The sequence below is a fragment of the Hylemonella sp. W303a genome (assembly GCF_046452315.1).
In the GTDB taxonomy this organism is placed as follows: Bacteria; Pseudomonadota; Gammaproteobacteria; order Burkholderiales; family Burkholderiaceae_C; genus Hylemonella.
Genome location: NZ_JBKFDG010000001.1, coordinates 1 through 788,364, shown reverse-complemented (window position 1 = coordinate 788,364; position 788,364 = coordinate 1). Strand labels below are relative to the sequence as shown.

The window sequence follows — 788,364 nt, the reverse complement described above, 5'->3', positions numbered from 1 at the left end:
TCAAATTTTCATCCCGATCAAGCTCGCCATCAGAAATTCTTCTTGCGAGCTTCACCAACATGTCATGCAAGCACATATCGGCGCCGCATCCACCCACTGATTGTTGCCGCTGACTCAGCAGCATCAACGGCTCCGCTGATAATGCGGTTTTGCTTTTTCTCTCCTTAGAACAACACCATGGCCCAATACGTTTTCTCCATGAACCGCCTCGGCAAAATCGTGCCGCCGAAGCGCCAGATCCTCAAGGACATTTCTCTGTCCTTCTTCCCTGGGGCCAAGATCGGGGTGCTGGGCCTGAACGGCTCGGGCAAATCCACGCTGCTCAAGATCATGGCCGGGGTCGACAAGGAATTCGAGGGCGAAGCGATCCCCATGGCGGGCTTGAAGATCGGCTACCTGCCGCAGGAGCCCCAGCTGAACCCTGAAGAGACGGTCCGTCAAGCGGTTGAAAGTGGCATGGGCGAGACGAAGGCCGCACAGGCGCGCCTTGAGGAAGTCTATGCCGCCTATGCTGACGAGAACGCCGACTTCGATGCGCTCGCCGCCGAACAGGCCAAACTGGAAGCCATCATCGCAACCGCCGGTGACGCGGGCGACCACCAACTCGAGATTGCCGCGGATGCCTTGCGCCTCCCCCCCTGGGATGCCGTCATCGGCAAGCTTTCCGGCGGAGAAAAGCGCCGCGTGGCTTTGTGCCGCTTGCTGCTGTCCAAGCCCGACATGCTGCTGCTGGACGAACCGACCAACCACTTGGACGCCGAGTCGGTGGACTGGCTGGAGCAATTCCTCTCGCGCTTCTCCGGCACCGTGGTGGCCATTACCCACGACCGCTACTTCCTCGACAACGCCGCTGAATGGATTCTGGAACTGGACCGCGGCCGTGGCATTCCCTACAAGGGCAACTACAGCACGTGGCTGGAGCAAAAGGAAGCGCGCCTGGAGCAGGAACAGCGCACCGAAGATGCTCGCACCAAGGCCATGAAAAAGGAACTGGAATGGGCGCGCCAGAACCCCAAGGGGCGCCAAGCCAAGAGCAAGGCTCGCCTGGCCCGCTTCGAGGAGCTGAGCGACCATGAATACCAGCAGCGCAACGAAACGCAGGAAATTTTCATTCCGGTAGCCGAGCGCTTGGGCACCGAGGTCATCGAGTTCGAAGGCGTGTCCAAGTCCTTCGGCGACCGCGTGCTGATCGACAACCTGAGCTTCAAGATCCCGGCAGGTGCCATCGTAGGCATCATCGGCCCCAACGGGGCCGGTAAGTCGACTTTGTTCAAGATGATCGCGGGACGCGAACAACCCGATAACGGGTCCGTCAAGATCGGCAAAACCGTCAAGCTGTCTTTCGTGGACCAGAACCGCGACGACTTGGCGAACGAAAAGACGGTTTGGGAAGATATCTCGGGCGGCCTGGACATCATCACCGTGGGCAAATTCCAGATGCCCAGCCGCGCTTACTGCGGCCGCTTCAACTTCAATGGCGGAGACCAGCAAAAGCGGGTCGGCACCTTGTCGGGCGGTGAGCGCGGCCGCCTGCACCTGGCCAAGACCCTGATGCAAGGCGCCAACGTGCTGCTGCTGGACGAACCGTCCAACGACCTCGACGTGGAGACACTGCGTGCATTGGAAGACGCGCTGCTCGAGTTCGCCGGCTCGGTCATGGTCATCAGCCATGACCGCTGGTTCCTCGACCGCATCTGCACCCACATCCTGGCCGCCGAGGGCGACAGCCAGTGGGTCTTCTTCGATGGCAACTACCAGGAATACGAAGCCGACAAGAAAAAGCGTCTGGGCGACGAGGGTGCAGCGCCGAAACGCGTGCGCTTCAAGGCGCTGAAGTAAGCACCTTCGGACCGCTTGCACTCCATCCATAACTGTATAAAAATACAGTTATGGATGAATTTCAAATTCCTCTTCGCGCCATCAAAGGCCGGGGCGTCGCGAACCGCAACGCCCATCGCTTCGAGAAGGTTTCGCGCACGGCGTTTGACGATGGGTGGTCTGGCATGTCGGATTCGGACGACGGGCCCGTAATCCGACGGGCGAGCTCGCCCAATCTGCCCGCTGCCGAACCCGCGTCGGCACCCGAACCACCACCGCCTCCGACAGAAGTCCGCTGGGAAGATGCACGCAGTGCTCTGACGCGCAACGACTCCCCCGACTTGCCTTTCGCCCAATCCATCAATCCCTACCGAGGTTGCGAGCACGGCTGCAGCTATTGCTACGCCCGCCCCACGCACAGTTACCTGAACCTCTCGCCCGGACTTGACTTCGAGCGCATCATCATCGCCAAGCGCGGCTTGGCGGAGCGCCTGCGCGAGGAAATCTCATCCCCTTCCTACAAGCCCAGCCTGATCGTCATCGGCGCTGCGACAGATTGCTACCAACCGATCGAGCGCGAACTCAAGCTCACCCGCGCGCTGATCGAAGTCTTGGGTGAAGCGCGACACCCATTCGCGCTGATCACCAAATCCAGCAATGTCGAGCGTGACCTTGATCTGCTGGCACCTCTGGCGCAAGCCGGTTTGGCGGCCGTGCACATCACCATCACCACGCTGGATGCGGCGCTGACCCGCAAACTGGAACCGCGTGCGGCCAGCCCGCAGCGGCGACTGCGCACCATCCGGACCCTGGCGGCTGCGGGCGTGCCAGTGGGTGTGAGTGTGGCGCCCCAAATTCCCTTCATCAACGAAGACATGGAGCAAGTGCTCGCGGCCGCGGCCCAAGCCGGCGCGCGCAGCGCTTTCTACAGCGTGCTGCGTCTGCCCTGGGAGTTGAACGATATCTTTCAACAATGGTTGCAGACGCATTACCCTGATCGTGCCGAGCGCGTCATGGGTCGACTGCGCGAGATGCGCGCGGGCCGACATTACGACTCCGAATTTGGCAAGCGCATGACCGGCAGCGGCACATGGGCAGAACTGATCGCCCAGCGCTTTCAAAAGGCCTGCGCGCGCTATGGTCTGATCGCCGGGTCACGTTCTGCGCGCACGGCGCGCTCCTCGAACCTCCCAGCCAAACCCAGCCCATCTCACATGCAAATCCCTGAGGAAACGCCCCTCTTTCTGACGCCGACCGTGTGCGAGGCGAGTCCGGCGGCTGACTCGCAACGCCCCCCATCACCGAGGTACGCCCCAGACTTCAGCCAGTTCCGTCCGGGCCTGGCGGCTGGGCAAGCCAGCCTGTTCTGAACGTCGCGTCAAGCGTCAATCGCGCACGATCAACACGGGCAAGGGCGAATGGGTCAACACGCGCTGGGCCACGCTGCCCAGCACAAGTTTCTCCAAGCCGCGCCGCCCATGCGAGCCCATGACGATCAAATCCGCCCCCTGAGCCTGAGCCACCTCGATGATGCCCCTCCAGATGGCGTGGGAGCGCGCCACTTGGGTCTGCACCCCCTGCACGCCCGCCGCATCCAGCGCCGACTGGGCGGCGGCAATGGCCTCCTTGGCCTCGGCCTCCGCTGCGCTCAGGTATTCGGCTTGGCCATAGGCAAAATCGCTGCCCAGTCCGGTGAAGGGGTAAGGGTCAATCACGTAGACCACTGAGGCCCGGCTGCCAAAAGCCTGGGCCAACCCTGCCGCCTTTTCCACGGCCTTTTGCGCGGTAGAAGAACCATCAACCGGAATCAGAATGTGCTTGAACATGAAAAACTCCTGGAGGGCGACAAGATGAGGACAATGAAGGGACCGCGCAGTCATTGTGCACACCTCGCTGCCAGCGCCCGTGGGCGCCTCGCGCGAGCTTGAGCCACATCAAAAAATCCGGCAATCCAATCCCCGAACGATTGCCTCTACACTTCGAGCGATGAGTACCACGGACAACGTCAACCGACCCGCTGACGCTTCTGCTGAAGAACAGGCCCCCAAATTCAAACTCTTCCTCAACGGCAAGGAGGAGGTGTTCGAACCCGAAAATACCCCCGAGCCCGACACCCCGCTGTTGTGGGTGCTGCGCGAGCAGCTTGGACTCACGGGCACGAAGTACGGATGCGGCATCGCTCAATGCGGCGCCTGCACCGTGCACGTCGACGATGCGCCGGTGCGCAGCTGCGTCATCCCCATTGCTTCCATCGCGCCGGAACAGAAAATCACCACCATTGAAGGTTTGTCCCGCAATGGCACCCACCATGTTCAGCGCGCTTGGCAGATGCTGGATGTCCCCCAATGCGGCTTCTGCCAAAGCGGCATGATCATGGCCGCTGCGGCCTTGCTGCGGCGCAATCCCAATCCGAGTGATGCCGACATCGACGCGGCCATCACCAACATCTGCCGTTGCGGCAGTTACAACCGCGTGCGCTTGGCCATTCGTGTCGCTTCCCAGGTCCGTACGCGTCGTGCGCCGCTGCCCCAGGACAACGCAGCGTCGAAAGGAAACGCCCAATGAGCCGGGAGTCCAGCAAAGGCCTCGCCGTGGCAGACAAGGGATTGTCACGCCGAGATTTCATGATCGGCGTCGGAACGGCCGGCGGAGGGCTCGCGATCAGTGTCGCGGTTGGCACGGGCTTGGGCCTGCACACCACGGACGCCCAGGCGGTCGCGGAGCAGGGAGAAATCAGCGCATGGGTTTACATCCGCCCCGATGACACGGTGCTGATCCGCATCGTGCGCGCCGAATCTGGCCAGGGCACGCTGACCGGCCTGGCCCAACTGGTGGCGGAAGAACTCGAGTGCGACTGGGTCCGGGTCAACGTCGAATACCCCACGCCCAGCGAAAGCCTGGCGCGCAACCGTCCCTGGGGAAGCTTCACCACGGTGGGCAGCCGCAGTATTCGGGATTCCCAAGACTACCTGCGTCGCGGTGGCGCCGTGGCGCGCACCCTACTCGTTCAGGCGGCGGCCCGAGCCTGGGGGGTTCCGATCGAGGAATGCACGGTGCACCGTGGTGTCATCACGCACACACCCAGCAACCGCAAAACCGTGTACGGCCGCGTGGCCTACGCAGCCAGCCTGCTAACCCCGCCGAAACCGGAAAGCATTCAACTCAAGGAACCCAAGAATTGGAAGCTCCTGGGCCAACGCATGTTGCGCCTGGACACCTTCCTCAAAACGAACGGGGGCCAAGACTACGCCACCGACCTCAACTTCAAGGACATTTACCACGCCGCGATCAAAGTCTGCCCCGTGGCGGGTGGCCGAGTGAAGCGCTTCGAGCCCAAGGAGGCACAGGAGCGTCCTGGCGTGCAACGCGTGCTGCGCATCGGCAACAACGCCGTTGCGGTCGTGGCCAACAGCTGGTGGCGCGCGCAAAGCGCCTTGGATCAGATGTCCATCGAGTGGGACGTCGGCCCCAACGCGAATGTCCAGCAGAGCGATATAGAGGCTCGATTGCGCGCAGCCTTGGCCGACATGCCAACCAGCACAGTCCACCATCACGGTGGTGCTCCGGCGGCGGTGGTCAAAGACATCCACGAGACTGAGCGCCGGGTGGACGCGGTCTACAGCTACCCGGCACAACACCACGCCACGATGGAGCCCATGAGCGCGACCGCGCGCTGGACCCGCACAGGCTGCATCGTTTGGGCCCCGACCCAGGACGCGGAGGCCGCGCTGGCCGCGGTGGCCGCGGTGGCGGAGTTGCCCATCGACAAATGCGAATTCCACCGGCTGGTGCCGGGCGGCAGTTTTGGGCGCCGGGCGTACCACGATGTGATCGTCCAAGCCGTGCAGATCGCGCGCAACCTGCCGGGCTCGGTCATCAAGCTCGCCTGGTCGCGCGAGGAAGACATGCTGCATGGCCCGATCCATCCGCCCAGCATGGCGCGTCTCAGCGCGAGTCTGTCGCGCACCGGAGCGCCTCGCGGATTGCACCTGCGGATCGCAGGGTCGCCCATCACGCTGCCTCGCAATCCTTATGACCCACCGAACGCTTTTGCCCAACAGCGTGCTTTCTATATGGGTCTCTTGCCGGAGCCGACCGCCCTGCCCGACCCGAGCGCCTTCGATGTGAAAGACAGCGCGAAAGATGGCAAGACCCCCGTCGCTCCCGACGCCGCGCCTGTGGCGCCAACACCCAGCGCGACACCCATTCCTGTTCCTCCCCCTCAGTCCGCCGCACCGACGACGGCACAGGAACCACCGGCTGAGCCGCCTAAGAAAGGCGGCTTCTTCAGCTTCCTGTTTGGTGGCAAGAAGGAAAGCCCAGCAGAAACGCCTGCGCCACCCCAGGCGCCGGTGAGCGCTGCGACAGCCAGCGCGGAAACGCCCGCGGCGCCCGCGCAGACGCCGGTCCCGGCTGCGCCAGCGCAGGCGTCCAACATCGACGCGTCGCAGGTCGCGGCCCCGCTGCCACGCACGACTGGCCCTGTGACTGCTGCACAGGCCAGCGCTTTGCTGACGCGCAATGACAGCGCGTGCGGCTACCGCTTTGACCAGTTGCTGATCGACCACGTGCAACGTGATCTGCATGTCCCGACAGGATGGTGGCGCGGCGCGCATCTCAATCCCAACACCTTCTACCTGGAAAGCTTCATTGACGAGATTGCGGCCGCGACCTCGCAAGACCCCTTGGGCCTGCGCCGCACGCTATTGGCGGGCAATCCACGCCGCCTGGCCGTGTTGGAGGCCGTGGCAAGACAAGTAGGCTGGGGCAAGCCCGCGCCAGCCGGCGTGCACCGTGGACTGGCGCAAGTCATGGGCATGGGCAGCTACCTGGCGGCCTGCGCCGAAGTGTCCGTGAGCCAGGAAGCCAGCACCAAGGGGCGGCTGAAGATCCACCGCTTCGTGGTCGCCATCGACTGCGGCCACGCCGTGAACCCGCAGCAGATCGAAGCACAGATTGAAAGCTCCCTGGCCTTCGGGTTATCAGCGGCCTTGTACGGCAAGATCAGCTTCCAGAATGGCGCCGTGCAACAGCAGAACCTGGACCGTTACCACGTGCTGCGCCTGGCCGACATGCCCCCCGTGCAGACCCTCGTGATGCCGTCCGGCGGTTTCTGGGGTGGCGTCAGCGAGCCGGCCACGGCCCTTGCCGCGCCCGCCCTGTGCAATGCGATCTTCGCTGCCACGGGCAAGCGCATCCGCGAACTGCCACTGAACAACCAGTTGAGCACCTGAGCAAGGACCGCACTGGCCTGCGAGAGCGCGTATCGGCCACACTCTTCGAGTGCTGGCCGAAGGGCCCCAAGCCCGAGGGCTTATTTCTGCGCCGTGAGCTCGGCGAGCTGCTTGCGCAAGGCCTTTTCTTCCGTGAAGCGTGCCGTGGCCTCGCGCGCCACGGCCAGTGAGCCGATCATGGAGCCGGCTGCATCGCTCACCATCGAGAAGCTCATCTCCACGTAAATGGATTCCTTGGTTTTGTGCAGGGAACGCGTCATCATGGCCGCGCGCCCCGGCTTGACCCCACCACGCGCAATCGCTTGGTCAAAACCATCCCAGTGTGCCTTGCGCATGCGTTCAGGAATGATGAGGTCCAAGCTCTGACCCACGGCCTCCTGTGCGCTCCATCCAAATACCTGCTCGGCGCCCGCGTTCCAAAAACGTATGGTTCCCGCCAGATCGCAAAACACGAGGGCCTCTGGAATTCCGCGTAGCAATGAGGGCGCCAGCGCCTCCAAGCGCCAGTCGGTCGGAACGTTGTGTGTTGTCATGTCGAGTCTCCTTCAGATGGCGAGTCATCACGCGCTGCGCACATGGCGACCGAGGCCACAAGGGTAGCGCAAACTCAGGGGGAGGCCTGACCGTCGGACGAAAGCGACCTTGCCACGGCTTGAACTTGTGTGGCAACGTCCTGCATCGCTCGCGCAGCTTCCTCCATGAGGCGATTGCCCTGCTGGACCTGCCCCGCCGAGGCTGCGATCAACAGCTTGATCTCTTTGGCTGCCGCAGCGCTGCGCCCCGCCAGCGAGCGCACTTCCGCGGCCACCACGGCGAAGCCGCGACCCTGTTCTCCCGCCCGAGCGGCTTCAACAGCGGCATTGAGGGCCAGGATATTGGTCTGGAAGGCAATGCTGTCGATCACATTCACGATGTCGCCGATCTGCCGACTGCCGTTGTTGATGCCGTGCATCGCGTCCACCACCTGCGTGAAGATGGCGTTGCTGCGAACGGAGGCTTCTTGCATGCGATCGGCGAGCGCCTTGGCCTGCTGCACGGCCTCGGTTGAATGTTGCGTTGAGCCGATCGGCGACGCTGCTTTCAGGGGACGCCCAACACTCTCTCGCGCCAGCCGCGTCTTGAGCTCGTGCTCAACCTCGCGGCGCAATTCCAGCCTCAACGCCTGTCGCAGTTGCTGCTCTCGCTCCACGTCACTAGGGGCTGACATGACCCGCCCAGAAGGCACAGGCTCATGAGTAGCTGCCCGAGCTGAGGACACACCGGGCAAAACGCACGCAGGACTCAGAGCCGTCACAGGCGCGGACTGTCTCACGCTTTGGGTTCGCCCACGCTCGTCAGACTCGATGCGTGGCGCCCCACTGCCAGATGCAAGACGCCAGCGCCAGAGCAGCACTCCGCTCCACAGCATCGTAAAAGCGCACAGCGCCAACCCCAGGTACAAGAGGCGATCCCCAATCGCATCGGCGCCATCGCGTTCGACATTGCGGCGTTGCTGCGCCCCAAGCTCTTGGATGGAAGTCTGCAGCACCTTGAGCGCGGGCAAGGTTTCTCCAATGAAAAGCAAGGCGGCTTCGGGATGCAAGCGCTCTTGCACCAAGCGCTCAATCCGGGCAACCGACTGAGCATGTGCCGCTCGCTGATCCTTCAAGGCAGACAACAGATGGCTCTCAGCCTCCAGCCCCGCCAACTGGCGTGCGCTACCCATGCCACCACTCTGCATGAGGCCACGCAGAGCATCGTCGATGCGGCGATTGGCTTGCACCTGCCGGTCGTCCGGCACGGTTGGGGCCAATGTGCTGGAGGTTGACAGGAGGTCGGTGGGCTGGTCGGGTGTGTCCTTGGCCACTGGAATGGGGGCGGTGATGCGCTCCATGGTGAGCCGCGCCAGAGTCTCGATGCCAGCGTCAATCTGACGGGTGGCGTCCGCACGCACTCGCGCCTGATCCGTCATCCTTGCCTCGGTCTCGGCCAACTGCTGAACCTGCGCCGTCACCCACCCCACATAAGCCACCCACAGCAAGACGGGCAGGCCAAGGGCCAGCCCCAGGCGCATGGCAGGAAAACTGGTGGACCTGGACCGTTGGGGTGACATGGCGCGGCTTCTTCCTACAGTGGGACGAGAGCGTCATCTCGGTCCATTCTGTCAGCAAAGCACGCAGTGATTGCAACTTTTTGTCACCTATCCCGACCGTGCAGCACAGGCCTAGAGACTATCCCTAGTCGTCACGCACATCGGCCACCACATCTTGGCCGAAGTCGGGTCGAGCCAGCCAGGCGAGCACTTTGCGTGCCGCCACGGCGGGGCTATCGAGCAAGCCCGTGCTCTGCAGCAAATTGAAGCGCTCGCGGTCGGGGAACACCGCGGCATCCGCGCCACGCATCTGGGCCTGCATATCGGTGTCGACGACACCCGGGGCCAGAGCACAGACCTTGGCCCCATGAGGCTTGCGCGCCTCCTCCAGGGCCAGGCAGCGGGTGTAGTGATCCATCCCCGCCTTGGCCGCGCAGTAAACCGCTTGAGACGCCATGGGCCTGCGACCCAAGCCCGAAGAGATGTTGAGAATCTTGCGGCGCGTGCCATGCTCCTCGGCCCAGCGGTCGGTGGCACCGAGGAAGGCTGCGCTGAGTGACATCGGCGCTTCCAAGTTCACACGCAAGGCTTGGGAGATTTCCTCGGGAGTGAGCGTCGCCAGGGGGGCGATGCCCGGAATCACGCCGGCGTTGTTGATCAACGTGGCGCTGACATAGTTCTCGCCATCCTGCTCTCGCAGCCAGCGCCCCAGCGCATTGCCTGCCTCCACGCTGCGACTCAAATCCAGCGGCCATTGCATGAGGGTAAACCCCGTTTTGCGCACCTGCTGGGCCTGATCAGCCAGGCTGTCATTCACTCCACGCGAAATGCACAGCAAATGCAGGTGCCGCTGGCCTGCCTGGCCCGGGTCGTATTGAGAGATGAGTTGCCCAGCCATGGCGAGGCCCAAGCCACGCGTGGCACCGGTCAAGACAATCAGATCCATTGTGTGCATGGCAGACTCCGGACGAGGATTCACTTTCAGATTGAACCAAGAATATCGGCCGGATTAAACCGGAGCATGCGTCCACATCACATGCAAATGCGGAATGTTCAAACGTTCCCCCATCGCATGCCTCAGAACGGAACGCAACTGCGCCAGATGGTAAGCGCAGCCGTGCGCGGGTGGAACAGGGACAGCTCGCAGGCATGCAGCAGAAGTCGTGGGCTGCGTGCCTGAATGGCCTCGTCGGCGTACAAGGCGTCACCCAGAATGGGATGCCCAATCGCGTGCAGGTGCACGCGCAATTGGTGGGAGCGCCCGGTGACGGGAAACAGCGCAAGCCGCGTCGTGTGGTTCGCGGCACCGCTGCCCTGCTGGCCCATGCTTTCGCGGGCCAGCACCTTCCAGCGGGTCAGGCTGGGCTTACCTTGTGCGTCGACCTTCTGCCGCGGCCGACGCGGCCAATCGGCCATCAGCGGCAACGCGATCTCACCGTCATCCTGGTGGTCTGGCGCACCCGTCACCCACCCATCGACCACGGCCTCGTAACGCTTGTGCACCTCGCGCGCCGCAAAGCACATGCTGAGCGCGCGTTGCATGTCCGGACCGCGCGCCAGAAGCATCAGACCCGACGTGGCTTGATCCAGCCGGTGCACAAGCAAAGCGTCTGGCCAGCAATCGCGCGCGCGCGCGACCAGACAATCTTGCTTTTCCGCGCCGCGTCCGGGTGCCGACAGCAAGCCCGCGGGCTTGTCCAGCACGATGAGCGCCTCGTCCACGTGCAGGACATTCAGGCCTTCGAAAACCTCAGTGCCGCGGTCCACCGGAAGCTGCCCCCTGCCCCTGAACGCCTTGGATGAGTCGCTGCACGGTATCGCAAAGCTCGGACACGTCATTGGGCTTGAGGATCAAGGCCCGAGCGCCCGCGGCCATGGCTTGCACTTCGATCTCGGGCGTCACGTAACCGGACGTCAGCGCCATGGGCAGCTTGGGCCGGATGCGACGCGCCTCCTGCAACAGGCTCACCCCGCTGTAGCCCGGCATGTTGTAGTCGGTGATCAACAAGTCATAGGCCTGCGGCTGCTCACGCAAGGCAGCCAAAGCAGTGAGAGGATCCGTGAAGACGCTGATCTTGAACCCACGCCGGCTGAGCACCCGGTCCACGAGGAAAGCCAGCGCCTGGTCATCGTCCACGTACATCACATGCTGGCCGAAACCCATCACGGTTTGCATGCGCGTGGGCTCGGCGGTGGTCACCGTCGCCTGGCTGCTGGCAGCAGGGAAGTACAAGGTGAACTCACTGCCTTCGCCCAAGCGGCTCTTCACATCCACCGCGCCCAAGTGGGAACGCATCACGCCGTGCACCACGGCCAGGCCCAGCCCCGTGCCCTGCCCCACTGGTTTGGTGGTGAAAAAAGGTTCGAAGATGCGTTGCACTGTTTCGGCGTCCATGCCGCTGCCCGTGTCGCGCACGGCCAGGATCACGTAGCGCCCCGCGGACAAGCCCAGGCGCTGGCACTCGCGTTTGTCGGGCGTCACCGAGGTGAGCGTGATGTTGACCACGCCCGGCGCGCCCCCCAGGGCGTGGACGGCGTTGGTGCACAGATTGATCAGTGCCTGCTCGACCTGGGTCGCGTCGGCCAGCACCGGGGGGGTTTCCAGCAGATTGAGCTGCAAGTCCACGGCGGGCGGCAAGGTGACCTTCATCAGTCGCATGGATTCCTGCACCACCTCGGCCAGTTGCAGAGGACGCCTGCGGGGCGGCTCGTTGCGGCTGAAGGTCAGGATCTGCCGCACGAGGTCACGCCCGCGTCGGCCCGCCTTCTCAATCTCGGCGAGGCTGACCTGCGCCGATGCGTCGGCAGGCAAGTCCTGGCGCGCCAGCATCACATTGCCGAGGATGGCGGACAGGATGTTGTTGAAGTCATGCGCGATGCCACCGGCCATGGTGCCGATGGCCTGCATCTTGTGGGCCTCACGCAGCTGCACTTCCAGCACGTTGCGCTGTGCCTCCACCTGGCGACGCGCGGTGAGATCGCGCGCGAAGATGGTCGTGATGTCGCCCTGGCCGTCCGACTGGCGCTCGCGCGAGACACTGACTTCAAGCGTCAGGGGCAGACCGGCCGCGGTGCGACCGTTGACCTCGCCCAGAATGGCTTGGGTGGACACCAGCGTGGACGCGATGGCCTCGATGGCATCCGGCAGGAAATGGGCAAGCGATGCCCCAAGGGCTTGTTCGGGCGGGCATTGAAACAGCGCGGAGGCGGCAGGATTGAAAACCGTGATGCACTGCGCGTCGTCCACGCAGACAATGGCGTCCAGCGAAGAATTGATCACGGCCGCCAGGCGGTTTTCTGACAGCAACAACTCTTCGTTGCGCTTGCGCAGGGCTTGCGCGCTCTCTTGCAACGCACGGCGTCCTTCCAGCAGTGCACGGCGCTCGTTCAACAAGGGCCCCTGGTCGATGACGGCGCAGACGAAGTGCGACATGTCGGTATCGCTGCTGTAACGGATGCGCGCGATGTGCAAATCACCCGTGAATCGGGACTGCAAGCCGCTGAGAAAGACCACTTCGGTCGCCCCGCTCTGGCCGTGCAGGCGAGCGGCGTCCAGGGCCTGCTGCACCCGCTTGACGTGATTGGAGGTGACCAGCGGCTGCAAGTACGTCAACGGCGGATCGGCCTCCAAGGGACGAAAGAGCTTGAGCGCCATGGTGTTGCTCTGCTCGACCATGCCGTCCTCATCGACAACCATGAGTGCCAGCGGCACATTGGAAAAGAGCGACTCGAAACGCTCGGACGCGCCTTCAGCGGCGAGGCGGCTGTACTCCAGAGCGGTGTTGCGTGCCTCCAGATCAGCCTGGTAGGCGCGCAGGTCTTCGATGAGTTTGGGCAGGGTCCGCCTTGACGACATAAAAAGGCAATCGCAGAGGGGTGCGTGGTCCGGGAATTATCACCGGGGAACAGGTCCTCCCGACAAGGCAAAGGCCTAGGGTGAACGCCGCCCTTCACGCACCCGCGCCAGGCTGAGCTGCAAAAGACGCGCATCTGCGCTGGCACGATGCCGCTGCCCACCTCGCTCGCGCGCCACCTGCTGCTTCACGTCATGCCAGCGCTCGGCTTCGTCCTCGCGCAGCAAGGCGCGCAGGTTGTCCAGCTTGAAATGCGGTCGCAAGCCCGCCGCGTCAAAAAGCAGGGCCAGCCAGGGATAGTCATGCGCCCAGCCGTCCGAATAGACCGTGCGCCCTTGCAAGGCGCTATTGAGCAGTTGCCCCACTTCCCATGGGCTGCGTCCGTGTTGCGTCAGCAGTCGGCGCGGGATGCGGTGCAAGCGCTCGGCCATCGGGTCCCAGTGGGTCCAATCGGGCTCGGGGCGGATGAGGGAACAGAACAGCCGACCGTCTCCCATGGCAAACCCGACCTCGATGGGATACCCATTGCGCCCAAACCCCGAGGCTTCCAGATCCAGCACGACGGGCAGCGCCACCGCTGCGGGTGATGCGTCTAATGGATTACCCCTCATGCCTTGTGGCGCCATGGCCTGTTCACTCCCGATGTACGGCGCGCCTTGCATGCATAAGCCATGCCTGAAACGCGACCAGGCGTGGATGGCCCGGATCGATCGGCCCGGCGCGAGCAAGGTGTATGCGCTCTGTGTTAACTTGCGCCCCCAAGCACGATGCATGACCCCGCATAAGAACCAACAACACAACCACCGCAGTCGTCCCCCGTGTCCTCCACCACCTATCCCCCAGAACTGCATGCCGGGCGCCTCGTGGGTCTGAGCCCTGAACGCCTGCGCGGTATGCGCCGTGGCATTGAAAAAGAGAGCCTGCGCGCCCTGCCTGGTGGCTCGCTTGCGCTCACGCCGCATCCCGCGATGCTGGGCTCGGCGCTCACGCATCCGCGCATCACCACCGACTATTCAGAGTCGCAACTGGAACTCATTACCGGCGTGCACGCGGACGTGGACGCGTGCCTGGCGGAGCTGGCCGAAATCCACCAGTACACCTACCGCACCCTGCGATCCGCGTGCGGCGACGAAATGCTGTGGGTCAGCAGCATGCCCTGCATGCTGCCCACCGACGAGACGATTCCGCTCGGTCGCTATGGCTCGTCCAACATCGGCCGCGCCAAGAGCGTCTATCGCATGGGCTTGGGCCATCGTTATGGTCGGCGCATGCAGACCATCAGCGGCATCCACTACAACTGGTCACTGCCTGGTGCAGGCAATGAAGACTATTTCGGCCTGATCCGCAACTTCCGTCGTCACGCTTTCCTGCTGCTTTACCTCTTTGGCGCCTCGCCGGCTTTGCACAGCAACTTCGTGCAGGGGCGGTCGCACGAACTTCAGCCCCTGCGAGCGAACTCTGCGTCGCATACCGGTGACGGCACCCACCGATCGCATGTGGAGGGTACTCTGCACATGCCCCACGGCACCTCCTTGCGCATGGGCAAACTCGGCTACCAGAGCGAAGCTCAGGCGTCCCTGGCCGTCAGCTACAACAGTCTGGAAAGCTACGCAGCTTCGTTGCACGATGCGCTCACCCGGCCCTGGCCGGCTTATGAGGCCCTGGGCGTGCTCAATCCCGGTGGTGACTACATCCAACTGGCCACCAGCCTGCTGCAGATCGAGAACGAGTTCTACGGGACCATCCGTCCCAAGCGCACCATCTTCCAAGGCGAGCGCCCCTTGCACGCGCTGCGCGAGCGTGGCGTCGAATACGTGGAAGTGCGCCTGCTCGATCTCGACCCCTTCGAGCCGATCGGCATCAACGCGAGCACGCTGCGCTTCCTGGACGTGTTCCTGCTGCACTGCCTCAGTAGCGCGAGCCCGCCGGACACGCCCCAGGAAATCGCCGAAATCGGCCGCAACCAGCATCTGACGGCGGCACGCGGCCGTGAACCAGGCCTGCAACTTTGGCGCAACGGCCAACAAGCCACTTCCTTGCACGATTGGGCGGTGGAACTGCTCGACGCGTGCGCGCCCCTGGCCGCGCAGCTCGACGCGGCCCATGCCTGCATCGAGTACAGCGCTGCGCTCCATGAGGCCCGTCGAGCAGTGCATGATCCGGCCTTGCTGCCTTCGGCCCGCGTGCTGCGCGCCATCCAAGAGGAGCACGACGGATCCTTCCTGGAATTCGTGCGTGCGCGCTCGCAGGCCACGCGCGCCAACCTGCTGGATCGCCCCTGGGATGTGGCGCAGCAAAACCGCTACGAAGCCATGGCGAGGGCTTCCGTGAGCGAGCAGGCGAGGATCGAAGCCGCCGACACACTGCCTTTCGAAGAATTTCGCAAAATGTACGTCTCGGCGTCGCGGCTCGGTCAACCCGCCCCCGCCAGGCCGGTCGCGGTCTGACCCCGCGCCTTCGCCGCGCGCCTAGGTTGGCGCTGTTGGAACCCGTTCGCGCTTGAGAAATGCGTGTGAACAGGCCCGAGTTGATCTAGCCCCGATCGCTGCTGCATTCAGGGCGAGCCGCGAGACCACTAAGAGGCTGCAACTCAGCGTCAGCGGGCCTGAGCCCCGGCCTGGAACCAACGCGCCAACAAGGCGCGCTCCTCTTCGGTCATGCCGGTCGCGTTGTTCATCGGCATCTGCCGCGTCACCACGGCCTGCTGGTGGATCAAGGCCGCGTGCTGGCGCACGTCGTCGGGGCGGTCGAAACGCAAACCCTTGGATTGCAAGGCATCGCCGTGGCACATCACGCAGCGCTGGGCCAGCACGGCTTGAACCTCGGTCAGTGTCGGCACGGTGAGGGGCACTGACGACGCGGGCGTCGATGCCACGGGTGCGGGGCGTAGCCAGACAATGAGCGCCAGCAACACCAGCACACCCCCCAGCGCATAAGGCCAAGGGTGCGCGTTGCGACCCAGCTTGTAACCATGGCGTAGCACGAAGAACTGCCGAATGGCCGCACCCGCCGCCATGATGGCGATCAGGAAGAGCCAGTTCCACGCATGCGTGTACGTGAAGCTGTAGTGGTTGCTCAGCATCGCGAACAACACCGGCAGCGTGAAATAGGTGTTGTGCACGCTGCGCTGCTTGCCGCGCTGTCCATGAATCGGGTCGACCGGCAAACCAGCCTTCAGCGCGGCCACCACCTTGCGCTGGCCGGGAATGATCCAGTGCGCCACGTTGGCGCTCATGGTGGTCGCGATCATCGCCCCGATGAGCAGAAACGCCGCGCGCCCAGCGAAAAGCTGGCAGGCCAGCCAGGCCGCGAAGGCCACCAACACCGCCACCAAGGCACCCACAATGGCATCGCCCTTGCCACCGATGCCGTGGGTGCGCGCCACGACACGACAGATGCCGTCGTACAGCAGCCAAAACACCACCAGAAAGGACAGCGCCGCCGCGACGGCCGCCCATTGCGAGGAGTGGGCCTGCCAATCGAACACCCGTGGATCCATCAAATAAACGCTGGGACTCCAAAGGTAGGACACCAGGAACAGCGCGAAACCGCTGAGCCAGGTGGCATAGCTCTCCCAATAGAACCAATGCAGGTGCGGTGGCAGCACCGGTGGAGACACAGCGTACTTGACCGGGTGGTAGAAGCCGCCGCCATGCACGGCCCACAGCTCGCCGGTCGCGCCCTCTTGGCGCAGCTTTTCATCGACGGGCGGCGTGAGACTGCTGTCCAGGAAGACGAAATAAAACGAAGAGCCGATCCATGCAATCGCGACGATGACGTGCAGCCAGCGCAGCAAAAGGTTGGCCCAATCGAGCAGGTAAGCGTCCATGGCGTTTCGTTTTCTTCTGCGTTTTCTTATCCGTTTGGCTTCGGCGGCCTTCGGATTCAGCTGCCCCGGTAGGTCGAGTAGCTCCAAGGGCTGACGAGCAAGGGCACGTGGTAATGCTGACTGGGTTCGGCGACACCAAAATCGATGTGCACCACATCGAGGAAGGCAGGCTCTGGCAACACAACACCACGCGCGATGAAATAAGCCCGAACATCGAAGCTCAGCCGATAACGCCCGGCGCGCAATTCATCGTGGCCATAGAGCAGACCATCCGGATTGCGGCCATTGGGGTCCAGCGTGAAGCGCTTGACGAGTTCGGCCTGCTCGCCCCCGCCTGGGTCCGTCCGGACCCTAAAAAGTGCCACTGCCATGCCCCCTGCGGGGGTGCCGTGCATGGTGTCGAGCACATGGGTACTGAGGCCCATACCTGTCCTTTCCAATTTCTTGCACAGTTCTTGCTCCAGGAACCAGAGCAAGAACCGAGCCGGTTCATCAAAGTGTATACAATTTGCCTCGCTGTCTCGACCCTAGCGCCATGGAAACCTCCAGCAGCACCCATCACATTGTCGAATCATTGACCCGCGCCATCGTCGAGCACCGCCTGCACCCGGGGGCCAAACTGGCCGAGCAGAAACTGGCGGACCATTTCGGCGTCTCGCGCACCCTGATCCGACAAGCCCTGTTCCAGCTCTCCCAACACCGCCTCATCCGCCTTGAGCCGGCGCGCGGCGCCTTCGTGGCCAGCCCCTCGGTGGAAGAAGCCCAGCAGGTCTTCGCCGTGCGTCGCATGCTGGAACTCGAAATGGTGCGCACCCTGGTTCGTGACATCACGCCAGCCAAGCTCAAGGTGCTGCGCGCCCACGTGGCCGAGGAGAAGAAAGCCGTCTCCGCCAACGACGTGCCCAGTCGCAACGAACTGCTGGGCGACTTCCACGTGCGCATGGCCGAACTCACGGGCAACCAGGTTCTGGCCGACATGCTGGGTGAGCTGATTTCCCGCTGCGCGCTCATCACCCTGGTCTACCAAACCCGTAGCGCGGCCGAGCACTCGAACGACGAGCACCTGGAAATCGTCAAAGCCCTGGCCGCCAAGGACGAAGACCTCGCCGTTCAACTGATGGACGAGCACCTCAGCCACGTGATGGCCAACCTCACCTTCACCCGTCGCCCGCCCAGCCACGACATCGCCCAGGCCCTCGCTTGAACCTGTTCCCCGGCAACGCTCACTCACACCCCCACCATGATCTACGACAGCACCGCCGCGTACCCCCGAGACCTCGCTGGCTACGGCCGCAACCCGCCCCACGCCCGCTGGCCCGGCGGGGCACGCATCGCCGTGCAGTTCGTGCTGAACTACGAGGAAGGTGGCGAGAACCATGTGCTGCACGGCGACCCAGCCTCGGAAACTTTTCTGTCCGAGATGTTCAACCCCGCCGCCTTCCCGGCGCGGCACATGAGCATGGACGGCATCTATGAGTACGGCTCGCGCCAAGGCGTGTGGCGCATCCTGCGCGAATTCGAACGGCGCCAGTTGCCGCTGACGGTGTTCGGCGTCGCGACCGCACTGCAGCGCTCGCCCGACGTCTGCGCGGCCTTTGTGGAACTGGGCCATGAGATCGCCTGCCACGGCCTCAAATGGATCCATTATCAGAACCTCGATGCGGAAGTCGAACGCGCGCACATGGCCGAGGCGATGGACATCATGCGCCGACTCATCGGAACTCGGCCCCTGGGCTGGTACACCGGCCGCGACAGCCCCAACACGCACCGCCTCGTCGCTGACCATGGTGGGTTCGAGTACGACAGTGACTACTACGGCGACGACCTGCCCTTCTGGATGAAGGTGCGCAAAAGCGACGGCACGGACACCCACCAACTCATCGTGCCCTACACCCTCGACGTGAACGACATGCGTTTTTCTCTGCCCCAGGGATATTCACACGCTGACCCGTTCTTCCAATACATGAAGGACAGCTTCGACGCGCTCTACGCCGAAGGCGATCCGCAAGGCCTGGACCGACCCAAGATGATGAGCATCGGCATGCACTGCCGCTTGCTGGGACGGCCCGGGCGCATCACCGCGCTGCAGCGCTTTCTGGACTACATCCAGGGCAAGGAGAAGGTCTGGATCACGCGGCGCATCGACATTGCGCGGCACTGGCGCCAGACTTACCCCTGCCCGGTCTGAATCGGCCGAAACCAAGGCACGCCATGTCCCTCACCCTCGAACAGCTCAACACCTTGCCGCTGCCCCAGGCCTGCGCCCTGCTGGACGGCCTGTACGAACACTCGCCTTGGATCGTCGAGCGTGCCTTGGCCCAGCGACCGTTCGCCACGCTGGCCGCGCTGCAGCAGGCCTGCGTCCGCGTGCTTGAGGCCGAAGGCCAGGCCACCAACGGCGAAGCCGAGGTGGCGCTGATCCGCGCCCACCCCGAGCTGGCCAGCAAGGCCGCCATTGCCCGGACGCTGACGGCCGAGTCCAACCACGAGCAAAGCACGGCGGGCCTGACCCACTGCAAGCCGGAAGAGTTCGCCACGCTGCAAAAGCTCAACGCCGACTACAAAGCCCGTTTCGGTTGGCCCTTCATCCTGGCCGTGCGCGGCCCGCGTGGCACGGGCCTGACGCGCCAACAGATCATCACCACGTTCGAGCGCCGCCTGCACGGCCACCCCGACGCGGAGCGGGCCGAGTGCATCCGGCAGATCCACCGCATCGCCGAGTTGCGCCTGCAAGACAAATTCGGCCCGACGTCCTCCTTCCATCCGGAACGCGGCCAACAGGTCTGGGACTGGCAGGAAGCCCTGGCCGCGCACAGCGAACCGGACTACCAGGCGCGTGGCGAACTCACCGTCACCTACCTCAGCGACGCGCACCGCGCCTGCGCCGCCCAGATTGCGCACACCATGCGCGAGGCCGGTTGCGATAGCGTGACCATCGACGCCGTGGGCAATGTGGTGGGCCGTTATGAAGGCGAAGGATGGAAAGCCGGCAATCCAGTTTCTGGGCCAGATGCCAAGACGCTGCTCACTGGGAGCCACTACGACACCGTGCACAACGGCGGCAAGTACGACGGACGCCTGGGCATCTACGTGCCCTTGGCCTGTGTACAACAGCTCCACGCCCAGAAGAAGCGCCTGCCCCATGCCCTGGAAATCGTGGCTTTCGCCGAGGAAGAAGGCCAGCGTTACAAGGCCACCTTTCTGGCGTCCAGCGCGCTGACCGGTAGCTTTGACCCGTCCTGGCTAGACCAGCAGGACGCCAATGGCGTCCCCATGCGCGCGGCCATGCAGGCTGCGGGCCTGCCCGGCACCCTGGACGCCATCAGCGCCCTGCGGCGCGATCCAGCGCAGTACCTGGGTTTCGTGGAGGTGCACATCGAGCAAGGGCCGGTGCTGAACCAGCAACAAACCCCCCTGGGCGTGGTGACCTCCATAAACGGCAGTGTGCGCCTGCTGGGTGAAGTGATCGGCCTGGCCAGCCACGCCGGCACCACGCCCATGCCCATGCGGGCCGATGCGGCTGCGGCCGTGGCCGAACTCATCCTGCATGTGGAGCAGGCCGCGGCGCAGCGCCACCCAAACACCGTGGGCACCGTCGGCAAACTCGAAGTCCCTGGCGGTTCCATCAACGTGGTACCCGGCCGCTGCCGCTTCAGCCTGGACCTGCGCGCGCCCACCAACGCCCAGCGTGATGCGCTGCTGGCCGATGTGCAAGAAGGCCTTCGGGCCATCTGCGAACGGCGCGGCCTGCGCTACACGCTGGAAGAAACCATGCGCGCCAGCGCCGCGCCCAGCAGCCCCGAATGGCAGGCCCGCTGGGAAGCCGCCGTGGCCGCCCTGGGTCTGCCCGTGCTGCGCCTGCCCAGCGGGGCCGGCCACGACGCCATGAAGCTGCACGACATCCTGCCGCAGGCCATGCTGTTCGTGCGTGGCGAAAACAATGGCATCAGCCACAACCCGCTGGAATCCAGCACCGCGGAGGACATGGACCTCGCGGTGCGCGCCTTCCAGCACCTTCTGACGCATCTCGCATGAGCGCCGCGCCGATGCGTCCTCACTCAGAACGTGCCCACAACGTGCACGTCAGCCAGGCCACCCCATGAGCACCATCTACCAAGCCCTCGACCGCTGGGTCGAGCAGCACTTTGACGAAGAAACCGCCTTCCTGCAACAACTCGTGCGCGTGCCCACCGACACGCCGCCCGGCAACAACGCGCCGCACGCGGAACGCACGGCCGAGCTGCTGCGCGCCTGGGGCTGGGAGGTCGAGTCCTTCCCCGTGCCGCAAGCCGAGGTACAGGCCGCGGGCCTGCAAAGCATCACCAACCTGATCGTCCGGCGACGCTACGGCAGCGACGGCCCCGGGAACTCGGAAAGCCCGTCTGGGACTTCCCATCCGGTCGTGGCCCTGAACGCCCATGGCGACGTGGTGCCTCCCGGCGAGGGCTGGACGCATGACCCGTATGGTGGCGAGATCGAAAACGGCAAGCTCTATGGCCGCGCCGCCGCCGTCAGCAAGAGCGACTTCGCCAGCTTCACCCACGCAGTGCGCGCACTTGAAGCCGTGGCCAAACCGACCCGCGGCGCCGTGGAACTGCACTTCACCTACGACGAGGAATTCGGCGGTGAACTCGGCCCCGGCTGGCTGCTGGCACACGGCCACACAAAACCCGACCTGATGATGGCCGCCGGCTTCAGCTACCAGGTCGTCACCGCGCACAACGGCTGCCTGCAACTCGAAGTGACCGTGCAGGGCGAGATGTCCCACGCGGCCATCCCCGACAGCGGCGTGGACGCGCTGCAAGGTGCCACGCACATCCTGGGCGCGCTCTACCAGCTCAATGCCGACTACCTCAAGATCAAGTCAAATGTCGAAGGCATCAGCCACCCCTACCTGAACATCGGCCTGATCGAAGGCGGCACCAACACCAACGTCGTGCCCGGCAAGGTCGTCTTCAAGCTCGACCGCCGCATGATCCCCGAGGAAGATCCGGCGCAGGTGGAAGCCGATCTGCGCGCCACCATCGCCCAGGCCACGCACAGCTACGCCCCGCCGCGCGGCGGCAAGGGCATCCGCGTCGACGTCAAGCGCATGCTGCTGGCCCGCGCCATGCAGCCCCTGCCCGGCAACAAACCCTTGGTGGAGGCACTGCAGAAACATGGGCAGGAAGTCTTTGGTGAACCCATTCCGGCCCTGGGCACGCCGCTCTACACCGACGTACGCCTCTACGTGGAGCGCGGCATTCCCGGCGTGATCTACGGCGCTGGCCCGCGGACCGTGCGCGAGAGCAATGCCAAGCGCGCCGACGAACACATCGTGCTGGCCGACCTGAAACGATCCACCCAGGTCATTGCCCGCACGCTGCACGATCTGCTGACCTGAGGTCCGCCGCCGCGCCCAGGAATCAATCCATGCGGCGCGGCGCTTGCGCGCGCGATCCCAGCGTCGGTTTTGCTAGAATTCGCTCCGCTCGTGGGGGGGTAGCTCAGCTGGGAGAGCGCCGCGTTCGCAATGCGGAGGTCGTGAGTTCGATCCTCATCCTCTCCACCAACGAATATTGGGCCTGCTGCATAAGCATGTCGCTGGAAGCATAAATGTTCCGCTTCGGAACGCTTATGCTTCTTTTTGGGCCGGAACGGTTTTGCTTCCGGTGATTTTGGCTCCTCGCCAGAATCCATTGACCGGCATCGCATGCGCTGCGTCAGACAGAAAATTCCTGTAATTCAATCGCTTAGACGCCAATGCTCTTCCTGAGCAGACTTTTTGCTGCTCCCCGCCGGGGCGTCAAATTGGCTCATTTTCGGCACGGTTATGGTTCCAAGCGGAACGGAATTGCTTCCACACAGGAATTAACAGAACGTGCAGCATGATCGTAGGTAATCCGCCAAGAGTAAGCCCATAAGGGTCGGACCTCCGAGATGTTGCCAGTGCCCCCCTTTTGGGGTATGTCGCCTAAGCCTCGTTCCTCATAGACTTCGGTCTATCGACAGCGAGCTAGGTTTTTATGCGGCCTAGTGGGGAGATGCTGGTTTTCTATTGAAGTCGGAAACAGTCCCCTAGCGTTGGTGAGGTATATCGAGCGTTGTTGACGCGGGTCAATCAACAGTTCGGGGACAAGATTTCAGGTGAGTTAACTGTTTCCGGCTGAGTTGAACCACTCTTGGCTAGTGGTGAAACTGACGTCTACCATCAGCACCAGACAATGGAGCGCTGGTTCGCCTTCCCGCACTGAACCAGGCGAGCTGGGAGAAGAAGCAGGTGAACGATACAGGGCGAGGGTTGCTACTGATATGAGCAAACAGTACAAGGGTAAGACTTGCATTTATTGCGCAAAACCAGGGGCGTCATTTACAGGTGACCACATCGTGGCAAGGTCGTTCTTCTCGGTAAATGAACGCGAGAATCTACCGCAAGTGCCGACATGCGCCTCATGCAACAGCACTAAATCAACCCTTGAAACCTATCTGACTGCATTGCTTCCGCAAGCGGCTCGGCATCAAGGAGACGTCTCGGATTACTGGGCCAATTCCCGGCGGCGCATCGAAAAAAACCAGAAGCTCCACCGAGAGTTGCGGGCAGGAGTGTCTACTTCAAGCCGAGTGGATGCGATGGGCAGGCCCATCACCGAAACAGTGATGCCCTTTGATAGCTCCAAGCTTCTAGAACTTTCAAAGTACATTGCCAAAGGCCTCTTGTTCCATCATTGGCAAGTAGTCGTACCGAAAGATCAGATCGTTCATTCTCAGTTTATGAACGATGCTGGTGAATCTAACTTTTCCAACACGATCGACCGTCTCCAGATGATTGCGGCGGATTTCCCATCGATCGATGTTATTCGAACCACTGGACTTATCCAACTTGGCGGGCAAGCCGTTACCTACGAAGGGTTCTTTTCGCCTCTTGACGAACCTCTTTCGATGTGGCGCCTGAATTTCTACCAAGCGATATTTGGAATTCCCGGTGTCAATGAAACGACGTCGAACCTCATGATGCACATACCAAGTAAGGGAAGAGGTGCCATGGCCACACAAGTTGAGGAAGATTGCCCAATTTGCCGGCAGGCTGCCGTTTTTGAACGGATTGGATCAGCGAGGAAACATTTTCAATGCGAGCATTGCGGTGAGTTCGTAGTCGCCTCGCTTGCCGAAAGATGGCTCCGCTCCAGTTTGAACGATGGACGCATGGATGCCTTGCGCGAGAAGATCAGTGAGGTTGCGGAAGACCAATTACTTGTAATCGAAAGAGACCCAATAGGAGGGTCAACTTCATCTACGACCTATTCCGCATCCATCATGGCGCGCAGTGAGGCTCTCCGGGGTTAATCGACCATCACCACGATGAATCATTTAGGCGTCTCAGAGCCAAACAGTCAGTAGCCTATTACTTCAAAAATGACATTCAATTGTCTCTACTGCGCGCAGAAAAAGCCGATTTCAGAATCCACTCTTGAACATGCGGTGCCCAAGTTTCTCGGAGGCGCACAAGCTCCGCCGCACTACAAACTTCACAATGTTTGTCGCAGCTGCAACAACGGGCTAGGCTTGCATGTGGACGGCTCCTATGCCAAATCCTGGTTTGTGACCAATGCATTAGCGTCCGCCGCTCGAAAGTATTACAGCGGACCAGGGCAAAGCGATTTTCTACCTCTGACGTGCATGGGACCGGTAAACATCCCCGGACTTCAGCTCCCGGAGGATACCGTTGCAGAGCTTTGGCTTGGTCCATCTGGCGAGTCAATCATCTGGATGCGGACTGACGACGACGACCTATATTGGTACACCGGTGGGAACCCAACCCACCGCAAAAATCCTTCCACTGTGTACTTTATGCCCGTAAGCGGCGACCCAGTGCGCTTGCGGATGGGCACAGAGGCGGTGATTGGTGGCTTTAAGAAAACGAAAGCGCGCTACATCTTCGGCGCAACAGTCGGTGGTCTGCCACCAGGGACGGCATATCCTGGGTTTGATCTGCCTACCGTCACAGATGAATCAAACATCCAGGCGATTCGCACCGTGATCCAGGCCGGCTCCATTCGCGCGCAACTGCAGATGAACACCAAGTTTGATCAGCGCTTCATATGCAAGATGGCTTTGGCGGTCGGCTTCGCCCTGTTCGGGCAAACCTACCTTGCAACTGTAGAGGCTGCAGAGGCTCGTAAAGGTCTGTGGCCGAACCCAGAGCACCCACCAAGGGTGCGAGGCTCCCAAACCATTTTTAACAACCCCCAGTTTGCTCACGTTGCTGGTTACGAAGGTGCCGTTGTTATTCTTGTCATGCAGTCTGGCGGCTCATATGCGATGTCCATGACAGTGGATCGTAGTCTGCCATTCGTTGTCGAGCTATGCCCCGCCACACTTCGCAGTGAATTCCTGGAATCGGCAAATGGCTACTCGCTAGTGATCTTTCCACTGCTACAGCAGTGCGTGGAGATCTGCCAATCGAAATTGCTTGCGCATACGCTAGGGCATAACTTAAATGCAGAACTCGCCGCGATCGACCAAATACGCCAGACAGCCTCATATTTTTGGGAGTCCCTGCCCTCTTTAGCAGTCCAGGCTAACAAAACGTAAGTCCAATCTCCTCGCCTTGAAAGGAAAAATTTGTCTCGCCTTGCCCCATGCGATATATGTCATCGCTCTATTGCCACCTCGGCCCAGGAATGTCCTCACTGTGGAAACCCAGATCCGTTTCAGCGGAACTTTAAGAGAAGACGACTCGAAAAGCTCGCAGTGCTTCTCTTACTTTGTGGTTTTGGCGCGTACGTCTGGTTCGAAATACTCCCCAGATTTCAACAGGGTGGCCTTTTCAATCAATTTCTCAAGTAATTCAAGCTCCTTTGCTATCTTGCGCTGATAGAAAAGGAACTCCACCGGAGCAAAAAGGGACAGCGCTCTCTCATCATAGAAAGGCGAGTGCAACAAGAACACAAGCTCAAAATTCTCATTGAACAAGCCTTTTACTCTCCAGTACTGACCAATGCTTGAGGTGCTCTCGATTTGCCACTCCCGAAGGGATCTTTCGATGGCTCCCGACACCGCCGGAGTCGCCTTGAAATAGACATACGGTGGCTTGCTATAGGCAACATGCCCCTGACAGGAGGCAATTGTTGTGATGGAGCCGGTCGCGTTCATAGCATCAACCAAGGGTTTGATGCCTGCATCTATCTCGTCATAGGCCTTCGGGCTAGCCCGGCCGGCTGACAAGAAGCGAAGAAACTGAGGGCATTTCATGCAGTCAGCCCTCCAGCCCCAAGATCCGCTGTTGGGGACCTGCCCACTCGTCTCCGCGGAACAGATATGCCTCCTCGCGCGGCATAGTTATGGTTCCAGCGACATAAGCTGTCGCTGGAACCATAACTGTTCCGCTTCGGAACGCTTATGCTTCTTTTTGGGCCGGAACGGTTTTGCTTCCAGCGATTTTGGCCCCTCGCCAGAATCCACTGCCCGGCATCACATACGCTGCGTCAGGCAGAAATCCTCTGTAATTCAACAGCTTAGACGCTGATGTTCTTCCCGAGCAGACCAGAGACCGCTCCGCGCTAGGGCTTCAAATTCGCTCATTTTCGGCACGGTAATGGTTCCAAGCGGAACGGAATTGCTTCCGAGTGGATATCCGATTGATTGCCCCCCCCGGACAGGCCGCATTCAGTCGAAGTCAGGTCCAAAGCGATCGAACAGATTAATGGTCAGTTAAGGCTGTGAGCTGCCAGTTTGGAGCACTCAAGGTAGGACATGCCTGTCCGCCATCGGCGCATCCAAGCAACATGGCTCGGCAATTTTTGCTTCGCGCGACGGATCTGCTACTGCACAATTCAACGGGCAAGTGGTACGCGTTTCTAAGTTCGACGCGCCACACAAAAGCATCATTCTTGCAAGATGGCGCCAGTCAATCCAAGAGCTGGAGGCCGATGACAGGGAGGAGCCATGGTCGATGACAAATCGAGCGTTAAGCCGCTGCATATTCATTCCATTGAGTCGCTACTCACCGAACTGATTGGCGGCGGAGCCGTTGGCGTCGGCCCCATAGGAGAAACATTCTCGCTACCGGACGCGGCGAGTCGTGCTGTATTGGGTTGGTACGCTAAGAATCGACCGAAGTGGGCGAGCAATGTCATGCTGTCTGACATTGAAGCTATCGTAGCCAGCCCTAGCCAGGCGCTGCCGAAGATGGCGTCCGCCGCCGCCCCGTCAACAGGTCCAAATACCGTGTTCTCGTTGACGCGCATCCAGGCCCACCGCTTCGCCGGAATCCATGTATTCGGCACGGCCAAGCAAGCACCAGAAGATTTCGACTTCCACGTCTCCACTGGTGTCACGCTCTTGGAAGGCTTCAACGGTGCCGGCAAGACATCGCTACTAAACGCCATCGTCTGGTGCCTCACAGGAATGCTGCTTCGCCCCCAGCGCGCTCCAGAAAAAGGAGACTATGAGTTCAACTTCGACCTAGTTCACGACGGAGAGAACGAGGCCTCAAACTACAAACTGTCCCCGGTGACGCCGCTTCCGCCGGCCTCCATGGTCAAGCTACACAACGCTGCTATCCCGGCTGATACGTGGGTCGAGCTCACACTTCTTGACGCGAACACCGGGCAATTGCATCAGGTTCGGCGCACTCAGAACCGAACGATCCGTGGAAAACTTGAAGAAACTCCCCCAAACCTCACCGCACTAGGGTTAGACAGCCAGGCACTGCGTATTGGCACAGTAATCCCAGCACTGCTTCCGTTCTCCCAACTTGGTTCGCAGTCTGAACTTGGCAAGGCAGTCGCCCAACTAACAGGGTTAGCACCATTCACCGACTTAGCCAAGCATGTAAAGAAGGTACGCGAGCGTCTGACCGGCGAAGAAACAAAGGCCCGTAAGAAAGAAATCGACCAGGCAGACGAAAAGTTCACACGAGGGCTAGAGGACTTGGCCACCATAGCTACCGAACATCCTGAGCTAGGCATCACGATTGAGATTCCGCATCCAATAGACGGGAAAGCTACTGAGACTGCACTGAAGGCTCTCAGAGAAAAACTCAATGGCGAGAAAACTTCCTCACTCGAAGCGGCGCGAAACATTCTCGGAACTGATTTCAAGCCGGAAGAGCAAGGGCAAGCCTTGGAGCGTGACGTCGGCGATGCCAAGGCAGCGATTGAAAATCTAAAAAGCACGGACTCTGCGCGCCGATTGTCTGCGCTGCGCAAACTCACTCCCGAAGAAAAGGCCGATGCGCGGAAGCTGATCGACGATGCACTATCTCAAGCACAGGTCCTCTTAGATCTGTTGAAGTCACCAGAAAAGGCGGCGCGGCAGCGAATCTATGCTGCCGTTGCTCAATGGTACGTCGACAATGATGTGAAACAACCAGACCTATCGTCGTGTGCCGTGTGCGGCGGGAGCCTTGTAGGTGCCCTCGATCCAGTGACTGGACATAGCGTCCAAAATCATCTGAGCGAAGCGTTGAAAGAGGACCCGACGCTGCTTTCCCAGACTGTCGACAGATGGTCCAGTTCGGCAGCCGCCAACTTCGCATCGGCGCTGGGCGAAACACTGAGCGGAGAACTCAAGCGTGACTTGAGCGAAAAACCGTTCGATCTCATGCGCACAGCACTAGTGAACGAAACGCTGACTGCTAGCGCCTTCCAAGGCCCGTTGCTCCCTTTGGTAAGACTCGCAGCAAAGGCATGTGACGACAAGCGTGACAACGCTCCTAGCCTGACACCGAGTACCCTGCTCGAGCTTCCCCAGCGACTTCCAAACATGGCAATTCTGCAACGTGCCATTGTTCGACTGGATACGGCGCTAAGAACGTCGGATTGGGGAGCCGCCAATGGTGCATGGCTTCACGAGTTCACCCAGGATGTTGTCGGAATGGCAACACAAGAAGTTCCGATGGCTTCTACATCGCTTCGTGGGCGCCTTGCTGACCTAGAAAAGCTCATCGAAAACGTTGAGCCATTGAACGTCGCCCTTCGTGCCTGTGATCGCTTGGACGCGGACGTAAATGAGCGCCGAACTGTGGAAACAAGACTAAAAGCCTATGATGTTGCAGATGTTGCACTTGCAGAGTGCTTCAAACTTGGATCGTTTGCAGAGCAGCAGGTCGAAGGGCTTCAAGCGGCACTGCATACGGTCACCGAGGACTGGCGAAAGGTCATCTATCAGGCTGGTTATCCAAACGCCAACCACGACCTGAAAGCCACTAGCATGAAGCCCGACGGCCAAGTGGAGTTCCGGATCGGGAGCGATGGAGCATCCGCGCCGGCGCAACATGTAGCCAATGCCTCTGCGCTTCGCGCAACCCTCATCGCGTTCTACCTTGCCTACTGGCAGTACATGCGCAAAGAACGGGGAGGGCTGGATCTCATCGTGCTGGACGACCCCCAAGAGCTACTCGATGGCGACAACAAGGAAAGACTCGCCAAGGGCCTTATTCAGTTGGTAGGTCAAGGTGCTCAGCCAATCCTCACTACACATGACAGCAAGTTCGCAGGTCATGTAGTACGGGCGTGCCAGGGCGCTTCGGCAGCAATCGAGCACCGGGATGTGCATCCGCCAACCAGGCAGCGTCCAACGCTCACCACGGCGCCCAGTGTCTTAGGGGTAATACAAGCAAAGAAAGCGGCGGTGGACTCTCAGTGGGCAGTGCCATCTGTTGCGCAGGAGTACGCCGCCAAGTGCCGAGAATTCATTGAAGCGCGTCTGGGAGATTTCTTTGATGATGTGGGGACGCCGGCGTCAACGTCGCACAACCTGAAGCCAACGCTTGGTGACTTTGCGAACGACCTGCGAAGTGCGGTGAGACGTGGATCGACTGAACTTTTTAAGGCGAAGCACATTGTCGCGCTGGCAAAGGAACCAGGATTGGAGCCAAAATCCAGCACGTATGCACTTCTCAATAACGCACATCATCACAACAAAACATCCATCACTCCCACGCAGGTTTCGCTAGAGTTGCAAAACTTAGAGAGGCTCTGCGAATTGGTTGAGCTGGCTCACCAGGATTTCCGAACTTTCTGCAGACGGGAATTCCTAAAGACGTCGGAAGTGACACTCGAGCCGCTGTCCCACGAGCCACTTCCAAAGTTCAACCTCCCGATTCAGCCAAACCTAGCGGCTTTCGTTCTGGGGAGCGCCTACGGCGATTCTCAAGAGACAGAACTGGAGACTCTTTCGTCGGAATGGTTTGACGACAAAGTAGCATTTTTCTTGCGGACGACAAACTTCGGATTTGCCTCGACCGTGCAAAGTGTAGCTATCGTGAAAGCGGCCGCAGGCGATGCCCCCGACCGCAGTCTTGTGATCGCGCGACGAGAGAGAACCAATTTTGCCAGACGCCTTCATCGCTCAAAGCACAGTAGCTTCATTGGCTTGGCGACGGAGACACCTGATCCCCGGTCAGGACGCAACACAGTCACGTTCAGCGCCTCAGAGGTGGCCCTTCACCAAGTAGTGGGCATTCTTTTCCACGTGGACACCAAACCTCCACAGCAAAGCCACGGTGAAGCTGATCAAGTCGACTTGGCTTCGCTTCTGAAAAGAATCAAGAGCGCATATCGTGTCAAGGAAGAAAGCGCTGTACCACTTGCGCTCGAAGGCCAGATAGCACTCGGTGGAGAAATCCTAGACCTCTCAACACTTGACCGATGGATTGATCACTATGTTGCGCTTCGATTGTCAGATGGAACAATGCTGTTCAAGCGCGTCGGCAAAGCGCTTCCAGGTGATCTGCAGCATCTTCGACAATTTGAGACGATTGGTGGTCTCGGCGTATCGGATGTACTAGCCATCGGTAAACCGCATCCAGGTATGGTGCAAGTGGAATCAGCGGTCTTAATCCTTGGGGTTCTTTACGGCACGAGTTCTTAGCCACGCCGCATCGCTGCAAAACAGCGCAGCGACAACAAACCTCAAATGGAAATTTTCTGGCTACCGCCTGAATGTGTATGTTGCAAGTTAGCGACCCGCCACACTTGAAACTCTCGTGAATGGACGTCTGGAGTGGTCAACTTTTCTCTCAGTAACCAATCACGGCAAGCGGATTGTCCAGTGTTGAAGTCTCTCTGGAAATATTTGGAGACTCCATGACAGGTTACCGAAAAGTACTAGACATAAGCTACGCTAGGGATCAAAGGCTGGCCGAGTGGCTAAAGAAAAGTAAGCACCACCAAGTGATTTTGCCGGAGTACTTTGCGGTTGAGGCCCTCAACGTACGAGATGATCTTGGCGTTGCGGCAAATTTTGAGATCTTGGGCGCGTATCCCGATCAAGTTCTGCTTGCAAAGCCAATGAGTTTCTTGTGTCAACTTGCGCCCAAACAAATGCGCAAATCCAAGAATCTAATCGACGCCCTTTCCACCAAGAATTTCACCCGACTCAGCCGGAGAATTATCAGCGCGAAATCAGATCCAGATTCCCGATTGCGCATCCAAGAAGCAATGTATGAGGCCGGCTTGTATATCGAAAGTCTGTCTCCTGCTGGTGATGCGATGAAGGAAATCCTGAGCGGATGGCTAAAAACTTTCAGAGAAAGCGATATCAGGGCCCTTCGAAAGGAGAACGAATGGACGCCAGAATTCAGACACAACCTTCTCATGAACCTCATCAAGATGTCAGACATCATGTTGAGTTGCGCTCGTCCTGAAGCCTGTCCTAGAACTCTGCCAGAACTGCTTTTCTCGATAAATTTCGTGTTCCCACTATGCCTTTCCGTAAGAGCTGTTCACCGCAGAATGAAGGGAGACCCTAAAGACATTGGAGAAAAATCTCACAGGAGCGATCTGATCGATTCGACATATTGCACCCTTGCGCTTTACTTCGATGGGCTTCTCACCCACGATATGGGTGCCCAAAGAACGTTCAATCAAGCTCGAAATATTCTTGGACAGCTTAAAGAGGATGCCCCCAGGTTTTCATCGATCACGTACGAAAAAGATTGGTGAGAGTGGGCAAGAGATATTTCGAAGAACAACCGCAAGCTTGAACTATCGTCGCGATTCATCACGCCGTCTGAACATGAAAGCAGAACGAAGGCCTGTTGGATACCGCTGCGATTTTTCACAATTCCCTGGATGTCTGCAGCTTGCAGATTTGAGAATTTTTCGGCCTCTTTACCACTCTGGAAATTTTTGACGCCCTACCTGATTCAGCCATCTTGTCATTGTGGACCGATCCGGGCGCGGGAGCTCCGATAGATGTGGATTCACCTGAGCCTCCCATTCATCTCTCCGATTCCTGATCGCCCTTTCGAAAAATTTCACTTTTTCATTGGAGCCAGGTTCAATTATCAAAAGCTCAGCCAAGCGAAAGCACATGCCTCTCAGGATCAACAGCGCAGACTGTTGCTTGGGAAACTGAAATCCTGGATCTTTGACCAATTTTTTCAGCATGGAATTCACTCCAAGAATAGCGTTGACAAATGCACGTATGTCTTGAGCTAGATATCCAGAGCGCGCTTCGATCAAACAAACGGCGACGCCGTCAAGTCCATCGATCAGACCCCAAGCCACTTGAAGACTTTCGTCGCTTTGCTCGATTTTCCAGAATGGAAGCTCAGTCGCATCCAGTACTTTACGTGGACCTTTCTCCTCATCAAGCAGAACAGTAATCCAATCTCCAAAATCCTCGACGAAGTCCATCCAGACAAACTCGTTCATGGACAGATAGATCTCTCTTAGACGTTTGGGCCACAGCAAGCGATCAAAGTCCATCAGTTCCCAGAGTGGGTGATAGAAGATTTCCGCCGTTCCTGGGTAGACCCGATCGAGACGCACGATCAAGCTGGATTTGGCACGCTCCTGTGAACCCTGCGGCATCACGTCCCCACGCAAGTAGCGGGGCCAGAGCCCACTGGACAGACGAAGTCTCGGATGGGCTTTTGAAATCAGTCTCTCAAACTGATCGGCCTGCACGGCACCGCTGGCCACCATTACATGATGACTCCATGCAATGACGCGTAGTCGCTGCAACAGCGGGGTTGCAGGTCGGCCACGCTTGGATGCGATTTTCCGTTCCAAGATTCAGGAAATAAATTCCTATTTTACTTCCTTTCCGTCTATCGACCGTTGACGAAAAAAAGAGCTGTCGTAGTTTGGTTCTTGCCACGGCGATTGCTGTGGTGTCCGCGCTTTTCGGCCGGGCTTCACCAACCGCCACGCAGGAGCAAGAGCACACACAAGGACAGCCAGAAATAAAAAAGCCCAGGTCCGGCAAGACCCAGGCTTTTTCCCTCAGCCGTCATAGCTTCGGTAGTAGGAACGATCCAAGTATATGACTCCTGTCGCACGCGTCAAGTCGTGCGCAGAGGGATTCTTTTGCCTGTCGATTTGTAGAGTTCTCAGCGACCGCGTGGCATTTCAGGAGTCTGAAATGTCATCTCAAGAGCAATTGGCGGACCTGTTCCGCCGGCGTCGACTAAGCGCCGACACCATCGCCATGATCCAGCACATCCGGCAGAGTCCGCCCTCGCGGATTCTGCGCAGCGGCACGCACAACGTCGTGACGCACTACACCAGCCGCAAGATGGGCTGTGTGATCAAGGCGGAAGCAAGGCGCACAGAGTTGGCGGCAATCTTCCAGTGGGACCATGACGATGTCACCCACGAGTTCTACGACCAGCCGCCGGCGATCAAGAAGATCCGCGATCTGGGCAATGGGCGCACCAAAAGTCACTTGTACACACCCGACTTCTTCCGCATCGCGGAAAACTTCGTGGGCTGGGTTGAATGCAAGCCAGAAAACTGGCTGCAGGAACAAGCCACATCACCCTCACCCCAGTACATCCGAGACATGACTGGTACCTGGCGATGCCCGGCAGCCGAGCGCTTTGCGCATGAATACGGGCTGGACTTCGCGGTCCGCTCGTCGGTCGAATCGGATCCCATCGTCATTCAGAACATTTCCGATCTCTCCGATTACTACCGCGAGGACTGTCCCGAACCGACGATTGTCCAACTGAAGCATATTCAAGTGGCCATGCGTGATGGCTGGTGCTGGCTGCGTGATCTCCTGACATGCGGCGAGGGACCGATGGCCGACGCAATCTACAAGCTGATCGCCGACGAACAACTGCACGTGGATCTGCGCGTGGCATCTCTCATGCGTGAGCCGCACAGGGTACGGGTGTTCAGGACTCGTGCCCTGCTCGAGTCCGCTGATATCTGGTTTGAACCGCTGCTCGCTACGTCGAGCACCGCAATCCGTTGTGTCACGCCGACGCCTGGTTCGGCCGTCCTCTGGGACGGGTCGGCTTGGGAAATCGTCAACGCCGGAGACACCGAAATCTTTCTGCGCAGAAAGAATGCGGATGGAAAGGAATGCGTCCAACGCCTGCCCGTGGCCGACTTCGAGCAGTTAGTTGGAACCGGATCGATCGCTGGAACGACCGCGATTGCGAATCCACAACTCGCCGCCGCTGGCGCTCGGTTGTGTCGGGCCACGGCCGAGGATATCCGCTCGGCCATGCACCGCTACTACTGCATCCATCCTCAGCTATGCCCGCCCACGGAAAGTCATCTCGCCTGTTCGAGGGCCATCCGAAAGTGGAAGCGACTCGCCCAACAAGGCCTGGTTGACTATGGGAATGAGTTTGTCGGGCTACTGCCTCAGATCCATGACCGGGGCAACCGCGCGCGTCGACTTCCTCCACGCGTGCTTGAAATCATTCATGAGGTCATTGACAAAGAAGTTCAATCCAGCACTGCTCCGGGAAATTTCAACGCATGGTCACTGGTTGTCAACTCCTGCCGCAAAGAGGGCTTGATGTTGCCAAGCCGCAAGACCTTTGCTGCTGAGATTCAGCGAGTGACAACGCCAGAGGCACTGAAGAAGGCTCGAGAAGGTGAAAAGGCAGGATACAACTTGGAAATTCCCTTCCTCAGCCTGGAGCGAGATACACCCAAACACGGTACTCGCCCTTTCGACATTGCCCACATCGACCATAGCCAGCTCGATTTGCAGTTGGTCAATGAGGCTACAGGCACGCCCATGGGAAAGCCGTGGCTGACAGTCATGATTGATGCCTACACACGGGTGATCCTGGCTTGGGTGCTGCTCTTTGTTGAGCCCAGCTACCGATCTTGCATGCTGGTTCTGCGTGACTGTGTGCGGCGACATCACCGGCTGCCACGGACTCTTGTCTCTGACCAAGGACGGGAATTCCTGGGAACGTACTACGAGCAATTTTTGGCCATCTTCGGGGTCAACAAGCGATCTCGTCCAGCCAGCCAACCCCGCTTCGGCAACATCATTGAACGTGTCTTCGGAATCCAGAACTCGCAGTTCACGCATGCGTTGATCGGCAACAACAAAGCTCTTCAGTCGCCGCGGAGCATGTCTCCAACTCACGATCCGCGCACCTTAGCAGTCTGGAATCTGCGTGCCTTCAGAGAATCCTTCGATGGCTATCTTGGAGAGGTCTATCACCAGTTGGAGCACCCAGCGCTAGGTATCAGTCCATCGATCGCCATGGAAACAGGCATGGTGCAGTCGGGCGAACGCAGTCACACCCTGATTCCCTACGACCGGAATTTCCTGATCCTGTCCATGCCCACGAATACCAAGGGCACGGCTCGCGTTCAGCGCGACGGGAGCATCAAAGTCAACCGGATCGACTACTTTTCCAACGCTCTGCTGGACTACGTCGGCCAAGACATTCCTGTGCGGTACGACCCGTTCGATGTTTCCCATTCCTATGCCTTGGGGAAACTCGGATGGATTGAGGCCACGAGCATGTATCGCAACGAACTGGCAGGCCGCTCCGAAAAAGAGATCGAAGCCATCTCCCAAGAGATCAATGAGGTCAAAAGGCGCGATGGCATTCGGGAAAAAGACCGTGCTGCCCTTCTGGGCGCCTATCTCGAGAAGGTTCGCGGCCGCGAGGCGAACCTGAAGCTGGCACTCCAGCGCGTGCGTGATCAGGAGTTGCGCTCCTCCGATCAGGGCGTCGGCCTGGTTACGGGATCGCCAGACATCAGCGACACCCTGTTGCCATCGCCGCAGCCCCAACTCTATCTGCCTTCTGACGATCAGGCTACCGACGTCGATTTCGACTCTATTTCGCAAGAACAATTCAAGGACTTCTGACTATGAAAATCATCACCCCGGCATTTGACTCCAAACTCCTGAGCGCGTCCGCCGAAGAAAAAATCGACTACTTCAAGAACAAGATCGTCCGTCACCCCCGCCTTGAGCAGTCCTACAACCTGGCGCGCGAATGCATCGATTTCAGCGACAAGGGCGAAATCGTCTGGATCGTCGGCCCCGTCGGTGTTGGAACTTCCCAGATCGGGCGAAAGCTCTGGAGCGACAGTCGCCACACCGTTTCGGAGCTCGATGAAGGTGATATTTCCGCCTCAAGATCTCCATGCATTGCCGTCACTGCGCCAGACCACGCCGATCGCATCGACACGAAGTACTGGACCCGTTTGCTGGGGGATATCTTGCATGCACACGGAGACATCCTGATCGACCGCAAGATGTATGTACTACCGAATCAGTTCACTCTGACGCATCCCATTCCCTACGTGGATCCGCGAAACCGGGACTTCGACGCGTTGAAGTACGCAGTCATCAGCATGATGCAGCACCGCCAGACCAAGCTGCTTCTGATCAATCAGGCGGACCGCTTGCTGCCCGAGTCTCATCCAGGTGGGTGCTTGCGCAGCCTACAGATCCTCAGGGATCTGGCCGCACAGACGGATGCTCGGATTGTCCTCATCGGCAGCTATCAATTGGCTCACGCCGCCTGCACACGAAACAACTGGCTGCACCGCCAGCAGACCGTTCACCTGAGGCGCTACGACCACAAGAATCCGCAGGAGTTCAAATCCTACGCTCAGGCCTTGATCAATCTTCTGGCTGAAATGCCAATCGAGAATCGGCTGGAAGCTCTCAGCGTAGAAGCCGCAAAGGACCTTTGCATCAGCACTGTGGGCTGCGTTGGAACGCTGAAGAGAGCCTTGACGCAGGCATTCCAGCATGCGCTGCGCACCGGCGAGAAGATGACCGAGGACTTCATCCTTCAGTTCGCTCCCTACAACAAAGTGGCCTTGGAAATTGCAGAGGACGCAAGACGTGGCGAACGCCTCTTCCTCGATGTTTCCCTGGACGAAGTCCGGAATGTTCTGAATGCCACGACTGCCGAACCGACACGTGGGATCAGGAATGGTCCCGGCAAACCTATTCCGAAAAAAGCCACGGGATCTCCTGGTGGGATCAGCCAACGCCGCATCGGGGAACGCAACTCGAGCCGAGACCCGTCTGGAGGTGCCCATGACTCACAGCACCCTTGACCCCTTCGAGGCTGAAACCAGTATCGTCATCCCACCGACCCTTTATGCACTCAGGAGTGAAGGTTCTTCGCAGGCTCCTGAAGGCCTGCTTTCCTGGGTTGTCGGGTTGGCCCAGGCGCATTGCCTGGGCCCGCGGACGCTCGTGAAATACCTGCTGGAGCAGTCCGAACGCCATTCGGACTTCTGGAGCGATACGGCCTTCTTTGAGCGGCATTGCGCCACGGTCAATGGCTTGGGCAGGTACGCCCTCACGATGCTGGATGCCCTGGGCAGGCCGCCACCGTCCAAGGCGCAGTCCATGACCCTCCTGGGGTTGGGCCATCTGCTGCCTTTCAATGGAGAAGGCCTGCTGGCCAGAATTCCCCGCTGGTGCCCGGCTTGCTTGTGTGACCAAGCCCGAAAGGGGCAACGACCGCATCACCCCTTGGTGTGGTCGTTCGAACACTACCGGGTCTGCCATGTGCATCAAGGGTTCATGAGCGAGCGATGCCCAGCGTGTGGCGCAGAGCAAGCGTTTCTGCCGATCTACCCCAGTCTTTTGCACTGCAACGCCTGCGGAGAATCCATGATCGTGCGCCCGCCGGGTCCCGCCGATCTGGAAGTTGCCTCCACGCAAGAGGAAATCTCGGCCTTTGATCGGTGGTCGGCCAGCGCCCTCGTCGACCTGGTTTCTCGGATCCCTGAGCTTCAGCGCGCCGGCAGCCTGGCACAGATGCAGCAGAACCTGATGGACCTTGCCGCTTCATTGACCCTGGGCAACCGCAAGGGGCTCTGTGAAGCACTTGGGCTGCAGCCCAGGGCAATCAATGGCTGGCTCAACAAGGATGAGCGCCCCTCCTTGGGCTTGCTACTTCGGTTCTGCCATGGCGTCAACCTGCTTCCAGGGGATCTGTTCTTGGCCAATGACGCTATTCGGCACGCGGAGCTTCCAAAGCCGGCCCAGACGCCATCGAGGAATCGTCAGGAGCGGCCGATGCTGGGCTATCGGCAACGCGAGATGCTGGAGAGGCAGTTGGACCTGATTCTGGAGAACCCCTCAGACTACCGTGGCCTGGCTGCGGTCGCCCACCAGTTGGGCCTCAGCAGGCACGCCCTGAAGTACTGGTTCCCTGCCCAGTCGAAAGAGATCGTGCTGAAGCGCCGCTTGGCCGAGTCCCGAACTCTGGAACGGCGCTACCGGACTGATCACGAGTACCTCCAGCAGGTCATCGCCGAACTTGCCGCGTCCCGGGTCTATCCGAGCCGGCGCAAGGTGGAGCGCAGGCTCAACCAGCGCCAGCTCTCCTTGATGCGGCCAGACCTGTACATGGCGTACAGGCGTCGTTTGCTAAGCCTCTGACGGGCACGGCCCTCCCCGGAAAAGACACTCATCCCCACACAGCAGTTGCCCAGCAACAGAGGGGTCAGATGGTGATCAGCAAGTCGGGATTCCAGCCCGCGTTTTCGAAAACGGCCTGCCCCATGTCCTGTGGCTTCTGTATCTCCGGACCATTCTGGATGTATCCCGTCGGATTGGACACGACTCTGCAGCTGCCGACCTGGTAGTCGAAGTTGTCATGGCAATGCCCATGCAGCCACAAGTCGGCCTGGAACAAGAGCGGCGTGAGGTCGCTCACAAAGCACCCGTTGAGCGCGTCCCCGACAAAACGCCTGTGCACACTCAGCGGATGCGGTGCATGGTGCGTGATCACGACCGTCTTGCCTTCAAACGGCTTGGCCAGCTCCACCTCCAGCCAGCTCCTGCTGGATAGATGCGCATCCAGCGTCTGTTGAGGGGTGAGCAGGCCCGTGTCGGTCTCGATGCGGTAGTAGTCGGTCATGTGCTGGCCGCCCTCCCGCATACTCTGCTCTTGCGTGAGTCCGCGCTGCCGAAAGTCCGTCCACAGCGTCGAACCCAGAAACCGCACTCCACCCAGCACCAGCTCATCGTCGTCCAGGAAATGGATGCCGGCCTCTTTGCAGGCCTGGCGCAGCTTCAGCCGCGTCTCCTCCCACTTCTGGGCGTAGAACTCATGGTTGCCCGCCACATAGATGACGGGGACGGGCCAATCGCGGAAAACGTTGACCGCCTGAATGCCGCGGTGGATGTCCCCTGCCAGAACCAAGACGTCGGCATTGGGCACAGGCTGGATGATGGTCTGTAGGTGGAGCAGGCTGTCATTCCCACCGGAAACCTTGACCAATATTTCCAGATGCAGATCAGAGGCGAGCTGAATCTTCATGCTAGCCACTGACGCAGTGCGTCTTGAACGCGGGTTTCAGACAGTCCCCGTCGCCCATCGCACAGGATCAGCTCAGTGGGCGGAGGATTTGGAAACTCACGGGCCTGATCATCCAGGATTCTGAAGGACTTGATCCAAGGGCGGCCTTTTGTCCAGTCCTGGATTGACGGCCATCGATTCAGCGTCGGTTTGGTGACACCCAGACAGACGTCTTTGCCCAGACCCAACCGCGCGAGAAGGAACTCGGGTGAGGAAGTGCACCGATGCGACGTGTGAAGCACGATCCTGAGATCGGGGTGACCTCCGATGAGATCTTTCAGGATGGGTAACCAGACGAACTCACGCATGCTGGTGGCCGGGCCCGAAGTGGCATGCAGAACGCCATCAAAGTCCAGGAACAGGATCTTTGCTTCTGTCATCGTTGTTTGGAAGTCATCGAAAGGTGAGACCGACTGACACGCCTTCAAACGCCTTGGGAGCACGCATACGCAGCAGGCGAAGGAAGGGATCCGTGATCTCCACAGCCTGGCCTCGAATTCCGTCCAACCAGACGCCAAAGACGTAGGAGGCATCGACATCATGCCAGCTGGGTCCATGGACCCGGTAGATCCGCCCCGAAGACGACGTAAATGTCAAAGCCTCCAAGGCCACGCTCTTGATGGATGAGCAGACTCGACCTTCATCGGTACGGATATTGCGCCCGATCAAGTGTCGCGTCCTTCTTCCGTCAGGCCAGCGAACACGGTAGAGCTTCCAGTTCACAAGGTCTGTTCTCGGCTCCTGACTGACAGGGGCAATGCCATGCACGCCTCCGCGGGTCAGATAAAGCACCAAGGGGTCGAACACCTCATCTTTGTCTGGGTGTAGCTCTTCCTTTTCGCTCACATCACACCTCCTGTGTCCAGGGTAGCCCTCTTCACTGGCCGTAGAACGATGGATCAGATTCTGAAAGCGGCAAACGCTTCAGGCAACGAATCCCATGCGTTCTACTCGGAACATTTATGCTTCCCAACAAATAGCTTCATACTGGGAGGGAGGTATTTCAAGAGCCGATTCGACGCCAGGACCAGCTGCGAGCTATGGCGCATGAATCCTCTCTTCGAATTGCCAGGGCGCGGCGCGCTGAAGCTTCGACTCTCAGTGGGGCATTAAAACGATGATCAGCGTAGATCCTGATGTGATGGGCGGACTGCCCTGTTTCTCCGGAACACGGGTTCCCATCGACAACGTTCTTGGCTCCTTGGAGCAAGGCGTGGACGTCAATCGCCTGTATGCGGCCTATCCATTTATGACGGCTGAACACATCTTGGCAGCGCAGCTCTATGCGGCATCGCACCCGCGGAACTGGCCGTCAAAGAGACTCAGCGACACCTACCCTGGCGCATATCCGGTGAGCATGCTCACGCTTCAACGCATCCATCGATCATGAAAGAACTATCTGGCGAGCGGCATGACTGGGATGTAGACCAGCTGTTTGCCTTTGCCAAGGAAGTTTTCGGGACCAAAGAGAAATCCCAGGAGTGGATGCGCAGCGAAGTGGTAGCCTTGAGAAGCGGTAGGCCCATCGACATGATGAGTACTCCTGAAGGTCGCAAGTGGGTCAGAGACGTCCTGGAAAAGATCCAGGAAGGATTTCCTTGATGAAGACGCCGCGCCAGCCGTCCCTCGTCGTTTTCACCGGCGCAGGCATCTCTGCCGAAAGTGGCCTCGCCACCTTCCGGGATGCGAACGGCCTTTGGAACAACCACAGACCCGAAGACCTCGCCAGCATCCAGGCGTGGAGACGCGATCCGGCGCTGGTGCTCGAGTTCTACAACCAGCGCTGGGCACAGCTTCAGACGGTCCAGCCCAACTCTGCCCACTACGCCATCGCGGGGCTGGATCAGGCCTACGATGTGACCGTCATCACCCAGAACGTGGATGATTTGCATGAGCGCGCCGGCTCCACAAAGATCGTTCACCTACACGGCGAATTGATGAAGGTCTGCGAACAGCACGACAAGGGCGCAACCTACCCCTACGCAAAACCTCTGAAAGTCGGTGACCTGGGACCTACCGGACGCCAACTTCGACCGTTCATCGTGTGGTTCGGAGAAGAGGTCCCGCTGATGCCGTTGGCACAAGAGATCGTTTCCAGGGCAGTCGTCTTTATCGTCATCGGCACGTCGTTGAATGTGTACCCGGCAGCAAGCCTGGTCCACGACGCCAGGCGGGCCTCGCCTAAGTTCCTCGTCAACAAGGAACATTCATTGGGCAACCTGGGTTTGGATCGCGATGGATTCGAGGATTGGACGGTACTGATCGGACCGGCCACAGTGGGAATGGCCGATGTGAAGCGCTCGCTTCTGACCAAGCTAGGCACGCCAGACTTGCTGGATCGAAGTCAAGCAGTCCAAGAAGTGCTGCGGCACATGCAAGATAGAACGCCCTCATTGCCCGTATCCGATGCCGAACTCAAGGGCTTGATCGAGAAAGGGCGAGACTGAGTTGGGCACCAGCGTGACCAGGCACTCTCGAAAAACTCCAAGACATGAGCAAGGGCATCATTGCACTTGACGCCGACGGCGTGCTTCTTGACTACGGTCTGGCCTATGCCAGTGCCTGGAAAAAAGCATTTGGCGTGTATCCCCTGGAACGGGACCCATTGGCCTACTGGCCAATAGATCGGTGGCAGGTGGAGCGCCTGGAAGGTGATCGGCTGACCCAGTTTCGCAGCGCCTTCGACTCGAACTTCTGGGCGTCTATCCCACCGGTGCCAGGAGCCGTCGAAGCGTGTCAGTCGCTCGCAAGCGCAGGATTCGAGTTGGTCTGCGTGACGGCCCTGCTGGACGATTTCCGCACAGCACGCGAGCGCAACCTGCAGGCCCATGGGTTTCCAATCGACATGGTGCACGCGACGGACAACCTGGCAACGCCCATGAGTCCGAAGGCCGATACCCTGAACGCACTCAGGCCGGTCGCGTTCGTCGACGACTATTTGCCTTACTTCGTCGGCGTGGATGCTGGCATCCATCGGGCACTCATCACGCGCGAAGTAAAAGGTTCTCCGAATACTGGTGGGCTGCTGGTCCACATCGACTCTCAGCACAAAGACCTCTTGGCGTTTTCCCGTTCATGGATAGCCGAACGGAAATGAACAGTCGTGTTTTAAGGGGATTCCAGCCGACACTACTATCAAGGGAAAGCGACACAGACCTTTATGCCTTGCAAACCTCCCAGGCTCTGTGCTTTGATTTTGAGACAGGTTCTAGGCAATGCCCGTCGACCTTGACGTAGAACTTCGCCACTGTTCAATTCGAAAGCTGCCACCAGTTGCCACCCGTTTGGTGTTCTGTAACATTGCTCGCAATCCAACCGTTGGGATTGACATGACAAACATTACAAGCCTCCTGAAATCAGAAATCTCTCGCCTCGCTCGAAAAGAAGTCCGCTCCGAAATTGACAGCCTCAAAAAGGCCGCCGCTCATTACCGCACTGATATCGCCGCGCTCAAGCGAGCCTTGGCCGCGCAGGAGAGGCTAATCAATCGTCTTCGCAAGAGTGAAAATTCAACCACCAATGCGGCGTCAGACGAGAACCTAAAGCTGCGTTTTCGTGCGGCCGGCTTTGCCAGCCTGCGTAAGAAGCTAGGCTTATCAGCGGCCGAGATGGGAAAGCTACTGGACGTATCACTTCAAACCATCTACCACTGGGAAAAGGGACAAGCCAAGCCCAGGGCCAGCCAACTGCAAGGTATCGCCGAAGTTCGGAAACTCGGAAAGCGCGGCGCGGCGGCAAGGCTGGCTGAAACCTAATTCCTTGACTTCTAGCCGAGTTTGAAGAGCAACGAGTCCGGCAAGCGGCTTAGATCTGACTCCCGGCGGTCTAGCTGCAGGGGCTCACTCCAAATTTTCATCCAAAGTTGACCCACGTAGATCCACCTCTCCGACCATTAAACGCGGGGGAAGCTAGCCATGCACGTAACCATCCGCGCCATCGGCAACAGCAAGGGCGTCGTCCTGCCCAAGCCCATCCTGGCGCAAGCCGGCCTGGAAGAGGCGACTAATGCCGAGATGACCGTCGAGAACGGTGCCATCATCCTGCGCAAGCCCGCCCAGCCGGCCCGCGACGGCTGGGCCGAGGCAGCCAAGAAGCTCGCGGCCGATGGCGGCGGCGAACTGGTGATGGGCGAGTTCGGAAACAAAGGCGACGCGGAGCAGGTGTGGTGAAGAGCGAAGACTTCTGGATCGTGAACTTGGACCCGACCATCGATAGCGAGGTCAAGAATTCACGGCCTTGTGTCGTGGTGTCGCCGGCCGATCTGCACGACCACCTGAAGATCGTGATCGTGGACCCAATGACCGCCAGGGACTTCGCGGCGCCGTTCCGCGCTCCGATGACGCAGCGGGCATTAAGATAGCGAGGGGGAAACGCCTCGATGCTCACGTACCATGCGGACATCACGTTCCCGGACCTTGGGTGAAAACTGGTTCGACTTCTTGCTCACGGCTCAATCCTTGCAGAGAAAAGAGCCTCCTCAAAAACCGGGGCGGTTCATCATGAGTTCCGCGCGGAGGCAATGGCAGCTACGGAACCATTTCTACGCGAACAAAGTCTGGCCGTTGAACTCCGACTCTCCTCGCCATGGAGGTCTCGTTCTCGCGTAGCTTTCTGCCTTCAGCAAGCGCTGCTTGCTCCCGTTCCCTAGACCACGCGATAGCTTCAGCTAAGAGGCTTGGGGTCTCAACTTCCATCAGAAGTCATCATCATCGGGAGATGCTACTAACCCAAGATTGACCAAGCGATATTCCATCGCCTTCTTACTCACGCCAAATGATCGAGCCATTAACTCAATCAATGCTGATCGCTGACTACATGACTTGGATAGTTGGTCCAAATGAGAAACAACTTCATCCCTGGGCATTAGTAATGAGGCAGCAAATTGATTGGCTTCAATTTCTTGCTCGTCAATTGCAAGCGACGATGTGGCACTCCGTCTATTGACTACCTGCTTGTCAACGAAGATTTCTCCTTCATGGGCAAGTATGAGGTGTCCACATTCGTGTGCAATTGTGAAACGCCTACGTACCAAACTATCTTTCTGATTGATAGCGATAGTTTTTAAACTCCCTCGACGTATCAAGATTCCGGATAGATCGTCAGCAAAGTTATCCTCAACGATCTCAGCCCCATGAGCCAGTGCAATGGCGATTGGATCCACCGGAATACTGTGTTGTCCGGCCGTTTCCCTCGCATTTGCTGCCTCTCTCTCGATTACGGCACGTGATTTCATTCAGAAATACTCCGATGTTCAAGAATTCGAGCAATCTTCTTCAAATCATCACTCTCTAGTATGTGAGCCAAGCTATTAAGTGCGGGCGCAGCCACATCGCCAACCAATTCACCCAAACTTACCCCCAAGGCGCTGCTTAATGCGACAGCTTGATGAAGCGCCACCGCCTGACGCCCAGCCTCAATAGCTGCTACGGTTGGTCGCCCCATTTGCGTCAGCTCACCGAGTCGCTCTTGGCTAAACCCAAGAATGCGTCGACGCTGGCGAACATTTCGCCCAAAGCACTGATAAAGCTCTTCCACCTGGGTAGCCTACTATTTCACCAACAAAATGTCAATAATGCTGACATTTTTTAGTTATCCACAGCCTATTAAAAAGCAGATGCGACCATGGATGGAAAATTGGCAGTCTCTGTGGTACAGTGCCAACCATTGCAAGGGCCGCTAAATGCAACAAGGGCCGGAACCCGAAGGCCCCGGCCCTTGCTCCGTCAAAGTAAGCACTTGGCGGCATGTCAATCAGCTCAAGGCGGATCTTCACGGCAGTCTGGCAGGACAGCCTTGGATCTTACTACGAACTGAAAGACATGAATCTTTGCTTGGAAATGCGAGGAATCATGCTGCACCGTACCTAGCACACCCATCGAGTTCATCACTCACGTGCTGCGCGGCCACCAAAAACTGGCCGTGATTACATCTCTCGGCAACGCTGGGAGTGGTATTCGCTCTTCAAACGAAGAGGTTTTCAGTTCTATATATAGGATCCACCATGAGTAAACCAACTCAACATGTCGTTCCCCATTCAGATGGATGGGCTGTTCGCAAAAGCGGCTCTGACCGCGCCACTGAGGTCTTCGACACTCAGCAGCAGGCGATTGATCGCGCACGCGATATCAGCAAAAACCAAGAAACTGAGATGTTCATCCATGGCCGTGATGGCCGTATCCGTGAACGCGACAGTTTCGGCGGCGACCCGTTCCCTCCCAAGGGCTAATCAGCGGTAAAGAAGCCTCGGCGTCGCGCGATCAGGGACGCCGGGGTTTTCTGTACCGAAAACCTTGGAGGCGAATCGTGACGGACACCAATCAATCGCGATTTCAGATACTGGCGCTGTCCGGCGGTGGGTTTCGCGGACTCTACACAGCCAAAATTTTGGCTGACCTAGAGCAAGAAATCGGAGAACCCATTGCCCAGCGGTTCGATCTGATCGCAGGCACATCAATCGGCGGAATCCTGGCATTAGCTGTTGCCATGGAAATCCCTGCCGAAAAGATGGTCAAACTCTTTGAAAACAACGGCGAGAAGATTTTCAAGCGTCGATTCTCCCTACGCGGCATCGTGCGCGCCCCGTACTCTCAAGAGCCTCTAAAACAACTTTTGAGTGCGCCAGAATTCTTTGGCGAGCACTTCTTGGGCTCATGCAAACATCCAGTTATCGTGCCTGCGATCAACTATTCGACAGGACAACCACAGCTGTTCAAGACGCCACACCACGCGTCATTCAAACGCGACCATAAGTTTCGACTAGTAGACGTTGCCTTAGCGACAAGCGCTGCTCCTGGGTACTTTCCAAGGCACACGTTCAACAACAACCAGTATGTGGATGGGGGTCTTTACGCCAACGCTCCAGGACTCTTAGCTTTGCACGAAGCCCAAAAGTTTCTCGGCCGACCTCTAGAGGTCATTCACATGCTCTCGATAGGCACCATGTCGTCGAAGTTCACGGCAGATCCTCGCCGCAATCGTGGTGGAGGAACATACGACTGGGGTGGGATCAATCCAGCCAGCATGCCTAAGCGCCTTTTCGGATTATCAATCTCGGTCCAGGAATCGCTCAGCGACTTCATGCTTTTGCATCGCCTAGAAACTCGCTATGTGCAGCTTGACGATGTCCTCACCGATGAGCGCGCCAAGGCTGTTGCACTGGACAAGGCCGATGCGCCCGCACGTGAAGTACTTCTCGGCGCAGCATCCGAAAAATCAAAGGTATGCCTCGGTCGCGAGGACTGTCAAAAATTCTTGCACCATCAACCTGCTCATCCCAGGTTTCACTATGGCCCCAATGCCAAAGGATAACCCAATGCTGAAATTTCCTAAGCTTTTCTTCCAAAGTGGTGAAGATACTCACTCATTCGAAAACCGCATTCGTCCCAGCGCCGAGAAACGCCGCCATCTACGAGCGTGTGTAGCCAAGATCAAGGATCATCTGAAGCCTCGTATCAGCCAAGCGACAAAAACAGTTCTCGGCATGGATCGAGCCGTGGTGCCGCGTTTTCGTACGCAAGGCTCATGGGCCTACGATACTTGCGTCGAGCCAGCTGCTACACCGCCACAAGAGATGGACTGGGACTATGGAATCTATTTACCGGTCACCGTCTGGGAAGAGAATGGTCCACCTCATGCAATGGCTAAAGCCTACTTCTATCTTGTCGAAAGCCTGTTGCAAGACCTTTGTGGCCAAGAAGGCTGGGAAATTCGGCCGGGCAAGGAAACTTGCATTCGTGTTCAAGTCGCACAGTGGGCACACATTGATATTCCGCTGTACGCAGCACCAGAGAAAGAGTTCGAGAAAATCACGGAGTCAGTGGCCTTGGCCAAAGCACACGTGTACGACTCTCATACCTACAGCGCAGAGAGCATTTCCTTCAGAGAAGCTATTGACGCACAGCAGCAATGGGTGGATCTGGATTGCATAGTCATGGCAACACGGACAGGAGAGTGGAAATCATCTGATCCACAAACCGTTGCCAATTGGTTTCGTGATCGCGTTGAGGAACACGGGGTTCAACTGCGCCGAATTTGTCGTTATTTGAAAGCGTGGCGCGATCATCATTGGCAACATGGGGGGCCCACCTCTGTGTCAATCATGATTGCCACAGCTCAAGCCTTTCAACCACGGCTGGGCCGGGATGACCGAGTTCTTGAAGACATTGCTCGACGTCTGAGTCAAATATTCCTTCATGACATCCGTGAACCTGGCATTGATAACGGAACTGAAGATTTCAATCGACTCCAGAACTTAGAGCGCGAAAAAGTTGCCCAGCAGTTCGGGCAATTGGCTTCGCAAATTTCTCAAGCTCGTCAAGCTGGTGCACATGAAAAAGAAGAAGTCATTCTTAAATTGCGACAACAGTTCGGTGGACGCCTGCCAATGGACAGCACCCTCGTGGAGTTCGACAACGAACCAGATACCATCCGTAGTACCCCCGCAACGCGCGTAGCTCCGCCAGTAATCTCATCCACAAAAGCGGGCTAAGGAGATTAAATCCTATGGCCGCTCTGGGGGAATCGCTACGACTTCTGAGCAGCCGCGGATTTCGGCCCGCGGCTGCTCGACTGCCTTGCCGGGCTTTTGTAGGCTCACTACCCTGCATTAAAGGAGAAGTTCCCGTCAAGCTAACTATAGAAGACTGGGACTTCTTGGAATACCCTCGTATTTCTCTAACAGGTCGACCATCTTTTCTTCCCGAACTCTTGCCTCATGTTGATGTCCTGGGATGCTTGTGCTACTTCGCACCAGGTGCGGTAACTCTAGATCGTTATGACCCTGCCACCGCATTGGCCCAATGTCTGGATCAAGCCACTACCATTCTGAATAACATTGCCTCTGATCCAAACTACCGCATTAATGACATTCAAAGTGAGTTTCCTGCTCATTGGGAATACGGCCAGCTATCTTCACCATGGACAGTTTTCCTTGGCGACGTTAATTCAGAGACAACCTCCGCTGGGTACTTCATTCTGCAGCGAGGCGAACAAAAGAATGCGCTGATCACCAGTGACCCTGATGAAGCGGTACGGTTATCCGAAGCCCTAGGGGCGCGTCTAAAGACATCACGGTACCAGTGCTGGCTTTTGCAAAGCGATGTCCTTCCCCACGTACCGACCGAGATGCCTCGGACCGTAAAGGAATTGTTTACCTGGCTAAATGACTGGGATCGCTATCTTTCCTCTAGCGTACAAAAAATACTTGGCGAGAAAAGCTACCTGAAACAATCCTATATTGCTTTCGCAGTAAGAACCCCAGTGGGATGGATTGGCTTTGGTTTTGATTTGGACCAAGTCAAGCGAATTGGATATGCAAAGAATCCTAAGCACTATAGGAACTATTTGCACAACGCTGGTGGCGACCAACTTCTATTCCGTATAGCAATTCGCGAAGTAAGCGGGAGTTTCGTACACAGCAGAAATCTTAGCTACAGAGATCTCTATAACAAGCGAGTTACCGTGGTTGGCTGCGGTGCAATTGGCTCATTTGTTGCGGCTGCTCTGGTAAGACTAGGAGCAGGTACAGGCAAGCTCGGACGACTAAAACTCATTGATCCTGAAAACCTAGGGCCAGAGAATTTGGGGCGCCACGTGCTTGGTTATCCTGCATTAATGCAATCGAAATCAGAAGCCCTAAAAAACGAACTACTTCGACAGTTTCCCCACAGCTTCATTGAAGCGCATACCCATAGCGTGATTGATCACGCACACGTATTTGCAGCAGAGTTGATCATAGATGCAACGGGCGAAGAAACCGTGAGCGAATACCTCAACGGAATACGACTTCAGAGAAAGGCAAAAACACCTATCCTGCATGTATGGATTCGTGGCAATGGAGAAGCGGTGCAGGCCCTTTGGGCAGATGCAGAAGGAGGCGCCTGCTACCGGTGCCTACTCGTTCCAGATGCCAAAACTCATCGCAAAGAACGGTTTCCTTTACTGAAAACAGAACCTCTCCGACGCACCGACGGATGTCGTGCTTACACACCTTACGCAGTCTCCGCTCCAATGCATGCAGCAGCTCTGGCCACCGACATGGTTTGTGCTTGGCTACAAGGGAATCCATCGCCACGATTCCGCACGCGGAGTCAAGAGAATGCAGATGTCCTCAGAGTAAAAAATCAGAATCCACCTCGAATGATGGGATGCGCAGCATGCGGTCAGCATTAGTCTGGAAACATCAGAGGGGAAAAGGGGTTGTTCTTATTGAAGCTGAAGCTCTCGTATTAATGGATAATTTTCGGCAGAATACTGCTGAGAAACCAGAATCTGGCGGAATCCTTCTGGGATACAGACGTGGCCCTCATTTACATGTGACGGCGGCTACAGCGCCACAAGCCGCTGATCGTAGTTCGCGCTACCTTTTTCAACGTTCTTCGTCTCACCACCAAGAGATTGCAATCCAACAATGGAACGCTTCTGGAGGAACGATGGATTACTTGGGGGAATGGCACACGCATCCACAGCAGAAACCATCCCCATCTACGATCGACCTCAACGAATGGATCAAGCTCTCTGGGAAGAAAAATTTCCCCTTGGTATTCGTCATCATGGGATGGACAGGTGATATTTGGGTCGGATTTTCTGATGATCGAAAAATTCATCCCTGCAATCTGATCTACTCTTAATAAATTTTCCTGAGAATTACATGCGGATAGATTTAGCTTATTGCACTCAGCTTGATCGAGTTGTTGATATTCAAGATGCGTGCATGGAGTTTTCCCTGCAGAATGATTTGAAGAACTTTAATTTCTTTTGTTCTGATCCTCGATGCAGAGAGAGCAAGAAAGGAGGGGTTCGGGTGACGGCCGTCAATCACTCAAAACTACCTGAAGAGCATGCCATTCATCGATCAGCTCATTTTCGAAAGCTAGATGATCATGCACCGAACTGCGAATGGGTTGAGCTTGAATATGCGCAGCAACAAGAAGAGCTTGCCGAATCAGAGAAAAATGAAGGTGCCGCAGATGAAGTGCGAAAACGCCGTTCGCATCGGAAAATCACGCGCCAAATTACCCGCTTTGTGATCCCTGATCATGAAGATAAAGAATACAGCTCACGTGAAGCTGCAGAGCAACTGGAGAAAATCCGTGCGATCACGGATACAGAAGTTCGGCGAAAAATGCTCCTTCAATATGCAAGTGGCGAAGGAGCAACTGCAACCAGTCTAGAGGCACTGGTAAGTTGCTATGAAGAATTAAAAGAGGTCGGGGAACTTGATTCGGAATTCACCGTCCGTGGCCACGGAAGATTCAAATTCCAGGAAGTTTTCCGCCATTTCTTGCGTGATGGCTCTGATAATTTCTTCATCTACCATGGTGGAGCACATTTTTATAAATCTTATGGAAAGGGGTTTTCTTTAAATTTCATTGACAAAATGCAGACCATCATCGATGGCCAACCTAGAAGAATGCCGGTCAGTTTCTATGTGTCGTCCGAAATGCTAAAAAAATATCGACCAGGCATGCGATTCAACCGAATGATTGATGAAATTGCCAAGAATTCGGAAAAGAAACCGTACTTGCGGGTTTATTGGATCGGAGGTCTAGAAAAAGGAGAAAAAAGCTACCAAGCGACCTTCTCTGGGCTATCTCATGTTGTCATGCGACTTGTGTATCCACGGCAGCAATCCACATCGATGTAGCCACTGAAGGTACTTTTTTAGTCATTGTGAGAAATGATTGAATTAGTCCAAATGCATCTACTATCCCAGGCAATGCGATGTCTAGCTGCTCCCCTGTTGGACTCGAAAGATGCATAGTTTTTCCAGTCAGACAAATCGTGACTGCGACATAGGAGTCACTTTCTTGGCCAAAGATGTCCATGGCCAGAAACGAGCCACTGCCGTATTTATAGGCATATACACGTGTTCTCGGATTCAATCCAACTTTGTCGGTGACAAACGATAAAAATTTCTTCATCCATGCGACACATCTCAAATCGCGGTTGAAACTTCCATCCTCAATATCTTCTCGTCGAATCTCGATCCAATCAGGCGTGGCTTGGGCTTCTTGGGGAGATAGTGGCTTCTTTTCCTGTTTCATAAAGATGTCTCACTTGCGATACATAAATCTTTGAGTAACTTGCTTGGCGGAACAGTTATGCTTCCCATCGCGGAATATTTATGGTTCCAGCGACAAAGCATGTCCCTGGAACCATAAATGTTCCGCTTCGGAACGGTTATGCTTCTTTTTAGCCCGGAACGGTTTTGCTTCCGGCGATTTTGGCCCTTCGCAAGAATCCACTGACCGGCATCGCATGCCCTGCGTCAGACGAAAAATGCCTGTAATTCAATCGCTTAGGCACCGATGCTCTTCCTGAGCGGACTTTGCGCAGCTTCGCGCCAGGGCTTCAAACAGGCTCAGTTTCGGCACGGTTATGGTTCCAAGCGGAACGGAATTGCTTCCGCATGGCAGCCCTGACCTGCAACCTGCAATTCGTACCAAGGCAATAGAGAAGAATCCGCGTAACCGAGAGGAAGCGCGATGCGCAAAAGCAGATTCACAGACGAGCAAGTCATCGGGTTTATCAAGCAGGCCGATGCTGGCATGAGCGTGGCGGAGCTATGCCGCCGAGAGTGGTTCAGTTCGGCGACTTTCTACAAGTGGCGGGCCAAGTTTGGTGGCATGGAGGCCAGCGACGCCAAGCGGCTGCGAGAGCTGGAAGCTGAGAACAACCGGCTCAAGAAGTTACTGGCCGAGGCCGTGCTGGACAACGAGGCGCTGAAAGTGGCCTTCGGCGTAAAGCGCTGAGCCCACCGGCGAAGCGACGCGCGGTGGGCACGATGTTGGAAGCGACCTCGATCAGTGAACGGCGCGCCTGCGCCCTGGTGGGCCTGTCGCGCGACAGCTGGCGGCATCCGCCCCAGCGTGCGCAGCATGACCAGGCCACGAGCCAGCACATCGTCGAGCTGGCGCACGAGCGGCGGCGCTTCGGCTACCGGCGTATAGGCGACCTGCTGCGCGCCGCAGGCACCAAGATCAACGACAAGCGCGTGTACCGGCTCTACAAGCTGGCCGACCTGTCGGTGCGCAAGCGCCGCGGCAAGCAGCGTGTAAAGCTCGAACGCGTACCGTTGCATGAGCCCCGATCCCTCAACGAAGTCTGGAGCATGGACTTCGTCTCCGATAGCCTGTCCAGCGGGCGACGCATCAAGTGCCTGACCGTCACCGATGACTTCAGCCACGAGTGCGTGGATATCGTGGTCGACCACGGCATCGGCGGCGAGTACGTCGTGCGCATGCTGGACCAGGTAGCCAGGTTCAGGGGCTATCCGCAGGCGGTGAGAACCGACCAGGGGCCAGAGTTCACCAGTCGGGCCTTCATGGCCTGGGCGCAAGCCAAGGGTGTACGCCACATCCTCAACCAGCCGGGCAAGCCCACGCAGAACGCCTACATCGAAAGTTTCAACGGTAAGTTCCGCGCCGAGTGTCTGAACGAGCATTGGTTCCAAAGCCAGAAACAGGCTCGCGACGAGATTGCACGCTGGCGGACCGACTACAACGAAGTGCGGCCGCACAGCAGCTGCGGGCGAATGCCGCCGACGAGGTTCGCGGCGCAGCATCGTCAAACCAACAGCGGCGCCGTCCCGGCGCCGCTGCAGACCCAGGAGTAATATCCTTCAACCCAGCGGATTCCTCAAATCGATTGGTACGGGTTCTGGGGGCAGGTCACTGCGGTAGTACACCGTGCGTCGGGGCAGCTCGAACCACTGGCACAGCTTGACCAGACTGATCTTGAAGCCCTCTTCGGCCAATCCCTGCTGAAGGCTGAGGATCATTTCTCGTCCTCGTTGCCCAGCAGGGAAGCCAGCTTTTTTCTTGCACGCAGCTCCAACATGGCTTCGCCATAGGCCTGCTGCAATTCATGCAGCTGTTTCTCGTACTGCTCTTTGACTTCCAGGGGCTTGGTGCGCAAGGCGTTCTCCATGCCGCGCTTGCCCTCATCAACCCACTGCTCCACCTCGGAAGGGGGCAGATCGAAGGCCCGACTGGCCTCCGAGATCGTGGTTTTGCCTTGGATGATGTCCAGGACCAGGGCCGTTTTACGCTTGGCCGTCCAGCGTTTGATGTCGTCTTCCATCAGGGTGCTCATCGTCGTTTCCTTCAACGTTAACACCTGTGCAGGAATTCACTGGGTCAATACATGTGCGCCTGGAGATCTCGCGGATGGATATCTGTTCTCGCAGTGCCCAACGCCTGATGACATTCAATGTCGCCACGTCTATCACTCCAAATTTCCCCCCGCGTTTAAAGCTCGGAGGGTAGGGCCTACGTGGGTCAACTTTGGATGGAAATTACTGTTCCAAGTGGGTCAGATTTCGGCGGAATTCAACAGCCTTGGCTGTGAACTCGGTGCCGTTGTCTGCTGTGATTGCCTTAGGCCATCCGCGTTGCCCGGCGACCCGATCCTATGCTTGCCCAACACTGCGGCCCGAGAACGTGCAGTTGGCCTCCAGGCAAACACTCCGGCGAAATTCAAAACAGTGGGCATCCCTGCACCCCTTTTGGGGGATAGGATTACCCCCTCCCAGTACTCAGAATAACAAAACCATACAGGAGGAAGCCATGAGAGGAATTGCATTTGCATGTACGTTTTCTACATGCTTACTTGTGGCGGGTTGCGCGACAGTGTCAAAGGAAACAATTAGTTCGACAGTGCCGTCTAACGTCGTTAACTTTTATAGCGTTACCGAAATATATTTCGATGACGGAATGGTCTGGGTACGTGGCGATCCCGTTGATGAACGAGTTCTTGGGGATGTCTACTCGACGGTGTACATAGATTCACCCCCGACAAGTACTTCACTGTTTAGATTCCAGAGAGAAGGTAGATTGTTTCCGAATGGAATACCTGCCGCGAATATCATCAAACCGACCGATACAAGCGTCATCATTAAACCAACTCGATCTAAGCTTGACAAGCTCTCTTCGAATTCCGTAGTGAACTTCTCCATTGCCGTGGCTCTTGGCGGCAACGGCAGTTCAGCCGTTACGATTCAGAGAAAATATCAACTAGATGGCATCTATTTTCTAAAGCCGCAAGGATTGCAGCCCAATTCAGGCTACTGTTCCGCCGCTGAAAAATATATGTACGTTCGTGCAATTCATGTCGGATCGCTTGGTTATACGGTGACGACGGAAACAAAATTCAAAGCTTCAGCGTTAGGAATTCCTGGGAATGACATTAGTGCATCCGTGGCAACAGATAATCAGGATACCAAGGCAGGGGGCTTGGTGATTGAATTGGCTAGCTTGAAAGATATTTGCGATACAAGCAAATCATCCAAAATAGATACCAGAACTAACAATGAAATCGCAAATGATCTGATCAAAATACGCAATCAGCGTATTGAGACATTCTTGCACCAAAATTCTCTATCCAAGGAAAATTTGTTACCGCAATAGCGGAAGTGGATATTGACTGCAATATAAAAACCGACTTTCAAATTGGGGACATTGTTGCATTTCAAAAGGAGTCCAAATGCATCGTGCGATCTCAGTTTTGATAGGAATCTTCTTGCATAGCGGAGCATTACTGGCACCGCCAGTGTCATTTGCGCAACAAAGGACTCAATCTGAAAACTGGTGTACTGAAGCAGAAAAAAATTTGACCACCAAGGACGGAAAGCCAATTTCATGCAACGAAGTGGCACGGCGATGCATTCAAATGAATAACTACTGGTGTCAGAAACATGGTTCAAGTCCGTGGCGGGGTACTACGGACAAGAATGGCAGGGATGGAAATCGCGATATTGATGGCCATGCAGTGTTCGAGTCAGTCGATTGGTCAGCGAGGGCAATAGCAATTGATCTTCGCGCAAAGTATCGTCGCGGCCTCGTTTCTGCGGTTCAAATCGGAGCCGCCTATTCACCTTGGTGTGACACACTTGGATCCAAAGCTATCGTCAATGGCAGTGGCAGAAATTGCAAAGATGGCCGCGCAACTCCGCCGCCGAGTTTCAGCGGGCCCTTCTGCAAGCAGCCCAAATCAATGCCACTAAGCAAAGCAAACTGTCTGCCTGGTTGTAACTGCCCGCCGAATATCGCAGAAGTTCTGGTTCGTGGACTTCAAACTGACATCAATGAAGACTTGAAGCTCTTTGACCTCAAAGGCAGCCCTTTACCAAATCTCGCGGTAGTCATTCGTAACTTAGCGATTCAGGAACAAGGTGTTTATATCAAACAAGAGACCATTGCAGCAGGCATTGCCCTGCTTCAGCAGTGACGCATGTTCGTAGCCCGTCGTTCCAACCGATCTGCCTGCGGAGACACCTGGGTAGGCAACGTTGAGCGCCGGGCTCCCCCGCCTGTTGAATTCCGCCGAAATCTGACCCACTCGGAGCAGTAATTTCCATCCAAATTTGACCCACGTAGACCATACCCTCCGAGCTTTAAACGCGGGGGGAAATTTGGAGTGATAAACGTGGCGACATTGAATGTCATCAGGCGTTGGGCACTGCGAGAACAGATGTCCATTCGCGAGATCTCCAGGCGTACAGGCCTGGCTCGCAACACGGTGAAGAAGTACCTGCGGTCGGATGAGACCGAACCCACCTTCACAAGGCGGGTCAGCCCAAGCAAGCTCGATCCGTATGCCGAGAAGCTGGCCACCTGGCTAGGAATCGAGGCAACAAAATCGCGGAAACAGCGGTGCAATCTGAAGCAGATCTACACAAATGGTCAGATATCTCGATGGAAAAAGGTCATCTCGGCGCTGACGGTGGCTCTTTCTAATTCAAGAGGACGTAGCAAACGCGACTTCAGTTCTAGGTGTAGTGCCTGCTCGTAAATAAACCCATATTGCTAGTAAACCGCCGTCCCCCGGGACAAGCCCGGGGGGTGGTCACTGACAAGCCATCTCCCCCATCATCAGCGCTCGGGTAGAGCGCTCATGGTGGAGGAGTGCGGGTTCGCAGCTAGACTGTACATCACTCGCTTGAAAGAAATGTTGTGACTTCGTTTGTATCTTGGCTCGGAGCTGACTCTCGTGACCAAACGTCAATCTACTTTGCCAGCGATAGTCGAATTTCCTGGGGCAGCGATCCTCTTGTTTGGGATACGGGCCGTAAGCTTTTTGAACCGCCCCGGGAATCGTGGAGGCTGGTTGGTTTAAGTCAGGCCACCACCATGGAGGTCTGACTGGCGAGTTGCCGGTAGTAGTTTGCCTCAGCTTCTGCAGGCGGTATGTAACCGATGGGTCCAAGCAGTCGGTGATGGTTGAACCAGGACACGCATTCGAGCGTCGCCAGTTCCACCGATTCTCGGGTGGGCCAGGATCGGCGATGGATCACCTCGGCCTTGTACAGACCGTTGATCGTCTCGGCCAGGGCGTTGTCATAGCTGTCGCCCTTGCTGCCCACCGAGGGCTCAATGCCTGCTTCTGCGAGCCGTTCGCTGTAGCGGATGCTGACGTATTGCGCCCCCCTGTCGGAATGATGGATCAAGGCGCCATCACGCTCGGGTTGCCGGGCATACAGCGCCTGCTCCAGGGCATCCAGAACGAAGTCTGTGTGCATGGAACTGCTAACGCGCCAGCCCACGATGCGCCGGGCGTACACATCGATCACGAAGGCCACGTACAACCAGCCTTGCCAGGTTGAAACGTAGGTGAAGTCCGACCCCAAAAGCTGGTTGGGACGCTCGGCCTTGAATTGCCGGTTGACCCGGTCCAGCGGGCACGGGGCCTTCATGTTGCTGAGAGTGGTGCGCACCACCTTGCCACGGCAAACGCCGTGCAAACCCAGGCGTTTCATCAGGCGTTCGACCGTGCAGCGGGCAATCAACAGCCCTTCGCGGTTCATCTGTTTCCATACCTTGTCGGCGCCATAGACCCGCATGTTGGCCTGCCAGACGCGCTCGATGTGCGGCACCAGGGTGTCATCACGTTGGGCGCGCGCGCAGCGCAGCTGGGGATTGCGTTGACGCGCGGCATGGCGCCAATAGCCTGACGGGGCGATCTGCAATACCTTGCAGATCGACTCGACCCCGTAGGCCTGTCGATGCTGGTCCACGAAGTGGTTCAGGGCTTCAGACGGCGGTCGAGTTCCGCCTGGGCGAAAAACGCGCTGGCCAGCTTCAGGATCTCATTGGCTTTGCGCAGCTCCTTGACCTCACGCTCCAGCGCCTTCATCTGTTCGCGCTCGGACGTGGTGATGCCATCGCGCACGCCGCTATCGATCTCGTCTCGCTTGACCCATTCGTTGAGGGTCTGGGGCACGCAGCCAATCTTGGGGGCGATGGATTCGATGGCCGCCCACAGCGAGGGGTACTCGCCTCGGTGCTCGCGCACCATGCGAACAGCTCGTTCGCGGACCTCGGGTGAAAACTTGTTCGACTTCTTGTTCATGGCTCAATCCTCTCAGAGAAAAGAGCCTCCTCAAAACCCAGGGCGGTTCATTTATGCTTCCCGGCAAATAGCTTCATACTGGGAGGGAGGTATTTCAAGAACCGATTCGACGCCAGGACCAGTTGCGAGCTGAGGCGCATGAATCCTCTCTTCGAATTGCCAAGGCGCAGCGCGTTGAAGTTTCGACTCTCAGTGGGCATTAAAACGATGATAAGCGTAGATCCTGATGTGATGGGCGGCCTACCCTGTTTCGCCGGAACGCGGGTTCCCATCGACAACGTTCTTGGTTCCTTGGAGCAAGGCGTGGACGTGAAGCATCTGTATGCAGCCTATCCATTCCTGACAGCTGAGCACATCTTGGCCGGGCGGCTTTATGCGGCATCGCACCCACGCAATTGGCCATCAAAGCAACTCAGCGACACCTACCCTGGCGCACAGCTCGTGAGCAAGATCACGCTTCAACGCATACATCGATCATGAAAGAACTCTCCGGCGATCGACATGACTGGGATGTAGACCAGCTGTTTGCCTTTGCCGAGGAAGTTTTTGGGACCAAGGAAAAATCCCAGGAGTGGATGTGCAGCGAAGTGGTCGCATTGAGAAGCGGTAGGCCCATCGACATGATGAGTACTCCTGAAGGTCGCAAGTGGGTCAGAGACGTGCTGGAAAAGATCCAGGAAGGATTTCCGTGATGGAGGCGCCACGCAAGCCGTCGCTCGTTGTTTTCACGGGAGCGGGTATCTCTGCCGAAAGTGGCCTCGCCACCTTCCGGGATGCGAACGGCCTTTGGAACAACCACCGACCCGAAGACCTCGCCAGCATCCAGGCTTGGAGACGCGATCCGGCGTTGGTGCTCGAGTTCTACAACCAGCGCTGGGCACAACTCCAGACGGTCCGGCCCAACACCGCTCACTACGCCATTGCGGAGCTGGAGCAGGCCTACGATGTGACAGTCATCACCCAGAACGTGGATGATTTGCATGAGCGTGCCGGATCCACAAAGATCGTTCACCTGCACGGCGAACTGATGAAAGTCTGCGAGCAGCACGACAAGGACACAACCTACCCCTACGCAAAACCTCTGAAGGTCGGAGACCTGGGGCCAACCGGACACCAACTGCGTCCGTTCATCGTGTGGTTCGGAGAAGATGTCCCGCTGATGCCGGTGGCACAAGAGATCGTTTCCAAGGCAGACATCTTTATCGTCGTGGGCACGTCGTTGAACGTGTATCCGGCAGCAAGCCTGGTTCACGACGCCAGGCAAGCCTCGCCCAAGTTCCTCGTGAACAAGGAACATTCGTTGGGCAACCTGGGCTTGGAAGGAGGTGGCTTCGAGGACTGGACGGTACTGATCGGCCCGGCCACAACGGGAATGGCCGATGTGAAACGCTCGCTTCTGACCAGGCTAGGCACGCCAGACTTGCTGGATAGAAGTCAAGCAGTCCAAAAAGTGCGACAGTTCATGCAAGATCGAACGCCTTCATTGCCCATATCAGATGCCGAACTCAAGGGCTTGATCGAGAAGGGGCGAGACTGAGTTGAGCACCAGTTTGAACAGACACTCTCCAAAAACTCCAAGACATGAGCAAGGGCATCATTGCACTTGACGCCGACGGCGTGCTTCTTGACTACGGTCTGGCATATGCCAGTGCCTGGCAGAAAGCCTTTGGCGTGTATCCCCAGGAACGGGATCCTTTGGCCTACTGGCCAATGGATCGGTGGCAGGTGGAACGCCTGGAAGATGATCGGTTCGCCCAGTTCCGCAGCGCCTTCGACACGGACTTCTGGGCATCTATCCCACCTGTGCCGGGAGCCGTCGAAGCGTGTCAGTCGCTCGCAAGCGCAGGATTCGAGTTGGTCTGCGTGACGGAGCTGCCTGACGAGTTCCGCACGGCACGCGAGCGCAACCTGCAGGCCCATGGGTTTCCAATCGACATGGTGCATGCGACGGACAACGTGGCAACGCCCATGAGTCCGAAGGCCGATACCCTGAACACCCTCAGACCGGTAGTGTTTGTCGACGACTATTTGCCTTACTTCGTCGGCGTGGATGCTGGCATCCATCGTGCGCTCATCACGCGCGAGGTGAATGGATCTCCGAATACTGGTGAGCTGCTGGTCCGCATCGACTCGCAGCACAAAGACCTCTTGGCGTTTTCCCGTTCGTGGATCGCGCAAGGACGAGGGTGCTGTGCTACTTGTGGCTAACAGCCGAGCCATGGGGCGCTCCCACGATTTTTCTGCGGTCGAACACGGCAACCAGAAAATCCAGGATCGATCTCGATTGCGTGCGCACTATATCCGCACTATTGGAACTGAATTGCAGTCCTCGCCCTGTCAAGCGGCATTGTTGTCCTGCAATGAACGGATGCCAGACTATGTATGCATTGATCCGTAACGACCCCGTAGTTCAAAGCGGCACGATCGCCAGACCGTGACCCGGTAGCCACCATTCGGAAAAAACCTCGTCAAGCGCATCGCATTCACGTTGATCAGTAGTCCAAGCCTTGGCCAACTTGAACGCTGTCTTCATTCTCGCCAGTTGCTCATCAAGGGTAGCCACTCCCCTAGCCTGCAAACTTAGGACTACTCCCGCGACTTGGTCAAAAGCCTCTTGAGGAAGTTCATTGGGGGCAACACTAAAGCCAGTCGCTCCATTGGGTGTCATGACCGGAGGAATCGCCCGAAAGATGACCCGATGAAGCGCCTTATCACCGGTAGCCAGCGCGGAATAGTTGCCGATCGAATATCCCAGTTGGCGCAGCACGGGCAGCACGTACCACATGTTCAGGTCGCCAGCGCGATTGCGGAGGTAAGGGACGTTCATGTGGTCGCTCTCGTCTTTTTCCGCAGGGTGGAAATCCAAGAAAGATGAGAGGTACGAGTAGGCAGGTTTCGTATCACTTTCCCACTTGAACGACTGCTGCTTTTTCAGTACAACCCCCAGTGCTGTCAGTGCGATCGCACCCGTGAAACGCGGAATGTCGGATTGCCCCATTTCTATCAAGCGCGCCAGCGACTCATCGACTGGCATCTTCTGCGACAGCAAGCACCTCATAATGGCAACGAATGGAACTACCGAGCTGAACTGCCTGCGAAGCGCCTTTTCGTTCTTCGTCAACCACTGAACTTGATCGCTTGCGTAGCCCGCGCGAAAATTGACGCCGTACTGCGCAAGGTTTTTGATCCAGCCATCGATACGGTTCTTCGGGTCTTTGCGAAAGCAGGGATTCGAAAACCACTGCTCTTGGATTGCCATCCAGGGATTTACAACGCTGTCGCGAAGTAAGTCTTGAGGCAGTTCGGACAGCCACTGAGGCCTGGTGAGCGCGTTGTTATCTAGGAAGAGCTCACGCTCTCCTCGCTGACGTTCAACGTTGAGGAACGGCCAAATTACGGCAGTTCCAGATTCGGTACGGTGGCAGCGCTGAAAATAAGGGATGGCTTCGTTCACGTGAGTAAGTAGTGGTTGAGTTGAAGCAAGAAGATACCCTTCCCAATACCAGTCGCTCACGAATGGCTGAACTTGGCCTCTACCTGATTGCCCGATTTTCGGAGCGACCGGCAACAACCGCTGCGAAGTGGCAATTGAAGACAGCTCTTTGGGGCCTCTTCAAAACCAGGGGCGATTCAGATGGTCATGCTCCGCTCTGATGGCTCAATGTATCCCACAGATTTTTGTGTCTAGAATTCCCAGAGCACAAGGGAGATTCAGATTGATCGAGCTGTTCGAAAGAGCACGCAGGAAACTAAGATTCCTCGACCTGAGATGGCCAGGCAGTGCGCAAGTGACCATCCGCGTCGTTGAATGTCCAGGCCGATGGATGCCACAGGCTGACATCGATGATCTGCTGAACGACATGCGCTCGGTGGTCTCTCGCAGTCTTGATCAAAGTCTCGACTATGGTGTCCTGTCGGGCGATCCTGAACGGCTTCGCCAGGCCATTGTCACGATCCTCTATGACAAAAAGAACGGTCACCCGGTTGCCTTCAACGCTCTATCGCTGATGCCGCTCGAACTGCGAGGACAGCCCGTGGAAGCCGTTCACCTCGGCTTGGTCATGGTGGACCCGCAGTACCGGACCCAGGGACTGTCCTGGGTTCTGTATGGCCTCACTTGTGTTCTTCTGTTTGTCCGAAGGGGCATGCGCCCATTGTGGTTGAGCAACGTCACCCAGGTTCCGTCCATTGTTGGCAAGGTCGCGGAAGCCTTTCCGAGTGCCTACCCCAATCCCTTTGCTGAATCGCGCCGCAGTTATGACCATCTGAGCATCGCGCGACAGATCATGCAGCGACAGCGCCATGTGTTTGGCGTGGGACCCGAAGCCGAATTTGACGAGCAGCGGTTCGTGATCACCAATGCCTACACAGGCGGTTCAGACAACCTGATGAAGACGTGGGACCAAGCTCCTAAGCACCGTGACGAGCGCGCAAATGCGCTTTGCCGGACCGAACTGGACTACAACAGAGGCGACGACTTTCTGCAGATTGCACGCCTGGACCTGAACAGTGCACGCCGCTTTCTCCTTGAGCAGGTTCCGCGCAAATCTCTGCCAGCACTCGTGTATCGCCTGCTCTTCCTGTCGCTCGGGTATGGGGTTCTTCCTCTCCTGCACTGGTTGACACCGTCACAGGCAATGGGAGAACTCCGGCCACGGTCACCGCAGCATGGAAAAACAAAATGAACGCAAGCTTCAGTTACGCAGACTTCACTCAACGCAACATCGGTTTCGTGACAGAACGACAGCAACAGGAGCTCAAAGCCTCTCGGGTCTTCGTGTGCGGTGCGGGCGGAATGGGCGGTGCATGCCTGCAGTCCCTGGTACGGGCCGGTATCGGTGCCGTGGCTGTGGCTGACTTCGACACGTTCGAGGTTTCCAACATGAACCGGCAGGTTTTCGCGAACTTGCGCACGGTCGGAAGAGGAAAACTCGAGGCCACCGTCGCGAGCCTGAAAGAAATCAATCCCGAATTGACCGTTGAACCCCTGGGTGAGGAATGGGTACATCAGCTGGATGTTCTGCTGACCCGCTACAAGATCGTCGTCAATGGCATGGACGACGTGGCAGCCGGCATCGTTCTCTATCGCAAAGCCCGCGAGCACGGCGCGACTGTCATCGACGCTTACACCTCACCTCTGCCGTCCGTGGTCGTCGTCAGGCCGCAGGATCCCAGACCCGAGGAACGACTGCGCTTTCCGAGCGCGAACCGGCAGGACACCCGACTCACGGATGCCGAACGTGCGCAATGCGTGGGCCGGGAGATTGAATACGTGATGGTCCACTCCAGTTCCGCACGGCATATCGAGATGGACATTGCACGGGATCTGCTGACAGGGAAACGCAAGCGTATGTCCTTTGCGCCCATGGTCATCACCACTGGGAACTTGATGAGTTTCGAAGCAATCAAGCTGATCCTGGGGCGCAAACCCCTCGCGGATTGTCGCGGCTACTTCTTCAACCCGTGGACGATGCGGATAGAACGCCCGCGCAGCAAACCCATGGCTTGGGCACTTGGTTGGCTGGTACGGCGCTTCCTCGCGCGGATGCAACGTGGTTGATCCGATCTACAGCGATGTCGCGGTCACCTGGATCGGTGCCGCAGGTTGCGCCGTCTACGCGCACTTCCTCTGGCAGATCCGGCGAAGCAGCTCGTTCGCCCGAGCAGCACTGTTCCTGTTCGTGCTGCTTGCGTTGCTGTTACTGATCCGCGGGTTCTTCTGGACGATGCCGGACTCGATGGCTCTGGGTCGCACGGTGCTCGGGGTGGCAACGCTGTTGCCGGTAGCGATGACGATTTTCTCGGAACACTTATTGCGTCGGCATCATCCACTCAGTCTGAAACTGGGTGCGCTCGCCGTGAGCGCTGTATTTTTCGTCATCAACCTCATCTTCGTTCTACCGGTTAATCTGCCTCTGCTGATCGCGTTTCTCTGCTGTTTTGTAGTCGTGCTTGCCTGGAACGGTTGGCAGTTGGTCCGACACCAGCACAGCGAGCTGACCCGGCACGAAGTCGACATTGCCCGAGCCACGGCCCTGGTCGTCTTGCTGTCCCTGCCGCTGGTCATGACGGATTTCCGGGAGGAAGTGGATGTCGGACCGATGCGCCTCGGGGCCCTCGCCCCCTTGCTCCTCGTTCATGTGCTGCTGCACCTCACACATACCGGAAACGCAGCCATCCAAGCATTACTGAGACTGGCGACCTTGACCATTGCGGCCGCCACCCTCTCTTTCGTCTTCGGCTTAGTGGCCGTAGGCTTTGGTCCTCCGCTCCCAGCCACATGGTTGGGCAGTCTGCCGGTCGCCATGGCCTGGGTTTTGCTGGCTTCCAGCATCGTGCAAGCCCGGCGGCTGCAGTCCGAAGTGCAAAGCCAGAATTTCCTGAACTGGTTGTTGCATGCCCGTATGGACAACATTGATGGCTTCCTCGCCTCGCTGCGACAGCTGCCGCTGACCGGAGAAAGCATTGTCCTGCGTGCATCCGATCTGGCGGCCTATGACACGGGACGGATGCTGGCCATGACAGCCGAACGGGATCACCCAATGAGCGCTGGTGAGGCGCGCACCTTGGTCAGAACAACGGGCGATCGGCTTGATGCCGCGGAACAGTGGCTAGACCTGTTCGAACGCCACCACATGACGCACGCGCTGATCGTTGCGCGAGATCCCGCTCTGATCATCCTTCTCAACCTGCCACAAAGCGGCAGCCTGATCGCCAACGAAGTTCGCGCGGGCGTCATCCAGCGCGTTGCGCGGCGGATTGCAGAGGAGAAACCTCATGCCCATTGAATTACGCGAAGGCGATTTCGACGCCTTTTTCGAAGCCCCATTTTCCTGCTATGGCCCGCAAGGAATCGCCGTCTCTCCCATGCGCGGGGACTTGCGCCGCTCGCTGGACACCCAGAAGAACCCGTTGTTTCGCGATCATGCGCGCAGAACGTGGTTCACCGCGCATGCCGATGGGCGTGTCGTAGGCAGGGTTCTGGCACACATCCATGATGCGTCGAACCAACTACACGGACTGCAGCGGGGTTACTTCGGCTGCCTGGACTGCATCGACGATTTGGAAGTCGCACGAAGTCTGCTCGACGCCGCCTGCCAGTGGCTGCGCCTGCGCGGGTGCAAGGAGATTGCAGGAAGCTTCAATCTCACCATCACCCAGATGATTGGCGTGGTCACCGAAGGATTCGAGCATGCCCCCTACACCTACCAGGACTATTCACCACCGCATGTCGCAAGGTTGCTCGAAGCGCTCGGCTATCAGCGATTCTTTCCCATGACGACCTTCGAAGTGGATTTGGATGAATTCGATCCAGATAGCCTGCTTGGCGACAAACAGCGTGCATTGCTTGAAGATGGTCGCTGGACCTGGGAACGCATTCGCAGGCGTGGCTTGAACGATGTCCTGCGCGAGGCGTGCGGGGTACTCAATGATGGTTTCCGTGACAACCCGATGTTCGTCCCCCTCACGGAAGAAGAATTCCTCTTCCCCTGCGACGGAATGATGTGGGTGATTGACGAGCATATTTCCATGGTGGCGAGGGAGAATGGGCAAGCGGTTGGTGTTCTTCTCTGCATCCCCGACCTCAACCCTTTCCTGCGTGCAACACGTTCACGCATGGGCATGTCGACGCTTTGGCATTTGCTGAAACTCAAGTTGTTTCGCCGCCGCGCCTCCGTCATCTTCTTCTCCGTCTGCCGTAGTCACCACGGGCTCGGGATCAACGGCGTCCTGCTGCACAAAGTGACCTCCGCCCTCAAGGCCCGCGGCTACACACATCTTGGGCTGAGCTGGGTGTCAGATTCCAATAGGGCGAGCCACAGGCAAATGCAAAAACTCGGAGCGACAGTCTTGCATCGCCTGCATCTGTATCGAAAGGCGCTGACATGAACGGACTGCTGGACCCAAGTCGAATCACGCGTCTTGTCGAAGCAGCCGCACTTGCGCCATCCCCGCACAATATCCAACCCGCCCGCTGGAGGTTTACCGCTGACGGACGCGTCGAGCTGTACGAAGACACGACGCGCTGGCTCAGCATTGGAGACCCGACGGGCAGGGACAACGCGCTGGCTCTGGGTGCAGCCTGGGAAGGCATGGCGCTGGCGTTGTCGACACAAGGTCATGGGCTGGCCGAAGAACGCCTGGAAGACCTGGCATGGCCATCCCGCAGCCAGGCCAAATTTCGGCGGGTTGCCAGTGCCCGCATCGTTTCTGGTGTCCAGCAAGATGACTTGGCCGAAGCCGTGACGCGGCGGCAATCCTTTCGTGGGATTTTTCCCCTCGCCGGTGATGCCGAGAAATCCGCCTTGCGCGAGCTGGGCAACGGTCATTCCGCGTTGATCATCGAAGAAGCCGCTCACGTCGCGAAGATTGCCATGTGGCATGACGATGCTGCGGCATACGGGATGCGCAATCCGCGATTCGCTGAAGAATTGTTTCGCTGGATGCGATTCTCGGCCGCCGATCAGAACTGGGCTCGCGACGGCCTCAGCACCGACTGCATGGCACTTTCCCGAATTGAAGCGGCGGTCGCGCGATTTGCTCTACAACCGAAAATCGTCCGCCTGCTGTGCGCGCTGTCTTTGGAAGGCTTGCTCGTTTCAGAAGCGGTGAAGGTGCGTAGCGCAGCTGGCATCGTGCTGCTTCATGGGGCCGAGGATAGCTCCTGGTTCGATGCAGGCCGCGCCTTCTACAGATTCTGGCTGGACCTCACCCGCGCCGGCTTGTGCGCCGTTCCGATGTCAGCACTGGCCGATTCCGAACATCATGCCGCGCTGCTGCGCCAGGCCTTCCCCTTGCCAAGGGGTCAGCGACTGGTTGCGATTCTGCGTGTGGGCAAGATGCCCGCCGCACGCATACCACGTAGCGCCCGACTCAAAGCGGCAGAACTCATGCTGCCACCTCAGGCCTAAAGCAGTTTCAAATACTCCAGCAGCGCATCCTTCTGCGCTTCCGACATGTCTTCGAATTCCCGCTCGTGCCCCTGGTTGCTACGCCCCGGCCCTGCCGTGTCATAGGGCACTGGGGTCGACCATGGTTGGTACCCCATGGGATAGGCGATGCCAACCCGCTGGAAATCCAGTGCGTGCCCGCCCACTTCAAAGCGGCCTGGCCGCTCGGACGGATGCATGAAGTGCCAGAGGGTCGGTACCGAACCGTTGTGCATATAAGGAGCGGACGCCCAAATGCCGTTGAGGATGGGCGCAACATAGCCGCGCGCATTGGCGGCATTAAGCTTTCTGGCCACGGGGGTCCGATTGAGCGCTCGCACGGTTTCGTCGGTGATGGCTTGCCAGCGTGCGGGATCGGAACCGATGCGATGCTGTGGAACGAGGCGGTTAGGAAATGACTGCAACCTCGGCTTGTCGATACCTGCCGAATAGCTACCATGGCACGACGCACACTTGGCCGCATAAATGCTGCTGCCCCGCTCAGCCCTCGCTGCATCCACGGGGCCGGGGAACGGCTGTGGCCGGTACGCCTGAACGAAATCGAGAATCTCCCGGACCGGTCTGGCCTGCTTCTCAGAGGCATCCGGCTTGATGCCCATGGTGGGAACGAGGAAGAAGGCAACGATGCTGGCGAGTCGGTCGGCATCCCGCGCATCGGTTTGGCCTGCTGCTCGCTCGACAAAACGAGCATCCGCCTGGAGCGCATACAAACCGTCGTACAGCAGCGAAGTTCTCAACGCGCGGTCGGAGATATCGGGGATGGAGGTATAGCCGTGTTCACCTTGCACGGCGACCAGGTCAGGGCGGGCCTTCAACCGCATCTTCAGCGCCGCGACACCATTGGTCGACCCCACGCCTCCGTGATCGAAGGCAACGAGGATCTCATTGGGGTCGTTCATCCGCTTGGTGATCTGCGGCACCACGTATTTCCGGATGGTCTCGATCTCAACGGCGTCAACGCCGGGAAAGATCTTTGGAATCGTGGCCATGAGTTCAGCAGGACGGTTCTTCACGTAGTTCAGGCTGGCCAGAATTGAGCCCAAATAGCCGTCAAGATCGCGTGAAGTATTGGGGGCACCCAGCCAGACCCGCCCTGTAGGTTTGCCGCGTGAGTCGTAACTCATGCCTGCATGGCATGCCGCGCAACCCATATTCGCCACCTCCAACCGGATGCGGGGAATTCGCTTGTCGATGTAGCCCGAAACCAGCCCCACTGGCTTGTCGAACACCGGTTGCGCCTCTGTAGACCAGTTGTCGATGCCCGTCGCGTTGATCCAACCATTGCGCTGGAACAGTCCCGGCAAGGCTTTTGCATCGAGAGGCGTCCCCTCGCGCGCAGCGCTTTCCATCAACATGGCCGTCGCGACGACCTTCCAAGGCATGGCATTGGTCTCAAGGGTGTCGGTATTCAGCCCTCCCAGATCGTCGAAGAGAAACCGGGACATGGCCAAAGTCATGCGATCTGGCCAAGCCTGCTCAATCTCGACCATGCGGTCGGAGCGAGCCTCGGCGTAGGTTCCCAGTTTGCAACCCACCAGCAGGGCGGCACCTATCAACGGAAGAAGCAACCTATTGATTCGTGAAGTCAATTGCTTTCCTCTTACTAAATCGCTTCCGGATGGAGATCAACGAACCCATGCCATGAGCATAGCCTGGGTAGTAATCGATCAAAGGGACACCAAATATGACGTCCTGCGGAGGATCGCTGTCCTTTTCCAGTCACATGGTCGAAAGGGTTACTGCGCAAAGTCGCCACCATCGGGCCTTGTCGGGTGGAACAGTTATGCTTCCAGCGGCGGAACATTTATGGTTCCGGAGACAAGCAGGCCCTAACTTTTTGCGCTTACCGCCATCCCCAAAGTGAAGAACCGCCGAACTTAGGGCGGTGGACGGATGCATTCGGAGTACTTGTGCCATGCCCATAGACCCGAATACGCTGGCAGAAGCTCGACGACTTGTCCATGCGTTCGGTATGGGCAACTTCGTCCCCAAGTCCGCTGCGCCTGCCGGATCAGGCGAGCTACTTCTTCCCATCGAGCTGATAGACCCTCCTGTTCGTGGAAAGGGTGTTCCCAACTTCAACAAGCCCGACCCCGACCGACCCGGCGTCGTTCGCAGCTCGAGCATTCTTGCCGCGATTCGTGACGACGTGGCGCTGCCGCCATTGCTTGTCTACCGTCGGGAGGGACACCAACGCTATGAACTCAGGGACGGCTTTCACCGCCTACACATGGCCGCTGCTCTCGGTTTCACCCATGTACACGCCGATCTCGCTTCGTGGGTCCCCGGTTCATTTGTACCCACTTTGTGACAGAAGACGCTTTTTAAAGTGGGTGTATCGGGGTTTGACGGTTCAGAGCGGCAGCGCTTCTTATTGCTTGAGCGAAAGCAGCGGTCTGCAAAGTTCACATCGCTGCACTATGCCCCTTTAGGGTATGTCGAAAAAACTCTCATTCCCTCTAGACTTGTGTCTGTCCGTGACGAGGTTTTGCAGCTTTTCCGAGAGCGTTCAGTTCACGTAGGATGAACCGCGACTGCTTCTGTTTCTACTGGTGGAGCAACAGAATTCGTCTTTCCGTTAGCCACGAGATGCGCGACGTCAGTCGATGCGGTGGCTTGAACCGAATAGAGGGGGGGCGACAGCAATGTCTGCACTGTTCCAATATCAGTTGTTAGGCTCATCGCCAGCGTTTCGGAAAGTCCGACTCCAAATTGAACGAATTGCCGGCATCGACGCGACAGTCCTTATCGAGGGAGAGACGGGGACCGGCAAGGAAATGGCGGCCCGCGCCATCCACTACTTGGGGCAACGCAAAGACTGCCCTTTTGTACCGATCAACTGTGGAGCGCTCACCGAACACCTGATCGAAAGTGAGTTGTTCGGACATGAACGCGGCGCCTTCACGGATGCCAAGACCATGTCCGGCGGGTTGATCCAAGCAGCCCACGGCGGCACCCTCTTCCTGGACGAAATTGACTCATTGGGGCACAAGGCACAAGCGGCCTTGCTGCGCTTCCTGCAGGATGGCATGTACCGCCGCGTTGGCAGCGGCAAGATCCAGCAAGCGAACGTGCGAGTTCTGGTTGCCAGCAATGCCAATTTGCTGCAACTCGCCGAAGATAAAAAATTTCGCAAAGACCTTTACTTTCGCATCAGCGTGTTGAGCTTGCGCATGCCCAGCCTCCGAGAACGCACGGGCGATGCCGTGGAACTGGCCGAGATATTCGTGTCGCGTTTTGCCCGTCACTACGGCCGGGACAAGGCCAAACTTGCACCGGAATCCGTGGCTTACATCAACAGCCACGAGTGGCCCGGCAATGTCCGAGAGTTGGAGAACGCGGTCCACCGTGCTTTCCTGCTCAGCGACAGCCCGCGCATCGTCCTGCCCGACGTTGCTGAAACGGCCGAAGCAGACTCGCCCCGAGCGGTCCAAGGCTTCCGCGCCGCCAAGGTCGAGGCCGTGCGCCAATTTGAACGCAGCTACGTACTACAAATCATGAACGAGACGGGAGGCAACATCACCAAGGCCGCCCGGCTGGCCAATCAAGATCCCAGCGCCTTCGGCAAGCTGGTGCGCAAGTACCGATCAGACTTGCAAGCCTGAGCCCCGCTTAAGCTGCCAATCGGCACGGTCCACGAAGACAGCTCATTCGAGCGTCCGTTTGGCGCCCCACACCATGGCGCCATCTTGTTGTCGGGACACCTCCACCTCACCCAGTCTCTGCAACCTCTCCAGGGCCCGTATCGTGACCGAGATGAGCGGTCGCGGCTCCTCCCACGGAACCCAAAACTCGTGCACGCCCTTGGCAGTGTCCTTGACCAAGGGAGAACGCGTCAGGGTCTCTCGTATCGCAGTCATCGCAAAAAGTATGTCTGCTTCACGCATGTGTTGGGATCAGCAGTTCGTTAAGAAGTCTTCTTGGCCGTGGAACTCGGCGCCGATGTGCTCTTGGCGGCTTGCTTGCGTGCCCGCAAGGCCAACTTTGCTGTCACTTTGTCACCCAAGAGCCCTCCGATACGAGGGGTCACGCTGAGCTTGAACTTCCCGGGCTTTGCTTTGCTGGCGCCACCTGATTTCGCACCGGTGGCCGAATGCTTCCCGCCGTCATTGCCTACTTTTTTCATGGCGCGTTGCGCCAGTTTTGCAGTAACGATTTCGCCAAAGACACCACCAATCTTGGCCGGACCAATACTGGGCCTGAACTTGCCACGGGCAGCTCCATGCTCCGCTGCATTGCCCGCTTTCGAAGTTGTTGTCGTGTGATCGGCATGAGAACGGCCTTCGAATCCGAGGTGGTCGATGCCATAGTGCCTGGCAACCTCGGGCGACACGTTTCCAATGACTGAAAACTTGAACGGCCCCATGTGCACCGGTGTCTTGAACTCGTGTTCTCTGCCCGTAAAACCCAGAAAATCCTTGTGCTCAGTGGCATGGCTGGCGGACGCCGATTGGCCAGGCTCCGCGACCTGTGTCTGCGCGTCTCCAGTCTTTGACCCCCCCGGCGCTGGCGCCTCACCAACCCGCTTCATGGCCCGCTTGGCCAGCCTGGCCATGACGATCTCGCCAAAAACACCGCCCACGATGGGTGTGCCAAACCCCAGTTTCGTCTTGCCTTGTGAAGCCGGTGACACCACGGCTTCATGCTTAGAAGCATCATGCGCAGCGCGGCCAGGCACGTGATCTCCGGCCTCGGCTTGGTCCAATCCATGTTGACGAGCCACTTCAGGGGCGATGCTGCCGACGACAGAGAATGTGAATGGCCCCGCCCTTACGGGTGTCTTGAATTCGTGATCGCGCCCTGTGTAACCAAAAAAATCGGGGTTCTGCATGCGTTCATGGTGCGCGATTGCATCTTCCCTCGACCGCCCTTGATGGGCATCCGCCCCCGTCGTCTCAAGGCCATAGAGACGCGCGATGTCGGGAGAAATTTGGCCCACGACGGAAAACTTGAATGGCCCGGCCCTCACCGGCGTCTTGAACTGGTGCTCGTGGCCGGTATACCCCAGGAAATCCGGATGCTCCACCGACAGGCCAGAATCCACAGGCTCCTGCTTGGCGGGAACGGTTGCAAGGGGGAAGTCAGGCAGGTTAGATCGCTGCTGGGTTGACAGTTGCGTGAACGAATGCGCGCGCTGCCGCCCTCCGGGGGAGGATGCTGAGGCGATTGTGCTCACAGGCCCCACGGTCATGGCCCTTTTGCGGGTTGCAATTGGCTGCACAGCAGAAGTTCCATCCGTCATGCTGGTACCAGCCGACTGAATCGATGGGAGATCAGGGTTGCTCATGACAAAACTCCAGGAAACATATCTGGCTTCCCCCGACTCAAGGAAACGCCACGAAACGGGTGTTTAAGATGAAGCTGCGCCTTTGGTGGCGGCTTCGACCCCCAACACTTCAAAGATGTTGAGGTTCCCGCCAAAACGCACAAACATCTCGTGGTACAGCTCCGCCGTGTTCATGTTCCCCCACTCGCCGGCGCGCTGAAGCAGGTAAGGCACGGGGCTGTGGGGTTCCAGTGCGGCGAGGTAGTCGGCGATCAAGGCCAACCTGCGGTAGGCGTCCGCGCGATTGCGTATCGGGCCATCGCCGCCTTGGCCGTCGCTGGCGTCATCGGGTCCACTGCCACCCGACCCAGCGCCATCACCTGCGGATGGCGCCGCCGCTACCTGTGCTGCCACTGCGTTCAATCTGACCCCGCGTTTGTAGAGTTCACCCGCCAGCAGCGCCTGGATCTGCTCCAACAAGCCCGCTAAGGAATTCAAGCTGGGCGCGGCGTCACCCCAAAGCGTCTCCAGCGTCTGGGTGGCCGCGTCCACGCCCGCCAACGCATCGGCGAGCACGCGATAACGTTCCAGGTGGTGTTCCGTGGGCGTGGAGGAAAGCGCGGTTTGCAGCTCCTGCAAGGTCACGCCATCGGCAGCTGCGGCCTGGGCCGCGGGTCTGGACTGCTTGGCCCGCGCCTGCTCGGTGCGACGCGCCTGCTCGTAGTCGGCCCAGCAATAGCTGCGACCGGAACGGGCATCGGTGATCGGAAGCAAGCGCAGGGGCGGCAGCAACTTTTCATTGATCCAGCGCAGGACATTGACGCGGTACTCCTCGTCGCCCTCGTCGATACGCGGGTACAGCTCATTCCAGTACCGATCGCACAAGGCGGCGATGAACAGCATGCAGGGTGCAATCGCCTCGAAACCATGTTGCGCGATCTGTGCCTCCATCAACCACGCGGCCAGCTGCAAGTCCTTGGTCTTGCTCAGCAGCGCATGCGCAGCAATGTCCGTGACCTTGTCCCACTCCGCCTGCTTCAGTTCGTAAGCCCAAGCGCCTTGCGGCAAGCTGGCATCGTCCTCGCGTCGCGCCTCACGGATGGCGTTGTAAACACCGTTGCCACGCACGGATTTGCCCGCAGGGCTGTCGGGCGTGATGGGCTGCAGCAACTCATCCAGGTCCACGCCGACGCTCTGCTGAAAATATCGCTGAGCGCGCGACAGCAACTCTGCTTGATCCGGGGTGGGAGTCATCTTTGCTTGCATGAGGATTCTCTCCGTCAATGTCACTGCCGAGGCGCGAACAAGGGCCAGCTGACCGGCCATGCAAGGCTCTGCGCCGTCTGTCCTTTCGCGTCGATCGCGTTGAAGCCCAATTCCAAGTACAACCGCGCTTCGCCCATGCGCCCCTTGTCGTCGCGCACCGGCACGCCAAACTCCAGCACAGGCGCGCGCTTGCCCCCCCGGGGATCGCTGGACGAGCTGATTTGGTGCTGCTCAAGCCAGCGCAGCAAGGCCCAATCGCCTACTTCGTGGAACTTGGCCGTCGCGCCAATGACGCTCATGGACGCCACATCGGCGGGCCTGCGGACTGGTCGCCAGACCGACTGGGTCGCCCATGTCAGGGACGATTCCACAGGCTCCCCCCAACTGAAGTCCAACACCTGGTTCGGGTCGCGGTCGTTGAGCTTTCGGTCGGCCGCGCGCAAACCCCACTCAATGATTTCTTCGGCCCCCAGTTCCTGTTTTCTGCGCGCGCGGAAGTTGACCTTCATGCGCAGAGGGCGGGGCTCTTCGGACACCACCCCCGTGCTCTCCAGCAAAAGTGTGACGGCATCCAACTGATCCAAGAACGCACTGATGGGGCGCCACCGGCTGTCTTTCAGACCATTGATCTTCTGCCTCAAGACCTCGCGCCTCTTGGCATAGTCTTGAAAGAACTCCCTGACCACGGACAAGGAAACATCTGGGGATCGAAGGTCCGCGAAGGGGTAACGACCCGACAATTCGTTGTTGAATCTCCGGGCAATCTCAAGATACGCCAGCAAAGCATCCGCCTCGCTTTGATTCTTGCAACGCAACAGGGATGTGTCGTGAATCTCACGGCGCCACTGGCCGAAGAAATCTGTTCCTGCGGAGTCCGTGCTGGCCTTGTCCAAGGCTCTGCTGCAATCGCCATAGCTCAGGGTGGCCAAGGTGCTCTGGAAAAAATTCTCAAGGCTGCCCAGGCTCCCTGTCAGATCCTTTCCGCTTTGGTATCGGTAAAGCTCGGCCTCGGTACCGCGCCAACGACGCAGACTCGGACTCGAGGAGGCTCCCGTGCCCCCAGGTCGGCTCGAAGAACCCGCCGATTCGAAGTTTTCCTCCAAGAATTTCATGAAGGGCGCCGCGTAACCCACCAGCACGCCCACACGGTCACGCTGGTGCATCAAGTAGCTGGTCAATTGGTGAGCATCACCGAGCTGAAAGACGGTGTCTGTCGCCACCATGTCGCGCACATCCCTGGGTTTCGGTTCGTACAGTTTTCCAGATTCAGTGAGTTGGTCAATGCGTCTCAACATGTCGTTCGCGTAGTTCTTCACACATTCGGAGAACGCGCTGGAGAAAGCCGCAGAACCCAACTCTGGAATGACCGCGAGCACGCGCTTCAATGCTTCTCGCTGCTTGTCGAAACTCGTGCTCTGGTCGGAAAAGCGAGCGTCCAAACTGGCATCCAGTTGCGGCGGGAGTGACGTCCTCTGGGCTTCGTTCAATCGTTCCGACACCACGGCGCGCAACTGGGCGCGGATCAGAAGGTCGGTCAAAGGTGTCTTGACAGGGTCGAGCTGGATGATCGATCTGATCTTTGCGTAGTCAGCAAGGTGCTGATCGACTTCCTTGAGCTGAGGGTCCAGCCAACCGTTCAAAGCGGGTTGACATGAAAAAACACCCCGAGGTTTGAGTTTCATGTAGGGCAGATGCTCGATCCCCGTGAGACCTCGCTCGTCACGCGCCAGGGCGGCGTTGATCTGATAGCCGCCCTCGACCTGACTTACCAAGGAACCATAGGGGGCGACAGGGCTGGCCGCCAACTGTGCAAGCGCAAGCGTCCGGCACTGCTGCGGGTCAAACTCGCGCCGCAGCTGAGCAAAGTCTCCCGCATAACCGTGTTCAGCCTGCAATGCGTCGAGGGTGCCCAAAACTGTTTCTCGAACACGGCCGCAAGGGTTTTTATCGCTGTTGTCCGAAACCCAGGTCGAATCCACCCAACGGACCCAATCCTTCAAAAGCGCCAAATCGCCGGGTATGTCCATGTCCGGTTCATCCGACAACAGCCTGGGAATCAGCTTGCGCCCCAAAGCCAGGCGTTCATGCATTTCTTGGTAGAGAAACTCCCCGGCTTGTTGCAGCTTTTGTCCGATCTTGTCGCGGTAGTCCTGATCAATCGACGGCCCTCTGGAGTAGCTGATGGCGGACAGCGATTTGACGTACGAGACTCTCTCGGCAGGCGTGCGCTTCTCTGGCTTCACTTGATAGAGCTCCGAAAGCAAGTGATCCAACAAGCTCGCTCTCTCCAGTGCCGTCGTGCCGGACCCGCCTTTCGCCACCTTCGAAAAGGCCGCGATGTTCGCTTCAAGACGCCCCACACGCCGTCCATAGTCGTCATATTGCTGAACCATCCTGTCCACGGTCTGAGTGGTGTTAAGACTGTCATCGAGGGTGAAAATTTCGGCGCTGGCCAGCGCCGACGCCTCCTTCTCCAAGCGGCACTGCAAGCTGGGCATCACGTACTGCTCAAACATCTTCTGCGCCAGCCAATCTCCGACTTCGGTGTTCAAGCGATGATCGAACCACGAAATCGGAATGGAGAGATAGCTACCGTCCGAGTTCAGCTCTCCCATTTGGAGCAGAACTTTTGAGATGGCCGAATAACTCAGGCAGTTGTCAGCCTGCTTCAGGTTTCCGGTCTTGGCATGGATCTGCGCAACGGAATGCTTGATGTCATCCACTTGCCGCAGCAGAGAATTCACGTCGTAGAACAAGGCAGCGCACAACACCAAAGCCGCACCGACGAGTCCATACTGCAGCTTGCGCAAGAGGCGATTGCGTGACCAGACGCTTCTTTGCAGCGGCCGTGCCAGACCGGGTTCCGCGAACACTTTGTCTTGCAGCAACGGCTGCGCGAAATCAACCGCCTTGCACACGCCTTTAAGGTTCTGTCCGTCGCAGGCTTCGCTGCCACAGAAGTAGACCCCCCGGAAGTAGAAGTTCGCGTGGTGCACGCTGGGCTTGAGCAAGGTCTCCAGAAAGGCGGTCAGCCCGGGCTGCAGCTTGGCAAAAAACTGCGGAAAGAGAAAGAATCTGTCGGGAGACTCAATTTCGGCACCGCTGGCCGCCAGCGCGATCTGCAACTCACGCAGGCCGCCCACCACCTCGCCGCACACCGCGCGGGCCACTTCCGCGGCAGGTTCATGATCGATCAGCGAGGGATTGGACCAGCCCCACAGACCGTCACGCATGCGGGGCGGAAGATTGCGCCAGAACTCGGCATAGCCCTCGATGGCGTCGGCTTGGGTCACCACCACGTAAACGGGCAACACAAACTCGAAGGACTTTTGCACCTGCCAAAGTTGCCGATGGCACAGCTGTGCGACGTCTCTCAGCTGATCGCCATGGCTTTTCAACAAGGTGCGCGCAGATACGGCGAGGACGATCCCGTCCAATCCGCGCTCAGGACGTCGCGCATCGATGGCCGTCAACAGCTGCTGCCAACGCTGGTCCTCGCTCGAGCCCGAATCGGAGCAAGACAAAGCACCGTCGGGATCGATCAAAACGCCCCCGGAGCAGAAGTGCCATTCCGCTCCATCGGCGCTCAGCTGCTGCTCCCGCAAGATCAGCGCCTCGCGACGGCCATCGGTGATGGAGGCCGCGATGCTCGACTTACCCGCCCTGCGCTCGCCCAATAGCATGATCCAAGGACTGGCATACCGCCATTCACGCCGAGTGCTGAGGTAGCGCAGGGCTTGCATCAAGAGGTCCACGCCGTCGCGCAGTTTGCCGGCCCAAGGCCATCGGGGAGTGCGGCCTGCTCCTTTCTTGTCCTTGCCCAAGCGAGGCCGCCGCCAACGCAACAGGAGCCACAGCGCCAACAAGGCAAGCACCGACAGCGCCGCGATCCAGATCGCGGTCGCATGCTTGAGGACGAAGGCTTCCAGCGTCGTCATTTCAGAGGAACGCGGACTTCAAACCGCTCACGAAGGGGACCAAGTAGCCCAGCCAAAGCACGCTGGTGAGCAAGAGGTAGATGAGCAAGCTGATGGCGGTGTATCGGTACCAGGGCTTGATGGGCGCCAGCCTCTCGTCGTGGCGCTCGGACAGCGTGTAGCTGCCCGCCTGGGAGAAAGGTTCCAGATCAGCAACATCGGCGCCACCACGACGCCGGTCACTCAGCAATTGAATGAGCTGCTCACGGTATCGCTCCAATGCCGCGGCTCCGCTTTTCCCTCGGCATTCGCCCTTGAATCCCAGTTGCAAAGCCAACAGGTGCACGGCCGCCAGATCGCGCAAGGTGGATGGACCGCAGCCAAGCCGAGGAAGGCTCTCGATTTGACGAAAGAAAAGGCGGCCCGCCAAGCGACTCCCAAACAGTGCGTCTTCGAGTGTCAGGGTCAACCAGTGTTGAGCACCGGGCCAGTCCAGTTCCAGCAAGAAGACTTCATCGCTCAGGGACGCCATGACGTATTGCGCCCGGCGATAGATGCGCGCGTCCAACTTGGCGCCGCCGCGTTCCAAGGACAGCTGTTGCCGCTTCAGGTAGTTGAGCAAACGCCGACGAACTGCGTTCGTGATCTCTTCCATCGTTGGGTTCTCGGACAGCTCGCCCTGAAGCAATTGCTGCAGCTTGCCTTCGCGGATGGCAAGCTTGTACTCCGACAGCTCGCTGTAGTAGTCAGCGAAGCTGGACACCAGTCTGCTGTCTGACCAAGCTGCTTCACTCATTGCCGTTCTTCCCTTGGAACTGATTCACGGCCTGGTGCCACACGATTTCACTGGGACCTTGTGCCTGAGCGGCGTGCTCGATGACCCACCGCCCTCCCGCAGATAGCCCTGTCCCGGTTTGACCTTCGACATCCAGTGAATTGATGCGGATGCGAAAGAGCTGCGCATCGTCCGGCACGTTCAAGCCTGGCAGTTCTCGGGCACTGACAGGCACGCAGGTCGCGCCCGGCAAGCGCCGACGCTGCAACTCCATCAACATGTCTTCACGGCCAATGGTGCATTGACCCAGCCAGCGTGCGAGCGCCTGCGCATCTTGACCGGGCCGTGGACGCAGCTCGACGATGAACTGTTCGACCGTGGTCCCCTGGGCCATGAGACGGGAAAAGCGAAACTCCGATTCACGCTCAAAGAACATCGCTTCGTACATCGGACTGATCAGGGCCAGTCGGCCTTCCAAAAAATCCAGCATTTGCTCAATTCCTGGGCGAACGTCCTCGTGCTGATAAGGCTTCAGTACCGGAGGCGTCGGGTTGGTCGCCAAGACCGCCATCTGCCCCACCATGCGACTCAACTCCAGGTAAAGCGCATGCGGGTGCGTGGCGGGATTGGCGACCATCAACTCCATGCTGGGCAACATCACTGCAAGCCCGCGCGCCACCATCAGGGTGCGCTGGGCGTCCTCCGTCAAGCGACTGGCGTTGTCCTCGGGACGCCGACTGCCCGCGAGATCGCGCAGCTTGACGCGCACCGTGTCGATCAGCCTGCGCACCCGCCGCATGGGGTCCTTGTCGTCAAGAAACTCCCCCGCGTCCAAGCGCAAGGCAGGCGGAACGTACACCCCGAGCCGTAGGCTACCGACTGGATCGCGAAACACGTCCAAGAGCGGGACAGCGGCATACCGCGGCGGAACGGGCCCTGCCAACAACTCCAGTCGGGGCCTCAGACGACTCACCTCCACCTTGCTGTCCGGCAGGGTTTCATCCGACTCCAGAGTTCCTGGCACCGGATCGAAGCGCTGGATCGCGCTGCCGGGGGTGGCGGCGCCACGCTCGCGCCGGGGGACCGCCAGCGACACGCGCTGCAGGCTCTCCTGGGTCCAATCCAGTTTCGCCAGATTCAGCTCAAGTGACGATTCATGGTGGCCAGGAAACTGCACCACCAAGCCATCAGGAGTCACCGCATGCAGACGGATGACCCTCAGGACATGCTGGGCCAAGGCAGCCGGATCGAACTCCAACGACACCAGGCCCCAACCATGGGGTTGTTGCAAAGCCAGAAGGTGCTGCAACTGGGATTGCCAGTAAATGTCCTGTTGCTGGAAATGTTGGGGGGACAAGAGCATGCCCTCGGTCCACTGGACCGCCTCTGGCAGCGAGTCAATCAGTTGCATGGTCATGGCTCCGTGATCTTGGCAACAAGTGTGTTCTGTACATGCAAGGTGACGCGGCAAGGACTCGAGATATCGATCGCCTTGTGTTCCCCTGGCCCACGCAGATCCACATAGGCGCGCACACTCCACGCCCTCGCGACGTCGCGAGGCAAGTGGACGTCCTTGAGCAGCCTGCCGGTCGGGATCTCGAAAGACCGAACCGCGATGGCGTCGGCCAAGCTGCCCTTGAGCGCCTGTCTTTGTTCGAACCACGCACCTGATGACTCTGGCAGCGCCAGCGCAGCGGGCCTGTCGTGAACGGCCACGATGTCGATGCGCACCGCGCTGCTGTCATTCGCATCGTGGTCCGTCACCAAAGTCAAATGCCGCAAGGCGGCCCTGGGAGGTTCCAGACCGATCCAGGTTTTGACGGTATCGACCGTGGTGCGCACCGTCGAGCAGCCCGTCAAGCCGAGTAGGCAGGCCAGCAAAAGAAAAGGCGCCGAACAACGCATGTGCAGGACCATGGTCAGCCCAATAAGAGGACGCGGATTTGCGCGGGAGTCAGCGATATCCCGGGTGCGTTGTCCAAGTTCTGGATGTTCAAGGTGGTCATCCGGGTGGCGGGGCAGACGCCGAAAATGGTCTTGAAACTCCCGAGCAAGGGATGGTCTGGCCCGGCCATCATGCCGCTGGCGACGCCAGCCCCAACGTCACCCAGACTCAAGGTACCTTGCGTCAGCAGGTTCTCCGCCAGGCCGCAATCGAGTAGCACGTTGAAGACGGAAGGAATGTGCGTCAACGACATCGCGATGTTTGGAAACGGCACGGGTATGGCCAGTGGCGGCGTCAGGCAGACGTCCGGGAACCCCATGTTCAGCACGCCGAGATTGGTATTGGCAAACATGCTGATCACCCCATGCTGATGCGTTCAGCGTCGGCGCGCAGATCGTGCTGCGCGCTCAGCAACATCTGTTGGGCGTGCAGACGGGCCAGGCCCTTGGCTTCCAGCAACAGGTTGTCGTACTGGCCCAGACACTGAGCGGCCGACTGAATCAGGTGGTCCAGCGCGGTCATGTTGATGGTCGACGCAAAGGCCGATAGCTGCCCTGCGCTGGCGCAGAGTTCCAGGTTCTGCAGGGAGATCAGCCGGATCAAACTCTCCGCCTGCAGGCACAGACGCGGCGCGTCCAAGGTCAGCTCGTCGGCACCCGGCACGCTCAGGCGTGCCTGTGATCCCGCCGGGCGCACCAGGATCGACACGATGTAGCACGCGCCATCGTCATCTTCCCAGACCAAAACTTGGTCCTGCTTTTGCGGTTGCAGCAGGCAGGACGCGCTGCGGCACGCCTGACGGCCGTCGTAGAGACGGTAGCTGTCTGGCCCACCCACCTCGGCCACGGTTGCCCTGGCGAGACCGAGAGAGGACTGCGAAACAGAAGCGAGGGGTTCAACGGAAATCGTCATGCGGATTGCTCCAAAACAAGGCTGCGTTGTTCGGCCTCAAGTAACTCGCGATCGGTACCTTTCGCATGTTTGAGCTTCGCCCCACGGAAGGTGCTGCGCTCGAACAAGGCACCGTGCAACTTGGCGTTGCGAAACTCGCAGCCGGAAAAATCAAGGTGATCGCCGCGTGCGTGCTGCCACTGGGAGGTGTTCAGATCGGCGTTCTCGTATGTGCTGCGCAGGACCACGGCGTGATCCCACACCGAATACGCCAAAACGGCTTGTTCGAACTTGCACCCCGTGACCTTGGCACGCACGAACAAGGCACAGTCCAGGTGCGCGCGCTCAAAGTTGCAGCTTTCGAGGTCCGCCTTCATCCACAGGGTGTGACTGGCCTTGACGCGCTGCAGCGACGCGCCGTGCATCTTGCTTTGATGGAAGTTGCTGCCACTCAGGTCGGCTTCATCGAACAGGGCTTCGGAAAAATCCACCCCATCGAAGTTGCAGCGCCGCAAGCTCAAGCCCGAGAGGTCTTGCGCAAGGAAGACCGAACCCTGAAACACGCAGGTGTCGGCCTCGAACCCCGTCAACACGGAGCGACTGAGGTTCAGTCCCGTCAGCGCACTGTGCCCGACCTTCGCGCCCTGCAGATGGATGCCATCGGCTTGGCAGGACAGCATGGCTCCGCGTTGGAGCGCCACGCCGCGCCAGTCCGCACCTGATAAGTCGGCCTTCGTCCAGGTGATGCGCTGCATGCGCGCCGAATGCCAAGCGCTGTTGACCAGCGAACTTTGCACCCAGTGTGCGTCACTGCAGCTGACGCCCGAGAAATTCGCGCCATCGAGTTTGCAGCGGCTGAACAGCGCGCCATCCAAGCGACAGCCCGTGAAATCGGTTTGCCGCAGATCGCAGTTCACCCAGCGGCTGTGGCTCAGGTCGGCGCCCGCCAGTACCGATTGCGGCAAGGAGGACTCCATGAACGTCAGACCGCTGAGGTCGCGTCCTAACGCGTTCCAGCGCGGGCGGTTCTCTCCGGTCAGGGGATGGCCCAAGCGGCGCGCACGCGCCAAAGCCTGTTCCATGGACTGCTCTGGTGTGGTCTGCGTCACAGCGTCACCTTGTCGTTCTCGCGCTGGATCTTGCGACGCGCTGTCTTTTCCAGCCGCGCCCCGCGCAAGTCCGCGTCCTCGAAACGGGCCAGGCCCAGAGCGGCCTGGCGAAAGTTGCTGCCCTGCAAATCGCTGCCGCCAAAATCCGCGCGTCGGCACAGGGCACGCATGAAATCCGCGTCGCGGCCCCGCACCTCGTGCAACTTCGCGCCTTGCAACACGCATTTGGCGAAGACGGCCTCTTGCAAGTTCGCTCCGCTGAAATCGACGTTGCCGAAATCGCTGCTCAGGCATTGCGCGCCGCTCATGTCGGCGCCCGTCCAGACGCTGCCACGCCAGCCGCTGCCCAGGCTGCGCAGACCGCACGCACGCGCCTGCTCGAAGGAAGCGCCGATGGCCAGGCATTTTTCCAGCGTGGCCTCCGACAAGTCAGCGTGCGCCAGCCGTGCATCCAAGAGCACGCAGCGCTTCAACCGGGCCCCTCTCCACGACGTGCCGTTCAACTGAGCTTTCAAAAGATTGCCGGTCGAGAGCTGAGCACCATCCCAGCGACTGCCTTCGCCCTGCAACTCCAGCAGCAGGGCGCGATCCGCGCTCACGCGACGCAGGCTCGCGCCGTGCAGCACGAGCTTTTGCGCCAACAACTCATCCAGCACCGCATCGTCCAGCACGCACTCACGGAGGTCAGCCGCCATGGCCCAGGCCTTGCGCAGATCGGCGCCTGCAAAGCGGGCGCCCTGGGCGTCGCAAGCGCTCAAGTTCGCGCCTTCCATGCGCGCTTGAGAAAAATCGGCCTGCGCGATCCGAGCCCCCACCAAACTCGCGCTCCGCAAATCCGCGGCGCTGAACTTGGCGCCCCGCAGATCGCAAGCCTCGAAAATGGTTTCGCGCAAATCGGCGCCCGAGAAGTCCACCCCCCGCAGATCGGCTCCGGCCAGATCACGTCCCGTCAAGGCCAGGCCGCTGCCGCGCCAATGACGCACCAAGTTCCCGAGCCAGGCACTGAGCTCTGTCGGCAGGGCAGGCGATGAAGGCTTGAGCACGGCGCGGCGGGCCTGGCGCTGCAGCACCTGCACCCGACTGAATTCGGCGCGCGCCTTGCTCAGGTCCTGCGGATCAACGCCCTGGATGAACTGCTGGTCGTCCGTGGACGTGAGCGCCTGCGCATCCAGCAAATCCCAGGCAGGTTTGCTCGCGGTCTCGTACAGGCGTTGCTTCTCCTTGGCCAGATCCACCGGCTGGGCATGCGCAACCGCCACGGACAAGACCTCGCGGGCCGACTGCTGAGCTTGCTCCCGCATGTCACCCGTCTTGGCCTTGAGGTTGGCCAGCCAAGCGGCCATATCGATGTCACCGCTGCGCACGGCCTCAAGGTCCAAAGGCCCGCCCAGGGCATCCGCCATGGGCGACGTCGGCGCAACCGCTGTTGCACCTGCTGGCGCCGCTTCCGCTTTGGCTGCCTGCGTCTTCTGCGTCGTGTGAGCAGAGCCACCCAGCTCCTGCGTGTGCGCTTCGCGCCGCTGGCGTTGGGCTTCTTCGGCGGCGGCGCGCTTCGCTTGTCGGGTCTTTTGGCGCAGGGCACGGGCCTGCGCAGACTCCACGGGGATCAGCGGCGCATCGCTCATGGCGTGCAACACGGCTGTCTCTGGGTCCGTGCGGTCAGCCAGAGCTTGCAGGTAGTGGGACAGCGACCGTGTCGCCGAAGGATGCTCGTAGGCCGCCAGCACCGCATCCACATCCAGGGCGTCGGGATCACTGACCGCGACCTTGCCGTGGTAGACCACCACGCCCAGCAAGTGGTCGGGGAAGAACCAGACCGTGTCCATCGCCATGTCCACTGCCCGCACGGCTCCGGTGTCCTTGGTACGCGCCAGCACGCGCGCCCGCGCGTCGGGAAGTAGCCCTTCGATCACAGGTCTTTGGGGGTGCAGATGCTCCAATCGGTAGCGCTCACCGCCCTGCCAGGGACCGCTGGCCCACTGGTCCTCGGGCGCGGTCTGGAAGAAGCGTGGGTCCATGTTCAACCCCATGCCCTGCAGCTTGCGTTCTTGCCAGCGCCGACCAAAGTTGCCCGCATGGCGGCGGCGCGGGGGTTTGCTCGGGTCCAGCGGCCCCAAGCCCACAGGCTCGCCCTTGCGCACATGGCCCCGCACGGGCCGCTCCGGGCGTTCGATGTTGGGCAACGCGCCCTCGTTGCGGCCGATCCAGCCCGCGAGCGGATTGCCGGTGTAGCCACAGCCTTCGGGGTTGGCGGGATGGCGCGGCCCGCCATAGGCCCGCTCCAGAGTCAGGGGCATACTGAGGAACTGCAGCGCCTCGGTTTGGCGATACCAAGGCCCGTAGTACCAGCGGCGGTCTCCCCGCACACGCAGGGTCTTGCTCACGTCACCAACGCGGATGCTCACGTCCAGACTCTGCACCGGCTTGCCCTCGGGCGCGTAGGCGCTGCCTGCAAGCAGCCACTCGCCGCGCGTCTTGGGAAACACTTCATCCAGCGGCTTGTTCTTGGGCAGTGCTTTCAGGGCTTTCGGCCATTGCTCCGCTTCGTCCAGGAACAAGAGCGAGGGACGCCCCAAGGGAAAGAAGCCAATGACGGCGACCGCCAGCCAACTCTGTTCGTCCTGGTTGAAAGGCCGCGTCAAAACACACAGCTGCGAAGGTTTGATGACTTTCATGGAAGGCTCACATCACCAACTTCAACGTGACGGGCAACTCGATGCTCAGCAGAACAGCCTCTGTCTTGAGTACCGCGCCTGAGAGGGATAGCGTGATACCTGCACCCAATAGAGCGATGTCATTGGTCTCAAGTGTCGCGCGCAGAGAATTGCTGTTGCCCAACACTTGCATGGAGGAGTCCGAACCTGAAAGGTTGAGGGAGTTGCTGCTCCCAGTCATATTCATTGAATTAACGACTCCCGCTTTCATGTGGTTGGTCTGGGTTCCAATGGTGGTGTTATGCGAAGTGCTGTCACCATTGACGGTGGTCGTGTTTGAGGTACTGCCGTTGTAGGTGACCGACGTCGAATCCGTTCCGTTGACGGTGGTGGTGTTTTCGTTATTGCCATTGGTGACGGAAACATTGCTCACATTGCCGTTGTGCGTGCTGTTATTGGTCTCATCGCCATCGACGGTCGACGTGCTGGAGTTCGTTCCGTTGATGGTGGACGTGTTGCTCACGTTCCCCCTATGCGTGCTGACCGACGTCTCGTTTCCCTCCACGTGTGTGGTGGAGGTGTTATTGGCTTTCATGATCGTGGTGTTAGTGACATCGCCCTTGTACAGCGACACCGAAACACTGGTGTGCTTCACCGTGTTGTCGGCATAACTCCAACCCACCGTGGAAATATTGGACTGGACCTCCCCGCTGCTGCGACTGAAGGACGAACCAAACGATTCGCTCACGCTCAGCAGGTCGTTGGCCTGCGCGTACAAGCCGCTCTGATTCAACGTAGCCTTCAGATCTTGCCGCGATTCGGTGGCCGAGGTTTCGGAGGTGGAATAGTTGTAGCTCGCGCCCTGGGTATAGCTCGCGTCCTTGAAGTAGGGGGCGGGGCTCACCGAAGTGCAGTTGTACGCCCTGTTGACGATCCTGGTCGCTTCCTTCAGATTGGGAATCGACTTACTACCAAAGCTTAGGCTGTTGCCATCCCCATAGTGGGTGCTGTAGGCATTGCCGATGGCGGTGTTGGACGTCCAACCATCGGGTGTCACCGTCTCATTGCCCACCGCGTGCACCACCTGCTGAAGCTCCGGCAATTCAGTTTCATCGTTGGCACGCCCCACCAACACCAGCGATCCGATGGATGGTACGGATTGCATGTATGCGCCCAGTTTGACAAATATCTGCGGTCCGTCCGGCCAGGCGTTGGCCAATACGACGTACACGCCGCTCAATGCCTGATTTGAAGCGGCATCGGGCGCTTCGCAGTTTTCCGTGGTCGGCGCGAAGTCGGAGGCTTGCTGGTAGTCATAGCCACTGGCATGGCTGTTGGCCTTGCCATCGACCACCACGGCCAGCACCGAGCCCTGCTGGGTTTCCTCCAAGCTGAAACCGCAGACCAAGCCCTCCACCATGCTGGCCTCGAAGTTGTTGCTGTACTCCCCGTCCTGATGGGCTTGGTGTTCCACCTTGGTCAGCACGAACTGCCGATCATCGAGATCCGGGCGGACCATGGTCTGGATCCCCCCCGCCCAAGTCTGTGCGCCAATCTGGAAGGTGTACCCCGCGCGGAACATCGAGCAATACGCCGTCCCCGACAGGCGCCTGCTGGCTGCATTGCTCGCACTCAGCGTTTTCTGGGTGAACTCATCCGCCGTTTCCTGCAGGTAGGCATATTGGTACACCTTGTACAGATCAACCGCCGCCACGCCGCCCGTGCCATCGGTCGCCGAGCCTGAGTAGGTGTTGATCGGCTGGTTGTACATGACCGCGTCCCCCTGCCAAGCCTCGTTCTGGGTGACGAAACTCCCCTTGACCGTGGTCGCAGCCAGGTCCTGCTCGTAGTTCAAATTGCTGATGGTGTTCCACGCTTGCTGACCCAGCGGGGTCTCGTCCACATGCACGTACTGCAGGGGGCCGATGTAGGGCACGGCATCGGGGTAGCTCGGCGTGTTCAGAAACACCAGCTGATGGCTGGTAGGCGTATGGCGGAAGTAATACAGCAGGTGGGCCTTGCCCATCAGGCGTTTGACGAATTGATAGTCCGACTCGCCCGCTTGCAGCCAGTCCTGCGTCTGGCCCGTGGCCGTGTTGTCCAGTGCGGAATAGTCGGCCTCGATGCTGTTGTAGTTTGAAAGGGCCGAGGCGATCGCACCCTGGATGGAGCATTGGGGGTGCAAGGCATAGCGGTTCGACAGCGTCAACAACCACAGCGACGGACGCACCGTGACGTGGTAGATGCCAGGCCCCCCCATGGCCATGCCCGCCACGATGCCGTTGAAGAAGGACATGTTGTAGCCGCTGGCCGGAGCCGGTTGCGAGCCCGAGGCAATCGCTTGCGCGAACACCTGGCTGGATGTCTGGACATCCGTGGGAGGTTCACCCGCCGTGGAAGCTGCAGCCGCCGTGCTGGATGATGCCGTGTTAGACGCCGTCGTGGTGGTGGGCACGGCATGCGGCGTGCTGATGGCGAAGGTGATCGAGCGCCCCAGCACGGCGTCGAAGGTCCATCCCCCTTGAGTCGAAAAGTTGTTGGCGGTGTAAATGGCGTCGCTTTGTTCCCATTGGTCGTTGGCGTGCAGCTCCAGCTTGAATTCAAAGGGCTCAGACACCGACTCTTGCCCCTGCACCGACACCACCCTGAAAAGGCTGTCACTGAGCACCGTGTTGTTCTTGTCCGCGAGAAAGATGGCCACGTGCAGGAACAGCGCCGGGCCCTCCCCGCTGGAGTCCAGCACCGGGACGATGGGCGCGGTGCCGATGGGCAGGGGGGCGTTCATGCTCGACTCTCCCTCAGGGCTCGCACCCAAAAGCTCGTTTGTCTTGGGCCACGCGGGGGACCGTTCAGCCAGGCGGTCTGCCCCAAACGCAGGCCCGCGCGCTTGCGGGCGCTGGGTTCAGACGACGTGGGGTTGGACAAGGGTTCCACAACCTCCTCGCCTTCGGCCAAGAGCAATACCACGTGGGCGTCGTGGCGCCAGTTCAACAAGGTTCGGACCATCCAGCACAGCGTGTTGTGCCAAGGCTTGGTCTCTTGCGCCTGCCCCGGAAGAAAACCGCAGTAAGCGTCGTAAGGCAGAGGGCCCAAGGTCAGTTGCACTGCCGCGCTGGGCCGCCAGGCGGATTTGCCCGCACGGGCCGTCGCGCCCAGCACCTGCGAACTGCCCTGCACTCCCAGGCGGGTCCACGCTGCGGGCGTGACGCCGCGCCAGGAGCCTGTCAGCGGTTGCACCTGCACGGGTGCCGCGATCCATCGGCGCAGAACACGGGCGATCACCGTCGCGCTGCGGCGCGGGTTCACCAACAATCCGGCCAAGCCCACCCAGGCGCGCGGCGGCACGGGCAGTTGCGCCACCGCGGCAGGCTCGGCCAGCCCCGTGAGGGACAGGTACATGCGCGCCGTGTCCGTTTGATCGGGCGGCAGCAGGTCCAGGGCCGTGCGCGCCTTCGCCTTGAGCGCATAGCGCAAGGCGTTGAGCCGGTGGTTGAAAATGTCGAGGAAGGCCATCCACACCTCATCGCCATCGCGGGCCCGCGCCATCAGTTGGTCCACCAGCGCCTCGGGCAAGGGCCCCAGCAGGCCTGCCAGCGTGTAATTGCGCATTTCGACGGCGGTGGGAAGCTGCTCGCCCAGCGAACCGCGCGGATCCCGCAACACCTTGGCTTCGTGCGCGGGGAAGGCCTGGCCCAGGTGGGCCCGGAAACGCACGCCTTGGTCCAGCTGGCGCACGTTCAAGCCACGCTCCGCCAAGAGCAAGCGGACCATTTGATAGAAATCGAACCGCCCCGTCTCTGCCCGCAGGCTGAGACTCAGAGGACGATCTGAGCGCCAGCCATGGGAGGCCATGTTTTCACCTTTCCTTTGGTGTCGGAGGTTTCCAGCGCCAGTTCAACCAAGGTGTTGATGCTGGCGTAGTGGACGAAAAACTGCCGCAACACTTCGGCAAACAACAGTGGGCTGCCCCCGGTGAAGAGGCTGGCGTCGATGCGCAGCACGAGGCTCAAGCATTCCACGAGGCTGTGACGGCCTGACACGACCCAGGGGGACAAGGTGGTGCCAACCTCCAGGGCCATGATGGAATCGATCTGCTTGCCTCCCACGCGATGGCCCTGACCCAGATGGGTGCGCAACAGTTGCTTGAGTGCGGCCACCGCCTGCGGACCGGTCGACAAGGACAAATGGTTCAAAGACAGCTGCGACACCAATGACCACGGCTGACCCGCCAGCAACACGGGGGTCTGGTGGGCCGTGGGCTTGGACACGACGGTGAGGTGCCGCACGGGCCCAGGGCCGTCGAGCCGCAGTCGATTGCCCACATGCAATTGCTCCACCAGCCGCCGGTTGGTGCACCAGGCGCGGCCGCCGATCACGTCGTTGGCGGGGCTCTGGGGCCGCAGATCCATGTCGACGAAGGAGACATGAACATCGGTGCCAGGCACGCCACGAAACTGGCTGTGCACCCGCCGCGTGGTGTAGAAGTAGCTGGGGCTGTCTTGCTCAAAATCCTCGAAACCAAAGTACGGCGCCAGGGGCCGCGTCGCCTGCCCCGGCGCGGCGGCCTCCAGATGGTCGATGGCGTAGATCTCGGTGTAGTCGTGCTGGCTGTAATCGCCGCTGAGCCGATATTCATGCCGCGTCTGGTCCAGCGCCACCGGGTCCAGGCGCTGGGGAAAGAGGTTGATCAGCGGCGCGCAATTCAAGCGCAGCGTGCTGGGCGTGAGCACCATGGACTTGTCCACGCCACTGCGCAGGAGCAGCAGCAAGTCCATCTCGGCCTCGCACTCGCTCCAGTCCAGGCCCGAGACCTCGAAAAAGAGGAACTTCTCGGGAAAGGCGAAGTACTCTTGAACCAAGCTCAGCCCAGGGTGGGTGGCCAAGGAGGTCTTGAGCGCGGCCTCCTGCTCGGCAAACCCCAGCCAGCGGATCTCGCCCCCGCGCCGCAGCGTGCCCTTGCCCGCGTCCACCGCGAGCCCGGCGACCTGGGTCCTCAGCAAGTCGTACAGCTTCCAGACCTGCAGGTGCTCAATGTCCAGATAGCACAGCAGCTTTTCCACCGGCTTGTTGTAGAGCGGCTCCGTTCCCAGGTTGTCGAGGCGCAGCTTGAGCACGGAGTGCACGCCAGACACTGCGGCCAGCCCATCGTAGGCCGTCACCGCCACATGCTCCAGGTTCTGCACCACCAAGGGCGCGAGCGGCACGTCAAAGCAAGTCGCCATGCGGCAACGGACTTTGTGGCCCTGGGGGTTCTGCGCGATGGCATAAAACTCCCGCCCTTGCGCCAGCACGCCCGTGCTTTCGCCCGTCACCGCAAGCTGACCGATCAGCAGGCTGGGAATGGGCGCCGTCAGATGCGGGCACAGGTGGTCCAACATGGCATTGGGCAGCAAGGCCCGGTCCTGCTCCACCTGATGGCTCAAGCGACCTGTGAGGTAAGCAAAGGACTGCAGCAACAACTCCACATGCGGATCACCCGAACGGCCATGGCCCATGCCCAGGGCGTGCGCGGCGGCGGGCTGCTCGCGCGCAAACAATGCGGCGTCCTCGCGCAGCTTGTCCAGCTCCGTCTGGTAATGGTCAAAAAACGTGGTGGCGTCTTGCATGGGCGATTCACCGTTCACTGGCAGAGGCCATCAGGAACCTGTGGCGCGCACTTCTCGCACGTCCCGCGGGCCGGGCTCGTACTCGAAACGCACGTTCTGATCGGCATCGTTCGCGGCCAATTGCCCCGAAACCACCACGGTGAAGGGCGTGAGCGACTGGCCCGTGGCTTGCAGCTCCACCTGCACCTGGGTCAGCCGGGGCTCGTGCCGCTGGATCAGCTGCTTAAGTCGCTCCACATAGCGTTTCAGCTGTGAGCCGCCCTTGCCCAAGGTGGGCAAAGCGGGCAAGGCAATGTCCAGCAAGCCGCGCATTTCTTGTTCGGCGCGCCAGTCGCGTGAGCCGACAAGCCATTGGATCTGGCTGCGAACGGCCTCGCGCAACTGCTCCCCCGACTCTGTCGGGCGCGCGCGCCCGTGCCCCTGCGCGTTGAGGCGCTCGAACAAGTACTGCATGAGGCCCCCGCAATCAGGTGAACTGACCGATGGGCGCGTTGCGCGCCAGACTCCACCCCGAGGACATGACCCCACCCGCCGTGGTGTCGGCGTTCTGCACGGTGTAAGTCCAAAGAATCTCCGTGAAGTTGATCTTGAACTGCTCGGTCGGCATGTCGTTGGGATTGGTCTGGAACTGGATCTCACTGATCATGGCGTCACGCAGGGCCATGGTGATGATGTTGGCCGTGGTGGTGCCGGAGTTGCGCAACACATACAGCATGGTGGGCGCCGCTGCACCCGCCCCCAAGGGCAGCGCGCGCAGGCAGCGGTCAAACAGCAAGACCGAACTCTTGTCCACGTACTTCACGCAAGTGAATTCCGTGATGACAGGCCGTCCAGATGTGCGCGCCGAGTTAGAGACATCGGTGGTCATCTGCTGTTTCATGCCCTGATGCACGGACACCAGCTCAATGTAGCCACCGGGGCGTAGCGCAACGCCAATGTTGGCGCCTCCAGCAAACACAGGATCTGGCGGACCTGGCCAGACATTTCCTGGTTTGACACTGTTGCTCGGATCCAGCAGGCTGCCGCCCGTGGTCCAGCTGTTGGTCGACAACATCTTATCGTCGCCCGGCTGCAAGATGATCAAATCCATGTTGAATAACCTTTAAGAAATTTGCTTCGTTGGATGGAACGCGAAACGGCCGATCAACCCGGTAGTTCCGCCACCAGACGGATGGACGTGGTCAACTCTTCCAGCTGAAAGTGGGGGCGCAGGAACATCGTGGCCTTGTAGGTGCCGGGCTTGCCCGGCACATCGATGACGTTGACCTTGGCCGCGCTGAGCGGGTAGGCCGCCTTCACGTCCTGGGTAGCCCCTTCGTCCAAGAGCACGTACTGCGACACCCAGGCGTTGAGGTAACTTTCCACGCTGGCCCGCGTCATGAACGAGCCCACTTTTTCGCGCATGATCACCTTCACGTAATGGGCAAAGCGCGATGCCGCGAGCACATAGGGCAGCATGGCGGAGATCTGCGCGTTGGCGTTGGCAGGGTCCGACATGAACTTCCTGGGCAAGTTCGTGGTCTGTCCGCCGAAGAAGGCCGCCTTGTTGGTGCCCTTGCAATGGCAGATGGCCATGAAGCCCAAGTCATTGAGTTCTTTTTCGCGGCGGTCCGTGATGGCGACCTGGGTCGGGCAGATCATGGCTACGTCACCGTCGTCACTCTTGTAGGTGTAGACCGGCAAACCCGTCACCAAACCGCCGCCTTCAACGCCACGAATCGCCGCCGTCCAGCCATACACGGCAAATGCATGGGTGATGCGCTCCGCCAAGATGAACGCGGCATTGCCCCAGAGGAATTTGCTCGCGTCGTTCAGACCCACGTCTTCTTGATAGTTCACACCTTCACAGGGCACTTTCTCCGGGTCATAGGGAAGACGCAGCAGCACGCGCGGCAGGGCCAGCGTAACGTAGCGCGAATCCTCGCTTTCTCGGAAGCCCTTCCATGAGGCCAGCTCGACGCTTTCGAAAATCTTCTGCAAGTCGCGCGGGCGGGTCAGCTCTTCAAACGTGCTCAAGTCAAACAGCTTGGCGTAGGCTGCGGAGACAAAGGGCGCATGGCCCGCAGCGGCCACTTCCGAGATCCTGTTCAGCAAGGTAATGTCATCATTGCTGCGCCCAAACTCGTAGTCCCCCACCAGCATGCTGAAGGGCGTGCCGCCGTAGGTGCCGTACTCCGCCTCGTAGATCATCTTGAACAGGCCGCTCTGGTCAAACTCGACCGCCTTGGTCAAGTCGTCCAGCAAGTCCTTCTTGCTGGCGTTGAGCACGCGCAACTTCAGCAAGGGCCCGGTCTCGGTGCGCATGACCAGATAGTTGAAACCACGCCAGGTGGCTTCCAGGCGCTGGAAGCCGGGTGAATGCATCACCACGTCCAGCTGCAAACCGAGCGCGTGGTCGATCACCGCCACGCGGCTGTCGATCAAGGCGCCAAAGCCGTTCTGATGCGCCTCTTTCAGCTCCGCGGCCACGTCCACGGCGAACTGCCCGAGCAAGCCCATGAAGGTCTTCAAGGCACCGCCTTCAAGGGCCATGCCCTTCTCGCCCGTCAGATCGGCGACCTTGCCAGCGGGGGCCACGTCTTCCCAGGTCTTGGGCTCCGCTTTGGCGTCGAACAGGCCCACCAGCTCCGTGCGAGCGGCGGTACCGTCTTCCGACATGGCGCACACGAGATCGAGGTAACGCGCCAGAGGCTCCGAAATCTCCGCCTTGGACTGCAAGAAGCGCAGCCGCGCGCGGCCGTCGTACATCGAACTCATGACGCCGACTTGGCGGATCACGCGCACGGGCGTGAAGTCGTCCATGTGCTTGAAGGTCAGGGTGCCGGTGAGGTTGCCCTCCCCGCCCGGCATCACGTTGGCGCACCCCGCCAGCTTGAGCTGCGGGCTGATGCTCTCCAACACCTTGTTGAAATTGTCCCGGTCAATCTCGACCAGCTTGCGGTCCTTGAGCGGTGGCAAGGGCTCGGGCAGAAAGTCGCCCGACAGCTCGGCCAAGATGCCGACAATGAAAGCCAGCTCCTTTTTTTCGAGGGCGCCGCCCGTTTCCACGTCGTACGTGATCTTCACTCGCGGGGGTCGCACCCGCGTCAGTTTGTCTTGAATGCTACCCAGCATGTATGCGCTCCTGAGCAAGTAACTCATGCGCCGATGCCAGGCAGTGCCAAGACAAAGGCGCGTCGTCGCTCAAGGGTGGATTGGCAACAAGCCACCTTTGAGGTTGGCTTGATTACTCAAGACGCGTGCCAGCTCTGGATATTCACTTATGTCATTGATTTTTCTCAAAAAATTTCCGACGCCTTTTCACACAAGGAGTATTTTTTCCTACCGTTTCATATGTACTGTTATCCGAAAAATTCACTACCAAGAATGATGCTTTTTTGCTTTGAAGAACAGGAGTTTTTTTTCTTGGATGGATTTATTTTTCCGGGGGTTCTTCATGTGAAAAAAAAACGTCTTTCGACTTAGCATTTATCCATATTCATGGAACAGCATTTCCATGGGCCCAAGCCGGAAGCAACGTCGAATGGACAATAACCATGACCATCGACGTCTGCGGAATGACATTGAGATTGGCCGGGAACCCGGCGTGCAAGGAGGCAATGCGCCATGAGTCAGGTACGACGCGGCAAGCCCGCAGCCGCAGCCGCAGCGGCAACGGCAACGGCAGCGGCAGCAGAGTCGGTCCCGAAGGACGTTCGGGCTGAGGTGGACGATCTGTTCGCCTCACTCAACCAAAAACATAGGCCGGCCACCAGCTACACCGTGAAGGTGGCCGATCGAGGACGCTTCGGCCCCTTGCTGGCGCCGCCTAGTCAACACAAGCCTGGCCCCCTCACGAGCGGGGACTACGAGTCCGGTTACCTCTCCGACGAGGGCGAGAAACTGCGTAGCGCCATCCGGAAAGTCGCCAAGGACACCCAGCCACCCAACCCTAAAAAAGGCAAGGCTCCGCGTGGGGGCACCGATGAGCCACCGCCCGCCAAGCGGCAAGCAACAAAGCGCAGTCGTAGCGGCAAGGAAATTGTGACAGGAGCGGAACAGGAGACCAGCTATTACGGCACTCCTGTGAACTTCCGGGTGGACTTCACCCAGTCGGGCAGTGGTGAGTACGTGCCCCATGCCCGCATTCTGGTCGGCAGCAGTGACATCAGTACTAAGGATGCCGCCCAGGTCGCCACGGATATAGCGCGGGAAAATACCTCCGGGGCGAAGGATTTCGTCCTAGGATTCAACCCGGTTTTTTCCTTTGGCAGCGTCTCGACTCCCGCACGCAGGGGACGTAAACCCCACCGGACGGAAACGCCACCTGAGCGCACGCGGAGCGCCTCTCATAGCGCAGGCCTGCAGATGCGCGCCCTCGTGCGCGGCAGCAACGTCTTCAGCCCCAACGATGCGCCAGTGCTGGATGGTTACCAGATGTCCCAGGTGCGCACGCCCCAGGATGTGTCCTTGCTGTTCCACGACCCTGCCTTCAACACCGGGCGCATGGGCAGCCAAAATTCATCGCAAGCGGCCACGGCCGAATTCAACGCCTTCGAGGAGTTCGTCGCAACCCGCAAGACCAGCGCCAGCCACAAAACCCGCGCCGGCACGGATCTGGACCAGGTGCCCGCCATCCGCAAGGCAAGCGCCATCAACGCGTCTTTCCCAAAAGAAACGCCATTATTCGACATCGAAAAATTGCGGCCAAAAAAGAATTAACCCCCTTCGATTAAACCCAACCCATGATGCAAAACCGTGCCTATGAATTCGCCGATGTGCCGGTCGACTTCATGCAGCAGCACACCAAGGCGGCGGATTTTTCCAAGGAGCTGCGCGATCACTTCGCCCTCCCCTGCCCGCAAGACACGCCCCATTTCCTCGAGTTGATGTAGGACACGGACATGCACAGGCACCCTGATTCCCGCTGTGACCGCCTACCAGGCCAAGTACGTGCAAAAAACCCGGTAAATACAGCAAGCTGCACTGTGCAAGCCGCTTCAGCGCTGCATGCCGCTCCGCCACTGGGCCACTTGCCATCGCCGGAGGCGCGTAGCGCCTACCTTTCGGTGCTGAACGCGGCTTTGGCACAACGTGGGGAAATGCGCTCCTCTGCTGAAATTTTGGAAGCTTTGTTCCACGACAGCCTGACAGTGCGCCATTGGCCCCTGGCACGCCGCGTCGGTGCAGCCCTGGCGATGCGGCGGCACTTGAGCATGGATCAGCGCCTGGGTCTGGCCCAGGCCTATCTGCAAGGAGGTGATCCGTCCGGAGCGTCGGCGCTGTTGGTGGCGGGCATGTTGGCCGTGCCAGCGGACGCGGCTCTGGCTACGGCCCACGCTCACTTGGCGAACCTGGTTCGCTGGCGAGCCGAGGCCGGTGCCGTGCTGGGGGCGCATTGGGGTGAGGACGAATTAAACCTGGAACCCCTGGCCCACCACCACGCCGAGGATTTCGCTTGGCAGTACCACGACCCGCAAATCGCCGAACGCTGCTGCCTGCCACACTTCCAGTCGGCAGACCAATGGCATGCTTGGCTGCGCGATTGCTACGCCTGGGGTGACCAGTGGCTAGGCGCGGTGGTGCACCGGGATTGGGGCTTCATCGGCAGCGTGAGCCTGATCCGTCACTGCGACCTAGGATTCTTCTACTACTGGCTGGGGCCGTATTTCCAGGGCCGGGGCTACGGCGTGCGCGCAGTGGCGTTGCTGCTGCGCTGGGCCGCTGCGCGTCATGGCCTGTCCGCCTGCTACGCCAAGGTTTATGCCGACAACATCGCCTCCCGGCGCGCTCTGGGAAAACTTGGCTTCGATGACATCCAGGTGGCCGTGGCGGGTTCGGCGCGAGAGGAAATGTTCTATCGATGCGGTGCGCCAGTGGCGCGGGCGACTCTGGCCGAGGAACTGCACGGCCTGCTCGACGCCATGGCTTCAGAGGCCCGCCCCGCACTGCTGTTGCAGCCACGCCATGGTTTGCTTTGGTCATAAGGAGGTCGCCATGAACAATTCCCGCCCCACGACGCCCGGTGAATTTCGTGCCCTGGAATGGCAGGCCGAAGCCCAGCGCCTGAAGTCGGCAGCTTTGCCGGGCAGCCTAGACACGGCCAATGATGCCCCCGGAAATTGGGGGGGGGGGCAGAAGAGAGCGCGGCTGCTACTCGCGAGAAGATCCACCAGCGAGCCCGTGAGAAGAGCCCTGCAGGCCGGCGATAGCGAGCCAAATGACATCTTCAAATGGGGGCATTACAACGAGGCTATTGGCCTCGACGAGATGCACACCAGCGGCGTTTTCCAGCTCAGCGCCGGGCAGACACCCACAGACGTTTCTGCCATGTACCACCGCCCTTTCAATTCTCACGAGCACGTCCGTTACTCCCAACAGGAACGCGACAGGTTCAGCCGTAAGGCCGATGGCATCACCACCCGCCAAGGCAGCGGCCAGACTTCCTATCTGGAGATCAAAAGCGGCAGGAATGTGCCAGATCGGGACGTGGATGAAATTCACGATTACGCCCATTCCAATCCGAATAAGGGGCGCCACCTTACCCTGATGTCCATGTCCACCTACAGAGAGACCGAGCCGAAGTTGTTCGAGCTGGGCCGGAAAGTACAGGGCGATTTTTCCCGGCAGCGCGAACAGGCCATCGACCAGCGCCTGGGGCGTAACCAGAACATCAACCAAGCGGTGCGGGGCTTGCAGACACGCCAAGTGTTCGCCCGTAGCGACGATATGCCGCAGGGTCACGTGGCGCCGATAAAGCTGATGCCCTACGCCCTCGCGCGCAATCCAGAGCCTCTCAACGAGATGATCAAGGGTCACCTTATTCAGAGTCAGCAGATGGAGCGGGACGAGATGATCAAGGGTCAACTTATTCAGAGCCAGCAGATGGAGCGGGGCCAGGCCAACACCGAGTATTTCAAGAAGTGGATCGGATTCAAACGACTCCAGCCTATGCCTCTAGCCCAGAACGCAGCATTTCAGTTGGCGCGCAAAAACAGCAAGCTTTAATTATTTATTCTTATGGACTGAATCGGAATTCTCTCGATCAACGGAGACAAATTCAGTAGATAAATTCAAGTCGGTATCTCAAAAATAGTTTTTCGGGCAGGCGCTTCTCTCGGATCGAGACTTACACCGAAAAGTCTCTCAACTACCGATGAATCCAATGTCTTTGTCACAAATGAACGTCTGAACAAGTGCACAAATCTTGCGTGCTGATCTCAATCGATCTAAGGAGCAAGAGCGACGAGTGAGATCAGTTTTGCGGACGCGGAGCAAGCGGGCAAGAGAAATATGACGCGGCGCGAGGTGTTTCTGGACGAGATGGAGCTGGTGGTGCCGTGGAAGGACTTGCTCAAAGTGATCGAGCCGCACTACCCGGTGGCGGGCCGTGGACGTTGCCCTTACGCACTGGAATCGATGCTACGGGTGCACCTGATGCAGAACCGGTTCACGCTGAGCGATCCGGGGATGGAAGAAGCCCTGTACGAGATTGCCTCGGTGCGTGTCTTCGCGGGCCTGGACCTTCAGGCGATCCCGGACGAGACGACGATTCTGAACTTTCGCCACCTGCTCCAAGAGAATGACCTGGCCAAGGACATCTTCAAGCAGATCAACGCGCACTTGGCGCGCAAGGGTCTGCTGCTCAAGAAAGGCTCCATCGTGGACGCCACGATCATCGCGGCGCCGAGTTCGACGAAGAATGCCGAGAGGGAGCGCGACCCGCAGATGCCCCAGACGAAGAAGGGCAATCAGTGGCAATTCGGGATGAAGGCGCACATTGGGGTGGATGCGGACTCTGGGCTGGTGCGCACGGTGTCGACGACGGTAGCTAACGAAGCGGGCGCTAATCTACTTAATACTACTTTTTACACGTGAAGGTAACTGCATGATGAACGAAGATGAATTCACTCAAAAAGCACGAGAGATCTATTCGAACAACAGAAGTTATACCGCCGCACGCAATGCCGGAAATGAAGAAGGTATGCGCCATTTTGGGCAACTTCTAGGTATTAATGAAGACCGCCATATGTCGCGTTCTCCTGATTCTTCCAGTACCAGCAATTCCGAATTGAGAGCCGCATTAGCGCCTCTTATTCCGCAACGAGAAATGAACCAAGGAACTCCTGTAAGTAGTCCGAGAAGCAGCATCACGCGTATGCCGCCCGTAGATATTGCGAACAGTCACAAGCGAGATCAAAAACCGGCGTGGAATTACTCGACGCGAGTTGAGCAGCCATTGTCGGCGACAGCGACCGGACTCAACACCCGGGAAAACAGCACGAAATTGACCGGGAAAATCGGATCAAAACACTGGAATTAGGGAAGGTCTGAACAAGTGCACGAATCTTGCGTGTTGATATGAATCGATCCAAGGAGCAAGAGCGATGAGTCAGATCAGTTTTGCCGACGCAAAGCAAACAGGCAAGAGGAAGAAGACACGGCGCGAGGTGTTTCTGGCCGAGATGGAGCTGGTGGCGCCGTGGAGGACCTGCTCAAGGTGATCGAGCCAAACTACCCGGTGGCGGGCCGTGGACGTCGCCTCTACGCGCTGGAATCGATGCTAAGGGCACACCTGATGCAGAACTGTTTCACCCTGAGCGATCCTGCGATGGAAGAGGCCCTGTACGAGATTGCCTCCATGAGTGCGTTCGCCGGGCTGGAACTCGAGGCCATCCCTGACGAGACAACGATCCTGAACTTTCGCCACCTGCTCGAAGAGAATGCCCTGGCGGAGGACATCTTCAAGCAGGTCAACGCACACCTAGCGCGCAAGGGCTTACTGCTGAAGAAGGGCTTGATCTTGGACGCCACTATGATCGCGGCGACGAGTTCGTCGAAGAATGCCCCGGGGGGAGCGAGACCCGGAAATGCACCAGACGAAGAAGGGCAATCAGTGGCACTTCGGGAAGATGGCGCACATCGGGGTGGATGCGGACTCTGGGCTGGTGCACACGGTGACGACGACGGCGGCCAACGAAGCGGACGTGGAACAAGTAGTTGATCTGCTCCATGGCAAGGAGGAGCAGGTTTGGGCGGATTCGGGCTACCGGGGTGCGCCAGCGAGAGTGCCGCATGTGCAGTGGCACATTGCAGCGCGGCCCAGTGACATGGCCAAGCTGCCCGATGGCAGGCGCAAGGCCAAAGCCAAGAAGCAAGAGCATCGCAAGGCCAGTGTGCGGGCCGAGGTGGAGCACCCGTGTCGGGTGATCAAATGCCAGTTCGGATTGGGCAAGGTGAGATTCAAGGGCTTTGCCAAGAACACGGCGCACGTGATCACGCTGTTTGCGCTGTCCAATCTGTGGATGGCGCGCAAGCAGCTGATAGCGATGATGGGAGTGGTCCGTGTGCAGGGGGCGTAGGCCCTCGCAGCGGGTGCCTGATGGCACCACGGCGACCTTCGACTCGCTGCCCATGCTGGATCGCTTGGCTTGCTGATCGCCCAGCAGTTGATTTTACGACTTGTTCAGACGTTCCTTAGCATCGGCAATTCTTATTTTTTGAATATTATTTTTTTATGCCTCATTCGTCGTCAGGTTTACTTACTGATTCGCCATCAGCTTATACAGGTATCCCATTTGATGACGTTGCAAAAAAATATGGGTATACGCCTTCCAAGAAGGAGGAAGTGGTTAAGCCTCCTCAGCAGTTTCTTACTCATCCTCTGTTTGGGGTTCACCACCATTCATTCCATTGGAACATGCTGTCAAAAGTTTTTGCCGGCTTTCAGAATATGGATGTACCTCCACCTGTTTGGGTTGCGAAACAATATTTAAATTTGCCTGGTCCACCAACAAGCATTAAAGAAGTAGGTTGGACCGCTGCAGCTTACGCTACTGTCTATGCCCATAACTTAATTCACGAGGGCAAATCATCCTCAAAAAAGCCCACCTCATAAATTGTCTGACCTGCAGCCTGCCATCCGTACCAAGGCAATAGAGAAGAAGCCGCGTAACCGAGAGGAAGCGCGATGCACAAATGCAGATTCACAGACGAGCAAGTCATCGTGTCTATCAAGCAGGCCGATGCTGGCATGAGCTTCGCGGATCTTTGCCGCCGAGATGCGGTCCAGTTTTGCGACTTTCTACAAATGGCGGGCCAAGTTCGGTGGCATGGAAGCTAGCGACGTCAAGCGGCTGCGAGAGCTGGAAGCTGAGAACTGCGGCTCAAGAAGTTGCTGGCCGAGGCCGTGCTGGACAGCGAGGCGCTGAAAGTGGCCTTCGGCGTAAAGCGCTGAGCCCACTGGCGAAGCGACACGCGGTGGGCACGATGTTGGAAGGTCCTTCGATGATTGGTAGGGAATCTGGCGGCAGGTCAACCCGCCTCACACCCCACGCCCACGCGCATGCCCCCCATGATGCATCGGCGGCTGCCCACTGACCACCGCCTCCCGATCCGGGCCCAGGTGCAGGCGCGCCTTGACGCCCTGGGCAAGGTCGCGCCGCCCCTGCGGTGTGGCTTCCAACCCGCCGCGCAGCAGGTCGTTGATGAAGGGCGCGAGCAGCGGTTGCAGGGCCGCTTGATGCCTTGGCGGCAGGGGGGCGAACACGGTGCCGCTCATCTCGCGTCGGGGTGAGCATTGGTTCATGGCCCACTGTTCCAGGATGCGTTCACGCGGGTTGCCGTGGCCTGAATACGGCACGCCGATGGCTGTGCGCACGCGGCCCTGGGCGTCGCCTTGGCGGATCAGGCTGACCATGTGGCGCTCGTCGCGCATGGCCATGTGGAACGGCAGTGAACTGAACTGAGGCCTCATGACCCATCTCCGGGGATAAGCACAAACGCGAACCGCGACAAGCGATTCCTTGACCACCCACGTCACCATGCAGTCCAAGGTGGCGAGCGTATACAGGGCATCTGGGCTCTGCCGCATGGTAACGGCTTTTCGGTCACGATTTTTGCCGATGCGCCGCCGCAAGTTCGGGCCATCAAGGCGCTGGCGTAGCCCGCATGAAGCGAACCTGATGAGCACGCTTTTCAGGCGCGCTCAGACGCGTTTCATGCGCGTTTCATGCGTGTTTCAGTCGCGTTGAAGCTGCCGTTCAAACCCGCTCCAAAGCCCAACGATCGCGCGAGGCCCGCACCAGAAAATCGATCACGGCCTTGACCCGGGCCGCATTGCGCCGACCAGGTGAAGCAACCGCGTAGAGGGTGTGCACCGTGCCCGAGGCGAAGGACTCCAGCACCTCCACCAGGCGGCCACGCGCCACGTCGGCCGAGGCCAAGGGCCTGGACAACATGCCGATGCCCGCGCCGTTGACCAGGGCGTGGTGTACGAGCGCCGAGCTGCTGGCGGCCAGCCGGGCTTGGACGGTCAACTCCAGGCGCTTGCCTTGCTTGCGAAAGACCCAGGTGGCCGCCGGACCTTGGGAGGTGTGCGTCACGGTCTGGTGCTGTTGCAATTCGCTGGGGTCGGCGGGCGTGCCGTGCTCCTGCAAATAGGCGGGTGAAGCGTAGAGGCGCCGCTGGAACTGGCCCAACTCCCGGGCCACGACCAATTCGCTGTTGCCCACCGTGGTGCGCAAGGCCACGTCGATGCCTTCGGTCACCAAGTCGGCCACGCGGTCATCGGCCAGCAATTCGATGCGCAAGGCGGGATGGCGCGCTTGCAGGTCCGCCAGATGCGGCAGCACCAGTTCTTCGCAAATCTCCTGGCTGGAAGCCAGCCGCAGGGTGCCGGCCACGCGGCTGCGCTGATCGGTCAGCGATGCGGAGACGTCTTCCAACCGTGCGAGCACGGCGCGTGCCTCTTGCGCGAGTTCGGCGCCTTCGGGGGTGGCGGACAAGCCATGGGTGGAACGGCGCAGCAGCTTGACGCCGTAACCCGCTTCCAGGCGGTCGATGCCGCGCGTCACCACGGACACCACGACGTTCTGTTCGCGCGCGGCGGCTGAGAACGAACGCAAGTCCAGCGAGCGCACCAGCCAGCGCAAATCCGAGGGGTCGGGCAGGAAGTGTTTCGTCATCAGGAAGATCAGGCAATCAGAGCATCCACGGGCCTTTGCGCCGCGCGCAAAAGCGATTATCGCCACGGGTGATTTCCGGCTGGTGATCCCGTTCCTACAGTGAAGGCCTCTTCAACACCCAGGAGCCTTTTCATGCCCATCCTCAACGTACAAGTGTCGGCCCAGCGCAGCGACGCGCTCTCGCAAGGCATCACCGAAACCCTGCTGGATCTGACCTCACGGATACTGGGCAAGCGGCGCGAACTGACGGCGGTGGTGATCCACTACGTGGACCCGCGCGACTGGTTCGTCGCGGGTCAGTCGCTGGCGCAATTGAAGAAGGCCAGCGTCTACTTCGACGTCAAAGTGACTGACGAGACCAACACCAAGGACGAGAAGGCGCGCTACATCGCCGAGGCGTTTGCAGCGTTCCAGAGGCTGCTGGGAGACCTGCACCCCGAGAGCTATGTCTATGTGCAAGATGTACGCGCCACCGCCTATGGCTACGGCGGGCTGACGCAGGAACACCGCTACCAACACCCGAATCCGTGAATGGTGTCAAGCGAGCGGGATGCGCCGCCACCCTGCTCGCTCGATGCAGCAACTCAACACGGCAATTCAACATGGGAGTGCAAAGCGGCGATTCCACTCAGCAGTTCAACGGGGCAGTTCAATGCAGGCGCTCTATGATGGCGGCGGTACCGAGGCTTCGCACCCATCCGTCCAACCCCTCCCTCGTCAGGCTCCCCTTGAACACGCCCCTGCCCCTCACGGAAGACTCGGAAGCGAACGAGTACACGACCGCGGAACGTGCCGCGGCAGCGGCGCGCAGCACCTGGGTCAGCGTGATCGTTAACGTCGTGCTGACGTCGACCCAGATCGTCGCGGGCGTGCTGACCAAATCCCAGGCCTTGGTGGCCGATGGCTTGCATTCGCTGTCCGACCTGATCGCCGATTTCGTGGTGCTGCTGGCCAACCGCCACAGCCAGAAGGACGCGGACGCGGACCACCCCTACGGCCACCACCGTTATGAGACCGCCGCGTCCCTGGTGCTGGGCTTGCTGTTGCTGGGCGTGGGTGTGGGCATGCTGTGGTCGGCCATCGTCAAGCTGGAGCAGCCGGAGGCCATCCCGCAAGTCCATGGGGTCGCGCTGTGGGTGGCGCTGGGTGCGCTCGTGGCCAAGGAATCGCTGTTCCGCTATATGCTGGCCGTGGCCAAGCGGGTCAAGTCCAGCATGCTGGTGGCCAACGCCTGGCATGCGCGTTCCGACGCCGCGTCTTCGCTGGTGGTGGGCCTGGGCATTTTGGGCAACCTGGCGGGCTACCCCATCCTCGATCCGATTGCCGCCGCCATCGTCGGCTTCATGGTGGCCAAGATGGGCTGGACGTTTGGCTGGGACGCGCTGCACGACCTGATGGACCGGGCAGTGAACGACGAGGAACTGGCCGCCATTCGCCAGACCCTGACGGAAACGCCCGGCATCCAGGGCGTGCACGACATCCGCACCCGCAAGATGGGCGACATGATCGTGGCGGACGCCCACATCGAAGTCGACGCGACGCTGACGGTCGAAGCGGGGCACGAGATCGCCGTCGAGGCCCGGCGCCGCGTGATGCAACGGCACCGTGTGCTGAACCTCATGACCCATGTGGACCCCTGGCATCGCCCGGACCGGGACCACGACAAGGTCTGAGCTTCCTGCGCCACTCACCCACGCGGTGCTGGCGTCGCCTCGATCGGGACAGACCAGACAGACCAATATGCTTTCAGGCACCTGGCCTGCGCAGGGTCGCTCTGGCGCACGCGAGTGGCATGCCCGAAGGCCCCACCGCCCCCGCGTCATCCTGGCACGCTCACCGCCCCACCATCTGCTCCGGCACCACCCACTGGTCGAACTGCTCAGGCGTGACATGGCCGCTGGCCAAGGCCGCGTCACGCAGCGTCAGCCCTTCCTTGTGTGCCTTCTTGGCAATCTGTGCCGCCTTGTCGTAGCCGATGTGCGGGTTGAGCGCGGTCACCAGCATCAGGGACCGCGCCACCAGTTCGGCGATGCGTTCGCGGTTGGGCGTGATGCCGACGGCGCAGTGGTCGTTGAAGCTCCTCATGCCGTCGGCCAGCAGGCGCACGCTTTGCAGAAAGTTGTGCGCCACCATCGGGCGGAACACGTTCAGTTCAAAATTGCCCGAAGCGCCACCCAGATTGATCGCAACGTCATTGCCGAAAACCTGGCAGCACAGCATGGTCAGTGCCTCGCTCTGCGTGGGGTTGACCTTGCCCGGCATGATGGATGAGCCGGGTTCGTTCTCGGGAATGCTGATCTCGCCGATGCCGCTGCGCGGCCCGCTGGCGAGCCAGCGCACGTCGTTGGCGATCTTCATCAGACTGGCCGCCAGCGTTTTGAGCGCGCCGTGGGCGTGCACCAGCGCGTCAACGGAGGCCAGCGCCTCGAACTTGTTGGGTGCGGTCACGAAGGGCAAGCTCGTCAGACGGGCCAGTTCCACCGCAACCGCCTCGGCGTAGCCTGCGGGCGCGTTCAGCCCCGTGCCCACGGCCGTGCCGCCCAGCGCAAGCTCACACAAATGCGGCAGGGCGGCCCGCACATGGCGGTCGCCATGCGCGAGTTGCGCCACCCACCCTGAGAATTCCTGCCCCAACGTGAGCGGCGTGGCGTCTTGCAAATGGGTGCGCCCAATCTTGACGATGTCGTCGAATTCGCGCGCCTTGGCATCCAGCGTGGCACGCAGCGTTTGCAAGGCGGGCAGCAAGCGCTGCGTGATGCCCTCGACCGCCGCCACATGCATGGCTGTGGGGAACACGTCATTGCTGGATTGACTGCGGTTGACCTCGTCGTTGGGGTGCACCCGGCGCGCCTCGCCGCGCGCACCGCCCAGCAACTCGCTGGCCCGGTTGGCCAGCACCTCGTTGACGTTCATGTTCGTCTGCGTGCCCGAACCGGTTTGCCAGACCACAAGCGGGAACTCGTCGGCATGCTGGCCGCCCAGCACCTCGTCGGCCGCCGCCACGATGGCGTGAGACTTGGCTGCGTCCAGCAAACCCAGGGCCTGGTTCACCGTGGCCGAGGCGCGCTTGACCAGGACCAAGGCACGGATGAGCTCGCTTGGCTGGCGCTCGCCCGAGATGTCGAAGTTGAGCAAGGAGCGCTGGGTCTGCGCACCCCAAAGACGTTCGGCGGGAACGTCGATGGGGCCGAAGGTGTCGCGCTCGATGCGGGTGTTTTCTTTGCGGGTGTTCATGAGTGGGTCCACCTAGAATGAGGATGGGCATCCGGCTGGCTGCACCTTACACCCTTTGGAGGACAGCCGATTCCAAGGAGATCCTGGGGTCACCATGAATCAGCGCCTCATTCCCCCCGGACACCTGCCCACCCCAGACCCGGGCAAGGCGGGCCTGACATCGACGCAAGTCGACGAGCAGCGCCGCGTTTTTGGCTGGAATGACATCGTTCCCCAAACTCAGAGCAGCTGGCGCACGATCGCGCGCGACACAGCACGCGACCCCATGCTGTGGTTCCTGGCACTGACTGCGGGTCTGTTTGCGCTGCTGGGACGCATCAGCGAATCACTGACCTTGCTGCTCGCCATGGTCCCCCTGCTGGGGATGGACGCCTACCTCCATCGTCGAACCTCCGCGTCGTCCGCCAGTCTGGCAAGCCGCCTGGCGACGTCCGCAAGGGTGTTGAGGGACGGCCGCTGGCAAGACCTCGCATCCCAGCAGCTGGTGCCCGGGGATTTGGTGGAGGTCAAACCCGGAGACTACTTCCCCGCCGATGGGATATTGGTGTCGGGCGACGGTCTACAGGCGGACGAGTCGACATTGACAGGCGAGTCCTTGCCGGTGATCAAACGGGTCATCAGCGAAACCGGGGCATGGCCTTCGTCTGTGGCCGACGCCCACTGGGGCGTCGCGGGAACGCGCCTGTTGACGGGAACGGCCTGGCTGCGGATTGTTTGCACAGGCGCTGACACGCGCTACGGCGAGATTGTGCGCACAGCCACCGAAGGACAGCACGGCGCGACGCCCTTGCAGAAAGCCATCGGTGAACTCGTGGGCATGCTGTTGGCCACTGCGCTCATCGTGTGCGCCGTGCTCGCGGCCGTGCGCTTGTGGCAAGGCCATGGATGGATCGATGCCATGCTGAGCGCGGTGACTCTGGCTGTGGCGGCAGTGCCCGAGGAGTTTCCGGTGGTGTACACCTTCTTCCTCGGCGTGGGCGCATTCCGACTGGCGCGCAAGAACGCCCTGGTCCGCCGCGCGGTGGCCGTGGAAAACATCGGGCGCGTGACCTGCATCCTGTCGGACAAAACGGGCACCATCACCGCAGGCACGCTGGTGCTCTCGCACACGACACCGGCGCTCCCCCTCGACGCGGCGGCACTGCTGCGCATGGCGGCTTACGCGGCGCGGCAAGACAGCGGTGATCCCATGGACCAGGCCCTGCACGAGGCCGCGGGACCGCTGCCCGCCGCGCACAGACAAGCGAGTTTCCCGTTCACGGAGGCGCGTCGCCGTGAAACAGCCCTCTGGTCAGGCGACGGCCGCGTTATCGCCTACACCAAGGGCGCCCCCGAGACCGTCTTCGCGGCCTGCGATCTCGCAGCGCCTGAACGCTCGCGCTGGCTGGCACTCGTGGAGGAGCAAGGCAAGTCAGGCCACAAGGTCATCGGCTGCGCCTGGAAGGACATGACAGAGGCCCGGTCGATGGAGCAGGAACCCATCCAGGGGTTCCAGTTCGCGGGTCTGCTGGCTTTCGTCGACCCCGTCCGGGACGGCGTGCGAGAGGCCATCGCCGACTGCATGGCCGCGGGCATGCGCGTCATCATGGTCACCGGAGACCACCCCGCCACGGCCACGGCGATCGCGCGCCAGATCGGCTTGGGCTCTGGGCATCCGAAGGCAGTCGTGCTGGGGCCCGAGGACGACCTCAGCCACATCGTGCGCGTCGCCGGTGGACTGGACGTGGTGGCCCGCGCGACACCCACCCAGAAGCTCGCTCTGGTGCAGGCCCTCCAATCCGAAGGCGAGATCGTCGCGGTCACCGGTGACGGGGTCAATGACGTGCCAGCGCTGCGCCAGGCCGACATCGGTGTGGCCATGGGAGCCCGGGGCACCCGCAGCGCAAGGGAGGTCGCGCCCGTGGTGCTGCTGGACGACAACTTCAGGACCATTGTGGATGCCGTGGCGGAAGGCCGCCAGCTTTTTCTGAACCTGCGCCTTGCTTTTGTCTATCTGCTGCTTGTGCACGTGCCCATCGTGATCGGCGCCGCGGCCATCCCCCTGATGGGCCTGCCCCTGCTGTTTCTGCCCCTCCACATCGTGTGGCTGGAACTCATCATCCATCCCACGGCGATGATGGCTTTCCAGAGCGTGCCTTCGACAGCGCCCCTCGCCAAGGTGCAACGCCAGCGCGCCCCGCGCTTTTTCACGACACGGGGATGGCTTGGCATTGGTCTCATCGGTGGGTTACTCAGTGTGGCCACCATTGGCGGCTACCTGCACGCGCTGGGATCGGACCGTGACGCCGAGCACGCGCGCGCCATGGCACTGGCCGTTCTGCTGGTGGCCAGCGCGGGCATCACGGCGGGACTGACCCGGCTGCGCCATGCGGCGCCACGCTGGCTGGCCTTGGGCACGCTGGCCTCGCTGGTTCTGGTCATGCAGATCCCCGGTCTGGGCCAGATCCTGAACCTGCGGCCACTGCACGCCCAGGACTGGCTCTGGATCGCCCTGACCTTCTGCGCCACCGTCGTGTCAACCTGGGTGCTAGGCGCTCGGGTTTGGCGGCAGCGGGCTTGAGGGCCCGGCTGCGGGCGGCAAGCTCTGCAAACAGATCAAACCAACTCGGACTTGCGCTGGATGATGCGCGACACCAGGCCATAGTCCACCGCCTCCTCGGCGGACAACCAACGGTCGTGCTCGATGTCGGCCAACACCGTTTCGAACGACTTGCCAGTCTCGCGCGCAATGGTGGCGGCGATGCGTTCGCGGGCTTTGACGATTTCGCGGGCCTGGATGGCGATGTGGGTCGCTGGGCCTCCCGCCCCGCCACTGGGCTGGTGAATCAAGAAGCGCGTGTTGGGCAGACAGTACCGCCGTTCGCGTGGCACCGCCAGGTAGAGATGGGTTGCGGCGCTGCCGACCCAGCCGGTGCCGACCATGTTCACCGGCGCGCTGATGAAGCGCACGATGTCGTGGATGGCGTCGCCAGATTCCAGATGGCCGCCGGGTGAGCTCACCAGCAGCTGGATGGGATCGGCGCTTTCCGCGTCCAGCGCGATCAGCCGACGCGTCACGTCGGCGGCCATGGCGTCGGTCACGGTGCCGAAGACGAGCAAGGTGCGGGTCTTGAACGCCTTTTCTTCCAGATAAGAAGCGGTACGGGGTTCCGGGGCGATGGTCGGTGCGGGGCTGTCGGGTGTGTTCATCGTGGTTTCCTTGGGGTTGAACTGCCATGACGAACAAGGCCGCTTCGGCGTGACACCCAGGCGTCTGGCCCAGCCCGTGGCAAGATGGACACATGCCCGACGAACGACTTTCGGACCTGCCAGCCCCGCCCGACTTCCTCCACGCCAACCGCCGGCACCTGGTGCGCGCGGCCACCCGCCTGCTGGGGCCTGCGGAAGCCGAGGATGCGGTGCACGACGCCTATGTGCGCGCGCTGGAAGCCCGGGAACTGAAGCTCAACGTCGCCCAGGCATGGCTGCTCACCGTGATGCGCCACATCGCCATTGATCGCCTGCGGCGGCGACAGTGGATGCAGCAGTGGCTGACGGAAACCACGGACGCGAGCCCCCCACGCACCGAAACTTCGGCCGAGGCGGACGTGGCGCTGTGGCAGGAGAGCACGCGCGCACTGCGCTTGCTCGCCACCCAGTTGGCCGCCGTGGACGGCGCAATGGTCCTGCTGCACGAAGTGTTCGAGGCAGACCATGCGGAGATGGCCCAGGCCCTCGGCAAGACGGAAGCGAGCAGCCGACAGCAGTTGCGGCGCGCGCTCCTGCGGCTACGGCGAGCCGGTGACGCGCCGCCCCAAGCAACCGAGCGGGAAGCGAGGCCTGGCACGGCGCAGGAACAAGCCACGAAGCAAGAGACGCTGTTCCGCGTTTACCTGCAGGCGCTGCGCCTGCGTGATCCGCAGACGCTGTGGGCCCTGCTGCGCCAGCCGCCGGTCAGCGCCTCGGCGACCACGGGCGCCATGGCCCCCCAGGCTGGCACCCGCACACACCCTGCGACGCTGGGAGCCACGTCCACACCGCGCACGCACATCAGCAGCCTGATGCAGGTCGGCGGGCAACTGGGCCTGCTGCTCACGCTGGACGGTGTGACGCTGTGCGTGCTGCCCCTGGGCGCACGGGCGGAACAGGCATCACAGGACTTCGCGTTTTAGTCAGGGCCGATCCAGGCCGTCTGGCCCGCCCCCGTTCAGCGCCGTCCTGCCGGGGCTCCAGGGGAACAATCCGCGCAGACGCCACGCACCGAAAGATTCACGCTGAGCCCGTGGTGACCCACGGACTCAAGCGCCTTCAAGGCAGATCGGGCGGCCTGTTCCAACTGGGTCGCGCCACTGGTCAACTCGAAATTGCGATGGCAGGCCTGGCATTCGAAGCGGGGGTGGGACTCCACCGCGTCGGATACAGCGCGGTAGTGCCGCACCCGTTCCGCGTCCACATGGCAGACCAACAGCCCCACCTGCGTGAGCCGGTCCAGCAGCCGGTAGAGGGTGACGCGGTCGAGCTCGATCCCCCCTGAATCCCGCAGCGCCTCCAGCAACTCGCCGTGGGCCCAGTCCCGGTTCTGGTGCCGGCGCAACCAGCGCAGCACCTCGCGCGCGGCGTGGGTCTTCCTCAAGCCGTGCTCGGCCAGCAGGAGATCGATCGCATCGTCGGATTCGGGCATGGTCGTTGACGGCTGCATTAGTGCAACCGAATTGCGTTAATATATTGCAACCAAGTTGCATTTAATGCAACCCATCCCCTGTTCCGGGGACTGGCATCGATTGTCGGCCATTTGTCGCCACCCCGTGGCGGACCGCCCTTCGTGCGCTTGTCCCGCGGAGCATGGCGTGCTCACCCCCAGACGTTTTCAGGAGCCTTCATGTCCTCAACCCCCAGCCCTTCCTCGCGACTCCCGGTCACCGTGCTGTCCGGTTTCCTGGGCGCCGGCAAGACCACCCTGCTCAACCATGTGCTGGCCAACCGCCAGGGACTGCGCGTGGCCGTGATCGTCAACGACATGAGCGAGGTCAACATCGACGCCTCCCTGGTCGACAAATCCGCCGCCAATGCCGGCGCGGCCTTGTCGCGCACCGATGAAAAACTGGTGGAGATGAGCAACGGCTGCATCTGCTGCACGCTGCGCGAGGACCTGCTGTTGGAAGTGCGTCGGCTCGCCGCCGAGGGACGCTTCGATTGCCTGCTGATCGAATCCACGGGCATCGGCGAACCCATGCCAGTCGCCGCGACCTTCGACTTCCGCGACGAGACCGGCGACAGCCTCAACGATGTGGCGCGCATCGACACCATGGTCACCGTGGTCGACGCGCAGAACCTGCTGCGCGATTACAGCAGCCAGGACCTGCTGGCCCAGCGCGGCGAAGTGGCTGGCGAGGGCGACGAGCGCACCTTGGCCGCGCTGCTGGCGGAGCAGATCGAGTTCGCCGACGTGGTGGTCATCAACAAGGCCGACCTGGTCGACGCCGCGACGCTCGACGAAGTGAGCTGCGCGGTCCGGGCGCTGAACCCCGTGGCGGAGATCGTGCACGCGGACCATGGCCATGTCGCCCTGGACAAGATCCTGAACACCGGCCGCTTCGACCTGGAGCGCGCCAGCGGCATGGCCGGCTGGGCCCGCGCCCTGGAAGGTGATCACACGCCGGAAACCGAGGCCTATGGCATCGACAGCTTCGTGCTGCGCAGCCGCGAACCCCTGCACCCCGAGCGCTTCCACGCCTTCATGGAAAGCCCGCAAGCCGGCTTGCTGCGCGCCAAGGGTTATGTCTGGATGGCCAGCCGCCCGGAATGGGTGATCGCCTACTCGCGCGCGGGCAACACCGCGACCCACGAACCGGTGGGGCAGTGGTGGGCCGCCGTGCCGCGTGAACGCTGGCCCGAGGGCCAGGACGCGCAACGCCGCGCCATCGAGGCGATCTGGCAGGAGCCCTACGGTGACCGCATCAACGAAATCGTGTTCATCGGCCAGGACCTGGACCGCGAGGCGCTCACCGCCGCCTGGCAAGCCTGCCACCTCGACGACCACGAGTTGCGCGGCGGACCGAATGCCTGGCGCCGCCTGCCTGACCCTTTCCCGCGCTGGGTGCGCAACTGAGCCCGCGCTGTTTCCCTGTCCTCTGCTTTCGCCTTCCATGAACCACAAGATGCACACCCGCGCCCGCGCCCGTCCTCCCTTTCGCCCGCGCCTGCTCTGCGGCCTGATCCTGGGCCTGCCCTGGGCAGCGCTGGCCCAGAACGCCAGTCCCGCCACGCTGGCTCAGGTGGTGGTGACCGCCACCACCCAGCCCGTCGACGTGGCAGATGCACCGGCCGCCGTCACCGTGATCGGCCGCGACGAGATCGAGACGCGCAACATCTCGCGCCCCGCCGACGCACTCAAGACCGTGCCCAGCCTCTACACGGGTCCGCAGGCGGACGGCCAGATCAACCGCAGCAGCGGTGGCACGGGCGCGGTCACGCTGCGCGGCATTCCGGGCGCGCGCACCCTGGTGCTGCTCGACGGCCAATCCCTGCTGGGCGCGAACTCGGGTTCGATCAACTGGCGCGCCATCAACGTCGACGAGCTGGAGCGCATCGAGGTCGTGCCCGGACCGTTCTCCTCGCTGTACGGCAGCGGAGCCATCGGCGGCGTGATCAACATGATCAGCAAGCAGCCGGACCGGCAGGAGTTCATCGCCCGCTGGAAACGTGGCTACGCAGACGCGGCCGGTGACGACCTGGGCCTCTTCTATCGGGACAAGATGAGCAATGGCCTGGGTCTGCAAATCAGCGCCAGCCAGATGAAGCGCGACGACTACGTCAATGAAGCGGTGCTGGCGGCGCCCTCGGCGGGTGCCGCAGGCACGCCGGTCAGCGGCGCCCAAGCCACCCAGACCCCAACCGGCGGCAACACCTACCAGGTCGGCACCAAGGGACGCTCACCCTGGCGCCAGGACAACGTGGGCGCGCGCCTGAGCTACGACCTGGACGCCCGCAGCCGCCTGCACGCCAGCGTTGCGCAGTCGGAATTCAGCGAGTCACGCCAACCGTACAAGAGCTGGCTGCGCGATGGCAACGGCAACACGGTCAGCAGCGGCACCCTGAACATCAACGGCCAGCGCGTGGTCCTGCAGGAAAGCGCGTTCGTGAATTCCCGATCGGCGCAGACCAGCCAGCGCTATGAGGTGGGTTATGACGGCATGCTCGGCAGCGAACGCAAGCTGAAGCTGCAGTTGGCGCGCATCAGCGACGATCCGAGTTCCCAGGTCATCACCAGCGGCCAGCCCGTGGCCACCGGCGCGGGTCGACTGACCCTGACGCCCAGCGAGACCACGGACCTGCTGGCCCAGTTCAGCGAAGGACTGGGTGACACGGCCTTCCTGGTCTATGGCCTGGCGGTCCGCGAGGCCGAGGTGGAGCAGCGCCACTGGGGTTTGTCCAACTGGAACGACAAGGGCACGCGCACCACGCTGAACGAAGGGTATGACGGCCGCTCCACCACGACTTCCCTCTACGCGCAGATCGAATGGCAGTTGATGGATCCGTTCACGATTTACCTGGGCGGTCGCTACGACCAGTGGCGCACCAGCGGCAGCTACTTCAAGAACACCGCGCCCACCGTCGACGCGGACTACGCGGAACGCGAAGAGTCCGCCTTCAGCCCCAAGCTCTCTGGCGTCTACAAGCTCGACCCATCACTGTCCCTGCGCGCCTCGATCGGCCAGTCCTTTCTGGCGCCGGGCAATTTGGACCTGTATTCCCGCTCCTTCCACGGCCCCAACACCTTCCTGAATGACCCCGACCTCCAACCGGAGCGCGGCACGACCTGGGAGGTGGGCAGCCTCTGGCAGGCCACGCCCGAACTGGAGACCGGGCTGAGCTATTACGAATCGCGCCTGAGCGACATGATCATCCTCAAGCAGCTCAGCACCTTCGTGCGCCAGTACGTGAACATCGGCGAAGCCAAGGTCCGGGGCATGGAGTGGACGGGCAAGGCCCAGCTCATGCCCGGTCTGCGATTGGACGCGAACTACAGCTGGATCGACGCCACCACGGTGGACAACGACGCGGAACCGGCCAGCGAGGGCAAGCGCCTGCCCTCCGTGCCCAAGAACATGGCCTACGCCGGCTTGAGCGCCGAACGCGGCGGCTGGAGCGGCACGCTGGACTTGCGCTACACCGGCAAGGTCTACGGCAATACCAACAACAGCGACACGGTGGAAGGCGTGCCCGGTGCCTACGACGCCTACTATTGGGCCAACGCCATGGTGGGTTACCAGTTCAGCAAGCGCGTGCGCCTGAACCTGGGCGTGACCAACCTGGGCGACCGCAAGGTCTACCAGTCGATCCAGATGCCCGGCCGCAGCTGGAGCACGGAACTGGTCTATGCCTTGTGAGCGGGGGCCTCATGTCGCCGCCGCTTGACCTCGGTGCCTGGCGCCGCCGCGCCATCCTGGTCCTGAGCCTGCCGCTGATGCTGCTGGCCGGGGCCGCCCAGGCGGGCGAACGCATCGCCCTGCTGTCCACCCGCATCGTGCTGGAACATCGCTACAAACTGATGGAGGCGGACGCGCGGCAGGCTGGTTTGGAGCTGGCCTGGACCCAGGTGGACGTCGAAGGCGAAGCCGGCGTGCGCCGCGTGCTGGAAGACGCCCGCCTGGTACTCATCGACAGCCACCGCGCCGAAGACCGTGCCGTGATCGAGCGCCTCGCCGGCGAATTCCTGCGCCAGCGCGCGCTGCCCAGCGTGAGCGTCAACAACACCCCGCTGTCGCCCACGGGCCAGCGGGGCATCGGCCTGCCCGAGGACCAGGCGCGCCGCATCCATGCCTACTACGTCAGCGGCACGGCCCCCAACCGGGCAGCGCTGTTCCAGTACCTGGCGGCCTTCGCGCGGGGCGGGGACTTGGCCGCCGTGCCCGCGCCACGGCCCCTGCCCGCTTCGGCCATCTACCACCCGCGTCACCCGGACCGCCTGATCACCGATCTGCCCGCCTACCTGGCCTGGTGGCAGCAGACGAACGGACGGAGCTGGCGAGACCGCCCGGTGATCGCCATGGAGATGGCCTCCACCTACGTGGCCGAGAGCCAGAACCGCATGCTCGACGAGACCGTGCAGGCCCTCGAAGCGGCGGGCGCCTTGCCCTTGCTGTTCTACCGCGCGACCCGGCTGAGCCGCGAACGGCCGCCCAGTGGCGCGCCCGTGCAGGTCCCCGAACCCTTGATCACCCACGAGGGGCGCACCCTGCCCCATGTGCTGCTGGTCAACACCTTCCTGGGCATCGCGCCCGACCAGCGGCGGGCCTGGCACCAGAGCCTGGGCATCCCGGCCATCAACGTGCTCGCTTACCGCGAAGGCACGCGCGCCGATTACCTGCGCGACCCGGCGGGCGTGAGCAGCTTTTCCCTGCCCTTCACGCTCACGAACGCCGAGTACATCGGACTGCAGGACCCGGTGGTGCTGACCAGCAACGAAGGTGGCGAACTGGTGCCCATGCCGGAACAGATGCAGTTGCTGGTGGGCAAGGCCACGCGGCTGGCGCAACTGCAGATGAAAGCCAACGCGGACAAGCGAGTGGCCCTGTTCTTCTGGAACCATCCCCCGGGCGAGCGCAACCAGGGCGCGTCCAACCTCAACGTGCCACGCTCGATCGCGCAGGTGGTCACGCATCTGCGCGCCGAGGGTTACGACTTCGCCTCCGTCAACGAGCAGACCGTGATCAACACGGTGGCCCGCATGCTGCGCCCCAGCTACCGCGCCGGGACCTTGCCCGAGCTGATGAACACCGTGCACTGGGACTTCCTGCCCCTGGCCGAGTACCAGCGCTGGTACGCGCAATTGCCCGAGCCGGTGCGCCAACCCATCGAGGCCTACTGGGGAGCCCCCGAAAAAAGCGCCTGGATCGCGCGCCGCCAGGGCGTGACGGGTTTCGTGATCCCCCGCCTGGAACTGAAGCACCTGGTCGTGCTGCCTCAACCTTCGCGCAGCGAGAGCGCGGCCAGCGGCAAGGACGAAAGCCAGCTCTTCCACGACACCAAGGTCCCGGTGCACCACGCCTACCTCGCGACCTACCTCTGGGTGCGCGAGCATTTCCAGGCGGACGCCATCGTGCACTTCGGCACCCATGGCACGCAGGAATGGACGCCTGGCAAGGAACGCGGACTCTGGGCCCATGACGAACCCAATCTGCTGGTCGGCAACACCCCCGTGGTCTACCCCTACATCGTCGACAACATCGGCGAAGCCTTGCACGCCAAGCGCCGCGGCCGCGGCGTGATCGTCAGCCACCAGACGCCGCCCTTCGCGCCCGCCGGCCTGACCGCCGACTTCGTGCGCATCAACGACCTGATCCGCGAATACCAGTCGCTGGACGACGGCCTGGTCAAGGACAACAACCGCCGCCTCATCATCGAGCAGGCGGTGCGGATGAACATCCACCAGGACATGCGCTGGAAGGTGGCGGACCTGGAACGCGAGTTCCCGCGCTTCCTGCGCGAGATCGAGGACTACCTGGAAGAACTCGGCACCGGCATGCAACCCCTGGGCCTGCACACCCTGGGCCAGACGGCCGAGGCCCCGCACCGCGTCAGCACTGTGATGCAGATGCTGGGCCAACCGCTGCTCGATGCCCTGAGGGTGAAGGAAGGCAGCTTCAAGACCGACTACCGCCAGCTCCAGCTCAGCCGTCCTTACCGTTTCGTGCAGGACCATGTGCTGGATGCCCGCGCCGTGGACAGCTGGTCCGACCCGCGACTCAGTGCGCTGGCGGAGCGTGGCCGGGAACACCTGCAAAACCTGGAAGCCGGCGTCGAGCTGCAGGCCCTGAGCCAGGCACTCTCGGCCCGCTGGGTCGACCCCTCCTACGGCGGTGACCCCATCCGCAACCCCGATGCCCTGCCCACCGGGCGCAATCTTTATGGCTTCGACCCCTCGCGCATCCCCACGCGCGCGGCCTACGAGGCGGGCCAGCAGGCCTTGCAACAACTCGTGGCCGACTACCGACGCCAGCACGGCCAGTCGCCGCGCAAACTGGCCTTCACGCTCTGGAGCACGGAGACCCTGCGCCACCTGGGCATGCTGGAGTCGCAGATTCTGTACGCACTGGGCGTGCGGCCACGCTGGGACGAAGGCGGGCGGGTGATCGGTCTGGAAGTGATCCCGGCCCAGGCACTGGGGCGCCCGCGCATCGACACGGTGATCTCGCTGACAGGCCTGTACCGCGACCAGTTCCCGAACGTGATGGAACGGCTCAACGAAGCCGTGACAATGGTCGCCGCGCTGGACGAAGACGCGCAGCAGAACCCCGTCCGCGCCCAGACCGAACGGGTGCGTCAGCACCTGCTGGCCCAGGGCATCGCCGAGACGGACGCGCGGGACTACGCCCTGACACGCCTTTACGGCAACGAAAGCGGCGACTACGGCACGGGCCTGACCGAGGCCACGATGGCCACGGAACGCTGGAACGAGGACGACGGCAAGCTGGCCGGGCTCTACCTCGCGCGCATGTCCTGGGCCTATGGCCCCGATCCCGCGCGCTGGAGCCGCAAGCTCAGCGACGCGCAAGGCCGCGAGGTCAACGTCTACGCCGAGCAGCTGCGCGGCACCAGCGCGGCCGTGTTGTCGCGCTCCTCCCAACTGCGCGGCCTGCTCGACACCGACCACCCCTTCGAATACCTGGGCGGTCTGGCGCTGGCGGTGCGTCAGCTCGACGGTGCCAGCCCCGCGCTCTACGTGGCCAATCTGCGCGATGCCAACCGCGCCCGGCTGGAGCGGGCCGAAACCTTCATCGCCAAGGAACTGCGCAGCATCTACCACCACCCGCGCTGGATCGCCGAAATGCGGCAGGAAGGTTATGCCGGCACGCTGCAACTGCTCAACACGGTCAACAACTTCTGGGGCTGGCAGGTCATGGACCGCCAGACCGTGCGGGCCGATCAATGGCAGGAATTCCACGAGGTCTACGTGCGGGACCGTCACCGCCTGGGCCTGCGCCCCTGGTTCGAGCGCCACAACCCGGACGCCCTGGCCCAGGTCGTCGAACGCATGCTCGAAGCCGTGCGCAAGGACTATTGGCAAGCCGATGCGCGGACGGTGCGCGAGCTGGTCGAGGTCTATCAGCAGTTGCGCCAAGGGCATGACATCCGTTCCTCCAACGCCACCTTCCAGGCCTATGTGGCCGAGTTGGCGGCCGGCTACGGCCTGGGACGCACGACCACGGCCCGGCGCGCCACCGCAGCCTCCCCCCCATCCGCTGCCGCGCCCACGCCCGAACCCACGGTCCGGGGTCAGGAACTGCGCGAAGTTCCCCAGGCGGCCCAGCAGGCCCTGGAAGAACTGGTCTGGATCTACGCCCTGCTGATCGGCCTGGTCGTGCTCGGCGGCGTCGGCTACCAGGCCTGGCGCACCCGGCGCATCTCTTTTTGAACTGTCCCCCCTCCATGAACGCACTCGAAACCCTGCTCTACGAGATCACGCGCCTCTTTCTCAATCCGGTGCTGGTCCTGCTCTGCCTGATGTTCCTCTACGCCCTCTTCACCCTGGGCATGCTGTTGCACGACCTGCTGCGCCGGGCGGTCGGCCGCCCCGCTGGCCAGGCCCTGGTGGCGCATCTGCGCCACCAGCCGGACCTGAGCCAGGACAAGCTGGAATTGCTGGTGCTGCGCAAGCTCGAACTGCAGCGCCTGGTCAGCCGCATCGCGCCCATGCTGGGCCTGGTGGCGACCATGATCCCCATGGGGCCGGCCTTGCTGGCGGTCTCGGCCGGCAACGCCGAAGGCATGGCGCAACACCTGGTCGTGGCCTTCGCCGCGGTGATCGTGGCCCTGCTCGCAGCCGCCATCACCTACGGCGTGCAGACCGTGCGCCGCCGCTGGTTGCTGGAAGAGCTGGCCCAGATCCTGGAGGACCGCGATGCGTCCGCCCCGGCCTGAGCGACTCGCCACGCGCCCCAGCCGCCCGGGAACGCGTCGCCTGCGGCTCAACATCCTGGACGATGACGATGCCGACGATCCCATCCTCAGCGTGGTCAACATCGTCGACGTGTTCCTGGTCATCATCGCCGTGCTGCTGATCGCCATGATCGAGAACCCGCTCAACCTGCTGGCGGCCGATCACGCCATCGTGATCAAGAACCCGGGACAGGCGAACATGAGCATGGTCATCAAGGAAGGCCAGGAGCTGAAGCAATACCAGTCATCCGGCGAAATCGGCGAAGGCCAGGGCCGCAAGGCCGGCACGGCCTACCAGTTGCAGAACGGCACCATGGTGTACGTGCCTGAAGCGGCCGGCAAAAGCAATCCACCCGCCAACGCCAATCCATTGCGCTGAGCATGGGCAGAAAGGTCGGGACCAGACCGAACCCGTCGTTGCTCGCCGCGCCAATAGCGGAAGCGATGGCGCGCGCCAGCCCGATTACGGTCAGCGCCAGCCTCAAGCAGGCCGGCGCATCGTGACGTGGGGGATGCCGTCCTCGTCGTAGACCGGCGACGCCACGGAAAAACCGTGCGCGGCATAGAAGTCGGCCAGATGGGCCTGCGCACCCAATTGGACTTCGCTGCCCGGCCAGCGCAGGAAGAGTTGGTTCAGCGCTTCACGCATCAGCCCATGGCCCAGGCCGGTGCCGCGGTGGGTGGCGGCGACCACCACGCGCCCGATGCTCGGGCCGTCGTAACCCAGTCCGGGCGGCAAGATGCGCGCACTGGCGGCCAGCGTGTCGCCGTCGTAACCGAGCAAGTGCAAGGCTTGGGGGTGGAGATCCTTGCCATCGGGGTCCAGGTAGGCGCAGCGCTGCTCGACCACGAAGATCTCCGAACGCAAACGCAGCAAGGCATAGAGCTGGTGAACGGTCAAGGCATCGAAGCCCAGGGCCCGCCAGTCCACTGCCAAAGAAAGAGAAGTCTGCATGCGCCAAATCATAAGGCGCGCACAACTTGCGCGGCAGCAGGCTGCGCCAGAACTCAGCGCCTAAGCACGAACCTCACGGGCCAGCAACGCAACCAACGCGGCCGCCAGGTCAGCGTGAAAGTCACGGCCAGGGCCGCAGCGGCCAGCGCCATCACCCACACCAACACGGCCATGGAAACATGGTCCACCACCAGGCACAGACCCAACCCCAGCATGAGGCTCAGCACGCCAAGCATGCGCAGGCGGCGCACCTGCTTGGGCGTAAGCGGCTCTTCTTCGCCCTGCACCTGCCCCCAGTGCACATCCATGGCCAATGCCAACCCGGCCAGGCCAACCCCATTGGCCACAAGCGCGGCGAACAGCAAAGCTGCATCAAGCATGCGCGGCCTCCACCGTGGGGGTCTGGCGAGTCGTCTGGCCAGCCGCCTTGCGGCCGAGCTTGCGCGCGGCCCACACGGCCACGCCTGCGCTCACGAGCAGCGACAGATCCAGACCCGCCACGGGCCAGTAGGCCTGCGCTAGGGTTTTGAGCAGATGGTCACCCGTGGTGATCCAGTTCAGCACCACGGCGACCACGGCCAACACCGCGATGGCCCAGCATTGTTCGCGCCAGGCCGGTGCCATGCGTCCTTCCGCCACAGGGCCGGTGCGGAAAAATGCATGCGCCATCGCAAGCACCCAGGTGCCCCAGAAGCAATATTCCTCCAGGTCACCCCGGCCAGGCCAGCCCGTGGGCAAGGTCTGTGGCAACAGGCGGTTGGCGATCAAGATGCCCAGAGCGGCGATGACCATGCCGGTGACCGTGGTGATGGCCAGTGCATCCACCACGCGCGCGCCCTGCGACCCCTGCTTGGCGTGCTGTTTCTTGCGCTTCTCCACGAAGAAGAGAAAACCCGTGGCGATGCACACGCAGCCCAGCAGTCCGCCCAACACATACAACCAGCGCAGCAGCCAATGGCGGAAATGCTGCAGATGCAGGCCCGTCAGGAATTCATTGAGGTTGCTGACAGCGGTGCGTGGTGGCTCCTCATGCAACACCTCTCCGGTTGACGCCTTGAAATGGATGCCCTCGCCGGTGAGCGCGATGCGATCGGTGCCGGCACGGTAGATGCTGACATAGCCGTTAGCATCGCCCACATGCAGGATGTTGAGGAAACCCACCTCCCCCGCCATGCCCCGTTTGGCCCAACGGCGCTGGGCTTCGACCACCATGGCATCCACCGAAGCCATGGGCGCCGCGACACCGGCCCGGTCATGGGGCAGCCCGGTTGCATCCCCTTCCAGTTTCTCATGCAGTTCATGCAACTCGTGCAACTGCGTGTGCGTGACGGGGAAATAGATGCTGGCAAAGATCACCAGGCCCGTGAAGGCAAAGAAGAAATGGAAGGGTAGTCCCACCACGCCGCTGAGGTTGTGCAAGTCCAGCGCGCTGCGCTGGGTACTTTTCTTGGGCCGAAAAGTGAAGAACTCGCGAAAAATCTTGCGATGCATCACCACCCCGCTCACCAACGCGACCAGCATCACCAAGGCGGCCAGCCCCACGATCCAGTAGCCCAAGTTCATCCAGTGCAAGTGCAGGCTGTAATGCAGCGGATAGAAGAACTCGCTGCCGACCTTGAGCCGGTCGTCGGACAAGGCGACGCCGCTGCGCGGATCAATGGTGCGGTTTCCCCAGACGGCCTCGTCCGGGTCCTTGGCATTGGGTACTTCATAACTGGAGAAGACCGACAACACCGGGTCACGGTGGGTCGTGTAGGCCCCCCAGCTGCGCACCATGTCAAAACGTTCGGGCAAGGTCCCGTGGACTCGGTCCCGCATGAAATCCAGGCTTTCCTTGCTGGGCTGCATGCTCTCGAACACCGGACGCAGCACGCGGTCGAAAGATGGCATGGGCTGGGGTTCGAAGCGCGTCTGGGGCAAGGCCCAACGGTCAATCTCCCGATCGAAGACCGAGAGCGCGCCAAAGAAAAAGGCCACCATGAGCACAAAGCCCAGGACGAGGCCAAGCCAGGTGTGCAGCCAAGTCATGGCCTGTCGGAAATTCTGGAACACGAGGTATCTCCGAACTTATGCGGTCGAGGAAATCAGCAGCTGCTGCACCGCAGAAGCCAGCCCTGCCATCAGCCCACCACCCCCCAGCAGCAGTACCCAGGCCCGCAGCAACCTGGGTGTGGCGAAGGCCCACAGAAAAAGGATGAGGTAGAGCAGGAAAGCCAGGATGCTGGCCAACTGCTCGGCATCGTGAAACGGCATGCCCAGAGCGAACAGGCCGGCCACGCCCAGGGCGATGAAGCCCCAGCAAAAGGCGTAGCCGCCCAGAACGGCGGCAGCGATGCGCGCCACCACGATGCGTGGCGTGAGCGTATGGGAAGGCGGCATGAAAATCCTAAGATCGACTTTGACGCGCTACCGATCAGAACTTGTAGTTCATCGTCAGTGTGGTGCTACGACCCTCTCCCCAGGTGTAGGTGCTGTACGAGCTGAAGATGGTGTAGTACTTCTTGTCGAGCAAATTGGTGACATTCAGATTGACCGAGAGGTTCTTGTCGATCTGGTAGCTGGACATCGCGTCGAACAGCCAGTAATCGTCCACGGTGTGCTTGACGGTGTCTCCGTTTTGATCGGCAACATCGTCCCAGGTTTTGTCCTGCCAGCGGGCGCCGCCACCGATGCTCAGGCCGGGGACGAAGTGCGGTTTGTAGGTGCTGCTCAGCGTGAACTGGTTTTCCGGGTTCAGCGTGGCCACCTTGTTGCCCTGCTGGCGGGAAATATTGTGGTTGATCCCCGCATGGATCTGCCAGCGCGGTGTCATCTGCCCGGACATTTCCACCTCGAAGCCCTTGGTGCGAACACCGTTGATCGCCTCGTAAGCGGTACCACCGCTCGGCGTCAGACTGCCCGTCTCCTGGGCGTAGTTGTCCTGTTTGAGGATGAAGTAGGCGGCGCTCGCGTTCAAACGACTTTCGAAGAAGCTGCCCTTGATGCCGGCTTCGTAGTTGAGGCCTTCGAGCGGATCGAGCGTTTTGCCCTGGTCGTCTTGCGCACTCTGCGGCTGGTAGATGCTGGTGTAGCTGCCATAAACGGAGTACAGCTTATTCAGGTCGTAGACCGCGCCCAGATAAGGCGCGACGACGCCGGATTCCTTGACCGTCTCGTTTTCGTAATTGAGTACGCGGCTACCGGTGATCAGCTTCAGGTCGTCGCGCAGGTTGAAGCGGGCGGCGGCATAGATGCCGCTTTCGCGCGTGGTTTCGCGGTCGTTGGTTTTCCAGGCGGCGTTGCTCCAGACCGGTTGCGGGAGATTGCCATTCCAGTTGTAGTAGTCAATGACGCTGGTGCCCGCATCCGAGTAGCCCCGGTTGGTCCACACGCGCTTGGCGTGGCTGGCGCCAAGCACCAGTTCGTGCTTGCGGCCAAGAAGTTCAAATGGGCCGCTGGTGTAGAGATCGACGGCGTCGGCCACCGTCTTGCCGACGTACTTGCCTTGCCAGGTGCTCACGCCCGTGCCGGTCGCCGGGTCGGGGTTGCCGGAGCCTGCCGAGCCGAGCGGCGCGTCGTAGCCGTTGATCTGGTGGTTGAACTGGGCCTTGACCAGCCAGTCGTTGTCGAAGGTGTGTTCCAAGGTCACGAAGCCAGTACGCGTGTACTGCCTCCAACTGCTCCAGTCAGCGCCGTTGTTGAAGGAGCGCGGCATCTTGTTGAAGTCGCCGTTGGCGTCGAAGATCGGAATGCCACCCCAGGTCGAACGCTTCGGGTCGCTGTCCTGATAATCAGCCCCGAGCGTCAGCAGTGTCGATGGCGATAGATCCGCTTCCAGTATTCCGTAGAACACATCGGTCGTCCGCTGGTAGCCTTCCAATTGCGATTTTTTGTCCTGATGCGCGCCAATCACGCGAGCACGAACACTGCCTTCGGCATTGAGCGCACTGCTCAAGTCCAGCATGCCGCGATAGTTATCCCAAGTGCCCGCACTCAGTGAGACCTGGCCCTGAAAGTCCTTGGTGGGTTTCTTGCGGATCAGGTTGATGGTTGCGCCCGGGTCGCCGCTGCCGGTGAGCAGGCCGGTGGCGCCCTTGAGCACTTCGACGCGGTCGTAGATGGCCATGTCGCTGAGCGTGTTGCCAGCCGAGTAGGACGCGTTCCGGGTCATCGGAATGCCGTCGTACTGGAAGTTGTTGATCGGGAATCCACGTGCGTAATAGGCGGTTCGTTCGCTGTCCATGGTGACGATGCTGACGCCGGGTGTGTGGGCCATCACCGCATCGATGGAGGTCAGATTGAAGTCGTTCATTTCCTCGCGGGTGACGACGCTGACGGATTGCGGTGTCTCGCGCGGCGTCAGCACCAATCGGGTGGCGGTGGCGATGCTGCCGGGAGTGTAGGACCCGCTGCCTTCGGTGATCTCGCCAAGCTGGTTGGCGGTGACAGTCATCGCTTTCAAGGTCGTTTCGGTCGTCGGCACGACCCGACCGAGGGTGTAGCCGCTGCCCCCCAGCAGGAGTTCCAGTCCCGTCTCCCTTAGCAAGACCTCAAAGCCCTGCTGCACGGTATAGCGCCCCTTCAAGCCCGGGCTCTGCCGACCTGCCGTCAGCGCCGGGTCAAAGGACAGCACCACGCTGGCCCGGAGGGCAAACTGGTTGAGCACCTGGGTCAAGGAGCCCGCCGGGATGTCATATGCCGATACAGCCGCACTCGACTCCGTGGCCGGGCCCGCAGCCTGGGCGCCAATGCTCGCACCGTACAAAGCGAGGGCCAAGGCCGTGATCAACGGCTGGCGAACCGGGAAAAATTGTCTGCGCATGGAAATACCCTTTGCCTAAGTTGTTCGTTCCTGTCGGCTATGACGATCAGGAAAGGGCAAGGGACAGCGCCGACCCGAAAAAAAATTCAATTGGGGCGTTTCGGACGCCGCCGCCGCGCTTGATCAGTGCGGCTCGACCACGACAAACCAGGTGGCATGGCGACGTATCCGCACCGGCTGGGTCGCGGCGATCACCTCCAGTGCCTGATCCGTATGGCGCAAGGGCAGCACTCCCGAAATGCGCATGCCAGCCAACGCCTGAGGATCGAAGTGGAGAAGGCCTACGCGGTAGCGACTCAGTTCCTCCAGCACCTCATTCAAAGGCCGGTCGTCGATCACCAGGACACCGTGCGCCCAGCCTTCGGCGGCAAATGGCTCGACCGGTGACAGACGCTCCACCTGATGCGCATGAATCCGGGCGCGCTCGCCGGCCCGCAAATCCTGGCATGAATCCAGGGTGTCCGCGCAGACCCGCACGACGGACTCCAGCACCGTCACCTCGGTGCTTCTGGGATGACGGCGCACCAGATAGCGCGTCCCCCGGGCTTGCGCGATGCCCTGCGGCGTCACGACCACGAAGGGCCGCTGCGCGTCCCGAGCCACCTCCACCAGCACCTCCCCCGCCCGCAGCGTGACTCGACGCTCTTTCGGCCCATAGGCCACATCCGCCGCGGAGCTGGAATTCAGCACCAGACGACTGCCGTCGTCCAAGGTCGCATGGCTCTGCTCTCCCACCCCCGTGCGGTAATCGGCGAACAGATGGGTCGGCCACGGCATGCCCTGCGTCAGGTGCATGAAGACCCAACCACTGCCCAAGAACAGACCCAGCGTCGCGGCCACCAACGTTTTGCGTCGGCTCTTGCGCGGCTTCGGTCGCAGTCCCGCCTCCAAGGCGGCCTGCGCGGGCGGGGACTGCAAGTGATCGAAGCGCTGCCACAGTGCCGCGATGCGGTCATAGGCCAGGGCGTGGCGGGGGTCGGCCTCGCGCCAACGGCTCCAGGCCTCGCGCTCGGCGAGCCCGGCCTCGGCGTCACTCAAGCGCTGGTGCCAAGCCACGGCCTGTTCGACCATGGCGCGGGTGGGTTCGGCAGCCGCCATGGGCTCGCACACGATCCGACTCATGCCTCGGGAAGACCGTGAACCACGCTGTAGCACTGCAACATGGCACGGGCGATGTACTGCTTGACCATGCTGACCGACACACCGAGTCGCGCCGCGATCTCAGCCTGCGGCACCTCCTCCAAACGGCTCCACAGAAACGCCTGCCTGACCTTGACCGGCAAATCCTCGAGCAAGGCCACGATGCCCAACAAGGTGTCGATGGCTTCCTGATGTTCCTCGGGCGAACTGGCATGGGCATCCGCCTGAAGCACCGCCCAAGTTTCCAGATAAGCACGCTCGATACGGGCGCGTCGGGCGTGGTCGATCAGCAGGCGGGTGGCGGTTGTGACCAGGAAGGCACGCGGTTCGCGCAAATCGGGCACCGTCGGCATGGCGAGCAGGCGGCAGAACGTGTCGTGGGCAAAGTCGGCCGCGCTGTGCGCGCAACCCAACTTCTTGCGCAGCCAGCCGCGCAGCCAGGCATGGTGATCGTGGTACAGGTCGCCCATCGGATCGGCCGGTCCCGCCATGTTCACGCTGCTCACCTACGATCTCCAATGAGACGGCAATTCGACGCCGCGAAGCTGACCCGCAACCGCAAAAACGGGGGCTAGCCAGTCAAGTTAATGAATGAGAATATTTCTCATTCTATACCGTGCTTGCCAGCTGGATGCCTGGAGGCCGTAACCCAGTGCGGGCGGCAAGAGGCGCTTGCCATCGGGGTCCAGGTAGGTGCAGCGCCGCTCGATCACGAAGATCTCCGAGCGCAAACTCAGCAGGGCGTACAGCTGTTGGACCGTCTAGGCCTCGAAGCCCAGGCCAGTCCAACGCAGACCCGAAGAAACAGGTAATTGCTCGTCCTGATCGTAAAGATGCACCATGCGCCATGACCATCACGGCAACACGGCACGAAGGCCGAAGCATCAGCCCCGGCTCAGCCTGTCAACACCTGTGGGTGGCGGGAGAACAGTTCCGCCGCCCATTCCACGAAGGCCCGCACCTTGGCGCTGAGGTGGCGGTTGGGCGGGTAGACCACGTAGAGCGGAATGACGGGACAAGTCCAATCCTCCAGCACCCGCACCAGCTGACCACGCTGGAGCAAGGGCTCGGCCGTGAACGTGGGGATGTCGGACACCCCCAAGCCCGCCAGCACCGCCGCCGTCAAGGCATTGCTCTCATTCACCGAGAGTTGGTAGCGCCCCGTGACTTCCAGCGTCTTGCCGTCGCGGGTGTATTCGTGCGCGTAAGGGCGACCAGTGCGCGCGGAAAAGAAATTCACCGTGGTGTGCTCACGCTCCAGCTCGGACGGATGCCGAGGCATGCCCCGCGCCTTGACGTAGGCGGGCGAGGCCACGGCCACCAGGGGCACATTGCCCAGGCGACGCGCGACCAAGGATTGTTCCTGCAAGTCACCGCCACGGATCACGCAGTCCACGTTGTCGGTGATCAGGTCCACCGGGCGGTCGGTCACGCCCAGATCGAGCTGAATGTCAGGGAAACGGCGGTAGAAGTCAGCCAACGCCGGAATGAGGATCTGGCCCGCCACCGAGGTGCCCACGTCCACGCGCAGGCGACCGCTGGGCTTGGCCTGCGCATTGGTCATGCTGGCTTCGATGTCGTCCAGGTCCTTGAGCACGCGGGTGGTGCGCTCGTAATAGGCGGCGCCGTCCGGCGTCACGGTCACTCGCCGCGTGGTGCGGTTGAGCAGCTTGACCTTCAGGCGCGCCTCCAACTGCTGGACCAGCTTGGTCACCGTGCCCTTGGGCAGATCCAGCGATTCGGCCGCTTTGGTGAAGGTGCCGGCCTCCACCACCCGGGCAAAGACGCGTATCGATTGAATCTGGTCCATACCTGGGTGTGTGCTGGCTGTGCGTTGAACAGCCCGGATTGTTCATGAACTGGAAACAGACAACTGGTTGCAGCCTGCTTTATCCCCGGAACTCGCATGTCTATAGTCGCGCCCATGGTCAACTCCACCTCCCCTTTTCCGCCCACGCCCACGCGGACGTTGTTCCTGCCCGGCGATCGGCCGCTGGAGCTGCGCGTGCGTGGCGACAAGGTACGCGGCGAGGCCAAGCCACTGGTGCTGCATTTCCACGGAGGCGCTTTTGTTTCCGGCGATCTGGACAGTGGGGCCTGCATGGCCGAGTTGCTGGCGGCCTCCGGCGCCGTGGTGGCGTCACTGGCCTACCCGCTGGCGCCCACGCACAAATTCCCCGAGGCGGTGGAAGCAGGCTACACAGCGATTGAATGGCTGCACAAGCAGCGCGCGCGCCTGGCGGGTACCGGCGCCCCTCTGTTCGTCGCGGGCGAGGAAGCGGGCGGCAATCTCGCCGCCGCCGTGGCGCTGATGGTGCGCGACCGCGCCCACCCCGCGCTGGCCGGTCAGATCCTCGTGTCGCCCATGCTGGACCCGTGCAACGGCACGGCCTCACTGCGCGAAACCCTGGGGCAAACCACTTGCTGCAAATGGATCGATGGCTGGCGCGAGTACCTGCGCGGCCCCATGGACGCCGAGCACCCCTATGCGGTGCCCGCTCACGCGCAACGGCTCGCGGGCCTGCCGCCCACGCTCATCCTCGCGGGCGGCGACGACCCCATGCGCGACGAGGCGCTGGCTTATGCCGACCGCCTGCACGAAGCCGGCATTGCGGTCACCCGCATCCTGCTGCCCGCCAAGACCGGCTGGCCCGACTCCCTGGCCGAGCCCTTGGCCGGAGAAGTGCCGCCCTGCGCGGCCCAGGCGCGTGAGCACCTGCGCAGTTTCTTCCAGGCCGCAGCTCCGCCTGCGGACTGACGGTCACACCGTTCTGACCTAACTCCCCCTGATCCGTTCAACCCGGCTAACAGCCGGGATGGGACGTGCTCGCCCTTTTTTCCCTTTTTGATTTCCCATTTCCTCTTTCTCTTCTTTCTCCTCTCCGTCCTCCCCACTTTCGTCTTCTCCTCATTTCAACTTTTGCTGTTCTTCAAAGGAAACCCCATGTCCCGCTTCCCTCTGCGTTCCCAACGCCGCCTCTGGTGGCCCACCGCAGCCGCGCTGACCGCCGTCACCGTGGCCGTCCTCGTTTTGCTGCACCAGCCCAGCACCGCGCAAGCCAGCGCCGCCAACAACGCGCCGCCGCCCACGCCCGTCTCCGTGGCCACGGTCGCGGAAAGCGATGTGTCTGCTTGGGAGGAGTTCTCGGGCCGGATCGAAGCCATCGACCGCGTGGACATCCGCCCTCGGGTCGCGGGTGTGATCCAGGCCATGCATTTCCGTGAAGGGGCGCTGGTCGCCAAGGGCGACTTGCTGATCTCCATCGACCCGGCCCCCTACGAAGCCGAGGTGGCACGCGCCGCCGCGCAAGCCGCCGCGGCCCAAGCCCGCGTGAGCTTCGCCACCAACGAATATGCCCGCGCGCGCCTGCTCTGGGCCGAAAAGGCGATTGCCCAGCGTGAGCACGACGACCGCCAGAACGCCCTGCGCGAGGCGGAAGCCAACCTCAAGGCCGCCCAGGCACAGTTGCAAGTCGCTCAGCTCAACCTGGACTACACCCAGGTGCGCGCGCCCGTGGCCGGACGCATCGGCAAGCTGGAAACGACCGTGGGCAACCTGGTCGCCGCCGGTCCGGGCGCGCCCGTGCTGACGACCCTGGTCTCGGTGCACCCCATCTACGCGAGCTTTGACGCAGACGAGCGGGTGGTCGCCAGGGCCCTCAAGGGCTTGAGTGGCGCGGGCGGCAACGCACGCCAGAACGTGGAACGCATCCCGGTGCAAATGGGCACGTCCGACACGGAGGACATGCCCTACACCGGCAAACTGCAACTCATCGACAACCAAGTCGACCCCCGCAGCGGCACGGTGCGCGTGCGCGCCGTCTTCGACAACAAGGACGGCCAACTGATGGCCGGGCAGTTCGCCCGCATCCGCATGGGCCAGTCGCAGAGCGCGCGCACCCTGCTGATCAGTGAACGGGCCATCGGGACCGACCAAAACAAGAAGTACGTGCTGGTCGTGGGCGCGGGCAACAAGACCGAGTACCGCGAAATCACGCTGGGCGCGCCGGTCGACGGGCTGCGCACGGTGCGCAGCGGCCTGCGCGCGGGTGAACGCATCGTCGTCAACGGCCTGCAACGCGTGCGCCCCGGTGACGTGGTGCAACCGCAGGACGTGCCCATGAACGCCGCACAACGCGGCAAGGCCAGTGACGCCGCCACGCAAGCCGTGGCCTCGGCCCAGCCCTGAACCGCGAGAACGAAACCAACATCATGAATCTCTCGAAATTCTTCATTGATCGGCCGATCTTCGCGGGCGTGCTCTCGCTGCTGATGCTGATCGCCGGTCTGGTCGCCTTGCGCGGCCTGCCCATCTCCGAATACCCTGAGGTCGCGCCGCCTTCCATCGTGGTGCGCGCGCAGTACCCGGGCGCCAACCCCAAGGTCATCGCCGAGACCGTGGCCACGCCGCTGGAGGAATCCATCAACGGCGTGGAAGGCATGCTCTACATGGGCAGCCAAGCCACCACCGACGGCGTGATGACGCTGACCGTGACCTTCAAGCTCGGCACCGACGTCGACAAAGCGCAGCAAATGGTGCAAAACCGCGTCTCGCAAGCCGAGCCGCGCCTGCCCGAGGAAGTGCGCCGACTGGGCGTGACCACGGTCAAGAGCTCGCCGGACATCACGATGGTGGTGCACCTGGTCTCGCCCAATGACCGCTACGACATCAACTACCTCCGCAACTACGCGGTGCTCAACGTCAAGGACCGGCTCGCGCGCATCGAAGGCGTGGGCCAGGTGCAGATCTTCGGCGGCGGCGACTATTCCATGCGCGTCTGGCTGGACCCGCAGAAGGTCGCGCAACGCGGCCTGTCCGCCAGCGACGTGGTGAACGCCATCCGCGGCCAGAACGTGCAGGCCGCGGCGGGCGTGGTCGGCGCCTCGCCCGGTCTGCCCGGGGTGGACATGCAACTGTCCATCAACGCGCAAGGCCGACTGCAAAGTGAAGAGGAGTTTGGCGACATCATCGTCAAGACCGGCGCCAACGGCGCGGTGACCCGGCTGCGCGACATCGCCCGCCTGGAGATGGGCGCGGCGGACTACTCGCTGCGTTCCTTGCTCAACAACAAGCCCGCCGTGGGCATGGGCGTCTTCCAGGCGCCGGGCTCGAACGCGCTGGAGATCTCGGCCGCCGTGCGCCAGACCATGGACGAGCTGCAAAAGCTCATGCCCGAGGGTGTGGAATACCGCATCGCCTACGACCCCACGCAGTTCGTGCGCGCCTCCATCAAGTCGGTCATTCAGACGCTGCTTGAAGCCATCGCCCTGGTGGTGCTGGTGGTGATCCTGTTCCTGCAAACCTGGCGCGCTTCCATCATTCCGCTGCTGGCCGTTCCGGTGTCGGTGGTGGGCACGTTCGCCGTGCTGCACCTGCTGGGCTTCTCGATCAACGCGCTGTCACTATTCGGGCTGGTGCTGGCCATCGGCATCGTGGTGGACGACGCCATCGTGGTGGTGGAGAACGTGGAACGCAACATCGAGGCCGGGCTCTCGCCGCGCGAGGCCACCTACCGCGCCATGCGCGAGGTCAGCGGGCCCATCATCGCCATCGCCCTGGTGCTGGTCGCCGTGTTCGTGCCGCTGGCCTTCATCAGCGGTCTGACGGGTCAGTTCTACAAGCAGTTCGCCGTGACCATCGCCATCTCGACGGTGATCTCGGCCATCAACTCGCTCACGCTCTCGCCCGCCCTCGCCGCCTTGCTGCTCAAGGGCCACGACGCGCCCAAGGACGCGCTGACGCGCGGCATGGACCGCGTCTTTGGTCGATTCTTTGGCGCCTTCAACCGTTTCTTCCAACGCGGCTCCGAAGCCTACAGCGGCGGAGTCGGACGCGTCATCGCGCGCAAGGGACGGATGATGGGCCTGTACCTCGCGCTCGCGGCGCTGACCGTGCTGCTGTTCAAGGTGGTGCCTGGCGGTTTCGTTCCGGCGCAAGACAAGCAGTACCTGATCGGCTTCGCGCAGCTGCCTGACGGCGCCACGCTGGACCGCACCGAGGACGTGATCCAGCGCATGGGCGAGATCACGCGGCAGAACCCGAACGTGGAAGACGCCATCGCCTTCCCCGGCCTGTCGATCAACGGCTTCACCAACAGCTCCAACTCAGGCATCGTGTTCGCGACGCTCAAGCCCTTCGCCGAGCGCCAGCGCGCCGACCAGAGCGGCGGCGCGGTGGCCGGCCAACTGAACCAGGCTTACGGCCAGATCCAGGACGCCTTCATCGTGATGTTCCCGCCCCCGCCGGTCGCGGGCCTGGGCACCACGGGTGGCTTCAAGCTGCAGCTGGAAGACCGCGGCGGCGTGGGCTACGACGAGATGGACAAGGCCGTGAAAGCCTTCATGGGCAAAGCTTGGCAAACGCCCGAGCTGGCCGGCATGTTTACCAGCTGGCAGGTCAACGTGCCGCAGCTCTACGCCGACATCGACCGCACCAAGGCGCGCCAGTTGGGCGTGCCAGTGACGGACATCTTCGACACCATGCAGATCTACCTCGGCAGCCTGTACGTCAACGACTTCAACCGCTTTGGCCGCACTTACAGCGTGCGCGCCCAGGCCGACGCGCCCTACCGCGCGCGCGCCGAGGACGTGGGCCTGCTCAAGGTGCGCTCCAGCAGTGGTGAGATGGTGCCGCTGTCGGCGCTGATGAAGGTGAACTCCAGCTTCGGCCCCGACCGCGCCATGCGCTACAACGGCTACCTCTCGGCCGACATCAACGGCGGCCCCGCGCCGGGCTATTCCTCGGGCCAGGCGCGCGCCGCGATTGAACGCATCGCCGCCGAAACGCTGCCCAAGGGCGTGGGCTTCGAGTGGACCGAACTCACCTATCAGGAAATCCTGGCGGGCAACTCGGCGCTGTGGGTCTTCCCGCTCGCGATCTTGCTGGTCTTCCTGGTGCTGGCCGCCCAGTACGAAAGTCTGGTGCTGCCCCTGTCCATCATCCTGATCGTGCCCATGGGCTTGCTCGCGGCCATGACGGGCGTGTGGCTCTCGGGCGGTGACAACAATGTGTTCACGCAGATTGGTTTGATCGTGCTGGTGGGGCTGTCAGCGAAGAACGCCATCCTGATCGTCGAGTTCGCACGCGAGCTGGAGTTCGCGGGTCGCACACCGATCCAGGCCGCCATCGAGGCCAGCCGCCTTCGCCTGCGCCCCATCCTGATGACCTCGCTGGCCTTCGTGATGGGCGTGCTGCCCCTGGTGCTGGCCACGGGCGCGGGCGCCGAGATGCGCTCGGCCATGGGCGTGGCCGTCTTCGCCGGGATGATCGGCGTGACCGCCTTCGGCCTCTTCCTCACACCCGTGTTCTACGTGCTGCTGCGCGGCCTGACGGGCAACCGCCCGCTCAAGCAGCACGGCGAGACACCCCATTTCGAGGGCTTCGCCGCCGGTGGACTGCCGTCACCCACGCTGCCCACGGTGGCCCTGCCCCGCTGAAAGACCCTGCCATGAAACGACTGCACTATTCCCTGCTGCCCCTGGCCGCGGCCCTGCTGTTGGCGGGCTGCGCCACCGACGTACCCTCCTCGCCCGCGACGGTGGACACGCCACCGCTGTTCAAGGAAATCCAGGAACACTGGACCACCGCCGAACCAGCGGAAGCGCGCGACCGAGGCACGTGGTGGAAAGCCTTCCAAGACCCCGTGCTCGACGAATTGATCGAAAGTGCGGCGACCCGCAACACCGACATCCAGCTGGCTGCGGCCCGCCTCACCCAAGCGCGCGCCTTGGTGCAAGGCGCTCAGGCCGATCGCATGCCGCAAGTCGGCGCGGGCCTGGGCACCAATCGCGGCGCGGGCACTTACACGACCGGCACGACCGCGCCTGCCACGGTGGTGCAAGCCAATGTCAACGTGTCCTACGAAGTGGACCTGTTCGGCCGCCTGGCACGGGCACGCGACGCTGCGGGCCTGGACGCCCAGGCGCGCGCCGCGCTGCTGCAAAGCACGCAGTTGCTCGTTCAGGCCGAGGTGGCCGAGACCTACCTGGCCTTGCGCGCCGCCGACACCGAGCATGCGCTGGTGCGCGACACGGCCGCCGCCTACGCCGACACGCTGCGTCTGACCCAGCGCCGCTACGAAGCGGGTGACGTGGCCGAGCTGGACGTGATCCGCATCCAGACCGAACTCGCTGCCACCGAGGCCGAGGTGCACGCGGTGCGCCGCAGCCGCGCTGAACTCGAACACGCCTTGGCCGTGCTGGTGGGTGAGGCCGCGTCGAGCTTCACGCTGGCGCCCGCCACCGGCACCACAGCCCTGCCCCTCATCCCCGCCGGTGTGCCGGCCACGGTGCTCGCGCGCCGCCCCGACGTCGCGGCCGCGCAAGCCTCTCTGCTCGCCGCGCAAGCCCGCGTGGGCGTGGCCAAGGCGGCCTGGTTCCCCAGCATCGCTCTGACCGCAGATGCAGGCAACGCCTCGCCCGACCTGGGCGATCTGTTCCGCTGGTCGACCCGCGCCTGGGCCGTCGGCGCCCTGGCCTCGGTGCCGCTGTTGGATGGGGGCCGCCGCGAGGCGGGCGTGCGCAACGCCGAGGGGCAGTTGGACGCCGCCGCGGCGAGCTACCGCCAGCAGGTGCTCAACGCCTTGCGCGAGGTGGAAGACCAACTGTCCTCGCTGCGTTTGCTGCAGGAACAGTCCGCCGCGCAGGGGCGTGCCGTCAGCGCCGCGCAGCGCGCCAGCACCATCTCGGAGACACGCTACCGCAGTGGCTTGGTCGGACAACTGGAACTCCTGGACGCGCGCCGCAACGAACTGATCAACCGCCGACAAGCCCAGCGTGTGGAAGCCAGCCAGCGCCAAGCCACGGTGCGCTTGATCCGCGCGCTCGGCGGCGGCTGGGACGCGGCGCCGCTCAGACCGCTGGAGCCGGTGCAGGTGTCGGCGCGCGGCGAGGTGTCTTAAGCGGTCTCTAAGAGGAGTAGCACCGGGGGGTTGGCGCGGACCGTCAGGTTATTGCGTGGCCTGCCCTGCCGGTGGCCTGATGTTCTGCGCAGAACTCAGGCTTTCCTGTGTCAGCAGGATCGGCAGTTCATCGGCGTGCTCCCATCGTCGCGTTCGACTGAAGCTGCACATGCCTGTCTTGAAATAGAAGGGGACGCCACGCTCACAAGGCGAGGTAGGTAGCGTAGACGAAACCCACAGCGCCAATGATCGAAAAGACGGCGCCAACCACGTTTGCGGCGTAAACGACCTTGGCAGCCCAAGAGCCTCCTGACGAAAGTCCTCTATGGCCGGTGATGGCCGCCAACGGCAGGGACACGCAGAACGCGTATGAAGAGACGATCAGCGACACTGCAATCAACCACTTGATGGTGACCGAGGCGGGTGTGGATGAAAGAAGAGCCCCCACTGCAAGCATGACCAGCGCACCCACCGGGAGGCTGGCATGTGCGACTCGCCAAGCATGGACGATGTGATCGGCCGCTTTTCGATTGATCGCCTTGCCGTAGGGCGCGCCCATCAGAAGACCGAATAACAACACGATTGCGCCGTGGAAGACGAGGTGACGTGCAGCGGTTTCCATGTTTTATCTGAAGCGGCTCGGTTTGGTTAGTGGCTTTCGAACCATTGCGGCCTTACGTCAGCAAGTGGAGAGCGGACACTCGACGTTTCTACTGCAGCGCCGCGTGGATTAGTTGACCCGTGCGTATGACCGTCGAGTTGACAGCAGAGTACGCCGGAGACAGAAGCTTTTCCACTTCTGTAAGGGCGTGATGCCTGTCGCGATACTCAAAAGGAGCAAAGTGCATCGCATACGGTTCTGCTCGGCCCTCCGGGTCCACTTCGAGCACAGGATCCGGGAGGCCGCGATGTTTCCCGTAGTTGACCAGCGCATCCAGAATGGCAAATGCAGGATCTTGTCGCAACTGGTCCAAGCTGTCATGTACCGATGCAAACCCTCTGCCAACTAACAGGCTGGACTTAAGAAGGCTCTTCAGCCCAATGACGTGCTCCCCAAGTTTATGTACCGGGATGTTTAAGCCAGCTGCAAAGTAGGCAACGTGAGCAAGAGCATCTGGCACTGAATGAATTGCCTGCGCGCACGCGATCATGTGCGCCTCAACCTTCACCAGCCCCTCCTGAAGGTCTGACCATCCCTTTGTGCCGGGGAAAGTTAGTTCGTATATGTTGACCGAGGGTAGTTTGGCGTCAATGTTCTCGGTAAGTAGCCTCCTGACCTCGGCAAAGTGATATCCAGCATGAGCGAACCGAACGGTTATCGCGCGCAGTGGGTCAGCAACGCAAGCAAGCTGCGCGGGACCGTAGCGCGCTTTGAGCAGATCACGCGTCGCTTTCAGATCCCATTGCGGCATATTTGGTCTAACGTTTGAAATGTGAGGCTTAGCCCGACTTGCCCGTGTACGTCCTCCCAATGGAAGGGTTCGAACTCACGGTAGCGCGGCCTCCGCCCTTGCTGCGAATGTTTCGTATGCCGTCAAGAATCTGTTGAAGTGCCTATCGTTCACGGTTGAGCCTGTTGGGTACTCGCGCAGATAGCGCCCCACACTTAAGCCTTGACGTTCCGCTGAAGCAATGCCATCAGATTCGAGGAGCTTCACGAAGCGCTCTTGCGCAGTTCCACCGGAATGAGCAATACGGTTCCGAACGGTGTGCGCTGACATTAATGCCTTGTACGTGGGCTCGCCAACCTCATGCATCAGATCTCCAAAAAAGGAATCTGGACCGAAGAGATTACTTCCACGCTCCCTCAGCAACTTTGGGCTTCCCCAGCCAAGCTTGTTGTTCAATCCGCCATCCAGATCGCCCATCACAAAACAGCTTCTTTTCGCGGTTACGCGGAGCTTCGAGCGAACTTCCATTTGGAACATCGTCTTCGCAAAATCTTCAAACTGAGCTGCCACCTCGAAGAAGATGAACTGGGCAACATCCCTGGAATCTGGTACCACTAGCTTTTCGACTTGATGATTCCCAACAGCGGTGTAGCCATGAATCACCAGCTTCTTGTATAGGTCCCCAGCGCGCTCAAGATCTGTTCGAAAGCTGTTGACTGTTGCCTCGACCGCGCTCTTGGAGACTGTCGGTGGTCTTACCATACGTGAGGTCTAACGAATAAAGTTACTTTGGTAGGAAGTCTAGTCGGTTCGACCTAGTTCGCCTACCCCAAAGAATGGGAGATCAATGTCCGCTGTCGGGGAATCGCTCGGGCGTCTGCTCCTGGCCAACAACAGCCGAACAACATCCCCTTCGAACCTTGCAAACCCAAATCAACGCAAGCCCGCAGCGGCCAGTCGCTCTTTGAGCAGCCTGTACTTTTCCGCGGACGTGTCCGCAAGTGCCGCCGCTCGCGTCGAGGGTGTGTCGTCGTACGGTATGGGCTCGGCGAATTGGCTGGCGGTCAGGTCCCACTTCACGCCGTGGATCACGTTGTAGAAGTGCGTGCCGCCCGCAGTCTTGGTGCTGAGTAGGTCGCCGCCAAAACAATCCTGAACGATGAGCGCTGTGATGCTGCAATGGTTCTGCGCCGGATTGGCGGGTGACCATGCACCGGTCGGGCTTGATGTGTCCGCAGACCAGAGGCGCGCGATGGCGCGGTACAGCTCCAGGGGTGTCGTGAAAGAATGCGCCAAGGTTGACATCTGAGGTGCCCGCTGTGTGTGAAGGATGGCTGTGGCCGATGGCGGGCATCCTATCAAGGGGTGGGCGCGTTTTTGCCACGCCTTGCCCCCTTCACAGTTTGCGCGGGCTGCGCTCAGCGAAATAGAACCATTCGTTGCCGACCAGCGCTGCGGGGTTGGGGAAGACGACAAAACCATCTGTGGGCGCGCGCACCGCCGAGCCATCGGCACGCAGGCCGATCACCTCGCCCGCGCCCACCGGGTCGAAGCTGGCCCAGGGTCGGGCCAGTTGGTCGGCCTGGCTGTCACGGTCAATCACATCCACCAGGTGCAGCACTTCGAAGCGCTCGTTCGGGGGCGCCAGGGGCAGAGAGGCCAGCCCCAACAGGGCCACGGTCTGCCGGATCGCCTGGTAAGCGACTTCGGGCGCCTGCGGGTCTTCGTGCTGTCCGCACTCCAGGGTGACGCCGTAGCCGCCTTGCGTGCGCATGTATTCCGAGGTGCCCACGCCGTAACGCGCGTCCAGCAGGCCCTGGGCGCCGCCTCGGCCCGCGGCACGACGGCGCTCCACGCCACGGGCGTAGGTCTCCATCCAGCCCTCGACGACCCGGGTCGGCCCCAGGTGCCGCACCAGTTGAAGTTCTTCGCGCGCATGGGCGAAGGGCTCCAGGGGGCCGGTGTTGTCTTCCGGCCCGATCATCACAAAAGGCTGCCCCGGGGTATGGAAGGAATGCAGGTCGAGCAGGACGTCATGGGCCTGCAGCCAAGGGCACAGCACATTGGCCACGCGGTCCTCGAAGTCCACGGGATTGGGCGTCACGCCCAGATTGCGATTGAGGTTGCGGTCGCCTTGCCGTTGTCCGAGCTGATAGGCCAGGGGATTGGTGACCGGCACCAGGGTCAGCGTGCCGCGCTCGACGGACCAGGCGCCCTGCGCGAGTTCATCCAGCACGCGCAGGATGGCCTGGGTGCCGCAGGTTTCGTTGCCGTGCACGGCCCCGAGCACGATCAGCCGGGGGCCGGGCGCGAGGCCGGCAAATTGGTGGGCGCGCAAGGCAGTGGGGCGTTTCATGGGCATGGGTGTGAGACGTCAGCTTCGTCCGATGGGACTGGGCGTGGCCCGCAATCGTACAGGCCGCTTCCTGACCCAGGCACACCGGCAAGAACGCCAAGGTGGTCCGGCCATACGCCAATCAGGAGGGCGGGTGCCGGGGCATGCGGCGCCCTTCCCGTCCAAGGAGTCCAGAGCGGCGCGCCGCTCTGGGGAACCTCTGCCATCACCCCCGAACAAATACCCCACTAAAACAGTGTGAATTCCAAAATAAATAGAATGAACGTTCATTCAGTCGCCAAGGCCGCTGACTCAGACCCTCTCCCCGCCCATCCTCCTTCAAGGTTCTTCTATGCAAACCCGATTCCAAGCCCGCCCAAGCTACCTGCTCAGCGCCGTCACCGTGGCAACGGCGCTTCTCATTTCTGGATGCTCTCCGAGCCAAGGAGGCCAGCAAGCAGGGCCTGGTGGCGCGCAGGCCCCCGTGGTGGAAGTCCTGACGGTCAAGACCCAAGATGTGGTGCTGACGAGTGAACTCGCCGGGCGCACCGCGCCCTATCTGATCGCCGAGGTGCGCCCGCAGGTATCGGGCGTCATCCAGGCACGCAACTTCAAGGAAGGTGGCGAGGTCGAGGCAGGACAAACCCTCTACCAGATCGAGGCCGCCCGTTATGAATCGGCCCTGGACAGCGCCAAGGCCAGCCTGGCCAAGGCCGAGGCCAACCTGACGTCGACACGACTGCGCGCCATGCGCTACGAGGAACTGGCCGACATCGAAGCCGTGAGCAAGCAGGCCCGGGACGATGCGCAGGCCTCCCTCAAGCAGGCTCAGGCCGATGTCTTGTCCGCCAGCGCCCAGGTGCGCTCCGCCCAGATCGACCTGAACTACACCCGCGTCAACGCACCCATCTCGGGCCGCATCGGCCGCTCCAGCGTGACGCCGGGCGCCTTGGTCACCGCCAACCAAAGCAATACCTTGGTGACCGTGCAACAACTCGACCCCATCTACGTGGACGTGACCCAGTCCAGCACCGAGCTGATGCGTCTGCAAAAAGACCTGGCCGAAGGTCGCGTCAAGGCCCAGGGCCAGGGCAACGTCAAGCTCTTGCTTGAGGACGGCAGCACCTACGCATACGCCGGCAAGTTGCAGTTCTCCGAAGTCTCGGTGGACCCGTCCACCGGCACGGTGACCTTGCGCGCGGTCTTCCCCAACCCCAAACGCGAACTGCTGCCGGGCATGTACGTGCGGGCCGTGATTGAAAAGGGCGTGAGCCAGCAGTCCATCGTGGTCCCTCAAAAGGCCGTGAGCCGTGATGCCAAAGGCAACGCCAGCGTCATGACGGTGACTCAGGACGGCAAAGTGCTGCCCAAGCCGATCGCGATCGGCCAGTCGCTCGGCGACAACTGGCTCGTCACATCGGGCCTCCAGGGCGGGGACAACGTGATCGTCGAGGGCTTGCAAGTGGCTCGCCCCGGCGCGACCGTGCAGGCCACCGCCTGGCAAGACAGCTCTGTGCAAAAAACCGCGCAGGCCTCGCGCTGAGCCCACGAAAGGAACCGGACCATGTCACGACTTTTCATTGACAGACCCATCTTCGCGTGGGTGCTGGCCATCGTCATCATGCTGGCGGGGGGCCTGGCCATCCGCAGCCTGCCTGTCTCGCAATACCCGCAGATCGCGCCGCCGCAGGTCTCCATGAATGCCACCTATCCGGGGGCTTCCGCCAAGACGCTCGAAGACACGGTGACCCAGGTCATCGAGCAAAAGATGAAGGGCATCGATGGCCTGACCTACATCACGTCCACCAGTGATTCCACCGGCAACGCCTCCATCGCGCTGACCTTCGCCGCCGGGACCGACCCCGACATCGCCCAGGTGCAGGTGCAGAACAAGCTGCAGGTGGCCATGCCCCTGCTTCCGCAAGAAGTGCAGCGCCAAGGCGTTCAGGTCACCAAATCGACGATCAACTTCCTGATGGTGCTGGGTTTCGTCTCCGAAGACGGCAGCATGGACCAGACGGATCTCTCCGACTACGTGTCGTCGAACATCGTGGACGCGCTGAGCCGGGTGGAAGGCGTGGGTGAAGTTCAGCTCTTCGGTGCCCAGTACGCCATGCGCATCTGGCTGGACCCGAACAAGCTCAACCAATACAACCTGACGCCGGCCGAGATCGTGGCCGCCATCCAGGCGCAGAACGCCCAGGTGTCGGCGGGCCAGATCGGTGCGGCCCCAGCGGGGATGGGCCAGCAGATCAACGCCACCATCACCGCGCAGACCCGCTTGCAAACGCCCGCCCAGTTCGAGGCCATCCTCGTCAAGAGCCAAAGCGATGGCGCGCATGTGCGCTTGCGCGACGTGGCCCGCGTCGAGATGGGCGCCGAGAGCTATGCCACCGTCTCGCGCTACAACGGCAAGCCCGCCGCGGGCGTGGCCATCAAGCTGGCCGCGGGGGCCAATGCCTTGTCCACCGCCAAGGCCGTGGAAGCGGCGCTGCAGGACCTGCAGAAATTCATGCCCGCGGGCATGAAGGCCGTGATCCCCTACGACACGACGCCCTTCGTCGAAGTCTCGATCCACGAAGTAGTCAAGACCCTGGCGGAAGCCATCCTGCTGGTCTTCCTGGTGATGTACCTCTTCCTGCAGAACTTCCGCGCCACACTGATCCCGACCATCGCCGTGCCCGTCGTGCTGCTCGGCACCTTCGGGGTCATGGCGGTGGCGGGCTTCTCGATCAACACCCTGACGATGTTCGGCCTGGTGCTGGCCATCGGTCTGCTGGTGGACGACGCCATCGTCGTGGTCGAGAACGTCGAACGGGTGATGGCGGAAGAAGGCCTGTCGCCCAAGGAGGCCACGCGCAAGTCCATGGGCCAGATCTCCGGGGCGCTGGTGGGCATCGCCCTGGTGCTGTCCGCCGTGTTCATCCCCATGGCGTTTTTCGGTGGCTCCACGGGCGTGATCTATCGCCAGTTTTCCATCACCATCGTCTCGGCCATGGTGCTGTCGGTGCTCGTGGCCATGGTGTTGACGCCCGCCTTGTGCGCGACCATGCTCAAGCCGGTCGACGCAGCGCACCACGCGCCCCGGACCGGCTTCTTCGGGTGGTTCAACCGCAGCTTCGACAACGCCACGGGCCGTTACCAAGGTTTCGTGGAACGACTGGTGGGCCAGCGCGGACGCTCCATGCTGGTGTACGGCGTGTTGATCGTTGGCATGTGCGTGCTCTTTCTGCGCCTGCCCACCTCCTTCCTGCCCGAGGAAGACCAGGGCATCCTGTTCTCCATGGTGCAGCTGCCGGCCAACGCCACGCAGGAACGCACGCTGAAGGTGGTGGAGCGCGTGGAGCAACACTTCCTCGAAAACGAAAAGGACAACGTCGAATCCGTGTTCTCGGTGGCCGGTTTCAGCTTCGCCGGTCGGGGCGAAAACATGGCCATCGCCTTCGTGCGCCTCAAGGACTGGAGCGAACGCCCCAGCCCCCTGCAAAAAGTGCAGGCGATCGCCGGCCGCGCCATGGGCAGCTTCATGCAGTTCCGCGACGCCAGGGTCTTCGCCTTCGCGCCCCCTGCCGTGATCGAATTGGGCAATGCCACCGGCTTCAGCGTCTTCCTGCAAGATCGCGCGGGCCTCGGTCATGAAGCGCTCACGAACGCGCGCAACCAATTCCTGGGCATGGCGGCACAACACCCCGACCTCGTGGGCGTGCGCCCCAACGGGCTGGAGGACTCGCCGCAGCTGCGTCTGGACATCGACCACGCCAAAGCCTCCGCGCTGGGCGTCTCGGTCGCCGACATCAACGCCATGCTCTCCACGGCTTGGGGCAGCGCCTATGTCAACGACTTCGTGGACCGTGGCCGCGTCAAGCGCGTGTACATCCAAGCCGACGCCAAGTTCCGCATGCAGCCGGAAGACCTGAACACCTGGCGCGTGAAGAACAGCGCCGGTCAGATGGTGCCCTTCTCGGCGTTCGGCAGCGCCCGCTGGGAAACCGGGTCGCCGCGCCTGGAGCGCTACAACGGTCTGCCCGCGATTGAAATCGCCGGTCAGGCCGCGCCGGGCAAAAGCTCGGGCGCTGCCATGCAGGCCGTCGAGGAGATCGCCGCCAAGCTGCCCCCGGGCGTGGGCCTGGCCTGGACAGGTTTGTCCTACCAGGAACGACTCTCCGGCTCGCAGGCCCCCGCGCTGTACGCCTTGTCGCTGCTGGTGGTCTTCCTCTGCCTGGCCGCGCTGTATGAAAGCTGGTCCGTTCCGGTCGCGGTGATGCTGGTCGTGCCGTTGGGCGTGATTGGTGCCTTGCTGGCGGCCAGCCTGCGCGGACTGTCCAACGACGTCTACTTCCAGGTCGGGCTGCTGACCACGATCGGACTCGGGGCGAAGAACGCGATCCTGATCGTCGAGTTCGCCAAAGAGCAAATGGAGCATGGCAAGACCCTGATCAACGCCACCTTGGAAGCCGTGCGCATGCGCCTGCGCCCGATCCTGATGACCTCGCTGGCCTTTGCGCTGGGCGTGCTGCCCCTGGCGCTCGCCAGCGGCGCGGGCGCCGGCAGCCAGAACGCCATTGGCACGGGCGTGCTCGGCGGTGTGATCGCCGCCACCGTGCTGGGCATCTTCTTCGTGCCGGTGTTCTTCGTGGTCGTCAAGACCTTGTTCCCGGGCAAGAAAGCCCTGGAACACAGCCTCCACATCCCCATGCAAAAGTGAAAGAAGCCTGTATGCGCCCCTCTCTCTATCCTTTGCGCCTGCTCACCGCGGTCGCCGCCGCCTCGCTGCTGGCCGCCTGCACCAGCCTCGCGCCCGACTACCAACGACCGACCTCCGCAGTGCCTGACAGCTGGGCCACCCACGTCGAAACCAAGACCAACGGCAACACTGCGACGCCCGCGGCCGATGCACTGGGCTGGAAAGAATTCATCGCCGACGACAAACTGCGCAGCGTGATTGCCCTGGCGCTGAAGAACAACCGCGACCTGCGCGTCTCGACCCTGAACGTGGAGCGCCTGCAGGCCCTCTACCAGGTGCAGCGCGCCGAGCTGATGCCTTCGATCAACGCCAGCGTCGGGCAAAGCGCGCAGCGCACGCCCGGAGACATCAATGGGACCGGGCAATCCATGATCTCGCGCCAGTACAGCGGCACGGTGGGCATCAGCGCTTACGAGCTCGACCTGTTTGGACGCGTGCGCAGCCTCAAGGACGCGGCCCTGTCCCAATACATGGCGACGGAGCAAGCGCAGCGCAGCGCGCAGATCTCTCTGGTCTCGCAAGTGTCGGTGTCCTACATGACACTGGCGGCCGACCGTGAGCGCCTTTCGCTGGCGGAGCAGACGCTGCAAAGCCGCCAGGAAACCCTGCGCCTGACCCAACGCATGCAGGCCCTGGGCGTCTCCTCCGCGCTGGATCTGCGCCAGGTGCAGAGCACCGTGGACTCCGCGCGTGCCGACGTCGCGAGCTACAAAAGCTTGGTGGCTCAAGACATCAATGCCCTGACCCTGCTTGTGGGCGCGCCCGTCGCGGCCGAGTTGCTGCCCAGTGAAATCTCCAGCGCCGCGCTCACGCTCACGCAAGAACTCGACGCGGGTCTTCCTTCGGACGTTCTGTTGCAGCGCCCGGATGTGCAGCAAGCGGAGAAAGCGCTGGAAGCCGCCAACGCCAACATCGGCGCAGCCCGGGCCGCGTTCTTTCCGAGCATCTCGCTCACCGCCAGCACGGGCACGGCCAGCACCGACCTGGGCAACTTGTTCAAGAACGGGCAGGAATCCTGGAGTTTCGTGCCACAACTGAACCTGCCGATCTTCAGCGGTGGCCGCAACCGCGCCAACCTGCGCGTGTCCGAAGTCGATCGCGACATTGCCGTGGCGCAGTACGAAAAAGCGATCCAGTCCGCTTTCAGAGAAGTCTCCGATGCCCTGGCGCAACGCGCCACGGTGGACGAGCAAACTGCGGCACAGGAAGCCCTCGCGGCGTCCACGCTCGACGCGTTCCGTCTGGCGCGCGCAAGGTACGAGAAAGGGATCGACGACTACCTGAGCACGCTCGATGCACAACGCTCCAGCTACTCGGCGCAACAGGCCCTGATCTCCGCGCGCCTGGCCCAGCAGGTCAACCGCGTCACCGTCTACAAGGTGCTGGGCGGGGGAGCAAGCGAAGAGAACGCCGCGTCGCCTGGAACGCCCGGAACGCCGGCTGCGCTCGCAACGCCCGCGACGCCAAAGGGATAATCAAGGGGCGAACCATGAACTCGACCCCAGCAACCCCCAACAAAGACCGCGCGCACGACCGCCGCGAGCAGATCCTCGAAGCCGCGGCGGAGTGCGTGCGACGCAGCGGCTTTCATGGCGCCAGCATGGCCACCATCGCCAAGACGGCGGGCATGAGCCCGGGACACATCTACAACCTGTTCGAGAACAAGGACGAGATCATCGCCGCGCTCGTGGAACGCGATCGCGACGAGATCGTCCGTGACATCGCAGAAAGCGGGCGGTCCGAAGACCTGGCCATCGACGTGATCGGATGGCTGGAACGACGCGTCGAGGAAATCACCCAGATCGGTGACGTTGCCCTGAGCATCGAAGTGCTGGCCGAAGCCTGCCGCAACCCCAAACTGGCCGCGGTGGTACAGGCCAGCGAACGCGTCATCCAGGAACACGCTGCGGTATATGTGCGCAAGGCGTTGAGTGAGAGGTCGATCACCCTGAGCGACGAAGAGATCATGGCCCGCGCCACCGTCATCGGCGCGATGTTCAATGGGCTGATGAACCAAAGCATCTCCATGCCTGGCTTGAACAAGGCGGCCGTGACGAAAGTCATCCGGCAAGTGTTGCGCCAGTTATTGACCACGTGACGCGCGATCGCCGGCCCTACGCCGAGCGCGCCAGGTGGGTCACGGCGTGAACTTCAAGCCGATGGCGATGGAGCGCCGTTCCTGGGTGTAGTTCGACAGGGTCTGCAGCGGCCCCTCGTGGTATCGGGTGTAAATCGTACAGCGGTTCTGGGCGGAGAACAGATAGTCCAAGTCCCAGGAGTCGGTGTCCAAGCCCATGGCTCCGACGGTCCAGGTGATGCTGGCCTCGCCAGCTTCGGGCCCGATCTTGCGCACCCAAGTCAAGCGCAGCAGGTTGTAGTCTGAAATCGTGACGTCTTTCTTCGCCCAGGGCCCCCAGGTGACGTCCGTGTCCTTGTGGAAATAGAACCGGGCCTTGGCATACAGGGAGCCGAAAACATCCTCCGTGGCGCCCAGACGCACCTCCGTGGAAACGAAGTTCATGCCGCGGCTGACCGAGTCGAAGAACTTGTGATCGTCTTCATCGTAGGCTTGCTGTGCGCGAGCCGCCTCCGACGGACTGAGCACCTCGGTCGTCTGTCCATCCGACAGATGCTCCACGCCGAGGTCAAACCAGCGCAAGGCGGTGAACCCGTCCAAGGGTTGCCGCCAGCGGTAGTGCATGCCGGGGTTGCTGATGCGGTTGATGACCGGCCCCGAATCCCGGGTGCCAGCGTAGAAGTCGAACTCTCCGGTGTACTTGAGGTACCAGCCCGCCTCGAACCTGGGCGGGTGAATGCAGGGCTTGCCAGGCTCCGTCTCCACCGCGTCAGCGTCTGGCACGGGCGACAGCAGATAGCGAAAGGAATAGTGGGCACGCAACGCGGGCTCGTCTCCCTCGGCTTTCTGGTACACGGCGTAGCTGGGCTCATGCGGTTGCAGGCGCGAGACGTCGCAAAGCTTGAGCATCGACGCATTCAGAGCGGGCTCCGTGCGCTGAACGGTATCGGCCGGGGGCGCTGGTTCCGTTTGGGCATGCAGCGGCCCCAGCATGGCGCTGGGCAGCGCCGCGCACGCCGCCCACTTACGCCCTTTCTCAAGGTTCAGCATGGCCTGGCTCCTTTCGGTGTTGAGGTGCCATGCATGCTAGGCCAAGGCGCGCCGAGCGCCATCCCATGAACAAGGGAGGTACCGAGCCAGTCCGGAACTCACGCGCAATCGGATGGCCGCGCCGGACTGGGGGCGCTCGCGAGCGCGGCTACTTCAGGAACGAATCTTTGGTCTTCAACGGAACATCAGCGATTGATGCGCGGCCGCGCCCGCCTGGGCGCCATCGCCCACGGCGAAGGCCACGTTGCCAGCCGCACGCGCGGCGTCGCCGCAGGCAAAGACCCCAGGCACAGTGGTTTCCTTGAGCAAATCGGTGCGGATGTAAGTGCCCATCGGACCGGTGTCAAAGTCGCAGCCCAGTTGCTCGGCAAGGGGACTCGCCACCCGGGTTTGGCTCGCGACGAACAGACCGGCCATCACAATGCGAGTGCCGTCGGCCAGCTCCACGGTCGCTTCGTCCGTGATGCGAGCGACGGGTCGTGGCTCCACGCTCACGCCCCGCGCGGCCAGGCGGGCACGTTGCGACTCGTCCAGCGCGCAGGCCCCGTGGTTGGTGAAGAAAGTCACCTGACCCCAGTCGGGCAACATCAATGCCTGGTGCAGCGACATGTCGCCAACGCCCAGCACACCGATGCGCCCCTGCCCCAGCTCGTACCCGTGACAGTACGGGCAGTGAAAGACACTGCGCCCCCAGCGGGAGGCCAGGCCCTCGATGTCGGGCAATTGATCCACCACACCCAGCGCCAGCACGAGCCGCCGCGCCCGCACAAGCAGGCCCTGGCTGGTGCGCACCAGGAAATCCTCCGCTGTCTTTTCCGCCTGGATCACCGTGTCTTCTTGCCATGTCACCGTTGGATACGCCAGCAACTGAGCCTTTCCATCGGCGGCAATGTCACCGGGCGCGCGCCCATCCTGCCCAAGAAAACCGTGGGATGCCGACGCAAAGCGGTTGCGACGCTGACCCGCGTCGATCACCAAGAGGCGCCGCCGGGCTCGGGCCAGCTGCATGGCAGCCGACAAGCCGGCGTAACTGCCGCCAATCACGGCGACATCAAAAACCTGAGGTTGCAAGTCGGTGTTCATGTCCTCGATCCTCTGGGGTTGCCACCCGCCGTTGGGTGGTTTGTGACGAAAATCCTCCCTGAGTCAGTCGGGATGAACCCAAGCTGAACCAGGTGATGCGAGAGGCCGGTTTGCATTTCTATACACACCGCACACAAATGATAATGAATAATTGATAACAACAGCGGATGATGGGCCATCGCGCGATCGGGTGGCAGCCGCCGGATTGGTTGCTCTTCGTCGCCCATCCTTCGCTGTGTTGCAGGCTGGCGTCTCAGCCGTCCTTTCGTCACCCCGATCCTTGTTGCACCAGGAGAATTTCATGTCCGATATCACGCTTCGCCGCGCCTTGAAAGCGCTCCCCGTCCTTGCTGCGCTCTCGGCCTTGCCCGCGCTGGCCCAGCAACATGCCCACACCCACGGCCGCATGACCCTGGATGTCGCTGTGGATGAGAAGACCCTGACTCTGGAAATCGAATCGCCGCTGGACGGATTCCTGGGTTTCGAACGCGCACCGCGCACCGACGCCGAACGCAAGCGCGTCTCGGACATGGTGGCCCGCCTGAACGCGGCACAGCAATTGTTCGTTCCCGACCCGGCCGCTGAATGCACCCTGGCGACCGTCACGATGGAATCGGCCGCGCTCGGTCTGGGCGAACCGAAGAAGGATGGCGAACATGCGAAGGCGCACGACCATGACGACAAGAAGCGACCCGATGGCAAGAAGGGCCACGCCGAGGACGAACACGCCGACATCGACGTGGACATCGTCTTCAACTGCGCCAAGGCGACCCAGGCTCGGTTCATCGACGTGAAGCTGTTCGATGCGTTCAAGCGCATCCGCGCCATCGACGCGCAAATCGCCACGCCCCAAGGCCAATTCAAACGCAGCCTGCGGCCTGACGCCGCCCGTCTCAACCTGGTCCGTTGAACCTTCGCCATGACCACCCCCGTCCTTGAGCTGAAAGACCTTCGGTTCGCCTGGCCGCGCGACCCACGCGACTGCTTGAACATCGCAGAATTCGCTGTCACACCTGGCGAAACTGTGTTCCTGCACGGCCCCAGCGGCTGCGGCAAAAGTACTTTGCTGTCGCTGATGGCCGGTGTGCTGCTGCCTCAGTCCGGGCGCGCTGCGTTGCTCGGCACCGACTGGGGGGCACTGCGTCCCATGGCGCGTGACCGGCACCGCGTGGACCATGTGGGCTACATCTTCCAGCAGTTCAACCTGCTGCCCTACCTGACGGCGCTGGACAACGTGCTGCTGCCTTGCCGTTTCTCCGCGCGGCGTCGCGCGGCGGCCGAGCAGGCGCATGAATCCTTGCTGGCGGCGGCAGAGCATTGGCTCAGCGGGATGGGGCTGAACGCATCGGTCTGGCGTCGAGCGGCGCACACCTTGTCGGTGGGTCAGCAGCAACGCGTGGCCGCAGCGCGCGCGCTGATCGGCCAGCCTGACGTGGTGATCGCCGACGAGCCCACCTCAGCCTTGGACGAGGACCGTCGCGACGCCTTCCTCGACCTGCTGCTGTCGGCCTGCGCCCGCGCGGGCAGCGCCTTGGTGCTGGTCAGCCATGACCGGCGCATCGCGACACGCTTTGGCAGGCAGGTGCTGCTACCCGCGATCAACCGGGCCGCGCGCCCCGAGGAGGCGCTGGCATGACACGCGGTTTTCTGCTGGGCCTGGCCTGGCGCAGCGCCTGGAACCGGCGCTTCACCCTGGCGCTGACGGTCTGCTCCATCGCCCTGTCCACCTTCATGCTCTTGGGCGTGGAGCGCGTGCGCACGGACCTGCGCGGCAGCTTCTCCTCAGCCGTGTCCGGCACCGACCTGATCGTCGGACCGCGCACGGGCTCCGTTCAACTCTTGCTTTATGCGGTCTTCCGCGTGGGTGCGGCGACCAACAACATCCGCTGGAGCAGCGTGGAGGCGCTGCAGCAGTTGCGCGGCGTCGCATGGGTCGTGCCCTTGTCCTTGGGCGACTCGCACCGGGGCTTTCCGGTGCTGGGCACCACCACGGCGTACTTCGATCATTTCCGTCACGGGGAACAGCAAGCCTTGCGCTTGCGGGACGGCACGCGCTTCCAGGACTTGTACGACGCGGTGATCGGCGCGGAGGTCGCGGAGCAATTGGGCTACCACGTCGGCCAGCGCATCACCCTGGCCCATGGCACGGGCGAGATCAACCTGTCCGATCACGCAGACAAGCCCTTCACCGTGGTGGGCGTGCTCGCGCGCACGGGCACCCCTGTGGACCGCACCGTGCACATCAGCCTGGAGGCGATGGAAGCCCTGCACGTGGACTGGATGGCGGGCATGCCGCTGCCGGGCATGCACGTCAGCGCCGACGAGGCACGGCGCATGAACCTACAGCCTCGCAATGTCACCGCCGCACTGGTGGGATTGCAAAACCGCGCCGCGGTGTTCTCGGTGCAGCGCCAGGTGAACAACTTCGGCGGCGAGCCCTTGATGTCCATCTTGCCGGGCGTGGCGCTGGACGAATTGTGGGACGTGGTGGGCGCGGGCGAACGCGCGCTGATGCTGATGTCCGGCCTGGTGGCCCTGGTCAGCATGGCGGGCCTGATGTCGGTCGTGCTGGCGGGCCTGAACGAGCGGCGGCGCGAGCTGGCGGTGCTGCGCGCCGTCGGCGCGAGCCTGCGCCATGTGCTGCTCTTGCTCACGCTCGAAGGCCTGCTGATGACGCTGGTTGGAACGGGCTTGGGCGTCGCGGCCCTGACAGCCTGCGTGTTGGCGCTCGGCCCCTGGTTGCAATCGGATTTCGGACTGACGCTACAGTTGGCGCAGCCCACGCTCACGCAAGCTTGGCTGCTGGCCAGTCTGCTGATCGCGGGTTGGGTGGCCAGCTTGCTGCCAGGATGGCGCGCGTACCGTTTGTCGCTGGCCGACGGCCTATCACCGAGAATCTGACCTCATGTTGCGAGCCACCACCTCCCCATTCATCCAAGGCACGCTGCGCGGCCTGGCCATGGCCTTGCTCGTGCTCGGTGCATGGGGTGCACTGACGCCCAGCGCACGCGCCGCCGACTATGCAGAGTTGAAATGGGAAGAGCTGGTACCGCAAGACTGGAACCCGGCGGACTCCTTCCGCGACCTTCAGCATCTGGCCGGTCTGCCCGATTCCGACGACCGTGTGCAAGAGCTGTACGACCGCATGCGCAAGGTCTGGGATGAGGCGCCGACGGTGCCCACGTTGAAAGGCAAGGCCGTGAAGGTCCCCGGATTCATCGTGCCCTTGGAGCGCAATGCGGATGGACTGCGCGAGTTCCTGCTGGTGCCCTACTTCGGCGCCTGCATCCACACGCCGCCGCCGCCCGCGAACCAGATCATCCACGTGCGCTCGAAGACACCGCTCAAAGGATTCGAGAGCATGAGCGCCGTCTGGGTCAGTGGCACGCTGGGGCTGGAGCGCAAGGGCTCGGACATGGGCGTCAGTGGTTACAGTCTGCAAGCCGCACGTGTCGTCAAATACACCGGCAAATGATCAAGTCCTTGCTCGCACCTGCAGTGCCCTGAAACCCAAGTCTGCACATTGCTGGCAGGTTGGACTCATTCCTCATCCCCGATTGCCACGTACGAACACGCCATGGAACGTTCTACCCGTCAACGCCAAGCGATCCGCACGGCCCTGGAGGCTGCGGGTCGTCCCTTGCTGCCCGTGGAAATTCAGCTCGCCGCTCAGCACGAGGTGCCTGCGCTGGGGTTGGCCACGGTCTACCGCAACCTCAAGCAGCTGGTGGAGTCCGATGAGATTCAGCAGGTGGAACTGCCCGGCGAACCGCCACGCTACGAGCTGAGTGGCCACAAGCACCACCACCATTTCCGCTGCCGCGATTGCCAACGGGTGTTCGACGTGCACGCCTGCCCAGGCAATATGCAGAAACTGGCGCCCCGAGGCTTCGTGGTGGATGACCACGAACTCACTTTGTACGGTTCCTGCAGCGACTGCCGTCAGCAAGCGCGCGCGGCGACACGCGGCGCGGCCCACGCCTGAACCTGTCAGGGCGCTGAGTCACAGCGCCGACTTAGAAGGACTCCCACTCCTCGCTGGCACCGCCTGCGGTGGCGCGCGCGGGGACAGACTCAGCCGCCAAGGAAGGCGGCGGTGCCTGTTTGAGCGCGGCCACGGGCTTGGGGGCCTTGGGCTTGGCAGCAGTCACTGCCGGTGCGGCCTTCATGGATGCGGGCGCATGGGTGCTGGGGGCTGCATGTGCCGCTCGCCCGGCCATCGACGAAGGCGCCGGCGCGCGCAGTTCAACGCCGTGCGCGAGCTTGAACACGGCTACCGCGTCCACCAGCTCTCTGGCCTGGGTCTTGAGGCTATTCGCCGCGGCCGACATCTCCTCCACCAAGGCCGCGTTCTGCTGGGTCACCTGGTCCATCTGCTGCACCGCCTCGCCGATCTGTGCAACGCCTTGGCTTTGCTCGGTGCTCGCCGCGCTGATATCGCCCATCAAGTCCGTCACGCGGCGAATGCTGTGCACCACCTCCTGCATGGTGCTGCCCGCCTGGTCCACTAGCGCGGTGCCGGCATCGACACGGTTGACGCTGTCAGAAATGAGCGCCTTGATCTCCTTCGCCGCCTCAGCGCTGCGTCCGGCAAGACTGCGCACCTCGCTCGCCACCACCGCGAAGCCGCGGCCTTGCTCGCCTGCGCGGGCGGCCTCCACCGCGGCGTTGAGCGCGAGGATGTTGGTCTGGAAGGCGATGCCGTCGATCACGCTGATGATGTCGGAGATCTTTTTGCTCGCCTCGCTGATGCCCTTCATGGTTTCCACCACCTGGGTGACCACCTCTCCGCCCTGCACGGCGACGGACGATGCCTTCTGCGCGAGCTGGTTCGCCTGGCGGGAGTTGTCGGCGTTCTGAGTCACGGTGGACCCGAGCTCTTCCATGGACGCGGCGGTCTCTTCCAGGGAACTGGCTTGGCTCTCGGTGCGCGCGCTCAAATCCTGGTTGCCCTGAGCAATCTGCGCGCTGGCCGTGGCGACCGACTCCGAGCCCTGGCGCACGATGCCCACCACCTTGGCCAGGCTTTGCTGCATGGCACCGAGCGCTTGCAGCAACTGCCCCGTCTCGTCACGCCGCGTGGACTTCACTTCATGGCTCAAGTCGCCGGCGGCGACCGCTTGCGCCAAGTTCACGGCTTCCTCGATGGGACGGGTGATGGAACGGACGATCCACAGCCCCAGGCTGAAGGCGACCACCAGGGCCACCACGATGGCGACTGTCACGGAGACGCGCAAGGTCTCCACCTCGGAAACAGCGGAAACACCAGCATCATGCGAAAGGCTTTTTTGAAATTCGATCTCCTGATCCAAGGTCTTGAGATAGGCCAACTGAACCGGTCTCACATCCGAAAGCAGATAGGCGATGGCGGGGTCGCGCTGACCGCCTTGCAACAGCGCCACGTACCGATCCACGCTGTCGCGGAACTTGGCGCGCTCGTCCGCCGCTTGCTTCAGCAATTCGCGGCCCTTGGGCGACTGAATTCTGGCGTCCAAGCGCGCGACCAGTTCAGTGACCTTGCGGCGCGACTCCGCCAGCTCCGCTATCTCCGCCTTGATTTGATCTGGGTTGGTGAAAAGGGCCATGTTGCGGATGCTGCGCGCCTGTTGATTGACCTCCAGGCGCAAATCGTTCACCTCTTCGATGATGACCATGCGCCGCTCAACGATGTCTTCCAGCCCCTTTTGTATGTCCGCCGAGCGCAAGATGCTCTGCAGACCGACGCCGATCAAAAGCAAGGTCAAGATCGTCAAAGTCAATGCCAGCCGGGTCCCGATCTTCAGGTGATTGAAATAATCCATGGGTTCTCCTCCTGTCTTCTTGCGATTTGCCAGACCCGCAAAGCAAGCGCCTCGCGCATTCATGCCCATAACGGGAACAGTGTCCCGGCACGAGCCGATCGAGACTAGCCAGGTGACCGCGCAAGCGTAAGTCGGTTCAAACTTTGGCAGTCAGGCCGGCGCCAGTCACCCGTGGTCTGGGCTGCCGCTGGATGCTAGGAAGCTTCGAAAGCAAGGGCATTGACTCAGGTCAAGCGCAGCCGCGCCGCGACCAACAGTCCGCGGGTGAGCGTGCGGCGCTCTTGCCGTTCCAATCCTCATTGAAACGGGGAAGGAAGACCAAGCCTGCACGGTGATCTGGCCACGGCAGGCCGTTGAGGGCAGACGACGGGCCCGCCATGCGGGCGGGCCGGTGAGTGGACGCGGCAGCGTTAGAAAGTTTCCCAGCTGCCGTCCTCGGCAGACGCTGCGGTGCCGCCCTTCCCCGCATCCTTGCTCGCCCCGGTCTTGGCCGAAAGCGGCAGAGAGGGCGCAGGGCGGACCGAGGTCCCGGCCGACGCTGATGCGACTGGCGCGGTGCCAGAGCCAGAGACCGGCTTCGCGGCACCCAGGCGAGCCGGTTTGGCACGCGACGTCGTCGTGACCGTGGCGGCCACGGTGGCGGTGACGCGAGGCGCCGAGGTCAGGTTGGCCGACGCGCGCGGCGCCATGGCCTCGGCGCCCACGTTGAACACCGCGACCACATCCGCCAGGCGTTGCGCCTGATCGCGCATGCTCGTGGCCGCGGCGGTGGACTGCTCCACCAAGGCCGCGTTCTGCTGCGTCATTTGGTCCAGGTTGCCGATCGCCTGATTGACCTGGTTGATGCCATCGCGCTGCTCGGCGGAGGCGGCGCTGATTTCACCGATCAAATCGCTGACGCGGCGCACGCCGGAGACGATTTCGTCCATGCGCTCGCCCGCCTCGGCCACCTGCTGAGAACCTGCGTCCACCGTGTGCACGGAGTTGGCGATCAGGCCCTTGATTTCCTTGGCCGCATCGGCGCTGCGCTGCGCCAGGGCACGCACTTCGCCCGCGACCACGGCAAAGCCGCGGCCTTGCTCGCCCGCGCGGGCAGCCTCGACGGCCGCGTTCAAGGCCAGGATGTTGGTCTGGAAAGCGATGCCATCGATCACGCCGATGATGTCGCCAATCTTGCGTGACGATTCAGTGATCTGGGCCATGCTGGCCACGACCTGCTGCACCACCTCGCCGCCACGCTGAGCGGCCTGGGCGGCGCTGCTGGCCAGCTGATTGGCCTGGATGGCCGTGTCGGCGGACTGCGTCACCGTGCTGGTGAGTTCTTCCATGCTGGCAGCCGTCTCTTCGAGACTGGCCGCGGTTTGCTCGGTGCGGGCCGACAGATCTTGATTACCGGAGGCGATTTCGCCCGAGGCCGAGGAGACGGACTCCACGCCGCTGCGCACTTCGGACACGACCTTGCGCAGACGCTCGCTCATGGCGCCCAGGGCACGCAGCAGCTGCCCCGTTTCATCTCGCGCGCTCGACTCCAGTCGCTGGCTCAGGTCGCCCGCGGCCACGGCATCAGCCAAACGCGCGGCTTCGGCAATCGGCTTGGTGATGCTGCGGGTGATCGTCAGTCCCAGGGCGACGCCCGCACTCAAGGCAATCGCGCTGCAGAGCAGCAGTAGCACGCGGCTGCGCTCCCAGGTGGCGCGAGCCGTCGCGGTCGCATCTTCTGCCTCGGCTTGCGAGAAGTCGCTGAGCTTTTGCACCTCAGCGGAATACGCGCGCAAGCCGGGGCTGAGCCGCTGCTCATTGAGGGTGTGCATGAGGTACAAGTCCTCGGTGCTGTTGCGCTGCTTCAAAGCGGTCAGCTCGTTGCGCGCTTCGCGATAGGCCTGAGCGACCACGTTGATGCGATCCAGGATCTCCCGCCCCTGCGGCGAGGCGATCTCTTGCAGGGCTTTCTGCAACTCCACCGCGCGTTTGGTGTGATTCGCCATCAGCCCTTCCAGGCGCTGGTTCTCCACCGGGTTGTAGGTACGCACATAGGCCGTGATCACCTCCTGATGGACCTCGATCGTGCGAACCCAATCGGTTGCCATGGCCACGCGTTTTTGGGCCAGATACCCCGCGTAGGACGCCTCGTTCATCTTCATGAGGCTGACAAAGCCCACCAGGGCCATGGCCACCATCAGAAGGAGTTGGATACCGATGGTGACACTCAAACGCGTGCCTATCTTCAAATCGGAGAATTTCATCTTGTCTTCCTGGCCGATGCCTCTTTGTTTGTGATCTGCGCCCCAACGCGAAAAACGCCTGCGTGTGAGCAAGAGTCACTGGATCACAGCAGCCCCTGCACCCGCATCCGGGTATGTCCTCGGGCCTCCCAGCCCGCCCGAAAATCCGGGTAGACATTCTCTCAAATCAGCGGCAACCTCAATGGCTTGCGGTTTCAAGCGCTTGAAGTTCCGCCTCGGAAAAACCCGCGGCACGGCGAGCATCCAGGTTGAAGGGCCGCTTCAGGCGCGGCGCTTGGTACCGCATCGTCAGTTCAGCGTAGGTGCCCACGGGGTCCAGGCCGCGCTGCGCGCAGGCCCAGGCATACCAGCGGTTGCCCGTGGCGACGTGGCCGATTTCCTCGCGCAGGATGAGGTCCAGGATTTCGCCGCCGCGCGTGTCACCAATGGACACAAGTTTGGCCTTCACGGCGGGCGAAGCGTCCAGGCCGCGGGCCTCCAGGGTGCGAGGCACCAAGGCCACGCGTGCCAGCAGATCATCGCGAGTGCGCTCGGCCATCTCCCACAGGCCGTTGTGGGCCGGGAAGTCGCCGTAGTCGAATCCCAGCGTCCGCAGATGCGCGCGCAGCAGGGTGAAGTGGTTGGCCTCTTCCCGCGCGACCTGCAGCCAGTCGCGGTAGAAGGCCTCGGGCAGCCCCGGAAAACGCCAGCAAATGTCGAGCGCCAAGTCGATGGCGTTGCGTTCGATGTGAACGATGGAATGCACCAGGGCTGCGTGACCACGCGGTGTGTTGAGGGCGCCGGGCTTGATCTGGGTGTGGGACAGCAAGACCGGCTTTTCACCGCGGCCAGGCTGGATCTCATGGCCTGGGCTGCTGAGCACGGCGTCAAGGTCGAGGCGGCCAGCGCGAACGTCGAGCGTCAGTACCTCGGCGGCTTTGGCGACGGGGTTCGCCAGGGTGAGCAGGCGCAGGCAGCTGGCGCGGAGTTCGGGGACGCTGTTCATGGCTGCAAATGGTAGCGATGCGCAAGCAAGGGGACGATGCGGGTCAGGCTAGCAAGCAGACAGGCTGCGGTCCGTCCGCCTCATGGAGCGCTGCGCGCTCCGAAATCGGCGGCGCGGTCCGCAGCCTGTCTGCTTGCTCGGGAGTCGAAGCACATGGAAAGCACGCGCTCGGCCAAATTTTCATCCTCGCGGGTGGTGCTGGGCATGCAAGGTCTTGAGCCGTTCGCGCGCCACGTGGGTGTAGATCGTGGTGGTGGAGATGTCCGCGTGTCCCAACAGCATCTGCACAGCGCGCAGATCGGCGCCGTGGTTCAGCAGGTGCGTGGCGAAGGCGTGGCGCAAGGTGTGGGGCGACAGGGGCGAGGTGACGCCTGCGATCACGGCGTATTTCTTCACCAGTGACCAGAACATCACGCGGGTCATGGCCTCCCCCGCTCGGCTGCCGCGCAAGGTCACGAACAGGTCGTCGGTCTGCTTGGCCGCGCGCGGCGTCGGCCCGACTTGCCCTAGCAACTCCGGTCGTGCCTCGTGCAGGTATCGGCGCAACCAGTCCGCGGCGATCTCGCCAAAGGGCACCAGGCGCTCCTTGCTGCCCTTGCCGGTCACCCGCAGCACGTGCTCGTTCAGGCCCACGTTGAAGGTTTTGAGACCCACCAACTCGCTCACCCGCAGACCGCTGGCATACATCAACTCCAGCATGGCGCGGTCGCGCAAGCCCAGGGGCGTGCTCAGGTCCGGCGCGGCGAGCAAGGCCTCGACCTGCGCCTCGCTCAAGGTCTTGGGCACGCGCAGCGGCTGCTTGGCACTGAGCAGACGCAAGGTCGGGTCGGCTTGAATGCGGCGCTCGCGCACGGCCCAGCGAAAGTAACGCTTGAAGACGGTCAGGCGCCGGTTGGCCGTGGTCGCGCGGGTCTCGGCGTGCCGGGCGGCGAAGTAAGCGTTCAGATCGGGCTCGCCGCTGGCATCCAAGGTTTGGGACGCCCGCCCTTCACCAGGCTCCGCCAACCAGCGGGCGTACAAAGCGAGATCGCGTTGGTAGGCGTCGAGGGTGTTGCGCGACAGCCCTTCCTCAAGCCAGAGCGCGTCGATGAAGGCCTGCACGGCGTCGAGGGAAGCAGCAAGCGGCTCGGGGTTCATGGGCACGATCATAAAAAAACGCCGCGCTGCAAGCGGCAGCGCGGCGTTTGCGTGGACGCAAAGGTGATCAGTCCAGCGTGAGCTTCTGGGTCTCCACGACCTTCTTGTAAACCGCCAGCTCGGCCTTGATCTGGTCCGCGAACTGCGCGGGCGAATTGCCGATGACGAAGGAGCCGGTTTCCTCGATGCGCTTGCGCACGGCCGGGTCTTGCAAGGCCTTGAGGGTGGCGGCGTTGATCTTGTTGACGATGGCGGCAGGCGTGCCCTTGGGGGCCAGCAGGCCATAGTAGGCCGGGCGATTGACACCTTCGAAACCGACTTCCTTGAAGGTCGGCACGTTGGGGAGGCTGGCCACGCGCTGGGGCGAGGCCACGGCGATGGCAACCAGGCGGCCGCTCAGGATGTGTGGCAAGGCCGAAGGCAGGTTGTCGAACATGATCGGCACGTGGCCAGCCAGGATGTCATTGAGCGCCGGGCCCGCGCCGGTGTAGGGGATGTGCACCAAATCCAGGCCAGTCAGGCTCTTGAACAGCTCGGTCTGCAAATGTCCGATGCCGCCCGTGCCCGAGGACGCGTAGGAATACTTGCCCGGGTTCTTCTTCACCTCGTCCATGAAGCCCTTGAAGTCCTTGGCCGGGAAACTCGGGTGCACCATGATCACGTTGGGCGTGGCCGCGATGTTCACGATGGGCACGAAGTCCGTCAAGGGGTTGTACTGGATCTTGGTGTTGATGGCCGGGTTGGCCGCCGTGGTGGACACGGTGGCCATGCCGATCAGGTAGCCATCTGGCGCGGCGCGCGACAGCTCGGTGGCGCCAACGACGCCGCCGCCGCCCGCCTTGTTCAAGACCACCACGCTCTGGCCCAGCTCTTTGCCCAGAGGTTCGGCGATGACGCGCGCGATGATGTCGGTCGTGCCACCGGGCGCGAAAGGCACCTGCAAGGTCACGGGCTTGGCCGGCCAAGCCTGGGCATGGGCTGCCGGACCATAGGCCAGGGCAGCCAAGGCGGCGGCGCACGAAAGGGCGGTGACGAAGGAACGTCGCAGCAGCATGATCAGGTCTCCTGAAAACTAGGATGGAAGAGGAGCGGGCATTCTAGGTGGGGGGTTGACATCACGCACTCCGCAAAAACGCGCGCTTCAAAGGGAATTGCTGGAGTTGTCGCAGTGCCCCGCGCATGCTTGACACCGTGCGCTTTTGAACTTTGACGATTAAGTCTGACGGCTGCCTGACAAGCTGCGCATCGGTCCGGTGCAGGCCTCGCTCAAGCGATACGTGGCAAGAGGCAAGAGGCAAGAGGCAAGAGGGTCGAGGATGGCGACTGCTATCCTCGCGCGCGTGAATTACGCTGTCTTGCTCTTCCCCGACTTCTCCATGATCCTGTGCGGCTGGCTGCTGTGCCGCTACACCGCCTTGGACCGACGGGTCTGGGAGCCGGTCGAAAGCCTGGTCTACTACTTTTTGTTTCCGGTGCTGCTGTTCCACAGCATCGTCAAGAGCCCGATCCATCTCGATGCCGACGCCAGCCTGGTGCTTGGCGGTTTGCTGATGACGCTCGCGGGCGTGCTGCTGACCCACGCCTTGCCCTGGCTCATGCGCTCTTGGCCCGGCGCGCGCGAGGGTTTCAACGCGCGCGACCACGCGGCCAGCGCGCAGGTGGCTTTCCGCTTCAACTCCTTCATCGCATTGGGCTTGGCGGAGCGGCTGGCCACTCACGCGCAGGACGGCCGCGGCCCGCTGCTGATGGCCCTGCTGATCGGCGTCTGCGTGCCACTCGTGAACGTGGCCGCGGTCTGGCCGATGGCGCGGCATGCGGGGCGCGGCGTGTTGCGGGAACTGGTACGCAACCCACTGATCATCGCCACCGTCTCGGGTCTGGCCTGCAACCTGCTGGGCCTGCGCGTGCCCGACTGGATCACCCCCAGCCTCTCACGCATCGGTGCGGCCTCGCTGGCGCTGGGCTTGATGGCGGCGGGCGCGGGCATGCAGTTCGGCACGTTGGCCCGCAGCAAGGCCTTGGCTGCGGGCGTGTTGACGGTGCGTCACCTGCTGCTGCCCCTAGTGGCGCTGGGCCTGTGCATCGTGCTGCGACTGGACACAGCGCAGGCCGCGACCTTGTTGTTGTTCTCGGCCCTGCCCACGGCCTCCAGCGCTTATGTGCTGGCGGCGCGCATGGGCTACAACGGAGCGCTGGTGGCGAGCATGGTCACCCTGTCAACCGCACTGGGCGTGCTGAGCCTGCCTTACGCGCTCAGCCTGCAGCGCCAATTTCTATAAGGCGCAGGAGCGAAAGCCACAGAAGAGGTGATCTGCCTCGGGCGCGGCGTGGTGGCGGAACTTCGGGTGCTCCAAGCGCAGGCGCGTGGCCAGCGACGCGCCGCGCAGCACCTTGTGCCGCCCGAAAAAGGGCTCGGAATACGCGCGCCAAGGGCCCGAGGCAAATCCCGGGTAGCCCTCGAAGGTGGTGGCCGTCCACTCCCAGACATCGCCCCAGCGGAAACCACGGCCAGCGCCTTGATGCGCGGCCAGTTCCCACTCGACCTCGGTCGGCAGGCGACGCCCCGCCCAGCGGCACCAGGCATCGGCTTCCCACCAGGACAGGTGCATGACGGGCGACCACAGGGCCATGCGCAGGGTCTGGCCGAACCAGGACTGGAAGACGCCGCCATTGAGCGCATCCCCTCGCACGGCACCGATTTGCTGCACGTGACGCGGCGCGCGCCGGCCTTCATCCTGCTTCTGCTGCACCTGCAGCCATTCCCAGCCTTCGGGCAGCCAGAACTCGGGATGGTCGTAACCACCATCCATGACGAACTCGACGTACTGACTCCACCCCACGGGCTGGGCGTCGATCTCGAACTCGGGCACGGACACCTCGTGGGCCGGCATCTCGTTGTCGAAGGCGAAGAAGCCGCTTGCAGTCTTGCGGCTATCGTCCCAACCCAACTTCCAGCGGGTCGCGGGCAGCGTGATCGGATCAAGCACGAGACCCGGCTTGGGCAAGGGCACGCGCAGCGGCCAGCCCAAGGTTTGCGCCATGTTGACCAAGACCTCACCGCGCATGTCTTCGTGGAACAGGGCGAGGCGATAGAAATACAGCGCGTCGGCTTCGTCCGGCGTCATGGCCAACAAATCCAGCGTGCTCTCCAACGTGGACAGCAGATAGGCCTTGATGTCGTCCATGGGCGGCAAGGTGGCTTCCCAGCGGCGCGCGGGCGGCAGGCCGGGCTCGCCCCAGAGCGCATCACCACGCGGAAACACCGAAGCAAGGGGCGGCGCCTGCGGGTCCGCGCGCGGCCCCTGGTGACGCTGCAGATTGCGGCCTATCCAGCGCTCCTGAAACCAGCCAATGCGGCCCAGTTCCCACAGAGGCGGGTTGAGCACAGGGGCGAGACCCGGCGCATGCAAGCCCGGCACGTTCGGCAACTCCAGCTCTTCCCCGCCCTCCTCCATGGCCTTCTGAAACTCGCCCATCAGGAAGAGCGTGTGATTGCGCGCGTCCATCAGCGCAAGACTGAGCACATCCCGTCCGGCTCGACGCAGATCGGCCCGGCTCAAGTTTGAGCTGGAAGACGGCAGGGGAAGTTCTTGCGCCATGCGAATCATTATGGGCCGATTCATGTCCGCCGCGCCAGGCTGCCTATCCAGGCTGTTCTTGGTAAATAAAGTCGAAAACAAGCCCCTAACATTGGCGTGACTTCGCACGCAGTTGATTTCAGGGTCCGTCATTGCAAAGTCGAAAACAATTCTTACAGGGCACCTCGCTTGATCTAAATGAACCAGTTCTGCATCAGGTGTATCCGTAACATCGATTCCAGAGCGTAGGGCTGCCGCCCGCGGCCGGCCACCGGATAGTGCGGCTCGATCACATTGAGCTAGGCCTTCCACGGAATCACCAGTTCCATCTTGGACAGAAACACCTCGCGCCGCGTCGTCGTCCTCTTGCCCGCCTGCTCGGCGTGAGCAAAACTGATCCGGTTCATCGCTCTTGCTCCATTGAGCGGTTCAGACCACCGCGCAAAAATCGTGCCCTTGTTCAGATTTTCCTTAGTTCTAATGAACCGGGTGGTCCAGCTGCAGGGGTTCACTCCAAATTTCCATCCAAAGTTGACCCACGTAGACCCTACCCTCCGAGCTTTAAACGCGGGGGGAAATTTGGAGTGATAGACGTGGCGACATTGAATGTCATCAGGCGGTGGGCACTGCGAGAACAGATGTCCATTCGCGAGATCTCCAGGCGCACAGGCCTGGCTCGCAACACAGTGAAGAAGTACCTGCGGTCCGATGAGACCGAGCCCACCTACGCAAGGCGGGTCAGCCCAAGCAAGCTCGATCCCTATGCCGAGAAGCTGGCCACCTGGCTAGGAATCGAGGCAACAAAATCGCGGAAACAGCGGCGCAATCTGAAGCAGATCTACACACGAAAACAGCTCGCCAGCGGTGGCGTGGCTTGGCGCCCCATAGATTTTGGGGGCGGTGCTGAAAAGTCGAAAACAACTTTGACATCAGAGCGGCCCTCACGATCCGAGTTATTTTCTGGGAGCGATCATCCACATTGCCCCACATCACCGCAGGTGGTGCAGAAATCACAGCCATCCTTACGGATGACAGTGGCGTTTCCACATTCTGGGCAGGCGCGTCCGGCGAGCGGAGCAGGTTCGTCGCGATGGGCGGGCGCCTCGAGTACCCCCATTTCGCGCAGTGGGTGGCCTGCTTCGTCGAGGATGCCTAGCATGGCGTAGCGATGGATGATGAGACGCGCTATGTAGGCCACGGTGGAAGGCCAGACCTGTTGGCGCCGTTCGCCGTGCGGCAAGCCCGGCACGAAGGCCATGAAGTGCCCCAGAGGTTCGGCGTAGTTGAGCAGTTTGCGCAATTTCATTCCAATCCAGGCGGGGTCCAAGACGCGCATGTCCAGCGAGAGCAGGCGCGCCAAGCCGTCGAGCGCACGTGGGTAGTTGCCCGACAGGCCCAAGGCGCAGGGACGGTGCACCGGCGTGCCATCGGGGCCGGGCAGACTCACCTCCTTGAGCGTCAACGTGAACGCTTCACCGGTGGCCGGGTTGTCGATGTCCACGGCCCAGGCCAGGGTGCCTGAGGGGCCGGTCAACGGTTCCTCGCGTGCGAACATGGCATCAAGTACGGGCGTGGCCAACGCAGGTGCGCGCCACAGGCCGAGTTGTTCGCAGCGCCAACGTATCACGGTCGCCACGGCGGCCACCACGCCGGGGAAGAGGCGTTTCTCACCATGAGGGGGGAAAGGCATGTCGAAAGACCGTTCCTCGGCAACCGTGGCGAGCGCATCGAGCTTGAGTCGCAGCCACGCCGGGTCATTGGCGCGCAGGTCCATCGAGAGCGTCTTGGCCAGGGCGCCCAGGCCGCGTGGCTGTTCTGTGCCGTTCACCCAGACTTCGAATGCCTGGGCCGCGTTGCCTTCCTCGCCGGGAAGCTCACCCACGAAAAGCGCGAATTCGCCGTGGGGATGACGCACCATGAAACACCAGGCCAGGTTACCGCCAGGCAGCTCGGGACGGCCGGGCCAGCGCAGCGATGAAAGCACGGGCGCGGGGAGGCGATCCAGCGCGAGACGCCGATTGGCGTCAACAATCTGCAGCGGTGAGGTCGCGGGTGGGGCGCTGAGTACCGAGCCCAGCACTGCGTTGGGCCGGTAGGTGGCCAGGCCCTTCAGGCCGGATTTCCAAGCCTGCAGGTACAAATCCTGGAAGTCAGCGTAGGGGTAGTTGGCCGGTACATTGACCGTCTTGGAGATGGCGGTGTCGATCATCGGGGCCACGGCGGCCACCATGGCGACATGGTCTTGCGCGCTCATCTCCAGCGCGGTGACGAAGGACGGTGTCAGCGCCGCGTCTTCACCCTTGAGGTGACGGTACAGGCGCCAGGCATGGTCTTCCACCAGGTATTCCTTGAGCGTTCCGTCAGGCATGCGCTTCTTGCGCGTGTAGTGCCAGCTGAAAGCCGGTTCGATGCCATTGCTGGCGTTGTCAGCGAAGGCCAGGCTGATGGTGCCCGTGGGGGCAACGGACAGCAGATGGGAGTTGCGCAGGCCGTGTTGACGGATCTTCTCCTTGAGCGCTTGTGGCAGGCGTGAGGCAAAGCGCGGACTGCTCAGATACAGGTCCGGGTTGAAGAGCGGGAACGCCCCGCGTTCACGGGCGAGTTCGCACGAAGCGTCGTAGGCCGTGTCGCGCAGGGTCTCGGCGATGCTTCGCGCCATGTCGCGCGCGGGCTGGGTGTCGTAGCGCAGCCCGAGCATGACCAACGCGTCGCCCAAGCCGGTGAACCCGAGGCCCACGCGACGCTTGCTGCGTGCCTCTTCCTGTTGTGGTGGTAAAGGCCACATGGTCACGTCCAGCACGTTGTCCAGCATGCGCACCGCAGTGCGGGCCAAATCGGTCATGCCCTCGAAATCGAAGCAAGCCTGCGGTTCGAAGGGATGCCGCACGAAGCGGGTCAGGTCGATCGAACCGAGGCAGCAGCACCCGTAGGGTGGCAGCGGCTGCTCGGCACAGGGGTTGGTGCTCGCGATGGTTTCGCAGTAGGACAGGTTGTTGTCACGATTGATCGTGTCGATGAAGAGCACGCCGGGCTCGGCATGGTCATAAGTGGAGCGCATGATTTGCTCCCACAGATCACGTGCGCGCAGCTTGCGGTACACCCATACGCCGCGTGCGGCGTCATGGTAGGCGCCTTCGTTCTTCCGCACGGGGCCAGGTTCGGCACGGTGCACGAGTTCAAAGTCGGTGTCCTGGATGACGGCTTGCATGAAGGCGTCGCTCACTCCGACTGAAATGTTGAAGTTCTTAAGATCGCCTTCATCCTTGGCGTGGATGAAGGCCTCCACGTCCGGATGATCGCAACGCAGGACGCCCATCTGCGCGCCACGCCGGCTGCCCGCTGATTCCACGGTTTCGCATGAACGGTCGAAAACGCGCATGTAGCTCACTGGGCCCGAAGCACTGCTTTGCGTGCTTCCGACCCAAGCGCCGAGAGGACGAATCCGCGAGAAGTCGTAGCCCACGCCGCCGCCGCGACGCATGGTTTCGGCTGCCTCCAGCAACGCAAGGTAGATACCGGGATGACCTTCTTCCACATGCGCGATCGCGTCGCCAATGGGCTGCACAAAGCAATTGATCAGCGTGGCGGTGAGTTCCGTGCCCGCAGCGGATTGGATGCGGCCAGCGGGCAAGAAGCCCTGCTGCAGGGCATGGAAAAAACGACTCTCCCATTGCGCGCGATGCGCGGGTGCTTCGGCTGCGGCCAAGGCACGCGCCACGCGCAGGTTCACGTCTGTGCAGGTGCATTCGTCGTTCTTGGCGTACTTTTCCAGCAACACATCGGCACAGATGGCCTGCAATCCAGGCGCTGGCGACGGTGTCACGGCTGGGGCTGCGGGCTGGGATTGGACTCTATCGGCCATGTTGACTCCTGTCTGCGCAAAGGCAAAGTGCATGGTGGCCGCACCCTGCCCGTGGGGTTTTGATCTGGCGCAAACTTGCGTCGCGGGTCAACCAGTGTGTTTCACAGCATGTGGTCGGGTGTTTCCGACCCTGGGCGGATGCCGGAGTGTTCAGCGCTGGACGCGGGGACGAACCGACCGCTGGGGATGTCGAGGATATGGACCTCCCCGTCTTCGATGACGTAGTGCCAGCCGTGCAACGTCAAATGACCCGCTTCAACCCGCGACCGCACCATGGGGTAAGACATGAGGCGTTCGAGCTGGAGCATCACCGCGCGTTGTTCGGTGCGGCGCAGGACTTCCTGACGCAGTCCATCGCTGGGTGAGTGGCGAGCCGCGCCTGCGTTTTTGCCATCGAGAGTGGCAAGGTGTGGTGACGCCTCGGGGGCGAAGAGACGCACAGGCAAAACCGCTTCGCGCCCCAGGTCCAGCCAGGCCTTGAGATTGATGGCCTCCACGGGAACACCCTCGTACAGCGCGCGGATACCGCCGCAGTGGCTGTGACCACAGACAACGATGCGCGTGACCTGCAGGTTCAGGACTGCAAACTCTATCGCGGCGGCCGTACCGTGGTAGCCTGTCCAGCGGCGCGCCGTGCCCAGGTAAGACCCTTCTTGGGGAGGGTCGTTGCAGGTGTCGGACAGCATGCCATCGTGCGGCGGAACGAACGCGGCCACGTTGCGCACGATGAACAGTTCGCCTGGCCCGGTGCCGGTGAGCAAATAAGGAACGAGTCGCGAATCTGAACAACCAATGAACAGGATTGTGGGATGCTGGCCATGCTCCACCAGCGCCTGGAAGCGTTCCTGGATGCCGGGGAATGTCTGGTCATGGAAACGCCGTAGACGTTCCAGCAGTTCGTCAGGCATGTGAACCTTGGTTTATTGAACGAGTGGCGTATCCGCAGTGTCGAGTTCCACGCCCTCCAGTTCCGCCTGTCCAGCCAGCACAGTCAGGTACTGGCGCAGCGCTGTCACATAGCTCTGCTGGCGCAGGGTTGCGGCAATGGCGCCGTGTACAGACTCGAATGGCTGATCGGTGCCGACCTCGCGCTGGAGTACTTCCACCACATGCAGGCCGAATCGACTGTGCACCAGTCGCGGTAGAACGCCGACGTCGTTCTGTCCGAATATCTCGCGGGCGAACTCGGGGGCGCAGTCGGCGGCCGTGAGCCAGCCCAGCATGCCACCTTCCTGTCCACTGGGGCAGTTGGACATCGTGCTTGCTGCCTGCACAAAAGGATCCTCGGTGCCGTCATGGCTGCGCACTTCCAGCAAAGCGCCCTCGGCGCGTTTGCGCAAGGCCACCACATCCACACCCGGTGTCACGGCGAAAAGGATGTGACGTACCCGCGCGCGTTCACCCAGGCGGTAGTGGGCCGCATGGGCCGCATGGTGGCGTCGACAGGCTTGCTCGGAAGGCTCGGGTGTTTGCAAGCTCTGCTCCAGCAACTGTTCGATGGCATCGGCCGCGGCTTCGCTGGGAACGCCGTCCACCGGTACATCGTCCTGCGCCAACATGCCAGCGCGCAGCGCGGCCTGGCGCAGCAGTTCGGTACAGGCACGTTGTCGCAACTGTTCATTACTCAGCGTTTCGACGGGGTCGTGCAGCGCCACGCCGTTGACGCGTGCGATGGTGTTCTCCGAGCCGGCACAGCCGCAGGTGGGGGAGCAGGGGGTGTTCATGGGCGAGCTCCAGACTGGGAGTGACCAGATGGTAGGTTGAGCCGGCGGCTGCGAACGAGCTGATAGGGGCGAATCAGATAGGCCATGGCGGCGAAGCCACTCCAGACATGCACCAGACGCGTGAAGGGAAAAATCAGAAAAATGCTCATGCCCAAGACCATGTGTGCCTTGAAGACCCAGCCGGCTTCGAGCAACAGTTCGGCAGCGCCGCCACGGAAAGTGACGATGCGTTGTGCCCACTCGGCCAATACCAACATCATGCTGCCGTCCAGATGCTGGGCCGAGAGAGGGATCGTGGCCAGGCCCAGCCCGAACTGCAACCAAAGCAGAAGCAACAGCACGATGTCGCTGGTCTTGCTGGTGGCGCGGATGCGCGGTTCGAAGAGGCGGCGGTGCAGCAACAGGGTGACGCCGATGAAGCCCAGGACGCCGAAGAGGCCGCCCGAAACCATGGCCAGCAACTGCTTGGTGCCGGCCGTCATGAAGGGCTCGTAGACGAAGTGCGGCGTGAGCATGCCCACGCTATGGCCGAAGAAGAGAAAGAGGATGCCGATGTGGAACAGGTTGCTGCCCCAGCGCAGCTGACCTGCTTTCAGCAGCTGCGAGGAATCGCTTTTCCAGGTGTATTGGTCACGGTCGAAACGGATCAGGCTGCCCAGAAAGAAGACCGTGAGGCAGATGTATGGGTAGATGCCGAACACGAACTGGTTGAAGTAGCTCATTTCACGCTCCTTGCGCCGCGCCTGCGGCGGTCTTCCTGACAATGCGCACGGGCTGGGACTGACCGGGCTTGGCCTGGCCTTCGGTGGAGCAGCCACCGAAGACGGCGGGCTCCTCCCAACTTTCATCGAGCGGTGGCTCCTCGGCCACCTTGACGGCCTGTGCCTTCTCGCCCGCGATCTCTAGAAGCGCGCCCAGCACGCTGGCGTAGGCACTGTCCTGCTTGACCAAGGCGCTGAAGATGGCGTTCAGGATGTGCGGCATCTCACCGAGGAAGGCGCCTGCCTCTTTCGCCGGCTGAGTGGAGACGAACTCCAGCACCACAGGCAGGTAGTCGGGCAATTCGCCCTCGGCCAAGTAGAGCCCGGCCTTTTCGTAGGTCTGGGCCAGGTCGATCATGGCCGGTCCGCGGTCGCGGCTGTCGCCGTGCACATGCTCGAAGAGGTGCAAGGAGGTGCTGCGGCCGCGGTCGAAGAGCTGCACATAGTCGGCTTCGACCAGCAGCGGGTCGCGCGTGGCAAGACTACGGATCAGGGCATCGAGTTCGGCCCGCCGAGCCTTGCCCAAGGCTTGTTCCTTTGCCAGGGCCGCCTGCATTTCGCCCAGATGGTCGCGCAGCTCGGCGTCGGGATAGCTCAGCAGGCGCGCGAGCACGCGCAGGGTCAGGGTGGCGTGGTTGCTCATGGTCAGACTCCTGCCTTGATGGGGATGGTTCGGCGTTTGCCGCTGCCGAAGAGGCTGGTCTCCGTGCTGCCTTCCGAGCAGCCGTTGCCAAAGGAGAAGCCACAGCCGCCGCGCATATCGAAGGTGTTCTCGGCGTACTCTCGGTGGGTGCTGGGAATGACGAAACGATCTTCGTAGTTCGCGATGGCCATGATCTGGTACATCTCCTCGACCTCGGCCTGACTCATCTGAACCTGTTGCAGAACACGGGTATCGATGCGGCCTTCCACATGCTTTTCACGCTGGTAGGCGCGCATGGCCAGCATGCGTTCCAGGGCGCGCTCCACGGGCAAGGTATCGCCAGCGGTCAACAGGTTGGCCAGGTACTTGACCGGGATGCGCAATTGCTTGACGTCGGGAATCTGGCCGTTGACACCCACATGGCCCGCGTTGGCTGCTGCCGTGATGGGTGAGAGCGGCGGCACGTACCAGACCATCGGAAGGGTGCGGTATTCCGGGTGTAGGGGCAGGGCCACCTTCCACTCCACCGCCATCTTGTAGACCGGGCTCTTGCGCGCGGCTTCCATCCAGGCATCGGGAATGCCGTCCTTGCGCGCCTGTTCAATCACCTGCGGGTCGTTGGGGTCCAGAAAAATTTCGAATTGCGCCTGGTAGAGATCACGGTCATGCTCCACGCTGGCCGCTTCCTCGATGCGGTCTGCGTCATACAGCAGAACGCCCAGGTAGCGGATGCGACCCACGCAGGTCTCGGAGCAGACCGTGGGCTGGCCAGCCTCGATGCGCGGGTAGCAGAAGATGCACTTCTCCGCCTTTCCCGATTCCCAGTTGTAGTAGATTTTCTTGTAGGGGCATCCGCTGACGCACATGCGCCAGCCGCGACACTTGTCCTGGTCAATCAGCACGATGCCGTCTTCTTCGCGCTTGTAGATCGATCCGCTGGGACACGAGGCGACGCAGGCGGGATTCAGGCAGTGCTCGCACAAGCGCGGCAGGTACATCATGAAGGTGTTCTCGAACTGCCCGTAGATGTCCTTTTGCACATCCTCGAAGTTCTGGTCCTTGCTGCGCTTGCTGAATTCACCACCGAGAATTTCTTCCCAGTTCGGACCCCACTCGATCTTCTCCATGCGTTGACCGGTGATCAGGCTGCGCGGGCGTGCGGTAGGCGCCGCCTTCATCTCGGGGGCCGACTGCAAGTGGTCGTAGTCGAAGGTGAAGGGTTCGTAGTAGTCGTCGATCTGCGGCAGATTGGGATTGGCGAAGATCTTCATCAGCAGCTTCCACTTGGCCCCCTGACGCGGTTCGATGCTGCCGTTGGCCTTGCGGACCCACCCACCGTTCCACTTCTCCTGGTTCTCCCACTCCTTGGGGTAACCGATGCCAGGTTTGGTCTCGACATTGTTGAACCAGGCGTATTCGACGCCCTTGCGGTTGGTCCAAACATTCTTGCAGGTGACCGAACAGGTGTGACAGCCGATGCACTTGTCCAGGTTCAGAACCATGCCAATTTGCGCGCGAATTTTCATGATCTTCTCCTTCAGACGGTGCTGCGGGCCGTGATGGCGGGCTCGTCATCGAGCCAATCCACCTTGTTCATCTTGCGCACCACGACAAATTCGTCACGGTTGGTGCCGATGGTTCCGTAGTAGTTGAAGCCGTAGCTGAACTGCGCGTAGCCACCGATCATGTGGGTAGGCTTCAACACAATGCGCGTGACGGAGTTGTGGATGCCGCCACGCGTTCCCGTGATTTCCGACCCAGGCGTGTTGATGATTTTTTCCTGGGCGTGGTACATCATGACCATGCCTGGTTTCACGCGCTGGCTCACCACCGCGCGCGCGGCGATGGCGCCGTTGATATTGAAAAGCTCTACCCAGTCGTTGTCCACGACACCGGCTTTCCTGGCATCGTCCTCGCTGAGCCAGATCACCGGTCCCCCACGATTGAGCGTGAGCATCAGCAAGTTGTCGCTGTAGGTGCTGTGGATGCCCCACTTCTGGTGTGGCGTGATGAAATTCAGCAGGATCTCCGTGTTGCCATTCGATCTCACGCCGTGGATGCCCACGGTGGTCTTCAGATCCACCGGTGGCTTGTAGCTGGACAGGTTCTCGCCAAAAGCCGATATCCAGGGGTGGTCCAGGTAGAACTGCTGGCGGCCAGTCAGGGTGCGCCACGGAATCAGCTCGTGGACGTTGGTGTAGCCCGCGTTGTAGGACACGGTTTCGCTTTCGATGCCGCTCCAGGTTGGGCTCGAGATGATCTTGCGTGGTTGGGCCTGGATGTCGCGGAAGCGGATTTTTTCGTCCTCGCGGTGCAGGGCCAGATGCACATGGCTACGCCCCGTCTGCTTGCTCAATGCCTCCCAGGCTTTCACGGCGACGTGGCCATTGGTCTCGGGGGCCAGCTGCAGAACAACCTCGCAGGCATCGATGTCGCTTTCGATCCTGGGCATGCCACGGGTGGTGCCTTCGGCCGTGACGGTGCCGTTGAGCTCGCCGAGCTGCTTGACCTCGTCCTGCGTGTTCCATGCGATGCCCTTGCCACCATTGCCCACCTTGTTCATCAACGGGCCCAGGGCCGTGAATCGCTTGTAGAGGTTGGGGTAGTCGCGTTCCACGACGGCGATGTTGGGGGCCGTCTTGCCAGGGATGAGATCGCACTCGCCTTTTTTCCACTCCTTCACGCCGAAGGGTTGAGCCAGTTCCGCTGGACTGTCGTGCATGAGAGGAGAGAGGACCATTTCGCGCTCCACGCCCAGCTGACCCACGCAGAGCTCGCTGAATTTCTTCGCGAATCCCTTGTAGATGTCCCAGTCACTTCTTGATTGCCATGCCGGGTCCACCGCCGTTGACAGCGGGTGGATGAAGGGGTGCATGTCGCTGGTGTTGAGGTCGTTCTTCTCGTACCAGGTGGCCGTTGGCAGCACGATGTCCGAGTACAGGCAGGTGGTGCTCATGCGAAAGTCCAGCGTGACTAGAAGGTCCAACTTGCCCTCGGGCGCCTTGGCATGCCAGACCACTTCCTCGGGCTTGGCTTCATCTTGTCCAAGGTCCTTGCCTTGCACGCCATGGGCCGTCCCCAGCAAGTGCTTGAGGAAGTACTCATGGCCCTTGCCGCTCGACCCCAGTAGATTGGAGCGCCAGACGAACATATTGCGCGGCCAGTTGGCTGGGTGGTCCGGATCTTCGCAGCTCATCTTCAGGCTGCCGTCCTTGAGGCTCTTGACCGTGTAGTCCTTGGGGTCCAGACCTGCAGCGGCCGCGTCTTTGACTACCTGCAAAGGATTGGTCTGCAATTGCGGGGCGCTGGGTAGCCAGCCCATGCGCTCGGCGCGCACGTTGTAGTCGATCATGCTGCCGCCAAATGCCGATCTGTCGGCCAGTGGAGAAAGCACTTCTTCCATGGTCAGTCGCTCGTAGCGCCACTGGTCGGTGTGAGCGTAGAAGAAGCTGGTGCTGTTCTGTTGGCGCGGCGGGCGGATCCAGTCCAACGCGAAGGCCAGGGCCGTCCAGCCGGTCTGCGGACGCAGCTTCTCCTGCCCCACGTAGTGCGCCCAGCCGCCGCCGCTCTTGCCGATGCAGCCGCAGAGCATCAGCATGTTGATGATGCCTCGGTAGTTCATATCACTGTGGTACCAGTGGTTCATGGCCGCGCCGATGATGACCATGGACTTGCCCTGGGTCTTGTCGGCGTTCTCGGCGAACTGGCGTGCCACCGTGAGCAATTGCTGGCGCGGCACGCCGGTGATCTTTTCCTGCCAGGCCGGGGTGTAGGGCGTGTTCTCGTCGTAGTTCTGTGCGGCGTTCTCGCCGGGCAGACCGCGGGCCACGCCCAGGTTGGCGGCTTGCAGATCGAACACCGTGGCGACCAGGGCCTTACGTTCCTCACCTTCCTTGCCCAGGCTGATGCGCGTCACGGGCACGGTGCGCAGCATCACGCCGCTGCCGCCAGCGCCGCCGGTGTTGTTGGGGAAGTGTTCGTGCTCGATGCCGCCGAAGTAGGGAAAGGCCACTTGCACCGTCTGTGGCGTGGAGGAGTCCTCCATGGCAGAAAGGCGCAGTTTCACCGTGCCGCCATGGCGGGCTTCCTTGTCTTCCAGGTTCCACTTGCCGGCATCGTCCCGTCCCTCGGAGCCCCAGCGAAATCCGATCGAGCCCTGGGGTAGCACGACCTTGCCGTCCTCCCTGAAGGCCACGGTCTTCCACTCGGGGTTATTGGCCTGGCCCAGCTTGCCGTTGAAATCGCTGGCGCGCACATACCGATCGGGCACGAGAACGGTCTTGCCATCCGGTGTCTGCTGTTCTTTCAGCATGACCAGCATGGGTAGGTCGGTGTAGCGGCGCGCGTAGTCGTCGAAGTAGGCGCTGCGCCTGTCGAAGTAGAACTCTTTGAGGATCACATGGCACATCGCCACGGCCATTGCCGCATCCGTGCCTTGCTTGGGGTGCATCCAGATGTCGGCCAGCTTGGAGATCTCAGCGTAGTCTGGTGTGATGGCCACAGTCTTGGCGCCCTTGTAACGCACCTCGGTGAAGAAGTGGGCGTCGGGCGTGCGCGTCTGCGGCACGTTGCTGCCCCAGGCAATGATGTAGGTGGAGTTGTACCAGTCGGCTGATTCGGGAACGTCGGTCTGCTCGCCCCAGATCTGTGGACTGGCCGGCGGCAGGTCGCAGTACCAGTCGTAGAAGCTCATGCACACACCACCGAGCAACGACAGGTAGCGCGATCCGGCGGCGTAGCTCACCATGGACATGGCGGGAATCGGCGAGAAGCCGATCACCCGGTCCGGGCCATGTTTCTTGATGGTGTGGATGTTCGCGGCGGCCACCATCTCGTTGACTTCATCCCAGCTGGAGCGCACGAAACCGCCCAAGCCACGCACGCTCTGGTACTCCTTGCGCTTGGCGTTGTCCGAGGCGATCGAGGCCCAGGCCTCCACTGGGCCGTGCGTGAGGCGCGCCTCGCGCCAGAGCTTGAGCAAACGACCGCGCACCATGGGGTACTTCACGCGATTGGCGGAATACAAGTACCAGCTGTAGCTGGCACCGCGCGCGCAGCCCCGCGGCTCGTGGTTCGGCATGTCCCAGCGCGTGCGGGGGTAGTCGGTCTGTTGGGTTTCCCAGGTGACGATGCCGCCCTTGACGTAGATCTTCCACGAGCAGGAGCCTGTGCAGTTGACGCCGTGGGTGGAACGCACGATCTTGTCGTGGGCCCATCGGTCGCGATAGGCATCCTCCCAGGTTCGGTCTTCACCGTTGGTTTGGCCGTGGTTCTTGGAGAAGTTTTCGCGCGGCAGCGAGAAATAGCTCAGGCGGTCGAGAAAATGGCTCATGTTGGGCCTCCTAGAATTTTGTTGTGGCGTTCAAGGGTTCTTCACGTAGGCGTTCTTGCGCAGGTAGAACCACCAGTTCAGCATCAGGCAAAGGGCGTAGAAGACAGAGAAGCCATAGAAGGCGAACTGAGGCGATCCGGTCTTGATCTGGTCTCCGATCACCACGGGCGCGACGAAGGCACCGTAAGCCGCCACGGCAGAGGACCAACCCAGCACTGGACCGGCTTGCTGTCGGTCGAAGATGACGGCGATGGTTCGAAAGGTCGAGCCGTTGCCGATGCCCGAGGCGGTGAACAACAGCACGAAGAGCAGCATGAAGGTCAGGAAGTGCTGCTCTGGCGTGGCCGATTGATAGGCCTGGAGCATGACGTACCCCACTGCCGCCGAGGCGAAGACCATCACCGCCGAGATCAGCTGCGTGACGATGGAGCCGCCCACTTTGTCAGAGATCCAGCCACCAATGGGGCGCACGGCCGCGCCGACGAAGGGGCCGATCCAGGCATAGGTCAGAGCACTGGGCGCGTTGGGGTTCTTGGCGTGCAACCAGGTGTTGGTGGCGACGTCGAAAGTGTGCGTGCTGCCGAAGATCACTGTGATGGACAGGGGCAGCGCCATTGAGAAACCGATGAAACTGCCGAAGGTCACGATGTAGAGCGCCGTCATGGACCAGGTGTGCTTGTCCTTGAAGATGGCAAACTGCTTGGCGATGTTGTCCTTCATCGGGCCGAAAGCCGCTAATTTCATGGTGAACAGCGTGGCCACGATGATCAGCGGCATGGCCACCCACATATTGAGCAAGCCCAACCCCGTGGGCGCGGGCAGGTAGAGGTAGAGCCCGATGCCGGCCGGCAGGAAGGACAGGGTGTAGAGCCAGATGATCTTGAGGAAAGCGCTGATCGTGCTGCCCAAACTGCTGTTCACATCTGGCGTCACCGTCTTGAGGTTGTTCATGCCGAACCAGCACAGCACGGACAGCGGCACCAGCGAGAGCAGCCAAGCAAAACCGGCGTTCTGGACCCAGGTGGGGGTCCCTGCGGCGATCTTGCCGAAGATCCAGCCGCTGTCCTTGACCAGCGTCATCGGCGCACCGGCGTAGGCGCCGAAGAGGCTGACCGTCATCACCAGTGGGATCACGATCTGCATGGTGGTCACGCCGAAGTTGCCCAGGCCAGCATTCAGGCCCAGGGCTGTGCCCTGCAGGCGCTTGGGAAAGAAGGTGCCGATGTTGGACATGGAACTGGCGAAATTGCCGCCACCCACGCCCGACCACAGTGCCATGAGCTGGAAGACCCACAACGGCCACTCTGGGTGCTGCAGCGCGATGCCTGTGCCGATGGCCGGCGCCAGCAACATGGAGGTGGTGAGGAAGATGGTGTTGCGTCCACCCGCCAAGCGAATCAGGAAGCTGGCCGGTATTCGCATGGTGGCGCCAGCTAGGCCGGCGATGGCCGTCAGCGTGAAGAGTTCTGCCTGGCTGAAGGGAAAGCCCAGGTTGAGCATCTGCACGGTGATGATGCCCCACATGCCCCAGACCGCGAAGCCGCAGAGCAGCGCGGGCACCGAGATCCAGAGGTTGCGGTAGGCTGTTCTCTTGCCCGTGCTTTCCCAGAACTGCTCGTCTTCGGGGCGCCAGTCGGTGAGTGTGGCTCCCGACGCCTTGCCGGTGTTCATGGTGTTTCCTTTGAAATGGTCGGTGATCTGCGCTCAGCCCTTGAGGCTGAAAGCGGTGGCCTGCGGGCCCATGACCTCGGTGCGGCGCACCTCGGTCCAGTACATCCAGATCAACGAGACCCAGACGACGCCGTACATCAGCATGAAGGCGCTGGAGCGGATGCCTGTGTAGTCCAGCAGTGCACCGAACAGGATGGGCAGCACGAAACCTCCCAGGCCACCGGCCAAACCCACGATGCCGCTGATGGTGCCGATGTTGCCGCTGTAGTCGTCGCTGATGTACTTGAAGACGCTGGCCTTACCGAAGGCAAAGGCGATGCCGAGGACGAACATTAATGCCGTGAAGGCATGGACATTCAGGCCAATGTGGAAGGTCCGAAGGCCATTGAGGGTGGTGACAGTGAAGTCGAACTGTGGGTAGCTCAGCAGGAAGAGGCAGATCCAGCTCACCCACATGACCCACCAAGTCACGGAGTGGGCACCGTATTTGTCAGATAGCCAGCCACCAATGGCGCGCAGCACGCCGCCGGGCAGAGAAAAGCAGGCCGCCAGCAAGGCCGCGGCGCGGATGTCCAAGCCGTACTCGCCCACGTAGTACTGCACCATCCAAAGCGAGAGCGCAACGTAGCCGCCGAAGACGATGCTGTAGTACTGGCAGTACTTGAGCACCTTGGGGTCCTTGAGCGCCTTGAGCTGGTCCGTGAACTTCACGTTGCTTGGCACCCGGTGAGTCGGGTCGCTGTGGCTAAAGAGCCAGAAGATGATGACCGTGCCCAGCATGATGGCCGCGTAGACCTGCGGCACCATGGTCCAGCCGAAGGCCACCACCAGCGCTGGCGCGATGAACTTGTTCACCGCCGCGCCCGAGTTCCCGGCGCCGTAGACCCCCATGGCGAAACCCTGGCGGTTCTTGGGGTACCAGCGCGCCACATAAGGCGTACCCACCGAGAAAGAGCCACCAGCCAGTCCGACGAAGAGACCGATGACCAGGAAGTGCCAATACTCGCTGGCATAGGCCATGAGGAAGATGGCCGGCACGGTACTGGCCATGAGGATGGCCATGACGATGCGCCCGCCGTACCGATCCGTCCAGATGCCCAGTGGCACTCGCACCAGCGAACCCGTGAGCACCGGCATGGCCGTGAGCAGGCCGAATTCCGTGGCATTCAGGCCCAACTGCTTTTTGATCGGGATGCCGATCACGCCGAACATCATCCATATCATGAAGCACATGGTGAAGGCCAGCGTGCTGACGATCAGCACCGAGAGCGCTTGTCTGTTTTTGTCCATCTCACAACTCCTGAGGGTTTGGATGGACTTTAGGAACTGCGATGCCAGGAGGCCATCCTCCGAAGGGATGGGTGTTGGACCTGGGCGTACTACGAAAGAACTAGTCGGCGGTTCTAAGTGGCTGGTGGTTGAGGTGGATCAAATGCGGCGGTGTTGGAACTCGACGAAGGGCGTCCCTCAGTTAACCCCCGCGTTCGCCGCCATCACCGCCGCCTGCACGCGCGTATTCACGGCCAGTTTGCGAAGCACGTGTTGCACATGGATCTTGACCGTGGTTTCGGCGATGCCAAGTTCGGCACCAATCTCTTTGTTGCTGGCACCGCGTGCGATGCCGCGCAAGATGTCACGTTCTCGCCGAGAGAGCTGCTCCAGCAATGCAACGGCCGGATTGGGTGGGGTGGTGGGTGCGTCGCCGCGCAGGGCGGAGACGAGCTTGCCTGTCATATCGGTGGCGATGACGTGCTCGCCTTGCATGACGCGTTGGACGGCAGCAGCCAGCGCATCACCTTCGATGGTCTTGAGCAGGTAGCCGGCGGCGCCGGACTTGAGCGCGGCCGCGAGGTCTTGTTCGTCCTCGCTGACGGTGAGCATCAGCACGCGGGCATGGGGAGCGGCTTCGCGCAGGGCGGGTAGTGCGTCCACGCCTCGCACGCCGGGCAAGTGGTTGTCGAGCAGGATGAGATCAGGCTGCAGCTCCTTCGCGCGGCGTTGGGCTTGGCCGGCATCGGCAGCATCACCCACTACTTCGAAGGAGTCCTCTCGCGCGAGCAGGGCAGAAAGACCGCGTCGAAAGAGTGTGTGGTCGTCCACGACCAGGATGCGGATGCGTTCAAGCAGCATTGTGTTCAGGCACGAAGCGTGGCGCGGGAGTCGATATCTGCTGGGGCAAGGTGAGTACCATGGAGGAGCCATCGCCCAGGGTGGAAATGAACTCAATACGCGCACCGATGCGGGCCGCGCGCTCTTGCATGATGCGCAGGCCCACATGGCTTTCGTCCGCGCCGACACTGGGGTCGAATCCGCAGCCGTCATCGCGTACTTCGAAGCGCCATTCAGGCTGCTGCCGGACCTGGAGCCGAACTTGCCTGGCCCGGGCATGCTTGCGCACGTTGGAGAGCGCCTCCTGGATGATGTGCAATATCTGAATCTGAAGGTCTGGCGCGAGGGGTAGGCTCTGACCGTGCATTTCCAGTACTGTCTGGAGACCGCTCTGCAACTCGAATTTGTGCAGGGTCGTGGTCAAGGCCGTTTCAATGTTTTCGTGGTTGGTTCGTGTGCGGAAATGAACGAGCAATTCGCGCACGTCGCTGTAACTTTCGCGCACACCGACTTCGATCTCGTCGAGTGCTCTCGCCATGGCAATTCGATCGTTGCTTGCCACGGCGTCATGCATGAGCTGAACCTGGATCTTGAGGAAGGCAAGCGACTGAGCGATGGAGTCGTGCAGCTCACCGGCAAGTAGCTGGCGTTCCTGCGATACCGCCGCCTCCTTCTCGAGTGAATTCAGACGCAGGTTCTCCATCGCTCCAGCGAGATGGCTGGCCAGCGCCTCTAGCAGCGAGCTCATGGCCGGCGAGACATGTGTCTGCGCGTGGTAAAAAAGGTTGACCTCACCCATGATTCGGTCGTGCAGGCGTATGGGCAATTTGACCAGGGATGCATAGCCCGCTTGATTGCACAGGTGTTCTGGTGCATCGGCTGTGCTCTGTATGGAGATGACCCGAGCGCCGGCAGGTGCGTTCGCGCTGGATCCGCAATGACAGTTTCCATGGAGGATGCAATGCTCAGCCTCCACGATTTCGGAAGGCAGGTCCTGCGTCGCCAGCAGCAGATACCGTTGATTGGCTTCGTCTGACCAGCGAAAGGCCACTCCATCGGCACGCGCGACGCGTTGGATGCTGCGCACAAATCCTCGAGCCAATTCATCCAGCGTCTTGGCGCGCGCCACAAGAGCCGTGACTTCGTACAGACTTTCGAGTCGTTCGCGCTTTTCCTCGAGTTCCGCCGTTTTTTCCGCTACCTTGAACTCGAGACCGCGATACATCGATTGCAGGTGGTCTGCCATGTCGTTGAATCCCCTGGCCAGGGTTCCAAACTCGTCGGTGCTGCGCCGTTCGACACGCGCGCTCAGGTCACCACCCTGAAGCTTCTCTATCGCACGCTTGAGCTGAGTCACCGGCCCCACCACCATGGAATAACCGGTTGCGAGCAACACCACGGTACCCAGTATCACGATGCCAAGGAGCGCGGTTTGGAGCAGGTGTAGGATGGCCGTCCAATGGGAGATGTGCGTCTCGATGCTTTGCACATAGGCGTCGAGATGCTTGACGAAGGTACCGGCTTGTTCACGCAACTGTGGCGGTGGTAACAGGGAATCGAATCCTTCTCGAAAGACCAACCAACTCCGTTCGATCTCGATGAACCGGGTTCGTATGTTGTCGTCCCAGGGAACGAGCAGCGGGCGTTCAGGGTCGCCGTGGCGCAAAAGTTCCAAGCTGGTTTCGAACTCTTGCGCGTGTTGCACGAGTGTCTGGCGCTCGCCCGTGCTCAGCGCCAGTGCGATGCGGTAGGTTTGCATGCGCATGCGCCCGGCCTCATTGACTGCCGCAGCGCCTCCATCCAACTGCCAAGACACCCATAGGGTGGCGACCGTGACCATCAGGGCCAGCAACAGAAATGGCGTGCCTGCGAGTGCCAGCTTGGTGCTCAGGCTGTATTGGGGTTGCGCATTCATGGGTCAGTGGTTTGATCCCAAGCGTCGAAGGTGGCGGGCATGCTACGCGCAAAATGGGCCTGGGTCAAAAGCCTGTGGGCGCTGTTTTGGTCGCCTGTCCATTTCATTGGTTCACCAGCGAAGATGGAACATGGCCTTGGCCAGCAGCACGATGACAAGAACATGATAGAACACGCTCAGATGCAAGCGTCTTGAGCGACGACCGCTCAACACGCCATGCCATCGCCACACCATCGCCGTTACGAAATGACCGAAAACACTCAACGCTAAGGCGATCTTGAGCGAGAGCAGCAGACCGAAGCTGCTGTTCATTGCCTGCGACAGTGCGGCGCGGTGCTGCCAAGCCAAGCCCACGCCAGTGGCATACAGGGTTAGCAGAACCCAAGGCATCACAGCGGTGGCGCGATTACCGATGGCATGCTCCAGAGCACGCATCGTTTCGTGGGTTAGCTTCTTTCGCACCCCTTCGAGCATGACGACTTCAAAGAACACGGTACCGGCAAACGCCATGGCGGCCAGCAAGTGCAACGCAAGCAAGACGCCGTAATTCATGACGTTTTCTCACGCTTCACTGTCATGCGACGGATCACCAAAGCCGATCTGTTCGTTCGAGGGCGAATATCTGCCAAGGAAAATTCGTCCAGATGGGCCATGAAGCTCTGCAGGGCCCCATCCATCACCTTGGCGAGTTGGCATTTGTTTGTCAGGGCGCACTGGGACTCCGTGGAAAAGCACTCGACCAGTGCGAAGTCTGACTCGATGCCGCGCACCACGGCCCCTAGGTTGATGTCACTCGGTGGCCGAGCCAGACGCATACCGCCGCCTTTTCCGCGCACCGTTTCTATCCAGCCCAGCAGGCCGAGCTGGTGAGTTACCTTCATCACATGGGCCTCGGATATGTCATGGACTCGGGCCACCTCCGATATCGTGCACAGGCGTTCGGGCTGCTGCGCCACATACATGAGCAAGCGCAGCGCGTAGTCGGTCATTGTGGTCAGGCGCATGGAGAGTTTTCTTCAACGAGGCGAGCGTGGTCGCACGGGAATCTTGTCGGTATTGAGGATAGGCGTTCCCGCCGAATTCATGCGGGGGCGGATCAGCATGGGGACGAAGCGCCACAGGTAGAGTGCAAAAGCCGGAATCCATGCACTGGCCGAAGCGTGCAGCGCGACCAGTGTCAGACTGGTGGGTAGCAGCGCCACGAGGCGCAGTGCCGCGGCGATCATCACCAGCAGATAGCACGCGACCATGAGACGATCCGCACGCAGCGGCCGCCCCAGATGGCCCAAGGCCGTGCGCGTCACCATGCCGATGATCAGCACCGAGAAGCCAGCCACGCCGATCACATGCGCTGGCCAGGCCGCGCGTGGAACCAGTTCAGCCGCGTGGCCAGCAGCCACTAGCAAGCCCAATCCCAGCGAGGCGTAGCCGACATAAAGAATCCAGAGCAGAGGCACGCGACGCACAGACCATGGTTTCCAACTCACAAGCTGCACCAGAGCGATCGTGCCAGCGACGGAGAGGAACAGGGCCATCGCCTGAGTCCAGCCCAGAAGTCCGCAGCCGATCGCGAGGCACCCAGCAGTCAGCTGAACGTGGCCGCTGCGTGTGTGCATCGGCAATTTGAGTCCTGTCACAGCACGCATCGCGAAGAATGGAATCACCCGGCGAGCCACGAGCAGCGTGACGATCGCCATGCACAGCAGACCGGTGTTGAAGCGTTCCATGAGCAGGAGGTAGTCGCCTCCCCGCGCGGCCAACAGGAACAAGCCTTCGGCGACGCCCAGCGCCGCCATCAAGAGAGGCACGCCATAGTTACGTTGATTCCGCGTGCTGTAGATGGCGCGGCCCAGCGCCACGGCCGCCCAGGCAAAGAACAGCAGCGTGCTTCCAGAAGCCAGAACGAAGGCGGTTGTGCCAGGCACGAGAAAGCCCAGTCGGGCCAGGACCCAGAGCAGAACCAAGACGCCCAAGGCCTTGCCCTTGAGTGGATTGACACCTGTCCAATTGTTGCCAGCCGTGAGCAGGAAGCCAACCGCGATGGTTGCGATGAATCCCCAAAGAATTTCGTGCGCATGCCAGATCACGCCGGTGAGCTGCCCGTGCAGCCAGTTGGGTGCGAACACCCACAGTGCCACTGACACGGCTGCCCAGAGGCAACCCGCCATATACAAAGGCCGGAATCCCAGTTCAAGGAATGCACCCCACTGAGGTACTTCCGACGGAGTCCTTCCGGGCTCCTCAATCTGAAGCAGATTAGCCATGTGCAAGCACCGTGGGCACGGTGTCCGGGTCTCGGCTGATCTGGTAACCCATCCACAGGCTCTGCGCAATGCGCTCAGCCATGGCGCAGGCCTGCTCACCCAAGGGCCGGTTGGCCTGGTCTGCGGCGTTCTCCCGGAACAGTCGCAGCCAGCGCTGGAACAGCGCCGCGGTCAGACCTGGTAGCGCGGCATGCTTGGGCATGGGTGCGCCCGAGAACCGGCCTGTGCGCAGAAGAATGGACGACCAGAAATCCACTAGTTTGACCAAGTGTTGATTCCAATCGTCGATATGCGATTCGCAGATCGGCCCCAATACCTCGTCCTTGCGCACGCGTGCATAGAAGGTATGCACGAGGCTTTCCACCTCGGCCTCCGTGCAGAGTTCGTTCCTCGATAGAAGGCTTTTGATCATCGGTGTCTGTGCCGCATCCATAAGATTCACATTAAATATATCTTATGATGACTGCACAATGGCGGTGCCTCTGCATTTGTCTGATCTATGTCAAACTGAAGCGCCATGGCTCTGAAACATGCCCAACCTTTGGAGGTCATTGATCTCCATTTGACCGACGCGATAGCCGAGCAGGCTTTCAGCAGCAGCCTGCTGAAGACACCCCGCCTGCAATTGATGCGGGTGATCTTGGCTGAGGGTCAGTCACTGCCTGAACACCGTGTGCCCGGCGAAATCACGGTACAGTGCCTCTCGGGAGAAGTTGATGTCGGAGCGCCCTCACGAACCTGCAGATTGGTTGCTGGTTCCTTGGTGATGCTGCCCGCTGCTGAGCCTCACTGGGTCCGGGCGATCGTGAGTAGCGTGTTATTAGTCACCGTTCTTCATCCTTGATTCGACCCTTGAGCTGGGAAGGTTCTATGGTCATCGACGTCGGGCATGCGATGCATGTCTTCACGCGGGTTCGTGTCGAAGGATCGCGACATGGACCGTCGAACGAACTTCGAACCCCAGACCCTCGTACAGGGCAATCGCGGCCTTGTTCGTCGTCCAGGCATGCAGGAATGGCAGAGCTCCGCGGCGCTGAACGTCCGCCGCCACTGCGGCTGAAAGCCGCCGCGCCAAACCGCGGCCGCGGAAATCGGGGTGAGTACAGACTCCACTCACCTCGACATGCCCTGAAAAGCGCATGCGCTCGCCCGCCATCGCGGCCAGTCGGCCATCGATGCGCAAGCCGATGAAGCGGCCCATGGTGTGCGTGCGCGCGAGGAAGGGTCCGGGCTCGGTCAGCTTGGCGAGTGCGAGCATTTCGGCCGCATCGGCATCGCCCAACACTTGAACGCCGTCGTCATCCGCATCCAGCCGGCGCGTCGCAACCATCTGCACGCCCGCGGCTGCCTTCACCACTTCCAAGCCGGGCGGCACCACGATCGGCGGTACCTGCAGTACATAGACGCTGTCGTCGCCCGGTGGCACCAGGGCAGCCAGTGCCGCCAGGTTGCCGAGGGTTTCGTCGGGTGTCGCCGCGAAGCGGTTGATGTCGGGCAGAAACCGCCGCGCGCGCTCGTCACCCAGGCCCCAATGCGGCTGGTCTCGCAAGCTGGCCCAAACAGGTCGGTCGAGGTCGGACATGCTCATGCCTCCCGCGCCCGTTGCAGCAATGGCCTCTCTGCCAGCGCCTTTTCAAGCGCGGTGAGCTGGGCGAGCAGATCACCCTTCAGGCCCGAGCAGGCTTGGGCTACCGATGCCTCGATGGCCGGCCATGCCGCGCTCTTGGCGCGCTGCACAAGGACACGTCCCTTGCGGCTGAGGCCCACCCGCCGCACTCGCCGGTCATCCTCGCTCGTCTCCGACTGCACGACGCCATCGCCCTCCAGTCCGCCCAATGAGCGCGTGACGACGGGTTGGCTAACACCCACCGCTTGACTTAGATCGCCCACGCTCAATGGGCCCAGCCGGTCCAGCGCAGCAAGCAGCGGGAAGTGGGCTGCTGGCTGGTCGAAGCCATGCGCTGCGAGCACCGCTTGCGTCTGAGCCTGCAGCGTCTCGCCAATACGCTTCAAGCGCGTTCCGAGGCTCAAATGCCCGAGTTCCTTGACGACATCTTCGATCACGACGATTTCTTTCAGCAATATGCATAGCATGATATGTATATTAAAAGACTACGTCAATTACTGCTTGCTCGATGGAATTGGGCGCCGGGCAGCAAATCGGCAGAAGGTAATGGTCGAGATGGACGGTTCTCAGTTGAGTCTGAGAACGTTGTCCTCACATCCCCGCGATTTCAGACGCTCCGCGCGTTCCGCGCCACCCGGTCCGCCAGTGAGCCATCCGTTGCTGCCTTCAACAGACGCCTGAACGATGGGCATTCCATATGGCTAGGAGCCGGGCAATTGGCGGCATGCCGCAGTCCCCGACTCATCGCTCGCAGCTTGATGACCAACGCGTCTATCTGATTGGCCTTGGATTCCAGCATTGTCCGTTTGATGTCGGGTCGCCGGTCCGGCGTGAACATCCGGGCGATCTCGTCCAGTGAAAAACCCGCCACCTGTCCAAGCGAAATCAGCGCCAGCTGCTCCAGCACGCGTGGCTCGAACGTGCGCCGCAGTCCGTTGCGTCCCACGGAGGCGATCAGGCCTTTCTCCTCGTAGTAACGCAGGGTCGAAGCCGGAAGGCCCGACCGCTTGGCAACTTCCGCAATGTCCATGATCACAAAATGCCTTGACTTCAAGTTGACTTGAATTTCTATAGTGCCTGGACCGCTTCATCAAGTCAACCTGAAAGGCGCTCCATGACATTCCTCGAATTCCCCCTTCTGCGCGCAGTGACCATGGGCATCTGCGCCACTGTGCTGATGGACATGTGGTTATGGCTGCTCAAGGCGTGTGGCGTTCCGGCCCTCAATTTCAGACTGCTCGGTCGCTGGGTCGGGCATATGCCGCGAGGGCGTTGGGTGCACGACAGCATCGCCAAGGCAATCCCTGTGCGCGGTGAATTGACACTGGGCTGGCTCGCCCACTATCTCACCGGCATCTCCTTTGCGCTGCTGTTCACCGGGTTGTGTGGTCCGGCGTGGCTGAGCGCGCCGACGTTCTTGCCCGCCCTGACCTTTGGGATCGGCACCGTGGTGTTGCCGCTGTTTGTCATGCAGCCGGCCATGGGCGCCGGCTTCGCCTCGGCACGCACACCTACACCAGTTCTCAATCGCCTCAAGAGCCTGGCCAACCACACCGTTTTCGGGCTCGGCCTGTATGCGGCAGCGTTTGCTGCAGCTGTCCTGGACCAGGCCTGACACATCACTCCCAATTCCTTCATTTCATCCCAAGGAGCCATCATGAAAAAGATCGCCGTCATCTTCCACAGCGGGCAAGGCAATACAGAGCAATTTGCCAAGCACGTCGTCGCGGGTGCCCAGAGCGTGGCCGGTACCGAAGTCGGCCTGCTCAAAGCGGAAGATCTGACCCGAGATCCCGACAGCTTGACCGCGTTCGACGGTTGCATCTTCGGTTCGCCCACTTACCTGGGCGGTGTCAGTGGTCCGTTCAAGTCCTTCATGGACGCCACCGGCGGTTTGTGGCGCACGCAGCAACTCAAGGGCAAGCTCGCGTCGGGCTTCACCGTCTCGGCCTTACCCTCCGGTGACAAGCAGACCACGCTACTTTCTATGTTCACTTTCGCCATGCAGCACGGCATGATCTGGGTGGGCAATCCCTTCCTGCCGGAACAGAATAGCGGTGTGCCCTACGAACAGGCGATCAATCGCTTGGGCTCATGGACAGGCTTGATGGCGCAGGCCGGCCATTCGACCCCAGGGCAGTCCTATGCACCGGGCGACCTGCGCAGCGCCGAGGCCTTTGGCCGGAACTTTGCCAGCGTGCTGGTCCGCATGGTAATGCCCAGCGAGGAGGCAATCTGATGCTGCCCGCCCGCTACGCCCCCATCCTCTTCGGCCTTATCCTTTCAGGGCTGATGTCATTGCTGGTTTCGGCCATCTCGACCTTGCGCGCGGTTGGACCGAAGGCCGACTTCCTGGATTTTTGGGTCGGTGCCTGGCTAACGGCTTGGCTGATTGCCTTTCCAGTCGTGCTGCTGGTGGCTCCGCTCACGCGACGGGTGGCTCAGCACCTCGTGGGCAAGTCGGGGCTTGACTGAATCAACTCTAGTGGGGAACCCATGCGCTGTTGCCACTCAATTCCGGGGGGACGTCGCGTCGTTGCAAAGTCGAAAACAATCCTTGCAGAGCGCCCGACTCGATCTGAGAGGCTGCACCGCAGCGATTGCTGCCGGTCGTCTCGGAACCCTGGAGGTCTGGTTTCGACCAGTAAGCCGCCGCTAGGCTTCATACGTGGCGAGCCTCATATCCATAGACGAAAACCACTTCTCTCTCTCTTCGGTGAGCTTCTTGGCACGATCAAGCAGCTCTACTGAAATCCCGTTCACGACCTCTTTTAGCTTCTTCCCGGGATAGGAAATGTGTGGGATCACCCAGTCGCGAAAGGCTTTGACATCCTCCCCGTAGAAGAGCTCCCAGGCCCCGCAATGAAACCCGGTGCTTGCACCTTCGGAGGAAACTCTTACACGGGTGTAACCGTCCTGCCATAGGCAGGCGGCAAGTAGCTGGAGGATTTCATTGCTTGGGCGACCTTCATCGAGCTCGGGTAGGAGGAGATGTTCGTACGCCAGACAATCTGCGATAAAAACGTTGGCAATCAGCGGAATGCGGATGCCCTTTTGAAATGTTGTGGTGGTCACGAGATGAATCTCGCGAAATGGTGATGCGATCAGCCTCTTACGCGGAAACAAGGGCTGAAAAATCTTGTAGAACCGTTCGCCGGATTCGTGATGAAACAGGTGCGACTGATCTGTGATGATGAGATCAGCTTCATTGCAGCTCTGCTGGTACTCTGGAAATTTGCTCTCCTTCTCAGCGATTCGCTGAAGTAGCAGATTCATAGTTTCTGCAGGAGAGCGAAATTTCTGAACGATGCCGGTTACCTTGTCTACGATCGAGCCATCTGCATTAAGAATCGTTAGTTCATCGACTCGAAGGGTTCTCATATCCGCTTGGTGAACTGGTCTAGACCTGCTCAAAAGGGAATCGGAATAGCCGGGCAAGCGCTTTAACTTTGCGTCAGACTCACTGGAGTAGAGGTTAGTCACTTCTATGCCGAGCAAAGAGTTGTCCGGCGTCTTGAGCAGAAAGTCTGGACGTTCAAAGTCTTGAGCGGAAGTGGCGTCCGAGCCGAACACCCGCTGAAGCTGGAGGCGCTCCTCTGCTTTTTGCATTCTGGAATCTATGAAGCCTAGCGTTCGACATAAGGGACCTGTCGAAGGCAGGTCCCCTTGACGGAGGGGCTAAGCGCACGAGTGGATGAACTAGGCATTCGGTAGCCCCAAGGCGGTGAGCTCTTGCTCGCTCAGCTTCAATTGAACTGCTACCCACCGAAGCTGGTTCCAAAACTGGGAGTCTCGAAAGGAAGTGGGAGCGCATTGTTGGCCTAGGCCAGCCAAGTATTCAAGTGCGAGTCCAGTCTCACCAACGTATCGCAGCTGCAAGTAGTTTGCCAATTCGGCGAGTAGTTGCTTCGCCACGTTGGGACTCTCTTCGCCTCTCATCACCAACGCATCGGTGAGAAGACTGCAAGCAAAGTCCAGTCCATCTTCGACCGATGAGGTTGCTATCTGCGGTTGTTCTGTGGGATTCGACATGTGAAAGACTGGGGTGCCTAACGTTTGACATGAGTGGCTCACTCGTTGGCCTTGAAGTACTTCTCAAAGAGACGTGCACTCCATTGAACTGATGGATCGCGGTTTAAGCTTATTTCGAAGAAGTCTTTAAGGTCATCTTTGAGGCGATCGATCGAATTCTCGAAGAAGAAATTCTTTGCCCGCGCATCGGCGATCTCTCGATCGCTATTCTGAACTCCCGTATCAGCCATGAGTGCTGGTGTTGCCTTGTTGTGCACCACGACGTTTCGAATGGATCTGCATTGCAGCGCAGAGTTCCTGAAGCGATCTGGTATTTCAACTTCCAACAAAGGCAAGATAACATCCAGTTTTGTATCAAAGCTCGTTCCCTTCAGGGCATCCGTGATCTTGCTGCTCGAGAAGTCGCGGACTCTCATCAGTAGCCTGATCAACGAGTTGACCTCAGCCTCAAAGAGCGTAAACAGCAGGACAACAGCTGAGCTGAACCTTTCTTGTGAAATGCAGTGCGCAACAAGAGGGATCTCTTCTTCAATCTGGGTGAGATAAATCTCGAAAGCGTCGTCGCGCGTGTTTCCGAGTGAAGTCAGAGCCTTTGCGAGTTCGGCGCGAGTGACCGTCTCTGGATCAAACTCTCCCAAGTAGACCATCCGAGCGATTGGCAACCCAATGCTCGCGAAAAGCATCTGATTCCGTTCCTCAAGTGAAACCAGGTCTTCGGGGTCTTCGAATTCTTCCGAAGTCATTTGTGATGCCTAACGTAGAAATGCCCGGTGGAAAGTAGGCGGGCGAACGCCCGCCGATAAGACGTCCATGTCGATGGAAGGGTTAGGCGCCGCTTTCATTGCTATGGAACATAGATCATTTGGATCTTGAAGGCGAAAGCGGAACCATCTTCTGTGACCTGCGCGGCAAGTACCAGATCGCTTTGACCTTCCTCTCTTGTCCATAGATCAATCAGAACATCCCAATGGCCACCGGACCAGATGCAAACAGAAGTGTGCCAAGTGTCTTCCGGAAGTTCTGCCAGTGTGGCTCCGTAGTCTCGGATGTTATTCTGGATATGTTGTGCTGTCTCTACTGAAACTGGTGACACGGCTGGGATGCCGCAATTGATCTGATAGTCGTGCACGGCGAATGCTTGGACGACATCTCGAAGGGCAGCTCTCCATTCCGTTGGGATCGGTCTTTGGTGCTTCCCATCTTTGAGAGCGAGAACGGGACCGCTGAAACTATTGTCTTCCATGCTTCGCGATTGGTTTCTGCGGCGCCTTGCCGGTATGTGTCCGCGTTGAACGACCTGTTAGCCCGCACGGCGCCCTGCCGCTAGTTCTTCCGGAGTCATGCTCTTCGTCTGTCGGTAGCCATCCAAGTAGTGTGCCAACATCGCCGTAGCTTCGCGAAAGCACTCCAGAACTTCAATCCAGCTGAACTCGGGAAACCTGAGATCAGTCTCAGAGATCTCGATCTCCATGGTTCGGTTGTCGCCAAAGCGGGCGACGGCGCTCGTGATATGCGAGCCGGAGAAGTGGATGTAGCCCGAGAGGTTCGCATACACGTCTGGCAGCCACGGGTAGTCCGGCGCCCTCGTCGCAACCAAGTACGCGTCGGTCAGACGTTCTCCGCTCCGACTCTTCATGCGGTCAATGCGCTCTCCTTTAAGAATGTTCGTCGCGAAGTCGTGAGGCTTTTCGACGAGCCACGCTGAAGAGAATCGGAGCGATGTGTCGATGTGAGTTCGAAGAAGCGTTCTGGCGCAAACCATGTTCCAGGCCTTGACCATCATGACCATTGCGGATGCTGTACTGATACTTCGCTTCAGAGCACCAAAAGCCATGAGATCGAGAGGAAAGAAGGCCCCTTCGCCGAGTCCAAGCTTCAGCAGAGACTGCCTATCATCGGTCACCGCCGTTAGCAGTGCCTGGACACGCGGGCCTTGTTCGGGAAGCTGATCCTGCATTTCGCGAGGGCTAATGTTGGAATTCAGCGGCCAGCACGGCTTTTCGCGCAGGTCCGGTGGAATGATGGGTTGAGCCTCCGATGTTCATCGCCTTGCGTTCCCCCTTGCACGCACGCCCTTTTGGGGTGCCGCGATACCGGACAGCCTCTGAAAATCTTTTGCCTTCAGTTTCGGAAAGCCGAGTTCCCTCTTCTTTTCACGGATGTTTGCGACACTGCTATCGATGAGTTCGTGAATCTTGCGAATGTGATCGTTGACTAAATCCCAAAGTTCGGGGGGGACTTGTCGATGTTGGTGATATGAGGTCGCACACCAGAATGCGACCAAAGAACGCTTTTCTTCAAACTCAGCATCGTTCGTACATTTCTTGCGGAGGTACTCCTCGAACGGTTGGTCTCGCCTTTCGTGGCAATTGCAGCGCGTGCACGATGGGATTCGATTTGCAATGCAGTTGATTCCGTTCTTAGAGCGTGGAACAACATGATCGAGAGTGAAGTCTTCTTTCAGAGAAATAAATTCCTTCCCGCAATAGAAGCACTCGTATCCGAAATAGCCAAGCATTTCGTCGATTTCGTTCCATGTGGGTTCGAAGTCAACAAGCGACAAGAGCATGCGCTTCACAGAATTCTTGCTTATGGAAGGGCTAGTAGCCATGAGAGGCCCAACTTGATATAGACGTCAAACCTGTCTGTATAACAAGTCCGACTGACAAATAACAAAGTCCGAAAATTCAAGAGAATTTTATTGCAACTCAATGAGTTACGAAGATTTCGAGTCAATTCAATAGTAATAACAAACCGGGCAACTCCGTCAGCCCTGGGTGTCGGCTTTAGGCCAGATCGGCCCTTCGGAAGACTGAAGTTAACCGACCGCAACCAGCCTAAACCGGACCTCGCCTGGTGGGCGGCGGCTGTGCAGCGATATTGGACCGCAGAACATGCGAAAGCAAAGACTGCAATCTATAGCCAGCGGACACTCGGAGTGGTCTAATTTGTCGTAAGAAGCGGATCAGGCTAGGGTTGAGCTGAGGGAGGGTCAAGCTCAAGGCACATGTAGCTCGGTTCGCGTCTCAATCCTTCTGCTGGAGACGTGTGCACCAGTCGCCGGTTCTCTGGGTCAAAGGTCATGCCGTCCACCAAGCACGCCGCAGCGACGCGTGGGTTGTACCCGTGCAGCCAAACATAGTTTTTCCTCGTCCAGGCTAGCACGGCCCTTTGGAGGGCCCGACTGTCCTTGTCGTAGTCGCCCCGATTGACCGTGAGTCCCATGACGTTCAGACAGAAGCCCAGAATCTTTGCTCCCCTGAAGTTAGGAGTACGCTTCATTTTGACAATCTCGTCGTACAGGAGCCTCCGCACCTTGAATTTCACCACCTTACCGGCCGGGTCATCCAGGCGATTAGAGTTGAACAGTTCGCTCCACACACAGTTGTGCTGGATCCACCAGCATTCCCGCTTCGGCGATCGGACCGCTGATGCGTGGAAGATCACTTCGAAAATCATGCTGGCTATTTGATCGTAGAAAGACTCGCGCGGGTGTCCGTATCTCTCCCTCACACGAATTCGGACATAGTCAGGTACTCCCTTCTCGCCAAGAATCGTGATCGAATTCTTGATGAACTCGACGACGACGCGAAGACGACGGGTCGAGTCGTTGTCCCAAGTGCTGGTGAGTCCGTCCAACTTGTAGAGATCTGAGGCGGCGTTCTCGATGTGATCTTTGGCGCGAAGCAGCACAGAAGAATGGTTTCCGAAATCCCCGGTGACGAAGCTGCGGAGGGTCATCAAGACCACCCTACAGTAAGCCTCCCATTGCTCGGCATCCAATTTCCTCTCGCCAACAACGTCAGGATCAAGGAGGGTCCCGATCGCTTCGACCATTGGATAGTTGGCGAACATGGCCTGACTAAGAGGCTTGTGATAGCCGATCAGACCCGACTCATAGCCCTCGGCCTCGTGGTAGAGAAAAGAGTCCTTATTTGCTAGTGCCTCGTTTACTATGTTTTTGGAGAAGGTCTCTACCTGGATGCCGTGCTTCCTCATGTTGGCCATCGCGTGGAACACTGCCAGTGCGGTGCCCGGCGACGACTCAACGATTGCCCGGCACAGCCGCTTGTCGGCGATGAGCAGAAGTAGATCGTTGGCGTATCCCTCAACTTTCGGAGGTGGCTTCTTGTTCTTGCCTTCCCGCTCTAGCCGATACTTCCTCAGTCTGCCTCTGTCCGTGGCGTAGCGAACTAGCGGACGAGCCGAGTAGGCTAGTTCGTCAGCTATGACGGCAAGCTCGGCCGGCGAGCCTTTAATGATGAATCGATACAGGGTCTGCGCGAAGCGCTCAGCGTTGTGCCGGCCGTATGTGGGTGGCCGGATGAAAGCGAACCATGTCCAGGTGAGGAACGTCAGCAGGAATAGTCCGCCCAGAACCGCTTGCCACGACGCAGGCGTCAGGAGGTCGCCCTTTGGCACGAGCCACTGCTCGGCGCGCCAGAGGTCCGTCAGTAACGTGAGCATACCAACGATGGCGACGACCGAGAACGTGATACCCAGCAGAGGTAGAGGCGCAGTTCGGACCCGGAACCGATAGCGAACGTCGGCGATCGTCCAGGCCAACACCATGAGCGCAAGGCCTGCGAGGAACTCCGAGTAGCCGAAGAATTTCTGCCCGCTGCTATCGAGAGGGATGAAGCAAACGCTGAGGAAGCACTGCTCAACGGCCACCAGAAAATCCTCCTTAATCCGCTTTCTCGAAATGTAATACCTGCAGTGTAATTATTCCTACCCCGACGCCCCTGGCAGCTCATACTTCTCTCGCGAAGTCAAGAAGGGCATCGTATTCGCCGCGTCATTCATCAAGAGAGAAGAACTTCTTCGCGAACTCTTCAACGCTTAGCATGGGTATAGTCCGATGGATTGCGCGATGGCAACTAGGACACAGAACAGCCAGGTCCCTCACGTGGGTCTTGGTCGGTGACTCCAGTTCTGAAAGGGGGACTCTGTGATGAACCTCCCAGACGGCGGGGCCAAGGCCAGGATATTTGAGCGCTGAGTATGAACCGCACGCCTCGCACTTCAGCCCGTTCGTTGTCATCGCCAATCGACGCTTTTCGTCAGCAAGTAACGGATTACGTTCGCGCCGTAGATGGGAGATGAGATTCTTCTGTCCTTCAATCGCCCCTGCATCGACGTCCGTTCCAAGCGTCGGCCCTAGCCCCGCAACAAAGTTTGCAAGCTCAAACGGCATGACTTCTTGCCGCAGCCTCTCCCATGCAGCTCGATTTCCTAATCCTTGAAGCGCATCCAGGCCTCGCTCGATTGCGTCATAGTCATCACTCGAGAACTTCCAACCCCGTGACTGCTGAATGATTGCATCACGGACCGTTGATGTAATTCCGGGACCCGACCACGCTTTAGGGTTGACTTCCCCAGAACTCGCCAGCACAGCGGTGAGAGCAAGCAGAGGTTTGCGTGAGTAGGCTGCTGCGGCATCTAGCAAGTCGCACATCTGGGCCACAGCGCGAGCATCCTCCCTAGGGCGCCCGATTTGCTCTGCCATGCTCGCATATGTCAGTGGTTTATCCCCAGTCCTATCAGTCCTCAGAACCGCCAGTATCTTCCGGGCCCCCTCATGTTGCACCGATGCACTCATTGCTATTCTCCCGAAGACTAGGCGTAAAACAACGCCCAATCGATGTGAATTGAATGATAGGCGGGGTTCGCGTGCTGGCCTATGGGTCACTCAATGACTGTTGCCGCAGGAAGTTACCCATGGTGCTTGGAAACCAAGGTACTGCAATCAGCTCGAACCAGATACGCCTATTGGATAGCGGTTGTGCAGCGATTGTGGCCGGTCGATCCCGAGCCGACACGTTCCGTGTGTAGTGCACACAGCGGTCATCCGCGTGCCCACGCCCTTGGTCGACACGACGGCTGGTATCAGGTGAAGATCCGACATGAGCGGCACGCCAAATCTCCATTGCGACTTGTAGGCCCGCTGTCGGGGAGTGCGAATAGGTGCTTCCGACCCGTTGCGGACGATCGCTAGTCAAGGAAGCGGACATTCAACGTAGAGCTAAGGGGGCGGAGACGGCAAGCGAAGCTTGCTGGCGTAGCGTCCCACTTCAGCGCCATGTTATGCCTCTCGCGCCGAAAGCGACCAACGACTACTTGGGGCCAACACAATACTGTGTATATTTGCCCCACTGCGTACTTGCCATGCCACCACATGCCTGATCCTTCGGCCCCCAGAGAATATGGCCTTCAAGAATATTCCCGTGGCCTACGCAACCGCAAACTGTGAGACTCGAAGCTGAAACGCATTGATCTTTGTAGGTGCCCCAATCTGGGATGCCACCACAAGCACTGCCTTTAGGTCCCCAAAGACGTACCCCCTTCGGGCCTCCATGCCCAGTACATGAGCAGACTTCTGTGGGTGCAGGCACTGAAGAATCTGCTAGGTACTTGCCCCAGGGCGCGATACCGTTGCAGTCTGCACCTTCTGGGCCCCAAAAATGTACCCCGTTAAGTCCCCCTCGACCGATACACGAACCCAGTTTGACCGGCCTGACTGTAGTGGGTACTGACATTGGCGTCGCTGCAATTTTCAGTGTTTGGCTAGATCCGCCTTCCGGCGTGAACGTCATTAGAAGATCTCGCGATGGATCACGAGAGAAGTGCCAATCACGAGTGGTGTTTGGGTCGATCGATTGTGGACTTAATGTTTTTCCATCTGCGTGGACATTAACTTGCCGCTTTTTGGCTGCTCCTTCTGGACGCCATGAGCAACTAACAGCAATATTTTTTTCGGTGAATTCAGCAACGTCGCAGACGAAACCTTGTTGACTCTTTATGCATTGTCGTTTGCATGCGCCCCAATCAGTAGTGCGAACGGTACTGAACAGGAGGCTTTCAGACTGTTCTGCATTTAGTGAGAAGTTGGTGCTTGAAATGTAGCTGCGCCTCTTTTCACTGAAATCGCTATAGTTCGCGGTACCACTCACAAAATCAATGATGTCAGCTCCAGCAGAACCATCTCTCTTGATCTTCTCGTATTGCTTCTCGTCAATTTGCTGGATAAATGCCAGTTTTACTTGGCTGCTCGAAGAATATTTCACCAGTTCCGGCGCCAGGCCCGCATTGCATCCACATGGATCGTTCAGTGCCGCCTGAGCAGATAGCACCCAGAAAAGGAGCAATAGGGCGGAAACACTCCTCGCCAATGGAATAAAGATTGTGTTCATCTGATCGACTCCTTTTGAGAGGAACATTGGGGCATAACGCAGAGTTAACCGGCTCGCGGAGGCAAGGCGCACTGGCCGCGAAGCGCATGATGAGCCTGGGCGCCTCGCGGCCAGTGTGCCTTGCCGTAGCGACGACGTCCCCCCCCAGAGTTGAGCAGCGGTTGAGCTTGGAGTCCAATCCCAAACGAAACGCGATCACGCGCGCGTGACTACGTCGCGTTCGGCAAGGCCCACACGGCGCCGACCGAAGCGCCAGGCATCACGATGCAGGCGTTCCCGCGCGGACCGTCGGTGCCGAGCGATAGGATGAGTTCGCTCGAGTCGAACGTGGTGCCGACGATGTACATGAGCGGCACGTAGACGAAGTCGACGATCGTCGTCGCGACGCCGGCCGCCGTGACGTACGCGACGCTAGCGTCGCTGAGCACTTGAACAGCGGTCGCATCGGTGTTGTTGGTTAAGCGCGCGGGGCCGAACGCTCTGAGCGGGACCGGATTGAAATAGGTCGAGCCTGTGGCCGTGTACCCAGCCACGGTACCCGAGACGTTCGCCAGCGTGCCCTTAGCCGGATCGAAGCCGCGTGAAAACGTCAGCTGCAACGCGACGCCTGGGGCGAAGTTCGGAGCCGAAAGCACGCCTGTTTCCGGGTCGAAACTCATCGACGTATCGAACCACGCGCTCGTCGAGGTGACGCCGTCCAATGAGTACGCGATCCCCACCGAATAGGTGAGCGCGCCGTTCATGCACAGATACTGTCCCCCGAGCGATACGAAGGCGCCGCTCGCGATGGAGGGGAGCGCGTAGTAGCCGCTGAACTCCGCCAGAGCCTGCGCGTTCGGTGCGGTGATGGGCGTGGGCGTAGGGGCCGGACCACCGCCGGGGATCGAGAAGAGATTGCGCGACAACGAGGCGGCTGCCGGATCGACGTCGTTGCACGCGAAGCCCTGGCCCGTTGCCGTTCCCATGATCAGCTTCGGCGGCACGGCCGCTGGGCCGGAGGGACCGATCAGGTTGAAGTAGTACATATTGCAGTTGTACGTGAAGCCTGAGACTGCGCTCAATACGCCTTTGCCATTGCCCCAGTCGTACAGAATCGATACCTGTCCGGTCGCGTCCGCGCTGATCGTGGCGACCTTGATGGGGTCGCCTCCACCGGATGCAGGCAGAAAGTAGTCGCCAGCGAACAAGGCCATCGGAATCGGATTGTTGTAGGTCGATCCGGCGTACTCGATCTTGACCTTGCGGCGCTGCGTCAAGTGGTAAACCAAGGCGATCGACACGGTTGCCGTGATGCCGAAACCCTTCGAGGGCCGCGCGAACACCATGTCGATCTCGAAGTGGTGGCCCACCTGTTGGACAAGCCGTGTGCCGTCGAAGCTGCCATCGAACGGCAGGGTGAATGAGTTCTTGCCGTCCAGGCAGAAGATCAGATTCACGGCGAGCGCCGCGGAGTAAGGGCTGGCGACAACGGTGATATTGCCATCGACCGCGAAGAAGGCACCTCGCGCGCCTTCGAGAGCGTAGTAGCCGTTGAAAGCGAGCAGTCGTTCCGCATCAGGCGTAGCGGCAAGGCCTGCGTTCGCGCGGGCGTCGGTGCTTGTATCTGGCATGTCCGTCCCCTTCTCCATTCGATCCGACCGGTAAATGATAGGAACTGTGACCCCGGCGCATGCCGTAGCTTTCTGCCCATCTCCTCGTCAAATAGTAGGCAGCGCTGTCGCAGATAGATATCCCCCAGAATGGGGATAGAGAAAAAGAACTTAGAACTCAATCTTGAACTGCCTCGGATTTCGGAGAGGCCATGTGGTTTGAGTCACGCCTTCGCAACCGGAATCTCGGAGATCTTTGTCGTGTACCTGGGCGTTCTCCTCTCTTGCTTCATCGCCCAGTTCCGAGGCATGTCGCCAGTTCCAGCGCTTCCGATGATTACTGTCCCCCGGCCGAAGCGGCGATTGAGTCCATCCATCGCCGTCATCAGCCGTCCCCGGTTCTCGCAAAGTTCCGGCTCTAGATCCAACTCACCTTGCAGCACGCTTGCGTCTGACAGATCAATCAGCATGACGCCGGCCTTGGCAAACTTGAAGCCTGGCCGATAGATCGCTCTCAGACCGATCAACGCAGTCTCGACCAAGGCCGCTGTGTCAGCCGTCGGGCGGCGGAGCGGAACGATGATCGAGCGCGAGTACTGCTTGTCTGGCCGAAACGGGCTGGTCCGAACAAACGTAAGAACTTGGCCCGCATGACTGCCCTGCGCGCGGAGTTTCTCAGCGCCACGACTCGCAAAGGTTGATACCGCTTCTTCCAGCTCATCGAGATCCATCACTGCACGGCCAAACGAACGGGTGCACGCGATTTCTTTCTTGGCCGCTGGGGCGTCATCCATGTCGATGCAAGAGGTGCCCTGCAACTCGCGCACTGTGCGTTCCAGTACGACTGACCATCGTCGGCGAACGGTAGCGGGATCAAGCCGGGTGAGTTCTAGTACGGTCTTGATGCCCTCGTCTTCGAGTTGTTGCCCGATGCGCGGACCGACCCCCCAAACCTCTCGCACTCCGGTCGTTGAGAGCACCTGTTCTAACGCTTCGCGGTTCATTGCCGCAAGGTCGCATACCGAGCTGAGCTCAGCCGGGTAGCTACCCGGCTTGCGCTCTGCCGTCTTGGCAATGTGGTTCGCCAACTTGGCCAAGGTCTTGGTCTGCCCAATCCCCACGCAGGTCGGCAAGCCTGTCCATTCCAGGATACGTTGCCGCAGGCGCCGACTACGTTCGGCCAAGTTGCCTCGGATTCCGGAGAGGTCAACGAACGACTCGTCAATCGAGTAGACCTCCTGCCGGTGACCAAGACCACCGACCAGGCTCATCATCCGGTCAGACATGTCGCCGTACAGACCGAAGTTAGCCGAGAGCGCGACGAGTCCTGCGTCCTCCTCCATGTGCCTGATCTCAAACCAGGGCGCCCCCATCTTGATGCCAAGTGCTTTCGCTTCGTTGCTACGCGCAATGGCGCAGCCGTCGTTGTTGGACAGGACGATGACTGGCCGCCCGTTCAGATCGGGACGGAACACTCGCTCGCACGAGACGTAGAAATTGTTGCCGTCAACCAGCGCGTACACAGAAGTTCCCCTCGCGTGCTCACTTGCGGTACTGATTGATGCCGGCAGTCACCACACCCCAGATCTCCAGCGTCTGTCCGTCTTTCGGGGTGATGTCAGGGAAGGTAGGGTTCGCGGCTTTGAGCTTGGGCCTCCCTCCACGCTTGTAGAGGTGTTTGATGGTGAACTCCCCGTCGACGATAGCGACGACGATGTCCATGTGCTGGGGTTTGAGCGCGCGATCCACGACAAGGATTGCGTTGTCGTGGATGCCTGCGTCAATCATGGAGTTGCCGCGGGCTCGGATCAGAAAGGTCGCTTGGGGATGGGTGACGAGAACCTGGCCGAGATCGATCGCTCGTTCCTGCAAGTCCTCGGCTGGTGAGGGAAAGCCGGCCCTGGCGCTGCCCATTTCGGGCAGCACCACAGGGGTGGAGCTCAACAAGACTGGCGTGCCTTGTAGCGGTATACTGTACATAGATACAGTATAATAATGCACCTTCTTAGAATCAAGGCATGTGCAGCAATTACCTGGCGCCGCCACTTGCCGCGATCTACAGGGAGAAATTTCGGGCCGAGCCACCATCGGGACCGGGAGCCCTCCATGTCTGGCCAGGGTACGAGGCAGGGTTTGTCAGAAAAGAAGCTGATGGCCGGCGAGTCGCCCGATTGGGCCGATTTGGGATGGTGGCTCCTTGGGTCAAGGAACTGAAACAGGTTCGCAGCACCTACAACGCCAGGTCGGAGACTGTTTCGGAGAAGCCAAGCTTTCGCAACGCATGGAACAAGGGACAGCACTGCATCATCCCGGCCATGTCGTTTTTTGAGCCCGACTGGCGCACTGGCAAATCTGTCCCGACCCGGATCGAGCGCAGGGATGGAACGCCCATGGGGATTGCCGGTCTGTGGGACCGTTGGACATCACCTGACGACGAATTGATCTACAGCTTCACGATGCTGACCATCAATGCGACAGACCACGCCGTCATGAACCAGTTCCATCGGCCAGAGGACGAGAAGCGGATGGTCGTGATACTGCCGGAAGACCAGTACGAAACCTGGCTCGATGCCAAGCCGCAGGAGAGCATGGATTTCATGCAGGCATATCCCGCTGAAGCGATGTCTGCCATCGCGACCGCTGAGAACCTCCAGTTGTTTTGACGCAAGGCAGCGTGCGTGAATACTGATGTCAGTTTGACGGTCATGCAAACGCCTGTTTCACACAAGATCGATGCAGCCATGCTGGAGGGGTTGCCACGCACCTCGGGCGTCTACTTTTTCTGGGGCAGCAGCAGCACGCTGCCTTTGTACATAGGCAAGAGCGTGGATATCCGCAGCCGAGTCCTTTCCCACATCAGGGCAGAAGACGAGGCGGAGATGATTGCCCAGACCAAGCGCATTGACTTCATTGAAACGGCCGGTGAGATTGGCGCGCTGTTGCTGGAAGCGCATCTCATCAAGAAGCACGTCCCGCTCTACAACATCCGACTGCGGCGTCAAAAAACGCTGTGCTCGATCCGCTTGGACGAATCTGGCTCTGCCCTCAATCCGGAGATCGTTTCGGGCAACGATAGGGACATTGCTGGGGCGGACGATCTCTACGGTCTGTTTGGTTCCGTTCGTGCGGCGAAGGAAAAGCTGCGGGAGCTGGCCGAGCAACATCGCCTGTGCATGGGCTTGCTGGGACTGGAGAAGATCAGTCGACGCGGTTGCTTTGGGCTTCAGCTCAAGACCTGTCTGGGCGCTTGCGTGGGCAAGGAGGATCGCCTTGCGCATGACCAGCGTTTGCTCTCAGCGCTGCTGGATCTCAAGGTGCAAGCCTGGCCTTATGCAGGTGCGGTCGATTTGGTAGAAGAGTCTGAAGGATGGACTCAGCGGCATCGGATCCAGGACTGGCGGTTTCTGGGTACCTGGTGCTCGAAGACGGCTACCTTCGCTGAGCATGAACGCCATGGCTTTGACCTGGACACCTACAAGATCCTGGTGCGTCCCATCATGCTGGGGACCGTCAAGATCGAGCCGGTATGAAGCATCAGCTGGCGCTTTTTCCAGCTCCAACTTGGCCAAAGGGCTGATCGTCAAACCGGCCCCGGCTTGGTTTTCAGGGCCATTCAAAAGTCAAAGACGCCGGTGCAACTGAGATCCGGACCAAATCTATAAACGACGCATTGGGAAAGAATTCATATGAAAAACCGCACTCCCTCATTGATCGACTATCACGCAACCTTGGTGCTCGACACAGGTGAGCTGGTAAATATCAAGTGTCCGGACACGGCGCAGGACGAGCTTTTGGATTCCTTGGAGAGCGCACTGAAGCTCGGCGCATGGTGGGTCGCCAGCCGTATTGAGGGGTGCTCGGTCGACTACCTCGGAACCGCTATGGAGCGAGTCAACATGCGTCGTGTGGTGGGAATGGCTTGACAACCAGTGCACGCTCGCCTGGTGGCGACGCTGCGCGAGCATCCGAATCAGCTTGGTGCGACGCAGTTCTTTCCGTTCCCGATTCTCACCCGGGAGTCAATCCGGTGACTGTCCATCTCCGGGCTCATCGGTTGAAGATCGTTGTGCGATCACTCGGGATCATGAGTGTCATTGCACACCTCTATTGGCGTGTAGCCAAGCAAGCAACTCGCGCTGAACACGTTCATCCGAAACTCCCTTGCGGCCATCGCAGAGGATCAGCTCGGCTGGAGCAGGGTTGGGGAACTCGAAGGCTTGGTCATCCAGGATGCGGAACGATTCGACCCACGATCGATTGCGCCTGAGCCAGTCCTGGATCGAGACCCATCGGTCCAATGTGGGCAGTGTGACTCCCAAGAAGACGTCCTTGCCGAGACCAAGGCGCTCACGAAGATACTCAGGTTTATGGGTTCGCCGATAGGAAGAATGGATAACGATCTTGCAGTCATCCCGATTTGAGATCAGGTCTTTGAGGATGGGGAGCCAGACGAACTCCCGCATGGATGCACCTTTCCCTATCGTGGCATGCAGCACGCCGTCAAAGTCCAGGAATATCACTTTGACCTTTACCATTCCCTTTTCCTCCGTTGTTTTAAATCGACCAGAGTTTGCTGTAGTGCGCTGTGGTCCTGACTATGAGGTAGTTCAACAGGACACAGGGGTGGCTCTCGTCCTCTCTTTGAGATCAGGTGGTCTCGATTTCCTATTCGAGAATCAAAGTTCGCCGCAAGGTTTCGAGACAGTTCCCGTCTATAAATCGACTCCTCCAATGCCCCGCAGTGTGGAGATGACATAAGCCTGCGGCCTCCTCGGCTTCGGCCTGTGTGAGACCAAGGCAAGATGCCGTAAGAGATTTTTTGTGCATTTCATGAAACGGGTAGCAAGTTCTTTTCGAATCCAGTCTCTGCATGTTGGTGCGGTCGAACCCGAAGCCAAGAAAGCAAACGGCTTCTGCTTCCAGCAGTAGGCGCTGTGCCTTCAGCAAAGACGGCTCATCTTCTCTGGCCTCAGGGATCACTTTCAGCCGCGCGGCACCGTCACGTACTCGTCTGTAAGTCACGGTCTTTCCATAAATTTGATAGCCAGGTGACTGAGGAAGTGGAGAACCAATGTCTCCATAAACATGGACGACTTGCAACTGCTCAAGCTTCTCTGCCGCCTGCTCTATTGATTTGTCATACGTACCCATCATCGCCAGCAAAAGAAAATGCTCGAATGATCGGTCGTAGTTGAAAGTCACGACTGCAAGGTTGTCGAACGAAAGATCATCCCAGTTGCGGCCCGACGCGAGACGATTCCAAAGGTAGTCGTACCAATCCTGCTCGTTGGCGCTGAGTTTCGAAAGGGTATCCCGCTCGAAAGACAACAGAATGCCTGCGATGGTCATCTTTCCGATTTCCACCATCTCTGGCCGGGCGGCCAGAAACGCGTCTATGGAGTACAGACGTGAGTTCCTGAAGGCTTGCTTGAAGTTCTCAAAGTCCACCTCGGAAATCTGACCTTCAGCATGCAATATGTCTGAGCTGGCGTCCAGGATCCTTAGGCGAAGTTCAGAGCCCAAAGGGAACCCATACGGAGCGCTAGATCCAGCACCCAGTACCAGAGTCGTCTTTTTCTTGATCATGGATGGACTAGATTTCGATCAGTAGCTTGGGGTTCCACGCCGGATTCTCAAACACAGCGATGCTCATGTCACCAGGCTTCTGAATATCAGGGCCGTTCTGGATGTACCCGGTCGGGTTGGATACCACCCTGCATCGGCCAACTCGATAGTCAAAGCTGTCATGGCAATGCCCGTGCAGCCAAAAGTCCGTTTGAAACAGGAGTGGCGTGAGGTCACTCACAAAGCATGCGTTGAGTAGATCGCCGACAAAGCGTCTATGCACACTGAGCGGGTGCGGAGCGTGATGCGTGATCACGACCGTCTTGCCTTGAAATGGCTTGGCCAGCTCCGTTTCCAGCCACTTGCGGCTAGTCAGATGGGCTTCCAGCGTCTGTTGCGGCGTGAGCTGACCCGTCTTGGTCTCAATCCGATAGAAATCGGCGAGGCGCAGGCTGCCCGCGAGCATGCTCTGTTCACGGGTAAGTCCGCGCAGTTGAAAGTCAGTCCAGAGTGTGGATCCCAGAAAGCGTACCCCGTCGAGCACGAGTTCGTTGTCATCGAGGAAATGAATGCCGACTTCTTCACAGGTGTGACGGAGCTCCAGACGGGTTTGCTCCCACTTCCGAGAATAGAACTCGTGGTTGCCGGCGACGTAGATCACGGGTACAGGCCAATCACCGAACAGCTTCACAGCCTGCGTGCCGCGATGGATGTCCCCAGCCAGTACCAATATGTCAGCACCAGGTTCAGGATGAACGATCGTCTCAAGACCGAGCGCGCTTTTATCTCCCCCAGACTGCTTGACCAGGACCTCTAGATGCAGATCGGACGCCAGTTGAATCTTCATGTCGTGTGACGGTGTCGGTAGGTGAACAGATTTCCTGGAAATCGCTTGAAAACGCAGGTATCTTCCTCAGGGAACTCTCACGGGAGTCCGAACCTCCGTAAACCGGGGCGATTCACAATTGTCTTTGCGCGAGCCAGGTTCGGGAGAATGCCAAGAGGTCCTTGTGCCTCGAGTCGATGTGAGCAAGCAACTCACCAGTATTCGGTGAGCCATTCACCTCGCGCGTGATAAGCGCACGATGAATGCCAACATCCACGCCCACGAAGTAGGGCAAATAGTCGTCGACGAACGCTACCGGCCTGAGCGCGTTCAGAGTGCCAGCCTTTGGACTCATTGGCGTTTCGACGTTGTCCGTCGCGTGGACCATTTCGATTGGAAACCCATGGGCATGCAGGTTGCGCTCGCGTGCCGTTCGGAACTCGTCCGGCAGCGCCGTCACGCAGACCAACTCGAATCCTGCGCTTGCGAGCGACTGACACGCTTCGACGGCTCCTGGCACCGGTGGGATAGACGCCCAGAAGTTCGAGTCGAAGGCGCTGCGGAACTGGGCCAGCCGATCACCTTCCAGGCGCTCCACCTGCCAGCGATCTATTGGCCAGTAGGCCAATGGATCCCGTTCCAGGGGATACACGCCAAAGGCTTTCTGCCAGGCACTGGCATATGCCAGACCGTAGTCAAGAAGCACGCCATCGGCGTCGAGTGCGATGATGCCCCTGCTCATGTCTTGGAGTTTTTCAGAGGTGTCTGTTCAGACTGGTGCCCAACTCAGTCCCGTCCCTTCTCAATCAAGCCCCTGAGTTCGGCATCTGATACGGGCAATGAGGGCGTGCGATCTCGCATGTACCGCCGAACTCTTTGGACTGCTTGAGTTGGTTCCAGCAAGTCCGCCTTGTCTTGCGCGGTCAGAAGCAAGCGCTTCACATCGGCCATTCCCACTGTGGCTGGGCCGATCAGTAGCGTCCAGTCCTCGAAGCCACCTCCATCCAAGCCCAGGTTACCCAATGAATGTTCCTTGTTCACGAGGAACTTGGGCGAGGCACGCCTAGCGTCGTGGACCAGGCCTGCTGCCGGGTACACATTCAACGACGTGCCGACGACGATAAAGACGTCGGCCTTGGTAACGATCTCTTGTGCTATCGGCATCAGTGGGACCTCTTCCCCGAACCACACGATGAATGGCCGCAGTTGGCCTCCGGTAGGTCCCAGGTCACCGATCTTCAGAGGTTTTGCGTAGGGGTAGGTCGCGCCCTTGTCGTGCTGCTCGCAGACTTTCATCAGTTCGCCGTGCAGGTGAACGATCTTTGAGGAGCCGGCGCGCTCATGCAAATCATCCACGTTCTGGGTGATGACGGTCACATCGTAGGCCTGCTCCAGCTCCGCAATGGCGTAGTGGGCGGTGTTGGGCTGGACCGTCTGGAGTTGTGCCCAGCGCTGGTTGTAGAACTCGAGCACCAGCGCTGGATCGCGTCTCCACGCCTGGATGCTGGCGAGGTCTTCGGGCCGGTGGTTGTTCCAAAGGCCGTTCGCATCCCGGAAAGTGGCCAGACCACTTTCGGCAGAGATGCCTGCTCCGGTGAAAACAACGAGCGACGGCTTGCGTGGGGTCTCCATCACGGAAATCCTTCCTGGATCTTATCCAGAACGTCTCTGACCCACTTGCGACCTTCAGGAGTACTCATCAGGTCGATGGGCCTGGTGTTTCCCAAGGCAACTACCACGGTACGCATCCACTCCTGGGATTTCTCTTTGGTCCCGAAAACTTCCTCGGCAAAGGCAAACAGCTGGTCTACATCCCAGCCATCGCAGGTGCCGGAGAAATCTTTCATGATCGAGAGATGAGTTGAAGCGTGATCTTGCTCACGAGCTGTGCGCCAGGGTAGGTTTCGCTGAGGCGCTTTGATGGCCAATTGCGTGAGTGCGATGCCGCATAAAGCTGCGCGGCCAAGATGTGCTCAGCTGTCAGGAATGGATAGGCTGCATACAGACGCTTCACGTCCACGCCTTGCTCCAAAGAACCAAGAACGTTGTCGATGGGTACTCGCGTTCCGGCGAAACAGGGTAGTCCGCCCATCACATCAGGATCAATACAGATCATTGCTGTGATGCTCCATTTGAAGTCGATGCCAGAGACATCAGAACTTGATCCTTCGAATTCTCCACGTCATGTGCGATAGCCATCAAAGTTCACCGCCTCCAAAAACTAGTGCAATTTGGTGCCGTAAATGCCATCAAGAACTTGCGGTGCACGCATGCGCAGCAGACGTAGGAAAGGTTCTGTGATCTCCACGGCTTTGCCTTGGATTCCCTCCAGCCAGACGCCAAAGACATAAGCGGCGTCACCATCATGCCTGTTGGGACCGTAGACATGGTAGACCCTGCCCGAGCTCGTCGTAAACGTGAAAGCGCTGAAGTCAACGCACTTGATCGCTGAGCAAACCCTGCCTTCATCGGTACGAGTATTGCGCCCGATCATGTGCCGAGTGCGTCTGCCATCAGGCCAGGCAACTCGGAAAAGTCGCCAGTTCATAAGGACCGTCGCTGGTTCCTGGCTGACCGGTGGGATCCCATGCACGCCGCCGCGAGTCAAATAGAGAACTAAGGCATGAAGTTCATCATCACGGCTGCGCTGTGAATCCTTCTCGTTGCTCATGCGAAACCTCCATATTCAAGGTGGATGGAGCGTGACGATTGCGCCTTGGGGACCTGACTGAGGGGTGAGGCCAGATGTACACCATGAGTCAGCAAGTAGAGCGCGACCGCCCTGACGTATGCCTCGTCCTTGGTGGATTGCTGACCATTCTTCTCGTCCATACGAACCTCCGATTTCAAGGTCGGCTTCTGGATTGGGCAGGTTATGTGCATCTCCTGCCGATCACGCTAACGCGTCACCTCCAAGGTAGAGCATTTTTGAGTCGGTGAGACCAGAGATTTCGTCGTGAACTCAAAAATCGTGCTGTACCGCTAATAGTTGCCCTTGCTTCATCGCTTGTGATTGGATGAAATCAAGCGCGACGCCGAAGACGTCGAATGGGTTCTGCTTTGCCGCGCCGAATGTGATTGCGTGAAGGCGGCCGTCATTGACACGGAAGGCGCATTTATTCGGGCGATTCCGTCTTCAGTCAGCACGGTCAAATCAATCCAACAACTTGCTTCGCCTGGAGCCAGCGTCTGAGCGGCATTGAAGAGTGTCGTTAGAGCCGCTTCAACAGACCAAGCCACATTTCGCGATGGAGAGAAAGGAACCAGCATGAAACCGTAGCCGCAAAAAGAAACGACGTGAGGTCTTGCAGGACCGCACGTCGCTTCGCTGGGGGGAACCCAGACTTTTTGGTTGACGCCTGTAAGTCTACGGACCTGAATCGGGTCCGTCAATCCCCCTTTTCGTCAATTTTTTGATCGATCGCGTCGACCGCGGGCGAGGGAATCGCGCGCGCTGACGCAGGGGGAAAACGATGCGTACGGAGAAGAGATTCACTCCCAAGCTCTTGGAGCGCTACGAGCGAGAGGGTCGGGGAACGGGGACTTTTGAGGACTATGTGCCGTGGCACCGAGTTGGCCGGGGGGATCCATCCAGCCTGGGGCGCTCTCACCTCACGATTTGGCGTAACCGCCAACGCGAGTTCTTGTCCGACATCGAGCGAGACGGGGCGCACTTCTCCATGATGCTGCCCAACATCCTGGACCTGCGGGAGCAATTCAAGCTTTCCCTCCACGCCGGTCCCAATGAGCTGGCCGATTACGACTTGAGATTTGCCGGGCAGCATCTGCCGGGCACGCTTGAGATCGCAGCCCAGCTGAAGTTCAAGCATCCGCAGGTGCATGGGGATGGAAGGACATCCTCTTGGGTAATGACCACGGACCAGCTGCTGCTGCTCCAGGCGCCGGATGCTCGACACGAACTGTTGGCCCTGTCGTTCAAGCCAAGTCAGCTGAAGCTGACTGACCGCAATCTGGAGTTGCTCGCCATTGAGCGTGAGTATTGGGCAGTGCGCTCGGTCAACTGGCTGTTGATCACCACGGATCTCTACGAAAAGTCAGTAGCCCTGACACTGCGTAGGACCGCACCTTGGGCGCTCGGGAAAGCGGTTGAAACGTCGGCGATTTCAGTCGCAGTCGATATTGTCGAGAGCACCCTGGGGCACAGCTATACCTACACGCTCAATGCGTTGGCTGATCAACTAGGCGACGTTGAAACTGCCCAACGTAATTTCTGGCAGGCCGTCTGGGCTGGAGCTATCCCTCTCGACTTGCGTCGCGGTTGGAGGCCGCATCTCCCCATTGGACTACTCAGCCAAGAGCAATTCACTGCACTCAATCCTGTTGCCTCGAGGAGGTCAGCATGGAACTGATTCACAACCAAGTTTTCCGGCTCTTGGACGACAGCCGAAAGGGCGGGTACCGGGCTGGACTTTACCGCGTCATTTTCGATGAGCCAGCGCTGCAGAAAGTCGTGTGCGTCTGCATCCAGCCTGCTGACTCAGACCAAATCAATCGAGGTGGACGAACAAAGCTGGAGACACCAAAGAATCTCCGCAAGAAGCCGCTGGCCAAGCTCATCGGAGAACTTCTCTGGATGGACCGGGATGATCTGTTTCGTTGGAAGAAAGAAGGCTCGCTGAAGCTGATTGATATTGATCGGGAGGCGCTTTACTACTCAGCTATCAAGTCTGCCAAGGACCAAGAAATCTACGAGCACAGGCGCTCGGTGATGGCAAGCATTCTCGACTTTCATAAGCTTCACGAAGGAATACTGGTCCATGGAAGTATGGGAGGGCTTGTTCGCGAAGCAGTCGAAAAAACGGGGGTCAGCCGCTCCTTTGTCTACAAGCAATGGTCAACACTTTGCCGTCTAGGCATCAATGAAATCAGCCTGTATCCCCGTCACGACCGCTGCGGCGCTCCCGGGGTGTCTCGACCATGCGAACCCAATGGCCGCAAGAAGGCAGGAAGAAAAACGCTGCTTCAGAGGATGGAGAGTCTTTACGGGCCGATGCCAGATCCAGAACAGCCCGGCATGAGTTCTGAATGGCAAGCGGCGATCATTGCAGCGGACAAGCGCATCAAGACGCCCGTTAAGCCCAACATGCGGCAACGCTACGACTTGATCCTGAAAAGTGACTTCGTGCGGCGGTACAGGCAGAACGGGGACCAACTTGAGCCTGTGCTGCCTAGCAGAGGTCAGTACCCGAATTTTCGGCAAGTCCGACGTGTCCTGGAGCGCGAAATCCCCAAGCTCCAGCGTATTCTTGAGAAGACCACGATGGGTCATTTCAAGCGGACACTGCGAGGTCTAACTGCGAGGAATTGGCAGGATGTTGAGGGACCCGGCCACACCTGGGCCATCGATTCGACCATAGCTGATGTCTACCTGCGCTCATCTATCAACCGCTCGTGGATCGTCGGCCGCCCCATTGTCTACATCGTCGTGGATGTCTGGTCCACCGCGATCGTCGGGTTCTATGTTTGCTTGGCAGGGCCTAGTTGGAACACGGCCAAGATAAGCATCTTCAACAGTGCATCTGACCCGGCACTAATTGGGGATCTGTGGGGATACCAGCCGGTCTTGAGTTTGAATCCGTATCCAACACTGTGCTATCTGCTGTTGTGTGACCGCGGTGAGTACCTGTCGAGGGGCGCAAGCCAAACAGCAATCAAGCTTTTACTCGACATGGACTACACACCTCCCTATCGTCCCGATTTGAAGGGGTTGGTCGAAGTTCTTCACCGCATCTCAAAGGACGAGCAGTTTCAATTTCTCCCAGGAGCCATCAATGCGCGGCGGGCCGAGTTCGACCTCCGCAAATCGCACCCTGAGCAAAGTGCGTTGACAGTGCGTGGATACGTTCAGTACCTGCACGAGATTTTCGCGAGCTACAACCTCACCGCCGACAGGTCAAACCGGCTTGACGCTCATATGGTTGCCGCGGGCGTTTTCCCCAGTCCTGCAGGCCTCTGGCGCTGGGGTCATGAAATGGGGATTGGGTTCCGTCGAGTGATGTCGCAGGCTGATCTGATTGCTACTCTGCTTGTTTCAGACAGCGCCCGGGTTGGTCGTAGTTCAGTGATCTATGGAGGAAACGACTACAGCTGTGACATTGCTGGCGCTGATCTCTGGACAACCGTTGCACGCAGCCACGGTGGTTGGAACATTCCAGTTTTCAGGTATCCGGGCTCGGTAAGTCGAATCTGGACACCACGTACAGGAGATGACGGCCTATTGGAGTTACGTATCTCCGACCAGGCCAATACCTCCCCAGAGACAACCTATGAGGAGTTGCTCGATGTCATCTCGATGAAAACTCTCCAACGTCCTGAGATCGAACACGCTCGGACTGAGTTGCGACTGAAGAGCTTGCTCAAAGTCGACGAACTCATCAACCGAGAAAAGCGCCTGACTGCCGAGGCCGACGCCGCCACGTCGGGAACTGCCCCGACCATATCAGAGGCTCGGCTCATGGAAGTCGCCTCGTCGAATCCTAGAGGGGCATCTGAAAGTAAAACGAAGGAGGTTCTTCGTGACGACGCGATGGAGGAGTACGAGCGCATGATGAATGACATCCTCCGATCGGCGGACGACGGGGATGCCACACATGGCTAGATCCGCGCCACTGGACCCCTACGATGGAAACATCCTGATCCAAGGCCTGGGGCCAATCCGTTCACGCGAGCAGGTGGCGACATGCTTGACTGAGCTCCCAAGGGTTCCTCCGGACATGAACGGTGTTCCACCCCATGTTGCTCTCCATCTGCTGATGGATCTGCGCGATTTCCACATTCCGAGCTTGGAGGAGTGCCGACTTCATCAGACCATTGATCTGATGATACGGCCTCACTACCGATACCTCAATCCGGTCGAGGCCGGTACATGGGCCTTCGTCGGTGGGGAATCTCCGCCCCGGAAAAGATCTGGCGCTCCCTCCTTTGGCGCAGCAGTGGTCGGACACTCAGGTACAGGGAAAACCGAGGCCATCACGCGGTGCTTAAGCTCCTACCCTCAGATCGTTCGTCACCAGGCGTTCCCACGCCTGGTCGGAGAACATATCCAAGTGATTTGGTTGTCCGCGGAAGTTCCGGCCAGTGGTCGAACCACTGACCTTGCTGCGGCGCTGATGCGGTCCTTTGACTCGGCGACCGGTTTCGGCAGATTTACAAGGTCACTGGAAAAAGAACGCCGCGATGGGATGAAGATGCTCGACGAATGGACCCAGGTGGCCAGCTCGCATTTCCTTGGAATCCTGCACCTCGATGAGGTTCAGAATTTCTTCAAGCTGTCCACGCTAGAGAAACGTCGTAAGCGCAAAGGTGTAAATGATCTAAAGGAGCTGAGCATCGTGGAGGATCAGTGCCTGAAGGGGATCCTGAACATGATGAACATGGGACGGTTTTCCGTGCTGCTATCCGGCACGCCAGATGGCATCTCAGCGCTCATGCGCAGGCTCAGCAACACAGAACGCATCGCAATGTCCGGCTATCACTTGTTGCGTCCATTTGAGAGTGCTAAGGACCCAGACTTCCGGGGTATTTTCTTGCGGCAGCTGGGTCGCTACCAGTACGTCAAGAACAAGCTCCCGATCGATGACGCCTTGGCAGAGCTTATCATTGAGCGCACCGGGGGGATTCAGCGCCTGATCATCGCGTTGTGGATCGCTGCGCATCGTGTGGCGCTGGAGCGGAATTCTGGCGATTTGCGGCTGACCGACTTCTCGAAGGCGGCAGACACCTTTCTGGCACCTGTTGCGCCGGCTATCTTGGCGCTCCGAAGTGGAGATCCAAAGCGTATCGCTAGGTATGAAGATTTGCTGCCTGGCTACGGTGCATTTTGGTCACAGTTCTGGGGAGCGGTTTCGCAGTCGTTGTGAGAGTGCTTGTCCACTCATGCATCGCCGTTTCGGTGTCTTCGTACAGCGCACTTCCCAGCAATAAAAAGGGCCAAACTGCTGGGCATTGGTCCGAATTTTCTAACACGTTTAACCAACTGAATATCGGATCTCGGCCATGTCTAGAGAAGTCGCAGCTGATGTGTTCAAGCCAAATCGATGGGAATGTCGATTGAACGATGGCGCAAGTAACTTGGGTTCCTCTTTTTCGGTATACGCGGCACTCGGCGTTGCCTTGTATTGGCAGAAGATTGGCCCGACGTAAAAGAATAGCTGCGATTGATCTGGATGGGAGAGAAGAAGTTCTGTCCATTAGCTCATCTGCCATACTCAAATATCTAAGGATGGCGGCGTGACCGAGTGAGGCATTAACCACCTGATCGGAGATTTTTTCCGCTCGCTCTATCCAACGAGAAGGAGAATCAACGAGAGCTGATGACGGCGCTCGCATCAATGCTGCACCATGTTTTTCGCAAAACACCCGACCTGGGACTTGCAACGATCGTCGCCAGTAGCCCATTCCGTGAAAAGCAATGTCAGCCACCGCGCATTCAGCACAAAAGTACGCATGAGGCCCGATCAGCCGCATAGCTGAGTTATAGAGAACCGCCCGGCGTCGCAGACTGACATGTGAATCGTTCGAACAAAAAATCATCATCGCGCGTCTGAGCGGCATCGTGGTGTGCCTCTGCACGAAATGCTCAGTGCTCATCCTCGCCATCAGACTCAGGGCTTCGGCCGTAGAACGACGATATCTTCCATTCTGTGCCAGGCCGAATTCTCTGTAGAGATGGTCTTGCATGTCGCGTTCAATCTTTACCCCGTTCAGCCGCATGACACGCCCCAGGTATCCACGATCAAGCTCGTCTGGCAGCGGAGCGGGGCAGACAAGCATGCTCGGTCCTAGTTCTGGGTGGAGCCGGGCCGCCCTGGACGACTGCCCAGAGCGGCGAGCGACCTGATCACGGCGGCCAATGCCTTGGAATGTGCAGCTGACCCATCCCAAGTCAGTGCAAGCGCATCAATCAGCTCGTCGTTCTTGCGAACGGCTTCGGCGCTTACCCCGCCGCTGATGCATTCCACGTAGAGACAGACCTCCTCCGCCAACCGGCTGTTGCGGGAAATCTCGCCAGCAAGGATGCGGCTGATCTGCGACTGACTGGCGCCGAGATCCTCAGCGATCTTGGCCTGGGTGATACCCGTCTCCTTGCAGATGGTGCGAGCGCGTTCCAGGCGTGCGATGGTGTCCGGCATGAACATGTATAAAGCATAAAATAATGCATATACGCATGTCAATGCCTGGCGCAGGCTGTGCGATCAGGAGGGAAACAGTTCGCCGTTCGTCCCTTCATCCTTGGGTTTGCGCTGCAAGGCCAGGTCGATCGCCCGGCGCATCAAGGGCAGGCGGTCCAATGCGTAGAGCTTGGGCCTGAGATCGGGCACGGCCTGGCAGATTTGCCACAACTTCGGCTTCTTGGGGCCCAGCGTCGCAGTGAGTTCCAGGACGGCCTTCTCAACTGCCTCACAAAATTCGCGGTCTCGCTCATCCCATCTCACCTTGCTAGCCACAATTAGCGGCTTCACGCGTTCAGGTTTATGGGCTTGCAGCCAATCCCGGTCATGTGCGTAGAGCCAGCTATATGCGGAAGGGTATAGATTGCGCAGATATTTGGTGGCCAGCGTGGGATGGGTCGTTCTGGCGTCCAACCAGACTTGCCGCATCCTGGCTTGAGCCGCGGCATGACGTATGGCCCACCACTGTTCATGCAGGCCTAGCTCGCTGTACAGCAGCGCCTCGATCGATTGGCGCGAAACGCCAGCGCGCGTCGCGACGTCGGTTTTGTCCGCACCGCCTTTCAGTTCGTCAATGGCTCGCAGCCGAAGCGGCTCAATAAAGGTCTTCGGCTTTCGGTTGATTTTGATGCCGGCCGCTTTTGCCCAATAGATCGCGGTGGAGACATCAAGGCCGACTGGCATCGCTGCCTTGTTGACTGACAGATCATGCGTACGCAGTATCGAGAGTAACTGCTCCTTCTTCGCAGGATTGTTGGGTCTGTCTTTGCCGGGTTCGACCCTCTCGCTGGCAGAGGGGCCTCACCCCAGTCCGCTCTGATTCATCACCAGCCGTTGCGCAAGCGGCGTAGCGCTACCGTACAGCCAGTCACAGACGACGATGTGTCTGAGCGGGTGCATTCTGTTGAGGCGTGGTCGCAGGACGTTGCTCAGCTGGGATTCTGCTTCCTGCCAATCCTTGGGAAGCGCTTGCAGTCCAGGAATGGCCCGCAGTGGCCGGATGTGCTCCAGAAAACTCGCCGCCAGTTTCGGCATTCGCAGATTGCCAGTAGCCGTAACCCAGTCTCGCTGGACCACTTCAACCATGTAGTGTTCATGCAACCGGGATACCAGGTCCTTATGCGCCGAACATTGGGCGTGCAAGTCCCGAGCGGTCTGTGTCAAGGACCGGGCGGCGTCGAAGACTTCTTGAGAGTGGCTGGTCTGAGGGGACATCTCGTCCCAGTTCATTTCCGACGGAAGGCACCATAGGTACGGGTGGACGCCGTTGACCTTCATGTCCGCCGCCTGCAGCAGTTGTGCATGTTTCAGGCACACGCAGGCGCCTGGGTACTGATGCTCCAGATGCCAGTACGACCACCCAAACGCCTCACGGTCCTCTTCCATGCACAGGCGGCAAGCCTTCAGGGGATGATGGGCACGAAACCCGTTCTGCTGTAAACCAAGGCCCGACTTGAGGAGAGCCACGCTGCGCCCCGACATCTGGTGCGCCAAACGCCGGGCTTCGGTATTGCTTATGAATGCGCCGTAAAAGGCCATCAGAGTGTGTTCAAGGGCGATTTGCTGGGCATCCCCATACAGCCCATCTGTGCGGGAAGCGAACTCACCAAGGTAAGTCGGAAAGTCGTGTTGGGCTCCGCCTAATGGGTGTCCGAAGAACTGCTCAGAGGTGAACTTCGGTGCAGGGTTTCCACGGAAATAATCATGCCGACTTACCAGGCTGAATAGGGTCTCGCCTGGGAGCCAGGGCAGCAAGGGTGGCCGCGGGAAAAGGTCGTCCATTTCGAGCCGAAAGGGTAGACCTTGTCGGGGGGGATTTCCAGTGCATGAGACAGACGGCTATCTATCCGTTGAGGCCTACTATCCACTGAGGAATGAGATATTGCTGCTGAGGTTGCGTTTCGTCAGCTGACGGTCAAAGTGGGGCGGATATCGGCCAGGAGCAGTCTATCGCTCCGAGGTCCGGATAGCGGACGCTGATCTCCGATTCTGGCGATCGACGAGCTATGCCGAGTCGGCTAGACTCACAGCCACTGTTATTTCATTCGTTATGGCTTACGAGGAGAGGACTTGAGCGACTTCTTTCAACTCGCTGTCGGCCAGAGTATCAAGTCCGAAAGTGGCGTTTGGTACAAGAACGTCCAAGTGCTCGGTCACGGTGGTAACGCCTCCACATTCTTGGCACTTGCCACGTCCGGAACGCACAAAGGTGTGCTCTTTGCGATCAAAGTCTTCAGGAAGCTGTCAAGCAAGACTAGAAGAGATGCTTTCCTTCAGGAGATCGACTATCTGCAGGCAGCCAATCATCCGAGCATCATGAAGGTCTACGACGCGGGGATCTTTACACGCTACTCTGCTCATGGCGATCTTGAATATCCATTTGTTGCGGCCGAGTACCTGCCCAAGACGCTCGCCGATGTTCTGAAGGCCGGCAGTTCAACGATGCCGGAGCGAATCTCATATGCGCTACAGCTGCTTTCGGCTTTGTCCTATCTCGCAGGAAGAAACCCTGCCGTTGTTCACCGCGACATCAAGCCACAGAACATTTTCGTCAAGGGTGGCTCATGCGTCCTCGGGGACTTTGGCCTGATGAAACTAACGGATGCGGCCGATGATGAGGACCGCGAGATACTCAAAGAGAGTGAACTCCCCGGTATGCCGTTCTACTATCGAACGCCAGACCTGATTGCGTATGCGCGAAAGGAGCATGGAATCACGCCCAAGAGCGACGTGTTCCAGCTTGGTCTTGTACTCGCCGAGTTGTTTACTGGACGTAACCCGGCGAAGCGTCCCGCTGACATTCTTGACGACCTTGAGCTGGAGCCACTGGCGCATGTACCCGGCGCTTTGGGGAATGGGGTGGCAGTTCTGCTCAAACGTATGTTGGTGCTTGACCCAGATGTTCGAGAGACTGCGGCGCAACTTACCGACGGATGGCACGGAGTCATGAGCGACGCCATCGACAGGTCGCATGCCCTCGAAGGGCGAGTCTTCTTATAGTCGTAGCACACTGCATCGCTTGCGCGGCGAGGTCTAACAGTTGGGGCAAGCGTGGATTGCCAATGGCATCCGTTAATTTCAAATGTTGGACGTCCGCTATCTCGGTAAGCGAACTTCTGCAACGGGTCGAAAGTGTCTACACAACCCGGTCCGATTAATTTCAATACTAGGGTGGCCGATTTGAGTTCATTCACCCATGTATATGTATATTTTCTGAACACCAGCCAACAGGATCGACATGGCAGATATTACAAGCCTTCTGAAATCAGAAATAACACGTCTTGCTCGAAAAGAGATTCGTTCAGAAGTCGAAAGCCTGAAGAAGGCTGTGGCCCATTACCGTAGTGACATAGCTAAACTAAAGCGAGAACTGGCTGCACAAGAAAAGAAGATTGTCCGCCTTGGCAAGAGCAAGCCATCTCCCGTCCTTGATTCATCGGATGAAAGCCCGAAGTTGCGATTTCGTGCAGCTGGATTCGCGACCCTGCGCAAAAAGCTAGGTCTGTCAGCTGTGGATATGGGAAAAATTCTCGACGTTTCACTTCAAACCGTCTACCACTGGGAGAAGGGGATATCTAAGCCAAGGGCAAGCCAACTACAGCGCATCGCCGAGGTCAGAAAAATGGGGAAACGAGGCGCAGCGGCGAAATTGGCTGAGGTCGAATAGGCCACCCTTGGCGAGTAAAAACCCGGACTTGCCCTTCTGTGTAGGAGGGCGGCTTAGCAGCGAGAGCAGACAATCGCGCCGGTCAATCGCCCTCCCGAAAACTGTCATAGGGGAGCATGCTCGGCCTGTGGCTTCGTCGCGGAAAGATGCCGCAACCAACTGCGTGACAGGCCGGCAGCTTGTTCAAATTCGGCTCCACGGCCAAGTACGTCATGGTTGGCCACTCCAACGCTGCCGCTGCCGAGAAGCTCATCAAGGCCGCGTTCCTTTGCGGTGGCAACTTCGACCTCGACCTGGACCGCCTCCAGCTCATCGTCCCGGACTACCTGGAAGCCTGAGCCGGACCAAGGGCGCGTCTACCAGGGGGCGCTTCGGTGGGTCATTTCACCTTAGCTAACAAGGCAGTACCCGTTCTGAAACGAGAATATCAGTTCGCCATCGCTGCGGGTGGTCAGCACGCGCCGAAGACCCTGGTCGCGGCGGAAACCCGTGATGCCCTGTGCCTTACTGCCGTAGTAGTTGGTCGTCTCCTGCGTCGCGTGCTGCTTATAGTCGTCCGAAATGACCACCAGCTTAGGGCGCCACCCCCAGGTGTCGAACATCTCTTCGCAGATGCCGTTCTCCCTGCCGTGATGCGATGCGACCAGCACGTTCACCTCGCATACGATGGCTCTGAACCGCGCGTTGGTTTTGAGCAGGTTGCGGAAGCCACGCTTCTCCATATCGCCCGGAAACATGAACTTGAAGCCGTAGACGTCAAGGACGACGACTAGGCTCAGGTTGTTCTCATCGTCGAAGAAGGGGTAGGGGTTCCAAAACCACTCTATGCTGACACCGTTGGGCAGAGGGAATTGGTTGCCAGCAACATCCAGCTGCGGGAAGTGCGTCAGGACTCGTACGAGCGCGTCAATGCCTCGGCCCATGCCGTCCTCACTCTTTAGGTGCGCGATAGTCGCGGGAGTCACCGCAGGATTCCGCATAATTCTGTGGACATTGATGCCCTGCTCAATCAAGTTCCTGAAGCCGGAAACGTGGTCTTCGTCGTAGTTGGTGACGACCAGCAACTGCAACTCCGTGACGCCAAGCTGTCTCAGATGAGGCCCGGGATACCACTGCGTCGATGCGTTGTGGCCGCAGTCGATGAGGATGCGGTGGCAGTTGCCCGCCGGTGGCATCGTCAAAAGCGCGCACGCGCCATGCTCTACGTTGAAGATTTGAAGCGCGCCATCATGAAGTGCTAGCACCATTAGGTCTCCTTGCTGTGAGCAAAGGACGTGAACACCTCCACCGCGTAGTGCCTGTAGTACTTCAGGTAGCGGAACGTCATGCCGACGCCGACGGCGGTGGCGGCCAACGACCAATACAACCGCTCGTCAGGTCCGTTGCCCCAGCGGTACGACCAATAGAGTAGCCCAGCGTCCACGAAGGCGACCAGAGCAGTATTTCGGCAAAAACCGTAGAGGTTTAGAAAGTTGTCGAGGCGGCTCATAACGGCAGGCGTTGCACGAGCATTGGCAAACGCTGCCCAGAACAAGCCCTCACCGGGGCTCGTAATGCCGGTTGTCTTGCCCTTATCGAGCGCTGCTTTCCGTGTCTGGTCAGGGAGAGCCGAGAAGTAACCGGGCATTAGCGCCCGCACCCACGTCCATGCTCTCGGTTGGCCGAACAGCACGTTCCGCGGGTAGCCGAGCAGCTTGCCTACAAGGAGGCGCTCAAACACCAAGGAAGACAGGCTTGCGACGAGCTGGCCCACTGCATACGCGGCCGACACGGCTACCGCACCTTGCACGACCGTCCAACTGTCGCGAGCGAGCAGTCCTGTGCCGGCCACTAGGTCAGCGATGAACAGGAATAGGAATCCTGCCGAGAGGTACGCCCAAAAGTCGTAGCTGGTGAATGGAATCCTGTTTTCCATAGCTCCCTCCGTTGTTTATTCATTTTCGCCGATGCATTGGCAAGGGCGTGCGCAGCTCCAAAGCAGCGGCTTCAACCGCCGCGGCCACAGGACCTGCGCCGCATTCGGTTGCAACAAAGCCGTCGTTGACCAGCGTCCGACTTCAGCCTCAAGCCGACTGCACAGTAGGGAACACAACGGGAATGAAGCGGTTGCTGCCCGTCAGTCAACGCTGCGGGGGGACTGCTCACGGAGAAGCGGACATCGGGTCTTGTGATTTAGACGAGATATAGCCTGGTTCCAGAGTCGCAGATAGAATCGGCGCCACCCAAGAATCCGCCGGTTCAGCTTGAGAGGTTGTCGGTTCTCCGACATGTTCGACCTCTCCGCTGCCCTGCAAGGCTTTTTGCTTGCACTTGGCCTTTTCATTTGTCCCGGACCCAAGGATGTCTTCGTTTTTCGCGAAGCTCTTTTGGGACGCTCTCGGACGATGCTCGTCACCATCAGCAGCGGCAGCGACCTTGTCCTGATTGCGGTTGGCGTTCTCGGCGTCTCAGCTGCAATTGATGCGTACCCCGCTCTTCATGTGCTATTGCAGACCGCCGGGGTCGCGTTGCTTCTCGGTCACGCCGTGCACGCGGCGCGCGCTGCAGCCGGAAGGCCTGTCGGCGCACTTACTTCTGCGACCAAGGTCTGCAACAAGAGTTGGGTGCACCGTCTCTTGGTGATGTCTCTTGGCAATCCTGCGTCATGGCTCGACACGGTGGTAATTCTTGGATCAATGGGGGCAGCGCTGCCCGCTGCGGCCAGTGTGGCGTTCTCCGTCGGTGCCGTTCTCGCTTCCATCGTGTGGTTCACCGCATGGGTCTCACTCGCCAGAGGTGCCAGTGCCTTATTGACTTCATCAAGGAGCTGGCGGATGGTGGATGCGATAACGGCGCTAGCTATGCTCGGCATGGCGCTCTGGCTGGCCTCAGACCTCCTTGCTCAGCACTAAGCCTGTGGCACGCCGCAACCGCTTCGTCCTTAAACTCATCGCAGCGCCTGTGGTGAGCAAGCTAAAGACATCTTCTGGATTCGCTATTGCTGGCTATCCGTACGAATCGAGCTTGCCAAGCCGAATAGATGTGACGCCCGTCTGAAAAAGACCCGATTCCAGTTGCCTGAGCATCCCGACCCTTGGGCAGCTACCATGACTGAAGGTCCGCTCGCAGCCTGGAGCTGCCATCGCTTTGGCGAAGAGTCTGGTGGTAGCGATCGCGGCCAGACTTGGTCACCCAGTTTTCCCCGGTTACTGCCCGAAACGGGCAATTCACCCGAAAACCTCCCATTGAGCCGTCGACCAGCAGGCGTCATAAACGCCCGCTAAGCCGCGCCAATGCTAGTGGGCTGTTTTCGACTTATGCAAAAACCCCGCACCTCCCTGCCAGGCCGCATAAAACCTAGGCCCTTGTTTTCGACTTTATTAACCTGTTTTCGACTTTAATTGTCAGGAACACAGGCTCTGACACGCCACCAAGGGCCATTCCCAGCCACGTAACCACCCCGTAAAAACCCGAACAATGTGTCTCGTAGAATCCGACGTTTGCCCGCAGCTCGTTTGACTTTTCACAAAAAAGCGAAGCACGGCCTGCGGTTTTCAGTGACCCCTCACAGTGGGATAACCCATGCAGAAACTCCTGAAGTTCTCCAGGCTCATGGACAGCCTGAGCAGCAAGTTGGGCGGCGTGATCATCTGGTTGATCCTGGCCTCCACGCTGATCAGCGCGGTCAATGCGATCGTCCGTAAAACTTTCGACACCAGCTCCAACGCCTTCCTCGAAATTCAGTGGTACCTGTTCTCGGCCTCCTTTCTTTTGGCCGCTGGCTACACCTTGCTGAACAACGAGCATGTGCGCATCGACGTGGTGTCCAGCCGCTTATCCAGCCGAGCGCGCGCATGGATTGACGTCTTCGGTTTCGCCGTGTTTCTCACCCCCGTGTGCTTGGCCGTTCTGTATTTCAGCCTGCCCTTCTTCATGCAAGCCTTCCGATCCGGTGAGGTATCGGGCAATGCAGGTGGCCTGATCCGCTGGCCCGTTTATCTGATGCTGCCCTTGGGCTTCACTCTGTTGCTGCTGCAAGGCTGGTCGGAGCTGATCAAGCGCGTCGCTTTCCTGCGAGGCCTGATCGACGATCCGATGGTCAAGAAGGGCGAGAAGTCCGCCGAAGAAGCGCTGGCCGAAGCCATCCGCGAGCGCGAGGCCGCCGCCGCCGCCGCGCTCAAGAACTAAAGCGACGGAGCCACATTCATCATGGAATTCTTTGCAAACAACCTGGCCCCCATCATGTTCGCGGGGCTGGTCGCCTTCCTGCTGGTCGGCTTTCCGCTGGCCTTCAGCCTGGGCGCCTGCGGCCTGTTCTTTGGCTTCATCGGTATCGAACTGGGCGTGCTGCCCGAGGCTTTGCTGCAAGCCCTGCCGCTGCGCATCTTCGGCATCATGCAGAACGACACGCTGCTGGCCATTCCGTTCTTCACGCTGATGGGCCTGATCCTGGAACGCTCGGGCATGGCGGAAGACCTGCTGGACACCATTGGACAGGTCTTCGGCCCGGTGCGTGGCGGCTTGGCTTTCGCAGTGATCTTCGTCGGCGCCTTGCTGGCGGCCACCACCGGTGTGGTGGCGGCTTCCGTCATCTCGATGGGCCTGATCTCCCTGCCCATCATGCTGCGCTACGGTTATGACCGCCGCATCGCCTCGGGCACCATCGTGGCCTCGGGCACGCTGGCGCAGATCATCCCGCCGTCGCTGGTGCTCATCGTGCTGGCCGACCAGCTGGGCCGCAGCGTGGGCGACATGTACAAAGGTGCCTTCATTCCCGGCTTCATGCTGATGGGTTTCTACGTGTTGCTGGTGGTCCTACTGGCGCTTTTCAAGCCCAAGATGGTGCCTGCCCTGCCCCCTGAGGCGCGCGTGTTCCGTCAGCCCAACGGCAAGAGCGGCTATACCTCGCTGGCGGTGCTCGCCCTGCTGTGCACCACCGTGGCCCTCGTGTTCGCCGAGAACTACGCCGCCGTCCACAGCTGGTGGAAGGGTGAAGTGGTCGAGCGCGTGGCGCTGGACGAAACCATCGTCGTCTCGCTCTGCGCCGGAGTGGCTCTGGCTTTCGTGCTGGCCTTGATCAACAAAACGACCAAGCTGGGCCTGCTGTCCTTGCTGGCCGAGCGCGTCACCTTCGTGCTGGTGCCACCGCTGCTGCTGATCTTCCTGGTGCTGGGCACCATCTTTCTGGGCGTGGCCACGCCGACGGAAGGTGGCGCGATGGGTGCTGTGGGCGCCCTCATTCTGGCGCTGGTGCGCCGTCGCCTGTCGCTCACCCTGCTGAAACAGGCGCTGAACTCCACGACCAAGCTGTCCTGCTTCGTGCTCTTCATCCTGGTTGGCGCCACGATGTTCAGCCTGACCTTCCAGGGCGTGGACGGCCATCGCTGGGTGGAACACCTGCTGTCCGATCTGCCAGGCGGCCCCGTGGGCTTCCTGATCGTGGTCAACATCATGGTCTTCCTGCTGGCCTTCTTCCTCGACTACTTCGAGCTGGCCTTTATCGTGGTGCCGCTGCTGGCGCCCGTGGCCGATAAGCTGGGCATTGACCTCGTGTGGTTCGGCGTGCTGCTGGCAGTGAACATGCAGACCAGCTTCATGCACCCGCCCTTCGGCTTTGCGCTGTTCTACCTGCGCAGCGTCGCGCCCGACAAGGAATACACCGACAAGGTCACGAAGAAGCGGATCGCGCCGGTCACGACAGGCCAGATCATCATGGGGGCCCTGCCCTTCGTGTTCATCCAACTACTGATGGTGGGCCTGATCATCGCCTTCCCGGGCATCGTCGCGCGCGACAAGCCGCCGGTGCTGGACCTGGAGCACGTGGAGATCAACATCCCGAGCGCCGACTTTGGCAGCACGGGCGGCAGCGACCCGCTGAATCCGGATGCGAGCGCTGGTTCTGACCCTCAGTTCGAAACCCCGAACTTCAACGACGACGCGCCGCTGGAAATCCCCAAGGAATGATCCGGGTTCGGAACGCCCGCCCACTCACGTGGGCGTGGCGATAGCCTCTCCAAAAAGGACGCCGCAGGGCGTCCTTTTTTGTGTCCGACTCCCTCCCGAGTCTGCACCTGTTGAACAACTGTTTTGGGATGTGATGGGGCAGGAAGGTTCGGCTCACACCCATGCAACCGCCGTCCTCGCCATCGGATAGCAAAGTCACTGAAATAAAAAAGCGCCCCGCCGGGATGCCGGCGAGGCGCTTTGACTGACCGAGATCATGGGCCCCGGAAGGCCCAGACCATCAGAAGCCCTTGATGCTCTGCATGAAGCCGTCGAAACGCGCTTCGTTCACACGGAACCAGAACAGCTGATCACGCTGGAACTTGCGGTAGTCGTCGTAAATCTTCTTCCACTGCGGATTCTTGGTGTCCAACTCTGCGTAGACCTCCATCGCCGCCTTGTACGAGGCTTGCAGGACCGTCGTCGGGAACGGCAGCACCTTCACGCCCGACGCGGCGATCTGCTTGAGCGCCGTCGGGTTGAAGGCGTCGTACTTGGCTTGCATGTCCACATGGGCGTAGGTCGAAGCGGCGTCGATCATCGCCTTGAACTCGGCCGGCAGCGCCTCATAGGCCTTGTTGTTGACGAAGAAGTCCACTTCCGGACCACCTTCCCACCAGCCGGGGTAGTGGTAGAAGGGCGCCACCTTACCCAAGCCGAGCTTTTGGTCATCGTAAGGACCCACCCACTCGGCGGCGTCGATCGTGCCCTTTTCCAAGGCTTGGTAGATTTCACCGCCCGGGATGTTCTGCGGCACGCCACCCATGCGCTCGATCACGCGGCCAGCGAAGCCACCCACGCGGAACTTCAGGCCCTTGATGTCGGCCGGGCTCTTGATTTCCTTGCGGTACCAACCGCCCATCTGAGCACCCGTGTTGCCACCCGCAAAGCTGATCAGGTTGTAGCCGGCATAGAACTCGTTCATGAGCTTGCGGCCATTGCCGTGGTACATCCAGGCCGTCATCTGGCGGCTGTTCATGCCGAAGGGAATGGCGGCGCCGATGGCGAAAGCTTCGTTCTTGCCGAAGAAGTAATAAGGCACGGTGTGGCACATCTCCACGGTGCCATTGCCCACGCCGTCCACGACCCCAAAGGCAGGCATCAGTTCACCCGCTGCGTGCACCGAGATCTCGAAGCGCCCACCGGACAATTCCTTGACCTTGCGGGCGAACACTTCAGCGCCGCCGTAGATGGTGTCCAGTGCCTTCGGGAAGCTGGAAGCCAAACGCCAGCGGATGGCGGGCGTCTGCGCCTGCACGGCCGGGGCCACGCCCGCTGCCAGCACGCCAGCGATACCGGCGTTTTTAATGAGGGAACGACGATCCATGCATGTCTCCTTGGAAGCAAAACCAAAAAAAGGATAACCCGGGAAGGTTGCGGGATTCTATCGGCGCAGGGTGCGCACAACACCCGCCTTGTGCTAACTCAGCATTGGGGCTTACCCGTGCCGCTTCTCTCTGCTCGCACCAAAACAGGACTTGCGGATCTCTGACCCAGGGTCAGCCAACAAAAACGCCCCGCTGGGCTGGGCCTGCGAGGCGTTTTTGAGTTGAACGACGCATCACGCCGCTCTGGGTGGCTTCGTTAGAAGCCCTTGATGCTCTGCATGAAGCCGTCGAAACGCGCTTCGTTCACACGGAACCAGAACAACTGATCACGCTGGAACTTGCGGTAGTCGTCGTAAATCTTCTTCCACTGCGGGTTCTTCTTGTCCAGCTCCGCGTAGACCTCCATCGCCGCCTTGTACGAGGCTTGCAGCACCGTCGTCGGGAATGGCAATACCTTCACGCCCGACGCAGCGATCTGCTTGAGCGCCGTCGGGTTGAAGGCGTCGTACTTGGCTTGCATATCCACGTGGGCGTAGCCCGAGGCGGCGTCGATCATCGCCTTGTACTCGGCCGGCAGCGCCTCATAGGCCTTGTTGTTGACGTAGAAGCTCACCTCCAGGCCACCTTCCCACCAGCCGGGGTAGTGGTAGAAGGGCGCCACCTTGCCCAAGCCGAGCTTTTGGTCGTCGTAGGGACCAATCCACTCGGCGGCATCGATCGTGCCCTTTTCCAAGGCTTGGTAGATTTCACCGCCCGGGATGTTCTGCGGCACGCCGCCCATGCGCTCAATCACGCGACCAGCGAAGCCACCCACGCGGAACTTCAGGCCCTTGATGTCGGCTGGACTCTTGATTTCCTTGCGGTACCAGCCGCCCATCTGAGCCCCCGTGTTGCCGCCTTGGAAGCTGACGATGTTGTAGGCAGCGTAGAACTCGTTGACGAGCTTACGACCATTGCCATGGTTCATCCAGGCCGTCATCTGGCGGCTGTTCATGCCGAAGGGAATGGCGCCGCCGATGGCGAAGGCTTCGTTCTTTCCAAAAAAGTAATACGGGGCGGTGTGCGCGATTTCCGTGGTTCCGCTCTGCACGCCGTCCACGACGCCCAGCGCAGGCATCAATTCACCCGCAGCGTGCACCGAGATTTCGAATCGGCCACCGGACATCTCCTTGATCTTTCGGGCGAACACTTCGGCGCCACCGTAGATGGTGTCCAGTGCCTTCGGAAAGCTGGAAGCCAAACGCCACCGGATGGCAGGCGTCTGCGCCTGCACCGCCGGAGCCACGCCCGCCGCCAGCACGCCGGCCAGGCCAGTATTTTTAATAAGAGAACGACGATCCATTCAAACAATCTCCAACGAGATGACACAAAGGGCGCGGATTTTATAAGTGCCCCGCGGTGTCGCGCGCGCCCGATGGGTCGTACCACCTGGGCGCCAAGGGACATGCACGCACGCTTTGACCAGAGTCCGCGCTAAGAGCGCCGACGTCGGTCCCCATGCGCGCCATCAGCGCGCGACCACCTTCAAAGCCGGCTTGTGCGCCGTGGCCGCAGTCAGTTCAGGGTAACGCGCCACGATGGCGCCTTCGATGCCCGCCGCATCCAGCCCTTGCAGCGCGAGCAACTTGGCCGGGTCCCCGTGCTCGATGAAGCGATCAGGCAAGCCCAGCTGCAGCAAGGGCATGGACAAGCCTGCGGCCTGCAGCGCCTCGCTCACGGCGCTGCCCGCGCCGCCCATGACCACGCCCTCTTCCACCGTCACGAGCGCTTCATGTTGCGCCGCCACCTGCAGCAGCAATTCAATGTCCAGCGGCTTGGCCCAGCGCATATTGACCACGGTGGCATCGAGTTTTTCAGCGGCCTCCAGCGCCGGATACAGCAAGGTGCCAAAGGCCAAGATGGCGAGGCCCTTCTTCGTTGCCTCCGACTCACCGCCCGCGCGCCAGCGACGGACTTCGCCCTTGCCGTAAGACAGGGGTTCAAGATCAGACAGCGGCGACACCCCCGCGCCCGCGCCCCGTGGGTAGCGCACCGCCACGGGATGGTTCTGGGCGTAGGCGGTGCTCAACAACTGACGGCACTCGCGCTCATCCGCCGGACAGGCGACGGCCATGTTCGGAACGCAGCGCAAGAAAGGAATGTCAAACGCGCCAGCATGCGTGGCACCATCCGCACCCACCAGGCCCGCGCGGTCCAGCGCGAACACCACAGGCAGGTTCTGCAACGCCACGTCGTGGATGAGCTGGTCATACCCCCGCTGCAGGAAAGTGCTGTAGATCGCCACGACGGGCTTGAGCCCCTCGCAGGCCATCCCAGCAGCGAGCGTGACGGCGTGCTGCTCGGCGATGCCCACGTCGTAGTAGCGACCCGGGAAGCGTTGGTGGAACTCCACCATGCCCGAGCCCTCGCGCATGGCGGGCGTGATGCCCACCAAGCGCATGTCCTGCTCGGCCATGTCGCAAAGCCATTGGCCGAAGACTTGCGTGAAGGTCTGCTTCGGCGGCGTGGCGGGCTTGACCAATCCAACCGCCGGATCAAATTTGCCGGGGCCGTGGTAGGCCACGGGATCGGCCTCGGCCAGCTTGTAGCCTTGGCCTTTTTTCGTCACCACGTGCAGGAACTGCGGCCCACTGAGCTGCTTGATGTTTTCGAGCGTGGGGATCAGGGAATCCAGGTCATGCCCGTCGATAGGACCGATGTAGTTGAAGCCGAACTTCTCAAACAGCGTCGCGGGCACGACCATGCCCTTGGCCTGCTCCTCCAGACGCTTGGCCAACTCGAACAGCGGCGGAGCGGCCTTGAGCACGCTCTTGCCAACCTGCTTCGCGGCCGAATAGAAACGACCGCTCATCAACTGCGCCAGGTAGCGGTTGAGCGCGCCCACGGGCGGGCTGATGCTCATGTCGTTGTCGTTGAGGATGACGAGCAGGCGGCAATCCTCCACGCCACCGTGGTTCAGCGCCTCGAACGCCATGCCGGCCGTCATCGCGCCGTCGCCGATCACGGCGATGGCATGGCGGTCCTCACCTTTCTGACGCGCGGCCAGCGCCATGCCCAGCGCGGCGGAAATCGAGGTGCTGCTGTGCGCAGTGCCAAACACGTCGTACACGCTTTCGCTGCGCAGCGGAAAGCCGCTGATGCCGCCCAGCTGGCGCAGGCTGCCCATGCGCTCGCGCCGCCCCGTCAGGATCTTGTGCGGATAGGTCTGATGCCCCACATCCCACACCAGTCGATCGTTCGGCGTGTTGAAGACGTAGTGCAAGGCCACGGTGAGTTCCACCGTGCCCAGGTTGGAGCTCAGGTGCCCCCCCGTCTTGGAAACGCTTTCGAGCACGAAGGCGCGCAACTCGTCGGCCAGGGGCTTGAGCTGCGAACGTGGCAATTGGCGCAGGTCCGCAGGATCGTTGATGGTGTTCAACAGCGAATGGCTCATGTCCGATACCTCAACTCTCAATGCGCGCGTTCCACCACCAGGTCGGCCAGGGCATGCAAGGCACGGGTCTCATCGACCTCGCTGGACTGGGCGGGGTTCAAGTCACGGAACCGCGCCAACGCGGCCAAGGCCTGCGCGTGCAATTCACGTGCATGGGCCTGGGCGCGCGCCAGGCCCATCAAGGACACATAGGTGGGCTTGTCCTGCACTGCGTCCTTGCCCGCCGTCTTGCCCAGGGTTGCACTGTCGGCCGTGACATCCAGGATGTCATCCACCACCTGGAAGGCCAGGCCGATGGACGCTCCGTAGTCGCTCAGCGAGGCCTGCTGCGCCTGAGTCGGTTGGCCGCAGGCGGCGCCCATCATCACGCTGGCCTGGAGCAATGCACCGGTTTTAAGGCGGTGCATCTGCCGCAGGCGCTCTTCGTCCAGCTTGACGCCCACGCTGGCCAGGTCGATGGCCTGTCCGCCGGCCATGCCCGCACTGCCCGCCGCGCGAGCCAGCAATCGACACAAGCGGGCCTGCATCGTGACGGGCACCGCGGCTTCGTCGTCGGGCGTGAGCAACTCAAACGCCAAGGCCTGCAAGGCATCCCCGGCAAGCAAGGCCTGGGCTTCGCCGAATTTGACGTGCACCGTGGGCTTGCCACGACGCAACACGTCGTTGTCCATGCAGGGCATGTCGTCATGCACGAGGGAGTAAGCGTGGATCAATTCCGTCGCGCAGGCGGCGCGCAAGGACGCAGCCGCGTCGCCGCGCACCGCCTCGCATGCCGCCAGCACCAGCAGGGGGCGCAGGCGCTTCCCGCCGTCAAGCACCGCGTAGCGCATGGCCACGCCCAGCCCCACATCGGCGTGCCCTGGCGTATCGACGCCCACCCACTCCTCCAGAGCGCGTTCGACGCGTGCCAGGCGCTCGTCCATCCAAGCGCGCAAGTTCCAATCCAGCACGGGCTTCACTCGGGTGTCCATGTCTTGAGCATGCCCTCGTCGAGCACCTTGATCTGCGACTCCACCGCGTCAAGCCGGCCTCGACAGAACTGCAAGATCTCAGCGCCCCGCTGGTAGGCGGCCAACAATTGCTCCAAAGGCAACTCTCCAGACTCCAGCCGGACCACCAGTTGCTCGAGCTCACGCATCGCTTCTTCATAGGTGTCCGGCATCGCGGGGGTGCCGGACTCCGTAGCGGCGGGAGATGGGGAAGGTGCCTTCGGCATGGAAACGACTTTTTGTCCAAGAAAAGTGGATTTTAGGCGCTGGGAAGGTGAAGCACTCAATGCCCTGTCGCGTGCCATGCAGGGCATGGGCCACATGCGATCACAGCTCGCAGCTGTGACGAAATGCATCATCCAGTTCGAGCGGCAGTATCAGGGTCCGAATGCTCAAGGCCCGCGATGAAGCGCACATGGCTTGACGGGCCGCGGCGTCGTACCGGTAGCTGTCTGCGTATTCGGCGTTGAACACCGGCTTGCGTTTACTGATGAAGATCTGATAGCCAGCGCACTCATCGTACTCGTGACATTGCTCGTTGACAGCGAAGTCCACGTCGTCCACGAGTTCATTCAACTGGTTCATGTTGTTTTTCAGACCGAAGGCCAAGCCTCGGGCATGGGCTTCGCCCGCGAGAAAGCGGATGTACTCCAGCTGCGAGTCCGCCGTCAATGGAAAGCCGGGGTCATTCTCGTAGGCATCCACGTTGTCAGGCTCGACACCATCACAGCCCTTCGCTTTTGCAAGGTCCAAGCGCTTGAGCATGATTCGCCGAACATTGGCGGAGCGGGTGTCCAGCCACTTTTCACCGACCCAGACACTGTCCAGTGGATTGCCCATGTCGGCGGCGTTGAACTCCGAGAAGTCGGAGCGCCAATTCTCGGAACTGCCGGCGGAGAAATAGCAAACGACCTTCTTCCCCGCCGCGTGCAAGGTAGCGATCGTCACAACTGGGACATCCAACAAGTCGATGTCGTAGATGGCGACGTCATACCCCGTGTTGATGTCGTCCTTGAGCTGCCACTGCCAAGTGTCGGTGACCGCAGGCTGCCACCGAGCAGCGTCACCGTTTGAACCACCAGAACCGCCCGAGCCATCACCACACCCGCCCAGACTCGCGGCGAAGAGCAATACCAGTAGCTTTAGTTTCATTGATCGGCTGAATCTTTTGTGGTCTGGCGCATTATCCAATCCCTTGGCCGCGGGATGGTTCGCAACTATCGTGCGTCTGGCGCAAACAAGCAGCCACGAAGCACTTGCAGCGCACGATGTGCAAAGCCCTTGTACCCTGCTGCGAGATAAAGCTTGCCCCAGACAACCCTGGGGGTACAATCGCGCCTCTTTTTCGCCCCGGTTCGTGGTGCCCTTGGGCTTTTGCTCACTCACGGAGCCCCGAGGATCAAACCGCCGCGGACTTTTCCCTCACTCTCACGCTCCCAAGCGTGCCAACCTCCAGTACCTTCCAACCAGAAGGGGGGAGCTTTAGGTCAGGACACCATGTCTGATTTAAGCCTTCGACTGCAGCAGGCGCACAGCCAACTACCCGTCACCAGCTATTTCGACGAGGCGCTGTTTCAGCGTGAGATGACAGAGCTCTTTGGCCGTGGCCCGCGCTACGTGGGTCACGCTGCCAGCGTTCCCGAGGTCGGGGACTACCACGTGCTGGCCCACGAAGGCAACGGCCGCGTGCTGGTGCGCCAGCGCGATGGCTCCATCACGCTGCAATCCAATGTCTGCCGCCATCGCCAGGCCGTGATGCTACAAGGCCGGGGCAATCTCCAGCACGAAGGCAAGGGCCATGCGGGCGGCAACATCGTCTGCCCACTGCACCGTTGGACCTACTCGGGCGGCGGCCAACTCATCGGGGCCCCGCATTTCGCACAAGACCCTTGTCTACACCTGAGTCAATACCGGCTGCAGGAGTGGAACGGCCTGCTGTTCGAGGATGGGCTGATCGACGGTCCGCATGGTGGCCGGGACATCGCGGCAGATCTGGCGGACATGGGCCCACGCGCAGAACTGGACTTCAGCGGCTACACGCTGGACCGGGTGGAAATGCACCAGTGCAACTACAACTGGAAGACCTTCATCGAGGTCTATCTGGAGGACTACCATGTCGGCCCCTTCCACCCAGGACTGGGCCGCTTCGTGACGTGCGACGACCTGCAATGGGAGTTCAAGGAGCATTACTCCGTGCAGACCGTGGGCGTGTCCGAAGCCTTCGAACGACCCGGATCTCCGACCTACCAGCGCTGGCACGAGGCTCTGCTGAAGTACCGCAACGGACAGAGGCCCGAGCGCGGTGCGATCTGGCTGACCTACTACCCGCACATCATGGTGGAATGGTACCCGCACGTGCTGACCGTCTCGACCCTGCACCCCATCAGCGTGGACAAGACGCTGAACAAGGTGGAGTTCTATTACCCCGAAGAAATCACCGCCTTTGAACGTGAGTTCGTCGAGGCCCAGCAGGCTGCCTACATGGAGACCTGCATCGAAGATGACGAGATCGCCGAGCGCATGGACGCAGGCCGCAAAGCTTTGATGCTGCGCGGACAGAATGAAGTCGGTCCTTACCAAAGCCCGATGGAAGACGGCATGCAGCACTTCCACGAGTGGTACCGCAGGCAATTGGGTCTCTGAGGCTCCGAGGCAAAAGTCGGTACGGCATGCCCGTGCCGACGAAAACCGCAGCCCCAGTTTTGCGGGCGCTTGTCGTTCGGGCACGGGGTGGCATAGTGCGAACCCATTTCCGGGTGTAATACAGGCTTAGCAACTTTGTGGCGCTCTATCGCGGCCCGCTCTCCTATGCAAGCCCTCTGGATGGTTCTGGGTGCTTTCTTCTTCGCCACCATGGGCGTGGCGGTCAAGTACGCGTCCACCTCGTTCAACACCTTTGAACTGGTCTTCTATCGCAGCATCATCAGCATGGTCTTCCTGGGCCTGGTGCTGCGCAGACAGGGGGTGAAGTTGCCCACCCCCGTGCCGGGCATGCACGTCTGGCGCAGCCTGGTCGGCGGGTTCTCGATGATTGCCTGGTTCTACGCCATCGCCCACCTGCCGCTGGCCACGGCCATGACGCTGAACTACATGAGCAGCATCTGGGTAGCCGCCTTCATCATCGGCGGCGCGCTACTGACCACGGTCAGCGTCGCTCAGGCGCAGCGGCAAGGACCCATGCTCTTCATCGTGCTGCTGGGTTTCGGGGGCGTGATCCTCGTGCTGCGCCCCACGATCGACCACGACCAACTTTTGGCTGGCCTGATCGGCCTGCTTTCCGGCATCGGAGGCGCGCTGGCCTACATGCAGGTCACGGCCCTGGGCAAGGTGGGCGAGCCGGAGGGGCGCACGGTGTTCTACTTCGCCGTCGGCACTGTCATCATGGGGTTGATCGGTTGCGCGATCGTTGGATTCACGCCTTGGTCGCAGGTCAGTTGGCAAGCAGCCGCCTGGCTGGTACCCATCGGCATCCTGGCCTCGCTGGGCCAGTGGTGCATGACCCGCGCCTACAGCCGCGGCCATACGCTCACTGTGGCCAGCCTGCAGTATTCCGGCATCGTGTTTGCCTCCATCTACAGCCTGATGCTGTTCGGCGACGAACTGCCACTTTCGGGTTGGATGGGTATCGCGCTCATTCTGGCCACCGGTGTGGCCGCGATCCTGCTGCGCGAGCGCACTGTGCCCAACACCCCCGCTGAAGAACATTGAGACCAAGCCTCCGCCCTAGCTGACCATGCGCTACACGACCCTGATCTCAGCCACAGAACTTCAAGGCCTGCTGCGCGAGCACAAGCCCGTGATGATCTTTGACTGCAGCTTCGACCTGGCCCAGCCCGCGCAAGGCGATGCGCAGTTCGAGCAACTGCGCATCGCTGGCGCCGTGCGTGCCGACTTGGATCGACACCTCAGCGCCAAGGAGGCGGCTCTGACCCATGGCGTCGGCAAAGCCGCGCCCATGGCGGCGTCGGGCGGCCGTCACCCGCTGCCCCAGCGCGAGGTCTTCGCGCAATGGCTGGGCCGCATCGGTTTCCAGAATGACATGCAGGCGGTGGTGTATGACCGACAAGGTTCGAGCTTCTGCGTGCGGCTGTGGTGGATGCTCAAGTGGGCCGGGCACGAAGCCGTGGCCGTGCTAGACGGTGGTTTGCCTGCCTGGCAGGCCATCCAAGGGCCGGTGGCCAGCGGCCCGGCGGCCATGCCAACTTCGGCCAGCCAGCGCCCATTTCAGCCCGGCAAGCCACTGGCGCGCCTGGTCACTGTGGAAGAGGTGCGCGCCAATCTCAACCAATCCAGCTTGCAAACCGTGGTGGATGCGCGCGCTCCCGCCCGATTTCGGGGAGAGGTCGAACCCCTGGACCCGGTCGCGGGCCACATCCCGGGCGCACTCAACCGCCCCTTCGGCGACAACTTCGGTCCAGACGGTCGATTCAAGTCACCCGCGCAATTGCGCGCGGAGTTCGACGCTCTGCTGGGCGGTCGCCCTCCAGCGTCGGTGGTACACCAATGCGGCAGCGGCGTGACCGCCACGCCCAACCTGCTGGCCATGGAACTCGCTGGCTTGGGCCGTGCCGCTTTGTACGCGGGAAGTTGGAGCGAATGGTGCAGTGACCCGACGCGCCCTGTCGCCAAGGGCTGAGGCCCGATGGTGACGGGCTGCCTCGCATCAGCCTGAGGCCTCAAGCGCGATGGCAGCTGGAAGGCTTGGTGGGGCCCTGACTCAGCGCCCCAAGCGATCCGTGGTGGCACTGTCCACTTCGCGTGAATTCACGTCAATGACCTCGGCGCCCGCCGGAGCACCTGAAGGGGCCGATTGAGCATTCGCTCGCCGGAAGAACTGTGCCTGAGCCTGGCGCAGGATGGTGAAAGCCAAGGGCTGCACGGGACGCCCCAGCAAGCGGGCGATCAAAGCGTACAGCCCCCAAGCCACGAGCATGAACAAGCTCAGCGCGAGCACGAAAACCATCACCATCAAACCGACCACCAGCAGGCCCAGGCGAAGGAAAAAACCGAAAACGGAAAAAAACAGGCGTTCGAAACTCATGATGAAAAGCACATGTCCTCAGTGTGCATGGGCCAAGGTACTGGTCAACATGACCAGGCCAATGCCCACGAGCAGCCAGGCGATCTGAGCCAGCGTCGCGGCCAGACTCAGGCGCTTCTGCAGTTGCGGAATCAGATCGGCCAGCGCCACATAGATGAAGCTGCTGGAGGCAATCACAAGGAAATAGGGAAGATAGTCATGCAGCCAATCCACCAACCACCAGCCCAATACGCCGCCCAGGGCAGTGATGGCGCCAGCCAATGACACCTTGAGCAAGGCCGCGCGACGGGTTCCACTGGCGGCACGCAACACCACCAGATCCCCCATGTGATGGGGCACCTCGTGCGCAAGCACGGCCACGGCGGCGATCACACCCAGCCGCAAATCCGCCATGAACGCCGATGCGATCAAGATGCCGTCACCGAAGCAGTGCACGCTGTCACCCGCCAGCACGGTCCAGCCCCCCGAAAGGCTCAGCGGCCGCCCATGGGAGGAGCCATCGGTATCGTGGTGATGATGATGAGAATGACCGTGGTGGGCATGCGCATGCTGATCAGTGCCGGCCGGGGAGTCCACGTGATGTTCATGCCCATGGTGCCAGAGCTCGGCCTTGTCCAACAAAAAGAAGAACACCACACCACCCAACAAGATGATGAACAGCGTGTGAGGCCGGATGCCGTGGTCCAGATCGTTCGCGGTGGGCACGAGCATGCTCACGTGCGCGGCGCTCTCGAAGGCTTCGGGCAACAAGTGCAGGAAAGCGGCGCCCAGCAAAGCCCCCGCCGCCAAGCTGAGCATGTGCTGGGTGTACCGCGCCAAGCTGGAACTGAGCGCCGCAGCCAACCATACGCTGCCAATGCCGGCAGCCAATGTGCCGAGAAGAATCGCGAAAAAGGTCGTCATGCCTGGGATTGTCCCAGACCTGTCAAGCCCCGACGGCGAGGCCCGGCATGCCCCCTGCAGGTCTGAATCAAACCACGCCGTTGAGCTTGAACCAGGCCAAGGCGCGCTTCCAGCCGTCCTCGGCAGCTTCCCTGCGGTAACTGGGTCGGTAGTCCGCATGGAAAGCGTGGGGCGCATCCTTGTAGACCACGAACTGCGAGGCCTTGGCGTTGGCGTTGCCGCCCGCCAGCACCTGCTTCATCTGGGCAATACTTTCCTGAGGAATGCCGGTGTCAGCCTCGCCATAGAGGCCGAGCACGGGGCCGTTCAACTGTGCGGCCACATCCACAGGTTGTTTGGGTGTCAGCTCGCTAGAGGCACCGACGAGCCTGCCGTACCAAGCCACGCCCGCCTTGATGGCGGGATTGTGCGCGGAATAGAGCCAGACCTGCCGGCCGCCCCAGCAGAAGCCAGTGACGCCGACACGCTTGAGGTCGCCTCCATTTGCACCAGCCCAAGCCAGCGTGGCATCAAGGTCCGACATCACCTGGGCGTCAGGCACCTTGCTGATGACCTCGCTCATGAGTTTGCCGATCTCGGTGTAGCCTTTCGCGTCGCCCTGGCGAATGAATAGCTCGGGCGCAATCGCCAGATACCCCGCGTGCGCGAATCGCCGGGTCACATCCGCGATGTGTTCGTGCACGCCAAAAATCTCGGACAGCACCAGCACCACCGGCAAACCTGTCTTGCCCGCAGGCTGCGCCCGGTAGGCAGGGAGCTTGTAGCCTCCCTGCGCCGTGATGGTGATCTCTCCCGCCGTCAGTCCGGCGGCGCTTGTCGTGATCGCGGTCTGCGCCATGATGGGCAGCACCGAGGCGGCATACCCCACCCCCAGTGCGGTCTCGATGACCGTGCGGCGGTTGGCGCCAGCGAGGAAAGACGGATCGGTGGGAACCGACAAAAGGGATTTGAATTCGCTGTCGAGATCGGTATTGAGCATGGAAATCTCCTGCGAGTGAGTGGCATGGGGCGGTCAGTGTAGGGTTCATGCAAACCCATGGACGCCAGAGGGCCAGCGGCACGGCGCACGCGTTCTGCCACGCGAGTACGGCTACCAGTCACGAAAAAGCCCACCACCGTTGCCGGATGGCGGGCTTTCCCTGAGAAGCGTGTTCAGGATATTTTCATATCCTGCGGCCATTCACTTGGCCGGGGCAGCGTCGGTCTTCTTCTCCGTCTTCTTTTCCTTTTTCTCTGCCTTCTTTTCGGCGGGCTTGGCGGCTGGCTTGGCAGCGGGCTTGGCTTCAGCCTTGGCCGGGGCAGCTGCGGGAGCGGCAGCGGGGGCAGCAGTCTGGGCAAACACGGAAGCAGCGAAGAGGCCAGCGATCAGCGTGGCAAGCAGCTTGGACATTTTGGACATTTCAAGGTTCTCCTGGCAGTTGAAATTACTAATTAAAGAGATAAAGAGACGCACATCTCCGATCTCCCTTGATTTCGGGATGCGGAACGAAAATTAACGAGCTTTTGTGAAGCAACGGTAAAGGCAGCGCAGCGGCCTGGTAAAACCTTACAACATATCCGAGTTTTTTCACCCGCCATGTGAAAGCTGCCTGAAGAGGTTGTATACGGCCCGCGATGGGGGATATACGGAGGAAACCCTAGTAGCGGTAGAAAGGTTCGACCGTGCCCTTGAGCTTGAGCAGCAAAGGCTGACCCTTGCGGTCCAAAGTCTTGCCGGCGGGGACTTTGATCCAGCCCTCGCTGATGCAATACTCCTCGACATCGTGCCGCTCCTTGCCATTGAAGCGTATGCCCACATCGCGCTCAAAAACGGCAGCCACGTGGTGAGGGCTGCGCGGATCGATGGAGAGTCGATCGGGCAATGCGGGATGAGTGGCCTGAGACCCGGCCTGGGTTTCGTTGGGGGCGTTCATGCCCATCATTGTGCTTCACTGGAGAGCACGATTTCTTCCTGAGGCAAGGCGCGCATCGCCGCCGCCGCGAGCTCCAAGGAGCGCAGGCGCAGCTCCGGCTCGTACACATCCGACACCAGAATGAATTCATCGGCCTGCGTCAGTCGGGCCAATTGAGCAAGGCCTGAGCTCAGGGTTTGAGGTCCACCGATGACCGCCACGCCCAAGAAATCCGCGATGGCTGCTCGCTCCTGGGGAGCCAAACTGTCCATGTAATGCGAGACGGGACGAGGCAGGAGGCCGCGTCGCCCCGTCACGATGCCGAGCACGCGCTGGAAGGTGCTACTCGCCAAGTAGTCGGCCTCGTCATCGCTGGGTGCGGCCACCACCGGCACGCCAATCGCAGCATAAGGATGATTCAGGACCGCGGAAGGACGGAACAAGCTGCGGTACAGCTCCAAAGCCTGCAACAGATACCGCGGCGCGAAGTGAGATGCAAAGGCATAAGGCAGGCCCAACTCGGCCGCCAGGCGCGCGGAAAACAGGCTGGAGCCCAACAGCCAAATCGGCACGCGAGTGCCTGCGCCCGGAGTAGCGGTCAAGCGCTGCCCTGGCTGCGCAGGCGCCAACAGGCGCTGCAGCTCGGCCACGTCTTGAGGGAAGTCGTCTTCGCGCTCCACGCGGTCGCGCCGCAATGCGCGCATCGTCATGGGGTCGGTGCCTGGTGCTCGGCCCAACCCAAGATCAATGCGGCCAGGGTAAAGCTCCGCCAACGTGCCAAATGCCTCCGCCACTGTCAGCGGGGCATGGTTAGGCAGCATGATGCCGCCTGAACCGACACGAATGCGCCGCGTGGCACCAGCGACATGGCCTATCAGCACGGCAGTGGCAGAACTTGCGATGCCGGGCATGTTGTGATGCTCGGCCAACCAGTAGCGGGTGAAGCCCAGGGACTCGACGTGCTGTGCCGTACGCACAGCCAGATCAAGCGCCTGGCGCACAGTGCCGCCTTCGCGCACGGCAACCAAGTCCAACATGGAATAGGCGGGAATGCGCGATGTGCCACCCAGTGCGATGCCCTGGGGGAAATGATGTTGCATGTGTTCCATGGCCGAAGATTGTCGACCAAGCACTTATTTTTCGCAGCGGCCAGGTCAACAACCCTGCCTGTCGCGTTTCATCCCTGCCAGTCCAGTTGCGCTGCTCTGCGATAGCGGTACAAGAGCACCCGAACCCGCTGGACGTATGCACGCGTCTCGTCATAGGGCGGCACCCCGGCATAGGCCTGGACCGCCTGCGGTCCTGCGTTGTAGGCGGCAGTAGCCAAACTCACATCATTGCGAAAACGCGCAAGCATTTCGGCCAAATAGCGCGCGCCTCCATCGATGTTTTCTCGAGGGTCGTGGGGCCGACGCACACCCAGCGCCCGTGCCGTCGCGGGCATCAATTGCATCAACCCGCGAGCACCTTTAGGCGAACGCGCACCTGCGTTGAAGCTCGATTCGGCATGGATCACAGCGCGAACCAGGGCGGGGTCCAACTGATAACGGCGCGCTGCCGCGTTGATTTCTTTGGCGTACTCACGCTGGAACAGAGGTGTGGTGCGCCAATCGGCACGCTCCAGGCGAGGTACCAAGTCACAGGCATCACAGGCGTAGCGCTGCATCACATGAGGATTGCGAGTGATAACGCGCGCTGGAAACACGGCAACGCCACCTCCGGTGTAGGCATGGACCTTGATCAACGCCTGCGGCGCTGGGCGGACATCCGATTTGGTCAGCTGCGCCTGGGCAGGAGACACCAAGGGAGCCGACACCACAAGCGATGTGCACAGCACCCGCACCGGCCATTGCTGAATACAAGCCACCAAACCGCGAAGCGAGGTAAAGAACAGATGCACGGTGATCTGAACAGACATCGGATAGGCCTGAATCAAAAGAAAAGGGCTTGCCACTGTTGAGCGGCAAGCCCTTGTATCTTGGCGGAGTGGACGGGACTCGAACCCGCGACCCCCGGCGTGACAGGCCGGTATTCTAACCAACTGAACTACCACTCCGCGTTGGTGTGACGTTCGCCCATGGTGCTTGATTGCTCTCGCACAACAGGCCAAGTGCCACAAAACTTGGCGACCCTACGGGGATTCGAACCCCGGTACTCACCGTGAAAGGGTGATGTCCTAGGCCTCTAGACGATAGGGTCAAAACCTTGGACTTCGAAATCCTCACCAGCATCTCGCGACACCTGCAAGAACTTCTTAACCATCTCGCGACGCCTCATATGGTGGAGGTAAGCGGGATCGAACCGCTGACCTCTTGCATGCCATGCAAGCGCTCTCCCAGCTGAGCTATACCCCCGCTTGTTGCTTTTGCCGCATGCCTAACCAGTGATCAGGCATTTGTCATTTTCAGCAACCGCCGAAGCGTCGTGAGCCTCGCATTATAGGGGATAAATCACGCGCTGCGCAAACGAGCCAAAACTTTTTCACGGGGCAGGAGCGACAGCACGGCATCAAGCGACGGAGTCTGCGGCGTGCCCAGCACCAGCACGCGCACCGGCATAGCCAGTTGAGGCATCTTCAGGCCTTGGTCCTTGTGCAGGGCCAGCACATCCTTGATGACTGCGGCGATGGCCGCCTTGTCCCAGGTAGCACCGAGTCCCTCCAATTTTTCCGCCAGTTGCGAGAGTGCCGGGCGAATCGCGTCGGTAAGGTGCTGCGCACGATCTTCGGGGCGTATCTCGACGGTGTCGCCATAGAACTTCTCGGCCCAGTCCGCCAGCGCCACGGTGGTTTCGCACCGGTCCTTGAACAACCCGCAGATGCCGGCTAGGCGCTCGTCCACCACAATGCCGCGCTTGCGGAGTTGCTCCGTAACCAACATAGCCAGCGCATCGTCGGCCATGGCTTTCAAGTGTTGGGCATTGACCCAGCGCAGTTTGGCTTCGTCGAATTGCGCGGCGCTGCGGCCCAGGTGGTCCAGGTTGAACCACTCCAGGAACTGTGCTCGGCTGAAGATCTCGTCATCGCCATGGCTCCAGCCCAAGCGAGCGAGGTAGTTCACCATCGCATCCGGCAGGTAGCCTTCATCCCTGTACTGCGTGACGGGCTTGGCGCCGTTGCGCTTGCTCATCTTCTCGCCCTGCTCGTTGAGCACGGTGGGCAAATGGGCGTAGACCGGGGGCTCCTTGCCCAGCGCGCGGAAGATGTTGATCTGGCGTGGCGTGTTGTTGACGTGATCGTCGCCCCGGATGACGTGGGTGATGGCCATGTCGATGTCGTCGACCACCACGCAGAAGTTGTAGGTCGGCGTGCCATCGGGACGCGCGATCACCAGATCGTCCAGTTCCTCGTTGCTGATCTCGATACGGCCTTTGACCTTGTCGTCCCAGACCACTGAACCGCCCAGGGGGTTCTTGAAGCGCAGCACCGGCTGCACACCCGCTGGCACCGGCGGCAAGGCTTTGCCCGGATCGGGGCGCCAGGTGCCGTCGTACCGCGGCTTCTGCTTGGCCGCCATCTGGCGTTCGCGCAGGGCATCGAGTTCTTCCACGCTCATGTAGCAGGGATAGACATGGCCTGCCGCTTGCAATTCAGCCAGCACCTGCTTGTAGCGGTCCATGCGCTGCATCTGATAGAACGGACCTTCGTCGTGGTCCAGGCCCAACCACTTCATGCCTTCGATGATCACGTCGACGGCGGCCTGAGTGGAACGCTCCAGGTCGGTGTCCTCGATGCGCAGGATGAAGGTGCCTTCGTTGGCGCGCGCGAAGGCCCAGGGGTAGAGCGCGGAACGGATGTTGCCGAGGTGGATGAAGCCCGTCGGTGACGGGGCGAAACGGGTTCTAACTTTTGTCGTCATATCAGGCCAAAGTATTCAGGCCACGGGCGAGGTCGTCCTGCACGTCTTGCGGATGCTCCAGGCCCACGGCCACGCGGATCAAGCCCTGTCCGATGCCCGCGGCCTGGCGCTGGGCTTCTGACAGCTTTCCGTGCGAGGTACTCGCCGGATGGGTCAGCAAAGTCTTGGTGTCACCCAAATTGGTACAGAGCGACAGCAACTGCAGGGAATCCAGCAAGTGGAAAGCACGCACACGTGCTTGTTCGGGGCCATCGGCCTTCACTTCGAAGGACAGCACGGCGCCCCCGAGGCTCATCTGCCGCATCGCCAGCGCATGCTGAGGGTGGCTGGCCAGGCCGGGGTAATAGACGCGCGCCACGGCGGGGTGCTGCTCCAGCCACTGCGCGAGTTCCAGCGTCAGCGCGCTTTGCGCCTTCATTCGGATGTCCAGCGTCTCCATGCCCTTGAGCACGACCCAGGCATTGAATGGCGAGAGCACCATACCGCTGTTCTTCTGCACCGGCAGGAACTTCTCGATCACCATTTTTTCTGGTGCGCAGAGCGCGCCGGCCATCACCCGGCCCTGCCCGTCCAGGTACTTGGTCCCGGAGTGCATGACGATGTCCGCCCCCAAATCGATGGGACGCTGCAAGGCGGGGGTGGCGAAGCAGTTGTCGACGGCGAGCCAGGCACCTGCGTTGTGCGCTAGATCGGCCAGGGCGGCGATGTCGCAGACTTCGGTCAGCGGGTTGGTCGGAGTCTCGGCGAACAGGAGCTTGGTGTTAGAACGGATGGCCGCTTTCCAGGCGGCCAGATCGGTCTGCGGCACCGTGGTGGACTCCACGCCGAAGCGGGCAAACTCGGAACCAATCAGCTTGAGGGTCGAGCCAAACATGGACTGCGAAAGCACGACATGATCGCCCGCTTTGAGCAAGGCAAAGCACATCAGCATGATGGCGGACATGCCGGAGGAAGTGGCCATGGTCGCCTCGCTGCCTTCCAGCGCGGAGAGTCGCTGCTCGAAACTGGTCACTGTGGGATTGCCCGAGCGCCCGTAGGTGTAGCCCTCCTCCGCGCCCGCGAAACGCCGCGCCGACACCTCGGCGCTGGGCTGCACGTATCCGCTGGTGAGGTAAAGCGCCTCGGAGTTCTCGCCATACTGGCTGCGCTCGACGGCGGCGCGCACCGCCAACGTCTGCAGGCGCAGCCCCTCGTGTCGTTTGCCGCTCATCTAGTCGCCCCGATGATTGGGCAAGGCCAGCCGCGAAGTATCCACATCGTCCTCTTCAGCCTTGACTCGGTTGGAATTCATGCGCTCAATGTCCTCGGCCTGAATGTCGCCGGTGACGTAGACGCCATCGAAGCAGGACGCCTCGAAACTCGCCAGGTTGGTGCCGAGCTTGCCGATGGCCTGCTTCATGCCATCCACATCCTGATAGATCAAGGCGTCGGCACCAATGATCTGGCGCACGTCTTCGACCGTGCGGCCATGGGCCACCAGTTCTTCCACCGTCGGCATGTCGATGCCGTAGACGTTGGGGTAGCGCACGGGCGGCGCCGCGCTGGCCATGTAGACCTTGTTCGCCCCAGCTTCTCGAGCCATCTGCACGATCTCGCGGCTGGTGGTGCCACGCACGATGCTGTCGTCCACCAGCAGCACGTTGCGGCCCTTGAACTCACTGGTGATGACGTTGAGTTTCTGACGCACGCTTTTCTTGCGCACGCCTTGGCCGGGCATGATGAAGGTGCGGCCGACGTAGCGGTTCTTCACGAAGCCCTCGCGGTAAGGCAGGCCGAGCAATTGCGCCAGCTGCATGGCGCTGGGGCGGCTCGACTCGGGGATTGGGATCACCACGTCAATTTCGCTGGGCGGGACGGTCGAGATCACGCGCTTGGCCAGCGATTCACCCAGGTTCAGGCGCGCCTGATAGACCGAGATGCCATCCATCACCGAGTCGGGGCGGGCGAGATAAACGAACTCAAAGATACAGGGGTTGAGACGTGGCAGATCCCCACACTGCTGTGCGCTGATCTGGCCGTCCAGATTGACGAAGATCGCTTCGCCGGGCGCGACGTCGCGCTCCAGAGTATGACCCGTGCCGTCCAAGGCCACGGATTCGCTGGCGATCATCACCCCTCCCTCCGTGTTGCGTCCAAAGCACAGAGGACGAATGCCATAGGGATCGCGAAAAGCCAAGACACCGTGGCCCGCGATGAGGGCGATGACGGCATAGGAACCACGGATGCGTTTGTGCACTTGCCGCACGGCGGCGAACACATCACCCACGCGCAGCGGCTTGCCACGGGTGGCTTTCTCCAGCTCATCGGCCAGCACGTTGAGCAGCACTTCGGTGTCGCTCTCGGTATTGATGTGGCGATGGTCAGTGCTGAACAGTTCAGCCTTGAGCGCCTGCGCGTTCGTCAGATTGCCGTTGTGCACCAGCACGATGCCGAAGGGCGCGTTGACATAGAAGGGCTGGGCCTCTTCCTCGCTGTATGCATTGCCGGCGGTGGGATAGCGGACCTGGCCCAAGCCACAGTTGCCCGGCAGCGCGCGCATGTTGCGTGTTCGGAACACGTCACGTACCATGCCTTTGGCTTTGTGCATGAAGAACTTGCGGTCCTGCTGGGTGACAATGCCCGCAGCATCCTGACCACGATGCTGCAGCAGAAGCAAGGAGTCGTAGATGAGTTGATTGACAGGCGCGTTGCTGACAACGCTGACGATTCCACACATAGTGCATCCCCCTTCAGGGCAACTTTCCCAGCGAAAACACGGAGCCGCGAACGATCACGGCAGATATTGGGCCACACCCACGGGCAACAAGGGTTTGAGTTGTTGGAGTGCCCAAACCGACGCGTGCGCCGTGTAGGACTCCTGCCACCAGGCACTCTGGCGAAAGGACGTCATCAACACCCCTACAGTCAAGGCCAGTATCAAGATCGCGGCGCGCAACACGCCGAAAGCCGCGCCCAGCATGCGGTCCACTGGACGCAAGCCAGCCTGCTCAACCAGCTTCGGGATGGCCCAAACCACCAGCCCCCCAACGAATACCGAAACCACGAAGACGAGCGCATAGCCAACGACGCGCACCAGCGCTTCCGGCTGCCCCTCCAAGGGAAGCCAGCGTCCGACCTCTTCGCCCAACCACTGGGCCAAGAGCAAAGCCAGCAACCAGTTCAGCACGGCCAGCACTTCGTAGATGAATCCGCGCCACAAGCCCAGGCAGACAGACACCAGCAAACCAATCAGGAACAATGTATCGAGCAGGGCCATGGTGAAAGACACTTCCGCGTCGCGGAGTTCACAGGCTCAGAACGTCTGCGGCCATGTCCAGTTGCCGAATCTTGGCGGCGGCACGATCGGCCTCGGCTTTGCTGTCGAACGGACCAGCACGCACACGAATGCGTTGACCCTCCTTGGTTTCGACAACTTGGGTGTAGTGCCTCAGACCTGCACGTTCCAGCTTGCCACGCGCCGCGCGCGCGCGCGCGACGTCGCTGAAAGATCCAACCTGCACCACGTAACGCACGGAACTCTCGGCCGCAGCGGGCGGGGCGACGGAACCAGACGACGAAGATTTCGCACCTTGCGTGGTCACCGGCGCGGGCACGGTGGCGGAAAAAGAATCTTCGGGCGATCGTGGGGCAGACCGCGCATCCGACGCACGCGTCGCGTCAGAGTCCGTGGTTCTGGCGCCCTGGGTGCCCGAACCAGCGGGAACGGCCAGCGGGGGCAATGCATCACGGGCGGGAATCAGGATCGGCAAATCCTGCGCCACGGGCCGCGGCTCCTTGTCGACCAGCAAGGGGAACCCCACAATCCCCGCCACAACCAGAATCACCGAGCCGATGAGACGATTTTTTGCGCGACGGCGCAACGCCTCCACGCTTTCGGGCTGAGCTGCCGGGGCGGGTTGCTCATCGCCGCCCTTGCGGAACTTGAAAAAGGCCATGCGTTCGGGCTAAAGGGCTGGACAGGCTTGCGTGCGGATGGGAGGGAGGTCTGGACTCAGGAAGCGGCATTCAGGTGCTTGGCTTGCAAGCGCGGCACGCCCTCCTTCAGAACGCCGCCCACCGTGTAGAACGATCCGAAGACCACGATTCTATCAGCGGGGTCCGCGGCGGCCATCGCCGCAGTCAACGCCGCCACGGGATCGGCATGCAAGGTCGCACTGGCCTGAGCAGCCAAGCCCAAGCCAACAGAGCGCCCGGTCTTGACGGCTTGCCAGGCGGACTGCAGCTGCGCGGCCGAGGCGGCACGCGGAGTGGGCAGATCGGTGAAGTACCAGTGATCGACCAGAGGCATGACACGGGCGAACATAGGCTGCAGGTCCTTGTCCGCCATCGCGCCAAAGACAGCGTGGGTGCGCGGGTAAAAACCCATGGCGTCGAGATTGGCGGTCAGCGCAGCAACTGCGTGTGGATTGTGCGCCACGTCCAGCACCAAAGTAGGTTGGCCAGGAACGATCTGAAACCGCCCAGGCAAGGCAGCCATGGCCAAGCCGTTGCGCACCGCCTGAGCCGTGACTGGCAACCGGTCACGCAGCGCCGTCAGGGCGGCCAGTACGCCTGCGGCATTGATCAACTGATTGGCGCCACGCAAAGCGGGATAGGCGAGGCCACTGTAGCGGCGATCACGTCCGGCCCAGTTCCATTGCTGCTTGTCCCCCGAATAGTTGAAATCGCGCCCAAAACGCCAGAGCTCAGCGCCCAGATGACGCGCGTGCTCGATCACGCTGTCGGGTGGCACGGGATCGCTCACCACCACCGGACGTCCAGAACGCATGATGCCGGCTTTCTCACGGCCAATGCTCTCGCGATCCGGCCCCAGCAGCTCCATGTGGTCAAGGTCAATGCTGGTGATGACGGCGCAATCTGCGTCGAGGATATTGACTGCGTCCAGCCGACCGCCCAACCCCACCTCCAGAATCGCCACGTCGAGTCGCCCCTCAGCCTGGGCATGCGCCATGCAGTCGAGGATCGCCAACGTGGTGAACTCAAAGTAACTCAGCGCGACCTCGGCGGCACCGCCGATACGGGCCGCTTCGACGCGCGCGAAGGAAGGCAGCAGCATCTCCGCCTGCACGATCTCGCCACCAAGACGCAGTCGCTCCTCGAAATGAACCAGGTGAGGGGAGGTATAGACCCCAGTGCGGTAGCCCGCTTGACCGAGGATGGATTCAAGCATCGCGCAGGTCGACCCCTTGCCATTCGTTCCAGCCACCGTGATCACGGGACAGTCCAGCTTCAGACCCATGCGCTGGGCCACGGTGCGCGGCCGCTCCAGGCCCAAAGTGATGCCATCGACGCCCTTGGGATGCAGGCGCTCGCAATGCGCCAGCCAGTCTTGCAATGTGTTCAATTCAGACATAAGCCAGAATTGTCCCCCATGAAGAAAAGCATCACTCTTTACGGCATTACGAACTGCGACACCGTCAAGAAAGCCCGCGCGTGGCTGGAGGGGCAGGCCGTGGAATTCACCTTCCACGACTTCAAGAAACAAGGCGTCCCAGAACAGCGGCTGGATGCTTGGATGGCCGCCGTGGGCTGGGAGAAGATCGTGAATCGCCAAGGCACTACTTGGCGCAAGCTGAGCCAGGCCGATCAAGCAGCCGTGACCAACGCGCAAAGCGCGCGAGCCCTGATGCTGGCCCAACCCAGTGTGATCAAGCGCCCCGTGGTGGAGTGGGGTGGCAAAGACGTGACTGTGGGCTTTGACACCTCAGATTGGCGCCAACGTCTCTGACGCCCCTCGGGGCCAGCGATCCGATGCAGCTCAGAACGTCATGGACGAGCTGATGTTAAGCATGACGCTGCGCGGGTAGGTGTCTCCATCGTACTTGATGGTGTCCAACCCGTAGGCCAGATCCAGGTTGACGCCAAACCAGGTCAAACCGGCGGTCGCGTAGCTGAGTTGCGTGCCGACCAGGTTTTCACGGTAGCCGACGCGGAAACCAGGAATCCAGAACGTGTTCGTGACGTGGGCCGCGTTCACTGCAAGCCATTGGAACTCACGATCAAGCGGGTCACGAACTGAATTGGCATCGTAGTTCAAGCCCAGAACCCATTGCTGGTTTTCAGTATGAACGGCGGTCTCCACCTGAACCTGCGGTTTCATTGTGTAAGTCGCACCAGCCTGAAGGTCTTTCTTGATCGTGGCGTCGGTGTAACTCGTCAAGTCCAGCTTATTGAACTTGAACTGAGGGCTGTTGAGATTGTTGCCCCAAACGCCCGCGCGGTAGTAGCGGCTTGACCACTGCGCCCCCAGGTCCACGCCCACGCCCGTGCTGTCTTTGGACTCTGCATCCTTGAGGGTGTCTTCGGCATCATCGTTGTCCTTGAGCCGGACCGCCGCACGCACCAGTTTCACCTGGTAGTACTTGACCCGACCGCCCACCGTCAACCAGCCCGAACCCCAAGACTCAACAGGCAAGGCGGACTTCCAGACATTGTGGCTATAGCCCAGGCCGTATTGCTGAACCAACGCGGCCTTGACCAACACCGAGCTTTCGTTGGCAGTTGCATCGTCGTAGTTGAAATCCGCAGTGGCCTCGTACACGTCATCAGAGGTCCCAATGGCCGCATCCGGGCCAGGGCCGACGAAAGTGGCGTGGACGGTGATCGCGTTGGCATCCAATGCAGGCAAGGTCTTTGTCACCACGCTGGTATCGGCCAATGCCTGGAAACTGGCGTCAAGCAGCAAACTTCCTCCCCAAGCCTCCACAGCCACCACCAAGGGAGTCAACGGGACCTGCGCCTCACCCATCACTGTCACTCGCCCTTCACGGCGCAAGGAACTCAGCACTGGGTTGACCACATCGATGACTTCATCGTTGACCCGATTAGCGACATAGTTCTTAAGCGCCGCCTCGGCGGCTGCTTGACTTGAGTTGCCGCTCAGTTGAGACGTTAACTCGGACTCGGTGATCGTGAAGCGCTCGAGACGATCACTTGCATCGTCGATCTGATCGTCAATATTGTTCAGGGCGCCAATTTCATAGCCGACACCGAACGACACCAACCCCAAACGGAACTGACCGCCTCGGCCTTGCTTCAGCACTGCAGCGGGTGCCGCGGGATTGCGAGACGAAGCTTGTCCGAAAGGACTGACCAGCGGCCCCGAAACCGGCGAAGGTCGCTCACCGCCATCGACTGTTTTCACTGCTGCCTCGGGCATGGGTGACGGCTTGGCGGCTACGCCCGGTACAGCAGATTCTTGCGCCTTCGGTGCTGCAAGCTGAGCCAAGAGGATGCCAGGTGGCCCGCTTTTTTCTACAGGGTGGGGAGAACGCCCTTGATCGGCCTGCGGATCCGAGAAAGCAGAAACATCGGCATCGGACTGGCCACAAGCCAACCAGCCCTTGCAAGCGGAAGTTTGCGCAGCAGTCTTCACGGTTTTGGGCTCTGGAGCCGCACTCGTTGAGGTGGCGGGACCACAGGCCAGCCAGCCCTTGCAGGCGTTGCCCGACGCATCCACAGCGCCGACTTGGGAGGCGACGGGCTCAGCGGCCAAAGCGTGGCCACCAGCCAACAATGTGGCTGCGGCGAAGGCATGTTTTAGTTTGATCATGGGGTTCATACGTCCTTTATCGGCATCCGGCCAAGTTTGCTTGACCCCTGCAGCGGTCTGTCAACAGTCATGTTTTACCAGTCAATCGAGGTCTTTAGAATCGGGTTCTCGTCTTTTTTTCCTCCCCTGCTTCCGTCGCTCCTGCTTCATCCATGACCACTGCAACCCTCAACAGCGTTTCCGTTACCACCCAAGCCAACGTCTATTTCGACGGCAAATGCGTCAGTCACAGCATCACCCTGGCCGATGGCACAAAAAAATCGGTGGGTGTGATCCTGCCCGCTACCCTGACCTTCAACACCGGCGCGCCTGAAATCATGGAAGGCGTCAAGGGCGCTTGCGAATACAAGCTCAAAGGCAGCGACGCCTGGGTCAAATCCGGCACTGGGGAAAAATTCAGTGTTCCGGGCAACACCTCCTTCGAGATCCGAGTGAGCGGCGAGCCCTATCACTACATCTGCCATTTCGGCTGAGCCCTTGTCCCTCGCCAGCCGCTGACGCATCACGAACAACTCCCCCATGGCCACCATCCTGCAATCCCTCCCCACCGGCCAGAAGGTCGGCATCGCCTTCTCTGGCGGACTGGACACCAGCGCTGCCCTGCTCTGGATGAAGAAAAAGGGCGCCGAGCCCTACGCCTACACGGCCAACCTGGGTCAGCCCGACGAAAGCGACTACGAGGCTATTCCCAAGAAGGCCCATGCCTATGGCGCTAAATTGGCCCGCCTGATCGATTGCCGCCGCCAATTGGCGCACGAAGGCATTGCGGCGCTCCAGGCGAATGCCTTCCACATCAGCACCGGTGGCGTGACTTATTTCAACACCACACCACTGGGCCGCGCCGTCACGGGCACCATGCTGGTGGCCGCGATGAAGGAGGACAACGTCAACATCTGGGGCGACGGTTCGACCTTCAAGGGCAACGACATTGAACGGTTCTACCGCTACGGGCTGCTGACCAACCCCTCGCTCAAAATCTACAAGCCCTGGCTCGACCAGAGCTTCATCGACGAGCTTGGTGGACGCAAGGAGATGAGCGAATTCTTGATAGCCAATGGCTTTGACTACAAGATGAGCGTGGAAAAGGCCTACAGCACCGACAGCAACATGCTGGGCGCGACGCATGAGGCCAAGGACCTGGAGCACCTCAACAGTGGCATCCGCATCGTCAACCCCATCATGGGCGTGGCGTTCTGGAAGGACGACGTGGTCGTCAAAGCCGAGGAGGTGACCGTGCGCTTCGAGGAAGGCCAACCGGTGGCGCTCAACGGCCAAAGCTTCAACGACCCGGTGGCCCTGATCCTCAAGGCCAACGAGATCGGTGGCCGCCACGGTCTGGGCATGAGCGACCAAATCGAGAACCGCATCATCGAAGCCAAGAGCCGCGGCATCTACGAAGCGCCCGGCTTAGCCCTGCTGCACATCGCCTACGAGCGCCTGGTGACCGGCATCCACAACGAGGACACCATCGAACAGTACCGCATCAACGGCATGAAGCTGGGCCGCCTGCTGTACCAAGGTCGCTGGTTCGATCCGCAGGCCATCATGCTGCGCGAGGCCGCGCAGCGCTGGGTCGCGCGTGCGGTCACCGGCGAAGTCACGCTGGAACTGCGCCGCGGCAATGACTACAGCATCCTCAACACCGAGAGCCCCAACCTGACTTACGCCCCTGAGCGCCTGAGCATGGAAAAGGTTGAAGACGCGCCCTTCAGCCCCGCCGACCGGATCGGCCAGCTGACCATGCGCAACCTGGACATCACCGACACGCGCGCCAAGCTGGGCATCTACACCCAGACCGGGCTGCTGTCGGCCGGCGAAGGTGCCGAGCTGTTGTCCTTCAAGGGCCCGAAGGCATGAGCGCGAACGCGAGTCAAGGCGCCAGCATCCGACGCCTGGGCGTCGGACCGCGCCTGAGCGAGGCCGCCATCCACAACGGCGTGGTCTACCTCGCTGGCCAAGTGCCCGACGACGCCACCAAGGACATCCGGGGTCAAACCGCCGAGGTGTTGGCCATGGTGGACAAGCTGCTGGCCGAAGCCGGCAGCGACAAGACGCGTTTGCTACGAGTACAGATTTACTTGGCCGACATGGCGGATTTCGCGGGCATGAACGCGGTGTGGGACACCTGGGTCAGCCCTGGCCACACGCCGCCGCGTGCCACCGTGCAGGCGCGGCTGGGCAATCCGGACTGGCGCATCGAAGTCGTCGCGACGGCCGCGGCGGGAGCCTGAACCGCCTGGCGCTTAGGGCCAGCCGCGCCCGACCACGGCAGCGGCCCTCTCCCAAATCATCCACCCCAACATCCACCCCAAGCCCCAGACTGCGCCACAAACACCAAGGCCCGCGACCTTGCGGTTGCGGGCCTTGGTGCTGAGCGAGGTGGCGAGGAGGCTAACGCTTAGCCTCAGACCATGCGCGGGTCAGGTTCGGACCATGCGCAGCTTGCGCGAGAACTCTTGCAAGGCGGCGATGCCGCTTTCCTCGGCGCGGTGACACCAGGCTTGCAGATTGGCCAGCAGTTGCTCACGGCTCAACGAGGTATTGAGCCAGAGCTGACGCAGTTCTTCGCGCATGGTGACCATCTTGTCCAGCACAGGCGAAGCGGCGCGGGCTTGGGCGAGTTGGGGCGCGGCGGAGGCGGGGGCCTTTTCCGCGTCACGGTGCAGCCAGCGGGCAGCGGCCTTCAGCGCGGCGCTGTCGGTCAAACGGGTCTTGAGCGCGGACAGTTCGCCACGGAAGGCACGGCGCATTCCGTTGGCATATTCCGCCATGATCTCGTAGCGATGCGCGATCAGCGCTTCCAGCGTCTTGTCATCGGCCACGGGCTTGATGTCACCCAGTTCAAGCTTGGGCGGCGTCTTCTTGACCTTGGCCAGGCCTACGGCGCTCAACAGGCGAATGTAGAGCCAGCCGATGTCAAACTCATAGGGCTTGACCGACAGCTTGGCCGAGGTCGGGTAGGTGTGGTGATTGTTGTGCAGTTCCTCACCCCCGATGATGATGCCCCAGGGCGACAGATTGGTGCTGGCATCGGCCGCCTCGAAGTTGCGGTAACCCCAGTAGTGGCCCAGGCCGTTAATGATTCCGGCGGCCGTGATCGGGATCCAGGCCATCTGCAAGGCCCAGACCGCTGCACCCGCCGCGCCGAACAGGGCGAGGTTGATGATCAGCATCAGGCCCACGCCTTGCCAGGAGTAACGGGTGTAGAGGTTGCGCTCGATCCAGTCATCGGGCGTGCCGTGGCCGTAGCGAGCCATGGTTTCCTTGTTCTTGGATTCGGCGCGGTACAGCTCGGCCCCCTCGGTCAGGACCTTGCGGATGCCGTAAATCTGCGGGCTGTGCGGGTCTTCAGCCTGTTCGCACTTGGCGTGGTGCTTGCGGTGGATGGCCGCCCATTCCTTGGTCACCATGCCCGTGGACAGCCACAGCCAGAAGCGGAAGAAGTGGGAGATGATCGGGTGCAGGTCCAGCGCGCGGTGCGCCTGGTGGCGATGCAGGAAGATCGTCACGCTGGCGATCGTGATGTGCGTCGTCGCCAGGGCGTACAGGATGATCTGCCACCAGCTCAGATTCAGCAGGCCGTTCGCCAGCCAATCGACGATGGCGTTGAACACAACCGAGTCAGTTACGAACATAGAATTCTTTCAATATATGGAAATTGGATACGGGGGCAACTTCCCAACCCCCCGTTAGAGTCTCCGACCCTCTTTTGGTTTCATTCTGGATCTATTTGGCGAGCCATTTTAGAAGACCCCACGGGCTCTTTCTGAATTCTCGCCGTTTTAGGGTGGAAAACCTTAACTTAGATCAAATACTTACTTTTTGCGCCAAACAGCGGCGAAAAAGCCGTCTGTATTGTGTTGGTGGGGCCACAAACGGAGGTATTTCCTGCCATTTTCACCCCCTGAACACAGCGTGACCAGGGCATTCTGGGGCAGTGGCGCGAGCAGCCGTTCCAGCAATTCGGCCACCGGCACGGGCTCGAAATTCGGGTGTTCCGCCGAAAACGCCTCGGCCACGGCCTCGTTTTCCTCCCTCAGCAGGCTGCAAGTGGCATAGACCAGGCGCCCATCCGGCTTGAGCAGCCGCGCCGCGCTGGACAGGATCGCTGACTGCTTGGCGACCATTTCCTGCACGGCTTGGGGGCTTTGCCGCCATTTCAGGTCCGGATTGCGGCGCAAGGTGCCCAAACCGGAACAGGGTGCGTCCACCAGCACCCGGTCAATCTTGCCGGCAAGGCGTTTCACCCGCTCATCCCGCTCGTGCGCGATGGCCGCCGGGTGCACATTGGACAGACCGCTGCGCGCCAACCGGGGTTTCAGCGCGTCCAGCCGGTGGGCCGAGGTGTCGAAGGCGTACAGCCGCCCCGTGTTGCGCATGGACGCCCCGAGGGCCAGGGTCTTGCCACCCGCTCCCGCGCAGAAATCCACCACCATCTCGCCGCGCTTGGCCTCCAGCAGCAAGGCCAGCAGTTGCGAGCCCTCGTCCTGCACCTCGATCGCGCCCCGTGTGAAAACATCCAGTTTGTTGAGCGCGGGCTTGTCGGCGATGCGCAAGCCCCACGGGGAATACGGCGTCGGCTGCGCGGCGATGCCCGCCGTCTTCAGTTCGCGTTGCACGTCCTCGCGCTTGTCGTGCAAGGTGTTGACGCGCACATCCAGCCCCGCGTTCTGGTTCAGGCTCTCGGCCAGGGCCCAAAAATCCTTGTCACCCAGTTGCGTTTTCAGCGGCTGAGCCAGCCAGTCAGGCAGGTTGTGGCGGTGCGGGTCCAGCAGTTCATCGGGCTTGACCCCGTCGCAGGCGTCCAGCCACTGTTTTTCCTGCTCGGACAGCACGCTCTTGATGAAATCGCGCGAGCCCGAGAAACCCAGGATGGCGAGGCGCCGCTCCTTCGGCCCGCTGCCCGACAGCGCCAAGCGTTCGAACAGCAACTTCTTGCGCAGCACGGCATAGGCCGTTTCCGCCAGGGTCGCGCGCTCGCGCGGGCCCAGGCCACGGTGATCACGGAAGAAATGTGACACCACGGCATCGGCCGGGTGTTCCAATTTGAGTGTCAGCCGGACCAGCTCAGCGCAGAGGTCCAGCAAGGTTTGAGGGTGCATAGGGGCTGATTGTCCCATGCGCCCCTTGACGGTTCGAGGAGAGCAACAGGGAGGCCACGACTCACTCAGCCTTGTGGTAGACGCGCGGACTCGTCATCAGCGCGAAGCCAGATCGCCTCTCAATCCACCACCGTCAACTTCGCCACCGACAGCGCCAACCACTTGGCCCCATGCCGCGGGAAGTTGATCTGCGCGCGCGCATCGTCGCCCGAGCCTTCGAGCGTCAGCACTTTGCCCTCTCCAAACTTGTTGTGGAAGACGTTCATGCCGATGCGCAGGCCGGTGGCGGCTTCCTGGGCTTGCTCAACGACCTTGCTGGTCGACAAGCCGGTGTCACGACCAAAGCCGCCGCCTGAGCGAGTCGCGCTGGACCAGCCGCTGTTCCAGGCCCCACCACCCCCAGCACCGTTGCCGCGCCCTGGCCCGTAGCTGTTTTGCGGCGTGAAGCCACTGCCGAACCCCTGGTTGCGGGGCGTGACCCACTTCAGCGTTTCCTCGGGCAGTTCGTCCAGGAAGCGGCTTCGGATGTGGTACCGCGTCTGACCATGCAGCATGCGCGTCTGGGCCAGGCTGAGGTACAGGCGCTTGCGCGCGCGCGTGATGGCCACGTACATCAGGCGGCGCTCTTCTTCCAGGCCATCGAAATCGCTCAGGCTGTTCTCGTGCGGGAACAGGCCTTCTTCCAGGCCGGTGATGAACACCACATCGAACTCCAGGCCCTTGCTGGCGTGCACGGTCATGAGTTGCACGGCGTCTTGGCCGTCCTGGGCCTGGTTGTCGCCGGCTTCCAGAGCGGCGTGCGTGAGGAAGGCCGCCAGCGGTGACAGCACCTCGCCGTCCGCGTCGGGGGCCGCGTTCTCCGCCGCTGCCGTGGCCTCCGCGTCGCGACCGAAGCCCTCGATGCTGACGAAGCTCTCGGCCGCAGTCACCAGTTCCTCCAAGTTTTCGATGCGGTCCGCGCCTTCGCGCTCATTGCGGTAATGCTCCACCAGGCCGCTGTGCTCCAGCACGAGTTCGATGATCTCGCGCAGGGTCAGGCCCTGGGTCTGCTCGCGCAGCACGTCGATCTTGGCGACGAAGGCCGAGAGGTTGGCGCCCGCCTTGCCACTCATGGCGTTGACCGCCGCATGCAGCGACGACCCAGCGCCCTGGTTCGCGGCGCGCGCCGCGTCCTGCAATTGCTCGATGCTGCGCGCGCCGATGCCGCGCGGCGGAAAGTTCACCACGCGCAAGAAGCTGGTGTCGTCGTTCGGGTTCTCCAGCAGGCGCAGGTAAGCCAGCGCGTGCTTGATTTCGGCGCGCTCGAAGAAGCGCAGGCCGCCGTAAACCTTGTAGGGAATACCGCTGTTGAAGAGCGCGGTTTCGATGACGCGGCTCTGGGCGTTGCTGCGGTACAGCACCGCCATCTCCTTGCGCGGCACATCGTCGCGGATGAGCTGCTTCATCTCGTCGATCAGCCACTGCGCCTCGGCGAAGTCGCTGCTGGACTCGACCACGCGCACGGGCTCGCCAGCGCCCTGCTCGGTGCGCAGGTTCTTGCCTAGGCGGTGCTTGTTGTGGCTGATCAGCGTGTTGGCGCTGTCCAGAATGTTGCTGTAGCTGCGGTAGTTCTGCTCCAGCTTGATCTGGTGTTGAACGTGGAACTCACGCACGAAGTCCGCCATATTGCCCACGCGCGCGCCGCGGAAGGCGTAGATGCTCTGGTCATCGTCGCCCACGGCGAAGACGGCGTTCTCATGGCTCGTCCCCTGCCCCGCAAGCAATTTGATCCAGGCGTATTGCAGCTTGTTGGTGTCCTGGAACTCGTCGATCAGGATGTGGCGGAAACGCCGCTGGTAATGGTCACGCACGGGGGCGTGGTCGCGCAGCAATTCATAGGAACGCAACAACAGCTCACCAAAATCGACGACGCCCTCGCGCTGGCATTGCTCTTCGTAGAGTTGGTACAGCTCCACCTTCTTGCGCGTGTCGGGGTCATGGGCCTGCACGTCGCCGGGCCGCAGTCCGTCTTCCTTGCAGCCACCGATGAACCATTGCAGCTGTTTGGGCGGGAAGCGCTCCTCGTCCACGTTGAACTGTTTGCAAAGGCGTTTGATCGCGCTTTGTTGGTCCTGGGTATCAAGAATCTGGAAGGTCTGAGGTAAACCCGCCGTCTTGTGGTGCGCGCGCAGCAGCCGGTTGCACAGGCCGTGGAAAGTGCCGATCCACATGCCGCGCACATTCACCGGCAGCATGGACTGCAGGCGCGTCATCATCTCGCGCGCAGCCTTGTTGGTGAAGGTCACGGCCAGCAGACCGCCGGGTGAAATCTGCCCGGTCTGCAGCAGCCAAGCAATGCGCGTGGTGAGTACCCGCGTCTTGCCCGAGCCCGCGCCCGCAAGGATCAGCGCGGGTTCGGCCGGCAAGGTGACGGCAGCGCGCTGCTCGGTGTTGAGGCCCACCAGCAGGGGCATGTCGGAATTGGATGGAAGGGGCGGACGCGGACCGGTTCCGGGCAAATCAAGGGGCATGCCCTGGATTGTAGAAAGCCGCCATGTACCCAACCGTGGCGCCAGTGACACGGCCACACCCCATAGACACGCACTCCTCCCCCTTCACGAGCCATCCGCGACGTAACAGTTGTAGAAATTCCATGCAAATCCATCACAATCATTCACAAGGCAGCGCACGCATGCTGGCAACCGCCGCGCGGCGTCCCCGGGGAAGTGGAACGCCGACGCGGCCTAAATTGAGGGGAAACTGATGAACATCGCCCTGCTGGGCACTGGCCTGATGGGCTACCCGATGGCAGAGCGCCTTTGCGGCCTCTGCAAGGCCGGACACGCGGTCAGCGTCTGGAACCGTACGCGCGCCAAGGCAGACAGCCTCGCCGCGCTGGGTGCGCAAGTGCACGACAGCGCCGCGGCCGCCGCGCGCGACGCCGAATTCGTCATCACCATGCTGACGGATGGCGAAGCGGTGGAGGATGTGCTGTTCTCCCAAGGCGTCGCCCGGGCCATGCACCCGGGTTCAGTCCTGCTGGACATGTCCTCCATCCAGCCCGCGCAGGCACGGGCCCATGCAGAACGTCTGGGCACCATGGGCATCGTGCACATGGACGCCCCCGTCTCAGGCGGAACGCTGGGCGCTGCGGCCGGCACGCTGGTCATCATGGTCGGGGGCAAGGCCACGACCTTTGAACGCGCGCGCCCCGTCTTCGGGCCGCTGGGCCGCGCCACCCTGGTCGGCGGCAGTGGCGCGGGGCAACTCACGAAATTGGCCAACCAGATGATCGTGGGCATCACCATCGGGGCCGTGGCTGAGGCGCTGCTGTTGTGTGAAAAAGGCGGGGCCAACCCGGCCAAGGTGCGGGAGGCCATCACCGGCGGCTTCGCGGACAGTCGCGTCCTGCAAGTGCACGGGCAACGCATGGTGGACCACAGCTACCCGCCTGGCGCCCGCATGAGCGTGCAGCTCAAGGACTTGCGCAACGCGCTGTCGACCGCCCAAGCACTGGAAATGGAGACCCCTATCACCAGCCTGCTGGAACAGCTGTACGCCAGTGGCGTCAGGGCGGGCCTGAGCGATCTGGACCATTCGGCCTTGCACCTGGCGCTCGCACAGCGCAACCGGATGGCCTGACATTCGCGGGCCATCGCGGCCGGCGCACATGCCGCTCAAACGTTTGCGGAAGGTGGTCTGCGGGAGTGCCAAGGCACCCACGCCAGCACGCCGACGAGCAGCAGCATGGCCAATACACCCCACTGCCAGCGCGCCGGTGCCGGCCCCTCGGAGCGAGCAGCATCGTAGGCTGCCTTGAAATCTTCATAGGCGTGGTGCACCGGTCCACAATGCAGTTCCCAAATGCGGAAGCGCGGCGCTGTACCTAGCCCCTGCAAAAACTGCCCTCGCACATAGCCCATGCAGCCGGGCAACTTCCGCAAGGCCGCGTCATCCAGCACGGTGCTGCGCCGCCCTGGCCAGGTCAACGGAACCGGAAACTCCATGCTTTGCTGAGTGTCGTCGGCCAATCGCACGTTCAGAGCGGGCTGGGCGTTCGCCAACCAGGCGATCTTGGCGTCAGGGCCCTCCAGCACATGCAGCACCTCGATCGGCACGATGGGCCAGCGCGCGACGTCCGCCGCGGATTCAGGAACTGGATTGAGCCCTTGCGCTCGCAGCGTGTAGCCGACGTGCAGGCCACACAGCGCAAGCAGCAGCAGGCTTGTGATGCGCAGCAGCCACCGGAGAGGGGAGGCGGCGAGATGGTTGCTCCAGGAGCGGAACAGGTCAGATAACATCGGGCGGCATCATAACGACGCAGGCAAGGGCGGCAGATGGGTGATGGGTCAGCCACGCACCGCAGACAGGCACCGACCGCAAGACGCGCACCACTTCAGGGCGCGAACAATCCATGGGCCTCGACCGTTCGCATCCGGGAATCCCCGCCATGCCGGACACCCCGATGCGCTTGACTTTGTATACATCGGTGTTTTCAATGAGGTTTTCGATCCGGCTTTGAACTGGCATCGTTTTTGCTGATTCACCTTGCTGAAACCTGTTGCCGTTCGACCCGGCGCCATCACTCCCGCGCAGTCCACCGCGCCATTCCTCAACCAGGAGCTCCCTCATCATGCGCAAGCGTTCCTTCCTGCAAGCCTCCGCCGTCCTGGCCGCCACACTGACTTTCGGGTTGGCCCAGGCCCAGACCCCGGTCAAATTCCAGCTCGACTGGCGTTTTGAAGGTCCCTCGGCCCTGTTCCTGCAGCCGGTGGCCAAAGGCCACTTCAAGGCCGCCGGCCTGGACGTCACGGTGGACGCTGGTAACGGTTCGGGCGGCACGGTCACCCGCGTGGCCTCGGGCGCCTACGACATGGGCTTCGCCGACATGGCTTCGCTGATGGAGTTCCATGCCAACAATCCGGACGCGCCCAACAAGCCGGTGGCCGTGATGATGGTCTACAACAGCACGCCCGCCTCCGTGCTGGCCCTCAAGAAGTCGGGCATCAGCAAGCCGGCCGACCTGTCTGGCAAGAAGCTGGGTGCGCCTGTGTTCGACGCCGGCCGCAAAGCCTTCCCGATTTTCGAAGCCGCGAACAAAATCACGGGCGTGACGTGGACGGCCATGGACCCGCCGCTGCGCGAGACCATGCTGGCGCGTGGCGACGTGGATGCCATCACGGGCTTTTCCTTCACCTCGCTGCTCAACCTCGAGGCACGTGGCGTGAAGGCCGAGGACGTGGTCATCCTGCCCTACCCGGAATACGGCGTGAAGCTCTACGCCAACGCCATCATCGTTTCGCCCAAGTTCCTGCAAGAGAAGCCCGAAGCCGTGAAGGCTTTCCTCAAGGCTTTTGCCAAAGGTGCCAAGGAAGTCATCGCCGACCCCGCTGCGTCCGTGGCCTACATCAAGGAGCGCGACGGCATCATTGACGTGGCCCTGGAGACCCGCCGCCTGAAGATGGCGATCGACTCCACCATCGCCACGCCCGACACCTACAAGGAAGGCTTTGGTCAAGTCGATGCCAAGCGCCTCGCGATGATGGCCACCCAGGTGTCCGACGCCTTCAAGACCAAGACGCCGGTCGATGCCAAGGTGGTCTGGAACGGTGCCTTCCTGCCCGCCAAGGCCGATCTGGACATCCTGCCCAAGAAGTAAAGAACACTGGTTTTCTCTTCTGATCTTGCGGCCAGCCAGTTCCCCAGACTGCTGGCCGTTTTTTCAAGCAGCGCACCCGTCATGCCCAACGAAGTTTCCCCCAACGCAGCGCCTTTCGTCGAGTTCAGCGATGTCTGGCTCGCCTACAACGACGAGTTGCTGGCGCAGAACCAGTTCGCCGTGGAAGCGATCAATCTGAAGGTCCGCCAAGGTGAGTTCATCGCCATCGTCGGCCCCTCGGGCTGCGGCAAGTCCACCTTCATGAAGCTGACCACCGGCTTGAAGATGCCCAGCATGGGCCGCATCCGCGTCGATGGACAGCCCGTGACGGGGCCGCTCAAGATTTCGGGCATGGCCTTCCAGGCACCCTCGCTGCTGCCCTGGCGCACCACGCTGGACAATGTGCTGCTGCCACTGGAAATCGTGGAGCCGCATCGGTCTCTGCTCAAGAAGAACCGCAAGCAGTATGAAGAGCGTGCCCGCGGCTTGCTGGCCACCGTGGGGCTGGCCGGCTATGAAAAGAAGTTCCCGTGGGAGCTGTCCGGGGGCATGCAGCAGCGCGCCAGCATCTGCCGGGCGCTGATCCACGAACCCAAGATGCTGTTGCTGGACGAGCCCTTCGGCGCGCTCGACGCGTTCACCCGCGAGGAGCTCTGGTGCACATTGCGCGACCTGCACGCGGCCCAGAAGTTCAATGTGATCCTGGTGACGCACGATCTGCGTGAAAGCGTGTTCCTGGCCGACACGGTGTACGTGATGAGCAAGGGTCCGGGCCGCTTTGTCGTTCAGCGCGACATCGATCTTCCTCGTCCACGTGAACTGGAAGTGACCTACACACCCGAGTTCACCAACATCGTTCACGAGCTGCGCGGGCACATCGGCGCCATGCGCAAGACCGGCACGGTGATCAATCAATAAGCGGGAACCGGAACCATGAACCACCGCAAAGCCGTCGAACGCTGGGCCCCGCTGCTGCTGCTGGCCTTCATCGTCATCCTTTGGCAGATCATCTGCTCGGGTCTGAACGTTTCCGAATTCATCTTCCCCAGCCCCTTGCGCATCTGGGAACAAACACTGGAGCACAAGGCCACCATCGCGGCCCACGCCTGGCGCACCTTCTGGGTCACCATGGCTGGCTTTGGCATCGCCATCGCTGTGGGGGTGCTGCTGGGCTTTTTGATCGGCAGCTCGCGCCTGGCCTATGCCGCCGTTTACCCGCTGATGACGGCCTTCAACGCCCTGCCCAAAGCCGCCTTCGTGCCGGTGTTGGTGGTGTGGTTCGGCATCGGCATCGGCCCGGCCATCCTCACAGCCTTCCTGATCAGCTTCTTCCCCATCATGGTCAACATCGCCACCGGCTTGGCCACGCTGGAACCGGAGCTGGAAGATGTGCTGCGCGTGCTGGGCGCGCGCCGCTGGGACGTGCTGATCAAAGTCGGCCTGCCGCGCAGCCTGCCCTACTTCTTTGGCTCGCTCAAGGTCGCCATCACCCTGGCCTTCGTCGGCACGACGGTGTCAGAAATGACCGCGGCCAACGAGGGCATCGGATACCTGCTGATCTCCGCCGGCTCGGCCATGAAGATGGGCCTGGCTTTTTCGGGCCTGCTGGTCGTGGGCGTGATGGCCATGCTGATGTACGAGCTGTTCAGCTTCATCGAGAAGCACACGACGGCCTGGGCGCATCGCGGCTCCCAGAACCAGTGAAAGAAGACGCGTGAGCCCCGAACAAGTGATCCGCCACCTCAAGCGCGCCAACGACGTGGCACGGCGCGCGCGCGACGAGTTGGGCCGACATCCGTTTGGCGCCATCCTCGTGGCACCCGATGGCGAGACGGTTTTGGCCGAACAGGGCAATGTGGACACGGTGAACCACGCGGAGTCCGTGCTGGCCCGCACGGCTGCGTTGAACTACAAACCCGAATACTTGGGCCAATGCACGCTGGTCACCACGGTGGAACCTTGCGCCATGTGCGCGGGCACGCAGTACTGGGCTGGCATAGGCCAACTCGTTTATGGCTTGAGTGAACGCCGATTGCTCGCGCTCACCGGCAGCCACGACGAAAACCCGACCATGGATCTGCCCTGCCGTACCGTCTTCGCCGCAGGTCAAAAACGCATCCAGGTCATTGGCCCCGTGTCCGACATGGAAGACGAAATCGCCGCCCTCCACCGCGATTTCTGGCAACCCCAGCCCAAGGACCACTGACCCCCAGCCCCACTGCCCCACTGAACCCCCGCCCTTGCGCCATCCACGCAACGGCATGAATTCCGCCCCCCAAATACACACCCCCTTAGCCCACACACAGGAGTCCCGTGATGAACCGACGCCCCTTCCTCCATGCCATCCTTGGCGCAGCAGCGACCACCCTGGCCTTGCTGTGCACCCCGGCCCAAGCGCAAGACGCGCTGAGCCAGGTCATGCAAACCAAGAAGATCAAGATTGCCGTGCCCACCGACTACCCGCCATATGGATTCGTGGGCCTGGACCTGCAACCCCAGGGTCTGGACATTGAAGTCGCCAAGCTGATCGCCAACAAGTTGGGCGTGGCGGTGGAACTCGTGCCCGTGACCAGCGCCAACCGCATCCCTTACCTGCAAACCGGTCAAGTGCAGCTGGTGATCTCCACCCTGGGCAAGAACCCCGATCGCATGAAGGTGATCGACTTCACGCACGCTTACTCGCCCTTCTTCCAGGCGGTCTACGCGCCCAAGGGTCTGGCCATCAAGAACTTCGCGGACCTGGGCGGCAAGACCATCGCCGTCGCCAAGGGTGCGATGGAGGAGCAAGAGTTGGTGAAGGCCGGTCCGGCCAGCATGGTGTTCAAGCGCTATGAAGACCAAGCCGCCAGCACGGCTGCCTTCGTCGCGGGTCAGACGCAGGTCATCGCCACCAGCGTTTCCAACGCCACCTTGATGATGCAGAAGAACCCGCAGCTCGGCGCCGAATTCAAGTTGCTGATCAAGGACAGCCCCAACTTCATCGGCGTCGCCAAGGGGCAAGACGCCCTGCGCGCCAAGGTGAACGAGATCCTGCTGGCAGCACGCAAGGACGGCACCATCGACAAGCTGGCTCAGCAGTGGTTGGGCCGCCCGGCGGGCGATTTGCCGCTGTCCGAGTAAGGCCTACGAAATCTTTTCCCCCAGGCACACCCCCCTCACCGCACCATGGTCACCACCCTCGATTTCAGCTTGCTGCTCGCGCAGTGGCCCTTCCTGTTGCGGGGCGTGGCCTGGACGCTGGGGCTGACGGCGATAGCCATGGCCTTGGGCCTGGTGGTCGGCGTCGCCTGCGCCTGGGCCCGAACAACGAGCTCTCGCAGCCTGCTGTGGCTGCGCGCGGTCACAGGCACCTACGTGGAGCTGATCCGCAACACGCCCTTCATCGTCCAGCTCTTCTTCATCTTCTTTGGCCTGCCCTCGGTGGGGCTGCGGCTTTCACCGGAAGTGGCTTCCATCCTCGCGATGGTGCTCAACCTCGGTGCTTACTCCGCCGAGATCATCCGCGCCGGCGTGCAGGCCACGCCGCGCGGACAGATCGAGGCCGCGCTGAGCTTGGCGCTCAACCGCTGGCAGGTCTACACGCGCGTGGTGCTGCCGCCCGCGCTCCAACGGGTGTGGCCCGCGTTGGTGAGTCAGATCATCATCGTGATGCTGGGCTCCGCCGTGTGCGGACAGATCTCCACCGAAGAACTGAGCTATGCCGCGAACGTCATCTCGGCGGCGAGCTTTCGGACCTTTGAGTCCTACATCGTGGTCACGGCGGTCTACCTGCTGCTGGCCATCGCCCTGCGCCGCCTCCTCCACTGGGTGGGGCCGCGCTTCATTTTTGGACGCTGATCTCAAGGAAACACCATGCCTGAATTCAGCCTCTGGGACATCCTGCGCAATCTTCTGTTGGCGGCGCGCTGGACGGTGGTGCTTTCGTTGATCGCTTTCATCGGCGGCGGTCTGGTGGGAGGGCTGTTGCTGGTGCTGCGCCTGACACGTTTGCGCGGCATGGATCGCGCCGTCGCTCTCTACGTGCAAATCTTTCAGGGCACGCCGCTGCTGATGCAGCTCTTCCTGACCTATTTTGGTTTCGCGCTGCTGGGCTTGCAAACCTCGCCCTGGACGGCGGCTGGCCTGGCCCTCACGCTATACACCAGCGCCTACCTGACAGAGATCTGGCGCGGCTGCGTGGCCGCCATTCCCCGTGGCCAATGGGAAGCCGCGCAGAGCCTCGCGCTGAATTTCGGCGAGCAGCTGCGCCACGTCATCCTCCCTCAAGCGCTGCGCATCGCGGTTCCGCCCACGGTGGGATTCCTCGTGCAGGTGGTCAAGGGCACGGCGCTGGCGTCCGTCATCGGCTTCGTTGAACTCACGCGCGCGGGCAACATGATTTCCAACGTCACCTACCAGCCCTTCACTGTGTTCGCCTGCGTGGCCCTGCTGTACTTTGCACTCTGCTGGCCCATCAGCCTCTACGCCCAAACCCTCGAAAGAAAGCTCCATGCAAACCGCCGCTGAGCCCCCCGCCGTTCACGCGGATCCCATCGTCAGGATCACCGCGCTGCGCAAAAGCTACGGAACCAACGAGGTCCTCAAAGGCATCGACCTTGACGTGGGCCGCGGCGAGGTCATCGCCATCATCGGCAAGAGTGGCTCGGGCAAAAGCACGCTGCTGCGTTGCGTCAACGGCCTGGAAGAGTTTCAGGAGGGCTCGCTGATCGTCGACGGCAAGCAACTGCTGCACGACAGCGCCATGGCCATGCGCGCGCTGCGTCAACGCGTCGGCATGATCTTCCAGAGCTTCAATCTGTTTCCGCACCTCACAGTGGGCCGCAACATCATGCTCGCGCCCACGCTGGTCAAGCAGCGCAACAAGACCGAAGCCGCGGATCAGGCGCGCGCCCTGCTCGCGCGCGTGGGCCTGGCCGAGAAATTCGACGCCATGCCGGACCAGCTCTCCGGCGGCCAACAACAGCGCGTGGCCATCGCCCGAGCCCTGGCCATGGAACCGGCCGTGCTGCTCTGCGACGAAATCACTTCGGCGCTGGACCCCGAACTCGTGGGCGAGGTGCTGCGCGTGGTCGAGTCCTTGGCCCAAGAGGGCATGACGCTGCTCATGGTCACGCACGAGATGAACTTTGCCCGCAAGGTCAGCGACCGGGTGATCTTCATGCACCAAGGCCGCGTGCACGAGTCCGGCCCGCCCGCGCGGATCTTCGGCGATCCGCAGACGCCTGAACTCAAGCAGTTCTTGTCCTCGTTGCACGGCTGAGCACAGGCTGTCTGGCCACGCTCGCGGCTGCGGCGCCAGGAAACATGCGACAATACGCCCCGTCGCGCTCTTCAGTTGGCCGCGACACCAGCAATCCGCTGGGGGCTGTCACCAATCTGGCTGACCCGCCCGCTCTTGTGAACCCATGTCTGCCTTTGACTGATCGGTGTCCGGACTATTCCTCCGGCCGCTGTACAGGCCGATATCCCTGCGCCCCGGACCGGGCGCGATCATCCCAATGAACTTTGAAGAACTGAAACTGGCCCCGGCCATCCTGAAGGCTGTCCGTGAGCAAGGTTATGAAACGCCCACCGCGATCCAGGAACAGGCCATCCCGCTGATCCTGCAGGGCAACGATCTGCTGGGCGGCGCCCAGACGGGCACCGGCAAAACCGCGGCTTTCACCCTGCCCCTGCTGCACAACCTGAGCATGCGCCGCAGCGCGCAGAACAAATGGGGCGGCAATGGTATTCGCGCCCTGGTGCTCACGCCCACGCGGGAACTGGCCGCGCAGGTCGAAGAGTCCGTGCGCAACTACGGCAAGTACCTGCAGCTGTCGTCCACCGTGATCTTCGGCGGCGTGGGCATGAACCCGCAGATCGACCGTGTCAAGAAGGGCGTGGACATCCTGGTCGCGACCCCCGGCCGTCTGTTGGACCTGCAACAACAAGGCTTCATGGACCTGTCTCAGGTGCAGATGCTGGTGCTCGACGAAGCCGACCGCATGCTGGACATGGGCTTCATCCATGACGTGAAGAAGGTGCTGGCCCTTTTACCGAAGGAAAAGCAAAGCCTGCTGTTTTCCGCCACCTTCAGTGACGAGATCCGCGCCCTGGCCGAGGGCCTGCTCAAGAACCCGCAGAGCGTGCAAGTCACGCCGCGCAACACCACGGTCCAGCGCATCACGCAAAGCGTGCACACCGTGGGCCGCAGCAAGAAAAAGGCCCTGCTCGCGCACATCATCAACACGCATGAGTGGAGCCAGGTGCTGGTGTTCACGCGCACCAAGTTCGGCGCCAACCATGTGGCCGAGTACCTGAACAAGAATGGCGTCACCGCCATGGCCCTGCACGGCAACAAGAGCCAGGGTGCCCGCACCCAGGCGCTGGCGGGCTTCAAGAGCGGCGAGATCCGCGCCTTGGTGGCGACCGACATCGCCGCGCGCGGCATCGACATCGACGAGCTGCCGCACGTCGTGAACTACGAAATCCCCAACATCCCCGAAGACTACGTGCACCGCATCGGCCGCACGGGCCGCGCGGGCCGCGAAGGCCAAGCGGTCAACCTGGTCTGCCTGGATGAACAGGGCTTCATGGCCGAGATCGAACGCTTCACCAAGCAGCAGATCGCGGTGGTTGAAACGCCCGTCGAATTCGCACCTGACGCCGACGAGCGCGCCGAACCCATCGCGATGGGCCGCCAGACGCTGTGGGGCGGCCTGGGCAAACCGCCGAGCCGCGAAGTGATGGCCGCCGCCGCCAAGGCCGCGCGTCAGGAAATGGTGCAACGCATCCGCGAGAACAAGGCCGGCCAAGGCGAACGCGGGGCGAGCGGCAATGGAGGTGGCGGTGGCCACCGTGGCAACGGCCAAGGTCGTCAGAGCCAGAACCGTCAAGACCGTCCTGAAGGTCAAGGCCAACGCCAGGGCAGACCCCAAGGTGGTGGCCAGGGCGGCAACCGCAATAACGAACAACGCCGGGCCGGCGGCGGTGGCCGCGGACAAGGCGGCGGCAATGGTGGTGGGTATGGTGGTAGCGGCGGTCAGCCTGATCCGCTGCGCACCCGCACCGACTCCCTGAGCCAAGGCAATCGCCGCCGTGGCGGCGGCGGCGGCAACCGCGGGGGTCAAGGCGGCAAGGGCCAGGGCGGCGGCGGTGTTGACCCGCTGCGCACGAACTTCGGGCGCATCAGCCACTGACGATCAGCCAACGACAGGCTGAACGCACCCCTTCAAAAAACGGCCCGGAATTCCGGGCCGTTTTTTCATGGCCCGCCATGTTGAGGCACAACCGGTATTCCCGGACTCGCCCGCTTGTCCGAAGTCCTTTTCTTTTGCATCCCCTGCGATGTCGCCTTGGCACCACAAACCACAAGGCCATCGATGCCGCGCAAGCTCCGTTTACCGGCTTCTTTTGTCCAAACCCAAATCCCACACTAAAATGAGATCAATTCTCATTTGATTCTGACTGGGCCAAGGTTGGGCCCTCCGCAGGAGAGCAGCGTGTCATTGGCCCCACCTCTGCAGCAAGAAGTCCATGCGCTTTACAGCGAACACCATCCTTGGCTGCAGGGCTGGTTGCGGCGCAAGCTGGGTGGCGACACTTTTGACGCGGCTGATCTGGCGCAAGACGTCTTCATGCGGCTGCTGCTGCGGCGTGAACCTGCTCAGGCCCGCGAGCCTCGCGCTTTTCTCGCCACCATCGCACATGGCCTCGTTGTCGAACACTGGCGGCGGCGCGAACTGGAACTGGCCTGGCTGGAGACCCTGGCTGCCCTGCCCGAGCCACAGGCGCCGTCACCCGAAACCCGGCTCGTCTTGCTCGAGGCGCTGATCGAGATTGACCGGGTACTCGATACCCTCAAGCCCCCGGTGCGCTCGGCCTTCCTGCTGGCGCAGCTGGATGGCCTGACTTGCCCCCAGATCGCCACCCGGCTCGGCGTTTCGCTTGCCACGGTGGAGCGCTACATCGCCAAGGCGCTGCGGGCTTGCTACGCCCTGCACTTCGAAGCATGAGCACGCCGGGCCGCTCTCAAGCGCGAATCGCGGAACGCTCGGCGCGGAGGGTCGTTCAGTGAACGAAGGCGCCGTCTCCAGCTCCGCCTTGCACGGTACCGAAGGCGGCGGGCCGATCCAAGGCCAGGTCCCGGACCAGGGCATTGACCTTCCCAAGTCCGTCATTGACGCCGCCATCATCTGGGCGGTGAAGTTCGACTACAGCGCTCCTACCCCTGAAGTCCGCAGCGCCTTCGAGCATTGGCTTGCGCAAAGCAACCTCCATGCCCTCGCGTGGCAACGGGTGCGTTCACTCAGGACGCCGTTCACCACCATGCCCGCGCATCTGCTGCGCTCCACGCTCGATGCCGCCCAGGCCAGGCACGAGCAAGGGCGACAGAACCGGCGCCGGGGCTTGAAGCTGCTCTCGGTTGCCGGCCTGGCGCTGGCCTCCAGTTGGCTGATGCGCGAGCACACTCCCTGGCAGCGCCTGCTGGCCGACGCCAGCACGGCCGTCGGCGAACAGAAGACGCTGCGCCTGGCCGACGGCAGCGTCGTCGTGCTCAACACCGACAGCGCCGTCAGCACCGACCTGGCTGGCGACCGCCGCCTGATCGTGCTGCGCCGCGGCGAAGCGCTGGTCACCACCGGCGCCGACGCCGACGCGGCCACGCGCCTCGGCGAGAAGCGCCCGTTCTGGGTCTGCACCCCCTTCGGCCGCCTGCAGGCACTCGGCACGCGCTTCACGGTACGACTGGAAGACAGGCGCGCCCGCATCACCGTGCAGGAGGGCGCGGTCGAGGCGCACCCCGTCAACGACGCGGCCAGCCGCGTCATCCACCCCGGCGAAAGCGCCTGGCTGACCGACGACGGGGTGACCACCGCCGACCTGCTCGGCCTCGTGCCCGGCGCCTGGGCCGACGGGGTTTTGGAAGGCCGCAACATCCGCCTGGCCGACCTGCTGGCCGAACTCAACCGCTACCGCAACGGCCGCATCCACTGCGACGAGCGCGTAGCCGACTTGCGGGTCTCGGGCCTCTTCCACGTGCGCAACACCGACCAGGCCCTGCAGTTCCTGCTGCAGACCCAGCCCGTCAGCATCACCTACCGCACGCGGTTCTGGGTGTCGGTGGGGCCGGAACCAGGGGGTTGAAGCGGGGCGGCGACCGCGTCTGCGGCCCGCCCCAGAATTTTTTTCGCGAAAAGTGAGGGGATTTCGATTCTCAAGCGGCTTTCCAGAAGAAAGCACTTCATCAACCCCTTTTCGAGAATCCGATATGCCCCTCACCCGCCAGAAAACAGCGCGACCGCTGCGCCGCAGCGCTGATGCTTCATCCTCCACCGTCTTTGCCCGGCCCACCGTGCTGGCGCTGGCGCTGCACGGCGCTCTGGCCATTGGCGCCGTGGCACTGCCACTGCCCGCGCTCGCCCAGTCTGCGCCCGCCAACGCGCCGCCAGCGGGTGACGCCGTCAAGAACTTCGACGTGCCGGCCGGCCCGATGGTTGCGGCGCTCAACCGCTTTGCGCGCACCGCGGGCGTGAACCTCGCCTACGACCCGGCGCTGCTGGAGGGACTGAGCACGAAGGGGCTGTCGGGTAGCCATTCGGTGGCGACGGGGCTGTCGCTGCTGCTGGACGGCACGGGACTGGAGGCAGTAGCGCAGACCGGCGGCGGGTATCAGGTGCGACGGGCGACTGTGGCGGTTACCCTGGCTAAGGTCAGCGTGATCGGCCAGGCCGATGGCATTGGCGGCCTGAAGGGGACCTATTCGGGTGGCCAACTGGCGCGTGGCGGCAACTTGGGCGTGCTGGGCATCCAGGATCTGATGGACGTTCCGTTCAGCACCACCAACTACACTTCGGAGCTGATCGCGAACCAGCAAGGTCTGACCGTGTCGGACGTCGTGATGAATGACGCGTCCGTGCGCACCCTGCAGGCACGCGGCGGCTATGGCGAGGACTACCAGGTCCGCGGTTTCCCGATCAACGCCCGCGACGTCGGTGTCAACGGCTTGTACGGCCTGTCGCCCAACACCCGTATGCCGCTGGAAATGGTCGAGCGCGTCGAAGTGCTCAAAGGTCCGGGGTCGTTCCTCAGCGGCGTGGGCCCCAGCGGCAGCATCGGCGGAGGCATCAACGTGGTGACCAAGCGCGGAACCGACGTCCCCCTGACGCGCCTGACCGCTACCTACATGGGCAAGGCCCAGTTCGGCACCCACATGGACGTGGGCCGTCGCTTCGGCGAGGACAACGAATGGGGCGTGCGTGTCAACGGCCTGCTGCGCGACGGCGAAGGCAACGTGGATGGCGGCAACCAGCGCGTGGGCCTGGGTTCGCTGGGCGTGGACTACGCCGGTGCCCGCCTGCGCTGGTCGGCCGACCTGCTCTACGTGAACAACGAGACCCAGGAATTCCGTCCCCAGACGGCCTTCCTGGCCGGCATCACGCAGGTGCCGAAAGTGCCGGACGCCCGCAAGAGCTACTACCCTGGCGCCGACATGGAAGACCAGAGCAAGATGGCGATCACCCGTCTGGAATTCGACATCACCCCGGACACCACTGTGTACGGCGGCATCGGTTACACCGACAACACCAGCGAACAGAACTTCCCGACCGCATCGAGTCGCGTGAACAGCGCCGGTGACTTCACGGTGCGCAACGGCTACTACGACGAGTACAACAAGACCCTGTCCGCCGACACCGGCGTGCGCACGCGCTTCAAGACCGGCAGCATCGGCCACACGGCGGTGCTCGCGGCAAGCAAGCTGCAGCGCGAAACCGGCTACTTCTACCAGCTCACGGACGCACCAGGCGTGGCCTCCAACCTCTACGATCCCGCGCCGCTGCCGACCATCAATTTCGCGCGGGGCACGCCGACCAAGAGCGCCGAGTCGGAGCTGTCCAGCCTGGCGCTGGTCGATACGCTGTCATTCGTGGATGACAGCCTTCTGGTGTCGCTGGGCGCGCGCAACCAAAGGATCAATCAGAAGAGCGTCAACGGCTCCACGCCCTATGACGAAAGCGCCGTCACGCCGCTGGTCGGCGTGGTGGTCAAGCCGAACAAGAACACCTCGGTGTACGGCAACTACACCGCCGGCCTGCAGGCGGGAGGCATCGCTGCGCCGGCCAGGGCCAACGCAGGTGAGGTCTTCGCTCCGCAGAAATCCAACCAGATCGAACTGGGCGCAAAGTACGACTGGGGCCGCCTGATGACGCAGGCCTCCATCTACCAGATCGAGCGTCCCAACAGCATGACCGATCCGGTGACCAACATCTACAGCTTCGACGGCGAACAGCGCAACCGCGGCCTGGAGCTGACGGCCTACGGCGAAGTCACGCGCGGCCTGCGCCTGATGGCCAGCGCCGCCTTCAATGACGCCAAGATGACCAAGACGGCTGGTGGCGTCAACCAGGGCAAGGACGCAACGGGCGTGCCGGACCGCACGTTCAACGCCGGTCTCGACTGGGATACGCCGTGGGTGCAGGGCCTGAGCCTAAACGGCCGAGTCATCCACACCTCATCCATGTGGTACGACGCCGCCAACACGCTGCGCATGCCGTCCTGGACGCGCCTGGACCTCGGCGCCCGCTACAAAACCACCGTGGCTGACAAGCCGGTGGTGCTGCGCGCCAATCTCGAGAACGTGACCGACGAGGCTTACTGGGTGACCGCTTCGGGCTACGTTACCGTCGGCGCGCCGCGCACCCTGATGCTGTCCGCCCAGGTGGATTTCTAAGCGAAGCGGTTGATCCCGCCTGCATCGGAGTATTGATATGCAAGTAAACCGCAACGCACTGGCCGCTTTCGCCTTTGCCGCATCGGCGGCGGCCCAGGCTCACCAGATCTGGATCGAGCAGCCTGCTGGCGGCAATGCCGTGATCCGCTTCGGCGAATACAGTGAGAACCTGCGCGAAGCCTCGCCGGGCCTGCTCGACAAGTTCGGTAAGCTGCGGGCCACGCTGGTTTCTTCGCGCGGTGAGAGGCAGGCCGATGCAGCGAAGACCGCCACCGGCTTTAACCTGCCTTTCCAGGCTGTTTCAGGAGAAACGATCGTCGCGGAAGACGCCAGCTACCCGCTCTACACATGGAAACAGGGCGAGCGCCAGATCACCAACTGGTACCGCCCCGCCGCACGCTACATTACCGACTTCAAGGCGCAGCAAGCGCGCCTGACGCTCGACCTGGTGCCCACCGGCAACCCGGGCGAATTCAAGGTGTTGTTCAAGGGGCAGCCCCTGCCCAAGGCCAAGATCAGCCTCGTGGTCCAGTCCGGCTGGGCCAAGGAAGGCCACGCTGACGCCCAGGGCCTGGTGCAGTTCGACATGCCGTGGCAAGGCACCTACGTGGCCGAAGTCAGCCACGATGACCGAGTTGCCGGTGAACGCGTTGGTGCCCATGAGGCCGAGAAGTTCGACGGCATCAGCTACGTGACCAGCCTGACGTTCGTAAAGGCCGACGGGCTGCCTGCCGTGCCAGCCGGCCCGGCGGCGGCGCCGTCCAAGTGAAGACACTGCTGCTGCGGGTCTGGCGGGCGGGTCCGCTGCTCTCGCGCATCGGGGCCGCCATCTTCGGTGGCTACGCGCTGGCGGCGCTCGCCAGCGTGGCGACGCTCGCCCTGCCCATGGACAAGGTGCAGGCCGTGCTCACGGGCCTGCTGGCCAGTTTTCTGGTTTACGCCCTCGCCGTGATCTGGGTATTTGCCGCGCGCAGCGCCTGGCGCGCCTGGGGCGGCTTGCTCGTGATCGCTACCCCCTTGCTGATCGCAGCCTGGACCGTCTGGCCGGCGGGAGCCGCACGATGACTGATTCCATCGAACCCAAGGCCCTCGGCCTGCGCCAGACCATGGCGGACCTACACACCTGGGCCGGTCTGCTGGTTGGATGGTTCCTGTATGCGATGTTCCTCACCGGCACGGTGAGCTACTTCAAGGAAGAGATCTCGCAGTGGATGCGGCCGGAACTGGTTCACCAGACGCAGGTTCCGGATCCAGCGCTGGCCGCCCAGCGTGTCACCGAGGAAGTGCTGCGCCAGGCGCCCGGCACGTCGCAGATCGGCTTGCGTCTGCCCGACGTGCGCAACGCGGTGGTTGATGCGTTCTGGCGCAAGCCCAACGCCGAGGGACGGCGCGGCTTCGACCAGGGCAAGTTCGACCCAAGCAACGGCCAGTCGGTCAGCGCCCGCGACACCACCGGTGGCGACTTCTTCTATCGCTTCCACTTCCAGTTCCACTACATGCCCGCGCTGTGGGGTCGCTGGCTGGCGGGCTTTTGCGCGATGTTCATGCTCGTGGCGATCATCAGCGGCGTGATCACGCACAAGAAGATCTTCACCGACTTCTTCACCTTCCGCTGGGGCAAGGGACAACGTTCCTGGCTCGATGCGCACAACGCGCTGTCGGTGTTCGGGCTGCCGTTCCACGCGATGATCACCTACACCGGTCTGGTGACCCTGATGGCGCTGTACATGCCGTGGGGCGAGCAGGCTGCGTTCAAGACGCCGGCCGAGCGCCAGCAGATGTCGGCGCAGCTCAACGCCTTCATCCAGCCGGACAAGCCCACGGGCCAGAAGGTGCCACTGGCGCCGGTGGACGCCATGGTGCGTCAGGGGCAGGAGCGTTGGGGCCAGTACAACGTCAGTCGCGTGACCATCACGAATCCGGGTGACAGCGCCGCGCGCGTGACGGTGCTGCGCGGCGAGGAAGCTCGCCCGAACATGAGTCCGCAGTACCTGCTGTTCGACGGCGCCAGCGGCAAGCTGCTGGAGGTGAAGGATAGTGTCGGCCCTGCGGCCGAGACGCGCGGCGTGCTGTATGCGCTGCACCTGGGCCGCTTCGGCGACTGGCCCACGCGCTGGCTGTATTTCATCGTCAGCCTGGCGGGCACAGCCATGGTGGGCACGGGCCTCGTGATGTGGACCGTCAAGCGGCGCCAGAAGCTGGTTGACCCGGCTCGGCCGCATTTTGGCTTTGTGCTGGTCGAGCGCCTGAACATCGCCAGCATCGCAGGCCTGTCCATCGCCATGACGGTGTTCCTGTGGGCCAACCGGCTGTTGCCGCAGGGCCTGGCGCAGCGTGCCAACTGGGAGGTCGATGTGTTCTTCGCGGCGTGGGCATTGGCCGTATTGCATGCCGTTGTCCGGCCCGCCAAGCGGGCCTGGATCGAGCAATTCTGGCTTGCCGCGGTGCTATTGGCGCTGCTACCGGTGCTGAGCGCGTTGACCACCGAGCGCCCGCTATGGCACAGCCTGACGCAGGGGGATGCGGCCTACATCGGCTTCGAACTGACACTGTGGTTGCTGGCCACATTGCATGCATGGCTGGCGATCCGCACGGCGCGCCACGTGCCGGCGCAGCGCAAGGCACGCGGTGCAGCCCGCCAGATCGAGGCGGCGGCATGATCCACGCCGTGGCTCTCGTCCTGTGCCTGCTGGCCTTTGCGGCGCTGGCCCTGACCACCGAACGGCAGCAGGCCGACCTGTTCGGCGGCCCGCTCAGCCGCCGCTCGACCTTGCTCTTGCGCCTGGCCGGCTGGATTGCCATGTTCATCGCCCTGGCAAGCCTGGTGACGGCGCAGGGCTGGGGACTGGGGCTGGTCAGCTACAGCGGCCACACCAGTCTGGCGGCCGGCCTGGTGTGGAGCGCGCTGATCGTATACGGCCGGCGCCGCGACCGCCGCTGACACCGCATCAAGGCGCCTGGGGCAACCCGCCCGCCACCTAGAGCAACACGACGACGGCGCTGACCCCGCTTTCGTCGCCGCGCGCCTGCTCTGGCCGTCCTGAGCCTCTCTTCTCCCTGAGCTGGTCCCAGGGCCACCAGCGGCTTGCCCTGGCGGACCGGCTGTGGTGTCTGCACCAAACTTCTTCACGAATCTTGTCCGGGCGGAAACACAAAGCTAAAATGAGAGCAATTCTCATTTAATTCCGACTGGGCAACGATTTGCCCCTCGACAGGAGCGCAGCGTGCCCTTGGCCCCATCTTTGCCGCGAGACGTGTAAGCAGCCGCACTGCGCGCGCCATCATGAGCTCGAACCCCCACACCACCGTCACCGCGCCGCTCGCGCTGACCACGCTCTACGAAGCGCACCACGGCTGGCTGCTCGGCTGGCTGCGTCGGCGCCTGGGCTGCCGCAACAGCGCCGAGGACCTGGCGCACGACGCCTGGCTGCGCATCCTGGCCGGGCGCGACTTCGCCGCCATCGTGGAACCGCGCGCCTACCTCAGCAACGTGGCCCACGGCCTCATGGTCAACTGGCTGCGCCGCCAGGCGCTGGAGCGCGCGTATCTGGACGCCCTGGCCGCACTGCCCGAGGCACTGGCGCCCTCGCCGGAGCACCGCCTGTCCGTGCTGCAGACACTGCACGAGGTGGACGCGATGCTGGACGGCCTGCCCCCGCAGGCGCGCCAGGCCTTTCTGCTGTCGCAACTCGACGGCCTGGGGTATGACGAGATCGCCGCGCGGCTCGGCGTCTCGCTCGCCACCGTCAAGCGCCACATGAAGCGTGCCTTCGTCGGCTGCCTGGCCTTGATGGACGACGAAACGGTGTCCACAACATGAACGCCGCCGCCCTCGACCCACTCATCCTGGACGAAGCCGCCGACTGGCTGATGCGCCAGCAGTCCGGTGACCCGACCGCGGTGGACGCCGAGGCCTTTGCACAGTGGCTCGCGCGCAGTCCGGAACATGCGCGGGCCTGGGCACGCGCCGAGCGGCTGCGCGCGCGGCTCGACGAGTTGCCGCCGCAACTGGCCCAACCAGTTCTGCAGCGCCCGCAGCGCCTGCGCCGACGCAGCGTCCTGTCCGGCCTGGGCCTGCTGCTGGCCGCGCCATCCGCCGCCTGGCTGGCCTGGCGCACCGCCGACGGGCAAGGCTGGACGGCCGACCTGCGCAGTGCCCGTGGCGAGCAGCGCCCCGTCCAGCTGGTCGACGGCAGCCACGTCACGCTCAACACTGTCAGCGCCATCGACGTGCGCTTCGACGCCACGCAGCGCCTCATCGTGCTTCGCGCCGGTGAGGTGCTGGTGGACAGCGCGCCCGATCCGCTGACGCCCGCCCGTCCGCTGCGCGTGCAGACCGCGCAAGCCACACTGCAGGCGCTGGGCACGCGCTTCGTCGTGCGGCATGACGAAACACGGACCCGGCTCACCGTGCTGGAAGGCAGGGTGCGCGTGGCGCCCTCATCGCGCACCGACACGCAGGACGTGCCGGCCGGCTGGCAGATGGACATTGCGGCCGACAGCTTCGGTGAGGTGCAGCGCATCGACCCGGCGCGCGCCGCCTGGACCCACGGCCTGCTGATGGCCGACAACCAGCGGCTGGACGAATTCCTGGACGAACTGTCGCGCTACCGGCACGGCCTGATCGTGTGCGAGCCCGAGGTAGCGGCGTTGCGCGTCTCCGGCGCCTTCCCGGTAGCCGACACCGACCGTGTGCTCCAGATGCTGGTGGACACCTATCCGGTCCAGGCCACGCCGCGGGCGAGGGGCCTGTGGCTCACGGTGCATGCGCCCCAGCCTAAGACCAAGGCGGCAGCGGCGGGCAAATCCGGGAGCTGACACTTTTTTCGCACTCGCTTGGCAAGGGATATGAGGACCGCCATCGCCGGTCCACCCATCACCGAAGGACCTTGCCATGCCCCGTCACTCACGCCCGGCCGAACGCCGGCTCACCCTCGCCATCCGCAGCGCGCTGCTGGCCGTCTCCCTGGTCGCTGCCGTAGCGCCCGCCACGGCCCAGACCCGCGCGCTGGACACCGTGCCCGTCCAGAGCTATGACATCCCCGCCGGCCCGCTGGGCCGCAATCTTTCCGCCTTCGCGGTGCGCGCCGGCATCGCGCTGTCCTTCGAGCCGACCCTGACCGAAGGCCGCAGCAGCCCGGCCCTGAGCGGCAACTACCCCGCGCGCGAAGCGCTCCAGTTGCTGCTGACCGGCAGCGGGCTGGAAATCGTGGCGCGAGAGAACGGGACGTATACCTTGCGCGTGACACCGCAGTCCGGCGCGACCCTGCCGGAGGTGCGGGTGACGGTGGCTGCCGCCAAGGATGGCCCCACCGAAAGGACGGGCAGCTTTACCACCGGCAACACCACGGCAGCCACGGGCCTGAACCTGTCGCTGCGCGAGACGCCGCAGTCGGTCACCGTGATCACCCGTGCGCGCATGGACGAGGCGGGCATCAGCACACTGGGCGACGCCATCGCGCAGGCACCGGGCATCGAGTACCGCCCCATGGGGTCGTCCGTGGGCGGTTATGCCCCCATCTATGCACGCGGCTACACCGTGCAGAGCCTCATATTGGACGGCCTGCCCATTCCGCCATCGGCAGTGACCGGTTGGACGATCCAGGGTCTGGGCTCGCTGAACACGGACGTGTACGACTCGGTGACCATCGTGCGCGGGGCCACGGGCCTGCTGACCGGCGCGGGCGACCCCTCTGCCGCCATTGCCCTCACGCGCAAACGGCCCACGCCCGAATTCCAGGCATCGGTATCGCAGTCGCTCGGATCCTGGCAGCAACGGCGTACCGTGGGCGACGCGGGCGGGGCGCTGAACGAGGCGGGCACCTTGCGTGGCCGCGTAGTGCTTGCCTATGAAAGCGGCGCCGGCTGGCAAGAGGGATATCGCTACGACAACTATGTGGGCTATGGCGTGCTGGAAGCCGATCTTTCAGACCGCACCCTGGCAACGCTGGCGGTGGAACTCAGCGGCGACAACGGTTGGGGCGGCGCCGGGCCGACGACCGGCCACGCCCTGGCGGATTCAGACGGCAACCGCCTGCCCTTTGACCGCCATGACAACGCCTTGGCCAAGTGGAGTGGTTTCGAAGACCGCCGCACCGGCCTGACGGCGGCGGTGGAACACAGCTTCACCGACGACTTGCGGATCAAGGCGGCCTACAACCGCAATCAGATCAAGACAGAGCAACGTTTTGGCGTCACCGAACAGCCCGACGCGAACGGCGACGCTCCTCTGCACCTGCGCGGCTACCGCTTGAACAACGTGGTGGACTCGCTGGGCGTCAAACTGGATGGCACCTACGACCTGTTCGGTCGCAAGCATGAACTGGTTGCAGGCTTCAATGGCACCTGGTCGGAAGAGAAGAACCCGGACTGGTACATGGACTGGGGCAACGCCACCGCGAACGTCTACACCTGGAACCGGGATATCCCCGAGCCGGACTGGGACGCTCTGTATGAGTTCGGCGGACACACCAAAACGGATCAGTACGGCTTCTACGCCGCCACCCGGCTGCGCGCCACCGATCAGTTGTCGGTGCTGCCAGGCGTGCGCGTGAGCAACTGGCGTTCGCGCGACCTCGACGAAGATGGCGACGTGACCTCCGACCGCAAGGAAAAGGGGGTGCTGACGCCGTATCTGGGCCTGGTGTATGACCTTACGTCGAATCTTTCGGTCTACGCCAGCTACACCACCATGTTCAATCCGCAATCCAATCGTGACGTGAACGGCGATGTGCTCGACCCAGAAGAAGGTACCAACCTCGAGACGGGCGTAAAGGGTGAGTGGTTCGGCGGGCGCCTGAACGCCAGCGTCGCAGTTTTCCAGGTGAAGAAAGACAACCTGGCTGTGCAGGACGGCACCAACCAGACGCCCACCGGAGACGACGCCTATCGCGCCGAGGATTTAACCAAGGGCCGCGGCTGGGAAATGGAAGTGGCGGGCGAGCCCATCGCGGGCTGGCGCATTCAAGGTGGCTACACACGCGTGCGCACGGAGAACCGTGATGGCGAGCGTTTGAACGTCGACCAGCCCGAACGCCAGGCCAAGCTGTTCACCACCGTGACGCCTGCGAGCCTGAACCAGCTCACCGTCGGTGGCGGCCTGTTCTACCAAAGCGCCATCACGACCGATGGGGTAGACGCATCCTTGCGGGACCTCTACACCCAGGAGAGCTACGTCGTGATCAACGTGATGGCGCGCTACGTCTTCACCAAGCAGTTGATGCTGACGGCGAACCTGAACAACGTGTTCGACAAGACTTACCGTACCGCACCGGACCAGCACGAGTACGGCGCCCCGCGCAACATGTATGCGACGTTGAACTACAAGTTCTGAAAACAGCCTGCTTCGGGAAGCGGTCATGCAGCGTCGGCATGGTGACGACGCGGCTCTTTCTGGAGAACCTCAATGCCTGCAAGACTGCCTCTCCCCCTGTCGATGCTGTCGCGCTTCGCCGCCGCCCTGCTGGGCGGCTACGCCTTTTGCTGGGGCGTGATCGCCCTGTGCGCGGCGGCGGCGTTTCCGCTGGGCGCAGAATTCCATGACGGGGAAATGCTGGGCTTGATCCTGGCGTTGCTACTCTATCCGGTGGCGTTCCTGTGGGCCTTCGCGGCCCGCAGCCTGTGGCGGGTGGGCGCGGTGCTGGTGGGCGGCGGCGCGCTGATGGCCGTTGCCGCCTCGGTGATCCAGTCCACGCTGACCTGAGAGGGAGAGACATGTTCCAGAGCTTCCGCCATGCCGCAACCTGGGTGCACACCTGGTTCGGACTTGTGCTGGGTTTCGTGCTCATGGCGTGCTTCTTCTTCGGGGCGCTGTCGGTTTTCGACCGCGAGATCGACCGCTGGGCGATTCCCGCCTCGCGCTTCGCGCCCCAACCCATGCCCTCGTTCGACAAGGTGCTGCGCCCTGCTTTCGAGAGCATGCAGCCCAACCAGGAGAGCCTCGATCAAGCCCGCACGCTGGTCGACGGACCCTTGCCCACGCATTGGGACAGTCCCAAATCCTGGGAGGCGTACACCACCCATCGCGACCCGGTGCTCAATCTGTCTGCCCGGTGGAAAACGCCCAATGCCCGGGTGCCAGACGACGTGGTCGGCTACCGCACGATCGACCCGCGCAACGGCAAGGTGTTGGCCGACGACCAGTTGAAGATCGGCAGCCAGTTCTTCTTTCCGCTTCACTACAACCTGACCCTCAACCAGAGCATCACCGCCAATGGGAGGGACCTGGGCGTCTGGATCGTCGGCTTCGCCGGGCTGGTGATGTTGGTGGCGCTGATCTCGGGCGTGGTCATGCATCGCAAGTTCTTCCGAGAATTCTTCACCTTCCGGCCCCGGAAGAACACCCAGCGCAGCGTGCTCGACCTGCACAACATGACCGGCGCGCTGGCGCTTCCCTTCCACTTCTTCTTTGCCTTGACGGGCTTGCTGATCTCCGCGGACACCTATTTCCCCGTCACCGAAACCCAGCTCGAACCGCTGCACGAACTGCACGAGAAGATTGAGGAGCAGGAAACCGGATTGCCGCATGGCCGCGCAGGCGTGGCCGCGCCGCTGGCCTCGGTGGACGCGATGGTGACCGAAGCGCAGCGGCGCTGGACGGCAAAGGGCATGGCCGGCGAGGTCGGCTCGCTGCGCCTCATGCATGTCGGCGATGCCAATGGTTATGTGAGTATCTTACGCGCTGGCACCGACCGCATCGCAAGCGTGAGCGAAGGCATCCACTTCAAGGCCAGCACGGGCGAAGTGCTGCGCGAAGATCCGCCGCAGACCGCCGTGGGCGGGGTCGCCGACTTCCTCGTCGGACTGCATTTGCAGCACTTCCGCCACTGGCTGCTGCGCTGGTTCTATGTGCTGGGTGGCCTGATGGGCGCGGCCTGCATCGCCACCGGCTTCATCTTCTTTGTCGAGAAGCGCAAGAAGCAGCACGCCAAGGTGGGCGGCCAAGGCAGCCGCGCGGTCGATGCGCTGGCCGTCACCACCGTCACCGGCATGCTGCTCGCCACGCTGTCCATCCTGATCGCCAACCGCCTCTTGCCCGAAGCGCTGCCCGCAGGCTGGCCGCCGCGCGACAGTCTGCAGATCTATGTGTTCTGGACCGGCTGGGCGCTGGCCATGCTGCACGCCTTCGTGCGCAGCGCGCCGGTCGCGCTCGGCAAGATCAACCCGGCATGGCGTGGACAGTGCTGGGCCGTGGCGGCCCTGGCGGTCGCGGCCGTGCTGCTCAACTGGATCACGACCGGCGATCATCTCCTGCGCACCCTCGCTACCGGCTACTGGCCGGTCGCCGGAGTGGATCTGTCGCTGCTCGTCACCGCCGGGCTGGCCCTCCTCGCGGCACGCAAGCTGCGGCAGCGAGAGGCGGGCCAGAAGGCGATGGGCACGGATCAGCCTCCACCACGCGCGCTCGTTCAGGAGGCGGTGAATGTCTGACGAACTCCTGCTCGCCGGTGCGTTGCTGCTCAGCACCACCGGCTTCGCATGGCTGGCGCTGGCGATGGACGCGCACTGGCAGCAGGTACACGGCGACGGCAGGCCGACGACGCGCGCACGCACCCTGCTGCGCGTGACGGGAGGCACTGCCTTGCTGCTCTCGCTCGTCCTGTGCAATCTGTCCGACCATGCAACGATCGCGTCGCTGGTCTGGGTCATGGCGCTCACCGCCGGGGCCTTGCTGGTTGCGTTCACGCTGACCTGGCGCCCGCGGATGCTGCGGATGCTGTGGCCCTGGGGTGACTGACTTCGGCACGAAGAGCAGCACAGCTCATCCACACGCAGCGTCGGACACATTCACGGCACTGTCATCGCTCCTGCATATGCTGCACGATTTTGATGTTCCACGGAGTCGTGCCATGTCCTTGCGTTGCGGTGCTCTGCAATTCCCGATCCAACCCCTGCTGCTCGGCCTGATGCTGCTGGGCGGCGTTCATGTCGCCCAGGCCCAGTCGGCTCCACAAGCCGTGACGGCCACACTGGCTGGTCATGCCGCGCTGCCGACGGACACCACCACCCCGGCGCCGCGTGACGCGGGCGCTTTCTTCGCGACCGCGGGCAAGTTCGCCAACGGCGCTCGGACACGCAATGAAAAGCTGGGCAGTGAACCCTCCTACACCACGGCAGGCGGTTCCAAGCCGCGCGCCACCGGTGGCGCTCTGCCCGTCAAGGGCCAAGCGGTTCAAGGCTTTTCTGGCATCGTCGCGCTGGACCGTGACCACTACCTGGTGCTGACCGACAACGGCTTTGGCAGCAAGATCAACTCGCAAGACGCCCTGCTGATGGTGCACACCGTCCAGGTGGATTGGAAGAGCGGCAAGGTCAACTTGCGCAAAACCATCTTCCTGCACGACCCGGATCGCAAGGTGCCCTTCGCCATCCAGAACGAGGCCAGCGACAAGCGCTACCTCACCGGCGCGGATTTCGACGTGGAATCGATCCAGAAGATCGGCAACACGCTGTGGATCGGCGACGAGTTCGGCCCTTACCTCCTGCAGACCGATCTGAACGGCAAGGTGCTGGGCATGACCGAGACCGTGGTGGACGGCAAGAACTTCCGTTCGCCCGATCACTACCTGAACAGCCGCCTGCCGAACCTGCCGAGCGACGCCATGCCGCAATGGGAAGTGCGCCGCTCGGGTGGCTTCGAACCCATGGCCCAGTCCCCGGACGGCAAGACGCTGTACCCCGCCTTCGAATGGCCGCTGTACGACGCTCAGACCAGGACCTTCGAGAAGAGCAACGACCGCATCTACACCCACATCCTCGAATTCGACGTGGCCAGCCGTCGCTACACCGGCAAGCAGTGGAAATACGCCTTCGAGGAAAGCGGCAACGTGATGGCCGACTTCCAGATGCTGAACGCCACCACCGGCCTGGTGATCGAGCGTGACGATGCGTCCGAGGGCATGGCGCCCGCTTGCTCGGGCGAAGAACGTCCGGATTGCTTCGCGCGGCCCGCGAAGTTCAAGCGCGTCTACAAAATCGACCTGAGCAGTACCGACGCCAACGGCTTCGTGCGCAAGGTGGCCTACATCGACCTGCTCAAGATCGCCAACCCCCAGCGCCTCGCCAAGCGCGGCCCGAACGAGGAAGTGTTCAGCCTGCCGCACCTGGGCCCGGAAGGCCTGGCCATTGTCGACGCGCGGCACATCGTCGTCGTCAACGACAACAACTACCCCGGTTCCTCCGGTCGTCAACTGGGCAAACCGGACGATGACGAGCTGACCCTGCTGGACATCCAGGCCCTGATCGACGCAAAGTGATGCGGTGACGTCGGCCCTGGCAACCACCTCGGTCAGTCCAGGGCCGCGTACACCATGTTGCGCAGCAGATTGCGGTAATACACCCGTTGCCCCGGCGCCTGCGCGAGCAGGATGGCAAACAGCTCTTCTTGCGGGTCGACAAAGAAGGTCGTGCCGCCAATGCCGCTCCAGTGGTACATGCCCACGGATCCGGGCGTCGGCGCCAGGCCCGGGGTCGTGCGCACCGCCACGCCGAGTCCGAAGCCATGGCCTGGCGCGAGCAAGTCACCTTCGATCGCGATGCGACCCAGATGGTCGGACGTCATCCACTCGATGGTCTTGCGCGACGCCAGCCGCACGCCTTCCAACTCACCACGGTTGAGCATCAGCTGTAAAAAGCGCGCGTAGTCGGTGGCGGTGGAAACCAAGCCGCCCCCGCCGGATTCGCCAGCAGGCGGATCGCACACATCGATCAGGTTCACCGCCGCACCGCTGTCGGGGTCGGTGGCGAAGGGTTCGGCGATGCGATGCCACTGCGGGTGCGGCACGTGAAAGCCCGTGTCACGCATGCCCAGTGGCTCGAAAATGCGCTGGCGCAGCAGTTCACCCAACGTCATGCCGCTGACGACTTCCAGCACCGCGCCCAGCACGTCCGTGGATCGGCTGTACAGCCAGGCCGATCCTGGCTGCCGGGCCAAGGGCAGTGAGGCCAGCACACGGCACATGTCGCGGTTGCTGCGCGCGCGAGACGCCACGTCCGCCGCGCGGTACTGGCGTTGAACCGCGTCATTGCCGAGGAACTCATAGGTCAGCCCCGAGGTGTGACGCAGCACATCGTGCACCGTCATGCCGCGCTGGGCGGGCTCCAGGCGCAGCGTGTCGCCGTCCTGCGTCGCCACCTGCTGCACGCCAAACTCAGGCAGGTACTGGGCGACCGGATCGCCCAACATCAGCCGCCCCTCCTCCACCAGCATCAGCGCAGCGAGCGACACGATGGGCTTGGTCATGGAGTAGATGCGGAAGATCGAATCCCGCCGCATGGGCAGGCCAGCTTCCACATCTTGCCAGCCCAGGGCGTCGAAGCAGCGGGTTTCACCACGCTGCGCGATGTACAGCACCGCACCGGGCAGACGGCGCGCGGCAATGGCGGCCTCGAAGGCCACACTCAGGCGTTGCAGGGCGATGGCGTTCATCGGGGACCTCCTATGTCAAAGCGTTGGAACATGACAGGCATGCTGACCTTTTTTGGAACGACGGTTTGCCGGACGGCTCGACGCGAACCTGGCCGTGGCGCCTCTCAGCGTCAGGGCCTGTTCATCGCCACCGGCACAAAGAGACTCTGTTTCAAGGTGTCGATGACGACATGCGTGGTCATGCGAACCACCTGCGGGATCTCGGCCATCAACCGCGCCGCCAAGGCGTCGTAGGCCTGCACATCGCGCGCCACGACCACCATCATGAGGTCAAAACTGCCGGTGACGTAGAAGACCTGCTGGACCGCTGGCTCGGCCAAGGCCCACTGTCGAATGCGTGGCAGGGCCTCGTAGTTGTCCTTGATCTCCAGCCCCGACAGAAAACACATGGCATCGCCCACCGCCTGCGGGTTGACCACCGCAACCTCGGCGCGGATGGTCTTGTCCTGGCGCATGCGCCGCAGTCGGCGCTGAACGGCAGAGGCGGACAGCCCCACCGCATCGGCAATCAGCTCTGCACTGAGCTGGCAATCCTTCTGAACCAAGTCCAGGATCTTGCTGTCAAACACATCCAGTTCGCTGTCCATGCGCGGATTCTAGGCAGCGGCTCAGCGCGCAGGCCGCGCGCGACTCCCCACCGATACGCCGTGCGGCCGCGTTCGGTGGCACGTTTTTGCCGCCACGCCGCGTTGCGCGCGACGATACTTGGCCATCCCCTGAGACCACCATGAACACGCCCACCCACCCCTTGCAGCAAGCCTTGGACGAGCAAGGCCTCTTCGTGCTCGACGGCGCGCTGGCCACCGAGCTGGAGCGGCGCGGCGCCGACCTCAAAGACCCACTGTGGTCGGCCAAGCTGCTGATCGAGCAGCCCGAGCTGATCCGGCAAGTGCACCTGGACTACTTTCTCGCGGGTGCCGACGTGTCCACCACGGCCAGCTACCAGGCCACCTTTGAAGCCTTCGCGCAGCGTGGCCTCGGCCATGAGGAGGCGGCGAAGCTAATGCGACGTTCGGTCCAGCTCGCCTGCGAAGCCCGCGATGCCTTCTGGTCTGACCCGAAGCACCGCAGCGGCCGACGCAAACCCCTGGTGGCCGCCTCGGTGGGGCCTTACGGAGCGATGCTGGCCGACGGCTCGGAATACCGTGGCTACCAGGGGGTGTCCCGCGCCGCCCTCGCGGCGTTCCACCGCCCGCGGTTGCAAGTCCTGGCCCACGCAGGCGCCGACCTGCTGGCCTGTGAAACACTGCCGTGCCTCGCGGAAGCACTGGCCATCACAGACCTATTGCCCGAGTTCCCAGGGGTGCAGGCCTGGATCAGCTTTTCCTGCCGCGACGGCGAACACAACAGCCAGGGTGAAGCGCTGGCGGATTGCGTGGCCGCGCTGGACCCCGTGCCCCAGGTGGCGGCGGTGGGGGTGAACTGCACGGCGCCAGAGTTCGTGCCCTCGCTGATCGAACGTGTACGCGCGCGCACGAGCAAACCCATCGTGGTCTACCCCAACTCCGGCGAACACTACGACGCGGTGGGCAAGGTATGGCGAGGCGACGGCCAGGCCCACGATTTCGCCGCCCAGGCCATGCGCTGGCACCAAGGCGGCGCCCGCCTCATCGGCGGGTGCTGCCGCACCGGGCCGGACGACATCCGCGCCCTGCGGCTAGCGGCGCTGGCCTGCGGTGCGTTGGGCCAGCGCTGACCTCATCGACTGCTGACCTGGCTCAGTCCCCCTGCTCCGGCGGCTGGCCCGCGAAGGTGACCACCAGCACATCGCGCCAGGCGGGCTGAGACGGGTCCAAGGGCGTGACAGGCGTGACGCCGTGGAGCACCCGGGCGTCGTCGACGATGGCCGCGTCCAAGGGCTCGGCGAGCGTGAAGCGTGCCAGGGTCTCGCCCGCCTGATCGCGGATGCGCGTCTCGCCCCCTTCGATATTGCGGCGCTGGACCAGCATCATCCAAACGAAATCCACGCCATCACGGTGCACCCCCTCGGGCGTGGGCGTGGCGCCGCTGCGGGCCGCGTCGATGCGGAACTGGTGCACCTCGATGTGCCAGGCCCGCGCGGGGGCGAGCGCGCCGAACAGATCACGGCAGCAGGACAGCACCGCGCCCAGCACTGTGCCTTGCGCGATGTCGGCTTCCACCGGCGCGAAGTGGCGGGCGATGCCACCGTTGAGCGGGTTGTAGGCGCGGCTTTGGTAATGCGGGCGGTGGGGCTCCTGCCGCACCGGCCCCGACGCCGTCGCGCTGAAGGTCGCATGCCGTCGCTCGCGGTAGCGCCCGCCATCGGCCATGTAGCGGTCACGCTCCAAGCGGTTCCAGCTGTCCTGGAACGCCGTCCAATCACGGTCGCTGAAACCCGTGCGCCCCGCCAGCCGCTCGGCGGTTTGCTCGGCAGGCCAGAACACAACGCCCTCGCGCACGAGGGATGCACGCGCCTGGGCCAGGCGGCGCGCTTCAGCGCCCACGTCGGTGTGCGAGGGCGTCCATGAGGACGCCGGTGACGGTGCCGACGAAGGCGCCGACTCGTCGGGCTCCGGGTCCAGGCTCATCCCCGCACGAACAGGGTGTACAGCGGCTGGTCGCCCACTTGGCGGCTCCAATGCCCATGCACCTTGTCGTCAAACGTCGCGCCCGCGGGCAGCACGTCCGCCGAATAGAAATGCTCACCCGGCTTGAAGATGCGCGAGCTGCCGTCTTGCAGGCCAATTTCCATCTGCCCACCGAGGATGAAACACCATTGCGGCGCACCCGTGCAATGGAACGTGCTGCGAAAACCCACCGGGCTCATGCGCAGCTGGTACCCGCCACTGGCGTAAACCTCGGACAGCATGGATTGCGGCGTGCCCTGCGTGAGCGGCACGGATTCTTCGCGGAAACGCGCGCGGCCGTCGGTGTCGGTGAAGAGGATGGTCTTGGTGAAGGTGGACATGCGCTGCTGTGGCCTCTGGCTGAACGGGAAAGAAACTAAAAGGAATGGCTCGGATTATCGCCAGCGCCTGAACAGGCCGCCGCAAGGTGCGACGCCACCCCGCTTCGGAACGCGTGTTTGCGGCATGGAGGTGTCCACGCCATGCACGCCATGGCATTCAGGCCAGCGACTCCAGATCCATGGCGAACTGCCCCACGGGCGCGCGGGCCGTGGCCTGCAGGTGGTACAGAAAAGTCGGGCGCGGTTCGGGCTCCAGCGCCTTGTGGATGGCGCCGAGCTGCTGAAAGGATTCCAGCCGAGCCGACAACATGCGGGGCGTGACCGGGTCCAGCGCCTTGCCGATCTGCTGAAAGCGTTCATGCCCGTAGTGCAGAGCCAGCAGCAGCGGCATGTTCCAGGCCTGGGCCGAGAGGCGCCCCAGGCCCAGGCGTTGCTCCGTGAGTTGCATGGCACGAGCGGCCTCGCGCAGTTGCTCGCCTTGCTCGGTGAGCAGGTACTCGGGCAAGGCCGGGTGGCGGCGCTCCTCGGGCGAAAGGCGGACCAGCAGACCATTGGCCTCCAAGCGCCAAAGGTTGTCGCTCAGGCGCGCGGGCGTGATGCCCAACGCTTTCTGCATGGGCGAGAAACGGCCACGCGCTGGCCCCATGGCCAGCAGCAAGGGCACGGTCCACTGGCCAGACAGGGCCTGCGCCAGTTGTAGTACGGTCTTCTGGGTCTTCAAGGCTGGGTCAGGTCTTCCGACAGCATCAGGTTGTGCCCGTCGGGGTCGGTGAATGTGGCGAGCTTCACCATGTCGGGCACGGTCTCGATCTCACCCTGAAAGCGCACGCCACGGTCTTCCAGGGTCCGGCGCGCCGCCACGACGTCCGATACCTCGAAGACCGTGGACGAGGTCGAGGGCACGACCTCCTGCGCCTCGGAAAAGCCGATCCGCACGCCCGGCGTGTTGGTGTCGACCATGGCCATGCTGGACTCCGGGTCGTGGAAGGTGACGGAGAAACCGAGTTTCTGGGTGTAGAAGTCCAGGGTCTGCTGCAGGTTCTTGACGCTGTACCAGACGGTGATGCCGGGCTTGAACATGGTGGGTGCTCCGAGTTTTGGTAGCGACAATATAGCAGGTATATTTTCGATATCAAAATGCTGACTGCGCGCGCGCCACCCTACTCCACCACGATCAACTTCACTTCACCCTCACCACCACTTTGCCCTTGGCGCGGCCTGTTTCGACATAAGCCAGGGCCTCATTGGTCGATTCGAACGGAAAAACCCGGTCGACCACCGGACGAATGGCCCCGGCCTCGATGAGCTGGGTGAGTTCACCGAGTTGCTGGCCATTCGCCTTCATGAACAGGAATTCGTAAGCCACGCCCAGGCGCTTCGCCCTGCGCCGGACACCGGCGCTCAAAAAACGCACGGCCAGCCGCACGAGCCAGGATGCCCCTGTGTCTCGGCCGAACGCGGGGTCGGGCGGCCCGGACAGGGAGACGAGCTTGCCACCACGTTTGAGCACACGCAGCGATTTGTCGAGTGCCTTGGCATCCTGGCTGTGCAGCACCACGTCCTGGTCGCGCAACACGTCGTCGACCTGCTGCGTCTTGTAGTCGATGAGCAGGTCCGCCCCCAAACGCTGCACGAGTGCGGCGCTGGCCACGCTGGCCGTGGTGGCGACGCTCGCGCCCAAATGCCGGGCCAATTGGATGGCCAAGGTGCCCACGCCACCCGAACCTGCCTGGATGAACACCTTCTGCCCTCGCTGCAGTTGCGCCCTTTCAACCAGCGCCTGCCAGGCGGTGAGCCCGGCCAGGGGAACCGCCGCGGCCTCTTCCATCGAGAGGCCGCGCGGCTTGAGCGCCAGCGAGGACTCCTTGACCGGAATGAACTCCGCCAGGCTGCCGATGCGGAAATCATCGGCGCGCGCATAAACCTCATCGCCCGGCTTGAACCGGCGCACCCGTGGCCCCGTCTTGACCACCACTCCCGCCACGTCATGCCCCAGCACCAGCGGCACGCGATAAGGCAAGATGAGCTTGAACGCCCCACTCCTGATCTTCACGTCCAAGGGGTTCAGGCCAGCCGCGTGGACTTCGACCAGCACCTCGTCGTCGCGCAAGTCGGGTTCGGGCAGATCCGTCGCTCGCAGCAGGCGCCCCGGTCCATAGGCGTCGAGCACCAATGCTTTCATGTTCGCTTCACTCCGCTGTTTCAAACAAGCGCCAAGCGCTCAGGCCGATGATGCCCGAACCATCTGAAGAACTGCGACGCACGGCTCATGCCAGCCACAGGGTCTTGCGCACACAGTTCCCGCGCGGAAGCGCACTACCTGAAAGCCTGCGCCACGCACCAGCCGCCGAATGCCAGCATGGGCAGAAAAGTCAGGATCATGCCCAAGGCTCGAGGCAGGCCCCAACCCTTCAGCACAAGAATGGCCGCGTGCATGATCCGCCCCACCAGCAGGCTGATGCCACCGGCCCACAGCAGCCAGTGGGGTGCGTGCCCCAGCTCAGCCGCAGCCATGGCCAGGAGCACGATGGGCACGTTCTCCGTGTAATTGGCGTGGGCGCGCATTCGGCGCAGCAGCGTCTGATCACCTCCGTCCAGGAACTGGATGTTGGTCTGCACCCTTCGGTAACCAACCATGACGGTGAGCGGTACCTGGATGAGTGCGAACACACCGATGAAAAAAATCGTTGTGGGGATCGTCATGGAACCTCCGAACCAAAGTTGCGTGCGCGCCCTAGGTTTCGACGACGTTCTGACCTATGACCAGACCGTGCCGCGTCAGGTCGCCTCCCACAATTGGAGCCGTTTCGTGCAGTCGATGTCAAACTGCGGAGGCAATTGGTGGGTGGCGCTCCGACGGGCAAACCGGCTTGGCGGTACGGCGGCTTGAGGATGGAAAGAGTCATACGAGCTGCGCCATGCCCAATGACCGCTCTACTCTCTTGCCCGATCCGGACCGGGTCTCCTGACCACACCGCGAAATCAGTTGATCAAAACTTCTTCGAGAACACTCACTCGAGCCCGGCGACCAAGTCGATGTAACGCTGCATCGCCTCCTCTTGAGACAGTCCTTTGCATTCCGTCCAGGCTGTCCACTTCGTGCGCGCCATCATGTCGCCGAACCCGGGTTTTGGAGTGGTGTTATCTCCTGCGGTGCCCTGCTTGTACAGACCGTACAACTTGAGCAGCATGGGGCTGTCGGGCCGGCTCTTCAGCGCTTTTGAACGCTCGATGGCGACGGTGAATTCTTCGATCACGGTAGGCACAGGTCGTCTCCTGGTTCAGGCGAATTGGTTGAACAGTTCTTCTTCGTTTTCCATGGCCGCTATGAAGGCAGGCCGCTCCAGCAGGCGGCCCCAGTAGGCGAGCAAATCGCCCTTCGGCTCCCACAGCCCGCCGCGCAGGGTGAGCATCAGCGCCCAGCCGAAGTAGGCGTCGGCGACCGAGAAGGCATTGCCGGCCAGATAAGGGGTGTGGGAAAGACGCTTGGAAACGAAGGCGAGCTTCGTTCCCAAATTGACCTTCGCCCACGCCTGTACTTCTGCCGGCACGCCTTTCGTGAAGATCGGGTAAAGGCAGTGCTTGTGTAATTCCGAAGCCACGAAGTTCAGCCATTCAAGAGTGGCCTGTCCGTTCTGGCTTGATCGCGCCGGAAGGTGACCGAATTCAGGAGCCATCTCGGCGAGCACCTGCAACACAACGCTGTTTTCGGTGAGGATGCGACCATCGTCGAAACGCAGCACCGGGACCTGGCTCTTGGTCGAGATGGTCTCAAACGCAAGGCCATCGCTTGTCTGCTTTCGCAACAGCGATACAGGCTGCATCGTGATGGGTAACGAGGCCTCGAGAATGATCAAATGCCCCGCGAAAGAGCACGCCATAGGCGAGAAGAAGTAGTCCATGGAGTTCCCGCAGAGTGATTGCCCGGCTCAGGCCGGCGGGGTCAGGCTGCGAATGCGCTCGGCGCCTTCGGCTTCGAATTGCTTCACGATGGACTTGGCAAAGTCCGATGCACTGTCGGGCGTTCCGTTGCCAAAGGGAGGGTCGGGGTAATACTCGATTCCGAGTTGCAGCGTCTTGGCCAACTCCTCGCCGGCCAGCAGACCGGCCAGAAACAGTCCTGCGTCGATGCTGGCGGAGACGCCGGCACCGGTGATGAGCTGGCCATCGCGGATGAACCGGTTTGTGCTGACATTCGCACCATAGTCGGCAACCCTGTCGCGGACCGCCCAGTTCGTGGTGACCTGCTTGCCATACAAGAGCCCAGCCGCGCCGAGCAGCTCAACGCCGTTGCAGATCCCCACCGTCCATTTGGCACTGACGGCCAGTCGCCGGATGGTGTCGAGTACGTCCTGGTCGCTCAAAGCAGGAATGACACCCGGGCCACCAGGTACGTACAGGATGTCGGTGCTGTCGATGTCGGCGAAGCTTCTGTACGCTGTCAACGCTAGGCGTCTTGTATCGGCCCAAACGGGGCCGCATTGCAAAGCTGCAAATTCTGTTTCTACCCCAGGTATGTTGGCCAAGACTTCGTAGCCGCCAACAATGTCCAGCGCGGTGAATCCATCAAAAAGAACAATCGTCAATCGCATAACAAGGCCTTTGCTCAGTGGTTGAGTGAGGCTTTATCTTGTTCGTTCCCAGCGTGATCAGCCAGTGTCGTTTCAGACTATATTTTGTGCATTTAAGACATTCGGACGAATAAATGATCAAGGAGATCGCCATCCTCATCTACCCGGGCTGCATGGGCATGGAAGTGTTTGCCTTGACGGACCTGGTGCTCATGGCCAATCACCTGGCCAAGAACATGCACCCGGGAAAATTCTCTGCGCTGCGGGTCAGGCTCGTCACACTCCGGCCAAACCCTGTGGCCATCGCAGGCGGGTTCAAGGTGGCGGCGCAGCGCCTGCGGGGCAAGCCGGATCTGATCGTGGTTCCCGGCTTGGAGGTCTCCCGGTTCGGTGAGTGGGACGAGCGCTTTGCTCGGCTAAGCCAGGAACTGAAGGCAATTCGCCGCTTCCATGGGCAAGGCACAAAGCTGGCCTCGGTCTGCATCGGCAGCTTCGTCCTGGCGGAGGCGGGCGTACTCCAGGGTCGGCGCGCCGCCACCGCCTGGCCTTTTGTGAGTGAGTTCCAAGACAGGTATCCCGACGTACAGATTGAGAAGGATGCTGTGATCCTGTCAGACGGTGGTGTCACCACCACCGGAGCTGTGAGCAGCGTGATGGATCTGGGCCTGCACCTGATCCGTGAGAGCATGGGCTCCGCTGTGGCCCGCGCGGTGAGCAAGCTGGCGCTGATCGATGGGGGGCGCGTCAGTCAGCGGGCCTACGTTGACACGGCGTTGATTCCACAGAACCGCGCGCCGTTTTCAACGCAGGTCAATCGGTGGCTGGCACAACGCCTCAGTGAAACGTACAACCTCTGCGCTCTGGCCGACGCCTTCAACGTCACTTCACGTACGGTACTTCGGCGTTACCGCCAGGAAACCTGCATGACACCTCTTCAGTGGCTGCAGAAGGCCCGTATCGAAAAGGCCAAGCACTTGCTGGAACTCAGCTCCATGTCCGTCGCTGAAGTCGTGGTTGCCGTTGGCTACCAAGACCTGGCGACATTCTCCAGGTTGTTTGCGCGCGAGACGGGTCAAACGCCGGGGCACTACAAACGGTGGTTCCAGGGAAAACGGGTTGCGACGTTTCCCCGTGGGTGAGGCATCGACGCATCGGCATTTGAGCAGGTTGACGTGTCTTAACACGAAGTTGACAAACCGAACAGCCGCTTCGTGGGAACAGGGTGAGCCTACCTGACCTCGCCCTACGGCAGCAACCGCTGCATAGCAGTCCCTTGCAGCCACGCCTCCATAGCCAACAGGCTAACCCCCAGCTCCTACCCTCCTATCCCCTCCGCGCTATGCTCCGCCCCTGGCTTTTTGGCATCAACTCCAGGGAATTCTTCTCATGCGCGTCCTTCACACCATGCTGCGCGTCGGCGACTTGCAGCGCTCCATCGATTTCTATACCAAGGTGCTGGGCATGAACCTGCTGCGCACCTCCGAGAACCCTGAGTACAAGTACTCCTTGGCGTTCATTGGCTACGGCAAGGGCAACCCGGACCAGGCCGAAATCGAACTCACCTACAACTGGGGGGTGGACAAGTACGAGATGGGCGGGGCTTACGGGCACATCGCCATCGGCGTGCCGGACGCCTACGCGGCCTGCGAGAAGATCAAGGCGGCGGGCGGCAACGTGACGCGCGAGCCGGGCCCGGTGAAGGGCGGCACGACGGTGATCGCCTTCGTGACGGACCCGGATGGCTACAAGGTGGAGCTGATTCAGCGCGCCGAGTACGCCGAGGGCGCGGGCCTGCGCTGAACACCGGCCCGCGGAGCTTGGCCTGCGGCTTGCGCGCGCAGACTACCCGCCAGGCCTGACTCCCGCTAGGATGAGGTCTGGCCTGCGAATCGCGCGGGCCAGCCCCTTGCGAGGTTCCGCCCCTTGAAAGCGACCACCCTGTTTGAGCACGCCTTGGCCCCGACCGTGTCCGAGCCGGAGGTGCTGCACGACTGGCGTGCGCGCATCCTCTCCACCATCCTGGCCTTTGTCGCGGTGTTGGGCGTGCTCACGGCGGTGCCCGGCATCTGGCTGGCCTCGCAACAAGGGCTGTGGGGCATCGCCTGGGTGGATTTGGCCGCGCTCATTTGGGTGCTGGTGCTGTGGAAACACCCGCGCCTCACCTACAAGACACGCACCTGGAACCTGCTGGCCCTGATCTACCTCATCGGGGTCTGGTTCCTGTTCTACGTCGGTCCCGTCAGCCAGATCTACCTGATCGCCTTTCCGGTCATGGCGGCGCTGCTGCTGGGCTTGCGCCCGGCCTCGTTCGCGCTGGCCGTCAACGCGGTCACGCTGATGACGCTCGGCTACCTGGGCAACACTGACCTGCATGTCGCGGGCTTTGATGACCGCCCCTTCATCGAGTGGGTCGTCATCACCATCAATTTCCTGTTCGTCAACGCCGTCATCACCCTCTCCTGCGCGGTGCTGCTGCAGCAGCTGGAACGCTCGCTGGAGCGGCAGCGCCACATCGCCACGTCGCTGGAGGAAGGCCAGGACGATTTGCGGCGCGTGAACACCGAGCTGCAGCACACGGCCCAGGCCCTGAACCGGCTGGCCTACTACGACGAACTCACCGGCTTGCCCAATCGCCGACTGCTGATTGACCGGCTCAACCAGGCCCAGGCCAGCGCGCGGCGCGGCACCCAGGGCGGCACCCTGCTCTATCTGGACTTGGACCGCTTCAAGAACATCAATGACGCGCGCGGTCACGCCGCCGGGGACGCCTTGTTGGTCGCGGTGGCGCGGCGCCTGAGCGGCCTGCTGCGCGAGGAAGACACGGTGGCGCGCCTGGGCGGCGATGAGTTCGTCATCCTCTCGCCGCACAGCCCGATGGACGCGCAAGGCGAAGCGCGCGCTGCTCGCGTGGTGGCGGACAAGGTGAGGGAGTCCTTTGCGCAGCCCTTCATGCTGGACGGTCAACCCTACAGCACCCAGGCCAGCATCGGCGTGGTGGTGCTGGGCGGCGTGGCTCAGGGCGCCGAGGAACTGCTGCGCGACGCGGACACGGCGATGTACCGCGCCAAGGCGGCCGGCCGCAACCACGTCGCCTACTTTGAGGCGGCGATGCAGCAGGAGGTGGAGAACAAGCTCAAGCTGGAGAACGACCTGATCCATGCGGTCGAGCAAGACCAACTGGCCCTGCACCTGCAATCCCAGGTGGACGCGGCGGGCGCGATCGTGGGGGTGGAGTTGTTGCTGCGCTGGACGCACCCGACGCTGGGCCCCATTCCGCCCTCGCGCTTCATCCCCATCGCCGAGGAAAGCAACTTGATCCTGAGCCTGGGGGATTGGGTGCTGGAACAAGGTTGCCGCATCCAGCGCCAGTTGCGCGAGGCGGGCCACGCGGTGCCGGTGTCCATCAACGTCAGCCCGCAGCAGTTCCACCAGCCTGATTTCGTGAAGCACGCCTTGGGTCTGCTGGACCGGTCGCAGGCCGACCCGACGCAGCTGATCTTTGAAGTCACCGAAGGCCTGCTGCTGGATGATCTGGAACACACCATCGAGTGCATGGAGGCGCTGGCCGAACGTGGCATCCGTTTCTCCATCGACGACTTTGGCACCGGGTATTCGAGCTTGGCTTACCTGAAGCGTCTGCCCCTGCATGAGCTGAAGATCGACCGCAGCTTCATCACCGACACGCCGCACGACCCGGGAGACACGGCCATCGTGGAGATGATCTTGTCCATGGCGCGCCACCTCGAACTCAAGGTGGTCGCCGAGGGCGTGGAAACGCCTGCACAGTCGGAGTTTCTCTCCGCTCACGGTTGCACGGCGCAACAAGGCTACCTGCACGCCAAACCGCAAGCACTGGACCGGTGGTTGGCCAACGGCGGCCGACTGGGCCCGAACTGAAGTGGGACCGACCTGAACTCGCCCCCATCTGACCCAGAGTGCGCGCGCATGACTGCCACCCGGCCCCGCCCGCTGCGTGACCCGGCCCCCTTGCTGGCGCGAGCGCTGCGCGAATGGCAGGAACATCACCCCGCGCAAGGGCACCACCACGGGGACTTCTGGTTGTTCGGTTACGGTTCGCTGATCTGGCGCCCAGACTTCGACTACACCGAGCGCCGCATGGCGCGGGTGCGCGGCTGGCACCGCGCGCTCAAGATGTGGAGTCGCATCAACCGTGGCACGGTGGAGGTGCCAGGCTTGGTCTTCGCGCTGCTCTCCGGCGGCAGTTGCCAGGGCGTGGTCTACCGCATCGCGCGCGCGCAAGCGCCCGCCACACTGACCCAGCTCTGGCAGCGCGAGATGCCCACCGGCGTCTACGACCCCCGGTGGTTGCGCTGCGACACGCCGCAAGGCCCGGTGCAGGCGCTGGCCTTCACCTTGTCACGCCGCAGCCCCAACTACACCGGCAACCTGAGCGCCGGGCAATACGAACACATCTTTCGCAACGCGCGCGGCATCTACGGCAGCACCAGCGACTACGCGCGGCAAACGCTGGAGAGCCTGCGCGCGCACGGCATACGGGACCGGGCGCTGGAGGCGCTGCTCAAGCACGCGCCCTGACTGGCGAGCAAGTTGGGGTTCAGGCCCTTCAGGCCCGCGACCGCAGCAGGCGCTGCGCACGCAGCAGATCCTCCACCGTGTCGATGTCGGTGACGCAGCCCGCGTCATCCACTTCGATCGTTTGCGGCGGGCCGTGGCGGCGTACCACCGATACCGCACCCGCATCCCCTTGGAGCGCCAGCAGGTCGTGCGTGCAATCGTTGGTGAAGCGCACCGGGTGCCCTGCCTCGCCTTGGTAAACGGGCCGCACGACCTGCCACTCGGCAGGTGCCTCGGCCACGCGACGCAAGGTGTCAGGATGGATCAGCGGCAGATCAGCAGGCAGGATGAGCCACCCCCGCGCGTGAGGATGGGTGACGCAGGCCGCGCGCACGGCGGCGGCGATGCTGTCGCCCATGCCGGGATGGTTGTCGTGTTCGAGATGCCAGGGCAATCCGCTGGCGCGCACGGCATCGAGGGTGCGCTGCAGCACCGTCTGGCCTTCCAGCGATGCTTGCAGTTTGTGCGGGGCCAGCGCGGCGCCGCCCGAGGCCAAGAAACGTTCACCCCGACCCGAGGCGAGCACCAGGACGACAAAGCTCATCGCAAGCGCACGCTCAGCGCTCGACCGCGCAAGTGGATGCGGCAAGGCCCGACAGGGAACTCGCCCTGTCGGTCACCGTGTTGTCCGAAGCAGCCTCGGAGGCGACCGAGGCGATGGCGGCCTCGCGCCGTGCGCGCAGGTAGGCCGCGTTGCGCACTTGCACGATCTCGGCCAGGATGGACACGGCGATCTCCGCTGGGGTGCGCGCCCCCAAGTCCAGCCCCACCGGGCCGTGCAAGCGGGCCAGTTCCTCGGCGCTGAGGTCAAAGTGCTCGGCCAGGCGTTGCTTGCGCGCGCCCTGATTGCGCCGCGAACCGAGCGCGCCGACGTAGAAGGCGGCGGACTTGAGCGCTTCCAGCAAGGCCATGTCGTCGAGCTTGGGGTCGTGCGTGAGCGCGACGATGGCGGTGTGCGCGTCAGGCATCAGTTCGCGCACCACATCGTCCGGCATGCCCCGCAGACGTTGCACGGTCGCGCCATCGAAGTGGCCGGCGTATTCCTCGCGCGGGTCGCAGACCAGCACCTCGAAATCCAGCAAAGCCGCCATCTGCGCCACGGCTTGGGAGAGCTGCCCCGCGCCAATCAGCAGCAGGCGCCAACGCGGGCCGAAGAGCGTGGTGAGTTGCCGCCCGTCGAAAACCAGCTCCTGCCCGCGCAGGGCCGGGGCCAAAGTGACCTCGCCTGTTGTCAAGTCCAGGGTACGGGCCACCAGTTGGTGCGCTGCCGTGCGGGCCAGCACGTCTTCGATCCAGTCCACCGACTGCAGCGGCTCATGCACCAAGCGCAGCGTGCCGCCGCAGGGCAGGCCGAAGCGCGCCGCTTCGTCCTGGTTCACGCCGTAGACGATGAGTTCGGGGCGCGCTGTTCCCACCACCGCGGCTCCAGTCGCCAAAGCGGCCTTCGCGCGGGTGATCAAGTCATCCTCGACGCAGCCGCCCGACACCGAGCCACTGACCTGCCCATCTCCGCGCACGGCCAGCAGCGCGCCCGGGGGGCGCGGCGCGCTGCCCCAGGTCTGCACCACCGTGACCAGAGACACGGCATGACCGGCCCGCTTCCACGCCAGCGCATCGGCCAGCACGCGCAAGTCCAGACTGTCCATGAGCTACTCCTCGTCCTTGAGTTGCCGTGCGTCGGTGTCGTTCGCGCGTCCTGAAGCTCAGGCCGCGTCCAGCTGGAAGGGCAACTGGCGCGGCGTCTTGCCCGTCAGCCGTGCGATGGCGTTGGCGAAGGCGGGTGCGAGCGGCGGCAAGCCAGGCTCGCCCATGCCCGTGGGCGCGTCGGCGCTGGGCACGATGTGCACGGCGATCCGCGGCATGTCGGTGATGCGGGCCACGGTGTAATCGTGGAAGTTGCTTTGCTCGACCACGCCGTCCTTGAGCGTGATGGCCGCGCCAGGCAAGCACATGCCCAGGCCCATCAGTGCGGCGCCCTGGACCTGCGCTTCCACGCTCTTGGGGTTGACGGCGAGGTTGCAATGCACGCCCACGGTCACGGTGTGCAGCTTGGGCATGCCGTCCTTCACCGAGGCCTCGACCACGTAAGCCACCACGGTGTTGAAGGATTCGTGCACGGCCACGCCCCAGGCACGCCCGGCAGCGAGTTTTTTCTTGCCGTAGCCGGACTTATCGACCGCCAGCTGCAGCGCCGCCTGGTGGCGCGGATGCTTGCCTTCCATCAGCTTGAGGCGGTAGGCCACCGGGTCCTGTTTAGTCGCCCGGGCGATCTCGTCGACCAAGGTCTCCATCACGTAGGCCGTGTGGGTGGAGCCCACGCTGCGCCACCAGAGCACCGGCACGTTCTGCTGCGGGTGATGGACCGTGAGCTTCATGGGCACGTCATAGGGCTCCTTCATGCCTTCGACCATGGTGGCGTCGACGCCGTTCTGGACCATGAAGGCCTCGAACGGCGAACCCTTGAGGATGGACTGGCCGACGATCACGTGGTTCCAACCCAGCACCTTGCCCTGCGCGTCGAAACCGATCTCGGCACGGTGCAGGTGCATGGGACGGTAGTACCCGCCTTTGATGTCATCCTCTCGGCTCCAGAGCGTGCGCACCGGGGCCTCCAGGCCCGCCGTGCGTGCGGCCTTGGCCACCGCGCAGGCATGGACAACGAACTCGCTGCTCGGCACGGCGCGGCGACCGAACCCGCCCCCCGCCATCTGCACATTCATCTTGACGTTCTGCGGCGTGACGCCCAACGCGGCCGCGGCGGCCAAGGTGTCGAGGCCCGGCATCTGCGTGCCGGTCCACAGCTCGGCCTGGGCGTTCGCGCCCTGCCCCTTGATCTGCACCGTGCAGTTCAGAGGCTCCATCGGTGCGTGGGCCAAGTACGGAAACACGAACTCGGCGCTGATCTTGCGGGGTGCGCCCGCCAGCTTGGAGAGGTCAGCGTCGTACTTCAAGGCGCCGGGCTTCGTCGCCAGTTCGCGGTAGGCGGCGAGCTGGCGGGCGCTGTCCACCTTGTCGACCGCGTTGGTGTTCCATTGCACCTTGAGCGCGTCGCGCCCCTGCTTGGCAGCCCAGTAGCCCTCTGCGACCACCGCGACACCCTCGGCGCCCCGGTCCAGCGGCACGCGCAGCACGGCGCGCACACCTGGCACGGACTTGGCCGCCGCGTCATCCACCGATTGCAGCTTGGCGCCAAAGACGGGCGGGTAGGCCACCACGGCGGTCAGCAGGCCCGGCAGCTTCAAATCGATGCCGAAGTTCTGCTGGCCGCTGGACTTGGCGCGGGCGTCCAGTCGACCCGTGGGTTGGCCAATCAGGCGGAATTGTTTCGGGTCCTTGAGGCTGACCTGTTCCGGAACGGGCAGCTGCATCGCGGCCTCGGCCAGTTCGCCATAGCCCAGCTTGCGGCCGCCGGGGCCGATCACCTGGCCACCTTGAGTGCGCAGCGAGGACGGCGCGACCTTCCACTGCTCGGCGGCCGCAGCCACCAGCATGGCGCGGGTGCGCGCGCCCAGTTCGCGGTACTGGGTAAAAGAGTTCTTGAGGGCGTTGGAGCCGCCCGTGAGGTGAATGCCGAAAGCCGGATCGACGTAGGCCGGATTGGCGTCGCCGTGCACGGCGCGGACCCGGGCCCAATCGGCGTCCAGCTCCTCGGCAAGCACCATGGCCAAACCGGTGTGGGAGCCCTGGCCGAACTCCAGGCGGTTGACCGTCACGGTGACGACACCGTCACGCGTGATGCGCACGAAAGCCGCGGGCAGCTGCGTGGGCTTGAGGCCGCTGGCCGCCGCACCGGACGCGCCCTGCGCCGATGCGACCAGGGGGAAAGCGCCCAGGGCGAAGCCCGAGCCCGCCGCCAGCTTGAGGAAGGAGCGTCGGGGCAGGCCGTCGCTCGATTCGTGGGCTGCATCGCTCTGACGCTGGGCCAAGGCCTGGAGGCCCTTGGGCAGAGCGCCGATCAGTTGGGCGTCGATCAGGCGGGAGTGAAAGGGGGTGTGGGTGGTCATGGTGTTGCTCCCTTCTTCAGGCCAGTGCGCGGGCCGCGTCGTGGATGGCGGCGCGGATGCGCGCGTAGGTGCCGCAGCGGCACACGTTGCCGGCCATGGCGGCGTCGATGTCCGCGTCACTCGGCTTCTTGTTGCTGGCCAGCAGCGCGGTGGCGCTCATGATCTGGCCGCTTTGGCAGTAGCCGCACTGGGCGACGTCATGCTTGACCCAGGCGTCCTCGACCGCGCGACCGACCTTGTCGTTGACCAGCGCTTCGATGGTGGTGATGCGCTGGCCCTCGGCCGAGGCCACCGGGGTGACGCAGGAGCGGATGGCCGCGCCGTTGAGGTGCACGGTGCAGGCGCCACACATCGCCATGCCGCAGCCGAACTTGGTGCCGGTCATGCCCAGGGTGTCGCGCAGCGTCCAGAGGATGGGGGTGCCCGGGTCCACGTTGACCGAGGCAGGCTTGCCGTTGAGGGTGAATGAGACTGCCATGGAGGCTCCTTGTGCTGAGGGGGTCTGCGATGAAAGTGGGCCAGGCGCGACGTCCGAGTGAGGAACTGGCCACGAACGCGAGAAACGGCGGCAGTGTGCCGCAGCGCGTCGCAAAGAGAAATACCAAGTGTCTATCTAGGTTATCAACTTCCACTTAACAATCGCCCCCCATGCAATCCGACGTCCTGGCCGCGCTGGCGGCCTTTGAGCAAGTGGCCGCCCACCGCAGCCTCACCCAAGCCGCCCATGCGCTGGGCGTGACCCCGGCGGCCTTGTCCCAAACCATCAAGAAGCTGGAAACCCGCCTGGGCGTGCGCTTGTTCGAGCGCACCACCCGCAGCGTCAACCTCAGCGAGGCCGGCCACGCCTACCTGGCCCGCGTCGCGCCCGCGCTGGCCAGTTTGAAGGCGGCCACGGAAGACCTGCAGTCCAGCGCGGGCGTCGAGGGGGGCACCCTGCGCCTGACGCTGGGCTACATGACCGGCAACTTTCTGATCGAGCCCCTGTTGCCCGAGTTCTTCGCCCGGCACCCGCACATCGGCTTGGAGCTGGTGTACGACGACGGTTTCGTGGACATCGTGCGCGACGGCCTGGACCTGGGCATGCGCATCGGCGAATCGCTGGAACGCGACATGGTCGCCGTGCCGCTGACGCGCGAGTTCCGCATGCGCTGCGTGGCCTCGCCTGCTTACCTGCAGGCCCATGGCACGCCACAACACCCGCAGGACTTGGCGGCGCACCGCTGCATCAACTACCGCATGCGCAGCAGCGGCGCCATCTACAAATGGGAGTTTCTTGTCGACGGCGCCATCACCGAGTACGCGGTGCGCGGCCCGCTGGTCATCAGCCATTGGCAAACCGGCATGAACGCGGCCATCGCGGGCTTGGGAATCACGATGGGGTGGGACCTGACCCTGGCCGAGCCGCTGCGCTCCGGCGCGCTGGTCGAGGTGTTGGCCGACTACAGCGCGGGATTTCCCGGCTTCTACGCCTACCACCCCCAGCAGGCGCATCTGCCGCTCAAAACCCGCGTGTTCCTGGACTTCCTGCGTGAGCGTCTACCTACAATCTCGCCATGAGCTCCACCCAACCTGCCACGCCCGTGAACGCCACCGAATTGGCTGCACTGCGCAAAAGCTACGAACGCGCTGAACTCAGCGAAGACGCCTCGCAGGCGGACCCCCTGCGCCAGTTCGCCCTGTGGCTGAACGAGGCGGTGCAGGCTCAATTGCCCGAACCCAACGCGATGACGCTGGCCACGGTCGGCAGTGACCTGCGGCCTTCGTCGCGCGTCGTGCTGATCAAAGGCTATGACGAGCGTGGCATCGTCTGGTACAGCAACTACGAGAGCCGCAAGGGCCGCGAACTCGCGGGCAACCCCTACGCGGCGCTGCAGTTCCATTGGGTCGAGTTGGAACGCGTGGTGCGCATCGAAGGCCGTGTGGGCCGCGTCAGCGCCGAAGAGAGCGACGCTTACTACCAGAGCCGGCCACTGGACTCACGCATTGGCGCCTGGGCCAGCCCGCAAAGCCAAGTGATCGGCGGGCGCGGCGTGCTGGTCGCCAATGCGGCCCGCTACGGCGCGCAATACCTGCTGAACCCGCCCCGCCCCCCGCATTGGGGCGGCTTCCGCTTGGTCCCTGATCGCTGGGAGTTCTGGCAGGGGCGCCCCAGCCGCTTGCATGACCGGCTGCGCTACCGGCTGGAGCGAGACGCGACAGGCGAGACCTGGGTTCGGGAGCGGCTAGCGCCTTGAGCATCCGATTCTTACCAACTCTCTCAAGTCAGCGGCGCGCGCATCTAAGCTGCAGCCTCCTCGACAATCGATCACGCAAAGGCGACGACTACGAAGGCTGGTTTTGACGTCGACTGGCAGGCGGATGTGCGCCTGCTTGACTCAGAATGCGAACAATCTGACCCTCCGTAAGATTGTGTTGCATCGCCAGTTCACGCGCGGTTTTAGTCCTGTAGTCGTTCACGATGCGCGCATTTCGCACAGCCAGCAAAGCACGCTCCGCTTTGGGAAACTGGAAATGGGGCATGCTTCCGTAGCAGTCAGCCAGCTTGCTCAAATTTCCCGGCCCGATCAATTGCGAAATCGCATGCTTTTCAGTGCATCGTTCTGGGGATGGAATATAGATTCTCCGGCCCCCATAGTTCTGCACAAGGAGCATGGTTGCGGGGATCCCTATCAAACGGACAAAGTCTTGAAGGAGCGGGGGAAGCAGCTTAACTTCGACTTCAGTGATTGCGATCATGCGCCCCCCCACAGCTCACGCGCGATGGACTTTTTAAAGAGCGCAAAGCAGGTGCCTGTATGCAAGGCACGCCCAAGCGTCCTGCCTCTCTTGAGAGCAAGCGACTCCCGATTCGTCTTAACGTGCACTTGCGCGCGTTTACCGAGTTGACTGCGTTTCATTGCAAAATGAACAAGAAAGGTTCGTGTTTGAATGACGCAGATTATTTCTCAATCTTGAGAATTTCTCAACCCTGAGAATTTAACCCCGGAATTTACTCAACCATGCCAAAGAACCTGCTCTCCACGGAAGACCAAGTGCTGCGCGAAAGGCTGGGAGCCGCAATTCGAGCAATCTCAGGAGAGCTTGGATGCAAACCGGCCGAACTCGCAGCCCTTGCTGGCATTGGCCTGGCAAGTCAGTACCGAATCGAAGCAGGAGAAACGACTCCTGATGTGCTTTACCTCGTCAAGATCACCAACCGCTTGGGTATCTCGATCGACGAGCTCTTGAAGCGGGCATGGGAAAAAGATGAACGATCCATTGCTGATGAAACGCGGCAGAAGAGGTCGTCAGAGGCGAGCCAGATTACCCAAATCAATAAGGGTAGAGGCGCTCGCCAAATCGTTGGGAATGTTGTGATCGCCAAGAGAAAAGGAGGCTAATTCGATGGCGAGCCAAGTATTCCAGGTCAATAGCGGTGACTACGCCTTGCAAATCACTGGCGACGTTACGCTCCATGTGACGTCCGAGGCTGCCGCTACATTTGCGTTTGCGCTGGCCATTAGCGGCTCTTTTAAAAAACCTTCTTGGATTGAGCTTGGGCATACGTAGTCCCGTCGAGCAGCGTAAGGCACTCCGCCGAGATGGAAACGAGCAAAAGATGCCCATTGCTGGAATGCGTAACTAAGCACTCATGCGCGGTGGCCGAAGCTTTCATGTAGCTTTCAATCCTCATCGCAATCTCGGCGCCTCATGTCTGCCCTGGGTTGCACCTTCCCAACATGAAAAGCCAAGGCCAGCGTTTGCTGGCCTTATCTGTTTCGCCTGCAGCGACCAACATTGCGGGCATGCAGGACGACCTCCAGCTCTCTCAGCATTTCCGTCTCAGTGAATTTACCGTGTCGCAAGCCGCGACACGGGCTGGTCTACGCAACTCCCCCAGCAACAGCCAACTGGGCAATCTCCGACGTTTGGCCGAAGTCCTTGAACAAGTAAGGCAACTGTTAGGCAAGCCAGTTTTCATCAGCAGCGGCTACCGCAGCCCTGTGGTGAACGCCATCGTGGGTGGATCGGCGACATCGGCGCACATGCAGGGATTGGCAGCCGACTTCACCTGCCCGGGGTTTGGCTCGCCACTGACTATTTGCCGTTTCTTGGCAAATAGCGCCCTGGCGTTCAACCAATTGATCTATGAGGGCACATGGGTTCACCTGGGAATTGGCCATGAGACGCAGGACTCTTGGCGAAGAGAAATCCTCACTGCGGTGTTTGAAACGGGCGCAAAAACTCGCTACATGAAAGGAATCATTGGATGACGTTCGGACCCATCTCCATCTCCCTTGTCACCGATTGGCGTCAAGCGCCCAAATTTCACAGTTTGTGGGCAGCGGGTGCACTGTTGATCTTCTCGATGATGCAATACATGTTTGCGCCATTTTCTCAGGGGCAAGCAGCCCTCGGGGCGGGAGCATTGGTCCTGCTCTTCATTGGGCTTCGGTACTACAAGGCTAGCAATCAACGGGTTCTATGGCGCGCCTCCTCCGTGATCGCCTCTGCGCTGCTAGCAGTTCTCTCGATGTTGCAAAGTGAGATCCTTCCACTTGCCCAACCACTGGTTCCTGCTGAGTACTGGCCTCACGTCCTACTGGCGTTTGGGATCGCTATCCCAGTACTTCGGATGGTGAAGCAGGCGACTTTGCATGCATACACCGACGAATCAAGGGAGCCTAACCCGTGACAGAGATTCTCTTTCGCCTAGCTGCGCTCTCCTTGGCACTGATTCTGGTTGCAGGAAGCTCTTGGTGGGCAGGCGTAAAGCAAGCAGATGGCCAGTGGCTTAGGCGACAGGCAAAAGCAGCTCAAGACGCAGCAGCAGCGATCCAACAAGAACGGGAACGCGGAGAAAAATCAGCTCATGAGCTCAACACGCAACTTGCAGAACAACGAAATCAGTTCAAGCTGCTCGAAGGAAGATACCTTGCCTACACTCGCTCCAACCCGATTGTTCTCGCTCAGAACGTTGGCTCTGCTCCAGATCCTGCTATCACTGCAGGTGCTGCATGGCTGTGGAACGAAATCCTCGAGCAACACGACGAACTCGATATTAGTGCCTGCGGAACTTCTGCAGGAACCGACACCACCTGTCAAACTGAATCGGAATTCACGCTCAGTGATGCCTGGAACAATCATTTCGAAAACGCCCGCATCTGCACTGAAAACAGAATCAGACATCAGAAACTGATTGATTACATCAAGCAGGTACAAAACCCTTAGCGCAACACCGATTGACGCCATTCATTCGTCAGCGTTCCCACTCATCAAGAGTCTAGAGCAAGGCGCAACATTTTTTGGTGGGTCATGCATCCAGCCTCCATGTAAGTTGACTGCATGGAATATCTTTTTCCTCTCGAACGCAGAGCTCGAGTGGGATGCGAATTGTCTGACCAGAACATGGTTTCAGACAGACGATTCAAAAGGAAAATTTGACAACTGCAGTCAATCAACGGCTGTACTTGCTCAAAGTTTATTTAGCCAAAACTCAGCAAAAAGATCGGTGATTGCCCAGATGCAGTTCGATTGACATGACAAGAGTTCTGATTGGCAAATGGCTTGACCGATCCACGCAACTACATATCGGTCTGCCGCCACTTGAAGGGGCCAACCGCCTTTCTCGAAGGAGGTCCTTCTTAAACATGTCCTATCTTTAACACGAATTGCTTATTAGCAACATTTAATTCGTGCGGCAACTCAATCGTCCCGAGGGCGCAGTTGCTTGATCGGCCTCCATTTATCTAGTCCATCTTATGCAGGCCTTACTCTTTTTTCGGAGAACCTGCAAAGTTCGCTCATCGCTTAGAAAACTTTTCATGGAATCAGAAAAGAGATCAGAAAAATCGAATTTTTATCTTATTCAGGATGACATGACGTTCTTCAGAAACAAATCAACGCGAATCTGAATCGACGATTTTTTCCGCGACTCATCAGCAGGATTGAAATTTTCTGGTCTTTACCAATTGGAAAACTCACGACATGAGCACTCTTTCCGAACAACGAGCAGCGATCCTGGCCGCAATGGAGGCGGTCCCAGGCATTGGTCAGGTACATAGCCGTGAGCGCTATTCAACCGACGAGAACCTGCTGCGCCAGTTCTATATGTACTCGCCGCCCACCGGAAGCGCTACTGATGCGATGACCGATCCACATGTACGTGGTTGGTGGTTGCGCCGGTCCGGAACTCAAGAGTGGCAGGCGAATACAGCACGCACTGTCAATTTAACGACTTGGCAAATCCAAGGATTTCTGGCCTTGGATGACGCTGCAAGCAGTGAACTCATCTTAGATGACCTGATTGAGCGCCTGCGTTCAGCCATGCGTACCGATTTGACGTTTGGTGGCATTTTTTCACCTGGTCCTGTGGTCGTTACTGGCGAAGAAGACAACCGAAACACAGGGGTTCAGGTCATCGAAAACAGTCCGAAGCTGTTTGCCGGCGTGCTGTGTCACAGCACCCAACTTCAATTAACCACCTGGAGCCACCTATGAGCATTTTTCTGAAACAAACCGTCATCCTCGCGAAGCTGGAAACCACCAAAGGTACAGACAGCGCACCCACGGGTGCAGCCAACGCGATGCTGGTGAGCAACGTCAGCTTCACCCCCTTGGAAGGTGATGAAGTTGAGCGCGAGGTGATCCGGCCCTACTTCGGTGACAGCGGCAGTGCGATGGTGACCCAGTACTGCAAGCTGAGCTTCGATGTGGAATTTGCTGGAGTCGCGGTCCCCGGCAGCGAGCCGGGATACGCCGATTTGCTCCGTGCCTGTGCATGCGATGTGACAGTCACAGCGGGAACGGATGTCACGTTTGCGCCTATCAGCCAAGATTTGGACAGCGTGACTCTGTACATCAACATCGGCGGCAATCGGCAAAAAATCATGGCAGGCATGGCCAACTGCAAGATTGACGCACCAGCCAAATCATTGCCCAAGCTTCAGTTCGAATTCTGGGGTACTTACCAAGCGGCTGTCTCCGAGCCACTGCCGTCTGTGGATTACACCGCTTTCGAACAACCCTTGGGAGTGAATGCGTCCAACACCAGCCTGACCCTCCATGGCACCACGGTGGCCGCAAGCGCCTTCAGCTTCGACATGGGGCTGACGGTCGTCAAGCGGGATCTCATCAATGTGAACACAGTGGAAATCACAGGGCGCAAAAGCAGCGGTAGCGTGACTTTCGACAACACACTGGTCAGCGAGAAGAACTGGACCGAGCTGGCTCGCACCGCCACGAGTGGCGCACTCACGCTGCGCCACGGCACAGGCGGCTCCAACATCGTTGAACTGAACGCGAACAAAGTTCAACTCGGCAAGCCCGCTTTTGCTGACAGCGACGGCATCCAGCAAATCACTGTGCCGCTGCGCTTCATTCCCACGTCGGGTAACGACGAATGGGAGATCGTCGTTCGCTGACCAGTAACAGAAGGAGTTGGAACATGGCAGTCAAAATCGCAAACGCCCCGGCCCATATCAAGTGCCCGGCTACCTATCACATGCACGGTACGGATGGTCAGATGGTGGCTGTCAAGTTCCACTGCACCTTCCGGCGACTGGGCAAGACCGAACGCACAGAACTCATGAACGCCCTGGGCAAGGGCGAGATCGACGTCTCGGTCCTTCTAGACAAAGTCATGACGGGCTGGGATGGCATGAATGACGAGCATGGTCGGCCTGTGCCCTACAACCGAGACGCTCGCCTGGCAACCGAAGAGGCTTACCCGGAAATCGAGCAAGCGATGGCCGTGAGCTTCTTTGACCATGCCGCCGTGATGCAGCGTGAGGCCGCTGCAAAAAACTCCGTGCCGCCGTCCGCCATCAGTTCAGCGCAGACGGCGGCCTGAACGACCAAGCCAGCGAAGCATCCCTCGAATCAGACTGCGACCTCCTCGGCATTGACTTTTCAAAGCTGCTTCGAAGTCAGCCTGCGAGCAGAGCACCGCAGGACGTTGAGTTGTGGACCGAGCATGCGAGTGCATGGAACGTCTTTCTGTCGTGCAACACGCAATGGCGTGTCATTGCAGGGGCTTCCTCAATGCACTGGATTGGTCTGGACTACATCGCCCTGGACATGGTTCGCCGCGTTTGTGGTGTCGAGGAAGTCGACTGGCCCGACGTGTTCGAACAAGTCCAGATCATGGAAAACGAGGCGTTGACACTTTTCAACAGGTAAGACATGGCGACCAATCAGCAAACCGTGCGCATCAATCCGACCATCGACAGCAGTGCTTTGGCGGTCCTAGAAAAAAGTGCCCGTGAAACGGCACGCGAGTACGCCAGGATCCTGGGGGACGGCGCAAACCAGGCTGCCCAGATTTTCCAGACCACCACCCGGGGCATGGAAGATGCCATCGTGCAGTGGGGCGAGACCAGCAAATCGATCGCCCAGGATTTCGCGGACTCGATGGTCCGCGACACCAAGGCCGCCTGGGCAGACTACTCCAGCACCGTCACCAACAGCGTGAACGAAGCCGCGGCGCAGTTCGAAACCTCTACCCGTGGCATGGAGCAAACGATCCTGGATTGGGGTCAGAAAAGCAAATCTACCGTCAAGGACTTCGCAGATTCGGTCAAAGGCGACACCAAGACTGCTTGGAAGGACTTTGCCGACAAGGCGGGAAGCAACGCAGGGGACGCGCTGAAAGACGCTGCCAAGGAGTGGTGGAAGACCGGGAATTTCAGCACCAAGGGTGTGATGGATTCCCTCATCAGTGATGGAAAGTCAGCTTGGTCTGACTACGTCAACACGGTTGGCGGAAGGGCGCGCGAAGCCGCTGATCAGTTTCAGTCGTCGACCCTCGGCATGGGAGACTCCCTCATGCAGTGGGCACTGAACGGTGAAGGAACCGTCACGGGGTTGGCGGAATCCATCACGCGCCAAACCCAGACAGCCTGGGCTGACTACGTCAACACCGTGGACGGCAACGCGACTTACGCCTCCGATCTTTTCCAGAGCACCACGGTCGGTATGGAAGACGCGCTTATTCAGTGGGCGCAGACCGGAAAACTGAATGCCAAGGGTCTTGCGGACTCCATGATCAAGGAGATGCAGCGCGTTGCCACCCAGAAATTGGTCACGGGGCTGGTCAACACATTTCTGGGCATGTTTAACGGCGGTTCAAGCCCGGATGCTGCAGGTGCGGGAAGAGCTACAGCACACACAGGTGGGGTGATAGGCAGCGATTTTCTTTCATCCAAAGTGGTTGACCCGGCCGTCTTTAACGGTGCACAGCGTCGTCACAGCGGCGGCCTGGTCTCGGGGGAGGTACCCATCATTGCCCAGGCAGGCGAAGGCGTTTTCACACCGGGCCAGATGAAAGCCTTGGGCATGAAGGCCAATGAAGGCGCTGGCGCCGCACCCATGAACCTCAAGGTCGAAGTCATCAACAACAACGGCTCACAGGTCAACACCAGTGTGCAGCGCGGTGCCGGTGGCAATGGCGAGGACGTGCTGCAAATCGTGATTGAACAAGCCGTCGCCAAAGCGGCCGACCAGGTCGCCGGTGGTTATGGGCCCATGCACTCGGCACTGCGCAGCCGCGGTTATGAACCTGCGCGGGGGTGATTGAAACATGGCTGCATTTCCCTCCGATCTCCAATACGGCTGGCAAGACCTTTCCGACGAACCTGGCGTGGTCGTCGTGGCCAGCGAAACCGAAGGCGGTATCCCGCGCTATCGACGCACGCGCAGCGATGCGCTCGACATCCTGCAGGTCACTGTCTACTTCAACACGCAAGCCGAGGAAAACAACTTCCGTCTCAGTTGGTTCCGCGACACGATCAACGGTGGAGCGGATTGGTTTGACTTCATTGATCCGCGTGACGGTCAACTTGTTCAAGCGCACCTCCAGGGTGGCAAGCTCGGTTCCATCAGCTACCAGAGCCCAAACTTGGCCTATGCCACACGTGTGCTCAAGCTGGAAGTCGTCAAGCCTATGTGGGTTGGGAGCGTATGACGAACCCGACCTCTCAACTCACGTCTGCGCAGCTTCGACAGGCACAGTCCAGCGTAGATGGTGATGGGTATCTCTTGCTCTTGCTGATCGATGTGATCGGTGGCAACGATCCGGTTCGCTTGGTGAACGACACGCGCAACTGGACGATTGGCGGCCAGACCTACATCGGCTTGCCTCTGCGCTACACACCGCCGCAGGATGTGAACGGTGAAGCCGCGCGCGCCAGCATTGAAATAGACAACGTGGCGCGCGATGTCTTGCCTCTGCTGGAAGCCTTGCCTCCCAACGCCGCCATGGAATGCACGCAGCGTTTCGTGAGCCGTAACGACCCAGAGACTGTGATCTGGGAATACGTCTGTGGCATCTCCGGCGCCAATGCGGACTCGTTCGTTCTGAGTTTTTCCTTGGGCGATGACGGGTTCTTGCGGACCTCCGCAATTCGACTGCGCTACGACAACGACAGTGCGCAGGACATCTTCGAAGGTTGAAACGTGACCGCAGCCATTCAACACGTGCGTTTACGCGACGTGGAGCACTACACCAACCGACGGTACATCGTCGACAGCTTTGACTGCGTCGATCTCGCCGTTGATGTTCAAAGGGAAGTCTTCGGCCGCGAAGTCCGAATTCCCGTCCATCCTCGCGGCAAAAAAAGTCAGGCCGTAGCCATATCGCGCTACGCGAACGCCTGCACTCGCTTGCTGAGCGAGCCAGAAACGGGTTGCATCGCCCTCATGCGCGGCCAGGAGGGTCGTTGGCATATTGGCACGGTCGTGATGAATTCGGCGGGTACGCCTTGGCTGCTGCACGCACACAGCACCGAGTTGGGTGTGTTGTTGCAGCCGCTGGCCGAGGTGGGCGAACTGGGCTTGCGTGTTGTTGAATTTCGGGAGTGGTTGTGATGGAGTCCTATAGCCTCGTTCTGGCGCCTCAGCCCATGCAGCCGCCATTGCTGCCACGCGTGGTTGAAGTGCTGCCTGACGAAACACTCGCCAGCTTTCTGCAACGCGAAGCCAACATCACGGATCAGCACGGAGATGCTTGGTCGGTCAGCATCAGTGGCTTGGAAGTTCCGTGCAACATGTGGTCGCGCATGCGGGTCAAACCAGGGCAAACCATTGAGGTACAGGCTTTGGTACGCGGCGATGACGCGCGCAGCGTGGTTGCGATTGTCGCGATTGCGGTGCTGACTTATTACACAGCAGGCGCAGGTGCAACCTGGGCTGCGGGCGCAGGCGCTGCTGCTCCTGCTGTGTACGGTCTGGCTTACGCAGGCGGCATGATGCTGATTCAGCGCCATCTCATGCCCACGCTACGTGAGCCTGCGCGGGGTGTTGACCAAGGGCCGCCGACCTATTCCCTGCAAGGCGGACGCAACCGTCCACGGCCTTACGAATCCATGTGCCTTGTGCTGGGAGAAACCAAATGCGTCCCGGACTACGCCGCACAGCCCTATACCTGGTTCGAAGGGTCAGACCAGTACATGGCGGCCACTTTCCACGCTGGCATCAACTGCGCTTCCGTGTCGGATATCAAGCTCGGTCAGACTGATCTGTCGAACTACGCCGATGTACAGGTTCTGAAGAATGGCTTTCCCAGTGGCAACACGGACGCACCATTGTTCAAGCCGACGAATGTGGACACTTCCGAGGGGTTGCTGCTGGACGCGCCTTCGAGTCCGGGTGAATGGACGGTTCGCACCACCAGCCCAAACACCGTGCGGATTGCCCTGGACATCGAAGCCAGCCTCTACGGCATGAGCAGCACCGGCAAGTTGACAGAGCGCGTACTGCACCTGGAAGCCGAATATCGTGCGGCTGGCAGTTCGGGTCTGTGGACCACGCTGTACAAGACAGAGCCCTACAAAGTCACGGTCGATGGACATCTCGAATACTCCCCCATCGACGGTAGTGAGGTCTGGGTCGAACCTTACACCGACACCTACACACCCGTCGACATTGAGCTGAAGTCCTCTTCCACCAAACCCGTCCGACTGACCGCTGTGGTCGACCTGCCGCAGGAGAACGCGCCAGAACATGGCCAATATGAAGTGCGCGTGCGGAAAGTCACGGCCAACTACACGGGCCAAAGAGGGAGCAACACGGTTTATTGGCAAGCCCTCAAAAGCTATCAAAAGCAGACCTCCACCTATGAGCAGTTGCCCCGTGTGCAGGTGGTCGTCCGGGCCAGTGGTCAGCTCAATGGTTCTCTCGACGAACTGAGCTGGGTCGCGCGCAGCGAACCGCTGGAGCTGTGGGATGGATCTTCGTGGATCACGGTTTCCGAGCCAGGTTCGAATGGAACCAGCAACCCCGGCGCGCAGATTCTCAAGGTGCTGCGCGGATGGACGCGTGAAAGCGATGGCAAGCTGCTTGCAGGCGGAGGATTGCCTGAAGATCGCATTGATCTCGAGACGCTCAAGGCATTCATGGTCGATTGCACGCTGAACGATTGGCGATGTGATCTGTTCTTGCAAGAAAGAAGCCCAGACATCGGTCGCCTGCTCGGAATCATTGCGACATGCGGCTTTGGCCGTGTCAGCCGAGGGCGCACGGGTCGCTGGGGCGTGACGTGGATGTCGCCCAATCAACCCCATCAGGGCACGATCAACATGGCTGTGATGAAGGCGCGCAGCTTCAGTGTTCACTACGACCTGGCGCGCACGGCCGATGAAGTTCAACTGGAGTATTTCGACGCGGCACGCAACTACACCTGGCAAAGCGTGCGCGTGCAGCCCCCGGGCATCGAAGTCCCGCAGGCCACCTACCGCGAATCGATTGCAGGCATTTATCACGAAGCTCAAGCCGCAGAACATGCCAGGTTCAAGCTCGCGCAGAGCATGTTTGGACGACGCAGTATCAGTTTTGAGCTGGATCTTCTGTACCGCATCTATTCGGCCAACCAGATCATCCAACTCAGCCACGACCTGACGCAATGGGGTTACGGTGGTGCGGTTCGCGGCATCACGCTCCACGGCTCCCTTGGCGAGGGGGAGGAAGGCTTCACCGTCCTGCTGGACAAGCCGGTTCCCGCAGCCGATCTTGAACCCCTGCGCATGCTGGGCCTGGCGCTACCAGGCGAACGATCAATGCGCGTATTCGAAGTGTCAAGCGTGGCCGTTGACGGCAGCAGCATCAGAGTTTCCACGGCGTGGCCTAGTGGCGTGTCCGTGCCCGGGATGGAGGCCAGCACCCACGTGCGGGACACCCTGTGGATGTATGACTTCAAGGAGACGCCCGGCATGCGCGTCCGGATCACGGAAGTGCGTCCCAATGCGGCACTGACCGGAGCAGTGATTACTGCAGTCCCCGAACCGAAAGAGTTCTGGGACTACATCCTGAACAACACGTATACGCCTCCGCCCTCCGCGACCCTTTTGCCCCGTGCTCCCTCAATCACACGCGTACTGGTTTCCGAGGACCGGCAGCAAACCGGGGAAGCCTGGTACAACGAGGCGACCGCGATTTGCTCGATCAGTGGCCAGTGTGATTACATGGAGCTGTGGGGCGCGCTCGAGGACCTCAATTCCACCAGCGTGGCCCCGCCAATGCGCCTGTTGAGCAGCGTGCGACGCAGCGCACAAATCAGCTGGCGTGCCTCCGTTGGAGAAACTTGGTTGCTGGAGCTGCGCCCCTACAACGGCGCGTTACGCGGCCAACCCTACACGCTGTCCTACACCGCCAAAGGATTGCTGGCCCCGCCGCTCCCCGTGCAAAACCTGACTGGAACGGCCGAGGGTGCGAACGGCGCAGCACCGGGCTGGCGTCTGCGATGGACAGCCAGTCCGGAAAGCGATGTCGTCGGCTACGAGGTTCGCACCTCGGATTTCGGCTGGGGTGATCCTGGAGAAGATTCGAAAATTCTCTATTCAGGACGAGATCTCAACTGTCTGGTGCAGCCTGCCACGATCGGCGCAGCAGAAACTTGGTACGTACGCCCTTACGACAGCAGCGGTGTCTACAGCGAGCAAAGCACGAGCATCTCCCTGACCTCCACCGCACCAGACGACCTGGTGGGTGATATTCGCCACGTGTTCGCGGACACCTCACTCACGGCCGCGACTGTCACGCTGGACTGGAGCTGGAGCACAGCGACGGAGCCGATTTTTGGCCTGCGCTGCTATCGCATCAGCTACACGCCCGAAGGTCCTGAAGAGCCCGAAGTGAAAGAAGTGGACGCCAACACCATCACGCTCGCTGCGAACTGGCTGGGGGATCGCATCTTCACGCTACAGCGCGTCGACAAGCTGGGCCACGTGTCCGCTGGCCGTGTGATCAGTCTTCACAAGGCTCGGCCGGCTCAGGTGCAGAACTTCCGTGCGCAGACCATCGGCAACCGTGCCATCTTCTACTGGGACATGCCTGCGTCCACCACCTTGCCGGTGCTGGATGTGGTGATCCGCGTGGGCGATTCCTGGGACGAGTCTGATCTGGTGGGCTACAAGAATGGCAGCTTCACCGTGACGGACGTGTTGGAGGCTGGCAACTACACCTACTGGATGGCCGTGCGCGACACCGACGGTTATCTGAGTGACCCGGTGAGCCTCACTGTCCGGCTGACGGGCCCCGCAGGTTTCGTCTTCTTCGGAGACTTTGACGACACCCTCACCGGCGGAACGCTGGTGAATGCAGTGCGCGAGGAAGTGGTCGGCACGCCTCAGGGACGTCGCATCCTGCTGCCTCTGAAAACCACCGAGACATTCGCAGAACATTTCAACAGCAACGAGTGGACCACACCTCAAGATCAAGTGGCCGCAGGGCTTCCGATCTTTGCGCAGCCGGGTATGGGCAGCGGCAGCTACGAGGTGGTGTTCGACTTCGGTTCGACTCTGCCCGCATGCCAAGTCAGCCTGTCTGTGGCCGGCGACGCAATTGCCGGTGACCCTGCCGTGACGGTGCGGTTGTACACGAGCAACGACGCCGTCAGCTGGCTTTTTGCCGGCGCGGGTTCAGGTGGCAGTGTCGGAGCGTTCGCGACGGCTTTTGAATACATCAAGGCGCGCGTCGAGGTGGCCGCCAACAGCGGCGATGACCTCTACAGCATCAATGGTCTGCGAGTCAGCCTAGACGCACAGAAGAAAACCGCCAACGGCATCGTCGGTGCCGTTGCCGCTGACTTGGTTGGCACGATCGTTAATTTCCCTGAAGAGTTTTACGACGTGACGGCCATCACGATGAGTATCGCGGGCGCAGTTCCGCTGCAGCCCACGTACGCCTTCAACCACGCGCACATTGACGGCAGCTACATCGTTGCCAGCAACGTGGCAACCGTGAATTGTCCGGCGCATGACTTGGTGGCTGGTCAAACCGTGCGCTTGAACACGGGCAGCGGAACCATGCCCAGCGGCATCTATGAGGTGTCCGGCGTGATCGATGCGAACAACTACACCGTCGCCGTGACCACGGCAGACTCGTCCGGCAGCCTGCTGGCCTATGCACAGAGCTTCCGCGTTTACGCGTTCAACTCAGCAGGTTCCAGGGCGGACGCCGTGTTGAGTTATTCCATTGGTGGTTATTGATTTTGAAGGAGAGTGAAATGACGTTTTTTCAATCAAGCAAGTGGTTCGTCCTGCTGACCTGCATGAGCGCGAGCCTGGTATTGACTTCAGTCCAGGCGGCCGACTGGAGCAAGCCAACCTTGACGGACACCTACACCGTGTGGCCCGAGATGGTCAAGGGGCGTGACGAAGACGCGGCGCGCCTGTTCGACCCCGCAACCACCAACCCCACCAACCTGCCCATCGGCACGATCCGCTGGAGCAGTGCGAACAAGCGATTCGAGAAGTTCAGCGGCAGTTCCTGGTCCGAACTAGAACCCCAGTGGGCTATGGGAATCAGCGGCAATGCAGCGACGGCCAGCAAATGGGCAACACCGCGTACCTTCACGATTGGCGGTGTCTCCATGCCGGTGGATGGCAGCACGAGCGTGACATGGAGCCGGAATGACATGGGCGGCGTTCCTGTGGGTGCGGTCATGTCTTTTGCGGGTAGCACCTGCCCCAGCGGGTGGCTGAGTGCTGCCGGCAGCGAAGTGAATCGAGCGACATATCCGGATCTTTTTAGCTACATCGGAACGACCTATGGCGCAGGCAATGGGAGCACAACATTCAGATTGCCCGAGTTGCGAGGCGAGTTTGTGCGAGGGCTGGATAATGGTCGAGGCGTGGACAGCGGGCGAGCCTTGGGGACTTCACAGCTGGATGCGTTGCAAAACATCACCGGAAGTGTGGCTCCCTTGACAGTTACAGGATCGTGGGTTAGCAGTTCAGGGGCTTTTAGTGCCTCAATCAGCAGTACTGCGAGACTTGACTACGACAATGGAGCCTATAGCGCTTCTACTGTGGACTTTGACGCAAGCCGGATTGCGCGAACTGCCGCCGAAACCCGCCCGCGCAACATCGCGCTCCTGTACTGCATCAAGGCGAACTGATGTCGCACGCCATCATCAACGCCGGCGGACAAATCATGCAGGTCGCGCTGCGTCTGCAGCCAACGCACAAGGTGCCCCCGGGAGGACGCATCGTTCGCCATGCGCCGCCACCGCACGACCCTGAGACGCAAACCTGCACAGCCGTGGAGCCGGTGCCATCGGGGCAAGCGGCAGTACAGTTCCTCATCCAGGACAAGCCGGACGCGCTGGAAACACTGCGCGCGCGCAAGTTGCGTGAAATCGACGGCGCTTTCAGTGCAGCAGCCGAGGCGCTGCTGCAAGGTTATCCGCAGGCCGAGCGACTGACCTGGCCAATTCAGCAAACCGAAGCATTGGGTTGGGCTGCCAACAATGACAACCCAACCCCGTACCTTGATGGCCTGGCGGCTGCGCGCGGCATCGCAGCCGAAGACATGCGCGCTCGCACCCTGGACGCCGTGCAGGCCTGGATGGGAGCCAGCCAAGTGCTGATAGGAAAACGTCAGGCTCTTCGCGACGCCGCACACCTTGCACAAACCAAGGAGGGTTTGGCCGCTTTGGTGTGGCCAGTTACCAATTAACCCCTTCAGCGACCTGCGGACCGGTGGGCACAGGAGTGTGACCATAACCGAAACAGGAGGACGGACGAATCATCCAACGCGCAAGGCTACAGCGTGTTGGATGGACTTGGGCAGGCTCATCCCAAGCGCGTCGCCAACGCCATCACCAGCGGCACGGTCAACAGCGCGCCGACGGTGGACGCGGTGATGCCAGCCGTCACCAGATCCTCAGCCACCTGGTAGCGCTGCGCGAACAAAAAGGAATTGGCGCCAGCAGGCAGGGACGCTGCGACCACCATCACCACCAGAGGCAGGCCCGAGATGCCGTAGAGCAGGCCAAACACCGCCACCAGGGCGGGCAGCACAAGGTTCTTCACCACCGTCAAGGCCAAGGCGCCGCGCAGGTGTTCGCGCGCGCGCGCCCCCGCCAAGGTCACCCCCACCAGCAACAAGGCCAGCGGGCCCATGGCGTTGCCCAGCCATTGCAAGGGCTTGTCGATCACGCCAGGGATGGCCCAGCCAGTCTGGCCAAAGAGCAGGCCGGCCACGATGGGAATGGGCACAGGATGCAGCAAGGATTTTTTCACCGCCTGCGCCACCGTGCGGCCCAGCGACGAGGCGCGAGACCGCTGCGCTTGCGCAGCGTCCGCTGACTGTGACGCGCTTTGCGCCTCGTGCGCCACGGCCAGTTCCAACACCACCGAGCCGGTGGTCAGCAGGACCAGCGCGTTGACGGACACGATGGACAGCAGCACCACCAACCCTGCTTCGCCATAGACCAGGCTCATGAAGGCGATGCCGATCATGACCAGATTGCTGAAGGTGGCGGCGACGCCGAGCACCGCCCCTTTGACCAACGACAAACCGTGCATGCCGTGGTAGGCCAGCGTCAACGCGAACAGCAGCAAGGCGGCGCTGAAGTAGCCCAGCAGCGGCAGCGGGTCCAGGTGCGCAATGTCCACCTTGCTCATGGTGCGGAACATCAAGGCTGGCATGAGCACGAGGAACACGAGGTTGGAGAGGTCCTTGGCCGATTCGGCGCGCAGCCAACGCAAACGACCTGCGACATACCCCAGCGCAACGAGCAAGACGACGGGAATCAGGGCAGCGATGACGTTGGGGTTCATGAACAACGAGAAAAAAAGAATCTTCGGGTGCTTTTCAGGCCACGGGGGTCTGTTGCAACTGCAGGCGCACTTGGGCAATGTGCCCGCGCAGGTCGTAGAAGAGATCCCCAAAGGCCGAGGGCACGCGGGTGTTGAACACCAGCGCGTCAATGCGGTCCAGACGTTGCAGCAACTCCGCGCGCCGCTGCGCATCCGCGTTGGGCCACTCCTTCTCCAGCTTCTGCAACTCACCGTAGTAGCGGTAAATACGGCGGGTCATGCTCCAGCGGTACAACACGGGCAGCACGCGCATGCCTGGGATCAGCACGATGAGGACGGGCACCAGGATCGCCGCCACCCGCGCGATCAGGCTCGCCACCCAGAAGGGAAAGGTGCGGTAGAGGACGTTGCGGCCCGAGCTGTAATAGCGCTGCGCGTCCTCGCTGATGCGAAACTCACGCTCGACGGGCGATGGAAACTCCCCCGGCTTGGCGTACATGCCGGGGCGGGCATGCACGGCGCGCGCCGTTTCCAGCAACAGGTCCGACAAGGCGGGGTGCAAGCCCTCACGCGCCACCAATTGCACGGTGGGGCCGACGAGTCGCACGTCGGCGGCGGGAATGTCCTCGCCTAGGTTGATCGCGCCACGCGGCAGCGTCAGTTTGTTGAGGTAGGAGAAGCGCCGCGTGTAAGCCTCCGCCTGCGCGAAATCGAACAGATGCACCTTGCCACTGCGCAGCAGTTCACGGATCAGGGCCGTGGGCGTGGATTCGTTCATGGCGAAGAAGGCATGCACTTGCCCACTCACCAGCGCCTTGGCGATGTCCTGGTCCGGGGTGTTGACCAACACCGTCTTGTCGCCCTCGCTACCCGGCTTGATGCCGTTGGCCGCCAGCAGCGCCAAGGCCAGCGTGCGGGAACCGGTGCCCTCCTCGCCGATGTCCAGCCGCAAGCCTTTGAACTCCGACAGCAGTTTCTTGGGCTGCCCGTGGTAGAAGAGCATCAAGGGCTGGTAGGACACACTGCCCAAGGACACCAGCTTTTCGACTTCGGCTTCACCCGCCTGGCCGCCCAGCACGAAAGCCACGTCCACCTTCTGCTGCGGGTCCATCAGCCGACGCAAGTTGTCGCGTGAGCCGCCTGTGGTGAGGATGTTGAGCTTGACGCCCTGCTGTTCCAAGATCTTCTGGTACCGAGCAGCGGTGCGCGCGAAGTTGCTGCCCTCTGGCCCGGCGGCGATGGTGAGGGTATCGCCCGGCGCAGGGCTGAAGCCAAAACCAATCACGGCGACCACCAGCACCAGCGCCGCGAGCAACGTCATGCCGATCAAGGGGACGGCACCGCCCATGGTCAGCAATCGCTTGAGCAATTTCATAGTGTCGAATCAGTATAGCCTTGGGTACATCCAACTAGCGCGGCGGCGCCCCCACAAGATCGCCATCGCTGAGCACGAGGTACACCTCGAACCACGACTGCCAAGTGCGCCAAGCCTTGTCGCCGTCAGATCGCTCCACCAACCATCGGTGGGCTTGTGCGAGCCGTGCTGGTAAATCGAACGGCAGGGCAGACCGTGAGTTTCCGGGCGCGGGGGTCGCCTGTCCTGCCTGCCCCGCTCGCCATTGCGCCGCGAACCAAAGCGTGTTGAGCTGACCGACGTCGGGCGCCACGCCCGCGCGCCGCGCCAAGGCATCGGCGCGGCGCAGGGCCTGCCCCAACCAGCTGGCCACCTTCGGAGCATCGCCGCGGTCCACGGCGTTTTCGGCCAGCTGCAGTTCCGTCAGCATCAGCGCGCGCAGGTCTTCGTCGCGGTCGGTTTCTCGGAACTGCGCGACGAACAGGTCGCGCCGTTCTTCCAAGGCAAGGGCGGCCTCGTCACGTTGGCCCATGCGGGCATGGGCCTGGGCCCGCAAGCCGGCGGCGACGATGCGCTGCCCGCGCAAGGCCTGCACCGGCGTGGCACGCGACCCGGGCGCAGGCAAGACGGACGGCGCCAGCGGATGCGCCAGGTCGCGCTCCAACTGCATCAGATCCTCCAGCGCGCGGGCGGGCTGCTGCGCGCCCAGCGCTGCGGCGCTGCGGGCCAGGCGCTGCACCAGCGCATTGCGGGTGGGCATGGACTGCGCAGCAGGATCGGCACGGAGGGTCGGGGATGCGAGGATGCGGTCGTACAGCGCGAGCGAGCGGTCAAAGCGCCCCGCCGACAGGTTGTAGAGCGCGGCGCGGTCTTGCACCAGCGCGCCGTAGCGCTCGGCCAGACGGGATGCGGGCGTCTGGGACGTGGCGTCCACCATCGCCAGGGCGTCGTCGGCCGCCTGCGCCGCATCGTCGTCGCGACCGGTGTGCAACAAGGCGCGCGCGCGCGCCAGGGAAACAGCCAAACCCGCCGCGTCGTCGGTGTAGGGCAGCTGGTCACGCTGGTCCAGATAGCCCAGGGCAATGGCGTAGTTGCCCGCTTGGGTGTGCAGCAGACCCAGGGCGCCCAGCAGCATGGCCCGGTGCCGCAGGTTGTCGCCGTCCAGGTCCAACGCGACCCGATAGCTGCGGTTGGCGCGCTCGGCCGACGCCGCTTCGCGGTTGCGCAAGAAGTCTTCGTGCCGGATGGCGCCCTGCAACGCGTGCACCTCGGGTCGGTCTTTCAACACGGGCCAGGCGGCGCGCAACTCAGCCAAGGCCGCAGCCGCTGCTTTTTCGTGTTCTTGCCCATCCCTGATTCGGCCGAGCTGGCGCGTGAGCACGTAAGCCTTGACGAAGTGCCGCAGAGCTTCGGCCATGCCGGGCACGTGGGTCGTGACTTCCTTTTCAATGGCTTCGGGCGTCGCGTTGGCGCGCAAGCGCAGACTGATGGATTCGACGGCGGCCTCCAAGGAAGCGGTGCGCTGCGTCACACTGTCGAAATCGGCGCGGGCTTCATCGTGCCGCTGGCTAGCGAGACGCCGGTAGGCACGACCCAGAAGCGCCCGGCTGTAAAGGCGCTCGGCACGGCGATGTTCCTGCGTCGCAACCGGCGTGTCATCCAGATAGACCGGCGCCAGCAACTCGATCACGCTGTCCGCGCCCAGCTCCGCGGCACGCTCCACGGCGTCTTGCACCAGGGCCCGGCGGCGCAGTGGAATCCACGCGGGATGGGACAGACTGCCCTGCTGTCGATAAAAGGTCAGCAGGGCTTCGCGCTGCACGCGGGGCACGCGCTCCTCGCGCAGCGCATGGATATGGCGACCCAGTTCCAAGGCGAAACGCCAAGCCGAATCCGATGGTGAATCCGAGAGCTCATCTGGGGACAGGGGCTTGTGCTCCGCTGATGCTTGTGCGCTCGAGTTCGCCTGGGCCAAGGCAGCGGCCAGGGCCGCGTCGGCCTCGCCTTGGGGACGCCCACGGTAGAGGGCGCGCACGGCGGCGCGAGCGTAGTCCAAGCGGTCTTCGTCGCTGAGGGCGGGGTGTCGCGACAGCCAATGGCCCGCCTCCACCAACGCATCGCGCTCACCGAGCAAGCGGTACAACGCGTCGCTGCGTTCGTGCCAAATCTCCAGCAGGGCGCGCGGCGTGGTGTCCGAGACCGAGCTTCTCAGCATCGTGGTGCCCATCTCCAATTCGCGGCGGGCCTGGGTGTAGTCTCCCGCGGCCTGCGCCAACTCACTGCGCACGATGTGGCGCAAGGCCGCCGACGCGGGACTGGCCGCTGCCGCGACGTCGAGCGCGACGCGCTGCTCGGCCTGCGTCATGCGCGACGCCGCGGCCAGCGTGCGCCCTTGCTCGGCCAGCTTGAGGCCTTGGCGATGTTCGATCAAGGCGAGGAGCGGTGCCTCCAGGCCGACGGTGGCAGGATCGTCCAGCGCGCGCATGCGACGCGCGTAGAACGCCGCAGCGTCGAAGTCCTCCAAGCCCATGTGCAAGCGGGCCAGGCGCATCAGCAACAGGCGTCTCGCACCGGGCTGGTTCTCCCGCTGGGTGCGTTGGCGGTAGAGCAGGATCTCGTCTTCCTTGCGGTCCACCATGCTCAGTTCCGCGCGCAAGCGCGGCAAGTCCCACGCGGCGGGCACCTGGCCGTCCAACGGCAGTTGGTAGACATCCAGCGTCCCCCTGCGCTCGCAGGTCGCCATCAACACCTCGGTCGCTGGGGCCGGGTACTGACAGTTCCACGCTTGACTGGTGAGTTGATCGGGACGGGTCGCGACGGCCCGCTCCACAGCGTCGTCACGTTCGCTGTCAAAGGGCAGGCGAAACAGCACGCCACGGTCATCGGCGTCGATCACGCCGTCGGCGTTGGAATCGGTGAAGAACTGCGTGACATAAAGCCAGCGTCCATCCCGCGAGAAGGCCGGTTGGCCGCTTTGCCCCGGTAAGTCCAGCGCCAGCGGCACCGGTGTGGCGCCGGGCTGGTCCAGGCGCAGTGCTTCGAGTTGCGCACTGGCGCGCGCCGCGAAGCCCGGACCCACGGGTTGGGCGGACCGCCGCAGCGGCACGTACACCAGCCAGCGCCCGTCCGGCGAAACGGCCGGGCTGCTGAGGTTGCGACTCGACAGGGGGTGCACCTGGAAAGCGCCGCCCTCCCCGCCCTCCTTGGGCGGAACCATCTCCAGCAGGGACAACTGCAGGTCGTCCTGGATGGTCGTGCGATGCAGCAGCACGATTTGCCTGTCGTTTTTCCACTCGGCTTGCAAGGCCAGAACGTCGGCGCCCAGGCATCGGCGATTGCCGACTTCCTGGGTCGGGCCCTCGCCGCGAGGCCACTCCCGCACACACAGCTGACCGCCCGCCTCGCGGCGGAAGGAGATGTAGAGCAGATGCCGTCCGTCCGGGCTGAGGCGAGGCCAGGTCACGTCGGCGCCTTCGTCGAACAAGCGGCGCTCACGGCCCTGCTCCAGGTCTTGCGCGTAAAGCTCCGTCACGATGTTGCGATTCGAGACGAAGAGCAAGGTGTTGCCGTCTGGCGCCAGTTGGCCGAGGAACTGGTCACCCAGTCCCACGGTCAGCCGAGTCGGAACGCGCAAACCGTCATCACCCGCACCCGCACCTGCGCGCTCGACATCTTGCGCCTGCGCCAAGCCGATGCAGGCCACGAAGGCGCACAGCGCGAGCGATGCGCCACGGCCCGCGATCCGACTCAGCATGTTTTCTCGCCCCAACTGCCGTCCGCCGCCTGCACCCTGGCGCCGCACACCACACCCTGAGCATGCACGCGCTGCCAGCGCAAGCGCAGCTCGTCCGCGTTGACCTGCGGTGTTCCACCCGCCTTCTGCTGGCGCATCCATGCCCACAATTGCTGGCGCGCGCTGTTGACGCGCTGCACCAGCGCGGTGTCGTCCGCCGTCATACGCCCGGCTTTGCAATCGCGACGCGTGTCGGCCAGCAAGCCGTCGTTGCCTTCACCGATGCAGTGGCGACGCAGCAGCTCGTCCACGCGATCAGCGGGCGTCTTGTTCAAGCGGTCCACCAAAGGCGGCGCCTGCATGCCCAAGTCTTCGAGCTGGTTGGGCGTCAAGGGCACGGGCGTGGGGTTCATGCCCGCGCGCGCGAGGCGCAGTTCCAACTCCTCGAACGAGCCCGCGGCCTGCTCTTCCAACGCCGTCGCGCGGTCCACCAGCACCACATCCGGGGCGCTGATGCAACCGCCGAGCGTCAAGGCCACCGCGCAAATCAACGGGAACACGGTGAAAAATCGAATGGAATGCGTCATGGCTCAGTCGGTCGAAAGTTGCATGGCGTGGAGGGCCCGGTCCACGAGCGGTCCCATGGGAATGCCGCGGACCTCGTCAATGCGGATCAGTTCGGCTCCGCCGCCCAGCTTGACCAGCAAACGCCCGAAGCCTTGGTCAAAGCGCAGCCGGACGTGATCGGGGTACCCCAAGCCCAAGGCCAAGCGGACCTGGTTGATGGCGGGGTCGGTGGCGCGCGGGTCAGCCAGGTCCAGCAAATCCAGCAGGTGGCGATTGCCGATGCGCAAGATCTCCGCGCGTCCATTGACGCTGCGGTCCCGTGCGGCGATCACCACGGCGGCATTGCCGTCGAAAGATTCACCACGCGAAGATCGCAGCCCGGTGGCGCGCACCCGCAATTCGAGCAAGGAATCCCGCCCCCGCCAGTCCAGACGGCTTTGGCCGGTCACACGGCCACCTCGAACGCCCAGTTCAAGCTGGGTCATGGCGAAGACGTTTTGTCGCACCGTGAGATTGCCCGCGAGTGGCGCGATGCGAACCAAGGGCGTGGTGATGCTCACCGCCGACACATAACCACCGCGCGACAGCAGGGGGTATTGGTCGCTGTGGCGCAACATGGCGTAGGGGTTGAACGCGAGGTTGTCCAGCAGCCGCACGCGGCCTTGCGCCACGTAAAGGTCCTCGTACACGGGAATGTCGCCATCCAGTCCCTCGACCACGATGCCCTGCGCGGGCAAGGTGAGGTTCACGCCGTCCAATCGCAAGCTGGCCTGGGTGCGGAAGGTGCTCAGGTCGGGCGAAGCCAATTCGAAATCCACGCTGGCCTGTCCGCGCCCTTCGACCACGCCGGGCAGGTTCAACCCGGCCACGTCTTGCGTCACGGCACCTTGCAACGCGAAACGCCGCCGCCCGGGTGCGAGGTCCAGCCGCCCCTGGGCCGCGAGACGGGTACGGGTGGCCGCGTGCGTCAGCTTGAACTCGGGGAGGTGGATCGCGCCGTCCGGATCGCGCAGGGCACGCACCTGCCAGACCAAGCCGCGCACGGGATAGGGCAATGCGGGCTGCTGCTCCAGAGTGTCGATCTTGAGCTGCAAGGTGAACTCGGGTTCGTCTCCCAGCTGCGCGCCAAAGCGGGCCCCCGTGGTGGCGGAGAGACCGGCCAAGCTCAGACTGCGCTCGGCCAAGATGACGCGCGCGCGCTCCATCGTCAAGGTGCCGGCAAGGGTGCGGCGCGCCTGGGCTTGCGCGAGGTCGACTCGCGCGGGATGCGACACCAGGTGCCAGCGCAGCGCGGGCACCTCCACGATCAGACCGTCTTGCTGCCAGCCGATGCCGCGCGCTTCGACCCACGCCTGTCCGTCGAGCATCGCGGTGGTCAAGGGCTTGGGGGCCCACTGCGGCAGACCGTCCTGGCCGATGCCGGTGATCACGCCGGTCAGCACGCCTTGGGCGTCCAGGTCCAGCGCCAAACGCTCGGCATCGAGCGGCGTGGGCCACCATGCCAGCAAGGGCGCGGGCCAAGACTGGGCGGGCAGACGAGCCTTCACGCTGCCGCGCAGGGCACGCACCTGAGGATCGAAGGCCAGCGCGGCCTCGAACGACAGCTGAACCCCGGCCTGGCTCGACAGCCGGGCCCGCGCTTCGAATTTCGGAGCCGAGGGCTTGGACGACTGGCGGTCCAGGTCGAGGGCCAGCGTGTAGCGCTGCGCGCCCGCGTCCTGCCCCTGGACACGCAGACCCTCGGCCTGCAATTGCAATTCGCCCCGGTGCTGCCAGGCGTCGCCCTGCGAGTCGAGCACGGCCACCAGCTCACGGGCCGACACGGCGCGGTCCCACGCGGGTCGATGCACCCGCAGCTCCGTGCGTTGCACGATGCGCGGCGCGGGGGACGCCAGCGCCTCCACCCGACCTTGGGACAACAAGTCCACGCCCATGTCCTGCCAAGACAAGCGGGCCACAACGGCAGGTGACAAGAAAGGACGGACCAAGAGAAGATCGGGGGCCTGCAGGGAAGCCTTCCAAGTCACCGCGTCCGCGGTCTTGTCCGCCTCCAACTGGGCCTGGGCACTGTCTGCCTGCACGTTCAAGCGCACGCGCCCCGGTGACCGCAGCAAGGAGGGCAGCGGTTCGCTGGGCACCAGCGACAGACCGGCAACCTCCAGGTGCAGATGGCCCCGCTCGAGCGTGAGGGGACGCAGATCGGCGGGTAGCAGCCGCAGCAGTCGGGCCAGATCGGCGTCGACCAGGGCCTGAGACAGGACCAGCGAGGCGTTCGCATCGTCGGGGAGGAACAGCTGGGCCTGCGCTTCGGCGCTGTCGGCCAATCGGGTGGGATGCAAATCAATCGCCAGTCCCGCGCGGCTTGCGTCGACCTTCGCGGTCAACGCGCCGCGCAACAAGGCTGTATCGGGGATGCGGGCGTCGAAGTCCTGGCGTGTCACGGCCACCTCGATTTGGGTGTGAACCCCGGCCACATTGGCTTGCACGCCCCACGATAAGGCCAGCTCGGCCACCGCAGGCTGGCGCACCGCAAGGGCCACGCGCTTCTGGCTCGCACCCGGTGCGGGCACGGTGCGCGCGAGCGTGAGCGCGAGGGGGGTATCGGGCCGCCCCATTTCGGCTTGCAAGGTCCAGCTTTCACCCGACCCCGTCGTTGGCCCATCCGAGCGGGCGGGTAGCACGGTGCGCGCCGCCAAGCTCAGACCGCGCAAGGACCAACGGTCCACGACCTCGACATCGCGCGTGCGCACGTGCTCGAGCACCACCCCGCTCACCTCCACCTGAGCGACCGGCGCAAGGGCAGAGAAAAATTCGGTGAGCTGGCGCGACGTTCCGCTCGAAGCGTCTTCGCCCTTGGCATTCGGCTCGGACGGTTCGGAATTCAGCGCCGACAGTGAATGGGCCCCTGACTCATCGGCAACCCACGTGAACGACACATCATGAACGGCCACGCGCGCGACCCGTGCAGGGCCGAACACGAGCGAACGCAGCGACCAGTCCGCTTCCAAGCGACCCACGCGCAACAGTTCGGGCGCGACGCTGTTGAAAGGCGCGGGCGTGTAAACGACCACGTGTTCGAGTCGCAATCCGGAAGTGAGCGAGGCGCTGGCGCGCTGATAGTCCACGCGCAGGCCCGAGGCGGCTTCGACCGCCGCGACGACACGCGGCTTAACCCAAGGATGGTCCAGCTGACGCAACACCAGGGCCACCATGGCCAGCGACGCAAGCACCACCATCACCAAGGCCAGCAGCGCGCCAGCCACGACCTGGGTCCATCGGGGCATGGACATTCAACCCTCCGTTTGCCACTGCACGAGCGGGGGACCTGGAAATTCAAACCCCGTTTTTTGAGTATAGCCAGCGACATGGAGAGTCAAAAAAAGAGCGCGGGCGGCACCGTCGCCGCACCGCGCCCTGTTTCGCCTCCTGCGCCGTCGTGCCGCAGCCACACGGTCACGCGCCACCCCACGCCGTCTGACCGAGGGGCAGCGGCGCTCAGGCTTGAACTCAGAAGCTCAGCTGCATGCCCACCTTGAGGCTGCGCCCCGGCAGCGGCGACTTGCCCGGCGCAGTCTGCGTCAGGATGGACGAGGCCGAGTAAGCCTCCACGTCGCCGATGTTGTCCACGCGGGCGTACCACAGCGCAGGCATGCCGCCGAGCTTGTCGCTGTAGTTGAGCGAGGCATTCCAGAGCGTGTAGCCGTCGGTGGTTTCTTGGCCATCGGGCACGCGGTCCTGCTCGGCGTAGCGGTCCACACCCACTCCCGCGTTCCAGGCAGCGCGGCTCCAGCGCAAGGTGGCGCCGACGCGCATGGGCGCGATGCGCGGCAGCGGTTCGCCCGTGCTGCTGTTCTCGGCCTTCACGCGGTCGGCGCTCAAGCCCAGGTCCAGCTTGTGCGCATCGTCAAGCAGGCGCACATTGCCGCTCACCTCCAGGCCCGTGAAACGCGCGCGCACGCCGGTGTAGGTGTACTGCGGTGGATCACTGGCCGGGTCCGTGCTCTCCAGCGAGATGTAGTTGCTGAAACGGTGCTGGAACAGTTGCAGTTGCGCGCGGTTCGCGCCGCGCCGCCACTGCGTTCCCACATCCACGTTCACCGAGCGCTCGAGATCCAGGTCCGGGTCACCGATTTCCTCCGCGTTGGTAGCGACATGCTCGCCGTTGGCGTACAGCTCGTAGTGCCGTGGCGCGCGTTCGTTCAGCGAGACGTTGGAGGTGAGCTTCCATTCCGTGGCCACGTTCCACAGAGCGCCCAGGGCATAGCTGGTTGGCGTGAAACTGCGCGACCCCGTCGTGAAGGCCGGGTTGCCGTCCGCGCCCAGGGACTCGACCTTGACCGACTCCACCCGCGCGCCCGCGCTGAGCTTGCCCCAGCCCAGGGCCAACTCTTCGTAGGCGAAGACGGCGCTTTGGCGCGTGCGGCTGCTGGGTGCGTAGGCCTCGTCACCGTCCGCCGAGAAATCAGTGCGGTCGAACTGCAAGCCGACGACGCCGTCCAACGCGCCGCCCAGGGCACCGACAGGCACGTGCCGCGCTTCCAGGCGCAGGTCCTGGCCATCGGTCTTGAAGCGCGTGCCGACTTCATCGCCCTCGTACTCGGTGTGCTGGTAGTCGGTCTGGCTGAACTGGGCCTTGACGCTGCGCAGCAGCGGGCCCAGGTCGCGCAGCTCGCCTTCGAGCGCGATGCGGTCGGAACGCATCTGGATGGTGACCTCGTCCTCGGCCACGGCGCCGTAGTCCTTGTCGTAGGTGGAGACGGAAGCGCCCAGGTAACCTCGGTCGAAGAACACAGTGCCCCCGACAGCGCCACCGCTGGACTCGCTGGCCGAGTTGCAGATGCGCTTGGCGGTGTGCGTCACGCCATCCGGCGTGCACTCACGCGACACCGGGATGTCGATGTCGTCGGACTTGCGCGCCATCGCGTCCACGTGCAAGGCATAGCGGTTGTTGCCCCCGTCCAAGGACAGCACGCCGCCGCGTTCATCGCCGCCCGTGGCGTAGTAAGCGCCCAGTCGCCCTGCGATGCCGCCCTCCTCGCCGAACTCGGGCGATCGCGGAATGCGGTTGTCGATCACGTTGACGACACCACCCACGGCGCTACCGCCGTACTGCAACACGCCCGGGCCGCGCAGCACCTCGACGCGCTCGGTGAGCAACGGGTCCAGCGTGACCGCGTGGTCATAACTCAACGCGGACAGGTCGAGGCTGGCGCCCCCGTTGTTGAGTATGGCGATGCGGTCGCCATCCTGCCCACGGATCACGGGGCGGCTGGCATTCGGGCCAAACCAGGTGCTGCTGACACCAGGCAAGCCTTTGAGCGTTTCGCCCAACGTGGACTGCCCACGCTCCAGCAACTCGGTGCCGGACAGCTGCTCGGCGGGTGCGATCTGCTCGGCCGTGCCCAGCGGATTGCCCGTGACCACGACGGGCGGAAGCGTGGCTGCGTCCTGCGCCCAAGCATGGCAACTGAACAAGACCAGCGCGGCGACGGGCGCCAGCGCGAAAACCCCGTGCCGCGCGGGCCGGGAAGAAGACATTCGATTCATGGAAGCGTCTCGATCATTCTCAAGTCAAAAACCGGCCGCCACGCGGTCCGATGCGGACTGCATGGTCTGGCCAAGAAGAAGAGGGAATCAGCGAGAGGTGGGCGGGGCACGCGCCGCGAAAGCGACGCAAGGCCGCGGCTGCAAAGCCTGCAGCACGACCCAGGCGGGTGTCAGGGGAGAGGCTTGCGTCAGCGCGGCGATGAGTGGCACTGCGACCGGGCCGCCGTGACCGAGTTGGTCATAAAGACGGCAGTCATCTGCCGCACCCTCGGGCGCGGCCAAATGCTCCAACAGGCTTTGAGGTCTGTGATGCTCGGCGGCTGCGTGCGCTGGCTCCACATGCCAGTGCGTTGGCGTGTGAGCACCGCCTGCATGAGCAGCGTGTGCGCCGTGCACAGGGTGGGCCATGGGTCCATGGGCATGGCGAACCCCGTGCGCCAGCCCCAACATCTGGGCCCAAACCAAGGCCAGGGCCAGCACCAACGCCATCCACGGGTGCGTCACGCGCGCACGCGCGCAACGCGGCGCGAGCGCCGTGACGCGGGGTGCGGGCATGGACCTGTTTGGCATGGGTCTGCTGGGTTCAGCGCTGGTAGGGCGCCAGTGCCGTGGCGCGCAGCTGATAGCCGCTCACGCCCATGTCAGTGCCACGGCGGGAGGTCTTGAGCGTGCCCACGACCCAGACCGCGTCCATGGAGCGCACGCCCTGCACGGGCTTGTCCAACACAACATGAACGATTTGGTTGGCGGGTGGTGGCGGAGTGTGGATGCAGGCGCCGAAGTAGGGCACGAGCAGAAACTCCTTCAGGCCCTGCCGACCTTCCTCCAGAGGAACGACGTAACCAGGCAGGCGCGTGCGCGCGCCGTCGAGTGTGCGAACTGTCGGCGCGTGGTCCCAGACTTCGCGCAGCTTGGCATTCAATTCCATGGCCTCGGGCGAGGCATCGTTGAAAGGGAGGGCCGCGGAAGCTTGCGGATTCAAGGCGCCCAAGGTGGCGTAGGGGTCCCAATCCTGGGGCACCAGCTCGCCCCAGCGAGTCACCGCGTAGTCGCCTTGGAAAGGAGGCACCACAGGCGGGGGGTTGCCCTGGTAGGCGTGGACAACGGAGCCACCGAGGGCGAAAGCGATAGGCATCAGCACGAAGGCCGCCCTGGCACGAAGCAGCAAGCGCCGCACCAGGGAGCCCCGCGGCACGGCATCAGGAGAAGATGGCATGGTCATGTCCTCGTGCAAAGGGGGACTCAGGGTGTGTAGGGCTCGACGCGAGCGGCCACCATCGCATAGCCGCTGTGACCGAGTTCGGAGTTGTTGCGCTCGACGCGCAGCACGCCACTCACCCGCACGGGATCCATGGTGCGGAGGTCGCGCACGGCAGGACGCGCGACGATGCGGACAATCTGATTGGCGGGCGGTGGCGGCGTGTGGATGCAGGCGCCGAAATACGGCACCAGCAAGAACTCAGTGATGCCCACCTCGTTTTTTTCCAGCGGCACGACGTAGCCCGACAAACGCACCGACACTTCGTCCATGCGCGCATTCGTTGGCGCGTTGGCCCACAGCATGTTCATCAACTGCATGCGCTCACGCGTGCGGGGGTCGTTGTCGTCCAAAGAAGGCGTGCCTTGCCTCACCTGCTTGAGCACGGTGTCCGGATTCCAGTTTTCTGGGGCAAGTTCTCGCCAAGCCACCTCACGAAACACCGGGTCCGACGCGGCAGCGTTGTCCGCCTTGTTGTCGTCGCTGAAATTGCGCACCCCCATCAGCTTGCGCGTCCCGATGGGCAGCAGCACCAGCACGGCCAGTGCCAGGATCGCGGGAATAAATTTGAAACCACCGGATTTCATGGGCATGCCCTGACGAGGAAGTTGCGAGGCCACCGTGAGGCGACGGAGTGAGGCGGGCCCCGTCGCGGCGTTGAGTCGCAGGAATCGGCTGAACCGCGGAACGTGCGTCCGCCAACGCGGACTCACTCGCCCCAAATGATGAACGGAATTCAGCGCCGAATCGGCGGGCCCCGATTGTGCGATCGAACCAGAGGGCGATGTTCACCCCACCATTTTAGGCGGCGTGTCAAGCCCCGGGCTTGAGCAGCTTGACGAAGTGCTTGCGGAATTTCTCCACCTTGGGGCCGACCACGAAGGCACAGTAACTCTGTTCGGGATGGTGCTCGAAGTAGTCCTGGTGGTACTCCTCGGCAGGCCAATAATTGGCCAGCGGCTGCACCTCGGTCACGATGGGGGATGTGAAGATGCGGCCTTGTTCAAGGTCAGCGATCATTTCCTTGGCCACGCGTTCCTGTTCGGCCATGGTCGTGTAGATGCCGCTGCGGTACTGGGGCCCCACGTCGTTGCCCTGGCGATTGAGCGTGGTCGGGTCATGAATGGAAAAGAAAATCCCAAGCAGCTGCTGCACGCTGATTTCAACCGGGTCGTAGACGACGCGCACCACTTCAACATGGCCGGTATCGCCGGTGCACACATCCTCGTAACTGGGTTGCTTCACATGGCCATTGCAGTAGCCGTTCTCGACATCGACCACGCCACGCACGCGGGTGAAGATCGCCTCGGTGCACCAAAAGCAGCCGCCGCCAAGCACCAGGGTCTCGGTCGCGGGTGCTGGGGATTCCGAAGTCGGGGAAAGTTCCATCTCAGTGGGGTTCGCCATGAGTTTCGTCGTTCATGCATGCGCTTGACAAGCTTGTGGCTCGCAACGCAAAGCCGGTTAGTCTGCCATGATGCGAGGCTGCCCGTTGGCCCACGCCGCAAAAGGCTTATCCGATGAAACCCTGGCTTATGCTCTCCATCGCCATCCTGTCCGAGGTCGTAGCCACGTCCGCGCTCAACGCCAGCGCTGGCTTTCGCCGGTTCTGGCCGGCTTTGATCACTGTCGTCGGCTACGGCTTTTCGTTCTACTTCTTGGCCCAAGTGCTGCGTCATATCCCCGTGGGCATCACCTACGCCGTCTGGTGCGGGGCCGGCATCGTGCTGATCTCCCTGATCGGCTGGGTGGTCTTCAAGCAGAGGCTGGACACACCCGCGCTGATCGGCATCGGGCTGATTCTGGCCGGGGTCTTGGTCCTGAACGTGTTCTCCAAGTCCACGGTCCGTTGAGACACCTGGAACCCGGCTCCGGACCGCCCCCCCGGGACGGATACGCCATGCGGGTCGCGGCGTTTGATTAATGACCAATTAGTCATTAAAATTATCCAATGATCCGAAAAGCATGCCCTGTCGCGGCCACACTCGTTTCGGCGTTGACCCTGTGCGGAAAGAACGGCGAGGATGCCATGGCACCCGCCAAGCGGGCGCGTCGCAAGGAAGCCCGGCCTGGAGAGTTGCTCGCCGCAGCGCTGACCCTGTTCGTGGAAAAAGGCTATGCCGCCACCCGTGTCGAGGAGGTGGCCCAACTGGCCGGCGTGTCCAAGGGCACGCTGTTTTTGTACTTCGCCAACAAGGAAGAACTCTTCAAGGCCGTGGTGCGCGAGAACCTGGCGGGCCGTTTTCCAGAATGGAATGCCGAGTTCGATGCCTGGTCCGGCAACACTTCCGAACTCCTGCAATACGCGCTGAAAGAGTGGTGGGAGCGGGTGGGCAGCACCCCGGTCGCTGGCATCACGAAGCTGATGATGAGCGAGGCCGCCAATTTTCCCGAACTCGCGGCCTTCTACGAAAGCGAGGTCATGGCGCCTGGGCGCTCGCTGGTGCAACGCATCCTGCAGCGCGGCGTGGATCGCGGGGAGTTTCGGCCCATTGCCGCGGCCGACATGCAGCACGCCGTCTACGCCGTGCTGGCACCCATGCTCTTCCTGATGTCCTGGAAGCACTCCTTCGGTGCCTGTGCCGCGCCCACGGAACTCATCGATCCAGTGCGCTACCTGGAACAGCAGGCGCGTATCCTGCTCCACGGTCTGTGCGCGCCCACGATAAGAACGTCCGCCGCCAGGCAAGCACCCACACCGGCTTGAACAAGCGCCAACGCCATGTTCCCACTACAACGACGCCCCGCCGCCGCCTCGCGTGCCCGACGCACAAGGCTGCTGATCGGGTCGCTCCTGCTGCTGGTCGCGACCGCACTCGCTTTCTTGCTGCTGCGCCCCAAGGCGCAGACGCCCCAAGTCGTGCAGGCCCAAGCCAGCGGTAACGCGGGCCCAGTGATCGAACTCCAAGCGCAAGACCACACGGTGCTGCGGCAGCGCACCCTGCAACGGAGCTTGCCCGTGTCGGGCACGCTGAGGGCGGTCCGATCAGCGCTGGTCAAGGCCCGAGTGTCCGGAGAACTGCAGGAACTCACGCTGCGCGAGGGCGATACGGTTCAGCTCGGACAGGTTATCGCCCGCATTGACCCCGCCGAGTACGCCGCGCGACTGCGGCAGTCGAAGCTGCAAGCCGACGCAGCCAAGGCCCAGCTCGACATCAACCAGCGCCAGTACCAAAACAACGAAGCGCTCGTTCAACAAGGATTCATCTCATCGACCGCGCTGGATGCTTCGCTGGCCCAGCTCAACGCAGCACGCGCCAACTACCAAGCTGCGCTCGCGGCGGCCGATGTGGCCCAGAAAAGCGCGGATGACACGGTGCTGCGCGCCCCCATGAGCGGACAGATCTCGCAGCGGTTGACGCAGCCCGGCGAGCGGGTGGCCATTGACGCGCGCATTGTCGAGATCGTCGACCTGTCGCAAATGGAAATTGAAGCCGCAATCAGCGCGGCGGATTCGGTGAGCGTGCGCGTAGGGCAACAGGCGCGACTGCAAGTGGAAGGCGTGCCCGAGACGCTGACCGCGCGCGTGGCACGCATCAACCCGAGCGCGCAGACGGGCAGCCGCAGCGTGCTCGTGTATCTCAAACTGGATCCCCAGGACATCGCCCGGACGGGTCTGCGCCAGGGGCTGTTCGCCCAGGGCGCTCTGGCCACCGAAACCGTGCGCGCGGTGGCGGCACCGGCGTCCGCCGTTCGCTACGACAAGCCGCAACCGTATTTGCAGGTGCTGGACCAAGGTCAAGTTCGACACGTGAGCGTGACGCTGGGTCTGCGCGGTCTCGATGCGAATCAGTCCGACCACGGCGACGAGGGAGAACTGATCGCCGTGCGGGCCTCGAATGGCATCCCGCTGGAAGGACGCACGGTGCTGCAAGGCGTGGTCGGGGCGCTGCGTGACGGCACGCCAGTGCGTGAAGCGAGCGCCGCGCCGCTGAAAGCAGAGGCCGGCACCGCCACGCCGGGACACTGAAACTTGGCGCCACTGCAAGCCGACTTACACCGACACAACGACTCGCCATGTGGTTCACCCGTGTCAGCCTGAAGAACCCCGTCTTTGCCACCATGATGATGATGGCGCTGGTGGTGCTGGGCCTGTTCTCCTACCAGCACCTGCAGGTTGACCAGTTTCCGAACATCGAATTCCCGGTGGTGGTGGTCAGCACCGCCTACCCGGGAGCCTCGCCCGAGATCGTCGAAAGCGAGGTCAGCAAGAAGATCGAGGAAGGCGTCAACTCGATCGCTGGCATCAACACCCTGACCTCACGCAGCTACGAGAACCAGTCCGTCGTCATCATCGAGTTCCAACTCACCGTCGATGGACGCAAGGCGGCCGAAGATGTTCGCGAAAAGGTCGCGGCGCTGCGTCCGTCCCTGCGTGACGAAGTAGAAGAGCCGCGCGTGCTGCGCTTCGACCCGTCCAGCCGCGCCATCTGGTCGCTGGCCGTTCTGGGTGAGGCACCCGCTCACGACCCGAACCCCGGACCAGCCCAAGGCACGAGCGTTCCCGCCGCGGGCAGCGCGGCAGCCTCAGCGGCGAGCGCCGGGACTCACGGTTGGTCACCGGTGGAACTCACGAATTGGGCCGACCAGGTGCTGAAGAAGCGACTGGAGAACGTGCGCGGCGTGGGCGCGGTCAACCTGGTCGGTGGAACCAAGCGCGAAATCAACATCTACCTGCGCCCCGAGGCGCTGGAGGCTTACGGACTCACGCCCACGCAGATCGTCGACGCTGTGCGCGGCGAAAACCAGGAGCTACCCCTGGGCGCGGTGCGCTCCAGCACGCGCGAAATCGCGGTGCAGATCGACGCCCGCATGCAGCGCCCGGAAGACTTCGCGCGCATCATCGTGACGCGCAAGGGCGGAACGAGTGGCACGGGAACGCCCGTGCGCCTTGGCCAAGTGGCCACCATCCGCGACGGCGCTCAGGAGCTGGAGAGCCTGGCGCTGTACAACGGCCAGCGCACCCTGCTGTTGACCGTCCAGAAGTCGCAGGACGAAAACACCATCGCCGTGATCGACGGCCTGACCAAGGCCGTGGCTGAGCTGAAGACCCAGGGCCTGCTGCCAGCGGGGGTGCGACTGGAGCCCATCCAGGACGGCTCGCGCCCAATCCGCGTGGCAGTCAATAACGTGCGCCAGACCCTCTTGGAGGGCGCGGTGCTCACGGTGTTGATTGTGTTTTTGTTCCTGAACTCCTGGCGCTCCACCGTGATCACCGGGCTCACGCTGCCCATCGCGCTGATCGGCACCTTTCTGTTCATGCAGGCGTTCGGTTTCACCATCAACATGATCACGCTCATGGCCCTGTCGCTCTGCGTGGGACTGCTGATCGACGACGCCATCGTGGTGCGAGAGAACATCGTGCGCCACGTGCAGATGGGCAAAGGGCATTACGAGGCCGCGCTCGAAGGCACGGAAGAAATCGGCCTCGCGGTGCTGGCCACCACCCTGTCCATCGTGGCCGTCTTCCTGCCCATCGGATTCATGGGCGGCATCATCGGGAAGTTCTTCCACCAGTTCGGGATCACCATCGTGGCAGCGGTGCTGATTTCCATGTTCGTGAGCTTCACGCTGGACCCCATGCTGTCTTCGGTCTGGCCTGATCCGAGCATCCACAAGCACGGCACGAACCCGCTTGCGCCCCGCAACCTCTACGACCGGACGATTGGGCGTGTCACCGGTTGGTTCGACCGCGCCACGGACCACCTGGCCGAGTTCTACCAGGTCCTGCTGCGTTGGTCGCTGGCGCACAAGCTCACCACATTGATCGCCGCCTTCGCCATCTTCGTGGCCAGCATCCTGCTCGTGCCCTTGCTCGGCTCGGAGTTCGTTCCCACCGCGGATTTCTCCGAGACCACGGTCAATTTCCGCACGCCCGAGGGCACGTCCATCGAGGCGACCGAAGCCAGGGCGCGGCAGGTGCAAGACCTGCTGCAACGTGAGTTTGCGGAGGTGCGCTATTCCCTCGCCACCCTCAACACGGGCAACGCGCAAGGCAAGAACTACGTCAGCATCTATGTGCGCCTCGTTGACCGGGTCCAACGCCAGCGCAATGTGAACCAGATCTCCGCCCTGTTGCGCGAACGGCTGCGCGCCGTGCCCGGCATCACCGTCACCCATGTGGGCCTGATGGACGCCGTGGGGGGGCAGAAGCAGTTGGAGTTCTCACTTCAGGGTCAAGATTTGCGTGAACTGGAGCGTCTGACTCAAACGGTGCTGGAAAAGATCGCGCCGATTCCCGGCTTGGTGGACCTGGACAGCAGCGCCAAGCCGGGCCGACCGACCATCTCGGTGCAAGTGAACCGCGAAGCCGCTGCCGACCTCGGTCTGAACGTCAACCAGATCGCCGCGGCCTTGCGCGCCTTGGTCGCCGGCAACACGGTGGGCAACTGGCGCGCCAGCGATGACCAGACCTATGACGTGAACGTGCGACTGGCCCCCGAGGCGCGGGAGGACATGAGCAACCTGGAGCGCCTGCCCTTCGCCGTGGGCCAGGCCTCGGATGGCAGCGCGCGCGTGATCCGCTTGAACCAGGCCGCGACCTTGGTCCCAGGAACGGGGTCGAGTCAGATCAACCGGCGCGACCTGATGCGCGAAGTCACCATCACGGCAAACGTGCATGGCCGGTCCCTGGGCGAGGTGTCGGCCGACATCCGCCTGGCCTTGGCGAACACCGGCTTCCCACCGGGCTACCGCTACCGTTTTGGCGGCGCCACCAAGAACATGGAAGAAAGTTTTGGCTATGCAATCTCCGCCTTGGCCATGGCCATCATCTTCATCTACATGATCCTGGCCAGCCAATTCAAGAGCTTCTTTCAGCCGCTGGCGCTGATGACCTCGCTGCCACTGACCCTGATCGGCGTGGTGCTCACCCTGATGCTGTTTGGCTCGTCGCTGTCCATGTTCTCGATCATTGGCGTCGTGATGCTCATGGGCTTGGTGACCAAGAACGCCATCTTGCTGCTGGACTTCGCCATCCGCGCCCGCGAGGGCGGGTTGGACGCAAGGGGCCGCCCTGTGCCGGGCATGGCGCGCGAGCAGGCCCTGCTGACCGCCGCCCAGGTGCGATTGCGCCCCATCCTGATGACCACGCTGGCCATGATTTTCGGCATGGTGCCGCTGGCCTTCGCCTTGTCCGAAGGCTCTGAGCAGCGCGCGCCCATGGGTCAAGCCGTGATCGGCGGCATCATCACCTCCTCGCTGCTCACCCTGGTGGTGGTGCCCGTGGCCTACTGCTACCTCGACGACTTTGCCCAATGGCTGCGGCGGCTTTGGCATGGCAGGCAAGCCACCCCAGGGCAAGCCCCTTGAAAGCGCACAAACAGGATTTATCGCATCGATATCGCAACGATTCGGGAACTCACTAAAATTTTCGACCACCTCCCAACGACTTACCTTCCATCCCTCACGGAACCCTCGCCATGAACACCTTCATGAACACCGAAAAAGCCCGCTTCAACATGATCGAGCAGCAGATCCGCCCCTGGAACGTGCTGGACGCGGACGTGCTGGCCCTGCTGTCCGAAATCAAGCGTGAGGACTTCGTGCCCGCTGGCCTGCGCACCCTGGCCTTCACGGACACCGAACTGCCCTTGAAGCGTGGTGAGGACGCGCCCGTGATGCTCGCCCCCCGCGTGCAGGCGCGCATCGTGCAGGATGTCGCCGCACAACCCCAGGACAAGGTGCTGCTCGTCGGCGCGGGTTCTGGTTACCTGGCTGCGCTGCTGGCCAAACGCGCGAAGCAAGTGATCGCGCTGGAAATTGACGCGGAACTCGCCGCGCTGGCACGCAGCAACCTGCAAAAAGCAGGCATCACCAACGTCCAGGTGCAACAGGCCGACGGTAGCCAAGGCGCGCCCGCTGAAACCCCCTTCAACGTGATCGTGCTGGCGGGTTCGGTGGCGGAGGTACCTGCTGCTTTGCTGGCCCAGCTCGCCACGGGCGGGCGCCTGTTCGCGATCGTGGGTGAACCGAACGCACCCACGATGCGCGCTACCCTCATCACGCGCGCCGAAGACCAGACCTACCAAAGCAACCAGGGTTGGGACACGGTGGCGCCGCGGCTGCGTAACTTCCCCGAGTCGGCTCGTTTCAGTTTCTGACCCATTCATCACACCCTCTCGCAGGCGGCGCCCCCCGGCCGCTTGCCTTGGACCTCTCTCGCGTTTGAAGGCATCGGCATGATCGAGCACATCCACCCTGGCGATTTCGATACTTGGCTGCGACAAGCCCAGGCGGCCATGCAGGCCCAGGGGCCCGACGCGCCAGCCCCCCTGGTGCTGGATGTTCGCGAGGCACACGAATTGCAGATCGCTGCGCTGCGCCCCGCAGCCGATGCGGGCTACGAATTGCTGCACATCCCCATGAACACGGTGCCCAGCGCGCTGGACCGGCTCGATCTGGATCGTCCATCTCAACGCCAGATCGCCTGCCTGTGTCACCACGGAGGCCGCAGCCTGCGCGTGGCCGAGTACCTCAGACATCAAGGTTTCGAACGCGTCGTGAACATCAGCGGCGGCATCGAAGCCTGGGCCGCGCAGCGAGATCCGAGCATTCCGCGTTACTGATCGCCGATTTCCGCGCCGCGAAGCGCTTGTTGACTTTTGCCCTCTTGCACGATGCACCTTCGCCCTCAAATTGCAAGCAAGACATATAATAAGCATTGCTTACTATATGTTCCGCCCGCCTCTCTGGGGATGCATCTGACAGAGAAAACGCCCACCTTCTGCACCTTCGTCCTATGAAACTGCAACGCATGTTCTCGCGCCCCGCCCTGGCCCTGGCGGTCGCCACTCTGTTCGCCCCGGTCGCGCAGGCTCAGAGCCTGCTGGACCTGTACCAAGCGGCGCGTGGGCACGACGCCACCTACCAAGCTGCGCGCGCGCAGTACGAGGCCGGCCAACAACGCGCCGACCAGGCCAAGTCGGCCCTGCTGCCGACCGTCACCCTCAGCGCGGGCGTCAACCGCACTGACCAAGAATCCGAACTGTCCAGCGGCGGCAGCAGCAACTTGGACTACCAGACCCGCAGCACCAGCATCAATTTGAGTCAGCCTTTGTTCCGCCCAGCCAACTTCGCGACCTTCCGCCAAGGCGCGCAGCAGGAGGAACTGACGGAGGCCCAATGGCTGGCTTCGGAGCAGGACCTGATCCTTCGGGTCAGCCAGGCCTACTTCGATGTGCTCAGCGCGCAAGACAGCCTCACCTTCGTGCAAGCGCAAAAGACCGCCGTGCGAGAGCAATTGGCCGCTGCGCAACGCAACTTTGAAGTCGGCGCGGCCACCATCACCGACACCCGCGAAGCCCAGGCCCGATTCGACCTCGTGGTCGCCCAGGAGATCGCGGCCGACAATGACCTGCGCATCAAGAAGCTAGCGCTAGACCAACTGGTAGGCATGCAGGATGTGCGCCCTTTGCCGCTAGCGCCCGCTGTCGCGCTGCCGGCCATCGCACCGCAAGACATCAACTACTGGGTGGATCTCGCGAAGTCCCAGCACCCCTCGGTGAGACAGGCCCGGGTGGCACTGCGCAACGCCGAACTCGAAAGCACCAAGGCCGTCGCGGGCCACCTGCCCACGGTGGACTTGACGGCCAGCCGCAGCATGAACAAGTACAGCAATGGTGGCTCCACTGGCCAATTGGATTCGGCCAATGTCACCACCGTTGGCGTGCAGTTGACCCTCCCTTTGTTCGCGGGTTTCGCGACGCAGAACCGCTTGCGCGAAACCCTGGCCTTGGAGGACCAGGCCCAGGCCCAGCTGCAAGGCGCTGAACGTTCGGTCTCACAAGGCGCCCGCACCGCTTACCTGGGCGTGTTGTCGGGTCTGAGTCAGGTGAAGGCGCTGGAAGCAGCCGAGGCCTCGAGCCAAAGCGCGCTGGACGCCAACCAGCTCGGCTACCGCGTGGGTGTGCGCATCAACATCGATGTGCTGAACTCGCAGAGTCAGCTGTACCAGACCAAGCGGGATCTTTCTCAAGCCCGCTACAACGTGCTGCTGGCCAACCTGCGCCTGCGCCAGGCCAGTGGTGACTTGAGCAGCAACGATCTGCAAAACATCAACGCGTTTCTCGCGAATGGCGCGACTGCTCCAGTGAGCAAGCCCGCGCCATCCAAGTAAGTCCTGTCGAGACCAGCCCGCCCGGGGTTGCCGCTCAGTGCGCGGCGGCGCCCAGGGCTGCGTCCGGCTTGACGCTCTTGAGCAGGGTGAGCATCTCGCCCTCGATGCGCTGAAGCGCCTGCGGCGTGTGCCCCTCGAAGCGCAGCACCAGCACCGGGGTGGTGTTGGAAGCTCGGACCAGGCCGAAACCATCGGGCCAATCGACGCGCACGCCATCGATGGTGCTGACTTCCGCGGGCTTGGGGAAGGTGCCGCTGGCAAGGGCTTTCTTCTGCAACTCGGCCACGACCCGGTGCGGCTCGCCTTCGGCGCAAGCAACGTTCAACTCCGGGGTTGAATGGCTCGTCGGCAAGGCGTTCAGTACCGCGCTCGCGTCGGCGGAGCGGCTCAGGATCTCCAGCAGGCGCGCGGCGGCGTAGGTGCCGTCGTCGAAGCCATACCAGCGTTCCTTGAAAAAGACGTGGCCGCTCATCTCGCCGCCCAGGGGCGCATCGATCTCCTTCATGCGCGCCTTGATCAGGGAGTGCCCCGTCTTGTACATGAGCGGCTTGCCACCGGCTTCCTTGATGGCAGGCGCCAAGCGCTGCGTGCACTTCACATCGAACAGGATGAAGCTGCTGGGCACGCGCTTGAGCACGTCCCGCGCGAAGAGCATCAACTGCCGGTCCGGAAAAATGGTTTGCCCGTCTTTCGTCACAACGCCCAGACGGTCGCCATCGCCATCGAAAGCCAAACCGATCTCGGCATCTGTCTCACGCAGTGCCTTGACCAAATCGCGCAGATTCTCGGGTTTGCTGGGATCGGGATGGTGGTTGGGGAAGGTGCCATCCACGTCGCTGTACAGCTCGCGGACGTCACAACCCAATGCGCGCAAGATGCCCGGCGCGGAAGCACCCGCGACGCCATTGCCGGAATCGACAACGATCTTCATGCGCCGGTGCAAATGCACGTCACCGACGATGCGATCACGGTAAGACGCCAGGATGTCGAGCTTGGTCAACTTGCCAGCCTTGGAGGGCAAGGCACCGGCCTCACCAAGCAAGGGCGCCTGGTCCGCCTCCATGGCCTTGCGCAAGGCCTGAATTTCATCGCCATAAATCGCACGCCCGGCGAGCACCATCTTGAAACCGTTGTAGTCGGCGGGATTGTGGCTACCCGTCACTTGAATGCCGCTCTTGCACACCGTGCTGGCCGCGTAATACAGCATGGGCGTGGTGACCATGCCCAGATCAATCACATCCATGCCCACGGTGCGCAGGCCACGGATCAGGGCCGCGCTCAGCGCGGGGCCACTGAGTCGGCCGTCACGGCCCACGGCGACCCAGCCCTCGCCTTCCGCGCGCGCGGCCAGGCCAAAGGCGCGCCCTAGGCTTTCAGCGACGGATTCATCCAGAGTTGACGGCACCACGCCGCGAATGTCATAGGCCTTGAAGATCGAAGCAGTAACTTTCATGGGCAAGAATTACACCATGAACTCTGCGCGACTCGCCAAGCGCCGCCACGCGCTTAGGCAGGCACTGAAGCAAATGCCATGAGAAAAGGGGCTGCGCGAGCAGCCCCTTGTCAATCCGGCAGGCTGATGCGTCAGGCCGTCACGGCTTCATGCACCGGCGTGCGGATCAGATGGTCAAAGGCGCTCAAGGCGGCTTTCGCGCCTTCCCCCGCCGCGATCACGATCTGCTTGTAGGGCACGGTCGTGCAATCTCCCGCGGCAAACACGCCGGGAAGGCTGGTGTGCCCCTTGGCATCAACCACGATCTCGCCGAACTTCGACAGCTCCAGCGTGCCCTTGAGCCATTCGGTGTTGGGGACCAAGCCGATCTGCACGAACACGCCTTCGACGTCCACATGCTTCTTCTCGCCCGTGGCGCGGTCCAGGTAATCCAGCCCGGCGAGCTTGCCGCCCGCGCCTGAGAACTCGGTGGTCTGCGCCTGCGTGATGATCTGAACATTCGGCAGGCTCTTGAGCTTGCTCACCAACACGGCATCGGCCTTGAGTTGATCACCAAACTCCAAGAGGGTCACGTGCTCGACGATGCCCGCCAGGTCGATGGCGGCTTCGACACCCGAGTTGCCACCACCAATCACGGCGACCTTCTTGCCCTTGAACAAGGGGCCATCGCAGTGCGGGCAATAGGCCACGCCCTTGTTCTTGAACTCTTGCTCGCCCGGCACGTTGACGTTGCGCCAGCGCGCGCCGGTGGACAAGATGACGCTGCGCGCCTTGAGCACACCGCCGTTGGCCATGTGCACCTCGGTCAGCCCACCCGCCTGCGCGGCAGGCACCAGCTTGTCGGCACGCTGCAAGTTCATGATGTCCACTTCGTAGTGGCGCACCTGGGCTTCCAACGCGGCCGCGAACTTCGGCCCTTCGGTCTCCAGCACGGAGATGTAGTTCTCGATGGCCAGCGTGTCATTCACCTGGCCACCGAAACGCTCGGCGGCGACGCCGACTCGTATGCCCTTGCGCGCGGCGTAGACCGCGGCGGCGGCACCCGCGGGGCCACCACCAACGATCAGCACGTCATACGGGTCCTTGGCGGACAGCTTGGCTGCTTCGCGCTGCTCGCTCTTGACGTCCAGCTTGGCGACAATTTCTTCCACCGTCATGCGACCGGAGGCGAACATCTTGCCGTTGAGCCAGGTGGCAGGCACGGCCATGATCTGGCGCTCGTCCACTTCGGATTGGTACAGACCACCGTCCACGATGGTGGCCTGGACGCGCGGGTTGACGATGCTCATCAAGCTCACGGCTTGAACCACGTCGGGGCAGTTGTGGCAGGTCAAGGACATGTAGACCTCGAACTTGAATTCACCGTCGAGGTTGCGAATCTGCTCGATCACCTCGGGCTCGACCTTGGGCGGATGACCGCCCGTCCACAGCAAGGCCAGCACCAGGGAGGTGAATTCATGGCCCAGGGGAATGGCCGCGAAACGCACGCCCGTGGTTTCCCCATCACGTGCGATCACGAAGGAGGGCTTGCGCGCATCGCTGCCGCTCTCGTCATAGCGGACCTGGTCGGACAAGCCAGCGATCTCCTGCAGCAGCTCGCGCAGCTCGGCCGACCTCTCGCCGCCATCCAGGGAGGCGATCAGGCGGATGGGGCGTTGCAGCTTGGTCAGGTAGGCCTGCAACTGGGACTTCATGGCGTCGTCGAGCATGGGATTCTCCTGGGAAGCGTGAGGTCTGGAAGGTGGGGGCGTATCCGTGAAAAACGAGACAGCCATTGGCACGGCCTATGGGATGACCGCCGTGAGATGGGCCGCACAGGCTCGCACACGACAAGCCCGCGCAGCCCATCCGGCTGCGGTGCTGCTGACGCAGCGGCCGCGTGGCACGCGGCCCGATGGAATCGGCTTAGATCTTGCCGACCAGGTCCAGAGAGGGCGTCAGCGTCTTGGCGCCTTCGTTCCACTTGGCGGGGCAGACTTGGCCCGGATGCGCAGCCACATACTGGGCAGCCTTGAGCTTGCGCAGGGTTTCCTTGACGTCGCGGGCGATCGCGTTGTCATGCACTTCCACGGTCTTGATCTGACCTTCGGGGTTGATGATGAAGGTGCCGCGCAGGGCCAGGCCTTCTTCCTCAATGTGCACACCCAGGGCGCGCGTCAGCGTGTGGGTCGGATCGCCAACCAGGGGGAACTTGGCCTTGCCCACGGCGGGGGACGTCTCGTGCCACACCTTGTGCGAGAAATGCGTGTCGGTCGTGACGATGTACACCTCGGCACCCAGCTTCTGGAACTCGGCGTAGTTGTCGGCGGCATCTTCCACTTCGGTCGGGCAGTTGAAGGTGAAGGCGGCCGGCATGAAAATCAGCACGGACCACTTGCCCTTCAGCGTGGCATCGCTCACGGTGATGAACTTGCCGTTGTGGAAGGCCTCGGTCTTGAACGCCGGGACCTGGGTGTTGATAAGGGACATGGAAATCTCCTGTAGTGAAAGGTGGAAAGGAAGCTAGCTTGCTTTGCAACCGGTTCAGGGGAAACACCCCTGGGAAAACCGATAGGGCAAAGTTTAGCTTTCCAGGATTGACTTACGCGCTTGGCGTATCTATGGCGGGGATAGGCGGGCTTTATGAGCCCGCTATGCGCCGTTGACGGACCCGCGAGCACCTGGCTCGGTCCGATACCCCGCAGTTAGCCAGGAGTTGGCCTGTTCACACTCATTTCTCAATGCGAACCAGGACGAGGATGAGCGTGGCGTCAGGCCGGGCTGGTCTCGGGCGTCATCGCAGGCGCAGGCCGGGCCAGCACCTTGTCGATGCGCCGGCCATCGAGATCGACCACTTCGAAGTCCCAGCCTGCGCAATGGACGCGCTCACCGGTCTTGAGCAAGCGTCCGCTGACCGCCAGCAGCAATCCCGCCACCGTGTTGTAGCGACCCCGGTCTTCGTCCGGCAACTCGCGGATGTCGAAACGGGCCTTCAGCTCGTCCACCGGCATCACGCCATCCAGCAGCCAGGAGCCATCGTCGCGCTGCGTGGCCCAAGCATCCACAGGAGCCGACTGCAGCTCGCCCGTGATGGCTTCGAGCAGGTCAGCGGGCGTGAGCAAACCTTGGATCGCCCCGTACTCGTCGACGACGAACATCATGCGCAGGGAGCGGGCGCGGAACTGCTCGACCAGCTCCCGGCCTGACAGGGTTTCGGGCACGAAAACGGCCGATTGCGCATGGCGTTCGACCGGCTCCTGGGCACGCGCCGGATCACGCGCCAGGGCCAAAAGGCCCCCCACGCTGATCTGCCCCACCACATCGTCCAGGGAACCACGACACACGGGGTACCAGGAATGCACGCTGCCACTTTCCTGCTCGCCCTGCTGCGCGTCCTGCTCGGTCTGGCTGCTCAGCGCGAGTTTTTCGAGGCATTGAACCGCGTTCAGCCCGGCGTCCAGCCAGGCGATGTCGGCGCGCGGCACCATCATGGAAATCAGCGGACGGTCGTCCAAGCGAAAGACGTTGCGCACCATCTGGTGTTCGTGCTCTTCGATCAAACCCGCGTCCACGCCCTCCTCCAGGCTATGGCGAATTTCTTCTTCCGTCACGCCCCGCGCCACGTCGGGCACGCGCAGCAACTTCAGAACCGCCTGCGTGCTCGCCGACAGCAGTTTGACGAAAGGCTTGGCGCCCATGGCCAGACCGCCCATCGGGCGCGACACCCAACGCGCCACCAGCTCAGGGTACAGCTGCCCCACGCGCTTGGGCACCAACTCCCCGAAGATGATGGTGAGGAACGTGATGAGGGTCACCACCAGCGCCGTGGCGGTGACACCCGAGGCCCCCCCGCTCACGCCCAGCGTTTGCAGCAGCGCCGCCAGGTCATCACTGAAGGCGGCCTCGCCCACGATGCCGTTGAGCACACCGATCGAGGTGATGCCGATCTGGATGGTGGACAGGAACTGATTGGGGTTGTCCATCAATTCCAGCGCCTTCTTGGCGCCACCATCGCCTGCCTCGGCGACGGCCATCAGACGAGCGCGGCGACTGGAGGCCAGGGCCATTTCCGACATGGCGAAGGCGCCATTGAGCACGATCAGCAAAGCAATCAACAAAAAGTCCATGCCCAGGACTGTACCGCGTGGGCTTTTCACCTTGCGCGGTGCACCGGGACGTTCGGGCGGATCGGATAATCCATCGTCAATCACGTTCGCAACTCCGCAACAAAACGCCGCATGGCCCATTACCTGATCGGCGACGTGCAAGGCTGTGATGCCGCGCTCGGCCGCCTGCTCGACACCATCGACTTCTCAGCCAGCCGAGACACCCTCTGGCTGCTGGGCGACCTCGTCAACCGTGGCCCTTCGTCGGCTGCCGTGCTGCGCCGCCTCAGGGGCTACGCGGGCGCGGCGCGCTGCCTGCTCGGCAACCACGACCTGCACTTGCTCGCCGTCTCGCTGGGCGTGCGCCGCGCCCATCGCGGCGACACGGTGGACGACGTTCTTGAAGCACCCGACCGTGAGGCGCTGCTGGACTGGGTGCGCCGCCAGCCCCTGGCCTTGGGCCCGAATTTGGAGGGCCATGATTTTCTGATGGTGCACGCGGGCGTGTTGCCGCAATGGAGCACGGCGCAGACCCTCGCGCTGGCCGCCGAGGTGCAGGAGGTGCTGGCGGGTCCCGACTGGCGTGACTTCATCCAGCAGATGTATGGCAATGAACCGGCGGCTTGGCGAGACGATTTGCGCGGAGACGACCGCTTGCGGGTGATCGTCAACGCCTTGACGCGCCTGCGCTTTTGCACTCCCGAGGGCGCCATGGAATTCAACGCCAAGGAAGGACTCGACACCGCACCGCCGGGTTATCTGCCGTGGTTCGAGGTGCCAGGACGGCGCACGGCCGGCGAGGACGTGACCATCGCGTTCGGCCACTGGTCCACCCTGGGCCTGGCCGAGCCGCAGAACGTGTTGCGCCGCGCTCGCCTGTGGGCGCTGGACTCGGGCTGCATCTGGGGCGGCCAATTGAGCGCGCTGCGTGTCATGCCGGAGGCGGCGGCGCATGTCCTGGTGCAGGAAGACTGCGAGGCGGCACGCAAGCCCTTCTAGCCCTTCTGAGAGAAACGGAAACGCCCCGCGCCTGACCCACGGCTCGAGCAACCAACCTCGAGCACCTGAACTCGGCCATCAGACCTCGATCTCGCCCCGTAGAAACTGCACCGCCGCCCCGGACACATGCACCCGCTCACCCTCGACGCGGCAATGCAGTGTGCCGGTGCGTGACGACACCTGCACCGCCACGAGCGTGTTCTTGCCGAGCCGATCCGCCCAGTACGGCGCGAGTCCCGCGTGGATGGAACCCGTGACCGGATCTTCCTCGCCGCCGTTGGCCGGCCAGAAGTAACGCGACACGAAATCGCAGCTCACGCCGGGCGCGGTGACCGTCACGTCCAGTGGCCCAAGTTCGGCCAGCCGCTTGAAGTCCGGGCGCAAGTCGCGCACCTGCGCTTCGTTTTCGAAGACCGCGAACCAGGCCTGGGCGTTGCGCAGCACCACGACGGGCGCCACGGGCAGGCCCTCACGCAATGCCTTGGGGACCTCGTCCACCGGCAAGGGACGGCGGTTCGGAAAACTCATTTCCATGCGACCGTCGGGCAGCTTCACGACGGGCAGCTCACCGACCGCTGGCGCGCGGAAGGTGATGGGAGACGGCGCGCCCGACTGGAACAGCACATGGGCACTGGCCAGCGTGGCGTGGCCGCAGAAGTCGATTTCCTTGAACGGCGAGAACCATCGGATGTCGTAACGACCGTCCGCCGATTGAACGAGGAAGGCCGTCTCGGAGAGGTTGTTTTCCATCGCGATGGCCTGCATCAGCGGCGGCGGCAGCCAATCCGTGAGGGACACCACGGCGGCGGAGTTCCCCTTGAAGCGCTCGGAAGTGAAGGCATCAACGACGTATTGGAGGAGTTTCATGGTGGCGGGTCTTTCTTGGGAAGTTCACCATGCCGTTCGGTGCAACCCGGAGATGAGAGAGCTTGAGAGATGAGTGTGTAAAGAACCTAGACCAGGGACAAGCCAATCGACAGCACCAGCAGCGCGGCCATGGTCCAGTTGAAGGCTCGGATCATGCGCGGGCGGTGCAGCCAGCGCCGCAGGGCACTGCCAAAGGCGGCCCAGACGATGATGCAAGGCATACCCACCGCCATGGCGATGAGCGCGGCCAACCCCAGATGCCCCCAGAAGGCCTCGCCCGACGGCACATAGGCCGACACCATGCCCGTGGTCATGACCCAGGCCTTGGGATTGACCCATTGAAACAAGGCCGCTTGCCAGAAGGTCAAAGGCCGACTTTGCGCGGCACCTTCGACAGGCTGCTGCGGCGGCGCGGCGTTCGCGATCTTCCAGGCGAGGAACAAGAGGTAGGCCGCGCTAACGTACTTCAGCAGCGGATGCAGCCAAGGGTAGCGCGTGAACACCGCGCCCATGCCCAGGCCGATCAACACCAGCATGGCAATGAATCCCATGTTCACACCCCACACATGGGGCCAGGTGCGGCGCAGCCCGAAGTTCAGACCGGAGGCCGCCAGCATGGTGTTGTTGGGCCCCGGCGTGATGGAGCTGATAAAGGTGAACAGGACCAGTGGCCCGAGCAGGGCCGGTTGCATCCAGGAAAAAAGGGGCATGGGAAGGTTCTCCATCGTTGGCGCTGCGTCATCGAGACTTGGATTGCATCGCAGTCGGGGCACCCCCGCCGCGCAAGGCCTGCCGCCCACCGGCGATGACCGCGATCACTGCCAGCGCAAACACCCAGGTCTCGCCGCCGACAGATTCACCGAACAGCAGCGCACAGGCCAGCACGGTCAGGAAGGGCTGCAGCAGTTGCACCTGGCCCACCCGGGCGATGCCCCCGACGGCCAGACCACGATACCAGGCAAAGAAGCCCAGGAACATGGAACCGAAGGACAGCCAAGCGAAGGCCAGCAAAGCGCGGTTGGACGTGACGTGGCCGCTGACCCGCGCGGCATCGGCCGCGTCACCCACCATCCACGCCACGGGCACGGCGATCAAGGGCGCGCTGATCACCAAGGCCCAGCAGATCGTGCGCCCGCCCCCCAGGGTGCGCGCGGCCCTTGCGCCCTCGGCGTAACCGAAGCCACCCGCGACCACCGCCAGCAGCAGCCACAGATCACCCGGCTGCAAGGCACCTCGTCCTTGCAGCAAACCAAACCCCGTGACCAGCGCCGCGCCCAAGGCTGCCCAAACCCAGAACATCCGCGTCGGCCGCTCGCCGCTGCGCCAGGTCGCGAACAAGGCGGTGGACAAGGGCAGTAAGCCATTGAAGACCGCGCCGTGCGAAGCAGCCACACTCTTGAGGGCCAAGGTGGACAGCAGGGGCCAGCCGATCACGATGCCCAGCGCCGCGCCGAGAACGCCAGGCCATTCCTGGCGGCTGGGCAGTCGACTGCAATTCACCGCCAGCAGCACAGCAGCGGGCAGGGCCGCCACCAAGGCCCGCCCCAGACCCACCAGCAGCGGTGGCCATTCGGCCACGACCACCCGCGTCATCGGCAGGGTGAGGCTGAAGATCAGCACGCCCAGCAAACCCAAGCCATACCCTTCCCAAGGCGTGGTCGCGGCCGTATGAGGCTGGGCGGAGAGCGAGACGGATGGCGGGGAGGCGTGCTCAGACCCGCGCGGCGGCGCGACACGGGGCAGGCGAATCGACGGGGAGCGGGTCAGCATGGAGGGCCTTGACAGTCATCGGTAGTGCTGTCACTCTAGGGCCAGTTACCAATACAGTACCGGTACAGTTCAACGGTTTCCTTCAGACACTGGCCCGGTCCGAACACCATGACAGTTGCTCAGCCCTCCAACGCGTCCAGCCCCGGCCTACCCGCCTCGGCCCCGTCTTTCCCACCCGGCCCACAGCTTGTGCAGGCGGCCGACGCGACCCTGGTCGCTCAGCTCAGCCATGACCTGGCGCGCCGCATCGAAGACCAGGGCCTGCGACCCGGCACCCGCCTGCCCTCGATCCGCCAGATGGCCGAACAGGTCGGCGTCAGTCGATTCACCGTGGTCGAGGCGTATGAGCGACTGGTCGCGCAAGGCCTGGTGCAGTCACGGCGCGGCGCGGGTTTTTTCGTGCAGGCCCGCCGCGCGCCTTTGATCGACGTGAATGCCAAGGCGGCCAAGCCGATCGCACCCGCGCAACTCGACACGCGTTGGATGCTGCGCAATTTGTTTGGCTCCAACCCCATCGATGGCGCCATGCCGGCCAGCGCAGGATGCTTGCCACCCGACTGGCTGGATGCGGATTTGGTCGCCGGCGCGTTGCGCAGCGTGGGGCGCACGGCGCAAGCCCGTCTGCTGGGCTACGGACATCCGCAAGGTTACGCGCCCTTGCGCCAGCAACTCGCCGCCTTGCTGCAAACCCAAAACGTACCGGCGCATCCCGACCTGCACTTGCTCACCACGAGCGGCGTCACCCATGGCCTCGACCTGGTGGCGCGGCTGCTGGTGCAACCCGGCGACACGGTGCTGGTGGAAGACCCGGCTTGGTACGTCGTCTTCGGCCGACTCGCCGCCTTCGGTGCCCGCGTGATCGGCGTGCCGCGTGGGCCGAATGGACCCGACATGGCCTGGCTCGAACAAGCCGCTGCCCAGCACCAGCCCAAGCTCTTCATTACCAACAGCACGGTGCACAACCCAACCGGCTTTGGCCTGTCCGCCGGGGCGGCCTACGACATGCTGCGCGTCGCCGAGAAGCACGACTTCATGATCGTGGAAGACCTCACCTACGCCGAGTTCCACCCCAACAGCGCCAGCAGCTTGACGCGGCTGGCCGAGCTGGACCGCCTCAACCGCGTCATCCTGGCCGGAGGTTTCGCCAAGACCCTGGCGGCCAGCCTGCGCGTGGGATGGCTGGCCGCGAAGGAAGATCTTGTGGATCGCCTGAGCGACATCAAGATGCTGGGTGGGCTTACCTCAAGTGAACTCAGCGAACGGGTGGTTCACCGGGTGCTGGCCGACGGGGCCTACCGCCGCCATGTCGAGCGAGTCAGGCTGAGGGTGGACGAAGCGCGTGCAAGGTGTTTGAAGCGTTTGCTCAAGCTCGGCTACACGGTGCCGAACGAGCCCCAGGCCGGCATGTTCATCTGGGCCGACTGCGGTCGAGACAGCGAGCAGCTGGCGCGTGAGGCGGCCGAACGCGGATTGTTGATCCCGCCCGGTTCGCTGTTCTCACCCACGCAAGCGCCATCGCGCATGGCACGCATCTCGGTTGCCATCGTGGACGAGGAAAAGGTGTGGAAGGAACTGACAGCGCTGCGGCCCTGAGCTGAAGGGTCCCGGCCCTCATCGCGAGCCCGACGCGCACACCTTGAGGGCTTGAGCCTAGGCGGATGGTCGCCTGATCAGGACTGCTTGAACAACGCCGCCAACTTGCGCTTGGGACGGATGTTGGTGGACAGATTGCCGCGGTTGGTGGCCGGCTTGGCCGCGGCCTCCCAAGGCGCGGGCTCAGCGACCTCGGTCGCGGGAGCTTCGTAGGGGCGGTCGAAGAAGGGATCAGCCGGCGCGGCCCGGGGCGCTGGGCGGGTTTCGCGGCGACGTTCCAGGCCTGGGGCGCCCCGATCAACTCGCTCGCGGCTACGCTCACCGTCCTCGCGGCCACGCTCTTGGTCGTAAAGGCGATGCCCTTCGTTGAAGCGGCCCTGACGCCGGATATCCGGGCGGTCTTCCTCGAACTCGATGGGTTCGATCTCGATCTTGGTCTTGATCAACTTCTCGATCTCGGCCACCGACTTGACGTCGCGCGGCGACACGAAGCTCACCGCGACACCCTGCGCCCCGGCACGGCCCGTGCGGCCAATGCGGTGCACGTAGTCCTCGGCGTTGAAAGGAATGTCGATGTTGAACACCGCCGGCACGTCCTTGATGTCCAGGCCACGCGCGGCCACGTCGGTGCAGACCAGCAGATCGACCTCGCCCTTCTTGAAGGCATCCAGCGCCTTGAGGCGCTCGTCCTGGCTCTTGTCACCGTGCAGGGCCGCGGTCTTGAGACCATCGCGTTCCAGCGCGCGGGCCAGCCGGGCGCAGCCCAACTTGCTGTTGACGAAGACGAAGGCCTGCTTGAGGTTCTTGTCGCGCAAGACCTGGCGCAGGGCGTGGCGCTTGTCGTCCTCGCCCACGCTGTAGAAATGCTGCTCCACCGTCGTGGCCGTGGCGTTGGATCGCGCGACTTCGATGGTGATGGGGTTCTGCAAGTAGCTGGAGGCCAGGCGCTTGATCTCGGGCGAGAAGGTCGCGCTGAACAGCAGCGTCGTGCGCTGCTTGGGCAGGTGGCTGAGGATGCGCTGAAGATCGGGCAAGAAGCCGATGTCCAGCATGCGGTCCGCCTCGTCCAGCACCACGTACTCCACCTGGTTGAGCACCGCGTTCTTGGCCTCGATGTGATCGAGCAAGCGGCCGGGAGTGGCGACCAACACCTCCACCCCCTTCTTCAATTCCAGGGTCTGGGGCTTCATGTCCATGCCACCAAACACCACCGCGCTGCGCAGGTGGGTGTACTTCGCGTACATCTTGACCTGTTGCGCGACCTGGTCCGCCAACTCGCGCGTGGGCAGCAACACCAAGGCGCGCACGGGATGGCGCGCGGGGGACGTCGAGGCGTTTTCGTGCTTGAGCAGGCGCTGCAACAAGGGCAGCGAGAAAGCCGCCGTCTTGCCCGTGCCGGTCTGGGCCGCCCCCATCACGTCCTGCCCCGCCAACACGACCGGGATGGCCTGCGCCTGGATGGGCGTCATGGTTTCGTAGCCCATCTCGGCCACGGCGCGCTTGAGCGGCTCGGCCAGGGTCAGATCGGCGTAGCGTTTGGGGGCCGGAGATGCGAGCTCTGGGGATTCAGCACGAATTTCGTCATTCATTGCGCTCAATTATCCCCTATTGGGCGGATCTGCCCTTCAATACACGGGCGGCGCCACGGATCGACAGGAGTGGGCCCCGCCGCTACAGTGGCGGCGCAGCCAGGGAGCCCACACTCTTGAATCTGGATCTTTACACGCAGTATTTCTTCTTCGGCGTCATTGATCTGATGCAAGGCATCAGTCTCTACCTGCTCTGGCGCCGGGAAAAACAGCCCCACCTCCTGCTGTGGGCCTTGGGTTTTGGCGTCAGTGCCTGCGGCTTCCTGCTCGTGAACCTGCGCCACACCCCACTGGCGCCGCTGTCCGTGATCATCGCCAGCGGCACCTTGGTCACCTTGGGACTGGCCTTGCTGCACGCGGGGCAATGCGCGTTGCTGCGCCAGCGGGATCTGCACGGCCGCATGCGCGATGCCTTGCGCTGGAGTTGGCCGTTCACTCTGACCGCCATCGAACCGCTGGCGCTGTGGCTGGCCCGTTCGGACGCCGACAGGGTGGTTCAGGCCCATTCCGCGCTGCTTGGTCTGGTCGCGGCCTTCGGGTTGGCGGCGCTCGCGCGCAGACGTGATCAAGCCCAGGAACTCGACAAATTCGGCCGCAGCCGGCGTGACCCGATCATCTTTTGGGCGCTGCTGATCGTGTTGATGGTCACGCGCGTGGTGCTGGCGCAAAACTTCACGGAACTCTTTCTGGTGTTCGAGCAACTGATCTACGGCGTCCTGGCCTTGCAGGTGCTGGGCATGGTGGCGGCGCACGTCGGATTGTTCGCGGCCTTCATGAACATGCACACCGCGGCACTGAACGCGGAACTCCGCAGCCGATCCACCGCGCTGGAAAAGAGCTTGGACCAGTTGCGCTGGATCAGCGAAACCGACGCGCTGACGGACCTGGCGAACCGGCGCAAGTTCAATGAAACCTTGGCCGCCGAGTGGGCACGCGCCATGCGGCGCGGGCAGCCTCTGGCCTTGTTGATGATCGACATCGACCACTTCAAGCTCTACAACGATCACTACGGCCACCCCCAGGGCGACCGCTGCCTGGAGCGCGTGGCACGGGTCCTGAGCGCGGCCGCGCAGCGTCCGGGTGACCTGGCGGCACGTTATGGTGGCGAAGAGTTCGCCCTGATCCTTCCAGACACCGCCAGCGCCGGTGCTGAAAGTTTGGCCCAGAAAATCCTGGATGCCGTGCGGGCGCAACGCATACCGCATGCGGCCACGCCATTGTCGGAGGGCATCGTCACCTTGAGCATCGGGGTGACCAGTCACCTGCCCCAAAAGACCGGGCGCCCCCGCGAGCCCGACACGTCCTTCAAGCAGGGGGGCGTTGGGCACTCGGCGGGAATGCCCCACCTGGAACGATTCATCCAACGCGCGGACGCCGCGCTCTACGAAGCCAAGCACCAGGGGCGCAACCGCGTGACCGTGGCCGTCGAGGACAAGACGGCCACCACGGCCTGACCGCGGGCCCCGCCAGCGCAGCTTGCATACCGCCCCAAGACGGGCACGTGCTGGCAGGCGCCGCGACCGCTCAGGCTTTGGGCAAGGTCACGCCACTTTGCCCCTGGTATTTGCCGCCCCGATCCTTGTAGCTGGTCTCGCAGACCTCGTCACTTTCAAAGAACAGCACCTGGGCGCAACCTTCACCCGCGTAGATCTTGGCGGGCAGGGGCGTGGTGTTTGAAAACTCAAGCGTCACGAACCCCTCCCACTCGGGTTCGAAGGGCGTGACGTTGACGATGATCCCGCAGCGCGCATAAGTGCTCTTGCCCAGGCAGATGGTGAGCACGTTGCGCGGAATGCGGAAGTACTCCACCGTGCGCGCCAGCGCGAAGCTGTTGGGCGGGATGATGCACACGTCGCTCTCAATGTCCACGAAGCTCTTCTCGTCGAAGTTCTTCGGGTCGACCACGGTGCTGTGGATGTTGGTGAACACCTTGAACTCGCGCGCGCAGCGGATGTCGTAGCCGTAGCTGCTGGTGCCGTAGCTCACGATCTTGTGCCCATCCGCCGCGTAGCGCACCTGCCCGGGCTCGAAAGGCTCAATCATGCCGTGCTGCTCGGCCATGCGGCGGATCCATTTATCGCTTTTGATGCTCATGGGGTGTTCCTGAAATTGGGGTGGGATTGTAGGTGGGCGGCTCCAGCCCCAGGGGGGTTGGGCGGAGCGGGGCCACCGCGGCACGCGGGACCTCAGCGCACGGAGAACAGCCCCACCATCAATTCACGCAGCCAGCGGTTGGCCGGGTCCGCCTCGAAGCGGCGGCTCCAGTGCAGCGAGACCGTGAAATCGCGCAGCGGGAACGGCGGCTCAATCAGCGCATAACCATTCGCCGTGAAACCCCGGGCGATGTTGCGCGGCATGACGAGTGCCAGGTCCGTCACGCCCACGATGGCGGGCAGGGCCATGAAATGCTCGGCCGTCAAGCGTATGCGGTCTTCAAGCTGCAAGCCTTGCAAGATGCGCAGCGTGTCGGAGTGGGTCCGTCCGGCGACGAACTCCAAGCTGCGCAGAGCGTCCAGCAGGGCCGCTCCTTGCTTGCGCCGGGCCACGGCGAGAAAAGGATGCCCCGCCCGAAGCATCACGATGTAGCGGTCCTGCAGCAGTTGCACACGCTGGGTGTCCTTCACCATGGGCAGGAAACCAAAAGCGAAGTCGATGCGCCCCTCGTCCAACGCGGCCCCGATCTGATCGCGTGGCATGGGCAGGGTCTGCACCCGAACCCCGGGCGCTCGCTCGCGCAGGGTCGGAATCAGCTCGGGCAGAAAGCGGCTCTCGCCCATGTCGCTCATGTGCAAGCGAAAGGTGCGCGTGGATTGCCGTGGGTCGAAAGCCGCGCTTTCGTTGAGTGCGGCTTCCAGCGTGCCGAGGGCCTGCCGAACTGCCCCGGCCAAGCGATCCGCCCGCGCCGTGGGCTTGACGCCACCGGCCCGGCGTTCGAACAGCGCATCGCCCAGCAACAGGCGCAGGCGGCCGAGGCCGTGGCTGGCCGCAGGCTGGGTCAGGCCCACGGCCTCGGCCGCGCGGCTGACGCTGCCCAAGCGGTAGGTGGCGTCGAACAGTCGCAGCAGGTTGAGGTCCAGCTCGTTGATATGCATACCACTCATATTACATATCTCGCAGATGCTATTGAAGAATGTCGCATCCAGCGAGACACTGCGGCAGCTCCCAGGCCCTCGTGCCCGAGGAACGATCACAGAACAAGGAACGCAAGAGGAGACGCGCGTGGAAGTTTCATTCAGCCAGGAGATCAAGTCCCTGGCGCTGGGCCAAGGCCAGACCTTCCATGGCGAGGGCATCCTCGCCATCACCAAGGCCCTGCTGCAGTCCGGCGTGTCCTACGTCGGCGGTTACCAGGGCGCGCCGGTCTCACACCTGCTGGACGTGATGGTGCAAGCCAAGGGCTACATGGACGAGCTCGGCGTGCACGTCGAGGCCTGCTCCAACGAGGCCTCGGCCGCCGCCATGCTGGGCGCCTCCATCCACTACCCGCTGCGTGGGGCCGTGACCTGGAAGTCCATCGTCGGCACCAATGTGGCGGCAGACGCCTTGTCCAACCTGGCCTCGCCGGGGGTCACCGGCGGCGTGCTCATCGTCGTGGGCGAGGACTACGGCGAGGGCGCCAGCGTGATCCAAGAACGCACCCATGCCTACGCGCTCAAGTCCGGCATGGTGCTGCTGGACCCGCGCCCCGACCTGCAATGCATGGTGGACACGGTGGAGCACGGCTTCGCCCTGTCCGAGGCCTCGAACATGCCCGCCATCCTGGAACTGCGCATCCGTGCCTGCCATGTGCGCGGTAGCTTCGCGGCACGCGACAACCGCGCGCCCCGCATCTCCACCCGCGCGCTGATGGAAGAACCCGCGGCCTTCAATTACGAACGGCTGGCCCACCCGCCGGTGACCTTCCGCCACGAAAAGCTCAAGGTGGACCAGCGCCTGCCGGCCGCACGGGCCTATGTGCGCGAGCACCAGCTCAATGAGCTGTTCCCCGGCAAGCACGGTGATCTGGGCATCGTGGTGCAGGGTGGGCTCTACAACACCCTGATCCGCACCCTGCAGCAGTTCGGCCTGGCCGATGCATTCGGTCAGACCGACATCCCGCTGCTGGTGCTCAACGTCACCTACCCGCTGGTGCCCGAGGAACTGACAGCGTTCTGCGTCGGCAAGCGCGCGGTGCTGATGGTCGAGGAAGGCCAGCCCGAGTACATCGAGCAGGAACTGGCCACGATGCTGCGCCGCGCCGACATCCAGACACCGCTGCACGGCAAGGACATGCTCTCCATGGCGGGTGAGTACTCGGCCGAGGTCATGGCCGGCGGCCTGGAGAAGTTCCTGCGGCAGTACCGCAATGAACTGCTGCCCGCCGCCGTGCCCGAATGGCTGAACGGCAACCGCGAGCGGCGCGCCACCATTGCCCAGGACATCGCGAAGAACGGGGGCCAGGCCCTGCCCGCCCGTCCACCGGGCATGTGCATCGGCTGCCCCGAGCGGCCCGTGTTCTCGGCGCTGAAGATCGCGCAGCAGCAGGTGGGCGACGTGCATGTGGCGGGCGACATTGGCTGCCACGCGCTCGCCACCTTCGAGCCCTTTTCCTTCGGCCACTCCATCCTGGGTTACGGCATGTCGCTTGCCAGCCGCGCGGGCGTCTCACCGGTGATGAACCGTCGCGTGCTCTCGGTCATGGGCGACGGCGGCTTCTGGCACAACGGCCTGCTGACCGGCGTGCAAAGCGCGCTCTTCAACGGCGACGATGCCGTGCTGCTGATCTTCAAGAACGGTTACACCTCGGCCACCGGCACGCAGGACATCATCTCCACGCCAGGCGACGCGGCCAAGGCCCTGGCCGCCGACAAGCGCCAGAGCCTGGTGCACACCAACCAGACCATCGAGAGCACGCTCAAGGGCCTGGGCGTGCAGTGGCTGCGCACCGTGCACACCTACGAGGTGGACAAGGTGCGCAAGACTTTGGTGGACGCCTTCACCTCGGATTTCAATGGCCTCAAGGTCATCGTCGCCGAGGGCGAGTGCCAGCTTGAGCGTCAGCGCCGCATCAAGCCCTGGATCGCGAGCCTGCTGAAAAAAGGACAACGGGTCGAACGTGTGAAGTACGGCGTGGACGAAGACGTCTGCAATGGGGACCACGCCTGCATCCGACTCAGCGGCTGCCCCACGCTCACGCTCAAGGACAACCCGGACCCGCTCAAGGTCGACCCCGTGGCCACCGTGATCGACGGCTGCGTGGGCTGCGGGCTGTGCGGCGCCAACGCCCACGCGGCCACGCTCTGCCCGTCCTTCTACCGCGCCGAAGTCGTGCAGAACCCGCGCTGGCATGAACGCCTGTTCAGCGCCCTGCGACGCCCCCTGATCAAAGCTTTGCAACCCGCCTGAGCATGACCCAACAACCGATTTCTCTTTTGCTCTGCGCCCTCGGTGGCGAAGGGGGCGGCGTGCTGACCGAATGGTTGGTCGAGACCGCGCGCCACGCGGGCTACCCGGTGCAGGCCACCTCCATTCCGGGCGTCGCCCAGCGCACCGGCGCAACGACCTATTACCTGGAAGTTTTTCCAACGCCCCAGTCCGAACTGCAGGGCCGACGCCCCGTGCTCGGCCTCTACCCCATGCCCGGCCGACTGGACGCCCTGGTGTCCAGCGAGCTGCTGGAAACCGCGCGCCAACTCAGCCTGGGCCATGCCAGCCGTGACCGAACCTTGGTGATCAGTTCCACCGCGCGCACGCTGACCACGATGGAAAAAATGCAGCTGGGTGACGGCCGACGCGACAGCGCCCAGCTGGCGCAACTCGTCGCTGCACATAGCCGCGCCCACCACCTGATCGACATGGCCGAGCTGACGCGCCAGGCCGGTACCGTGGTCAGTGCCGTTTTGTTGGGTTGCATCGCGGCCAGTGGCCTACTGCCCATGAAGCGCGTGGATTACGAACTCATCATCGGTGGCGAAGGCAGCATGGCGCAAGCCAGCCTGCGCGGTTTCGCACTGGGCTTCGAGGCCGTGAGCGCGCAACGTCAGCAGGCCCGCTACATCGACGCGGTGCTGAACACGCGCCCAGCCTCCTCGGCGCCCACGACCGATGCGCTCCAGACTGCGCCCGCCCTGCCAACCGAGGTGGCGTCGCGTTTCCCCGCCACGCTGCACGACCTCATTGCCTTGGCCCGCGCCCGCCTGACCGAATACCAAAACGCCGCCTACGCGCGGCGCTACGTGGAGCGCCTGCACACCGTGCTGGACGCGGAACGCGTCAGCGACCCCGAGGGCCGACGCGGCTGGGCCATCACCCGCGAGATGGCGCGCTGGCTGGCGCTGTGGATGGCCTTCGACGACATCGTGCGCGTGGCCGACCTCAAGAGCCGCGCCAACCGCTGGCAGCGGGTGGTCGGCGAGGTCAAGGCCAAGGACGAGGACCTGCTCAAGCTCTACGACCACTTCAAACCCGGGGTTCCCGAGTTCGCGGCGTTGCTGCCCAGCGCGCTCGCCAACCGCCTGCTGACCTGGGACAAGAAACGCACGCTCGCGGGCAAGACGCCTTGGGCCTTGCCACTGAAGATCGGCACGCACACCGTCACGGGACTTCTGGCCCTGCGCCTCTTGGCTGGACTCAAGTGGCTGCGGCCGCACGGCAGCCGTTTCGTGAGCGAGCAAGCCTTGATCGACGAATGGCTGGCGGCCGTCACGCAGCAGACGGCGCGCCACTGGGACAGCGGTTTCGAGATCGCCCAGTGCGGTCGGCTCATCAAGGGCTATGGCAGCACCAATGAACGCGGCAAGGACAATCTGCTGCACGTCGTGCGTCACCTGGCCACCGCCTCGCATTTCGCCGACGACGCGGCGCGCGCGGCCGCCATCGCCGCCGCCCGCCAAGCCGCCCTGGCCGACGACGCGGGCCAGGCCCTGGACAAAACGCTGAAGCAACACGGCGCTCCCGCGCGCCCGCTGAAGGCCCAGCCCATCCGCTGGGTGCGCAAGCCCGCGCTGAGAAAAGCCCCCTGATCATTTCGCCCGTGCCAGACCCCAGGCCCCAGATTTTTTCAACGAGGAGACAACACACCATGACATCCCACTCCACCTCAGCCCTGCGCCGCGCGCTGCTGTCCGCGGGCGCCGCCATCGGCGGTCTGGCCCTGGGCCTGCTGCCCCTGCCTGCGGCCGCCCAGGCCTACCCGAACAAGCCAGTCAAGGTCATCGTGACCTTCCCGCCGGGCGGCGTGGCCGACACCCTGGGCCGTCTGGTCACGGCGCCGCTGCAAGACGTGCTGGGCCAACCGGTGGTGGTGGAGAACCGCGCTGGCTCGGGCGGCAACATTGGCGGCGACGCGGTGGCCAAGTCGCCGGCCGACGGCTACACCCTGCTCATGAGCTCGGGCGGCCTGGTGTCGGTCAACCCACACATCTACGACAAGATGCCCTTCAACCCGTCCAAGGACATCGTGCCCGTGGCCTCAGTCGCGCGCGTGGCCGTCTTCCTGGTGGTGCGCAAGGACCTGCCGGTCAACAACGCGCAGGAGTTCATCGCCTACCTCAAGGCCAATCCGGGCAAGCTCTCCTACGGTTCTCCGGGCAATGGCAGCTCGCCCCACCTGGCGGGTGAAATGTTCAAGAGCATGACGGGCACCGACGCCCTGCACGTGCCTTACAAGGGCGCGGCCCCGGCGTTGAACGACCTGCTGGCCGGCCAGATCGATTTTTCCTTTGACCCGGGCATCGCCTTGCCGCACGTGCAGTCGGGCAAGCTCAAGCTGCTGGCCGTGGGCAGCCCGCACCGCGCGGCCATCGTGCCCGACACGCCCACCGTGGACGAAGCCACCGGCCTCAAGGGCTTTGACGCCGACAGCTACTTTGGCTTCTACGCCCCCGCGGGCACACCCGCCGCCGTGGTCACGCGACTGAACACCGAGATCAACAAGGTCCTGGGCACCCCCGCCGTGAAGGAACGCATCAATGCCGTGGGCGGCGCCGCCGCGCCCATGACGCCCAAGCAATTCGCCGCCAAGGCGGACGAAGACTCCAAGCGCTTCGGCAAGCTGATCCGCGAGCGTGGCATCAAAGGGGATTGATGGGCCCCCTCGGCACGCGTGAACGGGCCCCACCCGTTCGCGCGGGGCCGTTTCAAGTCCATCACGCGGCTCACGACGAATGGCTGCTCGACCAAGCCCTGCTGAACTGCGCCGCGAGGCGCAATGCGCGCCATTTCAGTTTGAGCCATCCGAAGCCACGAACACCACGGGACCCACCATGAGCAGCGAAGCCGCCACACCCCGGACCATCACTTACCTGCAACGCGTCGAGTTCGGCGATTGCGATCCGGCGGGCATCGTGTGGTTTCCCAATTTCTTCCGTTGGATCGACGCCGCGTCACGCCATTTCTTCATCGAATGTGGCGTGCCGCCTTGGCACGAGACGGAAAAAACCACGGGCGTCATCGGCACGCCGCTGGTCGACACCCATGCACGCTTCGTCAAGACCGCCAGCTACGGCGATGTGCTGCACATCCGCGTGCACGTGGCCGAATGGCGCGACAAGAGTTTTGTGCAGCGCTACCGCATCGAACGCCTGAATCACGACCGCTCCGGTGAGGAGATGGCACTGATCATGGAATGCGAGGAAGTCCGCATCTTCGCCGCCAGGCGCGAGGACGGCGCGGGCATCCGCGCCATCCCCATTCCGGCCGATATCCGGGTGCTGTGCAACTGAAGCACACGCAACCCTGCGGGGCGGCGCGAGGCGCGGGCATGGGGCCATCGTGCTATCTTGCATGGCCGCATCACCGCCTCGCCATCTCAGCCCCATGAACGCCGAACCCTCGCCGGGCCACCTCTTGCTGCTGGCCCGCCTGCACGAACTCGCCAGCCAAGACAGTGCCCTGCCCTGCCTGTGCGTGCGCGCGGTGCAGGCCCACCATATCAAGGCCGTGGACATAACCGGCCCCGCTCTGGTGATTCCGCTGCGCGGGACCAAACGCTGCCGCGAAGGTGGCGACTGGCTGCGCATCGAGCCAGGCCAGATGCTGCTGGTGCCTGGCGCGCGCAGTCTGGACGTGGAGAACATTCCCGATGACGTTGTCGGCGACTACACCGCCATCGCCATCGGGATTGAGCCCGCGACCCTGGAGGCGGCTCGCCAACTGCTGCCCGACCGCGCCTTCGGCCAACCCGGGCCCGTGGCAAGGATTGCCCTGGATGACGTGGCGCTGGCCTTGCTGAACTGGGTGGACGCGCTGCTGGCCGGCGAAACCGTCTTCGCCTGCCATGCGATGGCTGGCGTGGTGCTGCGCCTGCATGCACTGGGCCACGGCGGCCTACTGGCGCCGGTGACGCCGAGCCTCGGCGAGCAGATCCGCGCCATGGTCGTGGCCGAACCCGCGCGCGACTGGAGTTCGTCCGACATCGAACAAGCCTTGGGGCTCAGCGGGGCCACCCTGCGGCGCCAACTCGCGGCGGGCGGGACCTCGCTGCGTGAACTGATCATCGGCGCGCGCCTCGCCCAAGCACTGATCCTGTTGCAAAGCACGCGACTGCCGGTGAAATCGGTGGCCATGCGGGTGGGTTACGCCTCGACCGCCAGCTTCAGCAAGCGCTTCGCCGAACGCTATGGGGTGGAACCGTCGCGCGTGGGCGGCGTCTGAACGGTTCGCGTGCGATTCTGAGCGATTCGCGTCAAGGCGGCTGCCTACACTGGTCTCAGACAGCGATGGCTGTCGCTCCTTCCTCCACAGAGACCAGACATGCACACACCAACACGATTCATGCGCCGCGGCCTGATGGCCCTCGGCCTCGCCTTGAGCACGCTGAGCCTGCACGCCGCGCCGCCCGCGCAGAAAACCCAGGTCCCGGGCTACTACCGACTCGCCAACGGCAACTTCGAAGTCACCGCGCTGTACGACGGCTTTGTCGATCTCGGCACGCCCTTGCTCAAGGGCCTGCGCACGGACCAGATCCAGAGCCTGCTGGCGCGCATGTTCATCGACAGCAGCAAGGGCGTGCAAACCGCCGTCAACGCCTACCTCGTGCACACCGGCGAGCACCTGGTGCTGGTCGATGCCGGGGCGGCGAGCTGCTTTGGCCCGAGCCTGGGCCAGGTGCAGGACAACATCCGCGCGGCGGGTTACCAACCCGAGCAGGTCGATGCGGTGCTGCTGACCCATTTGCACCCGGACCACCTCTGCGGTGTGCTCGACAAGAACGGCCAGCCCGCTTTCCCCAAGGCCACCCTCTGGGCCGCGCAACAAGACATCGATTTCTGGTTGGACGAGAAAACGGCCAACGCGGCGCCCAAGGACAACCAACCGTTCTTTCGCATGGCCATGGACGCCGTCCGGCCCTACAAGGTCGCAGGCCGCCTGCGCAGCTTCCAAGCCGGTGACACCCTGTTGCCCGGGGTGAGCGTGGTGGGCACGCCGGGTCACACGCCTGGCCACAGCTCTTACCTGTTCAGCTCCGGCGTGCACAAGCTGCTGGTCTGGGGTGACATCGTGCACAGCCATGCCGTGCAATTCCAGCACCCCGAGGTGTCTTTGGAGTTCGACGTGAACCAGCAGCAGGCCATCACCACGCGCAGGGCCTTGTTCCAGCGTGCCAGCGAGTCGGGTTGGACCATCGCGGGGGCTCACTTGCCCTTCCCGGGCCTGGGCCATGTGCGCAAGGACCCTCAAGGCTACGCCTGGGTCCCCGTGGAGTTCGGACCGATCCGCGGCGACCGCTGAAACGACGACGCGGCGCGCCACGGCGCGAATGGTCGCGCCGTGCCCATCCCGGCCGACATACGGGCGCTGCGCACGTAAGGCTCACACCCATCGACGCAGGCGCGAGGGGCGGCAAGCCGCTCGCGCCTGCGTCATCGCGTGCCACTCACAACACCAGCAAGGCGCGAAAGTCGTTGACGTTGGTGTGGGTCGGTCCGGTCACGAGCAGATCACCGAGTGCCTGGAAATAACCGTAGCTGTCGTTGCGGTCCAGGTGGGCCGTGGCGGACAGCCCCAGCGCCGCCGCACGGGCCAGCGTGTCGGGCGTCACGAAAGCGCCCGCGTTGTCTTCGATGCCGTCGATGCCGTCAGTGTCCGCGGCCAGCCCCCAGACACCGGCTTGCCCCTGCAAGGCCACGGCCAGGCCCAAGCAAAACTCACCGGCACGCCCGCCCCGCCCGGGGCGGGCTTCCAGGTTTTCGCCCCGGCCGGGGCCGGCCTCCTGGTTTTCGCCCCGCCCGGGGCGGGCCTCCAGGTTCTCGCCACGCCCGCGCGGTGCTTCGGATGGCTGAGGCCGCACGGTCACCGTGGTCTCGCCGCCACTGAGGATCACGCAAGGTCTTGCGAAGGGTTGGCCTTCGCGCGCGGCGAAGCGCGCGAGCGCAGCGTGCACCTTGCCGACCTCGCGCGACTCGCCTTCCAGTTCATCGCTCAGCACATAAGCGTTCAGGCCGATCGCTCGTCCCCACTCGCGCGCGACCTCGGCGGCGGCCTGCAGCGATTCCTTGGGCGTGGCGATCAGGCGCACGGTGTGCCCCGCGAACACGGGGTCGGCAGGCTTGGGCGTTTCGTAAGCCCCCTGCTCCAGCGCGGTCTGCGCGGCGGTTGGCAGGGCAATGCGGTAGCGCTTCAAAATCGATAGCGCGTCAGCGCAGCTGCTGGCGTCGGGCACCGTGGGGCCACTGGCGATGACGGACGGATCGTCCCCCGGCACGTCGCTGATGGTCAGCGTCACCACCCGCGCAGGCGCGCAGGCGGCGGCCAAGCGACCGCCCTTGATGCGCGAGAGGTGCTTGCGCACGCAGTTCATCTCGCCAATGTTGGCGCCGCTGGCCAACAGCTCGCGGTTGATGCGCTGCTTGTCGGCCAGTGTCAAACCCTCGGCGGGCAAGGTCAGCAGGGCGGACCCACCGCCGGAAATGAGGCACAGCACCAGATCATCCGCCGTCAGGCCCTGCACGGTCTGCAAGATGCGTTGCGCCGCGGCCATGCCCGCGGCATCGGGCACGGGGTGCGCCGCTTCGACCACCTCGATACGCTGCGCCAAGCCCGCAGGGCGCGGCGGCGTGTGACCGTAGCGTGTAACGACCAGGCCCGACAGCGGCGCATCGGCCCCTGCATGTGCGGGCCACAAGGCCTCCACGGCCTGGGCCATGGCGCCCGCGGCCTTGCCCGCGCCGATGACGATGGTGCGGCCACCGCTGGCACGAGACGGCGGTGGCGGCAGGTGCGCCCCCATCGTATGCAGCGGGAGGGCGCGGCGCACGGCGGTCTGGTAGAGGTGGCGCAAGAAATCGCGCGGTTGCGTGCGTGGGTCCGGGGGCGAGCCATCGGGAACGGCGAGGGCAGTGTGGGACGAGGGCGTGTTCTTGAGGGGCATGGTGTCTCTTGTCTTGTCTCCGGCGCGCATTGTGCGGCAGGGCATGGGTCGGGGCATGTCGCGCGGATCGCACGCACTCCAGGCGTGCATCAGGGCCACATCAGGCTTTCGGCAGATCGTCCCACCAGCGGTCGCCCAAGCGTGACTGCAGGTAGGCGATGAAGGCCATCACCTTGCCCGGCACCAGCTTCGGACTGGGGAACACGGCGTGGATCTCCTGCTCGGGCAGCACGTGGCCTTGCAGCACTTCGACCACGTGTCCGCTCTTGAGCGACTCACTGGCCACATAACGCGGCATGGCCGCGATGCCGTAACCATTGCGCGCCGCGGCGAGCACGGCGGACAGATTGTTCGAGCGCAGCCGCCCAGCCACGGGCACGGTGACGGCCTCACCTTTGGGACTGGTCATCCGCCAAACATCGTCGCCCAAAACGCTGCTGTAAATCAATGCGGGATGCTCGCTCAATTCGCTGGCCTTCTTGGGCATGCCCTGCTTGCGCAGGTACTTGGGCGCAGCCACCAGCACCCAGGGGTTGGTGGTGAGGAAGCGCGCGCCCAGCGTTGAATCCGCGAGCTTGCCCATGCGAACCGCCACGTCGATGCCTTGCGCCACGAGGTCGGTGTAGCGGTCCTCGAAACTCAGGTCCAGCTGCACCTGCGGGTGCTTGGCCATGAAGTCCAGCGCCAGCGGCGTGATCACGCGCCGACCAAACGCCACCGAGGTGCCGATGCGCAGCAGGCCTTGCGCCTGCGTTTGTTGCAGGCGCACGCTGTTGTCGGCCTCCTCCGCGTCGCGCACGATGTTCTTGCATTTCTCGTAATAGAGCGCACCCGACTCGGTCACGCTGATGCCGCGCGTGTTGCGGTTGAGCAGGCGCACGCGCAGGCTCTCCTCGAGCGCCGCGACCAGCTTGGTCACCGTGGGCTGCGTGGTGGCGAATTCACGCGCGGTCTTGGAGAAACTGCCGGTTTCCACCACCCGCACGAACACCTGCATGGCATGCAATCGGTCCATCTTGGCTTGATTCCTAAGGCTGCTTGACTGTAGAACGGTTCGCGTCCGACACGACCATCCGGCTCATTCCGCCTGGGAATAGATGTTATGGGCGCCCTCGGTATTCCGCAAGCGACCGTCTCTTCCTACAGTGCGCTCATCTGTTCACTAGGAGATTCTCATGGCCAAAATGAAAGCCATCGAAGCCGCGGTCTGGGTGTTGGAAAAAGAAGGTGTCACCCAGGCCTTCGGCGTGCCCGGCGCGGCCATCAACCCGCTCTACGCCGCGCTGCGCAAACAAGGCAGCATCGGCCACATCCTGGCGCGCCACGTCGAGGGCGCCTCGCACATGGCCGAGGGCTACACGCGCGCCAACCCCGGCAACATCGGCGTGTGCATCGGCACCAGCGGCCCGGCAGGCACCGACATGATCACCGGCCTGTACTCGGCGCAGGCCGACTCCATTCCCATCCTCTGCATCACCGGGCAGGCCCCGCGCGCACGCCTCTACAAAGAGGATTTCCAGGCCGTGGACATCGAATCGATTTCCAAGCCCGTGACCAAGTGGTCCGTCACCGTGCGTGAACCGGCCCAGGTGCCGCGCACCTTCCAACAGGCCTTTCACCTGATGCGCTCGGGCCGCCCAGGCCCGGTGCTGATCGACCTGCCTTTCGACGTGCAGATGGCCGAGATTGAATTCGACCCCGAGACCTACGCGCCGCTGCCGGTCTACAAGCCGGCTGCCACGCGCGCTCAGATCGAGAAGGCGCTGGCCATGCTCAATGAGGCCGAGCGTCCGCTGATCGTCGCGGGCGGCGGCATCATCAACGCCAATGCCTCCGATTTGCTGGTGGAGTTCGCCGAGCTGACCGGCATCCCCGTGATCCCGACCCTGATGGGCTGGGGCACCATCCCCGACGACCACCCCCTGATGGCGGGGATGTGCGGTCTGCAGACCAGCCACCGCTACGGCAACGCCACCATGCTGGCCAGCGATTTCGTGCTGGGCATCGGCAATCGCTGGGCCAACCGGCACACCGGCTCGGTCGAGACCTACACCAAGGGCCGCAAGTTCGTGCACGTGGACATCGAACCCACGCAGATCGGCCGCGTCTTCTCGCCGGATTTCGGCATCGCCAGCGACGCCAAGGCCGCGCTGCGCCTCTTCGTGGAAGTGGCGGGTGAGTGGAAGGCTGCCGGCAAGCTGCCCAAGCGCACGGCCTGGGCCACCGAATGCCTGGAACGCAAGAAGACCCTGCGCCGCAAGACCAACTTCAACCAGGTGCCCATGAAACCCCAGCGCGTTTACCAGGACATGGTGGAGTCCTTTGGACGTGACGTCTGCTACGTCAGCACCATCGGCCTGTCGCAGATCGCGGGCGCGCAGTTCCTGCATGTCTACAAACCGCGTCACTGGATCAACTGTGGCCAGGCTGGCCCCTTGGGCTGGACCGTGCCCGCCGCGCTGGGCGTGCGCGCGGCCGACCCCGGCCGCAAGATCGTGGCGCTGTCCGGCGACTACGACTTCCAGTTCATGATCGAAGAGCTGGCCGTGGGCGCGCAGTTCAAACTGCCCTACATCCACATCGTGGTCAACAACAGCTACCTCGGCCTGATCCGACAGGCGCAGCGCAACTTCGAGATGGACTACTGCGTGCAGCTGGCCTTCGAGAACATCAACACCCAGGGCGACCCAGTGGCCCAGGGCTATGGCGTGGACCACGTCAAGGTCGTCGAGGGCCTGGGCTGCAAGGCCATTCGCGTGCACAGCCCGGACGACCTTAAGCCCGCCATCCAGAAAGCCGAGATGCTGATGGCCGAGCACCAAGTGCCGGTGGTGATCGAGGTGATCCTGGAGCGCGTGACCAACATCGCCATGGGCACGGAAATCGACAATATCATCGAGTTCGAAGACCTGGCCGAGAAGCGCGCCGACGCCCCCGCGGCCGTGGCCTGACCCCTTGCGCACTCACAACGACGGAGACGATCGATGCCCCAATTCGCGGCCAACCTGACCATGCTGTTCAACGAGGTGCCCTTTCTGGAGCGCTTCGCGGCGGCCAAGGCGGCGGGCTTCACGGCGGTGGAATACCTCTTTCCTTACGCCTACGACAAGCATGAGCTGGCCAGCCTCCTCAAGACCCATGGCCTGAAGCAGGTGCTGCACAACCTGCCCGCAGGTAACTGGGAGGCGGGCGAACGCGGCATTGCCTGCCACCCGAACCGCGTGGAGGAATTCCGCGCGGGCGTGGACCAAGCGATTGCCTACGCGACCGCCCTGGGCTGCCCGCAAGTCAATTGCCTGGCGGGCAAGGTGCCCGAAGGCGTGGGCGCCACCCAGGCCCATGCCACCTTCGTCAGCAACCTCAAGTACGCGGCGGGCAAGTTGCAAGGTGCGAACATCAAGCTGCTGATCGAGCCCATCAACAGCTACGACATCCCGGGCTTCTTCCTCAATACAACGGCACAGGCCTTGGCGGTCCTCGACGGCGTGAGCAGCCCCAACCTCTACGTCCAATACGACATCTACCACGCGCAACGCATGGAGGGCGAATTGGCTGCGACAATGCAGAAGCACCTGGCGCGCATCGCCCACATCCAGCTCGCCGACAACCCGGGACGCAATGAACCGGGCACGGGCGAGATCAACTATGCGTTCCTTTTCCGCCACCTCGACGCCATCGGCTACAAGGGCTGGATCGGGTGCGAGTACAAGCCGCGCGCCAGCACCACCGAAGGGCTGGGCTGGATCAAGGCGCTGACCCCCTGACTTCTTGCATGCGCGGGCGGCGAGCCGCACGGCCCGTCGGGCGCCTGACGCTTCCCTCCCCAACACACGAGACACGCAGATGACCAAATCCGGACTCAAACTCGGCTTCGTCGGCCTGGGCATCATGGGCACGCCCATGGCGCTCAACCTCATCAAGGGCGGCCACGTTCTGTTCGTCAACACCCGCAGCAAGGTGCCACAAGAACTGGCCGACGCGGGCGCGACCGTCTGCACCACGCCCGCGGGCGTGGCCGAGCGCGCCGACATCGTCTTCACCATGGTGCCGGACACACCGGACGTGGAAAAGGTGCTGTTCGGCGAGAACGGCATCGCCCAGGGCCTGGGTAAAAACGGCAAGGGCAAGGTGGTGGTGGACATGAGTTCCATCGACCCCATCGCCACCAAAACTTTCGCCAAGAAGATCAACGAAACTGGCGCGGCCTACCTCGACGCGCCGGTCTCGGGCGGCGAAGTGGGTGCCAAGGCCGCCTCGCTGACCATCATGGTGGGCGGCGAGGAAGCCGTGTTCGAACGGGTCAAGCCGCTGTTCGAACTGATGGGCAAGAACATCACGCTGATCGGCGGCAACGGGGCGGGCCAGACCTGCAAGGTCGCCAACCAGATCATCGTCGCGCTAAACATCGCCGCCGTCAGCGAGGCGCTGGTGTTCGCGTCCAAGGCCGGCGCGGACCCGGCCAAGGTGCGCCAGGCGCTGATGGGTGGCTTCGCCTCCAGCCGCATCCTCGAAGTGCACGGCGAGCGCATGGTCAAACGCACCTTCAACCCGGGCTTTCGCATCGCTTTGCACCAGAAGGACCTGAACCTGGCCCTGCAAGGCGCCAAGGCGCTCAAGATGGCCTTGCCCCAAACAGCGGGCGCTGCCCAGCTGATGCAGGCCTGCGCCGCCCTGGGCCATGACCAGGCCGACCATTCGGCCCTGGTCAAAGCCCTTGAAGCCCTGGCGCAGCACCCCGTGGCGCCGGACGCCTGAGTCCGTGGCGCCGGGCTCCTGAGTCCGTGACGTACTGGAGCGAGGCTTCTCACGCCGTTCCCCACAGCGTGCGCCTGAGCTAAAGCATGGGCGCAGGCCAGAATGCCCCGGTTTTCCGGCCATCGGATGCCGGGCGCTGTGGCACAGTGCTCGGCCATGCGCCCCCCCGTCCATTGCCCTCGTCGCATCGCCCGCCCTGGCCCGGCCAGAGGGGCGCTGCCCTGGCTGTGTGGGGTCGCCCTGCTCTTGACGGCCTGTGCCTCGCCGCGCCCAGCACCAGGCAACGCGGGCCTCACATCCCCAACACGCAGCACGACGCCCGCACCTGGTGCGAATGCCACCATCGCGCCCGGCTACCGCCTGGACGCGGCCAAGCACCTGTATGGCCAAAACCGCGAGCGCATCTATGCGGGCGTGATGCCCCACTACTTGCGCGCCGTGGGCGTGCTCGAAATGGGCGTGGACGCGCGAGGCCAGGTCCAGAACCTGCGCTGGCTGCGCGCGCCCTCGCATGCCCCCGAGGTGATGGCCGAGATCGAGCGCCTCGTGCGCCAGGCCGCGCCTTTCCCGCCCCCGTCGCCATCGGCCTTGCAAGGCGGTTCGGCCCGTGTCGTGGAAACCTGGTTGTGGGACCAGAGCGGCCGCTTCCAGCTGCGCACCCTCAGCGAGGGCCAGGGTGAAAGCACACCCACCCCACTCACCCCACCCACCCCTACCCCAAGCTCGACGCAACTTGCTGTCCAGGGCGGTCAGGGCGGGGCTGCGCCCGCCCCGGCACCCAGCACCTTGTCCGCCGCACCTCTCGGATGGCAACCCGTGCGCGTGCATGTGGTGGCGGCCGACGGCCGCTGACCGTCGCGGGCTGGGCTCCTTCGACCGATCCCCCAATAGGGGGATAGCCCCACCCCCATCCCCACCGCCGTCCTCTGCCCCGCGTTACAAATTGGCAGCGGCCGATACCACGGTGGGTTCAGGCCTCGACGAGCCCTGATTCGGGCTGACCAGCACGACAGCGCCGGATTCTGGCCTTAAACTTGCAGCCTCCCGAACGAGACACCTCCCGGCCTCCGGCCGTATCAGCGCGCGCCCAAAAAGATCAGCAGACAGGACACAACGGCAATGGCATTAGAAGACGAAGATCTTTCCGGCATCCAGGCACTGATCATCGACGGCAACCACAGTTCGCGCGCGATCCTGGTGAATCAGTTGCGAGATTTTGGCGTCGGCAACGTCGAGCAGGTCTCGCGCACCTCGGAGGCGCGCCGCATGCTGGAGCGCCGCCATTTCGACATCATCCTGTGCGAGCAGCACTTTCAGGCCGACGAGCCCTCGGGCCAGGACTTCCTGGACGACCTGCGGCGCAACCAGATCCTGTCGTTCTCGACCATCTTCATCATGGTCACCAGCGAAGCCAGCTACGCCAAGGTCGCCGAGGCCGCTGAATCCGCGCTGGATGGCTACCTCATCAAGCCGCACACCGCTGCCCGCTTGGCCGAACGCCTGGAGCAGGCCCGCCAGCGCAAGGCCGTCCTGGCGCCCATCTTCGAGGCCATCGAATCCGACCAGCATGAAAAAGCCGCCAACCTGTGCATGGAGCGCTTTGAGTCCAAGGGACCTTACTGGCTCTACACCGCGCGCATCGGCGCCGAATTGCTGATTCGTCTGCAGCGCTACGAAGAAGCCCAGCGCTTGTACGAGGCCATCATCAACGCCAAGACGGTGCCCTGGGCCAAGCTGGGCGTGGCCCGCTCCCAGCTGGGCCGGGGCGAGGCGCAACGCGCCGTCGGCACGCTGGAAACACTGATCAGCGAGGACCCTCATTACGCCGACGCCTACGACGTCATGGGCCGCGCGCATTTCGAGCTCGGCAACCACGAGCAAACCCTGGTGGCTTACAAGATGGCCTGCGCGGCCACGCCTTACTCCGTGACTCGCATGCAGAGCCTGGGGCATTTGCATTACTACAAGGGCGAGTACGGCGAGGCCGAGCATGTGCTCAACCAGTGCGTCAACCAAGGCCTGGGCACGCGCTCCTTCGACCCGCAGACCCTGATGTTGCTGGGTTTCATCTACATGCAGATGGACGACCGGCAGGGCCTGCACCGGGTGCGGGGCGAATTGGCCAAGCTCGGCGCGCGCGAAACCGAGTACAGCCAGCGCCAGCGCACGATGGAAGCCACGCTGAACGCCCTGCTGGACGTCCTGCGCAAGGAGTACGGCCAGGCGCTGAAGGTCGCGCGCGAGCACGCCAAGCGCATCCGCGAACCCGACTTCGACGCCGAATCCGCCTCCAACCTGATCTTCCTGCTGTCGCAGATCGCCTCGCGCACGGTCTCCCTGGACCTGGACCTGAACGACTTCCCCCCCATCCTCGACACCTTGGGCGCGCGCTTCATCAGCGGACGCTCCATGAGCGAACTGATGGCCGGCGCGGCGCGTGCCCATGCCCCCTACGCGGACCTGCTGCGCGCAGCGGGCGAGCGACCGATCAAGCTGATGGAAAGCGCCGTCAAGCTCAGCATGGGGGGTGACCCCGCGGGCGCCGTGCGCGACCTGCTCAAGCACGCGCAGGACACCTTGAACGCACGCCTCATGACCACGGCGCAATTGGTGCTGCAACGTTACGCGGCCCAAATTCCGGACGCCGCCACCCACCAAACCACCATCCAGGACTGGCGGCGACGTTACGGCGGTCCCGCCCTGCGCACCACGCTCACGCTCGGCGGCCCCTCCGACAACCGCGAGGCGGGCGGCATTCCACTGCCCGTGGCGAAAAAGGCCCGCGCGCTCTGAGGCGCTTCGCCTCGTGAACGCGCGGTCACCGACGAGTCCAGGCCTTCTGGCCTTCTTGCACTCTGGCCTTCTTTCGCTCTCGCCTTCAGACCTTCATGGCCTTGCGTTCATCAAGGCCCGGCGCTCGCCCAGCAGGTAAGGCCGGTCAATCTGTTCGGCCAGACGGCCCAGATCGCCGGCGCTGACGCCACAGGCCGCGAAATGCGCCTGCCAGCCGTCCACCACCTCGGCCACCTCCCGAGCCAGGGCCTGCGCCTGGGGTCGGCGCAAACCAAAAGCAGTGGGCTCTGACACCAGGTTCTCCGCGCTGGCGTCCAGACCCAGGGCCCCAACGCGGAACTGCTGGTAGCCGAGCGCTTGGCCGGAAGGCAGCACGTCGAAAGCCGGAGCCAGCGCATAGCTGCGCCCCTGGACCAGCAGGGCGTGGTTCTTCTCGTGGTCGTCGGTGTTGTCGATCAGCACATTGAAGACCATGCGGCGAAACACCTGGGCGCCGTTGGCAGCGATCTGCGCCGGGTCTCCCCGGCGGCGCAGCAGCAGGGCGAGCTCGGGGTAGCCCGCTTCGCTGGCCGCGGCGCGCAAGGCCACATGGGCCGAGAGCGCATGCAAGCGCTGGCCGTCGGCACGGTCGAAACGGCGCACCGCCACGGCGTGGCCATCCAGCAAAGTCAGGGGGCGCGTCTCGCAGACCGAGATGCCCGCTCGTGCCGCCAGGGTCATGGTGGCGTGTTCGATCAAGGGGCTGTCGTTCGGGTCTCCCGCATCGGCGAACTTCAGCACCCAGGGATGGCCATCGATTTCGATTTGTGCCTTGGGCCGCGCGCCGCCCAGCGTGGTGCCCGGCGCCACCAGGCGCTGCAAGGACTCGTCCACCGGCTCGCCCGCCTCGATGCGGCGCACCAGCTCGTAGAGGGCGGGCACGTCGCCCACCACCGGCAGCACGGGTTGACGCTGCGGCTCGTAGCGCTGCGCCGAGCTGGAGACGCCCAAAGCGCCAAAGCGCTCATCGCCCGCGAAATAGAGGTACTCGAGCGTAGACAGACGCGGGGGTTTGTAGAGGTGGCGGATCACGCGCTCGCCCCAGCGGTCCGGGCGGGCGTCGTCCACCGCGCCCGCCGCCGCGTCGTTCTCGACGGGCAGGAACTCGCCGGGGCGCAAGGGCAGGTCCTCGCTCAGGGCCAAGCCTTCGGCCAACCAGGCCGGGTCGTACTCCAGCGAGACGCCACCGGGGTGCCCCGCCGTGCGCCGCACCAGGCGCAAACGGCCCACGAGGCGGGGCTGGGCGGGGTCGGCCAGCCACCAGAGAAACAGTTCATCGCGCGGGGTGTAGGGCACCGGGTTCATGCGGCCTCCTGTCCGTTGGCGCCCGAGCGCCTGCGTGAGCGGCCCTCGGCTTCGCGGATGCTGATCAGCAGCGCACCTTGGTCCAGCGCCGGGTCGGCCAGTTCGGGCAAGGCCTGCACCCGTCCGACCAACCACAAGGCCGCCGCGTACACGCCCATGCCGACGCCCGGGTCGCCTTTTTCCAGGCGGGTGACAGTGCTGACGGACACGCCCAGCCGCGCGGCCCAGGCCCGCAGCGATTCACGGCGGCGCTTGCGCGCCAGCGCGAGGTGCTCGCCCAGGCGTTCCAGCGCCACACGGGCCTCGGGCGGCAAGAAATCATGGTGCTCGGATGATTTGGACATGTCATTTAACAGCACAAAACGGCTTCAATGTACTCATTAATGAACAATATTGCAAGCAAGCCGCATGCGGGCGAGCCGTGAGGCTCGGGCCCAAGAGCGGCGCAGGGGCGGATCTGTGGGCGCGCGGCGAGGGGCGTGCATACATTTACTTACCAAGCTTGCCGTGACGCTACCGGATTCCAGCGTCACAAACGCCGCATCGCCAGCCAGGCACAAGCCCCACCGCTATCATGCAAGACCAGCCCGGTGGCCGCCTGCACGGCCGCCGCCGGGCACAAGGAAAGCGGCCCATGGCATTAGAAGACGAAGACCTCTCCGACCTGCTCGCGCTGGTCATCGACAGCAACCCAGGTTCGCGCGCCATCCTGGTGAACCAGCTGCGGGAGTTCGGGGTCGGCACGGTCGAGCAGACCATGCGCACGGCCGAGGCGCGGCGCATGCTGGAGAACCGCAAGTTCGACATCGTGCTGTGCGAGCAGCACTTCCAGCCCGGCACGCCCTCGGGCCAGGATTTCCTGGACGAGTTGCGGCGCCACCAGATCCTGCCGTTCTCGACCATCTTCATCATGGTCACCAGCGAGGCGAGTTACAGCAAGGTGGCCGAAGCCGCTGAATCCGCGCTCGACGGCTACCTCATCAAACCCCACACCGCCGCCCGCCTGGCCGAACGCCTGCACCAGGCGCGCCAGCGCAAGGCCGCGCTCAATGACATCTTCTCGGCCATCTCCACCGAGAACTACGACAAAGCCGCCGAACTCTGCCTCGCGCGCTTCCAGGCCAAGGAGTCCTACTGGCTCTACGCCGCGCGCATCGGCGCTGAACTGCTGATCCGTCTGCAACGCTACGACGAAGCCCAGCGCATGTACGAGGCGGTGATCGAGGCCAAGACCCTGCCCTGGGCCAAGCTGGGCGTGGCCCGCGCGCAGATCGGCAAGAACGAAACCCAACGCGCCGTCGGCACGCTGGAAGCCTTGATCAGCGAAGAATCGCAGTACGCCGACGCCTACGACGTGCTGGGGCGCGCCCAGTTCGAACTGGGCAACCACGACCAGGCCCTGGCCGCCTACAAGATGGCGTGCACCGTCACGCCCTACTCCATCACGCGGCTGCAAAGCCTGGGGCATCTCTATTACTACAAGGGCGAGTACGAGGAAGCAGAAAAGATCCTGAGCCAAAGCGCGCGCCAGGGCCTGGGCTCCAAGATGTTCGACCCGCAGACCCTGATGCTGCTGGGCTTCATCGCCATGCAGTCGGACGACCGCCGCGCCCTGCAGCGCTGCCGCGAGGACCTGGCCAAGTTGACGCTGCGCGAGGACGAATACGGCGCCCGCGTGCGCAGCATGGAAGGCATTCTGGGCGCGCTGCGCGACATCCTGGACAAGGAGTACGGCCGCGCCGCCAACTTCACGCGCGACCTCGCCAAGCAGGTGCGTGAACCTGACTTCGACATCGAAATCGCCGCCGACCTCATCGTGCTGATGTCTTACCTGGCCTCGCGCACCCTCTCGCTCGGGCTGGACTTGGACGACTTCCTGCCCGTGCTCGACACCCTGGCCGAACGCTTCGTGAGCGGGCGCTCCATGAACGATCTGCTGGCTGGCGCCGCGCGCCAGCACCTGCCCTACGCCGAGCGTCTGCGTTTCGCGGGCGAGCGCCCCATCAAGCTGATGGAAAGCGCCGTCAAGCTCGGCATGAACGGCGACCCCAATGGCGCCCTGCGCCAGCTGGTGGAGAGCGGGCGCGCCACGCTGAACGCCCGCCTCATGAGCACCGCGCTGCTGGTGCTGCACAAGTACGACCAGCAAATTCCGGACGCGACGGCGCAACTCGAAGCCATCAACGCATGGCGCGTCCAGTACGGTGGCCCCGGCCAGCGCCCCGCCTTGGGCGCCGCCGAGAACGCCCGCCCGCCCGGCGGCATCACCATCAACGCCGCACCCGAAAAAAAGAACGCGTCCGAAGCGCGTGATGGCGGCAAGAAGGCAGACGCCGCGTAGAATCTCGGCTCTTCATTCGCGCCCGCGCACCGCGCGCGGGCCGCACCGAACAGGAAGCGTGGCCGAGCGGTTTAAGGCACCGGTCTTGAAAACCGGCGATGGTGTGAGCCATCCGTGAGTTCGAATCTCACCGCTTCCGCCAGAGGGCGAGAAAACAAGAGGTTTTCTGTTCGGTTAAGCATAAAGTGGCCATCGGGACTGGTGACGCTGTATTCGCTATGCGACCCCATTCCTCTTTCTCAATCGACCAAGGACCTGGGTGCTTGGTGAATGGTGCCAGCGAACATCGCTGCCCATTCAAAGCATAGAGCTGGACAGCAGGACAGATGACAAGGCTCGCTGTGCAGCGATTGCTGGCGGTCGCTCCCGCGCTGTCAGGTTCCGGTGTAGTTCAAACAGCGCTTGTCCGCGCGCTCACGCCCTTGGTCGATCCAACGGGCGTGATCCATAGGAACTCCGACACTGGCAGCGCAGTGAATCTCCGTCTCGAATTCAAAGTCCGCTGTTGGCGAGTGCGAATAGGTGGTGTAGACCCGTTGCGGACAACTGGTGGTTGATAAAGCAGTACCTCACGATGAAGTTTTGAGGAGCATGCGCCTATCGCATTCACCCAGGTATTGCGATCCGCATCAATTGAAGAGCCGTGAGTCGTATTTACGCCAAGTAAGGTACGAAAAGTACGCTGAATAGGCAGCAATGACCGCAAAGAAAACAGAGATCCAATAGTCAATCTCGTTGCCAGTGCGCGTTGCCTCCTGAGATTCGACGAGCGTACGAGTGGGGCCGTTGGGTGCCACGATTTCCCAGACAGTGTGAAATTCAGTCTCTGAAGACCAGGGGTTGGGGCGATAGGCTTGGGGATCGAAGAGTATCGAGACTTGACCATGTTCTGCAGCAGATAGCGCTTCTCTGACAGTGCTACGCACCTTGCCCTTTGCTGGATAACGAAAAGTTTCCGGATAGCCTGCCAACTTGAAACTGATCACTCTGTTTGATTCGGCCACCCATGTGACTTTGCCGCTCGCATTTTCCAGTTGCGCTCGCTGCAGGATTTTGGTTTCGGACGTTAAGAAGCCTAGGATTGCCAATCCAGCGAAACCTGCGGCAATGAGCGCGAGATTTCTTGCGCTCACTCGTGGACGAACTACAAGCATGTTTAACGCTCCGGTCCTTGGATTGTTTTGGGTTGTGAGGTCCATCTCGACCCAAAGCAGAAACTCAGGGGCAGGAAATGCGGACGTTCAACGTTCGAGGTGAGTGGATGAACAGAGGCACTCTTTGCCCTAGGGCTTAAGTATCCGGCTGAGAAGAGCCGCCGGTAGCGAAGTACTTATGGACGGATTGCACGCCAAAAAAGCCAAAAAAATAAGCGCGGCGGTGAACAAGCTATTGAGCCAAAGACCTGAATATGAGAGCTGACTTGAGAGCCAAGTTGAAGGCCAAACGCTTAACGCTGCAATTGGGGCGATAGGGACAAACACCAGAGCTCAACGAGCGCGCGGGTTGCGACCGGCGATGCCCCATGAACCAATGCTCGCAAGCGAGAGTGCCAGAGGGAGAGCTAAGCCGGTCCCGGATGCCCAGAGCTCACCAAAAGACACTTTTCTTCCGCCGACCGTCCAATCGAACAAGGGGACAACGAGGAAAAGGAGAAGAATTGGGGACGCAACCATGGCGCCCCGGCACAAGACCTTTAACAGTCGAGGAAGGTCTTGTGTGTTGCTCCAGCGTTGAAGCAGGACGTTCATGATGGGGATTGATACCTAATGTTTGAAGTGAATCGCTCTAGGTTGGCCAGACGCTTTCGACCCATACCGGGCGGGCGCCAGCTTAGATAGCTGATGCTCAACGTGCGATCTCTGCGGACGGCAAAGCCGTCCGCAGAGAAAAAGTTGAAGCGCATGTCAGCGCAGGCGTGTGCCATCTGGGTTGATCTCAACTTCACCCTGCCTTCTTGGAAGAACCGATTATTTTGAGTCATCTCGTAGAAAAGAACCCCGTGGATCCGATCCATTTCAACCTTGGAACTCTACGCTACTAAACTGCGGCGAGCGCATGGTCTAACCACGCCTGTCCTGCGTTTGCTACCACTTCGTCAATGAACACCACATCTTGACCGGCCAGAAAGATCATTGCGAACTCCTTATCGGTCTTAACACAGATGTCGTAAGCCGCGTTGACCGCGCCGTCGATGACTTAGATGTTCTTCATGCACTTCAATGTAGAGCTAACCAGCGTGCACAACTCAATCTCGTAGCGTCCAGCGACCAAAGGGGGTGACGGTAAGCGCCATGCTATACGTCGATGGTTTTCGCTAACCGTTCAACATAGTTGTAGCCATGTTGATCTGCAATGCTTCTAAGCTCCGCAACAACCTCCTTTGACAACTCTTTCTTACGTTTTTCCCAAGTCCTCTTCGCTGACCAAGACTTGCCGCCTTCATCGCCGACGTAATAACCTACTCGCTGGAGGCCATAGGCCGCCGTTTGAAACAGCGCTGGTGGAAAGCGGCTGATCGGGAAAGAGGTCAGAATATCCAGAATAAGCTTCAAGTTCTGGTTGTACCCCTCGAAGGCACCATTCGGCGCAGAACGCGTCCAAGTCTCATCAATGCATTTATTTAAAAAAGAGACAAATCCTGAAATAAGGTGAATGTTGAATTTTGAAAGAACAGTCAGTATCTCCTCCCGAAACTTTTCGTCATCAATGAACTTTTCAATCATGACGCCGTCAGGCTCATCTAGCTTTTTTGCCAGTTCTTCCAGATCCTTCCGCTCCTTATCCTTTTCTTTCAAATCCACTTCGCGAACATCAATAAACTCTTCAAAAAATTCAGAAATTTCTTCTGTTTCTAAAATTATGATTCCATTCTTATCTCTATACGGTTTTTCCTTCGGATTATCTTTTCGGAGAACTTGTATGACATCGTTTGGGTAGGTCGCTCCACCGCCTTTAAATACATTTTTCGACCAATCGATTGCAGTAAGTACGTTTACATCACCTAGGCCATAGCCTACGAGCAAAGTTGTCGATTCCCGAATAGTTAACGCCAGCTTGATTTGTCTATATTCACTCGGCCGAAAAAGAGAAACATAGTCTTCTTGAGAAATAATGATTTCTTCTGGGTTCGTCCTTAGACCATGAAGATGGAATACCGGGATTACGCCAGTTGGTGACGAGAGAGAATCATTTGGACCTAGAGGGATCGATCTTCCGGTCAATAGACTCTCTATTACCATGTCGTAATTTGTCGTGATGATCCACGATGGAGATAGGATCTCAAGATACTTTGAGAACTCCTCCCTTTTTTCTTTGTCGGGATACCAACTGGTCAGCGCTGCAATTTCTCTTTTCAGTATGCTCAAAGAATGCGTGTAGTCGCACCTATTATGTTCCGCATGTAGCTTGCAAATAGAAGTGGCAATTTCCGGATAGCCAACCCCCGTCTTCGATATAGCACCATAGTCAACGCCGAGCTTGCCTGATGCTTTCTCTAGGAGCTCCCCCCAGGACAAGGCTATTTCATTGATTTCGTCGTTTAGGACTGCCTTTGAGAAGCCTGCGCCGATGAAGGCTCCGAGGTTGCCATAACTAGCGGAGTCGGAAATAAACCTTAGGGCTTCTTGGCGAGTAGGACTCTCAGTTAGACGGAGCACAGTAGTAATTCCCTAAATTGAATAACGTTTGAATTCAGCAGCGGCCGAGGGTTCTCCGCTGGAATGAGGGGTTGGTCGGTGTCATCTATTACACGGCTCTTTCGAAGAGTCAATGGGCATAAAAAACGGAGAAAACCGTTTATCCAACATCCGCTTTGCGCATCCAAAGCCATCTTCCGCTTCTGGCCGGGAAAAGCCGGTCCGTTGCTGAAGGACTGTGTCCATCCACGGCCTGAAGCCGTGAATTCGCACGTTTGCAGAGACTGCGTTGGCTCAGATTGCGCAAGCGTGAACAGGCAACGCACCGCCAGCAAGCCATTGACCCCAACTCATAGATTCATCGCCCCTAGGTGCGCGGGACTGGCCAGACGCAGCAGGCCAAGGAATGTTGTCGTCGACTCACAGCCTCCGCCAGCCACCCCCACGCGTTTCAATCACCCTCATACCCCACTCAACTCCACCACCTCCCGCACCCGCTGCAAGGCAGCGCGCAGCATCGACAGGTCCACGGAACCGAGGGCGAGGCGGATGGCGTGGGGCACTGGCGCGGCGGTGCAGAAAGGCTCGGCCGTGGTGACCGAAATACCTTGCGCCAATAGCGCGCTGGCCACCCGGTCGGCGCGCGCGCCTTCGGGCAGGGGCAGCCACGCGAAGTAAGAGGCGGGATGGGCCTCATGCGGCAAGCCGTGCAGGGCTTGGGCGACGAGGGCTTGACGTTGTCGGGCGTCCTTGCGCTTGGCGACTTCCAGCGCGTGCACCGTGCCGTCGTCCAACCAGCCGCAGACCAGGGCCGTCATCACGCTGGGGGTGTTCCAGGTGCTGGCCCGGATGGCGCGCTCGATGCGGGGCACCCAGGCCTGTGGGGCGGCCACGTAACCCACGCGCAGGCCCGTGGCGATGTTCTTGGAAAACCCCGAGACATGCACCGTTGAATCGGGCGCCAAGGCGGCCAGGGGTGGCGGCGCGTTCTCCGCCAAGAAGGCATAGGCGGCGTCTTCGATCAGCAGCAGGCCGTGCTGTTGGGCCAGGGACGCCAGCTGTTGCCGGTGGCCGAGGCCCATCACCCAGCCCAGCGGGTTGTGCACCGTGGGCTGGACGTAGACGGCGCTGACCCGTCGTTGCCGGCACAGGCGCTCCAGGGCATGCAGGTCCAGCGCGTCGCCCTCCGCGGGCACGGCGAGCAATTCGAGCCGCAAGAGCTCGGCCAGCACTTTCATGCCCGGATAAGTCAGCGCATCGGTCGCCACGACGTCGCCAGGTTTGAGCAGCGCCATCGCGACCACGGTGAGGCCGTGCTGAGCGCCGCTGGTGATCATCACCTGGCCCGCGTCGACCTTGAGGCCCTGGCCTGCCAGATGGCGGGCCACGATCGCGCGTTCATGCGGGCGCCCGCCGTGCGGCTGGTAGCGCAGCAGCGCATCCAGGTCACCCGACACAGCGAGTTGCTTCAGAGCGGCGCGCAGCATCTCGGCCTGCCCGGGCAAGGCCGGGTAGTTGAAGCTGAGGTCCACCATGTCGCTGGCCACGGTCTGCTGGTCGATGCCCAAGCCCTCGGGCAGGGCCACGTCGCGGACAAAGGTGCCGCGCCCCGTTTCACCGATGACCAAGCCCATGGCTTCCAACTCCGCGTAGACGCGGCTGGCGGTCACCAGCGCCAAGCCGTGTTTGGCCGCCAGGGTGCGGTGGGTGGGCAGGCGCGTGCCGGGCGTGAGCTTGCCGCTTCGGATATCGGCGGCCAAGGCATCCACCAGCGTCTTGTATCGGGCTTGTCCCATGGCGCAATGTATCCATGACAATTATTTGATTGTATTGAGTTGAGCTTATACGATGCCCACCTCCATCACTGCGCGCAGCGTCAGGCTTCACCATGCACATCGCCATCCTCACCTTCGACGGATTCAACGAACTCGATTCACTGATCGCTCTGGGCATCCTCAACCGCGTCAAAAAGCCGGACTGGCGCGTGTCGCTCGCCTGCCCCACGACCTATGTGAAATCGATGAACGGCGTGGTGCTGGAGTCGCAGATCACCCTGCGCGAGGCCTCCGCGGCCGACGCGGTGATCGTGGGCAGCGGCATCAAAACGCGCGAGGTGGTCGCTGACCCGGATTTGATGGGGCAGATGAAGTTCGACACCCAGCGCCAGCTTCTGGGTGCGCAATGCTCGGGCACCTTGGTGCTGGCCAAGCTGGGCTTGCTCGACGCCGTCCCCGCCTGCACTGACCTGACCACCAAGCCCTGGGTGGAGGAAGCGGGCGTGGATGTCTTGAACCAGCCCTTCTTCGCCCGCGAAAACGTCGCAACCGCCGGGGGCTGCCTGTCGTCCCAATACCTGGCGACCTGGCTGATCGCGCGCCTGGAAGGGGTGGAAGCGGCGAAGAGTGCCATGCACTACGTGGCCCCTGTCGGGGAAAAAGAAGCTTACGTCGAGCGGGCGATGCAGAACATCCAGCCCTATCTGTAAGCGGATTCTGTAAGCGCTACCTTTAAGCGCTATCCATAAGCGCTATCCATAAGCCCTATCCGTAAGCCCTATCCGTAAGCCCTATCCGTAAGCCCTATCCGTAAGCCCTATCCGTAAGCCCTATTGGCCAGCCCGGTGCAGGCCAAAGAGCGGCCCACCGTCCATCGCGCCAGGGCGCGGAGGTTCAGAGCCTCCAGCGCGGCTTGCCCGCGCCCTGTTGCCCTAAGCCAACAATCGAAGCCTTTGAGAAGCGCCCAAACGGCGCCCTCGGCCCGATCGCCTCACTTTGTGTCGACATAAGTTAAAAAAACTTTGACACATCTTAATAAAAATAATTATCATTTGTTCGTCGATTGTGTCCTGCCTCAGGAATCCTGCTTCCTACCAGTCGCCCGTCCTCACCCGCATGCCGCGTTCCGGGACGGCCCCAGGAAGCCAGCTGCAATTGACGCAATCTGAAATCCAACTGATCCCAGCGACGGAGCATCTTTTTCATGGCGTACATCAAGAGCCGCAAGCACGGCCAGTCTTCTTCCCCCGCGCCCCTGCGCACCAACCTGATCGGCGCCGCCGTGCTGGCGACGCTGGCCCTGCCTGGGGGCGCTCAAACCGCGCAAAGCGCCGGCACGCTGCCCTCGGTGACCGTGAAGGACACCGGCACCGCCGAATACAAAGTCGAGACATCGGCCAACCCGAAGTACACGCAACCCCTGCTGGACACCCCCAAGACCATCCAAGTCATCACCAAGCAGACGCTGGAAGAACAAGGCGCCGTGACCTTGACGGAAGCCCTGCGCAACACCCCAGGCATCACGATGCAGTTGGGCGAAGGCGGGAACACCTCCGCTGGCGACACCTTCCAATTGCGCGGCTTCTCCCTTCAGCAAAACACCTTCGTGGATGGCATCCGCGACTTGGGCGCCGTGACGCGTGACACTTTCAATCTGGAGCAGGTGGAAGTGGTCAAGGGCGCGGCCGGCGCCGAAACCGGGCGCGGCGCCGCTTCCGGTTACCTGAACCTGATCTCCAAGCAAGCCCATTTGGGTGACGACAGCAGCGGCACCCTGACCCTGGGCACCGCCGAGAAAAAGCGCGCGACGGTGGATCTGAACCGTCAGGTCGGCGATACCTCGGCCATCCGCATCAACGCCATGGCGCAAAACAGCGGTGTGGATGGACGAGACGAAGTCGAGAACAAGGGTACGGGCCTGGGGCTTTCGCTCGCCACCGGCCTGGGCACACCCACGCGCCTTTATCTTTACAGCCAGCACATCCGCCAAGACAACGTGCCGGATGGCGGCATTCCAACCATCGGCATGCCGGATTACTACCGTGCGACGGCCACGGGCACCAACGCGGTCACGCAGGCGCAGGCCAACGCGATGAACGCGGGACGCCGTGTCGACACCGAAAACTTCTACGGCAGCAAGGACGACTACGAAAAGGTGACGGCCGACATGGTGACCTTCAAGGTCGAGCATGACCTCGGCCAAGGCACCACGGTGCGCAACATCACCCGCTGGGGTCAGAACGAGATGGACCGTGAAATGACGGGCGTGGGCGCAGTCACGGCCCCCACCGCGACGGTGAACGACTCTTCGACTTGGACGGTGGCACGTTCGCACCAGAAAACTGACCAAGTTAACACCATCCTCGCGAACCAGACCAGCTTGAACACCGCTTTCAATGCACTCGGACTGGAGCACAGCCTGGCCGTCGGTGTTGAGCTGATGAAGGAAGAACAGGAAAGCTACAGCTTCACCGCCGTGGGCACCACGGCCGCGGCCAATCTGTACAACCCCAATAAGAACGACACCTTCTCCGACTTCACGAAGAACGTGAAGACCACCGGCGAAATGAGCACCGTGAGCGTCTATGCGTTTGACAACGCGAAGATCAACGAGCAGTTTGCGATCAATGCCGGTTTGCGCGTGGACCGCTACGACCTCGTCACACGCACCGACGCTGCCGATGGCACGAAAACCAAGCTGGACGATGAAGATACCCTGCGGAGCTGGAGCGTCGGTGGTGTGTACAAGCCGCTCCCAGATGGCAGCGTGTACGTTTCCTACGCTGACTCCCAGACCCCGCCCGGCGGCAGTAACCTCGTGCTGAGCTCCACGGCGACCAACCAGGCCAACCCGAACATGGACCCGCAGACGACGCGCACGGTCGAGTTGGGAACCAAGTGGGACCTGCTGGACAAGCGTTTGAATTTGGCAACCGCTGTTTTCCGTTCCGTGAACGACAAGCAGACCACCATCGACCCGATCACCAACGCCACGGTGCAGGAGGGCAAGACCCAAGTGGAGGGTGTTGAATTGGCTGCGGTGGGTCAAATCACCAATTTCTGGCAAGTCACGGCGGGCATCGCCAAGACCGAGACCAAGGCGATTGACCAACGCTCTGGGACCAATGGCGCGACGGTCAACGAAACCGTGCGCTGGTCACCCGACGTGACGGCAACGCTGTGGACGTCCTACCAAATCAGCAAGGCAACACTGGGGCTGGGCACGCGCTACGTCTCCGAGCAAAAACGCGTGATCACCAAAGGCACGGATTTGTCCACGCAAAACATGCCTGTCATTCCCTCCTACTGGGTGTCGGATCTGATGGCGGCCTATCAAGTCAGCAGCAAGCTGAACGTGCGACTGAACATCTACAACCTGTTCGACGAGGAATACATCAGCACCTTGAACAACAATGGCTCACGCATGACTTTGGGAGCGCCGCGCTCCGCGACCGTCACGGCTTCGTACAGCTTCTGACGATCTGAAAATCACCGCGAGTTTTCACTCATGACCTTGAGGCCCATCAAATCGATGGGCCTCTTTTTGCTTGAGAATCCCGCCATGTTGTTGCACATCCCCAATGTTCTGACCCAAGAGCAAGTACGCAGCCTGCGCGCCGCCCTCGACCAAGCACTGGATGCTGGACAGTGGGTTGACGGTCGCGCCTCCGTGGGCGATCAGGGGGCCAAGGTCAAACAGAATCGGCAGCTGCCCGAGCACTCGCCGCTCGCGCAGCAGCTCGGTGCGGTGATCCTGGACGCCCTCAAGAAAAATCCGCTGTTCTTCAGCGCCGCGCTGCCTTTGCGCTTTCTGCCGCCGATGTTCAACCGCTACGAAGGCGGCGAGCACTACGGCATGCATGTCGATGGCTCGGTGCGCTATGCCCCGAACGCCGCGTTCCCTGGCGGTCTGGCGCTGCGCACTGATCTGTCTTGCACGCTCTTCCTTTGTGAGCCCGAGGACTATGAAGGCGGCGAACTGGTGGTGGCCGACACCTACGGCGAGCACGAGGTCAAGCTGCCCGCGGGCGACCTGATCCTCTACCCCTCCAGCAGCCTGCACCGCGTGGAGCCCGTCACGCGGGGCGCGCGGGTGTGCTCCTTCTTCTGGCTGCAAAGCATGATCCGTGACGACAGCAAGCGCGCCCTGCTGTTCGAGCTGGATCAGAACATCCAGAAACTGCGCGCCCGCCTGGGCGACTGCGAAGAGACGGTGAGCCTCACTGGCAACTACCACAACCTCGTACGCCTCTGGGCCGAGGTTTGAGAGCGGGCGCGCGACACACAGACAGCCAGACTCACTCTGTCAAGCCGGATGCACACCGACAGGCGTTGATGGGCTGCAAGCCTGAGTCAAACCGTCCAAAAACAAATCAAGGGACGTTGCCGCGCTGTCCATCCACGGTGTGTGCTCAGGGGACGTGTCTTGCACGCGCCCGATGCTGAGCAGGGTGGCCAGGCCATGCACCATGGCCCAACAAGCGTGGGCTGCGGCATGTGCATCTCCCGCGCGGAATGGCCCGAGGCGCTGCCCTTCCTCCACCAAATCGCGCAAGACCACGAACAAGGCAGCGCCAGCCGCCGTCAAGGCTGGGCTGGCCTCGGCCTGAGCCACGGCGTGGAACATGTGGATCAGCAGCTTGGGCTGTGCTAAACCAAAGCGCACATAGGCAAGACCACAGGCGCGCAAACGCTCGCGGGGCAAGTTGCCGGGGGCGATCGCTTGCAAGCAAGCCTGACGCAAAGTCTCGAACCCGTGCAAGGCCACCGCGTCCAGCAAGGACCGCTTGTCGGAGAAATGCCGATACGCGGCCGTGTGCGACACCCCCATGGCCTTGGCCATCTCCCGCATCGACAGGGACTCCAAGCCATCACGCTCGAGCTGCTCTAGCGCGTAGGACAGCACCGCTGTTTTCAAATCGCCATGGTGGTAGCTGGCATTCATGCCTGGACTGGACTTCATTCCAATTCAACCCAATATTGACAGTGGAAACATTTTAACCCTAGAATGTTTCCGCCGTAAACATTGGACATCTCATCATGATTTTTTTCATATTGATCTCACTGGCTTCCCTGCTGGCAGGGCTGATTTCTCGCTTGACACACCGTCGTTTGGACTTGCGTGGCAGCATGCGTTGGGGCATGGCGCTCGGCTTCTTCTTCACCGGCGTGGACCACTTCGTCAGTGGCGCCACGCGGTATGCCCCGATGCTCCCAGCGGCCCTGACCGAGCACGCGCTCTTCTGGGTGTACCTCACAGGTGCGGCAGAGTTGCTGGGCGCCGTGGGTCTGCTGGTACCCGCGCGTGTCTTTGAACGCTTGGGTTTGCCCAATCTTCAACGCCAAGCCGGCATCTGGCTGGCGGTGATGTTGCTGTGCGTGGTGATCGCCAACATCAACGTCGCGCTGCAGGGACAAACCGTGCAGGGTTTGGAGTTTGGCGCGTGGTACTTCTGGATTCGCCCACTGCTCCAGCCGGTGTTCGTGCTCTGGGCGCTGTACTGTGTGGGCGTCTGGCCCTGCCCTGCCAAGCTCAAGACGTCTTGACTGCCAACCAATGGTTGTCCCAGTGCCAATCGGCCAGCCCCGCTTGCGCGGCAACGAGGTTCTGGATTTGAGGATGGGGCGTGCCCGCTCGCACGCGCAAGATGTCGGGTTCCCCGCCTAGCAAAATCTGTTGGTCTAAGGCCGCGAGCGCATAGGCGCCGGGAAAGCGCAGTGTTTCTCGCCAACGGCCCTTGGCATCGAACAGGGCCAGGGCGTCGGCCCGCACGCAGCTGACGGCGAAACCGCCGGGTTCCCCCGGCTCGGCACTCGGCCAGGCGACGATGTCGCCGCCGTAGCCTTGCAGCGCGGGCTGCCCCTGCGGCAGCGGTTCGGCGGGACGCACCTCGCGGCCGTCCCAGACCGCCAGCACGGGCGCGGCCTGGCGGACGAGCGGGTCCGGATGTTCGGCCTGCAGCGCGATGCCCAAGCGGCCGGAGTGCGTGTCGAAGGCCAGATGGCGAATGCTGAGGTAGGGGTCGGCCAGGCGCCATTGCCCGAGCAACTCGCCCGTGCCTGGATGCAGCGCCACCAGCGAGGCGTCCATGCGCTGCTGCTTGAGGCGTTGGTCCAACAGCTTGGCGCGGCCCGTCTCGGGCAGCGTGGGTATGCCCCCGTTGGCCACCATCAGCGTGCCCGCGGGGAAACGACCCACGGCGCGTGGGAGGGCCAGCAATTGGTGCGGGTCCCGGCCATGCGTGGGCCATTCGTCGCGTTTTTCCAGGGTCTTGGCGTCGCGCACACCCAAAAGCCCCTGGCCATCTTCCAGCTCGGTCTCGGTGGTCCACAGCGTGTCGGGTGTTAGGACGCTGGGGTCCGACGTCATCACGTGGCCGTTGAAGCGGCGGTCGTCCTCGATCCACCGCCATTGCGTCGTGCCCTGGCCAGTCGCGTCACGCCCAGGACGCCAACGCAGCAGCCAATCGCCAGGCCGACGCGCGACGGCCAGACATGCGCCATCCGACTCGAACCACAGTCCATGGGCGCGCGTGGGCAAGGCCAGGTGTTGGCGCATTTGCCAGGACGCGTCGTTCAGGCCCACCCAGCCGATGAATTCCTGGGCACCATGCCGCCACGCGGCGAGCAAGGTCGCTGCGTGCACGGCGGACGAGGTGGGGGGCCTATCATCGCCGAGACTAGCCCCCATGCCCCATGTCGGGCTCAACACCGAGCTCAACGCGGTGCCGAGCAAGACTTGCCCACTTGAGCGCAGTAGCAGACGCCGCCGCATGTGAGTGCGGCCTTCAGTCGCCGTCGGCGTCCGAAAAGCCCAGAGGCACGTCCAACGCGGTGGCGACCTGCTGCTGGTAGAGCACGGTCAACTCCTTGAGCTTGCGTGTCGCCGCCTCCAACTCTTTGGGGTTGTAGGTCGCACTCAGTCCAGACATCGCGGCGTCGGCAACGGTGATGGCCTGTCGCCAGCGCGCGGCCAACTGAACCTGACCCTTGCCATAGAGCAAGGCTTCGATGGGCACGAAGTCCTGGCCCGGCACGGGCGGGGCGGTCTGCGGATCGCCCAGCAGCGCCTGGGCGCGCAAGCTCTCCCACTGCGCGCGCCAGTCGGCCAGGTTGTCAGCCCAGTCCTGGCGCGGGAACGCGGGCGGCTTGCCCGCCGTCTGCGCCTTCACCAAGGGCTGCTCCATTTGGAGCCAGCGCAGGCGCTCCAGCCCCCCCAGCCACTGGTTCACCCATTCGGCGAACGCCGCGCCGGTCTGCGCGACCCGCGCTGGAGCGTCAGCGGACTCTTCGTCCACCTGCCAGTTGCGCTGGACCAGAGCAGCAAATTCGGCACGCAAGGCGCCGGCTTCGGCGGCGATGCCTTGGGCCACGAGCACGGCATAGGCGCAGCGGCCACGGTGGGCCTCGCCTTGCAGGCCAGCGGCCGGGGACTCGGCCAACAGGTATTCGAAGCCCGCGAAGCCCTTGGCCGGCGTGCCCACGCGCGCCATGTCGGCGAGCTCACGCGGCGTGCCCTTGAGGGCCTTGTCGATCAGATTGGGGCGCACGGGCCAAAAGTCGATCTGGCGTTGGCTGCGCCGCTGCAGCAGCGGACCGACGGCGGGCGTGGCCAAGGCCTGCCAGCGCAACAAGGTCTGCTGCCATTGAGTGTGCAAGGCGTCCTTGCCGATGCGGGCCTGGCAATGCGCTTGCGTGGCCTGCACCAGGGCCTGCGCGGAAACGTCGAAGGCCTGCGCGCGCGGCGGCAGTTGGCGGGCATACAAGCCCGTCAGTGCCTGCTCGGCCGTGTAGTATGGAAAGGCCAGGCGCGACGCGGTCTGGGCGCTCGCGATTGCGACCAAACCCAGCCCCGCCGCGCAGGCGAGCGACACCCGACGCAGCCCACGCAGAGAACGCCAGCCCGTGGGCACCTGCATCACAAAGACTCCAGGAAGGCCACGAGCGCGGCGCGCTCTTGGGCGCTCATCTTGAGCACCTCTTGCTTGCTGGCCTCGGCCTCGCCGCCATGCCACAGCACGGCTTCGAGCACGCCGTTGGCGCGGCCATCGTGCAGCAAGCGCTGGTGGCCGTTCACGTCGCGGATCAGACCGATGCCCCACAGCGGCGGCGTGCGCCACTGACGGCCGTTGGCCTGAAAGTCCGGCCGCCCGTCGGCCAAGGCTTCGCCCATGTCGTGCAAGAGCAGGTCGGTATAAGGCCAGATGCGCTGGCCTTTGAGGGACGGACTGGCCAAGCGCGGGAAGCCGCCCGCACCGCTGCTGTCTTGCGTGGACGTCACGTAACTGGGCCGATGGCACACCGCGCACTGAGCTTGGTGGAACAGGGCCTGGCCTTGCTGCACTTGCAAGTCATTGACGCGGCGGCGCGCGGGCGGCGCCAGGGTCGCGGTGTAGAAGATGACCTGGTTCAGGGTTTGATCGTCGATCTCGGGCTGCTCGGGGCTGGCCTGCGCCGCGGTCAGCAAGACGGTGGTCTTGCGGCCGCTTTGCCGGTCCGTGCCCTTGCCGCCGCCATGCGCTGCCTGCAGGCAATCGGCCTGCGCGGCCGTGCAGGCTTCGCGCCAGTTCACGCGCGAAGTGATGCCGATGTCGCCCAGGAAGGCGCCCGCGGTTTGGTGCGCGACGCTGCCCACATTGGCCTTCCAACCAAAGCGGCCCAGCACTTCTCCACCCGCGCCTTGGTTCGCGAACGCGTCCCACACCCGGTTGGGCTGGCCCTTGATGGCGGCGGTGAGCGGCCCGTTCAAGGCGGCTTGCGCGCGCGCGTTGGCCAGGATGTCCGCCTCTGGGATCGCTTCCAGCAAGCCCATGCCAATCACCTGCGGCGCGACGCGCGGGCTCACGAGCAGGTTCGGCGCCATCGGCCCGTAGCCCAGGCGCGTGATGCGGTAGATCGGCTGCTGCAGGGTGTGCGTGCTGCCGTCCGCGAAGCGAACTTCGATCGGCTGGCTGCGAATCTCGATGTGGCCTTCGGGCTTGACGCCTTGCACGGCGGCCGTGCCGAGCTGGTCGCCATACACCGGGTCGGGTACCACGCCATGCTGCGCATCGGGTTGGCCCGGGATGGACAAGCGCAGCAGCAGGCCGACGCTGGTTTCGGCGTCCGCGCCGGGCAGCAGGGTGCGTGCCCAGTCGGGCGGCGCGCTGCGACCGTCCAGCGCGTGACAGCCCGCGCAGGACCGCGCGATGAAATGCGGGCCCAGGCCGTCACGCGCCTTCGTCGAGGCCGGTGCTTCGACCCAATTGCGCTTGAAGAAGGAGTTGCCGATGACGAAGCGCGTGCGCTCCGCGTCACTCAGGTTGGCCAGAGGAAAAGAAAACGCGTTCTGGCCCGTGGCCCAGACCGTGCCCTTGCCGGCGGTTCTTTCGCTGGCGGCGCGCTCGGCGGCGTCGGTCGGCGGGTTGGGCTCCGGAGCGCGCGTCTGCGCCAGCAGCGCGGAGACCGCCAAGGCGCCAGGCACCGCCACGACCAAACCGGCGGCCACGGCGCGCAGCCGCGCAGACCGACGCGCCGTCTTGTGTTCGAACTGGGTCATGACGGGATCAGGGCTCCACCAAGGTCAGCTGCGTGATTCCGATGGCCGAGGCGGACTCAACCAGCAGCTTGGACTGCTCCACCAGGCTGGCGATGGTTGTCTTGACGACGGCCTGGCCCGGCGCGCCGTCCAGAATGGCGCGGTCGAAGGGCGCGGGAATGCGCCCGGCGTCGGCCACCGACTGCGCGATCTGGGCCGTGGTCTTGTCAGCCAGTGCCTTGTCCTTGGCCGCGACCAGGGCGCGCACGGAGGGGCCTTGCAGAACTTGACCATTGCGGCGCTTGTAGCTGCCCAGCCAGACGTTCTGGATGCCGGTGGCGTTGGCCACGATGTCGCGGTGCGTGTTGTCGGAGAAGCAGGAATGCTCGTCTTCCTGGTCCTGCGTGTTCAACGCCACTTCCATGCGCTCACCGGAAAGCTCGCCACGCGACAGCGAGCCCAGGCCCACGATGATCTTGCGCAACGATTCTTGACCGCCTTGCTCAAACCCGGCGCGGTAGTTCTTCTTGGCGCCCGCCTTTGCCGGAGCCCAGGCTTGCACCAGGAAACGCAAGTCGTCGATCAGCAGGTCGGTCACCACGTTGAGATAGAGGCGGCGGCGGTCCGCGTTCGGGGCCTTGCCATTGACGAAATCGGTGTAGGCGCGCTGACCCGGGCCGTTGTCGTCGAGGTCTTGACCCCAGAGCATGAACTCGATGGCATGCCAGCCGGTGGCGATGTTTTCCTCACCGTCTTTCTCATTGGCTTCCGAGAGGTTGGCCTTGGTGATCTTGAATTTGGGATCGTTAATGAAACCGCTGCCCGGTTTGCCCTCCACGCTGTCGACATAGGACTCGTCCATGGGCCAGGCGTTGATGCGGCCCTCGGGGCCTTCCTCGTCATCGATCGGGCCACCATAGAAACGGAAGGCTTCGGTCTGGCCGTAAAACTCACGCGCGTCCAGCCACGCCTTGCGGGCAGCGTCCAACTTGGCCTGACTGGGCGCGGCGGTGAAGGCGCGGACGGCTTTCTGCAGTTCCAACGCGGCCAGCAGGGTGTCCTCGTAATTGGAGTACACCAGCGTGGCGTAATGGGCCACCACGGTCTTGGCCGTGACGGCAGCCGCCGGGACGGTTTTCGCGACCGGAGCGGCCGAGGCAGGTGCCGGGCTCTGCGCGGCGGCGTTCAGACTGCTCAGGCCCACGGCCAGAACCAGGGCAGCGCCAGACGCGCTCGATTTCCAGAGTGGCTTGCTTGCTTGAGACTTCATGCTGCTTCCTTGGTCGTCGATTTCAGAAATAAAAATAGTTCTCAATTCTAAAGCAGGGGCCATGCGCACTGTGCAGTGGGCGCAGCGCTTGTGTGGCTGGCGGCCGATCAATACACGTCGCGGCGGTAGCGGCCTTCGTCGGCGAGCTGGCGCAGATCGGTTTCCCCCAAGATGTCGCGCAAGGCGGCATCCACCTCGCCCGCCATGCCCTGCAAGCTGCCGCAGACGTAGATCGCGGCGCCGGGCTGGCCGCACACGCCGCTGACCCAATCGCGCAACTCGGGCGCGGCGTCGCGCAAGGCGTGCTGCACGTAACGGCGCTGGCCCACCAGGCCCGCCTGGCCCACCATGGAGGCTGCCGCTGGAGCCGCCGGCTCGCGAGAAAACACCCACTCCACCCGCAACACGCCTTGTTCAACCCAGGTCTGCAGCTCATCGCGGTAATAGGCGTCGGTGGCGGCGTGACGTTCGCCAAAAAACAGCCAGAGCCTTGGCCCCGCGCCGTCCGCAGGCTGAGGAGCTTGGACAAGCCGCGCACGGATGTGAGCGCGCAGGCCCGCCAAGCCGGTGCCGTTGCCGATCAGGATCAGAGGTCGCGAGGCATTGGCGCCGATGCGAAAGGCGCTGTGCGAGCGCACACGCAGCATGGCGCGGCCTCCCACGGGCAGGCCCTGCTCGGTGGCCGCCGTCAGCCAGCCGGAGGCCAGACCCGGGCTACTGCTGCCGTCGGCCTGTGTGCGCCGGGTCTGCCGCACCAGCAGGTGCAAGGCGCCATCGGCAGGGATGGAAGCGATGGAGTAGTCGCGCGGCACGCCGGCGGCGCCGGGCACCTCGATCTGCGCGAGGTCTCCGGCTTCCCAGCTCGGCAAGGCGCCCTGCTCGGGCACGAACTCCAGGTGATGCACGGGCCCGCCTGCGCTGCCTGGGTTCAGGTGGCGGCGCGCGCGCAGGGTCCAGCCTTGCAAGGGCGGGGTCTCCCAATCGGGCAGATCCACACCGCCCGACACGCCTGCCATCCCGTGCGCGCCGATCAAAGCGCCCAGTTGTTCGCGCCAACGCAGCAAAGCCGACGGGGCCATGCGATCGGCTTCGATGCGGTCAAACAGCGGCTGCGCTCCGCAGTCCTGCAGCCAGGCATCGAGCGCGCGGCCAAAGCCACAGTACTGGGCGTAGCTGACGTCGCCCAGGGCCAGCACGCCAAACTTCAGCGCCTCCAGGCGCGGCGCCTCCGCGCGCTGCGCATCGGTCTGACCCGGAGCCTCCATGAGGTCTCGCACGAAGGCCGCCGCGCTGTCCGGCGCATCGCCCTCGCCATAGGTGCTGACGATGCACAGCAGGCGTTCGACGCCTTGCAGCGCCTCGCGGCGCAACTGCCCGAGCGGCAGCAGGCGCACCGCGAGCCCGGCGCTGTGCAGGGCCTGGGCGGTTTGCTCCGCCAAGGCCTCGGCCTGGCCGGTCTGGCTGGCGTGCACCACCCACCACGGCGTGCCTCCCGCGCTGGAACCGGGCACGGCGCTGTGCAGCAGAGCCTGTGCCCGCTGGGCCGCAGCCCGCACACGCTGGCGGTGCCGCCAGAAGATCAGCGTGCAAAAGGCCGCGTAGACCAGCAGCACGAGCAAGGCTTGAACAAACTTCATCGGAACCATTTCATGCGGCGCGAATTCAGGACGCCACGTCATCATCAGATGCGCTGGCCAACGCCTGCAAGGCGGGTGTGAGCACTTCGCGCAACGCCTCCCCAGCGCCGCCCTCGGCGGGCTCGCGCTGCACGAAAAGCGCCGCGATGCCGTGCTCGCGCGCCAAGGCCAGGCCGGACTCCAGGCCCAGCACCGTCAAGGCCGTGCTCCAGGCATCGGCCCACAAACATTCCTCGTGCAGCACGCTGACGGAAGCCAAGCCATGCGCGATGGGCCGCCCCGTGCGCGGGTCGATGGTGTGGGGCATGCGCTGACCGTCTCGGGTGTAGCAACGCCGGTAGTCGCCCGAGGTCGCGACGGACAGGCCATGCAAAGCCACACGGGTACGCGGCAACATGGCGAGTGACGCGGGGCCCGGAGACTCCAACTCCACCCACCAGGGTTGTCCGCCCAGACCATAGCCAACGCCACGCAGTTCCCCACCCACCTCGACCAGCAAATGCGCCAGCCCCGTGGACCGCAAGCGCGAGACGATGCGGTCCACCGCATACCCTTTGGCGATGGCCGAAAAGTCGAGCTGCACGCCGCCCGGCTGGACGATGCGGTCTCGCCCGTCGAAGCGCAAGGCGCGCCAGTCGCAGCGCACCAGCGCGGCGCCCACCTCCGTCTGCGTGGGCATGTGAAACCCCACTTCGTCATAGCGCTTGTGCACGCCGGGCGGATACAGCACATCGGAGGACGGACCGAAGCCCCAGAGATTGACCAAGGCGCCCGCAGCCGGATTGAATGCGCCACCCGACAACTCCGCCAGCGACAGCCCCGCGCTCAGCACTTCAGCAAAGGCCTGCGGCAAGCTGACGACTGTGCCCGGCGCCGCGCGGTTGAACCGCCCCAGGTCGGAGTCGGGCCGCCAATGGCTCATCTGGGCGATCACCAAATCCAGCTCGGCCTGCACGGCAGCGCGTACCGCCGCTTCCTGCGCTTGCCGCGGACCGGCCTCGCTCTGTCCATCGGCCACCCAGAGCACCCGCCAGCTCGTGCCCATGCTGGCGCCTTCGACACCATGGACGCGCGCGCCCAGGACGGGCGTCAGGGTCTCGTCCAGATGCAGTGGCAGCAGCACCCGGACGGCATCGGCAGCCGGGACGCAATCAGGGGTGCTCATCCCATGGGCCTATCAGCACATCCCGCGGGAGCCAGCCCGGCGGCGGCACAGCGCGCGCACCACCCGGCCCGGCCGCCCGCGCGGGGCGACGCGCTTACTGCGGCAGGACTTCCAGCGTCAGGCTGTAGCCCACGCGACGGGCGGGTTTGTCCAGCGTTCCACCCTGGCCCGGACCACCAGGACCGCCCTGCATGCCAGGGCCGCCCGCCTGCGGACCACCTTGGGGAGCGGCCGGACGCGCAGGCTCGACCTCCACCCAGTACATGCCGGCCTGCGGCCACTTGACCTTGATCTCGCCGTTCTTGTCGGTGTCCAGGTTCAGCTCGGTCAACTTGTCCTGGTGACGCTTACCCGCCAGGATCACGGTCACGCCATAGCCCGCAGCGGGCTTGCCGTCGTCCAGAAAGCGGAAGGTCGCGGTTTCACCGGCGAACAGGTCATTGGGGTGCGTCACCGCCACCAGCTCAATGCCACGGCCCGTGGGCTTGAGGGCCTCGGCGCTGGGCTTGCCGCGGGTCACGATGGTTTCGACGCGGGTCTGCGAGCGGGTCACGCGCACGTCTTGGGCGTCCTTGGGAATTTCCTTGCGCAGGCTGTCGGCCGTGCCGCGCACGCGCTTGGTTTCGTTGCCGACCTTGTAGCTGGCGAACATGCTGTCGTTGACGAGCGCGATGCGGTAGGTGCCCGCTTGCTCCAGCTTCACATCGAACACGCTGCGGTAGCGGGTCTTGGCTTGGTTTTGCGCCTCAACGGGCTTGCCGTCGGGCCCGGTGATGACCAGGTTGTCGAGGTTGCCCGCGTTGTGCTCGAAATAGAAGATGTCGTTGGACACGGCCGCATCCACGGTCACCCAGGGCTCCTGCCCGGCGAACACCGTGCCCGAAGGCAGCAGCCAGGAGCGGTGGGCCTGGACGGCCGTGGGCAGCAGCAAGGCGGTGGCGGAGACCGCCAGCGCGGCCACCGATGTGAAGAAGGAAAAACGTTGTTTCATGGTCATGGTCCTTGGATGTTCAGTGAGTCGGCTCGCGGCTCTCAAGGTTGGACGGTCACGCTGACCGCGCCCAGCTCGGTCTGGCCTCGGGCCTCGCTGCTGACCGCCTTGGCCCCGGCCTTGGCGGGCCAGGCGAAGGGCACGCGCACCAACTCGCGCCCACCGACTTCACGCGCGGCCTCGATCACCAGCTGGTACTCACCCGCGGGCAAGGACTTGAGCACGCTGTTGTCGCCAAAGCTCACCGTGTGCACGCCGGGCGCGCGGGTGGCGCCGCTGATGCCGTCCACGGGCATGTCGAGTTCACGCCCGCTCTTGCGCCACCAGGACCGCATGTCCTTGAGCCACTTGGTGCCTTCCTTGTTGCGCATCTTGAGGTCGTACCAGACGGCCAGATTGCCTGCGAAGCTCTGGTCGGGTTTCTCAATCCAGATCGCCACGTAGGGCCGGTGGTACTCGGCCACGTCCAGGCGCGGCACCTCGACGGTGAGCGACAGATCGGCGGCGAACACCGCCGCGGGACCGAAGGCAGCGACCAGCGGCGCGGCCCAAGGCAGGGCACGGGCCATGCCGGTGGCGGGCCGAGCGCTGGTGTACGAGATCTTCATGGCAGGCAACATGGGCAGGAAACTCCTCGCTTCAGGAATGAACAAACAAAATCAGCAACAGCAGCGGCGCGATCAGCCCCAGACCGACGAGGGGCCAGGTGCTGGGGCGGTTGGCCGCGTGGAACTTGAGAATCAGCAAGCCCGTGATGGAGAACAACAGGCACGCGACGGAAAACACATCAATGAACCACTTCCAGGCCCAGCCGGTGTGACGACCCTTGTGCAAGTCGTTGAGCCAGGAGATCCAGCCCCGGTCCGTCAGCTCGTACTCGACCTCGCCCGCGTCACGCGCGATGCGCAACCAGGCATCGCCACCCGGGCGGGGCAAGGACAGGTAAACCTCTTCGGGCGACCACTCGGCGGGTGCCTCCTTGGGCAAATCCAGCGACAGCGCGCCGTTCAGCCAAGTCCGCACCGCGGCCGGCAGCGGCGCATCGTCTCCAGCGGGTGTCTGGGCGGCGGCCTCGCCGCGCAGCAGGGCCAGCAACTCCGGCGGCAGTTGGACCTCGCGCCGCGTCACCTCGGGCTTGGCGGCGATGTCGGCCGCATGGTTGAGCGTGATGCCGGTGAAAGCGAACAGCAGCATGCCGATCAGGCACAGGGCCGAACTGATCCAATGCCATTGGTGCAAGGTCTTGAGCCACCAGGCACGCTGGGACGCAGCGGTGCGGGGGGCGGCTTCGGCGGACAAAGAGGGGGCTCCGGGAGTTTTCACGCTGGCGAGTATATCTATTTAAAAATCATTCTCATTCGCTTCGAGGTAAATACCGGGTAAATGGCCCTCGCCTCGGTATGTGGACTGCCTGCGAGAACTGCCGCACCCCGGCGCAGCCTGAGCGAGAGAAGAAGAGAGAAGAGGAGAGGAAATGAGAGATGCGAAAGATGCCCGGCCTGGCCTGGCCGGGAGTCGCTTCTCCTCTGCCCGCGAAAGGCGTCAGACCTCGGGCGCTGCAGCCCAGTCACCGCCCAGGGCCTTGTACAGATCCAGCACGGCCTGCAAGCGGGCCAGGCGCTGAACGCTCAAATTGTCTTGGGCGTTGAACAAGCTGCGCTGTGCGTCCAGCAGGGACATCAGGTCGCCGCTGCCTTCGCGGTAGCGCAATTCAGCCAAGCGCAAGGAAGCCTGGGCTTGCGCCACCAGTTCGCGCTGCAAATCCTCCTGCTGCTGGCTGTAGCCGGCCTGACCCAGGGCGTCGCCCACTTCCTTGACCGCCGTGCGCACGGCCTGGCCGTAGTTCTCGATCAACACCACCCGCTGGGATTCGCTCAACTGCACTTGCGCGCGCTGACGTCCCCCATCGAAGATGCTTTGCGCCAGGGACAGGCCCAGCGAGAGGCCACGCGTGGGATCGGCCAGGCTGAACAGACTGGCCGATGTCAGGGTGGTCGACGCGGACAAGGAGGCGGTGGGCCACAAGGCCGCGCGCGCCGCGTCCACATTGGCGTCGGCCGCGGCCAACTGGGCCTCGGCGGCGGCGAGGTCGGGCCGGCGCGTCAGCAGGGTCATGGGCAGGCCAGGGGCCAGCTCGGGAACCCGCAAGGCCGCGAAATCGGTGGCAGCGTCGCGCGAGACCGACAGGTACTCTTCGGGGGTGAACCCGATGGGCTGGCGCCCCAACAGCAGCGCCAACGCAGCGGCGCTCTGAGTGCGTTGCTGTTGCAGCGCGAGCAAGCTGACTCGCTGGCTCAGCAAGGTGCTGCGCTGCTGCGAGACCTCCAGCGGCGTGGCCACGCCATTGCGCAGCCGGGACTCCACGATCACCAGCAGACGCTCGGTACGTTCCAAGTTGGCCTGCGCCAGCGCGACGCGCTCGCTCAAGCCCAACCACTGGAAGTACTGGCCCGCCACGCCCGCCAACAGGCTCAGGCGCGCGGCTTGCCAATCGTGCTGGCTGGCGCGCAGGCTGGCCTGGCCCGCGCGCACGCTGTCGGCGACGCGGCCCCAAAGGTCCACCTCATAGCTGGCCGACAGACCCACGTTGGTCGACTCGCGCGTGGTCTCCACCCCCGCCGTGCTGCTGCGGCTGCGCGAAGCACCGGCACTGGCGTTCACCGAGGGCCAGCGCGAGGCGCCGCTTTGGCGCAGAGAAATCTCAGCCTGGCGGATGCGCTCGTAGGCGATGCGCAACTCGGCGCTGTCGCCCAACGCCTCTTTGACGAGGCGCTCCAGGGCCGGCGACTGGAAAGCCGTCCACCAGCCTGTGTCGATCAGGGGCGATTCGGCGGCGGGCGCATCAGCGCGCCAGCCCGTAGGCATCTGCACTTTGGCGCGCGCCGCCGCCCCGGCCGGATCGGCGGGTGGAGCCGTCCCGGCGCAGGCCTGCAGCAACAGCGCCACCGGCAAGACCAAGGCCCATCGGCTCACCACGCGTTTCTGGGTGGATGTGGAGTTCATGTCACGACGTTTCTTATTTGTTGCCACTGGCCGCCCTCCTCACTCGGAAGCCAAGGCCACCACCGGGTCCAGCCGCGCCGCCTTGCGCGCGGGCAGGTAACCAAACACCAGGCCGGTCGCGAAGGCGCAGCCAAAAGCCAGCAGCACGGGGGTGAGGGAGTACTGCACCGGCGTGCCAGCGGCGGCGATCACCGCGGCGACGCCCAGGCCAATGAACACACCGATCAGGCCGCCCAGCGCAGACACGAGCAAAGCCTCGATCAGGAACTGCTGCAGGATGTGCCGTTCGTGCGCGCCCGTGGCCATGCGAATGCCGATCTCGCGGGTGCGCTCGGTCACGCTCACCAGCATGATGTTCATCACGCCGATGCCGCCCACGAGCAGAGAAATCGCGGCGATGGAACCGAGCAGCACGGTCATCGTGTCCTGGGTCTCGCTGGCCGTCTCGATGATGGACGCCATGTTGCGCAACTGGAAGTCGACCACGCCATGGCGCTGGGCCAGCAACGCCTCCACGGCGGCTTGGGTTTCATCGATGCGGGTCACGTCCTGCACCGCCACGGTGACGTTGCGCAGGAAGCGCTGGCCCGAGAGACGCAATTGGCTGGTCTCGTAAGGCACCAACACCACGTCGTCCTGGTCTTGGCCAAAGGGCGAGGCCCCGCGCGCGCTCATCACGCCGACCACCTGGAACACCAGGTTATTGACCAGGATGAACTCACCGACCGGGTCCTGCCCGCCGGGGAACAGGGCACGCGCCACGGTCTGCCCCAGCACGGCCACGGTGGCGTAGTTCTGCTGATCTTCCTCGGTGAAAAAGGAACCACTGGCGGGCAGCCACTGCCGCACTTGCGGGTATTGCCAAGAGGTGCCCAGCACGCTGCTGCTGTAGTCGGCATCGCGGTAACGCAGGGTGGCGTTGCTGTTCTGCTCCGGCACCGCGGCCAGCACGTTGGGCACTTCGCGGTTGATGGCCTGCACGTCGGCCATCACCAGCGTGGCGACGTTGGAAAAGCCGCGCGAATTGGGCGCGCCTGGGCGCACCAGCAGCAAATTGCTGCCCATGGCGCTGATGCGGTCGATCACCGCCTGCTTGGCGCCGTCACCGATGGCCAGCATGGCGATGACCGACGCCACGCCGATCACGATGCCCAGCAGCGTGAGCACCGCGCGAAACACGTTGGAGCGCAAGGCCCTCACCGCCGTGCGAGCGGCTTCGATCAATTCGTCGGCATAGGACACCCGGCCGGAGTGCTGAGCCCAATAAGCGGTCTTGGGCTGGGCCTGCTGCTGGAGTTGAGGCGCGGGCCCCGGGTCCGCGACGATGTAACCATCCTTGATTTCGATGACCCGCTGCGCGTTGGCGGCCACTTCGGCCGAGTGCGTGATGATGATGACGGTGTGCCCTTGCGCCGCCAGGCTCTTGAGCAAGGCCATGACTTCCTCACCCGTCTTGCTGTCCAGCGCGCCCGTGGGCTCGTCGGCGAGGATGACGGGCCCACCATTCATCAACGCGCGGGCGATGGACACGCGTTGCTGTTGACCGCCGGACAGCTGGTTCGGCTTGTGGTGACTGCGCTCTCCCAGGCCCAGCGTCTCCAGCAACTCCCGGGCTCGCTCACGCCGGTCTTGCGGCGGCGCGCCCGCATAGACCGCCGGCACCTCCACGTTGTCGGCCGCGGTGCCGGTGGCAATCAGGTTGTAGCTCTGAAAAACGAAGCCAAAGGCGTCACGCCGCAGCGCGGCCAGTTCATCACGCGAGAGCGCCGCCACGTCCCGCCCCATGAAGCGGTAACTGCCCGTGGTGGGCTGGTCCAGGCAGCCCAGGATGTTCATCAATGTGGACTTGCCCGAACCCGAGGCCCCGACGATGGCGACCAGTTCGCCCGGATAGATGGACAGGTCGATGCCATGCAGCACGCGCGTGGCGAGTTCACCGTTGCGATAAGTCTTGGTGATGCCGCGCAACTCGATCAATGGGACGCGCGTGCTGGCCTGCGTCGGCTCACGCAGGCCCTGGTTCCGCTCCGCTGTCATGGACTCGCTCATGATCGTGGTCGCCCGATCACCGCATGCCACCCGGAGGCGGCATGCCCGACGGCGCTGCGCCCGAACGCGCGTTGCCACCGCCTGCGGCGGCCGCGGACGGCGCGCCAGCTTGGCGCTGCCCCGTCACGACGCGCTCTCCCTCCTGAAGGCCTGAGAGGATTTCAGCCAGCACGCGACTGCTCACGCCCACTTGCACCTCGCGCTCTTGCACGCCATCGGCCGTGAGCACCTTGGCGACCGCGCGGCGCGCGGGCATGGCGCCACCCGAGCCCGCAGCGGCGCCACCGCCACCCCAGGCCCCGGACGGCGGCCCGCCTGCGTTGCCGTTGGCGCGCCGTTCCGCGCGCAGGCGCTCACGCTCCTCGGGCGACAGGTTCTGCCAATCCGGGCGCGATCCTTGACCGCCTTGACCGCCTTGACCGCCTGCCGAACCGGCTCCACCTGACGCACTTGACGCACCTTGGGAAGAGGCCGCTGAGCCCGACGCGGGTGCGGCACCGCCGCCATTGGCCGAGCCTGAAGCCGCGCGCGGCCCCTGCGCGCCGCGCTGGATCGTCAAGCCAGCCACCGGCACGGTCAGCACACCCTTGGCCTGCGCGACGACGAAAAAGACCTGCGCGGTCATCTGGGACATGAGCCTGCGCTGCGGGTTGGGGACGTCGAACAAGGCGTTGTAGAGCACCACGTTGTTGGTCACCGTCGGCGTGGGCTCCACCTTCTTCAAAGTGCTCTGCCACCGCTGGCCGCCGTTGCCCAGGGTCGTGAAGTACACGGGCATGCCCACGCGCAGCCGGCTGACGTCGGCTTCCGACACCTGGGCCTGCACGGTCATGACGGAAAGGTCCGCGATGCGCAAGATGGTCGGCGCGGACTGGTTGGCGTTGAGCGTCTGTCCCTGGCGCGCGCTGATGCTCACCACCGTACCCGCCATGGGGGCGTAGATCTTGGCGTACTTGAGATTGGCCTCCTCCACCTGCATGCTGGCGTCGGCTTGTTCGATTTGCGCCTCCAGCGATTGGATCTGGGCGCGCGTGGACAGCACCGTGGTCTCGGCGTTCTGGACGGCTTCGGCGGTGGTCGCCTCGTCAGCCAACAGATTCTTCTGACGCCGCAGATCGCGCTCGGCCTTGGCCAGCTCCACCTGCCGCTGCGCCAGGGTCGCGCGCTGCGCGCGCAAGGAGGCGCGATTGGCCTTCACCCGAGCGGCCGACTGCTCGGCTCCAATCTCGGCCAGCAATTGCCCCGCCTGCACCTCGCTTCCGACTTCGACCAGGATCTTGGTGAGCTGCCCGGACACCTGAGCACCCACGTCCACGTAGTCGCGCGGCTGCAACAAGCCTGTGGCGGTGACCACGTCCTCGATGTCGCCCCGCTGCACCGCGGCCGTGAGATAACTGGCTTGCGCATTGTTTTTGCGCTCCCACCATTGCCAACCGCCCCAACCCGCGCCAATCAGCACGAGGGGCGTCATCCAAAGGGCAATGCGGCGCGAACGGTGACGGCGTGAGGTGGCGGGCGGAGATGACATGGGTGAGGCGTCGGAAATGAGAGCGAGGCATCATGCCCGCGCAGCGGAGCGGTATTGCGTCTCGTTTGTAAAGAACTATGTTCCATCCCGTCTTGCGGACTTCCGCGGATCGGGCGCCGCGTCTGGCGGCGCGCGATTGTCGCAAAGATGGAGAAGGCGCCCCGCCCAGGCACCGTCCGGCCAACGCGGGCCAGAGCTGACGTGAAGAAGCCCGCGTCAGCTCCAGAGATCCAGCGGCGGGTCGTTCACCAAGGCCCGCAGCAAGTCGCTGCGGGAAATGAAACCCACAAGCTCGCCGTCCTCGCCCCCGCTGCCCGCGGCGCCCCGCGCACCGCCTTCCCCCGCGCCTTCGAGGTTTTCAAGCACCGGCAGCCCTGGCAAGTCGGCGTCGAGCAGCACGCGAGCGACGCGGCGCAGATCCGCGTCAGGACTGACGGCGGGCACCGGGCTGAACATCACATCGGAGACCGGCCGCATCATCAGTTCGCGCCAGGCATCGGTGGGCGCATCTGGCCGCGGCAAACGACGCAAGTCCAGCAGCTCGGCCCGGCTGATCAGCCCGGCGAGGCGCCCCGGCGTGGCGCTGCGCGCACCGGCCAGCACCGGGGCCTGACCCACGCCACGCTCGCCCAGGAGGCGCCAAGCGTCGAACACGCTGGCGTCCGCGCTCACGGTGACGGGTTTGCGCGTCATCACGTCCACCACGCGCCGCAAAGGTTGACGCTCGCGCACCTGCCCGCTGGCGCGGGCATAGGCGGACAAGGCGGCACCCGCCGCCAGGCTGCGACGCGGGGCTTCGTCGACCCGCTGAACCACGCCGTCGTCGGTCTGGGTGGGCGGCACGCTGCCCTCGTACGCCCAATGGGCGGGTGTTCTGCGTATCACCGACGGAACCGGGCTGCGCGGGTCGAGCGATTGCCCAGCGAGCCGTCGCGTGCGCATGACGCCGCGCAGGGCCTCCACGCGCCAGAGGTCCTCCATCGCGCCGCGAAAAATGCGGCCGTTTTCACCGTAGATCGAGAACATGCCTACTCCTCAGGTCTTATCGCCCTGCTTCCTATTTCGGCAGACTGGGCAGTGAAATGAAGCGCCGAGTGCGGTTTGTGCGCGAGCGCCCGGCCTGCGGCGCGATTCAAGCCCCCCCCAAAGGGGGCATCAAGGCAGAAACAGCGCCTGCAAATCGCTCAGAAAATCGAAGCCCTGCTCCGTGGGCCGGGCCCGACTCAGGTCGCGGGTGAGCCAGCCCTTGCGCTCGGCCTCTTCCAACGGTTTCTGGATCGCCGTCAGCGCCAGGCCCGTTCGGTCCGCGAAATCTTGCAGCGCGAAGCCCTCGCGCAAGCGCAGGGCGTTGAGCATGAATTCGAAGGGCAGATCCGCCCGGCTGACTTCCTCGTCCTGCACCACAGCGCTGCCCGGGTTCGCCGACAGGGCGCGCTCCATGTAAAGGCGCGGCTCGCGCGCACGGACTTGGCGCACAACGCGGTGGGCAAAGCTGAGCTTGCCGTGAGCGCCCGCGCCGATGCCGAGGTAGTCACCAAACTGCCAGTAGTTGAGGTTGTGGCGGCAACCATGGCCGGGCTTCGCATAAGCCGAGACTTCGTAGCGCCGCAAGCCAGACGCGCCCGTGCGCTCGGTGATGCGGTCCAGCATGGCGTAGGCCGTGTCTTCGTCCGGCGTCTGGGGCGGGAACTTGGCGAAGTAGGTGTTGGGCTCGATGGTCAGGTGGTAGACCGAGAGGTGCGGTGGCGCGAACGACAAGGCCGCGTCCAGGTCGGCGTCCAGTTGATCCAGGCTCTGCCCCGGCAAGGCATACATCAGGTCCAGGTTCCAGGTCTCGAAGCTGCGCGCGGCTTCTTCCAGCGCGGCCAGCGCTTGCGCTCGGTCATGCACCCGGCCCAAGGCTTTCAGATGGTCATCGTTGAAGCTCTGCACGCCCACGGACAGGCGGGTGACACCGGCCGCGCGGAAGGCCGCGAAACGGTCTTTCTCGAAGGTGCCGGGGTTGGCTTCGAGTGTGATCTCGCAATCGGCCGAGAGCTTGAGCCGCGCACGGATGTCGCTGAGTAGCCGGTTGATACCAGCGGGGCTGAACAGACTGGGGGTGCCGCCGCCGATGAAGATGCTCTGCACCGAACGCCCCCAGATGAGGGGCAGCGAGACTTCAAGGTCAGCGATGAGCGCGTCAAGGTAGCGTTGCTCAGGGACGTCTTTCGGAGACAACTCGGCGCCGGGCCACCCCAAGCCGAGCGCGCCCCCTTGGGGGGCCGACGCCGCAGGCGTCTTGGGGGCCAATTCGTGTGAGTTGAAGTCGCAATACGGGCACTTCTTCAGGCACCAAGGCAGGTGCACGTAGAGCGAGAGCGGCGGCAGGCTGGGCAGTTGCAGCGTGCCGGGGCGCATGTAGTGTTGGATGTCGTGCATGGTGAGGCGCGTATTTTCAGGCAATACCCGGAGGCGCCCGCCCACGCGTTGAAGCGTGTCAAGTGCGCAAGGCCTGCCCAAGACCAGCGCGCTCATGCGATGGCGGTTTGCTGCGCAAACTCCGCATCGGCGGAACCATGAACGCCTGTCCGACTTAACTCCCGCCGCGCTCGCTGCGCGACCGCTCTGGTCAGACAGGAAAGTCGGAAATCAGTTCACGATGCACGCTGCACTTGCAGCGTGCGCGGCGTTCATGGCCCCGCCGATGCCGCCACCGAAGTCGCGCGCTGCCCTGGGGCAGGCCTTGCGCACGATCGGACAGGGTTAGGGACTAACAGTTAGCGTCTGGCTGAGTTGATCACTGTTTGCCCACGCGCGAGCCGGGCGCTGCGCATAGTGCGCGATTTCGGTGGTGGCATCGGTCATGCCTTGAACGCCGTCGCGCCGCAAGTGCGGCGCTTCGTCCTCTGATTTCCGGCATCGTGTTTGAGCGGCGCGATGGCGAAGCCATCGCACAGCGAGTTATGCCGGACCGGCGTTCAAGGCTTGACCGATGCGAAGTTGGCCGAAGGCCAACCACCACCGCATGAGCGCGCTATGCGCAGCGCCCGGCTCGCGCGTTCGCCCACCATTCAAGCGTGGCGAAAGCAAAGCGCCAACTCAGAACCAACGTTCCCGCATCAAGGTCACCATCTGCCGGGCCGACTGCCCACGATGGCTGTTTGCGTTCTTCACCTCGGTCGGCAGTTGCGCGAAGGTCTTGCCAAAGGCGGGAATGAACATCACCGGATCGAAGCCAAACCCGTTGTCGCCCACGGGCGCTTGCGTGATTTCACCCACGGCGCGACCCACGGCGATCAGGGGTTCGGGGTCGTCGGCGGAGCGCAAGGCCACCAGGGTGCTGACAAGCGCGGCGCGGCGCTTGCCCGGCCCTTGCACGTCCTTCATCTGTTCGAGCAAGGCGCGCACATTGTTGGCGTCGCCCTTCTCATAGCCGAACTGCGTGGCGTAGTAGGCCGTGTCCACGCCCGGCAAGCCACCAAAGGCGTCCACGCACAGTCCCGCGTCGTCGGCAACGGCGGGCAGTCCACTCAGCCGCGCGGCGTGCCGCGCCTTGGCCAGGGCGTTCTCGACGAAGGTGCGGTGCGGCTCGGGCGCCTCGGGAATGTTCAGGTCCGCCTGCCGGATCAACGCCACGCCCAGTGGCGCGAACAGCTCCTGCAGTTCCGCGAGTTTGCCCTTGTTGTTGGAAGCAAGAACCAGTTTCATGACACTTGACTCAATCCAGCCATCAAGCGAGAAGCGCCTGACGCTGCAAGGCCACGAGTTCGGTGATGCCTTTTTCCGCCAGGGCCAACAAGGCATCCATTTCCATGCGGCTGAACGCCGCGCCTTCGGCAGTGCCCTGCACCTCGATGTAATGGCCCTCACCCGCGGCGTTGACGGTCATCACCACGTTCATGTCGGTGTCGCAGGCCGAATCCTCGGTGTATTCCAGGTCCAACAAGGGCTGGCCATCGACGATGCCCACCGACACCGCCGCCACCGGCGCGGTGATGGGGGAGGCCTGAAGCTTGCCCTGCGCGATCAAGGTATTCACTGCGTCCTGCGCGGCGACCCAGGCACCGGTGATGGCGGCAGTGCGGGTGCCACCATCGGCTTGCAGCACGTCGCAGTCCAAAGTGATCGTGCGCTCGCCCAGGGCTTTCAGATCAAACACAGCCCGCAGGCTACGGCCGATCAGGCGTTGAATTTCCTGGGTACGCCCATTCTGCTTGCCACGCGCGGCCTCGCGGTCGCTGCGTGTGTGGGTGGAGCGCGGCAGCATGCCGTACTCCGCCGTAACCCAGCCCTCGCCGCTGCCCTTTTTATGCGGCGGCACACGTTCCTCGACCGAGGCGGTGCACAACACACGGGTTCGCCCAAATTCCATCAACACCGAACCCTCGGCATGCACGGTGTAGTGGCGGGTGATGCGCACGGTGCGCATCTGGTCGGCGGCGCGGTTCTCGGACCGCGTGATGGCGGCCGCAGCGCCCTTGGAACTGGAGTTCATGGTTTGATGAGAATTGATTCAGCGGGTCTTGACCGCGGGAAGGCCAGCCAGCCCGCGCCATGCCTTGCGCAACTGAGACACCCAGGTGTCGAAGCGCATGCGCATTTTTTCGCGGGGCGTCAGGCGCGTGTAGCGCAACTCGCTCTCGCGGCTCAGCTCTTTTTGCAAGGCAAAGACCGATTGCGGGCGCGACAGCGGGTCCAAGGCCATGCACCAGGCCACCACGTCAATCAGGTTGTCGGAGTAAACGCCGCGCAAGCGCGCCAAGCTGGTGGTCAGGCGATCCTTGTCCAAGCGCTGCGGTGCCTCATGCGGGGGATATCCGAGCATGCAAGCGTAGATGCAGGCGCCAATGGCGTAGATGTCGGTCCAGGGCCCCAGCGCTGCATCGCGTCGGTACATCTCGGGCGCGGCGAAGCCCGGCGTGTACATCGGCCGCACGAAATTGCTTTCCTTGGCCAGCACTTCGCGCGCCGCGCCGAAATCGATGAGGACCGCGCGGTTGTCGTCGGTGACGAAAACGTTGGCGGGTTTGATGTCCAGATGCAGCATCTTGTGCTGGTGGACGATGCGCAGGCCGCGCAGCACTTCGTCGAAGAGCGAACGGATGGTCGATTCGCGGAACACCTTCTGCTGCTTTTGTTCGCGCGCGGTGATGATGAACTCCTGCAGGGAGGCGCCTTCCAGGTAATTCATCACCAGGTAGACCGTGTCGTTGTCGCGAAAGAAGTTGAGCACGCTCACCACGGAGGGGTGAGAAATCTGCGCCAGCGCGCGCCCTTCCTCAAAGAAGCTTTTGAGCCCCAAGCGGTAGAGCGACAGGCGTTCAGGCGACACGTGGGGCAGTAGCTCACCCGCGCTACGCGTCACGAGCGAAGCGGGCAGATACTCTTTGATGGCCACGGGCTGGCCCGCGGCGTCGGTGGCTTGGTAAACCACGCCGAAGCCCCCAGCCGCGAGCTTGCGCACGATGCGATAGCCACCGCCAACGACAGTCTCAGGCGACAGGGGAGCGGGCTTGACCTTGGCCATCGTGAACGTGACGTGGAGGAGATGGAAGGAAGGCGATGCGGTTATGCTCGCCGCTTTTCCGGTGCTGGTCGCGACGCTGCCGCAATGCTTCGCAGGGATGGCCGCACCCGTATCCATCGCACCGCCTGACGGCGGCGCCACGCATGACCAGAGAGGAGAGCCATGTCAGTTTACAGCATGACCGGCTACGCCAGCGCTCAGCACGAAGCGCGCAAGGAGCCCGCTGCGGGCACGCCACAACCTAACTCCGCGGACCATTCGGCTTTCTCTTCCGGGCCCGCGACCAGCGCGGCCTCTTCCAACTTCGGCGCGCGTCTGGGCATCGAAATCCGCTCGGTCAACGGACGCTTCCTTGACTTGACACTGCGCTTGCCCGAAGAACTGCGCGCCACCGAACCCGCCTTGCGCGAGCTGGTGCAGGGCAAGCTCAAACGCGGCAAGGTGGAACTGCGCGCCTTCATCGAGACCGGCGACGGCGAGGGGCTGGGCGATCCGAGCCCGCGACTGTTGCAGCGCCTCGGTTCGCTTCAAGAGAGCGTTCGGACTTGGTTGCCGACCGCGCGCGAACTCAGTGTGGCCGACGTGCTGCGTCTGGCGGCGCAGCAGCATGAGAGCGAGCGCCGCGCCCTGCCGCAAGATTGGGGCACGCTGGCCCAGCAGCTCACCACCCAAGCCCTGGAGTCCTTGCTGCAAGCCCGCGAGCGCGAGGGCGCGCGACTGGCCACCATGCTGTTGGGGCACATCGCTCAGCTGCGCCAGCTCACGTCCCAGGCTGGCCCTCTGGTTCCCCAGTTGGTGGAGCAACAGCGTCAACGCTTCCTGGAGCGCTGGAAGGAGGCGATGAACCTGTCCGAAGGCAGTGCCACCCCCGAAGCCGCGCAGGATCGGGCGCTGACCGAGGCCACGGCCTACGCCATCCGCATTGACGTGGCTGAAGAGCTGACGCGCCTGGGCGCTCATTTGGACGAGATCGAGAGGATGCTGAAAAAGGGGGGCGATGTGGGCAAGCGGCTGGACTTTCTGATCCAGGAACTGCACCGTGAAGCCAACACCTTGGGCTCCAAGTCGGCAACGCTGGAACTCACGCGCATCTCGGTGGACATGAAGGTGCTGATCGAGCAGATGCGGGAACAAGTTCAGAACCTCGAATGACACCAGGCATCGGGCCAGCACCAGACCTCTAGAATCCCGCCATGGAATACCCCGGCAACCTCTTTGTCATCGCCGCCCCTAGCGGAGCGGGCAAGTCCAGCCTGGTCAACGCGCTGCTCGCGCAGGACGCGCGCCTGCAGCTCTCGATCTCCCACACCACGCGGGCGCCGCGCGGGCAGGAGCAGCACGGGCGCGAGTACTACTTCATTTCCCCGGCGGCTTTCGACGCCATGGTGGCCGCCGACGCCTTCGTCGAGTGGGCGAACGTGCACAACCACCGTTATGGCACCTCTCGCCAGTCCATCGCGGACCGCATCCTGGCCGGCACGGACATCGTGCTGGAAATCGACTACCAGGGTGCGATGCAGATCAAGAAACTGTTTCCCGCCGCGGCCACCCTGTTCATTCTTCCACCCAGCTGGGAGGAACTGCAGGCCCGGCTGATCAAGCGCGGCGAAGACAGCGAGGAGGTGATCGCCCTGCGCCTGAAGAACGCCGCGACCGAGATGGCCCAGGCCCCGCACTTTGATTTCGTTATAATCAATGACCAGTTTGAGCGCGCCTTGGCTGACTTGCGACTCGTCGTGCAAGCCCAGCGGCTCCGGTATCCGGCCCAGCGCCGGGCCCGGCCCGAGACCTTCGAGGCACTGCGTCTACCCTGACCGTTTCCCTGTATCACCTGCCGGATCCCAGCAAACGCCTTTGCTGCCCGGCCCCTGGAGCAGAACCATGGCCCGCATCACCGTCGAAGACTGCCTGCAGCAGATCCCCAACCGCTTCCAGCTGGTGCTGGCCGCGACCTATCGCGCCCGCATGCTGAGCCAGGGCCATGCGCCCAAGATCGAGAGCAAGAACAAGCCGGGCGTGACCGCCCTGCGCGAAATCGCCGAAGGCAAGGTCGGCCTGGAAATGCTCAAGAAAGTCCCGACCTGAGTCGCTCAGGCCCGGTCTTCAGAAAAACGTCAAAAAACCGACAAATAAAGCACCGCCCACGCGGTGCTTTTTTATTGCCCGCTACCATTCGGCCGTGAGTCACTTCATGCCCCCCACCACCGTCGCGCCCTCGGCCCCGGCTAACGCCGCGGGCCTGGGCGGTTTGCCGACGGGCGTGCCGGCCACGGCCGCGGAAGCGGCGGCGGCTCATAAGGTCAACGCGGTGGCAGCGGCCAACGCGGCGGCGGCGAGTTTCGCCAACCTCACCATAAAGCTGGATTACCTTTCTCCCGCCGACCTGGAACAAGTGCGGCAGGCGTACCGCTTCGCGGACGAAGCCCACCTGGGTCAGCTGCGCAACAGCGGCGAACCTTACATCACCCACCCGATCGCCGTCGCCGCGCTCTGCGCGGAATGGAAACTGGACGCGCAAGCCCTGATGGCTGCGTTGCTGCACGACGCCATCGAGGACTGCGGCGTGACCAAGCCCGAGCTGATCGAACGCTTTGGCGCGCCCGTGGCCGAGCTGGTGGATGGCTTGACCAAGCTGGACAAGCTCCAGTTCAGTACCCGAGAAGAAAACCAGGCTGAGAGTTTTCGCAAGATGCTGCTGGCCATGGCGCGGGACGTGCGCGTCATCCTGATCAAACTGGCCGACCGCAGCCACAACATGCGCACACTGTCCGATGTGCCACGCAGCAAATGGGCTCGCATTTCCTCGGAGACTTTGGAGATCTACGCGCCCATCGCTTACCGGCTCGGTCTCAACCAGACTTACCGCGAGTTGCAAGAACTCTCCTTCAGCCATTTGCGTCCCTGGCGCCATGCGGTTTTGTCCAAGGCGCTGGAGCGCGCGCGCAGCCGCCGCCGGGACTTGATTGGCAAGGTACAGAAGGAAGTCGAGGCGGCTTTTGAAGCCGCCCATATCCCGGTGCGCTTGGCTGGCCGGGAGAAGACCCTCTACTCCATCTACAAGAAGATGGATGAGAAGCACCTGAGCTTCGCGCAGATTTCGGACATGTATGGGTTTCGGGTCATCGTGCCCAACTTGGCCGATTGCTACACCGCCCTGGGGGTGCTGCACCAGCTCTACAAACCGGTGCCCGGAAAGTTCAAAGACCTGATCGCCATCCCCAAGGCCAACGGCTACCAATCCCTGCACACCATGCTGGTGGGCCCTTCGGCCGTGAACGTCGAGTTCCAGATCCGCACCCAAGCGATGCATGTGGTGGCCGAGTCAGGGGTGGCTGCCCACTGGCTCTACAAAGCCAATGAACCCGACAGCCCCATCGCCGCGCGCCTGGGCGCGCAGTGGCTGCAGTCCTTGCTGGACATTCAGAACGAAACGCGCGACGCCGCAGAGTTCCTGGACCACGTCAAGGTGGACCTCTTTCCTGAATCGGTTTACGTCTTCACCCCAAAGAGCAAGATCATCTCGCTGCCGCGCGGCGCCACGGTGGTCGATTTCGCCTATGCCATCCACAGCGACGTGGGTGACCGCGCCGTGGCAGCGCGCATCAATGGCGAACAAGTGCCGCTGCGCACCGAATTGCAAAGCGGAGACGCGGTGGAGATCGTCACGTCCACGGTCCCCGCGCCCAATCCGGCCTGGCTGAGCTTCGTGCGCACGGGCCGGGCGCGCAGCAAGATCCGTCACCACCTCAAAACCCTGGCACAAGCCGACAGCGAAAAGCTGGGCGAGAAACTCCTGCTGCAAGCCCTGCGCGGCGAGGGTGTGGAGCGCTTCCCCACGGACGACGAAGTCGGCAGCACCGCGCTGTGGAGCAAGTTGCTGCACTTCACGGGCAACCGCAGCCGCGCTGAACTGTTGGAGGACATTGGTCTGGGCAAACGCGTGGCAGACATCGTGGCCAAGCGCCTGGCCGCGTTGATCGCCGAGGAAACGGAAAGGGCATTGAGCGGCAAGGCACGCCCGGATGCCATTCGCGTGAGCCAAGAGCAGCTACTGCGCCGCCAAGAACGTCAGGCGCCGATCACCGTGGACGGCAGCGAAAGCGCGTCGGTGCGCTATGCCCCCTGCTGCCGCCCGATTCCTGGCGACGCCATCGTGGGTTACCTGGGCCGAGGCGAAGGCCTGGTGGTGCACACGGCCGACTGCGCCACGGCCCGCAAGCTGCTGAACAAGGACAGTGACCGCTTCATCGGCGTGGAATGGTCGGACGAGCCAACGCGCGCCTTCCAGACCGCCATCATCGTCACGCTCAACAACGGCAAGGGCGTGCTGGCGCGCGTGGCCTCGGCCCTGGCTGGCGCGGAAGCCGACATCGTGCACATCGACATGGGCCAGGAAGGCCCACAGGAAGTAACCGACCTGCGCTTCGTCATCGCTGTGCGGGACCGCGTGCATCTCGCCGCGGCGCTGCGCGCGCTCAAGCGCACCCCGGCCGTGCTGCGCGCGCGCCGGGCGGTTTCCAGCTGATCGGGTTTCAATACCGACCGATCCACATGACCCGCAGGCCCTTGGGCTTGGGGAACCCGACGATTTGGATTTGCGCAGCAAATCGTATGAGGAGCGGTCCCCACGCCCAATGGCCTGCGAGCGAGCCACCTGTCGATCAAGCCACTGGCTTGGGGTAGCTCACCTCCAGCACCTCGATCTCCTCAACGCCCGCTGGCGTCACCAGCTTCAGCACATCGCCGACCCGCGACTTGAGCAGGGTTCGCGCCACGGGTGAAATCCAGCTCACCTGGCCCCTCAGATTGTCCGCTTCGTCGATGCCCAGGATGGTGATGGTGCGCTCCACTCCCGCGCCGTCGGCGTAGGTGACCGTCGCGCCAAAGAACACCTGCTCGCTGCCATGGTGCACGCTCGGGTCCGCCACTTCGGCGATTTCCAGTCGCTTGGTCAGGAAGCGGATGCGGCGGTCGATCTCGCGCAGGCGTTTCTTGCCGTAGAGGTAGTCCCCGTTCTCGGAACGGTCCCCATTGCTAGCGGCCCAATGCACCACCTCCACCACCTTGGGCCGCTCCTCATCGATCAGTTGCATCAGCTCGGCGCGCAGCCTTGCGTAACCGGCGGGCGTGATGTAGTTCTTGCCGCCGGCGGGCAGCGCGGGCAGACCGATGTCCTCGTCGTCATCGGCGTCGGTTTCGCGGGTGAAGGCTTTGCTCATGGCGAACAAGAATCGGGCGAAGGGGCAAAAGGAAAAAGCCCGCAACCTTGCGGTTGCGGGCTTTTCTTTTTTGGTGCGGCTGGCAGGATTCGAACCCACGACCCCTTGGTTCGTAGCCAAGTACTCTATCCAACTGAGCTACAGCCGCGAAGCTGCGCATTGTAGCAGAACTTTTTTGGCTTTCGCGCTCAGTCTTCCAACAGAAGGCTACTGGCAATGGCGGCGGCGGCCGTGCGGGTCTCCACGCCGAGTTTCTCGAAGATGTGCTCCAGGTGCTTGTTGACCGTGCGCGGGCTCATGCCCAGGATGTCGCCAATGTCGCGATTCGTCTTGCCTTTGGCCAGCCAGGACAGCACCTCGGTTTCGCGTGGGGTGAGCGCCGCGCCACTGAGGCGCCGCTGGGACGGATCGCGCGCCGCCGCATCCGTAACGGAGGCCGAGGCGGAGGACTGAAGCTGCCGCAGCAGCACCATGCGTTCGCCCGGCCCGCCCGGGCCCAGGTGGCGCGCCTGCAAGGGACTGCCGTCGAACAAGGTCACCAAGGCCTCGCCCTGGTCCAGCAGTTGCAGCAGCCATCGGCGCAAGGCGCCCTCCCCTTCGGCCAGCGCCGGGATCTGCTGCAGCCAACGCGTGGCTTGCGGCGAGCGCCAGGCGATGCGCCCCTGACTGTCGAGCAGCAACACGCCCAGGCCCGCCACGTCCACGGCCTCCCTCGCGAGCCGGCTCACGTGGGCGTTGCGCAGGTGCGTGGCCAGGCGCGCAAGCACCTCGGGAATGCGCAGCGGCTTGACCACGTAGTCCACGCCACCGCTGGCGAACCCTTGAAGGATCTGCTCGGTCTCGGCCAGGCCGGTCATGAAGATCACGGGCACATGGGCCCACGAAGGTTCGCCCTTGAGTCGACGGCACAGCGAGAAACCATCCTCGCCCGGCATCAACGCGTCCAATAGCACCGCGTCGGGCACGCCCATCTCGAAGCGCTCCAGCGCCTCGGTCGCGTCACGCGCGACCAGCACGGTGTAGCCCTCGAGCGCCAGGGCGTCGCACAGCATGCGCAGGGTTTCGGGCGCGTCGTCCACCACCAGCACCACGTGGGAAACCGGCGAGGCAGCGGCGGCGGATTCAGGCGGGGGAAGCATCTTCGGTTTCTCTCAGACGAGCGATCAGGGCAGGAAAGTCAAACCGGTCCACGTAGGCCACCAGAACCTGCAGCGTCTCGGCCAAGGCCGGCACTTGCTCGGCACGCCCGCGCAGCAAGCTGCGCAGGCCACTGGCGTTGCCTTGGCGAGCCAGAGCGATCAGGCGCTCGCGCAAGTCTTGCGGCAAGGGCAAGGCACTGGCCATCGCCGGACTGGCGCTCGCCTGTGCCTCAACACGCGGTGCCTCATGCACCCACTCGAGTTGCAGCACACGCGCCAGCAGGTCCAGCAACTCCGACTCGATCACCGGCTTGTTCACGAAACCGCGCGCTCCCACCGCGGCCAGCAGTTCGGGCCGGTTCTCAAAGGGATCGGCCGAGACCAAGACGATGGGCAAGCCGGGCGCGACGCCGACCATCAGCTGCGCGGTCTGCCAACCGTTGAGATCGTCCATGTTGATGTCGAGCAGAACCGCGTCGGGCAAGCGCTGCTGCACGATCTCCAGTGCCTCCCTTCCGCTGGCGGCCTCTCGCACCACGAAGCCCAGGGGCAGCAGCAGGCTGGCCAACAACTGGCGCTGCACGGGTTGGTCGTCCACCACCAGCAAGGTGCGGCGTGGGTCCAGGTACCCAGCGATGGGCCGCAAGGCATGGGCGACCGGGCGGGCGGGCGGCTCGATCTCGCGCAGGTAGAGGCGCACGCTGAAGGTACTGCCGCGACCGACCTCGCTCTGCAGGATCAACTCGCCGCCCATCAGCTCGGTCAGCAGATGGGTGATGGCCAAGCCCAGGCCCGTGCCGGCCTCGCTGGAACGTCGCCCCGCGCTGCCGCGCTCGAAGGGCATGAAGATGCGCTCCTGGTCCTGCGGCGCGATGCCGATGCCTGTGTCCTCGATGTCGAAGCGCAGCACCTCATGCCGGCAGTCGACGCGGAACACGATGCGCCCTCGGTCCGTGAAGCGCACGGCGTTGGCCAGCAGATTGATGAGGATCTGACGCAGCCGCTTGGCGTCGGCGCGCACCCACGCTGGCACGCGGCCCAGCGTTTCGAGCTGGAAGGCCAAGCCCTTGCCTTCGGCCTGGGGCTGAACCATGCGCGCCAACTCGGAGAGGAATTCCTGGAACGGCAAGGGCGCCGGGTCCAACCGCAGGCGGCCTGCCTCGATGCGCGCCAAATCCAACAGCCCGTCGATCAGCGCATGCATGTGTTGGCCGCTTTGCTGGATGGTGGTGACGGCCTCGCGCGCGCCGCCCTTGAGCGCGTTGCCGCGCAGCAGGATCTGCGCGTAACCCAAGATGCTGTTGAGCGGCGTGCGCAGCTCGTGCGTCATGCCAGCGACGTAGCGGGTCTTGGCCTGGCTGGCGGATTCGGCGGCTTCCTTGGCGCTCTGCAGCGCCTCGTCGGTGCGCTGGTGGGCGTCGATTTCCTTCTGCAGCAACTGGGTCTGCCGCTCGGACTCATCGTGCGCCATGCGGCGGCTCTCGGTGGCCAGCACCACCCACCAGGCGCATACAGCGGCCAGCACCGCCATCAGCGAGAAGGCCTTGATGAAGGGCAGGCGCAGGGCCTCGGCATGCGCCGCGCCCTGCAGGCTTTCCTGCACATAGACCACCCCCAGCAAGAAGGCCATCAGCGCCGACAGCCCCAGGAACACGGCGAAGTACTGCGCAACACGGAAATTGAAGCGGTTGTTCAAACCCGCTGGCAACACCCAGGCCAGCGCGCGGCGCACCTGGTCGGCGGCACGTGCCTCGGTCTTGCAACGGTCATGACAACGCGATTCCAGTGAGCAGCACAAGGAGCAGATGGGTGAACCGTAGGCCGGACAATGCGCCATGTCAGCGCTCTCAAAGTGGTTGTCGCAAACGCTGCATCTCACCGGCTCGCCCTGCTTCCACGGCGAGGGATCGGTGCGCGCGAGGTAATAGCGTCCCCGAGTGGCCCAGGCCAGCAGCGGCGCGGTGAGCATCGCGGTGAAGAGCGCGATGAAGGGCGCGAAAGCCTCCGCCCAGACGCCCAGCAGTCCCGCGTAGGCCACGCAAGCCACGGCAGCCGCCAGCAGCATGGCGCCCAGGCCCACGGGGTTGAGGTCGTAGAGGTAGGCGCGGCGAAACTCCACGCCGGGCGGGCTGAGACCCAGCGGCTTGTTGATCACGAGATCGGCCACCAGGGCGCCGACCCAGGCAATCGCCACATTGGCATAGAGGCCCAGCACATGCTCCAGCGCGCCGAACACGCCCAGTGTCATCAGCAGCATCGCGATGATGACGTTGAACACCAGCCAGACCACGCGCCCCGGATGACTGCGCGTGATGCGCGCGAAGAAGTTGCTCCAGGCCAGAGAGCCCGCGTAGGCATTCGTGACGTTGATCTTGACCTGGGAGATGATGACGAAGACCACCATCAGCCACAGCGCCAGCGTCGGGCTGTCCACCGCCCGCATGTAACCCACCAGGAACATCTGCGTGGGCTCGGCGGCCTGGCTGGGCGAAGCCCCATATTGCAGGGCGACAAAAGCCAAAAAGGCCCCCGCCAGCATTTTGAGCATGCCGATGACGATCCAGCCCGGTCCGGCCAGCAGCACGCAGCCCCACCAGCGCCAGCGATTGGACTGCGTGCGCTCAGGCATGAAGCGCAGGTAATCCACCTGCTCGCCCACCTGCACGATCAAGGAGAACGCGACGGTGGCTGCGGCGCCGAACATCAGCGGCTCGAACTCGCTGCTGCCCGACGTGAGGCCCGACAAACCGGAGAAATCACGGTAGAGCTGAGGCTGCTCCAATGCGAACCAGGCAAAAGGCCAAAGCAGCAGCACGACCCACACCGGCTGCGTCCAGGTCTGCAAGCGCGAGATGAAAGTGATGCCGTAGAGCACCAAGGGAATGATCACGAGCGAGGACAACACGTAGCACCACACGAGTGGCCAGCCGAAGGCCATCTCCAGCGCCAGGGCCATGATGGCCGCCTCCAGCGCGAAGAAGATGAAGGTGAAGCTGGCGTAGATCAGCGAGGTGACGGTGGAGCCCAGGTAACCGAAGCCCGCGCCGCGCGTGAGCAAGTCCATGTCCAGGCCGTGCCGCGCCGCGTACACCGAGATGGGCAGACCGGTCAGGAAGGTGATCAGACCCATCACCAGGATGGCCCATAGCGCATTGCCGAAGCCGTAGCTCAGCGCGATGGCGCCGCCGATGGCTTCCAGCGCCAGAAAGGACATGCCGCCAAAGGCGGTGTTGGCGACACGCCATTCGCTCCATTTGCGTGCGCCGCGCGGCGTGTAGCGCAGCGCGTAGTCCTCCAGGGTCTCGTTGGCGACCCAGGAGTTGTAGTCGCGGCGGATCGGGAAGATGCGCTGCCGGGCGGTATTCATGAATGCGCCTCTTTCTGGGGACACGGGCATGCCCACGCGGGTGCACAAGCAAGAAGTGTTCTCGCGACGGCTGACCTCGGCGATACGTTGATTGACGTATGGGACGGCGACGAGGCTCTCCCTAATCTTCGGACAGCGGTGACGTCGTGTCGCGCGGCACCTGGCTGAAGGTGAAGGCCGGTGCTCTTGGTTCCCACCATTCTCAGCAGGAGTGCCCCATGAAGAAATCGTCCGTCCCCACCCCGCCGCAGGCCGCCGGCTTGCAACGCCGTCAATTGCTCCAGGGTCTGGGGGCCCTGTCCATCGCCGGCCTGCCCGCGCTCGGCCATGCCGCGGCGCCGCCCACCGCGACGGTCAACACGACCAAGCTGGCCGTGACCGACACCGAAGTCGTCGTGGGCCAATTGCACTCCTCCTCCGGCACCATGGCCATCTCCGAGACAGGCTCGATCCAGGCCGAGCAGCTGGCCATCGACCAAATCAATGCCATGGGTGGCATCCTGGGTCGCAAGATCAAGGTGATCAAGGAAGACGGCGCATCCGACTGGCCGACCTTCGCCGAGAAGTCCAAGAAGCTGCTGGTCAACGACCACGTGGCCGCCGTCTTCGGTTGCTGGACCAGCGCCTCGCGCAAAGCCGTGCTGCCCGTGTTCGAGAAGGAAAACGGCTTGCTCTACTACCCCACCTTCTACGAAGGCCTGGAACAGAGCAAGAACGTGATCTACACCGGCCAGGAAGCCACGCAGCAGATCATCTACGGTCTGGACTGGGGTGCCAAGGAGAAGAAGGCCAAGACATTCTTCCTGGTCGGCTCGGACTACATCTGGCCGCGCACCTCGATGAAGATCGCGCGCAAGCACATCGAATCCGTGGGCAAGCTGGGCAAGGTGGTGGGCGAGGAGTACTACCCGCTAGGCAACACCAACTTCAACTCCCTGATCAACAAGATCAAGGTCGCCAAGCCCGACTGCATCTTTGCCGCCGTCGTGGGTGGCTCCAACGTGGCCTTCTACAAGCAGCTCAAGGCCGCGGGCATCACGGGCTCGAAGCAGTTCCTGCTGACCCTCTCGGTGACCGAGGACGAGATGACCGGCGTGGGCGGCGAAAACTTCGAGGGCTTCTACAGCTCGATGAAGTACTTCCAGTCGCTGGACAACGAAAACAACAAGAAATTCGTTGCCGCCTTCAAGGCCAAGTACGGCAAGGACGCCGTGATCGGCGACGTCACCCAAGCCGGTTACCTGGGTCCCTGGCTGTGGAAGGCCGCGGTTGAAAAGGCCGGCAGCTTCGACGTGGACAAGGTCGTGGCCGCCTCGCCCGGCATCGAACTCAAGACCGCGCCTGAAGGCTACGTCAAGGTGCACGAAAACCATCACCTGTGGAGCAAGTCGCGCATCGCCATTGGCAACAAGGACGGCACCTTCAAGGTGGTGGCCGAGTCGCCCAAGCTGATCGAGCCCGATCCCTTCCCCAAGGGTTACCAGTAAGCAGGTCCCGTACTCCGCGAGGGGTCGGGGTGGCGGCCCGGGTTGGAACGGGGAATGGCCGCCACCCCGTTTTTCTGCCTTGCGTCCGGGTGACCCACTCGGGCGCAGGCCCACGCTCAAACAGGCAGGTGACACATGGAATTCTCGGAAGTACTCAACATCGCCCTCATGCAGGGTTTCGCAGGGCTGAGCCTGTTCTCGGTGCTGCTGCTGATGGGCCTGGGCCTGGCCATCATCTTCGGCCAGATGGGCGTGATCAACATGGCGCACGGCGAGTTCATGACCATCGGCGCCTACACCGTCTTCCTGTTCTCCACGCTGACGGAGAAGTTCGCGCCAGACTTCCTGCCCTTTTACTTCCCCCTGTCCATCATCGTGGCCTTCCTGCTGGCCTTCGTCGCGGGCTGGCTGGTGGAGTGGGGACTGATCCGCTTTCTCTACAAACGCCCGCTGGACACCTTGCTGGCCACCTGGGGCCTGAGCCTGGCCGTCCAGCAAATCTTCCGCTCGGCCATCGGGCCCAAGGAAGTGAGCCCCACGCTGCCTGAGTGGCTGATGGGGTCCTGGGCGCCGCATGAGGGCTTGGACATCCCGATCAACGGCCTTTTTGTGCTCGCGCTCACCACACTGGTGACGGGTGGCGTGCTGATTGCGCTGTACAAGAGCCGCTGGGGCCTGCGCGTGCGCGCCACGGTGAGCAACCGCACCATGGCCAACGCCATCGGCATCAACACCAAGAAGACCGACCGCCTGACCTTCGCCATCGGCTGCGGCATCGCTGGCGTGGCGGGCGCGGCCTTCACCACGATCGGCTCCACGGGCCCGACCAGCGGCTCGCTCTACATCGTCGACTCCTTCCTCGTCGTGACCTTCGGCGGCGCGGCCAGCCTGCTGGGCACCGTGGCCTCGGCCTTTGGCATCGCGCAGACGCAGTCCATCGGCGAGTTCTTCATCACCGGCTCCATGGCCAAGGTGCTCACGCTCTCGCTCATCGTCGTGATCCTGATGATCCGCCCGCAAGGCCTGTTCGCCAGCAAGGTGCGCCGCTGATCCCGCCTTTCACTTCCGGAGTCCCCTCATGAACCAAATCACCGCGTGGATCACCCGCAAGGGTCTGGGCAAGGTGCTCATCCTGGCCCTGGTGCTACTGCTCGTCTTTCCGCTGACCTTCGATATCTTCCGCCTCAACCTCGTGGGCAAGTACCTGAGCTACGGCTTCGTGGCGCTCGGCCTGGTCATGCTCTGGGGCTACGGCGGCGTGCTCAGCCTGGGCCAGGGTGTGTTCTTCGGCCTGGGCGGTTACGCCATGGCCATGTTCCTCAAGCTGGAAGCCAGCGACCCCATCAGCACGAAGATTCAGTCCACTCCTGGCATTCCCGACTTCATGGACTGGAACCAACTCACGGCCTTGCCGCTGTGGTGGGAGCCCTTCCAGCACCTGCCCTTCGCGCTGCTCGCGGTGGTGCTGGTGCCCACGATCCTGGCCTTTGTCATCGGCTACGCCATGTTCAAGCGCCGCGTCGGCGGCGTGTACTTCGCCATCATCACGCAGGCGGTGGCGCTGATCCTGACCGTACTCATCGTGGGTCAGCAGGGTTACACGGGCGGCATCAACGGCATGACCGACCTCAAGACCTTGCTGGGCTGGGACATCCGCACCGACAGCGCCAAGTACCTGCTGTATTACCTCTGCGCCTTCTTGCTGCTGGGCACCATCCTGCTTTGCCTCTGGATACAGAAAAGCAAGCTCGGCACCCTGCTGCTGGCCATGCGCGACAAGGAAGACCGGGTGCGCTTTTCAGGCTACGACGTGGCCATGTTCAAGGTCTTCGTCTTCTGCCTGGCGGCCATGCTGTCGGGCATCGGCGGCGCCCTGTTCACGCTGCAAGTTGGGTTCATGTCGCCTTCCTTCGTGGGCATCGTGCCCTCGATCGAGATGGTGATCTACGCGGCGGTGGGGGGTCGCATGAGCCTGGTCGGCGCGGTCTACGGCACGCTGCTGGTGAACTTCGGCAAGACCTATTTCTCCGAGACCTTCCCCGACCTCTGGCTGTTCCTGATGGCCGCGCTCTTCATCGGCGTGACCATGGCGTTCCCGGAAGGTCTGGCGGGTCTGTGGGCTCAGAAGGTGGTGCCCTGGTGGCAGCGCAAGCAGGCCGAGCGCAAGGCCATCCGCGCCGCGGTCCGCCGCGACGCCAGTACCCCCGCTTCCACCGAGACCCTGCCCACGCCGCCTGCGAGCCGGGGCGGTTCTCCCGGCGCCACGACCACCTTGAGCGGTCAGCGCGCCTGACGCCGAACCCCAGGAGCCCCCCCATGAGCAACACCGACTTCGCCCTGGCCGTGGAAGACCTCACGGTTTCCTTCGACGGCTTCAAGGCCATCGACAACCTCACCCTGTACATCGACAAGAACGAGCTGCGCGTGATCATCGGACCCAACGGCGCGGGCAAGACCACGCTGCTGGACCTGATCTGCGGCAAGACCAAGGCCAGCGGCGGCAGCATCAAGTTCAAGAACGAGGAACTCACCGCCCTGGATGAACACATCCGCGTGCGCCGAGGCATCGGTCGCAAGTTCCAGACGCCCTCGATCTATGAAAACCTCAGCGTGTTCCAGAACTTGGAAGTGTCCTTCCCGTCGGGACGTTCCGTGTTCGGCGCGCTGGGCTTCAAGTGCACCGACGAGGTGAAGGCCCGGGTGCAGGTGGTCGCCGAGGACATCGGCTTGGCTGAGCTGCTGGACAAGGAAGCCGGGCTGCTTTCTCACGGCCAGAAGCAGTGGCTGGAGATCGGCATGCTGCTGATGCAGGAGCCCGAGTTGCTGATGTTGGACGAGCCCATCGCGGGCATGAGCGCGCGGGAGCGCGAGCTCACGGCCGAGCTGCTCAAGCGCATCTGCAAGAACCGCTCGGTGATCGTGATCGAGCACGACATGGAGTTCGTCAAGCAGATCGCGCACAAGGTCACGGTCATGCACCAAGGAAAGATCCTCGCCGAGGGCTCCATGGAAACGGTGCAGGCCGACCCCAAGGTCATCGACGTTTATCTGGGCCATTGAGGAGTAAGACATGCTCAAAGTCACCGACATGTACACGGCCTATGGCCAGAGCGAAGCCCTGCACGGCATTTCCTTCGAGGGCCACAAGAACGAGACGGTCGCCATCATGGGCCGCAACGGCATGGGCAAGACCACGCTGTTCAAAAGCCTGATGGGCGTGCTGCCGCTCAAGTCCGGCCAGATCGAAGTCAACGGACAAGATGTCTCGAAGGACGAAAGCTACCGCCGCGTCGCCAAGGGCATCGCCTACGTGCCCCAGGGCCGCATGATCTTCCCCACGTTGACGGTGGAGGAGAACATCCAGACCGGTCTGGAAAACGCCAAGGTCAAGCGCATTCCCGAGGAAATTTACGCGCTCTTCCCCGTGCTCTGGGACATGCGACGCCGCAAGGGAGGCAACCTCTCGGGCGGTCAGCAGCAGCAGTTGGCCATCGCCCGCGCGCTCGTGACCGACCCCAAGGTGCTGCTGCTCGACGAACCGACCGAGGGCATCCAGCCTTCGATCATCAAGGACATCGCCAAGGCGCTCAACGAGATCCGCAAGCTGCGCGAAATCACCATCGTCGTGTCCGAGCAGGTGCTGTCCTTCGCGATGGACGTGGCCGACCGCCTCTTCGTGATCGAAGGCGGCCGCCTGGTGCACGAAACGCCGCGCGCTCAGACCGACGTGCAACGCATCAAGTCCTACCTCTCCGTCTGACACGCATCACTGACGACCGTCTGATCCCTCCACCCAACCCACTTCCGATTCAACCGCCACAAGGAGCACCACCATGGCTGACACCCTGATCAAAGTCGACCTCAGCAAACCCGCCCCCAGCAACGAGATGGTGCACAACCGTTGGCACCCGGACATCCCGATCGCGGTCTGGGTCAACCCGGGCGAGGACTTCGTGCTGGAAACCTACGACTGGACCGGCGGCTACATCAAGAACAACGACAGCGCCGACGATGTGCGCGACATCGACCTGTCCACCGTGCACTACCTCTCAGGCCCGGTTGGTGTCAAAGGCGCGCAGCCGGGCGACCTGCTGGTGGTCGACCTGCTGGACATCGGTGCCAAGCAAGACAGCCTTTGGGGCTTCAACGGTTTCTTCAGCAAGAAGAACGGCGGCGGCTTCCTGACCGACCACTTCCCGCTGGCGCAGAAGTCCATCTGGGACATCAACGGCCTCTTCACCAAGAGCCGCCACGTGCCCGGGGTGGAGTACGCCGGCCTGATCCACCCCGGCCTCATTGGCTGCCTGCCCGACAAGAAGATGCTGGACGAGTGGAACAAGCGCGAGGGCGAACTCATCGCCACCGACCCCTCGCGGGTCCCCGGTCTGGCGAATCCTCCCTTCGCCGGCACCGCGCACTGCGGCAAGGCGCAGGGCGACGTGAAAGGCAAGATCGCCTCCGAAGGCGCGCGCACCGTGCCGCCGCGCGAGCACGGCGGCAACTGCGACATCAAGGACCTGTCGCGCGGCTCGCGCATCTTCTTCCCAGTCTACGTGGATGGCGCTGGCCTTTCGGTGGGCGACCTGCACTTCAGCCAGGGCGACGGTGAAATCACCTTCTGCGGCGCCATCGAAATGGCGGGCTGGGTGCACATGCGCGTCAACCTCATCAAGGGCGGCGTGGCCAAGTACGGCATCAAGAACCCGATCTTCAAGCCCAGCCCCATCACGCCCAACTACAAGGACTACCTGATCTTCGAAGGCATCTCGGTCGACGAGCAAGGCAAGCAGCACTACTTGGACGTGACCATCGCCTACCGCCAGGCCTGCCTCAACGCCATCGAATACCTCAAGAAGTTCGGCTACAGCGGCGCGCAGGCTTATTCCATCCTGGGCACGGCGCCGGTGCAGGGCCATGTGAGCGGCGTGGTGGACGTGCCCAACGCCTGCGCCACGCTCTGGCTACCGACGGAGATCTTTGACTTCGACATCAACCCCACGGCGGCCGGCCCGGTGAAGTTCATCGACGGCAGCATCCAGATGCCGATCTCGCCCGACGTCAAGTAAGCCGCAGTCAGCACGAGGAGCCTCGCATGCCCACCTACGACTACGCCTGCCCGGACTGCGGCGGCTTCGAAGCGCTGCGCAGCCTGTCGCAGCGCGACGAACCTTGCGCGTGCCCGGACTGCGGCGCAAGCGCGCACCGCGTCTTCGTGGCCGCGCCACGCCTGGCCTGCCTGAGTAGTGAAACGCGCGCGGCACACGAAACCAACGAACGGGCGGCGCACGCGCCGCGTTCGTCTCGCGATGGGGACTACGGACGGCTGCGGCACCCGGCGGGCTGCGGCTGCTGCTCCGGGTCGTCGTCCAAGCGCAGTTCGACGGTGCGCGCCCCCGATGGCTCCAAGACCTTCGCGGGCAAGCGCCCCTGGATGATCAGCCATTAGCGCTCCCCCCCAGGCTGGCATTGAGATGAATGAATAGGAGCTTGCAACCATGATCCACGGCGATATTTCCAGCAGCCACGACACCGTTGGCGTGGCGGTGGTCAACTACAAGATGCCACGCCTGCACACCAAGGCCGAGGTGCTGGCCAATGCCCGCAAGATTGCCGACATGGTGGTAGGCATGAAGCAGGGCCTGCCCGGCATGGACTTGGTGATCTTTCCGGAGTACAGCACCCACGGCATCATGTACGACGCCAAGGAGATGTACGAGACCGCCGCCGCCGTGCCCGGCGACGAAACGGCCATCTTTGCCGAGGCCTGCCGCAAGGCCAAGGTGTGGGGGGTGTTCTCGCTCACCGGCGAGCGGCATGAAGAGCACCCGAACAAGGCGCCCTACAACACGCTCATTCTGATGAATGACCAGGGCGAGATCGTGCAGAAGTACCGCAAGATCATGCCCTGGGTGCCCATCGAAGGCTGGTACCCAGGCAACTGCACCTATGTCTCGGACGGCCCCAAAGGGCTGAAGGTCAGCCTCATCATCTGCGACGACGGCAACTACCCCGAGATCTGGCGCGACTGCGCGATGAAGGGTGCGGAGCTCATCGTGCGCTGCCAGGGCTATATGTACCCGGCCAAGGACCAGCAGGTGCTGATGGCCAAGGCCATGGCCTGGGCCAACAACAGCTACGTGGCGGTGGCCAACGCCACGGGTTGGGACGGCGTGTACAGCTACTTCGGCCACAGCGCCCTGATCGGCTTCGATGGCCGCACCCTGGGCGAATGCGGCGAGGAGGAAATGGGTGTGCAGTACGCGGCCCTGTCCAAGAGCCTGATCCGCGACTTCCGCAAGAACGGTCAGAGTGAGAACCACCTCTTCAAGCTGCTGCACCGCGGCTACACGGGCAAGATCAACTCGGGCGAGGGCGACAGCGGCGTGGCGGCCTGCCCCTACACCTTCTACGGCCAGTGGATCAGCGACCCCGAAGGCACGCGCAAGCAGGTGGAGTCGTTCACGCGCAGCACCGTGGGCACGCCCGAATGCCCGATCGAGGGCATTCCTAATACGCCGGCCACCCCGGTTGATTGATGGGCATCGGTGGCGATGCGCGTTGGTGTTCAGCCATTCTTATTGATGTCAAGCAGGCAGCAAGTAGAAGATCGCCGCATCCTGTGGCCATTGGCGCATATCTCGTTTCGTCAAAATGGAGTTCGCATCGACGTTTATTCTGCCGCTGCTTCGCTCGATTGATGCCTTGTAGAACGTAGACCACCTTGACGACGGATTTCATCTCTAAAGTCCTGGCATTGGAATGCTCTTGCCTGGCGATGCGCCGCTTTAACGGCGCTCATCGGACCACATCAAGTCGCCTGAGGTTCCTCACGTAAAGGCTCTGGTAGATAAGCCCAACCACTGCAGGACCAGCAATCGTACGTAGTATCTCCGGTGTATGTGCCGAAAGATGGATGAGGCTACCGCAGATCACGCTTATAAACACAGGTGCGGCGATGGACACGGGCGTTTGCCATCGTCGCCCGCGCAAGCCAGCATAGGTGAACTCCGTGATCGTCATCACCACCAGCGAGAACAAGAGACTGAAGGCCCCCTGCGTCAAAGCAGCTATCAGTCGACGATCGGTATGGTCCTTGTTCGCCCAGTAGGCCCACAGGCCAAAGACAACAAATGCCAGTAACGCGGAATAGAAAACACGGCCGACTCTTTTCGGAACCATGGCTTCACTCAGGGATAAGGCTCAGGCGAGTGCCTTCGCATGGAGTCATCGCCACCATCTTCCCGGGCTGCTCCTGACGGAACCGATGCCACACGCCCGCAGGCACGATCACACCGCATCCTGCCGACAACCTCGTTCTCCGAGGGCCATTGGCTTCTAACAGCTCCAGGTCCACGACACCGCTCATCAGGAAGATGACTTCGTCACCCGTTGGATGGATCTCCCAGAACTCTTCATGCAGGTCCTGCGGTGTCTCGAATGAATAGGCGCCCAGCAGCAAGCCTCCCAGTTGTGCGCGTTGGTGCGCCCCAGCGTCTGAGTCCCGAATAACGCAAGCGCCCGCAGCAGCAGACCAATGGACTCGAGCGTCGTCTAGCCCTAGGACAAGTGGTTCCGTTAACGACATAGATGTTGGAGATGATGTAGTCATGATCGGTATCATAGGAATTCATTCGCTCACACACAGTCGGCTGGCCGACACAAGGCTTCGCTCAAGACGTCATACAAGCCATCACCCACATGCTGAGTACAAGCCAACGCAACATCCTGCTCATGGGCCGTTGGTTCGGAGCTTTGCCGGTGTCCATGCAAAGCGCCCTGGCGGCAGGCGCTAGGACCGTCAACCTGCCGCGCGGAGGGCTGGTCTTTAGACGTCATGACTCCAACGACGGTCTCTATGGTGTTTTGGAGGGCGCGATTCGGTTCTCTGTGATCAGCGACGAAGGAAAGGAAACCGTCGTTGGCTTGGCCGGGCCGCCGAATTGGTTCGGCGAAGTGGCACTGCTGGATGGCGGTCGTAGAACGCACGATGCGTGGGCGGACACAGACTGCGTACTGGTCCACGTTTCTTTGCGGCTCATCACGAGCTGGCTGGTAGACCATCCAGCGCACTGGAAACACATCGGCCAACTGGCCACGCACAAGCTTAGGGTGATGTTCACGCGACTCGAGGACGATCGTTTGCAGCCGGTTCGCACGCGCCTGATTCGTTGCGTAGTGACCTTGCTGGACGGCTATGGCCAGCGCGAACCCGGAGCCCAGCGTCTGCGCGTTTCACAAGAGCGGTTAGCCACCTTACTGTCGCTGAGTCGCCAGACTGTCAATGAGCTCCTGCGTGAGCTGGAACGCGAGAGGCTCGTGTCCTGCAACAGGGGCGGTCTGGAGGTACTGGACTTGATCCGCCTTCGTGAACTGGGGCAGCCAAGTGCCTGAGCTCAACCTGCATCGGCTCGTCGCCTTTGTGACTGCTGTTGACTTTGTGCCTCCGATCGCCACAGAGGCCAGGATGCAACCCCCGAGTGCCAACTCGTCCACCGCGAGCGCTAGCGCTGAGACAACACCCATGCTGCAGCGCTGTCATTGACCCGCCTGGGCCCGCCCGAACCTACGGCCTGATCGTCTATCCTGGCGCGGCCACATGCGCCTGACGCACATTTGCGGTGCATCTCCATCGAATTCTTGCGTACACCACCCAGTTGCATCGCCATCCGATGGCTGCAACTGCATGTTTCTAGGGCAATCAAATTTTTGATTGCCTTAATTTGGTGCACATCGTCCATCGTGCACCGCGGCACTACGGGACCACTGATGGCATATCTATTGCATACACTGCTTCTTAGAAGAGAAGGCACACGACCATGGAACTCACTCCTCGTGAAAAAGACAAGCTGCTGATCTTCACCGCCGCTTTGCTGGCCGAGCGGCGCAAGGCACGCGGCCTCAAGCTCAACTACCCGGAGGCCGTGGCCTACCTCAGCGCGGCCGTGATGGAGGGCGCGCGCGACGGGAAAACCGTGGCGCAGCTGATGAGCGAGGGCCGCACCCTGCTCACACGCGACGAAGTCATGGAGGGCGTGGCCGAAATGATTCCCGATATCCAAGTCGAAGCCACCTTCCCCGACGGCACCAAGCTCGTGACGGTGCACCAGCCCATCCCCTGACTCTCCAGCGCGGTCCGCTGCAAGCCTTTGCCGGGCCCCCAACGCATACGCCTGAACGCACAAGACACCAAGGAAGTCCCGCATGAAACTGCACCGCCTATCTCCTCTCCTGCTTCTCGGCGCCAGCTTGGCCGCGTCCGCCCACGTGGGTGGAGACGGCGGCGGGCACCATGGTTTCGTGTCGGGCCTCAGCCACCCCTTTTTCGGCCTGGACCACTTGGCCGCCATGCTCGCGGTCGGCATCTGGAGCGCGCTCTCGGTGCGCCGCATCTGGGCCGCTCCGCTGGCCTTCGCGTTCACGCTTTTGGCCGGGGCCTTGTTGGCGCAGGCAGGCCTGAACTTTCCGGCGATTGAACCGATGATCGCGGCCTCGCTGCTGGCCGTCGGACTGCTGCTTGCGCTGCGTGCCCGCTTGGGTGCGGCGGCGGCATCCGCCCTGGTCGCAGTCTTCGCGCTCTTTCACGGCGCAGCGCACGGCAACGAATTGACGGGCGCACCGGCTCTGGTCGGCATGGTGCTGGGCACGGCCCTGCTGCATGGCGTGGGCCTGCTGCTGGGCCGCTGGCTGCAGCAGCGCCACGTGATGCTGGCGCGCGCCATCGGCATCACCGTCGCGGCCTTCGGACTGTTCACGGGCGCCCTGCTCGTCGCGGGGTAAGGCCATGATCCCCGGCGAACTGCTGATCGACGACGGCGCGCACCCGCTCAACCCCGAGCGGCGCACGCTGACCGTGGTGGTGAGGAACACCGCAGAGCGGCCGATCCAGGTCGGCTCCCATTACCACTTCGCCGAGACCAACGGCGCGCTGGACTTCGACCGCGCCGCCGCACGCGGCATGCGGCTCAACATCGCCAGCGGCACGGCCGTGCGCTTCGAGCCAGGCCAGCAACGCACGGTGGAGCTGGTGGACTACAGCGGCGATCGCCGGGTCCACGGCTTCCGTGGCCTCGTGCAAGGAAAACTCTGAAGCCCCACGCCAGCCTCACGCTCAACGGAATCACCCCATGTCCTTCATCACCAAACGCGCCTATGCCGAGATGTACGGCCCCACCCAGGGTGACCGTGTGCGCCTGGCCGACACCGAGCTGATTGTCGAAGTCGAGCAGGACTACACCCTGCGCGCGGGCGGCTACGGCGAGGAAGTCAAGTTCGGCGGCGGCAAGACCATCCGCGACGGCATGGCGCAAAGCCAGCGCACGCGCGACGGCCAGGGCAGCGGGCCCGAAGCGGGCGGCGCGGTGGACACGGTGCTGACCAATGCGCTGATCATCGACCACTGGGGCATCGTCAAGGCCGACATCGGCCTCAAGGACGGGCGCATCGTGGCCATCGGCAAGGCGGGCAACCCGGACACCCAGCCCGGCGTGGACATCGTCATCGGCCCGGGCACCGAGATCATCAGCTGCGAGGGCAACATCGTCACGGCCGGAGGCATCGACAGCCACATCCACTTCATCAGCCCGCAGCAGATCGAGGAAGCGCTCTGCTCGGGCGTGACCACCATGCTGGGCGGTGGCACGGGCCCGGCCACGGGCACCTTTGCCACCACCTGCACGCCCGGTCCCTGGAACATCGAGCGAATGCTGCAGGCGGCCGACGCCTTCCCGCTGAACCTGGGCTTCCTGGGCAAGGGCAACGCCAGCCTGCCCGCCGCGCTGCACGAGCAAATCAACGCGGGCGTGATCGGTCTCAAGCTGCACGAGGACTGGGGCACCACGCCATCGGCCATCAGCAACTGCCTGGACGTGGCCGATGCCACCGACACCCAGGTGGCCATCCATTCCGACACGCTGAACGAATCGGGCTTCGTCGAGAACACCATCGCGGCCGTGAAAGGCCGCGGCATCTGCGCCTTCCACACCGAGGGAGCGGGCGGTGGCCACGCGCCCGACATCCTGAAGGTGGTGGGCGAGGCCAATTTCCTGCCCAGCTCGACCAACCCCACCATGCCCTACACGGTGAACACGCTGGACGAGCACGTGGACATGCTCATGGTCTGCCACCACCTGGACCCGGCCATCGCGGAGGATCTGGCCTTCGCCGAGAGCCGCATCCGCAAGGAAACCATCGCGGCCGAGGACATCCTGCACGACCTGGGCGCCATCAGCATGATGAGCAGCGACAGCCAGGCCATGGGCCGCGTGGGCGAAGTCATCATGCGTACCTGGCAGACCGCGCACAAGATGAAGGTGCAGCGGGGCGCCCTGGAAGGCGACGGCGCGCGCAACGACAACACCCGCGTCAAGCGCTACATCGCCAAGTACACCATCAACCCGGCTATCGCCCATGGCATCAGCCACGAAGTGGGCAGCATCGCCCCCGGCAAGTGGGCCGATCTGGTGATCTGGAAACCGGCGTTCTTTGGCGTCAAGCCCGCGCTCATCCTCAAGGGCGGCTTCATCGCCTTCGCGGCCATGGGTGACCCCAACGCCAGCATCCCCACACCCCAGCCCGTGCACTACCGGCCCATGTTCGGTGCCTTCGGCGGAGCCATTGCCCGCACCTCGCTGACCTTCGTCTCGCAAGCCGGCCTGGCTGCGGACATCGGCACGCGCTTTGGCTTGGCGAAACGGCTGTCGGCCGTCAAGAACATCCGTGGCGTGACCAAGCGCCACATGGTGCACAACAGCTACGTGCCCAAGATGGAAATCGACGCCCAAACCTACCAGGTGCGCGCCGATGGCGTGCTGTTGACCTGCGAGCCGGCCAGGAGCCTGCCCATGGCGCAGCGGTATTTCTTGTTCTGAGGCGGAAGACCCCACCGCGCCATTCCGTTCTCCACGCCCTTGTCCAGACAGGCGGCGAGCGCCGTCGGGCCGAGGACTACACTCCGTCGCATGCTCACCGTCTCCAAACTGCTGTCTCAAGGCCAGGGCCTGGCCAAGGTCCTGGTGCAACGCGCACCCACCATCGAACTCGACTGGGACGTGCGACAGAAAAGCCGCTTCGCTGCCACCGACTCTTCCGGTCGCGAGCTGGGCGTCTTCCTGCCGCGTGGCACCTTGGTGCGCGGCGGGGACGTGCTGGTGGCGGAAGACGGTTCCTTGATCCGTGTCGTGGCCGCGCCCCAGCCCGTGCTGCGCATCACCGCCTGCGCTGAACACGGCTCGCCCTTCGACCTGACGCGCGCGGCCTACCACCTGGGCAACCGCCACGTGCCCATCGAACTGCGGCCCGACCACCTGAAGATCGAACCCGACCACGTGCTGGCCGACATGCTGCGCGCCATGCACCTGATCGTGAGCGAACAGCACGATGCCTTCGAGCCCGAAGGCGGTGCCTACGCGCAAGGGCACGGTGGTCACGGTCACGCGCATGAACACGGTGTGCATGACCCTGCGCATGGACACAGTGCGCATGACCATGCACACGGCCACAGCCACGACCATGACGCCCCCCACGGACACGGTGACCACGCACACGACCATGGTCACTCGCAAGGGCACGCACACGCGCATAGCCACGGCCACGACGATCATGAACACCATGATCATGACCACGACCATGGACACGCCCATGGACATGCGCACCACCCTTACAAGCACTGAGACGGCGGCACCCGCGCTGGCGCCCGCCAGCCTGTTGCACCTACTCTGGCTGGCTTCGCCCGCCTTGCCCGTGGGCGGTTTTTCCTACTCGGAAGGACTGGAAGCCGCCATCGACGCCGGGCGGGTCGGCAACGAAACCCAGGCCGCCCATTGGCTGGTGGAGCAGTTGCACCTCACCCTCGCGCGCTCGGACTTGGCCGTGATCGCCCAGGCCTTGCGCGCCTGGCGACGCGGCGACACGGCACGCATCCGCACCCTCAACACCTGGCTGTTGCAGACCCGCGAGAGCGCCGAGCTGCGCCTGCAGACCGAACAGATGGGCCGTTCGCTGCGCGAATGGCTGCGCCACCTGCCCGGCGCCGACGCGGCTGTCCTCGACTTTGCCGCCACCCTGGAGCCCAGCTATCCGGTCATGTACGCGCTCTGCGCCGCAGGGCCATGCGGCGCGCACACCGCGCCTGCGGGAGAACGGGACGTGCTGCTGGCCTACGCCTTCGGCTGGGCCGAGAACATGATGCAGGCCGCGCTCAAGGCCGTGCCCTTGGGCCAGACCTCGGGCCAGCGCATCCTGGCGCGTCTCGCAGCGGAAATTCCCGCCGCCGTCGAACACGCATTGCGCCTGCCCGATGAAGAACGCCAGGCCTACAGCCCCATGCTGGCCATCCTGAGCAGTCGGCACGAAACCCAGTACTCAAGATTGTTCCGCTCCTGAATCACCCCGGTTTGCACAACACACCACACCACGCACGTTTGCGCGGAGCCTGCCGAAGCGGCGAAGCGCATGCAAGGACCTCGATATGAACACTCCCGCCGAACTTCAGAAACTTCACCACATCCCCGGTCGTACCAAAACCCTGCCGCCCCTGCGCGTCGGCATCGGCGGTCCGGTCGGCTCCGGCAAGACCACCCTGCTTGAAATGCTCTGCAAGGCCATGCGCGAGCACTACGACCTCGTGGCCATCACCAACGACATTTACACCAAGGAAGACCAGCGCCTGCTCACCATCAGCGGTGCGCTGCCGCCCGAGCGCATCATGGGCGTGGAAACCGGCGGCTGCCCGCACACGGCCATCCGCGAGGACTGCTCCATCAACCTCGAAGCCATCGACCGCATGTTGAAGGAGTACCCCAACGCCGACATCGTGTTCGTGGAGTCCGGCGGCGACAACCTGGCCGCCACCTTCAGCCCCGAGCTGAGCGACCTGACCATCTACGTCATCGACGTCGCGGCCGGCGAGAAGATCCCACGCAAGGGCGGCCCCGGCATCACCAAGAGCGACCTCTTCGTCATCAACAAGACCGACCTCGCGCCGCACGTGGGCGCGAACTTGGACATCATGAAATCCGACACCGAGCGCATGCGCGGTGCGAAGCCGTTTGTGATGACCAACCTCAAATCACTGACGGGGTTGGATCAGGTGGTGGGGTTTATTGAGAAACGGGGACTGCTGAAAAGTTAAGCAAAGGCTTCACATTTTTCAACGCAGTCTCTCGTTACGCCGAATCTCATCAACTAGCGCACGAGCTGCATCTTCAACGGCTCGTCGCCCCGCCAAGCCAAAATCATGCTTGAACTCCCCCCATTCAGCCGTTCCATTTCCACTCACGCGCAATTTGGCAATCGGCAAAGTGCCGGCATCTAGGACATCAACCGAGAGATAGAACCCAAAATTAGTCGGAGGCCAGGTGAGGGCAGATGGCGAGGAAGAAGATGTCGTAATTTCCGGAATAAATATATATGCCGCATTGGCGTCACGCAACGCAGCTTTGTCAGAAGAAGAGGCAACGGCAGTCACATCAGCATAGACAGAGAACAATGCGGCTCGCAGTCCGCGCTCAAAGTCTCGATAGGGATAGTAAGTAACTCTGTCACCTCCACCCCCTTCGGAGATGTACTGCTTTTGCCTATCAGCGGAACTCATAACATATGCCACTTTTTTTGGTGACAAATCAGTACCGCGCTCCGGTACATTTTTTGGCTCAATCGATATAGGGTGAGCACACGCCGCCAGCAACACAGTCGCAATACCAACGAACAACACATGCCCTGTTCGCCGAGCAAAGGCGAAACCATTTGAGATTGTCATCATCGTATATCTCTTAGTAATTTTTGAATACGATCATGGTCCGCTTAGAGCACGAATGAAATTTGGATCCCGATAAATATTGGCTAACAAAGCGCGAACCAAATTTGGGTATTCCGCCTGCCCGATGGGAATAGCGGTAGCACCAGAGAAAGCAGATGCAAACTTTGTTTGCGCAGCATAATTTTTCTGAAACACTACCCGCTCAAGATCAGTAATGGTGAGTCGGACCTCGATAACACCTTTCCCTTCACTAATTCCCGATACATCGATATCGTTCTTCAATAAGAGAAGGTCGATCTTGCGCGACGATGCCAAATCGAGCAGCCCGACCTGCTTGAGATCAGAAGCCATGGCTTGGGCGACGTAACCTGCGAAAGTAGTGCCTTCTGCACGCAGCGCCGCTCCGCGCAATGTGATCTTATTTACTGCTTCCTCAGGGCCATCCGGCTGCCCTCTCCCAACATTGACTTTACCTGCCGAACTACGCTTTAGCGCGTCAAGTGCTGGGTAGTCAGCAGAGTAGGGCGGCGCTGTAAAACTCGCACAGCCACCTGCCAGGAGAGAAAAACATACCGCCGCAGCTACCAGCAATACTCGCATCAAAAACTCCATTTTTTAAAATTTGACTTTTGATCTTAAGAGCACATCTCCTTTTGCCCCATCCCCCAAACGAGGGATAAATCTACTCGGATCAAAAAATCCACGGTACATCACCCATCCACCGGCTGCTCCGGCGTCTCCAACATCAACTGGTACAAGGCCAGATCCAGCCAGCGCCCAAACTTGAATCCCGCCTGCTGCACGACACCACAGGGCTTGAAGCCCAGTTGTTCATGTAGCGCGATGCTGCCGCTATTGGTGGCGTCGATGGCGCCGACCATCACGTGCACCTGCTGGGCACGCGCGCGTTCAATGACGGCCTGCAGCAGCTTGCGGCCCAACCCCTTGCCGCGATGGGCGTGGTGCACATAAACAGAATGCTCGACCGTGTACTTGAAAGCCGGGAAGTTGCGGAAAGTGCCGTAGCTGGCGAAGCCCAGCAACTCGCCCGTCCCGTCTTCGCCATCGACAAAACCGATGACAGGAAAACCGCCCGCGCGTTTGGCCTGGAACCAGGTGCTCATGCTGTCCATGCTGCGCGGCTTGTAATCGTACAAGGCGGTGGTACGGACGATGGCGTCGTTGAGGATGGCGAGGATGGCCTCGCCGTGAGCTTCGAGGGTGCAATCGATGAGTTGCATGCGAGTCGGCAATTTCTGTCGTCGGGCGGGTCGTGTCAGCGCGGTGGTGAGGAAGCCCGGGCGCAACGCCCGGCGAGCCTTTGATGAACGCGCGCTGCCCCTGCTTCAGTGTTGATGGCCGTGAGCGCCATGGACGTGTCCATGGGCAATTTCCTCGGCCGTGGCAGCGCGCACGTCGAGCACGGTGCAGTCCAGCTTCAGCGCCAGGCCTGCCAAGAGGTGATTGCCATCGAGGTGAACCTGCGGCCCCTTGATCTTGACCACGCGGAAATGCATGGGTTGGCCATCGTCGCTGCGGCCTTCCAGATGACCGCCCACCTTCACCCCCGGCGGAAACTCGGACTTGGGGATGACACGCACCAGGCTTTCATCGCGCTCGCCGAAGGCGTCTTCCACCGGCAAGGTGATCTTCAGCTGGAAGCCCTTTTCCTGCCCCTCCAGCGCCGCCTCGACCTTGGGAAAGATGTTGCCGTAGCCGCCGTGCAGGTAGGCGCTGGGTTCGCTGCCGTCCTCAAGCAACTGGCCGCTGCTCGCTTCGGTGAGGCGGTAACGCAGGGTAACCGCAGTGTCCTTGGTGATTTTCATGGTGGGTGCAGACGCAAAAAGGAAGTGAAATAATCGCGGAATCTTCCGGAGGAAACCGATTATGAGCGACACCCAACAACGCATCGACCAGCTCGTCAGGGGCAACGACATCCTGCTGTTCATGAAGGGCAGCGCCAGCTTCCCGATGTGTGGCTTTTCCGGCCGCGCGATTCAGATTCTCAAAGCCAGCGGCGTGGACCCGAAGACCGTGAAGACGGTCAATGTGCTGGAGGACGACGAAATCCGCCAGGGCATCAAGGAATACAGCAACTGGCCGACCATCCCGCAGCTCTACGTCAAGGGCGAATTCATTGGCGGCTCGGACATCATGATGGAGATGTACGAAAGCGGTGAACTGCAGAAGGTTCTCGCCACCACGGCCTGAGTGGCCACGGTGAGGGATGAGGCGCCACTGCGCGCCACCCTGCCTTCACCGATCGTTTCAAAAAAGCTGCAAGCCGGGCCTGGTTCCCGGCTTTGCCATCTTGAGCACCGGCACGGCTTGTGCTTGAATATTTCCAGGCCGATCACCCATCGCCTTCGCCGATCGGCTGTTGCCTGGAGAGACCCACGATGGCTTCACCGCATTCCCTGGTTCCGCAAGGTCCCGCCTTGCGTCTGCCGATCGCACGCATGCGCAGCGTGTTTGAGCCCGGCGAGGTGGAGCGCAAGCTCGCCAAGCTCCCCGAACGCGAACACGAAAGCTTGCGCAGCACCTACGCCCGCATGCTGGAGCGCGGCCCGGAGCGCTTCCAGGTCAAGCCCGCGGGTGTGCCCGACATGAGCGCGCTCTACGACGACCTGCCCAATTTCACCGAGGTGCTGGACGACGTGAAGCGCCATGTCGCGTTGAGCCAGGACAGCGGCGACGGACTGGAGATCACGCCCATGCTGCTGCTGGGTCCGCCCGGCGTGGGCAAGACCCATTTCGCGCGCCAACTCGCCGCCCTGCTGGGCACAGGCATGAGCCTGGTGCCCATGAGCGCAATGACAGCGGGCTGGCTGCTTTCGGGCGCCTCCTCGCAATGGAAGGGGTCGCGACCGGGCAAGGTCTTCGAGGCCTTGGTGGACGGCCAGTACGCCAACCCCGTCATCGTGGTGGACGAAATCGACAAGGCCGCCGGGGAGGCCCAGTACGACCCGCTTGGCGCGCTCTACGGCCTGCTGGAGCACGACACGGCGCACGCCTTCGTCGACGAGTTCGCCGAGGTGGCCATCGACGCGAGCCAAGTCATCTGGATCAGCACGGCCAACGACGAACGCGCGATTCCCGACCCCATCCTGAACCGCATGAATGTGTTCGAGGTGCCCGCGCCCACGCGCGAGCAGGCGCGCGCCATCGCGCAACGGCTGTACCGCGCGATCCGCCAGGAGCATGGTTGGGGACGGCGCTTCGAACCCGAGGCGGCGGAGGAAGTGCTGGATGCCCTGGCCGAGCTTGCGCCGCGCGAAATGCGACGCGCACTGATGACAGGTTTCGGCAATGCGCGCCTGGCCGAACGCGACGCACTCACGGCGGACGACCTGCCGCGCCCCGGCAACGGCAAGACCCGCGCGGGGTTTCTGCAGTAGATCTTGCGCGATAGGCTCTGGGTTCAGTGCCTCAGTGCTGCAGTGCCCCGTAGCCCTGAGGCTCAGCGCTTGAGCTTGCCCAGCACGAAGGCTGCTGCCTCGCCCACGGCCAGCGGCGTGGCTTCGGTGTCGCGACGGTGCTGGTACTCGACCTTGCCTTCCTTCAGCGTGCGGTCCCCGATGGTCACACGGTGCGGCACGCCGATCAGTTCCCAGTCGGCGAACATGACACCGGGGCGCTCGCCGCGGTCGTCCAAGATCACGTCCACGCCCGCCGCGAGCAATTCGGCGTAGAGCTTGTCGGCGGCGGCCTTGACCTCCGGGCTGCGGTCGGGGTTGATGGGGCAGACCACCACCGTGAACGGCGCGATGGCGTCGGGCCAGATGATGCCCTTGGCATCGTGGTTCTGCTCGATGGCGGCGGCCGGCAGGCGCGTGATGCCAATGCCGTAGCAGCCCATCTCGAAGAACTGGGGCTTGCCGTTCTCGTCCAGGAAGGTCGCGTTCATGGCCTTGCTGTACTTGGTGCCCAGGTAGAAGATGTGGCCAATCTCGATGCCGCGCTCAATGGCCAGCAGGCCTTTGCCGTCGGGTGACAGATCCCCTTCGACCACATTGCGGATGTCGGCCACCAATTCCGGCTCGGGCAGGTCGCGCGCCCAGTTCACGCCGGTGAGGTGGAAGTCCGCTTCGTTCGCGCCGCAGATCCAATCGGCCATCACGGCCACTTCGCGATCCGCGACGACGCGCACCGGTCGCTTCAGGCTCAGAGGCCCCAGGTAGCCGGGCTTGCAACCGAAGTGGTCGACGATTTCCGTCTCGGTCGCGAAGCGGAAACCTTGCTCGAACCCTGGCAGCTTGCCGACCTTCACTTCGTTCATGTCGTGGTCGCCGCGCAGCAGCAGCAGCCAAACCTGGCTCTTGATGACTTCGCCCTTCTCGTTCAGTTCGTCCGTGGCCAGCACCAAGGACTTGACCGTGGTCTGCAGCGGCACGTTCAGCAGCGCGGCGACGTCCGCGCAGGTGCTCTTGCCGGGGGTGGGTGTTTTGGTCAGCGGTTTGCCGGGTGTCGGACGTGGGCCTTTCGGCGCCAGGGCCTCCGCCTTCTCGATATTGGCCGCGTAGTCGCTGCTTGGGCAATAGATGATCGCGTCCTCGCCCGTGGCGGCAATCACCTGGAACTCCTCGGACAGATCACCGCCAATGGCGCCACTGTCAGCAGCCACGGCGCGATAACGCAGGCCAAAGCGGTCAAAGGCCGCGCGGTAGGCCTGGGCCATGGCCTGGTAGCTGATTTGAGCGCTGGCCGGGTCACGGTCGAAGCTGTAGGCGTCCTTCATGATGAATTCGCGCCCGCGCATCAGACCGAAGCGCGGGCGGCGCTCGTCGCGGAACTTGGTCTGGATCTGGTACAGGTTCCTGGGCAGTTGCTTGTAACTCTTGAACTCCTGCCGCGCGATGTCCGTCACGACCTCCTCGCTGGTAGGCTGCACGACGAAGTCACGCTCGTGGCGGTCCTGGATGCGCAGCAACTCGGGGCCCATCTTCTCGAAGCGTCCCGTCTCTTGCCACAGCTCGGCCGGCTGAATGACGGGCATGGTCAGCTCGATGGCGCCCGCGCGGTTCATTTCCTCGCGCACGATGGCCGCCACCTTGTTGATAACCCTCAGCCCCATGGGCATGTAGGTGTAGATGCCGGCGCCGAGCTTCTTGATCATGCCGGCGCGCGTCATGAGTTGATGGCTCACGACTTCGGCGTCCGCCGGGGCTTCCTTGAGCGTGGAAATGAGGAACTGGGAGGCTTTCATGGGGGAACGGCAGAACTGGGGGCCCGAAGCAGGCCTGATCACACGAGGAGTCCACTTTGATCCGGCGCAAGGGCCGTGCATAATGGACTCAGTTTAAAAATTTGGGGTTTGATTATGCTTGACCGGGACGGCTTTCGGCCCAACGTCGGCATCATCCTGCTCAACCAGAAGAACCAGGTTTTCTGGGGCAAGCGCATCCGCACCCATTCCTGGCAGTTCCCGCAAGGCGGCATTGACCGGGGTGAAACCCCGGAGCAAGCGATGTTCCGGGAACTGGGCGAGGAAGTCGGGCTCAAGCCGGAACATGTGCGCATCGTCGCCCGAACCCGTGACTGGTTGCGCTACGAGGTGCCGGACCGCTACATCCGACGCGAAGCACGGGGCCACTACAAGGGTCAGAAGCAGATTTGGTATCTGCTGCAGCTGCTGGGCCATGACTGGAACCTGAATCTGCGCGCGACTGACCATCCGGAGTTCGACGCCTGGCGCTGGAACGATTACTGGGTGCCGCTGGAGGCCGTGATCGAATTCAAGCGGGGCGTTTATGAGATGGCGCTGACAGAACTCGCGCGTTTTTTACCCCGCGCTGAACAGCGTAACCGCTACCTGCGCCAGGGGCACCGCGCGAACCGCGAGTCGCGTGATGGGGCAGAGATCGGGCCACGTGGCAGTCACCTGCCAAATCTCCATGGTCAGGAATTGGAGTTGCCTCCGGGGGCAAGTTTTGATCCTGATCCTCAAGCCGCGTATGTCCTGCCTCCGGAAACACCTCACAGTGTTGATGAGGCCTGCGACCAGCGCAAAGACACTTGACCAAAGCAGCGGGGGAATCCCCCGTGAGCGGGGCCGGCCGTGAGAAAGAGGTCCGGGACATACGCAATTGAGGCCGGACAGAAATTGGATCGGGCCGCTTTCAGACCGTTCTCATGAGCACCAGATTGTCCCGGTGCACCATCTCAGGCTCGCCAACGTAGCCGAGCAGCGCTTCAATCTCAGACGAGGACTTGCGGCAGAGCAAGCGGGCCTCGGCGCTGGCGTAGTTGGCCAGGCCTCGGGCGATTTCGGAACCCTGTTCATCGCGCACGGCGATCACCTCGCCCCGCGAGAACTCCCCCTCAACGGCTGTCATTCCTATCGGCAGGAGGCTCTTGCCGTCCTCGCGCAGCTTGCGTGCCGCGCCCGCATCGACAAGCACCGAGCCACGCAGTTGAAGATGGTCAGCCATCCATTGCTTGCGGGCCTGCGTCTTGCCAGTCTGTGCCACCAACAGCGTGCCTAGGGGATGCGTGTCATCCCCCGCTCTGCTCATCTCGCCTTTCATCAAACGCAGCAGCACGTTCGGCTCCCGCCCCCAGGCGATCACGGTGCTGGCGCCGCTACCGGCGGCGCGCTTGGCGGCGAGGATTTTGGTGATCATGCCGCCCTTGCCGATGCTGCTGCCCGCGCCACCGGCCATCTGTTCCAGGGCCGGATCGCCCGCCCGCGCCTCGTGCACGAACTGCGCGGCCGGGTCCTTGCGCGGATCGGCGGTGTAAAGTCCTTTTTGATCGGTCAGGATCACCAGCACGTCGGCTTCCACCAAGTTGGCCACCAGAGCACCCAAGGTGTCGTTGTCGCCGAACTTGATCTCGTCCGTGACCACTGTGTCGTTTTCATTGATGACCGAGACCACGCCCAAATCCAGCAAGGTCAGCAAGGTCGAACGCGCGTTCAAGTAACGCTCTCGGTCGGCCAGGTCAGCATGCGTCAGCAGCACCTGGGCGCTGGGCAAGCCGTGGGCGCGCAAGCGGGTTTCGTACATCTGCGCCAGACCCATCTGCCCGACCGCGGCGGCGGCCTGCAGTTCATGGATTTCCTTCGGGCGGCTAGTCCAGCCCAATCGCTTCATGCCCTCGGCGATCGCGCCGCTGGACACCATGATGACTTCACGACCGTCCTTGACCAGAGCGGCCAGCTGGCGGCTCCACTCCTCGATCGCCGCTTCATCCAGCCCCCGCCCCTCGTTGGTCACGAGGCTGGAGCCGACCTTGACCACGATGCGGCGCGCCTCGCGCAGCAGGGTGTGCGTTGCTTGCTGGTTCATGCTTGGTCAGGCAAATCCTTGAAACGCGGATCGATCTCTTCCGGAGCCGGTCCTTGCTCGGCTTTCTGCTGAATCCGCACCTGCTCATACACAGACTTGACGAGCAGCTCGCAGCCCTCGCGCGTCAGCGCGGAGATCTGGAACACCGGGCCCTTGTACTTGTAGCGCTTGACGAAGTCCTTGACCCGCGCTTCGCGCTCCTCGACCGGAATCATGTCCAGCTTGTTGAGCACCAACCAGCGCGGTTTGTCGTGCAGGGACTGGTCATACTTCTTCAGCTCCGCCACAATGGCCTTGGCCTGCGCCACCGGGTCACTGTCGTCAAAGGGCGCCAAATCGACCACGTGCAGCAGCAGGCGCGTGCGCTGCAGATGGCGCAGGAACTGATGCCCGAGGCCCGCGCCCTCAGACGCTCCCTCAATCAGGCCCGGAATGTCGGCCACCACGAAGCTCTGCTCGGGCCCAACGCGCACCACCCCCAGATTGGGGTGCAGGGTGGTGAAGGGGTAGTCGGCAATCTTGGGCCGCGCGTTCGAAATGGCAGTGATCAGGGTGGACTTGCCCGCATTGGGCAAACCCAGCAGGCCGACATCAGCCAGCACCTTGAGTTCGAGTCGCAGGCTCTTCTTCTCACCCGGCCAGCCGGGCGTCTTCTGACGCGGGGCGCGGTTGATCGCGCTTTTGAAACGCAGGTTGCCAAAGCCGCCGTCACCGCCCTTGGCGATGGTGATGACTTCACCCGGCGTGAGCAGCTCGTAAAGCACCTCGCCGGTCTCTGCGTCGCAGATCAAGGTGCCCACCGGCATCTTGAGCGTGATGTCGGAGCCCGCCGCGCCAAACATGTCCGAACCCATGCCATGCTCACCGCGCTGAGCCTCGAAACGGCGCGTGTAGCGGAAGTCCACCAAGGTGTTGAGGTTGGGGTCGGCCACGGCGTAAACATGCCCGCCGCGTCCACCGTCCCCACCGTTGGGGCCCCCGAACTCTTTGTACTTTTCGTGCCGGAAGGAAACGCAGCCGTTCCCCCCGTCGCCGGCGGCGACGTCGATCAAGGCTTCGTCTACAAACTTCATGGCGCAAGGAAGGTGCGTTGATTTTCAGCGATTAGAAATGACAAACCCTGCGCCCCACTGGCAGCGTGGGCGCAGGGTTTTGTGCGAGAGTGCCAAAGAGGCGGCACTCAGGCCGCCGGCATCACGCCGCGGTCACGTTGACCGTGTGCTTGCTCAGCGCGCCCTTGGTCGCGAAGGACACCACGCCGTCCGCCAGGGCGAAGAGGGTGTGGTCCTTGCCCACGCCGACGTTCACGCCGGGGTGGAACTTGGTGCCACGCTGGCGCACGATGATCGCGCCGGCGCTGATCTGCTGGCCGCCGAACACCTTCACGCCCAGCATCTTGGGCTTGGAATCACGCCCGTTTCGCGTCGAGCCGCCGCCTTTTTTCTGTGCCATGTCTGCTGCTCCTTATGCGGAGATGGCGCCGATCTGCAGCTCGGTGAACTGCTGGCGGTGCCCCTGGTGTTTCTGATAGTGCTTGCGACGGCGCAGCTTGAAGATGCGCACCTTGTCGTGCTTGCCATGCGCCACCACGGTGGCCTTGACAGTCGCGCCGGACAGCAGGGGCGTCCCGACTTTCAGCTCAGCGCCGTTTCCGACGGCCAGCACCTGGTCGATGACGATCTCCTGGCCCACGTCCGCAGCAATCTGTTCTACTTTGATCTTTTCGCCAGCGGCAACGCGATACTGCTTGCCACCGGTTTTTATGACCGCGTACATATTGACCTCTTGAGAAATCGGTTTCCGATTCCTTGCACCCGCTCCAATCTGAATTGGCCAGCGCAAGAACCCCCCGCAGACGGATTTCCACGGAGCCCAAGATTCTATCACGACCGACTGCTTTCGGCCAACGGCGTCACCAGGCCCGCCACATGGGGCTGATGCCATGGCATTGATCAGAAAACCAGGGCGGTGCCCGGCAAGCCTAGACACCACTTCCTATAATCGCGCACTTCTTTCGCTCGCCCCCCTCGCCGTCGTGTCTTCATCCCCCCCGCCCGCACCACTCAGCCTGATCACCGACGACATGCGGGAAGTGGACCGGGTCATTGGCGAGCGACTCGATTCGGGTGTGCCCCTGGTCGGCCAAGTTGCGCGCTACATCATCGGCGCGGGCGGCAAGCGCTTACGCCCGGCCCTGCTGCTATTGGTCAGCGGCGCTTTGAATTACACGGGCCCGCACCGTTATTCGCTCGCCGCCGTGGTGGAATTCATTCACACGGCCACCTTGCTCCATGACGATGTGGTGGACGACTCCAAGCTGCGTCGGGGCAACCCCACAGCCAACGAAACTTTCGGCAATGCGGCGAGCGTGCTGGTCGGTGATTTTCTGTATTCGCGCGCCTTCCAAATGATGGTGGAAGCCCAGAGCATGCGCATCATGGAAGTGCTGGCCGAAGCCACCAACGTGATCGCCGAGGGCGAAGTGCAACAGTTGATGAACATGCACAACGCTGATCTGGATGAAGCAGGTTACGTGCAGGTGATTCGCTCCAAGACAGCGAAACTGTTTGAGGCCAGCGCCCGCTGTGGCGCCATCCTGGCTGGAGCGGGTGCTGCGCTCGAAACAGCCTGCGCCGACTACGGTCAGGCACTGGGCACGGCCTTTCAGGTCATCGACGACGTCTTGGACTATGCGGGCGACGCCACCGTCATGGGCAAGAGCTTGGGCGACGACCTGCGCGAAGGCAAGGCCACACTGCCCCTGATCGCCGCCATGCAGCGAGGCACGGAGTCCGAGCGCCAACTCATCCGCGGCGCCATTGAAAGCGGCCTGGACGACGACGAGGCGCAAAACGCGCAGGTGCTACAAGACGTGATCGACATCGTGCGCCGCACGGGCGCATTGGAGGTGGCCCGGGCCGCTGCCAGCCGGGAGGCGGAACGCGCAATCTCCGTCATTCAAGGTCTGCCTGCGAATCCGCACAGCGCCAGTTTGGTACAATTGGCGACTCAGCTGCTTGCCCGTCAATCCTGATTTGGCGAGTAGCGGCAAGGCGTGGTTTCTTCATTGACTCCGCGCATTGAATCAGTCGGAATGTAGCGCAGTCTGGTAGCGCACTTCGTTCGGGACGAAGGGGTCGGAGGTTCGAATCCTCTCATTCCGACCAACCAATTCAAGGGTTAGCAGCCTAGGGGCCGCTAACCCTTTTCATTTGGGATCACGGTGAACTGTTTCGTAGCAGCGGCGGATACGCGAAAAGCACCACGATCAAGATGAAGCCTTCTTTTTGCGCCGTTGCACTGTGCACTGTGAAAACCGAGGCCCCATTCCAGGCGTGCAATCGAGCAGCGATGATGAACGTCATGCCGCACAACGCCTTTTCCGCCGAATCGAACGCGCTGCCTGCCGTCAATTACGCTTGGGAGGGCGAAGACGGCGAGGGCCGTAGGGTTCGAGGGGAATTACGCTGCGCCAATCCGCAAGAGGTCAGACTGGCCTTGCGCCGTCAGGGCATCTTGCCCACGAGAATTGAGCGCCGGTGGTGGACCGCACCGCGGCGCAGGATCACCTCCAAGGACATTGCCGTCTTCACTCGGCAGTTCGCGGCGATGACGAAAGCGGGCGTCCCGCTGCTGCGCGGCTTCGACATCGTGGCGCGCGGACAAGCCAATGCCAGCTTGACTACCCTGCTGCTAGGCATCCGCGCCGACGTGGAGGCGGGAACCTCGTTGAGCACGGCCTTTGGCAGGCACCCACGCCATTTCGACCGCCTTTACTGCAGCCTTGTCGAAGCCGGCGAAACGGCGGGCGTGCTGGACACAATGCTTGAACGGCTGGCCCTTCACCTTGAAAAAGGGCTGGCGCTGCGATCCCGAATCCGCGCGGCTCTGATGTACCCTGCGGTGGTGGTTGCAACGGCCCTGCTCGTGGTGTCGGTCATCATGGTGCTTGTGATCCCCGCCTTCCATGAGGTATTTCGCTCTTTCGGCGCGGACCTGCCAGCGCCAACGCTGCTGTTGATGGGCATGAGCGAGTTCATGGCCCGGTGGTGGCCCGTGCTGCTGACGCTGCTGGTCACATGTGTTTGCGCCGCTGCGCACGGGCTGCGACGCCAACCCGCGCTGCAGGCCTGGCGGGATCGCGCCATGCTTGCAGCGCCTATCCTCGGTCCTCTGATCGAAAAAGCCTGTCTCGCGCGCTGGACGCGCACGCTCGCCACATTGCATGGTGCCGGGGTGCCCTTGGGGCAAGCCCTGGCGGCCGTGCGGGGCGCGGCGGGCAACCGTGTCTACGACGCGGCGACCGACTTCGTTCAGAGGGAAATTGCCCTGGGTACCAGCCTGGCACTCGCGATGGAACGCAGCGGGGCGTTCCCCGCCTTGGCGCTGCAAATGTGCTCGATCGGCGAGGAGTCCGGCGCAATCGACGCGATGCTGAACAAAGTCGCTGACTTCTACGAGGCCGAGGTGGGTGATTTGCTGACGGGGCTGTCCAGTTTGCTTGAGCCCCTGATCATCCTGGTCCTGGGCTTGGTGATAGGCGGTATCGTGATCGCGCTCTATCTGCCGATTTTCCAGCTGGGTCAGATTGTCTGAGGAAGTTGGCACATGAACTTGCACATCGACATTCAAGACGCCGACTTTGTCGGCGCTTTCGCGCTGTTGGGTTTGTTGATCGGCAGCTTCCTCAACGTGGTTGTGCATCGACTACCCAAGATGATGGAGCGGCAATGGCATGCCGAACTCAACTCGGCAGCCACCGCAACGGCCGCGAACCCCGACTCACCCCTCCCCACTCCGCAACCTGAGCCCGAGTTTTCGCTGCTCAGACCGCGCTCCCACTGCCCACGCTGCTGTCATGTCTTGCGCTGGCATGAGAACATCCCACTGCTCAGTTACGCGGTGTTGCGTGGTCGTTGCTCGGCCTGCCATGGCTCCATCGGCCTGCGCTATCCCTTGCTGGAACTCGGAACGGCCCTGCTGTTTGCCGGGTGCGCGGCGCTCTCAGGCCCCACGCAGCTGGTCAACGTGTTGGCCTGGTGCGGCTTCTGCGCCGTCCTGCTGGCACTGGCCCTGATTGACCTGGATACCTACCTGCTGCCCGACCCACTGACCCAGCCATTGCTTTGGACTGGTCTGGGCGGGGCCGCACTGGGCTGGACCGGGACAGCCCTGATCGATGCCTTTTGGGGCGCGGCGGCCGGCTACTTGAGCCTGTGGTTGCTGGCGACGGCCTTCCGCTGGACCACGGGCCGCGAGGGCATGGGTCACGGGGACTTCAAGTTGTTGGCCGCGCTCGGAGGCTGGCTGGGCTGGGCGGCCCTGCCGCCCCTGTTGTTGCTCGCATCCAGCTTGGGCGCGCTGGTCGGGTTGACCTTGCTTTGGCGGCAAAGGCGCGCGACGCCCCAGATCATGCAGAACGATTCCGCCACGCGGGCACCGCTCTACATTCCCTTCGGGCCGTTTCTCGCTGCCGCAGGGCTGGTGATCATGGCGTCGGGCCATGAACCGTTTTATTCCACCCTGGGGCTGCGCCTGACGGATTTTGGGCTCGTGCTGAAATAGCGCCCATGCCCTCGGCCATCCTCCCCACAACTCCGCCGCTCGCCAGTCCACCCGTCACTCTGCGCCTGGGGCTGACCGGTGGCATCGGCAGCGGCAAAAGCACGGTGGCATCCATGCTTGCCGCACGGGGCGCCGTGGTGATCGACGCGGATGCCATCTCACGCGCGTCCACAGCGCCAAAAGGCGCGGCGATCGAGGCTTTGCGCGCTGCGTTCGGCCCGGAGATGATCGCCGCGGATGGCTCGCTCGATCGTGCGCGCATGCGGCAGCGCGTGTTTGCCGACCCGTCTGCGCGTCTGCGGCTCGAAGGCATCGTGCATCCCCTGGTGCACGCGCAAACCGAAGCGATGACCACCTTGGCGGTCGCTGAAGGAGCGCGCTGCATCGTCTACGATGTGCCGCTGCTGGTGGAATCCAGCTGGACCCGACGCCATGATGGACGTCGCACTTGGCGTGAGGCGCTCGATCGGATTCTGGTCGTGGACTGCAGCCCGGCCACCCAGATCACCCGGGTGGGAACCCGCAGCGGCCTGACTCGCAGCGAAGTAGAGGCCATCATGTCCCAGCAGGCCCGCCGAGATCAGCGCCTGGAAGCTGCAGACCACGTGATTTGTAACGACGGTATCAGCCTGGCCGAGCTGGAAGCGCAGATCACGGCTTTGGTGACATTGCTGAGCTTTTGACACGGTATTTGCCCGAAGAGTCCAACCCTCGGACCATTTGCCCGGCTATGATTGCCGCAGAGTCCGCGCCCATTGATGTGATCACTTACGAATACCCCTTCAACGAACGCATACGGACCTACCTCCGACTGGAGAGTCTGTTTCGCCGCCTGCTCGAACTGGTCGCGCGCGAGGAAGCGCTGGACCACCATTACGCACTCGCCAGCCTGTTCGAGGTGATGGAGGTCGGCATGCGCTCCGACCTGCGCGCCGAGGTACTGCGCGATCTCGAGAAGCAAAAGCAGATGCTCAACGGCTACCGAGACAAACCCGGAATCGCCCAAGCTGTGCTGGATGAAGTCTTGCAACAGCTCGACGAAAGCTACGGGCAACTGACCAGCCTGACGGGCAAGACCGGCGCCATGTTGATGGAAAACGAGTGGCTCATGGGCATCCGCAGCCGCATCAACATTCCTGGCGGTGCCTGCGCCTTCGACCTGCCCGCCTACTTCGCCTGGCAGAACGAAAGCGCCGAGCGCCGCCGCGCCGACCTGCACCGCTGGATCAGCCCGCTGACGCCCCTCGCCGCGGCCATCACACTGCTGCTCACGCTGCAACGCGATTCGGGCGTGCCGCAAAAGGTGCTGGCCAATGGCGGCCAATACCAGCAGGGCCTGCCGCAGGGCCGCGCTTTCCAATTGCTGCGCCTGGTGATCGACCCGGCGCTGGGGCTCATCCCCGAGATCAGCGGCAACCGGCTGATGCTGTCCATTCGCCTGATGCGCAAGGACGACAACGACCGCCTGCACGCTTGCACCGAAGACACCAGCTTTGAACTGACCCTCTGCTCCTGAGGGTGTCGAGGTTGCCGTGATGAATCGCCCACCGAGCGAAACCAAGCCCCAGCAGCAGCACCAGGCCCGCGTGGTACCCTGCCCCCGCTGTGGTGGCGACAGCGTCTACGCCCCCAGCAACCCTTACCGCCCTTTCTGCAGCGACCGTTGCAAGAAGGTAGACCTGGGCGCATGGGCCAGCGAGAGTTTTCGCGTGCCCACGGAAGCACCCCCAGAAGACGAGCAGTACGGCGATCCGCGCCTACAGTGACGCCGCCAGGGGGTCGGCGCCACATCGAGCTTGACCTCACTTCCTCGTGCAGCGCAGGGCGCGCTCTGCGGCCGCGCGCACGCGGTCCTTGAGGGCGGTCGGCGCCAGCACCTCGAAATCCACCTCCAAGGCCATCAACCAATACACGAGCGGATCAAGCCCTTGAGCGCCCCATTCCAGCAGGCAACGCTGGGCGTCCAGCGGCTGCACCACGCCGGCCCAGGACGGAATACGGCGCGCCATGACCTCGTGCGGCGCCTGCAGCATCACGCGTGCCTGCTCGGGATAAGGCGCCACCGCCAGAGAGCGTGACACGTAGGCGCGCAGGTCACCGCCCTCGGGCCCAGGGCGCGGCGCGAAATGCGCACCCACGACAGGTTCGCCGACGATGCGGTCAAGACGGAAGGTGCGCCAGTCGGCGCGCGTCAGGTCCCAGGCCACGAGGTACCAGCGCTGCCCCGTGTGCACCACGCCCTGAGGCTCCAACGCCCGCTGGGCACTGCGCCCCCGGATGTCGGTGTAGCTCAGATCCAGCCGCAGTTGGTCGCGGCAGGCCGCCGCCAACGTAGCCAGCAGCGTGGCATCCACGATGGGGCCGGTGCGGTCCAGGGGCAGGATGGCCGAACGCAAGGCGTCCACGCGGCGGCGCAGGCGCGCGGGCATGGCCTGCTCCAACTTGACCAGGGCGCGCAAGGCGGGTTCCTCGATGCCGCCCACCGCGCCCGCCGTGGCCGTGCGCAAGGCGATCGACACCGCCAAGGCCTCCTCGTCGTCGAGCATCAGGGGCGGCAGGGCCTGGCCCGCCCGGAAGGCGTAACCGCCCGCGACACCACTGCTCGCGTGCACCGGGTAACCCAGCTGGCGCAGCCGGTCGATGTCGCGCCGCAGGGTGCGCGGGTGCACGGCCAGACGCTCGGCCAGTTCGGTCCCGCCCCAATGGCTGCGGGTCTGCAGCAGGGACAGCAGGCGCAGCAGGCGGGAGGAAGAACTCAGCATGGCCGCACTCTACCCTTGATTGAGGGCTAAAACTGTCCGCAATGGCATCTACAGTGCGCACACCTTTTAACCACCTCCCAGGAGCTTTCCATGTCCATCGTCCTCTACTGGCACCCCATGTCCAGCGCCACCCCCATCGCCTGCTCCCTGGTCGAACTGGGCGTGCCGCACGAACGTGTGAAGGTCGACATTCGCGCGGGCGAGCAACGCCGCCCGGACTACCTGGCGCTCAACCCCAATGGGAAGGTGCCGACCCTGACCGTGAACGGCGCGCCCATGTTCGAGGCCTTGGCCATCCACCTGTGGCTGGGCCACAGCTTCGGTGTCGAGCGCGGGTTGTGGCCCAAAGGCGGCACGCCAGAGCACCTGCAGGCCATGTCCTGGTGCACCTGGGCCTACGTGACCTACGGCGCGGTGCTGGTGCGTCTGCAGGTCGCCACGCAAGGCGAGGAAGCGCTGCGTGACCCGGTCCACGCCGAAGCCGCCCGCCAAGGACTGAACCAGTTGCTGGCCTTGCTGGATGCGCGCCTGGCCGCACAGCCCTGGATGCTGGGCACGGAATACTCGCTGGTGGACCTGGTGGTGGGTTCCGTCATCGGCTACAGCGTCTACGTCGGGGCGCCGGTGAACGCGCACCCTCACGTGCAAGCCTGGCTGACGCGGGTGCAGGCGCGGCCAGCGATGCAGATCAACGCGTGAGCGAGGCGCCGCGGGATTCCGCTTCCAGCCAATCGAGTACCGGGTAGGCGCCCGGCAGCACGGGCGAGACCGTGAGCGGGAAGGTCTGCCAAGCCATTTGCTGACCTTCGCGCATCTCGAACTCGCCCGACCAGGCGCGCACCTTGCACCAGTGCAGGCGCACCAGGGCGTGCGGGTAGTCGTGCTCGGTGACCTTCCAGACCTCGGCGTCGGCAATGGTCACGCCCAGTTCCTCGATCAGCTCACGCCTCAGGGCCTGGGCCACGGTTTCACCCGCCTCCAGCTTGCCGCCCGGGAACTCCCAATAACCGGCATAGGGCTTGCCCTCGGGCCGGCTGGACAGCAGCAGCGCGCCGTCCTCCCGGATCAGGATGCCGACGGCGACTTCGGTGTGCTGGCGGGGTTCGCTCATGCGGGCCTCCGCTGGACCAAGCACAAGAGCGCCCGCCCCCCTCGGGCGACGGCGTATGCACGGCGTGACGCGCGTGAGGACTTCATGCGCCGTGCCGCCCCGCGTAGTCGCGCGCGAACTGGTAGGCCACGCGTCCGCTGCGAGAGCCGCGCTCCAGAGCCCACACCAGGGCCTCGGGCTGCGCCTTGGTGATGTCGGCCTCGCCAACACCGAAGGAGCGCAACCACTGCACGGCGATGCTCAGGTACTCGTCTTGGCTGAAGGGGTAGAAGCTCACCCACAGGCCGAAGCGCTCAGAGAGGGAAATCTTTTCCTCCACCACCTCACCCGGATGGATCTCGCCGTCCTCGCTGGTGGTGTATGTCAGGTTGTCCTTCATGTGCTCGGGCAGCAGGTGACGGCGGTTGCTCGTCACGTAGATCACCATGTTCGGCGTGGCCGCAGCCACCGAGCCGTCCAGGATGGACTTGAGTGCCTTGTAGCCGCCCTCGCCGTCCTCGAAGCTGAGGTCATCGCAGAAGATGATGAACTTCTCCGGCCGCTGCGCGATCACCTCCACGATGTCGGGCAGGTCCACCAGATCGCTCTTGTCGACCTCGATCAAGCGCAGGCCCTGGTCGGCATAGGCGTGCAGGCAGGCGCGGATCAAAGACGATTTACCGGTGCCGCGCGCGCCCGTCAGCAGCACATTGTTCGCGGGCAGACCGCGCACGAACTGCTCGGTGTTGCGCAGGATCTTGTCCTTCTGCGGTTCGATTTCCTTCAGGTCGTCCAATTGCATGCGCCCGACATGGCGCACCGGCTCGATCAGCCCCTGACCCGAACTGCGCTTGCGGTAGCGAAACGCAATGGACGCGGCCCAGTCCGGCTGCGCGAAGGTGCCTGCGGGCGGCTGCAGGATGGCTTCCACGCGGGCCAGCACCTGCTCCGCGCGTTCCAACAGACGTAGAAATTGCTCGTTCATGGCGCGTTAGGCAGCCGAGTCGGCTTCAGCTTCTGTAGTCGGCGTTGATGGACACGTAGTCGTGGCTGAAGTCGCAGGTCCAGACCGTGTCCGAGGCCTGTCCGCGCCCCAGCACCACACGCACGGTGATTTCGCTTTGCTTCATCACGCGTTGGCCGTCTTCTTCGCGGTAGTCCGGATGGCGCCCGCCTTTTACGGCCACGTGCACGTCGTCGAGGTAAAGATCGATGCCGCCCTGATCCAGATCGGAGATGCCGGCATACCCCACAGCAGCCAGGATGCGGCCCAAGTTGGGGTCACTCGCATAAAACGCGGTCTTGACCAAGGGCGAATGCGCGATCGCGTAGGCGGCCAGGCGGCATTCCTCTGCAGTGCGTCCACCTTCCACCCGCACGGTGATGAATTTGGTGGCCCCTTCTCCATCGCGCACCAGGGCCTGAGCCAACTGACGCGCCACGCCCAGCAGCGCGGCCTTGAGCGCGTGACCCTCAGCGCTGTCCAACGAGGTGATCTCTGCGTGCGCGGCCTGGTTGGTGGCAATCAGAATGAAGGAGTCGTTGGTCGAGGTGTCGCCATCCACCGTCACGCGGTTGAAGGAACCCTCGGCGATTTCGAAGGCCAGTTGGCGGGCCACGGCGGGACTGACCTTCGCGTCGGTGGCGAGGTAACCCAACATGGTCGCCATGTTGGGGCGGATCATGCCCGCGCCCTTGCTGATGCCCGTGATGCTGACGGTGACGCCGCCGATGTCTGCCCTGGCGCTGACCGCCTTGGGCAGCGTGTCCGTGGTCATGATGCCTTCGGCGGCACGCAGCCATTGCGCGCCAGAAGCACCGTTCTTGGCATCGGCCAAGGCCGCAGGCAGGCCCGCGATGATTCGGTCGTGCGGCAGCGGTTCCATGATGACGCCGGTCGAGAAAGGCAACACCTGCTCGCGCGCGACGTTCAGATGCTGGGCCAGCGCATCGCAGGTTTCGCGCGCGCGCCGCAGGCCATCGGCGCCGGTCCCTGCATTCGCGTTGCCGGTGTTGATCACCAAGGCACGTACACGGTTCCCAGCTTGAGCCAGATGCTCGCGACCAATCTGCACCGGCGCGGCGCAGAAGCGGTTTTGCGTGAACACGCCCGCCACCGTCGCGCCCTCATCGAGCAGAAACACCGTCAAGTCCTTGCGATTCGCCTTGCGCACGCCGGCTTCGGCGACGCCAATGCGTACGCCCGCAATGGGCAAGAGTTCAGCGGGGTTCGGGGCGGAGAGGTTGACGGGCATAAGAAAACTCTTTCAACAAAGAGGCTCCCTCTGCGCGGGCACTCGCGGAGCTGGCTTTGCCAGATCGCTGAGTGCGCCCCCTGAGCGGGGGGACGCGAGTCAGACGCAGTGGGCGAGAGTCAGGGGTTAGCTCAATTTCCCGTGACAGTGCTTGTACTTCTTGCCGCTGCCGCAAGGACAGGGGTCGTTGCGGCCGACCTTGGGCACGGCTGCCACGGCGGTGGCGGCATCCAGTCGGGTCTCGGCCTCGCCGGTCTCGGTGGGCGCGGTGTAACGCACATTGCTCAGGTGTTCGCCCTGTTGCTCCAGTGCCTCGGCGGCCTGGCCGATCTGTTCGCTGGACTGCACGCGCACCGTCATCAACAGGCGAGTCACGTCGTTCTTGATGGCGTCGAGCAAGAGACCGAACAGCTCGAAGGCCTCGCGCTTGTACTCCTGCTTGGGCTGTTTCTGCGCGTAGCCGCGCAAGTGGATGCCCTGGCGCAGGTAGTCCAGCGCGCTCAGGTGCTCGCGCCAGTGCGTGTCGATGCTCTGCAGCAGCACCATGCGTTCGAACTGCGTGAACTGCTCGATGCCGACCAAGTCCACCTTGGCCTTGTAGGACGCATGCGCGGCGGCCAGCACTTGCTCGAGGATGTCCTCGTCACTGATGGCGTCGGCCTGCTCCACGGTCTGACGCAGGGGCAAATTCAGCTGCCATTCGTCGTGCAAGGCCTTTTCGAGGCCGGGCAAGTCCCACTGCTCTTCCACCGACCCCTCGGGAACGTACTGGTGAACGAGGTCGGAGAAGCACCCCTCACGCAAGCCGGCGATCTGGGTCGACAGGTCTGGCGCGTCGATGATGGCGTTGCGCTGCTGGTAGATCACCTTGCGCTGGTCGTTCGCCACGTCGTCGTATTCGAGCAGTTGCTTGCGGATGTCGAAGTTGCGCGCCTCGACCTTGCGCTGCGCGCTTTCGATGCTGCGCGTGACGATGCCCGCCTCGATCGCCTCACCCTCGGGCATCTTGAGGCGTTCCATGATGGCGCGCACGCGGTCGCCCGCGAAGATGCGCATCAACGCGTCATCCAGGCTCAGGTAGAACCGGGACGAGCCAGGGTCGCCTTGGCGGCCCGAACGGCCACGCAGCTGGTTGTCGATGCGGCGGCTTTCGTGCCGCTCGGTGGCGATGATGCGCAGGCCGCCCAGGGCGACGACCTTGTCGTGTTCCTCGGTCCACTGAGCACGCAAAGCGTCGATCTTCTGCTGCTTGGCCGCTGCGTCGAGCGCGGGATCGGCCTCCACGGCCTCCACCGTTTTTTCAACGTTGCCTCCCAGCACGATGTCCGTGCCACGGCCCGCCATGTTGGTGGCGATGGTGATGGCCTTCAGGCGACCGGCCTGGGCAATGATGTCCGCTTCGCGCGCGTGCTGCTTGGCGTTGAGCACCTGGTGCGGCAACTTCTCTTTTTCAAGCAGCCTATCGATGATTTCGGAGTTCTCGATGGAGGTCGTGCCCACCAACACGGGCTGGCCGCGCTCATAGCATTCGCGGATGTCGGCGATGGCGGCTTGGTACTTCTCTTGCGTGCTCTTGTAGACGCGGTCGAGCTGATCCTGGCGGCGGCTGGGCCGATGCGGCGGAATCACCACCGTTTCAAGGCCGTAGATTTCCTGGAACTCGTAAGCCTCGGTGTCGGCCGTGCCGGTCATGCCACCGAGCTTGCCGTAGAGACGGAAATAGTTCTGGAAGGTGATGCTGGCCAGGGTCTGGTTCTCGGCCTGGATCTTCACGCCTTCCTTGGCCTCGACGGCCTGGTGCAGGCCATCGCTCCAGCGCCGCCCCGTCATCAGGCGACCGGTGAACTCGTCGACGATGACCACCTGCCCCTCCTGCACCACGTAATGCTGGTCGCGGTGGTAGAGGTGGCGCGCGCGCAGGCCCGCGTTGAGATGGTGCATCAGCGAGATATGCGCCGGGTCATACAGGCTGGCCCCCTCGGGCAGCAGTCCGGCCTGGGCCAACAGGGCCTCGGCCTTTTCGTGGCCCGACTCGGTTAGGAAGACTTGGTGGCTCTTTTCGTCCACCGTGAAGTCGCCCGGCTTGATGACGCCCTCGCCGGTGCGCGGATCGGCCTCGCCCTCCTGACGGGTGAGCTGCGGCGCGAGCTTGTTGATGGCGAGGTAGAGGGCCGTGTGGTCCTCGGCCTGCCCGCTGATGATGAGCGGCGTGCGCGCCTCGTCGATCAGGATGGAGTCCACCTCGTCGACGATGGCGTAATGCAGTCCGCGTTGCACGCGGTCCGCCGCCTCGTAGACCATGTTGTCACGCAGGTAGTCGAAGCCGTACTCGTTGTTGGTGCCGTAGGTGATGTCGGCGGCGTAAGCGGCTTGCTTCTGCTCGCGCGGCATTTGCGGAAGGTTGATGCCGACACTCAACCCCAGGAAGTTGTAGAGCTTCTCCATCCAGCGCGCGTCGCGGCTGGCGAGGTAATCGTTCACCGTCACCACGTGCACGCCCTGACCGGCCAGGGCGTTGAGGTAGACCGCCAGCGTGGCGGTCAAGGTCTTACCCTCGCCCGTGCGCATTTCGGCGACCTTGCCCTGGTGTAGCGCCATGCCGCCGATCAGCTGCACGTCGAAGTGGCGCATTTTCATCACGCGGCGCGAAGCCTCTCGCACGACGGCGAACGCTTCGGGCAGCAATTTGTCCAGGCTTTCGCCCTGGGCAACACGCTGACGGAATTCAGCCGTCTTTGCCTGCAGGGCGGCATCGTCCAGTTGGGTCAGGCCAGGTTCCAGCGCGTTGATGCGCGCGACCACAGCGCGGTATTGCTTGAGCAGGCGCTCGTTGCGGCTGCCGAAGATTTTGGTGAGGATGTTGATGCCCATGAACGCGACGCGTCCCGGCCAGCCTCCGCGCCGGATGGGCGGGACGGGTCCGGGACTCTTATCCGGTGACCGATAGGTTGAATATGGAAGCCCGCCGCCCGCGTGCCAGGCTGTCGGGCGCGGCTGAACGGCGCATTCTACCCGTCGGGTAGAACACCTCTTTGGGCCGTGGGGTCAGCGCGGAGCCACCGGCAGGACCGCAGGCTTGCCGGCAACCGAGGCTTGGGCGGCGGCCGCCGCCGCAGCAGAATGAGCCGCGTCGAGATTGGCAGATTCCACGGGCGCCGCATCGGCTCCCGTTTCAACGACGCGCGTGGGCTTGGGCGGCAAGCCGCTAGGCTGGATGGTCGCGGCGAACCGCAATTGCTGGTCCAAGCGACTACGGCTGGCATTCATGAACTTGTTGGGGTCCTGCGGCACGCCGCGCACCAGTACCTCGAAGTGCATGTGCGGGCCCGTCGAGCGGCCGGTGTTGCCCGACAAGGCCACATGCTGGCCACGCTTGACGAGGTCACCCTTCTTCACCAGCAACTTGGAGTTGTGGGCGTACCGAGTGATCATGTCCTTGCCATGGTCGATCTCAACCAGATTGCCGTAGTCAGGTCGCAGTTCGGAAGTCACGACGACGCCGCCGGCCGCCGCGAGCACCGGCGTGCCCAGTGGGGTCTGGTAATCGATGCCCGTGTGCAGGGCCGCCCGGCCCGTGAAAGGATCGATGCGCCAACCGAAGCCCGAACCGAAACCGAACTCCACGGGATGCGAAGTCGGGATCATCATGGTGCGAACCTTCTGCTCGAACAGACGGGACTCGGCCACCGCCATGATGTCCGTGCGACGACGCGTGGCACGCTCCAGATCGGACATGATCTTTTGAAGTTCCTGCATGGACAGGGGGCGGCTGTCCAGCCCCTCGACCAAGGCACCGCCCTGACCCGGCTTGGCGCGCACTTGGGCGGGGTCAATGCCAGCCATGCCGGCCACACGCTCACTGATCGATTCAAGCTGCAGCAGCTTGGCCTGCATCTCGCCAATCCGACGCGCCATGGCGTCGAGGTTGTCACGCATGAAACGCTCGCGCAGGGCCATCTCGTCCTGCACCATCCAGCGGACCAGAGAGCCGATCACCGGCCAGTTCTCGCGCGCACCCTTCAGAAACACCCAGTGGTACAGGCCCGCTGCGGCCATGAGCAGCACCAGCATCGCGGTCACACCCGCGAGCAGCAACTGCGTGCCGCTCAAATGGATTGAGCGCCGCTTGGACACCCAAGAGGGGTCCGTGATAATCACATGCATCGTCTTCCCTTTCCGTTGCAGGCCTGTTCGAAGCGCCGAGCCTCAAGGCCTGGCGGCGAAATGCCGGCATCACGCCCTTGGTATATCGGCAACCCGCCGCATTGCATGAACGCCCATCCGTCGCGCCATCATCCGCCCCTGAGCCTGCAAGAGGCAGCCCAAGCATCGCCGGTATTGGCTCGCCTGAGCGAACTGAGCCGGGAATCACAAGCCCGGCTACTTGCCATTCGACCGATATTACCAGCCGTGTTACAACTTGCGGTGCAAGCGGGCCCCATTGAGGGGCGCAATTGGTGTCTGATTGTTAAAAATAACGCGGCGGCCGCGAAAATTCGACAGTTGATACCCGCATTCGAGGCCCAGCTGCGCAGTCGGGGGCTTGCCGTGGACAGCATCCGGATCAAGGTGCAGTCATCAGGCCTTTGAGCACGTTTGAATCCGCAAAGCAAAAAACCCGTCACGCTGACAAACAGCGTGCGGGTTTCAGCAGATGACTGGCAGCAGTTTGCGCAAGTCTGAATGGTGCCGCCTGTCGGATTCGAACTGACGACCTACCGCTTACAAGGCGGTTGCTCTACCAACTGAGCTAAGGCGGCACGAGCCGCATTCTAACCGGGCATCCGCGCTTCAAAACGGAAAGAAAAATCCCCGCTACGTTGCCGCAGCGGGGATCTATCACTCAGTTCAACAGTCGACTTGCGTCAACTGATGAGCAGCGATCAGTAGTTGACGCGCAGGCCAGCCAGCGTGGTGGTCACGCCGTCGCCGTTGTTCCAGTCGTCACCCTCGGTGGAGATGTAGCGGGCGTAGATCGAGGTGTTCTTGCTCAGGGCATAGTTCACACCCACGGCGATCTGGTTCACATCACCGGTGGTCTTGACATCGGCGTCATCCGTCAGCATCTGGTAATTCACGCCCAAGGTCAGCTGCTCGGACAGCGGCACGATCGCTTGGAAGTTAGAGCCAGAGTTGAAGTCTTCGCCATCCTTGGTGTAGACGTGGTAGCCAACGCCCAGCGTGGCAAAGCCCAGGTTGTACTGGAAGCCCAGGTGCGTCAGTTGCTCTTCAACAGCACCCGTGGACTTGTTTTCGCTCAGCGAGTAAACGGCCACGCCCGCATTGATCGGGCCAGCCTTATAGAAAGCGCCGATATCGGTCTTCGAAGCGGTTTCCGTACCAGCATCGTCTTCCGAGGCAGGCACATACATCAGCTGGGCGCTGAAGCCGCTGAAGTTGGGCGTTTCGTACACGATGGAGCCCGGTTGGCGGGTCAAGTTCGTGCCGAACATCGCCAAGGAGGGGGTGCCCGTGCCCGTGCCGGAACCGGAGGCGTAAACACCGCCGGCGTTCTGACGGCCACCGTCCTTGGTGCCGAACGGCGCGCCACGCAGGCCGCTCTGGATCGTCAGGGACGGTTGGTTCGGGGCGCCCAACTTGATGGAGCCGAAACCGCCTTGCAGACCGACATAACGCTCGCCCGTGCCGTCGGCCGACGAAGAACCTTGGTCGGCGCCGGTACCGCCGGTGAAGTTGAAGTCGTGCTCATACAGACCAATCGCCTTCAGGCCATCACCCAGATCTTCGCTCACGCGGAGGTACAGGCCCGTCGTGCCGGAACCGTCACGCCCCACACCGGTCTTCTTAGCCGTGCCGTTGTCAGACATACGCAGTGTCGAGTCGATCGTGCCAAACACGGTCACGTCGGCCATCGCGCCAGCAGCAGCGAACAGGGCAGCCGCAGCAATCAGGGTCTTTTTCATGTGGAAAGTTCTCCAAAGGTTAAACAAGAGGTCCCAAGACTGGGTTCTTCAAGAGGCCGAGGCAGCGGCAGGCCGTGAAGCCATGCGATGCTGGGGTGGACCCCTGGTTCACCTCCTCAAGCAAGGAAGTTGGGCGCTATTGCACCAGAAGGCCTAGGCCCAAGACAACGTGAAAACCCTGAAGTCACCGCTTTGTCACACGCGATGTGGTGCTGAGGCAACAAACGCTGAGGGCCAAATTTCCTTGGGCCATAACCATATCGCCAAGTTCGAGTCTGAGCGACGTTTTCTTGTTACACATAGCTCGCCGTACCTGCCTCTCTTGCCTGTTGCTAGTGACTGGATGGTCAGCTCAATAGACACCCGCCAGTCACCGATTTAAGCGTTGCCAGCGTCTTGTTTCGCTTCCTCTTGCCAACGCACCAACGCTCACTGCATGAATATCTGCTGGCATCAGCAAACCGCGACCGGGACGCTTCGTGCCGCATGCCATCCTTCATCCCTTTGACTTGGATCATCTTGTGGGACGCCCCGGGCTGGAGCGCCGAGGCACAATCCTCCCATGCGTTCAAGTCCGATGCCCGAGTCTTTTTCTGACGCCCTGCTCACCGCCGCCGACACGGCGCTGCGCACCCTGTTCGCACCGCCTCGCGCGGCCCGAGCCACGCCTCGCGCGGTGCACTCTGAGCCCGTCGCGGCGCAGGCGCTGAGCGCGGAGGACAAGCGTTTGTCGGCCTCGCTGATGCGAGTGAACCACGTCGGCGAAGTCTGTGCCCAAGCCCTGTACACGGCGCAGGCCCTGGCCACGCCCGACCCGTCGTTGCGTCGACACTTCATGCGCGCCTGCAATGAGGAGACCGACCACCTGGCCTGGACGAAACAGCGTCTGGATGAACTGGGCTCACGCCCCTCCCTGCTCAACCCGCTGTGGTACGCCGGAGCCTTCGGTATTGGGCTGGTGGCGGGCCGCATGGGCAATGCCATCAGCCTGGGTTTCGTGGTGGAAACGGAGCGCCAGGTGGAAGCGCACCTGGACAGTCACCTGGAACGCCTGCCCTTAGGCGACGCGGCCTCGCGAGCGATCGTGGCGCAGATGAGCAAGGACGAAGCGGGTCACGCCTCAGAAGCGTTGAACGCAGGCGCAGCGGAGTTGCCCGGCCCAGTCAAGGGCCTGATGCGAGCTGCCGCCAAGGTGATGACGACCACCGCGCATCACATCTGACTCAGCCAGTGGCGCTGAAGAGGGAACAGAGGGCGCCGACAGCCGCAGTCGAGCCCTGCCCGCCGCGAGCTCAGGCGATCCGTGAAACGATCAGGACCGCGAAGAACAGCAGCGCGGCGATGATGGTCCACTTCAGCGTGAGCAGACCCCAACGACGATAACGGGACTGACCGGTCCCCGCGTAAAAAGCAAAGCAGACGGCTGCGCCCATCAGCAGCAAGAGCATGGCCCAGCGAAACAGCAGCATCGGAAAAAGACTCGCTAAGTTTTGAGGGAGAAACGGCTCACGCGACGGTGAGGATTTACCAGGCGCGCGCCAGTTGCGCGTAACCCTTCGGCGCGAGCTTTTCGTTCTCGAACGTCACGACCTCCCAGGCGTCCTCGTGCGCCAGCAATTCCCGCAGCAATTTGTTGTTCATGGCGTGGCCCGAACGGAAGGCGGAATAGCTGGCCAGCAAGGGCTTGCCCAGGATGTAGAGGTCACCCATGGCGTCGAGGATCTTGTGCTTCACGAACTCATCGTCGTAGCGCAGCCCCCCCGCGTTGAGCACCTTGTAGTCATCCATCACGATGGCGTTGTCCATGCCGCCGCCCAGGGCCAAGCCATTGGCACGCATCATCTCCACGTCCTTGGTGAAGCCAAAGGTGCGCGCACGCGCAATGTCGCGCGAGTAGTTGTGCACGCTCAAATCAAACTCGACGCGCTGGCCCGTGGAGTCCACCGCGGGGTGATGAAAGTCAATTTCGAAACTCAGCTTGTAGCCATGGAAGGGGTCCAGGCGCGCCCATTTGACGTTCTGCCCCTCGCCTTCACGCACTTCCACCGGCTTCTTGATGCGCACGAAACGCTTGGGCGCGTTCTGCAGCTCGATGCCCGCGCTTTGCAGCAAGAAGACAAAGCTGGCGGAGGAACCATCCAGAATGGGCACTTCCTCGGCCGTGATGTCGATGTAGAGGTTGTCGATGCCCAGGCCCGCGCAAGCCGACATCAGGTGCTCGACCGTGTTCACCCGTGCCCCTCCGTGGCTCAGGGTGGAGGCCATGCGGGTGTCGCTGACGGCCATCGTTCCCACGGGAATGTCCACCGGCTCAGGCAGATCCACACGGCGAAACACGATGCCCGTGTCCGGCTGCGCCGGACGCAGCGTGATTTCCACGCGCTGCCCGCCATGCAGGCCCACGCCCACCGCGCGGGTCAGAGATTTGAGGGTGCGTTGTTGCAACATGGCGACTATTTTAAGTTAGCAAGCCCTCACAGGGCCTGTTTTGCCTCAGAAACCTTGACTATCGCTGCAATAGTTTGCTTGTGACAACCGCTCCTCAGCTCCGCAACGGCTAAAGATTGATGGCCCGGCAAGCGTAGCGAGCGAGCCGAGGTGCGCCCGAGCAGCGCAGCCGTACTTCTGTACGGCGAGCAGCATAGGGCGCAGATCGGCCCGCGCAGTAGCTTGACGGGTCATCAATCAGCTTGCTTGCGCAGGAAGGCGGGAATCTCCAAGTCTTCCATCCCCCCCGCCGACAGCGCGTCAACCTTGGCCGCGGCCTGAGTGCGGTCACGAGTGCGCCAAACGGCGGGCGAAGCCATCTGGTTGTAGTCGGCTTGCGGTGCTGCAGGCGGAGTCATGCCCGGCAGGTTGCCCTGCGCGGCGGCAGCGCGCTCGGCCACCCGAGCCTGGGCCGCGGCGCGTGCAGCGCTGGAAGACGACGCACTCAGCGAAGCGCCCGGCTGACCCAGTGGTGAAGTGAAGGGCTGTGCCGAGGGCTGAGACATGGGCTGGCTCAGCGGCTGGGTCAAGGTGGGAGGCGCGGAAACCGGCGCCGCGTTGATCGGGTTGTTCAGCGTCGGCACCTGCATGGGCGCGCCGATGGCATCGTGCGTGCCGGTGCGCAGCACTTGCAGCGGAGGCGCCGTGCGGCGCCCACCCTGGCGAATGGACAAGCCCGTGGCCACCACGGTGACGCGCAGGTCTTCACCCAGGGTGTCGTCATACGCCGTGCCAAAGATCACCATGGCCTCGGGGGCCGCGTAGGCGCGGATGGTGTTCATCGCCAGCTTGGTCTCGGCCAGCTTGAAGTTCTCTTTGGACGCCGTGATCAGCACCAGCACGCCCCGCGCGCCGGACAGATCAATGCCTTCCAGCAACGGGCTGGCCACGGCCTGTTCCGCGGCGATGCGCGCGCGGTCGGGGCCGCTGGCGCGGGCCGTGCCCATCATGGCCTTGCCGGGCTCGCCCATGACGGAGCGCACGTCGTTGAAGTCCACGTTCAATTCGCCGGGCGTGGTGATGATCTCGGCGATGCCGCCCACGGCGTTCTTGAGCACGTCGTTGGCGTAGGCGAAAGCCTGGGCCTGGGTGATTTCATCGCCCAGCACTTCCAGCAGTTTCTCGTTGAGCACCACGATCAGAGAATCGACATTGGCTTCCAGCTCGGCCAGGCCCGCGTCGGCATTGATCATGCGGCGGCCACCTTCCCATTCGAAGGGCTTGGTCACGACAGCCACCGTCAGAATGCCCATCTCGCGCGCGATACGCGCAATCACCGGTGCCGCGCCCGTGCCCGTGCCGCCCCCCATGCCGGCCGTGATGAACAGCATGTGCGCGCCCGTGATGGCCTCGCGGATCTGGTCCTCCGCCGCTTCGGCCGCCTCACGGCCCTTCTCGGGTTTGCTGCCCGCGCCCAGGCCGCTGCGGCCCAGCTGAATCTTGCGCGCGGCACTGCTGCGACCCAGGGCCTGGGCGTCGGTGTTGGCGCAGATGAACTCCACGCCCTGGACGTCGCGCTCGATCATGTGCTCGACCGCGTTGCCGCCGCCGCCGCCCACGCCGATGACCTTGATCTGCGTGCCGCGGTCGAATTCGGATTCGTCGATGATTTCGATGTTCATGCTGCTCATAGCTTGCTCCTTGCTATCCGTGTCAGTTGCCTTGATTGATTGAAATTCTGTCTTGCCGTTCGGCTTGTTTTTCACGCGTGTCGACCTTCACCCGCTGGCGCGCGCCCGTCGCCATCGGTGCCGCGGACTTCGGCCCGGGCTGCCTCGGGCCCATCGGTGAAGGTAGAGCGTGGTCATGTTCGGGCTCTGCCTCAGAAATTGCTGATGAACCAGTCCCGCAAGCGCGTGACCTTGCTCTTGACCGAATGCAGGGGATTGCCCGTGCCCACGCGGTAGCCGCGCAAACGGGCCAATCGAGCCTCCTCCAACATCCCCATCACGGTGGCCGCACGCGGCTGGCCGACCAGTTCAGCCCCCTTGCCATTGAACTTCGGCACGCCGCGCCGCACGGGCTTGAGGAAAATGTCTTCACCCAACTCGATGATGCCGGGCATGAGGGCGCTGCCGCCCGTCAACACGATGCCCGAGGACAACACCTCCTCGCAGCCGGACTCACGCAACACCTGCTGCACCAGGGTGAAGATTTCCTCCACGCGCGGCTCGATCACGCCCGCCAAGGCCTGCTTGCCCAGCATGCGGGGACCACGGTCACCCAAACCGGGCACTTCGAGTTGTCCGTCTGGATCGGCGAGCAGTTGCTTGGCGCAACCGTTCTCGACCTTGATGTCCTCGGCGTCCTTGGTCGGCGTGCGCAGCGCCATGGCGATGTCGCTGGTGATGAGATCGCCCGCGATCGGGATCACCGAGGTGTGTCGGATCGCGCCGCCGGTGAACACGGCCACGTCGGTCGCGCCCGCGCCGATGTCGACCAGGGCCACGCCCAGCTCCTTCTCGTCCTCGGTCAGCACCGAGAGGCTGGAGGCCAGCGGATTCAGCATGAGCTGCTCCACCTCCAGCCCGCAGCGGCGCACGCACTTGACGATGTTTTCCGCCGCACTGGCCGCGCCGGTCACGATGTGCACCTTGGCTTCGAGCCGGATGCCGCTCATGCCCACCGGTTCGCGAACATCCTGGCCATCGATGATGAATTCCTGCGGCTCCACCAGCAGCAGGCGCTGGTCATTCGGGATGTTGATGGCCTTGGCCGTCTCCACCACGCGCGCCACGTCGGCCTGCGTGACTTCACGGTCCTTCACCGCGACCATGCCGCTGGAATTGATGCCGCGGATGTGGCTGCCCGTGATGCCGGTGTAAACACTGCTGATCCGGCAATCAGCCATCAACTCGGCCTCGCGCAGCGCCTGCTGGATGCTGTGCACCGTGGCGTCGATGTTCACCACCACGCCGCGCTTGAGCCCCGTCGACGGCGCGATGCCCAAGCCCACCAGCCGCAGCTCGCCCGCGTGCGGTCCCTCGTGCATGACCTCGGCCACCACCGCCATCACCTTGGAGGTGCCGATGTCGAGGCCGACGACCAGATCTTTGTATTCCTTTGCCATAGAGGTGCGCGTCCTTCGCTTGTGCCTTACTTTGTCCGCGCCTTGTCCAGGGCCGCGACCGTGCTCACGCCCCGCAGGCGCAGCGCATAACCCTGGGCGTAACGCAGATCGGCGCCTTCCAGCGCGGTGAGATCGCGCCGGTGGTGCGCCGCCACCTGAGCCGCCGTGTCCAGAAACCGTTGCAGGCGCGCCTTGACCTCGGGGGCTTCGCCGCCGCCAAGCTCGATCAAGGCCACGCTGCCCACTCCCTGCTGCCTTCCCCGGGGCGCGGCGGCCACTTGCCGGACGCCGAGCTGCCAGTTGCCGCGTGGGGTCAGCACCAGGCTGGCCGTGCGCAAGCCCTGCGGAACCAAGAGCGGCTCCATCTCGCGCTGCATCGCCAACACCTCGGTGGCACGTGCCACCGGACCGTCCAAGCGGGGCAGGTTCTCGGCCTCGACCTCGTCCAGATTGGCCTCGAACACCTCGCCCTGACGGTTGAGCAGAGCCTGCGCTCCCGCCCCCTGATCGGTGCCCTGTTCCTGGCCCCAGTAGGCGGCGGGTTGGTGTTCCTCGAGGATCACGCGCAGGCGATTCGGAAATTCACGCTGAACCACCGCGCGCCGCACCCAGGGTTGCGCCTCGAACACGCGCTGTACGGCGGACAAATCCACGGTCAGGAAGGTGCCCTGAATGTGCGGCATCACGCGGGCGCGCAAGGTCCTTGCATTGCTGTGCCGCACGTCACCCAGCACGGTCAAGCCGCTGATGGAGAACACCGGATGCTGCATCACCCAGCGTGCGAAATAGGTCAACGCCAACAGCACGAAAACCACCAGCAGAGCGCGCGCCAGGCCATTCATCAGGCGCACGTCGAAGGTGGCGCTCGCAGGCACGGCCGGACCCGCCGCCGCGGAAGCGGTGGACGCGGAGCTGGCCGTCGTCTTTTTCTTCATGCGCCCTCACTCCGTGCCGAAGGCTCGGCCCCGCCAGCCGCGGCCTTGTCCTGCCGCGCGTGATCGAGCGTCGCCGTCGCCAGCAGGCGCAGGCAGAGGTCCTCGTAACTGATGCCCGCCGCCTTGGCCGACATGGGCACCAGCGAGTGCCCCGTCATGCCGGGCGAGGCGTTGATCTCCAACAAGTACGGCTTGCGCGACTTGGCATCGATCATCACATCGGCGCGTGCCCAGCCACGGCAGCCCAGCGCGTGAAAGGACTGAAGCACCAGTTGCTGAATGCGCGCCTCTTCGCCCTCGGGCAAGCCACTGGGGATGAGGTACTGCGTGTCGTCGCTGAAGTACTTGTGCTCGTAGTCATAGTTGCCGCCTGGCGCGACGATGCGGATGGCGGGCAGCGCCCGCGCCTCGGCACCACTGCCGAGCACCGGCACAGTCACTTCGTCGCCCGCGATGAACTGCTCGCAGAGCACCAGCGGGTCATGCTGGGCCGCCAGCCGGTAGGCCTGCGCGCACTGCGCGACATCCATCACCTTGGTCAAACCGATGGTCGAGCCTTCACGCGCGGGCTTGACGATCATCGGCGCGCCCAGCTCCGCCAAGGCGGCGCGGGTCTCGTCCGCGCTCGTCACATTTTTCCAGCGCGGCGTGGGCAGTCCCTCGGCCAGCCAGATGCGTTTGGTCATCACCTTGTCCATGGCAACGCTGGAAGCCAGCACGCCGCTGCCGGTGTACGGGATACCCAGCAATTCCAATGCGCCCTGAACCGTGCCGTCTTCTCCAAAACGGCCGTGCAAGGCGATGAAGCAGCGCGCGTAACCGTCTCGCTTGAGCTCGCCCAGCTCGCGCTGCGCGGGGTCGAAGGCGTGCGCGTCCACGCCGCGCGACTGCAGCGCCTTGAGCACGCCCGCGCCCGACATCAACGAGACCTCGCGCTCGGCCGACGCGCCGCCCATCAGCACCGCGACTTTGCCAAGTTGACTTCCCAGAACGCTCACTTCACTTTCTCCACAAGCCCGGGGGCAGACGCGCCCCCCAGTTCCACCACTTTCGCGGGCACGCCGCCGATCGAGCCCGCGCCCATGCACATCACCACGTCGCCCGAGCGCGCCAAGTCCAGAATGGTCTGGGGCATGGCGGCGATGTCGTCCACGAACACCGGCTCCACCTTGGCCGCCACGCGCAAGGCGCGGGCCAGGCTGCGCCCGTCGGCTGCGACGATGGGGCTCTCGCCCGCCGCGTAAACCTCGGCCAACAACACCGCGTCGGCGCTCTCGCCGATGACCTTGACGAAATCCTCGAAGCAATCTCGCGTGCGCGTGTAGCGGTGCGGCTGGAAGGCCAGCACCAAGCGCTGCCCGGGGAAGGCGCCGCGCGCTGCGGACAAGGTCGCGGCCATCTCCACCGGGTGGTGGCCATAGTCGTCGATCAGCGTGAAAGTGCCGCCCCCCTTGGCGGGAATCTCGCCATAACGCTGGAAGCGCCGACCCACGCCCTTGAATTCGGCCAAAGCCTTGAGCAGCGCCGCGTCCGGAATTTCCAGCTCGGCCGCGACGGCAATGGCCGACAAGGCGTTGAGCACGTTGTGCCGACCCGCGAGATTGAGCACCACCTCCAAGTCGGGCAACACCACGCCGTTGCGCCGCTGGGCGGTGAAATGCATTTGCCCGCCCACCGCGCGCACATTGACCGCGCGCACCTGCGCGTTGTCGCCAAAACCGTAGCTGGTGATCGGGCAGTTCACCGTGTCCGCGACCTCGCGCACGGCCGGGTCGTCCGTGCAGAGGATGGCCGTGCCGTAGAAGGGCATGCGGTGCAGGAAATCAACGAAGGCCTGCTTGAGGCGGCCGAAGTCGTGCCCGTAGGTCTCCATGTGGTCGGCGTCGATGTTGGTCACCACCGAGAGCACGGGCAGCAGGTTCAGGAAGGAGGCATCGCTCTCGTCCGCCTCCACCACGATGAACTCGCCCTGTCCCAGGCGCGCGTTCGCGCCCGCGCTGTTGAGTCGGCCACCGATCACGAAGGTCGGGTCCAGCCCGGCCTCGGCCAGCACGCTGGCGACCAGGCTGGTCGTGGTCGTCTTGCCGTGCGTGCCCGCGATGGCGATGCCGCGCTTGAGGCGCATCAGTTCGGCCAGCATGACGGCGCGCGGAACGATGGGAATGTGCTTGTCGCGGGCGGCCAGCACCTCGGGGTTGTCGGCCTTCACCGCGGTGGACGTCACCACCGCATCCGCGTCCGCGACGTGCTGGGCCGCATGCCCCACGAAGGTCCGGATGCCCAGGCCCGCCAGACGCCGCAGCGTGGCGCTGTCGGACAGGTCCGAGCCCGAGATCGTGTAGCCCAGGTTGTGCAGCACCTCGGCGATGCCGGACATGCCCGCGCCGCCCACGCCGACGAAATGAATGTGCTTGATCGCGTGCTTCATCCAAACTCCTTCATTTCGTTGGCATACCGAATGCACGACGAAATGAGACTGTGCTTGATCGCGTGGTTCATGCCACGCCTCCCGTCAATTCTTCGCAGGCCGACACGACCCGCTGGGTCGCGTCGGTCTTGCGCAGGGCGTAAGCTGCTTCGGCTCGCCGAAGCAGCTCCTCGCGCGACGCGTTTTTCAACAACAGCGACAAGCCCGCCGTCGTCAAGTCCTTCTGCTGGATCAGCCAACCACCGCCCGCGTCGACCAAGAAGCGCGCGTTCGCGGTCTGGTGATCGTCCACCGCGGCCGGAAAGGGCACGAAGATGGCCGCGGCGCCAATGGCAGCGATCTCCGTCACCGTGCTCGCGCCCGCCCGAGCGACGATCAGGTCGGCCTGCGCGTAGGCGCTGGCCGTGTCCTCGATGAAGGGCGTCAACTCCGCCTCCACGCCCGCGGTCGCGTAATTGGCGCGCAGCGTGTCGATCTGCTTGCTGCCGCTCTGATGGATGACCCGCGGCCGTTGAGCATGCGGCACATGGGCCAGGGCCTTGGGCACGATGTCGTTGAGGGCTTGAGCACCCAGGCTGCCCCCCACCACCAGGACCCGCAAGGGCCCTTGACGGCCAGCGAATCGCTCGGTGGGCGTGGGATGCCGAAGGAACTCCGCGCGCAAGGGGTTGCCAACCCACTGGGCCTTGCGCAGCCCGCCCGGTTGATCGGACGGAAACGCCGAGTAAACCCGATCGGCCACCCCGGACAACACCTTGTTCACCAGACCGGCGACGGAGTTCTGTTCGTGCAGCACCAAGGGCTTGCCCAGCAGCACCCCCATCATCCCGCCTGGGAAGGCGATGTAGCCGCCCAGGCCCACGATCACATCGGGCCGCACGCGGCGGATCACGACGATGCTTTGCCAAAACGCGCGCAGCAGGTGGAAAGGCAGCAGGAACAGCCGACGCAATCCCTTGCCGCGCACACCGCCAAAGTCCACGTGCTCCAAGGTGAAACCGCGCGGAGGCACCAGCGTGCCCTCCATGTGCTCGCGGTGACCCAGCCAATGCACACGCCAACCCTTATCGCGCAAGGCCTCGGCGACCGCCAGCCCGGGGAAGATGTGCCCCCCCGTGCCGCCCGCCATGATCAGGGCGCATTTTTGTTTTTGCGGCGTCATGCCCGGCCTCCTGCATGCGCACGGGCGCGCCGCACAGCGCTGACGCGCTGTTGCCCGTTTTGACGAAACAGACAACTCATGCCCGGCCTCCGTGCTTGCGCACGGCTGCGCCGTGCAGCGCTGACGCGCTGTTGCCCGTTTTGATGAAACAGACAACTCATGCCCGGCCTCCGTGCATGCGCACGGCTGCGCCGTGCAGCGCTGACGCGCTGTTGCCCGTTTTGATGAAACAGACAACTCATGCCCGGCCTCCGTGCATGAGTTGTCTGTTTTCAAAATCCACGCGCAGTACCAGCGCGATGGCGATCAGGTTCATCAGAATCGCCGATCCTCCGTAGCTCATGAAAGGCAAAGTCAATCCCTTGGTGGGCAGAGCGCCCAGGTTCACGCCCATGTTGATGAAGGCCTGGAAACCGATCCAGATGCCAACGCCCTGCGCCACCAGGCCCGCGAACACGCGGTCGAGCGCGATGGCCTGGCGGCCGATGTGCATGATGCGGCGGGTCAGCCAGAAGAACAGCCCGGCCAGGGTCAGCACGCCGACCAGACCGAACTCCTCGCCAATCACGGCCAACAAGAAGTCGGTGTGGGCTTCGGGCAGCCAATGGAGTTTTTCCACGCTCCCACCGAGACCCACGCCGAAGATCTGACCGCGGCCGAAGGCAATCAGCGCGTGCGAGAGTTGATAGCCCTTGCCCAAGGCGTGCTGCTCGCTCCAGGGATCGAGGTAAGCAAAGATGCGCTCGCGGCGCCATTCGCTGGCGGCGATCATCAGCACGAAGGCCACCAGCAGGATGCTCGCGATCAGGAAGGACATGCGGGCGTTGACGCCGCCCAAGAAGAGGATGCCCATGGCGATGACGGCGATCACCATGAAGGCACCCATGTCGGGCTCGGCCAGCAACAGCACCCCGATCAGCGCCACCGCCAAACCCATGGGTGCAACGGCGCGGAAGAAATGCTCCTTCACTTCCATCTTGCGCACCATGTAGCCTGCGGCGTACAGCAGCACCGCGAGCTTGGCGGCTTCGGAGGGCTGGAAGTTCATGAACCCCAGCGAGAACCAGCGCCGCGCGCCGTTCACCTCACGCCCCACGCCCGGCACCAGCACCAGGGCAAGCAGCAGCAGGGAGCCCAGCAACAGCCACGGTGCGAGCTGTTCCCAGCGGTCCATCGGAATGCGGAAAGCAACCACGGCCAGCACGACACCCGCGCACAGCGCCACGGCGTGGCGCAGCAGAAAGTAACCCTGTCCGTATTGCGCAAACCGGGGGTTGTCCGGCAGGGCGATGGTGGCGGAATACACCATGATCAACCCCCAGGCCAGCAAAGCCACCAGCACACCGAGCAGGGCTTGATCGAAGGCCATCAACCGCGCAGGCAATCCCGCATCGCCTTGTCCATAAAGGTAGCTGCGCCGCGTGGAACCCAGGTCGACCGTGGCGCCGCCACCGAAGGCGCCAGCACCAAAGGTGCTGTTGCCAAAGTTGCTGGTGCCAAAACCCGTGCCAGCGCCATACAGACCCACCTTGACGGGCAGTTCCATGGGCGGCTCGTTGTCCTCTTGAGAGGCTGGCACACCCCGTCGGCCTTGCCACCGCAGGCGCAGCCCTTGCCAGGCCAGCCGCGCACCGCCGGACACCAGACGCCACACATGGCCTGAGGCCGTGCTGATCAAGCTGCCCAGGGACGCAGCCATCGCGCCCAGATGCGCCATCGCCTTGGCCCCCAGGCGAGCCGGCATGCCTTCACCTTCGGTGCGGAGATTCACAGTTCACCTCCCGCGTCCTGGGCCAGGGCCCGCACCGCCTCGACAAAGACACGGGCGCGGTGCTCGTAGTTGTCGAACATGTCGAAACTCGCGCAGGCGGGCGAGAGCAGCACGGCATCTCCCGCGCGCGCCTGCTGGCTCGCCAGTCGCACGGCGTCGGCCATGTCCTTACCATCCAGCAGCGGGACGCCGCAGTCCTGCACGGCGGCGCGGATCTGGGGCGCGTCGCGCCCAATCAAGATGACCGCGCGCGCGTAGCGACCCACCGGATCGGCGAGTGGAGAGAAGTCCTGTCCCTTGCCTTCGCCCCCCAGGATCACGACGATGCGTGGCCCCGAGGCCTGGCCCACCAGGTCATCGGGTTCACCACCGACCGGTTGCGTGTTCATCGCTTCACCCAGGCCGACCAAGGCGGCCACGGTGGCGCCGACGTTCGTGCCCTTGCTGTCGTCGACGTACTCCACTTCGCGCACGATGGCCACGGGGGCCACGCGGTGGGGTTCACCCCGGTACTCGCGCAACCCAAACAGCAAAGGCCCGAGTGGGCAGCCCGCGGCCTGGGCCAGCGCCAGCGCGGCCAGGGCATTGGTCGCGTTGTGGCGGCCTCGGATGCGCAGCGCATCGGCAGGCAGCAGGCGCTGAATGAACAACTCCTCTTCCGGCGCTTCGCTCGCGGACCTGCGGCGCTTCTGTGTTTCGTCCCCATCCTGCGCGCGCACCAGCCAGGTCATGCCATTGACCTGCTCCAAACCATAGTCACCGGGACGGCGTGGCATGTCCACGCCAAAGCTGACCGTGGCGCGCGTGCGCGCCTTGGCGGCGCGGGTCTTCTCGCCCACCGGCGCGGAGACCATGGCGACCACGGACGGATCGTCCCGGTTCACCACGGCCAGCGCCTGTCGGCCGTACACGCGCGCCTTGGCTGCGGCATAGGCGGCCATGTCGGGGTGCCAATCGAGATGGTCCTGCGTGAGGTTGAGCACCACGGCAGCGGTCGGCTCGAAGCCTTGCACCTCGTCGAGTTGGAAGCTGGACAGCTCCAGCACCCAGACCTCGGGCAAAGCCTCGCCTTGCGCCGCCTGTGCGTCGAGCTTCTCGCTCAGCACATCGAGCAGGTTGGGACCAATGTTGCCCGCGATGGCCACGGTCTTGCCAGCCTGCTCCACCAGCAAGGCGGTCAGCGCCGTGGTCGTCGTCTTGCCGTTGGTGCCGGTGATGGCCAGCACCTTGGGGCGATAGCCCGCTGCGGAGGCCGCGCCAACCCGCTGGCCTTGAAGGTCGCGCAGCGCATGCGCGAACAAATCGAGCTCTCCACCGGTCCACAAGCCCCTCGCCCGCGCGGCTTGCCACACCGGCGCCACCTGCGCGGGCGACAGCCCCGGGCTTTTGAAGACCGCGCGCACGTCGCCTTGGTCCACGCCTTCGACCAGGGCCGCGCTGAATTCCCCCGCGATGAAGTTCGCGTGAGGCAGCTCGGCACGCAGGATGGCCAGCTGCGGCGGCGCGGCACGGGTATCGGCCACGCTCACGCGAGCGCCTTGGCGCGCGCACCAGCGCGCCATCGCCAAGCCCGAGGCGCCGAGTCCCAACACCAGCACATGCAAACCCTGGAGCGCCGAGACGGGTGGGGCATCGGCCTTCTCGGCGCCATCGGCAGGATCGCCCAGGTCGTCCTCGGCGGATGAGCCAAAAAGCTCGCCCGTGCCCGGCGTGGTTTCGGCAGGCTCGGATGGGGCGACCGATGCGGGCGCGCTGGGCGCGCCGTCGGCGGCAGCCGCATCGGCGAACAGCGCGGCCACGAAGGCAGCCGCCTCGCGACCCGCGGTCAGCGTGTCCATGCCCGGCACGGTGTGCGTGCGTCCCCCGGGCGGTGCCGATGGCACGCCCGCCAGCGGCACTTGCGTGGGCGCTGGCATCGGGGTGGACGGGGACAAGGACTCTTCGGGGTTCATCAGAATCGTTTCAACGCAGTTTCAAAGTGGCGAGGCCCGCCAAGCACAGCAGCATGGTGATGATCCAGAAGCGCACGACGACCTGCGTTTCCTTCCAACCGCTCTTCTCGAAATGGTGGTGCAGCGGGGCCATCTTCAAGAGGCGACGGCCTTCGCCGTATTTCCGCTTCGTGTATTTGAAGTAGGACACCTGCAACATCACCGACACCGCCTCGGCCACGAAGATGCCGCCCATGATGGCCAGCACGATCTCTTGCCGCACGATGACGGCGATGGTGCCGAGGGCGCCACCGAGGGCCAGCGCGCCCACGTCACCCATGAAGACCTGGGCCGGGTGCGCGTTGAACCAGAGGAAGGCCAAGCCTGCCCCCGCCATGGCGGCGCAGAAGATCAGCAGCTCGCCGGACCCGGGGATGTAGGGAAAGAGCAGGTACTTGGAATAAAAGACGCTGCCGCTGACGTAGGCGAAGACACCCAGTGCCGAACCGACCATCACCACGGGCATGATGGCCAGGCCATCCAGGCCATCCGTCAGGTTCACGGCATTGCTGGCGCCCACGATCACCAGGTAACTCAGCACAACGAAGCCAATCACGCCCAGCGGATAGCTGACCTGTTTGAAGAACGGCAACAGCAGTCCCGCCTTCGGTGGCAAGGTCACCTCGCCCGCCTTGACCCAGGTCATCAGCAGTTCCCACACGCTCTGGGTGCTGTCGGCTGAAATCGCGAACACCAGGTAGAAGGCCGCGACGATGCCGATGAGCGACTGCCAGAAATATTTCTCGCGCGAGCGCATGCCTTCCGGGTCCTTGCGCACCACCTTGCGCCAATCGTCCACCCAGCCGATGGCGCCGAAACCGAAGGTCACGAACAGCACGGCCCAGACAAAACGGTTGCCCAAGTCAAACCACAGCAAGGTCGAAACCGCGATGGCCAGCAGGATGAGCACGCCACCCATGGTGGGGGTGCCACTTTTGACCAAGTGCGTCTGCATGGCGTATTCGCGCACGGGCTGCCCGATCTTGAGCGCCGTCAGTCGGCGGATCACATAGGGGCCGGCGATCAAGCCGATGAAGAGCGCGGTCACCGCAGCGAGCACGGCGCGCAGCGTGAGGTACTGGAAGACGCGCAGGAAACCCAGTTCAGGGTACAGCGTCTGGAGCCATTGGGTCAGGCTCAGCAGCATGACGGGCTCCCTTGGAGTTCAGGACGAAGCAGCATGTTGTATTTCCTTTTCGACGGTGGCGTAGGCCTGGATGGCCTGCACCACGCGTTCCATCTTCATGAAACGAGAACCCTTGACGAGCACGCTGTGCACCTGCGGCAAGCTGGCCAGCACGACAAGATTCAGTGCTTCGATGTCCTGACCATGGTGCATGCCGCCCGTGAAGGCTTGCGTCGCGGCTTCGCTCATCTCTCCCAAGGTGTGCAGCAACTCGATGCCGCGCGCGCGCGCATAGGTGCCGACCTCGGCATGGAAGCGCGGGCCCTCTTGGCCCACCTCGCCCATGTCACCGAGCACCAGTAGGCGAGGACCGGGCAGGCTGGCCAGCACATCGATGGCGGCGCGCACGGAGTCCGGATTCGCGTTGTAGGTGTCATCGATCAGGGTCAACTCCCGGCCCGCGATCGACAAACGCAGGGCGCGTGACCGGCCCGAGACGGGTTCGAAAGACTCCAAGCCTCGCGCGATGGCGTTCAGCGGCACCCCAGCCGCCAAAGCGCAGGCAGAGGCAGCCAAGGCGTTCTTCACGTTGTGCAGTCCCGCCACACGCAGCGCGAAACGCAAGGCTCCCGCAGGCGTGTGCGCCTGCACCTCCCAGCGCCCTCCTTGCTCATCGACACGCCATTGAGGTGGCGCCAGCGCCGGATCGGCGCAATGCAGATCGGCTGCCGCGTCGTCGACGGAAAACGTCAGTCGGCTGCGCGCGCCCGCCAACTCATGCCAGATGCGCGTGTAGGCGTCGTCGGACGGGAACACGGCGACGCCATCGGCACCCAGCGCCGAGATCACGGCGCCGTTCTCGCGCGCCACCGCCTCGATGCTGTGCATGAATTCCTGGTGCTCACGCTGCGCGTTGTTGACCAGCGCCACGGTGGGCCGGGTGATGGCCGCGAGTTCGGCGATCTCGCCCGGATGGTTCATGCCCAGTTCGATCACGGCCAGCTCATGCCGGGGTCGCAGACGCAACAAGGTGAGCGGAACGCCGATGTCGTTGTTGAAATTGCCCTCGGTGGCCAGCATCGTCTGCGGCTTGTGCGCGCGCAGGATGGCCGCCGTCATCTGCGTCACCGTGGTTTTGCCGTTGCTGCCCGTCACGGCGATCAGCGGCAAGCGATGTCCACGCGCGATGTGCTGCCGCCAGCCCAGGGCCAATTGGCCCAGCGCGCGCCGGGTGTCGTTCACCACGATGCCCGGCAGTTGAGCCTGTCGCAGGGCTGCGGCGTCGCTGCACATAGCCGCGACCGCGCCCGCGGCGCGGGCTTGAGACAGAAAGGCGTTGCCATCGAAACGGTCGCCACGCAGCGCCACGAACAAATCGCCCTCGCGCAGGCTGCGCGTATCGGTGTGAACACGCCGCACGCGCAAATCGTCCTGGGTGTTTCCCCCTGGCTCGCCCGCCACCAGTTGGGCGTTGCCAAGCCATGGCAGCACGTCACGCAGGCTGAACATGGGTTCCGGGTTGTCGCTCATGCACGTGCTCCTTCGGGTGTTGTCAGGCGCGCCGCCCACGCATTGAGGGCCGCGCCGACCTCCTGCCGGTCCGAGAATGGCCGACGCAGGCCCGCCGCTTCTTGGTAGTCCTCATGACCCTTGCCCGCCACCAGCACCACGTCGGCTGCTTGCGCAGCGGCAACGGCGCGGGCGATGGCCAAGGCGCGGTCAGGCTCAACCCAGGCGTCGCTCTCCAGTGGCAATCCGCGTTGGATCTGCTGAATGATGGCCTGCGGCGGCTCGCTGCGCGGGTTGTCGCTGGTCAGGACCACGCGGTCCGCGTGCCGCGCGGCGGCTGCCCCCATCAGGGGCCGCTTGACCGGATCACGGTCCCCACCGCAACCGAAAACACACCAGAGGCGGCCACCGCGCTGCGCCGCCAGCGGGCGCAGGGCTTGAAGGATTTGCACCAACGCGTCCGGAGTGTGGGCGTAGTCGACCACGGCCAGTGGCATGCCTTCCCCGCCCTGGAACTCCATGCGCCCTGGCACAGGATGCAACTCGCCACACGCGGCCGCGGCCTGGGCCAATGGGAAACCCAGGCAGCGCAAGGTGGCGACCACCCCGAGAAGATTGCTGACGTTGTAAGCGCCCAGCGTACGCACCTGCAGGCTGGCAGTCAGCGCGCCTTCACGCAGTTCGAAGCGCAGGCCTTGGGCGGTCATGCGGATGTCGCTGGCGCGCAAGCGGGCCGTGTTGTCGGCGCGCAAGGAACAGGTCCACAGATCCAACCCGGCGCGCGAGGCCAGTGTCTTGGCGAGTTCAGCGCCTTGAGCGTCGTCCACATTGACCACGGCAGCGGGCAGTTGCGGCCAATCGAACAAGGCGGCCTTGGCCTGCCAGTAGGCGGCCATGCTGCCGTGGTAATCGAGGTGGTCTTGCGTGAAATTGGTGAACAGGGCCACGCGGATGCGCGTGCCGTCCAGCCGGCGCTCCACGATGCCGATGGAAGAAGCCTCCAAGGCGCAGGCGGAAAAGCCCTGGTCCACGAAACGCCGCAAACTCTGCTGCAAGAGCACAGGATCAGGCGTGGTCAGGCCGGTGCTGACGATGTCCTCGGCCATGCCCGTGACGCGACCCACGCCCAAGGTGCCGATCATGGCGCAGGGGGCCGTGGGACGCAGCGCCGACAGCGCTTGCGCCAGCCACCAAGCGGTGGAGGTCTTGCCATTGGTGCCGGTGATGGCCAGCAGCTCAAGGGCTTGCGAGGGCTGCCCGTAGTAGCCCGCCGCGATCGGGCCACTGGCGGCCTTCAAGCCTTCGGGGCCCGCATAGGCCGCGATGCGTTCGGCACGCGCTGGGGCGTCCAAGCCATAGGCGTCGGTGAAAGCTGCCAAGCCAGGGGCGTCGACCAGACAGGCCGCAGCGCCCTGTGCCAGCGCGGCAGGCACGAAGGCCCGGCCATCGCGAGCCGCGCCAGGCCAGGCGATGAAACCGTCGCCCGTGCCGACGCGGCGGCTGTCGGTGGACAGCTGACCACCTGCGGCGCCGACGCGTGCACGCAGCCACTGCGTCGCCTGCTCGGGTGTGTGCAATGCATGCAGCGCGGCAGTCACAACGCGCCTCCTTGCGTCGCCTTGCCCGGACCATCCGCAACGATCTGCGGCTTGACATCCAGATCGGGCTGCACGCCCATGAGATGCAAGGTCTGCTGCACGGTGTCGCTGAACACGGGCGCAGCCACGTCGCCGCCATAGATGCGACCCGCACCGGGCTCGTCGATCATCACGGCGACGATGATGCGCGGCTGATCCACAGGTGCCAGCCCCACGAACACGCTGCGGTACTTCTGCTTGGAGTAGGTGCCGTTGTCGTCCAGCTTGCGGGCCGTGCCGGTCTTGCCGCCGACCGAATACCCCTGGGCCTGGGCCCGGGTGGCCGTGCCGCCCGCGCTAGTCACCATGCGCAACATCTGACGCACCGCGCGCGCGTGCTCGGATTGAAGCAGGCGCACGCCGCGAGCTGACTGCGCGCCCTCGGCTTCCTCTCCCTGGGTTTTTTGCAGGGTGATGGGAATGATCTCGCCATCGTGCGCGAACACGGTGTAGGCCTGGGCCAACTGGACCAAACTGACCGAAAGACCGTAGCCATAGCTCATGGTCACATGCTCGATCGGCTTCCACCCCTTCCAGGGACGCAGTCGACCGCTGACCACGCCGGGGAAGGGCAACTGCGGACGCTGGCCGAAGCCGATCTGGCTGTAAAGCTCCCACAGGTCGCTGGCAGGCATCTGCAGCGCGAGCTTGGCGATGCCGATGTTGCTGGACTTCTGCACGATCTCCGAAACGGTCAGCACCGGGTACGCGTGGGTGTCACTGATGACGGCCCCGGCAAAGCGCATCTGGCCGCTGGTGCTGATGGCCATGCTGGTCGACGGCGTGACGATGCCCCGTTCCAAGGCCAGCGCGGCGACAAAGGGCTTGACGGTGGAGCCAGGCTCAAAAGCATCCGTCAGAGCGCTGTTGCGCAGGGCCGCGCTGCCGCGCCGCGTCAGGCGGTCGGGCGTGTAGCTGGGGTAGTTGGCCATGGCCAGCATCTCGCCGCTTTGCGCGTCGAGCACGACCACGCTACCCGACTGCGCGCGCTGCTCCTGCACGGCCTGGCGCAGCCGCTCGTAGGCGAAGAACTGGATCTTGCTGTCGATGGACAGGCGCACATCCCGCCCCTCGACCGGCGGAACTTCGGTGCCGACGGCCTCGACCACGCGGCCCAGTCGGTCCTTGATGACCCGCCGCGAACCAGGCTTGCCCGCCAAGGTGTCATTGAAAGCGAGTTCCACGCCTTCGAGGCCGTGGTCCTCGATGCTCGTGAAACCGACCAAGTGCGCGGCAGCCTCGCCCTCGGGGTACTGGCGCTTGTACTCCTTGGTCTGGTAGATGCCCTTGATGCCCAAGGCCGCGACTTGACGGGCCGTGGGCTCGTCGACCTGACGTTTGAGCCAGACAAAGGTTTTGTCCTCGGCCTGCAACTTGCGCTTGACCTCGGCCAGCGGCATGTCGAGCAGGCGCGCCAGCTTCTGCCATTGCTGAGGCTGCTCCTCCACATCCTCCGGGATGGCCCAGATGCTGGGCGCCAGCACACTGGTGGCCAGCATCTGGCCATTGCGATCCAGGATGCGGCCCCGCGTGGCGGGCAACTCCAGGGTGCGGGAGTAACGCACCTCGCCCTGCTTTTGGAAAAAGTTGTTCGAAAAAACCTGGATGTAGGCGGCGCGCATGGCGAGCACGATGAAGGCTGCCCCGACCATGGCCACCACCAGCTTGCTGCGCCAGACCGGGGTGCGGCTGGTCAGCAAGGGGCTGGCGCTGTAGCGGATGTTGCGCGGTCCGGCCATCAGCGCCGCTCCTTCGCCACGCCGGCGTCGCCATTGACGAGGCCGCGCGGCAAGTTGACGCCACCCAATCGCCCTTGCACCTCGCGGCCTTGGGCCTCGCGCGTGGTCCCCGCCTCCACTGCCGCGACCGCGCCGTTGCGCCCCAAGGTGACGTAGTCGGTGATCGCGGGTGTGGCCGTGCGCATCTGCAGGCGGTCCTGCGCCAGTTGCTCCACGCGTTGGGCCGTGGCCTGGCGCCGCTTCTCCAGCTCCAGTTGCTCACGTTCGGTTTCGATGCGGTGCGCGTCCAGCGTCGCCCGGTCCAGGGCGGCGAAGAGACGGCGCGACTCGTACTGCACATGCACCAGGTACAAGGCGCTGGCCAGGACCGCCAGAAAGAGCATGAAGTTGACGCGGGTCATGACAGAGCCCCCACGCTCCCCGCTGCGCGAGATTCGCTGCCCCCACGCGCAGGCTGGCCCTGCGCTTCGCTGGGGGTGGGGCCTCGCAACCCTTGGGACGGCCCGGCGGCGCTCATCATGGCCCCCACGCTCGTCACTGCGTGTACTTCGCTGCCCCCCAAGGGGGCCTTCGCGCCTTGGGACGGCCCGGCGGTGCTCATCATGGCGCTCATGCGCCCCCCCTTCCCGCATCCGTGCGGACGGCCACGCGCATGATGGCGCTGCGCGCGCGCGGATTGGCCGCCACCTCCGCCTCGGAGGGGCGCAGCCGCTCGACCGCGCGCAAGCGCGTGGGCGTGGGCGCGGCGAAAGGTGCGCGGCGGTCGTAGACCTCGCGCGAATGCTGCGCGATGAACTGCTTGACGATGCGGTCTTCCAGCGAATGGAAACTGATCACGACCAAGCGTCCTCCGGTTTGCAAGACATCGAGACTCGCCTCTAACGCGGCTTGCAGTTCTTCAAGCTCGGCGTTGATGAAAATCCGAAAAGCCTGAAATGTGCGCGTCGCAGGGTTCTGGCCCGGTTCGCGGGTTTTGACCGCGCCAGCCACGAGCTGGGCCAGTTCTGCGGTGGTGGCAAGGGGGCGGCCCGCCTGCCGGCGTTCGACAATCGCCTTTGCAATTGGGCCAGCAAACCGTTCTTCGCCATAGTCACGAATCACCTCCGCGATCTCTCGCACCTCGGCCGACATCAACCACTCGGCGACGCTGCGGCCGCGCGTGGGGTCCATGCGCATGTCCAGCGGCCCTTCGGCGCGAAAGGAAAAACCCCGCGCCGGATCGTCGATCTGCGGCGAGCTGATGCCCAGGTCCATCAAGACGCCTTGACAGCTCTGCGTCGGCAGTTCGTTCAGATGGACAAAGCCTTGGTGCCGGATCGAGAAGCGCGCATCGGACTGAACGATCTTGTTGGCCTCGGCCACCGCCTGTGGGTCCTTGTCGAAGGCCGTCAGCCGCGCCTGAAAGGAAAGCCTGGACAGCAGCAGACGCGAGTGCCCTCCGCGCCCAAACGTGGCGTCGACGTAATGCCCGTCCTCGGTCTTGAGCGAGTCCGGCAATTCCACGGGTCTGTTGAGCAAGGCATCGACCGCTTCGTTCAACAAGACCGTGGTGTGCGTCCATGTCTGTTCCACCGCCGACCTTCAGAAGGAAAAATCCTTGAACGCGTCCGGCATGCTGGCCTGCATGGCCTGGGCCTCCTCGGCCTCGTAACGCGCCTTGTCCCACAACTCAAAGTGGCGCCCCATGCCCAGCAACATCACATCCTTGCTGATGCCGGCTGCTGCACGCAACTCGGGCGAAATCAGCACGCGTCCGGTGGCGTCGATGTCCACGTCCATGGCATTGCCCAGGAAGATGCGCTTCCACCATTGCGCGTCCATGGGCAGGGCGGCGATGCGCTCGCGGAATTTTTCCCACTCAGGACGCGGGAACACCATGAGGCAGCCGTGCGGGTGCTTGGTGATGGTGAGCTGCCCAGCGCCCAGGCCTGCCGCGTCGGAGACGAGCACGTCCCGATGCCGGGTCGGCACGGACAGCCGCCCCTTGGCATCCAGACTCAGCGACGAAGCCCCTTGAAACACGCGCAGCACCTCTTGTTTGCACCAGCACAGGAGGGTGGAAAGCGCACACGCACTTTCCACCACTTAATTGCACTTTTTTGCACTGTATCAGCAAATTTGGCGGGCGCAAGCTCAGCGGTGGATTTTTTTCAATGAAATCAATGACTTAAACGCTGAATTGAAGGCAAATTTCAATGAAAAATCGATCTAAATGAAGGACTTAGATCGCAAAGTGCATGTTTCTCTTGAAGGAAGTGGGCGCCCACAAAAACAAACAAGGGCGTCCTTGGGGACGCCCTTGATGGGGTGTCGGACCTGCCGGTCCAGCGGGCGTGCCATGCGATCACCCCGGCGGGCCGCCCGACCTGTCTCAAAGAATGAAGTGGGACAAGTCTTCGTCCTTGCTGAGCGCTGCCAAGCGCTGGTCCACATAGGCGGCATCGACGCGCACCGTCTGACCGCTGAGCTTGGTCGCGTCAAAGCTGACGTCGTCCAACAGCCGCTCCATCACGGTGGCCAAGCGGCGCGCGCCGATGTTTTCGGTGCGCTCGTTCACGTCATAGGCGATGTGGGCGAGGCGCGTGATGCCATCCGACGCGAATTCCAGGGTCACGCCTTCGGTGGAGAGCAAGGCCTGGTACTGCCGGGTGAGCGAGGCATGGGTCTGCGTGAGGATGGCTTCGAAATCCTGCACGGACAGGGACGCCAACTCCACGCGGATCGGAAAACGCCCCTGCAACTCAGGAATCAGGTCGCTGGGCTTGCTGAGGTGAAAGGCGCCCGAGGCGATGAAGAGGATGTGGTCGGTCTTGATGACACCGTACTTGGTGCTGACCGATGTGCCCTCCACCAGGGGCAGCAAGTCCCGTTGAACGCCCTGGCGTGAAACCTCCGCCGTGCCTTGGCCTTCGCTGCGCGAGGTCACCTTGTCGATCTCGTCGATGAAGACGATGCCGTTCTGCTCGGCATTGCTCAACGCCTGCGCGCGGATTTCGTCCTCGTTCACCAGCTTGGCGGCTTCCTCTTCCAGCAACAGCTTCATGGCCTCGGCGATCTTCATCTTGCGCAGCTTGCGCTTGCCCGCGCCCATCTGTCCGAACAACCCGCGCAGCTGCTCCGTCATTTCCTCCATGCCTGCCGGCCCCATGATTTCGAGCTGGGGCTTGGGTTCGTTGAGTTCGATCTCGATCTCGCGCTCGTCAAGCTGGCCTTCGCGCAACTTCTTGCGGAAGACCTGGCGCGTGCTGTTGTCGCCCACGGGGTCTGGGCGTTCGGAACGTCCGCGTTCGAGTTCCTCGCCAAAACCATCGCGCGAGAAGTCACGCGGCGGGGGGAGCAAGGCGTCCAGAATGCGTTCCTCCGCTGCGTCCTCGGCCCGGGTGCGTACCTTCTTCATCTCGGCTTCGCGGGTCTGCTTCACGGCCACGTCCATCAGGTCGCGGATGATGCTGTCCACGTCCTTGCCCACGTAGCCCACCTCGGTGAACTTCGTGGCCTCGACCTTGATGAAGGGCGCATCCGCCAGGCGGGCCAGGCGGCGCGCGATCTCAGTCTTGCCCACACCGGTGGGGCCGATCATGAGGATGTTCTTGGGCGTGATCTCGGGCCGCAGCGCCGCCTCGACCTGCTGACGACGCCAACGGTTGCGCAGGGCGATGGCCACGGCGCGCTTGGCGTCCTTCTGGCCCACGATGTGGCGGTCCAATTCGGAGACGATCTCCTGCGGGGTCATGCTGCTCATGTGGGCTCCGCTGCTTCCAGCACTTCGATGGTGTGGTTCATGTTGGTGTAGATGCAAATTTCGCCCGCGATTTCGAGCGACTGCTTGACGATCTCCCGCGCTTCCAATAGGGAATGCTTGAGCAGAGCGATCGCGGCGGACTGCGCGTAGGCGCCGCCCGAACCGATGGCGACCACGCCGTGTTCGGGCTCCAGCACATCGCCGTTGCCGCTGATAATGAGAGAACTCTCCAAGTCGGCGACGGCGAGCATGGCCTCCAGGCGGCGCAACACGCGGTCGGTGCGCCAATCGCGCGTGAGCTCGATGGCCGCGCGCTGCAAATGGCCCTGGTGCTTGTCGAGCTTGGCCTCGAAACGCTCGAAGAGCGTGAAGGCATCGGCGGTCGCCCCGGCGAAGCCCGCGAGCACCTTGCCGTGGTGCAGCTTGCGCACCTTGCGCGCCGTGCCCTTGACGACGATGTGCCCCAGAGTGACTTGCCCGTCACCGCCGATGGCGACCTGCATGCCACGAGGGGTCTGCCGGCGCACGCTGACGATGGTGGTTCCGTGAAATTGTTCCATGACGATATTGTCCCGCATCGGCCTCGAAGGCAGCATGGACGCACGCGGGCATGAGGACTTGGTGACCGCTCCTCATGGAACGCTGCGCGTTCCGAAATCGTCGGGCTCCCCAAGCCCTCACACCCGCATGCTTACTCGCATGCGCAGGACGGCAGAACGTCACCTTCAGGGCATTGGGGTTGGGGGAACCCGACGATTTGGATTTGCGCAGCACATCGTATGAGGAGGGGTCCGCCAACCCTGATGCCCGTGACACCAATCTCTCAGTCCGAACGCGGAACCACGCGCGCGTGCTCGGAGATGCCAATCACGTTGAAGAAAGCCGCCACCAGCCGATGCACGTCGCGCAGCTGCACCTGCCGCCCATGCGCCTGCTGGTCGGCCACCCAGTTGAGCAGCCCGCCCGCCGCCGGAAAGTCCACCCGGATGAGGTCGGTGCAGGAGACGACCATGTGCGTGCGCCCCGCGATGGCCTTGTCCAGCTTGGCCAGAACTTCGGTCGCGTCTCCGCTGATGTCACCGTAGAGGTCCACCCGCACAGGGTGTGCCGCGCTGCCTTCGTCCAGCGCCGGAGCCGCTTGCACATCCCCGCCAATCCAAACATCCAGCGTGCCCAAGGCCTCGCGGGCCAGCGCGACAGGCGCACCCTGATCTTTCCAAGTCGGATCTTCCAGGGCATCCCAGTTGGCGCGGATGTCTTCGGCTTCGGCCTCGGCGGGGTCACTGGGCCCCTGCAAAAGGCACATCGCTTTGGGCTCTTGCCAAGCCGGCGCCTGCGTTTCATTGGTGACACCGTAGTCCAGCGCGGCCAACTCGAAGGCGTCTCGCAAACGCATCAAGCGCAAGGCGTCCATGCGCAGGCGCCAGTGCAAGGCACTGGCACTCGCGCCGCCGCGGGTGAGTGCCAGCAGGGCTCGCTCCAAGCTTGCGGGCGCTCGGAACACGAGACCCAAGGTCGCGCTCGCTGGCGCCTGGCACCACTGAGCCATCAATTCCGCCATCACCGGCACAGCCTCCAACGTGATGACCCTCAGGGCGTGCCAGTCCAGCACCATGGCCGCGGTGCTCTCGTCCAGCACCGCGGGGGCATGCGGGGGCGCGCACATCGCGACCGCCTGTGCCTTGAAGGTCAAGGCGGCGGCCACGTCCAGACGAGCGGGGCTGCGCCAATCCGGCGGACGCACGGCGGGCGGTGCGGGGCGGTGCAGCCGCACCGCGCCCTTGCCAGGTCCGACACGATCAGGAATCGAGAACCAGCGCGGCAACGGACCGGCCGCGAGATGGGGATACACCGGCGCATAGCGCCGGGTCCAGTCCGCGACGAGCCGCTCGTACTGGGCCTGCTGTCCCGTGGCTCGTGCCAAGTCCACACAGGCCAGCAACCAAGTCTCGACCAGCTGAGGCGAAGGCACCTTGCCCGCGTGGGTCGCGCGCACCAGCGCTTGCAACACCGACGAAGAGGCCACCTGCTGCGCATGCGCCGCAGCCTCCAGCGCTGACTCCAAAGCCGCATGCAGGCTGCGCGCCGCACCCTCGTGATCACCGTTGGCATAACGGATGGCTGCGTCCTCCAAATCCTGATCGGCAAGATGATCGGGCGCAGGTGGCGGCAGCGGCCGAGCGAAGACCGTGCGCGCCGAGGAAACACCCCTCTGGGGCGAGCCGCCCGCGCGCCATCCTTCGCCCGAAGCAGCTGCCCCCCCCAGACCGGTCGGACCGGAGACGCGGGATGGTGGCCACGCAGCATGCGCGGGATCGGCTGGCATGGGCACCGTCAACCACGCCTGGTCACCTTGCCCCACCCCGTCGGGCACAGGCGCTTCCTCAGGCAGCGGGGACAATCCTGGCGGACCACTGGGCCTCGCATCGTTCCAAACGTGGCCGTCGTCACCCGACGGGTGCGCGGAGCGGACAGACGCCCTGGCCGCCTCAACGCTTTTGGGAGCCCTGGCGGTGCCTGGCTGAGGTTGACCGGTGGGGGGGGCGACGTCGCTGTCCGCGCCAAAAAAAGTCGACAAGGGCTCTGCCGCAGGGTGGCTGGAGTCTGATCCGATGTCACCCACGCGGCGCGGGGGAGATGCCGGGGAAGCTGCCGCTGGCGGCTCGCCGCTCGCTGGCAAGTGACCTGCGGCTTCGTCCTTCTCGCCACGCCACCATTGGCGCGACATCTGCGCTTCAATCTCGTTGATCTTGCGGATGGTGGCGGCACGATTGCGCGCATTCGCTGGGGTCAACGTGCTTTGGAAGGTGATGAACCGGTCCGTCTCGACGCTCACGACGGGCTCGCGGCGACGCAGTCGCCGCAGGTACTCGAATTCGCGCTTGCGCACGAAATCATTCTGGCGCTTGCGCTCGATCAGCTCCTTGAGGGCTTCCTTGCTGTAACCCGAGCCAGGCGCGGTTTCCTCCAACTCAAGCCACGCAGGCACGCTGCGCCAGTGCAAGTGGCGGACCATCCACCGCAGCCAGCCTGCGAGGCGACTGGGTGTCGAGCGCCCGGTCCCTTCTGGTGCTGGATTCATGGCACGGCAAGTGGTGCGCGAGCAGCGGAGTCAGGGGTGGGGCCGGGGACACATCCGACGTGGGAGGCGTCAGTCCCCAAACATTTTCTGCTTCAGCTCGCGCCTTTGCTGCGCCTCGAGCGACAGCGTGGCCGTGGGGCGCGCCAGCAGCCGACCCACGCCAATGGGTTCGCCGGTTTCGTCGCAGTAGCCATAGTCACCGGCGTCGATGCGTGCAATCGACTGCTCGATCTTCTTGAGCAGCTTGCGTTCGCGGTCGCGCGTGCGCAGCTCGAGCGCATGCTCTTCCTCGATGGTGGCGCGATCGGCCGGATCGGGCACCACCACGGTGTCCTCGCGCAGGTGCTCGGTGGTCTCACCGGCGTTGTTCAGGATGTCCTGCTTGAGTTGTTGCAGCCGCAGACGGAAGGCCGCGAGCTGCTTGTCGTTCATGTACTCGCTGTCGGGCATGGCGATGAGTTCCTCATCGCTCAGTTCCTCGGCGGACTTGGTTTTCCAGTTGTTGGCGAGCTTGGGATCTTTCTTCACGGGCGCAATCAGTGGGGAGTCAAAAACAGGTTGGGTCAGGGTCGAAACATAGCTCGCCCTGGTCGCATGGGCCGTGGCTTGGTCAATCGACGGCACGGTGATCTGCGCCAGCCGGGCGTTCGCCTTGCTCACGCGGGGCGAACCTTCTCCTGCAGGAGCAAGGGAGGGGACGGGCGCGGAGGATACAGGAGTTGGCGGCTTGACGGGGGCCGGCGGTGGGAGTTTTTGTGTTTTAGCAGCAGCCTTCGTCGCAACCACAGCCGGTTGCGCCAACTTGACCGGGACTTTTTTCGCCGGCACAGCCTTGGGGGCGGCGGTCTTGGTCTTCGTTGAGGCCTTGGCACGCGGCGCGGGTTTCGGGGGGGTTTTGGAAGCGGTCTTGGCCACCGCCTTCGCCTTGCCCGTCACCGTCTTGACCACCGCTGTCGCCTTCTTGGAAACTGACTTGACCGGGGCTTTGGAAACCGCAGTGGCGCTGGACTTGGCCTGGGATTTCACGGGCTTGGCGGGCGCCGAGGCCTTCTTGGCGACCGGTTTCGCCGCTGTTTTGGCCGCAGCCTTGGAGGGCACGGCCTGCTTGCTGGCCGTCTTTTTCGCACCCGTCGCACCCCGGGCCTGGGACGCGGTGGCCCCTACTTTGCCCCGTGGGGGGCTGCCAGGCGACTTGGCCTTCGAAGGGGACGATGTGCTCATCGACTTGGCTGGTTTGGCTTTCACTTGATGGACTCCTCCGGGCAAGCTCGGGCTTGCTTCTTCTGGTGCACGACAGCGACGCCCCGCGTTGACAGATGCAACACGGACAAGACCAGGATCGGCCTTAAGGGGCGCGAGTGTAATGCATGCCCGTTTCAGGCCCTCCACCCGGGGCCCCGGAGGAATCCCGCAAGGCCCGATTCAGCCTTGCAAGAATCAAACCAGGCTTTGTTGCAGGCCCTGCACCAGGATGTCCTTGGGCAAGTCGATGCCGATGAACACCATCTTGGACTGACGTTGCTCTTGCGGACCCCATTCCGGCCCCAGATCGCTGCCCATCAGCTGATGGACCCCCTGGAAAATCACCTTGCGGTCGGTGCCCTTCATGTTCAGCACGCCCTTGTAGCGCAGCATGCGCGGGCCGTAGATGTTGACGATGGCACCCAGGAAGTCTTCCAGCTTGGCTGGGTCAAAAGCCCGCTCGGACTTGAAGACGAAGCTCTTCACATCGTCGTCGTGATGGTGGTGGTGCGGGTGGTCGCAGTGCTCACCGTGCTCATGATCGTGATGGTGGTGATCACGTCCGTGGTCATGATCATGGTCGTGCTCGTCGGCGTTCAGGAAATCCGGGTCGATTTCTAGCTTGGCGTTGAGGTTGAAGCCTCGAAGGTCAAACACCTCGGAAATCGGCACCGCGCCGAAATGCACGGCCTTCTGCGGCGCGCGCGGGTTCATGTGCTTGAGGCGGTGGATCAGGGCTTCCACCTCGTCTTTCGCGACCAGATCGGTCTTGCTCAGGAAGATCTGATCGGCGAAGCCCACTTGCCGACGGGCCTCTTGGCGCTCGTCCAACTGCTGGTTCGCGTGCTTGGCGTCCACCAAGGTGATGATGGAATCCAGCAGATAGCTCTCGGCGATCTCATCGTCCATGAAGAAGGTCTGCGTCACCGGGCCTGGGTCGGCCAGCCCCGTGGTCTCGATCACGACGCGCTCGAAATCCAGCAGCCCCTGGCGCTTCTTGGCCGCCAACAGCTGCAGCGTGGTGCGCAGATCCTCGCGTATCGTGCAGCAGACGCAGCCGTTGTTGAGCTGGATGATTTGCTCCTCGGTGTCATTGACGAGGATTTCGTTGTCGATGCTTTCCTCGCCGAACTCGTTCTCAACCACGGCGATCTTCTGCCCATGTGCTTCTTTCAGCACACGCTGGAGCAGGGTGGTCTTGCCGGAACCGAGAAAGCCAGTGAGGATGGTGGCGGGAATCAGGGCCATGGTGGGTTTCTCGCAAGCTGGAAGCAATAAAGGCCGCTGCAGGGAAGCGGCCTGTCTGGGAAATCTGAGGGAGTTTATCGATTAGTTCAAGGCCCTGCGCGCCAGGGGTGCGGGCAGACGGCAGATCACTTCTTCATCACCACCAGCCCCTTGAGGTACTCGCCTTCCGGGAACGCCAGCGTCATCGGGTGGTCGGGCGCCCCCCCCAAACGTTCCTGGATGTAGCCGTCCACGCCTGCGTCCGCGCCCGCAGATGCGACGATCTTGTGGAACAGCTCCACGCCGATGCCACCCGAACAGGAGAAGGTGAACAGCACGCCGCCTGGCTCCAGCAGCTTGAAGGCAAGGCGGTTGATGTCCTTGTAGGCACGGGCCGCGCGCTCGGCATGGGTCACTGTGGGGGCGAATTTGGGCGGGTCGAGGATGATGGCATCAAAGTTGCGCCCTTCCTCCGCAAAGCGGCGCAGGCTGGCGTTCACATCGGCATCCAGGAACTCGCAGCGTTCCGCGTCCAAACCGTTGAGCGCCACGTTCGCGCGCGCCTGCGTCAGCGCGGGGCCCGATGAGTCGATGGAGGTGACATGGGCCGCTCCGCCGGCCAAGGCCGCCACGGTGAAGCCCCCTGTGTAGCAATAACAATTCAGAACTTTCTGGAATTGCAGGCGCCGTGTGAAATCGCAGAAGCGCTTGCGGCTGTCTCTCTGGTCGAGGTAAAAGCCAGTCTTGTGACCCTGAGCAATGTCCAACCCCAACTTCCAGTCGTGTTCCCGCAGGACCAGCGCAGTCCCTCCCTGTCCTCGGAGCCATCCGGTGACCTCGGGCAAGCCCTCCAGCCCGCGGGCGCTGGCATCCGAGCGTTCGTAAAGACGACTCAAACCTGTTTCGCTCAGCAATGCATCGGCCAACACCTCTTTCCAGCGCTCCACGCCTGCGCTGGTGAACTGCGCGACCAGGGTGTCGCCATAGCGATCGACAATCAATCCAGGCAAACCATCGGCTTCGCCATGCACCAGACGCAGTCCGTCGCTGGCAATCGCGAACCGCGCACGTGCTCGAACAGCGGCGGCCACACGCTGGCGAAAGAAGTCCGGGTCGATGCGCTGGCGCTCATCGAAGCTCCAGACCCGGGCCCGAATCTTGGACTGCGGACTGTAGGCCGCCCAGGCCAGGAAATCCCCCGCCGAGGATTCCACGCGGACGGTTTCGCCCATGTCCGCGCCGCCCTTGGCGATGGCCGACTCGAACAACCACGGGTGTTGGCGCTGCAAGGCGCGATCCTTGCCCTCTTTGATGCGTATGACTTTCATGGAGCCCGATTGTCGCGGCTATTGCAAAGAGGAATGCGTCGCACCCCACAGGGAAACAGGACGGCCGCGGAAGTCCGGGGCTTTCCCGGACTATGCATCGGGCCCGCTTGGGCATAGAGTGCCCGGTATACAACACGGAGACGCGCACCATGCGCATCAAAGATTTGCAGATAGGCGCCCAACTCATGGGCGGCTTCATACTCGTGCTGGTGCTGGCCGCCGCACAGGCGTTGTATGCCATTTACGGAGCCCGGTCACTCAACGACAACGCGCGTCAGATGACCGAGCGATGGTTGCCCGCCACCCAACACGCAGGCGAGTTGCACGCGCAAGTCAACTTGCTGAGAGCGGCACAGTTCCAGCATGTGCTGACCTTTTCCGAAGACGAGCGGCGTGCGCTTGAAAAACAAATGGAGGCCATGCGCAAAGACATCGACCAAGAGATGCAAAGCCTGGCTCCGTTTTTCACCGAAGGCACGCAACAGCAAACCCTCGCGGCGCTGCAGGAAGCCTGGAAACAGTACAAGACCCAGCAGGAGGAAATCGTTAGCTTGGCGCGGCAGCGGCGGGACGAGGAAGCCCTGGACATCCTCAAAGGGCCGGCGCTGAAGACTTTCGGTAGCCTGACGACTGAAGTGGGCAAACTCGGCGAGCAGGCGAAATTGGGCGCTGACGAGGCCCATGCGCAAAACGGAGCCGTGCGTGACCGCGTGCTTTATGGCAACTTGGGCTCGCTGCTGCTGACCTCCGTGCTCGGCCTGCTCATTGGACACGCGTTGAGCCGACGCATCTCTGGAGGTGCGCGTCACGCCGCTCAACTGGCGTTGCGCGTGGCCCAAGGGGACTTGAGCGCGCCGATCCAACCCAATACCCGCGATGAATTCGGACAGTTGCTCCAAGCTTTGTTGGAGATGCAGACCGCGCTGACGAACCTAGTTGCCAGGGTTCGGGCGGGCAGCGAGGCCGTTTCCATGGCCAGCGCCGAAATCGCTGAAGGCAATCAAGACCTCAGCGCACGCACCGAAGCGCAGGCCAGCTCATTGGAGCAAACCGCCGCGTCCATGGAACAACTGGGCAGCACCGTCAAACAGAACGCGGCCAACGCGGTGCAAGCCAATCAATACGCGCAGGAAGCTTCGGCCGTCGCTGCCCAGGGCGGTGAAGTGGTGTCGCAGGTCGTCGAGACCATGAAGGGCATCAGCGAAGCCAGCAAGAAGATCGCCGACATCATCAGCGTGATCGATGGCATTGCCTTCCAGACCAACATCCTCGCGCTGAACGCGGCGGTGGAAGCCGCGCGCGCGGGTGAACAGGGCCGGGGCTTCGCCGTCGTGGCCGGCGAGGTGCGTGCCTTGGCGGGCCGCAGCGCAGATGCCGCCAAGGAAATCAAGAACCTCATCACGGCCAGTGTCGTGAAGGTGGAACAGGGCGCAAGCCTGGTGGATCAGGCCGGCAGCACCATGGGCAAGGTGGTGGACAGCATACGACGTGTCACCGAGATCATGGGCGAGATCAGCGCCGCCAGCGCCGAGCAAAGCGATGGAGTAGCCCAGGTCGAGGAAGCCATCACCAACATGGACAAGACCACCCAGCAGAACGCCGCGCTGGTGGAAGAGATGGCCGCCGCGACGAACAGCATGAAGACCCAGGCCCAGGCCTTGGTACGCACGGTCGGCGTGTTCAGGCTCAAAGACGGCACGCCGGTTCCGATGGCTTTGGCGGGACCAGACGGATCGCCAGACTCAGTCGAAACGGACGCAACGCGGCTACCGCTGACGGACATGCCCCAGCTGCCCATGTCCGGCACCCCATGAGATTCCAACTCAACCTTTGACTCAGCGGTTCAAGCTCATTTCTTGTCGCTGCGCTTGAGGTTGGGCTTCTGGCCCAATTTGGCGCGCGGATGCGCATCGTCATAGGCCCGAGCGAGATGTTGAAAATCCAGGCGCGTGTAGACCTGCGTGGTGCCGATGTTGGCGTGCCCCAACAATTCCTGGACCGCCCGCAAATCACCACTCGATTGCAAAACATGGCTGGCGAAGGAATGGCGCAGCATGTGCGGATGCACCGGTGTGGCCAACCCTGCTAGGAGGCTGCGCCGCTTCAAACGCTGCCAGATCGATTGGGGCGTGAGGCGCGTGCCGTTGCGGCCGATGAAAAGCGCGACTTGCCCGTCTTGATCGGCTGCTGACACTCCTTGCACTCGCACCTCCAGCCATTGCAGCAAAGCCTTGCGGGCGGCAGTCCCCACGGGCACGGCGCGGCGTTTGCCACCCTTACCCTGAACTTCCACCTCTCCGGCCTCCAAGTCCAACCAACCTCTGCCCGCCCTGCGGGCCGCCTCACTGGGGGCAACGTTCAGGCCTGTGAGTTCGCTCACGCGCAAGCCACTGCTGTACAGCAGTTCCGTCATCGCCGCGTCACGGGCCGTGAACCAGCGATCTTCCGAAGCCTCACCCTGAAGCGGGTCCGCCTCAGGACCGCCGCCACGAAAACTGGCCAGCCGAACCGCATCGTCCACGCTCAAGGCCTTCGGCAAGGGCTTGGCCGCCTTGGGCGCCCGCACGTCCTGCACAGGATTGCTGGTGATGTGCCCCTGGCGCCCGAGCCAGGCGTAGAAGCCACGCCAGCCAGACAGAATGAGGGCAATGCCGCGTCCGCTACGGCCGCTGGCGTGCATCTGGGCGATCCACCGCCGCACATGCGCCCCATGAACTTGCAGCAGAGGCACCCCAGCCTGGCGCGCGAACTCACCCAGCTTGGCCAGGTCCAGCGTGTACAGCTCGACCGTGCGCTGCGCGAGGCGCTTTTCGACGCGGACATGCGTCAGATACTGCTCAACGAGTTGCGTATCCGACGGCGCCATGCCTTACCTCAAGCGCGACAGCGCCGCACTCGCCACCTCGGCGATGCGAGACAGGAAATCCGTCCCCATGGTGCTGGTGTAACGCTGCGCATCCGGTGACGCGAGCACGATCAGACCGATGGTGGAAGGCGAGTCCGAAGCCTGCTCAGTGCGCGTGAATTCCGGTTCCACGGCGCGCAGTGGCAGCAGCGCCAGGGAGACGGCCTGCTCGGGATGAGGCAACCATGCGGCGACTTCAAAGCCCGTGTTCACACCGCAAAAGGGTTCGCGCAAGGCATTGGCGAATTCCCGCACCTCGTGGGTAGCGCCTTGGGCCCAAGGCGCATCCGCATGCGTTTGAGCCACGCCCCAAACGCGCAAGGCCACCTGGGGAACAGCGAACTGCTGCTGAATAGAGTCGGCGATGAGAGCCGGCACGCGAGTCGAGTCATGCTCCAGAAACAGATCACGCGACCACCGCAAGAGGCGGTCTGCCAACATGGTGTTGTCAGCGCCATGGCGCAGCAACTCCATCAAACGCATCTCGAAGGCACGGATCTTCTCTCGCAGCAACTCAGCCTGACGCTCTTGCAGGCTGACTGTGCGTCGACTGTGGGGGCTGACAAGCACGATCTCAGCCAGCGCATCCGCGTTGCGGTCAAAGAACGCTGGATTGCCACGCAAGTAGCGAACGATTTCTTCTTCGGTCATGGAGAACAGCTACAGCCTCAGGAACGCACAAGGTCAGACGCAATATCGGACAGGTCCGGGACGTCGATTTCGCCGTGAAAGACCGTGGTGGCCGGGCCGGTCATCAGGACCGGGCGTCCCTCGCCCCACTCGATGGTCAACACGCCGCCATGGGTGTGCACGTCAACGCACCCATCCAGCAGGCCCAGGCGGATGCCAGCCACGACCGCGGCGCAGGCCCCGGTACCGCACGCCAGGGTCTCGCCCGCACCTCGTTCCCAGACGCGCAGCTTCACGCGATCACGTGCCACCACCTGCATGAACCCTGCATTGACCCGACGCGGAAAACGCGCATGGTGTTCGATGCTTGGCCCCTGCTCACGCACGGCGGCGGCATCGACGTCCGCGACGATTTGCACGGCATGTGGGTTCCCCATGGACAGCACCGCCAGATTCACCGATACACCGTCTACGGGCACCAGCCAGGTCTGCCAGGCGCCATGCGCGTTGCGGTGCTCGACGGGCTTGAGGCCATCCGCATCAAAAGGCACTCTCGCCAAGTCGAAGATGGGCGCGCCCATGTCCACCGTGACGCGGCCATCTGACGTGATTCGAGGTTCGATCACGCCACCCAGCGTCTGCACGCGGATTGACGGTTTCTCACTCAAACCCCGGTCGTGCACGAAGCGGGCAAAGCAGCGGGCGCCGTTACCACATTGTTCGACCTCCGCACCGTCGGCGTTGTGGATGACGTACTCGAAATCGATGCCAGGCCCGGGTGATGGACGCACGCTCAAAATCTGGTCCGCGCCCACGCCGAAATGTCGGTCCGCCAGCCAGCGGTACTGGGCCGTGTTCAAGCCCAGCGAATCCTGGGTTTCATCGAGCACGACAAAGTCGTTGCCCGCGCCCTGCATTTTGGTGAAGCGTATGCGCATGGCGCAAATTATCGGGCAGACCGAAGGGCCTCCCCGATCGAGGCCCGGCGCGCTTGACGCGGCACGCTTTGGTGCAAACGCCCTTCGGGATTGCGCAGGGTTTTCAATCTGGGCCTGAACAAACCCAAACCAGGCCATCACGACCCGGAAGGCCGGACCGCAGCAAGCCCTGAGCGGCCCGTTCGCCGGATTTACATAACTTTAAAAGCGAAAATTGTTAGCACACACTTTCGCTCATAGCCAATGGTTGCTGAAGATTTCAAAGCTCTCTAAAAAATGATGCCGAATCACCTTGAAGTCGCGGGGAACTTCCCCATGTTGGAATGACTCAGTCCACCACCGACTGGGTTGGGCGCGTCCGAATAGCTCGCTCGGTCGGGTTCGTTGTTACTGGCTAAGAGAAAAGGAGTTCCCCATGCGTCTGAGCGCCAAAAGCCGCTTCGCCGTCGCCGCCATGATCGACCTCGCATTGCGCGAGGCCGCAGGCCCCGTGCCGCTGAACTCCATCGGCCAACGCCTGCAAATTTCCCTGTCATACCTGGAACAGCTGTTTTCCAAGCTGCGCCGCGCCAACTTGGTGGAGAGCACCCGAGGTCCTGGTGGCGGCTACACATTGGGCCGCAGTGCGCAACGCATCAGCGTGGCCGACATCATCCGCGCCGTCGAGGGCACTCAGGAGCTGATGGGCGAGGAAGTCGCGGATGCCGGTGAAGCCGGGCTGCAACTCACGCGCGACCTTTGGTCAGGCCTGAGCAGCCGCATGATGGACCACATGGAAGGCATCAAGCTGCATCAGCTCTGTGAAGAACAGCGCTCCAAGGGTGTGGACCTGGGCGCGGATGCGACTTCGCAACCCGCCGCAGCGCGCGGCGTGACCCAGACGCGCCGCGGCATCTTCGCGCCTCGCCCGGTGGAACGCCCCCGAACCACGGCACCCAATTCGGTGTTCGCGCTGGGCGCGGCGTTGGCTGCAGCATCGAAGTCCTGACAGCGCTCCCATCGCATCTTGCCCTCAGGGTGCGATGGTGTCGCAGGCGTCGTGAAAAGGCTGGCACGGTCCAGCCTTTTTCTTTGGAATCGCCCCAAGCAGCGCGCAGAGCAGCCAAAAGTGTGAAGTCGGCCTGTAAGCCGGATTCTGTGCATCACGGTTGCCCGTGACGTGACCGCCATTCATCTGGGCCGCTGGTCACCCATGCGGCTCGGTGCCACCTACCCGCACACTCGGGGGGCCCCGTCATCGTGTGCCTATTTGGTGTTGCTGCGCGTAGAGATTGCCCGTTTCACCCGAACTCAATCGGCTCGTCTCTGTTGCTCTGATCCTCACCTCGCGGTGGAGAGGTGTTACCTCCTACGCTGCCCTGCGCAGTCCGGACGTTCCTCCAGCACCAGGTTTCCCTGATCGTGCCAGCGGCGGTCCAGCCGACTTCACGGACGGCATTATCCCCCGCCTTATCATTCCGACTTTGCTGCACCTCTTTCTGCTTGATCACCACAAGCCCGAGGCATCCATGATCCGTCTGTCCGAACTCAAGCTCCCGCTGGAGCACGCCCCCGACGCCCTGCCCGCGCTCATCGCGCGGACGCTGGGCATCACACCCGATGAACTCAGGGCCCATCACGTTCACAAACGCAGCTTCGACGCGCGCAAGGCCGAGTTGCTGCAGGTCTACATCGTTGACGTCGAAGTGGCGCCTGACCTGGAAGCGCGTCTACTGGCGCAGTGGGACCGTCATCCCCACATCGGCCCCAGCCCCGACCTGAGTTACCGCGCACCTGTGCAGGCGCCGCATGATTTTGCCAACCGCCTCCAGAACCATCCTGAGCATCGCCCCGTGGTCATCGGCTTTGGTCCCTGCGGCATTTTTGCGGCCTTGCTGCTGGCCCAGATGGGTTTTCGGCCGATCGTGTTGGAGCGCGGCAAAGCCGTGCGCGAACGCACCCAGGACACCTGGGGCCTGTGGCGCAAGAAAGTGCTGCACCCTGAGTCGAATGTTCAGTTCGGCGAAGGGGGTGCGGGCACTTTCAGCGATGGCAAGCTCTACAGCCAAATCAAGGACCCGCGCCATCTGGGCCGCAAGGTGCTGAACGAGTTCGTGGCCGCAGGGGCACCGGAAGACATCCTGACGGAGGCACACCCTCACATCGGCACTTTCAAGCTGGTGAAGATGGTCGAGTCGATTCGCGCGCAGATTGAATCCTTGGGCGGGGAAATCCGTTTCCAACAGCGCGTGACGGATCTGCTGCTGGACACCGATGCATCCGTTCAGGGGCAACACGGCCTGCGCGGACTGAAGGTGCTCGACCTGGCCACCGGAACCTCCTACGAACTGCCAACGCACCATGCGGTGCTGGCGCTGGGCCACAGCGCGCGCGACACCTTCGCGCGGCTGTGGGACCAGGGCGTGGCCATGGAGGCCAAGCCCTTCTCGATTGGCTTCCGGATCGAGCATCCGCAAAGCCTGATCGACCGTGCCCGCTGGGGGCGCCATGCAGGTCACCCCCTGCTGGGCGCGGCCGATTACAAGTTGGTTCACCACGCCAGCAATGGGCGCGCCGTCTACAGCTTCTGCATGTGCCCAGGTGGCACCGTGGTCGCCGCCACTTCGGAGCCGGGCCGGGTGGTCACCAACGGCATGAGCCAGTACTCCCGGGCAGAACGCAACGCCAACGCCGGCATGGTCGTGGGCATTGAACCGGGCGACTACCCCAATGGTGTTCAAGATCAGGCGGACTGGATCGCGGCCTTTGGCGAGGACGATGGCCGCCGGTATGCCGCGCAGGCGGCAGCGCTGACCCAACAGCACCCCCGGCGATACCACCCACTGGCTGGCGTCGTGCTGCAACGCAAGCTTGAAGCGCGCGCCTACGAATTGGGCGGCGCAAGCTACGAAGCGCCGGGCCAGTTGGTGGGCGACTTCCTGGCGCAACGGCCGTCGCAAAAGTTTGGGGCCGTCCTGCCCTCCTACAAACCGGGCGTGAAGCTGGGCGATCTGAGCCTCGCCTTGCCGGGTTACGCGATCGAAGCCATGCGTGAAGCGCTTCCCGCCTTTGGCAAGAAGATCAAGGGTTATGACCTGGCGGACGCGGTGCTGACCGGTGTGGAAACGCGCACCTCTTCGCCCCTGCGCATGCCGCGCGGCGCGAACTACCAGAGCCAGAACGTGCGAGGGCTCTATCCGGCCGGGGAAGGCGCAGGTTACGCGGGCGGCATCCTCTCGGCGGGTGTGGATGGCATCAAGGTCGCGGAAGCGTTGGCCCTGTCGCTGAGGCAAGGGCTTGAAGCGACCGAGGCAACAACCTGAGCAGGACGACACACCGTGTTGGACTGGGTTCTGGGCTCACGCCTGCGGGCTTCAGGGCCTCGGAGGCCGCCCTGGAATCAGGCCTGACGGATCGCCTCCATGTCGTAGGGCGTGGCCTCGAAGCGCTTGACCAATTCAGCGAACTCAGCGGCTGGCAGTGGGCGCGCGAGGTAATACCCCTGGGCCTCGTCGCAGCCGAAGCGGCGCAACGCGGCGAGTACCTCGGCGTCTTCCACGCCCTCGGCGATGGTGCGCAGGCCCAAGCCCGCCGCCATCTGAATGATCGCGCGCACGATGGCCGCGTTGTCGGAATCACGCGCCAGATCGTGAACAAAGCTCTGGTCAATCTTGAGCTTGTCCACCGCGAAGCGCTTCAGATAGGCCAAGCTGGAGTAACCGGTGCCAAAGTCATCGATGGAGAGCTTCACCCCGAGCTGCTTGATCTGGTCCACGCCAGCCAGAACGCGCTCCGTGTTCTGCAATAGGATGGATTCGGTCAACTCCAGCTCCAGCTGTTCCGGAGCCAAGCCCGTGTCACGCAGGGCCTGGGCCACGATGGTCTGCACGTCGCCCCGCCGGAACTGAACGGCCGAGAGGTTCACGGCCATCAGCAAGGGGGGCAGTCCGGCCTGGCGCCAGGCCATGGCCTGGGCGCAGGCCTGACGGATCACCCATTCGCCGATCGGCACGATCAAGCCGCTGTCTTCCGCCACGGGCACGAAGCGCGCGGGCGAGATCAAGCCCTCATCGGGATGACGCCAGCGCAACAGCGCCTCCACCCCCACCACGGCGCCATTGCGCAAATCGAACTGGGGCTGGTAATGCAACTCAAGCTCCCCTCGGCTGAGGGCGCGGTGCAATCCGTTTTTAAGGCGCAGATGGTCTACCGCTTCCGTGTTCATCTGTTCGTCGAAGAAGCGCGCTTGGTTACGTCCCGCGTCCTTGGCCCGGTACAAGGCCGTGTCGGCTTTCTTCAGCAGGGTCTCAAAGTCCTGCCCATCATCCGGATACAAGGCGACGCCGATGGACGAGGAAATGCTCAGTTCGTGGCCATCGAACAGCAGAGGTTGCTGCAAACGCTCACGGATCTTGAGCAGCACCGGTGTAATCATGTCGGTGCCTTCCAAGTCGGAAAGCACGACCAGGAACTCATCGCCTCCTTGCCGGCTGATGGTGTCGCTCTCGCGCATGCAGTCGCTCAAGCGTCGCGCGACTTCCTTGAGCAGGGCATCGCCCGTGGCATGCCCCAGCGAGTCGTTGATGGTCTTGAAGTGATCCAAGTCCAGGAACAGCAAGGCCACCTTGCGGTGGTGGCGCTCGGCCCGCGCAATGGCCTGGGCAAACCGGTCTTGCAACAGCGAGCGGTTCGGTAGACCCGTGAGCACATCGCGGTAGGCCAAAAACTCAACTTGACGCTCGGCCCGCTTGCGCGCCGTCACGTCCCCGGCGATCGTCAGAAAACCGGTGATGTTCCCGTCGTCATCGCGCAACGGGGACAAAGAAGCGCTCAAATCGAACATCTCTCCGGTGACTTTCTGCCGTTGCACCTCGATGTCTGGAATGCTCTCGCCCGCGATCACCCGCAAGCGCAAGGCCTTGTCTTCATCCTGGTACTCCGTGGCCAAGGGGACGCTGGGCAAAAACCGTCCGAGTACCTCGGCCTCGGTCCAGCCAAAAAGCTTTTCCGCCGCGGGGTTCCAAGCCGTGACGCGACCTTCGGTGTCGCGCGTGTAGATCGCCAAGGGTGCCGAGCGCACGATGGTTTGGTTCAGCCCCTTTTCAAAGCGCAAGGCACGCAGCGCGGTGGCCTGGCTGCGCCACGCGCGATGGATCAGCACGGAAACGATCAAGCTGCCCACCTGAAACAAGAGCACCAAGGCAGCGGCCTGGTTCCTTTCGTGGCGCCAGTCATGCAGGTAGTCCCAGGCCGAGAGCACCAGCAGCAGGCGATAGTCGGTGCCCTCGATGCGGCGAAACAGCAGCAAGGACTCGTCTGCGCCGATGTGCATGCCAAGCGACCAGCGGTGACTTTCAGGCGAGCGCCGGAAAAAATGTCCTTCAGGCGCACCGGACGTGAACTTGGCGCGCAACTCAAGGGTGTCGAGGGACTCTGCTGCCTTGTCCAGGTTTATCGACGTGCTCGGCTGACGCACGATCTGGCGCCCTTGCGGGTCCACCACCACAGCGTGACCCTTGGTGCCCAAGAATTCCTGAATCTCAGAAAGGTGCTGCAAGTGGCGCGTCAGCACGGGCTGAGGCTCCAGCGATCGCTCCTGATTCAGGGCATAGGCCATGTTCTGGGCCAGGGCCCCCAGCAAGGTCTGAGCGGCGACGGTGGCGCTGTGTTCGAAACGCACGCGGCCCGCATGCAAGGCGAACACCGTCAGTGCGACCAAGAGCAGATTGAAGGTGACCATGGCCCCCCACAAGCGGACCACGAAACCGCGGCCTGGGCGGGTCGAGCGGGGTTGGCCCCCTGGGGTTAGCGCAGTGCGACGCGACACGGTTGCTGAATGGTGCTGCCTTCGATGCAGGGCGTGCCATCATCACGTGGCTGACTGGTGTGGTCAAGCCACTCGCTCGAATCGCCAAATTCAAAAAAAAACGCGCCGGTTCACACCGACGCGAGACAAAGGAATGGCCATTTTCTGGATGCTGGCGCGAGCATCCCGCGCCAGTCCAGCCAGGAAATTTCAGCGCATGGCTTGGAGGGCAGCGATGCGTTCCTCGATAGGGGGATGGGTGCTGAACAGTTGACCGATGCCACCCGCGATGCCCATGGCCGCGACGCTCTTGGGCAACTCGCCGGGCGTCAACCCGCCCAGCCGAGACAAGGCATTGATCATGGGCTGCTTGCGGCCCATCAACTGCGCCGCGCCGGCGTCCGCGCGGAACTCACGCTGACGCGAGAACCAGGCCACGATGATGGCGGCGAGGAAACCCAGCACGATGTCCAACACGATGGTGGTGACGTAATAGCCAATGCCAGGGCCACTGTTTTCCTGGTCACCCTTGCGCAGGAAACTGTCCACGGCATAGCCGATCACGCGGGACAGGAACACGACGAAGGTGTTCATCACGCCCTGAATCAGAGTCATGGTGACCATGTCGCCATTGGCGATGTGCGCGACTTCGTGACCAATGACCGCCTCGACTTCCTCGCGCGTCATGTTTTGCAGCAAGCCCGTGGAAACGGCCACCAAGGCCGAGTTCTTGAAGGCGCCCGTGGCGAAAGCATTGGGCTCACCTTCAAAGATGCCGACCTCGGGCATGCCGATGCCCGCTTGATCGGCGAACTTGCGCACCGTGTTGACGATCCAGGCCTCGTCCGCGTTGCGCGGCTGTTCGATGATCTGAACCCCCGCGCTCCACTTCGCCACGGGCTTGCTGATCAAGAGGGAAATGAAGGCGCCACCGAAACCCATGATCAGCGCGAAGCCCAGCAGCGCGCCCAAGTTCAGGCCATTGGCCGTCAGGTAGCGGTTGACGCCCAGCAGGTTCGCCACGATGCCCAGCACGAGCACGATGGCCAGGTTGGTCAGAACGAAAAGAACGATGCGTTTCATGATTTCCTTGCAACAAGCCGCACGCGGGATGGCGGCCACGGCGCGAATGGTAAGGGCGCGCCGCCCGGTTTCAAGAAAAACCGTGCAATCCCACAGGTGGAAATGGCAATTTCCGCAGTCCTGTGGGTTCTGGGGTGCCGGTGCGTCCTAGCTTGGCTCACGCCCGGGACCATCCAGCCCGGCCCGCCTACGAATGCGCGAGCGCAAAAAATACTGCTATCGCGCCGGAACTGGGCCTGGGCAGTTTCGGGCCGGAAACACCGCGCAAGCGCAGGTCGGGCATGCAACTCGCGGGGCCGATCAGGCGACCTGTGCCAGGCCCCGTGCGGGCCGGAACACCTGTGCGTCGTCGTAAAAGTCGGGCGCTTGGCTGTCGGCACACCACCCCGGAACGCCCAATACCGGCAAGGGCGTGAAGGGCTTGAGGGCCAAGCGCTCGGGCTGCAGTTGATCGGCCAGCCATGCATCCAGGCGCGCCATGGTGGTCATCTCGGCCTGGGCTCGCCAAACATGCGCGGTCAGGCCTCTGCGCGGGCGCTGCAACTGTTCCAGCAGAGCATGGCCACAGACCACCACGCGTGCCTCGGTCCAGCGCGGGCGCAGCTCGAGAAATAGCCGCTTCCAGTCGCGCGCCAGCAAGGCCTCCCATAGAACGTCTGGCGCCATCAGCACGGCGCCGTTTTCATCGAAGACGGTGAGCGCGTCGCGCACCGGCCCACGGACACCGCCCACGCCCTGCGACCTGATCTCGGCCGCCTGCAGTTGGTTCATGCGTCGCTTGGCCTGGGGCAAGCTCAACCAGACCAATCCGTTGAAAAAGTCGTGCGCGTTGTCGCGCGTCGGGACGACACCTTGATCGAAGATGTAACGTTCGTAGGGTTCGCCGACCGGCAGGATCTGTTGGGGCCCAAAACGCACGATCCGCGCGACCGACGGTGGCCGGGCCGCGTTCAGGGCGTCGTGCGCCGCGCGGCCGGCTTGGCGAAGATCGGCGGCACACGCGCCAGCTTCACGCCAGGGCAGGAACCAAGGTGCCGTCCAATCGATGGGCGCAGTCGCCCAGCCTGCCGCCTGGCGCTCGCCGTTCGAGACCTTCGCGCCGTCCTCCATCCACTGTCAAACCCGACGCCAGGCCAGCGCTTCGCCCGCGCGCAGCGGCTTGAGTTCGGCTTCGCCAAAGGCAAAACGTTCAGGAGGCGTCCAGCTCTCGCGGCGCAGCGTGATGCGCTGCGGGTTGCGCGGCACACCATAAAAATCCGCGCCATGGTGGCTGGCGAAGCCCTCCAGCTTGTCCATGGCATTCATGGCATCGAACACCTCGGCATACAGCTCGATGGCCGCGTGCGCGGTGTAGCAGCCGGCGGCGCAGACCGAGTTCTCCTTCAAGGTCGCGGCGTGCGGCGCGCTGTCGGTGCCCAGGAAAAAGCGCGGGTTGCCGCTGGTCGCCGCCTGCACCAGGGCAAGGCGATGCACCTCGCGCTTGAGCACGGGCAGGCAGTAGAAATGCGGCCGCAGACCGCCGGTGAAGATGGCGTTGCGGTTGTAGAGCAGGTGCTGGGCCGTGATGGTCGCGCCGGTGTAGTGGTCGGCGGTGGCCACGTACTGCGCGGCCTCCTGGGTGGTCAAGTGCTCGAAGACGATCTTCAGCTCGGGGAAGTCGCGGCGCAGGGGACGCAGCACGCGGTCGATGAAGACAGCTTCGCGGTCGAAGACGTCCACGTCGGGGTCGGTCACTTCACCGTGCACCAGCAGCAGCAGCCCGTGGCGCTGCATGGCTTCCAAGGTCTTGTAGGTTTTTCGGATGTCCGTCACACCCGCGTCGCTGTTGGTCGTCGCCCCCGCGGGATAGAGCTTGAGCGCGACCACGCCAGCCTCTTTCGCCAAGGCGATCTCCTCGGGCGGCGTGTTGTCGGTCAGGTACAGGGACATCAAAGGCTGAAACCCCGCGCTGCCAGGCAACTCATGGGGCACGGCCGCCAGGATGCGCTGCCGGTAGGCCACGGCATGCGCGGCGGTGGTCACCGGCGGACGGAGGTTGGGCATGATGAGCGCGCGGCCGAACTGCGCGGCCGCGTGCGCCACGGTCGTGGTCAGCACCGCACCGTCGCGCAGGTGCAGGTGCCAGTCATCGGGACGGGTCAGGGTGATTTCTTGCGTCATGGCCCGATTGTCCCGGATTGATAATCCGGTCCCATGCCGTCCGCCCTTGCCGACCCACTCTTCAATCAATCACTCGAAAAAGGACTGGCCGTGCTGCGCGCCTTCGACGCGGCGCACCGCACGCTGACCTTGGGCGAGCTGGCGGAACTGACTGGCATGAGCAAGGGCTCGGCGCAGCGCACGGTGCATACCCTGCAAGTGCTGGGTTACGTGGGCAAGCACCCGCAAACGCGGCGCTTCCAGTTGAAGCCCAAGGTCATCGACATCGGCTTCAACTACCTGGCCGCACACCCCTTGATCCGCGCGGCCCACCCTTATCTCTCGCAACTGGCCCAGTCCAGCGGCGAGACCGCCAGCCTGACCGAGGCGGTGGACACGGACATGGTCTACATCGCCCAATTCCTGACCACGCAGCACATCCCCGTGCTCACGCCGGTGGGCATGCGCATCCCGATGTACTGCACCAGCTCGGGGCGCGCCTGGCTGAGTACCCTGCCCGACACGCAGGTACGTAGCCTGCTGAGCAGCGCACCCCGGCCTGCGCGCACGCCCAACACCCTGACCAGCGTGAGCGCCATCCTGGAGCGCGTGGCCCTGTGCCGCAAATCCGGTTATGCCACCAACAGCGAAGAACTGTTCCTCGGCGACATGGGCATCGCCGCGCCGGTGCTTGACAACCAAGGCCAGGCGGTGGCCGCCGTGCACCTCTCGCCGCCGACGAGCCGCTGGACGATGGACGACGCGCAGGCCAAGCTCGCGCCGCTGGTCATCGAATGCGCGCGCGCGATTTCACAGGCGCTGGCCTATTGATCCGTTCAGTCCACCGCTCACTGTGCGATTGCGCAACGACCCAGGCCTGAACAGGCCCTAACTCGCGCGAGCCAGCATGGCCAGCAGCAGCACATCGGCGCCAGCGGCCAGGTGCTCGGGTTTCGCGTCCTCGATTTCGTTGTGGCTGATGCCGTCCTTGCAGGGTACGAAGATCATGCCCGAGGGCGCGACGCCGTTCAGATAGACCGCGTCGTGCCCAGCGCCGCTGACCACGTCCATGTGCGGTAGCTTCAGCGCGCGGGCCGCGTCCCGCACGCTGTCCACGCAGTCCGGATGGAAGGCGCAGGGCTTGAACTTGGTGACCTGGACGATGCCGACCTCGCACTGGCATTGGGCTGCCGCCAGGGCGAAGGCTTCGCGCATGCTGGCATCCATGCGGTCGAGCCCGGCTTGCGTCAGGTTGCGGAAATCGACCGAGAACTTCACCTGCCCCGGAATGACGTTGCGCGAATTGGGCAGGGCCTGGATGAAGCCCACGGTGCCCCGACCGTGCGGCGCTTCCGCCAGCGCGATGCGGTTGACCGCCTCGATCATGCGCGCCGCGGCCAGCATGGCATCGTGCCGCAAGGCCATGGGCGTGGGGCCGGCATGCGCGTCCTGCCCCGTCACGACCACGTCGTACCACTGCTGGCCCAGGGCGCCAGTCACGATGCCGATGGGCAGATCGGCGTCCTCGAGCACGGGGCCTTGCTCAATGTGAGTCTCGAAATAGGCGGCATACATGCCACCCGGCACCTGCCCGCAGGGATGCGGGCCCCGATAGCCGATGCGCGTCAGTTCGTCACCGACGGTCTGACCTTCGATGTCCGCGCGCTCGCGAATGAAGTCCGGCGCGAACACGCCGGCGAAGGCGCCCGAACCCATCATCACTGGCGTGAAGCGCGAGCCCTCCTCATTGGTCCAAAAAACCACTTCCAGCGGCGCACGCGTGCGTATGCCGTGGTCGTTGAGCGTGCGCACCACTTCCAGACCGGCCAGCACGCCGTAGTTGCCGTCGAACTTGCCGCCAGAAGGCTGTGTGTCGATGTGACTGCCCGTCGCGACGGCTGGCGCGTTGGCATCCGTGCCCGCGCGGCGACCGAATACATTGCCCACCTCGTCCACGCGCACCTCCAGCCCCGCTTCGCGGAACCACCGCACCACTTGGTCCCGGCCATGACGGTCTTCGTCCGTCAGGGCCAGCCGACGCACACCACCTCGGGGCGTGGCGCCAATGCGCGCGAGGTCCATCAAAGAAGACCAGAGACGTTCGGCGTTGATGCGGAGTTCGGTGGTGGCGACGGAATTCATGGTTTGGATGGGGCTTGAAATGCGCGAGGCAGGCATGCGTCAGTCGTAACAGTCCTCGATCGCTCCAAAGCGAATAGCATGCCAAATATCGATTAATTGATCAAACATATCGATAATCGATTTATTCATAGCGCTTTTGGCATGCGGTTTGCATCGGCGGCGGTACCCCTCAACCCGCTGACTTCTGGAGGTCGCATGAGTCTCTTTCCTTCCGCCACGCGCTTGGCCACACTGGGCCTGGCCTTGAGCGCTGCCCTGTCTTTGTTGCACAGCCCCGCCCAGGCACAAGAAAAAGTCTTGCGCATCGCCATGACGGCGGCCGACATCCCCCGAACACTCGGTCAGCCCGACCAGGGCTTCGAGGGCAACCGTTTCACGGGCATCCCCATCTATGACGCGCTGACGCAATGGGACCTGTCCAAGTCCGACGCGCCCAGCGTGCTGATTCCCGGCCTGGCGACCTCCTGGGCGGTGGATGCCAAGGACAAAACCAAGTGGACTTTCAAGCTGCGCAGCGGCGTGAAGTTCCATGATGGCTCCCCGTTCAATGCCGACGCCGTGGTCTGGAACGTGCAGAAGGTGCTCGACAAGGACGCCGTCCATTTCGACGCCAGCCAGGTCGGCGTGACCGCCTCGCGCATGCCCACGCTCCGGACCGCCCGCAAGGTCAACGACACGACCGTGGAACTGACCACCAGCGAGCCCGATGCCTTCCTGCCGCTCAACCTGACCAATCTGTTCATGGCCTCACCCGCGCACTGGCAGAAGAAGTTCGATGCCGCGCAAGGTGCCACCCCAGCCGACAAGGCCAAGGCAGCCTGGACCGCCTTCGCCGCAGACCCCGCGGGCTCTGGCCCCTTCAAGGTCACCCGCTTTGTCGCGCGTGAACGCCTGGAGCTGGCGGCGAACAAGACCTACTGGGACAGCAAGCGCACGCCCAAAATCGACAAGGTTGTGTTGCTGCCCATGCCCGAAGCCAACGCCCGCACGGCGGCGCTCCTGGGCGGTCAAGTGGATTGGATCGAGGCCCCCGCGCCGGACGCGATGGCGCAGATCACCCAGCGTGGCTTCAAGATCTACAGCAATGCCCAGCCCCATGTCTGGCCCTGGCAGCTGTCCTTTGCCGAAGGCTCGCCCTGGCTGGACAAGCGCGTGCGCCAAGCCGCCAACCTGTGCGTGGACCGTGGCGGCCTCAAGCAGCTGCTGGGCGGCATGATGGCCGAACCCAAAGGCGTGGTGCCGCCGGGCCACCCCTGGTGGGGCAACCCGAAGTTCGACATCAAGTACGACGTGAAGGCCGCGCAGGCCCTCATGACGGCCGCCGGGCACAGCGCCGCCAAGCCACTGAAGGTCAAGGTGCAGATTTCCGCCTCGGGCTCGGGTCAGATGCAGCCGCTGCCCATGAACGAATTCGTGCAGCAGTCCCTCAAGCAGTGCTATTTCGACGTCGAGTTCGACGTGATCGAATGGAACACGCTGTTCACGAACTGGCGCAAGGGCGCCAAAGACCCCTCGGCCAATGGCGCCAACGCGGTCAACATCAGCTTCGCCGCCATGGACCCGTTCTTCGCCATGGTGCGTTTCGTCTCGACCAAAGCCTTCCCGCCGGTCTCCAACAACTGGGGCTACTACGGCAGCCCCGAAGTGGACAAGCTGGTGGCGGACGCTCGCACGAGTTTCGACGACAAGGCGCGTGATGCGGCTCTGGCCAAGTTGCACGCCCACATGGTCGAGGACCCGCCCTTCGTCTACATCGCCCACGACGTCGGTCCGCGCGCGATGTCGGCCAAGGTGAAGAACGTGGTGCAGCCACGCAGCTGGTTCATTGACATCGCCACGATGAGCATGGACTGATCACACGCGCCTTTCATGCTCGCCTACCTGCTCCGGCGCGTCCTCTACACCCTGCCCATCATGCTGGGCGTGGCCCTGGTCTGCTTCACCCTGGTGCATTTGGCGCCAGGAGACCCCCTGGTCTCCATCCTGCCGCCCGACGCCTCCGCTGAGTTGCAGGCGCAGTTGCGCGAGCTCTATGGCTTCAACCGCTCCCTGCCCGAGCAGTTCGGGCTGTGGGTCTGGCGTGCCCTGCACGGCGATCTGGGCACCTCCATCGCGACCAGCCGCCCAGTGATCGACGAAGTGTTGCGCGCGGTGGTCAACACCCTGCGGCTGGCCGTGGTGGCCACGCTGATCGGCTTCCTGCTGGGCAGCCTGTTCGGTTTCGTTGCCGGCTATTTCCGCAACTCCCTGCTGGATCGCGCGGCCTCGCTGCTGTCGGTGCTGGGCGTGAGCGTGCCGCATTATTGGCTGGGCATGGTGATGGTGATCGTTTTTTCCAGCCTGTTGATGTGGTTGCCAGCGACGGGCGCGGGGCCGGGTGGCTCGGACCAGTGGGCCTGGGATTGGGAGCACTTCCAGTTCATGATTCTGCCCGCGCTGACCATGTCGGTCATTCCCATGGGCATCATCGCGCGCACGGTGCGCGCGCTGGTGGCCGAGCTGCTGGAGCAGGAATTCATCGTCGGCCTGCGGGCCAAGGGCCTGACCCAGTTCGGCATCTTCCGTCACGTGGTCAAGAACGCTGCGCCGACCGCGCTGGCCGTGATGGGCCTGCAACTGGGTTATCTGCTGGGCGGCTCGATCCTGATCGAGACCGTCTTCTCCTGGCCGGGCACGGGCTTCCTGTTGAACTCGGCCATCTTCCAACGCGACCTGCCGCTGCTTCAGGGCACCATTCTCGTGCTGGCGCTCTTCTTCGTCATCCTCAACCTGTTGGTGGACGTGCTGCAGACGCTGCTCGATCCCCGCATCGCGCGCTGACGAGCGCAACGAGTGACACCGTGACCACCTCCACGTCCATCCTCCTGCCCGTCTCCGCGCCCCGCTCGCGCGGCTACTGGACCTCGGTCGTGCTGCGTTTTCGGCACGACCCCGTCGCCGTCGGCGCGGCCTGCGTCGTGCTGCTGCTGATTCTGCTCGCGGTCTTTGGGCACTGGGTCGCGCCAGCCGACCCCTATGCCGCTTCCATGCTCAAGCGCCTCAAGCCCGTGGGTACCGAGGGCTTTTTGCTCGGCACCGACGAACTGGGTCGGGATCTGCTGTCGCGCTTGATCGTGGGCACTCGGCTGTCACTCTTCATGGGCATCACGCCGGTGATCTGCGCCTTCATCATCGGGGCCACCCTCGGCATCATCGCGGGCTACGCGGGCGGCGTGACCAATGCAGCCATCATGCGCACAGTGGACGTGTTCTACGCTTTCCCCTCGGTGCTGCTGGCCATCGCGCTCTCGGGCGCCCTGGGCGCTGGCATCCTGAACTCCCTGATTTCGCTGACCATCGTTTTCATCCCTCAAATCGCGCGCGTGGCCGAGGCCGTGACCACCCAGGTGCGGGGCCGCGACTACGTGGAGGCCGCCCGAGCCTCTGGCGCGAGCGCCTTCACCATCGTGCGCGTCCACGTGCTGGGCAATGTGCTGGGCCCCATCTTCGTCTACGCGACCAGCCTGGTGGCGGTCTCGATGATCCTGGCTTCCGGCTTGTCCTTCCTGGGCCTGGGCGTCAAGCCGCCCGAACCCGAGTGGGGCCTGATGCTCAACACACTGCGCACGGCCATCTACAGCCAGCCCCTGGTGGCGGCCCTTCCTGGCGTGATGATCTTCATCACCTCCATCTCCTTCAATCTACTGTCCGACGGATTGCGCTCGGCCATGGACAACAAGGGGTAAGCCCATGAGCGCGCTGTTGTCTCCCTTGTCCGACGTCGGTGGCCCCGCGCAACCGCTGCTCACCATCCGCGGACTGCAGAAGCACTTCCCGCTCAAAAAAGGGTTCCTGGGCGGTGGTGGTGGCGTGGTTCGCGCAGTCGATGGCGTCGACTTCGAAGTCCTCAAGGGCGAGACCTTGGGCGTGGTCGGCGAATCCGGCTGCGGCAAATCCACCACTGCGCGGCTGCTGATGCAGCTGATCACCCCCACCCGCGGCGAGGTGGTGTTCGACGGTCGGACGGTCGGCTCGCGCGACCTGCCGTTGCGGGAGTTCCGCCGCCAGGTGCAGATGGTGTTTCAAGACAGCTACGCCTCGCTCAACCCACGCTTGACCATCGAGGACTCCATCGCCTTCGGCCCCCAGGTGCATGGGGTCGGCACCGCCCAGGCCGTCGCGCGCGCGCGCGATCTGCTGGCACGGGTCGGACTGGAGCCTGGGCGTTTCGCCGAACGCTATCCGCATGAACTTTCGGGAGGCCAACGTCAACGCGTCAACATCGCCCGCGCTCTGGCCCTGCAACCGCGCATGGTCATCCTTGACGAAGCGGTGTCGGCGCTGGACAAATCCGTGGAGGCTCAGGTCATCAACCTGCTGCTCGACCTCAAAGCCGAGTTCGGCCTGACCTACGTCTTCATCAGCCATGACCTGCATGTGGTGCGCTACATCAGCGACCGCGTGATGGTGATGTACCTGGGCCAGGTGGCCGAGATCGGCGCCGCCGACCTGCTCTACGAGCGGCCTGCGCACCCGTACACCCGGGCGTTGCTCTCGTCCATGCCGTCCATGGACCCAGACCATCGCACCGAATCGGCGCCGCTGGCCGGCGACCCCCCCAACCCCATCAACCCGCCCGCGGGCTGCCGTTTCCATCCGCGCTGCCCTCAGGCGGCGTCCGTGTGCGCGGAACGCGCGCCGGTGCTGGGTACGCTCACGCCGCTGCAACGCGCCCGCTGCCTGATCCACGAAGCGGGCAGCGGCCATCCGCTGGCGCAAGCCACCTGACGCCACCGCCATGACCACAACGCCCACCTCCGACGAACCCTTGGTCCGGCTGCGCGACCTTGGCGTCACCTTCACCGGGGGTCGCAAGCCGGTGCACGCCGTCAGCGGCGTCACCCTGAACATCCAGCGTGGCGAAGTGCTGGCGCTGATCGGCGAATCCGGTTCGGGCAAAAGCGTGACCCTGCGCACCCTGCTGCGCCTGCACCCCGAACGCCGCACCACCCTGCGAGGCGAAGTGCGGGTGGCAGGTCGCGATGTCTTGGCCATGTCCGCACGCGAACTGGCCAACTACCGCGGCAAGGTGGTCGCCATGATCTTCCAGGAGCCCTTGTTAGCCCTGGACCCGGTCTACCCGGTCGGCGCGCAGATCATCGAGTCGATCCGTCGCCATGAAGCCGTGGACGCCAACACCGCACGCCGCCGCGCGCTGGAGCTGTTCGAGCGCGTGCGAATTCCCAGCCCCGAACGACGGTTGACGGCCTACCCGCACGAGATGTCCGGGGGCATGCGCCAACGCGCGATGATCGCCCTCGCACTGGCCTGTAAGCCGCAGGTGCTGCTGGCCGACGAGCCCACCACGGCGCTGGACGCCACGGTACAGATCCAGATCCTGCTGCTGCTGCGCGAGCTGCAACGTGAGCTGGGTCTGTCCATCGTCTTCGTCACGCACGACATCGGCGCGGCCGTCGAGGTGGCCGACCGCATGGCCGTGATGTACGCAGGCCGTATCGTCGAGGAAGGCACGGCGCGGGAACTGATCCGCACGCCGCGCCATCCCTACACCCAGGCCTTGCTACAGGGCCGCGCGCATGGCGCCATGCAACGCGGCGTGGCCTTGCCCACCATTGCCGGCTCGCCGCCGGATCTGAGCGCGCTGCCGCCCGGTTGCGCCTTCGCTGAACGCTGCCCCCACGTCCACGACAACTGCCGCGTCCAGATGCCCGTGACCGAGGAAGCCAGTCCCGGCCACTGGGTGCGCTGCCTGCGCTTGCACGACATCGCCTGAGTTCTTCCTCCTCCCATCGGCCATGCCCCTGAACGACCCCGCCCACGCCTTTGTTCCCTATCCCGACGTTGCCGTCGCGCACGCCGGCACTGGTCCGCTGTCCGGCCTGTCTTTCGGCGTCAAGGACCTGTTCGACGTGGCCGGTTATCCGACCGGCGGCGGCAACCCCATCGTGCTGGCGCTCTCGGGCATCAAAACCCGAACCGCGCCCACGGTGCAGACACTGCTGGACGCGGGCGCGCGCTTCGTGGGCAAGACCGTCACCGATGAGCTGGCGTTCTCGATGAACGGCAACAACGCGCATTTCGGTGCTCCTCTGAACGGCGCGGCGCCGGATCGCATCACCGGCGGATCGTCCTCGGGTTCGGCCTCGGCCGTGTCGTCCCGCTTGTGCGACTTCGCGCTCGGCACGGACACGGGCGGTTCGGTGCGCGCACCGGCCAATCACTGCGGGCTGTATGGCATCCGTCCCACGCACGGTCGAGTCAGCTTGATGGGAGCGCTGGACTTAGCGCCCAGCCAGGACACCTGCGGCTGGTTCGCGCGTGATGTGCAGACCTTCGCGCGCGTGGCCGACGTGCTGCTGGACACCGACCCGCACCCGCTTCCGACCAAGGTCCGCCTGCTGCGCCCCGATGACGTCTGGGCCCTGTTGTCACCCGAGGTCACCGCCGCGCTGAGCGGCGCCGTGCAAGGTCTGGAAAAACTGCTGGGCGCAAGCCAAGCCACCAGCGCGGTGTTGGACAGCTTCGAGAGCCTGTACTGGAGTTTCCGCCACATCCAGGGCCGTGAAGCCTGGATGACCGACGGCCCGCTGATCGAACGCTACGCACCGCCGTTGGGACCGGGTGTGTCGGATCGCTTTGCCTGGTCACGCCAGGTGACCGACGCGCAGGTGCAGACCGCCACGGCGTTCCGCCTGCGATTCCGTCAACACATGACGCGCCTGCTGGGCGCGGATGGCGTGCTGCTGATGCCCACCATGCCCGATGTCGCGCCGCTGCGCAGCACTTCCGAGTCCGCGTTGGAGGATTACCGCAATCGGGCCATCCGGATGCTGTGCATCGCAGGCCTCTCGGGGTTTCCACAGCTCTCGATGCCGCTGGCGCAGCGTGAAGGCGCGCCACTGGGTCTGTCGCTGCTCGGCCCCGCGGGCAGCGACCGTTCGCTGATCGCACTGGCCGAGCGCATCGCGAGCATGACGGGTGCCGACTCCACTTGAGCTGTCCTGGGTGCAGCAAAGTGATCGCGGTGGACTCTGCGTCACGCGGTCATGATGGCTAGGTCAGCAACAACGTCAGTGGCTGTGCAAGGTTCACTTCATCGCAGTCCACGGCGCGCGCGGCCCGTTCGATGACCACGAAATCACCCGCGTCCACCGCCAGCAAGGCATGGTGCCAGACCCCAGGTAAGAGTGTGATGCCTTGCTCGCCGTTCGTGATGAAGGCGTGCACATCGGCCGCGCTTGGCGCTGCGCCCGCCGGGGCGACCACGATCACGAAACGTCGCTGTCCCAGGGGAATGAAACTCTGACTGCCCAGCGCATGCCGTTCCAGCATCGTGAGGGACTGAGGAAACACGCGGGCCCGCGCACGAAACAACGCCAGCGCGGCCGTGCCGCCCGCCGTCTGCAGTTGTAGATCCGCTGTCAGGTCAACCCGCTGTGCGCTGCCTGAGTTGATGGTGCGCCCCGTCCCGCCGGGGTACTGGATCACCAGACCAAACGGCGCGAACGCCTCCGGTGTCAGTGGCAAGGGGCGTAACGTCGTCACGCACGGGTCTCAGTGATCAATGCGCGAGGATCTTGTTGAGGAAGTCCTTGGTGCGCGGCTGACGGGCCTCCAGGTTGCCGAAGAAGTCATCCTTGGAGCAGTCTTCCAGGATGCGCCCCCCCACGTCGATGAAGACCACGCGGCTGGCGACCTTGCGAGCAAAACCCATTTCATGCGTGACCACCATCATGGTCATGCCTTCCTTGGCCAAGTTGACCATCACGTCCAGCACTTCGCCCACCATCTCCGGGTCCAGCGCCGAGGTGGGCTCGTCGAACAGCATGACGATCGGGTCCATGGAAAGCGCTCGCGCGATCGCGACACGCTGCTGTTGACCACCGGAGAGCTGGCCGGGGAACTTGTCCTTGTGCGCCATCAGGCCGACACGGTCCAGCATCTTCAGGCCACGGGCCTTGGCTTCGTCCAGGCTGCGCCCCAGCACCTTCACCTGGGCGATGGTCAGGTTCTCCGTCACGGACAGATGGGGGAACAGCTCAAAGTGCTGGAACACCATGCCAACGCGGCTGCGCAGCTTGGGCAAGTTGGTCTTGGGGTCGTGCAGCGGCACACCGTCCACGAAGATCTCGCCCTGCTGGAAGGGCTCGAGCGCGTTCACGGTCTTGATCAAGGTGGACTTGCCCGAACCCGAAGGACCGCAGACCACGACCACGTCACCCTTGTTGATGCTGACCGAGCAGTGGTTGAGCACCTGCACCGGGCCATACCACTTGGACACTTCCTTGATTTCGATCATGGGCTGGGACATGGATGAAAAACTCCGACGAAACAGTATTTGGCTTTAGCGAATGATGGCGATCTTCTGCTGCAGGCGTTTGACGCCGTTGGACAGGGTGTAGCAGATCACGAAATAGAGCACGGCGGCCAGGATGTAGGCCTCGCGCGGGTGGCTCAGGTTGTTACCCGCCACGGTGAAACCGTGCAGCAGGTCATGGGCAGTGATGATGTAGACCAAGGACGTGTCCTGGAACAGGATGATGGTCTGGGTCATCAGCACCGGCAGCATGTTGCGGAACGCCTGAGGCAGGATCACGAGCTTCATGTTCTGCGCGTAGCTCATGCCCATGGCATAGCCAGCGAACACCTGGCCACGCGGAATGGACTGGATGCCCGCGCGCATGATCTCGCTGAAGTAGGCGGCCTCGAAGGCGATGAAGGTGATCACCGCGGAGCCCTCGGCGCCGATGGGGCGTCCGATCACCAGGGGCACCAGCAGGAAGAACCACAGCAACACCATCAGCAAGGGAATGGAGCGCATGCCGTTGACGTAAACGGCGGCGATCATTTCCAATGGCTTGATGCCGGATAAGCGCATCAACGCCAGCAACGTGCCAAAGAAGATGCCACCGAGCGTCGCGATGACGGTCAAGCCCAGGCTGAACCACAGACCGCCCAGGACGTAGGAACGGAAGACGTCCCAGGTGAAGAAGGAAAAATCCAAGGCCGTCATGTCAGTGTCCTCCGCCGGTGGAGGCAACAAAACCGGGCACGCGCACGCGCTTCTCGATCGCGGCCATGATGCGATTGATGGCGAAAGCCGAAATCACGTACAGCAAGGTGACCGCCAGGTACACCTCGATGCCGCGCGAAGTTTCCTCGGCCACTTGCTGGGCGAAGAAGGTCAGCTCGGTGATGGACACGGCGAAGGCCACGGAAGAATTCTTGAAGATGTTCATGCTCTCGCTGGTCAGCGGCGGCACGATGATGCGAAAGGCCATGGGCAGCAGCACATAACGATAGGTCTGCCCGGTCGAAAAACCCAGGGCCATGCCCGCGTAACGCTGTCCACGAGGCAGCGCCTGTATGCCCGTGCGCACCTGCTCGGCGATGCGTGCGGAGGTGAAGAAACCCAAGCCCATCACAACCAGCAACAGCTTGGGCGTGTCGGCGAACACCGGAAACACCACGGGCACCACGTGGTACCAGAGGATGACCTGCACCAACAACGGGATGTTGCGGAAGAACTCCACCCAAACGTTCGCCAAACGGGCCAAGCGGGACGGCTGCCCGTGCACGTTATTGGGCAAGGTGCGCAGCACGCCGACAGCGGTCCCGATGACCAAGGCGACGCACAGAGAGAGCACAGCGACCAAGACGGTCTGCCCCCAGGCTTCAAGCAACCACCCCAGGTAGGTCTGGTTGGGGCCAAAGCCCAGGCAGGTGGCCTGAACCTGCCGCTCGATGGTGTCAGCACAGAAGATCGACCAGTCCAGTGCCATGTACGTAACTCTCGCTAAGGTTTCAATCTGCTCTTGTGAAAACGCCCGCCGGGCGAATCGCCGGGACTCGCATCTCGGCCATTCCTGCGGCGGGCGTTAAGAGGTGCTGATTACTTGTTGAATTCCTCGGCCGGAGCGTCGGACGGGTTCTTCAGCAGACCAGCGAGCACGGAGCCCATGGCCAGGTTCACGCTGGTGTTCTTCGGGGGGATCGGGCTCAGGAACCACTTGGTGTAGAGCTTATTCAACTCACCCGACTTGATGGCGGCGCGGATGTAGTCGTCCACGGCCTTCTTGAAAGCCGGATCGTCCTTGCGCACCATGATGGCGATGGGCTCGATGTTGAGCGTTTCGCCAACGATGACGAAGTCCTTCGGGTTCTTGGAACCGGCGATCAGGCCCGCCAGGATGTTGTCATCCATCACGAAAGCGTCGGCGCGGCCCGACTCGAGCAGCAGGAAGCTGTCCGCGTGGTCCTTGCCGTAGACCTCGGTGAACTTGATGTCGGCGCCGCGCTTGTGCTTGCGCAGCAGGGCCACGGACGTGGTGCCGGTGGTGGTGGCGACGGTCTTGCCTTCCAGGTCAGCGATGGACTTGATCTTGGAGGTGGATTTGACGGCGGTGCGCACTTCCGTCACATAGGTCGTCAGCGCGAAGCTCACGTCCTTCTGGCGGGTAGCGTTGTTGGTGGTGGAACCGCATTCGATGTCCACGGTGCCGTTTTGCACGAGCGGGATGCGGTTGGCGGAGGTCACGGGCGTGTACTCGACGGTCGCGCCGGGAGCGATGGACTTGAGGATGTTCTGGCACAGCTCGACGTGGTAGCCGGTGTACTTGCCATCACCCAGGGTGTAGGACAGGGGGGCGGACGATTCGCGCACACCCATCACGACCTTGCCGGAGGACTTGATCTTGGCCAGGGTGTCATTGGCCTGGGCTTGCACGCCTGCCGCCAGGGTCGCCAGCGCCACGGCAAAGGCGGAAACCAGCAAATGCTTCTTCATGTGTAGAGCTCCTTGAGTGAGTTCGGGTGAATCCGGGATGGGAAAATTCGGACGGCGAAGTATCTAGCAAAAAGGCGAGCAAAAACCGTACCCGGGTCTCCTTTACGGGAAAACCGGGAGCGGATTATGGCCCCAGCGGCAGCGCGCACTCACGCGGCGTCCGAAACGCTTTGTTGCAGGGCCCACATGCGCGCATAAGCACCGTTTTTCTCGAGCAAGACCGCATGCGGTCCACGCTCCACGATGCGCCCTTGTTCGAGCACGAGGATTTCGTGCGCATCCACCACGGTCGAGAGCCGGTGCGCGATGACCAAGGTGGTCTTGCCCCGCGCCACGCTCTGAAGTTCGGCCTGAATGGCGCGCTCGTTCGCGCTGTCCAGGGCCGACGTGGCTTCATCAAAGATCAGGATGGGCGGGTTCTTGAGCAAGGTGCGTGCGATCGCCACGCGTTGCTTCTCGCCCCCTGACAGCTTGAGGCCTCGCTCGCCCACCATGGTGTCGTACCCCAAGGGTTGAGCGCTGACGAAGTCATGGATGTGGGCGGCCCGGGCGGCGGCCTCGATCTCCTCGCGGCTGGCGCCGGCTTCGCCGGGGCGGGCCGGATCGGTCGTGCGGCCGTAGCCGATGTTGTAGGCAATGGTGTCGTTGAAGAGCACTGTGTCCTGCGGCACGATGCCAATGGCCCGGCGCAAGCTGCCCTGGGTCACCTGTCGGATGTCCTGGCCCGCGATGCGGATGCTGCCGCCCGTGATGTCATAAAAGCGGTAGAGCAAGCGCGCGAGCGTCGACTTGCCCGCGCCCGACGGCCCGACCACGGCCACGGTCTTGCCAGCGGGGATCTCGAAACTCAGCCCGTGCAGAATCGGGCGGGACGGATCGTAGGCAAAGCTGACGTCGTCGAACCGGATGGCGGGCGGTCCCTCCTGTGGCAAGACCAATTCAGCGGCATCCGGTGCATCGGCCACTTCGCGTTCACGCTCCAACAAGGTGAACATCTTGTCGATGTCCGCCAGGCTCTGCTTGATTTCGCGGTACAGCACCCCCAGGAAGTTCAGCGGGATGTAGAGCTGGATCATCAGCGCGTTGACCATCACCAGGTCGCCCAGCGTCATGCGCCCATCGGCCACGCCCGACGCGGCACGCCAGAGCATGGCGACCAATCCCGTGGCGATGATGAGCTGCTGCCCGGTGTTGAGCAGGCTCAGAGTCATCTGGCTCTTGACGGCGGCGCGCCGGTACTGCTCCAGGTGCTCGTCGTAACGGCGCGCCTCGAAGGCCTCGTTGTTGAAGTACTTGACCGTTTCGTAATTGAGCAGGGAATCGATGGCACGACCATGCGCGTTGCTGTCCATCTCGTTCATGCGGCGGCGGTACTGCGTGCGCCATTCGGTCACCGAGACCGTGAACACGATGTACGCGACCAGCGCCGCCAAGGTGATCCAGACGAACATCGGATCGAACTTGAGCGCGAGCAAGCCCAGCACCAGCGCGAACTCGATCAGCGTCGGCAAGATGCTGTAGAGCGAGTACGAAATGAGCGTGTGCACGGCGCGCGTGCCGCGCTCGATGTCGCGTGTCATGCCCCCCGTCTGCCTCTCCAGATGGAAGCGCAAAGACAGTGCATGCAGGTGCCCGAAGACCTGCAAGGACAGCTTGCGCGCGGCGCCCTCGGTCGCCTTGGCGAAAATGAGTTCACGCAGCTCGGTGAACAGCGAGGTCATGAAGCGCAGCGCGCCATAAGCCAGCAGCAGCGCCGCTGGCACGATCACGGCCACGGCCACCGTGGTGCTCATGCCCGTGGCGCCGCCCATGCGGTCCACCAACTCTTTGAGCAGCACCGGCACGCCCACGTTGGCGAGCTTGGCGCAGACCATGAACCCCAGGGCCGCCAGCACGCGCCATTTGTAGTGCCAGAGGTAGGGAAACAACTTGGCCAGGGTGGACCAGTCTGAGCGCCGCCCACCTTCAGGCGAGGCAGGTGATGTGGCGGAGGCATTCATGAGTGCGCCCGCACGGCGCGCGGGTTGGTCAGCGTGAGCGCGCATGGGAAAAATCAGGGAGGGAATGAGACAATTCGGGGTCCGCCATGTGCGGATTGGTTTTCAGGAATTGTCTCCCATGTCGCTTGCCCCCGCCGCCCGCCCCGCCAATCTCGGCCCTGCCACTCCGCCCTCCGACGAGGAACTGGTGCTGAAGGTCATTCCCATGCCTGCGGATTGCAACGCCAATGGCGACATTTTCGGCGGCTGGGTCATGGCCCAGGTGGACCTGGCCGGTTCCGTCATCCCGGCCCGTTACGCTGGCGGACGCATGGCCACCGTGGCCGTCAATGAATTCCTGTTCAAGCAGCCCGTGCGCGTGGGCGATCTGCTGAGCTTCTATTCCAAGCTCGTCCGCATTGGTCGGACATCACTGACCGTCAAGGTGGAAGTGTTTGCCGAGCGGATCCCCGCCCAAGGCCAGTTCGTGAAGGTCACCGAAGCCACATTGACTTACGTCTGCATCGACGAGCAGGGCAAGCCGCGCGAAGTGCCGCATCGGCCTGCGACGAGCGCCTGAAAACCCGGCTGACTCAGAGCCAGCCCCTCAGTCGATAGACCATCAGTCCCACCAACTCGTGCAGGGCCGTTTGCCATTTGGCAGCCCCCTGTGACAGTGAGTACTGGTGCCAGGGCGTGGCGTCCCCAGCACGGTAATCGGTCGGCCAAGGCGTCACATTCCAGCCGGCCTTGCGAAAGGTCAGCAGGGAACGCGGCATGTGCCAAGCCGAGGTGATCAACAACCAAGGGCGCGTTCGGTCCACGCCGGGCAAGGCGGCGCTGAACACCGCGTTGTCGTGCGTGTTGCGCGAGGCGGACTCCAACAACAGCCGCGCTGGTGGTACCCCCTGCTCAGCGTAGAAGCGGCGCGCACGCTCCGCCTCGCTGGGGCCCGAGGCCAACAACTCGCCCTCGCCGCCCGTGTAGAGCAGCACCAGCCTTGGGTCGCGCAGCAGAAGCGGCAAGGCTGCGGTCAAGCGCTCGGCGGCACCGTTGAGCGCAGGCTGGTCGTGGCCTTCCCAAACGTAGCTGGATTCCGTGCTGCCGCCCAGCACGATGATCCCCGCGTACCGCGACAGATCGAGGTGCACGGGCGCGGGATGTTGCGCTTCAAGCTTGCGCAACAAGGCATCGGGCAATGGCTCCCAGCCCTGCAGGAGCAGCACGAACAACGCGGCCCAGACCACGCCCAGGCCCGCGCGACGCCAACGCCGCTGCAACAGGAGCCCGAGGACGAGCAAGACCGCGACCCAGGCCAGAGGCTGGGTGAGCACGTTCAGGAGCTTGGAAATGACGAACATGGAGACATTGTGAAGCCCCCGCAGGCAGCGAATTTCAGACCTTGCTGAAATCCGGTTTGCGCTTTTGCCTGCGGCGAAAACGTCAACGCCCTCGCGGGCCTGCCCCAGAGGGCAGCCTACTTCAGACTTTGCTGAAGTCGGGTTTCCGTTTCTCCATGAAGGCGCCGAAGGCTTCGCGGGCGGCGGGTTCGCGCAGCATGCGGCCGAAACTGGCGCCCTCCTCGCCCATGCGCGCGTTGACTTCCGCGTCCAGGCCACGCTTCATCAGGCGTTTGGTCTCGACCAGGGCGCTCAGGGGCTTGGCCGCGAGCTTGCGGGCCTGGGCCTGGGCGTAAGCGTGGGTCTCGGCGGGCGCGAGCACGCGGTTGACGAGGCCGACTTCCAAGGCGGCCTCGGCCATGAAGGGCTCGCCCAGCAGCAAGGCCTCGGCCGCGCGGTGGTATCCGAACATGCGCGGCACCAACAAGCTGGACGCAAATTCAGGGCACAAGCCGAGGTTCACGAAGGGCATGGAGAAGGCCGCGTTGTCACCCGCGAACACGAGGTCGCAATGGAACAGCAAGGTGGTGCCGATGCCCACGGCCGGACCGTTGACGGCGGCGATGGCAGGCTTGGGGAAGCCGGCCAAGGCGCGCATGAAACGCCACACCGGGGCGTTCTGATCGGCCGGGGGCGCATTCAAAAAATCGCCGATGTCGTTGCCGGCGGAGAACACCGTTTCACTGCCCTGGAACACCAGCACGCGTACGCTGGAATCGGCTGCGGCGGCTTCCACCGCGTCGGCGAGCTGCGCGTACATGGCGGCGGTGATGGAGTTCTTGCGCTCAGGGCGGTTGAAGCTCAAGGTCGTGATGCCAGCTTCGGTGTGGACGAGGACGTCGCTCATGGGGGTCTCCTGGGTGATGCCGTGTTGTGGACTACGCTTTGTAGTAGACGATCTGATGGCTGGTGGCGAGCAACACGCCCGCCTCATTCCAAAGTTGCGCGGACTGATCGAAGAAGCCGTTGCGGAATTCCTGCGCGCTGGCCTGGCCCAGCAGCCAGCCCTGGCCCGTGGCCTGCAGCTCCTGCGCGCTGGCATGGAAATAGGTCGTGATCGACACCGTGCCAGCGGGCGTGTAGGTGGCGCGCCGCAGCCAGACGCGCGGAAAGAAAACGTCCGAACAAGCCAGCAGCGAGCAGAAGTCCAAAGGACGCGGCGGCTGATCGCGAATCCAGAGCCGCGTGGTGCTGTCGGCGCCCAGACGATCGTCCCAGGCCTCGGGGATGGAGCCGCTGACCGGACGCATCTCGTACTGTCCCAGCCAGGCCATGGCGCGCTCGACGCCACGCACTGGCAGTTCGGCGGGCGCGGGCACCAGAGGCATGGGCCGATCGCTCAAGCTCCAGGTCTCGCGTCGCACCGCCGTCACGGCCGTGGCGGTGGTGACCACCTGGGCTTGGCCCTCTTCATCGTTCTGCACAATGGCCGCCGTCCAGTGCTGGGTCGAACGGTTGGTGCGCGCGGGCAACACCTGCACTTCGAAAGGCCCTTGGGTCAGCGCGGCGGCGTAGTTGACCGTGATGGACAGGGGCGCGCCCAACAGATCGGGATGGCGCAGGATGGCGGCGAGCACCACGGCCGCCGTGTTGCCACCAAAAGGCCCGACCATGTTCCAGTAGTCGGCGCTGGTGTGCCCGGCGAAGCGCGCGGGCAGACGATCCGTTCCGATCTGTTCCAACCGCAGCGCGGCGTCGAAAGCATGCATGGTGGTCACCCATCAAAAACGGGAATCGCGGGCGTAATGCTCATCCGCGAAGGATTGCAGCACCCGCGCGCTGCGCGGCCAGAGCGCCTTGCGCATGCTGTCGCGGAAGAAACCGAAATGACCAATACGTGGCAGTTCGACTTCCTCGGGTCGGATGACTTCCAGCGCCTGGGGCGCCGAGGCGTAGAGAGCCAAGAGGCTGCGCGTGCCCTCCAGGGTCATCATCTCGTCGTCGCTGAAGGACCAGGCACGGATGGCAAAAGGCGCGCTGGCATAAAGCTGCTCGACCTCGTGCCCCTCGGCCACCATGTAGCGCGGGTGCAGACACCAGCGCCGCCACTGACGGATCACCCCCGCCGGCAGGTCCCCCACCATGCCAAGTCGCCGTCCAGGGAAGTACCCGCACAGCAGCGTCGCCAAGGGCACCGCGACATACCAGAAGAACAAGACACGTCGACGCAGTTGCGGGGCGTTCTCACGCCAGTAGCCGCTGCCCGCCGCCAGAGTGAACAAGCCATCGACACGTTCGGGGCGCTCGAACAAGCCCGGCAACTGCGCGCCCAGGCTGTGGCCCAGCAAGTAGAGTGCAAGCTGTGGCCGTTCTTGCCGAGCGTGCTTCACGATGGATTCGTAGTCGCGGGCCCAGTCCAAGAGGTCGGCCTTGAAGCCTCGCAGCTTTCCCCCTGGCACGAAGGCCAGGGAATCGCCATGCCCACGGTAATCGAAAGTCCAGACCCGGTAGCCCTCCTGAGCCAGCCACGTCGCATAGGCGGCGTAATAGCTTTGCGGCACACCCATGGCGCCACCGACCACCACGGTGGCCCGGGGCTCGCCCGCGGGCTCGAAAACCCGCGCGGCCAGGGTCACGCCGTCGACGGTCAGGGTTCGGTTTTGCATGGCGAAGCTCCTGCGTTGGGCCTGGGGCCGGATGGCCCGGCCCGCCGCCTGTCAAACGCGCTCGAAAATGCCCGCAGCGCCCTGGCCCATGCCCACGCACATCGTGACCATGCCGTACTTCAGGTTCTTGCGACGCAAGGCATGCACCACGGTGGCCGAGCGGATCGCACCGGTCGCGCCCAGCGGGTGGCCCAGCGCGATCGCGCCGCCCATGGGGTTGACCTTGGCGGGATTCAGACCCAAGGTGCGGATCACGGCCAGCGACTGAGCGGCGAAGGCCTCGTTCAGCTCGATCCAGTCCATGTCCTCGTGCTTGAGCCCGGCGTAGCGCAGCGCGGCGGGAATGGCCTCGATCGGGCCGATGCCCATGATGTGCGAGGGCACCCCCTTGGAGGCGAAACTCACGAAACGCGCGAGCGGTTGCAAATTGAAGCGCTTGACAGCGGACTCGCTGGCCAGGATCAGCGCGCCCGCGCCGTCGCTGGTCTGCGAGCTGTTGCCCGCCGTCACCGAGCCGCGCGCGGCGAACACGGGCTTGAGCTTGGCCAAGGCCTCGACGGTGGTGTCGGGGCGCGCGCCTTCGTCCAGGTTCACGCTGCGCTTCTTGATGGAGACTTCGGCGGATGCCAGGTCGACCGAGCGGTCGGCCACTTCGATGGGCGTGATTTCGTTGGCGAAGTCGCCCGCCTTCATCGCGGCGACGGCCTTCATGTGGGACTTGTAAGCGAATTCATCCTGGTCGTCGCGGCTGACCTTCCACTGCGTGGCCACTTTCTCCGCCGTCAGGCCCATGCCGTAGGCGATGCCGTAGTCGTCCACGTTGTCGGTGTTGCCGAAGAAGTTGGGCGAGAAGGACGGCACGTTGCCACCCATGGGCACCATGCTCATGCTCTCCACGCCGGCGGCGATCATCACCTCGGCTTCGCCAACGCGGATGCGGTCGGCCGCCATCTGCACGGCCGACAGGCCCGAGGCGCAGAAACGGTTGACCGTGATGCCGCCCACGCCCACGGGCAGGCCGGCCATGACCGCGGCGATGCGCGCCACGTTCAAGCCCTGGGCCCCTTCGGGAATGGCGCAGCCCGCCACCACGTCTTCGATGGTCTTGGGGTCCAGGTTCGGAACCTGGGCCAGCGCAGCCTTGAGCGTGGTCGCCAGCAGGTCATCGGGCCGCATGTTGCGGAAGAAACCGCGGTGCGAACGGCCAATAGGCGTGCGCGTGGCGGCAACGATGTAAGCGTCTTGCACTTGTTTCATGATGCGTCTTTCTTCATCACGTTAAAAGGGTTTTGTTCGTGATTGAGGAAGCGTGGCGAGCGACCCTCAGGCAAGGCGGACGGAGCACAGGAACCGGAACGTACTTCCCGTACGTGAGGATTCCGAGCACCGCCCAACGCGGCATGAGGGACGCGCAGTAGCTTCATCAATTACGAACGGGCTTGCCGGTGTTCAGCATGCCCAAAATGCGCTCTTGCGTCTTGGGGTGCACGATCAGCGAACAGAAGGCCTTGCGCTCCAGCGCCATCAGGTACTCCTCGCTGACCAGGGTGTTCGCGTCCACGTCGCCGCCGCACACCACTTCGGCGATCAGGCTGGCGATGTGGAAATCGTGCTGGCTGATGAAACCGCCGTCGCGCATGTTCACGAGCTGGCCCTTGATGGTCGCGATGCCGCTGCGGCCCGCCACCGGGAACAGGCGCTTGAGCGGCGCGCGCCAGCCGCCCTGGTACATGGCCTTGGCTTCGTTGAGCGCGACGTAAAGCAGCTCGTCCTTGTTCGGGACGATCACGTCGCTGTCCAGCAGGTAGCCCAGCTTGCGCGATTCCAGCGCGCTGGTGCCCACCTTGGCCATGGCGGCGGCGGTGAAGCCATCGGTCAGGAAAGGCAGCAGTTCCTTGTTGGTGGAGAAGGCCGCGTTCTCGGCCGCGCGGCGCGCGATGTAGGTCAGGCCGCCGGCACCAGGGACAAGGCCCACGCCGACTTCCACCAGACCGATATAGCTTTCCATGGCCGCCACACGACGCTGCGAATAGACCGCCAGCTCGCAACCACCGCCCAAGGCCATGCCGCGAATGGCCGAAACCACCGGCACGCTGGCGTAGCGCAGGCGCAGCATCATCTGCTGCATTTCGTGCTCGGCGCCTTCGATCGCGCCCACGCCAGCCACCATGAAGGCGGGCAGCGTGGCCTGCAGGTCAGCGCCCACGCTGAAGGGCTCATCACCGGACCAGATCACCAGGCCTTGATAGTCCTGCTCGGCGATCTCCACCGCGCGCACCAGGCCTTCGACCACGCCCGGGCCGATCGCGTGCATCTTGCTCTTGATGCTGGCGATCAACACGCTGCCGGTCACGCTGGCACGGTTGCCGTCCAGTGTCCAGAGGCGAATGGCCTCGTCCTCGTGCAGGGTGATGCCCGCGCTCTTGTACTTCGGCGAGCCGTCGCCCAGCAGGCTTTCACGGAAATACTGCAGTTGGTAGACGGGCAACTGTCGACGGGGCTGGAACTTGCCGGTCGTGGGGTTGTAGGAGCCTTGCGGCGTGTGCACACCGCCGGCTTTGACCACGGCATCGCTGAACACCCACTTGGGCAGTGGCTCTTTGCTCAGGGCCTTGCCCGCGTCGATGTCGGCCTGCACCATCTTCGCCACTTCCAGCCAACCGGCCTCCTGCCACAGCTCGAAGGGACCTTGTTTCATGCCGAAGCCCCAGCGCATGGCCAGGTCCACATCGGCAGCGGTCTCGGCGATGGTGGCCAGGTGCACGGCCGCGTAGTGGAAGCTGTTGCGCAGGATGGCCCAGAGGAATTGGCCCTGCTTGCCTTCGGCATTGCGCAGCAGCTTGAGGCGCTCGCCTGCGGGCTTCTTGAGCATGCGCTCGTAGACCGCGTCGGCCTTTTCGCCGCCCGGCACGTAGTCCTTGCCTTCGAGGTCGAAGCGCAGGATGTCGCGCCCCACCTTCTTGTAGAAGCCGGCCTTGCTCTTCTGGCCCAGGTTGCCCATCTCGATCAGGGTCTTGAGCACGGCGGGCGTGCCAAAGCTGCCGTAGAAGGAGTCGCTCTTCTCGTCCAGGTTGTCCTGCAGCGTCTTGATCACGTGGGCCATGGTGTCCAGGCCCACCACGTCGGCGGTTCGGAAGGTGCCGCTGGAGGCGCGGCCCAGCTTCTTGCCCGTGAGGTCGTCCACCACGTCGTAGCTCAGGCCGTAGTTCTCGACCTCCTTCATCGTCGCCAGCATGCCGGCGATGCCCACGCGGTTGGCGATGAAGTTGGGCGTGTCCTTGGCGCGCACCACGCCTTTGCCCAGGCTGCTGGTGACGAAGGTTTCGAGCTGGTCGAGGATGGCCGGCTGCGTTGTCGGCGTCGCGATCAGTTCCACCAGGTACATGTAGCGCGGCGGGTTGAAGAAGTGGATGCCACAGAAGCGCGGCTTGATCTCGGCCGGCAGCGCCTCGGACAGCTTGGTGATCGACAGGCCCGAGGTGTTGGACGCGACGATGGCGTGCTTGGCCACGTGCGGTGCGATCTTCTTGTAGAGATCGAGCTTCCAGTCCATGCGCTCGGCGATGGCCTCGATGACGAGGTCGCATTCACCCAGCAGGCCCAGGTTCTCTTCGTAGTTGGCGGCCTGGATCAGCGCCGCGTCGTCGGCCACGCCCAGGGGCGAGGGTTTGAGTTTTTTGAGGTTGTCGACGGCCTTCTGGACGATGCCGTTCTTGGGGCCTTCCTTGGCGGGAAGGTCGAACAGCACGACCGGCACCTTGACGTTGACCAGATGGGCCGCGATCTGCGCGCCCATCACGCCCGCGCCGAGCACGGCGACCTTGCGGACTTGAAATCGGGACATGGTGATGTTCCTTGTTGTGTTGGTTTACTGAACCCGGTCCCAGACCTGGGTTCGGTAGAAGGGACCGAGGTAGCCACGCACCTGCAGCTTGGCCCCGCCCTCGATGGGCGTCAGCTTGAGCTTGTAAGTCTTGCCTTTTTCCGGGTCGAGAATCTCGCCGCCTTCCCAGACGGTCTCGCCCTTGGCCTGCTTGGCGCCGCGGATGATCTCCAGGCCCACCATGGGCTGGCCCTTGCGGTCGTCCTCGCATTTCACGCAAGTCGCTTTCGGGTCCGCACCCTTGCGCAGCACTTGCTCGATGCGGCCCGCAAGCACGCCACCGGTCTCGGTGATGGCGATCAGGCTCTTGACCTCGCCCGTCTCGTCATCGATGGTGTGCCACTTGCCCACGGGGGTGTTCTGGGCCGAGGCCGCCACGGCGGCCAGCCCCAGGCTCAGAGTCAGCAAAAGCTTGCAATAGCTGCGCATCTCGGTCTCCTTCTTCTTGGGCGTCGTGATCAGGCCAGGGCCAGATGGGTGTCCATCAGGGACTTGGAGCCCGCGCGGGCCGTGCGCATCAGCGTCGCCGTCTCGGGGAAGAGCTTGGCGAAGTAGAAGCGCGCAGTCTGCAGCTTGGCCTGGTAGAAGGGGTCGGTGTCACCGGCGGCGATCTTCTTGAGCGCGACGGAGGCCATGCGGGCAAAGAAGTAGCCGAACACCAGGTGACCTGCCACGCGCAGGTAGTCCACGGCAGCGGCGCCCACCTCGTCCGGGTTCTGCATGCCCTTGAAGCCGATTTCCATGGTGAACTTGGTCATCTGCTCGGCCAGCACGGCCAGGGGGCTGATGAACTCGCTCATCTTTTCGTTGACGCCCTCTTCCTCGATCAGCGCGCCGACGATCTTGCCGAACTTCTTGAGTGTCGCGCCGTTGTTGCCCAGGACCTTGCGGCCCAGCAAGTCCAGCGACTGCACGGTGTTCGTGCCTTCGTAGATCATGTTGATGCGGGCGTCGCGCACGAATTGCTCCATGCCCCATTCCTTGATGTAGCCATGGCCGCCGAAGACCTGCTGGCACATCACGGTGGCCTGGAAGCCGTTGTCCGTGAGGAACGCCTTGATGATGGGGGTGAGCAGGGCCAGCAGTTCATCGCTGTCCTGACGCACCTTCTCGTCAGGGTGGTAGAGGTGCTGATCCAGCAGCAAGGCGCAGTAGCAGGCCAAGGCGCGGCCGCCTTCGGCGTAGGCCTTGGCGGTCAGCAGCATCTTGCGCACGTCCGGGTGCACGATGATGGGATCGGCTTCCTTGTCCTTGGCCTTGGTGCCGGACAAGCTGCGCATCTGCAGGCGGTCCTTGGCGTAGGCCAAGGCGTTTTGATAAGCGACCTCGGTCAGACCCAGGGATTGGTTGCCCACGCCCAGGCGGGCGGCGTTCATCATCACGAACATGGCCTGCAGGCCCTTGTGCGGCTGACCGACCAGGGTACCCATCGCGTTGTCCAGGATCATCTGGCAGGTGGCGTTGCCGTGGATGCCCATCTTGTGCTCCAGACCGCCGCAGTAGATGCCGTTGTGCTCGCCCAGGGAACCGTCGGCCTTGAGCTTGTACTTGCTCACCGCGAACAGGCTGATCCCCTTGCTGCCCTTGGGCGCATCGGGCAAACGGGCCAGCACCAGGTGAATGATGTTGTCGGTGAAGTCGTTGTCGCCCGAGCTGATGAAGATCTTGGTGCCGTTGATCTTGTAGGTTCCGTCGGCCTGCGGTTCGGCCTTGGTGCGCAGCAGGCCGAGGTCGGTGCCGCAATGCGGTTCGGTCAGGCACATGGTGCCCAGCCATTCGCCGCTGACCAGCTTGGGCAGCAGCTGCTTCTTCTGCTCGTCGGTGCCATGGGCCTGCAGGCACTCGTAGGCGCCGTGCGACAGGCCGGGGTACATGGTCCAGGCCTGGTTGGCCGAATTCAGCATTTCATAGAAGCACTGGTTCAGCACGAAAGGCAGGCCCTGACCGCCGAACTCCGGGTCGCAGGACAGCGCGGCCCAGCCGCCCTCGATGTACTGCGCATAGGCTTCCTTGAAGCCCTTGGGCGTCGTCACCTCACGCGTCTGCGGGTTCAGGGTGCAACCTTCCTGGTCGCCGCTGATGTTGAGCGGGAACAGCACCTCAGCGGCGAACTTGCCCCCTTCTTCCAACACAGCGTTGATGGTGTCGGCGTCCGTGTCGGCGTGACGCGGGATCTGCTTGAGCGCATCGCTCACGTTCAGCACCTCGTGCATCACGAACTGCATGTCGCGCAGGGGTGGGTTGTAGCTGGGCATGGTGTACTCCTTGTGTGTTCGAAGGTTGGATTAAAGAACCGGTATGTGTAAGCCTGATGGAAGCACCGCTGTATCTCGCGATATGCGGCAGGCTCAAGGACCGCCGGACGAATATCGCGCCAGGATCTGCTCGAACGCCCTTTGCGCGCGCTCGATGGAACCCGGGGTCTGAAGAAAACGCGCCTCGTAGTGCACGGACAAAATCAAACCGTGAATCTCGAAGCAAATCTGTCGCACGTCCGCGTCGGCGACCAGTTGCCCTTCTTGCTTGGCGAGGGTCGCGGCGCGCTCCACCGCCGCCAACCAGACCCGCACCGACGTGGCCAATGCATCTCGCACGGGGCCAGGGCGGTCGTCAAAGTCGATCGCGCCACTGATGAAGATGCAGCCGGACTGGATTTCCTCCGTCACCCGTTTCATCCAGTTCTCGAACAGCGCACGCAAGCGCGGCAAACCCCGCGGCTCCTTGATCGCCGGATAGAACACCTCCTGCTCGAAGCGTTGGAAGTATTCATGAATGACGGAAATCTGCAACTCCTCGCGCGAACCGAAATGCGCGAACACGCCAGATTTGCTCATGCCGGTGGATTCGGCCAAGGCGCCGATGGACAAACCTTCCAGCCCGGCCTCGGCCGCCAGGGCCAAGGCGGCATCCAGAATCACCAGACGGGTTTGCTGCCCCTTGTGCAAGACGCGGCTGGGCGCTGCATTCTTGGCAGCGGCGCTGCGGCGAGCGGGTTTGCGGCTTGAAACAGCGAGCTGGGACATGGGGCGAAATAAAACGAACGGTCGTTCTATTTTGCCTCAAAAATTGTCCTCGTCAATCGTGGGTGGACCGCCCGGGCCCCCTTTGCCGCTCCCGACTTATTCCTGCGAGGTCGGTCCGAAAGGCCGGGGCGGAAAAAACACGGTCCGTGCTGCGGGACGATCATAGGCGTGGCGCAGGTAGACCAGGAAGCGGTTGGCCTCGTAGTCCGGTGAACGTTCCAGCTCGAGCAAGCCTCCCAGAAAGGTGTGCCCACTCAACTGGTATTCGGACGACCAGGCCAGGGAACGTCCCGTGCCACGGCTCGGGCCACCGTCGTAATCAGCGTTGATGCCCGCAGCGACAGCCGCATCTTGCAGGCTCGCATCGGTCGGGAAGTAAGGAGCACGCTCCGTCATCGACCAAGAGGCAGACACCGACGCACGAGCCACCCAGGACCACCGCTCAGAACGCTCGCCATAGCTCAGGGGCAGGGCCAGGGAACGGTAACGCTGCGGGCTGTAGTAACCGCCATGGCCATAGGTGTACTCGCCGCTGTTCTCGGAGAAGTGCCAGACCATGCCCGTGAGCCCGATTTGCAGCACGCGGTCTTCCTCGTTGATCACGCGCATTTGAGCGCCTGCCATCAGCTGCACGCGGTCGTTGTCCAGCACGTTGCGGCCGCTGAGCCGATGCACCCCCAGGGAGGACCAGGCGCCGTAACGCCCCCCGTCGTCCAGGCTCAGCCCCAGACGCACGCCCGTGGCCTGCACGCCGCCCCAGGTGCGGCCGGTCCTCGGGTCACGCGCGCCCGCGTAGGACAAAACGCTGCCGGTGACGGGGCGACGCGAGAGGTCCACGGAATATCCGAACGGGCCCCAATCACCCCGGTGCAGCAGGCCTCCCACCCAACTCTGAACCGGAAAGCCGATCGGCGTGGTGCCCAGGTCATAACGGGTGTCACCGCGCTCCAGGGCCACGTTCAGGGCCAGGCCTTCGGCTTGTTGCTCAGAGGCTTGATCGCAATCGGCCTGCGAGGTGCACAGGGCCGAACTGCCCAGCAATCGCCGCTCGTAGGCGCTGGCGCGCGACCAATCGAAGACGCCTGCGTCCAGCCGCACCATATCGGCGCGCACGGCCCAACGCCCCTCGTCCCGTTGCGGCCACAGCCACTCCAAAGGCAACTCGGTGGCCTCGTAGCGGGACACCCCCGACGTGCCCGGGCTCGCTCGATGATCGATCCCCGCGGACAGCCAGGTCGTGTCACGGTCCAGCAGCGCGTTCAGGGCGCGCTCGTCTGCGGCGCTGGGCGCTGGGTCGGCAGCGAGTGCGCGCCGCTGGTAGTCGATGGCCACGGCAACGCGTCCCTCTTCGCGCGCCAGTCGCGCCGCGTACGCCAGGGTGCGGGCATGCGGAGGCTCGGCCGGGCGCGCCTGGATGACGCGCCACGCGCGTTCCCGATCGCCCATGGACAGCAGGACGGCGATGAGGTCGGCCGCTTGGTCGGGCGTGGCCTGCTGGATCCGGTCGATTTGGCGATCGATCAGCGCACTGGCCTGCGCAGGGCGCCCGGTAGCCACCAGCAACTCCATCAAGCCCAGCGCGGCGTCGGCCCGATCCGGGTTGTCGCGCAACAACGCACGGTAGTCGGCCTCGGCGCGCTCGGGGTTCAACGGCGCCTCGCGCGCAATGCGGCGCACCTGGAGGCGCCGCTGCAATTCCAGGATGCTGGCATCGCGACGGGCCGCAGCGATGCCCTCCAGCGTGGCCAGGGCCGCGGCGTCTTGCTCCAGGCTGGACTGGTAGAGCGCGTAAGCATGCAAGACACCGGCGCGCTCGGCCTCGCCGAGGGTGCGAGCGGGCGGTGCGCGGCGCGACAGCAAGGCCTTGAACAAATCCTCGCCCTTTTGCGGAGCACCCCGGGCGGCATACAAGCGCGCCAGCCGCAGTCGCAGCCAGGGATCGTCGGCGTCCTCGCGCGCCGCGCGTTCCAGCAGCCGGATGGCCTCGTCCTCGCGGCCCTGGGCCTGCGCGCTGGCGGCCTGCTCTTGATAGAGGCTGGCGCGGGCGGCTGCGACGGCGGCCAGCAGATCACTCGGTGGACGGTCCATGCGACTCAGCAGCACCCGCGCGTCACGCTCGCGGCCCTGGCGCAAGTAGAGCGTGACCAGTGCCTCGGTCGCGCCAACGTGGTCGGGCGTCAACACCAGCGCCTGCTTCCAGTGTCGCTCGGCGTCCCCATCGCGGCCTTGGGCCGCGCGCAAGCGGCCCAGCAACACCCAGGCCGCAGGCTCCGCCGCGTTGACGGCGAGGGCTTCGTTGAGGCGGGCCTCGGCCCGTGCGTCGTCACGCGCGTCGACGGCCTCCGCCGCATCACGCATCGCGCCCCAATACCGAGAGACGGCGAGCAACTCGCTCCAGCGCCCGTTGGCGGGGTCGCGTTCACGGGCCCGGCGGAATTGCGCTTGCGCCTCGGCATGACGCCCTTGGCGCATGCGGAGTACCCCCAACCCGCCCAGCACCTCGGCGTCGTTGGGCCGGGCGGCCAGGGAACGCAGCAGCAAAGCCGCGGCGACGTCGCGCTGGACTGGGTCATCACGCTCCACCAGGGCCAGCCCCCGGCGGCCCGCGCGGTAGGCCGGGTCCGCCATCAAGATGCGTTCACGCTCGACGGCGGCGCGCAAGCTGTCCACGTGTTCCTGGACCGCGCTGTCTTCCCCCTGCTCCTGCGCCAAGTAGGCTTGCACCAGCCCCACATTCGCTGGCGTGGGTGGAAGTCGCAGCATGGCGCGCCGCCAGGCTGCGCGTGCGGGCCGCTCCAACGGGGGGTAGAGCGTCAACTCCCGCAGGGCCTGCAACGCGGCGGCATCGTCGGGACGGCGCGTGGTGACATGCTCGGCCCAGGCCAGACGGTAACGCGGGGTGTCGGGAAACTGCGCGGTCAAGCGGGTCAGACCCGCCAGCGCGGGTTCCCAGCCGGACTCGGTGTCGGCCACGATCCGCCAGTATTCCAGCGCCAGATCCCCCGTGGGCGGCCCCACGGGGTAGAGCTCGCGCAACACCACCAGGGCCTGTGCAGGCTGCCCTTCGCGTGCCAGGGCACGCGCCCGAGCCAGCCTGGGCTGGTCCACCCCGTCCAGGCGAAACAAGGTGTCGAGCCGCGCGATGTCGGGATGCTCGGGACTCAAGGCACGCAAGCGCTCCAAACCTCGTCGCGCCGCGTCCGGCTGGCCCGCTCGCCGTTGGATGTAGGCGAGCTGGGCGATGCCATCCGGATCGTCGGGAAACACGCGCAGCAGCTTGGCCAGCACCTCGCGTGCTCGATCGTCACGCTCACGCTCTTGCCAGAGCTTGGCCTGTGCCAGCAGGGCGGCCTGGGTGTCTTCATCCGGCGCGGCGCGTGCGGCTTGCCCTGTCAGGCCGCACAGCAGGGCCAGCAACAGGGCGCGGACCGCTGGATGACGCCAGCAGGCGGAACTCAGGGCGCGGCGCATGACCAACGGGGGAGCAAGGCGCCGTCGGGCGCGAAACGGTAGCGGCCTTCGAGCCAGCCCACTCCGAACAGAGCGAGCACCTGGTCGTAGTAGTTGTCGCGGCCCGCGAACACCGGCCCCACGGGCGGCCGCGACAGACGCTCGCGCTGGGCCTCGGCGGCTTGCGCCTGTCCCGCCGCTTGCAGCAAGGGCATCACAGCGGCCGAGAACCCTGCGGGGCCCGCCCCTTGCGCATTCCCAGCTGCGGTGTCCACCCGCAAGGGCGGATGACCGCTGTCGGTCACCTGCCGCACCATGGGCGCGAACGCGTCGATCAAGAGGGCACGCACCGGGTCGGACGGGTGCAACATGCCCGCCCACAGGTAGACGCGGATGGCGTCGTAGCTGCCCACACCCTGGGTACGCGGATCGGCAACGAACGCTCCCGCGCGGTGCAACACCCAGTCCGGCGCGTAGCCGCGCGGGGCGGACCCGCGCAGCACGGCCAGGGAGCTGTCCGCGACCCGAGGCCAGAGCGTGTCGGGATTGAGGACCGCGAGGCGACGCAGCAGCTGGGGCGGGACGTAACTCGGGTTCAGACGGTAGCTGCCCGCCTCGGTGCCCGAACCGGGCGCGAAACCCCAGGGTCCTGGCAGCAGCGTGGGGCCCAACGGAGAGATGTCCACCACTTCTTCGCGCAGCACGCGCGCGGCCAGGGCTTGGGCCAGCGCGGCGTAAGACGGCGCGTTCCATAGCCGAGCCGCTTCACCCAGGGCGTAGACGATCCAAAGGTCGGCGTCCGACGCGGCGTTGGCGTCGATCACGCCCCAGCTCTCGCGCCCCGTCGCGTCCAGGCGTCGTCCCCACTGCCAGGCAGGCAGGCGCGCGGTCAGATCGCCCGCCGCCAAGTTGTCTTGCGTCCAGCGCAGCAGGCGATCAAAGGCCGCGCGGTCGTTCGCCACCAGGGCGAAAAAAAGCGCGTAAGACTGGCCCTCGGACGTGGTTTGGTGCAGGGGCGTGGACGCATCGATCACACGGCCATCGGCGCTGATGAAGCCCTCGCGGAATCTCACCCAATCGGGCCACACCGCACCGGCGCCGGTGCCGGTGCCGACGGCCGCGGATGGAAGAACCCCATCCGACGCGGCGGGCCCGGCCTGCGGGGATGAGGACGGCGACGACCACGACACCACATCGCAGCCGGTGGCGACCGTGGTCGCGGCACCGCCCTGTGGGGCCAATATCAACAGCAGCGCATGGACCAGCGCCAGCGACCCACGCTGGCTCATGCGCGACCACGCCCGCGGCGATGGCGCACGGCCAGCCACAACTTCCAGACCAGCACCAGCCCCAAGACGGCCAGGCCGAACCAGAGCAGCCCCAGCAGCGTGGGGTGTTGGCGCAAGCCATGCGCGATGACGGTCCAAAACGGCAACACGCCCGTGGTGTAGGTCGGCCCCACCGCGATGCTGTCCACCTTCAGGGTGTCACGCCCGCTGAGCGGGTCCTTGAGGCTGCGCACGAAAACCACGCTGCCATGCATGACCCCAGCCTGGGTGTCCAGGGCGTCCAGCACCTTGGGCAGATCGCGCGGTTCCCCCGCCGTCACCGCCACGACGCTGCGGCCCGAAGCCAAGGGTGATTCAAATCCCAGCAGCGCGACCAGCGGACCTGTGGCCTCGATGCGCTCCTGTGTCACGGCAGCAGCTTCGCGTGGCAAGCCAAAGCCACCGAATAAGGCCGTGCTGGCACGCGCGGGCTGACTGACGCCGCGCTGCGTGCCGTCGACCACGGCGGGCAGGTGGTCCTTCCACGTCTGCAACAAGGTTTGGCCAGGGGCGGTACCGATCAGCAGCAGGTCGCGGTCGCGCACCGTGTCCACTTGCCGCGGCCCCACCACGGCGACTTGCGTGGCCGGATAGCCCGTGGATTCGCCCATGCGGCCCAGCAGCGTGAGCAGGGTCTCGATCTCGTCACGGCCCGGCTGCTCAGGCAAGACCACCGCCGTCTGCGACAGGTCCGCGTATCGGGTGAAGGGAAAGCCCAGGGACGCGAAATGGCTGAGCTGCGGCAGCTCGGCGTAATGCGGATAGCCCGAGAAATCGATGGTGGAGTCGGGGTCAACCGCGCCGCGCGCGTTGTCCACGGCAGGGTTCTCGCAATCGGCGCCACGGTGCGTGGCGAAGGAATAGGCGTACTGCAGCTGGCTGCGCGGCGCGAGCTGGAAGGGCGACAGCACCACGCGCTCGCGCTCGACGGCCAGCCCCTTGTCCATCAGAGGCAAGGTCCAGGACTGCTCCTCGCCGCGGCCTGGCTCGGACGCGCGCAGATTGAACGCCTGCACCAAGGACTGGTTGAGGCTCATGGTCATGCGCGATTCGCCCGCGCGCACGGGCGGCGTGTAGCGGAACTTCAGATCCACAGGAACGCCTCGGCTCTTCCACGCGTAGAGGTCGGGCGGAATGCGCAGGTCCACGCGGATGCTGTCGGTCTGGCGGCCGGCCGCCTGCAACTGCTCGGGCGTCTGAACCAATTCACCGAAGGTCGTGGGGCGATCCATGCGCACCCACCTGGGCGCGTCATAGGGCGCGCGCGCCGGGGCTGCGGGGCCGGCCTGCACCGCCACGTGCGAGCCCGAGAGCGCGACCGCGCCGCGCACCAAGGCGTCGGCGGCGACGCGCAAGTCCGCACCGTCACGGCCGCTGACCAGCAGCAGGCGCGAAGCGCCGTCGCCGGGGTTGCTCAGCATGCTTAGGCTGGGGCCGGTGAAGGGCGGCGTCTGCGCCATCCAGTCAGGGCGCTCGCTGTTGGTCGCGAAGACCAGGGCGTGCCCGGGAGGCAGGGTGCCGTCCACGCCATCCAGGTGGGCCGTGAAACGCGCGCCGCGCCAGGCCGCCAACTGGCCAAACCAGGAAGCGGTGATGCCCGCGGCGCGCAGGGTGTCGGGCGAAGGCTGCGCGGCGAACACGAAGGGCAAGTTCAAGCGCCCCAGGTCACGCGGGTCGAAAAAGGGCTCCGGCAGGCGGGCCAGGTCGTTGCGCAGCTCGATCGGGCGCACGGTGAGTTCCAGCTCGCTGGCGCCGCTGACATCGGCCCACAGACTGCTGTGCCCGGAGAGTTCGCAGTTCTGCGCGTAGTGGCCGATGAACTGCAGCGTCAGGCGATTGAAGTCGACGATGAAGCGCGGGTCGATCGTCACATCTTGCGTCACGGGCTGCCCCGCGTTGTTCGCCGTGAGGGGCAAGGTGGCCATCAACTCATCATTGAGCAGCACCTTGATGTGCGACTGTCCGGGGATCAAGGCGGGCGAATAGGCATAACGCAGGCGCAGCACGGCCTGGGTGACCAGTTCGTCGGCGCGCAAGCCGAAGTTGATGTCGGTCCGCCCCTCGGTCGTGCGCAATTGGAATGCAGTCTGATTGCCGAGCTGCCCCAGGTTCAGGCGGCGCACCCGCGTCGGCAGCGGTGACGCGGTCGGGTTGGACGCAGCAGGCGCGTTGGCGGTGTTGGCGGAAGCGGTGGACGTCGAGGGCTGGACCTTTTTCGGCCACGCCGGGCCCGAGATCAGCGAGGACAGGGCGGCGATCAGGGTCAGCGCGGCAGCGCGGCCCCGGGTCGGCGAGTAATTGAAAGGCTGTCGGTTCATGCGAATTCAGTGGACTGGCGGGGACCGGCCTGGGGCGTGGGATACGGGGACTGGGCAGGCGGCGCGGGGTGGAGCCTGCCGGAGACGGGCGTGCGCGGCAACAGGCTGGCGATCCTCTCGCCCAAGCGGCGGCCGGCCCGAGTGAATGGCGCCGCGAAGGGCAAGGCATGTTCAGCGATGCGGAGGTACCCGTCCATGCCGGTGCGCAGCACCTGGCGCAGCCCCGCCAGGGGCCGGTCGCGCCGCCGACCTTGCGACCAGGTGAGCCAAGCGTCGGCGCGCCCAAAGGTGCACTGCACCAGCGCCATGCGCTGCTCCACGCTCTCCAAGGCCCAACGCAGGCGCAAGCGCGTCGCCGAACTGCCAACCACCTGGGCGGGGAACACGAATTCCTCGGCGCCACGCCACAGCGACACCTGCACGGGCGCGTTGGCCGGCAAGCCTTGCTCGGCGGGCACCCTGAGCGAGAGGCCCCCTTCGGAAAAGTCCTCGGTCTCGCAGCGCAGCAGCTGGCCATCGGGCCGGCGCAGCGCGGCGGGCAAGGTCATGTCGACGCGGTGGGTGCGACGCACCTGCCGGGTCTCGGACGCCACCGACACGGCGGCGCCCAGCAACAGCACGTTGTAGCCCACCCAGAACAGATTGAGCAGCGTGGTCGGGATCTCGTCCGCCGGTCCCCAGAACACGCGCCAGATACCAAAGCCCAGGCCGAGCAGATTGAGACCGATGATGACGAGGTATGGCAGCGAGATGCGCCAGTCGAAGTAATTGCGCTCGACCAGGCCGCCCTTGCCGGTGACGTTGAATTGCCCCTGGCGCGGATCGATCAGCGCGGCCAGGGTGGGGCGCCAGATGTACCAGGCCAGCACCGTTTCGTAGACCTCGGCCCAGAAGGAATGGCGGTGCGCGCCCTGGATGCGCGAGTTGGTGATGTTGGCGTGCACCATGTGCGGCAACACATAGAGCAGCACGGCGATGGCCGGGGTGTAGATCACGTAGGCGTGAAACAGCAGAAACGCCAACGGCGCGGTCAAAAAGATCAGGCGCGGACCGCCATTGAGGAAGTGCAGCATCGCGTTGCCGTAGCAGATGCGCTGCATCCAGTTCAGGCCCTTGCCCAGGAAGGGGTTGTCGATGCGGAAGATCTGCGCCATGCCGCGCGCCCAGCGGATGCGCTGGCCGATGTGGGCCGACAAGCTTTCGGTGGCCAGCCCCGCCGCCTGCGGCAGGTTGATGTAGGCCGAGTTGTAGCCCAGGCGCTGCAGCTTGAGCGCGGTGTGGGCGTCTTCCGTCACCGTTTCGACCGCGATGCCGCCCACCTCCAGCAGGGGCGCGCGCTTGAGCACCGCGCAAGAGCCGCAAAAGAAGGCTGCGTTCCACAGGTCGTTGCCGTCCTGGATCACGCCATAGAACAGCTCGCCCTCGTTGGGCATGGTGCGGAACAGACCCAGGTTGCGCTCGAAGGGGTCGGGCGAGAAGAAGTGGTGCGGCGTCTGCACCAAGGCCAGCTTGGGGTCACGCAGGAACCAGCCCATGGTGGTCTGCAAGAACGAACGCACCGGGATGTGGTCGCAGTCGAAAACCGCGACGTACTCGCCTTCGGTGCGCGTCAGCGCGTGGTTCAGGTTGCCCGCCTTGGCGTGCTGGTTGTTGGGACGCACGATGTAGCCTATGCCCGCCTCCTCGGCGAACTGGCGGAAGACCTCGCGTCGGCCATCGTCCAGCAACCAGAGCTTGATCTTGTCGCGCGGCCAGTCCAGGCCCAAAGCCGCGTGAACCGTGGGCATGACCACGTTCAACGGCTCGTTGTAGGTTGGGATGAACACATCCACCGTGGGCCAGTCGCGCGTGTCCGCGGGGAGGGGCGCGGGCTTGCGCTTCAAAGGCCAGGCCGACTGCGCGTAGCCCAGCAGCAGGATGATCCAGGTGTAGATTTCCGCCGCCAGCAGCAGCAGGCCCCAGATCAGGTCCAGGCTTTCCTGCCAGTTCAGTGTCTCGGTGACGCGCCACCAGAGGTACCGCGTGGACGCGGTGAGCGACAGCACGATCAACAGCAGCGTCGCCACCGAGCCCGGCACCCGCCGCACCAGCATGGCGATCGCCCACAGCAAGGTGATGAACACCAGTTGCGCCAGGGTGTTGAAGGGGGTGGTCACGCACAGAAAAGCCAGCAAGGCGGCCATGCCATAGGCGGCGTACCGCACCAAGGGCTGGTCCCACAGCCCGTGGCGGGCCAGCGCCTCGGACCGGGTTTGCAGACGGTTCAGATCGATCGGGCGCGGTCGGACACGACGGTGCACGGCCTCTCCCCATGCGCGCATGCGCTTTGGCACCCAAGCACGCGCGGTGCTCGCGAGCCATGCCGGCACTGCGCGCCAAGCCCGCCTCCACGGCACCGTAGGGTGGTGTGCTTCGGCCAGCGGCACGGCGCGCACCAAGGCCAGCCAGAGCAATTGCAAGGGCACGCGCAGCAGGTCTCCCCAGCGCGGCTGGCGCAGGTTCACATGCGGAAAGGCCGTCGCGCACATAGCGCGCCAACCCGACCCAGTGGTCCACGGCGGCGCGCGAAAGACGAGCGACAGCATGCGGTCGTGCCAGGGCAAGTCCGGCGCGATTCCCGCGGCACGCCACAAACGCCGCCAGAAACTCTCAACGTTCGCGCGGAGCGCGCTCACGCGGGACGCTCCAGGTCCGGCCCGTGGGTGCGCGCCTCGCCGGCGAGCCGACCGGCCACGCGGGCCTCGATCTGGCCGAGCCGGGCGAGTGTCCAGGTCGCCAGGGCAGCGCAATCGTGCGCGGCCTGGCTGGTCGGAGCGAAATCGAACACGGTCTGCTTGCAGGCCAAGGCCTCGCGCAGTGATTCGTCGCGGTGCACGAGGGTCGGGGCGAAGACCGACTTGTACCCCGTTCGCAACAAGAGGGCGATGTCACGGTCCAGTCGGCGCGCGGGGTCATGGCCGTTGAGCACGATCGCCGTTTCGGACGATGGCCCGGTGCTTGGCGCGTCCGACATGCCCTTGGCTCCTGCCCACCCGCGCTCGATCCTGCCCGTGGCTTGGGCGTAGGACAGCGTGTCGGGAGCGCAGACCATCAGCGCCAGGTCGGCGGCTGTCAGGGCTTGGTCGCGCAGCGCAGCCGGTGCAATGGGACAGTCACAGACCACGACGGTGCCCGGGGCGAATTGGATCTCGTCCAAGCGGTCGCGCAGCCAGCGGGGGTGAGCCCGCAAGGTCTGAGCCAGTCGCTCCGCCGCGGCATCGTCAGGCAACGCGCCAAAGGGCATGAAAGCGCGGCCCCTGCTGTCACGCCAGGCCGCATCCTGCCAAGCCTCACCCGCCAGCATTTGGCGGGCCCAGCCCTGTTCCTGTGACCAGTCCATGCCATAGAACAGGCGCAGGGCATTGGTTGGGGATAAATCGATCGCCAGCACCGGGCGCTTCTGCGAAGCCAGCGCGCAGGCCAAGTGGGCCGCCACCGTGGTGGCGCCCGCGCCGCCCGTGGCGCCCATGACCGCGACCACGCGCACCTGTGGGCCCAATCCCTGCCTCAAGGCGCGCGAGTCCGGATGGACTGGCCAACGATTTCCGCCAGCAAAGGCCAGCGGCTTGCCGCAGCCTGGGCAGCCTCGTCACGCACCAGCTCTTGGTAATCCATGGAGCGGGATGCCGCGCCCACATGGGCAAACAAGGCCGTGACATCGCCACCTGGCAGACCGGACGCAGCGCGGGGTTCGGAATTTCGAGTCGGAACGGCCATGGGAAAGGGGCGATCTACCTAGGGAAAACCAGATTATGTTACAAATGAGTCGATGGCTGTAACAATTAGTCCTCATTCCGCCTACGGATTGAGCATTTTGAATCTGGCTCCGGCACTCCACATGGAGAGGGGCAAGGTGTATGCCATCGTGGGCGAGGACGATGCGCCATCCGCCGCCTTGCTGTGGCGTACCCTCCTGGACGCCTCTGAAAAAGAGCGGAACGCCGCCCTGGTTTCGGCGCCGGGCGTGGCCGAAAACCTGGCGCAATCTGGCCTCCAAGCAGAAGCACACGAGGCCATACGCCGCAAGCGTATTGCTGTTTTTGAAACCGTGCCGCCTGCGCGGACGGCTCCGCCTCCCAAGCCTGCCGCGAACCTCGCCCACGCGCAGGGCCTGGCACAGGACTTGACGCATCTGGAACGCCAGACCGGCCGACGCGCACAGCTGCTGGTGATCAACGGCATGGAAACCCTGTTCCCCGCGCTCGACGAAGCCACGCTGCGCTTCTGGCGCACGCACGCCGAGCAGGAGGACCGCGCCGTGGTCTTGCTGTTCCGTGAACACGCTCGGTCCTTGTCCGCCCTCCGACCCATGGTGCATGTCGTCGCGGGCCTGGTCGAACTGAAAAGCCGCTACGGCGCGACGACCCTGGGCATTTTTCACTGGTTCCACCGGGAAGGTCTGCTCGCGGGCCGCAGCGTGGCGGTGCGCCAAGGCAGCCAAGGCGCGCTGGAAGTCTGCGAACCCCAGCGAGGCGCTCAAGCCGCGAACCCGCTGTCGTCCGCTCCCCCGGCGACGGACGAAGCTCAGTTCATCGCCATGGGCTCGGTGTTCGCGCCGCAAGAGAAAGCGCCCTCGGGCTGGCGCATCACCGATGACGACCTGGCCCTGGTGCAGGCGCTCGGCGAGGACGCAGTGGCCGCCACCTTCGTGCTGGCGTTCACGCACGAAACCGACTTCGATCTCTTGGCGCGCAGCATCTTCGGACTGCGCCAGCGCGGCGGCCCGCGGGTGAAGATCCTGGTCCGCGAAGTTGGCACCCGCCTGCGCTACAACCAAGAGACTCTGGCCGTTCGGCTGGGCGCGAATCTGGTGGTCCCGGCCGAACTGAGCACCGCGCGCTTTCTGAGCCTGAGCACCATGGTGCAGGGTCAGGTCTTTCCGCACAGCCTGCCGTCCAGTTACGAGCAAGCGCTCAAGACCAGCATGCCCGAACAGGAACGCGGTTACCTCCCCCCCGCCGAGTTCACGCGAGCGGTGCGGGCCGCGCTGGCCCAAAGTCAGGTGCTGGGCGTGCAGGTGGCCTTGGTGCGCCTGCCCCTGGCCTACGGCCTGTTGCCCTTGGACGCGCTGCGCTACTGCTCGATCAAACGCGCGGGTGACCTGTGTGGCGCGGACTCAAGCAGCGTCTACCTCTTTCTTTATGCCTGCCGCGAGAACGACGTGGACGCCACGCTCAAGCGCCTGTTTACCCTGCCCGTCGGAGAGCTGTTCACCAGCGATGACCGCCTGCACTCGCCACGCGCCATTGAAGATGCGCTGCGCGACTACGACAGCCGCGGCGCGAGTGGGCGGTTCCCCGAGCTCACGGGTGAACTGGCGCAGCTTGCCTCGGCTGCGGGGCAGGCAGCAACTGGCCCCTCGGCGGTGCGCTCGGCACCGCTGGAATCGACCGGTCAGGGGGGGCAGGCGACCCGGCGCTTGCAAGACACGGCCGCATTCCTCTCCTCGGCCTACGCGCCGCCACCGCCCGCGGTGCCGGCGCCGCTGACGCTGCGTGAGCCGCGCACGTCCATGGCATCAGTCACCTCGGCAGATGAAATCGCCGAAGGCCTCGCAGCGTCCGATCTCAGCCTCACGCTTTCGCCCCATTCATGAGTTTCACCGTTGCCCTCCTGCTCCTCGCCCTGGGTGTTCTGATCGGCTACCAACTGCCGGGGCGGGTTGCTGCCTTGAAGGCGCTGGTTCGACGCCTGCGCTACCGCCCCCAGCGCTTGCGCGCCTGGACACCCGCCCCCATGCCCACCCAACCCCGGACCCGCGCCACCCGCGCCCCGGCCCCTCGCCGCCATGGCTGAGTCGACTTCTTCGTCTCGGCCCAAAACGTCGAACGATTTGCCCGCCGTGGCGCCCGGCCTGGCGATCCCGGCGATCCCATCCATCCGTTTGGGCGGCTGGAGCTTTTATTTCATCGCCAAGTTCGTGCTTTACGCGCGCGAGCTGATCGGCTGGCACGCGCTGGAGAACCTGGCGTTCGCAGCCGCCCTGCTGGTGCCTTTGCAACCCGCCTGGCGGCGCGCGCGCAACGTCGTCGCGCTGCCCGTGGCGGCTGCCCTGCTCTACCACGACTCCTGGCTGCCGCCTTTCTCACGCCTGTGGTCCCAAGCCACGCTGCTGACCGACTTCAGTGCCGACTACCTGCTGGAGCTGGCCGGACGGTTCGTGAACCTGGAAGTGATCGCGCTGCTCGTGCTCGCCTGGGCCACGCACCGCGTCGTGGCGCCCTACCTGCGCACGGGCGTGCTGGTGATGGCGGGCGTGGCCGGGCTGGCGCTCGCGCCCCTCTTTCAGGCATGGATGCCTAGCGGCCCGCCAGCCGTGGCCGCGCAAAGCGCGGTGCAAGCGCCGAACCCGCTCAAACCGGACGACTTGCTGCGCGAGTTCTACGCGGCCGAGGCACAACGCGCGGTGCGCCTGCCCGACGCGGCCTCGACCTCAGGCCAGGCCCCGTTCGACATCGTGTTCTTGCACGTCTGCTCGCTGTCGTGGGACGACCTGCGCCTCGTGGGGCTCGACCAGCACCCTTTGTGGTCACGTTTCGACGCGCTGTTCACGCAGTTCAATTCCGCGGCTTCTTACAGCGGCCCCTCGGCCATCCGCATTCAGCGCGCCCTGTGCGGGCAAACCTCGCATCACGGCTTGTACGACGCGGCGGCTGACCATTGTTATCTGTTCCCCAACCTCAAGCGCGCCGGCTATACGCCCGAGTTGGCGATGAACCACGATGGTCACTTTGACGACTTCCTGCCCGTGTTGCGCCGCCAGGGCCTGAACGCGCCACCGCTGCCGCTGGCCGGGGTGCCCATCCCGCAACGCGGTTTCGACAACTCCCCCATCCACGACGACTTGGCCGTTCTGACACGCTGGCTGGACGCACGCCGACAGACAGACCCGGCCCAGACCGCCGAGGGCCGCTCGGCGCTTTACTACAACACCATCAGCCTGCACGATGGCAACAAACTGGTTTCCGGCGACAAGCTCGATGCCGTGGCCAGCTACCGGCTGCGCGCGGGCAAGCTGTTCGATGACATCAACGGCTTCCTGAGCCTGCTTGAACAAAGCGGCCGCCTCGCCGTGGTCGTGCTCGTGCCCGAGCACGGCGCGGCGCTGCGCGGCGACAAGTTCCAGATTGCCGGGCTGCGCGAGATGCCCACGCCCAGCATCACCACGGTTCCGGTGGGCGTGAAAATCATCGGCGCCCAGCGAGAAGGCGACGGCGTGCGCATCGACGCGCCCAGCAGCTACCTCGCTCTTTCTCAGCTGCTGGCGAATGTGATGGCACGCCCGCCCTTTGAGATGGCGGCGATATCCGACAGTCCGGCCCGCTTGCGCATGGCCGACTACACCGCGCAGCTGCCCGTCACCCGCTACGTCGCCGACCATGAGGGCACGGTCGTCATGGCCTTGCCAGGCGGCGGTGGCGGGAGCACCGAGGGGACGGAAGCACCCGGCCGTGCCGCGCACTACCTCCTCCAGCGCGTGGGCCAAGCCTGGCAAGACTATGAGCCCTGAGCAGCGCCTCAAGTGCTGGCTGGCGATGCTGCTCACCACCCTGGCACTGGCGGGCCAAGCGGGTCAGGCAACCCCAACGCCCGCCGAGCTGCCAGCCCAGCCACAGGCATTGACGCAGACCCGAGTGGTCCGCTGGACTCAGCCCGCCGCTTCCGCGCAAGCAGGCTCCGCTGACTCCGCGCTCCGGCTACGGCCAGGCGGCGCCGCGCAGACCCTGGACTTCAGCCTAAGAGCAGACGAAGCCGTGACACACGCCACGGCCCGGCTGCGTTACGCCTTCGCACCTGGCTTGTCCCCCACGCTGACGCACCTGCGCGTGCTGCTCAACGGCGAAGTTGTGGCCACCGTGCCCATGCCGCGCGAGGGAACGGGCCCCAACAACAAGTTCAAGGACGGCGTTCCGATCACCGCACTGCGCACCCACGACATTGAGCTTGATCCGGCCGCGCTGCGGCGTTACAACCAGCTGGGCTTGGAGTTGGTGGCCGACGCAGGCGCGACGACGTCATGCCCAGCGCCGAGCGGCACCCCATCCGACCAGGGATCAGCCTCCTCCCCCGCGCCGGACACAGCGTGGGTGGACATCGCAGCCGATAGCGCCGTGCGTCTGAGCGTGCACCGGCGCCACCTGCCCAACGATCTGGGCCTGCTGCCCGAGCCCTTTGTGGACCGCGCCGATCCGACGCCCTTGACCCTGTCTTTCGTCTTCGCAGCCGCGCCTTCCGACACGGTCTTGCGGGCAGCGGGCATCGCCGCCTCTTGGTTTGGCACGCTGACCCAATGGCGCCGACCGCGTTTTGACGTCCACATGAATGAACTGCCCGCCGGGCATGCGGTGGTCTTCGCCACCAACCGTGAACGCCCTGTCGCGCTTGCCGAGTTGCCGCCCTTCAGTGGCCCGGAACTGCAGGTGCTGGACCACCCAAGCGACCCGCTGGCCAAGCTGCTGCTGATCGGCGGACGGGACGATGCCGATTTGACGCGGGCCGCCCAGGCCCTGGCCTTGGGATTGGGAGGGCTGTCCGGCGCGCAGGCCCGGGTGCACACCCCGCAAGAAGCACCCCTGCGGCAACCTTACGATGCCCCGAACTGGGTGCGCCTGGACCGGCCCATGCGCTTCGGCGAGTTGGTGGACAGCCCAGCACAGCTCCAGGTGCAAGGCCCCTCGCCACCGCCAGTGACGATGCGTCTGCGCCTGCCCCCCGACCTCTTCACTTGGCGCAGCCGCGGCGTGCCGGTGGACCTGAAGTTGCGCTACACACCCTCAGGCCCCAACGGCGCTGTGTCGGCCCGCGAAGCGCGAGTGACCCTGCGCGTCAACGGCGAAGCCGTGCAAACCATGCGATTGAGCGCCAGTGGTCGGGGTGGCACCCAAGCGCGCGTCGTGCTGCCCTTGTTGGACACGGGGCTGATGGGCGACAGCCGGGAATTGCTGATTCCCGCCTTCAAGCTTGGCAGCCGCAATCAAATTGACTACGTCTTTGACTTTGGGGGCGCCGGCGATCTCGACTGTGGCGAGAGCGGGCCAGACAGCCTGCGTGCCCTGATCGATGCCGACTCGCGCATCGATTTCTCTGGCCACCCGCATTACGCCGAGATGCCGCACCTCGGCTACTTCGCCACGTCCGGCTTTCCATTCACGATCCACGCGGACCTGGGGCAGACCGTGGCGGTGCTGCCCGAGGCGCCTGACCCAAGAGAAATCGAGGTGCTGCTGGCCTTGCTGGCGCGCGTGGGCGAAACCACGGGCTATCCCGCGACGCGGCTGCAAGTGACGCGCGGGCAGCCTCAAAAAGACGCCAACTTGCTAGAGGACCGCGATCTGTTGATGGTCGGCACACTCGCTCGGTTGCCGCTGCTGCAGCGCTGGCGCGAGGCCTGGGAACCCATGTTGGCGGAACAGCGTGGGTTCCAGGCGGCCCTGCTCGGTTTTGAATCGCCACTGACGCCGCGTCGTAGCGTGGTGGCCGTGACCGCGACCACGCCCGAGGCGCTGCCCCAAGTGCTTGACTTGCTGGACCAAGATGGGGCCGTCTACACCATGCACGGAGGCGCTGTGCTGCTGCCGGGCCAGGGGGGCGCGGCGGCGGCTCGGAGCATCGCAGCCCGGCATGGCTATACAACGGGTGAACTGCCTTTCTGGACGGCGGTCTGGTATCCCCTGTCGCGACACCCCGTGCTGCTGGCTTTGATGGCAGTGTTGGCCGTGCTCGTGCTGGCCTTCGCGCTCTGGCGCAGTCTGAACGCCGCGGCACAACGACGGCTGAGGGTGGGAGACCCCGACGCCTGACTGAACCCGCTCGCTGCGCGAGCGGGCGAGGCCGTGTCGGACTCAGCGCTTGAAAGCGATGACGCGCTGGGTCTGAGTGCCCAGGCCGTCGATGCCCAGCGTCATCACGTCGCCCGGCCGCAGGAAGCGCAGGGGTTTCATGCCCATGCCCACGCCAGGGGGCGTGCCGGTGATGATCACGTCGCCGGGCGTGAGCGTCATGTATTCGCTCAGGTGGCTAACGATCTTGGCCACGCTGAAAATCATGGTGCGCGTGTTGCCGGTCTGCATGCGTTGGCCATTGAGGTCCAGCCACATTCCCAGCTTCTGCGGGTTCGGGATCTCGTCTTTCGTCACCAGCCACGGCCCCAGCGGGCCAAAGGTGTCGCAGCCCTTGCCCTTGTCCCACTGGCCACCGCGCTCCAACTGGAAGGCGCGCTCGCTCACGTCGTTGGCGAGCACGTAGCCCGCCACGTGGTCCAGCGCCGCCTTCTGCGTGACGTGGCGCGCGGTCTTGCCGATGACCACGCCCAGTTCCACCTCCCAGTCGCCCTTCTGGCTGCCCTTGGGCAGCATCACCTCGTCGTCAGGCCCTTGGATGCAGCTGATGGCCTTGGTGAAGACGATGGGTTCGGCCGGGATGGCCATCTCCGCTTCCTTGGCATGGTCGCTGTAGTTCAGACCGATGGCGATGAACTTGGGCGTGCCTGCCACGGGCGGGCCGTAGCGGACCTGGCCGCGCACCAGGGGCAGCTTGTCGGTCTTGAGCTTGAGCAGCTTGGCCAGCACGGCCTCCGACAATTGCGCGGGGCCGATGTCGGGCAACACCCCGGCCAGCGAGCGCAGCTTTCCCTCGGCATCGATCAGGCCGGGCTTTTCCTGGCCGGGCTTGCCGTAACGAACGAGTTTCATGGTGGGTCTCCTCTTTTTGTTCTTGGCCTGAGCTGGAGCTCGCGACCATGCCACAAGCTGCGCACCAAGGCAGTGCCCCGCCGCATGGCGGAACAGATCGCCGCGTCAGCGCAGCATCTGCGCCAGGCTGTCGTCCAGGAATTCCGTGGGCGGACGGCGGAAGCCCGAGCGGGCAAAACGCTGCAGGCGGCCCACCACGAAGGCCGTCAGCACCGAGGCCTGAACCTGCGCATCGGCCGAGGGGGTGGACGCATCGGTCGCCGCGCCGAAGCGCAAACCCTGCTTGAGCAGGGTCTCGATCTTGTCGAAGAACTGGTTCATGCGCTGCTGCAGGCGCTCGTTCTCGTAGACCAGGGCATCGCCGACCATCACCCGCACCATGCCGGGGTTCTTCTCGGCGAACTGCAGCAACATGGTCACGACCGCGGCGGCCTGACGCAGGCCCGCACTCGGGTCGGTCGCCTGCGATTCACGCTCGGCAATCTGGTTGGCCAGGGTGAACACGGTCTGTTCGATGAACTCAATCAGCCCCTCGAACATCTGCGCCTTGCTGGCGAAATGGCGGTAGAGCGCCGCCTCGCTCACCTCCAGCCGGGCGGCCAGGGCTGCGGTGGTGATGCGCTCGGCGCCGGGCTGTTCCAGCATGGCGGCCAACGCCTGCAGGATCTGAATGCGCCGCTCGCCCGGCTTGGGGCGCTTGCGGGCCGGAGCAGCCTCTGTCCCGGCCTCGACTTCGGGGGCATCCGTGGCAGGAGGTTCGGCGGCGGAGGGAAGTTCGGCGTCGGACATTCGGTACGGGAAATCAGTGTTGAGCGTTGACAGGCCATTGTCCAACATTCGGCTGAGGGAATTCGGGATGGAAAGGAATCGCCATCCCCCAGTCCCTCAATGCGAACGGATCATGGTGCCGTAGGCATCCCCGGTCAGGATTTCCAATAGCATCGCATGCGGCACCCGCCCGTCGATGATGTGGACGGCGTTCACGCCGCTGCGGGCCGCGTCCACCGCGCCCGCGATCTTGGGAATCATGCCCCCCGAAATGGTGCCGTCGGCGGTCAGCTCGTCGATGCGCGTCATGGTCAGTTCGGTCAGAAGTTGGCCTTGTTTGTCCAGTACCCCGGGAATGTTGGACAACATGAGCAATTTCTCGGCCTGCAGCACCATGGCGAGCTTGGCGGCGACCACATCCGCATTGATGTTGTAGCTCTCGTTGGCCTCGCCAAAGCCGATGGGACTGACCACCGGGATGAATTGGTCATCCTGCAAGGCCTTGACCACCGAGGGATCAATCGACGTGATGTCGCCGACCTGTCCCAATTCGGGATTCAAGGTTTTCGCGCGGATCATGCCGCCGTCACGACCGGTCAGGCCCACGGCTTTGCCGCCCGCCTGGTTGATCAAACCCACGATGTCCTGCTGAACCTCGCCAGCCAGCACCCATTCGACCACTTCCATGGTCTCGGCGTCGGTCACGCGCATACCCTGGACAAACTCCCCCTTCTTGCCCAGTCGCTTCAGGGCCGTCTCGATCTGCGGCCCACCGCCATGCACCACCACGGGGTTGATGCCCACCAGCTTGAGCAGCACCACGTCTTCCGCGAAAGCCCGCTGCAACGCCGGCTCCGTCATCGCGTTGCCGCCGTACTTGATCACCATGGTCTTGCCATGGAACTGGCGGATGTAGGGCAGGGCCTGGGCCAGGATGGCGGCTTTGGCGTGGGAGGCGGCGGAGGAATTCTGGGCGTCGGTCACGGCGGCAAGGGAAGCGGATTGAAGAAGCGCTTAAATTGTGCCGCAAGTCACGAGCGCTTCGTCCATCAAATCACCTTCGATTTCAATTGCTCCGCATTCAGTGGCCACCCATCCGACGCGGTCAGAGCTCTTGATCACCTTGGTCGGAAGCTCTTTCATCGGTCTTCTTCTTGCGCAAGACCAACTGACGAGGCACCTTGAACAACACAATGCGCCGGTACAGCCACACATAGCTCACGGCGAAAAGCAGCACGAACCCAAACAAGATGGGTGTCGAGCGCCAGAACAGCATTGCTGGGAAGATCGCCATCGACGAGAGCACCCACAGATAGGGCGAAGTCAATGCGTTTCGATTGTTGCGATCTACAGCCTCCGCACTGCCGACCGCCCAACGAACCAATCGTTTGTAAACCAGCATGTGCAAGTGGACGCCGTCCGGCTCCCCCGGTGACATGCCTCGGAGGAATTTCTTGCGATAGATCGAAAACAGGGTTTCGAATACCGGATAAATCATCAAGAGCATCGGAAACCAAGGGGAAACCTCTGGATGCCTCATCACCAGCAACACCGACAGCTCCCCCGCCATGAAGCCCAGGAAATAGGCGCCACCATCCCCTAGAAAAATCAGCCCCCGAGGGTAGTTCCAGACCAAGAAGCCCAACAAGGCGCCAATCAAGGCTGCGCAGGTCGTCCACAGGAGCGTATCCCCGAGCAGAAAGGCGACATACCCCAAGGCACCGAAAATCATCACGCAGAACACGCCAGCAAGGCCGTGAAAGCCGTCGATGATGTTCACAGCGTTAGCCACGCCCCCGATGGCAACCATGGTCAGAAGCAAGGAGACCGGCCACCAGCTCAATGCGAGGTCTACCCATTGATCAACAAACGGCACGTCCAAACGGTTCAGCTCCGCACCAAGAAGCAAGTACCCGAGGACGGCGGACACCATGGTCAACCCCAGGCGCCAGAGCACGGAGACCCTCTTTGTCAAATCCTCCACCAACCCGCCTGCAAAAGCGGGTACAGCCGCCAGCAGGAGCACCAACATGCTCCAACCTACATCCAGCTTGCGCCAGACAAGATACAGCGCAACGGCCACGACACCGCAATACAGCGCCACCCCACCGACACGCGGAGTGGGATGTGCGTGGAACTTCTGGACACCAGCCAGGCAGTCAGAAGTTAAATCGGTGTGTAAATGATTGAATCGGATGATCAAAAGGGTGATCACCCAAGAGACCAAGCCGGCAATAACGACGCTGTTCACAGTATTGATTCCATCCCTTTTTTAATCTCATAAGCGCCTACTAAAGTTGTGCACAGTACCGCTGCCACCGCCAGGCACTGGCACACATTTCATCCAGACCTAGCTTGGCTTGCCACCCAAGCATGTGCCGCGCTTTGTCAGAGCTTGCATAACTCGAAGCCACGTCGCCAGCTCGGCGCGCGACTATTTCATAGGGCACCTTCATGCCACTGGCACGCTCAAACGCTTGGATCACTTCCAAGACGCTGTGACCTTTGCCCGTGCCCAAATTGAAGGCGTGCCACCCCACTCCGCTGGCACTTGCCAGAAAATTAAGCGCAGCAAGATGCCCGTGCGCCAAGTCCGTCACATGAATGTAGTCGCGGACACCCGTGCCATCCGGCGTTTCGTAGTCGCCACCGAACACACTGACCCTGTCGCGACGCCCGGTGGCGACTTGCGCGATATATGGCATGAGATTGTTCGGTATGCCATTCGGGTCTTCGCCGATCAAACCGGACTCGTGTGCGCCCACCGGATTGAAGTAGCGCAAGCATGCGATACGCCAGCTCGCATCCGACAATGCAAGATCGCTCAGCATCTCTTCGATATGCAGCTTGCTGCGACCGTATGGATTGACCGCACTGGTCGGATGCCTCTCATCCAGTGGAAGATAACGGGGTTCGCCATAGACGGTAGCACTGGAACTGAACACCAGTGTGCGCACACCGCAGCGGTGCATGGCGCGCAATAGACACTGAGTCCCCGTGACGTTGTTGTCGTAGTAAGTCAAGGGTTGCGCCACCGATTCACCGACTGCCTTGAGGCCAGCAAAATGAACCACAGCATCGATCGAGTGTTCACGCAATGCTTGCCCCAGCAAATCTGGGGCGCGCACATCGCCCTCGATCAAAACCAAAGGATACCCAAGAATTCGACCTACACGCGAAACAACATCTAACTGGCTATTGCTCAAGTTGTCATACAAAACAACCTTATGGCCCGCTTGCGCCAGAGCCACGGCAGCATGGCTGCCGATGTAACCACTACCACCCGTCAGCAATATGTTCATGGGCGGCGATTGTGCCGCAGAGTAGCCGCCCGAGCGGACTCGTGATGTTCAGCACCTTTCCAAAAAAGACCGCTGATGAAATAGGCCGCCAATATCAGGCCATCCCTCCAGCGGCGACGGAATTTGAGCACTTGCGTTGCCAGGATAAGGCGGTCTACGCACTGCCCTCGCGTCAAGCGCAGCGCCAGGGCGGCGAGTGCCCTACTGCTAAGAGATTGAGAACGTGCCAAGGCCACCATGCCAAGCACCTGCTGGCGATACCAACCGGAAACAATCTTGGCGTGACGCCCCCGCGCCGCACGCACTCCACGATTGACACCAACCTCATTTCGCTGATGCTGGCGATAGTTCATGGACGGTTTCGGGTCTATAACCCACTTGTGACCACGCGCGCGGCATAGGACATAGCAAAGCCAGTCATGATGCCCAGGAAGTGAAGTTGCGTCGCCTAACGCGAATTGCGCAACCGTCTCCCGAACCGTTTGGGCGAACGCGCTGGTCAAGACATACGTGCAGCCAGGCCCCGCAGCTTCGAACAAATAGTCATACAACTTCTGAGGTTGGGCTTTGTCGACCAATTCGTGCCTGCCATCGGGCCAAAACGCATTCACGTTGCTCGATGCAGCTGCGGCACCACACTGCCTCATTAACTCCACTGCCCTGATCAGCTTGTCCGGATACCAAACATCGTCCTGATCGGCAAATGCAATGTAGTCCGTATCCATGAAATCTGCTTCACGAAGCAAGCGATAAAAATTCAACGCCGCTGAACCGAAAGGCCCAGCATCGGGCAGCAAGGTGACGCGGTCATCCCGGGCAGCCAATTGCTGAAGCCAAAACAAGGTTCCATCGCTGGAACAATCATCCGAAATGACCAAGCGCACATGAACGCCCTGTTGTGCAAGGATGCTCTCCACCTGCTCTGGCAACCAAACCACGCCATCGTTTGAAGCAAGAAGCACCGTGATGATCATCATATTCCGCTCATAGCCTGGAATGCGCCACGCCACCTGCGAATGAACAGCCAACAAAGCAACTGCAAGCGCCACATGAAGCGCTGCCTAACGGGGGCGATGGATCTCTCACCAGACGAACTCAAATTGCCCCCGTGCCGACGATAAAGCAGCAAAACCTGGTCCAGAAAAAAAACCCTCCCTGTGCATTGCGCAACCAAACCGAGCCACCAGTCGTGCATCGCTACATTTGGCGGAAAAGGTAGTGCATGTTGCAACAATTTGCGACGCATCGCCATGCAGCAGCCTATGTAGCTATTGCGCGCCAGGTTACGCAGTAGCCCAGGCCCACTACGGCGCAAAGAAAAGAACGAGGGATGCAAGGTACGCATCTGACTGTCGACAATTGCACAATCGCTGACAACCAAATCAGCTCCAGCCAAGGCCTTCATCATGTTGTCGACCTTCCCGGGCAACCACACATCATCCTGATCAGCCAGGAAAATGACTTCCCCCCTCGCCTGCCCGAGCAGGAATTCAAAATTCCGCACAACCCCTTGACCGGGCCCCTGAAGCAGACGCACCCGCGGATCGTCGAATGATCGAATAATGGCCTGCGTGTCGTCATTTGAACCGTCATCTGACACGAGCACTTCAGCCACTCGCGGCGAAGCCAGGATGGACTGCAACTGGGCCTGGACGTAAGGCGCCCCGTTGTAAGTCGCCATGCAGACGGAAATCTCCACAATTTTCCTCAGACTTCAGGTCGGAAAAAGTCCCCAGCATCAATCCGCGACGACACAGATCAGGTCACGGAGTGTTCGGATACTTAAGATACTTTCGGCAAAGCGTCACGGGACCAGGCAGAAAGCTCATCGTCCAGTCCACGCTCGCAAACGCCTCATCCCGCCACGCCCATAAGCTGCAACACGCGCACGCCATGAAGCCCAGGGGCTGCCCTGCCCGCTGCGAATCGTCTTATACGGCGGGACGAAAGCTCGATCCAACTGGCGCGCTTGGGCCGCTGTCTGCGACCGACCAAACGCCTCGGCACGCAGCGACGGGCGCACATGCCCCTTGGCAATTTCGCGGTCCAGCTCGGCTTCCGTGATAACACCAGATGCAACAGCGCGCCGAAGGCAGGCCAACCACAAAGGTGCAAGCGGGTTGTCACGTGAAATCCAAGGCTGAATGTTCATGTCGGTGTAGTGCAGCAGCCTGGTTGCGTCGGGCTTTTCTTCAGGCACATACTTCTCAAGGCTATTCCATGAAGGATCCAGAGTACGCCCTACATTGTGGGCCACGCACATCTCATACATCAGCTGCTCGTAGGTGTAGCGCCCATCATCCAACCCCTGGACGATGGACTCGATGCGCCACTGCAGACGCTCACAGTCCAACAACACCACGCTGTACTGCCCTTTTCGTCCTTGGGTACCTTCACTCACCGTCAGCAAATCACAGCTCCCCATTGGCGCATTCCACAGCGCACCAATATCGGTGAATAGCTGCATGTCAGCATCAAGATAAATCGCGCGCCCTTGGTAAGCGCACAGTTCCGGAATCAGGAAGCGCTGAAACGAAAAAGGAGTGCGCGGACGATTGCGTACTTCGCGTGGTAGCGGCATAACACGATCGAAAGACGACATGTCGGACACCTGTACCGAGAATGCCGTGTGCTCACGGATCGAAAACTCCAGCACCTTCATGGGCAGCCATTCGCTGGCGGTGCATGCAACAAAGACACGAATAGGATTAATCAAATCGCCTCCTAAGTAAGTTAGGCAATCAGCATTACAGACCAGCCTGCATCAGCAGTTAGTACGGAACCCAGTCGACTCTCAGTGAAGTCACCACATACATGACGACCTCATCTGCCGGACGAAGCCAATTACCAAAGGAACGGCACCCGAAACTCTTCTCGAAATCGCTGCACTCTTCCTGCAAGTTTAGATCGCCTTGGCGCAGAAGGAGTCCGAAGAATCGTGTTTAAACTAGATTGCGCGCCTAAATAGTCCAACAGCTACAGAATCAGTACGGTCTGAAATGGTGGAGAGAAAGTGCGTAGGCGATTGAGCATCTCTTGCGGCAACAGCATGGCACGATCGAAAGACGACATGACAACCAGCTGAACTTAGGCGATGCCATGCACTCCCAGATCAAACTACTTTTGCTCCTAGCATCACGATCTTGATCATTCACTCCTCGATGCATAACGAATTACTTTCTTACTGGATGCCTTTCTTCTAGCATCCTTTGCACCAAGAAGTTAGAGCCATTGGCTGTCAAGTGTCCATAGTCCCAGGCCATCAAATCCGCAGGGCCATCGCCCAGACGAGTAAGACAAGCCCCCTCTTGGCACAACACGGCCATTGGCGAAAAGTATTCCGCGCCCACGGCACGGGCAATTGCCGCAAGACGCGTGTCAGTCTCTAAAATCATGTCGTTGAGCGATGTCTGCATGCGCTCCGGCAATCTATGCATGGGGTCTTTCATGTAAGCTTTCAGCAGCATCTCAGGCAAAGAAGGACGCCAGTTCGGAACCGGACCAACAACAATAATCCTGGGCACACCGCTGACCCGTAACGAACGAATGGTGTCTGCCAATCTCCCAAAATCGGGGGCCTTGTCATATTTGGGCCAATGGGCGCTCATGACCACGATCTTTGGACGCAGTGTTTGTATCTGCTGCAAGACATACTGATTGATGTCTTCGCAATTGCCCCGATTCGGAACTAGAAAACCAATGATGGGAGGGCAGCCCGCAGAGTTGAATTGCGCGATCGCAAAGTCTTCGGTCCTCGATGCGGCACGTAAACCAGGGAGTAAATGAGCCGCATGTGAGTCACCCCACAGCAAAAAATTAGTCCCAGATGCTGTGAAACCAGGATCCACGCATCCAATGACGAAATCCTTAGCTACTTGATCGGGTTTGAGAAAGCAGGCTGCTACCCGATATTCCACTTCATAGTTTGGATATTGGTAGCTGGCCAATTGCCGCACAAGCTGTGGAAATCGACTCGGGAAGCCTTCACGGAGATGCGTCAATAACCCCGCGCCCAGAACGATCAGCGCCGCCATGATCAGTCCCGTTAGCTGCCAAGGTGCGCGTTTGCGCCTGAAGGGCAACTCGATAAACCGGTAGGTCAGAATAGCGAGCAAAAAGGCTACTACGATGGCAATCGCCAGTTGGGTATTGGTGATCTCGCCGTCACTCATGCTACGCGTAAAGGCGAGAACCGGCCAGTGCCATAGATAGAGCGGGTAGCTGATCAAGCCGATGTAAACCAAAGGCCGTGCAGCGAGAACCGTCCGATTGAACCAAGCATCCTTGCCCGCGGCGATGATCAGAACAGTGCCAAGTGTAGGGAGCAGTGCCCAGCCACCGGGGAAAAGTCGCTTGTCATCTATCAGTGCGAATGCCGCAAGCAACAGTCCGACACCCGCAATTGAGGTCCTATCCCCGGCGAGTTGCCCCGCATGCCCCGTGAGGGTGAGTTGCGCCAGCAACGCACCAAGAAAAAGCTCCCAAAGGCGCGTGTGGGGTAAGAAAAATACCTCGGTTGAATGATGCTCAACGCGAGCAACATTGAGTGCGAAAGACACCAGGAGTCCTACGGCGAGCACGCCAACTATGCCCCCCTTGTACCGGCGCGCCAGCAACAATGCTGCAGGCCAGATTAGATAGAACTGCTCTTCCACCCCCAGAGACCAGAGGTGCAACAAGGGTCGCGTTTCAGCCGCCACGCCAAAGTAGTCTGTCTTCCACCAGAACAGAAAGTTAGCAAAAAAACCAATGCCACTCGCGATTTCCTGGCCTAAGGCTTGAAAAGCATCGGCCGCAAATAGATGCCAGCCTCCCGCCCAGCAAGCGATCAAGACAAGAATTAGTGCTGGAAACAACCGTCGGACGCGCCGGGCATAGAACCCCTTGAACGTAAACGTGCCCGAACCCGTCTCACCCAAGATGATTCCGGAGATCAGAAAACCGGAGATCACAAAAAAAATATCAACCCCGATGAATCCACTGGGGACCATCCGTGGCCAAGCATGAAAGGCCAAGACTGCAAGCACGGCCACGCACCGCAGTCCGTCTATATCAGGCCGGTAAGAGGAGGCTTTGGCGCTCATCATCCCGGGCAATGCAACTGCTGAATCGGCACGAAACATCTGCCGTCAATACCGTAAAGTGTCATCTGCTGATCGGAGTCGGATGCCCACCGAACGGCGCTCGAAGATCTTCTCGAAATCGCTCCGCTCCTGTAGCAACTCATCGACCGCTTTGCGACAGCCGGAATACGAGGAATAGTCGTCGAACACCAGCACACCACCCGGCGACAGACGCGGAATGATGCGCGCCATGCAGGTACGTACCGGCTCGTACCAGTCGCAATCTATATGCGCAAAAGCCACGGGGCCAGGTGGATGCAGTGTGTCGTCGAACAGGCCACGGACAAAACTCACCTGATCGCGCACTGGGTCGACGCCGAAACGCACAAGGTTGTCACGCACCTGATCCATCAGATTGTCACGATAGCCATAGTAGACATCGTCCCCCAGCCCCGCCGATGCGCCCGAGCGGATTACTTCATAGCGCTGGTGCGCATCCTCACCGTCCGCCGGACCTGGCGGCGGAATCATGGCAAACACATCGTACAAACGCAGCGGCACGTCCGCGGGCTTGCATTTCGCCAGCAGGATGGCCGATCCACCCAGGGCAACACCACATTCCAGAAAATCGCCCGGAACCCCTTCCGCACGCACACGCAGTGCAGCGTCACGTAGGTTCTGCAGTTTTGGGATGCCGCAGTACGTGATATTGGCCTCACGGACCAGATGGAGCAGCTTCTCGAGTTCATCACGCAACTCCGCCGGCACTGCGCTGCGCCGCTGCCCACCCCAAAGACGCTTCAACAATGACTTCATGATCCCAGGCTCTGCGTGAATTTCTGCATGACCGTGTACATCCGCTGTGCATTGCGTCGCACAGGCTCGAAATCCATGTCCCAATGACGCGAAAGATCCTGCGCGGCAGGCAAGGGAAATCCCAGTGACTCGGCCATCCCAACTGAACGGCCGTCCACAGGCACCAGCCAGCTACGTTTGTTCCGCGACAGGAACAGCAGATGTGCGTGCAGCCGGGTGCCTACATGGACATCCACCTGCTCATAGAAGCGTGCGCAGGCATCGGCATCCGCAGGCGTCACAATCTGAAACCCCTTGGTCCGTGCATACGCGCGCAGGCCTTCGACCCGGTTCGGCATGGATTCAGGCCTGGACCGGCGCAAGGTATGACGCAAAGCCTCGAAGCGCGTAGGCGGAGAGAAATTCTGATGCACGACGAAGAACTTGCGCGCACCAGCAAAACGCCGCGCGGCCGCATCAATGATGGCCGTCTCACGGTCCCAAAAGTCATGGCGCTCGGTGGCTGTCACGGCAACGCTGCTATCCTGCTCTGAAAACTGCTGGCCTTCCAGCAACGGCCTTCCGTACACGACGGCACATCCCGTCATGAGAAAGCGATCACCAAGATCCGGCAAGTTTGCACGCAGGTAATCCACGGTGATCGGGCACCGCCAAGACGAAAAGGAGATGCGCTCATGCATCACCTCCAACACTCGCTTTGTTTCCTGCGACATGCCTTCGTTGAACCCGGGCTCCCCATGCACTCCAACTCCGAAGGGAACAAACCTCCAGTTGCTGCGAAGCATTTCGTCGGCTGTCAGCCCTGGCCAAACCGTATAGCGGTCGTTCAACTGATTGGCGCCGGCCAATATGACCATACGGGCTTCCGCCATTGCTGCGCATGCCATGGAATTAGGCGCGACCCGCGGCGAAAACACACGCTCTGGCGAGAAGCTCTGGCCCAACTCCCGCTCCACCGCGCGTAAGATGAAACCGTCCCCCAGATTGGCAACCTTTTTCCCGACAAGTGCGGGAGGGATCAGATAGGGACTGAGGGCGGCAAGATGATTCGTCATGCGGCTCCTATTTTCCGATGGCGATGCATCTCTCAAGCGAGTAATTCCCAGGGCACTTGGCCACCCGACTCGGGCTGTGCGCGACGCAACATAACGCCATCAACCGCCTCGATTAAAAGTGCCAAGGCGAATCCCTCTTTGGCTGACAGACGACTTGCGCGAACGGCTCTCCAGTCAACAAACTCTTCCAACAATTGCCGAGCACCACGCAACTCCGCGCTAGACACACAGCGCTCCAACTCATTGGGGAAACTTGAAGAGAGCCAACTCTCCCACAGGTTCACTGTGCCTTGCTCGCCAAATTTCGGGCGCTGCCTAATGGCGTTGGGTAGGCGGTCTGCAAAGGCCTCAGCCAGCGCCACTTTTTCTTGACGTCCAGGCATTCCTCGCGGGGCGAGCATTCGGTCCGACGGCAAACTGGCGCTCGCCTGCAGCACAGGACGGTAGAGAAACGGAACTCGCGCCTCGACACCGTGCGCCATGTACATGCGATCGACTCGCAATAATTGCGAAAATTGCAGCTGAGTCTCTTGATCGTAGGCTAAAAATGAATTCAGCGACCCCGGAATAAATACTTTTTCAAATGCAGCACGCTGCATCTCCAAGCGCTCATTGCGCGCGCCATCGGGGCGGCACGGGCGCAAAAAAGCAACGCTGCCCTTCTGTGCACGCCGCTGCCAATATGCATCGAACACGGCTGCGCTATTCAAAGCAGGGTCCTGCGCTAGGCGATACCAGGGGTAGCCGCCGAACAATTCATCGGCCCCCTCTCCTACAAGAACGACTTTGAACCGATGGTCATTGAGCAAGGCACTCAGGCCATAGCTTAGAAGCGCGTTGGCATTCGCGACCGGCTCCTCCAAATGCCAAGCCACATGCCGCAGCCAACCTTCTATTTTGTGCGGCAAAACGCGCGCCACGGTGTGCCGCAGCCCGAGGTGGCGACAGAGCAATGCCGCATGCTCGACTTCTGGATCACGCCCTTCGGTCAATGTGAACGTAAACGCCTGTAAATCTGGCTTAACCTCGGCGGCAGCGGCAGCGACAATGCTGGAATCCAGTCCGCCACTTAAAGCTACGGCAACGGGAACATCTGCAATCATGTGATCGGCGACGGAAGAAACCATCACGTCATGCAGGGCTCTAGATCCCAGCTCTGGCCCTGGCGCCCGATACGCTTCGCGTAGCGTCCAGATATCTTGCTCTTGTACCCGCCAACCACCGCTACGCTCAATTGTCAGCAGTTTCCCAGGCTTAAGGTAGCGCACCCCAGCGTAGAGTGAGGCGCTCTCCATTTGGAACCCCCAGCTCAGGCAATCGGCAAGTACGCCTCCGTCAATCGATAACGAGCGCAAGGCCGCAATCGCTTTGACTTCTGAACCAAAAACGATCTCACCGTTACGCTCCAGAATACAGAGCGGTTTGATGCCGAATTCATCGCGAGCAAGGTGAAGGCAGTCCCCCTTCCGGTCGTACAAGGCAATCGCATACATACCCCGTAGACGCTTAAAGATCTCGCAGCCCCAACGCGCATAACCTAAAGCAATGACTTCCGAGTCTCCCATGGTACGGAACTTCTGGCCCATGGCCTGTAGTTCCGCGCGCAGTTGGCGATAGTTATAAATCTCTCCATTGAACAGAAGCACGCTTTCAGCTGTCTCGAAAGGCTGATCGCTACGTGCTTCGGGATCAATGATGCTCAGCCGGGCATGACCCAGCACCAAGCCGCGCTCGGGGTTGTAGTAAAGACCTTGGGCATCAGGGCCGCGATGAGACAAGGTACCCAGTGCATGAGTTGCATTGCGTTGCGATGGCACTCTCGTAGCCGGGCCGAAGAATCCGAAGATGCCGCACATCAGAGCGCCCGTTCACCTAGCAACACGTCACGATTGAATACGAAATAAATTCCAAAAAACTTCATACTTCAAGCTTCCGATGGATCAACTTCCTCGAATCCGCTGGGATCTAGCACGCCATTGAATTCTCCGCCGACACAACTCCATTCACGCGATTGGAAATACAGGCAATTGCTAGTCCTCCCTGTATCACGGACCACCAAGCGAACATTGTCAATAACGTCCAGCATGTCGTGCTGCGCACCACGCGATACGCTGACTTTGATCCGATACGTTCCGGGGCGCAGACCTACTGTCGGGAAAGACAGACTCAATTCCGCTTTGCCTTGCCCCAACGTGAGCCGCCCTTGATCCCGGCCTGACATCATGAACTGAACGGTTTCTCCAGGCTGATGGGTCAAATCGAAGAACATCAGATTCACACTCAGGTCATCGAGAGCCTGTCTACAATCCAGCTCCAAACGCAAACCACCCTGCAAGCCACTGACCCAATAGCCTTGATCGATGCCCTCACTGGCTCCGATCTTGACAGACAAGATATTGAGTTCACGCGCCGGGTCCGCATCACGCTGGTTGAAATTGGCAATCGCCTCAAGGTTGCGTGTGACAGCGGCGGCAACGCTGGCATCCTCGTATGCGCGCAGCACCTCAGTTGGCGCACCAAACGCCGAGACCTTGCCTTTACTCAGAAAAAGACATTCGTCCGATAAGGTTTCGATCAAGATGGTGCTGTGCGAAACCAGCAGCATTGAAGTTCCATTACGGCGCAGTTCGTTGATGCGATTGCGACACTTCATGCGGAATTTGGTGTCTCCCACCGAGAGAACCTCATCCACCACAAGAATCTGCGGATCGGTATGCACCGCGCAGGCGAACCCCAGGCGGGCGAGCATGCCGGAGCTATAGGTTCCGATTGGTGCTTCAATTGCTTCGTGCAATTCCGCGAAATCAACGATGGAATCGAAGCGTTGGCGTATATCGCGTTCTGCAACGCCCAGCAGCGCGAGATTCAGGAAGATATTCTCTCGTCCTGACAAGACTGGCTTGAAGCCTGCCCCTAGGGCTAACATGGGTGCAATGCGGCCGTTCACCTCGATATGACCTAGTGTTGGCTTCAGGATGCCGCTGATCATACGTAGCAAGGTTGTCTTGCCGCTGCCGTTCAGGCCCACGATGCCAATCGAGCGGCCACGGCGCAACTCCAACGAGACATTGCGCACCGCCCAGAATTCGCTCTCCAACAGCCGGTTTTCGCCGCCACGCCCTGTCAGCAGCCGGCCGATATCTCGCGCACCATAAATAAACGAGCGCTTCAGTGAGCGCGCAAATTTCTTGGAGACATCATGGACTGCGACGCAAATATCGGTGTCGTCTGTCACGCTTACCTCCCACCCAGCAGCATACGTTCGATCACGATCGGTGCGGTCGCCCGGATGAGAACAACACCGATCAACGTCGTCAGGGCCGAAATCGCGAGAACGACACCCAGGGCCTGGGGATGCGTGAACGCCAGTCCCGCCGCAGCTTCCCGCGCAGACGTCATGAGCGGTGAAATCGGGTTCCACCGGATCAACGTATCGAACAGGCTGCCGCTCTGAGGTTGATACATCGCTGGCGTCAGGAACAGGCCATAGCTCAGCACCAGTTTGATGGTGTTTTGCAGATCGCTGAACAGCAAAGTGAACGGCATCAGGAAAGCCCCAAGCCCAAGGCCCAGCAGCACGACGCCGACGAAACAGACGGCTACCCAGGCAACCGCCAAGAGATTGGGGCCGTAAAGCGTCGTCACCACCGCAACAACAACCAGAAGCCGCACCCCTGCAGTCACAAGAACCTCGTAGAGCTGGGCAAGGATGATGGCCTCACGACGGAAATTCACGCGCGTGAGATAAGAACGTGCTCCTTCAAAAGCTTGGTGCGGCACCTCGAAAGACTCCACAAACACTTGCCACATCAAAGTCCCAAACAGCACGAAAAGGGGATAGGGAAGGGTCGTGGCGCCCGGGTTGATGATGCCCGCTCGGTTGGCCAGCGTCACGCCCGCCGTGATCAGCAAAGCCGGTGCCACCATCCAGAAATAGCCGAGAAAGGATTTCCGATATTTCGCGCCCACTGTCAGCGCGAATAAGCGCCACGAGAGCGACAGCACCGAGCGAACCTGTAGAAGAAAGCGCATCAGATTCACTTCTTCCCGCCCCGAACCTGACGCACTTCAACTTTCTGCTGCTGTTTGAGCCATGCGCGCTCACGCCAGGCCCGATACAGGACCCATGGGATCCAGGAATGCCGCGGGCGCAGCCAGGCTCGCCAGAACGGGCCCATCAGGCGCTTGCGCTCCCCTTTGAAATGCAATACCCGTTTGCCCGGCAAGCCATCCGCAATCTCTTCATACCGGTTGTCTGGAGAGAAGTTGTAGATATCGCAAGGTAGCAGCAACACGCGGCACCCATCCACCTCAATCACATCCTGCCGGGAAAACTCCTTCAATTTCAAGCCCAGACAGTCGCGCAGAGCGAGTTGATCGCCGAACCAGGCAGCTTGACCCTCGGCATATTGCTCCTGGTAGATGCTCATGAATTTTTCAAAGAATCTACGGACCATTTCCGGACGCTGATTGTTAAGAATCATCAAGCCACCATTGACAGGCTGTTCATCGTTCTCACGCCAAGTCAATGCCACATCGAAGGAGCGCTGAAATACTGGGGCCAGCGACTCATTGATCAGGATGTCCGAGTCCAGCATGACGATCGGCTGCTCAAAGGCACTGGCTTGAACATAAAGCCACTGTGCCCGGGTTCGCTCCAGCATCAACCTGCTGCCATCGACATCTCCCCTTATCAGCCGGTCTAAGCGCGAGTGAATGCGGTCGAAACTCGTGCTGCGATCGCTCAGCATGACGCGCACGGCCTTTGGATGAAACAGGCGCACAGACGCGAACATCATGTCGATCATCGACAGATAGTTTTCATGCTCAAGCGTTTGATTCGGATGAACTGCTTGATCAATACCCAAGCCGACGTGGAAAGCAACAAACTCCAAAGTAAGACTCTCAGTGTTTTGAACAGGAATACGGAAAATCCGTAAATTTTAGTCTTTTGGCCTTGGAGTAACCCGCTTTATTTCGCCAGCAGAACGAAGAAATCCTTGTGATTTGGTGAGCTTGTCACCGTACAAGTTCGATAACCAAGTTCACGATATCGAGCCTGCAAAACCGTTTGCATCGTTTCAGGCGTGTAAAAGTGAACATGAATAGAGCGCCCTCTAGCCAGAACCTCGGCCGGATCGGTCTTGGGTGCGCGCACATTGCACCACCTGCGGTAATGGTCTAAGGTCGGAGTCATCAATCCCCTGCGATACTCGGCATCAAGTTCTTCCAGTGTGGATGGCTGGAATACATAGTCCTTGCATCCACGCATATCGGGAATCACTGCGGCGACCACTCCGCCTTTTTTCAGCAATTTGCTCCAGTACGCCAAATGGCCTAAAGGGTTCGCCAAATGTTCAATCACATGACTGGAAAAGATGAAGTCCAATGAATTCTGTTCAGCCGGGATCTGATCAGCATTCCCGACTACGTACAACTTCCACAGCCCAGGATCAACGGGTGTCTTGGTGTCCTTGCCATACAACTGCTGCCATTGATCAGGCGTGGCCTGTTCCACATACTGCACTTGAATATGGGCGCCCGGTAATATCTGGGGCCTGGGGCCGGGTCCAATCTCAACGCCACGCCCCTTGCAGTGCTTATACAAATCGTTGCGATCGAGCAAGCGATGCACGCCTAGAAAAAGTTTTGCAGGCCACTGTCGAGGTGGGACAGTAATCACAAGATCCATGTCTATCGTGGGAGCCGGCTGCACCGCCACCTTTTCAAGCTTCCCTCCGGACCATTCCGTGACATTCGTCTGCGGCTGCTCCTCACCCGCTCGCCAGGCTAAAGACGCTCTGACAGACGCAAAATTCGTTTTGCATAGCTGAAAGCTGCCGTGCCCCCCTGCATAGTCCGGCCAGTACCGGCTGGCCCGTCTAACAAGTACGCGCATGCCGGGACGAAGCACCAAGCCCCACACTGTACTCATGCCGATTTTGGGCAACAGTGCGCGACGCATTAGCGTCAACCGCCGAATTGCTGAAATACACGATTTCGCATTGGGATGCGGCTGCCAACTATCCTTCGCATCATTCCATACTTGCAACTGCACGTTAGGATCGTTTTTTGCAATGAGCTCGAGGATATTCATTCCATCCCACTTTGCTGTTTCCCGCCTTGAGATTGCGCCAAGAAACGGCCCAAACGGCGCGAAAAATCGGCGGCGCCGATGCCGCTGAGATGCCGCATGTCACTGAAGAACTGCATGGCATCCGGTCGATCCTGAATGCCCAGATCAACGTAAGTCACGTCGTGCTTCGCTGCCCATTCCGCGAGTACCCGCGAGTTCGCCAGATAGTCCGCGCGACGCTGAAAAGTGTCAATGACGACTGGATTGGTCGGCAAGGCAAACAAGGCCAAACGCCTCCCCGAAGCTCCCACCACCCTCTGAAGCTCGTCAAAAAAGCCGCCCTGATCAGCAAGCGACCGCCAGGCATTTTTGGGCATCGGCCTAAAATCCCTCTCAGGCACATACTGTGCTCTCCAACGCTCCAATTCTTTCGCATAGTCCGACTTGTCATACTCAATCGGATGGTGAGGTTGAAACCCGCGGTAAGGAGGCCCCATGCTGCGAGAGTTGAATGCTAGGCCCACCGGGGGAGTGAAGGCTTTAGGCAAGACAGCGCTTCGAACCGCTGGCGCATAGCGCACGATCCATAGCCAATTGAACAGGTCTCGCCCCAACTGTGCATCCCAGGAACGCGAATTGCAGAGCCCATCAAGCCCCAGATCGACTGCAAACGGAGAGGTCAGAACGGGCTTTTGCAAAGCGCCACAGTTCTGCACCGTATCCGACATGACCCGATGGATGTCTATGAGCTGTATCCCGACCACCACCGTCTTTACTTCGGCCAATGAGGGATCCGCCAGCACCTGCGGGAGCAGTTTTAACCACCACGTCGCTCCAAATCCATCAAACGCATGGTTAAACGAACGCGCTGTCAGGCCACCCTCAAGCAACCCTTGGTCCATCGCAGCTGGGTCAATGCCCCAGCGAACCTCGCTATCACCAACGAAAAGATGCGTCCATCCTGCTTCCTGTTTACGCGACCGCAGTTGCGCGTCGATACTGGCGCTATTTGAATAAGAGACATGGTCAAAAAGATAGGCTCGCAGACAAATTTCGATAGCCGCCAATGCAGCCACACACAGGATCAAGCTCAGGAGGAGTCGCCGCAACATTGCTCAAAATTGAAAGTAGATAAAAGGCACGGCCGCAGGCGCTCCCAACACCACAGCGCCCACGCCCCCCCAGAACGCCACACCGAGCGCCACGCTCGAACCTAGACGCTCTGCGCGCAATTTTTCCAGCAGGCACTCAATTGGCCACTGCAAGACAAACAAGCAACCTGAGAAGGCCAAGATCGGCACGACCTCTGTGCTGAGAACACCGATTTTTCCGTGAAACATCGATTGCACGATGGATGCGGCTTGCGGAATGTCTTGCGCACGGAAAAAGACCCAAGACACCATCACGATGACAAAAACATAAGCCCATCCGAGGAGACGCTCAAGACGACCTTCTTCCCCGACAGGGGATTTTCGCAAGAGGTGTTCGATGACCAGCACCAAGCCGTGCAACCCGCCCCAAGCAATGAACGTGTAATTGGCACCATGCCAGAGCCCCCCCAGTAGCATGGTGGCCATCAAGGCAAACACTGTTCTGAAATGACCATTCCTGGAACCGCCCAAGGGCTTGTAAAGGTAGTCACGCAGCCATTGCGACAGCGTGATGTGCCAGCGCCGCCAAAATTCCCGCAGAGAAGTTGAAAAGTATGGAAGCAGAAAATTTACCGGGATGGAAACACCGAACATGCGGGCCAGCCCCAAGGCCATTGTTGAATACGCCCAAAAATCTGCATAGATCTGCGCACCAAATCCCAATGCGGCTGTCCACGCTTCTATCGCGGTCCATGACATTCTTTCCGCAGCGAAGAGCTTGTCCACCATGGGGGCTAAGCCATCAGCGAAGAACTCCTTCAGCAAAAGACCCACGGCAAAAATCGCCAGCCCAGAGAAAAATCTATCCGCAGAAAAAACAAAGCGCCCCTTGAGTTGCGGAATCAACTCATGCGCGCGGCAGATGGGGCCTGCAATCAATTGGGGGAAAAACGCCTTGAAGAGCAACATCACCGAGAAACGTCGCTCCGCCGAGAAATCGCGTCGGTAGACGTCTACCACGTAGCCCAGCGCTTGAAAAACTATGAAACTGATGCCTATTGGCAATGCCAGCTGGGCCACGCGTCTCGAATCCGATTCCGCCGCACCTAGATCAACCGCCAACTCAGCAAAAAAACCAGCGTATTTGAAGTACCCAAGTATTCCCAGCAGAGTGACTGACGCAAACCAGACTGGAAGAGTCGAAGTCGTGCGCTCAGCCCACAAACCCGCCAACCAAGCGATACCGACCAAACCGACAAGCAGCGCCAAGTATGGCCAGTACCAGTAGCCATAGAAAAAGAGACTGCTTGCCAACAATACTCCACGTCGCAGCCCATCTTGCTTTGCAGACCAGAAAGCAAGGAGTGTCAGCGGCAGGAATATTCCAATGAAAACAAAAGAGTTGAAAAGCATGGAGATTCGGGAGAATCAGGCTTTCTTGCAAACCAGGATTGGCCGGTAAGAAGCGCCCTCCCAACCAAATACATGCGGGGTAACGACCTTCAGAATCAACTTGAAACCGGCCGAGCGCAAGGCGTCGATCAATGACTCCTCTTTGGCCCAGAAGGAAAATGTGTTGTCCAACGACGCGCGAACTTGCTGTTCACGCTGCTTGGCAGTTGCATCGTCTTTGTGCTCACGAAATAAGTACCCCTCGCGACCAGCGGCAGTCTTTACTGGACCTTGAAGCCGATGGTTTTTGATGGAATCCGCAGTGCTGATATGCGTGTAAACAAGCAAGATATCCTGCGTAACGCGCGCAAGCTCTTGCACCATTCCATCAAAATCATCTTGCCCCAGATGATGAAGAATCCCTGAAAACACCGTGATGTCGAAAGTGCCGATTTCGGTTGGCAGTCTACGAACATCGCCCTGAATGATGCGAATGTCGGACTGCCCCATTGCTTCAGCTGCAAAACGCGCCCTATCTACATATAAGGCTCGTCCCTCTACGCCTGTCACCTTGGCACCCTTCTTGGCAAATTGCACTGAATGCCCACCCTCTCCACACGCAAGATCAAGCACCCGCTTTCCCGCCAAGGAGTGCCCATGAACCTGCATTTCAGCAACGCTCAAGAGCAATTCCCCTACCAAGCTTAGTCCAGTTGCCTTTTTGTAAAACTGCTCGTTATCTGGTGTGACACTGAATACACCGGGCGCAAACTCCATCAAATGGGCCCAAGGTGTTTCAGGCGACAACTTCTGCAGTTGGGCTTTAATCGTTGCAACATCCATGTCTCATCTCCTTGTGAATCAAATTTAAATCTCGTAACGAACTCTATAGGCTCAAGAAATCATAGTTTCCACCAGCGTCCGGCATGAACAACTTAGGTGCGGCCAACCCGCGCCACAACTTCAAGCACTTGATCTTGCAAGCATTGCGCTGAAAAGAAATTGTCACAATGCACACGTGCAGCACGCAGCAGATTGCTGCGTCGCCCCGGATCATCCAGCAACGCCTCCAGCAAGCCCCGCCAATCACCCGCACCCGCCAAAACTCCGGCCTCATTCGCAATTGCCCGACGATAAACAATCACATCCGACGCAATAACCGGAATACCACAGCAGGTGTATTCGATGAACTTGGTCGGCGCCTTGCATTGATTGAAGGGCTCATCCACCAGGGGTGCCAGGCCTATGGCCCAACCCAAGCCCGCCATAGTCTTCAGGAATTCGTAGTATTTTTTTTGTACAGTGTGATGTCTCACACGGTCGCCAAAGCGGCGTAACTCGATCGGCATTTCGATCGTGCCGAAAGTTTCAAACCGCAGCTGCGGGCGCTCTTCCATCAGCGTCACCAAAGCAGGCACGACGAGAGCCAGGTCTTCCTTGTGCCCCTTGGAGCCCATGTAGCCAATTGTCAAGGGCGCATCTGGCGATCTTGGAGGAATCGCGACGTCGAATGCCGCGGCGTAGATTCCCTGGAACAGGGGTTTGTCAGGAAAGCGCGCCTTCAGTACGTCCGCCAACACAGCGGTCGATGCGTAGATCAGGTCGCATTGCTGCATCATCAAGGTGCGCGCCTGGACAGCGGCACCCTGACGCTGGAGAATCTCCACGCCCAACGACGGCGGCAAATCCAGCAGATTGTCATCAATGTGATAGACGACAGGAATTCGCCGCGCATGGCAATCACGGATGATGTCAACGCCGTCGCTACGTCCATATCGAGTAAGGAAAACCACCTCGGGTTTGAATGCATCGATCCAGGCTCGCCAGCAACCCGGGCCACCATCGGCAACTGCCTGCTGATCATAGGCTCGAAAACTCACCTCCCCTTTTTCATGTAAGGCTCGTAGCGGAGCATCAAAGCTGATGTAGTAGGTCGCATTGAAATACTCGGTCAGGACCAACAAACGACGCCCGTGCAGCGGCATATCGGCAGTCATTCCAGTCTTCGTTGGATCCCCTCCGCGATTCCAATATGCCAACCAACGCCGCAGAAAAGAGTTCAACTCCCGACTCCCTGTGTCGTCGACCCCAACTTCAATTTCTGAGCTGCCTCGTAATCCGCAATGGCTTTTTGTCGCGCACGCTTGGCTTCGTAAACATCCTTGTGTGGGACATAACCTGCCAACCTGTCGGCCGCTGCATTACGTCGATCCCATAGGCCACGAAATAACTTGGGAACACGATGTGCCCATTGAATGTCCCTCATGAGGGAAGGACGAAAGTAACCCAGGTCAATTTCCTTTTGCAGCGTGGCCGCATCCAGTACACCTTCGTTCATCATGCGCCGCACTTCATCGAACCAGAGATACCCCAGGGGATTTCCCACCGCTGTCCAGGGTTGGGTGTATACGTCCGTGTAATGCAACAACCGCGTGGTCGGATCCCAGTGTTCCAAGCTATTCCACTCAAACGGCACACCATATTTGATTTCATCCTCGCGCAGAACGCACATGTCGTACATCAACTGCTCGTAGTCATACGCACCGCGGTCCATACCAGCCACGATGCCATCGATGTCCCAATCCAGTCGCTCGCAATCCAGCAGCATCACCGCGCATTGCTTCTTGCGTTTTTTTGGTGCCCCGACCTTTGCAGTTGTCTGTTCCTCAAACTTCACTTCCTGCTGGATGATGACCTTGGCACCATCGAAGGGAATGTTCCAGAGCTCCCGGATGTCGCTGAACACCAGCATGTCGGCATCCAAGTAGATTGCCCGACCCTTATATCCAGCGAGCTTAGGAATACAGAAACGGCTAAATGAGAAACCCGTTCGCTGTCCGTTGCGCGGGTCTTGCGGCACTGGAACTGGCAAATCCAGCATGGGAATCACCTCCACATGGGCAGTCGTATGCCGCTTGATGGAGTATTCCAGCACCGGGACAGCCAATTGCTGCGAGCGATCGGCACCGACAAAAACACGGATGGGGTCGTTGTGCTTCATGAGACAACCTCTTTGCATCATTCAAGGATTTTTGAATTGCACCTGCGCCCAGCGAGCTAAGCGCGCGATGCCCTCTTCGACACTGACACGAGGTTTCCAGTCGAGCAACTCGCCTGCGGCCGTGATATCGGCGCAGGCGTGCCGAATGTCTCCCACACGGAAGGCGCCTGTGATGCGGTACGCGTCTTCGGAGCGACCCAAAGCCTTCATCAACAGCTTGGCAACCCCGAGGATGGAAACAGCCTTCCCCATGCCGATGTCCAGCACCGTGCCATGCGGAAGTTGTTTGTCACCCGCGCGCACCAGCGCATCAACAACATCATCGACATAAACAAAATCACGCGCAATGTCACCATCCTCAAAAATGGCGAGCTCTTTGCCTTGGATCAACTGCTGCGCAAAAATGGATAAAACGCCCGTATACGGATTGCGCAAGGACTGCCCATCCCCATAAACATTTTGGAATCGCAACATGGTTGCTCTCCAGGTCGCGCCCTCTCCAGCCTGCGTCAGCAAGTACTCCTGCATTAGTTTCGTTGACGCATACACAGATGCTGGTGCGAGCGCCATGCCCGCGCGACTGGGCGCAGGAGAACCAGGACCTAGGAACCCAGCTGGTAATGGCACGTCGAAGCGTCCATCCGCCATGTCAGCCGCCTCGCGGGGCAAGCCAACGCAGATATTGCCTCGTTGATCTCTGTAGGCTCCCTCACCGTAAACGGCCCGCGAAGCAGACAACACAACTCGTTGTACGGTTCCGGATTGACGCACGGCCTCGACCAAATGCGCAGTTCCCATGACATTGACACTGCTGTAACGCGCAGGTTCATCATAGGATTGCCCAGTGCCCGTCTCGGCTGCAAGGTGGTAAACCACAGCCGGTTGCGCCGCACGCATAGCCCTATGAATATCTTCAGGATTCGACACGTCTCCGCGTAAAAAAGTCACGTGCTCGCCCAGACGAGGCGCCTGCGCGTCCGGCCCGTGGACCTGGGGATGCAAATTGTCGAGAACCCAGATGCGAATGCCGGGGTTCTTCTGGGTCAAAGCCTTGGCTAACCGAGTACCTATAAATCCGGCGCCGCCAGTGATGAAGATATTGTTGTCAGGCATGGATAAATTTACTTTTGCACTGCCGCGGCAAGATCCGCGACGATATGTTCCGCGCCATCACCCTCAACCAGGACACGTCGCGTGAAGGAGGAGGAGGCTTCGATCAGTGGGATGCGCAACGCATCATCAAACACTGCCCGGATAAAAGCCGCTGCATCATCTGCAGTCTCCAGAGAGGGAAGAGGCGCGTAATTCGAGAGATTAAGGTTTCCAGCAAAGACAGCAACAGGCAACCTTTGTCGAGCTGCGTCCAGCGCAACAGTGGAAGGACTGGTGATGACAGCTCTCAAATTACCAAGAAGACTTTGTGCGGTGTACTGCTCCCAAGCTGTCAAATCTGGATCGGCTATCACTATATTGACAGACGTCGGCAGTTGTCCTGTATGACGCCGCGTAAGCCACAACCCAGCATGGTGAGGCTTCACCAGGAAAGTGACATCGGGAAAGGTTTGCGCAGCTAAATTGACGGCATCCAGGAAAGCATGCCGGTAGGCATCATCGTATCGATGCCAGTGTAAGTTCTCGAAAACGCCAACAATTGGACGATCTTGTGGCAAAAGCTGCCGCAGATCAGCCGGCTCCACAAAGGCGGGTTTCACACACCCTACCGAGATGCAGCGCGCTCGCACGTCTTCGCTTACTCGAGGGTGCAACGTATCTCGATCACCCCAGATGTAGATGCGCTGCGCTTTTATGGAAACGCGCTGTATGGGGTGAACCGCGTCGTCATAGGTCAAACCAACGTTCTCAAAGCCGTGCTGCATCGTCGCCACGACCAGACCACGCTCCAATGCTGCAATCGTCAATCGGCGAGAGAACCGATGTGGGGAAAGATCGGTCTCTGTGATGGTCAGTAGCGCCTTGGCGCTAGAAGGAAAATCAACGTATGTCGCGTCAATATTGTCCGGTATCAAACGAAACGGGATGCCACGCTTGCGCAGAGCGCTCAACACCCGAGGCGAAATGCAAGGCAGAGAAATACTGCACCACACCTGAACCGGGACGCCTTTCCGCTGCCAAACATCGAGCACGGGCAACGCCAAATCCATATCCTGCACTAGATTCAGCACCACAATATAGACGGGCATCGTCTCGACCATGCGGGACAAAGAGGAAACCTGAGATATCACTGACTTCCACGCGCCCGCAAGTGCCACCTGACCAAAACACTTTTGAGCCAACGCAAAGGCCGCCTGGGCATCCCGCCTACCTGCGTCTCTATCGCTCAAATACCGGCGCAAGCCTTGCTCAGCGCTTCCAGTATGGATATAGGGAGCCAACTGTTCCAATGCTGGCGTGGGCGTCGCGACTACAGGCACCCCCATAGACACGGCCAACACAGTGCGATTGGCTGACTTACACAGACTGAAAGAATCAAGGGTGTTCGGTACCACAACCACATCTGCCCGACCCAACCACTCCTGAACCAAGCTTGGCGACCACTCAATGTAGTGAGATGGAATCCGGATCGGCCTGATGGACTCTTCATACTTCTTGCGATGATTACTGATCACCACAAGCTGAACATCGTACGTTTGGGCAACCGCCTCTAGTGCCTCCCGTATCTCCAGCAAGTCCAGCATCCCAAATCGCGCGTACGGCGCCCCATGATTGCCGAACCACAAAATCACCTTGCTGGTTTGAGGAGCGGGCGTGGCAGGGTGTGCTCGCCCGATGCGTCGACGCAAAACAAACGCAGATGTCGCGTCCAGCGATTGCCGCAACATACGCCATCCGTAATACGCCGTTAACACAACGTATGGGGCGAACGCTCGAAACCCGCGCTCGCGAACGCGCTCAATAAGTTTGCGTGCGCGGTTGCGCAGCCATCCTCGCAACAAGTCCATGCGATGCATTTTCTCGATTGCTTTAGCCTTTTCCAGCAGATCGTGCATGCCCCTGGACAAGACCGGAAGATCAATGCCATCAGGTATAACGACCACCGGAACACCAGGCGCACGTTCACGGACAAGCGCAGCCAGTGGCTCCGTGGTGACTACGATGGCATCTGCTTGGGCAGCAATAACATTGAAAACCCGCGCGGGCGCAGCTTTGCCAAAGCCACCGTAGCCAGCGTCAATGAAAATGTTGTCGCATAAATCGAAAACAACGCGAATGCCTTTGCGCACCGCCTGTTGTGCCAAATGCAGATCATCTAGAGTCAAACTCTTGACGATCACCAGCACATCCAGGCCGTCCAAGTGCCGCTCCCAAGCCGATCGGAAGATCTTTGACCGAATCCCTTGAGACTCCAGCGCCAACATCGGCAGTAGTGCGCGATACCTGACGCTAGCTATCCCCATGGACAACAAGGAGACCTTCCAGCCAATACGCACTGGCTTGCTGCCCAGGCTCATTCGTATACCTCTGCGAAAGCCAGCAAAGCTCCGTTGCGATCCTTCTCAGACAGTAATGGCTGAACAACATCTGTGGGCCATCTGAGGCCGATCTGAGGATCGTTCCAGATCACACAGCGCTCTTGCTCAGGCGCGTAGTAATCTGTAGTTTTATATAAAAAGTCTGCTGAATCACTGGTCACCAGAAAGCCGTGACCGAAACCAGGTGGAACCCAGAGCTGGCGCTGATTTGTTTCACTCAACTCCACGCCAACCCATTTCCCAAAATTTGGTGAGCTTTTTCGCAAATCCACCGCAACGTCATATACGCAGCCACGAACCACGCGCACCAATTTCCCTTGGGGCTGCTTGAGTTGATAATGCAAACCGCGTAGAACTCCTTTTGCGCTGCGACTGTGATTGTCTTGTACGAAGTTGTATTTAGTACCTGTCAGTTCCTCGAAATTGCGCTGATTAAAGCTTTCAAAGAAAAAACCACGCGCATCACCGAATACCCTTGGCTCAAGAATCAATACTTCTGGTAGATCTGTGGGTATGACTTTCATTGCTTTCCTTCTCTAAGCAATCGCAGTAGATATTGGCCATATCCATTCTTCGCCAGCGGCCGGGCTAGTACTTCCAGTTGCCGAGCATCAATCCAACCATGCCTCCAAGCAATCTCTTCAGGGCAAGCCACCTTCAAGCCCTGACGGTGCTCCAAAGTGGCAATAAACTGGCTGGCCTCTAAAAGACTGTCGTGGGTCCCTGTGTCCAACCATGCATAGCCACGCCCCATCAGCTCGACGCTCAACTGTCCTTGCTCCAAGTACAGGCGATTTAAGTCTGTGATTTCCAGCTCACCGCGTGCCGATGGCTTGAGCTTTTTCGCCAAACTGACAACTTGATCGTCATAAAAATAAAGCCCTGTGACCGCGAAATTGCTTTTCGGCTCTCTAGGCTTTTCCTCAAGCGAAAGCACTTTCCCCTTCGCATCAAACTCTGCGACGCCATACCGCTCTGGGTCATGCACATGGTATGCAAAGACAGTTGCACCGCTAGCCCGCTCCGTAGCCTTGCTCAACAATGACTGAAAATCATGCCCATGGAAAATGTTGTCACCAAGTACAAGGGCACTCGGTTGATTAGCAATAAACCCTTCACCGATCAGAAAAGCCTGCGCCAGCCCATCCGGACTCGGCTGTACAGCGTATTGCAGATTCAAGCCCCACTGGCTTCCATCACCCAGTAACTGTGTGAAACGTGGTGTGTCCTGCGGAGTGCTGATCAGCAGAATGTCACGGATACCCGCGAGCATCAGAGTGGTCAACGGGTAATAAACCATGGGTTTGTCATAAACCGGCAGCAACTGCTTGCTGATAGCGAGCGTCGCCGGGTGCAAACGTGTTCCAGAACCACCAGCAAGAACGATGCCTTTACGCTGAGCATTCATCTCGATTTCTCTTCCACAAGTATTTCTTCAAGCATGCGTCTCACACCGGTCTGCCAAGACGGCAGCTTCAAATTAAATGCTTCTTGGAGACGCGTGCAATCCAAGCGCGAATTCAAGGGGCGCTGCGCGGCCGTGGAGTAGGCAGCGCTTGGAATGGGCTGCACTTGATGAGGCCCAACCTTCTGCACGAGCCCATGTGCCTGCGCATGCGACAGCACGAAGCGCGCGTATTCGAACCAACTGGTCGCACCGGCAGCGGTTAGATGATGAACGCCCAAGGTATTCACAGAAGCTTCAAGATGCATCACCTGGTAAGCGGCATGCGCCGTAACGTCTGCAATCAGATCAGCTCCAGTTGGTGCACCGATCTGATCGCTAATGACCTTAAGTTCCTCGCGCTCCGCAGCCAAGCGCAACATGGTCTTAGCGAAGTTGCCACCACGTGCGGCGTATACCCAACTGGTACGGAAGATAAGATGGCGACAACCGCTGGCCTGTATGGCTTGCTCACCCTCCAACTTGGTCCGTCCATAGACGCTGAGCGGCGAGGCGGTATCGTCCTCACGCCAGGGTCGCTCGCCGCTGCCGTCGAACACGTAATCCGTGCTGTAGTGCACCAGCAGCGCGCCCCGTTGCGCGGCTATGCGAGCCAGTACCCCCGGCGCCTCCGCATTGACGCGGCGCGCGGCGGCTGCGTCAGTTTCGGCTCGGTCCACGGCGGTGTAGGCGGCGGCATTGACAATCACCTGCGGTTGTATTGCGCGCGCGGTGCGATCCAGCCCCTCAAGATCACTCAGATCACCAGTCAGACCATCCGCCCCAGCGCGATCCAGCGCCACCACATCGCCCAGCGGGGCGAGGCTGCGCATCAGCTCCCAACCCACCTGCCCGTTCTTGCCAAAGAGAAGAATCTTCATGCGCCTGGCATCCCTTGCGCTCAGGCGTACTGCTTTTGCACCCAGTCCCGATAGGCACCAGATTGCACATGGGCCACCCATTCGGGGTTCTGCAGATACCACTGGACAGTCTTCAAGATCCCTGTCTCAAACGTCTCGGCAGGCTTCCAACCCAGTTCCCGCTCCAGCTTACGAGCGTCAATTGCGTAACGCCGGTCATGGCCCGGCCGATCTTTGACGTAGGTAATTTGCTCCACATAGCTCTTGCCGTCACCGCGCGGGCGCAACCCATCCAAAAGACTGCAGAGGGTTTTCACAATGTCGATATTGGCCTTTTCGTTCCAACCACCGACGTTGTAAGTCTCACCAACCCGGCCACGGGCCAGCACCTCGCGGATTGCGCTGCAATGATCCTTCACATACAGCCAGTCGCGCACCTGCATGCCATCGCCGTAGACCGGCAGCGGCTTACCGGCCAGGGCATTGACGATCATCAGCGGGATCAACTTCTCGGGAAAGTGGTAAGGGCCGTAGTTGTTGGAGCAGTTGGTCGTGAGCGCCGGCAGGCCATAGGTGTGGTGGTAGGCACGCACCAGGTGGTCGCTCGAGGCCTTGCTGGCGGAATAAGGGCTGTTGGGTTCGTACCGGTGAGCCTCGGTGAAGGCCGGGTCTTGCGCCGCCAAGGAACCATAGACCTCGTCGGTGGAGACATGGAGGAAGCGAAAGGTCGATCGGGCGGGACCGTCCAGGCCATTCCAATAAGCCCGAACCGCCTCCAACAGGCGAAAGGTGCCAACGATGTTGGTCTGGATGAAATCCTCGGGACCGTGGATGGAGCGGTCCACATGGGACTCGGCGGCGAAGTTGATGATGGCTCGCGGTCGGCGCTCGGCCAACAGGCGGGCCAGCAAGACGCTATCGCCGATGTCGCCCTGCACAAACACATGCCGCTCATCGCCCTGTAGGGAAGCAAGATTTTCCAGGTTGCCCGCGTAGGTGAGCTTGTCCAAGTTGAGCACCGGCTCGTCGCGATACCCGTGGTCAGTTCCCAACCAGTCCAGCACGAAATTGGAGCCTATGAAGCCCGCCCCACCTGTTACCAAAATCATTCCAGCCATCCCTCGGTTTTTTTACCGGCCGGATTATCGCAGCCCCTATGGCGTGTCCCTCTCCGAAACCTTACAGTGCATACCCGCGGAGGAGACATCATGAAAATACACCCTGATTTCGACGAAGCTGCCCGCCAGATTTGGCAAGGCGGTCTGGACGCTCTGACTCGAGCCCAAGCTCAAGGGAGCCAAGTGCTGGACGCGCTGGTGCAGGAGGGACTGGCCATGCAGCGCCGCACCCAGGCCATGGCGGGCTCGGTGGCGGAAAAAGCCCAGGCGGCCTTCAACCAGAAGCTTGGAGACAACGTCACCGAGAAATTGAGCGACAACCTGGGCCAGCAATGGAGCAAGTTGGAAGGCCTTTTCGAGGAACGCGTGGCACGCACCCTGCAGCGCTTGGGCCTGCCCACGGCGCAGGAATTGCAGGCGCTGAAAGACCGCATTGCGCGCCTGGAAGCCGAACTTACCTCCAAGGGCAAACGCCATCCCGCGCGTGAGGCCCAGGCAACCAAGACCGCCCTGGGCAAGAAAACCAAGGCCGCAGCCAAAACTCCTGCACGCAAAACGCCCGCCCGCAAGATTGCCGTGAAGAAGGCCCGCTGAACGCGGACCACCACCGCGATGACCCGCAAAGCTCCGCGCCGCACGGCCGAGCGCATCCTGGAGACGGCGCTGGCGCTGTTCAACCGCTATGGCGAACCGCAGGTGTCCACCGGGCAAATCGCGGCCGAGATGGGCATCAGCGCGGGCAATCTGCACTACCACCAGCCCAGCAAGGATGGCTTGGTCAATGCCCTGTTCGACCGCCATCTGGACGCCTTGACACCCCTGCTCACCGCAGCCTCGCAAGCGCGCGACGCAGAGGACGCTTGGTTCTTCACCCACAGTCTCGCGGAACGGATCTGGGACTACCGCTTTCTCTACCGAGACCTCAGCCTGTTGTTGCAGCGCAACCGGCATGTGGAGCAAGGGATGCGTAGGCTGCTGCTCGCACAGGCTGCCGCCTTGCGCCAGTTGCTCGATAGCCTGCATGCACATGGCGCCTTGGAGCCGGGCATGCAGGCCGACGGGCCCGACGCGGCACGGGACTTCGCGGCCCAACTTGACCAGCTGGCCACCACCCAGGGTGTGCTGCTGAGCCTTGGGCTGAGCCATGACTATGCCCTCGACCCCCGCCGAGCACTGGAACCCGAACAACTGCAGAACGCCGTGTTGCGCGCGGCCGCCCAGTCCCTGGCTTTGCTGTTACCCTATCTGGTTGCAGCGCAACAGACCTTGCTCAAGCATCTGCTCCGCTCTTACCAGCCTGAAGCCACTGTGCGTCGGGAACACCCACCCCTGAACATGGAACCCCGCCATGAGCGATCTGAAAAAGCAATTTGAAGCCGCCGTCGCACGATCCAAGGAACTGGACGAGCGCCCCGACAACGCCACCCTTCTGAAGATCTACTCGCTCTACAAACAAGCCATCGAGGGCGATGCGACCGGTTCGCGCCCCAGCTTCACCGACATGGTGGCACGCGCCAAATGGGATGCCTGGAACGCACACAAGGGCAAGAGCGCCGATGTGGCCATGCAGGAATACATCGACCTGATTGACTCCCTGAGCTGAACTCAGCAACTGCACACCCGCTGCGGGTCGTGCCAATTTACAGGCCCTGCACCATGCTCTACAAATTCCAGTCCCGTGCGGCTTCCGACCTGTTGATGCTGGAACCGCAAGGTCGCCGCATTCTGGAAATCATCGGCAAGTACGGTGAAGACCGCCGGGGCATCCTGCAGACGGCCGATATGGGGGGCGCCATCGCAGCCCTGGAAGCCGCGATCGCGCAGGAAGAGCGGGAAGCGGCAGAGGTAGCAGCGCAGGCGCAAGCTGACAACGCCCGTGGCGGCGAAAACGAGGAGGCGGTGAGCCTACGCCAGAGGGCCACGCCCTTCATCGACATGCTGCGCCGCAGCCAGGCCGCGGGCAAGGACGTGGTCTGGGGCGTCTGAGCCCTAGATGGTCCCGCTCTAGGCGGTTTGCGCGGCATCGATGATGCCCCCACCCAAGCAGACGTCTCCCTTGTACAGCACCGCGCTTTGCCCTGGGGTCACTGCCCACTGAGCCTCAGGGAAACGCAGGCTGAAGCCGGATTCATCAACTCGGTCGAGCGTGCACGCCGCATCCGCCTGACGGTAGCGTGCCTTGGCATGCAGGCCACCCGGCGCGGGCGGCTCACCCGCGATCCAGCTGGTGTCCAAGGCGTGCAGGCCGTGGCTTTGCAGCAGCGGGTGATCATGTCCCTGCACCACCCAGAGCTGATTCTTGTCCATGTCCTTGCGCGCGACGAACCAGGGCGCATGTTCGCCGCCGCCCTTTTGCGCGCCCTTGTCCTTGACGCCACCGATGCCCAGGCCCTGACGCTGACCCAAGGTGTAGAAGCTCAGACCCACGTGCTTGCCAATCACGCGCCCATGGGCGCGTTCGTAATCGGGGCTGCCCGGCAGGGGCGTACCGTCCTTGATCGGCCCGGGCTCCTTCTGAATGTAGCGATTGAGAAATTCACGAAACGGGCGCTCACCAATGAAACAGATGCCCGTGGAATCCTTTTTCTTCGCATTCGGCAGGCCGATTGCTTCGGCGATGCGCCGCACCTCGGTCTTGTGCAACTCGCCCACCGGGAACATGGTCTTGCTCAGTTGCGCCTGGTTCAGGCGGTGTAGGAAATAGCTCTGGTCCTTGGACGGGTCCAGGCCCTTGAGCAGTTCGTGCTTGCCTGTTTTCTCGTTGAGTCGCACACGCGCGTAATGGCCGGTGGCTATCTTCTCGGCGCCCAAGCGCATGGCGTGGTCCAGGAAGGCCTTGAATTTAATTTCTGCGTTGCACAGCACGTCCGGGTTGGGCGTGCGGCCGGCTTGGTATTCGCGCAAGAACTCGGCAAAGACGCGGTCCTTGTACTCGGCGGCGAAGTTGACGTGCTCGATCTCAATACCGATCACGTCGGCCACGGCCGCAGCGTCGACAAAGTCGACGTTGGAAGAACAGTACTCGTTGTCATCGTCATCTTCCCAGTTCTTCATGAAGATGCCCACCACGTCGTAACCCTGTTTCTTCAGCAGGTACGCGCTGACCGCGGAATCCACGCCCCCGCTCAAACCCACCACCACGCGCTGACCGCGAATCGACTTGTCCATGATGACCGGGATTATCCCTAGGCTTACCAGAACCTGCCGCGCTGGGGATTTGGCGTTGCCCCACAGGAGAGCGTCTGGAGCTCATGAAGATGCCAACGATTTGTACCTATGCTCTACTCAGCAGCTAAGCGCTGATCCGCAGTCCACACTACCGTTCACCCCTTGCGGTCGCTACTGGCATGCACGTCGACTCCCCGGCTTTGATTTTTTCATGTGCCTTCCGCCCGGCGAGGACGTGCAGAGCGCGTGGCCACCAGCAAGTCATAGAGCTGCTGCGCGGCGGGCGATAGGCTTTTGCCACGGCGCTTGATCAGCCCCATCTGTCGGGTGACGATGGGCTCCACCAAAGGAATGCTCACCAGCGTGAGGTGGTCCTTGCCAGGCATGGCCAGACTCGGCACCGCCGCCACGCCCAAGCCCGCCTCCACCAGTCCCAGCTGGGTGGTGACATGCTTGGCCTCGTACAGGCACTGAGGACGGTCGGGCACATTGGCCAGCGCGAGGTCCATCAACAGACGATTACCTGAGGTCTTGCCGACGGACATGAAATCGTGTTGGCCCAGCTCGGCCCAAGTCACTTTCTTGCGCCGCGCCAGCACATGGTCGCGTCGGCAAGCGGCGACGAAGCGTTCGGCCAGCACCGGTTTGAATTCAATTTCCGCCTCCTGGCTACCGATGAAGTTCAGGCCAAAGTCGGCGTCACCTTGCGCCACGGCCACGAGCACGTCGTTGGCGCTCGCGTCATGCACCTTCACGCGAATCTTCGGAAAACGCTCGTGGTAGCGCTTGACCACCTGAGGCAGGAAGTAATAGACGGCTGAGGGAACACAAGCGATCGTCACTTCGCCCATGCGCCTGGCTGCCACGTCACCCAAGCCCATGAGCATGCCGTCCAACTCATCCAACCAAGCCCGGGTCTTGCGAGCGAAGTCACGGCCCACGGCCGTCAAGGTAACGCGACGCGTGGTGCGATCCAGCAACTTCACGCCCAGGGCGTCCTCCAGCTTTTCAATGCGGCGACTGAATGCAGGCTGTGACAAATGAATAGCCTCCGCAGCGGCGCGGAAGCTCTGCAATTCGGCAACTGCGGCGAAAGCCTGCACATCTGCGAGATCGAATTTCTTGTTCATTGAAAGAACCTAGATTCAAGCCAAGGCGGGGGCTGGCAATGAGTGCTTTGATTTATTGTGCATTACGCATCAATGATTGCCAACAATGCAATTCACAGAAATGACGAGGTAACGCAGCATCACCACTCATGAGCTTCATACTTCCTTGCGTATTGATGCGTGGCGGCACCTCGCGGGGCCCCTTCTTTTTGGCGGACTGGCTACCCAGAGACATAGCCGCGCGTGACAAGACCTTGATCGCGGCCTTGGGCTCGCCGCACGAACTACAAGTCGACGGACTGGGCGGTGGAAACTCACTGACCAGCAAGGTGGCCATCGTCTCGCGCTCAGCGCATGCAGACTGCGATGTCGACTACCTGTTTGCCCAGGTCAGCGTGGACGAAGCCCGCGTGGACACCAAACCCAACTGCGGCAACATGCTCGCGGGGGTTGGCCCTTTCGCGATTGAGCAGGGACTCGTAGGCGCTTCCGAAGGGCCCACCACCAAGGTCAGAGTCTTCAACGTCAACACGGGCGCCCGCATTGATCTACAGGTCTGCACGGCCGGCGGTCATGTGCGCTACGAGGGCGATGTACAGATCGACGGCGTGCAAGGCACAGCAGCCCCCGTGCTGATGAACTTCCTCGACGCCTGGGGCGCTGTCACAGGTCAGATGTTTCCCACCGGTCAGCGCGTCGACATCATTCAGAGCCTGGAAGTGACCTGCATCGATGCCGCGCAGGTCATGGTGCTCGTGCGCGCCGCGGACCTGGGTTTGCATGGCTCGGAAACGCCCGCTCAACTGGACGCCAACGCCGACTTGCTGCTTCGGCTTGAAGCAGTACGGCGCGAGGCGGGGCAGCGCATGGGCATGGGCGATGTGTCTCAGAGCGTTTTGCCCAAGCCCGTGATCGTGGCGCCCGGCGCGCAACCGGGCAGCATCGTGTCACGCTACTTCACCCCGCTGCGCTGCCATCGCTCCCATGCCGTCACGGGCGCGATTGGCGTGGCAGCGGCCATGGTGCTGCCGGGTACGGTGGCGTCTGATTCCAACACCCGTGCAGCTGCCGGAGTAAGACGGGTGGAAGTGCAGCATCCGGCCGGTCGCATCCATGTCGACGTGGAACTGGCCATGGAAGCAGGACAGTGCACGCTGGTGCAGGCAGCCCTGATCCGCACGGCTCGAAAGATTCTTCAAGGCACCTTGTTCGTGCCCGACAGCGCCTTACTCACCCAGTGATGTCCGAAGCCGCGTGCCCAGGCGTGCTTTTCGCTTTTCAATGCTTACAGCCCATGCCGCCTTTCGTGGGCGCGCGTATTGCCAACCAGGAGACAACCATGCAAGAACATTCTCAACATAATTCAGCAAATATCGCCAACGCCTCGACGCTCCGCCCCTCCAACGAACCTAGCGCCGTCGGACGTCGCCAGGTCGCGCGCACGCTGTTGGCAGCGGCAACCAGTTTGATGTTGGCTTGGTGCTGTCCAGTGTTCGCGGCGTTTCCAGACCGGCCGCTGACATTGGTCGTGCCCACTGCGGCGGGCGGAGGCAACGATGCCATCGCCCGCGTGGTGGCGCAAAAGATGAGCAGCTTGCTAGGTCAACAGGTCATTGTGGACAACAAGGCCGGCGCCAACGGCTCCATCGCGTCGGAGTTCGTCGCCCGAGCTGCGCCCGATGGGTACACCATCCTGTTCGGTTACATCGCCACCCACGGGATGAACCCATCCCTTCAAAAGCTTCGGTACGACCCCATCAAGAGTTTCGAGCCCATCGGCATGGTGTGCACTTCTCCCACGCTGATGGTCATGAATCCTCAGGTGCCAGCTCATTCAGTGACCGAGCTGATCAAGATGTCCCAGGCCACACCCGAGAAGTACAACTATGCCTCTGCCGGCAATGGGACGGCGCCACATTTTTCCGCGGAGATTTTCAAGCTGGAGAGTGGCGCCAAATTGACCCATGTGCCCTATCGCGGTTCCGCGCCGGCCTTGACAGACACGATGGCTGGCCAGACACAGGTGATGTTTCCCAGCCTGTTTTCTGCCTACCCCTACGTCAAGACGGGCAAGCTGCGAGCATTGGCCGTGGCGGGTACTCAGCGCTCGCCTCTCTTGCCTGAGGTACCGACGCTGGAAGAATTGGGTATCAAAGGGGTGGATGTCAGTCAGTGGTACGCGCTTTTCGCGCCCGCTGGCACTCCACGCCCATTGGTCGAGCGACTCAACAAGGCACTACTGACCTCCCTGGCTGACCATGAAGTCAAGAAGCGCATTGAAGACCATGGCGCTCAAGTGGAGGGCAGCAGCCCCGAGGCGTTGGCGCAAACCGTCAGCAAGGAGTTGATCAAGTGGCGGGGTGTTGTGCAGAAAGCACAGCTCACCGCTGACTGATAGAACGCGCCCCAAAGTGCCGCGCAAGCAAGGACTCCTGCCTGGGCTATAACTGCATAATCGTTGCGCTGGGGCAGCGAGCAATGCCATGGTGCTGTTGCCAATCAATCAGTGTTGTGCATAGCACTTTCCAGCCAACCTGGGAAGATCTCCATCAAGAGCCAAGGACTGCCCATGAATAATCTTTCCATCGGCAAGCGACTGGCATTGGTGCTGGGTGCCATCCTCGCGCTGCTGGTCATCACCAGCGCGCTGGCCATTGTCATGTTGCAACGGCTGGGTCAGGAAGTGGAGGTCATGCTGGAGCGCAACACCCGCGCCGAGCGTTTGGCCGTGGACTGGAGCATGAACCTCAACGCCGCAGTGCAACGGCGCGCGGCCATCTCCAAGAGCCAGGACCCGAGCCTCAAGGCGTACTTTGCGGAAGCCAACGCGCAAAGCGTCAAGGTGACAGCAGAACTGCAGAAGCAGATCGACGAGCAGCTCACATCCTCGACCGACCGCGCTGCGCTGGAGGAAGTTGGCACCCGACGCAAGGCCTACCAAACTGTGCGCGACGAAGTATCCCGACTCAAGGATGCCGGCGACGAAGCCGCGGCGGCACGCCTTTTTGATGAAAAGTTCGACCTTGCTGCTCGTGCCTATCAGGAGGCGGTGCAGAAGGTCGTGAGCCTACAGCGGCAGCAATTGGACGCGCGCGGCGCCGAGGTTTTGGCCTTGCGTTCACGCATTTTGTGGTTGCTTTGGCTCAGCACGGGAGTGGGGTTGGTATTGGGGATCGTCTTGGCATGGCTGCTATCGCGCAGCATCGTGGAGCCTGTGCGCAAGTCACATGCCATCGCGGTGGAACTCGGGGCGCTGGACTTGCGGGGCAAGCCGCAGTCCAGCTACAGCCGCGACGAAACAGGCGCGTTGTTGAGCGCCCTGGACCGCATGCGCGCGGCATGGCGCAACACATTGATGGAAGTTCGCGGCGTGGTGGATGGCGTGCACACCGCCAGCAAGGAAATTGCCGCAGGCAATATCGATTTGAGCGCTCGCACCGAAAGTACCGCTGGCAGGCTGGAAGAGACTGCGAGTGCCATGGAAGAGTTGACCAGCACCGTGAAGCAAAGCGCCGACGCGGCATCGCAAGCTAGCCAGCTCTCCTCCAAGGCGGTGGAGGTGGCCCAACGCGGAGGTCAGCTGATGGGCACCGTGGTGCACACCATGGACCGCATTCATGCCTCCTCGGGACGGATTGCCGACATCATCGGTGTCATCGACGGTATTGCCTTCCAAACCAATATCCTCGCCCTGAATGCCGCCGTTGAGGCCGCACGCGCGGGCGATCAGGGTAAGGGATTCGCCGTGGTCGCCAGCGAAGTGCGAGCGCTGGCGCAACGATCGGCATCCGCGGCCAAGGAGATCAAGGCACTGATCGATGACAGCGTGAGCGAAGTCAGCACGGGATCCTCCCAGGTAGAGGAAGCCGGGGCAACGGTTGGTCAAATCGTCGAAAGCATCAAGAGAGTGCGCGACATCGTCAGCGAGATCAGCGTTGCCTCGCTTGAGCAGAGCCGCGGCATCGCCCAAATCCATGTTGCCATCAGCCAGCTCGACGAGATGACTCAGCAGAACTCCGCACTGGTTGAGCAATCCGCCGCAGCGGCGGGCAGCCTGAATGAACAGGCACAGCGGCTGGCGCGGGCATTGGCGACTTTCCAGTTTGAGGAGGGCCCAAAAGGCGGGGGCACCAGGCTGGAACGCGCCCTGCCAGCGCTGGGCATGTGACGACTTTTACTGAATCGCCCGTCAGCGTCGAGACGAATGCACGGATGCGTCTGTATAGACCAAGTCGAGCGGGTGGCGCAGGCCGCGCAGATGATCTTCCATGCAACGCAACACCAGTGGACTGCGATGGCGCTCCTGACTGGCCCGGATATCGTCGGGTGTGAGCCAGACCGTGCGCAGGATGCCGGCGTCCAGCACACGGCCTGCCACCCTTTCCCCCAGTTCGCCAGTGAAGGCAAAACGCAGGTAGGTGATGTCCTGGGAAGGCTCCCCCGGACGCTGGCGCTGGAACCGCGAAAGATAGACCCCCAGCAGGTGGGTGGGGGTAAAGCGGTGGGCGGTTTCTTCCAGTGCCTCGCGCACACAACCTTGCAGCGGCGACTCGCCTGGCTCGAGGTGCCCTGCCGGGTTGTTCAGCCGCAGCCCCTCCGGCGTCTCCTCCTCGACCAGCAGAAAACGGCCGGCGCGCTCGATGATGGCGGCCACGGTAACGCTGGGACTCCAACGATTGCTCATGGGACAGGATTCTATGAACGCCTGGGAACGCCATAGCGTTTATTCCAGGATGGCATAAGTTTCTCGGGTAAGCTTGCCGCCCGAAAGGCGGCTCCGCGACCCGGAAATCGCGGCCGCGCAACAGGTTTCAAAACTACCCAGGAGATTTTCATGCAAGCTGGTTCGACAGCCTCGGCGGCTCCGGCGGCGCAGCGCATTGGCGTGCCGCGGGAGACCTTCCCTGGCGAAAAGCGTGTCGCCACCGCGCCCGAGGTGGTGGAAAAGCTCATCAAGCTTGGCTTCAAGGTCGCGGTCGAGTCTGGTGCTGGCGAAGCCGCCAACTTCAGCGACGACAGCTACCGTGCCGCAGGGGCCGAAATCATCGCGGGCGCCACAGCGCTGTGGGCGGCTGCCGACATCGTGTTCAAGGTACGTCCGCCGACCGCGGCCGAAGTCGCGCTGCTGCGCGAGGGCGCGACGCTGATCGGCTTTATCTGGCCAGCGCAAAACCCGGAACTGATGCAGCAACTGGCAGCGCGCAAGGCCACGGTCCTCGCCATCGATGCCCTGCCGCGCACGCTTTCACGCGCCCAGAAGATGGACGCGCTGACCTCCATGGCCGGCGTCAGTGGCTACCGTGCCGTGATCGAGGCGGCCAATGCCTTCGGTCGTTTCTTCAACGGCCAGATCACGGCCGCGGGCAAGGTGCCGCCGGCCAAGGTGTTCATCGCTGGCGCCGGCGTGGCCGGTTTGTCGGCCATCGGCACCGCCGCTAATTTGGGCGCCATCGTGCGCGCCAACGACACGCGTGCCGAAGTGGCCGACCAAGTGGTCTCTCTGGGTGGCGAGTTCGTCAAGGTGGACTATGAGGAAGAAGGCTCGGGTGGCGGCGGCTACGCCAAGGTCATGAGCGAGGGCTTCCAGGCCGCGCAGCGCGCCATGTACGCACAGCAGGCCAAGGAAGTCGACATCATCATCACCACCGCGCTGATCCCCGGCAAACCAGCTCCCAAGCTCATCACGGCCGACATGGTCAAGTCCATGAAACCGGGCAGCGTGATCGTGGACATGGCCGCCGAACAGGGCGGCAATTGCGAGCTGACCGAACCGGGCCAGTCCGTCGTCAAGCACGGCGTGACCATCGTGGGCTACACCGACCTGGCTTCACGCCTGGCCAAACAGTCGTCCACGCTGTACGCCACCAACCTGCTGCGCCTCACGGAAGAACTCTGCAAGGCCAAGAACGGTGTCGCCCACATCAACATGGAAGACGACGCCATCCGCGGCCTGACGGTCATCAAGGACGGCGCCGTCACCTGGCCCGCGCCACCGCTCAAGCCCGCCGCCGCCCCGGCGCCCAAGCCCGCCGCCGCGCCCGTGGCCGAAAAGAAGGGTGGCCACGGCCACGGCAGCACAGGCCCGCTACCCGCAAAAACCCTGGCCATCCTCTTCGCCGTGGCTGCGCTGGCCTTCTGGTTCATCGGCGCCTACGCGCCGGCCGCCTTCCTGGGCCACTTCACGGTCTTCGTGCTGGCCTGCTTCATCGGCTACATGGTGGTCTGGAACGTGACGCCCGCGCTGCACACACCTCTGATGAGCGTGACCAACGCGATCTCCAGCATCATCGCCATCGGGGCGCTGGTGCAGATCGCGCCCCCCGAGGCCGGAACGGCTGGCCGCCCCGACGAGCTGATCCGTTGGCTGGCCTTTGCAGGCATCGTGCTGACGGCCATCAACATGTTCGGTGGCTTCGCCGTCACGCGCCGCATGCTAGCCATGTTCCGCAAGTAAAACAACAAGAAGAAGGTAGACACGATCATGTCCCAAAGTCTCGCCACGGTGGCCTATCTCGGCGCCGCCATTCTTTTCATCCTGAGCCTGGGTGGCCTGTCCAACCCAGAAACCTCCCGTCGCGGCAACCTGTTCGGCATCATCGGCATGGCCCTGGCCGTGCTGGCGACCGTCTTTGGTCCGCGCGTGAGCAGCAGCGGCATCGCCTGGATCATCATCGCGCTGCTGATCGGCGGTGGCATCGGTCTCTACGCGGCCAAGGTCGTGAAGATGACCCAGATGCCCGAGCTGGTCGCGCTCATGCACAGCCTGGTCGGCTTGGCCGCCTGCCTGGTGGGTTTCGCCAGCTATGTCGACACGTCGATTCAGTACCAAGGCGCGGAAAAGATCATCCACGAAGTGGAAATCTACGTCGGCATCCTGATCGGCGCCGTCACGTTCTCGGGCTCGATGATTGCCTTCGGCAAGCTCAACGGCAAGATCGGCGGCAAGCCGCTGCTGCTGCCCGCGCGCCACTGGCTCAACCTCGTCGCCCTGCTGGTGGTGATCTGGTTCGGTCGTGAGTTCATCCACGCGCCCACCGTGGCCGAAGGCATGACACCGCTGATCGTGATGACGGTCATCGCCCTGCTGTTCGGCGTGCACATGGTGATGGCCATCGGTGGCGCCGACATGCCGGTGGTGGTGTCGATGCTGAACAGCTACTCGGGCTGGGCCGCCGCGGCCACTGGCTTCATGCTCAGCAATGACCTGCTGATCGTGACCGGCGCGCTCGTGGGCTCCTCGGGCGCCATCCTGTCTTACATCATGTGCAACGCGATGAACCGCAACTTCATCAGCGTCATCGCCGGTGGCTTCGGTTCGAGCGGCGGCGCCCCCGCCAAGTCGGGCGAGGCGGCCGCGCCGCAAGGGGAGGTCGTGCCGGTGACGGCGACGGAAACGGCCGAGCTGCTGCGCGAGGCCAAGAGCGTGATCATCGTGCCGGGCTACGGCATGGCGGTCGCCCAGGCTCAGCACACGGTCAACGAGATCACCAAGACCCTGCGCGACAAGGGCGTCACCGTGCGCTTCGGCATCCACCCGGTGGCGGGCCGCATGCCGGGCCACATGAACGTGCTGTTGGCCGAGGCCAAAGTGCCTTATGACATCGTGATGGAGATGGACGAGATCAACGAAGACTTCCCGGACACCGACGTGGCCATGGTCATCGGCGCCAACGACATCGTGAACCCCGCCGCGCAGGACGATCCGGCCAGCCCCATCGCTGGGATGCCGGTGCTCGAAGTATGGAAGGCTCGCACCTCCATCGTCATGAAGCGTTCCATGGCCTCGGGGTATGCCGGCGTGGATAACCCCCTGTTCTACAAGGAAAACAACCGCATGCTTTTCGGGGATGCGAAGAAGATGTTGGACGAAGTGCTGGTCGCCCTGAAAATTTGACGGGCATAATTCCTCGGCGGAAAAAAGCACGACCGTGCTGGAAATTCCAGCACGGTCTTTTTTGTTCCGCTATCGTCAGAACCGACATCACAGGAGACAAGACATGAGCGAACGCATCTGGCTCAAAAGCTACCCCGAAGGCGTGCCGCACGACCTGCCGCCCCTGCCCTACGACTCCCTGGTGGGTCTGCTGGACGAGAGCTTTCGCAAGTACGCGGACCGCCCTGCGTACAGCTTCTTGGGCAAGGAGCTGAGCTACGCGGACACCGATCGACTGAGCCGCGCCTTCGCGGCTTATCTGCAAGGCCTGGGACTGGTGCAAGGCGACCGTGTCGCCATCATGATGCCCAACGTGCCGCAATACCCGGTGACGGTCGCGGCCATCCTGCGCGCCGGCTACGTGGTGGTCAACGTCAACCCGCTGTACACGGCACGCGAGCTGGAGCATCAGCTCAAGGACAGCGGCGCCAAGGCCATCGTCATCATCGAGAACTTCGCCGCGACCTTGCAGAAATGCATCGCCAACACCCCCGTCAAGCATGTGGTGCTGGCGGCGATGGGTGACCTGATTGGCCTCAAGGGCCACATCGTCAACCTGGTCGTGCGCAAGGTCAAGAAGCTCGTGCCACCGTTCGAGTTGCCCACCGCGGTGCGCTTCAACGATGCCCTCGCCCAAGGTGCGCGCAAGACCTTGACCCCCCCCAAGTTGAAGCCCGACGACGTCGCCGTGCTTCAGTACACGGGCGGCACCACGGGCGTGAGCAAGGGCGCGGTGCTGCTGCACCGCAACGTCATCGCCAACGCACTGCAGTCGGAGTTGTGGAACGCCCCAGTGATGAGCAAGGTGCCGGCGGGTGAGCAGCCCACAGGCGTCTGCGCATTGCCGCTCTATCACATCTTCGCTTTCACCGTGGGCATGATGCTCAGCCTGCGCAATGGCAGCAAGCTCATCCTCATTCCTAACCCGCGCGACCTGCCCGCGGTGCTCAAGGAGCTGAGCAAGCACACCTTCCACAGCTTCCCCGCGGTCAACACGCTCTTCAACGGCTTGGTCAACCACCCGGACTTCCACACAGTGGATTGGAGCAATCTCAAGGTGTCCCTGGGCGGCGGCATGTCGGTGCAAAGCGCGGTGGCCGACAAGTGGCTCAAGCAGACCCATTGCCCCATCGTCGAGGGCTACGGTCTGTCCGAGACCAGCCCCTCGGCCAGCTGCAACCCGGTGACCAACAAGGAGTTCACCGGCACCATCGGCGTGCCCATTCCGTCGACCTACATGAAGATCATCGACGACAACGGCAACGACGTGCCTCAGGGCCAAGCGGGCGAGATTGCCATCAAGGGCCCTCAGGTGATGGCCGGTTACTGGCAGCGCCCAGACGAAACAGCCAAGGTCATGACCGCCGACGGTTGGTTCAAGAGCGGCGACATCGGGGTGATGGATGAAAAGGGCTACTTCAAGATCGTGGACCGCAAGAAGGACATGATCCTGGTCAGCGGCTTCAATGTCTACCCGAACGAAGTCGAGGACGTGGTGGCACGCATGCCCGGCGTGCTCGAAGTCGCGGCCGTGGGCGTGCCCAACGAGGAGAGCGGCGAAGCCGTCAAGCTGGTCATCGTCAAGCGCGATCCTGCCCTGACCCAGGAGCAGGTGCAGGCCTATTGCCGCGAGAACCTCACCGGCTACAAGCGCCCCAAGGTCATCGAGTTCCGCACTGAGCTGCCGAAGACCCCAGTCGGCAAGATCCTGAGGCGTGAGCTGCGGGACAAAGCATGATTCAATGCGTCATGCTTTGGGGCGTAGGCCAACTTGACCTTGGCATCACCAAGTAAAGCGCTGCGAGCCGAAGCCACAAGCGCAGGATAAAAACCATGCCCCTGGCCATCGTCTCCGCCATGCGCGAAGAGCTCGCTGCGGTGCTTGAAGACATTGAGCACGGAGTGGCGGAACAGGTGGCCGGGCGTGAGTTCTGGCGAGGTCGCTTGCGCGGCCACGACGTGATCGCCGTGCAGGCCCGCATCGGCAAGGTCGCGGCGGCGGCCACGGCGACCGTGCTGGCCGAGCGCTACCGGGTCGATGCCATTCTCTTCACTGGCGTGGCCGGAGGCTTGGCCACAGGTGTGCAGAGAGGCGATGTGGTGGTGGCGGAGGAGTTCTTGCAACACGACATGGATGCCTCGCCGCTGTTTCCGCGCTTCGAAGCACCGCTGTATGGGCGGGCCCGCTTTCCCACCGATCTTGATTGGAGTGAGCGGCTCGCAAGCGCAGTGAAACGGGCGCTTCCGCACGCCGTCTTGCACCAGGGACTCGTGGTCAGTGGTGACCGCTTCGTCTCCAGCGCGGTGGAGAGCCGCGTGCTGCGGGATACCCTACCCGATGCGCTGGCGGTTGAAATGGAGGGCGCGGCCATCGCCCAGGTCTGTCTCGACTATGGCCTGCCCTACGCGGCCGTGCGGACGGTGTCGGATCGCGCCGACGACGAGGCGCACGGTGATTTTCAGAAGTTCATCGAAGAAACAGCGAGCCGCCACTCCGCGGCCATCATCCGGGCTCTGCTGAGCTGATGCACAGGCCCCCCACGGCGCCCACCCTGGCCAAGGGGGCCCGGGCGATCACGTCAGCGGATTTCCAGCGGCATGGTCACCCCGAAGAACCAGCGCCCGCCCTCGTCGGTGCCATTCAACCCTTGCTCGCGGCTGACGTCGAAGTTGCCATTGCGGCCCACGCCGATGCGAAATCCAAGGCGCAAGTAATCGGCTTCAAAGCGACGATAACGCTCGCCGACAAACGACCATTGCCCCATGTTCGTCATCGCTTCAGGCAAACGCCCGGCCTGAGGAGTCCACTCCAACGCCACGCCCCAGCGGGAATAGTCCTCGCTGCCGCCGTCGTTTCCGCCCTTGTCGACGATGTCCGTGCCCACGTTGAGGTGCACGGCGTACTCACGCCAGGAGGCAGGCTTCCAGGTGAAAAGACCATTGAAGGAGCTCAGCGCATACTCCGGCGGAAACGGGCGTGCATCGATCCCCAGTTCATACGACAAGCCCAGAGCCACTTCTTCGTCCAGGGACTGCGCCCATTTCATTTGAAGTTCCAGCCCGGTTTGCGAGGGAAAGTCCGAGTCAGGGTTGAGTGACCGTTCATGCTCAGCCGACATGCCAAGCTCGACGGGTCCCAACCCGCAGGAAGCGCCCAGGTGCAACAGCGTCGTGCTGCTGTCCCCGATCCAGGCGTCAGCGAGGCAGGAGCGGGAATCCAGTGTCGCCGCGTCATCGACCGCATGGTGCCCACCCGCGGCATGAGCCGCCATGGGCACAACTCCAGCGCACAGCAGCAGCGCTGTGCATTGCAGGCCGTGCTTGAGATCTCGTTTGTTCATCGTCTCAGCCACCCTTTCTTGTGGAAATAGACCATGGGCAAGACTGCGCTCAGCACCATCAACCCCAGGGCGAAGGGATAGCCCCAGGGCTGGCTCAGCTCAGGCATGTGCTCGAAGTTCATGCCGTAGAGACTGGCGATCATGGTAGGCGGCAGAAATGCCACGCTGGCCACGGAAAAAATCTTGATGATCTTGTTCTGATTGATGTTGATGAAGCCGACGGTGGCGTCCATCAGGAAGTTGATTTTGTCGAACAGGAAAGCGGTGTGGCCATCCAGCGAGTCGATGTCCCGCATGATCTGCCTGGCCTCCTCGAACTGCTCAGCACCCAGCATGCGACTGCGCATCATGAAACTGACCGCGCGTCGAGTGTCCATCGCGTTGCGACGGATGCGCCCATTCAAGTCTTCCTGCCGTGCAATGGCCGCGAGCACCTCGCCGGCCAGTTCGTCGGTCACCTCGCCCGATAGCACCAGCTTGCTCGCTTTCTCCAGTTCGTCGTAGACACCTTCGAGACGGTCGGCGCAGTACTCCACGTCAGCGTCGAAGAGCTTGAGCAATACCTCGCGCGCATCGGCGATGAGACCCGGCGCACGGCGCGCACGCATGCGCAGCAAACGGAAGACCGGCAAATCTTCATCGTGGATGGAAAACAGCACGCCCTTGCTCTTGAGCTGATCGTTGGCCAGGTTCAGAATGAAGGCTGCGCGCACGGATCGAGGCTGATCCTCGTCGGTGATCAGGAAGTCGCTGCGAATGTGCAGGTCCCCGTTGTCTTCTTCGTAAAAACGCGCCGATTCCTCGATGTCTTCGTCCATCGCATCCTCGGGGATCGACAGACCGTAATACTGCTTGACCCAACGTTTTTCTTCAAGCGTTGGCGCCTCCAAATCCACCCAGATCGGCTGGAATCGCGACAGTTCCTCCAGCGATTCAATCTCTTCCTGAAACAAGCGGCCATTAACGAGCGTGAATATGTTGAGCATGGCGCTTATAGAGGAAAGCGTTGAACGAAATGCGCTCGATTATCGCACCGCACCATGCCAGGGCAGAGTGCTTTTGCGGCATGTGACGACCCTCTCGGCATTCTGCAATGCAACAAATTTCACACGGCGTCGCGAATAAAAAAACAGGACAGACTGGCAGGAAAAGGCATTGCATTTCCGTGACACCGGGCGCATAGTGAATTCGTCCGCAGCTGTGCAGCCCCGATCGTTCAGCCGTGTTGTGAGAATGGATCGAGGGGTTGTCAGGTACGGCGTTTTCTCCCCCAAAGACTATGGAGGCGTCCATGAATTTGACGATCAGCGGCCATCATCTCGATGTCACCCCGGCCCTGCGCAACTATGTCACGAGCAAGCTCGACCGCATCACGCGTCACTTCGATCAGCTTGTCGACATCAAGGTGCTCCTGAGTGTGGAAAAGCAAAAGGAGAAGGAACGGCGACAACGCGCCGAATGCAACATCCACGTCAAGGGCAATGACTTGTTCGCCGAGAGCACGCATGCAGACCTTTACGCAGCCGTTGATGAGTTGATGGACAAGCTGGACCGCCAAGTGGTCCGCCACAAGGACCGGCTCCAAAGTCATCACGGCGCATCCGCCAAGCATCTCCTTCAGTGACCTTGTTAACCAGGGTGCCCTCCGGCCGCCCTGCGAATCAAGCGCCTGTATGCAGATACAGGCGCTTTTTCTTGCCCCTCTGGTGTGACGCCCACTTATGCATAATCAGCGCTCCCATGAATCGCCTCGCCGCCATCCTGCCCGCCGCGCAAGTGCTCACGCACGTTGAAGCCACCAGCAAGAAGCGGGTGTTCGAGGAAGTCGGCCTGCTGTTCGAGAACCTGCAGGGCCTGAACCGTGCTCTGGTCGCCGACAGCCTGTTCGCGCGAGAGCGCTTGGGGTCTACGGGACTGGGTCACGGCGTGGCCATCCCCCACGGGCGCATCAAGGGTCTGAAGACACCGCTGGCAGCCGTGCTGCAACTGTCACGCCCCATCGTCTTCGATGCGCCCGATGCCCTGCCCGTCGGCCTGTTCATCGTACTGCTGGTGCCGGAAGCCGCGACGCAGAAGCACCTGGAAATACTCTCCGAAATCGCCGAGATGCTGAGCGACAACCTGCTGCGAGATCGGCTCTCCAGCGACAGCGACGCAACGTCGCTGCATGGCTTGATCGCGGGCTGGCGCTCGTCGCAAGGCTCGGTTTCCCCCCTGTCTGCATAGCACCTCGCTCAGCGCGCTGGTCGTCAGACACCCACCCCACACAGAGAAGGAGCGCCATGAGGCCCACCGTCGTCAGCGCCGAGGTGCTGTTTGAAGAGTTTCGCGGACGACTCAAATGGGAATGGGTAGCAGGTCTCGGCGCGTCCGAACGCCGCTTTGACGAAGTCGCCGTGCGCGCGGCGCGTTCGGGCGCGGACTTGGTGGGTTATCTGAACTACATCCATCCTTATCGCGTGCAGGTGATGGGGGAGCGTGAAATTGCTTACCTGACGCGCGGCACCCATGAAGACTGTGCCCGCCGGGTGGCCCGCATCACGACGTTGGAACCCCCCGTGCTCGTCCTGGCGGATGGTCAACCCGCACCCAAGGCGCTGATTGACTTCTGCGAGAACGCGAACATCCCGATGTTTGCCTCGCCAGAATCCTCGGCCTACGTCATCGATGTCCTGCGCAGCTACCTGTCGCGGCACTTCGCGGACCGAGCCTCCATGCACGGGGTGTTCATGGACATCCTCGGCCTGGGGGTGCTGATCACCGGAGAGTCTGGCCTGGGTAAAAGTGAGTTGGGACTGGAACTGATTTCGCGGGGACACGGCCTGGTGGCGGATGACGCGGTGGATCTTTACCGCGTGAATCAGGACACCATCGAAGGCCGATGCCCCGAACTCCTGCGCAACCTGCTGGAGGTGCGCGGGATTGGGTTGCTGGACATCAAAGCCATCTTTGGTGAAACCGCGGTGCGCCGACGGATGCGGCTCAAGCTGATCGTCCACCTTGTGCGCAAGGAAACGATGGAGCGCGACTACGAGCGCATTCCTTCAGAACCTCTGCGTCAGGATGTGCTGGGCATTCCGGTGCGCAAGGCGATCATTCAAGTGGTGGCCGGCCGCAACTTGGCGGTGCTGGTGGAGGCGGCGGTGCGCAACACCATCTTGCAACTGCGGGGCATCGACACCTACAAGGAATTCACCGAGCGACATCGCAAAGCCATGGGCGGCTGAGAGACGCCAAGCCCGCCTAGGCTCCGCCCCAAAGCCGATGGGCTTTCTTCAGCGCTGCGGCATGCCGCCCTTGACGCAATCGGCGCACAGGCCATAGAGCGACATGGTGTGCTCCTGCAACAGCCACCCCTTGTCCTTCGCAATGGCTTTTTGCCGACTCTCGATCTGCTCGTCGTAGAACTCCTCGACCTTTCCGCACTTGGTGCAGATGAAATGGTCGTGGTGGTGGCCCTCATTCAGCTCATAGATGGCCTTGCCTCCCTCGAAATTGCTTCGAATCAGGATGCCGGCCTGCTCGAACTGGGTCAACACGCGGTAGACAGTGGCCAGGCCCACGTCGGAGTGTTCGTCCAACAGCACGCGAAAGACGTCTTCCGCGCTCATGTGCCTTTGCTTGCCCTTCTGGAAAATCTCCAACACCTTCAGGCGGGGCAGGGTCGCTTTCAGACCGGTGCTCTTGAGTTCGTCGATGGTGCTCATGGGCAGGCTCCTGGACTCAGGGGATTCGTGGGCAGGATGAGAGAAAATACAATGAACGATGATAGCGCGTTCGCTGTTGCCGTCAGCCCGGTTCCGGGTTTACACCCGACTCCATCGCGCTTGTTCCTTCCGGCCGCCCGCCCTTTTCCCATGCCCAACATCTTGCGCCGCCTCCACCGGGCGTTTTTACTCGCCACACTGGCATTCGCCGCCAGCACCGTGACGCTGCTCACGGCTTGCGCGCCCTACCGACCCACCATCGTGCAGGGCAATGTGATCACCCGCGAACAGCTAGGCGCGCTGCGACCCGGCATGAGCCGCATCCAGGTGCGTGACATTCTGGGCACGCCCCTGGTCAGCGACCTCTTCCACGCCAGTCGCTGGGACTATGTATTCACCATTGACCAGCAGGGCGTGGCACCGCAGGCCCGCAGGCTGACGGTGCTGTTCCAGGAGGATCGCTTGGAGCGCTTTGAGACGAATGCCGAATTCCCCAGCGAAGTGGAGTTCGCCGCCAGTTTGAGCAAACCGGTGACCAAGCGCGTGCCCTTGCTGCAGGCTGCCGAAAAAGACCTCGCAGATTTCCCCGCACCCGCACCGGCCGCTCCACTGCCGCCTGTGCCCCCCCTGCCCAGCAGCTACCCGCCCCTGGAAAGCGCACCCCAATCATGAGCCTCGCTCCGACCACTGCCTCGCCCGCCACCATGCGCCGATACCGCGTCGCCGTGGCAGGTGCCTCTGGCCGCATGGGCCGCATGCTGATCGAGGCGGTGCAGGCGTCAGCCAGTCATCAATTGGCAGGCGCGCTGGACCAACCGCACAGCCCCGCGCTCGGCCAGGAAGCCACGGCTTTTCTGGGGCAAGCCAGCGGCGTGGCCATCACCTCCGATCTGCGGGCCGGTTTGAAAGACGCAGGCACGCTGATCGACTTCACGCGACCTGAAGGCACGATGGCCCATCTCGCGGTTTGTCGTGAACTTGGCGTGGCCCTGGTCATCGGAACCACCGGTTTCTCCGACGCTCAAAAAACGGAGATCAGCGCGGCGGCCCGCGAAATCCCCATCGTGCTCGCGCCCAATATGAGCGTAGGCGTGAACGTGACGCTGAAGCTGCTGGCCATGGCGGCGCAGGCGCTGTCCACGGGCTATGACATCGAGATCATCGAAGCCCATCACCGCCACAAAGTGGATGCGCCCAGCGGCACCGCGCTCAAGATGGGCGAGGTGATCGCGGAAGCTTTGGGCCGGGACCTGAAGGATTGCGCGGTTTACGAGCGTTACGGCCACACGGGGGAGCGCGATCCGTCGACCATCGGCTTCTCGACCATCCGCGGTGGTGACATCGTGGGCGACCACACTGTGCTCTTCGCGGGCACGGGCGAGCGCATCGAGATCACGCACAAATCCGCGAGCCGTGCGACCTACGCCCAGGGCAGCTTGCGCGCCGTGGGTTTCCTCGCCGACAAGCCCCATGGCCTGTACGACATGTTCGACGTGCTCGGCCTGAAATAAGCCTTTCCACCCGCACCATGCAAGAAAAATACTCGCCTCTCGAAGTCGAACACGACGCGCGCACCGATTGGATCGCGCAGGACGCCTACCGCGTGACGGAGAACGCCCTGGATGCGCAGGGCCAGCCCAAGCCGAAGTTCTACGCTTGCTCCATGTTGCCCTACCCCAGCGGCAAGTTGCACATGGGCCACGTGCGCAACTACACCATCAATGACATGCTGGCGCGCAGCCTGCGCATGAAGGGCCACAACGTGCTCATGCCCATGGGTTGGGATGCCTTCGGCCTGCCGGCCGAGAACGCCGCGCTCAAGAACGGCGTGCCGCCCGCGAAGTGGACCTACGAGAACATCGCCTACATGAAAGGGCAGATGCAGGCCATGGGCCTGGCCATCGACTGGAGCCGTGAAGTCGCCACCTGCGACCCCACGTACTACAAGTGGAACCAATGGCTCTTCCTCAAGATGCTTGAAAAAGGCATCGCCTACCGCAAGACCCAAGTGGTCAATTGGGACCCGGTGGATCAGACAGTGCTGGCCAATGAGCAGGTCATTGACGGACGGGGCTGGCGCACCGGCGCGCTGGTGGAGAAGCGCGAGATCCCGGGCTACTACCTGAAGATCACCGACTACGCGGAAGAGTTGCTGGACCATGTACAGCTAGGCAACCCCAAGGCCACGCTGACCGGCTGGCCCGACAAAGTGCGGCTGATGCAAGAAAACTGGATCGGCAAGAGCGAAGGCCTGCGCTTCGCCTTCCCGCATGACATCAAAGGCGCCGACGGCCAACTCATCCAAGACGGCAAGCTCTACGTCTTCACCACGCGCGCTGACACCGTCATGGGCGTGACCTTCTGCGCCGTCGCGCCCGAGCACCCCTTGGCCCTGCACGCCGCTCAAAGCAATGCCAAGCTCGCCGCCTTCATCGAGGACTGCAAGAAGGGTGGCACCACCGAAGCCGAGCTGGCGCTCAAAGAAAAAGAAGGGCTGCCCACGGGGCTCTTCGTCACGCACCCGCTCACCGGCGAGAAGGTGGAAGTCTGGGTCGGCAACTATGTGCTGATGAGCTACGGCGATGGGGCCGTCATGGGCGTGCCCGCGCACGATGAGCGTGACTTTGCGTTCGCCAAGAAGTACGGCATCCCGATCAAACAGGTGGTCACGGTCGCAGGCGAAAACTTCTCCGCCGCGGCCTGGGCCGAATGGTATGGCGACAAGCAAAAGGGCGTCTGTGTCCACAGCGGCGTTCTGGACGGCCTGGGTCACAAGGCTGCCGTCGACAAAGTGGCCGAACTGCTCGGAGCCAAGGGCCTGGGCGAGAAAAAAACCACCTGGCGCCTGCGGGACTGGGGCATCAGCCGCCAGCGCTACTGGGGCACGCCCATCCCCATCATCCATTGCGCCGAGCACGGCGCCGTGCCCGTGCCCGAGCGCGACCTTCCCGTAGTCTTGCCGCAAGACTGTGTGCCCGATGGCTCCGGCAATCCGCTGCACAAGCACGAAGGCTTCCACGCTGGCGTGGTGTGCCCGGTCTGCGGCAAGCCCGCCCGTCGCGAGACGGACACCATGGACACCTTCGTGGACAGCTCCTGGTACTTCATGCGCTACTGTGATCCAGCGAATGCAGACCAGATGGTCGCAGGTGGCGCGGACTACTGGATGCCGATGAACCAGTACATCGGTGGCATCGAACACGCCATCCTGCACTTGCTGTACGCGCGCTTCTGGACCAAGGTGATGCGTGACCTCGGATTGGTCAAAATCGACGAACCCTTCACCCACCTGCTCACGCAAGGCATGGTGCTCAACCACATCTACTCGCGCCGCACCGAGAAGGGCGGCAAGGAGTATTTCTGGCCCCATGACGTGGAGCATGTGCTGGACGCGACTGGCAAGGTCATCGGCGCCAAGCTCAAGAACGCGGTCGGCACGCTGCCCGCAGGCACGCCCATCGACTACGAGGGCGTGGGTACCATGTCCAAGTCCAAGAACAACGGCGTGGACCCGCAGGACTTGATTGAGAAGTACGGCGCCGACACGGCCCGCCTCTACACCATGTTCGCCGCGCCGCCCGAGGCCACGCTGGAGTGGAACGACACAGCCGTCGAAGGCAGTCACCGCTTCCTCAAGCGTGTCTGGGCCTTTGGCACCAAGCTCGCTGCCATGGACAAGAGCGCGGCCGAGGCCAGCGTGGCTGGCAAGCGATCCCTCGGCGACGTCGAATTCAGCGCGCAAGCCAAGGCCTTGCGCTTCGAGGTGCACAGTGCGCTCAAGCAGGTGGATTACGACTACCAACGCATGCAGTACAACACCGTGGTCTCGGGCGTGATGAAGATGCTCAATGCCCTGGAAAGCTTCAAGGGCCACGGGAGCGCGGGGGCAGAAGTGGCGATGATCGAAAGTTTTGGCATCCTGCTGCGCTGCCTCTACCCCGCCACACCCCACATCACTCACGTGCTGTGGGAAGAGCTGGGGTATGCCAGCCAGTTCGGTGGTTTACTGGACACGGCCTGGCCCAAGGTGGATGACAACGCACTGCGCCAGGACGAGGTCGAACTGATGCTGCAGGTCAACGGCAAGCTGCGCGGCGCGCTGCGCGTGGCCGCGGACGCCAGCAAGGACGCCATCGAAGCGGCAGCACTGGCGTCGCCCGACTTCACCAAGTTCGCGGAAGGCAAACCGGCGAAAAAAGTCATCGTCGTGCCGGGCCGCCTGGTCAACATCGTGGTCTGATGATGTACTCACGCTCACGCCACTCTCGGCTGCGCAGACTTGGGGGGGTTGCTGGGGGGCTCGCGCTGACCCTGCTCCTCAGCGCCTGCGGCTTCGGCCTGCGCGCACCCGTCGACTACCCTTTCCATACGCTCTACAGCAGCACGCCGCGCTACTCGCCCATGGGCGCGGAACTGCAGCGTCAACTGCCTGCCAGCGGAAAGCTGGTGTATCTGACACAACCCGCTCAACCCACGGATGCGCAGGTGGTGTTGGACGTGTATGGCGAGCAGCGCAAGAAAACCGTCATCGGCGTCAACGCCACGGGCCAAGCGCGTGAATTCCAATTGGCCCTGACCATCAAGTTTCGCCTGCGCGTGCCCCAAGGTCGGGTTGTCATCCCCGAAACGACGCTGACCCAGCAGCGCACCATGAGCTACGACGAAACCCTGGCACTGGCCAAGGAGGCTGAGGAGGCAGCGCTGTATCGGAGCATGCAGGTTGACTTGGTGCAGCAGATCGTTCGCCGTCTCGCAGCCCTGGATGCCAAAGCTCTGGAAAAACCATCCGACGAATGACACTGTCACCAGACAACGGAGTCCGAAATTGACCAGAACGTCGCACCGCTGGCTTGCCTCCCTGGCGATAGTCTCCTGCCTGCTCGGCCCCGTCGTGGTCAAGGCTCAGACAGACAACCCCATGTTCGGTGACAAGCTCAATCAGTTCGCGCTGTACACCGCAGGCTCCACGGGAACCGGGGCCGTGTCTCGGATGGGTAGCACCCTCAAAGTTGAGGAAGACATGGGTCTTGTCGAGGTGCAATACGCGCAGCCCTCGACTTTTTTCCGCTTGCCCGCGAGGTCTTCGGTGCACCTCTCGCAGATCATGGGCTTGGGCAAGGACCAATTGGTCTTTGGCTTGGCGCAGGAGTTTCTCTTCATCCCGAACTTCGAGCATTTTTACGCTGGGTTGGGATTGGGCATCTACATCAAGGAGCGCAGCACCGACGGGCGCGTGGATTCCGCCTTCACCTTTGGGGAAAAGCTGTTCCTGGGTTACCGTTTCGACAATGATGTCGCGCTGGAACTTTATTGGCGACACTTCTCCAACGGCGACATCACGCCCGTCAACGCCGCCTACAACTTCGTGGGCCTGGGTTTGATCAAGAACTTCTGACGATGCAAATCGCCGCGGGTCAACTTACGGCCCATCTGCGCAAGGGTCTCAAAAGCCTCTACACGGTGCACGGAGATGAAGCCCTCCTGCAGCAAGAGGCGGCAGACAGCATTCGGGCCGCCGCAAGGGCCGAGGGCTTCAGCGAGCGCAGCGTGCACACGGTGGCGGGCGCGCACTTCGACTGGAGCGAGGTGTTGGCAGCAGGGGGAAGCCTCAGCCTGTTCGCGCAGCGGCAGATCGTGGAAATCCGGGTGCCCAGCGGCAAACCAGGCAAGGAAGGCAGCGCGGCCCTGCAGCAGATCGCCGAAGCGGCGCAAGGCAATGACAGCATCCTCACGCTGGTGCTATTGCCTCGCCTGGACATGCAGACCAAAAAAGGGGCCTGGTTTGGCGCCTTGGAGAGCTTTGGCGTCACCGTCCAAGTAGACCCCGTCGAGCGTCGCGCCCTGCCCGCCTGGATCGCCCAGCGACTGGCGGCACAAGGACAGCGGGTTGAAGAGGGCGAAGCGGGCCAACGCAGCCTGCAGTTCTTCGCTGACCGGGTTGAAGGCAACCTGCTGGCGGCGCACCAGGAAATCAGCAAGCTGGCGCTGCTTTACCCGGCCGGCACGCTGAGCTTCGAACAGATCGAATCCGCCGTGCTCAACGTCGCGCGTTACGACGTGTTCAAGCTGGCCGAAGCGGTGTTAGCAGGACAAAGCGCCCGTGCCCAGAAAATGCTGGATGGGCTACAGGCCGAGGGCGAAGCCGAGGTACTGGCTCATTACGCACTCGCCGAAGACATCCGCGGCCTCAAGCGCGTCAAGGATGCACTCGGCCAGGGGCGTCCCCTGCCCATGGCATTGCGCGAGCAGCGCGTCTGGGGTGCCAAGGAAAAGCTCTATGAACGGGCCCTGCCAAGGCTATCGGAGACACAACTCAATGATTTGCTTCACGCAGCGCATCAGGTGGATGGCATCGTCAAAGGCCTCAAAGTCCCGGGATGGCCCACGAACGGCTGGCAAGCGCTGCACCGGCTCGCCATGGAAGTGTGCCAAGCAGTGCAATAGCCCTCCGGCGTAAAATGCAGGCATGAATGCGCCAGAGAAAGCCCCTTTGCTCGCCCCCTCGGCGTCCGGGGCTGAAGCCGCCTCGCCGAACCTGACCGAGTTGATGCAGACCTTGGGTATTCAAGCCCGGTCGGCCTCGGCGCTGATGGCCAAGGCCCACTCGGCCAGCAAGAATGCCGCGCTGCGCGCCTTGGCGCGTCGACTGCGCGAACACACCATTGATCTGCAAACCAGCAACGCACTGGATCTGGAACGCGCTCAGGCGTCAGGTTTGAGCGAACCCATGGTGGACCGGCTCAAGCTCACGCCCAAGATCATCGAAACGGTCGCGCTGGGTTGTGAACAGCTCGCTGCCATGCCCGACATCATCGGTGAGATTTCCGGTCTCACGCAGCAGCCTTCGGGCATCCGCGTGGGCCAGATGCGGGTGCCGCTGGGTGTGTTCGGCATGATTTACGAGAGTCGCCCGAACGTGACGATCGAGGCAGCGAGCCTCTCCATCAAGAGCGGCAATGCCTGCATCTTGCGCGGCGGCTCAGAAGCCATCGAGTCGAACAAGGCGCTGGCACGCCTGGTGCACGCAGCCCTGACCGAGGCCGGCCTCCCGGCGCACGCGGTGCAGCTCGTGCCCACCACCGACCGAGAAGCCGTGGGCCGGCTCATCGCCATGCCGGACTACGTCGATGTCATCATCCCGCGCGGCGGACGCAGCCTGATCGAACGCGTGAGCCGCGAGGCCAAGGTGCCGGTGATCAAGCACCTGGACGGCAATTGCCACACCTACGTGGACGCACCGTGTGACATCGACATGGCCGTTGCGGTGGCCGATAACGCGAAGACCCAGAAATACAGTCCCTGCAACGCCAGCGAAGGCCTCTTGGTAGCTCGCGACATCGCGCGGGAGTTTCTGCCCAGGATCGGCGCCGTCTATGCCGCCAAGGGCGTTGAAATGCGCTGTGATGCTGAGGCCCAGTCCATCCTGGCCTCAGTGCCCAACGCCAGGTTGGCCGCCGCCACCGAGCAAGACTGGTACACCGAATACTTGGCGCCCATCATCAGCGTCAAGGTGGTGGGCGGCCTGGACGAAGCCATCGCGCACATCAATCACTACGGCAGCCATCACACGGATGCCATCTTGACCACCGACCATGTCCATGCCCAGCGCTTCTTGCGGGAGGTCGACTCGGCCAGCGTGATGGTCAACGCCAGCACACGCTTCGCCGATGGCTTCGAGTACGGGCTGGGCGCGGAGATCGGCATCAGCACGGACAAGTTCCATGCCCGCGGTCCGGTGGGCATCGCTGGGCTGACTTCGCTCAAATGGGTGGTGCTGGGGCAAGGGGAAGTCAGGACGTAAGGCCCTGGCGGACCGCGCATCTGCAAGATGTGCTCGTCCTGCGCTCCTCAACACGAAAAGGGTTTGCATGGTTCCGCATCTCATCACCGCCCTCACGGGGCCGATCAACGAACTCGAACAACGCGTGCTGGACTCGATGCCAGCCATCGAACGGTGGTTCCGTCTGGAGTGGATGGAGCACACGCCGCCCTTCTACTGTTCCGTCGACATCCGCAACGCGGGCTTCAAGCTCGCCCCGGTGGACACCAACTTGTTCCCCGGCGGTTGGGACCATTTGACACCCGAGATGTTGCCGCTGGCTGTGCAAGCCGCCATGGCCGCAGTTGAGAAGATATGTCCGGAGGCGCGCAACCTGTTGCTGATTCCGGAAAACATCGATCCCGCCAACGCCGGTCGCAACACTTTTTATCTGAGCAACATCGCTCAGTTACAGCGGATCTTCCACATGACGGGGCTGAACGTGCGCATCGGCTCCATCAACCCCTCGATCAAGAAAAACACCACCATCGCGCTGCCTGGCGGTGAGTCCATCACGCTGGAGCCCGTGGTGCGTAGCAAGACCCGCCTGGGGCTGAAGGACTTCGACCCCTGCACGATTTTGCTCAACAACGACTTGACCGCCGGCATTCCGGGCATCCTCGAAGACATCCACGAGCAATACTTGTTGCCACCCTTGCACGCGGGCTGGAGCCTGCGGCGCAAGAGCCGTCACTTCAAAAGCTACGAAGAAGTCGCCAAGCGCCTGGGCAAGATGTTGGGCATCGACCCCTGGCTCATTACCCCCATGCACGAGCAATGCGAAGGCGTGGCGTTCTCGGACTCCAACACGGACTCCGGGCTGGAATGCCTGAGCAGCAACGTCGATACCTTGCTCACGCGCATCCGCCGCAAGTACAAGGAATACGGCATCAAGGAAAAGCCTTTTGTCGTCGTGAAGGCCGACAACGGCACGGACGGCAAGGGCATCATGACCGTGCGCGACACCAAGGACCTGCAGGTCTTGAACGAGCGCGCCCGCGCCAAACTTCGCGCGCAGAAGGACATCCCGAGCGTGATCATCCAAGAGGGCGTGCTCACGCACGAGCGCATGCACGACGCCGTGGCAGAACCCGTCGTCTACATGATGGATCGCTACGTGGTTGGAGGCTTCTATCGCATCCATGCCGAGCGCGGTGAGGATGAAAACCTGAACGCCCCCGGCGCCAGCTATGTGCCCCTTGCATTCGACCAGAGCACGCAATTGCCTCAGCCCGGCGCGAAGCCGGGCGCGTCGGTGCCTAACCGCTTCTACATGTACGGCGTGGTCGCCCGCTTGGGACTGCTGGCGTCGAGCTACGAGCTGGAAGCCACCGACCCCGAGGCCGAGGTGTACGCCTGACCGGGCCCGCAGCCCGCCCCTCCACGCAACGGCCCAGCGCCATCCCCCATGAGCGCCACCAAATCCTCTCTCGCCGCCCTGACTCTCGGGGCCATCGGCATCGTCTATGGCGACATCGGCACCAGCGTGCTGTATGCCGTCAAGGAAGTGTTCGGCTCCGGCCACGTGGTGTTCACGCCAGAGAACGTGTACGGCATCCTGTCCATTTTCTTCTGGACATTGACGCTCATCGTTTCCCTGAAATACGTGGTGCTCGTACTGCGCGCCGACAACAAAGGCGAGGGCGGCCTCGTCGCCATGCTCGCGCTGGCCTCCCAGTCCGTGAAGGACAAGCCGGCGCTGCGCCGCGTGTTGCTGATGGTGGGTGTCTTCGGCGCTTGCCTGTTCTACGGTGACGGCGTTATCACGCCAGCCATCTCGGTGCTGTCGGCCATCGAGGGCTTGGAAGTGGCCTCGCCGGCTTTCAAGCGCTTGGTGATTCCGCTGACCTTGATCATTCTCTTCTGCCTGTTTTTCGTGCAGAAGTACGGAACCGGGGGCATCGGCCGCTTTTTCGGCCCCATCACCTTGCTGTGGTTCGTCACCATCGCGGCGCTGGGAATCGTGCACATTGCCGACAACCCGGCCATCCTGGCCGCGCTCAGCCCGCACCACGCACTGCGCTTCATCGGTGACAACCCAGGCACATCATTCATCATCCTGGGGGCGGTGGTGCTCTGCGTGACTGGCGCCGAAGCGCTGTACGCGGACATGGGTCACTTTGGCAAGCGCCCCATCCGCCTGGCCTGGTTCGCCATCGTGATGCCGGCGCTCACGCTCAACTACTTTGGTCAAGGCGCACTGCTGCTGCAACGCCCGGAAGCAGTCAAGAATCCTTTCTACCTGATGGCACCCGATTGGGCACTGCTGCCCCTCGTGGCCTTGGCCACCATGGCCACGGTGATTGCATCACAAGCCTTGATCTCTGGCGCATTCAGTGTCACGAAACAAGTCATCCAGCTAGGCTACTTGCCTCGCCTCCAGATCCGTCACACCAGCGTGAAAGAGACGGGGCAGATCTACATGCCCTTCATCAACTGGGGCCTGTTCATCGCCATCGCGCTGGCGGTGATGCTGTTCAAGTCGTCCAGCAATCTGGCGTCAGCCTATGGCATTGCCGTCACGCTCGACATGCTGATCACCACGATCCTGACTTTCTTCGTCATTCGCTACGGTTGGCGCTACCCCCTGTGGTTGTGCATCTCCGCCACGGGTTGCTTCTTCTTGATTGACCTGGCCTTCTTCAGCTCCAACATGCTCAAGCTGGCGGATGGTGGCTGGTTCCCTCTGCTCATTGGTGGCGCCATCTTCACCTTGATGCTCACTTGGAAGGAGGGACGCAACCTGCTCGCGGACAAGCAACGCGCCGATGCCATCGACCTGCGCAGTTTCCTGGATGCGGTGTTCATCAGCCCGCCCGCGCGGGTCGAGGGCACGGCGGTCTTCCTGACCTCCGAGGCAGGCACGGTGCCCAACGCGCTGCTGCACAACCTCAAACACAACAAGGTGCTGCACGAAAACAATTTGTTTGTCACCGTGCGCAACCATGAAACGCCATGGATCGGCTTGGACAAGCGCATCGAGATCACTCCACTGGGCCACGACTGTTGGCAGGTGATCGTCAACTATGGCTTCAAGAATGACCCAGACCTGCCCGCCGCGCTGGAACCTGTGCGCAACCGTGGGTGCCTGATGGATTCGATGAACACCAGTTACTTCCTCTCGCGCGACGTGGTGGTACCCACCTTTGGGGGTGGCATGGCCGACTGGCGTGAAAAGCTCTTCGCGCAGATGCACCACAACGCCAGCGCAGCCGCCGACTTCCTCAACCTGCCCAACAACGCCGTGGTGGAGCTGGGCAGCAAGGTGGAAATCTGAGCGCTTTGGAGCGCTATCTTTGGTGGGCCTGCGAGCCAAAGGGCACCTGTGCAATGCACGGGATGTAACAGCATCAACACCCAGCATCTGACTGGCGCTACCTCGTGCAACTCCCTGTTGCTCAGGCGCAACTGATGCAGATCAAAGGCATGCTTCTTGCGTACCAAATCACTCAGACGGCCGTGACTAGGCTGTCATAATTCCCAACGGTCTTTCGAAGACTTTACTCAACCCATCAAGGACTTTTCACATGAAAAAAGCTCTGATTTCCGCCGCAGCCGCAGCCGCCCTCTTGGGCGCTGCCGGTGTGGCCCAAGCCCAAGTGACCGCCTACGGTCTGTTCGACATCAGTGCAGGCAAGAGCGTTCTGGGTGACGCCACCGACAACGACGTTGCACTGCACTCGGGCGCTGACGGTGGCGCCAGCGAAGGCAACTCCACCTCCCGCTTCGGCATCAAGGGCAGCGTCGACGTCGGCAGTGGCTATAAGGCCAACTTCAACTACCAAGCTGGTATCGACGGCTCTGGCACGACCAACGGCAAGACCAATTCCAGCGACAACCTGCAACTCTTCGCGCGCCAGGCTTGGGGCGGCCTGTCGGGTGGTTTTGGTGAAGTTCGCTTCGGCCGCCAAGACTCCGTGCCTTTCCAGACCTTCATTGGTCTGGACTACAACGGCGCATCCAACGGTGTGTCCGCTGCTTACTTCGCTGGCTCTGAGTGGCTGCAACTGTCTCGCCAAAGCAACTCGCTGCAGTACATCTCCCCGGCCATGGGCGGTCTGACCTTCCAAGCTGGCTACACGATGAACAGCGCTGAGACCGACTACGATGCATCTACGGATACCGGCAAAGACAAGTCGGACGTCCTGTCGGCTGGCGCGACCTATGTGACGGGCCCCCTGACCTTGGTCGCTGCCTTCCAAGGCCAAGAAGCCAAGGACGACGACAAGTCGACCGGCGACTTCGACGAAACCGCCCCCTACATGGGCTTTGGTGCTCAGTACGACTTTGGCTCTTTCAAGCTGAAGGCCGACTATCACAAGGTTGACACCCGGTCCAGCATCAACACCGGCGTCGTGACCACGGTTGCTGGCTGGAGCGTGGGTGCCCAGTACTCCATCGGTACTGACGGTTCGAGCGGCGATGACGTCAAGACCACGGCCTACGAACTGTTCGTGAACAAGGAAGTCCTGAAGAACGTCTACGGCTACGCCGAAATCGGCGGCGCTAAGACCGACGACGACACCCTGTGGTTCGGCGGCGACAGCGATTCCGCCACCGGCTTCGCCGTGGGCATGATCCTGGTGTTCTGATCGTTGCCAGCTGATCGGTGCGCTGGCGAGGGCCTGGCACCGATTTGATGCAATCTCAAAAAAACCCCCGTGCAGCGTGAGCTGTACGGGGGTTTTTTCATGCCGTCCTGGCAGCGTTGCGCAGCCTGGAGCCTGCGGACAATGCGCTGGTTATTTCTTTGCCCCCTGCACCTCCGACTTGTTGCTCAAGCACTGACTCATGAAGGCTTTGCGTTCATCGCCCTTCAAGGTCTTGGCCTTGGCCTCGGCGTTGCAGCTCTTCATACGCTCCTGCTGGGTTTGCTTTTTCCCGGATTCTTGGCCAGCTTGGGTCTGCACGACGGGCGCTGGCTTGGCGGGTTTCACAGTGGCGCTGGCGGGACTGCCGCTAGTCTGGGGCGGCACCGCCGCCCACACGTAACTCAGACCCATCGCAAGCCCAAAAGCCAAGCTGAGCCGCAGCGTCAAATATGCGAATTTCAAAGAGGATGATTTCATGATGAGACCTTTTGCATGAAGTTGCTGGGACATTCATTCCAGCAGGTCTCACTAGCCTCATCCAGCCGCTGAACGGAGCCAAAGCCAACACCTTGGAAATCCAGAGTCGTAGATCATGACTTTGAATCAAAGGCAATGGCCCACGCAGATCTCGGGCTCGGTCGCATTCAGCCCATGCCCACAGGCCAGACCACGCCCTTGTCGTTGAGGATGGCGTCCAAAGGCATATCATGGGGTTCGGGTTCAAGATCGTCCACGAAACCCGTGGCATAACCCAGGCCCACGGTATACGGCTTGGGATGCAAAGTAGCGAGCGTGCGGTCATAGAACCCACCGCCATAGCCCAGGCGATACCCCCCGGGGCCGTAGCCCACGCAGGGCACGAACAAGAGTGTCGGAACGATGACTTCCGTGTCCTTGGGCTTGGGGATGCCGTAGGCATCTTCCTCCATGGGGCAGCCGGGGTACCAAGCGTGGAAAGTCAGCGTTTTGTGCACCTTGTCGATGACCGGCAAACCGATGCGGCGACGCTGGGGTTGGTCCAGCAGCTCGCCATCCTCCTTCCACCGGTGCAGGGCCGGCAGGGGGTCGAATTCACCCTTGATCGGCCAATAAGCCCCAATCACCAAATCAGTGCGCCCAATCAGCCAGATGCGCATGACCTGCTGCAAGGCCGCCGCCCGAGCCATGCGGTCGGGCAAGTTCAGGCGCTCGGCGATCAAGCGCTTGCGCAGTTCCTGCTTTTCTGACCCTATTCCTGTGGTTTTTTCTGACATATCGCGGGGCCCGGTCGTGGTCATAATTTGGGCATGAAGTTTCGAGCTATTCTGACATCGACCGTCGGCCTGATGCTGGGCGGCAGCCTGCTGGCCTCAAGCCATGCCGCGCCAGCTCTGGGCGAGGCCGCGCCAGACGTTCCCGCAGCGTTCTTGGTGCCGCCTTCTTCCGCCGCGAGCACGGGCACCTCAGCAATCGCTCCCATCGGCGTTTCTGGAACACCGTCGCCCACGGCCTCAGCGCCAGCGGCGCCCAGCCCAAGCACTTTGGCGCCTGTCACGGCCGCCCCGCTCACGCAGACGGCGGCACCCGCCGCCGCCTCGAAGGCAGGGACGGAAGCGCCATCAGTGGCCATGGCCTCCCCCGCCAGCACGGCTGCGGTGGCGGGGAACAAATCGCGTCAAGACGTGCTGATGGGCGACATGTCCATGGCCTACAAGAAGCTAGATCGCCGCCGCATGGCCGAACTGTTGCCGCAGGTGCGAGGCCATGCCCTGGAGATCTGGGCGGCCTACTGGGAATTGAGCGCCCGGCTCGAAGATGCGAAGACTGCGGACATCGACGCCTTCCTGACCCGTTACGCGGGCAGCTATCAAGAAGACCGGCTGCGCAACGATTGGCTGCTGGTCCTTGGCAAGCGACGCGACTGGACCCGCTTCGAGGCCGAATACGCCAAGTTCCGCATGCATGACGACCCCGAGGTGCGCTGCCATGCCCTGCACGCCACCTATGCGCGTGAAGGTGCCAGCACGCCCGCCGAGGTGGCTGACCCCATCGCGCGTCAAGTGACGGAGCTATGGCTGGGCCAGTTGTTCACCCCTGGCGAAGGCTGCGCTGCCGCAGCCCAAGGCTTGCTGCATGACGGACGGCTGGACCCGATGGTGGTTTGGCGGCGCGCGCGCCTGGGCTTTGAGTTCGACCAGCCCCAAATTGCCCAGCAAGCGGTGAGCCTGCTCAATCCGGCCTGGGCGGTGGGCTTGAACCAGCTGTATGCCGGCCCCAAGCGCTACTTGGACGAGAACCTGACGGCCTTCCGCCCCAAGACCCGGGAGTGGGTCACGCTCGCCATCGTGCGCATGGCCTCCAACGACCCGCACGCCGCAGCCGAGGAATTGAACAAGCTGCGCTGGCGCGCCCAGTTGACCGACGAAGAACGCAGTTGGATTTGGGGCGTGATTGGCAAGCGCGCGGCACGCATGCTCTCCGACAAGGCGCTGGAGTACTACGCCCAAGGCGATCCCGCCAGCATGCACAGCGACCACCTGCTCTGGCGCGTGCGCGCCGCCTTGCGGGCGAATGACTGGCAGCAGGTGAACGACGCCATCAACACCCTGACCCCCGCGCAGTTGCGCGATCCAACCTGGGTCTACTGGCGCGCTCGCGCATTGCTTGCGCTGCAGGTGCCGGATGCCGAGCAGCGCGCCCGTGTCCTGCTGCAATCCATTGCCTCGCCCAGCCATTTCTACGGCCAACTCGCGTTGGAGGAATTGGGCCAAACCATCGCGACGCCGACCGAGCAAACAGAACCCAAGGCCGAAGAACTGCAAGCCGCGCGCGACAACCCTGGTCTACAGCGCGCGCTGCAGGCGATCCGCATCGGCTTGCGCGACGAAGGCGTGCGGGAATGGAACTACACCATCAGCCTGCACACGCCTGGCGGCATGACCGACCGCGAGTTGCTGGCGGCAGCAACGCTGGCCTGCGAGGCCCAAGTTTGGGACCGTTGCATCAACACCAGCGACCGCACGCGCGCGTTCATGAATTACGCGCAGCGTTTCCCGACGCCCTACCGCGAGCAGGTGCAGGAGCGTGCCGTGCAAACCGGGTTGGAGCCGGCTTTCATCTATGGACTGATCCGACAAGAAAGCCGCTTCATCGCCGAAGCGCAATCCAGCGTGGGCGCCGCAGGTTTGATGCAGGTGATGCCCGCCACTGCACACTGGACGGCGCGCCGCATCGGGCTGCGCAATTACAAGCCCAAGCAGATCACCGACCGTGACACCAATATTGCCCTGGGCTCCAGCTACCTCAAGCTCGTGCTGGAAGCCTTCGATGGGTCTATGCCCATGGCCGCGGCGGCTTACAACGCTGGCCCCAGCCGCGCCCGGATTTGGCGTGGCGAGGTGAGTGACCCTGTGCTCGAGGCTGCGATCTGGATCGAAAACATCCCCTTTGGGGAGACCCGCGACTACGTCAAGAAAGTGTTGCCGAATACCGTCAACTACGCCGCGGTGCTCAGCGGTCAGCCTCAGTCGCTCAAGGCACGCCTGGGGTATGTCGGACCGCAGGGCGTGGCCAAGCCGGAGCCCGTCGAGGAACTGCCATGAAGCGAGTGCTTGTACTGGGCGGTACCGGCTTCGTGGGTCGCCATGTGTGCGAACACTTGGTCCGGCGTGGCTGCGGCGTCACGGTGCTCACGCGCCGGGCCACACATGCCCGCGCGGTGCAACACCTGCCCGGCCTGACCGTGATGGAAGGGGACGTGCACGACGAGACCACCTTGCGCCGTCTGCTGCCCGGCCACGACGCCGTGGTACATCTGGTGGCCATCCTGCACGGCAGCAATGCTGCGTTCGAACGCGCGCACGTGGCGTTGCCCCGTGCACTGGCGCGGGCCTGCTTGGCCAGCGAAGTTCGGCGCGTGATCCACGTCAGCGCGCTGGGCGCCGACCCCGCGACGGCCACCTCAGCGCCTTCGCGTTATCTGCGCAGCAAGAGCCAAGGGGAAGCCGTGCTGAGGGATGCGGCTCAGACGACGGGCGGCACCGGCCTGCAACTCACCGTGCTGCGCCCCAGCGTGATCTTCGGATCCGACGATCGTTTCCTCAACTTGTTCGCCACGCTTCAGCGCGTCTTTCCCGTGGTTCCGCTTGCAGGTGCAGAGGCACGCTTCCAGCCGGTGTGGGTGGAGGACGTGGCCGAGGCGGTGACGCGCTGCCTCTTCGATGCGGGCACGGTCGATCAGACCTACGAACTCTGCGGCCCCACGGTGCTCAGCTTGCGTGAACTGGTCCGGCTCGCTGGGCGCTCGGCGGGTGTGCAGCGCCCTGTCATCGGGCTGCCAGCCTTGTTGGGCCGACTGCAGGCCATGGTGATGGAGTGCGCACCCGGCGAGCCGCTGATGAGTCGCGACAACCTGGATTCGATGCAAGTCCCCAACGTGTCCACCGGTCGGTTCCCAACCCTGAACGCGCTGGGCATCACCCCGGCTTCGCCGCTGGCGATTGTTCCCGGCTATCTGGGGCCATCGGACCGGCTTCAGGTGCTGCGCGCGCGCGGACCGGGGGCAAAGCACCGCTGAGAACCGCGAGGCCCGATCGAACGCGGGCCTTGTTCGCTCCATCCTCAATGACGAGCTTGCGACAAGCGCCGCCAGCCGGTGTACTCCAGCTCGGTCAGCACCACGACCGCCAAAGCCTGTCCCACCAGGACCAGTTTGCCTAGCCAGGTGAGCGGCAGCACGAACCAAAGATAGGCGCTGCCGACGACCCAGGCTGCATTGCCCAGGATCACGAGCCAGACCAGTGTCGCCGGGGGCTGGTCACTGCGGGCAGCCAACAACATCAAGGCCGCGAAAGGAAGTAGGGCCAGGCCGCTGGCCAGCAGAAGCTGGGCCGGCATGCCCAGCCAGGCAGCCAACGGATCGGCCCAGACCACCAGAGGCACACCCATGGCCAGGCCGCTGATGGCGTCAGCGCGCAGGGTGTAGTGAAGGAGGCGGGATGAAGCAAACACTTGAGTCAAAGCAGACATGGTGAACTCCTGGGTGTGAATGACGGCGCGAGTCTCCGCCTTGGGCTGCGGCGCGTCGATTACCTGCCAGGTCATGGAAGCGCCGCGCAAAATGCCGCATGCTGTTCGTCTCGAGCCCCCCAACATCGTCCAGCCCATGAACACTCCGCACGCAATACCCGCCGCCACATCCCGCCCCACCGCCGGGGGTGGCATCGGAGACTTGATCCGCGAATGGCGCCAGCAGCGGCGGCTGAGCCAGATGGATCTGGCTCTGGACGTGGGTATCTCCCCTCGGCACCTGAGCTTCGTGGAAACGGGGCGCGCCCGCCCCGGGGCTGAAGTGCTGCTGGCGATCGCCGAGCGACTGGCCCTGCCACTGCGCACGCGCAACGTGTGGCTGATGGCCGCAGGCTACGCGCCGCGTTACACCGAGCAACCGCTCGCGTGCGGACAGATGTCGCAAATCCATGCCGCGCTGGACAAGCTGCTGCGCGCTCACGACCCCTACCCCGGCGTGGTGTTGGACGGGGGGTGGAATGTGGTGCGGGCCAACAGCGCGGCGCTGCGTCTGATGGCCCTGCTGCCACCCGCGCTGCGCGAACCCGGCGTCAACATGTTTCGCGCCAGCCTGCACGCCGAAGGCTACGCCGCACTGACCCGCAACTTCCACGAATGGGGTGCCTACCTGCTGCGCACCTTGCGCCGGCAGGTGCAGGAATCGCGCGACGCACAGCTGGCAGCACTGGAGCAAGAGGTGCTGGCCTACCCCCATGTGGCCGCGCTGTTGGACGCGCCCGGTCCGGCCACCGGCGCCCCCGAACTGCTCGTTCCTTGCGAGATGAACATTGGCGGCCACGCGCTCTCCCTCTTCACCACCATGACGGCCTTCGGCACGCCGCGCGACATCACCCTCGCCGAGCTGAGCATCGAACTTTTCTACCCGTCCGACCCCGCGACGGACACCCTGCTGCACCAGTTCGCCGCGACCGCCTGAGCCCGGCCGCGCGAGCCTGCCCCGTGTTGGCCCTGCGCGCATCACGGCGGTCAGGTTCACCAAGCCACCAGAGAACACAAGCGGCTAGACTGTCCGCATGCAGATCTACATGGTGGGCGGCGCGGTGCGCGATGCCCTGCTCGGCCTGCCGGTGAAGGACCGGGATTGGGTGGTGGTGGGCACCACGCCCGAGGCCATGGCCGCCCAGGGCTTCACGCCCGTGGGCAAGGACTTCCCGGTCTTTCTCCACCCCGAAACCCACGAAGAACACGCGCTGGCGCGCACCGAGCGCAAGACCGCGCGCGGCTACAAGGGCTTCGCCGTGCACGCCGCGCCGGATGTGACGCTGGAGCAAGACCTGGCCCGACGCGATTTGACCCTCAATGCCCTGGCCGTGCCCCGCGAGCATTGCCGGCCCGACGGGGGCTTCGACCCCGTGCGGGTCGTCGACCCGTACCAGGGGCGGCGCGATCTGGAACAGCGCATCCTGCGTCACGTCACACCGGCTTTCCGCGAGGACCCGGTGCGGATCCTGCGCGTGGCGCGCTTCTCGGCCCGCTTCACGGAGTTCCGCGTCGCGCCCGAGACCCTGGCGCTGATGCGCGAGATGGTCGATGACGGCGAGGTGGATCACCTGGTGCCCGAGCGCGTCTGGCAGGAACTCAGCCGCGGCCTGATGGAAGCCCGGCCCTCGCGCATGTTCGAGGTGCTGCGCGCCTGCGGCGCCCTAGGACGCCTGCTGCCCGAAGTGGACCGGCTCTGGGGTGTGCCCCAGCCGCCTGAGCACCACCCCGAAGTGGACACTGGCGTGCACCTCATGCTGGTGCTGGACCTGGCCGCCGAATTGAAAGCCCCCCTGCCCGTGCGCTACGCCTGCCTGGGCCACGATTTGGGCAAGGGCACCACGCCGACGGACCTGCTGCCGAGACACCTGGGCCATGAGGGGCGCAGCGCGCGGCTGCTGCAAGGCCTCTCCGAGCGGCTGCGCGTGCCCTTGGACTGCCGCGATCTGGGCGAGGTGGTGGCGCGCGAGCACGGCAACATCCACGCCAGCGGCAAGCTCAACGCCGAAGCCGTGTTGCGCCTGCTGGAACGTTGCGATGCCCTGCGCAAGCCCGAACGCTTCAGCCAGGCGCTGCTGGCCTGTGCCTGTGACGCGCGCGGTCGCGGGGTGGCCGGCGATGGGCTGCGCGAACGCCCTTACCCTCAGGCGGCGCGCCTGCAAGCCGCGCTCGACGCCGCGCTCGCCCTACCTACTCACGACATCGCCACGGCGGCGATGAACCAAGGACTCAAAGGGCCGGAAGTGGGTCGACGCATTCAGGCCGCGCGCGTGCAGGCGATTGAACACGCCTTGTCGACGATGAAAACGGCGTGAACCGTGCGAGGGTACAAGCGGTACAAGCCGAACAAGGGCCATAGAACGTGGGGCGCGCTACGCGCCAGGATCGGCGACCTGGGTAAGGTTGGGCCAAGGCGGACAGCCTTGGCGTCGTCGCGCGCCTGGATTGGCGCTGTTTGCGCCCCCCCGTTCGCACTCAGGAAATGGGTGTGAACAGGCCCTAGATCAAACGGGCAATCAGCGCCGCCGCGACGCTCAGCAAAATGGTGCTCATGAAGGGCAGGTTGAAGCGCCGACCAAACAAAGTGAAGTTGAAGTCGCCAGGTAAACGACCGAAACCGATGCGCTGAAACCAGGGCGTCAGGGCGTTGACGATCAACACGATGATGAAAACAGCCAGCAACCAACGCCACATGTTCGGTCCTTGTCCTTGCTGCGGTTTCCGTCAGAGTGCGTGGGTGCGATCGCCGTGCGCGAAACCCAGCGCGGCGGCATCCCCCCAGGAGGACCGCCCCACCGCATCGAGCGTGGCGAAACCGATGACCTTGAACAACTCGCCCATCTCATGCTCCATCACCAGCTTGCTCGCCTGCGCGCGGCGGGCCAGCGCCTCCGGGGTGTCGGCGGCAGCTTCATCAGGTGCCATCAAGCGTGCCAAACCGCAGTTGAACAAAAATCGGCCCTGGGAGGTGTAGCCCAGAACTTCCAGCCCCGCCTCCTGCCCGGCCAAGGCGATGCCCGTGAAGTTCACATGAGCGGTGATGTCCTTCAAGCCCACGTCGCTCAGCGGGTCGGCGTCGGACTGGTGCGCTCGGTGGCACATCACCGTGCCCATGTGACGCTGAGGGTGGTAGTACTCGGCCTCGGGAAAACCGTAGTCGATGAAAAAGGCCGCGCCAGGGCGGCCCTCCCGAGCGCCCTGCAACAGCTTGCCCGCCACCGTGCGCAGGAAGGCTTCGGCCTGCGCGTGCGTTTCGGTCAGGTAATCGTGCTCACCCGCAATCGCCACCGGTGGACGCAAGGCCGTGGTGCGATCGGCCCAGACGAAACGCCCCTGGTCTTCGGCCACGCCGCGCTCCTGCCAGACACCGTGTTTGCGCGCCAGCAACTTGACCGGCATCGCGTCCAGCACTTCGTTGCCAACCACGACGCCATGCATGGCTTCGGGCAGGGTCGTGGCCCAGTCGATGCGCACATCGGCTTGATCGGCGAACTCTTGCAAGGTCTCCTGCTGGCGCGCGCGCAGGGCACCCGACACATCCACGATGGTGTAGCGGCGCACCTTGCCGCGCAGGGCGCGCAACAGTTGCAAGGCCAGCGCCCCTGACCCCGCGCCGAATTCCCAGATTTGGTCCGTCCCCGTGCGCTCCAGCGCTTCACCGATCTGGGCCGCGAGTGCCTGCCCAAACAAAGGCGAGAGTTCGGGGGCTGTCACGAAATCACTGCCCCCCCCACTGGCCCCGGGCATCAAACCCAACTTGCGCAGATCGTTCGCGTAGTAGCCCAGGCCAGGCGTGTACAGCGCCCGCGACATGAAGTCGTCAAAGCCTAGCCAGCCACCGGCTTCCGCCAAGGCCTGCGTCAGATGCGCGGACAGATGGGTCGTTAAACTCTGCGTCGTATTGCTCACGCGCGGATTGTCACCGAAGCGATGTCATGAACAGAAAATGAAGGCGGCTTTAAACCGCCAACGGTCTGACGCTACGCGACAAGGACGGCCACTCTCCATGAACATGTCTGAACCCAAAACAGTCCTCGTCACGGGCGGCGCCAAGCGCCTTGGCAGGGAAATCGCCCTCACGCTGGCCCAGGTTGGTTGGCGTGTCGCCATCCACTTTCGAGGCTCAGAAACCGAAGCCCGCCATACGGTAGAAGACTGTCGACGAACTGGAAGCGACGCAGAAGCCTTTGACGCCGACCTCATCGACGAAACCGCAGTACGGGGATTGCTGCCTCGCGTGATCGCGACGTTCGGCAGCATCGATGCGGTCGTCAACAGCGCTGCGTTGTTCGAACATGACACCGCGACCGACTTTAGCTATGCCGCCATGGAGCGGCACATGCGCGTGAACACAGGTGCTCCCATCTTGCTGGCCCAGGCGCTGCACGCCCATGCACAGCAACGGCAGGTTCGCGGAGTGATTGTCAACATGCTGGACCAGAAGCTCTGGAACCCCAATCCAGACTTCCTCAGCTACACGCTGGCCAAAGCCGCTCTCGAAAGCGCGAACACCTTGCTCGCCCTGGCACTTGCCCCTCGAATCAGGGTGGTGGGCGTGGCGCCCGGCTTGACGCTGAGCAGCGAATACCTGAGTGCGGAAAAGTTCTCTGCGCTGCATCAACTTTCTCCCCTGGGCCGCTCCTCCACCCCGGCAGATGTGAGCGCCACCGTGAAGTTCGCGCTGGAAAACGGCTCGATCACTGGCACGACGCTGCTGGTCGATGGTGGTCAGCACCTGCAGCGCTTCGATCGTGATTTTTCAATGATGTGAGGTGCTCATGCTGAACAAAGGCACGCAAAAACTCTCGCTGACCGGTCTGCGCTTTCAGGCCAACCTGGGTATCCTGGACCATGAAATCAGTGCCTCCCAGCCCATCGCCGTCGATGTGGAGCTGAACCAAGGCTCTCAGCCTCTGCAACCTGTCGATGACCACATTCACAGCGTTCTGGACTATAGGAAGGTGCATGACATCGTGATCGCTGAATGCACAGAACGGCATGTGAATCTGCTGGAAAGCTTGACGGGGAAACTCGCCAATCGCCTGCTGCAGCTACCCGGCGTAATCGGCGTGCGCGTCAAAATCGTGAAGTTGGAAATCTTCGACGATTGCGAAGTCGCCATTGAACAGCTCGTGGGTCAGTGGTAAGCCATGCGCGACAGCCTGACTCAACCCAACAACTTGGATGCCCAACAGATCATTTTCTTGCCACTTTGGGCAAGGATCGCGTTGTTGGTTCTGTTGGCACTGCTTGGCCTCTGCGCGATCGGCGCGGGCCTCCATTTTCTTTTTTCAGCGCCCGAGGCGAGTGAACGCGTGGTTCCATTGATGGCGATTGCTCAAACCGCCATCGGTGCTTTCGCCATCATGGTCTTCGTGCTGTTCGCGGAGAGACAGCTCAGCACGTCGCGGCTCTACGAGAAGACCAACCTGTTCCTTGACCGACACCTGATCGAGAGCCTGTCACGGATCGAAATACCTCAGCTCCAGGCTGAGCAGACCGTCACCGTCAAGCCCGTTACACGGGCATCGACCGTGCATGGACGCCGCAAAGACATCTTTGGCTGCAACTACCACCTCACCTTGGCCGACTTCCAAATGAAGTTCTGGATCGGACTTAACGTCAAGCGTTTGAGCGTCATCTACTTCGTGAAAGTCAACGGCCCGGAGGACGTCGAGAAGCTCAAGGAGGTTTTCAGGTTCACCTTTTCTGGCGCCGAAAAAGTCGGCTATCACACCAACTTCGAGCATGCCCAACTGGGTGACGAACATATTGTCTCGATGTGGTCAACGGTGTTCGCTGAGCATGCCATTCTGGGAAATCCAGCGGAACAATTGTTCTGGACGCAAGACATCGCGATGATGACGCAGTCACTCGCGCGAACTGCGGTTCGATCCAACATTGACTTGAACCCCAGCGTTGAACCTGGTCCCCTGTGAGGGGCTTCATGGTCAGACCCAACCCCAGCGTGGACTGACTTCCTACCTACCACCGAGACGTGCCATTTCCGTCCTGAGCGCACGTGTTGTGGAAGCCGGATAATTCAGCCCTTTGATGCTCCCGCTGCCCCCAGACCATGACCGCCACCTGGACCGAACCCGAAACCGCCGCCTCCGCGATCAGCCATGAGAAGGCGATCAAGATTGAGCGCGAGACGCACAAGCTTGAGAAGCGCCTGTGCCGCGAGGTGGGGCGCGCCATCGTGGACTACAACATGATCGAGGAAGGCGACCGGGTCATGGTCTGCATGTCCGGCGGGAAGGACAGCTACGGCATGCTGGACATCCTGATGAAGCTGCAGAGCCGCGCACCGGTGAAGTTCACCCTCGTGGCCGTCAACCTGGACCAGAAGCAGCCCGGTTTCCCCGATCACATCCTGCCCGAGTACCTGAAGCAGCTCGGCATCGAGTTCCACATCGAGACCCAGGACACCTATTCCATCGTCAAGAAGAACATCCCCGAGGGCAAGACGATGTGCAGCCTGTGCAGCCGGCTGCGCCGCGGCATCCTCTACCGGGTGGCGCGCGAGCTGAAGTGCAACAAGCTCGCGCTGGGCCACCACCGCGATGACATGCTGCAGACCTTCTTCCTCAACATGTTCTTCGGCGGCAAGTTGAAAGGCATGCCGCCCAAGCTGGTCAGCGACAACGGCGAGTTCATTGTGATCCGCCCGCTGGCCTACGTGGCCGAGAAAGACCTGATCCGCTGGGCCGCGCATCGCCAATACCCCATCATCCCCTGCACGCTGTGCGGTAGCCAGGAGCATCTGCAGCGCAAGCAAGTCGGGGAGATGCTGCGCGAGTGGGACAAGAAATACCCTGGTCGGCTGGTCACCATGTTCAGCGCGCTCCAAAACGTCGTGCCCACGCACCTGATGGACGCCACGCTGCACGACTTCAAGAACATCCAGACCACGGGCGTGCCCGATGCGGACGGCGACACGGCCTTCGACGAGGAAGAATTCCCGGAATCGACCTCCGCCACGGGCGGTCTGCCAGGCATCCAAGTCGTCACCCTCTGATCACCGCGCCATGCCGTGCCGGTTCGCTGTCATCGCCTGCGCCGCGTTGTTCGGGCTGTTGGCCGCGGGCTGCTCGGGGCTGCGAACCATCGAGGTCGACGTGCGCGCCATCGCGCCCACGGAGGATGCGGCCCATGCAATTGGCGGCCCGAACCCAGCGGTGACCGGGGCGGGGGCCCCGGCAACAGCCCTCGGCCCCGGCGCACGCTACCGCTACGAACGCCTGCCCTCCCAAGCCGAGGATCCGACCCGCGCCGCAACCATCGAGGCGATGGCTGACCGCGCGCTCCAGGCCGCAGGCTTGTTGCGTGATGAACAGCAGCCCCGCTACAGCGTGCAGGTGCACACCGGTGTCGAGGCCTACTACGTGGACGACTGGGGACGCCGGTATCCCGGCGTTCCCCCCTACAGCCCCGGCTTCTTTGGTGAGTTCGGCGTGTTCGTGGGTCCGGGCCGCATCGGCCCAGGCACCCGCATCGGCATGGGGTGGAGCACCTGGCCGCCCACGGTCCGTTATGGCTACGCGGTGTCATTGCTGTTGCGGGATTTGGTCAGCCAGCGCATCGTCTACGAAACCCGCGCCACCCACGACGGCCCCTGGGGTGACCAAGACCAAGTGCTACCGGCCCTGATGAAGGCCGCGCTGCAAGACTTTCCCTTGCCGCGCAGCGGCCCCGTGAAGATGAATATCGCCCGGTGAATCTGGCTCCCGCAGGCGCTCGCTGCGTCCAGGGCCTCTGTCAGCCGGCCACAACCCACCCTCACACGCCGTATCCCTAAAATCCAGCCCATGCAGCAGCCGACCCGCATCATCGCCGTGCGCCACGGTGAAACGGCCTGGAACGTGGACACGCGCATCCAAGGTCACCTCGACATTCCGCTCAACGACACGGGCCGCTGGCAGGCCCAGCGGCTGGGGCGCGCCCTGGCCGAGCGCCACGGGGGCGACGCGGAAGCGGACCCCATCGCCGCGATTTACAGCAGCGACCTGCAACGCGCGCGGCAAACCGCCGAGGCCATCCGGCTGGCCACGGGCGCACCGTTGAATTTGCACGTGGGATTGCGCGAACGAGGTTTTGGGGCCTTCGAGGGGCTGACCTACGCGGAGATCGAGCAGCGCTGGCCGCAGGAGGCACTGCACTGGCGCAAGCGTGTTCCCGATTGGGCGCCACCTCCAGCGGCCCCCGAGCGCACCGGCGTCGCGCCCGGTGAATCGCTGTTGCAGGTGCGCGATCGCGTGGCGCGCACATTGGCCGATCTCGCAGCGCCGCACGCAGGCCAGCTCATCGTGCTGGTGGCGCACGGTGGGGTCATGGACCAGCTGTACCGCCTGGCGACCGCTCAGGATCTTCAGGCGCCGCGCACTTGGCAGTTGGGCAACGCCGCCCTCAACCACCTCCTGTGGACGCCCGAGGGCATGAGCCTGGTCGGTTGGGCCGACACCTCGCACCTGGAAGACGCGGGCCTGGACGAAACCAGCGCCTGAGCCGGCAACACACCGCTCGGAGACGGGGCCTTCTCGGGCGCGCATGCCGCACACGCGCCTGCTAGACGCCAAACGCCCAAGGCCGACCAGAAAAATTACAGTATTATTAAAGGCATTGCCCGGGACTGCGAGAACGAGGCAAGCTCACACAAGACCCAGAGACAAGGGCAGCACGGACCATGCGCCAGGCGCGCGGCATCGCCGCGCGACCGTTTCATGCCTGCATGCCGCATCCGACAAAACCACCCATGAACGCAGACGCGACACCCGGCAGGCTGGACATCGTCATTTTTGGCGGCACAGGAGACTTGGCCTGGCGCAAGCTGCTGCCCGCGCTGTACATGGCCCACGTGCATGGGCGACTCCCACAGAACACCCGCATCATCGGCATCGGTCGCGAGGACTGGGATCGTGATGGTTACCTGGCGTTCATTCAGGCGCGCTCCACCGGTTTGATCGCGCCTGCGGCCTGGTCACAAGCCCATTGGGACCGCTTCCTGGCCTGCCTGGACTACGTGGCGCTGGACCTTGCCCAGGGCGAGGGTTGCGCCACGCTGAGCCAACTCCTGAACCCGGACGCCTTGCGCGTCTTCTACCTGGCCACGGCGCCCGCGCTGTTCGCGCAGATCTGCGCACGCCTGCACGCCGATGGTTTGATCGACCTTCAGGCCCGCGTGGTGGTTGAAAAGCCTTTGGGCAATGACTTGGCCTCGGCCCAAGCCATCAACGCAGAAATTGCACGTCATTTCCGCGAAGACCAGATCTACCGCATTGACCATTACTTGGGCAAGGAAACGGTGCAGAACCTGATGGTGCTGCGCTTTGGCAACGCCATCTTTGAGCCGCTATGGCGCGCGCCCTTCATCCGCAGCGTGCAAATCACCGTCGCAGAGTCGGTGGGTGTGGGCAGCCGCGCCGGTTTCTATGACCAAACAGGCGCGCTGCGCGACATGGTGCAGAACCACTTGCTGCAGCTGCTGTGCATCGTGGCCATGGAACCGCCGATTTCGATGGACCCCGATGACGTGCGCGACGAGAAGCTCAAGGTGCTGCGATCGCTGCGCAAGATGAGCCCAGCCGACGTCAAGCGCGACACCGTGCGCGGGCAATACACCGCGGGCGTGAGCGAGGGCGCCGCCGTGCCCGGGTACCTGCAGGAAGCCGAAGTGCCCGCGCAAAGCCGGACTGAAACCTTCGTCGCACTGCGCGCGCACATCGACAACGCGCGCTGGGCGCAGGTGCCATTTTTCCTGCGCACCGGCAAGCGCATGGAAAAACGCCACTCCGAGATCATCATCGAGTTCGCAGAACAGCCCTTTTCGCCTTTTGGCCAGAGCCCTGGCCAGCAAGCCAACCGCCTCATCATCAGCCTGCAGCCCGAGGAATCCATCGAATTGGCCATGATGGTCAAGGAGCCTGGCTCGGGCATGAACTTGCATCCTGTGCGCCTGAGCCTGGACCTGCAAGAAACCTCGCGTCAGCGCCGCGCGGAGGCTTACGAACGTCTGTTGCTGGACGTGATCAAGGGCCGCCTGACGCACTTCATGCGCCGCGACGAACTCGAAGCGGCTTGGCGCTGGATCGACCCCATACTCGCGGGCTGGCGGGCATTGGATGACGTGCCGCGCGCTTACCCAGCGGGCAGCTGGGGTCCGGCGGCGTCCTCGGCGCTGATGGCCCGCGAACTTGGCGCCTGGTTCGAGGCCTCCTGAGCCTGCATCGCCACCTGACGACAGCACCGAGCCGCCGACCGAACGAGACACCGAGACACCCTCTTCTGCTCCATCCACCATGTTTGAATCGATCTCCACCAGCGCCACGCTCCACGCTGCCTACCCCCGCTGGCTGGGTGACATCGGCGGCACCAATGCACGCTTTGGCTGGCAGGAAAACGCCACCAGCCCGATCAGCCATGTGCAGGTGCTTCCCTGCGCGGAACACCCCTCCTTGGTGGACGCGGGCCTCGCTTATCTGCAGGCCCAGGGTCTCTCCGCGGCGGCCTGCGCGGCCTTCGGCATCGCCAACCCGGTCACGGGGGATCAGATCGCGATGACCAACCACCACTGGAAGTTTTCCATCGAGGCGACGCGCGTCGCCCTGGGTCTGCCGCGTTTGCTGCTGCTCAACGACTTCACGGCCCTGGCCTTGGCCCTGCCCGATTTGCCGCGCGAGCACTTGCGCCAAGTCGGTCCGGGTGTGGCGGCGCCACAAGCCGCGGTGGGCCTGATTGGCGCCGGGACGGGCTTGGGGGTGTCGGGTCTGCTGCCCTTGGGGCACCAAGGCAAGTGGCTGCCGATCGCGGGCGAAGGCGGGCACGTCACGCTGAGCGCCAGCAACGCGCAGGAATACGCGGTGATCGAGCACCTGCGGGTGCGCTACGGCCATGTCTCGGCCGAGCGCATTCTGTCGGGGCCCGGCCTGGTCGACCTCTACCATGCCCTGTGCGAGCTGCAAGACGGGCAGGGCCGAGAGATCACCACGCCCGCCGAGGTGATGGAACGCGCCGAGGCCTTGCCCCAGTCGAAGGCGGCGCAGGCCCTTGAAATGTTCTGCGCCCTCTTGGGCAGCGTGGCGGGTGACCTGGCCTTGACGCTGGGGGCGCGCGGTGGCATCTACATCGGCGGCGGCATCGTGCCAAGACTGGGGGAGCGTTTCGACCGCTCGCCGTTCCGGGCGCGCTTCGAGAGCAAGGGACGTTTCCGTGCTTACCTTGCCGCGATCCCGACTTGGGTGATCCAAAGTCCGGTCTCACCGGCCCTGCAAGGCGCATCGAAAGCCCTGAACCTCACTCAGTGGTGAGCGCCCGCTCACGGGGATGAACTGGGATGGAGGGCCGCGCTTCACGGCACAATCCCCGGCATGGCACTCATCCTCTTGGTTGAAGACGACGAACTGCTGCGCGACAGCGTGTCGGACCTGCTGGAGCAGGCCGGCCATCGCACCCTGGCCTGCGCCGACGGCCTCTGCGCGCAAGAGCAACTCTCCCACGGCGCGGTGGACGCCGTGCTGCTGGACCTGGGGCTGCCCGGCATCGACGGCATGAGCCTGCTGCGCTGGATCCGAGAGCGCTTTGAGAGTCTGCCGGTGCTGATCCTGACAGCGCGTGACAGCATCGACCACCGGGTGGAGGGCTTGATGGCCGGCGCCGATGACTACCTCACCAAGCCCTTTGGCAATGCTGAGTTGAGCGCGCGCCTGCAAGCCCTGTTGCGCCGCGCGCGCCTGCCCGCCTTCGAGGCCCGCCATGGGGCCTCGAGCGTCGAATCAGGCACGCGCGCACCGCCGCACGGCACCGCCGCAAGCGCCGCACCCAGCCTGCAGTTCGACACGGAACAGCCTCGGGTCTGGGTGCGAGGCCAGCCCATCCTGCTGACCCAGCGTGAGTGGGAACTGCTGCGGGTGTTGCACGCGCAACTCAACCAAGTCGTCAGCCGTGACAACGTGCTGCTGGTCTGGCAAGCGGAAGGTTCCGAGCCGATTGCATCCAACGCCCTGGAGGTCTACGTGCACCGCCTGCGGCGCAAGCTGCAGGGCACGGGCGCGAGCATCCGCAACATCCGCGGCCTGGGCTACATGCTCGAACTGGCTTGAGCCTGAATCGGCGTTTGCCCTGCATGAAATCCATCCCGTCATTGCGTCGCCAATTGCTGACCTGGCTGCTGCTGCCGCAGCTGGTGCTCTGGCTGGTGGGAGGGGCACTGACCTACCGCATCGCGCTGATCTCGGCGGAAAAAGCGCTGGACCAGTCCCTGCTGCAATCGGTGCGCTCGCTGGCGCGGCAGGTCAAGCCCATCGGCTCAGGACTGCTGGTGGACTTTCCCAAGGCGGCACAAGCCATCATCGAAGAGGAGCCTGAGGACCGCGTGAACTACATGGTGTCCTCGCCGCCAGGTCGTTTCCTGATCGGCAACCAGACGTTCGCCGAACCACCTCAGCCGTTGCGCCCTGGCAAACCCGCCGTCTATCGCACCGAACAAAGCGGTCGCACCATGCGCGCCGTGGCGCTGGACCTGCCTTATGGCGAAGGTGACGCGCAATTGCTGCGGGTGCAACTGGCCAAGAGCTACGTGGCGCGCGACCGCATCGCTCGGGAGCTGATCGCCGACCTGTTGGCCCCACTGCTGGTTCTGGGCGGACTGCTCAGCCTGCTGGTATACGGTGGCATCAAGCGTGGCATGCAACCCCTGACGCGACTGGAAGCGCAGCTTCAGCAGCGCTCACCGCAGGAGTTGACGCCGCTGGAGCTGACCACCGCGCCGCGGGAGGTGCACACCCTGCTCACCGCCATCAACCGGCTGCTGGCCTCGGTGGCGCGCAGCATGGTGCAGGAAAAGCGCTTCATCAACGACGCGGCCCATCAGCTGCGCACGCCCCTGGCTGGCTTGATCAGTCAAACGGAACTTGCGCTGCAAGAAGAGTCGCCCGCGCTGATCCAAGCCCGCTTGCGCAAGGTGCACGCGGGCGCGCTGCGCAGCGCGCACCTGCTGAACCAACTGCTGATGTTGGCGCGCAGCGGCGCCGACGTGCCCATGCAGCCCCTGGATTTGGGTCAATTGGCGCGCGCCGTCGCGCGCGAGTACAGCCCAAGGGCCATCAGCCTGGGCGTGGACCTCGGTTACGAGGGCCCTGACCAAGCCTGGGTTTGGGTGCTGGGTTCCGAGGTGCTGCTGCGCGAGGCCTTGGGCAATTTGATCGACAACGCGCTGCGCTATGGGCGACGGGAAAGCGCCGCGCAGGGTGAGAGCACGGTCACCATTGCGGTGCTGGAGCATGGCGCCCGGCTTGAACTGCGCGTGGAGGACAACGGTCCAGGCCTGGACGCCGCGCTGCGCGAGCAGGCTTTCGAGCGCTTCTGGCGCGGCAGCAACCTGCCAGGCGGTTGCGGTCTGGGCCTTTCCATCGTTCAGGAGATCGCGCGCCGCCATGGCGGCGAGGCGCTCATCGAGACCGCGCAGCCTCCGAGTGAAGCCCACCCCGCAGGCAACGGCCTGCGGGTGCGGCTGTTGCTGCCTAGGTTGGCTGACGCCTCACAGGCGCGCGCCTGAGGCCGCGTTGAACCAGTGCGCCTGTTCCGGACTGAGGGACAGGCCCACCCGGTCACCGACGCGCACGGGGGTCTGCGGAGAGGTGCGGACGGTCACCCGGCCCGCGGCGGTCTGCACCATCACGTAGGTGTCCGCGCCCGTGGGCTCGACCACCTGGACATCCCCGCGCCAGGCCGCGCCGTCGGTGAACAACAGGTGCTCGGGACGCACGCCCAGGGTCACGGCCTGCGCCGCAGGCACTGGGCAGGCGAGCGGCAGGACCGCCTCAGACAGCGCGAAGCCCTGACCTTGGGGCGCCGCCGTCCCAGAGATCAGGTTCATGGTCGGGGAACCAATGAAGGTCGCCACATAGGTGTTAGCGGGGCGGTTGTAGATCTCGTCCGGGGTGCCCAGCTGTTGCACCAAGCCGTCCTTCATGACGGCGATGCGACTGCCCAGGGTCATGGCCTCGATCTGGTCGTGCGTCACGTAAACGCTGGTGATGCCGCTGAGCTGGTGCAGACGCTTGATCTCGGCCCGCATTTCGACGCGCAGCTTGGCGTCCAGGTTGGACAGCGGTTCATCGAAAAGGAAGAGCTCGGGCTGACGCGCCAGCGCACGCCCCATGGCCACGCGCTGCCGCTGCCCGCCCGAGAGCTGCGAAGGCCGACGGTCCAGCAAGTGGCTGATTTGCAGCATGGCGGCCACTTCGGCAATGCGCTGCATACGCTGGGCCTTGGGCACCTTGCGGATCTCCATGGCAAAGCCGATGTTCTCGGCCACGCTCATGGTCGGATACAGCGCGTAGCTCTGGAACACCATCGCGATGTCGCGCTGCGCCGGGGGCACGCCCACGACGTCCCGCCCTCCAATGCGGATGGCCCCTTCGGTCGGGTCATCCAGGCCCGCGATCAAATTGAGCAAAGTCGACTTGCCACAGCCCGAAGGACCGACCAGGATCAAAAATTCACCGGGTTTGACGTCGATGTCGATGCGCTTGAGCACCTCCACCTGCCGCTCGCCCTTGCCAAAACTCTTGCGGATGCCGCGAATATCCAAGGCAGATGCCATATCGTCTTTACTTTCCTCAACCCTTGACGGCACCGGCCGTCAGGCCGCGCACGAAATAACGTCCCGCCAGCACGTAGACCAGCATGGTGGGCAAGCCCGCGATCAACGCCGCGGCCATGTCCACGTTGTAGGCCTTCACGCTGCTGGAGGTGTTGGCCAGATTGTTCAAGCCCACCGTGACGGGTTTGGAGTCCGCGCCAGTGAAGGCTACGCCGAAGAGAAAGTCGTTCCAGACCTGGGTGAACTGCCAGATCAGCGTGACCATCACGATGGGCGTGGACATGGGCAGGATGATGCGCCAGAAGATCATCCAGAACCCGGCACCATCGATGCGCGCCGCGCGCAGCAACTCGGGCGGCACGGCCGCGTAGTAATTGCGGAAGAACAATGTGGTGCTGGGCAGACCCGCCAGCATGTGCACCAAGATCAAGCCCCCCACCGAGCTGGACAGGCCCAACCAGCCCAACACTTGGCTCATGGGCAGCAACACCACCTGGAAAGGCATGAAGACACCAAAGAGCAACAAGGCAAACAGGGTGTCGCTGCCCTTGAACTTCCACAGGCTGAGCACGTAGCCATTGATGGCCCCCCAGGCCGTGGACAAGAGCACGGCCGGCACGGCCATCAACACCGAGTTCCAGAAGTACGGTTGCAAGCCCGAACATTGCGCGCCCGTGCAGGCCGTGGACCAGGCCAGGGTCCAGGACTCCCAGTTCAGCGAGGTCGGCAGGGCCAGCAGATTGCCTGCCCGGATCTGCTCGGCGTCCTTGAGCGAGGTAACCAGCATCACGTACAGCGGTGCCAGGAACAGCAAGGCACCCAGCCCCAAGCTGGCGTAGATCAGCGCACGGCTGAGCCATTGGAAGGACAGTCGCTTGGCGTTCATTCGGAAGTCTCCGTGCGGTGCGCTGCGGTGCGGGCACATGCGGTCAGCCGTTCAGCGCTCATGGGACTTGCTCCGCAGTTCGCTGTAGAGGTAAGGCACCACCAGGGCGGCGACCGTCATCAGCATCACCATGGCACTGGCCGCGCCGAGGCCAATCTGGCCACGCGTGAAACTCATGGCGTACATGAAGGTGGCTGGCACGTCGGTGGCGTACCCCGGCCCCCCCGCGGTCAAGGCCATGACCAGGTCAAAACTCTTGATGGCTAGATGCGACAAGACCATCAAGGTGGAAAACACCACGGGTCGCAGCGCAGGCAACACGATGCGCCAGTAGATGCGCGGCAAGGACGCACCATCGATCTGGGCGGCTTTGATGATGCTGTCGTCAATGCCACGCAAGCCCGCGAGGAACAGCGCCATGGTGAAACCGGCTGACTGCCAGACACCCGCGATCACCACGCAGTAGATGGCCATGTCGTTGTCCACCAGCCATCCAAAGCTGGCGCTCTCCCAGCCCCAGTCATGCAAGAGCTTCTCGAGGCCCAAGCTGGGATTGAGCAGCCACTTCCAGACCGTGCCCGTCACCACGAAGGACAGCGCCATGGGGTAGAGGTAGACCGTGCGGATGAAACCTTCGGCGCGGATCTTCTGATCCAGCAAGATCGCCAGCCAGATGCCGAGCACCATGGAACCGCCGACATAACCGAAGCCGAAGATCGCCAGGTTTTTCAGCGCCACCCACCAGCGGTCCATCTCCCAGAGCCGGGCGTACTGCGCCAGGCCCACGAATTCGTAATTGGGCAGCATGCGCGAGACCGAAACCGACAATACGCCGTTCCAGATCATCAGGCCGTACACAAAGGCCAACCCCAACACCAGCCCAGGCGCCAGGACCAGCTTGGGCAGCCATTTTTCCAATCGATCAGTCACTCGCACAAGCGTCACACGTCCCCACAAAAAAACCGGGGAAGAGCCCTTGGCTCTTCCCCTGGCTCTCAATCAACCCAGCGGGTTTTTACCACCAGATTTCGTACTGCAGACCCACGATGGTCTGCTTCTTCAGCGCGTCGCCGTTGTCGTCCGTGCCGAACGTGTCGGCGTTGGCCTCGGCGGCGGCGGTGTTCCAGTTCGCCATGGTCACATACAGGCGCAGTTCAGGACGCTTGTAGAAGCCCGCGCCGCTGCTCAGCGTGGGCGCGATCGTGACCTTGTTCAACGTCTGGTCATCGCCGCCATCACGGGTACGCTTCGTCGAGGCCGCTTCCAACAGCAACTTGAAGTTGTTGGTGAAGGCATAGGAGATGCGACCACCGAAGGTCAGGTCCTTGGTTTCCACGTCGTTGCCGTCATCGGGCTCGCTGGTCTGGTAACCCACCAGCGCCTGACCTCCAAAATTGCCGACTTGCCAGTCAATGGAATCCGCGACGCGGCTCACCTTGGCGCCCACCACACCCGCCGCCGCAGCAGCAGCACCCGCGGCATCCGTGCCTTGCTTGAGGTCCACGAACTTGCCCTGGATGTTGGCCAGCCCGCTGGAAGTTTGCAGGTACAGGCTGTTCTTCAAGGCGCCGAAGCCTTGGTTGTACAGCAGCGAGAAGCCGCTGCCCCCGTTCTTTCCGAAGCCGGTGGTGCTGACGCTGGTCGCCACCAGACGCAGCTTGCCGCTGTCATTGACCGGGAAACCAACATCCAAGTTCACCTTGCTGGCCGAGGTACCCTGGGGCAGCTTGGCGTCGAACTTATCACCCGAGGACACCGTCAAACCGACGGTCGCGGGGCCCACAGCCCAGTCCTGCACGCCGGCGCCTTGGTACTCACCCAGGTCCATCAGGAAGTTGTCGACGATGTGCACGTCCTGGATGCGCAAGCGACGTTGTCCGACCCAGAACTTCGCTTCGGGCGCGAAGTCCAGGCCCCAGATTTCGCTGTACGCCTGCACGGTCTTGATGCCACCACCCCAGTTCTCAGGCATGTAGCCGAACTTGTACTTGACGCCGTTCTCAGCATCGAAAGTCTTGCCAATGAAGAATTCGTAGCCGCCCTGAGTGCCTTCGTTGCCGAGGCGATAGCCCTGCAGATCACCCCCCAGGCTGAAACCGCCCACGGAATCGGTCTTGGCGTCGATGTTCTTGTCAGACTTGAACACCGGGCCGCCACGGCTGTAACCGGTGAATTCGATGCCAGAACCAAGATCGGCCGCGCTGGCCGAGGTGATGGCGGCCAGGCTGGCCGCCGCGATGAGGGCACGTTTGTATTGCATGTTGTCTCCTGTTGGATTTGTGCTTGCTTGAGGGAAAAGGGGAACTTGGAACTCAGGGCTTGGCGCGAGCGGCGGCCAGCAGGCGCTTGACGCCATCGTCCACGCTGATCTTGTCGTCGTTCCAGAACTGGCTCACCAAGTCCTTGATCGCGCCTTCGGTGGCGGGAGCGATGGCCATGCCGTGCGCGACGGACGGGACCAGGCCGCCGTTCTTGGCAGTGGCCACGAAGTCCTTGCTGGACAGCTTGGCGCAGTCATCGAACTTGGCCATGGACATGTTCAGTCGCACCGGGATGGAACCCTTGTTGAGGTTGAACACCTCCTGGAAGTCAGGGCTCATGATCGCCGCAGCCAGTGCCGCCTGGGCTTGTTGGGCGCCTGCATCCTTGAGCTTGAACATGGCGAAGGAGTCCACGTTGAAAGTGAAGGCGTTCGCCGTGCCCGGCGCGGCGGCGCAGAGGAAGTCCTTGCCCGGCTTCTTGCCCGCTGCGATGAACTCGCCCTTGGCCCAGTCGCCCATGAACTGGAAGCCAGCCTTGCCCTGCATCACCATGGCCGTGGCGAGGTTCCAGTCACGACCCGGGGCCGCGCTGTCGGTGTAGCTCTTGATCTTGCGGAAGGTCTCGAAGGACTTCTTCATCGTGGCCGAGTCGATGGCCTTGGGGTCCAGCTTCACCAGCGCGTCCTGGTAAAACTTGGCGCCACCGACACCCAGCACCACCGATTCAAAGGTGGTGAAGTCCTGCCAGTTCTGACCACCATGGGCCACGGCGATGAAGCCAGCCTTCTTGATCTTGTCGGCCGCGGCGAAGAATTCGTCGTAGCTGGTGGGCATGGCGGCAACGCCAGCCTTCTTCAGCACGTCGGGGTTCGCCCAGACCCAGTTCACGCGGTGCACGTTCACCGGGGCCGCCACGTAAGCACCCTTGTACTTCATGACGTTGGCCACGACGCCGGGCAGCAGGGTGTCCCACTTCTCGGCCTTGGCCACTTCGTCCAGATTGGCCAGCACGCCTTCCTGCGCCCATTCCTGGATGGCCGGGCCCTTGATCTGTGCGGCTGCAGGCGGATTGCCCGAAACCACGCGGCTCTTGAGCACGGTCATGGCGTTGTCACCGCCGCCACCGGCCACGGCGAAATCTTTCCAGGTGTGGCCCTTGCCGCTGATGATTTTCTTGAGCTCGGCGGCCGACTTGGCCTCGCCGCCCGATGTCCAGTAATGCAGCACTTCAACCTCGGCCGCGAGGGCCAGGTTGACGGACAAGGCCATGCCGCAGGCCAGCAGAATTCGATGGAGTCTCATGGTGTGGTCTTTCTTGTAAGTTGTCAGAGGGTCCCCTGACTCCGATGTCAGAGTCATTAATTTTTTATTAATTAAACAATTCTAACGATCGGTATTTACCCCGGGCATGCATCCATGCGGCCCTAGAATCGCGCATGCTCATCCGTTGTTTGTCACTGTTGCTCGCCTTTGGCTGGGCCGTCGCCGCGCACGCCGCCAGCGAATGGAATGGCAATGGCGGCTTCTGTCTGTACCCCTTGCCGGAGGATGGCGGCAAGCGCCGCTACATCAATCTGAACATCGTGCAATACATCGAAGTCGACAAGGACGAACTCAAGATCGTCTACGGCGGCGGGGCGTTGGGCTCGGGGTACGACATCAAACTGGCATTGAAGACACCCGATGAAGGCAAGGCACTGCTGGACGATCTGAGCCGGGTTGCGCGGAACTGCGCCGCCAAGTAAGCCCCACATCGCGGGCCAAGCTCAGGGTTTTGCCAGACACGCGGCCGTGCCAGCCGCACGCACAATCCGGCCATGACTGAACTTGAAAGCAGCGAGCCGCACGCGTCCCGCGCCGTCAAGGCTCTTGTCGCCATGCAACTTCTCGCTGTACTGGCGGGAGCCCTGTCCTTTCTGTTTCTCTCGCCCTCGACGGCAAGGGCGCAACCAGGAAGCCTGCCCTTGGTCGAAGCCATCGTCTGGCTGCTGGCCCTGGGCACCGGTCTTTGGAGCGCCAACGCGCTACTGCAAGGACGCATCGGCGTGGTGGAGCTGATCTACATCGATGCCGCGGTACTGGCCACGGCTTGCGCGGCATTGTCGCTGGTGGAGGCACACCGGGTCTTCAAGCCCCTGCCCATGTTGCTGGCACTGGCCTGGGTCTCGCGCGCATGGGCGCTGGGGCGATTGCCGAAAGTCTCCGCATGGGTGCTGCTGCTGGCGCTGGCCTCATCCCTGTTGGGCGACGTTTTCCTGATGCTGCCCGACCCGTACTTCCTCCCGGGCCTGTTGAGCTTTCTGCTCGCGCATCTCGCCTACCTCGTTCTCTTTCGGCGCGGTCAAGCTTGGTTCCCCAACCGCGCTGCACTGGCTTTGACCCTGTTGCTAGGGATCGCGGTGTATGGAGCCCTGTGGCGCCACGGCCTGCCAGCTGCCCTGCGGGGACCGGTGGCAGGCTACGTGCTGGTGATCACTTGCATGGCGGCCCAAGCGTTGGGGCGGACTGCGTCGCGCCAGACCTCGGGGTCGGTGTTGGTGGGAGCTGGCGCGGTTTTTTTCATGGCCAGCGACAGCCTGCTGGCATTCAACAAATTCGTGACGCCGTTGCCGCTGGCCCCGCTGTGGGTACTGTCCAGCTATTTCCTCGCGCAGTGGCTGATCGTGCGGGGCTGGCTGCGCGAACCAGAGTGAAAGGGGCACGGGCGCAAGCACGGCCGTGGCAGACCGAAACTGTCTGAGTCCCTCTATCTCCTGCGTGTTCAATCCGACAGCGTGACGCGCTCCGCCGAACGCTTGAACACCCATCCGATGGCGAGACCCAGGGCATGGTCGGTGCGGCGCTGCACCAGGGGACTGTCGATGAAAGCCGCGTCGCGCAGATCCTCGTGACGGAAAAAGGCGCCCACCCAAAAGTCGCCGTGCATACGGCTGATCGTCAAGGTGTGCTGTCTGCCTGACAGGCCTCCACCGGGCTGGTACGCTGGCCGATCAGCGCTCACGTCCTTCTGGCTTACCTCGTAAAAATAGCGATGGTAGGAGGCGTCGCCATACAGCCAGCCTACCGAACCGCCCAGGTTCCAGCCTGTGCCCGCCAAATTCTTGTAGGTCAGGTTCAACGTTGGTTGGGACAACCAGCCCACGTGCTCGAAACGCTCGAGGCTGACGGCGAACACAGGCCGCACCGGGACACGCAAGCCGATGAAGGTGTCACCACGCCGCGCGGTGCGCCGTTCGTCGCGCAGCAGCACCCAGCGCAGTTCCGGCCCCAGCTCCAAAGTGGGGTCAAGGTCGGCCATACCTCGGCGCGCCCGGCTTTCCGAGCTGTCCACCGGCACGGAACCGTTGAGACTGAGGTCGACTTCCAATCGATCGCTCGCTAGCAGGGGACTGCGCATGCGCTCGCGGTCCACCTGAAGGTAATCACCACGGTACTGCAGATACGGGGTGGGCAGCACATAACGGTGGCGCTCGGCCGCGCCACGGTAGAGGGGAAAATCCACCATCGCGACGCCAGCGCCCAGTTCCCAACGCGGCAGCCCAAGGAGTTGGTGCGGGGTGTGCGACGCCGACGTTTCCTCGCTTTCCTCGCTCGACAATTCTTGGCCGCAAACCGATCCCACCATCAGCGCCAGGGCCCAGCACCACGCGAAACCCGCGCGCGCAATGGCACATTTCCTTGCCGACGGTCCGGCCGCCTTAACGTCGCGCGCTCTCACGCGCCAAACAGCCCTGCGTCCGGGGTGCCAGGCAGCGAAGGCTGCGTTTGAGGCGGTACCACGCCCAGATGGCGGTACGCGGCCATCGTGGCCACACGACCTCGCGGGGTGCGCTGCAAAAAGCCCTGCTGAATCAGATAGGGCTCGATCACGTCTTCGATGGTGCCGGCTTCCTCGCCGATGCTCGCAGCAATGTTGTCCAGCCCCACGGGCCCGCCGTCGAAGCGATGGATCACCGCTTCCAGCAGCTTGCGGTCCATCAAATCGAAGCCTTGCGGGTCCACGTCCAGCATGACCAAGGCCTTTTGCGCCATCTCCTGCGTGATGCGGCCCGCGCCTTTCACATCGGCGTAGTCGCGCACGCGGCGCAGCAAGCGGTTGGCGATGCGCGGCGTTCCGCGCGAGCGGCGCGCGATCTCGCTCGCGCCGGACTCGTCCATGGGCGCGTTGAGCAACTTGGCGCTGCGCGTGACGATGCGCGTCAACTCCTCGGCCGTGTAAAACTCCAGCCGCGCCACGATGCCGAAGCGATCGCGCAATGGATTGGTCAGCATGCCCGCGCGCGTGGTGGCGCCGACCAAGGTGAAGGGCTGCAAGTCAAGTTTGATGCTGCGCGCCGCTGGCCCCTCGCCAATCATGATGTCGATCTGGTAGTCCTCGAGCGCCGGGTAGAGGATCTCCTCGACCACGGGCGAAAGGCGATGGATCTCGTCGATGAAGAGCACGTCGTTCTTCTCGAGGTTGGTCAGCAAGGCAGCCAAGTCCTTCGGCTTTTCAAGCACCGGGCCACTGGTCTGGCGCAGGTTGACCCCCAGCTCCTGAGCGATGATGTGCGAGAGCGTGGTCTTGCCCAGGCCGGGCGGACCGAACAGCAGCACATGGTCCAGCGCTTCCTCACGCTTGCGCGCCGCGCCGATGAAGATTTCCAGCTGCTCGCGGACTTTCTGTTGGCCCACATACTCGTCCAGCAGCTTGGGCCGCAAGGCACGCTCAATCACCTCCTCCTTCGGGGAAGCACTGGCGGCGGATACCACGCGGGGCGTGGGCGCGAAATCGTCGGTCTGTATGGTCATGGTGACTGTGAGACCGGATTATCCGTTTGATTGCCTAAGCGGCCAGACGACCGTCGCGTCTTGACGGCGCTGGCCCCTGCCAGCCCCCTCGCATCATGGAATCGACAGCCCCTCGCACGGCCGCCAGCCAAGCCACGGACTGGCGGCAGCCCATCAACGAGGCCTGCTTACACCACCGAGGCCGAGGCCGCGTCGTTCGGGATGTGCGCGTGGCGGTCGTCCGGCGCCGCGGTGACGATGGAATCCAGCGCGGGCTCGGGCCTGCGCAGGCGAGCGACATCGGGGCGTGGACGGCGCAAGGCTGGGTCGCAGGAAAATGCCTGCTCCATGGCCTTGGACGCGGCCAGCAAGGCCAGGTCCCCCCGGAAACGACCCGTCACCTGCAAGCCAAAGGGCATGCCTTTTTCGTCGACACCACAGGGCAGAGCCAACGCGGGATGCGTGGTCAAGGTGACCACGTAGGTCAGCGCCAGCCAGCGGTAGTAGTTCTCTTGCGGGCGGCCATCGATCTCGGCGGCGTAGGGCAAGGACCACGGGAAGGGCGACACCGGCGTGGTGGGCGACAGCACCAAGTCATAGTCCTCGAACACCTTCTGGAAGCGTTGCACGATGCGCGTCTGCTCCGTCTGGGCCCAGGCCACGTCGAGCAAGCTCATGCGCATGCCCATCTCGTAGTTGGCGCGCGGATTCGGGCCCAGCCGCGACGGGTCGCGTTCGTAGGCTTCGCGCATGCCGGCCACGAAGGCTTCGGCACGCAGCACGTCGAAGCAGCGATGCACGTCGCCCAGCTTGAAATTCACCTCGTCGCAGGCCGCGAACAAACCGCGCACCTCGGCGATACGTGAGCGCAGAGCGCGACGCACGACGGGATCGACGTCGCACGCGCCAAAGTCCTCGGTCCAGGCCACCCGCAAGCGCGAGAGATCGACCTCGGGCAGGTTCAGAAAAGCCGACGCATCCAGCGGAAAGCTCAGCGGATCGCCCGCATGCGGGCCCGCCGTCGCGGCGAGTTGCAGGCACGCGTCGCCCACGTCGCGCCCCATCGGACCCACCACCGAGATCGGCGAGAACCCCATGGGCTTGCGCACGCTGGGCACCACGCCCGGCGAGGGTCGCATGCCCACCACGCCGCACTTGGCCGCGGGAATGCGCAGGGAGCCGCCGGTGTCAGAGCCCGTGCACACCGGCAACAGGTCCAGGGCCAGCGCGGCGGCCGAACCGCCCGAAGACCCCCCCGCGTTCAGATTGGGGTCGAAGGGATTGCCCGTCGCGCCCCACACCGGGTTGCGGCTGTTGGCGCCCGCGCCCATCTCCGGCACATTGGTCTTGCCGACCACGATGGCGCCGGCCGCGCGCAAGCGACGCACCAACTCGACGTCACGCGAAGGCACGTTGTTGCGCAGGTTGGGCGAGCCTTGCGTGGAAAGCAGCCCTTCCGTCGGCTCCAGGTCTTTGACCCCAAGGGGCAAGCCATGCAGCAGGCCCAGAGGTTCACCACGCAGCACGGCGGCTTCGGCGACGCGTGCCTCGGCGCGCGCGCGTTCGTACCAGGTCGCGGTGATCGCGTTGACGTAGGGGTTGAGCTGTTCGATGCGCGCGATGCAGGCTTCGAGCAGCTCGACCGGTGACAACTTGCGTGCACCGATGAGACGGCGCAGCTCGACGGCCGAAATCTCAGTGATGGAACTCATCGATCGGACGTCAATCGGCCTGGATGTTCGCGCGCTGCGCCACTTCGCGCATCAACGGCAGTTCGCGCGCGATCTGAGCAGCCGACGCGGCGGCACCGGCGAAGGCGGGTTCGGCCCCCTGCGCCGCCAAGGCCTCCTTGGCCTCGGTCGTGGACAGGATCTTGGCGATGGCTTTTTCAAGCTTGCCAAGCACCGGCGCTGGCGTGCCCTTGGGGGCCACGAACATGATCCAGGTGTCGGCGTTGATTTGCGGATAGCCCGCTTCGGCGAAGGTCGGCACGTCCGGCAATTGCGAAGAACGCTTGGCCGAGGTGACTGCGATGGGCTTGACCTTGCCTCCCTTGACTTGCGGAATGGCGGCCGTCACCGTGTCGAAGGAAAACGGGACTTGGCCGCCGATCAGGTCCGTCATGGCCGGGGCGCTGCCCTTGTACGGCACGTGCAAGGCCTTGGCGCCCACCGCGTGCAAGACGATCTCGGCCGTGAAGTGCGAGGTGGTTCCGCTGCCAAACGAAGCGTAGGTGTATTTGTCGGGCGCGGCCTTGAGGGCCGCGACGAACTCTTGCACCGTGCTGACCGGCTCGTTCTTGTTGGCCAAGAGGATCAGGGGAATGCGGCCCACGATGGCGATCGGGTCAAAGCTCTTGACCGAGTCGTAAGGCAGGTTGGGGCGGATCGCCGGGTTGGCAGTGAAGGTCGAGCCTGAACTGACCAACAAGGTGTAGCCATCGGCGGGCGCCTTGGCCACGTAGCCGGCCCCCACCGCAGTGCCCGCGCCAGGCCGGTTGTCGATCACAACCGACTGGCCCAGCTCGTCGGCCAGACGCTTCCCAATGAGGCGACCAATCGTGTCAGCGCTGCCGCCTGGAGGGAAAGGAACGACCAGGGTGATGGGGCGCGAAGGCCAGGCGGCCTGCGCCAGCGCGGTGGCGGGAACCATGAGCGACAGCACCGAGACAGCGAACGCGCAGACCAGGCCCGCTGCTCGGCGCGTGGCTTGAGAAACCCAGAGAGGGCGATCCAGGGAACGGGAAGCATGCATGGGGGGTTGCCTTTCAGGTTCGTGACAGCCTCATGGTAGAAACGCGGCATGCATGCAGCAAGAACAATGGAATTAAAGTTACGTTGCCGAAATCGCAACGATTGAAACTGCGCCATGGCCTCGAGTTCACGCACCCCAACCACCCGTGTCAGCGCTGGCCGTCGGCCGATCAACCCGCGCGTGCTGCAGGAAGTGTCACTGCGCTATTTCATGGAAGTGGCGCACGCGGGCTCGGTGACCGAGGCCGCGGCCCGGCTCGAAGTCGCGCCTTCGGCAGTCAGCCGTCAGATCGCCCGGCTGGAACGCGAACTCGACACCTTGCTGTTCGAACGCCGCGCGCGGGGCATGACGCTCAACTCCGCGGGCGAGTTGCTAGCGGCCCATGCTCGCCGCACTTGGCTGGACATCGAACGCGTCACCGACGAAATCCTGGCGCTGCGTGGACTGCGCCAGGGGGAAGTGCGCATCGCCGCCACCGAGGGGTTCGCCTATGACTTCTTGCCCGCCTTGGTAGCCGATTTCCAGACCCGGAGCCAAGGCATCCGCTTCACGGTGGACATGTGCGTGAAAAGCGAGGTCGCCCGACGCGTGCGCGAGGGGGCAGCCGACATCGGCGTGACGGTCAGCCTCGCCTCTGAACGTGGGCTCAATATCGAGTTCAGGCATCCCTCGCCCATCCTGGCGGTGATGGCAACCGACCACCCGCTGGCGAAACGACGCCAAGTCTCGCTGGCGCAGGTGGTCGCTTACCCCTTGGCCTTGCCTTCCCCCGTCTCCACGTTGCGGCAATTGCTGGACATCAGCTGCACCCGACAGGCGCTGGCGCTGGACCCCGTGGTCACCAGCGATCACCTCTACCCCCTGATTCAGTACGTGGCGCGCTCACGCGCGATCACTTTCTGTGGCGAAATCGCGCTGCGTCCGCAGTTGCAAGCCAAGGCCATCGCGGCCGTTGCGCTGCGCGATCGGGAAATGAACGAGCGGTTTTTCGAAGTGCAGACCATGGCAGGCAGGCACCTGCCCGAGGCGGCGCGCGCCTTCATCAACCACCTGCGCGAGACGGTACGACGCAACTTCTGATCCCACAGCGCAACCCAATGGTCACCATCTGCGTTGCGAATTGAGCAACGCACGATTCAGCGCACCGTGTCATGTGGGCTCACCGGCAAGCGGAATAATTGTCCGAGTCCAAGCCCACCGGCTTCGCATCGCAACGATCCCACCGTCATGACAACCGTTTCCGAACTCCCTTTCTCGAAAGTCCGCCACGCGGGCGACCTGGTCTTCCTGTCGGGTGATCTGCCGATCGCGGCCGACGGCAGCGTGCCCGAGGGCATCGAGGCACAGACCGAGCTGACACTGGAGCGCATCGCCGCCACCCTGCACGGGGAGGGACTCTCTCTGGCCGACGTGGTGTCGGTCACCGCCTATTTGGTGAACCCATCGGACTTCGCGGGGTTCAACCGCGTCTATGCGCAAACCTTTGCGCAGCCGCGTCCGGTACGCACGACCGTGCGCGCTGACCTGATGCTGCCCAAGGCGCTGCTTGAGCTCACCGTCATTGCCAGCAAGCAGCCATGAGCCCGACCAACGTGATTGTCCTGGGTGCCGGCATGGTCGGCACCTGCACCGCCCTGCACCTGCAACAGCGCGGGCATGACGTCGTGCTGGTGGACCGCCGAGGTCCGGGCGAGGAAACGTCTTACGGCAACGCCGGCATCATCCAGTGCGAGGCAGTGGAACCCTATCCGTTTCCACGGTCCTTGAGCAAACTGCTGCGCGCGGCGTTCAAGCGCGGCGGTGACGTGAACTACCATTTCTCCGCCCTGCCTGTCATCGCGAGTCACTTGGCGCGCTATTGGCTCCATTCCGGTCCCGCTCGCTACCCAGCCATCGCCCAGGCTTATGGCCGCCTGTCCGACCAGGCCATCGCCGAACACACGCCCTTGATCGATGCGGCCGGGGCGGGTGACTTGGTGCGGCGTGAAGGCTACCGCTGGGTGTTCCGCGATCCGGCGTCTTTGGAAACCGCGCTGCGAACGGCCGAACGCGTCGCGCCAGAGCACGGGCTGCGTCATGCGGCGCTCACCCCTGCGGAACTCGCGCAAGCCGAACCCGCGCTGCGCCAACGACTCGCGGGCGCGATCGACTGGCTCGACCCCTGGAGCGTGAGTGACCCAGGCGAGCTGGTCGCCCGCTACGCGGACTTGTTCGTTCGTCGGGGTGGGCTCATCGTGCGCGGCGATGCCAGCACGCTGAGGCGGGGGGTCACGGGCTGGGGCGTGCTCACCGACGAGGGGGCGTTCAGCGCGGAGCACGCGGTGGTCGCGCTGGGCCCGTGGTCTGACACCCTGCTGAAACCCCTCGGCTACCGCGTCCCCCTGTTCGTCAAGCGCGGCTACCACCGCCACTACACCGGGGGCACTGGGCCCACCCGGGCTCTGCTCGACATGGACCGCGGCCTGGTCATCGCGCCGATGAAGCGTGGCGTGCGCATCACCACCGGTGCCGAGTTCGCGCGCCGCGATGCGCCCTCCACCCCTTGGCAATTGACCCGTGCCGAAGCCGCCGCTCGCGAGCTGATCGACCTGCCCACGCCGGTGGAACACGAGCCTTGGCGCGGCGCGCGCCCTTGCCTGCCCGACATGAAACCCGTGATCGGCCAAGCATCACGGCACCATGGCCTATGGTTCAACTTTGGTCACGCCCACCAGGGTTTCACCATGGGTGCCATCAGCGGTCGCCTGCTGGCCGAGTTGCTGAACGGCGACAGCCCGGCGGTGGATCCGCGGCCCTATTCCCCCTCCCGATTCGACTGAAAACATTCGGCTGAATGTCGAACGAAGCACGACGCGGCGTTGCGGAACGCGCCGCTGTTGTGCATCCCGCCCAGGCTCTGGCGGGCCGGGCAACCGCCGAAAAAGTCAGGTGGCGGCCCTGGGGCGGAAAATTTACCGCTCAAGTACCTTCCCCGGCTTGCCGATAGGATGACGAGTCCTATAGGATTTCGCAATTCAGCCGAGAATCCGGACCAGACCACGGGAATCACGGGAAATCGGGATCAAGAAAACCATGAAAACACGCACCGCACCGTCTTTGCGCCCGCAATTGCACGCCTTGTTCATGGGCGCCGCAGCGTTGGCCTTGATCGCCGCCGCGCTGGGCCCCTCGCTTGGCCGCGCCCAGGCGCCAGCGCCCGCAGCCACGAGCGCCGCAGGGCCCGTCACGCAACCCGTTGCGCCTCAGGGCGATGTGGCGACCAACCCCGTGCGCCAACCGTCGGCGGAACAGGCACCGGTGCGGGTCGAGGGCGGCAGCAACACCATCGCCAACCAGATCAAGGACGTGATGAACGGCGGCGACGCCACGGGCAAGCAGCTCAACATCATCATCGACAAAAACAGCAGCAGCGGCGGCATGGCCGCGGGGTCGCAGCCGCCGAAGAACCCCGGAGCGGCGCCTCAGGGCAGCAAGCCCACCAACAGCGCTCAGATGCGCAAGGCGGAACTCGACGGCAAGGCCCGCCTGGCGCAATCGTCCAATCCGCGCAACGCCTCGGGCATCGTGATCCGCGCCAAACCGCTGCCGATGCCCAAGCCCGTGGCCAAGCACACGGAACCCGAGCTGCCCGAACATTGGAGCTACGAGGGTCTGGGTGGACCGCAAAACTGGCACAAGCTCAAGCCCGAGTACGCCATGTGCGGCAAGGGCAAGATGCAGTCCCCGATCGCCATCCTGGACGACGACGCGTTGAAGGGCCCGGCCGAGCCACTGCAGTTCAGCTACAAGCCCAGCAAGGGTACGATCACCGACACCGGTCACAGCATCGAAGTCAAGGTTTACAACACCGACAACGTGCTGACGGTGCGCAACACCAAGTACCGCTTGCTGCAGTTCCACTTCCATGCCCCAGCCGAAGAAACCATCAACGGCCAGCGCTTCCCCTTGGGCGCGCACTTCGTGCACAAGAACGACATGGGCCAACTCGCCGTGGTGACGGTGCTGTTCGAGACCGGCGATCCCAATGCGCTGATCGAGAAGGTCTGGACCCACATGCCCTTGGGCCCCAGCGACAGCGTGCGCATGCCGCCCGACTTGGTGAACGTCTACGACATCCTGCCGAAGGACCAGCGCTACTACTCTTACTTCGGCTCGCTCACCACGCCGCCTTGCACCGAGGGTGTGCTATGGCTGGTGCTGAAGCAACCGGTGCAAATCAGCCCCGAGCAGCTCTACATGTACACCCAGCTCTACAGCAACACGGCCCGCCCGCTGCAGCCGCGCAACAGCCGCACGATCCGCGACGCGATCACGCTCACGGGCGCGACGCCAGCGAACTGAGCACGGCCTGGGGCAACGCCCCAGCAATCTCGTGACGCCGCCATCACATCCGGCCCTCCTAGGAGGGCCTTTTTCATTTGGCCAAGGATTTGAGCGCGAGGCGGATGCCCTCGCTCACCTCGACGTCCTTGGGCAAAGCCTTGAGCGCGGCGGCGGCTTCCTTGTCGCTGTAACCCAGAGCCAGCAAGGCCTGCTGGATGTCGGCTTGCGTGTCGTGCACCGCCGCGATGGCACCGGGCCCCGCCACACCGATGTCGGCACCCAACTTGCCCTTGAGTTCCAGCAACAGACGCTCCGCCGTTTTCTTGCCCACACCGGGCGCCTTGAGCAGCCGCCCCATTTCCTGCTGGGTCACGGCCTGCGCCAGCTCGGCCACGCTCATGCCCGAGAGCACGGCCAGGGCCGTGCGAGGCCCGACGCCGCTGACCTTGATCAGCTCGCGGAAGGCGACTCGCTCGGCCTCCTCGCCAAAGCCGTAAAGCAGTTGCGCGTCCTCGCGCACCACGAAGTGCGTGAGCAGCGTCACGGGCTGGCCCAAGGCGGGCAGGTGGTAGAAGGTGTTCATGGACACCTGCACCTCGTAGCCCACGCCATGGCAGTCCACCAGGACTTCAGGAGGATTCTTCGCGATGAGGATGCCGGAAAGCCTGCCGATCATGGGGGACCTATCATTCACTGTGTTTGAAACCGACCGGAAATTATCCACCGCCGCTCCCCAATGATCCTGCGCCACGACTTCACCCCGCCCAACAACACGCGCCTGGCCAACCTCTGCGGCCCGGCCGACGAGCACCTGCGCACCCTCGAAGACGCGTTGCAAGTCAAGATCGCCCACCGGCACGAACAGTTCAAGATCGACGGCGCGAAGAAGCCCGCGCAACGTGCGCTGGAAGTGCTGCAGGCCCTGTACGAAATCGCCGCGCGCCCCGTGCAGTCGGACCATGTGCAGCTCATGCTCGCGGGTGACGGCAGCATGGCGCTGGATGAAGGAGGTGAAGTACTGCACACGCGCAGGCAGGATCTGCGCGCGCGCACGCCCAATCAGGCGCTCTACATGGAGAGCATCGCCAACCACGACATCACCTTCGGCATCGGCCCCGCCGGCACGGGCAAAACCTACCTGGCCGTGGCTGCGGCCGTCGACGCGCTGGAACGCAGCGCCGTGCAGCGCATCGTGCTCACCCGCCCGGCCGTCGAAGCCGGGGAACGCCTGGGCTTCCTGCCCGGCGACCTGACGCAAAAGGTGGACCCGTACCTGCGCCCGCTCTACGACGCGCTCTATGACCTGATGGGTTTCGAGAAAGTGCAGAAAGCCTTCGAGCGCAACGCGCTGGAAATCGCGCCCCTGGCCTTCATGCGCGGGCGCACACTGAACAACGCCTTTGTCATCCTGGACGAAGCGCAGAACACCACGCCCGAGCAGATGAAGATGTTCCTCACCCGCATTGGTTTTGGCGCGCGCGCGGTCGTCACCGGTGACGTGAGCCAGATCGACCTGCCCAAGACGCAACTCAGCGGCCTGGTCGATGCCGAGCGCGTGCTCAAGCGCGTCAAGGGCATCGCCATCTGCCGCTTCACCAGCGTTGACGTGGTGCGCCACCCCCTGGTCGCGCGCATTGTCGATGCCTACGACAAGCGCAAGACGGAATCGGCACGCAGTGGAGACCGTGCATGAAAGCCTCAAAACCCGTTCGCGTTAAGTCTGTCGAAACGTCGCTGCCCACGCTCACCCTCTCGCTGCAGTTCAGCACCGCCGTACCAGCCGCACACAAGAAGCTGCTCAGCAAGGCCCGCGTCACGCGCTGGATGCGCATGGCCCTGTTGCGTGACGCCGAGATCACCGTGCGCGTCGTCGGCGCCGCCGAAGGCCGTGCGCTCAACCGCGACTACCGGAACAAGGACTACGCCACCAACGTCCTGACCTTCGACTACACGCAAGAACCCGTCGTCACCGCCGACCTCGTGCTCTGCGCGCCCGTGGTGGCGCAAGAGGCGAAAGAGCAGAACAAGACCTTGGAAGAACACTACGCCCATCTGCTGGTGCACGGCACCCTGCATGCGCAGGGCTACGACCATGAGACCAGCGAAAGCGACGCGCTGGAGATGGAGGCGCTGGAGGTGTTGTTGATGGAAGGGATGGGATTCGGGAATCCGTACGAGTAAGCGGCGGCGCGGGATAGGCTTCTCAAGCCCGCCACACACGCAGTCCCCAGCCTTCAGCGGCGTCGAAGTCCGCATCGTCATGCAGCAGGGCCACTCCCTCATGAATGCACCAGCTGGCAATCAGCAAATCCACGGTCTTGGCCAAGGTGACGCCTTTGGCCCGCAGTTTGCGATAGAGCGCCGCTGCGCGCAAGGCAGCGTCGATGCCGCCCAACGATGCGCAAGGAAACCGCAGCAGCATGGCCTGCACGCGAGCGGCATCCCGTTCGGTGCGACAGCCACGCACAACTTCCAAGGTGATCAAATCCGCAGTGATGACTTCCCGGCTCTGGTCGAAAAGCATGCCGCGCAAGCCATGAACGGCGGGCGTCAAGTCGCCGCGTAGATGGTCAATCCAGACGCTGGAATCGACCAGCACTGTCATGCGCGCTTCGCCTTGGCAGCCTTCGGGGCCAAGCGTTTCGTTGGTGAGCGCCCGGACTTGGAAGTCGCAGCGTATGCTGGAGAGGCAGGTTCGGCAGCTTGCCAGACAGCGCCGCGTGACGGCTTGTCGCGCCGCCATGCATCCAGGTCGCCCTGCCAATCGATCCGGCCGCCCAGCGCCAAGGCATCGGCGTACGCCCGGCGACGTTGCGCCAACATGCGCAAACCCGCCTCCACCGTCTCACGCTTGGTCGCGTAGCCGCCCGCCTGCATGGCCGCAGCCATGAGTTCGTCGTCAATGTCGATGTTGGTGCGCATGGTCGAGCCTGACAGATGATGTGTATGTACATGAAAATTCTACACATTTGCCGTGGCAGCGCTACTGCATGCGCATCGGCACTGTCACCGGCCCATCGTTCACCAGATGCACCTGCATGTCCGCCGCAAACTGCCCGGTCTGCACGATGGGATGTGAACTCCGCGCCTGGACCACGAAATAGTCGTAGAGCCTGCGCCCCTCATCCGGCGGCGCGGCATTGGTGAAGCTGGGCCGGTTGCCGCTGGAGGTATCGGCAGCCAGGGTGAACTGGCTGACGATGAGCAGGCCACCACCGACATCCACCACGCTTTTGTTCATCTTCCCGGATTTGTTCGCCCCCACGCTCCCCACTGCGTGTGGTTCGCTGCCCCCCGAGGGGGCCGGGTCGGCTTGGGGCGGCCCGGCGCCGACCCCATCATCACTGAATATCCGCAGCTTGAGGATCTTGGCCAGCAGCTTGTCGGCCACGGCCTCGTTGTCGCCGCGCTCGGCGCAGAGCAGCACCAGCAGGCCTTGCTGGATGGAACCGACGGTCTGGCCCGCGACGTCGACGCGGGCTTCTTTCACACGTTGCAGTAAAGCGAGCATGAGAAGGTTTATAACCCGGCCCATGCTGAACCGCCCCCGATCCACCGCGCTGCTGACGGGCCTGCTGCTTCTGGCCCAAGGCTGCACCTCAACAGGCGATGCGAAGGCGCAGGCGCCACAAGGGGCCGAGGCTCGTGCACCGGCCATTCAGAGCGCGGCGCCGCCCGAGTTCAGCCTGACGCGTCAGCGCGCCCTGGCCGCGGTCTGCGCGACCTGCCACGGCACCGAGGGCCGCCCGCTGAAGGATTCGCTCATCGCACCCCTGGCCGCCTTGCCTCGGGGGTACATGGCGCAGCAGCTGCGCGCCTTCCGCGATGGCAGCCGGCCGTCGACCGTGATGCAGCAGATCACCCTGGGTCTGACGGAAGTGGAGATCGAAGCCGTCGCCTTTTACTACTCGACACTCAAGCGCTGAGCGTGGGTTGCCGAACCCAGGTCGTTCGACTCCGATCTGCTCGCCTCGTGCCTGCAGGTTCAATGCAGGACCGACCGATCGTCGGGCTTCTACGTGCCTCGGCGGGCCTCGGCCAGACAGGACGTTCAGAGTTCAACCCTGCTTCGTACGCAAGGCTCGGCTCAGCATCACCACGGGAATCAAGCCCACCAGCACCAAGGCCAGCGCAGGCAAGGCCGCCTCGCCCAGGCGCTCGTCGCGCGCGAGCTGGTAGGTCACTACCGCCAGGGTATCGCTGTTGAAGGGGCGTAGCACCAGGGTGGCAGGCAGTTCCTTCATCACGTCCACGAAGACCAGCAGGGTCGCCGCGATCAGCGGACGGCGCAGCAGCGGGCCGTGCACGCGCGTCAGCAGACCCCAGCCGCCCGCGCCCAACAGGCGCGCGCTGTCGTCCAGGCTGGGCGGGATGCGCGCATAGCCGCTCTGCACCGACTCCAAGGCCACGGCGGTGAAACGTACCAGGTAGGCCCAGACGATGCCCAACGACGTGGCCGTGATCCAGTACGAGAGGCTGTTGCTCGGCCAGTTCGTCTGCACCCAGCCCACGGGCAGCAGCAAACCGACCACGACCACGGCCCCCGGCACGGCGTAGCCCAGGCCCGCGATGCGCGCCACGCCACGCGTCAGCGGGTCGGGTTGGCGGCGCAAGGCGAAAGCCAGTAACAGAGCCACGGCCACGGCCAGCACGGCCGCGATCAGGCCCAAGCGCACGCTGTTGGCGGCCCAGCCCAGAAAGCGGTCCCAGGGCAGGTCGGCCCAGTTGCCCAGCAGCGGGTGCAACATGAAGAGCACGGGCGCGACAAAGCCCATGAGGATGGGCAGCGCGCAGACCAGCCAGGCAGCCCACGAACCGCCGCGCCGCCCCTCCAAGCTGACCGGCCGCGCCTGTTCGCCCGAAGCCGCTGCGCCACCCGCGCCGCCGCGCGCCGTGACGAAACGCAGGCGAGCGCGCGAGCGCTGTTCCAGCCACAGCAACAGGGCGACTGCGCCCAGCAACAAGGTGGCCAATTGCGCGGCGGCGATGCGGTGGTCCATGGCCAACCAGGCCTTGTAGATGCCTGCGGTGAAGGTCTGGATGCCGAAGTAACTGGACACGCCAAAGTCGGCCAGCGTCTCCATCAAGGCCAGGGCCACGCCCGCGGCCACCGCTGGCCGTGCCAGCGGCAGAGCCACGGCGCGCACGCGCGCCCCCAGAGGCGCGCCTAGGAGGCGGGCGGCCTCCATCAGGTGAGCGGCACGTTCGGCCAGCGCGGTGCGCGCCAGCAGATAGACATAGGGATACAGGGTGAACGTCAGCACCCAGGCCGCACCCCAGACGTTGCGGATCTCGGGGAACATGCGGCCTTGGCCGCCGGTCAACGCCCGCAGCGCCTCCTGAAACGCGCCGCTGTACTGCAGAAAGTCGGTGTACGCGTAAGCCACCACATAGGCCGGCATCGCCAGGGGCAGCAGCAGCGCCCACTCGAAAAAGCGCCGCCCTGGAAAATCAAACAGGGTGACGACGGCCGCCGTCGCCAGCCCCACCACGGTCACGCCCAGCCCCACCAGCGCGCACAGCAGAAGCGTCGTCCTGACGTACTGCGGCAAAACGGACGCGGCCATCTCGCGCACGACGTCCAGCGCACGCACGCCGTCTTCCAAGCCGCCCACACCCATCCAGCGGGTCAGATCGCCCGGCCACCAGGCTGCGAACAAGGCCAAGACCGGCAACATCAGCAAGGCGATGAGCGCCAGCAGCAGGAAGGGTCGCCCCCAGGACAGGTGCCGGGACCATGCGGATGACAGGCGAAAAACAGGCACGTGAAGTGGGTGGGAATGGGCGACGGGGACGGACTTGGGCGAAGCACGCCCCGGGGCCAGAAGGCCGCCCGAGGCAATTGAGAATTGTACGTATCTACAATGCCTCCCCATGTTCCTGGAAGTCCAAGACCTTGATGTGCGCTACGCGGGCAACCGACAGTCCGCTGTGCGCGGTGTATCGCTGCAACTGAACGCGGGTGACATCGGCGTGCTGATCGGCCCCTCAGGCTGCGGCAAGACCACGCTGCTTCGCGCCGTGGCGGGACTGGAACAGGTCCACAGCGGCGAGATTCGTCTGCAAGGCCGGGTGGTGGGCAGCGCGGGTCTGCAACTCCCTCCCGAGGAACGTCGCATCGGCATGGTGTTCCAGGACTACGCGCTCTTCCCTCATCTGAGCGTGGCGCGCAACGTGGGCTTTGGCCTGGAACACCTCAAGCCACGACCGAGCGCCGCCGAGCGCCATGCCCGCGTGCACGAGGTGCTGGCCCTGGTGGGCCTGGAAGGCTACGAGGCGCGCTACCCGCATGAACTCTCGGGCGGTCAGCAGCAACGGGTGGCGCTGGCCCGCGCACTGGCGCCGCGACCCCAACTGCTGCTGCTGGACGAGCCCTTCTCTAACTTGGACGTGGACCTTCGTGAGCGCCTCGCGCATGAGGTGCGCACCATCCTCAAGGCGGCGCAGGCCACGGCCTTGTTCGTCACGCACGATCAGCTCGAGGCCTTCGCCATCGGCGACCGCATCGGCGTCATGCACGAGGGCCGGTTGCACCAGTGGGCCGACGCTTACACGCTGTACCACCGGCCCGCCACGCGCTTCGTGGCGGACTTCATCGGCCATGGCGTGTTCGCGCCCGCGACCGTCAGCGAGGTCAATGGCCGGGTCGTCGTGCAGACGCCCCTGGGGGAACTGAGCGAGGTGAACTCCAGCCACTTCGCCGATGCCCGGCCGGGCGAGGGCCGCGACATCCTGCTGCGGGCGGACGACATCGTGCACGACGACGGCTCGCCGGTGAAGGCGGAAATCGTGCGCAAGGCGTTCCGGGGCGCGGAGTTCCTCTACACCCTGCGCCTGGCCAACGGCCAGACCGTGCTGGCCCACGTGCCCAGCCACCACGACCACCGCATTGGCGAATGGATCGGCATCCGGCCCGAGGTGGACCATGTGGTGACATTCCCGGCCCGGAACTGAACGCGCGCCAGGCCACGCTCGCGCGCATCCGTGGGGCACCGGCGCGCGCGGACTCTGTCGGCTCAGCGCGCGGCGGCTTCGGTAAAGAAGCGGATGCGCTCCGCGTCCGCCGGATGGCTGGCCAGGGCGATGGGTAACTCCCCCCGCTCTCGTTTGCGCGTTTCCTGCTGCAGGGCCTGCAACCGTTCGAAGAACACCACCATGGCCTGAGGCGACAAGCCGCTCGCTCGCAGCAGGCGCACGGCCTCGGCGTCGGCTTCGCGCTCCGCACCCCGTGAATAGTCCATTTGCGCCAACAATAAGGGGACCGCGCCGAGCAGGCTGCTGAAGTCGCCCACCACCACCGAAACCGCGGCCGAGGCCAGCGTCAGGCGCGCCAGGGACTGCATGCCGTGGCGCATGCGCACGTGGCCGTACTCATGACCCAGCACGCCGAGCAAGGCGTCGTCGCGCCCCTCCAGCAGCTGCACCAGTTCGTCGGTGACGATGATGTGACCGCCCGGCAGCGCCAACGCGTTGGGGGCGATGCCGCGTCGGCTGTTCTTGCCCTTGCCATTTGGGCCATTGTTTGAGGAGTCCTTGCTTGTGGGGTCCATGTTGGTGGGGTCCGTCCCCGCGGCACCCGCCTTGGGTACACCCGCGCGGAAATGCAAAGTCCATGGCACGGGCACCTCGTCCATCGCCCGCACGGCCTGATCAAAGGCAGCGCGCAACTCGGCCTGGCGCGGCTCGGGCAAGGCGCTGGGAGACAGCAGGTGCGCGTCCAGGCTGCGCAAGGCTTCCGCGCCCAGCGCTTCGTCCACCTGCGCGGGCACGACGCGCAGGAGTTGCACCGCCACCCAGGGTACCCCCCAGCGGTAACCGGCGACCAGCACCCCCACGAGCAACACCAGCGCCAGCAGCACGCCGCGCCAATGCGACTGCGCACGCACCACCCAACTGTCCCGATGGCCGATGGCGGCGCGCCAAGCGTCAAAGGCAACCGCATCCACCACTTGCAGGGAACCGCCGCTGTCCAGCAGGATGACCCGCTGGCCATGGCGCGTGCGCTCGGGCCACTGCACCTGATTCAGGGGCCAGCGGGCGATTGCCACCTCGCTCGCCACGCCGACCCCAGGCGGGTCGTTCGGTTCCCGTTCAACGCCCCAGGCGCACAGTTCGCTCGCTTCCACAGTCAGTCGCACGGACTGGGGCCGCGCGCTGCGGCCGTCGAAGTACAGCGCCTCGATGGACGGCGGGAGCGGGGTGACAGCGGGCATGGTGTCGATCAACCTAGGGTCTGTTCACACAAATTTCCCGAGTGCGAACGGGGAGCGAACAGGCCCTGGCTCAGAGACCGAAGTCCAGACCGAACAAATCACCCGCCGCATCGCCCGTGGCGGTGGCCGCATTCGCGTCGTGCGCGGCCACCAACTCGTCCATGTCGGCGGTGGCGAGCAGGGTCACCGCCTCCAGCCGCAAGCGGGCATTGGCCACTTTGGCGTAAGGGTGGTAGAGCCCCAGCGTCACCAACGTCAGCAGCCAGTTCTTGAACCAGAGTTGGATCAGCGCGCCCGCCGGGAGCGCGCTGCGGAAGGCCAGGCCGGGACTGCGCGTGCCGTTCCAGGTCAGGTTCTGCAAGCGCGCGACGAAATATCCACCCACCACGCACAAAATCAGCAGATAGCCCCCCATCACCAAGGCGGTGATCGCCCACGGCATGGACAAGACTTGCGACTTACCCAAGCCAAAGATCGCGAGCGCACCCGCCAGGAAGAGCAATACGGCATAGAGCAAGGCCACGCCAAATAAGCGATAGAACTTGCCCGCGCCAACATCGAAGGTTGTCTGCTCACTGGCAATCGCCAAATGGGCTTGCTGATAGCGCCTGTGCAGCCAGAACCCGGCGGGTATCAAGGCCAGGCCCACCGGGTAGGCCAGCAAAATCAAGATCAGCGCATGACTTTGAAGCACCTTAGAAGTTGAAGTGGCCAAGGTGATCCCGATGACAAACACCGCGAGCACGGCGTACAGCAGTGCAAACGCGCCATAGGCGCCACCCCGCGTGCCCGTGAACCGCAGACGCAGACCGCGCCATCCCGTATTGGCCAAACTGAATCTCAAGGAGGCGTGCCACAAGAAAGGCCACGCCAGCATGAGGAACGCAAAAGCCAACAAACCGGCGATTGGCGAGACTTTGCCTGCCATGTTGTACAGAACGACCAGCAGCGCCGCCAAGACATACCCCCGGAACATCGCCCAAGGCTTGCCGTGAAAAGACAGAGGGTGCCCACCCACCTCGGTCGCGCCGTAGAAGTACTTCAGGCGCCGCGTCTTGGCGAAGGGGTAATACAACCCCAGCGTGACCAGCGTGAGCAGCAGGTTGACGATCCAGATGCGGAAATACTCGCTGCCCGAACCGACGAAACGGACGCCCAGTTCGGCGGGGCCTTGCGCCAACCCGGGTGCTTCAGCCACGTCCTCTTGGATCGCTCTGATTTTTTGAGTCTGTCCCGTCTTTTGAGACTGTTCCATCTCATTGATCTCTTCTTCGAAGCTCCGCATCTCGGACTCTCCCTAACTGTTGAAACAGGATTCATTGTCTCTGGTGCGGCCCAGGCCTCAGGGCCGCGAATCCGAAACAGTCCGTAAGACTGCCTGACGCCTCGCCATGCCCACCTTGCGACACAACGACCTTCGGGCCCCAGGGCCCAGCTGGTCCGCCATGGGTCCGCCGTGGGTCCGCCATTGATCCGTATTCAGGGAACTTCTTTCTTGCTGTCGAAGGCATGCCCCTCACGCAGGCGGATGACGTCGTCTCGCAAGGCGTCTGCCCAGCCTCGGCGATCACGTCCCTGCGCGGTTTGCGGCGCGCCATAGGTCACGCGCACCACCAAGCCCTTGGAACGCGCGGTGCGCCAAGCCGTGTCGAGCAAGGAGTCCTCACCGATGTAGCAGGGTGCCAGGCTGCGTTCGCCTCGACTGTCCAGAAAATCCAGGGCCACGGGCTGCACGGGGACATCGGCGCTGATGGCGGCCTGCAGCAAATTGGCATGGAAGGGCAGCAGGGTTTGGCCATCGCTGGTCGTGCCCTCGGGAAAGACAGCCAGCACCTCGCCCGCGCGCAGGCGCTCCGCCATGTGCTGGACCACGCGCATCGCGTCGCGCCGAGATTCGCGCTGAATGAACAACGTGCCCGCGCCCGCGACCAGCCGTCCCACCAGGGGCCAGCGCTGGATGTCGGCCTTGGCGACGAAGCGGCAATAACGCGCCGCGTGCAGGCTCATGATGTCCAGCCAAGAGATGTGGTTGGAAGCCAGCAGCAACGGACCGGGCGAAACCACGTCACCGCGCACTTCCACGCGCAGCCCCAGGTGGCGCAACAAAGCGCGAGCCCAGACCTGCACATGCTGCTCCCGACGCTCCTCGCTCAGGCGAGGAAAGCGCACGACCACGATGAACAGGCCATGGAAGAGGTGCAAAAAAGCACGCAGCAGGCGCCAACTGGCGCGCAGCCGCGAGACCTGGCTGGACTTGCGCCGCCCCACGTCAGATGGGCTTTGGCCAGGCAGCTTCGTCTGAACTTGCTGCGTCATGCGCCGGGTCTGCCTGCCGCTCCATCGCCTTGGTAGGCGATCTGCCCGCCCACCACGGTGCAGCGCACACGCCCAGGCAACTCATAGCCGGCAAAGGGGGTGTGCTTGCCTTGGCTGTGCAGGGTCTCGGGTGTCACCGACCAAGCCCCACGGGGATCGAACAGACACAAGTCGGCCACGCCGCCCACGCTGAGCTTGCCGATGCTGGCCTGCAGCGTGCCCAAGGCAGCGCCCAGCACGCGCGCGGGTTCGCTGCTCAGCACGGCAAGCGCACGGCCCAACCCCGGCGCACCCAAAGTCTCGCCCCACTTGAGGGCCAGGCTCAACAGCAGCTCCACGCCGGTCGCTCCGGGTTCGGCCGAGGCGAAGGGCAGCATCTTGGCGTCCTCGTCCACGGGCGTGTGGTCGGACACGAGGGCATCGATGGTGCCGTCGGCCAATGCGGCGCTCAGGGCGTCACGGTCGCTGCTCTGGCGCAGCGGCGGCGTCAGGCGCGCGCGGCTGTCGAAGTACCCGATATCGGTATCACACAGGTGCAGGCTGTTGACGCTCACGTCGCAGGTGATGGGCAGGCCTTCGGCCTTGGCCTGGCGCACCAGGGCCACGCCGGCCGCGCTGGAGATGCGGCTCAGATGGACGCGGCAGCCCGTGTTGCGGACCAACTCAAAAATCGTGTGCAGGGCAATGGTCTCGGCCGCCACCGGCACGCCGGACAGACCCAGCCTTGTGGCCAGCGCGCCGCTGGCGGCCACGCCCTGCCCCAGGTGGTAGTCATCCGGTCGCAACCAAACCGTGTAGCCAAAGGTGGCCGCATACAGCAGGGCACGCTGCAGCACCTGAGTGTTCAACAGCGGGACGTCGGCCTGACCAAAGGCCACGCAACCGGCTTCGGTCAACTCAGCCATCTCCGTCAGGCTCTCGCCTTGGAGACCGCGCGTGAGCGCGCCGATGGGGAAGACACGCGCCTGGTGCAGCTTTTCGGCGCGGAACTTCAGCATTTCCACCAGGCCGGGCTCATCCAACACGGGGTCGGTGTCGGGCGGGCACGCCAGGCTGGTCACGCCACCCGCGACGGCCGCCGCCATCTCGCTTTCCAGCATGCCCTCGTGCTCGTGCCCGGGCTCGCGCAGGCGCACGGCCAAATCCACGAGGCCGGGCGCGACCACGAGGCCGCGCGCGTCGATCACGCGATCAGGTGAAAAATCGGCCGAGACCGGCCCGATGCCCACGATGCGTCCCGCCGCGATCGCCACGTCGGCGATCCGGTCCGTCTTGCTGGCGGGGTCGATGACACGACCGCCTTGAATCAACAGTTTCATGCGATGCCCTTGTTCCGACCTTCAGTTCGCCACATTGCCCGCGACGATGCTCATCACCGCCATGCGCACCGCGATGCCGAAGGTGACCTGCGGCAGAATGACGCTCTGCTTGCCATCCACCACCGCCGAGGCGATTTCCACGCCGCGGTTGATGGGGCCCGGGTGCATGACGATGGCGTCGGGCTTGGCGAGTTGCAGCTTCTCGGGCGTGAGTCCGAAGCTCTTGAAGAACTCCTGGCTGCTGGGCAGCAGCGCGCCGCTCATGCGCTCGTTCTGCAGGCGCAGCATGATGACGACGTCGGCGTCCTTGATGCCTTCTTCAAGCGTGTGGCAGACACGCACGCCCATGGGCGCCATGCTCGCGGGCACCAGGGTCTTGGGGCCGACCACGCGCACTTCGGCGCAGCCCAGGGTGGTCAGCGCGTGGATGTCGGAGCGCGCCACGCGCGAGTGCAGCACGTCACCCACGACGGCCACCGTGAGGTTGCTGAAGTCCTTCTTGTAGTGCCGGATGGTGTACATGTCCAGCAGGCCCTGCGTGGGGTGGGCATGCCGCCCGTCACCCGCGTTGACCACGTGCACATGCGGCGCGACATGCTGGGCAATCAGGTAGGGCGCGCCCGACTCGCTGTGCCGCACGACGAACAAGTCCGCCGCCATGGCGCTCAGGTTGGCGATGGTGTCGAGCAAGCTCTCGCCCTTGCTGGCCGAGGAACGCGCGATGTCGAGGTTGATGACGTCGGCGGACAGGCGCGTCGCCGCGATCTCGAAGGTGGTGCGCGTGCGCGTGCTGTTTTCGAAGAAGAGGTTGAACACGCTCTTGCCGCGCAGCAGCGGCACCTTCTTCACTTCGCGGTCGCTCACGCTGACAAAGTTCGCGGCGGTGTCCAGGATGTGCGTGAGGATGTCACGCGGCAGCCCTTCGGTGGAGAGCAGATGGATCAGCTCGCCGTTCTTGTTGAGTTGGGGGTTGCGGTGTTTCATGGTGGTTATGGCGACCCGTGATGGTGTGCGTCGGCGCTCAGGCGCTTTCCACGCGGAAGCTGAAGCGGCCATCCTCGCCGCGCGCCAGTTGCAGCAGGCGGTCGTCCGGCACGCTGACGCGCGCGGCGGCGTAGTCGGCGGCCACAGGCAGCTCGCGCCCGCCCCGGTCCACCAGCACGGCCAGTTGCACGCTGGCCGGACGGCCATAGTCGAACAGCTCGTTGAGCACGGCGCGGATGGTGCGCCCGGTGTAGAGCACATCGTCCAGCAGGAGGATGCGCGCCTGATTCACGTCGAAGGGCAGCACGGTCTGTGCTGAACTGCTCAGGCCCCGGCGCGCGAAGTCGTCGCGGTGCATGGCCGAGGAGATGACGCCATGCTTGCCCTCCAGCTGCAAGTCGCCCTGCAGGCGCTCGGCCAGCCAGGCGCCGCCAGACGTGACGCCGACCAGCCGGGTCTGCGGTGTGACCAGACTGCGCACGCCCTTGAGCAGTTCGCGGTAGAGGGCTTCCGCGTCCAGAAACAAGGCGCCCGTCCCGCCCGACTCCACAGTGCTCATTCCAGATTCCTCAAAAATTGTTCCAGGATGACGCAGGCCGCGCCCGCATCGGCATCGAAACGCTTGTGACCTCCGCCCTCGGCGATGGCTTCCGTGGTGCTGTAGCGCTCGTCGACCTCGTGCACCGGCAGACCAAAACGACCGCGGAGCTGGCGCGCGAACTTGCGCGCGCGCTCGGTATTGTCGTGCGCCGCGCCATCGGGATGGAAAGGCACGCCCACCACCAACGCGTCAGGTTGCCACTCGCGGATGCGCGCCGCGATCTGCGTGAAGCGCGCGTCGCCCTCGGCGCGGATGGTGGCCTGGGGCTGGGCCTGCTTCAGCAAACGGTTGCCCACGGCGACGCCGGTGCGCTTGAGGCCGAAGTCCAGGGCCAGGAAGGTCTGCTGCTCGGAGGGGATCGAGGTCGTGGCATTCATGTCACGCCCGCTTGCGCGCCAGAAGCCCAAGCGGGGAACGCCGTAGAACCGGCTTTGCCGGGCTACTGGCGTTGCCCCCTGCAAGGGGCTGAGGGCTACGGCTCCAAGCCTGCCTGCGCAGGCTTGGACAGACGGAAGAGCCCGCGCCTCTGGCGCCGGCACGTGGGGCGAAGCGACACGAAGTGCGCGCAGCCTGGGGATGTGCCATATCACGCGTGCCCCGCGTCGGGTGACAGCATCCAGGCCTCCAAGCCCAGCAGGGCCAGCGCCTTCTCATAACGCTGCTCGATCGGCGTGTCGAAGATCAGCGCCATCATGCGCGCGGATTCAACCTGCACGGTCAGCCAGCTGTTCTCACCGATCTCGGACTCCAGTTGGCCTTGCGCCCAGGCCGAGTAGCCCAAGGAAATCAGCACCCGGTTCGGGCCCGCGCCGTTGGACAGCGCCTCGAGCACATCACGCGAGGTGGTCATTTCAAGCGCGGCCCCCGGAATGACCAAGGTCGAGGCGTAGACCGCGTCGGACGGACCTTCCTCGCGATCGTTCGGCGCTTCGGGCGCCGCATCGTGCTGACCGTCGCGCGGCACCGCAGCCCAGGCCGCGGGGGCCTCCACGCCTGGACTCAAGGCGTCGTGCAGCACGAAACCCCGCTCGGTCTGGACCGGACCGCCCTGGAACACCGGTGCGTCGCGGAGGTCGGCCCGCCCCAAGGGCAGGTCGACTTTCTCAAACAGGTGCTGCAGCGTGATGTCGGTGGCTTTGTTGATCATCAGCCCCAGCGCGCCCCGCTCGCTGTGCTCGCAGAGGTAGACCACGCTCTTGGCGAAGAAGGCATCCCCCAAACCCGGCATGGCGATCAGGAAATGATTCGTCAGGTTGATGCTGTCTTCGGAAGCGCGGTCTTGGGCCATGGCCGGATTTTAGTGGGCCGGGTCGCTCGCATCGCCAACTGCGACGCCCTTCACGCTAGGACCAGCTCACACTTGAGAAACGAGTGAGCGCAGGCCCTAGGCGCCGCTCTCGTCGTCGAGTTCGCGCAGATCGTCCTCCAACTCGCCCAGCGCCTCTTGCAAATGACGCTGGACGGTGGCGATCTCCTTGAGCGCCTCGGGCGGCAAACCGGCCGATTTGAGGTAGGTGCGCAGGCGCTCGAGCATGAGGTCCAACTCATGCAGGCCGCCATGCACCTCGTCCACGCGCGCCTCCAGGCGCTGGCGCAGGGTCCGGGGTGCCGGAGGATCGGTGCCATAGGCCGCCTCCGGCAAGGTGTCATAGCCCCATTCGTTGTGAGAGGGGGTGCGCGGCGCGGCCCCGTCCTGCGCGGCGGGCGTGAAGAGATCCGGCTCGTCCGACACCAGGCTCTGACTGCCCGACTGCGCCTGAGCGTCGGCCGTCTCCTCGGCCGCGAACGCGGAGGGTGACGCAGGCGCGAGCAAGACCGGCGCCTCGATGCCCGCGGCGGCGGCCAGCTCGTCCAGCAAGCCGGGCTCGGGCATCTTCAGCTCTCCGGCAGCCAACTGGTGCAAGAGGTAGCGGATGTCCTCCGCCGCCAGCAGGAAGATGCGCGCTGCTTCGCTGGTCGGCACCTGCAATTCGCGCTCGCCGCGCGACTGCATCATGGCCTGCTCCAAGGTGCGCGCCAGCGTGGCAATCGCTTCCAGGCCCAGCGCCGTCGCGCTACCCGCCAGGGCATGCGCCAGCGCGAGCAGGTTGACGGGCAAGGCCCGGCGGACTTGATGGCCGAGGTCCAGTGCCCACTCGTTCAGCCCCGCGCTGAGCAGGCGCGACCACTCGTCCGCCTCGCTCACGAAAGCCTGGTAGTCCGCCAGCGGCAGACGCAAGGGACCGATCTGCTTGAACTGCGCCTCCCGTTCCAAGAACCGGTTTTGACGGAAGGGCGGGGGCTCTGACTCCGGCGCCGCGCCAGGCATCACGATCACGGGGTCTGCGGCGTCAGCCGGTGACACCCGTGCTGGAGTATCCAGCGCGGGTTCCTCCAGGTCAGTGCGCGCCCCAGAGTCCGCGTCCGCGTCTTCATCGGCATCGGCATCGGTGGAGGTGTCCGTCGGCGAGGAGGTTTGCAGACTCAAGGCCGCGGCCGCTTGCCGCAGGGCCTCGGCCAAGGGTTCCGGCTCGCGTCCTGCGGCCAAATCCTCGACCCACAAGCCGATCTGATGCAGCGCCTCCAAGGCCAGATGAAGCACCTCCGGACGAGCACCCGCTCCTTCTGCGCTGGACAGGAAAGGCCGCAGGACCTCAACGGCCTCGGCCAGTTCCCCCGCCTGGCTCAAGCCGTCGGCCTGCTCACGCAGGGCGGCCTCGGCCAACTGCGTGAACACCTCGGCCAGGGGACCATCACCCTCCGCAGCATGGACCGACGCCGCCTCGGGGGTCGTGTCGAACATGCCGGCCAATTGACCCGCCACGACGTCCAAGCCCTCGTGGACGGCTTGGCGCGCGGTGGTCAGGAAGGCTTCGTGTCTGGCCGTGTCGTCTGCGGCCTGGGTGAGCACGGGCAAGCTGTCCAGCGGCGGGGCAGCTGTTTCCCCGATGTCCAAGTCCCGGGCGGCGTCGCCCGGTTCGCCGTCCCTTCCCTGCGGCTCGACGGATTGCGAAGGCGGGGCCTCGCCTTGGACGACGGGTTCCGTGGACATGGAGGGTTCGTCGAGCGGCAACTCGCTGTGGCTGCCAACAGCGCCGTCACCCTGATGATGTTCAGGGCCATCGTGGTGGGCCTCATCCCCCGTGGCGCCAGGTTCCTCATCCAGACGCGGCTCGGATTGCGCAAACGACTCCAGCACCGTGAGCGGTTTGGGCGCCCAGGCAGGCTCGGTCTGCCTCGGCACCGACGGCATGGTGGACGCAGGATGCGGCGCCGAGACCCGGAAAGGATGGCCTTCGTGCTCCAGTTCGATCAGCGGCTGGAACACGGATTCGGTGGGCGCGGGCAAGCCCAGCAACTCCGCCATCCAAGGCTGGAAGGGCTCGGCCGGTTCGTCCAGGCCGCTTTCGGCCGCATCCACAGCGCGGTCGATGCGCAGGGCCAGCAGATCACCCCGCTCCTGCTTGAGCATGTCTTCCGCCGGATCCAGGTCTTCGTAGGCGGCGTCCAGGAAGCACAGCGCCAGATCCACTTCGGTGGCCAACCGTGCTCCGGACAAGGAGGGTCGCCAGGACGCGGCACGGGCAATGTAGTCGGCCGCTTGCAGCAAGGCGCGCACGAGTTCGCGCCGCTCAGGCTGCAAGGTCAGCAGGGACACCCCCAGCTGGCTGAAGAGAGCCGTCAACGCCTCGAAGCGGTGGCTGTCCGGGATGCTGTTGGGATACAGCAGGTCCGGCTCGGTGTTGAAGTCAGCCCAGCCTTCGAGCGCCGCGCGGATGCGCTGACGCGCCTGCGCCAGCGCGGTGGGGTCGAAACGTCCGTAGCGCTGGGCTTCGTAGTTGACGGGTTGGGCCTCGTCAAGGCCATAGAGGCGGCGCACCGTGGCCAACACGGGGGCGGCTTGCGCTGCCGTGAGCAAGTTGGGAGGCGCGGCCTGGGCACAGAAAAACAGCAGGTCCTGCGCCAGACCGTCGGCCACATCCACCTCGGCGCCCGACAGTTGCCGTGAAAACGCGCTGTACTGCAACAAGACGCGGCTGGCCGTGCGCTTGACGTAGACATCGGCCGCGATCAGCTCCAAGGCCAAGGCCTCGAAGTAAGCAGACGCGAGTTGCCAGAAGGCGCGCCGATGCAATGGGGTCTCGCCCGCAGCCAGGCCCAGGGCGATGTCACGCAAGGGCAAGGCTGCGGCACCACCACCGGCTTTGACCATCTGCAGCAGAGCCACGTCCATGCGGGAACGCAGCGCTGGCGCATAGGCCAACGGTTCGGCCTTGAGGGCCGCGCGCGCGGCCTTGTCGGCCCGCGTGCCGTCGATCCAGGCCCAGGCCTGCGGAGCCGCCAAGGGAGTACGCGCGTCCGCCGGGGCGCCCTCCAAGGGGAACTCCACCGGGGGCACGGGGCGGACCGTCGAGGTCGGGGGTGTCCAAAGCTCCGCGGGGTGCACGCGCTCCTCGCCGAGCAGCATCAGCAGCTCACGGTATTGGGGAAACAGGGCCACGGCCGAGACTTGCTTGCCGCGCGCGAGCGCGGCCAGGTGCTCGATCACGGCATCGCTGGCGCGTTCGACCGCGGCGGCCGAGGCCTCGCTCAAGGATGGGGGGTGGGCGGCATGGCTCTGCACCAGCGAGGCCATGGCGTAGAGCAACTTGGCGGAGCCGCTGAAAGGCTCCAGGGCGGTGGCGCAACGCAGCAGTCGATCACGCACCTCGGGCAGGCTGGCCAGCTCGGGGGCTAGGCCCGTGCCTGCCACGCCCCCTGTCGCGCGCTCATGCAGTAGCCTGCGCAGCGACCGGCCCGTCGCGTCCAGCGTGACGCGCAGTTCTTCCTGCAGTACGGCGCTGGGGATGGGCGACATGGCGGAAGGACGTCCTTTCTGACTCGTGCGAAACGGGCTGCCTCAAGGGAGTCCCGTGGCGCGGATTGTCGCCGCTGCGCCGCCCGTCGCGCGAATCAGATTTGCACCATCTCGAAATCTTCCTTGCGCGCGCCGCATTCCGGACAGGTCCAGTTCATGGGAACGTCGGCCCAGGCGGTGCCCGGGGCAATGCCGTGCTCGGGATCACCTTGGGCTTCGTCGTACATCCAGCCGCAGATCAGGCACATCCAGGTTTTGTTGTTGTCACTCACAGCTTGCAACTTTCTCTCTATAGAATTGAATCGAAACGCGCGAGAGCCGCTGATCTGTTCCAGCTTACCCGCCAAGGTAAGCGCAACAGCCGCAACCTTCACGCACTATTCTGCCTGATGAACTTCACAGGTCAGCCATGCAAATCCCCGAAACAGACACCCGCGCGCAAGACCAGGAATTGGGCGAACAGCAGCCACCTTGCGTGTTGGTGTTCAACGCCAATGACCCCAGCGGTGCTGGCGGCATTTCAGCCGACATCACCGCCATGGCCTCGGTGGGCGCGCATGCGCTGCCCGTGCTGACGGGCGCTTACGCACGCGACACGGCGACGACTTTTGACCACTTTCCCCTCGACGAGGAGGCCGTGGCCGAACAGGCGCGCGCGCTGCTGGAGGACGTGCAAGTGCAAACGATCAAGGTCGGGTTCGCGGGCACGCCCGAGAACCTGAGCACCATCGCCGAAATCGCGAGCGACTACGCCGAGACGCCCCTGATCGCCTACATGCCCAATCTATCGTGGTGGAACGAAGTGCAGATTGATCTGTATCAAGACGCCTTCGCCGAACTGCTCTTGCCGCAGACCACGATCCTCGTGGGCAACCACAGCACGCTGTCGCGCTGGCTGCTACCGGACTGGGAGAACGACAAGCCCCCGAGCGCGCGTGACATCGCTCGCGCCGCGGGCGAGCACGGCTCGGCCTACGTCCTTGTGACGGGCATTCCGGTGATCGACCCGTCCAACCCGGCCGAGCAACAAATCGACAACGTGCTGGCCTCGCCCGAGAGCGTGCTGGGCAGCCTGAAGTTCGAACGTTTCGAGGCCGCCTTCACCGGAGCGGGCGACACGCTGAGCGCGGCGTTGACCGCCCTGCTGGCTTCGGGCAACGACCTGGATGAAGCCTTCACCGAGGCCCTGGCCTACTTGGACCAGGCCCTGGATGCAGGCTTTCGACCCGGCATGGGCATGGTCATCCCCGAGCGCATGTTCTGGGCGCAAGGCGACGTCGACGTCAGCGAGATCGGCGTGGATGACGAAGAACGTCCTGTCGATGCGCTGGACCTTCCCCCCCACAGCACCCGGCATTGACCCCCTGGGGTGCTTCCACGCATCCCGTACCCGCATCGCGTCTGTCTCCGCAGTCACTCTCGTTTCAGTTTCAGTTTCAGTTTCCGTCTCCGCAAGTCACCATGTCCAGCCCCACCTCTACCGCCAGCCTCAACCCCGTCCTGTTCGAACGCGCCAAGCGCGTCATCCCCGGCGGGGTCAACTCGCCCGTGCGGGCCTTCCGTGCCGTGGGGGGCACGCCACGCTTCATCGCGCGCGCCCACGGCGCCTACATGTGGGACGCGGACGGCAAGCAGTACATCGATTACATCGGTTCTTGGGGGCCGATGATCCTGGGCCACGGCCACCCCGCCGTGCTGGAGGCCGTGCAGAAGGCCGCCATGGACGGCTTTTCGTTCGGCGCCCCGACCGAGCGTGAAATCGAACTGGCCGAGGAAATCCTCAAGCATGTTCCGTCGATGGAGATGCTGCGCTTGGTCAGCAGCGGCACCGAGGCGGGCATGAGCGCCATCCGCCTCGCGCGCGGCGCCACCAACCGTCCCAAGATCATCAAGTTCGAGGGCTGCTACCACGGCCACGCCGATTCGCTGTTGGTCAAGGCGGGTTCGGGCCTCGCCACCTTCGGCCACCCCACCAGCGCCGGCGTGCCGCCGGAAGTGGTGCAGCACACCCTGGTACTCGAATACAACAACGTTCAGCAGATCGAGGAAGCCTTCGCCCTGCATGGCAAGGACATCGCCTGCGTCATGATCGAGCCCATCGCAGGCAACATGAACTTCGTGCGCGCCTCCGTGCCCTTCATGAAGCGCTGCCGCGAACTTTGCACCCAGCACGGCGCGCTGCTCATCCTCGATGAAGTGATGACGGGTTTCCGCGTCGCGCTGGGCAGCGCGCAAAGCGTCTATGCGAAAGCCATCCCCGGCTTCCAACCCGATCTCACGGTGCTGGGCAAAGTCATCGGCGGCGGCATGCCGCTAGCGGCCTTCGGCGGCCCGCGCGCCATCATGGAACAGATGGCCCCACTTGGCCCCGTCTACCAGGCGGGCACGCTCAGCGGCAACCCCGTCGCCACGGCCTGCGGCTTGGCCACGCTCAAGGAAATTGCCCAGCCCGGCTTCTACGAGGCGCTAGCCAAGAAAACGCGTGTTCTGGTTGATGGCCTGCAAGCTGCCGCGAACCAGGCGGGCGTGCCGTTTGTGGGCGACTGCGAAGGCGGCATGTTTGGTTTCTTCCTGCTGCCTCAATTGCCTCAGAACTACGCCCAGGTCATGAAGACCGAGGGCGCCAAATTCAACGCGCTGTTCCACGGGCTGCTGGATCGCGGCGTTTACATCGCGCCCGCGTTGTATGAGGCGGGGTTTGTGAGCGCGGCGCACAGCGAGGCAGACATCCAGGCGACGGTGAATGCAGCGGAAGAAGTATTCAAGACATTGGCGTGAAGCATGGTGGGACATCAAGGCTAAGAGCCACCGCTGCTGGTGCAACAGCGGCAACTCACTCTCGATGCCAATCCACCCACTGCAGCCCCGCCACCCGCGAAAACTCCCGCGTTCTGCGGGTGACCAGCGTGGCTTGATGGCGTAAGGCCGTCGCGGCGATCAAGAGGTCCATGGGACCGATGGGCGTGCCCGCCGCTTCTAGCGTGGTACGCAGACGTGCGGCCTCAGTGGCGCACTCACTGTCAAACGGCAGCTTCTGCAGGGGACGCAGCAGTTGAGCCAAGGCAGCAAGGCGCGGTTCTGCCACTTCCTGCGGCAAACGCATCAAGCCATCACGCAACTCGTACTCCACCACCGCAGGCACCCCCACATCGGAAGGGGCCACGGCCTGCAGGCGCGGCACGACTTTCGGGTCACCCCGAAAGTCGTAGCTGATGGTGTTCGTGTCGAGAACGAGCACCGTCAGAAACCCATGCGCTGGGTATCGGCAGGCAGCGGTGGCAAGTCTTCACGCAGAGGGAAATCCGCGAACCGCCCGGCCAGCGCAATGCAGTCCTGCGGCCACTCGTGCGCGGCATGCTTGCATATCAGTTCCGCCACCCAGCGGCTTTTGGACACGCCATTGGCCTGCGCGGCCTGCTCGACCAGCGCCTGGGTTGCATCATCCAGGTAGAGCGTGATTTGGGACATGGCAGACACCTCCAATCCACATATATTTTCATTTATATGTGTGGCTCAGGGCTGCCACGCATTTCAATGCCGGAAATGCCGCACGCCCGAAAACACCATGGCGATGCCGCGCTCGTTCGCCGCATCGATGACTTCCTGGTCACGCATGCTGCCACCCGGCTGGATGACGCAGGTCGCACCCGCCTCGGCCACCACATCCAGGCCGTCGCGGAAGGGGAAGAAGGCATCGCTGGCCACGGCCGTGCCTTGGAGGCTCAGCCCTGCGTGCTCGGCCTTGATGCTGGCGATGCGGGCGCTGTCCAGGCGGCTCATCTGGCCCGCGCCGACACCCATGGTCATGCCACCGCTGCAGAAGACGATGGCGTTGCTCTTGACGAACTTTGCCACCTTCCAGGCGAAGAGCAGATCGTCGAGCTGCTGCGCGGTCGGCGCGAGTTTCGTGACGACCTTGAGGTCGTCACGCTGGAGTTCATGGTTGTCCGCGGTCTGGATCAGCAGACCCGAACCGACGCGCTTGACGTCGTGGCTGTTGAGGCCACGCTCCCAGGCGGTCTTGCCGTCGCGCTTCACGCCATCGAGTGAAATGGCGAGCACGCGCACATTGACCTTGCTCTTGAAGATCTCCAGCGCCTCGGGCGTGTAGCCCGGCGCCATCAGCACCTCGACGAAGTGCTTGTTGGCCACGGTGATCGCTTGCGCCACCGCGCCGTCCACGGTGCGGTTGAAGGCGAGGATGCCGCCGAAAGCGCTGGTCGGGTCGGTCTTGAAGGCCTTGCCGTAGGCCTCCAAGGCGTCCTGGCCGACCGCCACACCGCAGGGGTTGGCGTGCTTGACGATGACGCAGGCAGGCGCATCAAAGGTCTTCACGCATTCCCAGGCCGCGTCGGCGTCGGCGATGTTGTTGTAGCTCAACTCCTTGCCCTGCAACTGCTTGGCAGTGACCAAGGAGCCCGGCGCGGGGTACAGGTCGCGGTAGAAGGCGGCGGTCTGGTGCGGGTTCTCGCCGTAGCGCAGGTCCTGCAGCTTGACGAAGTTGCTGTTGGCCTGGCCCGCGTATTCGGCGGGCGCGGCGGGCTCGCCGCCCTCGCCAAGAATGACGGAAGACAGGTAGTTGCTGATGGCCGCGTCGTAGTTGGCGATGCGGTTGTAGGCGGCCACGCTCAGGGCGAATTTGGTCTTGTGGGTGATGCCACCGCTTTTCAATTCAGCGAGCACGCCCGCGTACTGCGAGGCGTCGGTCAGCACCGCCACATCCTTCCAGTTCTTGGCGGCGCTGCGCACCATGGCCGGGCCGCCAATGTCGATGTTCTCGATGGCGTCTTCCAGCGTGCAGCCGGGCTTAGCGACGGTGGCCTCGAAGGGGTAGAGGTTGACGGCCAGGATGTCGATGCGCGTGATGCCATGCTTTTGCATGGCGGCCACGTGCTCGGGCAGGTCCGCGCGTGCCAGCAAACCGCCGTGGATTTTCGGATGCAGGGTCTTGACGCGCCCGTCCAGCATCTCAGGAAAGCCGGTGTGCTCGGCCACTTCGGTCACGGGCAGACCAGCGTCGGCGAGGAGCTTGGCTGTGCCACCGGTGGACAGCAGCTTGACGCCGAGCGCGTTCAGTTCTTTGGCGAATTCGAGGATGCCGGTCTTGTCGGAAACGGAAAGCAGTGCTTGCATGGTGTCTATCGTTCGGTTCTGAAAATCATTTGAGCAATTTGTGCTCGACCAGCTTCTTGCGCAGGGTGTTGCGGTTCAGGCCCAGCCATTCGGCGGCGCGGGACTGGTTGTTCTCGGCGTGCGCCATCACCACCTCCAACAGCGGTTTCTCGACCACGCGCACCAGCATCTCGTACATGCCGTCGGGCTCGGCGCCACGCAGGTCCTTGAAATAGCTCTCCATGCTGTTGCGCACGCATTCTTCGATCTGCTTCTTGCTCATTGTTTTGGGCTCATTGTTCTTGGCACTTGCGTTCTGACTCGCGCATTCCTTCCCGCGCGCATCCCCGCTTCACGGACTCACACGGACGCGTCGACCTCCACGGGTCCAGGCAACACGGCATCCGCCGCTGGCAATCGGTCCATCACCGCGCCCAGCTCATCAAAATAATCCGACACGGCCTGCCATTGGGCACGGCTGTCTTCCAGGCCATTCATGTGGGCCCGGAAAGCCTCGCCGCCCGGCAGCCCGCGCACGTACCAGCCGATGTGCTTGCGCGCGCTTCGAACGCCTGTGTTCGTTCCCGGTTGCACGCCCGTGCTCGCGGTCGACGCGGCCGAGAGCGTTTCGGGGCCCGCGGCCAGGCTCGCGCTCCAGCGGTCGTCACCGTAGAGCAGGTAGTGCTCCTGCAAGTGGTCCAGCAACAGGCGTTTGACTTCGGCGACCAAGGGCGGCGCGAGGTGCTCACCCGTGGACAGGTAATGCGCGACCTCGCGGAAGATCCAGGGGCGCCCCTGGGCCGCGCGGCCGATCATCACCGCGTCGGCGCCCGTGTGGACCAGCACGGCACGCGCCTTTTCGGGCGAGGTGATGTCGCCATTGGCCACGACGGGCACCTGCACGGCGGCCTTGACGGCGGCAATCGTGTCGTACTCAGCCTCACCGCCATAACCTTGCTCGCGCGTGCGGCCGTGCACGGTCAGCATGCGAATGCCCGCGCCTTCAAAGGCACGGGCCAGCGTGACCGCGTTCTTGTTCGACTGGCACCAGCCCGTGCGCATCTTGAGCGTGACGGGAACCGCATGTGGCTCGCAGGCGGCGACCACGGCCTCGGCGATCTCCAATGCCAGCGCTTCGTCCTGCATCAGCGCCGAGCCCGCCCATTTGTTGCAGACCTTCTTGGCCGGGCAGCCCATGTTGATGTCGATGATCTGCGCGCCGCGCTCGATGTTGTAGACCGCCGCCTCGGCCATCATGGCGGCGTCCGTGCCGGCGATCTGCACCGCGATGGGCCCAGGTTCGCCGCTGTGGTCGGCGCGGCGGCTGGTCTTGAGGCTGTTCCACAGCTCCTTGCGCGACGTCACCATCTCGCTCACCGCGTAGCCCGCGCCCAAAGCCTTGCACAGCTTGCGGAAAGGCCGGTCCGTCACGCCCGCCATAGGCGCGGCGAACACGTTGTTCGGCAGCAGGTGCGCGCCGATGCGCACGCCGGAAACGAGGCCGGGGTTCATGCGGGAAGAGGAAAAAGGGGCCGGAGAGGGCGAAGACGAAAGGGGCGGATTCTAGCTGCTCAAATTTTCAGCAGTTGGAATCGCGCCCGCAAGCCGTCTCAAGACCTTCGTTGATCTCGCTTTCCCTTACTGGCGCTTACGTGCTTTCTATACTGCGCCCCATGATGGAGCAATTCAATATGGCGCTGCAGCAAATGCTGGGTTGGCTGGCACTGCCGGAGTTCGGCCTCAGCACGCTGTTCGTGATCGCCTTCATTTCCGCCACCCTGTTGCCCATGGGTTCCGAACCGGCGGTAGTGGGCCTGCTGCACCTGAACCCCGACTTGTTCTGGCCCGCGATGTTCGTGGCCACGGCGGGCAACACCCTCGGCGGCGCACTGAATTGGTGGCTGGGCTACGGCACCCACCGCGCCGTGGACCGGCTGCGCCATCATGATGGCGAGGACCTGCGCGCCCAGGCGAGCGCGAAATCTCCCGCGCACCTGCGTGCTTTGGGCTGGCTGGAACGCCTGGGGCCCAAAGCCTGCTTGCTGTCTTGGTTGCCGGTCGTGGGTGACCCGCTGTGCGCGGTGGCGGGCTGGCTCAAGCTGCCCTTCTGGCCCTGCGTGGCCTACATGGCGGTGGGCAAATTCCTGCGCTATGTGACGATGACGGCAGCGCTGTTGTGGCTGATCCCGGAATCGCTCAAGCTGCTCTGAAGGCCCGAACGTTCCGGTCCTGATCAAGCGCTCATGCGGCGCCGGGCCAGGCGCCACAGCGGCGGCGCGAACAGCAGCACCAGGGCCACGGCCATCAGCGTGCCCGACAACGGGCGCGTGAAGAAGGTGAACCAATCGCCTTGGCTGATGATCAGCGCCTGCCGCATGGACTGCTCGGCCATGGGCGCGAGGATCAACCCAACGATCAGCGGCGCAGCGGGGAAGTCAAAACGCCGCATCACGAAGCCGATGAGGCCGAAGACGAACAACAAGCCGACGTTGAACACCGAGTTGCTGGCCCCGTAGACGCCCGCGATGGACACGATGATGATGCCCGCGTAGAGCCAGGGTGGCGGGATCTTGAGCAGCTTGACCCACAAGCCCACCAGTGGCAGGTTGAGGACGAGCAGGATCACGTTGCCGATGTACAGGCTGGCGATCAGCGTCCACACCAGGGCGCCCTGCTGCGTGAAGAGCTGCGGGCCGGGCTGGATGCCGTAGCCCTCGAAGGCCGACAGCATGATGGCCGCCGTGGCCGAGGTTGGGATGCCCAGGGTCAGCAGCGGCATCAGCACACCCGCCGCCGCCGCGTTGTTGGCGGCCTCGGGCCCGGCGACGCCTTCGATGGCGCCCTTGCCGAACTCCTCCGGGTGCTTGCTGAGCTTGCGCTCCGTGTAGTACGACAGCATGGTCGGCAGCTCGGCGCCACCGGCCGGCATCGCCCCGATGGGGAAACCGTAGAACGCGCCGCGCAGCCAGGCCTTCCAAGAACGTCCCCAATCCTGTCGACTCAGACGCAGGCTGCCGCTGAGCTTCATCACCTCGGCATTGCGCGACTCACGCCCTTGCCAGGCCAGGTACAAGGCCTCGCCGACAGCGAACAGACCCACCACCACCACGGTGACTTCCAGTCCGTCCAGCAGCTCGGCGCGACCGAAGGTGAAACGCGGCTGACCGGTCTGCAAGTCGATGCCCACCAAGCCCGCCAGCAAACCGAGAAAGAGACTGATCAACCCACGCAGCACGGAGCTGCCCAGCACGGCCGACACCGCGACCAGCGACAACACCATCAGGCTGAAGTATTCCGCCGGGCCAAAGGCCAAGGCGGCCTTCACCACCCAGGGCGCGAAGAAGGTCAGCGCGAGCGTGCCGATGGTGCCCGCCACGAAACTGCCGATGGCGGCAGTCGCCAGCGCCTGGCCCGCGCGTCCGCGCCGCGCCATCTTGTTGCCTTCCAGTGCCGTCACCACCGAACCCGATTCACCCGGTGTGTTGAGCAAGATGGAGGTGGTCGAGCCCCCATAGGCCGCCCCGTAGTAGATGCCCGCGAACATCACGAACATGCTGGTCGCTGGCACCTGGTAGGTCAGCGGCAGCAGCAGCGCGATGGTCAGCGCCGGGCTGATGCCCGGCAGCACGCCCACCAGCGTGCCTAGAAAACAACCCGCGAAACCCCAAAGCAGGGTCGTGGGCTGCAGCGCGCTGGCAAACCCGGCCAGCAGGGCCTCGAATCCTTGCATGCTTGCTCCGAAAAATCAGGCCGCGACGGCGTCGGCGGCCAAGTTCGTCCCGGGCCAGCTGAATGCCGGGCCCAAGCCCACGCCCAGCAAATAGGCCAGCACGAACCAGAAAAAGGCGGCGATGCCCAGACAGATCAGGGCCGAGCGCCAGGCGGAACGCCCGATGACGGGCGCATCGAAGGCGCGCGCCACGCCCATGCCGCACAGGGCGGCGGGGATGATGAAGCCCAGCGCTTGCACCAGGGCCATGAAGAGCACACCGCCCCCCAGCAAGAACATCAAACGCCGGTCCGCGCCGGGCAAGGGCTCGTGGTCCTCGATCTGGCTGTCGTCCACTTGGCGGCCGCGCCAGGCACTCCAGCCGTAGGCCAGGGCCAGCACGGCCAGCATGGCCACCACCATCCCAGGCACCAACACGGGGCCAACGGCCATCTGGATCATGGACTCGGGTATGACAGTGACTTGCCAGGCGGCGGCGGCGGCCAAACCGCCCAGCAAGACCGCCAGGAGGAAGGGCGTGAAGCGTGCACGCCGCTTGGCGCTGTTGCGCGTGGGGGTGGCGGTGGACGCGGACATCAGGCCAGCCCCAGGTCCTTCATCACGGCCTCGGTGGCGCGGATGTCTTCGGCCAGTTGCTTGTCGAAGGCAGGCGCGGTCAGGAAAACGTCCGTCCACTTGCGGGTTTCGAGTTCCTTCTTCCAGGCCTCGGAAGCGTGCAAGCGCGTCATGAAGGTCACCAGGGCGTCACGCTGCTCGTTGCTGATGGCCGGGGGCGCGAACACGCCGCGCCAGTTGGCCGCCGTCACGGGCACGCCCAACTCGCTCAGGGTCGGCAGGTTCACGCCGGGGATGCGCTTGTTACCCGAGACGGCCAGCGGGATCAGTCGTCCGCCGTTGATGTGTTCCTCGAATTCGGAGTAGCCAGAAATGCCCGCCACCACCTGCCCGCCCAGCAGCGCGGCGTTGGCTTGGCCCCCGCCGGAGAACGCCACATAGGCCGCCTCGCGCGGGTTACGACCCAGGGCTTGGATGATGAGCCCAAGCAGCACATGGTCCGTGCCGCCCGCGCTGCCACCCGCCACCGGCACGGCACGGGGATTGGCCTTGAGCGCGGCTTCCAGCTCCTTCCAGGTCTTGATCGAGCCGCTGGCGGGCACGGCCACCACACCGGCTTCTTCCGTCAATCGCGCGATGGGCGTGACGTTCTTCATCGTGACCGGGCTCTTGTTGGCAATGGCCGCGCCCACCATGACGGAGCCGCCCACCATCAGGTTGTCGCCCTTGCCTTTGCGCTGGTTCACGTAGCGCGGCAGGCCCACCATGCCGCCCGCGCCAGCGACGTTTTCGAAGGGCATGTTGCCCACCAGGCCCGCGGCCTTGGCGGCGCGCTCGATGGCGCGCGCCGTGCCGTCCCAGCCGCCGCCCGGCGCGGCCGGCACGAACATATTGAGGTTCTCGAACAGGGGCTTGCCCTGGGCCCAAACGGGCAAGGCCAGGCCGGCACCGGCGGCCAGACCCAGGCCGAGGAATTCACGTCGCTTCGATTGCATCGTCGTCTCCTGTGTAAGAATCAAAAAAGCTTTGCAGGACCCTGCCCGCAGGCCCGGGATTCTGAACCTCTGGCCAAGTCCAGGCTTTCAAACACCTGTCAGAACCCCCCGGTGCATACCCTGACATCCCGCCTCCTCCTCGTCGAAGACACCCCTGATCTGGCGCTGTGGCTGGGCACGGCCCTGCGCCAAAGCGGCGCGGAGGTGGCATTCGCGCGGGATGGCGACGAGGCCCTGGCCTTGTTGCGCGATGGCGACGCCTTCGATGCCGTGCTGCTGGACCTCAACCTGCCGGGCCGAGACGGCCTGTCGGTACTGCAGGAACTGCGCGAAAGCGGCAACGCCGTGCCCGTGATGATCTTGACTGCGCGCGCCAGCGTCCCCGACCGCGTGCTGGGCTTGAACCTCGGCGCGGACGACTACCTGCCCAAGCCCTTTGACCTCAGCGAACTGGAAGCGCGGCTGCACGCCCTGCTGCGCCGACCCGGGCGCATCAAATCGGCGCGACTGCGCCTGGGCCCCTTGGAGTTGGAGCGCGAGTCGGGCCAAGTCACGCTCAACCAACAGGTGCTGGCCCTGACCCCGCGCGAAACGGCGGCTCTGCGCGTGCTGTTGGAACATCCAGGCCGCGCCGTCGGCAAGGAAGCCCTGCACCGAGCCGTGTTCAGCGACGAGGCCGCCGAACTCGAAGCGGTGGAAGTCTTGATTCACCGTCTGCGCAAGAAGCTCGACACCGCGTCCCGACCCCCAGACCCCCCGGCCCCCACGGTCAGCACCATCCGCGGCCTGGGCTACCTGCTGACGCTCAAGGACGCCAAGCGCGCCGCATGAACGGGACCGCCTCGCTGCGCGCCCGCCTGCTGGGCTGGATCTTGCTGCCGCTGGTGGGCCTGAGCGCGCTCAACGCCTGGGTCAGTTACGGCAACGCGGTCGACGCCAGCAACGAGGCCTACGACCGGGCGCTCTACCTGGCCAGCCGCGCGCTGGCCGAGGAACTGTCCTGGCGCCAGGGTGGCCTGCAGCTGCAAGCGCAACGCGCGGCCGGTTACCTGCTGGAGAACCACACCGGCTCGCGCTTGTACTACCGCATCGCGGACGCCCAGGGCCATTGGCTGGCCGGGCAGGACGATCTGCCGGGCCCCACGGGCGCCGTACCGATGCAGGTGCACTACCACGCCCTGGTGCAGTTCGACGACATTCAATTTCGCGGACTGCCCGTGCGCCTGGCTCACCTCACCCATGTGCTGGAGGACGAAAGTGGGCAGGCCCTCATCGTCAAGATCAGCGTGGCGGAGACGCTGGAGACTCGGCAACAGATGGTGCGGCACATCCTGCGCGACACGCTGAGCCAGCAAGCACTGCTGCTGCTGGCCGCGGCGCTGCTGGTGGTGGTGGGCGTGCAGCGCGGCATCCGGCCTCTGGAGAGCTTCCGCCAACGGCTGGCGCAGCGCGCGGACGATGACCTCGCCCCCATCGAGCCCCCCGGCCTGCCGCGGGAACTGCACCCCTTGGTGCAAACGCTCAACACGTACCTGACTCGGCTGGGACGGCTGATCGACATTCGCAAGCGCTTCCTCGACAACGCCGCGCACCAGCTGCGCACGCCACTCACGGTGTTGAAGACCCAGCTGACGCTGGCTGAACGCGACACCACTTCGGACCGTGCCGCGCTGCTGAGCGCCGCGCGCAAGACCACGGACGATGCAGTGCGTCTGACCGAACAGCTGCTGGCGATGACGCGCGCCGAGCATGCGCCCGAGATGCAATCGCACCAGCCGGTGGACCTGGTGGCACTGGCGCAGCAGGTCACACAAGACTTCTTGCCGCGCGCCCTGCAACGCGGTGATGACCTCGGTTTCGAGGCGTTGGTGGTGGCTTGCACCGTGCAGGGCTCGGCCGCGCTGCTGCAAGAAGCCCTGGGCAATCTGCTGGACAACGCCTTGCACCATGCACCGCCCGGCACCCGTGTCACGGTGCGCGTGGGGCCAGGCTGGGTCGAGGTGGAAGACAGCGGGCCGGGCATCGCCCCCGAACACCAAGCCCATGTGTTCGAGCGCTTCTACCGCGCCGCGCCCGCCGAGGTGCGGGGCAGCGGCCTGGGCTTGGCCATTGCGCGCGAAATCGCCAAGCAGCACGGCGCGCAGCTCAGCCTGCGCAGCCCCCTGCCCACTGGGCCGGGCACGGTGTTTCGCATGGCGTTTGATGGCCATTCGGGCTGAAGCCCCATCGCTGCCCACGCAAGCCCTGCGGCGGCCGAGGCAACACGCACGACCCTCTGCCCGCACAGGCCCCCACCGGCCCCCACTCGCCCGCACAGACTCAGACTGAAAGCCTCATACTGCCCACCCTTGCCATGACCGAATCCAGCCCTTCCCCCTCCCACGCCAGCTCGGCGCCCTCCGCCGCAGCGGCGCTGCGCGCCCTGCTGTTCGGCAACTTCGTGATCGGCGCGGGCGTGATGGTGGTGCCCGGCACGCTCAACGACATCAGCGCCTCGTTGGAGGTGTCCATTCCCCAGACGGGGCTGTTGATCACGGTGGGCGGCGTCTTGATCGGCGTGGGCGCGCCCCTGGCCGCAGGCTTGGTGGCGGGCTGGGACCGCCGCCGGCTGCTGGCGCTCTCCTTGCTCTGGTACGGCGTCTTCATGGCGGCCAGCGCCTGCGCGCCCAGCTACGGCTGGCTCTTGGTGCTGCGCGCCCTGGCCATGATGCCGCCCGGCATCTTCACGCCCCAGGCGGCGGCCAGCGTGGGGCTGCTGGTGCCCCCGTCGCAGCGCGGACGCGCCATCACCACCATCTTCCTCGGCTGGTCCCTGGCCTCGGTGCTGGGCATGCCGCTGTCGGCCTGGATCGGTGGCGCCCTGGGTTGGCGCTGGGCCTTCGGGCTGGTGGCGCTGCTGGCCTTGGTGGGCGCGGTCTGGGTGTGGCGTGTGCTGCCGAATGGGGTGCGCCCGCCCGCGATCTCACGCCAGGGCTGGGCACAGACCCTGCGTTCTCCGGCGCTGATGGGCGTGGTGGCCGTGACGCTGTTCTATTCCTTCAGCCAGATGACGCTGTTCGCCTACTTCGCGCCGTACCACGAGCAAATGATGGGCATGGGCGCGACCGCGCTGGCACTGCTGCTGCTCTGGTTCGGCGTGTTCGGGCTGGCGGGCAACATGCTCTTGTCGCGCCACATCGACCGCGTGGGACCTTCGCGCGCCGTCGCCATCACGTTGACGGGCATTGCACTCAGCCTGGCGCTGTGGCCGTTGAGTCGCGCTTTCGGTGCGCCCTCTTTCTGGCTGCATGCGCTGATCGCACTGCCTTGGGCCTTGTGTGGCTTCGCGTGCAATTCAGCGCAGCAAGCGCGCTTGGTGCAGCTGGCGCCCGCGCTGGCCTCGGCCACGATCGCGCTCAACTCGTCAGCCATCTATGCCGGGCAGGCCCTGGGCGCGGCGCTGGGCGGCAGCCTGATCGCTCAGGGGCTGCTGGCCCATCTGCATGTCTTTGGCTTGGGGCTGGTCTTGATGGGGCTGGGTGTCAGCCTGTGGGCCAGCCGACGTGCGGGTGCGGGTGCGGGTCAAACCGCAGCGAGCTGATTGCGCAACGCTCGTCAAATCCAGCGCGAACGGATTCGGGTTCTGACGCTAGGGTACTGAGTTATCGCGTCCAGTCCGTGCCCGCCACCAGCGTGGCCACCATGCGCGTGAGGCCCTGGGCGTCGATCTCATCGAAGCGGGCCAGTTCGGGGCTGTCCAAGTCGAGCACGCCAAGGAACTGATCCCCGGCGCGCAGCGGCAGCACCAGCTCGGAGCGTGAAGCGCTGTCGCAGGCGATGTGGCCAGGGAAGGCCTCCACGTCCGGCACGATCTGAACTTGCCCGCTGGCGGCGCAGGTGCCGCACACGCCCCGGCCGAAGGGAATGCGCACGCAGGCCACCTTGCCCTGGAAGGGGCCGAGCACCAGGGTCTCGCCCTGGGCCAGGTAAAAGCCCGCCCAGTTCAAGGCAGGCAGGGCCTGGTAAAGCAGGGCGGAAAACTGCGCCAGGTTGGCGATGCGGTCCCGCTCGCCTTCCAGCAGGCTCTGGAGTTGGGCGTTCAGGGTGTCGTAGGCCGCACGCTTGGCGGCCGGGGTAGACATGTCGAGGTTGTCGGCGACGGTGAAGCTCATGGAGTCTTGGGTTCGGTATGCGTTTGCTGGGTGCCTGCGCGCCTGAAGACGCGCGGCAAGGGCAGCACTGAGTGTGGCAGAGAACACCGCGTATTTTCTTGACGGCCCCACGTGTTTTGCTGCGACATGGGGGTTCTGGCTGACGGCACGCCGGTGGACCGGATGCTTGAGCGGTTGGCGCTGCAAACGAAGCAAGCGCTCAGCGCGCCTGCGGGCGACCGCGCGCCGAACGATCCGCGGTGGTGTTGCGTTCTGGCGCATGGGAGGAAAGCGCCACCGATGCCCCCACGTACTGGTCGTTCAGCGCCGCATCCGCCAGAAATTCGCCCACTTGCTGGCGCGACACCTTCATGCTCTGGTAGTCACCTTGGGAGGAAGCGAATGCGGGCTCCGACACAGCGTCGTCGGTGAGGTTCACGGGTTGCACCAGCACCCAGTCCAGCCCGCTGTCGCGCACGGCGTCCTCCTGCCGCCCGGTGTCGCGGATCTGAGGGCGCAGCATCAAGGCAAACACCAGCTTGATCATGAACGGCAGTCGGCCCTCCGTCGCACCCACGCCGTAGCTGGTCTGCACCACGAGGCGGCGCACGCCGTGGCGGTGCATGGCCTCGATCACATGGCGTGTGCCACGTGAGCGCACGTCCATGGCGGTATGGGCGCTGCCCAGCAGGCGCACGCGCAAAGGGTTTTCGCGTATGCCCAGGGCCACCACCACGGCGTCGTGGCCCGCCATGACACGGTCAATGTCTTCAAAACGCGTGGCGTCGCCGGCCACTTTGCTCAACGGGCCATGGAGAGGCGGCAGTGCATCAGGATGGCGGGCAAAGGCGGTGACCTGCGCCCCCTTGGCGAGCAGACTGCGGGTGACAGCGAGGCCGGATCCGCCGGTGGCGCCGATGACGAGGACTTTCATGGGAATCTCCAAAAGGATCAAATGAGACGCCCAGTTTGCTGGCGCAAGGGCTGCAAAACAACGTTCAAAACAGCGGGTTTCATGATCATTCGTCCATAACACTTGGACAAATGGCAGGTTTGCAGCACAGTCGCCGCATGACACCCGACACCCTTGACCGCTTCTGCGACCCCCTGGGCGAGGCCTTGCACCAACTGCGCATGAGCGGCGTGTTCTATTGCCAGTCGGCGCTCACGGCGCCCTGGGGTGCGCACCTGCCAGCCATGCCGGGCTGCCTGCTGATCCACCTGGTGACGCGGGGCCGCTGCTGGCTGAGCACCGACAGCGGCGAGGCGGGCGGGCGCTGGCTGCAGGCCGGTGATTTCGCGCTGGTGCCGCATGGTCTGGGCCACAGCATTCAAAGCGATCCGCAGACGGCCACGCCCGATCTGTTTGAGCTGCCCCGGGAGCTGGTGAGCGACCGTTTCGAAATTCTTCGCAGCGGCGGCGGAGGGGAAGCGACCCAGATGGTGTGCGCTGCGGTGCAGCTGGATCACCCTGTCGCGCCTCAGCTGCTTTCCTCCTTACCGCCGGTGATCTGCATTGAGGCCGCCGGGCTCACGCCTGACGACTGGTTGCCTTCCCTGCTGCGCCTGATGGCGGATGAAGCTCGGCAGATGCGGGCCGGTGGTGAAGCGGTGATCACGCGGCTGGCCGACATTCTGGTGATTCAGGCGATCCGGCATTGGGTGCAGCACGACGCCACCGCGCAGTCCGGCTGGTTGGGGGCTTTGAAAGACAAGCGCATAGGTCGGGCCATGGCGATGATCCACAGGGACCCCTCCCGGGACTGGAGCGTGGCCTCGCTGGCGCAGGCATCGAGCATGTCGCGCTCGGCCTTTGCCCAGCGCTTCACGGCACTTGTGGGCGTGCCCGCCATGGAGTACCTCACCCGTTGGCGCATGAACCTGGCGCAGGCGTGGCTGTCTCAGGGCTTGAACATGGCCGAGGTGGCGGCGCGTACCGGCTACCAGTCCGACGTGGCGTTTGCGCGGGCGTTCAAGCGCGTGCAGGGCGCCACGCCGGGCAGCTTGAGGCTGCACGCTCGGCACGCAGAAGCAGGCAACAGTGCTTGATCAGGCCCGGAAAGACGGCCGTGACCACCGAGACCTCCTATGATCGACTCGGCTTGTCCGATGCACACACACGCGGTCACCGCGCGGAACAAATGAAACTCACTTTCCTGGGCGCCGCCGGCACCGTGACCGGCTCGCGTTATCTGTTGGAACACGAGGGGCGGCGCTTGCTGATCGATTGCGGCCTGTTCCAGGGCTACAAGAACCTGCGCGAATTGAACTGGGAGGACTTCCCCTTCGACCCCGAGAAGCTGGACGCGGTGGTGCTGACCCATGCGCACTTGGACCATTCCGGTGCCCTGCCCCTGCTGCTGCGGCGCGGCTTTCGCGGCCCCATCCACGCCACCCCCGCCACCATCGAGCTCTGCCATCTGCTGCTGCCCGACAGCTGCCATTTGCAGGAAGAGGACGCGGCCTACGCCAATCGGCACGGCAGCAGCAAGCACCACCCGGCCCTGGCGCTGTACACCGAAGAGGACGCGCGGCACAGCCTGCGTTACCTGCGGCCGCTGGACTTTGGCGTGAGGGAGGAAGTGCTGCCCGGCCTGCACGTCACCCTCGCGCCCGCAGGGCACATCCTCGGCGCGGCCCATGCGACCTTCTCGGACGGCCGCACCAAGCTCCTGTTCTCGGGTGACCTGGGTCGCGAAGACGATCTGATCATGCAGCCGCCCACACCGCCCGGAGCGGTGGACTGCATGGTGGTCGAGTCCACCTACGGCGACCGCGTGCACCCGACCGTGGACAACCAGGCTCTGCTGGGCGACATCATCCAGCGCACGGCCAGCCGGGGCGGCAGCGTGGTGATCCCGGCCTTCGCGGTCGGACGCGCGCAGGCCCTGCTGGTGCTGATCGCGCGGCTCAAGGCCCGCCAAGCCATCCCCGATCTGCCCGTCTTCCTGGACAGCCCCATGGCCATCGACATGACGGGCATCTACCAGCGCCACCACCATTTGCACCGGCTGAGCCCGGAGGACAGCCAGCGCATGTTCCGCGTTGCGCGGATGGTGCGCACCACGGACGAATCCCGCGCGCTCAACGAGGTGCGTTACCCCTGCGTCATCATCTCGGCCAGCGGCATGGCCACGGGAGGCCGGGTGCTGCACCACCTCAAGCGCCTGGCACCGGACCATCGCAACACCCTCGTGCTGGCCGGCTACCAGGCCGGCGGCACCCGCGGCGCGCGCATCGCTGCGGGCGAGAAGAGCATCCGCATCTTCGGGCAGGAGGTGCCCCTGAACGCCGAAGTCACCAGCCTGCCCGGCATGTCAGCCCATGCCGACGCGCCGCAACTGCTGCGCTGGATGGGCAGCGCGCCCCAGCGGCCCAAGCAGGTCTTCCTGACCCACGGCGAACCCGAGGCGGCCGACCAGCTGCGCCAGCGCATCGAGCGGGAACTGGGCTGGACCGCGAGCGTGGCGCGCATGGGGCAAGGGGTGGTGCTGGGCTAGGGAAATTCGAGTGGGCGTTAGTGGATGCGCTACGCTCTCGCTCCCGCAAAAAACACGGAGTCCCTCTTGAAGCTAAAGATGGCGAAGAACTCGCTGTTCGCGATCCTGCTGCGCTCGCGCTGGTGGATCAGCCTGTTGATCGGCCTGCTGCTGACACTGGTCAGCGTGGCCCTGCTGCCCGACGAGGTCCGCGTGGTGGGCGCGCTGTCAGGCCTGCCTTTCTTCGTGATCGCCATCATGGCGGCGATCCGCCAATGGGGGCGGCCCAGCCCCGAACGCGTGGCACAAATCCAAGACGCCATCGCCGCCCTGAGCTGGCCCGCCTTCGCCAATCTGCTGGAGCAGGCATTCGTGCGCGAGGGCCACACGGTGCAACGCGGCAAGACGGAGGACTTCGATTTCGAGCTGGAGCGCCAGGGACGACGCACCCTGGTCAGCGCGCGCCGCTGGAAATCGGCGCGCACGGGCGTGGAAAGCCTGCGCGCGCTGCAGGCGGCGCGCGAGGCCCGCACGGCCGACGAGGCGCTGTACATCGCCCTGGCCCCGCTCAGCGAGCAGGCCCAGCCTTACGCGACTGCACAGGGGATCCAGGTCTGGCAGGCGGAGGAATTGGCGCTGGCGCTGCGGGATATGCAGATAGTCAAGAGCAAAGGCCGTTAGGCCATCACCATTTCCACACGGCTTGGGCAGACCGGTCGTTTCATACCGCCCAAGTACTGGAAAGCTGCTCCGCCTGTTGGAGCACCAGCTCCACGGCCTGGGGCTCCTGATCGGGCGGGTATTTCCATTTTTGCAGGCAACGCCGCACCAGGATGCGCAGCTTGGCGCGGACACTCTCGCGCACCTGCCAGTCAACCGTGGTGCTGGCGCGCAACTTCTCGGTGATCTCGATGGCGATTTTTTTCAAGACTTCATCGCCCAACTTGCGCACGGCGCTCTCGTTGTTGGCCAGTGCATCGTAGAAGGCGATCTCATCGTGCCCCAGGCCGAGACTGGCTTCGCGCTCCAGCGTCGCCTGGAACTCCTTGGCCATCTGGATCAACTCTTCAACCACTTGAGCGGTTTCAATCGCGCGGTTGTGATACTTGCGCAAGGTTTCCAGCAATCGCTCACCATACTTCTTCTCTAGAACCACGTTGTTGCGGGCACGGGCCTTGATTTCGTCGCGCAGCAACTTTTCCAGCAACTCCACCGCCAGATTGCGACTCTCCATCTGGCGCACATCTTCCAGAAACGCGTCGGATAACAAACCAATGTTGGGCTTGTCCAGCCCAGCCAAGGCGAACACATCGGCTACCCCATCCGCGATGATCGCGTTGTCCAGGATTTGCCTGAGCGCGCTGTTCTTCTCGGCATCACTGCGTTTCCTGTCCACGGTCGTGAACTTGGTGATCGCGGCCTTGATTGCTGAAAAGAACGCGATCTCCTTGCGGAGCGAGGCAGCCTCGTCCAACGTCCCACACAGCGAGTACGCCTCGCCAACGGCCACCATGGTGTCTAGAAAGCGCGTCTTGCCGTCTTTCAACGCCAGGATGTGATTGGCGACAGGCACCAGCAACTGGACGGCGTTGGTTTCGAACGCGCTGTAGTCGCAGCCCTTCATCAGGCCGCGCACGATGCCCAGTTTCTCGAACAACACGGCCAGCGCCTCGGCCGCGCTTCTTGTTGGGTCGCCCTTGCCCTTGGCCTCGGTGTACGTCTTGAGCGCGGCCTTCAGCTCGTTGGCAATGCCGATGTAATCCACCACCAGACCGCCAGGCTTGTTCTTGAAAACCCGGTTGACGCGAGCAATGGCCTGCATCAGGTTGTGCCCTTTCATGGGCTTGTCGATGTACATCGTGTGGCAGCAAGGCGCATCAAAACCCGTCAGCCACATGTCGCGCACGATCACAATTCGCAACGGATCCATGGCGTCCTTGAAGCGCGCTTCCAACCGCCTCTTCACCTGCTTGCTGTACAGATGCGGTTGCAACAAGGCCTTGTCGGCGGCTGAACCGGTCATGATGATCTTGATGGCACCTTGCTCAGGGTCGGTGCTGTGCCATTCGGGCCGCAGAGGCGGATGCTCTTTGTCCCCCACGCAAATGGCGTTGTAGAGCTGAACGCAGATGTCGCGGCTCATGCAGACGATCATGGCCTTGCCGTCCACCACGGACAGGCGTGCCTCGAAGTGGTGGATCAGGTCGCGCGCCACCTGCTGCAGCCGGGGCGCCGAGCCCACCAACTTCTCCAACGCCGACCACTCGCTCTTGGTTTTCTCACGGCTGGCGATGTCCTCTTCGTCCTCGACCACCTCTTCCACCTGCGCGTTGAGGGTGTCGATCTCGGCTTGATTCACATCCAGCTTTGCCAGACGGCTTTCGTAATAGATGGGCACCGTCGCGCCATCGTCCACCGCATCCTGGATGTCATAGATGCTGACGTAGTCACCAAACACCGCGCGCGTGTCCTTGTCTTCCAACGCGATGGGCGTGCCGGTGAAACCGATGAAGGTCGCATTCTTGAGCGCATCGCGCAGGTGCTTGGCGTAACCGAACACGTACTTGCCCGTCTTGGTATCCAGGCGCCCTTTGGTGCCGTACTGGCTGCGGTGGGCCTCGTCCGAAATCACCACGATGTTGGAGCGACCAGACAGCAGCGGGTGGGCCTCTTCACCTTCCAGCAAAGCGAACTTCTGCACCGTGGTGAAAATGATCCCCCCCGCCTCGCGCGACACCAGCATCTCGCGCAGCTCGTCGCGCCCCCCGGCCTGAACCGGGGTGGTCTTGAGCAGGTCAGTCGCCGCGCTGAAGGTGGCGAACAACTGGCCGTCCAAATCGTTGCGGTCGGTCACCACCACCAGCGTGGGGTTCTTCATTTCGGGTTGCTGCAGCAGCTTGCCCGCGTAGCAGGCCATGGTAATGCTTTTGCCCGAGCCCTGGGTATGCCACACCACGCCCGCTTTGCGAGAGCCTGGTCTGACCTCCTTGCCATAGATGGCGCGCTCTTCACGCACTTCCAGCAGGCCCTTGTCCACATCTCGCGAGGCGATCACCGTGGCGCGCACTGCCTCGCGCACCGCGTGGAATTGGTGGTAGCCCGCGATCTTCTTGCTGATGCTGTCGCCATCCTGCTCGAAGAGCACGAAGTGGCGCAGGTAGTCCAAGAACAACTCGGGCTTGAAGAATCCACGCACCACGGTCTCGAGCTCCATCTGCAGACGCGGGCGGTCGTCTTCGTTGGCGACTGTGCGCCAGGGCAGCATGCGCTCCGCGTTGGCGGTGAGGGATCCGACTCGCGCAGTCCAGCCGTCGCTGACCACCAGGGCGGCGTTGCAGTTGAACAGGTCGCTGATTTCTTCCTTGTAGGTCTGCAATTGATTGAAGGCGTCCCACACGTCCGTCTGCTCGTTGGCGGGATTTTTCAGCTCCACCACCGCCAACGGCAGACCGTTGACGAACGCGATCACATCCGGACGGCGCAACTGCTTGCTGCCTGTGATGGTGAACTGGTTCACCACCAAGAAGTCGTTGTTGCTGGGATGCGCGAAATCGATGAACTGCACCAGATCGGTCTTTTTCTCGTCGCCCTGCGCAAACTCCACCATCACGCCGTTCAACAACAGGCGGTGCACGCTTCGGTTGCGCACGATCAGCTGCGGTCCACCTGCCGTCTGCAAGGCATGCGCAGCCTGCTCCAGGGCTGCAGGTGGCAAGTGCGGGTTGATCCGAGTCAATGCGCTCAGCAGGCGCTCGCGCAACACCACCTGCCGGTAGTCAGTGCGCTCCGGCGTGCTACTGTCGGGGGCGACGTCCGGGCCATGCGCGAGGCGCCAGCCCGTCTCCTGGAACCAGGCCAGGCAGAGCTCTTCGAGTTGTTGTTCATTCAGCATATCGGCCTCCCCTGGCCACGCTGCACCGCCGAGGCACCCGGCCAGTTTGCGATGAAATAAGAAATCCTCGGCAAATCAACGACTTGCCTACACCTGGCGCCCCGAGCCGGGCTGCCGATGAAATGACCACTACGCCCATGCCGGGATGTAGCGCGCATAGCGCCGCGAGTCTGGCGCGTTGGGGTCCATCTTTACCAGTCCCTGCTCCAGGGTCGCCGTGATGATCTGCGACACCGTGTTGCTGCTGCCCTCGGGCAAGCCAAAACGCTCCCGCAGCGACTGGTTGGTCATCTGCCGGCGCAGCACGTACTGCAGCACGCAATGCTGGTAGCAGGCCCGCACCCGGTCGCCGCCGTTCATGTCGCGGAAAGCACGTGGCCCGTGGATCACCACGATCGTGCGCCGGTGACTCGTCAAGAACTCGGGGGCCGGCAACTGCATCAACTCGGCGGCCTCGATCACCCGATCAATGCCGCTGCTCTTCTCCTCGCAGATGCCGAACCGCCGCATCAGGTCCGCCAGCCGCTCGTTGCGGGACTGGTAGCCGTCGATGAAGCGCTCCACCGGCACGATGGGCTCGCCCGGGTTGGATATCTCCACGCGGTTGCTGAACACCTCCACCACCGGCGAGGCACCGCCCATGTCGAAATCCTGGTGGATCAGTGCATTGGCCAGTAGTTCCCGCACCACCACCTCCGGCAGCAGCTTGACCTCCTTGCGGATGGCTCCTTCGATGACCTCGTTCTGCGGCAATTTGCCCATCACGTACTGCACCAGCCCCGCAAAACCCACGGCGTAGCCCTTCTCGCCGGTGACGTCGGAAACGGTCTGCATCTTGGACTCGCCCGCATAGACGATCACACGCGCCGCCTTGCGGCTGATGTCCTGGAACTGCCGCATGTTCTTGGCCAGCAGCACCGCGCCGATGCGCAGGATGTTGAAGCCCGCCGCGCTGCGCTCGATCAGGCGCTCGTCCAGCAAGCGGGCCAGCACGCCCGCCTGGTCGGTCGGGTAGGGCAGGCGCATCAGTTCGAAAAAGGTTTGGGTGTCCAGCCACTGAACCACGTCCTGGGCAGACACGTCCGTCAGCGCCGGGTTCTCCAGCCAACCCGGCTGGCCTTCCGCAAAGATCTTGCGCAGCTGGTCCTCGCTCATCGGCACCAGCTCTTCCCCCGAGCGCATCAGGTAAGCGCCGTCGTGGTGGTAGGCCGTGCCTTTGGGACGCGCAGGAATGCTGAACACCAGCACCCGCCCCTCCGGGTGGGCCACCGCCTCCACATCCACGCGAAAGCCCAGCCAATGGAACAGCTTCTCGGCAATGTCCTGCGTGTCAGGAAAGGCCTGGCTACCCACCACCGGGCGCGGCGGCTTGTCTGCAATGCCCAGCACCAGGTGCCCGCCGCCCTCGTTGGCGATGGCGACGCAATAGCGGCACAGCTTGGTTGTGTCGTACTGATTCCGCGCCTCTTTGAACTCCAGACGCTGCGTTTCAGACGCCACGCTGCGCCACAAGTCGATTTGCTCTGCCGAGATGCTCATCCAAACACCACCTGTCTGCGCGCCACCGCAATGGCGAGTCTGAGAATCTGCTCCAGCATGCCATGGTCCGGCTTGCCATCGGCATCCGCAGGCGCGGCGTACCACAGCGGCCGAATCTTCAGTTGCAACAAGCGATCTTCCTTGCGGGCGCGTTCTTGCGGCGAGGGTGGTTCATCCAGCAGCGCAAAGTGGTCCGGCACTTCAAACGCGCCCTCAACCACGACGGACTTGAACAGGTCCAGGGTCTTGTCTTGCTCCAGGCTGCACCCCAGGAACAACAGCGAGTGGCTGATGAAAATCTGCCGCAACGCCCTGGGCAATTGGTTCTGGAACGCGAAAGGCGCTCCGCCCGCCCCGCCATACGCCGCTTGGTACTGCGCCTGGGTGAACACATGGGTATTCGCCTGACCCGCGTCACCATGCAGTTTCAGAATGCAGCGCTCGCCGCGCAAAAGCCGCTGCACGAAGTTGTTGCCCGCTTGCGTGCCGTGCATGTAGCCATCCAGCGGCTGCCCCTTCTCTCGAAACAGGTCCTCGATGACCGTGTCGAAATTGGTGGTGACGATGCAGCCCTTTGCCAGTTCGGGCAGCAGCGTGACCGGCCCATCGACCACACCGCGCTGACGAAACTCGGTCTTGATGAAATGCTGCACCTGCTGGGCCGCGGCGTCATGCAGCACTTGGGCGGCTTGCAGGTAGTCGTACTGCGCCATCATGGGCTCGATGTCCTGCACGTCCAGGCCCTTGAGCTTTTGCGCGATCTTGCGCAGGGCCTCGCCCCACATCGGATAACCGCAGGGTTTGGAGAGCCCCGCGCCGACAAAGGGCGCGATGCGCCCCACCCGCAGGGCATCCACCAGGTCAAGAAAGACCGCTAGCTGGTCTGACTGCTGGATGAAAGCCGACGCGACTTCGTGCTGATCGACCTGGCGTTTCCCTTCCCAGTGATCCAGCTCATCCAGGTAGGCGTCGCGTTCCACCCAGTACAGGGCATCGCTGACCTTGACCAGGTATTCGTGCTCCGGGTCGCGCAGGCTCTTGAACGACAGCGGCTCGGCCTCGTCCAGCACCGCGTTGAACTCCTCATTCGACGAGTACGCCGCCTGCAAGGCCTCCTCGACCTTGTCCACAATGAGCTTGTTGTCACGGAGCTTTTGGATGTCCATCAGGCGGCCCCGGCGGATTCGGCGAGTGCTTCGACGGACAGCTCACCAGAGAGGAGTTTGGGGAGGAGGGTGTCGCGGAGTTCGGAAAGGGACCTATTTTGAGAATTCAGGCTCGCGATGTGAGCGTAGTTCGGTCTGACATTTTCTGAAAAGGCAATCATTAGAAGCCCATCTGGACATGGAAACCTCCAACCCATGATGGCATCTTTGTCTCCGCGAGGCATCTTGGCGCCCTTAGCAGTGCGCGTCATGAACTCAAAGAATGCGTCTTGGTACATCAGGTTGTACGCGAACTCAGCCCATTGATAGTCGGTGGGTTCAAATGCCAGCACGTCCGGTGATCGTCCGCCGTTAAAGCGGGCAATCCAAAGTTTCTTGAAATACGGGCGAATGTTGGAGACAAGAATCTGCCCTGCTTTGAAACTCGGGACTACGGCCACAGACGGCAGCGAGTTGGCGCGGGTGATGCCAGCCCTGTTCTCAAGCATGTTTTCAGTGGAGATGTAGAGGTCTTCGGTCAATGACGAGACCTCAGTCTTGCCGCTCGCAAATTGAGTGATGTCAGCCAGGGGCCTGAAAGCCCACCCCTTCGGAATATCCCCCAACTCCGACGCTTCCATCTCATCAGGAAACAGCGCAGCCGTGGCGGCGAGTTGTTCGTATTGCTCGGGCGGCAAGGCGTCGAGTTCGGCATCAGGTTTGCCGCTGATGGCGCTCATCGCAGCGCGCAGCGGGTCGCGGCCTTCGGCCTTGGCGGCGATCTTGGCTTTGACAGGGTCGAAATCGACAAACCAGGATTGGAAGATGGCTTGCGCCATGGCTTCGAGGGTTTGGTTGATGCGGCGGTTGAGGCCGATTTTGGCATCCAAGGAATCCAACACCCTTACGACACTTTCCTGAACCGCCAGCGGGGGGAGCCGGAATGCGTGCTTCTTGAGCTGGCCAAGATTGAACCCAGGAACCGCTGCACCAATCCCATTGGAAAGAATCTCGTGCTGCTTTTCAGGGCTTGAAAAGACGTAGTAGAGAAACTTGGGGTCAACCTTCGTGGCGTCGACGGTCAACTTCATCTGCTTGTTGGAGACAACGTACTCAGGGTATTTCGACTTGGCGTGAATGAGCCCAACCTGATTGATGGTGCCCCAGCAGGTGAAGACCAAATCACCCCTCTTTGCTACCGACCGCCTGAACTCCTTCGCTTTGTCAAAGGAAACAAAAGCAATCTCTTCATCTATCAGTTTGACCCCAACATCTGCGCTCAGATTCGAGCCACGGATAACAGGAACACCAGAAGAGGTGAAGAACTTTGAAGAAATCGAGGAACCAAACGGTCCTGTCGACAGCGCATTCGGATCATTTGCAGCAATCTCTTCTACGCGAACTTCTGGCCAGTCAGAACTCATAGCCCAACCCTGCCAAGTTCTTCTTGATTTCCTGTTCCAGCTTCGCGCTCTCCGCAAACTGCTCCGCCAGCTGCGCAGTCAGCCGGGCCATCTTGTCGGCAAAGACTTCGCTGTCGTCTTCCTGCTCCTGCGCGCCCACATAACGCCCCGGCGTCAGCACAAACTCGTGCTTGCGGATGTCGGCGAGCGACGCCGCGTAGCAGAAGCCCGGCACATCGGCATAGCCCTCCCCTTGCTGCCAGGCATGGAAGGTGTCGGCAATCTTCTGGATGTCATCCAGCCTGAAGTCACGCAGCACGCGGTCTTTCATGTAGCCCATCTGGCGGGCATCGATGAACAGGAACTGCCCGCGCCGATCGCGCTTCTTCTGGTCGAGATTGAATCCGTTGGCCTTGTCCTTGGTCAGGAACCAGATGCAGGCCGGGATCTGCGTGTTGGTGAACAGCTGGCCGGGCAGGGCCACCAAGCACTCCACGTAGTCGCGCTCCACCAGCTGCTTGCGTATCTCGCCTTCGTTGTTGGTGTTGCTGCTCATGGAACCGTTGGCCAGCAGCAGGGCCATGCTGCCGGTGGGGGCCAGGTGGTAGAGCATGTGCTGCATCCAGGCAAAGTTGGCGTTGCCCTGCGGCGGCGTGCAACCGGGCAGCCAGCGTGGGTCGTTCTCGAGCTTGGCGCTCCACCACTCCTTCATGTTGAAGGGCGGGTTGGCCATCACATAGTCGGCGCGCAGGTCGGGGTGCAGGTCGTTTTGCAGGGTGTCGCCGGGCTGGCCACCAAAGTTGAAGTCCAGGCCACGGATGGCCATGTTCATGGCGGCCAGCTTCCAGGTGGTGGGGTTGCTTTCCTGCCCGTAGACGCTGATTTGCCTGTTGCGTTCTTTCTTGTTGACGTGTTGCTTGGCGTGGTTGTCGATGAATTCATCGCTCTGCACGAAGAAGCCGCCCGATCCCATGGCCGGGTCGTAGACCCGGCCCTTGAAGGGCTGCAGCATCTCGACGATCAGCGTGACGATGCTCTTGGGCGTGTAGTACTGGCCGCCTTTCTTGCCCTCGGCCAGCGCGAACTGACCCAGAAAGTATTCGTAGACATGGCCAAGGATGTCTTTGCTCTTGAGGCTCAGCACCTGCCCGTTGTAGGTGGGTTGGCTGAAGTTGGTGTCCGAGAAGTGGGCGATCAGGTCGGCCAATTTTTGGCTGTCGATCTGGGTGCGCGCGAAGTCTTTGTTGAGCACGTTCTTGAGCTGGGTGTTCTCCCGCTCCACGGCCTCCATGGCGTTGTCGATCAGCCAGCCCACGGTGCGCATCTTGTCCGGCACCATCTCCAATTCGCCCGCCTCGTTGCGCACGTAACGGCCGTCACTGTCACGCTTGGGCACGTTCCAAGGCAACTCGCTGCCGGGCGGTAGCTGGGCCAAGTCACGCAAGGTCTGCCAACGCGCTTCAAACGGCACCCAGAAAACGTTTTTCTCCGTGTAGTAGTCGCGCACCTCCAGCTCGGCGGCAACGCGACTGTCGTAATCCCCTTCATAGTCCTCCGGGGCCATGTAGTACTCGTGCTCGGGGTTTTGAAATTGCAGGCGCAGTTCCCGCTGCCGCTCTTCCAAGGCGTCGGAAACGTACTTCAGAAAAATCAGGCCCAGCACCACATGCTTGTAGACCGAGGCATCCAGGGACGAGCGCAGCTTGTCGGCGGCGGTCCAGAGCTTCTTTTCGAGTTCGTTGAAAAACTGTTGTTCGATGGGGTTCATTCGGGGGTCTCAACGGCGAAAAGCAGAAAGGCAATGGCGCGCATGGCAGATCATGGGACATCCACCTGGGCGATCAGGTTGATGTTCACTGACGCAGCAGCATCCATGAAACGCCAGAAATGATAAAGCCGCGCTGGTGCGCGGCTTTGGGGAGATTTTCCGCGTCCGGAAGGTGGCCGGAAAGGCGAGGAAAAGCCTTGATCAATCAACTGCTGAACAAGAAATTCATCACGTCGCCATCCTTGACGACGTAGTCCTTGCCTTCGGCGCGCATCTTGCCCGCGTCCTTGGCGCCCTGTTCGCCCTTGAAGGCGATGAAGTCTTCGAAGGCGATGGTCTGGGCGCGGATGTAGCCCTTCTCGAAATCGGTGTGGATCACCCCAGCGGCCTGCGGGCCGGTGTCGCCGACGTGGATGGTCCACGCGCGCACTTCCTTCACCCCAGCGGTGAAGTAGGTCTGCAGGCCCAGCAGCTTGTAGGCCGCGCGGATCAGGCGGTTCAGGCCGGGTTCGTCCTGGCCCAGTTCCTTGAGGAAGTCAAGGCGGTCGGCGTCGTCCATCTCGGACAGTTCGGCCTCGATCTTGGCGCAGATGGCCACCACGGGCGCGTTCTGCGTGGCGGCGTATTCCTTGAGGCGGTCGAGATAGGGGTTGTTCTCGAAACCGTCTTCGCTCACGTTGCCGACGAACATGGCGGGCTTGGCCGTGATCAGGAAGAACTGCTTGAGCAGGGGCAGCTCTTCCTTGCTGAACTCCACCGTGCGCACCGGCTTACCCTGGTCCAGCGCGGCCTGGCATTTCTCCAGGATGGCCACCAGCTTGATCGACTCCTTGTCGCCCGAGCGCGCCGTCTTGCTCACGCGCTGCAAGGCTTTCTCGACCGCGCCCAGGTCGGCCAAGCAGAGTTCGGTCTGGATCACTTCGATGTCGGCAATCGGGTCCACCTTGCCAGCCACGTGGATCACGTTGTCGTCCGCGAAGCAGCGCACCACGTTGACGATGGCATCGGTCTCGCGGATGTGCGCGAGGAACTTGTTGCCCAGGCCTTCGCCCGTGCTGGCCCCGGCCACCAGGCCGGCGATGTCCACGAACTCCACGATGGCGGGCACGATGCGCTCGGGCTGGACGATCTCGGACAGTTGCTTCAAGCGCGGATCCGGCACCTCGACCACGCCGACATTGGGCTCAATGGTGCAGAAGGGGTAGTTTTCAGCGGCGATGCCCGCCTTGGTCAGGGCGTTGAAGAGGGTGGATTTGCCGACGTTGGGCAGGCCGACGATGCCGCACTTGAGACTCATGGTGTTCCTTGCTTGAGGGGCGGTATTTTAAAGGCGGCGGTGTGCCGCCCGCGGCCTCGCCGCGCATGCCCGTCAAACAGGCAGTCCAATGGCAAGCCAGCGCAGGCGCGGCCTGCGCGACTTGTTCATGCACTTGTCCACAGCTTTAGCCACGGAGACGCTGGATAAGTCGGCTTGACGTCAACTCGCGCTGAGGCATCAGAAGGCGTAATCCGCCCGCGCCACCTGCCCCACCTTGAGCCAGCGGTCCAGACCCGCCGTAACGATGCAGTTCATGCCGAAGGTGATGGCGCCGTTGAGGCGCGCGTCTTGCCGGTAGGCCTGCAGCGTGTCGTTCACCGAGGGATGGCTTTGCGCCGTGTCCGGGTCGATGTTGGGAATGGGGCAGCGGGAACAGGGCTTGACGGGCGTGAGCTGCACCTCACCCTCGTCCGTATCGATGGTGATGGGGCCCACGCGGTCTTCGTCGTGCGCCTCCCAGCCCTCGATGACGATGTTGGGCCGGAAGCGCCGCGCATCGACCACGGGTTGGCCAGCGGCTTTCAGACGGGTGTTCAGGTCGTCCACCGCGGATTGGCTGACCACCAGCAGGGGATACCCGTCGGAGAACTGGTTGGGCGCTTCCACGCCCCCCGTCCATTTCAGGCTGGACAGACGGCGATGCTCGGGGTCGAAACGGGCCAGCCGGTAGCGGCCGCCGCCTCCCGCGCCCTGCGCCAGAAAGTCCGTGAACCATTGCGCCGCGAGGTCGCCCATGTCAAAAGCGGCCACTTCGTCCTGCCAGACGCGCACGCGGGTCGGCGCCTCCACCGTGTCCACGCGCAGGTGCAGGGCCAGCATGCCCGGCGCGCGCAGCACCAACTCACCGCTGCCCAGCGTGTCGCCCTTGAAGGCGGTCTGGATCAGGGCCATGCGCGGCAGTTCGCGCTGGGTGACAAATTCGCCCGCTTCGTCCACGACCATCCAGGCCCGATCCAGGTCCAGACCGGTCTCGGTCAGCAGCGCCTGAGGCAAGGCCAGACCGCCGCAGGATTTGACGGGGTACACATGGAGGCTGGAAATCCGCCCCACAACGTCGGAGGTTTGCATGGGATTGATTGTGCCTTGCCGTCTCGGGTCGAGGCCGGCTTCTACAATGCCCCTCAGCTATGGCATCTCCCTCCCCAGCCCTGGACATTTTCATCAGCGGCGACGGCATCGTCGGCCGCAGCCTGGCCCTCTTGCTTGCGCGTGAGAAGCTGCGCGTGGGTTTGAGCGCTGCCCCGCCCGCCTTGCCGGGCGCAGCAAAAGTCGGAGCGGACATTCGCGCCTACGCCCTCACCCCGGCCTCGCGCGCGCTGCTCGAAAGCATCCGCGCCTGGCCGGAGGACGACACCCTGGCCACGCCGGTCCTGGCCATGCAGGTGCATGGTGACGAAGGCAGCGAACTGAACTTCAGCGCGGCCCTGCACGGTCCGAACCGGGGCGATCTTCGTGGCGCGCCCGCGCTGAATTGGATCGTTGACGCGCCCGTGCTCGAAGAGGGCCTCGCCACCGCGCTGCGCTATCAGCCGCAGATCGAGCGGGTGCCACAAGGCCAGGAAGTCAAGGCGCCGCTCACCGTGGTCTGTGAAGGCCGTGCCAGCGCCACGCGCTCCGCCTTGGGCGTGGACTACGACATGGCGCCCTATGCCCAGCATGCCCTGGCGGCCCGCGTGCGCTGTGAACGGCCGCACGGACAGGTCGCACGGCAATGGTTTCTGCGCGATGAATCCGCCGGTGAGGTGTTGGCCCTGTTGCCGCTGGGCGGGCCACACGGCGACACCGTGGCCGTGGTCTGGTCGGTCTCGCCGAAGCGCGCCGCCTTCCTGCAAGAGCTAACGCCCAAGGCCTATGCCGAGGCCCTCGCCTTGGCCTGCGGGCATGCGTTGGGCGCGATGGAACTGGTGAGCGAGCGCCGGGCCTGGCCCCTGGTACGAGCGCGGGCGCGCCAGTGGTCTGGCCGCAGCGCTCAAGGCGCTTGGGTGCTGGCGGGCGACGCCGCGCACGCGGTGCATCCGCTGGCGGGACAAGGCCTGAACCTGGGCCTGGCCGACGTGGCCGAATTGGCCCGCGTGCTGCGCGAACGCGAGGAGTGGCGCAGCGTGGCCGACCCCAAGCTGCTGCGCCGCTACGAGCGCGCGCGCAAGGCCGGCATGCTGCCGCTGGACCTGGGCATGGACGCGCTGCAGCGTCTCTACACCCGCGAAGGCCCTTTCTGGAACCAGCTGCGTGCCTGGGGTCTGCGAGGCGTCGAGCACAGCGGCTGGCTCAAGCACTGGCTGGCCCGCCAGGCGATGGGCGCTTGAATGGCACGCGACGACACCTGACGCACGACGACACACCCCTGAAAGCAAGCCCCACGATGACTCAGCCCTTCTCCTCGCGCATGGTTCGCAACGCCCGCCCGCTGCGAGCGGCCCTCTTCGGTCTGACGCTGGCTCTGCTGGGCCTGGCCGCGCTGAACCCGGCGCAAGCCCAATCCAATCCGAACGAGGTCAAGGCGACTGCGGAACCTGCTGCAGCAGCGGCCATCCGCAAGAACTTGGGCGCTCGCCTGCCCAAGATGCCCGCCATCGACGAAGTGCGCGCGCTGCCCTTGGCGGGGGGCACCAGCTTGTACGAGGTGCGCGTGGGGCAAGACATTTTCTATACCGATGCCCAGGGACGCCACCTGATTCAAGGCCAGATCATCGACCTGCAAAACCAACGCAACCTGACCGAAGAACGCACGGAGCAGCTGTCAGCCGTGCGCTTCCAGGACCTGCCCTTCGACGATGCCTTCGTCATCCGCCGCGGCAAGGGCGAGCGCCAGCTCGCGGTGTTCTCCGACCCCGAGTGCGGTTACTGCCGCAGGCTGGAGCGTGAGCTGGCCAGCCTCGACAACGTGACCATCCACGTCTTCCTGTACCCGGTGCTCGGCCCGCAATCCACGGAAAAATCCCAGGCCGTGTGGTGCACCGCCTCAGCGCAGCGCGGCCAAGTTTGGTTGGATTGGATGCTCAAGGGCACGCCACCCGCGGCGCAGGCCAATTGCAGCCAACGCACGCTGGACACGCTCACGCGCAACCTGGAGTTCGGCCGCAAGCACCGCATCCAGGGCACGCCCACGATGTTCTTCGCCAACGACGCACGTGCGCCGGGCGCGTTGAGCGCGCGGCAGATCGAGCAGCTTTTCGCCAACGCAGCGGCAAGCAAGTAGGCAAGTAAAGCGACATCCGTCGACGCGCGATCCGACGCCCTCCCAGCCACTCTGCTTTCACAGGCTCTGCTCCATGGCCCGCTCCTCCACCGCTGCCCGTTCCTACCGAGCTCGCGCACCGCAAGCCGCCTCGCGCGCGGTGGCGGTGACCTACTTGGTCGAGCTTGAAAACCCGCGCGCCCACCTCTACCGCGTGACTGTGACCATCGCCGAACCGGCACCGCAGCAGCACGTGAGCCTGCCGGTCTGGATTCCGGGCAGTTACCTGGTACGGGAGTTCGCCAAGCACTTGCAGGAACTCACGGCGCGGCAGGGCAAGAAAGCGCTGGCCCCACGGCAATTGGACAAATGCAGTTGGTCGGTCGATTGCGACCCGGGTCAGCCGCTGGTGCTGAGCTACCGCGTTTACGCATACGACAACTCCGTGCGTGCCGCTTGGTTGGACACGCAGCGGGGGTTTTTCAACGCCACCAGCCTGTGCCTGCGCGTGGAAGGGCAAGAAGACGCGCCACATGGACTCACCCTGGCCCGCCCTGCCGGATCAGGCAAGGAGGCGATGGCGCCCTGGCAGGTCGCCACCGGCCTGACCCCGCTGACGACCGACAAGCAAGGCTGGGGCAGTTACCGCGCCGCCGATTACGACGAGCTGGCGGACAGCCCGGTGGAACTGGGCGCGTTCTGGCAGGGCGACTTCACGGCCTGCGGCGTGCCGCACCGCTTCATCGTTGCGGGCGCACCGCCGAGCTTCGACGGCGCGCGCCTGCTGGCCGACGCGCAACGCATCTGCGAAACGGAAATCCGCTTTTGGCATGCCCAAGGCCGTGCCAAAGGCACGGTGCCAGCACCGCCCTTTCAGCGCTATGTGTTCATGCTCAACGCCACCGACGACAACTACGGCGGCTTGGAGCACCGCAACAGCACCGCGCTGATCTGCGGGCGGCGTGACCTCCCGCGCCTGGGCCAAAAGCCCGCTGAGGGCTACACCACCTTGCTGGGCCTGATCAGCCATGAGTACTTCCACACCTGGAACGTCAAGCGCTTGCGCCCCGCCGAGTTCTCACGCTACGACTACACGCGGGAAAACTACACCGAGCTGCTCTGGTTCTTCGAGGGCTTCACCAGTTACTACGACGACTTGCTGCTGCGGCGCGCCGGGTTGATCGACGACGCCACCTACCTGCGCCTGCTCAACAAGAACATCAACCAGCTGCTGCAAACGCCCGGCCGCTGGGTGCAGACCGTGGCCCAGGCCAGCTTGGACGCCTGGGTCAAGTACTACCGCGTGGACGAGAACACGCCCAACGCCACCGTCAGCTACTACGGCAAGGGCGCGCTCGTGGCCTTGTGCATCGACCTCACGCTGCGCGCAGAGACCGGGCACAAAAAATCCTTGGACGACGTGATGCGAGCGCTCTGGCGCCGCTGCAAGGCGGGTCCGATGACCGAAGCCGACGTGCTGGCCGTGTTGCAGGACCTCAGCGGCCGGAGTTGGAAAAAAGAACTCCAGCACTGGGTGCATGGCACCCGCGAACTGCCGCTGCGCGAACTGCTGCAAAGCCAGGGCGTCGCCGTCCACGATGACCCGGCCCAGTTGGTGCAGCGCCTGGGACTGCGTGTCGCGGAAAGCAATGGCAGCGTGCAAATCAAGACCGTGCTTCGCGGCGGCCCTGCAGAGGAAGCGGGCTTCGCGGCGGGCGACGAGTGGCTGGGCGTGGAAATCCATGGCACGTCGACAGGCAAGTCCGGCAAAGCCAAGGCGTCCGAGAGCCCCAGCGCATGGCGGCTGCGCAAGTTGGATGACCTGCTGCTCTACGCAGGCCCGCAACTGCAACTGACCGCCTTGATCTCACGCGACCAGCGCATTGTGCGTCTGCCGCTCACCCTGCCCAAGACCAGCACCACCTGGCGGCTGGCCGTGGAGGAGCAGGACAAGGTGCAGCGCTGGCTGACTTGACGCGGCCCCGTTGGCTGACACAGGTCGACGCGTCAATGTTGGCTCGGGGCCTGGCCTTGAATCCTCGATTCAAACCGCTGCCAAGTAAGCCGCTGCGGGCGTCGACAAGGATTGCTTGACCTGGCGCGTGATGTCATCGGCCAACACTTCCATGGCGCCCGCTTCCAATCCCTCGTAAGCCAGGCGCACGATGTCCTGGGGCGTGGACTTGGGTACTTCCATGCCACGCGTCAGATCCGTGTCCACGAATCCCATGTGCAGGGCCGTGACCTGCGTGCCTTGCTCGCGTAGCTCGTGGCGCAGACCATTGGTCAACGCCCAGGCGGCGGACTTGCTGGCGCCGTACGTGCCGAGCACGGGGCGGTTGATCCAGCTCGCGATGGAGAGCACGTTAAGCAAGGCGCCGCCACCGTTCTTCGCCAGCACCGGCGCGAAAGCCTGGGCCATCTGCAACATGCCGATGAAGTTGGTCTCCAGCTGACGCCGCGTGGCGGACAGATCGGTGTCGGCCAGGAAGCCCCCAGGCATGGCGATACCGGCGTTGTTGACGACCAGGGTCACGTCACCGTAGTCCTTCGCGGCTGCGATAACCTGAGCAGGATCGGTGACGTCGAGACGCAGCGGCATCACGCCCTCCAGGCGCACGCTCGCCGGATCACGTGCGGCGGCATACACACGGCGCGCACCGCGTGCCAGCGCCTGCCTGGCGAATTCCAGGCCGATGCCGCGGTTGGCGCCCGTGATGAGAACAACGGATTGATCGAGTTTCATGCTTTACTCCAGTTTTATGACGGTCGTCATATTTAAGTGCGAACAAAAAAACGCAGAGATCTGCGGGCGGAAAAACCTTCAGGAAGGAGATTGGGCGTCGAATTGTTCGAGCAAGAAGCGCCGCGCCAGCGCCAGATGCTTGCGCCCCTGCGCATTGGGGCCCAAGGTGCGGGCGATCTGTAGCGCACCAATGAGTTGGCTGGCGATCACGCTCGCAGCGTCGTCGGCATGCCCAACCGGAAGTGCATCGCGCACATCGGCCACCAAATCGCGCACGCGCGCCACCGCGGCCTCGCGCACGGCATCCGCCTGACGTGGCATCTCGGAAGCGAGCGCCGCCACCGCACAGCCGTACTCGGGGGCATTGAGGTGTTGCTCGGAAAGGTAGTTCTCGACCAAGGTACGGAAGCGGCTGAAGCCTTGGGCTTGGCCTCGGTCCAGCGCTTCCTGCATGCGCGCGTGGGCGTCGCGACCGGCGCGCTCCAGCGCTTCGGCGATCAAGACTTCACGCGAGGCGAAATGGGCATAAAAGCCACCATGGGTCAGCCCGGACTGCTTCATGATGTCCGCCACGCCGACCCCGGAAAACCCACCGCCGCGCAAGGCGCGCGCCGCCGCATCGACGATGCGGTCGTGCGTTTGCTGCTTGCGACTGGGGGCGATGGGCATTGTGCGGATGCTCGGTCGAATTGGACGCATCATACCAAAATATGACGATCATCATATTCCGGAAATTTGGTTGACCCTCGAACACGATGCCTGGGCACGCTCAACGGGACCACGTCCGCGCACGGCGCTTCTGCCGCCACCGTATCAAGCCGGTGATCCACGCCAGCAAAGGGACCAGCCCCAGAACCGCGTACAGCAAGCGCCCCGGCAGGCCGAACAGCTCGGCGTTGTGCAGAGGATGCAGCCACGCGAGCAAGGCATTCCCGTACCCCTGGTCGGCGGGGTCCTGTCGCGCCAGCAGCTCACCGGTGACGGCATCGACCCAGATGCGAGTTTGAGGAAAGCGCCGCCCGGGCTCGAAGCTCTGGTGCAAGCGCAAGACGATGGGCTCGCCCTGGGTGCCAGACGACTCCACCCAGCGCACGTCCGCCTGCGGAAACTCCCGCTGGGCGACGAGCACGGCAGCGTCCAGTGAGACCAAGGCTTGGGCCGGTGCCGCAGGCGCAGCAGGCCGCGCCACGGCGCTGCCGGGCTCGACCCGCAAGAGCGTCCGTGTCGCGTCCGGCCAGGCCAGACCGATGCCCGTGAGAGCCAACAGCAAAAGCCCAAGCCAGGCGTAGACGCCCGTCAACACATGCAGGTCATACGTGCGCCTCACCGGCCCGGGGCGCAGCACCGGCCGCAGGGCCGCGCCCAGGCGCTGGCGGCTCGGCCACCACAGCCACAATCCGCTGAGCAGGGACATCACCATCGCCACACCCAACCAACCCACCACCGTGCGCCCCACGCCCTCCCACAGCAAGGTGTAGTGCAGGTCATAGAGCCAGGTTGCAAGGAAGTCCCCCCAGTAGCGATCGCTGGTGATCTCCAAAGTTCGTGGGTCGAGGGTGACCATGCGGGGCGCGAATGCCTTGTCCGCACGCTCGGGCGGACGTGGGTAGCGCACCATCACCGGACTGCTCGCGCTGTCGGGCAATTCGATGCGCCACGGACCGGTCAATTCCGGATAGGCCGTGCGCAGTCGTTGCAGCACCTGTTGCGGTGACACGGGCGTGCCGGTCCCGGCCTGCGCCACCTCGGTCTGGGCAGGCACCTGGATCGCCGGGTTGAGCCAGCGATCCAGTTCCAGGTAGAAGACCAGCGCGCTGCCGGTCACGCCCAGGAGCGCCAGCAAGGCGCCCAGGGGCAGGCCGATCCACAGATGCAGCGCCAGCCAGCGCTTGCGCAGTCGGGCCTGGTCCATCAGAGGCTGATGTTCAGCATCGCGTAGACGCTGCGCGGTGCGCCGGGCGCATGCAGGCTTTGCGAGCCGTCATGCCAGACGTACTCGTAGTAGCGGTCCGTCAGGTTGCGACCCTGCACTTCGAGCGCGACCTTGGGGCTGAACTGGTAGGACACCGAGGCATTCAGCAAGGTGTAGCCACCGTACTTGGGCGTGCTGTTGGTCTTCTCGATGTAGTAGTCCGACTGGCTGTTGACCCAGGCCGACCAGCTCAAGGCAGGCGTCACCTGGTGATCCACACCCAAGCCGGAAATCAGATGCGGCACGTGGTCGAGTTCCTTGCCCTCGGTGTTGCTGGCATTGGAAGCGGCTCGGAGGATTTCCGCGCGCTGCGCCGTGAGCGAAAACCAGAGGCCCAGGTCCCGATGGGGACGGGCATTGAGTTCCAGGTCCACCCCTTCTCGGCGCGTGCGGCCGATGTTCTCGGAGTCGTTGGAAGGATCGTTGAGCTTGCGCAAAGCCTCGTTGCTCGCCACCTGCCGCCACACCGCGAATCGGCCATCCACCGATGACACGGGCTTGAACTTCACGCCGGTTTCCCAGCCGTCGTTGATCGAAGGCTCCAGATCGCGAGACTGATTGACCTTGTACGAACCGGTCCCCACGCCGACCTGGAAGCTGCGCCCCACATTGCCATAAAAGACCAGCGGATCGGAATAGACATAAACCACGCCGAGCTTGGGTTGTTGAATCAACCCGTAGTCATTCATGTCGTACTGCGCACCCGTCAGTCGGTTCGTGTAATCACCTGAAATCTGATCCACGCGCAAGGCGGGTGTCAGCGTGAGCTGAGCCGTCGGCTTGATGTTGGCTTGCGCAAAGGCGCCCACGGTGTTGAAGTCGAACTGCTGGTCACGGGTCTGGCTGCTGCGCGTCTGGGCGACGGTGGTGTAGCGTTTGCTGCGATTGTCCTGCCGCTCCGTGTCAAAGCCACCTGAAAGCTGAACCTCGCCCAGCGCGGTTTCGCCCAGGGCATAGGTGGCGGAGACGGAAAGTCCCACGTGGTCTTCATCAACCAAACGCTCCTGCTGCGAGGCAGACGCGGAGAAGCGCACGTACCGATGGTCGTAGATCTGGTTGGAGTAGACCTGGCCCTTGAATTGCAGGCGGTCGTTGATCTGGCGCTCGGCCTGCAAGGCCACCTGGGTCATGCGCCGCTCATCCTCGTCGGTGGCGTTGTAGCTGGGTGATTGATCCGGATCGTCCTGGGTCTGGGCTTTGGTGAGGTAACCCGCTTCCTCGGCATTCGCGCGGTGATGGCGAGCGATCAAACCGACTCGGCCTCGTCCATCTTCGCTGTGCAAGAACCACTTGCCGGAGAAACCCAGAGCGTCCGAGTCCGAATGCTCGCGATGGCCGTCGGACTGGCGACCGATGATGGCCAGATTTTGCGTCAAGGCTCCGCTGTCCACACCGATGGCCGCTTGCACTTCCTGGGTCTTGAACCTGCCTAAGGTCGCGCGCACGCGGCGATAGTCACCACCCATGCGCGTGACGATGTTGGCGTTGCCCGCGATGTTGTGCAAACCGTAGCGGGGGTCATTCGTGCCACGCACCAACTCGATGGACTCGATGTCCAGCGAAGGCGCCAGGTCGATGTAAGGCATGTTGCCGTCGTTGCTGTTGCTCGGCACGCCATCGATCAGCAGTTTCACGGCATTGATTTCGCCTTCTCCGTTGAAACCTCGCATCGAGAATTTTCCGGAGGTGGTGCCTTGGTTGAATTGGGTAAGCATCACGCCCGGCACCATTTCGAACAGCTGCCAGTTGTTGGCCATGGGCTGCCCTTCAATGCGCTCTTGGGGCAAAACATTCACGGACGTGGGAACTTGCTGAGTGTCCAGCGCGCCACTGGGCGCCGAGACCACGACCTCCCCCAAGGTCAAAGCCGTGGACTGCGAGTTGCTGGGCTGAGCGCTCACCCCATCAACGATGAGACAAGCCAAGATGGCGAGGGTCACGGGTGTCAGCGGCCCCGTGTGGCGAAGAGAGGATGGCACGCGTGCGCGGAACGTGGCAAGAGCAGCCCGCTGGGGGGCTGAATGGAAGCGAGACATGGGTGAATTTCCAGAAAAACGAAACCAGCCGGACCCCACCACCCTGGGTGGAAGAGTCAGCAAGAAGGCGTCCGGGAAGGGACGCGGGTTTTCAGGAAATCAGCGGTGGCCCGCGCGACGGCAGCGGTGGTGCGGTCAAGTACGCCAGCACCGCCGCCCGCGCCGGCGTGAGGGCGTAGGCCAGGGACGCGATGGGCGCGGGCAGCACGGCCCAGCTTGGCGCAGGCGCTGCGGCCTGACAGCACATGGGGCAATGAGAGACGGTGGAACCGTTCTCACCGTCATCATCGACCAGGCTCATGCCGCCGGTCGCAGTGCAGACCATGTTCAGCCCCGCAGGCTTGAGCAGCGGCGTCACGACCGACAGAACAACGGACAGCGTCACCCAGACCGCTGTCCAGCGAGCCAGTGAGGTCAGTCGACGCATGCGTTCCATGGGGGCGCGATTATATGAACCGTGATCCAGGGGTGGGGGCGGGCGAGGCATGCATCAACGATCACCCCCGATGTGCATGCCACCAACCTTGCATCACGCAGTCAGCGTGACCTTCTTGAATTTGCGCTTGCCCACCTGCAGCACGTAGACGCCAGCGCCCAGCTTGAGGCCCTTGTCGCTAACAGCTTGGCCATCCACGCGCACGCCACCGCCGTCAATCAGACGATTGCCTTCGCCGGACGAGGCCACCAGGCCTGCCTGCTTGAGCAGGGCGGCGATGCCCAAGGGCACCCCGCCTTCCAAGGCCAGGGTTTGCTCCTCGATCTCGTCGGGAATGCCGCCCTTGCTGCGGTTGATGAAATCCTGCTCCGCGGCCTCGGCCGCCTGGGCGCCGTGGAAACGCGTGGTGATCTCCTTGGCCAGCATCACCTTGGCGTCCTTGGGATTGCGGCCGGCTTCGACCTCTTGCTTCAGCGCCGCGATTTCAGCCAGGGACTTGAAGGACAACAAGGTGTACCAATCCCACATCAGCGCGTCGCTGATGGACAGCACCTTGGCGTACATGGTGTTGGCGTCCTCGCTGATGCCGATGTAGTTGTGCTTGCTCTTGGACATCTTGTCCACGCCGTCCAGCCCCACGAGCAGGGGCATGGTCAGGATGCACTGCGGCTCCTGGCCATGTTCCTGCTGCAGGTGGCGACCCATGAGCAGGTTGAACTTCTGGTCGGTGCCGCCGAGTTCGAGGTCGGACCTGAGCGCGACCGAGTCGTAGCCCTGCATCAGTGGGTAGAGGAATTCATGCACGCTGATCGGCGTGCCGGCCTGGTAGCGCTTGGTGAAGTCGTCGCGCTCCATCATGCGCGCCACGGTGTACTTGGCGGCGAGCTGGATCATGCCCATGCTGCCCAGCGGCAGGCACCATTCGCTGTTGTAGCGGATCTCCGTGCGCTGCGGGTCCAGCACCAGGCTGGCTTGCTTGTAGTAGGTCTCGGCGTTGGCCTTGATCTGCTCCGACGTGAGCGGCGGGCGGGTGCTGTTGCGGCCCGAAGGGTCACCGATCAGGCTGGTGAAGTCACCGATCAGGAAGATGACCTGGTGCCCGAGGTCCTGCAACTGCCGCAGCTTGTTCAGCACCACGGTGTGGCCCAGGTGGATATCAGGCGCGGTGGGGTCCAGGCCCAGCTTGATGCGCAGGGGCGTTTGGGTGGCCTCGGAGCGGGCCAGCTTCTTGATCCAGTCGTCCTCGGGAATCAATTCCTCGCAGCCGCGCCGGGTCACGGCCAAAGCCTCGCGCACGCGGTCGGTGACGGGAAAGGGAGCAACGGGAGAGGATGTGTTCATAGGGATTTTTCTACAGCCCGGTCCAAAGGGGCCGATATACTCGTCGCGCACCAGATCGGAGCGCGCCTTGGCGAGTCCGCTGATGGTAAGAGGTCAGAGCGCCAAAGGCAGCCGATTTTACGTGCCGCGAGCTCGCGCCTGAGCCCAGCGGCCGCACCTGCCCCGGGGCCAGACCGAGCGATCGGGCCCGCCCTTTGCTAACTCCTTCAGGCGCTTGTGCGACCGGTATTGCCGCCCCCCATCCCATCGCACCCTTCCCATCACTGCATCCCTCATGTCCGCCCTGCGCTCCTTGCTTCAACGCCTGCCCCGCTCCCTGCGTGCCCGCGTGCGGCTAACCTGGCGCCTTTGGACCAGAGGCTCTCAGCGGCGCTGGGCGCCGCTCGTGCTCGGGGTGACCCTGGCCACGCTCGGTCTGGGCGCTGGGGCTTACGCGGTGGCGGCGGTGGTGGTGTCCTTGGCGCCCGATCCAGCGCGGCTGCCCGTGCAGCAAGTCACCGCCGAAGTGCAGGCACTGCCCTTCGTCTCGCCTTTCACCGCGCCCACGCCAGCGCCCCTCGGCATGTCGACGGTGAGCACGTCGCCGCGGGGCGAAGGGTTCCGCTTCAGCGTCTACCGCTCCGAATTGTCCCGGGCCCAGGACACGGCTGAAGGATTGCTGCACCGGCTGGGCATCCACGATACGCAAGCCGCCGCCTTTCTGAAACGGGACATGCTCACGCACCGCCACCTGCTGGGGCGCACGGGCCGACTGCTGAGTGTGGAGGCGAGCGAACGCAACACCTTGCTCAAACTCACCGCACGCTGGAGTCCCAGCGACGATGGCAGCTTCGAGCGCCTGATCATTGAGCGCACGGTTGACGGCTTCAGTTCCCGCCTGGAAAAGGCCATGCTCACCGCGTCGCTGCGCATGGCCAGCGGTGTGATCGATAGCTCACTCTTTGCCTCCACGGACCAGGCGGGGATTCCAGACGCCGTGGCCGTGCAGCTGGCGGAAATCTTCTCCGCCGACATCGATTTCCACAGTGACCTGCGCGAGGGCGACCGCTACGCCGTGGTCTATGAAATGTTGGAAGGCGACGGTGAACCTCTGCGCGCGGGCCGGGTGCTGAGCGCAGAGTTCATCAATGCAGGCAAGGCCTACCAGGCGGTGTGGTTCACCGAACCGAATGCTGATCAACCAGAACCACTGATCCCAGGGCAACCGACCCAGACCACGGGTCGCAGCGGTTACTACGCCCTGGACGGCCAAAGTCTCAAGCGCGCTTACCTGGCGTCACCGTTGGCCTTCTCTCGCGTGACCAGTGGTTTTCGGATGCGCTTTCATCCCATCCTCAAAACCTGGCGCGCGCACCTGGGCGTGGACTACGCGGCGCCTATCGGCACGCCGGTGCGGGCCGTGGGTGACGGCGTGGTGGAATTCGCGGGCGAGCAGGGCGGCTACGGCAAGGTGGTGATCTTGCGGCACCGCAACGGGCACCAGACCTTGTACGCCCACCTCAGCCGCATCCTGGTACGACACGGCCAACGCATCGCGCAAGGCCAGACGCTCGCGGCCAGTGGCGCCACCGGTTGGGCCACGGGCCCGCACCTGCACTACGAGTTTCGCATCAATGGCCGACATCAGAACCCACTGCTGATCGTGCGCCGCAGCGAAGCGGCGCCACCAGTGTCCGCGGCGAACCGCCCCGCCTTTGACCAAGTTGCACTACAGGCCCGGCAGCAGTTGGGGGCTGCCCAGCTGCTGGCCTCGCGTTGACCCCCGCTGTCATTTGTACTCATGACTTCTCTGTTCATCGGCCTGATGTCAGGCACCTCGCTCGACGGCGTGGACGGCGTGCTGGCCGAGATCACGACCCAACCGGGCAAGAACGCGGTTCGCGTCTTGCACCACGCAGCGCGCCCGCTGCCCGAGACACTGGCCGCCGAGCTGCTTGCGCTCAACACACCCGAAGGCAGGGATGAACTGCATCGCGCTGCATTGGCTGCGAACGGCTTGGTTCGCGTCTACGCGGCCGTGGTGGAAGATGTGTTGATGCGCTCGGGCGTGGACCGAGATGCGGTCCGGGCGATTGGCGCGCATGGCCAAACCGTGCGCCATCAACCTGGCCCCCAGCACGAAGGTGCCGGTGGCACGGGCTACACGCTGCAGCTCAACAATCCAGCCCTGCTGGTCGAACTGACGGGCATCACCGTGGTGGCGGACTTCCGCAGCCGTGACGTTGCCGCGGGTGGTCAGGGCGCGCCGCTGGTGCCAGCGTTCCATCACGCGGTTTTTGGCCCTGCGGCGGGTTCCCATGAATCGGTGGCGGTGCTCAACATCGGCGGCATGAGCAACCTCAGCTTGCTGCAAGCGGACTCGGTGGGAGGGTTCGATTGCGGGCCGGGCAACGCCTTGCTCGATGCGTGGTGCCAGTTGCATCAAGACCAACCTTATGACGCGGGAGGGCGCTGGGCCGCCAGTGGACACGTCCATGACGCCTTGTTGCGGGATCTGCTGGACGAACCTTTTTTCCGACTCGCCCCTCCAAAAAGCACGGGACGAGATCTGTTTCATCGCGATTGGCTGCAGTCGCGCTTGGCTCGCCATCCGCGGATCGCGCCTGCGGATGTGCAAGCGACCCTGAGCGAGTTGACGGCACGCACTTGCGCGGCGGACCTGCTGCGCCATGCGCCCACCTGCCAGACCTTGTACGTCTGCGGCGGCGGCGCGTTGAACGATGACCTCATGCGGCGTCTGCGCGGCCAACTCCCTGGGATGGCGGTGACCAGCACGGAGACTGCAGGCCTGCCACCGCTGCAGGTGGAAGCCGCGGCTTTCGCTTGGCTGGCGCGTCAATGCTTGGCCGGTGAAACCGGCAACATCACGCGCGTCACCGGTGCGCGGCATGCGCGGGTGCTGGGAGCCATTTACCCGGTTTGACGCGAGCGCTTTCGGGAAGCCGGCCTTGATGTCGAGGCAAACTCCGCGCGCCCCTTACTCCATCTCGGCCGGTTCGTGCCTAGACCGAGCGGCGGGTGCTTCAAAATCCGACAGTTGCCAGAAGATCGCCGCTGATGCGATGGTCATGAGCCCCATGCAGACGAAGGTGCCGCGAAAAGCCGGCAGGGCAGCCGCCGCTTCCACTGGACCGAAATAGCCCGTGAAGGCCGCCAGCACGGCGCCCGCTGCGGCCACGCCCATGCCCATGGCCAACATCTGCACCATCGACAGCAGACTGTTGCCGCTGCTGGCCATCGTGGGGCCCAGGTCCTTGAGGGTGAGTGTGTTCATGGCAGTGAACTGGATGGAGTTGACCGCACCAAAGACCATGAGTTGCACGACGCGCAACCCCACGGGTTGGTCGAGGGTGGTCAGCGCGAAACTCGCGGTTGCCAAACCCACCAGCAGCGTGTTGAGGACGAGCACACGGCGGTAACCGAAACGCGTCAGCAGCCAAGTGCCCGGGCGCTTCATGCCCATGCTCGCGAGGGTGACGGGCAACATCATCAACCCCGCCTGCAAGGGCGAGTAGCCCATCGTGACCTGCATCAGCAGCGGGATCATCAACGGCATGCAAGCGCTACCCAGGCGCGAGAACAAATTGCCCAACAAGCCTATGCGCAAGGAGGCCACGCCGAACAGATGGGGCGAAAACAGCGGATTGGGATGGCGCAATGCGTGCATCCAATAAGCCGTCAGACTGGCCAAGCCAAAGATCATCAGGACCAACACACCGGCTTGGCGCAGCCCCAAGCCTGAGAGACCATCCAGCGCGAGGGATAGGCTCACCATCCCGAAGGCCAGGAGGAGGTAACCGGTCAGATCAAAGCGCGCCAATGCGACGTTGCGCTGCACGGGCATGTAGCGCAAGGTCGCGAGACCGCCGAGCAGACCCACGGGCAGATTGATCAAGAAAATCCAGTGCCATGTCGCCACCTCCACGATCCAGCCCCCCAACGTGGGGCCAATCAGTGGGCCAATGAGCCCAGGGATGGCCACGAAACTCATGGCTTGAAGAAAACGCTCACGCGGGAAGGTCTTGAGCACCGCAAGCCGCCCCACTGGCAGCAGCAGTGCTCCACCCAGGCCTTGGAGTACGCGCGCGGCCACCAGCAGGCTCAGGTTGCCGGCCATTGCGCACAGCAGCGATCCAGCGGAAAAGAGCACGATGGCGCTCATGAATACCGGGCGCAATCCAAAGCGATCCGCCAGCCAACCTGAGGCGGGGATCAGCATCGCCATGGTCAGCGAATAAGCCACGACCACGGACTGCATGCGCAAAGGGCTTTCGCCCAAGCTGCGTGCCATCGCAGGGAGCGCGGTATTGACGATGGTGGCGTCCAGGGTCTGCATGAAGAAACCCACCGCCACCAGCCACAGCAGGGAGCGCAACTCAGCTTCCGTGGGCGCAGCAGCGGGAGCAACGGTGTTCATGGGGCAGCAACTAGCAAACGGGAAGAGGCGACGGGAACCCCATCGTGCCAATGCAAAAAGCCACCCGGAGGTGGCTTTGCGTGTCAGAGGCGGAAAGTACTCACGCAGAGAAGCTCGATCCGCAACCGCAGGTGGTGGTGGCGTTCGGATTCTTGATCACGAACTGCGCACCCTGCAGGTCTTCCTTGTAATCGATCTCAGCGCCCACCAAGTACTGATAGCTCATCGCATCGATCAACAGGGAGACACCATTCTTCGTCATGGTGGTGTCGTCTTCGTTGGCCACTTCGTCGAAGGTGAAGCCGTACTGGAAGCCGGAACAACCGCCGCCCTGCACGAACACGCGAAGCTTCAAATCCGGATTACCTTCCTCAGCGATCAGGTCAGCTACTTTGGCAGCCGCGCTGTCAGTGAAGAGGATCGGCGCGGGCATCTCGCTCACGACATCGGTTTGGACGGATTCGGCAACGGCGCTCATGGAAAACTCCTTCAGGCAGGAAGTTGTTCAATAACAGGGCTGCGATGGTACACCCAATGGTCACCCTAGGCGGCGTCCCGAATACAAACCCACACCGCTGGCGAAGCCTTCCGACGCTGGGCGCGTGGCCCGCGTTCAGCAGCAACCGGCGGTTCAGATCTCTGTCGCTCAGTTGCCGGTTGCAGCCAGCTTGAGGGCCGGCTTGTCTTCCAGCATCGAGGGCGTGGGACGCAGCAAGCCAGCGATGATCGCGCCTTGGTGCATTTCCAGGGCGGTGTAGAACACATCACCTTCAATGCGCGCCTTGGGCTGCAGCTCCAGCATCTGACGGGCATAGACCGGGCCTTTGATCGTGCCATTGACGATCACGTGATCAGCGTGCACCTCTCCAAGAATGGACGCGGTTTCAGAGATCACCAGGATGCTGCTGTCTTCCTCGCGGGCACGCACGTTACCAACGATGGTGCCGTCCACGCGCAGGCCATCGCGAAAGTGCACATGGCCTTCGATGTGATTGCCGTCGGCAATCAAACTGCGAATGGCCGGGGGTTTTTGCTTGCTGAACATGGGAACAACTTTCTACTCAGAAATTCGGCGTGAAACGCGCAACGCGCGGTCACATCCTTGCGAATTCAGATTACAACTTGACTGACTGCTCCGCGCGCACCGCGTCGCCCTGCATGACCTTGGCGCTGATGCTCCTGATCTCGGTGTCTGGAGGCAATTGGAAGGTTCCCTCGGCGCGCGCATATTGACGCAAACGGATGGGTTGCGCGCCTTGCGGCAAGGGGGCCGACCACGGCCGCCCCGACTGTACGCCGATGAACTGAACTTCCAACTGTCCGCTGAACTCACGCGCGTTCTTCTGAGGCTGAATCACCAGAACCTGCCACTTGACTTGCTGGCCCTGCCCGTCTTGCTGAACGACAGCCTGCAGTCCGCGGATCGCAAGGGCCTCAGACCCACCCTCCGTTGGGATCAGACGCTCGAAGAAGCCCAAATCATCGCGCAAGCGCTGATTATCTGCCTCCAGTTGCCTGTTGAGTTCGGTCAGACGCTCCTGAGCAGCCTGCTCGGCAGCCATCAAGGTGGAAGCTGTGTTCGCCTTGGCCAGCGCCTCGTCACGCTCGTCCTTCATGGAGCGCGCCTGACTGCGCAGCTCGGAAAGCTGCTGCTCCAGTTTCTCCACATAACCCGCGCTGCCACCTTCGATACCCGCAATGTCGCGACCGAATTCGAAAGCCCACAGGCCAATGGCAGCACAAAAGCCAAAAGTCACGGCGGCAATGACCCAACGCAATGGCCAAGGCAAGGAGCTGCGCACGGACATGCGCGGTGCGCTCACCGTCAGACGCCGAAGTAGCAGACGCATTCGCATAGGGGGAAAAGTCTAGCAGCCGCGCAAAGAAAAAGGCCGCCGGATTAAAGCCCAGGCGGCCTTTAGATTGCAACAGATTGTCAGGCTCATGACAGACGCATGAGCGACCCCGACATCCACCTTGGAGACGAGATCATCCATAGACATACAGCTCTGACAACTGCTCTCATCATGCTCCCACCCACGCCACTGCCACATAGGGATAGGGGCATAGGCAGGACACGACTCGCATTAGCGCTTGCTGAACTGCTTGCGACGACGCGCGGAGTGCAGACCGACCTTCTTGCGCTCGACTTCGCGCGCATCGCGCGTCACGAAACCGGCTTGCGACAAGGCGGGCTTGAGCGCCGCGTCATAGTCAATCAGCGCACGGGTGATGCCGTGACGCGTCGCGCCAGCTTGGCCCGATTCGCCACCGCCGTGCACATTGACCTGGATGTCGAAAGTCTCGACATGGTTGGTCAGCACCAGAGGCTGCTTCGCGATCATGATGGAGGTTTCACGGCCGAAGTACTCGGCGATGTCCTTGCCATTGACCGTGATCTTGCCGGAGCCCTTCTTCAGGAACACGCGCGCGACGCTGGACTTGCGACGGCCCGTGCCATTGTTCCATTCACCAATCATTTCGGACTCCTTCAGATGGCCAGCGGCTTGGGTTGCTGCGCGCTGTGCGGATGCTCTGCGCCGCCATAGACCTTGAGCTTCTTGATCATGGCGTAGCCCAGCGGGCCCTTGGGCAGCATGCCCTTGACAGCCTTCTCGAGTGCGCGGCCGGGATGCTTGGCTTGCGAATCACGGAAGTTGGTGGCGGTGATGCCACCCGGGTAGCCCGAGTGACGGTAATAGATCTTGTCGAGCGACTTCGTGCCGGTCACCTTCAGCTTTGCAGCGTTGATGACAACAATGAAATCACCGGTATCGACGTGAGGCGTGTAAATGGCCTTGTGCTTGCCGCGCAGACGGAGTGCCACTTCGCTGGCGACACGTCCGAGCACCTTATCGGTGGCGTCAATCACAAACCACTCGTGCTTCACGTCAGCGGGCTTGGCGCTGAACGTAGTCATGAGTTTTCTCTCTTGGAGGATGGTTTGGCGGGCCCTTTTCCACGGTCGGTGCTCCTCTTGAGGGAGCCTCTTAGGTGGTAATGTCCGAGTCGATGCGCCAAGATTACCCCTCGGGGGAGTGCGCAAGTACTGCATCGACAGCCTTCGCCGCGGGACCACAAAAGCGCTGCGAAGCCTGCCATTATACAAATTCCAGGCTCGCCGGGCAGTTAACATCGGGCGGCCATGTTCAGCTACCGACACGCCTTCCATGCCGGCAACCATGCCGACGTCCTCAAGCACAGCATCTTGATCGCGATCGCGCGTTATTTGACGCAAAAAGACACTGCACTCACCGTCATCGACACCCACGCTGGCGCTGGCCTGTACCGCCTGGACGGCGACTACGCGCAAACCAGTGGCGAAGCAGCCGACGGCATCGCAAAGTTAATCGAAGTGCACGCTCACACACTCCCCGAGATCGTGCGAGATTACGTGGAGCTGGTCAACGAGTTCAATCCGGGCGCGGCCTATTCCCAATCCAGCACCCCCAAGGTCTACCCGGGCTCACCCTTCGTTCTGCAACGCCTGCTGCGCCAGCAAGACCGTCTCAAGCTTTTCGAACTGCATCCGACCGACAGCAAGGCACTCGCAGCCAACATCGCCCAACTGGAGGCTGAGCGGCAGATCGCGGTACTGAGGGAAGACGGATTCGGTTGCGTGACCCAATTTCTGCCCCCGCCGTCGCGCCGTGCCCTTCTGCTGTGCGACCCGAGCTATGAGATCAAAACCGACTACGCACGCGTTGCCAGCCTGCTCGCCGAGGGATTGAAGCGCTTCGCCACGGGCTGTTACGCCATTTGGCATCCCATCATTCCACGCCCGGAGGCCCACGAACTGCCGAGACGCCTGCGGACCCTGACCAACCAGGCCGGTAGGCCCTGGCTGCATGCCACGCTGACGGTGAAGTCGGGCAAGGACGCCACCGGCTTGCCCGCCAGTGGCATGTTCATCGTCAATCCGCCGCACACCCTGCAAGACGCCTTGAAATCGACCTTGCCACAGCTCGTCGAATTGCTAGGGCAGGACCGCAACGCGGCTTACACGCTGGAAAGCACAACGCACTGAGACTGCCCCCGAGTCCGGGGCAATGCACCGCCGGCCGGCCAGGTGCCAGACACGCTGCAGGCTTAGATCAGACCCAGCCGCTGGCTGATCTCCAACGTGGCCGCGCTCTGGTTCATGCTGTAGAAATGCAAGGCGGGCGCACCACCGGCGCGCAACTGTTCGCACAAGGCCGTCACCACATCCAGACCAAACGCCTTGATGCTGGCCGTGTCATCGCCATAAGCCTGCAAGCGCAAACGCACCCACCGCGGGATCTCCGCGCCGCAGGCGTCACTGAAGCGCATGAGCTGGGTGGAGCTGGTGATGGGCATGATGCCCGGCACGATGGGCACGGTCACCCCCAGCGCGTCGGCGTCTTCGACGAAACGGAAATAGGCGTCGGCGTTGTAGAAATACTGGGTGATGGCCGAATCCGCGCCAGCCTTCACTTTGGCTGCGAAAGCTTGCAGGTCGGCCTCGGGGGACCGGGCCTGCGGATGCACCTCCGGGTAGGCCGCAACTTCGAGATGGAAATAATCACCCGTCTCAGCACGAATGAACGCCACCAAATCACTGGCGTAGTGGAACTCACCCCCAGCGCCATAGCCGCTGGGCAAATCACCACGCAACGTGACCAGGCGCTTGACCCCCATGCCTTTCAAGGTGGTCAGGTTCTCACGCATGGTCGATTGAGTCGCACCAATGCAGGAAATGTGCGACGCGGCGTCCAGGCCCTCGGCCAGGATCTCTTTCACGGCGGCGAATGTGCCTTCCTGGGTGGACCCGCCTGCGCCATAAGTGACTGAACAGAATTCGGGCTGCAGCGCATAGAGTTGCTGACGCACGGCGCGCAGTTTCACGACGCCCTCGGGGGTCTTGGGCGGAAAGAACTCAATGCTCAAGGGCAATGATTGCGGTGCTTGTTGTTCGCTCATGCGAGCCTCACGGTGATTTGATCGCGTGGATGAAAAATTCGCGGTTGCCATCGCCCCCGGCGATGGGGGAGTCGAACCAGTCACGCACCTGCAGTTCCAGGGACTTGCAGGCATCTCGCAGGCGTTGCTCCACCAAGGGGTACATGCTGGGGTCTCGCACCACGCCGCCTTTGCCCACCTGCCCCGGTTGCAGCTCGAACTGGGGTTTGACCAGCGTCAGCAGATGCCCGCCGCTCTTGAGCCAAGGAACGAGGGCCGGGAGCACCAGGGTCTGCGATATGAAAGACAAGTCGCCAACGAGCAGATCAAAGCCGCCGTCCGGCACCAGGTCCTCGAGCGCGGCCATCACGGCGGCCGGGTCGCGCGCATTCAAACTTTCAATGCAGACGACCCGCGCGTCCTCGCGCAAGCGCGGGTGCAGTTGCGCCTGCCCCACATCCAACCCCACCACCCGCACCGCGCCAGCCTGCAAGAGGCAATCGGTAAAGCCGCCGGTGGACTGACCCACGTCAAGGCAAACCCAGCCAGCGACCTTGAGACTTGCCCGCTGGAGCGCTCCCTCGAGTTTGAGCCCTCCGCGAGAAACGTAGCGGGCCTCCGAGTCATCGAGCAAGCGCAACTCAGCCAACAGGGGCAGTTCGTCGCCATTCTTGGCCACGCGCTTCCACTCGCCGACCGACGACTGCCATTCGACACCTGCCGCGATCAGCCGCTGCGCCTGCGCGCGCGACACGGCCAGACCGCGGTCGACCAGCAGTTGATCAGCGCGCATGGGTGATGTGGTGGCGTGGCGAACGGAATGCGATGCAGCGCGCAGGCCACCAAAGAACACCGCAGCGCACTGGCTGTACGCGAGGATTTTCTTCGGGCTGCAACGACGCAACGCGCCGGCGCGATAACCGCCGTTCAATAGCGGTAGGTATCCGGCTTGTACGGGCCTTGCTTGGGCACGCCAATGTAGGCGGCCTGCTCGTCCGTCAGCTCGGTCAGCTGAGCGTTCAGCGTCTTGAGCTGCAGGCGCGCAACCTTCTCGTCCAGGTGCTTGGGCAGCACATAGACCTTGCCGTTCTCGTAGAAATCGCTGTGCGTGAACAGCTCGATCTGGGCAATGGTCTGATTCGCGAAGGACGAGCTCATCACGTAGCTCGGGTGGCCCGTGGCGCAACCCAGGTTCACCAGACGCCCCTTGGCCAGCAGGATGATGCGCTTGCCGTCCGGGAAGATCACGTGGTCCACCTGGGGCTTGATCTCTTCCCACTGGTATTGCTCAAGCGAGGCAACCTGGATTTCGTTGTCGAAGTGACCGATGTTGCAAACGATGGCGTTGTGCTTCATCGCCTTCATGTGGTCGTGCGTGATCACGTCCTTGTTGCCGGTGGTGGTGACGAAGATGTCGGCCTTGTCGGCCGCCCAGTCCATGGTCACCACGCGATAGCCTTCCATCGCCGCTTGCAAGGCGTTGATAGGGTCGATCTCGGTGACCCACACTTGGGCGCTCAGGGCGCGCAGGGCTTGGGCGCTGCCCTTGCCCACGTCGCCGTACCCGGCCACGACGGCGATCTTGCCGGCGATCATGACGTCGGTCGCGCGCTTGATGCCGTCCACCAGCGATTCACGGCAACCATAGAGGTTGTCAAACTTGCTCTTGGTCACGCTGTCGTTGACGTTGATGGCGCGGAACTTCAGCGTGCCCTTGGCCGACATTTCCTTCAGGCGATGCACGCCCGTCGTCGTTTCCTCGGTCACGCCGATGATCTTGGCGCTCTTGCGGGTGTACCAGGTCGGGTCCAGGGCCAGCTTGGCCTTGATGGCCGCGAACAGCTCACGCTCTTCTTCGCTGCCCGGGTTGGCGATCACGGACGGATCTTTCTCGGCCTTTTGACCCAGGTGCATCAGCAGCGTCGCGTCGCCGCCGTCGTCCAGGATCATGTTCGGGCCTTCGTTGGCGTCACCCTTGGGACCGAAGTCGAAAATGCGGTGGGTGTAGTCCCAGTAATCCTTCAGCGTTTCGCCCTTGTAAGCGAACACCGGCGTTCCGGTGGCCACCAGCGCGGCGGCGGCGTGATCCTGAGTGGAGAAGATATTGCACGAGGCCCAGCGCACTTGGGCCCCGAGCGCTTGCAGCGTTTCGACCAGCACGGCCGTCTGGATGGTCATGTGCAGCGAGCCGGTGATGCGCGCGCCCTTGAGCGGTTGGCTCTTGGCGTACTCCTCGCGGATCGCCATCAGCGCGGGCATTTCGGTCTCGGCGATCTTGATTTCCTTGCGGCCGAAATCGGCCAAGGAAATGTCGGCGACGACGTAGTCTTGGGAAGGTTTGAGGACGGCACTCATGGTGAACTCCAAAGCTGTAGCGGTTGAACACCACCGGAGTCGACGTGCGCGGGGAAGACCTCACCTCACGACGACCGGTGGGTGAGCGCAGTTGGAAGGCAGGGCCTGCCGCCCTGGGGTTCGAGCCTCGCCGCTAGGCCTGCTGGACAGGCACAAGGGCTGCAACGCTCCTCGAACGAAGCGGATTGTAACGCGCACACGAAACGACGCCAGTCGGATCAACCAGCATTGCGAGGAAACGGCCGGCCCTCGCTCCACCGAAAAGCCGCCGTTGTGAGCCGTTCCTGGGCAAGCTGGGTCAGGCTGCCTATGTAATGCCCGGCCGCCAGCATGTCTGCGCGCTTCAAAGTTGCGTCGGCGAGTTGCATCGTGAGCCCATGACCAAACTGGGAAATGCCCACGGACACCGTGTCCAAGGGGACTCGGTGTCGCCCACAAAGTTCACCGATGCGGCGTAAAAGATCGCTCGAGTGGGCATCAAACCAAGGCTGTTCCGCTCGCGTCACCCGCCCAAGCCAGCGCCAGACCAAGCCATGCAGGTGCCGGCGGGCTGGGTGCGGCATCAGGCCATCCAGGTCCACTCGACAGCGCAGCATGGCGTAAAAATCGCCCAGCAGCCGATCACCGGCCTCCCGGATCGCCCCGGCCACGGCCTGCCGGACCCGCAAACGGGGGTGCCAGCGTGGCAACCGCGCAGGCAGGGTCTCGCGTAGGCGCCGTACTTCCCGGTCTTCCAACTCCCTCATGGCAGACAGTTGCGCATGCCACTGACTCCCACTTGGCGCTCCCAGACTCTGACATGGTTCGCCCATCGCCATATTCCCTCCAGAACAGCACCTCAGAATCGCCTCAATTGGCTTGACATGAATTATTGATCAACTCTCACAATTTTTGTGATTAAAAATTCATTTTCTGTGCGGCCTTGCTCCTACCTTTCGCGGCATGGTCACTACTCCACACACCAGCGAAGCCCAAGCTTTTGCCTCACGCCTGCGACAAGCCCTCGCCGCTGCCGGAGTCAAGGTTTCGCCCACGGTCGTGGCCAATGAGTTCAATCTGAGGTACTGGGGCCGCAGCATCACGCCGCACACGGCGCGCAACTGGCTGCTGGGTGTGTCCATTCCGATGCAAGACAAGCTGCGTGCCTTGGCCGACTGGCTGCAAGTGAGTCCTGACGAGCTGCGCTTTGGCCTCGACAGCGGTGGCACGCGCGCCGTGCGCGAACCCGCCTCGCCTTGGGGCGAGCTGTCCATGCAGGACCGGGAGATGCTCAAGCGCTACCAGGCACTGCCCGCTGAAGCCCGCAAGACCGTGCGCGACGTGATCGCGGCCCTGCATGCCAACGCGCAACATCCTCCCCTGGAAAACTGAGCATCGGCGCGCCGAATAAAATCCGCGCTCCAGCAAGCCGCTTCTGTTCTGGAGTAGAGGGCTTGCTTTTCCTTTTTCCGGAACCACCCCGTGTCCCACGCCCCCCACATCGCCGAGGAAGTCCGGCGCCGCCGCACCTTCGCCATCATTTCCCACCCGGACGCCGGCAAGACCACGCTGACGGAAAAGCTGCTGCTGTTCTCGGGCGCGATCCAGATCGCGGGCTCAGTGAAGGCGCGCAAGGCCAGCCGCCATGCGACCTCCGACTGGATGGAAATCGAAAAGCAGCGCGGGATCTCGGTGGCCAGCTCGGTGATGCAAATGCAATACCGCGAGCATGTCATCAACCTGCTCGATACCCCTGGCCACAAGGACTTCTCGGAAGACACCTACCGCGTGCTGACCGCCGTGGACTCGGCGCTGATGGTCATTGACGCGGCCAACGGCGTGGAAGCGCAGACCCGGCGTTTGATTGAAGTCTGCCGGCAACGCGACACCCCCATCATCACCTTCGTCAACAAGATGGACCGCGAAGTGCGCGACCCGCTGGACATTCTGGACGAAGTCGAACGCGAACTCGGCATGCCCTGCGTGCCGATGACCTGGCCCGTGGGCCAGGGCAAGAGCTTCGGCGGCATCATCAACCTGCGCACGCAGGCGATGACGGTGTTCGAGTCAGGCAGCGAGCGTCGCCCGCAGGATTTCGAGTCCATCCCCGTCAGCGACCGCGCCGCGTTACAGGCGCGCTTCGGCAGCGAATTCGACGCCGCCCAAGACAGCATGGAACTGGCCACGGGCGCCTCACCCGCCTTCGACCGCGAGGCCTTCCTGGCTGGCAAGCAAACGCCGGTGTTCTTCGGCTCTGGCGTGAACAATTTCGGTGTGATGGAAGTGCTGGACGCGCTGGTGGACCTGGCGCCTTGGCCCAAGTCCCGCACCAGCTCCCTGGTGGTCAACAAGGAGACCGTGAACAAGGAAGTGCTGCCGGACGACCCGGCTTTTTCAGGCGTGGTCTTCAAGGTCCAGGCGAACATGGATGCCAACCACCGCGATCGCATCGCCTTCGTGCGCGTAGCCTCGGGCAAGTACCAACCAGGCATGAAGCTCAAAGTGCAGCGCACGGCCAAGGAACTGCGCCCGACCAGCGTGGTCACCTTCATGAGCCAGCGCCGCGAGGCCGTGGAAGAAGCCTACGCGGGCGACATCGTGGGCTTCACCACCCACGGCGGCGTGCAGCTGGGCGACACCATCACCGACGGCAGCGTGGCCCTGCAGTACACCGGCCTGCCCTTCTTCGCACCCGAACTGTTCATGACGGTGGTGTTGAAAAACCCGTTGCGCACCAAGCAGCTGCAGCAAGGCCTGGCCCAGCTCGGCGAGGAGGGTGCCATCCAGGTCTTCAAACCCGAGATGGGCGGCAACATGCTGCTGGGCGCCGTGGGGCAGCTGCAGTTCGAAGTCGTGCAGCACCGCTTGAAGAGCGAGTACGACGCCGACGTGCGCCTGGAAGGCTGCCAATACACCGGCGCGCGCTGGATCACGGCCGACACGCCCGCTGAGCTGAAGGCCTTCTGCGACGCCTACCCGCAGCGCTTGGCGCGCGACGCGGCCGATACCCTGGCCTACCTCTGCACTTCGCCTTACGACGTGCGACTGGCTCAGGAGCGCTTCCCCAAGATTCACTTCCACCCGCTGCGCGAGCACGCGGGATTGGCCTTGGAACAGCACTGACAGCGTCACGAAGCGATGCCATGATGCGGGCCGCATTGAACGCACTCGCATCGCGCTGGGGCCGCGAGTTCCAGCCCCCTTCACTCATCCGCACAATTCCAGGAGGAATCCCCATGAAAATCCGCGTCCTGCCCACGGGCTTCGCGCTTGCCGCAGCCCTCTCTATCGCCTTGTTTTGCGGCCCGACCCACGCGCAGCTGTTCTTGCCGAACCCGGCAGCGGCGACCACGATCACCCTGGACGCGCAATCCTCGGTGGAAGTGGACAACGACCGCATGCACGTCACGCTCGGCACATCCGAAGATGGCGAAGACACCCGGGCGCTCACGCAGCGTGTGCTGGCTCGACTGAACGAAGCGCTGACGCAGGCTCAGAAGACCGCAGGCGTCGAGGCCCGGCTGGGCGGCGTGACCACGCAACCCATCTACGACGCCAAGGGCAAGACACCGCGCTGGACGGTGAGCGGCAGCATCGTGCTGCAATCGCGCAACTTCGCTGAACTGGGGGCCTTGAGTTCCGACCTCAGCCGCGAGATGCGCATCCAATCGGTCGACTTCTCTCTCTCGTCCGCGGCCCACGACAAGGCGCGGGACAAGCTGATCGCCGAATTGGCGCAAAGCGTGGAGCAGAAGGCCCGCGCCACGGCGGCCGCCTTCGGTTTCGCGCAATACCGCATCCAAAGCCTGGCGCTGGACCAGTCCCAGGCCATGCCGCGCCCGATGCGAGCCCTGGCCATGGCCAAGGGCGCTGACATGGCCAGCGAGAGCATGCCTCTGCCGACCGAAGGGGGCACGACCACCGTCACCCTGCACGTCACCGCGACCCTGCAGGCCGATGGCAAGGCGCCGGTCCGGTTGCGCTGACACCCGGAGCGAGGCCACGCATGGTCTCGCCCGGTCGGGTTTCAAGGGCTGATTATTTTTGTTTTGGAAATACCGAAGTTCGGTTTTGCTGATTTATCTGCGGTTTAAGCAAGCATACAGTTCATCCCATCGACGCAGCGCTCACCAACAACGCTCATCGATGTGGCCTTGAGCTCGGTCAGACCGACCTGCCGACCACTGCCCATTGAAGCAAACTGAAAGGATTTCCATCATGAACCGCAGCACTTCCCTCTCCCTCGTTGCCATCGCCGCCGCCCTGATCGCCGGCCCCGCCCTGGCTGACACCGCCAAGACGCGGGAACAAGTCCAAGCCGAGCTGGCCCAGGCCGTGCGCAGTGGCACGATCGTGGCCGTTGGTGAAGACAGCCTGACCCTGAACGAGCAGTTCCCCGGCCTGTACCCGCAACAAACGGCCAAGGCCGGCAAGACCGCCGAACAAGCTCAAGCCGAACTGACCGCGGCGGTGCGCAACGGCGATATGGTGGTTGGCACCTCCAGCAAGATGAATCAACTCTTCCCTGACCTCTACCCGAAGCAAGCCGCCAAGGCAGGCAAGACGCGTGAGCAGGTGCAAGCTGAGCTGGCCGACGCTGTGCGCACCGGGGACATCGTGGCCGTGGGTGAAGACAGCACGACGCTGAACCAACAGTTCCCCGGTCTGTACGCTCAACAAGCCTCGTACACCAACACCGCCGCCCGCAAGGACCGCGCTGTGAACTTCAACTGAGCATTCAGGCTCACTCGCAAAGCCCCGGCAGTCGCCGGGGCTTTTTCATTGGCGAGGTGCGATCGGCGCGCGCTGCCACGTCGAGAATGTGAGCCTCAGGACATTACGTGCCTGGAACTTCAACCGCCCAAAAACCAAGACGCCAGGACCCGCTGCAACCGCCGATGGCCTTGCTGCAGATGCAGCATGTGCCCACCTTTGGGGATGACCACGTACTGCTTGTCCGGATTGGGCAAGGCCGCGAAAAAAGGCAGCAGGCCCTGGGTGTCGGCCACGTCATCGTATTCGCCGTGCACCATCAGCGTGGGCACGGTGATGCGGCTGGCGTCCACCAAGGGCAGGCGGGTGAGCACGTCGATCTGCGGACCCGTGGGCGATTTTTCCTCGGCTGCCACGGCGGCGCGGGCGAATGCCTCCATCACCGCCGGATCGTTCACCTCATCCGGTGTCAGCGAATGGAAACGCAACTTCCAGCCCGACTCGGTGATTCGGATGTAGGGGCTGCGCTGGAAGACCGCCAAGCGCGGGCGGCGCGTCTCCAGGTCCGGGCTGTTGGCATGCATCTGGGCATAGCTGGCATAACGGGCCACTTTGTTCGGGTGAGCCATCACGAATTGCCCGCCGTACTGCGTGCCCCAGGACCAGGCCAGCACATGCACCCGATCCACGCCGCGCAGTGCGCGAACATGGTCCACCACCGCCCCCAGATCGCTCGCAGCCTGCTCGGTCGTCAGGAACGCGTCGGGTTTGGTGGAGCGGCCGAAGCCGCGCACGTCGAGCGCGAACACGTCGAAACCCTGGCGCGCGAAAAAGTCCATGGCGCTGTAGCTGGGTTGACCCGGCACCTGCAGATCGAAGCTTTCTTGACCGCCCGTCGCCGAGCCGTGGGCCAGCACGAGCACGGGCTTGCCCTCGGCCTGGCCCGTGAACTTTTCCCACGCATGCAGGCGCAGTCCTTCGTGCTGCACCACATGCGCCACGCCGTGTATTGCTTCCATCGCGCTCACTCGCCGCTGGGCGGCCCCGGATAATGTTGCCGCGCATTCTCCCTGAATCCCCATGACTGACCTGCCCACGCTGCTTGCCCTGCCCACCTGGCCCACCGACGAGCGCCGCCGCATCACCGGCGTGTTGACCGACATCGACGACACCCTCACCACGGAAGGCGCCATCACGCCGGACGCAAGGCAGGCCCTCGACGCGCTGCGCGAGGCCGGCATCGCGGTCATCCCGGTCACGGGCCGCCCCATCGGGTGGAGCGCGCCGCACGCGCGCAGCTGGCCGGTGCAGGCCATCGTGGCGGAGAACGGCTCCGCCGCATGGGTGGAGGATGGGACACGCAAGATCTACCAGCAGGACGAGGCCACGCGCCGCCGCAACCACGAGCGCCTGCAAGAGGTCGCGCAACGCGTGCTGCGCGAGGTCCCGGGCGCGATGTTGGCCCAGGACAGCCCTGGCCGCGAGACCGACATCGCCATCGACCACAGCGAATTCACCCAGCTACCGCCCGACGCCATCGCCCATGCGGTGCGGCTCATGCAGGCCGAGGGCTTGAACGCCACGGTCAGCAGCATCCACATCAACGGCTGGATCGGTAACCACGACAAATGGAGTGGCGCGCGCTGGATCGTGCGCGAACTGCTGGGGCGGGATCTCGAGAAGGAACTCGACCGGTGGGTCTACATCGGCGACTCCACGAACGACCAGCTCATGTTCCAGCAATTCCGGCACAGCGTGGGCGTGGCCAACATCGCGCGTTTCCTACCGGAGCTGACGCACCGGCCGCGTTATCTGACGGCGGGCGAACGCGGCGCGGGCTTCACGGAACTGGCGCAGGCGCTGTTGCGAGTCCGGGCTTGAGCGATTGATTCGTGGCGCAGATGTGCGCCGAGTCAGGCGCCGGCCCGTGGAGTCCGTGCTTCGTGCGCAGTGTCAGTGGATCACGACGCGGCGGCTCAGGCCGCCAGAGGCTGCTTCTCGTCCAAGCGCAGGTCGTCCACCCGCAGCCGAGGCAGGCGTCCGGGGTAGTGGCCCTGAATGAAATCGATCAACGCCTCACGCACCTTGCAGCGCAACTCAAACATGCGCCCCGCGTCCTGCGCGGTCACCAGCGCGCGCACCTGCATCGCGCGGTCGTTGGTGTCGGTCACGTGCAGCAGGGCCAGTCGACCGTCCCATTCCGGGATGGTCTTGACCACACGCTCCAACTCGGCGCGCAGCGGAGCTAGCGGCAGGGCGAAATCCACCCATAGGAAGACCGTGCCCAGCAAAGCGGTGCCGGTACGCGTCCAGTTCTCGAACGGGTTGTCGATGAACCATTGCAGGGGGATGACCAAGCGCCGGTCGTCCCAGACGCGGAACACGACATAGGTGCCGGTGATCTCCTCAACCCGGCCCCACTCTCCTCGCACGATCAGCACGTCATCGATGCGGATGGGTTGAGTCAGTGCGATCTGCAATCCCGCAATCAAATTGCTGAACACCGGCCGTGCCGCGATACCCACCACCAAACCCATCACACCGGCCGACGCCAGCAGACTGGTACCGACCTGGCGCGCGCCGGGAAACGTCATCAACATGAAGGCCAAGCCAGCCAGCAACACCACGACTTGAGCCAGACGCGACAAGACCCGTGCCTGGGTGTGAACGCGCCGGGCCTCCAGGTTCTCCACCGTGTCCACCGGATAGCGCGCCAGCACGCCGTTGGCGAAGCCGGTGAGCGCGCGCATGGTCAGTGAGGTGCACAGGCCGATCAACAACAGTCCCGTGAGGTGACGCGCTCCGTCCATCCAGGGCAGGCTCTCGGGCGCGGCCTGCAAGACCAGCAGGCCCACCGCCACGGGCACGGCCCAGCGGGCAGGCCCAAGAATGGACATCAGCACATGGCGCAGCATGGACTCGGGGGTCGTCACGCGCATGATGAGGCGGCGCCCCGCGTAAAAGGTCAAGAGGCTCAGTGTCACTGCGAGCAGCAGCACCAGCAGCACCCCCCACCAGGAAGAAGAAACGGGAGTCAGCAGGTTTTCAATCCAGGTCAATGTCGGCACCTCCTTGCGCGTTTGCGGGCTTGCCCCGTGTTCAAAGCCCTTGGTTTTAACGTCGATCGGGTGATATGCCAAACCTGGATCTCAATCCCTTCCGTCAGGAATGTTTTGTGCGACGACGTCGGCGTCACAGCCCTGACCTGCGGCGATCCAGCGACGAAGCCACCACTTTTTCACGATGCGCCACCAGCGCGGCCCACTGGGGTGCGCGGGCATGAGCAGGCCGCACAGGTACCGCCGCTGCGCCGGGTCCCAGCGCAATGCGTCACAGGCCCCGCGCCACCGCCGCGAGACCAGCACACCCAGCGGACAAGGCGCATGCAGGCAACACAGGCCGCAGCCATTGCAGGGCGCGCCCAGCTCGGGCTTGGCGGGCGCCTCGGGCTCGATCAGAATGATGCGCTGGATCATGATGCGTGATTCTCGCGCGATGCCCACCCACCGGCCCTGGGCGCGCGCTCCAGGCCAATTTCACACACATGCCCTGTCGACCCATGGCCCACGAAGCGCTCGCCGAACACTGCATTGAACTGTTCTCGCCGCTGGGCCACGCGCGTGCCAAGCGGATGTTCGGAGGACAAGGCCTGTACGTGGACGAACTTTTCATCGCCCTCATCGCGGACGGCCGGCTTTACCTCAAGACCAACGAAACCACGCAGCAGCAATTCGCCGATGCGGGAGGCCAGCCCTTTGTCTACGCAGGCTCGGAGCGCAAGCCCACCGTGGTCATGAGCTACTGGACACCGCCCGCCGAGGCACTCGAATCTCCGGCGCTCATGGCGCCGTGGGCCAGGCTTGCCCTGCAGGCAGCGCTTGCGGCGCGTAAGCCGGCCCCCCGAGCACGCAGCTCCGGCGCAAGCGCCAAAAAGGCCGCATCGCCCCGCAACACCGGCGCTGGCACGGCGCGCAAGACCGCCGCGCCCCGTGGCCGGAAACGCTGAGACGAGCAGCCTGCGGTTGATCGCGCTCAGACCAGCAGCAGGCGCGCCGCGAAGCCCAAGAGCACCAGGCCCATGGCGCGCTCCAACCAATGCCCGCTGCGAACGAAGCGCTGGCGCACCACCGGGCTCGTAAAGACCATCGCCACGAAGCTGAACCAAGCCGCAATCACCGCGCACATCCACAGCCCGTAAAACACCTGGACGGGCAGTGGCGTCGCTGGGCTGACCAAGGTCGTGAACATCGCCAGAAAAAACAGCGTGGCCTTGGGATTGGTGGCATTGGTCACGAAACCCGTCCAGAACGAAGCGCGCAGGCTGTGCGCATCACCGGGAACCACGGCGTCCATGGCAGCTTGTGCTTTGTCCACGGCCATGGGCTGGCTGCGCAAGAACACGACGCCCAAGTAAAGCAAATAAGCCGCACCCAGCCACTTCACGATGTCCAGCAGCCAGGGCGTGGCCTGCATCAAGGCGCTCACGCCGAGCAAGGTGTAGACCACGTGGAGCGCGGTGCCGGCACCAAAACCCAGTGCCGTGCAAATACCCGCTCGACGGCCGTGGCGCACGCTCTGGCGCACGGCGACGGCGAAGTCGGCGCCCGGCGCCATCACCAGCAGAAAGTGGATCAGCGCCAGGCTCAAGAATTCAGGGGCGTAAACCAGGTAAGAGGAAAAAGTCGGGTCGGGGCTCATGGCAGGTGCTGCACGGCAAAAACAGGGATGCAGGCAGTCTAGAAGCAGGCGTTCGAATTGATAATCCAACTCGGCCTCAAATCATTTATTCCCTATGAGCACAAATCAGGCACAGCACCTGCTCAATGAGATGGCGGTATTCGTCCGTGTGGTCGAGACCGGCAGCTTCTCGGAAGCGGCCCGCCAGATGGCGGTCACGCCTTCCGCGGCCAGTCGTGCCGTGGCCCGGCTGGAAAAAGCGCTGGGCCAGCGTCTGCTTCAGCGCAGCACCCGCAAGCTGCGACTGAGCGACAGCGCGCAAGATGTCTTTGAACATGGCCGCGACATGCTGAACGCCGCGCAGGCCGCGCTCGAAGCCTCGGGCCGCGAAGGGGAAGAGCCCCAAGGGCTCTTGCGCGTCAGCGTGCCCAAGGCCATTGGTCGGGCCTTGGTCCACCCGCACATGCCGGACTTCCTGGCGCGCCACCCCCAGGTGGACGTGCTGCTGCGGCTGGAAGACCGCTACATGGACCTCTACGACGAACAGATCGACCTGGCCATCCGCATCACGGACCGACCCCCGCTGGGCCTGATGGGTCGGCGCCTGCTGCGCATTGAGCACATGGTCTGCGCCACGCCCGAGTACCTGGCGCGCCATGGCACACCCGCCCAGCCCCAAGACCTGAAATCCCACAACTGCATCTACCTGGGCGAGGAGCCCAGTGATTCACGCTGGAAGTTCCGCCGTGGCGAGCAAAACATCATCGTGCCCGTGCACGGTCGTTACGCCGCCAACCACACCGGCGTGCGGCTGGACGCCGTGCTGCGGCACCTGGGCATCGGCAGCCTGCCACGCTTCACGGCGCAAGAAGCGCTGGCGCAGGGCCAGATCGTCCCCGTGCTGCCGGAGTGGACCTTCCAGACCCACTACAGCGGCGACGCCTGGGCGCTTTACCCGCGCACGCGGCATGTCGCACCCAAACTCAAAGCCTTGCTGGATTTCCTGGGTGAACGCCTGAAGGTGCAGATTTGAGGTCCGAGGGCTGAGGTCAGCGCGCCGCGCCCGTTTCGGCCTCGGCTTCGTTCGCCTCCACGGCCGACTTGCGCTCCGGAAATCCGAACAAGCGCCGCGCGTTGCCTTGGGCAATTTTGCGTGCGGCGGCAGGTTCGAGGCTACCGAGCATGCGGTGGAAGCGGCTGATGATTTGAGGATAGGCCGTCTCATTTCCGGCGCTGTGCTTGAGCGCACCCCCGAACTTGGCGTCACTGCCAATCACAAAACGCTCGGGCATCTCCTCCATGAGTTGAGCCCAGTCCTCGTACAGTTCACCGTTGGCGTTCAAGACCGGTTCCAGGTGTCGCCAGGTCGAAACGTTGGCCGACGTGAGTTTGATCGACATCGTCACCTGGGGATAGCTTTGCAGGATCAAGCGCGCGTTAGCGGCGGACGTCATGCCCGTGTGCGACAGCATGATGCGCAAACGAGGTTGGCGCGCCGTCCACACAGCCAGGGCCTGCGCCAACTCGGCATGGTGCGAAACATCACCGGCAGGATCGCGCGGCTCAGCGTGCAGCTGAATCCAGCCACCGCGCTGCCCCACCAGGTCCACGACTTCGAGCAGGGGCGGAAAATCCGGACGGATGTACGTCACGTTCTGATCGCCCAACTTGTTGAAGTGCATCAGGCCCAGTTCACCCACACCCAGACAAGGAGTGTTGCCCAGGTCTTGGGCAAGCCTTTGCAGCCGCTGCGTCAACAGGTCGGTCACCCGGCCAAAGGCCTGAGCGTCCGACAACAGATTGGTCAGGTAGTCGCCCCCACACAGGATGCGGACCTCGTCCGGCGCCAGGCCTGCAAGACGCAGTTTTTGCTCGGTGCTGGCGAGGGCACTGCCCCGGTTGCTCAAGCCGTCATTGGGCGTGGGCATCACGACCGCGCCCATGACCTTGGACTTTTCCAAGATGCCCGGCAGATTGCTTTCGTTGTACCCGTCGGGAGCGGTGTGCAGCACAGCGTCAATCACCCATCCTCGGTAGCGCTCGCTGCGCGTGCGGGCGGGACGCCCGGGATCGGACAACTCAGGGTTGAGTTTCAGCGGTACCGGCGGCGTGTCCGCGGCGAACACAACAACCGGGAGCATCAGGCCCAGCACAAGGTGGCTGAAACAGCGAAGGGATGGCAACAGGGACATGAGACATTGAAACGCTGGTCCGTCGGCATCCTAGCGCAAGCACCGAGTGGAGCGGCAAGATGTGGGAGCATCCAGCGATGGCACGCAACATCGAAATCAAGGCGCGGATGGACGATCGCGCTCAAGTTCTGGCTCGCCTCTCGCCCTTGGCCACTTCCGGTCCCACCGACATCGCGCAAGACGACACCTTCTTCCGATGCGCCTCGGGCCGCCTGAAACTGCGGGACTTCGGCGATGGCACGGGCGAGCTGATCCACTACCACCGCGCGGACGAGGCGGGTCCCAAGACCTCGTCTTACGTCCGTTCGCCAACGGCGCAACCCGACACGCTGCGGCAAGCCCTGACACTCGCGCACGGCCAGATCGGTCGGGTGCAAAAGCAACGCACGCTCTACCTGATCGGACGCACGCGGGTGCACCTGGACCAGGTGCTTGATTTGGGTGATTTCGTTGAGCTGGAGGTCGTGCTCCGCGACGACGAAGCGCCGGAGTCCGGCGTGGAGGAAGCGGAACGGATCATGGCGGCGTTGGGCATCGCGGCGACATCGCTGGTGCAAGGGGCCTATCTGGATTTGCTGAGCTGAACTGGCCGAGCGACCGAACGAGGCAGGCACTTATCCAAGGTCGTCGTGGTTAAGGCTGTGGACAAGTGCCTGAACAAGTCGCAAATGCCGCGCCAGCCTTGGCTCGGCGGCCCGTGCCCGTTCAACAGGCAGCAGCCGGCGAATGTGCCTCGGCTTGCAGCAGGTCTGTCAGCACCCTAAAATATCTCCGTTTTCGTATATACGGAGGTCGACCATGAGTACCGCCATCGCCAAGGTTTTCACAACCGGCAACAGCCAAGCCGTGCGCCTCCCAAAGGCGTTTCGTGTGCAGGCCAAGGAAATGTGGATTTCCAAGAACGAGGTCACGGGGGAAATCACCCTCAGGCCCAAGGACGACAACGAACGCGCCCGTCAGTGGCAGGAATTGCTAAGCCTCATCAAGGCCAACCCCATCACCGAAGACTTCATCCCCCCGCGCGACGACGCGCCCCGGCCCAGCCCGTTTGAGGACTGGGAAGCTCCCTCCAGCCCCGAGACCCAGCGGAACACAGCTGTCATTGCGCCACGCAAGGCCTCGCCCACAAGCGGAAATTGAGCGACGCCCATGCGCTATCTACTCGACACGAATGTCCTGAGCGACTTTCTCAAAGGCCAGGATGCGGGCCTGCGCGAGCGCATGACGCAAGCACAGCACGAGCAAAACGCCTGCATCTCCGTCATCACGCGCGCCGAGTTGCGCTACGGGCAAAACCTGCTGACAACCCAAGACAAACGCCGCCATCAGATTGACCTGCTGCTGGCGCAGTTCAATGACTTGCCTTGGACGGCTACCGCTGCCGACTGTTACGGCGCGATCCGCGCCCAACTCCACCGCGCCGGCAAACCCATCGGCGACTTAGACACCCAGATTGCCGCGCACGCGCTGGCTGAAGGGCTGACACTGGTGACGCACAACACCAGACACTTCAAGCAAGTTGAGGGCTTGAAGTTGGAAGATTGGCGGGCTTAAGCACGCTCCAGCACCGCTTTCAACGCCACCCCCGTGTGCGTCCCCAAGCGCACCACCTCTTCCGGCGGCGCGGCGGCGACGATGCGGCCCCCGCCAGCACCGCCCTCGGGGCCGAGGTCGATGATCCAGTCGGCTTCGGCGATGACATCGAGGTCGTGCTCGATCACCACGACGCTGTGGCCGCCATCCACCAGGCGGTGCAGCACGCGGATGAGTTTCTCCACGTCGGCCATGTGCAGGCCCACGGTGGGTTCGTCCAGCACATAGAGCGTGTGCGGTGCCTTTTGTCCACGTCGCCCGATGTCATCTCTCACCTTGCTCAGCTCGGTCACCAGCTTGATGCGCTGGGCTTCGCCGCCGCTCAGCGTCGGTGAAGGCTGACCCAGCGTGAGGTAGCCCAGGCCCACGTCCTTGAGCAGTTGTAGCGGGTGGGCGATGCTCGGCATGCTGGCGAAGAACTCCACCGCCTCATCCACTTCCATCTGCAGCACGTCGCCGATGCTCTTGCCTCGCCAGCTCACGGCCAGGGTCTCGGGGTTGAAGCGCGCGCCGTGGCAGCTCTCGCACGGCACCTTCACATCGGGCAGGAAGCTCATCTCGATGGTGCGCATGCCCTGGCCCTCGCAGCTCGGGCAGCGCCCCTCGCCGGTGTTGAAGCTGAAGCGACCCGGGCCGTAACCCCGCGCCTTGGCTTCCAGCGTCTCGGCGTAGAGCTTGCGGATGGTGTCCCAGAAACCAATGTAGGTGGCCGGGCAGGAACGCGGCGTCTTGCCGATGGGCGTCTGGTCGACTTCAAGCACGCGGTCGATGGACTGCCAGTCTTCCACCGAGGCACAGCCCGCCCACTGGATGTTGGCCTTAGCCGCAGCCTTTTTACCCGCCGGGCTGGCGTTGCCCACGGCGGCCGCCACATTCGCCAACAGCACGTCACGCGCCAGCGTGGACTTGCCCGAGCCCGACACGCCGGTGATGGCCACCAGACGCTGCAACGGCACTTGCGCGTTGACATCTTGCAGGTTGTGCAGGTTCGCGCCCTGGACGGTGAGCCAGCTGGCGTTGTGCGTGGGGCGGCGCGGCTGCAGCGGATGCCGGATGGCGTGCAGCAGGTAGCGACCGGTCTGCGAGTCCTCGGCCTGCGTGAGATCGCGCACGCTGCCTTGCGCGACGAGGCGGCCGCCGCGCTTGCCCGCGCTGGGGCCGATGTCGATCAGGTGGTCGGCGCGACGGATGGTGTCTTCGTCGTGCTCCACCACCACCAGGGTGTTGCCGCGCTCGCTCAAGGTGTGCAATGCGTCGAGCAAGATGCGGTTGTCACGCGCGTGCAGGCCGATGGTCGGCTCGTCCAGCACGTAGCAAACGCCCTGCAAGTGGCTGCCCAGTTGCGCGGCCAGGCGGATGCGCTGGGCCTCGCCGCCGCTGAGCGTGGGTGCGCCGCGGTCCAGTGTGAGGTAGCCCAGGCCCACTTGTTCCAGGAACTCCAGGCGGCTTTTGATCTCGGGGATCAGGTCGCGCGCGATGTCGTTCTCGCGTTGCGTCATTCGTCCCTGCTCAGCCAATGTGCCCAGCCAGCGCCGGATGTCGCTGATGGAGAGTCGAGCGATGTCAGCGATGCCCATGCCACTGAACTTGACGGCCCGCGCGGTCGGGTTCAGGCGCGTGCCTTCGCAACTGGGGCAGACCGTGTCGCCCACGTCTTCCACCTCCGGCTCGGCAAAGGTCTGCTCGCGGCCCCGCTCCTTCTCGTCGCGCACGGAATCGTCCAGCACCTTGCGCTGGTCTTTGGTGAGCTTGACGCCGGTGCCCACGCAATCCGGGCACCACCCATGCTTGCTGTTGTAGGAGAAGAGGCGCGGGTCCAACTCAGCGTAGGAGGTGGCGCAGACCGGGCAAGCGCGCAGCGTCGAAAACACCTGCAGCTGACCGATGCCCACCGTGCTGCTGCCGTTCTTCAAGGCTTCGGCCAGGCCATCCAGCTCGCTCAGCACATGCAACACGCCCTTGCCATGCTCCAAGGCCGTCGCCAGCTTCTCGCGCAGCAAGGCCTCGTTGGCGGGTGTCACGGTCAGGCTGGCGACCGGCAGTTCAATGGTGTGTTCCTTGAAGCGATCGATGCGCGGGAAACCCGTGGTCGGCAGGAAGGCGCCGTCCACGCGCAGGTGGGTGTAGCCACGCGGACGGGCCCAGTCGGCCAACTCGGTGTAAACGCCTTTGCGGTTCACCACCAAGGGCGCGAGCAGCCCGATTTCCTGGCCCTTGAACTGCTTCATCAGCTGGGCCAGGATGCTTTCCACCGTCTGCGGTTGCACCGCCGCGCCATCGTGGATGCAATGCTGAACGCCCAACTTGACATAGAGCAGGCGCAGGAAGTGCCAGACCTCGGTGGTCGTGCCCACCGTGCTCTTGCGCCCGCCGCGCGACAGACGCTGCTCGATGGCCACGGTGGGCGGAATGCCCCAGACCGCATCCACCTCGGGGCGACCCGCCGGTTGCACGATGCTGCGCGCGTAGGCGTTCAGGCTTTCCAGGTAACGTCGCTGCCCCTCGTTGAAGAGAATGTCGAAGGCCAGAGTGGACTTGCCCGAGCCCGACACGCCGGTGATCACGTTGAACTTGCCGCGCGGAATGTCCACGCTCAGGTTCTTGAGGTTGTGCTCCTTGGCGTTGACGATGCGGATGGCGTTGTCCGCGCCCGTCGCCCGCTTGGGCGCGGGCTTGTGACCGGGCGTGAAGGCCCCGAGATAACGCGCCGCATCGCCCTCATGCGCGGTGTGCGCTTCGCCCATCGCCGCCGCGTACTGGCGCAGCGCCCGCGCGGTGTGGGACGTCGGGTGTTGGCGCAACTCTTCCGGCGTGCCCACGGCCACGATCTGGCCCCCGGCTTCGCCCCCCTCGGGGCCGAGGTCGATCAGCCAGTCGCTGGCGCGCATCACGTCCAGGTTGTGCTCGATGACCAGCAGCGAATGGCCGGCATCGAGCAGCTTGCGCAGTGCGCGCATCAGCTTCGCGATGTCGTCAAAGTGCAGGCCGGTGGTCGGCTCGTCGAACAGGAACAGCGTGCCCTTCTTGGCGATGAACTGACGACTGCCCGCCGCGCGCGCCGCTTCGGCCAGGAAGCCCGCGAGCTTGAGGCGCTGCGCCTCACCGCCCGACAGGGTCGGCACAGGTTGGCCCAGGCGCAGGTATTCCAGGCCCACGTCCACGATGGGTTGCAGGGCACGGATCACGTCCCGATCGTTTCTGAACAATTCGGCAGCTTCACTGACCGTGAGTTCCAGCACGTCGGCGACATTGAGGCTACGCAGGGCGCCCGAGGCTCCCTCCCCGCCACGCTCGATCGTCACTTCCAGGATCTCGGGCCGGAAGCGCTTGCCGTCGCAGTCCGGACAGCGCAGGTAGACATCGCTGAGGAACTGCATTTCCACATGCTCGAAGCCCGAACCGCCACAGGTGGGACAGCGACCGTCGCCGCTGTTGGCGCTGAACTTGGCGGCCGTGTAGCCGCGTTGCCGGGCCAGCGGGGCGCTGGCAAAAATCTCACGGATCGTGTCCCAGGCGCCGACGTAGCTCACCGGGTTGGAACGCGCCGTCTTGCCAATGGGTGACTGGTCCACGAACACCACGCCCGCCAGTTGCTCGGCGCCCAGCAGGTGGTCGTGCGCCCCGGGGCTTTCGGTCGCCTGACCAAAATGCCGCATCAACGCCGGGGCCAGCACGTCCTGGATCAAGGTGGACTTGCCTGAACCCGAGACGCCCGTCACGCAGACCAGGCGCTGCAGCGGGATTTCCACCGACACGTTCTTGAGGTTGTGCTCGCGCGCGCCTTCCAGCAGCAGGCGCGCGGTGTTCTCGCTCACCATGCGCTTGAAGCCCATGCCGATCTGCTTGCGCGCGCCCAGGTAAGAACCCGTCAGCGTGTCGGCGTTCTTCAGGTCCTCGGTGCTGCCATCGAAAACGATCTGCCCGCCCCGTTCGCCCGGCCCCGGCCCCATGTCGATCATGCGGTCGGCGGCGAACATCACGGCCGGGTCATGCTCCACCACCACCAGGGTGTTGCCCGCGTCACGCAGGCGCTGCATGGCCTCGATGATGCGGTGCATGTCGCGCGGGTGCAGGCCGATGCTGGGCTCGTCCAGCACGAAGAGCGTGTTGACCAACGACGTGCCCAAAGCCGTGGTCAGGTTGATGCGCTGCACCTCGCCACCGCTGAGCGTGCGGCTTTGCCGGTCCAGCGTGAGGTAGCCGATGCCCACGTCGCAGAGGTACTTGAGGCGGGTGTTGATTTCTTCGTACAAGAGTCGCAGCGCCTGCGCTTCACCAGCGTTCTGCGCGGGCCCCAAGCCGGGCGCGGCAGCGCTGGTGCCCCGCGCCTCAATGCGCGCAAAGAAAGCGCGCAGCTTGTCCAGCGGCAGCAGCATCAGGTCATGCAGGCTCAAGCCAGGCAGGGCTTCCAACTGCTCTCGACGCCAATCCGTGCCCGTGGGCATGAATCGAAGCTCGGGCGCCAACACCGCGTCGGCATCTTCTTTCGTGCCGATGCGCCACAGCAGGCTCTCGGTCTTGAGGCGCGCGCCGCCGCAATCCGTGCAGGGCGTGTAGCTGCGGTAGCGCGACAGCAGCACGCGGATGTGCATCTTGTAGGCCTTGCTCTCCAGGTAGCCGAAGAAGCGGCGCACGCCGTACCACTGCTTGTTCCAGTTGCGTTCCTTGAATCCGGGCACGCCTTCGATGACCCAGTCCTTCTGCGCCTGGGTCAGCTTGTTCCAGGGCGTGTCACGCGGAATGCCTGCGGCCTCGGCGTGACGCATCAGGTCCTCCTGGCACTCGGCCCAGGCGGGCGTCTGGAAGGTCTTGACGGCGCCGGCCCGCAGGGTGAGCTTGTCGTCCGGAATCACCAAGCCCCAGTCCACGCCGATCACGCGGCCAAAGCCCCGGCAGGTGTCGCAGGCACCCACCGCCGAGTTGAAGGAGAACATCGACGGAATGGGCTCGGCGTAGCGCAGGTCGCTTTCGGGGCAGTGCAGGCCGGTCGAATACTTCCAAACCTCAGCTTCTTCCGATTCCCTAAGCGCATAGACATTCAAACGCCCGCCACCGCGCTTGAGCGCAACTTCGATGGCCTCGACCACGCGGGCGCGTTCGGTATTGCCGATGCGGAAACGGTCGGCCACCACGTCCAGCACTTTTCTGGGTCCGCTGGGGGTGGCGACCTCACGCTCCGCTTGCACGCGCGTGAAGCCGCTGGCGGACAGCCATTGCTCCACTTCTTGCGTGGTGGTGTTTGCGGGCAGTTCAACGGGAAAGGTCAGCACGAGGCGTGGGTCATTGCCTGCTTGGGCCCGATCCACCAACTGCGCATAGATCGAATCCGGCGTGTCGTGCCGCACGGGCAGCGCGGTCTTGCGGTCGAAGAGCTGGGCAGCACGGGCGAAGAGCAGCTTGAGGTGGTCGTTCAACTCCGTCATCGTGCCCACCGTCGAACGCGAGCTGCGCACCGGGTTGGTCTGGTCGATGGCGATGGCGGGCGGCACGCCCTCCACCCGGTCCACCGCCGGTTTGTCCATGCGGTCCAAGAACTGGCGCGCGTAGGCGCTGAAGGTCTCGACGTAACGACGCTGGCCTTCGGCGTAGAGCGTGTCAAACACCAGGCTGGACTTGCCCGAACCGCTGGGGCCCGTCACCACCGTCAGCTCGCCGGTGCGGATGTCCAGGTCCAGGTTCTTGAGGTTGTGCTGGCGCGCGCCGCGGATGCGGATCAGACCCTGCTCCGGCCCTGGGCTCCCGTGTTGGGATTCCTGCGTCTGCGCGTCTCCTGCTTGCTTGCCTGTGGTGCTGCCCTGGGTCATGACGTTGGCCGTGGAATGTTCGGGGCAAACATTCTAGGGCGGGGGCGCTGCTTACGCGCGGTCCTTAGGCAAGGGCCCATAAAAAAAGAGCCTGCTGGGAGGCAGGCTCTTTTTCACTTTAGTGCGCTACTCGCACCAACACTACTCATGTCACTTGCTGTAGACCTTCAGGGTCACACCTGAGTAGGCAGATGTGCCGTACAACCGAACCTTCCAGCTACCAGCCTGAGGCTGAAGGATGGAGCAAGAGTCGGTATTTCCAGTCGCACGAGTAACGCAAACAAGCTTGTCATTGGGGTCAATGATCCAAATATCAGCATTACCTGTTCCGCCCGAAATGACGGCACTCATTGATGCCACCCCTGCGCCCACGGTAATAGTTGCGTCTTGGCTCGAATCCAATATTCCAGTCACATCGGCAAACGTTGAATTTACTGTCTCAGAATCAACTGTGGACGTATATGTGGGGAAGCCAGCGAGAGTGGCTCCATTCGTGGAGATGGACACGTTGACGCCAGTGAAATCCTCAAAGCCGTGGACCTGTACCATCCAAATACCTGATCCAGGATTGTTGTAAGTGCAGGATTCTGCAGTGGTGCCTGTGGCTTCCGACATGCACAAGCTTCCCGTGCTTCCAGTGGGTGAGATCAAGTACAGATCCGCGTCTCCGGTTGCACCTCCTGCATACGTGAGATTCGCACGCACCGAGGCCGTGCCAGCTGGAACGATGAAGGTGTAGTAAGTATTGGAGTTCTCCGCACCAGACAAACCGGTCACGCTATGTGGCAGAGACACGCTGGCTGTGGACGAACTTACCGACATACTCACACCACTGAAGGTGGTGCCTCCCGTGATCGCCACTGTCCACTGACCGCTGGCCGGATTGTTCACGTTGCAGGTGACCTCCTTGCCCGAATGAGTGACCGTCGGGCACTTGGTGGCGCCAGTCGAGTCGGTGGCCGACATATTCAATGCACCCGAACCGCCCGACAGCTTGATCGACACCACACTCAAGCCAGCGGGCAGCGTGAACACGAAGTTGCGTTTTGAGCCGGAAGAACCAGAGAGCGTGGCCGAATAAGGGAGCGTGATGCTCGTGGTCGGGGTCGACGTGTCAGTGCCGCCGCCGCCACTTCCGCTTCCTCCCCCACCACCGCCTCCCCCACCACCGCAAGCGGCCAAGGCCGCAGCTGCCAAAACCACGCCCAACAGGCGCAAACGCGAAACCAGGTGCTTCACCAGCATGTGTCTCTCCTCCTTGAATCTGGAACACAGGTGCAATGACTGGCCTGGTTTGTATCAGCGGTGTGAAGGAAAAATTGCTCACAACCGCCTTCATTAACGATTTATTACAAGCCTTTCAATGCTGTCATTTGCCTGACGGCGGCGTCGCTCGGCCCGGCGAAGGAGCGAGGAAAACAAAAAGGCCTTCCGAAGAAGGCCTGTGGGCAGCGCGATGCGCGCGCGGCGATGTCACTTGCCTGGCTGAGGCGCAGGGGCCGGCGCGGGCGTAGCCGCAGGGGCGGCTGCAGGTGTGGGGGCGGACGCCGGCGCGTGCACGGCGTCGGCGCCGTGCTTCTCGCCACTCATGTCCACCTTGTCACCGGCAACGGAGATGAAATACAGCGCGACGGCGGCGAACGCGACGAAGCCAACAGCAATCTTCCACATGGTCTGAATACTTTCCTGAAAACAAAAGAAGAAGGCCCCCGCCGGAAAGGAAGAGGCCTTGCGCCACCCTGGCGACGCCGGGGTGGCGGATCGCCTGACTGGCGTCACCCTGCCGGCGTCAGAGCCACCGGCTCTTCGGTCCGTCCCAAGCTGCGCAGGCAGCTTGGGAGCCGCGGACCTCAGTCGTTGGCGTAGATGTCCACGTCCTTGGTTTCACGCACGAACAGCGTGCCGATCACCAAGGTCATCGCGGCGATGACGATGGGGTACCAGAGGCCGTTGTACATATTGCCGGTCTGCGCCACGATGGCGAAGGCCGTGGTGGGCAGCAAGCCGCCGAACCAGCCGTTGCCGATGTGGTAGGGCAGGGACATGGAGGTGTAACGGATGCGGGTCGGGAACAGTTCCACCAGCATGGCGGCGATCGGACCGTAGACCATGGTGACCAGGATCACGAGGTAGGCCAGGATGATGACCATCATGATCTTGTTCATCTTGGCCGGATCGGCCTTGGCCGGGTAGCCCGCTTCCTTCAGCGTGTCGGCCACGGCCTTCTTGAACTCAGCGTCCTTGGCCTTGGCTTCGTCGGCGCTCAGGCCCTTGGAGCTGTAGCCCTGGATGACCTTGTCACCCACCTTGATCACGGCCGGGGTGCCTGCGGGAGCGACTTCGTTGTCATAGCTCACGGAGCTGGCAGCCAGCACTTGCTTGGCAATGTCGCAGGAGCTGGTGAACTTCACCGTGCCCGTGGGGTTGAACTGGAAGGAGCACTCGCCGGGATCGGCGACCACCACCACATGGCTTTGCTGTTGCGCGGCGTACAGGTCGGGGTTGGCGGCCTTGGTCAGCGCCTGGAACACCGGGAAGTACGTCAGCACGGCCAGCAGGCAGCCCGCCATGATGATGGGCTTGCGGCCGATGCGGTCGGACAGAGTGCCGAAGATCACGAAGAAGGGCGTGCCGATCAGCAGCGCGGCGGCGATCAGCAGGTTGGCCGTGACGGCATCCACCTTGAGCTGCTGCGTCAGGAAGAACAGCGCGTAGAACTGGCCCGTGTACCAGACCACGGCCTGGCCGGCGGTCAGGCCGATCAGGGCCAGGATCACGATCTTCAGGTTCTTCCACTGGCCGAAGGACTCGGTCAGCGGGGCCTTGGAGTGCTTGCCCTCGGCCTTCATCTTCTGGAAGGCGGGGGATTCATTCAGCGTCAGGCGAATCCAGACCGAGATGCCCAGCAGGACGATGGACACCAGGAAGGGAATGCGCCAGCCCCAGTCGGCGAAGGCGGCCTCACCGGTGGCGGTGCGCACGCCCAGGATCACCAGCAGCGACAGGAACAGGCCCAGCGTCGCGGTGGTTTGAATCCAGGAGGTGTAGGCGCCACGCTTGCCGTGCGGCGCGTGCTCGGCCACGTAGGTGGCCGCGCCGCCGTACTCACCGCCGAGCGCGAGGCCCTGCAGCAAGCGCAGGATGATCAGGATGACCGGAGCCGCCACGCCGATGGTGGCGTAGTTCGGCAAGATGCCCACGACGAAGGTGGACAGGCCCATGATCAGGATGGTCACCAGGAAGGTGTACTTGCGGCCGATCATGTCGCCCAGGCGGCCGAACACGATGGCGCCGAAAGGACGCACGATGAAACCAGCGGCGAACGCCAGCAGCGCGAAGATGAAGGCCGAGCCCGCATCCAAGCCGCTGAAGAACTGCTTCGCGATGATGGCCGCGAGCGAGCCATACAGGTAGAAGTCGTACCACTCGAAAACGGTGCCCAGCGACGAGGCAAAGATCACCTTGCGCTCTTCGGGGCTCATCGGCCTTGCGGCCTGGGTTGCAGCCATGTTTTGTCTCCTTGTTGATGCGTGACATCCCCAGCACGGGGAGGTTGGCGAATTCTTGGAGCGATGGCTGACGGACTTCTTACATGGCCCGCTAGGACTAACCCGTGAAACTCAGGGTTCCCCCTGAATTCGCGCGTGGATCAGGGGCAGATGCGCGATTTTTTTCGTGCGCAGGGTGGATGCCCCTGACGGGCACGATGTCATCGCGCCGTCACTGCTGCTGTTGCGCGGGCGGCGTGGCGAGCAGCGCGGAACGCGCAGGCATGGAAGCCTGCGGCGTGTCGTCGCGCTCGAACCAGGGGTCGCCTTCCAGGCAGGCGCGCAGCATGGGCAGGCTGTCCAGCCCCCAGAACAATCGCGGCCCGCCGCTGTCTTGGACCACGAAACTCGGCGCGCCAAACGCGCCCGCCGCCACGGCCTCGTCGGTGTTGGCCCGCAGTCGGTTTTTCACGGCCTCGTCCTCGGGGGTCAACACCGGCCCCCGCGCCGCCAATGGGGCCAACAGTTGTTCGCGCAGCGCCGTCAAGCGCGCAGGATCGTTGGCATCGAGTCCGTCGCGCCAGACATGGTGGAACAGGGTCTCGCAGACCAGGCGGTTCGGATCACCGCCCGCGGCAGCACCGCCGCCGCTCAGGCCACAGGCGACCGACAGGCGCAGCAGGGGCAAGGGGTTGAAGGGGTGCTCCACCGGCATCTGCAAAGGCACGCCCTGCTGGTGAGCCAACCAACGCACGTGCCGGTACGTCCAGGTGCGCTTGGCCGGAATCTCGGCGGGCGCCTTGGACTGGTGGTGCTTGATCAAGGCGCCCAGGAGCATGGGGCGATAACTCACGCTGTAGCTCAGACCTTGCAAGGCCCGGGGCAACTGCGCGAACGCGAGCCAGGCATACGGTGAGATGAAGTCCAGGTAGAAGACGATGTGTTTCATGGCGCGTGCTCCTCGTTGTCTCGTTGTCTCGTTGTCGTTGTCGTCGTTGTGAGGCCGAACACACTCAGGCAGGCCGCGACACCGTGACGTCCGCCACCGGCGCACCCTCGGTCAGGCGTGGCAGATCCCGCGGCTGCAATCTGAACACAGCATGCGGGTGCCCGGCGGCGGCCCAGATGTCCTCGAAGCGGAACAGCTCGCGGTCAATCAGCACCAGCGGAGCTTCACGATGGCCGATGGGCGAAACACCTCCGATCGCGAACCCCGTGCGGGCCTTGACGAACTCCGCATCGGCGCGGCCCAGCTTGCCCACCAGCGCCTCCACCTTCTTTTCGTCGACGCGCAGATCGCCCGAGGTGATGACCAGCACCGCCCTGTCGTTCTCCGGTTCGCCAGGGGCCGTCGCGCCCCGGTGGCGAAACACGATGCTCTTGGCGATCTGCCCGAGCGCCACGCCCAAGGCGTCCGCGGCCTGCTGCGCCGTGCGCGCGGCGTCGTCCAGCATCAGCGGCGCATGGGGGTGCCCGTGGGCCTGCAGCAAAGCGGCCACGCGCTGCACGCCTTCTGGCAAGGGTTTGACTTCAGCGCCACACATTCCAAGGTTCTCCCGTTCCGTCACGATCCCGGTTGTGATCTCAATGGCTGTCTCGCAATGTCCTCGGGCCACGCCGCTCCAAGGCAGGGTTCAGATCAGCGGCTTGAGTGTGATTTCTTCCGGCCCAGGCTCTGACTCTGCCTTCTCGCGACGAGCGCTTTCGAGTGAGGCCTGTACGACCTGGGCCATCGCCAGGCGCACCTGGCGCGCTCGGGCCGCCGCGACGTCGACGGGCACACCGCCGTGCGTGGCCAAGACCTCGGGCTGCATGAGGGAGGGCTCGGGCAGCGCTGCCGCGGCAGCCGGCCTCGGAGGGGGTGCCGATGGCTGGGCCACCGAGCCCGGCTGGGTGGACGTGGCCACCAAGGTATCGGGCGCAGTGTCGAGCCGTGCTTCGGGCAACGCCGCTGACGACTCGGCGATCGGTTCGTCCGCCGCGGGCGGCAGCGGACCGATGGCCGGAGCCACCTCATCGACCGGGGTGGGTGCAGGGGTTGCTGCGTCCTGCTGGGCGTGCTCAGCATCACGACCGTCCAGGCCCGCCCTGGGGGCATCGGACGTCGCCCCCACCATCGCCTCGGTAGCGCGAGGCCGCAGCGGCGCGTCCTCGGGAAACGCCTGCGCGCCCGAGTCGGCCACGAGCAGCACTTCGTCGGTCAACACCGGCTCGGGCGGCAGCTCACCACGCGCGGACCGGCGCATGCTGACTCGGCGGCGCACGGCCTGTTCGTACTGGCGCGCGTCGTCCAGGCGCATCAACACGCGACCCCAGACCGTGCGGCGATGCTCGTCGTCGAGGCGCGGCCAATTCGTGATTTCCTCGAGGCTGCGCAGGCAGACTGGGCACAGGCCGGTGCTGGTGCTGACTTTGCAGAGGGCACAAAACACGGGCAAGTCGCTGGGCGGCAGATAGAGCCGCCGCACGCGCTCGGCCCAGCGTGCTTGTGCTTGCTTGTACGTCATGTCGCGGTCCCTTGTCTTGGATGGTGTGGCCCGTCGGGCCCGATCTGTTCAATAACCCTTCACCGGATCGACCAGCCCCGCGATGGGCTCGCCTCGCTCCAGCCGCGCGATCTTGCCGACGATCTGCGCCACGCTCTCGTCACGCAAGGTGCGTGCCGCCGTGTGCGGCGTCACGGTGATCTTCGGATGGGTCCAGAACGGATGTCCCGAGGGCAAGGGTTCCTGGCGGAACACATCCAGAGTCGCACCCGCCAGATGACCGCTGTCGATCAAGGGTATCAAATCCTCCTCCACCAAATGGCCGCCCCGCGCCACGTTGATGAGGTAGCCGCCGGGCATGAGCTGCCCCAAGGTCTCTCGATTGAGAATGCCCTGCGTCTCGGGGGTCAGTGGCAGGAGGCAGACCAGCACCTTGCTCGCGGCGAGGAAGGCGGGCAATCCATCGCGGCCTGCATGGCACTGCACGCCGGGCAGCCCCAGATCCTCGGCGCGCCGCAGTGAGCGGCTCCAGCCTCGGACGGGAAAGTCCAGGCCCTGCACGGCGCGCGCCACGCGCTGGCCCAGCACGCCCAGGCCCAGGATGCCGACCGGCCAATCCTGACGCGCGCGCGGTTTGCGAAAGCCCCAATGCCCCTGGGCCGCCTCGGCCTCGTAGGCATCGAATTCGCGGAAATGGCGGACCAGGGCATGCAGCACGTACTCGGCCATCTGCGCGGACATGCCCGCATCGTCCAGACGCACCAGCCGCAGCCCTGGCGGAAAGCGCAGCTGCGTGATGGCATCGACCCCCGCGCCGAGGTTGAACAGCGCCTTCAAGCGGGTCTGTTCGTCCAGCAAGCGCTGTGGCGGCGCCCACACCAAGGCGTAGTCCCCTGGGGGCGCGCCGGGCTCCCACACCGCCACCTCGGCTTGGATGCCTGCCCCGCTCAATGCGTTTCTCAGGGCAGACAACCAAGGTTCGGGGCGGAAGTCTTCGCCGTGGAAATAGATGTTCATGGAATCATGATTGGACCGGCCCGCCGCGCAGAATTCAACACAGTCGGTGCCACAGGTGTAACAGACCGGCAGGTCCTCCGACGACCCGATGGGAGAATGCGCGGCTGGCTTCTTTCAAAAATCGTAACAAAAACCGGAGACACGCCAGGCACGCCGCATGGGGCCGCAAGTAGCGCCTTGCGCCCACGTGCCTTGCAAACCAAGGGCTTGCGCTCGGGTTCACCCCGAGCCGCCGAAGCCCCAAACGTTCCGGCACGGGACTTGCTGCTCATGCGTTCTCGCCTTTCCAAAAACATGCCCGTCGCTCTGCCCCTTCCACCCGACCCAGCCGTTCCTCCCACGGCGCCGTCCTCGGTCCCGGCCGGCTCCTCGGCAGGCACACCGTCCAGCCGCTCCCGACGCACCACGCTCTTGAGCGTGCGTGAGCTGGACCGGGCACGGGTGCTGGACACCCTGATCAACAACCTGGACGGCATGGCCTACCGGTGTCTGAACGACGCGCACTGGACCATGGTCTTCGTCAGCCAGGGCTGCTTGGCTTTGACCGGCTACACCCCGCAAGAGCTGGTCCACAACGCGGTGGTGAGTTGGGAACAGATCACCCATCCGCTGGACCGCGAGCGCGTGCGCACCTCGGTCGCCACCAACCCGCCGAACAATCTGCGCTTTGCGGTGGACTACCGCATCGTCAGCAAGGACGGCACCGTGAAGTGGGTGCACGAACGCGGCGTGGCCGTCGCCGACGAGCAGGGCGCGCTGGTGATTGAAGGCTTCATTGAGGACGTCACCGCGCAACGTGCGCTGGCCGAGGCGCAACAGGCGGCCGAGCAGCGCTACCGCCACATCTTCGAACATGCCTCGGAAGGCATCTTCCAATCCTCACCCGAGGGCCATTACCTCGCGGTCAATCCGGCGCTGGCACGTCTGTACGGATACGAGGACGCGCAGGCGCTGATCACGGGGCTGCAAAACATCAGCCGCCAGCTCTACGTCAAGGAAGGGCAGCGTGAGCGGTTCCGACAAATGATGGCCGAGCAAGGCGAGGTGCTCAACTTCGAATCGGAGGTCTACCGCGCTGACGGCTCACGCATCTGGATCTCGGAGAACGCGCACACCGTCTGCGACGCCGAGGGCAACTTGCTCTACTACGAAGGCACGGTGCAAGACATCTCCGAGCGCCGCCGCTACCAGCAGGAGCTGGAACACCAAGCCAACCACGACACCCTGACGGGGCTGCCCAACCGCATGCTGCTGAGTGACCGCGTGGAGCAAGGCATCGCCCGCGCGGAGCGCCTGGGCTACCACCTGGTGGTGGTCTTCATCGACCTCGACCACTTCAAGTTCATCAACGACAGCCTGGGTCACGACGCAGGCGACGAACTGCTCAAGGAGGTCGCTCTGCGTCTGCGCCGCTGCGTGCGTGCCTCGGACACCGTGGCGCGTCTGGGCGGGGACGAATTCGTGCTGCTGCTCGCGGACCACTTTCGCAGCAGCACCGTGATCGACCAACTGCAACGCGTGCTCAGCGAAATATCGCACCCAGTGCAACTGTCGGGCCGGGAGTTCCAGGTCGGCGCCAGCCTGGGCGTGGCCATGTACCCCGGCGATGGCGAGGACGCGCTCAGCCTGTTCAAGCACGCCGACGCGGCCATGTACGCTGCCAAAGGCAACGGGCGCAACAACTTCCAGTTCTTCACGCGCGAGCTGAACCACGTCGCGACGGAGCGGCTGCACCTGGAGGCCGCGCTGCGCCAGGCCATCGACCACGATGGTTTTGAGGTGCATTACCAACCCAAGACCGACGCGAACCGACGCATCATCGGCATGGAAGCGCTGGCGCGTTGGCGACCGCCCGAGTACGGCCCCATCAGCCCGGAGCGATTCATCCCGATCGCGGAAGACAGCGGCCTGATCCTGCCGTTGACCATGACCATCCTTCAGCGCGCTTTCGTCGCCACGCGGCGCTGGAACGAGGGGCGGGATCTCAAGCTCAATCCCTTGCGCATCGCGGTCAACCTCTCGCCGCGTCTGTTCCTGAGCGACGACATCGTCGGTCACGTCAATCGGCTGCTGCGCGACGCGAACCTGTCCCCCGAGTTGGTCGAACTGGAAATCACCGAAACCGTCTTCATGAGCCGCAGCGAGCGCGTGCTCGAAACACTGATCCAGTTCAAGCAATTGGGCCTGCAGCTGGCCATGGACGATTTCGGCACCGGCTATTCAGCGCTGAGCTATCTGCGGCGCTTCCCGCTGGACATCATCAAGATCGACCGGTCACTGGTGACCGGCATCGAGCGCGAGCAGGAAGTGGCCATGATCGCGCGCGCGGTGCTGTCGCTGGGCCAAAGCCTGCACAAGACCGTGGTGGCCGAAGGCGTGGAGAACCAAGCCCAGTTCGACTTCCTGCGCAGCCAAGGTTGTGACGAATTCCAGGGTTATCTGTTGTCGCGCCCCTTGGACGAAGCGGGCATGACCGAGCTGCTGAAAGCGCATGGCGGCTACATCCCCGCGCCCTTGAACGTTGACGCCGCAGCCGTCGCGACTCGCTGAGGCACAGAGCGCCGCGCGGGCTCTTCAGCGGGCCAGCAGCGTGGGCAATTCGCGCATATCGCCAAACAACTGGGCCGCGCCTGCGCGCAGCAGAGCGTCTCGCTGCGCGGCATGGCGCCCTGAATTCGCGCCCTGCGGCAAGTAAGCGAACACGCGCGCGCCCGCCGCGACGCCGGCCTGCACGCCCGCTTCTGTGTCCTCCACCACCGCGCAGACCTCGGCCGCCACACCCAGCGCCGCGGCAGCGGCCAAGTACACGTCGGGGTGCGGCTTGGAACGCGGCGTTTCATGGCCACTGAAGATGCGGCCTTCGAAGTAGTCGTACAAGCCGACCTTGCGCAACTGCAGCTCCACCTTGGCCCGGTCCGCGCCCGAGGCGCAGGCCAGGCGCCCGCCACAAGCGCGGTGGACCCGCGCGACGGTGTCGTGGATGTGGGCAATGGCGGTGAGCCGCGCTTCCAGCGCCGCGTTGCGCCGCACATAGAAAGACTGCAGCCATTCCTCGGTGAAAGGCAGACCCGTGCGCGCCTCGATCTCGGCGCGTTGATCGCGCACCGCGCGGCCAATGAAGCGCGCCTCGCATTCCTCCTGGGTCATGGCCCAACCCCGCTCCTCCAGCATGTCGCGCAGCACGCCGTTGGTGATGGGCTCGCTGTCCACCAGCACGCCATCGCAGTCAAACAACACCGCTTCGTAATTCACCGTCTCGATTTCCATGCGGCCGATCATAGCCAGCGGGGTCTGGCCCCAGCGAGTCACGACGGGAATCTGGCCAGCACAGCGCGTGCAACTGGCTCTACGACACGCGATGTGCTCGCGTCATAGTCGGCCCATCCCTGACACCCGGTCACGGCCCGAACCTTTCCTCCACCGGAGCCCCCGCATGAACGCAGCCGCCCCCTTCAGCAACGCCGCCGTCCGCCAGCTTGAAACCGAGCTGGTGCTGTCGTCCTGGTCGGTGCAAAGCCAGTTGAACCCCCTGGTCATCGCGGGTGGCTCGGGCTGCATGCTCTGGGACTACGAAGGCAACCAGTACCTGGACTTCAGCTCGCAACTGATCAACACCAACATCGGCCACCAGCATCCCAAGGTCGTGAAGGCCATCCAGGATCAAGCCGCGCAACTATGCACGCTGGCACCGTCCAACGCCACGTCCGTGCGGGGCGAGGCGGCCCAGCGCATCCTGGCGCACGCGCCCAAGTCGGGATCTCGCAGCTTCAAGAAGATCTTCTTCACCAACGCCGGGGCCGACGCGAACGAGAACGCGATGCGCATGGCACGCCTGTACACAGGCCGCGACAAGATCCTCTCGGCCTACCGCTCCTACCATGGCAACACGGGCTCGGCCATCGTCGCCACGGGCGAAGCGCGGCGCGTCCCCAACGAGTACGCGCGGGGCCATGTGCACTTCTTCAACCCCTACCTCTACCGCAGCGAGTTCAACGCCACGACCGAGGCGGAAGAATGCGAACGTGCCCTGCGCCACCTGCGCCGGGTGATCGAGGCCGAGGGCCCCACCAGCATCGCCGCCATCCTGCTCGAATCGATTCCCGGCACGGCGGGCGTGCTGGTGCCTCCGCAGGGCTACTTGAAAGGCGTGCGCGCCCTGGCCGATGAATTCGGCATCCAGCTCATCCTCGACGAAGTGATGGTGGGCTTCGGCCGCACGGGCGCTTGGCTCGCGCTGGAGCACTTCGATGTTCAGCCCGATCTGGTGGTCTTCGCCAAGGGCGTGAACTCGGGTTACGTGCCGGTGGGCGGCGTGATGATCTCGGACCAGATCAGCGAGTTCTTCCAGAACCGCTACTTCCCTGGTGGCCTGACCTACTCCGGCCACCCGCTGGCCATGGCCTCCATCATCGCCACGCTGGACGCCATGGCCGAGGAAGGCATGGTCGACAACGCGCGTCGCATCGGCGAAGAGCACCTCGGCCCCGGCGTCAAGGCCCTGGCCGCGCGCCACCCCATCGTCGGCGAGACACGCGGCAAAGGCCTCTTCTGGGCCCTGGAGTTCGTGAGCGACCCCATCAAGCGCACGCCCTTGGCCCCTGCGCGCCTGGCCGAACTCAAGGCCGCCGCGCTGCGCCGGGGCCTGCTGGTCTTCGCGGTGGAAAACCGCTTCCACCTCGCGCCGCCTTGCATCGTGAATGCCGGACAGGTGCAGCAGGCGCTGGAGTTGTTGGATGAGGTGCTGAACGAGCACGGGGCGATCTGATACCAGCAGCCGAAAACGTGTAAAACACTCGCTCAATTTCAGCAGTTTCCCGGCAACTGCCCTGGTGAACTCAAAAGGTCTGACGGTAGAGCAGCTTCCATCCATCGCCTGCTGGAGCGAATGCGACAAAACTTTCCTTTTCGCTGGGAGAGACGCGCAGTAGGTAGCTCACCGAAAAAACAGCTGCAAAGGCCAGGTTGTACCCGATCATGTTTTCTTTGAATATCTCCCCCTTGGACTTCTTCTCGGGATCTATGGTCATGTTGTAGATCGCCATTGATTCCATTGCTGCAAGTGTCAAATAAGAATCTCTCGTCGAGCCTGTCATTCCGAGCGGGGACAACAGAGCGCTGACACCGCCAAAAACATGAGGATTGAGAGAAGCAAAATATGCATGCACACCAATCAAAACCTCCCCCATGACGACAAATCGAGTGGTGTCTAAGCCACTCATTTCCTTTTTTGACGTCTCCTCCGAATGGGCTGATAAACCAATCAGCATGGATAGCAAAATCGTCATTGAAAAAACAATTTTTATATTTCTTAGCAGGTACATACTTTCTCCATGATTGAGTGCCGCGCGTCTGGGTATGGTTGAATGGAATGACGCAAGTCTAGCCACCTGCCACCGAACTGGAGATCCGCGACGCCTAGCTTCAGTTCTTCAGCAAACTGAGCGGCATCTCGATTTCTTCCAGACGGACCGCTGCCTATCCTCTTGGCCTCCGGTCGACACAGCGTCACACTGCACTCACACCCGCGCCATCACATCCGCCAGCACTTCGATGCCCGGCGCGATGCGCTCGGCGGCGATGGCGGAGAAACCCAGGCGGAAATGCCGGTCCGGTGGGTTCGTGTCAAAGAAGTGCGGTGCGCCCGGCTCGATCAGCACGCTGCGGCGCGAGGCCGCCCAGGCCAGTTTCTGCGCGCTCACGGCCTCGGGCGCCTGGAGCCAGAAGGCCGAGGCGCCTGAGCCCCCTGCGTAAGTGCAGCCACCCAGGTGCTGCTCGATGGCGTGGCGCAACGCGTCATGCTTGCGCGCGTGGGCCGCGCGGTAGCGGCGCAGGTGGGCGTCGTAGTCACCCTCGGCGAGGAAGCGGGCCAGCAGGCGTTGCGCGTGCAGGGGCGCGTGCCGCAGCATGAGCCGCCGCAAGGCACGCAACTCGCGCACCAGTTCCTCATCGGCCACCAGGTAGCCCAGGCGCAAGCCCGGGCCCAGACTCTTGGAAAAGCTGCTGAGGTAGATCACCCGGCCATGCCGGTCCGCCGCCTTGAGCGCGGGTGGCGGGTGGCTGGACAGATCCAGGTCGGCGTCGTAGTCGTCCTCGATCAGCACTTGGTCATGCGCATGCACCTGCTGCCAAAGCTCGGCGCGCCGCTCGGCACTGAGGGTCACGCCGGTAGGCACTTGGTGGCTGGGTGTGACGTAGACGTAATCGCAGTCCGCCAGTCGCTCGTCGATGCGCAGCCCACGCTCATCCACGTCGTGCAAGGAGATGTCCGCGTTCTGCATGGCGAACACATGCCAGGCGTCACGAAACCCTGGGTTTTCCAAGCCCACGCGCACACCCGGCCCCATGAGCAAACGCGCCAAGAGGTAGAGCGCGTTTTGCGAACCTTGAGTGACAAGAATTTCCCCCGGCGCGGCCTGGATGCCGCGCTTGGGCAGCACGCGGGTGCGCAGCTGCGTGATGAGTTCGGGGTCATCCTGATCGACCGCGTCGCTGATCCAGAAATCGCGGTGCCGGCGAAGCTGGAGCGTTTCGCGCGCGGCCCGGCGCCAGGCGGCCGCCGGAAACAGATGAGGGTCGGCCTGGCCGTAGGCGAAGGGGTATTGATAGTCCCGCCAGTTGCTGGGTCGCAGGATGCCCTGGCGCGGCCCGGCCGACTGGCGGATGCGCTCGGCCCAGCTTGGGGCGCGCGCCACGCCCAAGGCTGGGTCACGGTCGTCGTCCTCGTCGCCGCCGGGATCGGACACCAGCGATGGACTGGTCGCCCGTTCCCGATAGTCGGGATGCAGGTAATAACCACTGCGCGGACGGCTTTGCAGGAAACCTTTTTCCAACAAACTCTCGTACACCAGCGCCACCGTGTTGCGCGCCACCGAAAGCTGGCGCGACAAGTCACGGCAGGACGGCAAAGGCTCGTCCGGTGGGAAAGCACCGTGCAAGATGGCATCCACCAGGGCTTCACGCAACTGTTCCTGCAAGCCCCGTGTGCGCTCGAATTCCAAGTGGAAGTAATGGTCGATCACGGCGATGTTCAAGCAAGGGACGTACCTGAAAAATGCGGGAAGCCATCGTCAAAGCCGCAATGGTGCGGCTCGCGCGGCAACTGGCCAAGGGAACCAACACAACTGACACCATCAACGCGCGCGCCGACCGCCACGCGGCCCGAACCTTGCATGAGCCCGATCGTCCAGCAACCACCGACCGGAGCAACCATGGCCCGCTTGAACGTTTCTTCCATCCCCGCCTCTTTCCATGCCACCGCGCGTTCCATCGCACGCACGCTGGCCGTGGTCGTGGCCCTTTCCGCGACCGCCTTGACCGCGCATGCGGACTTGGCCGAGATCCAGAAAAAGGGCGTCTTCAAGGTCGCCACCGAGGACGATTACCAGCCCTTCAACTTTATCCAGGACGGCAAGCCCGTGGGCTTCCACGCCGACATGCTGGCGGACCTGCAGAAGTTCATGGCCAAGAAGAGCATCAAGGTTCAGCAGGAAATCCTGCCCTGGACCGGCTTGCTCGCCTCCGTCGCGGCGGGCCAGTACGACATGGCCTACACCGGCGCGCTGGTGACGGAAGAGCGTTTGAAGGTCTTCAACTTCGCGCCGCCCTTCGCTTCGGCCCAGCACTTCTACATCAAGCGCGCGGGCGACAAGAGCCTGGGTGACATCCCCACGCTGTCGGGCAAGACCGTGGGCGTGCAGGCTGGCAGCGCCCTGCTGGCGCGCCTGCCCGAGCTGGAAGCCATGCTCAAAAAGGTCGGCGGCAAACTCGGCAAGGTGGTGGAGTACCCCTCTTACCCCGAAGCGATGGCCGACCTGGCCAATGGCCGACTGGACTATGTGATCGACGCAGTCGTGCCCGCCAACACCATCGTGGCGGCCAAGCCCAAGGTCTTCGCCAAGGGCGTGGCCGTTTCCGGCGGCGGTTTCGCGGCCTGGCCCATCCCCAAGAACAACCCCGAGCTGCTCAAGCTGATGACCGAGTTCATGACCGAGTTGCGCAAGAGCGGCCGCCTGGCGGAACTGCAGAAGAAGTGGTTCGGTGAAGCCTTCCCGGCCCTGCCGACCGAACCCATCACCAACTTCGACCAGTTCAAGAAACTCGCGGGCATGTGATTCAACGTCGCTCGCACCACGCCCGTCGAAGCAGCTCCTTCGACAGGTGCGGTACGCGCGGCGACCCGGAGCTAAAACATGGACGAACAAGCCTGGCGCATGCTCTTCGCCGGGGCCTGGGTCACGGCCTGGACCTCGGGCCTGGCCATCGCCATGGGCGTGGTGATCGGCCTGGGCCTGGCGCTGTTGCGCATGGCCCGCGTGCCGCTGCTGGACCCGCTGCTTGCGGCCTGGATCAGTTTCGCGCGCGCCACGCCCTTGGTGACGCTGGTGCTCTTCATCTTCCTGGCCTCGCCCAAGATGGGCTGGTCAATGAGCCGCGAAGTGGCCGCCGTGCTGGCGCTGACCATCAACACCTCAGCCTTCAACGCGGAGGTCTGGCGCTCGGCCTTCCGGGGCTTCTCGCGTGAACAACTGGAAGCCGCGCTGGCCTGTGGCATGACGCGTCTGCAAGCCTTTCGCCGCATCATGCTGCCGCAGATGGCCGTGACCAGCATGCCGGGGCTGATCAATGAGATGACCTTTCTGGTCAAGGGCAGCCCCGCCATCGCGGTGATCGGCATGGTGGACCTGACACGCGTGACCAACCGCATCGCCGCGGTCACCTACGACCCCCTGCCGCCCATCCTCGCGGCGGCCGTGCTGTACATGGCCTTGATCGCGTTGATGGTGAAGCTGCAAGGCATGGCGCAGCGCAACGCCCACCGGCTCGCGATGTAAGGAACGCCCGAACCATGTCCGACACGCCCAACAACTGGACCTCGCTCTGGGAGCACCGCGACCTGCTGCTGGGCGGCCTGGGAACCACGGTGCTGCTCTTCGTGCTGGCCGCGACGGCGAGCTTCGTGCTGGGCTGCCTGCTGGCCTGGCTGCTGGAAGGCAAGGACAACGCACCGCGCCGCACCTTGCGCCTGGCCATCAACGCGCTGCGCATGCTGCCCTTCCTGATCTTCATCTACCTGCTGTACTACGGCCTGCCCAGCCTGGGCATCCGGCTGGAAGCCTGGGATGCGGGTCTGATCGGCCTGTCGGTCTACTACGCGGCCTACTACGCCGAGCTGCTGCGCGGCGCGCGCCTGGTGTTGCCCACCGGCTCATTGGACGCGGCTTATGCGCATGGTTATCGGCGCGGCAAGGCTTTCCTGCGCATCGTGCTGCCTCAGTTGGTGATGCGCACGCGCGGCGAGAGCGGCAACCTGCTCATCATGTGCCTGAAGGACACCTCCTTCCTGGGCATCATCACCGTGATGGAACTGACAGCCGCGGCCAATGCCATGTCTTCGCGTTACTTCATCCCCATGGAGGCCTTCGTGCTGGTGCTCGGGCTGTACTGGGCGTTGGGTATCACGGTGGACGCGCTGATGCGCCACTTCGGACGCTACGGGCGACAACGAGGACTTGAATATGAGTGAGAACATGCCCGCCCCACAACCAGGCGCCACGCCTGCGGTGTCGATCCGTCACCTGTCCAAGAGCTTCAACGGCGTCGAGGTGCTGCGCGACATCGACCTCAGCGTGGCCAAGGGCGAGGTGGTCAGCATCCTGGGCTCCTCGGGTTCGGGCAAATCGACCCTGCTGCGCTGCGTGAACTGGCTGGAGCAACCCGACCGCGGCGAAATCCGCATCGGCGGCGCGCGCATGGGCGTGGACGACCAGACCGGCAAGCCACTGCCGGCCCGCGCGCTGGCGGCGATGCGCGCGCGCACGGGCATGGTGTTCCAGAGCTTCAACCTCTGGCCGCACTTCACCGTGCTGCAGAACGTGATGGAAGTGCCCGTGCATGTGCAGGGCAAACCCAAAGCCCAGGTGCGCGAGCAGGCCTTGGCGCTGCTGGCCAAGGTGGGCATGGCCGACAAGGCCGGACAGTACCCGCACACCCTCTCGGGCGGGCAAAAACAGCGCGTGGCCATTGCCCGTGTGCTGGCCATCGAGCCCGAGGTGCTGCTGTTCGACGAGCCCACCTCGGCCCTGGACCCGGAACGCGTGGGCGAGGTGCTGGCCGTGATGCGCGACTTGGCGGGCGGCGGCTACACCATGATGGTCGTCACGCACGAGATGGATTTCGCCCGCGCCGTGTCCGACCAGGTAGTGTTCCTGGAACAAGGCAAAATCATCGAGCGCTGCGCCCCCGAGAAGTTCTTCACGAACCCGGAGACCGAACGGGTGCGCAAGTTTCTCGAACTGGACATCCAATAAGCACGTGTTTCGATCCGTCTTGAATGCTGCGGCCCCTGCGTGCCGTGGCCGGGCCTGAGCCATGGAAGGCTCGGTCTGGACCCTGGCCTTCGTGGGCCTGGCCATCTTCGCCGCGGGTGTGATGCGCGGTTTCAGCGGCTTCGGCGCCGCGCTCTTCGCCACGCCAGCCCTGTCCCTGGTGTTCCCGCCCGCGGCCATCGCCCCGGTGATGATGGGACTGCAGGTTTTCTCAGGCCTGCAGACCTTGCGCGCCGATTGGCCGCACATCCTCTGGCGCCGGGTCGGGCCATTGCTGGCCTGCAGCGTGCTGGTCGCGCCCTTCGGGGCCTGGCTGCTGATCGGCGTGCCGGCCGACGCCGGGCGTTTGGCCATCGGCGTGATCGTGCTGGCCACGGCGCTGTTGCTGCTCTCGGGCTGGCGCGCGGCGCGTGCGCCCGGCCCAGTCGCCACGGCCCTGGCGGGCGGCAGCTCGGGCTTGCTCAATGGCTTCTCGGCCATGGGCGGCCCGCCCCTGGTGGCTTACTTTCTGAGCGGCCACTTCGCGGCTTCGGCGGCACGCGCCAGCATGACCTTTGTCTTCCTGGGCCAGAACATCGTGTCGCTCGCCACCATCTTCGCGCTCGACGGCGTGCCCGCGCGCTTCCTGCCCCACCTGGCCCTGGCCCTGCCGGCCCAGGTGGCGGGCATTCTGCTGGGGCAGCGCCTGTTCGAGCGCTACGGCCAGGCCCATTACCGGCGCGTGTGCATCCTCGTGCTCGGCGCCGTGGCGCTGCTGCTGATCGGGCGTGCGGCCTGGCAGTTGCTCGCCTGATCACGTCAGGCCCCACAGACTCGACACGGATCAAAGAGCCCAGCCAATACGCGACTCTCGCAACACCCCCACACGCGACGCACAATCGCCCTCTGTTTTTCTCTCCCTATCCCCACGCATCCAGGAATCTGCCATGAACAACCCCGTCGTCTTCATCACCGGTGCCACCTCAGGCTTTGGCCGCGCCACGGCACGACGTTTCGCGCAAGCCGGTTGGTCGCTCGTGCTCTCGGGCCGACGCACCGACCGCCTGGAAGAGTTGAAGAAGGAACTGGCAGGACAGGCCGCGGTGCACATCGCCACGCTGGACGTGCGCGACGCCGACGCCGTGGCGGCCATGGTGGCGGCCCTGCCCGCTGCCTTTCGCCCAGTGCGCTGCCTGGTCAACAACGCGGGCTTGGCGCTGGCGCCGATTCCCGCGCAGAAGGTCGTGCTGAAGGATTGGCACACCATGATCGACACCAACGTCACCGGCCTGGTGAACGTGACCCACGCGGTGCTGCCCTCGCTGCTGGAAACCGGCGCGGGCGCGAGCATCGTCAACCTGGGCTCGGTGGCGGGCAGTTGGCCCTACCCGGGTGGCCATGTCTACGGCGCGACCAAGGCCTTCGTGCAGCAGTTCAGCTACAACCTGCGCTGCGACCTGCAGGGCACGGGCGTGCGCGTGACCGACATCGCGCCGGGCATGGCCGAAACGGAATTCACCCTGGTGCGCACCGGCGGCGACCAAGCGGCGAGCGACAAGCTCTACCGGGGCACCACGCCCCTGACGGCCGAGGACATCGCCGAGCAGATCTTCTACGTCGCCACCCTGCCGGACCACATCAACATCAACCGACTGGAAGTGATGCCCACGCGCCAGGCCTGGTCGGCTTTTGCGATCGACCGCGACCCGGCCTGATCAGTCGCCAGCCCCGCAGCCTGCCGATGGCGGGCTCGCAGATGCTGTGTGCAGATCCGGTGGTCGTGGGGCTCAGCGCGGCGCAAAGGTCGGCCGCGCTCTCAAAACTCTCGACGAACTTTGAGCGAACTCACACCCGCTCAATCGCCATCGCCACGCCCTCGCCGCCCCCGATGCACAGGGTGGCCAGGCCGCGCTTCTTGCCGCGCGCCTGCAGCGCGTGCAGCAAGGTCACCAGCACCCGCGCACCCGAAGCACCGATCGGATGCCCCAAAGCGCAGGCACCGCCGTTGACGTTGAGGATCTCGTGCGGCACCTTCAGCTCGGCCATCAGCGCCATGGGCACGACGGCGAAGGCCTCGTTGACTTCCCACAGGTCCACATCCTTCACGCTCCAGCCCGCGCGAGTCAGCGCCTTCTGCGTGGCGCCGATGGGCGCGGTGGTGAACCATTCGGGCTCGTGCGAGTTGATCGCATGGCCCGCGACCCGGGCCAGCGGCGTACACCCCAGCTTCTTGGCGGTGGACTCACGCATCATCACCAAGGCGGCCGCGCCGTCGTTGATGGACGAGCTGGACGCGGCGGTGATGGTGCCGTCTTTCTTGAAGGCGGGCTTGAGCGTGGGGATCTTGTCCAGCTTGGCCTTGCCCGGGCCTTCGTCGATCTCGACCACGGTCTCGCCGGCGCGGGTCTTCACCGTGACCGGCGTGATTTCGGCCTTGAAGGCGCCGCTGGCCGTGGCCGCCTGTGCACGCTTGACGCTCTCGATGGCAAAGGCGTCCTGGGCCTCGCGCGTGAACTTGTACTTGGCCGCGCAGTCCTCGCCGAAGGTGCCCATGGCGCGGCCCGCCTCGTAGGCATCTTCCAGGCCGTCGAGCATCATGTGGTCATAGACCTTCTCATGCCCCATGCGGTAGCCACCGCGCCCCTTGAGCAGCAGGTAGGGCGCGTTGGTCATGCTCTCCATGCCGCCCGCGACGACCACGTCCGCGGTGCCCGCGGCCAGCATGTCGTGCGCGAACATCGCGGCGCGCAGGCCCGATCCGCACATCTTGGACAAGGTGACCGAGCCCGTGGTCTTGGGCAGCCCGCCCTTGAAACCCGCCTGCCGCGCCGGCGCCTGGCCCTGGCCCGCCATCAGGCAGTTGCCAATGATCGCTTCGTTGACCAACTCGGGCGCGATGCCGGCGCGCGCCACCGCTGCCTTGATGGCCGCGCCCCCCAGGTCGTGCGCCGCGAGGGACGCGAAGTCGCCCATGAAAGCGCCCATGGGCGTGCGGGCGCTGCTGACGATGACGATGGGATCGGACATGGTGTACTCCTTGGATGTGGGCCGCGTGAATGACACAGCGTGGAAGACCGGAATGCCTGCGGCTGAGTCCGGCGATTGTGCCGCGAAAGGGCGTAGCAGGCACCTCTGTTTCTAGTTGTCCGCAGGACTACGTAAGGACGCCCCCTAGGCCGGCAGGCGCCCAGTTTTCCTTGGGCAATATGGTTGGGTATCGGAATAACGCCAGCGGTAAGCAAGCCCTAAACCACCACGATAGAAACATCGCGAATGATGCTCCCCAACCTTGACTCTACGGTAGGTCTCTCGAGCAACAGACATGGACAGAGGCCCCTCAAGACTGGCCGGCTGCATATCCAGGATATAGCTCACAGTGTTACCTTTTCCGCGAATCTCGTGTTTAGCGATCACCCTTCCACCCACATCAATCGACTCCTGAGTTCCGAAGGCGGCATTGATCAACAGCACATACGGCCACGACATAAAAGCAATAACCACCGCCATGACAAAAGCGACAAATAAAAACAGATTGGCTGAGGACCGCTCCCGCTCTGGGAACTTTTCATAGAAGATCATCGTGGCGAGGATGCATAGAACGAAAACCCCAAAGGTCGCACCGATCCTCATCAGAGAAAGCCAATCGTCGCTGGGCGTTTCAATTACAGAAAAAATAGCTCCCGCCAAGAACAGGTAAATGAAAAAAAACGCGGAACTAATAGAGGAAGGAAAGCGCGCCATTGAGTCATTCTGCTTGCGAAAAAAGTGATCCTTGAACGTCAGGCCGGTGATTTTCGTGTGCGTAGCGCCTTGGACACGCGCGACACCGGTTCGCGCCCCAGCACGGCACTGATATAGACGCCCGCGTCGATCAACGCGTCGAGATCGATGCCGGTTTCAATGCCCATGCCGTTCAGCAGGTACACCACGTCTTCCGTCGCGACATTGCCGGTCGCGCCCTTGGCGTAGGGGCAGCCGCCGAGACCCGCCACGGAAGACTGGAAGTTCCAGACCCCCATCTCCAGCGCCGCGTAGGTGTTGGACAGTGCCTGACCGTAGGTGTCGTGGAAGTGACCTGAGATGTCGTCGATGCCGTAGTGCACCAAGGTGGCTTCGATCGCGCGCCGCACCTTGAGCGGCGTGCCCACCCCGAGGGTGTCGGCCACGTCCACGCGCTGCACGCCGATGCCTTTCATCAACCTGGCCAAAGCGCCCACGCGCTCGGGCGCGACTTCACCTTCATACGGACAACCCACCGTGCACGACATGGCGCCGCGCACCGCCAAGCCTTGTTCCAGCGCCAGCGCGACGACGGGCGCGAAGCGTTCGATGCTTTCGGCGATGGAGCAGTTGATGTTCTTCTGGCTGAAGGCTTCGCTGGCCGAACCGAACACGACGACTTCGTCCGGCCATGCCTCGCGCGGCGCGGCCAGCGCAGCCTCCAGGCCCTTCATATTGGGCACGAGCACCGCATAACGCACATCCCTTGGTGCCCTGAGATGTCGTCGCAGACCGCGCATGACCTCGGCGTTGTCCGCCATCTGCGGCACCCACTTCGGGCTGACGAAGCTGGTGACCTCGATTTCCTTCAGGCCCGCCGCCTGCAGGCGCTGCACCAGCTCGACCTTGACCGAAGCCGGCACGGCCTGCTTTTCGTTTTGCAGACCGTCGCGGGGGCCCACGTCGACCAGTTGGACACGGGATGGAAGATTCATGGCGTCTCTCTGAACAGGGTCGACACAACGATCACGACATTGAAACCGCCCTGTCCCTGTCAGGGGCCAGGCACAGCGGCGCCCTCTGGGGACACGGAAGACACCAGCCGCAGCAGCTCCGCGCCCTCGGCCACTTGATCGCCCGGGGCGTAGAGCAGCACTTCCACCGTGCCGTCCGCTGGAGCGGTGATGGCATGTTCCATCTTCATGGCTTCCATCACGGCCAGCACCTGCCCTTTGCGCACCTGCTCCCCCAATCGGGCCGCGAAAGACAGCACCTTGCCGGGCATGGGTGCCACCAGCCGCCCCGCGACTTCGGAGGGCGCCTGCGCATCGCTCAGCGGATCAATCTGGGTGATGCCACCCGCCCCCTCGGCGGTGAAGACCTGCCATTGCGACTGGTGCCGATGGACGGCCACGCCTCGTCGGTCGCCCGCCCAGCTCAGGTCCAACATGCCCTCTGACAGCGGCTGGAATGAGAGCGTGCCCTCGGCCCTGTCCGCTCCCCAACGGACCGTCAGGTGCCGTTGCTCGGCGGGGCCGTAACGCAAGAGCGCGTGCACCGCTTGTTCATGGAACACGAAATCAAAGCGGCGCGTGGCCTGACCCCAGGCCCGCCAGCCGTCCCGTCGCGCGTAGGGTGACGAGGGGGTGATGGGGTGCGCGCCCACGGCCGGATCGGCCTCGTCCGCCAGCACACGCGCCACCACGGCCGCGACCCGCCAAGGCAGACTCAACGACTCAAGCCCGAACAGCCGAGCGCTCTCGCGCTCGATCAAGCGAGTGTCCAACCGGGCCTGGGCGAACGAGGGGGTGGCGAGCAGGTGGCGCAGGAATTGCACGTTGTTGGCCACGCCGACGATGCGCACCCGCGCCAGCGCCGCGTCCAGCCGGGCCAGCGCCTCCTCGCGCGTGGCGCCGTGCACGATCAGCTTGGCGATCATGGGGTCGTACCAGGGCGTGATCTCGTCGCCTTCTTCCACGCCGTCGTCCACGCGCACGAAATCCGTGCCCGCGTCGGCCCGCATGAAGCCAGCGGCGGGCGGCTTGCGGTAGACGGCGAGGCGCCCGGTGGCGGGCAGAAATCCGGTCTCCGGGTTTTCCGCGCACAGGCGCGCCTCGATGGCATGGCCGTTGATGCGCAATTGGTCCTGCGTCAAGGGCAGGGACTGGCCCGCCGCCACGCGCAGCTGCCACTCCACCAAGTCCAGACCGGTGATGGCTTCCGTCACCGGGTGTTCGACCTGCAATCGGGTGTTCATCTCCATGAAGTAGAACTTCATGGCTGCCGTTCGCGTTCCCGCAGTCGGTGACGCTGACCCAGGCGCATCGTCGTCGTTCGGCGGCTCCACGATGAACTCCACCGTGCCCGCGCCCACGTAACCGACGGCCTGCGCTGCGCTGAGCGCCGCGCGGCCCATCTGGCGTCGCAGCGTGTCCGACATTCCCGTTGCTGGGGCTTCTTCCAACACCTTTTGATGCCGACGCTGCACGGAGCAATCGCGCTCGAACAGGTAGACGCCTTGGCCCTGGGTGTCGGTGAAGACCTGGATTTCGATATGACGTGGTCGCCGCAGGTATTTTTCGATCAGCACCGCGTCATCGCCGAAACTGCGCGCGGCCTCGCGCCGGCAGGCCTCGAGCGCGGCGTCGAAATCCTGGGCACGCTCGACCACGCGCATGCCTTTGCCACCGCCGCCCGCGCTGGCTTTGATCAGCACCGGGTAGCCGATGGCCTCGGCCTCGCGCCGCAGCAGCTCCGGGCTCTGGTCCGCGCCGTGGTAACCGGGCACCAAGGGCACGCCGGCATGTTCCATCAGGCGCTTGGCTTCGGCCTTCAAGCCCATGGCTTGAATGGCCGACGGCGGCGGGCCGATGAAAACCAAGCCCGAGGCTGCGCAGGCACGCGCGAAGTCCTCGTTCTCGGACAGGAAACCGTAGCCGGGATGAACCGCTTGCGCTTGCGTGGCGCGCGCTGCCGCCAAGATGGCTTCGACACGCAGGTAGCTGTCTTTCGGTGCGTTGCCGCCGGGCATGGCGCTGATCGCCACCGCCTCGTCGCAGGCGCGCACATGCTTGGCATTCACGTCGGCATCCGAATACACAGCCACGGTGCGGATGCCCAGGCGCCGCGCGGTCGCGGCGACACGGCAGGCGATTTCGCCGCGGTTGGCGATGAGGATCTTCTTAAACATGCCATGCCCCCGCGGTGGAATCGCCCATGCACGCTGCGCGTGCCATGCGATTGAGCTTCGCTACTGCGCGGCTACGCCGCTGGTCACCTCTGTTGGCGATGAGTATTTTTTTGAACATCCCTAAACTCCCTCACCCCAGCCAGGACGGCTTGCGTTTTTCCAGGAAAGCCAGCACGCCTTCGCGGCCTTCGCTGCTGGCGCGGATGTCGGCGATGCCTTCGACCGTCCAGTCGATCAGGGCTTGATCGATGGGGCGCCCGGCCACTTCGGCGATCAGACGCTTGCACGCACGCACGGCCATGGGTCCGTTGGCGCACAAGACCTGAGCCAGTTCGTCCACCTTGGCGTCCAGGGCCTCGGTGGCCACCACCTCGTGGACCAGGCCGATGCGGTGCGCCTCGGTGGCGTCAAAACGTTCAGCGGTGAGGAAGTAACGCTGCGCCGCGCGCGCGCCCATGGCGCGCAGTACATAAGGACTGACGGTCGCGGGCACGAGGCCGATGCGGGTTTCGCTCAGGCAGTAGCCCGCGGTGTCAGCGCTCACAGCGATGTCACAGGCCGCCACCAGGCCCACGCCGCCCGCGTAGGCGTCGCCTTGCACGCGGGCGATGACGGGCTTGGGGCATTCGGCAATGGTGCGCAGCATGTCCGCCAAGCGGGCGGCGTCGGCCAGGTTGTCCTCGCGCGTGTAGCCCGCCATGCGCTGCATCCAGCGCAGGTTGGCGCCCGCGCAGAAGGCCGGGCCATGCGCGCCCAGCACCACGACGCGCACCTCGCGCGCCTCGCTGGCGAGGGTGAAGGCGCGCGTCAGCCCGGTGATGATCGCGTCGTCAAAGGCGTTGCGCGTCTCCGGTTGCTTGAGCCAGATGCGAGCGACGGGGCCTTGCAGGTCCACCTCCAGCGTCGTGAAGTCTTTCATGCGCCTTGCCTCCTGAAGTGCCTTCTGGGTCGCATGGGCCCGCTCACATGCGGAACACACCGAACTTCGGTTCGGGCACCGGCGCATGCCGCGCCGCCGCCAGGCCCAGGGCCAGCACGCGGCGCGTGTCGGCAGGGTCGATGATGCCGTCGTCCCAGAGCCGCGCCGTCGCGTAGTACGGGTGGCCCTGCTGTTCGTACTGCGCCTGGATGGGTGCCTTGAAGGCGGCCTCTTCTTCGGCACTCCACACCCCGCCCTTGGCTTCGATGCCATCGCGCTTGACGGTGGCCAGCACGCTGGCGGCCTGTTCACCGCCCATGACGCCGATGCGCGCGTTGGGCCACATCCAGAGGAAACGCGGCGAGAAAGCTCGCCCGCACATGCCGTAATTGCCCGCGCCAAAACTGCCGCCGATGATGACGGTGAACTTGGGCACGTTGACCGTGGCCACCGCCGTCACCATCTTGGCGCCGTGGCGGGCGATGCCCTCGTTCTCGTATTTACGGCCCACCATGAAACCGGTGATGTTCTGCAGGAAGACCAAGGGCACCTTGCGTTGGCCGCAGAGCTCGATGAAGTGCGCGCCTTTCTGCGCGCTTTCGCTGAACAGGATGCCGTTGTTCGCCACGATGCCCACCGGCATGCCCTCGATGTGGGCGAAGCCACAGACCAGGGTGGCGCCGAAACGGGCCTTGAACTCGTGGAACTCTGAGCCATCGACGATGCGGGCGATGACTTCGCGCACGTCGAAAGGTTTGCGACTCTGCTGGCCCGAGGCGTCCATGGGAATGATGCCGTGCAGCTCTTCGGCGGCATAGACAGGGGGCCTGGGCGCGAGGTCCGCACCGGTTGATGGGGCCTCGCGCGGGACGTTCAGGTTCGCCACCGCCCGCCGGGCCAAGACCAAGGCGTGCAGGTCGTCACGGGCCAGATGATCGGCCACGCCCGACAGCCGCGTGTGCACATCGCCGCCGCCCAGGTCTTCGGCACTCACCACCTCTCCCGTGGCGGCCTTCACCAGCGGCGGCCCCCCCAGGAAGATGGTGCCCTGACCCTGCACGATGATGGACTCGTCGCTCATGGCCGGCACATAGGCGCCGCCCGCGGTGCAGCTGCCCATGACCACGGCGATCTGCGCGATGCCTTTCGCGCTCATGTTCGCCTGGTTGTAGAAGATGCGCCCGAAGTGGTCGCGATCAGGGAACACCTCGTCCTGGTTCGGCAGGTTGGCCCCGCCCGAGTCAACCAGGTAGATGCAGGGCAGCCGGTTGGCTTGCGCGATCTCCTGCGCACGCAGGTGCTTCTTGACCGTCATGGGGTAATAGGTGCCGCCCTTCACCGTGGCGTCGTTGCAGACGATCATGCAGTCCACCCCGCTCACGCGGCCGATGCCCGCGATCAGGCCCGCGCCGGGTGCTTCGTCGCCGTACATCGCATGCGCGGCCAGCGGAGCGATTTCCAGGAAGGGCGAGCCGGGGTCCAGCAATTGCTGCACGCGCTCGCGCGGTAGCAGCTTGCCACGCGCGACATGTTTCGCGCGGGCGGTTTCACCGCCGCCCTGTTCCACGCGGGCGAACTGCGCGCGCAGGTCATCCACCAGAGCACGCATCGCCGCAGCGTTGGCCTGGAAGGCTTCCGAGCGCGGATTGAGTTGGGAAATCAGCTGGCTCATGGCGGCCCGTGGGTTCGAGGCGTGTGACGTGTGATCTTCGTCCGCGTGAGGCTCAGGCCGTCTCGGCGTACAGCTCGCGGCCAATCAGCATGCGGCGAATCTCCGACGTGCCCGCGCCGATCTCGTAGAGCTTGGCGTCACGCCACAGGCGCTCGACCGGGAAGTCACGGGTGTAGCCCACGCCACCGAGCGCCTGGATGGCCTCGCCCGCCATCCACGTCGCTTTCTCGGCGGCGTAGAGGATGGCTCCCGCCGCGTCCTTGCGCAGGGTGCGCGCATGCGCGGCCCCGTCGCAGGCGCGGCCCACGGCGTAGACGTAGGCGCGGCAGGCCTGCCAGGTGCTGTACATGTCGGCCAGCTTGCCCTGCATCAGCTGGAACTCGCCGATGCTCTGGCCGAACTGCTGGCGCTCGTGCACATAGGGCAGCACCGCGTCCATGCAGGCAGCCATGATGCCCAATGGCCCGCCGCTGAGGACGGCGCGTTCATAGTCCAGCCCGCTCATCAGCACCTTGGCGCCCTTGCCCACCCCGCCCAGCACATTGGCTTCGGGCACTTCGCAGCGGTCGAAAAAGAGCGGGTAGGTATTGCTGCCGCGCATGCCCAGCTTGTCCAGCTTGGCGCCGTGCGTGAAGCCCGGCCAGCCTTTCTCGACGATGAAAGCGGTCATGCCGCGGGCGCCGAGCTCGGGTTCGTTTTTCGCGTAAACGACCAGCACGTCGGCGTCCCCGCCATTGGTGATCCACATCTTGCCGCCGCTGAGCAGGTAGTAGCCGTTCTTGGGCTCGGCCTTGAGCTTCATGCTCACGACGTCACTGCCCGCGTTGGGTTCGCTCATGGCCAGCGCACCGACATGCTCGCCGCTGATCAGCTTGGGCAGGTACTTCCTCTTCTGCGCCTCGCTGCCGTTGCGGTGGATCTGGTTGACGCAGAGGTTGGAATGCGCGCCGTAGGACAAACCCACCGAGGCCGAGGCGCGCGAGACTTCCTCCATGGCGATGATGTGGGCCAAGTAGCCCAGGTCGACCCCGCCGTATTCCTCGGCCACCGTCATGCCGTGCAGCCCCATGCTGCCCAGCCGAGCCCAGAGCTCGCGCGGGAAATGGTTGTCCCGGTCGATGGCTGCGGCGCGCGGGGCGATCTGGTCGGCGCAGAAGTCGGCCACGGCCTGGCGCAGTTGGTTCAAGGTGTCGCCCAGGCCGAAATCCAGGCCGGGCAAGGGGCGTGCGGGCATGCGCTTGTCTCCTGGGCCTGACGGCCTTTGCTCTTTTTTGTCCGTTCCGACCCCAGGCCTGCGGCCTGGAAGCGAGTTTCTGGCTCCGCAGCTTAGGCGCTATGGCGGCGCATTTGGTGCCAGAATGGTTGCAAATCACGCCACAGTACCGAACCCAGGGTAAGCCCCAGCCGACCGACCGATCCGCATCCCGGCCATCCAGTCGGGTCCCCATACACGATGCCGCGCACCGCCTCCAGCGCCACCGCCACATCCCGATCCGCCAGGAGAGGCAAGGCCGGGCGAGCCGCCACGCCCATGGCCTTTGTGCGGGCCATCGTGCAGGCCTACGGTGACCAGGGCATGGACCCGTCGCACGCCCTGCAGGCGGCACAAATCACGCCATCGGAACTGGCACGCCCGGATGCCCGAGTCAACGCCGCGCAGTTCGAAGCGCTCAACGCGCACGCCATGCAGGAGCTGGACGACGAGGCCCTGGGCTGGTTCAGCCGCAAGCTGCCCTGGGGCAGCCACGGCCTGTTGTGCCGCGCGTCCATCACGGCGCCCGACCTGGGCGTGGCGCTCAAACGCTGGTGCCGCCACCACCGCCTGCTGGTGGACGACATCGTGCTGCGCCTGGAAGTGACGCAAGGTCTGGCCTCGGTGTGGATCGAGGAGCGCCGGCCCGGCGTCTTTCCCGCCCCGGCCCTGCGCGAGTTCTGCCTGGTGTCCACCCTGCGCTTTCTGCTCGGATTCGCGAGCTGGGCCATCGACTCGGGCCTGGCCCTGCGCTCGGTATGTTTCCCCTATGCCGCGCCCGCACATGCCGACGCTTATGCACTGATGTTCCCCGGCCCCGCGCGTTTCGACACGCCGCAGGCGCCGGTGCAACAGGCCGGCCTGTCCTTCGACGCCAGCTACCTGGCCCTGCCCCTGCGGCGCGACGAGGCCGCGCTGCGCGCCATGCTGCAACGCGCCCTGCCGTTGACGGTGCGTCCCTACCGGCGCGACCGCCTGCTCGGGCAGCAGGTGCGCGAGGCCTTGCGCGCGCCCGGCCCCGGCTGCACCGCACAGACGCTGGCGGCGCAGCTGCACATCTCTGCCCGCAGCCTGCACCGGCAGTTGCAGGCCGAAGGGCTGACACTGCAGGCGCTGAAGGACGAGGCGCGGCGCGGCCGGGCCGTGGAACTGCTGCGGCGCAGCCACCGCTCAATCAAGCAAATCGCCCAGGACGCGGGTTTTCGCAACGAGAAGAGCTTCGCCCGCGCCTTCCGCGCCTGGACAGGGCAAAGCCCTTCGGAATTCCGGCGGCAGGCGCGGGCGAGCCCGCAGGCGGATCAGTCCGCGCGAGCCACGGGGATGTAGATCTCGGCACCCTGGCGGCGGAACTCGGCCGACTTCTGCGCCATGCCCGCGTCAAATGCCTGAGACTCGCTCACGCCCTGCGTCTGGGCGAACTCACGCACCTCCTGCGTGATCTTCATGGAACAGAACTTCGGTCCGCACATGGAGCAGAAATGCGCCACCTTGGCCGCGTCCTTGGGCAAGGTCTCGTCATGGAATTTCTGCGCGGTGTCCGGGTCCAGCGAGAGGTTGAACTGGTCCATCCAGCGGAACTCAAAGCGCGCCTTGGACAGCGCGTCGTCTCGCGCCCGCGCCCCCGGGTGGCCCTTGGCCACGTCCGCCGCATGCGCTGCGATCTTGTAGGTGATGAGGCCGGTCTTCACGTCCTCGCGGTCGGGCAGACCCAGGTGTTCCTTGGGTGTGACGTAGCAGAGCATGGCCGTGCCGAACCAGCCGATCATGGCTGCGCCGATGCCGCTGGTGATGTGGTCGTAGCCGGGTGCGATGTCCGTCGTCAACGGCCCCAGCGTGTAGAACGGCGCTTCGCCACAGTGCTTCAGCTGCTCGGTCATATTGGCCTGGATCATGTGCATAGGCACGTGGCCAGGGCCTTCGATCATGGTCTGAACCTCGTGCTTCCAGGCAATCTGCGTCAGCTCGCCCAAGGTGCGCAACTCGGCGAACTGCGCTTCGTCGTTGGCGTCGGCGCCGCTGCCAGGGCGCAGGCCGTCACCGAGCGAGAAGCTCACGTCGTAGGCCTTCATGATCTCGCAGATCTCCTCGAAGCGCGTGTAGAGGAAGCTCTCCTGGTGGTGCGCGATGCACCACTTGGCCATGATGGAGCCACCGCGCGAGACGATGCCCGTCACGCGGTTGGCCGTGAGGTGGATGAAGGGCAGGCGCACGCCCGCATGGATGGTGAAGTAGTCCACACCTTGCTCGGCCTGCTCGATCAACGTGTCGCGGAAGATGTCCCAGGTCAGGTCCTCGGCCACGCCGCCCACCTTCTCCAGCGCCTGGTAGATGGGCACGGTGCCGATGGGCACGGGCGAGTTGCGCACAATCCAGTCGCGGGTGGTGTGGATGTATTGGCCTGTGGACAGGTCCATCACCGTGTCCGCGCCCCAGCGCGTGGCCCACACGAGCTTTTCCACCTCCTCCTCGATGGTCGATGTGACGGCCGAATTGCCGATGTTGGCGTTGACCTTGACCAGGAAGTTGCGCCCGATGGCCATGGGTTCCAGCTCGGGGTGGTTGATGTTGGCTGGGATGATGGCTCGCCCGCGCGCCACCTCGTCGCGCACGAACTCGGGCGTGACCACCTGCGGAATGCTGGCGCCGAAGCTGTGGCCCGCCAGGCGCTGTTCGCGCGTGGCGTCGGCCATGTAGGCACGGGTCCATTCGAGGCGCTGGTTCTCGCGCAAGGCGACGAACTCCATCTCGGGCGTCACGATGCCGCGGCGGGCGTAATGCATCTGTGTCACGTTGACGCCGAGCTTTGCTCGCCGGGGCGCGCGCTGCAAACCCGCGGCCTCGGCACGCAGCGCGGCCAGGGCGTCGGTCTCGCCGCGCTTGAGCCCATCGTCCAGCGCGTAGGGCGCGCGGCCGGTGTAGGTTTCGGTGTCACCCCGCTCGGCGATCCAGCGCTCGCGCAGCGCGGGCAGGCCCTTGCGCACGTCGATGGCGGCTTGCGGGTCCGTGTAGGGCCCCGAGGTGTCGTAGACCGTGACGCGCTCGCCATTGCTCAGCGCGATTTCGCGCAGGGGCACGCGCAAGTCGGGCCGCGAGCCCGTCAGCCAGGTCTTGCGCGAAGCCGGTAACGGCGTGCGCGTGAGGTTGAGGAATTGGTCGAGGCGATCCGGTGCGTTCATCAGTCAGTCTCCGTGCAAGTTGAGGAATTGCTCGGAGCGGACGATCTGCGCGATGGTTCATCGAACGCGAACCGTGGATGGAGGGGGAGTTCCCCAGGCCAGCAAGGCGGGACAGACAGGCAGCGGAGGCTACGAATGCTCGCTGGGAGAAACAACGCGAGCGTGCGAAAACACAGGCTGCTGGTCAGGCTCTTCTTACGCCGGTACAAACCGGATCAAGTTCGCGGGTTCGGATCACCGTCTCAGCAGGTCAGGCCTGCACCCCGGGCAGCGGGGACTGTACAGGAACTTGGTGCCGATGAGAAACGGCATGCTGAACACGCCTGCGCACGTGCCGCGCCCTGGCATCCAGGGTGAATTCCGTTCTCAGCCGCGCGGCATCACCGCCACCGCCGCCAGGGCCTGGCGGTAGGTGTCTTCCAGGGCCTCGGTGCTGTCCACGTTGATCTTGAGGTCCTGGAGCAGGCCGTCGTGCAAGCCAAAGACCCAGCCATGCAGGGTGACCTTCTGGCCGCGGGACCAGGCATCGAGCATGACGGTGGTCTGGGCCACGTTCACCACCTGTTCGATGGCGTTGAGTTCCACCAAGGCGTCATGGCGGAACTTCTCGGGCAGGCTGTCGAGCAGGGCGCGGTGGCGGTCACGCACGTCCATGATGTGGCGCAGCCAGTTGTCGGCCAGACCGATGCGCGCGCCTTCCAGCGCGGCCTGCACACCGCTGCAGCCGTAGTGCCCCACGACCATGATGTGCTCGACCTTGAGGCGCTCCACGGCGAACTGCACGGTGGACAGCACGTTGAGGTCGGACGGCACGACGATGTTGGCCACGTTGCGGTGCACGAAAACTTCACCGGGCTCCAAGCCCGTGATCTGGTTGGCGGGCACGCGGCTGTCGGAACAGCCGATCCACATGTACTTGGGCTGCTGCTGCGCGCGCAGGCCGCTGAAGAAACCAGGACGCTCGCGCTCCATTTGCGCGGCCCAGGCGCGGTTGTGGGCGAATAGATCGGCGGGGGTTTTGCTCATCCGCGCATTGTCCCTGATGTCCCTTGCACTGACGGCCGGGCCATCGCATCGCATCTCGACCACAGAGCGGGAAACGCACCTGCTGCATACAATGGCCCGCTCCTTGGACACTCAGGCTGCGCATGAACGAATTCGAACGCGAACTGCATTACCCGCTGGGAGACACCTTGCCCGTGGCTGGCGGCGCTCTGGAGGTCGCGCCGGGCGTGCGCTGGATACGGATGTCGCTTCCCTTCGCACTGGACCACATCAACCTCTGGCTGCTGCGCGACGAGATGGAAGGCCCCAACGGCCTGCTGCAAGGTTGGACGGTGGTGGACTGCTGCGTCAGCCGAGACGAGTCCAAGGCCCTGTGGGAGCAGATCTTCGCCAACGCGTTGGAAGGCTTGCCCATCCTGCGCGTGATCGTGACCCACATGCACCCCGACCACGTGGGCCTGGCGCACTGGTTGTGCGCGCGCTGGAGCACCCCCGAGCGGCCTTGTCGGCTGTGGATGAGCGCGACGGACTATTACCTGGCGCGCATTGGCTCCGCCGGCAGCAATGGTTTCGGTGGCGAGGGCGCGGCCGTGTTCTTCGCCGCCCACGGGTTGCGCGACCCGGAGTCCATGGACAAAGTGCGCGAACGCGCCTTGTATTACCCCAGCCTGGTGCCTGCCGTGCCCACGCAGTTCGTGCGCCTGATGGACGGTGACCTGGTGCGCATTGGGGCGCACGCATGGCGCTGCATCAGCGGACATGGGCATTCGCCCGAGCACATCGCGCTGTACAACGAGGCGCAGGGGCTGTTGATCGGCGGAGACATGATGCTGCCACGCATCTCCAGCAACATCAGCGTGTTCGAGTCGGAACCGGAATCCAACCCCTTGAAGCAGTTCCTGCAATCCATCGACAAGCTCCAGTGCCTGCCCACGGCCACGCTCACCCTGCCCTCGCACGGCAAGCCCTTCACCGGCCTGCACAAGCGCATCCGGCAATTGCATGACCACCACCGCGACCGCTTGGCCGAGGTCATGGCCGCCTGCGCCGAGCGCCCCCAGTGCGCGGCCGACATCCTGCCGGTGATGTTCAAGCGCAAACTGGATTTGCACCAGACCACCTTCGCCATGGGCGAAGCCATCGCTCACCTGCATGCGCTGTGGCACGAAGGTCAACTGCGCCGCACGCGGGATGCGGATGGGGTGTACCGGTTCCGAGCCTGAGGGCAAGGCGTGACAAACCCTGGCAGAAACAGAAGCGTGAGCGCTGGACGCGAGCGCGCCGTGATTGAAAGCGGCTCGGTTAGGAGCAGTGCACGTTTCCTGCGATCAGGCGGCGCTCAACGGTCGGCCACGGGCAGAGGCGCCACAGCGCCACCCCAAGACGCCAGCAGAAAATCGGCCAGCCGGTCCGGCACGTCATTGTCAAAGCTCATCAGCAATTCCGGCGCCTGGGCCTCGGCCGCGGCCTTCAGGACGCCCGCGAGACTTTCCCGCTGCGCCTCGGTCGCCGTGTAGTGGTGCCTCTGGGTGAGGCTGTCCAACGTAGCGTCGCGCAAACGGTCCGAACCGAGCACGTACCAGGCATAGTCGATCTCATAACGCTCAAAGGCGTCCTTCAGGCTTTCACCATTCAGCTTGGCCTCCTGCGCGAAGTGGTGCAACGTGCGGGTGCTCAGGGTGCTCATGACATAGGCCATGGACGCGGCGTGATCGGTCGCGGAAGTGTCGAGGTTCATGGAGTACTCCTGGTGAGATGGCGCGTGAGCGCGAGACGCATCGGCCCTGCGCCACCTGGACAACAGGGCTGACCGATGCATGAACGTGAACCAGTCACACGCCCCACGGTGAGGCGGCTGGTTTCAGGCAAGAAAACGGCGCTGGGCCGCTGGGGAAACCGCCAGAAATCGGGCTCGGCCGCGGCTCAAGGCACCGGGACGGCGTTGAAAACAAAAAGCCATCCCTGAACGGGGATGGCTTTTTGAGGAAGTTCTGGTGGCCTGGGGCGGAATCGAACCACCGACACGCGGATTTTCAATCTATCTATTTCTTCCGACCCGACAACGACTTGCATCATAAACCATCTACAAATCATGTGCCGCACTCCCCCGGCCAAGCCCCGTGTATCCTTTGGCTTGTTTTGTTTTGTAGAACGCTTTGAACACCCCCGCAACGACCACAACACAACTGCCCCCCGACGGTGATAGGGAGGTAGGCGAGCGCCTAAAAGTAGCGCGAGAGGAACGTGCCTTTACCCAAAACGTCGTCGCCGCCCGCACGAAGATGGTTGACCCTGAAAAAAAGGGAATCTCACGTACGGCCATCATTGCTTACGAACAAGGTACCACCCGGCCTGGACTTCGAGAGATCAAATTGCTCTGCGAAGTTTTGCGCATCACCCCAAGTTGGCTGATTTACGGCAGTGAAAGTGCCTCCGCTGTTGGCCAACCCAGCATGGAACTGTTTGCCCTGGGAAGGGAGAGGGAGCTTGACGGAGTTTTGCGAACAGCCTTGGCCCTAATGGCATTGAAAGGTCACGAGCGCGATGCACTTCAAAGCTTAGTTCTCTCTCTTGCGGGCCGCCAGTTAGGCGACATGCGACTATCCGCTCTAGTCAGTGCCGATTGGATGTTTCGCGAAGCGTTCGTTGCGGCCTTGCGCAGCTACTCCCGAGAGTTTGATGAATCCAAAAGCTTGGAGGAAATTGCCCAGGAGATTTCCGCCGAAAGTACAACCAACATCGGAAACCGCTTTCGCCTGGATGAGAACGGCGAAATTTTGAATAAAGAAGCCGCCCTTTATTCCGATCCGAAGGAAGAAAAGTCTTAATTTCCAACAAAAGACAGTCGTAAAATTTGACAAGTTAGAAGTCAGGTATGTAAACTCCATTACGTCAATTTTGACGACACGGAGTTTATATGAGCACTTCCCCCAAGGGCATCACGCCCGAGCAGCTACGGCAAGCTGCCAAAGACCTCAACCTCACGGTTGCGGTCATTGCCGAAAGCACAGGCATCCCCAAGGCCTACATCAGCGAGTTCCGCAACGAAAAGCGCGAACTTGCTCTGACCCAGCAAATCGAGCTTCGAAACTTCCTTGAGGCCCAGTACACGGCCCAGGGCGTTGAGATGCCCACCTCTGAGATGGAGGAGGCACCGCGCATCAGCCAGGTGTCCCGCCCGGCCATCCTGCTGGACCCGGACTTACCCAAGAATGCAGCCGAAAAGCTGTTCGACCTGATCGAAGCCAACCGGGTCAAGGTGGCGGCCATCCTTGAGTCCGACTTCAAGAGCGGCGGCATGTTCGGCGGAGAGTTCTCCATCGAAACCGAAGGCGCCATCCGCGAATTGTTCGGGCTTCTGGCCTTGAGCCATATCGCGTTCTTGATGCTGCAAGGCAAGAACCTTCTGCCCAGCACGCTGCCCGAAGCCAGCAAACCCAAGACGCTGGGCGACTGGTTCTACAGCTACATCGCGTCATCGCCCCTGAGCGATCTGATCCCTGTTGCCGTCATGGCCGAGCCCGAAGCGGAGGCCGCATGAGTACCGTCGCCGTTCCCGTTTCCATGGTTGCAGGTTCTAGCCGCGGCGCACTCCTGGCCGTGGGCGTGCTGGGACTGATTGCGGCATGGGTCATCATGACCCGGCCCGCTTCGGACGCTCCAAAGAAGCAAGTTTGACGGAGGCTCCGATGCGTTCCAAGCCGTCAAACGCCTGTTCTTACGCGGGCCTTCGCCCGATTCGAGACGTTTTACCGGAGGCCGTGGCCCTCCTAGCCCGGCGTAGCGCTACCGCTAGGGGCGGTAGGGCTAGGGCTACCGCTAGCGTGCCTGCGTTGTGGCCGGAGTACCTGCCCGGTGGCATGCCTTGTACTGCCAAGCAGGGACCGTCGCACGCCGAGGTGCCGGTATGACGGGCCGCTGCGGAGCGCCGAGCGGGGCACCCGTGGGCGCGAAGGCGCACACGGGGGGCGAGGGAAGCCCGTCAGTCCAGATGGTGGCGTGCTCTGCCAGCGCAGGCACGCCCGCCAAGCCGTTTGCCTGGTGGTCTTCGCCAGCCCAGCGCGCTTTGCGCGCTCATGCACCCGCGCCGATTGCCCCGCCCATTCGCCGTCCTTTCTCAAGGCCGAATTCCAGCCCTCGCGGTTCCGAGTCGGCCTTGCAAAAGGCTCGAATTCTTCCCCTCACGGGAAGTAACACCCCGTATGAGTCTCACCAGTGAGACAGGCCCGGAAATGCCACTGGACACGGTAAGGCTCAGGACACCCCCCATGCAGCGCACCATCGTTGACCGAATCCGGGCACAAGGCGAAAGCTACTGCCGCATCCAAAACGAAACCGGGGAACGGGTCTGGGAGGTCACCCGTACGAACCTGCTGGGGTCATTTGACTCCCGGATCATGGTTAAGCCCATGTATGAGGACTGCATCAAATCCAAGTCCGGGAAACCTGAGTGGCACCCTTGCACGCCGTACCTGGTCATCGAGTGCTCGATAGCGAAGATCCTCAATGGCCATAACGTGTATGGCGGGTTAAACGACCTGTCAGACGCATCGAAACGCTTGCGAGACCTGCTGCAACACCTTCTAGGCGTACCGCTACCCGATACGAAGCATTGGACAGTGCAGCGCGTGGACTGGGCCGAGAACTTCCATTTGTCTTACCAGGCAGTGCAGGAGTTTTTTGAGGGGATTCATCACATCGCTTTTCCGCGTCGCAAGATGCAGAAGTACGGAAATGAGGCCGTTTTCATCCCCGGCACCACCACAACGATCAAGCTCTATCACAAAGGACCGGAATTCGGAAAGCATGACCGCAAGCGGCTTTACGTGGTCATGCGAAGCCTGTACCAACAGAACCGCCCCCGACATGCACCCGAGCAGTGGGCGCAGTCGCAGGCGTCACGCAAGGTAGCAGCCCTACAGCGTCTAGCAAACAACCGCCTGCGCGCCGAGGTGGAGATTCACGCGGAGAAGCTGGACTACGACTTTGGACACCGGCCCAAGGTGCATGAAGTCAGCGCGGCCTATCTGCACGAAGTCTTCGACAAGGAAATTTCCCGCCTGCTGCGCGAAGGTAAGGACGCCACCCAAATCGTGCGTACCAGCTTGGCCGTGCGAGACCGTCTGGAAGCCCACTATTCCCCTGAGCTTGCGGGCCTGTTGCATGGGTTCTGGTTCAACCTCGCCACTCACGGTGAGGAGGACACAAGAAAGCGCAACTCCCGCCCCACGTTCTATCGCCGTCGCAAGCAACTGGTCGATGCCGGCGTTTCGTGGCTAACCACCGATGTTCAACTCATCGAGCGTCAGGGGCAACTCTTGCCCGTTGACTTCTCCCCCGTTCGTGCGAATCCGAGGCGCTGCTGTGTCCCGGTGCGCGAAAGACCTGCGCTCAGTTATGAGCGTGGATTACTCCAACTGGCCGCATGAGGCCACCCCCGAAAGGAAACCACCATGAGCGAAACCGTTTTGATTCTCCGCGCTGCGAAATGGGAAATGGCCGACGAAAGAACCGGCGAAATCCGCAAGGGTTGCACCATCCACTACATCAACGATTACCAGGTGGAGACACCGAACGCCGTTGGCGATGCGCCGATGAAGGTGCAGGCCAGTGATGAAGTTTTCGCAGAGGTGAAAAAGCACAAAGCCCCCGGCGTTTACGAAATCAACACCCGCACCAAGCCCGGCAAGGAAGGGCAAGCCACTGTCGTGATGACTCAGGCGAAGTTTGTGCAAGCGTTCACCCTTGCCCAAGCCCGATGAATCAGGGCACAACCATGCGGCACCTTTCCATCGCTTTGGCGCTGGTCATGACAGCAACGGCTCTTGCCATGTCTGTCGCCAGTTCCCTGACACGCGCAGAGACGCAGGCCGACAAGATCATTCTTGCGGCCTTGTCCGTGTGCCTGGTGCTGGCAGTTCACTTGCTGCCCGCCCTCACACATCAGGCGGGACGGCTGCTGCTGATTGCTGCTCCGGTATGGCTTCTATGCCTGGTCGCGGCAATCTTCGGGCATGCGGTCTTTTTCATGAGTGCATGGCAAGCATCCGCCGATGCCAAGGTTATGCCTACCATGAAGGCCCAAGCCGATGCCATAGAAGACAAACGACAGGCCATAGAGGCCACGCTCAGCACCATCCGCGCACGGCCGACCGTCACCGTCGCCGCACAGCTTGCCCGCGCTAAGGCCGACCCGTTTGCAGCGCCCGAACTCGTTCAGCGCCTCGAAATCGAACTGGCGGAATCGCAGCGCGCCGCGCGGTTGCGCGATGACTTGGTAAACCTTGCGTCCACCACGGTCAGCAGCGCAGGGAATCGCGCTGTAGCAGATCCAGTAATGCAAGCGATCACCCGAGCCACCGGTTGGCCCGAGGACAGGGTTTTGCTCGGCTTCAATGGCCTGTTGGCCGCACTGGTGGAGTTCCTTGGTTGCCTTTTCTGGTTTCTTGGAATCGCGCCCCAACGGACCGCATCGACTCTTGCGACATATCAGCCGGACCTTGACCGGATTCGTTTTGCTGTTGAGCGAGGCGAGTGCCGTCCCAGTATCTCCAGCATCCGCGAATACCTGCGCTGCTCTCAAGCCCGCGCCATGGAACTGCGCCGTCTGCTCGTAAAGCAAACCACATGAGGCAGTCATGCTCTCTGCATCCACCGAAATTGGAAACAACTACGAAGGCTTGTTCGACGTTTTCTACGCCGAATTGGGGAGAAAGCGCGTCCGCGAAATCTTAGGCGTTTGTTCAAGGACGATTGACAACTGGCGCCATGGAACTACTCGCGTGCCCAAGGCTGTAGTTTTGGCGCTCTACTGGGAAACCCAGTACGGACGCTCATTGATCGAGTGCGAAATGATCAATGAAATCCAACTTCTTTATCAGCAAAACACGATTCTGCGAGACCAATTCCGCAAAGCGAAAGACATCGTCGCGGGACTGCGTCGACTCCAAACTGGCACGGCCAATGAGGCGTACTTTGACGATCTGACGGACTGCTATGAGAAGCATCAAACCTTTCCAAGTCAATTTATCGTTCCCGATGCACGTCAACATTTTGAGAATGCAGATACACCTCGGGCGGTTGATTGGTACTTCGGGGTACCGACCCAGCCTGAGGCTGACAAGGCTGAGGCAATCCCGCCGCGCAGGACGGCTGCTGCTGCGTAAGGGAGGGGCATACAGTGGGATCAGACCTCTTCCTCACCAGCGAAGAAGTTGGCACGTTGACGGGCTACAAACTGCCCGCGCACCAAGTGCAATGGTTGCGCTCAAAGGGCTGGCGCTTTGAACTCAATGGCAACCGCCGCCCTATCGTGGCCCGCAAGTACGCGGAAAAGATGCTGGGCTGCGGCATCCCCGAAGAGGCGACCTACAAGCCCAATTTCGCGGCATTGCAGAGGGTGTAATGGGCCGTCGCAGGCAATCGAATTTCGATGATCCACCGCGCTTCCACAAAAAGGGGAACGTCTGGTATCACGTCAGCGGCACTCTGCCCCGCATTTGGACGAAGCTATCAGACGATCGGGCCGAGGCCTTGCGCCTGTGGGCACAACGTGAAGGCGTGCGAGAAGACGACTCCACCCGACTTTTCTCGGTAGTGGCCCGGCGCTACGTGCGCGAGGTTCTACCGACCAAGGGAGTACGCACCCGGCGCGACAACGAAAAAGAGCTGGCGAATCTGCTCAAGGTCTTCGCGCACATGCCCATTGATGCCATCGCGCCCATGCATGTGCGGGAGTACTTGGACATACGCGGTCAGGTGGCACCAGTTCGTGCGAATCGAGAGAAGGCGCTGTTCTCCCACATCTTCAACAAGGCCCGTGAATGGGGCTACACGGCCGCGCAGAACCCGTGCCAAGGGGTGAAGGGCTTCAAGGAAACCGGGCGCACCCGGTACGTCACGGACACCGAATTTGACCAGGTGAAGGCCCACGCGCATTACACGGTGGTTGATGCGATGGACTTGGCCCTGTTGACCGGTCAGCGGCCCGCCGACGTGCTCAAGATCAAGCGGACAGATATCCGGGACGGCGCGCTATGGGTGGTGCAGAACAAGACCGGCGCGCGCCTGGGCATCGAAATCACCGGGCAACTGGCCGAGGTCATCGAGCGGATCAACCTGCGTCCACGGAACGCGATCAGCCCATTCCTGATCCAAGACGAAAACGGTCAGCCACTCAGTCAGTTCGCCTTGCGCTCACGCTTTGACAAGGCTCGCACCTTGGCCAAGGTGGATTTTCAGTTCCGGGATATTCGGGCCAAGGCGGCGACTGATACCGGCGACTTGGCGCACTCACAGAAGTTGCTGGCCCACAAGAACAGGGATATGACCGAGCACTATGTCAAATCCCGCGTCGGTGAGCGCGTTAAACCGCTTCGCTAGTCAATCAGCGACCGCTATTACTCTCCGGGGTCAGCAGGGATGGCCGCAGCTGGTGCAGGCGCATCATCTTCCTTGTCACGCTGGGGCCTGGCACAGGTTGTTCGCAGGCCATCTATGTGCTCGTACAGGTTCATAGGTATGGACTGCCACATCGGATCAAGAACGAAATCCACACCTTCGCGTCTAGCCAATTTCGCAGCTGGTACGAAGTCGGCGTCCCCTGCAATAAGGACGATTTGATCTACCTGTTTTTTGATCGAGAGGGAGGAAATATCGATGCCGATTCGCATATCTACCCCCTTCTGCCGAGCATTCGGTATTACATCGCCTTCGGCCAAGTCTTCGAATTTTCTCTTACCCTTTAGCAACTCATCAATAACGTTGGGTTTAATGGTCCAAGGGGTGTCATTCGCTAAATGACCAAGCCGAAGTGCAACTTTTCTTTTTGCACGCAGCAGATCATGCAACTTCAAACGGAAGATGGCTTCTCCTGATTTGGAGAAATCCACGCCTTTCTTTGTGATTGGATTGTGGAGCTTCTTTTCCAGTGGGGGACAGTCGTAAAAGAAGATTCTGTACAGATCGCGACGGCGGCCACCATCTGAGAGGTGCGCAATTGCGCATCGAAATGCGAATTCAGATGCCCTGACTGGATCTAAGGCGTTGTGCGGTTCAATGCTTCTGAAGCGTTTGATGAAGTACGCCCCATCAATCAATATTGCCGTTGGCATTTGTCTCCCCACCTTGCTTGCGTGACGCAGCACAAACAAAAACGCCCTAGGGGTCGGCACATCCAATATGAGGCGGACGGCTTACTGCCAAGGGCGGGATAGGAGAAGTCTAGCGTTTGCTAAACATTCTGTTGATTGAAATTCTCTATCGATTTGTAGAAAACTCCAGCGATTTGTAGAAACGCCCCAGAACCCGAATCGGGCGCTGGGGCGCATAAATACTGGTGGCCTGGGGCGGAATCGAACCACCGACACGCGGATTTTCAATCCGCTGCTCTACCAACTGAGCTACCGGGCCGTGAGCCGCAGATTATAGCAGCAAAGTCCGACCAAACTTTTCAGAACCCGGAGGGCGGGCCTTGAAGGCTGTCGAGTCCTTCATCGCGTCCGTCATCGCTGCTCGCCGCGATGGGCGCGGCGCGCTTGCCCCGGCCCAGGTCCACGCCGAGTTGCTTGAGCTTGCGGTAGAGGTGGGTGCGCTCCAGGCCGGTTTTTTCGGCGACGCGCGTCATGGAGCCGTTCTCATGCGCGAGGTGGTATTCGAAATAGGCTTTCTCGAAGTCGTCGCGCGCTTCGCGCAAGGGCTTGTCGAGCTGGAAGTGCTGCTTGGCCGGAGGACCGGGGTCGACAGGGACCAGCACCGGGGATTCCGCGGCAGGCACGGCGCCGGCCATCGACACCGGCGCTCCCATCAGAGCGCGGGGGCTCGGCGCGGCGGCCGCGGGAGATGCTGGCGCGCTGCTGCTGCGCGCCAGGCCCTGCTCCACCGCCTTGAGCAGCTTCTGCAGGGTGATGGGTTTTTCAAGGAAGGCTTGCGCGCCGATCTTGGTGGCGGCCACCGCCGTCTCGATGGTGGCATGCCCGCTCATCATGATCACAGGCATGGTCAGCAGGCCAGCGGCCGACCATTCCTTGAGCAAGGTCACACCATCGGTGTCGGGCATCCAGATGTCCAGCAGCACAAGGTCGGGACGTTCGCGCTGACGAGCCTCGCGCGCCTGCGCCGCGTTCTCGGCCAACTCGACCGCGTGGCCCTCGTCGTTGAGGATTTCCGAGAGCAGATCGCGGATGCCGAGTTCATCATCGACGACCAGTATGTTTGCCATGGTGTGAACGCAGGGATCTCGAAACGATGGGTAAGGCGCGACAAAAGAAGATGGCTTCAGGTCGACGCGACCGGCGGCTCTACGGTGAATGATAACGACACTTGCGCGCCGATCACTTGATCCTCGGCGACGCGGTTGGAAAGATCAATGCGCGCGCGGTGATCGTCCATGATCTTCTTGACCACGGCCAGGCCCAGCCCCGTGCCCTTGGCCTTGGTGGTGACGTAGGGCTCGAAGGCGCGCTTGAGGATGGTGTCCGGGAAACCCGTGCCCCAATCCAGCACGGACAGGCGCACCCGGCTGCGCGCGGGGTTCCACTGCGTGCGCACCAGCACGGCGAATTCGGGGCCGCTGCGCCCGGCGGTTTCGGTGGCGTCCTGGGCGTTCTGCAGCAGGTTGTGCAGCACTTGGCGCAGTTGCTGGGCGTCACCCCGGATGAGCGGGCAGGCGGGGTCCAGCTCGGCGCGCATCAGCACGTGCGGAGACGGCGTGGGGCCAGCCAGCAGGGAGAGTTGCGGCGAGGGTTGCGCATCGCCGAGGTAGAGCTGCAGCACGTCCTGCACCAAGGCGTTCAAGTCCAGCGGCTTCAACTCGGCCGCGGGCAGGCGCGCGTAGTCGCGGAATTCGTTGACTAGGCGCTTCATGGCATCCACCTGGTCCACGATGGTCTTCACGGACTTGGTGACCACCGCTTGCTCGGCGGGCTCGACCTTGCCGGTGAGTTTTTTCTCCAAGCGCTCGGCCGAGAGTTGGATGGGTGTCAGCGGGTTCTTGATCTCGTGCGCCAGGCGGCGCGCAACCTCGCCCCACGCCTGGGCACGCTGCGCCGAGACGATGTCGGAGATGTCGTCGAACACCAGCAGCCACAGGCTGCGGCCCTGCACGCCGCCGGGCAATTCAGCGCCACGCACGACGAGGGTGAGCACATCGCGGTCTTGGGTGCCCATCAGGTCGGCGATCTCGGAAGCGCGCTCGTTCGCGCGCAATAAGCCTAACTCGATGGACTGCTGCCAATGGTCGAGTGAGCGATCACCCTGCTCCGCGCGTTCCGCGACGAAATGCTCAAACTGCAGCCTGACCTGGCGCGCGAAGTCTTCCAGACCTGCGATCTCTGGCAGGCGACGCCCGACCCACGGGTCCACCGGCGTGCGCAGGGCGCCGCGCAGGATCAACTCGGCCCCAGGATTGACCGACTGGATCACGCCCTGCGCGTCCAGCACCATGACACCCGCCGTGAGGTTATCCAAGATGGTCTGCAAGTTCTCTCTCGCGGCGCTGACCTGGCCCATGCTGGCCTCGACCGCGCGCCGCGCGTCCGCGAGCTGTTGGGTCATGTCGGCGAACGAACGCGTCAATCCGCCCAACTCGTCGCGGCCTTGCAGCGCGGCTTTGGGGGTGAGGTCGCCGGCCGCCACCTGGCGCACGCCCTCGGCCAGCAGCAGCAGGGGCTGGGTGATCTGGTTGCCCAGGGCAACAGCCAACAGCACGGCGCCAAAGATGGCCAGAAAGAGGCTGAGCGTCAGCGTGCCGATGTACATGCGGCGCAAACCTTGGCGGGCCAGCGAACGCTCCTGGTACTCGTTGCGGGCCGCGGACACGGCCAGTGCGTTGGCCACCAGGCTTTCGGAAAGGGTTTGCGTCAATTCCAGGTAGCGCGGCTCATCCAAGGCGCCCAGGCTCATGCTGCGGCTGGGCACATTCGGCATGCTCACCAACGCCTGGATACGGGCGGGAGCGGGGGCCAGGGCGTTGGCGTCTTCCAGCCCCTCGATCCATGTCACCACCTGCTGACGGCGTGCGCGCTCCAGTTGCGTGGCGGCCGGCCTTTCGGTGTGCAAGGCGAAGCGGGAATCGCCAGCACTGGCCAGCATGCGCAGGGATGAACCCTGCGCGCGCCAGAGCACGGCATCGTGCACTTCCAATTGGTCACGCAAACGCTCAAGCATCAGCCCAGCCTCCACGTCGGAGACATCCTGCAGCTGGCCCGCGGCCAGCCTGGCCTTGGCGGCCAGATCGTTGGAGAGCGAATCCAGCGTCGCGCGCCCCAGATTGAGGCCCGCCTCCAGCGCCCCCTCCACCTGCACGTCGAACCAGCTCTCGATGGAGCGCGCCACGAACTGGTAGGAGACCACGTAGATCAGCAAGCCAGGAACAAAGCCAGCGAGGGCGAACACCAGCGACAGCCGCAGCAGCAGACGGCTGCCGAAACGGCGTTGGCGCAGATGCCGCAGCAAGCGCACCGCCACCCAACCGATGGCGATGAACAGCGCGACGGCCACCACGACATTCAGCGCGAACAAGCGCCCGTAGTGGCGCTCGTAGAGTTCGTGCTTGCCGGTGGCCTGAGTCAGCAGGAACAGCAGCACAAGACTCAGGGCCACCACGATGGTGAGCAGCACCAGCAGGACCAGGCGCAAGGAGCCCGGGGAACGGGCCACTGCGGAAAGGCGGGGCAGCAAGGGTTTCACACCGACACCTTGGGAGTCAATCCAGGCGCTCGACGGTGAAGGTACGCTGGCGGTTCAGGTCCAACTCCCAGCCGTCATCTCCCAGGGCGCCGATCTGCAAGGGCCGGGGCAGTTTGTCGGTGTCGAGATGAAAGTGGAACTCGATGCGGTGGTCGTCTTCGGCTTCCAGGGCCGACCAATCAGCGACCCGCCATTGGGTGATGTGCTGGATGACGGCCAGGGCCTCCTCCAGGCTGTCAAAAGTCTGGGCCAGCGCGGCGTTGCCAGCACGCGCCGCCGATGCCGCGCCCACGCTGAGGCGCCAGCGCTGCGTGAGCGGCTGATAGACCAAGCGCCACTGACGCTGCGCGCGGCTGACGCGGGTGTCCAACCACCACCAGCGCTCGCGGTAGATCTCGACCTCGGCCGTGAAGATCACCGAGAGGCCCTTGTACAAGGCATCACGCACTGGCTCTGGCAAATCAAAGCGCAGACGCACGCCTAGCTCGAGGGCATCGCCCTGGCGGCGAAGTTGCAGCGCACTCACCGTGGGCGCCTGGGACGCACGCGCCACCGCAGGCAACGGGGGCGGGTTCAGCGCTGCCGGCGTCGGGGACGCGACGGGCGCGGGAGCAGGATTGCTGACGGCTTCGACAGCAGCCTGGTCTTCTGCGGCGCCTGACACGGCCGGGGCTGCCTGGGCGGTCGTGGTTTGCGCCCACCCCAGCACCACGAAGGTGAAGGCCGCGCCCCAAATCAGGGCATGGCGCAGCCGAGCCGAGACCTCAGCCCCCCTCTTTTGCCAACAGCGCGTAATAAAAGCCATCGTGCCCACGGATGGCATTGTCCGTGAGCGCCTCGGATTGAATCGCTGAATGAGGCCATAAATGCCCCGGAGCGGGTCGTAAGGACGCCTCTTTGTTGTGCGCAAGAAACGCCCGCACCTGTTCCTCCCCCTCCGCTTTGAAAACGGAACAGGTGCAGTAGAGCATCCGGCCTCCGGGCAGCAGGCGCGGCCAGAGAGCCGCCAACAGTCGGGCCTGCTGGCGCGCTAGGCTGGCAATGTCGCTTTCCCGGCGCAGCCAGCGCACGTCCGGATGCCGCCGCACGATGCCCGAGGCGGTGCACGGCGCGTCGAGCAGGATGGCGTCGAAGCGAAGTTCGTCGCCCAGACCGGCCGCGCGCCAGGCGGCGGCTTGGCCCGCGTCGGCGGCGACCACCCGGGCCTGCAAGCCCAGGCGTTGCAGGTTCTCGTCGATGCGCCGGCAACGTTCGGCGTCCACGTCCAGCGCGATGACCTCTGCGTCCAGGCCGCGCGCCGTGATCAATTCCAGGAGATGTGCCGTCTTGCCACCGGGGGCGGCGCATGCGTCAAGCACGCGGAGGGGGCGGCCGGGCGTCTGCGCGGCGGGCAGCTCATCCAGCAACAAGGGCGCGGCGAGCTGGGCCGCGGCGTCTTGTACGGACACACGCCCCTGGGCAAACCCGGGAATGCGGTGCACCGGCAAGGGCTGCTCCAGCGTCACGCCCTGCGTGCCATTGCGCTGCGCGGCGATACCGCTCGCCTGCAAGTCGGCAAGGTAGGCCTCCACCGGGCCTAGAGCGAGGTTGACACGCAGCGTCAATGGAGGCGGGCTGTTGTTGGCTTCGAGCACGGACTGCCACTGGGTGGGCGCCTCGTGCCGCAGTCGCTCGATCCACCAGCGCGGGTGATTCCAGCGCGCCACCAGTGCGGTGGCTGGGTCCTCGGCGATTTCGGCCAACAGGTCCACGCGCTCGCGCAGGAAACGACGCAGACAGGCATTGAGGAAGCCTGCGCTGTTGCTGACGGAACGTGAACCGTGGCGTTTGGCGGCCTCCACCGCCTGGTTGACCAGGGTGTGAGCGTCGTAATCCTGGGCTTGCGTGCTGGCCAGCGCCAGGGCCAGGCACAACAAGGCGTCCACCACGGGCACGGGCTTGCGCGGCGCAAGCAGGGCCCGCAGCGCCTCGGCGCGGCCCAGGCCGCGCAGCGCGCCATAGGCCAGGGCCTGCACGCCCGGGCGCAGACCGGCGGCCACGGTTTCGATCGCGTCGCTGGCGGAACGGCCCGCGCGCACGGCGGCCAGCACCTGGGCCGCCGCCTGCAGCTGTTGCCACAACTCGGGCGCGCGCAGGGCGGAAGGAACGGAGGAAGAAGCGTCAGTCATGCGGCACAAAGAAAAACGCCCCAAGGCTCGCGCCTTGGGGCATGGGCAGGGACCCGACCGTGACGGAAGTCACGGCAGGGGCGATCACTCGCCTTGCTCTGCGGCCGTGGTGGTGGCGCTCTCGCTGCTGCCTTGAGCGGCCAGTTCGGCTGCCTCGGCATCAGCGATGGCGCGGCGCTCGGCCTCGTCCATGTTCTCGCGCACCTTGCGGGCCTCGTGGTAGGCCATGCCGGTGCCCGCGGGAATCAGGCGGCCGACGATGACGTTTTCCTTCAGACCACGCAGCTCGTCGCGCTTGCCCATGATGGCGGCTTCGGTCAGCACGCGCGTGGTTTCCTGGAAGGAAGCCGCGGAGATGAACGAATCCGTGGACAGCGAGGCCTTGGTGATGCCCAGCAGCAGGTTGGTGTAGGTCGCGGGGATCTTGCCATCCTTGCGCAGCGCGTCGTTGGTGTTGAGGATCTCCGAACGCTCGACCTGCTCACCCTGGATATAGGTGGAGTCGCCCGGGTTCTCGACCACGACGCGGCGCAGCATCTGGCGCACGATCACTTCAATGTGCTTGTCGTTGATCTTCACGCCCTGCAGACGGTAGACGTCCTGCACCTCGTCAACGATGTAGCGCGACAGCTCCTCGATGCCCAGCAGTCGTAGGATGTCCTGCGGATCGGCCGGACCGTCGACGATGCTCTCACCCTTGTTGACCACCTGGCCTTCGTGCACCAGGATGTTCTTTTCCTTGGGCACGAGTTCTTCCCAGACCTTGCCTTCGGGGTCGGTGATCTGCAAGCGCACCTTGCCCTTGGTTTCCTTGCCAAAGGAGACCGTGCCAGTCTGCTCGGCCAGCACGCCCTTGTCCTTGGGCGAGCGGGCTTCGAAGAGCTCGGCCACGCGCGGCAGACCGCCCGTGATGTCGCGGGTCTTCTGGCCTTCCACCGGGATACGGGCCAGCACTTCGCCGGGGCCCACGTCCTGGCCGTCGCGCACCTGGATCAGCGCGCCGATCTGGAAGCCGATGGTCACGGAGTGGTCGGTGCCCGGAATCTTGACTTCCGAGCCCGAGGCGTCGAGCAGCTTGACCTGCGGGCGCACGACCTTGGCGGAACCGCGGCGCTTGGGGTCGATCACGACCAGCGTCGACAGGCCCGTCACTTCGTCCACCTGCTTGGCCACCGTCAGGCCTTCCTCGACGTTCTCGAACTTCACCTGGCCGGCGAATTCCGTGATGATCGGGCGGGTCAGCGGGTCCCAGTTGGCGAGGATGGCACCGGCCTTCACGGCCTGGTCGGCCTTGACGGTCAATACCGCGCCGTAGGGCACCTTATGGCGCTCGCGCTCGCGGCCGTGCTCGTCATGGATGACGATCTCACCGGAGCGGGCGATCACCACCAGCTCACCCTTGCTGTTGGTCACGTAGCGCATCGTGGCGTTGAAGCCGATCACGCCGTTGGACTTGGCTTCCACGCTGGAGGCGATGGCCGCGCGCGAGGCGGCGCCACCGATGTGGAAGGTACGCATGGTCAGCTGCGTGCCGGGTTCACCGATGGACTGGGCAGCGATCACGCCAACGGCTTCACCGACGTTGACCAGGCCACCGCGGCCCAGGTCGCGGCCATAGCACTTGGCGCAGATACCGAAGCGGGTCGCGCAGGTCAGCGCGGTGCGAACCTTGACTTCATCGACGCCCAGGAGTTCGATTTCCTCGATGGTGTCTTCGTCCAGGATCTGACCGGCGGGCACCAGCACGGCGCGCGTCTCGGGGTGCAGCACGTCTTCGGCGGCGGTGCGGCCCAGGATACGGTCACGCAGCGACTCGATGACTTCACCGCCCTCGACGATGGCGCGCATCAGCGAGCCGTCGTGCGTGCCGCAGTCTTCCTGCGTCACCACCAGGTCTTGCGTCACGTCCACCAGGCGGCGGGTCAGGTAGCCGGAGTTGGCCGTCTTCAGCGCCGTGTCGGCCAAGCCCTTGCGGGCGCCGTGCGTGGAGATGAAGTACTGCAACACGTTCAGACCTTCACGGAAGTTGGCCGTGATGGGCGTCTCGATGATGGAGCCGTCGGGCTTGGCCATCAGGCCGCGCATGCCGGCCAGCTGGCGGATCTGCGCAGCGGAGCCGCGCGCGCCCGAGTCGGCCATCATGTAGATGGAGTTGAAGGACTCCTGGTCCACCGTCTTGCCGTGGCGGTCGGTGGTCTTCTCGACGCGCAGCTGGTCCATCATGACCTTGGAGACCTTGTCGCCCGCCTTGCCCCAGATGTCCACCACCTTGTTGTAGCGCTCACCCACGGTGACCAGACCCGAGACGTACTGCTGCTCGATGTCCTTCACTTCCTTCTCGGCGGCCTCGATGATTTCCTGCTTTTCCTTGGGGACCAGCATGTCGTCGACCGAGATCGAGATGCCCGCGCGCGTGGCCAGGCGGAAACCGTTCTGCAGCAGCTTGTCAGCGAACACCACGGTTTCCTTCAGACCGCACTTGCGGAAGGAGACGTTGATGAGCTTGGAGATTTCCTTCTTCTTGAGCGCCTTGTTGATGTTCTCGAAAGCCAGGCCCTTGGGCAAGATTTCGGACAGCAGAGCGCGACCCACCGTCGTGTCGACCAGCTTGGTCTCGGGCACGAACTCGCCCGTGGCCTTGTCCTTGGTCCACTCGGTCAGGCGCACGCTGATCTTGGCGGTCAGCTCGACCGTGCCCGAATCCAGCGCGCGCTGGACTTCGGCCACGTCGGCGAACACCATGCCGTCGCCCTTGCCGTTGACGCGTTCACGGGTCGTGTAGTACAGACCCAGCACCACGTCCTGCGAGGGGACGATGGAGGGTTCGCCGTTGGCGGGGAAGAGCACGTTGTTGGAGGCCAGCATCAGGGTGCGGGCTTCCATCTGCGCTTCCACCGACAGCGGGACGTGCACGGCCATCTGGTCGCCGTCGAAGTCGGCGTTGAAGGCGGCGCAGACCAGCGGGTGCAGCTGGATGGCCTTGCCTTCGATCAGGATGGGCTCGAAGGCCTGGATGCCGAGGCGGTGCAGCGTGGGCGCGCGGTTCAGCAGCACCGGATGCTCCTTGATCACCTCTTCCAGGATGTCCCACACCACCGGCGTGCCGGATTCGACTTCCTTCTTCGCGGCCTTGATGGTCGTGGCGATGCCCATGGCCTCGAGGCGCGAGAAGATGAAGGGCTTGAACAGCTCCAGGGCCATCAGCTTGGGCAGGCCGCACTGGTGCAGCTTGAGGGTCGGGCCCACGGTGATGACGGAACGGCCCGAGTAGTCGACGCGCTTGCCCAGCAAGTTCTGGCGGAAACGACCGCTCTTGCCCTTGATCATGTCGGCCAGGGACTTCAGCGCGCGCTTGTTGGCGCCCGTCATGGCCTTGCCACGGCGGCCGTTGTCCAGCAGGCTGTCCACGGCTTCCTGCAGCATGCGCTTCTCGTTGCGCGCGATGATTTCCGGCGCCTTGAGCTCCAGCAGACGGCGCAGACGCGAGTTGCGGTTGATGACGCGGCGGTACAGGTCGTTCAGGTCGGAAGTCGCGAAGCGGCCGCCGTCCAGCGGCACCAGCGGACGCAGGTCCGGCGGCAGCACGGGCAGCACTTCCAACACCATCCACTCGGGCTTGATGCCGGACTTCTTGAACGCTTCCAGCACTTTCAGGCGCTTGGCGTTCTTCTTGACCTTCATCTCGGAGCCGGTCAGGTCATTGCGCAGGCGCTCGATCTCGACTTCGATGTCGATGCCTTGCAGCAGTTCCTTGATGCCTTCGGCGCCCATCTTGGCCTGGAATTCGTCGCCGTATTCCTTGACCTTGGCGTCGTAGTCGTCCTCGCTCATGATGCTGAACTTCTTCAGCGGAGTCATGCCGGGGTCGGTCACGACATAGGCTTCGAAGTACAGCACGCGCTCGATGTCGCGCAGCGTCATGTCCAGCACCAGGCCCAGACGCGAGGGCAGCGACTTCAGGAACCAGATGTGGGCGCAAGGCGCGGCCAGGTCGATATGACCCATGCGCTCGCGGCGCACCTTGGTCTGCGTGACTTCAACGCCGCACTTCTCGCAGATCACGCCACGGTGCTTGAGGCGCTTGTACTTGCCGCACAGGCACTCGTAGTCCTTGATCGGGCCGAAGATCTTGGCGCAGAACAAGCCATCGCGCTCGGGCTTGAAGGTGCGGTAGTTGATGGTCTCGGGCTTCTTCACCTCGCCGAAGGACCAGGAACGGATCTTCTCGGGCGACGCCAGGCCGATCTTGATGGCATCGAAATGCTCATCGGGAGTGAACTGCTTGAACAGGTCGAGTAGGGATTTCATGAAACTCTTTCCTTTTCAAATCTAATTAGGAACGCTCGAGCTCGATGTCCAGGCCCAAGGAACGGATTTCCTTGACCAGCACGTTGAACGATTCCGGCATGCCGGCCTCGATGGCGTGCTCGCCCTTGACGATGTTCTCGTACACCTTGGTGCGGCCCTGCACGTCGTCGGACTTGACGGTGAGCATTTCCTGCAGCACGTAGGACGCGCCGTAGGCTTCCAGCGCCCACACTTCCATTTCGCCGAAACGCTGGCCACCGAACTGCGCCTTGCCGCCCAGCGGCTGCTGGGTGACGAGCGAGTACGGGCCCGTGGAACGCGCGTGCATCTTGTCGTCGACCAAGTGGTGCAGCTTCAGGTAGTGCATGTAACCCACGGTGGTCGTGCGCTCGAAGGCGTCACCGGTGCGGCCGTCGTACAGCTGTGCCTGGGTGCGGGTCTCGTTGAGGCCCTTGGCCTTGGCCACGTCGTCGGGGTACGCCAGCTTGAGCATGCCGCGGATTTCCTCTTCGGTCGCGCCGTCGAAGACAGGCGAGGCGAAGGGCACGCCGCTGGTGAGCTCCTGAGCCATCAGGCGCAGTTCGTCATCCTTCAGCTTGGCCAGCTCTTCCTTGCGACCCGCGCCGTTGTAGACCTGCTCCAGGAAGCCGCGGATCTCGGTCGTGGCGGCCTCGCGCTGCAGCATGTCGCCGATGCGCTGGCCCAGGCCCTTGCCAGCCCAGCCCAGGTGGACTTCGAGCACCTGGCCGATGTTCATGCGCGAAGGCACGCCCAGCGGGTTGAGCACGATGTCCACGGGCGTGCCGTCGGCCATGTAAGGCATGTCCTCGACCGGGGTGATCTTGGAGACCACGCCCTTGTTGCCGTGGCGGCCGGCCATCTTGTCGCCGGGTTGCAGGCGGCGCTTGACGGCCAGGTAGACCTTGACCATCTTGAGCACGCCCGCGGGCAGCTCGTCGCCCTGCGTGAGCTTCTTGCGCTTCTCTTCGAAAGCGAGGTCGAAGCTGTGGCGGGTCTGCTCCAGGCTGTTCTTGATCGATTCGAGCTGCGAAGCCACTTCGTCGTCCGCCGGGCGGATGTCGAACCAGTGGTGCTTCTCGATGGAAGCCAGGTAGGCCTTGTCGATCTTGCTGCCCTTGGCCAGCTTGCTCGGGCCACCGTTGGCGGTCTTGCCGTTGAGCAGCTTCTCGATCCGGTCGAAGGCGTCAGCCTCAACGATGCGCAGCTGATCGTTCAGGTCCAAGCGGAAGCGCTTGAGTTCATCGTCGATGATCTGCTGAGCGCGCTTGTCCCGCTGGATGCCTTCACGGGTGAAGACCTGCACGTCGATGACGGTGCCTTGCGAACCTTGGTCCACGCGCAGCGAAGTGTCCTTCACGTCGGAGGCCTTCTCACCGAAGATGGCGCGCAGCAGCTTTTCTTCCGGCGTCAGCGTGGTCTCGCCCTTGGGCGTGACCTTGCCGACCAACACGTCGCCCGGCACCACTTCGGCGCCGACGTAGATGATGCCGGACTCGTCCAGGCGGTTGAGTTGCTGTTCGCTCAGGTTCGGGATGTCACGGGTGATTTCCTCGGCACCCAGCTTGGTGTCACGCGCCATGACCACCAGTTCCTCGATGTGGATCGAGGTGTAGCGGTCGTCGGCCACCACGCGCTCCGAGATCAGGATCGAGTCCTCGAAGTTGTAGCCGTTCCAGGGCATGAAGGCGATCAGCATGTTCTGACCGATGGCGATCTCACCCAGGTCGGTCGACGCGCCGTCCGCGATCACGTCACCCTTGGCCAGTTTGTCGCCCTTCTTGACGATGGGACGCTGGTGGATGTTGGTGTTCTGGTTGGAACGCTGGTACTTGATGAGGTTGTAGATGTCCACGCCCACTTCACCGGCCACGGCTTCGTTGTCGTTGACGCGGATCACGATGCGGGTGGCATCGACCGAGTCGACCACGCCACCGCGCGTCGCCGTCACGACGGTGCCGGAGTCGATCGCGGCGACGCGCTCGATGCCAGTGCCGACCAGCGGCTTTTCCGGACGCAGCACGGGCACGGCCTGGCGCGACATGTTGGCGCCCATCAGCGCGCGGTTCGCGTCGTCGTGCTCCAGGAAGGGCACCAGCGAAGCGGCCACGGAGACGATCTGCGCGGGTGACACGTCCATGTACTGGATGCGGTCGGCGCCGACCAGCACGGATTCACCCTTCTCGCGGGCAGACACCAGCTCGTCGGTCAGGCGGCCGTCCTTGTCCAGGGCCGCGTTGGCCTGGGCGATGACGTACTTGCCTTCTTCGATGGCGCTGAGGTAGTCGATCTTGTTCGTGACCTTGCCGTCTTCCACGCGACGGTAGGGGGTCTCGATGAAGCCGTATTCGTTCAGGCGGGCGTACAGAGCCAGCGAGTTGATCAGGCCGATGTTCGGGCCTTCCGGCGTTTCGATCGGGCAGACGCGGCCGTAGTGCGTGACGTGCACGTCACGCACTTCGAAGCCAGCGCGCTCGCGCGTCAGACCACCCGGGCCCAGGGCCGAGACGCGACGCTTGTGCGTGATTTCCGCCAGCGGGTTGGTCTGGTCCATGAACTGGGACAGCTGGGACGCGCCGAAGAACTCCTTGAGCGCCGCGGAAATCGGCTTGGAGTTGATCAGGTCGTGCGGCATCAGCGGCTCTTGCTCGGCCTGACCCAGACGCTCTTTCACAGCCTTCTCGATGCGAGCCAGGCCGGTGCGGTATTGGTTCTCGGCCAGTTCACCGACGCAACGCACGCGACGGTTGCCCAGGTGGTCGATGTCGTCCACTTCGCCACGGCCGTTGCGCAGGTCAACGAGGATCTTGACCACGGCCAGGATGTCCTCGTTGGTCAGCACCATGGGGCCGCTGGGGTCGGAATTACCCAGCTTGGCGTTGAACTTCATGCGCCCCACGCGCGACAGGTCGTAGGTGTCCGGGTTGTAGAACAGGCGCTGGAACAGCGCTTGCACGGCGTCCTCGGTGGGCGGCTCGCCAGGGCGCATCATGCGGTAGATGGCGACGCGCGCGGCGAACTCGTCCGTCGTTTCGTCGATGCGCAGGGTCTGGCTGATGTAAGCGCCTTGGTCCAGCTCGTTCGTGTAGATGCACTGCAGCTCTTGCACGTTGGCGGTGCGCAGCTTCTTCAGCAGGGCCTCGGTCAGCTCTTCGTTGGCCTTGGCGATGATTTCGCCCGTATCCGGATCGACGATGTTGCGCGCGACCACGCGACCGATCAGGAAGTCTTCCGGCACGCTGATGTGGGTGGTGCCGGATTGCTCCAGCTCACGCGTGTGGCGCGCGGTGATGCGCTTGTCCTTGGCGACGATCACCTTGCCCGACTTGTCGGTGATGTCGAAGCGCGCCACTTCGCCGCGCAGGCGCTCGGAGACGAACTCCATCTGCGCGCCGCTGTCTTGCAGGCGGAAGTTGTCGTTGACGAAGAAGTTGGCGAGGATGGTTTCCGGGTTCAGGCCGATGGCCTTGAGCAGGATCGTGACCGGCATCTTGCGGCGACGGTCCACGCGGAAATAGAGGATGTCCTTGGGATCGAACTCGAAGTCCAGCCAGGAGCCGCGGTAAGGAATGATGCGAGCCGAGAACAGCAGCTTGCCCGAGCTGTGCGTCTTGCCCTTGTCATGCTCGAAGAACACACCCGGCGAGCGGTGCAGCTGCGAGACGATCACCCGTTCCGTGCCGTTGATGATGAAGGAGCCCTTGTCGGTCATGAGCGGCACTTCGCCCATGTAGACCTCTTGTTCCTTCACTTCCTTGACCACCTTGTTTTGCGGCGTCGAGGACTCGCGGTCATAGATGATGAGCTGCACGCGCGCGCGCACGGCCGATGCGAAGGTCAGGCCGCGGGTCTGGCACTCACGCACGTCGAAGGCGGGCTTGGCCAGGTTGTACTCAAGGAACTTCATCTCGACAAAACCGTTGTGCGAGACGATGGGGAACGCCGATTCAAAGGCGGCTTGCAAGCCTTCGGGCTTGCGCTTGGTGGAGGACAAGTCCGCCTGCAGGAAGCTCGTGTAAGCGTCCTTTTGCATCTGCAGGAGGTAAGGAATTTCCAGCACGCTATCGCGGCTGCCGAAGCTCTTGCGGATGCGCTTGCGTTCGGTAAAGGTGTAGGCCATGAGATCTCCGGGCTATGAGGCTCTAGGCGACTGGCGCGTCGGACGCGCGCGCGCGCACGTCAGCAGGCTTGGTGGTTGGCCGCTACCAACCTCTGGCGGACGGCCGCGCATTGCACGCGGCCCGAACCAAGGCGTCTTCTGCAGTCGGGGTCAGAAGACACTCGGAAAGAGCGCCATTGTGGCGCTTTTTCCGGGTGTGCTCTGGAGGCTCTCCTCTAAGCACCAAAGGCTGGAGTGCCTTTGCAGGTCACTCCAGCCTTCGAGCCAGGTCGAATTACTTGAGTTCGGCCTTGGCGCCGGCTTCTTCCAGCTTCTTCTTGGCGGCTTCGGCGTCAGCCTTGGGCATGGCTTCCTTGACGGTCTTGGGAGCGCCGTCCACCAGGTCCTTGGCTTCCTTCAGGCCCAGGCCCGTGATTTCGCGCACGGCCTTGATGACGGAGACCTTGTTGGCGCCAGCGTCGGTCAGCACGACGTTGAAGTCGGTCTTCTCTTCCGCGGCAGCGGCACCACCACCGCCACCACCAGCGGCCGGAGCGGCCATGGCGGCGGCGCTCACGCCAAACTTCTCTTCGATGGCCTTGACCAGGTCATTGAGTTCCATGACCGTCATGCTGTCCAGCGCGGTCAGAAAAGCGTCTTTATCGAATGCCATTTTTGATTCCTTCAAATTCCAATAAGTTGGTTGACTGGTCGCGCCCGTTCAGGCTGCGGCCGTTTCGCCTTTTTTCGCCGCCAAAGCACCCAGCACCACGGCGGTGCGGGAAATCGGCGACTTGAGCAAGCCGCACAGCTGGGCCAGCAGCACTTCCTTGGAGGGAATGCTTGCCAGCTGCTTCACGCCATTGACGTCCAGGGCCTTGCCACCGTATGCGCCGCCGCGAATCACCAGCTTGTCGTTGGTTTTCGCGAAGTCGGCCACCACGCGGGCAGCGGCCACGGCATCGGCGGAGAAGCCATAGATCAGCGGGCCGGTCATCTGGTCGCTCACGACCTCGAACGCACTGCCAGCCACGGCACGGCGGGCCAGGGTGTTCTTCAGAACACTCAGGCTCACACCCTGCTTGCGGGCTTCAGAGCGCAGCTTGGTCATGGCCGCGACCGTGACGCCGCGGTATTCCGCCATCACGAGCGTTTGAGCTTGAGCGGCGAGGCCGGTCACTTCGGAAATGACCGCTTCTTTCTCACTGCGATTCAGACTCAAGGTCTAACTCCTTCAAAATGCATCGGCTTGCAGGACGCCCGCCGATGCGCCTCTCTTGCAGCGACCAACTGTTTCGGAATTGGCATCCAATGCCTTATCCATCTGCAGCGGGATCGCCATCTGCGCTGGAAATTAAGCGTCCCCTCCAACGAGGAACCACGCACCAGCGGTCTCGGATGACCCGGAAAGCTTGGCAAGCTAAGTTGCGCCGCCTTCCGGCCCACCACATCGAGCCACCCTTGCGGGCGACTCAAATCTTCTTCAATGACGACACAGCCTCAGGCCGCGATCGTCTGCGTGTCCACGCGCACGCCCACACCCATGGTGGACGACACCGCGACCTTGCGCAGGTAGATGCCCTTGCTGGTGGCCGGCTTGGCCTTGTTCAGCGCGTCAATCAGCGCGGCCAGATTGCCTTGCAGCTTGGCAGCGTCGAAAGAGCGGCGACCGATGGTGCCGTGCACGATGCCAGCCTTGTCGGCGCGGAACTGCACCTGACCCGCCTTGGCGTTCTTCACGGCCGTGGCCACGTCGGGCGTCACGGTGCCGACCTTGGGGTTGGGCATCAGGCCACGGGGGCCGAGCACTTGACCCAGGGTACCGACCACGCGCATGGCGTCGGGCGCGGCGATGACCACGTCGAAGGGCATGTCGCCAGCCTTCACGCGAGCAGCCAGATCGTCCATGCCGACCACGTCAGCACCGGCGGCCTTGGCTTCTTCAGCCTTGGCGCCTTGGGCGAACACGGCCACGCGCTTGGTCTTGCCGGTGCCATGCGGCAGCACGACGGCGCCACGGACCACTTGGTCCGACTTCTTGGCGTCGATGCCGAGCTGCACGGCCACGTCGATGCTCTCATCGAACTTGGCGGTTGCGAACTGCTGAACCAGCTTGAGCGCGTCGCCCAGGGGATACAGCTTGGTGCTGTCAACCTTGCCTTGCAGGGCCTTGGCTTTTTTGGTGAGCTTGGTCATGTCACACGCCCTCCACATTCACGCCCATGGAACGGGCGGAGCCAGCGATCGTGCGCACGGCGGCGTCCAGATCGGCGGCGGTCATGTCCTTCATCTTGGTCTTGGCAATCTCCTCGAGCTGAGCGCGGGTGATCTTGCCGACCTTGTCGACGTGGGGCTTGGAAGAGCCCTTGTCCAGCTTAATGGCCTTCTTGATCATCACGGTCGCCGGCGGCGTCTTGATGATGAAGGTGAAGCTCTTGTCCGCGAAGGCGGTGATCACCACCGGCAGCGGCAGACCGGGCTCGACGCCCTGGGTCTGGGCGTTGAACGCCTTGCAGAACTCCATGATGTTCAGACCGCGTTGGCCCAGCGCGGGGCCAATCGGCGGCGAGGGATTGGCCTTACCAGCTGGCACTTGCAGCTTGATAAAACCGACGATTTTTTTCGCCATGCTTTACTCCTTGCGGGTGAAAACGCCTCGGCAACGCGCCTTGGCTCCCCGGGGTTAACGACTCATCGAGACCACATCCGCGCCGAGTCGGGAAGCGCGGACTGAAAACCGAATGGCGCCGGATCAGGTCTTTTCGACTTGACCAAACTCCAGCTCGACCGGAGTCGAGCGACCGAAGATCGTGACCGCCACGCGGACCTTGCTCTTCTCGTAGTTGACTTCTTCGACCGCGCCGTTGAAGTCAGTGAAGGGACCTTCCTTGACGCGCACCAGCTCACCCACGGTGAACTCGATCTTGTGACGCGGCTTGTCGGAACCTTCCTGCATCTGGTTGACGATCTTCATGACCTCCTCTTCGGAGATCGGGGTCGGCCGGTTGTTCTTGCCGCCGCCCACGAAGCCGGTCACCTTGCTGGTGTGCTTCACCAGGTGCCAGGTCTCGTCGTCCATCACCATCTCGACCAGCACGTAGCCCGGGAAGAACTTACGTTCCGTGGTGCGCTTCTGGCCGTTCTTGACTTCCACGACCTCTTCCATCGGCACGAGGATGCGGCCGAACTTGCCCTGCAGGCCCGCACGGTTGATGCGCTCCAGAATGTTTCGCTCGACCGCTTTCTCCATGCCCGAATAGGCATGAACCACGTACCAGCGCAAATCCGGATTCTTGGCTTCGGCCGGGAGATTGGAAGAGGTATCGATTGCGTCCGCCATCATCACTTCCTCCAACCCAGCAAGAGATCAAAAATCACCCATTCCAGGGTCTTGTCGGTCAGCCACAGAAACAGCGCCATCACCACGGCAAAACCAAAGACGTACAAAGTCATCTGGATCGACTCGCGGCGGGTGGGCCAGACCACCTTGCCCACTTCGCGCCAGGCATCACGACCGAAGCCCCAGAGGTCACGGCCCGGCTGCGCCGTGAAGAAAACGGCGATCGCCAGAACCAGCGCCAGCAGCAAAGAACCCCAGCGCAGCAAGCCGCCGTGGGCACTCAGACTGTAAAAAGCCACGAAGCCCGCCAGCAGCAGGATGACCGCCGCCGCCAGCTTGAGCTTGTCCAACCCGCTACCGACCGTTTCGACTTGTGACGTTGCCATATTTCTGAACCGATTCCCTACAACCCGCCAGCGCCCCTTGAGACGCTGAAGCCCGCCAGGTTGTGGCGGGCTTTTCGAACAAACCCAACCGATCTCGCGATCCGGTCAGGTGGCAGGGGCAGTAGGAATCGAACCTACAACCTTCGGTTTTGGAGACCGACGCTCTGCCAATTGAGCTATACCCCTACGCGACTCTCTTACTCGATGATCTTCGCCACGACGCCGGCGCCGACGGTCTTGCCGCCTTCGCGGATGGCGAAGCGCAGG

At 63.0% G+C, this 788,364-nt stretch carries 710 protein-coding genes, 10 tRNA genes, 2 other RNA genes, 9 pseudogenes, 2 riboswitches and 1 other annotated feature; of the genes and pseudogenes, 318 read left to right on the top strand and 413 right to left on the bottom strand.

The features are described 5' to 3' along the window. Positions 1-177 precede the first annotated feature (177 nt). Positions 178-1,839 (top strand): energy-dependent translational throttle protein EttA, encoded by a 1,662-nt coding sequence (ettA, locus tag ACLBKS_RS03655; RefSeq protein ID WP_410191423.1) that lies wholly within the window; start codon positions 178-180, stop codon positions 1,837-1,839. A gap of 50 nt (positions 1,840-1,889) precedes the next feature. Next, positions 1,890-3,188, top strand: coding sequence for a PA0069 family radical SAM protein (locus ACLBKS_RS03650; protein WP_410191422.1), 1,299 nt, complete (start codon positions 1,890-1,892; stop codon positions 3,186-3,188). Positions 3,189-3,203: 15 nt separating this feature from the next. On the opposite strand, the gene ACLBKS_RS03645 is transcribed toward ACLBKS_RS03650, so the two are convergent. After that, positions 3,204-3,644 carry a universal stress protein gene (locus ACLBKS_RS03645; RefSeq protein ID WP_410191421.1) on the bottom strand — a complete coding sequence of 147 codons (441 nt, stop codon included), beginning with the start codon at positions 3,642-3,644 and terminating at the stop codon, positions 3,204-3,206. A 160-nt stretch (positions 3,645-3,804) separates the two neighbouring features. Here ACLBKS_RS03645 and ACLBKS_RS03640 point away from each other — a divergent pair, with 160 nt between their 5' ends. Further along, the gene (locus tag ACLBKS_RS03640) at positions 3,805-4,383 is read left to right on the top strand and encodes a (2Fe-2S)-binding protein (protein ID WP_410191420.1); all 579 of its coding nucleotides are present in this window, start codon (positions 3,805-3,807) and stop codon (positions 4,381-4,383) included. Further along, the gene (locus tag ACLBKS_RS03635; RefSeq protein WP_410191419.1) at positions 4,380-7,052 is read left to right on the top strand and encodes a molybdopterin cofactor-binding domain-containing protein; all 2,673 of its coding nucleotides are present in this window, start codon (positions 4,380-4,382) and stop codon (positions 7,050-7,052) included. The genes ACLBKS_RS03640 and ACLBKS_RS03635 overlap by 4 nt, the downstream gene beginning before the upstream one ends. Positions 7,053-7,132: 80 nt before the next feature. On the opposite strand, the gene ACLBKS_RS03630 is transcribed toward ACLBKS_RS03635, so the two are convergent. The 6 genes from ACLBKS_RS03630 to ACLBKS_RS03605 form a co-directional block, all read right to left on the bottom strand. Beyond that, positions 7,133-7,585, bottom strand: coding sequence for a PAS domain-containing protein (locus tag ACLBKS_RS03630; protein WP_410191418.1), 453 nt, complete (start codon positions 7,583-7,585; stop codon positions 7,133-7,135). 74 nt (positions 7,586-7,659) lie between these two features. After that, positions 7,660-9,144 (bottom strand): methyl-accepting chemotaxis protein, encoded by a 1,485-nt coding sequence (locus ACLBKS_RS03625; RefSeq protein WP_410191417.1) that lies wholly within the window; start codon positions 9,142-9,144, stop codon positions 7,660-7,662. A 124-nt stretch (positions 9,145-9,268) separates the two neighbouring features. Continuing rightward, complete coding sequence (locus ACLBKS_RS03620; RefSeq protein WP_410191416.1) at positions 9,269-10,078, bottom strand: SDR family NAD(P)-dependent oxidoreductase; 810 nt, start codon at positions 10,076-10,078, stop codon at positions 9,269-9,271. Positions 10,079-10,200: 122 nt separating this feature from the next. After that, a complete protein-coding gene (locus ACLBKS_RS03615) occupies positions 10,201-10,890 on the bottom strand; it encodes an RluA family pseudouridine synthase (protein ID WP_410191415.1) in 690 nt (229 codons plus the stop codon). Continuing rightward, positions 10,874-12,979 carry an ATP-binding protein gene (locus ACLBKS_RS03610; RefSeq protein WP_410191414.1) on the bottom strand — a complete coding sequence of 702 codons (2,106 nt, stop codon included), beginning with the start codon at positions 12,977-12,979 and terminating at the stop codon, positions 10,874-10,876. The genes ACLBKS_RS03615 and ACLBKS_RS03610 overlap by 17 nt, the downstream gene beginning before the upstream one ends. A gap of 75 nt (positions 12,980-13,054) precedes the next feature. Next, a complete protein-coding gene (locus ACLBKS_RS03605) occupies positions 13,055-13,552 on the bottom strand; it encodes a hypothetical protein (protein WP_410191413.1) in 498 nt (165 codons plus the stop codon). 243 nt (positions 13,553-13,795) lie between these two features. Between ACLBKS_RS03605 and gshA (ACLBKS_RS03600) the strand changes: the two genes are divergently transcribed. Then, entirely contained in the window at positions 13,796-15,424 is a 1,629-nt protein-coding gene (gene gshA, locus ACLBKS_RS03600; RefSeq protein ID WP_410191412.1) for a glutamate--cysteine ligase, read from the top strand. A 149-nt stretch (positions 15,425-15,573) separates the two neighbouring features. On the opposite strand, the gene ACLBKS_RS03595 is transcribed toward gshA (ACLBKS_RS03600), so the two are convergent. Next, positions 15,574-16,806 carry a urate hydroxylase PuuD gene (locus ACLBKS_RS03595; protein WP_410191411.1) on the bottom strand — a complete coding sequence of 411 codons (1,233 nt, stop codon included), beginning with the start codon at positions 16,804-16,806 and terminating at the stop codon, positions 15,574-15,576. Between the two features lie 56 nt (positions 16,807-16,862). Further along, entirely contained in the window at positions 16,863-17,231 is a 369-nt protein-coding gene (gene uraH, locus ACLBKS_RS03590; RefSeq protein WP_410191410.1) for a hydroxyisourate hydrolase, read from the bottom strand. A 110-nt stretch (positions 17,232-17,341) separates the two neighbouring features. On the opposite strand from uraH, the gene ACLBKS_RS03585 reads away from it, so the two are divergent. The 7 genes from ACLBKS_RS03585 (at position 17,342) to ACLBKS_RS03555 (ending at position 25,377) form a co-directional block, all read left to right on the top strand. Continuing rightward, the gene (locus ACLBKS_RS03585; RefSeq protein WP_410191409.1) at positions 17,342-18,010 is read left to right on the top strand and encodes a GntR family transcriptional regulator; all 669 of its coding nucleotides are present in this window, start codon (positions 17,342-17,344) and stop codon (positions 18,008-18,010) included. A 36-nt stretch (positions 18,011-18,046) separates the two neighbouring features. Then, entirely contained in the window at positions 18,047-18,994 is a 948-nt protein-coding gene (puuE, locus tag ACLBKS_RS03580) for an allantoinase PuuE (protein ID WP_410191408.1), read from the top strand. Positions 18,995-19,017: 23 nt separating this feature from the next. After that, positions 19,018-20,841, top strand: a complete 1,824-nt coding sequence (gene uraD, locus ACLBKS_RS03575; protein WP_410191407.1) for a 2-oxo-4-hydroxy-4-carboxy-5-ureidoimidazoline decarboxylase — start codon at positions 19,018-19,020, stop codon at positions 20,839-20,841. Between the two features lie 64 nt (positions 20,842-20,905). Beyond that, entirely contained in the window at positions 20,906-22,189 is a 1,284-nt protein-coding gene (locus ACLBKS_RS03570) for a M20/M25/M40 family metallo-hydrolase (protein ID WP_410191406.1), read from the top strand. Positions 22,190-22,281: 92 nt separating this feature from the next. Continuing rightward, positions 22,282-22,357 (top strand) — tRNA-Ala (locus ACLBKS_RS03565). Between the two features lie 740 nt (positions 22,358-23,097). After that, positions 23,098-24,129, top strand: coding sequence for an HNH endonuclease (locus ACLBKS_RS03560; protein ID WP_410191405.1), 1,032 nt, complete (start codon positions 23,098-23,100; stop codon positions 24,127-24,129). Between the two features lie 69 nt (positions 24,130-24,198). Continuing rightward, complete coding sequence (locus tag ACLBKS_RS03555) at positions 24,199-25,377, top strand: HNH endonuclease (RefSeq protein WP_410191404.1); 1,179 nt, start codon at positions 24,199-24,201, stop codon at positions 25,375-25,377. 168 nt (positions 25,378-25,545) lie between these two features. Here the strand turns inward: ACLBKS_RS03555 and ACLBKS_RS03550 are convergent, their stop codons facing one another. Continuing rightward, on the bottom strand, positions 25,546-26,037 hold the full coding sequence (locus ACLBKS_RS03550; RefSeq protein ID WP_410191403.1) for a hypothetical protein: 492 nt from the start codon (positions 26,035-26,037) through the stop codon (positions 25,546-25,548). A gap of 693 nt (positions 26,038-26,730) precedes the next feature. On the opposite strand from ACLBKS_RS03550, the gene ACLBKS_RS03545 reads away from it, so the two are divergent. Together ACLBKS_RS03545 and ACLBKS_RS03540 are read left to right on the top strand one after the other, a co-directional pair. Then, the gene (locus ACLBKS_RS03545; RefSeq protein WP_410191402.1) at positions 26,731-30,660 is read left to right on the top strand and encodes an AAA family ATPase; all 3,930 of its coding nucleotides are present in this window, start codon (positions 26,731-26,733) and stop codon (positions 30,658-30,660) included. Positions 30,661-30,875: 215 nt separating this feature from the next. Further along, positions 30,876-31,733, top strand: a complete 858-nt coding sequence (locus ACLBKS_RS03540; protein WP_410191401.1) for a hypothetical protein — start codon at positions 30,876-30,878, stop codon at positions 31,731-31,733. A 168-nt stretch (positions 31,734-31,901) separates the two neighbouring features. On the opposite strand, the gene ACLBKS_RS03535 is transcribed toward ACLBKS_RS03540, so the two are convergent. Beyond that, positions 31,902-32,807 carry a hypothetical protein gene (locus ACLBKS_RS03535; RefSeq protein ID WP_410191400.1) on the bottom strand — a complete coding sequence of 302 codons (906 nt, stop codon included), beginning with the start codon at positions 32,805-32,807 and terminating at the stop codon, positions 31,902-31,904. 352 nt (positions 32,808-33,159) lie between these two features. On the opposite strand from ACLBKS_RS03535, the gene ACLBKS_RS03530 reads away from it, so the two are divergent. From ACLBKS_RS03530 to ACLBKS_RS03515, 4 genes and pseudogenes are all read left to right on the top strand, one after another. After that, on the top strand, positions 33,160-35,874 hold the full coding sequence (locus tag ACLBKS_RS03530) for a Mu transposase C-terminal domain-containing protein (RefSeq protein WP_410191399.1): 2,715 nt from the start codon (positions 33,160-33,162) through the stop codon (positions 35,872-35,874). A gap of 2 nt (positions 35,875-35,876) precedes the next feature. Beyond that, entirely contained in the window at positions 35,877-37,082 is a 1,206-nt protein-coding gene (locus tag ACLBKS_RS03525; protein WP_410191398.1) for a hypothetical protein, read from the top strand. Continuing rightward, positions 37,063-37,539: pseudogene (locus ACLBKS_RS03520) on the top strand (TniQ family protein); the annotation flags it as partial. The gene ACLBKS_RS03525 and the pseudogene ACLBKS_RS03520, both read left to right, overlap by 20 nt. A gap of 108 nt (positions 37,540-37,647) precedes the next feature. Next, positions 37,648-38,421: a hypothetical protein gene (locus ACLBKS_RS03515; RefSeq protein ID WP_410191446.1), complete on the top strand. Its 774-nt coding sequence runs from the start codon at positions 37,648-37,650 to the stop codon at positions 38,419-38,421. Positions 38,422-38,485: 64 nt separating this feature from the next. On the opposite strand, the gene ACLBKS_RS03510 is transcribed toward ACLBKS_RS03515, so the two are convergent. The 3 genes from ACLBKS_RS03510 to ACLBKS_RS03500 are packed head-to-tail and all read right to left on the bottom strand — an operon-like array spanning position 38,486 to position 40,189. Continuing rightward, positions 38,486-39,304, bottom strand: coding sequence for a metallophosphoesterase (locus ACLBKS_RS03510; RefSeq protein WP_410191397.1), 819 nt, complete (start codon positions 39,302-39,304; stop codon positions 38,486-38,488). Beyond that, positions 39,301-39,723 carry an HAD domain-containing protein gene (locus tag ACLBKS_RS03505; protein ID WP_410191396.1) on the bottom strand — a complete coding sequence of 141 codons (423 nt, stop codon included), beginning with the start codon at positions 39,721-39,723 and terminating at the stop codon, positions 39,301-39,303. The genes ACLBKS_RS03510 and ACLBKS_RS03505 overlap by 4 nt, the downstream gene beginning before the upstream one ends. A 13-nt stretch (positions 39,724-39,736) precedes the next feature. Beyond that, positions 39,737-40,189 carry a hypothetical protein gene (locus ACLBKS_RS03500; RefSeq protein WP_410191395.1) on the bottom strand — a complete coding sequence of 151 codons (453 nt, stop codon included), beginning with the start codon at positions 40,187-40,189 and terminating at the stop codon, positions 39,737-39,739. Positions 40,190-40,460: 271 nt separating this feature from the next. On the opposite strand from ACLBKS_RS03500, the gene ACLBKS_RS03495 reads away from it, so the two are divergent. The 7 genes from ACLBKS_RS03495 (at position 40,461) to ACLBKS_RS03465 (ending at position 43,703) form a co-directional block, all read left to right on the top strand. Beyond that, complete coding sequence (locus ACLBKS_RS03495; protein WP_410191394.1) at positions 40,461-40,733, top strand: DUF433 domain-containing protein; 273 nt, start codon at positions 40,461-40,463, stop codon at positions 40,731-40,733. Beyond that, positions 40,730-40,945, top strand: a complete 216-nt coding sequence (locus ACLBKS_RS03490) for an antitoxin Xre/MbcA/ParS toxin-binding domain-containing protein (RefSeq protein WP_410191393.1) — start codon at positions 40,730-40,732, stop codon at positions 40,943-40,945. The genes ACLBKS_RS03495 and ACLBKS_RS03490 overlap by 4 nt, the downstream gene beginning before the upstream one ends. Next, positions 40,945-41,790 (top strand): NAD-dependent deacylase, encoded by an 846-nt coding sequence (locus ACLBKS_RS03485; protein ID WP_410191392.1) that lies wholly within the window; start codon positions 40,945-40,947, stop codon positions 41,788-41,790. Before ACLBKS_RS03490 ends, ACLBKS_RS03485 begins: the two co-directional genes overlap by 1 nt. Positions 41,791-41,834: 44 nt before the next feature. Next, the gene (locus ACLBKS_RS03480) at positions 41,835-42,440 is read left to right on the top strand and encodes an HAD family hydrolase (RefSeq protein ID WP_410191391.1); all 606 of its coding nucleotides are present in this window, start codon (positions 41,835-41,837) and stop codon (positions 42,438-42,440) included. Positions 42,441-42,672: 232 nt separating this feature from the next. After that, positions 42,673-43,098: a helix-turn-helix domain-containing protein gene (locus ACLBKS_RS03475; RefSeq protein ID WP_410191390.1), complete on the top strand. Its 426-nt coding sequence runs from the start codon at positions 42,673-42,675 to the stop codon at positions 43,096-43,098. A gap of 159 nt (positions 43,099-43,257) precedes the next feature. Beyond that, positions 43,258-43,512 carry an AbrB/MazE/SpoVT family DNA-binding domain-containing protein gene (locus tag ACLBKS_RS03470; RefSeq protein WP_410191389.1) on the top strand — a complete coding sequence of 85 codons (255 nt, stop codon included), beginning with the start codon at positions 43,258-43,260 and terminating at the stop codon, positions 43,510-43,512. Continuing rightward, positions 43,506-43,703 carry a type II toxin-antitoxin system PemK/MazF family toxin gene (locus ACLBKS_RS03465; RefSeq protein WP_410191388.1) on the top strand — a complete coding sequence of 66 codons (198 nt, stop codon included), beginning with the start codon at positions 43,506-43,508 and terminating at the stop codon, positions 43,701-43,703. The genes ACLBKS_RS03470 and ACLBKS_RS03465 overlap by 7 nt, the downstream gene beginning before the upstream one ends. Before the next feature lie 333 nt (positions 43,704-44,036). On the opposite strand, the gene ACLBKS_RS03460 is transcribed toward ACLBKS_RS03465, so the two are convergent. Further along, positions 44,037-44,576: an ImmA/IrrE family metallo-endopeptidase gene (locus tag ACLBKS_RS03460; protein WP_410191387.1), complete on the bottom strand. Its 540-nt coding sequence runs from the start codon at positions 44,574-44,576 to the stop codon at positions 44,037-44,039. Beyond that, on the bottom strand, positions 44,573-44,878 hold the full coding sequence (locus tag ACLBKS_RS03455) for a helix-turn-helix domain-containing protein (protein ID WP_410191386.1): 306 nt from the start codon (positions 44,876-44,878) through the stop codon (positions 44,573-44,575). Before ACLBKS_RS03455 ends, ACLBKS_RS03460 begins: the two co-directional genes overlap by 4 nt. Before the next feature lie 466 nt (positions 44,879-45,344). On the opposite strand from ACLBKS_RS03455, the gene ACLBKS_RS03450 reads away from it, so the two are divergent. The 6 genes from ACLBKS_RS03450 (at position 45,345) to ACLBKS_RS03425 (ending at position 50,987) form a co-directional block, all read left to right on the top strand. Continuing rightward, positions 45,345-45,569: a DUF2188 domain-containing protein gene (locus ACLBKS_RS03450; protein WP_410191385.1), complete on the top strand. Its 225-nt coding sequence runs from the start codon at positions 45,345-45,347 to the stop codon at positions 45,567-45,569. A 77-nt stretch (positions 45,570-45,646) separates the two neighbouring features. Next, the gene (locus tag ACLBKS_RS03445) at positions 45,647-46,651 is read left to right on the top strand and encodes a CBASS cGAMP-activated phospholipase (RefSeq protein WP_410191384.1); all 1,005 of its coding nucleotides are present in this window, start codon (positions 45,647-45,649) and stop codon (positions 46,649-46,651) included. Between the two features lie 4 nt (positions 46,652-46,655). After that, positions 46,656-47,831: a CBASS cGAMP synthase gene (locus ACLBKS_RS03440; protein WP_410191383.1), complete on the top strand. Its 1,176-nt coding sequence runs from the start codon at positions 46,656-46,658 to the stop codon at positions 47,829-47,831. Positions 47,832-47,845: 14 nt separating this feature from the next. Beyond that, entirely contained in the window at positions 47,846-49,513 is a 1,668-nt protein-coding gene (locus tag ACLBKS_RS03435) for a ThiF family adenylyltransferase (RefSeq protein ID WP_410191382.1), read from the top strand. Continuing rightward, on the top strand, positions 49,489-49,971 hold the full coding sequence (locus ACLBKS_RS03430) for a Mov34/MPN/PAD-1 family protein (RefSeq protein WP_410191381.1): 483 nt from the start codon (positions 49,489-49,491) through the stop codon (positions 49,969-49,971). Before ACLBKS_RS03435 ends, ACLBKS_RS03430 begins: the two co-directional genes overlap by 25 nt. Positions 49,972-50,054: 83 nt before the next feature. After that, positions 50,055-50,987: a hypothetical protein gene (locus tag ACLBKS_RS03425; protein WP_410191380.1), complete on the top strand. Its 933-nt coding sequence runs from the start codon at positions 50,055-50,057 to the stop codon at positions 50,985-50,987. On the opposite strand, the gene ACLBKS_RS03420 is transcribed toward ACLBKS_RS03425, so the two are convergent. Next, positions 50,944-51,387 (bottom strand): hypothetical protein, encoded by a 444-nt coding sequence (locus tag ACLBKS_RS03420; RefSeq protein WP_410191379.1) that lies wholly within the window; start codon positions 51,385-51,387, stop codon positions 50,944-50,946. The two genes, ACLBKS_RS03425 and ACLBKS_RS03420, sit on opposite strands and share 44 nt — an antisense overlap. Positions 51,388-51,828: 441 nt before the next feature. Between ACLBKS_RS03420 and ACLBKS_RS03415 the strand changes: the two genes are divergently transcribed. Next, positions 51,829-52,958, top strand: a protein-coding gene (locus ACLBKS_RS03415; RefSeq protein ID WP_410191378.1) for an IS3 family transposase whose coding sequence is annotated in 2 segments (ribosomal slippage) — positions 51,829-52,090 and positions 52,090-52,958 — 1,131 coding nt in all. Because the reading frame shifts where the segments join, the coding sequence is not laid out codon by codon here. A 6-nt stretch (positions 52,959-52,964) separates the two neighbouring features. Here the strand turns inward: ACLBKS_RS03415 and ACLBKS_RS03410 are convergent. From ACLBKS_RS03410 to ACLBKS_RS03400, 3 genes and pseudogenes are all read right to left on the bottom strand, one after another. Continuing rightward, positions 52,965-53,123: a hypothetical protein gene (locus ACLBKS_RS03410; protein ID WP_410191377.1), complete on the bottom strand. Its 159-nt coding sequence runs from the start codon at positions 53,121-53,123 to the stop codon at positions 52,965-52,967. Then, the gene (locus ACLBKS_RS03405; protein WP_410191376.1) at positions 53,120-53,437 is read right to left on the bottom strand and encodes a transposase; all 318 of its coding nucleotides are present in this window, start codon (positions 53,435-53,437) and stop codon (positions 53,120-53,122) included. The genes ACLBKS_RS03410 and ACLBKS_RS03405 overlap by 4 nt, the downstream gene beginning before the upstream one ends. Positions 53,438-53,489: 52 nt before the next feature. Next, positions 53,490-53,573 (bottom strand): annotated as a pseudogene (locus tag ACLBKS_RS03400) (XRE family transcriptional regulator); the annotation flags it as partial. A 712-nt stretch (positions 53,574-54,285) separates the two neighbouring features. Between ACLBKS_RS03400 and ACLBKS_RS03395 the strand changes: the two are divergent. The 3 genes and pseudogenes from ACLBKS_RS03395 to ACLBKS_RS03385 all read left to right on the top strand — a co-directional run. Then, the gene (locus tag ACLBKS_RS03395; RefSeq protein WP_410191375.1) at positions 54,286-54,750 is read left to right on the top strand and encodes a hypothetical protein; all 465 of its coding nucleotides are present in this window, start codon (positions 54,286-54,288) and stop codon (positions 54,748-54,750) included. Positions 54,751-54,826: 76 nt separating this feature from the next. Next, the gene (locus tag ACLBKS_RS03390) at positions 54,827-55,570 is read left to right on the top strand and encodes a hypothetical protein (protein ID WP_410191374.1); all 744 of its coding nucleotides are present in this window, start codon (positions 54,827-54,829) and stop codon (positions 55,568-55,570) included. Positions 55,571-55,759: 189 nt separating this feature from the next. Continuing rightward, positions 55,760-56,023, top strand: a pseudogene (locus tag ACLBKS_RS03385) (IS21 family transposase); the annotation flags it as partial. A gap of 436 nt (positions 56,024-56,459) precedes the next feature. On the opposite strand, the gene ACLBKS_RS03380 reads toward ACLBKS_RS03385, so the two are convergent. Beyond that, a protein-coding gene (locus ACLBKS_RS03380; RefSeq protein ID WP_410191373.1) for an IS3 family transposase occupies positions 56,460-57,691 on the bottom strand; the annotation gives its coding sequence in 2 pieces (ribosomal slippage) (positions 56,460-57,400 and positions 57,400-57,691; 1,233 coding nt in all). After that, positions 57,294-57,410, bottom strand: a sequence feature (AL1L pseudoknot). It overlaps the preceding gene by 117 nt. A 138-nt stretch (positions 57,692-57,829) precedes the next feature. On the opposite strand from ACLBKS_RS03380, the gene ACLBKS_RS03375 reads away from it, so the two are divergent. From ACLBKS_RS03375 to ACLBKS_RS03360, 4 genes are read left to right on the top strand one after another with little or no spacing between them, the layout of a single operon-like run. Beyond that, the gene (locus ACLBKS_RS03375; protein WP_410191372.1) at positions 57,830-58,171 is read left to right on the top strand and encodes a DUF433 domain-containing protein; all 342 of its coding nucleotides are present in this window, start codon (positions 57,830-57,832) and stop codon (positions 58,169-58,171) included. Further along, the gene (locus ACLBKS_RS03370) at positions 58,168-58,383 is read left to right on the top strand and encodes an antitoxin Xre/MbcA/ParS toxin-binding domain-containing protein (protein WP_410191371.1); all 216 of its coding nucleotides are present in this window, start codon (positions 58,168-58,170) and stop codon (positions 58,381-58,383) included. Before ACLBKS_RS03375 ends, ACLBKS_RS03370 begins: the two co-directional genes overlap by 4 nt. Further along, positions 58,383-59,228, top strand: a complete 846-nt coding sequence (locus ACLBKS_RS03365) for an SIR2 family NAD-dependent protein deacylase (RefSeq protein ID WP_410191370.1) — start codon at positions 58,383-58,385, stop codon at positions 59,226-59,228. Before ACLBKS_RS03370 ends, ACLBKS_RS03365 begins: the two co-directional genes overlap by 1 nt. Positions 59,229-59,272: 44 nt before the next feature. Beyond that, positions 59,273-59,899 (top strand): HAD family hydrolase, encoded by a 627-nt coding sequence (locus tag ACLBKS_RS03360; protein ID WP_410191369.1) that lies wholly within the window; start codon positions 59,273-59,275, stop codon positions 59,897-59,899. Positions 59,900-60,101: 202 nt separating this feature from the next. Here the strand turns inward: ACLBKS_RS03360 and ACLBKS_RS03355 are convergent, their stop codons facing one another. Then, positions 60,102-61,145: a hypothetical protein gene (locus ACLBKS_RS03355; RefSeq protein WP_410191368.1), complete on the bottom strand. Its 1,044-nt coding sequence runs from the start codon at positions 61,143-61,145 to the stop codon at positions 60,102-60,104. A gap of 262 nt (positions 61,146-61,407) precedes the next feature. Here ACLBKS_RS03355 and ACLBKS_RS03350 point away from each other — a divergent pair, with 262 nt between their 5' ends. Genes ACLBKS_RS03350 through ACLBKS_RS03330 form a run of 5 tightly spaced genes read left to right on the top strand, consistent with a single transcriptional unit; the run spans position 61,408 to position 66,603 of the window. After that, positions 61,408-62,376 (top strand): hypothetical protein, encoded by a 969-nt coding sequence (locus ACLBKS_RS03350; RefSeq protein WP_410191367.1) that lies wholly within the window; start codon positions 61,408-61,410, stop codon positions 62,374-62,376. Then, complete coding sequence (locus ACLBKS_RS03345; RefSeq protein WP_410191366.1) at positions 62,373-63,251, top strand: ThiF family adenylyltransferase; 879 nt, start codon at positions 62,373-62,375, stop codon at positions 63,249-63,251. The genes ACLBKS_RS03350 and ACLBKS_RS03345 overlap by 4 nt, the downstream gene beginning before the upstream one ends. Next, the gene (locus tag ACLBKS_RS03340) at positions 63,244-64,479 is read left to right on the top strand and encodes a hypothetical protein (protein WP_410191365.1); all 1,236 of its coding nucleotides are present in this window, start codon (positions 63,244-63,246) and stop codon (positions 64,477-64,479) included. Before ACLBKS_RS03345 ends, ACLBKS_RS03340 begins: the two co-directional genes overlap by 8 nt. Further along, positions 64,469-65,581 (top strand): N-acetyltransferase family protein, encoded by a 1,113-nt coding sequence (locus tag ACLBKS_RS03335; RefSeq protein ID WP_410191364.1) that lies wholly within the window; start codon positions 64,469-64,471, stop codon positions 65,579-65,581. Before ACLBKS_RS03340 ends, ACLBKS_RS03335 begins: the two co-directional genes overlap by 11 nt. Beyond that, the gene (locus ACLBKS_RS03330; RefSeq protein WP_410191363.1) at positions 65,578-66,603 is read left to right on the top strand and encodes a nitroreductase family protein; all 1,026 of its coding nucleotides are present in this window, start codon (positions 65,578-65,580) and stop codon (positions 66,601-66,603) included. Before ACLBKS_RS03335 ends, ACLBKS_RS03330 begins: the two co-directional genes overlap by 4 nt. On the opposite strand, the gene ACLBKS_RS03325 is transcribed toward ACLBKS_RS03330, so the two are convergent. After that, positions 66,600-68,231, bottom strand: coding sequence for a c-type cytochrome (locus ACLBKS_RS03325; RefSeq protein ID WP_410191362.1), 1,632 nt, complete (start codon positions 68,229-68,231; stop codon positions 66,600-66,602). The genes ACLBKS_RS03330 and ACLBKS_RS03325 overlap by 4 nt on opposite strands. Positions 68,232-68,557: 326 nt before the next feature. Between ACLBKS_RS03325 and ACLBKS_RS03320 the strand changes: the two genes are divergently transcribed. Both ACLBKS_RS03320 and ACLBKS_RS03315 read left to right on the top strand, forming a co-directional pair. Further along, a complete protein-coding gene (locus tag ACLBKS_RS03320; protein WP_410191361.1) occupies positions 68,558-68,953 on the top strand; it encodes a ParB/Srx family N-terminal domain-containing protein in 396 nt (131 codons plus the stop codon). A 295-nt stretch (positions 68,954-69,248) separates the two neighbouring features. Beyond that, positions 69,249-70,247 (top strand): sigma-54 interaction domain-containing protein, encoded by a 999-nt coding sequence (locus ACLBKS_RS03315; RefSeq protein WP_410191360.1) that lies wholly within the window; start codon positions 69,249-69,251, stop codon positions 70,245-70,247. Between the two features lie 302 nt (positions 70,248-70,549). Here ACLBKS_RS03315 and ACLBKS_RS03310 read toward each other — a convergent pair whose 3' ends face one another. The 16 genes from ACLBKS_RS03310 to tssC form a co-directional block, all read right to left on the bottom strand. Further along, complete coding sequence (locus ACLBKS_RS03310) at positions 70,550-71,929, bottom strand: hypothetical protein (RefSeq protein WP_410191359.1); 1,380 nt, start codon at positions 71,927-71,929, stop codon at positions 70,550-70,552. Between the two features lie 63 nt (positions 71,930-71,992). Further along, positions 71,993-73,174, bottom strand: coding sequence for a type VI secretion system protein TssA (gene tssA, locus ACLBKS_RS03305; protein WP_410191358.1), 1,182 nt, complete (start codon positions 73,172-73,174; stop codon positions 71,993-71,995). A 20-nt stretch (positions 73,175-73,194) separates the two neighbouring features. Beyond that, on the bottom strand, positions 73,195-77,112 hold the full coding sequence (locus tag ACLBKS_RS03300) for a type VI secretion system protein (protein ID WP_410191357.1): 3,918 nt from the start codon (positions 77,110-77,112) through the stop codon (positions 73,195-73,197). Between the two features lies 1 nt (position 77,113). Then, positions 77,114-77,887 (bottom strand): DotU family type IV/VI secretion system protein, encoded by a 774-nt coding sequence (locus tag ACLBKS_RS03295; RefSeq protein WP_410191356.1) that lies wholly within the window; start codon positions 77,885-77,887, stop codon positions 77,114-77,116. Next, entirely contained in the window at positions 77,880-79,277 is a 1,398-nt protein-coding gene (gene tssK, locus ACLBKS_RS03290) for a type VI secretion system baseplate subunit TssK (RefSeq protein WP_410191355.1), read from the bottom strand. The genes ACLBKS_RS03295 and tssK overlap by 8 nt, the downstream gene beginning before the upstream one ends. Positions 79,278-79,279: 2 nt before the next feature. Beyond that, entirely contained in the window at positions 79,280-79,783 is a 504-nt protein-coding gene (locus ACLBKS_RS03285; protein WP_410191354.1) for a hypothetical protein, read from the bottom strand. Between the two features lie 2 nt (positions 79,784-79,785). Continuing rightward, on the bottom strand, positions 79,786-80,163 hold the full coding sequence (locus ACLBKS_RS03280; protein ID WP_039852763.1) for a DUF4150 domain-containing protein: 378 nt from the start codon (positions 80,161-80,163) through the stop codon (positions 79,786-79,788). A 5-nt stretch (positions 80,164-80,168) separates the two neighbouring features. Beyond that, complete coding sequence (locus ACLBKS_RS03275; protein ID WP_410191353.1) at positions 80,169-80,723, bottom strand: DUF3540 domain-containing protein; 555 nt, start codon at positions 80,721-80,723, stop codon at positions 80,169-80,171. Continuing rightward, positions 80,720-81,811 carry a pentapeptide repeat-containing protein gene (locus ACLBKS_RS03270; RefSeq protein ID WP_410191352.1) on the bottom strand — a complete coding sequence of 364 codons (1,092 nt, stop codon included), beginning with the start codon at positions 81,809-81,811 and terminating at the stop codon, positions 80,720-80,722. Before ACLBKS_RS03270 ends, ACLBKS_RS03275 begins: the two co-directional genes overlap by 4 nt. Then, complete coding sequence (locus ACLBKS_RS03265) at positions 81,808-84,486, bottom strand: DUF2169 domain-containing protein (RefSeq protein ID WP_410191351.1); 2,679 nt, start codon at positions 84,484-84,486, stop codon at positions 81,808-81,810. Before ACLBKS_RS03265 ends, ACLBKS_RS03270 begins: the two co-directional genes overlap by 4 nt. Before the next feature lie 7 nt (positions 84,487-84,493). Next, complete coding sequence (locus ACLBKS_RS03260) at positions 84,494-87,250, bottom strand: contractile injection system protein, VgrG/Pvc8 family (protein WP_410191350.1); 2,757 nt, start codon at positions 87,248-87,250, stop codon at positions 84,494-84,496. Further along, the gene (gene tssG / locus ACLBKS_RS03255) at positions 87,247-88,317 is read right to left on the bottom strand and encodes a type VI secretion system baseplate subunit TssG (RefSeq protein ID WP_410191349.1); all 1,071 of its coding nucleotides are present in this window, start codon (positions 88,315-88,317) and stop codon (positions 87,247-87,249) included. Before tssG ends, ACLBKS_RS03260 begins: the two co-directional genes overlap by 4 nt. Beyond that, complete coding sequence (tssF, locus tag ACLBKS_RS03250) at positions 88,281-90,071, bottom strand: type VI secretion system baseplate subunit TssF (RefSeq protein ID WP_410191348.1); 1,791 nt, start codon at positions 90,069-90,071, stop codon at positions 88,281-88,283. The genes tssG and tssF overlap by 37 nt, the downstream gene beginning before the upstream one ends. Before the next feature lie 30 nt (positions 90,072-90,101). After that, positions 90,102-90,524 carry a type VI secretion system baseplate subunit TssE gene (gene tssE, locus ACLBKS_RS03245; RefSeq protein WP_410191347.1) on the bottom strand — a complete coding sequence of 141 codons (423 nt, stop codon included), beginning with the start codon at positions 90,522-90,524 and terminating at the stop codon, positions 90,102-90,104. Between the two features lie 13 nt (positions 90,525-90,537). Continuing rightward, entirely contained in the window at positions 90,538-91,161 is a 624-nt protein-coding gene (locus ACLBKS_RS03240; protein WP_410191346.1) for a type VI secretion system tube protein Hcp, read from the bottom strand. A 53-nt stretch (positions 91,162-91,214) separates the two neighbouring features. Beyond that, positions 91,215-93,185, bottom strand: coding sequence for a type VI secretion system contractile sheath large subunit (gene tssC / locus ACLBKS_RS03235; protein ID WP_410191345.1), 1,971 nt, complete (start codon positions 93,183-93,185; stop codon positions 91,215-91,217). Here tssC and ACLBKS_RS03230 point away from each other — a divergent pair. The 10 genes and pseudogenes from ACLBKS_RS03230 (at position 93,168) to ACLBKS_RS03185 (ending at position 100,261) form a co-directional block, all read left to right on the top strand. Beyond that, positions 93,168-93,536: a hypothetical protein gene (locus tag ACLBKS_RS03230; RefSeq protein ID WP_410191344.1), complete on the top strand. Its 369-nt coding sequence runs from the start codon at positions 93,168-93,170 to the stop codon at positions 93,534-93,536. The two genes, tssC and ACLBKS_RS03230, sit on opposite strands and share 18 nt — an antisense overlap. A 240-nt stretch (positions 93,537-93,776) precedes the next feature. Beyond that, positions 93,777-94,772, top strand: coding sequence for a hypothetical protein (locus ACLBKS_RS03225; RefSeq protein ID WP_410191343.1), 996 nt, complete (start codon positions 93,777-93,779; stop codon positions 94,770-94,772). Between the two features lie 23 nt (positions 94,773-94,795). After that, positions 94,796-94,945: a hypothetical protein gene (locus tag ACLBKS_RS03220; RefSeq protein WP_410191342.1), complete on the top strand. Its 150-nt coding sequence runs from the start codon at positions 94,796-94,798 to the stop codon at positions 94,943-94,945. Positions 94,946-95,152: 207 nt separating this feature from the next. After that, positions 95,153-96,037, top strand: coding sequence for a GNAT family N-acetyltransferase (locus ACLBKS_RS03215; protein WP_410191341.1), 885 nt, complete (start codon positions 95,153-95,155; stop codon positions 96,035-96,037). A 10-nt stretch (positions 96,038-96,047) separates the two neighbouring features. After that, positions 96,048-97,058 carry a hypothetical protein gene (locus tag ACLBKS_RS03210; RefSeq protein WP_410191340.1) on the top strand — a complete coding sequence of 337 codons (1,011 nt, stop codon included), beginning with the start codon at positions 96,048-96,050 and terminating at the stop codon, positions 97,056-97,058. 285 nt (positions 97,059-97,343) lie between these two features. Next, positions 97,344-97,922, top strand: a pseudogene (locus ACLBKS_RS03205) (IS5 family transposase); the annotation flags it as partial. Between the two features lie 19 nt (positions 97,923-97,941). Beyond that, positions 97,942-98,373 (top strand): hypothetical protein, encoded by a 432-nt coding sequence (locus ACLBKS_RS03200; RefSeq protein WP_410191339.1) that lies wholly within the window; start codon positions 97,942-97,944, stop codon positions 98,371-98,373. Positions 98,374-98,437: 64 nt separating this feature from the next. After that, positions 98,438-99,412: pseudogene (locus ACLBKS_RS03195) on the top strand (IS5 family transposase). 155 nt (positions 99,413-99,567) lie between these two features. Then, positions 99,568-99,948, top strand: a complete 381-nt coding sequence (locus ACLBKS_RS03190; protein WP_410191338.1) for a hypothetical protein — start codon at positions 99,568-99,570, stop codon at positions 99,946-99,948. Positions 99,949-100,111: 163 nt separating this feature from the next. Beyond that, a complete protein-coding gene (locus ACLBKS_RS03185; RefSeq protein WP_410191337.1) occupies positions 100,112-100,261 on the top strand; it encodes a transposase in 150 nt (49 codons plus the stop codon). A 113-nt stretch (positions 100,262-100,374) separates the two neighbouring features. Here the strand turns inward: ACLBKS_RS03185 and ACLBKS_RS03180 are convergent, their stop codons facing one another. Together ACLBKS_RS03180 and ACLBKS_RS03175 are read right to left on the bottom strand one after the other, a co-directional pair. Next, on the bottom strand, positions 100,375-100,806 hold the full coding sequence (locus ACLBKS_RS03180) for a hypothetical protein (RefSeq protein WP_410191336.1): 432 nt from the start codon (positions 100,804-100,806) through the stop codon (positions 100,375-100,377). A 286-nt stretch (positions 100,807-101,092) separates the two neighbouring features. Continuing rightward, positions 101,093-102,016, bottom strand: coding sequence for a LysR family transcriptional regulator (locus ACLBKS_RS03175; protein ID WP_410191335.1), 924 nt, complete (start codon positions 102,014-102,016; stop codon positions 101,093-101,095). A gap of 132 nt (positions 102,017-102,148) precedes the next feature. Here ACLBKS_RS03175 and ACLBKS_RS03170 point away from each other — a divergent pair, with 132 nt between their 5' ends. Both ACLBKS_RS03170 and ACLBKS_RS03165 read left to right on the top strand, forming a co-directional pair. After that, positions 102,149-102,547 (top strand): tautomerase family protein, encoded by a 399-nt coding sequence (locus tag ACLBKS_RS03170; protein WP_410191334.1) that lies wholly within the window; start codon positions 102,149-102,151, stop codon positions 102,545-102,547. Between the two features lie 197 nt (positions 102,548-102,744). Next, positions 102,745-103,689 (top strand): cation diffusion facilitator family transporter, encoded by a 945-nt coding sequence (locus tag ACLBKS_RS03165; RefSeq protein ID WP_410191333.1) that lies wholly within the window; start codon positions 102,745-102,747, stop codon positions 103,687-103,689. 160 nt (positions 103,690-103,849) lie between these two features. On the opposite strand, the gene fumC is transcribed toward ACLBKS_RS03165, so the two are convergent. Continuing rightward, positions 103,850-105,250 carry a class II fumarate hydratase gene (gene fumC, locus ACLBKS_RS03160; RefSeq protein WP_410191332.1) on the bottom strand — a complete coding sequence of 467 codons (1,401 nt, stop codon included), beginning with the start codon at positions 105,248-105,250 and terminating at the stop codon, positions 103,850-103,852. Positions 105,251-105,344: 94 nt separating this feature from the next. Here fumC and ACLBKS_RS03155 point away from each other — a divergent pair, with 94 nt between their 5' ends. Further along, positions 105,345-107,810, top strand: coding sequence for a cation-translocating P-type ATPase (locus ACLBKS_RS03155; RefSeq protein ID WP_410191331.1), 2,466 nt, complete (start codon positions 105,345-105,347; stop codon positions 107,808-107,810). 35 nt (positions 107,811-107,845) lie between these two features. On the opposite strand, the gene ACLBKS_RS03150 is transcribed toward ACLBKS_RS03155, so the two are convergent. Continuing rightward, a complete protein-coding gene (locus tag ACLBKS_RS03150; RefSeq protein ID WP_410191330.1) occupies positions 107,846-108,439 on the bottom strand; it encodes an ATP-dependent Clp protease proteolytic subunit in 594 nt (197 codons plus the stop codon). Positions 108,440-108,531: 92 nt separating this feature from the next. Here ACLBKS_RS03150 and ACLBKS_RS03145 point away from each other — a divergent pair, with 92 nt between their 5' ends. Continuing rightward, complete coding sequence (locus tag ACLBKS_RS03145; protein WP_410191329.1) at positions 108,532-109,401, top strand: sigma-70 family RNA polymerase sigma factor; 870 nt, start codon at positions 108,532-108,534, stop codon at positions 109,399-109,401. A gap of 35 nt (positions 109,402-109,436) precedes the next feature. Here the strand turns inward: ACLBKS_RS03145 and ACLBKS_RS03140 are convergent, their stop codons facing one another. Then, complete coding sequence (locus tag ACLBKS_RS03140; protein ID WP_410191328.1) at positions 109,437-109,910, bottom strand: Fur family transcriptional regulator; 474 nt, start codon at positions 109,908-109,910, stop codon at positions 109,437-109,439. A 198-nt stretch (positions 109,911-110,108) separates the two neighbouring features. Here ACLBKS_RS03140 and ACLBKS_RS03135 point away from each other — a divergent pair, with 198 nt between their 5' ends. The 5 genes from ACLBKS_RS03135 to ACLBKS_RS03115 are packed head-to-tail and all read left to right on the top strand — an operon-like array spanning position 110,109 to position 118,550. Next, positions 110,109-111,338 carry a GTP-binding protein gene (locus ACLBKS_RS03135; protein ID WP_410191327.1) on the top strand — a complete coding sequence of 410 codons (1,230 nt, stop codon included), beginning with the start codon at positions 110,109-110,111 and terminating at the stop codon, positions 111,336-111,338. A 37-nt stretch (positions 111,339-111,375) separates the two neighbouring features. Then, positions 111,376-113,619, top strand: a complete 2,244-nt coding sequence (locus ACLBKS_RS03130) for a TonB-dependent receptor (protein ID WP_410191326.1) — start codon at positions 111,376-111,378, stop codon at positions 113,617-113,619. 11 nt (positions 113,620-113,630) lie between these two features. Further along, positions 113,631-117,647 carry a cobaltochelatase subunit CobN gene (gene cobN / locus ACLBKS_RS03125; RefSeq protein ID WP_410191325.1) on the top strand — a complete coding sequence of 1,339 codons (4,017 nt, stop codon included), beginning with the start codon at positions 113,631-113,633 and terminating at the stop codon, positions 117,645-117,647. A 14-nt stretch (positions 117,648-117,661) separates the two neighbouring features. Further along, the gene (locus ACLBKS_RS03120) at positions 117,662-118,153 is read left to right on the top strand and encodes a MotA/TolQ/ExbB proton channel family protein (RefSeq protein WP_410191324.1); all 492 of its coding nucleotides are present in this window, start codon (positions 117,662-117,664) and stop codon (positions 118,151-118,153) included. Continuing rightward, positions 118,134-118,550 carry a DUF2149 domain-containing protein gene (locus ACLBKS_RS03115; protein ID WP_410191323.1) on the top strand — a complete coding sequence of 139 codons (417 nt, stop codon included), beginning with the start codon at positions 118,134-118,136 and terminating at the stop codon, positions 118,548-118,550. The genes ACLBKS_RS03120 and ACLBKS_RS03115 overlap by 20 nt, the downstream gene beginning before the upstream one ends. A gap of 102 nt (positions 118,551-118,652) precedes the next feature. Here the strand turns inward: ACLBKS_RS03115 and ACLBKS_RS03110 are convergent, their stop codons facing one another. From ACLBKS_RS03110 to ACLBKS_RS03075, 8 genes are all read right to left on the bottom strand, one after another. Next, positions 118,653-119,126, bottom strand: a complete 474-nt coding sequence (locus ACLBKS_RS03110; RefSeq protein ID WP_410191322.1) for a GNAT family N-acetyltransferase — start codon at positions 119,124-119,126, stop codon at positions 118,653-118,655. Positions 119,127-119,179: 53 nt separating this feature from the next. Continuing rightward, on the bottom strand, positions 119,180-119,506 hold the full coding sequence (locus ACLBKS_RS03105; RefSeq protein WP_410191321.1) for a DUF3325 domain-containing protein: 327 nt from the start codon (positions 119,504-119,506) through the stop codon (positions 119,180-119,182). Continuing rightward, entirely contained in the window at positions 119,499-121,178 is a 1,680-nt protein-coding gene (locus ACLBKS_RS03100; RefSeq protein ID WP_410191320.1) for a PepSY-associated TM helix domain-containing protein, read from the bottom strand. The genes ACLBKS_RS03105 and ACLBKS_RS03100 overlap by 8 nt, the downstream gene beginning before the upstream one ends. Before the next feature lie 15 nt (positions 121,179-121,193). Next, positions 121,194-121,505: an iron uptake protein gene (locus ACLBKS_RS03095; RefSeq protein WP_410191319.1), complete on the bottom strand. Its 312-nt coding sequence runs from the start codon at positions 121,503-121,505 to the stop codon at positions 121,194-121,196. A 34-nt stretch (positions 121,506-121,539) separates the two neighbouring features. After that, a complete protein-coding gene (locus ACLBKS_RS03090) occupies positions 121,540-123,927 on the bottom strand; it encodes a TonB-dependent siderophore receptor (protein ID WP_410191318.1) in 2,388 nt (795 codons plus the stop codon). 123 nt (positions 123,928-124,050) lie between these two features. Continuing rightward, on the bottom strand, positions 124,051-125,049 hold the full coding sequence (locus tag ACLBKS_RS03085; protein ID WP_410191317.1) for a FecR family protein: 999 nt from the start codon (positions 125,047-125,049) through the stop codon (positions 124,051-124,053). Then, a complete protein-coding gene (locus tag ACLBKS_RS03080; RefSeq protein WP_410191316.1) occupies positions 125,046-125,573 on the bottom strand; it encodes a sigma-70 family RNA polymerase sigma factor in 528 nt (175 codons plus the stop codon). Before ACLBKS_RS03080 ends, ACLBKS_RS03085 begins: the two co-directional genes overlap by 4 nt. A gap of 389 nt (positions 125,574-125,962) precedes the next feature. Further along, positions 125,963-126,877, bottom strand: coding sequence for a LysR family transcriptional regulator (locus tag ACLBKS_RS03075; RefSeq protein ID WP_410191315.1), 915 nt, complete (start codon positions 126,875-126,877; stop codon positions 125,963-125,965). Between the two features lie 96 nt (positions 126,878-126,973). Here ACLBKS_RS03075 and ACLBKS_RS03070 point away from each other — a divergent pair, with 96 nt between their 5' ends. The 4 genes from ACLBKS_RS03070 (at position 126,974) to ACLBKS_RS03055 (ending at position 133,967) form a co-directional block, all read left to right on the top strand. After that, positions 126,974-127,825 (top strand): alpha/beta hydrolase, encoded by an 852-nt coding sequence (locus ACLBKS_RS03070; RefSeq protein WP_410191314.1) that lies wholly within the window; start codon positions 126,974-126,976, stop codon positions 127,823-127,825. A gap of 186 nt (positions 127,826-128,011) precedes the next feature. Then, the gene (locus ACLBKS_RS03065; protein ID WP_410191313.1) at positions 128,012-129,256 is read left to right on the top strand and encodes an efflux RND transporter periplasmic adaptor subunit; all 1,245 of its coding nucleotides are present in this window, start codon (positions 128,012-128,014) and stop codon (positions 129,254-129,256) included. 23 nt (positions 129,257-129,279) lie between these two features. After that, positions 129,280-132,504 (top strand): efflux RND transporter permease subunit, encoded by a 3,225-nt coding sequence (locus tag ACLBKS_RS03060; RefSeq protein ID WP_410191312.1) that lies wholly within the window; start codon positions 129,280-129,282, stop codon positions 132,502-132,504. Positions 132,505-132,515: 11 nt separating this feature from the next. Then, positions 132,516-133,967 (top strand): efflux transporter outer membrane subunit, encoded by a 1,452-nt coding sequence (locus ACLBKS_RS03055; protein WP_410191311.1) that lies wholly within the window; start codon positions 132,516-132,518, stop codon positions 133,965-133,967. Between the two features lie 202 nt (positions 133,968-134,169). On the opposite strand, the gene ACLBKS_RS03050 is transcribed toward ACLBKS_RS03055, so the two are convergent. The 5 genes from ACLBKS_RS03050 to ACLBKS_RS03030 form a co-directional block, all read right to left on the bottom strand. Then, complete coding sequence (locus ACLBKS_RS03050) at positions 134,170-134,589, bottom strand: hypothetical protein (protein WP_410191310.1); 420 nt, start codon at positions 134,587-134,589, stop codon at positions 134,170-134,172. Positions 134,590-134,677: 88 nt separating this feature from the next. Then, complete coding sequence (locus ACLBKS_RS03045; protein WP_410191309.1) at positions 134,678-135,379, bottom strand: hypothetical protein; 702 nt, start codon at positions 135,377-135,379, stop codon at positions 134,678-134,680. Between the two features lie 75 nt (positions 135,380-135,454). Next, positions 135,455-136,021: a hypothetical protein gene (locus ACLBKS_RS03040; protein WP_410191308.1), complete on the bottom strand. Its 567-nt coding sequence runs from the start codon at positions 136,019-136,021 to the stop codon at positions 135,455-135,457. A 270-nt stretch (positions 136,022-136,291) separates the two neighbouring features. Continuing rightward, positions 136,292-136,663, bottom strand: coding sequence for a hypothetical protein (locus tag ACLBKS_RS03035; RefSeq protein WP_410191307.1), 372 nt, complete (start codon positions 136,661-136,663; stop codon positions 136,292-136,294). A 91-nt stretch (positions 136,664-136,754) separates the two neighbouring features. Next, the gene (locus tag ACLBKS_RS03030; protein WP_410191306.1) at positions 136,755-137,720 is read right to left on the bottom strand and encodes a succinylglutamate desuccinylase/aspartoacylase family protein; all 966 of its coding nucleotides are present in this window, start codon (positions 137,718-137,720) and stop codon (positions 136,755-136,757) included. Between the two features lie 325 nt (positions 137,721-138,045). Between ACLBKS_RS03030 and ACLBKS_RS03025 the strand changes: the two genes are divergently transcribed. The 4 genes from ACLBKS_RS03025 to ACLBKS_RS03010 are packed head-to-tail and all read left to right on the top strand — an operon-like array spanning position 138,046 to position 144,535. Then, entirely contained in the window at positions 138,046-139,236 is a 1,191-nt protein-coding gene (locus ACLBKS_RS03025) for an efflux RND transporter periplasmic adaptor subunit (RefSeq protein ID WP_410191305.1), read from the top strand. Positions 139,237-139,257: 21 nt separating this feature from the next. Beyond that, positions 139,258-142,398, top strand: coding sequence for an efflux RND transporter permease subunit (locus ACLBKS_RS03020; protein WP_410191304.1), 3,141 nt, complete (start codon positions 139,258-139,260; stop codon positions 142,396-142,398). A gap of 11 nt (positions 142,399-142,409) precedes the next feature. After that, complete coding sequence (locus tag ACLBKS_RS03015) at positions 142,410-143,912, top strand: efflux transporter outer membrane subunit (RefSeq protein ID WP_410191303.1); 1,503 nt, start codon at positions 142,410-142,412, stop codon at positions 143,910-143,912. Between the two features lie 14 nt (positions 143,913-143,926). After that, entirely contained in the window at positions 143,927-144,535 is a 609-nt protein-coding gene (locus ACLBKS_RS03010) for a TetR/AcrR family transcriptional regulator (RefSeq protein ID WP_410191302.1), read from the top strand. Positions 144,536-144,574: 39 nt separating this feature from the next. Here ACLBKS_RS03010 and ACLBKS_RS03005 read toward each other — a convergent pair whose 3' ends face one another. Continuing rightward, positions 144,575-145,564, bottom strand: coding sequence for a hypothetical protein (locus ACLBKS_RS03005; protein ID WP_410191301.1), 990 nt, complete (start codon positions 145,562-145,564; stop codon positions 144,575-144,577). A 174-nt stretch (positions 145,565-145,738) separates the two neighbouring features. Continuing rightward, entirely contained in the window at positions 145,739-146,647 is a 909-nt protein-coding gene (locus ACLBKS_RS03000; RefSeq protein ID WP_410191300.1) for an NAD(P)/FAD-dependent oxidoreductase, read from the bottom strand. Positions 146,648-146,948: 301 nt separating this feature from the next. Between ACLBKS_RS03000 and ACLBKS_RS02995 the strand changes: the two genes are divergently transcribed. The 5 genes from ACLBKS_RS02995 (at position 146,949) to ACLBKS_RS02975 (ending at position 150,632) form a co-directional block, all read left to right on the top strand. Further along, complete coding sequence (locus tag ACLBKS_RS02995; protein ID WP_410191299.1) at positions 146,949-147,557, top strand: DUF2796 domain-containing protein; 609 nt, start codon at positions 146,949-146,951, stop codon at positions 147,555-147,557. A gap of 9 nt (positions 147,558-147,566) precedes the next feature. Then, the gene (locus tag ACLBKS_RS02990; protein ID WP_410191298.1) at positions 147,567-148,283 is read left to right on the top strand and encodes an ABC transporter ATP-binding protein; all 717 of its coding nucleotides are present in this window, start codon (positions 147,567-147,569) and stop codon (positions 148,281-148,283) included. Then, on the top strand, positions 148,280-149,548 hold the full coding sequence (locus ACLBKS_RS02985; RefSeq protein WP_410191297.1) for an ABC transporter permease: 1,269 nt from the start codon (positions 148,280-148,282) through the stop codon (positions 149,546-149,548). The genes ACLBKS_RS02990 and ACLBKS_RS02985 overlap by 4 nt, the downstream gene beginning before the upstream one ends. A gap of 4 nt (positions 149,549-149,552) precedes the next feature. Then, on the top strand, positions 149,553-150,122 hold the full coding sequence (locus ACLBKS_RS02980; protein ID WP_410191296.1) for a DUF3299 domain-containing protein: 570 nt from the start codon (positions 149,553-149,555) through the stop codon (positions 150,120-150,122). A gap of 102 nt (positions 150,123-150,224) precedes the next feature. After that, entirely contained in the window at positions 150,225-150,632 is a 408-nt protein-coding gene (locus ACLBKS_RS02975) for a Fur family transcriptional regulator (protein WP_410191295.1), read from the top strand. Between the two features lie 31 nt (positions 150,633-150,663). On the opposite strand, the gene ACLBKS_RS02970 is transcribed toward ACLBKS_RS02975, so the two are convergent. The 5 genes from ACLBKS_RS02970 to ACLBKS_RS02950 all read right to left on the bottom strand — a co-directional run bounded on the left by ACLBKS_RS02970 (position 150,664) and on the right by ACLBKS_RS02950 (position 157,867). Next, positions 150,664-152,448 (bottom strand): methyl-accepting chemotaxis protein, encoded by a 1,785-nt coding sequence (locus ACLBKS_RS02970; protein WP_410191294.1) that lies wholly within the window; start codon positions 152,446-152,448, stop codon positions 150,664-150,666. Between the two features lie 410 nt (positions 152,449-152,858). Then, positions 152,859-154,691, bottom strand: coding sequence for a methyl-accepting chemotaxis protein (locus tag ACLBKS_RS02965; protein WP_410191293.1), 1,833 nt, complete (start codon positions 154,689-154,691; stop codon positions 152,859-152,861). A gap of 178 nt (positions 154,692-154,869) precedes the next feature. Then, a complete protein-coding gene (locus ACLBKS_RS02960; RefSeq protein WP_410191292.1) occupies positions 154,870-155,676 on the bottom strand; it encodes a ferritin-like domain-containing protein in 807 nt (268 codons plus the stop codon). A 180-nt stretch (positions 155,677-155,856) separates the two neighbouring features. After that, the gene (gene xerD, locus ACLBKS_RS02955; protein ID WP_410191291.1) at positions 155,857-156,813 is read right to left on the bottom strand and encodes a site-specific tyrosine recombinase XerD; all 957 of its coding nucleotides are present in this window, start codon (positions 156,811-156,813) and stop codon (positions 155,857-155,859) included. 67 nt (positions 156,814-156,880) lie between these two features. Then, complete coding sequence (locus ACLBKS_RS02950; protein ID WP_410191290.1) at positions 156,881-157,867, bottom strand: tripartite tricarboxylate transporter substrate binding protein BugE; 987 nt, start codon at positions 157,865-157,867, stop codon at positions 156,881-156,883. Positions 157,868-158,129: 262 nt separating this feature from the next. Here ACLBKS_RS02950 and ACLBKS_RS02945 point away from each other — a divergent pair, with 262 nt between their 5' ends. Then, positions 158,130-159,092, top strand: a complete 963-nt coding sequence (locus ACLBKS_RS02945; RefSeq protein WP_410191289.1) for an AEC family transporter — start codon at positions 158,130-158,132, stop codon at positions 159,090-159,092. Here the strand turns inward: ACLBKS_RS02945 and ACLBKS_RS02940 are convergent. Continuing rightward, on the bottom strand, positions 159,087-160,421 hold the full coding sequence (locus ACLBKS_RS02940) for an SUMF1/EgtB/PvdO family nonheme iron enzyme (protein ID WP_410191445.1): 1,335 nt from the start codon (positions 160,419-160,421) through the stop codon (positions 159,087-159,089). The two genes, ACLBKS_RS02945 and ACLBKS_RS02940, sit on opposite strands and share 6 nt — an antisense overlap. A 170-nt stretch (positions 160,422-160,591) precedes the next feature. Next, a pseudogene (locus ACLBKS_RS02935) lies at positions 160,592-160,798 on the bottom strand (IS5/IS1182 family transposase); the annotation flags it as partial. A 177-nt stretch (positions 160,799-160,975) separates the two neighbouring features. Between ACLBKS_RS02935 and ACLBKS_RS02930 the strand changes: the two are divergent. Continuing rightward, a pseudogene (locus tag ACLBKS_RS02930) lies at positions 160,976-161,233 on the top strand (IS21 family transposase); the annotation flags it as partial. A gap of 128 nt (positions 161,234-161,361) precedes the next feature. Here the strand turns inward: ACLBKS_RS02930 and ACLBKS_RS02925 are convergent. From ACLBKS_RS02925 to ACLBKS_RS02855, 15 genes are all read right to left on the bottom strand, one after another. Beyond that, positions 161,362-164,253, bottom strand: coding sequence for an adenosylcobalamin-dependent ribonucleoside-diphosphate reductase (locus ACLBKS_RS02925; RefSeq protein WP_410191288.1), 2,892 nt, complete (start codon positions 164,251-164,253; stop codon positions 161,362-161,364). A gap of 101 nt (positions 164,254-164,354) precedes the next feature. Beyond that, positions 164,355-165,161, bottom strand: coding sequence for a carbonic anhydrase (locus ACLBKS_RS02920; RefSeq protein ID WP_410191287.1), 807 nt, complete (start codon positions 165,159-165,161; stop codon positions 164,355-164,357). Positions 165,162-165,173: 12 nt separating this feature from the next. Beyond that, on the bottom strand, positions 165,174-165,977 hold the full coding sequence (locus ACLBKS_RS02915; RefSeq protein WP_410191286.1) for a peptidylprolyl isomerase: 804 nt from the start codon (positions 165,975-165,977) through the stop codon (positions 165,174-165,176). After that, positions 165,974-166,699: a respiratory nitrate reductase subunit gamma gene (gene narI, locus ACLBKS_RS02910; protein WP_410191285.1), complete on the bottom strand. Its 726-nt coding sequence runs from the start codon at positions 166,697-166,699 to the stop codon at positions 165,974-165,976. Before narI ends, ACLBKS_RS02915 begins: the two co-directional genes overlap by 4 nt. A 1-nt stretch (position 166,700) precedes the next feature. Beyond that, complete coding sequence (gene narJ / locus ACLBKS_RS02905) at positions 166,701-167,381, bottom strand: nitrate reductase molybdenum cofactor assembly chaperone (RefSeq protein ID WP_410191284.1); 681 nt, start codon at positions 167,379-167,381, stop codon at positions 166,701-166,703. A 2-nt stretch (positions 167,382-167,383) separates the two neighbouring features. After that, the gene (gene narH / locus ACLBKS_RS02900; protein ID WP_410191283.1) at positions 167,384-168,907 is read right to left on the bottom strand and encodes a nitrate reductase subunit beta; all 1,524 of its coding nucleotides are present in this window, start codon (positions 168,905-168,907) and stop codon (positions 167,384-167,386) included. An 11-nt stretch (positions 168,908-168,918) separates the two neighbouring features. Next, positions 168,919-172,713, bottom strand: a complete 3,795-nt coding sequence (locus tag ACLBKS_RS02895) for a nitrate reductase subunit alpha (RefSeq protein ID WP_410191282.1) — start codon at positions 172,711-172,713, stop codon at positions 168,919-168,921. Positions 172,714-172,743: 30 nt separating this feature from the next. After that, entirely contained in the window at positions 172,744-174,384 is a 1,641-nt protein-coding gene (locus ACLBKS_RS02890; protein WP_410191281.1) for an antiporter, read from the bottom strand. A gap of 33 nt (positions 174,385-174,417) precedes the next feature. Continuing rightward, the gene (locus ACLBKS_RS02885; RefSeq protein WP_410191280.1) at positions 174,418-175,674 is read right to left on the bottom strand and encodes an MFS transporter; all 1,257 of its coding nucleotides are present in this window, start codon (positions 175,672-175,674) and stop codon (positions 174,418-174,420) included. 177 nt (positions 175,675-175,851) lie between these two features. Next, positions 175,852-176,514, bottom strand: coding sequence for a response regulator (locus ACLBKS_RS02880; protein WP_410191279.1), 663 nt, complete (start codon positions 176,512-176,514; stop codon positions 175,852-175,854). Beyond that, a complete protein-coding gene (locus ACLBKS_RS02875) occupies positions 176,504-178,333 on the bottom strand; it encodes a type IV pili methyl-accepting chemotaxis transducer N-terminal domain-containing protein (protein ID WP_410191444.1) in 1,830 nt (609 codons plus the stop codon). Before ACLBKS_RS02875 ends, ACLBKS_RS02880 begins: the two co-directional genes overlap by 11 nt. A 186-nt stretch (positions 178,334-178,519) precedes the next feature. Next, complete coding sequence (locus ACLBKS_RS02870; protein WP_410191278.1) at positions 178,520-178,960, bottom strand: CopD family copper resistance protein; 441 nt, start codon at positions 178,958-178,960, stop codon at positions 178,520-178,522. Further along, positions 178,957-179,412, bottom strand: coding sequence for an RrF2 family transcriptional regulator (locus ACLBKS_RS02865; protein WP_410191277.1), 456 nt, complete (start codon positions 179,410-179,412; stop codon positions 178,957-178,959). Before ACLBKS_RS02865 ends, ACLBKS_RS02870 begins: the two co-directional genes overlap by 4 nt. Positions 179,413-179,424: 12 nt before the next feature. Next, positions 179,425-180,672 carry an NnrS family protein gene (locus tag ACLBKS_RS02860; RefSeq protein ID WP_410191276.1) on the bottom strand — a complete coding sequence of 416 codons (1,248 nt, stop codon included), beginning with the start codon at positions 180,670-180,672 and terminating at the stop codon, positions 179,425-179,427. Beyond that, complete coding sequence (locus ACLBKS_RS02855; protein WP_410191275.1) at positions 180,665-181,084, bottom strand: group III truncated hemoglobin; 420 nt, start codon at positions 181,082-181,084, stop codon at positions 180,665-180,667. The genes ACLBKS_RS02860 and ACLBKS_RS02855 overlap by 8 nt, the downstream gene beginning before the upstream one ends. A 105-nt stretch (positions 181,085-181,189) precedes the next feature. On the opposite strand from ACLBKS_RS02855, the gene ACLBKS_RS02850 reads away from it, so the two are divergent. Next, the gene (locus ACLBKS_RS02850) at positions 181,190-181,516 is read left to right on the top strand and encodes a cupin domain-containing protein (protein WP_410191274.1); all 327 of its coding nucleotides are present in this window, start codon (positions 181,190-181,192) and stop codon (positions 181,514-181,516) included. Positions 181,517-181,576: 60 nt separating this feature from the next. On the opposite strand, the gene ACLBKS_RS02845 is transcribed toward ACLBKS_RS02850, so the two are convergent. From ACLBKS_RS02845 to ACLBKS_RS02835, 3 genes are all read right to left on the bottom strand, one after another. Next, positions 181,577-182,254 (bottom strand): GNAT family N-acetyltransferase, encoded by a 678-nt coding sequence (locus ACLBKS_RS02845; RefSeq protein WP_410191273.1) that lies wholly within the window; start codon positions 182,252-182,254, stop codon positions 181,577-181,579. A gap of 2 nt (positions 182,255-182,256) precedes the next feature. Further along, positions 182,257-182,766, bottom strand: coding sequence for a MarR family winged helix-turn-helix transcriptional regulator (locus ACLBKS_RS02840; protein WP_410191272.1), 510 nt, complete (start codon positions 182,764-182,766; stop codon positions 182,257-182,259). Positions 182,767-182,906: 140 nt separating this feature from the next. Further along, a complete protein-coding gene (locus tag ACLBKS_RS02835; protein ID WP_410191271.1) occupies positions 182,907-183,329 on the bottom strand; it encodes a helix-turn-helix domain-containing protein in 423 nt (140 codons plus the stop codon). A gap of 84 nt (positions 183,330-183,413) precedes the next feature. On the opposite strand from ACLBKS_RS02835, the gene ACLBKS_RS02830 reads away from it, so the two are divergent. Genes ACLBKS_RS02830 through ACLBKS_RS02820 form a run of 3 tightly spaced genes read left to right on the top strand, consistent with a single transcriptional unit; the run spans position 183,414 to position 184,774 of the window. Then, on the top strand, positions 183,414-183,914 hold the full coding sequence (locus ACLBKS_RS02830) for a DUF2938 domain-containing protein (protein WP_410191270.1): 501 nt from the start codon (positions 183,414-183,416) through the stop codon (positions 183,912-183,914). Positions 183,915-183,956: 42 nt separating this feature from the next. Beyond that, entirely contained in the window at positions 183,957-184,538 is a 582-nt protein-coding gene (locus tag ACLBKS_RS02825; RefSeq protein WP_410191269.1) for a flavodoxin family protein, read from the top strand. Further along, the gene (locus ACLBKS_RS02820) at positions 184,538-184,774 is read left to right on the top strand and encodes a DUF2798 domain-containing protein (RefSeq protein WP_410191268.1); all 237 of its coding nucleotides are present in this window, start codon (positions 184,538-184,540) and stop codon (positions 184,772-184,774) included. The genes ACLBKS_RS02825 and ACLBKS_RS02820 overlap by 1 nt, the downstream gene beginning before the upstream one ends. Before the next feature lie 180 nt (positions 184,775-184,954). On the opposite strand, the gene ACLBKS_RS02815 is transcribed toward ACLBKS_RS02820, so the two are convergent. The 11 genes from ACLBKS_RS02815 to ACLBKS_RS02765 all read right to left on the bottom strand — a co-directional run bounded on the left by ACLBKS_RS02815 (position 184,955) and on the right by ACLBKS_RS02765 (position 197,093). Next, positions 184,955-185,908 (bottom strand): hypothetical protein, encoded by a 954-nt coding sequence (locus ACLBKS_RS02815; protein WP_410191267.1) that lies wholly within the window; start codon positions 185,906-185,908, stop codon positions 184,955-184,957. 461 nt (positions 185,909-186,369) lie between these two features. After that, positions 186,370-187,074 carry a hypothetical protein gene (locus tag ACLBKS_RS02810; RefSeq protein WP_410191266.1) on the bottom strand — a complete coding sequence of 235 codons (705 nt, stop codon included), beginning with the start codon at positions 187,072-187,074 and terminating at the stop codon, positions 186,370-186,372. A 101-nt stretch (positions 187,075-187,175) separates the two neighbouring features. Further along, a complete protein-coding gene (locus tag ACLBKS_RS02805; protein WP_410191265.1) occupies positions 187,176-187,574 on the bottom strand; it encodes a hypothetical protein in 399 nt (132 codons plus the stop codon). Positions 187,575-187,631: 57 nt separating this feature from the next. After that, positions 187,632-188,288, bottom strand: coding sequence for a hypothetical protein (locus ACLBKS_RS02800; protein ID WP_410191264.1), 657 nt, complete (start codon positions 188,286-188,288; stop codon positions 187,632-187,634). Between the two features lie 84 nt (positions 188,289-188,372). After that, the gene (locus ACLBKS_RS02795; RefSeq protein WP_410191443.1) at positions 188,373-188,900 is read right to left on the bottom strand and encodes an HNH endonuclease; all 528 of its coding nucleotides are present in this window, start codon (positions 188,898-188,900) and stop codon (positions 188,373-188,375) included. A gap of 401 nt (positions 188,901-189,301) precedes the next feature. Then, entirely contained in the window at positions 189,302-191,005 is a 1,704-nt protein-coding gene (locus ACLBKS_RS02790) for a hypothetical protein (protein WP_410191263.1), read from the bottom strand. A gap of 124 nt (positions 191,006-191,129) precedes the next feature. Continuing rightward, positions 191,130-191,375 carry an HNH endonuclease gene (locus ACLBKS_RS02785; RefSeq protein WP_410191442.1) on the bottom strand — a complete coding sequence of 82 codons (246 nt, stop codon included), beginning with the start codon at positions 191,373-191,375 and terminating at the stop codon, positions 191,130-191,132. Between the two features lie 1,072 nt (positions 191,376-192,447). Next, a complete protein-coding gene (locus ACLBKS_RS02780) occupies positions 192,448-193,524 on the bottom strand; it encodes a hypothetical protein (RefSeq protein WP_410191262.1) in 1,077 nt (358 codons plus the stop codon). A gap of 209 nt (positions 193,525-193,733) precedes the next feature. Beyond that, a complete protein-coding gene (locus ACLBKS_RS02775) occupies positions 193,734-195,134 on the bottom strand; it encodes a hypothetical protein (RefSeq protein ID WP_410191261.1) in 1,401 nt (466 codons plus the stop codon). A gap of 203 nt (positions 195,135-195,337) precedes the next feature. Beyond that, positions 195,338-196,636 carry a Y-family DNA polymerase gene (locus ACLBKS_RS02770; RefSeq protein WP_410191260.1) on the bottom strand — a complete coding sequence of 433 codons (1,299 nt, stop codon included), beginning with the start codon at positions 196,634-196,636 and terminating at the stop codon, positions 195,338-195,340. Positions 196,637-196,655: 19 nt separating this feature from the next. After that, a complete protein-coding gene (locus ACLBKS_RS02765) occupies positions 196,656-197,093 on the bottom strand; it encodes a LexA family protein (RefSeq protein ID WP_410191259.1) in 438 nt (145 codons plus the stop codon). 38 nt (positions 197,094-197,131) lie between these two features. Between ACLBKS_RS02765 and ACLBKS_RS02760 the strand changes: the two genes are divergently transcribed. From ACLBKS_RS02760 to ACLBKS_RS02750, 3 genes are all read left to right on the top strand, one after another. Continuing rightward, positions 197,132-197,776, top strand: a complete 645-nt coding sequence (locus ACLBKS_RS02760) for an SOS response-associated peptidase (protein WP_410191258.1) — start codon at positions 197,132-197,134, stop codon at positions 197,774-197,776. A 42-nt stretch (positions 197,777-197,818) separates the two neighbouring features. Continuing rightward, positions 197,819-198,643: an endonuclease gene (locus tag ACLBKS_RS02755; protein WP_410191257.1), complete on the top strand. Its 825-nt coding sequence runs from the start codon at positions 197,819-197,821 to the stop codon at positions 198,641-198,643. Between the two features lie 156 nt (positions 198,644-198,799). Further along, positions 198,800-199,036 (top strand): hypothetical protein, encoded by a 237-nt coding sequence (locus tag ACLBKS_RS02750; RefSeq protein ID WP_410191256.1) that lies wholly within the window; start codon positions 198,800-198,802, stop codon positions 199,034-199,036. A 168-nt stretch (positions 199,037-199,204) separates the two neighbouring features. On the opposite strand, the gene ACLBKS_RS02745 is transcribed toward ACLBKS_RS02750, so the two are convergent. From ACLBKS_RS02745 to ACLBKS_RS02710, 8 genes are all read right to left on the bottom strand, one after another. After that, entirely contained in the window at positions 199,205-199,648 is a 444-nt protein-coding gene (locus ACLBKS_RS02745) for an HAD domain-containing protein (protein WP_410191255.1), read from the bottom strand. Between the two features lie 130 nt (positions 199,649-199,778). After that, a complete protein-coding gene (locus ACLBKS_RS02740; protein WP_410191254.1) occupies positions 199,779-200,699 on the bottom strand; it encodes a hypothetical protein in 921 nt (306 codons plus the stop codon). Between the two features lie 7 nt (positions 200,700-200,706). After that, entirely contained in the window at positions 200,707-201,525 is an 819-nt protein-coding gene (locus ACLBKS_RS02735) for a metallophosphoesterase (RefSeq protein ID WP_410191253.1), read from the bottom strand. A gap of 112 nt (positions 201,526-201,637) precedes the next feature. Next, positions 201,638-202,246, bottom strand: a complete 609-nt coding sequence (locus tag ACLBKS_RS02730) for an HAD family hydrolase (protein ID WP_410191252.1) — start codon at positions 202,244-202,246, stop codon at positions 201,638-201,640. Positions 202,247-202,290: 44 nt separating this feature from the next. Then, the gene (locus ACLBKS_RS02725) at positions 202,291-203,136 is read right to left on the bottom strand and encodes an NAD-dependent deacylase (protein ID WP_410191251.1); all 846 of its coding nucleotides are present in this window, start codon (positions 203,134-203,136) and stop codon (positions 202,291-202,293) included. Next, a complete protein-coding gene (locus ACLBKS_RS02720) occupies positions 203,136-203,351 on the bottom strand; it encodes an antitoxin Xre/MbcA/ParS toxin-binding domain-containing protein (RefSeq protein ID WP_410191250.1) in 216 nt (71 codons plus the stop codon). The genes ACLBKS_RS02725 and ACLBKS_RS02720 overlap by 1 nt, the downstream gene beginning before the upstream one ends. Further along, positions 203,348-203,620, bottom strand: coding sequence for a DUF433 domain-containing protein (locus ACLBKS_RS02715; protein WP_410191249.1), 273 nt, complete (start codon positions 203,618-203,620; stop codon positions 203,348-203,350). Before ACLBKS_RS02715 ends, ACLBKS_RS02720 begins: the two co-directional genes overlap by 4 nt. A gap of 105 nt (positions 203,621-203,725) precedes the next feature. After that, complete coding sequence (locus ACLBKS_RS02710; RefSeq protein WP_410191248.1) at positions 203,726-204,175, bottom strand: hypothetical protein; 450 nt, start codon at positions 204,173-204,175, stop codon at positions 203,726-203,728. A 342-nt stretch (positions 204,176-204,517) separates the two neighbouring features. Here ACLBKS_RS02710 and ACLBKS_RS02705 point away from each other — a divergent pair, with 342 nt between their 5' ends. The 4 genes from ACLBKS_RS02705 (at position 204,518) to ACLBKS_RS02690 (ending at position 209,384) form a co-directional block, all read left to right on the top strand. Beyond that, a complete protein-coding gene (locus ACLBKS_RS02705; protein WP_410191247.1) occupies positions 204,518-204,697 on the top strand; it encodes a hypothetical protein in 180 nt (59 codons plus the stop codon). A gap of 451 nt (positions 204,698-205,148) precedes the next feature. Beyond that, on the top strand, positions 205,149-205,874 hold the full coding sequence (locus ACLBKS_RS02700) for a TnsA endonuclease N-terminal domain-containing protein (RefSeq protein WP_410191246.1): 726 nt from the start codon (positions 205,149-205,151) through the stop codon (positions 205,872-205,874). Then, complete coding sequence (locus ACLBKS_RS02695; RefSeq protein ID WP_410191245.1) at positions 205,865-208,123, top strand: transposase; 2,259 nt, start codon at positions 205,865-205,867, stop codon at positions 208,121-208,123. The genes ACLBKS_RS02700 and ACLBKS_RS02695 overlap by 10 nt, the downstream gene beginning before the upstream one ends. Before the next feature lie 115 nt (positions 208,124-208,238). After that, entirely contained in the window at positions 208,239-209,384 is a 1,146-nt protein-coding gene (locus tag ACLBKS_RS02690; RefSeq protein WP_410191244.1) for an AAA family ATPase, read from the top strand. On the opposite strand, the gene ACLBKS_RS02685 is transcribed toward ACLBKS_RS02690, so the two are convergent. The 4 genes from ACLBKS_RS02685 to ACLBKS_RS02670 form a co-directional block, all read right to left on the bottom strand. Then, positions 209,308-210,297, bottom strand: a complete 990-nt coding sequence (locus ACLBKS_RS02685) for a TniQ family protein (RefSeq protein WP_410191243.1) — start codon at positions 210,295-210,297, stop codon at positions 209,308-209,310. The two genes, ACLBKS_RS02690 and ACLBKS_RS02685, sit on opposite strands and share 77 nt — an antisense overlap. 8 nt (positions 210,298-210,305) lie before the next feature. Next, positions 210,306-210,662, bottom strand: a complete 357-nt coding sequence (locus ACLBKS_RS02680) for a helix-turn-helix domain-containing protein (protein WP_410191242.1) — start codon at positions 210,660-210,662, stop codon at positions 210,306-210,308. A gap of 57 nt (positions 210,663-210,719) precedes the next feature. Beyond that, a complete protein-coding gene (locus ACLBKS_RS02675) occupies positions 210,720-211,400 on the bottom strand; it encodes a TnsD family Tn7-like transposition protein (RefSeq protein WP_410191441.1) in 681 nt (226 codons plus the stop codon). A gap of 96 nt (positions 211,401-211,496) precedes the next feature. Next, a complete protein-coding gene (locus ACLBKS_RS02670; RefSeq protein ID WP_410191241.1) occupies positions 211,497-212,477 on the bottom strand; it encodes a TnsD family Tn7-like transposition protein in 981 nt (326 codons plus the stop codon). Between the two features lie 288 nt (positions 212,478-212,765). Here ACLBKS_RS02670 and ACLBKS_RS02665 point away from each other — a divergent pair, with 288 nt between their 5' ends. The 3 genes from ACLBKS_RS02665 to ACLBKS_RS02655 all read left to right on the top strand — a co-directional run bounded on the left by ACLBKS_RS02665 (position 212,766) and on the right by ACLBKS_RS02655 (position 214,700). Beyond that, positions 212,766-213,695, top strand: a complete 930-nt coding sequence (locus ACLBKS_RS02665; protein WP_410191240.1) for a protein kinase domain-containing protein — start codon at positions 212,766-212,768, stop codon at positions 213,693-213,695. 238 nt (positions 213,696-213,933) lie between these two features. Next, positions 213,934-214,362, top strand: coding sequence for a helix-turn-helix domain-containing protein (locus ACLBKS_RS02660; RefSeq protein WP_410191239.1), 429 nt, complete (start codon positions 213,934-213,936; stop codon positions 214,360-214,362). 212 nt (positions 214,363-214,574) lie between these two features. Beyond that, positions 214,575-214,700 (top strand): hypothetical protein, encoded by a 126-nt coding sequence (locus tag ACLBKS_RS02655; protein WP_410191238.1) that lies wholly within the window; start codon positions 214,575-214,577, stop codon positions 214,698-214,700. A 51-nt stretch (positions 214,701-214,751) separates the two neighbouring features. On the opposite strand, the gene ACLBKS_RS02650 is transcribed toward ACLBKS_RS02655, so the two are convergent. Both ACLBKS_RS02650 and ACLBKS_RS02645 read right to left on the bottom strand, forming a co-directional pair. After that, a complete protein-coding gene (locus ACLBKS_RS02650) occupies positions 214,752-215,609 on the bottom strand; it encodes a ComEC/Rec2 family competence protein (protein WP_410191237.1) in 858 nt (285 codons plus the stop codon). Then, positions 215,609-216,277: a hypothetical protein gene (locus ACLBKS_RS02645; RefSeq protein ID WP_410191236.1), complete on the bottom strand. Its 669-nt coding sequence runs from the start codon at positions 216,275-216,277 to the stop codon at positions 215,609-215,611. Before ACLBKS_RS02645 ends, ACLBKS_RS02650 begins: the two co-directional genes overlap by 1 nt. A gap of 352 nt (positions 216,278-216,629) precedes the next feature. Here ACLBKS_RS02645 and ACLBKS_RS02640 point away from each other — a divergent pair, with 352 nt between their 5' ends. From ACLBKS_RS02640 to ACLBKS_RS02630, 3 genes are all read left to right on the top strand, one after another. Then, complete coding sequence (locus tag ACLBKS_RS02640) at positions 216,630-217,253, top strand: LysE/ArgO family amino acid transporter (RefSeq protein WP_410191235.1); 624 nt, start codon at positions 216,630-216,632, stop codon at positions 217,251-217,253. 670 nt (positions 217,254-217,923) lie between these two features. Continuing rightward, positions 217,924-218,529: a TRAP transporter small permease subunit gene (locus ACLBKS_RS02635; protein WP_410191234.1), complete on the top strand. Its 606-nt coding sequence runs from the start codon at positions 217,924-217,926 to the stop codon at positions 218,527-218,529. A 21-nt stretch (positions 218,530-218,550) separates the two neighbouring features. Then, positions 218,551-220,305 (top strand): TRAP transporter large permease subunit, encoded by a 1,755-nt coding sequence (locus tag ACLBKS_RS02630; RefSeq protein WP_410191233.1) that lies wholly within the window; start codon positions 218,551-218,553, stop codon positions 220,303-220,305. Positions 220,306-220,585: 280 nt separating this feature from the next. Here ACLBKS_RS02630 and ACLBKS_RS02625 read toward each other — a convergent pair whose 3' ends face one another. The 6 genes from ACLBKS_RS02625 to ACLBKS_RS02600 all read right to left on the bottom strand — a co-directional run bounded on the left by ACLBKS_RS02625 (position 220,586) and on the right by ACLBKS_RS02600 (position 227,246). Then, on the bottom strand, positions 220,586-221,671 hold the full coding sequence (locus ACLBKS_RS02625) for a TRAP transporter substrate-binding protein (protein ID WP_410191232.1): 1,086 nt from the start codon (positions 221,669-221,671) through the stop codon (positions 220,586-220,588). 257 nt (positions 221,672-221,928) lie between these two features. After that, entirely contained in the window at positions 221,929-223,014 is a 1,086-nt protein-coding gene (locus tag ACLBKS_RS02620) for a TRAP transporter substrate-binding protein (protein WP_410191231.1), read from the bottom strand. Positions 223,015-223,179: 165 nt separating this feature from the next. Continuing rightward, positions 223,180-225,105: a 1-deoxy-D-xylulose-5-phosphate synthase gene (gene dxs, locus ACLBKS_RS02615; RefSeq protein ID WP_410191230.1), complete on the bottom strand. Its 1,926-nt coding sequence runs from the start codon at positions 225,103-225,105 to the stop codon at positions 223,180-223,182. Between the two features lie 17 nt (positions 225,106-225,122). Then, entirely contained in the window at positions 225,123-226,076 is a 954-nt protein-coding gene (locus ACLBKS_RS02610) for a polyprenyl synthetase family protein (RefSeq protein ID WP_410191229.1), read from the bottom strand. Beyond that, positions 226,061-226,321 (bottom strand): exodeoxyribonuclease VII small subunit, encoded by a 261-nt coding sequence (locus tag ACLBKS_RS02605; RefSeq protein WP_410191228.1) that lies wholly within the window; start codon positions 226,319-226,321, stop codon positions 226,061-226,063. The genes ACLBKS_RS02610 and ACLBKS_RS02605 overlap by 16 nt, the downstream gene beginning before the upstream one ends. Before the next feature lie 100 nt (positions 226,322-226,421). After that, positions 226,422-227,246 carry an endo alpha-1,4 polygalactosaminidase gene (locus ACLBKS_RS02600; protein WP_410191227.1) on the bottom strand — a complete coding sequence of 275 codons (825 nt, stop codon included), beginning with the start codon at positions 227,244-227,246 and terminating at the stop codon, positions 226,422-226,424. A 345-nt stretch (positions 227,247-227,591) separates the two neighbouring features. Between ACLBKS_RS02600 and ACLBKS_RS02595 the strand changes: the two genes are divergently transcribed. From ACLBKS_RS02595 to ACLBKS_RS02585, 3 genes are all read left to right on the top strand, one after another. Beyond that, positions 227,592-228,737 carry an aromatic ring-hydroxylating oxygenase subunit alpha gene (locus ACLBKS_RS02595; RefSeq protein WP_410191226.1) on the top strand — a complete coding sequence of 382 codons (1,146 nt, stop codon included), beginning with the start codon at positions 227,592-227,594 and terminating at the stop codon, positions 228,735-228,737. Between the two features lie 165 nt (positions 228,738-228,902). After that, positions 228,903-229,802 carry a DMT family transporter gene (locus ACLBKS_RS02590; RefSeq protein WP_410191225.1) on the top strand — a complete coding sequence of 300 codons (900 nt, stop codon included), beginning with the start codon at positions 228,903-228,905 and terminating at the stop codon, positions 229,800-229,802. 25 nt (positions 229,803-229,827) lie between these two features. Next, the gene (locus ACLBKS_RS02585) at positions 229,828-230,730 is read left to right on the top strand and encodes a sulfurtransferase (RefSeq protein ID WP_410191224.1); all 903 of its coding nucleotides are present in this window, start codon (positions 229,828-229,830) and stop codon (positions 230,728-230,730) included. Positions 230,731-230,811: 81 nt separating this feature from the next. Here ACLBKS_RS02585 and ACLBKS_RS02580 read toward each other — a convergent pair whose 3' ends face one another. The 16 genes from ACLBKS_RS02580 to folC all read right to left on the bottom strand — a co-directional run bounded on the left by ACLBKS_RS02580 (position 230,812) and on the right by folC (position 243,140). Then, positions 230,812-231,135 (bottom strand): hypothetical protein, encoded by a 324-nt coding sequence (locus tag ACLBKS_RS02580; RefSeq protein WP_410191223.1) that lies wholly within the window; start codon positions 231,133-231,135, stop codon positions 230,812-230,814. Between the two features lie 18 nt (positions 231,136-231,153). Further along, positions 231,154-232,038 carry a ZIP family metal transporter gene (locus ACLBKS_RS02575; protein ID WP_410191222.1) on the bottom strand — a complete coding sequence of 295 codons (885 nt, stop codon included), beginning with the start codon at positions 232,036-232,038 and terminating at the stop codon, positions 231,154-231,156. 67 nt (positions 232,039-232,105) lie between these two features. Continuing rightward, on the bottom strand, positions 232,106-233,017 hold the full coding sequence (locus tag ACLBKS_RS02570; RefSeq protein ID WP_410191221.1) for a dienelactone hydrolase family protein: 912 nt from the start codon (positions 233,015-233,017) through the stop codon (positions 232,106-232,108). Positions 233,018-233,218: 201 nt separating this feature from the next. Continuing rightward, positions 233,219-233,428: a hypothetical protein gene (locus tag ACLBKS_RS02565; protein ID WP_039852879.1), complete on the bottom strand. Its 210-nt coding sequence runs from the start codon at positions 233,426-233,428 to the stop codon at positions 233,219-233,221. A 247-nt stretch (positions 233,429-233,675) separates the two neighbouring features. After that, positions 233,676-233,960, bottom strand: a complete 285-nt coding sequence (locus ACLBKS_RS02560; RefSeq protein WP_410191220.1) for a DUF3297 family protein — start codon at positions 233,958-233,960, stop codon at positions 233,676-233,678. After that, positions 233,957-234,967: an LLM class flavin-dependent oxidoreductase gene (locus ACLBKS_RS02555; protein WP_410191440.1), complete on the bottom strand. Its 1,011-nt coding sequence runs from the start codon at positions 234,965-234,967 to the stop codon at positions 233,957-233,959. The genes ACLBKS_RS02560 and ACLBKS_RS02555 overlap by 4 nt, the downstream gene beginning before the upstream one ends. A gap of 140 nt (positions 234,968-235,107) precedes the next feature. Next, the gene (locus ACLBKS_RS02550; RefSeq protein ID WP_410191219.1) at positions 235,108-235,848 is read right to left on the bottom strand and encodes a lytic transglycosylase domain-containing protein; all 741 of its coding nucleotides are present in this window, start codon (positions 235,846-235,848) and stop codon (positions 235,108-235,110) included. 61 nt (positions 235,849-235,909) lie between these two features. Next, positions 235,910-235,986, bottom strand: a tRNA-Asp gene (locus ACLBKS_RS02545). A 67-nt stretch (positions 235,987-236,053) separates the two neighbouring features. Then, positions 236,054-236,129: transfer RNA gene (locus tag ACLBKS_RS02540), tRNA-Glu, on the bottom strand. A gap of 79 nt (positions 236,130-236,208) precedes the next feature. Then, positions 236,209-236,284 (bottom strand) — tRNA-Ala (locus tag ACLBKS_RS02535). Between the two features lie 96 nt (positions 236,285-236,380). Continuing rightward, positions 236,381-237,787: a glutamate--tRNA ligase gene (gene gltX, locus ACLBKS_RS02530; protein WP_410191218.1), complete on the bottom strand. Its 1,407-nt coding sequence runs from the start codon at positions 237,785-237,787 to the stop codon at positions 236,381-236,383. A gap of 1 nt (position 237,788) precedes the next feature. Then, entirely contained in the window at positions 237,789-238,997 is a 1,209-nt protein-coding gene (locus ACLBKS_RS02525; protein WP_410191217.1) for an O-succinylhomoserine sulfhydrylase, read from the bottom strand. After that, a complete protein-coding gene (purF, locus tag ACLBKS_RS02520) occupies positions 238,998-240,503 on the bottom strand; it encodes an amidophosphoribosyltransferase (protein WP_410191216.1) in 1,506 nt (501 codons plus the stop codon). Positions 240,504-240,557: 54 nt separating this feature from the next. After that, positions 240,558-241,043 (bottom strand): CvpA family protein, encoded by a 486-nt coding sequence (locus tag ACLBKS_RS02515; RefSeq protein ID WP_410191215.1) that lies wholly within the window; start codon positions 241,041-241,043, stop codon positions 240,558-240,560. 28 nt (positions 241,044-241,071) lie between these two features. Beyond that, a complete protein-coding gene (locus ACLBKS_RS02510) occupies positions 241,072-241,722 on the bottom strand; it encodes an SPOR domain-containing protein (RefSeq protein WP_410191214.1) in 651 nt (216 codons plus the stop codon). A gap of 56 nt (positions 241,723-241,778) precedes the next feature. Beyond that, positions 241,779-243,140: a bifunctional tetrahydrofolate synthase/dihydrofolate synthase gene (folC, locus tag ACLBKS_RS02505; protein ID WP_410191213.1), complete on the bottom strand. Its 1,362-nt coding sequence runs from the start codon at positions 243,138-243,140 to the stop codon at positions 241,779-241,781. Positions 243,141-243,158: 18 nt separating this feature from the next. On the opposite strand from folC, the gene ACLBKS_RS02500 reads away from it, so the two are divergent. Then, positions 243,159-243,515 carry an ArsC family reductase gene (locus ACLBKS_RS02500; protein ID WP_410191212.1) on the top strand — a complete coding sequence of 119 codons (357 nt, stop codon included), beginning with the start codon at positions 243,159-243,161 and terminating at the stop codon, positions 243,513-243,515. Positions 243,516-243,545: 30 nt separating this feature from the next. Here ACLBKS_RS02500 and traF read toward each other — a convergent pair whose 3' ends face one another. Further along, positions 243,546-245,348: a conjugal transfer protein TraF gene (gene traF, locus ACLBKS_RS02495; protein ID WP_410191211.1), complete on the bottom strand. Its 1,803-nt coding sequence runs from the start codon at positions 245,346-245,348 to the stop codon at positions 243,546-243,548. Positions 245,349-245,491: 143 nt separating this feature from the next. Here traF and ACLBKS_RS02490 point away from each other — a divergent pair, with 143 nt between their 5' ends. Genes ACLBKS_RS02490 through ACLBKS_RS02480 form a run of 3 tightly spaced genes read left to right on the top strand, consistent with a single transcriptional unit; the run spans position 245,492 to position 247,570 of the window. Beyond that, positions 245,492-245,812 (top strand): pyrimidine/purine nucleoside phosphorylase, encoded by a 321-nt coding sequence (locus ACLBKS_RS02490; RefSeq protein WP_410191210.1) that lies wholly within the window; start codon positions 245,492-245,494, stop codon positions 245,810-245,812. 46 nt (positions 245,813-245,858) lie between these two features. After that, positions 245,859-247,196, top strand: a complete 1,338-nt coding sequence (gene argG / locus ACLBKS_RS02485; RefSeq protein ID WP_410191209.1) for an argininosuccinate synthase — start codon at positions 245,859-245,861, stop codon at positions 247,194-247,196. Then, positions 247,193-247,570, top strand: a complete 378-nt coding sequence (locus ACLBKS_RS02480; protein ID WP_410191208.1) for a RidA family protein — start codon at positions 247,193-247,195, stop codon at positions 247,568-247,570. Before argG ends, ACLBKS_RS02480 begins: the two co-directional genes overlap by 4 nt. A gap of 189 nt (positions 247,571-247,759) precedes the next feature. Here the strand turns inward: ACLBKS_RS02480 and ACLBKS_RS02475 are convergent, their stop codons facing one another. From ACLBKS_RS02475 to ACLBKS_RS02465, 3 genes are all read right to left on the bottom strand, one after another. Continuing rightward, positions 247,760-248,974, bottom strand: coding sequence for a fatty acid desaturase (locus ACLBKS_RS02475; protein WP_410191207.1), 1,215 nt, complete (start codon positions 248,972-248,974; stop codon positions 247,760-247,762). A gap of 180 nt (positions 248,975-249,154) precedes the next feature. Then, positions 249,155-250,441, bottom strand: a complete 1,287-nt coding sequence (locus ACLBKS_RS02470) for an RsmB/NOP family class I SAM-dependent RNA methyltransferase (protein WP_410191206.1) — start codon at positions 250,439-250,441, stop codon at positions 249,155-249,157. Positions 250,442-250,560: 119 nt separating this feature from the next. Continuing rightward, positions 250,561-252,894 (bottom strand): UvrD-helicase domain-containing protein, encoded by a 2,334-nt coding sequence (locus ACLBKS_RS02465; protein WP_410191205.1) that lies wholly within the window; start codon positions 252,892-252,894, stop codon positions 250,561-250,563. Between the two features lie 289 nt (positions 252,895-253,183). Between ACLBKS_RS02465 and ACLBKS_RS02460 the strand changes: the two genes are divergently transcribed. Then, positions 253,184-254,062: an NAD(P)-dependent oxidoreductase gene (locus tag ACLBKS_RS02460; RefSeq protein ID WP_410191204.1), complete on the top strand. Its 879-nt coding sequence runs from the start codon at positions 253,184-253,186 to the stop codon at positions 254,060-254,062. Positions 254,063-254,097: 35 nt separating this feature from the next. On the opposite strand, the gene ACLBKS_RS02455 is transcribed toward ACLBKS_RS02460, so the two are convergent. Together ACLBKS_RS02455 and ACLBKS_RS02450 are read right to left on the bottom strand one after the other, a co-directional pair. Next, a complete protein-coding gene (locus ACLBKS_RS02455) occupies positions 254,098-254,721 on the bottom strand; it encodes a hypothetical protein (RefSeq protein ID WP_410191203.1) in 624 nt (207 codons plus the stop codon). Continuing rightward, on the bottom strand, positions 254,711-255,055 hold the full coding sequence (locus tag ACLBKS_RS02450) for a hypothetical protein (protein WP_410191202.1): 345 nt from the start codon (positions 255,053-255,055) through the stop codon (positions 254,711-254,713). Before ACLBKS_RS02450 ends, ACLBKS_RS02455 begins: the two co-directional genes overlap by 11 nt. Between ACLBKS_RS02450 and ACLBKS_RS02445 the strand changes: the two genes are divergently transcribed. The 23 genes from ACLBKS_RS02445 (at position 255,054) to ACLBKS_RS02335 (ending at position 279,044) form a co-directional block, all read left to right on the top strand. Beyond that, a complete protein-coding gene (locus ACLBKS_RS02445) occupies positions 255,054-256,079 on the top strand; it encodes an ABC transporter substrate-binding protein (protein ID WP_410191201.1) in 1,026 nt (341 codons plus the stop codon). The two genes, ACLBKS_RS02450 and ACLBKS_RS02445, sit on opposite strands and share 2 nt — an antisense overlap. A gap of 81 nt (positions 256,080-256,160) precedes the next feature. Next, positions 256,161-256,997 (top strand): ABC transporter ATP-binding protein, encoded by an 837-nt coding sequence (locus ACLBKS_RS02440; protein ID WP_410191200.1) that lies wholly within the window; start codon positions 256,161-256,163, stop codon positions 256,995-256,997. A gap of 15 nt (positions 256,998-257,012) precedes the next feature. After that, on the top strand, positions 257,013-257,783 hold the full coding sequence (locus tag ACLBKS_RS02435; RefSeq protein WP_410191199.1) for an ABC transporter permease: 771 nt from the start codon (positions 257,013-257,015) through the stop codon (positions 257,781-257,783). A gap of 10 nt (positions 257,784-257,793) precedes the next feature. Further along, complete coding sequence (locus tag ACLBKS_RS02430; RefSeq protein WP_410191198.1) at positions 257,794-258,285, top strand: nucleoside deaminase; 492 nt, start codon at positions 257,794-257,796, stop codon at positions 258,283-258,285. Positions 258,286-258,395: 110 nt separating this feature from the next. Continuing rightward, positions 258,396-259,199 carry a transporter substrate-binding domain-containing protein gene (locus tag ACLBKS_RS02425; protein ID WP_410191197.1) on the top strand — a complete coding sequence of 268 codons (804 nt, stop codon included), beginning with the start codon at positions 258,396-258,398 and terminating at the stop codon, positions 259,197-259,199. A 45-nt stretch (positions 259,200-259,244) separates the two neighbouring features. Further along, a complete protein-coding gene (locus ACLBKS_RS02420) occupies positions 259,245-259,916 on the top strand; it encodes an amino acid ABC transporter permease (protein ID WP_410191196.1) in 672 nt (223 codons plus the stop codon). A gap of 15 nt (positions 259,917-259,931) precedes the next feature. Continuing rightward, on the top strand, positions 259,932-260,585 hold the full coding sequence (locus ACLBKS_RS02415; protein ID WP_410191195.1) for an amino acid ABC transporter permease: 654 nt from the start codon (positions 259,932-259,934) through the stop codon (positions 260,583-260,585). Further along, positions 260,569-261,339 (top strand): amino acid ABC transporter ATP-binding protein, encoded by a 771-nt coding sequence (locus tag ACLBKS_RS02410; RefSeq protein ID WP_410191194.1) that lies wholly within the window; start codon positions 260,569-260,571, stop codon positions 261,337-261,339. The genes ACLBKS_RS02415 and ACLBKS_RS02410 overlap by 17 nt, the downstream gene beginning before the upstream one ends. 238 nt (positions 261,340-261,577) lie before the next feature. After that, complete coding sequence (locus ACLBKS_RS02405) at positions 261,578-263,257, top strand: DEAD/DEAH box helicase (RefSeq protein ID WP_410191193.1); 1,680 nt, start codon at positions 261,578-261,580, stop codon at positions 263,255-263,257. Between the two features lie 303 nt (positions 263,258-263,560). Then, entirely contained in the window at positions 263,561-264,073 is a 513-nt protein-coding gene (locus tag ACLBKS_RS02400) for a sigma-70 family RNA polymerase sigma factor (protein ID WP_410191192.1), read from the top strand. Positions 264,074-264,131: 58 nt separating this feature from the next. Beyond that, positions 264,132-265,205, top strand: a complete 1,074-nt coding sequence (locus tag ACLBKS_RS02395) for a FecR domain-containing protein (protein ID WP_410191191.1) — start codon at positions 264,132-264,134, stop codon at positions 265,203-265,205. 124 nt (positions 265,206-265,329) lie between these two features. Next, positions 265,330-267,789, top strand: a complete 2,460-nt coding sequence (locus ACLBKS_RS02390; RefSeq protein ID WP_410191190.1) for a TonB-dependent siderophore receptor — start codon at positions 265,330-265,332, stop codon at positions 267,787-267,789. Between the two features lie 37 nt (positions 267,790-267,826). Further along, complete coding sequence (locus tag ACLBKS_RS02385; RefSeq protein WP_410191189.1) at positions 267,827-268,558, top strand: DUF4198 domain-containing protein; 732 nt, start codon at positions 267,827-267,829, stop codon at positions 268,556-268,558. Beyond that, positions 268,555-268,854: a DUF3649 domain-containing protein gene (locus ACLBKS_RS02380; protein WP_410191188.1), complete on the top strand. Its 300-nt coding sequence runs from the start codon at positions 268,555-268,557 to the stop codon at positions 268,852-268,854. Before ACLBKS_RS02385 ends, ACLBKS_RS02380 begins: the two co-directional genes overlap by 4 nt. Further along, on the top strand, positions 268,851-270,449 hold the full coding sequence (locus ACLBKS_RS02375) for a PepSY-associated TM helix domain-containing protein (protein WP_410191187.1): 1,599 nt from the start codon (positions 268,851-268,853) through the stop codon (positions 270,447-270,449). The genes ACLBKS_RS02380 and ACLBKS_RS02375 overlap by 4 nt, the downstream gene beginning before the upstream one ends. Next, positions 270,446-270,730 (top strand): DUF3325 family protein, encoded by a 285-nt coding sequence (locus ACLBKS_RS02370; RefSeq protein WP_410191186.1) that lies wholly within the window; start codon positions 270,446-270,448, stop codon positions 270,728-270,730. The genes ACLBKS_RS02375 and ACLBKS_RS02370 overlap by 4 nt, the downstream gene beginning before the upstream one ends. A 342-nt stretch (positions 270,731-271,072) precedes the next feature. Continuing rightward, positions 271,073-271,609 (top strand): sigma-70 family RNA polymerase sigma factor, encoded by a 537-nt coding sequence (locus tag ACLBKS_RS02365; protein WP_410191185.1) that lies wholly within the window; start codon positions 271,073-271,075, stop codon positions 271,607-271,609. After that, on the top strand, positions 271,606-272,607 hold the full coding sequence (locus ACLBKS_RS02360; RefSeq protein WP_410191184.1) for a FecR domain-containing protein: 1,002 nt from the start codon (positions 271,606-271,608) through the stop codon (positions 272,605-272,607). Before ACLBKS_RS02365 ends, ACLBKS_RS02360 begins: the two co-directional genes overlap by 4 nt. A gap of 76 nt (positions 272,608-272,683) precedes the next feature. Then, on the top strand, positions 272,684-275,122 hold the full coding sequence (locus ACLBKS_RS02355) for a TonB-dependent siderophore receptor (RefSeq protein ID WP_410191183.1): 2,439 nt from the start codon (positions 272,684-272,686) through the stop codon (positions 275,120-275,122). 72 nt (positions 275,123-275,194) lie between these two features. Next, positions 275,195-275,491: an iron uptake protein gene (locus ACLBKS_RS02350; RefSeq protein ID WP_410191182.1), complete on the top strand. Its 297-nt coding sequence runs from the start codon at positions 275,195-275,197 to the stop codon at positions 275,489-275,491. Between the two features lie 11 nt (positions 275,492-275,502). Next, positions 275,503-277,218, top strand: coding sequence for a PepSY-associated TM helix domain-containing protein (locus ACLBKS_RS02345; RefSeq protein ID WP_410191181.1), 1,716 nt, complete (start codon positions 275,503-275,505; stop codon positions 277,216-277,218). Further along, positions 277,211-277,525 carry a DUF3325 domain-containing protein gene (locus ACLBKS_RS02340; protein ID WP_410191180.1) on the top strand — a complete coding sequence of 105 codons (315 nt, stop codon included), beginning with the start codon at positions 277,211-277,213 and terminating at the stop codon, positions 277,523-277,525. The genes ACLBKS_RS02345 and ACLBKS_RS02340 overlap by 8 nt, the downstream gene beginning before the upstream one ends. 112 nt (positions 277,526-277,637) lie before the next feature. Further along, complete coding sequence (locus ACLBKS_RS02335) at positions 277,638-279,044, top strand: esterase-like activity of phytase family protein (RefSeq protein WP_410191179.1); 1,407 nt, start codon at positions 277,638-277,640, stop codon at positions 279,042-279,044. A gap of 32 nt (positions 279,045-279,076) precedes the next feature. Here ACLBKS_RS02335 and ACLBKS_RS02330 read toward each other — a convergent pair whose 3' ends face one another. Together ACLBKS_RS02330 and ACLBKS_RS02325 are read right to left on the bottom strand one after the other, a co-directional pair. After that, on the bottom strand, positions 279,077-280,216 hold the full coding sequence (locus ACLBKS_RS02330; RefSeq protein ID WP_410191178.1) for a serine hydrolase domain-containing protein: 1,140 nt from the start codon (positions 280,214-280,216) through the stop codon (positions 279,077-279,079). Positions 280,217-280,326: 110 nt separating this feature from the next. Further along, positions 280,327-280,803: an Lrp/AsnC family transcriptional regulator gene (locus tag ACLBKS_RS02325; RefSeq protein WP_410191177.1), complete on the bottom strand. Its 477-nt coding sequence runs from the start codon at positions 280,801-280,803 to the stop codon at positions 280,327-280,329. Positions 280,804-280,943: 140 nt separating this feature from the next. On the opposite strand from ACLBKS_RS02325, the gene mmuM reads away from it, so the two are divergent. Further along, positions 280,944-281,912: a homocysteine S-methyltransferase gene (gene mmuM, locus ACLBKS_RS02320; RefSeq protein ID WP_410191176.1), complete on the top strand. Its 969-nt coding sequence runs from the start codon at positions 280,944-280,946 to the stop codon at positions 281,910-281,912. A 22-nt stretch (positions 281,913-281,934) separates the two neighbouring features. On the opposite strand, the gene ACLBKS_RS02315 is transcribed toward mmuM, so the two are convergent. From ACLBKS_RS02315 to ACLBKS_RS02275, 9 genes are all read right to left on the bottom strand, one after another. Further along, complete coding sequence (locus tag ACLBKS_RS02315; protein ID WP_410191175.1) at positions 281,935-282,765, bottom strand: 2OG-Fe dioxygenase family protein; 831 nt, start codon at positions 282,763-282,765, stop codon at positions 281,935-281,937. After that, positions 282,762-283,145 (bottom strand): hypothetical protein, encoded by a 384-nt coding sequence (locus tag ACLBKS_RS02310; protein ID WP_410191174.1) that lies wholly within the window; start codon positions 283,143-283,145, stop codon positions 282,762-282,764. Before ACLBKS_RS02310 ends, ACLBKS_RS02315 begins: the two co-directional genes overlap by 4 nt. 157 nt (positions 283,146-283,302) lie before the next feature. After that, on the bottom strand, positions 283,303-283,866 hold the full coding sequence (locus tag ACLBKS_RS02305; RefSeq protein ID WP_410191173.1) for a winged helix-turn-helix transcriptional regulator: 564 nt from the start codon (positions 283,864-283,866) through the stop codon (positions 283,303-283,305). Next, positions 283,863-284,225, bottom strand: a complete 363-nt coding sequence (locus ACLBKS_RS02300) for a VOC family protein (RefSeq protein ID WP_410191172.1) — start codon at positions 284,223-284,225, stop codon at positions 283,863-283,865. The genes ACLBKS_RS02305 and ACLBKS_RS02300 overlap by 4 nt, the downstream gene beginning before the upstream one ends. 100 nt (positions 284,226-284,325) lie before the next feature. After that, a complete protein-coding gene (locus ACLBKS_RS02295) occupies positions 284,326-285,327 on the bottom strand; it encodes an NADP-dependent oxidoreductase (RefSeq protein WP_410191171.1) in 1,002 nt (333 codons plus the stop codon). A 134-nt stretch (positions 285,328-285,461) separates the two neighbouring features. Further along, positions 285,462-285,848, bottom strand: coding sequence for an MAPEG family protein (locus ACLBKS_RS02290; RefSeq protein WP_410191170.1), 387 nt, complete (start codon positions 285,846-285,848; stop codon positions 285,462-285,464). 308 nt (positions 285,849-286,156) lie between these two features. Further along, entirely contained in the window at positions 286,157-286,411 is a 255-nt protein-coding gene (locus ACLBKS_RS02285) for an acyl-CoA-binding protein (protein WP_410191169.1), read from the bottom strand. 15 nt (positions 286,412-286,426) lie between these two features. Continuing rightward, the gene (locus ACLBKS_RS02280) at positions 286,427-287,047 is read right to left on the bottom strand and encodes a hypothetical protein (RefSeq protein ID WP_410191168.1); all 621 of its coding nucleotides are present in this window, start codon (positions 287,045-287,047) and stop codon (positions 286,427-286,429) included. Between the two features lie 27 nt (positions 287,048-287,074). Then, complete coding sequence (locus ACLBKS_RS02275; RefSeq protein ID WP_410191167.1) at positions 287,075-287,737, bottom strand: DJ-1/PfpI family protein; 663 nt, start codon at positions 287,735-287,737, stop codon at positions 287,075-287,077. 158 nt (positions 287,738-287,895) lie between these two features. Between ACLBKS_RS02275 and ACLBKS_RS02270 the strand changes: the two genes are divergently transcribed. The 4 genes from ACLBKS_RS02270 (at position 287,896) to ACLBKS_RS02255 (ending at position 292,273) form a co-directional block, all read left to right on the top strand. Continuing rightward, a complete protein-coding gene (locus ACLBKS_RS02270; protein WP_410191166.1) occupies positions 287,896-288,855 on the top strand; it encodes a GlxA family transcriptional regulator in 960 nt (319 codons plus the stop codon). A 247-nt stretch (positions 288,856-289,102) separates the two neighbouring features. Then, entirely contained in the window at positions 289,103-289,516 is a 414-nt protein-coding gene (gloA, locus tag ACLBKS_RS02265) for a lactoylglutathione lyase (RefSeq protein WP_410191165.1), read from the top strand. A 123-nt stretch (positions 289,517-289,639) separates the two neighbouring features. After that, positions 289,640-291,613 carry a putative bifunctional diguanylate cyclase/phosphodiesterase gene (locus tag ACLBKS_RS02260; protein WP_410191164.1) on the top strand — a complete coding sequence of 658 codons (1,974 nt, stop codon included), beginning with the start codon at positions 289,640-289,642 and terminating at the stop codon, positions 291,611-291,613. Between the two features lie 48 nt (positions 291,614-291,661). Continuing rightward, positions 291,662-292,273, top strand: a complete 612-nt coding sequence (locus ACLBKS_RS02255; protein WP_410191163.1) for a gamma-glutamylcyclotransferase — start codon at positions 291,662-291,664, stop codon at positions 292,271-292,273. 28 nt (positions 292,274-292,301) lie between these two features. Here the strand turns inward: ACLBKS_RS02255 and ACLBKS_RS02250 are convergent, their stop codons facing one another. The 4 genes from ACLBKS_RS02250 to ACLBKS_RS02235 are packed head-to-tail and all read right to left on the bottom strand — an operon-like array spanning position 292,302 to position 296,794. Further along, positions 292,302-292,856 (bottom strand): NTP transferase domain-containing protein, encoded by a 555-nt coding sequence (locus ACLBKS_RS02250; RefSeq protein WP_410191162.1) that lies wholly within the window; start codon positions 292,854-292,856, stop codon positions 292,302-292,304. A gap of 13 nt (positions 292,857-292,869) precedes the next feature. Further along, complete coding sequence (locus ACLBKS_RS02245; protein ID WP_410191161.1) at positions 292,870-293,958, bottom strand: XdhC family protein; 1,089 nt, start codon at positions 293,956-293,958, stop codon at positions 292,870-292,872. Between the two features lie 57 nt (positions 293,959-294,015). Then, positions 294,016-296,316 (bottom strand): molybdopterin cofactor-binding domain-containing protein, encoded by a 2,301-nt coding sequence (locus ACLBKS_RS02240; RefSeq protein ID WP_410191160.1) that lies wholly within the window; start codon positions 296,314-296,316, stop codon positions 294,016-294,018. 16 nt (positions 296,317-296,332) lie between these two features. Beyond that, positions 296,333-296,794: a (2Fe-2S)-binding protein gene (locus tag ACLBKS_RS02235; RefSeq protein ID WP_410191159.1), complete on the bottom strand. Its 462-nt coding sequence runs from the start codon at positions 296,792-296,794 to the stop codon at positions 296,333-296,335. A gap of 170 nt (positions 296,795-296,964) precedes the next feature. Between ACLBKS_RS02235 and ACLBKS_RS02230 the strand changes: the two genes are divergently transcribed. Beyond that, positions 296,965-297,873 carry a LysR family transcriptional regulator gene (locus ACLBKS_RS02230; RefSeq protein ID WP_410191158.1) on the top strand — a complete coding sequence of 303 codons (909 nt, stop codon included), beginning with the start codon at positions 296,965-296,967 and terminating at the stop codon, positions 297,871-297,873. After that, positions 297,870-298,550 (top strand): pyridoxamine 5'-phosphate oxidase, encoded by a 681-nt coding sequence (gene pdxH, locus ACLBKS_RS02225; protein ID WP_410191157.1) that lies wholly within the window; start codon positions 297,870-297,872, stop codon positions 298,548-298,550. The genes ACLBKS_RS02230 and pdxH overlap by 4 nt, the downstream gene beginning before the upstream one ends. An 88-nt stretch (positions 298,551-298,638) precedes the next feature. Here pdxH and ACLBKS_RS02220 read toward each other — a convergent pair whose 3' ends face one another. After that, positions 298,639-299,052, bottom strand: a complete 414-nt coding sequence (locus tag ACLBKS_RS02220) for a Mor transcription activator family protein (protein ID WP_410191156.1) — start codon at positions 299,050-299,052, stop codon at positions 298,639-298,641. Between the two features lie 263 nt (positions 299,053-299,315). Here ACLBKS_RS02220 and ACLBKS_RS02215 point away from each other — a divergent pair, with 263 nt between their 5' ends. The 15 genes from ACLBKS_RS02215 (at position 299,316) to ACLBKS_RS02145 (ending at position 313,248) form a co-directional block, all read left to right on the top strand. Next, positions 299,316-299,696, top strand: a complete 381-nt coding sequence (locus ACLBKS_RS02215; protein WP_410191155.1) for a helix-turn-helix domain-containing protein — start codon at positions 299,316-299,318, stop codon at positions 299,694-299,696. A 339-nt stretch (positions 299,697-300,035) separates the two neighbouring features. Further along, the gene (locus tag ACLBKS_RS02210) at positions 300,036-300,569 is read left to right on the top strand and encodes a D-Ala-D-Ala carboxypeptidase family metallohydrolase (protein ID WP_410191154.1); all 534 of its coding nucleotides are present in this window, start codon (positions 300,036-300,038) and stop codon (positions 300,567-300,569) included. Further along, entirely contained in the window at positions 300,566-300,991 is a 426-nt protein-coding gene (locus ACLBKS_RS02205; RefSeq protein WP_410191153.1) for a hypothetical protein, read from the top strand. The genes ACLBKS_RS02210 and ACLBKS_RS02205 overlap by 4 nt, the downstream gene beginning before the upstream one ends. Further along, positions 300,988-301,527, top strand: coding sequence for a hypothetical protein (locus ACLBKS_RS02200; protein WP_410191152.1), 540 nt, complete (start codon positions 300,988-300,990; stop codon positions 301,525-301,527). The genes ACLBKS_RS02205 and ACLBKS_RS02200 overlap by 4 nt, the downstream gene beginning before the upstream one ends. A 756-nt stretch (positions 301,528-302,283) precedes the next feature. Continuing rightward, entirely contained in the window at positions 302,284-302,796 is a 513-nt protein-coding gene (locus tag ACLBKS_RS02195) for a hypothetical protein (RefSeq protein ID WP_410191151.1), read from the top strand. After that, entirely contained in the window at positions 302,793-303,719 is a 927-nt protein-coding gene (locus ACLBKS_RS02190) for a phage tail tube protein (protein ID WP_410191150.1), read from the top strand. Before ACLBKS_RS02195 ends, ACLBKS_RS02190 begins: the two co-directional genes overlap by 4 nt. A 23-nt stretch (positions 303,720-303,742) precedes the next feature. Then, the gene (locus tag ACLBKS_RS02185; RefSeq protein WP_410191149.1) at positions 303,743-304,147 is read left to right on the top strand and encodes a hypothetical protein; all 405 of its coding nucleotides are present in this window, start codon (positions 303,743-303,745) and stop codon (positions 304,145-304,147) included. 110 nt (positions 304,148-304,257) lie between these two features. Beyond that, on the top strand, positions 304,258-304,476 hold the full coding sequence (locus tag ACLBKS_RS02180) for a DUF1799 domain-containing protein (protein ID WP_410191148.1): 219 nt from the start codon (positions 304,258-304,260) through the stop codon (positions 304,474-304,476). 3 nt (positions 304,477-304,479) lie between these two features. Next, a complete protein-coding gene (locus ACLBKS_RS02175; RefSeq protein WP_410191147.1) occupies positions 304,480-305,868 on the top strand; it encodes a phage tail tape measure C-terminal domain-containing protein in 1,389 nt (462 codons plus the stop codon). A 7-nt stretch (positions 305,869-305,875) separates the two neighbouring features. Further along, positions 305,876-306,259, top strand: coding sequence for a hypothetical protein (locus tag ACLBKS_RS02170; protein ID WP_410191146.1), 384 nt, complete (start codon positions 305,876-305,878; stop codon positions 306,257-306,259). Beyond that, a complete protein-coding gene (locus tag ACLBKS_RS02165; protein WP_410191145.1) occupies positions 306,256-306,747 on the top strand; it encodes a DUF1833 family protein in 492 nt (163 codons plus the stop codon). Before ACLBKS_RS02170 ends, ACLBKS_RS02165 begins: the two co-directional genes overlap by 4 nt. 3 nt (positions 306,748-306,750) lie before the next feature. After that, complete coding sequence (locus ACLBKS_RS02160) at positions 306,751-307,161, top strand: hypothetical protein (RefSeq protein WP_410191144.1); 411 nt, start codon at positions 306,751-306,753, stop codon at positions 307,159-307,161. After that, positions 307,161-311,777, top strand: coding sequence for a hypothetical protein (locus ACLBKS_RS02155; protein WP_410191143.1), 4,617 nt, complete (start codon positions 307,161-307,163; stop codon positions 311,775-311,777). The genes ACLBKS_RS02160 and ACLBKS_RS02155 overlap by 1 nt, the downstream gene beginning before the upstream one ends. A gap of 17 nt (positions 311,778-311,794) precedes the next feature. Further along, positions 311,795-312,688 (top strand): phage tail protein, encoded by an 894-nt coding sequence (locus ACLBKS_RS02150; RefSeq protein WP_410191142.1) that lies wholly within the window; start codon positions 311,795-311,797, stop codon positions 312,686-312,688. Beyond that, positions 312,688-313,248 carry a hypothetical protein gene (locus ACLBKS_RS02145; RefSeq protein WP_410191141.1) on the top strand — a complete coding sequence of 187 codons (561 nt, stop codon included), beginning with the start codon at positions 312,688-312,690 and terminating at the stop codon, positions 313,246-313,248. Before ACLBKS_RS02150 ends, ACLBKS_RS02145 begins: the two co-directional genes overlap by 1 nt. Positions 313,249-313,364: 116 nt before the next feature. Here the strand turns inward: ACLBKS_RS02145 and ACLBKS_RS02140 are convergent, their stop codons facing one another. The 10 genes from ACLBKS_RS02140 to msrA all read right to left on the bottom strand — a co-directional run bounded on the left by ACLBKS_RS02140 (position 313,365) and on the right by msrA (position 328,199). After that, the gene (locus ACLBKS_RS02140) at positions 313,365-314,354 is read right to left on the bottom strand and encodes an AEC family transporter (RefSeq protein ID WP_410191140.1); all 990 of its coding nucleotides are present in this window, start codon (positions 314,352-314,354) and stop codon (positions 313,365-313,367) included. Between the two features lie 34 nt (positions 314,355-314,388). Further along, entirely contained in the window at positions 314,389-315,708 is a 1,320-nt protein-coding gene (locus ACLBKS_RS02135) for a TAXI family TRAP transporter solute-binding subunit (RefSeq protein WP_410191139.1), read from the bottom strand. 34 nt (positions 315,709-315,742) lie between these two features. Then, positions 315,743-319,441, bottom strand: a complete 3,699-nt coding sequence (locus tag ACLBKS_RS02130; protein WP_410191138.1) for a hypothetical protein — start codon at positions 319,439-319,441, stop codon at positions 315,743-315,745. Next, positions 319,435-320,007 (bottom strand): DUF1318 domain-containing protein, encoded by a 573-nt coding sequence (locus tag ACLBKS_RS02125; RefSeq protein ID WP_410191137.1) that lies wholly within the window; start codon positions 320,005-320,007, stop codon positions 319,435-319,437. Before ACLBKS_RS02125 ends, ACLBKS_RS02130 begins: the two co-directional genes overlap by 7 nt. 3 nt (positions 320,008-320,010) lie before the next feature. Beyond that, complete coding sequence (locus tag ACLBKS_RS02120) at positions 320,011-323,277, bottom strand: hypothetical protein (RefSeq protein WP_410191136.1); 3,267 nt, start codon at positions 323,275-323,277, stop codon at positions 320,011-320,013. Positions 323,278-323,494: 217 nt separating this feature from the next. Then, positions 323,495-325,525 (bottom strand): TonB-dependent receptor, encoded by a 2,031-nt coding sequence (locus ACLBKS_RS02115; RefSeq protein WP_410191135.1) that lies wholly within the window; start codon positions 325,523-325,525, stop codon positions 323,495-323,497. Between the two features lie 96 nt (positions 325,526-325,621). Next, positions 325,622-326,089 carry a hypothetical protein gene (locus tag ACLBKS_RS02110; protein WP_410191134.1) on the bottom strand — a complete coding sequence of 156 codons (468 nt, stop codon included), beginning with the start codon at positions 326,087-326,089 and terminating at the stop codon, positions 325,622-325,624. A gap of 28 nt (positions 326,090-326,117) precedes the next feature. Further along, a complete protein-coding gene (locus tag ACLBKS_RS02105) occupies positions 326,118-326,750 on the bottom strand; it encodes a DUF3299 domain-containing protein (RefSeq protein WP_410191133.1) in 633 nt (210 codons plus the stop codon). 26 nt (positions 326,751-326,776) lie between these two features. Then, complete coding sequence (locus ACLBKS_RS02100) at positions 326,777-327,385, bottom strand: DUF3299 domain-containing protein (RefSeq protein ID WP_410191132.1); 609 nt, start codon at positions 327,383-327,385, stop codon at positions 326,777-326,779. 220 nt (positions 327,386-327,605) lie between these two features. Continuing rightward, a complete protein-coding gene (gene msrA / locus ACLBKS_RS02095; RefSeq protein WP_410191131.1) occupies positions 327,606-328,199 on the bottom strand; it encodes a peptide-methionine (S)-S-oxide reductase MsrA in 594 nt (197 codons plus the stop codon). 113 nt (positions 328,200-328,312) lie between these two features. Between msrA and ACLBKS_RS02090 the strand changes: the two genes are divergently transcribed. The 7 genes from ACLBKS_RS02090 to ACLBKS_RS02060 all read left to right on the top strand — a co-directional run bounded on the left by ACLBKS_RS02090 (position 328,313) and on the right by ACLBKS_RS02060 (position 336,909). Further along, entirely contained in the window at positions 328,313-328,645 is a 333-nt protein-coding gene (locus ACLBKS_RS02090) for an SMR family transporter (RefSeq protein WP_410191130.1), read from the top strand. A gap of 176 nt (positions 328,646-328,821) precedes the next feature. Beyond that, complete coding sequence (locus tag ACLBKS_RS02085) at positions 328,822-329,499, top strand: TetR/AcrR family transcriptional regulator (protein ID WP_410191129.1); 678 nt, start codon at positions 328,822-328,824, stop codon at positions 329,497-329,499. A gap of 15 nt (positions 329,500-329,514) precedes the next feature. Further along, positions 329,515-330,762, top strand: a complete 1,248-nt coding sequence (locus ACLBKS_RS02080; RefSeq protein WP_410191128.1) for an efflux RND transporter periplasmic adaptor subunit — start codon at positions 329,515-329,517, stop codon at positions 330,760-330,762. Between the two features lie 47 nt (positions 330,763-330,809). Beyond that, the gene (locus ACLBKS_RS02075; RefSeq protein WP_410191127.1) at positions 330,810-334,103 is read left to right on the top strand and encodes an efflux RND transporter permease subunit; all 3,294 of its coding nucleotides are present in this window, start codon (positions 330,810-330,812) and stop codon (positions 334,101-334,103) included. Positions 334,104-334,213: 110 nt separating this feature from the next. Further along, on the top strand, positions 334,214-334,894 hold the full coding sequence (locus ACLBKS_RS02070; RefSeq protein WP_410191126.1) for a protein-L-isoaspartate O-methyltransferase family protein: 681 nt from the start codon (positions 334,214-334,216) through the stop codon (positions 334,892-334,894). Between the two features lie 78 nt (positions 334,895-334,972). Further along, the gene (locus ACLBKS_RS02065) at positions 334,973-335,359 is read left to right on the top strand and encodes a rhodanese-like domain-containing protein (RefSeq protein ID WP_410191125.1); all 387 of its coding nucleotides are present in this window, start codon (positions 334,973-334,975) and stop codon (positions 335,357-335,359) included. A 173-nt stretch (positions 335,360-335,532) separates the two neighbouring features. Then, positions 335,533-336,909: a TolC family outer membrane protein gene (locus ACLBKS_RS02060; RefSeq protein WP_410191124.1), complete on the top strand. Its 1,377-nt coding sequence runs from the start codon at positions 335,533-335,535 to the stop codon at positions 336,907-336,909. 34 nt (positions 336,910-336,943) lie between these two features. On the opposite strand, the gene ACLBKS_RS02055 is transcribed toward ACLBKS_RS02060, so the two are convergent. The 4 genes from ACLBKS_RS02055 to ACLBKS_RS02040 all read right to left on the bottom strand — a co-directional run bounded on the left by ACLBKS_RS02055 (position 336,944) and on the right by ACLBKS_RS02040 (position 342,468). Then, positions 336,944-338,362, bottom strand: coding sequence for a phosphomannomutase/phosphoglucomutase (locus ACLBKS_RS02055; RefSeq protein WP_410191123.1), 1,419 nt, complete (start codon positions 338,360-338,362; stop codon positions 336,944-336,946). Positions 338,363-338,493: 131 nt separating this feature from the next. Further along, positions 338,494-340,071 carry an alkyl hydroperoxide reductase subunit F gene (gene ahpF, locus ACLBKS_RS02050; RefSeq protein ID WP_410191122.1) on the bottom strand — a complete coding sequence of 526 codons (1,578 nt, stop codon included), beginning with the start codon at positions 340,069-340,071 and terminating at the stop codon, positions 338,494-338,496. A gap of 196 nt (positions 340,072-340,267) precedes the next feature. Beyond that, positions 340,268-340,831, bottom strand: a complete 564-nt coding sequence (gene ahpC / locus ACLBKS_RS02045; protein ID WP_410191121.1) for an alkyl hydroperoxide reductase subunit C — start codon at positions 340,829-340,831, stop codon at positions 340,268-340,270. A gap of 281 nt (positions 340,832-341,112) precedes the next feature. Beyond that, positions 341,113-342,468, bottom strand: a complete 1,356-nt coding sequence (locus tag ACLBKS_RS02040) for a hemolysin family protein (protein ID WP_410191120.1) — start codon at positions 342,466-342,468, stop codon at positions 341,113-341,115. A gap of 111 nt (positions 342,469-342,579) precedes the next feature. Here ACLBKS_RS02040 and ACLBKS_RS02035 point away from each other — a divergent pair, with 111 nt between their 5' ends. Next, positions 342,580-343,446, top strand: a complete 867-nt coding sequence (locus tag ACLBKS_RS02035) for a symmetrical bis(5'-nucleosyl)-tetraphosphatase (RefSeq protein WP_410191119.1) — start codon at positions 342,580-342,582, stop codon at positions 343,444-343,446. Between the two features lie 78 nt (positions 343,447-343,524). On the opposite strand, the gene ACLBKS_RS02030 is transcribed toward ACLBKS_RS02035, so the two are convergent. The 3 genes from ACLBKS_RS02030 to ACLBKS_RS02020 form a co-directional block, all read right to left on the bottom strand. After that, complete coding sequence (locus ACLBKS_RS02030; RefSeq protein WP_410191118.1) at positions 343,525-344,313, bottom strand: PhzF family phenazine biosynthesis protein; 789 nt, start codon at positions 344,311-344,313, stop codon at positions 343,525-343,527. 86 nt (positions 344,314-344,399) lie between these two features. Continuing rightward, a complete protein-coding gene (locus ACLBKS_RS02025; RefSeq protein WP_410191117.1) occupies positions 344,400-345,023 on the bottom strand; it encodes a LysE family translocator in 624 nt (207 codons plus the stop codon). A gap of 28 nt (positions 345,024-345,051) precedes the next feature. Further along, positions 345,052-345,942, bottom strand: a complete 891-nt coding sequence (locus tag ACLBKS_RS02020; RefSeq protein WP_410191439.1) for a DMT family transporter — start codon at positions 345,940-345,942, stop codon at positions 345,052-345,054. A gap of 330 nt (positions 345,943-346,272) precedes the next feature. Between ACLBKS_RS02020 and ACLBKS_RS02015 the strand changes: the two genes are divergently transcribed. Then, positions 346,273-347,676, top strand: coding sequence for a PLP-dependent aminotransferase family protein (locus ACLBKS_RS02015; protein WP_410191438.1), 1,404 nt, complete (start codon positions 346,273-346,275; stop codon positions 347,674-347,676). 77 nt (positions 347,677-347,753) lie between these two features. Here the strand turns inward: ACLBKS_RS02015 and ACLBKS_RS02010 are convergent, their stop codons facing one another. Continuing rightward, complete coding sequence (locus ACLBKS_RS02010; RefSeq protein ID WP_410191116.1) at positions 347,754-349,265, bottom strand: DEAD/DEAH box helicase; 1,512 nt, start codon at positions 349,263-349,265, stop codon at positions 347,754-347,756. 116 nt (positions 349,266-349,381) lie between these two features. Between ACLBKS_RS02010 and ACLBKS_RS02005 the strand changes: the two genes are divergently transcribed. After that, positions 349,382-350,719, top strand: coding sequence for a GGDEF domain-containing protein (locus tag ACLBKS_RS02005; RefSeq protein WP_410191115.1), 1,338 nt, complete (start codon positions 349,382-349,384; stop codon positions 350,717-350,719). A 70-nt stretch (positions 350,720-350,789) separates the two neighbouring features. Here ACLBKS_RS02005 and dcd read toward each other — a convergent pair whose 3' ends face one another. Both dcd and ACLBKS_RS01995 read right to left on the bottom strand, forming a co-directional pair. Then, positions 350,790-351,359: a dCTP deaminase gene (gene dcd / locus ACLBKS_RS02000; protein WP_410191114.1), complete on the bottom strand. Its 570-nt coding sequence runs from the start codon at positions 351,357-351,359 to the stop codon at positions 350,790-350,792. 92 nt (positions 351,360-351,451) lie between these two features. Further along, positions 351,452-352,357, bottom strand: coding sequence for a LysR family transcriptional regulator (locus tag ACLBKS_RS01995; protein ID WP_410191437.1), 906 nt, complete (start codon positions 352,355-352,357; stop codon positions 351,452-351,454). A gap of 127 nt (positions 352,358-352,484) precedes the next feature. Between ACLBKS_RS01995 and ACLBKS_RS01990 the strand changes: the two genes are divergently transcribed. The 6 genes from ACLBKS_RS01990 (at position 352,485) to ACLBKS_RS01965 (ending at position 359,975) form a co-directional block, all read left to right on the top strand. Further along, a complete protein-coding gene (locus ACLBKS_RS01990) occupies positions 352,485-354,650 on the top strand; it encodes a thiamine pyrophosphate-dependent enzyme (RefSeq protein ID WP_410191113.1) in 2,166 nt (721 codons plus the stop codon). Between the two features lie 2 nt (positions 354,651-354,652). Then, a complete protein-coding gene (locus ACLBKS_RS01985) occupies positions 354,653-356,266 on the top strand; it encodes an indolepyruvate oxidoreductase subunit beta family protein (RefSeq protein WP_410191112.1) in 1,614 nt (537 codons plus the stop codon). A gap of 59 nt (positions 356,267-356,325) precedes the next feature. Continuing rightward, on the top strand, positions 356,326-357,330 hold the full coding sequence (locus ACLBKS_RS01980) for a Bug family tripartite tricarboxylate transporter substrate binding protein (RefSeq protein ID WP_410191111.1): 1,005 nt from the start codon (positions 356,326-356,328) through the stop codon (positions 357,328-357,330). Positions 357,331-357,508: 178 nt separating this feature from the next. After that, positions 357,509-357,967, top strand: a complete 459-nt coding sequence (locus tag ACLBKS_RS01975) for an acyl-CoA thioesterase (protein ID WP_410191110.1) — start codon at positions 357,509-357,511, stop codon at positions 357,965-357,967. Positions 357,968-358,061: 94 nt separating this feature from the next. Then, the gene (locus ACLBKS_RS01970; protein ID WP_410191109.1) at positions 358,062-358,898 is read left to right on the top strand and encodes a helix-turn-helix transcriptional regulator; all 837 of its coding nucleotides are present in this window, start codon (positions 358,062-358,064) and stop codon (positions 358,896-358,898) included. Between the two features lie 99 nt (positions 358,899-358,997). Then, positions 358,998-359,975 (top strand): MBL fold metallo-hydrolase, encoded by a 978-nt coding sequence (locus ACLBKS_RS01965; protein WP_410191108.1) that lies wholly within the window; start codon positions 358,998-359,000, stop codon positions 359,973-359,975. Positions 359,976-360,120: 145 nt separating this feature from the next. On the opposite strand, the gene ACLBKS_RS01960 is transcribed toward ACLBKS_RS01965, so the two are convergent. Together ACLBKS_RS01960 and ACLBKS_RS01955 are read right to left on the bottom strand one after the other, a co-directional pair. Beyond that, on the bottom strand, positions 360,121-361,614 hold the full coding sequence (locus ACLBKS_RS01960; RefSeq protein ID WP_410191107.1) for a glycerate kinase: 1,494 nt from the start codon (positions 361,612-361,614) through the stop codon (positions 360,121-360,123). 100 nt (positions 361,615-361,714) lie between these two features. Continuing rightward, positions 361,715-362,629, bottom strand: a complete 915-nt coding sequence (locus tag ACLBKS_RS01955) for a LysR family transcriptional regulator (RefSeq protein WP_410191106.1) — start codon at positions 362,627-362,629, stop codon at positions 361,715-361,717. 160 nt (positions 362,630-362,789) lie between these two features. On the opposite strand from ACLBKS_RS01955, the gene gcl reads away from it, so the two are divergent. The 5 genes from gcl to ACLBKS_RS01930 all read left to right on the top strand — a co-directional run bounded on the left by gcl (position 362,790) and on the right by ACLBKS_RS01930 (position 369,162). Further along, positions 362,790-364,565, top strand: coding sequence for a glyoxylate carboligase (gene gcl / locus ACLBKS_RS01950; RefSeq protein WP_410191105.1), 1,776 nt, complete (start codon positions 362,790-362,792; stop codon positions 364,563-364,565). Positions 364,566-364,598: 33 nt separating this feature from the next. After that, entirely contained in the window at positions 364,599-365,378 is a 780-nt protein-coding gene (gene hyi, locus ACLBKS_RS01945; RefSeq protein WP_410191104.1) for a hydroxypyruvate isomerase, read from the top strand. 79 nt (positions 365,379-365,457) lie between these two features. Continuing rightward, positions 365,458-366,369, top strand: a complete 912-nt coding sequence (glxR, locus tag ACLBKS_RS01940; RefSeq protein ID WP_410191103.1) for a 2-hydroxy-3-oxopropionate reductase — start codon at positions 365,458-365,460, stop codon at positions 366,367-366,369. 156 nt (positions 366,370-366,525) lie between these two features. After that, positions 366,526-367,221 carry a hypothetical protein gene (locus ACLBKS_RS01935; protein ID WP_410191102.1) on the top strand — a complete coding sequence of 232 codons (696 nt, stop codon included), beginning with the start codon at positions 366,526-366,528 and terminating at the stop codon, positions 367,219-367,221. A gap of 267 nt (positions 367,222-367,488) precedes the next feature. After that, a complete protein-coding gene (locus ACLBKS_RS01930) occupies positions 367,489-369,162 on the top strand; it encodes a response regulator (protein WP_410191101.1) in 1,674 nt (557 codons plus the stop codon). A gap of 93 nt (positions 369,163-369,255) precedes the next feature. On the opposite strand, the gene ACLBKS_RS01925 is transcribed toward ACLBKS_RS01930, so the two are convergent. Then, positions 369,256-370,506: a type II toxin-antitoxin system HipA family toxin gene (locus ACLBKS_RS01925; RefSeq protein ID WP_410191100.1), complete on the bottom strand. Its 1,251-nt coding sequence runs from the start codon at positions 370,504-370,506 to the stop codon at positions 369,256-369,258. Beyond that, positions 370,503-370,850, bottom strand: a complete 348-nt coding sequence (locus ACLBKS_RS01920) for a helix-turn-helix domain-containing protein (protein WP_410191099.1) — start codon at positions 370,848-370,850, stop codon at positions 370,503-370,505. Before ACLBKS_RS01920 ends, ACLBKS_RS01925 begins: the two co-directional genes overlap by 4 nt. Before the next feature lie 290 nt (positions 370,851-371,140). Here ACLBKS_RS01920 and ACLBKS_RS01915 point away from each other — a divergent pair, with 290 nt between their 5' ends. Together ACLBKS_RS01915 and ACLBKS_RS01910 are read left to right on the top strand one after the other, a co-directional pair. Further along, complete coding sequence (locus ACLBKS_RS01915) at positions 371,141-372,847, top strand: response regulator (RefSeq protein WP_410191098.1); 1,707 nt, start codon at positions 371,141-371,143, stop codon at positions 372,845-372,847. Positions 372,848-372,899: 52 nt separating this feature from the next. Next, positions 372,900-372,989 (top strand) — tRNA-Ser (locus ACLBKS_RS01910). Positions 372,990-373,476: 487 nt separating this feature from the next. Here ACLBKS_RS01910 and ACLBKS_RS01905 read toward each other — a convergent pair. From ACLBKS_RS01905 to ACLBKS_RS01895, 3 genes are all read right to left on the bottom strand, one after another. Continuing rightward, entirely contained in the window at positions 373,477-374,001 is a 525-nt protein-coding gene (locus ACLBKS_RS01905; protein WP_410191097.1) for a hypothetical protein, read from the bottom strand. Between the two features lie 1,140 nt (positions 374,002-375,141). Beyond that, entirely contained in the window at positions 375,142-376,503 is a 1,362-nt protein-coding gene (locus ACLBKS_RS01900; RefSeq protein ID WP_410191096.1) for an SIR2 family NAD-dependent protein deacylase, read from the bottom strand. Positions 376,504-376,943: 440 nt separating this feature from the next. Beyond that, a complete protein-coding gene (locus ACLBKS_RS01895) occupies positions 376,944-378,278 on the bottom strand; it encodes a PLP-dependent aminotransferase family protein (RefSeq protein ID WP_410191095.1) in 1,335 nt (444 codons plus the stop codon). A 92-nt stretch (positions 378,279-378,370) separates the two neighbouring features. Between ACLBKS_RS01895 and ACLBKS_RS01890 the strand changes: the two genes are divergently transcribed. The 3 genes from ACLBKS_RS01890 to ACLBKS_RS01880 all read left to right on the top strand — a co-directional run bounded on the left by ACLBKS_RS01890 (position 378,371) and on the right by ACLBKS_RS01880 (position 382,524). Next, positions 378,371-378,967, top strand: a complete 597-nt coding sequence (locus tag ACLBKS_RS01890; RefSeq protein WP_410191094.1) for a DJ-1/PfpI family protein — start codon at positions 378,371-378,373, stop codon at positions 378,965-378,967. 494 nt (positions 378,968-379,461) lie between these two features. Next, complete coding sequence (locus ACLBKS_RS01885; protein ID WP_410191093.1) at positions 379,462-381,735, top strand: catecholate siderophore receptor Fiu; 2,274 nt, start codon at positions 379,462-379,464, stop codon at positions 381,733-381,735. Positions 381,736-381,819: 84 nt separating this feature from the next. Next, positions 381,820-382,524, top strand: coding sequence for a Fe2+-dependent dioxygenase (locus tag ACLBKS_RS01880; RefSeq protein ID WP_410191092.1), 705 nt, complete (start codon positions 381,820-381,822; stop codon positions 382,522-382,524). A gap of 39 nt (positions 382,525-382,563) precedes the next feature. On the opposite strand, the gene ACLBKS_RS01875 is transcribed toward ACLBKS_RS01880, so the two are convergent. Continuing rightward, positions 382,564-383,220 carry a TetR/AcrR family transcriptional regulator gene (locus tag ACLBKS_RS01875; protein WP_410191091.1) on the bottom strand — a complete coding sequence of 219 codons (657 nt, stop codon included), beginning with the start codon at positions 383,218-383,220 and terminating at the stop codon, positions 382,564-382,566. Positions 383,221-383,297: 77 nt separating this feature from the next. Here ACLBKS_RS01875 and ACLBKS_RS01870 point away from each other — a divergent pair, with 77 nt between their 5' ends. Beyond that, a complete protein-coding gene (locus ACLBKS_RS01870) occupies positions 383,298-383,804 on the top strand; it encodes a hypothetical protein (RefSeq protein ID WP_410191090.1) in 507 nt (168 codons plus the stop codon). Here ACLBKS_RS01870 and ACLBKS_RS01865 read toward each other — a convergent pair. The 17 genes from ACLBKS_RS01865 to ACLBKS_RS01785 all read right to left on the bottom strand — a co-directional run bounded on the left by ACLBKS_RS01865 (position 383,791) and on the right by ACLBKS_RS01785 (position 404,926). Beyond that, positions 383,791-384,903 (bottom strand): DUF1513 domain-containing protein, encoded by a 1,113-nt coding sequence (locus ACLBKS_RS01865; RefSeq protein ID WP_410191089.1) that lies wholly within the window; start codon positions 384,901-384,903, stop codon positions 383,791-383,793. The genes ACLBKS_RS01870 and ACLBKS_RS01865 overlap by 14 nt on opposite strands. Positions 384,904-385,045: 142 nt before the next feature. Then, positions 385,046-386,176 carry an imelysin family protein gene (locus tag ACLBKS_RS01860; protein ID WP_410191088.1) on the bottom strand — a complete coding sequence of 377 codons (1,131 nt, stop codon included), beginning with the start codon at positions 386,174-386,176 and terminating at the stop codon, positions 385,046-385,048. Further along, positions 386,176-387,795 carry a di-heme oxidoredictase family protein gene (locus ACLBKS_RS01855; RefSeq protein WP_410191087.1) on the bottom strand — a complete coding sequence of 540 codons (1,620 nt, stop codon included), beginning with the start codon at positions 387,793-387,795 and terminating at the stop codon, positions 386,176-386,178. Before ACLBKS_RS01855 ends, ACLBKS_RS01860 begins: the two co-directional genes overlap by 1 nt. Positions 387,796-387,802: 7 nt before the next feature. Continuing rightward, positions 387,803-389,044, bottom strand: coding sequence for an imelysin family protein (locus ACLBKS_RS01850; RefSeq protein ID WP_410191086.1), 1,242 nt, complete (start codon positions 389,042-389,044; stop codon positions 387,803-387,805). Positions 389,045-389,151: 107 nt separating this feature from the next. Further along, entirely contained in the window at positions 389,152-390,681 is a 1,530-nt protein-coding gene (locus tag ACLBKS_RS01845; protein ID WP_410191085.1) for a sulfite reductase subunit alpha, read from the bottom strand. Positions 390,682-390,706: 25 nt separating this feature from the next. Next, on the bottom strand, positions 390,707-391,846 hold the full coding sequence (locus ACLBKS_RS01840) for an FAD:protein FMN transferase (protein WP_410191084.1): 1,140 nt from the start codon (positions 391,844-391,846) through the stop codon (positions 390,707-390,709). A gap of 94 nt (positions 391,847-391,940) precedes the next feature. Next, a complete protein-coding gene (locus ACLBKS_RS01835; RefSeq protein WP_410191083.1) occupies positions 391,941-392,843 on the bottom strand; it encodes a DUF4198 domain-containing protein in 903 nt (300 codons plus the stop codon). Between the two features lie 35 nt (positions 392,844-392,878). After that, complete coding sequence (locus tag ACLBKS_RS01830) at positions 392,879-393,445, bottom strand: DUF2271 domain-containing protein (protein ID WP_410191082.1); 567 nt, start codon at positions 393,443-393,445, stop codon at positions 392,879-392,881. A gap of 31 nt (positions 393,446-393,476) precedes the next feature. Further along, a complete protein-coding gene (locus tag ACLBKS_RS01825; protein ID WP_410191081.1) occupies positions 393,477-394,136 on the bottom strand; it encodes a PepSY-associated TM helix domain-containing protein in 660 nt (219 codons plus the stop codon). Between the two features lie 243 nt (positions 394,137-394,379). Beyond that, a complete protein-coding gene (locus ACLBKS_RS01820) occupies positions 394,380-395,840 on the bottom strand; it encodes an efflux transporter outer membrane subunit (protein ID WP_410191080.1) in 1,461 nt (486 codons plus the stop codon). 39 nt (positions 395,841-395,879) lie between these two features. Then, positions 395,880-397,877: a MacB family efflux pump subunit gene (locus ACLBKS_RS01815; RefSeq protein ID WP_410191079.1), complete on the bottom strand. Its 1,998-nt coding sequence runs from the start codon at positions 397,875-397,877 to the stop codon at positions 395,880-395,882. Between the two features lie 28 nt (positions 397,878-397,905). Beyond that, positions 397,906-399,417 (bottom strand): efflux RND transporter periplasmic adaptor subunit, encoded by a 1,512-nt coding sequence (locus ACLBKS_RS01810; protein WP_410191078.1) that lies wholly within the window; start codon positions 399,415-399,417, stop codon positions 397,906-397,908. A 216-nt stretch (positions 399,418-399,633) separates the two neighbouring features. Next, the gene (locus ACLBKS_RS01805; protein ID WP_410191077.1) at positions 399,634-400,443 is read right to left on the bottom strand and encodes an HPP family protein; all 810 of its coding nucleotides are present in this window, start codon (positions 400,441-400,443) and stop codon (positions 399,634-399,636) included. Between the two features lie 129 nt (positions 400,444-400,572). Next, positions 400,573-401,838 (bottom strand): radical SAM family heme chaperone HemW, encoded by a 1,266-nt coding sequence (gene hemW, locus ACLBKS_RS01800; RefSeq protein ID WP_410191076.1) that lies wholly within the window; start codon positions 401,836-401,838, stop codon positions 400,573-400,575. 660 nt (positions 401,839-402,498) lie between these two features. After that, complete coding sequence (locus ACLBKS_RS01795) at positions 402,499-403,107, bottom strand: non-canonical purine NTP pyrophosphatase (protein WP_410191075.1); 609 nt, start codon at positions 403,105-403,107, stop codon at positions 402,499-402,501. 22 nt (positions 403,108-403,129) lie between these two features. Further along, positions 403,130-403,894, bottom strand: a complete 765-nt coding sequence (gene rph / locus ACLBKS_RS01790; RefSeq protein ID WP_410191074.1) for a ribonuclease PH — start codon at positions 403,892-403,894, stop codon at positions 403,130-403,132. 18 nt (positions 403,895-403,912) lie between these two features. Next, entirely contained in the window at positions 403,913-404,926 is a 1,014-nt protein-coding gene (locus ACLBKS_RS01785) for a serine/threonine protein kinase (RefSeq protein WP_410191073.1), read from the bottom strand. A 162-nt stretch (positions 404,927-405,088) separates the two neighbouring features. On the opposite strand from ACLBKS_RS01785, the gene ACLBKS_RS01780 reads away from it, so the two are divergent. The 4 genes from ACLBKS_RS01780 (at position 405,089) to ACLBKS_RS01765 (ending at position 409,451) form a co-directional block, all read left to right on the top strand. Then, positions 405,089-406,078, top strand: coding sequence for a YicC/YloC family endoribonuclease (locus tag ACLBKS_RS01780; protein ID WP_410191072.1), 990 nt, complete (start codon positions 405,089-405,091; stop codon positions 406,076-406,078). A gap of 41 nt (positions 406,079-406,119) precedes the next feature. After that, the gene (gene gmk / locus ACLBKS_RS01775; protein WP_410191071.1) at positions 406,120-406,740 is read left to right on the top strand and encodes a guanylate kinase; all 621 of its coding nucleotides are present in this window, start codon (positions 406,120-406,122) and stop codon (positions 406,738-406,740) included. Between the two features lie 67 nt (positions 406,741-406,807). Continuing rightward, positions 406,808-407,011 (top strand): DNA-directed RNA polymerase subunit omega, encoded by a 204-nt coding sequence (gene rpoZ, locus ACLBKS_RS01770; protein WP_006297469.1) that lies wholly within the window; start codon positions 406,808-406,810, stop codon positions 407,009-407,011. Positions 407,012-407,117: 106 nt separating this feature from the next. Continuing rightward, the gene (locus ACLBKS_RS01765; RefSeq protein WP_410191070.1) at positions 407,118-409,451 is read left to right on the top strand and encodes a RelA/SpoT family protein; all 2,334 of its coding nucleotides are present in this window, start codon (positions 407,118-407,120) and stop codon (positions 409,449-409,451) included. A 136-nt stretch (positions 409,452-409,587) separates the two neighbouring features. Here the strand turns inward: ACLBKS_RS01765 and greB are convergent, their stop codons facing one another. The 4 genes from greB to ACLBKS_RS01745 form a co-directional block, all read right to left on the bottom strand. Then, complete coding sequence (gene greB, locus ACLBKS_RS01760) at positions 409,588-410,145, bottom strand: transcription elongation factor GreB (protein ID WP_410191069.1); 558 nt, start codon at positions 410,143-410,145, stop codon at positions 409,588-409,590. Between the two features lie 71 nt (positions 410,146-410,216). Continuing rightward, a tRNA-Arg gene (locus ACLBKS_RS01755) sits at positions 410,217-410,293 on the bottom strand. Positions 410,294-410,333: 40 nt separating this feature from the next. Next, entirely contained in the window at positions 410,334-411,284 is a 951-nt protein-coding gene (locus tag ACLBKS_RS01750) for a response regulator (protein ID WP_410191068.1), read from the bottom strand. Beyond that, complete coding sequence (locus ACLBKS_RS01745) at positions 411,268-414,651, bottom strand: ATP-binding protein (protein ID WP_410191067.1); 3,384 nt, start codon at positions 414,649-414,651, stop codon at positions 411,268-411,270. The genes ACLBKS_RS01750 and ACLBKS_RS01745 overlap by 17 nt, the downstream gene beginning before the upstream one ends. Positions 414,652-414,869: 218 nt before the next feature. On the opposite strand from ACLBKS_RS01745, the gene urtA reads away from it, so the two are divergent. The 8 genes from urtA (at position 414,870) to ACLBKS_RS01705 (ending at position 422,674) form a co-directional block, all read left to right on the top strand. Next, entirely contained in the window at positions 414,870-416,138 is a 1,269-nt protein-coding gene (gene urtA, locus ACLBKS_RS01740; RefSeq protein ID WP_410191066.1) for an urea ABC transporter substrate-binding protein, read from the top strand. 135 nt (positions 416,139-416,273) lie between these two features. After that, entirely contained in the window at positions 416,274-417,188 is a 915-nt protein-coding gene (gene urtB / locus ACLBKS_RS01735; protein WP_410191065.1) for an urea ABC transporter permease subunit UrtB, read from the top strand. A gap of 28 nt (positions 417,189-417,216) precedes the next feature. Next, positions 417,217-418,431, top strand: a complete 1,215-nt coding sequence (urtC, locus tag ACLBKS_RS01730) for an urea ABC transporter permease subunit UrtC (RefSeq protein WP_410191064.1) — start codon at positions 417,217-417,219, stop codon at positions 418,429-418,431. 23 nt (positions 418,432-418,454) lie between these two features. After that, positions 418,455-419,198: an urea ABC transporter ATP-binding protein UrtD gene (urtD, locus tag ACLBKS_RS01725; RefSeq protein ID WP_410191063.1), complete on the top strand. Its 744-nt coding sequence runs from the start codon at positions 418,455-418,457 to the stop codon at positions 419,196-419,198. Between the two features lie 10 nt (positions 419,199-419,208). After that, positions 419,209-419,898 (top strand): urea ABC transporter ATP-binding subunit UrtE, encoded by a 690-nt coding sequence (gene urtE / locus ACLBKS_RS01720; protein ID WP_410191062.1) that lies wholly within the window; start codon positions 419,209-419,211, stop codon positions 419,896-419,898. Between the two features lie 73 nt (positions 419,899-419,971). Beyond that, the gene (gene fmdA / locus ACLBKS_RS01715; RefSeq protein ID WP_410191061.1) at positions 419,972-421,204 is read left to right on the top strand and encodes a formamidase; all 1,233 of its coding nucleotides are present in this window, start codon (positions 419,972-419,974) and stop codon (positions 421,202-421,204) included. A 26-nt stretch (positions 421,205-421,230) separates the two neighbouring features. Then, a complete protein-coding gene (locus ACLBKS_RS01710) occupies positions 421,231-421,584 on the top strand; it encodes a zinc ribbon domain-containing protein (RefSeq protein WP_410191060.1) in 354 nt (117 codons plus the stop codon). Between the two features lie 49 nt (positions 421,585-421,633). Continuing rightward, positions 421,634-422,674, top strand: coding sequence for an aliphatic amidase (locus tag ACLBKS_RS01705; protein ID WP_410191059.1), 1,041 nt, complete (start codon positions 421,634-421,636; stop codon positions 422,672-422,674). Between the two features lie 647 nt (positions 422,675-423,321). On the opposite strand, the gene ACLBKS_RS01700 is transcribed toward ACLBKS_RS01705, so the two are convergent. After that, positions 423,322-423,597 carry a cupin domain-containing protein gene (locus tag ACLBKS_RS01700; protein WP_410191058.1) on the bottom strand — a complete coding sequence of 92 codons (276 nt, stop codon included), beginning with the start codon at positions 423,595-423,597 and terminating at the stop codon, positions 423,322-423,324. Positions 423,598-423,836: 239 nt separating this feature from the next. On the opposite strand from ACLBKS_RS01700, the gene ACLBKS_RS01695 reads away from it, so the two are divergent. The 8 genes from ACLBKS_RS01695 (at position 423,837) to ureG (ending at position 430,266) form a co-directional block, all read left to right on the top strand. Next, a complete protein-coding gene (locus tag ACLBKS_RS01695; protein ID WP_410191057.1) occupies positions 423,837-424,529 on the top strand; it encodes a Crp/Fnr family transcriptional regulator in 693 nt (230 codons plus the stop codon). 425 nt (positions 424,530-424,954) lie between these two features. Further along, positions 424,955-425,257 carry an urease subunit gamma gene (gene ureA, locus ACLBKS_RS01690; RefSeq protein ID WP_410191056.1) on the top strand — a complete coding sequence of 101 codons (303 nt, stop codon included), beginning with the start codon at positions 424,955-424,957 and terminating at the stop codon, positions 425,255-425,257. Between the two features lie 82 nt (positions 425,258-425,339). Beyond that, on the top strand, positions 425,340-425,915 hold the full coding sequence (locus ACLBKS_RS01685; protein ID WP_410191055.1) for a HupE/UreJ family protein: 576 nt from the start codon (positions 425,340-425,342) through the stop codon (positions 425,913-425,915). A 4-nt stretch (positions 425,916-425,919) separates the two neighbouring features. Continuing rightward, entirely contained in the window at positions 425,920-426,225 is a 306-nt protein-coding gene (locus ACLBKS_RS01680; RefSeq protein ID WP_410191054.1) for an urease subunit beta, read from the top strand. Between the two features lie 37 nt (positions 426,226-426,262). Continuing rightward, positions 426,263-428,005 carry an urease subunit alpha gene (gene ureC / locus ACLBKS_RS01675; RefSeq protein ID WP_410191053.1) on the top strand — a complete coding sequence of 581 codons (1,743 nt, stop codon included), beginning with the start codon at positions 426,263-426,265 and terminating at the stop codon, positions 428,003-428,005. Positions 428,006-428,095: 90 nt separating this feature from the next. Beyond that, positions 428,096-428,806 carry an urease accessory protein UreE gene (ureE, locus tag ACLBKS_RS01670; protein ID WP_410191052.1) on the top strand — a complete coding sequence of 237 codons (711 nt, stop codon included), beginning with the start codon at positions 428,096-428,098 and terminating at the stop codon, positions 428,804-428,806. After that, positions 428,781-429,518, top strand: a complete 738-nt coding sequence (locus ACLBKS_RS01665) for an urease accessory protein UreF (protein ID WP_410191436.1) — start codon at positions 428,781-428,783, stop codon at positions 429,516-429,518. Before ureE ends, ACLBKS_RS01665 begins: the two co-directional genes overlap by 26 nt. An 85-nt stretch (positions 429,519-429,603) precedes the next feature. After that, a complete protein-coding gene (gene ureG, locus ACLBKS_RS01660) occupies positions 429,604-430,266 on the top strand; it encodes an urease accessory protein UreG (RefSeq protein WP_410191051.1) in 663 nt (220 codons plus the stop codon). A gap of 18 nt (positions 430,267-430,284) precedes the next feature. Here the strand turns inward: ureG and ACLBKS_RS01655 are convergent, their stop codons facing one another. The 4 genes from ACLBKS_RS01655 to ACLBKS_RS01640 form a co-directional block, all read right to left on the bottom strand. Next, the gene (locus ACLBKS_RS01655) at positions 430,285-430,896 is read right to left on the bottom strand and encodes a hypothetical protein (RefSeq protein ID WP_410191050.1); all 612 of its coding nucleotides are present in this window, start codon (positions 430,894-430,896) and stop codon (positions 430,285-430,287) included. A gap of 30 nt (positions 430,897-430,926) precedes the next feature. Then, on the bottom strand, positions 430,927-431,505 hold the full coding sequence (locus ACLBKS_RS01650) for a hypothetical protein (RefSeq protein ID WP_410191049.1): 579 nt from the start codon (positions 431,503-431,505) through the stop codon (positions 430,927-430,929). 98 nt (positions 431,506-431,603) lie between these two features. After that, entirely contained in the window at positions 431,604-432,134 is a 531-nt protein-coding gene (locus ACLBKS_RS01645; protein ID WP_410191048.1) for an N-acetyltransferase family protein, read from the bottom strand. A gap of 105 nt (positions 432,135-432,239) precedes the next feature. After that, a complete protein-coding gene (locus tag ACLBKS_RS01640) occupies positions 432,240-432,719 on the bottom strand; it encodes a peptidylprolyl isomerase (RefSeq protein ID WP_410191047.1) in 480 nt (159 codons plus the stop codon). Positions 432,720-432,780: 61 nt separating this feature from the next. On the opposite strand from ACLBKS_RS01640, the gene grxD reads away from it, so the two are divergent. Together grxD and ACLBKS_RS01630 are read left to right on the top strand one after the other, a co-directional pair. Continuing rightward, complete coding sequence (grxD, locus tag ACLBKS_RS01635) at positions 432,781-433,104, top strand: Grx4 family monothiol glutaredoxin (RefSeq protein WP_410191046.1); 324 nt, start codon at positions 432,781-432,783, stop codon at positions 433,102-433,104. Between the two features lie 188 nt (positions 433,105-433,292). Further along, positions 433,293-434,291: an AAA family ATPase gene (locus tag ACLBKS_RS01630; protein ID WP_410191045.1), complete on the top strand. Its 999-nt coding sequence runs from the start codon at positions 433,293-433,295 to the stop codon at positions 434,289-434,291. 62 nt (positions 434,292-434,353) lie between these two features. Here ACLBKS_RS01630 and ACLBKS_RS01625 read toward each other — a convergent pair whose 3' ends face one another. Next, positions 434,354-436,099: a proline--tRNA ligase gene (locus tag ACLBKS_RS01625; protein ID WP_410191044.1), complete on the bottom strand. Its 1,746-nt coding sequence runs from the start codon at positions 436,097-436,099 to the stop codon at positions 434,354-434,356. A 114-nt stretch (positions 436,100-436,213) separates the two neighbouring features. Here ACLBKS_RS01625 and ACLBKS_RS01620 point away from each other — a divergent pair, with 114 nt between their 5' ends. Next, on the top strand, positions 436,214-436,912 hold the full coding sequence (locus ACLBKS_RS01620) for an RNA pyrophosphohydrolase (RefSeq protein ID WP_410191435.1): 699 nt from the start codon (positions 436,214-436,216) through the stop codon (positions 436,910-436,912). A gap of 100 nt (positions 436,913-437,012) precedes the next feature. On the opposite strand, the gene proB is transcribed toward ACLBKS_RS01620, so the two are convergent. From proB to rplU, 4 genes are all read right to left on the bottom strand, one after another. Further along, positions 437,013-438,182, bottom strand: coding sequence for a glutamate 5-kinase (gene proB / locus ACLBKS_RS01615; protein ID WP_410191043.1), 1,170 nt, complete (start codon positions 438,180-438,182; stop codon positions 437,013-437,015). After that, positions 438,179-439,255, bottom strand: coding sequence for an Obg family GTPase CgtA (cgtA, locus tag ACLBKS_RS01610; protein ID WP_410191042.1), 1,077 nt, complete (start codon positions 439,253-439,255; stop codon positions 438,179-438,181). Before cgtA ends, proB begins: the two co-directional genes overlap by 4 nt. A 121-nt stretch (positions 439,256-439,376) precedes the next feature. Continuing rightward, a complete protein-coding gene (gene rpmA, locus ACLBKS_RS01605; protein ID WP_006296170.1) occupies positions 439,377-439,634 on the bottom strand; it encodes a 50S ribosomal protein L27 in 258 nt (85 codons plus the stop codon). A 12-nt stretch (positions 439,635-439,646) separates the two neighbouring features. Continuing rightward, positions 439,647-439,958, bottom strand: coding sequence for a 50S ribosomal protein L21 (gene rplU, locus ACLBKS_RS01600; protein WP_006296171.1), 312 nt, complete (start codon positions 439,956-439,958; stop codon positions 439,647-439,649). Positions 439,959-440,265: 307 nt separating this feature from the next. Between rplU and ACLBKS_RS01595 the strand changes: the two genes are divergently transcribed. Next, on the top strand, positions 440,266-441,216 hold the full coding sequence (locus tag ACLBKS_RS01595; protein WP_410191434.1) for a polyprenyl synthetase family protein: 951 nt from the start codon (positions 440,266-440,268) through the stop codon (positions 441,214-441,216). 56 nt (positions 441,217-441,272) lie between these two features. Then, positions 441,273-441,349 (top strand) — tRNA-Pro (locus tag ACLBKS_RS01590). A 51-nt stretch (positions 441,350-441,400) separates the two neighbouring features. Here ACLBKS_RS01590 and ACLBKS_RS01585 read toward each other — a convergent pair. Next, positions 441,401-441,547 carry a hypothetical protein gene (locus ACLBKS_RS01585; protein WP_410191041.1) on the bottom strand — a complete coding sequence of 49 codons (147 nt, stop codon included), beginning with the start codon at positions 441,545-441,547 and terminating at the stop codon, positions 441,401-441,403. Here ACLBKS_RS01585 and ACLBKS_RS01580 point away from each other — a divergent pair. The 5 genes from ACLBKS_RS01580 (at position 441,546) to ACLBKS_RS01560 (ending at position 445,513) form a co-directional block, all read left to right on the top strand. Further along, positions 441,546-442,778 (top strand): type II secretion system F family protein, encoded by a 1,233-nt coding sequence (locus ACLBKS_RS01580; RefSeq protein WP_410191040.1) that lies wholly within the window; start codon positions 441,546-441,548, stop codon positions 442,776-442,778. The two genes, ACLBKS_RS01585 and ACLBKS_RS01580, sit on opposite strands and share 2 nt — an antisense overlap. Positions 442,779-442,790: 12 nt before the next feature. Beyond that, positions 442,791-443,747 (top strand): prepilin peptidase, encoded by a 957-nt coding sequence (locus ACLBKS_RS01575; RefSeq protein ID WP_410191039.1) that lies wholly within the window; start codon positions 442,791-442,793, stop codon positions 443,745-443,747. A gap of 5 nt (positions 443,748-443,752) precedes the next feature. Next, complete coding sequence (coaE, locus tag ACLBKS_RS01570; RefSeq protein WP_410191038.1) at positions 443,753-444,430, top strand: dephospho-CoA kinase; 678 nt, start codon at positions 443,753-443,755, stop codon at positions 444,428-444,430. A gap of 77 nt (positions 444,431-444,507) precedes the next feature. After that, complete coding sequence (gene zapD, locus ACLBKS_RS01565) at positions 444,508-445,263, top strand: cell division protein ZapD (RefSeq protein WP_410191433.1); 756 nt, start codon at positions 444,508-444,510, stop codon at positions 445,261-445,263. Between the two features lie 19 nt (positions 445,264-445,282). After that, positions 445,283-445,513, top strand: coding sequence for a DNA gyrase inhibitor YacG (locus ACLBKS_RS01560; protein WP_410191037.1), 231 nt, complete (start codon positions 445,283-445,285; stop codon positions 445,511-445,513). A gap of 36 nt (positions 445,514-445,549) precedes the next feature. Here the strand turns inward: ACLBKS_RS01560 and ACLBKS_RS01555 are convergent, their stop codons facing one another. After that, complete coding sequence (locus ACLBKS_RS01555) at positions 445,550-446,509, bottom strand: helix-turn-helix transcriptional regulator (RefSeq protein WP_410191036.1); 960 nt, start codon at positions 446,507-446,509, stop codon at positions 445,550-445,552. 90 nt (positions 446,510-446,599) lie between these two features. On the opposite strand from ACLBKS_RS01555, the gene ACLBKS_RS01550 reads away from it, so the two are divergent. Then, a complete protein-coding gene (locus ACLBKS_RS01550) occupies positions 446,600-447,208 on the top strand; it encodes a glutathione S-transferase family protein (RefSeq protein ID WP_410191035.1) in 609 nt (202 codons plus the stop codon). On the opposite strand, the gene ACLBKS_RS01545 is transcribed toward ACLBKS_RS01550, so the two are convergent. The 5 genes from ACLBKS_RS01545 to ACLBKS_RS01525 form a co-directional block, all read right to left on the bottom strand. Further along, on the bottom strand, positions 447,198-447,620 hold the full coding sequence (locus ACLBKS_RS01545) for an NUDIX domain-containing protein (RefSeq protein WP_410191034.1): 423 nt from the start codon (positions 447,618-447,620) through the stop codon (positions 447,198-447,200). The genes ACLBKS_RS01550 and ACLBKS_RS01545 overlap by 11 nt on opposite strands. Positions 447,621-447,702: 82 nt before the next feature. Continuing rightward, positions 447,703-448,584: an ATP-binding protein gene (locus ACLBKS_RS01540; RefSeq protein ID WP_410191033.1), complete on the bottom strand. Its 882-nt coding sequence runs from the start codon at positions 448,582-448,584 to the stop codon at positions 447,703-447,705. 25 nt (positions 448,585-448,609) lie between these two features. Then, positions 448,610-449,854, bottom strand: a complete 1,245-nt coding sequence (gene argJ, locus ACLBKS_RS01535; protein WP_410191032.1) for a bifunctional glutamate N-acetyltransferase/amino-acid acetyltransferase ArgJ — start codon at positions 449,852-449,854, stop codon at positions 448,610-448,612. Between the two features lie 126 nt (positions 449,855-449,980). Next, positions 449,981-452,725 carry a preprotein translocase subunit SecA gene (secA, locus tag ACLBKS_RS01530; RefSeq protein ID WP_410191031.1) on the bottom strand — a complete coding sequence of 915 codons (2,745 nt, stop codon included), beginning with the start codon at positions 452,723-452,725 and terminating at the stop codon, positions 449,981-449,983. A 174-nt stretch (positions 452,726-452,899) separates the two neighbouring features. Further along, a complete protein-coding gene (locus ACLBKS_RS01525; RefSeq protein WP_410191030.1) occupies positions 452,900-454,018 on the bottom strand; it encodes a M23 family metallopeptidase in 1,119 nt (372 codons plus the stop codon). Between the two features lie 105 nt (positions 454,019-454,123). Between ACLBKS_RS01525 and ACLBKS_RS01520 the strand changes: the two genes are divergently transcribed. Then, entirely contained in the window at positions 454,124-454,444 is a 321-nt protein-coding gene (locus ACLBKS_RS01520; protein ID WP_410191029.1) for a hypothetical protein, read from the top strand. Positions 454,445-454,538: 94 nt separating this feature from the next. Here ACLBKS_RS01520 and ACLBKS_RS01515 read toward each other — a convergent pair. Next, a tRNA-Thr gene (locus ACLBKS_RS01515) sits at positions 454,539-454,614 on the bottom strand. Positions 454,615-454,737: 123 nt separating this feature from the next. Then, positions 454,738-455,778: a porin gene (locus tag ACLBKS_RS01510; protein ID WP_410191028.1), complete on the bottom strand. Its 1,041-nt coding sequence runs from the start codon at positions 455,776-455,778 to the stop codon at positions 454,738-454,740. Positions 455,779-456,340: 562 nt separating this feature from the next. On the opposite strand from ACLBKS_RS01510, the gene coq7 reads away from it, so the two are divergent. Beyond that, positions 456,341-457,000, top strand: coding sequence for a 2-polyprenyl-3-methyl-6-methoxy-1,4-benzoquinone monooxygenase (gene coq7 / locus ACLBKS_RS01505; protein ID WP_410191027.1), 660 nt, complete (start codon positions 456,341-456,343; stop codon positions 456,998-457,000). Positions 457,001-457,070: 70 nt separating this feature from the next. Here coq7 and ACLBKS_RS01500 read toward each other — a convergent pair whose 3' ends face one another. From ACLBKS_RS01500 to dksA, 21 genes and pseudogenes are all read right to left on the bottom strand, one after another. Then, complete coding sequence (locus ACLBKS_RS01500; RefSeq protein WP_006296188.1) at positions 457,071-457,247, bottom strand: hypothetical protein; 177 nt, start codon at positions 457,245-457,247, stop codon at positions 457,071-457,073. A gap of 55 nt (positions 457,248-457,302) precedes the next feature. Further along, positions 457,303-458,226: a UDP-3-O-acyl-N-acetylglucosamine deacetylase gene (gene lpxC / locus ACLBKS_RS01495; RefSeq protein ID WP_410191026.1), complete on the bottom strand. Its 924-nt coding sequence runs from the start codon at positions 458,224-458,226 to the stop codon at positions 457,303-457,305. Between the two features lie 233 nt (positions 458,227-458,459). Further along, positions 458,460-459,887 (bottom strand): cell division protein FtsZ, encoded by a 1,428-nt coding sequence (gene ftsZ, locus ACLBKS_RS01490; protein WP_410191432.1) that lies wholly within the window; start codon positions 459,885-459,887, stop codon positions 458,460-458,462. A gap of 200 nt (positions 459,888-460,087) precedes the next feature. Beyond that, a complete protein-coding gene (gene ftsA / locus ACLBKS_RS01485; protein ID WP_410191025.1) occupies positions 460,088-461,335 on the bottom strand; it encodes a cell division protein FtsA in 1,248 nt (415 codons plus the stop codon). Between the two features lie 26 nt (positions 461,336-461,361). Further along, positions 461,362-462,270, bottom strand: coding sequence for a cell division protein FtsQ/DivIB (locus tag ACLBKS_RS01480; protein WP_410191024.1), 909 nt, complete (start codon positions 462,268-462,270; stop codon positions 461,362-461,364). Beyond that, positions 462,267-463,268: a D-alanine--D-alanine ligase gene (locus ACLBKS_RS01475; RefSeq protein WP_410191023.1), complete on the bottom strand. Its 1,002-nt coding sequence runs from the start codon at positions 463,266-463,268 to the stop codon at positions 462,267-462,269. Before ACLBKS_RS01475 ends, ACLBKS_RS01480 begins: the two co-directional genes overlap by 4 nt. Then, entirely contained in the window at positions 463,265-464,698 is a 1,434-nt protein-coding gene (gene murC, locus ACLBKS_RS01470; protein ID WP_410191022.1) for a UDP-N-acetylmuramate--L-alanine ligase, read from the bottom strand. Before murC ends, ACLBKS_RS01475 begins: the two co-directional genes overlap by 4 nt. A 67-nt stretch (positions 464,699-464,765) precedes the next feature. Further along, positions 464,766-465,860 carry an undecaprenyldiphospho-muramoylpentapeptide beta-N-acetylglucosaminyltransferase gene (murG, locus tag ACLBKS_RS01465; protein ID WP_410191021.1) on the bottom strand — a complete coding sequence of 365 codons (1,095 nt, stop codon included), beginning with the start codon at positions 465,858-465,860 and terminating at the stop codon, positions 464,766-464,768. Positions 465,861-466,098: 238 nt separating this feature from the next. Beyond that, a complete protein-coding gene (gene ftsW / locus ACLBKS_RS01460; protein WP_410191431.1) occupies positions 466,099-467,406 on the bottom strand; it encodes a putative lipid II flippase FtsW in 1,308 nt (435 codons plus the stop codon). Positions 467,407-467,627: 221 nt separating this feature from the next. After that, positions 467,628-469,583, bottom strand: coding sequence for a UDP-N-acetylmuramoyl-L-alanine--D-glutamate ligase (murD, locus tag ACLBKS_RS01455; RefSeq protein WP_410191020.1), 1,956 nt, complete (start codon positions 469,581-469,583; stop codon positions 467,628-467,630). A gap of 10 nt (positions 469,584-469,593) precedes the next feature. Then, on the bottom strand, positions 469,594-470,769 hold the full coding sequence (gene mraY, locus ACLBKS_RS01450; protein ID WP_410191019.1) for a phospho-N-acetylmuramoyl-pentapeptide-transferase: 1,176 nt from the start codon (positions 470,767-470,769) through the stop codon (positions 469,594-469,596). An 18-nt stretch (positions 470,770-470,787) separates the two neighbouring features. Then, positions 470,788-472,278 carry a UDP-N-acetylmuramoyl-tripeptide--D-alanyl-D-alanine ligase gene (murF, locus tag ACLBKS_RS01445; protein ID WP_410191018.1) on the bottom strand — a complete coding sequence of 497 codons (1,491 nt, stop codon included), beginning with the start codon at positions 472,276-472,278 and terminating at the stop codon, positions 470,788-470,790. Then, positions 472,275-473,855, bottom strand: coding sequence for a UDP-N-acetylmuramoyl-L-alanyl-D-glutamate--2,6-diaminopimelate ligase (locus tag ACLBKS_RS01440; protein WP_410191017.1), 1,581 nt, complete (start codon positions 473,853-473,855; stop codon positions 472,275-472,277). The genes murF and ACLBKS_RS01440 overlap by 4 nt, the downstream gene beginning before the upstream one ends. Beyond that, complete coding sequence (locus ACLBKS_RS01435; protein ID WP_410191016.1) at positions 473,852-475,633, bottom strand: peptidoglycan D,D-transpeptidase FtsI family protein; 1,782 nt, start codon at positions 475,631-475,633, stop codon at positions 473,852-473,854. Before ACLBKS_RS01435 ends, ACLBKS_RS01440 begins: the two co-directional genes overlap by 4 nt. A gap of 113 nt (positions 475,634-475,746) precedes the next feature. Further along, positions 475,747-476,034: pseudogene (gene ftsL, locus ACLBKS_RS01430) on the bottom strand (cell division protein FtsL); the annotation flags it as partial. Positions 476,035-476,242: 208 nt separating this feature from the next. Further along, positions 476,243-477,205: a 16S rRNA (cytosine(1402)-N(4))-methyltransferase RsmH gene (gene rsmH / locus ACLBKS_RS01425; protein ID WP_410191015.1), complete on the bottom strand. Its 963-nt coding sequence runs from the start codon at positions 477,203-477,205 to the stop codon at positions 476,243-476,245. 9 nt (positions 477,206-477,214) lie between these two features. Next, complete coding sequence (mraZ, locus tag ACLBKS_RS01420; RefSeq protein WP_410191014.1) at positions 477,215-477,655, bottom strand: division/cell wall cluster transcriptional repressor MraZ; 441 nt, start codon at positions 477,653-477,655, stop codon at positions 477,215-477,217. Between the two features lie 349 nt (positions 477,656-478,004). Further along, positions 478,005-479,375, bottom strand: coding sequence for an ATP-dependent protease ATPase subunit HslU (gene hslU, locus ACLBKS_RS01415; protein ID WP_410191013.1), 1,371 nt, complete (start codon positions 479,373-479,375; stop codon positions 478,005-478,007). After that, entirely contained in the window at positions 479,372-479,935 is a 564-nt protein-coding gene (hslV, locus tag ACLBKS_RS01410; protein WP_410191012.1) for an ATP-dependent protease subunit HslV, read from the bottom strand. Before hslV ends, hslU begins: the two co-directional genes overlap by 4 nt. A 263-nt stretch (positions 479,936-480,198) precedes the next feature. After that, positions 480,199-482,391, bottom strand: a complete 2,193-nt coding sequence (locus tag ACLBKS_RS01405; RefSeq protein ID WP_410191011.1) for an STAS domain-containing protein — start codon at positions 482,389-482,391, stop codon at positions 480,199-480,201. A 135-nt stretch (positions 482,392-482,526) separates the two neighbouring features. After that, positions 482,527-483,117: an RNA polymerase-binding protein DksA gene (dksA, locus tag ACLBKS_RS01400; protein WP_410191010.1), complete on the bottom strand. Its 591-nt coding sequence runs from the start codon at positions 483,115-483,117 to the stop codon at positions 482,527-482,529. A 247-nt stretch (positions 483,118-483,364) separates the two neighbouring features. Here dksA and ACLBKS_RS01395 point away from each other — a divergent pair, with 247 nt between their 5' ends. After that, a complete protein-coding gene (locus ACLBKS_RS01395) occupies positions 483,365-483,706 on the top strand; it encodes a hypothetical protein (protein WP_410191009.1) in 342 nt (113 codons plus the stop codon). 188 nt (positions 483,707-483,894) lie between these two features. On the opposite strand, the gene ACLBKS_RS01390 is transcribed toward ACLBKS_RS01395, so the two are convergent. After that, positions 483,895-484,947: a CobW family GTP-binding protein gene (locus ACLBKS_RS01390; RefSeq protein ID WP_410191008.1), complete on the bottom strand. Its 1,053-nt coding sequence runs from the start codon at positions 484,945-484,947 to the stop codon at positions 483,895-483,897. A gap of 125 nt (positions 484,948-485,072) precedes the next feature. After that, on the bottom strand, positions 485,073-486,254 hold the full coding sequence (locus tag ACLBKS_RS01385) for a class I SAM-dependent rRNA methyltransferase (protein WP_410191007.1): 1,182 nt from the start codon (positions 486,252-486,254) through the stop codon (positions 485,073-485,075). A 149-nt stretch (positions 486,255-486,403) separates the two neighbouring features. Between ACLBKS_RS01385 and ACLBKS_RS01380 the strand changes: the two genes are divergently transcribed. Then, a complete protein-coding gene (locus ACLBKS_RS01380) occupies positions 486,404-488,068 on the top strand; it encodes a methyl-accepting chemotaxis protein (RefSeq protein WP_410191006.1) in 1,665 nt (554 codons plus the stop codon). A 35-nt stretch (positions 488,069-488,103) separates the two neighbouring features. Here the strand turns inward: ACLBKS_RS01380 and ACLBKS_RS01375 are convergent, their stop codons facing one another. Genes ACLBKS_RS01375 through dapF form a run of 3 tightly spaced genes read right to left on the bottom strand, consistent with a single transcriptional unit; the run spans position 488,104 to position 490,727 of the window. Continuing rightward, entirely contained in the window at positions 488,104-489,120 is a 1,017-nt protein-coding gene (locus ACLBKS_RS01375; RefSeq protein WP_410191005.1) for a tyrosine recombinase XerC, read from the bottom strand. Between the two features lie 3 nt (positions 489,121-489,123). Beyond that, the gene (locus ACLBKS_RS01370) at positions 489,124-489,810 is read right to left on the bottom strand and encodes a DUF484 family protein (protein ID WP_410191004.1); all 687 of its coding nucleotides are present in this window, start codon (positions 489,808-489,810) and stop codon (positions 489,124-489,126) included. Between the two features lie 17 nt (positions 489,811-489,827). Then, a complete protein-coding gene (dapF, locus tag ACLBKS_RS01365) occupies positions 489,828-490,727 on the bottom strand; it encodes a diaminopimelate epimerase (RefSeq protein WP_410191003.1) in 900 nt (299 codons plus the stop codon). A gap of 415 nt (positions 490,728-491,142) precedes the next feature. Between dapF and ACLBKS_RS01360 the strand changes: the two genes are divergently transcribed. After that, positions 491,143-491,715, top strand: coding sequence for an Rrf2 family transcriptional regulator (locus tag ACLBKS_RS01360; protein WP_410191002.1), 573 nt, complete (start codon positions 491,143-491,145; stop codon positions 491,713-491,715). Between the two features lie 120 nt (positions 491,716-491,835). On the opposite strand, the gene rnpB is transcribed toward ACLBKS_RS01360, so the two are convergent. Next, positions 491,836-492,154, bottom strand: an RNA gene (gene rnpB / locus ACLBKS_RS01355) — RNase P RNA component class A. 81 nt (positions 492,155-492,235) lie between these two features. Here rnpB and ACLBKS_RS01350 point away from each other — a divergent pair. After that, positions 492,236-494,029: an NAD(P)/FAD-dependent oxidoreductase gene (locus tag ACLBKS_RS01350; protein WP_410191001.1), complete on the top strand. Its 1,794-nt coding sequence runs from the start codon at positions 492,236-492,238 to the stop codon at positions 494,027-494,029. 77 nt (positions 494,030-494,106) lie between these two features. Here the strand turns inward: ACLBKS_RS01350 and ACLBKS_RS01345 are convergent, their stop codons facing one another. From ACLBKS_RS01345 to pyrC, 4 genes are all read right to left on the bottom strand, one after another. After that, positions 494,107-496,446, bottom strand: a complete 2,340-nt coding sequence (locus tag ACLBKS_RS01345; RefSeq protein ID WP_410191000.1) for a putative bifunctional diguanylate cyclase/phosphodiesterase — start codon at positions 496,444-496,446, stop codon at positions 494,107-494,109. A gap of 276 nt (positions 496,447-496,722) precedes the next feature. After that, positions 496,723-497,595 (bottom strand): protease HtpX, encoded by an 873-nt coding sequence (gene htpX, locus ACLBKS_RS01340; protein WP_410190999.1) that lies wholly within the window; start codon positions 497,593-497,595, stop codon positions 496,723-496,725. Positions 497,596-497,895: 300 nt separating this feature from the next. Continuing rightward, positions 497,896-498,705 carry a DUF3025 domain-containing protein gene (locus ACLBKS_RS01335; protein WP_410190998.1) on the bottom strand — a complete coding sequence of 270 codons (810 nt, stop codon included), beginning with the start codon at positions 498,703-498,705 and terminating at the stop codon, positions 497,896-497,898. A 6-nt stretch (positions 498,706-498,711) separates the two neighbouring features. After that, positions 498,712-499,755: a dihydroorotase gene (gene pyrC, locus ACLBKS_RS01330; protein WP_410190997.1), complete on the bottom strand. Its 1,044-nt coding sequence runs from the start codon at positions 499,753-499,755 to the stop codon at positions 498,712-498,714. A gap of 33 nt (positions 499,756-499,788) precedes the next feature. Here pyrC and ACLBKS_RS01325 point away from each other — a divergent pair, with 33 nt between their 5' ends. Then, positions 499,789-500,565, top strand: coding sequence for an IclR family transcriptional regulator (locus ACLBKS_RS01325; protein ID WP_410190996.1), 777 nt, complete (start codon positions 499,789-499,791; stop codon positions 500,563-500,565). A gap of 57 nt (positions 500,566-500,622) precedes the next feature. On the opposite strand, the gene ACLBKS_RS01320 is transcribed toward ACLBKS_RS01325, so the two are convergent. Continuing rightward, positions 500,623-501,876 (bottom strand): Zn-dependent hydrolase, encoded by a 1,254-nt coding sequence (locus ACLBKS_RS01320; protein ID WP_410190995.1) that lies wholly within the window; start codon positions 501,874-501,876, stop codon positions 500,623-500,625. A 195-nt stretch (positions 501,877-502,071) separates the two neighbouring features. Between ACLBKS_RS01320 and ACLBKS_RS01315 the strand changes: the two genes are divergently transcribed. The 6 genes from ACLBKS_RS01315 to ACLBKS_RS01290 are packed head-to-tail and all read left to right on the top strand — an operon-like array spanning position 502,072 to position 508,871. Then, positions 502,072-503,730, top strand: a complete 1,659-nt coding sequence (locus tag ACLBKS_RS01315) for an ABC transporter substrate-binding protein (RefSeq protein ID WP_410190994.1) — start codon at positions 502,072-502,074, stop codon at positions 503,728-503,730. Between the two features lie 15 nt (positions 503,731-503,745). Beyond that, on the top strand, positions 503,746-504,696 hold the full coding sequence (locus tag ACLBKS_RS01310) for an ABC transporter permease (RefSeq protein ID WP_410190993.1): 951 nt from the start codon (positions 503,746-503,748) through the stop codon (positions 504,694-504,696). Between the two features lie 20 nt (positions 504,697-504,716). Then, positions 504,717-505,601 (top strand): ABC transporter permease, encoded by an 885-nt coding sequence (locus ACLBKS_RS01305; protein WP_410190992.1) that lies wholly within the window; start codon positions 504,717-504,719, stop codon positions 505,599-505,601. Between the two features lie 4 nt (positions 505,602-505,605). Next, the gene (locus ACLBKS_RS01300) at positions 505,606-506,643 is read left to right on the top strand and encodes an ABC transporter ATP-binding protein (protein ID WP_410190991.1); all 1,038 of its coding nucleotides are present in this window, start codon (positions 505,606-505,608) and stop codon (positions 506,641-506,643) included. 10 nt (positions 506,644-506,653) lie between these two features. Then, positions 506,654-507,649 carry an ABC transporter ATP-binding protein gene (locus ACLBKS_RS01295; RefSeq protein WP_410190990.1) on the top strand — a complete coding sequence of 332 codons (996 nt, stop codon included), beginning with the start codon at positions 506,654-506,656 and terminating at the stop codon, positions 507,647-507,649. A gap of 22 nt (positions 507,650-507,671) precedes the next feature. Continuing rightward, a complete protein-coding gene (locus tag ACLBKS_RS01290; protein ID WP_410190989.1) occupies positions 507,672-508,871 on the top strand; it encodes an amidase in 1,200 nt (399 codons plus the stop codon). Positions 508,872-508,929: 58 nt separating this feature from the next. Here the strand turns inward: ACLBKS_RS01290 and ACLBKS_RS01285 are convergent, their stop codons facing one another. The 6 genes from ACLBKS_RS01285 to ACLBKS_RS01260 all read right to left on the bottom strand — a co-directional run bounded on the left by ACLBKS_RS01285 (position 508,930) and on the right by ACLBKS_RS01260 (position 514,662). Then, complete coding sequence (locus ACLBKS_RS01285) at positions 508,930-509,421, bottom strand: ureidoglycolate lyase (RefSeq protein ID WP_410190988.1); 492 nt, start codon at positions 509,419-509,421, stop codon at positions 508,930-508,932. A gap of 16 nt (positions 509,422-509,437) precedes the next feature. Further along, a complete protein-coding gene (locus ACLBKS_RS01280) occupies positions 509,438-510,175 on the bottom strand; it encodes an amino acid ABC transporter ATP-binding protein (RefSeq protein WP_410191430.1) in 738 nt (245 codons plus the stop codon). A gap of 45 nt (positions 510,176-510,220) precedes the next feature. Beyond that, on the bottom strand, positions 510,221-510,889 hold the full coding sequence (locus tag ACLBKS_RS01275) for an amino acid ABC transporter permease (RefSeq protein ID WP_410190987.1): 669 nt from the start codon (positions 510,887-510,889) through the stop codon (positions 510,221-510,223). A 1-nt stretch (position 510,890) separates the two neighbouring features. Further along, positions 510,891-511,658, bottom strand: a complete 768-nt coding sequence (locus ACLBKS_RS01270) for an amino acid ABC transporter permease (RefSeq protein WP_410190986.1) — start codon at positions 511,656-511,658, stop codon at positions 510,891-510,893. Positions 511,659-511,768: 110 nt separating this feature from the next. Continuing rightward, complete coding sequence (locus tag ACLBKS_RS01265; protein WP_410190985.1) at positions 511,769-512,662, bottom strand: amino acid ABC transporter substrate-binding protein; 894 nt, start codon at positions 512,660-512,662, stop codon at positions 511,769-511,771. A gap of 149 nt (positions 512,663-512,811) precedes the next feature. After that, positions 512,812-514,662, bottom strand: a complete 1,851-nt coding sequence (locus tag ACLBKS_RS01260; protein WP_410191429.1) for an ABCB family ABC transporter ATP-binding protein/permease — start codon at positions 514,660-514,662, stop codon at positions 512,812-512,814. A gap of 118 nt (positions 514,663-514,780) precedes the next feature. Between ACLBKS_RS01260 and ACLBKS_RS01255 the strand changes: the two genes are divergently transcribed. After that, the gene (locus tag ACLBKS_RS01255) at positions 514,781-515,221 is read left to right on the top strand and encodes an acyl-CoA thioesterase (protein WP_410190984.1); all 441 of its coding nucleotides are present in this window, start codon (positions 514,781-514,783) and stop codon (positions 515,219-515,221) included. A gap of 13 nt (positions 515,222-515,234) precedes the next feature. Here the strand turns inward: ACLBKS_RS01255 and ACLBKS_RS01250 are convergent, their stop codons facing one another. The 16 genes from ACLBKS_RS01250 to bcsR all read right to left on the bottom strand — a co-directional run bounded on the left by ACLBKS_RS01250 (position 515,235) and on the right by bcsR (position 536,405). Then, positions 515,235-516,002 carry a YdcF family protein gene (locus ACLBKS_RS01250; RefSeq protein WP_410190983.1) on the bottom strand — a complete coding sequence of 256 codons (768 nt, stop codon included), beginning with the start codon at positions 516,000-516,002 and terminating at the stop codon, positions 515,235-515,237. 121 nt (positions 516,003-516,123) lie between these two features. Beyond that, entirely contained in the window at positions 516,124-516,888 is a 765-nt protein-coding gene (locus ACLBKS_RS01245) for an enoyl-CoA hydratase (protein ID WP_410190982.1), read from the bottom strand. Between the two features lie 31 nt (positions 516,889-516,919). Next, positions 516,920-517,750, bottom strand: a complete 831-nt coding sequence (locus ACLBKS_RS01240; RefSeq protein ID WP_410190981.1) for an acyl-CoA thioesterase — start codon at positions 517,748-517,750, stop codon at positions 516,920-516,922. Positions 517,751-517,762: 12 nt separating this feature from the next. Further along, positions 517,763-518,647: an alpha/beta fold hydrolase gene (locus tag ACLBKS_RS01235; RefSeq protein ID WP_410190980.1), complete on the bottom strand. Its 885-nt coding sequence runs from the start codon at positions 518,645-518,647 to the stop codon at positions 517,763-517,765. Positions 518,648-518,698: 51 nt separating this feature from the next. After that, positions 518,699-519,904 carry an acetyl-CoA C-acyltransferase gene (locus ACLBKS_RS01230; RefSeq protein WP_410190979.1) on the bottom strand — a complete coding sequence of 402 codons (1,206 nt, stop codon included), beginning with the start codon at positions 519,902-519,904 and terminating at the stop codon, positions 518,699-518,701. Positions 519,905-519,944: 40 nt separating this feature from the next. Then, a non-coding RNA gene (locus tag ACLBKS_RS01225) (sX9 sRNA) lies at positions 519,945-520,019 on the bottom strand. A gap of 51 nt (positions 520,020-520,070) precedes the next feature. After that, entirely contained in the window at positions 520,071-522,491 is a 2,421-nt protein-coding gene (locus ACLBKS_RS01220; protein WP_410190978.1) for a 3-hydroxyacyl-CoA dehydrogenase/enoyl-CoA hydratase family protein, read from the bottom strand. Positions 522,492-522,515: 24 nt separating this feature from the next. Beyond that, the gene (locus ACLBKS_RS01215; protein WP_410190977.1) at positions 522,516-522,959 is read right to left on the bottom strand and encodes a DUF2147 domain-containing protein; all 444 of its coding nucleotides are present in this window, start codon (positions 522,957-522,959) and stop codon (positions 522,516-522,518) included. Between the two features lie 29 nt (positions 522,960-522,988). Then, entirely contained in the window at positions 522,989-524,785 is a 1,797-nt protein-coding gene (locus ACLBKS_RS01210) for an acyl-CoA dehydrogenase C-terminal domain-containing protein (protein ID WP_410190976.1), read from the bottom strand. Between the two features lie 93 nt (positions 524,786-524,878). Next, entirely contained in the window at positions 524,879-525,553 is a 675-nt protein-coding gene (locus ACLBKS_RS01205; RefSeq protein ID WP_410190975.1) for a TetR/AcrR family transcriptional regulator, read from the bottom strand. A gap of 96 nt (positions 525,554-525,649) precedes the next feature. Continuing rightward, a complete protein-coding gene (locus ACLBKS_RS01200) occupies positions 525,650-529,024 on the bottom strand; it encodes a cellulose synthase subunit BcsC-related outer membrane protein (RefSeq protein WP_410190974.1) in 3,375 nt (1,124 codons plus the stop codon). Further along, positions 529,009-530,292 carry a cellulose synthase complex periplasmic endoglucanase BcsZ gene (bcsZ, locus tag ACLBKS_RS01195; protein WP_410190973.1) on the bottom strand — a complete coding sequence of 428 codons (1,284 nt, stop codon included), beginning with the start codon at positions 530,290-530,292 and terminating at the stop codon, positions 529,009-529,011. Before bcsZ ends, ACLBKS_RS01200 begins: the two co-directional genes overlap by 16 nt. Further along, on the bottom strand, positions 530,289-532,649 hold the full coding sequence (bcsB, locus tag ACLBKS_RS01190) for a cellulose biosynthesis cyclic di-GMP-binding regulatory protein BcsB (RefSeq protein ID WP_410190972.1): 2,361 nt from the start codon (positions 532,647-532,649) through the stop codon (positions 530,289-530,291). Before bcsB (ACLBKS_RS01190) ends, bcsZ begins: the two co-directional genes overlap by 4 nt. Beyond that, complete coding sequence (gene bcsA, locus ACLBKS_RS01185; protein WP_410190971.1) at positions 532,646-535,324, bottom strand: UDP-forming cellulose synthase catalytic subunit; 2,679 nt, start codon at positions 535,322-535,324, stop codon at positions 532,646-532,648. The genes bcsB (ACLBKS_RS01190) and bcsA overlap by 4 nt, the downstream gene beginning before the upstream one ends. After that, positions 535,321-536,199 carry a cellulose biosynthesis protein BcsQ gene (bcsQ, locus tag ACLBKS_RS01180; protein ID WP_410190970.1) on the bottom strand — a complete coding sequence of 293 codons (879 nt, stop codon included), beginning with the start codon at positions 536,197-536,199 and terminating at the stop codon, positions 535,321-535,323. The genes bcsA and bcsQ overlap by 4 nt, the downstream gene beginning before the upstream one ends. Then, positions 536,196-536,405 carry a BcsR/BcsP family cellulose biosynthesis protein gene (gene bcsR / locus ACLBKS_RS01175; RefSeq protein ID WP_410190969.1) on the bottom strand — a complete coding sequence of 70 codons (210 nt, stop codon included), beginning with the start codon at positions 536,403-536,405 and terminating at the stop codon, positions 536,196-536,198. Before bcsR ends, bcsQ begins: the two co-directional genes overlap by 4 nt. Before the next feature lie 52 nt (positions 536,406-536,457). On the opposite strand from bcsR, the gene bcsE reads away from it, so the two are divergent. Genes bcsE through bcsB (ACLBKS_RS01155) form a run of 4 tightly spaced genes read left to right on the top strand, consistent with a single transcriptional unit; the run spans position 536,458 to position 542,488 of the window. Next, positions 536,458-538,284, top strand: coding sequence for a cellulose biosynthesis protein BcsE (gene bcsE / locus ACLBKS_RS01170; protein WP_410190968.1), 1,827 nt, complete (start codon positions 536,458-536,460; stop codon positions 538,282-538,284). Then, the gene (locus tag ACLBKS_RS01165; protein ID WP_410190967.1) at positions 538,281-538,484 is read left to right on the top strand and encodes a hypothetical protein; all 204 of its coding nucleotides are present in this window, start codon (positions 538,281-538,283) and stop codon (positions 538,482-538,484) included. Before bcsE ends, ACLBKS_RS01165 begins: the two co-directional genes overlap by 4 nt. Continuing rightward, on the top strand, positions 538,477-540,198 hold the full coding sequence (gene bcsG, locus ACLBKS_RS01160; RefSeq protein WP_410190966.1) for a cellulose biosynthesis protein BcsG: 1,722 nt from the start codon (positions 538,477-538,479) through the stop codon (positions 540,196-540,198). The genes ACLBKS_RS01165 and bcsG overlap by 8 nt, the downstream gene beginning before the upstream one ends. Further along, positions 540,188-542,488, top strand: a complete 2,301-nt coding sequence (gene bcsB / locus ACLBKS_RS01155) for a cellulose biosynthesis cyclic di-GMP-binding regulatory protein BcsB (RefSeq protein ID WP_410190965.1) — start codon at positions 540,188-540,190, stop codon at positions 542,486-542,488. Before bcsG ends, bcsB (ACLBKS_RS01155) begins: the two co-directional genes overlap by 11 nt. 42 nt (positions 542,489-542,530) lie before the next feature. On the opposite strand, the gene ACLBKS_RS01150 is transcribed toward bcsB (ACLBKS_RS01155), so the two are convergent. The 27 genes from ACLBKS_RS01150 to rfbB form a co-directional block, all read right to left on the bottom strand. Then, positions 542,531-543,379, bottom strand: coding sequence for a fumarylacetoacetate hydrolase family protein (locus tag ACLBKS_RS01150; protein ID WP_410190964.1), 849 nt, complete (start codon positions 543,377-543,379; stop codon positions 542,531-542,533). 105 nt (positions 543,380-543,484) lie between these two features. Next, positions 543,485-544,168, bottom strand: coding sequence for a nucleoid occlusion factor SlmA (gene slmA / locus ACLBKS_RS01145; protein ID WP_410190963.1), 684 nt, complete (start codon positions 544,166-544,168; stop codon positions 543,485-543,487). 96 nt (positions 544,169-544,264) lie between these two features. Further along, complete coding sequence (argB, locus tag ACLBKS_RS01140; RefSeq protein WP_410190962.1) at positions 544,265-545,131, bottom strand: acetylglutamate kinase; 867 nt, start codon at positions 545,129-545,131, stop codon at positions 544,265-544,267. Positions 545,132-545,252: 121 nt separating this feature from the next. Beyond that, complete coding sequence (locus ACLBKS_RS01135) at positions 545,253-546,398, bottom strand: MraY family glycosyltransferase (protein WP_410190961.1); 1,146 nt, start codon at positions 546,396-546,398, stop codon at positions 545,253-545,255. A 40-nt stretch (positions 546,399-546,438) separates the two neighbouring features. Next, positions 546,439-547,449, bottom strand: a complete 1,011-nt coding sequence (gene galE, locus ACLBKS_RS01130) for a UDP-glucose 4-epimerase GalE (RefSeq protein WP_410190960.1) — start codon at positions 547,447-547,449, stop codon at positions 546,439-546,441. Continuing rightward, complete coding sequence (locus ACLBKS_RS01125) at positions 547,446-548,426, bottom strand: glycosyltransferase (RefSeq protein ID WP_410190959.1); 981 nt, start codon at positions 548,424-548,426, stop codon at positions 547,446-547,448. The genes galE and ACLBKS_RS01125 overlap by 4 nt, the downstream gene beginning before the upstream one ends. Continuing rightward, positions 548,423-549,130, bottom strand: coding sequence for a glycosyltransferase family 2 protein (locus ACLBKS_RS01120; protein WP_410190958.1), 708 nt, complete (start codon positions 549,128-549,130; stop codon positions 548,423-548,425). The genes ACLBKS_RS01125 and ACLBKS_RS01120 overlap by 4 nt, the downstream gene beginning before the upstream one ends. A gap of 144 nt (positions 549,131-549,274) precedes the next feature. Continuing rightward, positions 549,275-550,111, bottom strand: coding sequence for a glycosyltransferase (locus tag ACLBKS_RS01115; RefSeq protein ID WP_410190957.1), 837 nt, complete (start codon positions 550,109-550,111; stop codon positions 549,275-549,277). A gap of 511 nt (positions 550,112-550,622) precedes the next feature. Further along, entirely contained in the window at positions 550,623-552,572 is a 1,950-nt protein-coding gene (locus ACLBKS_RS01110; protein WP_410190956.1) for an acyltransferase family protein, read from the bottom strand. 6 nt (positions 552,573-552,578) lie between these two features. Then, positions 552,579-553,328, bottom strand: coding sequence for a TylF/MycF/NovP-related O-methyltransferase (locus tag ACLBKS_RS01105; protein WP_410190955.1), 750 nt, complete (start codon positions 553,326-553,328; stop codon positions 552,579-552,581). Continuing rightward, a complete protein-coding gene (locus ACLBKS_RS01100) occupies positions 553,325-554,383 on the bottom strand; it encodes a hypothetical protein (RefSeq protein WP_410190954.1) in 1,059 nt (352 codons plus the stop codon). The genes ACLBKS_RS01105 and ACLBKS_RS01100 overlap by 4 nt, the downstream gene beginning before the upstream one ends. A 32-nt stretch (positions 554,384-554,415) precedes the next feature. After that, positions 554,416-556,239, bottom strand: a complete 1,824-nt coding sequence (gene asnB / locus ACLBKS_RS01095) for an asparagine synthase (glutamine-hydrolyzing) (RefSeq protein WP_410190953.1) — start codon at positions 556,237-556,239, stop codon at positions 554,416-554,418. 68 nt (positions 556,240-556,307) lie between these two features. Continuing rightward, the gene (locus ACLBKS_RS01090) at positions 556,308-557,618 is read right to left on the bottom strand and encodes a polysaccharide ABC transporter ATP-binding protein (RefSeq protein ID WP_410190952.1); all 1,311 of its coding nucleotides are present in this window, start codon (positions 557,616-557,618) and stop codon (positions 556,308-556,310) included. Between the two features lie 2 nt (positions 557,619-557,620). Beyond that, positions 557,621-558,415, bottom strand: coding sequence for an ABC transporter permease (locus ACLBKS_RS01085; RefSeq protein WP_410190951.1), 795 nt, complete (start codon positions 558,413-558,415; stop codon positions 557,621-557,623). Positions 558,416-558,420: 5 nt separating this feature from the next. Continuing rightward, positions 558,421-559,278, bottom strand: a complete 858-nt coding sequence (locus tag ACLBKS_RS01080; protein ID WP_410190950.1) for a hypothetical protein — start codon at positions 559,276-559,278, stop codon at positions 558,421-558,423. A gap of 77 nt (positions 559,279-559,355) precedes the next feature. After that, positions 559,356-560,480, bottom strand: coding sequence for a methyltransferase domain-containing protein (locus ACLBKS_RS01075; protein WP_410190949.1), 1,125 nt, complete (start codon positions 560,478-560,480; stop codon positions 559,356-559,358). Then, positions 560,477-561,535, bottom strand: coding sequence for a hypothetical protein (locus ACLBKS_RS01070; RefSeq protein ID WP_410190948.1), 1,059 nt, complete (start codon positions 561,533-561,535; stop codon positions 560,477-560,479). The genes ACLBKS_RS01075 and ACLBKS_RS01070 overlap by 4 nt, the downstream gene beginning before the upstream one ends. Positions 561,536-561,574: 39 nt before the next feature. Beyond that, the gene (locus ACLBKS_RS01065; protein ID WP_410190947.1) at positions 561,575-562,963 is read right to left on the bottom strand and encodes an MBOAT family O-acyltransferase; all 1,389 of its coding nucleotides are present in this window, start codon (positions 562,961-562,963) and stop codon (positions 561,575-561,577) included. A gap of 15 nt (positions 562,964-562,978) precedes the next feature. Beyond that, complete coding sequence (locus ACLBKS_RS01060; RefSeq protein ID WP_410190946.1) at positions 562,979-563,785, bottom strand: class I SAM-dependent methyltransferase; 807 nt, start codon at positions 563,783-563,785, stop codon at positions 562,979-562,981. A 92-nt stretch (positions 563,786-563,877) separates the two neighbouring features. Continuing rightward, positions 563,878-564,939, bottom strand: coding sequence for a hypothetical protein (locus ACLBKS_RS01055; protein WP_410190945.1), 1,062 nt, complete (start codon positions 564,937-564,939; stop codon positions 563,878-563,880). A gap of 62 nt (positions 564,940-565,001) precedes the next feature. Next, the gene (locus ACLBKS_RS01050) at positions 565,002-565,943 is read right to left on the bottom strand and encodes a glycosyltransferase (RefSeq protein WP_410190944.1); all 942 of its coding nucleotides are present in this window, start codon (positions 565,941-565,943) and stop codon (positions 565,002-565,004) included. 21 nt (positions 565,944-565,964) lie between these two features. Continuing rightward, the gene (locus ACLBKS_RS01045; protein ID WP_410190943.1) at positions 565,965-567,056 is read right to left on the bottom strand and encodes an NAD-dependent epimerase/dehydratase family protein; all 1,092 of its coding nucleotides are present in this window, start codon (positions 567,054-567,056) and stop codon (positions 565,965-565,967) included. Between the two features lie 8 nt (positions 567,057-567,064). Further along, positions 567,065-569,413, bottom strand: coding sequence for a glycosyltransferase (locus ACLBKS_RS01040; protein WP_410190942.1), 2,349 nt, complete (start codon positions 569,411-569,413; stop codon positions 567,065-567,067). Next, positions 569,410-569,958 (bottom strand): dTDP-4-dehydrorhamnose 3,5-epimerase, encoded by a 549-nt coding sequence (rfbC, locus tag ACLBKS_RS01035; RefSeq protein ID WP_410190941.1) that lies wholly within the window; start codon positions 569,956-569,958, stop codon positions 569,410-569,412. Before rfbC ends, ACLBKS_RS01040 begins: the two co-directional genes overlap by 4 nt. Next, positions 569,955-570,842: a glucose-1-phosphate thymidylyltransferase RfbA gene (gene rfbA, locus ACLBKS_RS01030; RefSeq protein ID WP_410190940.1), complete on the bottom strand. Its 888-nt coding sequence runs from the start codon at positions 570,840-570,842 to the stop codon at positions 569,955-569,957. Before rfbA ends, rfbC begins: the two co-directional genes overlap by 4 nt. Further along, positions 570,839-571,759, bottom strand: a complete 921-nt coding sequence (gene rfbD / locus ACLBKS_RS01025) for a dTDP-4-dehydrorhamnose reductase (protein ID WP_410190939.1) — start codon at positions 571,757-571,759, stop codon at positions 570,839-570,841. Before rfbD ends, rfbA begins: the two co-directional genes overlap by 4 nt. Before the next feature lie 20 nt (positions 571,760-571,779). After that, the gene (rfbB, locus tag ACLBKS_RS01020) at positions 571,780-572,847 is read right to left on the bottom strand and encodes a dTDP-glucose 4,6-dehydratase (RefSeq protein ID WP_410190938.1); all 1,068 of its coding nucleotides are present in this window, start codon (positions 572,845-572,847) and stop codon (positions 571,780-571,782) included. Between the two features lie 99 nt (positions 572,848-572,946). On the opposite strand from rfbB, the gene ACLBKS_RS01015 reads away from it, so the two are divergent. Genes ACLBKS_RS01015 through ACLBKS_RS01000 form a run of 4 tightly spaced genes read left to right on the top strand, consistent with a single transcriptional unit; the run spans position 572,947 to position 574,842 of the window. Then, a complete protein-coding gene (locus tag ACLBKS_RS01015) occupies positions 572,947-573,450 on the top strand; it encodes a phasin family protein (protein WP_410190937.1) in 504 nt (167 codons plus the stop codon). A gap of 18 nt (positions 573,451-573,468) precedes the next feature. After that, positions 573,469-574,230 (top strand): TetR/AcrR family transcriptional regulator, encoded by a 762-nt coding sequence (locus tag ACLBKS_RS01010; RefSeq protein WP_410190936.1) that lies wholly within the window; start codon positions 573,469-573,471, stop codon positions 574,228-574,230. Beyond that, positions 574,205-574,459, top strand: coding sequence for an acyl-CoA-binding protein (locus tag ACLBKS_RS01005; protein ID WP_410190935.1), 255 nt, complete (start codon positions 574,205-574,207; stop codon positions 574,457-574,459). Before ACLBKS_RS01010 ends, ACLBKS_RS01005 begins: the two co-directional genes overlap by 26 nt. Before the next feature lie 53 nt (positions 574,460-574,512). Then, positions 574,513-574,842 (top strand): DUF1840 domain-containing protein, encoded by a 330-nt coding sequence (locus tag ACLBKS_RS01000; protein ID WP_410190934.1) that lies wholly within the window; start codon positions 574,513-574,515, stop codon positions 574,840-574,842. A gap of 18 nt (positions 574,843-574,860) precedes the next feature. Here the strand turns inward: ACLBKS_RS01000 and mnmA are convergent, their stop codons facing one another. Together mnmA and ACLBKS_RS00990 are read right to left on the bottom strand one after the other, a co-directional pair. Further along, positions 574,861-576,024, bottom strand: coding sequence for a tRNA 2-thiouridine(34) synthase MnmA (gene mnmA, locus ACLBKS_RS00995; protein ID WP_410190933.1), 1,164 nt, complete (start codon positions 576,022-576,024; stop codon positions 574,861-574,863). A 209-nt stretch (positions 576,025-576,233) separates the two neighbouring features. Further along, on the bottom strand, positions 576,234-577,154 hold the full coding sequence (locus ACLBKS_RS00990; RefSeq protein WP_410190932.1) for a LysR family transcriptional regulator: 921 nt from the start codon (positions 577,152-577,154) through the stop codon (positions 576,234-576,236). A gap of 128 nt (positions 577,155-577,282) precedes the next feature. Here ACLBKS_RS00990 and ACLBKS_RS00985 point away from each other — a divergent pair, with 128 nt between their 5' ends. The 3 genes from ACLBKS_RS00985 (at position 577,283) to ACLBKS_RS00975 (ending at position 581,301) form a co-directional block, all read left to right on the top strand. Continuing rightward, entirely contained in the window at positions 577,283-578,374 is a 1,092-nt protein-coding gene (locus ACLBKS_RS00985; RefSeq protein WP_410190931.1) for a 4-oxalomesaconate tautomerase, read from the top strand. A 227-nt stretch (positions 578,375-578,601) separates the two neighbouring features. Then, entirely contained in the window at positions 578,602-579,528 is a 927-nt protein-coding gene (locus ACLBKS_RS00980) for a Bug family tripartite tricarboxylate transporter substrate binding protein (RefSeq protein ID WP_410191428.1), read from the top strand. Between the two features lie 174 nt (positions 579,529-579,702). Continuing rightward, on the top strand, positions 579,703-581,301 hold the full coding sequence (locus tag ACLBKS_RS00975) for a methyl-accepting chemotaxis protein (RefSeq protein WP_410190930.1): 1,599 nt from the start codon (positions 579,703-579,705) through the stop codon (positions 581,299-581,301). Positions 581,302-581,322: 21 nt separating this feature from the next. Here ACLBKS_RS00975 and ACLBKS_RS00970 read toward each other — a convergent pair whose 3' ends face one another. Then, positions 581,323-581,817: an NUDIX hydrolase gene (locus ACLBKS_RS00970; protein ID WP_410190929.1), complete on the bottom strand. Its 495-nt coding sequence runs from the start codon at positions 581,815-581,817 to the stop codon at positions 581,323-581,325. A 150-nt stretch (positions 581,818-581,967) separates the two neighbouring features. On the opposite strand from ACLBKS_RS00970, the gene ACLBKS_RS00965 reads away from it, so the two are divergent. From ACLBKS_RS00965 to ACLBKS_RS00950, 4 genes are all read left to right on the top strand, one after another. After that, the gene (locus ACLBKS_RS00965) at positions 581,968-583,587 is read left to right on the top strand and encodes a Re/Si-specific NAD(P)(+) transhydrogenase subunit alpha (protein ID WP_410190928.1); all 1,620 of its coding nucleotides are present in this window, start codon (positions 581,968-581,970) and stop codon (positions 583,585-583,587) included. Positions 583,588-583,614: 27 nt separating this feature from the next. Continuing rightward, on the top strand, positions 583,615-585,027 hold the full coding sequence (pntB, locus tag ACLBKS_RS00960; RefSeq protein WP_410190927.1) for a Re/Si-specific NAD(P)(+) transhydrogenase subunit beta: 1,413 nt from the start codon (positions 583,615-583,617) through the stop codon (positions 585,025-585,027). A 103-nt stretch (positions 585,028-585,130) separates the two neighbouring features. After that, positions 585,131-586,804 carry a long-chain-fatty-acid--CoA ligase gene (locus ACLBKS_RS00955; protein ID WP_410190926.1) on the top strand — a complete coding sequence of 558 codons (1,674 nt, stop codon included), beginning with the start codon at positions 585,131-585,133 and terminating at the stop codon, positions 586,802-586,804. 95 nt (positions 586,805-586,899) lie between these two features. Continuing rightward, a complete protein-coding gene (locus tag ACLBKS_RS00950) occupies positions 586,900-587,592 on the top strand; it encodes a 5'-methylthioadenosine/adenosylhomocysteine nucleosidase (protein WP_410190925.1) in 693 nt (230 codons plus the stop codon). A 53-nt stretch (positions 587,593-587,645) separates the two neighbouring features. Here the strand turns inward: ACLBKS_RS00950 and ACLBKS_RS00945 are convergent, their stop codons facing one another. Both ACLBKS_RS00945 and corA read right to left on the bottom strand, forming a co-directional pair. Continuing rightward, the gene (locus ACLBKS_RS00945; protein WP_410190924.1) at positions 587,646-588,407 is read right to left on the bottom strand and encodes a hypothetical protein; all 762 of its coding nucleotides are present in this window, start codon (positions 588,405-588,407) and stop codon (positions 587,646-587,648) included. After that, entirely contained in the window at positions 588,404-589,393 is a 990-nt protein-coding gene (corA, locus tag ACLBKS_RS00940) for a magnesium/cobalt transporter CorA (RefSeq protein WP_410190923.1), read from the bottom strand. The genes ACLBKS_RS00945 and corA overlap by 4 nt, the downstream gene beginning before the upstream one ends. Positions 589,394-589,698: 305 nt before the next feature. On the opposite strand from corA, the gene hpf reads away from it, so the two are divergent. The 3 genes from hpf to hprK all read left to right on the top strand — a co-directional run bounded on the left by hpf (position 589,699) and on the right by hprK (position 591,634). Then, positions 589,699-590,031 (top strand): ribosome hibernation-promoting factor, HPF/YfiA family, encoded by a 333-nt coding sequence (gene hpf / locus ACLBKS_RS00935; RefSeq protein ID WP_410190922.1) that lies wholly within the window; start codon positions 589,699-589,701, stop codon positions 590,029-590,031. Between the two features lie 116 nt (positions 590,032-590,147). Continuing rightward, complete coding sequence (locus ACLBKS_RS00930) at positions 590,148-590,633, top strand: PTS sugar transporter subunit IIA (RefSeq protein WP_410190921.1); 486 nt, start codon at positions 590,148-590,150, stop codon at positions 590,631-590,633. Between the two features lie 56 nt (positions 590,634-590,689). Beyond that, positions 590,690-591,634, top strand: coding sequence for an HPr(Ser) kinase/phosphatase (hprK, locus tag ACLBKS_RS00925; RefSeq protein ID WP_410190920.1), 945 nt, complete (start codon positions 590,690-590,692; stop codon positions 591,632-591,634). 48 nt (positions 591,635-591,682) lie between these two features. Here the strand turns inward: hprK and fur are convergent, their stop codons facing one another. After that, positions 591,683-592,114, bottom strand: coding sequence for a ferric iron uptake transcriptional regulator (fur, locus tag ACLBKS_RS00920; protein WP_410190919.1), 432 nt, complete (start codon positions 592,112-592,114; stop codon positions 591,683-591,685). A 150-nt stretch (positions 592,115-592,264) separates the two neighbouring features. Between fur and ACLBKS_RS00915 the strand changes: the two genes are divergently transcribed. The 10 genes from ACLBKS_RS00915 (at position 592,265) to ACLBKS_RS00870 (ending at position 604,525) form a co-directional block, all read left to right on the top strand. Then, positions 592,265-592,786, top strand: a complete 522-nt coding sequence (locus ACLBKS_RS00915) for an outer membrane protein assembly factor BamE (RefSeq protein ID WP_410190918.1) — start codon at positions 592,265-592,267, stop codon at positions 592,784-592,786. Further along, a complete protein-coding gene (gene dapB / locus ACLBKS_RS00910) occupies positions 592,783-593,625 on the top strand; it encodes a 4-hydroxy-tetrahydrodipicolinate reductase (protein WP_410190917.1) in 843 nt (280 codons plus the stop codon). Before ACLBKS_RS00915 ends, dapB begins: the two co-directional genes overlap by 4 nt. Before the next feature lie 17 nt (positions 593,626-593,642). Continuing rightward, positions 593,643-596,354 (top strand): leucine--tRNA ligase, encoded by a 2,712-nt coding sequence (leuS, locus tag ACLBKS_RS00905; protein ID WP_410190916.1) that lies wholly within the window; start codon positions 593,643-593,645, stop codon positions 596,352-596,354. Between the two features lie 2 nt (positions 596,355-596,356). Further along, on the top strand, positions 596,357-596,911 hold the full coding sequence (gene lptE / locus ACLBKS_RS00900; RefSeq protein WP_410190915.1) for an LPS assembly lipoprotein LptE: 555 nt from the start codon (positions 596,357-596,359) through the stop codon (positions 596,909-596,911). 28 nt (positions 596,912-596,939) lie between these two features. Continuing rightward, a complete protein-coding gene (locus tag ACLBKS_RS00895; RefSeq protein WP_410190914.1) occupies positions 596,940-597,509 on the top strand; it encodes an acyloxyacyl hydrolase in 570 nt (189 codons plus the stop codon). A 2-nt stretch (positions 597,510-597,511) separates the two neighbouring features. Continuing rightward, complete coding sequence (gene holA / locus ACLBKS_RS00890; RefSeq protein ID WP_410190913.1) at positions 597,512-598,558, top strand: DNA polymerase III subunit delta; 1,047 nt, start codon at positions 597,512-597,514, stop codon at positions 598,556-598,558. 103 nt (positions 598,559-598,661) lie between these two features. Beyond that, complete coding sequence (locus tag ACLBKS_RS00885) at positions 598,662-599,915, top strand: glutamate-5-semialdehyde dehydrogenase (protein ID WP_410191427.1); 1,254 nt, start codon at positions 598,662-598,664, stop codon at positions 599,913-599,915. A gap of 67 nt (positions 599,916-599,982) precedes the next feature. Continuing rightward, positions 599,983-601,293: a glutamate--cysteine ligase gene (gshA, locus tag ACLBKS_RS00880; RefSeq protein ID WP_410190912.1), complete on the top strand. Its 1,311-nt coding sequence runs from the start codon at positions 599,983-599,985 to the stop codon at positions 601,291-601,293. 48 nt (positions 601,294-601,341) lie between these two features. Continuing rightward, the gene (locus ACLBKS_RS00875; RefSeq protein ID WP_410190911.1) at positions 601,342-603,210 is read left to right on the top strand and encodes a potassium transporter Kup; all 1,869 of its coding nucleotides are present in this window, start codon (positions 601,342-601,344) and stop codon (positions 603,208-603,210) included. A 250-nt stretch (positions 603,211-603,460) separates the two neighbouring features. Then, positions 603,461-604,525 (top strand): porin, encoded by a 1,065-nt coding sequence (locus tag ACLBKS_RS00870; RefSeq protein ID WP_410190910.1) that lies wholly within the window; start codon positions 603,461-603,463, stop codon positions 604,523-604,525. Between the two features lie 150 nt (positions 604,526-604,675). Here ACLBKS_RS00870 and ACLBKS_RS00865 read toward each other — a convergent pair whose 3' ends face one another. Next, positions 604,676-605,035 carry a PsiF family protein gene (locus ACLBKS_RS00865; RefSeq protein ID WP_410190909.1) on the bottom strand — a complete coding sequence of 120 codons (360 nt, stop codon included), beginning with the start codon at positions 605,033-605,035 and terminating at the stop codon, positions 604,676-604,678. Between the two features lie 134 nt (positions 605,036-605,169). Next, the gene (locus ACLBKS_RS00860; RefSeq protein WP_410190908.1) at positions 605,170-605,778 is read right to left on the bottom strand and encodes a 5-formyltetrahydrofolate cyclo-ligase; all 609 of its coding nucleotides are present in this window, start codon (positions 605,776-605,778) and stop codon (positions 605,170-605,172) included. A gap of 354 nt (positions 605,779-606,132) precedes the next feature. Here ACLBKS_RS00860 and ACLBKS_RS00855 point away from each other — a divergent pair, with 354 nt between their 5' ends. Next, complete coding sequence (locus ACLBKS_RS00855; protein ID WP_410191426.1) at positions 606,133-608,106, top strand: transglycosylase SLT domain-containing protein; 1,974 nt, start codon at positions 606,133-606,135, stop codon at positions 608,104-608,106. After that, a complete protein-coding gene (locus ACLBKS_RS00850) occupies positions 608,103-609,080 on the top strand; it encodes a complex I NDUFA9 subunit family protein (protein ID WP_410190907.1) in 978 nt (325 codons plus the stop codon). Before ACLBKS_RS00855 ends, ACLBKS_RS00850 begins: the two co-directional genes overlap by 4 nt. A 44-nt stretch (positions 609,081-609,124) precedes the next feature. On the opposite strand, the gene ACLBKS_RS00845 is transcribed toward ACLBKS_RS00850, so the two are convergent. Continuing rightward, positions 609,125-609,532, bottom strand: a complete 408-nt coding sequence (locus ACLBKS_RS00845) for a hypothetical protein (protein ID WP_410190906.1) — start codon at positions 609,530-609,532, stop codon at positions 609,125-609,127. Positions 609,533-609,668: 136 nt separating this feature from the next. Here ACLBKS_RS00845 and ACLBKS_RS00840 point away from each other — a divergent pair, with 136 nt between their 5' ends. Both ACLBKS_RS00840 and ACLBKS_RS00835 read left to right on the top strand, forming a co-directional pair. Beyond that, positions 609,669-610,508 carry a helix-turn-helix domain-containing protein gene (locus tag ACLBKS_RS00840; RefSeq protein WP_410190905.1) on the top strand — a complete coding sequence of 280 codons (840 nt, stop codon included), beginning with the start codon at positions 609,669-609,671 and terminating at the stop codon, positions 610,506-610,508. Positions 610,509-610,605: 97 nt separating this feature from the next. After that, complete coding sequence (locus ACLBKS_RS00835; protein ID WP_410190904.1) at positions 610,606-611,886, top strand: multifunctional CCA addition/repair protein; 1,281 nt, start codon at positions 610,606-610,608, stop codon at positions 611,884-611,886. Positions 611,887-612,070: 184 nt separating this feature from the next. Here the strand turns inward: ACLBKS_RS00835 and ACLBKS_RS00830 are convergent, their stop codons facing one another. Both ACLBKS_RS00830 and ACLBKS_RS00825 read right to left on the bottom strand, forming a co-directional pair. After that, positions 612,071-612,265, bottom strand: coding sequence for a DUF2905 domain-containing protein (locus ACLBKS_RS00830; protein WP_035604989.1), 195 nt, complete (start codon positions 612,263-612,265; stop codon positions 612,071-612,073). Between the two features lie 30 nt (positions 612,266-612,295). Beyond that, positions 612,296-613,480: a class I SAM-dependent methyltransferase gene (locus ACLBKS_RS00825; RefSeq protein ID WP_410190903.1), complete on the bottom strand. Its 1,185-nt coding sequence runs from the start codon at positions 613,478-613,480 to the stop codon at positions 612,296-612,298. 97 nt (positions 613,481-613,577) lie between these two features. Here ACLBKS_RS00825 and ACLBKS_RS00820 point away from each other — a divergent pair, with 97 nt between their 5' ends. The 10 genes from ACLBKS_RS00820 (at position 613,578) to ACLBKS_RS00775 (ending at position 623,123) form a co-directional block, all read left to right on the top strand. Beyond that, positions 613,578-614,342: an SDR family oxidoreductase gene (locus ACLBKS_RS00820; protein WP_410190902.1), complete on the top strand. Its 765-nt coding sequence runs from the start codon at positions 613,578-613,580 to the stop codon at positions 614,340-614,342. A 7-nt stretch (positions 614,343-614,349) separates the two neighbouring features. Further along, positions 614,350-614,718 carry a dihydroneopterin aldolase gene (locus tag ACLBKS_RS00815; protein ID WP_035604986.1) on the top strand — a complete coding sequence of 123 codons (369 nt, stop codon included), beginning with the start codon at positions 614,350-614,352 and terminating at the stop codon, positions 614,716-614,718. A 3-nt stretch (positions 614,719-614,721) separates the two neighbouring features. Then, positions 614,722-615,510, top strand: a complete 789-nt coding sequence (locus ACLBKS_RS00810; protein ID WP_410190901.1) for a hypothetical protein — start codon at positions 614,722-614,724, stop codon at positions 615,508-615,510. A gap of 137 nt (positions 615,511-615,647) precedes the next feature. Next, positions 615,648-616,592: a tRNA 2-thiocytidine(32) synthetase TtcA gene (ttcA, locus tag ACLBKS_RS00805; protein WP_410190900.1), complete on the top strand. Its 945-nt coding sequence runs from the start codon at positions 615,648-615,650 to the stop codon at positions 616,590-616,592. A gap of 10 nt (positions 616,593-616,602) precedes the next feature. Next, positions 616,603-617,292: a DUF4136 domain-containing protein gene (locus ACLBKS_RS00800; protein ID WP_410190899.1), complete on the top strand. Its 690-nt coding sequence runs from the start codon at positions 616,603-616,605 to the stop codon at positions 617,290-617,292. 90 nt (positions 617,293-617,382) lie between these two features. Beyond that, on the top strand, positions 617,383-618,078 hold the full coding sequence (locus ACLBKS_RS00795) for a histidine phosphatase family protein (RefSeq protein WP_410190898.1): 696 nt from the start codon (positions 617,383-617,385) through the stop codon (positions 618,076-618,078). A gap of 248 nt (positions 618,079-618,326) precedes the next feature. Next, positions 618,327-619,790, top strand: a complete 1,464-nt coding sequence (gene zwf / locus ACLBKS_RS00790; RefSeq protein ID WP_410190897.1) for a glucose-6-phosphate dehydrogenase — start codon at positions 618,327-618,329, stop codon at positions 619,788-619,790. Between the two features lie 79 nt (positions 619,791-619,869). Continuing rightward, positions 619,870-620,877, top strand: a complete 1,008-nt coding sequence (locus tag ACLBKS_RS00785) for a glucokinase (RefSeq protein ID WP_410190896.1) — start codon at positions 619,870-619,872, stop codon at positions 620,875-620,877. 60 nt (positions 620,878-620,937) lie between these two features. Beyond that, positions 620,938-621,669, top strand: coding sequence for a response regulator transcription factor (locus ACLBKS_RS00780; RefSeq protein ID WP_410190895.1), 732 nt, complete (start codon positions 620,938-620,940; stop codon positions 621,667-621,669). A gap of 23 nt (positions 621,670-621,692) precedes the next feature. Further along, positions 621,693-623,123 (top strand): sensor histidine kinase, encoded by a 1,431-nt coding sequence (locus tag ACLBKS_RS00775; RefSeq protein WP_410190894.1) that lies wholly within the window; start codon positions 621,693-621,695, stop codon positions 623,121-623,123. On the opposite strand, the gene ACLBKS_RS00770 is transcribed toward ACLBKS_RS00775, so the two are convergent. The 5 genes from ACLBKS_RS00770 to ACLBKS_RS00750 all read right to left on the bottom strand — a co-directional run bounded on the left by ACLBKS_RS00770 (position 623,106) and on the right by ACLBKS_RS00750 (position 628,622). Further along, positions 623,106-624,173, bottom strand: coding sequence for an ABC transporter ATP-binding protein (locus tag ACLBKS_RS00770; protein WP_410190893.1), 1,068 nt, complete (start codon positions 624,171-624,173; stop codon positions 623,106-623,108). The two genes, ACLBKS_RS00775 and ACLBKS_RS00770, sit on opposite strands and share 18 nt — an antisense overlap. Before the next feature lie 16 nt (positions 624,174-624,189). Further along, complete coding sequence (locus tag ACLBKS_RS00765) at positions 624,190-625,059, bottom strand: carbohydrate ABC transporter permease (RefSeq protein ID WP_410190892.1); 870 nt, start codon at positions 625,057-625,059, stop codon at positions 624,190-624,192. Between the two features lie 51 nt (positions 625,060-625,110). After that, complete coding sequence (locus tag ACLBKS_RS00760) at positions 625,111-625,989, bottom strand: carbohydrate ABC transporter permease (protein WP_410190891.1); 879 nt, start codon at positions 625,987-625,989, stop codon at positions 625,111-625,113. An 85-nt stretch (positions 625,990-626,074) separates the two neighbouring features. Continuing rightward, positions 626,075-627,319 (bottom strand): carbohydrate porin, encoded by a 1,245-nt coding sequence (locus ACLBKS_RS00755; RefSeq protein WP_410190890.1) that lies wholly within the window; start codon positions 627,317-627,319, stop codon positions 626,075-626,077. A 52-nt stretch (positions 627,320-627,371) separates the two neighbouring features. Beyond that, on the bottom strand, positions 627,372-628,622 hold the full coding sequence (locus ACLBKS_RS00750) for an ABC transporter substrate-binding protein (RefSeq protein ID WP_410190889.1): 1,251 nt from the start codon (positions 628,620-628,622) through the stop codon (positions 627,372-627,374). Between the two features lie 134 nt (positions 628,623-628,756). On the opposite strand from ACLBKS_RS00750, the gene ACLBKS_RS00745 reads away from it, so the two are divergent. Beyond that, positions 628,757-629,065, top strand: coding sequence for a hypothetical protein (locus ACLBKS_RS00745; protein ID WP_410190888.1), 309 nt, complete (start codon positions 628,757-628,759; stop codon positions 629,063-629,065). Positions 629,066-629,137: 72 nt separating this feature from the next. Then, positions 629,138-630,013, top strand: coding sequence for a lysoplasmalogenase (locus ACLBKS_RS00740; protein ID WP_410190887.1), 876 nt, complete (start codon positions 629,138-629,140; stop codon positions 630,011-630,013). A gap of 68 nt (positions 630,014-630,081) precedes the next feature. Here the strand turns inward: ACLBKS_RS00740 and ACLBKS_RS00735 are convergent, their stop codons facing one another. The 4 genes from ACLBKS_RS00735 to ACLBKS_RS00720 form a co-directional block, all read right to left on the bottom strand. After that, positions 630,082-630,945, bottom strand: a complete 864-nt coding sequence (locus tag ACLBKS_RS00735; RefSeq protein ID WP_410190886.1) for a MipA/OmpV family protein — start codon at positions 630,943-630,945, stop codon at positions 630,082-630,084. An 89-nt stretch (positions 630,946-631,034) separates the two neighbouring features. Then, positions 631,035-632,111, bottom strand: coding sequence for a Holliday junction branch migration DNA helicase RuvB (gene ruvB / locus ACLBKS_RS00730; protein WP_410190885.1), 1,077 nt, complete (start codon positions 632,109-632,111; stop codon positions 631,035-631,037). A gap of 167 nt (positions 632,112-632,278) precedes the next feature. Next, positions 632,279-633,802: an amidase gene (locus tag ACLBKS_RS00725; protein WP_410190884.1), complete on the bottom strand. Its 1,524-nt coding sequence runs from the start codon at positions 633,800-633,802 to the stop codon at positions 632,279-632,281. 10 nt (positions 633,803-633,812) lie between these two features. Next, entirely contained in the window at positions 633,813-634,844 is a 1,032-nt protein-coding gene (locus ACLBKS_RS00720) for a Bug family tripartite tricarboxylate transporter substrate binding protein (RefSeq protein WP_410190883.1), read from the bottom strand. Between the two features lie 114 nt (positions 634,845-634,958). Between ACLBKS_RS00720 and ACLBKS_RS00715 the strand changes: the two genes are divergently transcribed. The 4 genes from ACLBKS_RS00715 to ACLBKS_RS00700 all read left to right on the top strand — a co-directional run bounded on the left by ACLBKS_RS00715 (position 634,959) and on the right by ACLBKS_RS00700 (position 639,185). Further along, complete coding sequence (locus ACLBKS_RS00715; protein WP_410190882.1) at positions 634,959-635,924, top strand: LysR family transcriptional regulator; 966 nt, start codon at positions 634,959-634,961, stop codon at positions 635,922-635,924. 147 nt (positions 635,925-636,071) lie between these two features. Then, on the top strand, positions 636,072-636,425 hold the full coding sequence (locus tag ACLBKS_RS00710) for a RidA family protein (protein WP_410190881.1): 354 nt from the start codon (positions 636,072-636,074) through the stop codon (positions 636,423-636,425). Further along, positions 636,422-637,663: an NAD(P)/FAD-dependent oxidoreductase gene (locus tag ACLBKS_RS00705; RefSeq protein WP_410190880.1), complete on the top strand. Its 1,242-nt coding sequence runs from the start codon at positions 636,422-636,424 to the stop codon at positions 637,661-637,663. Before ACLBKS_RS00710 ends, ACLBKS_RS00705 begins: the two co-directional genes overlap by 4 nt. A gap of 253 nt (positions 637,664-637,916) precedes the next feature. After that, positions 637,917-639,185 (top strand): carbonic anhydrase family protein, encoded by a 1,269-nt coding sequence (locus tag ACLBKS_RS00700; protein WP_410190879.1) that lies wholly within the window; start codon positions 637,917-637,919, stop codon positions 639,183-639,185. A gap of 73 nt (positions 639,186-639,258) precedes the next feature. On the opposite strand, the gene ruvA is transcribed toward ACLBKS_RS00700, so the two are convergent. Then, complete coding sequence (gene ruvA, locus ACLBKS_RS00695; RefSeq protein WP_410190878.1) at positions 639,259-639,843, bottom strand: Holliday junction branch migration protein RuvA; 585 nt, start codon at positions 639,841-639,843, stop codon at positions 639,259-639,261. A 60-nt stretch (positions 639,844-639,903) separates the two neighbouring features. Here ruvA and ACLBKS_RS00690 point away from each other — a divergent pair, with 60 nt between their 5' ends. Both ACLBKS_RS00690 and ybeY read left to right on the top strand, forming a co-directional pair. Then, the gene (locus ACLBKS_RS00690; protein ID WP_410190877.1) at positions 639,904-640,860 is read left to right on the top strand and encodes a PhoH family protein; all 957 of its coding nucleotides are present in this window, start codon (positions 639,904-639,906) and stop codon (positions 640,858-640,860) included. Next, positions 640,857-641,348 (top strand): rRNA maturation RNase YbeY, encoded by a 492-nt coding sequence (gene ybeY, locus ACLBKS_RS00685; protein ID WP_410190876.1) that lies wholly within the window; start codon positions 640,857-640,859, stop codon positions 641,346-641,348. The genes ACLBKS_RS00690 and ybeY overlap by 4 nt, the downstream gene beginning before the upstream one ends. 22 nt (positions 641,349-641,370) lie before the next feature. Here the strand turns inward: ybeY and ACLBKS_RS00680 are convergent, their stop codons facing one another. The 3 genes from ACLBKS_RS00680 to dtd all read right to left on the bottom strand — a co-directional run bounded on the left by ACLBKS_RS00680 (position 641,371) and on the right by dtd (position 642,678). Further along, on the bottom strand, positions 641,371-641,772 hold the full coding sequence (locus ACLBKS_RS00680; protein WP_410190875.1) for a PIN domain-containing protein: 402 nt from the start codon (positions 641,770-641,772) through the stop codon (positions 641,371-641,373). Beyond that, positions 641,769-642,089: a type II toxin-antitoxin system VapB family antitoxin gene (locus ACLBKS_RS00675; RefSeq protein WP_410190874.1), complete on the bottom strand. Its 321-nt coding sequence runs from the start codon at positions 642,087-642,089 to the stop codon at positions 641,769-641,771. Before ACLBKS_RS00675 ends, ACLBKS_RS00680 begins: the two co-directional genes overlap by 4 nt. A 61-nt stretch (positions 642,090-642,150) precedes the next feature. Beyond that, a complete protein-coding gene (gene dtd / locus ACLBKS_RS00670; RefSeq protein WP_410190873.1) occupies positions 642,151-642,678 on the bottom strand; it encodes a D-aminoacyl-tRNA deacylase in 528 nt (175 codons plus the stop codon). Between the two features lie 22 nt (positions 642,679-642,700). On the opposite strand from dtd, the gene ACLBKS_RS00665 reads away from it, so the two are divergent. Beyond that, positions 642,701-643,093, top strand: coding sequence for a c-type cytochrome (locus ACLBKS_RS00665; protein WP_410190872.1), 393 nt, complete (start codon positions 642,701-642,703; stop codon positions 643,091-643,093). A gap of 132 nt (positions 643,094-643,225) precedes the next feature. Here the strand turns inward: ACLBKS_RS00665 and ACLBKS_RS00660 are convergent, their stop codons facing one another. Continuing rightward, complete coding sequence (locus ACLBKS_RS00660) at positions 643,226-644,845, bottom strand: ABC transporter permease (protein ID WP_410191425.1); 1,620 nt, start codon at positions 644,843-644,845, stop codon at positions 643,226-643,228. Between the two features lie 196 nt (positions 644,846-645,041). Between ACLBKS_RS00660 and ACLBKS_RS00655 the strand changes: the two genes are divergently transcribed. After that, on the top strand, positions 645,042-646,121 hold the full coding sequence (locus tag ACLBKS_RS00655) for an ABC transporter ATP-binding protein (protein ID WP_410190871.1): 1,080 nt from the start codon (positions 645,042-645,044) through the stop codon (positions 646,119-646,121). Positions 646,122-646,183: 62 nt separating this feature from the next. Here ACLBKS_RS00655 and ACLBKS_RS00650 read toward each other — a convergent pair whose 3' ends face one another. The 10 genes from ACLBKS_RS00650 to ACLBKS_RS00605 all read right to left on the bottom strand — a co-directional run bounded on the left by ACLBKS_RS00650 (position 646,184) and on the right by ACLBKS_RS00605 (position 657,685). Beyond that, positions 646,184-647,380, bottom strand: coding sequence for a M48 family metallopeptidase (locus tag ACLBKS_RS00650; RefSeq protein ID WP_410190870.1), 1,197 nt, complete (start codon positions 647,378-647,380; stop codon positions 646,184-646,186). Between the two features lie 70 nt (positions 647,381-647,450). Beyond that, a complete protein-coding gene (locus ACLBKS_RS00645) occupies positions 647,451-648,665 on the bottom strand; it encodes a YjgN family protein (protein WP_410190869.1) in 1,215 nt (404 codons plus the stop codon). Between the two features lie 194 nt (positions 648,666-648,859). Beyond that, complete coding sequence (locus ACLBKS_RS00640) at positions 648,860-649,696, bottom strand: lysophospholipid acyltransferase family protein (RefSeq protein ID WP_410190868.1); 837 nt, start codon at positions 649,694-649,696, stop codon at positions 648,860-648,862. Next, entirely contained in the window at positions 649,693-651,015 is a 1,323-nt protein-coding gene (locus ACLBKS_RS00635; protein ID WP_410190867.1) for a dihydroorotase, read from the bottom strand. The genes ACLBKS_RS00640 and ACLBKS_RS00635 overlap by 4 nt, the downstream gene beginning before the upstream one ends. Positions 651,016-651,036: 21 nt before the next feature. Beyond that, on the bottom strand, positions 651,037-651,999 hold the full coding sequence (locus ACLBKS_RS00630) for an aspartate carbamoyltransferase catalytic subunit (RefSeq protein ID WP_410190866.1): 963 nt from the start codon (positions 651,997-651,999) through the stop codon (positions 651,037-651,039). A gap of 37 nt (positions 652,000-652,036) precedes the next feature. Beyond that, the gene (gene pyrR / locus ACLBKS_RS00625; RefSeq protein ID WP_410190865.1) at positions 652,037-652,558 is read right to left on the bottom strand and encodes a bifunctional pyr operon transcriptional regulator/uracil phosphoribosyltransferase PyrR; all 522 of its coding nucleotides are present in this window, start codon (positions 652,556-652,558) and stop codon (positions 652,037-652,039) included. Next, positions 652,555-652,977, bottom strand: a complete 423-nt coding sequence (ruvX, locus tag ACLBKS_RS00620; protein ID WP_410190864.1) for a Holliday junction resolvase RuvX — start codon at positions 652,975-652,977, stop codon at positions 652,555-652,557. The genes pyrR and ruvX overlap by 4 nt, the downstream gene beginning before the upstream one ends. A 209-nt stretch (positions 652,978-653,186) precedes the next feature. After that, positions 653,187-653,888, bottom strand: coding sequence for a YqgE/AlgH family protein (locus tag ACLBKS_RS00615; protein WP_410190863.1), 702 nt, complete (start codon positions 653,886-653,888; stop codon positions 653,187-653,189). Between the two features lie 96 nt (positions 653,889-653,984). Then, entirely contained in the window at positions 653,985-657,437 is a 3,453-nt protein-coding gene (locus ACLBKS_RS00610) for an Hpt domain-containing protein (protein WP_410190862.1), read from the bottom strand. A 95-nt stretch (positions 657,438-657,532) separates the two neighbouring features. Next, a complete protein-coding gene (locus tag ACLBKS_RS00605; protein WP_006298126.1) occupies positions 657,533-657,685 on the bottom strand; it encodes a rubredoxin in 153 nt (50 codons plus the stop codon). 161 nt (positions 657,686-657,846) lie between these two features. Between ACLBKS_RS00605 and ACLBKS_RS00600 the strand changes: the two genes are divergently transcribed. Next, complete coding sequence (locus tag ACLBKS_RS00600; protein ID WP_410190861.1) at positions 657,847-658,797, top strand: hydroxymethylpyrimidine/phosphomethylpyrimidine kinase; 951 nt, start codon at positions 657,847-657,849, stop codon at positions 658,795-658,797. A 101-nt stretch (positions 658,798-658,898) separates the two neighbouring features. Continuing rightward, complete coding sequence (gene hemL, locus ACLBKS_RS00595) at positions 658,899-660,215, top strand: glutamate-1-semialdehyde 2,1-aminomutase (protein ID WP_410190860.1); 1,317 nt, start codon at positions 658,899-658,901, stop codon at positions 660,213-660,215. Between the two features lie 55 nt (positions 660,216-660,270). Here hemL and ACLBKS_RS00590 read toward each other — a convergent pair whose 3' ends face one another. The 5 genes from ACLBKS_RS00590 to dusB form a co-directional block, all read right to left on the bottom strand. Beyond that, on the bottom strand, positions 660,271-660,675 hold the full coding sequence (locus ACLBKS_RS00590) for a type II toxin-antitoxin system VapC family toxin (RefSeq protein ID WP_410190859.1): 405 nt from the start codon (positions 660,673-660,675) through the stop codon (positions 660,271-660,273). 2 nt (positions 660,676-660,677) lie between these two features. Beyond that, complete coding sequence (locus ACLBKS_RS00585; protein ID WP_410190858.1) at positions 660,678-660,905, bottom strand: CopG family transcriptional regulator; 228 nt, start codon at positions 660,903-660,905, stop codon at positions 660,678-660,680. Positions 660,906-660,968: 63 nt separating this feature from the next. After that, on the bottom strand, positions 660,969-662,570 hold the full coding sequence (gene purH, locus ACLBKS_RS00580; RefSeq protein WP_410190857.1) for a bifunctional phosphoribosylaminoimidazolecarboxamide formyltransferase/IMP cyclohydrolase: 1,602 nt from the start codon (positions 662,568-662,570) through the stop codon (positions 660,969-660,971). A 25-nt stretch (positions 662,571-662,595) separates the two neighbouring features. Further along, positions 662,596-662,832: a Fis family transcriptional regulator gene (locus ACLBKS_RS00575; RefSeq protein WP_410190856.1), complete on the bottom strand. Its 237-nt coding sequence runs from the start codon at positions 662,830-662,832 to the stop codon at positions 662,596-662,598. Between the two features lie 77 nt (positions 662,833-662,909). After that, positions 662,910-664,061 (bottom strand): tRNA dihydrouridine synthase DusB, encoded by a 1,152-nt coding sequence (gene dusB / locus ACLBKS_RS00570; protein ID WP_410190855.1) that lies wholly within the window; start codon positions 664,059-664,061, stop codon positions 662,910-662,912. 161 nt (positions 664,062-664,222) lie between these two features. Between dusB and ACLBKS_RS00565 the strand changes: the two genes are divergently transcribed. Beyond that, positions 664,223-664,759, top strand: a complete 537-nt coding sequence (locus ACLBKS_RS00565; protein WP_410190854.1) for a YqaA family protein — start codon at positions 664,223-664,225, stop codon at positions 664,757-664,759. Positions 664,760-664,782: 23 nt separating this feature from the next. Here ACLBKS_RS00565 and ACLBKS_RS00560 read toward each other — a convergent pair whose 3' ends face one another. The 3 genes from ACLBKS_RS00560 to ACLBKS_RS00550 are packed head-to-tail and all read right to left on the bottom strand — an operon-like array spanning position 664,783 to position 667,829. After that, a complete protein-coding gene (locus tag ACLBKS_RS00560) occupies positions 664,783-666,279 on the bottom strand; it encodes a tripartite tricarboxylate transporter permease (RefSeq protein WP_410190853.1) in 1,497 nt (498 codons plus the stop codon). Positions 666,280-666,294: 15 nt separating this feature from the next. Next, positions 666,295-666,855: a tripartite tricarboxylate transporter TctB family protein gene (locus tag ACLBKS_RS00555; protein ID WP_410190852.1), complete on the bottom strand. Its 561-nt coding sequence runs from the start codon at positions 666,853-666,855 to the stop codon at positions 666,295-666,297. Further along, entirely contained in the window at positions 666,855-667,829 is a 975-nt protein-coding gene (locus ACLBKS_RS00550) for a Bug family tripartite tricarboxylate transporter substrate binding protein (RefSeq protein ID WP_410190851.1), read from the bottom strand. Before ACLBKS_RS00550 ends, ACLBKS_RS00555 begins: the two co-directional genes overlap by 1 nt. Positions 667,830-667,940: 111 nt before the next feature. Between ACLBKS_RS00550 and ACLBKS_RS00545 the strand changes: the two genes are divergently transcribed. The 3 genes from ACLBKS_RS00545 to ACLBKS_RS00535 all read left to right on the top strand — a co-directional run bounded on the left by ACLBKS_RS00545 (position 667,941) and on the right by ACLBKS_RS00535 (position 671,409). Then, positions 667,941-668,660, top strand: coding sequence for a response regulator transcription factor (locus tag ACLBKS_RS00545; RefSeq protein ID WP_410190850.1), 720 nt, complete (start codon positions 667,941-667,943; stop codon positions 668,658-668,660). Then, positions 668,657-670,048 (top strand): sensor histidine kinase, encoded by a 1,392-nt coding sequence (locus ACLBKS_RS00540; RefSeq protein ID WP_410190849.1) that lies wholly within the window; start codon positions 668,657-668,659, stop codon positions 670,046-670,048. The genes ACLBKS_RS00545 and ACLBKS_RS00540 overlap by 4 nt, the downstream gene beginning before the upstream one ends. A 134-nt stretch (positions 670,049-670,182) precedes the next feature. Further along, a complete protein-coding gene (locus tag ACLBKS_RS00535; RefSeq protein ID WP_410190848.1) occupies positions 670,183-671,409 on the top strand; it encodes an MFS transporter in 1,227 nt (408 codons plus the stop codon). A gap of 61 nt (positions 671,410-671,470) precedes the next feature. Here the strand turns inward: ACLBKS_RS00535 and ACLBKS_RS00530 are convergent, their stop codons facing one another. Together ACLBKS_RS00530 and ACLBKS_RS00525 are read right to left on the bottom strand one after the other, a co-directional pair. After that, on the bottom strand, positions 671,471-671,980 hold the full coding sequence (locus ACLBKS_RS00530) for a GAF domain-containing protein (protein ID WP_410190847.1): 510 nt from the start codon (positions 671,978-671,980) through the stop codon (positions 671,471-671,473). Between the two features lie 199 nt (positions 671,981-672,179). Then, positions 672,180-672,893: an NAD(P)-dependent oxidoreductase gene (locus ACLBKS_RS00525; RefSeq protein ID WP_410190846.1), complete on the bottom strand. Its 714-nt coding sequence runs from the start codon at positions 672,891-672,893 to the stop codon at positions 672,180-672,182. 137 nt (positions 672,894-673,030) lie between these two features. Here ACLBKS_RS00525 and ACLBKS_RS00520 point away from each other — a divergent pair, with 137 nt between their 5' ends. The 3 genes from ACLBKS_RS00520 (at position 673,031) to ACLBKS_RS00510 (ending at position 676,119) form a co-directional block, all read left to right on the top strand. Further along, a complete protein-coding gene (locus ACLBKS_RS00520; protein WP_410190845.1) occupies positions 673,031-674,008 on the top strand; it encodes an AraC family transcriptional regulator in 978 nt (325 codons plus the stop codon). A gap of 92 nt (positions 674,009-674,100) precedes the next feature. Continuing rightward, complete coding sequence (locus ACLBKS_RS00515; RefSeq protein ID WP_410190844.1) at positions 674,101-675,459, top strand: MBL fold metallo-hydrolase; 1,359 nt, start codon at positions 674,101-674,103, stop codon at positions 675,457-675,459. Between the two features lie 78 nt (positions 675,460-675,537). Beyond that, positions 675,538-676,119: a restriction endonuclease gene (locus tag ACLBKS_RS00510; RefSeq protein ID WP_410190843.1), complete on the top strand. Its 582-nt coding sequence runs from the start codon at positions 675,538-675,540 to the stop codon at positions 676,117-676,119. A gap of 40 nt (positions 676,120-676,159) precedes the next feature. Here the strand turns inward: ACLBKS_RS00510 and ACLBKS_RS00505 are convergent, their stop codons facing one another. The 7 genes from ACLBKS_RS00505 to ACLBKS_RS00475 form a co-directional block, all read right to left on the bottom strand. Next, complete coding sequence (locus ACLBKS_RS00505) at positions 676,160-679,330, bottom strand: type I restriction endonuclease subunit R (RefSeq protein WP_410190842.1); 3,171 nt, start codon at positions 679,328-679,330, stop codon at positions 676,160-676,162. Positions 679,331-679,459: 129 nt separating this feature from the next. Continuing rightward, the gene (locus ACLBKS_RS00500; RefSeq protein ID WP_410190841.1) at positions 679,460-680,869 is read right to left on the bottom strand and encodes an ATP-binding protein; all 1,410 of its coding nucleotides are present in this window, start codon (positions 680,867-680,869) and stop codon (positions 679,460-679,462) included. Further along, positions 680,866-682,035: an SIR2 family NAD-dependent protein deacylase gene (locus ACLBKS_RS00495; RefSeq protein ID WP_410190840.1), complete on the bottom strand. Its 1,170-nt coding sequence runs from the start codon at positions 682,033-682,035 to the stop codon at positions 680,866-680,868. The genes ACLBKS_RS00500 and ACLBKS_RS00495 overlap by 4 nt, the downstream gene beginning before the upstream one ends. Beyond that, positions 682,035-683,438: a restriction endonuclease subunit S gene (locus ACLBKS_RS00490; RefSeq protein ID WP_410190839.1), complete on the bottom strand. Its 1,404-nt coding sequence runs from the start codon at positions 683,436-683,438 to the stop codon at positions 682,035-682,037. The genes ACLBKS_RS00495 and ACLBKS_RS00490 overlap by 1 nt, the downstream gene beginning before the upstream one ends. After that, positions 683,428-685,185 (bottom strand): type I restriction-modification system subunit M, encoded by a 1,758-nt coding sequence (locus ACLBKS_RS00485; RefSeq protein ID WP_410190838.1) that lies wholly within the window; start codon positions 685,183-685,185, stop codon positions 683,428-683,430. The genes ACLBKS_RS00490 and ACLBKS_RS00485 overlap by 11 nt, the downstream gene beginning before the upstream one ends. A 205-nt stretch (positions 685,186-685,390) precedes the next feature. Next, positions 685,391-686,482, bottom strand: coding sequence for a redox-regulated ATPase YchF (gene ychF / locus ACLBKS_RS00480; RefSeq protein WP_410190837.1), 1,092 nt, complete (start codon positions 686,480-686,482; stop codon positions 685,391-685,393). A gap of 198 nt (positions 686,483-686,680) precedes the next feature. Beyond that, the gene (locus ACLBKS_RS00475) at positions 686,681-687,571 is read right to left on the bottom strand and encodes an MOSC domain-containing protein (RefSeq protein ID WP_410190836.1); all 891 of its coding nucleotides are present in this window, start codon (positions 687,569-687,571) and stop codon (positions 686,681-686,683) included. A 59-nt stretch (positions 687,572-687,630) separates the two neighbouring features. Here ACLBKS_RS00475 and ACLBKS_RS00470 point away from each other — a divergent pair, with 59 nt between their 5' ends. From ACLBKS_RS00470 to ACLBKS_RS00460, 3 genes are all read left to right on the top strand, one after another. Further along, positions 687,631-688,809: an FAD-dependent monooxygenase gene (locus ACLBKS_RS00470; protein WP_410190835.1), complete on the top strand. Its 1,179-nt coding sequence runs from the start codon at positions 687,631-687,633 to the stop codon at positions 688,807-688,809. Positions 688,810-688,865: 56 nt separating this feature from the next. Continuing rightward, positions 688,866-689,702, top strand: coding sequence for a DsbC family protein (locus ACLBKS_RS00465; RefSeq protein ID WP_410190834.1), 837 nt, complete (start codon positions 688,866-688,868; stop codon positions 689,700-689,702). Between the two features lie 73 nt (positions 689,703-689,775). Continuing rightward, positions 689,776-691,656, top strand: coding sequence for a M61 family metallopeptidase (locus ACLBKS_RS00460; protein ID WP_410190833.1), 1,881 nt, complete (start codon positions 689,776-689,778; stop codon positions 691,654-691,656). 69 nt (positions 691,657-691,725) lie between these two features. Here the strand turns inward: ACLBKS_RS00460 and ACLBKS_RS00455 are convergent, their stop codons facing one another. The 6 genes from ACLBKS_RS00455 to tyrS all read right to left on the bottom strand — a co-directional run bounded on the left by ACLBKS_RS00455 (position 691,726) and on the right by tyrS (position 698,212). Then, positions 691,726-692,427 carry an SDR family oxidoreductase gene (locus ACLBKS_RS00455; protein WP_410190832.1) on the bottom strand — a complete coding sequence of 234 codons (702 nt, stop codon included), beginning with the start codon at positions 692,425-692,427 and terminating at the stop codon, positions 691,726-691,728. A gap of 78 nt (positions 692,428-692,505) precedes the next feature. Further along, positions 692,506-693,096, bottom strand: coding sequence for a TetR/AcrR family transcriptional regulator (locus tag ACLBKS_RS00450; RefSeq protein WP_410190831.1), 591 nt, complete (start codon positions 693,094-693,096; stop codon positions 692,506-692,508). Positions 693,097-693,196: 100 nt separating this feature from the next. After that, the gene (locus tag ACLBKS_RS00445) at positions 693,197-694,339 is read right to left on the bottom strand and encodes a PepSY-associated TM helix domain-containing protein (RefSeq protein ID WP_410190830.1); all 1,143 of its coding nucleotides are present in this window, start codon (positions 694,337-694,339) and stop codon (positions 693,197-693,199) included. Then, positions 694,339-696,378, bottom strand: a complete 2,040-nt coding sequence (locus ACLBKS_RS00440; RefSeq protein WP_410190829.1) for a TonB-dependent receptor — start codon at positions 696,376-696,378, stop codon at positions 694,339-694,341. The genes ACLBKS_RS00445 and ACLBKS_RS00440 overlap by 1 nt, the downstream gene beginning before the upstream one ends. A gap of 148 nt (positions 696,379-696,526) precedes the next feature. Next, on the bottom strand, positions 696,527-696,871 hold the full coding sequence (locus tag ACLBKS_RS00435) for a DUF2946 family protein (protein ID WP_410190828.1): 345 nt from the start codon (positions 696,869-696,871) through the stop codon (positions 696,527-696,529). 93 nt (positions 696,872-696,964) lie between these two features. Then, positions 696,965-698,212 carry a tyrosine--tRNA ligase gene (gene tyrS, locus ACLBKS_RS00430; RefSeq protein ID WP_410190827.1) on the bottom strand — a complete coding sequence of 416 codons (1,248 nt, stop codon included), beginning with the start codon at positions 698,210-698,212 and terminating at the stop codon, positions 696,965-696,967. 274 nt (positions 698,213-698,486) lie between these two features. Between tyrS and ACLBKS_RS00425 the strand changes: the two genes are divergently transcribed. Continuing rightward, the gene (locus ACLBKS_RS00425; protein WP_410190826.1) at positions 698,487-699,971 is read left to right on the top strand and encodes a M23 family metallopeptidase; all 1,485 of its coding nucleotides are present in this window, start codon (positions 698,487-698,489) and stop codon (positions 699,969-699,971) included. 21 nt (positions 699,972-699,992) lie between these two features. Beyond that, a complete protein-coding gene (locus ACLBKS_RS00420; protein WP_410190825.1) occupies positions 699,993-701,135 on the top strand; it encodes an anhydro-N-acetylmuramic acid kinase in 1,143 nt (380 codons plus the stop codon). A 54-nt stretch (positions 701,136-701,189) separates the two neighbouring features. Here ACLBKS_RS00420 and mdtD read toward each other — a convergent pair whose 3' ends face one another. The 6 genes from mdtD to rplM all read right to left on the bottom strand — a co-directional run bounded on the left by mdtD (position 701,190) and on the right by rplM (position 705,549). Further along, the gene (gene mdtD, locus ACLBKS_RS00415) at positions 701,190-702,629 is read right to left on the bottom strand and encodes a multidrug transporter subunit MdtD (RefSeq protein WP_410190824.1); all 1,440 of its coding nucleotides are present in this window, start codon (positions 702,627-702,629) and stop codon (positions 701,190-701,192) included. A 100-nt stretch (positions 702,630-702,729) separates the two neighbouring features. After that, positions 702,730-703,107, bottom strand: coding sequence for an iron-sulfur cluster insertion protein ErpA (erpA, locus tag ACLBKS_RS00410; RefSeq protein ID WP_410190823.1), 378 nt, complete (start codon positions 703,105-703,107; stop codon positions 702,730-702,732). Positions 703,108-703,275: 168 nt separating this feature from the next. Continuing rightward, positions 703,276-703,674 (bottom strand): polymer-forming cytoskeletal protein, encoded by a 399-nt coding sequence (locus tag ACLBKS_RS00405; RefSeq protein WP_006298095.1) that lies wholly within the window; start codon positions 703,672-703,674, stop codon positions 703,276-703,278. Positions 703,675-703,744: 70 nt separating this feature from the next. Beyond that, a complete protein-coding gene (locus ACLBKS_RS00400; RefSeq protein ID WP_410190822.1) occupies positions 703,745-704,479 on the bottom strand; it encodes a DUF6776 family protein in 735 nt (244 codons plus the stop codon). 237 nt (positions 704,480-704,716) lie between these two features. After that, on the bottom strand, positions 704,717-705,109 hold the full coding sequence (gene rpsI / locus ACLBKS_RS00395) for a 30S ribosomal protein S9 (RefSeq protein ID WP_006298093.1): 393 nt from the start codon (positions 705,107-705,109) through the stop codon (positions 704,717-704,719). An 11-nt stretch (positions 705,110-705,120) separates the two neighbouring features. Then, positions 705,121-705,549 (bottom strand): 50S ribosomal protein L13, encoded by a 429-nt coding sequence (gene rplM, locus ACLBKS_RS00390; RefSeq protein WP_410190821.1) that lies wholly within the window; start codon positions 705,547-705,549, stop codon positions 705,121-705,123. Between the two features lie 225 nt (positions 705,550-705,774). Here rplM and ACLBKS_RS00385 point away from each other — a divergent pair, with 225 nt between their 5' ends. Continuing rightward, complete coding sequence (locus ACLBKS_RS00385) at positions 705,775-706,656, top strand: 23S rRNA (adenine(2030)-N(6))-methyltransferase RlmJ (RefSeq protein WP_410190820.1); 882 nt, start codon at positions 705,775-705,777, stop codon at positions 706,654-706,656. A 62-nt stretch (positions 706,657-706,718) separates the two neighbouring features. On the opposite strand, the gene metF is transcribed toward ACLBKS_RS00385, so the two are convergent. The 4 genes from metF to ACLBKS_RS00365 all read right to left on the bottom strand — a co-directional run bounded on the left by metF (position 706,719) and on the right by ACLBKS_RS00365 (position 710,650). Next, a complete protein-coding gene (gene metF, locus ACLBKS_RS00380; RefSeq protein ID WP_410190819.1) occupies positions 706,719-707,570 on the bottom strand; it encodes a methylenetetrahydrofolate reductase [NAD(P)H] in 852 nt (283 codons plus the stop codon). Positions 707,571-707,577: 7 nt separating this feature from the next. Then, the gene (locus ACLBKS_RS00375; RefSeq protein ID WP_410190818.1) at positions 707,578-708,342 is read right to left on the bottom strand and encodes a TlyA family RNA methyltransferase; all 765 of its coding nucleotides are present in this window, start codon (positions 708,340-708,342) and stop codon (positions 707,578-707,580) included. Positions 708,343-708,476: 134 nt separating this feature from the next. Next, positions 708,477-709,904: an adenosylhomocysteinase gene (ahcY, locus tag ACLBKS_RS00370; RefSeq protein ID WP_410190817.1), complete on the bottom strand. Its 1,428-nt coding sequence runs from the start codon at positions 709,902-709,904 to the stop codon at positions 708,477-708,479. Between the two features lie 76 nt (positions 709,905-709,980). Then, positions 709,981-710,083: riboswitch (S-adenosyl-L-homocysteine riboswitch) on the bottom strand. Positions 710,084-710,122: 39 nt separating this feature from the next. Further along, positions 710,123-710,650, bottom strand: coding sequence for a hypothetical protein (locus ACLBKS_RS00365; RefSeq protein WP_410190816.1), 528 nt, complete (start codon positions 710,648-710,650; stop codon positions 710,123-710,125). A gap of 196 nt (positions 710,651-710,846) precedes the next feature. Here ACLBKS_RS00365 and ACLBKS_RS00360 point away from each other — a divergent pair, with 196 nt between their 5' ends. From ACLBKS_RS00360 to ACLBKS_RS00345, 4 genes are all read left to right on the top strand, one after another. Beyond that, positions 710,847-711,275: a hypothetical protein gene (locus ACLBKS_RS00360; protein ID WP_410190815.1), complete on the top strand. Its 429-nt coding sequence runs from the start codon at positions 710,847-710,849 to the stop codon at positions 711,273-711,275. A 90-nt stretch (positions 711,276-711,365) separates the two neighbouring features. Then, a complete protein-coding gene (locus ACLBKS_RS00355; protein ID WP_410190814.1) occupies positions 711,366-713,006 on the top strand; it encodes a peptide chain release factor 3 in 1,641 nt (546 codons plus the stop codon). A 113-nt stretch (positions 713,007-713,119) separates the two neighbouring features. Further along, positions 713,120-713,869 carry an SIMPL domain-containing protein gene (locus tag ACLBKS_RS00350; protein WP_410190813.1) on the top strand — a complete coding sequence of 250 codons (750 nt, stop codon included), beginning with the start codon at positions 713,120-713,122 and terminating at the stop codon, positions 713,867-713,869. Between the two features lie 232 nt (positions 713,870-714,101). Beyond that, complete coding sequence (locus ACLBKS_RS00345) at positions 714,102-714,617, top strand: DUF4148 domain-containing protein (protein ID WP_410190812.1); 516 nt, start codon at positions 714,102-714,104, stop codon at positions 714,615-714,617. A gap of 119 nt (positions 714,618-714,736) precedes the next feature. On the opposite strand, the gene ACLBKS_RS00340 is transcribed toward ACLBKS_RS00345, so the two are convergent. After that, a complete protein-coding gene (locus ACLBKS_RS00340) occupies positions 714,737-715,615 on the bottom strand; it encodes an alpha/beta fold hydrolase (protein WP_410190811.1) in 879 nt (292 codons plus the stop codon). Between the two features lie 61 nt (positions 715,616-715,676). On the opposite strand from ACLBKS_RS00340, the gene ACLBKS_RS00335 reads away from it, so the two are divergent. After that, positions 715,677-716,477 (top strand): HAD-IIB family hydrolase, encoded by an 801-nt coding sequence (locus ACLBKS_RS00335; protein ID WP_410190810.1) that lies wholly within the window; start codon positions 715,677-715,679, stop codon positions 716,475-716,477. Between the two features lie 95 nt (positions 716,478-716,572). On the opposite strand, the gene ACLBKS_RS00330 is transcribed toward ACLBKS_RS00335, so the two are convergent. Then, positions 716,573-717,655: a mechanosensitive ion channel family protein gene (locus tag ACLBKS_RS00330; protein ID WP_410190809.1), complete on the bottom strand. Its 1,083-nt coding sequence runs from the start codon at positions 717,653-717,655 to the stop codon at positions 716,573-716,575. Positions 717,656-717,745: 90 nt separating this feature from the next. Next, positions 717,746-718,072, bottom strand: coding sequence for a hypothetical protein (locus ACLBKS_RS00325; protein ID WP_410190808.1), 327 nt, complete (start codon positions 718,070-718,072; stop codon positions 717,746-717,748). 68 nt (positions 718,073-718,140) lie between these two features. Here ACLBKS_RS00325 and ACLBKS_RS00320 point away from each other — a divergent pair, with 68 nt between their 5' ends. Then, complete coding sequence (locus tag ACLBKS_RS00320) at positions 718,141-718,602, top strand: TfoX/Sxy family protein (protein ID WP_410190807.1); 462 nt, start codon at positions 718,141-718,143, stop codon at positions 718,600-718,602. A gap of 26 nt (positions 718,603-718,628) precedes the next feature. Here the strand turns inward: ACLBKS_RS00320 and ACLBKS_RS00315 are convergent, their stop codons facing one another. Beyond that, on the bottom strand, positions 718,629-719,294 hold the full coding sequence (locus ACLBKS_RS00315; protein WP_410190806.1) for a LysE family translocator: 666 nt from the start codon (positions 719,292-719,294) through the stop codon (positions 718,629-718,631). A 94-nt stretch (positions 719,295-719,388) separates the two neighbouring features. On the opposite strand from ACLBKS_RS00315, the gene ACLBKS_RS00310 reads away from it, so the two are divergent. Further along, entirely contained in the window at positions 719,389-720,306 is a 918-nt protein-coding gene (locus ACLBKS_RS00310; RefSeq protein WP_410190805.1) for a LysR family transcriptional regulator, read from the top strand. Between the two features lie 16 nt (positions 720,307-720,322). Here ACLBKS_RS00310 and ACLBKS_RS00305 read toward each other — a convergent pair whose 3' ends face one another. After that, a complete protein-coding gene (locus tag ACLBKS_RS00305; protein WP_410190804.1) occupies positions 720,323-721,465 on the bottom strand; it encodes a hypothetical protein in 1,143 nt (380 codons plus the stop codon). Positions 721,466-721,542: 77 nt separating this feature from the next. On the opposite strand from ACLBKS_RS00305, the gene ACLBKS_RS00300 reads away from it, so the two are divergent. The 3 genes from ACLBKS_RS00300 to ACLBKS_RS00290 all read left to right on the top strand — a co-directional run bounded on the left by ACLBKS_RS00300 (position 721,543) and on the right by ACLBKS_RS00290 (position 723,019). Further along, entirely contained in the window at positions 721,543-722,049 is a 507-nt protein-coding gene (locus ACLBKS_RS00300; RefSeq protein ID WP_410190803.1) for a class IV adenylate cyclase, read from the top strand. Between the two features lie 214 nt (positions 722,050-722,263). Further along, the gene (locus ACLBKS_RS00295; RefSeq protein ID WP_410190802.1) at positions 722,264-722,605 is read left to right on the top strand and encodes an antitoxin; all 342 of its coding nucleotides are present in this window, start codon (positions 722,264-722,266) and stop codon (positions 722,603-722,605) included. Between the two features lie 9 nt (positions 722,606-722,614). Beyond that, positions 722,615-723,019, top strand: a complete 405-nt coding sequence (locus ACLBKS_RS00290) for a type II toxin-antitoxin system VapC family toxin (RefSeq protein WP_410190801.1) — start codon at positions 722,615-722,617, stop codon at positions 723,017-723,019. Here the strand turns inward: ACLBKS_RS00290 and uvrA are convergent. The 8 genes from uvrA to ACLBKS_RS00250 form a co-directional block, all read right to left on the bottom strand. Next, positions 723,016-728,862, bottom strand: coding sequence for an excinuclease ABC subunit UvrA (gene uvrA / locus ACLBKS_RS00285; protein ID WP_410190800.1), 5,847 nt, complete (start codon positions 728,860-728,862; stop codon positions 723,016-723,018). The genes ACLBKS_RS00290 and uvrA overlap by 4 nt on opposite strands. 150 nt (positions 728,863-729,012) lie before the next feature. Continuing rightward, positions 729,013-730,107, bottom strand: coding sequence for a PPC domain-containing protein (locus tag ACLBKS_RS00280; RefSeq protein ID WP_410190799.1), 1,095 nt, complete (start codon positions 730,105-730,107; stop codon positions 729,013-729,015). 228 nt (positions 730,108-730,335) lie between these two features. Continuing rightward, positions 730,336-730,533, bottom strand: coding sequence for a hypothetical protein (locus tag ACLBKS_RS00275; RefSeq protein ID WP_410190798.1), 198 nt, complete (start codon positions 730,531-730,533; stop codon positions 730,336-730,338). A 179-nt stretch (positions 730,534-730,712) separates the two neighbouring features. Beyond that, positions 730,713-732,371: an MFS transporter gene (locus ACLBKS_RS00270; protein ID WP_410190797.1), complete on the bottom strand. Its 1,659-nt coding sequence runs from the start codon at positions 732,369-732,371 to the stop codon at positions 730,713-730,715. A 211-nt stretch (positions 732,372-732,582) separates the two neighbouring features. Continuing rightward, the gene (locus tag ACLBKS_RS00265) at positions 732,583-733,299 is read right to left on the bottom strand and encodes a 2-hydroxychromene-2-carboxylate isomerase (protein WP_410190796.1); all 717 of its coding nucleotides are present in this window, start codon (positions 733,297-733,299) and stop codon (positions 732,583-732,585) included. A 64-nt stretch (positions 733,300-733,363) separates the two neighbouring features. Further along, complete coding sequence (locus ACLBKS_RS00260) at positions 733,364-733,894, bottom strand: YbaK/EbsC family protein (RefSeq protein ID WP_410190795.1); 531 nt, start codon at positions 733,892-733,894, stop codon at positions 733,364-733,366. Between the two features lie 90 nt (positions 733,895-733,984). Beyond that, positions 733,985-734,857, bottom strand: a complete 873-nt coding sequence (locus ACLBKS_RS00255; protein WP_410190794.1) for a DUF1289 domain-containing protein — start codon at positions 734,855-734,857, stop codon at positions 733,985-733,987. Between the two features lie 48 nt (positions 734,858-734,905). Then, complete coding sequence (locus tag ACLBKS_RS00250; RefSeq protein ID WP_410190793.1) at positions 734,906-735,853, bottom strand: 2-hydroxyacid dehydrogenase; 948 nt, start codon at positions 735,851-735,853, stop codon at positions 734,906-734,908. 270 nt (positions 735,854-736,123) lie between these two features. Between ACLBKS_RS00250 and ACLBKS_RS00245 the strand changes: the two genes are divergently transcribed. Continuing rightward, positions 736,124-738,403: an EAL domain-containing protein gene (locus ACLBKS_RS00245; RefSeq protein ID WP_410190792.1), complete on the top strand. Its 2,280-nt coding sequence runs from the start codon at positions 736,124-736,126 to the stop codon at positions 738,401-738,403. A gap of 24 nt (positions 738,404-738,427) precedes the next feature. Here ACLBKS_RS00245 and ACLBKS_RS00240 read toward each other — a convergent pair whose 3' ends face one another. Next, positions 738,428-739,120: an HAD family hydrolase gene (locus ACLBKS_RS00240; RefSeq protein WP_410190791.1), complete on the bottom strand. Its 693-nt coding sequence runs from the start codon at positions 739,118-739,120 to the stop codon at positions 738,428-738,430. A 166-nt stretch (positions 739,121-739,286) separates the two neighbouring features. Between ACLBKS_RS00240 and ACLBKS_RS00235 the strand changes: the two genes are divergently transcribed. Continuing rightward, positions 739,287-740,618: an aspartate aminotransferase family protein gene (locus ACLBKS_RS00235; protein ID WP_410190790.1), complete on the top strand. Its 1,332-nt coding sequence runs from the start codon at positions 739,287-739,289 to the stop codon at positions 740,616-740,618. A gap of 70 nt (positions 740,619-740,688) precedes the next feature. Here the strand turns inward: ACLBKS_RS00235 and ACLBKS_RS00230 are convergent, their stop codons facing one another. From ACLBKS_RS00230 to ACLBKS_RS00220, 3 genes are all read right to left on the bottom strand, one after another. Next, positions 740,689-741,174, bottom strand: a complete 486-nt coding sequence (locus ACLBKS_RS00230; RefSeq protein ID WP_410190789.1) for a hypothetical protein — start codon at positions 741,172-741,174, stop codon at positions 740,689-740,691. A gap of 195 nt (positions 741,175-741,369) precedes the next feature. After that, positions 741,370-742,884 carry a PLP-dependent aminotransferase family protein gene (locus ACLBKS_RS00225; protein ID WP_410190788.1) on the bottom strand — a complete coding sequence of 505 codons (1,515 nt, stop codon included), beginning with the start codon at positions 742,882-742,884 and terminating at the stop codon, positions 741,370-741,372. Then, positions 742,881-743,087 (bottom strand): hypothetical protein, encoded by a 207-nt coding sequence (locus ACLBKS_RS00220; protein ID WP_410190787.1) that lies wholly within the window; start codon positions 743,085-743,087, stop codon positions 742,881-742,883. The genes ACLBKS_RS00225 and ACLBKS_RS00220 overlap by 4 nt, the downstream gene beginning before the upstream one ends. On the opposite strand from ACLBKS_RS00220, the gene ACLBKS_RS00215 reads away from it, so the two are divergent. From ACLBKS_RS00215 to ACLBKS_RS00190, 6 genes are all read left to right on the top strand, one after another. After that, complete coding sequence (locus ACLBKS_RS00215) at positions 743,062-743,964, top strand: transporter substrate-binding domain-containing protein (protein WP_410190786.1); 903 nt, start codon at positions 743,062-743,064, stop codon at positions 743,962-743,964. The genes ACLBKS_RS00220 and ACLBKS_RS00215 overlap by 26 nt on opposite strands. A gap of 78 nt (positions 743,965-744,042) precedes the next feature. Then, on the top strand, positions 744,043-744,684 hold the full coding sequence (locus ACLBKS_RS00210; protein ID WP_410190785.1) for an amino acid ABC transporter permease: 642 nt from the start codon (positions 744,043-744,045) through the stop codon (positions 744,682-744,684). A gap of 14 nt (positions 744,685-744,698) precedes the next feature. Further along, positions 744,699-745,376: an amino acid ABC transporter permease gene (locus tag ACLBKS_RS00205; RefSeq protein WP_410190784.1), complete on the top strand. Its 678-nt coding sequence runs from the start codon at positions 744,699-744,701 to the stop codon at positions 745,374-745,376. Positions 745,377-745,380: 4 nt separating this feature from the next. After that, complete coding sequence (locus ACLBKS_RS00200) at positions 745,381-746,160, top strand: amino acid ABC transporter ATP-binding protein (protein ID WP_410190783.1); 780 nt, start codon at positions 745,381-745,383, stop codon at positions 746,158-746,160. Between the two features lie 61 nt (positions 746,161-746,221). Beyond that, positions 746,222-746,971: a sulfite exporter TauE/SafE family protein gene (locus tag ACLBKS_RS00195; protein WP_410190782.1), complete on the top strand. Its 750-nt coding sequence runs from the start codon at positions 746,222-746,224 to the stop codon at positions 746,969-746,971. Between the two features lie 133 nt (positions 746,972-747,104). After that, the gene (locus ACLBKS_RS00190; RefSeq protein ID WP_410190781.1) at positions 747,105-747,872 is read left to right on the top strand and encodes an SDR family NAD(P)-dependent oxidoreductase; all 768 of its coding nucleotides are present in this window, start codon (positions 747,105-747,107) and stop codon (positions 747,870-747,872) included. Between the two features lie 130 nt (positions 747,873-748,002). Here the strand turns inward: ACLBKS_RS00190 and ACLBKS_RS00185 are convergent, their stop codons facing one another. The 7 genes from ACLBKS_RS00185 to ACLBKS_RS00155 form a co-directional block, all read right to left on the bottom strand. Beyond that, positions 748,003-749,184, bottom strand: a complete 1,182-nt coding sequence (locus tag ACLBKS_RS00185; protein ID WP_410190780.1) for an acetyl-CoA C-acyltransferase — start codon at positions 749,182-749,184, stop codon at positions 748,003-748,005. 144 nt (positions 749,185-749,328) lie between these two features. After that, positions 749,329-749,898: a hypothetical protein gene (locus tag ACLBKS_RS00180; protein ID WP_410190779.1), complete on the bottom strand. Its 570-nt coding sequence runs from the start codon at positions 749,896-749,898 to the stop codon at positions 749,329-749,331. Positions 749,899-749,936: 38 nt separating this feature from the next. Next, on the bottom strand, positions 749,937-750,872 hold the full coding sequence (locus ACLBKS_RS00175) for a hydroxymethylglutaryl-CoA lyase (RefSeq protein WP_410190778.1): 936 nt from the start codon (positions 750,870-750,872) through the stop codon (positions 749,937-749,939). A 59-nt stretch (positions 750,873-750,931) separates the two neighbouring features. Beyond that, positions 750,932-753,067 carry an acetyl/propionyl/methylcrotonyl-CoA carboxylase subunit alpha gene (locus ACLBKS_RS00170; RefSeq protein WP_410190777.1) on the bottom strand — a complete coding sequence of 712 codons (2,136 nt, stop codon included), beginning with the start codon at positions 753,065-753,067 and terminating at the stop codon, positions 750,932-750,934. Positions 753,068-753,197: 130 nt separating this feature from the next. After that, positions 753,198-753,986, bottom strand: coding sequence for an enoyl-CoA hydratase/isomerase family protein (locus ACLBKS_RS00165; RefSeq protein WP_410190776.1), 789 nt, complete (start codon positions 753,984-753,986; stop codon positions 753,198-753,200). A 43-nt stretch (positions 753,987-754,029) separates the two neighbouring features. Further along, positions 754,030-755,658 carry a carboxyl transferase domain-containing protein gene (locus ACLBKS_RS00160; RefSeq protein ID WP_410190775.1) on the bottom strand — a complete coding sequence of 543 codons (1,629 nt, stop codon included), beginning with the start codon at positions 755,656-755,658 and terminating at the stop codon, positions 754,030-754,032. Between the two features lie 52 nt (positions 755,659-755,710). Next, entirely contained in the window at positions 755,711-756,892 is a 1,182-nt protein-coding gene (locus tag ACLBKS_RS00155) for an isovaleryl-CoA dehydrogenase (RefSeq protein WP_410190774.1), read from the bottom strand. 297 nt (positions 756,893-757,189) lie between these two features. Between ACLBKS_RS00155 and ACLBKS_RS00150 the strand changes: the two genes are divergently transcribed. Beyond that, positions 757,190-758,236: an AraC family transcriptional regulator gene (locus tag ACLBKS_RS00150; RefSeq protein ID WP_410191424.1), complete on the top strand. Its 1,047-nt coding sequence runs from the start codon at positions 757,190-757,192 to the stop codon at positions 758,234-758,236. Here ACLBKS_RS00150 and thiC read toward each other — a convergent pair. Then, a complete protein-coding gene (thiC, locus tag ACLBKS_RS00145) occupies positions 758,209-760,086 on the bottom strand; it encodes a phosphomethylpyrimidine synthase ThiC (protein WP_410190773.1) in 1,878 nt (625 codons plus the stop codon). The two genes, ACLBKS_RS00150 and thiC, sit on opposite strands and share 28 nt — an antisense overlap. Positions 760,087-760,259: 173 nt before the next feature. After that, a riboswitch (TPP riboswitch) is annotated at positions 760,260-760,362 on the bottom strand. 90 nt (positions 760,363-760,452) lie between these two features. Next, positions 760,453-761,112 (bottom strand): carbonate dehydratase, encoded by a 660-nt coding sequence (gene can, locus ACLBKS_RS00140; protein WP_410190772.1) that lies wholly within the window; start codon positions 761,110-761,112, stop codon positions 760,453-760,455. 122 nt (positions 761,113-761,234) lie between these two features. Here can and ACLBKS_RS00135 point away from each other — a divergent pair, with 122 nt between their 5' ends. Beyond that, positions 761,235-762,314: an MBL fold metallo-hydrolase gene (locus ACLBKS_RS00135; RefSeq protein ID WP_410190771.1), complete on the top strand. Its 1,080-nt coding sequence runs from the start codon at positions 761,235-761,237 to the stop codon at positions 762,312-762,314. A gap of 116 nt (positions 762,315-762,430) precedes the next feature. On the opposite strand, the gene ACLBKS_RS00130 is transcribed toward ACLBKS_RS00135, so the two are convergent. Beyond that, positions 762,431-762,829 (bottom strand): hypothetical protein, encoded by a 399-nt coding sequence (locus tag ACLBKS_RS00130; protein WP_410190770.1) that lies wholly within the window; start codon positions 762,827-762,829, stop codon positions 762,431-762,433. Positions 762,830-763,247: 418 nt separating this feature from the next. Here ACLBKS_RS00130 and ACLBKS_RS00125 point away from each other — a divergent pair, with 418 nt between their 5' ends. The 9 genes from ACLBKS_RS00125 (at position 763,248) to ACLBKS_RS00085 (ending at position 769,473) form a co-directional block, all read left to right on the top strand. Beyond that, positions 763,248-763,919 carry a helix-turn-helix domain-containing protein gene (locus ACLBKS_RS00125; protein ID WP_410190769.1) on the top strand — a complete coding sequence of 224 codons (672 nt, stop codon included), beginning with the start codon at positions 763,248-763,250 and terminating at the stop codon, positions 763,917-763,919. Positions 763,920-764,008: 89 nt separating this feature from the next. After that, entirely contained in the window at positions 764,009-764,632 is a 624-nt protein-coding gene (locus tag ACLBKS_RS00120; RefSeq protein ID WP_410190768.1) for a hypothetical protein, read from the top strand. Then, positions 764,629-764,769: a hypothetical protein gene (locus ACLBKS_RS00115; RefSeq protein ID WP_410190767.1), complete on the top strand. Its 141-nt coding sequence runs from the start codon at positions 764,629-764,631 to the stop codon at positions 764,767-764,769. Before ACLBKS_RS00120 ends, ACLBKS_RS00115 begins: the two co-directional genes overlap by 4 nt. A 590-nt stretch (positions 764,770-765,359) precedes the next feature. Continuing rightward, entirely contained in the window at positions 765,360-766,520 is a 1,161-nt protein-coding gene (locus ACLBKS_RS00110; RefSeq protein ID WP_410190766.1) for a phage/plasmid replication protein, II/X family, read from the top strand. 24 nt (positions 766,521-766,544) lie between these two features. Beyond that, complete coding sequence (locus ACLBKS_RS00105) at positions 766,545-766,853, top strand: hypothetical protein (RefSeq protein WP_410190765.1); 309 nt, start codon at positions 766,545-766,547, stop codon at positions 766,851-766,853. Further along, positions 766,850-767,722 carry a hypothetical protein gene (locus ACLBKS_RS00100; protein ID WP_410190764.1) on the top strand — a complete coding sequence of 291 codons (873 nt, stop codon included), beginning with the start codon at positions 766,850-766,852 and terminating at the stop codon, positions 767,720-767,722. Before ACLBKS_RS00105 ends, ACLBKS_RS00100 begins: the two co-directional genes overlap by 4 nt. 7 nt (positions 767,723-767,729) lie before the next feature. Next, complete coding sequence (locus tag ACLBKS_RS00095) at positions 767,730-768,257, top strand: hypothetical protein (protein WP_410190763.1); 528 nt, start codon at positions 767,730-767,732, stop codon at positions 768,255-768,257. Between the two features lie 14 nt (positions 768,258-768,271). After that, positions 768,272-768,496 carry a DUF4224 domain-containing protein gene (locus ACLBKS_RS00090; protein ID WP_410190762.1) on the top strand — a complete coding sequence of 75 codons (225 nt, stop codon included), beginning with the start codon at positions 768,272-768,274 and terminating at the stop codon, positions 768,494-768,496. 155 nt (positions 768,497-768,651) lie between these two features. Then, positions 768,652-769,473 carry a tyrosine-type recombinase/integrase gene (locus ACLBKS_RS00085; protein ID WP_410190761.1) on the top strand — a complete coding sequence of 274 codons (822 nt, stop codon included), beginning with the start codon at positions 768,652-768,654 and terminating at the stop codon, positions 769,471-769,473. Between the two features lie 17 nt (positions 769,474-769,490). Here ACLBKS_RS00085 and ACLBKS_RS00080 read toward each other — a convergent pair whose 3' ends face one another. From ACLBKS_RS00080 to ACLBKS_RS00005, 16 genes and pseudogenes are all read right to left on the bottom strand, one after another. After that, positions 769,491-770,204 carry an NYN domain-containing protein gene (locus ACLBKS_RS00080; protein ID WP_410190760.1) on the bottom strand — a complete coding sequence of 238 codons (714 nt, stop codon included), beginning with the start codon at positions 770,202-770,204 and terminating at the stop codon, positions 769,491-769,493. Positions 770,205-770,426: 222 nt separating this feature from the next. After that, positions 770,427-770,502 (bottom strand) — tRNA-Phe (locus ACLBKS_RS00075). A gap of 40 nt (positions 770,503-770,542) precedes the next feature. Beyond that, on the bottom strand, positions 770,543-771,310 hold the full coding sequence (locus tag ACLBKS_RS00070) for a response regulator (RefSeq protein ID WP_410190759.1): 768 nt from the start codon (positions 771,308-771,310) through the stop codon (positions 770,543-770,545). A gap of 56 nt (positions 771,311-771,366) precedes the next feature. After that, positions 771,367-773,778, bottom strand: coding sequence for an ATP-binding protein (locus tag ACLBKS_RS00065; RefSeq protein WP_410190758.1), 2,412 nt, complete (start codon positions 773,776-773,778; stop codon positions 771,367-771,369). A 16-nt stretch (positions 773,779-773,794) separates the two neighbouring features. Further along, positions 773,795-774,583, bottom strand: coding sequence for a DUF4390 domain-containing protein (locus ACLBKS_RS00060; protein ID WP_410190757.1), 789 nt, complete (start codon positions 774,581-774,583; stop codon positions 773,795-773,797). Next, complete coding sequence (gene rsmB, locus ACLBKS_RS00055; protein ID WP_410190756.1) at positions 774,543-775,946, bottom strand: 16S rRNA (cytosine(967)-C(5))-methyltransferase RsmB; 1,404 nt, start codon at positions 775,944-775,946, stop codon at positions 774,543-774,545. Before rsmB ends, ACLBKS_RS00060 begins: the two co-directional genes overlap by 41 nt. A gap of 84 nt (positions 775,947-776,030) precedes the next feature. Continuing rightward, positions 776,031-780,254: a DNA-directed RNA polymerase subunit beta' gene (gene rpoC, locus ACLBKS_RS00050; protein ID WP_410190755.1), complete on the bottom strand. Its 4,224-nt coding sequence runs from the start codon at positions 780,252-780,254 to the stop codon at positions 776,031-776,033. Between the two features lie 25 nt (positions 780,255-780,279). Further along, the gene (gene rpoB / locus ACLBKS_RS00045) at positions 780,280-784,392 is read right to left on the bottom strand and encodes a DNA-directed RNA polymerase subunit beta (protein WP_410190754.1); all 4,113 of its coding nucleotides are present in this window, start codon (positions 784,390-784,392) and stop codon (positions 780,280-780,282) included. 274 nt (positions 784,393-784,666) lie between these two features. Continuing rightward, positions 784,667-785,044 carry a 50S ribosomal protein L7/L12 gene (gene rplL, locus ACLBKS_RS00040; protein WP_410190753.1) on the bottom strand — a complete coding sequence of 126 codons (378 nt, stop codon included), beginning with the start codon at positions 785,042-785,044 and terminating at the stop codon, positions 784,667-784,669. 48 nt (positions 785,045-785,092) lie between these two features. Next, the gene (gene rplJ, locus ACLBKS_RS00035; RefSeq protein ID WP_006298331.1) at positions 785,093-785,593 is read right to left on the bottom strand and encodes a 50S ribosomal protein L10; all 501 of its coding nucleotides are present in this window, start codon (positions 785,591-785,593) and stop codon (positions 785,093-785,095) included. 278 nt (positions 785,594-785,871) lie between these two features. After that, positions 785,872-786,567 carry a 50S ribosomal protein L1 gene (gene rplA / locus ACLBKS_RS00030; protein ID WP_410190752.1) on the bottom strand — a complete coding sequence of 232 codons (696 nt, stop codon included), beginning with the start codon at positions 786,565-786,567 and terminating at the stop codon, positions 785,872-785,874. Position 786,568: 1 nt separating this feature from the next. Continuing rightward, complete coding sequence (gene rplK, locus ACLBKS_RS00025) at positions 786,569-787,000, bottom strand: 50S ribosomal protein L11 (RefSeq protein WP_035604641.1); 432 nt, start codon at positions 786,998-787,000, stop codon at positions 786,569-786,571. 123 nt (positions 787,001-787,123) lie between these two features. Next, positions 787,124-787,714, bottom strand: a complete 591-nt coding sequence (gene nusG / locus ACLBKS_RS00020; RefSeq protein ID WP_410190751.1) for a transcription termination/antitermination protein NusG — start codon at positions 787,712-787,714, stop codon at positions 787,124-787,126. Next, positions 787,714-788,097 carry a preprotein translocase subunit SecE gene (gene secE, locus ACLBKS_RS00015; protein WP_410190750.1) on the bottom strand — a complete coding sequence of 128 codons (384 nt, stop codon included), beginning with the start codon at positions 788,095-788,097 and terminating at the stop codon, positions 787,714-787,716. Before secE ends, nusG begins: the two co-directional genes overlap by 1 nt. 110 nt (positions 788,098-788,207) lie before the next feature. After that, positions 788,208-788,283 (bottom strand) — tRNA-Trp (locus ACLBKS_RS00010). An 11-nt stretch (positions 788,284-788,294) separates the two neighbouring features. Continuing rightward, a pseudogene (locus tag ACLBKS_RS00005) lies at positions 788,295-788,364 on the bottom strand (elongation factor Tu); the annotation flags it as partial.

Bases quoted from the DNA above. Each gene is read 5' to 3' on its own strand.
- ettA (WP_410191423.1), top strand. From the start codon at position 178: ATGGCCCAATACGTTTTCTCCATGAACCGCCTCGGCAAAATCGTGCCG.
- ACLBKS_RS03650 (WP_410191422.1), top strand. From the start codon at position 1,890: ATGGATGAATTTCAAATTCCTCTTCGCGCCATCAAAGGCCGGGGCGTC.
- ACLBKS_RS03645 (WP_410191421.1), bottom strand. From the start codon at position 3,644: ATGTTCAAGCACATTCTGATTCCGGTTGATGGTTCTTCTACCGCGCAA.
- ACLBKS_RS03640 (WP_410191420.1), top strand. From the start codon at position 3,805: ATGAGTACCACGGACAACGTCAACCGACCCGCTGACGCTTCTGCTGAA.
- ACLBKS_RS03635 (WP_410191419.1), top strand. From the start codon at position 4,380: ATGAGCCGGGAGTCCAGCAAAGGCCTCGCCGTGGCAGACAAGGGATTG.
- ACLBKS_RS03630 (WP_410191418.1), bottom strand. From the start codon at position 7,585: ATGACAACACACAACGTTCCGACCGACTGGCGCTTGGAGGCGCTGGCG.
- ACLBKS_RS03625 (WP_410191417.1), bottom strand. From the start codon at position 9,144: ATGTCACCCCAACGGTCCAGGTCCACCAGTTTTCCTGCCATGCGCCTG.
- ACLBKS_RS03620 (WP_410191416.1), bottom strand. From the start codon at position 10,078: ATGCACACAATGGATCTGATTGTCTTGACCGGTGCCACGCGTGGCTTG.
- ACLBKS_RS03610 (WP_410191414.1), bottom strand. From the start codon at position 12,979: ATGTCGTCAAGGCGGACCCTGCCCAAACTCATCGAAGACCTGCGCGCC.
- ACLBKS_RS03595 (WP_410191411.1), bottom strand. From the start codon at position 16,806: ATGGACGCTTACCTGCTCGATTGGGCCAACCTTTTGCTGCGCTGGCTG.
- uraH (WP_410191410.1), bottom strand. From the start codon at position 17,231: ATGGGCCTCAGTACCCATGTGCTCGACACCATGCACGGCACCCCCGCA.
- ACLBKS_RS03585 (WP_410191409.1), top strand. From the start codon at position 17,342: ATGGAAACCTCCAGCAGCACCCATCACATTGTCGAATCATTGACCCGC.
- puuE (WP_410191408.1), top strand. From the start codon at position 18,047: ATGATCTACGACAGCACCGCCGCGTACCCCCGAGACCTCGCTGGCTAC.
- uraD (WP_410191407.1), top strand. From the start codon at position 19,018: ATGTCCCTCACCCTCGAACAGCTCAACACCTTGCCGCTGCCCCAGGCC.
- ACLBKS_RS03570 (WP_410191406.1), top strand. From the start codon at position 20,906: ATGAGCACCATCTACCAAGCCCTCGACCGCTGGGTCGAGCAGCACTTT.
- ACLBKS_RS03560 (WP_410191405.1), top strand. From the start codon at position 23,098: ATGAGCAAACAGTACAAGGGTAAGACTTGCATTTATTGCGCAAAACCA.
- ACLBKS_RS03555 (WP_410191404.1), top strand. From the start codon at position 24,199: ATGACATTCAATTGTCTCTACTGCGCGCAGAAAAAGCCGATTTCAGAA.
- ACLBKS_RS03550 (WP_410191403.1), bottom strand. From the start codon at position 26,037: ATGAAATGCCCTCAGTTTCTTCGCTTCTTGTCAGCCGGCCGGGCTAGC.
- ACLBKS_RS03545 (WP_410191402.1), top strand. From the start codon at position 26,731: ATGGTCGATGACAAATCGAGCGTTAAGCCGCTGCATATTCATTCCATT.
- ACLBKS_RS03540 (WP_410191401.1), top strand. From the start codon at position 30,876: ATGACAGGTTACCGAAAAGTACTAGACATAAGCTACGCTAGGGATCAA.
- ACLBKS_RS03530 (WP_410191399.1), top strand. From the start codon at position 33,160: ATGTCATCTCAAGAGCAATTGGCGGACCTGTTCCGCCGGCGTCGACTA.
- ACLBKS_RS03525 (WP_410191398.1), top strand. From the start codon at position 35,877: ATGAAAATCATCACCCCGGCATTTGACTCCAAACTCCTGAGCGCGTCC.
- ACLBKS_RS03515 (WP_410191446.1), top strand. From the start codon at position 37,648: ATGATCGTGCGCCCGCCGGGTCCCGCCGATCTGGAAGTTGCCTCCACG.
- ACLBKS_RS03510 (WP_410191397.1), bottom strand. From the start codon at position 39,304: ATGAAGATTCAGCTCGCCTCTGATCTGCATCTGGAAATATTGGTCAAG.
- ACLBKS_RS03505 (WP_410191396.1), bottom strand. From the start codon at position 39,723: ATGACAGAAGCAAAGATCCTGTTCCTGGACTTTGATGGCGTTCTGCAT.
- ACLBKS_RS03495 (WP_410191394.1), top strand. From the start codon at position 40,461: ATGATCAGCGTAGATCCTGATGTGATGGGCGGACTGCCCTGTTTCTCC.
- ACLBKS_RS03490 (WP_410191393.1), top strand. From the start codon at position 40,730: ATGAAAGAACTATCTGGCGAGCGGCATGACTGGGATGTAGACCAGCTG.
- ACLBKS_RS03485 (WP_410191392.1), top strand. From the start codon at position 40,945: ATGAAGACGCCGCGCCAGCCGTCCCTCGTCGTTTTCACCGGCGCAGGC.
- ACLBKS_RS03480 (WP_410191391.1), top strand. From the start codon at position 41,835: ATGAGCAAGGGCATCATTGCACTTGACGCCGACGGCGTGCTTCTTGAC.
- ACLBKS_RS03475 (WP_410191390.1), top strand. From the start codon at position 42,673: ATGACAAACATTACAAGCCTCCTGAAATCAGAAATCTCTCGCCTCGCT.
- ACLBKS_RS03470 (WP_410191389.1), top strand. From the start codon at position 43,258: ATGCACGTAACCATCCGCGCCATCGGCAACAGCAAGGGCGTCGTCCTG.
- ACLBKS_RS03460 (WP_410191387.1), bottom strand. From the start codon at position 44,576: ATGAAATCACGTGCCGTAATCGAGAGAGAGGCAGCAAATGCGAGGGAA.
- ACLBKS_RS03450 (WP_410191385.1), top strand. From the start codon at position 45,345: ATGAGTAAACCAACTCAACATGTCGTTCCCCATTCAGATGGATGGGCT.
- ACLBKS_RS03440 (WP_410191383.1), top strand. From the start codon at position 46,656: ATGCTGAAATTTCCTAAGCTTTTCTTCCAAAGTGGTGAAGATACTCAC.
- ACLBKS_RS03435 (WP_410191382.1), top strand. From the start codon at position 47,846: ATGGCCGCTCTGGGGGAATCGCTACGACTTCTGAGCAGCCGCGGATTT.
- ACLBKS_RS03430 (WP_410191381.1), top strand. From the start codon at position 49,489: ATGCGCAGCATGCGGTCAGCATTAGTCTGGAAACATCAGAGGGGAAAA.
- ACLBKS_RS03425 (WP_410191380.1), top strand. From the start codon at position 50,055: ATGGAGTTTTCCCTGCAGAATGATTTGAAGAACTTTAATTTCTTTTGT.
- ACLBKS_RS03420 (WP_410191379.1), bottom strand. From the start codon at position 51,387: ATGAAACAGGAAAAGAAGCCACTATCTCCCCAAGAAGCCCAAGCCACG.
- ACLBKS_RS03410 (WP_410191377.1), bottom strand. From the start codon at position 53,123: ATGATCCTCAGCCTTCAGCAGGGATTGGCCGAAGAGGGCTTCAAGATC.
- ACLBKS_RS03405 (WP_410191376.1), bottom strand. From the start codon at position 53,437: ATGAGCACCCTGATGGAAGACGACATCAAACGCTGGACGGCCAAGCGT.
- ACLBKS_RS03390 (WP_410191374.1), top strand. From the start codon at position 54,827: ATGCATCGTGCGATCTCAGTTTTGATAGGAATCTTCTTGCATAGCGGA.
- ACLBKS_RS03375 (WP_410191372.1), top strand. From the start codon at position 57,830: ATGAATCCTCTCTTCGAATTGCCAAGGCGCAGCGCGTTGAAGTTTCGA.
- ACLBKS_RS03370 (WP_410191371.1), top strand. From the start codon at position 58,168: ATGAAAGAACTCTCCGGCGATCGACATGACTGGGATGTAGACCAGCTG.
- ACLBKS_RS03365 (WP_410191370.1), top strand. From the start codon at position 58,383: ATGGAGGCGCCACGCAAGCCGTCGCTCGTTGTTTTCACGGGAGCGGGT.
- ACLBKS_RS03360 (WP_410191369.1), top strand. From the start codon at position 59,273: ATGAGCAAGGGCATCATTGCACTTGACGCCGACGGCGTGCTTCTTGAC.
- ACLBKS_RS03345 (WP_410191366.1), top strand. From the start codon at position 62,373: ATGAACGCAAGCTTCAGTTACGCAGACTTCACTCAACGCAACATCGGT.
- ACLBKS_RS03335 (WP_410191364.1), top strand. From the start codon at position 64,469: ATGCCCATTGAATTACGCGAAGGCGATTTCGACGCCTTTTTCGAAGCC.
- ACLBKS_RS03330 (WP_410191363.1), top strand. From the start codon at position 65,578: ATGAACGGACTGCTGGACCCAAGTCGAATCACGCGTCTTGTCGAAGCA.
- ACLBKS_RS03320 (WP_410191361.1), top strand. From the start codon at position 68,558: ATGCCCATAGACCCGAATACGCTGGCAGAAGCTCGACGACTTGTCCAT.
- ACLBKS_RS03315 (WP_410191360.1), top strand. From the start codon at position 69,249: ATGCGGTGGCTTGAACCGAATAGAGGGGGGGCGACAGCAATGTCTGCA.
- ACLBKS_RS03310 (WP_410191359.1), bottom strand. From the start codon at position 71,929: ATGAGCAACCCTGATCTCCCATCGATTCAGTCGGCTGGTACCAGCATG.
- tssA (WP_410191358.1), bottom strand. From the start codon at position 73,174: ATGCAAGCAAAGATGACTCCCACCCCGGATCAAGCAGAGTTGCTGTCG.
- ACLBKS_RS03300 (WP_410191357.1), bottom strand. From the start codon at position 77,112: ATGACGACGCTGGAAGCCTTCGTCCTCAAGCATGCGACCGCGATCTGG.
- ACLBKS_RS03295 (WP_410191356.1), bottom strand. From the start codon at position 77,887: ATGAGTGAAGCAGCTTGGTCAGACAGCAGACTGGTGTCCAGCTTCGCT.
- tssK (WP_410191355.1), bottom strand. From the start codon at position 79,277: ATGCAACTGATTGACTCGCTGCCAGAGGCGGTCCAGTGGACCGAGGGC.
- ACLBKS_RS03285 (WP_410191354.1), bottom strand. From the start codon at position 79,783: ATGGTCCTGCACATGCGTTGTTCGGCGCCTTTTCTTTTGCTGGCCTGC.
- ACLBKS_RS03280 (WP_039852763.1), bottom strand. From the start codon at position 80,163: ATGTTTGCCAATACCAATCTCGGCGTGCTGAACATGGGGTTCCCGGAC.
- ACLBKS_RS03275 (WP_410191353.1), bottom strand. From the start codon at position 80,723: ATGACGATTTCCGTTGAACCCCTCGCTTCTGTTTCGCAGTCCTCTCTC.
- ACLBKS_RS03265 (WP_410191351.1), bottom strand. From the start codon at position 84,486: ATGAAAGTCATCAAACCTTCGCAGCTGTGTGTTTTGACGCGGCCTTTC.
- ACLBKS_RS03260 (WP_410191350.1), bottom strand. From the start codon at position 87,250: ATGAACGCCCCCCTGCCCATCGGCACCGCGCCCATCGTCCCGGTGCTG.
- tssG (WP_410191349.1), bottom strand. From the start codon at position 88,317: ATGGCCTCCCATGGCTGGCGCTCAGATCGTCCTCTGAGTCTCAGCCTG.
- tssF (WP_410191348.1), bottom strand. From the start codon at position 90,071: ATGCAAGACGCCACCACGTTTTTTGACCATTACCAGACGGAGCTGGAC.
- tssE (WP_410191347.1), bottom strand. From the start codon at position 90,524: ATGCAGTACTTGTTCGAGCGCCTCAACGCGCAGGGGCACGGGCGCGCG.
- ACLBKS_RS03240 (WP_410191346.1), bottom strand. From the start codon at position 91,161: ATGGATTTGATCATCTTGCAGCCGGGCGACGATAAGATGTTGTCGACC.
- tssC (WP_410191345.1), bottom strand. From the start codon at position 93,185: ATGCTGGGTAGCATTCAAGACAAACTGACGCGGGTGCGACCCCCGCGA.
- ACLBKS_RS03220 (WP_410191342.1), top strand. From the start codon at position 94,796: ATGATGCAAAACCGTGCCTATGAATTCGCCGATGTGCCGGTCGACTTC.
- ACLBKS_RS03215 (WP_410191341.1), top strand. From the start codon at position 95,153: ATGCGCTCCTCTGCTGAAATTTTGGAAGCTTTGTTCCACGACAGCCTG.
- ACLBKS_RS03210 (WP_410191340.1), top strand. From the start codon at position 96,048: ATGAACAATTCCCGCCCCACGACGCCCGGTGAATTTCGTGCCCTGGAA.
- ACLBKS_RS03200 (WP_410191339.1), top strand. From the start codon at position 97,942: ATGAACGAAGATGAATTCACTCAAAAAGCACGAGAGATCTATTCGAAC.
- ACLBKS_RS03190 (WP_410191338.1), top strand. From the start codon at position 99,568: ATGCCTCATTCGTCGTCAGGTTTACTTACTGATTCGCCATCAGCTTAT.
- ACLBKS_RS03185 (WP_410191337.1), top strand. From the start codon at position 100,112: ATGCGGTCCAGTTTTGCGACTTTCTACAAATGGCGGGCCAAGTTCGGT.
- ACLBKS_RS03180 (WP_410191336.1), bottom strand. From the start codon at position 100,806: ATGAGGCCTCAGTTCAGTTCACTGCCGTTCCACATGGCCATGCGCGAC.
- ACLBKS_RS03175 (WP_410191335.1), bottom strand. From the start codon at position 102,016: ATGACGAAACACTTCCTGCCCGACCCCTCGGATTTGCGCTGGCTGGTG.
- ACLBKS_RS03170 (WP_410191334.1), top strand. From the start codon at position 102,149: ATGCCCATCCTCAACGTACAAGTGTCGGCCCAGCGCAGCGACGCGCTC.
- fumC (WP_410191332.1), bottom strand. From the start codon at position 105,250: ATGAACACCCGCAAAGAAAACACCCGCATCGAGCGCGACACCTTCGGC.
- ACLBKS_RS03155 (WP_410191331.1), top strand. From the start codon at position 105,345: ATGAATCAGCGCCTCATTCCCCCCGGACACCTGCCCACCCCAGACCCG.
- ACLBKS_RS03150 (WP_410191330.1), bottom strand. From the start codon at position 108,439: ATGAACACACCCGACAGCCCCGCACCGACCATCGCCCCGGAACCCCGT.
- ACLBKS_RS03145 (WP_410191329.1), top strand. From the start codon at position 108,532: ATGCCCGACGAACGACTTTCGGACCTGCCAGCCCCGCCCGACTTCCTC.
- ACLBKS_RS03140 (WP_410191328.1), bottom strand. From the start codon at position 109,910: ATGCCCGAATCCGACGATGCGATCGATCTCCTGCTGGCCGAGCACGGC.
- ACLBKS_RS03135 (WP_410191327.1), top strand. From the start codon at position 110,109: ATGTCCTCAACCCCCAGCCCTTCCTCGCGACTCCCGGTCACCGTGCTG.
- ACLBKS_RS03130 (WP_410191326.1), top strand. From the start codon at position 111,376: ATGAACCACAAGATGCACACCCGCGCCCGCGCCCGTCCTCCCTTTCGC.
- cobN (WP_410191325.1), top strand. From the start codon at position 113,631: ATGTCGCCGCCGCTTGACCTCGGTGCCTGGCGCCGCCGCGCCATCCTG.
- ACLBKS_RS03120 (WP_410191324.1), top strand. From the start codon at position 117,662: ATGAACGCACTCGAAACCCTGCTCTACGAGATCACGCGCCTCTTTCTC.
- ACLBKS_RS03115 (WP_410191323.1), top strand. From the start codon at position 118,134: ATGCGTCCGCCCCGGCCTGAGCGACTCGCCACGCGCCCCAGCCGCCCG.
- ACLBKS_RS03110 (WP_410191322.1), bottom strand. From the start codon at position 119,126: ATGCAGACTTCTCTTTCTTTGGCAGTGGACTGGCGGGCCCTGGGCTTC.
- ACLBKS_RS03105 (WP_410191321.1), bottom strand. From the start codon at position 119,506: ATGCTTGATGCAGCTTTGCTGTTCGCCGCGCTTGTGGCCAATGGGGTT.
- ACLBKS_RS03095 (WP_410191319.1), bottom strand. From the start codon at position 121,505: ATGCCGCCTTCCCATACGCTCACGCCACGCATCGTGGTGGCGCGCATC.
- ACLBKS_RS03090 (WP_410191318.1), bottom strand. From the start codon at position 123,927: ATGCGCAGACAATTTTTCCCGGTTCGCCAGCCGTTGATCACGGCCTTG.
- ACLBKS_RS03085 (WP_410191317.1), bottom strand. From the start codon at position 125,049: ATGAGTCGGATCGTGTGCGAGCCCATGGCGGCTGCCGAACCCACCCGC.
- ACLBKS_RS03075 (WP_410191315.1), bottom strand. From the start codon at position 126,877: ATGGACCAGATTCAATCGATACGCGTCTTTGCCCGGGTGGTGGAGGCC.
- ACLBKS_RS03070 (WP_410191314.1), top strand. From the start codon at position 126,974: ATGTCTATAGTCGCGCCCATGGTCAACTCCACCTCCCCTTTTCCGCCC.
- ACLBKS_RS03065 (WP_410191313.1), top strand. From the start codon at position 128,012: ATGTCCCGCTTCCCTCTGCGTTCCCAACGCCGCCTCTGGTGGCCCACC.
- ACLBKS_RS03060 (WP_410191312.1), top strand. From the start codon at position 129,280: ATGAATCTCTCGAAATTCTTCATTGATCGGCCGATCTTCGCGGGCGTG.
- ACLBKS_RS03055 (WP_410191311.1), top strand. From the start codon at position 132,516: ATGAAACGACTGCACTATTCCCTGCTGCCCCTGGCCGCGGCCCTGCTG.
- ACLBKS_RS03050 (WP_410191310.1), bottom strand. From the start codon at position 134,589: ATGGAAACCGCTGCACGTCACCTCGTCTTCCACGGCGCAATCGTGTTG.
- ACLBKS_RS03045 (WP_410191309.1), bottom strand. From the start codon at position 135,379: ATGCCGCAATGGGATCTGAAAGCGACGCGTGATCTGCTCAAAGCGCGC.
- ACLBKS_RS03035 (WP_410191307.1), bottom strand. From the start codon at position 136,663: ATGTCAACCTTGGCGCATTCTTTCACGACACCCCTGGAGCTGTACCGC.
- ACLBKS_RS03030 (WP_410191306.1), bottom strand. From the start codon at position 137,720: ATGCCCATGAAACGCCCCACTGCCTTGCGCGCCCACCAATTTGCCGGC.
- ACLBKS_RS03025 (WP_410191305.1), top strand. From the start codon at position 138,046: ATGCAAACCCGATTCCAAGCCCGCCCAAGCTACCTGCTCAGCGCCGTC.
- ACLBKS_RS03020 (WP_410191304.1), top strand. From the start codon at position 139,258: ATGTCACGACTTTTCATTGACAGACCCATCTTCGCGTGGGTGCTGGCC.
- ACLBKS_RS03015 (WP_410191303.1), top strand. From the start codon at position 142,410: ATGCGCCCCTCTCTCTATCCTTTGCGCCTGCTCACCGCGGTCGCCGCC.
- ACLBKS_RS03010 (WP_410191302.1), top strand. From the start codon at position 143,927: ATGAACTCGACCCCAGCAACCCCCAACAAAGACCGCGCGCACGACCGC.
- ACLBKS_RS03005 (WP_410191301.1), bottom strand. From the start codon at position 145,564: ATGCTGAACCTTGAGAAAGGGCGTAAGTGGGCGGCGTGCGCGGCGCTG.
- ACLBKS_RS03000 (WP_410191300.1), bottom strand. From the start codon at position 146,647: ATGAACACCGACTTGCAACCTCAGGTTTTTGATGTCGCCGTGATTGGC.
- ACLBKS_RS02995 (WP_410191299.1), top strand. From the start codon at position 146,949: ATGTCCGATATCACGCTTCGCCGCGCCTTGAAAGCGCTCCCCGTCCTT.
- ACLBKS_RS02990 (WP_410191298.1), top strand. From the start codon at position 147,567: ATGACCACCCCCGTCCTTGAGCTGAAAGACCTTCGGTTCGCCTGGCCG.
- ACLBKS_RS02985 (WP_410191297.1), top strand. From the start codon at position 148,280: ATGACACGCGGTTTTCTGCTGGGCCTGGCCTGGCGCAGCGCCTGGAAC.
- ACLBKS_RS02980 (WP_410191296.1), top strand. From the start codon at position 149,553: ATGTTGCGAGCCACCACCTCCCCATTCATCCAAGGCACGCTGCGCGGC.
- ACLBKS_RS02975 (WP_410191295.1), top strand. From the start codon at position 150,225: ATGGAACGTTCTACCCGTCAACGCCAAGCGATCCGCACGGCCCTGGAG.
- ACLBKS_RS02970 (WP_410191294.1), bottom strand. From the start codon at position 152,448: ATGGATTATTTCAATCACCTGAAGATCGGGACCCGGCTGGCATTGACT.
- ACLBKS_RS02965 (WP_410191293.1), bottom strand. From the start codon at position 154,691: ATGAAATTCTCCGATTTGAAGATAGGCACGCGTTTGAGTGTCACCATC.
- ACLBKS_RS02960 (WP_410191292.1), bottom strand. From the start codon at position 155,676: ATGAACAGCGTCCCCGAACTCCGCGCCAGCTGCCTGCGCCTGCTCACC.
- xerD (WP_410191291.1), bottom strand. From the start codon at position 156,813: ATGAACCCCGAGCCGCTTGCTGCTTCCCTCGACGCCGTGCAGGCCTTC.
- ACLBKS_RS02950 (WP_410191290.1), bottom strand. From the start codon at position 157,867: ATGCTGCTGCGACGTTCCTTCGTCACCGCCCTTTCGTGCGCCGCCGCC.
- ACLBKS_RS02945 (WP_410191289.1), top strand. From the start codon at position 158,130: ATGGCGACTGCTATCCTCGCGCGCGTGAATTACGCTGTCTTGCTCTTC.
- ACLBKS_RS02940 (WP_410191445.1), bottom strand. From the start codon at position 160,421: ATGATTCGCATGGCGCAAGAACTTCCCCTGCCGTCTTCCAGCTCAAAC.
- ACLBKS_RS02925 (WP_410191288.1), bottom strand. From the start codon at position 164,253: ATGGCCGATAGAGTCCAATCCCAGCCCGCAGCCCCAGCCGTGACACCG.
- ACLBKS_RS02920 (WP_410191287.1), bottom strand. From the start codon at position 165,161: ATGCCTGACGAACTGCTGGAACGTCTACGGCGTTTCCATGACCAGACA.
- ACLBKS_RS02915 (WP_410191286.1), bottom strand. From the start codon at position 165,977: ATGAACACCCCCTGCTCCCCCACCTGCGGCTGTGCCGGCTCGGAGAAC.
- narI (WP_410191285.1), bottom strand. From the start codon at position 166,699: ATGAGCTACTTCAACCAGTTCGTGTTCGGCATCTACCCATACATCTGC.
- narJ (WP_410191284.1), bottom strand. From the start codon at position 167,381: ATGAGCAACCACGCCACCCTGACCCTGCGCGTGCTCGCGCGCCTGCTG.
- narH (WP_410191283.1), bottom strand. From the start codon at position 168,907: ATGAAAATTCGCGCGCAAATTGGCATGGTTCTGAACCTGGACAAGTGC.
- ACLBKS_RS02895 (WP_410191282.1), bottom strand. From the start codon at position 172,713: ATGAGCCATTTTCTCGACCGCCTGAGCTATTTCTCGCTGCCGCGCGAA.
- ACLBKS_RS02890 (WP_410191281.1), bottom strand. From the start codon at position 174,384: ATGAACACCGGCAAGGCGTCGGGAGCCACACTCACCGACTGGCGCCCC.
- ACLBKS_RS02885 (WP_410191280.1), bottom strand. From the start codon at position 175,674: ATGGACAAAAACAGACAAGCGCTCTCGGTGCTGATCGTCAGCACGCTG.
- ACLBKS_RS02880 (WP_410191279.1), bottom strand. From the start codon at position 176,514: ATGCTGCTTGAACGCATCCGCATCCTGGTCGTGGACGACCACACACTC.
- ACLBKS_RS02875 (WP_410191444.1), bottom strand. From the start codon at position 178,333: ATGGTCACGGTCGCCACCCTATGGGTGTCTTGGCAGTTGGATGGAGGC.
- ACLBKS_RS02870 (WP_410191278.1), bottom strand. From the start codon at position 178,960: ATGAATTACGGCGTCTTGCTTGCGTTGCACTTGCTGGCCGCCATGGCG.
- ACLBKS_RS02865 (WP_410191277.1), bottom strand. From the start codon at position 179,412: ATGCGCCTGACCACAATGACCGACTACGCGCTGCGCTTGCTCATGTAT.
- ACLBKS_RS02860 (WP_410191276.1), bottom strand. From the start codon at position 180,672: ATGGCTAATCTGCTTCAGATTGAGGAGCCCGGAAGGACTCCGTCGGAA.
- ACLBKS_RS02855 (WP_410191275.1), bottom strand. From the start codon at position 181,084: ATGATCAAAAGCCTTCTATCGAGGAACGAACTCTGCACGGAGGCCGAG.
- ACLBKS_RS02850 (WP_410191274.1), top strand. From the start codon at position 181,190: ATGGCTCTGAAACATGCCCAACCTTTGGAGGTCATTGATCTCCATTTG.
- ACLBKS_RS02845 (WP_410191273.1), bottom strand. From the start codon at position 182,254: ATGTCCGACCTCGACCGACCTGTTTGGGCCAGCTTGCGAGACCAGCCG.
- ACLBKS_RS02840 (WP_410191272.1), bottom strand. From the start codon at position 182,766: ATGCTATGCATATTGCTGAAAGAAATCGTCGTGATCGAAGATGTCGTC.
- ACLBKS_RS02835 (WP_410191271.1), bottom strand. From the start codon at position 183,329: ATGGACATTGCGGAAGTTGCCAAGCGGTCGGGCCTTCCGGCTTCGACC.
- ACLBKS_RS02830 (WP_410191270.1), top strand. From the start codon at position 183,414: ATGACATTCCTCGAATTCCCCCTTCTGCGCGCAGTGACCATGGGCATC.
- ACLBKS_RS02825 (WP_410191269.1), top strand. From the start codon at position 183,957: ATGAAAAAGATCGCCGTCATCTTCCACAGCGGGCAAGGCAATACAGAG.
- ACLBKS_RS02820 (WP_410191268.1), top strand. From the start codon at position 184,538: ATGCTGCCCGCCCGCTACGCCCCCATCCTCTTCGGCCTTATCCTTTCA.
- ACLBKS_RS02815 (WP_410191267.1), bottom strand. From the start codon at position 185,908: ATGCAAAAAGCAGAGGAGCGCCTCCAGCTTCAGCGGGTGTTCGGCTCG.
- ACLBKS_RS02810 (WP_410191266.1), bottom strand. From the start codon at position 187,074: ATGACTTCGGAAGAATTCGAAGACCCCGAAGACCTGGTTTCACTTGAG.
- ACLBKS_RS02805 (WP_410191265.1), bottom strand. From the start codon at position 187,574: ATGGAAGACAATAGTTTCAGCGGTCCCGTTCTCGCTCTCAAAGATGGG.
- ACLBKS_RS02800 (WP_410191264.1), bottom strand. From the start codon at position 188,288: ATGCAGGATCAGCTTCCCGAACAAGGCCCGCGTGTCCAGGCACTGCTA.
- ACLBKS_RS02795 (WP_410191443.1), bottom strand. From the start codon at position 188,900: ATGCTCTTGTCGCTTGTTGACTTCGAACCCACATGGAACGAAATCGAC.
- ACLBKS_RS02785 (WP_410191442.1), bottom strand. From the start codon at position 191,375: ATGACAACGAACGGGCTGAAGTGCGAGGCGTGCGGTTCATACTCAGCG.
- ACLBKS_RS02780 (WP_410191262.1), bottom strand. From the start codon at position 193,524: ATGAACACAATCTTTATTCCATTGGCGAGGAGTGTTTCCGCCCTATTG.
- ACLBKS_RS02775 (WP_410191261.1), bottom strand. From the start codon at position 195,134: ATGCCAGATACAAGCACCGACGCCCGCGCGAACGCAGGCCTTGCCGCT.
- ACLBKS_RS02765 (WP_410191259.1), bottom strand. From the start codon at position 197,093: ATGTACAGTATACCGCTACAAGGCACGCCAGTCTTGTTGAGCTCCACC.
- ACLBKS_RS02760 (WP_410191258.1), top strand. From the start codon at position 197,132: ATGTGCAGCAATTACCTGGCGCCGCCACTTGCCGCGATCTACAGGGAG.
- ACLBKS_RS02755 (WP_410191257.1), top strand. From the start codon at position 197,819: ATGCAAACGCCTGTTTCACACAAGATCGATGCAGCCATGCTGGAGGGG.
- ACLBKS_RS02750 (WP_410191256.1), top strand. From the start codon at position 198,800: ATGAAAAACCGCACTCCCTCATTGATCGACTATCACGCAACCTTGGTG.
- ACLBKS_RS02745 (WP_410191255.1), bottom strand. From the start codon at position 199,648: ATGGTAAAGGTCAAAGTGATATTCCTGGACTTTGACGGCGTGCTGCAT.
- ACLBKS_RS02740 (WP_410191254.1), bottom strand. From the start codon at position 200,699: ATGATCAAGAAAAAGACGACTCTGGTACTGGGTGCTGGATCTAGCGCT.
- ACLBKS_RS02735 (WP_410191253.1), bottom strand. From the start codon at position 201,525: ATGAAGATTCAACTGGCGTCCGATCTGCATCTAGAGGTCCTGGTCAAG.
- ACLBKS_RS02730 (WP_410191252.1), bottom strand. From the start codon at position 202,246: ATGAGCAGGGGCATCATCGCACTCGACGCCGATGGCGTGCTTCTTGAC.
- ACLBKS_RS02725 (WP_410191251.1), bottom strand. From the start codon at position 203,136: ATGGAGACCCCACGCAAGCCGTCGCTCGTTGTTTTCACCGGAGCAGGC.
- ACLBKS_RS02720 (WP_410191250.1), bottom strand. From the start codon at position 203,351: ATGAAAGATTTCTCCGGCACCTGCGATGGCTGGGATGTAGACCAGCTG.
- ACLBKS_RS02715 (WP_410191249.1), bottom strand. From the start codon at position 203,620: ATGATCTGTATTGATCCTGATGTGATGGGCGGACTACCCTGTTTCGCC.
- ACLBKS_RS02710 (WP_410191248.1), bottom strand. From the start codon at position 204,175: ATGAGCAACGAGAAGGATTCACAGCGCAGCCGTGATGATGAACTTCAT.
- ACLBKS_RS02695 (WP_410191245.1), top strand. From the start codon at position 205,865: ATGGAACTGATTCACAACCAAGTTTTCCGGCTCTTGGACGACAGCCGA.
- ACLBKS_RS02690 (WP_410191244.1), top strand. From the start codon at position 208,239: ATGAACGGTGTTCCACCCCATGTTGCTCTCCATCTGCTGATGGATCTG.
- ACLBKS_RS02685 (WP_410191243.1), bottom strand. From the start codon at position 210,297: ATGCTTGTCTGCCCCGCTCCGCTGCCAGACGAGCTTGATCGTGGATAC.
- ACLBKS_RS02680 (WP_410191242.1), bottom strand. From the start codon at position 210,662: ATGTTCATGCCGGACACCATCGCACGCCTGGAACGCGCTCGCACCATC.
- ACLBKS_RS02670 (WP_410191241.1), bottom strand. From the start codon at position 212,477: ATGGACGACCTTTTCCCGCGGCCACCCTTGCTGCCCTGGCTCCCAGGC.
- ACLBKS_RS02660 (WP_410191239.1), top strand. From the start codon at position 213,934: ATGGCAGATATTACAAGCCTTCTGAAATCAGAAATAACACGTCTTGCT.
- ACLBKS_RS02655 (WP_410191238.1), top strand. From the start codon at position 214,575: ATGGTTGGCCACTCCAACGCTGCCGCTGCCGAGAAGCTCATCAAGGCC.
- ACLBKS_RS02650 (WP_410191237.1), bottom strand. From the start codon at position 215,609: ATGGTGCTAGCACTTCATGATGGCGCGCTTCAAATCTTCAACGTAGAG.
- ACLBKS_RS02645 (WP_410191236.1), bottom strand. From the start codon at position 216,277: ATGGAAAACAGGATTCCATTCACCAGCTACGACTTTTGGGCGTACCTC.
- ACLBKS_RS02640 (WP_410191235.1), top strand. From the start codon at position 216,630: ATGTTCGACCTCTCCGCTGCCCTGCAAGGCTTTTTGCTTGCACTTGGC.
- ACLBKS_RS02635 (WP_410191234.1), top strand. From the start codon at position 217,924: ATGCAGAAACTCCTGAAGTTCTCCAGGCTCATGGACAGCCTGAGCAGC.
- ACLBKS_RS02630 (WP_410191233.1), top strand. From the start codon at position 218,551: ATGGAATTCTTTGCAAACAACCTGGCCCCCATCATGTTCGCGGGGCTG.
- ACLBKS_RS02625 (WP_410191232.1), bottom strand. From the start codon at position 221,671: ATGGATCGTCGTTCCCTCATTAAAAACGCCGGTATCGCTGGCGTGCTG.
- ACLBKS_RS02620 (WP_410191231.1), bottom strand. From the start codon at position 223,014: ATGGATCGTCGTTCTCTTATTAAAAATACTGGCCTGGCCGGCGTGCTG.
- dxs (WP_410191230.1), bottom strand. From the start codon at position 225,105: ATGAGCCATTCGCTGTTGAACACCATCAACGATCCTGCGGACCTGCGC.
- ACLBKS_RS02610 (WP_410191229.1), bottom strand. From the start codon at position 226,076: ATGGACACCCGAGTGAAGCCCGTGCTGGATTGGAACTTGCGCGCTTGG.
- ACLBKS_RS02605 (WP_410191228.1), bottom strand. From the start codon at position 226,321: ATGCCGAAGGCACCTTCCCCATCTCCCGCCGCTACGGAGTCCGGCACC.
- ACLBKS_RS02600 (WP_410191227.1), bottom strand. From the start codon at position 227,246: ATGAAACTAAAGCTACTGGTATTGCTCTTCGCCGCGAGTCTGGGCGGG.
- ACLBKS_RS02595 (WP_410191226.1), top strand. From the start codon at position 227,592: ATGTCTGATTTAAGCCTTCGACTGCAGCAGGCGCACAGCCAACTACCC.
- ACLBKS_RS02590 (WP_410191225.1), top strand. From the start codon at position 228,903: ATGCAAGCCCTCTGGATGGTTCTGGGTGCTTTCTTCTTCGCCACCATG.
- ACLBKS_RS02585 (WP_410191224.1), top strand. From the start codon at position 229,828: ATGCGCTACACGACCCTGATCTCAGCCACAGAACTTCAAGGCCTGCTG.
- ACLBKS_RS02580 (WP_410191223.1), bottom strand. From the start codon at position 231,135: ATGAGTTTCGAACGCCTGTTTTTTTCCGTTTTCGGTTTTTTCCTTCGC.
- ACLBKS_RS02575 (WP_410191222.1), bottom strand. From the start codon at position 232,038: ATGACGACCTTTTTCGCGATTCTTCTCGGCACATTGGCTGCCGGCATT.
- ACLBKS_RS02570 (WP_410191221.1), bottom strand. From the start codon at position 233,017: ATGCTCAATACCGATCTCGACAGCGAATTCAAATCCCTTTTGTCGGTT.
- ACLBKS_RS02565 (WP_039852879.1), bottom strand. From the start codon at position 233,428: ATGTCCAAGCTGCTTGCCACGCTGATCGCTGGCCTCTTCGCTGCTTCC.
- ACLBKS_RS02560 (WP_410191220.1), bottom strand. From the start codon at position 233,960: ATGATGGGCATGAACGCCCCCAACGAAACCCAGGCCGGGTCTCAGGCC.
- ACLBKS_RS02555 (WP_410191440.1), bottom strand. From the start codon at position 234,967: ATGTTGGACTTGGTTGCCGTGCGCGAAGGCGGCACTGTGCGCCAGGCG.
- ACLBKS_RS02550 (WP_410191219.1), bottom strand. From the start codon at position 235,848: ATGTCTGTTCAGATCACCGTGCATCTGTTCTTTACCTCGCTTCGCGGT.
- gltX (WP_410191218.1), bottom strand. From the start codon at position 237,787: ATGACGACAAAAGTTAGAACCCGTTTCGCCCCGTCACCGACGGGCTTC.
- ACLBKS_RS02525 (WP_410191217.1), bottom strand. From the start codon at position 238,997: ATGAGCGGCAAACGACACGAGGGGCTGCGCCTGCAGACGTTGGCGGTG.
- purF (WP_410191216.1), bottom strand. From the start codon at position 240,503: ATGTGTGGAATCGTCAGCGTTGTCAGCAACGCGCCTGTCAATCAACTC.
- ACLBKS_RS02515 (WP_410191215.1), bottom strand. From the start codon at position 241,043: ATGGCCCTGCTCGATACATTGTTCCTGATTGGTTTGCTGGTGTCTGTC.
- ACLBKS_RS02510 (WP_410191214.1), bottom strand. From the start codon at position 241,722: ATGGCCTTTTTCAAGTTCCGCAAGGGCGGCGATGAGCAACCCGCCCCG.
- folC (WP_410191213.1), bottom strand. From the start codon at position 243,140: ATGTCTGAATTGAACACATTGCAAGACTGGCTGGCGCATTGCGAGCGC.
- ACLBKS_RS02500 (WP_410191212.1), top strand. From the start codon at position 243,159: ATGAAGAAAAGCATCACTCTTTACGGCATTACGAACTGCGACACCGTC.
- traF (WP_410191211.1), bottom strand. From the start codon at position 245,348: ATGAACCCCATGATCAAACTAAAACATGCCTTCGCCGCAGCCACATTG.
- ACLBKS_RS02490 (WP_410191210.1), top strand. From the start codon at position 245,492: ATGACCACTGCAACCCTCAACAGCGTTTCCGTTACCACCCAAGCCAAC.
- argG (WP_410191209.1), top strand. From the start codon at position 245,859: ATGGCCACCATCCTGCAATCCCTCCCCACCGGCCAGAAGGTCGGCATC.
- ACLBKS_RS02480 (WP_410191208.1), top strand. From the start codon at position 247,193: ATGAGCGCGAACGCGAGTCAAGGCGCCAGCATCCGACGCCTGGGCGTC.
- ACLBKS_RS02475 (WP_410191207.1), bottom strand. From the start codon at position 248,974: ATGTTCGTAACTGACTCGGTTGTGTTCAACGCCATCGTCGATTGGCTG.
- ACLBKS_RS02470 (WP_410191206.1), bottom strand. From the start codon at position 250,441: ATGCACCCTCAAACCTTGCTGGACCTCTGCGCTGAGCTGGTCCGGCTG.
- ACLBKS_RS02465 (WP_410191205.1), bottom strand. From the start codon at position 252,894: ATGCCCCTGCTGGTGGGCCTCAACACCGAGCAGCGCGCTGCCGTCACC.
- ACLBKS_RS02460 (WP_410191204.1), top strand. From the start codon at position 253,184: ATGAACATCGCCCTGCTGGGCACTGGCCTGATGGGCTACCCGATGGCA.
- ACLBKS_RS02455 (WP_410191203.1), bottom strand. From the start codon at position 254,721: ATGTTATCTGACCTGTTCCGCTCCTGGAGCAACCATCTCGCCGCCTCC.
- ACLBKS_RS02445 (WP_410191201.1), top strand. From the start codon at position 255,054: ATGCGCAAGCGTTCCTTCCTGCAAGCCTCCGCCGTCCTGGCCGCCACA.
- ACLBKS_RS02450 (WP_410191202.1), bottom strand. From the start codon at position 255,055: ATGATGAGGGAGCTCCTGGTTGAGGAATGGCGCGGTGGACTGCGCGGG.
- ACLBKS_RS02440 (WP_410191200.1), top strand. From the start codon at position 256,161: ATGCCCAACGAAGTTTCCCCCAACGCAGCGCCTTTCGTCGAGTTCAGC.
- ACLBKS_RS02435 (WP_410191199.1), top strand. From the start codon at position 257,013: ATGAACCACCGCAAAGCCGTCGAACGCTGGGCCCCGCTGCTGCTGCTG.
- ACLBKS_RS02425 (WP_410191197.1), top strand. From the start codon at position 258,396: ATGAACCGACGCCCCTTCCTCCATGCCATCCTTGGCGCAGCAGCGACC.
- ACLBKS_RS02420 (WP_410191196.1), top strand. From the start codon at position 259,245: ATGGTCACCACCCTCGATTTCAGCTTGCTGCTCGCGCAGTGGCCCTTC.
- ACLBKS_RS02415 (WP_410191195.1), top strand. From the start codon at position 259,932: ATGCCTGAATTCAGCCTCTGGGACATCCTGCGCAATCTTCTGTTGGCG.
- ACLBKS_RS02410 (WP_410191194.1), top strand. From the start codon at position 260,569: ATGCAAACCGCCGCTGAGCCCCCCGCCGTTCACGCGGATCCCATCGTC.
- ACLBKS_RS02405 (WP_410191193.1), top strand. From the start codon at position 261,578: ATGAACTTTGAAGAACTGAAACTGGCCCCGGCCATCCTGAAGGCTGTC.
- ACLBKS_RS02390 (WP_410191190.1), top strand. From the start codon at position 265,330: ATGCCCCTCACCCGCCAGAAAACAGCGCGACCGCTGCGCCGCAGCGCT.
- ACLBKS_RS02385 (WP_410191189.1), top strand. From the start codon at position 267,827: ATGCAAGTAAACCGCAACGCACTGGCCGCTTTCGCCTTTGCCGCATCG.
- ACLBKS_RS02375 (WP_410191187.1), top strand. From the start codon at position 268,851: ATGACTGATTCCATCGAACCCAAGGCCCTCGGCCTGCGCCAGACCATG.
- ACLBKS_RS02370 (WP_410191186.1), top strand. From the start codon at position 270,446: ATGATCCACGCCGTGGCTCTCGTCCTGTGCCTGCTGGCCTTTGCGGCG.
- ACLBKS_RS02365 (WP_410191185.1), top strand. From the start codon at position 271,073: ATGAGCTCGAACCCCCACACCACCGTCACCGCGCCGCTCGCGCTGACC.
- ACLBKS_RS02360 (WP_410191184.1), top strand. From the start codon at position 271,606: ATGAACGCCGCCGCCCTCGACCCACTCATCCTGGACGAAGCCGCCGAC.
- ACLBKS_RS02355 (WP_410191183.1), top strand. From the start codon at position 272,684: ATGCCCCGTCACTCACGCCCGGCCGAACGCCGGCTCACCCTCGCCATC.
- ACLBKS_RS02350 (WP_410191182.1), top strand. From the start codon at position 275,195: ATGCCTGCAAGACTGCCTCTCCCCCTGTCGATGCTGTCGCGCTTCGCC.
- ACLBKS_RS02345 (WP_410191181.1), top strand. From the start codon at position 275,503: ATGTTCCAGAGCTTCCGCCATGCCGCAACCTGGGTGCACACCTGGTTC.
- ACLBKS_RS02340 (WP_410191180.1), top strand. From the start codon at position 277,211: ATGTCTGACGAACTCCTGCTCGCCGGTGCGTTGCTGCTCAGCACCACC.
- ACLBKS_RS02335 (WP_410191179.1), top strand. From the start codon at position 277,638: ATGTCCTTGCGTTGCGGTGCTCTGCAATTCCCGATCCAACCCCTGCTG.
- ACLBKS_RS02330 (WP_410191178.1), bottom strand. From the start codon at position 280,216: ATGAACGCCATCGCCCTGCAACGCCTGAGTGTGGCCTTCGAGGCCGCC.
- ACLBKS_RS02325 (WP_410191177.1), bottom strand. From the start codon at position 280,803: ATGGACAGCGAACTGGATGTGTTTGACAGCAAGATCCTGGACTTGGTT.
- mmuM (WP_410191176.1), top strand. From the start codon at position 280,944: ATGAACACGCCCACCCACCCCTTGCAGCAAGCCTTGGACGAGCAAGGC.
- ACLBKS_RS02315 (WP_410191175.1), bottom strand. From the start codon at position 282,765: ATGAGCCTGGACCCGGAGCCCGACGAGTCGGCGCCTTCGTCGGCACCG.
- ACLBKS_RS02310 (WP_410191174.1), bottom strand. From the start codon at position 283,145: ATGTCCACCTTCACCAAGACCATCCTCTTCACCGACACCGACGGCCGC.
- ACLBKS_RS02300 (WP_410191172.1), bottom strand. From the start codon at position 284,225: ATGTTCAAGCCCGGCATCACCGTCTGGTACAGCGTCAAGAACCTGCAG.
- ACLBKS_RS02295 (WP_410191171.1), bottom strand. From the start codon at position 285,327: ATGAAAGCATTGGTGCTCGACGCCTATGGACCGGGGCGCCTGCTGCGA.
- ACLBKS_RS02290 (WP_410191170.1), bottom strand. From the start codon at position 285,848: ATGACGATCCCCACAACGATTTTTTTCATCGGTGTGTTCGCACTCATC.
- ACLBKS_RS02280 (WP_410191168.1), bottom strand. From the start codon at position 287,047: ATGGACTACTTCTTCTCGCCTATGGCGTGCTCTTTCGCGGGGCATTTG.
- ACLBKS_RS02275 (WP_410191167.1), bottom strand. From the start codon at position 287,737: ATGCGATTGACGATTGTTCTTTTTGATGGATTCACCGCGCTGGACATT.
- ACLBKS_RS02270 (WP_410191166.1), top strand. From the start codon at position 287,896: ATGGAAGTGTTTGCCTTGACGGACCTGGTGCTCATGGCCAATCACCTG.
- gloA (WP_410191165.1), top strand. From the start codon at position 289,103: ATGCGCGTCCTTCACACCATGCTGCGCGTCGGCGACTTGCAGCGCTCC.
- ACLBKS_RS02255 (WP_410191163.1), top strand. From the start codon at position 291,662: ATGACTGCCACCCGGCCCCGCCCGCTGCGTGACCCGGCCCCCTTGCTG.
- ACLBKS_RS02250 (WP_410191162.1), bottom strand. From the start codon at position 292,856: ATGAGCTTTGTCGTCCTGGTGCTCGCCTCGGGTCGGGGTGAACGTTTC.
- ACLBKS_RS02245 (WP_410191161.1), bottom strand. From the start codon at position 293,958: ATGGACAGTCTGGACTTGCGCGTGCTGGCCGATGCGCTGGCGTGGAAG.
- ACLBKS_RS02240 (WP_410191160.1), bottom strand. From the start codon at position 296,316: ATGACCACCCACACCCCCTTTCACTCCCGCCTGATCGACGCCCAACTG.
- ACLBKS_RS02235 (WP_410191159.1), bottom strand. From the start codon at position 296,794: ATGGCAGTCTCATTCACCCTCAACGGCAAGCCTGCCTCGGTCAACGTG.
- ACLBKS_RS02230 (WP_410191158.1), top strand. From the start codon at position 296,965: ATGCAATCCGACGTCCTGGCCGCGCTGGCGGCCTTTGAGCAAGTGGCC.
- pdxH (WP_410191157.1), top strand. From the start codon at position 297,870: ATGAGCTCCACCCAACCTGCCACGCCCGTGAACGCCACCGAATTGGCT.
- ACLBKS_RS02220 (WP_410191156.1), bottom strand. From the start codon at position 299,052: ATGATCGCAATCACTGAAGTCGAAGTTAAGCTGCTTCCCCCGCTCCTT.
- ACLBKS_RS02215 (WP_410191155.1), top strand. From the start codon at position 299,316: ATGCCAAAGAACCTGCTCTCCACGGAAGACCAAGTGCTGCGCGAAAGG.
- ACLBKS_RS02210 (WP_410191154.1), top strand. From the start codon at position 300,036: ATGAAAAGCCAAGGCCAGCGTTTGCTGGCCTTATCTGTTTCGCCTGCA.
- ACLBKS_RS02205 (WP_410191153.1), top strand. From the start codon at position 300,566: ATGACGTTCGGACCCATCTCCATCTCCCTTGTCACCGATTGGCGTCAA.
- ACLBKS_RS02195 (WP_410191151.1), top strand. From the start codon at position 302,284: ATGAGCACTCTTTCCGAACAACGAGCAGCGATCCTGGCCGCAATGGAG.
- ACLBKS_RS02190 (WP_410191150.1), top strand. From the start codon at position 302,793: ATGAGCATTTTTCTGAAACAAACCGTCATCCTCGCGAAGCTGGAAACC.
- ACLBKS_RS02185 (WP_410191149.1), top strand. From the start codon at position 303,743: ATGGCAGTCAAAATCGCAAACGCCCCGGCCCATATCAAGTGCCCGGCT.
- ACLBKS_RS02175 (WP_410191147.1), top strand. From the start codon at position 304,480: ATGGCGACCAATCAGCAAACCGTGCGCATCAATCCGACCATCGACAGC.
- ACLBKS_RS02170 (WP_410191146.1), top strand. From the start codon at position 305,876: ATGGCTGCATTTCCCTCCGATCTCCAATACGGCTGGCAAGACCTTTCC.
- ACLBKS_RS02165 (WP_410191145.1), top strand. From the start codon at position 306,256: ATGACGAACCCGACCTCTCAACTCACGTCTGCGCAGCTTCGACAGGCA.
- ACLBKS_RS02155 (WP_410191143.1), top strand. From the start codon at position 307,161: ATGGAGTCCTATAGCCTCGTTCTGGCGCCTCAGCCCATGCAGCCGCCA.
- ACLBKS_RS02150 (WP_410191142.1), top strand. From the start codon at position 311,795: ATGACGTTTTTTCAATCAAGCAAGTGGTTCGTCCTGCTGACCTGCATG.
- ACLBKS_RS02145 (WP_410191141.1), top strand. From the start codon at position 312,688: ATGTCGCACGCCATCATCAACGCCGGCGGACAAATCATGCAGGTCGCG.
- ACLBKS_RS02140 (WP_410191140.1), bottom strand. From the start codon at position 314,354: ATGAACCCCAACGTCATCGCTGCCCTGATTCCCGTCGTCTTGCTCGTT.
- ACLBKS_RS02135 (WP_410191139.1), bottom strand. From the start codon at position 315,708: ATGAAATTGCTCAAGCGATTGCTGACCATGGGCGGTGCCGTCCCCTTG.
- ACLBKS_RS02130 (WP_410191138.1), bottom strand. From the start codon at position 319,441: ATGCTGAGTCGGATCGCGGGCCGTGGCGCATCGCTCGCGCTGTGCGCC.
- ACLBKS_RS02125 (WP_410191137.1), bottom strand. From the start codon at position 320,007: ATGACGCATTCCATTCGATTTTTCACCGTGTTCCCGTTGATTTGCGCG.
- ACLBKS_RS02120 (WP_410191136.1), bottom strand. From the start codon at position 323,277: ATGTCCATGCCCCGATGGACCCAGGTCGTGGCTGGCGCGCTGCTGGCC.
- ACLBKS_RS02115 (WP_410191135.1), bottom strand. From the start codon at position 325,525: ATGTCTTCTTCCCGGCCCGCGCGGCACGGGGTTTTCGCGCTGGCGCCC.
- ACLBKS_RS02110 (WP_410191134.1), bottom strand. From the start codon at position 326,089: ATGCCCGCACCCCGCGTCACGGCGCTCGCGCCGCGTTGCGCGCGTGCG.
- ACLBKS_RS02105 (WP_410191133.1), bottom strand. From the start codon at position 326,750: ATGCCATCTTCTCCTGATGCCGTGCCGCGGGGCTCCCTGGTGCGGCGC.
- ACLBKS_RS02100 (WP_410191132.1), bottom strand. From the start codon at position 327,385: ATGCCCATGAAATCCGGTGGTTTCAAATTTATTCCCGCGATCCTGGCA.
- msrA (WP_410191131.1), bottom strand. From the start codon at position 328,199: ATGGCGAACCCCACTGAGATGGAACTTTCCCCGACTTCGGAATCCCCA.
- ACLBKS_RS02090 (WP_410191130.1), top strand. From the start codon at position 328,313: ATGAAACCCTGGCTTATGCTCTCCATCGCCATCCTGTCCGAGGTCGTA.
- ACLBKS_RS02085 (WP_410191129.1), top strand. From the start codon at position 328,822: ATGGCACCCGCCAAGCGGGCGCGTCGCAAGGAAGCCCGGCCTGGAGAG.
- ACLBKS_RS02080 (WP_410191128.1), top strand. From the start codon at position 329,515: ATGTTCCCACTACAACGACGCCCCGCCGCCGCCTCGCGTGCCCGACGC.
- ACLBKS_RS02075 (WP_410191127.1), top strand. From the start codon at position 330,810: ATGTGGTTCACCCGTGTCAGCCTGAAGAACCCCGTCTTTGCCACCATG.
- ACLBKS_RS02070 (WP_410191126.1), top strand. From the start codon at position 334,214: ATGAACACCTTCATGAACACCGAAAAAGCCCGCTTCAACATGATCGAG.
- ACLBKS_RS02065 (WP_410191125.1), top strand. From the start codon at position 334,973: ATGATCGAGCACATCCACCCTGGCGATTTCGATACTTGGCTGCGACAA.
- ACLBKS_RS02060 (WP_410191124.1), top strand. From the start codon at position 335,533: ATGAAACTGCAACGCATGTTCTCGCGCCCCGCCCTGGCCCTGGCGGTC.
- ACLBKS_RS02055 (WP_410191123.1), bottom strand. From the start codon at position 338,362: ATGAAAGTTACTGCTTCGATCTTCAAGGCCTATGACATTCGCGGCGTG.
- ahpF (WP_410191122.1), bottom strand. From the start codon at position 340,071: ATGCTCGACGACGCCATGAAGTCCCAGTTGCAGGCCTACCTGACCAAG.
- ahpC (WP_410191121.1), bottom strand. From the start codon at position 340,831: ATGTCCCTTATCAACACCCAGGTCCCGGCGTTCAAGACCGAGGCCTTC.
- ACLBKS_RS02040 (WP_410191120.1), bottom strand. From the start codon at position 342,468: ATGGACTTTTTGTTGATTGCTTTGCTGATCGTGCTCAATGGCGCCTTC.
- ACLBKS_RS02035 (WP_410191119.1), top strand. From the start codon at position 342,580: ATGGCCCATTACCTGATCGGCGACGTGCAAGGCTGTGATGCCGCGCTC.
- ACLBKS_RS02030 (WP_410191118.1), bottom strand. From the start codon at position 344,313: ATGAAACTCCTCCAATACGTCGTTGATGCCTTCACTTCCGAGCGCTTC.
- ACLBKS_RS02025 (WP_410191117.1), bottom strand. From the start codon at position 345,023: ATGCCCCTTTTTTCCTGGATGCAACCGGCCCTGCTCGGGCCACTGGTC.
- ACLBKS_RS02010 (WP_410191116.1), bottom strand. From the start codon at position 349,265: ATGAATGACGAAATTCGTGCTGAATCCCCAGAGCTCGCATCTCCGGCC.
- dcd (WP_410191114.1), bottom strand. From the start codon at position 351,359: ATGAGCATCAAAAGCGATAAATGGATCCGCCGCATGGCCGAGCAGCAC.
- ACLBKS_RS01995 (WP_410191437.1), bottom strand. From the start codon at position 352,357: ATGCATATCAACGAGCTGGACCTCAACCTGCTGCGACTGTTCGACGCC.
- ACLBKS_RS01985 (WP_410191112.1), top strand. From the start codon at position 354,653: ATGACCCAACAACCGATTTCTCTTTTGCTCTGCGCCCTCGGTGGCGAA.
- ACLBKS_RS01980 (WP_410191111.1), top strand. From the start codon at position 356,326: ATGACATCCCACTCCACCTCAGCCCTGCGCCGCGCGCTGCTGTCCGCG.
- ACLBKS_RS01975 (WP_410191110.1), top strand. From the start codon at position 357,509: ATGAGCAGCGAAGCCGCCACACCCCGGACCATCACTTACCTGCAACGC.
- ACLBKS_RS01970 (WP_410191109.1), top strand. From the start codon at position 358,062: ATGAACGCCGAACCCTCGCCGGGCCACCTCTTGCTGCTGGCCCGCCTG.
- ACLBKS_RS01965 (WP_410191108.1), top strand. From the start codon at position 358,998: ATGCACACACCAACACGATTCATGCGCCGCGGCCTGATGGCCCTCGGC.
- ACLBKS_RS01960 (WP_410191107.1), bottom strand. From the start codon at position 361,614: ATGCCCCTCAAGAACACGCCCTCGTCCCACACTGCCCTCGCCGTTCCC.
- ACLBKS_RS01955 (WP_410191106.1), bottom strand. From the start codon at position 362,629: ATGGACCGATTGCATGCCATGCAGGTGTTCGTGCGGGTGGTGGAAACC.
- gcl (WP_410191105.1), top strand. From the start codon at position 362,790: ATGGCCAAAATGAAAGCCATCGAAGCCGCGGTCTGGGTGTTGGAAAAA.
- hyi (WP_410191104.1), top strand. From the start codon at position 364,599: ATGCCCCAATTCGCGGCCAACCTGACCATGCTGTTCAACGAGGTGCCC.
- glxR (WP_410191103.1), top strand. From the start codon at position 365,458: ATGACCAAATCCGGACTCAAACTCGGCTTCGTCGGCCTGGGCATCATG.
- ACLBKS_RS01935 (WP_410191102.1), top strand. From the start codon at position 366,526: ATGCGCCCCCCCGTCCATTGCCCTCGTCGCATCGCCCGCCCTGGCCCG.
- ACLBKS_RS01930 (WP_410191101.1), top strand. From the start codon at position 367,489: ATGGCATTAGAAGACGAAGATCTTTCCGGCATCCAGGCACTGATCATC.
- ACLBKS_RS01925 (WP_410191100.1), bottom strand. From the start codon at position 370,506: ATGAACCCGGTGCCCTACACCCCGCGCGATGAACTGTTTCTCTGGTGG.
- ACLBKS_RS01920 (WP_410191099.1), bottom strand. From the start codon at position 370,850: ATGTCCAAATCATCCGAGCACCATGATTTCTTGCCGCCCGAGGCCCGT.
- ACLBKS_RS01915 (WP_410191098.1), top strand. From the start codon at position 371,141: ATGGCATTAGAAGACGAAGACCTCTCCGACCTGCTCGCGCTGGTCATC.
- ACLBKS_RS01905 (WP_410191097.1), bottom strand. From the start codon at position 374,001: ATGCTTGTAGTTCGTCCACGAGTGAGCGCAAGAAATCTCGCGCTCATT.
- ACLBKS_RS01895 (WP_410191095.1), bottom strand. From the start codon at position 378,278: ATGGGACAAGCCCGATACAAGACGCTGGTGGATGCCTTGGCCGCCGAT.
- ACLBKS_RS01890 (WP_410191094.1), top strand. From the start codon at position 378,371: ATGCACATCGCCATCCTCACCTTCGACGGATTCAACGAACTCGATTCA.
- ACLBKS_RS01885 (WP_410191093.1), top strand. From the start codon at position 379,462: ATGGCGTACATCAAGAGCCGCAAGCACGGCCAGTCTTCTTCCCCCGCG.
- ACLBKS_RS01880 (WP_410191092.1), top strand. From the start codon at position 381,820: ATGTTGTTGCACATCCCCAATGTTCTGACCCAAGAGCAAGTACGCAGC.
- ACLBKS_RS01875 (WP_410191091.1), bottom strand. From the start codon at position 383,220: ATGAAGTCCAGTCCAGGCATGAATGCCAGCTACCACCATGGCGATTTG.
- ACLBKS_RS01870 (WP_410191090.1), top strand. From the start codon at position 383,298: ATGATTTTTTTCATATTGATCTCACTGGCTTCCCTGCTGGCAGGGCTG.
- ACLBKS_RS01860 (WP_410191088.1), bottom strand. From the start codon at position 386,176: ATGCAGGTGCCCACGGGCTGGCGTTCTCTGCGTGGGCTGCGTCGGGTG.
- ACLBKS_RS01855 (WP_410191087.1), bottom strand. From the start codon at position 387,795: ATGACCCAGTTCGAACACAAGACGGCGCGTCGGTCTGCGCGGCTGCGC.
- ACLBKS_RS01850 (WP_410191086.1), bottom strand. From the start codon at position 389,044: ATGAAGTCTCAAGCAAGCAAGCCACTCTGGAAATCGAGCGCGTCTGGC.
- ACLBKS_RS01845 (WP_410191085.1), bottom strand. From the start codon at position 390,681: ATGAAGTTTGTTCAAGCCTTGCTCGTGCTGCTGGTCTACGCGGCCTTT.
- ACLBKS_RS01840 (WP_410191084.1), bottom strand. From the start codon at position 391,846: ATGAGCACCCCTGATTGCGTCCCGGCTGCCGATGCCGTCCGGGTGCTG.
- ACLBKS_RS01835 (WP_410191083.1), bottom strand. From the start codon at position 392,843: ATGACCATGAAACAACGTTTTTCCTTCTTCACATCGGTGGCCGCGCTG.
- ACLBKS_RS01830 (WP_410191082.1), bottom strand. From the start codon at position 393,445: ATGAAGATCTCGTACACCAGCGCTCGGCCCGCCACCGGCATGGCCCGT.
- ACLBKS_RS01820 (WP_410191080.1), bottom strand. From the start codon at position 395,840: ATGAACTCCACATCCACCCAGAAACGCGTGGTGAGCCGATGGGCCTTG.
- ACLBKS_RS01815 (WP_410191079.1), bottom strand. From the start codon at position 397,877: ATGACAGCGGAGCGGAACCAGGGCCTGCGTGAGCCGACGCAGGCCAGC.
- ACLBKS_RS01810 (WP_410191078.1), bottom strand. From the start codon at position 399,417: ATGTCATCTCCGCCCGCCACCTCACGCCGTCACCGTTCGCGCCGCATT.
- ACLBKS_RS01805 (WP_410191077.1), bottom strand. From the start codon at position 400,443: ATGTTCTCGATCTACGGTGAAAACGGCCGCATTTTTCGCGGCGCGATG.
- hemW (WP_410191076.1), bottom strand. From the start codon at position 401,838: ATGCACGACATCCAACACTACATGCGCCCCGGCACGCTGCAACTGCCC.
- ACLBKS_RS01795 (WP_410191075.1), bottom strand. From the start codon at position 403,107: ATGAAACTGGTTCTTGCTTCCAACAACAAGGGCAAACTCGCGGAACTG.
- rph (WP_410191074.1), bottom strand. From the start codon at position 403,894: ATGAACTCCAGTTCCAAGGGCGCTGCGGCCGCCATCACGCGGTCCGAG.
- ACLBKS_RS01785 (WP_410191073.1), bottom strand. From the start codon at position 404,926: ATGGCCAAGGTCAAGCCCGCTCCCCTGTCGCCTGAGACTGTCGTTGGC.
- ACLBKS_RS01780 (WP_410191072.1), top strand. From the start codon at position 405,089: ATGTCAGTTTACAGCATGACCGGCTACGCCAGCGCTCAGCACGAAGCG.
- gmk (WP_410191071.1), top strand. From the start codon at position 406,120: ATGGAATACCCCGGCAACCTCTTTGTCATCGCCGCCCCTAGCGGAGCG.
- rpoZ (WP_006297469.1), top strand. From the start codon at position 406,808: ATGGCCCGCATCACCGTCGAAGACTGCCTGCAGCAGATCCCCAACCGC.
- ACLBKS_RS01765 (WP_410191070.1), top strand. From the start codon at position 407,118: ATGCCCCCCACCACCGTCGCGCCCTCGGCCCCGGCTAACGCCGCGGGC.
- greB (WP_410191069.1), bottom strand. From the start codon at position 410,145: ATGAGCAAAGCCTTCACCCGCGAAACCGACGCCGATGACGACGAGGAC.
- ACLBKS_RS01750 (WP_410191068.1), bottom strand. From the start codon at position 411,284: ATGCTTCCCCCGCCTGAATCCGCCGCCGCTGCCTCGCCGGTTTCCCAC.
- ACLBKS_RS01745 (WP_410191067.1), bottom strand. From the start codon at position 414,651: ATGAATACCGCCCGGCAGCGCATCTTCCCGATCCGCCGCGACTACAAC.
- urtA (WP_410191066.1), top strand. From the start codon at position 414,870: ATGAAGAAATCGTCCGTCCCCACCCCGCCGCAGGCCGCCGGCTTGCAA.
- urtB (WP_410191065.1), top strand. From the start codon at position 416,274: ATGGAATTCTCGGAAGTACTCAACATCGCCCTCATGCAGGGTTTCGCA.
- urtC (WP_410191064.1), top strand. From the start codon at position 417,217: ATGAACCAAATCACCGCGTGGATCACCCGCAAGGGTCTGGGCAAGGTG.
- urtD (WP_410191063.1), top strand. From the start codon at position 418,455: ATGAGCAACACCGACTTCGCCCTGGCCGTGGAAGACCTCACGGTTTCC.
- urtE (WP_410191062.1), top strand. From the start codon at position 419,209: ATGCTCAAAGTCACCGACATGTACACGGCCTATGGCCAGAGCGAAGCC.
- fmdA (WP_410191061.1), top strand. From the start codon at position 419,972: ATGGCTGACACCCTGATCAAAGTCGACCTCAGCAAACCCGCCCCCAGC.
- ACLBKS_RS01710 (WP_410191060.1), top strand. From the start codon at position 421,231: ATGCCCACCTACGACTACGCCTGCCCGGACTGCGGCGGCTTCGAAGCG.
- ACLBKS_RS01705 (WP_410191059.1), top strand. From the start codon at position 421,634: ATGATCCACGGCGATATTTCCAGCAGCCACGACACCGTTGGCGTGGCG.
- ACLBKS_RS01695 (WP_410191057.1), top strand. From the start codon at position 423,837: ATGCTGAGTACAAGCCAACGCAACATCCTGCTCATGGGCCGTTGGTTC.
- ureA (WP_410191056.1), top strand. From the start codon at position 424,955: ATGGAACTCACTCCTCGTGAAAAAGACAAGCTGCTGATCTTCACCGCC.
- ACLBKS_RS01685 (WP_410191055.1), top strand. From the start codon at position 425,340: ATGAAACTGCACCGCCTATCTCCTCTCCTGCTTCTCGGCGCCAGCTTG.
- ACLBKS_RS01680 (WP_410191054.1), top strand. From the start codon at position 425,920: ATGATCCCCGGCGAACTGCTGATCGACGACGGCGCGCACCCGCTCAAC.
- ureC (WP_410191053.1), top strand. From the start codon at position 426,263: ATGTCCTTCATCACCAAACGCGCCTATGCCGAGATGTACGGCCCCACC.
- ureE (WP_410191052.1), top strand. From the start codon at position 428,096: ATGCTCACCGTCTCCAAACTGCTGTCTCAAGGCCAGGGCCTGGCCAAG.
- ACLBKS_RS01665 (WP_410191436.1), top strand. From the start codon at position 428,781: ATGCGCACCACCCTTACAAGCACTGAGACGGCGGCACCCGCGCTGGCG.
- ureG (WP_410191051.1), top strand. From the start codon at position 429,604: ATGAACACTCCCGCCGAACTTCAGAAACTTCACCACATCCCCGGTCGT.
- ACLBKS_RS01655 (WP_410191050.1), bottom strand. From the start codon at position 430,896: ATGATGACAATCTCAAATGGTTTCGCCTTTGCTCGGCGAACAGGGCAT.
- ACLBKS_RS01650 (WP_410191049.1), bottom strand. From the start codon at position 431,505: ATGGAGTTTTTGATGCGAGTATTGCTGGTAGCTGCGGCGGTATGTTTT.
- ACLBKS_RS01645 (WP_410191048.1), bottom strand. From the start codon at position 432,134: ATGCAACTCATCGATTGCACCCTCGAAGCTCACGGCGAGGCCATCCTC.
- ACLBKS_RS01640 (WP_410191047.1), bottom strand. From the start codon at position 432,719: ATGAAAATCACCAAGGACACTGCGGTTACCCTGCGTTACCGCCTCACC.
- grxD (WP_410191046.1), top strand. From the start codon at position 432,781: ATGAGCGACACCCAACAACGCATCGACCAGCTCGTCAGGGGCAACGAC.
- ACLBKS_RS01630 (WP_410191045.1), top strand. From the start codon at position 433,293: ATGGCTTCACCGCATTCCCTGGTTCCGCAAGGTCCCGCCTTGCGTCTG.
- ACLBKS_RS01625 (WP_410191044.1), bottom strand. From the start codon at position 436,099: ATGAAAGCCTCCCAGTTCCTCATTTCCACGCTCAAGGAAGCCCCGGCG.
- ACLBKS_RS01620 (WP_410191435.1), top strand. From the start codon at position 436,214: ATGCTTGACCGGGACGGCTTTCGGCCCAACGTCGGCATCATCCTGCTC.
- proB (WP_410191043.1), bottom strand. From the start codon at position 438,182: ATGAACCAGCAAGCAACGCACACCCTGCTGCGCGAGGCGCGCCGCATC.
- cgtA (WP_410191042.1), bottom strand. From the start codon at position 439,255: ATGAAGTTTGTAGACGAAGCCTTGATCGACGTCGCCGCCGGCGACGGG.
- rpmA (WP_006296170.1), bottom strand. From the start codon at position 439,634: ATGGCACAGAAAAAAGGCGGCGGCTCGACGCGAAACGGGCGTGATTCC.
- rplU (WP_006296171.1), bottom strand. From the start codon at position 439,958: ATGTACGCGGTCATAAAAACCGGTGGCAAGCAGTATCGCGTTGCCGCT.
- ACLBKS_RS01595 (WP_410191434.1), top strand. From the start codon at position 440,266: ATGCGGGAAGTGGACCGGGTCATTGGCGAGCGACTCGATTCGGGTGTG.
- ACLBKS_RS01580 (WP_410191040.1), top strand. From the start codon at position 441,546: ATGCCGCACAACGCCTTTTCCGCCGAATCGAACGCGCTGCCTGCCGTC.
- ACLBKS_RS01585 (WP_410191041.1), bottom strand. From the start codon at position 441,547: ATGACGTTCATCATCGCTGCTCGATTGCACGCCTGGAATGGGGCCTCG.
- ACLBKS_RS01575 (WP_410191039.1), top strand. From the start codon at position 442,791: ATGAACTTGCACATCGACATTCAAGACGCCGACTTTGTCGGCGCTTTC.
- coaE (WP_410191038.1), top strand. From the start codon at position 443,753: ATGCCCTCGGCCATCCTCCCCACAACTCCGCCGCTCGCCAGTCCACCC.
- ACLBKS_RS01560 (WP_410191037.1), top strand. From the start codon at position 445,283: ATGAATCGCCCACCGAGCGAAACCAAGCCCCAGCAGCAGCACCAGGCC.
- ACLBKS_RS01555 (WP_410191036.1), bottom strand. From the start codon at position 446,509: ATGCTGAGTTCTTCCTCCCGCCTGCTGCGCCTGCTGTCCCTGCTGCAG.
- ACLBKS_RS01550 (WP_410191035.1), top strand. From the start codon at position 446,600: ATGTCCATCGTCCTCTACTGGCACCCCATGTCCAGCGCCACCCCCATC.
- ACLBKS_RS01545 (WP_410191034.1), bottom strand. From the start codon at position 447,620: ATGAGCGAACCCCGCCAGCACACCGAAGTCGCCGTCGGCATCCTGATC.
- ACLBKS_RS01540 (WP_410191033.1), bottom strand. From the start codon at position 448,584: ATGAACGAGCAATTTCTACGTCTGTTGGAACGCGCGGAGCAGGTGCTG.
- argJ (WP_410191032.1), bottom strand. From the start codon at position 449,854: ATGCCCGTCAACCTCTCCGCCCCGAACCCCGCTGAACTCTTGCCCATT.
- secA (WP_410191031.1), bottom strand. From the start codon at position 452,725: ATGGGCATCAACATCCTCACCAAAATCTTCGGCAGCCGCAACGAGCGC.
- ACLBKS_RS01525 (WP_410191030.1), bottom strand. From the start codon at position 454,018: ATGCATGTGATTATCACGGACCCCTCTTGGGTGTCCAAGCGGCGCTCA.
- ACLBKS_RS01520 (WP_410191029.1), top strand. From the start codon at position 454,124: ATGAACGCCCATCCGTCGCGCCATCATCCGCCCCTGAGCCTGCAAGAG.
- ACLBKS_RS01510 (WP_410191028.1), bottom strand. From the start codon at position 455,778: ATGAAAAAGACCCTGATTGCTGCGGCTGCCCTGTTCGCTGCTGCTGGC.
- coq7 (WP_410191027.1), top strand. From the start codon at position 456,341: ATGCGTTCAAGTCCGATGCCCGAGTCTTTTTCTGACGCCCTGCTCACC.
- ACLBKS_RS01500 (WP_006296188.1), bottom strand. From the start codon at position 457,247: ATGCTGCTGTTTCGCTGGGCCATGCTCTTGCTGCTGATGGGCGCAGCC.
- lpxC (WP_410191026.1), bottom strand. From the start codon at position 458,226: ATGTTGCAACAACGCACCCTCAAATCTCTGACCCGCGCGGTGGGCGTG.
- ftsZ (WP_410191432.1), bottom strand. From the start codon at position 459,887: ATGAACATCGAAATCATCGACGAATCCGAATTCGACCGCGGCACGCAG.
- ftsA (WP_410191025.1), bottom strand. From the start codon at position 461,335: ATGGCAAAGGAATACAAAGATCTGGTCGTCGGCCTCGACATCGGCACC.
- ACLBKS_RS01480 (WP_410191024.1), bottom strand. From the start codon at position 462,270: ATGAAGAAAAAGACGACGGCCAGCTCCGCGTCCACCGCTTCCGCGGCG.
- murC (WP_410191022.1), bottom strand. From the start codon at position 464,698: ATGAAGCACGCGATCAAGCACATTCATTTCGTCGGCGTGGGCGGCGCG.
- murG (WP_410191021.1), bottom strand. From the start codon at position 465,860: ATGACGCCGCAAAAACAAAAATGCGCCCTGATCATGGCGGGCGGCACG.
- ftsW (WP_410191431.1), bottom strand. From the start codon at position 467,406: ATGGAACTGCCCGTCAAGGTGGGTCTGTATGGCGCTGGCACGGGTTTT.
- murD (WP_410191020.1), bottom strand. From the start codon at position 469,583: ATGAACCCCGAAGAGTCCTTGTCCCCGTCCACCCCGATGCCAGCGCCC.
- mraY (WP_410191019.1), bottom strand. From the start codon at position 470,769: ATGCTGCTGAGCCTGACCCAATGGCTCCAGACGCTGTACCCTGAACTG.
- murF (WP_410191018.1), bottom strand. From the start codon at position 472,278: ATGAGCGACAACCCGGAACCCATGTTCAGCCTGCGTGACGTGCTGCCA.
- ACLBKS_RS01435 (WP_410191016.1), bottom strand. From the start codon at position 475,633: ATGGCCGGACCGCGCAACATCCGCTACAGCGCCAGCCCCTTGCTGACC.
- hslU (WP_410191013.1), bottom strand. From the start codon at position 479,375: ATGAGCAGCATGACCCCGCAGGAGATCGTCTCCGAATTGGACCGCCAC.
- hslV (WP_410191012.1), bottom strand. From the start codon at position 479,935: ATGGAACAATTTCACGGAACCACCATCGTCAGCGTGCGCCGGCAGACC.
- ACLBKS_RS01405 (WP_410191011.1), bottom strand. From the start codon at position 482,391: ATGGTCCGCCACTTGCACTGGCGCAGCGTGCCTGCGTGGCTTGAGTTG.
- ACLBKS_RS01390 (WP_410191008.1), bottom strand. From the start codon at position 484,947: ATGGCCCTGATTCCCGCCACCATCCTCACTGGCTTTCTCGGTTCCGGC.
- ACLBKS_RS01385 (WP_410191007.1), bottom strand. From the start codon at position 486,254: ATGAAAGTCATACGCATCAAAGAGGGCAAGGATCGCGCCTTGCAGCGC.
- ACLBKS_RS01380 (WP_410191006.1), top strand. From the start codon at position 486,404: ATGCGCATCAAAGATTTGCAGATAGGCGCCCAACTCATGGGCGGCTTC.
- ACLBKS_RS01375 (WP_410191005.1), bottom strand. From the start codon at position 489,120: ATGGCGCCGTCGGATACGCAACTCGTTGAGCAGTATCTGACGCATGTC.
- ACLBKS_RS01370 (WP_410191004.1), bottom strand. From the start codon at position 489,810: ATGACCGAAGAAGAAATCGTTCGCTACTTGCGTGGCAATCCAGCGTTC.
- dapF (WP_410191003.1), bottom strand. From the start codon at position 490,727: ATGCGCATACGCTTCACCAAAATGCAGGGCGCGGGCAACGACTTTGTC.
- ACLBKS_RS01360 (WP_410191002.1), top strand. From the start codon at position 491,143: ATGCGTCTGAGCGCCAAAAGCCGCTTCGCCGTCGCCGCCATGATCGAC.
- ACLBKS_RS01350 (WP_410191001.1), top strand. From the start codon at position 492,236: ATGATCCGTCTGTCCGAACTCAAGCTCCCGCTGGAGCACGCCCCCGAC.
- ACLBKS_RS01345 (WP_410191000.1), bottom strand. From the start codon at position 496,446: ATGGTCACCTTCAATCTGCTCTTGGTCGCACTGACGGTGTTCGCCTTG.
- htpX (WP_410190999.1), bottom strand. From the start codon at position 497,595: ATGAAACGCATCGTTCTTTTCGTTCTGACCAACCTGGCCATCGTGCTC.
- ACLBKS_RS01335 (WP_410190998.1), bottom strand. From the start codon at position 498,705: ATGGAGGACGGCGCGAAGGTCTCGAACGGCGAGCGCCAGGCGGCAGGC.
- pyrC (WP_410190997.1), bottom strand. From the start codon at position 499,755: ATGACGCAAGAAATCACCCTGACCCGTCCCGATGACTGGCACCTGCAC.
- ACLBKS_RS01325 (WP_410190996.1), top strand. From the start codon at position 499,789: ATGCCGTCCGCCCTTGCCGACCCACTCTTCAATCAATCACTCGAAAAA.
- ACLBKS_RS01320 (WP_410190995.1), bottom strand. From the start codon at position 501,876: ATGAATTCCGTCGCCACCACCGAACTCCGCATCAACGCCGAACGTCTC.
- ACLBKS_RS01315 (WP_410190994.1), top strand. From the start codon at position 502,072: ATGAGTCTCTTTCCTTCCGCCACGCGCTTGGCCACACTGGGCCTGGCC.
- ACLBKS_RS01310 (WP_410190993.1), top strand. From the start codon at position 503,746: ATGCTCGCCTACCTGCTCCGGCGCGTCCTCTACACCCTGCCCATCATG.
- ACLBKS_RS01300 (WP_410190991.1), top strand. From the start codon at position 505,606: ATGAGCGCGCTGTTGTCTCCCTTGTCCGACGTCGGTGGCCCCGCGCAA.
- ACLBKS_RS01295 (WP_410190990.1), top strand. From the start codon at position 506,654: ATGACCACAACGCCCACCTCCGACGAACCCTTGGTCCGGCTGCGCGAC.
- ACLBKS_RS01290 (WP_410190989.1), top strand. From the start codon at position 507,672: ATGCCCCTGAACGACCCCGCCCACGCCTTTGTTCCCTATCCCGACGTT.
- ACLBKS_RS01280 (WP_410191430.1), bottom strand. From the start codon at position 510,175: ATGATCGAAATCAAGGAAGTGTCCAAGTGGTATGGCCCGGTGCAGGTG.
- ACLBKS_RS01275 (WP_410190987.1), bottom strand. From the start codon at position 510,889: ATGACGGCCTTGGATTTTTCCTTCTTCACCTGGGACGTCTTCCGTTCC.
- ACLBKS_RS01270 (WP_410190986.1), bottom strand. From the start codon at position 511,658: ATGGCACTGGACTGGTCGATCTTCTGTGCTGACACCATCGAGCGGCAG.
- ACLBKS_RS01265 (WP_410190985.1), bottom strand. From the start codon at position 512,662: ATGAAGAAGCATTTGCTGGTTTCCGCCTTTGCCGTGGCGCTGGCGACC.
- ACLBKS_RS01260 (WP_410191429.1), bottom strand. From the start codon at position 514,662: ATGAATGCCTCCGCCACATCACCTGCCTCGCCTGAAGGTGGGCGGCGC.
- ACLBKS_RS01255 (WP_410190984.1), top strand. From the start codon at position 514,781: ATGTCGCTTGCCCCCGCCGCCCGCCCCGCCAATCTCGGCCCTGCCACT.
- ACLBKS_RS01250 (WP_410190983.1), bottom strand. From the start codon at position 516,002: ATGTTCGTCATTTCCAAGCTCCTGAACGTGCTCACCCAGCCTCTGGCC.
- ACLBKS_RS01245 (WP_410190982.1), bottom strand. From the start codon at position 516,888: ATGAGCGACGTCCTCGTCCACACCGAAGCTGGCATCACGACCTTGAGC.
- ACLBKS_RS01240 (WP_410190981.1), bottom strand. From the start codon at position 517,750: ATGCATGCTTTCGACGCCGCGCTGCGGTTGGAACAGATCGGAACGGAT.
- ACLBKS_RS01235 (WP_410190980.1), bottom strand. From the start codon at position 518,647: ATGCAAAACCGAACCCTGACCGTCGACGGCGTGACCCTGGCCGCGCGG.
- ACLBKS_RS01230 (WP_410190979.1), bottom strand. From the start codon at position 519,904: ATGAAACAAGTGCAAGACGCTTACATCGTTGCCGCCACGCGCACGCCT.
- ACLBKS_RS01220 (WP_410190978.1), bottom strand. From the start codon at position 522,491: ATGTCCCGATTTCAAGTCCGCAAGGTCGCCGTGCTCGGCGCGGGCGTG.
- ACLBKS_RS01215 (WP_410190977.1), bottom strand. From the start codon at position 522,959: ATGCGCAGCTATTGCAAGCTTTTGCTGACTCTGAGCCTGGGGCTGGCC.
- ACLBKS_RS01210 (WP_410190976.1), bottom strand. From the start codon at position 524,785: ATGCCCAGCTACAACCCACCCCTGCGCGACATGCAGTTCGTGATGCAC.
- ACLBKS_RS01205 (WP_410190975.1), bottom strand. From the start codon at position 525,553: ATGTCCCAGCTCGCTGTTTCAAGCCGCAAACCCGCTCGCCGCAGCGCC.
- ACLBKS_RS01200 (WP_410190974.1), bottom strand. From the start codon at position 529,024: ATGCGCCGCGCCCTGAGTTCCGCCTGCTGGCGTCATCCAGCGGTCCGC.
- bcsZ (WP_410190973.1), bottom strand. From the start codon at position 530,292: ATGAGCCAGCGTGGGTCGCTGGCGCTGGTCCATGCGCTGCTGTTGATA.
- bcsB (WP_410190972.1), bottom strand. From the start codon at position 532,649: ATGAACCGACAGCCTTTCAATTACTCGCCGACCCGGGGCCGCGCTGCC.
- bcsR (WP_410190969.1), bottom strand. From the start codon at position 536,405: ATGGCCGTTCCGACTCGAAATTCCGAACCCCGCGCTGCGTCCGGTCTG.
- bcsE (WP_410190968.1), top strand. From the start codon at position 536,458: ATGGCTGTAACAATTAGTCCTCATTCCGCCTACGGATTGAGCATTTTG.
- ACLBKS_RS01165 (WP_410190967.1), top strand. From the start codon at position 538,281: ATGAGTTTCACCGTTGCCCTCCTGCTCCTCGCCCTGGGTGTTCTGATC.
- bcsG (WP_410190966.1), top strand. From the start codon at position 538,477: ATGGCTGAGTCGACTTCTTCGTCTCGGCCCAAAACGTCGAACGATTTG.
- bcsB (WP_410190965.1), top strand. From the start codon at position 540,188: ATGAGCCCTGAGCAGCGCCTCAAGTGCTGGCTGGCGATGCTGCTCACC.
- ACLBKS_RS01150 (WP_410190964.1), bottom strand. From the start codon at position 543,379: ATGAAACTCGTTCGTTACGGCAAGCCCGGCCAGGAAAAGCCCGGCCTG.
- slmA (WP_410190963.1), bottom strand. From the start codon at position 544,168: ATGTCCGACGCCGAACTTCCCTCCGCCGCCGAACCTCCTGCCACGGAT.
- galE (WP_410190960.1), bottom strand. From the start codon at position 547,449: ATGAACATATTGCTGACGGGTGGTAGTGGTTACATCGGCAGCCATGCT.
- ACLBKS_RS01125 (WP_410190959.1), bottom strand. From the start codon at position 548,426: ATGATGATCATCACGGTGCTTCTTGCTTCAAACGATGGCGTGGTTTGG.
- ACLBKS_RS01120 (WP_410190958.1), bottom strand. From the start codon at position 549,130: ATGGCGACTTACAACGGGGCGCCTTACGTCCAGGCCCAGTTGCAGTCC.
- ACLBKS_RS01115 (WP_410190957.1), bottom strand. From the start codon at position 550,111: ATGAAGGTGCTGGAGTTTTCGATCCGTGAGCACACGGCATTCTCGGTA.
- ACLBKS_RS01110 (WP_410190956.1), bottom strand. From the start codon at position 552,572: ATGTTTCGTGCCGATTCAGCAGTTGCATTGCCCGGGATGATGAGCGCC.
- ACLBKS_RS01105 (WP_410190955.1), bottom strand. From the start codon at position 553,328: ATGAAGTCATTGTTGAAGCGTCTTTGGGGTGGGCAGCGGCGCAGCGCA.
- ACLBKS_RS01100 (WP_410190954.1), bottom strand. From the start codon at position 554,383: ATGACGAATCATCTTGCCGCCCTCAGTCCCTATCTGATCCCTCCCGCA.
- asnB (WP_410190953.1), bottom strand. From the start codon at position 556,239: ATGTGCGGCATCTTCGGATTCTTCGGCCCGGCTACGAGAGTGCCATCG.
- ACLBKS_RS01085 (WP_410190951.1), bottom strand. From the start codon at position 558,415: ATGCGCTTTCTTCTACAGGTTCGCTCGGTGCTGTCGCTCTCGTGGCGC.
- ACLBKS_RS01075 (WP_410190949.1), bottom strand. From the start codon at position 560,480: ATGAATATCCTCGAGCTCATTGCAAAAAACGATCCTAACGTGCAGTTG.
- ACLBKS_RS01065 (WP_410190947.1), bottom strand. From the start codon at position 562,963: ATGCTTTTCAACTCTTTTGTTTTCATTGGAATATTCCTGCCGCTGACA.
- ACLBKS_RS01060 (WP_410190946.1), bottom strand. From the start codon at position 563,785: ATGGATGTTGCAACGATTAAAGCCCAACTGCAGAAGTTGTCGCCTGAA.
- ACLBKS_RS01055 (WP_410190945.1), bottom strand. From the start codon at position 564,939: ATGACTGCCGATATGCCGCTGCACGGGCGTCGTTTGTTGGTCCTGACC.
- ACLBKS_RS01050 (WP_410190944.1), bottom strand. From the start codon at position 565,943: ATGAAGCACAACGACCCCATCCGTGTTTTTGTCGGTGCCGATCGCTCG.
- ACLBKS_RS01045 (WP_410190943.1), bottom strand. From the start codon at position 567,056: ATGCCTGACAACAATATCTTCATCACTGGCGGCGCCGGATTTATAGGT.
- ACLBKS_RS01040 (WP_410190942.1), bottom strand. From the start codon at position 569,413: ATGAGCCTGGGCAGCAAGCCAGTGCGTATTGGCTGGAAGGTCTCCTTG.
- rfbC (WP_410190941.1), bottom strand. From the start codon at position 569,958: ATGAAAGTCATACCCACAGATCTACCAGAAGTATTGATTCTTGAGCCA.
- rfbA (WP_410190940.1), bottom strand. From the start codon at position 570,842: ATGAATGCTCAGCGTAAAGGCATCGTTCTTGCTGGTGGTTCTGGAACA.
- rfbD (WP_410190939.1), bottom strand. From the start codon at position 571,759: ATGAAGATTCTTCTCTTTGGCAAGAACGGGCAGGTGGGTTGGGAGCTG.
- rfbB (WP_410190938.1), bottom strand. From the start codon at position 572,847: ATGATTTTGGTAACAGGTGGGGCGGGCTTCATAGGCTCCAATTTCGTG.
- ACLBKS_RS01015 (WP_410190937.1), top strand. From the start codon at position 572,947: ATGAAAATACACCCTGATTTCGACGAAGCTGCCCGCCAGATTTGGCAA.
- ACLBKS_RS01010 (WP_410190936.1), top strand. From the start codon at position 573,469: ATGACCCGCAAAGCTCCGCGCCGCACGGCCGAGCGCATCCTGGAGACG.
- ACLBKS_RS01005 (WP_410190935.1), top strand. From the start codon at position 574,205: ATGAGCGATCTGAAAAAGCAATTTGAAGCCGCCGTCGCACGATCCAAG.
- ACLBKS_RS01000 (WP_410190934.1), top strand. From the start codon at position 574,513: ATGCTCTACAAATTCCAGTCCCGTGCGGCTTCCGACCTGTTGATGCTG.
- mnmA (WP_410190933.1), bottom strand. From the start codon at position 576,024: ATGGACAAGTCGATTCGCGGTCAGCGCGTGGTGGTGGGTTTGAGCGGG.
- ACLBKS_RS00990 (WP_410190932.1), bottom strand. From the start codon at position 577,154: ATGAACAAGAAATTCGATCTCGCAGATGTGCAGGCTTTCGCCGCAGTT.
- ACLBKS_RS00985 (WP_410190931.1), top strand. From the start codon at position 577,283: ATGAGCTTCATACTTCCTTGCGTATTGATGCGTGGCGGCACCTCGCGG.
- ACLBKS_RS00980 (WP_410191428.1), top strand. From the start codon at position 578,602: ATGTTGGCTTGGTGCTGTCCAGTGTTCGCGGCGTTTCCAGACCGGCCG.
- ACLBKS_RS00975 (WP_410190930.1), top strand. From the start codon at position 579,703: ATGAATAATCTTTCCATCGGCAAGCGACTGGCATTGGTGCTGGGTGCC.
- ACLBKS_RS00970 (WP_410190929.1), bottom strand. From the start codon at position 581,817: ATGAGCAATCGTTGGAGTCCCAGCGTTACCGTGGCCGCCATCATCGAG.
- ACLBKS_RS00965 (WP_410190928.1), top strand. From the start codon at position 581,968: ATGCAAGCTGGTTCGACAGCCTCGGCGGCTCCGGCGGCGCAGCGCATT.
- pntB (WP_410190927.1), top strand. From the start codon at position 583,615: ATGTCCCAAAGTCTCGCCACGGTGGCCTATCTCGGCGCCGCCATTCTT.
- ACLBKS_RS00955 (WP_410190926.1), top strand. From the start codon at position 585,131: ATGAGCGAACGCATCTGGCTCAAAAGCTACCCCGAAGGCGTGCCGCAC.
- ACLBKS_RS00950 (WP_410190925.1), top strand. From the start codon at position 586,900: ATGCCCCTGGCCATCGTCTCCGCCATGCGCGAAGAGCTCGCTGCGGTG.
- ACLBKS_RS00945 (WP_410190924.1), bottom strand. From the start codon at position 588,407: ATGAACAAACGAGATCTCAAGCACGGCCTGCAATGCACAGCGCTGCTG.
- corA (WP_410190923.1), bottom strand. From the start codon at position 589,393: ATGCTCAACATATTCACGCTCGTTAATGGCCGCTTGTTTCAGGAAGAG.
- hpf (WP_410190922.1), top strand. From the start codon at position 589,699: ATGAATTTGACGATCAGCGGCCATCATCTCGATGTCACCCCGGCCCTG.
- ACLBKS_RS00930 (WP_410190921.1), top strand. From the start codon at position 590,148: ATGAATCGCCTCGCCGCCATCCTGCCCGCCGCGCAAGTGCTCACGCAC.
- hprK (WP_410190920.1), top strand. From the start codon at position 590,690: ATGAGGCCCACCGTCGTCAGCGCCGAGGTGCTGTTTGAAGAGTTTCGC.
- fur (WP_410190919.1), bottom strand. From the start codon at position 592,114: ATGAGCACCATCGACGAACTCAAGAGCACCGGTCTGAAAGCGACCCTG.
- ACLBKS_RS00915 (WP_410190918.1), top strand. From the start codon at position 592,265: ATGCCCAACATCTTGCGCCGCCTCCACCGGGCGTTTTTACTCGCCACA.
- dapB (WP_410190917.1), top strand. From the start codon at position 592,783: ATGAGCCTCGCTCCGACCACTGCCTCGCCCGCCACCATGCGCCGATAC.
- leuS (WP_410190916.1), top strand. From the start codon at position 593,643: ATGCAAGAAAAATACTCGCCTCTCGAAGTCGAACACGACGCGCGCACC.
- lptE (WP_410190915.1), top strand. From the start codon at position 596,357: ATGTACTCACGCTCACGCCACTCTCGGCTGCGCAGACTTGGGGGGGTT.
- holA (WP_410190913.1), top strand. From the start codon at position 597,512: ATGCAAATCGCCGCGGGTCAACTTACGGCCCATCTGCGCAAGGGTCTC.
- ACLBKS_RS00885 (WP_410191427.1), top strand. From the start codon at position 598,662: ATGCAGACCTTGGGTATTCAAGCCCGGTCGGCCTCGGCGCTGATGGCC.
- gshA (WP_410190912.1), top strand. From the start codon at position 599,983: ATGGTTCCGCATCTCATCACCGCCCTCACGGGGCCGATCAACGAACTC.
- ACLBKS_RS00875 (WP_410190911.1), top strand. From the start codon at position 601,342: ATGAGCGCCACCAAATCCTCTCTCGCCGCCCTGACTCTCGGGGCCATC.
- ACLBKS_RS00870 (WP_410190910.1), top strand. From the start codon at position 603,461: ATGAAAAAAGCTCTGATTTCCGCCGCAGCCGCAGCCGCCCTCTTGGGC.
- ACLBKS_RS00865 (WP_410190909.1), bottom strand. From the start codon at position 605,035: ATGTCCCAGCAACTTCATGCAAAAGGTCTCATCATGAAATCATCCTCT.
- ACLBKS_RS00860 (WP_410190908.1), bottom strand. From the start codon at position 605,778: ATGTCAGAAAAAACCACAGGAATAGGGTCAGAAAAGCAGGAACTGCGC.
- ACLBKS_RS00855 (WP_410191426.1), top strand. From the start codon at position 606,133: ATGGCCTCCCCCGCCAGCACGGCTGCGGTGGCGGGGAACAAATCGCGT.
- ACLBKS_RS00850 (WP_410190907.1), top strand. From the start codon at position 608,103: ATGAAGCGAGTGCTTGTACTGGGCGGTACCGGCTTCGTGGGTCGCCAT.
- ACLBKS_RS00845 (WP_410190906.1), bottom strand. From the start codon at position 609,532: ATGTCTGCTTTGACTCAAGTGTTTGCTTCATCCCGCCTCCTTCACTAC.
- ACLBKS_RS00840 (WP_410190905.1), top strand. From the start codon at position 609,669: ATGAACACTCCGCACGCAATACCCGCCGCCACATCCCGCCCCACCGCC.
- ACLBKS_RS00835 (WP_410190904.1), top strand. From the start codon at position 610,606: ATGCAGATCTACATGGTGGGCGGCGCGGTGCGCGATGCCCTGCTCGGC.
- ACLBKS_RS00830 (WP_035604989.1), bottom strand. From the start codon at position 612,265: ATGTGGCGTTGGTTGCTGGCTGTTTTCATCATCGTGTTGATCGTCAAC.
- ACLBKS_RS00820 (WP_410190902.1), top strand. From the start codon at position 613,578: ATGAACATGTCTGAACCCAAAACAGTCCTCGTCACGGGCGGCGCCAAG.
- ACLBKS_RS00815 (WP_035604986.1), top strand. From the start codon at position 614,350: ATGCTGAACAAAGGCACGCAAAAACTCTCGCTGACCGGTCTGCGCTTT.
- ACLBKS_RS00810 (WP_410190901.1), top strand. From the start codon at position 614,722: ATGCGCGACAGCCTGACTCAACCCAACAACTTGGATGCCCAACAGATC.
- ttcA (WP_410190900.1), top strand. From the start codon at position 615,648: ATGACCGCCACCTGGACCGAACCCGAAACCGCCGCCTCCGCGATCAGC.
- ACLBKS_RS00800 (WP_410190899.1), top strand. From the start codon at position 616,603: ATGCCGTGCCGGTTCGCTGTCATCGCCTGCGCCGCGTTGTTCGGGCTG.
- ACLBKS_RS00795 (WP_410190898.1), top strand. From the start codon at position 617,383: ATGCAGCAGCCGACCCGCATCATCGCCGTGCGCCACGGTGAAACGGCC.
- zwf (WP_410190897.1), top strand. From the start codon at position 618,327: ATGAACGCAGACGCGACACCCGGCAGGCTGGACATCGTCATTTTTGGC.
- ACLBKS_RS00785 (WP_410190896.1), top strand. From the start codon at position 619,870: ATGTTTGAATCGATCTCCACCAGCGCCACGCTCCACGCTGCCTACCCC.
- ACLBKS_RS00780 (WP_410190895.1), top strand. From the start codon at position 620,938: ATGGCACTCATCCTCTTGGTTGAAGACGACGAACTGCTGCGCGACAGC.
- ACLBKS_RS00775 (WP_410190894.1), top strand. From the start codon at position 621,693: ATGAAATCCATCCCGTCATTGCGTCGCCAATTGCTGACCTGGCTGCTG.
- ACLBKS_RS00770 (WP_410190893.1), bottom strand. From the start codon at position 624,173: ATGGCATCTGCCTTGGATATTCGCGGCATCCGCAAGAGTTTTGGCAAG.
- ACLBKS_RS00765 (WP_410190892.1), bottom strand. From the start codon at position 625,059: ATGAACGCCAAGCGACTGTCCTTCCAATGGCTCAGCCGTGCGCTGATC.
- ACLBKS_RS00755 (WP_410190890.1), bottom strand. From the start codon at position 627,319: ATGCAATACAAACGTGCCCTCATCGCGGCGGCCAGCCTGGCCGCCATC.
- ACLBKS_RS00750 (WP_410190889.1), bottom strand. From the start codon at position 628,622: ATGAGACTCCATCGAATTCTGCTGGCCTGCGGCATGGCCTTGTCCGTC.
- ACLBKS_RS00745 (WP_410190888.1), top strand. From the start codon at position 628,757: ATGCTCATCCGTTGTTTGTCACTGTTGCTCGCCTTTGGCTGGGCCGTC.
- ACLBKS_RS00740 (WP_410190887.1), top strand. From the start codon at position 629,138: ATGACTGAACTTGAAAGCAGCGAGCCGCACGCGTCCCGCGCCGTCAAG.
- ACLBKS_RS00735 (WP_410190886.1), bottom strand. From the start codon at position 630,945: ATGGTGGGATCGGTTTGCGGCCAAGAATTGTCGAGCGAGGAAAGCGAG.
- ruvB (WP_410190885.1), bottom strand. From the start codon at position 632,111: ATGACCATACAGACCGACGATTTCGCGCCCACGCCCCGCGTGGTATCC.
- ACLBKS_RS00725 (WP_410190884.1), bottom strand. From the start codon at position 633,802: ATGAGTTCCATCACTGAGATTTCGGCCGTCGAGCTGCGCCGTCTCATC.
- ACLBKS_RS00720 (WP_410190883.1), bottom strand. From the start codon at position 634,844: ATGCATGCTTCCCGTTCCCTGGATCGCCCTCTCTGGGTTTCTCAAGCC.
- ACLBKS_RS00715 (WP_410190882.1), top strand. From the start codon at position 634,959: ATGGCCTCGAGTTCACGCACCCCAACCACCCGTGTCAGCGCTGGCCGT.
- ACLBKS_RS00710 (WP_410190881.1), top strand. From the start codon at position 636,072: ATGACAACCGTTTCCGAACTCCCTTTCTCGAAAGTCCGCCACGCGGGC.
- ACLBKS_RS00705 (WP_410190880.1), top strand. From the start codon at position 636,422: ATGAGCCCGACCAACGTGATTGTCCTGGGTGCCGGCATGGTCGGCACC.
- ACLBKS_RS00700 (WP_410190879.1), top strand. From the start codon at position 637,917: ATGAAAACACGCACCGCACCGTCTTTGCGCCCGCAATTGCACGCCTTG.
- ruvA (WP_410190878.1), bottom strand. From the start codon at position 639,843: ATGATCGGCAGGCTTTCCGGCATCCTCATCGCGAAGAATCCTCCTGAA.
- ACLBKS_RS00690 (WP_410190877.1), top strand. From the start codon at position 639,904: ATGATCCTGCGCCACGACTTCACCCCGCCCAACAACACGCGCCTGGCC.
- ybeY (WP_410190876.1), top strand. From the start codon at position 640,857: ATGAAAGCCTCAAAACCCGTTCGCGTTAAGTCTGTCGAAACGTCGCTG.
- ACLBKS_RS00680 (WP_410190875.1), bottom strand. From the start codon at position 641,772: ATGACAGTGCTGGTCGATTCCAGCGTCTGGATTGACCATCTACGCGGC.
- ACLBKS_RS00675 (WP_410190874.1), bottom strand. From the start codon at position 642,089: ATGCGCACCAACATCGACATTGACGACGAACTCATGGCTGCGGCCATG.
- dtd (WP_410190873.1), bottom strand. From the start codon at position 642,678: ATGCTCGCTTTACTGCAACGTGTGAAAGAAGCCCGCGTCGACGTCGCG.
- ACLBKS_RS00665 (WP_410190872.1), top strand. From the start codon at position 642,701: ATGCTGAACCGCCCCCGATCCACCGCGCTGCTGACGGGCCTGCTGCTT.
- ACLBKS_RS00660 (WP_410191425.1), bottom strand. From the start codon at position 644,845: ATGTTGCCGGTCTTGGCCTTGTTCGCAGCCTGGTGGCCGGGCGATCTG.
- ACLBKS_RS00655 (WP_410190871.1), top strand. From the start codon at position 645,042: ATGTTCCTGGAAGTCCAAGACCTTGATGTGCGCTACGCGGGCAACCGA.
- ACLBKS_RS00650 (WP_410190870.1), bottom strand. From the start codon at position 647,380: ATGCCCGCTGTCACCCCGCTCCCGCCGTCCATCGAGGCGCTGTACTTC.
- ACLBKS_RS00645 (WP_410190869.1), bottom strand. From the start codon at position 648,665: ATGCGGAGCTTCGAAGAAGAGATCAATGAGATGGAACAGTCTCAAAAG.
- ACLBKS_RS00640 (WP_410190868.1), bottom strand. From the start codon at position 649,696: ATGACGCAGCAAGTTCAGACGAAGCTGCCTGGCCAAAGCCCATCTGAC.
- ACLBKS_RS00635 (WP_410190867.1), bottom strand. From the start codon at position 651,015: ATGAAACTGTTGATTCAAGGCGGTCGTGTCATCGACCCCGCCAGCAAG.
- ACLBKS_RS00630 (WP_410190866.1), bottom strand. From the start codon at position 651,999: ATGAAACACCGCAACCCCCAACTCAACAAGAACGGCGAGCTGATCCAT.
- pyrR (WP_410190865.1), bottom strand. From the start codon at position 652,558: ATGAGCACTGTGGAGTCGGGCGGGACGGGCGCCTTGTTTCTGGACGCG.
- ruvX (WP_410190864.1), bottom strand. From the start codon at position 652,977: ATGAATGCCACGACCTCGATCCCCTCCGAGCAGCAGACCTTCCTGGCC.
- ACLBKS_RS00615 (WP_410190863.1), bottom strand. From the start codon at position 653,888: ATGGCCCAAGACCGCGCTTCCGAAGACAGCATCAACCTGACGAATCAT.
- ACLBKS_RS00610 (WP_410190862.1), bottom strand. From the start codon at position 657,437: ATGTCGCCCATCCCCAGCGCCGTACTGCAGGAAGAACTGCGCGTCACG.
- ACLBKS_RS00605 (WP_006298126.1), bottom strand. From the start codon at position 657,685: ATGTGCCTGATCTGCGGCTGGATGTACGACGAAGCCCAAGGTGATCCC.
- ACLBKS_RS00600 (WP_410190861.1), top strand. From the start codon at position 657,847: ATGCAAATCCCCGAAACAGACACCCGCGCGCAAGACCAGGAATTGGGC.
- hemL (WP_410190860.1), top strand. From the start codon at position 658,899: ATGTCCAGCCCCACCTCTACCGCCAGCCTCAACCCCGTCCTGTTCGAA.
- ACLBKS_RS00585 (WP_410190858.1), bottom strand. From the start codon at position 660,905: ATGTCCCAAATCACGCTCTACCTGGATGATGCAACCCAGGCGCTGGTC.
- purH (WP_410190857.1), bottom strand. From the start codon at position 662,570: ATGCAAGCACTGCTTTCCGTTTCCGACAAGACCGGCATCCTCGAATTC.
- ACLBKS_RS00575 (WP_410190856.1), bottom strand. From the start codon at position 662,832: ATGAGCAAGAAGCAGATCGAAGAATGCGTGCGCAACAGCATGGAGAGC.
- dusB (WP_410190855.1), bottom strand. From the start codon at position 664,061: ATGAACCCCGGCCTCGTTTCCGGCGTGCGCATCGGCGCGCACCTGCTG.
- ACLBKS_RS00565 (WP_410190854.1), top strand. From the start codon at position 664,223: ATGATGGAGCAATTCAATATGGCGCTGCAGCAAATGCTGGGTTGGCTG.
- ACLBKS_RS00560 (WP_410190853.1), bottom strand. From the start codon at position 666,279: ATGCAAGGATTCGAGGCCCTGCTGGCCGGGTTTGCCAGCGCGCTGCAG.
- ACLBKS_RS00555 (WP_410190852.1), bottom strand. From the start codon at position 666,855: ATGTCCGCGTCCACCGCCACCCCCACGCGCAACAGCGCCAAGCGGCGT.
- ACLBKS_RS00550 (WP_410190851.1), bottom strand. From the start codon at position 667,829: ATGCAATCGAAGCGACGTGAATTCCTCGGCCTGGGTCTGGCCGCCGGT.
- ACLBKS_RS00540 (WP_410190849.1), top strand. From the start codon at position 668,657: ATGAACGGGACCGCCTCGCTGCGCGCCCGCCTGCTGGGCTGGATCTTG.
- ACLBKS_RS00535 (WP_410190848.1), top strand. From the start codon at position 670,183: ATGACCGAATCCAGCCCTTCCCCCTCCCACGCCAGCTCGGCGCCCTCC.
- ACLBKS_RS00530 (WP_410190847.1), bottom strand. From the start codon at position 671,980: ATGAGCTTCACCGTCGCCGACAACCTCGACATGTCTACCCCGGCCGCC.
- ACLBKS_RS00525 (WP_410190846.1), bottom strand. From the start codon at position 672,893: ATGAAAGTCCTCGTCATCGGCGCCACCGGCGGATCCGGCCTCGCTGTC.
- ACLBKS_RS00520 (WP_410190845.1), top strand. From the start codon at position 673,031: ATGACACCCGACACCCTTGACCGCTTCTGCGACCCCCTGGGCGAGGCC.
- ACLBKS_RS00515 (WP_410190844.1), top strand. From the start codon at position 674,101: ATGAAACTCACTTTCCTGGGCGCCGCCGGCACCGTGACCGGCTCGCGT.
- ACLBKS_RS00510 (WP_410190843.1), top strand. From the start codon at position 675,538: ATGGCGAAGAACTCGCTGTTCGCGATCCTGCTGCGCTCGCGCTGGTGG.
- ACLBKS_RS00505 (WP_410190842.1), bottom strand. From the start codon at position 679,330: ATGCTGAATGAACAACAACTCGAAGAGCTCTGCCTGGCCTGGTTCCAG.
- ACLBKS_RS00500 (WP_410190841.1), bottom strand. From the start codon at position 680,869: ATGAGCATCTCGGCAGAGCAAATCGACTTGTGGCGCAGCGTGGCGTCT.
- ACLBKS_RS00495 (WP_410190840.1), bottom strand. From the start codon at position 682,035: ATGGACATCCAAAAGCTCCGTGACAACAAGCTCATTGTGGACAAGGTC.
- ACLBKS_RS00490 (WP_410190839.1), bottom strand. From the start codon at position 683,438: ATGAGTTCTGACTGGCCAGAAGTTCGCGTAGAAGAGATTGCTGCAAAT.
- ACLBKS_RS00485 (WP_410190838.1), bottom strand. From the start codon at position 685,185: ATGAACCCCATCGAACAACAGTTTTTCAACGAACTCGAAAAGAAGCTC.
- ychF (WP_410190837.1), bottom strand. From the start codon at position 686,482: ATGAGTCTCAAGTGCGGCATCGTCGGCCTGCCCAACGTCGGCAAATCC.
- ACLBKS_RS00475 (WP_410190836.1), bottom strand. From the start codon at position 687,571: ATGCAAACCTCCGACGTTGTGGGGCGGATTTCCAGCCTCCATGTGTAC.
- ACLBKS_RS00470 (WP_410190835.1), top strand. From the start codon at position 687,631: ATGGCATCTCCCTCCCCAGCCCTGGACATTTTCATCAGCGGCGACGGC.
- ACLBKS_RS00465 (WP_410190834.1), top strand. From the start codon at position 688,866: ATGACTCAGCCCTTCTCCTCGCGCATGGTTCGCAACGCCCGCCCGCTG.
- ACLBKS_RS00460 (WP_410190833.1), top strand. From the start codon at position 689,776: ATGGCCCGCTCCTCCACCGCTGCCCGTTCCTACCGAGCTCGCGCACCG.
- ACLBKS_RS00455 (WP_410190832.1), bottom strand. From the start codon at position 692,427: ATGAAACTCGATCAATCCGTTGTTCTCATCACGGGCGCCAACCGCGGC.
- ACLBKS_RS00450 (WP_410190831.1), bottom strand. From the start codon at position 693,096: ATGCCCATCGCCCCCAGTCGCAAGCAGCAAACGCACGACCGCATCGTC.
- ACLBKS_RS00445 (WP_410190830.1), bottom strand. From the start codon at position 694,339: ATGGACCAGGCCCGACTGCGCAAGCGCTGGCTGGCGCTGCATCTGTGG.
- ACLBKS_RS00435 (WP_410190828.1), bottom strand. From the start codon at position 696,871: ATGGAACGCATGCGTCGACTGACCTCACTGGCTCGCTGGACAGCGGTC.
- tyrS (WP_410190827.1), bottom strand. From the start codon at position 698,212: ATGAACACATCCTCTCCCGTTGCTCCCTTTCCCGTCACCGACCGCGTG.
- ACLBKS_RS00425 (WP_410190826.1), top strand. From the start codon at position 698,487: ATGTCCGCCCTGCGCTCCTTGCTTCAACGCCTGCCCCGCTCCCTGCGT.
- ACLBKS_RS00420 (WP_410190825.1), top strand. From the start codon at position 699,993: ATGACTTCTCTGTTCATCGGCCTGATGTCAGGCACCTCGCTCGACGGC.
- mdtD (WP_410190824.1), bottom strand. From the start codon at position 702,629: ATGAACACCGTTGCTCCCGCTGCTGCGCCCACGGAAGCTGAGTTGCGC.
- erpA (WP_410190823.1), bottom strand. From the start codon at position 703,107: ATGAGCGCCGTTGCCGAATCCGTCCAAACCGATGTCGTGAGCGAGATG.
- ACLBKS_RS00405 (WP_006298095.1), bottom strand. From the start codon at position 703,674: ATGTTCAGCAAGCAAAAACCCCCGGCCATTCGCAGTTTGATTGCCGAC.
- ACLBKS_RS00400 (WP_410190822.1), bottom strand. From the start codon at position 704,479: ATGCGTCTGCTACTTCGGCGTCTGACGGTGAGCGCACCGCGCATGTCC.
- rpsI (WP_006298093.1), bottom strand. From the start codon at position 705,109: ATGATTGGTGAATGGAACAATGGCACGGGCCGTCGCAAGTCCAGCGTC.
- rplM (WP_410190821.1), bottom strand. From the start codon at position 705,549: ATGACTACGTTCAGCGCCAAGCCCGCTGACGTGAAGCACGAGTGGTTT.
- ACLBKS_RS00385 (WP_410190820.1), top strand. From the start codon at position 705,775: ATGTTCAGCTACCGACACGCCTTCCATGCCGGCAACCATGCCGACGTC.
- metF (WP_410190819.1), bottom strand. From the start codon at position 707,570: ATGAGCGAACAACAAGCACCGCAATCATTGCCCTTGAGCATTGAGTTC.
- ACLBKS_RS00375 (WP_410190818.1), bottom strand. From the start codon at position 708,342: ATGCGCGCTGATCAACTGCTGGTCGACCGCGGTCTGGCCGTGTCGCGC.
- ahcY (WP_410190817.1), bottom strand. From the start codon at position 709,904: ATGAGTGCCGTCCTCAAACCTTCCCAAGACTACGTCGTCGCCGACATT.
- ACLBKS_RS00365 (WP_410190816.1), bottom strand. From the start codon at position 710,650: ATGAGGGAGTTGGAAGACCGGGAAGTACGGCGCCTACGCGAGACCCTG.
- ACLBKS_RS00360 (WP_410190815.1), top strand. From the start codon at position 710,847: ATGGTCACTACTCCACACACCAGCGAAGCCCAAGCTTTTGCCTCACGC.
- ACLBKS_RS00350 (WP_410190813.1), top strand. From the start codon at position 713,120: ATGAAAATCCGCGTCCTGCCCACGGGCTTCGCGCTTGCCGCAGCCCTC.
- ACLBKS_RS00345 (WP_410190812.1), top strand. From the start codon at position 714,102: ATGAACCGCAGCACTTCCCTCTCCCTCGTTGCCATCGCCGCCGCCCTG.
- ACLBKS_RS00340 (WP_410190811.1), bottom strand. From the start codon at position 715,615: ATGGAAGCAATACACGGCGTGGCGCATGTGGTGCAGCACGAAGGACTG.
- ACLBKS_RS00335 (WP_410190810.1), top strand. From the start codon at position 715,677: ATGACTGACCTGCCCACGCTGCTTGCCCTGCCCACCTGGCCCACCGAC.
- ACLBKS_RS00325 (WP_410190808.1), bottom strand. From the start codon at position 718,072: ATGATCCAGCGCATCATTCTGATCGAGCCCGAGGCGCCCGCCAAGCCC.
- ACLBKS_RS00320 (WP_410190807.1), top strand. From the start codon at position 718,141: ATGCCCTGTCGACCCATGGCCCACGAAGCGCTCGCCGAACACTGCATT.
- ACLBKS_RS00315 (WP_410190806.1), bottom strand. From the start codon at position 719,294: ATGAGCCCCGACCCGACTTTTTCCTCTTACCTGGTTTACGCCCCTGAA.
- ACLBKS_RS00310 (WP_410190805.1), top strand. From the start codon at position 719,389: ATGAGCACAAATCAGGCACAGCACCTGCTCAATGAGATGGCGGTATTC.
- ACLBKS_RS00305 (WP_410190804.1), bottom strand. From the start codon at position 721,465: ATGTCCCTGTTGCCATCCCTTCGCTGTTTCAGCCACCTTGTGCTGGGC.
- ACLBKS_RS00300 (WP_410190803.1), top strand. From the start codon at position 721,543: ATGGCACGCAACATCGAAATCAAGGCGCGGATGGACGATCGCGCTCAA.
- ACLBKS_RS00295 (WP_410190802.1), top strand. From the start codon at position 722,264: ATGAGTACCGCCATCGCCAAGGTTTTCACAACCGGCAACAGCCAAGCC.
- ACLBKS_RS00290 (WP_410190801.1), top strand. From the start codon at position 722,615: ATGCGCTATCTACTCGACACGAATGTCCTGAGCGACTTTCTCAAAGGC.
- uvrA (WP_410190800.1), bottom strand. From the start codon at position 728,862: ATGACCCAGGGCAGCACCACAGGCAAGCAAGCAGGAGACGCGCAGACG.
- ACLBKS_RS00280 (WP_410190799.1), bottom strand. From the start codon at position 730,107: ATGCTGGTGAAGCACCTGGTTTCGCGTTTGCGCCTGTTGGGCGTGGTT.
- ACLBKS_RS00275 (WP_410190798.1), bottom strand. From the start codon at position 730,533: ATGTGGAAGATTGCTGTTGGCTTCGTCGCGTTCGCCGCCGTCGCGCTG.
- ACLBKS_RS00270 (WP_410190797.1), bottom strand. From the start codon at position 732,371: ATGGCTGCAACCCAGGCCGCAAGGCCGATGAGCCCCGAAGAGCGCAAG.
- ACLBKS_RS00265 (WP_410190796.1), bottom strand. From the start codon at position 733,299: ATGAAACACATCGTCTTCTACCTGGACTTCATCTCACCGTATGCCTGG.
- ACLBKS_RS00260 (WP_410190795.1), bottom strand. From the start codon at position 733,894: ATGTGTGGCGCTGAAGTCAAACCCTTGCCAGAAGGCGTGCAGCGCGTG.
- ACLBKS_RS00255 (WP_410190794.1), bottom strand. From the start codon at position 734,857: ATGACGTACAAGCAAGCACAAGCACGCTGGGCCGAGCGCGTGCGGCGG.
- ACLBKS_RS00250 (WP_410190793.1), bottom strand. From the start codon at position 735,853: ATGAACATCTATTTCCACGGCGAAGACTTCCGCCCCGAACCTTGGTTG.
- ACLBKS_RS00245 (WP_410190792.1), top strand. From the start codon at position 736,124: ATGCGTTCTCGCCTTTCCAAAAACATGCCCGTCGCTCTGCCCCTTCCA.
- ACLBKS_RS00240 (WP_410190791.1), bottom strand. From the start codon at position 739,120: ATGGAAATCGAGACGGTGAATTACGAAGCGGTGTTGTTTGACTGCGAT.
- ACLBKS_RS00235 (WP_410190790.1), top strand. From the start codon at position 739,287: ATGAACGCAGCCGCCCCCTTCAGCAACGCCGCCGTCCGCCAGCTTGAA.
- ACLBKS_RS00230 (WP_410190789.1), bottom strand. From the start codon at position 741,174: ATGTACCTGCTAAGAAATATAAAAATTGTTTTTTCAATGACGATTTTG.
- ACLBKS_RS00215 (WP_410190786.1), top strand. From the start codon at position 743,062: ATGGCCCGCTTGAACGTTTCTTCCATCCCCGCCTCTTTCCATGCCACC.
- ACLBKS_RS00220 (WP_410190787.1), bottom strand. From the start codon at position 743,087: ATGGAAGAAACGTTCAAGCGGGCCATGGTTGCTCCGGTCGGTGGTTGC.
- ACLBKS_RS00210 (WP_410190785.1), top strand. From the start codon at position 744,043: ATGGACGAACAAGCCTGGCGCATGCTCTTCGCCGGGGCCTGGGTCACG.
- ACLBKS_RS00205 (WP_410190784.1), top strand. From the start codon at position 744,699: ATGTCCGACACGCCCAACAACTGGACCTCGCTCTGGGAGCACCGCGAC.
- ACLBKS_RS00200 (WP_410190783.1), top strand. From the start codon at position 745,381: ATGCCCGCCCCACAACCAGGCGCCACGCCTGCGGTGTCGATCCGTCAC.
- ACLBKS_RS00195 (WP_410190782.1), top strand. From the start codon at position 746,222: ATGGAAGGCTCGGTCTGGACCCTGGCCTTCGTGGGCCTGGCCATCTTC.
- ACLBKS_RS00190 (WP_410190781.1), top strand. From the start codon at position 747,105: ATGAACAACCCCGTCGTCTTCATCACCGGTGCCACCTCAGGCTTTGGC.
- ACLBKS_RS00185 (WP_410190780.1), bottom strand. From the start codon at position 749,184: ATGTCCGATCCCATCGTCATCGTCAGCAGCGCCCGCACGCCCATGGGC.
- ACLBKS_RS00180 (WP_410190779.1), bottom strand. From the start codon at position 749,898: ATGGCGCGCTTTCCTTCCTCTATTAGTTCCGCGTTTTTTTTCATTTAC.
- ACLBKS_RS00175 (WP_410190778.1), bottom strand. From the start codon at position 750,872: ATGAATCTTCCATCCCGTGTCCAACTGGTCGACGTGGGCCCCCGCGAC.
- ACLBKS_RS00170 (WP_410190777.1), bottom strand. From the start codon at position 753,067: ATGTTTAAGAAGATCCTCATCGCCAACCGCGGCGAAATCGCCTGCCGT.
- ACLBKS_RS00165 (WP_410190776.1), bottom strand. From the start codon at position 753,986: ATGAAAGACTTCACGACGCTGGAGGTGGACCTGCAAGGCCCCGTCGCT.
- ACLBKS_RS00160 (WP_410190775.1), bottom strand. From the start codon at position 755,658: ATGAGCCAGCTGATTTCCCAACTCAATCCGCGCTCGGAAGCCTTCCAG.
- ACLBKS_RS00155 (WP_410190774.1), bottom strand. From the start codon at position 756,892: ATGCCCGCACGCCCCTTGCCCGGCCTGGATTTCGGCCTGGGCGACACC.
- ACLBKS_RS00150 (WP_410191424.1), top strand. From the start codon at position 757,190: ATGGCCTTTGTGCGGGCCATCGTGCAGGCCTACGGTGACCAGGGCATG.
- thiC (WP_410190773.1), bottom strand. From the start codon at position 760,086: ATGAACGCACCGGATCGCCTCGACCAATTCCTCAACCTCACGCGCACG.
- can (WP_410190772.1), bottom strand. From the start codon at position 761,112: ATGAGCAAAACCCCCGCCGATCTATTCGCCCACAACCGCGCCTGGGCC.
- ACLBKS_RS00135 (WP_410190771.1), top strand. From the start codon at position 761,235: ATGAACGAATTCGAACGCGAACTGCATTACCCGCTGGGAGACACCTTG.
- ACLBKS_RS00130 (WP_410190770.1), bottom strand. From the start codon at position 762,829: ATGAACCTCGACACTTCCGCGACCGATCACGCCGCGTCCATGGCCTAT.
- ACLBKS_RS00120 (WP_410190768.1), top strand. From the start codon at position 764,009: ATGAGCACTTCCCCCAAGGGCATCACGCCCGAGCAGCTACGGCAAGCT.
- ACLBKS_RS00115 (WP_410190767.1), top strand. From the start codon at position 764,629: ATGAGTACCGTCGCCGTTCCCGTTTCCATGGTTGCAGGTTCTAGCCGC.
- ACLBKS_RS00110 (WP_410190766.1), top strand. From the start codon at position 765,360: ATGCAGCGCACCATCGTTGACCGAATCCGGGCACAAGGCGAAAGCTAC.
- ACLBKS_RS00105 (WP_410190765.1), top strand. From the start codon at position 766,545: ATGAGCGAAACCGTTTTGATTCTCCGCGCTGCGAAATGGGAAATGGCC.
- ACLBKS_RS00100 (WP_410190764.1), top strand. From the start codon at position 766,850: ATGAATCAGGGCACAACCATGCGGCACCTTTCCATCGCTTTGGCGCTG.
- ACLBKS_RS00095 (WP_410190763.1), top strand. From the start codon at position 767,730: ATGCTCTCTGCATCCACCGAAATTGGAAACAACTACGAAGGCTTGTTC.
- ACLBKS_RS00080 (WP_410190760.1), bottom strand. From the start codon at position 770,204: ATGCCAACGGCAATATTGATTGATGGGGCGTACTTCATCAAACGCTTC.
- ACLBKS_RS00070 (WP_410190759.1), bottom strand. From the start codon at position 771,310: ATGGCAAACATACTGGTCGTCGATGATGAACTCGGCATCCGCGATCTG.
- ACLBKS_RS00060 (WP_410190757.1), bottom strand. From the start codon at position 774,583: ATGGCTTTTATTACGCGCTGTTGGCAAAAGAGGGGGGCTGAGGTCTCG.
- rsmB (WP_410190756.1), bottom strand. From the start codon at position 775,946: ATGACTGACGCTTCTTCCTCCGTTCCTTCCGCCCTGCGCGCGCCCGAG.
- rpoC (WP_410190755.1), bottom strand. From the start codon at position 780,254: ATGAAATCCCTACTCGACCTGTTCAAGCAGTTCACTCCCGATGAGCAT.
- rpoB (WP_410190754.1), bottom strand. From the start codon at position 784,392: ATGGCCTACACCTTTACCGAACGCAAGCGCATCCGCAAGAGCTTCGGC.
- rplL (WP_410190753.1), bottom strand. From the start codon at position 785,044: ATGGCATTCGATAAAGACGCTTTTCTGACCGCGCTGGACAGCATGACG.
- rplA (WP_410190752.1), bottom strand. From the start codon at position 786,567: ATGACCAAGCTCACCAAAAAAGCCAAGGCCCTGCAAGGCAAGGTTGAC.
- rplK (WP_035604641.1), bottom strand. From the start codon at position 787,000: ATGGCGAAAAAAATCGTCGGTTTTATCAAGCTGCAAGTGCCAGCTGGT.
- nusG (WP_410190751.1), bottom strand. From the start codon at position 787,714: ATGATGGCGGACGCAATCGATACCTCTTCCAATCTCCCGGCCGAAGCC.
- secE (WP_410190750.1), bottom strand. From the start codon at position 788,097: ATGGCAACGTCACAAGTCGAAACGGTCGGTAGCGGGTTGGACAAGCTC.